Genomic DNA, 922,746 nt, shown 5'->3' on the forward strand with positions numbered 1-922,746 from the left:
ATCAGCCCTTGTGGCCAGTTTAATCGAGGCTGACTGGTTATTTATCCTCACCGATGTGGATCGCCTCTACAGTGCCGATCCGCGGCTATTTCCCGAAGCTGCGGCCATTGCCCGAGTTACTCCCGCGCAATTAGCGCAACTATCGATCGATGCTGGTAGTAGTGGCAGTCAGTGGGGGACCGGGGGTATGGCCACTAAATTGGCCGCGGCCCGGATTGCCACCAGTGCCGGGGTAGAAATGGCGATTACTAAGGGAGGGCAGCCCAGCAATATCTTAAAAATTATGGCAGGAGAGGCGATCGGAACCCGTTTTGAGGCCCAAAAACGCAGTGATAACGCCCGCAAACGCTGGATCGCCTACGGACTAATGCCCATGGGTCAAATCTATCTCGATGCTGGGGCGATTCAAGCCATTTGTCAGGGGGGGAAATCTCTCCTTGCGGCCGGGATTACCAAAGTGGAGGGGGAATTTAGCGCCTCGGAATCGGTGCAATTGTGCGATCAAGAAGGCCGGGAAGTGGCCAGGGGAATTGTTAACTATAGTAGTGAGGAGATCGATCGAGTTAAAGGTCAACATTCCGAGCGTATTGCCAGTTTATTAGGTTATATGGCCGCAGAAACCATCATTCATCGGGATAATCTCGTTATTTTGAGTGCCTCGTCCACCACCTCGACTAATAAGGGATAATTCCGCCACCCAGCGCCGGTCTGGCCAATGCCTTAAATGTAAAGAAATGTCTCAAAAAAACAACAAATTGTTAGACAAGCAAGAGAGTTAGACTAGGGATGTCCCCCGAAGTTCAACCCTGTGAGATTATAAATAAAGCGAAACTCAAAAATGTCTTTATTGCTGTTGGGAGAAACTTAATAATGCGAGACGCGGTAACTAGCCTGATTAGAAAATACGATGTCACCGGACGTTATCTCGATCGAGATGCGATCGATAATCTTAAACAATATTTTGCCTCGGGAACTGCCCGTCTAGCTGCCGCCGCCCTAATTAACGCTAATTCGGCGGCGCTCGTGCGTGGGGCGGCGATTCGTCTATTTGAAGAAGTTCCCGAATTGATCCGCGCCGGGGGTAATGCCTACACCACCCGTCGTTATTCTGCCTGTCTGCGGGATATGGATTACTATCTCCGCTATGCCAGTTATGCGCTGGTGGCTGCCGATACTAATGTTCTAGATGAGCGGGTACTGCAAGGACTACGGGAAACCTATAATTCCCTCGGTGTTCCCATCGGTCCGACGGTGCGCGGTATCCAAATCATGAGCGAAATGATTCAAACCATGGCTCTTGAGGCGGGTATTGCCGACACCTCTTTGATCGCTGAACCCTTTGATCATCTCACTCGTGAATTAAGCGAAGTCTCTATCTAAATTCAGTTATCAGTTATCGCTTATCAGTTTTGTTCGTTCAATCAGTGACTGAGTTTCTTAGTGGATTCTTTTGATGAACAGCGAACAGTTATTGCTATCGAGATGGCGTGATTTGCCGCCAGACAAACAGAGAGAGGTCTTAGATTTTACCGAATTTCTAGCCACACGTCTCTTGTCGTCGCCGGAATCAGAAGCTAGTCCGAACTTGTCCGCATCGCCAGAAAACCCTCAAACTCCCGATCGCCGCTGCCAGTCGATTCCCGCTTTGATCGAGGCAGTCAGACAACGCTATCGGGAATTACCCAATGATGTGGAATGGCTAGACAGTACGGTATTGATTCGCCAAGAGCGAGACGGGCGATGACAACTGCTTTTAGATGCGTTGTCGATGCCGTCGGCGATCGAGCCATTGTTGTAAAATAATCGCCGCCGCTTCCCGATCGATCGCTCCCTTATCCCAAGAGGAAAACTGTTTTTTGGCTTTTAAGAATTCTTCCGCCTCTAGGGACGTGCAACGCTCATCAATGTATTCGAGGGGTAAATCCAAGGCGATCGCTAGTTTTTGGGCGTATTTTTGTACCTGTTTGGCCTGAAATCCTAACTCTCCGGCCATGGTATAGGGCAGTCCCGCCACCAAAATCTTAATATTTCTTTCCTTGACAATTGCCTCAAACTGTGCTACATCGGCAACAAAGGAAGAACGGATAATCGTAGTCAAACCAGTGGCGATTAAACCTGTACCGTCACATCCTGCCACTCCTACCCGTTTTTTGCCGATATCTAAGCCCAGGGCGGCGACCCTTTCCATTACACTGGATGCCCCTGATCCGGGGGTTCTGAGGGGGGTTTAGCGGGGGGAAGTTCTCCCGGACTGTCGAGGGAGTCTAGGGGGGGATTATTGGGCCATTTTAACCAAGACATCCGACTAGGGATGGGAGTTCGTGGCACCGATTGTAAACCCTGGAGCATTTCTGCTAAGGCGGAATTTTCCGGCTTAGTTTCGCGAATTTTGTGCCATACCGAGCGCGACATCATCAGGGTGTGGGAACTGCGGATCGCTCCCAATTGTTCCAGATATTCCCGTCTTTCGTGCTGATAATCGGCAGATATCAACTCTAGCGAGCGAGGGGGATACTTGCGAGTGATCTGGGCCATCTGGATTAATAACTTAGGATAGAGCCAAGTGTAGGCGGGATGGACAATTAATTTCGCTTGATGGGGTCGCTCATCCCGATTAGATAGAATTAATTCAAAATAACCGATCGCCGCTTTTCGTTGCGGTTCAAAAACGTAACCGCGACTAATTTGCGGACCGCCGCACCAACTCTGACAGCGACCGAACAAACTATCAACTAAACTGATTTTAAAATCCTGGATATGGCGATCAAATACCTGACGCAGTAGCGGCGGCATAGACACACAATCTAACTGATAAAGCAATTGAGCGTCAGCATTGCTCACAGGCAGTAAATTCGGTAAATCTGCCTCTTGTTTGCTCAATTCCTGTAATAATTGCGGCGGTAAAGACCAATAGGTTAATTCTGCCAAAGGCTGAAAACCGTGTTGCCGGAAAAGTGCCAAACTGTCCTTTTGATTGATATTAACCTCTAACACCCAGGTGCGGGCTTCCCAAACCGTTTCTAGACAATAACGCAGTAATTGCGCCCCGATGCCCTTGGGTTCGCTTAAAGACTCCCCTGGATGCACCCGCACCTGTTCCACCCGCCAAGTGCTGCGACTACTATTAAAAGGGTTGACTTGGATTGCCCCGCGAATTTTCCCTTCTTCTCCCCGATTGGCGATGGCCTCAGCCACATAGACATGAAAACGGTGTTGGAGAGGATTGGGAAAAAAACTGAGAATTTTAAACAACCCAAACCAAGGCCGCACCTGTTGCACCTGGGTGCGGAAATTTTGGGCGCGACGATCAATATCCTCATCGAAGTCATCCAGGGTTAAAGCTTCAATGTCTTCCAAATCCCGATACTGTACGGGACGGATTGGGCGATCGCTAAAATCGTCCCCTTGGGGAACAGGAGAAGTGGTCATGGCTCTGGGGTAAATATCGTCTATGCACCTATCTTACCGCAGAATCTAGAGGCACTTCCCCACCAATAACAATTTCTGACGGCTCAAGGAGACTGCCACAGAAAGGACACCTCGATGAGCATCTGGGGTTTTTTGGGCCAAATTTCCAATCATGAGAATTCGATGCTACAATAACGGACGGTTAATCAGTCCGAATTTGCAGTAAAAGTCTTTGAGTCAATCTGTAGATACCACTAACACCCTAGACACTCTAGCTCAAGAACTGGCCGCCATTCAGCAGACCGGTTCTAAGCGCGTCGCTTTATTGGGTTCCCGTCACGTTCCCATCACCCACCAGCAATTGATCGAAATGATGGCCTATGCCCTCGTGCTGGCGGGCAATCGGATTATGACCTCCGGGGCGACGGGAACCAATTCCGCCGTCATTAAGGGGGCAATGCGGGCAGATCCTAATCTGTTAACCGTGATCTTACCCCAAAGTCTCGATCGCCAGCCCCTGGAATCCCAAGAACAACTTCAGCAGGTTATCCATCTGGTGGAATGTCCCGAAAATGACCATCTATCCCTAGGGGAAGCCAGCAGCCTCTGTAATCGGGAGATTATCAATCGTTGTCAACAGTTAATCTGTTTTGCTTTCCACGACAGTCAAACCCTTTTGCAAACCTGCGCGGAAGCGGAAGATCAACGCAAGCTGGTTACCCTATTTTATTTTGACTAAATTCAGCGATGAATCTCTCCGTCAGTGCCATTCTTCTCTATTCGATCGTGGCTGCCGCTGTCTCTGTATATCTACCTTTTCTGCTGGTGGCTTACGCTAGAGCTAAGGTGGGTTACAATACCTCCGCTCCCCGGGCCATGTTCGACCAACTCCCAGACTACGCTAAACGAGCAACTTGGGCCCATCAAAATGGTTTTGAAACCTTTATGATCTATAGTGCCGCCGCTCTCATGGCCTACGTTACAGGAGTCTCCTCATCCCTAGCTGCTAACTGTGCGATCGCTTTTGTGATCCTCCGGCTTCTATTTTCCCTTTTTTATATCACTAATATCCCGATCGCTCGTTCCCTGATGTTCGGTCTTGGTTCTCTCTGTACTTATACTCTCTTTGGGTTAAGTTTAATCAAGATTCAGTAGAATTACCCAAACCAGATGCAGGAGAGTCGAAAAACCCTATAGTTCGGGAGCGGTAAAGAATTTGCTTAACCCAAACTATAGTTAATTGTGTTACTGATAAACCGGTAATTTGGGATTATCTACTGATAACAAACCGGTTAAAAGTGAGGCGGGTTTTTGACTATAGGGCCAGGCAAAAGCATGGCGAAAAGCCGCATCTTGACAAGCTTGTAATTGTCGGAAATCGATCACATCTAGGGTGAGTAAATTCTCGTACTCGAAGGGCAGCCGGACATTGTGTAAACCAGCATTATCGGTACAGATAGCAATATCAACCCCCGCTTCAAAACAGCGATCGAAGACTATCTTTAATTGCGATAAACTTTCGAGGGTGCCAGTTTTTAAATAGGTGGTGGGACAGACTTCTAAACATTGATGACGACGGGCAACTTCCGGCAGCAATTCTGGGTATTGTAGGGGAATTTGAATACCGTGACCAATTCTTTGCAGATAGGGCAGTAATTGGGGATAACAACCGTTCTTTGTTTCATAAAGATGGCCGGTGGTATTTAAACCATTTTCCCTGGCATAACTGTATAAACCAGCAAATTCCTCTAGTCGAGTTTGGTAGTACGAATCACCCCCGGCAATATCGATCGCACAGACGTATTCTCTCATCCCTAGGGCCAGATCAACGATCGCTTTGTTGACTTGGTAGGGAAGTCGCGAGTGCATACAGAGAATTTGACTGGTAATAATCGGATATTCGCTCATTTTCGAGGCTTGACCAACGATCTCGACAATTGATCGCATTTGCTCGATTCGCTCTGTCTGGTTCAAATATTCGTCGGTGCGATAGTAGGGAGTATAGCGCAATTCTAAATAGGCCAGATTCTCGAAGATATAAGCACCGCGAATCAGACGATAGATAAAATAGGGCAAAGTTTGGGCGGTTTGGACACTTTCGACAAGGGTGTGTAATTCTAAATACTCATCTAAACTATTGCGTTCGCGGGTGTAAAATTCCTCAAAAGCGGGATATTCTGGGAATTTAGCCGCTAAATCCCGCTCATGTCTGTGAAAGTAGCGCCAGAGAATTCTCGGTACTACCGATCCCCCTAAATGCCGATGCAAATCCGCGTATAAAGCCACAACTCCGCTGCTCCTTAGTCTCTCAAATGTTCCTTAAATATAACGAAGTTTTACAATTGTTTGACAATTGCTCGCAAATAGTATCAGTACCTAGTCGGTGAACAGTGTGGGGTGTAGGGTGTGGGGTGTGGGGTGTGGGGTGTGGGGTGTGGGGAGTTTTCTCAGTGAACTGATCAGTGATCAGTGATCACTGATCACTGATCACTGCTTAATGATTTGATAGCATGGAGGAAAACCTATAGAGGGTGAAGCGGTATGAGTAACTATAAAGATTCTTCTTCCATGCGCTATTTCTTGGCAGGATTAAAACCCTTTGCCCAACCTTTATTTTGGCTGCCCCTAGGAATATTTTCCTTAGCTCTCATTGCTTTCTCGATATATCAACAGAATCCTGAATGGTTGGGTTCGGTATTCGATACCCCAGGAAAGTCCTTGGAGGAACGCGAAATCGAGAGCAACAAGATTACCGATACTCCTCTCCCCACTGCCGTACCACTGCCGGCCATTCCTGCCAATAATAATACCGCTCGCCCGGGGAGACCGGCCTCGACGCAGCCTTTTGATCCTTTAAATACTAATCCCAATGACAACCAGAAACCCTCTTTATTCGCTCCGTTAATGCCGCCAGTCAAGCCAAATCCAGTACCGAATGCTAGTAAAGGTCTGCAACCGATTCAAGTGCAACCGATTAGTGGCAACACTAGCAATTATCCTTTACAGAGAGAAATCGAAAATCGCTCGCGGACTGCTAACTTGAATAATTATTCTAATCTCAACCCTGGGGGCAACCCGAATCAAGTCGCCCCCCAGGGAAATTATTCCCCTTATCAACAAAATGTTCGGACCCTACCCTCCTGGAATAATGCCAACCCTAACCCGGTCCCTGGCTCTAGCAACCAATCCAACTATTATCAACCGCCCGTATATCAGGCCCCCGTTTACGGCAATCAACCCAACGTCACTGGTTATCCCAATCAGGGAATACCGCCCAACAATAATGGCATCCCCAATCAAGTTCCCCCTCAAAGTATTAACCGGGGTTTCTCCATCCAACAACCGATTAATACCCGGTCTTCTGGTTACTAGAGGAACTTAGCTATAAGCTTGCAGGAAGTCTAATAAAATCGGATTAACTATTTCTGGGGCCTCGTCCTGGGGACAGTGGCCTAAGCCAGCTAAGGGGATAAACTTTTTTACTGTCGGGAATCGTGCTAATTCTTGGCCCAAGGGCAAGGGTTCCCAGGGATCCTCGCTACCCCAAAGCAGAATAGCCCGACAGGGGAGAATCGGCAGTAGATCTTCTGGGAGTGGGCCACCAGAATAACCAGTAAAAGCGAGGAAAACCTCGATCGCTCCTGGATCTCTGGCGGGTTTTAAGATTATTTCCACTAATTCCTCCGTTACAGCTTCTGATCGCCGATAAGCTTGCAGGAGAATTTTACGCACTGTCTGGGGTTTAGCGATCTGTTGGAAGAAAAAAGCCCCAATTGCTTTATTTTTGAGAATTATTTGGGCAAAATCTGCTCCTAAACGACGATACCAGGGTAATTCCCCCCGTTTTCTTTCGTGAAGTAGTCTGAGGGAACAATTAATCGCCGCCACCCCAAGGACAAAATCGGGATGATCGACGGCAGCCTGCATAATGGCGATGCAACCGATGGAATTCCCCGCCAAAAAAGCAGCACCCCCCACCACTTCCCGACAAAAATCGGCAATTTGCGCCCCCCAAGTCTCGAAAGTGTAATCGATCTCGTTTTTCGGTTCGGGTTTGTCGGAACCGCCAAAACCAATTAAATCTAGGGCAAAACAGCGACATTTTTCGCCTAAAACAGGGATATTTTTCCGCCAATGTCCCCAAGATGCCCCAAATCCATGCACAAGCACGATCGCGGGTCCTGTCTCCCCCGCACTTTGATAGGTGATTTTGAATCCCCGCCAATGCCAGATTTTTGGTTGTGTCTCTAATCCTAGAATTTGCTGCATACTTTGTTATGTCTGTAAAGTATTTGTTGCTTTTCTTAATATATACTGTCAGGTTAAGTGGCGGCTTGGCTGGTGGTCTGGGGATGAGGTTTAAAGACTGATCGGGTTCCAATTATTTTTATTAATAAATATTTTACACACTTGATACTGGGTAAGCAAGAGGCTACGGCACTACTAACAGATCATTTCCTCTAAAAAAATGGAGAATCACGTTTTTATCCATGACTACAATGCACAGTAAAGCAAAGGATTAAGCCTCCATCACTACTACCGAATCACCACCCATCAAGAGTAAGACTGATTCTGTATTCTGTGCTACCGTTTGAATTGGGAATTACTGTCTAGAATTTGGTATCGACGACTGGCGACTGGCTCCCCAAAACGAAAACTGGCTCTTCGGGACTTGGTATGGTTCGATATGGGGGCATAAATCGACTAAATCCTTATCTGGCAAGGGATTTAATTGATTAGTTCGCTCTAGATCGCAAACAATTGACAAAAATCGCGGTAATGTCTGTCTCTATAAGGGTTTCATTCCTTATAACCCCCATCCATTGCATAACACAAACCGAAGAGCCCGAAAACTTTATACCTCGCCCTTGAGATGACTGTTATAAGTTATGTTGAGAAATGTGTAGAGTTGGAGCAAATCCTTGACGGGAACCTAAGGTCTTGTGATAACTTGTATAGGAGTTATCGACAAGACCCCATCAGCTAGACAGACCCTTCCAGTTTCTCTATGTTTCATCCTAACCAATCGGAAACCCGCGAAGATATCCGTGAGTATGTGGCTCAACTACAACTTCACATGGCTTTACAAGCTCGTAATCTCGTGCCTAGTCTGACTAATACTAGAGATAGTCGCGAGAAACTGCTGCAGGATACCCAGGCGACTATTGAAAAAATCGTTTCTCGTCATTTCTAGTTGACCGATTTTAGCATAGTCACTTGAGCCACAGGACAGGCAATACAGGTGCCACAATTACCACTGCGATTGTTTGATAACAGTATTGACTAGAGCTTTCAGTTTTTGGTTAGTCATCATTTTTGATCCTTTTTTGCCTGATTCTGGACAGGTTACTTTAACAACAGCAGACAGTTAACAAATAGGATATTTTCCCTTTGTCAAGTTAAGGAAGTTACAGTGAGTTGGATGCTATCTCGATTATTGCCATAGGCGATGATCACATCGTTAGCAAAGCAGTAAAGCCGTCCTGTTTTTGGGGCTATAAACTGTTTATTTGTGCCGATGAGGAAGAAACTATCTTGATCTTTATCAATTGAACCAATCAGTGAAAACCAAGGTGAATTAGGCATTCGTCGTAGTCCTTCACATAGTTTCAGCAAGAAATTAGGACTTTCATAACCATCAGCATTAGAGGTAATTGTCCAGTCTGTCCATTGACCTGTTGCTTGAAAATGATATTCTTGTCCAGCGACAAGATTAATTCCCGTATCGTTCCAGATTAGTTTTGAGTCTATGGTTATAGGGATATTTGTGTTTTGCATTACCTTTCCTCCTTTTTTATGAAGGCTGTGAGATTTGAAATCACACTAAATAATTAGCTTAATGAAATGGCTCTGGTATTTTGTTGACATCAATCCAAATTTCAAATTGTTTTTTAGAGAGATTAGGATAATTTCCTGATAGATCATGGCTAACAAAACATCCCTCTGGTTTTTCAGGACAATACTTTTGGTTAAGAGTTACTTGTAACTCATTAGCTAACGCTTTTTCTTCCGTATGAAAATACCAAATATCTCCATATTTGCCAGAATTAGATTTATATTATGCAATAAAATCTATCCCTAAAGCGTTCCATTTCTCTGATAATTTTTTTCTGAATTTATCAATATCTTTCTCCTTGCTTTGATTGTTGTATTGAATATAAACTAGCCCTTTTTTTTCATCTTTAGGGTTCTTCGGTTTGTGTTATGCGATGGACGGGATTACAAGGGATGAAAACCTTATATAGAAAGAAATTCGGGGATTTATGTCAATTGTTTTCGATCTAGAACTAACTAATCAATTAAGTCTTTTGCCAGATAAGGATTGAGTCGATTTATGCCACCCGATCGAATCATACCAAGTAACGAAGAGCCAACTTTTCATAATCCCCTAGTAGCCAGATAAATCCCTTATGGGGTCTGACTACTAGGATCGGTAGCAGTTTAAAGGCTAATTCGGAAGACACTTAAATCCGCATGATTAGCGTAATATTGCGCCCGTGCCATGACATCAGAACCGTAGTCATTGCCTGTTGTCCCAATATCCATCCCTTCTTTGGTCTGGACATTACGAATTCCTGAATTATAGGCAACTGCTGCGCCTTTAATGACATAACGATCTTCCCAATTAGGATGTTTTTGTTGGACTTGTTGGAGGCAATTAGCAAAAATGCCTGTAGCTTGTTCAACGTGGGCTAAACTCTTGGGACCATCAGGTATTCCTTCGACCGTATGGGAGCGTTTGTCCACTTGCATAATGCCAAAACCATAACATTGACCTCCGTGGCAATCTCCCCATCCTTGAGCATTTAAAATATTGCCCCCGCGAGATTCTCGACTGGCAACGGCCGCCAATAAAGCTGCCGGAACTCCAAATTTAGCTGCGGCAGTACAGAAACAATCGGCCATGGCTTTTACCCGTTGTAGGTCAGTTTGTGCCATTTTGTGGGAAGATTGCACCCCTGCTGACAGTCCATCCTGAGAAGCCGTCACTGCGGATGCACCTGTTGTGGGAGCTTGCATTAAGGCTTGATCCCAACGGCTGGCTGGTGGTGGATCGAGGTTAATATCAACGTAATGGGCGGCCACATAGCCTTGTTGATTGTTGTAATCAATTTTTAACCAATCTGTGCGCCCAAAGTCATATTCACTGCCAGAAACTTCTTCTAGGACTTTGAAGGTTGTTCCTGTGCTTAAGGTGAATAAAATGTTTGAATTGGTATTGGGTTGGCTTCTGACGTTAAGGGTACTCGATACCCGATGATTCACTCGTCCTTCAGCACTCTCAATTTCCAGGACTTGAGGAGGATTATTCTCGTCGAATTTATCAATGTAGTAAGCGGCGGCATATCCCGTTTGTCCCCCCTGTTGGATTTGATACCATTGGGTTTGATTATTAGGAGGATAGGGAGAACCTGTCACTCCTTGCAGAATGGTACAGGTGGCACCGGGGCTTAATTCAAAGAGAATGGGGGCAGTTGTGGCGGCCTGACTCCGAACATTTAGGACAGTCTGCACATGATTATTAACTCGGCCTTTTGCCAGATTACTGGGTTCTTCAGGTTGCTCGGTGACATCAATATAAACTGCCGCCGCAAATCCTATTTTTCCGTCTTTGTAAATTTTGTACCATTGATTTTGGTCACGGGAATAGGTATCTCCTGTGACTTTTTCTAGGACAATACAAGTTTCCCCAAAGCGTAAGGTAAACTGCACAGGTGCGGATAACTTGGCATCATTTCTGACATTAAGACTCGTAGTAACTTGAGCATTAACTGTGCCGATATCGCCATCAGGTGTGGGTGTTTGTCCGACTAAAGGTGCATGATCTAAAATATCCGTGGGGTCTAATAAGTCAGAGCGCCGTTGATAAGGACGATTTCCAGCTTGTGTTAATGCACCATTTTGAGTTCCTTGATACATTTCTAGGTGTAACATTGAACTGCCGGAATGAAGACGACCAACATAGGCAATCACTTGACCTTTTGATACTCTTGCTCCCACTTGAATGCCACGAGGAAGCATCTGTCCAATTTCACAATAACGGATAACCATTCCGTTATCATGCTTCACTTCTATAGCATTCGTTCCAGAGAAAAAAGCATAGGGACCGACGATAACTTTCCCATCTGCCATTGCTAAAATTTCCGTTCCTTTTGGTGCGATTAAGTCACAACCTGCGTGTTTCCGACCTCCGGGACGACCTGCACCGAATTGCCGTCCGCCATCTTTATAGCTTAAACTGGGTCTTGGACGAAGTGGAAAGATAAAGTAAGACATAATTTCTATCCCTGAAATTACAAGTTTTAACAACAGACAAGGATACTCAACTGATAGGCATTTATTCAGCTGCTGCTCCTAAGAAAATCTCAATGACCCGACCCTGATCAAAGGTAAAAATTAATCCTCCATAAATTGAACCAGCGACAAAAGTTTGATCAGGTATTGACATCTCTTGATCTTTTTCTTTGGCATAGGCAAGGCTAACCTCCTCTATTGAACTGCCAATTGTTATGCCTCGTTTGGTTGGAAGTGTTGAAGGGGAAACTAATTTAATAAAGGCAATATTTTGCTGTCCTTTTTCAGTTTCTGATGCCATGCTGAGGGTAATACCTTGATTAGGATAATACCAATATTGATGATAAAGTGCATCCCCTGCCCAAAATTCTACTTGTCCTTTTTGTGTAGGATTTCCGAGTAATTGAATAACTTGTTGAGCAGAAAGATCAAGTTTTAGTTCCCCTAAGATTTCCTCTCTCATCAAAGCAAAAGGATCGGATTCTAGGTTATCCGTTATCAATAAATTTTGGATGATTTTGACATAGCTTTCTTCGCTTAATTGAGATAGGAGATGGGGGCTATTAATGGGGAGAACAGCCAGACTTAAACTAACTGAAATAATACTTCTCATCAAGTTTTTCATAGCATCCATCCCCATTTGAGGAAACTTTTGTCATCAATGAGTTATGATTCAAACGCAAAATAGTCCTAAAAGTGTTGCTTAGTAAGCATTTCACGTCCATAAGCAAAAATTACCACACAAAGCCGATCTGCTCTGTAAATCCTCCTAATTAGTTCAGATTATGAGTGTTTATGTAAGTAAAGTGTAGGCGACATTTTTGAGGCAGCGAAGTGCTAAACAGAGACTATTTCTTTCTTTCTCAAAGCACCAAGCTCTTGCTCAAGCATCATTTGAATTTCGGGAATAGCGGGTTTATAAGGGGGATTAAGATTCAGGTCTGTCCAGCGATTTTTAACACTTTCATGCAAATTGCTAACATCCCCTTCAAACTGACGAGGTGCTGTTCCCGCTACATTAAATGGCCATTTTGACGTATTATCAAAACGCGCACTACAATTGGGATGAACTTCATGTTGAATATAACTTTTATCTAAGACCAAACCCAAGGTTTCGACTTGTTCCATCATCCACAATAAAGCTCCATCGGATAGTCCAGATTCTTCCTGAGAACCTCCACCAACACAACCATGACCCCCCGGAAACCAAACTTGAACCACTTGTTCTTTTTGTTGTCTGATCTGGGTAGAATGGGGACGCATTAGCGTTACATCAAAGACTTTACGAATTTCATCAATGGCAACTGCATGAAACGCCTTTTCAATTGTAGGATTGATGGTCGAATCATAAAAGCGATAACGTTCGTTGAACTTTTGATCCAAGTGCAGAGAATGAACGATATCAGGGATACCTAAAGAAGCAACTGTATCCCAACAGCATAACGCTTTAATAGGAACTCGTCGTCCATACTGATTACGGAAATCAATGGCATTTTTACCGTTAGGTGCGTTATTTGGGTCTTGTTTGTCTCGGTAAATTTCGTAGGCTTTGGGAATTTGTCGGATAAATTCTCGATACAACAAACCGCAATTATAAATTAACCCAGCTAAACAGCGTACAGTGTAAGCTCCCCGACTAAACCCAAAGAGATAAATTTCATCTTCAGGTTGATAGTTTAAGCACAGAAAACGATAGGCATCCTCAATCTTATGATCCATGCCAATGCCTAAAGCACCTCCAGTAATTTTAATTAAAGTATCAGTCATCTCGGCATTAGATTGTTTTGTCCCAATGCCTTCGTCATAGTAGATGATTTGACGGATGGGGTTGCCCTTACTATCATCAAGTGGCGTGATAGCTTGCACCATTTTGACGACATTGGTAGGATAAGCTTGTCCTAAATCTTGCCAAGTTCCATCACAACAAACAATAAGACGGCTTTTCATAGCGATGAACCTCCTAGGTTTCTTAAAACTCGCCAGTTTATGGAATATTTGAGGATTCTAGTGAATCATGACTCAAAATTATCGAGATTTTCCTTAAGGTAAAATTCCCGCAAGACTCAACCGAGACAAAGAAAGTTCTAACTCTGTTCGGAAATGATATAGATGAGTTAGATAGCCAGCTTGACTAGGTAAAATTAGGTGCGGTACTTATACTTACTACTCTAGATCGTCTATCAGAACTTGCTGCCCTAAAGACTGCAAATTAACATATTTCTTTAGGTTTCTGTATATAAGTTTACAGAATATTGTTCAGCTATTTATTAATAAAAAAAGTTGAGTTTGATTGCAAACCATCCTAACACTTTAGCTCGCCAATCTGAACTTTAGCCGATTCTCGATCGCAATTTTAGCCCACCCTAGCACTTCGCTCTTTTCCTACAAGGATTTTTACCGAGAAAAATGATCTGTCTGCCTGAGAACAGGCTATAGTGATCATCAAACCCTCAGTGAAAAACTTCCCGTGTCTTCAGTATTCCGCCTTCCTCCCTATTTTTCTCCCGCTCTGCAGCGTCGAGTCATCAAAACTCTCGCCGCAAAAAAAACCCGTCAATTCTTGACATGGGCGGCAGCTTGTGCTAGTTTTTTGATCCTCTGGGCGTGGAATTGGCAGTTAGTTTTGGCCACTTTAACCGGGGTGGGGGCGATGATCGGAGTTTACCATCTCCAGGGGCAAAACTGGCCATCGCTGTGGCTGTGGTGGCGTGCTTTTTTCAGCGCCGACAGCGGTAAGTTAACTTTAGCGGTAGTCTGTGGCGGTTTAGGCAGTTTAGCCACCTATCTCGCTGTGGCAATTTGGACCTATGCCGAAAATCGCTGGTTGGCCCTGGCCTCAATTTTGCAAGGATTTGGCACGGTTTTGACTTTAATCCTGCTAGGATGGCATTTTCTCGACCATCGCGGTGAAAATGAGTCAAAAAACTTCGATCGCTGGTTAGAAAAATTAACAGTCAATGATCCCTTAATGCGCTTAATGGCCGTCCGACGTTTAAGTGAAATGGAACTTTCCCCCAGTCGTCGAGAACAATGTCAAGAATACTTTCGTTATCTTCTCTCGCGAGAAACCGACACACAAGTGCGCTCGGCTTTACTTGATAATTTTTCTGGCAAAGAAGCAATCAAACCGCAACCTTTACAAATACCCCTACAGGTGAAAAAATCCCTCTTGAAATATGATTAAAAAGCTCTCTGCTATTAGCAATCAGCCCTCAACTAAAGCTGACTGCTAGAGGCTGAGGAGGATATTTTTTTACACCAAAGTTAACTCGCGCTCCTCGATATTTTGGAACATCAGTGTACTCAGATAACGTTCCCCGAAACTAGGCTGAATCACCACAATTAATTTACCCTCATTTTCCGGTCGTTGGGCCAGTTGAATCGCAGCGCAAAGATTGGCACCGGAAGAAATCCCTGAAAGTAAACCCTCTTCTTTTGCCAGACGACGACCAAATTGAAAAGCTTCCTCATCACTGACAGTAATTACCTCATCAATCAGATCTGTGCGTAAAACTTCCGGAATAAAACCCGCACCGATACCCTGAATTTTATGGGGACCGGGATTACCCCCGGAAATCACCGGACTATTGAAAGGTTCCACCGCGACTACTTGAAAACTAGGTTTACGAGATTTAATCACTTCAGCGACTCCCGTAATCGTGCCGCCAGTACCCACACCCGCAACAATAAAATCTACCTGTCCGTCGGTGTCTTGCCAAATTTCCTCAGCAGTGGTGAGACGGTGAATTTCTGGGTTAGAAGGGTTGCGAAATTGTTGCAACATATAAGCCCCGGGGATACTATCGACAATTTGCTGCGCGCGTAAAATTGCCCCTTTCATGCCTTGGGAACCGGGGGTAAGTTCTAGGGTAGCACCGTAGGCTTTTAACATCGCCCGGCGCTCTAAACTCATCGTTTCCGGCATAGTTAAAATCAAGCGATAACCCTTAGCTGCCGCAGTCATCGCGAGGGCAATTCCCGTATTGCCAGAGGTGGGTTCCACTAAAACCGTGGTTTCTGGATTGATTAAACCCGCTTTTTCGGCGCTATTAATCATGTGAGTGCCAATGCGGTCTTTGACGGAAGCAGCGGGATTCATCCCTTCTAATTTCATCACAATTCGGCCAAGACAGCCCTCCGCTTGGGGAATCCGATTCAATTGTACTAAAGGTGTGCGGCCAACCAATTCGGTGACATCGTGAGCGATACGCATGATATTTTCTCAGTCTGGGTGATTCGTGTGCTTAGTTATAGCGGTAAGTTCTCAGCTTTAACGTTTGAGAATTTCCTCACTAGCCAAGGAGGCGCTATATAGCTCACTTATAGCAAAGGCCAGCCCTAGATCGGCAAAATTTCCATTTTCCTTTGTTTCTTTAATCAGTCCGCCTAGCTTGAGAGGATGTCCTATAAAATCTAGATATGATAGGAATGGGATTTTTCTGACAAACTGAAGGTTTTCCCACTGGTGAAAGAGGCTAATCCGTCTTATTTAACCCCTGAAGAACAAGCTTTATCCCTAGAGCAACGTCTGGCTTTTCTCAAGTTACCATTGATTGAGTGCAGGCGTATCCTTGAAGGGCAGGCTGAGTCTATGCTTGACCACTATCAGCAGGATTCTGAATGGCAGCAGTTAATGTCAGGTGATAGCATCAGCTACTAACTTTTAAATTCTGAAAAGTAGGTTACTTTGCTATGGCTAACTCACTAAAATATGCTGAGATACTATCCAAATTTTTGAGAAAAAAGCGATAATTCAACCTCGCTGATTACTGATAACTGATAAGTAGTCGGACATAAATTCTGTTGTCTATCTTGAGAAATGTAAATTGCCGCAATTCTTACTGACTCCTGACTACTATCTCCTGACTCCTATCTCCTGAATGCCGTCTCCTGAATCCTATCTCCTAACCCAATGGTAGATGTTGGATTTTTGCAGGAGTTCTATTTTTCAACAAAGATAAGCAAAAATTATCTACTAACTCCAAAAACTTGAGAATATTTAAATTAACATTCCGCAATATTTATAAATTCTTAAGAATTAATTGAGAAAGATTTTTATTTAACAACGATTTTACAATGGTTACAGCGATTTGATAGAATTTCATAGTGGGTTATTGTGTGCTTTTTTGAACAGCAATGGTTGAAACCCTTGCCACACCTACAAGGTAATCCTAATTAAGACGGGTAAATCAGTCAATTTCACCCACAACGATGATCTTTTTTTTGTGTAGTTTTATTGCAAAAAAAAAGTTTTTTTGACAAAAAGCACAAAGTATGATAAGTACCCAACCTATTTCTGGCTGCCAGTAGTTATTGCAGAGTGGGAGTTGGGAAGCTTTTCCAGTAATCAGTGGACTGAAAACGCAAATCTGACAACTGATGACCCTCTTTTCTTTCCTCTGGCATCAAAATGGTTTCCCAATGCAAGGTGACAGCCATCATAATTTGGTTGGCAATCTTACCGATGTCGTTTTTGACCGCGCTGCCCTGAGCTCAGCGTTCGACAAAAGCTCACGCCGAGGTCCGAACGGTGCGTTCATCCGGCGATGACTGGGTTTTTTAAGCGGTTGCTTACCCTGCCCGCTATTCTTAAGAGCATACATCATATAAAGTCGCCCTAAAAGAGCGAGGCTTTAAACCCAATTTTTCGGTAAGTTTTGACGAAATATTGGGCGAGGGTGTGTAAATCCGATGTGAATCCCTAGTCAGGGAGAATAATGTAAAGATTTATTAAATTGTAGCGTAGGATACTGTGCGGGGGGTAGAGTGTATTTTTGTTTTCAATAGTTAGGGAGAGATTAAGTTAAGATTTGTGACAAGATCGAGACAAACCAGAATTAATAGTTCCAGTGGTTCAGGGAGATGAACTGATTAGCAAGGGGGACGTTAGCAGTTTCGAGATTGGCGATTGCCTTGACAATTGCCTTGAAGCCCATATTTTTTAAGAGGTTAGCGTTACGGTAAACCGCGAATATCCGCGAATGGCTGGGATTGGCTTGGTGCAACTCTTCAAAGTCATCGCAGTTATGAGTTAGCAGAATCCGATTTTCCTGTATGGCATAGTCAAGTACGAGATTATCTGTGCAGCCAGCCAAACCAATTTCATTGATCGTCAGCACGTCATGACCAGCAGCCGTAAGTAACTTAACCAGAAGTTGGGATTGCGAGTCCTCATCAAGCAATAATCTTAGGCTCAATACTAATCCCCTTTGCTTCCAGACGGTGGCGTTCTTCTTCTGCTTCTTGCTTGAGTAGCTGCTGATTCCTCTCGCAATAGTCAATTGCTTCATAGATGGCAGCCAGGGGTAACTCCCAATTAAGGGCTGCTTCTTGAGGAGTCATGTCATTGACAATCATATCTGACCAGACATCAAAAGCTTTCAGCCTCCTGCCTTGAAAACAAAGCTGTTGTCGCCAGGAATGAGGACGTTTCTCTAAATACTGCCATTGAGTTTTCGCTACGTTGGTAGTCATGCTGATGCCTTGATGAAAGCTGGTATCCCTAGTTTATCCGATTAAAACAGGGGAAACCACCTGAGACTCCTTCCCCTGTGAATCGCTAGTTGGGATATAGTAGAACTCTTGCAAATTAATTATATGTTATAATGATGGGCTAACTAATTTTCCCCAAAAAAATAGTTAATCAGTACATTCGTCCTGAATGAAAACTTGAAGTTTAACTGGCTCTTCGGGAATTGTTATGCAAATAATTAACTTAAAATAAAATTCGATGAGAGCAACTACGCTCAAAAGTAGCTGAAATTCATACAGGAAAGGACTTAAGGCACAAATAGGTTAATACCAAAAGATAGACAATCGAGTTAAGATTTGATATAATAGCCAAAAACGAGATTATTTTACTTATGATACTTGACAAATTTTTGAACCTACAAGAAACCTGTATTCAAGGCTATCGACACCTAGAAAATATCGGTATAGTTTTCCAAATCGAATCGAAAAATAAAAAAGCAGCCTGTCCTCGTTGTGGGTTAGAGAGCGATAAACTTCACCAAAATCATCGACATTTAGTCAAAGATTTACCGCTCTCAGGTCAACCAGTGTACCTACAAGTTAATCGTCGTCAATTTAAGTGCGGTAATTGTCAGAAACCCTTTAGCGAAGAGTTAGATTTTGTCGCCAAGAAACGAACCTATACGAAAAGACTAGCCGAGAATATACTCGAACAATTAAAAGAAGGAGATATTTTAAATGTTAGCCGAAGAAATGACGTAACGGAAGAAGAGATTCAAAGAATGATAGAGGACATAGCTGAAGAAATTACAGAGACAGACCTATCGAAATTAAAAAGACTAGGAATTGATGAAATCGCTCTAGTCAAAGGACAAAAAAATTACTGTGCGGTTTTAGTAAATTTAGATACGGGAAAACTAATAGCTATTCTAGAGAAGCGAACACAAGAAGAATTGAGGGAAACGCTTACAGGGTGGGGAAAAGAGGTGTTAGAGCAAATTGAAGAAGTCAGCATAGACCTTTGGTTGCCCTATAAAAATTTGGTGAAAGAATTGATGCCATCGGCCGAGGTAGTCGCCGATAGATTCCATGTAATGAAACAAATTAATCAAGAGTTAGACGAACAAAGAAAAGCAGAAAAAAGAGCCGTAGAAGCGCAGAGAAATAAAAAACAGAAAGCGGAAAAAGAAGCGAAGCTAGAAGTTTTAAAGCGAAGTAAATATAGCTTGTTAAAAAATGAAAAAGATTTAACGGAAACCCAAAAAATCAAACTAGAAGCTATCAAAGAAAATTTCCCAAATTTGAAAAAGATGCACGAGTTAAAGGAAGAATTTAGAAAGATTTATGAAACCTCAGAGAATCCGACAGAAGGACTGCTATCCATCTCGGACTGGTTGGCAAAATCCTCCAGTGTTTTTACCAAGAGTTGTCAAACAATCCGAAACTGGTTTGGAGAAATCATTAGTTATTTCGAGCGAAGGACAACTAATGGGGTGGTCGATGGAATCAACAATAAACTTAAACTAATAAAACGGAGAGGCTATGGCTTTAGAAACTTTCGGAATTTTTGGGTTAGAAGTATGTTGTCTTGGCATCTTGTCTGTTGATTTAGCATAAAGGGTAACGAAGAGCCGTTTAACTTTTAACTCAAAACTCTTTAGAGCTGCTTTAATTTGGTTATCAAAACCTCTTTATTTAAGCGGCACAAACTATCTCAATTATAAAAATTGAGAATAAATTCTCCTTGACTTGATTAATCTTTAGGCAACTTTTAAGAAGCTGCTATACCTATCCCTAACTCACAGTTATAAATAGCCGCCAACAAGTTAACTCTTAAACTATATCTTCGACGACGATTCCGATATTTACAGGATAAGATTTTAAAGATTTTGAGTTTCCTATTTATATGTTCAATGATAATCCTTTCTTTGGCTAAAGCCTTGTTATACTCTTTTTCTAACTCTGTTAATTTTCTATTTTTCGATTTCTTTTTCGGTGTATAACTATTACTATGGTATGCAGCTATTCCCTGATAACCACTGTCTTCTATGCTGGTAGTTAAAGGATGAAAACGAACTCGACTTTTTTTAAATAAACTAAAATCATGACCTCTACCTTTCCCACAAAAAACACAGATAATTTCCTCTGTATTTTGATCAGCTACTAATTGGGATTTTAAAGTATGATAACCTCTTTTACCCGAAAAAAAATCTTTCTGTTTCTTTTGGGGGCGTTCAATGGGAGTTTCCGTTACATCCATTACCGTTATGACCGGTATCTCTGCTTGATTGAGTAAAGCTTTTTTTCCTTTTAAACGGAAGTTTCCCGATTGTAAAAGCATTTTTTCCGTCTTATTTACAATCCGACATATAGTTGATTCTGATAGTTCCCAGCTTGTACCAATGTGAAAATATGTTCTATATTCTCGCCAATATTCTAACGTTACTAAAACTTGTTCTTCTATAGATAGTTTAGGTTTCGGTCCCCTTTTAGATGGTGAATTAGAGTCGGCTTCAACACTTTTTACTGATTCTACCATCTTTCTATATGTTTGTTTGTACACACCGAAACGGCGTTTGAATTGTTCATCTGATAAGTTTTGATAATCCATAATTTTGCTAATAAACATAGCAAAACTATAGATGATTTCCTGACCTAAGATCACATTTTATTCTTTTTTCCACTTCAATCTAAGAATTGAGAAAAAAGCAAAACCTTATATTATACCATAAAAAAATTATGCAAGAGGTCTAGTGTTTGACGATCGTCCTCAGTACTTTTGGGGTTGGGGTTGGCCATCGCTTAACCCACGCTACAAGACTGCTTATCTTGACTAAAAAAACCCGATTCTAAAGTCCCAAACCGATCTAGTCGGGTCAGGTAAATCGTTCTCTGACTTTTAGTCGATGTTACCTCGATATAAGGTTCTCTCAGTTCGGGATGCCGGTTTTTCAGGTCTTCAAGCGATCGCACTAACTTTAAATAATCATTGTAGGTTTCCTTGATTTTGATCGCAATTTCCGTAAGATTCTGATTGTTAATTTCGGAAAAAAAACCACGAAATTGATTGACAGGACGAGTTATTAAGAGGCTTTCTTGCTATTTCTGATTAGCAACCCCAATTATCTGGTCAAATGCCTCATAATTGCTGCTTTCTAAGGGATGGGGGCGATAAACTTGGGGATAACGGCTTTTATCCCTTCCTGCTAACCAGGTGACGGGTTGATAACCGCCAATTTCCTTACAGGCCTTCAAAATTGTGGTGTCTGGACGTAAAGCACTTTTTGACCCGTCAACCGCAAGGCATTGAGAGCGACATTTTGAGTTGAGGCGGCAACCTGCTTGTCGGTGGCTAAATGCGACAGATACTGGCGGATTTCGGACACTCCCATCTCTCTAGGATGACGTTTGTTGTGTAAAGAGAATAAAGTCTCGAATGTAGTAGAGGTAGGATTTTTCCGTCTTCAAGCTAAGGTGCTTGAGACGCATGACTTCTCGGACTCGTTCTAACAGTCGAGGGAACTGGGCTTTTCTGTCATCGGCAAATGCGGTAAAATCGGTTTGGCAGAGATACTAGACCGCCCCCTGCGGTAATTATGCCCAAATGGGGGTGATTAGACCGCACGGTGCGGTATTAAGTTTTATTTATGGGGTGTTAGACCGATGGAGGTGGGATAGTAGGATAAAGGGGGGTGCTAGACCGCAGTAAGCGGTTGAATTAGTGGTTAGCGACCGACATGATGAGGACATGGACATGGACACTCGGGCACTAACCTCCGCGGTTGAGGAGGCTCTGATGCAATTAGGCAATCGACTCGAGCTCGAGGAAGTCGAGAATCTCGCCCATTTGCATATTTTGCATATGCTGTCAGAAAAAATTAAAGACCTACTGGCTAATCAGGAGGAATTCTCTCGATCTCAGATGATGATCTGTTCTCCATTTGGAATGACTGGGTTCCAATCAATATTGGTTGCTCCGGTTCTGTTGAGCGAGGCTAGACGGCGGGGATCTGCCATCGCAGCCGTTGAGTGGCTGCAGAAAGTGCTTAACACCCAGCGAGCATCGGGCATCTTGGTCATTACCTGCTGGGGAATCACACCCGAGGTGCCAGTAACACTCCCTGGCAACGTCCAACTACTGCCATTTGAATCATTGCCCGCCTCAAGGCAGAAGGACGCGCTATCCAAACCTCACTGCCCAAGTCTGACAATGCCGCCCTTAACATGGAAGTCACCAACGGCTGCAGTGGTTTGCACTACGGCTATCGAACCTTTCCTCAAGGACGCTAACGACGATACTCCGATGCAAAACGCCACTGACTACAGTCCGCTCTTATCTGATGTACTCCTCTGCTTGGGCACGTCCGCGGAAGCTGGCATTATGCCTGGGCCACGTTGGTTCCAATACACCGATCCAGATATTGAGTGTGCTCAAACAGCATCACCCACGATATTCGTTCATCAAGAGATAACTCCTCTGGCTCTTGAAGGTAATGGCAATCTAGACGTTTCTCGCGCATCTGAATTGATAAGTAACTTTTTGAACCTGAATAACAGCCATAAGAATAAGGCACGAATTGCGATGCAGAGACTCGCTCAGGCTCGCATCAGGTGAATGCCCGCTGACAGAGCGTTAGAATTAGCCATTGCTCTTGAGGCCCTGTTGGTCGGAGATCATGGTGAACTCACCTTCAAGATTGGGCTTCGCGCTGCTCTACTCACTTCAACCAATCCTGACGAGAGGAGAAGGGTCAGGGCAATCATTAAGGCAATGTATAATATTCGTAGTTCATTGGTGCACACAGGCTCCTCCAGGGACACATTTACGGTGAGTGGGATTGGAAAAATGTCCACCAGTGATATCGTAGCCGAAGCCATGGGGATAACAACCTCAGTAGTTCAAATACTGGTCAATAATGGTATGAATCCAGACTGGGACTCAATTGAGCTGTCTATTACCACCTAGTTAGTGCGATCGCCATCGCCGTAGTGGACTGTTTCAGCTAAAATAGGGCAATAGATTTCGGCTTAAAGTCTTAGATTATAGAATTTCTAGCATTTTTCTAATACACCAAATTAGCTGAAACAATCCACTACAGTGCTACTGTGAAGAGACAAGCTGATGTCCGAGGTTATAATGGTCAAAGAGTTAAAAAAGAAATTAATCTAATCAATAGCCACAATGAAGGTACAGCCAAATGAGTCAAGTCTTAACCCTAGAATTGAGCGATGAAGTCTATGCCGCCCTGCAACAGCAAGCTAAAATATTAGGTATCGACCTGGTACTCTTGCCATTTCCCCGGCCTCCGTTCGGTGAGGGATTGGGCGTTCCCCAACTGTGCGGCAGCTTCCCGCCAGAATTGTTCAAAGTTCTGCCGCAGTTCTCCGGTGGCAATCATTGATTTTAACGCGATAATTTAGTCAACAATTCCAAGAGTTTTTTACTATTAGGAGTCAAGAGAGTTCGACGATAGGCATCGGCGGCCTTTTTAATCGCTTCCGCTTGGGTGGGATAGGGATGAATAACAGTAGAGAGTTTACTCAATCCGATTTTGGCAACCATAGCGGTGGTAATTTCAGAAATCATCTCACCGGCGTGGGTGGCGACGATAGTGGCTCCTAAAATTTGGTCGGAACCTTGTTTGTGAATAATTTTTAAAAAACCTGCTGTTTCGCCATCAGCGATAGCTCGATCGACTATACTCAAAGGAATTTTAATAGTATTAGTGACCAATCCCCGGGTCTGTGCTTGGGTTTCATCCATGCCCACATGGGCGATTTCTGGGTCGGTATAAGTGACCCAAGGCATAACTAAATTACTGAGCTTATCGCGTCCGAAACCGAAGGGAGAAAAGAGAGTATTTTTAATCACAATACGGGCGGCTGCATCGGCAGCATGGGTAAATTTCCAATCCATACAGATATCACCGGCCGCATAAATTTTCGGGTTAGTAGTTTGCAGATAATCATTAACTTTGACTCCCCGACGAGTATCGTATTCCACGGCCACCGCTTCTAAATTTAATCCTGACAGATTAGGCACCCGGCCAGCAGCGACTAAAATCTCATCAACGGTGATAGTTGCTCCTTGACCGTTGCTAGTATATTCAATGGTTTTACCCTGCTCATTTTTTGTCACCCGTTCAATTTGGCAAGAGAGAATTAATTGCATTCCTTCCCGCAGGAAAGTATTCTCAATAATTTCGGCTGCTTCTGGGTCTTCTTTATTCAAAAGATGGGAATAATTATGAAATAAAATCACCTGTGCGCCTAACCGTTGAAAAGCTTGAGCTAATTCACAACCAATCGGCCCGCCACCGATAACAGCTAATCGGGGAGGTAATTCTGTGAGGGAAAAAATTGTTTCATTGGTATAAAATCCCGCTTCTTTTAGTCTGGGGATATCGGGATGAAAAGCCCCAGCACCAGTGGCAATGACAGCTTTTTTATAAGCGAGGGTTTTTCCTGCCACTTCCACAGCATTTTGTCCTAAAAAACGAGCGCTACCCAAGAAGACATCGATACCTAGTTTTTGGAAACGTTGCACCGAATCATTATGGCTAATATCGGCGCGAATTTGCCGCATTCTGGTCATTACTCTGGCAAAATCTACTCTAGTATCTCCAATATCAATTCCCAATTTTTTGGCTTTCTCAATTTCCCCGATAATTCTAGAGGAACGAATCAAACATTTAGAAGGAATACAACCGAAATTGAGGCAATCTCCCCCCATTAAGTGTTTTTCCACTAAAGCCACTTTTAAACCTATATCTAAACCCGCCGCCCCCGCCGCTACGACTAAACCCGCAGTACCCGCACCAATGACAACTAAATCATAACAATCTTGGGGTTGGGGATTGAGCCAATCGGCAGGATGAACATAATTAACTAATTTTTGATTATGTTCGTCCATGGGGAGAATACTAACTTCACTGGAGCTATTTTGAAACATAGTGAACTACCTCGACTCCCTAGGCGCAGTTACCGCCTTTATTCTGTAGTTTATAGTCAATAAATTTCCCTCTTGACCAAGTTGGTAGAGTAAGTTTCTTGGTTCTATGTTAGTTGTTGTTGTATTAATCCGACAAAACCTGATGAGACTTTCTCTGTCAACTCTTAAGTAGTCGTGCGTTTTATTTTTCAATTGGGGATTTAAGAGCCAATTTTAAAGGCTTCTAGAAATAAACTATAGGTGATACCAATTTTTAGTAAATTGAAAGATTCTCGCAGAATCGGTGCTGGTTTAGCCTGGGAACTTTTTCGATAAACAATCCGGCTAGTCGCCTCCGTAAACAGCAGTAATAAACCGGCAGCGGTGACATCCCATTGAGCAGTTTGGCCAGCAGTAGTGACAATTGCTTGCCCAGAAAAAACTCCAAATAAAACACAAATTATCTGGAGGGAAATCCGCCGCCAAGGATTACCAAAAAAGCTATTAAATCGACTGCTGGTGACATTAGCCAGCGTACTTAAACGGGTGCGTTGCATGGTCATATTTATTTAGAAGTAATACGATTAAGAAGCCACAAAGAGGTAACAATACCAGTAAAGTGCGCGAGAATTGTATTAGTATTAGCCTGCACAATTAACAGGTCAACGGAATTAACAAATTGACTGGGGTTAGAGGCAACATTAAAAGTGCCTTGAGGAACATTGAGGGATTTAATTAAGACGATTCCCGCCAAGGCTTGCGCTCCCAAAATTGTTAAAAACATCCCGATAATATTAGCGATTAAACCCTGACGGATTAATTGAATAGTATCGGATTTTTTCGGGCGACTATCTTGATCACCCCCCAACATTTGACGGGCAATTTTCATGTAACGAGAGGAAAAGAAAATGGCAACTACCAAGAAACAAGCCCCACCAATGGCACATAAAACACCGATTTCAATACCGGAAGTGCGTTGTCTCGTCCCTAATAAACTAGCGGTAGCAATGAGCAATAAAACCCCTGAAATTACGCCTAGGACAATCTGCGTCCAAAAACCGATTCTTCCCTGACGTAAAAGGATATTAGCAGCCCGTTGGACGGCTGGAGGCAAGGAATAAAGATCAGAATCTCTAGGGGTGGATATATTGGTAATTTCTGATTGTTTGTCTCTCATCGGGGTTAAGCTAGGGTTGGGTAAATCTGGTCTTGATCTATTTTCGTCTTTTTTTTTGCCCATGGCTAGAGATTTAATTTTGGCACTGACTGGCTATCTGTTTAGCTTCTACCTGTAAACGCTGGGCCATACGAAACATTTCTTGACCGGTGTGGAGAGAGCGATCGTCGTAGTTAAGGGTAAAGGTTTCTAATTCTTCTAGTCCGTCAGTGAGATGATTGAGACAGTAGTACACAGAGGCGGCCACTTTGGCCATTTTGGCAGGGTTGGGCCGTTGGGAAAAGAGGGTTTTGGCTCGATCGAGATTTTGGCGACAGGTTTCTAGATAGTCTTGAAAAACAGCCATCAACTGATCATCGAAGGGATCGGCGGATAGGTGATTGATCTGACCTTTTAGGGGTCGGATAATTTGACCGATCAGGCGATTAATCGGGCTATAGGTCTGGTTATACCACTGTTTGACCAGGGCTTCGTCTTCCTGGACTGCTTCTTTGTAACGATGGTAATTTGCCTGGGCGGTGGCGGTGCGTTGGGCGCGTTTTTCGGGAGAATTGGCGATTAGTTGGTTATCGTAGTCCTTTCTTAGTCTCGGATCGCTTAGGATCTCGTAGGCGGCGTTAATAGCGACGATTTTATCGTGACTGGCACTATCGTTTTGACTATCGGGATGGAATTGTCTGGCTAAACGCCGATAGGCCCGTTTAATCTCGTCAGGGGTCGATTTATGGCTGATTTCTAAGGTTTGGTAGTGGTTGCCGGTCATGAGCGCAAGCGATCGATCTGTCTTTTATTATTATCGACCATGGTTAACGCGGCAGAGAAGGGGAATTGTCGAGAGTGGGAAAGTGGGGAGGCGGGGTGTGGGGTGTGGGAAGAATACATAAAAATAATCTCCTGTCTCCTGAATACTGACTTCTGACTCCCGACTCCTGACTTCTAACCCCATGTTGGACAAAGATAAGCAAAAATTATCTATTGACTCCGAAAACTTGAGAATATTTAAATTAACATTCCGCAATATTTATAAATTCTTAAGAATTAATTGAGAAATATTTTTATTTAACAACGATTTTACAATGGTTACAGCGATTTGATAGAATTTCACAGTGGGCTATTCTGTGCTTTTTTGGACAGCAATGGTTGAAACCCTTGCCACACCTACAAGGTAATCCTAATTAAGACGGGTAAATTAGTCAATTTCACCCACAACGATGATCTTTTTTTTATGTAGTTTTATTACAAAGAAAAAGTTTTTTTGACAAAAAGCACAAAGTATGAATTAGGAAGTGGGGAAGTGGGAAGTGGGGGAGAAGGGAGAATAAATAAAAATAATCTTCAGAATTCAGAGTTGAGAATTTATAATTCTGATCTGACAAAATTGGCAATAATTAGACAAAAGGATTGATTTCAGGGATATCATCGATCGAGGGTAAGTCTATTTGGCCCGATCGCTCTTGTGTAAGATAATAGGGACAATGAAGCTGACAATCGGGACGATGGGGAAAATCGACTAAATCATTTTGGTATGCTGATAGATAGCGATCGAGATCCTTCAATAAACGGCGTAAATCCCGTCCTGTCCGTTGGTGTAGTTTCTGGTTATAGTTAAAAGTAATTTGTTCGGGGTTGCGGGGTAACTGCACAAACCAATAGGTCATCGATAAACTATCAGGAGGATAAGCAGAAGTTTCTGCCAACACATACAGATAAAGTCTCGTCTGCCAATTTTTGGCTAGTTTGTCGGCATCGATAGGTTTTAAGTAGGTTTTCCAGTCAAAAATTACCGCTCGATCGCTCTCTAGTAAAATTAAATCATAGATAACCGTTAATAAATAATTACCCACAGTTAAACTGCGACAATGTTCCGCTTCTCGATTAGCTTCTCCCGGATTTTGGGCAATTGCCGGGGCGGCCTTTAATAGGGCTGTTAAACAATGTTCTAACTGTTCATTTTCGCGTAATAGGGACATGATCGGTAGCCCTAATTCCCGCTGCTGTAGTAATAGGTGAAACTGACTGCCCCATTCTTGCCTCTCCAATTGCCCGGGGTCAGCCGGTGTGTTAAGTTGCTCTAGATAGACTTTTTGAAATCTCGGTGGACAGGTTTCCAATAGGTTTAAATGGCCCTGGGCAAGACGATAGATATTAGACATGATAACTAGATAGGTATTAAAAACTTTCAGATGCCCCCCTTATTAAGGGGGGATTAAGGGGGGATCGGCACCCCCATTATCAAGGGTAGATCCCCCCGCCTATCGGCACCCCCCTTATCAAGGGTAGATCCCCCCGCCTATCGGCACCCCCCTTATCAAGGGGGGCGGGGGGGATCGAACCTAAAATCCATTTTTAATTTAATTATAACCAGCTACTTAGAGTTATCGTTGATAAAACAGGAGTTAGTCTATGGTTTTTGGCTGACAGATGCTAGGAAGGTTGAATAGCCAGAGTATTTAGTAACATTTGATAGACAATACCAAAAGAAATTGATTAGGACAATCTATGCTTAAGAAAAAGGATCATGACGGCCTTTCCCATAAAGATGAAGTGTAACCTAATTTGGTGTTGATGACCGACGACTGACCCGCCAAAACAAAAACTTCCTATCTCATCATTAAGATAAGCTGCCCGCCTATTTAAATTGCTTGTTGAGATGAGGCACTGTGGCAGTGTTGCAACAGTAAAGGGATTGGGAGAGATTGACCTAATCTAAGGATCGGGGGTTAAAATACGTCTTAGCTTAATGACAGACAATAGCTTTTTAGAGCTATGATCAGGGTTTTATGCCTATAAAAGTCCCTGTTTACTTAATAAAGAAAATTTGACAAACTTATATAATAATGCTTGGTAGTGAAGCTTCTCAATAATTGATCCCCCATGACTTGGTTATATAAAACCCCCGGTATTCCCGATGAACTGTTTGAACGTTTACCCGGGATTCCCCTGAGTAAACGCGAGGTGAGATTATTGATGATTTCCGCTTTGAGGTTAGGTGATGGGGGGGTTTTCTGGGATATAGGAGCAGGAACCGGCACTATTCCCGTTGAAATTGGCTTATTATGCCCCAATAGTCCGATTATTGCCATTGAAAGGGATGAAGAAGTGGCCAGTTTAATCCGCCGTAATTGCGATCGCTTCGGGGTAAAAAATGTCACCGTTTTTGAAGGCAGCGCACCCGATTGTCTGCCCAATATATCCCTAGCACCCGATCGCGTCTGTATCGAGGGCGGCAAACCGATTAAATCGGTCCTGCAAGAAGTGTGGCAATACCTGAAACCCAATGGCCGCATCGTGGCTACGGCCAATAATTTAGAAACCCTCTATCAATTTTCCGAAGGTTTTTCTAATTTACAGGCGCGTAATATCGAGATTGTCCAAGCGGCAGTAAATCGCCTAGAAACTAGGGGTATTCACCAAGTTTTTGCCGCCGTTGATCCCATGTTTATCCTGAGCGGCGATAAACTTTAATTGGGGATAACCTTCCATAAAGTTTTCTTAATCTATATAATTATGACAATGCCGCCTAATTTCTCTGGATTAACCATGCCTTGGCCACGCATTGTCAGCGCTATTTTTGCTATTGCCTTCGCACTGGGAATTATTATCGTTGGGGGTTGGTATTTCACCCTCGGCATCGGTGTTATCGTCTTTTTGGGACAATTAGAGTATTTTCGCTTAGTTCGCGCTAAAGGCATTGAACCGGCCGCTAAAACCACTCTCGTAGTTTCCCAATTATTACTACTGACGGCAACTATGGCAGCCCCCCTCACCGATGCCATGTTTCCCCTGGCCGGAGCGTTAATTTGTTTTTATCTGCTCTTTCAGCCTAAAATGGCGACAATTGCCGACATTTCCACCTCAATTCTCGGTCTGTTTTACGGTGGTTACTTACCCAGTTATTGGATTCGTTTACGGGTCGGTTTTTCTCCCGAAAGTGGTCCCGTGGCTATGGCCAGTAACTTACCCCTGATGGGATATTGGCCGGAATCGTGGATGGAACCGAAATTATTCCCGGCCGCTTTGACGGTGACTTTTCTAGCTTTCGGTTGTATTTGGGCCGCCGATATCGGAGCTTATATCATGGGAAAATGGTTAGGGAAAACCAGTTTATCGCTGATTAGTCCCAAAAAAACCGTGGAAGGTTCCTTTTTTGGCATTTTAGGCAGTATAGCGGTGGCCGATTTGGGTGCTTGGTATTTAGATTGGCCCTATTGGCAGCTGACGGGCTTATTTTTGGGCTTATTAATTGGTATTGTCAGTTTATTGGGCGATTTAACCGAATCGATGATGAAACGCGATGCTGGGGTCAAGGATTCCGGGCAGTTAATCCCCGGTCACGGTGGTATACTCGATCGCACTGATAGTTATGTCTTCACCGCTCCCCTAGTATATTATTTCGTCACTTTACTGCTGCCCTTGTTGCGTTAGTAATTTGCATCTTCTCCAAGTGCTAGATTAAAGATTAAACTCAAATTTGCGATTATGTCAGCAGTCGTCCATCCCCGGGGTAAAGTTTATCTTCTCGGTGCGGGAATCGGTCAGAGTAGTTTTCTCACCCTGCAAGCGCGAGCAATTTTAGCCACGGCCGAGGTTTTGCTGTATGATGCCCTAGTGGATAGTCAAATCTTCTCCCTAGTGCCGAAAACCTGTGTTTTAGTCGATGTGGGCAAACGGGGGGGACAACCCGGGGCCGAGCAGAATCAGATTAATCGGATACTGGTTAATTATTGTCAAGAGGGAAAACGGGTTATTCGGCTTAAAAGTGGTGATCCGGGGGTTTTTGGGCGAGTATATCCTGAAATGTTGGCCCTAAAGCAGGCAGGCTGTGATTTTGAACTGATAACCGGTATTTCCTCCGCTTTAGCCGCTCCTTTATTGGCCGGAATTCCCCTGACCGAAAAGGATATTAGTCGCTGTTTTGCGGTCTTGAGCGCTCACGATCCCGAGTCTCTCGATTGGTCAGCTTTAGCTAAAATTGATACACTTGTGCTATTGATGGCCGGTCAGTCTTTAGGGCAAATTATCGAGAAATTATGCCAAAATGGGCGGAATATTCACGACTCGATCGCTATTATCCGTCAGGCGGGACGCAAGGATCAACAAATTTGGCGCGGCACTTTAGAAAATATTCTCGCTCAAACCGCCGGGGTGTCCCTCTCACCCTCTATTATGGTCATTGGTCAAGTTGTGGATCTGGCGATTATGTCCTCTCCCCCACCCCTAGGCGGTAAAACTATTGTTATTACCCGTGCCGCCGAGCAAACGAGTCAATTTAGCGAAATTTTGCAAAATCAAGGCGCAGAAGTCCTGGAAATGCCCGCTTTAGAGATTCGTCCCCCCGACCGTTGGCAAGGTTTAGACGATGCCATCGCTCAGTTAAAAGAGTTTGATTGGCTGATTTTAACTTCTGCCAATGCTGTTAATTTTTTCTTTGATCGCTTGACATTTTGGGGAAAAGATGCTAGGGCTTTAGCGACTGTAAAAATCGCCGTGGTGGGCAAAAAAACCAGCCAAGTTTTGCACTCACGGGGATTAAAAGCGGATTTTATCCCGGGGGATTTTGTCGCTGATGCTTTGGTAAACGAGTTTCCCGACCCGATTAAGGGGCAAAAATTCCTCTTTCCTCGCGTGGAAACGGGAGGGAGAGAGATATTAGTTAAGGAATTAACGGCCAAAGCCGGTCAGGTGACGGAAGTGGCCGCATATTATTCCGGATGTCCGGCACGCATGGATAGTGGCATCTGGGAAGCCTTTCGAGATGGGAAAGTCGATATAGTCACCTTTGCCAGTTCCAAAACCGTCCAGAATTTTTATCGGTTATTGCTGCAAGAAACGGCAGAATTATCGGTTAATTCCCTCTTAGAAAAAGTTTGTCTGGCTTCTATCGGTCCGCAAACTTCAAAAACCTGTCAAGAGTTATTTGGTCGTGTTGATATCGAGGCGCGAGAATACACCCTAGAAGGGTTGACTAGCGCTTTAATTGAGTGGAGTAATACCTGACATCCTCGCCGCCGTATTTGCGGCAGCCCGGATTCGGAGGATCAAAGCCCCTTATCAAGAAGGATCAAAGCCCCTTATCAAGAAGGATCAAAGCCCCCCTATCAAGGAGGATCAAAGCCCCCCTTATCAAGAAGGATCAAAGCCCCTTATCAAGAAGGATCAAAGCCCCTTATCAAGAAGGATCAAAGCCCCTTATCAAGAAGGATCAAAGCCCCTTATCAAGAAGGATCAAAGCCCCCCTTATCAAGGGGGGTTGGGGGGATCAAACTTCCAATTACTCCACAAACTCCCTCAAAATTACTCAAAACTTCTTGATTAGTAAAGCGGATTACTGTTAATCCATAACCTGATAAAATTTGGGTTCTTTCTAAGTCATAGGTCTGAGCATCTTCCCTATTATGACTATCACCATCAATTTCAATCACTAATTTTAATTCGGGGCAATAAAAGTCAACAATAAATTGATCAATCGGTCTTTGGCGATGAACTCTATATTGAAAATTGTTTAAGTATTCATACCAAAGTTTTCTTTCAGCTTTGGTCATATTTTTACGGAGTTCTTTGGCTCGTTCTACGAGTTTGGGATTGTAGGGTAGATGATGATGATTGGTTAATTGCATAAGCTTACTTTCTGGTTAGTCATGTTACCGTACTTAGCCCCCCTTGATAAGGGGGGCTTTTTATTGGTTGAATTTGATCCCCCCAACCCCCCTTGATAAGGGGGGCTTTTTACTGGTTGAATTTGATCCCCCCAACCCCCCTTGATAAGGGGGGCTTTTTACTGGTTGAATTTGATCCCCCCAACCCCCCTTGATAAGGGGGGCTTTTTACTGGTTGAATTTGATCCCCCCAACCCCCTTGATAAGGGGGGCTTTTTATTGGTTGAATTTGATCCCCCCAACCCCCCTTGATAAGGGGGGCTTTTTACTGGTTGAATTTGATCCCCCCAACCCCCCTTGATAAGGGGGGCTTTTTACTGGTTGAATTTGATCCCCCCAACCCCCCTTGATAAGGGGGGCTTTTTACTGGTTTAAGATGTATAAGTCTGTGATATATTGCAGGTTACAAGTCGCTGCGCGAGAAAAGAAATATACCACCTCACAAACCCATCTTTATCCCTCTTCAAGGGTAGGTGTGCGTGTTGACTATCCTCTAATAAAAAAGTTAGCTCATCATAGATCAACCATTGTCCGTCCCCGCGCCAACCCACCTCGTCAGCGAATTTTTTATACACATCATAATCGTATTTCCCTAGGACACCACCGCAATCCAGCCAGACTTTTTTCTGCACAGAAAAGCCAAATTTGCTGCCGCTATTATCTACCCAGAGCTTGTCAATGGTGCGTAATTCCTCACAGGGAAAGTTTTCAGCACTTTCTTCATCTAGCCAGCCTTCATCTTCCCTTTTAGCAATTAACAACATTAACCGCATCGTTTCCTCATCGGCTTCGCGCCATTGCCCATTTTTCAGATAGGTTTCTAGTTGGGTAAAGAGAGAAGTCTGTCGTTTTTGTTCTAAAAGTTCCAATCTGCGACGTTTTTTAACAGGTAATTCCCAATAACATCGCTCCGCTAATCCCTGAGCTTTAGGATTAGATTGATTATAAAAATAGACAATAAAATCAGTCGGATTAATCAATAAAGTTGCATACATAATGCAAGCCTCGTACCAGAGATTTTGCTCCCAATTTTTCTTGAGTAAATTTTCCTGCTTTAACCGTTTAATCTCCAAAGCAATTAAATAGGACTGAAAAAGATTATGGGCAAACTCATAGTATTCATCCTTTTTCAAAATTAACTCGCTCACATGAATTAACCGCTCTACAAAATCCTTAGCCGAAGTGCTTTCAGGATAACCCAATTCCTGAATAAAATTTTGTATAGAACTCAGTAATTCCGAATATTCAATCGTGGTTGTATTTCCCATTTTCAGGGCTAATTGTTGTAATACCCGTTGACGATGATTTTCCTCATTGTTATCTAAAATCATATCAATGCCCCTAGCTTGAGGGCGAGTGATCAATTGCAGATCAAAAATTCGGCGAAATAAATCCACTCGTTGCTGAGGTAATTTTTGTCCCGAGCCAAAGTTTGCCCGATGTAACTGTACTATCATATTCAGATTTAAGGGATTTCTCGCTAAGGCTAATAGAGTAGAACTTTCCCCGGAATCATCGAGAGCAAATAACTGATTAATTAAATCCTTTGCTTTATTATCGGCAGCTTCTTGTTTAGCTTTTAAACTTCTGCTAACTCTGGTTTCCTGCTCTTGCCAGAAATACCATTTATACACAAAATCCCGAATATTTTTATCGGTAAATTCATTAATAAACACCTTTTGCCGAGGTTTATGCTCAGAGCTAAACGCTTGATAGCCTTTCGGACGAGAAGTTAAAATAAAATAGTTTTGGCGAAAATCTTGCCACTGTTTGCCAATCCATTGACTGACTTTTTCGGCATATTCGGGTTTAACTTCATCAAAACCATCAAACATCACTAACATTCGCTGACGGGTTAAATGACTTTTAGCCCAGTTCTGAGGTAAATCTAATTCTTGAGAAATATCTTGTTTAAGATGTCGCTCAATTAAGGTTGGTAAATCCAATCCTTCTGTGGTGGTAATCAATTCCTGCCATCTCCGTAAACGTAAAAAGACAGGAATTAAAAAAGGTGCATTTTGTTTCGGTTGTTTTAGAGCGTAGTTATAGGCTAAATGACGCAATAAAGTTGTTTTTCCTCGTCCACCAGGAGCCAGAATTAACAACCGTAAATTTGTCCTCTTTTTAGCCCGTCGCAACAAATCCCAAATATCATCCCCCGTACCTTTAGACTCTTCTTCTGAGCGCAGTTCTAATTGACTCAGATCCAAATTAATAAAAATTTCTTCTAGTTCTGGGGTAGAAAAACCAAAGATTGCATCTTCAATCCCTTCAATATCATCATAACGACAATCTGAATCCCGTAATTTAATTAAATATTTCCCGTCAGGATTAGCTAATTGCCAACGTATTTTTTCAAGTCCTTTGTCTAGCCAAACAAAAAAGCTTAAAGCTGTACCTTTACCATGATTTTTACCTTTGGTTCTTGCCACTTCTAAAAACGCTTTACTCCAGGCTGATCCGTAGGTAAAAAAGCCCGTGACGATAAAGGTGACTCCCCCGACAATAATTGCGTTAACCGCGTCATGTTGACTAAGCCAAGTTAAGCCGCCTGTAATGCTACCCCCGATAATTGGAAGGGAAGGAGCGGAGGTTCGGAGTTGATGGGCAACAAAAGCAGTGATTTTTCCCGTCCAAACTTGAGCCTGTTCCTTTTCCTGGTCAAAATCTGATTCTTTTTTCTCCTCAGATTCCGATGCTTCCAGCTTTGCGGTTTTATCGTCCATAAACCCCCTTTGATCAACCTCTTCTAATTATATTAGAACTCTATTGAAGATAGATTTTGGGTTCGATCCAGCCTTGATCCCCCCTTGTGCCGATCCCCCCTTAATCCCGCCTTAATAAGGGGGTGCCGATCCCCCCTGCCCCCCTTGATAAGCTATCCATTAGTCACATCTTTCTTAACATAAAATTTGACAAAAAGAGAAAAGTGTGCAAGATGGCTCAAGGGGGTTCTATGGGGGGACTAATTTGATGAGATAGTTTCCAAGTCTGGCTGATATCATGTAACCTTCGCAGTCCCAACCAAATAGTTTTAACACCTGGTTCACCGTCACCTTTTCTACCTAAAAACCCCCCAAGAGAAGCAATCATTCTGACCGCTTCTCGAAAGGAGGGCGGCTTTTCAGGTGGCGGACTCTTTTTATGAATAGTGGCACACAAAGATTGCCATTCATGTTCTTCCAAAAAACTTTCACAACTCTCCTCTCCGTGTAAGCGTGCTTGATAGGTTAACCAGAGTAATCTCCAAGCTACAATTGAATAGGTAGCTAAGGCCATCTCAATTCTACGACCCGTTTCTAATTGCAGTTTTTCTAATCCACAACCACTTTTTAAAACAAAATGATAGCGTTCTATCAACCAGCGATAACTGTACCAGCGCACACAGGTTATCGCTGATTCAAAGCTACTAATGTCTAGGCTAGTTAAGAGGAGCCAACTGATAGGATTAACTCCAGGACGCGGATTTTCTTCTTCAGCTAAAATTACCTGTAATTTGACCGGTTGACGAGGGTTCGCTTTCGAGTGATGCTTAGGTACTTGTATTTCAAAACTGGCAAATCTAACTGTTAGTTTAGCTAGTCTAGCCTCGTGATTAGGATTGCGTTTTACTTGCACATCTAGGCTACCACAGGCTTTTATTTCTCTGATGGATTGATGTAAATATTTAGGTTCTGGATGCCCTGACCTTTGCTTGTCTTCGAGATAGTTAACTTTTCGGTTATGAGTTCCTCGGATTAATAAATGAGAGTTAGGACTTCTTGATTGGGCAAATAAATCAAATATGTCTGCCTCACAATCTCCGATTGTTACTACTTGAATATCTTCGGGTATTTGTTGTTGTGTTTCTGATACAGACTCTAACCATCTTTGACTTTCTTTTTCTTCGGTTTCTCTTTTTTTTCTTTGCTTGGCAATCCCTAAATTCTTTTCTTCTCTTGCCCAGACATATTGATTAATCAGTCCTAAAGGTATTCCTTGCGCTGACACTCCTAAGGTGGTATGAACTTTGAGACCAAAGGATTTTTTATAATCTAGATAACCCATTCCTTTTTTTGCTTTTTGCGTCGTAAAGTCTAAACTTGTTGTGTCTTGCACTGCCAAAACTATTGGATGTTCTTTGATTCTTTCTACTGTACTTTTGGCTTGGGCGGCAATTATATCTGAGGGGTGAAAATAGGGGGAATTCCAAAAGTCGTAGGTGGCACTCGCTGCGGCTAGATTTCCCGAAGCTTGTGGCACACTTGTACTAGGTTGGCTGGCCAAGTTTTCTACGATACTGATTAACCTTTTCTTTCTTCTGGTGTCCCCCAGGTCTGCATATTGTAATTCTTGGGCTGCCCATTTCTCCATTTTTTTGCTTACCTCCACCTTAATTCCTTCTTTCAAAACTATACCTATCAATCGTTTCCCCTTTTTTTAAGTTTCTTCTCTTTTTGTTAAGAAAGATCCGACTAATGGATAGCTTGATAAGGGGGGTGTTTGACAACTTAGCATCAAAATCTCTGTTTATTTTAATAATAATAAACGCTGGGGAGATAAAGTAACAGTCCAAGGCAAAGCTTGCTCCTTAATCTCTAACCATTTATCCTTATATAACTCTGCTTGGATCTGAAAATCTCTGTCGTGGTTGGAGGGTTGATTAAGTTTTAGATAGAGAGTCACCCGATGGGGTCCTTCAATGGCATTAGCCAACCAACAGGGAAAAGTATTAATATCGCCTAAATCTCGACCAAAAATAATTTGATGGGCGCGAATTCCCGTATAGGCTAAATAGTCGGTAATTCCGGGGATGGTGTGTAATTTAACATCCCAATCAATGGCCTCCAATTGTTGATTATTGATGATAATAGCACGGGAAAAATTTTTACAGCCAGTAATTTTTGCCAAACTAACGCTATCTGGTCGCTCAAAAATTTTCTGTTTAGAATTATTAGCAATTGCCCGCCCTTTTTCCATAACTAATAAATTCTCACATATTCGATAGGCTTCATCCATATTATGGGTAACAAAAATTGTCACGCCATCGTAATTACTTAAAGTTTTGATCATCTGACGTTCTAATTGAGCGCGTAGATGGGTATCAAGGGCAGAAAAAGGCTCATCTAATAATAAAGCTTCCGGATGACTAGCTAAAGCGCGAGCGATGGCGACCCGTTGCTGTTGTCCCCCCGATAATTGATGGGGATAACGGTTTTCCATGCCAAGTAACTGCACTAATTCCAATTGGTTGACAATCTGCTGTTTAATAACTTTTTTAGATAAGTTTTTCGAGAGACCAAAAGCGATATTTTCTGCTACGGTGAGATGGGGAAAAAGAGCATAATTCTGCACCACAAAACCGATACGACGCTGACGACTGGGGAGATTAATTCCCTTTTCGGAATCAAAGAGAATGCGACCATTTAAGACAATACGGCCCCTTGAGGGCGTTTCTACCCCAGCCAGCGATCGCAAAATCAGGCTTTTTCCCGAACCCGAAGCCCCTAATAGTCCTAATGGCTGATTTTGGCAGTTAAAAGTGACCGAGAGGTTAAAACCGGGTAAATATTTCTCTATATCGAAAAATAAGCCTATTTTATCCCTATAATGCTGATTTTCAGCTGCTAAAAGGGCAAAATCGCGACCCTCCCAGGGTGGCAGCCAGTCCTCCATCTCGTTAGGTTTGCTTTCTCCCGGTCGTCCTAATTGCTGCTTGCGTTGACTTTGCCAGAGATTAACGGCGATAATACCCGATAGGGAGATTAATATGATAATAAACACCCATATCCAAGCCTCAGTCATCGCTCCTGCTTCCACAGCGAAGAAAATCGCCATCGGGATAGTTTGAGTTTGCCCCGGAATATTACCGGCTAACATCAAAGTCGCCCCAAATTCCCCCAAAGCGCGGGCAAAAGCTAGGGTTAATCCTGCTAATACCCCGGGGAAGGAGAGGGGCAAAAGTAGGCGCCAGAATATTTTCCCTTCCGATGCCCCCAGGGTGCGGGCAACCTGTAAAAGATTGGCATCCACCTGTTCAAAAGCGCCGAGGGTGGTTTTGTACATCAGGGGAAAAGCTACCACCGTCGCGGTGATAACGGCGGCATACCAAGTAAAAACGATGCGAAAGTTAAATAGGTCTAATAACTGTCCTAAGGATCCGTTTTTGCCGAATAGGAGCAGTAAAATGAAGCCTAGCACCGTCGGGGGCAAGATTAGGGGTGCGACGAAAACTGCCTCGATTAGGGATTTCCACCGTCCACGATAACCTAACATCCAATAAGCGGCGGCAATACCGAGAAAAAAGATGATTATCAGGGCAATGGTGGCGGTTTTCAGGGATATCCATAGGGGGGAAAAGTCTGGCATTGTTTATCTGGGTATTCCGAAGCCGAATTTTTCAAAAATGTTTTTAGCGGCTGTCCTGGTGAGATATTGGGCGAAAGTCTTGGCAGCTTGCGGGTTTTTGCTGGCTTTTATCACAGCCATCGGGTAAATAATCGGAGAATGGAGATTATTGGCAGCCGTAGCCACTACTTTTACTTGGTCGGAAATTTTGGCATCGGTGATGTAAACAATGCCAGCATCGGCGTTACCAGTCTCTACGGCGGCGAGAACATTACGGACAGAGTTGGCAAAGACCAGTTTTGGTTTTATTTGCTCTAAAATGCCGAGATTTTTCAGAACTTCTTCACTGTACTGACCGACGGGAACGCTGCGCGGTTCACCCACGGCAATTCTTTGGACATTACTGTTAGTCAGGGAACGAAAATCGCTGATTTTTAGGGCGGAATTCTTGGGAACGATTAAAACTAGGCGATTAGTGAGCAGGTTTCTTCTGGTACTTCTATCGATTAAACCAGCTTTTGCTAAAGCGTCCATTTGCTTAGTGGCAGCCGAGAGGAAAACATCAACTGGCGCACCTTGTGTAATTTGCTGTTGCAAAGCTCCCGACGCACCGAAGTTATAGTTAACTTTAATGTTACTATGGGCTTTTTCAAACCCCAGCTTGATTTCTTCTAGGGCATCTTTGAGACTAGCGGCGGCAGAAACTAGAATTGTCTGGGTTTGCGCGGTGGCGATAGTAGATGAAAAAAGGTTTATTCCTAGAGATAATAAGCAACTAAGGACAATTGATCCGATAAAAGCCAGAAAATATCGTCTTTTCATCAAGATTGATAGCAAGCGATCGATATTTATATTTCTATCACAACCAATCCACCGCCCAAAATCTGTATCTAGGGTTTGCGGCAAAAAGTTTTCCGTGGAGCGTGGGGTGTGGGAAGTCAGGATAAGTAGGATTGGCTGAATATCCAGCAATTCTCATTTTGAAATAAATAGAGCATTAACCCCGATTTTGGAAGGCAAAATATAGTAGAAAGTGACTATTTTTCAGGGACAGGCGATCACAAAAAAAACAACTGGTGGGACAAATTAATTATAAATACTCAAGCAATCAAAGGGATTGGCTGAGAACGAACGGGGTTAATTCAGGAAGATAGTTCTGTTTTTAGAATAGGGAATTCAAGGGAAATAAAAATTTATAATTAAGTAGTCGTGCAAAATAAATTTCCTAGTGAAGAAAGGCAAAAGGCAAAAGGCAAGGGGGGGTTAGATGTGTGTAATTAATTTTGCTTAGGTACTTATTGTCAGCTAAGGTAAAATGGGTGACAGCACGTCAAATTATTCGGCTCTTCGTTACTTGTTATGGTTCGATAGGGGGGCATAAATCGACTAAATCCTTATCTGGCAAGAGACTTAATTGATTAGTTCCCTCTAGATAAAAAACAATTGACAAAAATCGCTAAATGCCTTTCTCTATAAGAGTTTCATTCCTTATAACCCTGTACATTGCATCAGACAAACCGAAGAAACGCAATTTAATGTTCTGATAGCCTTGGGATGATTCAGAGCTAAACCCACAGGTCAAAAATTAAATCATAAAATCCCGCTTGTTTGGCTGGAAAATCGCCCCTTTCTATCCTAGCAATAATTGATGGTAAAGCTGCGATGAAAGCAGGGCTTCTCTCTTTCGGGTGTAGACTCCAAGCTCTAGGGTTGGTGAGGTTAATCCTCAGATAATCCGTCTGTTTGAGCTTCTCAGAAACCATAATTTCCCAAGAATCTAATTTTCCCTTTCCAGTCCAGATATTTAGGGCTGTTTTCATCCCTTCTGGCCAATTTTTTACAAACTGCTGCCGATATTCATTATACCAGATGATAGGCAGGGGTAATAACTCATCAAACCGGTTACATTTGAGCAAATATAGGCGACTTCCAAAATATTTAAATTCATAAAAACCTTGAGGATTTAATTTGCCCGTATCTGATTCAAAAAACTTACCATCAGAGGTGGGCGGTCCTGTCATAGGACGGACAAACATAATCCGAGGATTTGCTTCCATCAGATCAATTCCTTCAGCAATCCATTTGTAGCCTGGCTCTTGGTACATCATCATATCGCTATCAAAATGCAGCAGATAGTCACTCTGACATTCTTCTATCTTAAAAATCGAGCCAAGGATCGGATAGCCTTTATAGTTATGAGTAGGTTTTATGGCACTGCCGAAATGTTTTAGATATAATCGTTCTTGATACCTGGAATCGTAATTAAAATCTACAATCCGGTCAACCACACCCTTGTGCAGCAAAGTTTGCGCACATTGGCGTAAGTCTTCCATCGTACCAATACCAGGACGATCAACTTTTTCCCCACTTAAAGCAGCCGTGTCTATGGCTAACACTTTTTCTTGAAAGGGAAAATTACACATCTTAACTATATGGGGGATAGTAAGCATCATAAATGGTAAGTCAGTCCGCGCTACAAAAAACCAAAGCGAACAAGTAGGAGATGCCATTAATCTTGCCTCTAACCATTTAGATACGGGACGGGGCTTATTATAACATCTTCACAGCTTTTTTACCCCTTTTGGCAGTTTAAACCCCACCCCAGTTCCTAGTCTTATAGAGTTAGTTGACAAGACTGGGATTTGTGAGGTAATTTTTTAGAAGATGCCCAACTGGGACGATTGATCTCTAAGTATTTTATGACTTTCCCCTTTGTCTCAATTATTATTCCTGTTTTTAATGATGTAGAGGGTCTGAAAACTTGCCTAGAAGCTCTTGAGCGACAAATATATCCTACGGACGATTGGGAGATCGTTGTTGTCGATAACGGGCCCGATGATAGCATTAAAGATTGCGTGGCTCGATTTCCTCGAGCCTCTTATCTGGTAGAAACCATCCCCACGCAATTTGCTGCCCGCAACACGGGGATTAGGGAATGCCGGGGTGAAATCATTGCTTTTACTGATGCTGACTGCCTTCCCGATGCCCACTGGCTGAGAGAGGGGGTAGAGGATTTGGTCAATACTCCTAATTGTGGTTTGGTTGCAGGTCATATTGAGGTTTTTCCCGAAATCGAAGGCAAAGCCAACGCGGTTGAGCTTTTTGAGATGATTACAGCTTTACCCCAAGAAGAATTAGTTACGAAGATGAAATTTGGCGCAACTGCTAATATTTTTACTTTTAAACAGATTTTTGAAACCGTAGGATTTTTCAATCTCTCTCTTCCCTCGGGAGGAGATTTAGAATGGGGACGGCGAGTTAGTAGCGCAGGTTATCAAGTAGTTTATGCCCCAAAAGCCCTAGTCAAACATCCTGCTCGCAAAACTTGGCCTTCCTTAAGGTCTAGAACCATAAGGGTCATGGGGGGATTGCATCAGATCAATTTAATCAGTTACCCCCATCGGTCTAATTTAAACCGTTTCCGGGGCTTAATCGGTGATATTTGGCGAGATTGGCCTAACCTGAACGATCTTCTGGCTATCTACAAAGATGCCAGAATTCCCAACCAAAGCGATCGGATCAAGGTGGTCTTGGTTACTTTAGCGGTAAAGTGGACAAGGATTTCTGAGAAAGTTAGGCTGTTTTTAGGGGGAGGATTAAAGACGGACTACAATAGAGATTTACAAGCAGTGGGTATTAAGTCAGAAAATATTTGATCTATAGGGGTTTTCCTTAGCCTGAAGTCAGTTCTTATACCCTCTCTTTAGGAATCGGCAGAGGAGTTGTTTACGTCTTATTTAGGTTTGCCAGAGCTGATAACTTTTGCTTAATTTTAATCAGGATAGTTTTTATTTTACTCTTGAATAGATTAGAATTTTTGGTAGATATTTTAATTTGCGTGATTAAATTTTCTGCTATCTTAATCCTCAACAACTTGGCCGTATCTTCAGAGATTTTATTTTCTAGGTAACTTAGCGCATTGCCTAAGGCATCATCTTGAAAATCTGGACAAAAAATGTTAGGGTTTCCTTGCACTCGACTGACGAAAATGATCCCCTTAATATAGGCAGTTGCTAGAGTTTCTAAATCTAAATCAGATGGCACAAAGTATTGCAAGATATCTTGGAGAGTCTCCTCACCTTCTGCCGCCGCTAAGGCGACACCATAGTTAAAAAAAACGGCTCGATTACGGAGTTGATTGTAGTAAGAAATATCAATGGGGGGATGGACGTTTTCTAGCTGAATCAGGCGCGGATCTTCCTTGGTTAAGCAATCCAAAACCTGTAATATCCCTTTTAAGACCCTGAGTCCTTGCCGACTATGAGAGCTACAATTCTGACGGTATTGAGCTAAAAAATCAGGTATATGCAGCAATTTCTGACGGGATCTGGCGAAGCGAATCCAGATATCCCAGTCTTCACCCCCCGCAGTACCATCGAAATTGAACCAGCCTACTTTTTGCAGAGACTGGGAGCGGATCATAATGCCCGCAATCCCCCCCCAAGTATTGTGTTCCAGAATATTGGGCCAGCTAGGAACTTCACTTTGATCGAGCTGGCCTAGTATAGTCTGGCCATCTTCCGCCATCATCCAAACGTTAGAGGCCACAGCGGCTGCTTCAGGGTTTTTGCTTAAGCTTTCTACACACTTGGCCATCATTGACGGAGCGAGCAGATCATCGGCATCTAAAGTGATTAGAAATTCGCCCCTGATCAAAGCGCTGCCGTTTTTCCTGGCCGCTACTTGCCCCTGTTGTTCTTGATATAAGTACTTAACCCGCTGGGGATATCTCTGGGCATATTCTTGGACTACCTGATGGGTGTTATCGGTGGAGCCATCATTGACAATAATTATCTCATAGTTTTGATAAGATTGTCTCAAAACAGATTCCACTGCTTGAGCAAGTAAGTGTCCATGCTGATAACAGGGAATTAATACGGAAACTTTGCCGAGCTCAAAAATGGGATCGTTCTCTAGCATATCTTGCACTCATAGGGGTTTAGTCTCGGGTTTGCCTAATAAACCTTTGAGTTTTTTACTTAGCCTACTTTTCCAAGTGCGGAAAATTGTGGTCAGGTGATCGCGGATCACATATTGCCAGCGCCAGGGCCAAGATAAATTCTTCAGCCTGTACTTAAGAAACAGATCGCGATTGGGCATATTTGGCCCGTGACCAAAGCCTGCCCAGTGGGTATATAGTATTCTTTTCCCATTTACCTTGTGAGTATTATCGGCAAACTCTATCTTGAATTTTGCCCACTCGGAGCCTAGATCGGGGATAGCCTCAGTAATGGCTTGGGTTTTCAGCCCCTTAATATCCACACAGTAGTTGACAAAAGGCTGGACAATACAATTATCAGCAAAATGCTGTCTGATTGTGGCTGCTTGTTCAGCCAACTCTTGAATATCATCTAGGCTAAAAGCTCCCCGGGAAGATATAAAAGAGCCTGCGTTGAAACCATTTGCCCTATGCTCTCGGATCATTTTATCTCTAAACTCCCCCTCTTTATAGACCTGATCGAATATACCCCTATAGTAGTACATAAATTCTAATTCAGAGTTGATATAGGTTCGGAACAGCTCTTGCAAGCTATCTAAAACAATAATGTCAGAATCTAGAAAGATAAAATGCTCTAGGGGTCCCCAGAAGATGGAAAAAATACGAAATCTGTGATTATGTATATCGTCGATACCCCTTACTTTTGCTCCCACTCCATCTAATAGCTCCAAGTTTATATCGCGATAAAAATTGAAATTGTATTTCTGAGAAATTTTACTTAGTTGGGATATATTATCATTAAAAGGTATAACATATAGAGGGCATTCAGGCTCATAGGTCCTGAGACTTTCTAAGAAAGGAATCATCCATTCCAAAACCTGATCATTAGCTAAACAGTATATACCTACTTTTCCAAGCGTCTTCATGGGTTAAGATTTATCAACGAGTTTCCGCTATTCTACTCAGGGAAACTTTTCTTGTCAATCTCAGGGAAAAGGAAAATCCTCAACGCTTACGGTCAAGTAAATTGTGGCCAGGGCTACAAGTCCGTCAAGATACAACAATTTCACCGCCAAGGATAAAGTTAGTATTTTGTTCCTTTCCTGTTCCCTCCTTTCAAGCCACGAGGACTCTAAGGACAGGCAATATCTCAACCTAATTCGTTGCTAGGTCTTGCCGGAGCCGGTCTCTAAATCGGTTAACTGTGATATAAATATTTTTAGATGGGAGCAGTAAAAACTTATGAGCAACGGAATCTGTACTTTGGCTAACGATCGGGTTTACGATCAGCTAGTGGCTCTGCTGAATAGCATTGAGGCGAATGGGGGAAAAGACTTACCAGTTTGTGTCTACCCCTACGATGACCAAACCGAGGAAATTGCCAAGTTAATCGCTCAACGCCCCCAAGTTGAACTGTATCGCGAGCGGGAGTCGATGGAGAGGTGGGATAATTTTGCCAAAGCAGCCTGGGATTCCCATCCTACAGCCCGCATCAGGTGGCAGCAAGCGGGAAGCAATGGCTATCATCGTTTTGGTACCCATCGTCGCTACTGTGCCTTTGACGGCCCCTTTGACCGATTTGTCTATATGGACGCGGATACCTTACTTTTGTCTCCCATAGACTATTTCTGGGAAAAGCTAGACGATTATGATTGTGTTATCTACGATTATCAGTATAAAGATCCCTCCCACGTCTATGAAGTTAGTTCGCCAAAGTTACTGAAAATATTCTCCGAAGAACGGATCAAAAAAGAGATTTTCTGTTCAGGAATCTATGCTTCTAAAAAAAACTTATTTGAGGAAGAAAAGAGAAATTGGATTCTGGAACAATTGCGTTCAGGAGAGTCAGAGATTATCTATCCCATGGCAGTGGACCAACCTCTTCTAAACTACATGATGATGAGAACAGGTACTTCTATATACAATTATGCTTTGAATACTCCTCCAGAAAAGAGAGTAGGTAACTGCGTTACCGATCCCAAATTTGTCGAAAAAGATAATTTATTGTATGATAAAGGATATAGGTTAATTTACCTTCATTATATTGGGATTTCAAGCAGTTTCTTTACTAGATGTTGCCAGGGAGAAAATATAGATTTTCCCTATCGCAGTTTATTTTTATATTATCGCTATCTCTACGAACCTGAAAATTATCCTCAATTTAAATCCAGTCCTGTCTGGTACAATCAACCTAAAAGTTTAGGAAAAAGAATGAAGGAAAAATTACAGAGAATAGCCCGTAAAGTTTTTTCTAACTAATAACAAGAGGTTAATTTGTGACAGAAAAAATAGTAGGTATGCTCAGCAGCTATCCCAATTTAAATCAGGGAGATTGGCTATGGAAACAAACTCCTTATCCCATGGGAGTTTGGGGTAATATTTCCATGCAAGCTAACGCTCCTGAGCCAGATTACTTGTTACTTTATCAGTTTGATTTTCCGGAACCAAAGAAAGAGCAAGGCGGCTGGAAAAATTGGCTCAAAAAACCAGCAAAGCCACAGCAGGCACTTCCATCTATTTTGGGGAGAGTTCCCAAGGAACGCATTATCTATCTCTTAAGAGAACCGCCCTTACCAGAAGTGTTATCGACCAATCTGGAAAATTACCGCATCGCCAGCGAGTATTGTGGCTATGTATCAGGTCCGGATGATTACGCGCCTCAACCATACTATATGCCTGCCGACTGGCACATAAGCAACAGCTTTCGAGATCTGGCCGATTTGCCCTGTCCGGAAAAAATTCGCCTCTGCTCTTGGATTACCTCTGGAACTACCCGCACAGCCAATCATCGCCACCGTTTGTCCTTTATGCAGCTAATCAAAGATAACGAACTTCCTTTCGATTTTTATGGGCGAGGTTTGCCGGACTGGACGGGTTCGAGAGGCTCGGTACAAAATAAATGGAATGTCCTAGCTCCCTACTACTACAATCTGGCCATAGAAAACTACGCACAGAGTAGGTGGTATATCAGCGAAAAGCTCTGGGATCCGCTATTAGCTTGGTGTCTACCTATTTATTACGGTGGAGCGGATGCAGAGAAACTATTGCCACCGAAAAGTTTCTTACGCCTGCCCAGTTTGGATCAAAAAGGAGTTGATTATTTGCGAGAGGTCACTTCTAGTTTGGATGCTTGGCACGAAGCGAAAGAAGCGATCGCCGAAGCGAGACAAGTTATCCTGTACGAGCTGAATCTACTTAACTGGCTCTCTAATTTCGTGGTATCCTAAATGCCAATGGTTCTCTTCGGTTTTGTTGGCAAATTGTTCTATATGATGCCTATTAGCCGCAACTATGAATGCTCCTAAATCAGGACGAAAACTGGGACGGTAGGGACAGAAGGTGTTTTCCTGAGTACAGGATAAACAAGAGAGCCAAGCAATTGTTAAAACAAGTATTTCGTATATTGGTGGTTAAAAAATGCTGAAAAAAACTATTGGAGTCTATATGCCCTATTTTATGGGAGGAGGTGCTGAATCTGTGGCTCTCTGGATACTAGAAGCCTTAAAAGAAAAATATGACTTAACTCTTTTCACCTTTTACTATCCAGACTGGGAAAAGCTAAATAAGTTGTATGAAACATCCCTCAGTCCCAAAGAAGTTAAAGTTGTTTCTGTATTACCAAAAAGTTGGCAAGGCATCTCAGAGTTTCTCATCAGTAATAATCCTCATTTTCGGCAGATATCCATTCATTTAAGCCTGCGTTATTTAAAAGAAAGAGCCAAAAATTATTCCTTGGTGATATCAGCTTGTAATGCGGCCGATCTAGGCGTACCAGGAATCCAATATATCAATTGGGTTAAAGTCCTTGAAGGTGGTAAAATACACCAGAATATGCCCTACCTAAATATCTCCAATTTTTCTGTAGATAACCTCAAAAAGAATCTGTCTATTTCTAACTCTTTTGATGTAGCCAAAGCAGTCAAAGAAGTTTACGGGCTTGATAGTACCGTTATCTATCCCCCAGTGGTCATTCCCGTTAAGGATATTGCTCCGGAGCAAAAAGAGAATGCTTTTGTAATTAGCGGTAGGTTAACAGTAGATAAAAGTCCAGATTTCGGCATTAAAGTCTTAAAAGCAGTGCGGGAGAGAGGATTTTCCATCAAACTCCATATAACTGGGGGAGCTGGGGGAGCTTTTAATAAAAAGTATCAACACTATATTGAACAATTGGTAGCAGAAAATTCCGACTGGATTCAACTGTATAAGGATCTTCCCTATGCAGATTATTGTAATATACTGTACAAATGTAGGTATGGTATCCATCCCAAGAAAGACCAGTTTGGTATCTCCGTAGCCGAAATGGTGAGAGCAGATATCATTCCCTTTGTACAGAAAATAGGAGGTCAAACTGAAATCGTCGGTAAGCACAATACAGAATTGCAATTTAACAGTATGGAAGAAGCAGTAGAAAAGATTATTGCAGTAATTAGTAATGAAAAGAAACAGGAAGAGCTTTTAATGTCCCTCTCCCATCAAAAGTCTCTTTTTTCATCAGAGAAATTTCAAAGGGAAATCAGTCAATTTGTAGATAATTATTTCTCTGACAACGTTTCCGAAACCTAGGCAAGAGATTCTAACGCTTGCACATACTATGTGACTACATCATCCCAGGTCCACAGGCGGGGAGCATCTCACTTGTGCAACAAGTATTAATGCTTATGGCTGTCAAAAACTATAAAACCTTGAACTTTAAACCCCAACTAAGTTGAGACCCGTAGTTTTTCCTCCTCTATTTTAAGATGAGTTTTACTCCATAAGTGATCGGCCAAAACGAGAGGCACGCTATATTGATCACTATTCTAAAATGGAAGCAGGGGATTTTTGCTTGAATCTATGACTGTAACACTGCTTGCACCACCGGCTGAAATAATTCACCTGTCCGGGATTAGCTGGAAAACCTACGAAACGCTGCTCGCAGAAATGAGCGATCGCCGTCTCCGGCTGACCTACAATCGTGGCAATTTAGAAATCATGGCTCCTTCGACCGGACACGAATTTAGTAAAACCCTCATCGGTCGCTTTGTCAAAACCCTAGCGGAAGAATCAGCAGTCCCGATTTATCCCCTCGGTTCTACCACCTTTAAACGCCCTCAATTAAGCGGTGCAGAACCCGATGAATGTTTTTATATTGATAATATTGAGGCGGTTCGGGGGAAAAAGCGACTGGACTTAAATGAAGACCCACCACCGGATTTAGTCATAGAAATTGATGTCACCAGCAGTTCTCAAAATCGCCTTCAGGTTTATGCATATCTAGGCGTGGCAGAGGTTTGGGTTTATAATGGGGAATCTCTGGTTATCCAACAATTACAAAATGGCAGTTATATCACCTCCCCAACCAGTCAATTTTTTATAAATATTCCTATTTCAGAGATTGCTATATTTTTACAACAAGCTGAGACATTGGATTACCTAGAGTTAGTAAAAGCATTTGGGACTTGCGCTTTGATAATGTACCTTTTGGGCGAACGCAGTTCGCCCCTACATTGTGGACAAAATCGGTTACTGTAGGGGCGCAAAGCTTGCGCCCTCCGATCGATCAGGTTTGCTGATCGATCGGAGGGCGAGAGCCTTCGAGAGCCCCCGCAGCTAAGGGACTTGCGCTTTGATAATATGCCATCTGGCTGGTCTGATTCTTCTACAGAGCGATTTTCTGGCTGGGATATTATTCCCACGCAAGTCCCTTTCGGAATTGGGTAAGAAGTCAGCTGAAAAAATAAATCTGAACCGGAGTCTCAAAAATGGAAATTAACAAGTTTCCCCTTTTGGGTCGTCGGTCGTCAATACCAAATCAGGTTACACCTCATCGACCCGAAGGTTAATGCGGATGGAGGGACTCGAACCCACACATCGAAAAGATACTAGAACCTAAATCTAGCGCGTCTACCAATTCCGCCACATCCGCAAATATAGCACTGCACCTAATCATAGCATAAGATACTATAGGAAAGATAAAATTTTTTATTCTTAATAATTTTATGCTCTTAGGTTTTGTCTTTCAGTCTCCCGGCCCCGTCCTCTGGGAGATCGGACCAATTTCGGTGCGCTGGTATGGATTTCTCATCGCTATGGCGGTATTATTGGGTGTCACCCTCTCCCAGTACCTAGCTCAAAAAAGAGCGATCGATCCCGATTTAATCGCTGATTTGGCCATTTGGTTAGTAGTGGGGGCCATACCTGCAGCCCGTTTGTACTATGTTCTCTTTCAGTGGCAAGAATACGCGCAAAATCCTGCCGATATTATCGCCATTTGGAAGGGAGGTATCGCTATTCACGGGGCAATTATCGGGGGTTTGCTGGCAGCCCTAATCTTTGCTCGCATTAATCGGGTTTCTCTTTGGCAATTACTCGATCTGGTGGCACCTTCAGTTATTCTCGGTCAAGCGATCGGACGTTGGGGTAACTTTTTTAATTCGGAAGCTTTTGGCAGTCCGACTAATTTACCTTGGAGGTTGTTTATTCCTCCCGCTAGTCGTCCTTTAAAATATATCACCGTCGATTATTTTCACCCCACCTTTCTCTACGAATCTATCTGGAATCTGGGAGTTTTTGCCCTACTCATCTATCTATTTTTCTGGGGTTTAAAACACCCTAGTAAATTAAAAATTGGCACCCTTACCCTAGTCTATTTTATCGCCTACAGTCTTGGTAGATTCTGGATCGAAGGACTACGCACCGATAGTTTAATGTTTGGGCTTTTGAAAATGGCGCAAATAATTAGTTTAGGAGCGATCGCTGTTGGTCTTTTCGGTTTATTCTGGTTATATAAACTCCAGCGTCCTTTACCGGATGTGGTGGCGACCGTCAGTTATAATCAAAAGTTACCCTAGCTAACCCTGACAATGGATCTAGTAACAATTTTTCAACAGGTTTTAAACGGTTTATCGATCGGTAGTGTCTATGCTATTTTTGCCCTTGGTTACACTTTGATTTTTTCCATTTTAGGGATTATCAATTTTGCCCATGGCGCAATTTTTACCCTCGGTGCCTATTTTACCTACGCTCTAACAGGGGGAGTTTTCGGTTTTAATGGTCTATTAGCTAATGCCAAATTACCCTTTTCCTTACCCTTTTTTTTAGCCCTCTTACTAGGCTGTATCCTTTCAGGTTTCACCTCAGTTCTTCTGGAAAGATTAGCCTTCAAACCCCTCCGGGTACGGGGTTCCGATTCTCTCTTAACTTTGGTTTCTAGCCTAGGGGCAGCCGTGGTAATTGTCAATGTTATTCAATACTTATTCGGAGCAGAAATTTATACTTTTCCCGATGATATTTATGGCAATCTTCCCCCCGCAATTAATTTTGGTACAGCCGATCGCCCCGTGGCAATTCGCACAATTCAGATTATTATTTTTCTGGTTTCAGCAGTTATGGTTGCTTTACTAACTTATTGGGTTAATTTTACCAAAATGGGCAAAGCTTTACAAGCAGTAGCTGAAGATGTCACCACGGCCAGTTTGTTGGGGATCAATCCCGAAAAATTTATCGTGATTACCTTTTTTATTAGTGGTGCCTTGGCAGGTTTAGCAGGAACTTTAGTCGGTTCTAGTGTTAGTATTGCCGGTCCATATTTCGGTATTGCTTTCGGATTAAAAGGTTTAGGAGTGATTGTTTTAGGGGGATTGGGAAGTATCCCCGGAGCAGTAATCGGTGGTTTATTATTGGGTATTGCCGAAGCTTTTGTTCCCGCAGAATATTCCGGTTATCGAGAAGCGATCGCTTTTGCTATTCTCTTTATTATGTTGTTAGTTCGTCCCCAGGGTTTACTAGGCAGAAAGTTAATTCAAAAAGTCTAAGTCGGTTTAATTACCCGAGAGAAAAACTGTTTTTCCTGACAAAGAAGATTGATAGGCAGCGTAGGCCACTTCTAGGGCATAAAGACTGGCTTGGGGAGTAACATAAAGAGGAACCTGATCGAACAGATAATCTAGCACCATGGCGGTATCTTTAGCAAAAAGACCACGACGGGTTTCCACTTCTAAAACTTGGCTACCTTCACTATTAATTAACTGCCCTTTTTCCCCTTCAAAAATTAAGCTGCCCCCCTCACCATGAATAGTGAAAGTTCGCTCATTTTGCCAAAAAACTTCGCCTTTGCCGTAGGTAACTTCGGCAATTAAGCCATTTTTAAATAATAACTGCGCCTCACACAAACAGGCCAGAAAATAATCGGATTCCGGGGCATTCCAATAACGACAATGACAGGATACGGACTCCACTTCCCCAAATAAATTAGTAAAGCGATGGATACGAGAAAGGGCAGCGATCAAAGGAAACCCGAATAAATCCCGATGAAATGTCCAGCGCCGGGGTGCTGGTCTGCCGGGGGCGATTGTGGTATAACGGGCTAGGTGGATATTGCCGAGGCTGTCTAAATACTGCTGTTGGGTTTGATGCAGTCCCCCCAAAAGTTCAATATGTTCGACGTGCAGTAATTTGTTCTCGGTTTCGGCTAGGGTGATTAATTCTGCTGCCGCTGCCGGGTGAAAAGCCAGAGGATACTCGACGATAACGTGCTTACCAGATTTTAAGGCAGTACGGGCGATCGAGGCATGGGCCTGATTAACGTTGGCAATGACAATCAGATCGAGATCAGGATGACTGGCCAGGCTTATTGCCGAATCTAGGGCAGAAATTTGGTATTTTTGCGAGAAATTAACGATCGATTCGGGACTATTACCGCTAAAATACAGAAGCTGGGCGCGATCGTCGGCTTGCAAGCTTTCAGCGCGACGTTGAGCGGCGAACCCTGTGCCAACTATACCAATTTTTAAGGGACGATGAGAAGTCATCAGGGGCATTCTGGCGACATTAATTATCGGGAAGTGGGGTGTGGGGTGCGGGGTGCGGGGAGAATAAATAAAAACAATCTCCTGACTCTTGCCGACTGCCTCTTGCTTTTCCCAGCTTTATCTTAGCAATCAACTCATCTATTATCTCAAAAATAGCGCCCTGAAAGATGTGGGAGGGTGAATTCATATTTTTAATGGGCAACGCCAATTTTTTGCTCCTGTTTAGGCCCTAGACATTCTAAACCGCCATCGGTTGTCGGGGAGCATGACGACTAGGGGAAACCACTACGGGAGTGGGCGACACTGCACAGGTTAATTCTAGAGACTGTTCTAAACTAACCACCCGATTGAGTTCTTGCCATTCAGTGCCAAAAGGAGGCATCGCTAGAGCGCAGGCTTTCCAATGAGCTTCGACGGGAACATCTAGTTGTTGACAAGTGCCACCGCGCCGACCTTGGGTTTGATAGTATCGGCAGTATCGACAGGAAGAAGTAAGAAAGTTTGCGGCTTGCATGGGTTGGCTTTAAAAGGAAGATGATTATAAAGAACTCAAGGGATGACTCTCTTTTCGCTCTGTGTAATATTGTCCTACCCCGTGCCAAGGGTATTTTCCTGACTAGCATAGCTAGGACTGATACGCCATATAGTTTTTAGTGATCCCCAAAAAAAATTTTGTTTTTAGAATCTTTTAATAGTTACTTTGCAAAAAGCAGCACTGTCTCAAAACAGAGGAGTTAAACTCAGTTGTGGCCGAGGTTATCGGCTCTGGTATCGGCGATAACAAAGCGGGGATCAAGCCTTAGCCGAATAGAATTGATGAATACAGGTTCAATTAAGACAGAAAAGATCGGCCAATTGATTCCCGACTCAAAAGCACTCTTTCCACAAGACTATAAAAAAATTGAATCTTTTACCCCGCCCGACTGGGCAAAACAAAAAGCACAACATTGCCAACGCTCAAGCTCTCCGGAGGGACTGGGAGACTGACAACGAGGACAAATCGGCCAAGATCGGGTTCTATGAACTATTTTCTGGCTCCAACTCTCTAAACTGTCCAGTTGCCGGGGATTTTCTGGCGGTTTTTCCGGGGTGACATAACTAGGATGATCTCTCAGGGATTTAGGTGCGATCGCTTCTGGAGGAATTAACTGACTATCTTGCTGCCAACGGGCAGCAGAAAAGCGGATATCGCCCAAGGGAGTCTCTAACTGACTATTAAGCCGTTTTAATAAGCTATAGCGTTGTAAAGACAATTCCTGTGCTAAAGCGGCGCTACTGGTAGCCACCGATAAAACCCCGCGATTGAGGGAAAAAGGCCGAGTTTGCTCCAACAGACGGGGATTAATAATTTTTGGCCATAATTGCAGCACTTGCTCATAGTGGCGATATTCTTCCCAACCCGCCTGTTGAGTAATAACCGCTAAAATTTTGTCAAGAGAATGTAAAGACATCTGGAAAATCTAGAGAGTACCACGTTAGACTAGGACGAAAAAACCCCTAAGTAGCTGGTTATAATTAAATTAAAAATGGATTTTAGGTTCGATCCCCCCTGCCCCCCTTGATAAGGGGGGTGCCGATCCCCCCTTAGTCCCCCCTTGATAAGGGGGGTTTCTGATAATTTTTAACGCCTACCTACTTAACTTTTCAGCATAACCCTATAATACCGTCATGAAATCCGATCGACCCCCATCCTCCCAAGATTTGCCCCTCTCGATCGTCCATCAACCCAGTTCAGCCATTGATCCCGCTCAGGAACCAGAATACCTAGAAGCTACTGTCATTAACGTCTATCCCCCAGCTAAAGATGTCTTTTTTACCCCTTGGGGCATCCGGGCAATGGTGATCTTTTTAATTGCTAATAGTCTCCTCAGTCTCAATCAATGGTTAACCAACACCACCCCGAGGAAAGCTGAGACTTCGCTGCTGGGTCAGCACAAAAATAACTCCCGCCACCTCGATCGATTGATAGTGATCGCTCGTCCAGTAGAGAAAACTCCTCAAACCAGTCCGATCGCTAATATTCCCGCTCCTCCCGTTAAAACTAGCCCGATCGCTAACATTCCCGCTCCACCAGTGGTTCAGAGTCCCCCCACCGCCATCAATCTGACTAATACTCTCTTACCGCCGAATCCGCCACCGTCCCTCATACCCGCCCATCCATTACCCGTCAGTAAGATCCAGCAATCTTTACCCGTCGCCCCCCCGGACCCCAATACCCCGCCCGTATCTTCCCTCGTTTCCCCACCACCGCCACCACCGCCCCAAGTCACCCCCGTCCCCTCTCCGGCGGTCATTAACGAACGAATGTTAGAGGAATTGCGCCAAAGAGAAGAATCACCCGCTAATTTACCCTTTTTTCAACGGGAAAAAGCCCGTCGTCTGGCTAATCAAAACCCACAGGATGCCACGGAGTTAATGAAACAGTTACCGCCAGAATTACAAGCATCCCCTTCTCCCTCTCCCAGTAGTCCGGCACCCCCAGAAACAGCCGATCCCTCCCAGTCCCCCGTTCCTAGTTCTATCATTATTGATAGGAGCGGCACTTCGGTAAACTATTAGGGTTGGTATCGGGAGGACGGTAATGGGTTTGTTTGAGCGCATGGGCCAAGCAATTCGCGCCCAAGTCAATAGTCTGATTCAGGAAAATCAAGATCCGGAAAAACTGCTGGAAAAAGCGATCTTGGCGATGGAAGGGGAATTGATCCAAATGCGACAAGCCCTAGCGGCAGCCGTCGCTACCCAGAAACGCACCGAGCGCCAACGACAACAACAGGAAAAAGCCGCCCAAACTTGGCACGAACGCGCCCAATTAGCCCTACATCACGGTAACGAAGAACTCGCCCGTCAAGCTCTCAGCCAATGGCAAACCTATCAAAGTCAGATCGCCCCCCTACAAACCTCCCTGCAACAACAGACGGCTATTATACAAAAGTTAAAGAAAGAACTCTTGACAATTGAACGCAAATATGCTGAGATGAAAGCACAGAAAAGCCTTTATCTGGCCAGATTGCGATCAGCGAGTGCCAGTCAAAAAGCCCAAGAAATTATGGGCAGTTTGAACAGCAGTCAGATGGGTACTATTTTCGAGAAATTAGAAGCAAAAGTCCTAGAAGCCGAATCCCAAGCCGATTTAATCGGGTATAAAGACCCCTTAGAGCGACAATTCCAAGATTTGGAGGGACAAAAACAAATTGAAGCGGAATTACTCAAGTTAAAACAAGAAAACTTGGATGAGTGATGTGGGGTGTGGGGTGTAGGGTGTGAGGTGTGGGGAGAAAAAAGCTGTCTCCTGACTCTTGACTCCTAACTCCTATCGCCTATCCTAGCTCTCGTGGTTTATATTAGAGAATAAGCCGTTAGGCAAGATAGGAAATTTTAAGAACAGTTAACTGATTTAGTACACACCGAGAGGAACAAGAGCGTCATGGGTTTATTCGATCGCCTTAGCCGAGTTGTCCGAGCTAACCTCAATGATATGGTGAGCAAGGCTGAAGATCCAGAAAAAATGCTGGAGCAAGCTGTCAGTGATATGCAAGAGGATCTAGTACAGGTACGTCAAGCGGTTGCTAGAGCGATCGCTGAACAGCGACAAACGGAACAAAAATACAGCAAAGACCAGTCAGAAGCCAATAAATGGGAACAAAGAGCCAAATTAGCCCTTTCTAAAGGGGATGAAAATCTCGCCAGGGAAGCTCTTAAACGCAAGAAAGATTTCACGGAAACCGCCGCCATTCTCAAAAATCAACTGGATCAGCAAACGGTACAGGTAGATAGTCTGAGAAAAAACTTGATTGCGCTCGAAAGTAAGATTTCTGAGGCAAAAACCAAGAAAAATATGTTAGTAGCTCGCTCCAGAGCCGCAAAAGCTAACGAACAACTCCAAAAAACCCTCGGCAGTATCGATACCAGTAGTTCCATGTCCGCTTTTGAGCGCATGGAAGCAAAAGTTATCGAGTCGGAAGCCCGTGGTCAAGCGATCGCTGAAATCGGTGGTGTCGGCATCGAACAGGAATTCGCTAGACTAGAATCGGGTAGCGATGTGGAGGATGAATTAGCAATGCTGAAAGCACAAATGTCCGGGGGAACATTACCCGGTACAGCTTCTAGTCAACCCACTTTACCCCAAGCAACCACCGTCAGGGATTCGGCAGTGGATGCGGAATTAGAGGAATTGCGATCGAAGTTAAAAGAACTGTAAAACTTTGAGAGCGTCGAGACGTACTATCTACGGTACGTCTCTATTTATTAATTTTGTTGTTGAGATAGGGAATATTAATTGCTAGTCATAATTAACCATCACTATTATGCGGGATGATTTATCTAATTTACGTTCCTCAATTATCGAACCCATATTCCGCACTTCACTTTGAAGTATAAAAAACTACAGGTCTTTTCAAAGAAAAAAAATCAGAATAATCAAAAAAAATACTCAACCAATCAGATGTTGAGGAGAAATCATAAAATGCCAAATATTTTTTCGGCTCGAAGAGTTAAACTAAGTCACAACAATTCGAGGAGTAGTGACTCTCCTATAAGCATATTACTCAATTGTTATCAACTTTGTTGCTTTGTTATTTAGACTAACGATGACAGATAATATTTTTGACAAGATGAAGGCAGAAAATTTAAAATAAAACGGCGTTCTTCAGTTAAATTGACAATTTGCTTGACCCCATTCACAATAAAAATATGAATGCCCTGAAAACATTGAAATATCCATCTCATTGTGGGACGACTCGTTAATTTACTGACTTGATTTTTGACTCCAGCCTTTGCTCTTTTTAAGCTATTTCTTAGTTCTCTTTGTCCGAGGTTATAGACTAACAAGCAGAAAGACATCAAGAATAACATTGTCTCGATTCTTTCCGTTTTTTTAACAAAGAAACTATCCGCAAAAAATAAAGGCTCTTTCAAAAATCTAAATCCTCTTTCACAAGACTGTTGATTTTTATAACTGAACTTCCCCCATACATATATACTATAATAGCCGAAAACCCTTATCCATCAATGGATACGCCCCTTAACTTTTCTTAATGTACCCATGTAATTTGTAACATTTCTTAATGGACAAGAATTCTCTCTATTTGCTAGAATGATAGCCATGTATATAGAAAAAGTTCCTAACCGTAATTCCCCCCCCGCCGTTCTTCTTCGGGAGTCCTACCGAGAAGGAGATCAAGTCAAAAAAAGAACCCTGGCCAATCTCTCAAAATTACCCGATGATATTATCGACAATCTGAAACTGGCTCTTAAAGGCGCAACACTGTCCATGACTGAAGGCATTCCCAATCATTTTGAAGTGATTAGAAGTCTTCCTCATGGTCATGTAATGGCTATTTTAGAGACGATTAAAAAATTAGGTTTAGATAAAATAATCAGTGAAAAATCCTCACGAATCAGAAACTTAGTGGTGGCGATGATTGTGGCAAGAATCATCAATCCTAAATCGAAACTAGCCACAGCGAGAGGGTTTAATAGCGAGACTTGTAGTCAGAGTTTAGGACAATTGTTAGACTTAGAGAAAGCCGATGAAGACGAATTATATAACGCCTTAGATTGGTTATTAGAAAAACAAGAGAAAATTGAGAAGCACCTAGCAATTAAACACTTAGAATCAGGAACATTAGTCTTGTATGATGTCACTTCTACCTACCTAGAAGGAAATGGTTGTGAACTGGGAAAATATGGTTATAACCGAGATAAAAAGAAAGGGAAAACTCAGATAGTTTTTGGTCTGCTCTGTTCAGCCAAGGGTTGTCCGATAGCGGTAGAAGTATTTGAAGGAAACACTTCAGACGGTGCTACTTTAAGCGGACAAATTGAGAAAGTCAGAAAGGGTTGGGGGATTGAGAATGTTGTCTGGGTAAGCGATAGAGGAATTTTAACCAACTCGAAAATCAACGAATTAGTAAAACCCATAGAAGGATTAGACTATATTACTGGTTTAACTAAGCCTCAAATTCGGAAACTGGCTGAGGTAGAAGTGATTCAATTAGGATTATTTGATCAGGTAAACTTGGTGGAATTTGAGAGTGAAGATTATCCCGATGAAAGATTAATTGCTTGTCGGAATCCCTTAATCGCCCAGAAAAATCAACTACAAAGAGAGGCATTATTAGAAGCGGTAGAGAAGGAACTAGATTTGATTGTTCAGGCGACTCAAAGGGAGAAAAGAGCTTTAAAGGGTCAAGATAAGATAGCTTTGAGAGTGGGCAAGGTTCTTAATCAGTTTAAGGTCAATAAATACTATAACTTAGAGATAACAGAAGAAGGCTTTTCTTATCAGCGTAAGCTGGAATTAATCGCTCAAGAAACGGCTTTGGATGGTGTGTATGTGTTAAGAACTTCTCTGGAGTCAACTTTGATGGATGCAGCGACGACGGTTAAAGCTTATAAAAGTTTGTCTCAAGTGGAGGAGGCATTTCGCTGTTATAAGTCAATTGATTTAAAGGTACGTCCTATATATCATTATAAGGGTGATAGAGTCAAAGCTCATATCTTTTTATGTATGTTGGCTTATTATGTGGAATGGCATTTAAAACAGTGCTTGGCTCCTTTGTTATTTGAGGATGAAGAAATTGATGATGGTTCTCTGAATGTGATTAAAGCGAGTCGCAGTGAATCCGCTCAGTCTAAAGAGAGAAAAAAACGGAATCAAGAGAACCTCCCTGTGCATAGCTTTCGGACTTTGTTGGAAGACCTGGGGACAATTTGCTTGAATACAGTGGAATGTACGATTAGGGAGGGAAGTTATCGTTTTTCTAAGATAACTCGACCGACCCAACTGCAACAAAAAGCGTTAGATTTATTGGGAGTTTCCCTGATTTGTACCCAGTAACGGGGCGGCGGAAATTCTCTTAATCCCTCCTACAGCATAGGTTATGGCCTTTTGTCAACGGGGAAGTCCAGTTATAAGTTGTCACCATTTCGGCTGAGTCTAATTTGTCTTCTTCATCAACTAAGTTAGTTGCTAAAATAAATCTGCCTGCTTCCTTTCTTCTTCTGACTATCTCTTCAGTTTTTTCTTGCCCTACGCCGCTAATTTTATAAATCGTTTTATGGTCTTTTGATTGACTGGCAATTAGGTCAATTTCTAGGATTTTAACGAGGTTTAATTTTTGATTAATTGCTCTTAATTTATATCGGGCTTGTTGGGGATTTTCAAACTCTTCTTTCTGCAAGCTCTTGAGAATTCTCTCCCCTTTGTCTTTTTCTTTTTTCAGGTTATTTTCTAGTTTTTTTAAGTCACTTATTTGTCTTTTTTCACTGGTTACTATTAGCCAGATTTGTTGGATTCCCCCATAAGTCACTTTTTCTTCTTTCCAGGTATATCCTTCTAAATTTAGCTCTGCCCTTTTTTCTCTTTCCTTGGCCTCTATTTCTTCCATTTCTGAATTTTGGACTAATTCTTTGGCTCTTTTTATCGTCATGGGAACTCTACTTATCCATTTTAGATGTTGAATTAGTTGAAGATTCTCTTGACTATATAAGGCACTGTCACAGACCATAATACTGTCAAATTTTATTTGTTTTTTAAATTCTACTAAGATTTTGCCAAAGACAGCTTTGTCCGCTTCATTTCCATCTCCGACTCTCACAAATAATGGTACGTCTCCATCCTCGGTTGTTATTAAGTCTAAGACGCATTGTTTCAAATCTGGTCGATGGTCACGAGAATATCCTTTGGTAATAATTATTGGTCTTTCTTTGAGCAGCTCTTCTTCTTTCTCTTTTTTTTCTTCACTTTTATATTCTCCATCTAGATGAAATGATGTGGCATCTAGATGAGAATATTTTGTCTCTATTTTAAATTTTTTGATGACCGATAAGACAACTTCTATAAAGATATCATTCAGTCCATGTTTGTATAATTCATCCATGACTCTCCCAATTTTATCATCATTGATATAATCGGTTTTTATTTCTTCTCCCAATAATTCTTCGATTCCTTTATCTTCAAAAAATTGACTAAATAAGTATAAAGGTCTTGAAACAAATCCTAATCCATTGATTAGAATAGCTTTGACCACTGTTCCTGCTGAAATTTTTTCTCGGGGGTCGATTCCTAATTTAGAGTTGATTATTTCAACTATTCCTATTTCGTCAATTAGCCCGGCTACTATTCCTAAGTGATCTAGGTTTTTAATTTTTACCTCTGAGATAGGAGACAATTTTTGTACCTTTAATAGATTTTTGAGCTTTTTGATTGTCTCACTTTTTTGGGACTAATTCTCTGAGTATTTTTACTTATTTTTTCTTGAATGAGTTTATGCTACTTTATACTACATTTTGAAGTGCGGAGTGTCGGATCGAAGTAATTGCCTTACAAAAAAGAGCCGAACAACAGTACAACCAAGCACAAGCTGAAGTTTTAAAATGGGAAGAAAGAGTTAAACTCGCTCTAGATAAAGGTGATGAGTCTCTGGCACGAGAAGCTAATATAAAGAAAAAACATCACATTAATACCGCAAATATTATTAAAAATCAACTGGAAAAACTGAATATCCAAGTTGATAAACTGAAAGAAAAATTGCCAATTTTAGAAAGAAAGATTAACGAAAAAAGTATCGGCAGTATAGATACTATTTACCCTTCAGCTTTTGAGCGCATGGAAGCAAAATTTATGCAGTCAGAAGCCAGTAGTCAAGCTGACGGTGAATTGGTTGACATCGATTCACTAGAAGCGAGTAGCGATGTGGATGATGAATTAGCACTGCTAAAAGCACGAATGTTACTGGGTAAAACTGCCCATCCACCCACCCTCAAGGATTCAGCAGTAGATGCAGAAATAGAGGAATTGCGATCAAAGTTAAAAGAACTGTAAAACTTTGAGATTGTCGAGACGTATTGCAGCCCTTCTCATCAATATGAAGTATAGCCTAATCTGGTATCTAAGACCGAAGACTAGCTAATGTTAACCGTTTTGGCGTTTCCCAGAACGAAAACTTTGTACCTCATCATTAGAAAAAAATCCCAAACAATGCCGCTCAAAACCCTTTAATTCTGAAGATAATCCTAAGATTCAGCCCGAAAAAGAGCCAGAAAGGTGAGGATAGCTAGGATGGAAGTGAAAAGCAATTTTGACTCGAAATTATCCCAAGGGATCGATCGCATTTAACGAAACCCTTACCCCAACAGCATAAGACAAGAGAAGGACTTATTAAGGAGAAACCCAGCCATGAAAATCGGCGTAATCAAAGAAAGTGACCAAGGCGAGGCGCGGGTGGCGCTAGTGCCGGATACCGTCGCCCGTTTAGTCAAGGCGGGATTTGAGGTAATTGTCCAAAATGGGGCGGGAATTAGTGCCAACTTTGCCGATAGTGCCTATAGTGCCGTGGGAGCCGCCCTGAGCGAAAACGGCGAATATATCTATGAAACTGCCGATATTATTCTCAAAGTCGTCCCTCCTAGCGATAGCGAGATCGATCGCCTGAAAAATGGTGGTATCCTCATCGGCTTTCTCGATCCCCTGCGGCAACCCCGGCGCATTGCCAAATTAGCCGATCGCGGAATCACCGCTTTGAGCATGGAATTAATTCCCCGCAGTAGTCGCGCCCAGAGCATGGATGCCCTCTCCTCTCAGGCTAACCTCGCCGGTTACAAAGCGGTACTCCTCGCCGCCGTGCAGCTGCCGAAAATGTTCCCGATGATGACTACCGCCGCCGGTACGATCGCCCCAGCCAAAGTGCTGGTATTGGGGGCAGGAGTTGCCGGATTGCAAGCTTGCGCCACCGCCCGCCGTTTGGGGGCAGTGGTGGAGGCTTTTGATATTCGTCCCCAAGTCAAAGAAGAAGTGCAGAGTGTCGGGGCGAAATTTATTGAAATGCCCCTAGAAGAAGATACCGTCGCCGATAACGGTTACGCCAAAGAGGTTTCTCTTAGCACACAGGAGCGCATTTGTCAAGCCCTAACGGAACCAATTAAGCGGGCTGATGTGGTGATCACCACAGCCCAAGTACCGGGGAAACAGGCCCCGCTGCTAGTCACCAAAGAAATGATCGCCACCATGAAACCGGGGTCGGTAATCGTTGATTTAGCGGCGGAACAGGGCGGAAATTGCGCCTACACCCAACCGGGACGAGAAATCATCGTTAATGGGGTAAAAATCGTCGGAGCCGTTAATCTTCCTGCCACAGTGGCCACCAATGCCAGCCAGATGTACGCCAAAAACCTGCAAATGCTGCTACAGCTTCTAGTCAGCAAAGAGGGCAGTTTAAACCTCGATTTTGCCGATGACATCATTGATAGTGCCTGTGTCACCCACGCTGGCGAAATCCGCAACCAACGCATTAAATCCGCCCTCAGTGAACAGTTATCCGCTTTTTAGCTATCAGGATTCAGGAGGCAAAAGGCAAAAGGCAAAAGGCAAAAGGCAGAAGGCGCAGCTTTGTTCTCCCCACACCCCACACCCCACACCCCACACCCCACACCCCAATCCCCAAACCCTATCCCCTTTTTACTTAACCAATGACTGCCCAACTTTTAACCGCTTTAGTGGTATTTGTCCTCGCTTCCTTTGTCGGTTTCGAGGTGATCAATAAAGTTCCTCCCACTCTCCATACACCCCTGATGTCGGGAGCCAATGCAATTTCAGGTATCGCCGTTGTCGGTGCGCTCCTCATCGCCGGAGGCACGGATTGGCACGAATTAACCGTAATTTTAGGGTTAATTGCCGTTATTTTGGCGATGGTTAACGTGGTCGGTGGTTTTGTCGTTACCGATCGAATGCTGCAAATGTTCAAGAAAAAAGAGGCTAAATCATGAATAATGCCCTGATCACAGGGATCGAGTTATCCTATCTACTCGCCGCCATTTTATTTATCATCGGTCTTAAACAATTATCTTCCCCCGCTACCGCCCGTCAAGGCAATTTTCTGGCTGCCATCGGGATGCTAATCGCCGTTATTGCCACCTTAATCAATCAAGAAATCCTCAGCTATGGTTTAATCGCCGTAGCGTTGGTGATTGGTTCAATTATCGGCCTAGTTTCGGCGCAAAAAGTCCCGATGACAGCTATGCCCCAAATGGTGGCGATTTTTAACGGTTTAGGCGGTGCTGCCAGTGCTTTAATTGCCATGGGCGAATACTGGCGTTTACTGCAAAGTGGTGAAAATATTGCCTTTGACTCGATACTGATCGCTATTTTGGGTATATTGATCGGTGGTGTCACTTTTACCGGTAGTGTCCTCGCTTTTGCCAAATTACAGGAATTAATCAGTGGTGCACCCGTAACTTTTCCTTTCCAGCAACCCTTTAACATTCTCTTACTACTCACCTTTTTAGGGGGTAGTGTCTATCTCTTTTTTAATCCCACCTCGATCGATGTTTTCCTGACTTTGGTGGGACTTTCCCTAATTTTCGGGGCTTTATTCGTGCTTCCCATCGGCGGCGGCGATATGCCCGTGGTTATCTCCCTCTTAAACTCTTTTTCGGGACTTGCCGCCAGCGTAGTCGGTTTTATCCTGATGAATAGTATGTTGATCATCGCCGGTGCTTTGGTGGGTGCGTCGGGGATTATCCTAACTCAGATCATGTGTAAAGCCATGAATCGATCGCTGGCTAGTGTACTATTTGGGGCATTTGGTACAGGTGCTAGTGCCGGAGGCGAAGCGAGCGCCACTTCTAGCCTCGATAAATCGGTTCATGCTATTGATTCAGAAGAAGGGGCTATGATGCTCGGTTATGCGCGTTCTGTGGTGATTGTACCAGGTTACGGCATGGCAGTGGCCCAAGCACAACACGCAGTGCGAGAATTGGCTGAACAGTTGGAAAAAAATGGCGTTGAGGTTAAATATGCTATTCACCCCGTGGCGGGAAGAATGCCAGGACACATGAATGTACTACTGGCCGAAGCTAATGTTCCCTATCCGCAGCTCTACGATATGGATGATATTAATCCTGAGTTTGAGCGCGTCGATGTGGCGTTAATTATTGGGGCGAATGATGTGGTTAATCCCGCTGCCCGTCATGATAAAGCTAGTCCGATTTATGGAATGCCGATTCTGGACGTGGATAAGGCACAGCACACGATCGTGATTAAGCGCAGTATGCGATCGGGTTTTGCTGGGGTAGAAAATGAATTATTCTACAATCCTAAAACTTTTATGCTCTTTGGTAGCGCTCAAGATGTGGTATCACAATTAGTATCACAAGTCAAGGATTTGTCATAATTCTTAACAAATAGGACGGGGTTTTCACCCCGTCTTTTTTTATGTGATTTTTCAGAGTTTAAAGATAATCAAGAACTAATTCCCCTTTGCTCACTTTTTCGGTAATTAAAGTTCTGACTAACTCTAATTCTTGTAGGGTCACTTTACCATCAGACCTCATAGCTAGAGCAATTCTTTCCCTTTCCCCTTGAGTGATCACGCCATCAACACTAGCCTGTTCGATAATAGCGCGCAACTTTTCTAGTTCCTGTTGTTCTTCTGTGGTTAATTCTGCTTGATTAGGACGAGATATTTCCATAAAAATTTCTCCTTGAGTGATCAACACAAACTTGGTAATTTTTTCTAAGTAGTAGAACCCCTGGCAGTTATCCCCAGTCAGGATCAGGAATCAGGGACGATGCCTAATCAGTTTACAGTTCATATTTGCTCGGAAACCCTCTCAACAAATACGTTTGTATTAAGAAGCATTAATAAAGCTGAGAGCCTTGACTATTGCCTCTGGGTTATTCCCTTGCCTCACGGTTAACTTTAATTTTGTTCGACCACTTAGAGTTGGCGAATACATTATAGCATTTATCTTAATGGTGAGAGAAACGCTGTAGTATAACTTTGTGTCTTTGTGCTTGACGAAAAAAGTTATCTTGTCCGCTCCAGAAACTAGGTTAATTTAATCTAATTCTACCTGCAAGGCTCGCAATTTCGCCTCTAGCATTTGCCCTCGTTGTTCAGCAGTTTCTGCCCGTTACGGAATGGGAATGTTTTTTAAACTTAGGGTAGCCTTTCTTTACTTTAACTTTATTTTGGCAATTATCGTAAAAACGAGTAATTGCCCGCAAGGTTCTTTCTACAGCAGTCTGGCAAGCATGGGAGTTTAAATCATCAACAAATTTAAACTCTTTTCTTAATGCTGTGTTGTACCGAAATAACTCTGTTTTGCCAACACCAGGATTATCCATCCAATAACGCAGGACTTTATTCCGAACAAATTGGGTTGTCCGTATTGCTTCGTTAATGGCTTCTATCTGATTAGGTTTTGGCTTAACTTTGTATTTTAGTACAAACATTTTGACAATGCTTGACCGAGTATCAACATCTTAATACAAAATTCCTTAAGTTGACAATACATATTTATTTAAAGCTGCCCGACCCTACACTAAAGGAAGGGTTTGTACCCAAATGTTCGATCAAACTAATCCTATTGAAAGATTAAAAAGGGTTTTACCATTATTCAGCAAGCCCTAATTTAGGTTATACTTCTGGCTGAATGGAAATTAATTTTGCACCACTACAAAATGTGAGACGGGGACGATCACGGAGTTACAGAACCGGTTAGGTTAAGATAAAATACCAGTGGTCGCTTTAATATCACCTAAATAGTCGGTTTTTTGTGTCTTTCCCTCGACTATCGGCTGCTACCACTGGTTTGCTGTTGTTTGTTGTTGTAATCTGAGGAAATATAGTTCTTGCGTTCCCAAGCGCCTGAACTGCATTTATCTCTCTAGTAAAAATTGTAACAGACAATACCCATTTTGTGTAAAAAAAAGTAAACGATTTGGTAAAAAATTATTTTTTGCGGTAATCCTCAACCCTCTGAGGACAGCCCCAGATTACTGTTTCCTGTTTGTAAACCACCATACCGGGCTTTGCGCCCTTGGGTTTATAGACGTATTTGGGACGGGTATAGACAACGGGAACCTGTTCACTATGGCGCGCGCGGCTATAATAAGCGGCGTAATCAGCGGCAAATTGCAGATCGGCGGCTTCTGGAACTGTACCGGGGGTTAAACGGAGTAAAACGTGACTACCAGGGATTTCTTGGCTATGAAACCAGATATCGTAATCGCTGGCACTACGAAAAGTTAGCCGATCATTTTGACGGTTATTTCTGCCAATCCATAATTCGACTCCAGAGGGAGTAGTAAAGCGCATGGGTTCGGATTCTTTGTTATTCGCCCGATTACGCTGGTAATTGCTTTCTAGATACTTCTGTTGAATTAATTCTTCTTGTATCTCGTCTAATGCCTCTAAATCTTCGCTGCTGCTATAATTTTCTAGTTGACTTAAACTCGATCGCACCTGTTCGAGATAATTAATTTCACTGACCACTTCCTCTAATAAAGGTTCCACCGCTAACCGGGCCCTTTTTAATTTCTGATGTTGTTTATACAAATATTGGGCATTCTGCACGGGATTTCTTTCGGGATCGAGAGGAATAATGACAGGTTTTCCTATTTGGAAATCCGCCAAAGTAATGCTAGTCATTCCCTGCTGTATTTGCTGTAAATTTGCCATTAATAAATCCCCTTGCTCTTTATAGCGATCAGCATGAGCAGATTCTGCTAGTCTTGTTTGAAATCCTGCCGCTTTAGTTTGCAGTTTAGTCAGTAAAGAGGTGATTTTTTGGTTTAATTTTTGCTGTAGTTGTCGAAAGTTTTCTTGATTAATTTGGTCGCTATAATAACGGTTTAATAATTCTTGGACATTTTTAGCCGCTGCCAGCATCTCCCCACCGATAACTGTATAACCTTCGCTTGTCCATCCCGGTTGAAAGGTTTTATTTTCAAGGATTTTTAACCATTCTTGCCAAGCTGAAAAGAGCTTTTCCCAATCATTATTATCTAACTGATCCGTGTTTAATTTTGGGTTAATTTTGGCTTTTTGTAACAGTGATCGAGCGATAACGGGACTAACCCCACGATAGGTACTAACTAGCTGTTTTTCGATAGTTTTAGGGATTAAACTAACTTTCGCTTGCCAACTGCTCAAGGATTCTTCTAAACTGGGGTCTGTTGCCAATAAAACGGGGGGTAGTTGATAGGTTTGTCCCGTTTGTACGGTGCGAACACTAGACTGGGTGGCATTGACTTGATGGGCAACGGTGACAATTTGATTGTCAGCCGCAGTTAAAATGACATTGCTATATTTGCCCATAATTTCTATATACAAATGCCACAGCGCCGGATCATCGGGACGTTTGGCAAATTGCAGATCAATGACTCTTTCCCACGGGGCAACAAATGCTAATTTTGTCAGGGCAAAACCATTGAGTTGATGACGCAATTGATCGCTGAAAGTGAAGGTATCAGGGACTTTCGGCGGTGGATCACCAATATGCAGCCGCGCCCCTTGGGGATGCCAAGAAATAATTAACCATCCCTTGCGATCGAAGGTTCGTAAATGGAGGGCGATGGTTTGGCGATCAATTTGATACACTTGTTCTAGTCTGGCTGGCAGCCAAGGGGCGGCAATTTCGGCACAAGTGGCACTGAGGGTGGTAAAGTCTAGGGATTGCATTTTCAGGATTCAGGAAATCTTCTCGATGCCAAAGTTGGCACCGCCAAGCATGAAAATATAATAGCTTCCCACTAAGGCTAAGACAAAAAAGTTGTTTCCTCAATTAAAAACAGATTTGGTGTCAGAATCTATCGGTGGAGGTATCCCAGTCTTAGCCGAAAAGCTGAGGAGTGCCTTTTCTGAGTTTTCTCTAGATGGCTATTAGCAACTGCACAAGCGTCCATCTTCCATGTGAACAATGCGATCAGCAATATCTAAAATCCGATTATCGTGGGTAACGAGTACAATAGTACGGCGCTGTTCTTTGGCTAAACGTTGCATCAAATTTACCACGTCTCGTCCCGTTTTACTATCGAGGGCGGCTGTTGGTTCATCGGCTAAAACTAATGGGGGATTACCGGCCAAAGCTCGCGCGATCGCTACCCTTTGCTTTTGTCCCCCGGATAAGCTATCTGGATAATAGTCGATCCGATGTCCTAAGCCGACTTTTTCTAATATCAAAGCAGCGCGTTCTTCTGTTTCCCGTCCGCCGAGATGTTCCTGAAGCTCGATCGACATTTGTACATTCTGTCTTGCGGTCAGAAAGGGTAACAAATTATGGGCTTGAAAAATATAACCAATTTGACGGCGGGTTTGGACTAATTGTTCTTCACTAGCCCCCCGTAATTCTTTTTCAAAATGCTGTAAGCTTCCTTCTTGAACAGAGCGTAGGCCACCGATTAAGGATAGTAAGGTTGTTTTTCCGGAACCAGAGGGGCCAGTTAAAATAACGATCTCTCCCTCTGTGATTTTTAAGTTGATCTGAAAAAGAACTTGTTTTTTCAGCGTTCCTTGACCGAAATAGTGATTGAGGTTTTGAATATCAATAACGTCCATAGACAGCCTCTTTCCTTGAGATGAGGTATAGATATTTGTTTCTTTTTTCTAAAAAATATCGGCTGGATCGGCATCTTGCAATTTTTTAACAGCAGTGGCTCCTGAAACGAAGGCCATGACTAAGGTTAAGATAAAGACAAAAACCGCTCGATCAAGCGACATATTGACAGGTAATAAGGTGGCATTTTTAGTCAACTCATATTGAATATTAGCGATCAAAAAACCTGGAATATATCCGAGAACAGCAATTAAAAAAGCCTGTTGTAAAACCATTGATAAGAGATAGCTATGACGATAGCCCATCGCTTTTAGGGTGGCGTATTCTGAAAGATGTTCCGAAACATTTGTATAGAGAATTTGATAGACAACGACAATTCCAACAATAATTCCCAGGATAACACCTAAATTAAAAATGAAACCAATCGCCGTACTACTTTGCCAATAATTCTTCTCAAATTGAATCAACTGTTGCTTTGATAAAACTTTAATATCATTAGGTAAATATGCTTGAATATCTTCGATAAATTTATTGATATTAGTTCCTGGTTTTAGACGAATTAAGCCAATATTAATTAATCCATAAGAACGGTTGCTAAAAATTCTTAAAAAATTCAAATGGCTCATGATTAAATTACCATCTGAACCAAAAGAAGTTCCCAGTTTAAATAAGCCAGCGACTTCTATTTTGCGGTTGTTACCCTTATTGCTAACCTCAGTAATAACCGATCCCTTTTTTTCAAAATCAGCAACAATAGGACCAAATTCAGAGCGAGAATCTTGATCAAATAAAACTTGATCGGGAAGTTTTAATAGATCCATATTTTCTGCGAGACCGGGTAAATCAAATGCCAAATGTTTAAGATCAAATCCAATCACGAATATATTACGCCAATAATTACGAGTTTCAGGGTTTTTCCACTGAGCAAAATCTAAATAAATCGGGCTGACAAAATCTACTTCTTCAAAAGCCAAGGTTTGGAGTAATCGCCGTTGAGGAAAACTTTCCATGCCAATCAGTGAAGTGGTACGAGGACTAATTAAAAAACAGTCCCCTTGTAGAGCTTGGTGAAGCCGAACAGCACTATCAAACAAAGCATCCCGAATCCCCAATTGCATAAAGACAATTACAACCGCAAAAATAACCCCCGATAGAGCCACCAGTAACCTGGTTTTTTGGTAGCGTAATTGCAACCAAGCTGTCGGTAACTTCCCGTGGAATATTTTCATCTTTTGCTCCTCCTAAAGATTCTAGATTGCTCGCGGCTGACTTGTTGACAAATACTACTCCTTATTTAAGACTTTGACCTAACATTATCTCAAGGCTAAAAGTCTTTCTAGATAAGAAATTTAACTAAATAGGTATTCATTTCATATATAGAACTATTTAGTTAGCGCACAACCTAAAAGCAGGCTGTGATTGGGTTATAATTTTTCGATAGCTCTTTTAAAGATTAGTTTTGTTCGTATCGATCACCACATTGACTTGTAAATTAGTCAAGTTAGCCACTTTCTTACTAGAAGATGGATCGAGACGAATTTTGACTTCCACCACTCGCGCATCTGCATCAGCAACTGGATCGGTACCCAAGACATCTTTTTTGCCAATTTGTAAGCCAATTTCAGCGACGGTTCCCCTTAGTTCCCCAATCAATCCATCGGTGGTAATTTTTGCCCGTTGTCCTAGTTTAACCCGACTCACATCGGTTTCGTAAACTTCGCTAGTGACATACATTTGACTGGTTTGACCGAGATCGAGGATGCCTTTATCACCAATTAATTCACCAGGCCAAGTATAAATTTTGAGAATTTGCCCCGCTTTGGGAGCTTTGACAAAAGCTAAATCTAAATCAGCTTTTGCTTTTTGGACAGCACTTTTAGCGGCGATTAATTGGGATTGAGCAACTTCAACATCTACGGGACGGACTTCCGCAACCGCATCTAAGGTCGCTTGATTTTCTTTGATTTTCTGATCTAGAGTTGCTACCGTGCGCTGAAGATTAGCTTCAGCTTCATCAATTCTTGCGGTTAGAGTGGTGACAATTCGACTTAAATTAGCGTTGGCTTCTCGCAGACTTTCTTGGCTAGTTTGAGCCATCAGACAGAAGCGATCGCGTTCTTGCTCTGAGACCGCACCTTCTTGGTATAGAGTATGGTAACGCTGACAATCTTTTTGAGCATTGTGAAACTCAGCTTTAATGCGCTCAATAGTGGCATACTGAGCCATTTTTTCCCCTTGTAATTGAGCCGTTAAACTGGCAATAGTAGCTTTTTGGGTGATAATTTGCCCTTCTAATTCGGAGCGAGTCCCTTCAAATCTGGCATTTTGGGCAATAATATCCCCCTGTTTTGCGCCAGCTTTTACCTGAGCTAAAAGGGATTGAGAGATGCGAACTTCGTCCTGTGCTTGTTTTAGTGCTGCTTGCAGTCTATCCCGACTGTCGAGGATAGCCAAAACTTGTCCAGCTTCAACCTGGTCCCCCCGTTTTACCAACAGTTGATTAATGCGAGACCCTTCCATAAAAGCAGGAGCAGAAATCTTGATTGTTTCTCCCGCCGGTTCTACATAGCCTAAAGCCGCCACGGCTTTCAGCTTTCTCGGAGTAGTGGAAGCGACAGCCGGGGATGTTGTTTTTAAAGATTGATAGCGCCAAATTGAATAAGTCGCTACAGCGCCACTTGCCATAGTCCCGGTGGTGAGACAGGTAATAAGTAGCCAATTAGTTGGTTTGACAAAAAGTGGAGATTTCATAAGAAGCTTTACTCTCTTTAATTATCTGGTTTCATTGAGGTCTTTTCTTCTCGGTCGAGTTATTCGTTCCAAGATTTGCACGGTTATACTGCGTGGCATTAAGCGAGGAACGCTGTGAGCAAGCCAGTAATTTTTTAGTCCGGGAATGACATAATTGCGCCCGTCTTCAAGAGCTTTGAGAGCAACTGCTACCACCCGCTGAGGAGAGGTGGCACTCTCATCATCAAAGATCTTAACTAAAGATCGTGTTGCTGTCGGTCCAGGACAGAGTGCTAAAACCCTTAGTCCTCGATGGCGATACTCAGCCCAAAGCGCTTCACTCAAGGAGAGGACGAACGCCTTACTCGCTCCATAAACGGCCATGTAAGGCATGGGCTGAAAGGCTCCACTAGAGGATAAATTGATTACCGCTCCTTCCCCTTTAGCCAGCATTCCTGGGATAAATTTATGGGTTAAATCAACTAAAGCCACTACGTTAACCATCACCTGTGCGTGATCTTGCTCAAGGGGAATTTGCTCGAAGGGCGCATAGTTAAGAAACCCGGCATTATTAACAAGTAAATCTACAGTAAGTGCCTTTTCCTCGACAGCGCTGAAAACGTCCTGAGCAGCATTTTCACGACTGAGATCGACAACAATTACTTCAGTGCGGACACCGTAAACTTGATAAAGATCGGTTGCTATTGTGCGTAGTTTTTCTTCGGTTCGTGCTACTAAAATGAGATTCATGCCACGTTTAGCAAGCTCGCGGGCGAATATCTCGCCAATCCCAGATGATGCTCCCGTGATTAATGCTGTTTTGCCGCGATAATTGAACATAAACTTTTGCCTTTAAATAAAAAGTTGAACGCCGCTGCTTAGACTGCGAAGTTATTACTAACAAAAATGTTATTGTTAGTCAAATCAAGTCCAGATGATAGTTTAGCAATCTGAATTTGAGCGATTCCGCCTACACCATCGACATCAAAGAATAAAGTGGCGTTAGCTCGGTTATAGATAAATCTATCAGCTGATAGCTACTGCAGAATAAAGGGAAACATAGGGTAAAGTTGACCCTGAAGGAGTCGGAGCTAAATCCGGCACTCCATCCCCAGCTAAGGCAGTAATCAGGGGGACAAAAGGAGTAGTACCTGAAGATATATTGTGGAAGACTTCCAGTTGAACTACGTCGGCAATACCATCAACACTGCCTACATTACCCAGTAAAGGATCGCCAATAATGGCATCAACGGGATTTCCTAATAAAATCTGGGTGTTTCCCTGAAGAATTGCGGTAAAATCTGGTAAATTATTTGGACTAAAGCCAAAGTTAGCACTAACGATAACTGTGTTGAAAAAATTATAGATCTGGCTCGAGCAATTAGAAATCCAATTGTTCCCTGAACCACAGTTTAAAGAAGATGCATTGGCGGGAGTGATTGCTCCTGGCAATAGGGAAACTGTTAAGCTTATAATGCTTGGAACAAGGGGCAGTATTTTAATTTTAGAGTTTTTCATTTGTCTTCTCCTTGAGGTTAGTCTGTTGTAAGATTTTCCTGATTGCATCAACAACTAATTCAGGTTGATCAATATGAATATTATGACCACTGCTGTGAGCGATTTGTAAGCTTCCCGAAGTCGAAAGCTGGGAGGTTTCTGCCTGTAATTGCCGCCAGATAGACTCAGACACTTCTACATTTTGCCCGGAAAACATATTCAGTCCGTGAGAAATTACGACTAAGGGTAAGTGAGAGGGAAAGGAAGTTTTACTGACCAATGCAGCATCTTTTTTCATTAATGCGCTTTCGGCTAAGGCAGTATTAAAGCTTTGGGGTAGGAACTTTGCTAAAACAACAGATTGTACAGACGGGGGCAATTTTTGGACAAATTCGGGAGCGACATCACTGCCTTTGAGTTGAAGCAGGAGGCGCAAGATTCCCAGGCGAGAAATGATGGATAAACTGCGAAACATTTGCCGCGTTGCTGCCATATTTTTCCTAAATTCATTCCCCAGACGGCTATAGACATTTGCCGGTACCGCATCCACTAAAACCACTCCCACTACTTCTGAAGGATACTGGCTGGCAAACAGGCGCATATTCAACCCTCCCAAGGAATGACCCACCAGTAAATAAGGCCCGGCTATTCCCCCTTTTGTTAGTAGAGTGTGTAGTTCTTGAACCATAATCAGGCTGGTGCGAGGATGGGGACTGGGTTCACTCCAGCCGTAGCCAGCGCGGTCGTAAACACAGACAGAGGTGAACTTTGCCACTTCCGATTGAACCCAATGCCAGAGGGGAGATATTCCCCCTAGTCCATAATCCATCACCACAGTGGGACTACCTTGACTTTTACAGTGGAGATGCAAGCGATAACCCCCTACATCTATCAATTGACCAGGTGGTGGATACTTACTTAGGTCTTTAATTGTGGCAACTTGCTGGTAAACCAGTCCTAAAAGTACCAGTAGTGCCACCAAAGTAATAAGTATTCCGCCGAGTAGCCAAAATTTCATCTTTTTTCCCTATGATTCATTAGTTAACTGATAAAATTCTCTGCTAAGACCCGATCTGGAGAACTGGTTTACTATCGGTTAAGGTGAGATAAACACAACGTTTTTTGTCTAAGTCAGAGAGCCAACAGTAAATCGGAATTCCAGGACAACTAGCATTTTCAGGCGGAATGTTTGGCTCAACAAGAGTCGGTAAATCAGAAAACTTAAGCAGCGTTCTCGGCTTACCTAAATTAAGTGGAGCAACAGCGGCTGCCATGATAAATATTGAGCCAATTTCACTCAGTCCTCTACCTTCCAAGTCAACTGAGTTCCCCTGCACGAGTGCATTGAATTCTGATTCGGAAAGATTCAAGCCAATGCGGTTAATTCCCCGGCGCAATTCATTAGGCTCTAAGATGAATTGGGATGAGACAAAGGTGGCTAATTCCATGATAATTACCTCAACTAAGAGCAGGAATTTTACGGGTGAACAGCGATCATTAGTCTCAAATTAAGTAAAAATGATGATTTTTTGAATGTCATAGCGAGGGGGGGATTGACAAAAATGCCGTCTCGCCATGACAGATTATAGTTTGGCTTTGCTTAAGTTGACACCAGTGACAGCTATTCGCTCCTACTAAGCAGGAAAAGACTCAATTGTTACTCTTTCACCGACCACGTTTTGAACAACAGAAGGCGATTTCTTCTGCGGTTGATAGTGATAGTTTTTGAATTCCTCACGCATCTTCTCAATTTGGCTGTTATCAGCTATTCCTCGGGTTTTGCGCTTATAAATTACTTCGGCGATTGTGGCTTGAATCGATAGCTTCAACATCCGACCAAAGTAATACCAATGTTTCGGATTTAACCAACCAGCGATGCCAAAAGCTTTCCATTGAAAGAGAGCATACCAAATAGCAATGTAGAAGTAAGCGGCTTTCATGCTGGCAAAAACATTACAGCGCCGAGGCTCGAACTTGGTATTTTCTAAGAAATCGTCGAAGTGTTTTAAGGTTCCATAACCACCCAGCAATTGATCGGCCCGATAGGCATCCATTAAACCAATATTAGCACCCTGTGACACTAATTGATGAAATTCCCGACATAAATCAGCGAAAATTCCATTAACATTGCCATCGGCAATTGTCACGTAGCGGGGGATAAAATTTAAGTCCAGATGCCATTTACCAATATAGGTGGGAACATGGACACCAAACCACCACATATACTCGAAATAAATCCGCCAACTCATAACACTAGCATGACCGAGTTGATAGGCATGATCTCGGTAGAGACAGTTGACAGTACGAGCATAAGCTAGGTTGAAATCATTGTAAGCGGATCGTTTTTGTTCTGCTGCTGCTTCCTCAGCCAATTTAGCACGGATAATTTCTGTAACACTTTCTACCTCAAAAGCGATCATGGTCGTTCCATAGGAATAAAAAGCATCAAAAATATGGGCAGCATCCCCAATAACGTACCAGTTATCAGGAGAAAAAAGAACTTTGCTTTTGTGGGCAATTTTCGGCCAGTAATGAAAATCAACTACTTCCCCACTTTCAATCAATCGAGAGAGAATAGTATGATTGCTCTTGAGAAAATTGGAAAACTTCTCCAGGTTATTTATGCTCTGGGCGGGAATAACATCGTGATGGTGAATAATGCCAATAGATAGTTCCATCGAGTGCTTATCAATCGGAATCATCCACAACCAGTGACCCTGGCCAAAATAGTGATTGGTGGCATAATAATGGCTGGTAGATGCGCCTTCGGGATGATAGCCACTGTGGAAAATCGTGCGGTCGATATTTTTCACCCGCAGCCACGCTGAACCATTATTGAGTCCCAGGAGATTCTCTGGATCAGAAAGCACATTATCAGTTTTGCGTCCAATAATAAAATTCTTGCCTGCGGCATCGATGACGTGCTTGGCTTGAAGGGTAATATTTTCCTCGCCAACTTTGGAATAAACTGTTTTTAGCTCATCCCCTGAAGTAAGAGCGACATCTTTGACCCGTCCCTCGTAAAAATCGGCTCCCATCTGACAATTCATCACCAGTAAATCTTGCTCAAATTTAGCCCGTTGTAGGTGAAAAGACCCCACTGGAGTTTGACGGTTTGCCCAGACATGATAATAATCATCAAGGGTTTCTGTTTTTGCTGGATCTTTTGGCCAGTGGAAATTGAGACCAGATTTGGGGGGGTGGTTTTCGATTAAATAATCATGTAGTCCCAACTCTTTGCAGAGAAATAAAGCGGCAACTTCGATTAAAGACTCACCGATTTTTAAATCTTTGTCTGTACGTTCAACGGGACGGGGATCGATTAGTGCCACCCGAATATTAGGGATGTTGAGCATGAGATGTCGTGCTTGGCACAGTCCAGCAAAGCCTGCTCCCATAATGACAACATCGTATTCTCGGGATTGAGTAATGGTATAATTCATGGTTAACTCCTTGATAGTTGATGAGGTAATTGACACTCACAGATGATTGAGAGAAGAGCGTTGAATTTGATGCAAGTCAAAATCCTTAAGAATTGGTAGCTTCTGCCAGCCAAGGCTGGAGTTTTGGTTGATATTGATAAGTTTTAAACTCTTGACGCATCGCTTCAATTTCGCTGTTGGCGGGCAGTCCTTTGGTTTTAAACTTATAAATTAACTCGCCGATAGTTGCTTGTCCTGATAACCCTAATAGGCGCAAGAAATGGTAAATATGGCGGGGATTGAGACAACCTTGAATACCAAATCCTTTCCATTGAAAGAGTGCATACCAGAGGGCGGCATAAAAACAGGTAGCTTTTAAACCAGCAAAGACATTACACCGCCGCGGTTCAAACTTGGTATTTTCTAGGAAGTCATCAAAGTGTTTGAGAGTGTGATAACCCTTGAAAAGTTGATCGCCCCGGTAACAATCCATCAAGCCAATATTGACATCCTTGTCTGCTAGTTCGGTAAATTGTTCATTTAAATCAGCAAACAGTCCATCAATATTGCTGTTTAGAGTTTTGAGAAAGATGGGAATATAGGTGAGGTCCAAATGCCATTTACCTACATACATAGGAACTTGCACCCCAAACCACCACATATACTCAAAGTAAATGCGCCAACTCATCACACTGGCTTGTCCTAACTGTTTGGCGTGTCCCCGATAGAGACAGTTGACACTACGGGAGTAGGCTAAGTTAAACTCATTGTAAGCAGCCCGTTTTTGTTCCGCCGATTCTTCCCCTGCCAGTTTGGCCCGCACAATCTCCGTTATCCCTTCAATGGCTAAAGCAATCGTGGTGGTTCCGTAGGAATAGAAAGCATCGAAGATGTAAGCAGCGTCGCCAAGTACATACCAATTATCGGGAGAAAATAGGGTTTTGCTTGTGTGAGAAATCCTCGGCCAATAGTGGAAATCTACTGCTTCTCCACTGTCAATAATATTGGCAAGAATTTGGTGGTTATTTCGCAGGAAATCATGGAATTTTTCCCGGCTGTTTACCTGAGTAGAATTAATCACATCATGGTGATGAATCACGCCAATAGATAATTCCATTGTTTGGGTGTCAATCGGAATCATCCACAGCCAATGTCCTTCGCCAAAATAGTGATTAGTCGAGTAATAATGGCTGGTTGAGGCATTAAGAGGATCGTAGCCACTGTGAAAGATGGTACGATCTACATTTTTGACTCGCACCCAGGCAGAGCCCGTGTTTAATCCCATTAAGTTTTCTGGACCAAATAGGAGGTTGTCAGTCTTGCGTCCGATGATGAATTTGCGTCCTGCTGCATCGATAACGTGTTTGGCTTGCAGTTCCATTCTTTCATCGCCTACCTTGATTTTAACTGTTTTAATGGCATCGCCAGGAGTTAAATCAACATCAACAACTTGCCCGTTATAGAAGTTGATTCCCATGGCTTTATCCATTTTTAGCAAGTCTTGTTCAAACTTGGAGCGGTTGATTTGAAAAGAGGGAATGGGAACTTGTCGGTTCGAGCCAGCATGATAGTAGTCGTCGATTGTTTCAGTTTTTGCTGGATTTTTGGGCCAGTGAAAGTTAAGCCCTTGTTTGGGAGCATGATTTTCAATTAGGTAATCATGTAGTCCCAATTCTTTAGCGAGAAAAAGAGCGGCAATTTCAATGGTGGACTCGCCAATTTTTAAGTCCTTATCTGTGCGTTGTTCGGGACGAGGATCCACTAGAGCAACTTTGATATTGGGAATCTTGAGCATCAGGTGTCGCGCTTGACATAGTCCAGCAAAACCAGCACCCATAATGACTACATCATATTCGAGAGATTTTGATTGTGTTCGGGACATTTTAAACTCCTTTGAGAGAGAGATGGGGTTAATCAAGACTTAGAGTATTTCGAGTTTGTTCTATCTAGCAATTTTATAATCGGTTATTAGCCAGACTATAAAAATGGTTATTCCAGCAGCCAAGTAAAAATTACGAGCTGAAGAAATAGAGGCAAAACCAAGCAACCACGGTAGGACTATCAGAATGAACGGCACGATAAATTCAATGGTGCTGTGTAACTTGAAAGAAATTACTTTGATTAATCCCAGGGGGAAATCCGTGCTTATTGTCACCAATAGGTGAACGCCAGCAATTGCATAAGACATCTTCGCTGGTATGCCAGAAAAATTGAAAAGCATGGGGGCGAACAAAAAAGCAATAACTACGAAATAGTCTAGATACCCATGCACACGCGGACTGAAAATTTTCATTGCCATTTCCTTTGTGGTTTTGAATTGTACTAAAATAACAGCAATAATCGACAACTTATTGCTGTTAAGATTATTTTAGGCAACAACAAAGATGTCATTGTTAGTCAAGGTGAGACCAGAGGCTAGACTTGCTATCTGAATTTGCTGAGTCGCACCAATGCCATCAGCATCAAAGTAAAGAGACCCATTAGTATTGTCGTAAATAAAGCGTTCGTTAGCATTAGTAGCTGTTGTACCAATGACAAACTGAGCGACAGCCACCACATTTTCTGGGGAGATTCCACCGCCGAGATCGGCAGCAGAAACGAAGAGGGTATCGTCAGCGACTACAAAGTCGGTAATTTTAGTTCCTCCTGCGGAAGAAAGTCCAAACAAATCAGCACCACTACCACCAGTAAGAACGTCTGTGCCATTACCACCAATCAAAATGTCATCTCCTGTTCCACCGATCAGAATATCATTGTGATTGCCACCAATGAGGATGTCGTTTCCTGCTTCGCCATACATCGCATCGTTGTTATCTCCTCCATTGAGACGATCGTTTCCCTCACCGCCGAATATGACATCGTTGTTCAGTTCGCCGAAGAGAACGTCATCGCCTTTATTCCCAAACAAGCCATCGTCTCCAGCACCTCCATTGAGAATATCGTTGTCTTGACCGCCAAAGAGTGCATCGTTACCATTACCTCCATCCATGGAGTTAATCCCACTCCCACCAAACATGGCATCGTTACCATCTTCGCCAAACATGGCATCCTGACCGGCTCCGCCAAACATGGCATCGTTACCATCACCGCCAAACATGGCATCAAGTCCCTCCTCTCCGAACATTGTGTCCTCACCGGGACCGCCATTGAGAACATCAGTGCCAGCACCGCCAAAGAGAGCATCATTGCCATCGCCGCCGTTAAGAGCATCATCACCCAAACCAGCAACTAAAATATCATTGCCAGCATCCCCATCAATAGCATCATTACCTGTACTGCCTAATAAGAGGTCATTTCCTGGGGTTCCGTTGACGTAATTGATCAAAAATTCTTCCATGATTGGTTTCTCCTTGTACTTGTTGTTTTAGTTTTGGAATGTCTCTGAGTCTTAGTTTCTCTAAACTCTTGAGATAAGACCAGAGATGTTTAGGATTTTAAGAAGAAGTTAAGCTGGGTTAGTGGGACTTAAACGACAACAAAAGGCCAATCAAGGTATAATCATTGACAGATTAACGTTTCACATCGAGACTGCCCCTATGAGAGAGAACACTCCATCGGCTATGCCCCCCTGCTTTGACAACTGGTGTCAACGCTTCGATGGTTGCCTCAAAACCAAAGCCCAAAAAACAGGCTTTAGACATTACCTGGGAGGATTATTAGGGGAAAGCGAGCGAAAAACCTCAATTCAACTCAACTTAACTAAACCGAAAACAGTGTGGGTAGCTACCTTCAGTGCCAAGGTATCCAGCTTAAAAGGAACGCGGGATTTGGCGTTGTCAGATCAGAATATGAAAGATGCAATGCAATCCTTGCGGCGTTGTCAGATCAGAATATGAAAGATGCAATGCAATCCGGCTCTTCGTTACTTGCTAAGGTTTGATCGGGGGGCATAAATCGACTAAATCCTGATCTGACAAGAGACTTAATTGATTAGTTCGTTCTAGATCAACCACAAAGGTTTTCATCGCGTATAATCCCCGTCTATTACATAACACACACCGAAGAACCAGAATTACGTTAAGTTAGTTCAATTAAGAGGGAGAATCCTCTGAGGAAAGTATGGTTCGGCTCTCCATTAACCATTTTTCGATGCGTCGCCCTTGCCACATCCAAAGTCCAGTGAAGCTTAGGAGGGGAAAGACAACAATCCCGACGGCTATCAGCATTCCTGGATGATTGCGCCAGGGGGAATAGATAAAAATCCCTAACAGAAGTGATGCCAAAATGTGGATCAGTCGGAGTTGGCTTCTCAATGATTTATTCGGCTTGTACATGACAAATTTTCCTGGGCAGATAGATAGAGAAAAGTGAGAAAGCAGAATCTAGTCAGTAGGTTGGTCTGAGGATGGGTTTCCCCCCCATCCTAGAGAGCAGGTTTTTCTAGACCATTAACAGAGCGGCTTCCCTGGTGGTCGCCCTTGCGACTAAAGATTGCTTCACCGCCTCGGGCCAGGGTGCGGCTACAGCCGTTCCATCTTTTCGCCGCTCCACCCAAGCCACATCTTGTTGACCGACATGGAGTTTTTCCAAAGTGCCATCAGGCTGTTCCCGGAAGAACTCAAAGTTGAAGGATGCGCCACACTCGGACACTGAACGCACATAGAGAAGGGTGCGAATGCGGTCAAAAGGCATCGCTTCGCGTAGATAGTCCATGCGGGTATAGAGACAGACCATTTCCCCACAGGGATTAGAAATCCGCAAATATTCGGGAGCAACTGAGTAAAGAAACAGGTCGAGAATGCGTCCTTGCCAGATGAAATAATTGCCGTAGTAAACATTACCGACCAAATTCGATTCTTCCAGGGTGGTTTGGAAGACCTCAGACCGCAATAACCGTCCATAGCGGCTTTCTTGTTGTGGAATGTCATCAATGACAGCCCCCGGCTTGAGGGAAGCAAGGCTGGCGGGTAGGGGAGCCAGAGGCAGGGTTTCTGGGTGTTTTAAATCAAGGCTGGCGGGTTTGTCAGCGGCAAAGCGAGCCAAATAGTCTTGGAGATAGGGCGGGAAAGGCATGGGAGCAGGAACTCCATAGCTGACTAACCGCACCCAAGTGGCTTTAACTTCGGCAATCGCCAGACGCTCTAGGGAATTATCGGGCAGTACCTTACAAAACTCGATGTAAGTCTCAAAGGAAGAGCCGACAATATTGCCCACCCAGGCTCGCGCTTGAATCACATCATAGGAGGTGGCTTCTCCCACAACTCGCAGGCTAACGGAATTGGTAACCATGCCCCAATCTCCGGTTAAGAAGTCGGCTAACATTTGCTGGGCAATACTTTCCATCGGCAATTCCCGAATTTTGCCAATCCAGCGAAAATATTGGGCAAAGTAAACATGACGGCTAATGCTACCACTATCTTTGAAACTGACTTGATAGCGTTGCTCATAGACTAATTGTCCTTGCGGGCCATCATGGGTGTAGCGAGAGCTATGGCTGTCAATTTTCCCAGGCGTCGCTGGGATAATCGCCGCTTCCGTTGCTTGAGGAGACTGGAAATTAGCTTCTGTGGGTACAGACACTGGGGTGTGGGAAACCACCATCGCCACCATCCGTTCCGGTGGACGGGTTAACTTAACAGGGACAGTCAGCACTTGAGACTCGCCCTCCGGGGTTGAGGTGGATAACAAGACTCCATCTCCCTGTTTCGCCACTAGACAAAATTGCGGATCACTACCATTAAAAGCTTTGCGAACTGCTTCTGTGGCTGACCAAATCCTCATACCGGCCCGCTCTTGGGTGTCTCCTTGGCGCACTAATTGCTCCATCAGTTGACTGCGGCGATCACTTAAGAGGGCGACCCAGTCCTCGGTGCTGCGAGGGGTAATTGCTTCGATATCACAACCTTGGGGAGTTTCAGCCACAGTGCAGAGACAATAGCGATCGCAGTGAGATAAAGAAACATTTAACCCAGAAACTTGTGTCCCGCTCAGTTGAGGCTTACCAGAGGGGAGAGACTCAAGCTCGAAAACAAGTTTTTGCTCGGGTTTGAGTCCTAGCTTAGTTTTCAGCGCGCGTTCTACAATGGGTTTTTCCTGTTGGCGGCGCTGTTCTAAGGATTTCCCTTGCAGGTTAGGCGCATAACCAAGCGCAACGGTAGGCGGTGGAATCTCTAATCCCTGGCAAGTTGTCTGTAACACTTGTCGCAGGTGTTGGCGATCGCGAATTTCAGGATTAACTAACTCAGCCGCCGTCGGATTTTCTGGGTGTTCTTCGAGAATCCGTAGGCGATATCCACTCAAGCGTTCAATTAGGTTCCCCTGCTCATCGGTAGCAATCACTTCACTAATATACTCCCGATCTTCCCGCGCCAATAGGTTAACGGTGACAAGGCGGCGACCTTGATCGCTGCTGGCCGGTTTAAATCGCTCAATCTTGGCAATTTCCACGGGTAAACAGATATCTTGGGGAATGGTCAACTGTACCGATTGGAGCAAGACATCGCGAAAATAGGGATCGCCGAGGATTAAAGACTGATTCAATCCTTTGCTAAAGCTTTGATTGGATAAATCTTCTCCAGAAAGTTGAGCGTGGGAACGGAAGACACTCTGTTTTTCACTAAGGGTGTAAATTTCACCTAGGCGTTGAAAACGTTCTCCCTGGAAGAGTAAATCCCCGTAGAGATCGGTTTTGGGAGCGATTGGGAGAGGTTGGCCTAATTCGGGTTTTTCCTGAAAAGCAGAAGTCAACTCTCCGAGAATGAGATTGGCAGAAAAATGAGCCAGAGAAAAGCCCGTTTGCTCGGTATAAATACCCACTTTAACTCGACGTTCCCCATTGCTGGTAGCCTCGGCAATTTCTGCTTCAATTTGAATCTCAACCCCAGTCTCTGGATTAACGACTATTGGTCGTCGCAGAGAAATATCTTCCAGGCGAACAATTGGCGGGTTTGAGGTCCCTGTCAGGTAAGCTACAGCTTGGGCCATGGCACATAACCCAAACACGGTGGGGAATAAATAAGAACCGCGCCAAAGGTGATCCTTGACATAGAGATCCTTCTCTAAACTCAGATGAGTCCGCACAGTCAAGGCTACCTGTGGTTCCACATATTGGACATTTTCGATAAAGCGCAGTCCGGTGGGAGCGGGTAAGGGGGTTGGTAACCAGGTATCTAAGCCACCTAAACGAGCGGTAATCACTACCTGTGAGGTGCTTGGTGCGGTTTGGAAAAGCTGGAGAAAGCGGCTTACTCCTTCACGGGGAGAAATCGCCTTGATCCCCATGCGCTCTAGATGCTTGACACTGCCAAGACGCGCTCCCATGCCGATTTCATCCCAAACGCTATAAGCAAGCGCCAGCACCTGGGTTTGGGGGTGTTGCCGTTGGTACTGTTGTAACAGCAACGACAGGGATTCATTGGCAAAGGCATACCAAGCATTACCAGGCATTCCGGTAACGCCGATAATCGAACTAAAAGCGATAAAGAGCTTGGGTGGGTTAGAGGCTAATGCCTGCAATAAGTTGTAAGCTCCCAAAAGTTTGGGTGAGACTTCTGTTTGAGCATCTTGGGGTCTAACTTGTTCGACGCGACGGGGTTGATTGAGTCCGGCTCCGTGAATTACTCCCGTGATGGGTCCTAATTCCTGGGTCACTTGGTCAACTAACTGCTGAACCTCGGTAGGGTCGGCAATATTGCAGCGATAGTAAGCACCGGTGAGTCCTTGGGCTGCTAAGCGCTTGAGAGTTTGGGCAATTTCGCTGTTGCTATCTCCGGCTGCTGGCACTGCTGCTCGCCCCACCAAAGCCATTTTCACTCCCGTTTCTTGTCCTAAAGCGAGAGCGCATTCGGCGGTAATTCCCTTGGCTCCACCTGTCACCAGAATTACGTCTGAGGCCGACCAGGTGAGGGAACGGGGCGTATAATCAATCGGCTGCTGTAACTGAGCTTGGGGGATTAGCCTTACTTGTCTCGCATCATAGCCAACGGTTGTAATCCCCTCATCTCCGGCTAGTTCCTGAATTACTAATTTACCGGCCTGGGTTGGTTCAATTGCTGCCGCTAGGTCGATTACCCGGACTCGTGCTTCTTGGCGCTCTAGATGAACACTGCGGGCAAAGGCCGCGGCTGAAGCGACTGCGGGATGGTATTCTCCCTCGCTGGTGCCAAAACGCCCCCCACCAAATTGAACATAAGCTAAAGTTGCCGAGGGATTGGCGTGGCTAATGGTAGCAACGCTGCTGAGGCGAGTTACCATGGCGGCGAGGGGTAATTCCGATGGCAAGGGGGAAACACCGGGTAAAATCCCTAGATAGTGGGAGAATGAACCGATACTGGCGGGTTCTGCCGCTGCGATTTCGGCGTAGGTCTTTTGTTGGACTTGAGCGCCCAATTGCTCTAATTGCTTGGTAAGAATTTTAGCAATCGATGTGGCAGCATCAGAGACAATTAAGACTTGAGCTTGTGACCAATCAGTGGCAATTGTCGGAGGAGTCAGAGGTTGAGGCACATACTCAATGGCGTAGTTACGGACCCAGTTGCTTTCCGGGGGAGGATTATTTTGGCTCCCTTGCAGCACTGGTGTTTTCTCTGAAGCGGCAGTTTTGACAGAGGGTTGGTTTGATACCTTCTCCAGCGCCGCAATGACATCCGCTAAAGTTCCATTCGCTAAGGCTGAGGGATCTAGTTTTCCCGTTGCTCCCACTTGTTTGACTGCTGTAGCAACTAGCTCGGCTGCTTTAATAGAATCGAGGTTTAAATCATCAAGAAGACGCAAATCGAGGCTGAGGGTATCTTTAGGAAACCCAGTCTTTTCTTCGACTAATTCCAGTAATTTTTGGGTAATATCAAGGGAATCTGAAGGCGGCAAAACCAGAGGCGCAACTTCTATTTGCTCAGGAACTTCCGTTAGCATTTCCACAGAAACAACGGCATCAATAGCCTGTTTTACTTCTTGCAAAGTAGCATTAGCTAAAGCAGAAGGATCAATTTTTCCGCTCACACCAAAGGTTTTGGCGGCTGTCGCTACTAACTCGCCAGCTTTGATGGAATCTAAATTCAAATCATCTAGTAGTTTGGCATCAAGATTAATGCTGGCTACTGGATAGCCAGTTTTTTCGGCAACTAACTCAATTAAACGTTTTTCAACAGTTAAATTGGTTTGGATTACTGTTGTTTCTGGGATTCGCTTGCTATTGCCATTGCTATGACCATTGCTATTAACAGTGCTATGACCATTACTATTAACAGTGCTATGACCATTACTATTAACTGGGCTATGACCATTACTATTAACAGTGCTATGACCATTACTATTAACTGGGCTATTTACCTGAACACTGCTCTGAAAGGGAATCAGATTAGTTGCTGGACTTTTAAGCAAAATATAAGACTGAAGATCTGCTTTGATAACTTGGGACAAAAACTGGCTTCGGTTAGAGAAGTAATGGGAGAGAAGTTTAACAATCTCTTGATTGCCAACTGCTTGTTTGGAGTCAGAAGAATAAGTCATAATGTCCTCTAGGCATTGTGAGTGTTTACAAAGGGTAAGCTTTGGATATCGGCACTGATTAACTCAGAGAGAAAAGAACCACGTTCCAGCAGGTAATTTGCTAAGACTGTTGTTAGTTCATCATCTGCAAAAAGACTTTCTGGTTGGGAAAAATTCGAGGAATGAGCGAGAGCCGTATTTGGTGATGACTGTTGTATTTCTCTCCAAGAGAAGGCAGAACTCGACTCAATTTCTTCAAGAGATACCGGAAAAGATCGTTCGCAGGGATTATCAACAAACAGACGCTCAGCAGCCGGGACAAAAGGACGAACCAGTCGTTGTTCATACAACGCTTGCCAGTTGACTTCACCTCCTTGCACAAAGTAAGCGGCTAAAAAAGTATTCAAATCGCGAGCGATACCCGGTTTTGACTCTAGGGGAAAACAGAGGGGAGAAGGAACTATTGCTCCTACTAAACCAGAAAGCACTTTTCCCGTTCCAACTTCAACTATCAAGTCACATTTATTCTTCAGATTTTCGACCAGAGAAACAAAATTTACCTGAGCAACAATCTGATGAGCAAAGTGTTCTTTTAAGTTGAGTCCTGAATTAACTATCTGGCCGTTGACACTGGTAAATAGAGGCAGAGAAACCTGTTCTAAAATCTCAGGAATGGGAGCTTCTTTTCGCAAATATTCAGCTGCTTTCGCCACCATTTGGGAGTGAAAAGCATTTGCTACCGGAAGTTGGCGGACTTGAATTTCTTGGGCTAATGCCAGGTCACAAACAGCAGCAACACTGGTTTTTTCTCCAGAAATAACCGTCTGTTGAGGACTATTGATATTAGCAACGGTTACATAACCAGAAATCCCTTGTAAGAGCTTTTGCGCGGTGGCATCCGAGCAAGCTAAACTCGCCATTGTCCCGATAGAATCGCCCTTAACTGTCATTGCTTTTCCCCGCATTGCGGCAAAGCAAAGGAGGGTTTTTTCATCATAAGCACCAGCCGCTTCAAAAGCAGTCAATTCGCCCAAACTATGACCCCCTAGTGCCACTGGTTCCAGTCCAAGTCTTTTCAGGTAATGCTTCCACAGTAGTGAAGTCAAGCAGATTGCTTGCGGTGCAACATCGGTGAGAGCGTTAAACCATTGTTCTACTTGTTGTTGGTTAACAGCGCGGTCAAGAGGACGGTAAATTAATGGACTAATCGGTTCAAAACCAGATTCAATCAGCCATAAATCTGCCTGTTGCACTAACTCTCTTGCCCAAGAATATCGCTCCACCAAAGTCCGGGCCATGTTCAGCTTTTGTGAACCTTGTCCTGGAAAGAGAAAAGCTACTCGAGAACGCTGCACTTGATGGGCGAGCCAGATGTCTTTTCGCTGGGATATATATGTTTCTCCCGCGGCTGGGGGTTGAGAGTGAAGAATGTTGATTAAATGCTCCAAGCGCTCCAGTAATTCTCTGGGGTTTTCTGCCACAATGGCGGCGCGAATTGAAGTCTGAGGGGACAATGTTTGAGCATTCTGCGCTGCTAAATCCACCATATCTGCTAAACTCATCCCTTTGGCTTGTTCTGAGAAAATTTGCAGATATTCCAGCAGTTGGGCAAGAGAATTAGCCCCGAAGACAAAGATTTCGCTATCTTGGTTGGAGACTAAAAGCGAACGCTGGTCTAAACTGGGTTTTAACCGGGGGGAGGGTGCATCACCAGAAGAAAGGGTCACATGGGAGTTAATGCCTCCAAAACCCATCGCCGACACTCCCGCCCGTAAAATCTCCGTTTCCGGGTAGATTTCCCCTAGTTGCACTGGATATAAACATTGGGCGCTCTCCTCGAAAACGGGATTCGGTTCTTGACAGTTAACGGTAGGGGGAACGATCCGCTGATTAACCGCCATGACCGCTTTAATGAAACCCCCGATCCCGGCCGCTGCTTTCGTATGACCAACTAGGGATTTAAAAGAAGTCATGCCACAGGAACGAGGGGGGGCAGGTTTCGAGGCGTTCATGGCTAGGGCTACCCCTTCAATTTCAGCCCGATCGCCTACGGGGGTTCCGGTTCCATGTCCTTCAATAAAATGAAGAGACTGGGGACTATAACCGGCTTTTTCGTAAGCTCTTAATAGGGCTTTGGACTGTCCCACCTTAGAGGGTGCGGTAATGCCTCCTTTGCCGTCGGAGGACAACGCCCAGCCGTCCAACAGGGCATAAATGTAGTCGCCATCGGCCTGTGCGTCCGCTAAGCGTTTGAGGACAACAAAACCACATCCTTCTCCTGGAACAAAACCACTGGCTCGGCGATCATACACTTTCATATCCTGAGCCGTCAGTGCGCCGGTTTTGGCGAAACCAATTAATTCAAAGGTATCGAGACTGATATCAATGCCACCGGCTAAGGCCATGTCTAAATCGCCATTACTTAAAGCGTTGGCGGCAGTGACAACGGCGATTAGGGAGGAGGAACAAGCGCCATCGACGGTATAACCACCACCGTCAAAATTAAAAAAGTTACAGATTCGTCCGGCTATGGTGTTGGACAGTCCCCCAGCTAGGGTATCTTCGGTAATGGGTGGGAAAACGGATTTATAGAATTTCTCCATTGTTTCGAGAAGTTCTTCCACAATTGTTCCAGACAGTCCTTTGACTTCGGCAGCAGCCCGCAAGGCTCTTCGTACGTAGGGCCAACGTAACCGCATCACATTCGAGCGAGTATGTTCTCCAGTTAAGGAATTGCCGAGAATGACTCCAGTTTTCTGGGTGGGAACGGTATCTCGACGATACCCAGCATCTTCGATCGCTTTGTTGGCCACTTCTAAGGCTAACCAATGCACGATGTCGGTTCCATCGACCGTTTTTTTGGGAACTCGACGATTAATCCAGTCGAATTGAAAGCCATCAATGAAGGCCCCGCGTGTTCCGTAGGTTTTATCGGGAGTGGCGGGATCGGGATCATAATATTCCGAGAGTGGTAAACGTTGATCGGGAAACTGGCGAAATTGACAACGACGCGCTAAAATGTTCTCCCAAAGTTCGCTTAATTGGTTGGCACCAGGGTAATGGCAACCCATTCCGACAACGGCTATAGGATGAGCGATTTTATCGCTTTGAGTTTTCGGCATTTTTTTCCTTGTTTTGAGGACAATAATTGTGTTTGATAACTATCTGGTTATCCTAGGAGCGACGGAACCCAGCCAGGTCTTTTTTCGGTATTTCCCGAAAGCTTATGATTTATTGTCATTTAGCAATTACAACTATCTTATTGGCACTCAAAATAACCTTGATAAAATCACGGTATATAAGCCAAGGTATTCAATTATTCAAAGTATTTTCCAGAGAAATGTTAAAGGGAAAACTTTAGCATTTACTCTATAGTTGTAACTTGTTCACAAGTATATAGGTAAGTTTCGGCAGTGACAATCGAAGTTTAGGATGTTAAGCAAGAAGATAAGCGGCTCTTCTGGAAGTTTAGGATGTTAAGCAAGAAGATAAGCTGCTCTTCTCGACTTTGTGTGATCATCAGTGCTGATCATTCGTAGGAGTCTTGGCGACGGCAAGGCTTTGAAGAGTCAATTCGGGAGCATCTCATTTATGCATTAGACAAGGAAAATCAAGCTCTGCGGGAAAAGATAGCCGAGCTGGAGAGGAGACTGGGATTAAATACTCAGAATAGTTCTCAGCCTCCTCAACAGACGGACTTAAGAAGGAACAAGGAACAAACAAGTTTTTACTCAAGTTCTCAAGGGGGAAGTTCTGGTTTTTTCCTAATTTGTCAAGACCTCGGTAGTTACGTTACTTTTTACTTTTATAAAAGGGTTTTTTGACTACGGTAGCGGGGTGGGTGCTGCCGCGGATTTCCACTTCGATCGCCTGTCCGATCGAGGCGAAAGGTGTGGGAAGATAGGCTAAAGCGATCGCTGTGTTTAAAGTTGGTGATAAAGTGCCACTGGTGACTTTACCCACCACTTCCCCAGCGAATACTACCGGATAATCGTGACGGGCGATATGTTTGCCGGACATCTGCAATCCCACCAAGCGCCGATTGACACCATTAAGTTTTTGGTCTTCAAGGACATTGCGACCGATAAAATCGCCTTTTTCTGGCAGATGAACCAACCAATTTAAGCCAGCCTCTAGGGGACTCGTGCTATCGTCGATATCCTGTCCATAAAGGGCTAAAGCTGCCTCTAAACGCAGGGTATCCCGGGCCCCCAAACCGCAGGGAGTCACCCCTAAATTTAAGAATTCTGTCCAAAGTTGCTGCCCGATTTCAGGGGGGGCCATAATTTCAAACCCATCTTCTCCCGTGTAACCGGTCCTAGCGATAAAAACTTTTTCCCCGAAAAGCTGGCTTTCCCAGTGATTAAATAGGCCAAAATCGCTTAATTTTTCCCCGATCAAGGGCTGTAAAATTGTCGCTGCCTTTGGTCCTTGCAGGGCAATTAAGACCCTTTCTCGGGATAAATCCTTTAATTTGACCCCCGATCCCTCTAAATTGCCTAAAATCCATTCTCGATCTTTATCGGTGGTTGAGGCATTAACAATTAATACGCCTTGGCTTTCGCTTTGGTAGTAAAAGATAATATCATCGATTATGCCACCGTCTGGGTTAAGTAAAACGCTATACTGTGCCTTTCCTGCCCTTAAACGGGCTAAATTAGAAGGAACTAGGGTTTGGAGAGATTGAACCAGATTATCTCCAGTTAAGATAAATTTGCCCATGTGGGAAATGTCAAACATCCCGACACCGTTGCGGACAGCATTATGTTCGATTTTTAGGCCGCTAAACTGTATCGGCATCTCCCAACCCGCAAAAGGGGTAAATTTGCTGGTTTGTTGGGCAATTAAGTTGTATAAGGGGGTACGAATAGCGGGGGAAGTTGCTTCTTGGTTAGCCACGGTGTTCTCGATCGAATGGTTTTCTGCCTAGAGTAGCATAGCAGTTATCAGTTATCAGTGACCAGTTATCAGTTATCAGTTATCAGTGACCAGTGATCGATCACTATCCACTAAGCTAAGACGCATTTAAACCGCTTATTCTTAGATTAGCCGAACCTCCCCCAATCCCTTTACTGTTGCCTTTTGCCTCTTGCCTTTTGCCTCGTCTCAACAAGCAATTTAAATTACGAACAGCTTAACTACTATCCACTATCCACTATCCACTGATTACTGATTACTGATAACTGAAAAAGTTCCCCACTCCCTTAACCTTTCTCGCACTCTGTCAATGGGAATTGCTAAACCGCAGCCTAATTTAACGGCATTTTCTAGGGGTTTAGGAGTAGAGGGATTGGGACAAAATAAACCCGCTTGGGAAATCACTCCCACCACTTGATTTTTATCGTTTAAAACTGGACTTCCCGACTGTCCAGAAACGACAAACATGGACAAACTTAAGGATTTTTCGTTATTATCATTAACCGTGCCTTTGCTGACAGTCCAATCTTTTTGATTAAAAGGATTACCGATCAAGATTACTGGTTGATTAGGGGCAATTGGTAGGGGTGCTAAAGCTAAAGGTTTTAAATCTGGGGGGGGATTTTTTACCTCTAATACTGCTAAATCGAGCCAGTCGTTAGGGGGGGTAATGTGGAGAATTTTAGCTTTTGAACGCTTGCGGATTTTTCCTTGGGGTGGTTGGCTATAATACTCCACAAAAATGCGGGATTCTGCATCGATTTCTTGACGGGAATTCGTCACCACATGGCGGTTAGTCAAGATCCAAGCTGTGTCTTGATTTCTTTTTAATAACCAACCAGTGCCGATACCATTTTTATTTTTGCCGCGAATGACAATTTTAACAATTGAGCGTTTTAAATTCACCAGAGGATCACTCTTAACACTGGGAATTATCTCTGGCATTTTTAATAATTCGGGATTGTCGTGAATTAATCGCCCCCGTTGGATTTCCTGTAAAATAAATCTAGCTTCTGATAAATTGGGATCAATTTCTACGGCCTGCCGACACCAATTTAGACCCTCATCGATCTGACCGCTATTGATATAGATATAACAGAGATTTTCGTAAATATTAGCATTCTTGGGGCTAATTTGCCGCGCCTGTTGAAAAACTGCCATGGCTTCCCCTAGTTTTCCCTGTTCCGCTAAAGCTTTGCCCAGATAATTATAAATATCCCCATCTTTAGGAGCGTAAATTAAAGCCTGTCGATATATTTGCTCTGCTTCCTGCCATTTTCCCTGTTTTGCTAGGGTTTCTCCTAATTTTTTGTAGGTTTCACCCTGATTAGGTATCAATTCTAGAGCTTGCTGATAGGCATAACTGGCCTCTGGCCAGAGTTGCTGTTCACTGTAGGCCTTTCCCAGATAAAAATAGGCTTTTCCCTGACTAGGATCGAGAAAAACCGCTGCTTGCAGAGCTTTCGCCGCCTCATCCCAACGTTGTAAACTATAAAGGGCTTTTCCTAGCTGAAATTGCGCTTTAAAAGTTGGTTTAATGATCATTGCTTTTTGGTAAGCATCGATCGCCTCTGACCATTTTTCCTCCTGCGCGAAGATATCCCCCAAAGCCACTAAATAATTACTTTGGGAGGGTTCCATCGGTGGTTTATGATTAACGATAAAGCCACGATCATAGGCTTGTAAGGCTTCAGAATAGCGTTTTTGACTTTGCAAGACCTGAGCGATTTTTATATGGGCTTGGACTGAATTTTCGTCAAAAGATAAAACTGTTCGGTAAGCAGACAGAGCCGATTCCTTCTCCCCCGCGGCCAAAAGTCGATCGCCTTGCCAGAGATAGGCCAAGGCAATCAGATAAAAAATAGCAAAGGGAGCGGCGACGATGAAGGCAATAATTAAAAATATTTGCAGGGGTTTGCTAGAATAGCGGCGACCGATTTTAATGTCTTTTCTTTTCATTTCTTGGTTAGGATAGACAACAGGCTAGAGGTGGTTCGATAATCGACCTAGACCAATTTAGATGCGCGGGCTGCTTATACATATTTTTCCCCTTTCCTGTTGCCCTTTCCGCAGTTCTAGCCCTCCTTCTTTCTGGGGTGTGGATGTAATTTTGTCCAACTACTTAGGGTTTGCTGAATAAATCTAAAAACCTTGTTGGACAAAACTTTTAGACTTTTTTTCCCTCAAAAAGTGCCAGCCATTGCGGGGATCGGGGGGAAAATTCTGGGACTTTTTCCCTGAAAATTAGGTAACTGACTACCTCAAAATCGGTAAAACCCCACACCCCACACCCCACACCCTGCCACCAGGAAAAGCTTTTTGCCGCAAACCCTACTTACCGATTACTGCTGCAAGCGCTTGGTAGGATTAACATAGCGTCACCGAAGGAATAGAAACGGAAACGCTCTTGGATAGCTGCTTGATACAATGCCAATAGTCTTTCCCGTCCGACTAAGGCACTGACTAACATCATCAAACTGGACTTGGGTAGGTGAAAATTAGTGATCATGCCGTCGATAACTCGCCATTGATAACCCGGATAGACAAATAAATTCGTTTTTCCCTGAAAAGCGGTTACTTTATCGCTCTTAGTTTCTTTAATTGCCCCTTCCAAGGCGCGAGCTACCGTAGTTCCTACGGCGATAACCCGGCCACCTCTAGCCTTTGTTTGGGCAATTTTTTCGGCAGTTTCGGCGGAAATCTCTAAAAATTCCCGGTGCATTAGGTGTTCTGTAATATTTTCCACTTCCACGGGGCGAAAGGTTCCCACTCCCACATGAAGGGTGATATAGGTGGTATCTATACCCTTCTGGGCGAGCTTATGGAATAATTCGGGAGTAAAATGTAATCCAGCCGTGGGAGCGGCTACAGAACCCTGTTTATAACCGTAAACTGTTTGATAACGGTCTTCTTCCGCCTCCGATTCGGTGACGTAGGGGGGGAAAGGAATATGACCGTACTCCTCCAACATATCCCAAAAACTGCGTCCGGGATGACGTTGAAATTCCAGCAGACGACCACTGGTGTTCAGATCTCGATCGATTACTTTCGCTAACCATAATTTTTCTTTGTTTTCCGTTCGCCCTGTTTTCGGATAAAAAAGGACTTCTGAACCGACTTTAAAGCGTTTTCCCGGTTTCACTAGAGATAACCAACGATGGTCATCTTGTTCTTCCAATAGTAATATTTCTATGGGTGCGCCGGTGGTTTTACGACCAAATAAACGGGCCGGAATCACGCGGGTATCGTTGAGAACCAACAAATCCCCCGGCTCTAACCAAGTAGGTAAATCCCGAAAAATAGCCAAATTATGACTATTAGGAGAATCTACCACCAAAAGACGGGAACTGTCTCGGGGTTCTGCGGGATTTTGGGCAATTAACTCCGGAGGAAGGTGATAATCGTAGCTGGAGAGTGATTGGTCAGGGATCATCGTCGTTATCATCATAAAGATCTTCGCAAAAGTCGGGTAATTCTACCCAGGCGAACTTCACTAAATCGGGGATTTCTCCCCTTGGTATCTGGAACGGTTTATCGTCAGACTAGAGATATAACACTAATCGTGACTGTTAGCCAACATCCCAGCGGCCAATATGGACTATCTCTATTTTCTTGCTAACGCTAGTTTAACGCTACGAGTCACCGAATACCTGCGATCGATGACTCATCTACCCTCCTCCGTCATGACGGTTATTCATCAGATTAACGGTTGGGTGGTCAAGGTAAAGTTTAATCAAATGCTTACTCCTTGCCAACACGGGGATTTTCGCGCCTACATGAATGAGTTAGGGATTCCCTATCAACCGGAAATGCGTCTCCAGATGGTTTTTTGGAGTTTGGAAACGGGACAATCCCCCATTGATGTCATGCGTCGTTACCAAGTGGCGATCGTCTCCCATGGTACCCCGGATCAGCAAGATATAGAGGCTTTTCGGCAACAATTTACTAAGGGTTTAGGATACTGTCCAGAAACTCTGGCCTAGTATTTATTTTCTCTCGGGATGCTCTTCAAGGGCAACTACAGGACTTAAATCGTTGATGTGATCAATTAATTGATACAAGCGTCCGTAACTCTTGCCGTTGAAGTAAAAAACTAGACGAGGTAAATGGTGGCTGGAATCCCGATTCTCTCGTTCTAGAATTTGACTGGGTTCGATTTTCCCTTTAACTAGGATATCGCCGAAGTTTTGGTTAATTTGTTCGATCTGTTCCTCGCTTAGTTCGTGATTAAGACGAATAACAAAGGATTCTCCCACAAAACGGCTGGAGTGATAGACCCGATAGAAGTGGCGAATTGTTTGACAAGCGTGGTTTAGATCGTTGGTAATAGTATAAAAATTCCGATCTTCGGCGGATATCAGTCCTCTTTTTTGCAGATTTTCACTAATTTGTTCTTGCCAAGTTTGCCAGTAATCCCCATCAGGCTCATCAATTAATACTAGGGGTGCAGGTCCGTATTTACCGGTTTGACAGAGGGTAAGCGTCTCAAAGGCTTCATCTTGGGTGCCGAAACCGCCGGGGAATAAAGCTACTGCGTCACTTTCCCGCAGAAAAAATAGTTTTCTGGTAAAGAAATATTTAAAATCGATTAATTTGGCATCATTTATGATATAGGGATTAGCCCCCTGTTCAAAGGGTAGCTGAATATTTAATCCGAAGGAATTTTCCCGTCCGGCGCCTTCATTCCCTGCCTGCATGATACCGCCGCCAGCACCGGTTAACACCATAAAACCGTATTGACTGATACAGCGTGCGAACTCTACTGCCAGACGGTATTCACTGCTATCGGGTTTGATGCGTGCCGAGCCAAAAATGGTCAGTTTACGAATGTGACGGTAGGGGTAAAATACCTGAAATCCCTTTTCTAAATCTTCGATCGCATAGGTTAGAATTTTCCAATCGAGGCGATCAATTTCCTCCTCGGCAATTCTGACTATTGCTTCCAGAGATCTTTGAATCCATTTGCCATCTTTTAAGTGGGGCAAATGTTGCACCAATTTCAGCAAGTCTTCGGTTAATTGAGAATAAGAGTTGTCCATTTATCAGGTATCAGTTTTGCAGCAATCCAGATATGAATGCTAATTGTACAAAGTATCCACAAGTTAACTTGGTTTGGAGTTTGAAGAATTGCTCAGAAGACAATTCATAATTAAAATCAGCAACGCCGAATCATCTAAGGACTAATATGAATTTGACTGAGAATATAACGCAAGCGATCATAATCATCTTTAAGTAAAACACTTAACTGTCTGCCCACATTCACTAACCATTGTCGATCGGCTTGACGCAATTGATACATCTGACGGATAGAAGCGGCTGCCAAAGCTTCCACGGGAGTATTTTTGACCTGTAATAAAATTCTTAAAAAGTCTAATTGTTCACTAAAATAAACCACTTCTAACGACTCACATTGATAAACTGCCTGATGAATTTGTGGGGGGCGGGGAGGAATATATTGATAGATATAACCTCGACCGGAACCATTGCCATTAAATTGTCCTGATAGGGTTTCAAAACCGACAATAGTTGCCCGAAATTCCGTTTTTAACATAGCGAAAATCTGCGGCTGTTGTTCCCGCAATTCAGCCAAAGATAACCCCAAAGCTCTAGCACGATGTACCGAATCGATCGGGGCAGTGGTGGCAAAGGTGACAATCCCAAAAATCTTATTACCCGTTTCTTCATCGTAGGCTTTTACCCAACTACCAAAAGCGGGCATAAAAGGAAAGTTTAACTCCTCCGGTTCCAAACATTGCGCTAAGAACTCGGTGGTCGTCGTCTCGATAACTTCGGCGATATGATCGGGATGGCGGTTATCCGTGGCTAATTGCGGTAAGGGTGGACGCATGGTTATTTTTTGCCTTTAGCCGGGGCAATAATTAGTTCTTCTAATTCCGAGAGATTAAAGGTAACTAACTTATCCCAGTTGCCCCCCTCAAAAAGAACGGCCACTTTCCCATCGCTTAAACGCTGGGCTAAACCTTCAAATTTATAGTAGGTATCATCGGGATTGGTGACTCGAACGGTACTACCTGGCAAAATCATAGGATTGACGACGAAATTATATTATTAGGGGTCGAGAAGGTCGTCACCGACCTCCCCTCCCATTCAGAACCGTGCGTGAGACTTTCACCTCACACGGCTCCTAGTTTGACTGTTCCCTTGTTAAGGATACAGCTTGACTTCCTTTGGTTAACCTTGTATTATCTAGGTTGACTGTTGATGTCAAACCAGATGATTTTAGGCTTCCATCAGATGCCGATTTATCATCGTGACAGTGGCGGTGTAGTAATTGAAGGTTTTTATATTCATCCTTTCCGCCTAAGCTGAGAGGGTGAATGTGGTCAACTTCAATTAAATCCGATGGTGTGAAATACTGCCCACATCGGCTACACTTGCCTTGTTGCTTCTTAAGTAGTTTGGCTACTCTTGTCGGTGTGTCGATTGCTTGTCCTCGTCTGGTCGCCCAGTAAGTCCAATTTCCGTCGTAAGGTGAAGTTTCGGGGCGTACTAGGGTATGTCTGACAATTGGTGTCCAATTATGTTGCCATAAATGAAGACCATCTTTGGTCTTAAATAACCAAGATTCTTGCCTTTCTTTCCCATTGCTGAGTTTAACTGTACCCGGTCTAAAGTAGTTTCTCAGCTTTTCGTGGTTTGATTTACCGCATCTTGATACTGTCCATGCCCTTAACATTAACCAGATTGTATTGTCTAGTTTATTGAAGGTATCTGTGGATACTACTCCTGAGTAGTAGTTAGCCCAACCTCTAATGATTGGGTTTAAGTGACTAATCAGGGCTGATTGAGGTGCTGTTTTGTGTTTTTTGATTACACCTTTAATCGCTTCTGTGTGGGCTTTAACTGCTTTTTGGTTGGGTTTGATGTGGGTTTTGTGACCAATTAATTGGCTTCCTCTCCCTCCTGTTTTCCCAGATTTGTACTTTCCTGTTGGATATTGTCTGATATTGAATCCTAGAAAATCAAAACCGGGTTCTTCAGTTTTCCCATTGTACTCAATGGGGTTGAGTGTATGAGACACTCTGGTTTTTTCTGGTTTGAGTTCTAATCCAATTGGTTTTAACCATTCAGAAATGGCAGTTTGGCACTGTTCAATGATTTCGAGTGATGGTGAAATCACCACAAAGTCATCGGCGTATCTTATTAGAACAGCTTGAGTTTTACTACCCTTTTTGGGGAATAGTGTTTCAATTAATCTTGCCATTCCATCCAGTGCGATGTTGGCTAGTAGTGGACTTATTACCCCTCCTTGGGGTGTCCCTGTTTCTGTTTCTTCAAATACGCCATTATCCAATACTCCTGCTTTGAGCCATTGTTTAATGTCTCTTTTCAAGGCAGTGGGACAATGAATTTTTGACAGTAGGAAGTTGTGATTAATTCGGTCAAAACACTTGGCAATATCAGCATCTAATACGAAGTAGCTACTTTTATTGATGCTAAGGTATATCCTCGATATTGCATCATGGGCAGACCTTCCGGGTCGAAAACCGTAGCTGGTTTCTTCCATTTTTGACTCCCATTCTGGTTCGAGTGCCGATTTAATCAACGCTTGTCTAGCTCTGTCTTTGATGGTTGGTATTCCTAGTGGACGTTTTTCATCCCTGCCGGGTTTAGGAATCCATACCCTTCTTAACGGTTTTGCTTTAAGTTTTCCCTTGATTTCTTCGGTTAGATTTAGCCTTTGTTCTGGGGATATTGCTATCACTCCATCGACTCCTGCTGTTTTCTTTCCTTGATTATCTTGGGTTACTTTGCGGACTGCTAATAGACGAGCGTAGTATGATTTCACCAATAGACGTTGCAACCTTCTAACCTTTGCATCCTGTCCCGATTTAGCCGCTTGGTATATCCTCTTTTGGAGCTTGAAAACATATCTTTGGATTTTACCCCAATTGATAGCTTTCCATACATTCGTAGTCTTAGTGGTTTTCGGTTTCCCGAACCCTTTACCTTCTCTCGATTTCGTCATATAGACTCCTACTAGACTCTATCCTTACAATCAAACCGTAACCTGTGAGCATATCCCGACTATTACCGTCAGGCGTTGGCTTTTGGTTACATCTCACACCCTTGAAGGCTTGCGCTTACACTTGTCACTACTGAGTATTTCGACCGATACTCAGAGCCTGAAAGGGCTTATCACGTTCCGTTTATATGGGCATTCCATCTTTAGATTTGTCCTATCCATCGGGGTACTTTTAAAGGTCTGTGTAAGTGAGTTAGTAAATTCCTTACTTTTCCCCTTGTTCTTTTGAACGCAGTGTATCAACCTATTTCACTACTAGCTAATTACGATGGTTCAGGTCGGACATTCGGTTCACACCTAATCATGGATGGTTGGCAGTGGTCTCGATTCTGGTGTTAGGTTACACCTCGGAGCCTTCCGTTCCCCGCTTCAGTCCCAGAATTGTGATTTCTGAATCTGGGGGTGGCTATCGCCGTTACTCTCACCTTTGTAACAATTTGTGAATAATTGTTACAAAGTGTATTGACCTTGAGTCCCTTTGCCTAGTTTGGTATCACTTTGATACTAAACGTCGGGACATATAAACAGTTATAAGGCTGGTCTGGGTTGACCTGTTAGATTCAGTCAGGGGACTGAAGACCTTACTAGGCGGTTATTTTTGGCATTTCAGCCCTATTTCATGCCTAAACGTTTCGCACTACTGTCTCTTAGCTTATCAAAAATTAGTTATCGCTCGTCGAGTGTCGGCTGGCAATAAAATGAAATATGACGGGATTTGGCATCATCCCCAGAGGACAGACTACTGTTCCCCACAAATAGCCTTAACTGTGTTGGGAGTATAGTGATGGCCGCCTTAGCCCAAGGAAGACTGCGGCAAAAACAGGATTTGCTGGCAGAAGCACTCTCCGGTCGGGTGCGTCCCGGTCAGCAATTTATTCTCGCCCAGTTACTAAGTCTGATTGACAGTATTGACGAGACGATTGCCCAGTTTGACCGAGAAATTTGTGAAAAAACGTCTGGTTAAACGTTTAGAGAAGCTTGGTTATCAAGTTACTTTTGAGCCTGTTCCGGTTGTCTCTTAAATTGGTCTAGAATATTTCCCAGTTGTGCTGTCGCCTTTTCCTGACTTCAGCCATCTACTGCCGTGGTTTTGTGACCACATTGTCATTTTCAAGTCAGTCAGGAGACAGGTTTTAGGTGTTGGGGGTTGGGGTTTTGGGGTTTTAGTTCAATTCCCTCACTTCCCCATTCCCCCACCTCCCCATTCCCCCACACCCCTAATTCTTATGAGAGATTCCCTATCGAGCTGTCTAAGAGTACAACAACACTGCCTCAATCAAGTTAAATTAGCCGTGAGAAAGCAGGGCTTTAGCAGTCAGCGCTCCTTAGCCAAAGAAGCTGAATTTAGTCTGGCTACTGTCAGCAACTTCCTGACTGGTAAACCGGTAGAACAAGCCACTTTTGAACAAATTTGTCGTCGATTATGCCTCGACTGGCAAGAAATAGCCGCCCTGAATTTTCAGCTAAAAACACCCCCTCAAGACAAAATTCCGGTTAATTCGGCAGCCAAGAGCGAAAAATTGGAGACATTGCCCCCCTATCCTAATGGGGCTGTTCCCCTTGGTTCCCCATTTTATTTAGAACGTCTTCCCCTCGAAGAACAGATAAGGCAGGAAATCAAGAAACCGGGGGCTTTAGTGCGGATAAAAGCTCCCAAAGAAATGGGCAAAACCTCCCTACTTTTGAGAATGCTCGATTTTGCTAAACAGCAAGGCTACCGCACGGTGAGTTTGAACTTAGAACAGGTGGACCAGACGATTTTGGCTGATTTAAACCAATTTTTGCGCTGGTTGTGTGCCAATGCCGCCCGTCAACTACAGTTAAAACCACAATTAGATGAGTATTGGGATGAGGATTTAGGTAGCAAGATTAGCTGTACGGTTTACATTCAAGACTATCTCCTGGAATCGATTACCGCCCCCATTGTCCTCGCTCTCGATGAACTGAATCAGATTTTTGAACATCCCCAAGTGGCCAAAGATTTTTTACCGCTGCTGCGTTCTTGGTACGAAGAATCCAAAACCCTACCTATCTGGCAAAAACTCCGTCTTATCGTCGTCCATTCCACAGAAATTTATGTTCCCCTGCAGCTCAATCAATCCCCCTTTAACGTGGGATTCCCCGCACAGTTAAGTCATTTTAGTCTGGAGGAGGTATTGCAATTAGCCCAACGTTATCAACTCACCTGGGAAAATCAGGAAAAAGTCCAACAACTAATGGAGTTAGTGGGAGGACATCCAGCTTTGGTACAAACTGCCCTCTACTATCTCAGTCGGGAGGAAATAACCATGACACAAATATTAACCAGTGCCACCTCTGTCACCGGGATTTATGCCCATCACCTGCGGCGCCATTGGGCGGTATTAGAACAACAGCCGGAACTAGCAAAAGCCCTCGACCGGGTGATGAGCGCGGTGGAACCCGTACAATTAGACCCAATTCTCGCTTACAAACTCAGCAGTATGGGACTACTCAAACAATCAGGAGATAAAGTAGTACCAGGCTATGAATTGTATCGACGCTATTTTTTAGAGGTGAAATCCTCTATCAGTTATCAGTAAACAGTAATCAGTTATCAGTGAGGGTGTAGGGTGTGGGGTGTAGGGTGTAGGGTGTGGGGGGAATAAATAAAATAATCTCCTGACGACCGGCTCCTATCTCCTGACTCCTATCTCCTGACGACCGGCTACTAACCCCACCAACAAACTTTTTGCCGCAAACTCTACTTATGAATATGTCAAACAAAGATACTGTCCAAAATACTGTCAACGTTAGCAATTTTAGTCGCTCGCAACTCGGTCAACCGGATGAGAACAATTTATATAAGGCAGTCGCCACAATTACCGAGGGACATTGGCCGGAAAATCTGTCGGGATACGTTTTTATCGTCTGTCCTTTTCATAGAAAAAATGACCGTCATTTGTTCTCTGGCGAAGGTGTAATTATTAAATGGGACTTGCAAGGTAAAAATAATCAAGTTAACGTTTACAGTAAAAAACTAAAAACTTGGGATAGTTTTTGGCGAAAAGTTTTACCGATATTTAATATTAGTCAAGCCACTTTTCCTGCCGTGGTCAGCATTTTGGGTTGTTCAGAAATAGCGAATACTGCTATGGTTAAACTAGAAAAAGTTGCCGAAGAGCAACAACTAGAAGAAACCCGATTAATTCTCACTGCCGATGCGGGACGTTACTGGGAAGTGGATCCGGTTTCCCTGGATACTATCACTCCGATTGGTTATTTTGACCAACATATTGTTTCCGTGCCTTTGTCTATTTTCCCAGTCCTAGAAAATACCGCTCACCCCTTCTACGACAAAAAGACCCAAGAATTTATCACCTGTGAATTAAAGCTAAAACTTATATCGGGAGGTATGTTAAAAGATTTAGATAAATCGGTGTATATTGTTCTTTGGGATCAACAAAAACAACTTAAACCCTGGAAACTACAGGGAACTACCCTCGATGGTAGCCCCCATTCGGTCATCGTCACCGAAGATTATATCATGATTCCCGATATGCCCTTTCAGATGGGAGTAGCCAAACTATTAGGTATCAGAATTAAGCCTGAAGAAACCTATCCGAAAACTCAAATTTATCTGGTTAAACGTCAAGATCTCAAGGAAGAAGAAACCACCGTTCCCTCGCGATTAATTACCTTCAATGGCGACAGTTATCACTTCCTTTGTAGTTACTATAGTACCAACGGTCAAATTCAGATTGTGGCCATCCAAAATGCCACTATTAGTTTAACCGAAGCGATCGAAAAAGACGATATCCAACATTTTACCGGTCAGAGTTATCCCCCCGAATACCACGGCATCCCCTGGATGTTTTCCTTTGACCCCGGAGTGCTGCGCAAAGTGGTTATCGAAGATGCCAGGGTGATGAGCGAACAAGCTTTCATCCATCCGGGTTGGTTCTGTACCAGTCTCTACACCGCCGACCCCCGGGAATCGGAACAGGGATACAGTGCCGTTTATCAAATTTATCTCGGTTATGTGCGCGAATTAATTTGTCGTCGTCAGTATATGGATTGTCGCGACCAAAGCAATCGCATCCTCAGCGATGCCGAACTTCCCTGTCATGACTTGCCCTCGGTATTAGCCAAGGTTCCCTTCGATAAGGATTGGAATCAGTTAACTGAACAGATTAGCCAAGAAAAAAATGCCAGTGATACTCATGTATCACATTTAGGTCGGGGACTACTGGATTTTTATGTTTGTCCCGATGGCTATATTTTAGATAGCATTCAGTTTATTCCCCAAGAACAGGCCTATCTATTGACGACGGTTTTAACCCCGACCAAAGTATTAGAAGCTTGGTTATTTAACCCTGACAATCTCAAGGACGGACCGATTGCTAAACTGAGTTTGCCTGAAGATGTTCACTTTGGTTTGACCTTGCATTCCGAGTATTTCGAGCAAGTGTTGCCTTCTCCCCGTCCTTCCGTCTCACAGGTAAATCGAGTCCTGTCAGCCTTGCGGAGTCTTGTTTTAGTTCCCGTAGAATTTTTCTTGGGGAGACCCGCAGCCGTTTACAATCGCCGAGTAAAAAAATGATTGTTCTCAAAGGATACGACATTCTTGCCCAGGTTTACGAAAGCGTTAACTCGGAAGTCTATCGGGCCATTCGCACCGTCGATAATCAACCGGTTATGCTCAAAATCCTCAAGCAAGAATATCCAACCGCACAAGAACTAACCCATTACAAACAGGAGTATAAAACCATCTGCGGCCTGAACTTCGAGGAGGCGATTAAAGCCTATGGTTTAGAAACCTACCGCAGAACTCCCGTGATTATTTTGGAAGATTTCGGGGGTGTATCCTTAAAAAAATGGCTAGAGGGCAAAAAAACTCTAGCCTTAAGGGACTTTTTAAGTCTTGCACCCCGAATAGTGGCTAATTTAGAGAAAATTCACAACGCCAAGGTTATTCACAAAGATATTAATCCTGCCAATATAGTTCTTAACCCCGAAACCGGACAGATTAAAATCATCGATTTTGGCATTGCCAGCGTCCTGCAGCGGGAAAATCCGGGGCTAAAAAATCCCAACGTCCTCGAGGGGACTTTAGCCTATATTTCTCCCGAACAAACCGGACGGATGAATCGCAGTCTCGATTACCGTACAGATTTTTATTCCTTGGGCGTTAGCTTCTATGAACTGCTCACCGGACAATTACCTTTTCGGGCTAACGATGCTTTGGAATTAGTTCACTGTCATCTGGCAAAACAACCTTTGGAGATTAATAGTCTCGTCAGGGAAGAAATTCCCCCGGTGGTGGAGGCAATCATCAGGAAACTGATGGCTAAAACCCCCGAGGAACGATACCAAAGTGCCTATGGTATTCGGGCAGATTTAGAAGAATGTTTAAGACAACTAGAAACAACGGGTAAAATTGAGGATTTTGTCATCGCTGGGCAAGATCTAGCCAATCAGTTCCAAATTCCCCAAAAACTCTACGGTAGGGAGACAGAAATCGCCACTCTCCTCACTGCTTTTCAACGGGTAGCCACGGCGGCTAAAAACTCCTCTCACACCGAACTGATGCTAGTTACGGGTTATTCTGGCATGGGTAAAACCACCCTAGTTAGGGAAATTTATCAGCCAATTACTGAAAAACGCGGCTTTTTTATCTCCGGTAAATTTGACCAATTTCAGCGCGATACTCCCTACGCTGCCGTGGTTAGCGCTTTGACTCATCTTGTCAAGCAACTTTTGGGGGAAAGTCAGCCACAACTGCAACTATGGCGACAAAAACTCTTAAAGTCTTTGGGGGCGAATGCACGGGTTATTATTGATGTGATTCCTGAACTAGAATTAATTATCGGTCCACAACCAGAGGTGTTACAATTAGGAGCGATCGCTACTCAAAATCGCTTTAATTTAGTCTTTAAAAATTTTATTCGGGTCTTTTGTTCCCCAGAACATCCCTTAGTCATCTTTCTCGATGATTTACAATGGGCAGACTTGGCTAGTCTCCAGTTAATAGAATTAATTATGCTCGATGGCGATATGGACTATTTATTTTTAATTGGTTCCTATCGCAGTAACGAAACTAATTCCACCCATCCCCTAAGTGCTACTCTCGATAAATTAGAGCAGGGGGGCATAATTATCAATCAAGTTATTTTAAAACCTCTGGGTCTTGAACAGGTCAATCAGTTAATTGCTGACACCTTAAACCATTCACCAGAATATGTGCAATCCTTGTCCGCTTTAGTCTGGCAAAAAACCCACGGAAATCCCTTTTTTGTCAATGAATTTCTCAAAACTATCTACTGGGAAAATTTGCTATTTTTCCAATCGGGGCAGCAAACAACCACTAAAACCGATAATAATAGGGGCTATTGGCAATGGCATCTCGGGCAAATTCAAAGGATTGACAGTACCGATAATCTGATTCAATTTATGATGGGCAAAATGCAGAAATTACCTCCCGAAACTCAGGAAATTTTAAGTTTAGCGGCCTGTCTTGGGGCAGAGTTTAATTTAAATATTCTAGCATTAATCTCTGAAAAATCACCCCCAGAACTTTTACCAATTTTAACTTATAGTAGTGAAGCTGGTTTAATTATTCCCCTCTCAGAATTATCAGAATTAGATGAACAATTACTGATTCAAGAATATAAATTTGCTCATGATCGCATTCAACAAGGAGCTTACGCTCTCATCGAAGACAGCCAAAAATCTTTAATTCACCTAAAAATTGGTCGCCTACTTTGGGAGCATAGTTCTGTCAACGAATTATCGGAAAAGATTTTTAAAATAGTCGATCATCTCAATCTTGGTTATCAACTAATTAGCGAGGAAAAAGAACGAGAGTCAGTGGCTAACTTGAATTTACTAGCATCCCAAAAAGCTAAAGCCGCTAATGCCCAAACTGGAGCCTTAAAATATATTAAAATCGCTCAAAAACTTCTCAAAAAAGCAAGCTGGAAGAATAACTATCAACTGACTTTAGATATTTATTCTGAAGCCACAGAAATCGCCTATTTAAGTGGGGATTTTGAGCAGATGCAGTGCTGGGCTAATCTCGTGTTAAAACAGGCAAAAACCACCCTAGATAAAGTAAAAGTTTATGAAGTCATCATCGAAGCCTATCACGCCCAAAATCACGAACTAAAAGCGGTACAAATTGGCTTATCTGTCCTCAAAAGCTTAGATTTCGAGATTCCTGAATCCTTACAATCATCAGCTATCCAGGAAGAACTCACTAAAACTCGACAAAAATTAGCGGGTAAAAATATCGAAGATTTAATTAATTTACCGCAGATAAATGAAGAAGAAAAATTAGCAGTAATGAAGATAGCGGCTGCCATATTTTCTCCTGTTTTTATTGCCGCCCCGCATCTCTTACCTGTCCTAGTATCAAAACAGGTTAACTTATCAATTCAGTACGGCAATAGTTATCTAGCGGCTTTTACTTATGTTAATTATGGCTTAATTCTTTGCGGTCTTTTAGAAGATTGGGAAACGGGTTATCAATTTGGAAAATTGGCTTTAAACATTGCCGATAAATTTCATGCCAAAGCCCTGATGCCGAAAATAATTGCCGTCTTTTCTACCACTATTAGTATCTGGAAAGAACCGATTAAAAATTCCCTGTCTTTGTTAAAATCTTCCTATCAAACCGGTTTAGAAATGGGCGATCTCTACTACGGAACAACCTGCGCCTATCTTTACTGTTTTCATTCCGCCTTTATCGGACAGGAATTAACCGAATTAGACCGAGAAATAGCTAACTATGATCTGGCTTTTGTTAAGCTCAAACAAGAAAACACCCGCAACTATCTAAAAATCTACGGACAAACAGTTTTAAATCTGCTGGGGCGCTCGGAAAATCCCAGCCGTTTAGAAGGAAAATACTATCAAGAAACTCTTATGTTACCGTACCATCTAGAGGCTAATGATCTCTATGGTCTCTGTGCTTTATTTGTCAATAAATTATACCTTTGTTATCTATTTGGACAGTACGAACAAGCTATTAAAAATGCTAACCAAGCCCAACAATATCTAGGAGGAGCCACCGCTACTTTATTGATTTCTCTACATAACTTCTATGATTCTCTCGCCCATTTAGCTATTTATAATCATCTGGACAATGACCAAAAAAAGCAAGTATTAGAACGAGTGACGAATAATCAGAAAAAGCAACAGGAATGGGCTAATCAAGCCCCCTCTAACTATCTTCATAAATTTTATTTAGTGGCAGCGGAAAAGGATCGAGTGCAGGAATCCTATCTAGAAGCCATAGAAAACTACGATCTAGCCATCGCTAAAGCCAGGGAAAATGAATACATTAATGAAGAAGCACTGGCTAACGAACTAGCGGCGAAATTCTATCTCGATTGGGGTAAAGTAAAAATTGCCAAAACCTACATCAATGAAGCTGCCTATCTCTATTCTCTTTGGGGAGCAACAGCTAAAGTCAAAGATATAGAAAGCCGCTATTCTCAGTTAATGGTCAATAATTATGGTTCCAATTCCCTGACCGAAACCACGAGAACTACCACCAGAAAAAATTCAGTTAGTCATGCGGGAGAACTGTTAGATTTAGCCACGATTATGAAAGCATCCCAAGCCATTTCTAGTGAGATAGTTTTAGATCAATTACTCGCCACCCTGATGAAAATTCTCATCGAAAATGCTGGGGCGCAGCTGGGCTATCTTATCCTAGAAAGCGGCGGACAACTATCGATCGAAGCCTCCGGTTCAGTGCAGGAAGATAGGGTGACAGTCTTTAAATCTAATGCGATCGAAGAACATCTTCCCGTCTCAATTATTAACTATGTGGCCCGGAGCGGTCAAACCGTTCTTAATAACGATGCTGCCCATCAGGGCAATTTTAGCAACGATCCCTATATTAAAATCCATCAAACCAAATCGCTGCTTTGCACACCCCTACTCGACCAAGGACAACTGCGGGGAATTGTCTATCTAGAAAATAATCTCACCGTCGGGGCTTTTACCCAAGAAAGATTGGAAGTGCTGCAACTGCTCTCTAGCCAAGCTGCCATCGCAATTACTAACGCCAAACTCTACGCCGAAATCAAAGCTAAACAGAGACAACTAGCGCAATTTTTAGAAGCCATGCCAGTGGGGGTATTTGTCCTCGATGCCGACAGTCAACCCTACTACGCCAATCAAACTGCCCAGGAGATTTTAGGAAAAGAGATAGTTAATATCACCACGGCTAATCAGTTGGGGGAAACCTATCAGTTATATCAAGCTGGAACCGATCGATTGTATCCCACAGAATACCATCCGATTGTCCGAGCTTTAAGGGGGGAAAAAAACACGGTGGATGATATAGAAGTTCACCAAGGAGAGAAGATTATCCCCCTAGAAGTGTATGCCACGCCCGTTTTTGACGAAAAAGGAGAAATTATCTATGCGATCACCGCTTTTACCGATATTAGCGAACGAAAACAGGCGGAAGCGGAACGGATTCGCTTTACCCAAGAATTAGCCGAGTATAGCCGCACCCTAGAACAGAAAGTGCGGGAGCGCACCCTGGAACTCAGCCAAACCCTAGAAATTCTCAAGGCCACCCAAGCAGAATTACTGTTTGAAAATGAACTGCTCAGAAGTACCGAAGAATCTAGCACCTTTGACTACCAAGTGGGGGGCAGTTTGCCCATGGATGCCCCCACCTACGTGGTCCGCGCCGCCGACCGTTATCTCTATAAAGCCCTCAAACGCGGCGATTTTTGCTATGTTCTCAATCCCCGTCAAATGGGTAAGTCTAGTTTAATGGTACGCATGATCGATCACCTCCAACACGAGGGCATCTGTTGCGCTCCCATTGATTTAACCCGCATCGGCAGCGAAAATGTCACTCCCGACCAATGGTACAAGGGGATAGCCTTCGAGTTAGGACGACGTTTTGGCCTGCTCAAAAGGGTCAATCTGAAAGCTTGGTGGCAAGAACGGGAAGATGTCTCGGCAGTGCAGCGCTTGGGGGAATTTATCGAAGAGGTGTTATTGCTGGAAGTGGGGATAGTGGAAGGTTCTCCCCCGAAACCGATTGCGATTTTTATCGATGAAATCGATAGCGTTTTGGGCTTAAATTTTGCGGTTAATGACTTTTTTGCCCTGATTCGTTCCTGCTATAACCAGCGCGGTTTTAACCCGCTCTATCGGCGTTTGACCTTCGCTTTCTTCGGTGTTGTCACCCCCTCCGATTTAATTACCGACCACCAAATCACTCCTTTTAATATCGGTCATTCGATTCAATTGGAGGGTTTTAAGGAACACGAAGCCCAGCCTTTACTGCGCGGATTGGCCGAGAAATTTAGTAACCCGCAAACTGTCTTAAAAGAAGTCTTTGCCTGGACAAACGGTCAACCTTTTCTGACCCAAAAACTCTGTCAGTTAATTCGCACCGCCACCTCGCCGATTCCCCCCAATAGTGAGGCCTCCTGGATTGAGGACTTAGTACAGAAGAAGATCATTGGCAATTGGGAGGCTCAGGATGAACCGGAACATCTGCGGACTATTCGCGATCGGCTTCTCAACAGTCATCGCTCCCAGTTGCTCCTGAGACTCTATGAACGGATTTTAAGGGAAAAAGAGGTGATTGCCGAGGATAGCCCCCCAGAAAAAGAGTTACTTTTATCAGGGTTAGTGATCAAAGATCAGGGCCAGCTGCGGGTCCATAATCCCATCTATCAAGCAATCTTTAACCTCCATTGGCTGGCCCGGGCAAAATCAACCTAGTAAGTAGGTAGATGTTAAAAGTTGTCAGATTTCCCCCCTTTATCAAGGGGAGATTAAGGGGGGGATCGGCACTTCCTTTATTAAGGGTGGCAGGGGAGATCGAAGGTAAAATCAGCCAATACTAAATCCTGTTTAATAAGTTATAGGATAGTGGGAAGTTAAAGTTAGATTGGGAGTTATCAAACTATTAAAAATAGATTTGCTATTACACCCTAAGCAGTCGCTGATTTAGCAGCACTCGCTCCTATCATTCGAGAGATCAAAACCCTGGAAGTCCCCAAAAACTCCAAAATCTGAATCGCTAGTTAGGGAGAGAAATGTCAAGATTTATTAAATATAGAGAAATTGCCGCATGGGATATAATATATATGGTTGCCTATTAGTCTAAGTCAAATGAACATTAGACCTCTTGCAAAAATCAAAAATCTTCCGTTAGGTGAGGAATCAGGTTTCGGCCGTGAGACTTCGGAGTGAGACTTCGATGGATCAGATAGTGATGCCATTCAGACTTAAATTGACCTTTTAAATACAGCAACTTTTTCTGAAATGTAGTGATTAGGAACAATTTAAGAATACTTTCTCACCTAGCCCGAGCTTTTATTTAACTAATTCCGAGGATAATTACCGTGAAAACAGCGAAATATCCCGAAAAAATTGCCGCTCTCTGGACAACATTCCTCTTGGGAACTCTATTTCACACCCAACTGGGGTTAATGCCACTCTTCCATGGTCAATCGATCGTCGAGAGTCATCAAACCAGCAATCTCGATCCGATTTTCTGGGGAATGTTGCTCTTTTTTTTGCTGCCAATGTTAGCGATTATCGGGGTCAATTTTAGCGAAAGTCGCTCCTTGCGAAAAGTCCATTTCTGGCTGACAATTCTCTATTCTGTCTTGAATTTAGCCCATCTGATCGCCGATCTTTTGGTTAGACCGATCGCCTGGTATCAAATTGCTCTCATGGCAATTTTATTGATCATCGGACTGATTTTAAATCTAGTTTCCTATCAATGGCTGCGGTTAGCGATCGCCCATCCGCACCATCTCTCGGAAAGTCATTAGTAGTGCCAAGATCAAAAGGTGGCCCGTTGACTAACTGATTCAGACAAAAGGATGCCTTTTGAGCTCAAGTTGGGGCTTATTAGGGTAAAAGCCAGCTTAAACCAGAGCTAAAGGGATTTTTTCTGAGAATTTAACTTAAAAAATCTAATTAATCCCTATTATTTCCCAGATCAGCCCGTAAATTGTTCCTGTTTCCGGGCTGACGCTGCCACCTCATCTCACCAAGTGCGGATCTTTTTAGCTATGATAGTTCAGAACCAAGCCAATAAAGGGAACTTTTGGGGCTGGTTATTCATCAGAAAACTCCTAATCGGAGGAGTTAAGCAGACGATATAGTTCAGATTAACGGCAAATATTGGTTAATAGTAATAACGAGGTAATTATTTTGATGAAATCTCTCATTCGTTGGACGGCAACTCTTGGTTTAGTAGGAACGACAATGTTGACTTCGCTGCTGGGCAGCTATTCTAAAGCACTCGCTTTACCGGAAGAACAAATCGTCAAAACCTTGCAGTCTGTACCTGTCTTCGCTATTGCCGATGATCAAGGAGTTCCCTTAATTGCCGTAGAAAAAGAACAGAAATTCACTGGGGTTTTTATCAGTAAGCAGGACGCACAAAACTTTTTTGAACAACTGAAAAAAGAGAATCCTGAAGTGGCCAGCAAAGTTAAAGTTCAGGCTGTTTCCTTGGCACAAGTCTATAAAATGCAAACCAGTCAAACCGATCAAAATCGTTTAATTATCGATTTTGTTCCCAAAGAGTCGGAAGTAGAATCGGCGAAAAAACTGCTCAGTGAAAGAGGTCAACAGTATCAAGGTGGTGTACCTTTATTTGTGCCGAAAGCAGGAAAAGAGAGTAATTTTCTGGTGGTCAATCGCAATAATCAGGATTTTATTCCTTTCTTCTTTGAAAAAGCCGCCGCTTTGCAAATGGTAGAACAATATAAAAAAGCTAATCCCGCCGAAGCAGCCACGGTGAAAATTGATGTTATTCCCTTAGAAAGTGTCATTGCCACCCTACAACAAAGTAACGATGAAGCTTTAACTAAAATTCTCCTCTATCCTAGCCAAGAAACGATTGATTTTATCCGAGCAAATAGTAACCAAAATGCTCCCAACCAACCCCCAGCAAATCAGCCACGCCCTAATAATAATACCAATAATCCCCCCGCCCCCAATCGTTAAGCCTTGTGTCTGCTAGTATTTCCGGTCAAGAATTAAGTCAATGGCGCCAACAGGCGATCGCGGATTTAGCGCAAGCGCAACTATCTCCGAAGGAAGTGGATATATTTCTGCAAGCAGTGACAGATTTAGATACTCTTTCCCTGCGCTTACAATCCTTTCGCGAACGAGAAAAAATCCCCTTGAGTTATTCTTGGTCGGAAATTACTAAACGCTGGCAAAAACGCCTTCAAGCAAGGGTTCCCTTGCAGTATTTGCTCGAATCGGTGGTCTGGCGTGATTTTACCCTGAAAGTCTCCCCAGGGGTCTTAATTCCTCGTCCCGAAACCGAGTTATTAATCGATATCGTTGGAGAAACCGTCAGAGGAGACGACGGGGGAATCTGGGTAGATCTGGGAACCGGTAGCGGTGCGATCGCTATTGGTTTAGCCAGTATCTTGACAAAAGCAGAGATCTATGCTATTGATTACAGTCAAACGGCTTTAGCGATCGCCAAAGAAAATATCATCAAGACGGGTTTTGCCGACAGAATTATCTTAAAACAGGGTTCTTGGTGGACACCCCTAGAGAAGTGGAAAGGACAGATTAGCGGTATGGTGTCCAATCCTCCCTATATTCCCAGTGCAGAAATCCTCGACCTACAAATTGAAGTGCGGGAACATGAACCCCGTTTGGCCCTCGATGGAGGTGAAGACGGATTGACTGCGCTGCGCTATCTAGTGGCCACTGCTCCCGATTATCTGCGATCGGGAGGCCTTTGGCTAGTGGAAATGAGAGCCGGTCAAGGGGAAAAAGTAGCGCAAATGCTGGAAAATCAGGGCAATTATCGACAAATTCAGATTATTAACGACCTAGCAGGTTTCGATCGCTTTGTTTTGGCCGAGCGAATTTAGCGCAATGCAGCCGCTTCGCAGTCCCGCAGCCAGAGACGCACCGCTTGGCCGATGGTCCCTTGACTGGTTTCTAGGGGAGGTAAGGGGACTTGAGCAGGTTCAAGGGAAGCTAATTGACTGTAAACCGTCACTAATCGCCATCCTTCCCCAGTTTTAGTTAAAAATAACCAGTGATAATTCTGGAGGCTGACAGAGCGATTTTTGCTATACTGACGCTCTAAAGTCGTAAAAAAAACCTGTTGAGTGTCATCGGCAATTTGACCGGAATATTGATTAGCACTTAAAGGTAGGGGTGCAAATTCGGGACGACCGGCAATAATCACAAAAACCGGTGTAGATAATTCTTGATCGATTTGGGAACGGGTAATAACTCGATTAGCATAACCGGGTAAATCTGACAAGAGGCGATCGACTAAAAGATTTAAATCCTCCGGACAGCTAGAAAGAGGAAGACTAACTACTGGCGAGTTAATCCCGAACATAACCAGTAATAACCCTAAATATCGGCTAATTCGTGACAAATTTTTGCCCATGCTACTTTTGGCTCCTCAGCACCAGTGATCGGTCGTCCAATTACTAGATAATCAGCCCCAGCTTTAAGCGCTTGGGCCGGAGTCATCACCCGACTTTGATCCCCTTTGATTGACCAGGAGGGACGAACTCCGGGGCAAACTAAGAGAAAATCCTCTCCACAGACGCGACGCAATTGCGCCACTTCTTGGGGAGAACAAACCGCCCCATCAATTCCCGATTCTTTGCCCAATAATGCCAGATTTAAGGCATATTCCGATAGTTCTAGGGGAATTTTGAGGTCGAGGGCTAATTCGCGGGCGTTAAGGCTGGTTAAAACGGTGATAGCGAGAAGTTTTGGCGGCGATAGCAGGTCAGAGATGGCCGCCTTAGCCGCCGTCATTGCTTGCCGTCCGGCTGTTGCGTGGAGGGTGAGTAAATCCACTCGATAGCGACTGGCGGAACGACAGGCCCCAGCGACCGTATTGGGAATATCATGGAATTTAAGATCGAGAAAGCTCTTTTTTTGTCTTTCTTGCAGAATCCCTAGAATTTCTGCACCGCTACTAACAAATAATTCTAGTCCCACTTTCCAAAAACTGACTTCTGGCAACAGATCGAGCAGTGCGATCGCTGATTCTAAATCCGGCACATCAAGAGGAACAATAATTCGGTCTGAGTTGGTCATATTGGGGCGATAAATCAGAGAAAAATCCAATCGGCAAAAGTGGCAGCCTGTCCGCAATAAATGCCATCACGATCGATGATATTCCAAACGATCGCTTTTTCGATGCGAAATAGTTGACCGTTTTTCGTGATCCTTACCCCGTGATAATCGTTGATATAGCCCTGTTTTTTGACTAAATCCAGCATTTTTTGGCGTTCTTGGGCGATTTCCTCTCCCTCTACCGTCGCTCGCGAAGGAGTTGTTAATAATTCTGGCCAAGTTAAACCCCAGAGATCGAGGGCACCGCGATTACCATAATTGAAGATCGGATTAGTTTGCGTACCGTGGGAAACCAGCACAAAAGGGGCATAAAAGAGCATTTTACTCTGTTCTTTGCCAGTACCGATCCGGGGTAAAAGCGATCGCCCGATTAACCGTTCATAATTATCCAGCAGCAATTCTGTCCAAGCTATAATAGCTAAATCTTGCCAAATTTCCATAAAATTATCTTGAAAAACCGGTTTAATCTTCCCTTTGCCAATATTTATAGGCCGCGTAGGCTAAAGTAATCACTCCCGTCAGAATTGCCGACTCATCCACTAAAAATTCCGGATGGTGAAGGGGGGGATTGAGGAGGTGAGGAGAACCCACTCCCAGACGGAACATTGTCCCCGGGGCCTGTTGCAAATAAAGGGAAAAATCCTCGGCCCCCATGGAGGGTTCCGAGAGAATTAAAACCCGATCCCGTCCCCAAGCTTCTAAACCAGCTTCTTCCACCAAACGAGTTAAAAATTGGTCATTTTGTACCGATGGCACACCCCGACGATAATTTACTTGACATTTAGCGTTATATGTGCTACAGACATTCGTGACCAAACTCTCGATCCATTCTGGGAGATGGGCGTGGGTTTCTGGGTGCAGCGATCGCACTGTTCCTGCCATGCGTACCTGATCGGCGATGACGTTGGGGGCGCGACCACCGCTAATCTGGCCGATGGTGAGGACAATGGGACGCAAAGGGTTTTGAGTCCGACTAATTGCCTGTTGCAAAGTGGTGATTACTTGCGAAGCGATCCAGATAGCATCGATCGCCTCGTGGGGCCGGGCCCCGTGGCCGGATTCCCCTTGAATAAAAATCTCCAGATCGTCGGCAGCCGCAGTTAAGGCCCCGTAACGAACCCCGATCGATCGGGCCGGAATCGAGGGGAAAACGTGCAGCCCGAAAACGGCGCTGACATCCCGCATCACCCCCTCCCGGATCATCCAATTGGCCCCCTGGGCGATTTCCTCTGCTGGTTGAAAGAGAAAGCGTATTTTTCCCTGCAAAGGTTCCGAGAGACGGGAAAGCACCATCGCCGCCCCTAAACCGACGGTAGCATGAACATCGTGACCGCAGGCGTGCATAATCCCCGGTTTACGCGAAGCAAAGTCTAAATCGGTCTTTTCTTGGATCGGTAGGGCATCCATATCGGCCCGGATGGCTAAAATCCTTCGATCACTGCCTTTTCCCGCCAATTCTCCCTTAACTCCCGTTTTTCCCACCGCTTCCTGCACCGATAGACCACAGGAAGACAAAACCCCGGCAATATAGGCGGCAGTTTGATATTCTTGCCCGCTTAACTCTGGATTCGCGTGAATGTGGCGGCGAATCTCCACTAATCGGGGTGCGAGACTCTCGGCTATGTTTTTAATCTCGGAGAGCATGAAACCAGTTTTACAGTATCTTTAGGGTTAATCATAGAGCATTTTTTACCTGAAAAGTTGGGTCTGGCTGATTTTCAGTCTCAACTGTCTTCTCGGCACTCTTTCAACCCGGGACTAAGCTAATTTGTCAAGAGGATGCAGGAGTTACTATTCATCTCTTGATTCGGTAACACCTCTTGAGAGAATATTCCAGCTATGATAGGAAACAGTGTCTAGTTAGGAAAAAAACATGGTTCAGTCTTCCGAAAAAATTGAAGTTAAGTACGGGGAAAGAGAAATTGCTGAAGGAACATTAATTACTTTCCCTAATCCACGCCCCGGCAGAAATTATGATATTCAGATCACTCTGCCAGAATATACCTGTAAGTGTCCCTTTTCCGGTTATCCCGATTTTGCCACTATTTATCTTAGCTACGTTCCCGATCAAAAGGTGATGGAATTAAAGGCGATTAAACTTTATATTAATAGTTATCGCGATCGTTATATTTCCCACGAAGAAGCAATTAACCAAATTTTAGATGATTTGGTGGCCGCTTGCGAACCCTTGCAGATGAAAGTTAAAGGGGATTTTCATCCCAGAGGTAACGTTCATACCGTGGTGGAGGTGATGTATAAAAAAGAATAGCATAATTGTCTAGTTTGGGGATGGGGACTAACCCATCCCTTACTGTTCTAGTTTTTGTTGTTCAAGTTTTTTGCTGTCCTTGTTTTCAATACTTATTTTAAAATTGTCCTCTATACTTAGAGCTTGAATCTTATCGTTAAGAGTTGGTTGATTGCCTTTGACTGCTGCTAGGTAAACTGCCCGCGCATTTAAATTGCTTATTGAGATGAAGCAAGAGGCAAGAGGCAAAACGGAGAATAAATCATCAGTTTTTAATAACCAGATTTAGTATAAGTAGGGCTGGCTGAATAAATCTAAAAACCTTGTTGGATAATATTTTTAGGCTTTTTTGCAATCAAAAACTGCCAACCCTTGGCGTGATCTACACCCCACACCCTGCCCCCAGTAAAAACTTTTTTAGCCAACCCTAAGTAGAATTTAAAATCATCCCCAGTGAGGAACTAGCCATGAAATCCTTTGCCCTTCTTACCACCCTTAGCCTAATCAGCCTTTCCACCCTCGCGACTGTTCGCCCCGTCATGGCGCTAGAGAGCCGACAACCAGCCGAAACCGGGATCGCTCAAGGGAACAATCAAGACGCGATCGGCCACTATAACCGGGGAGTTGACTACATCCAACAGGAAAAATACGATCTCGCCCTCGCTGAACTCACCAAAGCGATCGAACTCGATCCTAACTATACCGAGGCTTACAACAATCGCGGGTTTCTTTACGCCGGACAGGGGAAACCCGACCTCGCCCTGTCCGATTACAATCAGGCGATCAACATCAATCCCCGATACGCCGAGGCTTACCTCAATCGCGGGCTTCTTTACCAACAACAGGGGAAACCTGACCTCGCCCTGTCCGATTACAATCAGGCGATCAACATTAATCCCCGATTGGCCCTGGCTTACAACAATCGCGGGTTTCTTTACGCCGGACAGGGGAAACCCGACCTCGCCCTATCCGATTACAATCAGGCGATTAACATTAATCCCCGATACGCCGAGGCTTACCTCAATCGCGGGCTTCTTTACCAACAACAGGGGAAACCTGACCTCGCCCTGTCCGATTACAATCAGGCGATCAACATTAATCCCCGATTGGCCCTGGCTTACAACAATCGCGGGTTTCTTTACGCCGGACAGGGGAAACCCGACCTCGCCCTATCCGATTACAATCAGGCGATCAACATTAATCCCCGGGACACCCGTGCTTACGTCAATCGGGGGCTTCTTTACGGCGAACAGGGGAAACCCGACCTCGCCCTGTCCGATTTCAATCAGGCGCTCAACATTAATCCCCGAGATGCCGATGGTTATCTGAATCGGGGGGTTCTGTACGCCATACAGGGGAAACCCGACCTCGCCCTGTCCGATTTCAATCAGGCAATCAACATTAATCCCCGAGATGCCCAGGCTTACAACAATCGCGGGCTTCTTGACAAAGAACAGGGGAAACCAGACCTCGCCCTGTCCGATTTCAATCAGGCGCTCAACATTAATCCCCGATTGGCCGAAGCTTACATCAATCGGGGGAATCTTTACCAACAACAGGGGAAACCTGACCTCGCCCTGTCCGATTACAATCAGGCGATCAACATTAATCCCCAATTGGCCCTGGCTTACGCCAATCGGGGGGTTCTTTATTACTCTCGACAAGAAACGGAAAAAGCGATCAGAGATTTCCGACAAGCCGCCGAACTGTTCCGCCAGCAAGGAAACACGGCGTTATATGAAGAGATTATGGAAGCCCTACGGCTATTAGGCGCGGTCTAGTCCTTTTTCTTGGGTTGAGCGAATCAATAGGTTAAAGAAAACCTCTCAATTTTAGGGGAGAGCGAAACCCAACATCCAACACCTCAATCCGTCTGAATAGGCGATCGCTTCTCATGGCTTTTTGTGGGGTTTCCTTGGGTCAATTCAACCTAGGATAATTGTTATCAGTATTTAGTTTTTTCTAGTCTAGTCTGTTAATTGTTCATTAAAAACCTTCGCGATGGATGTTATTTTATGACCCTAAAACAACTCATACAAGACAAACGAGAGGATATCCTAAAAATTGCGGCTCTTCGTTACTCTTTATGCTAAATCAACATACAAGATGCCAAGACAACATACTTCTAACCCAAAAATTCCGAAAGTTTCTAAAGCCATAGGCTCTCCGTTTTATTAGTTTAAGTTTATTGTTGATTCCCTCGACCATCCCATTCGTTGTCCTTCGCTCGAAATAACTAATGATTTCTCCAAACCAGTTTCGGATTGTTTGACAACTCTTGGTAAAAACACTGGAGGATTTTGCCAACCAGTCCGAGATGGATAGCAGTCCTTCTGTCGGATTCTCTGAGGTTTCATAAATCTTTCTAAATTCTTCCTTTAACTCGTGCATCTTTTTCAAATTTGGGAAATTTTCTTTGATAGCTTCTAGTTTGATTTTTTGGGTTTCCGTTAAATCTTTTTCATTTTTTAACAAGCTATATTTACTTCGCTTTAAAACTTCTAGCTTCGCTTCTTTTTCCGCTTTCTGTTTTTTATTTCTCTGCGCTTATACGGCTCTTTTTTCTGCTTTTCTTTGTTCGTCTAACTCTTGATTAATTTGTTTCATTACATGGAATCTATCGGCGACTACCTCGGCCGATGGCATCAATTCTTTCACCAAATTTTTATAGGGCAACCAAAGGTCTATGCTGACTTCTTCAATTTGCTCTAACACCTCTTTTCCCCACCCTGTAAGCGTTTCCCTCAATTCTTCTTGTGTTCGCTTCTCTAGAATAGCTATTAGTTTTCCCGTATCTAAATTTACTAAAACCGCACAGTAATTTTTTTGTCCTTTGACTAGAGCGATTTCATCAATTCCTAGTCTTTTTAATTTCGATAGGTCTGTCTCTGTAATTTCTTCAGCTATGTCCTCTATCATTCTTTGAATCTCTTCTTCCGTTACGTCATTTCTTCGGCTAACATTTAAAATATCTCCTTCTTTTAATTGTTCGAGTATATTCTCGGCTAGTCTTTTCGTATAGGTTCGTTTCTTGGCGACAAAATCTAACTCTTCGCTAAAGGGTTTCTGACAATTACCGCACTTAAATTGACGACGATTAACTTGTAGGTACACTGGTTGACCTGAGATTGGTAAATCTTTGACTAAATGTCGATGATTTTGGTGGAGTTTATCGCTCTCTAACCCACAACGAGGACAGATTGCTTTTTGATTTTTCGATTCGACTGGTCAAACTATACCGATATTTTCTAGGTGTCGATAGCCTTGAATACAGGTTCCTTGTAGGTTCAAAAATTTGTCAAGTATCATAAGTAAAATAATCTCGTTTTTGGCAATTATATCAAATCTTAACTCAATTGTCTATCTTTTGGCATTAACCTGTTTGTGCCTTAAGTCCTTCCCTGTATGGATTTCAGCTACTTTTGAGCTTAGGTACTCTCATCGAATTTTATTTTAAGTTAATTATTTGCATAACAATTCCCGAAGAGCCAAAATTGCCACCAAACATGGTGCTTTTAATGTGCGTGTATTTGGTTCCGTTGCTAGAGGTGAGGAAACCGAAAATAGTGATATTGATTTTTTAATTGATTATGATTTAGCTAAAACATCCCCTTGGTTTCCCGGTGGATTATTAGTTGATTTAGAGGATCTCTTAGGGTGTAAAGTGGATGTAGTAACTGAAAAAAGCCTTCATCATCTAATTAAACAGCGAATTTTAAAGGAGGCAATTAAGTTATGAATGAAGATCAAGGGCTCTTCTCGACTTTGTGTGATAATTTTTGCTTATGGAATCGTGAAATGTTGACGGAGAAAGACTTTTACGACTATTTTGCCGAAGAAACTATCAGTATAGGCTTCGTTTCCACACAGAAACCAGAAGAGCCGATCAAGTTTATCTTGGATACATTTTAGACTGTATTGATAAAATTAAGGAGTATTCCCAAGGAGGAAAACAGGAGTTTTTTGCTAATTCAATGATCAGCGATGCCATCATTAGACGCTTACAAACCTTGGCAGAATCAACTCAACGGCTTTCGGAGGAATTAAAGGCAAATATTCCCGATGTTGACTGGCGTAATATTTCTGGTTTTAGGAATATTTTAGTACATGATTATTTAGGAGGAATTGACCTTAATACAGTTTGGGATGTGGTAGAGAATTATTTGGATAATTTAAGAGAACAGATTTTAAGGCATCTAGAATCAGTCAATACTTAATCAAAGTCTAATTTTGTAGGTTGGGTTGACGCAAGGAAACCCAACAAATCCACCAGTTATGCTTTGTTGGGTTTTCCTTTGGTCAATCCAACCGACAAGGGGGATTATGCGCCAGAATAATCAATATTTATTATGCAGTATCGAAGGGCAAAAATTGAGGGAGGAACTTACTTTTTTACTCTTGTCACTCACAAGCGTAAAAAATTCTTGTGCGAACCAGAAAATATCTCCCTCTTGCGAGAAGCATTTCGCTACGTTATGCAACGTCACCCATTCACAATCGATGCCATTTTCATTTTACCCGACCACCTGCACTGCATTTGGACTTTACCCGAAGGTGATGCCAATTTTTCCACTCGTTGGCGTTTAATAAAAAGCTATTTTAGTCGTAACTGCGATTCACAATATTACGGAAACATGACTACTTCGAGAGAGAATAAAAAAGAACAAACTATCTGGCAAAGACGGTTCTGGGAACACTTAATAAAAAACGAGCAAGATTTCATTTTTCATGTAGATTACATTCATTATAATCCCGTAAAACATCGATTAGTTAATGCTCCTTCAGCTTGGGAATATTCCAGTTTTCACCGTTATGTTCAACAAGAAATCGGCTCTTCTCGACTTTGTGTGATAATTTTTGCTTATGGAATCGTGAAATGCTTATCGGGTAACACTTTTAGGACTATTTTGTCGAAGAAACTATCAGTATAGACCTCGTTTCCACACAGAAACCAGAAGAGCCAGAAATCTATCAGATTGACTGGGGCGCAAATGAAGAAATCATCTTTCCGGCGCCGATTGGCTATGAATAGAGCGATCGCCTCGTTTTCTAGGTTGGATCGTCGGAACGAAACCCAACACCCAACACCTAAATCCGTCTGAATCTTTTTGTTGGGTTTCCTTGGGTCTATTGTTGGGTTTCCTGACGTCAACCTAATACCATTTCTCTAAATGAAAACTACACATCGAATTTAAATCCCCCTTTAAGTTCCCCTTTTTAAGGGGGATTTAGGGGGATTAAACTTCTGTAGTCAGACTTTGGAGAATTGGTATAACTCATTGGACTTGCTCCAGGACTATCGCTATATTTGATCGGTGCAGCGGGATGGCAAGGAAGCAGCGATCGCCGATAAATTGCTAGGGAGCGGAGTCCTTAATCATGCACCCCCTGTGCGACAATATATCGAGTTTGCCCTTGGCTAAAACCATTAATTGATGACCTTGCCCATACAAGTTTTACCCCAAGACGTAATCGATTTAATTGCCGCAGGAGAGGTAATCGACTCTTTAGGCGCTGTGGTGCGGGAATTAGTCGAAAATGCCATTGATGCGGGGGCAGATAGGATTACCATCGATATATCTCCCCAAAATTGGCGAATACAAGTATCGGATAACGGTAGGGGAATGTCTAGAGAAGATTTGCAACTGTGTAGCTATGCCCACAGTACCAGCAAAATCCGCCAACGGGAGGATCTTTGGCAGATTACCAGTCTCGGATTCCGTGGTGAAGCTTTGCACAGTATCGCACAGGTGGCGCGTCTGCGGGTTGCCAGTCGCCATGACGGTGATTTAGGTTGTTATTGTCTTTACAATCACCAGGGTGAGCCGGATAATTTAGAAACGATTCCTATAGCTATCGGCACTATCGTCACGGTAGAAAATCTCTTTGGTAACTTTCCTGTGCGTCGTCAAGCTTTACCGTCAATTAACAAACAATTAAAGGATATACAGACTTTAATTCATAATTTTGCTCTCTGTCATCCCCAAATTACTTGGCAGGTTTTCCAAGATCATCAAGATTGGTTACGCATTAGTCCGGGTAAGGATGCCAGTCAAATATTACCGCAATTAGTTAAATCTCTGCATTTTAACGATTTAGCAGCCCTAAAACTTGACTTAACGACTCCTGACGCAGAATCTGCCCAAATTGAATTAGTCATTGGTTTGCCCGATCGCATTTCTCGCCATCAACCGAATTGGGTTAAAATTGCTGTTAATGGGCGAATGGTGCGCTCATCCGAGTTAGAACAGGCAATATTTCAAGCTTTCGCTCGTACAGTCCCTAAAGATCGCTATCCCGTTTGTTTTCTCCATCTACATCTTAACCCTCGTTCGATCGATTGGAATCGTCACCCAGCTAAAGCGGAAATATACCTGCATAACCTCGTTTTTTGGCAAGAACAGATAATTTCAGCCATAGACAAGGCTTTAGGACTAAATCCCGAACATATACCCGAAAAAGCGCAAAATCAGCGCGTCAGTCAAATTCTCAAGGCTGCCGAAGAAAAAAGCACCTATATAATAGGGGAGAAATCCAGGAAAAATCGGCTGGAATTAAAGGCATTAGCTCAAATTCACCAAACTTATATAGTTGCCGAACATCCTAACGGATTATGGTTAGTGGAACAACATATTGCCCATGAGCGGGTTTTGTACGAACGTTTAGAGGATAACTGGGAAATCGTGCCGTTAGATACTCCGATCATCTTAAATCAGTTAACTACTCGACAAATCGAACAATTACAACGTTTAGGATTAGAAGTTGCTAGTTTTGGCGATCGCTCTTGGGCAATTCGTAGTATTCCTGTTCTACTAAAAGAACGGGAGGATCGGGCTGATGCTTTACTAGAATTAAGTTTAGGGGGCGATTTACAAACCGCTCAGGTTGCTACCGCTTGCCGTAGTGCGATCCGCAACGGTACAGCTTTAAGTTTAGAAGAAATGCAGAATTTACTCGATGATTGGCAAAATACTCGTAATCCCCGCACTTGTCCCCACGGAAGACCGATTTACTTATCCTTAGAAGAAACTTCGCTCGCTCGCTTCTTCCGGCGTCATTGGGTAATCGGCAAAAGTCACGGCATTTAATCAGTTATCAGGATTCAGGAGTCGGGATTCAGGAGATTATTTTTATTTATTCTCCTCTCCCCTCTCTGGGCTCTTCTAGGTTCTGTGTGATAAGTTTAACTTATACCAATTCTCCAAAGTCTGACTACAGAAATTTAATCCCCCTAAATCCCCCTTAAAAAGGGTGACTTAAATTCGATGTGTAGTTTTCATTTAGAGAAATGGTATTACATATCAGGAAAGGCACTGCTGCAAGGGGAATGACTCTCAAATTATTACAGATGTATCAGCAGCTGCGTGTAAGCATCCCACCGAAAAACTAATGCGCTTCGGGGTTTGGGGGGTTCCACCCCCCAAAAGCTTGGATTGAGTGATAGAATCGCAAGCAATACTAAATCCGTTGAGTATGGGCTACATATCAGGAGAGGCACTCCTGCAAAACGGAGAATAAATAATCAGTTTTTATAGCGTTTCCTAAGCTAGTGAGGTACACCTGTTTTTCTTCCCCTTAGCCTTTTGCCTCTTGCATGAGTGCCTAAAACCCATAACTTTTGTACCTCAGCAGACTGAAAAACGCTATAATAACTGGATTTAGTCTGATTACCCTAACGGCAAAAATGCTGTTGATAGGCAATAATCCCTGATCGAGATAAGATTAATTCTGGTGATGATAGGGAAGACAGTGGTGAATAAACTAAGCATTCTGGTTTTACACGGACCGAATTTAAACCTATTGGGGAAAAGAGAGCCGAATCTCTACGGTAACATCAATTTAGAAGCGATTAACCAGTTTTTAAGCGAAGAAGCTACCCGTTTAGGGGTGAATTTAACCGCGCACCAGTCCAATCAGGAAGGGCAATTAGTGGACTGGATTCAGCAAGCATGGGGTCAGCATAACGGTATTTTGATTAATGCAGCAGCTTATACTCATACCAGTATCGCCATCCGCGACGCACTCTTAGGCACAAAAATCGCCTGTGTGGAAGTACACTTAAGCAATATTTACAAACGCGAGTCTTTTCGTCATCATTCCTACATTGCCGATATAGCTATCGGACAGATTAGCGGTTTTGGGGCCGAAAGTTATCGCTTAGGATTATGGGCATTAGTCGATTATTTGCAAAAGAATGGGAAAATTTAAGACAAATGCTGGAACTTCGGGCTTTTAAACCCAAATTTTCGATAAACTAGCGTAGAGGCCGTCTTTAGTTAATAAATCTTCATGGGTTCCCGATTCGACTAATTCCCCGCGTTTCAGGACAAGAATTCGATCGACATTGCGAATAGTGGAGAGACGATGGGCGATAATAATAGCAGTACGATCGACTACAATCTGTTCTAAAGCTTCTTGAATTAATACTTCTGTCCCCACGTCTAAACTAGCAGTAGCTTCATCTAAAACTAAAATTTCAGGGTTACGAATAGCGACTCTCGCAAAAGCGAGTAATTGTTTTTGTCCTCCCGACAAATTTGCGCCCCGTTCGCGTAAAAGAGTATGATAACCATCCGGTAACTCCTCGATAAAGTGATCGATATTAGTTAATTTAGCCGCTGCCTTCACCTGCTCAAAATCATAATTTTCTCCTAAAGTAATATTGCGAGTCACATCTCCAGCAAAGAGAAAAGTTTCTTGGAGAATCACACCGATATAACGTCTTAATTCCGCTTGGGGAAGATAACGGATATCGATACCATCCACTAGAATTCTGCCCTTACTTGGTTCGTAAAGACGACAGAGAAGACGAATAATCGAACTTTTTCCCGCACCAGTGGGACCGACTAAAGCGACTTTTTCCCCCGGATTAATGGTAAAATTGAGACCTTTGATAATATATTCATCTGGTTTATAACCAAACCAAACATTTTCAAAAATAATCTCGCCAGTTTTAAGTTTTGCTGGGAAAGAAATCTCTTTATAATTGTTAGAATCAGTAATTTCAATGGGAATACTCATTAATTCCCCAATGCGTTCAATAGCAGTAAAACCCGATTGAAACATGGTAAATTTTTCGGCAAACTGACGCAGGGGATTAAAGAGACGTTGGGAGAATAAAATAAAAGCCGATAAAACCCCAAAATCAATGGTTTTTTGGAGAATAAAAATACCCCCTAACCATAATACTCCTGCCACGGCAATTAATCCGATCCATTCCAACGTAGCTGAGACGGCCGAATCATAAAAAATTGTTTTATCTAGGGAGCGACGATACTGAGTATTGGTAGCGCGAAACATTTCAGCGTTAAAGCGTTCGCGGCGAAATAATTGAACAATATTAACTCCGACTACATTTTCCTGTAATTGGGCATTAAGTTTTGATAATTGCTCGCGTACCTGATAGTTAGCCCTACGGTATTGTTTTTGAAAAAAGATAATTAAAGCAGTGACAGGAAATAACATCAACACCAACAATAGAGCTAATTGCCATTGCAGGGTAAACATGGTGAGGATAATAACTAAAATATTGACCAGATCACTGACAACTCCGATCGCCCCACTAGCAAAAACTTCTCCTAATGCTTCCACATCGCTGGTTAAACGAGTGACTAAACGTCCCACGGGAGAGCGATCAAAAAAACTAGAGGAAAGGGAAGTAACATGACTAAATAAATCTTCCCGGACATTAGCAGTAATTGACTGACCGACTTTCTGCACTAGATAACCTTGTGTTGTCCCTAAAATCAGTCGTAAAATAATCGAAACCGACAGGATAATAATTAGGGTATTAATGGCTGCTGTTAAGGGCATTTGAGACAAAAACCCCCAGGTTTGTTCCTTTTGCAAAAGGGAAACCGCTTGACCGATAATTAAGGGTTGGATCGCCCCCGTCAGAGATAGGGGAAAAAGAAGTATTAATGACCAAAATAGCAGGGCTTTTTGCTTTTTTGCGTAGGGAAGTAATCTTAATAATAAGCTCCAGTCATTTTCTTTGACCGGAGATGACACAGGGGAGGATGATAGACTCATGAAGTGATTTCCCATGAAATTCTGGGCAGCAGGGGAGAAATTACGCCCCTATTGTTAACTTTTCTAACAGGCGATCGATTTGGAAATGTTCCCCCATTAATTCGCGAATACAAGCGACTTTTACCTGTTCCTGTAAGCGAATTTTCCCGAAGGCCTGATCGACGATTTCCACGGTACTGAGAGTATCTAAATTTACCGAGAGAATCGGTACTTCTAAATCCTCGGCCCGTCCCAAAATTAGGGGATCTGGAGAGATAGAACCAGTTAAGATCAAACAGGTGGTAGAAGTTTCTAGGGCAGCTAACTGGAGGTCTGTGCGATCGCCGCCCGTGATCACGGCCATATTTTCCCCCTTGCGAAAATATTCTAAAGCGGCGTTGACATTCATCGCCCCGATCGCTAAACTTTCTACCATCCAATCTAAACGATCGGGACGACATAATACTTTGGCCCCCAAAAGATGGACAATTTCCCGAACACTAATACTACGCAATAATTTACTAGCAGGTAACAGTCCTAAAACTTCCACTCCTTGGCGGGACAAATAGGGTTTCAGGAGAGATTGTACTTCCTCCCAATCATCTTCCGGGATATCACTAATCACTACCCCCAGCAGCTGATTATTTAATTCCTCTCTTGCTTTCAGCAGACTCTCGGCAATTAGGGGAGAACTATAGCGGGCCACCAATAGGATTGGAGTCTGGAGAATTTTGGCCATCTCCCCCATCGATAACTGAAAAATACTGCCTTCCCAGAGAGTCCCCGGCCCTTCGAGGAGGATAATATCACTGTTAACTCGATCGAGATAACCAGCAAGAATATTGCCGTAGTCCTGTTGATCTACACCTTGTAAACGTTTAGCAACGGAATCCGCATCAGTGTAGATCAGGGGTAAACGCAGCTGCTCCGGGGATAATTCTAATAATTGCCGAATAAATTCTACATCCTCATCGACCAATTGCCCATCGACGTATCCCGGACAATTGCCCACTGGTTTGCCGTAACTTATCTCTAGTCCTTTTTGTCGCAAGAGATGCGCTAACCCGACGACAGTTCCCGATTTACCACTGAGGGGTTCCAGGGAAGAGATAAGTATAGATTTGGCTGATTTGGCCACGATTTGCTCCTTTTAACCCGTAAAATCCCGACTTTTATCATTCAAATTGCAGCAGTTTCCGATAAAATCCCTGCGAAAAGTCGGCCGAACCTAGCTGCTTAAAGGTTTTAATTGCACCGATGAGATACTCGATCAACTCGGCGTTAAGAATCGTCATTTCATAGCTTAGGTCGGCCTGTCCTTCAAATTGTAAACGACAACGGGTCAATTCCGAGGGCAATTTTGATACATACCAAGAGGCCACAAAGGGAATCCCTTCGCTATTTTCTATGTGACGACGACCTTCTAAAGATCCTCCTTGATACAAAGCGATCGCATAGGGCAAGATACTATGTTTGTCCTTGGCATAGTAGGGCATATATACTAACACATCAGCCTTATTAGCGGGTTCTAATTGTTCGATCGTCGGCATAATTAGTCAATTCTTTGGTTCACAGCCAAGTTACCAGTAAAAATGATATTTTCCCTATATTTTAACCGAACGCCCCCATAATCTCCCGATCAAGAAAATAGGCAGATTTTACGGCTAGATCAGCTTTCTCTACTGAGGTGATCATCGGCTATAACTGGCATACTAACCCGAAAAACCGTGCCGGGGTAAGGGGAACTTGTTGGATCGGGATTAGGACTGATAAATTCAATCGTCCCCCCCATGCTGGTAATTAATTCTTTGGCGATCGCTAAACCCAATCCCGTACCAGGTATATCTCCCCCTGCTTGCACTCCCCGGTAGTGACGTTGAAAAATTCTTTCTTGATCACTCCTCGCTATACCATAACCCGTGTCTTTAAAAACAATTTCTACACTATTCTTAACATTTTTTACCTCGACGGTGACTTTTCCGCCAGCAGGAGTATATTTGAGAGCATTATCAATTAAATTGCTGAATACTTCCCGCAAACCGGGGATATTGGCCCGAATAAGTGGTATGTCTTCCCCGTGAATCGTTTCTAGACTGAGATTTCTCTCTTTGGCTACAGCCTGGGCCGAAAGGAGCAGCGGATCGAGAATATCATGGAGATCGATCGGAGTTAGTTGGCTGCTGCCAGCAGGTAAGAGAAAGGTGGTGGGGGAAGATTGCGCTTGCAGGAGAGGAATATCGACGGTGGGGTAATTTTCGCTTTCTTGCTGAATTTGTGCCTCAAATTCGGCAATTAAGTCCCGAACTCGATCGCTTTCCCTCAATATACCGGTAATGGCAGGATCGTTACCTTCTTCGGCTAAAAGCCTTTTGAGTAGAAGTTTACCAAAGGTTTTTAAAGCGGTAAGGGGATTGCGGATTTGATGGAGAAAAGTATCGAGGCGCTGACGTTGCCATTGTCGATAATAACGTTCTTCTCCCAATTGGCGATCGAGTACACAGGCTAAAGCGAGGGTTTGGGTGATTTTTGCCATCTGGGTTAATTCCCAACTTTGCCAAGGTCGTTTTTCTCTGGTTGTCACCAATAATCCGATCATGCCCTCTTCATACATTAAGGGTAAAAACAAGCGATGACCGCTGACGGTCTCCTGATTACTCCAGAGGTGGGATAAATCTTCTAACTTAACCGCAGTTAACAAGTCAGCCGCCGGTTGCCCCGGTTGTAAGGAAAGCCGCTTTTTTTGGGGAGAAGGGGGATTAAAAGGCGGATAAACAACGACTGGAATTAAATTACTCGATAAAGGTTCAGTTAAATAAACCGCACTTCTGTCCGTTTCCATTTGCTCTCGCAAAAGTTCCATCTGTGTCTGACACAGGGCAATAAAATCATCACTCAGGGGAGTCCGGGAGGGGGAGGAGAAGGGCATACTAAGAAAGTAAAAAGTAAAAAATCAGAAAACCTTGATAAAGCTAGGGTTACGAGTTTTATTTCCCAGTTGACAGGGGAGAGAATGACTCTCTCCTTGGGTCGGGTGCAGCCAGTAAAAAGCAATTAGGATAAGGGTTTGGTCACTGTTTTCGGGGTGGATCACGGTATATATTAAAAAAAGTTTAAAAATAATAAGTTTTGTATCGGGATTTGGGGCTGTGTTTTTGTCAGAAAAACTTAAACATAGTCCCAGTCTAGCTTCCGGTCAAACTTGTCCGTAATTGGCTTTCTAAGGGACACTTGATTTCTCGATCTAGAAGGGATATAATCGCTACGGCTTTTGTAACTATCATTACAACGATTAGCCAAAACAGGAGGTAATTGGGTTGGCCAGAAAACGGAAACGTAAGAGTCGCCGTCGTCAAGAAGGACGTAAGATACTTGAACTTGTACCCCAGTATAGTATTGAAAGTGGCGAAGATAAACCCGTAACTGCGGCGCGTAAGTATATTCAAGCTATAGGCATTAGCCCACCAGCTTTATTGGTTGTTAAGCGTAACGAGCATACAACCGATCGCTATTTCTGGGCTGAAAAAGGACTGTTTGGAGCGCAATATGTGGAGGAAAACCACTTCCTTTTCCCAAGCTTGCGCGATCTGCAGCCCCAGCCTCAGCCCGTCAAAGCACCGGTAGCAGTTGCCAAATAACTCAAAGGACTATTAATCGTATCATGGAAAGTGAACTCGTTTACGGAAAAGTAAACGAGTTTTTTTTGAGGATAAGAGGAGCGGGGACCTTTAAGTGATCAGTAATCAGTAAACTGAAAACTCACATCTGATTACCGAAAAGGCGGACAGCTAAGGAGGGAATGGGGTTATGAGAATCTTTTAGGGGTTATTTAGGCTAATTTTGGCTTTAAATCGCTTTAATCAATTAAATTTTCTCATTTAAACCCGATAGGATTGCTGAGGTAATAAATTATTTTCGATCAGGATCGTAAAGTTCAACCTTTAAGGTATGATTGGGAACATTAATTATTTTTTTATGTATTGCACTAGAACGTAGAGGGCAAGCAGCAGTGATTAGAGTAGCGATCAATGGTTTCGGACGGATTGGACGTAATTTCCTAAGATGTTGGTTAGGACGGACTAATAGTGGCTTAGAAGTAGTGGGGATCAATGATACATCAGATCCCCGGAGTAACGCTCACCTGCTCAAGTATGACTCGATGTTAGGCAAACTTAACGCTAATATCGATGCCGATGATAATTCTTTAATTGTTAACGGTAAAACCATTAAATGTTATTCCGATCGCAATCCCCTCAATCTGCCCTGGGCAGAATGGGGTGTAGATTTAGTGATCGAAGCTACCGGTGTTTTCGTTGATGAAGAGGGCGCTTCTAAGCATATTGTCGCAGGAGCTAAAAAAGTCCTCATTACCGCACCGGGTAAAGGTTCGGGAGTGGGAACCTATGTAGTTGGTGTCAACGCTCACGAATACGAACACGATAAATACAATGTCATCAGCAATGCCAGTTGTACGACTAACTGTCTTGCTCCTGTCGTCAAAGTGATTCACGAAAACTTCGGTATCATCAAAGGGACGATGACCACCACCCACAGTTACACTGGTGATCAACGGATTCTGGATGCTAGTCACCGGGATCTGCGTCGCGCTCGCGCCGCCGCCGTTAACATCGTTCCCACCTCCACCGGTGCCGCTAAAGCTGTAGCCTTAGTTATCCCGGACATGAAAGGGAAACTTAACGGTATCGCTCTGCGTGTACCCACTCCTAACGTTTCTGTGGTGGATTTAGTGGCGCAAGTGGAAAAAAGCACGATCGCGGAACAGGTAAACGAAGTCCTCAAAGAAGCTTCGGAAAATTCTTTAAAAGGAATTCTCGAATATAATGATTTACCCCTCGTTTCCTCTGATTATCGCGGTGTTGATGCCTCCTCGATCATTGATGCTAGTCTCACCATGGTGATGGGTGGCGATATGGTGAAAGTTATCGCTTGGTACGATAACGAATGGGGTTACTCCCAACGGGTGGTTGATCTCGCTGAAGTCGTTGCCAGCAAGTGGAAAGGCTAAATCAGTGATCAGTCAACTGTAATCGGTGAACAGTGGGCGTTAATTAGGAGTCAGGAGTGGTTAGTGATAACTGACTAACTGATAACTGTTAACTGATAAGTGATAAATTCTCACCGAAAAAGCGCCGATAGATTCCCTCTGTCACCAATTGAGCGGTGATTAGGTTAGCTAGGGCAATCATAAACAGGATCAGTATCTGGTAGGAAGCGGCGTTTAAAGGTTCACTTCCTGCCAATACCTGTCCGGTGAACATTCCGGGTAAACTGACTAAACCCACCACCATCATCTGATTGAGGGTGGGTATTAAACTAGCTCGAATCGCTGCTTTTTGGTAAGATGCGATCGCTTGTTGAGGGGTTGCCCCTAAACAAAGATGGGTTTCGATTTCCAAACGGTGACTTTTAATGGCACTGCTTAATCTTTCCCCGGCTAAAGAGGCACTATTCATGGCATTGCCTAACACCATCCCCGTCAAGGGAATCAAGTATTGGGGTGAGTACCATTGTTCTGGTTGAATAATTAAAGCGATTGCATAACCTAAAGTTAGACAGCTACTAATCAATAAAGAGCCAAAAACTAGGGGTAATAAGCCTTTATCTCGGCTATCAATGCGATTTTTAGCAACAATAGTCGCGATAGTCATCATTACTGCCAAAATCCCCAGCACGGCTAGAGGATTATCCAGGGAAAAAATAAAGGCGATAACGTAGCCTACCACTAATAATTGCAGGATCGATCGACCAGTCGCCAATAATAATTGGCCCTCTAGAGCTAAATTTGACCAACGGGAGAGGATTAAACAAATACCCATCATCCCCAAAGCCCAACCCAAATCCACCAGATTTAGTTCTACTAATCCATCCATAAAAATAAAAGAAACAAATTACAACAATACTTAATCTATAAATAGCAAGTTTATAATTATTTTTGACTAATTATTCCTTCTTTTCCCCAACAAATCCCGATTAGTCTCTAATTTTGAGTGAAAGCGCGTGAGTACAATTCCCCCCGTCGATTTATCCCGTCAATACCAAGTCATCAGCGAAGAAGCTAACCATGCCGTGTTAGAAATCCTCCGTTCTGGGCGCTATATTGGCGGTGAAGCTGTGAGCGAATTAGAACGACAATTTGCCCTCTATCATGGTGTTAGCGATTGTGTCGCCTGTAATTCGGGAACCGATGCCCTTTATCTGGCACTGCGCTCCCTCGGTATTCAAGCGGGGGATGAAGTAATTACTTCCACTTTTTCGTTTATTGCCACCGCCGAAGCGATTAATTTAGTCGGGGCAGTGCCGGTTTTTGTCGATATCGATATTAATACTTTTAACCTCGATGTGGCACTGTTGGAAAAAGCGCTTACTCCCCAGACTAAAGCGATTATCCCAGTACACCTTTTTGGGCAATCTGTCAATATGTCTGAGGTAGTAAATTTCGCTCGTTCCCATAATTTATTTGTAATCGAGGATTGCGCGCAGGCAACGGGAGCAGAATGGCATGGGCAGAAAGTGGGGAGTATCGGCGATATTGGCTGTTTTAGCTTCTTTCCCACCAAAAATTTAGGCGGTTGTGGCGATGGTGGCGCAATTACCACCAATAACCCCGAGTTAGCGGCACAAATTCGCATGGTTAAAGAACATGGGAGCAAGGTGCGTTATTTTCATGAGGTAATCGGTGTCAATAGCCGCTTAGATGCCATTCAAGCGGTTATTTTGCAAATTAAGCTAAAATATCTCGATTTTTGGAATAATCAACGGATCGAGATTGCCCAACGTTATCGGGAATTACTGCAACCTTTGCCTAATATCACTTTACCTACCGCTTTAGCCGGAGGTAAGCACGTTTGGAATCAGTACACAATCCTAACGGAAAATCGTGACCAAATTCGGGCAGCTTTGCAGGAAAAAGATGTCCTATCCATGGTTTATTATCCGATTCCCCTACATTTACAGCCGGTTTATCAGTATTTAGGCTATAAAAAAGGTGATTTACCCATGGCTGAATTGGCCAGTGAAAAAGTGTTATCTTTGCCTATGTTCCCCGATTTAAGCTGCGAGGAACAACAACAGGTAGCCTACGCGCTGAAAGATTGTTTGCATAGTTCCTAAGTTATCAGTGGGAATTATGAATTATGAATTATGAATTAAGTAGGTAGGTGTTAAAAATTGTCAGATTCCTCCCCTTGATAAGGCTATCCATTAGTCACATCTTTCTTAACATAAAATTTGACAAAAAGAGAAAAGTGTGCAAGATGGCTCAAGGGGGTTCTATGGGGGGACTAATTTGATGAGATAGTTTCCAAGTCTGGCTGATATCATGTAACCTTCGCAGTCCCAACCAAATAGTTTTAACACTTGGTTCACCGTCACCTTTTCTACCTAAAAACCCCCCAAGAGAAGCAATCATTCTGACCGCTTCTCGAAAGGAGGGCGGCTTTTCAGGTGGCGGACTCTTTTTATGAATAGTGGCACACAAAGATTGCCATTCATGTTCTTCCAAAAAACTTTCACAACTCTCCTCTCCGTGTAAGCGTGCTTGATAGGTTAACCAAAGTAGTGCGAAACGTTTAGGCATGAAATAGAGCTGAAATGCCCGAAATAACCGCCTAGTAAGGTCTTCAGTCCCCTGACTGAATCTAAGAGGTCAACCCAGACCAGCCTTATAACTGTTTATATGTCCCGACGTTTAGTATCAATGCGATACCAAACTAGGCAAAGGGACTCAAGGTCAATACACTTTGTAACAATTATTCACAAATTGTTACAAAGGTGAGAGTAACGGCGATAGCCACCCCCAGATTCAGAAATCACAATTCTGGGACTGAAGCGGGGAACGGAAGGCTCCGAGGTGTAACCTAACACCAGAATCGAGACCACTGCCAACCATCCATGATTAGGTGTGAACCGAATGTCCGACCTGAACCATCGTAATTATACTTTAGACGTTCATAATCTGAGATTTATTAAACTTCTGAAATCGTAGAGTCAGCAAGGAATCCAGTTCTTTTTTATGTTTCAGATGGGCATCATTCAGACATTCATAAATGGCTGAAGAAAAGTCAGAAAAGTTTTCATAATATTTACCATGTAAACATTTCTTTTTGACAAATTTCCACAGCCTTTCAATTAAATTTAGATTAGGCGAATAAGACGGCAGATAGAGTAGCTCTATTGACAAAGAAAGAGCCAATTCTTCAACAATTTTACATTTCTGATAGCGGGCATTATCTAAGACTAGAGTGATGGGAATCATTAGTCCTAAAGCAGCTATTTTTCAAGAAGTTCACAGACTTGAGTTGCCGTAATATAAGTGTCATTAGTAACTAGAATAACTTCATGAGTTATTGCATTTAATGCTCCTAAAACATTGAAGCGTTTACGCCCGCTCGGTGACTTAACAAAAAGTCTCTCAAAACACCAAACAAAACCGAGAAATGCTCCCATGACGAAGTGAGCGGCATCAACAAAAAAAACAGCCCTTTTTCCTTCTTTAGCCTCATTTAGTCTGGGTTCTAGCTTTTTTTCTTTGTAGTCTTCTTGTTCATCTGGGTCAGCTTTAGAAGGAAGAGAACCTATTTTTAAACATTTCATTCCCAAGGATTTTAAGAATTTCCTCACTTGGGTAGGACTTCGTTTTATCCCTGTCAATTCTTCTATTCTATATACAGCTTCATTTATTGTGGCTGGTGGATTTTTCTCGAAATATTTTTTGAGTGTTTCTCTTTGAGACTCTAATTCACTTTTAGGGCGATAGAAGTTGATTTCTTTTAATTTTTCTATTCCGCCCTCTTGATAATCTCGAAGATAGGTTAATAAGGTATTTGGCGAGATTCCTGCTAACTGACAAATTTTTTTGTGCGGTATCTTTTGGCTTTTTAACCAGAGAACTTCCATCTTCAGTTGAACCCGGGGATGAGGATGATGAAATCTTTCATAATACAGTGAGTTCTTTTCTTCTTCCGTGAATTCTAGGTTAATCATGTTTTTAATGAGTGCTTTGCTTCTAATTATGACTCTTGAACTATATTATTGTCTTTGAGTAAAAAATGCAAGTTATAACCGTGCAAAGTATAGCTAGTAGTGAAATAGGTTGATACACTGCGTTCAAAAGAACAAGGGGAAAAGTAAGGAATTTACTAACTCACTTACACAGACCTTTAAAAGTACCCCGATGGATAGGACAAATCTAAAGATGGAATGCCCATATAAACGGAACGTGATAAGCCCTTTCAGGCTCTGAGTATCGGTCGAAATACTCAGTAGTGACAAGTGTAAGCGCAAGCCTTCAAGGGTGTGAGATGTAACCAAAAGCCAACGCCTGACGGTAATAGTCGGGATATGCTCACAGGTTACGGTTTGATTGTAAGGATAGAGTCTAGTAGGAGTCTATATGACGAAACCCTTGAGAAGGTAAAGGGTTCGGGAAACCGAAAACCACTAAGACTACGAATGTATGGAAAGCTATCAATTGGGGTAAAATCCAAAGATATGTTTTCAAGCTCCAAAAGAGGATATACCAAGCGGCTAAATCGGGACAGGATGCAAAGGTTAGAAGGTTGCAACGTCTATTGGTGAAATCATACTACGCTCGTCTATTAGCAGGCCGCAAAGTAACCCAAGATAATCAAGGAAAGAAAACAGCAGGAGTCGATGGAGTGATAGCAATATCCCCAGAGCAAAGGCTAAATCTAACCGAAGAAATCAAGGGAAAACTTAAAGCAAAACCGTTAAAAAGGGTATGGATTCCTAAACCCGGCAGGGATGAAAAACGTCCACTAGGAATACCAACCATCAAAGACAGAGCTAGACAAGCGTTGATTAAATCGGCACTCGAACCAGAATGGGAGTCAAAAATGGAAGAAACCAGCTACGGTTTTCGACCCGGAAGGTCTGCCCATGATGCAATATCGAGGATATACCTTAGCATCAATAAAAGTAGCTACTTCGTATTAGATGCTGATATTGCCAAGTGTTTTGACCGAATTAATCACAACTTCCTACTGTCAAAAATTCATTGTCCCACTGCCTTGAAAAGAGACATTAAACAATGGCTCAAAGCAGGAGTATTGGATAATGGCGTATTTGAAGAAACAGAAACAGGGACACCCCAAGGAGGGGTAATAAGTCCACTACTAGCCAACATCGCACTGGATGGAATGGCAAGATTAATTGAAACACTATTCCCCAAAAAGGGTAGTAAAACTCAAGCTGTTCTAATAAGATACGCCGATGACTTTGTGGTGATTTCACCATCACTCGAAATCATTGAACAGTGCCAAACTGCCATTTCTGAATGGTTAAAACCAATTGGATTAGAACTCAAACCAGAAAAAACCAGAGTGTCTCATACACTCAACCCCATTGAGTACAATGGGAAAACTGAAGAACCCGGTTTTGATTTTCTAGGATTCAATATCAGACAATATCCAACAGGAAAGTACAAATCTGGGAAAATATATAAAGGAATACCCAAAACATTTCTAACACATATTAAACCTAGCCAAAAAGCAGTTAAAGCCCACACAGAAGCGATTAAAGGTGTAATCAAAAAACACAAAACAGCACCTCAATCAGCCCTGATTAGTCACTTAAACCCAATCATTAGAGGTTGGGCTAACTACTACTCAGGAGTAGTATCCACAGATACCTTCAATAAACTAGACAATACAATCTGGTTAATGTTAAGGGCATGGACAGTATCAAGATGCGGTAAATCAAACCACGAAAAGCTGAGAAACTACTTTAGACCGGGTACAGTTAAACTCAGCAATGGGAAAGAAAGGCAAGAATCTTGGTTATTTAAGACCAAAGATGGTCTTCATTTATGGCAACATAATTGGACACCAATTGTCAGACATACCCTAGTACGCCCCGAAACTTCACCTTACGACGGAAATTGGACTTACTGGGCGACCAGACGAGGACAAGCAATCGACACACCGACAAGAGTAGCCAAACTACTTAAGAAGCAACAAGGCAAGTGTAGCCGATGTGGGCAGTATTTCACACCATCGGATTTAATTGAAGTTGACCACATTCACCCTCTCAGCTTAGGCGGAAAGGATGAATATAAAAACCTTCAATTACTACACCGCCACTGTCACGATGATAAATCGGCATCTGATGGAAGCCTAAAATCATCTGGTTTGACATCAACAGTCAACCTAGATAATACAAGGTTAACCAAAGGAAGTCAAGCTGTATCCTTAACAAGGGAACAGTCAAACTAGGAGCCGTGTGAGGTGAAAGTCTCACGCACGGTTCTGAATGGGAGGGGAGGTCGGTGACGACCTTCTCGACCCCTAATATCTCCAAGCTACAATTGAATAGGTAGCTAAGGCCATCTCAATTCTACGACCCGTTTCTAATTGCAGTTTTTCTAATCCACAACCACTTTTTAAAACAAAATGATAGCGTTCTATTAACCAGCGATAACTATACCAGCGCACACAGGTTATCGCTGATTCAAAGCTACTAATGTCTAGGCTAGTTAAGAGGAGCCAACTGATAGGATTAACTCCAGGACGCGGATTTTCTTCTTCAGCTAAAATTACCTGTAATTTGACCGGTTGACGAGGGTTCGCTTTCGAGTGATGCTTAGGTACTTGTATTTCAAAACTGGCAAATCTAACTGTTAGTTTAGCTAGTCTAGCCTCGTGATTAGGATTGCGTTTTACTTGCACATCTAGGCTACCACAGGCTTTTATTTCTCTGATGGATTGATGTAAATATTTAGGCTCTGGATGCCCTGACTTTTGCTTGTCTTCGAGATAGTTAACTTTTCGGTTATGAGTTCCTCGGATTAATAAATGAGAGTTAGGACTTCTTGATTGGGCAAATAAATCAAATATGTCTGCCTCACAATCTCCGATTGTTACTACTTGAATTTCTTCGGGTATTTGTTGTTGTGTTTCTGACAAAGAATCTAACCATCTTTGACTTTCTTTTTCTTCGGTTTCTCTTTTTTTTCTTTGCTTGGCAATCCCTAAATTCTTTTCTTCTCTTGCCCAGACATATTGATTAATCAGTCCTAAAGGTATTCCTTGCGCTGACACTCCTAAGGTGGTATGAACTTTGAGACCAAAGGATTTTTTATAATCTAGATAACCCATTCCTTTTTTGGCTTTTTGCGTCGTAAAGTCTAAACTTGTTGTGTCTTGCACTGCCAAAACTATTGGATGTTCTTTGATTCTTTCTACTGTACTTTTGGCTTGGGCGGCAATTATATCTGAGGGGTGAAAATAGGGGGAATTCCAAAAGTCGTAGGTGGCACTCGCTGCGGCTAGATTTCCCGAAGCTTGTGGCACACTTGTACTAGGTTGGCTGGCCAAGTTTTCTACGATACTGATTAACCTTTTCTTTCTTCTGGTGTCCCCTAGGTCTGCATACTGTAATTCTTGGGCTGCCCATTTCTCCATTTTTTTGCTCACCTCCACCTTAATTCCTTCTTTCAAAACTATACCTATCAATCGTTTCCCCTTTTTTTAAGTTTCTTCTCTTTTTGTTAAGAAAGATGGTTCTTCGTTACTTGGTATGGTTCGATAGGGGGGCATAAATCGACTAAATCCTTATCTGGCAAGAGATTTAATTGATTAGTTCGCTCCAGATCGCAAACAATTGACAAAAATTGCGGTAATGTCTGTTTCTATAAGGGTTTCATCCCTTATAACCCCCGTCCATTGCATAACACAAACCGAAGAACCAGAAAGATCTGACTAATGGATAGCTTATTAAGGGGGGTGTCTGACAACTTTTAACACCTACCTACTTCCTAAATTTGGTTATTAAAAACTGATTATTTATTCTTCCTTTTGCATGAGTGCCTATCCTGATATGTAGCCTATACTCAACGGATTTAGTATTAGGTATAGACATCGACCTAATATTATCTCAGGCAATTAGACCCACTTTCTGCACTTCTTAACATTCAATTGATAATTTTTACTAATCTATTGCTGACAAACCTTTGCCAATCAGGATTATAGCTACAATGATGGATTTTTTATTAAGGTGAAGAATTGTAAATTTTTTTCTCAGAAAAAATCAATTATTGAAAATGTTCTTAATAGTAGTTTATACAATGAAGGTTTTTTGTCAAAACATCTTGGGGAATGTAAAAATATATAAAAGTATATGAAGATGTGCGGAATGTCGGCCCTGTCTGTGGAGATTTTAGATAGATAGTTTGATATTCAACAAGGGGAAAATGGCATGAACACAAATCACAACCAGAGTTATGGCCGGTTGAAATGGAAAGCGGTGTCGGCGCGGGAGGCCCAGCACCTGAACGAGCAGGGAGTTTCATCGTCAATCCCCCAGGGGCCGAAATTCCTTAAAGAGCTACCCCCCGATAGCGCAGTGTACGAGCCGAAGCAGCCGATCACAAAGAAACTTAAAAAGCTCATCGACGATTACGCCTATGGGGGAGCCTTCCAGAGCGCGATCTTGAAGATAAGACAACAGCGCATCCCCGAACTCGATCGGATACACAACCTCTACCAATTTTACTATTACATCGATGCCCTGGTAACGTGGATCCCCGGGTTGCGGGTCTGGGAATGGCAGGGCGACATTTACCACGAACGCACAGATTATCTGCACCTGACGCAGTTCTATTACTACTTCAACCAACCCGAACTCGTCTCCCTGCAAAGCCCGATCGCTCCCTTTACCGGCGAGGCTCTCACACCGCTATCCCTCTGGCTTCGGGAATTTGCGGTCGAATGGGGCGAATTTCTCGACACACCCGAATCGGCCAACCATCTCGTAACCTATAAGTTCGGGCCGGAATATACCTACCAGGACTACAATGGGGGCGAAAACGGGATCGAGAACTACAAGACATTCAACGAGTGGTTTTCCAGAACTTTCAAGGATATCGATCGACAGCGCCCAGTCGCCCAGCCAGACGATCCTCGGATTATCGTCTTCCCAGCCGAGTCCACTTTTGTCGGCCAATGGACTATCACCACTCGGGTGGGCGAGCCGATGCCCGCAGAGTCCTCAATCGTGGTCAAGCACGTCGAATGGCCTATCCCGGAACTGTTAAAGGGTTCCAAGTATGCCCAGGATTTCGAGGGCGGCATTTTCGTCCACAGCTTTCTCAATGTCTTTGACTATCACCGGCAGCACGCCCCGGCAGCGGGCAGGATAATTGAGGCCAAATTTATCCCAGGACAGGTTTACCTGGATGTCCAACTTGACCTACTCGATGCTGAGGGACGTGCCGATGAAAACTCATCCTTGGCCAACGTGGCCATGCCGCACCGTTATCTGGATGCACAGGATGCCACAGACTATCAGTTTGTGCAGTGCCGTGGGCTTTTTGTCCTGGAAACCGCTATCGGCAAGATCGCCGTGCTGCCCATTGGAATGGCACAAGTATCCTCCGTTGTCTTCGTCAAACCAGGGACGCAGGAACTTATCCGTCTTACCCAACAGGAAAAGAAGGGGCGATCTTATGATGAGCAGGTGGCACTGATCAACGAGAAGGTACGCCAGGAGGTGGTGGGAAAAACGGTGTCGAAGGGCGAGATGATCTCGACTTTCCTCTTCGGCGGCTCCGACATCGTGATGGTATTCGAGCGTCAGTCCAACGTCAACATCACGGCTACGGTAGGTGTTCACTATCCGGTGCGGAGTCAGTACGCCTATTCAAATATCGCCAAACTGCTGTCGTTTTGATCGTGCTTCGCTGTTCTATACTGGCGGAACCTGTCATCTCTAGGGTTCCTTCCAGCCGACATTATAGGTAAAGTTCCAATAAAAGTTCCAATATGAAAGATCAAGCCAATTCCCTGTATGAATCGGACTTCTACGGGTGGACAGAGCTACAAGCGAAAGCTCTGGCCAACCGACAGGTAGAAGCTCTGGACTGGCAAAACTTACGGGAGGAAATCATTTCCTTGGGTAAACAAGAATATCGAGAACTGGTGAGCCGTCTAACCGTTTTGGTAGGACATCTTCTCAAATGGGAATATCAGCCAGATAAACGTTCTCGTAGTTGGTTTTTGACGATTAGAGAACAGAGACGAGGGATCAGACGGCATCTAGAGGGTAATCCTAGTTTAAAATCCCAGATACCGACGGCTTTATCCGATGCTTTCGAGGCCGGAGTGGATTTGGCTTTGCGGGACACGGATTTACCGATACGGACTTTTCCCTCTCACTGTCCCTTCACCTTCGAGAACATCATGGCCGACCATTTCCTCTGCGATACGAGTCAGGATTGGCCGTAAATTTAACGGTTATACCGCCTCAACGGGTATCTGTATCTCAACAAGTAATTTAAATACGCAGGCAGCTGATTCTTTTTTCACTCTCTCCCTTCAATAATTTTAATTTCTTCCTCGCTTAATCCATAGAGTTTATAAACAATTAGATCGATTAATTCGTCGGTGGCGCTTAATTGTTGTTTTAGGGGCAAAAGTTTATCTAGACTGGTTTGATATTCTTTTTCTAGGGTTTCCTGTATTTGACGATCGAGTAAGTTAACGGTAATTTTCTTTTTGTTCTTTTTCAGTATCTCCCACAGTTGATCGCAGCTAAGATGAGGTTCGCTTTTTTGGTAGTCACCGAGATAGTTTTGGATTTTTGATTTGTTGGTTAAATTATCGATCGCACTGCCGATTATTCTCTCTAAATATCTTAAAAAGCTTTTGATTTCTTTTTGTTTTTCCCGATTTATCTCGATCATTTGTTCTGCTAAGTAGGCGAGAATATCATGGACTATATCGGTTTCCTCTCTCCTAATATGTTCCTCGATTTCTTTTAATATTTCTTGCTTTTCTTGATAACTTTTGATAAGTTTCTCTAAACACTGTTGACGGCGATCGCTATTGGTGTTAAAAGATATTTTTCGGATGGGGATATTCTCCATGTATTGACCAAAAAATCTTAATCTACCTTGCTTCTCTGTATCCCCCAATACAGCACTGTTTTGAGACATATAAAAGAAAATTAAGCTGGAATTTAAAAGAGCTAGTAAATAATAACTTTGGCTAGGAATTAAATAGGTAGTATTGATTGAGTAAAAGCCATTATTATCTAAAGTAAAGCGCGATTCTTTAGCAATATCTGGATATATAATTTTAGGATGCTCAAAAAAAGTCCAATAATCTACAGTGTCTTGTATCTCATACCACTTATAATTACCAGCTTTTCTTCCTTGCCAACTTCCTGAATGTAGTTCTGGTTTAGGTTCTAATTTACTTTTAAATTTTTCTAAATGTTTTTTGATAGTTGGATATTCATTAATGTTAATACCACGCCGAGTAAATATCAAAAAATTTTCTTGATAATTAATTTCATATTTTCTAATGTCGTCACCTACTACTAACGGTTTAATTATTTCTGCTGACTTTGGATCAGATTCAATTAATTTACTACGGGTATATTGATCAATAAAAAATGCTTCATTGCATCCAGTTTTTATCCCATAAAATATTTGAAGCTGTATATATTGAGCTAGAGAAATATTGTCCTTATTTAATTTATTAATAATTTTTGCAATCTGATTTTTAGCTAACGACCAACCTTCCACAGACAAGCTATTTTCACATACATAATATGACAGATCATTAATCACATCAATTAAACTATTGAATTTGAGAGACTTAATCTTTGATACTAAAACATTTTGTTGACCTACAATATTATTTTCAATCAGTAGAATAGATGGAAAAGTTGCCGCTTCCGAAAAAACAGGCAATTCTCCAAAATCGATAATTTCTTTTATAGTTGTTTGCTGGGTGAGAAATTGTCTTAATTTCGTTCCATAATTAGCACGCATAAATTTATTTGATATAATCAAACCCAAGTGACCTCCTTGCTGTAAGGATAGTAACCCCATTTCGACAAAATAAACGTATAAATCGGCAACTCCATGAAAAGATTGATAATTTTCTTTTAGAAAGGGTTTAATATCTTTTAATCCTTCTTGTCGAACATAAGGAGGATTACCGATTACAGCATCAAAACCGGGGTTATCCTTCCAAGAAGCGGAATCAAGATCGATAAAAACTTCAGGAAATTCCAGATCCCAATGAAAAAAGCGCTTACTTTTATATAAACTAGCTGCTTGGTCTAAAATTCCTTGATCTGAACGGGGTAACTTATCCCAATTAATTGCCGATATATTGCCACCGTAGCGCTGCAAAAACTCGATAGCAGTTTTAACCCCAAAAAAGCGAGAGAGGAAAACATCTAATAAACGCTTGTAGGGTTTAGCTTGACTATCAAAATCACGGAATAACTGTTCGCTTGCTTCCACTTCAGCAAAAGTCGCATCGCTGAGGGTACTAATTCCCCGCATAATTTCTGCTGCCCGAAGTAACCCAACAAAAGGGCCAGTTAAAAGAGTTAATTGACCACTTTCTTCCTCGATCATAGCGGCTTCTGCGTCCTTGGCGGTAGTTCCGATCAGAGAATTACCACAACGTAAATGATGATCCAAAAAACTCAAAGGTGCGCCCACTGTGAAAGAATGTAACCAGAGACTAACTTTGGCCAATTCTACAGCCATCGGATTGATATCTACCCCATAAATACAGCGCTTCATCACCACTCTCTGTAATAATTGCGTTGGTTCAAGGGTGGGAGAATCGAGAATAATTCCCTGTTGTCGGAGATTGTCGATAATATTTTGTCGGGTGGTTTCCAACATGGTTAAAACGGGATTATCTTCGGGATAAAGATTGAGAATCTGGATTAACTCATCGGTGAGATAGTCCACTGCTTCTACTAAAAAATGTCCGCTTCCCATGGCGGGGTCACAGAGTTTAAGATCAAGTAAGGTGGTGATCGCTTTTTTTTCTAAGCGTTGTAGCTCTTTTTCTAATCCCTGCTGACTGAGATTTCCTAAACGTCTATCGCTGCTTTCTTGTCTTCGGGTGGCGATTTCTGTCATCACATCCCCGAACTGTCGCGCTCTTTGCTCTAAAATTGGTTTGAGGGTATGACTGACAATATATTTAACAATATAATCGGGAGTGTAATAGGAACCGGTGGCTTTTCTTTCTCCCCGATCATTTTCCAGATGCACCGATTCCCCCTCAATCACGATGCGATATTCCAGTAATCCTTCGTAAATTGATCCTAACTGTCGCACACCTAAAAAACTATAGTCGATCGGCTGTCCCTCAAAACGTGCTAACTTGTCTAGGATGGGCGCTAAAACCGCATCGGATAACTTGTATTGACCGAGAAAACAATTCACCCGGCCTTCTTCCATGTCAAATAAACCCCCGTTGTAACGAGGTACGGCTAAATTAGCATCCCCTCGATCGACAATGCGAAATAAACTGAGGAGAGCATCGTATATTCCCGTCGAGGTGCCACTAAAGGCCTGCTGACGATCGATTTTAACGGCAATTTCTCGCGTCTTTTGCAATAAGCTGTAATCGCGATAGTCTCCCCTCACCGGCAGCAAGTCCCGCGCTTCTGCGTAGAGTAGAAATAATAATTTATACAGCAGGGATAAACTCGCCTCGTACAATAAATCTGGCTGTATGTCTGTATTTAATGATACAAAACCCTTAGAAATATCGGGAAAAATGCGATCAAAGACTAACTCTTTTAACTCGTTACCCACTCTGGTGGCATAGGTGGTACTTCCCTCCCGGACCCGTTCAAGGAAATTCTGACCGTGAATATCCTTAATAAAAGCCTCTTGACGGAAAAATAACCAGAAATACGGAAATTTTTGCCGGTCTCCCCCCTCTAATAGTTCCATCAAGTCCACTAGATAAAATTCCGTGGCTGTGGAGGACGCTTGACGATAATATAAGCGCCATTCTCGACCATTAGTGAGAATACCCCAATCTACTCCCGTCCCCGTGAGATAATTGGTGATCTGAAAGGAAGGATTACTATTTTTCCAGATATCTCGCTGATCATTCTTAGAAACGTCACTAAGAGAACGTTGCCAGTATTTGGCCTCAGCGATCGCTAAAACTTGACTATAAAAGGCTCTTTCATTATTCTGGAGAGCATAGGCCTGATAACGGTCATTTTCTGTGGCAAATAGGGCATAATCTGGCCTTTCTGACCTTCCTTTTCCCCTACTGCTTACCTGCGGTATATAACTAAAACCGAGAATTTCTAGAATCGGTTGTATTAATTCTGCTTCCGTTTGCGCTTCGTTAAGAGTCGGCAAAATCGCCTTTTTTTGTTGATAAAGACTCTCTAAGCGGCAAAATACCACGGATACATCCTCTTGCCATTCCCCAGAATCCGGCAGCCGATGCTCAAGATAGTGTTGAGAAAAAAGTGGTTTATTGCCCGTTTGTCCTGACATGGCCGATTATCCTAACATTGAGGGTATCTAGCCTAAAAATGAAGGGTTCGCAGGCAGGCACGGATTCCCATTATACAAAAAGTATATGTCAAGTCTCCGATTTTGTCAAGAGTTTTGGCCAAAAAAAAATTGCCTCTGGGAGGCGGGGGTGAAAGGTATCACCCCAGAGAAATAATTAAACGCCAAAAGACTTACCACAGCCACAGGTTTGACTGGCGTTGGGATTAGTGAATTGGAAACCGCCGCCGATCATCGCGTTGCTGTAATCTAACATGAGACCGTAGAGATAGAGCAGACTTTTTTTATCAGAGACAATTTTAAAGCCATCGTAATCGAAAACCTCATCTTGGGGGCCAATATTGCTAGGATGCTCAAAATCCATCATATAGGACATTCCCGAACAACCCCCCTGACGCACACCCACGCGCAGACATAAATCCTTGCCCTGTTGCTCTTTGAGCGTGGTAAGGTGTTTGAGGGCAGCCTCACTGAGTAAAATTCCTTTTCCTTGAATCTGAGTAGCTTGTGTCATCTTTAGCAGGAACTCCTAAACGCAGTTGAAGGGGACATATAAAACTTTACCTTCTCCTATCCATCTTAACGATAGTTGAGGACTGTTGACTGGATTACTGTGTACTTTTCCCAGCCTCGCAGGAGTTATAGGGCAAAAAAAGCAAAAAACTGGGATTATTAATTAAATAGCGTTGCCAGAGACGACTAGATTCTTGAAACAAACCCTAGAGCCATTCTCAGCCGATTTTCATCACCCAACGGACAGGACAGCGCTGCCTTGGGGATGCCGAAAAAGCAGCCGGAAAAGAGCCAAAGAAATTCACTTTTCTAAGCGGAGATTAGTGCCGCTGCTATTGGTGCGATAAACCCAAGTTTTGTGCTTATAAGTCAGAATAATTCGCCATCCTTGCACCAGTGCTTGAGTACAGAATTCTCCCGGTTTAGCTAATCCTAAACAACCATCGGGCCAGGTTTGTGGTTGTGCTGCTTGAATTTGCAAGCGATTAACGGATATCTTAGTTTTCCGACTCAAATCTTGACGGGTAGCGGCGATGACCGAATTAGGTGGCTCAGGAGATGCTAAACTGGGTGGCACTAAGAGGAGAGAAAGCAGAGTCATTAGCATTAAAGTGCCAGTTGCTCCCTGAATAATTCTCGTTTTACCGATTGGTACTTGCTGGCTTTGGCTAAAATTTTTTCTAGATATCATATTTAGTGCTGCCTCTTTCCAGGGGGTGATAGTCTGAGCAAATTTTCCTGTTTATCATCAGTGTCAGATCCCCCCGCCTATCGGCACCCCCCTTATCAAGGGGGGCAGGGGGGATCGAACCTAAAATCCATTTTTAATTTAATTATAACCAGCTACTTATGTTCCCGCTCTGGTTTTCGAGCAGCGGCAGCAGTCAATGTCGGTTTTCGTTGTCATCTCCTGAAAACTTCCGTCTTTTTAAGGGGCGATGGCGATTAGAATAGATGAGGATGAACTATCTTAGATGGATGGACTTATGTTATCTTTTTTCCTCCGTTGGTTGATTACCGCCGTCTCTTTATTGATTACAGCGCAAATAGTACCAGGTATAGAAATTAAAAATTTTACCGTGGCTTTGATAGCTGCTGTCGTCTTGGGTTTAATTAATGCTATTGTTAGACCCCTGTTGATTCTTTTTACCCTGCCTTTAACTATTTTGACCCTAGGGTTATTTATTTTTGTGGTCAATGCCATTTCCTTTTCTTTAGCCTCCTATTTTATCCCTGGTTTTCAGGTAGAATCATTCTTTGCTGCTTTATTCGGTTCGATCGTGGTTTCGATCGTTTCAGGAGTTTTAAATAGCATTTTCAGTGACTAAAGTGGGCAAAATTCGCTTGTTTAAAACAGCTTGGCTTACTCTGATTGATTAATTTCTGATCTAGAGACGTTGCTATAATCAACGTCTCTCTATTTTTTTGGGTATGAGTAAATCTCTACTGATTTGCTTTGGCTTTTGTCGTTAAAAATCAGGAAAATTTAATCCCAAGATTTCTATCTCAAGCAGCCAGAGCAAGTTCAATTACTGTTAAAATAACTGGAATTGTTGAGCTAAGTTTAAATAATCTCAAGTCAGTTTTTCTCGATTCTCCTAAACCTTACACCCTGATCACTAAAAATCGATGAACCAATTAAACTTAGAAGTTGCGGGAAAAAAAGAACGTTTAGATGCTTGGATGGGGTCACAATTGCCCGATTTATCGAGATCTAGGCTGCAAAAACTGATAGAACAGGGATATATACAGTTAAATGGTCAAATTTGCACCAATAAAAATACTAAAGTTGGTCAAGGCGATCGCTTAAAGATTACCATTCCCGACAGTCAACCCCTCGAATTAAGCGCCGAGGCGATCGAGCTTGATATTCTTTACGAAGACGAATATCTGATTATTATCAATAAACCTGCCGATTTAGTGGTTCATCCGGCCCCCGGTCACGAATCGGGAACCTTGGTCAACGCTTTACTGCATCACTGCCCAAATTTAGCTGGAATTGGTGGAATTCAACGCCCCGGCATAGTCCACCGCTTAGATAAGGATACCACGGGTGCGATCGTTATTGCCAAAACCGACCAGGCCCATCAACACCTACAGGCACAATTAAAAACCAAAACTGCACGCCGGGAATATATGGCCCTTGTCCACGGTGTCCCTAAAAGCGAAACAGGTACAATTGATCTGCCGATCGGTCGTCACCGTAGCGATCGCCAAAAGATGGCTATTATTGCCGTGGAAAAAGGAGGTAGAAATGCCGTCACCCACTGGCAAGTCAAGGAAAGACTAGGCAACTACACCTTAATGGAATTTCGCCTAGAAACTGGCAGAACTCATCAAATTCGCGTTCATAGCAGCCACATCGGTCATCCGATTCTTGGGGATCCCCTCTATAGTTCCGGTCGTTCCATCGGAATTAATCTACCCGGACAATTACTCCACGCCTATCGTTTAATTTTAATACATCCGGTCACGGGAGAGAGCCTAGAAGCGATCGCTCCCTTACCCGCTATTTTCCCGAAAGTTTTAGCTATTTTACGCCAGAGAAACCCCTAGCGCACAAATTGCGGCATAATCTCCGCTGCTGTCCATAATCCGTAGATACCGCGACGATGCAGGGAAACCCCTGCTTTCAGATAACCGAAAGCGGGCCCACAGACATTGGCCGCCATACTGGTTTCATCACCTAAAGTGAAGGTATGGGTGGAAATTTTGCCTTCAAAAGTCCGCCCCGTGACTTTAACATTGGTACTTAAAGGCTTTTTCGGGTTGCGCGTATCCACCACACCCCCGACGGAAACGCGATCGCGTCCACAAATTCCAGCCAATTCCAGCATAATATCGTCCGCGTGTTCCATATTTTCGAGGCTAAGAATGCCATTGGTTTTATTTAACAGCATTTCCACTTCCGCATCACTCATCTGGTGGGCTGTTTCTGGGTTGTAACCGGGTAAATGGGCGATATCTTCGCGAATAGTGGCACGATAAGCCTCCCAGTTGGCAATTCCCACGCCAAAGGTAATTTTAACGCTATGAATCTCTGCATAACTCTGGGCAGCTAGGGCAGCGGCCGCAGTTAACAGTCCGGGGGTAGCACCGCAGCCGGTCATGTAGGTGATGCCGGCGGCTTCTAGGTCTGCTTGTAGTGCTAAGATTTGTGCCATGGCGCTGGTACGTTTGAGAGCATCGACTAAAACCCCGCGCCAACCTAAGCGAATGAAAGTTTTAGCGATATCGGCCATGAAATTGTTAGGTAAATTCGGTAAGGCGAGAAAATAGCCCTCTACGTCGGCAGTTTTGATTAATTCCTCGATACTGTTCTGGCTGAGACTGCCGTAATTTTCCAGATAACCAATCGAACCCCGGTCATGATAAATTTTGTTACAGGTATTGACATCTAGACCGTCTTTGTGGTATGCAAAACCGGCTTTATCGGCGGCGGCAGTCCAGAGCATTTCCTGTTTGGGGGCGAGAATTCTAGCGGCAGCCTGTCCCAAACCACCAAAACCTAAAACACCGATCCGAAGGCGATCGCTGGCTATTTGTTTATTCATATTTGTTCTGATTCCTATAGACAAAATTCTATGATCTCGGCGGTCGTGGTTCGCCGTTGCATCTCCTTTATTTTCAATTTATCGCTTCAGGTCGTCTTTTTTGTGTAGTTTTGTTAAATTATGCCCTCCGGGGATAGGTTCGCCGTTGACGATAAAGAAAAGTTACGCGAAACTTACAAAAAATGAAAGTGGTTAGGTGACGTAATATAAAGTTTTGCTAAAATTTTAACCAGATTGCTACGATTAGCAAACTATCGTAAATTAAAACGATAGGGAGCTTTGCAAACCCCAGATTACGCCGAGAAGACCTATGAGCATGGAAAGCCTAGAGTTTATTATCTATCCCGATGGTCGCGTCATGGAAAAGGTGACAGGCATAGTCGGTTCATCTTGTCAAGAGGTGACGGCGGCGATCGAGGCACAACTCGGGCAGCTGATGTCTCAAGAGAAAACCTCGGATTATTACCATCAAACCGTCAGCCAGTCAGAGAAAGTCAGCAACGCAGCCACTTTTAGCGACTGGTAATTTTTCATTTTTCCCAATCCCTTTATTTAAGCCACTGAAAAGCCATGTCACACTTTAGCAATATCAAAACCAAAATCCGCGATCTATCCTACCTAAAAGCCGCCCTGAGCGATATGGGGATGGAATGGAAAGAGGGTTCCCACCCCGTCAAAGGTTATCAAGGTCAAACTTTAAGCGCAGAGGTGGTAATCGAGCAGGATAACAATTACGATATCGGTTTTCGCTGGAATGGCAACGAGTACGAGTTAGTTGCCGATTTACAATACTGGCAACAACCTCTAACCGTAGAGGGATTTTTAAGAAAAGTAAATCAAGGTTATGCTTACCACACCATCCTGGCAGAAACTGCTAAACAGGGTTTTCAGGTGGCAGCACAGGAAAAAAATACTGATGGTTCTATTCGTCTAGTGGTACAACGTTGGAGTGCCTAATGGCTGATTTTTCTCCCGAACGCTCTGGTTTTGAACCAGAGTTAGGGGGATTCCTAAGAGATTCCCCTGATCGCACCGGTTTTGAACCAGAATTGGGCGGTTTACTGCGCCAGAAAGCGGTTTACGTCGATGAGGTCACTTGTATCGGTTGTAAACACTGCGCCCACGTTGCCCCCAATACCTTTTTTATTGAAGGCGAATACGGTCGCTCTCGTGTCTATAATCAGGACGGTGACGAAGAAGAAATTATTCAAGAAGCGATCGAGACTTGTCCGGTTAACTGTATTCACTGGGTTAATTATAATCAGTTGTCATCTCTTGAGGAAGAACGCAAACATCAAGTGATTAAACAGTTAGGTTTTCCTCAGATTAACAAGAAATTTAGCCCCGCAGATTTAGATATCTAGGGTGGATAGGTACAGCCTCATCCACCCATTATTTCCTAGAAGTCATGGCAGCGGTTCTCGATCGAATCTGCTACAGTTCTCAGGGGAAATAATCCTATCTCGGATTTTAACGACAATGAACACCCAACTGATTGATTCTCTCGCGCGAATTATTCTCTCTCTCTCCGAGGAAGAAAGAGAGTTACTGAATCGGAAAATTGAGAGCGAACAACGGGAAAATTTGCAGATTAACGCTCAAATTTTGGATTTAGAAACCCGTGTCAAGCAATACGAAAATCAATATCGCATGAGTTCGGAAGAATTCTCTCCTAGATTTCGTTCTGGTGAGCTAGGGGACGCTATCGATTATTTCGAGTGGAATGTTTATTATGAAATGCTATTGGCAGCTAGAAAAGAGATAAGTTTACGATCAAATTAGATGGAGATAGCCGATTATATTCGCAAGGTTAAACGGAAATTATCTGAGAGTTCGATTGTGAACTCTTTCACGATTGTCGATGAAAGAATTTTATTCGATCGAGGCTATTTCCGAGCGAGAGTCCTTTTAACGAACGGAGATTTTTTAGAAATTGCGGAGGCTTTTACCTCGATCGATCAACGCATCGTTACGATAAGCTATCGCTATCAATGGATGGACGCAAGCAAACAGAAGTTAAGAAAACGCTGGGATAACGTGGAACATTTTCCCGATTTACCGAATTTTCCCGATCATGTCCATGTAGGAGATGAGTTAAACGTTCAACCTGGCGAATCTAGAAATATTTTACAAATTATCACCGTAATCGAGCGCGAGATCGAGATTTTGTCAACATAACGCGTCCTAGAGCGAAACCAACTCCTATAACTCGCCAAATCCTGAGCAAGTTGCGAGAATTATCCGATTGGAGGATAAATACCTGACTATTTCCCGAAATATTGATCGATTGAGAATCAAGAGAGTTGTTTTTTCTTGTATTTGAATTGATAAAAATAAATTTATTTGATGTTGTCTGTGGAGATTTTTGGGGTAAGTAGCTGGTTATAATCTAATTGAAACCACTTAATTGGGTAGTATTTTGTTAAGTAAAGAGCCGCTATGTACGTTTTAATTGGTGGGGCGGGAATGGTGGGGCTAGGTTTAGCCCAACAACTTTTAGACTTGGGACACACCGTCGCCATCGTTGATGTGGATCCTTTAGCTTGTCGGTTTGCCCGGGAAAAAATTGGTGTCATGGCCTTTGAGGGGAGTGCTGTCAGTACGAAAGTTCTGCTAGAGGCGGGGATTCGACAAGCTAACGCGGTTGTTGCCGCATTGAGGGACGATGCGATGAATCTAGCCCTAGTTACCTTGTCCAGAAGTTATGGCATTTCCCATATTGTGGTGAGAATGTGCGATCGCGAATTTCTCGAGGCCTATCGTCTTGCTAGAGCTAGTCACATCATCAGCACGATTGATTTAGCTGTTGTCACCATGGCCAATGCGATCGAATACCCCGAAGTAGAATCGATGATGCACTTTGAACAGGGACAAGTGGAGGTGCTAAAGCTGCCCGTCCCCAAGGATTGTTATGTAGCTGGGCGTACCGTTGCCCAAATCGCTCAAGATGCCAACTTTCCGACTGGTTCGCTGATTATTGGCTATCAGTGTCACGCTTCTGCCAGTTTAGAGATTCCCAACGGGAATACCGTCCTAGAAGCAGACTCAACTATTCTGGTGGTCACTCGTCCGGAATTCGTCAAACCTATGATCGATTACCTCGGCATTCAAACTAATCATCGTCCAACGATAGAAGTTTCTCATCCAAACCTTTAACGTAGGATTGTACCAAGTCTTCCGGTACAATGCGTTTGCGAAGTGCATCGCTCAAGGCTGCTTTCTCAGCGAGGAACAATCGTCGTCGAATGGCATCTAACTGACTGTTGTTAGGCTCCATTTGCCCCGATCGAGACTGATTATAAGCATCCCGCAGCAGCCGTTCCGATACCGCCACTTTTGCCTGATAAGATGCCCACAGTTCTTCGTACACTGCTTTCGGTAAAACGCCAGATTTCAGTAAATTGGCTAACTCATCTTGTGCCGCTTTCGACGCGATCAACTGCAGCTGCAACTGGCCAATCTCCTGGGTTACTGCCGAAACCTGACTAATATTGAGCTTTTTAATTAGCCAAGGTAAGGCTAATCCTTGGATAACCAGAGAAAATAACACAGAGCCAAAGACTAGCTCGATGATCAATTCCCTCCCTGTTAGAGTCAAAGGAATAGCAACCGCTAGGGCCATGGAGAGGGAACCCTTGATGTTGCCCAAAATCAGAATATGTTGCCAGCGCAAGGGGATCGGTCGATCAATCCAGCGAAGTACCCATAGTAAAGAATACACTGACAGAATACGCCCCAATTGATAAGCCAAAATGACCAGCACAATCGATGGCAAGGTTTGCCATAGGGTCAAGGGGTTGATTTCAATACCAATAAGCAGAAAAATAAAGGTATTGACGATAAAACCGGCATATTCCCAAAAACTGATCAGGGTAATGCGATCGGATGCAGAGGCGCTGCGAGGCAGCCCCAAGTTACCAAAGACAAGTCCGGCAATAACTACCGCTACCGCTCCCGATACACCCAAAAACTGCCCGAGTTGAAAAGCTCCCAAGGCAAGCGCAACCGTAAGCAACAGGCTACTCAGCGGCTCCCGTAAGCGCACATAGATGGGCAGACACAGGTAGCCTAGGACAGCGCCCACTAATCCCCCACCCAGAGCAACGATCAACACTTCCTTGATGACTTGTGTAGTGCTGATGGTTCCAGTGGCGTAAATCACCAAGAGCAAATTGAAGGTGACGAGTGCGGCTGCATCATTAAATAGTGTTTCCCCTTCCACAATAGTGGAGAGTCTAGAGGGAACCCGAATTTCTCTAAAGACGGCAATGATTGAGACAGTATCGGTGTTTGCTAGAATCACTCCCACCAATAAGGCGGGAATCCAATCTAGCCCCAGGCCAAATTTTACCAAAACTGCAATAACCGCCGCAGAAAAAACCGAACCAGGTCCTGCGAGCAGTGCGATCGGTTTAAAGGTGCTGCGAAGACGGCTGATATCCGTATTAATCGCCGCTTCAAAAATCAGAATCGGCAGAAAAAGGTTAAGCACTAAAAACGGATCTAAGCCAATACGACGAGATAACAGATCGGTAATCGGTAATCCTGCTAACACTAAACCTGCCACATAGGAAATGCGTAATCGCTGGGTTACTAGGGCCACAGCAGTGGCAATCAGTAGCAGCAGGATCAAGACAAGAACCAGTTCAGGAATGTCTCCCACCGTTTGGCTGTTCACAGCAGAATTGCTATCGAAGGATTTTTGTTGTGCTGCCCAGGCTACTAATAATTCTCCCCTCATAAGACGATATTCTCGGTAAGACCGACAATTAAGAACTTGACTATTTTTACAATATAAAGGGGCTCTTCGGGAATTGTTATGCAAATAATTAACTTAAAATAAAATTCGATGAGAGCAACTACGCTCAAAAGTAGCTGAAATTCATACAGGAAAAGACTTAAGGCACAAATAGGTTAATACCAAAAGATAGACAATCGAGTTAAGATTTAATATAATAGCCAAAAACGAGATTATTTTACTTATAATACTTGACAAATTTTTGAACCTACAAGGAACCTGTATTCAAGGCTATCGACACCTAGAAAATATCGGTATAGTTTAACCAGTCGAATCGAAAAATAAAAAAGCAGCCTGTCCTCGTTGTGGGTTAGAGAGCGATAAACTCCACCAAAATCATCGACATTTAGTCAAAGATTTACCGCTCTCAGGTCAACCAGTGTACCTACAAGTTAATCGTCGTCAATTTAAGTGCGGTAATTGTCAGAAATCCTTTAGCGAAGAGTTAGATTTTGTCGCCAAGAAACGAACCTATACGAAAAGACTAGCCGAGAATATACTCGAACAATTAAAAGAAGGAGATATTTTAAATCTTAGCCGAAGAAATGACGTAACGGAAGAAGAGATTCAAAGAATGATAGAGGACATCGCCGAAGAAATTACAGAGCCAGACCTATCGGAATTAAAAAGACTAGGAATTGACGAAATCGCTCTAGTCAAAGGACAAAAAAATTACTGTGCAGTTTTAGTAAATTTAGATACGGTAAAACTAATAGCTATTCTAGAGAAGCGAACACAAGAAGAATTGAGGGAAACGCTTACGGGGTGGGGAAAAGAGGTGTTAGAGCAAATTGAAGAAGTCAGCATAGACCTTTGGTTGCCCTATAAAAATTTGGTGAAAGAATTGATGCCATCGGCCGAGGTAGTCGCCGATAGATTTCATGTAATGAAACAAATTAATCAAGAGTTAGACGAACAGAGAAGAGCGGAAAAAAGAGCCGTAGAAGCGCAGAAAAATAAAAAACAGAAAACGGAAAAAGAAGCAAAGCTAGAAGTTTTAAAGCGAAGTAAATATAGTCTGTTAAAAAATGAAGAAGATTTAACGGAAACTCAAAAAATCAAACTAGAAGCTATCAAAGAAAAATTCCCAAATTTGAAAAAGATGCACGAGTTAAAGGAAGAATTTAGAAAGATTTATGAAACCTCAGAGAATCCGACAGAAGGACTGCTATCTATCTCGGACTGGTTGGCAAAATCCTCCAGTGTTTTTACCAAGAGTTGTCAAACAATCCGAAACTGGTTTGGAGAAATCATTAGTTATTTCGAGCGAAGGACAACTAATGGGGTGGTCGAGGGAATCAACAATAAACTTAAACTAATAAAACGGAGAGGCTATGGCTTTAGAAACTTTCGAAATTTTTGGGTTAGAAGTATGTTGTCTTGGCATCTTGTCTGTTGATTTAGCATAAAGGATAACGAAGAGCCTATAAAGGAGGTTATGGCAGTTACAGCCTTTCTCAGAAAGATGAGGTTAGTTATTGTTGCTAAAATACTTGATGAGTAAGGATTAATCTGTACTTCATCTTTAGGAGAAAGAATGAGAAATTTTCTACTTACCCGGTGATTGCTGTGGGGAGGGAAAAGTTAGAGGCAATCGGGGCAAAATGATAAGTATTTTATATACAAACACCTTCAATACTTAAAAATATTTCAATTTACAATTAGTAATATTTATTTTTACTCAAGAATTTATTGAGAATAATTTCTATTTATTTACGAGGTGGCAATACTTCCAGCGATTCTGGTATAATTTCGCATTATGCTATGGTGGAGTTTTCTGTGCTTTTTTGAAGTTCTCAAGTTCTAGCTTGCCTTGAAACCATTGCTAAATCTAGACTTTTCCTTTTAGCCAAACCAAACACTTCCGCTAATTCTCCCTTTTTTCCCTAACAACGTTGATCTAATTTTTGTGTAGTTTTGTTGCAAAGTCAAAATTTTTTTGACAAAATGCCTAAATTGTGGTAGGGACGAAATGACGGGATTTAGCATCATTTCTAGTTCCAGTGTTTCCTAAAATCAGAGACTTCGTACCTCACCCTTAAGATAACTGCTAAGTAGGGTTTGCTGGAAAAGGCCTAGGATGGGGTCAGGCAGAAGACAGGAGTTTAAGGCTTTGTTGCTCCCCTTTTTTTTACCAGTTTGCGTACCACAAAAAGGATAATGCAAGGTTTTTGAAGGTCTCAATCTATTTTCGCAGCATGAACATCGGCTCTTAAAAGGTCAAAAGTCTTATTTTAAAAGGGTTCTACCATTATCTAGCAAGCCCTAATTACTATAGCGTTTCCTAAGCTAGTGAGGTACACCTATTTTCTTCCCTTTTGCCTTTTGCCTAAAACCCATAACTTTTGTACCTCAGCAGACTGAAAAACGCTATATCATAATATTTCTTCTCAAAAAAAGAGGAGAAAAAAGCAAGTTCTGCCTTTCTCTCCTCCAGTCTAGCGATTAATTACATTGGAACAGTAGCCAGTAATCTTGAACTACTATTCACCGCTTTAGTAAGCACCGTTATTTTTGGGAAAAACCACAACACCGATAGTTCTGAAGATTACCCAGATATCGGTTAACCAGTTACGCGAATTAACGTAATACACATCCATCTGCACCCGCATGGGATAGGGGATGTCATTACGTCCAGAAACTTGCCATAAACCAGTTAAACCGGGGCGAATAGTTAAGACCTTGTCGATGCGATTGCCATATTTCTGCAATTCTTCGGGAACTAAAGGCCGCGGACCGACGACGCTCATATCTCCTCGCAGGACGTTCCAGAATTGGGGAAACTCGTCCAAACTGGTTAAGCGGAGAAACTTGCCAATCCAAGTTATGCGGGGATCGTCCTTGAGCTTGAAATTATCCTCGAATTCCGCCCGCAGTTGGGGGGAGTCTTCCATCAGTCTCTCTAACACCTTATCCGCGTCCATTACCATAGTACGGAACTTGATACAGTTGAAATGCTGGAAGTTTTGACCGACGCGCTTCTGCATATAGAAGACCGGACCGGGGGAACTAATCGCGATCAATAAGGCTAAGATCAAATAAAGCGGCGAAAAGAAAATTAGAACCGATAGGGAGAAAACGATATCGAATAATCGTTTTGAGGTATCGCCGTCTAAAGCTATTAACCAAGATTTTTGATGCCGTCTACCAGAGACCGAAGGTTTGAACCCTCGCTTCATCAAAGCTTGTAGAGCCTTGACGGAGATAAGTTGGCTATTAGCAGTCATCTTACTCCTTCACATCACACACACCACACAGTACCCATGATAAAGCCACAAGACTGAAAAAACAAGTCTTCGGGTCAATAACTGGCACGGGCCATTCTAGAGCCTTTGTACTAAAAAATCTCTAATTAGGGTTTACTGAAAAAGTTTCTTGGTGGAGTCAGCAGTCGGCAGTCAGTAGTCAGGAGATTATTTTTATTTATTCTCCCTTATCCCCACTCCCTGCTCCCCTATGCCTTTCAAACAGGATTTAGTATTGTAGGACGCTTTTGAATCAGCAAAAATTAATTATGCAAGAGGTTTAATAAAAAAAAGAGCATCGGCAAATGATACCCTTTGTGGCTGAATATCTAAGTAGTTACAGATTTGATCCTAAGGATTAAGTATGCTGTTGTCCGCGCTCGTCTGCTGAGTCCATTCGGAACTCGGCGTGAGCTTTTGTCGAACGCTGAGCTCCTGGCCGAAGCCCGAATTTTGGCTCCCGAAAACGAAAACTTTAGACTTCATCATTTAAGATAAATCCCCTACTTAGGCGATGGGTTGTTTCATACTACTTAGTTCTCGAATGCCTAACCAACCGATCAAACTATAGCAAATCGATAGCAACATACTTTGATTACCAATTCTTAACCACTGTTTCAAAGCCTCCAAGTTAGCTTGGCTTTCTGCCTGTTTTCGCCGCTCTTGCAGCTGAGTTTGTAGCTGATTTTTGATCTCATCTAATCGCTGTTTAAATTCCCTCGGGCTTTTGGATAAATCGCGTAAATTAGTTAATTGCTCTCTTTGTTGGCGAAGGGTTTGTAACTGTTCTGTGCTGATCGGTTGTCCTTGGACACGACCAGTTTCAATCACTTGAGTTCTCTGAGAGATCTGCTGGTCTAATAGTTGGGGATTTTGCGATAGAGTATTTAACTGGGCTAAGAAAGCTTGAATTTGTCCCTCCCCTTGGTCAACACCCTGTTCAATTTGAGTCAAAGCGTCGTTTTTAATCTGGTTGATATTATTGATATGAACAGGAATCATCAACAGAAAAACTAAGCCTAACAGTGTGGAAAGAATAAAGATCGGCCAACGCAATTCAAAGTGGTATTTCCTAGTAGTGAAATTTTTATTGTTATCGTCAATCCAGTAAGCGATTAAAACGAGAACGATACCCAGAAGAGGAACAATTCCTCGATCGACAAAGGTGGTGACGAACCCTACCTGCCATTGGGATTGACTGAATTGATAGGGCAGCGGCAGGATAAACGCATCCAAAAGGAAGGAAAGAATGAAAACCAATCCCGTTAATTTCAGGGACAAAGAAGTAAAACTGTTCATCGCTGTTTCTGTAATGGTATGTCAATGAATAGATTCATTAGTCTGTTTAAAAGTTCTCGCTGGGGGTTCCCAGACGGATTTTGCCGAGAGGCAATCTGACAAACTGCAATTTCTAATTAACTTTTGCTCAACCTCCCGCTAAACCCTACGCTAAATCGTTCTGCTTGTCAACCTCTTTCGAGAATCGACTCTAGAAATATTACCTCAATATGGCATCGGTAAACCTATCCCTGTCAAAGAATAAAATTTTCCCAAGCTCTCAGACTGGGTTTTCCCCAGATCTCTTCCCTAAGACAGAGACTGTCAAAGAATAAAATTTTCCCAAGCTCTCAGATGAGTCCTCAATGGTTAGCCTATAGTAAAGACAGCCCCCCTGAGTTGATAACAAAACCCATGCAGAAATTGGTGGAAGTTTTAGCTGATAAACAAGCTCTGATCGCAAAATCTCTGGCGCTGGTTCTGGAAAAAATCACAACCAGCCTCGACCAACAGGACTATTTTACCATCGCTCTGTCCGGCGGTAGTACCCCGAAACCTCTCTACGAGGCTTTATCCTCTCAACCCCTCGACTGGTCAAAAATTCACGTTTTCTGGGGAGATGAGCGCTACGTTAGTCCCGATCATCCTGACAGTAATCAACGCATGGCCCGGTTAGCATGGCTCGATCGCATACCGATCCCAGCCGCTAATATTCATCCCATGCCCACGGATGAACCCGATCCCCAGCTGGCCGCCCAAAAATACGATGATCATCTCCGCCAATGGTTTGGGGTCAATTCTCCCGATTTTCCCGTTTTTGACCTGATTTTATTGGGAATGGGCGATGATGGTCACACCGCCTCTCTCTTTCCCCACACGGCAGCTTTAACGGTGAGCGATCGCTGTATCACCGTCGGCGAGAAAGACGGCAATCCCCGCTTGACTTTTACCGTTCCCCTGATCAATCAGGCCCGTTGTGTGATCTTTATCGCTGCCGGCGAAAGTAAACGCCCCGCTCTACATCAGATTTTCTCTGCCTATGGTGACTCTTTCTCCTATCCTTCCCGTCTCATCCACCCCCCGGCCGGGGAATTATATTGGTTGCTCGATGCGGCCGCTGGTTCCTCTTTTGTCTAGAGAATAGGGGAATAGGGGAATAGGGAAATGGGGTAATTCAACTAAAACCCCAACACCCCAACACCCCAACACCCCAACACCCCAACACCCCAACCCCTAATCTGCTTTTTTACTTTTTACTTTTTCCTTTTTACTTTTTCCTTAAAAATGATCGTTTGTCCTAATTGCGAACATATTAACCCCGATGAGGCCACTCAATGCGAGGCCTGTTACACTCCCTTGCCGCGGATGTCTTCCTGTCCTAGTTGTGGGGCAACCATCCAAACTGATGCCACCTTTTGCGGTCAGTGTGGGTACAATTTACAGCCTAATTCCGTTCCCATGGTGGCAGCCCAACCCGAATCGGAACCTGAACCCGTCCCACCGGTCCCTACAGCCACCGGCGCCTCGATCGCACCTCCTCCTGTTGCCCCCCCACCGGTTCCGGCCGCCACCCGCTTGCAGACGGAAATGGCCAGTCTCCAGCACCTACAAACCGATAGCAAAATTGAATTACCCCTACATCTATCGGTAATTCATATCGGCAAACCTAACGATCGCATTCCCCCCGATATCGATGTTTCCGGTTTTCCCGATTCTGACATCGTCTCCCGGGTTCATGGCGATATCCGCGTCGAAGGGGGCATCTATTACCTTGAAGACACGGGCAGCGCTAACGGAACCTACGTTAATCACAATCCCCTACCCCCCGGCAATCGTCATCGTCTCCGGGCTGGCGATCGCATTTCCCTCGGTAAAGGGGACAAAATGACTTTTATTTTCCAAATGTCTTAAAAAAGGTTAGGGGTTAGGGATTTAGGGTGATGGGGAAATTTCAGCTAAATTTCCCATTTCCCCACTTCCCACTTCCCCACTTCCCCATTTCCCCACTGAAAATTATGCGTACAAATTGGCGAATTGGCTCTTTATTGGGCATTCCTCTCTATATTGATTCCTCGTGGTTTTTGATTCTGGCTTTTGTCACCTTGATCAATGCCACCGATGCAGAAATTCAGTCTCTGGCCGCCCATAGTGCTGTTTTAGCGTGGTTACTTGGTTTAATCATCGCTTTATTGCTGTTTATCTCGGTTTTACTCCACGAATTAGGTCATAGTTTCATGGCTCGCTCCCAAGGCATCCAGGTCAATTCCATTACCCTGTTTCTCTTTGGGGGTATGGCCTCGATCGAGCGAGAATCTCGGACTCCTCCCGAGGCCCTGCAAGTAGCGATCGCTGGACCCCTCGTCAGTTTTCTCCTGTTTTGTCTCCTCTCCCTAGCCAGTCACTTACCCTATTTAAACGCCAATTTAACCTATATATGCGGGCATTTAGCGATAATTAACCTGTTTTTGGCTCTATTTAATCTTATCCCCGGTTTACCCCTCGATGGGGGTCAAATTTTCAAAGCAATGGTCTGGCAAGCAACTGGCGATCGCTGGAAAGGTTTACATTGGGCTGCGATCAGTGGTCAATTCATCGGTTGGTTAGGGATTATTTTAGGGATTTTCTTGGTTCTCTTGACGGCAGATGTGGGGGGTGCCTGGTTAGGATTAATGGGCTGGTTTATCCTCAGAAATGCCCGCGCCTACGATAATTTAACTAATTTACAGGAAAGTCTCCTCAATTTCACAGCGGGAGAGGTGATGAGCAGACATTTGCGGGTTTTAAACGCCCATCAAACCCTAGAGGAATTCGCCCAAGAATACGTTTTAGACCGAGCGGCTGCCAATACTGCTTATTTTGCCGCTTCCGAGGGGCGTTATCGGGGATTAATTCGGGTGGCAGATTTACAGGCGATCGAGCGGAGTTTCTGGTCAGAAAAACAACTGCTTGATATTGCCCATCCCCTCGGGGAAATTGCCACTGTTGAGGAAAAAACCCCCTTAGTGACGGTGGTGCAGAAACTGGAAACCATCCAGGACCGCATGATCACGGTGTTAACACCAGCCTCCGCCGTAGCGGGAGTGATCGATCGCGGCGATATCCTCAAGGCAATTGCGATTAAATACCAAATTCCCCTAGAGGAAACGGATATTGAACGCGCTCGCGAGGGAGTTTACCCCAGTTATTTGCCCTTAAATGTTATTGCTGCCGCTCTTGACAAGAGTGAACGGCCAAAAATCGGCGAACCGTCCTTAATGTCCTGACGTAGAGAGGATGGAAGATAATAATCTTGAATCTGGCTAATGCGAAAATTTCCTCGCTGGTTAACCTGCCACAATTTCCCCGTTTCCACATCTAAACAACTTAACCAGCCTTGGCCGTAGGCCCAAGTATCAATACAAATGGCATGGCCGAGATTAATCGGTTTCCCGCTTTTTTGGCTGGTATGGCCGCAAATCATGGTTTTTCCCGAACTATGGGCGGCGGGATATTGAAATTTCTCCCAAAAGAGCTTGTATTCTGGTTGTCTGGCTAGGGGTAGATGGGGATCGAGACTAGCGTGAACAAATAAATGATTTGCAGTTTCGTAGCTATTTATACAGACTTTTCCTAAAAAATCCCAGTGAGATTCAGGAATTTTAATCAGGTGGCCTTCACTATAGGATTTGAGGGTGGCTTTACCGCCTTTTTCTAACCAGAGACGCTGTTTAAGGGGGTTATGACGGGCTTGCAGCATGATAATCTCGTGATTACCTTTGAGGGGAATCAAATTTCCCTGTTTATGTAGGGAAATCAGGCGATCGATCACCCCTTTCGAGTCTCTGCCCTTATTAACGTAATCACCGAGGGTGATTAAAGTATCTTGCGGTTTGGGGTTGACGATCTCTAGCAAGTGATCTAGAGCTTTCGAGCAACCATGAATATCGCCGATCGCTAAGGTTCGCATGAGGATTTAGTAGGGGATTAGGGCATAGGTAGGGTTTGCGGCAAAAAGTTTTTCGTGGGGGCAGGGTGTGGGGTGTGGGGTGTAGGGTGTAGGGTTTTACCGATTTTGAGGTGGTCAGTTACCTAATTTTCAGGGAAAAAGTCCAGGAATTTTACCCCCGATCCCTCCAATGGTAGGCACTTTTTGAGGTCAAAAAAGTCTAAAAGCCTTATCAAACAAAGTTTTTAGATTTATTCAGCAAACCCTAGGTACAGGTAAAAGTATTAAAGAAATCTGTTCACGACAGACAGCGATTATCGGTGATCTTGCTTAGGGTAACAAAAAGGCTTACAGTAAAATGTACCATAAATTATCAAATCTACTAAATTAATTAAGCTGTGCCGAAAGTTGTTATTGCAGGTAACTGGAAAATGCACAAAACCCAGAGAGAAGCTTTGGAGTTTTTGCAAGATTTTAAATCCCATCTAGATGAAACCCCCGACGACCGAGAAGTGGTTCTTTGCGCCCCTTTCACAGCTTTAGCTGTCCTCTCTAAAACCCTCCACGGCGGTCGTATTCGCTTGGGGGCGCAAAATGTCCACTGGGAAAAATCGGGGGCTTATACGGGCGAAATCTCGGCGGATATGTTAACCGAAATTGGGGTTCACTATGTGGTTATCGGTCACAGTGAACGCCGGCAATATTTCGGCGAAACTGATGAAACCGTCAATTTAAGGGTTATATCTGCCCAAAAACAAGGTTTAATCCCGATTATCTGTGTGGGAGAAAGTAAAGCCCAAAGAGATGCTGGAGAAACGGAAAAGGTAATTATCAAGCAAATTCAAGGGGGTTTAGTCAATGTTGACCAAAAAAACCTCGTTATCGCCTACGAACCCATCTGGGCGATTGGCACGGGGGAAACCTGCGAAAGCGAGGAAGCGAACCGCGTTATCGGTTTGATTCGACAACAATTAGACAATCCCGACGTAACCATTCAGTACGGTGGTTCGGTAAAACCCGATAATATCGATGAAATTATGGCTCAATCGCAGATAAACGGGGCTTTAGTCGGTGGGGCGAGTCTAGACCCCACCGTATTCGCTAGGATTGTTAATTATCGTTAATTGATTTCTGCTGCCATGACGCTATTTTCCAAAACCCCGATGCCTTCTATTTCCACCCGAACCTTATCCCCCACCTGCAGCGGTCCGATTCCTTCGGGAGTTCCCGTTAAAATCACATCCCCCGGCAGCAGGGTCATCACTTGGGAGATATAAGCCACCAAGACATCGGGGGGAAAGACCATATCACTAAGATAACTGCTTTGTTTGGGTTCGCTGCCATCATTGAGAAAAGTGGTTAATTGCGCCCCGATACTCAATTCCCGGACAATCCAGGGGCCGAGGGGACAAAAACTGTCAAATCCTTTCGCCCGCGTCCATTGGCTATCTTTTTTCTGTAAATCCCTAGCGGTGACATCGTTAGCAATGGTATAACCCCAGATTTTACTTCTGGCCTGGGCTGTCGTGCAGTTTTTGGCGGTTTCTCCCATAATTAATGCCAATTCTCCCTCATAATCTACTCTTTCCGATTGGGGCGGATAAAAAATCGTTTCACCATCGGCGATAATTGTCGTCGGTGGCTTGAGAAATAAAAGCGGTTCTTCCGGTACAGGTGTTCCCATCTCGGCGGCGTGGGCGCGGTAATTTTTGCCCACGGCAATAATTTTCGACGGGAAACAGGGGGCTAATAGTTGGTAGCTATCAGGTTCTAATTCTAGCTTGGTTAGTTGCCCTCCTTGCCAGGGAGGGGCATCAAAGACGGCAACGCTACGGTTTAGCTGTAACAGTCCGTAGAAGATTTGTCCTTGACGATGTTTCACTCGTACATAGCGTTGCGCCATATTTTTCTGGGAATGACTAGCGATCGACTCTCGGATAGTAGTATGATCATATATCCTTGCTTCTTTATTAAAAGCTAGAGAGTTATGAAAATCAATTAACTCCTGGCCTTGACAAAGAAGCCTTCTAGTCCATAAGGATTCTGAGATGAGCAATAACTACGAAACTCTTTACATTCTCCGTCCCGATTTAGGGGAAGAAGTCGTTCAGCAACAAGTGGAACGTTATCGGACTCTGATTACCGAACACAGCGCCACAGACATTGAGGTTAAGGTGTGGGGTAAAAAACGTCTGGCCTATCCCATCAAAAAACTCAATGATGGTGTCTATGTGCAGATGAATTATCAGGCCAGCGGCAAACAAGTCGCCCCCATGGAACGGGCCATGCGTTTAAGTGATGAGGTTATTCGTTATTTAACCCTAAAACTCGATCGCGTGATGCCCCCCCCTGCGGATTTATCTCCCTTAACGGAAATTCCCCCCTCTCCTATCACCGAAGCGGTGGTGGAAGAGGACGGCATCTCCGCTGAAGATTAATTATAGTCACAACTGTGTCGGATCAATGCCCAATTCGCGTAATCGGGCAAAAGCGCGATCTCGTTCTTGTTGTGCTTGGTCGCGTTCTTGTTGTGCTTGGTTGCGCTCCTCAAAGAGGGTTTCAGGGTCTTTAAATCGTTCCCCATTGGGATAAAAGACCTCTAAACCCTCTTCAAACATCTCAAACCGAATTCCTAGGATTGGGGAAGTCCAAGGAAAATTCAAGGCCGTTACTGGGAAAAAATCCTCTTGCTGATTGGCCCGCACCAATCCCCAGAAATCATGGGAGTCTGGGTCATAGAAAAACATTTCTAATACCCCATACTCCCGATAGAAAGACTGCTTTTTGAGCATTTCCCTGGCACTATTGCTCGGAGAGAGGATTTCAAACACTACCTGGGGAGCAATATTGTCTTCTTCCCATTGTTTATAGCTGCCGCGCTCACCCGGTGGACGGCCGAAAACCACCATGGCATCGGGAGCTTGACGGGGAGCGGGTGGTACAGTTACCTGCTGGGGATACCAGAGCAAATCTCCGGCGACAAAGACGGTTTGCTCTTTAAATAAATACCTGAGATTGGCAACCAAGCGAACAATCCAGCGATATTGAACTGTGTTGTCGGCCATAGGTTTACCGTCGGAATCAGGATAGAAAAGTTGGAGTTCGATGGGTGCTTGAACCATGCTTTATCTCTTGCGATCGCATTTTGGCCTAGCTTTATTGTATCATCGCAAATCCTTGGTTTGAAACCCTGTCCTTTTAGGACGACTTTGTCTTAGACCTCTGGCCAAAGTTGTATAAGTAGGGTTTGCTACGCCGTCGCTAATACACCTTTATTTTTATAAGTAACTTAGAGTATTTTTAAGATTTGATAAATTTAACGGCAAGACTTTCAAATCTACAGAATTAAACATTATAAATCAGACAGAACCACATTTTTTAAGAGGTATGTGCTTATGTTATTAGCGAAACTTATCAAACAATCCATCGGGGGGGTAATACTTATCAGTCTTGCGACAGCAGGCATAGCGCAAGCTGCGCAAGTTATTGTTGACTTTGACGACCTTGTTGGCGACAATATTCTTGTACCCGATGGATACGGTGGAATTAATTGGGACAGTAACTGGATTTACTATGGATTCGACCAGTTTCAATACACTCCAGAGTCCACCCCCAATCGTGTGTACCCAAATTTCGGTAAATGGCCTGTTAGTTCCGCCAGTGTTCCCTTCTACTTTCCATCACTTGTACGGTTTGATGGTGCCTATTTTGCTGGTCTTGACTTTTCTACTGCTACCTTCCAACTGTATAACAGTGGTTCGTTAGTAGCAACATCTGGGACACTTATACCTTCCTCAACACCAACTTTTCTCGCCTCGGGCTACACTGGGTTGGTGGATGAGGTGCGTGTTTCCCTGGCTAGTGTTGGATACATTGTAATGGATAATGTAACGTATAACACTGACATTGAAACTGTTCCTGAACCTAGCACAATTTTAGGCTTAGGTTTATTGGGATTTGGTGCTTTCTGCCAGCGCAAACTATCTCAAGGGAAGAAGTCAAAACAGGACAATTAAGTTGAGAACTTTGGGGTTTATCCCCCCTTAATCTTCCCTGAATAAGGGGGATATCTGACAGTTTTTAACACCTACCTACTTATAGAAAAATAGGGGTTGGGTTGAGCAATAGCAAGGCCCAACCTGCTATTTTATAATTGTCAAAGGTAGGTCTTTTTCTTTTCTAACTTCTCAACATAAGTCAATGGCCTCTTTGATATTTTGTAGAGCTTCTTTTTGAGTCTCACGAAGTCGTTCAGCAACAAGTCGCCCCATGGAACGGGCCATGGGTTTAAGTGATGAGGTTATTCGTTATTTAACCCTAAAACTCGATCGCGTGGTGGCCCCCCCCTGCCGATTTATCTCCCTTAACGGAAATTCCCCCCTCTCCTATCACCGAAGCGGTGGTGGAAGAGGACGGCATCTCCGAGGAAGATTAATTATATAGCGTTCCCTAAGCTAGTGAGGTACACCTGTTTTTCTTCCCCTTTGCCTTTTGCCTCTTGCCTTTTGCCTAAAACCCATAACTTTTGTACCTCAGCAGACTGAAAAACGCTATAGTCACAACTGTGTCGGATCAATGCCCAATTCGCGTAATCGGGCAAAAGCGAGGTCACGTTCTTGTTGTGCTTGGTTGCGTTCTTGTTGTGCTTGGTTGCGCTCTTGTTGTGCTTGGTTGCGTTCCTCAAAGAGGGTTTCAGGGTCTTTAAATCGTTCCCCATTGGGATAAAAGACCTCTAAACCCTCTTCAAACATCTCAAACCGAATTCCTAGGATTGGGGAAGTCCAAGGAAAATTCAAGGCCGTTACTGGGAAAAAATCCTCTTGCTGATTGGCCCGCACCAATCCCCAGAAATCATGGGAGTCTGGGTCATAGAAAAACATTTCTAATACCCCATACTCCCGATAGAAAGACTGCTTTTTGAGCATTTCCCTGGCACTATTGCTCGGAGAGAGGATTTCAAACACTACCTGGGGAGCAATATTGTCTTCTTCCCATTGTTTATAGCTGCCGCGCTCACCCGGTGGACGGCCGAAAACTACCATGGCATCGGGAGCTTGACGGGGAGCGGGTGGTACAGTTACCTGCTGGGGATACCAGAGCAAATCTCCGGCGACAAAGACGGTTTGCTCTTTAAATAAATACCTGAGATTGGCAACCAAGCGAACAATCCAGCGATATTGAACTGTGTTGTCGGCCATAGGTTTACCGTCGGAATCAGGATAGAAAAGTTGGGGTTCGATGGGTGCTTGAACCATGCTTTATCTCTTGCGATCGCATTTTGCCTAACTTTATTGTATCACCGCAAATCCTGGGTTTGAAATCCTGTCCTTTTATACTAAATCCGTTGAGTAACGCACAGAAAACGGGTTTCTCGGATAAACCCGTTTTCTGCTCAGGCAAAAGGCTTCGGCCGTGAGCTCAGCCGAACGGCAAAAAGGGGAATAAATAATCAGTCTTTAATAACCAGATTTAGTATTAGGACGACTTTGCCTTAGACCTCTGGCAAAAGTTGTATAAGTAGGGCGTGTTACGCTGTCGCTAACGTACCTTTATTTTTATAAGTAACTTAGAGTATTTTTAAGATTTATTAAAGTCAATGGTAAGATTAAGTAAAATCAATGGTTAATAGATATACCTCTAGGGGAATATCTATTACGGTTGAGGCAGAACCACATTTTTTAAGAGGAGAAAGAGAAAAATCTGCCCAACAGTATGCTGTTTTTGTGATTAAAACTGCGTCCATTAACTCAAAAGTTACATTTTTGGCACGTCCAATCAAGTTATAGGTCTCTGTTCTAAATTTTTGAAGTTCCAGAATGTTATTATTCATCTAAGGGAGTTTCTTTAATGCTTGTATTTTTTATTTTCTCCCTTTTTGTTATTCTTGCTTTATTAATATAAGGAAAGGTTACTATTGAGTAAATACTTGAGTTTGGCTATAAAAATTGCAAAATATGAAATGTAAAAATCCTTGACGACGGTGGAAAATTTTGCCATATTTTTCGCTAATAAAGATTCATATCCTGGGTTTGCTGGAGAAGGAAGCACTGTCTATTCCCTGTTCCTGAAAATGCCCAGACTTGTCTGTTCTCATTGGCGACGTGCCAAAAAAGGAAAGAGCAGCGAGTGTCAAAATCGCTACAATATATAGATAAAATCCTAATTGCGAGGAAAGCCTATCGATACCATCTTCGGCAATACCCAGGGACTAAAAGCTAGTCAGATGAAACAGCTACAAAGGCTGTACCATGAACGCTTGCCTATTGATACCCTCACCACCCCAGAATTCGCCCAAAGACTGGCGGCCATCAGTACCGATATCCATCAACCCCTCTGCACCTATATCAACCGTCGCGGCCAGGTAATTCGAGTGGGAGTGGGAACCCCCCGACAAACGCAATTTTCTCTCTTGGAACTACCCCGCTACGGTTCCGAACGTCTTTGCGGAATTCGTTGCATCGCCACGGAACTCAAGCAAGAACCGCCAAAAGAATCCAGTCTAACCGCCATGGCTTTGCAAAGATTAGACGCACTGGTGATCTTAACCCTAACTGGCACAGGCATGATCCGTCGCGGTGGTGGGGCGACCGGTTATGTGGAGCAAGTCTATCTGGCGCATCTCATACCACAAAGTCAAACAAATGTCAATAGTAATATATACTGGTCTGTCTCCCCGCCCTTAAATCTAGAGGATTTAAGCAAACAGGACTTTTTAGAGTTAGTGGAAGGACTAGAGGCGGAGTTTCAGCGAGAATTTACCGCTATAACCGTTGATACAGCCGAAGATCGGGTGCTATTGGTTGGTTTAATGACCGACGATATGAGCGATCGCCAGTTTGAGGACGGTTTAAGCGAATTAGAGCGTTTAGTTGATACCGCCGGGGGTAAAGTTTTGCAAGTCACCCGACAAAAACGGGATCATCCCCATCCTCAAACAGTGATCGGTTCGGGAAAAGTGGCAGAAATCGCCCTACAGGTGCAAACTTCGGGAGCTAACTTAGTTGTATTCAATCGCGACCTTTCTCCCGCCCAAATTCGCAATCTAGAGAACCAAATCGGGGTGAGAGTGGTCGATCGCACCGAGGTTATCCTGGACATTTTCGCCCAACGGGCCCAATCGCAAGCGGGTAAACTACAGGTAGAATTAGCCCAATTAGAATACACTTTACCGCGTCTCACCGGGCGCGGATTAGCCATGTCGAGATTAGGGGGAGGAATTGGCACTCGCGGACCGGGGGAGACAAAATTAGAAACAGAACGCCGAACTATTCAACGTCGTTTATCCCGTCTCCAGGATGAGGTGGATCAACTGCAAGCTCATCGTTCCCGTTTACGCAAACAACGGCAAAAACAAGATGTAGCCAGTGTGGCGATCATCGGTTACACCAATGCGGGAAAATCTACTTTAATTAATGCTCTCACCGCTGCCGAAGTTTATACCGCCGATCAACTGTTTGCTACCCTCGATCCCACCACCCGACGCTTAACTATTACCGATCCCCTCACCCAGGTCTCTCACACCCTGTTACTAACCGATACGGTGGGTTTTATCCACGAATTACCCCCCTCGCTGGTGGATGCTTTTCGGGCAACTTTAGAGGAAGTAACGGAAGCAGAGGCATTACTCCATCTGGTGGATCTCTCCCATCCAGCTTGGGAAAGTCAGATTGCCTCGGTGTTAAAAATCCTCTCGGAGATGCCGATTCAAACCGGTCCGATGTTAATGGTGTTTAATAAGTTGGATCAGGTAAAAAGCGACGATTTGGAAATAGCTAAGGAAAAATATCCCCAAGCTGTTTTTATCTCGGCTATTCGTCGCCTCGGATTGGAAACTTTAAAACAAAAGTTAATCGATTTAATCGCTTAATTAGGGTGATCAGCAAACCTGAGCGCTCGGAGGGCGCAGGTTCCTTGCGCCCCTACAGTAACGGATTTTGTCCACAATCTAGGGGCGAACTGCGTTCGCCCAAAAGGTACATTATCAAAGCGCAAGTCCCTTATGCCCGAATGCTTCGCCCCTACAGGACGCGGGCCGATGAATAAGAGCTTTGCGATCGCCAATAAAAATACCAGGTTTTTGAAGAGGGCGAATGCAATTCGCCCCTACAATCATATTATCGCGCCAATGGTAGGGGCGCACCGTGGTCTCGCGCTTAGAAATTAATTGAATGGAAACACATAAATAGTTGATTTATGTTCAGGATTTAGGGGGCAAAACTCAGTTTTCATCTCAAAGTTGCTGGCGAAATAACAGGAAACCCTTATTTTCTCGTTGGGGACTGTCCTTGAAAATTGAACATAAAATACTAGAATTATGTTCAAAAATCATCCTTCCAGGGGGTTGTCATCTGCTGGGAGAGCGATTAATCTAGGAACAGATGAGTGAGGTAAACCCAATCTCAAGCCAACTACTTTTTTCTTAATTAGGAGTATAATTCCAATGTCCCAACTTCAAATTACTGATTTGGTTCTTGTCAATTCAGAATACGATCAAGTTCAAGATATTACAGAATACGATTACCGAAATATCATGGGCGGAATAACAATCACAATAACGGAGTACGACAAGAACGGTAAGATTACGAAGGTAACTAAAGTTGAAATTTAAGTAAAAAGTGATTGCTTTTCTAGGAAAAGCAATCACCAATTCCAGATATTTTTAGGTAACTGTTCAGGGAGAGATTAATAACTCTTGCTCCAATGCTCTGCCTCAGAACGCCATATCTAAGGCTCTGCTTTATTTCCTTATTTATGTTCAAAAATAATCCTTCAAGAGGGTTGCCATCTGCTTTAAAAAGCATTATATAAAAATAGGTGAGTAAGGTAAACTCAATCTCAAGTTAACTACTTTTTCTTTGATTAAGAGGACAATTTCAATGGCTAGAATTTCGATTAACAATCTACACGCTGATGACCTTAACTCTTCACTTATTTCCTTTAGACCTCTTGCATAATTTTTTTATGGTATAATGTAAGGTTTTGCTTTTTTCTCAATTCTTAGATTGAAGTGGAAAAAAGAATAAAATGTGATCTTAGGTCAGGAAATCATCTATAATTTTGCTATGTTTATTAGCAAAATTATGGATTATCAAAACTTATCAGATGAACAATTCAAACGCCGTTTCGGTGTGTACAAACAAACATATAGAAAGATGGTAGAATCAGTAAAAAGTGTTGAAGCCGACTCTAATTCACCATCTAAAAGGGGACCGAAACCTAAACTATCTATAGAAGAACAAGTTTTAGTAACGTTAGAATATTGGCGAGAATATAGAACATATTTTCACATTGGTACAAGCTGGGAACTATCAGAATCAACTATATGTCGGATTGTAAATAAGACGGAAAAAATGCTTTTACAATCGGGAAACTTCCGTTTAAAAGGAAAAAAAGCTTTACTCAATCAAGCAGAGATACCGGTCATAACGGTAATGGATGTAACGGAAACTCCCATTGAACGCCCCCAAAAGAAACAGAAAGATTTTTTTTCGGGTAAAAGAGGTTATCATACTTTAAAATCCCAATTAGTAGCTGATCAAAATACAGAGGAAATTATCTGTGTCTTCTGTGGGAAAGGTAGAGGTCATGATTTTAGTTTATTTAAAAAAAGTCGAGTTCGTTTTCATCCTTTAACTACCAGCATAGAAGACAGTGGTTATCAGGGAATAGCTGCATACCATAGTAATAGTTATACACCGAAAAAGAAATCGAAAAATAGAAAATTAACAGAGTTAGAAAAAGAGTATAACAAGGCTTTAGCCAAAGAAAGGATTATCATTGAACCTATAAATAGGAAACTCAAAATCTTTAAAATCTTATCCTGTAAATATCGGAATCGTCGTCGAAGATATAGTTTAAGAGTTAACTTGTTGGCGGCTATTTATAACTGTGAGTTAGGGATAGGTATAGCAGCTTCTTAAAAGTTGCCTAAAGATTAATCAAGTCAAGGAGAATTTATTCTCAATTTTTATAATTGAGATAGTTTGTGCCGCTTAAATAAAGAGGTTTTGATAACCAAATTAAAGCAGCTCTAAAGAGTTTTGAGTTAAAAGTTAAACTTCAAGTTTTCATTCAGGACGAATGTACTGATTAACTAATTTTTTGGGGAAAATTAGTTAACCCATTATTATAACATATAATTAATTTGCAAGAGTTCTTTTGAAGACAAGGAAACTAACTTAGTTAAAGCCGCAGTTGAACCTTCGCTTAAACCGAACTTCTAGCTTGCGGTTCAGCTTATTGGTCATGCCATCTAACACAAATCGGTCCACTAATAGCGTGTTAGATTTGGACTGACGAAAAACGTAAATATGTTCCAGTGCGGCAATGACTTGTACTGGCGCAACTACGGTTATATTTTCGGTTTTGTAAAGGGATTTGAGGAGATATTGACTGGTATTTTGTTGGTGAGTCAGTTCGGCTTTTTCTTTCTCAACTACCGACTGGTCATCAGCTTCATCGGGAAATTCTAGTGTTTGCCAGTTTTCCCAGCCGGTTCTTTCATCGGCGGGGGTGTTGAGGTAGCTATCTTCAAACCCATCTTGCTTGACTGTGTAGGAAATTTTCCCCTCGGCATCGGTGGCGAACACCACTATCTTGCTCTCGTGGGTAATCGTACTAATATGTTGTAGTTTGTCTTTGAGTAGGTGCATAAGTGTCTTTTTAGTTAGTTGGTTTACAGATCCGACAAAACAAAAACGATGACCGCACTATCCCCGGCCATCTCGCCTAATCGGCCTTTGGGTTCCGGGATAACTACGGATTATTCAGAAAAGTTTCCTTGACTTTTACCTTTAATCCGCCAGCCGTCCTTAATCATAATTACCGATTATCCGCCCCGCCCCGATTTTTTAACAAATTCTTAGTTTTAACCGTTCAGGGCGGAGATATAATGATCTAGGAGACTGCTGGCTCTCCTCGACTTTGTGTGATAATCAGTGCTTATCATTCGTAGGAGTCTTGCTAGACAAGGCTTTAAAGACTATATTGCCAGAAAATTATGGTTCTTCGTTACTTGGTATGGTTCGATTGGGTGGCATAAATCGAGTAAATCCTTATCTGGCAATAGATTTAATCGAAAACAATTGACAAAAATCGCCAAATGTTTTTCTCTATAAGAGTTTCATTTCTTATAATCCTGTACGTTGCATAATACAAACCGAAGAACCAAAATTATCGGCTGCATCTCCTATTTGTGACTTTCCCTCACATATATGTGGGCAGCAGCAGTTAAGTAGCTGGTTATAATTAAATTAAAAATGGATTTTAGGTTCGATCCCCCCTGCCCCCCTTGATCTATCCATTAGTCACATCTTTCTTAACATAAAATTTGACAAAAAGAGAAAAGTGTGCAAGATGGCTCAAGGGGGTTCTATGGGGGGACTAATTTGATGAGATAGTTTCCAAGTCTGGCTGATATCATGTAACCTTCGCAGTCCCAACCAAATAGTTTTAACACCTGGTTCACCGTCACCTTTTCTACCTAAAAACCCCCCAAGAGAAGCAATCATTCTGACCGCTTCTCGAAAGGAGGGCGGCTTTTCAGGTGGCGGACTCTTTTTATGAATAGTGGCACACAAAGATTGCCATTCATGTTCTTCCAAAAAACTTTCACAACTCTCCTCTCCGTGTAAGCGTGCTTGATAGGTTAACCAAAGTAATCTCCAAGCTACAATTGAATAGGTAGCTAAGGCCATCTCAATTCTACGACCCGTTTCTAATTGCAGTTTTTCTAATCCACAACCACTTTTTAAAACAAAATGATAGCGTTCTATTAACCAGCGATAACTATACCAGCGCACACAGGTTATCGCTGATTCAAAGCTACTAATGTCTAGGCTAGTTAAGAGGAGCCAACTGATAGGATTAACTCCAGGACGCGGATTTTCTTCTTCAGCTAAAATTACCTGTAATTTGACCGGTTGACGAGGGTTCGCTTTCGAGTGATGCTTAGGTACTTGTATTTCAAAACTGGCAAATCTAACTGTTAGTTTAGCTAGTCTAGCCTCGTGATTAGGATTGCGTTTTACTTGCACATCTAGGCTACCACAGGCTTTTATTTCTCTGATGGATTGATGTAAATATTTAGGCTCTGGATGCCCTGACTTTTGCTTGTCTTCGAGATAGTTAACTTTTCGGTTATGAGTTCCTCGGATTAATAAATGAGAGTTAGGACTTCTTGATTGGGCAAATAAATCAAATATGTCTGCCTCACAATCTCCGATTGTTACTACTTGAATTTCTTCGGGTATTTGTTGTTGTGTTTCTGACAAAGAATCTAACCATCTTTGACTTTCTTTTTCTTCGGTTTCTCTTTTTTTGCGTTGCTTGGCAATCCCTAAATTCTTTTCTTCTCTTGCCCAGACATATTGATTAATCAGTCCTAAAGGTATTCCTTGCGGTGACACTCCTAAGGTGGTATGAACTTTGAGACCAAAGGATTTTTTATAATCTAGATAACCCATTCCTTTTTTTGCTTTTTGCGTCGTAAAGTCTAAACTTGTTGTGTCTTGCACTGCCAAAACTATTGGATGTTCTTTGATTCTTTCTACTGTACTTTTGGCTTGGGCGGCAATTATATCTGAGGGGTGAAAATAGGGGGAATTCCAAAAGTCGTAGGTGGCACTCGCTGCGGCTAGATTTCCCGAAGCTTGTGGCACACTTGTACTAGGTTGACTGGCCAAGTTTTCTACGATACTGATTAACCTTTTCTTTCTTCTGGTGTCCCCTAGGTCTGCATACTGTAATTCTTGGGCTGCCCATTTCTCCATTTTTTTGCTTACCTCCACCTTAATTCCTTCTTTCAAAACTATACCTATCAATCGTTTCCCCTTTTTTTAAGTTTCTTCTCTTTTTGTTAAGAAAGATCTGACTAATGGATAGCTTATTAAGGGGGGACTAAGGGGGGATCAGAGGCAAAATCTATCTTTAATTTAATTATAACTACTTACTTATAATCTCTCTTTTTTAACAAAAAATAATTTCCCCTACATAGCTTTATTTTTGCTCAGGTTAATTTTTGGTGATTGCTATCAGATTACAACATCTGCTCGAAAACTTGACAGATGCGGGGTTGAAAGCGCTGACGGTGTTTTATTTTTAAAAAAGGGCGCGTAAATTCGAGATAGCGAGGGGATAAACCGGAAGTATCGATGACTCGAATTGATCGCAATGTGCCTAATTGTAATTCCTTTTGAACCATCAATTCGGAAATGCCGGCAGCTGCCGAACTATTCTCGATAATCGCTTTCACCATTTCTCCAGTATTTAACAGCAAAGTCACCTTTAATGTGCGTAAATCGATACTCCAATTCCGTAGCGCTTCCTCGAATCTTTGTTGAGTTCCCGATCCCGATTCTCGCATTACCCAAGGGGTTTCCACTAATTCCGGCAATTCGATCGCTTCTCTTTTATACCAGGGATGAGAACGTCCGACAATAATTAATAGGCGATCGCTGCTGACGATCTCCTGTTCTAAACAATTTGTTAAATCACTCTTGACTTCTCCCTCGATTAATGCTAGGTCAAAACGTCCGTTAGCCGTACCCAGACAGATTTCTTCCGTATTAGCTAGGGTGCAGTTGATCTTAATTGCCGGATAGCGCTCCTGAAAATCGCTAATTTTTGCCGGCAGCCAATAGTTACCAATAGTCAAACTCGATCCTAATTGTAGTTCTCCCCGTTGCAAGTCGTTAAATTCCGCCAATCCCCTTTCTGTCAAAGTTACCTGGGTAAGAATGCGTTGCGCTTCTAATTGCAGTAAACGTCCTGTTTCCGTGATCTCGATATGACGACCGACGCGATGGAATAATTTCACCCCGTATTCACTTTCTAGGGAGGCAATGGCGGCACTGACGGCCGGTTGGGTGATATATAAAGCTTCTGCTGCTTTGGTGAAGTGGAGATGTTCGGCAGTCGCTAGAAAGATTTCCAGTTGATCTAGGGTCATTCTGGCCATGGCAAGGAGTTTTTCCGTCTCTATTGGTCTTTCCATCATTTTAATTTATTAAATCAACAAGAAAGAATATTTGATTTTATTAATAGCTCTTTCTAGAGTGGAAGTAGGGCGATCGAGACCAGAAGAGCCGATTAAGAAAAAAATCCTATGACTACCATGATTACTGCCATATCTACAGCAATAGCGGCCTTTATTGCCACTAATCTCGATGACATCCTGATTTTGACGATTCTTTTTACCCAGGTCAATAAACTTTTTCGCCGTCGTCATATCGTTATCGGTCAGTATTTAGGCTTTATCCTGCTGATTTTGGCGAGTTTAACCGGCTTTTTCGGGAGTTTCTTAATTCCGGCTCAGTGGATTCGTTTTCTCGGTCTGTTACCCGTGATTTTCGGGATTCGGAGTCTCTGGCAGCGAGAGGAAACCGAGACGGATAATCCTCTGGAGGTGACTGTAGAATCAGCACCTTCTTCTCCTTTGGCGGCCTGGTTTTCCCCTCAAACCGGCGCTGTGGCGGCAATTACCATCGCCAATGGTAGTGATAATATCGGCATTTATCTGCCGCTGTTCGCTAGTAATACCTGGCCAAATTTAGTCACTATCGTCAGCGTTTTTCTCATCTTGGTGGGTGTTTGGTGTTTTACTGCTCATCAGTTGACTAAATTACCGGCGATCGCTAATTTAATTACCAGTCACGGCAGCCACTTTGTCCCCTGTGTGTTGATCGGTTTGGGTGTATTTATAATCAAGGAAAGTCTTCCCCTCGCTTTCTTGGCCCTATCCTTAAGCTATGGATGGGCGCTTTTCCAGCAGCAAGCAGAATCTATTTAATTTTTGATTCAATACAAATACATTTAAAAAGAGATTTTAGATTTTTTCCATACCATCTATAACTCAAGTGCCATAGAATAACATCATCTTCTCAAGTGCTCCCCTTGAAACGGACCCCCAGTCATCTCGATCATGTTATTTTTTCTCAAATCACCAGTGACGGAAAGCAAGACCAGCATTAAACCGAAAAAAGTCAATCCCAATCGAGTCCGCGATCATCTGGCCAATGAACGCACCTATCTGTCTTGGATGCGAACGGCGATCGCATTAATGGGTTTTGGTATGGTTATCCTGCGTTTACGGGCCTTTCATCCTCCTCTGGTTCCCCGGCCCGGTTATGGCTGGAAATTAGGCTTAATGTTTGCTTTAGTGGGTTTATTGACCGTATTTTTGACCACAGCACATTATTTTACAGTCAGACGAGATATAGATGAAGATACCTACGAACCAGCCGATCGATGGGTGGTACTATTTAGTTTAGCGATCGTCATTCTCGGTGCGGGAATTATCTATTTTGTCGCCACCAGTCCCGATCTGTTGATCGGTAGTATGATGACTTTCGAGTAAACTCTGGGGATTAGGTGGGTTGGAGTAAGCGCCAACTGACCGTGACTAGAACCGTATAAAGCAGTATTTTTAGGGCATTTTTGGGCAAATATTCCGATAATCTTGCTCCCACTACCACCCCCGGTATCCCACCTAACCAGATGGGAAGTACCAGATTCCAATCTACCGTTCCTAATCCCAGATGACCGATGGAAGTACAGGTTAAGAGGATGGACGCTTGCGATAGATCTGTACCGACTAATTTGCGAGAATCAAGGTGAAAAAAGGTCATCAAGACCAATGCAAACAAGGAACCACTGGAAATACTGGTTAAACCGACCAAATAGCCTAAAACTGCCCCTAATATCGTTGTTTTTATCTGACCGGAGCGAGTGGTTAAATCTAATTTTGGCCAGGACCAAGGGGACAAATCGGGAAAAAACAAGGAGATTAGTAGTTCTAGGGCCGCTAGGACAGTCACGATCATCAAGACAAGACCGATGATATGGGGCAACCATTGATCGAGATTGAGGGAGCTATTCTGCTGAAAATAGCGAAAACCGACTAATCCTAACAGAGAACCGGGTACACTGCCAATTACCAGCCATTTTACCACCTCTAACTCGATCGTTTGCTGTTGCCAGTGACGAACGGTGCCGACCACTTTCATCAACCCGGCCGCCACCACATCGGAACCCACTGCGGTGGTAGCGGGAACCTGAAATACAAAGATCAATAGGGGTGTAATCAAGGATGAACCACCAATTCCCGTTAATCCCACGATAATTCCGATAAAAAAGCTAAATATTGCCAATAAAGAATAGTCCATTTTTGCCTCAGTCGTCTCTCTTCTCTAGTGCGTTTCTGGTCGTTAATGGACAAAATTAGTTAATTAAGCCTTTAAAAAAGTAAAAAAGAGTAATAGTAAGCTTTTATCGCTGTTTAATCTTTTTAGTCTCCGTTTATAACCAGTAATCTCCCGAATCGAAACTTAATTTTCTTGCTATCTTGTAAAATGTAATTGTATTTTAATACGACTGCGATTAAATCATGGTTAAAATACGGTCAAACCCTATACATTTTTTGCCAGAGGATTAGCCACCGTGAGTATCATCATCGAGCAAGTATCGAAAAAATTCGGCACCTTTACCGCTTTAGACAACATCAATCTAGAGATCAAATCGAATCGTCTGGTGGCACTGCTGGGGCCGTCTGGTTCAGGAAAAACTACTCTCCTGAGAGCGATCGCAGGATTAGAACCCCCCGACACAGGCAAAATTATCATCAACGGCAAAGACACAACCCATTTAAACGTCAGAAAAAGGAATATTGGCTTTGTTTTTCAGCATTATGCGCTTTTTAAACACCTGACGGTGCGTCAGAATATCGCTTTCGGTTTAAATATTCGCAAAGCTACCCCGAACTACATTCAAAAACGAGTGGACAATCTCTTGAGTTTAATTCAATTGCAGGGATTAGGCGATCGCTATCCGGCCCAACTATCCGGGGGTCAACGTCAACGGGTTGCCCTGGCCCGGGCCTTAGCGGTGGAACCGGAAGTATTATTATTAGATGAGCCTTTTGGGGCCCTGGATGCCAAAGTTAGAAAAGAGCTACGGATTTGGTTGCGACAGTTACACGAGGAAGTCCATGTCACCAGTGTTTTCGTCACCCACGACCAAGAGGAAGCCATGGAAGTGGCCGACGAGATCGTAATTTTCAATGAGGGTAAAATCGAACAGGTGGGAACTCCCGATCGAGTGTACGATCATCCTGCCTCTGCTTTTGTGATGAGTTTTATCGGCCGGGTGAATGTTGTACCACCAACCTCGGCTGCACTGTTCGAGCAGCTTGGGGGGGGTACTAACGGAGTCAAGATTTTTATTCGTCCCCACGACCTGGAAATTCTCTCTTCTCCCAATGGGTCTAGCATTGAGGCAAAAGTCGAGCGCATTATCCATCTGGGTTGGGCCATCGATGTGGAATTAATTCTACCGGATCGCTCTCTCCTGATTGCCCATCTGAATCGAGAACAACTGGCTCAACTGCATCTCAAAGTCGGGGAGCAAGTTTATGTTCGTCCTCGGGATGCTCGCGTTTTTGCCTAAAAGTCAGCCTTATTGTTAGCACCTGACTCGAATAAAATCGTCAACATTAAAGGTCCTAATAGGTGTAGGGTCATGAATGCACACGGCTGCTGGTAGCTTCGCATCATGTCCCTACACACCCTTAGGAGTCTTATAGACCTCTTGCAAAAGTCTTAAGTCGATCCTTGTACAGCAACATTTTTGAAGATTATCAACTACTAATAAATAATTAACTGAAAGTCCCTCCCATTATTGTTTCTATCGTTTGTTTTCGGATTTATGCAAGAGGTCTTATGCAAATAATACTAAATCCGTTGAGTATAGGCTACTTATAAGCATAGGCACTCATGCAAGAGGCAAGAGGCAAAAGGGGGAATAGATAATCAGTCTTTAGTAACTGGATTTAGTATCAGCTTTTAATATAGCGTTTTTCAGTCTGCTGAGGTACAAAAGTTATGGGTTTTAGGCAAAAGGCAAGAGACAAAAGGCAAAAGGGAAGAAAAACAAGTGTACCTCACTAGCTTAGGAAACGCTATAACTAGATTTAGTATAAGGCCTTTTTGAGTTGTAAATTAAAAGCTACCAACTCCAGTCCACAAAAGGGTTCTATCCAGCGATCAAAGTTTTGCTGATCTGCTAAACTTTTGGTCGATGATACCAGTTTAGTTTTGATACCTTGACATTTAATCGGGGGAACAATGACGGTTGTTTTCATTAACAACTAATAGATAATTAAATGAATACACTGGGGGAAACATTGAAAATCTCTCCTAAAATTTTACCTTGAGCTTTACTAATCGATCGCTTGCCATTAACAATTTCTGAAACCACACCCTTAGAACCAATTTTACCAACTAAATCAGCTTGTTTCCTGTTGTTAGCTGACATTAAGTGTAATAATACTTCCTGGGGTGAAGCTGGTTCGGGTTGAGGTTGTTTGGCATCAAAATCCTTAATAATTGTCGCCATTAATTTAACCATCGCGGTTTCTTCTGGTAGTCGCTCCTGTTTACTAATTAGATTAAGGAGAAGATGACGCACTTGCTCATATTCTTCTTCATTTTCAATAATCTTGGGTTGAAATTTAGTCAACAGTTGATTATAAATATTGTCATCAAGTGCTAGAGTCATTTTTCTTTCGGTTAGACTGAACTTTTTGGGTGTGTTACTACTTAACTTAAACCAGCGATTTTAACCAACCGTACCAAGCATCTAAACCTTCTCCTGTGGTAGCGGAAACTTGAAAAACTTTCAGATTGGGATTAACCTGATAGGCGTAATCTAAACAGCGATCGAGGTTAAAATTAACATAGGGCAGTAGGTCTATTTTTGTCAAGATCATGACTTGAGAAGCGTGGAACATATAGGGATATTTAATCGGTTTATCTTCCCCTTCGGTGACGGAAAGAATGACGACTTTGGCATTTTCTCCTAAATCAAATAAAGCAGGACAAACTAGATTACCGACATTTTCGATCATGACTAAAGAATTCATCGGTGGATCGAGTTCGATTAATCCTCTCTCTACCATTGATGCTTCTAAATGACAACCTGTTCCGGTGTTAATTTGGATAACCTGACAACCGGTTTCACTAATTTTTTGAGCATCATTAGCTGTAGCTTGATCTCCCTCAATCACACTGATAGGAATAGCGGTTTTTAAATCGGCAATTGTGCGAGTTAACAGGGTAGTTTTTCCCGAACCGGGGGAAGAAACCAGATTAAGAGCAACAGTTTTTCTACCCTTCAACCAACCGCGATTTTGTGCCGCTAATAGATTATTTTTTGCCAGCAGATTTTGCTCAACTTGGAGAATATTACCATGAATTTGAGCGTGAATTTCCGCAGGATGATGGGGATGCTCATGATCGTGAGCGTGAGCGTGAGCATGATCGTGAGCGTGAGCATGATCGTGAGCATGATGGCTATGACTAATAACAGTACCATCGGCTAAAATATGTTCATGGGTTCCCGTTTGCGGATTAGTTACCGTTACTTCCGAGTTATCAGAGCAACCACAGGTTATACACATAAGGATTCTGTCTCCAACGATTTAAGATTTAATTCTTGACCCTGTAAAATGATTATATTGCGACTACCACATCGATCGCAGATTCGGTAGGGATATTCTAGTTCTAGCTCATTTCCGCAATCTTGGCACTGTCCTAAACCGGAAATTTCCAGAATCTCTAACATTGCCCCCTCTATATTAGTACCTTGACAACAGGTATCAAAACAGAAAGCGATCGATTCTGGCATAATTGCCGTTAGTTTACCAATTTCTAACACCACGCGCTTAACTTTCATTCCTCGGGAATGTTCTAAGGCAAGTTCGATAATATTTTGGGTGATTCCTAGTTCGTGCATTTTCAGTTATCAGTTATCAGTTATCAGTTATCAGGGAACAGGGAACAGGGAACAGGGAACAGGGAAATTTCAACTAAAACCCCAAAACCCCAAAACCCCAAAACCCCAAAACTCCAACTATCTGTTTTTTTAGTTTTCACTTTTTCCTTTAAAACTGTCTCCTGTCTAATTAACATATTCTCGGTAATTGTTCACCGACTAACATATCGAGAATCCTTTTAGTGCCGAAAGCGGTTTTTAAGTAAACTAAATTGGGGGGAGAAGCGACGACTTCCCCGATACAAGCGGCATTTTTACCGTCAGGATGGGAACGCATCACTGCTAAAACGCGATTTTCTGCCTCCGGAGGCACGACAAGGACTAATTTGCCCTCGTTTGCCAGATAAAGCGGTTCTAAGCCCAATAATTCGCACATTCCTCGCACTTCTTCCCGGATGGGGATCGCCGTTTCCTGCACCTCTATTCCCACCCCTGAACTTTGGGCAAATTCGTTTAAAACCGTGGCTAATCCGCCTCTAGTGGCATCCCGCATCGCTTTAACTTGTGGGCAAACGGCCAGAATTGCAGAAATTAAAGAATTCAGGGCTTGACAATCGCTTTCGATTGTGCATTGTAGGTCTAATTCGCCCCTGGCAATCAGAATGGCGGCGCCGTGATCCCCCAGAAAACCGTTAAGCAAAATGCGATCGCCAACTTGTAAATTATTCGCCCCAGAATTGATTCCGGCTGGAATTACTCCCACTCCAGAGGTATTAATAAATATTTGATCCCCTTGTCCCTTGGGAACGACTTTTGTATCCCCGGTGACGATTTTTACCGCTGCTTTTTCGGCGGCTATTTTCATGTTGGTAACGATGGTTTTTAGGGTGTCGATAGATAAACCTTCTTCGAGGATAAAACTACAACTGAGATAGAGAGGAATTGCCCCACCGACAGCCAAATCATTAACGGTTCCATTGACTGCTAAACTGCCAATATCACCCCCCGGAAAGAATAGGGGAGAAACCACATAGGAATCGGTGGTAAATGCCAAGCGATCGCCTATTTTAGCCAAATCTTTAATTTCAAATCGGGCTTGATCTTCAAGGGTTGCCAGTAGGTTATTATCAAAATTATTAACAAATATCTCATTAATTAAATCCCGCATTGCTCTGCCACCGCTGCCATGGGAGAGAGTGATATTTGTGTCGGTAATTTTTGTTTTTTTTAATTTTAAAGAAGCTGAAGGAGTGCTAGTCATAGGTGAGGTAGGAAGTTTTCATTTTGGCGAGTCGCTGGTCGATAGCAAATTAGGTTACACTTTATCTTGATCGGAAACGGTGTCATAGCTTACTGCTAGATTAGCTTAATGGGTTTCTGGTATTTCTCGCACTTTTTCTACAGTTAAGTCCAAGGCTTGAGCAATTTGTTCTACCGTTAAACCTAAAGCCAATAAACGCGGCACAGATTCTAGTTTACCTTCCAGTTTACCTTCCAGTTTACCTTCCAGTTTACCTTCTTCTCGAACGTCTTGAAAATAACGGGTTTGTTTCAGTTCATCTAAACTAAACATAGCTTCTATCTCCCGGCGACTTAGACGTGGTAATTTATAAATAAGGATCGTTTCTATTAATTGTAGGAGGTTTTGCGGTTGGGTAAATTCAGTTCGCACTCGTGTAATAAGTTGTTTGGCTGTTGCCACTGCTTGATTTTCTTTAGCAATAATTAATTTTATGGTGGCAATACCCAGGGAATCTTGATTAATATCATCTAGTTCATCTAAATAGATTCGCGTCACTCTCCCAGATGTCAATAAGTCTTGATAACGTACAATCTTATCTGATTCTACCCGACGATGGGGATAAATGACCACCCCGCGCCAATCATTGTTAAAAGCAGTTTTACTGAGATATAGGAAGATTTCAGCAAAGAAACGGCCATAAAAATTCTGATCATCTTGAAATTGCACCTCGCAGAAATAAATAGGAATGCTAGGATTGGTAATATTGGGCAAAAATACGCCATCAATACGAAAAGCTAGTTGCTTGATTTCGACGGAATCAAAGCGGTAATTCTCTGCTTCTCTGGGAGAAAGGTTGATTAATTCAAAGAAAATTGACGGATAAGATTGAAAAAGATCATAAAAAATACTGTCGGTTTTCATGCCCGGACTTGTGGTGTAAACTATGCAAAAATGTAGAGATAGAGAGTTTTCCTACTAATTAGCCTGATTATAGCAGTTATCTTTGCCAAAACCAATGCTAAAAGCCGATCCGGGAAAAGCTAAGTAGGTAGGTGTTAAAAGTTGTCAGATACCCCCCTTATCAAGGGGGCAGGGGGGATCCCCCCACCTATCGGCACCCCCCTTATCAAGGGGGGCAGGGGGGATCAGAGGCAAAATCTATCTTCAATTTAATTATAACTACTTACTTAATCGCTAAAATAACTGACAATCGATCAAGTCTGAGCATCTCCCCCTGGTCAGGGTGCTATAGCTGACAATGAGTCGCTATAATAGAATTCGCCGATCGCTAACTTCTCCCTCGGTAAAATTTCTATGACTGGAAGACTGAACAAGCTACAACAAGATTTAAAGAACATAGAAACGGAAGTGGCAAATTTAGCCGAAAGAATGCGGGAAAAATACCGAATTTATCTTGATTTACTCGGTGAATCTCTCTATAAACAGGCGATCGGAGCAGTGTATTATATCTGTACCCGTTACTATGGGGGGGAATTTCTGGCTCTCTCCCACAGCAATCGTCAGAAACTACAAGAGGAGATCAAAGCTCTAGGACAAGAGGCTAAAGCCAGTTTACAGCAATTGGGCGAGCAGAGCTTCGATCGAGGGACATTTTCAGGGGGAGGATTCTCTAAAAGTCCAGCAGAGACGAAAAATACCCCAGATTTCTTAAAACTTTTTCTAAACAAACCGGAAAATCTAGCCGCAACTGGAGAGATTAATAACCCCGATATTTTACTCCATTGTTGTCGAGTGCTGGAAAAAAACTGTATCGAGATTCTCAATCATCTCTCTAAACAAATTAATCAGCAACTACAAAAAGCTTATATTCTTCCCCCTTATCTACCCAGTCAAATTATCGATATGGCAATTCAAGCGGGAGAAGAGGGACAATCCCTAGGTGGAGGAAATAATATGTTAAACATTCTAGTGGAAGCTAAAACCCCTGAACCAGAGGAAGAAAAAGATGAAGATGAAGATGATGGGGATGGGGATGATCATGATTTTTCAAGTGGCAAAGTCACTAAAGTAACGGCGATTCATCTACGAATGGCTGAACTTGAATTTGCCGATGCGCGCTTAAGTGTCGAAAGAAATCAAATTCGCTCCCTTTGGGAACAATTAAATCGTCTAGGTAAACAATATTATCACCTTCGCAAAGAATATACTATTGCTCAAGCGGAAGCGGCGTGGCGCAGTAGTTGGTATGATTAATCAGTTATAATTAAACAGAGGTAAGCTATTAAGAATTTAAATTGCTTGTTGAGATGAGGCAAGAGGCAAGAGGCAATAGTAAAGGGATTTGGGGAGATTTAGCCAATCTAAGGATAGGCGGTTAAAATGTGTCTTAGCTTATTAGGGAAACATAATACTGGGAAATTTGGAATCAAGAGGCAATTATGAAAGGGGAAATACCCGACTGGGTGAGATTACAAAAAGCCTTATCTGTAGAAGCGGAAAAAGGTTATCCCGATCTTCAGGGAAATCAGTACCGTTTTAGCGAGTTTTTGTGTCTTAGTTTCGGGGATAATCCTCCCGTGGGAATTGCCACCAGTGAGAGAAATCGCTGGCGAGAATTAGCCCAAAAATTTGCCCAATATTCCCAATTTAATCCCAGACAAAGACAACAATTAGTCGCCGAAACTCGCAATTTTTTGCAACAATTACGGCAAACTTTAGAAGCAACCCCGACCCCAAAAGAACCAGCTGCGGCGAAAATTATTAATACCACTCCCATCACGGCAAAGGCTAATTCTCCACGGCAAGTCACCCTGGAACAACCCTTGAAATATCTAGCGGAAGTGGGAGAGAGAAAAGCCAGTCTTTTAGAAAGATTAAACCTCCACAAAGTTGAAGATTTATTATATTATTATCCCCGGGATCATGTGGATTACAGTCGTCAAGTTAATATCGCTAATTTAACCGAGGGAGAAACGGTAACTTTAGTGGGGAATGTCAAGCGCTGTAATTGTTTTAATAGCCCCAAAAATACCAAGTTAGCTATCTTTGAATTGCTCTTACAGGATCGTACTGGACAGATAAAATTAAACCGTTTTTATGCGGGAACTCGCTATAATAATCGTGCTTGGCAAGAAGGACAAAAAAAACTCTATCCCGTCGGTTCTGTGGTGGCGGTTAGTGGTTTAGTCAAAGCGGGAAAATATGGGTTAACTTTAGAAAATCCTGAATTTGAATTATTAGACAGTTCTGGGGCAAGTATTGAGTCCTTAAAAATCGGGCGTATCCTGCCGGTTTATCCCCTCACCGATGGAGTACCCGCCGACCTAATTAGGAAGGCTGTAGTCGCCGCTTTTGGGGCAGTAGAGGCGATAAAAGACCCCCTACCTTTCGGTCTAAGAAAACAATACGGATTAATCGATTTAAAAACAGCAATTACTAACATTCATTTTCCCAATAATTCCGAGATTCTCAGTCAAGCGCGACGGCGATTAGTCTTTGATGAATTCTTCTTTTTACAATTAGGTTTTCTGCGGCGGCGGCAACAGTATCGTCAGACACAGAAAAGTGCTATTTTTAGTGCTAGGGGTCAATTAATTGATCAATTTAATCAGATAATTCCCTTTCAATTAACCAATGCTCAAAAACGAGTTATTGAGGAAATTTTAGAGGATTTAGATTCTAGCACCCCGATGAATCGTCTTGTGCAGGGGGATGTGGGTTCTGGCAAAACAATTGTCGGAGTTTATGCCATTTTAGCAGCCCTACAATCCGGTTATCAAGCAGCATTAATGGCTCCCACGGAAGTTTTAGCAGAACAACATTATCGTAAGTTAGTTAGCTGGTTTAATCTCTTACATTTACCCGTAGAATTATTAACTGGTTCCACAAAAACCGCTAAACGGCGAGAAATTCACGCCCAATTAGAGACAGGAGAGTTACCACTTTTAGTGGGAACTCATGCCCTAATTCAAGATGCAGTTAATTTCCGCAAATTAGGTTTAGTTGTTATTGATGAACAGCATCGCTTTGGGGTACAACAAAGGGCAAGATTATTAAGCAAAGGAGAGTCTCCCCACGTTTTAACCATGACAGCAACACCGATTCCCCGTACTTTAGCTTTAACCCTACATGGGGATTTAGATGTGAGTCAAATTGACGAATTACCCCCCGGCAGACAACCGATTCAAACCACCGCTTTAAATGGGAATCAAAGAAGGGCTGCCTATGATTTAATTCGCCGTGAAATTGCCCAAGGCAGACAAGCTTATGTGATTTTTCCCTTGATTGAAGAATCGGAAAAATTAGATGTGAGGGCTGCGGTGGAAGAATATCAAAGTTTATCAGAAAAGATTTTTCCCAATTTTAATATCGGTTTACTCCATGGTCGCATGAGTTCCGCCGAAAAAGAGGAAATCTTAACAGCTTTTCGCGATAATATTCTACAAATTATTGTCTCAACTACGGTTATTGAAGTGGGGGTGGATGTTCCCAATGCCACGGTGATGTTAATTGAAAATGCCGAACGTTTTGGCCTTTCACAATTGCATCAATTACGGGGGCGCGTCGGCAGAGGTTCCCATCAATCCTATTGTTTACTTTTAAGTGGCAGTAATAGTGCTAATTCCCGTCAAAGATTGACGGTTTTGGAACAATCCCAAGACGGCTTTTTTATCTCGGAAATGGATATGCGATTTCGCGGTCCAGGAGAAGTTTTAGGACAACGACAATCGGGTTTACCAGATTTTGCCCTCGCTAGTTTAGTCGAGGATCAAGAGGTGTTAGTTTTGGCAAGAGATGCCGCCGAAAAAATTATGTTAGATGATCCCCATTTAATCACTTTGCCCAATTTGAAACAAGCTTTAGAAGCTAAATATCAACGGATGTTAGGAGCGGATATTTTAACTTGATTTAGATGTTCAGTGATCAGTAAACAGTAATACTAAATCCAGTTATTAAAAACTGATTATTTATTCTCCGTTTTGCAGGAGTGCCTCTCTTGATATGTAGCCCATACTCAACGGATGGCCGTATTACTTTCGATTTTATCACTCAATCCAAGCCTTTGGGGGGTAGAACCCCCCAAACCCCCCGTTGGGGGCGTGGCGCCGCCCCCAAACCCCCCGCGCATTAGTTTTTCGGTGGGATGCTTACACGCAGCCGCTGACTCATCTGTAATAATTTAGGAGTCACTGATAATTGCTGATTGTCGGTATTTCTACAAATGTGAGATGCACCCAATCAGTAAACAGTGATCAGTAATCAGTAAACAGTAATCAATAATCAGCGAAAAGACAGCAGCAAACTGGCATTTGATGAGGCTCACCTAATACATACTGCTCATTCAAAACTTAAAACTCAAATCTTATAACTGATAACTGATAACTGATAACTGATAACTGATTCAATTAACCAAATTTAATCATTTCTCGTCCTACCATCACCGGTAATTCCCCTTTTAAAATCGGAATTAATGTCTCGCGAATTCTGTCCGCATCGGGGGGGCATCCCGGCATAAAAATATCGATGGGAATGACTTGATGGACTGGCAGCACTTGATCTAATAATTCGGGAACGATACCGGGTTCTTCTGGTAGTTGAGGGGTGTTATCTCCTAACTCTAAATAAGCCCTTTTTAGCACGGGATCGGCAGTTCCTAACATATTCCGCATAGCGGGAACGTTAGCAGTCACGGCGCAATCACCAAAAGAAACGACGGTTTTGGTATTTTGACGGACTAGATGAATTAGTTCTAAATTATCCTGATTAGCGATCGCTCCTTCCACTAAACAGACATCGACATTTTCTGGATAGGTTTTCAGATCGCAGCCGACGGGACTATATACCACGTCAACTTTTTCGGCTAATTCTAACAGCCATTCGTCCAAATCGAGGAAGGACATATGGCATCCCGAACAACCGGCTAACCAGACAGTAGCGAAGCGAATTTTAGACATAATTTTAATTCCTTGTTTGTTAGGTTTTGGCAATAGTGATTACTAGCTAATAGAAAAGCGGCTGTTTACCGAGGGGCGGGTTTTTGCCTGTCTCGACAAGTTCCTGATTATCTGCAATTAAAGAAAAAAGATCGATCCCCTTCCATTCTTGCAAAAATTCACAGATTAGCTGTGGTGTCCAATTTTCACCTCTAAAAAACTTAAAATTTTTCGTGTGGACATTGAGAAAAAAATGCAAGATATTACATTGATCCTGCGCCCCGAAAATAGTCCCCTTGACTGTCCAATTATCCACACTACTGGCGTAATCCTCGATCGCCCGATCTGCCGCCGCCACAAGCTCTCGGTATTGATCACAGAATTGGCGAAGCATCTGGGGAAATCGCCCAACTTCGGCGAAAAGTTCGATCGCAGACCAAGCTAAATTGGTTGGTTGAGATTGATAATCCAGCAGGGATAGACAGCGATCCAAGGCTTGCAGAAAGATCTGTTCGAGATTTGTATCATTCATAACATTATTGATTCCCTTGACGCAGTAGGACAGACCAACCATATTGAGCTTGAGCGATTTCGTGAGCAGAAGGCTGATTCATACCCTGATTAATCACTAAATCCGATTCTAAGATTTCGTGTTGTAAAAAGACACGATCGATCGCCGTTCCCTGTCCTCGCGCCATCCTCAACCACGCCTTTGCCATATCAATACTAGGCCAAAATTCATACTGACTGACACCGCTACCGAAAGCGTAGTCCTTTGCTCGTTGAGTTTCCCGAGCAGAAATACCGCAGTAATCGGAAATCAAGGGAATATCTTCATTCATCCCCATAATCTCGTCATACAGAGCCATTTCCGCCCGCAGATACTTGGCATAAATACCTAGATGTCCCCAACGAGGGTTTTGAGAATCTACCATTTTTCGCTAACGCGTCCATTGGTGTTGAGTCCTAGCATTAACTAAAAATTCCAACTTCGATCGATCTTCCTCTTTTTCAGAAACGGCGGAACCCTTGCGGAATATCGCCCCGGTTGGACAAGCGGCAACACATTTGCCGCAGGAAGTACAGGCGGAAACGCTGCCCCAAGGCTGATCCATTCCCGCAATAATTTTATCTTTTTCGCCGCGATAAGCCAGATCCCAAACGTGCGCCCCTTCAATTTCATCACAGACTCGTACACAACGGGTACAGAGAACACAACGATTATGATCGATACCAAAAAGATGATGGGAAATATCTACTTCTCGCTTGGGAAAACGGTAGGGAAAACGACTATGATCCATACCCACTTCGATGGCTAAATCTTGCAATTCACAGTTACCATTAGCCACACAAACTGCACAAACGTGATTACCTTCAGCGAATAATAATTCCACTGTCATGCGGCGATATTCTTTTAGTTTTGGGGTATCGGTATGAACCACCATTCCTTCCGCCACTTCCGTTACACAGGCAGGTAATAATTTATTAATACCTTCAATTTCTACCAAACATAAGCGACAGGCAGCCACTTCGGAAACCCCATCGAGATGACAGAGGGCGGGAATTTTTATTCCTACCTGACTAGCGGCTGCGAGAACTCGCGAACCTGCTTCGATCGCTACATCTTTGCCATCAATGCTTAAAGTGATTACGGACATAAAAATTATTCTCCTTGAGGATAATATCCCTCTCCTTCCCATAGGCCACAATTTGTGGCCGAGGGTGGGATTTTTACAGAAAGTTTTAACCTAGACAAGCGGCTAAGTCTTTTGCGGGGGTGGTAATCGGCTGCAGATGATAGGTATCGGAGAGGAATTTGAGGACGTTAGGGGAGATAAATGCCGGTAAAGTTGGTCCCAGACGGATATTTTGAATACCTAGATGCAGCAGGGTGAGCAGTACAGCGATCGCTTTTTGTTCGTACCAAGAGATAATTAGGGAGAGGGGAATCTCGTTGACGCTAACGTTAAAAGCGTTGGCTAATCCTAGGGCGATTTTGATGGCACTATAGGCATCGTTACATTGTCCCACGTCCATCAGCCGGGGTAATCCTTCGATGCTACCTAATTGTTTGTCGAAAAAGCGGAATTTTCCACAGGCAAGGGTTAAAACGATGCAATCTTCGGGGACTTGTTCCACGAATTCGGTGTAGTAATTGCGATCGGGTTTTGCCCCATCGCAGCCCCCAACTAGGAAGAAGTGACGGATTTTACCCTGTTTAAGGGCATTAACCAGCGTATCAGCGACACTGAGAACGGTATTGTGGGCAAATCCCACCATTACCTGCCGAGGTTCGCTTATTTCAGTAAATCCGGGCAATGATTGCGCTTTAGCAATCACGGGACTAAAATCGATCGCACCGTCCACTGTTTCTAAGCGGTTAATATGGGCATAACCCACAGGTCCGAGGGTAAAGAGTTTACTTTCATAGTTTTCGTGGGGGGGCATGAGACAATTAGTAGTTAAAACTATTGCCCCCGGAAACTTAGCAAACTCTTTAGTTTGATTTTGCCAGGCGGTGCCATAATGACCGTAGAGATGGGGATATTTTTCTTTGAGTTTTGGATAACCGTGGGCGGGTAATAATTCTCCGTGGGTGTAGACTGTTATCCCAGTATTGGCAGTTTGTGCCAGTAAAGCCGCTAATTGTTTAATATCATGGCCGGAGACTAAAATGGCTTTACCTAGACGCGGATTTAAGGGAACATTTGTCGGTATGGGATGACCGTAGGTTTCGGTATGACCTTGATCTAATAATTCCATGGCCCGCAGGTTTGCTGCCCCAACTTTTAGACAGATTGCCACCCAATCATTCAGGTTTAAATCACTGCGGTCAATCGCCGCTAAAGTCTCTTGGATAACCTGATAAACTGAGTCATCCTCTTGACCTAATTCCTGAGCGTGGAAAGTATAGGAAGCAAGACCTTTAACTCCGTAGATAGCGGTTAACTTTAGGGAAAAAATATCGAGGTCTTGTACTTTTTCAATTAGTTCTAAGGATACTTCTTGACCTTGGCTGACTAGACTCTCATTAAAATTAGGCTGATAGTTAGCAAGTGCAGACCAGTCCAGCGATCCCAATTGTGCTTTTAAATTTTCCCGAATCTCTAAACAACGCTGAATATAATCGGTAAAACGTCTTTGATCGAAGTTCACATTGGTCATGGTGGCGAAAAGCGACTCGCAGGTAAAAATATCGGCTTCGCGAGTAGATATTGCCGCTTCTTTGGCTTTTAAAACCACCGATGCTAATCCCCGCAGACAATAAACTAATAAGTCTTGAACGGCGTTGACTTCGGGACTTTTTCCACAGGCTCCCCACTGATGACAACCATTACCACTAGCGGTTTGTTCGCATTGTTCACAAAACATAAGTTTTCTCTCTTTTTTTCAGTAGATTGACAGATTGTTGCGATTTTTTTCTACTAAATTGAATTCTGCTTTTTTGAAAGTTAGTTATCGGCCTTCACCCGGCAGGAATTATGGATTTTACGACTGGAAAGCTTGTCTTGACAGCCTCTACTCTCTGAACTATGTTTTTATTCTCTCACTTTTTTTGCCAGTTGGGTTCTGATTTTAGATTTCCTCAAGAATTACTGATTAAACAATTATTTAGTTGTCTTAAGTAAATTAAGTATTTTTGGTGATTTTTATGATATAATGAGCGAGATTTTCGATTTTTAGGTGGGTGGTTGCCAGTGTCATAGCAATCGGTCTCCTGATTAGGATAGAAAGTTGGAACTTAAAAGTTATTATCGCCTAACTGTGATGATGGGATTGCTTTCGACATAGATAGTTATCTCTTTTGTTATTTACTTAACTTAACCGATTATCTCGCCGAATCTACTCAAAATCTTTATCTGTTTTCGCCAGATCCTGATATTTGACATCAAGACTGATGAACGATTTATTTTATTAGTGGTATTCCGAGATCTTTGCAGATTTTATTAGCGAGAATATCCCTAATTTCCGTATGTCTTGGAATCGCAGATCTTTTATTTAATTGGGGGTTAAACCACCAAGAATGGCTAGGACTTGCTGAAAAAGTACGGGCGAAGCATTCGGATAGAAAATCTACGGTTTCACCGATAGGTTATTGTCCGAATGCTTCGCCCCTACAGGACGCGGGCCGATGAAGACGCAAGGTTTTGAACGACGATTCTCTCAAAATCTTGCACCTGTGAGAGCAAAACAGAACCCTAAAACTCTTACCTCGTCTATATTTCACATTTATTCAGCAAGCCCTATCTACCAATCTATCTGAACAGGATATTTTGCTAATATTGAATCATGGCTAATCAGTCTAGCATTTTCAAGATTAGCTTGAGCAACTAACAAGCGGTCAAATGGATCTTTATGGATGTTAGGTAAAGTATTTAAAGCTAAAACATGGCTGACTGTAATTGATAAAAGGCCAATTTGGTTAGTTTCCTGCTGAGTATTAATCATTTCTGCTAAAGGTATCTTGAGTGATAGTTTACCTAGTTGTAGTTTGATTTGCATTTCCCAAATACTTGTAATACTAAGTAATAGCGTATTACTAGGATCTCTACACAGTTCTAAAGCTCTTTGAGAGAGTTTTTCTGGTTCGCTATCCCACCAAATAAATGTATGGGTATCTAAAAGAAATTTCATGATTCACCTGTCCAAAATTCTTCAGGAAGTGGCTCATCAAAATCTTCGCTAGTCCTAATTTTTCCAGCGTGTAGTCCTGGTTGTCGTAACTTAGGAGAAGGAGTTTCAGACGTTGTTTTTTCAGTATCTCCCCAAGGAATTAGACGAGCTACAGGCTTGTTTCCTTCGGTTATAATAATTTCAGTATCTACCTTTATTAAGGCAAGTAGTTCTTGTAAAGTTAACTGTACTTGATTGAGATCAATAGTTTTGTTTGACATGAATAATTTTCTCTCTTTATTTACTTCACAAAATAAAACAGGATTCAGTGATAACTGCCTCACAAGTTAATAAAGGTTTGGCAACTTTTTCCCATTGCTGAATTGCCCAATTGTGATAATTATCACTCCGGTCGAGAACGGCGACTAAGACCCCCGTATCTAGAATTACTCTTTTAAGCATATTAGACTAGATGCTTCTTTTTAAATTCCCTCTTTTTTAGGGATAAATCTCCTTTACCACTGTCTAAACACCCCACTAAGTCTCCGGCTGATTCTAAAGCAGAAATTTCTCTTTCTCCCTCATGAATTGCTGTCTTATCTGCTTTAAGTTGCAAAAATTCAATAAACTCTATTACTTGTTGTTGTTGTGGGTTGAGGGTTTGCAGTTTTTCTAAAATGGTTTGTTGGTGGGTGTTTGCCAGTGTCATAGCAATTGTTCTCCTGATTAGGATCGAAAGTTGTGACTTAAGAGTTATTATACCCTAACTCTGATGATAGGATTGCTTTCAACATAGATAGTTATCTCTTTTGTTATTTATTTAACTTAGCAATGATTGAAACCGCTCATCTCCCCGAATCTGCTCAAAATCCTTATCTGTTTTCGCCATATCCTGATATTCGACATCAAGATTGATGGCGCTTTGTAAGTTTTCGATAGCTAATTCCACATTATTTTGTAAGCCATAACAGCAAGCTTTATTGTAGTAAGCATCAGCATCATTTGAATTAATTTTAATAGCTTGATCGAAGGCTGCGATCGCTTGTTCAAATCTGCGTAAATTCCTTAACGCAATCCCTCGGTTGTTCCAAGCTTTATGGTAATCGGGTTTAAATTCTAAAGCTCGATCGAAGGCTGCGATCGCTTGTTCAAATCTGCGTAAATTCCTTAACGCAATCCCTCGGTTGTTCCAAGCTTGATGGTAATCGGGTTTAATTTCTAAAGCTCGATCGTAGGATGCGATCGCTTGTTCAAATCTGCGTAAATTATCTAAGGCAATCCCTCGGTTGTTCCAAGCATAAGGGTCATCGGGTTTAATTTCTAAAGCTTGATCGTAGGATGCGATCGCTTCTGCAAATCTGCCTAAATTACCTAACGCATTCCCTCGGTTGTTCCAAGCTTCATGGTAATCGGGTTTAATTTCTAAAGCTCGATCATAGGATGCGATCGCTTGTTCAAATCTGCCTAAATCATCTAACGCATTCCCTCGGTTGTACCAAGCATCATGGTAATCGGGTTTAATTTCTAAAGCTCGATCATAGGATGCGATCGCTTGTTCTAATCTGCCTAAATCATCTAACGCATTCCCTCGGTTGTTCCAAGCTTCATGGAAATCGGGTTTAAATTCTAAAGCTCGATCCCAGGATGCGATCGCTTGTTCGTATTCTTTTCCCATTTGATGAATTAAGCCTTTTTCATGCCACAATTCAGATGCTTGAACAGGATCGAGAGATGGGGAATCGCTTAAATAGGCTTTAATTTCGGCTAACTTTTCCTGTCGTTGTTGGGGAGTGAATTGTTGATAGGTATCGAGATCGCCGTCTAAATAAACCAGTCTTTCAATTTCTCTTTCCAATATGTCCTTATCCGTCGGAAATTCATAAACTCCCGAATACCAATCAAAAAAATCCGACGCACGACGAATAAAATACCGCAAGGCAAATTCCGGCAATAGGAATACTAAAGTAAAGGGAAATTGCCGCTCAAATCGCTCACGGGATAGGTTTAAATAGCCTAAAATCTTAGGAACTCCGGCCCAGGTTCCCCCATAAACCGGACTTTGACTCGACAAGAAATAGCCTTCACTTTCCGCTTCTTCGTAGCGCAGTAGTGCATTTTCTAAACCGCGCACAAAAAGAATGTTTAGATTTGTATAATTTGGTAGATCGACAATTTTCTCATACAAATTATCGGTTTCTGAATCAAGCTGCAGGACTTGAATATTTTTATTAGGTAAATCTTGACTGACTCTCCGAATAATCTCATCAGCTTGCACGGGAGAACAGCGAACAAAGAGTAAATTAAAGCCATTTTTTCGTCTCAGCGATCGCAGTAATGATTGATAGGATTCTGCTGCTGTTAGGGGTTGCTCTTCTCGCAATCCTTCAAAATCCGACTCCTGAAAGTTAGTTAAGGGTTTTACTTTTGGGTTTGTCATTATTATATATAGCTGTATTCAGATTTATGAGGTACACTAATTTTCTCACCTGTTCCCTGTTTCCCGCTCCCCATTCATCATTCATAATTCATCATTCATAATTCATCATTAAACTCCTTAATTTTGGTAATTAAAGGATGCACATCATACCAACTTTTCAACTCTGCATCTGCATCAAAATAAGCATATTGTAAAATACAACGATTGAATAATAATTTACGATGAGCTTCATCATTTTGAATTTCGTTGGTACGATATACCTTAGCCAGAATTTTCCACTGCTCATGTTCTACTGTTCTCTGATAGACATCTCTAGCTTGGGTTATTGCTCTTTGAGCAGCTTTTGCGGTAATAGGTAAAGCATCCACATGATCTAAAGCGGTTTGCATTAATAAAATTAGGTTTCGTACATGACCTCCAGTCATTAAACATAATCGCTCCAGAACTTCTTGACTTTCAAAAATATCTGTTTCTAGCTTTTTCGTCGGTAAAAATTGCTGCGTTCTTTTCTCAATGATAGCCTTAATTTTTGCCATACCATCAGGATTAATAGTACGATCAAGATTACGAAGCATAATCATCGGTAAAACCATCGGGTCATTATCATAAATATCGCGTAGATCATTGGCCCGATTAGAATAGGCCATTGAAATAGGTATAGTATAAATCAAATGACAATTTAACCCCTTTAATTGATTAGCTCGATCTAAAAAAATCTCATCATGATTAGTTTTATGATCTCGCCGATATATCGGTACAATGCGATCTAAGTTATCAACAATTACCACTAATTTTGTTGAATCATCTAAGACAGTTTTGCTATTATCAATAAACTCATTTAGTGCTGTTAACAGCGTAACAGTATGAGGATTGATTTTATTTCTTATTTCTTGTCTTTGACTGGGAATTGCCCGAATCGCCGCAGACATTTTACCAAAATATTTAATCAATTCTCCCGTTTCTAATTTGACATCTTCCACTTTAATCTCTGTTAAAGCTAAATCAATTAAATCCTGCCAACGGGATTTTATCCAGTTTTTTAATGGGGTTGAATTAGCCTGTTTTAGTTGTTCTAATAAATGGCGCGTACAGGCAATGAGAATATCTGTATATTGAGCATCTTCTGGATCGATATCGTCTTCATCTGCCGCAAAATAAACAACAAAACAATTTTTTTGCTCTAGATATTTTTTCAGCCGCAATAATTCCGTGGATTTCCCCCCTCCTCGATGTCCTGTGTAGAGTTGATGGGTGTAGTCTGTTGGCAGCGAACGAATAATTTTTCTGCCTAAATCTTGACAAACATCAGCATCCGCTCTCACTGCGTTTAGATCCACATAAAAGGGACTATCGGCAGGTAAAGGAACTGGTTTAAAGGCATTAGCAAGCCTAGCGATCAATTGTTCAGACATAGGCGACTATAGCTTAATTGATGTCATTATTATAACAATACTTATTGACAAGATGTTATACCGAATCCGCTTTTAATATTACGACTAACTCTCGATCGAACTTCAAAAACCCAGTTATGGATTTTTTCCCCACTTTCCTAGAATTGATTTATGAATCAACCCTACCTTTAATCCCCCCCTTGATAAGGGGAGTGCCGATCCCCCCTTAATCCCCCCTTGATAAGGGGAGTGCCGATCCCCCCTTAATCCCCCCTTGATAAGGGGGGTGCCGATCCCCCCTTAATCCCCCCTTGATAAGGGGAGTGCCGATCCCCCCTTAATCCCCCCTTGATAAGGGGGATGCCGATCCCCCCTTAATCCCCCCTTGATAAGGGGGGCATCTGATAGTTTTTAACACCTACCTAGTTAGAATAATCGACTAAACCTAATAAATCCCGATTAATCGGACAAAATAGGGAAATTTGCCCATTCATGGGCCAGAGGAGAGAAAAATTGTCAGACCATCGGGAAAAAGTGACAGGGGAAAAATTTTTCTAGACTGGAGTAGCCAAAAAATCCCAGTCCGGTTAAAATTGATTATCGATCGATTGTGTGAGGAGTCCGACCCCCATGACCAATAAACACACAGCAAGGCTGCTGGGTAGTTACCTGCAGCGCCTGCCTGCTCATAGCTGGCTCATCCTAGTTTTTTGGGCTTTGATTATCGCTCCAGTCCAAGCTGCTGTCGAATTACGCATTGCCATCAGTAAAGGTGTTAGCGCCGTCTCCGTGGGTAGTTCCACCGATGCTGTGGTGAAAGATGGGGCCGGGAGAGTCCTAGGAGAATTAACCGCCATGAATGCCCTCAATGCTAATCCCAGAGGAAAAGCGGTGGGTTTGGCCGATTGGCAGGCCAGTCAATTGATCATCGAACCGGAGAATGATGGTTACGTCTGGATTAATGATCGCTGGTATCGAGGACGCACAAGGATCATTCGGCAAGGTTCTGGGGTGACAGCCCTAAATTTAGTCGATTTAGAGGAATATCTCTATAGTGTCGTCGGTGCGGAGGCGATTCCCTCCTGGCCGCAAGAGGCCCTAAAAGCCCAATCTGTGGCGGCGCGTACCTATGCTCTCTACCAAATGAATACTTCTGGTAATCGCATCTACGATCTCGATACTACCACCCGCACCCAAGTTTATAAGGGTCTAGAAAGCGAGTTTACTAGCACCCACGAGGCGGTTAATGCCACCGCCGGACAAATTATGAGTTTCAACGGCAAACCGATTTTAGCGGTGTTTCACTCCTCCTCCGGGGGTCATACGGAAAATGTCGAAGATGTTTGGAATTCCCCCTTACCCTACCTGCGCGGTGTCGTCGATTACGACCAAGTCGCCCCGGTATTCCAGTGGTCAAAAAACTTTAGCGCCGGGGAATTAGGCCGTTTAATTGGTGGTGTTGGTCGTGTGCGATCGCTATCTCCCGAAAGAACCACTCCCCACGGACGGGTGATTAGAATGCGTATAGTGGGCGATCAAGGCTCTAAATTGATCTCTGATACCCAATTACGGCGATTCCTGGAGCTGCGGAGTACCCTATTCACGATTTCAGCTAATAACGGTACTTTTGCCATTAATGGTCGCGGTTTCGGTCATGGGATCGGTTTAAGTCAATGGGGCGCTTTTTCCCTCGCTGACCAAGGGGTGACTTATGACCGCATTCTCAGCCATTATTATCAAAATGCTCGTTTGACTGAAATGCCCAATTAAAAAGGCTGTCAGCCATTTCCAGTAAACTGATCACTGATAACTGATAACTGATTGTGAGATAATGTCTAATCTCACTTGTAATTTTTGACTTGCATGACCATCGTTACCGAAGCCTTAACCGAGTTGGAACCAGTCATAAAAACTACCTTTACCGTTGAGGAAATTCGCCAACTACTGCCCCATCGTTATCCCTTTGCCCTAGTTGATCGCATTATTGACTATGTACCAGGTAAAAAAGCCGTTGGCCTAAAAAATGTCACGATCAACGAGCCTTTTTTCCCCGGTCATATTCCCAGTCGTCCCTTGATGCCGGGGGTGTTAATTGTTGAATCCATGGCCCAAGTGGGGGGAGTGATTTTGACCCAATTACCCGGGATGAAAGGGAAATTTTTTGCCTTCGCTGGCATTGATAAAACCCGTTTTCGTCGTCCTGTGGTGCCGGGAGATCAATTAATTATGACGGTGGAATTATTATCCTTCAAGATGAATAAAATTGCTAAAATGCAAGGGGAAGCAAGAGTCGATGGGCAATTGGCCGCCCAGGGTGAAATGATGTTTTCTGTCTTTGATTGACCTATGAATTTTGATCGAGATCGTCTCCGACAAGAACTAAATTTATTTGCTATTCTAGGGGCTTTTATTACCAATATTTTCGCTAATATTTTTCCTCTTAAGGGCGAAAATATCGGGGCTATCTCGAATACAGTTTTTCAAGATGTCTTAATTGTTCCCGCTAATTATGCTTTTGCGATCTGGGGATTAATTTATCTGGGTTTAATTAGTCTGGGAATTTACCAAGCTTTGGCTTTTAATAAAACTGAACCACGTTTGCGTCGGTTAGGCTACGAATTAGCCATTGCTAGTGCTTGTCAGATTCTCTGGGTAGTTCTCTTTCAATTGCGTTTTTTTACCCTGTCTTTACTGGCAATGCTAGGCATTTTAATCCCTCTCATCCGGCTTTATCTTCGCTTAGAAATTAATCGCTTGATTGTGAATCGTAAACAGGGTTTATTAGTTAATGCTCCTATTAGTATTTATTTCGCTTGGATTAGCGTGGCCACGATTGTCAATGTCGCTTCGGTGCTAGATTGGATCGACTGGCAGCGATGGGGTCTAACTGACCAGATCTGGACGGTAATAATTCTGCTTATCGGGGCGATAATCGCGATTTTAGTCGGTTTAAAAAGAAAAGATCGGGCTTTTATCGGGGTGTTTATCTGGGCTTTTTTGGCGATCGCTGTTAAACAGATTTCTCTGCCTCTAATTGCGATAACAGCGATTATATTAGCGATTACCCTAACTTTTCTGGTTTTTCGTGGCAATTTTCGCCCTCTGAGTCGTTAAAATGCGGGATCACAGCGAATTTCGACGATAAAGCCATCGGGATCGTAGAAGTAAACCCCTCTCCCAGTCGGCCGGGTTACGGGTCCACTAGCAATAGTAATTCCCTGACTTTGTAGCACTTCTAGGGCAAAATCGAAGCATTCCGGGGCAATATCGAAGGCTAAATGGTTGGCACGGGTAAAAGCGATTTCGGGATTGTCGTCGGGAGGGTTTAAATCTGGTTCCCAAAATAGGTCAATTACTGTACCATCGGGGGTGATAAAATTGGCCACTTTTCCCTGGGCAACTAATTCTTTTAAGGTACTGGGAATTTTTTCCCCCACTAATTCCTCTAATCCTAATATTTCCCCATAAAAATGACGAGAGGCATCCATATCTTTGACGTTGAAAGCGATATGATGAACTTTTCGCAGTTGACCGATTTTGAGTTTTTTCGCAGTTACGAAAGGGCTAATAGTCATTTTAGTTATCATTTATCAGTAAAGGATTGGGGGATTTTTCAGTGGACAGTAATCAGTAATCAGTGAAAAGACAGCACTATTAATGTCATTTAATACTCCTCATTTAATACCGTTAACTGATAACTGATAACTGATTGGCGACTTAAGAGTTAATTTTTTGCAATAATTGTCGAATGGATTCGGCATCTTGAGCGTTGGGTAGGAGAGCGAGATAGAAGCCTAAATCCTGTTGCGCTTGGCTGAGTTGTCCAATTTGATAGTAAACTAAACCTCGATCGCGCAGCTCTAGGGGATGATTAGGAATGAGCAAAAGTAGTAGATCTATTGTCCGAATTGTCTGAGACCATTGTTGACGATTCAGGTAAATATATTTTAAATTAGTCAACAAACGTAATAAAATTTGCTGATTGGTAGCAATATTGAGAAAATGTTCTTCTAATTTAACTGACTGTTGATAAATTTGACTTAATCTTTCTTGACAGTCCTGTTTAAATAGGATTTCACCACCGTGAAAGGGATCGACAAAAATTTCCACTTCCTCGAAATCGGGACGGATAATAAAATGCCCTGGCATACCAATTCCTACCATAGGAAAATCGATCTGTTTGGCAATCTCTAAATAGATAATCGAGAGAGTGAGCGGAATACCAGTGCGGCGATCAATTACGTCATTTAAGTAGCTGTTGCGGGGGTCATAGTATTCTTGGGTATTACCGGTAAATTGTAAATCTTCAAACAAATATTGATTGATAACCTTGACTATTTTTAAAGGATATAATCTATCGGGTAGGCGTTTTTTTACCTCGTCAGCCATTAAGTTTATCCTATTTAAATAGTGATCAATCTTGAGACGGGGATATTCAAAATTGGCTATTTGTAGAGCTGCCCGAGCTAGATTTATCTCATGATCAGGATGTTGAATTGTTTCGATGAAGGCCTGGTATAAGAGTTCAAGGGTCATTAGAAAAGGGTATTAATCAGATTATCAACTATTTTAACCGATCCTTCTGGTTTTATCGCTTCTCTTTTCTGATCACTATTAAAGATTCAGCGCTTTAGATGAGCTTTCCCCGGAGGAGTAACGAGAAATCTTGTCAAGGTCTAGATTAACCACCGCTTTTTCTAAAGGGATCGTGCGACAATTTTTAGATTGATCCTGCACTTGATAAACTAATTGATTTGTCCAATCTAAAGCAGTTAACCAACCACTTTGGGGATGATAAACCCCAGTTTCAATGTCTAGCCAACCGCTGCCGCGAGCTAGTTGCCCCGGCTTGACATCGGGAAAGGTAAAGGTTAAAGTATGACCTGTGATGATTAGTTTATCCTTGAAATAGGGTTGGGTCATGGTATGAAATTCGTTTCTAATCCAACAAAACTCCTCGTTTGTTTGCTGTTCAAGGGGATATTCTGGGTGTACTCCCGCATGAACTAACCAAATATCTCCTAGGTCTAAATAAGCGGGTAGGGATTGGAACCAATTGATATGCTCGGCGGGTATATTGTTATTATAACTTAGTAGTGTCGCCGCCCCGCCACTCTCGATCCAACCGTTTAACCATCTTTCAGAAACTTCTTTTCCTGCTAAAGCTTTTAAGAGCATATATTCATGATTTCCTAGGAGACACTGGTAGTTATTTTTGATGACAAAATCCACCACTTCTAAGCTCTGCTCTCCTCGATCAATTAAATCCCCCAGAAAATAAACCTCATCCTCACTATCAGGAGCAACTCGGTTTAATAGTCGCAAAAGTGCCTGAAAATTGCCATGCACATCTCCGATAATAATACGACGCGGTTCTTGAGTTTGTTTCCCTATGTTTCTAAAAAACATACACCCCTCCCTAATCCCTGAGATTGCTACTCTTTTATTGCTAAAAAAGTAGTTTTTATATAGTCTTAATTTTATTATAGGACAAGCTTTTCCCTTTGACAGTCACTCCCTCCTAAGAACCGCCAGAGAAAGGCTGTAATTATTTTGTAAAGTATTTTTACAATCTCTGGACAGAGAGCGGTCGGGTTATGGTACTATTTTTTTATGATCAGTTTTTATATAATTGGACATCAGCACTCATAGGTAAACGCAAAGATTCCCATTGTATAAAAAAGTATCTCAAAAAAATGCTCCCTTGTCAAGCATCATCAAAAAAAAAGTTTTTTTTTGAGATTATAATAAAAAAAAATTAGTTTTCTGCTGCTATGATAACCCTAATTAACGCTAGAATTCCCGCCCATCAGGATCGACAACAAATAGAGATAAATGCTGCGGGAAAGATCGAGAGAATCACGGAGATGGGGGGAAGGAAAAAAGGGGAAAAGATTATCGATATGGAAGGGGATTGGCTATCCTTAGGAGGAGTAGATTTACAGATCAATGGAGGATTAGGATTAGCATTTCCTGACTTAGAAATAACAGATCTAGAAAAATTAGATAAGATTAGCGATTATCTGGGGAATCAAGGAATTGATGGTTATCTTCCCACCCTAGTCACCACGTCCGTGGAGAAATTTCAAAAATCACTCTCAGTAATTGCCAAATATATCGAAAAACAGCAACAGGAAAATCGATCGAGCGCCCAGGTTTTAGGAGTACATTTAGAGGGACCATTTTTAAACTATGAAAAAAGGGGAGCGCATCCGGGACAATATCTTTTAAACCCAAGTATAGAAACAGTAGATAAAATTTTTGGGGACTACTTATCGATTGTAAAAATTATCACTCTAGCACCAGAATTAGATAGTAGCGGTACGGTGATTAAATACCTAAGCGATCGAGGAATTACCGTCAGTTTAGGACATTCGCAAGCGAGTCAAGAAATAGCCAAAAAAGCCTTTTTGCAAGGGGCAAAAATGGTTACTCATGCCTTTAATGCCATGCCTCCTTTACATCATCGTCAACCAGGTTTATTAGGGGAAGCAATTATCAATCGCGAGGTGTATTGTGGGTTAATTGCCGATGGTCAACACATCCATCCAACCATGATAGAATTATTACTAAAAGCCAGTAATTATCATCAAGGAATTTTCTTAGTTAGTGATGCTTTAGCACCGATTGGTTTAGGGGATGGTGTCTATCCTTGGGACGAGAGAGAAATTGAAGTCAAACAGGGAACAGCAAGACTTTTTGACGGTACTTTAGCGGGAACAACATTACCCTTATTACAAGGAGTAGCCAATTTAGTTAACTGGGGAATATGTGATTTAGAAACGGCAATTCTTCTAGCGACAGAATCCCCCAGAAAAGCGATCGGATTAGCGGGTTTATCAGTGGGACAACCTGCCAACTTTTTGCGCTGGCAATCGGCATCAAATTGGGAAAGATTGGATTTCCGTCAGCATTTTGGACTCTAACTGTTGAATGAGGGTATCAAGATCGACTTCGAGGCGATCAAAACATTCAGGAGGAGAAAGATCGGGTTGAAAATAAATCAATTTTACCTGACCATCACCGATAGCGACTATAGCCACTTCTTCGCTGGGATTATAGCGATAAATAATCCCAAGCATCTCTTGAATTTTACAATTAACCTTGCGATTTAATTTCTCTAGGGACTCCCTAGAACAACAGACAAAATGAGGCTGAGGTTTAAGATCGATGCCTAGGGTTTCTTGAGCATCTTCTCCCCATTCCGAGAGTAAACCCCACATTAAACCGGCTAATTCCTGTTGATTTTCTTGCACAAATTGATCTAATTGATAGCGCCATTGATTAGCGGGATCATCGGGTATTGCTTGTTCAAATCTCATCATTAGCCTCTTTTCAGTTATCAGTTATCAGTTATCAGTTATCAGTCATCAGTTATCAGTTATCCGTTATCAGTCCTTAATAAGGGGGGTGCCGATCCCCCCTGCCCCCCTTGATAAGGGGGGTGCCGATAGGCGGGGGGATCCCCCTTAATAAGGGGGGAAAGCTGACAATTTTTAACACCTACCTACTTATCGACGGTACTCATCACCGCAATCACCGATTAACTGCAATAAATCCTGGGATTTTTGCAAGACATGATCAATTTTTTGATAGTCTTGGGGGGATAATTGAAAATCGAAAATACGGGCATTTTCTTGGATATGTTCAGCAACACCCAAACGCACCCCGATAATTGCCCCAGCTACGGCTTTTTGTTCAAGAACGTAACGCACTGCCACATTAGGAATGGTGACATGATAGGAATCAGCGATCGCTTTAAGAACAGTTAATAATTCTTGGAATAATTGCCAGTTTCCCCAAGCATCGATCATGTTTTTATATTTCCGTAAACTAGCGGTATTGAGACTCATGGCATTGGGTTCAGGATGACCGAGATATTTAGCTCCTAATAAGCCTCCTGCTAGAGTACCATAGGCCAGGAGATAGATGTTATGTTCTTGGCAAAACTGCGCCATTTTGACGAGGGGACGGCGATCAATCAGGGAAAACTGGACTTGATTGGAGACTATTGTAATCCCGGCGCTGAGAATAATTTTTAAATGTTCCGTGTCGAAATTAGTCAAGGCTAGGTGTTTAATTTTGCCTTCCTGTTGTAATTCCCCTAAAAAATATAAGGCATCTAGATAATTTTTATCGCGATAATCCCACCAGTGAAACTGCAATAAATCGAGACTATCCACATCCATGCGACGCAGGGAAATAGCGATATTTTTTGCGACTATTTCCTTAGTCATTTTACCCGGACGGGGAACCCATTTAGTGAAAGCTTGCAGATTATTTAAAGCATCAATACCCCTTTGAGCGACTAATTGACGACGAAATTCACCGATAAAATCTTCAGCCGGACCGTAATGATCGGCCAGATCCCAAGTGGTGAAACCGGCATCTAGATAGGAGAACATACTAGGGATCGCTTTTTGGGGTGCGATCGAACCATGGGTGCCTGAAACTTGCCACATTCCGTTCAAAATACGACAAATTTCCAGATCGGGGGTAAACTGTAAGCGACGAGATTCGGACATGGGGACTTTTCAGTGATCAGTAAACAGTAAACAGTAATCAGTGAAAAGACAGCAGAAAACTGCCATTGAATACTGCTCACTTAATATTCTATTCTCCTACTGACCACTAATCACCGATTACTGATTCAAGACAGATCGATCGTCCCTGTCTGGAAAAACGCAGTCAAGGGGAAGACTTTCGGAAAAATCTCCCCCTGTTTAGGTTTTTGCTGCTCAATTTTTGCCCGGTTAATATTCCACTTCCAATCGCGCTGCGGTGACAGCATCAAAAGCGAAAGCGAGAACTATAGGCATAGGACAAGCGAGGATGACACAGAGAATTAAAGCTGTCACAGTCAATCCAATCGCCATTCCTAACCAAAGTTTTTCGGCAGGGGATAGACCTTTTTGACGCTTAATATTTTGTAACACTTTGGTGGGAATTGGTTCTGGCATGACGGCATTGGGAGGGAATGCCCAATAATTACTGTAGCGTTCGAGAAATAGCTCTGTCCAGCCGTTTTCTTGACACCATTCTTGAATCCATGGTTCGTGAAAGTGTTTCATTGCTTCCCTGTTGACTTTTTCTGGTGATTACTTTAAACATCTCTTGATGCGAACTTCATCCTAGCAAAGCTATCTTAAGGGTCGATCGGATTCAATAAAACTTAATATATGAGTAGTCGGTGGGTAAAATGTATTCTAAGATACAGTGCCAGCGAACGACCAGAACGAACCACAAAGACACAAAGGACACAAAGATCGATCGCTCCTATATAAGTTAAACCGATCACACAAAAGGAAATAATTGTTAAAAAATTTCGGTTCTTGATTCGGTACAGATTGCCTGTAATTTTTGGTCCCAAGTATCGAGGGGAAGGGTATCGAGATAGGCAAAGTCAAAGACAATCCCGATCGAGGGGATAGCTTGCCATTCGGGGGAATGTAGGAGACGATCAAAATAACCTCCCCCGTAACCTAAGCGATAACCTTGGCGATCGCAAGCGACGGCGGGAATTAACAGTAAGTCCACTTCGGTCGGTAAAATGAGAGGAGCGATCGCTGTTGGTTCATAGATGCCATAACGATTTAATTCTAGGGGATCGTCGGCAGTCCAACAGTGCCAAGTCAGGCTATCTCCGTCACAACGGGGAAAACCCCAGCGATGGTGTTGACAAAATAAGGAACTTAAATCCGGCTCTTGACGATAACTGAAGTAAGCGAGAATGGTTTTAGCGTGTTGAAAGAGGGGTAAAGATTGTAAATTTTTGCAAAGTTGCTGACTATTTTCTTGCCAAATATGCTTAGGAAGCGATCGTCTTTGGGCAATTAGTTGTTTGCGTAATTGGGCTTTTTTGGTAGCAGAATCCATAAAATAAAGATAAATAGGAGAGTAAGTAGCTGGTTATAATTAAATTGAAGATGTATCCCCCCTTAATCCCCCCTTAATAAGCTGTCCTTTAGTCACATCTTTCTTAACATTTCAAACCTTTGTAGCACAAGGCTTTCAAGACTCGGTTAACAATTTGTAATATTCCTTGTTGACACCCTTACTGACAAAGAAAAAACTGAAATCAAGTCAGGATAAGGGTTGGAGTGCTTACTGCAAAAATTGTTAAGAAAGATCCCTATAAGGGATAGCTTAATAAGGGGGGTGTCGATCCCCCCTTAATCCCCCCTTAATAAGCTATCCTTTAGTCACATCTTTCTTAACATTTCAAACCTTTGTAGCACAAGGCTTTCAAGACTCGGTTAACAATTTGTAATATTCCTTGTTGACACCCTTACTGACAAAGAAAAAACTGAAATCAAGTCAGGATAAGGGTTGGAGTGCTTACTGCAAAAATTGTTAAGAAAGATCCCTATAAGGGATAGCCTTAATAAGGGGGGCATCGGACAGTTTTTAACACCTAACTACTTAGTAAGAACGATGCTAAATCTATTTAACTCGCTTTTTGGGCGTTATAACGAGAATATCAAGGCCAATGTGGAAATTTACACGTGGGCAACTTGTCCCTACTGTATTCGTGCTAAATGGTTGCTGGGTTGGAAAGGGGTAAAATACACCGAATACAAGATTGATGGGGATGAAAGCGCTCGTCAAGCCATGGCCGAACGGTCCAACGGTAAACGCAGTGTACCACAGATTTTTATCAATAATGAACATATCGGTGGTTGTGATGATTTGTATGCTTTGGATGGTCAGAAAAAATTAGATAATTTATTGGCTAAATGTGGGACTATCTAAAGTCTATTGACGAAAAAGCCTATGAGAAACATCGGCAATGGATGCAGTTAGCTTTAAATTTAGCGGCAACTGCGGGGGACAGGGGTGATGTACCTGTGGGAGCGGTTATCGTGGATAAACAGAGCAATTTAATCGCTCAAGGGGCTAATTGCAAGGAAAAACACCATGATCCCACCGCTCACGCTGAAATTCTGGCGATTCGTGCCGCTAGTCAAGTGTTAGGCAATTGGCACTTAAATGATTGTACCCTCTACGTCACCCTCGAACCCTGTCCCATGTGTGCTGGAGCAATCATTCAGGCTAGATTAGGATTATTAGTGTACGGTGCTGACGATCCCAAAACAGGAGTTATCCGCACTGTGGCTAATTTTATGGATAGTCCTTTTTCTAACCATCGTTTACTGGTAATCGCGGGAATTTTAGCCAAGGAATCCGGGGAATTATTACAAACATGGTTTGAGAAAAAAAGAAATGTTTAAAGGAGTCAGGGAGATAGGAGTCAGGAGTCAGGAGTCAGGAGTCAATCCTACTGTTAAAAGCGGATTGGGTAAGCTGTTGTGCATCTGAATTTGATATTCGTTTTACCTTGTCTCAACTAGAACTTGAATGCGGACTAGCTGATCACCGATCGTAATATGAGAACAGGAAATCGTTAATCTTCCCTCTGTGCTGATGATTGCCGCTTGTCCCTCGTAGGTGATAGTTATCGCATTACTGATCTGGAGTTACTCTGATTTTACCAATAAGGTAGTTGATATGTACGAGAAACAGGATCTACCTGCATTTGACAAAAGATTGCTACTTCTCCCTCCCAATTCATGTATCGAGAGCCAGGCGTTTCTAGAATTAACTCCGTATCTTTAGGATTGCGATAGAATTGGATATTAGGAGTTTCCTTGTCAAATTCATTTTGATAAAACAAAGATGGCAAATTACTTATTTTCTCTGCAATTGACTCTAGATCATATTGACAACTTGTATGTCGAATCGAACCTGGATACGGCAAGTCTATTGTCTCGACGTGATGTACGGTTTTTACGATAGCTTTCTTTAAATGACGACCGATTCGATATAAATTGGCAAAATGATAACGCAAATCACGGTTTAAAGAAATAGCCGATTTTCCATTCGGATGAATTTCGATATCGGGTCCGATATTGCCATTAGGATGAACTCCTTCCAAGAAATATCCTACGATACGAGCATCTCTGGGAAAAATTTGAATTTTTTTCCTGATCGGCTTTGTGACTATTCTGCGATCCCGTGAGTAAATTACGATAGAACGTAATTGACCGCCATTATGCTTGATTTTATTAACAATAGGGGACAATAAGTTTTTATAATCTTTAATCTCTTCGGGTCTAATTCCCCGCCGCTCGCGGCGTATAATAGAAAAATGAGTGAATACATCCATAAGAGCCATAATGTAAGTGTTTTGCTATATCATTTAGTGTTCCCAGCCAAATATCGTAAAGCCGTTTTCGACGAACAGGTAGATAGCTTGTTGAAAGAAGTCTGTCTAGAGATGGAAAAACGATACGAGATCAAGTTTGTAGAAATTGGAGTGGATAAAGATCATGTGCATTTTCTGGTGCAATCAGTACCGACTTATAGTGTGACAAGGATCGTGACAATGATTAAAAGTATAACGGCGAGAGAAATTTTCAAAAAGTGTCCTCAAGTGAAAAAGCAGTTGTGGGGAGGAGAGTTTTGGAGTGATGGATATTACGCAAGTACGGTAGGAAAGCATGGGGATGAAGGTATGATAGCGAGATATGTAAAAGAACAAGATAAAGAATACCTGCAGCTACACCAAAATCTACAATTGAGTCTATTTTGATTCTGATACCCCGTCCGCTTGCGGCGGGGTAGTTCATTATTATTTTCAAAGTCTTTTTTTGCAGGATTTTTAGCCTTATCTAGCCACTTATCATTATATTTGACTTGATTGGAACTATCATAAGGATGGAGAACCTTAAGAATACGGTAGCAATCATCAATATGAGCCATTAAAGCCTCTAGTAATTCTTTTTGTAAGATAGGCAGTTTCGCTAATGAATAATCGAGACGACCTTCAGCATCAAATAAAGCATGATTTATTCGCTCTATTTCATCTAAAATTGGCCAATTCAAGTCTGAATTGCATCACTGTCTGATCTACCTTTATAGAATACCTCATTCGGGGTACGATAGTCAAGACATTTTCGAGGACGATTGTTAATCAAGTTTACGGCTCTTTCCACCTCCTCTGGCTTAACGATTTTAAAATTCGTTCCCTTAGGGAAAAATTGTCTTAACAGTCCATTGGTATGCTCGTTTAATCCCCTCTCCCACGAATGATAAGGAGTAGCAAAATAAAAATCTGCTCCTAGTTTCTGACTCAACTCTTGATGTCCACAAAATTCTTTAACCTTGTCACAAGTAAAGGTTTTTCTTTTGTCAGGGTGAATCTCTTGAAAAAGTTTTTCTGTGACTCTATTGATTTCCGATGCGGTTTTGTTTTTGGCTAATCCTGCTACTAAAAATTTCGAGGCTTTATCTACATGAGTAACGAGAACTCCTAGATGATTGCCTCCAATCATTGTGTCACTTTCCCAATGACCGATTTCAGTTTTCTGGTCAGCAATTACTGGTCGCTCGCTGATATCTACACGCCCTGGAATCCCTCCACGCTTACTTTTTGCTCCGCCTCGACTCTTTCTTTGACAAAGCCCCCGGCGTAAATATTTCTGGTACTCTCCACATCCGTGATAGTTCTGATAGATCATTTGATAGATGGTTTCGTGACTGAGAGATTCTTGACTGGCTCTTTTCAGACGACCTGCTATTTGTTCGGGACTATGATAATCTTTCAATCCTTCTTTGACCAACTCTAAGGCTGACTCGCTGACATTTTTAAAGGGTTGTTTGGCATTTTTTCGCCTTGTCTCGCTTTCAGCTTGTGCTGTGTCAGGTAGATAGCAGCCAAGAGAACTTTGATTCCTTTTTAATTCCCGTGATATTGTGCTTTGATGACATCCGAGCCAGACGGCCATTTGCCGTTGAGATAAATTTCCCTCCTGACTAAGTTGGTAGAGCAAGTTTCTTTGTTCTATGTTAAGATGTTGGTGGCTCATTTTGGGTCTGATTTGTTTTTGTTAATGATCAGACAGTACCTGATGAGCCTTTCTTTGTCAACTCTTGAGGTTGATGCGTTTCATTTTTGAATTGGCGAAGACTGATCGGGTTCCAATTATTTTTATTAATAAATATTTTACACAATTCATACCAGGTAAGCAACAGAGCTACGCCACTACTACCGAATCATTACCGCCTTTTTCAATCTGTCCCTGAAAAGGTCTTAATTTTAGGGAAATACAGTTAAAGGAATCCATTCGTAGGTGTTGACAATGCCTTGAAAATAATCATTAATAGTTTCTCTGGAATAGGGAACAACACCATCTTCACCAAACCAACGTTCATAAATTGTCACCGCTTGTTGTTGGTCGCTAACGATCCCTTCCATGAATTTTAATAAGGTGTAATTCACTGTATCGCGCCATTTAGAATCATTTTCGGGTAAAGTACAGGCATAGGATTCGTAGGCGTAGGGATAGGAGGGAACTATGGCTAAATTATTAGGATTTTTAGCACTTTTCCTTAAACCTTCTAGGGTAATGCCATCACTGGCAAAACCATCAATTTCTCCCGCTTCTAGTTTTTGTAAACCCTCGCCACGATTTTTAACTTTGACCAAAATAGCGGCGGGTTGTTGGGTTTTAATTACCGATTCATTAGTAGTATTGGCAATCACTCCAATGCGTCTGCCTGCCAGGCTACCGATGTCATCGAGATTACTACCTTTGCGGGTGAGCAATTGAGTACCACCGGCAAAGTAACTAACGGAAAAATCCACTTCATTTTCTCTTTTCCAAGTAAAAGTAGTGGAGCCACATTCGATATCGATAACCCCTGTTTTCAACTTTTCAAAACGATTTTGGGGATTAATCTCAACAATTTTTAACTTAATTGGTTTTCCTAACTTCCGTTCGGTTTCCTTGCGAATTAACTCTAACATATCAAGGCTGTAACCCACCCACTTGCCCTGGGAGTTGACAAAACCAAAGGGAATAGCATCTTTACGAGCGCCGGCAATAATTACCCCAGTTTTTTGAATGCGATCGAAGATTGCTCCCGCAAGGCTAGAATGGTTACTGGTGACGGTTAAAGCTACTGTCATCGTCATGACGGCAAGTGTACGCTTCATTTTTTTCCCTAATCTGAAAGTGGCTCAAGTCTGGGACTGTTTTAGGAGACTGAGAGTTTCCCAGAGGAAGATTTTTTAGCGGCGATTGCTGGGGACAAAAAAAGAGGAGAGATGTTACTCTCTCCCCCTTTTAGTTTTTTCGACAACATTTTAAATTGTTTTTTCAGTTGTCGCTGTCGGGCCGAACCGCCCTTGCCTTTGTCGTTACGTCCCTGACGGCGGGGGGACTCCCATCGCTTAAGTCGCATAGTTTTTAATTCCAATTTAGTCAGTTATATTTTTTATTGTAACAGGTTTAACGTCAGTTTGGATTAAGGAATGCTGAACTCTAGTTAACCAACCTTGTCCACCTAATTAGTATTTTCCCATGCTTAGTCAGCAACTTTGGCACAGCCATCAAGATCTAGTACAAGCTTGTCTAGAACACCCTTTTGTGCGAGGTATCGCCACAGGAGAGCTTAAACGGGATTGTTTCGCTTTTTATGTCGGTCAGGATGCTTTTTTTCTGGAATCTTTCGCCCGTGCTTACAGTATCGCCGCCGCTAAAGCTCCCGATTGGCAGGGATTTACTAGCTTTCATCGGTTAGCGGCGGGGGTATTAAAGGAGTTAGAATTACATGAAAATTATGCTTTACAGTGGGGAGTTGACCTGAGAAAGGTTCAGCCCGCTAATGCCACCCGTCGCTATACGGATTTTCTTCTCGCTACCGCTTGGATGGGTGACATCGGTGCGATTGCTGTGGCGATGAGTCCCTGTATGCGTCTTTATGCTTATCTGGGTCAACAATTAGCCTTAGAACCAATTTCTGAGAATCCCTATCAAGCTTGGATTGATAGTTATAGTGGGGATGAATTTGAAGCTTTAGCAAGCCAGTTAGAGGAATTGGCGGATAAATACACCCTGATGACCGAAAATATCTCTTTATCCTATCGTTATGCCCTTAGTTGTGAACTGGATTTCTTTAGTGCCGCCTGCAGCTGGGGCAAATCTTAAAATTTTTCCGTCACAATGTTAAGAAATATAAATGACGCTAAGATTAAGGTAAGCAAAATCGTCATTATAAAAATAATGTTCCCTTCGCAACCCGCCGAAAACGAACTCCTGAAAACCATCTTGGAACCTCTACTAGAGGATTTCACCTATTGGTTTTCCCGTTCCCGTCTTCTCCTCGAATCCGAGAGATTATCCTTTCTCAGCCTCGAGGAACAAAACGATTTATTAGCAAGAGTCAAAAACGCCCAACAGGAGGTAGCCACGGCTCATTTACTCTTTAAAACCACAGGTGGTCAGGTGGGTATCGAGGCCAAGATGTTGTTGCCTTGGCACCAGCTGGTGGCAGAGTGTTGGGGGGTCAGCAGTCGTCGTCGTCGATTACAGGGTTGGGGAGAATATCAATCTCCTCAAACTGACGCTTAACCTGAAACTTTTTTGGTAAGCTAGAGAATTGAGCGAATTTTTAGCATAAAGTTTTGGCAATTAGGAATATTCACACATAATTCATGGGAGACTCGGCCAATGTTACATCTGCTCTATATCCTCGCCTTCACAGTTATCGCTTTTTTGACCATTAATAATTTAATTCGGAGTCTGATTACTGTCAGCATGGATTCCCAGAAACGTCCTGCTAAATCGGCTAATTCCTATAATCCCTACGGTTATCCCATGACTTCCCATCCAGAACTTTTGGACGAGGCCGGACAACCGATTAATGAACCTCTGTTAGTGATTCGTTCTCTCACTGTCGAAGATGCTCGTCAACAGTTAGATGCTATTTATAATTCTTCTCCCAGTGCTACCAAAGAGCAAGATGAAGAAATCTAATTGGGGTTGGCTGAATAAATCTAAAAATCTTGTTGGGTAAGACTTTGAGACCTTTTTGAAATCCAAAAGTGCTAGGCAAGAGAGTGATCAGGGGGAAAATTCAGGTGCTTTTTCCCCGAAAATTAGGTAATTGACCTCCTCAAAATCGGTAAAACCCTGCACCCCACACCCCACACCCTGCCCCCACCAGCAAACTTTTTCAGCAGACCCTAATTGGTTCTAGAATGGCAGTCCTTGAAAACAGATATATTTATCTACACGGTTTTGCTTCTGGCCCCCAATCAACAAAAGCGCAATTTTTGAGACATTGTTGGCAAAAGAGGGGTTTAGCAATGGAAATTCCCGATCTTAACGGTGATGACTTTTCTAGCTTAACTCTCACTCGTCAGATTGTTCAAGTCGGCCAATTGATTGAACAATCTCAGTTTCCCGTTACACTGATTGGTTCCAGTTTTGGCGGTTTAACGGCAGCTTGGCTGGCAGAAACTTATTTTCAGGTGCAAAGGCTCGTTTTATTAGCTCCCGCTTTTAATTTCGGGCCGATTTGGTTAGGACAATTGGGAGCAGAAACCCTAGCCAATTGGCAAAAATCTGGGAGTTTATCGGTTTATCACTACGGTTATCGCCGTTATCTGCCAATTGATTACAAGTTGATCGAGGATTTAGCCAATTATCCCCTAGAAAAGTTGATCAGGCAGCTGCCTACCCTGATTATTCCTGGTCGTGCCGATGAGGTGATTCCCCTAGAAAATAGTCGCCATTATTGCATGAATCGCCCTTGGCTGAAATTAAGCGCATTAGATAGTTAAAGATGCCCGCACTACTACATCTTATACCTAATTTAAATGCAGGACAGCTGACGACGGCTTTGTGCTAAAATGTTTTCAGGAGACTTGAAACGGACCTGGAGGAAGGCGTAAGACTACCGCTAAGGTAGCGGCATCCAGTGAAGCGTCAACAGACCTGAAGATCGTTCAATTAAGTTTGTTTGATCTGCCCGGAATCACCGTCCGATCAAGGCGGTGAGGATGTCAACGCAACCGTTCAATCCACATCACTATTACCACAGAAAAAAAATCAAATGCAACCCAGCGACAAAAGTGTTTTAACCCCTGAAGAACGGCTTCAAATTTCATTTTTACTCAAAGTAAGTGTTTTAACCCCTGAAGAACGGCTTAAACTTTCATCTTTACTCAAAGCAATGGAAAGCAAAGAACAGGCTCTCCGCAACCTTGACCCGATGGTGTTGGATCTTTCGATTCGCGAGCCTGCTGTAGGTTCCCCCATAGGCCATGTTCTTGAAAACAAACTCGCCCTTTTAAGCCTGGCGAGAAAATTCGGCTTTAAGGAGATTTTACTGGCAACTTTCAATGTGTCGATGCCAGAGATTGAGCAAGTTGACGATGCCTTCTGCAAATTACTCAACGAAAGGAAAGAAGACCTGACAGGTACTTTTGGATTCGCCTCGCCCGGGAAGTTTTCCGCTGACCAAAAGGTGTTTAATGCAGACATCAGCATGGAGAAGCTGAAAAAATATAAAATCCCTAACGCTATCTTTGATCTTGACATCACTAAGGCCTACGTCCGCGTAGAAGACCGCGACAATTACCTACGGGAACTTGCCGCCACCATTAAATGGACTCATGAAAATATACGCGGTGATAACGGAGGCGCTCCCCGCGTGTATATCAACTACCAGGATGGTGTAGATGCGTTTTTCGAGGATTGGGAATGGGTGGCAAGGGTTACGAAGTTTCTAGCGACTCAACCCATCGCCGCCATTCTCTACGAGGATGGAAAAGGAACGGCGCTACCTTTCCAGATCGCCACATTGACCGCCATGATCAAAGGACTTATGCCGCCCAATATCAAATTGCTAGTGCATATGCATGCGGGAAATGGTATGGAAAATGCGTCAATCATGGAAGCTTTGTTAAACGGAGCCGATGGCATTTGGGCTGGTTTCACACGCGAGGCAGCAACCAATGGTCATGCGCCAAGTTCCGAGCTGTTGGCGAATCTGCGCCGACTCGGCAACCAAATAGTGGAGAAAAAGTATGCTTTCAAGCAAATGGTTCCCATCGCCCACGAAATGACCAAAATCAACACTGGAGAACAGACCCAACCCGATGTTCCGATTATCGGCAGGAATGCCTACCGGACAATCCATACGTTTTTCATGCAAGACAAGAATCAAAAAATGGATTTGGCCCCAGAAGCCATAGGTGCCAAACCAGGCTGGCGCATCACAATGAGCAGCGACAATGCAGTATTGCGCAATCGTTTGAACGAAGTGCGGCCCGGCACGGAACTTGACGACGCGACTGCAAATCGTATGCGCGCCCTGTTGCGTAGCGATCTGATGGCAGGCAAGCGCATCGCCTATGACGAGCCGAACAACCTGATCGACCTATACGTTCGCGCTACAACCAAGCCTTAAAACTTAACGCGAGTCGAATTGGTCTGTGAATATCGAAAAATTTCCCTATCTGGATTCGGTCAGGGATTTCTGAAAATTCCAGAAGAGCATTAATATTATGGAAATGTCTAATAATAATGGTTCTTCGGTTTGTCTTATGCAATGTCTGTCTCTATAAGGAATGAAACCCTTATAGAGACAGACATTGCCGCAATTTTTGTCAATTGTTGGCGATCTGGACGAACTAATCAATTAAATCTCTTGCCAGATAAGGATTTAGTCGATTTATGCCCCCATATCGAACCATGCCAAGTCCCGAAGAGCCAGAATAATCCCCCTTTTATCTGAAAAAGAGGGATTTATAGCGGTTCTCGCATCTGGGCGGCACACTTAAACCTTTGCTGATTAAGCTGTTCAGGATCGGGAATGTACCTCTTGTGAATCAGAAACGCTATATTTAGTCCAAATTGGTTAGATTGTGAGGAAAGTTTTCACCCTTCTCAGTCTCAAGACAAGAGATTTTCTGCTGATGTCTTCCCACTACCAAAGTCCGCGGATAGGAGATACACTAGGCTCGGGAGCAGGTTGGGGAGCAACTTCAGTAAAGGTTCTGGTTTCCGGGGGTAAAGCGGGAAGTCCCCAAGCGGGTTGTTTTTCGTTGATTTCTCTTAAAAGTTGCGAGCGAGTGCTACTGACGGCGATTTCTGATTTTAGTTTCAAGCGGGAAACCCAATAGGGATGAGCTTTACCCACATAAACTAATTTGCCATCTACCACTTGCAAAATCACGTCATCACCACCCATGGCATCCCCAACAATACGAGTGGTGGTTCCGTCAGCAAAGTCGCCGTTGAAAATTTCTTTGCCATCCACTGTTACAAGTCTGATCAATTGGATGGACATAATGCCACCCACGGTTCCCCGGACGCGACCGAGTATATAGTCACCGGGGTTGAGTTGCGGCTCACCTCTGTAGGTGTCATGGCCGCGCAGTTGACTGATCAGGATTTCGTTATTTTGCGGTTCTGCTTGTACGGGTACAGCACCAACGGTAGTTAGGGCAACTAAACCGGCAAAACCAGCGACAAGGGAAATTTTGTTAAACACAATTACCTCAAGCAAAAAGTTAGTAAATTGTCTATAGACGTTTTAGATTATAACCTAGTTCCCAATTTTGTCTATATTGCGAAATATTAGTTTAATAATTTCTCGATCGAGCGGTTGGAGGTTTCAGTTATCAGTTATCAGATTGCAGTTTTAAGTAGACAGTGTTGGGTGAAAACTTCGGTGTCTTCTGGACATCAGGTGAAAAATGTTCACTATGTCACATAATGGGCGCAAGCAGTTCGATAAACTCACTGACCACCTTGCGCCCCTACAGCCGGCACGATGTTAATGGTAGGGACATAAGGCTTATGCCGTTTTTTCGATAAGATAAGCTTATCACTTTAACTCCAATATAACCAAACTTGGGAGCTTTCTTTTCACTGATTACTGATTACTGTTTACTGCTCACTGAAAAACCCCCACCCCCCCACTTCCCCTGAAAACTGGATTAAGCTAGGCTCTAAGACCGCTCGACATTGCTGAATAATTCAGGATCGAGGGTGGGTAGTTCGATATCTTTTTCTGCTGGGGAAGAGGCCAACTGGAAGCGGTTTAAGGTTTGTTGAACGCGATCAAAAATGGTGATTTTTTGCTCGCTATTGTTCTGGGGTTCGGGAATAGGTTCCACTTCTAGCGGAGGCTGAATCCCAGGGGCCGGTTCGTTAATCTCCTTTGTCTCTGGTATGGTGGTTAGGGGAGATTCGATCGCTTCAGGGGTTTCCTCTAGCTTTTCGACTGTTTCTGTCTCTACTGGTTTTTCTTCCACGATTGGGCTTTCTGGCTCAATAACAGGGTTTTCCTCAACTATGGGGCTTTCTGGCTCAATAACAGGGTTTTCCTCAACTATGGGGCTTTCTGGCTCAATAACAGGGGTTTCCTCAACTACAGGGTTTTCTTCCTCAACTATAGAGGTTTCTGGTTCGATAACAGGGGTTTCTTCCTCTGGACTGGGAATAGTTTGATAGTTGGGATCAACGATGCTACGGGCAATTGTAGGGGATAAATCGCCGCGGACTAATTGACTGAGGCCGTCTTGGTAAGAGGGATCAAAGCTAATCACGCGCACGCTGGTATTAAACTCGTTTTCGACTTTATTTCCCTGACCATCGATGAATTCTAGTTGTACCCAGTTATTGCCCTTGGCAAAACCCTTGAGATAAATCGGTTCCCAAGTATCAAGCAGAAAACTGTCACCGTTGACAGTGACACGAATGCGCCAATCTTGAAGATTATTATCCCCGTTGGCAGTATTGGACAGACGTAGAGGAGCATTACTCAGATAAAAATCGAGCAGGATCGGTTCCGCACCGTAGATTCCTTGCGGACTACTGTAGGTTAACAGGGGTAAGTTATGATCAGGGGCATTTTTGCCTGTTTTTGTCAGAATATGAAAGGTTGTTTCAGCAAATGCCCCATCATTTTTAAAACTTTCCTGCCAAGGACGCAGGGCCAAGACGCGCAGGGTATGAGTACCTGGGGCAAGATTTTCTAGGATAATCGGTTGCTTGAGGTCGTAAATAGCTGCTGCTGGTTCATTATCGACAATTAGACTCAAGTGGGGTCCTAATTTCAGGGTATCGTCTTGGAAAATTGGCAGATCTGACACTTGTAGTTTAACTATCACCTGGGTGTCATCGAAAACCTGTTCGGCCAGAGGGCTGAGAATCGTTACTTGGGGGGCGTAACGCTCTAAACTGGGGCGCAGTTCCTGAATTAGGGCCGGGGGAGCAACCTCAGAAATGCGGCCTTGGACGACGGGAAGATTAGAGGTTTCGGAAGTGGGGAGATTGGTGGCTGTCAAGCGATCGCCACAGGCGTTTAACAGAGTGGTCAGTAAACCGATCACAAGACATATATGAAGGGTTTTGACTGGGATTAATTTATGTAGTAGGGATAGCACGTTCCTCCTAGAGCCAAGGCCAAAATCTATACAAACCATTGATTTTTGCTAGAGTCATTGAATGCTCTGGTGTCAGCAAAAGCGCGAGAAGATGAGGTCATGGCCTCAATTTTACAGAATTGTTTGATTGTTTTTTGAGAATCTATCTATTGAATTTTCTATATGGTCTGGTGAGGGAGAAAAAGGTGAAATCGGCTTCTGGGGCGACAATTAATAAACTTTTGTAAAGAAAAATTACCGGTCTGACCCTGACTAAGACCGTCCATAGCAGAAAATGTCTCTCCTATCAAGGATTGAGAGAATTTTAATTATTGTTAAGCACAACGAACAGAGGAGAGAACAAAGACTTATCATCTACTATTGATGCTTTCGACTGAAATCTCACCCAAGAGGAAAGTCAAGCGACATTAACAAAAGGTGGGTCAGATTTCAACTTGCCTTTTTTAGGTTAAAAAATCTATCCTCAAATAAAACGCTAAGTCTATTGTCGAGAGAGGAGAATCCTCATGGCACTCCCCCCCAAAGAGGCGGTAGCTAAAGTGATTGTAGATAAAGACCCAGTACCTACTTCCTTTGAGAAGTGGGGTCAACCGGGGCATTTTGATCGCACTTTAGCCAAAGGACCCAAAACCACTACCTGGATTTGGAACCTACACGCCAACGTCCACGATTTTGATAGTCAAACCAGCGATCTAGAAGATATTTCTCGGAAAATCTTCAGCGCCCACTTCGGACATCTCGCCGTTGTCTTCGTTTGGCTAAGTGGAATGTACTTCCACGGCGCGAAATTTTCTAACTATGAAGCTTGGTTAACCAACCCGCTCGCCATCAAACCCAGCGCCCAAGTGGTCTGGCCGATCGTCGGTCAAGGCATCCTCAACGGCGATGTGGGCGGCGGTTTCCACGGTATTCAGATCACCTCTGGTCTGTTCTACCTCTGGCGGGCTTCTGGTTTCACCAACAGCTATCAGCTATACTGCACCGCTATCGGTGGTTTAGTGATGGCGGGCCTGATGCTGTTTGCTGGTTGGTTCCATTACCACAAAAGCGCACCGAAACTGGAATGGTTCCAAAACGTGGAATCGATGATGAACCACCACTTGGCGGGTTTACTCGGCTTAGGTTCCCTAGGTTGGGCCGGTCATCAGATTCACGTTTCTTTACCGGTGAACAAACTCCTCGATGCGGGAGTCGCTCCCCAAGACATCCCCTTGCCCCACGAGTTCATTCTCGAACCGAGCAAGATGGCGGATTTATATCCCAGTTTCGCCCAGGGTTTGACCCCCTTCTTTACCCTTAACTGGGGTGCTTACTCGGATTTCCTCACCTTCAAAGGTGGCTTGAACCCCGTGACTGGTGGTCTCTGGCTTTCCGATACCGCTCACCATCACTTGGCGATCGCTGTATTGTTCATCATTGCTGGTCATATGTACCGTACCAACTGGGGTATCGGTCACAGCATGAAGGAAATCCTTGAAAACCACAAAGGTCCCTTCACCGGTCAAGGTCACAAAGGACTGTACGAAATCCTGACCACCTCTTGGCACGCCCAGTTAGCGATTAACCTTGCTCTCTTAGGTTCGCTAACCATCATCGTGGCCCACCATATGTACGCCATGCCGCCCTATCCCTATCAGGCGACGGACTACGCCACCCAACTATCCTTGTTCACTCACCACACTTGGATCGGTGGCTTCTTAATCGTCGGTGCGGGAGCGCACGGAGCGATCTTCATGGTGCGCGACTACGATCCAGCCAAAAACGTGGATAACCTGCTCGATCGGGTGATCCGTCATCGCGACGCAATTATCTCCCACCTGAACTGGGTATGTATTTTCCTCGGCTTCCATAGCTTCGGTTTATACATTCACAACGACACCATGCGGGCTTTTGGTCGTCCCCAAGATATGTTCTCGGATACGGGAATTCAACTACAACCCATCTTTGCCCAATGGGTACAAAGTCTCCACACCCTAGCCCCCGGCAACACCGCTCCTAACGCTCTCACTACCGCTAGTTATGCTTTCGGTGGCGACGTGGTAGCAGTGGGTGGCAAAGTGGCCATGATGCCGATTACTCTCGGTACTGCCGATTTCCTCGTGCATCACATCCACGCCTTCACCATCCATGTCACCGTGTTGATTCTCCTCAAAGGGGTTCTCTACGCTCGTGGTTCCCGTCTGATTCCCGATAAAGCGAATCTCGGTTTCCGTTTCCCCTGCGATGGTCCCGGTCGCGGCGGTACCTGCCAAGTTTCGGGTTGGGATCACGTCTTCCTCGGCCTGTTCTGGATGTACAACTCCATCTCGGTCGTAATCTTCCACTTTAGCTGGAAAATGCAGTCCGATGTCTGGGGAACCGTCGCCCCCGATGGCACTGTCACCCACGTTACCCTCGGTAACTTCGCCCAAAGTGCCATCACCATCAACGGTTGGTTACGCGATTTCCTCTGGGCGCAAGCAGCGCAAGTCATTAATTCCTATGGCTCTGCTCTGTCTGCCTACGGAATCATGTTCCTAGCCGGTCACTTCGTCTTCGCGTTTAGCTTGATGTTCCTGTTCAGTGGTCGCGGCTACTGGCAAGAATTAATCGAGTCGATCGTCTGGGCGCACAACAAGTTAAGAGTTGCCCCCGCTATCCAACCTCGCGCCCTGAGCATCATTCAAGGTCGTGCCGTTGGTGTGGCTCACTACCTCTTAGGCGGTATTGTCACCACTTGGGCATTCTTCTTGGCCAGAAGTCTCTCGATTGGCTAAACTTGCCTATAAGGGCTTGCCAGTCCCCCGGGGATTGGCAAGACTAGGCTGAACCAGCGTCGATTGACCGATACCTCTGTAAGCGTTTCCTATTACAGTAGGTGAATTGAAAAAAGGAAATAACCAGCACTCGTGTAAGAGCCTCAGTTATTTAGAGAGGAGAATTTCCTAAACAGCTATGGCAACTAAATTCCCTAAATTTAGCCAAGATCTAGCCCAAGATCCGACCACCCGTCGGATTTGGTACGGGATCGCCACAGCCCACGATTTTGAAAGTCATGATGGCATGACGGAAGAGAATCTCTACCAAAAGATTTTCGCGTCGCACTTCGGCCACATTGCAATCATTTTCCTGTGGACTTCCGGCACTATATTCCACGTCGCTTGGCAAGGTAACTTCGAGCAGTGGATCAAAGATCCCTTAAACATCCGTCCCATCGCCCACGCGATTTGGGATCCCCAGTTCGGTAAAGGCGCTGTAGATGCCTTCACCCAAGCTGGCGCTTCTAACCCTGTTAACATCGCCTATTCCGGGGTTTACCACTGGTTCTACACCATCGGTATGACCTCCAACCAAGACCTATACCAAGGTGCGGTGTTCCTGCTGATTCTCTCGGCGATTTTCCTCTTTGCTGGCTGGTTACACTTACAACCTAAGTTCCGTCCTAGCCTCGCTTGGTTCAAAAACGCTGAATCTCGCCTGAACCACCACCTCGCCGCTCTGTTCGGTGTTAGCTCTCTGGCTTGGACCGGACACCTCGTTCACGTTGCTATCCCCGAATCCCGCGGTCAGCACGTTGGTTGGGACAACTTCCTCTCCACTCCCCCCCACCCGGCGGGTTTACTACCCTTCTTCACCGGTGACTGGAGTGTGTATGCGGAAAACCCCGATACTGCTAACCACATTTTCGGTACTGCCCAAGGCGCGGGAACTGCGATCCTCACCTTCTTAGGTGGTTTCCATCCCCAAACCGAGTCCCTCTGGTTAACCGATATGGCTCACCACCACTTGGCGATCGCTGTGATCTTCATTGTGGCTGGTCATATGTACCGCACCAACTGGGGCATCGGTCACAGCATCAAGGACATCCTCAATGCACACAGACCCCCCAGTGGTAAGTTAGGAGCCGGTCACAAAAATCTTTATGACACGGTTAACAACTCTCTCCACTTCCAACTCGGTTTGGCTCTCGCTTCTTTAGGCGTGATCACCTCTCTGGTGGCGCAGCATATGTACGCGCTACCCCCTTATGCCTTTATCGCTAAGGACTACACTACCCAAGCGGCTCTTTATACGCACCACCAATACATCGCTGGTTTCCTAGCGGTGGGTGCTTTCGCTCACGGTGCTATCTTCTTCGTGCGTGACTATGATCCCGAAGCGAACAAAGATAACGTCCTAGCGCGGATGCTGGAGCATAAAGAAGCGATCATCTCTCACCTAAGCTGGGTTTCCCTTTTCTTAGGTTTCCACACCCTCGGCCTCTACGTTCATAACGATGTGGTCGTCGCTTTCGGTACTCCCGAAAAACAAATCCTGATCGAACCTGTGTTCGCTCAATTCGTGCAAGCAGCTTCGGGTAAAACCCTGTACGGCATGAACGTACTGTTGTCTAACCCCGATAGTATCGCTTACACCGCCTATCCCAACTACGGTGATGTTTGGTTACCCGGTTGGCTAGACGCGATCAATAGCGGCACTAACTCCTTATTCTTAACCATCGGTCCTGGCGACTTCCTCGTTCACCATGCGATCGCTCTTGGTTTACACACCACCGTTCTAATCCTGGTTAAAGGTGCTTTAGACGCTCGTGGTTCCAAATTAATGCCCGATAAAAAAGACTTCGGGTATTCCTTCCCTTGCGACGGTCCTGGCCGTGGCGGTACTTGCGACATCTCTGCTTGGGATTCCTTCTACCTAGCCATGTTCTGGATGTTGAACACCTTGGGTTGGTTAACCTTCTACTGGCACTGGAAACACCTCGGTGTCTGGTCGGGTAACGTGGCTCAGTTTAACGAAAACTCCACCTACCTGATGGGCTGGTTCCGCGATTACCTCTGGGCTAACTCGGCTCAGTTAATCAACGGTTACAACCCCTACGGTGTTAATAACCTTTCTGTCTGGGCCTGGATGTTCCTCTTTGGACACCTCGTTTGGGCAACCGGTTTCATGTTCCTGATCTCTTGGCGTGGTTACTGGCAAGAGTTGATCGAAACTATCGTTTGGGCCCACGAACGCACTCCTCTGGCGAACCTCGTTCGTTGGAAAGACAAACCCGTGGCTCTCTCGATCGTTCAGGCTCGTTTGGTTGGTTTAGCTCACTTCACCGTTGGCTATATCTTCACCTACGCCGCCTTCTTGATCGCTTCCACTGCTGGCAAGTTCGGCTAAACCTTGAATTAGGTGACTAAAAAACCCCCCGCCCATTGGTGGGGGGTTTTTTGTTTATGATTGATCATAAAAGCGCGGCTCAATCTCAAAAATCTATGCAGTGGGAAGAATTAAAACAGCTTTATGATCAGGACTTTGTTTTGTGGATTGAGCGAACCACCGAACAAATTCGACGCGGGGAGATGAAAAATTTAGATTGGGAACATCTTTTAACGGAGATAGAAGATTTGGGGCGAGAACAAAGAAACCAAGTGGAAAGCTATCTAATTCAAACCGTTAAACATTTATTAATGTATCAGTATTGGCTGACTGAAAAAGGTAATTGTGGCTGGGGATGGGCCGATGAAATCGATAATTTTCGTCTAGAACTAGAAATTTTATTCCAGTCAAAAACCCTCTACAATTATGGGGCTTCTAGGCTAGATATAATTTATGATAAAGCCAAGCGATCGGTGATCAAAAAAACTGGTTTATCTGTTGATACGTTTCCGCAAGTTTGTCCTTATACCTTTGCAGAAATTATAGATTTTGATTTTTTACCAGTTTAGAATAGGAGAATTAAAGGCAAGAAAGAAAATTATCGTTATAATGAAGTTGTGGCTTATTCTTGAATCAGCTTATTCTGTCAGCGATAGAGTATTATGGGTCAAAAATCTTACGCAGTTTTCCAAGCAGTGGAAAATAAAGCTAACCTTCTAGCGGGTTATTGGGGTGACTTCAAAACGGAGATTATTCAGCATTTGCCTGAATCCTATCATGGTGAAATCCACGAACTTTCTAGTAACCTAGAGAAAGCTTTAGAAGTGTTAATCAATGAATTGCGCCATCCTACCCTGATTTTAGCGACGACTGGCACGACGAGCAGTGGGAAGAGTACCCTAGTTAATTTCCTCTGTGGTGCTGATATTGTGCCGATGGCACAGCGAGAAATGAGTGCAGGAACAGTTACCATTGAGTATAGCGAAGAAAAGACTTTAATTATTGAAAAAACACCGGGGGCGTTGTGGGAATGCGGGAAATGGGAAAAGATTAGCGACGAAGATATTTATAGTCGCTTAAAACAGTTAATGAAGGCTTATATTAAAGCCAGAAAAAAACAACCTGATTTAGCTTATCCTCGATCTATTATTTATTATCCTTTTAGACTGGTTAAAGATGAAAGTTTCTTAGAATTGCCTAAAGGGGTTAGAGTTAAATTATTAGATTTACCCGGGTTATCTTATGTAGGAGATGAGGGAAATATTGGGATTATCAAACAATGTCGTGAATCTTTATGTTTAGTAACATATAACAGCGCAGAAACAGATCCTTATAAAGTTGATAATCTGTTATCAGAAGTTGTTGATCAAGTTAAAGATTTAGGCGGCTCTCCTGCACGAATGCTATTTATTTTAAATCGGATTGATATATTCAGATCAGATGATGATTGGCAAGAAAGTGAAAGTGAGTTTGTTGAAGAAACGACTGAAAACATTAAGGAAAAACTGATCGAGAATTTAAGAGAATATACAAAAGATATTGAAAATTTGAGAATTGTAAAACTGAGTACATGGCCAGCTTTATTGGCTTTACAAATTCAGGATAATAAGAAATTGCTTCAGGATCTGTTAGAGGAATTACCTACAAGAGAGGAAAATTGGTCAGAGCATGATCAAACTAGACTTGAGAAAGTATTAAAACCCTATGAGCAAGCCATAGATAACTTTCAAGTTTTAATTAAGGAAATCATGAAGCGAGGAAACTTAAGTCTTGATGCTAAACAATGGACTATCTCTCAACAAGAACAAATTGCCAAAGAGTTATTCAAACAATCCTATGCAGAAGAATTTGAAAAGAAACTAAGCAAGCACATAGCAGAACATTTTCCTAAATTAGTTATTCCCCAAGCTATAGAAAAATTTAATGTAGCGGCGGGAAATAGTATTGCACAATGGGCAGTACAAACTACTACGGCAATTCTTAACAGTTCGGAAGAAAATTATCAGCAAGAATCTGAATTGTTATCACAAACAAAAGAAAATCTTGATTCTTTTCTCCAAGCTAGTGATGCCAAATTAAGACAGCCCCTAGCCGTTTTTGAAAAATTAGATATTGATACCAAAACAGCCGATAATTTAGTAGCTAGTTTAAGAGAGGCTATCAATGAACTTCAATTTACTCCCCCTTATGACCAAATTCAAGAGAAATTAGTTCCCTTAGTTGAGTGGAGAGAGGCACTAAAGACTGTTATTAGAAACGTCTTAGAAGCAGTAGTTAAATCTTTAGATAATGGCAGAGTTGATTTGGACAATATCAACTTTAAAAATGCCAATGTTAATCAGGTTAATATGCTAAAAAACAACTTGGATATCCTGATTCAATTGGGCTATACAGGTTCAGATGCAAGAAATGTTTTATTAATCACAGCAAAAAGGGATAAAGAGAAATTAAGTCTTCAAATAATTAAAAAAGAGTTAAATAATTTATCAATTAATCTAACTATCATATTATCGCAAATATTAAAGAGAGTGTCTGCTCAGGAGATTAACAGAATAGAGGAATCTGTAGCTGAATTGTTTAGATTTCATATTAAACATATAGAAAAGGGTGCTGAAGAAAAAGCACCAAATTTTGTTATAAAATTTCCACAATCTGAACTTAATACATTTACTAGAAAACTGGAATTTGACTTTAATTTGGAGTCTGATATTGAAATCAGTTCTGGTACTTACAGAAGTTTTAAACACTGGCTATGGATGAAAAAAAAGGAAAGCATGATTGCAGAAATTCCAAGCACTGAAACTCTTTTACAGAATTGGATTCATCAATTCCAGCAACAGGGCGAACCTGAAATGTTATGTTCAATGTTTGAATGGCTATTAGAACAGATTGATAATTTAAAAAAAAATGTAGATCATAAAACCCATGACATTTTTAATAGCTATTTAGCCAGCCTAGAAAAAGCTCAACAGGAAATAACTACTAACTACGAGGAAACACAAATTATATGGAAACCTATCCAAGAAAGAGCTAAATTTTTAGAACAAAGCCTTGCGGAATTAGAAAATTTTGAAAAAGAGGAGGTGAATTAGTGAATAATAAATATTTTTCGAGTATTTGTAAAGATGTTTTTGCAATTGTGTATCCAAAAATAAAATCTAAAAAAGGAGGTGTACTCTATCATGTTTTAAGTATTATTCTTGAAAGAGAAGAATCTCAGAGAGATGATCTATGTCGTTATTTTGGAATTAATCAATCCTCTTGTTTAGATGAAGATAAAAGGTTGTCTGGTGAATTTCTTAATGATGTAACAAAGCTCGTTTATGTAGAAAGGCTTAAATTCGGGGACTTTAATTCAACAAATCTTGCAACTGGCATAAGTGATATCTTAGATAACGTTGATCTAACAAAATCAAATCAATCAAAGGAAGAACGCCAAATGGAATTAATTATTACAGTAGCTTGTTTAATGGTAGGGGCATTTACTTGTTTTAAATATCTACAAAGGACTCGTTCTAAAAATGAAATTAGTCCGACAGCTTCTTTATGTCTAGCTGTTCCTGCATCAGAAGTTTATAATTTACATGAAGGGTATGATCTTAATAGAGATGATGTTGTAAGATTAATTGATTGTGCTACAGAATTTTTATGTGTGCCAGAGTATAAAAAAATATCTGTAGAGACTATACCGGAGGAAGGACGCTCTCCTGAAAGTCGATTAAAATTCTACGTTAGAATTAATCTCAAAAATGGAGGTAATATCATTGGTAAAGAAACTCAGTATGGAATGAAGCGAGAACTTCCACTTAATGTAACAGGAAAAGTTATACAGATAGGGTTTCTCAAAAATGTCTCTATTCTCAGAGAATTCAACCGTATTTAAGGAGTTAATTTAATGGATTGGAAATCGGCCTCATCCTACTATGAAACCCGTCTCAGTGATGTCTTAAATATCCAACATTTTGCCGTTGACTTAGCCAAACTTCCCCAAGCTGAAGTTCCCTCTAAATTAACAGAAATCCTCCTGCAAGAGGCAATACCTGCTAACCGTCAACTCGAAAGACTGAGAAAAAGAGAATTTCGTATTGCTGTGGTTGGCTTAGAAAAGGCGGGAAAAAGTACCTTTATTAACGCATGGTTAGAATGTGATTTACTTCCTGCCAAAGGAGGAAGATGTACCTTTACCACCACGCAAATTTATTCCGTTAAAAGCGAATCTGAACAAAGATTAGAAGTGCAAACCCGCAGCGAAGAACAATTTATTCATCTTCTCAAAGAATTAGAAACCGTTGGCGCAAAAGAAGACTTAAACACCATTAGAGAAAACGAAATCACCCTAAAACAAGTCAGACGAGAAGGTAATTTAGTTATTCCTTTTACTCGACTAGAAGACATCCGAGAACAACTAAAAAAATACGTTGCTGATGAAAAATACGCCCATGCGGTCCTAGAAGCACGACTTTATACTAATAAACTCGCTCAAGCAGAAGGAATCGTCTTTTATGATGTTCCTGGTTCAGATTCTGGGTTAGCCAAGCACGTTGATGAAGCACAACAAATGTTATCAGACTGTGATGCAGTCATCGTGATTCAGCGTTTTCGCAGTATTAGAGAAGCCGAATTAGAAATTATTAAATTTACCGAACAAGGTGATAAGAATGTCACCATTGCTGATAAGTTATTTGTCTTTTTAAGTCATATTGACTCTCTTGGTAGCCCAGAAGCCCTTAAAACTCATATTACAGAAGCCTCTCAGGATTGGTCAAAACGCGCTAATTTACCGGTTAATCGCATTGTTTCTGGTTCAGCAGGAGCTTATTTAATCTTAAATAATCTGGCGGAAGAACATACTCAATTAGAAATCGGAAAAGCCAGCAATATTCAAGATAAATTAAAAACTTTGACTGGAATTATAGATGATGAAATGTTAAGAACTCAAGCGACAGGAATCCCTGAAATTAAACAAAAAATCTTTAATTATATTAATACTGAGCGAGTAGCAATTCTCAAGAAACGCTGTGAAGCTTCCATTGATAAAATTGTCAGCACCTCAGAAGATATTCACCATTTTGTCAGTCAAAGATTTCCCGAAAATCCTGAAGAAGCACAACGCTTTGAAGAGGAAAGAAGAAGAATTGATTTTTCAGAATGGTGGCATAGAAAATGGGAACAGATAAAAGCTGATTTACAAAACTTTTATGAAACATCTGCCATTAACAAACCCTTAGAAAAAGTTAATAACGAATCTTCTAGTAGTATCGAAAAGTTTAAAGAACGCTATGGGCAACTGTTAGCCAGTGAAATGGCAAAATTAAGACAAGAAACTTTAAGAAAAAAAGAAATTATTTTTGATGCAAATTCTTTTCCAGACTTCGACAAGGCAAAAGCTAATTATGCTTGGCGGGATGACTTGTATGGGGATGTTAGAAAATTTTTGGATGCCCTTGCTCGACAATTAGCGGCAGAATTAAAAGATGAAGCTTTAAAATTAGTCGATTATATGTCCTCTTTATTATGGGGAAGTTCTCAAGTAAAAGAACGATTAATTGGTTATTCAGAACAGGAGTTTTTAACTCGCTTAGAAAATAGCTTATCAGTGTTATTTTTAAGATTTGCTCGTCCCGTTGCTGAAGCATTAATTCGCGGTCCTGTTAACAGTGATACCCGCAGCCAAATTGTCAAATCCTTAGGAGCTGATGTGGAACTGATTGATAACTATTATCAAGGAGATGAACCTGCTTTTAGAGTCTTAAAAAAATACGTTAAGTATGGTTCTGATTTACTCTTTGATCCTAATCTTCGTCAACAGGTGTTAGGTGTAACAGAAATTGCCAAAAACGTTATCGGAATGACGGTAGATACAGTTGGGGTTAATTGGATCGATTTGGCTGACCAATTAACCCCACCCAGAGACGTTGTTACCTTTGAAGTAACTAATGATATTAACGCTTTTGAAGAATATCTACGCCATGGTATTTTTGAAGCTGCAGGATTTGAGTCCTACTGTATTCAAGAATTAAGAGGATTAGTGGATATTTTTCGAGAAAAAGAAGGAACATGGGCAGGTGTCGCCCAAAACGAATGGTATAAGGAGAATCCTCAGCTTGTAGCAGAATTACCCGCTAATTTGAAATCTCAAGAATTTAATTTAGAAGTTAGTGAACGACTGAGACAATTAGCAATTGCCTTGAAAAGAAATAGTTCCTCTTAATAACGTCAGTTCGGGTTAGGGGAATTTTCTCAGGACTCGGACGGGAGAAGGAAAGTTTTAACCCGGGACAGGATCAAGCTTTCAGCTAATCCAGGATTCGGGTTAAATAGACTCTAATAGATTGTATCCCGTTGACGGGCGGGGCGATCGAGGGATTTAATCGCCGTTTCTAACTCCTCGACGGTCAAACAGGTACCGCCCAGGGCCCCGGCCATAGTGGTAATATGTTCTTCCATGAGAGTACCACCGAGATCGTTGCAACCCCAGTTTAAGGCTTCTGTCGCCCCCTGTAAGCCCAATTTTACCCAACTGGGTTGATGATTTTTAATGCTATTGCCCAGATAAATCCGCGCCACTGCTGTTAATTTTAATGTATCGGCTAAAATTGGTTGATCCCGTCCGACTCGATTTCTCAGGGGTTTGGGGGCCGATTGTCCCACAAAAGGCAATAAAATAAATTCGGTGATTTTAGCCGGATAATTATTTGCTAGGGCGATTTCTTGCTGTTTTCTAATTTTTTCAAGGTGCTGCACCTGTTGACTAGGGGTTTCAATATGACCGCAGAGCATGGTACTGGTGGTATGTAACCCCAAGCGATGGGCAATACCGACTATTTCTAACCAAGTGGCGGCATCGATTTTTTCTGGACAAATTACCCGTCTTACCTCATCGACTAACACCTCGGCAGCCGTCCCCGGTAGAGAATTCACTCCTGCTTCTTGCAGGGAAGCGATAACTTTTTCGTAACTTAAACCGTCTTCTCTAGCGATAAATTGGACTTCTTGGGGCGAAAAAGCGTGTAAATGCAGGTTGGGAAAGGCTTGTTTCAGGTTTTTAACAATTTCTAGGTAATAGTCTAAGGAATTGCCCTTAATCTTGGCTTTTGGGTTTAATCCTCCCTGCATACAAATTTCCGTCGCCCCACGATGGACAGCATCCGCCGCTTTAGCGATAATTTCCTCTAAATTAAGCCAGAAGGCCCCTTCTTCATTTTCATCGCGTCTGAATGCACAAAAACTGCAATGCTGCTCACAAATGTTACTAAAATTAATGTTGCGATTGATCACGTAGGTGACGGTATCTCCCACCTGTTGACGACGCAAAAAGTCGGCCGTTTCCCGAATCTGGGCAATTAAACGGTTATCGGTAGTTTCTAGCAAGATAATCGCTTCTTTTGCCGATAAATTTGCCCCTGACCGCGCTTTTGCCAAAATATCGGTTACGGGTGCGGTGATGGAGGAGTTAGTCACGGGAAATAAATATTGAGGGTTGCCGATCCTAATTGTAGAACGAGGTCAGAAGGAACAGTAAAGAAAGAGAGCCGATTTAATCCTTTTTCTGTTCCCTATTCCCTTGTCTGCACGCGGTAATTTCCGGTTGAGAGCCTTTATTGCAGGGTGGTTTGTTTTTCCTGTTCTTTTTGTTGACGTTTTTTCTTTTCCGCTTCTAGAGCATCTTCGATAACCTTGAGCAGCTGATCCATTTTATCGAGATTACCGCGATAAACATCGAGGTCTTTTTGCAGTTTTTCGCTGGAGAGATGCAGAATTTCTGAGAATTTTTGCAAAATTGGTTCGCGTTTTTCTTTTTCCTTGATTATGTCTGGTTGTGCTTCGGCTAAAATAGTATAAAGACCGATGGCAAACAGGCGACTATACTTAAACTTGGGCGCATTAATCACCGAAACTAAACTATCAGACAACTGATTGTTACCACCTAGGGCAGGGTTTTGCAGTTGGGAAAGCAAGGAATCAATATTAGTTTCTTTGGCAATAGCGATCATATTTTCGGCATCATGACGATAGACTTCGGGATTACCGTTAACCGCTTGGCACAAAGCATTAAAAATATTCGGTTTATCTTCCCCCGGACGATAGCCTTCCATGAACTTCTCGAAAGAAGTAACCACACCAAGGGCATAAATTGGATCATAATGGAAATCTACATTAACAGAGAGCAGGTGCATCTCGACTAATAATTCCTCAACCACGCGCCGATACACCGAATTGATGGGGCGGGTGTGGCGAGTATAAAAATCACGCTTACTATCGGAAACAGTACGAATTTTGTCCACAGAACCAAACTTCATAAAAATTTAACACTGCTCTCATTTTCCCCCTTCTCGTTCCCCCTGACAAGGCCGGTGATCACCAAAGAGCCACCAGCAGTCAGTCCCCAGAGAGCAAAAGAACGAGTAAGATATAAAGATAAGGACATGGAAAAATCGAGATAATTAGCCGATACTGCCTCTACCAATCGCTTTTTTACTTTTCACTTTTCACTTGACTATATGGCCAATCAAGACGACAAAATCAAAATTATCACTGATAACCGGCAAGCACGCCATCTCTACGAGATTTTAGAGACTTTTGAAGCGGGGGTGCAGTTGCTGGGGACCGAGGTTAAATCTGTGCGCGCTGGTAAGGTAAACCTGCGGGATGGTTACGTTTTAGTCCGCAATGGTGAAGCGGTGTTAATTAATGTTCATATTTCCCCCTACGAACAGAGTAGCGAATATTTTAATCACGACCCGCGCCGGACGAGAAAATTGTTGATGCACAAAAAGGAAATCAGCAAACTCATCGGTCAAGTGGAACAGAAAGGCTTAACTCTTGTGCCTTTGAAGATGTATTTTAAAGGTAGTTGGGTAAAAATCAGCATTGGCCTCGGTAGAGGCAAGAAATTACACGATAAACGCGAAGATTTAAAACGTCGTCAGGATCAACGGGATATGGCACGAGCGATGAAGCGTTAACCAAGACACTTATCGGACTGGCAAAGGTCTAGGTAAGAAACGAGCGAGTTTTGTTAGAGTTGAACTGTATTCGGCTCCTTGCAGCCATCACCATCCCCCTCACCTTGGATTGAAATTTATGTTAAAACTCTTGACAAAAGTAATTAAATATGCTAGGACACCCGCTTTGATCGCTCTATCCTTAGGGGTGGGTGCGGGAATTATTTTACCAAAAACAACTTTAGCCAATGGCAACCCCGGCCTAACAATTTTTAGTGGAGTCGATCGCAAGGATATCTTAGATTATTTTTTGCAATTTGGCGGTCGTCCCAAGCAAATGGATCGTTATAAACTCTATATTCCCGCGAAAAAACTCTCCCAAGGGGCTTCAGCTTTTTTTATTTCCTATCCCGATTATTTTAACGGCCAGTTTGACACCAATAAAATCGAGGTACGCATCAACGGCAAATCTTTACCTTTAAAGGAAGTGGTTTGGGATAAGGATAGTCGCGTTATTCAAATTGTCCCCGAACAAGCGATCGATCCCACCAGCAAAGTTGAAATCGTCATGTCTAATGTCAGAAATCCTGAATTAGGCACTTATTACTTTACCTGTGATGTGACTGCCTCTGGCAATATTCCCGTCCGTCTCTACGTCGGTACTTGGATTGTCAGTATTGAACCTTAAACTATTTATGGGACTTGCGCTTTGATAATGTACCTTTTGGGCGAACGCAGTTCGCCCCTACATTGTGGACAAAATCCGTTACTGTAGGGGCAGCAATTCTCATTTTGAAATAAATAGAGCATTAACCCCGATTTTGGCATGGGCAATATAGCTGAACTTCCCCCATACATATATACTATAATAGCCGAAAACCCTTATCCATCAATGGATACGCCCCTTAACTTTTCTTAATGTACCCATGTAATTTGTAACATTTCTTAATGGACAAGAATTCTCTCTATTTGCTAGAATGATAGCCATGTATATAGAAAAAGTTCCTAACCGTAATTCCCCCCCCGCCGTTCTTCTTCGGGAGTCCTACCGAGAAGGAGATCAAGTCAAAAAAAGAACCCTGGCCAATCTCTCAAAATTACCCGATGATATTATCGACAATCTGAAACTGGCTCTCAAAGGGGCAACACTGTCCATGACTGAAGGCATTCCCAATCATTTTGAAGTGATTAGAAGTCTTCCTCATGGTCATGTAATGGCTATTTTAGAGACGATTAAAAAATTAGGTTTAGATAAAATAATCAGTGAAAAATCCTCACGAATCAGAAACTTAGTGGTGGCGATGATTGTGGCAAGAATCATCAATCCTAAATCGAAACTAGCCACAGCGAGAGGGTTTAATAGCGAGACTTGTAGTCAGAGTTTAGGACAATTGTTAGACTTAGAGAAAGCCGATGAAGACGAATTATATAACGCCTTAGATTGGTTATTAGAAAAACAAGAGAAAATTGAGAAGCACCTAGCAATTAAACACTTAGAATCAGGAACATTAGTCTTGTATGATGTCACTTCTACCTACCTAGAAGGAAATGGTTGTGAACTGGGAAAATATGGTTATAACCGAGATAAAAAGAAAGGGAAAACTCAGATAGTTTTTGGTCTGCTCTGTTCAGCTAAGGGTTGTCCGATAGCGGTAGAAGTATTTGCAGGAAACACTTCAGACGGTGCTACTTTAAGCGGACAAATTGAGAAAGTCAGAAAGGGTTGGGTGATTGAGAATGTTGTCTGGGTAAGCGATAGAGGAATTTTAACCAACTCGAAAATCAACGAATTAGTAAAACCCATAGAAGGATTAGACTATATTACTGGTTTAACTAAGCCTCAAATTCGGAAACTGGCTGAGGTAGAAGTGATTCAATTAGGATTATTTGATCAGGTAAACTTGGTGGAATTTGAGAGTGAAGATTATCCCGATGAAAGATTAATTGCTTGTCGGAATCCCTTCATTGCCCAGAAAAATCAACTACAAAGAGAGGCATTATTAGAAGCGGTAGAGAAGGAACTAGATTTGATTGTTCAGGCGACTCAAAGGGAGAAAAGAGCTTTAAAGGGTCAAGATAAGATAGCTTTGAGAGTGGGCAAGGTTCTTAATCAGTTTAAGGTCAATAAATACTATAACTTAGAGATAACAGAGGAAGGCTTTTCTTATCAGCGTCAGCGGGAATTAATCGCTCAAGAAACGGCTTTGGATGGTGTGTATGTGTTAAGAACTTCTCTGGAGTCAACCTTGATGGATGCAGCGACGACGGTTAAAGCTTATAAAAGTTTGTCTCAAGTGGAGGAGGCATTTCGCTGTTATAAGTCAATTGATTTAAAGGTACGTCCTATATATCATTATAAGGGTGATAGAGTCAAAGCTCATATCTTTTTATGTATGTTGGCTTATTATGTGGAATGGCATTTAAAACAGTGCTTGGCTCCTTTGTTATTTGAGGATGAAGAAATTGATGATGGTTCTCTGAATGTGATTAAAGCGAGTCGCAGTGAATCCGCTCAGTCTAAAGAGAGAAAAAAACGGAATCAAGAGAACCTCCCTGTGCATAGCTTTCGGACTTTGTTGGAAGACCTGGGGACAATTTGCTTGAATACAGTGGAATGTACGATTAGGGAGGGAAGTTATCGTTTTTCTAAGATAACTCGACCGACCCAACTGCAACAAAAAGCGTTAGATTTATTGGGAGTTTCCCTGATTTGTACCCAGTAACGGGGCGGCGGAAATTCTCTTAATCCCTCCTACAGCATAGGTTATGGCCTTTTGTCAACGGGGAAGTCCAGTTATTTGGCTCGCAAGTCTATATTGAAGCTACGTCCACAAATCATTCAAACCCAACGGTGGATCGCTCAGGCTTATCTAAATCCTGATTTAGTTGTTCAAGAAATGACTCACTTATTAGAGTCAAGTTTATCTGAAGAAAATCATATCTTAGGACTTTCAGAGCAAATCCAAGTTACTAATACAATAGAACTATTAGCCGAACCCCTTGAGAGAACAAATTATCACGAAGAATATCAATACTTAACTAACAACTCAAAAGTTTTATCAGAAATTTTTTATGGAGATGAACAGAAACTCAAAGAAAAAATTCAGCAAGAGCAAGCCGAGGGAGAAATAAGGGAAGAAGAGTTAAGACAGTTAGCCCCAAGCGTTCTTAGGCAATTGGGAATTAGTCGTGAAAGCAGAGAAGAAAAATTCAAAGATTTGTTCTCTTTAGAATTGCCTGCTTGGCTTCAAGAATGCTTGAGTGCTTATCAATCTGATTCTGGGCAAGATAAAAGTGAAGACAATGATCTAATCTGTCGCGCCTTCAACTTTGCCTATCAATTGCACAGAGGTCAATACTGTAAGTCAGGAAAACCTTACATCACTCATCCCATCGCCGTTGCTGGCCTGTTGCGAGATTTAGGTGGGAGTAGCACTATCATTGCGGCGGGATTCCTGCACGATGTGGTGGAAGATACAGAAGTAACTCCAGAAGAAATCGAGGCTAGATTCGGTGTCGAGGTGCGTAATTTGGTGGAAGCGGTGACAAAACTCTCCAAATTCAACTTTTCTAGCAAAACTGAACGGCAAGCGGAGAATTTTCGCCGAATGTTCCTGGCGATGGCTCAAGATATCCGCGTCATCGTGGTCAAATTAGCCGAACGCCTGCACAATATGCAAACCCTCGAATACCTTAACCCGCAACAACAGCAACGCATCGCCCTCGAAACTAGAGAAATCTTTGCTCCTCTGGCTAACTGTTTAGGGATTGAGCGATTTAAATGGGAATTAGAGGATTTATGCTTTAAATACCTCGAACCCGATGCTTATCGCACCGTGCAGTTATTGGTATCGGAAAAACGTATCGATCGAGAGGCCCGCATCGAAACAGTTGTTAACACATTGCGGGAAAAATTGCAAGAAATTGGCATAAAAGTTCTTGATTTACAGGGTCGCCCCAAACATCTCTACGGCATTTATCATAAAATGCACAATCAAGGCAAAGAATTCGAGCAGATTTATGATATCGCCGCCGTCCGCATTATCGTCGAAACTAAAGAGGAATGTTATCGTTGTTTAGCCGTAGTTCACGACCAATTTACTCCGATTCCCAACCGTTTTAAAGACTATATCGGTTTACCAAAAGCTAACCGTTATCAATCTCTCCATACCACCGTTGTTGGTTTAAATGCCCGCCCCCTAGAGGTACAGATTCGCACCCTAGAAATGCACCATTTTGCTGAATATGGGGATGGGAGTGAACTAACCTCTGATGATAAAAAAAAGTTTCAGTTGCTGAGACAACGGCTAGATTGGCGGAAGGAATTTAAGGATATCCAGGAATACTGGAAATACGTGAACAGCCTGAACAATCTATTTGACGACGATGTCTATGTGTTTAATCTCCAAGGGGATGTCATCTTCCTAGCTCAAGGTTCAACTCCAGTGGATTTCGCTTACTGCATCCACACCGAGGTGGGACATCGCGTGAAAGGTGCTAAGGTTAATGGGCGTTGGACAACTTTGGACTACCCCCTGGAAAATGGGGATTTCGTAGAAATTGTCACCAGCAAGAATAGTCACCCAAGTCTAGACTGGCTCAATTTCGTGGTTACACCCAACGCCAGAAAATGCATTCTCGAGTGGTACAAGCAATCGCGAATGCAGGAAAGTGTGAGAAGTCCTAGAAAAAGAACTGGGCAGTGATGGATTTAAAAGATTCTTAGAGTCCGAATCAATGCGATCTTTAGTAGTTCAACTTAATTACAAAGTCGTTGAAGATTTATTGGCAGATTTGGGTTATAAAGAAATTACAATAGAGGACATAATGAACCCGTTGCGAGAAGCTGTCAAAACTCAGCCAGTATCGAAAAAGAACCAGAGCCGAAGACATTACTTCCGTGTCAGAACTTAGACTGGGATTCTGCCCCTCCTTCGAGTAAATCTCCCATTGTGGGTATCGAAGGTATGTTGGGTAGTGATTCGGTAGTAGTGGTAAGCCATCTTGCTTATCTGGACTGAGTTGTGTAGAATATTTACTAATAAAAATAATTGCTTGATAAATGTTGGGGATTTGCTTTTTATGATTGCTATTTTTATCAATATCTTCTCTTGGATAATTAAACTTTGGTTAAATTACGATGAAGATTTAGAACATTGTCTTCTGACAAAAGATTCACAAACTTCAACATCTTGTTGTCCTAAATGTGGTTCTTATCATACCATCAAAAATGGTTCTACACATCATGGCAAGCCGAAACGTCAGTGTAAAGAATGTGGTCGTCAGTTTGTGATCAATCCCACTAATAAAACCGTATCTGACGAAACCAAACAATTAATTGATAAACTCTTGCTCGAACGAATTTCCTACCGAATCACCACCTTTGGCTAAAGAACTAGAACAATTGCAACCTTTCTGGCAGCGTTCTGAAACTTTGCCCAAATGGGATGTGACGGTTCTGCCCTCCTAGCTGGCATCTTATTTTTACGCAAGTCCCTATTGGGGATGGGGAAATGGGGGAATGGGGAATTTAGCTAAAAACCCCAACACCCCAAAACCCTTTCAGTCCCAGAAAAAGTCAACCAAAGTCAACTATTTGCTTCCGAGTTGCCAAAATCTGAGGAATTTTCACCTATAGACTCGTTGACTGGGGAATTTTCCCCGGAGTTTAAGTTTTTGCGACTGCCTTTGTGAGAATTTTTGCCCCCTTCCCGTCCAATAGCTGCCATGTGGGACCGATCTCGGCTAACCGCTTCACCACCTTTTCGTCCCGCTTCGCGAGCTTCTTCGGAGGTAAATTCGTGGGCTGTCCCTTTTTGATGAGCAGCTTTACCACCTTTACTAGCGATTTCCCTTTGTTTAGCTTGATCCATAGAGGCAAAACCGCGTTTACTCTTACCTGTCATAATATCCCTCCTGTGTGAATGCTGATTTTAAAAGTTCTTAAAGACTTATGCGAGATTTTTAAAAGATCAAAATCATGGTCTTGTGGGTGAGCAAAACATTGAGATTGCCCCGCTTTTTTCCTCTAAGAACTATGGATCCCTACCTACGATTATAACTCATTAGCTTGACTTCTAGGGAACCAATTACAGCAATCAAAGAGCAGATTTTATGTTAAAAAATATTAAGAGAATCGAGCATTTATCAGTCTAAAGATATAGAAGTTATCTTAATAGTGAGGTACAAAGGTTGCTTTTGCAGGAGTCGGTCTTCAGTTATCAGTTATCAGTTATCAGTTATCAGCTTTTTTCTCCCTGCTCCCTTCTCCCCACTTCCCCACTTCCCACTGAAAAGGCTGCCATGCAGCCTTTATTGGGTGTGCAGGCAGCCTAAAGCCTAGTTTTTGGGGATTTAATCGGAAAAAATTAGGGTAAGACTTGGGTTTTTTCGATCAACCATTTATCTCCTTGCCGTACCAAATCATAGCGCACCTTCAAGGACTCATTATAGGAACGATTGACAATTTCCTTGCCATTATGGAAATACATGGCCTTTTCGTTGACTATCGCTTCCACCGTGGCTAAATTAGGATTTTTCGCATTATTAGTGACCGATCGCACATCCACTTGATGATCGTAGCGCCAATAGTTATTTCCCTGTAAAGCCGCCGCCCGTTTTTGCCAAATTTCCAAAGCTGAACCCGTTAAAACCTCTTTCAATGGCTCTTTTTGGTGTTCACTGCCAAAAGCCGCCGATTTTGCTGCTAACCAAGCTTGAATCGTCTCCTTGGCCTTTTCCTTGTCTAAGGGATTCCCTTCCATCACCTCCGCGTTAGCCGAAGGAATTTCTAGTATGGGAGTATTTAAAGAAATCGGTAACTGTTCCCCTTGCAAGGCTGCCAAAGGAGATTGACTATCGACAATTGCCTTTACCCCCAAGGACAAAACCACGAGCGTTCCCACTAATCCTACTCCCAATATCGCCACTCGATCGAGTCGTAGTTTTCTGCGGACTGGTCGTCTCCGTTTCGGTGCGACTAGGGCAGTTTTTACCGTTTCTACGGCTGCTGGCCCGGAGTTGCCCGCTGCTGGGTGGCGCGAGCGACTAGGACGACGACGGGGGGGATTAAGTGCTGGTTGACGATCGGCTGCTGTCACCACCACACTGCCCTGAGTATAGGGGGTGAAAGTTTCCTGCTGAGGGGTGGCTCTCAGGGCAGGTACAGCAGTGCCTGTCCGCTCACCGTTAGCTCTAGCTAAAGACGGTTTTTGGGGACGAGAATGGGAAGAATAAGCAGATTCCCTCATCGGTGTCGCTCCTGGCACTGGGTTTAAATGGGTGGGGGGGGTGTGGGTTTTGAGAACATTTACTTCCGATTCTAAAGGTTCCCCAACCTTTTCTTGAACTGACACGGGAACTTTTTCGTCAGGAAAACCTGACAATTCTTCCAAATAATTTTGTACCTCTTCCTCGGCAAAATACTCTTTGAGTGAGGCTTTCCGCTCGACTAAATCCCTAAAATGGCAGAAAACTTCTGTTTGTAACCAACGCTCACCGTAACGACATAACCCAGGTAGAAGATCGGGAGATTGCCCAGATTGTTCCTTAATATAATTTAATATTTCTTGCTCTTGACTTTTTTCTAAAATTGTGCTTGCTTGTTCGGTTTGACCGAGCAGCAGGGCGCAGATCGATCGCTCGATGGAAACATCCTGATGTTTTTGTAATTGCTGCAGGCGATCGCTGGCTGCCACAATAGCGGCGGGTTGTTTTTGGGCGAAACCGCGGGCAATCAAGGCATAAACCAGCAGATAATTACCCACCGCCGAGGGGCGTTCTGCCTCTTTTGCCCAGATTTTCTCCTGTTCGGCCTGAGTCAAATAAACCCGTAACTGTTGAATAAAGCGTAAAAAATTATCCACCCCCAACCCAGAGCGATCGTCGCCCTGGCCATCGATGCCACCGCGAGCGGCCAACATATCCTCCAAGAGATTTAAGCCCCGCTGACGGGCAAGACCGGGGTTTTTTTCTTGGGATAACAATTCCAGAACCTGGTAGGGACGCAAGCGATCGCAATCATGACGAATCTCGCCAGCCACTTGCGGGAACATTTGTTCTTGTTCCAAGCAGATCAAGGCCTTGGCTGCGGTGCTGGCCGCCTGTTCATAATTTTTATCCTGCCAATATTCCCGACTTAATTCCCCGTAGGCCAAAGCCAAGGTTAAGATCATATCTGGGCGAGTAGTTGGCTCCAAATCTAGATAAGTTTCAGCCAAACGAATCACTAACTCGTATTCTCCCAACTCTTGCAGGATGAGCAAAGCTCCCACCAGATCGGCGGGGGCAATGGTAATCTGGGGAGTGGGATATTCTGAGGAAGCGGCGGCCACCTCCCCACCCTGAGAATCGAGGTTTTCGGCGCTGCTATCTGGGTTGAGAAGCAGGGGATTGGGAGCGAAAAATTGGGCATCGTAATCACGACGGCGATCCGGATCACTTAACACTTGGTAAGCTTCATCTAACAAGTGCTGACGGGCAACGATCGCTGTTTGACTGTATTCTTGACGTGGCAATTGCCGTCCCCGATCGGCGTGGGCCAAATCAATCTGCTCGGCATTCACCTGAAAAGGGATTCCCAATATCCTGTAGTAGTCAAGAGGAATTCGCACGGTTAGCTGTACCTCAACTCTGGAGAGTCCTTAGTGAATTAAATGATGTAAGTGAGAGCGGAGCGAGTAAAATAACAAGATACCATCTTATCCTAGCCAATCTCTGACTGACTAAGATTAGATTTGAGAGAGAAAATACCAAGAACCCCTTGGTTTAAGACCAAAAAATTCACTGCCAGAATTCTCGAAAAATCTACCGCTTCCTCTCCCCTTGCCTTTTTGTTGTCTAAATGATACTACAGACCCTATGATTTCCGAACGTACTTTACCAACCTTTAATCCTGCTTCCATCATTATCACCAAAGCTGAAGGTCTTCGCCTATACGAGGATATGGTTTTGGGGCGGATGTTTGAAGATAAATGTGCCGAAATGTATTATCGGGGCAAAATGTTCGGTTTTGTCCATCTCTACAACGGTCAGGAAGCCATATCTAGCGGTATTATTAAAGCCTTGCGTCAGGGAGAAGATTACGTTTCTAGCACCTATCGCGATCACGTCCACGCCCTTAGTGCCGGAGTTCCCGCTCAAGAGGTGATGGCGGAGTTATTCGGCAAAGCTACCGGTTGTAGTAAAGGACGGGGCGGCTCCATGCATATGTTTTCCGCCGAACATAAGCTTTTAGGGGGTTATGCTTTTGTGGCCGAGGGGATTCCCGTCGCTACCGGGGCGGCTTTTCAGAGTAAATACCGTCGGGAAGCCATGGGTGATGCCAGTGCCGATCAGGTAACGGTCTGTTTCTTTGGGGATGGGGCGAGTAATAATGGCCAGTTTTTTGAGTGTCTGAATATGGCCGCCCTCTGGAAGTTGCCGATTATCTATGTGGTGGAAAATAATAAGTGGGCGATCGGAATGGCCCACGATCGAGCCACTTCTCAACCGGAAATCTATAAAAAAGCCAGTGTTTTTAGTATGGTCGGTGTGGAAGTGGACGGTATGGATGTGGTCGCCGTTCATGCCGCCGCCAGAGAAGCCGTGGCCCGCGCCCGCGCCGGTGAGGGGCCGACTTTGATTGAGGCCTTAACCTATCGTTTCCGGGGTCACTCTCTAGCAGATCCCGACGAGTTACGCAGTGCTGACGAGAAACAATTCTGGGGCGAAAGAGATCCGATCACTCGCTTTGCCGCCTACCTCTACGAGCGAGATCTGGCCACGAGAGAAGAATTAAAAGAAATCGAGGAGAAAATTCAAGCTGAAATCGAGGCAGCGGTTAAATTTGCCGAATCTAGCCCCGAACCCGATCCTAGTGAACTAACTCGCTTTATTTTCGCCGAAGACGAGTAATTTCAGTGATCAGTTAGCAGTTATTCAGATTTGAGTTTTCAGTTCACTGATAACTGATTACTGATGACTGATTACTTCAGGTATTCTATGAGGGGGAGAAGAAAAATGCCCCCTTCAATATGGTTGTTGTTGAAAAAATCTGTAAAAAATCGTTGCGTTCTTGTATAATTCGCTAAAATCCAGAGAAATAGCTTTTGCCATGGCGACTACAGAAGCATTGAACCCCAGTCAGTTCGCATTCTTAACCAACCTCACCGCTGATCGTTCAAGTTTACCCAACCCACAAGAAGAAATGGACAAAGTTATCATTCTCGTTAATGCCGAAGCTCAAGCCAGTGGTCAGATGTCTCGGCTATCGCCCGTTACCGAAAAAATGGTGATTGCCTTAAAAAATGCGGTTCCTAAATCCTTGGCGGTGGAGGTGACGGGGACGGCTTCCTTGTGGTCAAAAATGGAGTCGGGTAAAACCGGCCAAAATAATTTAATCTGGTGTCCCTTAACAATTCAATTACCCAATTGGGTGAATTTTCCGGGTAAAAAAGTTTATCAAGCTTGTCGAGATATCGAGGAAAGACGCGCTTGGGTTGCCCATACCCTGCACTATAAAACCAGTCAGGGAGATTCTTCTTTTGGGGATCTTTGGTTGCCGATCACGGTGACATCTAAGGGTTTAGAATACGGTGAGGTAATCGGGGAGGGTATGATCCCTAACGCCTACAGTCAGCCGATTAGTCTAGAAAGAGAGAGTCTTAAGTCTTTATATCGGCTGGCAGCGCAATTACTGGATAATTTACAGGCTCCTGCTTCTGTTTATTTGCTACAGTTTCGTTTGGCTCATCGGGAAGTGGTTTTTGATCGTCTCTGGCCTTTTCCTGCCGCACCTGCGATCGCTTCCCTGCGCGGTCAACAGACGGATCTCTATGCAGCCTACTGGAATTGTTTACGTCGGCAAGCAATGGTCGATCATTCCTTGGCTATTTAATCCAATAGCAAAGAAAAACTGTCCAACTTTGCCCACAATAGCGATTAATCCCTCAACTATCTAGGGTTTGCTGAATAAGTACGGGCGAAGCATTCGGATAGAAAATCTACCTTTTCACCGATAGGTTATTGTCCGAATGCTTCGCCCCTACAGGACGCGGGCCGATGAAGACGCAAGGTTTTGAACGACGATTCTCTCAAAATCTTGCACCTGTTTCGCGAGAAAAGCCCCAAAACCTTTACTTTGCCTACATTTCAAATTTATTCAGCAAACCCTATCTAAAATTAAATCCCTGACGATGTTAGCGATCGCAAATTCACCATAAAAACTTCTGGAGGGGATGTAAGACCAAAAGCTGGGCGTAAGTTCGTCTTAAGGCAGTCCCCCGTGAAATAGGAAGCTCTCAACGACCTTGAGAGTAGTTCAAAGGCACTGTCTAGCAGTAATCTATTAAGTTGACAAAAGGGATACTTTAGCAGAATATTTAGAGCGTAGCGGCCGCCATAAAAATACGGCTTTTGTCCGTTCAACCTCTCGAAAATGCCGAAATATTCGCTAATTATCCCGATTTATAACGAGGAAGAAACCATTCCAGAACTCTATCGCCGTGTCAGTGCCGTCATGGATAGTTTAGATGATTCTGTGGAACTAATTCTGATTAATGATGGCAGTCGGGACTGTTCCTTAAATTTAATGCGGGAACTACAGGAAAGAGATGCTAGGGTCTGTTACATTAGCTTTGCTCGTAACTTTGGCCATCAGGCAGCAGTAACGGCAGGACTTAATTTTGCTAGGGGTCAAGTTATTGTTGTCCTCGATGCCGACTTGCAAGATCCACCGGAATTGATTCCCAAAATGATTGAGTCTTGGCAAGCAGGTTATCATGTGGTTTACGCCCAGAGAACAAAACGGAAAAAAGAAAGTTGGTTTAAACGCCTAACTGCCTACGTTTTCTATAGATTGCTGCGACAATTAGCCGACGTGGATATCCCTGCGGACACGGGGGATTTTTGTCTGATGGATCGTCAGGTGGTGGAAGTATTAAATTCTATGCCAGAACGGAATCGTTATATTCGCGGTTTGCGCGCTTGGATTGGTTTCCGACAAACTGCTGTTAAATTTGAGCGGGATCCCCGGTTTGCTGGCGAAGTCAAATACACTTTTAAAAAATCCCTAGCTTTAGCGGTTAATAGCTTGGTGTCTTTTTCTAAGATTCCCCTGCGTATTTCCACTTATTTAGGCTTATTTTCTGCTTTAATTGCCCTGTTGATGGCTTTACTGGTTCTCTACTGGCGCTTACAGCAACCCGACTCTCCTGTTACTGGTTTAGCTACTATCTTGATCGCTGTGTTTTTCTTGGGTTCGGTACAATTGATCAGTATTGGCATATTAGGGGAATACGTCGGGCGAATTTACGAAGAAGTTAAAGGCAGACCAGCCTATACAATCGCTGAGATCGCTGGGTTGGAAATTAATTAAACCTTCCCAACAACTATCAATTAATTCTTGTCGATTAAAGATTTTGTTAACTTCTTAAATAAGCAATAAGCTGTTGACTATCTAAATTACTGGTTAAGACCGTCTATGATCGAGAAGAGAGGGTTTGATCATTTGTCCTAAAATTTCTAATAGGCAGTGCAGCTTACCCCATTCGTACAAAAAAATTAGCAGAGCAGCTAATAGAAATTAAACTCCAATAGCAGAGAAAAACTGTCTAACTTTGCCCACAACAGCGATCGATCCCTAAACTATCTAAAATTAAATCACTAACGGCGTTAGCGATGGCAAATTCACTATAAAAACTTTCGCGGAAATCAAAAGCTTGCATCTCGGTAACGATCGCAATCACCAAGTTACCGAGATCGTTTTCCCCTTCCAAACGCTGACGCAGAAAAATTTGACTAGCACGTTCAGCGATAGTATCGTTAATAGCTTCGGGAATAAATTCCGCATCTAACCAACGATGCAAAGCGGTGCGCAGCCAAGTTTGTTCCTGTTGGGGGTTTTCGATCGGTGGTAAAGTAATAGGCGGAATTGGTGCGGGATGATCGGGCATAATTAGAGAATGATCAGGCTACGAGACTGAATTCTTGGGGGGAGTTGTGGATACCGCCTCTATTATACAAGGATACGCACGCGGTTACTTTCTCATGGCTGATGAGGGGGGGCGATTGGATTGGTATTCTAGTAAAAATCGCGCTCTTATTCCTCTAGATCGGCGTTTTAGGTATCCCAAGTCCCTAAAACGAGTTTTGAATCAAAATCGCTTTACCGTGGCTATTAACCGCGATTTTGCTGGGGTTTGTGCCGGTTGTGCCGATCGCTCGCTGACTTGGATTTCCCCGGAGTTAATCCAAATCTATCAGCAATTACACCAAGCCGGTTGGGCCTACAGTTTCGAGACTTGGCAAGGGGATCAATTAGCGGGAGGGATTTTAGGTTTAGCAATTCGCGGGGTTTTTATCGGAGAATCGATGTTTTATAAAATTCCCGATGGTTCTAAGGTAGCCATGGTCAAGTTAGTTGAACACCTCAGAGAACGGGATTTCTGTCTATTTGATGCCCAAATGCAAAATCCCCATCTGGCTAGATTTGGGTCCTATACTATCCCCGAAAAAGAATATCATCTCCTATTGAAAAGCGCTCTGTTGAAGCATTGCCATTTTGTTTAAGTATTGTTTCCGATTGTAAGTAGCTAGACACAATCTAAGTACAGGACAAGGTGGCGCATCTTAACAATTTTTGACAAAATCAACTTTGTCTGAGTTGCTTACCCAGTCGGCGATTTAGGCATATTTGAGGAGAATTGGCCATCTCAATTGTTAAGCAAAAATCGACCAAATGTTAAGATTTCGTAACTATTTTGATTGACTTGTATCACCTGAAATGCCCATGAGGATCACAAAATTGGCCAATTGTCAATAGCTTTTGAGATGCTCTCATCCTGATTGGCGCGAGTTATGCTATACTATAAGCTTAGGCTTTTCGTTACTTGGCATGATTCGATCAGGGGGCATAAATCGAAGCAATGTCTTTCTGTGTAAGGGTTTTATCCTTTATAACCCCCCTCCATTGCATAACACAAACCGAAGAGCCTAAACTGCTAAAAGCTGAACTTTTTCTGGATCGGCTAGAAGAAATCACAGACCAAGCTTCTGACGGTATTCAGAAAGCCAAGCTTAAAACCGTTCGCAGTACCCAAATCAAACTATCTCTTTCATTTAATCAACTCAAACTACTGGAGAGACTCATGGTTGAAACTACAAACAAACTCAAAAAGTTTACGATTTTACATTCCAATGATATGCACGGCGACTTTTTAGCGGAGGCTAAAACTGGACAAGGTGGTTTGATCGGCGGGTTATCATTGCTTTCTGGTTATATCAATCAAGTGCGTCAAACGGAAAAAAATACACTTTATGTTATTTCAGGTGATATGCTTCAAGGTTCGATGATTGATACCGAATTTAAAGGCTTATCAACCATGTAAATTATGAATTACCTAGCACCTAATGTAGTGACTTTAGGAAACCACGAATTAGACTATGGCTTTCCTCATTTGCTCTTCTTAGAAAAAATGGCAAACTTTCCTATTGTTAATGCCAACTTGTACATTAAAAAGTACGGTAAAAGGTTGATGAACCCCTATATCATCCTCAATGTAGATGGATTTGATGTTATGTTCATTGGTATTGTCACCGAAGAGGTTCTTAGTGCCTTAAAGCTGGACAAAAGCATTGGTACATTTGTTGGACTAGAAGATGCGGCGGCTGAAGTTGGTAAGATCTGTAATACCTACAAAAATGAAGATATTGATTTGACAATACTCCTAACTCACATTGGTTTTGAAGAGGATCAAAAGTTAGCGGCTATGTTAGACCCTGAGTGGGGGGTGGACATGATCATTGGTGGACATTCTCATACACTTTTAGAACAGCCTGCCCAAGTAAACAACATTTTAATCACCCAGGCCGCCGTTGGGACTGATCAGATCGGACGTTTCGATATTACAGTAGACGACGATACGAACAGCATTGTCGAATGGAAATGGGAGCTTATTCCTATTAATGATCAGGTAGCTAGTCCTGACGTAGATTTGCAAAATTTTATCAATACCTACAAAGAACAAGTAGATCGCAAGTACAATCGTATTGTTAGCCGTTTAAATCGTCAATTGACTCATCCCGTGCGCGAACAAGAAACTGAGTTAGGTAATTTAATCGCTGATATCTTCTTAGAAATAGATACGATTGATGTCGTGCTTGTCGGTAGTGGTTCCATACGAGGTAAAGAATTAGGGCCTGTGGTCACTCTTGAAGATCTTAAGAAGGTTTATCCCTATGATGGTTCTCTTTATAAAATTAAAGTTACTGGAGCGCAACTGACAAAGGTATTTACCCATTTTCTGCGCCCAGAAAACAGAAAGCCTGGGGAAAGTCAATGTTATCAAATCAGCAAAGGTGTTCGAGTAGTTTATAACAATACTAAGAAAGCAATTGAATCTTTCAGTATTAATGAACAACCTGTAGAGGCTGATCGTTTATATGTAATCTGCGTGCAAGATTATCATTATCAAAATTCACTGAAGAGTTTGAATCTCACGCCTGAAGAAATAGCTAACGCTAAAGTTGTTACTACTTCAAGCCAAGGTGTTCTTGAAGAATATTTAAGTACTCATCAACTTCTTGACGGTCAAGTGGAAGGACGCTGGACTTTTGTTAACTAGAGTTTATGACTCTAGCAAATTCGTGAAGCGTCTGAATGGAAACGATGTGTAGGGTTAATTCATGAATTAACCCTACAATTTTTTTACTTCTAATTAGTTAAGCGTCTGGTACTAAATTCGGTTATTAAAGACTGATTATCTATTCCCATTTTGCTGTTCGGCTATCCTGATATGTAGCCTATACTCAACGGATTTAGTATTAAACATCCGAAGTAACCGTGAGCGGCGATGCTGTATGCTTTTTTATGCTAATGGATTCTTTAAATCCTTTTATAATCCCTATTATTCGAGTTCTTGAGGTTCAATAACCAACTTAATTCCCTGAATAATTAATTTGATTTTTTTCCTTGTGGTTCTCCTAAATCAATCCAATAAATATCACCTTGAAAAATCGTCATATTTACTCAGATAATTGGCGTTGATGATGGCGTATTCCCTCTAACATCAAAGTTTCTGATTCGTCCAATCCATCACTATAAGCTTCATTCCAACTATCTATTAATCGTTGTTTAGTTGTTTTTTGATCATTCAATCCTAATTGTTGATGTAACTGTTCTAATAACCATTTTTTATCTTCAAGAGAACAGTCTCGTAACTTTTGTTCCAGTTCAATAATTTGAGGGGATATCATAAAATTAACTCCATTTAACATTGAGCTATATCATAATTCTAACAACAAAAAAGCACCCCCTCGCGGGAGTGCCTTTTCGTTCAGACTAGGAATTAACCATTGATAGCGGGAGCAGTCAGAGCTACAGGAGCCTGTTCACCACTAGCTAAGTCTAAGGGGAAGTTGTGAGCATTACGCTCGTGCATTACTTCCATCCCGATACCAGCGCGGTTTAACACATCGGCCCAGGTACCGATTACACGACCTTGAGAATCGAGAATCGACTGGTTGAAGTTGAAACCGTTGAGGTTGAACGCCATGGTGCTAACACCCATTGCCGTAAACCAGATACCGATTACCGGCCATGCACCCAAGAAGAAGTGCAGGGAGCGGCTATTGTTGAAAGAAGCGTATTGGAAGATTAAACGTCCGAAGTAACCGTGAGCGGCAACGATATTGTAGGTTTCTTCCTCTTGACCGAATTTGTAACCGTAGTTCTGAGATTCGATTTCAGTGGTTTCACGCACTAAGGAAGAAGTTACTAGAGAACCGTGCATCGCGGAGAACAAGGAACCGCCGAACACACCGGCAACACCTAACATATGGAAGGGGTGCATCAGAATGTTATGTTCTGCTTGGAACACGAACATAAAGTTGAAGGTTCCAGAGATTCCTAAAGGCATACCATCAGAGAAAGAACCTTGTCCGATGGGGTAGATTAAGAATACAGCAGTAGCGGCGGATACAGGTGCCGAGTAAGCAACACAGATCCAAGGACGCATTCCTAAACGGAAAGACAGTTCCCACTGACGACCGAGGTAGCAGAAGACACCTAGTAAGAAGTGGAAAATGACTAACTGGTAGGGACCACCGTTGTATAACCACTCATCTAAGGAAGCAGCTTCCCAGATGGGGTAGAAGTGGAGTCCAATCGCGTTGGAAGAGGGAACAACCGCACCAGAGATGATGTTGTTTCCGTAGAGTAGAGAACCAGCTACAGGCTCGCGGATACCGTCGATATCTACGGGAGGAGCGGCGATAAAGGCGATGATGAAGCAGGTGGTGGCGGTGAGCAGGGTGGGGATCATGATAACACCGAACCAGCCGACATAAAGACGGTTGTTGGTGCTGGTGATCCACTGGCAGAACTGCTCCCACAGGGAAGCGCTCTCGCGCTGTTGTAGAGTTGTGGTCATTGGTTTATGATTCCTATTAAGTTATCGAGGTACGATTGATTGATGATGTCTCTATCTTAAGGAGTTTGTAACGGTTTGTAAAGGGGTTTGACAATATTGTTACTTATACCATTGATAAGCTGAGGTTATGTTAGGTTAGTTGGTCGCACTACCGACAATGAACTATGAAGCACCTTTTGTTTTAAGCCGGATGCGATCGCTTGTCCCGTTCGATCTTACCAGCGATCGCATCTAGTCTTGCTTTGATTCTGGTCATCCACTGGTTAAACTCGGCCGATTGCCGATCGATCACTTCCTTGCGTTGTCTTATCTCATCGGTTGTTTTTTCGGGAGCCTCTAACCGGGTATTTAATTCTGTAATCATCATTGCCTCAAGTATCTATCGATTCTTTACGGCAGGGAACTTGACATATTAATCAATGGGAATCACCCTCTTTACGGAAATTTTGCTGTTGACATCCTCACCACCTTAAAATGGACGGCAATACCACCCAAAAACCATGAAGCGCCTTTTCCTTTTAGCCGTAGGGTGCGCTCCCTAAGATGGCTCATACTACTCCACCGATAGATTTTTGGGAACGCACCCTGCACATTCATTGAAGCTGTGAGTTTAAGTGCGGTCGCTGATCTTATAGCGTTTCCTGTTCGCAAGAGGTACATTATCGATGTTGAAAAGCTTAATTAGCAAAGGTTTAAATGTGCCACACAGGTGTGAGAACTGCTATAATAAGCTACATTAACAACAATACTTAAAGAAAAGGCTTAAAGATGATCAGTAACAAGGGTAAAAAAACAAGTCGCTCCTGGTGTTTTTGCCCGACGATAGGCTCTCTTGGGTTTGGTGGGTAAAATGTATTCTAAGATACAGTCCTGCGGGCGAGCGAGTGAAACGAACCACAAAGACACAAAGGACACAAAGATCGATCGCTCTTATATAATTTAAACTTATCACACAAGGTCGAGAAGAGCCGACGATATTGCAGATTATAATTAATGAAACAGGTTTTGTTGCTATAGGGATTCGTTTTGTCCAACCATTACCGATGAAGATGATTGGCAACCTTGCCAGGAATTAGTGGTACAATTACCAAATAAACAGTAATTTTTTCCATAAGTATCTAAGCACAATTAATTACACATCTAAGCCACTACTCCGTCAGACTTCTGCTGTGAGTAAACAGTGAACTGAAAACTCAAATCCGATCCCTAATAGCTTTATCCCGTCTCCCATCTCCCGTCTCCTGTCTCCTGTCTCGACTAGGAAATTAATTTTGCACGACTACTTAACCCTAATCCCTCACCCCCAATAGGATTATGATGCACGGTTTTATTCCCCCTCATCGTTATTTTCCCTATCTTACTTGGACCGATATAGATTCAATGCTGGATAAGGAAAATGTGGTAATTATTCAACCCATCGGTGCGATCGAACAACACGGACCCCATCTCCCTATTGCCGTCGATGCTGCCATTAGTTTAGGGGTTTTAGGCAAAGCTTTCGAGAAATTAAATACAAATGTTCCCGCCTTTGCTTTACCCTGTCTCTACTACGGAAAATCTAACGAACATTGGTCTTTCCCCGGCACGATTACCCTCTCGGCAGCCACCTTATTAACCCTCATTCAAGAGATAGCTGAAAGTCTCTATCGTTCGGGGTTTCGCAAGTTAGTATTAATGAACTCTCACGGCGGACAACCGCAAGTTATGGAAATTGCCGCTAGAGATATTCACCAACAATATCCCGATTTTTTAGTATTTCCTTTTTTCACTTGGCGAGTTCCCCACAATGCGGCTGAATTATTCTCGGAATATGAATTAGAATACGGTATTCATGCAGGAGATGTGGAAACTAGCATTATGTTATCATTACTGCCAGAACAGGTCAAAATTGAGCGGGCTGTCCGAGAATATCCCCAGGGTTTGCCAGAAAATAGTTTATTAACTATGGAAGGAAAATTACCCTTTGCTTGGTTAACTAAGGAATTAACTAAAAGTGGAGTGATGGGAGATGCTACTAATGCAAGTAAAGAAAAAGGCGATCGATTATTAGAATCTGTTGCTAATGGTTGGGTACAGGCGATCGCTGATGTTTATCAATTCCGTCAACCGAAGTTATATTAACTGCCTATTGTTAATTTTATTACAAAGTCTAAAACTCCATCTCCCTTCTCCTTTGATTCGAGCATTTGATCACTATCTTCTATTAGCATTAATAGAGGAAATTTTAACCAGACTTCTGGTGGTTTTTAGCATAACTATATAATCTCAATTATGAGCTTTATTTTTGAGATTTTAGAAATTTTGTAACCAGTAATAAAAAGAAAACAAACGACATTTTTTACCATATTTTTTGTACAGGATAAGAATCGAAAACAGAATCAACACCCAGGATAATTAGGTTTTCTGTAATTGCTTGAGAAATTAATAAACGATCAAACGGATCTTTGTGATAATAAGGTAAGGTGTCTAATGTCCAAATATGAGATAATTTCAGGGGTAAAATCTGCACATCATTAATTTTAGTTTGATCTTTAACTATTTCCGAGAGAGAAATATCTAAATTTAATTTGCCTAACTGTACTTTGATCTGTATTTCCCAGACACTGACCAAACTCAAGAAAAGAAGATTATTTCTATCTTCTAGTATCTTAATTGCTGATGAGGAAAGCTGAGGAGAATTCTGGGAAAATTAGATTAAAGTGTGACTATCTAAGAGAATATTCATGAGTCAAAATTCCAGAAATTATCGGGTAAGGGTTGATTGAAATCATCACTCATCCAAATTTTTCCCTGATGCAACCCAAAGACTCGTTTTTTAGGGGAAGATAAAGGCTCCTTTTCCTCCGTGAGAGCTTCTACATATTCTAAGATTTGTTTTTGTTTATCTAGAGGAATTTCCTGTAGCTTGTTAATAATGCTTTCTGTAATTTTATTGCCAGAAATAGTCATGGTTTTCTCAATATATACTGAAATCTACGATGCAAGCTTCATGATAGCATTTTAAACATAAATAAAGTTAATTTTTGTAGAACCACTTCCCCAACTTGTTTAAGAGAGTTCCTGCAAAAATCAAAAATCTTCCGTGAGGAGACTCCGAGACAGTCCAGAGGAGGAGAAAAAAGACAAGAAACAACTATCCCGTCCATAAAACCCAAGATTATGTCAAATTTATCTGAGGTTTTCGATATTTTGAGCCGATAGCACCTCGAAAACTTACTTTTACAGGAGGTTTAAGCTAAATTAATCCTATTGTTAAGGATATTAGTTAGAGCAGTTATACTTTGCACGGTTATAACTTGCATTTTTTACTCAAAGACAATAATATAGTTCAAGAGTCATAATTAGAAGCAAAGCACTCATTAAAAACATGATTAACCTAGAATTCACGGAAGAAGAAAAGAACTCACTGTATTATGAAAGATTTCATCATCCTCATCCCCGGGTTCAACTGAAGATGGAAGTTCTCTGGTTAAAAAGCCAAAAGATACCGCACAAAAAAATTTGTCAGTTAGCAGGAATCTCGCCAAATACCTTATTAACCTATCTTCGAGATTATCAAGAGGGCGGAATAGAAAAATTAAAAGAAATCAACTTCTATCGCCCTAAAAGTGAATTAGAGTCTCAAAGAGAAACACTCAAAAAATATTTCGAGAAAAATCCACCAGCCACAATAAATGAAGCTGTATATAGAATAGAAGAATTGACAGGGATAAAACGAAGTCCTACCCAAGTGAGGAAATTCTTAAAATCCTTGGGAATGAAATGTTTAAAAATAGGTTCTCTTCCTTCTAAAGCTGACCCAGATGAACAAGAAGACTACAAAGAAAAAAAGCTAGAACCCAGACTAAATGAGGCTAAAGAAGGAAAAAGGGCTGTTTTTTTTGTTGATGCCGCTCACTTCGTCATGGGAGCATTTCTCGGTTTTGTTTGGTGTTTTGAGAGACTTTTTGTTAAGTCACCGAGCGGGCGTAAACGCTTCAATGTTTTAGGAGCATTAAATGCAATAACTCATGAAGTTATTCTAGTTACTAATGACACTTATATTACGGCAACTCAAGTCTGTGAACTTCTTGAAAAAATAGCTGCTTTAGGACTAATGATTCCCATCACTCTAGTCTTAGATAATGCCCGCTATCAGAAATGTAAAATTGTTGAAGAATTGGCTCTTTCTTTGTCAATAGAGCTACTCTATCTGCCGTCTTATTCGCCTAATCTAAATTTAATTGAAAGGCTGTGGAAATTTGTCAAAAAGAAATGTTTACATGGTAAATATTATGAAAACTTTTCTGACTTTTCTTCAGCCATTTATGAATGTCTGAATGATGCCCATCTGAAACATAAAAAAGAACTGGATTCCTTGCTGACTCTACGATTTCAGAAGTTTAATAAATCTCAGATTATGAACGTCTAAAGTATATCTTAATGAGCAGGTACGAAGTTTTCGTTTTCGGGAGTCGGTCTTCCATACCAAATTAGATTACACTTCATCTTTATGAGAAACACTGTAACAGACAGAAATTAGCTGTTTCAGTCCACTAGGGCTGCTGACTTAGAAAAAATTGCGTTAGAATTAAAGAAATATTACAAGTGATTGACAAAAATGAGCAAGCCTGATATAGAAACCATTGCCCTGCAGTTAGAAAGCAGCAACTCTAAAGATCGTCTGCTGGCCTTGGCATCCCTGCGAGAAGTGGCCCCGGAGGAGGCTGTACCCTTGATCAAAAAAGTCCTTTATGATGAAATGCTGCCGGTGCGATCGATGGCTGTCTTTGCCTTGGGAGTCAAACAAACCGAGGAATGCTTTCCTATTCTGGTGGATTTGTTAGCCAATGATGCCGATTATGGCATTCGCGCCGATGCTGCGGGGGCCTTAGGTTATTTAGAAGATATTCGCGCTTTTGAACCCCTACAACGAGCTTTTTACGAAGATACGCAATGGTTAGTCCGCTTCAGTGCTGCCGTCGCTTTGGGCAATTTACGCGATATTCGGGCTAAACAGGTGTTATTATCGGCTCTCGATAGTAACGAAGCGGTTATTCAACAGGCCGCTATTGCCGCTCTTGGGGAAATCAAAGCAGTGGAAACCGTCGAGAAGCTTTTAACCTTTGTTAACTCCGATGACTGGTTAATCCGGCAGCGATTAGCGGAAGCTTTAGGCCAGCTTCCGGCGGAAAAAACGATCGCAGCCTTAAAATTTTTGGTCAAGGACGAACATCCACAAGTGCGGGAAGCAGCCCGTTTATCTTTGCAAAAATTGGCCAACGTCTAGGGATAGGATAGAATAAATAATCTATTCTTCCAGAGCGATCGATCTTTGCCTACAGCCATTCATGGACATTCAAGAATTTATTAATCTCTGTGCGGGTAAATGGTTTTCTCAGCGCACCAGTTATCAATTAGCTGCCCAAAAAGTTGCCAATAATAAAGCAGAAATCACCATCGATTTGCTGGCTGCCGATGCTGCCGATGTGGTGCAATTATGTTTAGGAAATAACTGTCAGTCCCACACCAGTCTAGGGGGATGGAAAACGACTTGGGATAATTCCGTGGACTATGGACAACCGAAAAAAATCGGTTCTAGCTATTTAGTTTGGCTACCCTCAGAAAATTCTTGGCAAGGAAAATTAATCACAGCGGTCGGTAAATCGGCAGCGCTGGGAGAATATCATCTCAGAAGCGATCAAGCTTTAACTTTAACCATCGAGGACAATCACCATCGTATCGAGGAAAGAATCTGGTTTGCTAGTCCTAATCTGAGATTGCGTACCAGTATTATTCAGTCGGCCAATGGTGATCGCCAAACGGTTTTCTATTCGGAAATTCGCAAAATGGTTGCTTCTTAAGTAGCTGCCATCCCCAATCTCTGAGGTGGGGAAGACAGGATTAATCTTCCACCACTCCAGTCAAATCCTCCTAACGTCGGCCGCGTCTGCTGCTGCCGAAACCACTGCGACTAGGGGTACGACGGGAACCAGAGGAACCGAAACTAGGAGAACGTTTGACATTATCAGATTTACCCGAATTCTTCAGGGTACTGGAACCATAACCAGAACCACTGGGTTTTGTGGTGGTGGTGGTGCTGCGATTGGGACTAGAGGGAGTATTGCTGGGATAACGACGTAAATTGCCAGTAGAACGGAGAGTTTGCCGGTTTTTGACCGCCGGAGGTGGACTATTATGTTTAGTCCGGTATTGATCCACTGCCTGATTATAGGTGGAACCGTAACCACCAAAACCGGTCATTACACCCCCCGGAGTATAGAGGGGAGGAACGTAGTATTGAGGACGAAAGAGCAAACTACCCAAAGCTTGACCAGCAACAGCACCGAAAAAAGGACTCCAAAAACTCGATTCTTGTCGAATCACCACGGTTTCTTGTTGTCCGGTTTGGGGATTGTTCCGCACTTCCGTGACATTATGGACATACTCGATTTTAAAATCTTCGGTCATGTACAGGGTAGCCTGATCGCCGTTGATTTCTACTGCGGTTTTTTCCCCTTTAGCAATGTCCTCCTCGGTTAATCTAGCCATTTGCAGGTTAGTGGTGCGAAAGAGGGGTGAAGTCCCCCCGGGGGTGTTTAACAGCATTAAGGTATAAGTGCCATCTCCGTCATCGTAGGTAGCTTGTTGCACCTCGTAGCGACCGCTACTAACCTGATTGGATTCTCGTCTTACACTACTGTTACTAGCTGACGGTGACTGAGTTTGATTTGACGAGGAACCACAGGCCACCGTTGTGCAACAAAGGGTAAGAATTAAAAAGATTGTCGTTACTTGGCGCAGCATAAGGGCAAAATTAAGACTATAAAGGCAGCAATTCGGGGAAATTGAGTAATAGTTGCTCATTGGTCAATTCATCTCCCAATTGAGCAGGAGAAAAATGTACCTGAATCGCACGCAGCCGACCTTGGTAGTGAAGGTTAATTATTGATTTTAAACCATCTTCCAGGGCCTCTCGATCGGCTAGGCTAGTTTCTAAAGCAGCACTCTCACCCTCGAATGCTATTGTGATCATAACAACTAAGTTATCGGTGACGGGTAAAGTTAAGGGTTCCTTTTCCCCCACTTGTGAAGACACCGATTCACTTAGGTATCTCCCCGCAGAATCGGTAAACAGTTCGTTAACGTAGTCTCCCGCTTCCCCCTCATGCCAAAAAACATCGCCCTCATTAGCCACAGAAAACCAATAGAGGTTCATCTGCAGCAGATTTTGACAAATTTCTACTAAACCCTCTCCCATGACCTCTAAATCGCCTTCGGAATCGATCGCCTCCCGGCCGGCACGATTAAGAATACCGATCAGCGGTGCGATTTCTTGGCCGTAGAGATGCAAAAATAAGCGACAGACCACATAGCGAGTTTTTCCCGCAAATTTCTTGAAGCGATCGCCTAAAGAACCCATAATAGACCTCTGGTAAAAATCAAAAATTGTCGTTAAGGTTAGGAGTCGGTCGTCAGGAGACAGGAGACTTTTTTTTATTTATTCTTCCCAATTCCCACTTCCCACTTTCAAGTCAGTAGTCTTGAAGCCATCAGCTAGATCAAGGTGATAATCAAGTAAACAGCCAAAAAAGCCACCAGCTTTTATTTATCTTGCCATTTTCTAGGGTTCTATGCCTTGATGTCCTGTTAACAGTCTATAATGACTTAGAATCCTATTGGTGTGAGCAAATGGCTGTCCAACTACAACAAGCTTTAGTGGTTGCTTCCTATATCTTGAAACAGCGTCTAGCAGGAAAAAAGCGTTTTCCCTTAGTTTTAATGCTAGAACCCCTATTTCGCTGTAATTTAGCCTGTACTGGCTGCGGTAAGATTCAACATCCCCCGGAAATCCTCCGCAATCATCTTACCCCGGCAGAATGTTTCGCAGCGGTGGAAGAATGCGGGGTTCCCGTGGTTTCCATCCCCGGGGGTGAGCCGCTTTTACATCCACAAATCGATGAAATTGTCAAGGGGTTAGTGGACAGAAAAAAATTCGTCTATCTGTGTACCAATGCCCTGTTATTGGAAAAAAGCCTAGATAAATTTACTCCTTCACCCTATCTTACCTTTAGTGTCCATCTGGATGGTCTCAAAGAACATCACGATCGCTGTGTGGATCGAGAGGGAGTATTCGATAAGGCAGTAAAAGGGATTAAAGCGGCGAAAGCGAGAGGTTTTCGGGTTACTACTAATACCACGGTTTTTGAAGGCACAGATCCGCGAGAAATGCAGGAATTTTTCGATTTTCTTGCTACTTTGGGCATCGATGGCATGATGATTTCCCCCGGTTACAGTTATGAGTGGGCCCCGGATCAAGATAGTTTCTTGAAACGGGAGCAAACTAGAGCTTTATTCCGAGAAATTCTCTCACCCTGGAAATCAGGTCAGAAAAAGTGGAATTTTAACCATAATCCTCTCTTTCTCGATTTTCTCATCGGTGAACAGGACTATGAATGCACCCCTTGGGGTAGTCCTAGCTATAGTCTTTTAGGATGGCAAAAACCCTGTTATCTGCTTAACGAAGGTCATTACAAAAGCTTTCGGGAACTTTTAGCAGAAACCAATTGGGATAACTACGGTCGGGCCAGTGGCAATCCTCAATGTGCCGATTGTATGGTACATTGCGGCTATGAACCGACCGCGGCCATGGCAGCTTTTAAACCGGCTAATATGGGACGTGCCATGCAGAGTTTAATCGGAGTCTAATCCTAAACTGATTCTAACCAGACGGCGGGGACTTGACTAGGGCGATCGGGTAATTGCATCCACCCCATTTCGCACAGACGAATTACCGAACTTAATTTTTCTACCAAAGCGGGATCGAAACGAATCCCGCTATAATTTTGACAGCGCTCTAGGGCCTCTCCCAAATCTAGAGCTAGTCGGTCGCCTCGCGGTTGAGTTAATTCCTGAAAATAGGCTGATAATCCTAAAATTCGCGACTCTAGGCTGATTTCTTCCCCTTTTAAACCGTTGGGAACCCCGCTACCATCCCAGTATTCAAACTCATGGTAAATAATCTGTTGAATTGGGGCTAATTCGGGCATAGTGGCGAGTAATTGTGCGCCTAACACCGATCGATCCCGCCAAAATAACGCATTTGCTCCCTCTAACTGACTGGCACGCTGTCTAAAAACTTCGATCGGAGCCTCCGCTAGACCGATGCGGTATAATAAACCAGCTAATCGTAAGCGTCGTAATCTCAGGGTGGGTAAATCGAGCAATTGTCCCAACATTTCTGCTAAAGCGGCCACCTGTAGGGAAGCAAGGGGATTATCAATATCTCTTTCATCGACTTTTTGAGCCATTCTTAGAAAAGCTTGCAGTTTATTAGCGGCTAAATTTTTATTTAAACGGGATGCTTGTCCTTCTAAGTCGCTTAATTCTCGCGCTTGTCTGCTGACGGTGACTAACTGCTGTTGACTGGTTTGCAGATAGGTGACAATGCGAGAGACTACTCCGGTTAAATCCGTGGGAATGGGATTAATATTTTGACTAATTTCCTGCTGTTGTCTGCTTAAATCGGCCGCTAGACTGGGATTATAGGGATGCAGACGCTCAATTAAGATCCTAGCGGCTTTTTCAACTAAATCGCGATCGAATGTCCATAAACCGTAGAATTTTCGCTCCGTGTCTATTTGGGGTTGACTATCGGACCGGTATTCTTCTGGGGATAACTCATGACAGAGTACCATGGAGGCGTAATCGGGGGAAAGAATGATTAAATTCCACTCATTCACCAAACTATCGCTATTATCTAAGTTCACTAGCGAAACATTCTCTAAACTGCCGGTTTTATGCTCAGAAAAACCACTATCGGCCACGGCAGCGATCGCAATATGACGAGAAGAGCGAGCAATATCTAAATAGCGCTCAGCTTCCTGTAAATACCATTTTCCCTGTTGAAAGGTGACTAAGACCAGTGGTTTATTTGTACTGTCTGGGCTGCTAGTTTGCAAGATATGATCTTCAAGAGCATGACAGAGGGCCACCAGGGTATTCTTAAAATAGACCCCGTAACTGCTGGGTAATCTTCCCGATGAAGCTATTTTTAACTGTTGTAAGCTGGATCCTACGGTCATAAGTGGCAAGATTAGGGGGAGTGGGGAGTGGGGAGTGGGGAGTGGGGAGAATAAATAAAAATAATCTCCTGACTTCTGACTCCTGATTACTGATGACTGATGACTGACTCCTCATAGCTTTTTACTTAATTTTATCTCAAATGTCAGGGACTCTTAACAGGTAAATTGGAGGCTTAACAGTTTACTTGGGCCCCTAGGGTATCTAAAGCCAAAATTTTGGCACTGGAGTTAATCCCCACTTCCTCCCAAGCATTGGTCATCTCTGTGGCTGTTTTTTGGGCATTTTCAGGGTTAGTTAAAGCTAATAGGCTCGGACCTGCGCCACTAATTACCATCCCGTAAGCACCCGCGTTAATGGCGGCTTTTTTCACCTTTTCGTAACCCGGGATCAAAGATTGGCGATAGGGTTGATGCAGTTTATCCTCTAGGGCAATTCTCAGCCAATCGCCGTTACCCGTCTCTAATCCCCGCAATAATAAACCCAAGCGGGAAATATTGAAAATAGCCTCCTGACGGCTAATTTTTTCGGGTAAAACCGCCCGAGCTTTTGCCGTAGCCAGTTCAAAATCGGGAATCCCTAGGACGGGAATGAGATTTTTTTGCCAAAATACTTGACAAATAGCCCAATTTGTGCTATCACCTGCCGATAGCTGACAGTTGCCCCGCAAAGCTGGCACCACATTATCTGGATGGCCCTCCAATGCGATCGCTAATGCTTCGATTTCCCCCATAGATAAAGGATTGCCCGCGCATTGATTGGCGGCCAATAACCCACCGACAATAGCAGTGGCAGAACTACCTAAACCTCTAGCCAGAGGAACCCCTAAACCGATCTCGATGGCGATAGGGGGCGGATTCTGTCCTATTTTTTGATAAACTTGCAAAAAAGAAGTGTAGATTAAATTATCAGCCCCTTGGCTAACTTTAGCTGATTCATTTCCCTTGACACTAATGCTGACAGGGTTAGCTGTCGTTGCCGGCAGCAGGGTAAAAGTAAACTGATTATATAGGGTTAAGGCCGCTCCGAGACAATCGAAGCCGGGCCCAATATTAGCAGTGGTAGCGGGAACTGTTACCGTAAAAGTTGTCATGGTTAAGCTTTTGCCTGAAGATAGCGGCGATTTACCTCCTCCCAGTTAACCACATTCCACCACTGTTTTAAATACTCAGCCCGTTGATTACGATATTTTAAGTAATAGGCGTGTTCCCAAACATCATTGCCCATAATTGGCTGTAATCCCATCATTAGGGGGCTATCTTGGTTAGCAGTGCTGGTAATTTCTAGTTGTCCTGACTTATTTAACACCAACCATGTCCAACCACTACCAAAAAGTTTAGTACCTGCTTGGTTGAAAGCGTTTTTAAATTCCTCGAAACTGCCAAATTTAGCGATTATTGCCGCTCCTATTTCTCCTGTTGGTTCGCCACCGCCATCGGGGGACATAATCTGCCAAAACATCGTATGATTAAGATCGCCGCCGCCATTATTGCGGATAGTGATGCGAAGATCGGCGGGTAAAGAGTCAAGATTTTTAATTAATTCTACTACTGTTTTTTTCTGCAATTCTGGATATTTTGCCACTGCCGTGTTGAGATTATTAACGTAGGCTGCATGGTGTTTATCGTGATGAAATTGCATCGTTTCCTTATCGATATAAGGTTCTAGGGCATCATAGCTATAGGGTAGGGCGATAAGACCATAGGGACCAGTAGCAGCAAAAGCGGGACGGTTAAAACCGGCAAGAGTGGCTGTGCCAAGGGTAGCACCTAAAAGATAAAGAAATTGACGGCGATCGAGAGACATATTCTCAGAGCAGATGTTCCAATGATCAATTATCCTATCGATCGGTACTTCGGGAGACAAAAATTTTTATCGACAGACTCCCAGAAGTAATCAGAATCTAGTGGCAGTTCTCCCTAATTACCATAAACGATAAAAATTTTTCAACAAATGTGGCGGAATTTTTAGATAATAACCAATAATTATTAATTGATTAACTAAGGTAGTTTTGCCAACTCCTAATTTTTGCCAACGTCTTGCCGAGGTAATCACCGCAGTAGAAACTATGGCTATTTTACCCCTTTTTTTCAATCTTTGTATTAATTCAAAATCTTCCATAATTGGCAACTCAGGAAACCCCCCTAAATCGGTCAATATTGAGGCTTTTAAAAATATTCCTTGATCTCCGTAGGGAAGAGAAAACCAGTGAGAACGCCAATTAACTAATTTTTCCACTAAACGCAGGGTTTTTTCCTCTCCATCAATTTTTAATTCAAAAGCCCCCGCTACTATCCCAGATTGGGATAAAGTATTGATAATTTGTTCTTGAAATTCCTGGGGAAGTAAAGTATCTCCATGCAGAAATAACAAAATATTTCCTTTCGCTATTTTGGCTCCTAAATTCATCTGAAATGCACGACCTTTACTCGGTGAAATAATTACTTTTGCTCCCAATTTTTCAGCTATTTCTCTGGTTTTATCTATACTTCCCCCATCGACAACAATAATTTCTACTCCTTCACCTATCTGTTTTAACGTTGCTGCAATTCTTAACTCCTCATTAAGAGTCGGAATGATAATACTAAGATAATTCATGAGGTTTTGTACTAACTAAAGTCAGAGGATTTAGGGGCAACCATCGGGTAAATTTTCCTACAGATACCGAGGAATTGATTGGGATTGGTAATAAGTAAGTAGTTATAATTAAATAGAAGATAGATTTTGCCTCTGATCCCCCCTGCCCCCCTTAATAAGGGGGGTGCCGATAGGCGGGGGGATCCCCCCTTAATCCCCCCTTGATAAGGGGGGTGTCTGACAACTTTTAACACCTACCTACTTAACTGTTTTTCCGATATAAAAGTTAAACATTGCTGCCAGTTCTCCAGAGGGGCTAAAGCTGCAGTTAAAAGTTGATACCAAACTAGGTTACACTTCATCTTTATGGGAAACGAAACTCTGTTCTAAGATAGGTGGGACAATGCCGAATATTAAAGGAGACGATGGTGCGCTCAAAACCATTTTCAGCAATAGTAAAATTATCGCAGTGGTGGGGCATTCTGAGAAATCGAGTCGCGCCAGCTATCAGGTAGCCAAATTTCTGCAAGCGGTGGGTTATCGAGTCTATCCTGTCAATCCGATGGTCAAGCAAATTGATGGTCAAAGGTGCTATCCTTCTCTAGAGGCTATCCCTGAACCCGTGGATATTGTTAACGTTTTTCGTCATCCTGATTATCTACCTGAAATTGTCGAGTCAGCTATTGCTATTCAGGCTGCTACCCTTTGGACACAATTGAAAATTTATCACCCAGTTGCGGAAAAAAGGGCGATCGAGGCGGGTTTAAATGTGATTATGGATGCTTGTATCCAGATAGAATATCAGCGTTTAGGGATTTCCCAAAAATAAACTATAGCGGTTCTCGTACCTGTACGGCACATTTAAACCTTTGCTGATTAAGCTTTTGAACATCAATAATGTACCTCGTGCGAATAGAACACGCTATATACTTTTTGAAAAATGGTATTATCGGGGCTTGGTTGTCAGTCGTTTGAGCGCTGTTGCATCAAGCTTTTTTTGTTTGTGGTCTCTCCTTGGAAAAATTTGCTATGATGTAGAGACTTGTTTAGTATTTGGTAAAAATAACCATAAATCTCACCGTGTTCACAACTGTTCAACCCGCAAATCGATCGAGCTTACCTGATGACCTATTTACGGCAATTAAAGAGCTTAAAAGGGAATTAAACGCCGTTATTCTGGCTCACTACTATCAAAATTCTGACATACAGGATATAGCTGATTATATTGGTGATTCTCTAGGTTTATCCCAGCAGGCTGCCCAAACGCCAGCAGATGTAATCGTATTTGCGGGGGTTCACTTCATGGGAGAGACAGCTAAAATCTTAAATCCGGATAAGTTGGTATTGCTGCCGGATTTAGATGCGGGATGTTCTTTAGCTGATAGTTGTCATCCTGAAGATTTTGCTCGTTTTAAAGCCCAATATCCCGATCATATCGTGATTTCCTATATCAATTGCAGTGCAGAAATTAAGGCCATGAGTGATATTATCTGCACCAGTTCCAACGCAGTCAAAATAGTGAATCAAATCCCTGTCCATCAACCGATTATCTTCGCTCCTGATCGCAATTTAGGCCGTTATGTCAGTCAGCAAACTGGCAGAGATTTATTTCTCTGGCAGGGTAGTTGTATTGTCCATGAAACTTTTTCCGAACGCAAGATAATAGAATTAAAAGTTGCCCATCCAGAAGCAAAAATTATCGCCCATCCTGAGTGTGAATCATCGGTTTTACGCCATGCCGATTATATTGGTTCCACGACGGCACTATTAAATTATTCCCTGAAAAGTTCCGAAAAAACCTTTATTGTCGTCACAGAACCGGGGATTATTCACCAGATGCAAAAATCCGCGCCAGAGAAAGCATTTATACCCGCACCAGCTTTAAATAACTGTGCTTGTAATGAGTGTCCCTATATGAGACTGAACACTCTCGAAAAATTGTATCTCTGTATGCGAGATAAAACTCCAGAAATTACTATTTTTGAAGATTTAAGAGTTAAGGCACTGTTGCCGATTCAAAGAATGTTAGAAATGTCTTAATCAGTTATCAGTTATCAGTGCGCCAATTCAAAAACGAAAAGCATCAACCCCAAGAGTTAGCTCTTCTGGTGTTTGTCTGGAAGGAAAAAGAATAGGGATAATTTGGGTTAACCACAGAAACCAAAAACCTACCTAAAGCCTTTTAAAGTTACTCATTTCTGTAGCTAGATAACTAAAATAAGTAACTTTGGCCACCGATAGATTTTAAGAACGTTATCAGGTATAATCAAGATATGAAGCTAGTTGAACGTCATATTATCAGTCAAAACCATCCCTTATGGTCAGAAATCGACCATTATGCCTTCTTGTCAAAAAATTTGTTCAATCTAGCTAACTACCATTATCGCCAATATTTCTTTGAAAACTCCCAAAAACTGAGTTTTAATCAACTCTATCATCTGGTATCTAAAACCTCTTAGCTTCACCATGAGTGATTATTGTTGACTGATCACTGAAAAATCTCTCCAACCTCCCACTTAAAAAGGGGAAGAGCTATGCTCTTCCCCTTTTTTTAAGGATTTATTCAAGATGATTGTAGATGCACAGCAGTCGAGGCCGAAATTACATTAAGCCTAACTGAGCAAGGATGCCTTTGTGGGTTAAGTATTCCGTAGCTACGCCAATAACGAAACCGAGCATGGCTAAACGACCATTCCAGTTTTCAGCGAAAGCGGTGAAACCGAGTTTGTTTTCTTGCTTATCCATGGTGAATTGCCTTCCTATAAGAAAATTGCGTTTAAGTCAAGTGCTTGATATTTAATGTAACATAACTTTCCAGACTATGCAACATTTCTTTACATAAATTTTATTGATGTTGGCCATAAACTTTTATGGGGGTAGGGTCAAGGGTGGGCAATGGCGGCCGAAAATCAAGCCTGATCCTAGTTCTCAGACTAAATAACGGTTTTCCCATCCCTGACCGAAAAAGATTACAATCAAGCGAAAGGTCAAGAATCGATCGCCGTCGAGCGAGGAGTGAATATGCGTGCCTTACTGATTTATCCCGTTTTTCCGCCGACTTTCTGGTCTTATAACAAAATTCTGGAATTAGTCGATCGCAAAGTCTTACTTCCTCCCCTGGGTATGGTGACGGTGGCGGCGATTTTACCCCAGGAATGGGAATTTAAACTGGTTGATCGCAATATTCGGGCAGTGACAGAAGCAGAATGGGACTGGGCCGAAATAGTCATTCTTTCGGGTATGATCGTCCAACGTCAAGATTTAATCGAGCAAATTCACGAAGCCAAGCAACGGGGTAAACTGGTGGCCGTGGGGGGTCCCTATCCCACTTCTATCCCCCACGAAGTGGCCGAGGCCGATTTTCTGATTCTCGATGAGGGAGAAATCACCATCCCGATGTTTGTGGAAGCATTGGCAAAAGGAGAAACTAAAGGTGTTTTCCGCACCACAGAAAAACCCGATGTGACAATTACCCCGATCCCCCGCTACGATCTGCTCGATTTTGAAGCTTATGATTCCATGTCGGTGCAGTTTTCGCGGGGATGTCCCTTCCAGTGCGAATTTTGCGATATTATCGTTCTCTACGGTCGTAAACCCCGCACCAAAACCCCCGCACAATTATTAAAAGAATTAGATTATCTCTACGAGTTAGGTTGGCGCCGGGGCGTGTTCATGGTGGATGATAATTTTATTGGCAACAAGCGCAACGTTAAATTACTTCTCAAAGAATTAAAAGTTTGGCAAGAAGAACACCAGTACCCTTTCCGGTTTAACACGGAAGCGTCGGTGGATTTAGCCGCCGATCCCGAATTAATGGAAATGATGGTTGATTGTTACTTTGACGCGGTCTTTTTAGGGATTGAAACCCCCGACGAAGAAAGTTTACAATTAACCAAAAAATTCCAAAATACCCGTAGTTCGTTAACCGAGACGGTAGAAAAGATTATTAAAGCCGGATTGCGCCCCATGGCGGGATTTATCATCGGTTTTGATGGCGAGAAAAAAGGAGCGGCCGATCGCATTATTAATTTTGTCGAAGAAGCGGCCATTCCCACGGCTCTCTTCGGAATGTTACAAGCTTTACCGAATACCGCCCTATGGACTCGCTTGGAAAAAGAAGGACGACTACGATTAACGGGGAAACAGGACATTAACCAAAGTACCCTAATGAATTTCGTTCCCACCCGGCCGATCGAAGATATTGCCACAGAATATATTGAAGCCTTCTGGAAATTGTACGATCCAGAGGTATTTCTTGATCGCACCTATCGCTGTTTCCTGAAATTAGGCGCACCTAAAGCTAAACCTGCCTTTAAACTGCCTCGTCGGGCCGATCTCTATGCCCTAGCGGTAATTATCTGGCGACAGGGCTTTAAACGTTCCACTCGCTGGAAATTCTGGCAGAATTTATTCGGTATTTTGCGCCATAATCCCGCCAACGCCGAACACTATATCACTGTCTGCGCCCACAACGAGCATTTCCTGGAATACCGTCAGATTGTTCGGGATGAAATTACGGCACAATTAGCCGAATTTCAACGCCAAGAGGCATTAACATCGGAAAAAACCGCCATAGCGGCCTAATTATTCCGAGGATGGGTAAATAACCCATCCTGAACATTTTCTGTCCTGATGGTGGGCGATCGATAAATCAATAATATTCCTAGTTTTCCGGTTAAAAATTCCCTCAATCTCTGCCAAAGCAATTCAGTATAATTTCTTAATTTTCTAGATATAATTACATTTTTTCCCTAAAATGTTAGCTGGAATACTGAATAAATCGAGAAAATCTGGATAAAGCCAGTATTTTTAGCTCCTTAACCCTATCAATCAAGCTAAAATCAATGATTACTCGTCAAGAACTTAAGAAACTACAATCCCTAACTCAAATACCCGCCCTTTCCATTCTCTTACCTACCCATCGCACCTCACCGGATAACAAAAGACCTCTTGCAAAAGTCTTAAGTCGATCCTTGTACAGCAACATTTTTGAAGATTATCAACTACTAATAAATAATTAACTGAAAGTCCCTCCCATTATTGTTTCTATCGTTTGTTTTCGGATTTATGCAAGAGGTCTAAACAAGACCCTATTCTCGTTAAAAATTTGGTCGATGAAGCAAAGCGCCGATTATCGGAAGAATTCTCTAAACGTGAAATCGAACCTTTGTTCGATCGCCTCGATAGTCTAGTAGCTGAAATAGATTATCCTTATACTCTAGATGGATTAGCTCTCTATATTGGTCCGGATATTGCCAAGCTTTATAACCTGCCTTTTTCTGTCCAGGCAAGAGTTGTCATCGATAAAACCTTTGCCACACGGGATTTAGTTTATGGATTACATCGAGAACAACCCTATTGGCTGTTACTATTAAGTCAGGGTTCTACTCGTTTAATCTCAGCTACAGGAGAAACTCTCGAAGAAATTCGCGATCAGAATTTTCCCCTAGAAATGACTGGACCGGGGGCCACCGCACCACTGCCCTTTGATGCCGATACCAGTTATCTAGATGATAGAATCCGGCGATTTTTCCAACAGGTAGATAATGCTCTGGGTGAATACATTGACATTGATGATTCTTCCCCTTTGATTGTGGGTGGAGTGGTTCGTCAAATTTCCTTCTTTCAAGAAGTTTCACAGTACACATCAGCAATTGTTGGCACTTTAACCGGCAATTTTGACAAAACCTCACTGCCAGAATTAATTCCACAAGTATTGCCGATTATGCATTCAGTGCGTCAGACTCAAAAAACTGAAGCCCTGCAAGCTTTGGACGCGGCAGTCAGCGCTCAAAAAGTTATCTCTACCCTGGGAGAAGTGTGGCGTTTAGCGCAGGAAGGTCGAGGAAAATTGTTATTAGTGGAGAAAAATTACCATGTACCCGCAGTTTTAAGCGAAAATGGTGACTTGATACTGGTGGAAAACGTCGGTGGTACGGAGGTAATCGATGACGCAGTGGATGAAATTATCGAAGTGGTATTGGCCAAGGGAGGACGTGTAGCTTTAGTCGAGGAGGATTCCTTGAACGATTACCAAAAAATTGCCTTGATTTTACGTTATTAGACCTAACACTCCGTTTCACAGGCCCCAATACTAACCCATTGACTAGAACCATCAGACCAGTATTCTTTTTTCCAGATGGGGGCATTATGCTTGAGAGTATCAATAGCATAACGACAGGCTGCGAAAGCTTCCCCTCGATGGGGACAACCCACCGCTACTAAGACGCTAATTTCACCGATTTTGAGCTTACCAGTGCGATGGTGAATGACAACTCGATTGGTATCGGGCCAGGTTTGCCGAATTTGCCGAGCAATTTGCCGGAAAACCTCCATCGCCATGGGTTCGTAGGCCTGATAATCAAGATAAATAACCGGTTTACCGTCGGTTTGCTCCCGTACAGTACCACTCATTAGTACAATAGCCCCATTAGCCCCATCATCGGCTAATTGATATACTTCCTGCAAAGATAAAGGAGCAAAACTGATGCGAAAATTATCTAGCGTCATGGATGCTTTTTTCAGTAAATAGTAAATAGTAAATAAGTAGCTGGTTATAATTAAATTAAAAATGGATTTTAGGTTCGATCCCCCCTGCCCCCCTTGATAAGGGGGGTGCCGATAGGCGGGGGGATCCCCCCTTAATCCCCCCTTGATAAGGGGGGCATCTGATAATTTTTAACGCCTACCTACTTAGTAATCAGTGAAGTGACAAGACAGCACTGTTAATGCCATTTAATACTCCTCACTTGATACTGCTCACTGAAAACTCAAATCTGATAACTGCTCACTGATAACTGATAACTGATAACTGATTCCAGGCTGACAGCTATATTAATCCAGGGTGCGGCGAATTTCGATACAGCACCATTCTTGACGTTTCCACAGAGCAGCCACTGTCCAGCCTTGGGGTTCTAAAATATCTGTAACTGCTTGTGCTTGGGTGACAAGAATGCCGCTTAAAATTCCCCAGGTGGTGGGTTTTGCCAGACGGGTGATTTCGGGCATTAAAGCGATAATTGTCTCGGCTAAAATATTACAAACGATGCCATCAACACCATCGGGAATTAATTCTAATAACTCCTCGACACTACCCTGATTAACAGCTAAATTTTCGGGGTTAATCCCGTTGAGATGGCGATTACTGTACGTCGCATTCACCGCCAGGGGATCTATATCGACAGCATAAACTTTTTTAGCCCCCAATAAAATCGCCCCGATCGCCAGTATGCCAGAACCACAACCGATATCGGCGATAATTTTAGGCTCTGGATGGCTACTTAAACGCATTTCTAGGGATTCTAAACATAATTGCGTGGTGGGGTGCGTTCCCGTGCCGAAAGCGGAACCGGGGTCAATTTTAATCACCAATCTCTGGTTATTTTCCGGAGGATTTAACCAAGCAGGACAGATCAAAAAGCGATCGCCGATCTCGCTAATTTGCCAATGTTGTTTCCAACTGCTGGCCCAGTCTTCCTCGTCCATTAACTGCCAATAGCTGACAGGTTCAGAAAAACCTAAAATCAAAGCATCCTGCTTTAACCAGAGGCTTAGTGCCTCTAAATCGGGCAATTGCGCTTTAATTTCTGGTATATAGGCCTTAACCTCTAAAGAGGATTGTTTTTTAGCAGTGGCCGTTCCCGAACAGCCAAAATCTTCCAGTCTCCAGAAAACCGTTTCTTCGAGACTAGGTTCGCACAAAACCGTAATTTCCCACCAACTATTAGACATATATCAGTTATCAGCTTCTGAAGGCAAGAGGCAACAGGCAAGAGGCAAAAGACAGAATCTGACAATTCTCCTACCTAAAAAGAAGGTTAGAAACTAAGCACATCAAAGCTTTTAGCTTAACCAATTAGGTCTGAGATTCGGCCCTTGTTATCAGTTATCAGTTATCAGATTTGGGTTTTCAGTCAACAGTATTAAGTGGCAAGTGCAGAGCTTTCCTTTCACTGATTACTGTTGACTGTTTACTGATAACTGATTTAATCTAGAGTTTCACTGTGTAAGCATCGCGGATACCGGGGACTTTAGTAATTTCCGAGAGAAGACCTTCCGGTAGAGGATCATCGAGACTCAGGGCCATAACTGCATCACCGCGAATAATTTTGCGTCCTACCTGCATACTGGCGATATTGACATTAAAACTGCCTAAAAGTGCGCCAATTTTGCCGATAATACCGGGCATATCTTGGTGAAGGGTAAATAACATATGATTACTCGGTGGCACGTTAATGGGGAACTCATCGAGGTCAGTAATGCGGATTTCTCCCGTACTTAACAGCGCTCCGGTGACGGAATGGGTCCCCATGGAACCATTAGCTTCCAAATGAATCGATCCCGAATAGTCGCGGGTGGAAGCATCCCGGGTTTCGATTACCCGGATACCGCGTTCCTTAGCTTCGATCGCCGCATTAACATAGTTTACCCGTTCCCGGAGGGCTTGGGAAAGTAAGCCCTTAATTGCCGCTACCACCAGAGGTTGACTGTCTTTAGTGGCCAATTCTCCCTGTAAACGGACATTTAACGAGTCACAGCGACCTCCTGCCAACTGACTGACGAGATTACCCATAGTTTCCGCTAATTGCAGGTAAGGGCGCAGTTTTTCCATAACATCGGGAGTTAGTCCGGGGATATTAACGGCCGAACGCGCTGGCAAACCGAGGAGGACATCGCGAATTTGTTCGGCCACATCAACAGCTACACCCACCTGTGCTTCCGTAGTCGATGCACCTAGGTGGGGAGTGAGGATGACGTTAGATAATTCTCTTAATCTAGATTCGCCTAAAGGTTCCTGTTCAAATACATCCAAGGCTGCCCCGGCGATTCTACCGGATTCGAGGGCTTCAATTAAAGCCAACTCATCGATAATGCCGCCTCTGGAACAGTTAATGATGCGGACTGTGGGTTTCATCTTAGCGATGGTTTCCCGACCGATGAGATGCTGGGTTTCGGCAGTTTTCGGGACGTGGAGAGTGATAAAATCGGACTCGGCAAAGAGTAATTCTAGATCCACCAAGGTGCAACCGAGTTGATCGGCGCGTTCTTTGGAAATAAAGGGATCGTAGGCGAGAATTTTCATGCCTAGGGATCTAGCAACGGTGGCGACATGGGAGCCAATTTTACCTAAACCGACGACTCCTAGGTTCTTTTTATAAACTTCTGTGCCGATAAAGCGATTTCTTTCCCATTTATTCGCTTTTACCGACTGATTGGCATTGGGAATATGACGGGAAAGGGATAACATCATGGCCAAGGCGTGTTCGGCAGCGGCGATCGTGTTACCTTCGGGAGAGTTAACGACAATAATACCCTGACGAGTGGCCGCAGGAACATCGATATTATCGACTCCTACCCCCGCGCGGCCGATAATTTGCAGTTTGCTGCCCGCTTCGACGATTTCTTTGGTGACGCGGGTACTGGAACGGAGCATCAGTGCGTCGTATTCGGGGATAATTTGAATGATTTCCTCAGCGGATAGTCCTGTTTTCACGTCCACTTGGGCAACCTGTGACAGAATTTCTACTCCTACCGGATCGATCGAATCGGATACCAGAACTTTGGCCATAATCTTTATAACGTGCTTTTTTCAGTCTACGGGCAAATGCTAGACCAATATTGGTATCTAGCCGCAATAGCCCATTTTAGAAGCAAAGGGTGCAGTCTATGGCAAAATTAGCGAAAAGATTTTAGGTTGTTATTCTTAATTGTCGTCCATGGGGTTGATGTCAGGCTCTTGCCGTTGTCACTGAGATATGCCTAATTTAATCACGGTGGCGATCAAGTTTTTCGCTCCTTTTTCTAAGGCTTTTTCTAGGGCTGTCATTGCTTCTATTTGAAAATTTCTAAGTAGCTGGTTATGATTAAATTAAAAATGGATTTTAAGTTCGATCCCCCCTGCCCCCCTTGATAAGGGGGGTTTCTGATAATTTTTAACGCCTACCTACTTATGATGTTCACACAGTAGAGAAAAAGCCAAAAACCTCCGTTATACTTAACGGAGGCTGGTTAATTAATTAACAATTTTCAGCTACAATTTCGCCCCACATTCAGGACAGAATTTATTATTCCAACTGTTAACCGCGCCACAACTGGGACAATTGTGCATTTCACAACCCCCGGTGACAATTTTCGGTAAACCAATCATACGGGCATTACTTTGGCCGGGGGCAACCATGGGATAACAATTTTCGTCTTTAGTCACGATCGCATTGACCAAAACTGGACCATCATGGGCCAACATTTCGGCAATTTTTGCGGCTAATTCATCTCGATGGCGAATAGTAATCCCTTTAATGCCGTAAGCTTGGGCTAACAGTTCCACATTTGGCATTCCCGCTTCCATATTGGAATTAGAATAACGTTCCCCATAGAAAGCTTCTTGCCATTGACGTACCATACCCTGCCAACCATTATTAATAATAATCGTCTTGGCATGAATATTAAATTGGGTTAGGGTGGCCAATTCCTGTAGATTCATTTGGAAACTGGAATCACCACTAATACAGATGACCTCCTCATCGGGAATAGCCACCTTTACCCCCATCGCAGCAGGTAAACCGAAACCCATCGTCCCCAATCCCGCGCTAGAAATCCAACGTCGGGGGCCATTTTTGAGGAATTGGGCCGCCCACATCTGATGCTGGCCCACATCGGTGGTATAGTAGGCGTGGGGTGCCTGACGGCCCACCTCAACGATTACTTCTTGGGGGGAAAGTCTGCCTTCTGGTAGGGGGACTTGCAGGGGATAATCTTGGCGCCAGCGCTCGATCTGGGCTAACCAAGCTTGGGTGCGATCGGAATTAGTGGGATAATCAAATTCTCTGGCTTTTTGGAGTATTTGTTCTAAAACTACCCGCACATCCCCGACAATCGGCACGTCAGGGGCGCGATTTTTGCCCACTTCCGCCGGGTCGATGTCCACATGAATTACCTTAGCTTTTGAGGCGAATTCGTCCAATTTCCCCGTTACTCGGTCATCAAAACGAGCGCCGACGGCAATTAATAAATCACACCCGGTCACGGCAAAATTAGCGTAGGCAGTGCCGTGCATTCCTAACATTCCCACCGAGAGGGGATGATGTTCATCAAAAGCACCGATACCCATTAACGTGGTGGTAACGGGTAACTGAAAACGCTCGGCAAACTCGGCAATTTGGGCGTGGGCATTAGCTGCGATCGCACCTCCGCCAACGTAAAGTAAGGGTTTTTCGGCGGTTTCCAAGAGGTGCAAAGCGGCCTCGATTTGACGGCGATTACCCTTAACCGTGGGACGATAACCGGTTAGTTTCACATCTCCCGGTTCGACGGGGATATAATCGCATAGTTCTAAACCGACATCTTTGGGAATATCGACTAAAACCGGTCCCGGTCGTCCTGTACTGGCGATGTGGAAGGCTTCAGCGACGATTCTCGCTACTTCCCGGGCATTTCTAGCCACATAGGAATGTTTAACAATCGGTAGAGTAATACCATAAATATCGGTTTCTTGGAAAGCATCGGAACCGATGGCCGCCCGGCTGACCTGACCGGTGATAATTACCATCGGGATGGAGTCCATGTGTGCGTTAGCGATGCCTGTCACCAAATTGGTCGCCCCGGGGCCGGAAGTACCGAAACAGACCCCGACTTTGCCGGTGGCCCTAGCGTAGGCATCGGCGGCATGGGCGGCCGCTTGTTCGTGGCGCACTAAAATATGTTGTAATTCTCCCCGCTCTTCAAAGCGGTAGAGTTCGTCATAGATGGGCAGGATCGCACCTCCGGGATAACCGAAGATGTGCTTAACGCCATGACGTTTGAGACTGTCCATCAAGGCATAAGCACCAGAACAACGCTGGGGAACCGTTGTTAAAGAGTTATTGGGCTTGGGAAGTGATGAAACCACAGGGCAAACCGTCCAATTTCTAACTAGAGGGATAATTGCAATTCTGTTGCCTAGGATGCAACTTGAAAAATAGCAAAATTGATAACCTTATACTTTTAGTGTATTCCATCTCACCTTTTTGGCTGCAGTTTTTTTTCTTTTTGCATCTTACCCATGCAATATCTGGGAAGTGGGGTGTGGGGTGTGGGGTGTGGGGTGATGGGTAAGAGGGGAGATAAGATAATAAATATTGGTGATTTCACCTGATCTTGACTGAGCCTGGGAGTTTTATGAATAGTCTTTTGATTGCGGCTACGGATACCGATGCGGGTAAAACCGTTGTCACCACTGCTTTAGTGGCTTATTGGCAAAAATACTATCCATCCAAGGCCTTGGGGCTGATGAAATTAATGCAAACGGGTCAAGGCGATCGAGAATGGTATGAGGGCTTATTTCAGGGTCAATTAGAAATGATCACACCGCTGCAATATCAAGCACCCTTAGCGCCTCCTGTGGCTGCTGATTTGGAAGGTCGAGATATTCCTTTAGGGACAGTGTGGCAAGCTCTGCTGAACCTACAAAAAAGCCAAGATTTGGTTTTAATTGAGGGTTTGGGGGGTTTAGGTTGTCCTGTCACCCACGAGCTAACTTTGGCGGATTTAGCGGCTCAATGGCGGTTAAAAACGCTTTTGGTGGTGCCGGTGAAATTGGGGGCGATTTCCCAAACGGTGGCTAATATTGCCCTAGCAGAGCAAAAAAAGGTCAATTTGGGCGGAATTATCCTTAATTGTCTCGAACCGCGCACGGAGACGGAAATAGAGCAGTTAACACCGATCGATTTAATTCAATCCTTGACTAATTGTCCGGTTTTAGGTGTTTTTCCCTTTATCGAAGATCGTCGGGATTTGGATAAATTGGCCTCGGTGGTAGCTAGTTGGCCAGAAATTATCTAGAGCAGGAAACCGTACCAGATTTTGGAATTTTTGTCAAGAGATATTTGTTAAATATATATTATTTCTGATAAAAATATATATTTATTTGGAAAAGTTTAAGTTCTTTGGCAAAAATACAAAGTCTTATGAAAATTCTTGAAAAATTATGGCAAAAATCGGCAAATACGAGCAGAATTTCGGGACAATGGGAGCTAGAGGGATGGATTCGTCAATTAGTTAGCCGCACATTAGACCTCTTGTGAAAACTAAAAATTGTTGTTAGGGTTAGGAGTCAGTAGCCAGTAGTCAAGAGAATTAAGAATGAATAATAATTAACTAAATAGTCTATTTACAGATTTTAGGCAGTTTAGTTCTTATTTTTGCCGTTTTTGAACCCTCAAAAATTAATTATGCAAGAGGTTTAATAAAACGCATCCGTTCATCGCTGTTTGAGTTGCCTTTTTTCTTCTTGAGCATCACCAGAGAATGGGTATGACTACCAAATGACCAATTGGTGCGGTCAATACTCAATAGCCAGGGTTGAGGGATAGGGAGCCACTGGACTACAATGGGAGCTATTTCAATGGAGCGAGTAAAGAGAGTCTTGCTCCGTGCCATCCCTTTAGGAGGTTTGAGAGCTTGTTTCAAGGCGTTATACTGGGGAGCATCTCATTTATGCAAGTGAGTAATTATACTTGTCCCTAAAACTGGTTTCTGGCAAGGCTTTTAAAATAGCTTGACATAAAACCTGATTTAGGGGTTACAAAGGTGAGATGCTCCCTTATACTGGTTCACGGGGGTTTCGAGATTAGTGCTATTTCTCATAAAACCCTACTCCCGCCTACTTTTCAAGTTTTTCCTCCTGTACTTAGATGACTATTAACTATGGTGATCTGCAAGAACCCTTGAATAAATTCTCAACCCTAGTTGAATTACTCCGTTATCGGGCAAGCAGTCAACCGGAACGCCTCGCCTATATTTTTCTGCGAGACGGAGAAATCGAAGAAGCTCGTTTAACCTATAGGGAACTGGATCAAAAGGCTAGGGCGATCGCCGCTTATCTACAATCCTTAGAAGCCAAGGGCGAAAGGGGTTTACTGCTCTATCCCCCAGGACTAGATTTTATTTCAGCTTTTTTTGGTTGTTTATATGCGGGAGTCGTCGCCATTCCCGCCTATCCACCCCGACGGAATCAAAACCTTTTGCGTTTACAGGCGATTATTGCCGATTCTCAAGCCCGATTTACCTTCACCAATGCCGCTTTATTTCCCAGTTTAAAAAACCAATGGGCTAAAGACTCTGAATTAGGCGCAATGCAGTGGATTGTTACCGATGAAATTGACCATCACCTCAGGGAGGATTGGCTAGAACCAACCCTCGAAAAAAACAGTCTCGCTTTTCTACAATACACCTCTGGTTCAACGGGAACTCCAAAGGGAGTAATGGTCAGTCACCATAATTTGTTGATTAATTCAGCCGATTTAGATCGTGGTTGGGGCCATGATCAAGATAGCGTAATGGTCACTTGGCTACCGACCTTCCATGATATGGGTCTGATTTATGGGGTTATTCAGCCTTTGTACAAAGGATTTCTTTGTTACATGATGTCCCCTGCCAGCTTTATGGAACGACCGTTACGTTGGTTACAGGCCCTTTCTGATAAAAAAGCAACCCATAGTGCGGCCCCCAACTTTGCCTACGATCTCTGTGTACGGAAAATTCCCCCTGAAAAACGGGCTACGTTAGACTTAAGCCATTGGTGCATGGCCTTAAATGGGGCCGAACCCGTCAGAGCGGAGGTACTTAAAAAGTTTGCGGAGGCTTTTCAAGTTTCTGGTTTCAAAGCCACAGCCCTTTGTCCTGGCTACGGTTTAGCAGAAGCCACCCTGAAAGTTACGGCGGTTAGTTATGACAGTCCCCCTTACTTTTATCCCGTTCAGGCTAATGCTTTAGAAAAAAATAAGATTGTGGGAGCCACTGAAACGGATACCAATGTGCAGACCCTCGTGGGCTGCGGCTGGACAACGATTGATACTCAAATCGTCATTGTCAATCCTGAAACCCTGAAACCTTGCTCCCCTGAAATTGTCGGCGAAATTTGGGTATCAGGTTCAACAATCGCCCAAGGCTATTGGGGAAAACCTCAAGAGACTCAGGAAACCTTTCAAGCTTATTTGGCAGATACAGGAGCCGGGCCTTTTCTGCGAACAGGAGACTTGGGCTTTATCAAAGACGGTGAATTATTTGTCACAGGTCGGCTCAAGGAAATTATTCTGATTCGAGGACGCAATAATTATCCCCAGGATATTGAATTAACCGTCCAAAATAGTCATCCCGCTCTGCGTCCCAGTTGTGGGGCTGCTTTTACCGTTGAAAATAAGGGCGAAGAAAAGCTCGTGGTCGTTCAGGAAGTGGAGCGCACCTGGCTCCGTAAGGTAGATATAGATGAGGTAAAAAGAGCCATTCGTAAAGCTGTTGTCCAGGAATATGATTTACAGGTTTATGCGATCGCGCTGATCAGGACTGGTAGTTTACCAAAAACCTCTAGCGGTAAAATTCAGCGTCGTGGCTGTCGGGCCAAATTTTTAGAGGGAAGCCTGGAAATTTTGGGCTAAGAAAATTTCTTGATCGGCACTTAATGTGTTAAATTCGTATATCGATTGAAACTTCGAGCAATTCTTTCTCTCCCCTTAAGTCCACGTCCCTAGACTTGGAAATTCCTTAAAAATTAGCTACATTTCTAAAGAAAGCAACCTGAGTCTAATGTCCACAGAAATCCCAAACGACAAAAAACAACCGACCCTAACGGAAATTCAAAACTGGTTAGTAGCTTACATGACAGAGATGATGGAAGTGGACGAAGATGAGATTGATCTAAGCGTTCCCTTTGATGAATATGGTCTCGATTCTTCTATGGCAGTTGCTTTGATCGCTGATCTAGAGGATTGGTTAGGACGAGATTTAGATCGCACCCTGATCTACGATTATCCAACTCTAGAAAAGTTGGCTAAACAGGTTAGTGAACCCTGACATTTTTATAAAGTTTGTGCTTAAAAATTTTGAGGAAGTTCTAAAATGACAAATTATGGCAAATCTATGTCTCATTACTATGATCTAGTGGTAGGACATAAAGGTTATAACAAAGATTACGCCACTGAAGTAGAATTCATTCACAATTTAGTTGAGACTTACACAACTGAAGCCAAATCTATCCTAGACTTGGGCTGTGGTACGGGTTATCATGCCGCTCTTTTAGCACAGAAAGGGTATTCTGTACATGGTGTTGATCTCAGTGCTGAAATGTTAGAGCAGGCTAAAACTCGCATTGAAGATGAAACAATAGCTTCTAATCTGAGTTTTTCTCAAGGAAATATTTGTGAAATCCGTTTAAATCGTCAGTTTAATGTTGTTCTTGCTCTATTTCATGTGGTTAACTATCAAACGACCAATCAAAATTTACTGGCAACGTTTGCAACGGTTAAAAACCATTTAAAAGCTGGGGGGATTTTTATTTGTGATGTGTCCTATGGGCCTTACGGACTGGGGGAATTTAAGAGTCGGCCTACAGCATCAATATTGCGTTTAGAGGATAATTCCAATGGTAACGAAGTAACCTATATTAGTGAACTAAATTTTTTAACCCATGAAAATATAGTGGAAGTTACTCACAATTTATGGGTAACAAATCAAGAAAATCAACTTCTAGAGAATTCACGGGAAACACATCCTCAGCGCTATCTTTTCAAGCCTGAAGTTGAATTGTTGGCTGATGCTTGTGAACTAACTGTTCTTGATGCGATGCCCTGGCTTGAACAACGTCCTTTGACAAACATTCCTTGTCCTTCAGTTTGTTTTGTTATTGGGCATAAAACAACCCATTCAGCTTAAATTCTGCTAAAAAAAATCCAACTTACCTTATTCTCTGAAACCACACAAGCCATGAATACAATTCAAGATGCCAAGACCGAAAATTACTCAATCTTAAATCAGTCAATTCCAAGACCTCTCAAACTGAGTAATATCCTATTATGATAAGATTTTGCGTTCTCCTTTGTTTGGAATGTCAGCAGAGGAGTCTCTATATTGGCTAGAAAGATGTTTATGTCAAGAGCATCAGGGCTTCGATGTACAAGTTAAGTATCATCAAAAAATGCTGAAGAATATGTTACGTTTGACCGATAGTTTGGATTATCTATGGCCAGTTAACCGTGAAATGCGGCTCATGAAAGCTGGGGGGTCAATTGAACGGGCGATCACCAATAACATTAAAGCTTTTCTTCAATTTAAAGAAACTGTAACCGTATTAAATTAGAAAAACCGCAGTGAGGAATTTGAATGGAACCCATCGCAATTATTGGTCTTGCTTGCCGCTTTCCAGGGGCTGACAATCCAGAAGCTTTCTGGCAACTCATGCGAAATGGGGTGGATGCGATCGCCGATATTCCTCCTGAACGTTGGGATATTGAGCGTTTCTACGATCCCACACCTGCCACTGCCAAGAAGATGTATAGTCGCCAGGGCGGTTTTCTAAAAAATGTCGATCAATTTGACCCTCAATTTTTCCGAATTTCTCCCCTAGAAGCCACCTATCTAGACCCTCAACAAAGACTGCTACTGGAAGTCACCTGGGAAGCCTTAGAAAATGCTGCCATTGTGCCTGAAACCTTAGCTGGTAGCCAATCAGGGGTTTTTATTGGCATCAGTGATGTGGATTATCATCGTTTGGCTTATCAAAGTCCTACTAACTTGACGGCCTATGTGGGTACAGGAAACAGCACCAGTATTGCGGCTAACCGTTTATCATATCTGTTTGATTTGCGTGGCCCCAGTTTGGCCGTAGATACCGCTTGCTCTTCTTCCCTCGTCGCCGTTCACTTGGCCTGTCAGAGTTTGCAAAATCAAGAATCGAACCTCTGCTTAGTGGGGGGAGTTAATCTCATTTTGTCGCCAGAGACAACCGTTGTTTTTTCCCAAGCGAGAATGATCGCCCCCGACAGTCGTTGTAAAACCTTTGACGCGAGGGCCGATGGTTATGTGCGCTCGGAAGGCTGTGGAGTAGTCGTACTTAAACGTCTTAGGGATGCCATTCAGGACGGCGATCGCGTTTTAGCAGTGATTGAAGGTTCCGCGGTGAATCAGGATGGTTTAAGTAATGGACTCACGGCCCCTAATGGCCCTGCTCAACAGGCGGTGATTCGTCAGGCCCTGGCAAATGCCCAGGTAAAACCGGCCCAGATTAGCTATGTCGAAGCCCATGGCACGGGGACAGAATTGGGGGATCCGATCGAAGTTAAATCTCTGAAAGCGGTTTTGGGTGAAAAGCGATCGCTCGATCAAACCTGTTGGCTCGGTTCTGTGAAAACCAACATTGGTCATTTAGAAGCGGCGGCGGGAATGGCGGGTCTGATTAAAGTCGTTCTCTGCCTACAACACCAAGAAATTCCCCCTAATCTCCACTTTCAAACCCTTAATCCCTATATTTCCCTAGCTGACACAGCTTTTGCGATTCCCACTCAGGCTCAACCCTGGCGGACCAAACCCCCTAAGTCTGGTGAAAACGGTGTCGAACGACGTTTAGCAGGACTCAGTTCCTTTGGGTTTGGGGGGACAAATTCCCATGTGATTCTCAGCGAAGCCCCTGTCACCGTTAAAAACAATCAACAAAATGGGCAGAAGTTGATGGAACGTCCCTGGCATTTGCTGACTTTATCTGCCAAGAATGAAGAAGCCTTAAAAGCCTTAGTCCATTGTTATCAAAAGTATTTAGCTGATCATCATGAAATTCCTCTCGCTGATGTTTGTTTTACGGCCAATAGTCGGCGATCGCACTTTAATCATCGTTTAGGAGTAGTGGCTAGAGATCGCTTAGAAATGTTGCAGAAGTTAGAGAACTTTAGTAACCAAGAAAGGATGAGAGAACCGAAGAGTATTAACAAAAAGAAAAAACCTAAAATTGTTTTTCTATTTGCCGGTCAAGGTTCTCAATATGTAGGTATGGGTCGTCAACTGTACGAAACCCAACCCATCTTTCGCCAAACCTTGGATCGCTGTGCTGAAATCCTGCGACCCCATTTAGATCAACCCCTCTTAGAAATTCTTTATCCTGCTGACCCAGAAGCCGAAACAGCGAGTTTTTACCTAGAGCAGACTGCCTATACCCAACCCACTTTATTCGCATTCGAGTATGCCCTAGCACAGTTATGGCGTTCCTGGGGAATAGAACCGGCGGCAGTAATTGGTCACAGTGTCGGTGAATATGTGGCGGCCACCGTTGCCGGAGCCTTAAGCTTAGAAGACGGATTAACGCTAATTGCCAAACGGGCAAAACTGATGCAATCTCTTGCCAAGGATGGGGCAATGGTTGCTGTCTTTGCCTCAGAAGAGCGGGTTAAAGCTGTTATTGAGCCTTATAGGACTGATGTAGCGATCGCTGCTGTTAATGGACCAGAAAATTTTGTTATTTCAGGAAAAGCGACGGCTATTGAAGAAATTATCGTTCATTTAACCGCAGAAGCAATAGAAGTCCGTCCTTTGAAAGTTTCCCATGCTTTTCACTCGCCTTTGATGGAACCGATTTTGGATTCTTTAGAACAGGAAGCTGTTGCAATATCCTTCCGACCTCTGCAAATTCCCTTAGTTGCTAATTTAACGGGGGAAGTTCTACCAGAAGGAGCAACAATTGACGCTCGTTACTGGCGAAATCATGCACGCAACCCTGTACAATTTTATGCCAGTATCCAAACGCTGATCGAGCAGAAATTCAGTCTTTTTTTGGAAGTCAGTCCGAAACCGACTTTATCTCGATTGGGTCAACAATGTTGTCCAGAAAGATCAGCTACCTGGCTATTTTCCCTCGCCCCTCCTCAAGAAGAAGAACAAAGCCTGCTAAATAGTTTGGCGATTCTCTATGATTGCCAAGGGGCAAAAATAAACTGGGAAGGTTTTCATGTAAACTATTCACAAAATTTACTGGCCTTACCGACCTATCCTTTTCAACGTCAACGCTATTGGCTTGAAACCATTAAACCGACTTCTGAAGAAACAACCATGACGACCAATGCCACTAATGTCCAAGCTATCTCCAGCAATCAAAAACAACAGGAGATTCTAATCACATTGCAAACCCTAGTGGGAAATTTACTGCAATTGTCCCCTGCTGATGTCAATGTTCATACACCTTTCCTGGAGATGGGGGCAGATTCCATTGTCATGGTTGAGGCGGTCAGACGGATTGAGAATACCTATAACGTTAAAATTGCTATGCGTCAGTTATTTGAGGAGTTATCAAATTTAGATGCTTTAGCTATTTATTTGGCTCAAAATCTGGCTAATGATTTCCAGAATACTCAAGTTAATACCGAGGTGTTTTCTGCGCCCATTGCCTGCTCAAATAACCGATCGCCCAATGTCGTGCTGAGTTCTAATAGCAACGGCTTTCAACGTCAAACAGCTTCTCCAAAGGTTTCGGCGATCGCCGCCCTTGCAGGAATGGGAGGAGCAGGGGGAATGGGAGGAGTTGAAGTGCCTCAAGTTTCTGTGCCACAAACCAGTGCGGTAACAGCCTCAGGTTCAACCGTTTCTAGTTCTGCCCTGGAAAACATTATGGGTCAACAGTTACAACTGATGGCCAAACAGTTAGAAGTCTTGCAAACGGCCAATTTTGCCCCGACGACTCCCCGAACCACAGAAAATTCCCCATCTTCCGTCAGTCAAAATAGGTCAAACGGACTTACACAACAGTTAATTCCCCCCCAGCAATTAGCGGCGAACCTAGGGCCAATAGCCAGTCGCACCCGTCAAACCAGCAATCAAGCTTCTGCTCCTAAACCGACAGTAACAGCCACTCCCTGGGGGCCGAAAAAACCACCCACAGGTGGATTAACTCCCCAACAACAGCAACATCTAGAGGCATTAATTGCTCGCTTTACGGAACGTACCAAAACCTCTAAGCAAATTGTGCAACGTGATCGCCCGCGTTTAGCAGATAGTCGAGCCTCGGTCGGATTCCGTATGTCCATTAAAGAGATGCTCTATCCCATTGTGGCCCAACGTTCTCAAGGATCAAGAATTTGGGATGTGGACGGTAATGAATATATTGATATGACGATGGGGCAAGGGGTAACGCTGTTTGGGCATCAACCAGACTTCATTATGTCGGCCCTACAAAGCCAACTCACTGAAGGCATTCATCTCAATCCGCGATCGCCAATTGTGGGAGAAGTGGCCGCCTTAATTTGTGAACTAACAGGAGCCGAACGAGCTTGTTTTTGCAACTCTGGAACCGAAGCCGTAATGGCCGCTATTCGTATCGCCAGGGCAACAACAGGTCGGAGTAAAATTGCCATCTTTGAAGGCTCCTATCATGGCCATGCGGACGGAACCCTTTTTAGGAACCAAATTATTGATAACCAACTCCACTCTTTTCCCCTAGCTCTAGGCGTTCCCCCCAGCCTTAGTTCCGATGTGGTGGTATTGGACTATGGCAGTGCGGAAGCTCTGAACTATTTACAAACCCAGGGACAGGATTTAGCGGCGGTCTTAGTAGAACCGATTCAAAGTGGTAATCCTTTACTACAACCCAAGCAATTTCTCCAAAGTCTGCGGCAAATTACCAGTCAAATGGGCATTGCCCTGATTTTTGATGAAATGATTACGGGTTTTCGATCGCACCCAGGGGGAGCGCAAGCTTTATTTGGAGTACGGGCGGATATTGCCACCTATGGCAAAGTAGTTGCGGGAGGAATGCCCATTGGAGTTATTGCAGGTAAGGCCCATTATCTGGACAGCATTGACGGGGGAATGTGGCGTTATGGCGATAAATCCTATCCTGGGGTGGACAGAACCTTTTTTGGGGGAACCTTTAATCAGCATCCGTTAGCAATGGTAGCGGCTAGGGCTGTCCTGACCCATTTAAAGGAGCAGGGGCCAGGTCTGCAACAACAATTAACTGAACGCACTGCGGCCTTAGCCGATACACTGAATCATTATTTTCAAGCCGAAGAAGTTCCCATTAAAATCGAACAGTTTAGTTCTTTCTTCCGGTTTGCCCTCTCTGGCAATTTGGATTTACTTTTCTATCACATGGTAGAAAAAGGTATTTATGTCTGGGAATGGCGTAAACATTTTCTTTCAACCGCCCATACGGAAGCCGATCTTGCCCAATTTGTCCAAGCGGTTAAAGATAGCGTCACAGAATTGCGTCAGGGAGGTTTTATCCCCGCAAAAAAGCCTTCCTGGTCAATGCAAAGGCCTCAAACTGATCCCCCCCTAACCTCCCTTGATAAGGGGATTGATCCCCCCCTAACCCCCCTTGATAAGGGGATTGATCCCCCCCTAACCCCCCTTGATAAGGGGGGAGATGTTGATGTCACCCTTGATAAGGGAGGAAATTCTCGTTCTGTTAGGGACAGTAAGTTAGGGAAAGGGAGCGGGTCTCAAGACCAAAAAACGATACAGTTTAGCCTCTACTACTTTGGTAGCTATGAAGCGGAATTTAACCCGAATAAATATAACTTGCTGTTTGAAGGGGCTAAATTTGGCGATCGCGCTGGTTTTACGGCCCTTTGGATTCCTGAACGTCATTTCCACGCTTTTGGTGGTTTTTCTCCCAATCCTTCGGTTTTGGCGGCGGCTTTAGCACGGGAAACCAAACAGATTCAACTGCGATCAGGCAGTGTGGTTTTACCGCTACATAATTCCATCCGAGTCGCCGAAGAATGGGCAGTGGTGGACAATCTTTCCCAGGGCCGTGTCGGTATTGCTTTTGCATCGGGTTGGCATCCCCAGGATTTTGTCTTGGCTCCCCAGTCCTTTGGCCAACATCGGGAATTGATGTTCCAAGAAATTGAAACCGTCCAGAAACTTTGGCGAGGGGAAGCGATCACCGTGCCAGACGGAAAGGGTCAAAGGGTAGAGGTAAAAACCTATCCCCAACCAATGCAGTCCCAGTTACCCAGCTGGATTACTATTGTCAATAATCCCGATACCTATATCAGAGCAGGGGCGATCGGTGCTAATATCCTTACCAATCTGATGGGGCAAAGCGTGGAAGATTTAGCCCGTAATATTGCGCTATATCGTCAATCTTTGGCAGAGCATGGTTATGATCCCGCGTCGGGAACGGTGACAGTTCTCCTGCATACTTTTGTTGGCAATGATTTAGAGCAAGTTCGAGAACAGGCTCGCCAACCCTTTGGGCAATACCTCACCTCCTCTGTCGGACTCTTGCAGAACATGGTCAAGAGCCAGGGCATGAAAGTGGATTTTGAACAATTAAGAGACGAAGATCGGGACTTTCTCCTCGCTTCTGCCTATAAACGCTATACAGAAACCAGTGCCTTAATTGGCACACCCGAAACCTGCCGTCAAATTATTGATCATTTGCAGTCCATCGGTGTGGATGAAGTGGCTTGTTTTATTGATTTTGGGGTAGATGAACAAACAGTTTTGGCCAATTTACCCTATCTCCAGTCCCTAAAAGACTTATATCAACCTCATCTCCCCCCTTATCAAGGGGGGTTAGGGGGGGATCAATCCCCTTATCAAGGGGAGTTAGGGGGGGATCAATCCCCTTATCAAGGGGGGTTAGGGGGGGATCAATCCCCTTATCAAGGGGGGTTAGGGGGGGATCAATCCCCTTATCAAGGGGGGTTAGGGGGTGATCAAGTCCCTCTCACCGAAGCCCAACGACAACTGTGGATTTTGGCTCAATTAGGAGACAACGGCTCGACTGCCTATAACCAATCAGTGACATTGCAATTAAGTGGCCCCTTAAATCTCGTTGCGATGACCCAAGCTATTCAACGAATCAGCGATCGCCATGAAGCGTTACGAACCAAAATTAATGCCCAGGGAGATAGTCAAGAAATCCTGCCCCAGGTCGAAATTAACTGCCCTATCTTAGACTTCAGTCTTGACCAAGCTTCGGCCCAACAGCAAGCAGAACAATGGTTAAAGGAAGAAAGTGAAAAACCCTTTGATTTGAGCCAGGGTTCTCTCGTGCGTTGGTATATACTCAAATTAGAACCAGAATTACATTTGTTAGTATTAACGGCCCATCACATTATCAGTGACGGTTGGTCAATGGGAGTAATCCTTCGGGAATTAGGAGAGTTATATTCAGCCAAATGTCAGGGGGTTACAGCTAATCTTAAAACCCCAAAACAGTTTCGAGAATTGATTGAATGGCAAAGCCAGCCAAGCCAAGGGGAAGAACTGAAAAAACAGCAGGCCTATTGGTTAACAACGCTTGTCAATCCGACCGTTTTGAATTTACCCACTGACAAACCTCGTCCAGCTTTACCCAGTTACCAAGCCAATCGTCAAAGTCTAACTTTAGATAGCCAATTTACAGAAAAACTAAAGCAATTTAGTCGTAAACAGGGCTGTACTTTTCTAATGACACTGTTATCAGTTTATAACATTCTCATTCATCGTTTGACGGGACAGGATGATATTCTGGTGGGTCTGCCAGCGTCTGGACGTGGCCTTTTAGATAGTGAAGGAATGGTGGGTTATTGCACTCATTTTTTACCAATTTGCAGTCAGTTAGCGGGTAATCCCACTTTTGCTGATTATCTCAAACAAATGCGGGGGGTTCTGTTGTCGGCCTATGAACATCAGGACTATCCCTTTGCTCTTTTGCTCAATCAGTTAGATTTACCGCGTAATACCAGTCGCTCTCCTTTAATTGATGTCAGTTTCAATTTAGAACCAGCCATTAATTTACCCAAAATGAAAGGATTAGAGATTAGTTTACTGCCTCAAAAGGTTAGTTTTAGGGATCGAGATTTGCATTTGAATGTGACAGAAATAGGCGGAGAAGCTCTGGTTGACTGTGACTACAATACGGATTTATTTGAGGATGAAACGATTCAGCGTTGGTTGGGTTATTTCCAAACCTTACTTGAGGCAGTTATTAATGATCCGCAACAAAATCTACGGGAATTACCTTTATTAAATTCTGCTGAACAAAAACAGTTATTAGTAGATTGGAATCAAACCAAGACCGACTATCCCCAAGATCAGTGTATTCATCAATTATTTGAAGCGCAAGTTGAACGGACTCCCGATGCGATTGCGGTGGTATTTGAGGGGCAATCATTAACCTACGGTGAATTAAATTGTCGAGCCAATCAGTTAGCACATTATTTACAAAAATTAGGAGTAAAACCAGATGAATTAGTAGGGATTTGTCTAGAACGTTCTTTAGACATGATTGTAGGATTATTGGCTATTCTTAAAGTCGGCGGAGCTTATGTTCCTATTGACCCAGATTATCCTCAAGAACGCATTAGCTTTATGCTCCAAGATACCCAGGTTAAAATACTGTTAACCTGCGAATCTTTACAGACTTCTCTGCCAAATCATCAGTCCATTGTTGTCTGTTTAGATAAAGATTGGCAACCAATTAATCAAGCAAGTCAGGAGAATCTGAACAGCACAGTTTCTGCGGATAATTTAGCCTACATTATTTATACTTCTGGTTCTACAGGTAAACCTAAAGGCGTTGAGATTACTCATCGTAGCGTTAATCGTCTTTTGTTTGGTGTAAACTATGTACATCTAGATGCAACGCAAAGATTTTTACAAATGGCTCCCATTGCTTTTGACGCTTCTACCTTTGAGATTTGGGGTGCTTTATTACATGGTGCGAGATGTGTGATTTTTACGGAAAATATTCCTACCTCTACAAGTTTACAAAATGCAATAGACAAAAATGGCATTACTGTTTTATGGCTAACGGCTGCTTTGTTCAATAAGATTATTGACGATAATTCCCAAGCTTTATCAGGAATTAAACAGCTACTAATTGGTGGAGAAGCACTTTCAGTTGCTCATGTTCATAAAGCACTGGCTGCTTTGCCATTGACACAAATTACTAATGGATATGGACCAACGGAAAGTACAACTTTTACCTGTTGCTATCCTATTCCTAAACAACTAGAGGCAGCAATAAAGTCAATCCCCATTGGTCGTCCAATCTCCAACACACAGGTTTACATTCTAGATAGCTATCTCCAACCTGTACCGATTGGTGTAGTCGGAGAATTACATATTGGTGGATTTGGGGTGGCAAGGGGCTATTTAAATCGTCCTGAATTAACCCAAGAAAAATTTATTGCTAATCCTTTTAGTAATGACCCAGATGCTCGGCTCTATAAAACCGGAGATTTAGCTCGTTATTTACCCGATGGTGATATTGAATATCTGGGACGCATTGATAATCAAGTCAAAATTCGCGGTTTTCGGATTGAGTTGGGAGAAATTGAGGCTGTTTTGCTTTCCCATCCCCAGGTACGAGAAGCGGTGGTTTTGGTGAATGAAAGCGATCGCTCTGAAAATCGGGCTTTGGTCGCTTATATTGTCCCTAATGATCCTGCTTGTACGACTCAATCATTACGAGAGTTTGTTAAACGGCAGCTTCCCGACTATATGATTCCAGCTTATTGGCTTGTGCTAGAAAAATTACCGTTAACCAGCAATGGCAAAATTGATCGTCGGGCTTTACCGTTACCTAATCCAGAGTTAAATCGTTCGATAGACTATGTGGCTCCCAAAAATCCTACCCAGGAGGCGATCGCCGCTATTTTTGGTCAAGTTTTAAAACTGGAAAAAGTGGGAATTTATGATAACTTTTTTGAGATCGGCGGTAATTCTTTGCAAGCCACTCAAGTTATTTCAAGGTTACGAGAAAGTTTTGCCCTAGAGTTGCCCCTGCGTCGCCTATTTGAACAACCGACTGTGGCGGATTTGGCTTTAGCCGTAACGGACATTCATGCCACTTTACAAAAATTACAAACCCCTATTGATGATTTATCAGGCGATCGCCAGGAGATCGAAATATGAAATCCATTGAAACCTTTTTGTCAGATTTAGCCAATCAAGATATTAAACTCTGGATGGACGGCGATCGCCTGCGTTGTAATGCTCCCCAGGGCCTATTGACCCCAGAGATTCAAACAGAACTGAAAAACCGTAAAGCAGAAATCATTCAATTTCTTGAGCAACTGGGTTCAGAGGAGCAGGTTAGCTCTAGAACCATTCTTCCGACTGCCCGTGATACCCAATTACCCCTCTCCTTTGCCCAGGCGCGACTTTGGTTTCTGTATCAATTAGAAGGAGCCACGGGAACCTATAACATGACAGGGGCCTTAAGTTTAAGCGGGTCTCTGCAAGTAGAAGCCCTCAAACAAGCTCTAGGAGCAATAATCCAACGTCACGAGTCATTGCGTACCAGTTTCCAGACGGTTGACGGTGTTCCAGTGCAGGTGATTGATCCCAAGCCTATTTGGGAATTGACTATGGTTAATTTGGAAGGAAAGGAAGCAGCAGCAGAAAAATTAGCTTATGCGGAAGCCCAAACGCCCTTTGATTTAACCAAGAGTCCTTTACTGAGGGTAACGCTCCTCAAATTGCAGCCAGAAAAGCATATTTTATTAATTAATATGCACCATACTATTTCTGATGGCTGGTCAATCGGTGTTTTTGTTCGTGAATTGTCCCATCTCTATGGGGCTTTTGTTGCGGGTAAAGAACCAACTTTACCGATTTTACCAATTCAGTATGCGGATTTTGCCGTTTGGCAGCGAGAGTGGTTACAGGGTAAGGTTTTAGCGGCTCAATTGGAATATTGGAAGCGACAATTGGCAGATGCTCCTCCTCTGCTGGAACTGCCGACTGATCGCCCTCGTCCCGCAATCCAAACCTTTCAAGGCAAGACAGAAAGATTTGAGCTAGATAGGAAACTGACCCAAGAATTAAAGGCATTAAGTCAACAGTCGGGTTGCACCTTATTTATGACTTTGTTGGCCGCTTTTGGGGTAGTTCTATCCCGTTATAGTAACCAGACTGATATAGTCATTGGTTCAGCGATCGCCAACCGTAATCGTCGAGAAATTGAGGGGTTAATTGGCTTTTTTGTTAACACTTTGGCGTTGAGGTTAGATTTATCAGAAAAACCTAGCTTTGCCGCTTTCTTAAAACAAGTACAGGCGGTCACTCAGGATGCCTATGAGCATCAAGATTTGCCCTTTGAGATGTTAGTAGAAGAATTACAGCTAGAGCGCAAATTAGACCGTAATCCTTTGGTACAGGTGATGTTTGCCCTTCAAAATGCTGCTAATGAAACCTGGAATTTACCTGGGTTGGCTATTGAAGAAGTGTCTTGGGAGCTTGATTCTGCCCGTTTTGACTTAGAGATTCATGTATCAGAAGTTAACGACGGCATAGCTGGATTCTGTTGCTACAACATTGACTTATTTGATGGCTCAACGATCGCCCGTCTATTGGAACATTTTCAGAATCTTCTCAGGGCGATTATTGTTAATCCTCAAGAGTCGGTAAGCCTATTACCTTTATTGTCAGAACAGGAACAAAAGCAACTTTTAGTTGATTGGAATCAAACCAAAACTGATTATCCCCAAGAGCAGTGCATTCATCAATTATTTGAATCACAAGTTGAACGGACTCCTGATGCGATCGCCGTAGTCTTTGAAGAGCAATCATTAACTTACGGTGAATTAAATGGTCGAGCCAATCAGTTAGCCCATTATTTACAAAAATCAGGAGTAAAACCAGATGAATTAGTAGGGATTTGTCTAGAACGTTCTTTAGACATGATTGTAGGATTATTGGCTATTCTTAAAGTCGGCGGAGCTTATGTTCCTATTGACCCAGATTATCCCCAAGAACGCATTAGCTTTATGCTCCAAGATTCACAGGTTAAAGTAATATTAACCTGTGAATCTTTACAGACTTCTCTGCCAAATCATCAGTCCATTGTTGTCTGCTTAGATAAAGATTGGCAACAAATTAATCAAGCAAGTCAGGAAAATCTTAACAGCACAGTTTCTGCGGATAATTTAGCCTACATTATTTATACTTCTGGTTCTACAGGCACTCCCAAGGGTGTTGCCGTTACTCATCGTAGCGTTAATCGTCTTTTGTTTGGTGTAAATTATGTACATCTAGATGCAACGCAAAGATTTTTACAAATGGCTCCCATTGCTTTTGACGCTTCTACCTTTGAGATTTGGGGGGCGTTATTGCATGGTGGGAGATGTGTGATTTTTACGGAAAATATTCCTACCTCTACAAGTTTACAAAATGCAATAGACAAAAATGGCATTACTGTTTTATGGCTAACGGCTGCTTTGTTCAATAAGATTATTGACGATAATTCCCAAGCTTTATCAGGAATTAAACAGCTACTAATTGGTGGAGAAGCACTTTCAGTTGCTCATGTTCATAAAGCACTGGCTGCTTTGCCATTGACACAAATTACTAATGGATATGGGCCAACAGAAAGTACAACTTTTACCTGTTGCTATCCTATTCCTAAACAACTAGAGGCAACAATAAAGTCAATCCCCATTGGTCGTCCAATCTCCAACACACAGGTTTACATTCTAGATAGCTATCTCCAACCTGTACCGATTGGTGTAGTCGGAGAATTACATATTGGTGGAGCAGGGTTAGCACGAGGTTATCTCAATCGCCCTGAGTTAACGGCTGAAAAATTTATTGCCAATCCCTTTGATCCCCCCCTAACCCCCCTTGATAAGGGGGGAGAAGAACCCTCAAAACTCTATAAAACGGGAGACTTAGCCCGTTATTTACCCGATGGCAATGTAGAATTTTTGGGACGTATTGACAATCAGGTAAAAATTCGGGGTTTTCGCATCGAAACTGGGGAAATCGAAGCCGTTTTAAGTCAATATTTCCTATTAGCGGGAAATGTCGTCGTTGCCAGGGAAGATAATACTGGGGATAAACGTCTCGTTGCTTACCTGGTTCCTGCCTTGCAAAAGGTCGCCCTACCAGAGCAATTAGCCCAATGGCAAAGTGAATACATTAGTGATTGGCAGAGTCTTCACGAAAGAACCTATAGTCAAGGGCAAGACAGCCTAGCTGATCTCACTTTTAATATCACGGGTTGGAATAGCAGTTATACTCGTCAACCCCTTCCTGCTTCAGAAATGCGAGAGTGGGTCGAAAACACTGTCAGTCGCATCCTAGCCTTGCAACCAGAACGCAGTTTAGAAATTGGTTGTGGTACAGGTTTGTTGCTCTCCAGGGTAGCAAAGCATTGTCTTGAATATTGGGCAACGGATTATTCCCAGGGGGCGATAAATTATGTTGAACAGGTTTGCAATGCCGTTGAAGGTTTAGAACAGGTTAAGTTAGTCTGTCAAACGGCGGATAATTTTGAGGGCATTCCCCCGCGTCAATTTGATACCGTCGTCTTAAATTCGATTATTCAGTATTTTCCCAGTGTGGATTATCTGTTACAGGTGCTTGAAGGGGCGATCAACGTCATTGGCGAGCGAGGTCAGATTTTTGTCGGGGATGTGCGGAGTTTACCGCTATTAGAGCCATATCATGCGGCTGTGCAATTAGCCCAAGCTTCTGATTCCAAAACCGTTGAACAATGGCAACAACAGGTGCGTCAAAGTGTAGCAGGTGAAGAAGAACTGGTCATTGATCCCACATTTTTCCTGGCTTTAAAACAACATTTTCCTCAAATTAGCTGGGTAGAAATTCAACCGAAACGGGGTGTAGCTCACAATGAGTTAACTCAATTTCGCTATGATGTCACTCTCCATTTAGAGCCTATCAATAATCAATCATTATTGAGCAGTAATCCAACGGTAATTACCTGGTTAAATTGGCAACTTGATCAACTTTCTTTAGCTCAAATTCAAGAGCAATTGTTGACAGAAAAACCTGAATTATTGGGAATTCGTGGTATTCCGAATCAGCGAGTTGAACAGGCTCTCAAAATTTGGGAATGGGTGGAAAATGCCCCTGATGTTGAAACGGTTGAACAACTTAAAAAACTGCTCAAAGAACAAGTAGATACTGGTATTAATCCTGAACAGGTTTGGCAGTTAGCTGAGTCTTTAGGTTACACCGCTCACCTTAGTTGGTGGGAAAGTAGTCAAGAGGGTTCCTTTGATGTCATTTTTCAGCGTGATTCAGGGTCAGAAGCCGTTTCAAAGCTTGCTTTTTGGGATGAAAAAGCCCTTAAAACAAAACCCTGGACTGATTACACCAATAATCCTCTGCGTGGTAAGTTAGTCCAAAAGTTAATTCCTAAAGTACGAGAATTTCTGCAAGAAAAGCTACCCAGTTATATGGTTCCCCAGGCCTTTGTGTTGCTGGATTCCCTTCCTTTGACTCCCAATGGCAAGGTGGATCGTAAAGCATTGCCTTCTCCTGATGCGACGACTCGTAATTTGGCTAACAGTTTTGTCTTACCCCGCAATCCGATTGAAGCTCAACTTACTCAAATTTGGAGTGAAGTTTTGGGACTGGAACGTATTGGTGTTAAGGATAACTTTTTTGAATTGGGGGGGCATTCCCTGTTAGCCACTCAAGTTATCTCTCGCTGCCAACAAGCCTTTGAAATTTCTTTACTCCTACGTTATCTGTTTGAATCACCAACTATTGCTCAGTTAAGTGCAGTGATTTTAAGGGAACTACAAACTGGCTCAGGGCTAAAGCTGCCAGGGATTGTACCAGTTAACCGTGATGGGGACATCCCCCTATCCTGGGCGCAGGAACGTCTGTGGTTTGTCAATCAATTGGAAGGAGAAAGTGGGGCATATACCATTGATTTTACTATGCGTTTACTAGGCAATCTCAACGTTAAAGCCCTAGAGCAAGCTTTTCAGGCAATTGTGCAACGCCATGAACCTTTACGAACTCAGTTTAAGCTCAAGGATAATAAGCCGATCCAGGTAATCGCGCCTAATGTAACTTTCACCTTACCAGTTGTCAATTTGCAAAACCTGAGTCATCCTGAGTCACAGGTAAAACACCTGTTAGTAGAATCAGCATCCGAACCCTTTGATCTCGAATCAGGTTCGGTATTACGAGTCAAATTATGGCAATTGAAGACAGACGAATATGTACTATTATTGGCTATTCACCATATTGCGGCGGATGGTTGGTCAATAGGTGTTTTAATTGACGAATTATCGGTCTATTATCGAAGTTTCTCCACAGGAACAAAAGCAGATTTACTCGCTCTACCGATACAGTATGCTGACTTTGCGATGTGGCAGCGTCAATGGTTAACAAATGAGGTTTTAGAACATCAATTAAGCTACTGGACACAACAGTTAACGGACGCACCTCTACTGCACCAACTTCCCACAGACCGCCCCCGCCCAGCCGTACAGAGTTTTCGGGGTGGGACGGAGCTACTGCGACTAGATAATCAACTAACACAACAATTGAAAAAACTCAGTCAAGAGTCTGGTAGCACTCTTTTTATGACATTACTAGCGGGTTTTACTGTGTTACTATCTCGTTATAGTCAACAAACAGATGTGGTAATTGGTTCACCCATTGCCAATCGTAACCGCACGGAAATTGAGGGTTTAATCGGCTTTTTTGTGAATAATTTGGTATTGAGGCTCGATCTGTCCCAGGAACCCTCTTTTGAGGATTTTCTGTTCCAGGTACGAGAAGTTACCCAAAACGCCTACGACCATCAAGATTTACCCTTCGAGATGTTAGTCGAAAAATTACAAATTGAGCGGCATTTAGATCGTAATCCTTTAATACAGATAGTTTTTGCCCTTCAGAATGCTCCTAGTTCTCCCTGGGACTTGCCTGGGATAAAAATTGAGGATATACCAGCGGGACGGGATTCGGTACGGCTTGATCTAGAAATTCACCTGTGGGATACACCCGAAGGACTGGGGGGTTTTTGCTCTTATAACAGGGATTTATTTGATGGCTCAACGATCGCCCGTCTATTGGAACATTTTCAGAATATTCTCTGGGCGATTATTGCCAACCCTCAAGAATCGGTAAGCTCGTTACCTTTATTGTCAGAACAGGAACAAAAGCAACTTTTAGTTGATTGGAATCAAACCCAAGCCGATTATCCCCAAGATCAGTGCATTCATCAGTTATTTGAAGCGCAAGTTGAACGAACTCCCGATGCGATCGCCGTAGTCTTTGAGGAGCAATCATTAACCTACAGTGAATTAAATTGTCGCGCTAATCAGTTAGCCCATTATTTACAAACTTTAGGAGTCCGGCCAGAGGTCTTAGTCGGTATTTCCCTAGAACGTTCTTTGGAAATGATTATTGGCTTATTAGCCATTCTCAAGGCCGGTGGTGCTTATCTCCCTCTTGATCCTGACTATCCTACCGAGCGTCTTCAGTTCATGTTAGAAGACAGTCAAGTTCTTTTTTTGATTACCCACAGTTCTTTATTAGCAAAATTGCCTCCCTCTCAAGCGACTCTTATTTGTTTAGATCACATCCAAAAGCAGATTTCTCAATATTCTCCCGATAATCTTCAAAGTGAGTTAACTCCTTCCAATTTAGCTAACGTTATTTACACCTCTGGCTCTACGGGTAAACCTAAAGGGGTGATGGTTGAACATCGGGGCTTAGTTAACTTAGCGAGTTCTCAAATTCAATCTTTTGCAGTCAACCATAACAGTCGTGTGCTGCAATTTGCTTCTTTTAGTTTTGATGCTTGTATTTCAGAAATTTTGATGACCTTTGGTTCTGGAGCGACGCTTTATCTTGCTCAAAAAGATGCTTTGTTGCCAGGTCAGCCATTAATTGAACGGTTAGTAAAGAATGGAATTACTCATGTGACTTTGCCGCCTTCAGCTTTAGTGGTTTTACCCAAGGAATCATTACCCAACTTACAAACCTTAATTGTGGCGGGTGAAGCTTGTCCTCTTGATTTGGTGAAACAATGGTCAGTCGGTAGAAACTTTTTTAATGCCTATGGGCCAACGGAAGCAAGTGTTTGTGCCACGATTGGACAATGTTATCAAGATGATTTAAAGGTCACGATTGGTAAGGCGATCGCTAATGTACAGATTTATATTTTGGATGCCTTTTTACAACCAGTACCCATCGGAGTACCAGGGGAATTATACATTGGTGGAGTCGGAGTTGCGAGGGGTTATCTAAATCGTCCTGAATTAACGGCGGAAAGATTTATTTTTAATCCTTTTGATCCCCCCCTAACCCCCCTTGATAAGGGGGGAGAAGAACCCTCAAAACTCTATAAAACGGGAGACTTAGCCCGTTATTTACCCGATGGCAATGTAGAATTTTTGGGACGTATTGACAATCAGGTAAAAATTCGGGGCTTTCGCATTGAAACGGGGGAAATAGAGGCTGTTTTAAGTCAATATTTCCTCTTAGCGGAAAATGTCGTCGTTGCCAGGGAAGATAATGCTGGGAATAAACGTCTCGTTGCTTACCTGGTTCCTGCCCTGCAAAATGAGGCCCTACCAGAGCAATTAGCCCAATGGCAAAGTGAATATATTAGTGATTGGCAAAGTCTCTATGAAAGAACCTATAGTCAAGGGCAAGACAGCCTAGCTGATCTCACTTTTAATATCACGGGTTGGAATAGCAGTTATACCCGCCAACCCCTTCCTGCTTCAGAAATGCGAGAGTGGGTCGAAAACACTGTCAGTCGCATCCTAGCCTTGCAACCAGAACGCAGTTTAGAAATTGGTTGTGGTACAGGTTTGTTGCTCTCCAGGGTAGCAAAGCATTGTCTTGAATATTGGGCAACGGATTATTCCCAGGGGGCGATAAATTATGTTGAACAGGTTTGCAATGCCGTTGAAGGTTTAGAACAGGTTAAGTTAGTCTGTCAAACGGCGGATAATTTTGAGGGCATTCCCCCGCGTCAATTTGATACCGTCGTCTTAAATTCGATTATTCAGTATTTTCCCAGTGTGGATTATCTGTTACAGGTGCTTGAAGGGGCGATCAACGTCATTGGCGAGCGAGGTCAGATTTTTGTCGGGGATGTGCGGAGTTTACCGCTATTAGAGCCATATCATGGGGCTGTGCAATTAGCCCAAGCTTCTGATTCCAAAACCGTTGAACAATGGCAACAACAGGTGCGTCAAAGTGTAGCAGGTGAAGAAGAACTGGTCATTGATCCCACATTTTTCCTGGCTTTAAAACAACATTTTCCTCAAATTAGCTGGGTAGAAATTCAACCGAAACGGGGTGTAGCTCACAATGAGTTAACCCAATTTCGCTATGATGTCACTCTCCATTTAGAGCCTATCAATAATCAACCATTATTGAGCGGCAATCCAACGGTAATTACTTGGTTAAATTGGCAACTTGACCAATTGTCTTTAACACAAATTAAAGATAAATTATTGACAGACAAACCTGAATTTTGGGGAATTCGTGGTATTCCTAATCAGCGAGTTGAACAGGCTCTCAAAATTTGGGAATGGGTGGAAAATGCCCCTGATGTTGAAACGGTTGAACAACTTAAAAAACTGCTCAAAGAACAAGTAGATACTGGTATTAATCCTGAACAGGTTTGGCAGTTAGCTGAGTCTTTAGGTTACACCGCTCACCTTAGTTGGTGGGAAAGTAGTCAAGAGGGTTCCTTTGATGTCATTTTTCAGCGTGATTCAGGGTCAGAAGCCGTTTCAAAGCTTGCTTTTTGGGATGAAAAAGCCCTTAAAACAAAACCCTGGACTGATTACACCAATAATCCTCTGCGTGGTAAGTTAGTCCAAAAGTTAATTCCTAAAGTACGAGAATTTCTGCAAGAAAAGCTACCCAGTTATATGGTTCCCCAGGCGTTTGTGTTGCTGGATTCCCTTCCTTTGACTCCCAATGGCAAGGTGGATCGTAAAGCATTGCCTTCTCCTGATGCGGCGACTCGTAATTTAGCTAACAGTTTTGTCTTACCCCGCAATCCGATTGAAGCCCAACTTACTCAAATTTGGAGTGAAGTTTTGGGACTGGAACGCATCGGTGTAAAGGACAACTTTTTTGAATTGGGAGGACATTCTCTCTTGGCTACCCAGGTTTTATCAAGAATTAATTCAGCCTTTGGACTTGATCTTTCCGTACAAATTATGTTTGAATCCCCCACAATCGCGGGCATTGCAAGCTATATTCAGGCCGTGGAATGGGCTGCCCAGGATAGCTCAGAGAGAAAGTTAAATCATGAAAATACTGAGGTAGTGGAGTTCTAAGTTATGACAAAAACAATTGTTGAATTTGTTTGCTACTTACAAAGCTTAGGCATTACCCTAGAAGCCGATGAAAACCGCCTCCGCGCTCAGGCTCCTGAAGGTGTTTTAACTGCTACCCTCCGTCAAGAAATTGGCGATCGCAAACCCGAATTACTACAATTTTTACAACAGGCTAAACAGTCTAAAAGTACCGATTATTTGCCCATTCAACCTGTTGCTAGAGACGGCCATTTACCTCTCTCTTTTGCTCAACAGCGTTTATGGTTTTTACATTATCTTTCTCCTGATAGTCGTTCCTACAATACCCTGGAAATATTGCAAATTGAGGGGAATCTCAATCTGACTGTGCTAGAGCAGAGTTTGGGGGAATTAATTAACCGCCATGAAATTTTTAGAACAACATTCCCTACTGTTTCAGGGGAACCTATTCAGGCGATCGCGATGCCTAGTTCTTTTCGCTTAAAAGTTGACAATTATCAAGATTTATCCCCAAATGAACAATCAACCAAAATTCAACAAGTAGCAGAATTGGAAGCAGGACAAGCTTTTGATTTAACGGTGGGGCCACTGATTCAGTTTAAGCTATTGCAATTGAGTCCCCAGAAGTCGGTGCTGCTGTTGAAAATGCACCATATTATCTATGACGGTTGGTCTTTTGGGATTCTGATTCGGGAATTATCGGCTCTATACGAAGCATTTTTAAAGAACTTAGCCAATCCTCTCCCTGCGTTGTCTATTCAGTATGCAGATTTTGCGGTTTGGCAACGTCAATATCTCTCAGGTGAGGTCTTAGATAAACAACTCAATTATTGGCAAGAACAGTTAGCAACAGTCTCTCCTGTTCTTACTTTACCAACGGATAGACCCCGTCCGGCGATACAAACTTTTCAGGGAGGAGTTGAGCGTTTTCAACTGGATCAAAATGTCACTCAAACTCTTAAAAAGTTAGGTCAAGATCAGGTTGCAACCCTCTTTATGACGTTGTTGGCCGCTTTCGGCGTTTTGCTATCTCGTTATAGTGGTCAATCAGATCTGCTGGTAGGTTCTCCGATCGCCAACCGTAATCAAGCAGCGATCGAACCTTTAATTGGCTTTTTTGCTAACACTTTGGCTTTAAGAGTTAACTTATCGGAAAATCCCAGTTTTTTAGAATTATTAAAACAAGTCAAACAGACAACTTTAGAGGGTTATGCTCACCAAGACCTCCCCTTCGAGATGTTGGTAGAAAAACTACAACCTGATCGTGATTTGAGCAGAAATCCTTTAGTACAAGTTATGTTTGCGCTACAAAATATCTCTCAAGATACTTGGAATCTTTCGGGTTTAAGTATTGAAAGTTTATCTTTATCAGTGGAAGAAACCGTCAGATTTGATCTAGAAGTAAACTGCTGGCAAAATTTAGAAGGTTTAGTAATAGATTGGACTTACAGCAGAGATTTATTTGACACTGCAACAATTGCAAGAATGGGAGAACATTTTCAAAACCTACTTCAGGCAATCATACTCAATCCACAAGCTAAAGTTAAAGAAATTCCTTTATTAGAACCCAAGGAACGTGAGCAATTATTAATATCTTGGAATAATACCAAGACTGATTATCCTCAAGAGCAGTGCATTCATCAATTATTTGAAGCGCAAGTTGAACGGACTCCCAAGGCGATCGCTATCGTCTTTGAAACCCAACAATTAACTTACCGTGAATTAAATCATCAAGCTAATCAGTTAGCCCATTATTTACGAACTTTAGGCGTGGGAGCAGAAGTTTTAGTCGGTATTTGCCTAGAACGTTCTTTAGAAATGATTATCGGCTTATTAGCCATTCTCAAGGCTGGCGGTGCTTATCTCCCTCTTGATCCTGACTATCCCCCTGAACGTCTTCTATTTATGTTAGAAGATAGTCAAGCTTCTTTTTTGATTACCCACAGTTCTTTATTAGAAAAATTGCCTGCTTCTCAAGCAACTCTTATTTGTTTAGATCACATCCAAGAGCAGATTTCTCAATATTCTCAAGATAATCTTCAAAGTGAGTTAACTCCTTCCAATTTGGCTAACGTTATTTACACCTCTGGCTCTACGGGTAAGCCTAAAGGGGTGATGGTTGAACATCGGGGCTTAGTTAACTTAGCGAGTTCTCAAATTCAATCTTTTGCAGTCAAAAATAACAGTCGTGTACTGCAATTTGCTTCCTTTAGTTTTGATGCTTGTATTTCAGAAATTTTGATGACCTTTGGTTCTGGAGCGACTCTTTATCTTGCTCAAAAAAATGATTTATTGCCAGGTCAGCCATTAATGGAAAGGTTAGAAAAGAATAAAATTACCCATGTTACTTTACCCCCTTCAGCTTTAGCTGTTTTACCAAAAAAACCGTTACCCAACTTACAAACTTTAATTGTGGCGGGTGAGGCTTGTCCTCTGGATTTAGTCAAACAATGGTCAGTCGGTAGAAACTTTTTCAATGCCTATGGCCCGACAGAAACGAGTGTTTGTGCCACGATTGGACAATGTTATCAAGATGATTTAAAGGTCACGATTGGTAAGGCGATCGCTAATGTCCAAATTTATATTTTGGATGCCTTTTTACAACCAGTACCCATCGGAGTACCAGGGGAATTATACATTGGTGGAGTCGGAGTTGCGAGGGGTTATCTAAATCGTCCTGAATTAACGGCGGAAAGATTTATTTTTAATCCGTTTGATCCCCCCCTAACCCCCCTTGATAAGGGGGGAGATAAATTTGGAGAAAACCTGGATAATGATAAAGAAATATCATCAAAGTTGTATAAAACGGGAGATTTAGCTCGTTATTTACCCGATGGCAATATTGAATATTTAGGACGCATTGACAATCAGGTAAAAATTCGCGGTTTTCGCATTGAGTTAGGAGAAATTGAAGCGGTTCTGAGTCAATGTCCCGATGTGCAAAATACGGCGGTGATTGTCCGTGAAGATACTCCTGGCGATAAGCGCTTAGTTGCCTATGTGGTTCTTACTTCCAACTCCCAGATAACTACTAGCGAACTGCGTCAATTCTTGGCTAATCAATTACCCGCCTATCTCGTTCCCAATACCTTTGTTATTTTAGATGATTTGCCCTTAACTCCCAATGGTAAATGCGATCGCCGTTCCTTACCTATACCCGATGATCAGACCAGAAAAAATATTCCTAAAATTGGCCCGCGTAATTTAGTGGAATTACAATTAGCTCAAATCTGGTCAGAGATTTTAGGCATTAATAATATTGGTATTCAGGACAACTTCTTTGAATTAGGCGGTCATTCTTTATTAGCAGTCAGTCTGATCAACCGTATCGAACAAAAGTTAAATAAAAGTTTGCCTTTAACCAGTCTTTTTCAAAATGGAACCATAGCAAGTCTAGCTCAATTACTAGCGCAAGAAACAACTCAGCCAGCCTCTTCACCGTTGATTGCTATCCAGTCTCAAGGTGATAAAACTCCATTTTTTGCTGTTCATCCCATTGGTGGTAATGTGCTGTGTTATGCTGATTTAGCTCGTAATTTAGGAACGAAACAGCCGTTTTATGGATTACAATCATTAGGGCTAAATGAATTAGAAAAAACTGTAGCCTCTATTGAAGAAATGGCAATGATTTATGTTGAAGCAATACAAACTGTTCAAGCCTCTGGTCCCTACTATTTAGGAGGTTGGTCAATGGGAGGAGTAATTGCCTTTGAAATCGCCCAACAATTATTGACCCAAGGTCAAGAAGTTGCTTTACTGGCTTTAATAGATAGTTATTCTCCCAGTTTACTTAATTCAGTTAATAGGGAGAAACATTCTGCTAATTCCCTGACAGAAGAATTTAATGAAGATATCAATATTGCCTATTCTTTCATCAGAGATTTAGCAAGTATATTTAATCAAGAAATCTCTTTCTCTGGGAGTGAACTTGCTCATTTTACATCAGACGAATTACTAGACAAGTTTATTACTTGGAGTCAAGAGACGAATCTTTTACCGTCAGATTTTGGGAAGCAGCAGATTAAAAACTGGTTTAAAGTTTTCCAGATTAATCACCAAGCTTTGAGCAGCTATTCTCCCAAGATGTATCTGGGTAGAAGTGTTTTCTTAGGAGCGGAAGACAGTTCTATTAAAAATCCTGGTTGGCATCAAGTAATCAATGACTTGCAATCTCAATGGATTAGCGGCGATCACTACGGTTTAATTAAAAATCCAGTCCTCGCTGAAAAACTCAATAGCTACCTAGCCTAAAACTTTCAAAAAGACCTGATTATTGTTTAAAATGAATGATCGTTCACCGGTCAGAGGACAAGTATGACAACCCAAACAGCTTCTAGTGCCAATGCCCTTGCTTCCTTTAACCAATTTTTAAGGGATGTAAAGGCGATCGCCCAACCCTATTGGTATCCCACTGTATCAAATAAAAGAAGCTTTTCTGAGGTTATTCGTTCCTGGGGAATGCTATCACTGCTTATCTTTTTGATTGTGGGATTAGTCGCCGTCACGGCTTTTAACAGTTTTGTTAATCGTCGTTTAATTGATGTCATTATTCAAGAAAAAGATGCGTCTCAATTTGCCAGTACATTAACTGTCTATGCGATCGGATTAATCTGTGTAACGCTGCTGGCAGGGTTCACTAAAGATATTCGCAAAAAAATTGCCCTAGATTGGTATCAATGGTTAAACACCCAGATTGTAGAGAAATATTTTAGTAATCGTGCCTATTATAAAATTAACTTTCAATCTGACATTGATAACCCCGATCAACGTCTAGCCCAGGAAATTGAACCGATCGCCACAAACGCCATTAGTTTCTCGGCCACTTTTTTGGAAAAAAGTTTGGAAATGCTAACTTTTTTAGCGGTAGTTTGGTCAATTTCTCGACAGATTGCTATTCCGCTACTGTTTTACACGATTATCGGTAATTTTATTGCCGCCTATCTAAATCAAGAATTAAGCAAGATCAATCAGGCACAACTGCAATCAAAAGCAGATTATAACTATGCCTTGACCCATGTTCGGACTCATGCGGAATCTATTGCTTTTTTTCGGGGAGAAAAAGAGGAACAAAATATTATTCAGCGGCGTTTTCAGGAAGTTATCAATGATACGAAAAATAAAATTAACTGGGAAAAAGGGAATGAAATTTTTAGTCGGGGCTATCGTTCCGTCATTCAGTTTTTTCCCTTTTTAGTCCTTGGCCCTTTATATATTAAAGGAGAAATTGATTATGGACAAGTTGAGCAAGCTTCATTAGCTAGTTTTATGTTTGCATCGGCCCTGGGAGAATTAATTACAGAATTTGGTACTTCAGGACGTTTTTCTAGTTATGTAGAACGTTTAAATGAATTTTCTAATGCCTTAGAAACTGTGACTAAACAAGCCGATAATGCCAGCACAATTACAACCATAGAAGAAAATCATTTTGCCTTTGAACACGTCACCCTAGAAACCCCTGACTATGAAAAGGTGATTGTTGAGGATTTATCTCTTACTGTTCAAAAAGGTGAAGGATTATTGATTGTCGGGCCCAGTGGTCGAGGTAAAAGTTCTTTATTAAGGGCGATCGCCGGTTTATGGAATGCTGGCACTGGGCGTTTAGTGCGTCCTCCCCTAGAAGAAATTCTCTTTTTGCCCCAACGTCCCTACATTATTTTGGGAACCTTACGCGAACAATTGCTGTATCCTCTAACCAATAGTGAGATGAGCAATACCGAACTTCAAGCAGTATTACAACAAGTCAATTTGCAAAATGTGCTAAATCGGGTGGATGACTTTGACTCCGAAAAACCCTGGGAAAACATTCTCTCCCTCGGTGAACAACAACGCCTAGCCTTTGCTCGATTGTTAGTGAATTCTCCGAGTTTTACCATTTTAGATGAGGCGACCAGTGCCTTAGATTTAACAAATGAGGGCATTTTATACGAGCAATTACAAACTCGCAAGACAACCTTTATTAGTGTGGGTCATCGAGAAAGTTTGTTTAATTACCATCAATGGGTTTTAGAACTTTCTGCTGACTCTAGTTGGGAACTCTTAAGTGTTCAAGATTATCGCCTTAAAAAAGCGCGAGAAATGTTTACTAATGCTCCGAGTAACAATTCCATAACACCCGATATTACTATCGATAATGGATCAGAACCAGAAATAGTCTATTCTCTTGAAGGATTTTCCCATCAGGAAATGAAACTATTAACAGACCTATCACTCTCTAGCATTCGGAGTAAAGCCAGTCGAGGGAAGGTGATTACAGCCAAGGATGGTTTTACCTACCTTTATGACAAAAATCCTCAGATATTAAAGTGGCTCAGAACTTAACTTTAAATGACTCTAACAAAGGGGCGATCGCGCCTCTTTGAACTGAACTTAGTTTTTCTTGTGTTAAGTAGCTGATTATAAATAGGGTTGGCTGAATAAATGTGAAATGTAGGCAAGGTAAGGTTTTTGTGGCTTTTCTCGCTCCCACAGGTGCAAGATTTTGAGAGAATTGTGCTTCCAAACCTTGCGTCTTCATCGGCCCGCGTCCTGTAGGGGCGAAGCATTCGGGCAATAACCTATCGGTGAAACCGTAGATTTTCTATCCGAATGCTTCGCCCGTACTTTTTCAGCAAACCCTAATTAGGGTTTGGTTAATTTTTTAGTATTTTTGCTTGGGGGAAGTCCAGATATTCTTGTTCTGTTAGGGCAAATTCTGGATCAATGATTTTTACTTCATTATAGGTGAGTTGATAGAGTTTGTAAACTAAGTGATCAATCTGCTTTTCTAATTCGCTTGTGTTAGCGTTAGGATCGTCTTTTTTAGCGGCGAGAATTTTGTCAACAATGTCAATAATTATATTTTTTTGATGTAAATCTGTAGCTATAATAGGTAGCTTTCTAATATTAATTGGTTTAACTTCGGCAAAAGTTCTATTTTCTTCTTGAGTTAACTGTTTATAAATATAATCAATTAACTTTGAATTTAAAATGCCAACAAGAAATTTGTAATCAAAATCTATTTTATATTCTTCTTTAATCTTCAATATGATTACATTATTCATAGCGTAGTATGAATCAGTATCAATAGTCGCAATTACACGATCCGCAGTCTGTCTAATAATAATTTTATCTTCTTCAAAAAGTTCTTTGTATCGCGCCCAATGCAAACACCACCAAGGTAAAATTCCTTTTTTTGTTTCCCGTTTACTTTCCAATTTATCCTTGTATTTTTCCAAATATGACAAGCAATTTGGATAGTCATTGATATTGACTGATTTTGTAGTATATATGACTTTAAAATCACTTTCATATGTGACGTATTTATTGAAATTGCTTCCTACTAATACATTTTTTAATATAGATGGTTCTATTCCAAGCTCATTTGCTTCAGAAGAATGAATTCTGAATATTTTATCACCAGTAGGTTGAATACCGTTTGCAACCTCAAGAGCAATTTCATCAATTAATTTTATACTGCTAGAATTTCTATCGTTAATAGAGGCTAACAATCTATTAACTCCAAAAACTGAAGATGGAGTGTCTAATACATCAATTTTTGAGTATTTAGAAAATTCAGTTTGTTGAAATAGAATATTAGATTTTTTAAATGATCTTAAATCTGCATATTCAATAAAATAATTAGGATTGACTTCTTTCTTAAATAAAAGAATTGTAGTAGGAACCTCTGCATCATCAAAAACATTATCGCCTAAGTTTATTACTAAATCAATTGAAGATAAAGCAAGAAGGTTTCTTCGCGATTTTTCATACTCATTCTGAAACAAAAAATTATTTGGTATAATTAAACAGTTACATGAATTTTCTTTTGCGATTAGCAAAGTTTTTCCGATAAAGTAATTAAAAGTATCTGTCCATCTAGTGTGACAATCTGAATATTCAAGTTTCATAAACTCTTTTTCGATATCGCATAAGATAGCCCCATAAGGAGGATTACCAATTACAACATCAAACCCGACAAAATCCCCGTCATCATTCAACACTTCAGGAAACTCAAACCGCCATTCTAAAGCATTATTATACAGCCTACCGCTTTCAATATCTGCAATTTCAGCAGTTAGCTTGTCAATCTCATTATTTAACTTAGTTACTTTTTTCTCCCGCGCTTTTTGCTCCGTCTTAGTCTCCTCAAACAATAAACCCTGATTTTCCAGATTATAAAGTTCCCCTTGTAATTGACGTAACTTCACCTTCTTAGGATTACCGATTAATAAATTGGAACTAAAACCAGCCTTAATCTTAGCAATCAGCGTTTCCATCTGCCGCTTTTGTTCCTTATTTTCCGCATTGCGATAAGTCTGTACCGCATTGCGATATTCCTCAATACTAAACTTCTGCTTCTGTAAAACCTGTTTAACATCCACATCCAAAGCAAAGCGACTAATCAAAGAATTACCACACTTGATATTAATATCAATATTTGGCAAAGTTTCTAAATTGCCATCCTCTCGATAATAAGCATTTTTTAAAAGCTCAATCCATAACCGCAACTGACAAATTGTCACGGAATTAGGATTAATATCCACCCCAAATAAACACCCTTCAATAATCGTCTGTTTCTCATGAAATAAGGCTTGCTGTACCCGTTGCTTTTCTTTATTATTCGGATGATAAGCAAATAAAGTCCCCTCATCATCGTAAACCAATAACTTATCGTTTCGCACCTCTACCCGATAATCTTTTAGCGACTTACCCGAAGTATCTAATAAAACCCGTAACTCACTCTTAATCGCGATTATCTCATTCAAAGCTGAAACTAAAAAATGTCCCGAACCCACCGCCGGATCACAAATCTTCAGGCTATTAATAATAACATTTGCCTCTCTTTTGTCCTCAATTCGTTCATATAAATCATCTAAAGTTTGACAATTCCAGCCTTTTACTTCATTAAACTTCTGCACGATCGCTCTTCGTATCGTTTCCCGACACATATACATAGTAATAAAACTCGGTGTATAAAAAGAACCGTCCTTATAACCATTAATCTTTTCAAAAATTAACCCCAACACCGAAGCATTAATTAACTTTTCGCTATCTTCTTGAGGATTTTCTAACTCATCTCGATCGAATTTATAAGCATCCAAAAACTCAAACAAATAAGCCAACGCATTTAACTCACCTACTCGCTTATTACCCTGATTATCTTTTAGCACCGTCGCTGTAAAAATGGGTAAAGTTCGCTCCCGCAAATTGCCAATAAAAATCGTTTGCTGTTCCGTCTCCGTTGGTTCAAATAGCGAACTATTTAAATAAGGTACATGAGCAAAAGTCGTTTTAACCTTAGCCTCGCGCTTATTTGTCTCCCTAGCTAACACATCAAAAAACAAACTATCGAGATCATCATAACTGGGAACTTTCGCCAAATTGAGAAAAGCAAAATCTCGATCACCTTGATGATATTTAATTAACTGCGCTTCCAATAATTTGAGAAACAAAACCCGATTAATCCAATTAATTGATAACCGCAACGCCACATTATAAAGCCGATCCTCATCCGTAGTTCCAAACTCTTCAGGATTTTTTAATTGTGCAATTTTATCCAAACTATCCAACCGACTAATCGCATTTTCAATTAGGGAACCATCACAGCGATCGCCTTCTTTCATTTGTCCGATTAACTTCTTCCCTTTACCCTTAATTTCCGTCAAACCGATAATATACAAAAGCTCATTATAAAAAGGCTTATTTAAAGTATTGCTATCATTAACAAAAGGTAACTTAAGTAAATGTTCTGGCGAAAGAATCTTGTAAATATCAAGCAAATCTAAATTTTCCAGTTCTCGCAGATCAAAATGAGTAAATTTAATTTGCTCAATAACTTTAGTGATTGCTGGCTCGGCAATTTGTTGATAGAAAAAATCCGTTTTTGTACTACTCAGTCTCCCTTCTTCAAAATCGCAAAACTGGTTAACTAGAGCCTTATTAGCAAAAAACAACTCCTCAAAAATCTTCGCATCGAAAATAAACCACTCATAAATATTTGTCACGATCAAGTGTTTAATCTCAAGATTTTTATCCGTCACCCTTTCGCGGAGAAAATATAAAACTAACTGCTGAAAAGCCTTAGTGTTGAGATTATCCAGTCTTGGCATTTCTGCATTTATTGTCCGAGTAGGTTTCTTCGTCTCAAAAATGACCCCCACTGGACTTTTAACATCCTGGTTATTATGAATCACCAGATCAATGCGCTCTTTTGTATTGATAAAATAGCGATCGGTATAATAGGTATTTTTTAAAAAATCTATCAGCAAATTTTTATTAAACTCTTCGGACTTTTTGCTGTCACATTGCTCCAACAAGCGCGTCAAATTAGCTTGAAAAACCTGAATTGTTTCAGTATCAGGCTTAATTTTCAAGTACACCCGATTTAAGGCTTGTTTGAGTTCTCGCTTATTGATGATCATAAAAGTTTACCTCTAGGGAAACTACCGACTAATCTTATTATAGCATTGCCAAATGATCGGTTAAAATAAAAGAACAAAAGTTGCAATCGAGGTCAATCTGTCGAAGCCAAGAATTTCTAACAGCAATGGGGAAAAAATCCCCCGTTAAGTTACGCTGTGACGGGGGGAGTATGTCACTGTTGCAATGCTTTTAAAAAGCGTCCCATCGTGGCAAATAAACCCGACTTTTTGGCTTTGTTAGCAGGATTAGAACTATCATCGGGATTATTGCTAGAAGCTTTCAGAATCAGATTTTCTAAAGCTTCGCCCATGGGTTTAGTGGACTGTTCGGAAATTAACTCGTAACCGTCTTCTTTTTCTAGCCAAACTTGCCACAAGGAAGGATAGGAGCGATAAACGATCGCTGATTCCAAGGGACGAAAATAATAACAACTTTCTAGGATACTTAAAAATCTTTCTCGCAATTGTCGGGCTGCGTAACCGATACCCACTACCGATACATCTTCTAATTGAGGAATTAGAAGAACTACGGGACGATCTTCGGCAAGGTAACAGAGTTTTTCTACGGAATTAATCTCAACCGAGGAGGGACAAACAACTAAAAAAGCTTCATCTTCGGGCTTAATTTTGTTTTCGATGGGAATAAAACGACTACCTAAATCTCCCAATTGAAAAACTGTTTCTCCCCAATCCCGTCGAGCTAACATGGCGGCTCCAGTATCGGGAAAAATTACCCTTAAACCAGAACCATAACCGTCAAAAATAGAGGTAAAATCAAGGGCTAAAGCTTGCGCTTGTAGAGCAATTTCTGGAATAACTAATTCCACTTGTATGCGTCTAGCTCCCGATTCTAGAGCCAGTTGGGTGGCGGCTTTCGCTTGCAGGATCGTTTCTTCTAGGGAATTGGGTAGGGTCATTTCAGTTATCAGTGAGCAGTTATCAGTGAGCAGTTATCAGTGAGCAGTTATCAGTGAGCAGTTATCAGTGATTACCTCTGGTCGTCGCTGGCTTAAAATCAGAAAGATTTTAATTTTTATAAAAGGTAGGGTTGATTCATGAATGAACCCTACGTCCTGTAGGGGCGAAGCATTCGGGCAATAACCTATCGGTGAAACCGTAGATTTTCTATCCGAATGCTTCGCCCGTACTTTTTGCCGCAAACCCTACTTAAGTTTAGATGAAGTATGACGATATCTGGCATCATCCCCAGCATTAAGATAAATCCTATAAAATACCTTTAGTTTTTAAGAAGAAAGTCGGTAATCGGGGAAAAGGTGAGGAGAGAAAGCTTAGGAAAGTTGATAGGAGCCGTGACGTTGGGCATAATAACCGAGAATTGCCGTGACCAGAGGGCGATCGCTTTCCTGAAAAGTCTCGGTATAGTTAATTTCTAGACTACTGATCTGACTTTGGTGATAATCGAATTGTTGGAACTGCTGGGGGGTGAGATGGGTTTCCACACCTTGAACCTGTTGTAAATGGCTGGCTAATTCTCGATAGATAGCCAAGGGCATTCGCGGATAAATAATAGTTTGTTTTTGTTGAATAGCAATCGATCGCACGGGTTTTATTCTCCTGATTCGGGAATATTATAACTGATCGAGGCCTGCGGTGCGGTGGCGGGTTCGGGGACACCATCCCCTAGGCGACGGGTAATAGTTTGACCGTATTGTTCTAAGACAATAGAGGGGTTATCGGGATTAGTATTGATCGCTTTAACTAAAATTAAACCATTAGAGAGGGTAGAACCGGGGATAACTCGACGTTCCGTGGCTTCTCCGGGGGCTTTCACGATCGCCATAGGGGTGGTAGGCAACCGGAGAATGCCCGATACTTGCACTTCTTCCGCTTCCGTCGGTTGCGGTGGTGGTGGCGGCCCTTTCACTATCGGTGGTCTGGGGGTGGGAGGATTGCCCATTGGTGCGGGTGCGGTACCCACCGGAGTCCCAGCCGGGGGTTCTTCCGCCACTGTGATTGTAATATTTGGTTGTACGGGAAAGGGGGCAAAGGGATCCCTGCGACCGCGATTAATTTCTGCCCGTTTTTGGTCGGGATCGGTGGCGGGAATCAATCCAGGTATCCTGAGGGTGGCTGGTTCGGTAGCCGGTTGCCTAGGATTGCTAAAGGCGGGTGGTTGGGCAGCCGGGGGACTGGGAGAGGGGGTGGGGGTTTCTTGGGTAATCGGTGGGGATTGATTAGCTTGGTCAGAAGCTGGACATCCCACCAACAATAAAGCGACACTCCCCACCGATAGGATTAGCGGCAATTTTTTCATGGGGAAACAAAGACAAAATGGCCCGGTCGGACAGCCTTAGATAATAACATAACATTCGTTTCCCAGAAATCTAGGCTGATTACACGGGGAAAGTCAGGAACTTTGCCCCGTTAGTCCAGTTTTAATACTGACTACCGGATTTGCGATGACCGATGGCGGTGACACCGTTACCATCCAAAACTTGACCCCGCTCGACCGTGGCATAGACTAACCAGCGATCGCCGCAGAGTTGTCGCTCTTTGACCGTACACTCTAGATAGGCGAGACTTTCGCTTAAAATCAGACAGCCATTTTCCCCGACTTGGGTTTCTAATTCCGTAAAGACATCGCTGCCGGATTTGATGCAATTGGAAAAATGGCGGCGTAAATTGCGCCCTTCCTTGAGAATATTCAAGGTAAAGGCGGTTCCGGAGTTAATTAGGCGATCGGCGGCTTGTTCGTCAGCAACGGCGATAATTAGCCCCGGGGGGTTAAAACTGGCTTGGGATACCCAAGAGGTCAAGAAACCAGCATGATCCTCGCCCTGACGAGTGGTGAGAACAGAAAGGGAACCGACGATCCGACCAACGGCCTGGGCAGTGCGATCGATTTGTGTTTCGGTCATTCCCTGTTGGGGAACCCGCAATTTTTTGGTTTTTTTCAAGGTCTGGGCGAAGGTTTCTCCGGCTGAATAACCTGCTTGTAAACTGCTTTCTGTGGGGCTAAAACGCACGCGCAAAGACTCAAAACCGAGGCGATAATTGGCATCTTTGAGTTTAGTTTCAATTAAATCTACCGCTTCCCCACTCCAACCGTAGGAACCAAAAACCCCAGCTAATTTAGTTTTTGCTGCCGTGGAAAGAACGATTCCTAAAGCGGTTTGAATTTGGGTAGGAGCGTGACCAGCTAAGGTGGGAGAACCGATAATAAATCCGTCACAATTTTCGATCGCTTGACTAATTTCGGTGGGGGTGGCAAACTCACAATTTATTGATTCTACGGCCAGATCATTTTCTAATAATCCTCGTTCGATCGAGCGGGCGAGGGTGGCAGTATTTCCGTAGGCAGAAGCATATAATAAAGCCACTTGTAGGGGTCGAGTTTTTTGTTCTTGACACCAATAGCGATAATCGTGGGCAAGACGACTAAGACTATAACGAATTATCGGACCGTGGGCAGGTGCATAATATTGGGCGGGAAATTCTTTAATTTTGTCGAGGGCTGTTTCTACTGTTTTAGATTGCACGGCATGGAGACAATCAAAATAATAACGACGATCTGCGTCTAATTCTTTCCAATTTTTATCCCAAATATCGTCACTGCACAGATGCACACTAAAGAATTTATCGCTGTATAAAATTTGGGTTTTTTGGTCAAAAGTGCAGATTCCATCAGGCCAGCGGGGGGTAGGGACATTAATAAAACTGAGTTGATGACCCTGCCCCAAATCAAGGATTTCATCGGTTCGTATGCCCAAAATTTTGGCATCAGGCAAGGCATTTTTCAGGGTATTGACGGCAGCTTTAGAACAGAGGATGGTGATTTGATGGGTTTCGGCTAATAATGCCTTTAAAGTGACGATACGGTTGGGATTAACGTGACTGAGAATTAGATAATCGAGACGATGTAAGAGGATATATTGACGAATTTCTTCTAAATAAATTTCGGTGAAGGATTCTCCGGGAGGATCGATTAAGGCGGTTTTATCGCCCCGGATAAGATAGGAATTAGCGGTGGTTCCCCGTTGACGAGCATATTCTATTTCAAATTTTAATCTGTCCCAAGTACGCGAGCGAAAAACCCAAGTTTGATCGGCAATTTCGGCGGTTTGAACATCGCGGGGGCGATTATTGATAGCAGTATTAGCAATTAAGGTAGTAGTGGTCATAGTTGTTAATTTGGGTGTGGGGTGTTGGGTGTGGGGTGTTGGGTGTGGGGTGTGGGGTGTTGGGGGAGTAGGGTTTTAGGGGAAATTACTCTATCTCCCCATTACCCTATTACCCCATTTTCCTATCCCCTTCTCACTGATAACTGATAACTGATAACTGATAACTGATAACTGATAACTGATAACTGATAACTGACTAAATTTTGTTGTTTATTTCAGTTAAGTCTTTAACTAAATGTTGACGATAACGCTCAGAAACTTTTTGTTCGGGATCGATACCTTCAAAGGTGGGAGGAAGCCAAACTCTTAACACCATTAATGTGCCGAGAACTATTAGAAAAGCACAGGCGGCTAATACTTGTGTCCAATTAGTTTCTAGGACTCCTCTGACAATTAATTCTCGCAAAACCGAGACGATAGAAACTTCCACAGCAACACCGATAGAAACTCGTTTTTCTTGCAAATAAATAATTAACAATCGGAACAATTCTACTAGAATTAAGAGGAATAAAATATCGGCGGTAATAATCCGAAATTGAATCGGTGGCAGCAGAGACATAAACATTTCTCTGACTTCTAACACCATGAAGCTAAATAAACCAATACAGAGAGAAATGACAATTAAATCTTGAATCATTTCTAAGACTTGTACTACTCTCACCATCATTGGGGAAGGTTTTTTAATTGGTTCGTACATTTTATTGCTCCTAAAATTGATAGAATTGGATGTTAGCTGTTAGGGAATTGTGAATTATGAATTATGAATTGGGGAGCCTTTTTCACTGATAACTGATAACTGATAACTGTTAATAATGATTGCCAACTTTGCGATGATGGACAGCAGTTAAGACATCTAAACGGGCAACTCGTCCACTATTAACGGTACAATAAACTACCCAATGATCGCCGCAATCTAAACGACTGGTGACTTCACATTCTATATAAGCTAAGGCATCGGCTAAAATTGGTGATCCATTATTGGCAGTATAGGTTTTAATGCCTTCAAAACGATTGGCACCGGGAGAGAAACGCTTGAGGAAATGTTTCATTAATTTCTGGTAATTATCCTCAGCCAAAACATTTAAAACAAAGGTATCGCTAGGCTGTAAAAAGGATACCATTGCCCGATCTTTAGCCACTGCAATCGCCACACCTAAAGGATTTAAACTTGCTTGTGTCACCCAAGAGGCAATCATGGCACTAGATAAATCAGCTTTTTGGGAAGTAATTAAGTACAATCCGGTGCTAATACGTCCTAGAGCCTTTTCTAAGTCGTTATTAATCGATTTAATTTGTTTAATCGTTTTTTCTCGGCTTAACCATTGGCCGAGGTCGGTTCCTGCTTCATCGGCAATTAAATCGAGGGATTGATGGGAATTGTCTTTAACTAAAAGAGGAGGAAAAGCTTCGATCGCCCCGATTTCCTGTAATTTATTTCTTAAGGGGAAAATTGGTTCATCTTCCCCACCTCCTGACTCAAATAATCCCACCGCTTGTTTGCCATTAATTGAAGCAATAATCGTGCTTAAAATCGTCTGGTTAATCGAGGAAGATTGGGGAGGCATTCCGATGATAACTCCCTTAGATTGATTGATCAATTCTCTGACTTCGTGGGGATCAGCATTATTCATATCGACTAATTCTGTCACCACATCATTTTTATTCAAACCCTGACTGATCATAGTAGCTAAATGTTCGCTTTGTCCGTAATCTTGGGTAAAAAATACAGCTACTAAAGTATCAGCAGAAGTTTGTTCTTGACTCCAAGTTTGATAGCGTCCCACCCAATCAGAAATATGGTGTTTTAATAGGGGACCGTGACCGGTGGCAATGAGATTAATTTCAAATTTCTCGATTCTTTTAATTGCCCCTAAAACTGAACGAGCATTCGGTCGCATCAGACAGTCATAATAGGTTTGAAAATCGCCTTCTAGCAGGTCTTTTTCTCGATCATAGGTTTGATCATCACAAAAGTGCATTCCGAAGGCATCACAGGTAAAAAGGGTGGCAGTTTTAGCATCAAAAGTGAAGATAGTATCAGGCCAATGAAGATTAGGGGCCGCAACAAATTCTAAGACATGGCCATTACCTAAATCTAAAGTATCACCACTTTTAACTATTAACTGTTTAAAGGGTCTGTGTACCATGTTTTCGAGGAATTGCATGGCAACTTTTGCCCCCACCACGGTAACTTCTGGGACTAATTCTAAAACTTCTTTGACTAAACCACTGTGGTCAGGTTCGGTGTGACTGATAATTAAATAATCAAGATGATTGATGTTGATTAGTTTAGTTAATTCCTCCAGATAAAGGCGATCGAATTTGCGGTGAGATGTATCAATGAGAGCGGTTTTTTCCCCTTGAATAACAAAAGAGTTATAAGTGGTACCGTTTTCTAAACCAAATTCGATATCAAAGCGATCGCGGTCCCAATCCAAACAGCGCAGGGTAAAAGTATTTTCGGCGATTTCTTGGATTTGTGTGGTTAAACGGCTGGTTTTAGCCGGTTTTGGGGTGATTAAAGCAACCATAATTTCTATCTCCCACAGGATTTGATGCGGAACTGCATTTGCTTAATTCCTATGGTGACTTGCTTTCAGGGATTTGTAAAATACCAATTACTCAAGTCAATGATTAGTTAGATTTATATAACCTTTTCTCTATGGTTGCGGATATTAATTTGAGTGCTGGCCCTACCGAATCAAGACCTGAATGCTGATTGTGCATCCTATCCACCGGTTAGCTTAGTCCTCGGTTTTACCTACTGCACTTTTGCCTATTTGTCAAGCTTTTTACACAATTCTTAATATTTTCCTCGTTTTTGCTCTCTCGCTCTCTTGGGGTGTTTTGTTTTCGATGTCAGTCTATGGGTGAACCTGTAACCCTTAACACAAGTCCAGAAAAAGGGTTTCTTCAAGAAACCCTTTTTCTCTGTGTGGCCAGGTTAATTTATCAGTGTGAAATCAGCCGCTATCAGGGTAGGAACAGTCAACAAATTGGCAAATTCAGAGCCACTTCCTAAACCAGCAGCACTACCATTTTGATTGTAGTAAATACTGCCACTGCTGTTACTGTAAACGATAAAAGCGCTGCTAGTGGCGACTAAATCATCGTCAGCGACGCTGGCAAATTCAGCCGGTTGACTGAAGCCATTGCCAATGCTACTTTGTAAGGCAGTAAAGATGGCTTTACTTAATACTATTTTATCGCTGCCGGGGGTGAAATCGCTGATGGCATCGATGCCTAAATTACTACTATTGAAGATAAAGTTATCGCTACCATTACCACCAGTAATTAAATCATCACCAAAACCACCAATTAAGCTATCGTTTCCGTCTTGACCGGTTAATTGATCGTTGCCACCACCACCAGTTAGAGTATTATTAAGGCTATTCCCGGTTAGTCGGTCATTACCGCTATCGCTAATAATATTTTCGATGGTGTTATTTGCCGAAAAAGTCAATCTTAGATTATTGGTGACGGCGGTTTGGACAGCAGTAGTCCCCAAGTTAACTCTTACTGCGGTATTTGTCCCAGTAAAGTCGAGGGTATCGATACCGCCGGTGGTAGTTTCTTGGATGGTATCGCTTGCTAATTGGGTTGAAGCATTGAAACAGTAAATATCGTTACCATTAGCACCAGCGAGGATATTGTTACCGCTATTTCCGGTAATTTTATTGTTAGCAGCGTTACCCGTACCATTAATATTATTACTGCCAATTAGTCTGAGGTTTTCCACATTATTGGGTAAGGTTCGAGTAATGCTGCTTTGTAGGGTGTCAGTAATAATTACCTGTCCAATTGCTTCGTCGGGATTGATGGTAGCATTAACCGCATTTGACAGGGTTACTGTAAAAGCTTCATCAGGTTCATTGAGGTTATCATTGAGGATGGGAATGCTAATAGTAGCGGTGGCAGTATTAGGTGCAATGGTGATAGTTCCAGTTTTGCTAGTGTAATCTACATTGGCGGTAGCGTTAATGGGTGCAGTGGTATAGTTGACGCTAATTGGTTGTGTACTTGGATTATTTACAGTGACGGTGAGGATTGCATTACTATTTTGACCTTCCACCACGGTGATGTCATTGATGGAGAGTTGCGAGGTGACAGTGCTATCGTCATCATTAATCGTACCTTGTCCTTGATTATCGGTTATCGTAACATTACGACCATTGGCTTGTAAGTTACTCAGATTGACGAAGAAAGTCTCGTTATTTTCAACTTTAGTATCGCCATTGACAGCAACAGTAATCGTCTTAGAAGTCTCCCCAACATTGAAGGTTAAGGGAGTAGTAGCAATCGCTGTATAATCATTATCTGCTGTGGTAGCGGTTCCATTGGCTGTAGCGTAATTGAGGGTGACAGATGTATCAACTGGATTGGAAAGGGTGACGGTAAAGACTGCATTGGTAGTCCCGCTATTTCCTTCGCTAACAGTTACGTCATTGATTGAAATAGAGGCACTGTCATCATTATTAATTGTTCCCGTCACTGGGGTGGTCGTACCTATTGTATAACCTGTCCCCGCAGCGAGGGTTAAAATAACAGTTTCGTTACTTTCAACTGTAGTATCAGCAGTGGGGTCAACGATTACCGTCGCGGTCGCTGAACCAGCAGCAAAGGTGACACTGGTGGGAATAATAGAAGCGTAATCGGTTCCATTGGTTGCTGTCCCACTAACTGTATAGTTAACTGTTAAAGGATTAGTGGTGGAACCGCTACGGGTGAAGGTATAAACCAGATTTGTTGTCCCATCTTCAGTCACACTTGCGGGAGAAACTGCAAGGGTAATACTGGGAAGAGTCGGACTAGAAACATAGCTAAAATAACTAGCAGTTAGACTTAATGCTGTTTGATTACTGATATAAGCAATCAGTTCATCTGCTTCGTTTCCTGGTTTGTTGATGTAGAGATTAGTAATGGAACCAGAAACTGTTAAGAGATAGTCAATACTTGCACCTCGTAGTTGAATTGTATCATCAATGGTGCTAAAGTCGGCAATTTCCGCGTAGTCGCTAGTACCTTCAGTAGCTGTCAAACCATCATCATAGAAGGTCTTTGTCGTATCTGCAAGGATAAAGCGATCGTTTCCTGAACCTCCTACTAAATAATCAGATTCTCCTGTACCGCCATCTGTTCCTTGTAGGGTGTCATTCCCATTACCACCATAAAGCTGATCATTATCAGCACCCCCATTGAGGACATCATTCCCATTCTCTCCATCAATGATGTCAGCACCAGCATTACCTGAAATAGTATCGTTACCCTCTCTACCATACAAATATTCATAGTAACCGTAACCTACTGCTGTACCGCCAAAAATGACATCATTATAATCAGTTCCCTTAAACCCGTTAAAACTCTCAATCGAAGTAAAGGTATCAGTTTCCGTACCGACAGTAATCGTTCCACTCCCAGCGGTGTCGTAGGTCATGGTTAAACCACTACTACCATAGCTGTAGTCAGCATGATAGCTATCACTACCAGCACCACCATTTATCGTGTCATTATTGCCTTCATCGCCGGTAAAGTAATCATGTCCTGAATCACCATTGAGGAGATCATTACCATTACCACCATAAATGTCATCATTACCTACACCCCCATTGAGGACATCATTCCCATCTTCTCCATAAATGTAGTCATCACCAGCATTACCTGAAATAGTATCGTTACCACCTCCACCTTTGAGTTCCTCAACAGCTGTACCGCCAAAAATGACATCATTATATTCAGTTCCCTTAAACCCGTTAAAATTCTCAATCGAAGTAAAGGTATCAGTTTCTGTACCAACAGTAATCGTCCCACTCCCGGTAGCAGTGTCGTAGGTCATGGTTAAACCGCTACTAGCATAGCTGTAGTCAGCATGATAGCGATCAATCCCACTACCACCATTTATCGTGTCATTACCGTCCTCATTGGTAAAGTAATCATCTCCTGCATCACCATTGAGGAGATCATTCCCACTACCACCATAAATTTCGTCATTATCAGCACCACCATTGAGGACATCATTTCCATCCTCTCCATAAATTCTGTCATCACCAGCATTACCTGAAATAGTATCGTTACCACTTCCACCTGAGAGAGCGCCCCAATATTCACTTGCTGTACCGCCAAAAATGACATCATTATACTCAGTTCCCTTAAACCCTTCAAAACTCTCAATCGAAGTAAAGGTATCAGTTTCCGTACCAACAGTAATCGTCCCACTCCCGGTAGTGGTATTGTAGGTCATGGTTAAACCGCTACTAGCACTACTGTAGTCAACCTCATAGCGATCAGTCCCACTACCACCATTTATCGTGTCATTACCTGCATCGTTGGTAAAGTAATCACTTCCATCCCCACCGTTAAGAGAGTCATTACCATTACCCCCATAAATACTGTCGTTTCCCCCCAAACCACTTAAAGTATCATTGCCATCTAACCCAGAAATATTATCACTGTCAGAAGTTCCCGTAATATTATCATTCCCATTAGTCCCCGTAAAATCCGCCTGTTCTACTTGAATAATTTCCCCATTGACTATAATTGTTGTCTGGTCATTCTCTCCTCGTAAAGCGTCTAAGGTTGCCGCATCCAGACTATTACCTTGCACCAACTCCGCAAAAATTGCTCCCTCATCTCCCGCGCTATCTGTCTGATTAATTTGAGCATCCACATAATGCCCAATTTCTTCTAAAATTACATTAACTATCGATGCTGACGAGGCCGTATTTAAAAAAGATGCTGATAGATAAATCTTATTGGTACTGCTGGCATAAGCACCATTCGCCGTCCCCAAAACTTCATCACTGAGTACCTCAATTGGGGGAATTTGACTAAAATTTCGGCTTTGCCACTGTTGTCGTAATTCCGTCGCCTTAACCACATCATAACTTGACCCAAAAGCGATGGCCAAATTCGCCCAAAAGCCATCAGATTGAGCGAAATTGAACAAAACATCGTCAACAACAGGAATAATCGACAAAAGAGAGAGAGTCATGACAGTAACAGCAAAAGTTTATTGCTAACAGTTTTAGCATAACAATTGCCAATTTTTCAAGACCCCTTTAACAGAAATTAACATTTATTACAAGAAAACGGGTTTCTCGAAGGAACCCGTTTTCTAGATATTAGGATAAGATTATTGGATTCTTGCCAAAGACTGCTTAAATTCTGCGAGAGAATTAGCGGTAGCTGCTAATTTAACAATCTCTTGTAATGTAGATAGTACCGAAACTTTATTCAGGTATTGTTCCACATCTAAAGGAACTTCACCTAAGCGAGCTTGCAAAACTGTTTTGACAAAATCACGAGCATTTTCTAACGCGCCAATTTCCTTACCAATTTCCTTGCCTATTTCCTTACCAATTTCCTTGCCTATTTCCTTACCACGTTCCATTCCTCGTAACTCCATATTACTTACTAAAGGCATGGTTTTTTCCTCCTCAAATTGTTTGATTTTACTTTCTAAACTTGACTGCAATTCAGGGGATAAAGTCATCATATTGTCGATGATTTCAAACAGTTTAATTATCTGTTCCCTCTTGAACTCCTTTTCATATAATCCCCTGATTAACCTCCACTTCCACTGTTCCCGTTCTGGCAGCTTCCCAGTAGTCGCTTTTGTTTTCAGGTGTGCCATGGCCATTATAGCAAAGGGATTGCTACTTGCTTCCAATTAGTCACTGATAACTGATAACTGGTAACTGATAACTGAATAGAGTTTGTCAGCGAAACGTTTTTTTGTCTTTGCTGAAGCGGTAATCCGTTTGAGTTCTTTTTCTAGGGATTCGGGAATTTTTGTCCAATCAATCAATTGGTGAACTTCGGGAAAAAAGAAGCTTAAAAACGCTTCAAAATACTCGCTTAATGCTTCTTTCCAGGGTTCATCATAATTAGCGGTTGTTAGGTTCATTGGAGAAGAAAATTACTGAGACTATTGTTCTAAAAGTTGATGCAACTCATCAAAAGAATTAACGGTTAATGCCGATTTCAGTAACTCGTCTAAAATCGATAAGACAACAATTTTATCCACAGCTTGCTCAATGTCTATTGGAATGTCACCCAATCGCGTTTTCAGCACCGTTTTAATATAGTTACGAGCATTTTCTAACGCTCCAATTTCCTTACCAATTTCCTTGCCTATTTCCTTACCACGTTCCATTCCTCGTAACTCCATATTACTTACTAAAGGCATGGTTTTTTCCTCCTCAAATTGTTTGATTTTACTTTCTAAACTTGACTGCAATTCAGGGGATAAAGTCATCATATTGTCGATGATTTCAAACAGTTTAATTATCTGTTCCCTCTCGAACTCCTTTTCATATAATCCCCTGATTAACCTCCACTTCCACTGTTCCCGTTCTGGCAGCTTCCCAGTAGTCGCTTTTGTTTTCAGGTGTGCCATGACTATTATAGCAAAGGGATTGCTACTTGCTTCTAGTTCTGACCATCTTTCCTCATAGTCCAGTAATTTAACCGTTGGGAATTTCAAACTCACTTCACAGCCGGCGATAGTATAATTATAGGAATCTGGTCGCCAATTTACTCGTTCATCTCCTAATATAGCGAGACTGATAACCGGTTTCTGATACAAATCAAAGGCCCGATAGTTATAAATATACATCCTCTGAGGGAAATTTTCTTCGTATTGACTTTGAATTTCAATATGAATCAAAATCCAGACTTCTTCACCCCTGAGTAACCAAACTTTATAGAGTTTGTCAGCGAAACGTTTTTTTGTCTTTGCTGAAGCGGTAATCCGTTTAAGTTCTTTTTCTAGGGATTCGGGAGTTTTTGTCCAATCAATTAATTGGTGAACTTCGGGAAAAAAGAAGCTTAAAAACGCTTCAAAATACTCGCTTAATGCTTCTTTCCAGGGTTCATCATAATTAGCGGTTGTTTGGTTCATTATGACAATTTTAGTGGGTTGTTGTCAGAAGGCGATCGCTAACGTCAAAACTAGGCAGTTAAAGTATTTAACCAATTGATTAAATCTTCAACCGTAGAGAAGTCGAATAAAGCTTCTCCTAATACTTCGACATCATCAATACTTAACTCCATAATTTGAGTTTCTAATAAAGGATTAATCTCCCCTAACTTTCGTTTAAGTTGACGAAGAATCAATGTCTTTTCCCGTTCGATACCGCGTTCAATACCGCGTTCAATACCTTGTTCGATACCTTGTTCGATACCTTGTTCGATACCTTGTTCGATACCTTGACGCATCCAACTGGTGGTAATTTGCATAACTCCCTCCTGTACGGGTTGACTAAATGTGCTAATCTCTTCTTGGAATTGTATCTCTTCCACTGGATTTAGATTGAGATATGTATCAATAAATCCAGAAATTAATTGCATTCTCGCCGCATCTAACCTTAAAGTAATTAACAAGCGCAGACATTCCGCTTTTACCTTGGCTCGCTCTTTCTCGGCAATGTTCATCTTAGCCATCAAAGCTGAAGCAACCGGATTCGGTTGATTGAGAAAATCTCGCCAATTTAATCGATTTAACTGCACTACCTGATAGTTAAATTCTAAGACTTTAAAATCGGGAAAATCGACTACATATTGACTAATTGCTTCTCTTTTTGGCTTTGAATAAGAAAAAATTACAATGGGATAAATCGGTAAGACAAATTTCTCATGAAAGCGAGCAAAATAAGTAAACATTCGCCGATTAAACCACTTGCGGGAACTTTCCTGCGCCTCCAGATGAATCAGAAAAAAAGATTCTTTTCCTCGAAACTTAACCTGTGCGACTAAATCGCTTTCATACCTTTCTCCTTCCGTGACATCGGTAAATACTTCTTTGTCTAAAAAAGTAATCGAGTCTCTATCTAAATAATCCATCAATTCAGAAAAAAATAACTCGATAAATTCGAGAAAAAAGGTGGAGATTAACTCCTTAAATAAGCGATCATGGTCAATATTATTAGTCATGTAATGTCATCTTAACTAATCTGAGCGATGAATGACTACTCTTATCTATTGTATTCTGAAAAGTCGCCTTTGGCAACATATTGTTATGACCTCATCCCTTTAACCTACGAGGAGAGGGGGATGCTTCCCGCAAAAAAACCATTGCTTCAGGGTGTTATAGTGTTGAGACAAGTGCAGCTTTTACCCCATCTCCTAATCCCTGACTGATAACTGATAACTGGTCACTGATAACTGAATATCCCCCAATAACTAAAGGAAAGATAAAGTTATCGATCGCCCTCCGGAGCCAGTGTCAGAATAAAAGCAGGGAGATGACCAAGGAAAACCGACAACTCTCCATCTTTTTCCCGTCATCGCCCCTAAAATTTATTTGGTTAAGATTTATGCAAACTGCCAATCCTCCTCAAACGGAGAAAAAAGAGCATCCCAGTGGCGATAAACGCTTCAAAGTCCTCGACATCACCATGAAGCGAGCAGGATATAATCAATCAGCCCTGATTGAAGTCCTGCACAAAGCCCAAGAGGCCTTCGGATTCCTAGAAGAAGATGTTCTCCTCTACGTTGCCCGGGCGCTAAAACTGCCCCTCAGTCGCGTCTATGGGGTAGCAACCTTCTATCATCTCTTTTCCCTGAAACCGGCGGGAAAACACACCTGTATCGTCTGTATGGGGACTGCTTGTTATGTCAAAGGCAGCGGCAAAATCCTCGAAGACATCGAAAACAGCTTTGATGTCAAAGTGGGAGAAACCACCGCCGATGGAGAAATTTCCCTAGTGTCGGCCCGTTGTATCGGGGCCTGTGGGATTGCACCGGCCGTGGTCTTCGATGGAGTCGTGGCCCCGAAACAAGATTCGGAAACTGTCTTGGCGAAACTACAGAGTTTCTCCCAGTAATTTTTCACTTTAGTGGATTGAGAAGAATATGGACTTACAAGAATTATTGGCAGTGGCCGCAAAAGAAAAAGCTAGACAAAAAAGCATCCGGGTGCATTGTTGCACTTCCACCGGTTGCCAGGCTGCTAACTCCCTCCAAATCGAAAAAAACCTCGCCACTGCCGTCAAAGAGGCACACCTAGAGGATACAGTCGAAGTGGTGGGGGTCGGTTGTATGGGTTTTTGTGGTCGCGGTCCGTTGGTGGAAGTGGATCCCCAGGATCTCCTATACGAAGAAGTCACCCCGGAAACTGCGGCCAGCATTATTGCGGTCTTAAACGGCGGCAAAACCGAGGTGCAATTAGGGGACTCAAAACATCCCTTTTTCTCCCATCAAGTCAAAATTGTCCGGGAAAATAGCGGTAAAATCGATCCCGATCGCATTGAGGAATATATCGCCGTCGGGGGTTATCAATCTCTCTACAAGGCCCTCTATGAGATGACTCCGGCCCAGGTGGTGGAGGAAATCACCAAAAGCGGTTTGCGCGGCCGGGGCGGTGCGGGTTATCCCACCGGTTTAAAATGGGCGACGGTAGCTAAACAACCGGGTAAACAAAAATACGTTATCTGTAATGCTGATGAAGGCGACCCCGGGGCGTTTATGGACCGTAGTGTCTTGGAAAGTGACCCCCATTTAGTCCTAGAAGGAATGGCGATCGCTGCCTATGCCGTGGGGGCTGATCATGGTTATATCTATGTTAGAGCCGAATATCCCCTAGCGATCGATCGTCTGCAAAAAGCGATTAATCAGGCCAAAAAATTCGGTTTAATGGGTTCCCAAGTATTCGAGTCCACTTTCGATTTTAAGGTGGATATCCGCATCGGAGCGGGAGCTTTTGTCTGTGGAGAGGAAACCGCTCTCATCCATTCTATCGAAGGCGGCCGCGGCACTCCCCGCACCCGTCCCCCCTATCCGGCCCAATCGGGTCTCGATGGTTGTCCCACCCTGATTAATAACGTGGAGTCCTACGCTAATATCGCCGCTATTATCCGCGAGGGAGCCGCTTGGTATGCCAATATCGGTACTGCCAGCAGTAAAGGCACAAAAATCTTCGCTTTAACGGGAAAAATCCGCAATAATGGGCTGATTGAAGTGCCGATGGGTATTAGTCTCCGGGAAATTGTCGAGGAGATGGGGGGGGGTGTTCCCGATGGTCAGGTGAAAGCGGTACAAACCGGCGGCCCCTCTGGGGGTTGTATTCCCGCTAATTTACTCGATACTCCCGTGGATTACGAATCCTTAGCCAAACTCGGTTCGATGATGGGATCCGGGGGTATGGTGGTTATGGACGATACCACCAGCATGGTGGAAGTGGCGAAATTCTATATGGAATTCTGTCGCGAGGAGTCCTGTGGTAAATGTATCCCCTGTCGCACGGGAACAGTACAAATGTTTGAATTATTGGCCAAAATTATCGCTCGAAAGGCCGATATTCACGACCTCGAAAACCTAGAACATCTCTGTCAGATGGTCAAAGAAACCAGTCTTTGTGGTCTTGGTCAAAGCGCTCCCAATCCGATTTTAAGTACCCTAAAGTATTTTAAGGAGGAATATCTGGCTCTGTTACAGGAAATCAAGCACCCCGTCTCTGTTTGAGAATAACTCGATCGAGGTCCAAGAATCTTCGGCCTCGATCAATTTCTTCGGTTACGCGAAGTCTGGTGGGCTGCCGGGTTATCTTGGAGAGAGTTAGCAGTAGTCTCAGGAGACAATAGATTATGACTTGGCGCGGCTCAACCGATACAAAAGATCGCATTTTTGCAGCTTTAGTGTATCTTTTACCCTTATATTCCGCTTTTGCCTTCGGTGACTCTATCTTCCAGCAAATTCCTTTTTTAGGAGCGGCCTTAGCAATAGCCTTATATCCCTTAGCTTTTCTCTATAGTTCTCTGGGAAGCTTTGGCAGTTTAATTATCTTTTTTGTCCTCTTTTTCGCCGTGGTACGCAATCCCCGCATCAGTCATTTTATCCGGTTTAACACCATGCAGGCGATTTTAATCGATATTTTGGTGTCTTTATTGCGATTGGTCTTAGATTTCGTCGCTAGGGGTTTAGGGGCGAATTTTGTGCTAGAAACTCTTTTTAACGTCGTCTTTTTGGGAGCATTTGCCGCCTGTGTTTACAGCATTATACAGTCGTTTATCGGTAAATACGCCGATATTCCCACAATTTCTGAGGCAGCCTATTCCCAAGTGGGAGGTTAGGTTAGCTTGAGTTTGTCCCCTTTTTCGGCTACAGTCTCTCCAGAATCAATGCGTTCGCTGCCAGGCCACATCTATGAGTCCATTTAAACAGACGCTACGGGAACTCAACGCTCAGAAGGGGAAAATAGCCGCTTCTGTGGGCAGAAAAACGCCTAAACGGGTTAATCGTTGGTTTAAATGGCTTTCTCCAGGTCTTTTTGTCAAACGCTGGCTTTTAATCAGTTTAGCCGGCGTTTTTCTCACCTCCTTCGGTTTAGCTATTTGGGTAAAATTAACCCCAGTTAATCGCTTTTTAGAGTTTGTTTCCCAAGCATTAGAAACGACCGCACGTTTAGTCCCCAATTCTGTTTCCGGGCCGCTGGCGGTTTTGCTGGGTGTCTTTTTGTTATTCTGGGGTCAGAGTCGCACCGTCGAAACGATTACAGAAGCACTACAACCAGACGCATCGGAGGAATTAGTCGATCGCCTACGGGCCCATCGTCGTCTCCATCGCGGCCCAAAAATTGTGGCGATCGGTGGCGGTACGGGTTTATCGACGCTTTTACGCGGTTTAAAACAGTATAGTTCCAATATCACCGCTATTGTCACCGTAGCTGATGATGGCGGTTCTTCGGGCCGATTACGTCGGGAAATGGGCATTTTACCCCCGGGGGATATTCGCAATTGTATCGCCGCTTTAGCCGATGAGGAAAAGTTATTAACGGAATTGTTTCAATATCGCTTTCATACCGGGGATGGTTTATCGGGCCACAGTTTTGGTAATTTATTTATCAGCGCTATGACCGAGATTACCGGCGATCTGGAACAGGCGATCGATGCTAGTGCCAAAGTTTTGGCCATTCGCGGTAAAGTGCTACCTGCTACCCTTACCGATGTTAGTCTTTGGGCTAAGTTAGCCGATGGGCGCACTATTGAGGGAGAATCAAAGATAACCGAAGCTATGGGGCAAATTCGTCAGATTGGCTGTCATCCTGCCGATCCAGTCGCTTTACCGGCTGCTTTAGCGGCAATTAAGGAAGCAGATTATATTATCATCGGGCCGGGTAGTCTTTATACCAGTATTATCCCTAATTTGTTGGTTCCCGCAATTCGTCAGGCCCTGGCACAGGTGACAGTCCCCCGCGTCTATGTTTGTAATATTATGACCCAGCCGGGGGAAACGGATAATTATTCGGTGGCAGATCATTTGCGAGCGATCGAAGGAGTCTGCGAAGAACGCGTCTTTGATGCGGTTTTAGCCCAAAGAACTGCGCCATCGCCCCAATCTCTACAATTATACGCCCAAGAGCATAGTCATCCTGTCTTTTTAGATCGCGAGGAGGTGGGAAAAATGGGTTATCGCATTGTTTTAGCGAATGTAATGGCAGAAGATGAAGTTACTGCCAAAGTTCGTCACGATCCCCAACGTTTAGCCCGAGTTTTATGGCGCTGGTATGCTAAAAAGTGAATAGCGAGTTGACTAAATGTTTTTATCTAGCTTTGTCAAGTTATAAAATCATATTTTTTGCTTTAATTTGCCGACATTAGCCAAATTTGCTGATTAAAGCCCTAGGAAAAAATTAGCCTAAAAACCATTTCGCCTTATTCTGTGTTATACTCAGATTTTGAAGAGAGATGATTATGCACTACTCTACTAAATCTAATCAAGAGACAGGTGCGACAGTCTATTCCCCAAGCGATGGAAGTGAATTAATTCCTGCTGAGGTTAAACTAGATATAAACGGGCAAAACTATCAATCACTTAATATACCTCTCCCAGAGGGCTATACAGTAGATGATGAAGGAATCATCAATAACTATGGTAGCGAACCCAAGATTTATCTATCAAAATCCCCATCTTTAGAACAGCAAAAATGGTATATTTTGCAAGGAGTAGGGGCGGTTTTGTTGGTTGCTTTGGTGTTATTAATCACCTTTTCCGTTAGCTAGATAAAAACCGTAGGATTGACATTTAAGTTGAGCGAGACAGGAAAACTTTAATTTACACCATAGAGTCTGCATCCCAAGTATCGGGAGCATATATTGGAACCGACTCTATCTATCTGTCCAAATAGTAAATCTGACAGCTGAACTTTTTTACTTTGCTAAACTTGACAATTTTTTTCAGTTTTTTGTGGGTTGCTTCGTGATCAACAATAGAACCACCAATAGAGATAACTTCTCAAAGGAAATTCAACAGGTATGAAATTTAATCCTTCTCTTAGTCAAGAACCTCGCTATCAGGCAATTCCTGTTATGCAGATAACTTCCAAAGAAACCCTTCTCTATTGGTTAGAACGGACAGGAAGATTAAAATTACGTCAATCTGATGCTCATCCCGATTCGCAAATTTTAGAAGAATTAGACGATATTATCGATCCAGATAATTATGCTATAGAAGAAGAAGAAGAAGAAGAAGAATAAATAGTCTTAAGTAGGTGGGTGGAATTAAATATAAGATGAACGTAGGTTGGGTTGAAGCATGAAAACCAACGCCCGCTCATGTTACGCTACCGCTAAACCATCCTACAAATAATTGTGCCTCCCTACTTACTGGGAGTTAGGAGTGAAATTTCAATTATCTAATATTCAGGAGATTAAGAAAGTGGTATCAACGAAAAAAACGGCTTTAATTTACTGTGAAAATCAGTTTGGACGTGTGGATGGAAAAACGGCAGCTGGCTTGATCAGACAATCAGAAATATATACAATTGTTGGTGTGCTGGATAGTTCCTTAACAGGAAAAGATGCGGGAGAAGCATTAGGAGACAAAAAAAATCATATTCCCATTTTTGCCAATTTACAAACAGCCTTAGAAAAACTTAGAGATGTTCCCAATTGTTATATCTACGGCAAAGCACCCTTAGAAGCGTTTATTCCCCCCCTAGAAAGGCTGCTAATTTTAGAAGCAATGGCAGCAGGAATGGATATTATTAATGGTTTGCATCAATTCTTCTCCGAGGATTTAGAATTTAGGGAGCAAGCTAGTCAGTATGGTGTACAAATTACAGACATTCGTAAACCACCAGAATTAGCTGATCTTCATGTATTTACTGGGCAAATTTCCCAAGTAAATATACCCGTTATTGCCTTTTTAGGAACCGATTGTGCTTGCGGAAAAATGACCACTGCGGTGGCAGTTAATCAAACTCTCCAAGGCTTGGGTATTAAGTCTGTCTTAGTCGCTACTGGACAAACTAGCTTGATGCAGGGAGCAAGATATGGGGTTTCGATCGATGCTTTGGTTTCTCAATTTGTCATCGGTGAAATTGAAAATGCTGTAGTTCAAGCTTTTGAGCAAGAAAAACCCGATATTATTTTAGTGGAAGGACAAAGTTCTCTGAGTCATCCTGCTTTTATGAGTTCCGTGGGAATTTTGAAAGGAAGTAGGCCCGATGGGATTATTTTACAACATCCACCAGCCCGAAAATTTCGCTGTGATTTTCCTCATTTAGCCATGCCAAAATTACAGGAAGAAATTTCACTAATTGAGGCAATTTCTCCCACTAAAGTTATCGCTATTGCGATTAATCACGAAAATCTCACCGCAGCAGCCACTGAGCGTATTATTGCCAAATATGAGCGAGATTTTCAGTTACCGACTACTGATGTTTTGTTACACGGATGTGAGAAATTAGTCCAAGCTTTATGCGATCGCTTTCCGAAATTAAACCGGAAAATCAAAGGGGAAATTTTAGCTGCAATTCCGGCAATTGGGAGCAAATAGGCTGATGAAAGACCTTTTGCCCAGAATCGAGATTTCTCTCCCGAAAATACGCCATAATGCTCGTTTACTCTGCCAATTATACGGCAGCAAGGGACTTTCTGTGATGGGAGTTTCCAAAGCGATTTTGGGTGATCCCTCGATCGCCTTGGCGATGATTCAAGGTGGAGTCAACTTTATCGCTGACTCTCGAATCGAAAATATTCTCAAAATGAAACAAGCAGGAATAGTGACAACTTTTGTTCTGTTGCGTACTGCCTTGAGTCAAGCAGAATCAGTGGTTAACATTGCAGATATCAGCTTAAATACCGAATTAGCAACAATTCAGGAACTTTCCTATTATGCTCAAGAAAAGCAAAAAATACACCGCATTATTATCATGACGGAGTTAGGGGATTTACGCGAAGGTGTACTGCCGAAAGATCTCGTCAAGTTCATCAAAAAAACCCTCGCTTTTCCCTTTATCAAAATTGTTGGACTGGGTTGTAATTTGGCTTGTTATGGAGGGATTAAACCTGATAGCCATAATATGAGCAAATTATCTGTGTTAACAGATACAATTGAGCAGGAATTTTTAATAAAATTACCGATTATTTCAGGAGGCAATTCTGCTAACTATCAATGGTATCAAAAAAGTAGCGAAGTTGGTCGGATTAATAATCTGCGTTTAGGAGAATCAATTTTATTAGGTTGTGAAACAGTTAATCGACAAGTGATACCTGGCTTATATACCGATGCTTTTCGGTTAATTGCTGAAGTAATCGAATCCAAAGATAAACCATCTCTACCCTCTGGAGAAATTGGTCGAGATGCTTTTGGTAATGTTCCCAGCTTTATCGACCAAGGCATTCACCGTCGAGTTATTATTGCATTAGGAAGACAGGATATTCTTATCTCTGGATTACAAACAAGTCAGGAGATAAAAATATTAGGTTCTAGTAGCGATCATCTAGTTCTTGATAGTCATAACAAGAGGTTAAAAGTAGGAAGCGAAGTCAGTTTTAATCTTGATTACGGAGGACTTTTAACAGCCATGACTTCTCCTTTTATTACTAAAAGTTATGCTCTCAATGCAGTAGCACAATTGTCTTGATCGATGAATAAATATCCACAGATATATTTAGGGTCTGCTGGCTTATCCACCTTGACATCAGGGCCGTAGAGATTTGTACTCAATTACTATCCTATCGCTAAATTCTGGGAAGAAATCAAAATCCCCCTAAATCCTTAACAAATTCCTAATCATCTCGTTTGGCACCATGATAAGCCGCCCCGAGGTATAATTCCCCTACTTTCGGGTTATTGAGTAAATCTTGACCCGATCCCTGAAAACGATCTTGACCACTTTCTAAAACATAACCTCGATCGGACATCATTAGGGCTTTTTTGGCATTCTGTTCCACTAAAATAATTGCAGTTCCCGTCTGATTAATCGCTTTTATCTGTTCAAAAACACTGGTTACTAAGATAGGAGATAAAGCTGCCGAAGGTTCATCGAGAATTAATAAATCCGGTTGCAACATCAGCGCTCTTCCCATGGCTAACATCTGTCTTTCTCCTCCGGATAAAGTGCCAGCTTTCTGACGACGGCGCTCGTCCAAACGCGGAAACATGGCATAAATGCGCTCTTTTAGGGGTTTAATCGCTTTTTTACTGGTAAAAGCCCCCATTTCTAGATTTTCCTCGATGCTCAGGGATGGAAAAACATTAGCAATTTGGGGAACATAACCCATACCGAGGGGAACGATTTGATTAGATTTCCAACCAGTGATATTTTTTCCCTTAAAAGTGATAGTTCCAGCACTGGGTTTTAATAAACCAAAAATTGCCTTAGCGAGGGTGGATTTTCCCGCACCATTGGGACCGATAACCGTGACTAATTCCCCCGGTGCAATGCGAAAGTTAACCCCTTGCAATATGTATAAATCCTGCACATAACCAGCATAAACTTGTTCAACTTCTAAAAGATAATCCATGGTAAGGTAAAAAGGAGATAGGAGAGAGTAATATGAATTATGAATGGGGAAGTGGGAAGCATTTTCAGTAAACAGTAAACTGAAAACTTACATCTGATAACTGATAACTGATAACTGATAAATTAGGGAGTTTTTTGTAAATCGGGACGTTCTTCTGGCAGAATTGCACCTTCGACGGGACATACTTGTAAACAGATACCACAGTCGATACAAGTGGCAAAATCAATCCAATACCAATCGGTTCCTTTAACATTTTTACCAGGTCCCGGATGGATACAAGCAACAGGACAAGCGGAAACGCAATCGGCAACCCCTTCACAAATTCCAGTGACGATCGAATGTGGCACAGTGTTTTCTCCTCTAATTCTTAACATTACTTTACCACTTTTAGGCGCTGCCGTGCCGGGATTGGAATCATTGTTAGGAAACTTTCTCTTAATTCCCTAAAATATTGGGAGTTTTTTCTTGATCTTAGCAAGAAGTAAAATAGAAGTTTTCGCTAGGGTTTTTACTATTCCCTTACGGGAGGACAAGTAGTTAATTTCTTCCTGTAATTTATGATTATTTGTTTGAAGATTATTATGGTTATTTTCTAATTCTCTTAGTGATATTTCCATCTCTTGCATAGTATCATAATCTTGCTGTTGTTTCAGATACATTGTCTGTTGTGCTTCCTGTAATTTTCTTAACTCTAACCAGACTTGATTCTGACTTGATTCGTTCCGTTCACTGAGCGCATACCAGAGAAAATTACTGATTTCTTCCGCCAGTTTTTGATTAACTTCAAAAAACTCGATAATATCAATTTTTTCGGGGGTAATTTTCGGATATAACCTTCTTAAATTTTGGGCGATATCAGAGGAAAAAGCGATGATTCTAGAAGCGGATAAAATGGCATAGTGTTTTTCTAAATCTACTGGTAAATTGCCGTTTTCTTCTGGGAAATCAGAAGCAAGCAAAAGTAGAGAAGGAGTGGTTAAGGGACTGGTATAAAAAGTGGAAATAAATAAATTAGCCTGTAGGCGATCGCAAATAGTTTGGATTTTTCTGGCATCCTTTCCCGTACAATTATAATCGTAGGATTCTGCGGGCCAATATTTAAATTTTTCCCATCGTGGTGCGGTGTTATTTCTATCTAAAATAACAATGTGTTGACTAAATTCTAATTGACTCCAATGCTCTAGAATTGAAGACCAAACCCTGGCTAATTTTCCTTGATCAATTTGAAAAATTACGCCATCAATAACAATAATTGGAGTTTTATTCTGGGAGATAGCTTGAATTGTTTGTAATTTTTCTCGCTCATCCTTATTTAAAATTATGCCTAAATCTTCCATCTTAACTAGATTGGGGTTAATTTCTAGCTCCTTAATTTCTGGGTGAGGAATTTCGTAGATTTTACACACTTGATAATGTTCCTCTAATGCTTGACCATTACTGCCATGTTCTAAACCTTGGAGATTTAAATAATATAACCCTAAAATCTCGGGAATCAAAGCCATTTTTTCCCCTTGACTGCCGATTCTTAACCAAAATTCGTAATCACCAGCACAGTGAAAACTTTCCTGAAAATAACCATACTTATCGTGCAGCATTTTTCGCCACATTGGTTGAGAACCCACACAACAACCTTGACGCATCTGTTGATAGGAGTAATTTGGCCAATTCCAATGTTTTAAAGCTGGGGTGGTGGCAAAAGTATCATTTTTGAGGGTGGTAATTAATTGATCGGCATAAACTAAACTAATCTCTCTATTGTTATCTAGATAATTAGCCATAATTTCCAGAGCATTAAAACAGCGACGATCATCAGTGTTCCCATTGGTGATATAGGAACCCCTAGCTAGTTTAATAGCGCGATTCCAAGCGCAGTAGAGGGTTTCTCGTTCTTGAGTTCTCTGGTAAATAATATTAGGATAATTTTCTTGAAACTCTTGGATAATCTCCGCTTCATTCTCTGGAGAAGCACTATCGATAATAATAATTTCTACTTCTCCCTTTTCATAAAGATTTTGAGTAACTAAATCCTCTAGACAACCCTGGATAAACTCTGCTGATTTATAGGTAGAAACAATTACAGAAACTTTGATCCTCTGCACTGGTATAGAGTTATTCCAACTAGGATTCATTGGCTTATCTGATCGCAATTCAAGACAGAAAATTTTTTGATAATTTTGAAAAAGAAGATTTTAAGACTCTATATTCGATCGGGAGAATTGTCAAGGTGTTATCGACTTTTACTGAAGATACCAGTTTATTTACCTTTTGCTTGTTACTTGACATAATAAAAAACTATAATGGGAAGGCTGTGGAAAATGAGCAACAATGACCGTATCTTCCTCCCTAGACTGGTTAACCCGTGGAACCAGTGATTTATTCCCCCATCAACCCGACTCCCCAGATCCTAGAGAAAATTTAACCCAACTACTGCAAACTACCGATCGCCCTTTAAGAATTAAACTAGGTATTGACCCCACCGGCAGCGATATTCACCTAGGTCATAGTATCCCTTTTCGGAAACTGCGTGCTTTCCAGGATGCCGGTCATGTAGCAGTGGTGATTATTGGTGATTTTACCGCTAGAATTGGCGATCCGACGGGAAAATCGGAAGTTAGAAAACAATTGACGAGCGAAGAAGTGAGAACTAATGCCGAGAATTATCTGGCACAATTACGCCCAATCTTAGATTTTAACACCCCTAATCGCCTAGAAATTCGCTATAACTCGGAATGGTTGGGGAAATTAGACCTCTCGCAAATTCTCGAACTTCTCTCCACCATGACTGTGGGGCAAATGTTGGCAAAAGAAGGCTTTTCCGAACGCTACGACAAGGAAAACCCGATTTTTCTCCATGAATTTCTCTATCCCTTAATGCAGGGTTATGATTCCGTAGCTGTTGAGGCCGATGTCGAATTGGGAGGAACCGATCAAAAATTTAATATTGCCGTCGGTCGCGATTTACAGAAATATTTCGGCAAAAAACCGCAATTCGGGTTACTTTTACCGATTTTAATCGGAACCGATGGCAGTCAAAAAATGTCCAAATCCCTGAATAATTATGTGGGATTGCGGGAATCGGCCCTGTCCATGTACTCGAAACTGGAAAAAACCCCCGACGCTTTGTTAAAAGATTATTACGAACTATTGACAAATTTGCCTTTAGATGCTATCCCAAGCAATCCGCGGGAGGCACAAAAACAACTGGCGATCGAGGTAGTTGCCCAGTTTCACGGGACAGAGGAGGCATTAAAGGCACAAAAAACGGCGCAGGAGATAGTTCTACAGGGAAATACGGCAGCTGCGGCCTCTGTCCCCGAATTTTCCCTAGCAGCGGTCACTTTTCCCCTAAAACTATTCTATCTTCTCTCGGCCACCGGCTTATGTAAAAGTAGCGGCGAAGGGAGAAGACAGATTCAGGGGGGTGCAGTCAGAATCGATAGCGAGAAAATCACCGATGTGGACAAAAGTTTTGAGACAGCCGAAGCTTTAGCCGGAAAAGTCCTACAGGTGGGCAAAAATAAATTTATTCGCTTTGTAGCTTAAATAAGCGAAAAAGTCCCTATTCGGCGGCTTTTTCCACGATTTCTAACTCAAAATCTCGAAAATGGGCTTTAAACTTTTTACTGAACTCGACGAGGACAGGTAGATTGGCGCTAACCGGTCTGCCACGCCATTCGGTGACAAAAGCTTTCACCCCTCCCTCTAATCCTTTCACGTCAAAAGGATCCGATTTGTGTTCAGGATGATGATAAACTACCACGGACTCAATTACACGAACTCGATCGCCAACTTTCATAAACTCTCTAGCAAAGACAAAGGCCTATTGTATCTTTGAAAACAATCTTATCATTGTACGCGATATCAGTGATCAGTAAACAGTGATCAATTATCAGGGAAATGGGGAGAAAAAAGCTGCCTGCTGCCTGCTCAAGCAAACAAGGTCATTAAACCTAAATAAAGCTTTGCGGGATCGAGGGTGACAACATATACAATGATTGGGGTTTATCGTCAAGCAACCCTAAGCCTATGCCACGCCGTGATGACTTAAAGAAAATCCTAATCTTGGGCGCTGGCCCGATTGTCATCGGACAAGCCTGTGAATTCGACTATTCGGGAACTCAAGCCTGTAAAGCTCTGCGAGAAGAAGGTTATGAGGTAATTTTAGTCAATTCTAACCCCGCCTCGATCATGACCGATCCAGAAATGGCCGATCGCACCTACATTGAACCAATTCTGCCGGAAATTGTCGAGAAAATTATCGCTAAAGAACGTCCTGATGCGATTCTACCGACTATGGGTGGTCAAACTGCCCTCAATACTGCGGTAGCTTTGGCCAAAAGCGGCGTTTTAGAAAAATATAACGTGGAACTGATCGGGGCAAAACTTCCCGCTATTGAAAAAGCCGAAGATAGGGAACTATTCAAAAAAGCGATGGAGAAAATCGGTGTTCCCGTTTGTCCTTCGGGGATTGCCAACAATTTAGAGGAGGCAAAAGCGATCGGTTATCAGATCGGTTCCTATCCTCTCATTATCCGGCCGGCCTTCACTTTAGGGGGAACGGGGGGCGGTATTGCCTATAACCAAGAAGAATTTGAACCGATGGCCCAGTATGGTCTAGATTGTTCGCCTACATCGCAAATTCTCGTCGAAAAATCCCTAATTGGCTGGAAAGAATACGAATTAGAGGTTATGCGCGATCTAGCCGATAACGTGGTGATCATCTGTTCGATCGAAAACTTTGACCCGATGGGGGTTCATACCGGCGACTCGATTACGGTTGCGCCCGCCCAAACCCTAACCGATAAAGAATACCAACGCCTCCGGGACTATTCTAAGGCAATTATTCGGGAAATTGGCGTAGAAACCGGCGGATCGAACATCCAATTCTCCGTTAATCCCACTAACGGCGACGTAATCGTGATCGAGATGAATCCCCGGGTATCCCGTTCTTCGGCCCTGGCATCAAAAGCCACGGGATTCCCGATCGCTAAATTTGCCGCTAAACTAGCAGTAGGCTACACTTTAGACGAAATTCCCAACGATATCACCAAAAAAACCCCGGCTTCCTTTGAACCGACTATCGATTACGTCGTCACCAAAATTCCTCGCTTTGCCTTCGAGAAATTCCCCGGCTCCCAACCGATTCTAACCACCCAGATGAAATCCGTCGGGGAAGCTATGGCTATCGGTCGAACTTTCCAAGAATCCTTTCAAAAAGCCCTGCGCTCCCTAGAAACGGGACGTTTTGGCTTTGGTTGCGATAAAGTCGAAACTCTCCCCCCCCTCTCGGAAGTGCGGGCCAGTTTGCGGACACCTAACCCCGAACGGGTTTATAGTATCTATCATGCTTTTAAATTGGGCATGAATGGGGAGGAAATCCACGAACTAACCGGGATTGATCCCTGGTTCCTCGATAAATTGGCTGATTTGATGGAAACCGAGAAGTTTCTCAAACGAACTCCCCTGAAAAGTCTCAGCCAAGAGAACCTATTCGCTATTAAACAACAGGGTTTTAGCGATCGCCAAATCGCCTTCGCCACCAACAGCAGCGAGGACGAAGTAAGAAGTTATCGCAAGGGTTTGGGTATTGTTCCCGTCTATAAAATGGTGGATACCTGCGCGGCGGAATTTGAGGCCCTGACACCCTACTATTATTCCACCTACGAACAGGTAGAATCGGAAGTTTTACCCTCCGATAAACGCAAAGTGATGATCCTCGGTGGTGGTCCCAATCGCATCGGTCAGGGGATAGAATTTGACTACTGTTGTTGTCATGCCGCTTTTTCCCTCAGTCAAGCCGGTTTTGAGACGATTATGGTCAACTCTAACCCGGAAACTGTCTCCACCGATTACGATACCAGCGATCGCCTTTACTTTGAACCCCTGACTAAAGAAGATGTCTTAAATATCATCGAAGCGGAACAACCAGAGGGTTTAATTATTCAATTCGGTGGGCAAACTCCCTTAAAACTGGCGGTTCCCCTGCAAAAATATTTAGAATCGCCTAATTGTCCCGTAAATACCAAAATTTGGGGAACTTCACCCGATTCGATCGATGCCGCCGAAGATCGGGAACGTTTTGAACAAATCCTCCGACAATTAGATATCCGACAACCCCTCAACGGTATTGCCCGCAATTTCCAAGAATCCCAAGCAGTGGCTCAACGCATCGGTTATCCTGTAGTAGTACGTCCGTCCTACGTTTTAGGCGGTCGGGCAATGGAAATCGTCTATTCCGATAGCGAATTGGAACGCTATATGAAGTATGCGGTACAGATAGAACCGGATCACCCGATTTTAATCGATAAATTCCTCGAAAATGCCATCGAAGTGGATGTGGATGCCCTCTCAGATGCCACGGGAACAGTCGTTATCGGGGGATTAATGGAACATATCGAACAAGCGGGCGTACATTCGGGCGATTCTGCCTGTTCTATCCCCCATACGTCCCTGAGCGCCTCGGTTTTAACCACAATTCGACAATGGACGGTGGAACTAGCGAAAGCGTTAAAAGTAATCGGTTTGATGAATATCCAGTATGCGGTACAGGGAGAGACAGTTTATATCTTAGAAGCGAATCCCCGCGCTAGTCGTACTGTTCCCTACGTTTCCAAAGCAACGGGAGTTCCTTTAGCAAAAGTTGCCTCCCTCGTCATGTCGGGCAAAACCCTGACGGAATTGGGTATCATCAGCGAAGCAATTCCCCGTCATATTGCCGTGAAAGAAGCGGTTTTACCCTTCCAGAAGTTCCCCGGTGCTGATACTCTCCTGGGACCAGAAATGCGTTCTACAGGCGAAGTAATGGGGATTGACAGCGATTTTGGCAAAGCTTTCGCTAAAGCAGAAATGGCCGCCGGCGTGATCTTAGCCACCAGTGGGACCGTTTTTGTCTCGATGAATGATCGCGATAAAACCCCCATGGTCCCCGTAGTTAAGGATCTGCAATCCCTCGGTTTTCGCGTCGTCGCCACTTCCGGAACTCGTAAAGTTTTGTTAGAAAACGGTTGCGAAAATATCGATTTAGTGCTAAAGATTCACGAAGGCCGTCCCGACGTTGTCGATTGGATCAAAAATGACTGGATTCAGTTTATTGTCAATACTCCCAGTGGTGAAGAATCCCAAAACGATGGCCGAAAAATTCGCCGTACTGCCCTCGATTATAAGTTACCAATTATCACCACTATCGCCGGGGCAAAAGCGACGGTAGCGGCCTTAAAATCCCTGCAATCTCAACCTTTAGAGGTGAAAGCTTTACAGGATTATCTCGCCTAATTTCAGTTATCAGTAATCAGTTATCAGTTATCAGTTATCAGTGAGCAGTTATCAGTGAGCAGTTATCAGTTCACTCTTTACTGTTTACTGTTTACTGATCACAGCAAAAAATCTCCCATCACCCCACACCCCACACCCCACTTCCTAATTCCCATGACCGATACTCTAAACGATTATAAAAACCTAATTAGTGAACTGATTAACCGTTATAAAAACCGCGTCGATTTCCTGACAATTCGTCTGGAAGAAGCGCGGGGGACGAATATTCTACTACGTTCCGAACGAGTGGAAACCCTGAGCGAAGGTATTGCTATCGGTGGTCAGGTACGCGCTTGTTATAAAGGAGGTTGGGGATTTGCCAGCTTTAATCAATTATCCAGTTTACAGGAACGATTAGAAGATGCGATCGCTGCTGCCCGTTTAATTGGGGAAGAAGAAACCCTGATTGCTCCGGTAGAACCTGTAATTATCTCCTGTGAATTGCCTTTAACGGGAACGGATCCCCGTTTAGTGCCATTAGCCGATAAAAAAGCCCTCTGCGATCGCTATAATAACCTATTGCGTCAGCACCATGCCAGTATTGCCACCACTTCCGTCCGTTACAGCGATAGTAGTCAACATATTCTTTTAGGCACTTCTGACGGGACTTTAATCGAACAAAAATGGTCAGACTTAGAAATGCGTTTTTCGGCCACCGCTAGGGATGGGGACAGCGTACAAACGGGCCGGGAAACCACAGGATCCCGAAAAGCTTTCGAGGATCTGGTCAATTTAGAAGAACAGGTGCAAGGGTCGGCTAAACGGGCCGTACAAGCCCTAGTTTTGCCCCCTGTCAAGGGCGATACCTACACCATCGTCATCGATCCCATTTTAACCGGTCTGTTCGTCCATGAGGCTTTTGGACACCTTTCCGAGGCAGATATGTTATACGAAAATCCTGACCTTTTGGAAGTGATGAGTATGGGCAAACGTTTCGGACCGGATAACCTGCAAATCTTTGACGGGGCCCATCCGGAAGGTCATCGGGGCAGTTATTTTTATGACGATGAGGGAACACCAGCGACCACGACTCAGTTAATTAAAGATGGGGTTTTGGTGGGAAGACTGCATTCGCGGGAAACGGCGGGCAAATTAGGCGAAAAACCGACCGGTAACGCCCGTTGTCTCAATTATCATTATCCGCCCATTGTCCGCATGACCAACACTTGGATTGAACGGGGAACCACTCCCGTTAAAGAGTTATTTTCGGGGATAAAAACGGGAGTTTATGCCCAAAATTGGCAGGGAGGCATGACCAACGGCGAAATGTTCACTTTTAGCGCCGGGGAAGCTTGGATGATTCGCGATGGAGAAATTGCTGAACCCGTTAAAGATGTGACTCTCTCCGGTAATGTCTTTAAAACCCTAGCCAATATTGAGGCAATTGCTGATGATTTCCACTGGGATGAGTCGGGAGGCTGCGGAAAAGGGGGTCAAAGTGGTTTACCCGTCGGCTGCGGTGGCCCCAGTCTCCGTATCCGCGATGTGGTGGTGGGGGGAGAAGCAGATATTTAGTGAACAGTGATCAGTAAACAGTAATCAGCTTCTGAGGGCAAGAGGCTCCAAGAAAGAATCTGGCAATTCTCCTACCTAAAAAGAAGGTTAGAAACTAAGTACATTAAAACCTTTAGCTTAACAAATTAGGGGGGGGCATCTCAATTTTTGGGCGCACGCGGTGCGCCCCTACCATTGGCGCAATAATATTATTGTAGGGGCGAATTGCATTCGCCCTGAGAGCCGAAATCTATCTCATTTTCTCGTCACTGTCTTCAATTTCTTGCTCATCTTGATTGATTTCTTCCTTAAATCCCCGTAAAGTTTTCCCCAAAGCTGCCCCAAATTCGGGTATTTTTTTCGGTCCAAATATCAGGAGAACAACGACAGCAATAATTACTATTTCTGGCCAACCTAATCCAAACATAATCTTTAAAGTAAAAAGTAAAAAAAGAGAAAGGAGTCAGAATTCAGGAGTCGGAAACTTAACGGTGATAACTGATAACTGATAACTGACTCTATGCTGCTACTTCTGCTCGTTTATAAGCTTCGTCGAGGACTTCTGAGAGAGTTGGATGGGTGTGGATGCGGAAAGCGAGTTCATGGACAGATTTACGTTCAGCGATCGCATTGGCCGCTTCTTGAATTAAATCCGATGCGTGGATACCGATAATATGAACACCGAGTAATTCCCCCGTATCCTGACGATAAACGACTTTAGCGATGCCTTCCGTTTCTCCTTCCGCTAAAGCTTTGGAATTTCCCTTAAAATAGGTCTTGACAGAAGCAACCTTATACCCTTCTTGCTGTGCCAAAACTTCTGCTTGCGGTTCCGTTAAACCCACATAACTAATTTCGGGGTGGGTAAAAGCGGCGGCGGGAATACTGCGATAATCGATGGTTTTTGGGCGATTACAGATATTTTCAATGGCTATTACCCCTTGACCCGAAGCAGCGTGAGCTAACATCATTTTACCCGTAGCATCGCCCACAGCCCAGAGATGGGGAATCGGTTCACCGTCCTGAATTACCTGCATTTTGTCATTAACCGCAATAAAACCGCGTTTATCCAGTTCTACCCCGACAAATTCCAGTCCGAGATTCTTTGTCGCTGGGATTCTCCCTGTAGCGACTAAACAAGCATCTACTTCTAAAATTTCGATCGCTTCTTTGCTTTTTGCGTCCACCAGTTCAATGGCCACAGGATTCCCCGGTTTAATACTTTTTGCCAAAACTCCCACATAAGTCTCGATGTCTCTAGGTTTAATCAGAACTCTTTCCGCGATTTTCGAGATTTCTGGGTCAAATCCAGGCATGAGACTATCTAAAGCTTCGATCATCGTCACTTCACAACCCAAAGCGGTGTATATATCCGAAAATTCTAGACCGATATAACCACTACCGATAATTGCAATCCACTTGGGTAAAGTTTCTAATCTAACGGCCTCATCGCTGGTAAAAACCGTTTTATGATCGATCTCGATCCCCGGTGGGACAAAGGGAACCGACCCCGGACAGAGCATAATATCCTTAGCGGTGTAGATTTTTTCGCCACTATCACCGATGACGCTAACTTTTTGCGGGCCGGCGATTTTTCCCCAACCGTGGATAGTATCAACCTTGAGACGTTTAAGACTATTAGTGAGATCGCCTCTAATTTTACTGACAAGGTTGTTAGCATGATCGGCAATGGTCGGACGGTCAAAATTAACGCCACCGATGGCAATACCTAGACTTTTCAGATGGTCCCTATCGGCCAATTCGCGCACTCGTCCCGAGGCTGCCAGTAAAGCTTTAGAGGGAATACAACCTCGATTAACACAGGTTCCTCCCATATCTTTGGCTTCGATAATAGCCGTTTTTAGCCCACATTTGACCGCGTGTAGGGCTGCTCCGTGGCCACCAACTCCAGCACCGATAATAATTAAATCGTAGTCGAATTCACTCATAGTCTCTCTGACTCTCAAAGTTAGCATTATCTCATTTTACGATCCACTGCGATCAAGCTGTGCTATCCCGGTCAAAAACTGGAGCCAGTTTTTAGCTATTAGGTTCTCGTGCATTGAAACTGGGTATTGGCAATTTTAGGACAAAACGTCGGGTGCATCCGGCTCTTCTCGATTTTGTGTGATAATTTTTGCTTATAGAATAGAATCGTGAAATGTCTACTGGGAAAGACTTTTAGGACTATTTTGCTGAAGAAACTATCAGTGCAGACCCCGTTTCCACATAGAAACCAGAAGAGTCCCGATGAGAATCTCCCTTAATCCTCAACTGCTTCTTAAGACATTTTTAATGATTGTCAAGGTGAAGAAAGCCAAAAGTTAATCTAAAATTGGGTTCAAAGGGATGACACTCAGGGAGCTAGAACGAACCAATCAATTAATTCTCTTGCTGGATAAGGATTTAGTCGATTTGTGTAACCCGATCAAATGATAGCAAGTAACAGGAAACTCTAAATCATGCAAAATAATAACATGGAGCAACCCCCATTATCTTCAGATTCTGAAGATAAGAAGGAAAAATATTTTCTATCTTTGAAAATGCTATCTTATCTGTTTGGTTCTCTGGGAACTTTCTCTTTAGGACTACTTCTTTTCTATTATTATTGGCCTCCTCTAGTTGTTTCCTTACCTTTTGGTGCGGCTGTCACATCATTTCTTTTTGGAGTTATGGAAACAGATACTGTACAAAATAAGCTCGATGGTGTTTTTACTTCACCCAGAGTAAAAATAGTAGCTCAGTTAACTGGAGCAGTTGCTGTTTTTACTCTATTCTCAGGATTCGCTTACTTTGCCTTATATAAAGAGTTACAGCGAAGAGACACTGAGCTGAGTATTGACAAAGGGACAAATGATCCTACTTACATTTATTTAGTTCCTAAAAGCTCAGTAAATGAAAATGGAGGTAATACTAGGATATTCGCGGGCAAAATTAATCTTAGTAACGAGTTTGAAATCATTAAAGGAAATGACAAAAATGATGAAGGCAATGTACTTCACCCTATTCTTGTTAAAATTAGAAATGAATGTGCCTATCAAAATGGCTTATGTTCTATTTCCGACAGTATATTTCCAGTGCATATTAACAACACAAAAAATCTCAAATTAACGAATCTTAATACTGTGAACGAGGTAAATATTTGTCCAGGCCATGATTATTTAGAGAAACGAACTCTTCTGATTTCATCTGACTTAAACTTAATAAAATCATTCAAAAAAGATCAAAGTAAAAAGTTTCCAGATAATAGCTATAGGGTTCGCATTAATGAACGATCCAGTCCGGCAATTTGTCCAGACAGTAACTTGACACCCCCTAGTCCTATATTGTTATTTGGCAATAGAGGAATGAACAAAATTCCTATTAGTCGGTTTAGTACATACTACGCTATAGACACAGGAGAAGAAAATTAAAAAAACTTGCTTGAGTCCAAAAATATTCCAGTTTTTAATTCTGCTTTTTTTCCTTTTTGAGGTATGTTAATGAAAAGAGTGTTTCGTTCGTTTTTAACGGTGTCATATTTGGCTTTTCACATTACAGCTGTTTCTTCTCAGTCTTTACCTAAATGGGGGTTAGTATATGGTTCAGATGCTGAGTTTGAGGATGCTCGACGTGAAATTCTCAGGTTTAATGACTCTGATCAGTCAAAAATACCTCCATCCTTTAGACCGTACAAGTCAAAAGCAGCTTTATTTCTTCGTCGAGGAAGTTTTAGAAGTGTTTTGCTATTTTATACGGAACAAGATGCACAAAAAGCCCTACCTACAATAGAAAACACTCTTACAGAGATAGATAAGAGGTCTATGAACGCTCCACCCACATGGCGGAGAGGTTCTTTTGTTGTAAATCTAAATGCCTGGTGTCCAAAATGGAACTCTCAATCCACAAAAAAAGACGGGATAATTCAATATTCTTGTAAATAAAGTATCAAATTGAAAATTTTATCTAAATCGTCAAAACGATTGCCGGCTCTGAATTACAGGCTAATTTGTTTGCCCAGCAGATGCACAATTAGCCCTAAAAATCTGATAGCTCTAATACCAAATTATTGAGATAAACTCTCATTAAGCCAGCGATCGCTGACTAGGGTGTGACACTTAATAATTCTTAGTAATCGCTAAAAGTCTTACTATACAAGAGCTAGAGCAACTGTTGATTTCAACGACTAGGGTGCGGAATGTGGGCTAGAAGAATAGTCATCTTAGGCAGTTCCGACGGTTTTAACTTGAAATAGTCAATACCTCGAGTTAACAACTCAATCAATACTTGGTCATCAGATAGGTTGGCGGGAATACAATGAGCGAAAAACGGAAACCCAAGACTATCCGTCGCTAGATGACGTTTAATCTCTTCTGGTCTAATTCCCCGCCGCTCGCGGCGTATAATAGAAAAATGAGTGAATACATCCATAAGAGCCATAATGTAAGTGTTTTACTATGTCATTTAGTGTTCCCAGCCAAATATCCTAAAGCCGTTTTCGACGAACAGGTAGATAGCTTGTTGAAAGAAGTCTGTCTAGAGATGGAAAAACGATAGGAGATCAAGTTTGTAGAAATTGGAGTGGATAAAGATCCTGTGCATTTTCTGGTGCAATCAGTACCGACCTATGGTGTGACAAGGATAGTGACAATGATTAAAAGTATAAAGGCGAGAGAAATTTTCAAAAAGTGTCCTCAAGTGAAAAAGCAGTTGTGGGGAGGAGAGTTTTGGAGTGATGGATATTACGCAAGTACGGTAGGAAAGCATGGGGATGAAGGTATGATAGCGAGATATGTAAAAGAACAAGATAAAAAATACCTGCAGCTACACCAAAATCTGCAATTGAGTCTATTTTGATTCTGATACCCCGTCCGCTTGCGGCGGGGTAGTTCATTTTTGCCGTTTTTGCATCCTCAAAAATTAGTTAGGTAAGAGGTTACTGAAGCAAGATATGAATACTAATTCTGCATCGTATCCATAGGTTAGTCTAGTCCTAAGTTGGAAAAATTAAACCTGCTGCCAATACTTTGCCAGATGAAAGACCCATCTTTCTCCTACCATAATTTAGGCTCGAAACCAGAATCATTAATAATTTCTACCGTGTCTCCCGATGGTTTAATCACAAATAAACCCTGTTTATAGGCATAACGATCTACTCCTTCGTCTATTTCTATTCCTGCCACTGCACCATAAGCCTGATAGTTCTTATAATGGGGAAATGCTTGTTTAAATCGACTTAATTTTTCTAAAAAATCGTTGACATCATCTTTCGATAAACGAGACTTACATTCTACTAAAACTACCTCGGTTTCATCGACGGCTAAAATGTCAATCTCCATGGCTATTCCTTGCCGTTTTACCCTGGCACGACTGTAGGTTTCTTTAACATCGATACCTTTGCTACGAAATAGGCCAATAACAGCAGGTTCGACTAATTCCTCGACAAATCTTCCCCAGCGAGTGGTTAAACTATCCACAGCACGACTGGTATTAGTCACTGTTTTCTCTAGCTCGGCCAAACGGCGATCTGCTTCGGCCTTAGCTTCAGCGGCCCGGCGATCGTATTCAGCGGCCCGGCGATCGGCTTCGGCCTTGGCTTCAGCAGCCCGGCGATCGTATTCAGCGGCCCGGCGATCGGCTTCGGCAGCCCGGCGATCGGCTTCGGCAGCCCGGCGATCGGCTTCGTCCTTGGCTTCGGCAGCCCGGCGATCGTATTCTTGGCGTGATTGTTCAAACTTTTCGTTAGTTTTCTCAAAAAGTTTATAGATATCTTCGATGGTAATCGGTTGAGACATGGTTATTTGTTTTAATCTTTCTTATTTTACTATAATTGTACTAGCAAAGTACAAGTCATTTTAGGGACGGGTGTTAATTGATCAAGTCAATAGTTATACTAAATCCGTTGAGTAACGCACAGAAAACGGGTTTCTCCGAGAAACCCGTTTTCTACTCATGCAAAAGGCAAAACGGAGAATAAATAATCAGTTTTTAATAACTGGATTTAGTATGAGGACGATATAGCGGGGACGGGAACCACAGTTTCTTCGTTGATCATGGTTTCTAACTGTTGAGCCTGGGATTTGGCTCAATAAATTGATCATTGTAAATAATTGTTACAAATACTTGACTTAAGATATTTCTATGGTGACAGAAACACAGATCAAAGAAAAAGCGCTAGAGTTAGGTTTCCATGGGGTCGGTATTGCTTCTGTGGATAGTCAAGACTTGGCGGTATCCCATCTAAAAAGCTGGTTAGAGCGGGGTTATCACGCTGATATGGATTGGATGACTAACCCGAAACGACAGGATATCAAAACTCTTTGGCCGGAAGTGCGATCGCTAATTTGTCTCGCCCTTAACTACTACACCCCCCAGCAACACAGTCAGGAACAAAACCATGGCAAAATTTCCCGTTATGCTTGGGGACGGGATTATCACAAAGTATTAAGTAAAAAATTAAAAGCCCTCAGTCAATGGTTAGAAAGTCAGGGGGAGCAAATTCAAACCCGTTACTATGTGGACACTGGACCAGTACAGGATAAGGTTTGGGCGCAAAGAGCAGGGATCGGCTGGATTGCCAAGAATGGTAACTTAATTACCCGTAATTACGGCAGTTGGGTCTTTTTAGGGGAAATATTAACTAATTTACCTTTAGAACCCGATCGACCCCATAGCGCCCATTGTGGCACCTGTAGCCGTTGTTTAAGTGCTTGTCCCACCCAAGCAATAGTTAGTCCCTCTGTGGTGGATGCTAATCGCTGTATTGCATACCATACCATCGAAAATCGTGCTGTAACTTTGCCTACAGAAATTGCCAAGAATTTACAGGGTTGGGTCGCTGGCTGCGATATCTGTCAAGATGTCTGTCCTTGGAATCAACGTTTTGCCCAAGTTACCGACGTGGAGGATTTTCAACCTCGTCCGGAAAACCTCTCGCCAAAGTTGGAGGAATTAGCTAATCTAACTATAGAGGAGTGGGATCGTCGTTTTATCTCGTCAGCCCTACGTCGAATTAAACCCCAGCAGTGGCGACGTAATGCCCAAGCTAATTTAGCCCATTCCCCTCACCCCCCACAAGATGACAATTAAAGTAGTAGTGTTCGATTTTGATGGTACTATCGCCGATACCCACGATACTTTCGTGGAGATTGTCAATCGTTTGGCTAAAAATTTTGGTTATCAACCCGTCAATGAGGAAGATTTGGCCAGACTAAAAAACCTTAGTTCCCAAGAAATTATTAAACAATCCCAAGTTTCTCCCGTTAAAATCCCTTTTTTACTCTATCGAGTTAAACGGGAATTAAATAAACAAATTGACTGCCTGAAACCCTTTCATGGCTGGCATCCCTGCCTTGCTACTCTTAAAGAAAGAGGCTATAGATTAGGAATAATCACTTCTAATACCAAAGAAAATGTCACCATATTTTTAGGTAATAATCAACTCTTAAATTTATTTGATTTTATCTGTTCGGGAACGCCTTTATTCGGCAAACACAAAATTATCGATCGCCTGATCCGACAAAATAAATTCTGTCCCGATGAAATGATTTATGTCGGCGATGAAACCAGAGATATTACTGCTGCCCAAAAAAGTCGAGTGCAAGTGGTGGCCGTCGCTTGGGGCTTTAATTCCCCTCAAATTCTCACCCAATTTAACCCCGATCATCTCATTCACCATCCCCTAGAATTATTGGATATTTTAGATAGGGCTGGCTGAAAAAGTTTTTCCTGGGGGGTAGGGCATTTGTACTAAAATACCCAATACTCAGTTTAAATATAGACTTCGATCGATGGGGGCGGAGAGACTCGAACTCTCACGAGCTTATAAGGCTCAACGGATTTTAAGTCCGTAGCGTCTACCATTCCGCCACGCCCCCGTTATTTAACCGACAATTTTTTATCATATCACAAATAATTTAATTGGCAAGAGTATTTTCAGTAAATTATTTTAGTCCGCCAATTCGATCGCCGCAAAGGGGGAAAGACAGGGTAAAATAATCAGCAGGTGAATTGCAGTTCACCGACAGCCATTGATAAAAATCAATCCTTATGCAATCAATTCTGACGCAAGAAACCATTATCATCGCCCTGATCTACCTATCTCTCAGTGTCTTGTATTTGCTCGTCATTCCCGCCGTTATCTACTACTACCTCAATACGCGCTGGTATGTGGCATCTTCTTGGGAAAGAGGGTTTATGTACTTTCTGATGAGCTTTTTCTTTCCCGGGATGCTGTTGTTAAGTCCTTTCCTTAACTTCCGTCCCCAACGTCGTACCCTCAAAGCTTAAGTTATCAACCCAAAAAAACCCATGAGACGCATTGATGTCATCGGGATCGGTATAGGGATGTTTGCTGTGGGCGGCATCCTCTACATTATCCTGCAAAAAACCGGTTTAGATAGTGCTTCGGCGGGAATTTGGAGTCAAGCGGTGTTGGTGGGTGGTGTCATCGGTTGGATTTTTACCTATCTGTTTCGAGTCGCCACCGATAATATGACCTACGGCCAACAGCGCAAGGATTACGAAGATGCCGTCTTTAAAAAACGTCTGGAAGCGATGACTCCCGAAGAAATCGCCCAAATGCAGCGGGAGATTGAAGAAGAAAAAACTAAATAAAGCAGTTAAAACTGATTTATCTGGCATCTGGGCTTGATAATAGCCCAATTTATCTGATTTAGTCCTTAAAGTCTTTAAATAATCGGTGGGAAATAATTCCACTGCTGTGTAGTTCTGTGAAATTAAAACAATCCTATGATGAGGCGTTTGTCAAGAGAACTAATGTTAAGATTGTTTGAGAAGGTCATGAAAGAAGCAATAGAAAAAGTCGTTTTAGCAATTAGGGGATAAAATTTCCGTCAAGAATAAAAATATTTGTTCCCTATCAAGTTGCGTCGATCTATGATACGGATAATCTATTTTTGTAGAAGCGTTATTTATGAATCAAAATCAGAGCGAGAACTGGGGCGGAAACAGAGAGCTAGATTACGATCGATTCTACAATGCTTGTGACCCTCTCAAACCCGGTGGTGATTCGGTAGTAGTGATGGCGGCTTAATCCTTTGCTTTGCTGTGCATTGTAGTCATGGATAAAATACCAAAGGGTTCCCCAACGTGATTCTCCATTTTTTTAGAGAAAGATAGACTCTCTCTCACCAGGCGAGAACGCCAATTCAAAAATGAAACGCATCAACCTCACGAGTTGACAAAGAAAGGCTCATCAGGTACTGTCTGATCATTAACAAAAACAAATCAGACCCAAAATGAGCCACCAACATCTTAACATAGAACAAAGAAACTTGCTCTACCAACTTAGTCAGGAGGGAAATTTATCTCAACGGCAAATGGCCGTCTGGCTCGGATGTCATCAAAGCACAATATCACGGGAATTAAAAAGGAATCAAAGTTCTCTTGGCTGCTATCTACCTGACACAGCACAAGCTGAAAGCGAGACAAGGCGAAAAAATGCCAAACAACCCTTTAAAAATGTCAGCGAGTCAGCCTTAGAGTTGGTCAAAGAAGGATTGAAAGATTATCATAGTCCCGAACAAATAGCAGGTCGTCTGAAAAGAGCCAGTCAAGAATCTCTCAGTCACGAAACCATCTATCAAATGATCTATCAGAACTATCACGGATGTGGAGAGTACCAGAAATATTTACGCCGGGGGCTTTGTCAAAGAAAGAGTCGAGGCGGAGCAAAAAGTAAGCGTGGAGGGATTCCAGGGCGTGTAGATATCAGCGAGCGACCAGTAATTGCTGACCAGAAAACTGAAATCGGTCATTGGGAAAGTGACACAATGATTGGAGGCAATCATGGCTCTTCGTTACCCTTTATGCTAAATCAACAGACAAGATGCCAAGACAACATACTTCTAACCCAAAAATTCCGAAAGTTTCTAAAGCCATAGCCTCTCCGTTTTATTAGTTTAAGTTTATTGTTGATTCCCTCGACCACCCCATTAGTTGTCCTTCGCTCGAAATAACTAATGATTTCTCCAAACCAGTTTCGGATTGTTTGACAACTCTTGGTAAAAACACTGGAGGATTTTGCCAACCAGTCCGAGATGGATAGCAGTCCTTCTGTCGGATTCTCTGAGGTTTCATAAATCTTTCTAAATTCTTCCTTTAACTCGTGCATCTTTTTCAAATTTGGGAAATTTTCTTTGATAGCTTCTAGTTTGATTTTTTGGGTTTCCGTTAAATCTTTTTCATTTTTTAACAAGCTATATTTACTTCGCTTTAAAACTTCTAGCTTCGCTTCTTTTTCCGCTTTCTGTTTTTTATTTCTCTGCGCTTCTACGGCTCTTTTTTCTGCTTTTCTTTGTTCGTCTAACTCTTGATTAATTTGTTTCATTACATGGAATCTATCGGCGACTACCTCGGCCGATGGCATCAATTCTTTCACCAAATTTTTATAGGGCAACCAAAGGTCTATGCTGACTTCTTCAATTTGCTCTAACACCTCTTTTCCCCACCCTGTAAGCGTTTCCCTCAATTCTTCTTGTGTTCGCTTCTCTAGAATAGCTATTAGTTTTCCCGTATCTAAATTTACTAAAACCGCACAGTAATTTTTTTGTCCTTTGACTAGAGCGATTTCATCAATTCCTAGTCTTTTTAATTTCGATAGGTCTGTCTCTGTAATTTCTTCAGCTATGTCCTCTATCATTCTTTGAATCTCTTCTTCCGTTACGTCATTTCTTCGGCTAACATTTAAAATATCTCCTTCTTTTAATTGTTCGAGTATATTCTCGGCTAGTCTTTTCGTATAGGTTTGTTTCTTGGCGACAAAATCTAACTCTTCGCTAAAGGGTTTCTGACAATTACCGCACTTAAATTGACGACGATTAACTTGTAGGTACACTGGTTGACCTGAGAGCGGTAAATCTTTGACTAAATGTCGATGATTTTGGTGAAGTTTATCGCTCTCTAACCCACAACGAGGACAGGCTGCTTTTTTATTTTTCGATTCGATTTGGAAAACTATACCGATATTTTCTAGGTGTCGATAGCCTTGAATACAGGTTCCTTGTAGGTTCAAAAATTTGTCAAGTATCATAAGTAAAATAATCTCGTTTTTGGCTATTATATCAAATCTTAACTCGATTGTCTATCTTTTGGTATTAACCTATTTGTGCCTTAAGTCCTTTCCTGTATGAATTTCAGCTACTTTTGAGCGTAGTTGCTCTCATCGAATTTTATTTTAAGTTAATTATTTGCATAACAATTCCCGAAGAGCCGCAATCATCTAGGAGTTCTCGTTACTCATGTAGATAAAGCCTCGAAATTTTTAGTAGCAGGATTAGCCAAAAACAAAACCGCATCGGAAATCAATAGAGTCACAGAAAAACTTTTTCAAGAGATTCACCCTGACAAAAGAAAAACCTTTACTTGTGACAACGGCAAAGAATTTTGTGGACATCAAGAGTTGAGTCAGAAACTAGGAGCAGATTTTTATTTTGCTACTCCTTATCATTCGTGGGAGAGGGGATTAAACGAGCATACCAATGGACTGTTAAGACAATTTTTCCCCAAGGGAACGAATTTTAAAATCGTTAAGCCAGAGGAGGTGGAAAGAGCCGTAAACTTGATTAACAATCGTCCTCGAAAATGTCTTGACTATCGTACCCCGAATGAGGTATTCTATAAAGGTAGATCAGACAGTGATGCAATTCAGACTTGAATTGGCCGAAATCCTTTGTCGAAAGGTATTATTTAATCTTTCAATAGGATTAGTTTGACCAGTTTCTTTCCCGACTGGTCGATGACGTTTACTGGGAATTACTGTCTTATATGACTCCCAAAAGTCTGTGTAAGCAACTGCACATTGTCGGTAAACGCCTGGTAAACTGGCCCCAAAGTTTTTTGGCTGATTGACGACTCCTATCTCCGCGCATAGCAGCCAATAATTTCCCTTGTATTTCTATCAATTAACCGCCAAATATAAACCTTTATCGTCTTAGAAAAAACAAAAGACCACATCTCATCACATTCTATAACCAATTTACCTTTTGGTTTGTCCGAAACCTTTATTTGACCGGGGACAGCCGCCAGTTTATTGTTGACATAATTTTGTAACCATGACCAACTTACCCCTGTTACTCTAGCAATTCCTCGCAAGGAAATTCGTTCGAGCAAGAGTTTATCAATTAATTGTTTGGTTTCGTCAGAGACGGTTTTATTAGTGGGATTGATCACAAACTGACGACCACATTCTTTACATTGACGTTTGGGTTTTCCATTATGAATAGAACCATTCTTAATCATATAATGAGAACCACAATTAGGACAGGGGAATAGAGGTGAACTAGGGGGAGGATTTTGTTCGGTGCTAGACTGATATTTCAGTAAGCCAGACAGAAGCCAGAAAAAGATATTTATCAGAAAAGTCATGATCAAGCTAGAGGTTTAAAGACTGATCGGGTTCCAAGTATTTTTATTCATAAATATTTTACACAATTCATACCAGGTAAGCAAGAGAGCTACGCCACTACTACCGAATCATTACCCTAATATTTTAGACTAAATCCAGTTATTAAAAACTCTGATTATCTATCCCCACTTTTGCCTTTTGCCTATTGCCTATCCTGATATGTTACCTATCCTCAACGGATTTAGTATTAGACGGTGTGGCGATGGAAGACTTGTGGCTCTTCTAGGTTCTGTGTGATCAGTTTAACTTACAATATGATCGATCGATCTTTGTGTCCTTTGTGTCTTTGTGGTTCGTTCCACCCCCTCGCTCTTGAGAAATGTATCTTAGAATACATTTTACCCACCAAACCTAGGAGAGCCGACTTGTTGGAGGAGTTGCTGCAAATTAAAACCAGTAAGGAACAATTAACTTTTTCTGTTTATAAATTAGTTAAAACCCTAAATCGTCCTGAAGTTTATGCGGGAGTAGCCACGGTTATTATTGAGCAAATCAGTAAATTATATAGTGATATTGCTGCCGCCTATGACACCCAATTATCACCATTAGAACCAGCAGTTAATCCTAGGTTTACCGCCGTTAATAATGCTGTCAACAACGAGGAAGATAATTCCTTAAGACGGGTGGTTAATAGCCTAGAAAATCATCTAGAGGCGGAGAGAATGCAAAAATTAATGTTTGCCGCCTATAAAAAATGTTGAGAAAATGATCGTATCGAGCTAATCTTAGTCAAGCTAATTTTCAAGCGGCAAGAATGAATTATGCTGACTTAAGAAAGGCTAATCTTTCAGGAGTTAATCTTAGGGAAGCGGATTTAATCGATGCTTTCTTTGCTAGAGCAAATCTCACCAGTGCTGATTTAAGTAATGCCAATCTAACTGGTGCCGAGTTAATGAGTGCTAATCTGATGGGAGTTAACTTCTGCGGTGCAATTATGCCGGATGGCCGGATTAATAATTGAAATTACTAGACAATTTTTTTAGCAGTTATTCTGGTATAATTTAGGGGTAGAATTGAGGGTAGTATTATGGTTGATCCAGCAATTATTACAGAAGATATGGGCAAAATCTACACCAGCATTACAGTTATCAATCGCGCCGATCAAATTCGTGCAGAGGATGGTATGATCGCGCCGGAACAAATTCGCTCTCTTACCCTAGAAAATGTCTTGGTGGATACGGGAGCAACTACTGTTTGTCTGGTGCCGGAAGTAATCTCCCGCTTGGGTTTACAGCTTTTAAAAGAAGTAGATGTGGCTACGGCTAAAGGGATAGGAAAAGCGAGAATTTTTCGCGATGCTACCTTGATTATTGCGGGACGAGAAGGGACTTTTGAATGTTTGGAATTACCCGGAGGTCAAAACAATTTATTAGGAGTAATTCCTTTAGAAGCTTTGGGATTAGAACCGGATCTTCGTAGCCAAAAATTGCGAGTTTTACCCACGGAATCCCACGAGACTTATTTAACAATTTTATCGAACCAAATAGCTCTATAAAATCACTTTTTGTCTGACTGTTCCGGCTCTTTCAGCTATAGCGATAATCTCGATTTCTTGACCAGAAACTCCCTTAATTACCCATTCCACCGTACAGCGATAATCTAAACCGTGAGCGAGGCTACTATATACTTTATTTGATCGCCCTTCTAAGTGACCGATTTCCTGCTCTAATTTTCCCACTATTAAACTCACCTCATCGGCCAAATTTAACTTGACTTGAATGGGACGAACGATCTTTCTTTCCAGTGCCTTTTTACTGGTATAAGTGGGTAAAAATCCCTGATTTTCTAACTGTAAAACCATATGATAAATACCATTTCCCTCCGACTTAAGATCAAGACGAGAGATAGCTAAAAGAGGTGACATTAAAGCATGGGCAATAGTAAACTGACATTGTTTTTCACATAAATCTGGTAAATACTTTTCTGGGGCATTTTGCCAGACATTTTTAAAGTCCCAACCGCCAATTTCCACCTCTCCCAATTGGGGATGATCAAAACTTTGCCAATTAATAAAACCCTTTCCCGCCAAATTCTCATCATTCCAATGCTGTAATTTCAATTCATCTTCAAAAGGATGCCAGCGAAACCATTGAATATAATCATCTTTTTTCACTCCTGCTTGGGTGGGTGCATCCCATAACTCCACCGTAAAACCATACCAACCAAAGTGATCGTAACCGTAATCATCCATGGCACCGTTAGTCACTTCTTTGGGATGATAACGAAAATCGTGATAGACAGAAACGCATTCATAACCAGTCATTGCTTTTCCCTTATCGGCAATATATTTATACATTTCTAAGTCTTCCACGGGGAAATATTCATCGGGATGGGTGCTATAGGGACGCAACATGACTGCTGAATAGGTATGATAGGTAACGAAGCCATTAATATTGGTGTTATTTGCCCAAAATTCGGCTTCCGCACGGGTTTCTGGCTCCGAAAAGGGAAAATCTCCGGCCCCCTTTTGTTCCCCTTCAGGAACCCAATAAACGGGATAATTGCGGTTAAAATCCAGTCCCTCTAGGGTGGGGGCAGTGGTAAAATTATAGCCATCGTAATCGCGGATTAAACCTTCGGTGAGCAAAGTGTAAAAAGTTCCCTCAAATTCCTCCGGTTCGCGACGCACCATAATGCGAGGATCTTGTTCGGAAATTTTCCAAGCGCCACAGGTGTCTTTTTGGCGCATTTGTAGGATTAAACCATCGCCGTTAATATCTTCAGGATATAGCCCCGGTTTCTCATCCGTGTGGGGATAGGGGCGAATACTCGATCGTAACATATAGGGAGTGGTGAGATATTTTTCCGCTCCATCCACGGCTAATCGCGGCAAAATATAGACAGTGTAATGGTCAAGAAGTCTGGTAATTTGGGAATTATGACCGTATTGGCGCAAAAGATGAGCGATAGTGTAGAGAGCGACGGCAGAGCCTGTTACTTCCCCCGCGTGGGTGTTAGCATCAATCCAATAGGCAGGTTTTTCTAAATAGGGGCCTGTGGCTTGATTTGTTAGGGTAGTTAACCAGATATCTCGATTTTCGTAGCTTTTACCGATCGAGGTGAGGCTAATTAAATTAGGATAGGATGAAGCTAGGTTTTTCAGGAAAGAAACTAATTCGGTGTAGGGGTAATAGTGGCTAAAATCAAACATAATCTTCTGCAACTAAAAAAAGGAGTCTTGGGTTAATTTGACAAAATATAGGATGATAACAGTAAAAACTATGGATAGTCAAGATATTGCTCGCTATATTGAAGAAACTAACGGTATTTCCAAGCCTTGGCTGTTGGTGCAATTGCGTCTCAAAAAACTGCAAGAACGTCGCGCCAGTCTTTCCCAACAGGAATATATCCAAGAATTGGATGATATTCAGCAAGACTTAATGAAATTGGGCGAATGGTGGCGAGGAATCGAGTCAGAAGTCTTTAAACCCTAAGCGGTGGCGATAATCTGTAATACTCGCGGTAAATCCTCAAATTCGCCGATGATGCGTTTCACCGGTTGCGGCCAAACCCGGACTAAAGTGGGAATAGCAGAGACATGATTAGATTCCGCTTGTTCTGGATGCTTAGAGATATCGATCACTTTCAGGGTATAGGGATGGTGTAATTCTCGTTCTAGAAGCTGATGGATCGATTCTAGGGTGTGTTTAGTATTGGCATTATTACCGGAGACAAATAACCGCAAAACATAACCCTTGGGACTAGGATTGGTATAGTCAGAGTCAGCACTAATCCCCGAAGTCGTTGGGGGGCGCTCCTGATAACGGAGAATCAGATCGTGGGATTGCCAAAGTTGGGGAAACTGCTGACGATAGGTTTCTAAGATAGTGGGATTAGAGGATTGTTCCTGCCAGGGTACAGTAAACCAAGCTCGATCGTCCGTGGCGAAAATAGCATTTAATAAAGGCTGATAGCGACGGACAAGGGGATAGACTTCGGCTCTAGTATGAATACGGTGACTGTAGGGATCTCGCCAGCGATCGATGGTAGCAGTAAAACTAGGAACTAAAAAATGGGGGGGTTCTGGCAACCCTAAAGCGGACTGGAGAGCAGCGCAGAGATTCAGATGCCAATGAGTTTGTTTATCAGGATCGATACAGTAAATTAGATCGCCCCCGGGGGTAAACAGGGCGATGCCTTTAAAAATATCGGGCAACACAATCGTGGAAGTGATCACTTGAGGGGTTCCCCTAGAGAATAAGTAGGAGCTTCTATTTTTCTAGCCTACTAAACTCTTGATCCCTCAAGGATTTCCTTCAGGGTTTTTCTAGATTCTACCCCGCAGCATCATGGCCATTTCATTGGGAACCGGGGACATTTCCAGGGCGACCTCATCGCTAATCCGTCCCTCTTGATAGAGGTTAAACAGAGATTGATTAGTGGTAATCATGCCGTGGTATTCGCCGTCTCTCATTAATTCGATAATTTCGTCATTTTTGCCGCTGCAAATGTAATCTTTGACGGTTTCTGTGTTGACGAGAATATCGTGAAAAGCCGTCCGTTTACCGTCGGTGGTACGACATAAACCCTGGGAAATAATACAAACTAGGGATTCTGCGATCGCCACCCGCGTCGATTCCCGTTCCTCGGCGCTATAAAGAGTTAAAATCCGGTCAAGGGTTTTTACAGCGCTGTTGGTGTGCAGGGTTCCCAGGACTAAGTGACCGGTTTGGGCAGCTTTCAGGGCAGTATTAACGGTGGCTTTGTCCCGCATCTCCCCCACCAGAATAATATCTGGGTCTTCCCGCAAACAGGCTTTTAGGGCATTATCGAACTCATGGGTGTGTATTCCCACTTCCCGTTGTTTGATCAAACTGCGACGACTTTTATGGACAAATTCGAGCGGGTCTTCGATGGTGATAATATGTTTGGCGTGTTCTTTATTGATGTAATCGATCATGGCTGCTAGGGTGGTGGATTTCCCTGAACCCGTCGGACCGGTGATTAAAATCAATCCCTTCTGCACATCGCACACATCCCGAAACACTATCGGTAGGCCCAATTGTTCCATCGTGGGGATTTTCATGGGAATCAGACGCAAAACCATCCCCGGACCGCGCAGACTTTCAAAGATATTAATCCGCGCTCTAGCGAATTGGTACTGAGTCGCACCGTCAAATTCTAGGTCTTTTTTAAAGCGAAGGATTTCTTCTTCACCGAGGATTTCGCGTAACCAACTATAAAAAGTGTTGATGTCAATTTCAGGATAGTCGAGAATAATCATTTCGCCACGATCCCGCATCCGGGGTTGTTCTCCAACCCCGAGGTGAACGTCCGAATAACCCCGCTCAAAGGCAATCCGAACCAAATACTCTAAGGTGGGTTGATTGGAAGCGCGACTTTGGGGAGAACGTGGTGGCGATATTTGACTATTTTGTGGCATATTAGGCACTTTTTTGGACTGCATCGCCACCTTTTGGCTCATTTCTTGATTTATCTCTGGTTTGGTTCCCTTGATTAACTCCGAGGGAGGTATCGGGATGGAGGGAACCGGCAGCGGCTGCAGTGATCGCGAGGAAGAATTGGGATTTTGACTCATGGTAAATAGGGGTTTTTCCTTTACTATTCCCCGATTGTACTAACATCTCATCCTCAATTTCTCAATTCCCCACAGATGTTATACCATTTCTCTAAATGAAAACTACACATCGAATTTAAATCCCCCTTTAAGTTCCCCTTTTTAAGGGGGATTTAGGGGGATTAAACTTCTGTAGTCAGACTTTGGAGAATTGGTATTAGATTGAGGAGTCGGGAGTCAGTAGTCTCCGAGTCAGGGGAATTAAGAGTGAACGGTAATTAATCTATCTCCCTCAGAGGCTATAGTAACTATAATCACCCTTTCAGACCCCAAAATTGTTACAATGGAGGTTTAGGGCTGGTAATTTTGACTACTCATTTCTGTTTGATCGTCAGTCTTAGGAGAGGTAAATACGATGAATAGTCTGCAAACTTCAGTCGAACGGGAAAATTTAGGACAATTTTTGTTAGAAAATCTGCAAGATATTACAGATAAACTCGATCAAATTGTCACCGATTCTGATCGGATAATACTGGATAATTTACTACAAGAAACTAAGATTTTAGTTGAGCAAGTTAAAGATAACTCTAAAACTTATCAAGCAAGAGCCGATATATTTTATCAAATTAATCAACTATGGTTTCAGGTATGGGAACAATATAAGAATGAGGTTTCGGCAATAAATTTGATTGAGATTATCAATGAATTTACCGATAGAGTAACTGCCTATGCTAAATTATTTATCAGCCTTGCTCAGATCAATGAGGGAAAGACGGGTGAAGAAAAAGCCGATTTAATCAGAGTGGTGGAAGGTTCACTCCTTCTCTCGGAAACGATAGATGTGTTTATTGATATGTTTGCCGATTCAGAATTAGAGCAAATTTACCAGGGAGCTAAAAATGCTCTATCGGTTTCTAATCGTACTATAACCGAATATTTCCAAGATACTGACAAATCTTTAGTCACCCAACTGAGAGCCTATTATAGTTTAATAATTTTCAGAATTAAAGAGCGATTTAATCCTAGTAATGTATCCTCAGAAAATACCTCTCATTCCCTAACAGATGATTTAAGCGATCTTGATCCTTGGACAAGAGACTTAGTGGGGGTTGTCGATTTAGGATCAGAAGACCCAAAAGAATCGTATATTGATTATTTAGTGGAGAAGTATCGGTGAAACGAGTCCTATTCGATAGTGATGTATTGCTAGATGTTTTGTGTAAGCGTGAACCACATTTTCAAGCATCTGTACAAGCATTAAATACAGTTAAGACAGGTAAAACTCAAGGATATATTTCTGGTCATGCCGTCACTAATATTTATTATATTTTGTCTAAACAAAACGGAAGGGAAAGCTCAAGAAAATTGGTGATAAGTCTTCTAGAGAATTTGCAAGTTGCTAGGGTGACAGATGCAATAATTAGGCAAGCATTGACAAGTCAGATGAAAGATTTTGAAGATGCCGTTACCAGTGCCGTTGCTGAATCAGAAAAGCTAGAAATAATCATAACGCGAAACCTAAGAGATTTTGCCGCTTCCCCTGTTCCCGCAATGGTACCAGCCGATTTTTTATCGATTCTTTAACTAATGCTTCGGTAAACGTAAACCATCCGATCGCATAGGGATTAAAATCTGAGTTAAACTGCGTAATTGTTCGGCCGTTCCCATACAAATTAATAAATCCCCGGCCATTAATTCCGTATCGCCAGTGGGTCCCCCGATTAGCGTACCATCAGCGCGACGTATTGCCAAAACTAACGCCCCCGATCGAGATCTTAAATGTGCTTGACTAAGACTTAAACCCACACAGGGACAAGTCCTCGGATCGATTAAAAATTCCTCCATATAAAACGATCGATCGGTTCCAGTTAAAATACCATCGACAAAATCCATCACCTGCGGTCGTAGGGCTGCGGCTGCTAATCTTCTGCCGCCGGTAATATAGGGAGATACTACCGCATCGGCCCCGGCCCGTTGTAATTTTTGTACTGCTTCCTCGGTACTGGCCCTAGCAATAGCACGAATTTTCGGATTAAGAGTTTTAGCAGACAAAACTGTATATAAATTCTCCGCATCGGAAGTTAAAGCGGCCACAATACAAATAGCGCGTTCAATTCCTGCCATTTGTAAAGATTTATCTAAGGTGGCATCTCCTTGAACAACAATATAATTTAATTCTTTGGCCCGATTTACCTGTAGGGGGTCTGTATCAATAACTACAAAAGGAATATTTTCTGCGTAAAATTCGATCGCTACCTGTCTGCCTGTGCGACCCAAACCACAGATGATATAATGTTCCGATAGTCGATCGATCAAGCGTTTCTCCTGTCTCTGTTTGAGTCCCTCTTGAAAATAGCCTTGAATTAAAGCTTCGGTCAAGCGATTAACAATATAACCGATGCTGACTACTCCCATGATAATCAAAACCATCGTGAATAGTCGTCCCCGTTCACCTAGGGGATTAATTTCGCCAAAACCGACGGTAGCGAGGGTACTAATCGTCATATAGGCCGAATCTAGCAAACTCCAACCCTCGATCAGATGATACCAAAACGTACCCAGCAAAAACACCACGACCAGGGCAAAAATTCCCCCGATTAATTCCTGACGCAGACGACGATATTTATCTTCACTGATAGACAAGCAAAATTCACCCCTAACACTGTCTAGTAACTTACAATGAAATCAGTTTTTAATCTAAATAACCCGTCCTTCTCAGACGGATTTGATTATAATTTCCCCTATGTCTAATCGCGCAGGAGTTCCCCAGTGAGTCCAAAAACCCTTTTAGAACCAACCCTAGTTGATCCCACTCCCAATTTAAACCCGAATCAACCCTTCGATCCAGATAGTTTTAACAGCTATGTGATGAATACTTATGGTCGTTTTCCCATTGCGATCGCAAAAGGGTTAGGCTGTCTCCTCTGGGATACTTCCGGGAAACAATACCTTGATTTTGTCGCGGGAATTGCCACCTGTACCCTCGGTCACGCGCACCCTGCTTTAATTGAAGTGGTTAGTCAGCAAATCCAAAAACTCCATCATGTCTCGAATTTATACTATATTCCCGAACAAGGAGAACTAGCTAAATGGATTGTCGATCATTCCTGCGCTGATAAAGTCTTTTTCTGTAATTCTGGTGCGGAAGCGAACGAAGCGGCGATTAAATTAGTACGAAAATATGCCCATACGGTGCTAGATTTCCTCGAACAGCCGGTTATTCTAACCGCTCACGCTAGTTTTCACGGCCGCACTTTAGCTACCATCACCGCAACCGGTCAACCGAAGTACCAAAAAGACTTTGAACCCCTGATGCCGGGGTTTGCCTATATTCCCTATAATGATATCGAAGCGGTGGAAAATGCGATCGCTGATCTCGATGAGGGTAATCGTCGGGTGGCTGCGATTATGTTGGAACCGCTGCAGGGTGAAGGGGGAGTTCGTCCGGGGGATATCGAATATTTCCAACGTTTACGGCAAATTTGCGACGAAAATAACATTTTGCTTGTCTTTGATGAGGTACAGGTGGGAGTCGGAAGAACCGGTAAACTCTGGGGTTATGAGAATTTAGGAGTGGAACCGGATATTTTCACTTCTGCTAAGGGTTTAGCGGGTGGTATTCCCATCGGTGCGATGATGTGCAGAAAATTCTGTGATGTGTTTGAACCGGGTAGTCATGCGAGTACCTTTGGAGGTAATCCTTTCGCTTGTGCCTCAGCTTTAACAGTATTACAAACCATTGAACGGGATCATCTTCTCGAAAATGTCCAGCAGCGAGGGGAACAGTTACGCAGCCGTTTACGCGTGATTGCTTCTCAATATCCCCATCTATTTGTCGATGTGCGCGGTTGGGGTTTAATTAATGGTCTGGAAATTAATTCAGAAAGTGAGTTGGTTTCATCTACTATTGTTAATGCAGCCTTGGCAGAGGGTTTATTAATTGCTCCCGCAGGTCCGAAAGTTCTCCGTTTTGTACCTCCTTTAATTGTCTCGGAAACAGAAGTAGATGAGGCGATGGATAAGCTGGAAGCAGCCATCGCTAAAGTGGTTTAATTTCAGTTATCAGTTATCAGTTATCAGTTATCAGATGTAAGTTTTAAGTTGACAGTTTCCAGTTATGAGTCAATTCTTTTTGAGCTTTATCCCCCCTAACTGTCACCTTTTCACTGGACTAGGGGAGGATAAATCTACTGTTGTTCGGGGCAAATAAAATGATCACTTCTGAACCTATTTATTCTCTCCCTAAAACCCCTCCTTTAGAAAATGGTGATCAACTAAGTCGCCAGGAATTTGAGCGCCGTTATCAGAACCTTTCTGAAATAAAAAAAGCCGAATTAATTGAAGGAATAGTTTATATGTCTTCTCCTGTACGAGTGCAGAGTCATGGAGAACCTCATTCTGATATTTTAACTTGGTTAGGGGTCTATAAAGCCGCCACAATTGGGGTAATGTCTGCGGATAATACTACAGTGCGTCTGGACGCAGATAATGAGGTACAACCGGATGCTTTACTAAGAATTAAAATTGCTGGACAATCAACTATTAGTGACGATGATTATATCGAAGGTGCGCCGGAATTAATCGTAGAAATCGCCGCTTCTACTGCTTCCTATGATCTCCACAATAAATGGCGAGTTTATCGTCGTAATCAAGTGCAAGAATATCTTGTTTGGCGAGTTTATGAACGTCAATTAGATTGGTTCCGATTAAATGCTGGAGAATATATTAAACTTGAACCCGATAGTCGAGGGATAATTTACTCGCAGGTTTTCCCCGGTCTTTGGTTAGATGTTAATGCTTTATTAGCGGGTAACTTGGGACAGGTTTTGACTGTTTTACAGCAAGGTTTAGCCAGTCAAGAACATCAAGATTTTCTGAAAATATTATCTCAAAAAACTGATAACTGATTTATGTGGCATCCTGACGCTTATCAAGCTTTAATTGCCGAAGATTATCCTCAAGTTGCGGCAATCTACGAGGAACTAATCGATAACAATCCCGAAAATATTTCTGACTATTGGTACTTGGGAGTTGCCTATCTTTTGCAAAATTTAGAAGCAGAAGCGCAGGTAATGTGGCAAAATGTTTTAAGAGGAGGTAATCCAGAAAAAGTCAAGCAATAGCAAGCAGAATTAGAAGCAGTTTTAGATACAGAAGCGCGACGACAACAAAGAAAAGGTGATCTGGCAGCTGTAGAATATTTTCGCTATCATCTACAGGAAATTGTTCCCAAGTCAATTAATAATTTATTAGCTTTATTCGACTTAGCTTTAGATTTAGAAATATTCGATCCAGAAGAACTACTTAATTATCCTATTCAAGACAATCTCAGATCTAATCCCGATCGAGAATTGCTTTTAAATGTAGTTCTCAAAAGTCTTTTATATCCCCATGAATTAACTTTAGATTTAGCTCAAGCAAGTTTACCCTACCTGGAGGAATTAGCCGATAGTTTTATCCCGCAAGCTTTTCAGATAGCAGCACGAGTCACCAACGAGCAACAAAGTCCCACTTTTGGAGTGGAAATTATTAAACTTTGTCTGCAATTAAGACCAAATGATCTGAGTCTTTTGGAACAATTGGTTAACCTCTATATTTTAGCAGAAGACTTTGATAATTCTTTGATAACTGCCTATCAATTCCGAGAAATTTGTCTAACCCCAACCCTAAAGTTATACAGTAATTATCTGATTTTGTTAATACTTTTGCGCTGGGGAGTTTGGCAAGAAATTGCTCATATTTATCAAGAATATCATGATTTATTACAGGAATTAACCCGTCAGAAAAATATCACTTTAGAACCGATTATTAAAACTAGCTTTCTCAATATTTGTAGTCCCCTACCCTACCTAGGCGATCAAGCTTTAGCCAATCGACAATTAACTAATCGCGTCGTTGAGGAATGTTAGTGAAGATTCCCAATGTTTAGTTTAAAATATAGGGGCAAAAGTTGCAACTGGGTCAAGCCAATGATAGTGGGATCACCCCAGTACAGCAAAGAAGAATTTGCTCGACGTGGCAATGAGATTTATTAGACTTAGGTGCGCTCTCAAGTCGAGGAGGGCAATTATGGCAAAATACCAGTATATCCTTTTTCCTTTTTCCCTTGAAACTTACTCTCGAATTATATGAGCTAACGACTAAGGGTGATAATTTTCTGAAAATCCCTTTGAATAATAGCAAAATTTTTATCAGTTAAAAGCGGGACATGAACGAATAAAGCCCTTGGATGATATTTTAAGACTTGAAAATATAATTCTTCGCAGACAAACTGACCGGCATTATCGCTGATATAACTATAGTTAAGGTTTTTAATTAAATCTGGCAAGGGAATTGGTGTCAATAACTTTTTTGTACTACTCTTAGCCTGAGATTCTAAACTTAAACGATAACGACTTTCCGCCATGCCACAACAAATAACTAAATCGGTTTTTTTGTCTTGAATAGCTTTGATAACTCGTTCACTGGCTCGATGAGTATTAACGGGAAGTTGACGCAAAAATAAAAGATTTTTTGGACAATTATCTTGAATAGATACTAACAAATCATCGGAGGAATTACTCTGGTGATGGCATAACCAAGGTGCAAAAGAAGTTAAGAGAATTGTCAAGTTATCTCCTTAGGGTTACAACAAAAAAGCGATCGAAGGGACAAAAATTGCTACACTAACTGACATGACCTCAATTAAAGACGAGATTGATATTCTATGCAACGCCGTAAATTTTTGCTTATTAGTGGCAGTTTAGGCGGTTTTAGCTTGGCAGCTTGCGCTCATCAGATTTTACAGCCTGTTACTTCCAAAAATCCCCCTGAGTCGGCTGTTAAACAAGCACAAAAGGCGAAAAAAGTCAAGATAATCGTGATTAGTGACCTTAATAGTCAATACGGTTCCACTACTTACGATCCCGAAATCGATCGAGCTATCCCTTTAATTATCAATCATAAACCCGATCTGGTTCTCTGTGGTGGCGACATGGTGGCAGGACAAAAAAGCAGCTTGACAGAGGCAGCAATTAACGCTATGTGGTCGGCCTTTGATCACCATATCGCCGCGCCCCTGCGAGCTGCTAAAATACCCTTTGGTTTTACCATCGGTAATCATGACGCTTCTGGAGCTTTATCCGCAGGAAAATTTATCTATGCTAAGGAGAGAAAACTAGCCCAAGATTATTGGCAAAACCCCCAACATAATACAAGTTTAAATTTTATCGATAAAACTGGCTTTCCTTTTTATTATACTTTCACTCAAAATGGTATATTCTATCTAGTTTGGGATGCCTCCACTCATTTAATCTCTCGGAAACAACTAAATTGGGCGGCAAAAAACTTGAGTAGTAGCGACGCTAAAAATGCTAAAATGCGGCTAGTAATCGGTCATTTACCCCTCTACGGTATTGCCGTGGGCAGAAATCGACCGGGGGATTATTTAGCCGATGCCGAGCAATTAAGAGCGTTTTTAGAGGCTCATCAGGTGCATACTTATATTAGTGGCCATGCTCACGCTTACTATCCGGGTAAACGGGGGCAGTTACAATTATTACACGCAGGAGCTTTAGGCAGTGGACCGCGACGGTTATTGAAGAGTGAACAAGCACCCAGAAAAACCCTAACAATTGTCGATATTAATCCCCATCAACAGGAGACAGTTTACACTACCTACGACATGAAAACCCAAGAAGCGATCGATATTACCAGTTTACCTCCTCTGATTATGGCTCCCAATGGGCAAGTTTTACGTCGAGATATTCCATCGGTTAACTAGAAAGGAATTCCCATAATGGCCACTGTCATCAGCACCGTTAATATGAAAGGAGGAGTAGGAAAAACTACCCTTACCGTCAATCTTGCCACCTGTTTAGCTAAATTTCAGCAAAAACGAGTCCTTGTCCTCGATTTAGATGCTCAAATCAGTGCGACTCTTAGTTTAATGTCCCCCCATGAATTTGCTCAACTGCGTCGCAAAAAACGCACTTTAAGCTATTTATTAGAAGCAATTATCAAACCCAATCCCTACAATAAATTAACTATTGATGATATTATTGTACCCTCAGTCTGTGAAATTCAAGGCTTAGATCTACTGCCGGGAGACATCGAGCTTTATGATGAATATGTCGTCTCAGAAACCCTGCACCATCAAGCAATTTTACAGGAAGACTTAGGCTTTGATCATGCTTGGAACAACCTAGAAAGAATCCTAATTCAAAAAATCATTGACCCCATTCAAGACCGTTATGATTATATTATCATGGATTGCGCTCCGGGCTATAATCTTTTAACTCGTAGTGGTCTATGTAGCAGTCATTTTTATTTACTACCCGCCCGTCCCGAACCTTTATCAATTGTTGGCATTCAGCTATTAGAAAGAAGAATAGTTAAACTGAAAGCTAGTCATCAAGAAACTGACCCTATTAACCCCGGTTTACTCGGTATAGTTTTTATTCTTTCCGGTGGTGGTTTACTCAGTCGCTACTATAATCAAGTCATGCGCCGGGTACAACAGGATTTTCAAGCCCATCAAATTTTTGCTAATGCGATTCCTATGGATGTTAATGTAGCTAAAGCTGTGGATATGTTCGTGCCTGCGGTGGCAGCCATGCCCTCTTCTAGTGGTTCTAAAGCTTTTATGAAACTCACAGAAGAATTCTTGATCAAAACCAAAAAATAGGAGATAATTACTATGGTCATCGAGTGGTTAGAATTTCAAGTTAAACCCGAAGCTAGGGAAAAATTTATCCAAAAAGATCAAGAAATTTGGACAAAGTTTTTAGCAAAACAACCTGGTTTTTTAGGTAAGGAAATTTGGATTAATCCCGCCATTGAGGAACAATTAATTATCGTTGTCCATTGGCAAACGAAAGAACAGTGGAAAGCTGTACCCCAAAATTTACTTGATGACACCGAAGCGAAATTTTACTTGGCCATGGGAAAGGATAATTATCAATTAACCAAAGTCAAGGAATTTCAAGTCAGAAAATTCCGAGAAAATTGTCAGAACCATTTAGAATCTATGCAGCCTGGATAAAAAATCAATTCATCTTTTTGTCCCCTGTCAACCTAGCCAAACTTGTCCCCAGTGACTAAAGTGTGCTATAAGCAGTCAGACTCTTTATATGGTCTTTATTCTTTCCGATTAGGTAAATTACTGATGACTGAAGCTAAACGCGCCCTAATTACCGGCATCACCGGTCAAGATGGTTCCTATCTAAGCGAATTATTATTAGAAAAAGGCTATGAAGTCCACGGTATCATCCGTCGTACTTCAACTTTTAACACCGATCGCATTGATCATATCTACACTGACCCCCACCAGCCCGATACTAAATTATTTCTTCATTATGGCGACCTCACCGATGGGACAACCCTGCGGCGTATCCTCGAACAAGTGCAACCGGTAGAAGTGTATAATTTAGGGGCCCAATCCCATGTGCGAGTTAGTTTTGATGCTCCAGAATACACCGTTGATGCTGTGGGGGTGGGAGTTTTAAGATTACTAGAAGCAATTCGGGATTACCAAAAAAGAACCGGCATCGAAGTGCGTTTCTATCAAGCAGGTTCCTCGGAAATGTTCGGGAAAGTCATGGAAGTTCCCCAAAAAGAAACCACGCCATTTTATCCTCGCAGTCCCTACGCTTGCGCCAAAGTTTACGGTCACTGGCAAACAATCAACTATCGGGAATCCTACGACTTATTTGCCTGTAACGGCATTTTATTTAACCATGAATCCCCCCGTCGGGGAGAAACTTTTGTCACGCGCAAAATTACCCGCGCCTTGGCCCGAATTATTGCCGGACAACAGAAAAAACTCTATCTAGGAAATCTCGATTCTAAAAGGGATTGGGGTTATGCTAAGGATTATGTGCGGGCGATGTGGTTAATGTTACAACAGCAAGAACCGGATGATTATGTAGTGGCGACCAATGAAACCTATTCTATCCGGGAGTTTCTCGATATTTCTTTCCAATACGTTAATTTAAATTGGCAGGATTATGTGGAGTTTGATCAACGTTATTTGCGTCCAGCGGAAGTGGATTTATTGATAGGAGATTCTACAAAAGCCAGAGAGAAATTAGGTTGGCAGCCGTCGGTGACGTTCGAGGGACTGGTAAAATTAATGGTAGATGCGGATTTAGCGGCTTTGGGGATTAATCTTAATAACGGTGGTGATAGCGGACAGTTATTAAAAGATTTGGCTTATCTTCGCAATCGTTCGATGACAACTGTGGATTAAAGAGGTAAAAATATGCTGAATTTAAGCGAACAAAGAATCGTTGTCACCGGGGGGGCTGGATTTTTAGGTCGGCAAGTAGTTAATCAATTAATTGCAGCGGGGGCAAATCCCGAAAAAATTACCATTCCTCGGTCTAAAGATTGTGATTTAAGAGTTTGGGAAAACTGTCAACGTTTAGCTAACGAAGAAGATTTAATTATCCATTTGGCTGCCCATGTGGGAGGTATCGGTCTTAATCGGGAAAAACCCGCCGAATTATTCTATGATAATTTGATGATGGGAACCCAATTAATTCACGCTGCCTATCTAGCAGGAGTGCAAAAATTTGTCTGTGTGGGGACAATTTGTGCCTATCCAAAATTTACTCCAGTACCTTTCCGTGAAGACGATTTATGGTCAGGATATCCCGAAGAAACCAATGCGCCTTATGGTATCGCTAAAAAGGCTTTATTGGTACAATTAGAGTCCTATCGTTTGCAGTATGGTTTCAACGGAATTTATCTTTTACCGGTGAATTTATACGGGCCGGAGGATAATTTTGATCCGGGTAGTTCCCATGTAATTCCTGCTTTAATTCGCAAGGTTTATGAGGCACAACAACGGGGGGATAAACAACTTCCTGTCTGGGGAGATGGTAGTCCAACCCGGGAGTTTCTCTACTCCACCGATGCAGCGCGAGGCATTGTCATGGCCAGTCAATTCTATAATGAATCAGACCCGGTTAATCTTGGTACAAATTATGAGATTTCTATCAAAGATTTAGTCGAATTAATCTGTGATTTAATGGGTTTTGATGGCGAAATTGTTTGGGAAATAGATAAACCGAATGGTCAACCGCGACGCTGTTTAGATACAACCCGCGCTCAGGAAAAATTCGGTTTTGTTGCTCAAATGGAATTTAAAGAAGGTTTGCAAAAAACCATTGAATGGTATCGGCAAAACGCCGCCTAGTCTCGATAGCTGGTGTGTTAGATTAATAACTAACACACCAGATTTTTTTAAGCTTACTGACCGGTAAAATCAGAACGAAGGGTTAATTTTAAATCTTCCTTGGGGTTAATTGACAATAATTCCACCGATTCTCCTCGTAATAACCAACCGGCTAATACTTCTAATCCTCCTCCTCGTATAATCTCGCTAACCGGTTGGTCAGAAGTAAAGGAAGCGAGGACAGAAGCGGCGGATTTTCCTAATACTGCACCCTGAATAATTTTATCGGGGTTAACTCCTTTAATTAGTCTTTCTAGACGGGTGAAAACTGCCGAAATAGCATCAATAGATTTTTCTTGGGGTTGACGGGTTTTTAAAAAGATTTTTTGGGATAGAAAACGGGAACCTTGACCGTCAGGTTTAATTTCTCCGATAATCTGACTACCATCGGGAATAATTGTCTGTCCTTGGGAGTTTTTAATATTATCGGTTACGGTCAGAGATAAAGAAAAAGTTTCCTGTTTGGTTAAAAGAATTTTTTCCCCTTGCTCGTATTTTACAGGGATATCTGTGCCAGCAGGAATTAATCGATCATTCCCCAAAGGAATCGGTTTAATCTGGTTAATCGGGGCGAATTGACGTGCGATCGCAGGAGTCAAGGAAAGGGAGACCACAACGAAAGAAGCACTTAAAAGCATTGTTAATAGGGTCAGAGGATGATGACGACCCTGCTTTTGAAAATTTAGCATCTTACCCTTGAGTTTCCTAGTGGGAGCGAGTTAAAGATAGAGACGAAAGCGGAAAAAAGTTTGTTTCCAAGCAAGAAAATGAGGTAAAAAGGGGAATCTTAGCAAAAAATAGCCGATATTTTCTACTAATTGCTAGTTATTAGTTTATTTGGTCTATTGGAACGCCAAAACTCTTGATTTGTCCGCAGTTCTTAGTTTGGCACGGTTAATGGAGAACAAGAACTATTTATGATAGGATTATAGGTTCAATCCTATCAAAAAAAATCACCCGATCGAATTAGAATCTGTGAAAAAATGTAACAATTGTGACAAAAAACTGAAGAAACCTCTGATCGGGTTGCCACCGATCCCAAACTCAGGACAAGGGGTCATCTAAACCTGGCCCCACAGAAACGGCACACCTTCGCTTTCGGTTGAATTAACTCAGCACAATGAGGACAAGGAACCCTATCCCTGTCCTGTGATCGAACAGAAACAGTTCTCTCGCTATTCCAAGTCACGATCAACCCAAAAAGAGCCACTAGCACCCCAACTGCTGGATTAAAGGCCATCATTACAAACCCAAAAATCAGCATACTCAAACCAATAAATTTATCCATAAGCTCCTCTTGTAGATAACCTTGCTCATAAACCCGAACCACCCCCAATGCCTATGAGCCAAATCACACATCGGCCACCCTACCTCAGAAAGATGAGAAATAAGCCAACTAAAGATAGAAATAGAGAGAGTGAAAGATTGCTAGACTCACAGAGGTGGATAGCTAAAAAAGTCTCGCCTCTAACCCCATAATGACACAATTAACTTTAAGTTTTGCGATCAAGTAAGCCAAAAATATTCTCCCCCATCACCCGCGAACCGGATGCTGTTGCTAAAATAATCTTCATAGGGGAGAGCGCGGGAAGTTTCCAAATATCATCCTTTTTGTCCTGTACTTAGGAGTAGATTATGTTTACTAAACTTAATAATTTGTGGAATCAGTTTTTCAGGAGATCAAGAAGGATTAATGATAAACCATTAAATAAAGTAAGTTTATTGGTAATAATAATTGTTGATATTTTCATCTTAGTTAATGTTTTTACAGGATTAGATGATATTAGTAGGTGGCATTTAAGCCCCCAACAAGTATATCCTTGTTACAGCGCATGGCAAAGTTACAAGAAAAATAATAGTCCAGATAGAGATTATGATTTAATTACAACTTTTTTAGTTGATTATAAAAATAATTATCAAGATGAAGAAATAGGACATTTAGGTAAAGTTTCTCCAATTTGTTTGCAATATGCTGATATTAAAAATAAGTTAAATAATAAAGAAAATAAAACTTTATTAAGTAAAATACAAACAAAACAAGATAATATTAATATACTAGAAAATAATAATAGAATTATTAGAAGTCAATATGATTCTACCCTATTAGAGAAAATTGCTGGACAGTCTGCCAACAATTCGATAAACTGGGTAAAAGCGGAAGAGGCAAAACAGAAACTAGAGGAAAATAATAAAAAAATATCAAAAATCAAAGAAGAAATTGTTAAGCTAAAAAATGAACTACTACAAAAACCATCGAGTCAAAATTTACTTGCTTTCATGAGAAATGAAAGTAAATTTAATGATGTGGAAGCTGGTTATAAAAATGCGTCTTTTTGGTATCCTAGCATTCAATTAGGTTTTCAGGTTTTATTTTTAGCACCATTAATAATTATTGCGTTATTAGTGAATCAGTATGCCCAAAGTCGCGGCTATGGTTTAATAGCGTTAATTAGTTGGCATTTATTAGTTATTTTCTTCATTCCTTTAATTTTCAAAGCTTTTGAATTTTTGCAAATTGGTATTATTGCACAATTCATTTTTGATATTATCGGTTCTATCTTTGGAGGTTTAGTATTTTTAGTTCAATATGTTTATATTCTGTTAATCCCTTTGTTCGGTTTTGCTGTTATTAAATTTTTGCAAAAGTTTGTTTTTAATACCAAGTCTCAAGCAGCAAAACGAGTACAAAAATCACAATGTATTAACTGCGCTAAAACGATTAAAAATCAAGATGCTCATTGTCCCCATTGCGGTTATTATCAATATGTAGAATGTCATCATTGCCATGAGTTAACTTATAAAAATTTACCTTATTGTTATCATTGTGGTACTGCACAAACTTATGATAGTTAATAGTCCCCAAGCTACCGAAACGAGCAAAGAGAGAACCGCCACTTTATCAACTAATCAATTATGGATTTACTCGAATACCAAGCCAAGGAAATATTTGCTCAAGTCGGCATCCCCATTTTACCTTCCCAACCAATCCACGAACCGGGGGGACTAAAAAGATTAAACATTCCCTATCCGGTCGTGCTAAAGTCCCAGGTACGAGCGGGAGGACGGGGAAAAGCAGGAGGAGTAAAATTTGTCGCTAATACCATTGATGCGATCGCTGCTGCCCATGCTATCTTTCATTTACCGATCGCCGGAGAATATCCAGAGGTAATCTTAGCAGAAGCCAGGTATAATCCGCAACAGGAGATATTTTTAGCCATTTTACTCGATTATCATCTGCAAAGACCGGTTTTACTCGGTGCGAGTCAAGGGGGGATGGATGTGGACAGTTTACTGGCAACCATGCAAAAAGTGGTCATTGAAGAGAGATTTTCCCCCTATCTCTGTCGGCAATTAGCCGTATCTATGGGTTTAAGAGGGTCTTTGATCGAGTCTATCAGTCAAATTCTCGAAAAAATGTATAGTCTCTTTGTCAGCAAAGATCTCGATATCATCGAGATTAATCCCTTGGGTATCAACGAAACTGGGGAAGTGATGGCCCTAGATGGCAAAATAAGTGTTAATGATGCCGCTTTAGCTAGACATCTCGATCTTCTGGCCCTGACCCCACCCCAATTACAATCCCCTTGGTCGATAATTGATCAAACTGGCCAAATAGCCGTGATCAGTAATGGCCAGGGTTTGATGTCCACTGTCTGGGATGCCTTGGCAGGCAAAGGGGCAAAACTAGCAGCCTGGCTTATACTGGAGGAAAGACTAGAATTAGAGCAATTAAACGAGCAAATAGAGGCCGGTCTGCAACAATTCCAACTATTGGCCGATTTAAAAGTGGTTATCGTTGATATTGTCAGTTATCCCGACTTTGGCCAAAAAGCGATCGAGACTATTAGCCATTACTACCGCAGTTATAGCCCATTATCACCCAGCCGGGGCAGTGGTGAACGAATGATCCGGGCCACCCGACAGGAAAGACAAACCTTGGAACCCCGATCTTTTCTCAATCCCACCCTACCACAAATAATTTTTCGCGTCCTAGCTGACAGCAAAGCGATCGATCTCAGTCAGAGTTTAGCTGATGTTAACTTTCATTGGTTAGAGTCTTTAGAAGAGGTAGTCACTGCAGCCATTAAATTAGCCTAGAATCAGTGATCAGTGATCAGTTATCAGATGTGAGTTTTCAGTTCACAAGGGACGAATCTAAAACCTTTGACTCTTGCCTTCAGAAGCGGATTACTGTTCACTGATTACTGTTTACTGATCACTGATTATTGTTTACTGATTACTGAAACAACTCCCAACACTTAATATATGAAATGGACAGATAAAGATCAGATAATTATGCAAGGGATCGATCGACCCCTAGGCAAATATTATGCGGCACGATTGAAAGCTCAGGGAACCTGTTTAGTAGCCGGGGTGGCTAGTGGCCACGGTGGTGAGATAATCGCAGAGATACCAGTGTTTGATCTAGTGGCTGAGGCCGTTGCTGAAGCCGGAGAAATCAAGACCAGTTTAATTTTAGTCCCCCCCAATCAAGTCCTAGATGCGGCCTTAGAAGCGATCGCAGCAGCCATCCCCCAATTAATTATCGTCACCCCCGGAGTTCCCCCCTTAGATCTGGTGGAATTATTAAAGATAGCTAGTACCACCGGAACATTAATTCTCGGCCCCGGCAGCCAGGGTGTGATTATTCCCAATTATCTTTGGTTGGGTATTTGTGAACCGAATTTTTATCAATCGGGGACAATCGGTCTGATCACCCGCGGCGATCGCATAGGAGATGAAGTGGCGAAAACTTTAACAGCAGCCGGGTATGGTGAATCTATGGCGGTAAATTTGGGGACTGACGGCATTATTGGCTCCAATTTGTCCCAATGGTTGCAGGTTTTTGAGGAAGATGACAATACCGAGGCAATTCTCCTCGTCAGTCAGGTGGGGGGAAAGGCCGAAATCGAGGCAGCCAAATATATTGCCTCGGCAATTGAAAAACCAGTGATTGCCTATCTTGTCGGGTTAAATGCAGCGATTGAAACCAATTTCGGCGATACAGAAACAATTATTTCTAACCAACTTTCCTACTCTGTTGCCGCTAAGAATACCAGAAAAGATAGCTTACGTCATTTTCAAGAAGCTGGGGTGACAGTGGTAGAAAAATTAGCCGATTTACCTGCCTCTTTAGCTAAAGTCTTGTCCTGAATTTGACCCCATTGCTCCAATAATATTTATAATCAGACAATATTCTGTCAAAATAAGCACCTAACAGGATGTTTCACCCCATCCAGGGGATTTTCGATGACAATTCCTGAGAGCTACTATATCATGGTAGATCACCTGTGATTCCTCAGACCGGCCAAGATAAAGACGGCAACAGGCAAAAATTAGGAAAAATCAGCGACAATCGAAACGGCAAGATCAAAAAAAATTCTATTCTAGATTGACCCTTTCAGCAGACCAACTATCCCACCCTTCTAGACAACGACCCTAAGGATAACTTCTATGGCGCAACAAAATAACCTAAAAACCGACAATATACACCAAATCGATCCCTATTGGGGTCTCCCATGGCTCGTAGAGGAACGGGACGCTTGCGGAGTCGGTTTTATTGCCGATGTGCGCGGTTCCGGCAGCCATCAACTGATTGAACAGGCACTTTTAGCCTTAGGTTGTTTGGAACACCGGGGAGGCTGCAGCGCCGATCAGGATTCCGGTGACGGTTCTGGTATGATGACCGCTATCCCCAGAGATGTCCTCGCTCCTTGGTTCGCCGAAAATGGCTTAAATATGCCAGAATCTGAGCGACTAGGAGTGGGGATGGTCTTTCTTCCCCAAGCGGACCAAGAACGCGCCGACGCTAAGGCACACATCGAAGAAATTGTCAATAAATATAATATTAAGATTTTAGGTTGGCGTGCTGTTCCCGTCCGTCCCCAAGTCCTCGGAAGACAAGCAAGGGAAAATCAACCCTACGTCGAGCAAATTCTGGTGACTTCCCCCGATTTAGCTGGTTCTCAATTCGATCGCCTACTCTATATTGCCCGTTCTGAAGTGGGTAAGCAACTGGCCGATGATTTCTATTTCTGCTCCTTTTCCTGTCGCACCCTTGTCTATAAAGGCATGGTACGGGGCGAAATCCTGCGAGAATTTTATCTAGACCTGCAAAATACCGCCTATAGCAGTCAATTTGCCATTTATCACCGACGTTTTAGCACCAATACCCAACCCAAATGGCCCCTCGCTCAACCGATGCGCTTATTGGGTCATAACGGCGAAATTAACACCCTTTTGGGCAATATTAACTGGATGTCGGCCCGGGAACCCGCTTTAGAAACCCAAGGTTGGACCCACGAAGAATTACAATCCCTGACCCCCATTGTTAACCCCGCTAACAGCGACTCCTATAACCTCGATAGCGCCCTAGAATTATTGGTGAGAACCGGTCGCAGTCCCCTAGAAGCGGCTATGATCCTAGTGCCGGAGGCCTACAATAATCAGCCGGATTTACAGAATTATCCCGAAATTATCGACTTCTACGAATACTATAGCGGTTTACAGGAACCCTGGGACGGTCCGGCTTTACTGGTCTTCAGTGACGGGGGAATCGTCGGCGCTTGTTTGGACCGCAACGGTTTGCGACCGGCCCGTTATAGCATTACTAACAACGGTTATATCGTCGTTTCCTCGGAAGCGGGAACTATTCCCCTCGATGAAACCACCATTATCGAAAAAGGTCGTCTCGGCCCCGGTCAAATGATCGCAGTGGACCTAGAAAAAGGCGAAATTAAGCGTAATTGGCCGATTAAACAGGAAATTGCCCGAGCTAATCCCTACGGTGCATGGGTGAAATCCCAACGCACCTTTATTGACAAAGAAACAGCGATAGACATTCCCGCTCCTAGTCATCTCCTTCCCCTGCAAACCGCTTTCGGTTATACTGCCGAAGATGTGGATCTGATTATCGTCCCCATGGCAGAGCAGGGAAAAGAACCGACTTTCTGTATGGGTGATGACACTCCCCTAGCGGTCCTCTCCAGTAAACCCCATCTTCTCTACGATTACTTTAAACAACGTTTTGCCCAAGTTACTAACCCCCCCATCGATCCCTTACGGGAAAGTTTAGTCATGTCCTTGACTATGTATCTAGGACGACGGGGCAATATTCTTAAATTAGGGGTTGATGACGCACATTTACTGAAATTAGACTCTCCTCTGCTCAATAATGCGGAATTAGTCAAAGTTAAAACCTCTAGCTACAAAACAGCCGAACTTTCTACCCTTTATGATCTGACCACCGGCCCCCGGGGATTAGAAACCGCGATCGCTAATTTGTGCGCTGAGGCCGCCAAGAAAGTAGCATCGGGAGCAGAAATTTTAATTCTCAGTGACAGGACTGCTTCTATTGACGAAAAAACTAGCTATATTCCCCCTTTATTAGCTGTTGGTGCCGTCCATCATCACCTGATTCGCTCACACTTGCGTTTAAAAGCTTCGATTGTGATCGATACGGCCCAGTGTTGGAGTACCCATCACTTCGCTTGTCTAATTGGTTATGGTGCTTCCGCAGTCTGTCCCTATCTGGCCCTAGAAACGATCGCCCAGTGGTGGATCGAGCCAAAAACTCAGAAATTGATGGAAAATGGCAAATTAGAAGCTATTAGCCTCGAAAAAGCCCTAATTAATTACCGCAAATCCGTAGAAGCAGGATTACTGAAAATTCTCTCGAAAATGGGTATTTCTCTCCTATCTTCCTACCATGGGGCGCAAATTTTCGAGGCGATCGGATTATCGGCAGATTTAGTTAAACTAGCTTTTAACGGTACTACCAGTCGCGTCGGGGGTTTAAGCATTGCGGAAGTGGCCCAAGAAGCGATCGCATTCCACAGTAAAGCTTTCCCCAATCTTACCGCTAAAAAACTAGAAAACTACGGTTTTGTCAACTACCGTCCAGGGGGAGAATACCACATGAATTCCCCGGAAATGGCGAAAGCACTCCATAAAGCCGTGGCCGCTCACTCCCAAGGTGAAGGATATGACCATTACGAAACCTATCGTCAAATCTTGCAGCAAAGACCCGTTACTGCATTGCGCGATCTATTAGAATTTAACAGCGATCGAGCCTCAATTGCCATCGAAGCAGTAGAATCGATCGAAAGTATCCTGCAACGCTTCTGCACAGGGGGAATGTCCCTCGGTGCCTTGGGCCGGGAAGCACACGAAACCCTAGCGATCGCCATGAATCGTATCGGAGGTAAGTCCAATTCTGGAGAAGGGGGAGAAGATCCGATCCGTTACACCAGCTTAAACGATGTGGATGCAGAAGGACATTCCGTGACCATGCCCCATCTAAACGGCTTAAAAAACGGTGATACAGCCAATTCTGCCATTAAACAGATAGCTTCGGGTCGTTTTGGAGTCACTCCCGAATACTTAATGAGTGGAAAACAGCTAGAGATTAAAATGGCCCAGGGAGCAAAACCGGGAGAAGGAGGTCAATTACCCGGGAAAAAAGTCAGTTCCTATATTGCCATGTTACGGCGATCGAAACCGGGAGTAACTTTGATTTCTCCCCCTCCTCACCACGATATCTACTCGATCGAAGATTTAGCACAATTAATCTACGATTTACACCAAATTAACCCCCGGGCCAAAGTTTCCGTCAAATTAGTGGCCGAGATCGGTATCGGCACAATTGCGGCCGGAGTTGCCAAAGCTAACGCTGATATTATCCAGATTTCCGGTCACGATGGTGGTACAGGTGCATCACCCCTAAGTTCGATCAAACACGCGGGTAGTCCCTGGGAATTGGGAGTGACGGAAGTGCATCGGATGTTAATGGAAAATCAACTGCGTCATCGGGTGATTTTGCGTGCGGATGGGGGACTGAAAACCGGTTGGGATATCCTCATGGCTGCCGTGATGGGTGCGGAGGAATTCGGTTTTGGTTCCATTTCCATGATTGCCGAGGGGTGCATCATGGCCCGCGTCTGTCACACGAATAATTGCCCTGTGGGAGTCGCTACCCAGCAGGAACGTCTCCGCACTCGTTTTCCAGGAATTCCCGCTCATGTGGTCAATTTCTTTACTTTGGTGGCCGAGGAAACGCGGCAATTATTAGCGAAATTAGGCTATCACAGTTTAAATGAGGTGATTGGCCGGGCAGATCTGTTAAAAGTGCGCTCCGATGCTCGTTTAACTAAGACAGAATCCCTCAATCTCGATTGTTTGTTGAATTTACCCGATGGCCGTAGCGATCGCTCTTGGTTGCAGCACGAGGAAGTACATAGTAACGGTGCTGTCCTCGATGACGATATTCTAGCCGATAGCGAGATTAAACAGGCGATCGAGCAACAGGGAACCGTCAGCAAAACCTACAGGATTGTCAATACCGATCGCTCCGTCGGGGCGAGAATTGCGGGGGTAATTGCCCAAAAATACGGGAATGACGGCTTTGAAGGCGAAATTAAGCTCAATTTCCAGGGTGCGGCCGGTCAAAGTTTCGGAGCATTTAATTTACCCGGTGTCAATCTCCATTTAGAGGGAGAAGCTAACGATTATGTGGGTAAAGGCATCTACGGCGGCGAAATTGTCATCTTACCGCCCCAAAACGCCAATTATCAGCCCGAAGATAACGCTATTATCGGTAATACCTGTCTCTACGGGGCCACCGGTGGGGTATTATACGCTAATGGTCGCGCTGGTGAACGCTTTGCTGTCCGCAATTCCACTGCGAAAGCGGTTATCGAAGGGGCCGGGGATCACCTCTGTGAATATATGACCGGTGGGGTAATTGTCGTGCTTGGTTCCGTCGGTCGCAACGTCGGCGCTGGGATGACGGGAGGATTAGCTTATATTCTTGATCCGTCCCTACCGGAGAAACTTAACCCCGAAATTGTCAAGATTCAACGGGTTGGCACGGTTGCCGGTGCGGAACAGTTAAAATCTTTAATTGAGGCCCATATAGAACGCACTAATAGCCCCAAAGGTAAGTTAATTTTAGCTAATTGGGATAGCTATCTCGGTCAATTCTGGCAAGTGGTCCCTCCCTCGGAAGCGGATAGTCCCGAAGCGCAAATTAGCGCGGAGAAAACCTTAACTTCGGTGTAATTTCTTTGGGGTGCGTTACTCTTGGTTAACGCACCCATTGATTAATTTCTTTGATGTCATAATTTGGCAATGACAAACGAAAAACTCAGATTTATCGATCTTTTTGCTGGTATTGGAGGGTTTAGATTAGCTTTTGAGAGCGTTGGTTATGACTGTGTATATTCTTGTGAAATAGACGAAAACTGTCGAAAAGTATATTTCAATAATTTTCAAGAAATTCCCGATCAAGATATTAGAAAAATTGCTATTCATGACCTGCCTGATTTTGAAGTGTTGACAGCAGGATTTCCCTGTCAACCCTTTAGCATTTCTGGAAAACGAGCTGGATTTAGAGATACAAGGGGAACTCTATTTTTTCACATCTGCGAAATAGTAGAATTAAAAAAGCCGAAAATAATTCTTCTGGAAAATGTTAAACACCTAATTCACCTCGACAAAGGCAAAAACTTAGATATTATTTTGCATTCTTTGGAAGAACTGGGTTAAGTAGTCATGCAAAATAAATTTCCTAGTGAAGACAGGCAAGAGGCAATAGGCAAGAGGCAAAAGCTTTATCGAAATGTGTAATTAATTTTGCTTAGGTACTTATTTAGTTGATTATAAGCTCTTAAATGCCAAGGATTTTGGTGTGCCGCAAAATCGAGAAAGAATTATTATTATTGCTACCCAAAATAAAAAATTTAATTTCAACTCATTAAAATATACTTCACCAATACCTAAGTTACGCGATTTTCTGTCTCCTCAAGGCAATTTTGAATACTTAGATAAAAAAGAATATACTCTCATTGATAATCCTACCTTACAACCATCAGGATTAATTTTTGTCGGTTATCGCAATAAAACTATCTGGAAAAAAGGTATCAGACCAAATACAGAACATTTATCCCGGGTTCATCATCAACCTAACCGAATTTATTCGATCGATGGAGTACATCCTACTATACCATCTCAGGAAACATCTGGACGTTTTTTTATTTATATACCCGAACAAGATCAGGTGCGTAAATTAACTATCCAAGAATGCTATCGACTGATGAAGTTCCCCGATAGCTTTCAAATTCATCCTAACTTAGCTGAGTCTTATAAACAGGTGGGTAATTCGGTTTGTATTCCCATGATTCAAGAGTTGGCTATTGCCATTAAGAGACATATTTTTGAAAACAATTCTAGAGTATCCTTAAAGGAGTTTTCTTTTTCTCGTCAGAATATTCAATTGGAAATTATCGGATTAGATTTTATGAACCATAAAGAAAAGTTATTAGACATTTATGACCAATCCTTAAATTTAGATGATCGGCAACCACTGCCCCCTCAACTCTATCAAAACTATATCCAACAAATTGCTACTAATTGCTCAAAACAAAAGGGAGTTTATACGGTTTTAATAACTTTATTAGTTCATAAAATTCTCTATCCTAATCAAGATATTAGATACCATCAAACTAATTTACCTGGAGGATTTTCAGGAAGAACTATTGATACTCAGTATATTACTCCCACCTTGAAACAATTGGGATTACCAGCTATGGCAGAAAGTGGCTGGCTAACTCGTTCTTTAGAACAACCCTTTCCCTATACTTTAGATTATCAAGGTAAAATTAGTAATCAAAAAACCAAAGATGCTTTTCTGGGTTTAATTAATTTTATTGAAACTAATCCTCAACAAGCTGAAGTTATTTTAAGGCTTTTACTTCATCAAGTTAATCAGATTATCCAGACCCAAAAGATTAAAAAATTTTGAAGATAGATAATCCTGAACCTTTTGATATCAACACTTTGAGCAGTTGCCTAGAAAATCATTTTAGTTTCAATTATCAAACTCGCGGAGCTTCCAAATTACCTGTTTTAGCACTATATGCAATTTATCAAAGGTTAATTATAGAAGTAGAAAGATACAAATCCTGCACATTAAAACCCCTAGGCAGTCACACAGCTTATGATCTAACTTCTGGTAGTGCAGGAGATATTGAGATTTTTGATAAAAATAAACAATTAGTAGAAGTTATTGAAATTAAGCATGGTAAGTACATTGATTTACAAATTCTCCGAATTGCCAAAGATAAAATTATCAAATTTAATCCGAGAAGATATTATATCCTATCATCGTTTGATGTTAAACCCCCAGAAGTGGAGTTAATCATGTCTGAGATTCAAACTATCAAAAACAATCATGGTTGTCAAATAATTACCAATGGTATTATACCGACAATTAAATATTATCTGAGACTGATATCATCTCCAGAAGAATTTGTCAATAGCTATTCCCATCTGATTGAAATAGATTCGGAATTACAAACTATTCATAAATTAAAATGGAACGAAATTTTATCTAATCTTATTTCTCCAATTGAACAAATCTAAACTAGCGAGCTATACTATGGCCAAAATATACCATCGCTGGTGATAGCCTTTCTTAATGAGTAGGTCTAATCAGCAGCGAAATTTCCAAAATTCTTACTAGCAGTTGTCGGCGCTGCTCCAGTGTAATGTGCCTCTCGAACTTTGAGAGAAGAAGTTTTGTGACCAACTCGCCTATGGTTGCGGGACTTTGCAGAATAATAAAGTTATTAATCGCGTATTCTACAGCCAAAGCTGGTGTTGTCGTACTGCTTAAGGCGAAGCTTATAAAGACGTTCGTATCGATAACTATGGGTTCACGATTCATCTACTAAAAGCTCTTCCAACTTCTCATCAGTCAATCCCTGACTCTTGGCATAAGCACGAATTTCATTCACCACTTCCATCAAGGTTTGGGTGGTTTCGTCCTGTTCGTTCCCCGTCATCTCATGATTCTCGATGGTGAAATCGACACACGCATGAGCGGACAAGCCTAACTGCTCGATCGCTGTGGGGATTTCGCTAATTTTAACGTTTCGGATCGTTGCTTTCATATTTTTAAAGTAGCACAAATACAAATTGAATTATTATTCTTCAGCTTGTAGGTTGGGTTGAGCGATTTAATACTTAGGAGAGGAGAAAGGAGAAAAGGAGAAAGGAGAAAACTGCTCAATTCAATGGTTTGAGCGAAACCCAACATTCTTGACGATATTGGTGTGGTTGGGTTTCGCTTAAGCGTCGCTAACGTTTGACAGACAAGAGTTATTATTGCTCAACCCAATCTACGGCTTGCCAGAACATGGCAAACTTGACAATCAAGACAGTCGCTACAGGCGAGGCTAGTGTGCGATGTTTTCAGTATAAGAGTCTCCGATGGATACTCCTCTCATCAAGCTTTCATTGTAAGCTATGTCCTTCCTAATCCTCTCCTTGATTTCATGGGAAAGAGAGAAGATGTTTGCCACGACATCAATACCATGAAGAAAACCCTGTCCACCCAGTCTATCCTTGAACTTTCCTTTTAGCTTTTCATAAAAAAATTTACCTGCTTCTTCATCTAGAAAAAATTTTTTTCCTGTGCGGCTATCGGTATAATCTCTTGGGAAATTTAACCAACTGTAGTATAATTTATATTCTAAATTATCTATTGCCGTCCATCCCTCCTTTCCGGATACCCTTTCTAATATCTCGTCAACTTGCCGTGAAATATATTGTTCTATTTCTGGATAGAATTTATCATACATTTCGTTAATATCTCTACGGCGACGCTCAGCTTCTTGACGGCGACGCTCAGCTTCTTGTTTTTCTCTTTGTTCTTGTTTGTCGAGTTTCTCTAGTTTCGGTTTGACTATAAAATTTAAGTCGGGAAAGGTATGTGCGATTTCGGTTAGCTCGTCCCGAGACATTGAGACATTCGCTAATTCTGTATAGACAATTTTTTTAAACTCCGGCAAAGCATTAATGACCTCAGTTAAACCATTTTGATGTATTAATAGTAATCCATGTCGTTCCACAAACTCCTCGACCGCAAACCGAAAATCTGGGTACTTATCTAGGAGCATCCTAACATCGGCAACAGATAAACCTCCGTCAAGCATCTGTAACCATTGCTGGCGAACAGAATTCCGTTGAACAGGATCAGTAATGTGGTCAAAACAGTCATCGTAGTATGACATATTTTTTTCTCCGAATCACTCATAATCTCATTTTAACCGTTCAGGGGGCGGTTATCAAGCCGCCATTAGTTTTGTAATGGGGATTTATGCCCCGCTCCAAAAACTTTTCGCCTTAAGGCGAGGTTTTAGACCCGATTTTTTCGATAAAAGCAGACCACGGGGGAATTTTTCGCATCACCAAAGCTCTGCAAGAATTATCACTTTAAGCGGTGACATTTTCTGTTTCTACTGGTTGAATTTCTGGCATTTCTACTTTAATTAAACTCACTTTAGCACGATAAAGTAGTTTTTCCCCATGACGATAGCCCCGATAACGCACTAGAACAGGTGTACCTGTTTCCGCTTGACCATCGATCAATTGATGGATTTGCGGATCATAACTAACATGATCACCGACACTGTCAATTGGTTGCACTCCCCAGCGATCCAGTAACTGCATAATCGGTTTAACTAGGGAGAGGATTTTGACGGCTGCTAGGTCGGGATTTTTGCGGGCAACGGCCTCGGCCGTGGGCCATTGAACTAACCAAGATTCGATCGCTTCGATGCTTTGACGTTGAAATTCTGCGGCTAATTCTTCTTTTTGCTGGTCTAATTTTTGCTGTAAATTTTGATACTCTTGTTCGAGAATTTTTAATTCCCCTGAATGATCCTCTGGCCCCATCGTCGGAATTTGAAAATGAGCGAGGAGATCGCTAACTGGCAGCTGCAGCCCATTAGCTAATTTAACCAAAGATTCAGAGGATAATTTAGCGATTAAACCATGGCAAACTCTCTGCAATTGCCAAGAAGATAGATCCGATAACTGACTCAATTCTTCCAGATTTTTACAGCCAATTTCTGCCATTAACTGCTCTAATTTTTGCCGATGATATTTATATAAGGACTCATTCATGGGACTTCTCAGCTTAAGCGATGTGTTTAGCTAAAACGGATTTAGGAGCGCGACGAACTCGACAGAGAATTGTTTCTTTACCGAGACGCTGATGAGCTGCAAAGCGATGGCAACCAGAAAACCCGTAGTAGTTACCATCCACCTCCAAAACATCGATCGGTTCTCGTAATCCCTCCTCAGCGATCGATTGCATCAACTGATTAACTTTTTCGGGATCGGTTTGTCGCGGTAAAGGACGACGAATTTGGGACAGAGGAATATTTTTAATTTCCATAGTGTCTTCACTATAGCACATTTAGGCTAAACTGAAGATAAGTTAACTCGGTTGCTGATGCAGTGGTCTGGCTCCCTACTGGCAGTTTTCTGGCCACAGACAAGATTCTATCACCCAATCCTCTCCTTTTCTGACTATGACTATTCCTCCTATCAATGAAAAAATTATCCGGCAAAATAGCACCAATGCTTCCTATCAGCGCGGTCAATATTATTACGATAGCGGTGCAGTTATTTCTCTTTGGCAACGGGGGCAAAATCTACAAGCTTTAGTGAGTGGTAGTGAGGTTAAACCCTATCGAGTTGCCATAGATTTTAACCAAGAAAATCTTGAGAATGTCTCCTGTTCCTGTCCCTACGATTATGAGGGTTGGTGTAAGCATATTGTGGCGGTTTTATTAACCTGTTCTCGTCAACCAGAATTAATTATTAAAAAAGCCTCTCTAGAGGAGTTATTGACACCGATCGATGAAAGTAAATTAAGAAAATTGCTTAATCATTTAGTGGCTAAACACCCAGAAGTTATCGAGACAATTGATAAGTTTTTAGTGCCAGCTACCCCACTTAATAAAGCGGTAGGGAAGATAACTGTTAATGTCAAAGCTTATCGTAATACTGTCCGTAATGAACTGCGGCAATCCCTACGAGCGATCGAGGAAGATTACTACGAAGAAGATCCAATTTCTAATGAAATTTATGCCCTAGTGGATGAGGCCAAAGATTATTATCAAAAGGGAGAACCAGATAATGCGATCGCTATTTTAGAAGCAATTATTAGCGCCTGTATCGAGGAATGGGATGATTTAGAAGATTACGGTGCTGTTAATGATGATTTAAGTGCTAGAATCGATCGAGTTCTAACGGCAGCAATTTTAAGCAAAGAATTTAATCCCCAAGAAAAGCAAGATTTAAGGGAAAAAATCGAGCAATGGCAGCATGAATGGAGTGCCGATTTTGAGATGAGTTTAGCAGCCTTACAACAGGGATGGGACGATCCAGTTTTAGAGAAGATTTTACGGGGAGAATCGGCTAATTTTTCAGAAATGTGGTCAGGAAATATCCCCTATTATGCCCAAGCATTAACTTCTATTCGCTTAGAAATTTTCGAGCAACAGGAAAAAGATCAGGAGTATTTGAATCTAGCTTTAGCTTCAGGACAAGTGGTAGAATACCTAACTAAGTTAGTCTATCTTGATCGCATTGAGGAAGCGATGGCAGCGGCAAAAAACATGATAACTAAAAACGATGAAGCCTTCTTTTTTGCCAAAGCTTTACGCGATGAATCCGCACCAGAATCCGCTCTCATAATTGCCAGGGGTGGTCTAAATTTCCCTGGAAATTATTATTATCAATTAGCTCTCTGGACAAGTGAACTAGCGCAATCTTTAGGGGATATAGATACAGCTTTAGCTGCTAGAATTAAGGCATTTCAAGACCAACCTTCCTTTTCCCATTACCAAAAAATTGAGTCTTTAGCGGGGGAAGATTGGCCCGATTTAAAACTAGACTTGTTAGATTACTTGCGCGAGTTTAGCGGTGGACGTTCCACAGAGGCTAAAATCGATATATTTCTCCACGAAAATTTAGTTAGAGATGCAATTAAAGTCGTTTCTGATAATTCCTATGTGCAGTCTCACCTAATTTGGCGGATAATGGATGCGGCTGCTACCGTCGATCCTGACTGGGTGATCGATCACGCTCGTCCTCCTGCGGAAAAGATACTGGACGAAAAAAAGGCAGATCGCTACGAAGAAGCGATTAAATGGCTGAAAAAAGCTCGTAATGCCTTTTATATGTCGGGAAGACGGGAAGAATGGCAAACTTATCGGGAAAGTTTAATTAAGGAACACGGACGCAAATCAAAATTTATGGGGTTATTCAAATATCAGGATTTACAATAATTTAAGCTTGTAGCCGTCAGTTATCGGCTAAAAGGAGGCTTTTTTTAGCTTGTAAAGCGGGAATTTGTCCTCAGCTTAAGTCTAGTGATGTTTCGACGCAAATTCTTTTATGCTACAAATTGAAGTGCGGAATGTAGGTTGTAGTAAGTAGTCATGCAAAATAAATTTCCTAGTGAAGACAGGCAAGAGGCAAGAGGCAAAAGCTTGATCGAAATGTGTAATTAATTTTGCTTAGGTACTTATCTTCTCGACTATAGCAGTTTTCATCAGAATGAGGTATGGGCAAGGAGCTTAAACCCTTTGTTGGCAAAACTTGTCGATACCTCAGTAACGTGAAAAGCGCTATCCTTTATCGGGAAATTTCAAATCTGCCTTGGCTATTACAAAAATTCATATTTATGTCTTGTGAACCTGCTACAGCTAAACGCAATGTTAGTTACTGGTCAGTTGTTTCTGGTACTATCGTCACCTCCATCATATTGTCCTTCTGCCCCTTCACGTTAATCTTCCTCACCGTCCTAGAATAAGACGATTGCACCTCACCCAACCCTTTGATACTAAATCCGTTGAGTATAGGATACATATCAGGACAGGCAAAAGGCAGCTGATAACTGCTCACTGATAACTGCTCACTGAAAAGGCTAACGGTTATAAAACGGGGACGGGTAAATAAACCTTTTCTACCGTAGGAGAAAAACCTAGCCATTGACGAGATAAACGAGCAAAAGTGTCAGGATCACCGCTAACTGCGAAGTTAGTAGGTAGGGATGTTTCGGGGTTTTTGAGACCTAATAATTCTAGTTCTTTTTCCGCCGCTCGGACAACGGCAGCGGCGGGATCTACCAAGCGCACGGAACTAGGTAAAAGACGACGTAAAACTGGGGAAAGATGACGATAATGGGTACAACCATAGACCAGAGTATCAATATTTTCCGCCAGTAAAGGCTGAAGATATTCCCTAGCCACTTGTGTGGTATAGGGGTCAAAAATGCGGTTAGCCTCGATCAAAGGGACAAACTCAGGACAAGGAATTTGCCAAACTTGGGCAGTAGGATCGATTTCTTGAATTGCTTGTTTATAGGCATTACTTTTAGCCGTAGCCGGGGTAGAAATCACCCCTATGCGCTTTCCTTGTTTAACGGCAGTTTTGGCACCGGGTAAAATTACCCCCAAAATTGGTAAATCTTTAAATTCGGCCCGTACTTCTTCTAAAGCCAAGGCGGAACTGGTATTACAGGCCATAATCACCATTTTCACCCGGTGCTCGCCCATCCAAGTGAGAATTTCCCGGACAAATTCGATAATTTCCCCTTTAGAACGGGTTCCGTAGGGAAGTCTAGCGGTATCGGCGAAATAGAGAATCGATTCTTGGGGCAGCTGTTTATACAACTCCCTTAAAACTGTCAGTCCACCCACACCACTATCAAACACACCAATCGGACTAAATTGTGATTCTCTCATAGATATCGAGGAAAACGCTGATCTAAAGTAGCTTTATTTGATGATATTAAAACACGGATTTTTTGATTGGTAAACTAATGCTCCAATGATTTAATCATTAACGGAGATTTCGTTGAATATATTCAATAATCCCTCCTGCGATCGCCGCCGCCATTTGTCGTTGAAAGTTGGCATTGGCTAATTTAGCAGCATCCTCAGCGCCAGTAACGAAACCCACTTCCACGAGGGTAGAGGGCATTTTCGAGGTTCTCAGCACATAGAAACGGGCCCGACGCACCCCTCGATCGCGCATATCGACACTGCGGACAATATTGCGATGGATGGTGTCCGACAAACGGCGATCGCCGAAGTAGTACACCTCTATGCCGTTGACATCCGGTCGTGCTTTCCCCATAGAGTTAGCGTGGATACTGACAAATAGATCGGCATCGATCTGGTTAGCCAGATCCGTGCGACCTTGCAGGGTGACAAAAAAGTCGCTATCCCTAGTTAGACGCACATCGATGCCCTGTTGTTGCAGAATGCGGGTAACTTCTAGGGAAATGGGCAGAATTACGTTTTTTTCCTGAAGGCCACCAATTCCGATCGCCCCCGGATCCTTACCACCGTGGCCCGGATCGATCACCACTAAAAAGCGGCCATTGCGTTGTCGAGGATTATTAGGAGTGGGGTTAGAGGGGCGCGGCGGTGGGTTAAATTGCCCCGTATCTGGGGGTAAAGGGACAGGTATAGTGGTGGAGTCAGGAACCTGAGAAACGGGGCCAGAATTGCGGGAGGAAAGCAATTCTAGGACTAGGGTTTGACCTTCCGACTGATTGAGGCGACCGAATTGAAATCCTGCCGCGGTCTGTACCAAAATCAGCACCTTATTGACACTTTCCTGACGTACCCGTAATTGATAGATGGGACTAGAGCGACCAAAGCGCGGACCGCGAAAAGACTCGGCTAACTTAGCATTTTCGATGCGTAGTTCATAGACCCCATCCCGGTTAACACTGCCGTTAGCTTTCAGGGGTGAATCCCCACGAATTAACAGGCGATCGTTATTACCCGCCAGATCGATCGAGGAGATCGTCGCCAAACGATTGCTAGAAGGGGGATTATTGGCAGTTTTCGGGGGGGGATTATTGGGACGAGGATTGGGATTGGTCGCTCTAGTGGGGGGAGGTGAGGAGATATTATCCACGGCACCCAGACCGCCCCTAGGCAGTAAAACCAAGCCACCAAAACGACTATAGAGAGCTTGCCAATCGGGACTATCTCTATTAACACTTAGGGAAATCTTGGCCCGTTGATTGGCAGTCTGACTGAATTGAATATCGCCGACCCCATAGCGATTGACGGGGATAGTTTGACCGGTGAGACTGCTGGGTAAAGTGGCCCCGGGTAATTCAAATTCGATTTTTTTGCCGTCCCGGCTGCGTTGACTGCGAATCGATCGCTCATCACCATTCTGCTCTAAACGGACAAAAAGACCATTGCGAGTGACTTGAAAATCATCGTTGTTGTCCGTCTGGCTAACTGGAGGTGGGGGAGTGGGACGGGTGGAACCGCGATCGGGGGGAGGTGTGGGGTCAGGGGTAACGGGTGGTTGCGTTTCCTCCCTAATCGGTTGGGGATCTGGCAATTCCACTGTCCATTGGGTGGGCGAAATTCCGCGAATTTTTACCTGTTGAGGATCGACAGTGTAGCCGGGGGCTAATTCAATCACTAAACGGGTAGTTTCCGCATCAAATTGACCGATACGGACACTTCTGACGATATTGCCAATGGGCCGGTTAATATTGGGTTGCCCTAACTTGATCCCGGGCAGATCGATCACGATCCTGGTGGGGTTAGTGATCATTTGCGCTCGCGGTTGCACTCGATTGTCGGTAGTGAACACCAGACGATTCTCATTGGTGTCGAATCGCCAAAAGACGAGCTTGCCAGCCCAAGCAGGGGCCGCCACCAGCAACCAAGTTAATGCGCTTAGGAATAACCAATGAAATCTCACGATCGATGCTCCCGTTGCTCAGTTATCAATTACCTTTTTTCGGTAAAAATGGACTATTTTGTTGATTTTTTGCCATCCATAGCTCCGTTAATGCTCTGAGAATAACTATCAATAAAAACAAGCTTATGGGACGTTGGCATGGTCTGCTATGTTTCTGATCAGTTATCAGTCATCAGTCATCAGTTATCAGCTTCTGAAGGTAAGAGGCAAGAGGCTCCAAAAAAGAATCTGGCAATTCTCCTACCTAAAAATAAGGTTAGAAACTAAGTACATCAAAGCTTTTAGCTTAACAAATTAGGATTTGGATTCGGCCCTTGTTATCAATGAAAAGACGGCACTGTTAGTGCCACTTAATACTGCTCACTTAACACTACCACTGGTAACTGCTCACTGCTCACTGATCACTGATTGAGGGCTGGCGGTAGGTTCTTTAAATACTAACCTTAACAGGGGCGGAGCGATAAAGGTAGTCAAGATCACCATCATAATAATCGCCGCGTCGGCAGCGGGGGACAAAGCACCACTAGCAGCCCCGACTCCAGCAAAGACTAAACCCACTTCACCCCGGGGAATCATGCCAACTCCGATCGCCAAGCGATTGAGTTTTTCCTTACTGAAAACGGCCAACCCCGTCACCACTTTACCCAAAATCGCGACGACAATTAGGAAAGCCGCTAAGACTAATCCTTCTCGATTGCTGGGAATAGTGGGATTAAGCACACTTAAATCGGTTTTTGCCCCCACACAGACGAAAAATATCGGTACAAATAAATCGGCGATCGGGAACACTTGCTCTGCCAATTCCGATCGCTTTTCCGTTTCCCCTAGGACTAGGCCGGCAGCAAAGGAACCGAGAATCGCTTCTAGTTGGATAACTTGGGCAATATAGGCAAGAATAAAGGCGAAAATCAGGGAAACTAAGAGCAATTGTCCCCTAGTTTTCATTCTATTAACTAATTGAACGTAAAAAGGGCTTAAAAAACGACCGATCAGGATCGCCCCGATCACAAAAGTGCTAGAACTAATAACTAGATAAATTACCTTGCTAATCTGCACTTCTCCAGTCTTCACCAAAGAAGCAACGACAGCGAGGACGATAATACCGAGAATATCATCGAGAACCGCTGCCCCGATGATAATTTGACCTTCTTTCGCCGATAACTGCCCTATTTCTGCTAAAACCTTGGCGGTAATGCCGATACTGGTAGCGGTTAGAGCTGCCCCGGCAAAAATAGCGGGAATGGTGGCCAGATGGAAAATGTAGATTAAACCCAAAGTACCCACCAAAAAGGGAACCGCAACCCCCACCACTGCCACAGCAGCTGCCTGGGGACCGACGCGAATTAATTCCTGCAAGTCTGACTCTAAACCAATCTCGAACAGCAGGATAATTACCCCCAATTCCGAGAGGACGGAAATCACCTCACTGGCAGCACTAAAAACGGCGGGAGATTGCTCCGGGGTGAGGGATGAGGTGGATTCTAGGAAATGAATGAGGAGAGAATCCTCGAATCCCGCTCCTCCTTCTGGAAAAACCAGTAATTTTAGGGCAGAAACTCCGATAATCACGCCACCGACTAATTCTCCTAACACGGGAGGCAAGTTGAATCGGACGCATATTTCTCCCCCCAGTTTACAGGCGAAATAAATAACGGTCAAACTCAGCAGCACGCAGGCTAAAACTAAGGCACTATCGGCAGTTTCGGCCGTAGCTGCCGAGGCTAACAGGGTAAGATTAGGACTCCAAGCGGAAGAAAGGAAAGGCTGTAGTATCATCGCTCGCTCAAAATTACTCCCAATACTCTAACAAGCTGGCGGCCTATTCAGTGATTCCCTATTAAACTTTGCCCCTTGTCCAACTTCTACGAGGGTTCAGCCGTGGCCGGGTGAGGATCAGATAAATTGTCAGACTTGCTATTATCGGTGAATAGGAGGCAAAATATACTTTAGACGTTCATAATCTGAGATTTATTAAACTTCTGAAATCGTAGAGTCAGCAAGGAATCCAGTTCTTTTTTATGTTTCAGATGGGCATCATTCAGACATTCATAAATGGCTGAAGAAAAGTCAGAAAAGTTTTCATAATATTTACCATGTAAACATTTCTTTTTGACAAATTTCCACAGCCTTTCAATTAAATTTAGATTAGGCGAATAAGACGGCAGATAGAGTAGCTCTATTGACAAAGAAAGAGCCAATTCTTCAACAATTTTACATTTCTGATAGCGGGCATTATCTAAGACTAGAGTGATGGGAATCATTAGTCCTAAAGCAGCTATTTTTTCAAGAAGTTCACAGACTTGAGTTGCCGTAATATAAGTGTCATTAGTAACTAGAATAACTTCATGAGTTATTGCATTTAATGCTCCTAAAACATTGAAGCGTTTACGCCCGCTCGGTGACTTAACAAAAAGTCTCTCAAAACACCAAACAAAACCGAGAAATGCTCCCATGACGAAGTGAGCGGCATCAACAAAAAAAACAGCCCTTTTTCCTTCTTTAGCCTCATTTAGTCTGGGTTCTAGCTTTTTTTCTTTGTAGTCTTCTTGTTCATCTGGGTCAGCTTTAGAAGGAAGAGAACCTATTTTTAAACATTTCATTCCCAAGGATTTTAAGAATTTCCTCACTTGGGTAGGACTTCGTTTTATCCCTGTCAATTCTTCTATTCTATATACAGCTTCATTTATTGTGGCTGGTGGATTTTTCTCGAAATATTTTTTGAGTGTTTCTCTTTGAGACTCTAATTCACTTTTAGGGCGATAGAAGTTGATTTCTTTTAATTTTTCTATTCCGCCCTCTTGATAATCTCGAAGATAGGTTAATAAGGTATTTGGCGAGATTCCTGCTAACTGACAAATTTTTTTGTGCGGTATCTTTTGGCTTTTTAACCAGAGAACTTCCATCTTCAGTTGAACCCGGGGATGAGGATGATGAAATCTTTCATAATACAGTGAGTTCTTTTCTTCTTCCGTGAATTCTAGGTTAATCATGTTTTTAATGAGTGCTTTGCTTCTAATTATGACTCTTGAACTATATTATTGTCTTTGAGTAAAAAATGCAAGTTATAACCGTGCAAAGTATAGCTAATAGTTGACTCCATATTCCGATTTTTGACGACTACCGCCGCAATCATCGCTTTACCACCGTCTGACCCTTCTTCCGCTGGTTGGAAAATAATTTTTGCAGACCCCTTGACAAGATGCTTATTTTGTGTAATGAGTCAGGAGCCGGTCGTTTCAGGCTTTGTTGCCCTCTTTTTTTGTACCAGTTTATGTACTAAAAGAAGGATAATGCAAGGTTTTTGAGGATCCTAATACTATTCTAGACCTCTTGCATAATTTTTTTATGGTATAATATAAGGTTTTGCTTTTTTCTCAATTCTTAGATTGAAGTGGAAAAAAGAATAAAATGTGATCTTAGGTCAGGAAATCATCTATAGTTTTGCTATGTTTATTAGCAAAATTATGGATTATCAAAACTTATCAGATGAACAATTCAAACGCCGTTTCGGTGTGTACAAACAAACATATAGAAAGATGGTAGAATCAGTAAAAAGTGTTGAAGCCGACTCTAATTCACCATCTAAAAGGGGACCGAAACCTAAACTATCTATAGAAGAACAAGTTTTAGTAACGTTAGAATATTGGCGAGAATATAGAACATATTTTCACATTGGTACAAGCTGGGAACTATCAGAATCAACTATATGTCGGATTGTAAATAAGACGGAAAAAATGCTTTTACAATCGGGAAACTTCCGTTTAAAAGGAAAAAAAGCTTTACTCAATCAAGCAGAGATACCGGTCATAACGGTAATGGATGTAACGGAAACTCCCATTGAACGCCCCCAAAAGAAACAGAAAGATTTTTTTTCGGGTAAAAGAGGTTATCATACTTTAAAATCCCAATTAGTAGCTGATCAAAATACAGAGGAAATTATCTGTGTTTTTTGTGGGAAAGGTAGAGGTCATGATTTTAGTTTATTTAAAAAAAGTCGAGTTCGTTTTCATCCTTTAACTACCAGCATAGAAGACAGTGGTTATCAGGGAATAGCTGCATACCATAGTAATAGTTATACACCGAAAAAGAAATCGAAAAATAGAAAATTAACAGAGTTAGAAAAAGAGTATAACAAGGCTTTAGCCAAAGAAAGGATTATCATTGAACATATAAATAGGAAACTCAAAATCTTTAAAATCTTATCCTGTAAATATCGGAATCGTCGTCGAAGATATAGTTTAAGAGTTAACTTGTTGGCGGCTATTTATAACTGTGAGTTAGGGATAGGTATCAGCAGCTTCTTAAAAGTTGCCTAAAGATTAATCAAGTCAAGGAGAATTTATTCTCAATTTTTATAATTGAGATAGTTTGTGCCGCTTAAATAAAGAGGTTTTGATAACCAAATTAAAGCAGCTCTAAAGAGTTTTGAGTTAAAAGTTAAACGGCTCTTCGTTACCCTTTATGCTAAATCAACAGACAAGATGCCAAGACAACATACTTCTAACCCAAAAATTCCGAAAGTTTCTAAAGCCATAGCCTCTCCGTTTTATTAGTTTAAGTTTATTGTTGATTCCCTCGACCACCCCATTAGTTGTCCTTCGCTCGAAATAACTAATGATTTCTCCAAACCAGTTTCGGATTGTTTGACAACTCTTGGTAAAAACACTGGAGGATTTTGCCAACCAGTCCGAGATGGATAGCAGTCCTTCTGTCGGATTCTCTGAGGTTTCATAAATCTTTCTAAATTCTTCCTTTAACTCGTGCATCTTTTTCAAATTTGGGAAATTTTCTTTGATAGCTTCTAGTTTGATTTTTTGGGTTTCCGTTAAATCTTTTTCATTTTTTAACAAGCTATATTTACTTCGCTTTAAAACTTCTAGCTTCGCTTCTTTTTCCGCTTTCTGTTTTTTATTTCTCTGCGCTTCTACGGCTCTTTTTTCTGCTTTTCTTTGTTCGTCTAACTCTTGATTAATTTGTTTCATTACATGGAATCTATCGGCGACTACCTCGGCCGATGGCATCAATTCTTTCACCAAATTTTTATAGGGCAACCAAAGGTCTATGCTGACTTCTTCAATTTGCTCTAACACCTCTTTTCCCCACCCTGTAAGCGTTTCCCTCAATTCTTCTTGTGTTCGCTTCTCTAGAATAGCTATTAGTTTTCCCGTATCTAAATTTACTAAAACCGCACAGTAATTTTTTTGTCCTTTGACTAGAGCGATTTCATCAATTCCTAGTCTTTTTAATTTCGATAGGTCTGTCTCTGTAATTTCTTCAGCTATGTCCTCTATCATTCTTTGAATCTCTTCTTCCGTTACGTCATTTCTTCGGCTAACATTTAAAATATCTCCTTCTTTTAATTGTTCGAGTATATTCTCGGCTAGTCTTTTCGTATAGGTTCGTTTCTTGGCGACAAAATCTAACTCTTCGCTAAAGGGTTTCTGACAATTACCGCACTTAAATTGACGACGATTAACTTGTAGGTACACTGGTTGACCTGAGAGCGGTAAATCTTTGACTAAATGTCGATGATTTTGGTGAAGTTTATCGCTCTCTAACCCACAACGAGGACAGGCTGCTTTTTTATTTTTCGATTCGATTTGGAAAACTATACCGATATTTTCTAGGTGTCGATAGCCTTGAATACAGGTTTCTTGTAGGTTCAAAAATTTGTCAAGTATCATAAGTAAAATAATCTCGTTTTTGGCTATTATATCAAATCTTAACTCGATTGTCTATCTTTTGGTATTAACCTATTTGTGCCTTAAGTCCTTTCCTGTATGAATTTCAGCTACTTTTGAGCGTAGTTGCTCTCATCGAATTTTATTTTAAGTTAATTATTTGCATAACAATTCCCGAAGAGCCAGTTAAACTTCAAGTTTTCATTCAGGACGAATGTACTGATTAACTATTTTTTTGGGGAAAATTAGTTAACCCATCATTATAACATATAATTAATTTGCAAGAGTTCTATTCTTGCACTAACATCGGATTTTAACAGGTCAAAAGCCTTATTTTAAAAGGGTTTTACCATTATTCAGCAAGCCCTAAATAAGTAGGTAGGCGTTAAAAATTGTCAGATACCCCCCTTATGGCTCTCTTATTCTTTGTGTGATAAGTTTAGATTATCTAGAAGCGATCAATCTTTGTGTCCTTTGTGTCTTTGTGGTTCGTTCCAGTTGATTGCCAGCAGGAATGTATCCTATAATACATTTTACCCACCAAACCCAAGAGAGCCCCCTTATCAAGGGGGGATTAAGGGGGGATCAGCGCCCCCCTTATCAAGGGGGGATTAAGAGGGGATCAGCGCCCCCCTTATCAAGGGGGGATTAAGGGGGGATCGAACCTAAAATCCATTTTTAATTTAATTATAACCAGCTACTTACATCTTAGTTTATTTACTAAACACCTAGTTTTTGCAATGTTAGTAAACGTTCTTTACTAAACTGCTCGTACACTGTTTTCAGATGAGCAATATTTTCCTCCTCTGTTTCCAAAGTTTTCCCATCTTTAACCACTTTTTTGCCTTGACTTGCCAAAATTTGCCAGACAAATTGTACTGCATCTTGGTTAGAGGATTTAGCCAAGAGGAATAATTGTTCTAAACGATTGACCACTACTCCAGTCCCAATCAAAGGAGAAGCTAAAAAGCTTAATTCCTCACTATAGACTGCTTTCGCTTTCACTGCATTATTAAAAGCATCAGTAGATGGTTTCCGTTGTTGGCAAGTTTGCTCATTCACAGCAGGATGAATATAGCCAATACCAGTTAAAATCACGAGAGCTTGGTAAAGACCATTTAAGTTAATATTTGAGGTTTTGGGATGATTTTGCAGTTGCTGTAAAGTTTGGGGAGATTCTGCCAAAACTTCACAAATTGGCTGATAAATTGCCTCCTGTAACTTAACTTCTCCCACGGGAAACTGCTGCTCGAACTTGATAATTGCGGGATTAACAATCAGAGCAAACCGGGTTTCTTGTAGTTGTTTAAGCTGTTCTTGGTTGGTTAAACTTAAGGAGCCTCGACTAAAAATATCACGACGGAATTGACTATTAACAAAGAAATCTCGCACCACTTCTCGATAGATTGGGTCGCTGATTTTGGCTAATTTCTCTTGGGCTGCTGGTGAGAGATTGACCATATCAATATGGTCATTAATATGGGCGGAACCCACATATTTAAGTTTAGCATCCTCTAATTCTTTCGCCACTTCATCGAAGTAAAAAGAATTCCATTCCTGATTGAAATACTCGTGAGCTAAATAATAACGATTTTGTTCCTTTAGGCGCTCGTAACGATTTTTTAAAATTGGATTTTGGGCAAAATAACTAGCATTAGCCTCTAATAATTCTCCTGTAAAATTAAGTGCCTGTTCAATGCGGGTTAAAATTGGTTCGGAACTGTGTTGACCATGACGTAACATTAAAGCTTGCATCGGCATCGCTGCTGACCAACCCGGCAGGGCATTATAGGAGATATAAACTAATCCCCCCACCTTGAGATTGCGGCGCATAAAATCAACTATTGCTTGGCGGTTTTTGGCACTAATCCAGCTATAAATTCCGTGCAGACTGATGAAGTCAAATTGAGGTAAATCTCTCTCTAAAAATTCCTCAAAACTATCATCAAAGAAAAGAATATTCTTCATTCCCGCCTTGGCCGCTAAATCTCTAGCTGTGGCGATATGGCTAGGATTGAAATCATTGGCATAAAATTGGGCGTGGGGATAGGTTGCCGCTAGAATATTCGTGGTAAAACCCTGACCACAGGCCAATTCACAATAGGTAAATTCTTGGCTGGAATCGGGGGGGTGAATGGATTTAATCAGAGTGGCTAAACCTAATTTTAGGGGACTTAACTCGCCGTAAAAGCCGCTAGTGTAGTTAACTTCCGATACATATCCTTCTGTCCAACTCATAGATTTTCCTCAAATATAATGACAATTCCTAAAATTAAGACTTGATTATACAGGAAAAGAGCCATGTCCCCTAGATTGGCTCTTTTGGATTTGGTGGGTAAAATGTATTCTGAGATACAGTCCTGCTGGCGAGGGAGTGGAGGGAACCACAAAGACACAAAGGGCACAAAGATTGACCGATCATATAGTAAGTTAAACTTATCACACAGAACCTAGAAGAGCCCTAGATTTTTGTTGGTGACAGCAAGGAGAAAAAATTATACAACGTCTATTAATACTAGAGTATTAACCGTTTAGCCAAATGATTCGGCAACTGCCAATAAACCCTAGAAGCGAGATTTCTCGTGAAAACTGACAGTCTCTTTTACCAAATATTCCTGCGTTTTCCGGACAGTTTCTTTGACTTAATCGGACAAACGCAACCGGGAGCAGCAAACTATCAATTCACCTCCCAAGAGGTGAAACAACTCTCTTTCCGTCTCGATGGCTTATTTATACCACTCAGAGAAGATATTCAGCAACCCCTCTACCTAGTGGAAGTGCAGTTCCAAGCGGACGACACCCTCTACTATCGACTTTTTGCGGAATTGTTCCTATTTTTAAAACAATATCAACCACCTCACCCCTGGCAAATTGTCGTCATTTATCCCCATCGTCGGGTGGAACGGGAACAATCCCTGCATTTTGGCGAAATCCTCAATTTATCGAGCGTCAGACGCATTTATCTCGATGAATTGCCCCAGGTGTCCCATCCCTCCTTAGGAATCGGTGTGATTAAATTAGTAGTAAGTAGTCATGCAAAATTAATTACCCAAATAAAAAATTAAGAAGTATAATACATAAAAAAACGAAGCAGCAGGAAAATACAATGAGATTGATTAGAGACCTAAACCCCGAGAGCCAGAAAATGCTAGAGAGAATTTATCGAGCTAGTAAACATCATCAAGTAAGAGAGCGAGCGAAATGTATACTCTTAAGTTTTCAGGGAACCACGATAGAAGAATTGAGCGGAATATTTGGAGTTACGAGAAAGACCATCTATAATTGGTTGACGGCCTGGGAAGATAGAAAACTAATTGGTTTCTATAATCGTCGAGGAAGAGGGAGAAAACCTAAATTGACAGAAGCACAAGGTCAACAAGTTATTGACTGGGTAAAAGAAGAACCGAAAAGCTTAAAAAAAATCCAGATAAAAATTGTAGAAGAATGGAAATTAACCGTAAGCAAAGACACGATAAAAAGACTCATAAAAAAAATCAACATGAGGTGGAAAAGGGTGAGAAGAGGGGTCGCCAAAACCCCTGATGAGTGGGAGCTTGAGGTCAAACTACCTATTTTAGAAGAACTAAAAAAACAGGAAAAAAGAGGAGAGATTGAGATAGGATATTTGGATGAAATGGGATGGGATTCAAAGCCTTGTATTCCTTACGCTTGGCAAGAAGAAAAAACCACGATAAAGTTACCACCAATTGAAGGTAAAAGACTAAATATTTTAGGAATAATGAAACGAGATAATCAATTATTTTATGAGACACAGGTCGGAACGGTTACTAGCGAGATAGTTATTAATTTTCTGGATAAATATTGCCAAAATATACAGAAAAAAACTGTCATAATAATTGACCAAGCTTCCATTCATACCAGCGAGGCATTTATGGAGAAACTTGAGGAATGGGAAAAGAAAAATTTGAAAATATTTTGGTTGCCCACTTATTCACCTCATTTAAATTTAATTGAAATATTATGGAGATTTTTAAAATATGAATGGATTGAATTTAGCGCCTATAAAGACCGAAAGAGCCTCCTCGCTTACGTTAAAAAAGTGCTGGACAATTTTGGAGGCGAGTATGTAATTAATTTTGCCTAGGTACTTAGAGTCGGAAACGGCAGCGGTGAGGACTGCTCAAACCCTAATCGAGCGGACTAGAGAAGAAATCACCGACCAGTCCAGTCAACGGCAGTTAATTGACCTAATCGAAAGTATCATCATTTACAAATTACCCCAGAAAAGTCGCGAGGAAATTGAAGCTATGTTTGGACTAAGTGATTTAAAACAAACGAGAGTCTATCAAGAGGCACTGGCCGAAGGAGAAGAACGGGGTCTAGAACGGGGTCTAGAACGGGGTTTAGAACGGGGTCTAGAACGGGGTCTGCAAGAGGGGGAACGTCTGGTGGTGGAAAACCTGCTCCGAGTCCGTTTTGGTGAGTTAGACCCAGAAATTCAAGCTATTATCAGCCGGATTTTACAACTGTCCCCAGAAGAATTTACTCCTTTACTCCTACAGTATTCCAAGCAGGAACTCTTAAAGCGATTTCCCCCAGAAAAGTCGCGAGGAAATTGAAGCTATTACCACCCTTATCAAGGGTAGGGTTAATTCATGAATTAACCCTACTACTTCCCCCAGAAAAGTCGCGAGGAAATTGAAGCTATGTTTGAACTAAGTGATTTAAAACAAACGAGAGTCTATCAAGAGGCACTGGCCGAAGGAGAAAAACAAGGTCTAGAACGTGGTCTGCAAGAAGGTCTAGAACGGGGTCTAGAACGGGGTCTAGAACGGGGTCTAGAACAAGGTCTGCAAGAGGGGGAACGTCTGGTGGTGGAAAACCTGCTCCGAGTCCGTTTTGGTGAGTTAGACCCAGAAATTCAAGCTATTATCAGCCGGATTTTACAATTGTCCCCGGAAGAATTTACCCCTTTACTCCTACAGTATTCCAAGCAGGAACTCTTAAAGCGATTTCCCCCGGAAAAGTCGCGAGGAAATTGAAGCTATTACCCCCCTTATCAAGGGGGCTGTCCTTTAGTCACATCTTTCTTAACATTTCAAACCTTTGTAGCACAAGGCTTTCAAGACTCGGTTAACAATTTGTAATATTCCTTGTTGACACCCTTACTGACAAAGAAAAAACTGAAATCAAGTCAGGATAAGGGTTGGAGTGCTTACTGCAAAAATTGTTAAGAAAGATCCCTATAAGGGATAGTTATCAAGGGGGGAAGGGAGGGTTTCCTTGGAGAATAAACGAAAAAAGACCACCCTTTTTCTGGGTGGCCTTTCTCTAAACTCTTAACTTAAAACCAATCGGGGTCTAAGCAAAGTTAATCGAGGTCAGCGTCAAGCTACCAGTGAGTTCGATAAACAAATCACCAGCATCGACTACGTTTACGTTAGAGTTATTTGTTCCCAGAACGTAGGTGTTGCCACCAAACTTAAAGGAAGCCAGTGCGTTTTTACCGATCTCTACAGAGGCCTGTTGTGCTGCATCTAGAATATCAACAGGGAGAATAATAAAGGGAGTCACATCGCCCAAGAACTGGGTAGAAGTAAAGCCAACTGCCGTCAGGTCGAGGACATCACCCGCCTCCTGAAAATTGTTGATGGTATCGAAGGCAACGGCACTATCAAAGTTCGAGTCAGCAATACTCTTATACACGAAGGTATCATTGCCAGTGCCAAGACCTCCATTTAAGATGTCGGCAGAACCACCACCAGTCAGGGTGTCATTCTTGGCACCACCTATGATATTGTCTTTTAAAGCTCCACCGATGATATTCAAGGTACCATTGGTTTCGAAGCCGCCATCGTATTTAAGTGTTGAAACCGTGAAAGAGGAGGCATCGACGGTGGCAGATTTGCCACTGGCAACGAAGGAGTCATTGGGTACAACAAGCGTATTCACAAAAGACACTTGCTTGAGAACAACCGTTTCTACATTCGTTACCTTATCCAGAGCAAAAAGACCACCGCCTCCTAAACTTGCAGTTATGGTATCTTTACCGTCACCGCCGTTGATAGCAACACCAACTAACTGGTCGGGAATTGCCGTCAAGATGAAGGTGTCATCGGACTTACCACCGACAATCTGTTTGACACTCTTACCGTCAATGATTACACCGATGTTAGCTAGATCGAGGGTCAGCTTACCGGTTAAAGCACTGGCATCTAATTGAGCGGGGGAGGAGCCAATAGCCATTCGAACGGCACCCTCAATGGTGAGGTTTTTGTCGCCACTGATGACGAAATTAGTATTACCAGCGCTATCAGAAATAGTGGGGTTAGCAGTAGTGTCACCAGCTTTGAGGACACTATCGGCCTTGACCACTAGGTTGATATCACTGGCGTTGTTAAGGTCAACAATTGTCGTCCCCGCTACCGTACCATTTAGGTTAATAGTGGTTTTGTTGTTAGCATTGGCCTGGCTTAAGGTCAAGGTTCCGCTGTAGTCTTTCGCTAGATTCAGGGTGTGCTTTTCAGAGGTGTTAACCTGGAGATTACCTGTAACAACTTCTAAATTCTTGACATCGCTGATGTTGGCAATCTGGATAGCCGCACCGGGGGAACCCGTGAGCTTGATGTCCTCGATCTTACTGATAAAGGGGATGGTTACTATACCCAAGAAATTGGTAACGGGCACGATGGTCGCCGATAAGACATCATTATCGGAGGTACTGGAGTCTTGGATAACACTGCCATCCAAGAAAACTGTACCGTTGATCTTATCGTTAGAGTTGGAGAGAAACTTATCGGCAGGGGAAACATGGGTGGAAGCTTCGTTCGTTAAAACGGCTCCTGTTTCTAACAAGGTAAAGGTAATTCCCGTACCGCCACCACCAGCGACATATTCAGCAATTTGTGCGTTAGCCGCCGTTACGGTAGCGGCATTGGCAGTGACCGTATTCACAATGGCCCAGCCAGCACTATACTGGGCTGAGGTAAAGGTGGACGAGCCAGCAGCCGCCATGGCAATCGCGAAGTTTTCCGATACCTGAGCGCGGTTCGTCAAAGCCTGTTGCCGTGAGGCGGGGGAATACTGATTTAAAACGACCGGAAAATCAAAAACCGCCTGGGGGGAGGACACAAGATAGGTATCAGCCCAGTAGGTTAATTCTGCCGCCGGAATGTCAGCCGCTGCAATCCCGTAGAGATTTTCGAAAGCTTGGGTGACATACTGACGACGAGCGGCCGCATTCTGAGACAGCACCGTAGGGGATGCTAACATCGGATAGGCTGCCTTGGCTGCACTAGAGGTAGAAAATGCCTGCACCGCCTGATTCCAAGAAACTGACTGACCTTCGGGACTCGCCCAATAGGTAAGGTCAGAAGCTGACGGGGGCAGCTTGGTGTACATCAAGGACAGAGCAATGATTGAAGATTGGGGAATAGCCATAATTTTGTTACCTAAAACTCCTCACACTAGGAAACGAGGTCAAAAATCAAAGAAGCTGAAAACGTCTCTGAAGTATCACAACTAATCATAGGAGAGGCATTATCATTTTGTCAAGCAGAGCTATAGCAATGGGAGGTAGAGTTAAATCCACTTTTTTTCGTGTTACCGAAGATACCGGTGCTAGAAATGCTTGCTAACTCATTAAAAAACCATTACTAGCATAGCGCACGGAATTGCAGATTTGAGAGATAGGCGGTCAAATTTAACATTATGTGACGATTTGCCTTAACCCTATTCGATTTGTTTGCACGAAAAAGACTAATAGTGCCAAGCGGGACAGAGCTCTGAGGCCACATTAAGAAAGAGACAGTCCACCGTCGCCAACCCCCCTCCCTCGTCCCGGTACTCATCCCCTAGGTCCCAAAGATGAAAACCGAAGCCTAGTAGCCAATTGGCCAATTCCGTTAACAGAGGTGTCTGGGGTCCATAGCCTCGGTATAACCAACACTCTAACAATAAGACTGAAACCTGGGGGAGGATCTGGACTGCTCCCTTGAGAATAGACCACTCGTATCCCTGGGTATCTATCTTGATGATTTGGGGGATTGGTAACTCTCCCCGCTCCACTAAACCATCTAGGGTGAGAACCGGCACCGTCACGGTTGATAGTGCTAAACCTGACCCCTCCATCGGGAGAGCGGTGCTGGCCACCAGATTAGGAAAAACATTAAGGGTTACAGTTCCCTCCCGTTCTCCTAATGCCACCCCATAGAGGTGAAAATTGTCATGAAGCTTTAAACTTTCGGTCATAAACTGCTGATAAGCCGGCGCGTGGTTCACTAACGGCTCAAATAGATAAAACTGAGACTGGGGAAACACCTCAACAATATCCCTAGACCAGGAACCATCCGAGGCCCCTACATCATAAATAACCTGGGGGGATAGCCCTTTAGCTTGCAAACGCTGGAAAATTTCTAGGTCTAACTGAGCAAACTTTTCCCTCGTTTTATAGGTATCGGCAACGGACTTGTAGGCAGAATTCGTCATGGGTGGCTCTGGTAGTATCAGTTAGGGATTAGTTCTAAACGAGTGTTGTTGACAACAACACAGTCTAGGGCGCTAAGGGTAGCATCGGGGTCACTTAAATCTAAAGCACTACTGGCCACCATATGGGGGAAGATATTCATGGTGACTTCGCCACTTTTTTCGCCTAAAGCAAGGTATAAACGGAGATTTTTTGGGATAATCGCTCGATAGGTGGTATCATAGTTGATTAGAGGCTCAAATAGATGAAATTCCGCCGTGGGAAGCACTTCATGGCTGTCCTTTGACTAAGAGCCATTAGAAGCACCAATATCAAAGTTGACTTGCGGTTGGTAGCCCAAGTTTTTCAGTCTTTGAAATACGTCTAGAGCTAATTGGGCCAATTTGGCTGTGGTTTTATAAGTTTCCCCCACGGATTTATAATTGGTAGCTTCCATAATTATCCTTGAGTATAATTAAGCATAGTGCCAGTCGGGAGTTATTACAGATTTTGTGTTAACAAAAACACAGTCTAGAGTGGCTAAAACACCCTGTTCGTTACGGTAGGGTTCGACCACATCCCAAAGTCGAAAATTAAAGGGTAGTAGCCAATCAGCAATTTCCGTTAACAGAGGTGTATCTGGTCCGTAGCCCCGATACAGCCAACATTCTAAGACTAAAATATCAACACTGGCGAGGGTTTTTTGCGCTCCCTTCAGGATCGATAGCTCACTGCCTTGGGTGTCAATTTTGATTACCTGGGGTATGGGCAAATTTAAGGAAGTTATCGCTTCATCTAGGGTAAACATTGGCACGGGAACTGGTATAGTTTTGATTCCCGTGCTGGTCATATCTAGGGCAGTGCTACTGACGACGCTATCGGCAAAGACATTGATAGTTGTATCACCACTTTTTTCACTAAGGGCAATTTTATGCAAATGAAAAGAAGGATACATTACCAAAGTTTTTTCGATAAATTCTCGATATTCAGAGCAGTAATCAATTAGAGGTTCAAATAAGTAAAATTCGGCTAGTGGAAGGACTTTTTTAATATAACAAGACCACCCACTATTAGAAGCGCCAATATCAAAGATAACTTGGGGATGGTAACCGAGATTGGACAATCGTTGAAAAACCTGACGAATCTCTTTGAGGACTCGCTCGTCACTCAACTTTTCTAATACTTCTTGATAATTTTGGTTAATTTGGACTGGGTTATCATTCATACCAGCTAATGGAGAAATTTTTATGAGTTTTTTCAGTTTTATTTAATGGCTACATAAGTATGAGATACAGATAGAACTTCATCTTTACTATAGCCTTTACTGTTTAATTCTGCCAGAATAGCATCGGTGAGATATTGTTCTCCATCTTGCCAAATATCATTGCGAATAACATAGGAAACATCAAGGGAAAGAGCCGTTTCTATATACCGATTTGAAGGTAGAAAATTAAAGTAGTCAGAGAACATAAAATCTGCTAGATTCTTAGCATAAATGTCCTGGTTTTCTGATTCTAAAGAAGTTAATAACAATCCTTCTTGCTCTAGTATAGCTACCAGAGGTTTTAAATTTTCTAATTGTTTATGTTTTTGCAGATAGAGAAATATGTCATCTTTTGATAGTCTTAAATGAATCCAAGGATAATCGGCAAATAAACCGTATTGATGATGACCTTCGTAGGAATTCCACAGAGGCGCAGCCACACAGTAAATTAATCCTCCTGGTTTTGTCACTCGCCATATTTCCGAAAAAGCCGCTTCAATATTGGGAATATGTTCCATAGTAGCGGCGGAAAAAACTAGATCGTAGTAGTTATCGGGTCTTGTCGTCGATTCGACTGATTCTTGAAAGTAGGAAACTTTTTCATGAGTTAAGCCTTGGCCGATATCTTCGCAAACATCAAGACCGTGAACGACGGCCGCTTCTAGAAAAAAGCGGCAATCCCTGCCATTGTTACAACCCACCACTAAAACTTTTTTGTCCCTTAGCTTGTGGCTGGGTATATATCTTAGGCAATCGTTAGCAAAATAGTTGAGATAATCCATAAACTTTTTCAATATGGGGAGTTTTTTTGCTATAGCCCCGATAGAGCCAGCATTCGAGAAAGAGAACATCGACTTTAGCTAGGGTTTTGACGGCTCCTCTAAGTATAGACAACTCCGAGCCTTAGGTATCAATTTTGATCACTTGGGGATGGGGTAAACCAAGTCGGGCAATTGCGTCATCAATTGTTAACATTTGCACCGAGATGGGAGTGGTGGGCTGACTCTCATCACCAGTCTGCAAGAGACTACTGCTCACCACGTCCGTGGAAACATTCATCGTCACCTCGCCGGAGGTTTCACCGAGGGCGTATTTATACAGATGAAAGGAGGGATAGACTCGCAGGATTTCTGAGATTAATTCCCGATAGTCGCTGCTGTAGTCGATGAGGGGTTCAAAGAGATAAAATTCAGCTTCCTGCAGCACCTGTTTGATATAAGTAGTCATGCAAAATAAATTTCCTAGTGAAGACAGGCAAGAGGCAATAGGCAAGAGGCAAAAGCTTTATCGAAATGTGTAATTAATTTTGCTTAGGTACTTAGTAGGACCAGCCACTATTAGAAGCACCCACATCAAAGATCACCCTCGGGGGATAACCTAGGTTTTGTAACCGTTTAAATACCTGTCGATCCAATTGGAGGACTTGAGGATCTAAGTCATCAAGCATTTTTTGGTAATCAGACCTTAATTGCAGTTTTTCAGAGTTCATATCCTTTGAATTTCTCCAGGTTTATCTTTTTCGGTACAATTTCATCCCATAAGTGCCCGTATCTAACTGTTCTCCTGTATCGTACCACTGGGGGAGTGAGTCGCCAACAATTTCTGCTAATCCGGGATTCCAAGATGCTCTAGCACTGGCCCTAGGATCAATGACAATTAATGAAAGATTATCCCTATCCTCTGGTGTCATCTGCCCATTATAAAGGGGGAAATAAACTCGTTTAGCCCGAGACTTGAGGGCGTAGAATGTTTGAAAATCAGCATAGATGTGATCCTGAGGATTAATTTTGTTATCGAGAAAGTTTTGTACTTTAGTATAGTCATTGTTCTCCCATTTTTGTAAGGTAATTTGCGCTAGGGAAGGTAGTCCTAGTAAGTTGGCATACAATAATAAAACTAAAAAAGCTATACTAATAATTGTCGTCTGAATTTTGCCCTTATTTTTTTCTAAAATATTATTAAAACTCCAGCAGATACAAATGATTAAGGGAAACATCGACATCCAACTATAATAAAGTGGATATTTCCCCAGAAAACACATAGTAGTTGGTATGGTAATAACGGTGATCAAAGCAAAAAAGGAAGGAGAACGCCACCGGAAAGATTTGGTCAATAGTTCATAAAATATCAAGATGATCAGCAGTAGTGACAGTGGTGGAAAAGACGGATGCAAGCAGCCACCACACAGATAATCTTTCTGGTCAAAAAGTTTGCTCACTCTGGAAAATATTATATCAATGACACTTCTGTTAAGGTTGGCATTGGCAACACTATGACCCAAAGTCAGACTAACAAAATCATCCCAAACACCATTGGTTGAGTAAAGTGCATAAAGAAATAATATTCCTAAAATAAATCCCCCACTTAGAGCGACAAATTCCCGCCAAAATCTCTGAAAGTTGAAAAGGAGTAGGATAACGCCAAAAATTGTCGCAAAGACCACTGCTGACAATCCAGAAAGGGGAAAGAAAAATCCAATAATTGTCATAGTAAACCATCGAATTTTAGCATCTTTTATTAAAAAAGCCCCCAAAACCAGTGCTGATAAGAAAATGCAGGAAGTGTCGTACCTTCCCGATGTATAAATAAAGGTAATTCCTGCTGGCAAAAGACAACTAACCACTAGGATAATTCTTAGCCAAGAAAACTTAATTAAAGGCAATTTCTTGATGAATAACCAGATTACAGTGATGCTAAGAAGCATTAACACATAATTAAAAAGCCTAACTTTTTCAATACTAAATCCCAAAACTTTTATCCATAAAGCCAGCAAAACCGTATAAAGAAAAGAAGTGCTAACATGGAATTCCTGAGCATTTTGATGATACCAAGCAGCCGAGGTAAAACTGTCGTATAAAGCTAGATTAGCTGCTGGTTCTGCCAATACTACTTCATCTATCCACACGGGTTGTAATCTAGGTCCAAAGAATATGCCTACTAGCAAAAAAGCGATTCCCAAACCGATGAGAATCAAAATTTCACTGGTTAAGGAAATATTTTTTTTCATAATCATTACTCACCTAGTTAGTTAGTTTGTGAAAAAAATGATTGATGCCTAAGTTTCTAGGCTGAAAAATAAGTAGCTGGCATAACGGAAGCAGACCAAAGTAAGGCTTGATGGAAGACATGATAATCTTGGAAAAAGAAAACATTGCCCCAAGAATTATCGAGGGAATAGGCAGAATTACAGTAATAACTAACGTCGGAACTGCCCCAAATACGATAGATAACTAGATGCCAGTGATAATCTCTTGCTTTCATAGCATTGACTAAATCTGGTAATTGATTCATCGCTCCCGAACGTCCAAAGGGGAAATTTTGATCCCAAAATTCCGCGACTACCACGGGATAACGATAGTTACCCATACCTTTGATTACTTCTAAATCAAAGCCTTCTGTGTCAATTTTAACTAAACCAATATCTTTAGGTAATTCCTCACCATCGTGGAGACTAGCTAGGGTTTTAACAGTAACGGGAATAGTATCGGTAAATACTAAACCTTCCGAGAGAGAATGCTTAGTTAAGCTGTTATAAAAGCTGGCATCTTGATAGGTGTTGTCTGGGGTTTCATCGGTGGCTATATGGAGTTCTTGGGTTTGATTTTCGGAACCGAGAGCAAAGGGAAAAAGCCGAAAGTTAGGATGATCACCGAGGCGATTTTTGAGCTTATCGATTACAGCAGGAAAAGGTTCAAAGGCATAAACTTGATAACCAACTTGTAGGAGACGACTAGAAACATCGCCCCGATTAGCACCAATATCTACTGCAAGACGATGGGGAAGATAGGAATATAAATAAGTCATTAATTCGATGTCTAAATCTTGAAAATATTTTTGATCGATAATGACTTTGTATTTTTGAGAGTGAATATCTTCAAAGATTTGGCGGTTATCTTCGCTAATTTGCTGGAGATTTTCTTGTATTTTTTGTATGGTTCCAAAAACAGCATCGCTTTGCTGTTGGTAAGCTTCATAAATTCTCTGGAAAGAATCGATAATTGTATCACTATGTTTTTGGGAGTCTAATCGCACATCGCTGGCTATTTTTTGGAAAGTGTCCAGAGTTAATTCGTGCTGTTTTTGAGATTGGCTGGCTATTTTTTGGAAAGTGTCGAGAGTTGATTCGTGCTGTTTTTGAGATTGGCTGTGATTTGTCTGGAGTTTTTCCGTCAAGACTTGAATATTTTTAATTATATCTACGGAAAATTTGAGCAAGAAGGCTTGATTTTCCAGTGATAAATCAGCCTTTCGCTTGGCTTCTGCATTTTCTTGTCGGATTTGCTCCGTGGAGTTATTAAGTTGCTCAACCTTAAAATCTAAGGGATCAAGCTGATTAAGTTTCTCCAGTTTCTCCAGTTTCTCCAGTTTTTGGAGTTGGTCAAATTGGACACGACTGAGTGAATCAAGTTTTTCTAGAAATAAATCTTTGACTGCTTTAACTCGCTGAACTATTTTATTTTTGGCTAATAATTGTTTGATCATTTTGGCTAGTAATTGGGTAAATTGTCTTAAGCTTGACTGGGAGAATTTTCAATTTTACGGCTAGTTTCAGGAACTAACAAATCTTGACGAATAAAGACCACTTCTTTTTGGAGAAGTGTGCCATCAATGGGGGATCTCCATTCGCCGGTTTCGTCATAATAACGGAAACCAAGCTGATCCAAAAGATTAAGCATTTCATTGAAAACGAGAGCGTCCTGATCATAGCGAATAAAGGAGAGTTCAGCAACGACTAAATCTACCTGAGCGATAAATTCTTTCGCTCCTTCTAAGACGATATGCTCGGCACATTGCACGTCTAATTTTAATATTCCTCTGCCAGAAATTTGCTCATCTGTCGCCACCTGATCGAGGGTTTTTACTGCCACTGTAATCGTTTCATAGTTTCTAAAATCAGCGGGAGTGAGCAAGGAACTACCGTACAAATCGGGGGAAACTTGAAAACTTAACTGACCAGCTTGATTAGAAATGGCAATTTCTAGTAATTCCGCTTTAGGAATATTACAGATATAGTAATTTCTGGCCGATTGCTCGTATTTTGAGATTAGCGGATCAATGAGTATAAAGCGAGCTTCTGGGAATAATTGACTAGCGGTATGAGACCAAATACCGTGGGAAGCTCCCACATCAACCACAAAATCGGGCTGATATTTTTGCCCTCGTAAACGTCGCATGACTTGATATACTTGAGCATAATCTTTATAAATAATTGCGGGAACGGGTGGTTCAATAAAGTGAACCAAATCGATCGGCGATCGAGGTAAAATCGCTTCAAATCTGTCATCGGCTGCTTGTTCTTTTTCTAGGGACTGCCACACCCATTGATCAATACCTTGATCGGAGAATTTTGCCGCTACCTTAACGGCATTTTCTCGCATTCTTTGCTGATTTTCTGGTTTAAGAACGTAGTCCACGGCTGCTGCCAAACTTTCAGGTGTATAATCACAAACCACACCAATTTGAAAGCGATTAATAAAGTTAGCCGCCGAGGTTTTATTACTGCCTAAAAGAATTACTGGGGTGTTAGCGGTGGCGAGGTTAAAAATAATCCGGCCGGGTAAACTAAGGCGAGATAATTCTGTCCGATCATCTCTTTCGTCCATGGTCCCCGTTGGAACAATAACAAAGGGATATGCTTGTAGTTGTTGTCCTAGTTTTTCTTCGGGATAAAGTCCTCGGCTATAAAGTCCCCATTTTTCTAATTCTGCGGCAGATTCTTTGAGCCAATAATAGTTAGAATTGCCATACCAATCTAGTTTAATTCCTGCTCCTTGAATACTCTCTAAAAGAGATTGGAACCATTGGGGACTCCAAATGCTCCCTAATAAAGCTCCCCATTTTTCTTGACAGCGTTGGGGAGAAACTTCGGCAACTTCACTATTAATGAGACGGTGAGGAACGATCGCCGGTAGGAGCCAAAATTTGTAGCCGTACTTATTTTCGTAAGCGTCGCGGAGTTCGGGATGGGTGGCAAAACGAACGGAACATTTGCCTAAAAACTCTTTCATCAAATCATCGGGAATCTCCTGAACGCAGATATTCTGATCGTCCATGATGTAGGTGGCAAGGGGAACGTTAAATAATTCCTTAATAGCGATCGATGTCAGAATATCGCTGGCGTAATAAGGGACACAAAAAACTTTTTGGACTTGATGGTGTCCGAGAGTTTGTAGAATTGATTGAAATATCGCTGGTCGCGACATTTTCTTGTGGTCAAGATGGAAGCTCAAGACCCCGAATTGTTGTTCACCACCATAGTGATTATCGGAACGGATGGAAATAATCTCGCTATCATCGGGAAAGATTCTTCTGACCAAGGCTCCTGTCCCGTGACTTTGATTGACTTCACTAGCGGTAACGATCACACCGCACTTAAGGCTATTTTTCTCGAATTGTTCAAAGCGATTATCGATGGGTTTTCCCTGTTCTAACGATCTCCAGAGCCAATCATCAAAATGATCGGCTTTTAAGCTTTTGGCTAATTTTTGACTGGAATAACGGAGCCGCAGTTGATTGCTTTCTATTCGTAGTTTCTCTATTTCTGCTAATAAGCTTTGAGCTTTATAATCACAGACAGTTCCTAGGTCGAATTCTTTGACGAACTGAGCGGCGGCACTATCTTCACGACCAACAATAATGATCGGAGTATTAGCAACGGCGGTAATAAAGGGAATGCGGGATGGCAAACTCAAACAGGCGAATTCGGGACGCTCTTGCTCGTTTTCAGAACTGGCGGTGGGAACGATTGCAAAAGGGGCTTGACGTAAGTAGTAGATGAGAGCATCTTGGCTGCAGTAACCTTTAAAGAAGATACCATCTTGTTCTAACTCTGCTTCTTGGAATTGCAACCATTGACGGTTAGGATTGCCATACCAATCTAATTTGATCTGGGATTCTCGACATAATTGCCTGAGATTTTCTAGCCAAGTCTGAGACCAGATATTACCGATCAAAATCCCTCTTGCCATAGAATCGGGTGCGGTAATTTCTGGTGGCATTAAATAACTTTCCACTAGAGGCGGTACAAACCAAATTTTCCTTTCGTATTTTTTGCTATAGGCTTGACAAAGGGGCTTAGAAATGCCTAAAATTAAATCGCTGCTATCGAGTAATTTCTGAACTGCTTCATCGTCAACGCCATCAACATAGACATTCTGATCATCCATCAGGTAGGTACAAACGGGGACTTGAAAGAGAGATTTAATCGCTGTGGCTACATAAAAATCTTCGACAAAGTAGGGAATTACTAAGACTCTTTTCGGTTTTAAATAAACAAATAAATTTTGAATTTTTACTAAAATTTCCCCGTAGGAACAACCGCGCACATCTAGGCAAAAATTCTGGACACCAAAATCTTGATCTCCTCCGTAGAGATTGGTGGTTCGTAGGGAGACTATCCCACTGGTATCAGGGAAAATTCTCTTTAAAAGAACCCCGACACCGTGATTCTCATTGATTTCGTTTGAAGATACTATAATATCATAACTTTCTTGGAATTTGTCGGCAAAACTATTTAAGTCTTGTAACGACAAACTAAGTTCTTTTTGTAGTTCCTGATAAGAAGTGAGCATAATGATTAATTTTAATAGGCTTTAGCTATAGACATTTCATTGACTCTGACAGGTTTTCTCTGAAAAACAAGGTATAAACTCGTTTCGCCTACGGCCTCGTCATTAAGATAACTGCCGTATTTTTTCTTGGTTATCCCTCAAGAAATTTTATATTTTTCGATATACCCTGTCAAGTTCATTCTCATCCATCCCACAAAACCGAGATTGATCCTTGCAGGTCTTAATGTTTTAAGATTGTTCATCTCCTTTTTACTGACTTCGGCAACTGCTCTCACAATGACCTTTTGATATCACTTTTTGTTTCCCCATCGGGAATTATCATCTTACCTTGGCAGACCAGAACTGATGCACCACCCAGAGAAACTTCCGTGATTGACCGGTTGTTTTTCTGAAACTTTAATTGTAAACTGCTGGGTCTGCCCATTTCCACTCCTGAGATTATCTTCCATTGATTCATCCCTTCCCTAGAAGATTCTAATCCCCTTAGTTTGAGAATTCCGAGACTAATTTGGGGCAGTATAGCACTAGGATAATCTTATGGAACCCTTCTGTCATTTTTTGCCAGAAAAGGGAGAGATGAGCCAATAAAAGCCCATCTCTTGGTAATTTATCGCTCTACCTTACTGACAGCCAAGAAGACTTTACTTGTTACCATTACCCTGCATAGCTAAAACCGCATCGCGTAGTTTATCTGGCACTTCTTGCAGGTGATCCTCATCCCACTGGAAGAAACCAACCCCCATAGTCAAAGAACGCAATTCAACGATCAAATCGTGCATTTCCGCTTGGGGGAGATAGGCCGTCACCTGATCCCAACCTTTCCACTCCGCAGAAGCTTCAAAACCCTGAATTTGACCGCGTTTGCCACTGATTAACTGTAAAACCTTGGCGGTGTATTCTGAGGGAGCGAGAACCGTCACCGATAGAATTGGTTCTAATAAGACTGGATGACATTTAGGCAGTCCTTCCGTCATCGCTAGACGGGCCGCTTGTTTAAAAGCTTGTTCGGAACTATCGACACTGTGATAGGAACCATCGGTGAGAGTAACATCAATATCCACCACGGGGAAACCCAAAGGACCATGACCGAGATATTCCCGCACTCCCGTTTCCACCCCGGGGATATACTGTTTGGGGACAACACCACCGACAATGGTTTCATGGAAGTGGAAACCTTCCCCCCGGGCCAAGGGTTTAATATCGAGATACACATCACCAAAAGCACCGTGGCCGCCGGTTTGGTGTTTATAGCGTCCGTGGGATTTGGTGCTGGTTTTGATCGTTTCCTTGTAGGGAACTTGGGGTAAATGGGTGGTCATCGGTAGATTATACTTGCGTGCTAGGCGATCGAGGGCCACTTGCAGATGAATTTCTCCCTGTCCCCAAAGAATCACTTCTTTAGTATCACCGTGTTGTTCCCAGTAGAGGGAAGGATCTTCTTCGATCAGTTTCGTCAAAGCTGAACTTAATTTAACTTCATCCTTGCGATTTGCGGCGGCAATAGCGAGAGCAAAGACGGGTTTAAGCTGTAATCCTTTGGGAAGGTCGGGTTTTTGACTGCCGCTGCTCACCACGTCTCCGGTGCCGATTCCCTCCAAACGACCGAGAGCGATAATTTCCCCCGCTTGGGCCTGCTGTAGGGGTTGTTGTTGTTGTCCCATGAGACGATAGATCCCACCAATCCGCACACCGTTCAAGGCCATGCCATCGCTAAGGGTTCCCTGCCAGACTCGCCCTAGGGAGAGGCGACCGCCCTGGGGAGTAAAATAGGTTTTGAGGATTTGTACCACTGCATCTCCATCCGCACTGGGATCGAGACCGCGACGATTGGCAGTAATTGTCGGGGCCGGTGTTTCTTCCACTAAAGCGGTGAGGAGATGACGCACACCATAGTCCCGTTCCGCCATACCGAAGAACACGGGTACTATCTGATCGGCTCCCAGTTCTTGTTTTAAGTCTTGGAGAATTTCTTCCCGGGAGGGGTTAATATCTTCGAGGAGTTCTTCTAAAAGATGATCGTCAAATTCGGCGATCGTTTCCAGCATTTCTTGTCGAGCAATCTGTTCTTCTTCCTTGAGGTGGTCGGGTAAAGCTACAGGGTCGGCGGGACTGTTAGCATGGTAATGATAAGCCTGTTCGTTGATTAAATCGATGAATCCGATAATTTCGTTGTTCTGACGGATAGGATATTGCTGGGGAACAAGGGGACGACTAGAAACGGATTTGAGAGCTTGTAGGACTTCGTTAAAGTGACTATTACAGCGATCCATCTTGTTGATGAAGATTAGATGGGGAATTTCCCAATCATCGAGGAATTTTAGCAAGGGAGCCAGGGTGAGAACTCGATCGACCACCGGTTCACAAACGATAATAGCAGCACCGGCCCCGACGAGGGCATTATAGGTTTCACTGGCAAATTCGATCGAACCGGGACAATCGAGAAAGGTAAAATTTAGGTCTTGGTATTGACTATGGGCAACGGAAACTTCTACACTCATCTGTCGATCCCGCGCTTGCGTGGAACTATCACCAACGGTGTTGCGATCGCTAATTTTACCTTTTCTGGTGATCGCTCCTGTGACGAAAAGTAAACTTTCCAGTAAGGAGGTTTTTCCACTGGAGTAGGGGCCGACAAGGGCCACATTACGCGTGTTTGCTCCGATACTTTGATTCATACAGATACCCCCAAGAATGATTTAGTGATTAGTTGCGGCGATTGGGCGATATTTACACTCGATCGCCCTTGGGAAATATACTGTCATAGCACTGAAAATTACTCTCAGGACGTATTTAGAAGTGAAAGGCCTGTCTTGCCATAATTTTGCCCAGTGCTACAGGTGTATTCTTTCCTACTCTTCACCCTAACTCAGTCTCAAGCATTACATCCCATTCTCGCAATCTCTTGTAAAATCTCGCCTACTTTTAGTTAAGGAACTTGAATAAATGTTAACTAAGCTGTTGACTATCGAGAGTCTTTCTCATCAACCGGATTCACAAAAACGAGGGGCAGCCTGATATAGTGAGAGGTCGGGATGATGTTTATCAAGCAATTTTTATGTTAAAAGCTGGAATCGTGGGACTGCCAAATGTGGGAAAATCGACCCTATTTAACGCTCTGGTGGCTAATGCCAAGGCCGAGGCCGCTAATTTCCCCTTTTGTACCATTGAACCGAATGTGGGTGTGGTATCCGTCCCCGATGAACGTCTGGAGGTTTTGGCTAAAATCTCTAATTCTGAGAAAATCGTGCCGACGCGGATTGAATTTGTCGATATCGCCGGATTAGTCAAGGGTGCGAGTCGGGGGGAAGGATTGGGTAATCAATTTTTGGCTAATATCCGGGAAGTGGACGCGATCGTTCATGTGGTGCGCTGTTTTGATAATGATGATATTATTCATGTTTCCGGTTCTGTGGATCCGGCCCGGGATATCGAGGTGATTAATCTAGAGTTAGCTCTAGCGGATTTGGGACAGGTGGAGAAGCGGGTGGAACGTTTACGCAAACAGGCGAAAAATAGCAAGGAAGCCGCCGAAGAATTGGCTATCCTTGAAAAAATCCTAATTTGTCTTAATGACGGTATTTCGGCGCGAAAAGTGGATTTAAGCAAAGAGGAAGAAGAATTAATTAAAAATCTCGGTTTATTGAGTCGTAAACCGATTATTTATGCCGCTAATGTGAGCGAAGATGATCTGGCCACGGGTAATGATTGGGTAGAAAGTGTCCGTCAAATTGCCCAACAGGAACAGGCAAAAGTTGTGATCGTTTCTGCTCAAGTAGAATCGGAATTAGTGGAATTGTCGGAGGAAGAAAGAAAAGATTTTCTTGGTTCTTTAGGAGTAGAAGAAGGGGGATTAAAATCTTTAATTAAAGCTACCTACGAGTTATTAGGACTGCGTACCTATCTCACCACTGGTCCCCAAGAAACCCGCGCATGGACGATTATTGCCGGTATGAAAGCACCTCAAGCAGCCGGAGTTATTCACTCGGATTTTGAACGGGGTTTTATTCGTGCAGAAACTGTGTCTTATCAGGATTTAGTTAATAGTCGCACGATGAGCGCAGCCAAAGAAAAAGGTTTAGTCAGAAGTGAAGGCAAGGAATACATTGTTCAAGAGGGTGATGTTTTACTATTCCGTTTTAATGTATAGCTAAAAATAAATCAGGTGAGTGTCACCCACCTGATCAAAAGGCTAAACAATTTTACTAAAATAACAGGAGAGCATGACTGAATAAATTCAGTCTTCCTCAATGTTTTGATATAATCCCTCAAGATTTCTGCCCTAAACAATCTCTCAGCTTTTTTCAATCACTTTGGTTAACATTAAACTGAATTTTTTATCTCTTGACATCCTCTAATTTATATTCTATAATCAGGTATAGGGGCAAGTTCTTGTTTAATCAAGATGGCGATTATCTCTGTCCACTAAAAGACTGGTTTGCTAGGAATACAGTCAAGGCTAAAAATAGTCTATCTATTCAACTCTGGGAAGGTTTTTCTCAACAATACAAGACGAAAATATGACCATTTTTGAACGATTGACTAATTTTGTTCACCGAGTATTTAAGACTAATTTAGAAATTTTTCTTGAAGCATTAAAGCACAGCCCTAATGCACAGGGATATGTCAGTGGTTCAATCACGGAGTTGTTGCTAAAAAAGAAACTTGAAGAAGAATATGGATTTGAAGTTAAACGAATTCGTGAAAAATGGGAAGGTAGGAAGCACCCAAATCACCATGGAGATTTTTATTTTCGCAAACCAGAATCTAATCTTTGGTATGTTGTGGAATCTAAAGGCGTAAAGTCAAATTCTGAAAAGTGGCATAAATTGTACAACTTCGAGAAATTAAAAAATTTTCTCATTGCACATTCTGGAAAAATTGATTGGATTGACCAGAAGGGCAACATCAAAGAACAAGTTATCGAATGGATACATCGAGAATTGCCAAAGTTTCAAGATGAATTTTCAACAACCATTTATGAATATGAAGAAATTCAAAACTACAACCCACAACGAGAAACGGCCAAATCACGCGCAGTAAAGGCATTGAAGCATCTTTCAAGAGAAGAAGTAAATGCGTTATTTGACAGCCGCCTCAATTATGTTATGTCAAAGATTCGGGTCTTGGAAACTCACTTTGTTTCTGGCAAATCTGCTTCAAGCAACAGAACTCAAGCAACGCCTCGAAAAGATGAATTTAACGTTATTTCGATTGACATTTTTCTTCGGTATTCAGAGCATAAATTTCTTTTTGCCAACCCCCAACACCTAGAATCATCTGGTGACGATGAAAATCACTTAAAGCAAAATTACATCATGGGATTTGTGTTTACTGATGAATCTGGCAACGCAAGATTAAGTATCACTGATGACTGGTATGAAAATCTAAATGATGTTTACCAGACATTGAAGGAGAAAGATAGTGTCAAAGAAGACGAAATGCAGGTTGATAATAGATATTTAATTACAGAAGAAGCAAATGGAGAGTTGTAACAAATGGACAGAAGACAGCAGCAAACTCGAAAAATGAAAGAGCAAGGATTGTTATTTTCCGAAGATAGCCTGTTACCTGAAAAACTCCCCCAAATTCAGGAATTACGACCTTCTAACAATCTTTCAGCAGTTTTTGAAGAGTGCCATAATTATATTTACGCCAACGAAGGAATGCTCAAAGACAAGATTTTTCACGAGATGGTTAAACTAATCATCATCAAACTTCATGATGAAAAATCTGCCAAGCAATCTGTAAATTTTGGCGTTACAGCAAGTGAATATAAAGCCATCGTCGCCAATAAGTCCGATGAATTTATGTCGCGTCTCAGTCAATTATTTACCTCCATCAAGAATCATTATCGGGGATTTTTCACCGATGACAAATTCAAGTTAAAACCTTTGACTCTTGCTTATATTGTAGGCAGGTTACAGTACATTAATTTAACTAAAACATCTGGCGATATAAAAGGGGAAGCCTTCCAGACTTTTGTAAATAGACACCAGCGTGGAGATAGGGGAGAATTTTTTACCCCTCACCCAATTGTACGCCTTGCGGTTGAAATGATAGACCCCAAACCAAACGAAAAAATTATAGATCCTGCTTGCGGAAGTGGTGGTTTTTTAATTCAAGCAATAAACCATGTTCGACAAAATAATCCAGAGTTCGATATAGCAAGTTTTGTGCAAGAAAGTATTACAGGAATTGAATTTAATCCCGATGTCGCCCTTTCGGGAATGATTCGTTTAGTTTTTGAAGGTGGCACAGGTTCAGAAATTATCTGCACTAATGCGCTTATCGAAGATGAAAAATTAAATAATTCCTTTGATGTTATCTTGACCAATCCTCCCTTCGGAAATAAAGGCAAAGTAGAAGACCAGAAAATTCTTCAATCATATCTTCTTGCCCGAAAATGGCATAAATCAGCGTCCAATGGTTGGGAAGTTTCCCCAACCGTTTTAGCGGGTCAGTCGCCCGATATTTTATTTATTGAGAAATCTATAAAATTATTGCGGGCAGGTGGACGCATGGCGATTATTCTGCCCGATGGTCTATTACAAAATATCTCTAATGGACCGATTCGGCATTGGTTGCGCTCCCAAACAAAAATATTAGGTGTTGTTTCCATACCGCCGGAAGCATTCGTGCCATACGGTACAGGAATCAAGACATCACTTTTAGTAGTTCAAAAATTACCAGCAAACAATGATTCTTGTTTTATGGCACAAATCAAAAAAATAGGCTATGACGTTAAAGGACAAACAATATATAAGCGCAACGAGTCGGGAGTTATAGCCCGAAAAAAATCAGGTTTGCCAATAGTTGACGATGATATAGATGATATTTCTCGCTCTTTTAGGTCATTTATTAATGGGGAATTTGCACAAAACAGCGATTGTATTTATACAGTTAAAAACACCCGGCTCAATTCGAGACTGGATGCCGAACATTATTTACCCAATGACCAAAAATTATTAGAACATCTAAAATCTATTGGGGCGAAACCTTTAGGTGAAATTGCCGATATTTTGAGAGATGCGGCTGATTTTCGTTTAGCTAGGGACAGTGAAATTAGATATATCGCTATTTCCGATGTTGATTATCGTACAATGCAAGTTGTTTCCCAACAAATAATCAAGGCACACGAGGCCCCATCTCGCGCAACTTATAGATTGTACAAAGGTGATATTATTACAGCAATTTCAGGAGCAAGCACGGGAACACCACGCCAAGCAACAGCCCTAATCACGGAAGATGAAGACGGAGCAATTTGCTCAAATGGATTTTCAGTATTAAGAAATATTCAGGGAGTCGAGCCTTTGTTTTTATTAGTATATATGCGAACAGACTTTTTTTTGCGTCAGATTAAAAGGTACATGACAGGTCATGCTATTCCTACTATTTTAGTAGATGATTTGTCTAAAGTTTTAGTGCCTATTCCACCCCAATCTGAACAGCAGAGAATCGCAAAAAGTATGACCGAAATTCAAGCAATTAGAAAAGAAGCGTTAAAGGCAAGTGAGAATGTTGTTAACGAAATGAGTCTTCTACTTGGCCAATTTGAGTAAAGCAAAAAGCAGGTTAAGCTTAGAAAAGGTCTTAAGGTGGTTGATTTATCCCAACCTTAAGACAGGACTAGAATAGCTAGGATAAATCAACAGAGATTCTCAATTTGCTCGGGAAATGTGCGTCACCAGGGCCGCCGATTGTAGGATGGGGGTAGTGGTAACGGAATCCGTCGCTAGGGTAAAGAGAGGATTGGAAAGGATACCGGCCAGGGAAGTCGCCACTAGGGAGAGGACAATACCCACCTGTAGGGGACGCATCCCGGTAAGGGTCCAATTGATAACGGGGTAATTTTTCACCGCATCGGACATCTCTTGGGGTTCCTTGACCACCATCATTTTGACCACACGGATATAGTAGTAAATCGAGGCCACACTGGTGACTAAACCAACGAGGACGAGGGCATAAAGTCCCGCTTGCCAACCGGCCCAGAATAGATAAATCTTACCAAAGAAGCCTGCTAGAGGCGGAATTCCCCCCAAAGAGAGGAGACAGATGCTTAAACAGAGGGTTAGGAGCGGATCTTTCTGGTAGAGTCCCGAATACTCAGCGATCTGATCGGTTCCAGTTCTCAGAGCAAAGAGAATCACACAGGCAAAAGCCCCTAGGTTCATGAACAGGTAAATTAACAGATAGAAAATCATGCTAGAGTAACCCGCGTCAGTACCGGCGGTTAAACCAATCATGACAAAACCCGCCTGACCGATCGAGGAATAGGCTAACATCCGTTTCATGCTAGTTTGGGCCAAGGCGACCACGTTGCCGAGGATCATACTCAAAATTGCTAGAGCGATAAAGATAAACCGCCATTGTTCGCTCACTAGACCGAAAACCGTCACTAATAGGCGAATTGCTAGGGCAAAACCGGCCGCTTTGGAACCTACCGAGAGGAAAGCCACCACGGGAGTGGGTGAACCTTCGTACACATCAGGAGTCCACTGGTGAAAGGGAACCGCCGAAATTTTGAAGGCGATACCGGCAATCACAAACACTAATGCGATCGCTAAGGCCAGGGACTGACCACCGTTAACAGCGGTTAATTTTTGGGCAATGGCACTTAAACTGGTTTCACCTCCGGATAAACCGTAGAGAAGGGAAACACCATAGAGGAAAATCGCCGAGCTAGAAGCTCCAATTAACAGGTATTTTAAAGCGGCCTCGTTCGATCGAGGATCCCGCTTCATGTAACCGGTCATTAGATAGGAGGAAATACTGAGCATTTCTAGGGAGATGAAGATCATTACCAATTCACTAGCGCCGGATAGGAACATTCCCCCGATAGTCGCGGTGAGCATAATAGCTAAAAATTCCGCTAGGGAGGTTCCCGCTTGTTCCACATAACGGATAGACATCAGCACTGTGGAGGCGGTAGAAAGAGCAATAATCCCCCTAAAGACGATACTGAGATTATCGCCCTCAAAAGCCCCTAAAAAGGCCACTGGTTTCGGATTGTCCCAAGTAAAGTAGAGAGCAACCACAGCAGCGAGCAGACCAGCGATCGCAACGTAGGGCAGCCAACTTCTGGCACTCCGTCCCACAATTAAATCGCCGATTAAAATCACCATCAGGGTAATAATCAGGATTCCTTCGGGCCAGATAACGCCGGCGTTTAGCTGACTGGCAACAAGACTAGAAAAATCCATATTGATTGAGGTTAAAGGAATTTGAAGTTAAAAAAGGCTTAATACAAGCTTAGGGCATTTGATCAGCGATTCAGTGATTAGTTATCAGTGATCACTGATCCGGTGTCAGTTTTCAGTTCACTGATCGCCGCTATCGGGTTAAAATTTCTAAAAAACCAGATAAATTTGAGATAATCTTAGCTTTTATGGGCATTATAGTTGTCTCTTGTCTTTTTTATCCTCCTGTCTCAGAGTCTCCTCTGCAAAGGGAAAATCTTTGATTTTTGCAGCAGAGCTAATTTCTGATGGTGACAACTTGTCACCGAAATGTATCCAAGTTAACAGGGAAAAAGTGAAAACTCAGGAAATCATGACATAGACTGGCATCGTTAGTTGTAATTGAAGGATTCTGGTAAAATCAAGCTAGGGAAACACCCGAAAAATCAATTGTTTTTGAGCCATCCGCTTGATTTTATTGTGGAAAAACTTTCTAGTTCGCTCAATCCTTTTCCTTTAGCGATCGCTTGAATGAGTAACGAAACCTATCTCAATCATCCTACTTTCGGTCTATTATACAGAGTGTGTCTATTAGAAGAACATCGGGAATTATTCACCACTCTTTATGCCCAACGTCTTTTTTTTCTGGTGACGGTGGGACCCAAAAAAGTCTCGTTCGATCCGATTAGTCGTTCCGATGCTCGTCTTTTAGTGGAAAACCGGCTGCGGAATTTGCGCCGGGGCAGTAATGTGCAAGAATTTAACAGTCTCAACCAAACTTATCAACAAACCTTTTCAGTCTAGTTCATGACGATCGCTAGTCGTATCGAGTCCATCCGTCTTACCCTACCCCCCTGCACGCGTCTGATTGCCGTCAGTAAACAGGTATCAAGCGATTATATCCGTCAAGCTTACCGAGCAGGGGTGAGAGATTTTGCCGAAAGTAAGCTACAGGAAGCAATCTCGAAGCAGCAAGAACTAAAAGACCTCCCAGATATTTCTTGGCACTTTATTGGGCATCTACAGGCAAATAAAGCGCGCAAAGTCCTAGAATCTTTTGATTTAATCCATTCCCTCGATAGTTTAAAATTAGCCCAAAGACTCGATCGCCTGGCCTCAGAATTAGAGATTAATCCCCAAGTTTTGCTACAGGTGAAAGTTGTCCCCGATCCCGATAAGTTCGGTTGGGACAAGGCCGAACTCATAGCAGATCTTCCCGCTTTAGTCAACTGTCAACAGCTAAAAATTCAGGGTTTGATGACAATTCTGCCCCAGGGATTATCGGCTGGGGAAAAGTTAGCCGCCTTTGAAAAAACCAGCGATTTAGCCCAAATCATCGAGAATAGCTCTAGTTTATGCCTGCCTCATCTATCCATGGGGATGTCTAACGATTATCCTCTGGCCGTCAAGGCCGGAGCCACTTTGATCCGGGTGGGAACTGGCATTTTTGGCGAGCGCATTTACTGAACCATCTGCGTAAATTCACAGAAAAAAACCCCAGAAATTTTAATCATTGGTGATAATATATCTTAAAATTACAGCGTCTAGTCTAGAAACTGGTGGTTAGAAATGAGGAATTGACTTTTTCCCAATCCCTGAAAACTATCCCCTGATAACTAATAACTGAAAAGAGGGAACTAACTGCTGCTTCGAGACGACTAAAATGACGAACCCTTAACAAAATAGTTCCCCTGTACCAAGCGAGAGCAAAGATTGTTAAAGGCCACCAAATAACCCCGACTCTAGACAAGACCACCAAAAAAAATCTTTTGAAGGACATTAGACTGTGAACAACATTTTTACCAAGCTCAAAGATTTTGTCGGTATCTCCGAACAACCGGAAGATGAAGATGAAACCGACTACGAAGAAATGAACTGGGAAAAGTCTTCCCCCCAAGATAGGGATCAAAACGAAGAAGAAGAACCCCTTAATCGTCGTCAACGCGAACCTTTAAATCTCAATACAGCCACATCTATGGGACTCAACAGAAGCAACGTGATCGGTATGCCAGGTATTAACAACAATAATGCAGAAGTGGTCGTGATCGAGCCCCATTCCTTCGAGGAAATGCCCCAAGTTATCCAAACCCTGAGAGAACGCAAATCGGTGGTTTTAAACCTCAACGTCATGGACCCGGAAGAAGCACAAAGAGCCGTGGATTTTGTCGCCGGTGGCACTTATGCAATTGATGGTCATCAAGAACGCATCGGTGAGAGTATTTTCCTGTTTACCCCCAGCTGCGTTAAAGTTAGCACCCTTTCTGGAACTATTCACGATATCGCTGATAACCCGAAAATGGCTCGTCCCGTTTCCTCCGCACCTGCTTGGGCAGCCGAAAGCAGTCGATTAGCTCAATGAATCTTTCCATAGTCCTCTCGTCAGGTTTGTCGAAGCTAGAAATCGATCAATTTATCGAGAGGATGCGTTTTTTCTTGGTAGGATAGCTAAATCTCTCTTTTTTACTTTTTACTTTAAAAAATACTGTGTCTATTCGTTTAGGAATTATTGGCGGTGGAGTGATGGCCGAGGCCATTCTCAGCCGTTTATTAAAAAAAAATGTTTATAGTCCGGAAACGGTGTTAGTCAGTGAACCCCAGTCCCAACGGCGCAACTTTTGGGTTAATACCTATGGAGTGCAAGTCAGTGAGGATAACCGGGAAGCTGCTAGGGCAACTGAGGTGTTAATCTTAGCGGTAAAACCGCAAACTTTAGAGCAAGTAGTGAATAGTTTGCTAGGAATACCCGAAAAACCCCTAATTATCTCGATTTTAGCGGGAGTTACCCTCAATCGCTTAGAAATGGGCTTTCCCGATCGCCCCGTAATCCGGACGATGCCCAATACCCCGGCTACGGTGGGACAAGGGGTTACAGCGATCGCATCCGGTCGTCATGCGGAACCGGAACATCTGGCCGTAGCTAGAGATATTTTTGCTGCGGTCGGTTCGGTGGTGGAAGTTCCCGAAGCTTTGATGGACGCGGTAACGGGATTATCGGGATCGGGCCCGGCATTTGTGGCCCTAATGGTGGAAGCTTTAAGCGATGGTGGTGTGGCGGCCGGATTACCGCGAGCGATCGCCTCTCAATTGGCCATAGAAACAGTTTTAGGGACGGCAACCATATTAAAAGAATCGGCCATACATCCGGGGGAATTAAAGGATCGCGTCACTAGCCCTGGGGGAACCACGATTGCTGGGGTGAGACAATTAGAAAAAGGCTCTTTTCGCTCAACTATTATCGAGGCAGTAGTGGCGGCCTATCATAGATCTAAAGATTTAGGGCGTAGTTCCGAAAAGTAATCTTTTTATCTTTTTTAACCCATAATTAGGTAGGCGTTAAAAATTATCAGACACCCCCCTTATCAAGGCTGTCCTTTAGTCACATCTTTCTTAACATTTCAAACCTTTGTAGCACAAGGCTTTCAAGACTCGGTTAACAATTTGTAATATTCCTTGTTGACACCCTTACTGACAAAGAAAAAACTGAAATCAAGTCAGGATAAGGGTTGGAGTGCTTACTGCAAAAATTGTTAAGAAAGATCCCTATAAGGGATAGCTTATCAAGGGGGGACTAAGGGGGGATCGGCACCCCCCCTATCCATTAGTCGGATCTTTCTTAACAAAAAGAGAAGAAACTTAAAAAAAGGGGAAACGATTGATAGGTATAGTTTTGAAAGAAGGAATTAAGGTGGAGGTAAGCAAAAAAATGGAGAAATGGGCAGCCCAAGAATTACAATATGCAGACCTGGGGGACACCAGAAGAAAGAAAAGGTTAATCAGTATCGTAGAAAACTTGGCCAGCCAACCTAGTACAAGTGTGCCACAAGCTTCGGGAAATCTAGCCGCAGCGAGTGCCACCTACGACTTTTGGAATTCCCCCTATTTTCACCCCTCAGATATAATTGCCGCCCAAGCCAAAAGTACAGTAGAAAGAATCAAAGAACATCCAATAGTTTTGGCAGTGCAAGACACAACAAGTTTAGACTTTACGACGCAAAAAGCAAAAAAAGGAATGGGTTATCTAGATTATAAAAAATCCTTTGGTCTCAAAGTTCATACCACCTTAGGAGTGTCAGCGCAAGGAATACCTTTAGGACTGATTAATCAATATGTCTGGGCAAGAGAAGAAAAGAATTTAGGGATTGCCAAGCAAAGAAAAAAAAGAGAAACCGAAGAAAAAGAAAGTCAAAGATGGTTAGATTCTTTGTCAGAAACACAACAACAAATACCCGAAGATATTCAAGTAGTAACAATCGGAGATTGTGAGGCAGACATATTTGATTTATTTGCCCAATCAAGAAGTCCTAACTCTCATTTATTAATCCGAGGAACTCATAACCGAAAAGTTAACTATCTCGAAGACAAGCAAAAGTCAGGGCATCCAGAGCCTAAATATTTACATCAATCCATCAGAGAAATAAAAGCCTGTGGTAGCCTAGATGTGCAAGTAAAACGCAATCCTAATCACGAGGCTAGACTAGCTAAACTAACAGTTAGATTTGCCAGTTTTGAAATACAAGTACCTAAGCATCACTCGAAAGCGAACCCTCGTCAACCGGTCAAATTACAGGTAATTTTAGCTGAAGAAGAAAATCCGCGTCCTGGAGTTAATCCTATCAGTTGGCTCCTCTTAACTAGCCTAGACATTAGTAGCTTTGAATCAGCGATAACCTGTGTGCGCTGGTATAGTTATCGCTGGTTAATAGAACGCTATCATTTTGTTTTAAAAAGTGGTTGTGGATTAGAAAAACTGCAATTAGAAACGGGTCGTAGAATTGAGATGGCCTTAGCTACCTATTCAATTGTAGCTTGGAGATTACTCTGGTTAACCTATCAAGCACGCTTACACGGAGAGGAGAGTTGTGAAAGTTTTTTGGAAGAACATGAATGGCAATCTTTGTGTGCCACTATTCATAAAAAGAGTCCGCCACCTGAAAAGCCGCCCTCCTTTCGAGAAGCGGTCAGAATGATTGCTTCTCTTGGGGGGTTTTTAGGTAGAAAAGGTGACGGTGAACCAGGTGTTAAAACTATTTGGTTGGGACTGCGAAGGTTACATGATATCAGCCAGACTTGGAAACTATCTCATCAAATTAGTCCCCCCATAGAACCCCCTTGAGCCATCTTGCACACTTTTCTCTTTTTGTCAAATTTTATGTTAAGAAAGATGTGACTAATGGATAGGGATTAAGGGGGGCAGGGGGGATCGAACCTAAAATCCATTTTTAATTTAATTATAACCATCTACTTAACTGATGTCTCGATCTGTGATAAGATACGCAGCAATTCTTGTCCAGAAAAGTTATGAATAGGAAATCTGATCGTTTTGATTTAATGGCATTAATTGCCATTGCTGTTTTTTTCCTAGGGATCGTTTTCTGGAAAGTCCCGCTTGATTATCCCTATATAGTTAATTTTGATGAAGCGGTGGCTCTGGTACTTGCCTACGTCACCAAACAAGGTTATCGTCTCTACGAACAAGTTTGGCACGATCATTTATCGGGTTTATCTCTTTTACTAAATGGTTGGTTAAGCGTGACAGGATTTACTATCCATGCGGCGCGCATTATGGTGCTTTCTTTGTCCACAATTATGTTAGGAATTTTTTATCTAATTCTGAGAGTTAATTGCGGAATATTAGCCTCTTGTTTATCAGTATTCATTCTCTCAACCTGTCCAGTGTATATTAACCTGTCAACGACAATGTTGCGGGAATTACCCTCACTTTTTTTTACAATCTTAAGTATTTTTATGATCTTTAAAGCCGTTCAATCCATGGGTAAGCTTAAGTATGGACTCTATTTAGTCAGTGCCATTGCTTTTGTTTTTTCCCTGCAAATTAAACTTTCGGTGATTACTATTATCCCAACTGTAGCTTTAATTATTTTTCTCAATCAACAGAATAGTTTTATTAAAAGAATCATTGATATTATTATTTGGTCAGTCGCTGTTATTTTAGTCTTTGTCTTGGGTTCCCTGACTATTTTTCCTTTTTCCTACGAAAATGTTATTAAATCTCATGTCAGTGTTGCCGCTAGTTTCGCTCAAGACAATCTCACCTTATGGACTCTCTTACAAAGCGCCCTACAGTACGAACCAATTTATCTAATCGTCACAGCGATAGCTATTATAGCGATGGTTTTTACTCGCAACATAATACCACTTTTACCGCCCTTGGTCTGGTTAGGTTCTAATCTGTTCAGATTTGCTACAGTCGCCCCAATTTGGCCTCATTATTATATCCATTTAATTATTCCCGCCGTTTGGATAATTGCCTTGTTTGTCGAACAGTTAAAAATTACTGATAGCCTCGGAGAATTTAGGCAAAATCGAAAAATAACCCAGAAATTAGTTCTCAAAATGCTAATTTTTCTACCCCTGTCTGGTCAATTTCTCTTTAATACCTTGAGGATAATCACCAATCGTGATCCCGGAATTAATGCCTACATTCAATATAATAAAAAGTATAAACCTCTTTTAGCAGAAGCTGTGTTTGAAAAATTTAAAAACTCCGATAAACTTCTGTTAACCGATAATCCTCACTACATATATAAATATTTCTTGAAAACACCCCCAGAAACGGCTGTCATCACTAGAAAGAGATTTCTCAATCAGAATCTCGATGGGTATTTTATCCTAGAAGTTATTGAAAAAAGACAGCCAGATTTGGTTTTCCTCTATCGATTTGAAAAGGAATTTCTCCAATCACCAAAACTCAAGGATTATCTAGAGAAAAACTATATCCAGTTCCCCGACCAGCTAGAAAAAGGAACTCTCTTTATCAGTCCAAAAACTTGGCAAGAATATCAAAGTAAGGCTAATTAGAAATTGTGGCCGGGGATTATTAACGTTTTTTCTTTTTTACCGGTTTTTGAGCCACTTTTCGAGAACTTTTGTAGGCAGATCCGATCCAATCACTACAACTATGACTCATCGCTCCTAATTCTAAACCTAGGAAAATAGCGATCGCTACCCGGGGATACTGTTGCCATAATGCGATCGCTTGCTGCGGCCACAGTCGCCAATCCCAGTCTATACCCCAGAAACTTTGCAGGATCGGAATGATCACGATCGCCGCTAGTAAAAGAAAACTACCAAGATAAAATAACCGAAAAATTGTGCCGATCAGTAAACCGTGGGATAACCAACCGCGATGACGGATCATAGAACGATAGGGTAGCCACAACCAGCGCAGATAACCCCAACGTTTGTATTGTACCGAGTGGATGTCCAGATCTGGCCCAAACAGGAATCCGCTAAACAAATAACTGGCCAACAGTAATAGGGTTAAATTACCACTGCCACTGACCAAAAAACTCGCCCCCGCAATCGGTGGCAACAGAATTAGGGTAATGCGATCGTGAGTTCGACCAGAGGGCATCGGAAAAAAATTAACTCGCTCAAAAAAATAATATACTTTTTTGAAAATATATGTTATACTGAGAAAATACGAAATTGATTCGGGCGTTTAGCTCAGTGGTAGAGCGCCTGCCTTACAAGCAGGATGCCGTAAGTTCGACCCTTACAACGCCCATTTTATTAGATTCTTGCCTCGTCAAGCTCTCACTCCCGATCGCAGGTTGAGATTAAAACTATTGAGGGTAATTGCTGCTGGAACGGGAAATAGGGACTATTTGCTAGTAAGCTAGTCAGTAGGTACTAGGATTAATTCATCGCGGCACACCGGTTATATGGCCAATTGGAAATGTATTAAAAATTGTGGAGCTTGTTGTCAACTAAATCCCGATGAGCGTCCTGACTTAGAAGAATATCTTACTCCCGCACAATTAAGTCAATATCTCAGCATGGTGGGGGAAGATGGTTGGTGCATAAACTTTGATCACCAAACCCGTCTCTGTACCATTTATGACCAGAGACCAGAATTTTGTCGTGTTCAACCCGATATTTTTGCCAAAATGTATCAAATTGAACCGGGAGAATTCGATCAATTTGCGATCGATTGCTGTCATCAACACATTGAGGATCTTTATGGGGAAGATAGCCTAGAAATGAATAGCTATCGTCAGCAAGTAGGCTAAGATTTACCCCTATCCCAGAAATAACTCAGACGGAGAAGAAAATAAGTGGTCTGGTTAGGCTCTTCTAGGTTCTGTGTGATCAGCTTAACTTACCATAGAAGCGATCGATCTTTGTGTCCTTTGTGTCTGTGTGGTTCGTTCCACCCCCTCGCTAGGAGGAATGTATCTTAGAATACATTTTACCCACCAAATCCAAGAGAGTCCTGGTTATTGTCCCGATCCTCTCCATCGCTAAACCAGTGACCCACTTTCCGCACTTCTTAACATTCAATTAATGATTTTACTCAAATATTGCTTACAACCCTTTGCCAGTAAGGATTATAGCTACAATCATCGATTTTTATCAATGTAAAGAATTGTAAACTTCTTTCCCAGAAACAACCAATTATTGAAAATGTTCTCAATAGTAGTTTCTACAATGAAGGTTTTTCGTTAAAACATCTTGGGGAATGTAAAAATATATACAAGTATATGAAGATGTGCGGAATGTCGGCAAAAATTACGGAATCGATTGTTTCCCTGTTGAGGAGAAGTCTATAGGAAACTCAAAACCTCTAGGGGTGCAGAGTTTGAGTTCAGGACAGGGAAAAACTATCATGAAAAAACCAGAAAAACAGCGCCGCAGACGCGGGATTATCCTCACCCCCACGGGACTAGAAAAATTACTTACTGCTAAACAAGAAGCGGAATATCGGGATAATTGTGGTCATCGTTTCACCCTAGAAGTCCTCAGCGAGAAAATTCTTTTAGGGGTAGATACTTTGATGAAGGTATTTGCTTGTGAATCGGGAGTGGATAAACAAACCCTAAAACATTGTTTTCAGGCTTTTAATTTAACTCTAGAAAATAGCGATTATTATCGTCCTAACTTACCAGAAACTGATACTATTAATCCTCAACTATTGCCTGAGTTACCAGAGGGACAAGTCCCCCTCAATTCCCCCTTTTATATTAACAGAAACAATCTGGAACAGACTTGTTATCAAGAGATCTTGCGCGGAGGCAGTCTGATCCGGATTAATGCGGCCAGAAAAATGGGAAAAACTTCCCTGATAACCAGAATTATTAATTATGCACAACAACAGCAATACCATACAATTTATTTCAGTTTTCGGTTAGCAGAAAGCTCAATTTTTCAAGATTTAAATCACTGGATGCGTTGGCTTTGTGTTAGTATTAGTCGTCAGTTAGATTTAGATAATCATCTCCCAGAGGATTGGGATGAATTCTTAGGGGGTAAAATTAACTGTAAAATCTATCTAGAAAAGCATATTCTCTCCCATCTCGATCGCCCTTTAGTGCTTGCCTTTGATGATCTTGAATATCTTTTCCCCTATCCACAGCTAAGGGAAGAATTTTTTAGTATTCTGCACCTCTGGCACGAGGAAGGCAAAAACAAACCTCTCTGGCAAAAATTACGTTTAATTGTTGCCTATTCCCCTGCACAGGAGCTTGATAAAACCTCAGATACCTATCAATCTCCTTTCAGTCTTGGTTTACCGATCGAATTGCCTAATTTTACCAGCGCACAAGTACGAGAATTAAGTCAAAGACAGGGATTAGATCAGAATTTTGACTCCGAAAAATTACGGATATTTCTAGGTGGTAATCCCTATTTAATTCGTCTTGCTTGCTATCATCTTGATCGGGGTAATTGTACCCTAGAAAACATTCTAGCTAATTCGATCAACGAGGAAAATAATATTTTTGCAGATCATCTTAAACGTTTACTTTCGCATCTGCAATACTTAAAAGGCAATTTGGCGGCTATCTTTGCTAAGGTGGTGATGGCGGAAAAAGACATAGAAATTGATTTAATGGCAGCTTTTCACCTAGAAAGTCTCGGACTAATTCACCGTCAAGGTAAGTTTTGCCGAGTCAGTTGTCCTCTCTATCGTCAATATTTTGGCGAATATTTCCGGCAACGTTCTGTTTTTTTGCCTCGAAAAACTCCTATCCTCGCCAAAAAAATTACGCTTGCTCACTTTGATACTTCCGAAAAAAGTCGCTATGCTATCTAGTTGATCGAATGTCATTATGAGGGAGTGATGCTAAATACTGTTTAAAAAGTATAGGAGAGTGGCAAGGGGGTTTTTAAAGTTCGAGTGGGATAGGCTTGTAGTTCCTGTGTTTTACGAATAAAACTTTTCGTACTCATCATGATCGCCAATCCAAAACCAGGTCACTGTATCCCCTGACAGCACTCCCAAAGCTCGATGACTCTTCGTTACACGCACTGACCAAATATCTTCGTCGCTGTCAATACACTTAAAATGTAACGATGGATGAAACGGATTCTCTACCCATAACCGATATGCTTTCTTGGCTCCGGCTTTGACTGCTGGTTTCAAGTCGCGATACTTCTGCCAAAATGAGGGCAATGTCGCGGAATTCATAGCTGCTCATAATCCATCGGTGCGGACAATCCTGCCGCAATATCTTCTTTGGCTTTCCGTGCTGCTGCGACTAGATTATTCTTCGTCTGTTTAAACGACTGATCCCATCGTTTTTCTTCTTCAATTTCTGCAATATAAGCTCGAACATACTCTACTAACTGCTCTTGAAGCTCATCAGGCAGAGACTCAACCATCTTGATGATCGTGGTAATAGCAGGAGAGGGCATGGTATCTATCAGCGTAGTAGGTTTTCTCTATTCTACAACGTCCACCGCAAACCCAAAATGATATGATCTTTGTTTCCTCTGTGTCTGGAGTGGTTTTTATTAATGAGCCTTGCTCAAAACCAAACAATTCATAATTCAAGAGCGAGGTATTTATGGGTAAAGAAGAAGAAATACTTAAACAATGGCGAGAACTGACACCGGAAAAGCAACAAAAAGTTTTACAATTTGTTCAAACACTGAAATCTAAGTCAGAAACAACAGCACCAATTAATTAGGAGTCTAACCCATGAGCGGCCTCACCATCGAAACCGATTTAGGAAAAATCCTAGACCAGATTAATCAGAATCTTAAAGAGACCAATCAGAAGCTAGACGCGCTCCAGAAAGATGTCACAGACATGAAGATTGTTCAAGTCAGATTTAAGGCCGAAGTCAAGGGAGACCTCAAGGCATTACAGGGAGAATTCAACACCTTACAAGGTGATTTAAAAGAGATTAAAGGCTCCCAGAAAGCCAAAATTTGGGCATTAATCACCATCTTGGCAACAGCAGTTATCGGAACTATTATCCGCTTTGTCATCACTGTTCCCCCTGTTAGCAACCCCTAACTCCCACTGCCGCGGAACAGGCTTCTGGTTCCTGTTTGATATTCAGGTAGAATTAATCATATAATTGGTGCGTTACGGCGGATTATTAATTTTGGTTTTTTGACGGGATTTGTAACCGCCTAATCCACCCTACACTTTACTAATTCTTAAGATTCCCATAGTTCACCTACTTCAAAAATTTAGGAGGCTTGAAAAAATGTCAAAAAGATGGTCGCGCCGTAAAGTTTTAAGACAGTTGGGGTTAGTTACAGCCGGGAGTGTCGCTAGTGTTGTTTCTTCATGTCAGTCTATTACTCAATTTCGTCCTCAACCGATTACAGAGAAACTACCCAATGGAGTAACACTGGAGATGGTGGGCTTACCAGCAGGTCAATTTCTCATGGGATCTCCTGACAGCGATCCCGATGCTGAAAGTTGGGAAAAGCCTCAACACCAAGTTAAATTAAACAGTTTTGCTATTGGCAAATATCCTGTGACTCAGGCACAATATGAAGCAGTAATGGGAAAAAATCCCTCTTGGTTTCAAAACAATCCCCAAAATCCGGTAGAAAAGGTTAGTTGGTACGATGCTCAAGCCTTTTGTCAGAAATTGAGTCAAATAACAGGGAAAACCTATCGCCTACCGACAGAAGCGGAATGGGAATATGCTTGTCGTGCGGGGACAACTACTCGCTATTATTTCGGTGATGATGCTAATCAGTTAGGAGATTACGCTTGGTATGTAGGAAATTCTCGGCAGACAACTCATCCTGTTGGCCAGAAAAAGCCCAATGCTTGGGGACTGTATGACATGAGTGGCAATGTTTGGGAGTGGTGCGAAGACAATGGGCATGATAGCTATGAGAATGCGCCAAAAGATGGCAGTGCTTGGCTGACAAATGATAATGATTATCGAATACTGCGGGGCGGTTCTGGGTACACCATTCCAGATCGCTGCCGTTCCGCTTACCGCTTCAAGGAGGCCCGCCGCGACGACTTCTTCAACTACTACGGTTTTCGGGTGGTGTGCGGTGCTGGGAGGACTCTGTAACCCTTATTTTCTTTTTACCCTTTTTACCCTTTTTTACTTTTTTCAATTTTTCTCTTTTTCCCGCCTAGCGGCGGGTCGATTTTTTTGGAAAAAATTGAGGTAGTAATCTGTAGGTTAAGTTAAGGTTCGTAGTTGCGCTGAATTCGCCAACTTCTGGGGAAAATCGGGCTAGAGCCTCGACAACGAACCTAGTTTTATTACATAGTGAATCTGTGAATGATAATGCTCTCATCGATCAACTCAAACAAGCAGCGATCACCGATCTCGTAAGGTGCGTTAATATTAATGTAACGCACCAGCCAACTTGACATGGTGGGTTACTGTAACCTGTAATATATATAGCGGTATTCAAAGTCATGAAGTACGCCGATTTTCTGGCTTGTTACCTGTTACCTCGCTCCCCATTCATAATTCATAATTCAAAGGACTAACCGCAATGTCATCGATCATTACCGAAGAAAAAACCAAAGAAATCCTAACCGAAATCCTCATTGAAATGATGCAAAACAAACGGGAACTATTTTATGAAATTGTTATCGAAGCCTTAGAAGATATTGGTTTAGCTAATGCTATTATGGAAGGATTAAATGGTGAATTTGTTCCAGAAGAAGAAGTTTTTGCTATTCTCAATGGAGAAGCTGAATGAAAATTCAATTTGTAGCTAAATTTTCCAAAGACTTAAGAAAAATTAAAGATCAAAAACTATTATCTGAGATCAAAACTGTTGTCAATGAATGCAAATTAGCTCAAACACTGGATGATATAAAAAACCTCAAAAAGCTTAAAGGTTATCAGGGTTTTTATCGTATCAAAATAGGAGATTATCGCATTGGTGTTGCAATTATTAACGATGAACTGATCTTTAGTCGATTCTTACACAGAAGAGAAGTTTATAGATTTTTTCCCTAATCCAATCCATAAAATCGTCCATTCTTTGGATAAGCCTGACTCTTTTGATAGCTTGTAGGGTGCGTGTTTGCGAGTACTTAAAGGAAATTTGTTAATAATTAAATTATGATTGCGCCGTAACGCACCATCTTAAGAAAATTGCTGCGTTACGCTATCACTAACGCACCCGACAAGAGCCGCCACTATGCCCTCTGTGTCTGGAGTGGTTTTTATTATGATTATTTAACTGCTACCGAATATCCCCCCGTAGCAATCTCTCCCTAGTAACAGGTTTCTAGTTCCTGTTTGATATTCAGGTAGAATGAATGATATAATTGGTGCGTGGGGCGTGGCTCTTTCGTTTAAAAGCTTGTTACCTGTAGAATATAACGATCTCAGGTTTTTTGTCAAGTCTAATTTTAGGGATTTTGCTCCCGTAAACATCAGCTTTTGGGGAACTCGATACTTAACGATGTTGATGTCTATTATCGCGGAATTTCTAAGTTTAATTTAGGAGATAAACAAGGGGCGATCGCATAATTCTTTTCAACGAGGTTATGAGCTATCCAGCAATTCGATACCCATCACCATCACCTGATTACATTTATTGATTTTTCATCGCATACTATTTCAAAAGAAACGTGCCAAAGACAAAAATCATCTTTTATCAAGAAGCAGAAGGCATCTCACCCGTTGTTGAGTGGCTTCAGAAATTACTCAAAACTGATAAAAAAGGATTTGCCAAATGTATAACCAAAATCGAACAACTTGCCGCACAAGGTCATGAACTGCACCGCCCTGCTGCCGATTATCTCAGAAATGATATCTGAGAGCTTAGAGCCAAACAGGGAACCATACAATATCGAATCCTCTATTTTTATCATGGTCAAAATATAGCAATTATTGGTCATGCTCTTATCAAAAAAACTTCCGCCGTTCCCTCACAAGACATCGAGAGAATTATCCAAAGAAAAGCACAATTTAAACAAAATCCAGAACTTCATACTTATCAAGGAGAAATAAACAATGCCTAAAACCACAGATGCCGTAAAAATCATTCACCAAATGATTGCAGACGATCCCACAATCAAAGAACAAATTGCCCTAGAATCCCTCAACTCAGAAATCGCACAATTGATTTATGACGCTCGTATGAATGCTGGATTAACTCAACAACAACTAGCCGACCTAATCCATGTTGAGCAATCCGTTATTGAAGATCTAGAAGACGCTGACTATCAAGACAATCCCCTAATAATGCTACAAAAAATTGCCACTGCCCTTAATCAACGAGTCAAAATGAGCCTTGTTAGTAGCTTGTAGGGTGCGTGTTTGCGCGTATTTAAAGGAGATTTGTTAATAATTAAACTATTACCGCGCCGTAACGCACCATCTTAAGAAAATTGGTGTGTTACGCTATCACTAACGCACCCGACAAGAGCCGCCACTGTGTCTGGAGTGGTTTTTATTATGATTATTTAACTGCTACCGAATATCCCCCCCGCAGTAATCTCTCCCTAGTAACAGGTTTCTAGTTCCTGTTTGATATTCAGGTAGAATGAATGATATAATTGGTGCGTGGGGCGTGGCTCTCTCGTTTAAAAGCTTGTTACCTGTAGAATATAACGATCTCAGGTCTTTTATCAAGTCTAATTTTAGGGGTTTTGCTCACGGAAACATCAGCTTTTGGGGAACTCGATACTTGACACTATTTAATTTATCATTTGTTAGAAACCTCACATATATAAAAGCTTTAATATGCCAAAAATACAACTTATTTTTTACCAAGATGAAAGAGGTAATATACCAATTATAGAATGGCTTGATAGTCTTCCTGGCAAAGCTCAAAACAAATGCTTTATCAAATTACAAAGACTGGCAGAACTAGGATATGAATTACGCAGACCAGAAGCAGACTTTTTGCGGGACAAAATTTATGAATTGAGAGTTAATTTTAAAGGAATAAATTATAGAATTCTTTATTTCTTTTATAAAAACAAAGCTGTGGTCATTTCTCATGGTATAATTAAAGAAAAAGAAGTTCTACCACTGGAAATCGAGCAAGCAATTAAAAACAAAGCTAAATTTGAAAAAAATCCCGAATTACACACCTATTTTCAGGAGTTGATATGAATACACACCAAACGACAGCCGATGGCTTACAAATTCTTTACCAACGTTATTATGCTAATAATCCAGAACGTCAATTAGAATTAGAAAAGGCTCGTATTGATGACGAAGTAGCCAGAAAAATATTTAAGATTAAGGAAACACATCATCTTTCAACAAAAGCTTTAGCAGAATTAATTAATACTGATGAATCTATTATTGAAGCCTTAGAAAATGCTGACTATGAAGGAAACTCTTTTTTGTTGCTAAATCTCATCGCTACAGCCCTAAAAATAAAGGTTAAATTTGAATTAGTTTCAGCCTAATTGTTTCAGTAATAAGATTTGACATTTCCCCGACCCGCTCCACCTCCTCAAGGAGGGGAAATCAAGGATATAATAGTATTAAGCTGTAGCGCATTTAAACTGGGTATTAGGATGTTATAAAGCAAACTGCGAAACTCACTCTCTCCCTGCTCCCCCGCAACCTCAAATACCAATTTAAATGATGAACAGCTTATCTCCCTAAATCATCGCAGCCAATTTTCTACGGTTAATCTCTGAACTCTCAGCATATCTGAGTCATCAGAAATGAGGATGAGATTATGGCTAATAGCTGTTGCTGCAATGAGAATATCAGCCATTTGTATGGGGGTTCCTTTGCGCCTTAAATCAGCACAAATTGCTGCGGCTTCATGGACAATTTCCATTGTATCTAATAACAATACTCTTAAATCAGTGCGGCACAAATCCTGAAATCTTGCTAACTTATTCGTTGCTTTAACTGCTAATAATCCAGCCTCAGTTTCTAAATAGGTAATACAGCTTATAAAAACATCATTTCCTTGTAGTCTTACTTCACTTAATTTCTCAACAACTACTTGGTTGTCTTTGAGAATAGCTGTGACGATGTTAGTATCGAGTAGATAACCCACGACTATTTAATATTTTTGTCTAAAACTTGCGATCACTGCGTCAAACTCTGCCATTTGTTCCGCAGTTAAATCCTTCAGCATTCCCGCCATTGCTTGTACTCCCAAAACTTCCCTAATTTTCTGAGTTAGATTTTCATCGGACATCATTTCTAATTCTGAAGAAGAAAAATTTTGGCTTAGTAACTTCATTAAATACGCAACCATTTCGTCTCTATTTAAATCTTCTAATAAGCTCTCATTCTTGATAAAATAATCAATAATTGAGGCGACGCGATGAACGAGCCTAGCCTGAATTTTATCCTCGACCAGATCTGATTGAATAGAGAGTTGAGACATCTTTTCCTCCTTGAGACTGGTGTAGTGAGTTTTTTTAGTTATTATAACAATTTTCTCTCGCACTGCTAAATCGGCACTCGCACCGATACTGTCACTACTAGGGAGTGATACCATCGTTAATCTTCATCTCTCAACCAATAACCCCCGCAGCAATCTTTGTCAATCTGGTAATCACCATTTAATTGATCCCCGTAATATGTTGTAAAATCGTATCTAATTTTTGGTTAATCTCATCACGAAACTCTTCAAAATTCGATTGAAGCCGATCAACTTTATCTTCAAGATGATCAATTTCCTCATAGATCCGATCAAAACTCCGGTTTAGCTCTCTTCCTGTCACTTGGGTATCTTCCAGACGCTCCAGGCGCCGATTAAGACTCCTCAATTGACGCTCCACTTCATAATTTTTATCGTTCGGTTCCTGAGCTTGTGGCATAGGGAAAATCGTTGAATGAGAATGTCTTAACTCAATTATATGTTAACTTATTGACTAAATAAAGGATTCTACTTCTCTTAAATCAGCTTCTAGGGTGTGTTAGGCGCGTATTTAAAGGAAATTTGTTAATAATTAAATTATGATCGCGCCGTGACGCACCATCTTAATTTGTAGGGTGCGTTAATGTTCTCGGTTCTTCTCTTTTTCTCACCTAACGGCTGGTCGATTTTTTTGAGAAAATTGAGTTAATAATCTCTAGGTTGAGTTAAGGTTTGTAGTTACGCTTTAGCGCCAACTTCTGGGGAAAATCGGGCTAGAGCATCGACATTGCTTGTATTCCCAAGACTTGCCTGACTTGCCTTTACTGTTCTTTGTGGCGAGAAAAAGCCAGATCAGCAGTCTCGATCACCTTTAATAGCTGTTCGACGCGGTTTTCCGTTGGGGGGGCCAAACAGGGAAAAACGGCTAAACCGGGGATTTGATTGGCTACCTCGGTGACAGCCACATCAAGGGTGACTAGGGGTAAATTAGCGAGGGTTTCCGACTCGCTCAAGGTTTGCAGATAAGAGTATAAATCTTCTGCGATCGAACTATCAATTAAGATAGCGTCCACCTCCCAGACAGTAGCTAAAAGTTCCGCCTGTTCGCAACTATCGGCCTCGATAAAACGATAATTCTCCCGAACTAATTGATTATTCCAAATCCAGCTAAAGGAAGATAAATCGGAGAAATTGGGGGCATAATGACCGTGTAAACGCAGCAGAGTCGGAGCAGTGCGCCGTTTGCGGCTAGGAACGGGGGAAACGGTCAGATTTAAGCAAGCTTGCAGCGCAGCCGAGGTGATCGGCGGAACCAGAAAACTATCGGCCCCTTGCTGTTGACTGCGGTTGCGCTCGGAATCGGCGGCGGTGACAATAACTTTTATATCTTTGGTTTGGGGATGGGATTTCAGCAGCGTTAACACATCCCAACCGGACAAGAGGGGTAGATTGGGATTGAGAAAAACACAACGGGGTTTTAACTGCCGGGCTTTTTCGATCGCCTCAGTGCCGCTACGGGCGATAATGGCTTTTAATCCCAATTCACTCAAGCGATCGACAAACTGTTCGATCACTTGGGGATTAGCTTCCACCACCAACACCAGACGCTGGGGAGTAGCGGACTCCTGCTCGGCACCTTGGGGATGAACCGGCAGTAGTAAAGTAAATTCACTACCTTCCCGGGCCCTGGAGACAAAGGATAGATCGCCACCGTGACAGCGTGCTAATTTTTGGCTGAGGACTAAACCTAAACCTGCGCCCTCAAATTGACGGGTGAAAGGACTTTCTAGCTGTTGGAATTTCTGAAAAATCAGATGCTGGGATTCTTCCGGAATACCGATCCCCGTTTCCCAGACGGTAAAAGCCAGCCAATTTTCCCAACGATTGACTTTAATGCCCAAATTACCGCCATCAACGGTAAATTTTACCGCATTATCTAACAAATGCACTAACATCTGTTGTAAACGGGTTTCATCGGCCAGGACATAATCTAACCCCGATTCGATGTCAAGACGATAGCTGCTGGGGAGATCAAGACGTTGGGGATACTTATCGACGATGATATCGTACACCCGTTGACAGAGGCGATTGATTTTGACTCTAGATAAAGTTAATTGTAGTTGTCCTGTCTCTAGGCGGGTTAAATCGAGGAGATCATTGACCAGAGCCATCAACTGGCGACCGCTGCGATAGATTAAATCGGCATATTTGGACTGTCGGGGGTTAAGTTCACCGATTTTTTGTTCCCGGAGCAGACTGGAGAGACCGATAACGGCGGTGAGGGGCGATTTAAACTCATGGCTAACACAGGCGAGAAATTCATCCTTAAGACGATTTAAATGGACTAGATCGGCATTTTTAACCGCTAATTCCTGACAATATTGCTGTTGTTCGGTGATATCGGTGGCTAACAGTAACCACAGTTCTGAAGCTTTCTCGATCAAAGGATAATTATCCGTTAAATTTAACGGCACGGACAACAGGCGCCAAGTCTTGGTTAAACCCGATGTCACTGTTTCTAGACGCTGGGGAAACAGGGGGGGAGTGGGGGATGGGAGGGTTAGGGGGTCATTAACCAAAGCAAAGGGAGATTTATCAATATTAGCGGGGAAAGCTGCCCCGATTTGTTGACACCAAGCCTGATTTTGGTATAAAATCCCTGCTTCTGGACTGTAGAGCAGCACCGGCAGCGGTAATTGTTCCAGAAATTCCAGAGGATGATCGCTGCGGGGGGGGGTAATGCGATCGCTGATGCGGAGCCGCGGGGGGGGATCATCGAGAATCGAACGCCCGAGACAAAATTGGAGAAGTTTGCCCGTGTCTAAGCGTCCTAACAGTTTCCCCTGAGCATCGACTAAAATAGGGGCTTTTGCGATCGCTTCTCCCGTCAGGGTGGCCAGAAATTCACTCACGGCCATGCGCGAGTTAAGAGGGATAATTGGACGCAGCCAACCGCTCAGATCCAGACAGTTGGGGGAGGGGTTTCTGGTTTCGGGGTACTGCTGTTGATAGAGGAGGTAAGCGATCAGGGCTTGACTCTCAATCAGTCCTAGGGGACAATACCTCTCATCCACCACCACGATCACTTCCGGATTGCCGATGTTAATTAAATCTAAAAGACTAGCCCTGTCAATAATTAATTCACAGGCAGTGACGGATTGATTAAAGTGATGGAGACTGAGGGTAACGCTAGGCATGGGGATAATTGGAGGGGCGGTGGCGGTAACTTTAGGGCATAATTAACAAACTGATGGCCAAACTATTAGTCGTCCTAGAACTTGAATTTATCTTGATTATGACGCTCGCTCATCTAGAGAACCGCTCCATTGATTACAATTAACTACGATACCCACTGCCAAAAAGCAAAGTTAACCTTTAACTTCCCTTAGCTGATGGCGGGGGGTTGTCTTCTCAACAGAGAAAGCCTAACCTATTGTTTGTCAATTTCTATCTACCTTGCGGGTGAGAAAACGTTGCCTCCGAGACTGACTATTTATGCTTTTGTCCCAACGGACTCACCCTTAACGGGGGTGAGTTCACCTCTGGGGCTGGTTAATTCTTTGACGGCTTTATTGGCTAATGAACGGTATAATCTAACCCTGGGGTCATCTTCTAGCGAACTATTGGCTAATATCGAGGCAGAGAAGGAAAAAATCGATTGTTTGCTGGTGGTCTTTCATCCTTCCCTACAGCCGACTTTTAATCAACTCTACGAAGGGGGGATTTTACTGCCAGTAGTGATCATTGTCGCTGACAAGAACATCGCTCCTGAGATGAATGACTCTCCCACCTGTCTCTATCATAGTGCCGAATTACAAATCACCGTCAAGGAATTAGACAGCATCACCTCGGTCATCGACCAAGCGATCGCTCGATTTCTCCATTTAGCTCCTAATTGCTCTTTTTCCGAGCGTACTACGATTGTTAACCAACCGAATCCCGTGGAAAATAATCACAGTTTTCTCCTCCTACAACAGCGCCGTTTAGCAGAAAAATTAAAAGAAAGACTCGGCTATTTAGGTGTTTACTACAAACGCAACCCGCAGCTATTCTATCGCAATCTTGCCCCGGAGGAAAAAAAAGAATTACTGCGGGAATTAAGAAGAGATTATCGGGAGATTATTTTAAATTACTTCCAACAGGATTATCCGATTAATCAAGCGATCGATGAGTTGGTTAATAATGTCTTTTTTACCGATCTCTCAGTGTCGCAAATTCTGGAAATTCACATGGAGTTAATGGACGAATTTTCCCAACAGTTAAAATTAGAAGGCAGAAGTGAGGAAATTCTCCTAGATTATCGTCTCGCTCTCATTGATATCCTTGCTCACTTGGGGGAAATGTACCGTCGTTCCATACCTCGCGAGGATATCCCTTATGATTTATTATTGGGAATAGACTAAAATCTCCCCCATAAATAACAATAAACTCGTATCCCCAGCCCCTTTGATCTTAACCTATGAGCGTCTTTAAAAAAACCTATGTTTTAAAACTGTACGTCGCCGGCAATACCCCCAACTCCGTGCGTGCCTTAAAAACCCTGAAAAATATCCTAGAAGAGGAATTTCAGGGAGTGTATGCGCTCAAGGTGATTGACGTGCTGAAAAACCCGCAACTAGCGGAGGAAGACAAGATTCTCGCTACTCCTACCCTTGCGAAAGTCCTCCCTCCCCCGGTGCGGAAAATTATCGGTGATTTGTCCGATCGAGAGAAGGTTCTGATCGGTTTAGACTTACTATACGAGGAAATTCGTGAACGAGAAAATGATAGCTAGGTCTTTGTCCATAGTTGATTAGACGGGTTATATTGATTGAAGAAGAAATGATCGGGGCTTAATATAGTACCTCTATGGGAAAGTCAAGAGTCAATGGAAATCGAGATAGTGTAAAGTGTTTAGTCAGGCTTGATATGTTTCTGTGGAAAAATTAGATAAAAATCCTACTCTTTAAATACTCGCTGGATAAATAATGACTCAATCTAACTCTAATAGCCAATCGAATCCACCGATTAAACCGAAAGGTGTTCGCAAAATTAGAACCCTAATTGAAGGTTTTGATGAGATCACTCACGGTGGTTTACCCATGGGGAGAACTACCTTAGTTAGTGGCACTTCTGGCACGGGAAAAACCCTGCTTGCTGTGCAATTTCTCTACCATGGGATCAAGTATTTTGACTATCCGGGCCTGTTTGTTACTTTTGAAGAATCTCCCACCGATATTATCCAAAATGCCTATAGTTTTGGTTGGGATTTAGAAGAATTAATTGACCAGGGTAAATTATTTATTCTCGATGCTTCCCCGGATCCGGAAGGTCAAGAGGTGGTGGGTAGTTTTGATCTTTCGGCCTTAATCGAGCGCATTCAATACGCAATTACCAAATATAAAGCCAAACTGGTATCAATTGACTCTGTAACTGCCGTTTTTCAGCAGTACGAAGCGGCATCAGTGGTGCGGCGAGAAATTTTTCGGCTCGTGGCCCGGTTAAAATTATTAGAAGTGACTTCAATTATGACCACGGAACGTATCGAAGAATACGGAGCGGTGGCCCGTTTTGGTGTAGAGGAATTTGTCTCTGATAATGTGGTAATTATGCGGAACGTGCTAGAGGGAGAAAGGCGACGCAGAACCGCAGAAATCCTCAAATTACGGGGAACAACCCACATGAAGGGGGAATATCCCTTTACTATCACCAATGATGGCATTAATATCTTCCCCCTCGGTGCGATGCGTTTAACTCAGCGCTCTTCTAATGTCCGCATTTCTTCGGGAGTAAAAACCCTTGATGATATGTGTGGAGGCGGTTTTTTCAAGGATTCGATTATTTTGGCCACAGGAGCAACAGGTACGGGTAAAACTCTCTTAGTCAGTAAATTTCTGGAAGAAGGCTGTAGGCGCGGTGAGCGGGCGATTTTGTTCGCTTATGAAGAATCTCGCGCTCAATTGTCCCGAAATGCTTCTTCTTGGGGGATCGATTTTGAGGAGATGGAACGCAAGGGATTATTAAAATTGTTGTGTTCTTACCCGGAATCGGCGGGATTGGAAGACCATTTACAGATGATTAAGTCAGAAATCTCGGAATTTAAACCCTCCCGCATTGCCATCGATTCTCTATCGGCGCTCGCTCGCGGGGTGACAAATAATGCTTTTCGGCAATTTGTGATCGGGGTGACGGGATACGCCAAACAGGAGGAAATTACGGGATTTTTCACCAATACCACCGACCAATTTATGGGAGCGCACTCGATCACTGAATCCCATATTTCTACGATTACCGACACGATTTTAATGTTGCAGTATGTGGAAATTCGTGGCGAAATGTCGCGAGCGATTAACGTCTTTAAGATGCGCGGTTCTTGGCACGATAAAGGCATTCGTGAATATACTATCAGTCAGGATGGGGCGGATATCAAGGATTCTTTCCGCAATTACGAGCGGATTATTAGTGGTTCTCCGACTAAAATTAGCGTCGATGAAAAGACTGAATTATCGCGGATTGTTCGCAATGTACGCGAAAAATTACAGGATGAATAATCGGGAGTTGACTGATGGAGATTATTTTGAAGAGCGATCGGGTAAAGTCGGTCTTAGGGAAAATAACCACCAGATCAATAAACCTAATATAATCCAGAGAATATCTTTAACCCGGCGAATTACAGAAATCGCTAAACCTAATTCTAGACTGCCGGTTAAGGAAGCACTCAGCAGCACTAAAGAACCTTCTAAAGTACCGATATTAGCGGGAATAAAAAAGGTTCCAGCGCGTACCAATTGGGCAACAGAATCAAATAACCAAGCATCGGCAAAACTGATCGGATGTTGGAGAAACTGCATTAAAACATAGATTTCTAAAACTCCGAGGGGCCAATTGAGAAAACCGACGATCAAGCCATTTCTAAATAGGGGCAGATTCCGGTAAAATTCTCCTAAACGATCATCGACACTGCGAAGATTTTCTAAAGGTTTGGCTAGGCGATCGCCTAAAAAAGAATGACCTAATCGATTAACTATTCGGGAGGATAAACGGAATCGCTGAATCAAGAAAAATATCAGAATACAACTGGAGAATATAGCGAGACTTAATCCAGTAAAAGTTTTAAAAGAATTAGAAAATTTTGGGGAAGCTAGGAGCAGAAAAAAACCGATAATTGCAAAGAAGACAAGGGAAACAGTATTTAACGTTTTTGTCAGAATAATCGAGGCACTGGTTTCTTTATAGCTAATCTGATAGTGAGTTTTTAACATCACTGCTTTAAAACCTTCTCCTCCCAACGAAGCGAAGGGAGTCACGCGATTAAAGGCTGCCCCTACCATGTAAATTAATAATAGGCGAATTGTCCATCTAGGTTGGATAGGAATACTTTTAAAAGTTAGTTGCCAAGTAAAAACATCGGTGAGAAATTCTAGGAAGTAAAAAATAATCACTAATGTCATTCCCCACCAACCGACTAGGGTGATTTGTTGCCAAACTTCTTGCAGATTTGTTTGGCGCAAAATTACCCCTAGTAAAACAAAACCTAAACCCAGAAAGATAAATTTAAGATATTTCATATTAAATTATGAGTTATGAGTTATGACTGATAACTGATAACTGATAACTGAAAAAGCTGATAACTAAAAATAATTCCAACGTTGAATAAATGGCAGCCAATGGGATTCGACTAACTCGATCGCTTTTGCATCTGGGGGATAATTATTTTTTTTATATCCTTGCAGACTGGCGATATATTTCTCAAAGCGAGGCATAGCTATTTTTAAGTCGGGAAGTTGCAGTTGATCGTAAATTTTCTCGATTTGTGCTAGGGGGTCTTTTTCTAAATCTTCAAAACGAATTTCTACAAAACTATCGGCGGGTAAATCGGCACTATCTCGCAGGAGAGAATTGATCATTGGGGGATAACTTTTCAGAATCGCTTGCTCGATGACATCAATAGATAAATTATCGTAGGGTTGCAGTGCTAGTTCCGGTAGGATGCGGGTGAAAAAGTGGCGGGTTGAGGGAAAAACTAGATAGGGATTGCGGTAGATATGAATAAATTTAGCATCGGGCCAGATAGCTCGCAATCTGGCGATGTGTGCCGTATAAACGGGGTTTTTGAGTAGTAATTGTTTGCCTTTTTGGTGGATGGAAACTTTTTTTAATAGATGAGTATGCCAACGCTGCCAAGTGGCGATTTCTTTCTCGCTGCAGCCTTGAAAAAAAACCCCTCGATCGAAATGATACTGAAAACGTTGGGGAAAGTATAAACCATGGTAGTAGGAAAGGGGGATCATACTGGCCAGGGCGATCGAGTCTTCTTGGGGGGAATCGGGAGTAACAGCGACGTTATCCACATGGCGATCGCTAGGTAGGGCCAATTCTAGCAGCGGTTGAAATAAGCGGACGATACCGAGGATATCCCAGGGTAATCCCACCGCTAGGGGTGAAATATAGCCAAAATGCTCCGATTGACCGAGTAAATTGTGCAGATGGGTCGTGCCGCTGCGCCAATAGCCGACAATAAAAATGGGTGCTTTTACCTGCACGCGGCGCTCATAAAACCCTGTCATTAAAATTCGTTCTAGGGTAGAAAAAGGCAGTCGCGCTAGGGTAACTGTCAGCGCCAGGGTTGCTGGGGCCAAATTGGGGCGATCGATGCCGCCATTAGTCAAAAATAAACGTAATAGGGTACTAAGATTACTACCGCAGAGGGGATGAAACAAACTGGACATATTAACTATTTTTTGGCGGTTTTTTGGCGGATAGCTTGACTGGCCAAGGTTTTGCCGAATTCCCAAGCGGCCCCTGGGAAGCGATGTGCATCAGCGACCACATCTTTAACGGCGGTGACAAGCCAACGGCAATCCTCATCGGAGAGGGTGAGGGGGGGGATAAACTTGATGATATTCATGCCGTGGCCGGAAACCTGGGAGAGGATTTGATGACGGGTAAAGAGGGGAACGACGATTAACTGGGAAAATAGCCCTTTATTGGCGGTTTCTAGCATTTTCCAGGCGGCTTTTAGTGACCAACTGCTCGGCTCGGCAAATTCCAAGGCGATCATCATACCCAATCCCCGCACTTCCTGCAAACATTCGTACTGATCTACGAGGGGCTGCAGTTCTGCGATAATTTGTTGACCGATCAAAGCCGATCGCTCGACTAATTTTTCCTCCTCAATCACCTGTAAAGTGGCAATACCGGCGGCCATGGCCAGATTATTTTTACCAAAAGTGCTACCGTGAACCACAGAACGATCCATGCGATCGAATACTTTATCAAAGATCCAGCGACGACAGAGAACCGCTCCCACTGGCACAAAACCACCCGAAAGAGCCTTGGCAACACATAAAATGTCCGGTTCTACCCCCCAATGTTCCACTGCCCAAATTTTGCCGGTCCGGCCCAAACCGGTCTGCACTTCATCGGCTACAAAAAGAGTGCCATAACGACGACAAAGGGCCGCCGCCGCCGGGAGATAGTTCGGTTCGGGAATTCTCACCCCGTGACCTTGGATCGGTTCGGTAATAAAAGCCGCTACGTCTTGGTTAATTAGAGCTTTTTCGAGTGCGGTCAGATCGCCGAAGGGTATTTCCTTAAAATCGGCGACAAAAGGCCCAAATCCCTGGCGATAATGGGGATCGCCGGTGGCGGAAAGGGAACCCATGGTTAACCCGTGGTAGCCTCCCTGACAGTAAACAATTTGGCTGCGTCCGGTGGCGTAGCGGCTGAATTTAATGGCGGCCTCGACGGTTTCTGTGCCGGAATTAGCAAAGAAAACTCGTTCTAATCCGGGAGGGGCGATCGCTGCTAACCGTTCCGCCAGCAATCCCGCTAGGATAGAAGCATCCAATTGGACTAAATTGGGCAATGCTGCCGTCAATACTTCTTGTAAAGTTTGCACGATCTTGGGGTGATTGCGTCCGAGAGCGAAAACACCAAAACCACTCAGTAAGTCCAGATACTTTTCCCCCTGATTGTCGAATAGGTACGGACCTTCAGCTTTAACGTAGTGGCGATCGTAGCCGATCGTTTTTAGTACCCTAACCATCTGGGGGTTTAGGTATTGTTCGTGGAGGGCAAAGTTCTCTTCTAGTCTTTTTTCTATCAGTTCTAAAATGCTCATAAATTCCAGATTTCATGACTGAAAAACTAATTTTTAAACACCTCAAACCCGATTATGTTGATAGCACATTATCATGATTTTTGGTTATCTAATATTATAAATTATTTGATATATTTTGTCAAGTATTTAAAAACTTATCTAGGACAATTAAACTAATTCACTCTTGTTGGCTAAAGGTTCAAGCGACTTTTAGATAATTTATTAGTCAGTTTTTATATGGTTGGGGCGCAAGCGATGCGCCCAAAATGTAATATCAGTAAACTGTTTACTGTTCACTGATAACTGATTACTGATAACTGATTACTGATAGCTATAAAAAAACCGACCAACAAGAGAGAATTCCTGTCAGTCAGTCGGTGATGATAGGCTGAATTTTAGTCAGCTTTATTTCTTAGCGGGGGCAGCCTTAACGAGTTCCAATTCACTTTCAGCGAAGTTATTGGTATTCAGTCCACCAGCGCTACCACTAAAACCGTGGTAGTTAACAGTTTTAAAACGGACGATAACGGGATAGAGGATACCACTTTTGTCAACACTGGCTACGGTTCCTACATCGTTGTACCAGTAAGACTCTTTCCGTTTGACTCTAACTTCGGCTCCGCGTTCGATTCCAGGCATAGCTGTTGTTTTTTTTTAGGGTTTAGTTAACAGGTTACAATCAGAGCGAGTTTGCCGAAAGGGTTTTTACTTTAAGTTTTATTGCAAATCTTGCCACTCCACTGCCACGAAATGCCCCGAACGTCCCCATAGGTCTGCCTTTGGTGCAATGTTAACGATTGTTAAGTTAAAGGGAATAGCCGTAGTCAGGTATTTTTGGGCCGACATTCCCACATCTGGCCCGATTTGAAAAGCGGTGGCAGTGGCTAAACCTAAGCCTAATAACTGAGAAATCGGACCTCTGGGGAAGATAAGATGAGTTCCTAAGACTAAGCCGGCGGTTAAGGCTAAAGTTACCGATAAATTGGTGCCACAACGCGGATGTAATGCCAATTGCCCCTCGCCATTTTTGAGACGACGGAGCGCCTGTTTGGCCGCAATTTGCAGTTCATTTGTATTAATCTGTCCGTAGAGATAAAAACCCCTATCGGTGGACAGTCCCCCCAGGGCCTCGTTATCTGCGGGGGAATGGTCAAAAGGCGATTGACGACGGGCAGCCATTTCGCTTAATACCCAGACGGTGGCGTGTTCCAAGGCGTGAACCTGTCGCAGGGTGAGAAATTCTTTGACACCGGGGATAAAGCCGATTTGTGCCAGTAAATCGCTGTCTTGCTGGGGCGAGGGGTTAAACCAGTCAAAAGAGGGGTTAGAAGGGCTACTAGAGGTCATAAAGTTGCGCTAGGGCGAGTTTTTTCGAGGAATATGAGGGTGCTATCGGGTTGCAAGGCGGTATCCCAGTCGGTGTCTTTAATGGGAATTGACCAGGGTGGTTTCGACAAAAAAGGGAAAATCTGACCACCGGGGAACTGCTGCTAGTTCTTGCTTTGGGTAAGAAGCGAAAGGATTTCAGTTATCTCGATTGCTAGTCTTGGTCATAAAAACTGTAGTCAATTAGCTGTCTAAATAGGCGTTAATGATAGCGAGAGCCACTAAGGGAGCGGTAATTGTTCTCAAAATGCGTTTTCCCAGTGATACAGGTAGAAAATCAGCGGCGATTGCTTGTTCTATTTCTGCCTCCGTCCATCCCCCTTCCGGTCCGATGGCCATGGTTATCTCGGTTGATGTTTGTAATTGAGAAAGTAGCGGGGCCACTGTTCTACGCGTAACACCAATATAACAAGTTGTCTGTGGGTTAGCTCCCCGCTTAAGGATGGCTAAAAATGGCTGTGGTTCTTCGATTATGGGAATAATCTGTCTTTCTGATTGTTCTACAGCTTCCCGGGCAATTTTTCGCCAACGGTCAATTTTTTGAGGACTAGGATTGACTAAACCGCGTTCTGTCAGCAGCGGGATAATCCGATAAACTCCTAATTCGGTGGCAGCGCGAACGATATCATCAAAGCCATTTTTGGGAATTGCTACCATTAAATTCACTTGTACTGGTAGTTCGCTAGTTTCGTTTATCGCTTCTAAAAGATGGGCAGAATTATCAATTATTTCCGCTAACCACGCTTGTCCTTGTCCATTTAGGGCAATAAAACGGTCATGGGATTTTAAACGAACAACTTTTTTAAGATAATGACTTTGTTCGGGTGTTAAGGCAATTAACCCGTTTTCTAGGGTGTTAAAATCAAGAAGAAGACGGTAATACAAGGCGGTTTATTCTATATTGCTATCATGTTCAGAATCACTGTCAGCTATCTATTTTAGCTTTTGTGGTGTTTTTGTGTAGGGTAGATTAGCCTAAAACCTTGATCATTAACAAACACGGGAATTGATTAATGAATTTACTAGGCATCGTTTTATACTCTTTTACTGGGGTGCTTTTGTTGGGGTTAGCTGTAGCTATCTGGTGGTTGGTCGATACCCTATCTTTATCCCCCACTAAACCGAAAAGAGCTACTTCTAAAAATAATCGTCAAAATTTGCCAATCAGTCAGCAGCAACTTTTCTACTTAGAAAGAGAACTTTTAACCCTCGTGAATGGAGATAAAGCTTTAGCGACTCGATTACTTTTAAGTATTAGATTGAGAAATCCCCAACGTAGTAAAAGCTGGTGTTATGAAAAAGTTATTTATGATCTAAAACGAGATCGAGGAGGAATTTAAATTGCCACTACAACAATTAGACTTATTAGAAGAATACCGTAGTGATCGCCATAATCTCATTGCCGATTTTTATCTACCTTGTTTAGATTGGTACCCGATTGGTGCGTCAGGGAAAAAGAATCGCTCGCTCTAGTTCCTTAGACAGCGATCGAGTTGTGTTATTATCACAGTTGTCTTCGGGAAATACTGACGCATTAGTGACAGTAAAATGTATTGATGAGAGAGTTGATATAACACAAGTCAGTCCAGGAATTATCCTCGCTGCTGATGCTTCTCCTCGTCAATTTATTCAACGTCGCAGCAAAATTATCCCGGCAGCTGGTGGCCAAGAAAAAAGCAACTTGAATCGATGTCTTAACCCTTGGAGCGATAGTGAGGTAAAATTAATTACATCGGAGATCAAAAGAGTTATTGATTTTGCCCGGGCAGCCAGCAATCAAGCTACAGTTATTAACAGATTAGTCCAAGAATTAAGTTACTATGGTCTTACCTACTCAGATCTGTTATAAAATTTCTCCTCATCAAGGTATCTATTGGCCAATAGGAATTAAGACTTGACAATACCCACTCCCCAACCCACAAAAAATTCATGGACATAACTGCTAAAATTGAAGAACTGGCACAAAAATATGAGATACCTCCCCAACTGCTAAAGGAAGCCATGGCTTTAGAAGTAGGAAAAATTACTCTAAAAAATCGGCGGCTATCACCTAAAATTGTCGAACTTATCGAAAAATATACCGACTCCTCACAATAAATAAACTCTATGACTTTGAGACTGAAACAAATTCGCTTAACTAATTGGAAATGTTACCCTAGTCAAAATATTACTTTTAACCTGCATCCCGACAGAAAAATTCAGATTATTTTTGGTAATAATGGCCACGGTAAAACTTCTCTGATGACAGCGATTTTATGGTGTCTCTATGGGGTAGATATTGTATCTAAAGAGACTCTGAAAACCTATTTTTATAGAGGTAAGGATGATTCTTCACCGGCAAGAGAAATGCGGGTAGAATTAAATTTTACTAGAAACGAGAAAAATTACTTTATCAGTCGCACAGCGAAATTAAACGTTAATGGTAGCACTTCTTCTCTCAGCTTAGAGGAAGCATTATTTTATGAAGATGGAACCATAAGAAGTAACTCTAGGGAATATATCGAAGCATTGCTTCCTAAATCTATTCGAGATTTTTTCTGTTTTGATGGCTTAAAAATTGAACAATATACCCAGATAACTCAAACTAAAGAAGCAAAAGAAGCAATTGAAAAAGTTTTAGGTATCCCGGAATTAAGAAACCTGCGCGATGATACAGAAAAAGCCTTACAAGACTTAGAAACCCGTTTAAATAAAGCCAAGGGAACCAGTCAAACTTTTAAAGATAAGCTGCAACAATTGCGAGAATTAGAAGAAGAAATTGATCTGCAACAAGGTCAGCGTAAAAATGCTAAAGATGAGGAAAAAAATGCTAAAATTATCCATCATGATGCTCAAGACAAGGCCGCTCAGATTGAAAGTTTACGAGAAAAACTAGAGGAAATTCATAACTTAGAGAAAAAGCGTATCGGGTTACAAACTCAGTTAAATAACCTACAAAAGTCTATTGATTCTTGGTTAAAAAAAGCTTCGATACCTTTGCTGATTAACTTTGTGCAGGAAATGGCCGATGATTTGCAAGTTACTAGCTTAAAAAGCAACTATAAAACTAATTCTACAGCAATTTTTAAAGCAATACTTGACGACGAAAGCTGTCTATGTGGTCGTTGTTTAGATAAAAGTTCTCGTGATTTTATACTTCAACAAATTGCCGAACTAGAGTCCTTAGAAGTGGACAACACCACCAGAATAGAAAAAGATCAAATTAGAATTGATTTACAGGGAATTATCCGAGATAATGCCAAATTTAGCAATTATAGTCAATTGCTTTTGCAAAGAGATCTTTTAGAAGAAGAAATCGAAGAAATTAATCAAGATATGAGACAGCTAAAACAGGAAACCACGGGAATAAATCAAGACTCGGTTAGGGATATTTGGCGAAAAGTTGACGAATCGGAACAAAAAGTTAAGGAGATTGAAGAAAAGATCGAACGCTTGCAAAAGGACATTGAAATCAAAGAAAAGCAATTAGAAAATTTACGCAAAGAAGTGGAAATTTTAGCTAGTGAAAATCAAACCACACTGATGTTATCTAATCAGGTTAAAATGGCCAGAGGTTTAAAAAATGCCACTAACGAATTAATCGAATGGCATATCGATAATTCTCAAAAAATGATTAATCAAGTAACCAGCGATCGCTATTTACAAGTAACCAACAAACCAGAGGAATATAAAGGAGTAGAAATCACTCCCGAATATACTTTAGGAATCCGTACCATCACGGGAAAATTATTAAATCCCGATGTCTTAAGTGCGGGAGAAAAGGAAGCTTTAGCTTTTGCTTTTATCACTGGTTTAAATCAAATAACCGATAATTGTGTTCCCCTAATTATGGATACACCTTTTGGCCATTTAGACAAAGAACATCAAAAAAATATTATTAACTCTCTCCCTAATTTAAACTCCCAAGTGATTATTCTAGCTACCGATCGCGATCTTCCCGATCCACTTTTAAATCTGCTGCTCCCCTACACTACTGATATTTTTAAAATACACCGTTTAGCTGCCGATAAAGATGCTTCCGTGATTGAAGTGATGGAGAGTTACTAATGCAGAGAATCGATTCCAGTTTGAAGATTTATGCCTCGGAAACTTCCAGAAATTATCTACAGGTACTAAAAGATAATAAAACCTTTGAGCGCATGGTAGATGCTTATTTATTCGCCGCTGCTTTTGCCATTAAACAAGACTTCAGTATCTACGGAACCACTTTGAGCAATCGACAAGATTTAATTAATATTAGCCAAATCGAGCCAGAAGTTATTTTAGCTTTAACTGCCGGAATTTATATTATCTGTAAAAAGAATTCCTATCCTCAACCCAGCGATGGCAAAGAAATTTTAGATAAGATCTGTCAATACGCAGAAGTGGGATTAAGGGAATTAAAAGAACGCTGGCAAGGCAAAGTCAGCAATCAAATCCAAGCTGACATTGAGAGAATTATCAATAATCTCTAAAATTCTCCCTATCTAACTATCTTTTTTAGGGATAACGACAAATTAGATTCTTTCCACACTGCCAAAAAAGACGGGTTCCACGCGAATAGCAACGATACTAGCTGGACGTAAAACCATATATTCCCCTTGAATATTTCTGATCGGAACATTGATAAAATCCCTGGAATCGGCTTTCGGAACTAATTCGTTACTGTACCACTTTTGAAATTCTTGGATAGTCAAAAAACGGACTTCCTCGCGATGTCCACTGCTCAAGAACAAATGTACAGCGTACTCGTCAGCTTTTCTACTCATTTTTTTAACTAATCAGATTGAATTTTTGTAATAAAGTTGCCATTAAAGGCGGAAAAGTGAGACGCAATTCGCTCAGATCCGAGAAGATTAATTTTTGGTAGCTTGGCAGGTCAAAAGCTAGTTTACCCTTTAATTCCGCCCGATTTTGATAGGTTAGCAGAATTTGTCCGCCCTGTTTACAAGCGATCGCATAACCTAATTCTACACCCACTAGGGGACTGGGCAGTAATTCCGTTTCCTTTTGGCTAATCGCCGTAGCATCGGCAATAAATAATAAACTTTTGCGAATTTTGCGTAATTGACTATCACTCAACCGGGTGACATTGCCCTCAGTTCGAGGCGTTTCTTCCATAGTTAAGGGCAAACGGGAGCGTTTATTGAGATTTTCGACGGTTTCGGTCAAAACTGTTTTTAAAGCGGTGCTAGAGTCCTTAAATTGGCTTTGGGAGCTAAAATAAATGACGGGATCCAACCAAGCGCTGAGGTCCTGTTTAGTAAAGTAAATTTCTTGGGAAATCAGGTCAATATTCGAGATGACGTAACCGCCACTACCTTCGAGGTAAAATTCCACCCTTTCCCCTTCTAAATAGCGTTGGAACCAGACAGAACCCTGTATTGTCAGACTATCATCGAGAAAATCGGCTCTTAAACCCGATTTTAAGAGACTATTGCGACTTAAGCGCAAGTCGTGGGGACGTTTGACAACCTCGCGGATAGGTTCGTATTTGTCCAGATACCAAGCTTTCAGAGCGATGATGGCCATAGGTGTGGCGATTAAAGACACTCTCCTATTTTAGCAGTAAGCACCGATATCCTCTCCACATTCATCGGCCAGGTAAGAAAGAGCGCGAAATCTTAACATCATCAGGTTTTCGTAGAGGGGATTTAGCTTGCAAAGGGGGGGAATCTCTAGAATTGTCCAGCTAAATAGGTTAATTTTCCGCGCAAAGGGACATTGAGCCGGAATTAGACGACAAATCCTGTGAGCTAGTTCAGGTGTATTGATTTCTAGGCGATCAATTCGTTGCCGCAGGGGTTGCCATAAATCCCATTTTGGTTGCGGTGACGGATTTTTCCGATTGCCTTTCGACCAAGGGGCGATCCAATTAGAGACAATTATTTTATTTGTGGTATAATCTGATACATCAGCATCGGCCATAGCTTTATCTTCAATTGATTGACTCATAAGGTTCTATCTGAGATTACGACAGGGCAAATGCTCTTTCCCGAAAATCCTCTAGGACGTTCGGACATTTGACCGCTTTAACGATAACATCTCTGGGATAAAATTACTCGTTAAGACTACACAGGAACGCTGGGGCTGCGGAGAGGAAATCTGAACTTTTGTACTAATTCCCGATCTCCGAGTTATCACCTGAAAGCTAATAGGCAACAGACGACAATAAGATAACGTCATGAGTCAGTTTAACTAGATTAATCTCTAAGCTTCCCCCAAAGATATTGGCTCTGATTAGAGCTATATCTAGGTTAGCAAAAAGTCGGGTTTTTTCACGTCAGCATAGTACACTTTTTCTGGGTATAAAATAGCACCCAGTTTTGTCAAGGATACGCAATGCAAGGGGTGTAGGGTGTAGGGTGTAGGGTGTAGGGTGTAGGGTGTGGGGTGTGGGAATTATGAATTATCAATTATGAATTATCAATTATCAATTATGAATTATCAATTATGAATTGGGTCGTTTTTTGCTGTCAACTGATAACTGATAACTGATAACTGATAACTGATAACTGATAACTGATAACTGATAACTGATTTACATTCTTTCCAAAACGGGAATTCCCAGGAGAGATAAGCCTAATTTTAGGGTTCTTGCCGTTAAATCACACAAAACTAAACGAGAGGTTTTAATCGGTTCTGCTGCTTTCAGAACGGGACAATTTTCGTAGAAACGATTATACTTTTTACTGAGTTCATAAAGATAATCACATAAACGATTGGGTAATAAATCCTCTTCCACTGCACTAATTACTTCCGGCAGTTGCAGTAATTGTTTAGCCAGAATTAATTCGCTTTCATCCTTGAGAATTAGCGGTGAATTGGCACTTAAATCCTGAAAATTAATACCACCTTCGCGACTGATACTCTGGACCCTAGCGTAAGCGTACAGCATATAAGGGGCGGTGTTGCCTTGCAGATTGAGCATTTTGTCGTAACTGAAAACGTAGTTACTATTGCGATTTTGGCTGAGATCGGCGTATTTAACGGCACTTAAACCGACAGTTTCGGCAGTCTTAGCGATAAAATCGCCAGTTTCTTCTCTTTCCTCGCTTGCCAGTCTTTTTTCTAAGTCAGCTAGGGAATAGGCGATCGCTTGATCGAGTAATTCTTGTAATTTTACCGTCTCCCCGGAACGAGTTTTTAATTTTTTACCATCTTCCCCTAAAACTAATCCAAAAGCGACGTGAACCACTGCCACATTATCGGGTAAAAATCCCGCTTTTTTAGCCACCTGAAATACTTGGGCAAAATGGTTAGCTTGTCCAGCATCGGTAACATAAATTATTCTTTCGGCCTTATCTTCACGCACTCGATAACAAATTGCCGCTAAATCGGTGGTAGCGTAATTATAACCGCCGTCGGATTTCTTGACAATTAGGGGCAGAGGATCCCCCTCTTTGTTGGTAAAACCATCGAGAAAGACGCATAAAGCGCCATTGTCTTCTATTAGCAATCCCTGTTGATCTAATTCTCTGATTACTGTCTCAAGGTAGGGATTATAAAAAGATTCCCCCCTTTCCGTCAGTTTTATATCGAGAATATCATAGATTTTCTGAAATTCCCGTCGTGATTGTTGACAAAGTAACTGCCATGCTTGACGACTTTGAGGATCACCTGACTGTAATTTTACTACGGCTTGACGGGCAGTTTCTTTAAAGTTTTCGTCTTCATCAAAACGAATTTTAGCCTTTTTATAAAAGCTAACTAAATCCCCTAAATCAAGAGCATCTGCTTGGGTTAAAGCGCTAGGATAAGCTTCTTGTAGATAGGTGATTAACATCCCGAATTGAGTACCCCAATCCCCGACGTGATTAAGACGAATTACTTGATGATGACGAAATTCCAAAATCCGAGCAATACAATCACCAATTATAGTCGATCGCAAGTGACCGACGTGCATTTCTTTAGCAATATTGGGACTGGAAAAATCGACAATAATTTTTTGACTGGGGTTAGCAGTGGCAACTCCTAAACGGTTGTCAGTAATTAGGTCTTTTAATTGGGTTTCTAGATAACTGGGTTTAAGGGTAAGATTGATAAAACCAGGTCCGGCAATTTCGGGGGGTTGACAGAGATCATCTATCTCTAGATTTTTTAGTAAAGTTGTCGCCACTTCCCGCGGTTTTTGTTTTAATTCTTTGGCTAAAGAGAGGGAAATATTACATTGATAATCGCCAAAACGGGGGTTACTAGCGGCGACAATTAGAGGATCGGTAGCGGCAAAGTTTTCCCCAAAGGATTTAACTAGGGATTGGGAAAAACGCTCTTTTATTTGTTGGATAATGGCAGTCATAGAGAGAATTTAGCAATGAATGTTAGAAGTCTATGGGGAATTAGGAAATTTATCTTGCTCTCATCTTGAATAGAATTGAGCCGGACGGGGTATTATGTCCATTTTCTTGGTACATTATAAGCATCAAATTTAGTATCTTTACTAATTAGAATTAGCGATCTGTTTAGAGACTGAGCAATTGGCATTCTATCAAATGGATCACGGTGATGCAAGGGTAAAGTACAAATTTTTAGAGTATCAGAAAATGATATAGACAGTAAGGTTATATCTGATGCTTCTAGTTTAGTTTCAATGGTTTCATAACTTTTTTGTAGGGCTAACTTACCTAAATTTAACTTAATCGCGATTTCCCAGAGACTAACAATACTGACATAAACTTCAGGAGCAAAATCAATTTCCTCCCGAAGATTATTAGGCAAGTTAGAATCGTTTTCAGTTAACCAGATGAAAGTATGGGTGTCCAGAAGAAAAGATGTCATCACATATATTCCTGAAAATCTTCCAAAGACTCATCAAAATCATCAGACAAAGGTAAGGTAAATGTACCTTGTAAAATTCCTGAACGACGTTTTCTAAGAGAAGGTTTCTCTATAATAACATCTGATTGATAATTGGCCATCAAATATTCAGCATAGTGAAGCAGCTCTATTTTTAAGAACTCTGGCATTGTTTCGACAGTTTCTAAGATTTTTGTGTCTATATTCATAAGTTATGGATACTTAATCTCAGCAAATTTTTACTAATTACTTATTCCTTAACCAATAAAACCACGGCATAAACTGCGATACCTTCTTCTCGTCCCACAGGTCCTAATTGTTCGTTAGTAGTGGCTTTAATTCCCACCTGTTCTGGATTAATCTTGAGAGTTTCTGCTAATTTGGCTCGCATCGCATTAAGGTGGGGTTTCATTTTCGGTTTTTCGGCAACAATTACCGAATCAATATTATTAATCTGCCAACCTTTATCGATAATTAATTGATTAACTTGTTCTAATAATTTTAAACTATTCGCCCCTTGCCATTGTGGGTCTGTGGGGGGAAAATAATGACCGATATCGCCTAAACTAAGCGCACCCAGCATGGCATCCATAATAGCGTGGGTTAAGACATCGGCATCACTGTGACCCAATAAACCCACAGTATGGGCAATTTCTACTCCTCCTAAAATTAAAGGTCTTCCTGTTACCAATCGGTGGATATCGTAGCCGTTACCAATACGAATATTCATAGAGCAGTCCTCATTGTCGGTGTTTCTGCAAATGTGAGATGCACCCAAATTGCGGTAGAATTTTCTTGGGGATAATCTCCTAACTTCTGACTATCCACTGCCGATTCCCGCAAAGGATAGCCATTTATTCTATCAGATTGAGAAGATATTAAATATGATAACACTTGTGACTATATTTTTCACTGCCTTGCTGGCAGTTACGGATTTTACTTACCAAGTTTTGATTCATTTTCCCATACAAATCCTCAATTCTTTGGGGTCGTTGCTGTCCTATGGAGTAATGGGACTGATAATTTTAGTCCTAGTGTGGATTGTAGGTGACTGATTTCTCGGTAGAAAAAAATGAGAGAATCAGCCTTAGCCAATTCTCCCCAATTTAAACCAACCTTTAATTTTTACTGTTCACTCACTAGCCACTGCTTGGGGTTGTCCTTGCGGTTGGAATTGGAACAGAGAATAAACCACGTTACGACGGATATCAATCATCATTTCTAAAAACATCTCGTAGCCTTCCTGTTTATACTCAATTAGGGGGTCTTTTTGACCGTAACCGCGTAAACCAATCGACTCGCGTAAAGCTTCCATAGCTTGCAGGTGTTCGCGCCATAACATATCGATTTGTTGCAGGATAAAATAACGTTCGGCATCGCGCATGAAACCGGCGCGAATATTATCCACTTGACGTTCCTTAATTTCGTAGGCTTTGCGAACTTCTTCGTGTAGGAACATCTTGATATCATTAACACTCATATCCTCGATATCTTTAGCGGTAATATCTGCCAACAGATAGACGAATTCCTGAGATTTACTAATCAGTTTTTCTAAATCCCATTCTTCTGCCGGCAGTTCAGGATTAATATAAGCCATGACGATTTCATCCATGGTTTTTTCGGCGTATTGCAGCACCTGTTCTTTTAGGTCCATCCCCTCCAAAACCCGACGACGTTCGGCATAAATAGCGCGCCGTTGATTATTCATCACCTCGTCGTATTCAAACACCTGTTTCCTGGCATCATAATAGAAGGTTTCCACTTTTCTTTGCGCTCCTTCCAGGGAACGAGTTAACATTCCCGACTCAATGGGCATATCTTCTTCCACCCGGAAGGCATCCATTAAACCCGCCACGCGGTCGCCCCCAAAAATCCGCAATAAATTGTCTTCTAGACTTAAAAAGAAGCGTGTAGAACCGGGGTCGCCCTGTCTGCCCGCCCGGCCTCGCAATTGGTTGTCAATACGGCGGGATTCGTGGCGTTCCGTCCCGATAACGTGCAGTCCGCCCCTTTCTACTACTTCATCGTGTTCTTTGCCTGTGTAATCTTCATAACTTTTGCGAATTAATTTATAGACTTCGCGTAACTTTTGAATAACCGGGTCATCCGTGGGAGCTTTTTCGGCTGCGATAGCGATTTTTTCTTCTGCTTCTAATTCGAGTAAACTTTGAGTTCCGTGGGTATCAACGGCAAATTTAACCGCTTCTTTCAGGGCATTTTCTACCTCTTTCGGTAACTCGGTGGGAAAAATTTCCGCCGAGGCGCGCCAGTTTTTTTTCTTCTTACCCGGGGCGAATCCTTGCGGGCGATTGCGTTCTCCTAAACTGGGTAAACTAAAGGCCAAATTGTCATCCTCGGGCATAACTAATTTGGGCATTAAATACTCGCGAATTTTCAATCGGGCCATATAGTCGGAGTTACCACCGAGAATGATATCGGTTCCCCGTCCCGCCATGTTCGTGGCAATAGTTACGGCTCCGGCCCGGCCTGCTTGGGCGACGATTTCCGATTCCCTTTCCACGTTTTCCGGACGAGCATTAAGTAAGTTATGGGGAATCTTTCTTCCCTGTAATAAAAGCGAAAGCACTTCCGATTTTTCCACACTGGTGGTACCGACTAAAACCGGGCGACCCTGTTCGTGCATTTGTTGACATTCTTCAGCGACGGCGTTCCATTTTGCCTGTTCATTTTTATAGACCACATCGGCTAAATCTTGCCGACGAGAAACGCGGTTAGTGGGAATAATTGTTACTTGCAGGTTATAGACTTTTTCTAGTTCCGTTTCTTCGGTTTTGGCCGTCCCGGTCATGCCGGATAATTTCGGATAGAGTAGGAAAAAGTTTTGATAGGTAATCGTGGCTAAGGTTTGGGTTTCCTGTTGAATTTCTACCCCTTCCTTAGCTTCCACTGCCTGATGTAAACCATCGCCCCAACGTCGGCCCGGTAATACCCGTCCCGTGAACTCATCAACGATAACAATTTCACCACTGCGAACGATATAGTTAACGTCTTTTTTCTGGAGTTCTTTGGCACGAATAGCGTTAGAAATATAGTGCGCCCAGGGATTTTCTTGGTCGTATAAATCGGTGACTTCTAATAGTTCTTCCGCTCTTTTAAAGCCTTCATCGGTCATTAAAACGTTACGGTCTTTTTCGTTAACTTCGTAGTCTCCCGGTCCGTCTTCTACTTCTTGGCGCACTAATTGCTTGGCGATTTCGGCGGCGAGAATATATTTTTCTGTGGGTCGATCGATCGGTCCTGATATAATTAATGGAGTTCTGGCCTCATCGATAAGAATGGAGTCCACTTCGTCGATAACGCAGTAGTTAAAGGGTCTTTGGACAACTTCCCCCATCACTGTAGCCATGTTATCGCGCAGATAATCGAAGCCGAGTTCGCTGTTAGTGGTGTAGGTGATGTCACAGGCATAATTTTTCTTTCTTTCTTCTGGACTCATGCCGGCTTGAATTAGTCCCACACTTAACCCTAAAAAGCGGTGTACCTGCCCCATCCATTCCGCGTCACGACGGGCGAGATAATCGTTAACGGTGACGACGTGAACCCCTTTTCCGGTCAATCCATTCAAATAAGCGGGGAGTGTGGCAACCAGGGTTTTTCCTTCCCCGGTTTTCATCTCGGCGATTTGTCCTTTGTGCAGTACCATTCCCCCCAATAACTGCACGTCAAAGTGACGCATCCCTAAGACTCGGATTCCCGCTTCCCGGACAATGGCGAAAGCTTCGGGGAGGATTTCCTCGAGAATCTCCTCTCTTTCGTCATAATTTCTCGCTTTGTCTAATCTTTCCTTAAATTCGCTGGTTTTGCCCCTTAATTCCTCATCGGATAGGTTTTTAATGTCTTCTTCCAGCAGGTTGATTTCGGTGACGAGGGGCTGAAATTTTTTAATTTTGCGGGCGTTGGGATCTCCGAGTAGGGCTTTTAACATAGCAGTTTTTATTCTCTCGCTTCGATTGGCTCTTGGTCTGTGGTGTTAACAATTGTATCACTCTCGTTGGGAGTGGAGAATCATTTATCGGTGAACAGGGACGGCGTTGTCAGATTCAGAAGAGGAAAGATGCAATGCTCCCAACTGATTCGGAGCATCTTTCAATTTGACAACGCCGATTGTAGGGCTAATTCATGAATTAGCCCTACGCCGATTGTAGGGCTAATTCCACTGCTAAATCGAGCGACTCTTGTTCCCCACTTAAGCCCAACTATCGGCACTATTCGTTCATTAAACACTAATTGTCAAGATGCCATGTAATCTTTCCTATCAAAGTAATTTCAGTTCCGGTGCTGATTCGGAGCATCTTTCAATTTGACAACGCCAAAATTTTTGAGACATTTCAATATAAATTTAAAAGGCAACCGCAACAAAAAAGGAAGAGAAACCCTAATAAATATAACCTAGAAGACGCTTTATCTGTGGTTGAAACCTGCGATAAAATATCAATCTAGGGTTTGCGGCAAAAAGTAGGGGCGAAGCATTCGGATAGAAAATCTACGGTTTCACCGATAGGTTATTGCCCGAATGCTTCGCCCCTACAGGACGCGGGCCGATGAAAACCCAAGGTTTTGAAGCACGATTCTCTCAAAATCTTGCACCTGTACTGATTATTTATTCTCCCTTTTACCTCTCCCAATATGTAGCCTACAGTCAACGGATTTAGTATTAATCTTCTCTCACTGGTGGCTTAACTAAAGGGGAAACCACCATATTTATTGATAATTATATCTATAGTTTCCATAATTGCGATCGATTCGCCCAAAATGGAGATAATTTGTTGATAATGTTCTAGGTCGTCGTAGCTAAGGTGGCGACCTTTGCGGTCTTTTAGCCACTTCTGACACACTTGATAACCGCCGATATAAAAGTTCCAAATTTGGGGCGGAATCCCCGCAAAATACTGGTCAGAATTAATCGAAATTTGTTGTTTATTTTCGTCGTATTTCACCTGTTCGACTAGATTAGAACCCGCCACGGGATAGCTACTAATTTCTTTTCCCGTTGCTTTCATCAGGTGTAACTGTACTAATCTGTCACCTTTTTTGACTAATTCCCAGAATAATTCTTGATTACTGGTGAGAGGAACACGAGGAAAGTCTATTTTTAAAAATTCGGCGTAACGTTGGCGATATTGGGGAGAGTGAAAGACCGCATAGATATAGTTAAAAATGTCTTCTGGTCCAAAGGTTTTCTTTTCGTCTCCTTTGCCATCACTGATAAATTCTAAGTCAAGTTTTGCCGAAAGTTCCTTAATAAATTCTGGCGCTAGATTGGGACGGCGAGACATTCCCATGTCTTTCTCTGCCTGAGTTTCAGGATAACAATATAATGGCATAGTGTATCCTCTTTCTCTACTTTTGTTTGAAACATAGGAATCGTCTGTAAGCTGATTAGTAATTAAAATATGTTGCCAAGTTTCACTGACTATTTGTCTGCATATATGAAATCCTAAATTATTTTCTTTTAGGTGACGCATAGTATCAATTCTTGCTCTACAGTGAAACCCACCTGAATTACCTGTATAATAGGTATATCTTTGATCAAAAGGTCTATATGAAATGGGTAAGAGGTTATCTTTAGATAAATTTGATTGCTTAACATCTTTCTGTGCTAAATCTATCTTCCAATCTTGAGAATCTTTACCTAAATTATACTTAATTCTAGCTTCTTCTGGACTGAGATTGACAAAATCATTGATTATATCCCAAATTTCTTTTTCACTCCATTGAATTGTTAAACTATCTCTAGCTGTGACGATACCAACACTATTAACTGGCATAATTTCAGTAATCTTCCAAAATTGATCATATTCCGAGCGCAGATTAATATTCTGAGGTTTAAATAGATAAAAAGGAGAATCAGGTTGTAATTCTTGCCAAGAAGTAGAATAAAGATCATTTTCATCTAACCAATGATACTTACCACCGACAATAACTTGATTCTCAATCATCTCTCTTTTGCCCCATAAATCAGCATGATAAACTTTAGCTAAATTTGAAGAAATATTGTGATATTTAATAAAAATACCAATAGCTACACCTTGCTGAATATCAAACACATTTTGATCGGGTGAACCGTCGGGACAGATTTCTTTTTTCTTACTGTTGCCGTGTAAATCGAGGATATAAATATCATCAAAAGTTTTTAATAAACTTTGACGCATTCCCCGAAAAGTTGGGTTATCCAAATAACCATGATTAGTAACAAAAGCTAAAATTCCGTAACCAGTTTTCTCGATGCGCCATTGACTAAAGCGAATAAATTTGACATAATCATCATTTAACCATTTGGGATTTTTTTCGCCTAAAGGTTGCTCATCTACTTCAAAATAACTAGCAGTTTTTTCTCCAGAAATAATATCTTTTCCCTTCAATAATTCCTTAATCCATTCTCCTGTATTTACGGAATGTCCAGAGTAGGGAGGATTACCAATAATCACCATAACAGGATGTTCTTGCTTAACACCTTGCGCTGACTCTGCTTCATCGCGAATGCGATTTAAAAAACCGTCAGCAGGGGGAATTTGAAAAGCTTCCTGTAGGGTGTTAGTGAGATAGATTCCCAAGCGTTCATCGGCACTAAAATCATAGCCTAATTCCTGAAGTTGTAAACCTAATTTCATGTGTGCCACGGTGTAGGGAGCCATCAGTAATTCAAACCCAAAGAGACGGGGTAATAAATGTTTACTGACATAACTAGACCACATCCCTTTCTGTTGACGAAAACTATCATAGATATGGTCGATAACAGAGTGTAAAAAAGTGCCAGTTCCCACAGCAGGATCGAGAATCAAAACTTGGTGAACTTCCTGAGTTTCTTGGCTATTATTAGGATTTTTAATCGTAATTTTTTTAGCATCGGCCAAACCTTTAGGAATCTGAAACTTATTTTTTAGAATATAGTCCACACTGCGAACCATGTAAGAAACCACGGGTTCAGGGGTATAATAAACCCCCCTAGACTCACGCATTTTGCTATCGTATTCTGCTAAAAAAGTCTCATAAAAGTGAACCACAGGATCCTGCTTGCGCGTGCGTTTTCCAAAGCTGCTAAGAATACCATCCATGTCGGTTTGTTGTAAAATAGTGGCTAGAGTATCCACGGCCCAAGTAATCCGCTCATCTAATTCTGTACCAGCAATTTGATGAAAAATTCCCCGCAAAAAAGGGTTAGTTTTCGGTAGTCGAAATGCTGCCGTTTCCCTGGAAAAAGAACTTATTTGATCCGTATTACAGCGTGCTGCGAATAAACCATAACAGATTGTTTGTGCATACATATCCGCAAACTGCGCTTCATTGAGATCACTAATTAAAACTCGTTGAAAAGATTGCAATTGTTGCCGCAACATTCCCCCGCAATCTTGATCTTTTAAAGCTTGGCCGATTGCGTCTCTAATTAACTGCGCTAAAGCGGCCATTTTTTTCGCTAATTCTCGCGGTGTTGTTATCTGAATAACTTTTGAGAGGAAAAACTGACAGAACAATTGTTCTACTTGTAAAATACCCTGGGAATCAGGTTTAATTTGCTTTTTTTGATTAAGACTTGCCACGGCAGCTGATAGACGCAATTCTCCCGATACATACCAACGAAATTCTAAATGATCGGTGATAATTAAATTACCCAAAGCCTGTAAATAACGTTTTATTTGGGGAGTATTTTCAACCTTTTTGAGAGAAGTTCCGATATCTTTTGCTTCCAGATGGCCAATTTCTACTATACCCTGATTAATCACAAAATCTGGAGCGCCACAAGCAATCCTTTTGGGTTCATTGAGAGCTTGTAGGTTATTATTTAGGGATTCAATTAATTTTTTTAAAGCAGGACGATAACTGTGTTCTGTGGCCTTACCCTGTTGATAAATGCCTGTGATTTCCTCTAGATATTTTGGCAGTGAGTTACTCATTATCAGTGTTGCATACAAACGTTCTTCTCTAGATAAAATATAACCTCATTTGCCCCCAATGTCCACTGAGATGCCCTCATCCTGCTTTATCCCTATCCTCAAGGATACCAAAATTAGCTAGAATGAAATAATAGGCGATAATCTCATCTCAACAACTTCACCAAAATATTAACGATGGTCAAAGCATCATCTCCCTTATCTCTAGAGCATCTCTATCATGTTCCCACCTACACTATAGCCGATACTGCGCGCTATCTCCATATTCCTTTGCCCACTCTGAGAACGTGGGTACGAGGACGCACCTACCCCACAAAAAAAGGACAAAAAGAGTTTTTACCCCTCATTCAACGACCTAATCTGAATATTCCGCAACTTTCCTTTACTAACTTAGTGGAAGCGCACGTTTTAAGAGTTATTCGCAAAATTCATAACATCCCTCTCGATAAAGTTAGACTGGCCCTAGACTATATTAGTGAACAATTTAACACCGATCATCCTCTAGTTCAAAAACAATTTAGTACCGATGGAATTGACCTTTTTATTGAACAATTTGAACATTTAATTAATGCCTCCCGTTCGGGACAATTGACGATGAAACAATTCTTAAATAATCTCTTAACTCGTATTGAATGGGATGAACAAGATATCGCCACACGGCTTTTTCCCACTATCGACATAAATGGGGAAGACTTCAGCAATAAAGTCCTAAAGATAGATCCTAATATTTCCTTCGGAAACCCCGTGATCACAGGAACAGGAATTCCCACTAAAGTTGTCACAGAACTTTATGATGCGGGGGACTCTATAGAAGATATTGCCAATGATTATAATTGTCAACCTTGGCAAATTGAAAAAGCGATTTTATTCGAGTCCAATTGGCAAGCGGCATGACCTATCAATACACCTATTTTATCGACCGCGCTTTAGGAAAGTCTATCGGTGAAGCTTTGCAAGAAATAGGGGTTAAAATTGAATTTCATCATGCCCATTTTGCGCCAGATGCACCGGATACGGAGTGGCTACCTATTGTTAGTCAAAGAGGATGGATAGTATTAACTAAAGATGTAAACATTGGTAGAAATATTTTAGAAGTTCAACAGATAGCCCGTTATCAGGCTCAAGTATTTGTTCTAGTTTCTGGCAACTTACCTCGTCAAACCATGATTAATATTTTTGTCGAAACAATCGATAAAATCGAAAAAATAGTTCAAGGTAATCAAGCCCCTTTTATCGCCAAAATATACCAAGATTTTCAAGTAAAATTGTGGAAAAATAAAAATGAATTAACCAGAATACTAGAAACTATGTAAAACTTATTAAAATATTTTTTATTCAGTAAAAAATTACAGCTAAATTTGTTGACAATATTCTCACCATTACCTTTGAGGCAATTGTCGAAATTGTCTGAGCAGTGAACCGGTTTAATCAACTTCTTAATCCCCCCACTTGCTGTTAAATTTATCTCCGTTCACTTCACCCAGGGGAAGGGGGGGACTTCTGGCGAGATTTGAGTTAAACTAGAAAGGTTGACTATTGACAAACATCGATCGCACAGGAGTAAATTATGTCTAGAGTCTGTACTATGACGGGGAAAAAGGCCAATAACGCCTATGCGGTGTCCCACTCCCACCGTCGCACCAAAAAATTACAAGAAGCTAACCTACAATGGAAAAGAGTTTGGTGGTCGGAAGGCAACCGTTGGGTAAAACTACGCATCTCCACCAAAGCTATCAAAACCATTGAAAAGAAAGGATTAGCCGTCTTCGCTAGAGAAGTAGGCTTAAACTTGAATTTGTACTAAGCGAGTAGTTCGGAAGTGGAAACGAATCGGCTGTATGGTTGACTCCTCTGCTTTTGATTATTAAGTATTGCAACAGGGCGTGATGTGGGGTGAAAACTACCTTTAAGATTAAAAACTTAAAACGACCTGTTCAGGAGAATTTCAATGTACTCAACCCTATTAATGGCCGCCACCGCCGTGCAAGGTTCCAGCGAATGGAGTCCCAAAGTGGCGATTGTCATGATTATCTGCAATATTCTCGCTATTGCTTTCGGTAAAGCGACTATTAAACAACAAAATGTCGGTCCTGCTTTACCTTCCCCCGCTTTATTCGGTGGTATGGGATTAGGCGCTTTACTGGGTACTACCAGTTTTGGTCATGTCCTCGGCGCCGGTGTCATCCTCGGTCTCTCCCGTCTGGGGGTTATCTAAATATTTTTTGATTTTCTCAATCGGTGGCCAAAAGTCACCGATTTCTTTTGTGAAAAATTAACAATTATCCAATCAATATGACTGGGTGCATCTTATCTTTGTGACTTTCTCTCACATATAGGTTAGCAGCAGAAGTTATTAAAAGAGGGCGAATGCCATTCGCGCCTACAATAATATTATCGTGCCAATGGTAGGGGCGCATCGCGTGCGTCCAAATGTAATATAGATATTTCGACAAAATTGAGATGAACCCATTATGACCTTACCTCAAAAAAACTCTTTTTGGTACGATGAGCGATTTCAGAAGATTTTTTTACAGGTAATTATCCTGCTAATTGTCTGCCTAATTTTCTGGTTTTTGGGTCGCAATTTAGTGATTAATTTCCAACGCTTACGCTTAAGTTTTGGCTTTGGCTTTCTCTTTGATACTGACCGACCAGCCTCTTTTGCTATTGGTGACTCTCCTATTGCCTACAGTCCCACCGATACCTATTTTCGCGCTCTTTTGGTGGGATTAGTTAATTCCCTCCGCATTATGATTACTGGCATATTTTTGGCGATTAGTCTGGGAATAGTCATCGGGTTAGGTCGCTTGTCGGATAATTGGTTAATTCGTCAGTTAGCAACAATTTATGTGGAAACTATTCGCAATACTCCCCTATTATTACAATTATTTTTCTGGTATTTTGCTGTATTTTTGAAACTGCCGAAAATTGAGGAATCTTTAGAGTTTTTTGGCAGGGTATTTTTAAATAACTCAGGAGTCTATTTACCTTTTCCCGCTAATAGTTTCAGGACATGGTTAGCCTTAGCTATCATTATTTTAGGAATAATTATCTCAGTATTTTTATACCTAAAAAATAAACTTAGTTTATGCCTAACTAGCCTACTAATCCTAGTTATAATTCCCCTAATTTGGGGTTTACAATGGCAAAGTCCCCAAGTTAATCCTCTTAATCAAAATATTGACTTCGGTTTACATCTTTCTTCCGAGTTTGCTACTCTCCTAATCGGTTTAACTGTTTATACAGCTGCCTTTATTGCGGAAACGGTACGGGGAGGGATTCAATCGGTTAATCGGGGACAATGGGAAGCAGCTAAAGCCTTGGGATTAAAACCTTTATTAGTAATGAGATTAGTGATTTTTCCCCAAGCTTTGCCGGTGATTATTCCTCCTTTAACTAATGAATGTTTAAATCTGGTTAAAAACTCTAGTTTAGCGATCGCTATCGGTTATAATGATATTTATGCTATCTCTAGTACCATCGCTAATCAGACAGGAAAAGCTGTAGAGATGTTAATAGTAGTTATGGCCACCTATTTATTCTTTAATCTGGTGATTTCCTTGACTATGAATCAATTAAACAAACGGGTAAAAATTCAAGAAAGGTAGCCTAATGCACCAGAATTTAGCGATAAATTAATTAATGAGCATTAGCAGAATATAAAGCGGTGATAATTGCTGTCACCGCAGGACTAAGACTAGATAAAACCACCACAGAAGCGGTGGCAATGATGATAGTAGTAGCCATTCTCACCATACCATCTGTACCTTTTTGATAGGCATCAAATTTATATTCTAAGCGGTCAACTTTTTGACCAAGTTCTTCTCGCAATTGAATCAACGCTTCTCTGATGTCATCATTACTGGGATTTTCGGGAATTTGCATGACCTTGATTAGCAATCAACTAACAACCGCATACATTATAGCAGTTCTTAGCCATAAATTACAATTTTTTATCAGGAGGAGGAGTCAATCGCCAGCGCACTAAAAAACTATCAATACTTTCTAAACATTCCAAGTCATCTTTAGGTAAATAAGAATCTTTTAACAAGAAAGAAAAAGCCTGGCGAAACTCTTGCCTATCAGCTTGAATTGGACTAGCAAAATGACAAGGAATAACCTGTTTAATCGGCCATTGGGCAATTCTATCAACCCATTGACTAACCTCGTCAGTATTGCGATTAAGAATCAAAGTTTGCAAAATTGGCGCGACTATTAACCTACCCTCGCGACGCAAATTTAAAAAAGTCTTTTGCCAATCATCCCCCCATTGAAAAGGGAATAAACCAAAATAGGCTTTTTTACTCTTTTCCTTAGCAGTAAAAGCATCTAGAAAGACCTTAATCCAATTGGGAACAGCTAAAACAGGAGGTTGAAAATAAAGAGCAAAAAGACAAATTCTTTGCCAACCCCGACGGCGATTTTCTGGGGTATCCTCCACCAGATCCTTAGCCGTATTTTTAGCGTGAAACAGCAGCGGATAGGGGTCTAATTCTAAAATAGCGGGAGGATTTTCTGGGATAGAAATAATGCCATCGGTTAGCAGCAGAGTTTGAGAGTAGTGATGAAAAAAAGCCACTTCCGAGAAGTACCCCACATTCAGATCAATTGCGGGTAAAATTTCATAACTAAAATCTTTTCCTAAAGGAGTAGTTGTCGAGTCAGCAGGTAAAATTTCCGTTCGTTTTGCCGGTAAACCCAACCAACTCAAAGGTAAATTAAGAGGAAAACTCCATTGATTAGGAGCAACATAAACTATAGCCTTAGGAAAATAACGGGCAAAAGGACCAACAAAAACCTTATGTTCAATCCCAGAAATCGTAGGCAAAATAATATATTTAACTTCCCCGTGTTCACTTTCCAACTCACGCATTAAGCGAATACATTCCGGAGTCGGGGCCACAGGTGCATAAACAAATAAACCCCCGGATGCTAACCTAATTACCGTCATGCGAATCGGCACAACCACATAGAAAATACCCTGCAATTGCTCAAATGTCCAGAGCGTATCTTTCACCACTTCTTGGCGAATTGTCCGTCTTTGACCGTAGGGATAAAGTGGTACAATTGGCCAGAAAGGCCATGATAAGTCTTGCGGGGTTATTGCGGCTTTTGTCATCGTCTGATTCTATCGCTGAAAATCTCTATTTTAGTTATCATAAACCCTTCTAATCCCCATGACTGATAAACTGCCCATTGATTCTTTGGTCAATACTTGGAATAGTCTCACGGGGGAAGTGATGAAAAGACTCCCCATCGACCAGTTGACTAATACTGTCCTCCAGTGGTTTAGTGTCAGTGATAGTCAAGTAGCGGAAATTTTAGAAAAAGTCCGTCAAGAATTACCCACCACCGAGGCGCTGTTAATCGGTAAACCGCAAACGGGAAAAAGTTCGATTATTCGGGGAATAACGGGAGTTTCGGCGGAAATCGTCGGGCAAGGTTTCCGTCCCCACACCCAAAACACCCAGCGCTACACCTACCCCGCAGAAGATTTACCCCTGTTGATTTTTACCGATACGGTGGGGTTAGGAGATGCCTATCAACACACAGAGACGATAATCGCGGAATTATTGGCAGATTTAGCTGAAAATACGGGACGCGCCCAGGTTTTTATCGTGACGGTAAAAATTGATGATTTTGCCACCGATAGCCTTCTGGAAATTACCAAACAACTGCGGCAAAAATATCCTAAAATCCCCTGTTTACTGGCTGTAACCTGCCTTCATCAGCTTTATCCTCCTAATATCGCCGATCATCCCCCTTATCCTCCCGATTTCGAGGATATCAATCGCGCCTATCAAGAAATTAAAGAAATTTTTAAGGATTTATATGACAATTCTGTGCTAATAGATTTTACCCTAGAGGAAGACGGTTACAACCCTGTTTTTTACGGTTTAGAGGCATTTAGAGACAATTTAGCTGATTTATTGCCAAAAGCTGAGGCTAACACCATCCACCAACTTTTAGATCGGGAAACCAGCGATAAATTAGGCCATCTCTATCGGGACGTGGCCCGACGCTATATGTTAGCCTTTTCCGTGATAGCGGGAACCTTGGCGGCGATTCCCTTACCCTTAGCGACTATGCCCGTGTTAACCGCCCTACAAGTGTCAATGGTGGGGGTTTTAGGCAAATTATACGGTCAAGTCTTAACCCCATCCCAAGCCGGCGGAGTCGTCAGTGCGATCGCTGGCGGCTTTTTGGCCCAGGCCATCGGTCGGGAATTAGTGAAATTTATCCCCGGTTTTGGCAGTGTCATCGCCGCTTCTTGGTCTGCTGCCTATACCTGGGCCCTAGGAGAGGGCGCTTGTGTCTATTTTGGCGATTTAATGGGGGGTAAAAAACCCGATCCTAAGAGGATTCAAAGGGTGATGAAAGAGGCTTTTTCTGCTGCCCAAGAAAGATTTAAAAATGTCGCTACGGGAGGAGATAAAATCTAGTTATTAGCCCCTTAATTGTTGGAGATAAAGCAGCCTAAGACAAGTAGCATATCTTCAAGTTAGCGAGATTTTAGTAATATTTGTCAGCTTTAGCCCCACTGGAAATTTACTTGTGCTTCTGAACCAGATCTATGGTTCAATACAGTTGAATATATTACGTTCAAGTAATAGACAAAATATATCAAAAATGTGCCATCAGTTTCAGTGAGTAGCAGTATAATGGCTTTATGCAGTTTGACTGGGATAAAAATAAGGCAGAACGCAATCTATCAAAGCACGAAGTCTCAATTGAGGAAGCAAAAACTATTTTTGATGATTCTCTCTATGTTGAATTCTACGATACAGATCATTTAGAAGGAGTTGATATTATGTTAGTTAAAGGAATTAAAAAAGGCAAAATTATTGAGTTATTAGAGGAAGTTGATTTTCCCGATAATGAAGAGATATTAGTAGAAATTAGAGAGGTTAATGATTTTTGGTCAGCCTTGCAAGATTTTAGGCAAAGGGTAGATTTGGCAAGTCTTGATGATGATACTTTTGATAATTTACGGGACAAGTCAACGGGGAGAGATGTTCATTTATGACTCTCAAGTATTTACTAGATACTAATGTTTTGTCAGATCATGGCTCTTATACCAGTTATCTTAGCCGTTGTTGTAGTACCTTGAACCCTATACTTTACCCACAGTTAAAAACGAAAGGAAAAAGGCAGTAAATCCGAGAGATTAAAACAATAATTTTGCTGGGTTCCACAGACAATAATCTCTGCTTGCGGTGCTAATTCGGCTATCCATTGACGACAGGCTCCGCAGGGAGTTAACTGACTAATATCATTCTTCCCATCGATACAGGCTATAGCGATCGCCCGTACTTCTCGATCGCCCGCTGCGATTATTTGCGCTAAAGTTGCCCTTTCCGCGCACAAACTCAAGCCATAACTAGCGTTCTCCACATTAGTACCAGCATAAATCTTTTTATTTGTCAAGACCGCCGCCCCCACCCGAAAACGGGAATAGGGAGAATAGGAAAGTTTCGCCACTTCCCGAGCAGTGTCACAGAGTTGTTGTCTTTCTTGTTCAGATAGGGTCATCGGCTGCCGATAGCAGGGAGTGGGGAATTGGGGAATTGTGGAAGTGGGGTGTGGGGTGTAGGGTTTAGGGTGTAGGGTGTGGGGAGTTTTCTCAGTGAACTGATAACTGATAACTGATAACTGACTCCTAACCCAATGGTAGATGTTGGATTGTTGCGAGAGTTCTATTTTCCGACAAAGATAAGCAAAAATTATTTATTGACTGCAAAAACTTGAGAATATTTAAATTAACATTCCGCAATATTTATAAATTCTTAAGAATTAATTGAGAAAGATTTTTATTTAACAACGATGTTATCAAGGTTACAGCGATTTGATAGAATTTCATAATGGGTTTTTCTGTGCTTTTTTGGGCAGCAGTGGTTGAAACCCTTGCCATACCTAGAAGGTGATCCTAATCAAGACGGGTAAATCAGTCAATTTCACCCACAACGATGATCTTTTTTTTATGTAGTTTTATTGCAAAAAAAAAGTTTTTTTGACAAAAAGCACAAAGTATGATATTAACCCAACGTATTTCTGGCTGCGAGTAATTATTGTAGAGAGGGGAGAGGGGAGAATAAATAAAAATAATCCCCTGACTCGGAGAATACTGACGACCGACTCCTAACCCCATCAACAAACTTTTTCAGCCAACCCTAACTTATCACTTAACATTTCCCTGACGATTTTAGCGGTAGCAGGGGCCAATAAAACCCCGTTGCGGTAGTGTCCCGTGGCCAGAATAACGTTATCGTATCCGGGCAAATATTCGATGATGGGAGCGGATTTTTTCTCCGGTCGCGGTCGCTTACCGGACCAAGTACGCACGATCGCACCCGCAGCCAAAGAGGGACAAAAAGTGATCGCCTGTTGATACACTTGCTCTAATAGGGCAGTATCGGCGATAATTTCGCCCTTTTCGTCCATAAATTCCACCGTTGCTCCAATCCAGTATTCTGCTCCGGCCAAAGGCAGAATATGCAGGTCATTTCCCGTTAAAATCGGCTTAAAATCGGAACTTTCTAAGGTTTGCGTCAATTTTATCTGTAAAGCTTGCCCTAAAACCGGTCGGATCTCCACTGGATGGGTAAGAGTTTCAGTTAAAGCAGTGGAACCGATTCCCGCAGAAAGAATCAAAAAGTCGCTTTCCTCTATACCATTAAAACTATAAACGTGGGTGCATTGCCTCAAATTAGAGCCATGAAGCTCTGTCTTCCCAAAATTTTCAACTTTTACCCCAAATTGACATTTAACCCCCCTTCTTGCCGCAGCAGTGACGAGAGCCTCCGTGAGCAGGACTGGGTTAATTTGATGATCACTGGGAGAATAGATAGCACCCTGGAGATGATCGCTGGCCACTTGGGGACATTTTTGGTTTAAAGTCTCTTTATCCCAGATTTCTAGACAATATCCCTGTTCTTGGCGTATTTGGGCTAACTTGCGCCAATTTTCTTCGTCTTCGGCACTCGATCGCAGTAGGACAATACCATCACGGTTACAGGGAATAGTCAGTCCGGTGAGGGATTCTAGCTCAGGAAGGAGGGTTTCGTAACGTTTTAAACTTTCTTGCCGCAGTTTCCAGGCTCTACCTTTAGTTTTATGGCTGATAATCCCCATTAAAATCCCTAAAGCTGCCCCGGTTGCTCCTTGTCCCGGTTTTTTTTCATCGATGAGGGTAATTTCTAATCCTTCGATGGCGCTTAATTCGTAGGCAATGGTAGCCCCCACTATCCCCGCACCGATGATGACAATTTTAGTCATAAACTCCAGAGGCTATTTTTCTAGTGGGAATAGGACTAAAAAAGGGTTGAACAGGTTTCAACCCCGATAATTAATTACAGAACCCGGAAAATAAAAGGATAACGGAAAACCTTATAAGCATCTTTCCAGACTTGCAGGATAGCAAGAATGGGAAGAACAATATTCACCACAGCAAGAATCGGTAAGAGCAAATAACCGATTAAAACCCAAACCAGAATCCCAGCAATTAGGTAGTATAACCACATATTCAGGTGAAAGTTTAAAGCTTCTTTGGCGTTTTCCTTCACCGTTCCATCATCAGAATTGACATCCTCACCGCCGTAAACGGACGGCGATTCCCAAACCTCACGATTTGAGTTTCTGCTTCTTTCCCGAAGGATTTTTCGCACCTGCCTTAACAGATTTACTCTGTTCTGGTCTTATGGTCGCTCTACAGACTGACACCGCAAGCCCTGCGGCCAAAATATTTTTACTGGCGTTAATATCTCGGTCATGGTGTGTCCCACAGTCTGGACAATCCCATTCTCGAACATTTAACGGCATTTTCTCAGCAATATACCCGCAATTACTACACCTTTTAGAGCTAGGAAACCATCTATCTATTTCGATGTAATTTCTGCCATACCAACGGCATTTATAGGCTAATTGTCGAGTGATTTCTCCCCAACTAACGTCAGATATTGCCTGAGATAACTTGGGGTTTTTGACCATATTCTTGACGGCTAAATTCTCAACCACAATCGTTTGGTTTTCCCGAACTAATTGAGTGGTTAGCTTATGTAAATGGTCTTTTCTGCTATCGGTGATTTGAGCGTGAATCTTGGCTACTTTGATTCTCGCTTTTTCCCGATTTTTTGACCCTTTCTGTTTTCTAGAAAGGCTTTTTTGGGCCTTTCGCAGTCTCCGATAATGTTTCTTAAAATGCTTGGGATTAGATACTTTATCGCCATCGCTGGTAATCACGAGGCTACTAATTCCTAAGTCAATTCCAATGGCTTTATCTGTTACTGGTAATGGCTTAATTGTTGGGTCATCAAATCTTATTGAGATATGCCAACGTCCACAAGGATGTAATCTGACTGTTACTGTACTTGGTTCACAGCTTTCTGGGATTTGTCTTGACCATCGAATAGGTAAAGGTTCTGTGCATTTAGCTAAATAGATTTGTCTGTCTTTAAATTTAAAGGCTGACTTGGTAAATTCGGCACTTCCTCCCTGATGTTTTTTCTTAAAGTTAGGATACTTAGTACGACCAGCAAAGAAATTAGTAAAAGCTGTTTGTAGGTGTCTTAACCCTTGTTGTAAGGGTACACAGCTAACTTCGTTTAAAAACTCTAATTCTTCTTGTTTTTTCCAATCGGTTAGCATTGAAGAAGTTTGAGCGTAGCCTACTCTTTCTTGCTTTTCGTACCATGCTTGTGTTCTGAGATGGAGAGCCTTATTGTAAACTAATCTTACACATCCCAAAGTGCGCCGCAATAGCGACTCTTGTTCGGGTGTTGGGTAAAATCGGTAAGAATAGGCTTTTTCCATGTCTCACATTTTAGCATATATCGTGTAAATGCGCTAATATTTAACGGTAAAGCCGTCGTAAAACGGCGGGGTTTCCGACCCAAATTTTCGATGACAAGCCACGGATAGGAGTCTTTTTTTGGTTAAATCTTCACTCTTGACCATCGGGTTTATCCCCCTAAAATTGGCGGAGAAAGCGGATATCGCTATTATAACAACGGCGAATATCGTCTATCTCATGTAATACCATAGCAAATCTTTCCACGCCAAAACCAGCAGCAAAACCCGTATAGATTTGGGGGTCATAACCGACTGCTTTTAAGACATTGGGATCCACCATACCACAGCCCATCACCTCCAACCATTTGCCTTTCCACTGCACATCTACCTCGGCCGAGGGTTCAGTAAAAGGGAAGTAGGAAGCGCGGAATTTAACTGGTAAATCGGCCCCAAACATTTGCTTAAGAAATTCTTTAATTGTTCCTTTCAAATCCGTAAAAGTTAATCCCCGGTCCACCGCTAATAATTCCACTTGATGGAAAACCGCGGAATGGGTTGCATCCACGGTATCGCGACGATAAACCCGGCCCGGGGCCACAATCCGAATCGGGGGTTCGTGACTTTCCATGTAGCGAATCTGCACCGGGGAGGTATGGGTCCGCAATAAACGACCATCCCTCAAGAAAAAAGTATCCTGCATATCCCGGGCCGGATGGTCAGCAGGGATATTTAAAGCCTCAAAATTATAATAATCGCTTTCTACCTGCGGCCCAGTGGCGATGCTGTAACCCAGACCGACGAAAATATCGATCATGCGATCAACTGTGCTATTTAAGGGGTGAATTCGCCCTAAAGGACGGCTAAGAGCAGGTAGGGTGACATCGAGGGTTTCCGCCGCTAATTTCGCCTTAATTTGGGCATTCTGGAGACTTTCTCGCTGGGATTCCAGCAGCGATTGTACTAATTCTTTTACCTCATTAGCGATCGCACCGAGGCGCGGTCTCTCTTCGGGGCTTAATTTGCCCATTTCGCGTAAAATCTGCGATAATTCTCCTTTCTTACCGAGATAATTCACCCTTAGCTGTTCTAAGTCTTCTAGGGTTGTTGTTTGTTCGATGGAATTTTCCGCTTTCCCTGCCAGGGTTTTTAGGGCAGTTTCGATCGGATGGGGGGATAAACTCATAATTAGGGCATTTTATAGGGCAGCATTCTAGTCTAGTTTATCTGCTCCGGTGGCGGGAGCGGCAGCATCGATCAAAGCTAATAGCTATGTGCTAGGATGGAAGTTGAGAATAAAAGTCGGCACTGCGGCTCGTTGTCAGTATTAATGGTCAAAGCGTTTCTGTTTAGTATTGGTTCAGCTAGTTCCCGAAATCTTCGTTCTCTACAAATCTGTTGTTTTTATCTGTGCAAGGATAGGTTTTATGTCAATTTATGTTGGTAATCTCCCCTTCGAGGTTGACCAAGACGACGTAGTTGAGGTTTTTAAAGAATACGGTAAAATTAAGCGCGTTCACCTCCCCATGGATCGGGAAACGGGAAAAAAACGCGGGTTCGCTTTCGTGGAAATGGAAACCCCAGAGGAAGAAACGAAGGCTATTGCCGCTCTTGACGGCGCTCAATGGATGGGGCGAGAATTAAAAGTCAATCAAGCTCGTGAAAGAGAACCCAAATCTTCCTTCGGTGGTGGCAATCGCAATCGAGATCGTCGCTACTAATCCCCAATCGTAACCATTCTAGGCTATGATTACCTAACTTCTTTTCATTGTCAACAGGGGAAGCGATCGCTCGTTTCCCCGCTTGTCTATCTAATATCCCAAGGAGATTCTTGTGGCTAAACGTCGTAATTTGAAAAAAGAAAAAGCTGAACGCAACCGCGCCTACGCTCGTCAATTCCGGGCTGCTTCTAATCGTACCACCACCAGAGGAGGTAGAGGCGGTTATTCCAGCGATCAAAGACAATCTTCGGAAAATGAAGGGGCAGCCGATACCTAATCTGCTGACTTAGTTAATCTAGCAATAAAAGCCCTGGCTTCGCTTTTATTGCTGACTATTCCATCTAAAGTTGCCCCCAACACCGCCGCAAGTAACGATTTAAACCCGGGACCTGGTTGATAACCCAAAGCTTTAAGGTCATTGCCGTCGATAGGAGCCTCAATCTGCGACCATTTAGTTAAATATTGCCAGATTAAACCCCGAATCCTAGTCTGACTCCTCACCGCCACCAATAACAAACTAGGAACCTGATAACCATTGAAAAAGCTGACAATTTGACTAACGGGTCGATCATAAGCAAAATTATTGCTAATCTCCCTTTCCATAACTTCTAGTTTTTGTAAACGCTCCACAGTATCTTTAGGCAATTGTAAATTATTAGCGATCGCTATTCTTTCCCCCACAGCCAGAGAAGCGATTAATAATTCCAACCGCATTAACCAAGCATTCACTGGCAATTCCAGACTTAAACAATCTAACCAACGACTGAGACAGCGCAATTGTCGCCATAAAGCCCGATTTAAACTTAAATCCCCGTGTAAACAGTGCAAAGCCCCCAACTCGGCCAACTTTGCTAAGGCACTTTCCCAGTAATCCGCCTCTAAAATATAATTCAACTCCGCTTTTAAACGGGACTGTAAAGCGGGTGCATTCTGATTTTGTTGCCGTGAGCGATCATAAACTCCACTTTCGATCGCATACCTAATATAGCTTTCTGTCAAGGGTTCAATAACAAATCCTAACCGAGTGGCAAAACGCACCGCTCGATAGATGCGCGTCGGATCCTCGATAAAACTATTAGCGTGTAAAACCCGGATATTTTGGGCGCGTAAATCCAACATACCGCCAAAAAAGTCGAGTAATTCCCCCTCTTTCGGCGAAGTTAGGCGAATTGCCAGAGCATTAATTGTAAAATCCCTTCTATACAAATCCTGTCGAATCGAACTAGCCTCCACTTGGGGATTACTGGCAGGATAGGGATAGAATTCCGTGCGTGCCGTAGCGATATCCACCCATAACGAGCCAAAACGCTCATCTTTGTGCCATAACAAAGCCGCCGTCTGAAATTCCCCGTGAATCGATAACCGGGCCTCCGGATAAATTTCGCGTAAACAATTAGCCAATTCTACCCCCGCACCCACACCGGCGGCGCGATGGCAGCCATCCACCACTAAATCGATATCCTGTAACAATAAAGTATCCCTTTCTGTGGCTAACAATAAATCCCGCACCGCACCCCCAACCAGATAGAGATGCCAACCGCGTTTTTGAGCGGCAGCGGCGGCAGCTTGCAGGAATGACCATAAAATCGACTCTAAACGCTCTTTAATCGTCGGTAAAAGACAGGAAACCAAAGCAAACCCTTCAAAACGCACCCGCTCATTTTGATGAATCTGTCTTAATACATCTGTACGAGTGACGATACCGACTAACTGCCCGTTTTCTAGTACAGGTAAACGCCCCAAATCGTACGTTACCATCAGTGACTCGATTTCCTGAAGGGAAGTGTCGGGGGTAATAGTTTTCGGATTACAAGTCATGTATCCCTTCACAGGAGAGCGAGAAAAGCCGTGATGGAGAGCTAAATCGAGGTCACGACGAGAAATCACCCCAACTAAGCGATCCTGCTCATCTACCACCGATAACCCCGAATGGCCGTAACGGAAAAGGATGCGCTCGGCTTGAGATATGGAAGTATCGGGACGAATTGTCCGCACCGGAGAAGACATTAAATCCCTAGCGGTGGGAGAAGGGGGAATTTGGGCAATTAAGTCCCCCAGCAGTTGGTTTAACTGTTGAACTGGCTGAACATCGCGAAAACTCACCGAAGCGGCCTGAGCATGACCACCGCCGTTATAGGGGGAAAAAAGCTGATATAGATTCACTCCATCGATTCTAGAGCGACCAATCACAGTTAAACGCTGTCGGGACTTATCTTCCTCGTCTTTACTATAACTATGACCAAAAAGTAGCGCATCACTATCGGATAATTCCAGTAGGCGCTCGGCCACACTAGACAAACCGGGGATAAAATCGGCAGTATGGAGAAGAACGTGGGCGATTTTACGGTCATGGATCGTTTTAATCTCTAGATTTTCCCAAGCAAGGCTAAATAACTCCTGTAAGCGCGGGGAAAAACTCGGTTGACAGTATTGGGCGATCGTTTTAATGTTAGCAGCACAGGTCATTAACCAAGCCAAAGCATAGGCATCCCTGGGGGTACTACTGGCAAAAGTCAGGGAACCCGTGTCAACGTGAATACCGAGTGCCATTACCGTCGCTGCCATCGAGTTTGGTTTAATCTGGGCTTTTTGTAAAGCTTCGACAATTAAAGTCGTGGTGGCTCCCACCGCTTCTAAATGGACGCTAGAGGCATGAATATCACTTTCACTATCCAAATGATGATCATACAATTCGATCGCCTGTAAATGCCCTAAATCGAGCCACTGGGAGGCTTTTCCCAGACGCTCTCGCCACTGATTATCAACGATAATTAAAGAGCGAATCTGGGACGGATTGACACTACGCATTTCAATTAAAGCGAATTCATCCCGATGCAGGGCTAAAAATTCCCTTACTGTTGGGTGCGCTCCCCCCGTTAACACAATGCGACTACCCGCTTTCAGCAACGATAAACCCACCGCTGCCCCCAAAGCGTCAAAATCCGCCGTTTGATGACATAAAATTAAATCCATATTTTTTAGTAAGGAGAAGTTATCGGGATTTTTTCTGTATCTATTGTTACTAAATGCTCGGCAATAACCGGGTCAAGAACTATAAGTTAGCAAATCTTGACATCCTCGCCGCCGTAAAACGGACGGCGATTCCCAAACCTCACGATTTGGGTTTCTGCTTCTTTCCCGAAGGATTTTTCGCACCTGCCTTACTTAACAGATTTACTCTGTTCTGGTCTTATGGTCGCTCTACAGACTGACACCGCAAGCCCTGCGGCCAAAATATTTTTACTTGCGTTAATATCTCGGTCATGGTGAATCCCACAGATTGGACAGTCCCACTGTCGAACATTTAACGGCATTTTCTCAGCAATATACCCGCAATTACTACACCTTTTAGAACTGGGAAACCATCTATCTATTTCGATGTAGTTTCTCCCATACCAACGGCATTTATAGGCTAATTGTCGGGTGATTTCTCCCCAACTAACGTCAGATATTGCCTGAGATAACTTGGGTTTTTTGACCATATTCTTGACGGCTAAGTTTTCAACTACAATCGTTTGGTTTTCACGAACTAATTGAGTGGTTAGCTTATGTAAATGGTCTTTTCTGTTATCAGTAATTTGGGCGTGAATTCTGGCTACTTTGATTCTCGCTTTTTCCCGATTTTTTGACCCTTTCTGTTTTCTAGAAAGGCTTTTTTGTGCCTTTCGCAGTCTCCGATAATGCTTTTTAAAGTGCTTAGGATTAGATACTTTATCGCCATCGCTGGTAATCACAATGCTACTAATTCCTAAGTCAATTCCGATGGCTTTATCTGTTACTGGTAATGGCTTAATTGTTAGGTCATCAAATCTAATTGAAATATGCCAACGTCCAGAAGGATGTAATCTGACTGTTACTGTGCTTGGTTCACAGCTTTCTGGTATTTGTCTTGACCATCGAATAGGTAAAGGTTCCGTGCATTTGGCTAAATAGATTTGTTTGTCTTTAAATTTAAAAGCAGACTTAGTAAATTCGGCACTTCCTCCTTGATGTTTTTTCTTAAAGTTAGGATACTTAGTACGACCAGCAAAGAAATTAGTAAAAGCTGTTTGTAAATGTCTTAACCCTTGTTGTAAGGGTACACAGCTAACTTCGTTGAGAAAGTTTAATTCTTCTTGTTTTTTCCACTCGGTTAGCATTGAAGAAGTTTGAACATATCCTACTCTTTCTTGTCTTTCATACCAAGCTTGTGTTCTGAGATGGAGAGCTTTGTTGTAAACTAATCTTACACAGCCCAATGTGCGCCGCAATAGCGACTCTTGTTCCGGTGTGGGGTAAAATCGGTAAGAATAGGCTTTTTCCATACCTCACATTTTAGCATATATTTCGTAAATGTTCTAATATTTAACAGTAAAGCCGTCGTAGAACGACGGGGTTTCAGACCCAAATTTTCGATGACTGAGAGAAACCGATGTTGTTCAAAATTTTAGTAATTCTCCACACCCTAGGGGCGACCGTCTGGGCCGGTGGGCATTTATTGTTGGCAGTCACCGTTCTACCCCAGGCCCTCAAAAACCGAGAACCAGACCGAATTCGTCAATTTGAGCAATATTTTGAAAGTTTTGGGTTATCTGCGCTATTGTTGCAGGTAATAACAGGCCTGGGACTGACTTGGATTTATTTGCCCGGATTTCGTGATTTTTGGTCATTTGATAGTTTTTTATCGGTTTATATAGGAATTAAGTTAGCTTTACTGTTATTAACTCTCATCTTGGCCCTTCATTCCCGCTTTTTTCTCATTCCTAAACTGAGCGAGGAAAACTTAAATTTCCTCGCCCTGCACATAGTCGCCGTCACCACTCTAGCAGTATTGTTCGTCATTTTTGGCGCTGGCATCCGTTTGGGAGGCCTTGACCATTAGCTTTTAGCAGTTCAGCAGTCTGGACATCTTTCTAGGGCAGCTTTGGCGAAAACGCGAAAATACTGTAATCTGAGCAGGGTATCACAGAGAGTCAATTCCCCCACCTAACCCTTGCCATGCTGCTTTTGACAAGGATAGACACTGGAAAAAAGTTTTCAGCCCCGCTGGGGCTGGGTAGTCACTGGCAGTAAAATTAAAATGCTCGTGGATTCAGTCTGACAGGGATATCTCCTGGGAAACCCTGATTCAGGGAGGACTTAGAGAAAGGATCGTCCAGTTAAGTTGAGTGGAAGCGAGGCTCTTCCATACAAGTATCAAATCTGGGAGAATTATCTAGATAAAGATCAACTGCTTTAGGAGAACCCAATCATGTCTATTGTTTTTCAATTTTTTCTCATTGCCTTAGTTTTATTTTCCTTGCTGATGGTGATTGGTGTCCCCGTTGCCTATGCTTCCCCCCAAAACTGGGATCAATCGAAACCCCTTCTCTATGTGGGTTCGGCAATTTGGGCGATTTTAGTCGTTGCCGTCGCTATTTTAAACTTTTTAGTGATTTAGTCTTGATCAGGGGGACGGGGGACAGGAGTCAGGAGCCAGTCGTCAGGAGTCAGTCGTCAGGAGTCAGTATTCTCCCCACACCCCACACCCCACACCCCACTTCTCCCCAACCCCTAACCCCTTTTACCTATGACTGTTTTTGAGGGAAATTTTACAGAGGATATATCGTCCTTGCACTTTGCGATCGTGATTGGTCGTTTTAATGATCTGGTCACTGATAAACTGTTATCAGGCTGTCAAGACTGTCTCAAGCGTCACGGGGTTGATGTCAATCCCGATGGCACCCAAGTCGATTATATCTGGGTACCGGGTAGCTTTGAAGTGCCAATGGTAGCCCGTCAAGTCGCTCTTTCCCACCGTTACGATGCCGTTATTTGTCTAGGGGCAATTATTCGCGGACAAACGCCCCATTTTGACTACGTTGCTGCCGAGGCTGCTAAAGGCATCGCTGCGGCCGCTTTTCAGACAGGTGTTCCCGTTGTCTTCGGTATTCTCACCACTGATACTCTACAACAGGCCCTCGAACGGGCCGGGATTAAAAGTAATTTGGGCTGGAATTATGGCCTATCTGCCCTAGAAATGGCTAGTCTCATGCGTCAATTGCGCCCCCGGGATGAAGATAAACCCCTAGAATTATTGGAAAATAATCCCCCACAGGCACTGATGGAAGGCTAAGAAAATTCCCCCAGCATTTAGGGTTTTAGTTGTCCCCACTCCCCGCTGTCGAGAGAATCAAGACTCTGGAATTAGATTTAGAACCAGAGGGGCCGATTACGGCAGCTTTTGAGGCTATGGAACGCCCTATCACTGAAAAATTCGCCGCCATTGACAAGTGCTTTGATCGCTTGCAACATCAGTTCAACCGACTACAGGCTAAGATAGAAGTGGTTCTCGAAGCTATTACCGGTTTGGGGGATTGGCCAGAAGATGAATTATTGTAAAAAAATGCTCCAAACCACTTGACAAATGCTCTGAGATTTGGGATGCTTAGGGAAGTGTAAAAAAACGGCTTGCGGGCATAGCTCAGTGGTAGAGCGTCACCTTGCCAAGGTGAATGTCGCGCGTTCGAATCGCGTTGCCCGCTTGAAAAAATCTTGAAATAGCTCTTAAGATTAGTAGGAATAATTTAGGGATATCCCTTAAGATGGGAATTATCCGTGAGCAATAGGGTTGAGGATTTTGGGCAACCATTGAATCCCTGAGCTATTGACCACGAGCGACTAAAAACAACCGTTTATAAACAAAAATTTAGCTTGTGCGACCGCATAAATATACCAAAATCGACCTACACCAAGACTATCCTTGTCCCTGTCGTCGGAAAGGGACATTATGCCCGATTTTATTGACCGATGCCTTTGGCTGCGATCGCTGTCAACAGATATTTGTGGTACAGGAAAACGGCCAAATTATCGAACAATTAGCCCCCCACTATCCCTATAAACGCAGTTGGCGCTGGACGGGATTTCGTTGGGTGAGTACGAATCGGCGCCTTGCACAAGAGGTATTACCCCTGATGGTGGGGATAATTCTGTTATTATCGGTCGTCTGGCTACCCTTAATTTTAAAATCACCGCCAGGGGTAAGCGTGATTTTTGGGGCAATTCTAGTTATGCTATTAGTTATTTTGCCCGCGTTAATCTTTTGGTTAGCCTATCGACGCTAGACAAGAATCTATGATCGAAAGTTCCTCCATCCCCCCCCTGACGATCTTTAAGCAAGCATACAATGCTTTTCTGGCTCTAGGTCAATTTAATGGCAATGAAAGAAATCGCGGAGTAATTGCGATCGCTAATGCCATTAAAACTGGCTTTGATCGTATTTTAGAAGCCAATACCCTCGATTTAGAAGTCAGTCGAGAGATGGCTGTCTCAGAACAAATGATTCGCTGGCTACGGTTAACTCCCGAACGTTTAGAGACGACGGTGGAGGTATTACAACAACTAGCGGAAGCATCGGATCCGCTGCAACAGGTAATTAACGCAGCCTATCAACTCAATCCTTCCCAAACCTATTGCCAAAGGATGCCTTTAGGAGTGATTGCCTTCGTCTATGAAGGTTTTCCGGAATTAGCGATGGTAGCGGCGGGATTTTCCCTAAAAAGTGGCAATAGTTTGATTATTCGCGGTTCCAATGCCTCTAGTCATTCCGATGAGGTGATTACGGAAATTATCCAAGAAGCATTGGAAGATGTGGGTTTACCCGTGGATTGTGTGAGTGGTTTACCCTGTGATTCTAGTCCCTCCCTAGAGGAGTTGCTGACCCAGGAAAATTATGTTAATTTGATTATTCCCTACGGTCGCCCTAGTTTAATCGGTCGCGTGAGTCAATTGGCTACCGTTCCCGTTTTGCGTGCGGCCATGGGAAACTGTTATTTGTACTGGTCTCCTAGTGGCGACTTGGAGTTAGCTCGTCAGGTAATTATCGATAGTCATGGCAGCATACCAGATCCGGTTAACGCGATCGAAAAAGTTTTAATTAGTCCCCATCACAATTCTTCAACTTTAAGTCGTTTGTTTAAAAGTTTGCAGGAAAAAGGCTTTAAATTGCGGGGAGATACCCGATTAGCGGCGGATTTTCCCGAACATTTAACTATTACTACCGATAATGATTGGCAAAGACCCTATTTAGAAAAAACGGTGGCCTTTAGGTTAGTGGATACCCTCACTGATGCGATCGCTTGGATTAATAAGTATAGTAGCGGTCATGCGGATTGTATTGTCACCGAATCCTATCGAGAAAGTCGTCAATTCGCCATGGAGTCCGATAGTGCTTTAGTTTATATCAATTCTTCACCCCGATTTGATCGCAATCCCAAACAGGGAGAATCGGTATTTTTGGGCATTTCCAACCAAAAAGGCCAGCGCCGGGGGTTAATCAACCTAGAAACCTTTACCACCCTTAAACAGGTAGTGCAAGGCTAGTTTTTTTCAGTGTTGCCAAAGGCACGGCGTAGCCGTCCAGTGAACAGTAAACAGTAATCAGTGAACTGAAAACTCACATCTGATAACTGATAACTGGTAACTGAAAACTGAAAACTGGTAACTGGTAACTGAAAACTGGTAACTGGTAACTGATAACTGATAACTGATAACTGATAACTGATAACTGAGGGATCGAACTTGCCTCGACCGTACTTTTTTAACAGCAACCGCCCCCATTATAGTGCCAAGTGGACTCGGTGATGAGGATATCTTGGGGAGACAAACGAGCTAAGTTGCTCGCAGTTTTATCACAGACGGCCACTGGTAATCCTTTGGCTAAAATATGCCCAGCACCATCATCAAAAATTGCCTCCGTACCAGTATAAATAGCAGTTTTGCCGGTAAAAATACAGGCCCCATCTTCGGGAATAGCTACTTTAAAAGCAACGGAATCCAAACTTTCTAAGAGGAGCGGCTTGGCTAAATTATAACTCTGACAGTCCAGTAAACGATAGGGACGACGGGCCCGAATTTCTACCTGACCAAAACCAGCAGCAATCAACTGTTGAATATAATCATCGTAGGTCAAGGCCCCCGATAGACACATAGCCCTTAAACGCTGATCTTCTTGCAAATGTTCAGGAATTGGACGAGGGGCGATCGGATCACTCATCAGTAAACGTCCTCCCGGTTTTAAGACGCGAAAAGCCTCGCGTAAAGCTAACTGTAAATCGGCTGGTTTAAAGATATTAAAAAGACAATTCTGCGCCACTACATCGACGGAGGCATCCTCCACCGGCAATTCAAAAGCGGAACCATCTTTAATTTCCACAAAATCGAGACTAAACCAGGGATTTTCTGGCAGTGCTTCGCCGAGATTTCTTTGGGCTGCCCAACGCATTTCCGGCACTGGATCCACCGCAATGACTCCCCCCGGACGACGGGAAAAATAGGCGAATTGCAGTGCTTCTAAACCACCACCCACACCCACATACAAAACCCTGGGAGAATTGCCCAATTCATTAACCTGCACCGTCGTGCCACAACCATAGTTCATCTCCTGCATAATGGCGGGGATTTTTAACCCCGGCAGTTGCAAAGGACTGCTTTGAACACAACATAGCCCCACTTCGGGAGCTTGGGCTACTTCGCTGTAAAATTTGGCAGTAGCTTCCAGATAAGTCATTTTCATCCTTTAAACTCCTTTTCTCTGATCAATTCAAGGACTTACTTCGCATCCTCGCCCAACGCTATCTTAGCAGGGTAGATCGGCACCCCCCTGATCAAGAGCGGATTTCAGGAGGGATCGAACCTAAAATCCCTTTTTAATTTAATTATAACCAGCTACTTAGCTGCATATCGAGGGATTTCTTCATCCCCAAACCGATCGAGAAGTTACCGGGTTAATCTAGGATTAGCTCCTGTTGACGGCTGTAGAGAGGACAGAAATATGATACTGACAATAATCGATCGCCTTACGGAAACCAACCCGCAAATTATGCGAGAATGGCAAGGAAGATTAACCCCGAAAAATATCTCGATCGCCTCGATTATCTCCCTTGTTGGTCAATTATTAGTTTACTTGTACTATCAAAATCTCTTGCCAGTAGGAGCGGGATTTAGTCGTTACTGTACCGCTAATCCCCCCAATAACAACGACTATTATCCCTATAGTGGGCTTAAATACTGTATCCAAGACTTAAATGGTCAATGGATGATTATCTCCCGGTTATGGTGGTTAGATATCTTCACTTTTCTGAGTATTACCGGCATTTTCGCTCTTTTAGTGGTGGGAACCTATCAATTAATTGCCGATCTTTCTGGGGAAGAGCGCCGAGGTACACTTAATTTTATCCGTCTGAGTCCCCAACCCGCCAAAACGATTTTTATCGGCAAAATTTTCGGGGTTCCCATTCTCCTCTATCTCGTCTGTCTTCTCGCTTTACCCTTTCACTTGGGGGCGGGTTTATTAGCAGGTATTCCCTTGTCGTTAATTTTAGCCTTCTACGCGGTTCTGATCGCTAGTTGTGCCTTTTTCTATCATGCTGCCCTTAGTTTCGCTTTAGCCACGCCATGGTTAGGAGGATTTCAACCCTGGTTAGGCAGTGCTACAGTCTTAATCTTTGTGTTTTATAGCAGTATTTTTACTTTATCGGGCTATGGCGGTTCCCGTACCCCCTTTGATTGGTTAATTCTCTTTAATCCTAGTTTTTTCCTTCCCTATCTAGTTAAATCTACCTTTCTCCCCCCCGATGCGGTACGCTATCTAGGAATCTCACAAATCTTCGATCTGCGTTGGTACGGTCAATCTCTCTGGCAATCGGTTATAATGGGTATTGGCTTAATTTTGCTCAATTTCGCCCTCTGTACCTACGGTTTAACCAGAATTATCCAGCGTCGCTTCCATAATCCCCTCGTTACTCTTATTAGTAAACCCCAAAGTTACTGGATGATGGGCTGTTTTAGCGCCATTAGCCTAGGTTTTGTCTTCCAAACTCTGGAACCGAGCTATCTTTTCGATAATTTTGTCATTCTTAGCGTTTTTGTGGCAATTTTTGGCTTGTTAATCCTTTTTGCCCTCACTCCCCCCCGTCAAACTCTCCAAGATTGGGCGCGCTATCGTCATCTGCAAGGAAAAACGGGCATTAGTCTGGGGAAAGCTCTAATCTTTGGCGAAAAAAGCCCTTCTACCCTAGCCATGGCTGTTAACGTCGCCATTGCCATTTTATTCATCCTTCCCGCTATTTTTATCGCCCCTCTCCATCAATATAAACTAGCCACTGCAGCCGGGTTTCTCTTGGCAATGAACATGATTTTAGTCTATGCCGCTATCGCCCAATTATTGATGTTAGGCAGCACAAATAAACGCGCTTTGCTGGCAGCCACTAGCATCGGCATTTTGATTATTTTCCCCTTCCTCTGTTTCGCTGTCCTGCGAGTTGATCCCAGTCAATCTCCGCTTTTATGGTTTTTTACTTTTCTTCCCATTGCCGCTACTCAATACGCTACACTTCCCTCTTTCGCTTTGGCAATCTTCGGTCAGTGGTTGGGTTTAACCCTCCTCGGATGGCAAATTAATCGGCAATTAAATCGCCTTGGTGCCTCGGCAACTAAAGCGTTAATGCCAAGCTGAAAAATACCGACTCACATCGGTTAAATTTTTTTCCAAAAAAGCTTGACAAAACCCCACGACTTGACAGATAATTTCTTATAGAATGGGAATCCGTGCCTACCTGCGAACCCCTTATTTTCAGGTCAAATAAAGCCCCAAAAAATTAAGCATTGTTAGATCAGAATAGGAAAGATGCAGTGCAATCCTTAGCTATCACAGTAATTTTAGTTCCGGTGCTGATTCGGAGCATCTTTCAATTTGACAACGCCTATTGTAGGGCTAATTCTGGAATTAGCCCTACACCTAGTAATTTCAGTGGTCAGTAAACAGTGAACAGTAATCGGTCAACTGATAACTGATAACTGATAACTGATTTAACCCACCACCGATAAACTATCAACAATTAGCGAGGGGGTATAACAGGAACCATTCCATTGATTATCGGACCCCAAAGCGATTAAATTCTGCAAAGCGGTATAAACATTTCCCGTCACCATTGTATCTTTAACTCGTCCGGTGATTTTGCCCTTTTCTATGCGATAACCCAGATCGATATTGACAGAAAAATCGCCCGAAATATCGGCCCCATGACCTAAAATTTGGTCAATAACTAGACCTTCATCTATTTGCGAGATTAAATCCTCTAAAGTTCCCTCTCCCGGTGCCACGATTAGATTAACTAAATCTGGCATAGGATAAACCCCTAACCCGGGACGAAAACCGTTTCCCGTCGGAGTAGTTTTTAATAGTCTGGCTGTGGTACGATCGCTATAGAATTCTTTAACTCTACCTCGTTCAATTAAAGATAAAAATTTGGTGGGAGTTCCCTCATCATCAAAGGGACAACTATAGGGTTCTCGCTCCGGTTGTTGAGATAAAGTCAACTGTTCTGACATAACCAATTGACCGATTTTATCACTCCAGGGCGAGGATTTTTCTAAGATCTGTTTACCATTTAAAGCCATCGCCACCGTACCCCATAACAGGGTAACTGCATTAGCAGTCAATAAAATTGGTAATTTACCTGTGGGACTATCCACATTATTGGCGGCCCATTGTAGTCGCTGCAATAACTGTTTAATTACGGTTTCGGGATGAGGTGTACTGCGAGTATATTCCCCATCATAAACCGCGAGAAAATCCTCCCCCCGCACCCATTCAATCCCCAGATAATAACTCAAAGCTGTATCGGTATATTGACAATATAAACCCTGGGAATTAACTAAACGGGTGATTTCCCGTTCACATTCCCATTCACCACTACAAATAACCTCAGGATAAACTTGGCGAATTTGGCCAATCATTTGATTACCCATCTCGATTAAAGATTCTACCGCCACATCCTGGCCAATCGGGTCATAAATTGCCTGTCGTGGTGCCGAAAATTCGATTTCTTCGGGGGCATTGAGATAGGATAAATTTAACGCTGTTTCTACTAAAATTTCCGGTTCCACATCACCATAACCCACCGCTAACCCCGGACAACCCTCGCGCCATAATCTTAAGGCAGTTCCCACAGATTCGGAACTTTCTAGCTGTTTGAGACGATTAGCCTCAAAAAAAACGGGATGGGAAAGGGAGGAAGATTGATAAACTTCGGCTGCCACTGCTCCCGATTTGAGAGCCAGTTCGATGAGTTGTTGCGGATCGATCGTCATGGTGATAGTTTTTGAGATAATGGCTATCTGATTAGCGAAAATTTGGGTTTAAAACCCCTTCGTTTCACGACAGCTTTTCTTGATCTCTAATATAGCACTTAAGAACTGCCAATGGCACACCTCCCACAGAAGAAACAAAATAACTAGGAGACCAAAGAGCATCTTTCCCATCTGATTGAGGATAAGCAGCTTGTTTATATCTGCGACTAGAAACCGCTCTTTCTACCTGCTCTGGTTTAAGGATTTTCAAATTCGTTCTTTTGGCAAAAAATTGTCTCAATAGTCCATTGGTATGCTCGTTTAATCCCCTCTCCCACGAATGATAAGAAGTAGTAAAATAAAAATCTGCTCCTAGTTTCTGATACCATTTCTCTAAATGAAAACTACACATCGAATTTAAATCCCCCTTTAAGTTCCCTTTTTTAAGGGGGATTTAGGGGGATTAAACTTCTGTAGTCAGACTTTGGAGAATTGGTATGACTCAACTCTTGATGTCCACAAAATTCTTTAACCTTGTCACAAGTAAAGGTTTTTCTTTGGTCAGGGTGAATCTCTTGGGAAAGTTTTTCTGTGACAAGGTTTGATTTCCGATGCGGTTTTGTTTTTGGCTAATCCTGCTACTAAAAATTTCGAGGCTTTGTCCATATATGTAACGATAATTCCTCGATAATTTCCTCCAATCATTGTGTCACTTTCCCAATAACCGATTTCGGTTTTATGGTCAGCAATTGCTGGTCGCTCGCTGATATCTACACGACTAGGATCAATATATTTTGAGTAAATACCCAGAAAACATCAAGAAGGGAGTCAGGTTTAAACCTTGTCCGTCAACTATCCATTCCCCTATTCTGGCGCTCCCCGCTTCAACGTGGGGGACAAAATGAGGTAAGGTAAAAAAGCTGTGCCTATAACCGAGACTATGAGCGTTGAATGGCAATCCGTCAAAACCTACGAGGATATTCTTTACCATAAATGGGGGGGAATCGCCAAAATTACCATCAATCGCCCCCATAAGCGTAATGCCTTCCGTCCGAAGACAGTTTTTGAGCTTTACGACGCTTTCTGTGATGCTCGCGAGGATGCGCGCATTGGGGTGGTATTGCTCACGGGTGCAGGTCCCCACAGCGATGGCAAATATGCTTTTTGTTCCGGCGGCGATCAGACGGTGCGCGGTCAGGCGGGTTATATTGGCGATGATGGCGTACCCCGGCTCAATGTGCTGGATTTACAGAAATTAATTCGCTCCATCCCCAAGGTAGTTATCGCGCTGGTGGCAGGTTATGCGGTCGGGGGCGGTCATGTTTTACACTTGGTTTGTGATTTAACCTTAGCAGCGGATAACGCCATTTTTGGCCAGACCGGTCCGAAAGTGGGCAGTTTTGACGGCGGTTTTGGCTCTAGTTATCTGGCCCGGGTAGTGGGTCAAAAAAAAGCTCGCGAGATTTGGTTTCTCTGTCGGCAGTATAACGCCCAACAAGCGTTAGCAATGGGTTTGGTTAACCATGTCGTCCCAGTAGAGGAATTAGAGCAGGAAGGGATTAAATGGTCCTTAGAAATTCTCGAAAAAAGTCCCTTGGCGATTCGCTGCCTAAAATCGGCTTTTAATGCTGATTGTGATGGTCAAGCGGGTTTACAGGAGTTAGCGGGTAATGCCACTTTACTCTACTATATGACCGCCGAAGGGGCTGAAGGTAAACAGGCTTTCCTCGAAAAACGTCCCCCCGATTTTAGTCAATATCCTTGGCTACCCTAATCAGTGAGCAGTAAACAGTAAACAGTAATCAGTGAAAAGAAAGCAGAAAACTGCCCTATAATACTGCTCACTTAATACTCCCTACTCCTACTGATAACTGATCACTGATAAGCTATGCTAGTTTAGAGAGAGTAGTTAGGTTCGGTAGCAGCATTGGTTTCAAACAGAAGTGGTTTTTCCCTGATGGCCTTGACTGGGTTGTGTCCGATCTCCTTCTCGAAATGGCTGTGATATTGGGAGACAATCCATGACGATTTACGTTGGTAATCTGGTTTATGACGTCACGACAGATGACTTGAAAGAGGTATTCGCTGAATACGGCACGGTTAGTCGCGTTTACTTGCCCGTAGATCGGGAAACGGGTAAAATGCGCGGTTTTGGTTTTGTGGAAATGTCCTCCGATGAGGAAGAAGCAAAAGCGATCGAAACTCTTGACGGGGCCGAATGGATGGGACGACAGATGAAAGTCAACAAAGCTCGTCCCAAAGAAGATAATTTTGGCGGTGGTGGCGGTGGTGAGCGCAAAAACTTCGGGCGCCGGGAACGTTAAACAGATTCTTGGAAAATTCCAGAAGCGGTTATTTCTGATAACCGCTTTCTTATCGATAATTAATAAATCTGCGTTTGTTTTCTAACATCCTAATACCCATTTTAAATGGGTAACAGCTATGAATGATCAATCCATTGCTCTGACCTCGTCCTTGATCGAGGATGAACCACTCCACCGCACATCGGAGCTGCCGATCTGGTTCGATAATTTCGCTAATCTGGCACAGGCCTACGAGGGAAAGCTCAACGAGTCCGATCCCGTAATAGAGCCTAACGATCTTCGTCTGCATCTATTAACCACATTGCTCGGCACGCCTCCTTCAGAGGCCTATTATCTCGTGCAGGGTTTAGCCCGGTGTCGGGAGGTAGAGGGCGATGTGTGCGAGTTTGGTGTGGCGCAGGGAGAAACCTCCGCACTGATCGCCAATGAAATCGCCGGAACGGACAAGACCTTACATCTATTCGATTCCTTTCAAGGTTTGCCCGCCCCCTCGGAAAAAGATCACTTGCTCCACGATATTTTCGATTTGGGGAATATGGAAGCCTATAGGGGAAAAATGCGATGCCGTGAGGGAATGGTTCTAGAGCGATTACGGAAGATTTCTTTTCCCGAACATCGCTATGTAATTCACAAAGGATTTTTTGATCGAATCCTCGAGCGAGGGGAAAATTTACCAGCGAGGGTTTCTTTCGCCTATGTGGATTTCGATCTGTACGAACCAATCAAACAGGTACTAGAGTTTCTCCACCCGATCACCCCCCCCGGAGCGATTATCATCGTCGATGACTACGGTTTCTTTTCTTCGGGCCCAAAGACGGCTGTAGATGAATTTATTCAAGATAAAAATGATCGGGAAAAGGTCTATGAGTACATGATTCCAGATACTCGATACGGACATTTCATCGTTTTGACGAAAAAAGGCTAACAGACGCAAAGATATCCGTTCGTCTGTACCCGTAAATTGCCTGTGAATATCCGATGTGTCGGGGGTAAATACAGAACCAAACCCTATTTAGGGTTTGCGGCAAAAAGTTTTTCGTGGGGGTAGGGTGTGGGGTGTGGGGTGTAGGGTTTTACCGATTTTGAGGGGGTCAATTACCTAATTTTCAGGGAAAAAGTCCCTGAATTTTCCCCCCGATCACTCCCATATTTGGTACTTTTGGATTGACAAAAAGTCTAAAAGTCTTACCCAACAAGGTTTTTAGATTTATTCAGCCAACCCTAAATAGGGTTGGCTGAATATCAGTTTAAGCCTTGCTATAAAATGGTTTTGGGACTTTTTTGGCTAAAAAAGTCCCAGAAACGAACGTTGAGAAATGGGAATGGGGACTCAAAACCCTTGCACTTTCGCTCTTCGATTGGGAAGGGTTCCACTTGCAGACGTGCGAGGTCATTCTGTTATTCTGACTTCCCCTCCCGACGACCGGCTACTGACGACCGACTCCTGACCCCAGCCTAGTACTTTTTCAGCAAACCCTAGGTAGTTGGGGAATCTGCCACAACCAATCGATATTCCGACGCAACAAACGCACCAGCTCCCCGTCATGGCCTTAAACCGCCGTTTTCCGTGACTCAAGGATGGGGTGAATAATTGTCCAGGCTAGGACGATAATTAAAGCCAAGATACCAAAACGAGCCATAGAACTGACTAACTGGTGCAAGGGGAACAAACGGCCTAAAAAGAAAGACAATGTCACCATAATCGTCGCCCACACCGTCGCCCCACCGAGATTACAGAGGAAAAAGCGACCGTAGGGCATTCGGGCAATTCCCGCCATGGGACCGGCAAAGATTCTTAACAAAGCCACGAAGCGACCGAAAAAGACCGCCCGGGGTGCATTTTTACTAAATTGATCCTTGGCTAATTCTAGTTTTTGAGGCGGAATCCGAAAGAATTTGCCAACTTTTAACAAAAACGGCCAACCTCCAGCGCGACCGAGCCAATAGCCAAAATTATCGCCCAAAACTGCTCCTGTAATTGCGCTGACTAAAACTAACCAATAGTTTAAATCACCGCTACCGGCAAGGAAGCCGCCGACAATGGTGATGGTTTCTCCCGGGATGGGAATCCCCGTATTTTCCAGGGTGATGCCGATAAATACTGCCCAGTATCCGTATTGGTGGGCGATTTCTTCAATATTTTCTAGGGATAATAGCTCTAGGGACATGGAGCGCTTTCTTAACAAAGGTTTACGAATATTCTAAGATATTTTTACAGTATTTAACCGTGGCTGAACATGACTTTTCCCAGTATTGATTTATTAGCAATTCGTCAGGGTGAGATAAAAGATTTAGCGGGCATGAACTTGGCAGGGGCTGATTTAGCGGGTGCAGACCTAGCAGGGGCGAATTTACGCGCAAATTTACGCGGTGCTGACCTCACAGGGGCAAATTTAAGGGGAGCAGATTTTCGTAATGCCGATTTACGCGGGGCAATTCTCCTCGATGCGATCGTGACTGGGGCAAGTTTGGCCGGCGCTTTTTTAGCCGGGGCGGTTTTTAATCATCTAGATTTGTCCGGGGCGGATTTTCGCGGTGTCGATGGCCGGGGAGTGAGTTTTGTCGGGGCGATTTTAACCCAAGCGGATTTTACTAGCGCTAATCTGTCCGGGGCAGATCTGTCGGCTACCGATTTAGAGGAAGCAATTTTTTTCGGGGCGATTTTACGCGGAACAAATTTTACTGATGCCAATCTTCTTTGTGCTAGTTTAGCCTCGGCAGTAACCACGGGGGCAATTTTCGATCGAGCTTGTTTGGAAGGGACAGGATTAACCTAAATGGCTGATAGATAAAAGAAGATGAGTTTCTAATCGGTTGCTATCTACCTCCATAGCTCCAGCTATTCTGAACCATTTAACCCCTTTTCTACCCTAAGTCTTCCTCTTGGCCAAATTGGTCAAGTTTTTGCCATTCTCCACCAGAAAATTTAGTTTAATTGTCTGGGTAATCAGTGCAGTTATTGAAGAATTTTACCCAACCAATTAAGCAATCAACCCAGTTCCTTAAGAGAACCTAGTAGAAAAGATTATCCTCAAAAATGATAGGATTGATCGATACCTAGCTGCCGTTAATCGCCCTCGATGAGATCTTTACGCCAACTTTACCGCTATTTAAGTTTATTTTGCCTCTGTCTTCTTCTGACCGTGGGCTGTCAGTCCACTAATTCCAATTTACCCCAGGGGAATAGCGATCGCCTGATAATTGGGACAACCCTAAAACCACGCTCGATCGATCCTGCCGATAGTTATGAGTTAGCGGGACTTTTTATTATTTATAATCTCGGTGAAACTCTCTACACCTACGCCGAAGGAACCACTAATTTAAAGCCTCTCCTAGCCACGGAATTGCCGCAAATTAGCCCCGATGGTTTGACTTATACTATCCCAGTACGTCGAGGAGTTATCTTTCATGATGGCACGGTTTTTAACGCAGAGGCGATGAAGTTTTCTCTAGAAAGATTTATCAAAAATGGTGGGGAACCTTCCTTTCTTCTCCGGGATACAATTGATAAAATCACCGCTACCAAAGAGGACGAAATTACTATTAAATTAACCAGACCTTTTGCCGCTTTTCCCGCTCTTTTAGCTTATCCCGGAGCCTGTGCGGTTTCACCCAAATTTTATCAAATTGGCGAAGGTAAATTTAAACCCGAAGAATTTATCGGCACAGGACATTATCGATTAAAAGCAGTTACCAGCGATTCTTTTAGTTTAGAAGCCTTCGATCGCTATTGGGGAGAACCGGCCAAAAATAAGGGAGTTAATGTGCAAATTTATCTCTCGAATCCTGCCAATTTATTTAACGGTTTTCAAACAGGTGCGGTGGATATTGCCTATCAATCTTTACTGCCTCCTCAAGTGAGAAAATTACGCACAGAAGCAGTCCAAGGAAAATGGCAAGCGATCGAATCTTCTGGGGCAGCAATTAACTTTATGAGCGTCAATCTCAAAAGTGAACCCACCGATAATATTTTAGTGCGACAAGCAATTGCTTCTCTAGTCGATCGAGATTTACTTAATGATCGCATTTTACAAGGTCAAGGCATCCCTCTTTTTAGTCTCATTCCTACTACTTTTTCCGAGTCACAACCGGTGTTTAAAGAGCGCTATGGCAACCATAATATAGAACAAGCCAAACAATTACTAAAAACTGCTGGTTATAGTCCAGAAAAACCAGCAATTGTAGAAGTTTGGCACTCCTCGGGATCGATCACTTCCAGCAGCGTGGCGGCAGTGATGAAAGCTCTAGCAAAACGGGATTTAGATAATATGATTCAATTTGAACCCAATAGTATCCTAGGAGCAGCCTTTTTCCGTAATATTAGCCGGGGACTTTATACCACTGCTCTATCCAATTGGTATCCCGATTTTTTGGATGCAGATAACTATATTTATCCCTTTTTGGATTGTGCTAAAGGTTCCCCAGAAACTGGCTGCGAAGAGGGAGGATCACAAAGTCAAGGCTCATTTTTTTATAGTCAAGAAATGAATCAATTAATCGCCCAATCCCGTCAGGAAAGTAACCCAGCCAAAAGAAAGCAGATTTTTGGTAAAATTCAAGAAATTCTCGCCGATGAAGTTCCCTATATTCCCCTTTGGCAAACCAAAGAATATGCTTTTGCTCGCCATGGCATCACGGGAGTTATCATCAATCCCAGTCAAACTTTTCCCTTCTGGACAATCGCCAAAAAATCCCGATAATTAATCATGAGTCAGCCGTCAGCTTTTGGTCCCTGCCTCGCCATGCTGGTAGGGGGTTTTATCTGTTAAAATTTCTTATCGTCGTGAGGCGAAAACAAACTGTTCTGGCCTTGCCTCCTGTCTTACAATAGTTAAATATAGGTTGTGTAGATAAATCGCCATGAAACACACATTATCCGTATTAGTTGAAGATGAAGCGGGAGTTTTAACCCGTATTGCTGGATTATTCGCCCGTCGCGGCTTTAATATTGAAAGTCTAGCCGTCGGTCCTGCTGAACAAATGGGAGTTTCTCGCATTACGATGGTAGTGCCAGGGGACGAGGACAGCATCGAACAGTTAACCAAACAACTTTACAAATTAATTAACGTCCTCAAGGTGCAGGATATCACCCAAACCCCTTGCGTGGAAAGGGAATTAATGCTGATTAAAGTTAATGCTACCGCCGAGCGCCGAGCAGAAGTGATCGAATTAGCGCAGGTATTCCGAGCGCGAATTGTGGATATTTCTGAGGAAACCCTGACCATCGAAGTGGTGGGGGATCCGGGTAAAATGGTGGCGATTATGCAAATGCTGAATAAATTTGGCGTTCGCGAGGTGGCGCGTACCGGTAAAATTGCTCTGATTCGCGAGTCGGGAGTCAATACGGAATACCTGAAAGCTTTAGAGGCTAAAATGTCAATTTAGGGATATTGGGGATGAATTGGGGTGTTAGGGTGTTAGGGTTTTAGTTGAAATTCCCCACTTCCCCGCTTCCCCTATTGCCTTCAGAAGCTGATAAAAACTATGTCTAACCAGTCGCCGAAAACCCAAATTAGTCAACTTGTCACCGTTGCCGTGCAGAAATTGCAAGGAAAGGTAAATTTTCAGGCGGTAAATCTCAAAAAAGGGGCGAGAGTTCCCGAATTACGCCTTAAAAACGAGAATGGCAGCGGGGAAAGCAAATATCCCCTCATTGGCGATCGCTATTTGTTAGGCCGTAGTTCCAGTTCCTGTGATATTACTATCCGTAATAATGTGGTGAGTCAGATTCACTGTTCCCTGCAGCGGGACCCGAAAAATCCCCATCATTTCCTGCTCACAGACGAAAACTCCACCAACGGGGTTTATATGGGTAAACGTCGTCTGAAAAGCGTTTCCCTGCGTCATGGTGATACCTTTACCCTGGCCCCCCCAGACTTAGCCAATTGTGTCACCATCTCCTATTACTGTCCCCCTCCCCTGTGGGCGCGACTTTTGCGCTATGGTTTCTACGGTGCGGGGGGTATTTTCAGTTTATTGGTTCTAGGGATTATCTGGGAAAGTCGCAGAGTTAATGTTTATCCACTCCCTTCCGGGGTGAGCGGTCCGGTGGTGGTTTACCCTAGGGATGGTCAAACTCCCCTCAATCCCATTCGACAGGAAACTCACCAAGAATTAGATAATCTGGGCGATTTTTCTCCCTATTTGCCCAAGGCGCTTGTCGCTTCCGAAGATAGTCGTTTTTACTGGCATTTTGGCGTTGATCCTTTGGGGATTGTCCGGGCTGTTATGATTAATCGGGAACGTCAAGGCATTCATCAGGGGGCCAGCACCCTGACTCAACAGTTAGCGCGTAGTTTATTCCCCGAAGTCGGTCGCCAAAATACTGCGGGTCGCAAAATCCGGGAGGCTGTGGTCGCTTTACAATTAGAGGCGGTGTATAGTAAGGATACAATTCTCAAAACCTATCTCAATCGAGTTTATCTCGGTCTGGCCGGTTACGGTTTTGAAGATGCGGCCCGCTTTTATTTCGATAAATCCGCTAGGGATTTAGATATCTCCGAGGCTGCCACCCTTGTGGCTATGTTACCCGCTCCGAATCGATTTAATCCCATTCAAGATTACGACACTTCCGTACAATTACGCAATCGTGTCATCGATCGCATGGCCCAATTAGGCATGATTTCCCCAGAAGAGGCGGCCAGCGCTCGCAGATCCCGCATTGAAATCAGTCCCCAAGCCAAAAAATCCCTATCTAGTACGATTGCACCATATTTTTATAGTTACGTTTTCGAGGAATTACAGGATCTTTTAGGGGAAGAAGTAGCGAAAGAGGGCAATTTTATCGTTGAAACCAGTTTAGACCGCCGGCTGCAAGCGATCGCAGAAAAAAGCTTAAAAACTCATATTTTAAACCAAGGCCCTCGCTATCGATACTCCCAAGGGGCTTTAGTTACCCTAAACAGTCAAACTGGGGAAATTCTCGCTTTAGTCGGGGGAGTTGATTATCAAAAAAGCCAATTTAACCGCGCTATCCAAGCTAAACGTCAACCCGGTTCCACTTTTAAGGTATTTGCTTATACTGCCGCCCTAGAAAAGGGAATATCGCCCTATAAAACCTATACCTGCGCTGGACTCTCTTGGCAAGGACAGGCCTATTCTCCCTGTGAACGCAGTAGCGGGGCCATCAATATGTTTCAAAGTTTAGCGCGATCGGAAAATAGTGTCGCCCTTCGCATTGCTCGTGAGGCAGGATTAAGCAATGTGGTCAATGTAGCGGAACGTTTGGGGGTAAAATCATCTTTAAATGCTGTACCGGGGCTAATTTTAGGACAAAGCGAGGTAAATGTCTTGGAAATGACCGGCGCTTATGGGGTTTTTGACCATGGTGGACGCTGGAATCGTCCCCACGCCATTAAACGCATTCTCGACGCTTCCGACTGTGAAAATGTGGAGGATTTGAGTACCTGTCGGGTTATTTATGACTATGGCGAGGATAGCGAGAGAAATCAGCAGGTAATCTCCCCTAAAACCGCCGAAACGATGAATAGCCTATTGCGGGGGGTGATAACTAATGGTACAGGAGGCGCTGCCAGTATTGGCATGGGAGAAGCGGGTAAAACGGGAACTACTAATAATTATGTGGACCTCTGGTTTATCGGTTATCTTCCCCGTCGCCACTGGGTGACAGGCATTTGGTTAGGGAATGATAACAATTCTCCCACTTCCGGCAGTAGTCAACAGGCAGCCCGGTTATGGGGCGATTATCACCGTCAGTTAATCACTACACAAAATTAATCCCAATAAGTAGTCGTGCAAAATTAATTTCCTAGTGAAGATAGGCAAGAGGCAAGAGGCAAGAGGCAAGAGGTGGTTAGATATGTGTAATTAATTTTGCTTAGGTACTTAGGGTTTGCTGAATAAATTTGAAATGTAGGCAAAGTAAAGGTTTTGGGGCTTTTCTCGCTCCCACAGGTGCAAGATTTTGAGAGAATCGTCGTTCAAAACCTTGCGTCTTCATCGGCCCGCGTCCTGTAGGGGCGAAGCATTCGGACAATAACCTATCGGTGAAAAGGTAGATTTTCTATCCGAATGCTTCGCCCGTACTTATTCAGCAAACCCTACTTAGGACTAGCTACCGTTGCCGTTGCCTGTTCCAGAGTTCCCTCAAACCAGAGACTTCCTACATAATAAGGGTGTCCTAGTCCTAGCTAACACACCCGCAAATATTATTTCTGGTGGCTTGGTTTTACCCCAAAAATCAACAACTGCCCAACCCACCGCAGGGGAGGGACAGGGATAGATTAGGCAATCACCTGAATATTGCCTGCATTGAGGATCGGCGAACCAGCAAGGGTTGCGATTGTAACCAGACCACCAATATTCGATAGGTCTTGGTCAAATGATAAAACACCGCCACTATAGATAATTTTGGCAGTGCCATTTTCAGTTGCCGAGAATAGGCTAGGAGTTAAAGTACTGTTAATGGTAGTCAGTCCGCCGAAACCACCGGAAGAAAGTACGATAGCATCTGGAAAACCAGCAAAACCAAAATCGGTGATGCTGTCAGGGCCTTCGTTAGAATTGTTGTAAACAAACCGGTCAACACCCAAACCACCAGTTAGGGTGTCGTTTCCGTCGCCACCGATTAGGGCATCGTCCTCGTCGCCACCAAGTAGGCTATCGTTTCCCGAGCCACCAAGTAGGCTATCGTTTTCCGAGTCACCAAATAGGGTGTCGTCTCCCGTGCCACCAAATAGGGTATCAAAGCCGGCGCCACCATCTAGGCTATCGTTTCCCGCGTCCCCATCTAGGCTATCGCTTCCGTTGCCACCAAGTAGGGTGTCGTTTCCGTTGTCACCGTGTAGAGTATCCGCGCCGCCGCTACCATTTAGGCTATCGTTTCCGTCGCCACCAAATAGGGTATCCGCTACACTGCCACCGCTTAGGGTATCATTGAAATTACTGCCTACAATGTTATAGGAATCGCCGGCGCTGAAATCCCGAATCCGATTTGGAGTCAGAGGATTCGTCGCTTTCGGTATCGTGTTATCAGTATCACCGCTTAGTTGATAAGTGCCGGGAGCCCCACCTCTAACAAAGGTAAAGCTATCTGCTAGCAGGGAAAAGTCCTGAGAAAAGCCTCCACGGTACCGGGAAAGGTTTACATTAGCAGCAGGGCCGAAGTTGGTTATTCTCCAAGCTGTATGGCCGCTGGGACTCAAAGTGCGCTCGGAAGTGAGATTATCGCTGGTAATGTTAAGCTCTGATCCTGATACATGAATGAGGATATCATTAAAGGTGTTTAGGAAAGCGGCAACTGACGTAGTGGTAAGAGGACTGAAATTAGCACCAGTGGGACCGGTGAGGGTGACGAATGATGTGGTTATAGTGGCCATGGTTTTTCCTTTGTAATGATATGTTTGAATGTGAAGAGTTTGATAGTCTTCCTCCCGATTATTATATACCGAGAAAAAAAATACAACCCTGTTTTCTAGGCTTGTTTCCTGTATTATTGCTAATGGTTAAGTTTCTATCAATTCTAGGTTAATTTTTGGCTGGGTATGATATAAATCACCCCAGAAATTAAGGTTAATGTTACCGATAGCCAAAAAGCCCCCTGAGCAATTAAATTATATTCAGAAGGCAAGGGAGCGATTAAGAGAGCGATAGCGATAATTTGGCTGACTGTTTTGCTTTTTCCCCACCAATTAGCCCCTTTTATGTCGCTATTTCCCGTTAAATTGGGATTAATGCGCCAACCAGCGATCGCTAATTCGCGAGCAAGAATCAAAAATACTCCCCAAGCGGCAATTACATCCATTTCAATGAGAGCTAAAAGAGGAGCGAGAACCAGTAATTTATCGACCAAAGGATCGAGAAATTTCCCTAATTCGGTGATTTGATTGAATTTTCGCGCTAGATAACCATCGAGCCAATCGGTACTGGCAGCAATCAGAAAGATAATTAAACTTAACCAGCGATCGATTTCTGTGCCTTGATGCAACCAGTATAAAATTAATGGCAGTCCCAAGAGTCGCGATAGGGTAATCGAGTTGGGTAGGTTCATTTTTCAGTGATCAGTAAACAGTAATCAGTGATCAGTAATCAAGCTCTCTTAGGTTTGGTGGGCAAAATGTATTCTAAGATACAGTCCTGCTGGCGAGCAAGTGGAAGGAACCACAAAGACACAAAGGACACAAAGATCGATCATATAGTAAGTTAAACTTATCACACAGAACCTAGAAGAGCCAAAACTGATAACTGATAACTGATAACTGATTACTGATTTTAGCTGGCTAATTTGAGATCGAAATTACTTTGTTTATTGCCTAATTGCCTGAGCCAACGATAATTATAAGTTAAAGCACCCCAGCAGGTGGGATAAACGGCATAATTAACGCCAAATTCTTGGCAAACTTCTGCTAAAATTGGGGCAATTTTGGGGTAGTGAATATGACAAATTTGTGGGAAAAGATGATGAACAACTTGATAATTTAATCCCCCTAAATACCAATTTAAAAAGATATTTTTAGGGGCAAAATCTACGGTAGTTCGCACTTGAAAAATTGCCCATTCGTCTTCGATTTGATTAGCTGCCGAGGGTTGAATAAATTCGGCGGGTTCCAAAACGTGAGCTAACATAAATACATGACAGGCAAGCACTCCATAGGTCATAAAAACAATGAGAAAACCGATCGCTATTTCTAGGGGACTATAACCAACTAAGAGAGGAATGCCAATAAACCAAAAGAGATAAACAACTTTTCCGCTCAATAAAACAAATAGATCGATCGCTTTAGGATTGGGAAGTTTAATCTCGCCAAAACGATGACGAAAGAGGATAGAGCGCACATCAGAGAATGACCAATAGATAGGAATTATAGCGTAGAGAATCGGGATAAATAAATGTTGATATCGATGATACCATTTATGCTCGGCATGGGGAGTCATTCGCACGATACCATCGCCGTGAATTTCCACATCGTAGCCTAAAACATTGGTGTAGGTATGATGGAGATAGTTATGACGAAAACGCCAGAGATAACTGGAAGCACCGATGATGTAATCGTAGGTCGTGCCAATGAAAGAATTAACCCATTTTTTACTAGAATAGCCACCATGGTTGGCATCATGACCAACGCTAAAACCAATCCCTGCTAATCCTGCTCCTAAAACCAGACAACCGATGATTTTTAGCCACCAGATATCCGGACCAAAAAGCACAAATAACCAAGCGGCAATTACCCAAGTTAAAATCGTGATTGTCTTCAGGTACATGGCCAAATTATCTCTGGTGGGGATGCCGTTTTCAGTAAAATAAGCATCAACCCGTTTATTCAATTCCTTTCTAAAACCCTGATTTTCGGTAAAGGTTACTCGCATTCCTATTTTTGTCCTAGAAGTTGGTATGACGGCAATTTGTGGCAGCTCAGAGTGAATTTATGAGTCTTTGACTGGTTTGCTAAGGCTGTCTCACTACAACTGATAGTTTCTCATCAGTCTCTCATCTATTGTCAGAGAAAGAGGTGCGCTTGGCAAGGGAATCGCTCAATTTCTTTGCTACGCTTGCAAAAAATCCTCGGTTTTTACCTAATCAGATAGCAGATACCTGTAGCCGGTGATAGGGATGAGCATTAGGTACTTTTGTACTAGGGACTTGCGCTTTGATAATGTACCTTTTGGGCGAAGGCAGTTCGCTCCTACATTGTGGACAAAATCCGTTACTGTAGGGGCGCAATGCTTGCGCCCTCCGATCGCTCAGGTTTGCTGATCACCTTAAGTAGGGGGAGAGCCTTCGAGGTGTTAGGGACTTGCGCTTTGATAATGTGCCATCTGGCTGGTCTGGTTCTTCTACAGAGCGATTTCTGGCTGGGATATTATTCCTACGCAAGTCCCTAAGTAGTCGTGCAAAATTAATTTCCTAGTGAAGATAGGCAAGAGGCAAGAGCGGGGTTAGATATGTGTAATTAATTTTGCTTGGGTACTTATTTTGGCTCTTCTAGGTTCTGTGTGATAAGTTTAACTTACATAGGGCTTGCTGAATAAATCTAAAAACCTTGTTGGATCAGACTTTTAGACTTTTTTGACCTCAAAAAGTGCCAGCCGTTGCGGGGATCGGGGGGAAAATTCAGGTACTTTTTCCCTGAAAATTAGGTAACTGGCTACCTCAAAATAGGTAAAACCCCACACCCCACACCCTGCCCCTAGGAAAAGCTTTTTGCCGCAAACCCTACATAGGATCGATCAATTTATTTCATCGAAAATATTGCCAGATAATTTAACCAACACCAATTAATGAACCCTGGAATATAACATCGTCGCTATTCTTGGATATATCAGCTAATTGACTAATATTTTCTAACTCAATTGCGGGAGCAGTTCGTTTAATTAAACCAGTTAAAACCTTACCTGGACCCACTTCGATCGCTTTCTTCACACCCACATCTGGCAATCTTAACATAATTTCTCGCCAGCGAACCGAGCTAGTCATCTGCCGGATCAGATATTTTTTTAATTCTTCCCCGTCCTGGGTAGGATGGCTGGGATCGACATTAGAAATCACAGGAACTTTTGCAGACCGAAAATTAACTAATTCTAAAATTTGCTGAAATTGAATAGCGGCATTTTCCATCAAGGGAGAGTGAAAAGCACCGGATACTTTTAACTGGATAACCCGCTTAACTTTCACTTGACCTAATACTAAATCCACCGCTTCAGGAGTCCCAGAAATCACCACTTGTTCAGCACTATTATCATTAGCAATAACTACATTTTCCGTCTGATTAATCACTGTCTCTAGACTGGTGCGATCAAATTTCATTAAGGCGGCCATTTTACCACCTTCGGCCGCATCCATCAAACGGGAACGGTTTTGAACTAGATTTAATCCTGTTTCAAAATTAAACACCCTGGCCGCATATAAAGCGGAATATTCACCGAGACTATGACCAGCAACTAGATCGGGAAAATGACCTTTTTCTTGCAACAAATCCGCTAAAATACTCTCCACCACAAATAAACAAGGTTGAGTATAAAGAGTACGAGATAGGGTTTCTTCATCCCCTTGACATTTTTCTAAAACCGACCAACCAAGGATTTTTGCTGCTCTTTCTAATCTCTCTTGGCCAAGTGCGCTTTCCGCTAAATCTCCAATCATTCCTAACGCTTGCGATCCTTGTCCCGGGAATATCCACGCTGTTTTCATAAGTTCTTAAAATAGATAGATAGTTGTGTTTTGGTCAGTTATCAGTTATCAGTTATCAGTTATCAGATGTGAGTTTTTAGTTTACTGGTTACTGGTTACTGGTTACTGAATTAATCTCCCCAACGGAAGATAATCCCACCCCAAGTTAAACCGGCACCAAAGCCGGAAGAAGCAATAATATCACCTTTTTTGACCTTACCACTCCTGACAGCTTCATCGAGGGCTAGAGGAATCGATGCCGCGGAAGTGTTGCCATACTCGCTGAGATTGCTGATCACTTTTTCGGGAGACAGTTTCAGGCGATCGCTCACCGCGTCCATAATTCTTTGGTTAGCTTGGTGCAGAACTAACCAATCGATGTCACTGGTGGTTAAATTAGCCCGATAGAGGGCTTTTTCGATGACCTCTGGCACTTTCGCCACGGCAAAACGATAGACTTCCCGTCCGTTCATCGTTAGAGGCTTATAGGTCCCTTTTTGAACCCTTACCCCCTCCTTAAGGGGCAATTCTTCCCCCTGATAGGCGAGATTAAGAGAACCATTCTGGCTGCCGTCGCTATGGAGTTCAAAACCGAGAATGTTATCTTTTGTATCATTTGCTTGACAAAGAACCGCCCCTGCCCCATCACCAAAAAGGACACAGGTAGCGCGATCGTTCCAATCCACCCAACGGGAGAGAACATCGGCCCCGATAACCAAGACATTGCGGTAAGTACCAGTACGGATAAACTGGGTGGCGGTGACTAATGCCACCAGAAAACCCGAACAGGCGGCGGTGAGATCAAAAGCGATCGCCCGATTGGCCCCGATCCGACTTTGCACTTGGGCCGCACTACCGAACAGATCATCGGGGGTAGAAGTAGCCAAAAGAATCAGATCGACCTCACTAGAGGACACCTGAGCCATTTCCAGAGCCTTAATCGCCGCTTGGGACGCTAATTGGCTTAAAGACACCGATTGATCCGCTAAATGGCGTTTACCGATGCCGGTACGACTTTTAATCCACTCATCGGAAGTCTCGACAATTTGGCTGAGTTCTTCATTACTGAGAAATTGCCTTGGTGTGGCCGATCCACAACCAGTAATGACGACTGCTGCCCCGAATCCGTTCAAAATATTCCCCCTTTTTCAGTTATCAGTGATCAGTTATCAGTTATCAGTGGGTCAGTTATCAGTGGGTCAGTTATCAGTGACCAGATTTGAGTATTAGGTAAGCAGTATTAAATAGCAGTTTCCCACCGTCTTTTCACTGATTACTGATTACTGATAACAGCAAAAGGATGACAGCTTAATCTTCACCGTTCACCGACAACTTTTTTAATTGATGATGGTGGTCATTGTAGGCTTGAATGCGCTCAGAAACGCGATTATCGACGGCATTTTTCGCCTGTCGGATGGCGTTAAAAATCGAAGGCGCTTGGGAACTGCCGTGACTGATCACGCAGACCCCATCGACTCCAAATAACAGCGCACCACCGTGTTCCGCGTGATCCATGCGTTGTTTAATCTGTTTAAGATTGGGTTTAATTAAAGCCGTCCCGACTTTACCCTGTATCCCCCTAGGTAATTCCTCTTTGAGAATTTGTAGGATAACTCCTCCCACCGCTTCGGCAAATTTTAACAGGACATTGCCGACAAAACCATCGCAGACGATCACATCAAATTGTCCCGATAGCACATCCCGGCCTTCAGCATTGCCGATAAAGGGAATTTGCTGGTTATTTTCCAATAATTCGTAGGTTTTTAGGGCGAGATCGTTACCTTTGCTGGCTTCTTCGCCGATATTGAGTAAACCGACTTTCGGATCTTCAACCCCCATAACGTATTTACTGTAAATTGTCCCCATTAGGGCAAACTGCTCTAAATATTTGGGTTTACAGTCCACGTTCGCCCCGACATCGAGGATAATCACCGATTTACCTGCCAACATCGTCGGCAGCACCGCACCGATCGCCGGGCGATCGATTCCTTTTAAACGACCTAAACGCAGTAACGCTGCCGCCATGGCTGCCCCGGAGTGACCGGCGGCCACCACCGCATCGGCGCGATTTTGTTTGACTAAATCCATGGCCACATTAATCGAGGCCGCCGGTTTACGACGGATAGCGGTGATCGGCTCTTCGTCCATAGCCACCACTTCCTCCGCGTGGACGATCGTGAGATTCTTGGGACGGGGATGATGCTGGAAATAAGCCTCAATCCGTTCAGAATCGCCGACTAATAATACTTCTACATCTAATTCTTCGGAAGCTCGCATCGATCCCGCGATAATCTCGTTGGGAGCGTAGTCACCTCCCATCGCATCTACCGCGATTCTTGCCCGATTTAATGCCGTTTCTGCCATTGAGTCAGTGGGATAGAAATCTTTAATAAGTTGAGCGGCAGCTCTTGAGAAAAGCTGGCCGATCGAGGATTAGTGTTTTCTGATCGAGCAATTGTTAAAAATTACCAATCATTTCTATACAATAAGGCATCATTGCGATTAAGGAAAAGATGTTCTCAGTTTTTAATTTGGCAGTTTTCGGCTTTCTCTTGGGTTGGCTGGGGGGGCAATCCCAACCTATCGCCAATATTCCCCTAATTTCTTGGCAAAATCAGCCTATTTTTGACCTTCCCACCGCTCCCGATCCCCGGGTGGCGGCGATCGTGGCCGATTATTTGCAAGACTTGACTAAAAAAGGTTTAAACTCTCGTCAACAACGGGTCTTAATTGAGACGGAATGGGCTGATTTAGCCGATCATCAGGGTAATCTACCCGCTTCGGGGGCTTCGTTGACTAAAATCGCCACTACTCTCGCGGCCGTGGAAACTTGGTCTCTCGATCATCGTTTTGCTACTCGTTTTTACAGCACGGGAGAGGTAAAAAACGGGGTGTTAGAGGGAGATTTAATTATTGAAGGGGAAGGGGATCCGCTTTTTGTCTGGGAAGAAGCGATCGCAGTGGGCAATGGCCTCGATCAATTAGGCATCCGTCAGGTCAAAGGCGATCTGATCATTACGGGTCAATTCGCCATGAATTTTCAAACCGATCCCCTCAAAGCGGGAGAATTGCTAAAAATTGGGCTTGATCAATCGAAATGGTCAAAAGAAACCCAAAAAGCTTTTCAGAGTCTTCCTAGCGGCACACAAGCCCCACAGGTGAAGATTTTGGGCATGGTTCGAGCCAGTCAAATTCGCCCCGAAAATGCCCGATTATTATTGCGTCATCAGTCCTTAACTTTAACGGAACTGTTGCGTCAAATGAATATTTATAGTAACAACGTCATGTCAGAAATGTTAGCGGAGCTGCTCGGTGGCCCGGCGGCAGTGGACGCAATTAATACTAAAATTACTGGGGTAGGAGCGGAAGAAATTCAATTAATTAATGGTTCGGGATTGGGTGTAGAAAATCGCTTGTCTCCCCGGGCAGTTATTGAGATTCTGAAAGCATTGGATCGCAAGTTAGCCAATCAACCGATCAAAGTCGCTGATTTATTTCCGGTGGGGGGACGCGATACCAAAGGAACTATGCAGTGGCGGGCCATTCCTAAAGGAGTGATGATTAAAACTGGAACTTTAGCCCAAGTTAGCGCCTTAGCTGGAGAAATTCCCACCCAAGAAAGGGGTAAAGTTTGGTTTGTAATTATGAATGCCGGTAGTAGCAATATCGAGGGATTCAGAAATCAGCAGGATCGGGTGTTACAAGCTTTAGATCAACACTGGCAAATTCTCCCAGAAGCGACTCAAGGATCGATTTCTGCAAGGGCCTTTCTAGGTGATCCCAGTCGAATAAGTCAAGGTTTCTAGAATTGATTGGCTAAGAGGTTATGGTGATGAGCGAATCTGATCGAAGGGAGGGCGTACACTATGGGTTCTCACCAATCATACTGGCTGCAATGTAGGGGCGCAAAGCTTGCGCCCAAGCCGAATTTTTAAGGATAAAAACACATTTGCGGTAAACCAAGGGATTCTTCCCAACCCATCATGAGATTGAGACATTGTACCGCTTGTCCCGATTGTCCCTTAACTAAATTATCGATCGCTGACATCACTATCACTCGATCGGTTCTCGGATCCACTTCAATACCGAGATAACATAAATTAGTACCACAGGCCCACTTAGTTTGTGGATAGACTCCCCCTGGTAGGATTTTGACAAAGGGAGAAGTGCGATAAAAAGCATTGTAGATAGTGATTAAATCATCCCGCACCAGATTGGGATCCCGCAATGTTGCATAGACTGTGGACAGGATACCCCGAACCATGGGCATTAAATGGGGAGTAAACTGAACGCGCACCTCATGACCAGCTAAATCGCTGCAAATCTGCTCAATTTCGGGAGTATGACGGTGTTTTCCCGCTACATTATAAGCCCCGATCGAATTATCTGCTTCTGCCAATAACATATTAATCTTAGCTTGTCTTCCCCCTCCCGAAGTTCCCGATTTGGCATCAATAATCGTGGTTTCCGGGAGAATTAAACCCTGTTTTAACAGGGGAGAAATCGCCATTAAACTAGCAGTAGGATAACATCCGGGGCAACCGATCAAAGAGGCATTTTTAATCTCTTCCCGATAAAGTTCCGGCAAACCGTACACAGCCGTAGATGCGATCGCTTGATCCTGACGTTCCTTGCCATACCATTTACTATAGGTTTCTAGGCTAGTAAAACGATAATCTGCCGACAGATCCAAAACTTTACACCCTTTAGCGAGCAAAGGAGGGGCTAAATCACAGGCTAAACCATTGGGTAAACCCAAGAAAACCACTTGACAACGGGAGGCAATTATCTCTAAATCGATCGCCTCCACATTAAGATTAATGCTATGACCGAGATGGGGATATAAATCACTGTAGGGTTTTCCGGCGCTACTATCGCCCCCCAGATAGGCTAATTCTACGAAGGGATGTTCTTTGAGCAAACGTACCAACTGTACGCCACCATATCCGGAAGCGCCGACAATACCCACTGAAACCTTCTGTTCTTGCGTCATTTCCCTTGTTCCTAAAAATTCTGATCGTTAATATAACGCTTTAGTATGGCTGAATTTTAGCCTAACCGGCAGGATTTAAATCAAAAAACTTCCTTTAAAAACCTAGTATCTCGGCCGGGTTGTCCATAAACCGTCAATTTCTTTTGATCAATAGGCAGTTATCTTAATGATGAGGTACAAGGTTTTCCTTTTATGATGCCAAATTAAGTTAAACTTCATCCTTAGGAGAAAGGCTGTAATTCAATCCCCCATATTTAAAATTTTGAGCGCACCGTAAATTCATAATCTCCTCCCGGTTCTAATTGATAATCGTAGCGTTCTAAAAACCGATTCAAGGGTTCAAAAATCAAAGCCCTACCTAGGGAAGGTTGTACTAATAACTTGCCTTGAAGAAAATGCCACTGAAAACGCCATTGATATTGTTCCGTCCGCACTTCTCCCTCTAATTTCCCCGTTTGCCAAGATTGCTTAATTATCCGCACATAAGCCGTGCTTTCTGGTCGATTGCCGCCACTCACCTGAACCCTACCTATAGATTAAATATCAAACATTAAGATAGCGAATTAATCCTTGTTTGTCATTACTTCAGCCAATTTTCTCGACGCTATTCCGGGGAAGTGACTTCATTAACCTTAGAAACCAAGACATTTAATTGAAAAGGTCGCCCCATTTCCTTAGTAATAAATTCTTCCAACAATTCTACCTGTCTGGGGGTAATACTTTCCGCAGTTCTTACGACTAATCTCACCCGGGGAGGCTGCTTGAGCCAATTAATCGAAGATTCCAATAATTCTGCCCGTTGAAAAGTAATCGTTCGTTGTAATAAAGCTTTTTTGATCAGCCTTTCTAAGCGAGCTTGATTAGCCAGAGTTGCAAAACTTATTCCTAAGGGAATTAGCAAAACCGCTGTCAGGATAGAAGTCAAAATTAGAGCGTTACGCGCCCGATGAAAACTAGAATAACCTGCCAGCAAAAAGACCAACAAACAGGCGAGAGCAATGCCTAATAAATTGGTAATATATAACAGAGTCGCCCCCAAACTTAGGATCCAATTGCCTTGGGATAATCCTAAACCAATCGTGCAAACTGGTGGCATTAAAGCCACGGCGATTGCTGTTCCCGCTAAAGTACCTGAAATTTTCGGTTCTATTTTGGCATAACCACTGATTGCCCCTGCCGTAATTGCCACTCCTAAATCTAAAAGATTCGGTTGAGAACGGGCTTGAATTTCACTACCAAATTCAGAAATTCCGATTAATAATCCTAGCAACCAAGCTATCGCTAAAGCGATAATCGTACCAACTAAAATCGCCAGGGCTGACTTACGAATTAATCGCCAACTACCAATTAAACCACCAAAAGCCAGACTACGAATCGGCAACATCAAAGGGGCAATAATCATCGCTCCAATAATCACGGCTGCACTATTGGCAACTAAGCCAAAGGTAGCGATCGCACAAGAACTAACAATCAAAGCTAGATAGGGAAAATCGAGGGACGCTTCTAACCATAAATCGCGCCACATGGCCCGCGATTGTTGCCAGGTCAAGGGTTTTCTTGAGAACCACGAGTGGGGCCGTTCTTTTCTCGTCATTGTGCTGAGGAAGATGGACTTTTATTTTACCGAAATAACACGGGAGCATGAAAGCCATTGTCTTTTTAAGCAATGGATGAAATGCGACTTTTCTAGAGAAAGATAGACTCTCTCTCACTAGCCGAGAAATCCTTTGTCGATAGGGAAGATATAGGAAAAGAACAATTAGCGATCTTTGAAAAGAGGGCGAACGAGGGGACTCGAACCCCCGAGTGGTGGAACCACAATCCACTGCCTTAACCACTTGGCTACGCTCGCCGTACACTTTTCCAAGTATAACACAAGACGAATGGTTGACAAGAGGTTTTTTATCCTAATTCAGGCTATGGTTAGGGTAAGTGAGTGATGATTTGAGAGCTTATGAAATTGGCGCGGTTAGGGGGAATGGTGTTAGGAGTGGTTTTAGGGGTAATTGCGGGTATATTGCTGACAACTAACCCTAATCGTCAAGATTACGAACAATACGCTTCCCAGAGGTTAACTAGCTATCTTAAGGATAATGTCTGCGCTCGGGCGCAAGCTTCCCCCGAAGTGCAAGCTCTCTTACGCGGTTACTGTAAAATGTTGGTGGATACGGGTCATCCTTTTTTACAAGAAGCGATCGCCACTAACACCACTAGAAAGAATTTTCTCATTTTCAGCGTTTATCAAACAGAATTATCGTTCCCTCCCCCTTTACCTAGTTATCAATTCAGCAGCGTCGGTTTTTTGAATAAATTATACATCTACGAAGCTTTAGAACTGTAGTCAGATAATTGAAATTTTCTGAGAGTAAATCCTGATGGTAGTGATTTTATTGTAGCTCAGTGATTGGGATTTCCTCCATTTACGGAAAAAAGCAGACTTTGCCATTCCAAAAGTACAGGAGTCGGGATAGTGAGAGCGCGGGGATTGTCTAGGGGTAGGGAAAGCTCGATCGCTTCGGTAACGGGTAGCTGCGTTAAGATATCCTGCATCTTGTATTGACCAACGTTAGCTGCGGGTGATTCTTGGGCAAAAGCATCCTCAGCCGCTAAAATTTGACCTTTAGCAGTGGTTATCGTTAATCTTTCCGGGTGAAGAAACTCAATCCCCTCTGGAAATCCCACCAAGCGCAAACTAATTTCTACCGTTTCCCCATCTTTAACTCGTTTGAATAACACCACCTGCCAAGGACTACCGACATCATCGCGCAAACTATGACGGGATTGATACAACAGCTGCCCCGGTCCTTCTAGCTGTTGTCGAGTTAGAGCTAGTGCGGACAAGGAAAAATCGATTTTAAGGCTGATAAATAGCAAAAAACTGACGAGAACACAAAATAATAACAGGAATCGTTTCATAACTTTATTGACATTAGCTAAAAAATATGATACGAGCTTCGGCACTTGAGCCAAATTAACATAATTAGGGTTTGCTGAAAAAGTTTGTTGGTGGGAGCAGGGTGTAGGGTGTAGGGTGTAGGGTGTAGGGTTTTACCGATTTTCAGGTAGTCAATTACCTAATTTTCAGGGGAAAAGTCCTGGAATTTTCCCCCTGAGTACTCCCGGTCTCGGCACTTTTGGATTTCAAAAAGGTCTAAAAGTCTTATCCCACAAGGTTTTTAGATTTATTCAGCCAACCCGAAATAAATCCTCGCCCTGCCATTGCCTTGATTCTCCCTGATAATTATGGGACTTTTTGCCCGTTACCAAAACCTCCGTCAGTGGTTTAAATCCCAACACTTCGGACGTAGCGCCACCGATAGTCGTTATGCTTTACTGGTCGCCTGTTTAATCGGAATTCTCTCCGCCCTTGCCGCTATTATCCTGAAATTGGGCATCGGTTGGTTAGGTGGTTGGCGGGTGCATCTAGTAGCCAATTCCTCTCCTTTCCTAGTTTTGCCCCTCGGCGGTTTTCTGCTTGGTTATAGCGCCGGCTGGATTGTGGAACACTTCTCCCCCGCAGCCGCCGGGGGGGGTATTCCCCAAGTAAAAGCAGCCCTAGCTAAATACCCTTTGCCCCTGTCTTGGCGCGTCGCCGTCGTAAAAATGATCGGGGCGATCCTGATCCTTGGCGGTGGTTTAACCCTTGGTCGTCGGGCCCCCACGGTACACATCGGGGCAGCCCTGGCGGCCCAATTAAGCGTCTGGCTGCCCACCAGTCCCGATCACCGTCGTCAGATGATCGCAGCCGGGGCAGCCGCCGGGTTAGCGGCCGGTTTTACTACTCCCATCGCCGGGGTCCTGTTTGTGATCGAGGAATTAATGCGCGATGTTTCCAGTATGACCCTAGAAACGGCGATCGTGGCTTCCTTTACCGGGGCCGTGGTTTCGATGATGCTGCAGAATACCCCCTCGATCATCACTGAATATGCCAATATTAGCTTCTCTGCCCAAGAAATACCCATTTATTGCCTTTTGGGGGTTTTAGCGGGCTTATTGGGGGCTTTATTCAATCAAGGCATCCTTTTTTGTAGCCAGATGCAGCGGCGTTGGCGGTTATCTTTAGCTTGGCGCATCGGTCTGGTCAGTTGCTTATCGGGAACGGTAGTGGCTTTTTTACCCGACTTTTTTCGAGATAATACCGGTTTACGCGAATTTTTGCTGGCAGGGGAATTAAGTTGGCAGAATACCGCCCTCGCTTTTGTGGTCTATTTTTTCCTGACGATGATTTCCTATAGTTCCGGCGCACCGGGAGGACTGCTCGCCCCTGCTTTGGTGTTGGGCTCCTGTTTGGGGTTTCTGGTGGGGGGAATCGAGACGAAAATTATGGGTTTCGGCAGCGAACCTAGTTATGCTTTAGCCGGTATGGGGGCCTTTTTTACGGGAGTAGTCAGGGTTCCGGTAACGGCGATCGTGATTGTCTTTGAACTGCATCACAATTTTAATGTTGTGCTGCCCCTGATGTTGACCTGTGCCGTTTCTTATATCACTGCCGAAAGCATTCTACCCGGTTCTCTCTATCAGCATTTACTTTCCGCTAGTGGTATTATTCTCAACGAGGAAACCCCTGCTAATGATGTGTTGGCCCATCTGTCGGCTATAGATGTGATGCAATCGCAGGTGGAAATTCTGCCGGCGGATTTACCCCTAGGGGAAGTGGTGAAAATTATGTCCCGTTCCCATCATCGCGGTTTTCCCGTGGTGGAACAGGGGCGACTATTGGGGATTTTTACCCAAAGTGATCTGGATAAATGGCGATCAAAAAACAGTCAAACTGTCCTGCGGGAGATCATGACTCCCAATCCGATTACTGTAGCTCCCCAAGCAGCTTTAAGCGATGTTTTATTTCTGTTAAATCGCTATCAGCTTTCCCGTTTACCCGTTACCGATGGTCAAAAACTGGTGGGGATCATCACCCGCACCGATATTATCCGGGTGGAAGCCGATCAATTGGGGGGGGTTTGTCAACTGCCTCAACCCACTACCCCTTCCTATGTGGTTTATCAAACTCGTTCTCCGGCTGTGGGAATAGGCCGGATTTTGTTACCTATTGCCAATCCCGACACCGCTACCGCTTTGTTTAAAATTGCCGCTGCTGTCGCCCGTGAACGCAATTATGAGATAGATTGTCTCTATGTGATTACTGTACCTCGTCTTAGTTCTCCGGCGGAAGTCCGGGTAGATACGCGGGAAGGACGCAAATTACTTCATCGTCTGGAAAGATTAGCGCGACAGCAGAATATCTCTGTTCATACACAAATTTCGGTGGCTCAGGATATCGCCGACGGGATTTTAGCCACGATTCGCGAACGACACAGCAATTTATTAATTATGGGTTGGACGGGGGAAAGATCCACCACTGGGGCGATTTTTGGGTTTTTAGTCGATACTTTGATCGCCCAAGCTCCCTGTGAAACCATTTTGGTAAAATTGGGTACAAAGGATTGTTTTCCCAATGATCCTAACCGGGAAAGGATTTGGCTGATTCCCACCGCCGGCGGTCCCAATGCCGAACGCGCCTTAGCATTATTGCCTAGTTTGCTGTCCTTGTCCGAGTCTTCGGATTATCCCAAACTTTGGTTATGTAAAATCTATTCTCCGACGGAGTTACTGCCAGATCTGTCTATTTTGGAAGTTTTACAAGCATCTTTACAGAAAGCGATCGCACAGCCGATTGTGCCTTTACCGATTCCTTCGGCCTCTCCAGCTGAGGCAATAATTAATCTGGTGGAATCGGAAGACTGTTCTTTGGTGCTTTTGGGTGCATCTAGGGAAAGTTTGCTCAATCAGTTATTAAATGGCAATATCCCCTCGACGATTGCCCGTGCGGTTAATTGCACTGTGATTCTCGTGCGAGGGGAATTATCAGATTAGGTTATTAGCTAGGCGGAAGCTAAAGTTAAACCGAAGGGTACGGTATTGTCAATTTTCGCCCCTTGACTTTCCCCTAGGGAATGGGGGTAGAATATTTCCCCCTCTAGTTGACCGTCGGAGTCATCGTCATCCCCATCGCTGATATAAAGGCGTTCACAGGGGATATTATCGGAAAGGATGGCACTGGCCATCATCCCGGTATGAATCTCTAAGAAAGCATCCGCTAGGGTCTCAAATACTAAACGCTGCCCGGGGAAAACCACCCTTTCAAAATACCAGTTAGCAATATTGGTGATGCGAACAATTTGAATATGATTGGTCGCATTGACATAGCAACAAAGAATACTATTTTTCTTGCCGTTGGGGAGGGGATCGAGAATCTGTGCCATAGCAATTGAGGTGATCTTAAAGTGGATTTGTCATCGCTCCTTCACCCTAACATCCTTTGATCCCCGATAGTTGTAAAGATGATTACATTACTCGGATAAAAATCTACCGATAGCTTTTTCTGGTGATAGAAGGCGGTTTTTATTAAAAAATCATTAAATTTAACTAATGCCTAGTTTTGGCTATTTGTCAAGGGGGTAACTGCGCTTTTTTGCTGTTTTTCTCAATTTTTTGCCCAGCTATTTAGGGTCAATCCTAATTTTCAGGGAAAAAGTACCTGAATTTTCCCCCTGCTCACTCCCAGCTCTGGTATTTTTTGATTGACAAAAAGTCTAAAATTCTTACCCAACAAGGTTTTTAGATTTATTTAGCCGGCCTTAAGTATGCGCTCTCTGATTCTATCTTTTCGTCCCTGTTCGGTAACAATATCAACTACATTGTCAAGTTCACTACCGTTTAGCGGACTAAGCTGCACTGAATTTAAACTGCGTATTGAAAATTTAGTACAAATGCTCTAACTGCCTCTCCCTGCTCATAGACAGTCTTAACGAGTAATTTAGATAGTCAACAGCTTACCACCTAAACTCGGTAGCTGGAAAAAGGTTAATTGTCTCAGTTGCTGATTTTAGCCTCTAGATTAATCATCGAGAATTGAGCAAGCGATCGCATTTATGATCTGATTTTAATTTATTGAGGGTCAGTAAGAATAGCGATAATTGACATTTCTTAATATCTTATCTCCGACCACTGATAATTAACATTAAGATAGAAAAAAACTTTCTAAAATCTGCTTAGATAAAGATAAATATTGACATTTGCCGTTAAATTAGTCAGCTTATCGCGCCAAATTTGCTAACCATGCCTTCCAGCAATCAAACCCCAGAAAACCAATCGCGTGAACTGATTGACGAAAAATTGCGTCAAGCGGGATGGTCTGTCCAAGATAAAAAAGAAATCCACTTCAATACCAGTTTAGGGGTGGCTATCAGGGAATATCGAACCGATACTGGATTCGCTGATTATGTCCTGTTTGTGGATAGAGAACCCGTCGGTATTATTGAGGCCAAACGAGAGGAAAAAGGCTTCTGTTTAACGGTGGCGGAGGAACAATCAAACAAATACGCTAATAGTAGGCTGAAATATATCAATAACCGGCCCCTTAACTTTATTTACGAAAGCACAGGCAAGCTGACGCGCTTTACCAATCGCCGCGACCCGAAACCTCGTTCCCGTCTTGTTTTTTCCTTTCACCGACCGGAAACCCTGCAAGAATGGCAAGATAAACCCAAAAGCTTGCGGGATAAACTGCAAGATATTCCCCCCCTTGACCCGAATGGACTGAGAGAATGTCAAATTAAAGCTATTACCAACTTAGAAGCCTCCTTTAAGCGAAATTTTCCCCGGGCCTTGCTGCAGATGGCCACGGGAAGCGGCAAAACCTTCACCGCTATTACCGCTATTTATCGCCTCCTAAAGTTTGCCGATGCCAAACGGGTGTTATTTCTAGTCGATACCAAAAACTTAGGAGAACAAGCTGAAGGGGAGTTTATGAATTTTGTTCCTAATGATGATAACCGAAAATTTACCGAACTTTACAACGTTCAGCGATTATCCTCCAGTTATCTGGCCAAAGATGCTCAGGTCTGCATCTCAACCATTCAAAGACTGTATTCTATCCTTAAAGGCGAAAGTCTCGATGAGGCTGCCGAACAAACCAACCCAAATGAATTAGTACAAGGGAAACAACCCGTCTCCGTGGTCTATAATCCGAAAGTTCCTCTTGAATTCTTCGATTTTATCGTCATCGATGAGTGTCATCGCTCGATTTACAACGTTTGGCAACAGGTTTTATTATATTTCGACGCTTTTCTGATTGGTTTAACCGCCACTCCCGACGTGCGGACATTTGCCTTTTTCCATGAAAATGTGGTTAGTGAATACAGCTACAAACAAGCGGTAATGGACGGCGTAAACGTAGATTATCAAGTCTATATTATTGAAACGGAGATAACCAAGAATGGCGGGCGTATTCTCAGGGAATACATCGAAAAAAGGGAAAAATTAACCCGTGAAAAACGCTGGGTACAACCGGACGAGGATATTGTCTATACCGGCAAGCAACTTGACCGAGATGTGGTCAATCCCAGCCAAATACGCCAAATTATCCGCACCTTTCGCGATAAACTGCCAGAATTATTTCCCCATCGCCAAGAAGTCCCGAAAACCCTGATTTTTGCCAAGGATGACAGCCATGCTGACGATATTATTCAGATAGTCCGGGAAGAATTTAGCGAAGGGAACGATTTTTGCAAAAAAGTTACCTATAAATCGCCAGAAGACCCGAAATCTGTGCTTTCTCAGTTCAGAAATTATTTTAATCCCCGTATCACCGTCACAGTCGATATGATTGCCACGGGAACCGATGTTAAACCCCTTGAGTGTTTAATTTTTATGCGGGATGTCAAATCTCGAAACTACTACGAACAGATGAAAGGACGAGGTACACGCACCCTTGACCATGATGGTCTCAAAAAAGTCTCTCAATCGGCCCTTTCTGCCAAAACTCACTTTATTATCATCGATGCTGTCGGTGTGGAACAATCAGCCAAAACCGATAGCCGGCCTCTGGAAAGAAAATCCAGTGTCCCCTTAAAAGACCTGATGATGGGCATTATGATGGGAACAGACGATAGCGATGCCTATATCTCCCTAGCCTGTCGTTTTGCGCGATTAGAACGACAAATCACGCCAAAAGAAGCTGAAAAGATAAAAGAAATCACCGGAGGGGCAACTTTGGGAGATATGGCCAAAGCCCTGCTTAATGCCACAGACCCCGATAATATTGAGGATAGGGCCAAAGAAACCTATCAAACCACAAATCCGACCCCAGAACAGTTAAAAGCGGCGGAAAAAGCCCTTACTCGTGCAGCTGCTGGCTATTTGACTGGGGAATTGAGTCATTACCTTGAGAATGTGCGGAAAGTACACGAACAGTACATAGATACTCAGAATCTGGATAGGGTGACATTCTCAGGATGGAGTGAAGCGCAACGGATAGACAATCAAGCCCTAATAAATGACTTTACAGCCTTTATTGAGGCAAATAAGGACGAAATCACCGCCCTGCGTATCCTCTATAACCTGCCCTATCAACAGCGTCCCGTCACCTATAAAATGGTCAAGGAAGTCTTAGATATTCTCAAAAAAGACCGCCCCAACCTAGCGCCGGTGAGGGTATGGGCAGCCTATCAACAGATAGAAGCGGTGCCAAGCAATCCCACCAGTGAGTTAACGGCGTTAATTGCCCTAATCCGGCGTGTTATTGGCTTAGATGAGGTTTTAACCCCCCATGAAAAACGCATCGATAAAGCTTTTCAAACTTGGGTTTTTCAAAAACAGGCGGGCGCATCAGTAAAATTCAATCAAGAACAGATGCAATGGCTACGGGCCATCAAGGAACATATTATCAGTTCTTTTGCCTTAGAGCGAGAGGATTTGGACTATACCCCTTTTGATAGTATGGGGGGAATCGGTAAACTCCATCAGCTTTTTGGCGATGAGATGGAGGCTATTATCGAGGAATTAAACACCGCTTTAGTGGCATAAAATACGAAATCAAAAGGACTCCTAAATCATGAAACATAAAATCATTCTCTATCAATCCGAAGAAGGCTGCATCGTCTGTTGTCCGGGGTTGCCCGGTTGTTGGTCCCAGGGAGAGACAGAGAAAGAAGGGTTAAGCAACATTCAAGACGCAATTACTGAATATTTGTCAGTTATTGAGGAATTATTTCCTACAAATTAAGGAGTAAATATGACCTTACAAGATGTGATGGAATTAGCCAAGCAATTATCGCCGATGGATAAAAAATGCCTCGTTGAACAGCTTTCCTCTGAACTGAAACCCGAAGAAGTTAAACCGAAAACTTTAGAGGAAATCAAAGCAATTTTAATCCTTTATAAGCCCTTTTTAATAGAGAGGTTTAAAATCCTTGAATTAGGACTTTTTGGTTCCTATGTCAGGGGAGAACAAACTAAAGATAGTGATGTGGATATTTTAGTAGAGTTTTCCCAAGTCCCCACCTTATTTGATTTAGTAGAAGTTGAGTATTTAATTAGTGATAAACTTGGTCTTCCTGTGGATTTAATTGATAAAAAATCCTTAAAAGCTGCCCTTCGTGAACAGATTCTCAATGAGACAGTTTATCTATGAAAAGGATTGTCAAAAATTATCTAGAGGATATTTTAAAATATGCTAAAATAATCCAAGAACAAACCATAAATTTATCTTTTGAGGAATTTGAACAAAATGAGGAGAGAGTTTTATCAGTGATGATGGCTTTGGCAATTATTGGGGAAGCGAGTAAAAATATTCCTGATGAGTTTCCCTGTCTCTATCCACAAATAGAATGGCGGAAAATGGCAGGAATGCGAGATAAAATTATTCATGACTATTCAGAGGTTAGATTAATCACGCTTTGGCAAACATCCCAAGACAATATCCCTGATTTAATTGCAAAAATGACAACTATTATTAATCATCAAGAGGAGTGATTTTTATTAATTATGACTGATTCAAACTCAAATTATTCAGATTTACCCCAAGGATGGAAGTGGGTAACATTAAATGATATCGCCAATATTAAATATGGGAAGAATTTAGCAATTAAAAGTTTATTAGAGAATGGAAAACATCCAGTATTTGGAGCTAATGGAATTATCGGCTATTATAATGTTTATCACTATGAAACTGAACAGGTATTAATATCCTGTAGAGGTGCTTACAGTGGAACAATTAATTATTCACCTCCTAAGTGCTTTATTACTAATAACTCTCTAGTTTTGGACATAATTAATAGAGATACTTATAAAAAGTATCTCTATTATAGCCTTCAGTCCATTGATAAAACAAAGCTTGTTACTGGAACTGCACAGCCTCAAGTAACCGTTCAAAATGCTTCTCATTTACTTGTTCCCCTCCCTCCCCTACCTGAACAACATCGAATTGTCGAGAAAATTGAAGAATTATTCTCGGAATTAGATAACGGGGTTGCATCCCTGAAAAAAGCGCTAGAACAACTAAAAACCTACCGTCAAGCGGTGTTAAAATGGGCATTTGAGGGCAAATTAACCGAAAAATGGCGCAACACACATCAAGACAGTCTAGAGGATGGTGATACCCTATTAGAACAGATTAAAGCTGAAAGAAAACGCCATTATCAGCAACAATTAGAAGACTGGAAACAAGCGCTTAAAGAATGGGAAAATAACGGCAAGGAAACCAAAAAACCCACCAAACCCCAACAGCCAAAAGATTTACCTCCCCTCACCAAAGAAGAATTAAGCAATTTACCCAGTTTACCTAATGGTTGGATGTGGGTGAAATTGGGTTACATGACGATAGGAACGGAATATGGAACATCATCAAAATCACAAAAAGAAGGAAAAATTCCTGTTCTTAGAATGGGTAACATCCAAAACGGAATTATAGATTGGTCTGACCTTGTTTTTACAAGTAATGAAGACGAAATTAGACAGTACCTTCTTCAGGAGAATGATGTTCTATTTAACCGAACAAATAGTCCTGAATTAGTAGGAAAGACAGCTATATACTCAGGAAAAGTACCTGCTATTTTTGCTGGATATTTAATTAGAATTAATCAAATTAACTCTATTGTAAATGCTAAATACTTGACTTATTTTCTTAACAGCACAATAGCCAAGAATCATGGTAATAAAGTAAAAACCGATGGGGTAAATCAATCCAATATTAATGGTGAAAAATTATGTAACTATCCTTTTCCTTATATTTCCCTCCAAGAACAAACGCAAATTGTGCAAGAAATCGAGTCAAGATTATCAGTATGTGACCAATTAGAAGCCACCCTCACCGAGAACTTAGACAAAGCAGAGGCATTGCGCCAAAGCATCTTAAAACGGGCCTTTGAGGGGAAACTCGTACTATGATTAGGAATGATTAAATGAGGACTATGATTGAGGGATTGATGGGGTGATAAAGTGGTCAAAAAATCTGATACTTGTAGTAAAATCTAATCATAGCCAATCAAAAAATCACATAAATCACAGTACGGGTGGTTAGAAAAATTATGCGACCCGTAGTAAAATCTAATCATAGCCAATCAAAAAATCGTATCAAGTCAATAGCATGAGTTACGTTTCTTCTCAATATCCAGACAGCGAATTAACAGGTAAAATAATCGGTTGTGCCATGGAAGTACACCGCATACTAGGAAACGGCTTTCAGGAAAAAATCTATCAGCGCGCCTTAGCCATAGAAATGACATATCAAGGAATTTCCTTTAGTCAAGAACACGAAATGAATATCATTTATAAAGGAACACATATCGGCACAAGACGAGTTGATTTTTTCGTAGAAGGAAGGATAATGTTAGAAATCAAAGCCGTCATTAAACTTGAAGATGTTCACCTCGCACAAGCCATTAATTATATAGAAATTTATAGACTTCCCATCGGTTTACTAATTAACTTTGGCTCAAGAAGCTTAGAATTTAAACGAGTCATGAAACCAAAACCAAAACTATGATTAGGAATGATTAAATGAGGACTATGATTGAGGGATTGATGGGATGCTCAATTCAAAAACTTTTGATATTCGTAGTAAAATCTAATCATAGCCAATCAAAAAATCACATAAATCACAGTACGGATTGATGGGGTGATAAAGTGGTCAAAAAATCTGATACTTGTAGCAAAATCTAATCATAGCCAATCAAAAAATCACACAAAATATAGTACAGAAATGGCACAAGCAATTCGTCAAACCACCTTCGTTCAATCCGATGGAACAATAAAAATCGACACCCCCCAACTTCCCCAAGGGGCAAAAGTCGAAGTTATTGTCATCCTCGAAGACAATCCTCAAACCCTGTCAGCCGAAGCTTTAGCTATAGAAAGACTGCCCCAATTAGATAATCCCAGTCAATTAATTACTCTTATCCAAGCAGACCAAGAAATTGACGAAGATGAGCTAAAACAGTGGGTTGCCAATGAGCAAAGCTAAAAATCCTTATATTGTTCAAAGCGTCAAAGAATTACAAAATGACATCTCGCAATTACCGCCAAAACTGCAACAAAAATGGCAAAACTATCAAAAAATACTCGCCTTAGACCCCTATCAAACGTTAGGATTTCCTAGTCATAACTTAACAGGAAAACTCAAAGGATGTCGTGCCTTAGAAATCGATTGGAATGGAACCCCCTACCGTCTTGTTTATCGCATCCATGACAAACCTTCTCCTAAACGAGTGGTTATTCTAAGCTTTGCTGAACATGACCCTGCTTATGAAAAAGCCAAAAAACGCCAATAAAACCCTAATAAACAAACCAATGTCATGAATACCGCCTCAATTGTCTCAAAAGTTTGGAGTTTTTGTAACACCCTGCGGGATGATGGGGTCAGTTATGGGGACTACCTTGAACAACTCACCTACCTCCTATTCCTGAAAATGGCTGATGAATACGCCAAACCGCCCTATAATCCCAAAATCGGCATCCCCTTTGAATACGACTGGCAAAGTCTGCGGAGCAAACGAGGGGCCGACCTCGAAGCTCATTACCTCGGCATATTACGCGAATTAGGGCAAAAAAAAGGCTTATTAGGGCAAATCTTCACCAAAGCTCAAAATAAAATCCAAGACCCTGCCAAACTGCTCAAAATCATCACCATGATAGATGAAGAAAACTGGGTGATGATGGAAACGGATGTCAAAGGCGACATATACGAAGGACTTCTAGAAAAAAACGCCGAAGACACCAAAAGCGGTGCCGGCCAATACTTCACCCCCCGGCCCTTGATTTGGGCCATGGTAGAATGCTTGCGTCCCCAACCCATGGCAACTATTGCTGACCCTGCCTGTGGAACCGGCGGCTTTTTTCTGGCAGCCTATAACTTTTTGGTCAAAAATCATCCCTTAGACCGAGAACAGAAAGAATTTCTCAAAAAAAGCACCTTTCACGGTAATGAAATCGTCGCCAATACAAGACGCCTGGCATTGATGAATATGTTTCTGCATAATATCGGCGATATTAACGATGAGCAATGCTTTATCGCCTCCACCGATGCTCTGATTGCTCCTTCTCCCCTTAGCGTCGATTATGTCCTTGCTAATCCCCCTTTCGGCAAAAAAAGCAGCCTAACTTTCACTAATGAAGACGGGGAACAGGACCAGGAAGACTTAACCTATAATCGTCAGGATTTTTGGGCAACCACTTCTAATAAACAACTCAACTTCGTCCAGCATATTCGTTCCATGCTCAAAAGCACAGGACAAGCTGCCGTGGTTGTCCCCGATAACGTCCTTTTCGAGGGTGGCGCCGGGGAAACCGTCCGCAAACAACTATTATCAACCACCGACCTGCATACTATCCTCAGATTACCCACCGGCGTATTTTATAAACAGGGAGTGAAAGCCAACGTCATCTTTTTTGATAATAAACCCGCCGCTAAAGACCCTTGGACAAAAGCTATCTGGTTTTATGACTTTCGCACCAATATTCACTTTACCCTCAAGAAAAACCCCTTAAAACCCGACGATTTACAGGACTTCATCACCTGTTATCATCCCCAAAATCGTCATCAACGCAGCGAAACCTATTCAGAACAGAATCCCGAAGGACGTTGGCGAAAATTCACCTATAATGAGATTATCGCCAGGGATAAAACCAGCCTCGATATATTTTGGCTGAAAGATAAAAGTTTAACCGACCTTGACAACCTGCCTGACCCCGATGTGTTGGCTTTGGAGATTATGGAAAACCTCGAAGCTGGATTAGAAAGCTTTCGGACAATTGTGGACAGTTTAGAAGTCACCGAGACTTAATGCTTCCAACTTCCATGGGGGAAGGTGAGAAATTCTCGATTAATACACTTGTTCGCACCATTAATTCTACCAAAAACCCCAGAAGGGAACCGTCTATCTGGCCACAAGCGATCGAGATTTTCCGGTATTGTAAAGTTTCAATCCAATTTTGATGGTTTTGCCATTGCTATTTTAGTCCCCCAGACGGGAATCGCCCTACATAATCTTGCTAGTGGTTTTACCCTCGAATTGGGTCATCCTAACCCCATTACCCCCGCTAAACGCCCTTTTCATCTGATTATCCCCAGTTTTCTCCGTTGGGATGATGGCAATTTTGATGGGTGCGCCGATGCAACCCCAAGGCCCCCGATAAATGGCGGTAAACATGGTTAACCATCATTTCAATCCTCAAACCGCCCTTGATGCCCCTAGATGGCGATTTTTACGGGGAAACAGCGTACTTTTAGAAAGGGGTGCAGCCCCCGAATTACTGCCCGGATTAACCCCCAGAGGCCATCAGGTAGCGATCGCAGATTCCTCCCATTTTGGCAAGGGTCAAATTATCCGGCAAATTGCGAACCTCGGTCCGATGGGTTAGCTTTGGGATATTGAGATAACGAAGGCGGTCGGCAGGGTGAGATTCAACATCAAACTAGGATATCTCTACACTCTAGAAAATCAATATCTTCAGAGCCACCGAATCAAAGAGAATTAAATCAGTCAATTTTGATGATATTTTGAATGATTAATCTAAACCCAGTTTCTTGGCGAAATTTTTCCATCCTCTCTGTTTGTGAAGTCTGAAAGGTAGGCTTTTTGTTATTGGCAATGTAGGCTTTTCTAGATGAATAATCCTCTATACCATGATTTTCAATAAATACCCGAATTGTGTTTCTTAGTTGCTCTTCTCCGTCTCCTACCCACCCCGAATTTTTCCCCTTTCGTTCTTTTAATTCTACAAAAATCAAACAATTGGCATAGGTCAGCATTCCATCACAGCGTTTATCCATACCACTACCATCGACTTTTCTAATTTCAATACATTTATCAATAGCGGTAAATGTCACTTCAATTTCTTGAGAGTTTTCCACAATAGCAATCCAATCCCTGGGATTTTCTGTATCTAAATAAGCGGGAGTTTCTGGGGGAGGTGGCTGATCACAAATTCCAAATTTATGCCGAGGGGTTTGACTCTGACATTTTTTATCAAAGAAATTTATCTTCATAACTGTTCTTCGATTTCCAGTAAATCATCAAAAAGCTGATTTGTCTCTCCCAGGGAAAGATTGAGATAATTTTCATCAGAAGGTAAACCATTATATGTAGCAAGTTCTCGGATTTTTCCTTGCTCTGTTAATTCATATACAATAGCATCTTCTGCCGCTATACAAGAGGCTTTCGGGACAATTTGGTTGAGCTTTTCTTGGAGATAATCGGCGTTAGAAATCGCTGATGATAGGATTTTTTTGATAACTTTATCCGCTTTGATAGCTAGGGTTAGATCGTTGATAATATAAGGACTATGAGTAGTTAAAATTAGTTTATTTCCCTGGGTTAAATTGGCAAATTCAAATAATTTATATAAAATCTTTTTCTGCGATTGAGGAAATAGATTCTGCTCGATTTCTTCCACAATATTTACAAAACACTCGTTGCGGTATTTAGAAGATAACACTTCTAGTGCTGCCCTTTTTAGGTCATCGGAAAGATTATCATTAGAGATAATTTTCTCGATTTCCATTTTTAATCTTTTTTGCTCCTCTCCACTGAGTTCATTGCCGGAAGTTTCTTGAGTTCGATTAATCGATAAAGCAATATTTCGAGAAACGAGAAATAAAGGAACAAAAGACTGAAAACCACTGGAAGCTTCTGATAGATTTAGTTGATAATCACTACCCACAATCTTGGCCAGTCTATTGAGTTTATCAAATTCCAATTTGACCTCACCTACTGGCAAAGTCAAACTGCCAGATAATTCCTGTTGTGAGCGATCCAATTCTTCCCAGAAAGTATATAATGATTCTGGCAGTCCTTTGAGTTTTTCTGGCCATCTTACTGCACTCAAAAAGTTTCGCTCTGCTGGTACATAAATAATTTTTGGTACTCGATACTTTGAATTATCAGTACGCTCGATCGATAATTTAGCATTTTCAAAACTAATTCGATAAACATCTCCATTGTATTCAATTTGGGTTTCGGGTAAAAAGTAATTGGTTAAATTTTGGTATTGACAAAAAGATTTAACAAAACGATTATATTTAGTCACATATTTTTCCTCTAAATTTCCACGATATAGAGCTTTTTCCAACCAGCTTAATGTTGATATTAATTTAGCAATGCTACTTTTTCCAGTTCCTTGATTACCGATAAAAATCGTTACTTTCCGAACGTCGATAAAACCATCATTTTCTACTAAACCCGCCTTAATTGGACCGAAGTTTTTAACTTTAATTTGGCTCATTGTTATCCCCTTGATTGACGATGATAAATTTTGGCCAGTAATTTGTCCTGAAAAAAAGCTCGTGTTAAACACGAGCTAAATTAACTAACTTCAAGGACTAACTAACCACCGACCTTAACTACTGGTTTAAAACTGGGAACAACCAGTTCACTATCCTGTTTAGTCAGCTTATTGTATAAGCGTTCCGTATTGGGGAAATTAGCAGCCGGTAGAGTTGGGAAACGACGATAGGGAACCGTATCTTCACCAAATAATTGTAGGTATTCCATGCTATTAACCATGGCACCAATAAAGGCCTTTAATCCCTTAGTTGCCAGAATTTGGTTATATTTCTGGATTTCCTTTTGATTCAAGGGAGCGCGACCTAAGAAGTGCTTGGTTCCCAATTCAATTACTTTCGTATTCGGATAGGGAGCATAGAATTCTTTCAGGTAAAGATCCGAACCACCTAAACCCTCAATAAACTCTTTCACCGTGATCTCAGCATTGCTTAATTTACTCTCTAAAGCGGTAAATTCGGCATTGATGATATAGGGTTCGAGATCCCGTTCAAAAATCTGACGATAGGCAGCGCGAACAGTATTTTGTACGGCAACTTTATCCAGATTAGTTAACAGTTTAAAGATCTTAGTTTGTTCCCGTTGAACCGTGACACCTTGACCGACACGAGATTGAATATCCGGTTCAGTGCGAATCGAACTCGACGGTGTACCCAATTCAATAAAGCGCGGGGTTTCCTCTTTATCAACTCTTTGGCCGATATCTTCGCGGAGATTGCCCAAACGCACCATCCGTAACTGCATCCCTTGGGGAGTTAGATAGCGCTCGTAGGGAACCGTATCTTCGCCAAAAGCTTCCGTATATTCAGGACTGTCGATAATGGCATCGATTAAAGCATAGAAGCCTTTTTTCGAGCAAAGATCGAAGTATTGATTCATTTCCTGACGACCGTAGGTGGGACGACCGAGCAGACGACGGTGAATATATTCGATCGCTTTCACCACATAGAGAGGAGTCCAGTAGATTTTCCGGAAAGCCTCCGATTTAGCTAGGGTTTTGATAAACTCGCGCAGAGTAATATCGCCATTTTCTAACTTAATCTCGGCCACGGATAAACGCTGACCTTCGTAGGGCATTCGACCGAAAACCTGACGATAAGCCGCTAAAATGACTCTTTGGGTGGAACTTTCGCCAAATTTAACGCTTACCCCATTGCTAGAACCGGGTAACTCGTTATTGAGACGGAAAACTTTCGGTCCCAAAGTACCGGGGAATTCACCTCGGGCGCCGGGGTTGCTATTTTGGTTATTAGTCGCCGGTCCGCGGTGGATGAGGATACGTTTGGTATCCTTACTGAAGGGAGCGGGACTAGAACTAGGTTCGCGGGTTTCTTTCGGGAAAATTGCCCCAAATTGGATTTCTAGGGGGTCATTTCCGGAACCGTAAACGTGCTGATCCGGTAAGGGGCGATCGTATTTAGCAAAGGTGGTGATAAATTGGGGAACTTTGCGGAAAGGTGCGCTGTAGTTAAACAGGTCGATCTGCATCCCCCAGTTACGACATTCCTGTGCTTCTGCACCCAAACCCCGGAGATAGGGAACGGTTTCTTCGCCGAAATAGTCGGAATACTCCTGAGAATCGACTAAAGCATCGATTAACGCCCCTAAACCGCCGCTAGAGACGATCGAGAAGTATTTCTGCACTTCTTCCCGGGAGGAAGGACCGCGACCGAGGAAATGACGGAAAGCCAATTCTAGAGCGCGACTATTGATAAAAGGTTCAAAGAACTGTTTACGATAGAGAGGCGATTTACCGAGACGACGGACGAATTCTTTCATCGAGATGTCGCCGTTTTTCACCTTCGATTCTAGGTCAGAAATGGACTGACTATAGGCGCGGGTGATGTCCCGTTCAAAAATTTGTCTGTAGGCTGCCTTAATAATCGAAGATTTTTCCGACTCCGATAAACCGGTTTTCATGACAAACTTTTGCCGTTTTTCGGCGCCATTGTAGTAGCTTTGGGGAAGACTTAAACCCTGTTGGTCACTACTGGGACGCTGACGCAGTTTATTAGAGGGGGTGGGGGCCTTTAATTCCCCCAGTAGGATATTGAAATAGTCACTGATTAAAGTGGCCGCATCCTTGTCTCTTTGGAAATACTCGATCGAAGCGGCCCGCATTTCCTGTAGGGCCACGATGGTGGCATCAATAGAACAGGCATTTTCGAGAACTTCCCTTAAACCGCGGGTATTAACGATCAGGATACTGGTATCACCGGCCACGATCGCGTATGTAATATAACGCAGGAACCAGGATAAATCCCGGAGGGACTTCTGCATATTGCTCGGACCGTAACGAGAGACGTTAATCGGTCGGAATCCGGGGGGAATCGGGCCGCTAGAGGCGAAAATCCCTTTTAAACCACCAAGGAAACCACCACCGCCACCAGACCCGCTTTCAGCGTAGGTAACGGTTCCTAATTTCATCCCTTCCTGGACGTTGATCATTTTACCCGCACCCACCAGGGCCAATTCTTCCACGGGGGGTTTTTCTAGGTAGGCCATGGGGGAACCACCGGTAAAAATCCGGTTAGCTGCCCGCGAGACGATCAAATCGGAGTTCCGGGTGAGCGTTTGGGCAATATCTAAACGCTTGCTCCCCGATTGGAAGTAGGCGATCAGTTCGTTGAGTTCGGGTTTATCGAGAAAGCGGTCTTGTTGTTCTGCTTGGGTAATGGCAGATACCGGGACGGTTTGATAGAGTTGGGGACGCGCTAAGGAGCTGCCACCGCTTGCCTTAAGACTCATTGGATTTTAACTATCTCCCTTGACGATGTGCTGAGTTCTCCAATCGTGGAGGCGATCGGTCTTAAAACCAGATGTTTAAACATTTAATCAGCATCTAGATTAAAACTTTTTGCGCTTCCTGAGATAGTTTATTAAGAATTATATAGATTTTTTTCGCTCAAGTTGCCGATTGGTCTATTCTGACACCCCACTGGTATGGGAGGCTAACCAGTCTAAATAGGTCTGAGAACCCGCCACAATCGGTAAAGCGATGATTTCTGGGACGGCATAGCTATGAAGTTCCTGTATCTTCGCCGATAACTGCTCAAACTGCTTTAAATCGGTTTTAATCACTAATTGCCATTCGCGCTCGTTTTCAATCTGTCCCTGCCAACGATAAATGGAACGCATCGGGTAAATACTGACACAAGCGGCCAGGCGCTCGTTAAGTAAGGCGATCGCTAGGTGTTCCGCTTCCGTTTCGCTGGCCGTTGTCACCAGCACCACTCCAAAACCGGTTAATTTTTCAGTCATAAGTAGTCGTGCAAAATAAATTTCCTAGTGAAGATAGGCACTCATGCAAAAGGCAACAGGCAACAGGCAATAGGAGGAATAGATAATCAGTCTTTAATAACCAGATTTTAGTAGGATAACCGATAACTGATAACTGATAACTGATAACTGATAACTGATAACTGAATTTAGGCGATCGCTTTTTCTAAAGCGGCCAGATCGGGAATACAGAGAGATTCCTGCTCTCGTTGAATCAGGCCTTTTTTCTCCAATTTAGTCAAGGATCGGGTCACGGTTTCCCGGGCCAGTCCACTAATACCACTCAATTCCCGGTGAGGTAAATTAGGAATTATCGCACCCTGACCGCTTTTTTCTCCTTGACCTTCGGCTAAAAAGAGTAAAGTATCGGCGACTCTGGAGAGACTATCGGCCTCGCGCAAACGTAAACGCTGGTTAACTTGACGCAAACGCTTGGCCATTAACTGAGAAAGACGAATTCCCGCTAAAGGCTCCGATTTGAGCAGATTAACAAAATCTTGGGCGGGAATACTGCTAATTGTGGCCGTGGTTAAGGTGATAGCATCGGTGGAGCGGGTAGATTCTTCTAAAGCGGCCATTTCTCCGACTATTTCCCCTTTACCGAGGATATTTAAGGTGACTTCTTTGCCATCCATATTGTAAGTACGAATTTTCACCCAACCATCCAGAATAAAGTAAACTGACCCCCCCCAATCATTTTCTAATAAAATCGCCCGATTAGGGGGATGAGTGCGGGTGACAACATGAGAAGTAACTTTATCGATGGTTTCAGGGGGTAAACCGACCAATAAGGTGGCTGTATCCAATAATTTTTGAATCTCTGCCGATTTTTCGGCAGGATAGCGTTTTTCTTCCATAGTTTAATATTTAAATTTTGTTCGTTTCAAGTGAGTGATTCTACAATAGACAGTTGTGGGTATTTTTATTTATCTAGTGACCGATAAACAGGATTTTTCCTCTCTACTGACCGAGATCGATCGGATTCTTGCCAAGGTGATTTCATCTCTAGTTAACCCGCAAGAAGTTACTTCCGAGACAATTATCGCCACTCGTCAACATTTAGAATCGGCCAAAGCGCTTCTTTTTCCTTTATTATCCCCCGATCGAACCCCTGAAGTTGTCCGTTGGTCTCTGGGAATGGAGGTACAACCACCAGGGGTGAAAATCGTCTTTTTTCGGGAAAGCCAAGGATTGATCGATTTTTATCCTCTTTCTTGGAGTCTGGCAACGGGAACAAGCGATCTCTTACCCTGCTCTCAGGTGGAAGAATATCTAATTAACTGGCTATCTAATCGGGATTTTAGCACCGATTCTTGGCTCTGGGAAGCCCTAGAGCGATTAGAAGCTATTATTATTACCGATGACGGGGAAACCCCCACGGATGACCTAAAAAAAGCCCTTCTCACAGCGCAACTAATACCCCCCGATCGCCTCTCTAGTCTGGAAACAGCGATCGCTACTGCTCTGGCCTATATTCCCACTAGCGACCAACCCCAACCCCAAACCCTACTGGTGATCGAAGGTAAACGAGAGACTACCACTTTAGCGCTGCTGGAAGTACCACGGCAAACTTGCTCTTTATCCCGTCAAGCGATCGCTCTAAGCCATTTTAACTACGGGGAAAACACCTATGAACAGGCCATACTCTCTCAGTTAATTTATCCTCTCTGGCGTTCTTTTTTACCCCTTTCGCTCTCCGATCTCACCGATACTAATCCCTTTAAAAAATCTTTACTGGCAGCCGCTAGATTAACTAAATTAATCCTGCAAGAAGAAAGCGAATTTACCTCCTCTCTAGCTGGTCATACTTGGACGGTCAGTCGCCTGGATTTAAATAAGAAGGTCATTATGCCATATCTAGATAATTTAAGACAAAAAGTTAATGATTTGTTAGAAAAACAGCAAAAAAGTCTTAAAGATATCGATCAAATAATTTTTAGCGGTAATTTTTTCTTAACCATTTGGCCCTATTTTCTAACAGAAATTCAGCAAGAATTTGCTGGCTGCCATCTAGAGGCACCCAGTCAGGAAAACTTCTCACCAGCAATCTTGGGTTTAGGTCGTCTCTGTTTATTTTCGGCTCTTAGAGGTGAGAAGGTCAATAATGCTTAAAAAATCCACCTCAGCCTCATTTAAAAGTCAGAATTTAGGGGTGAATAGAATTTTTAGGGTAATTGGGTCGAATACTCAACAAAGGCGCTGGTGATTCGGTAGCAGTGATGGTGGTTTAATGCTTTGCCAGTTGGACATTATAAGCTAAGACGCATTTTAACCGCCTATCCTTAGATTAGCAACAATCTCCCCCAATCCCTTTACTATTGCCCCTTGTCTCATCTCAACAAGCAGTTTAAATACACGGACAGCTTATTATTCATAGCAGATAACCAATCATGGCTCTTCTAGGTTCTGTGTGAGCATGGTATATAATAGTAAAACAGAACAGGAGGTGGGTTATGTGGATAAATTTTGATCAACTCCTCGATTTACCAAATGTAACAGTGGTCAATTATCAAAAAATTGCTCAGACAATTTTCCTAAAGCTTGCTCTTTTAAATGAAACAATTGAATGTCCGATGAAATACAATTGCAATTTGCTTTATCCAATGGTCGCGTGATTTTTACTCAAGATACTGATTTTTTAAGAATCAATCAACTAGCACGTTGCTTCAAGTCAGAAAAATTCCCCTCTATCCGTCCCAACCTAATCGAGACTATTGGTCACTGGCTAAATAACGCGATCGCCGAACCATAAAAAAATGCCTGCCAAAGATATTTTCCATGATTGTGTAAAACACGCCCTAATCAAAGATGGCTGGATAGTTACCGATGATCCCTTAAGTCTTAAAATTGGCAAAAAAGACTTGTTTATTGATCTAGCAGAGGAACTGTTAACACAAATTAATCCCCCCTAGTCCCCAAAAGAAGAATCTCCCCATGAGTAACCCTATTATCATTGAAACTGACTTAAAAGATATTCTCGCTAAACTTGACAATCGGTTAGAGCGAATCGAAACAAAACTAGAAGTATTACCGAAAATAGAGGCCGAAGTTTCCCAACTCAAAGAAGATGTCAAAGACTTGAAAGAAAGGGCAACGGCTCAAATATGGGCTTTGATAGTCACTGTTATCGGTGCAACTGTTGCAGCAATTATCAAATTCGGTTTTCTGACTAAAACTTAAATCATCCCTAAAAACTAAGTTGGAACTAGACAAGTTCCAACCAGTAACAAAAAATTGACCTTGAAGATTAACGACGGATTGGTGCCATCGCACCGTCGGCGGCGGCGCGAAAAGGTTCCACTGCCTCGCTATAATCGATCGGTAAAATAGCCACCACGTTATCATGAGGACGGGGAATAATTACCCAGGTTTCTAAAGCTGCCCCCTCGGTTTTATTGACGGCTTCAATGCCGGCAGCCATAGCGGTTTTTACCTCCTGTACATCCCCACGAATATTGAGGGTAAAACGGGCGCTTCCTGCCCTTAAATAACCAACAATCGTGATCCGTCCTGCTTTTACCATCGCATCGGCGGCCGCTAGAATACCGGGGAAACCTTTTGTCTCGATCGATCCCACCGCGGGTTGGGCTGTCATAAATTAACTCCTAATAACAAAAATCAGATAAGTTCAATTGATAGAATCCAATCTATTTTCCAGTCTTTAACTATAGTCTAGTTTGGGGCTAATCGCTAGGGAAATTAACTGCGAAAACGGTCCGACTTAGGCGTATGCTGCACTGGTAAAACCGCCAGGACATTTTCTGGAGGATTCGGTACGATGTAATGACTGACCACATTGCCACCAAAAGCGGTCATCGCTGCCGCTAATCCTGCCTCTACTGCTGGTTTAACCTCGGAAATCGGACCGCGAATCGCCACCAAAAATTCGCCCCTTTCCGCTAGATCAAAATAAACTAGGGTGACTCGTCCCCCTTTAACCATGGCATCCGCCGCCGCTAAAACGGGGGGAAAACCCAACGTTTGAATGACTCCGACCGCCTCGGGCATTTTTCCTGATCTCCTGCGAAAGCAACTTTACATTATACCCCGAACCTGTATTTATATTTTCTTCTGGAAATCCGCGACCGATCGAGCCTGTTTTTTCTCCAAATACTGTTGATGGGACTGATCGGCCAGATAATAATCTCCTGCGGGTTCGATCAAAGTAACGATATCCTGCTGAAACTTTCCCGATAGTTGTAGTTGACGCTTGGAAGCAGTGGCGATTAACTTTTGTTCCGGGGTGTGATAAAAAATAATCGATCGATATTGTTCTCCTCTGTCCGGTCCTTGGCGATTTAACTGAGTCGGATCATGAATTGACCAAAAAACGGCTAATAACGCCTCGTAGCTTATCTCTTGGGGATTATAGGCAATTTGTGCCACTTCCGCATGACCGGTAATTCGCGATAAGACATCGAGATAACTAGGATTGGGAAAATTTCCCCCCATATAACCCACAGAAGTGGCTAAAACACCAGGTAAACGCCGAAATGCGTCCTCGGTTTTCCAAAAACAGCCGGCCCCAAAGGTGGCTTTTTCGCCGCTATTCATTTCTCCTCACATCCTTGGCAAATTCTACCACTGCTTTTGTAATTGTCTCGCTTAAATTAGCATAAACTTTGGCAAAAGGGGGAGCTTTTTCGGTTAATCCTAGGATATCCGCCGTTACTAACACCTGACCATCACAATCTTCCCCCGCACCGATACCAATCGTCGGGATAGTCAATTTATCGGTAATAGTAGCGGCTAAATTGGCGGGAATATGTTCCAAAACCAGGGCAAATACTCCCGCTTTCTCCAAGGCTAAAGCTTCCTCAATTAATCTTTGTGCCTCCGATGGAGTTTTTCCCTGCTGACGGTATCCTAACCGATGGACCGACTGGGGAGTTAATCCGATATGACCCATAACAGGGATGCCTATCTCGGTTAAACGGCTAATAGTCTCGATCATAGCGGGATAACCTCCCTCTAATTTTACCCCTTGCACTCCCGCTTCCTTTAACATCCTTCCCGCCGAGTGAATTGCCTGACTGACACTTTCCTGATAGCTGAGAAAAGGCAAATCACAGACAACTAAAGCTTGTTTTACCCCGCGAGACACGGCCGCCGCGTGGTGAATCATCGCCTCTAGGGTGATCGGTAAAGTGGTAGGATAGCCCAAAGCGGTCATAGCTAAGGAATCACCTACCAAGATAATATCAATTCCTGCCCGATCGAGCAGTCGCGCGATCGGATAATCCCAAGCTGTGAGGGTGACAATCGCGCGTTTTTGCTGTTTCCACTCGATTAATTTGCTGGTGGTGACTGTCATTATTTATTCACTGCGGACAGCTTCGAGGATACGGGAAAAATAGAAACGAGTGCTAGTCATACTCGTCCGTTCAATTTTAAAGCCATTTTCGTTTAAAGCGGCGATAATAGTTTTTTCCTTGTGTTGATAAGCGCGAGTGGTTTTACTCGGACCGGGGAAAAATTGACCAATTTTCTTGAGAATGGTTAATAAACAGGTTTTAGGGGCAAAACTGAGGATTAAACGGGATTGAGCTAGGGATCCCAAGTGTTTAATCATGCCTAAGGCTTCTTCTGTGGGATAGTGAATGAGAACATCAAGACAGATGACTGTGTGATATTGGCCGGTTAATGCTTCTAAATCTTGAACGGCAAAGGTGAGTTTACCGGTATCTGCTAACTCTTTGGACGCTCTTTCCTTGGCTTCTGTCACCATTTTCTCAGAAATATCACTGGCGAAAATAGTTGCGCCCGCTTTAGTAAGGGGAATACTAAGACTACCGACTCCACAACCAGCATCACAGATCGAGAGATTAGGCAAATTGTCATCACTTTCTAACCAACCGATAACGGTATCGATCGTCTGTTGATGACCGATGCGAATATCTTTTTGTACTTTGTTAACTTCGCCATCCCCATAAATCCGGCGCCAGCGATCGAATCCCGTGGCGTTAAAATAGTCCTTGACTATGGCTTTATCGTCTAATGTGTTGGTCATAAGGAAATCTAAACGAGCGGAGATGGTTATTAGTTTATCCTACCGTGAAAGCTCTCAACGGTTGCTGCTGATAGCTGACTCCTGACTGCTCAGGAGAGGACCGGGAGCGATGGCAAGTCTGTGGAAAAGCTTAATTTGTTTTTCGCTTCACCGTTAGTTAACCTAAAGTGAATATCATGTAATCGTCCCAAGATCGATTAGTAAGGGTTCCATGTCAATTATTACCCATAGAACTAAGATCGTAGCCACGATCGGCCCTGCCAGTAATTCGCCAGAAGTCCTCAAGGAAATGATCGGTGCGGGGATGAATGTAGCGCGGCTAAACTTTTCCCACGGTAGCTACGAAGATCATGCGAGAGTTGTTAGCCTTTTACGGCAAATTTCTCAAGAATTAGACAATCCTATCACTCTCCTGCAAGATTTACAAGGGCCGAAAATTCGCGTCGGTAATCTCCCCAATGGTTCGATTACCATCAACGACGGCGATTATCTCACCCTTGTCCCCATGGATGAGTATCGGGGAGAAGCGAACACCGTTTCGATCGATTATCCCTATCTGGCCGAGGAAGCCAAGTTAGGTGAGCAAATTCTCCTTGATGATGGCTTATTAGAGCTAAAAATCGTTGAAATTAACGGAAAAAACCTAAAATGTCAAGTATTGGAGGGAGGAATTCTCAAGAGTCGCAAGGGAGTTAATCTACCCCGTCTCAATTTGCGCTTACCTTCCATGACCGAAAAAGACAAACAAGACCTAGAATTTGGTCTTGCTCAGGGGGTTGATTGGGTTTCCCTTAGTTTTGTTCGTAAAGGAGAAGATATCAAGGCGATTAAGGCATTTTTAGCCGAGAGAAATCATGGGGATGTGCCAGTGATGGCTAAAATTGAAAAACCGCAAGCGATCGAAAATTTGGAGTCAATTATCGAGGAATGTGACGGAATTATGGTGGCCCGGGGCGATTTGGGGGTAGAATTAAGTCCCGAAAAAGTCCCCATGTTGCAAAAACGCATTATCAAACTCTGCAACATGAAAACTATTCCCGTCATCACTGCCACCCAGATGTTAGAAAGCATGATTCACAATCCCCGACCGACTCGGGCCGAGGCTAGTGATGTGGCTAATGCGATTATCGATGGAACCGATGCGGTGATGTTATCGGGGGAATCAGCAGTGGGAGATTTTCCCGTCAAAGCTGTGGCTATGTTGGCCAAAATCGCCCATGATGTGGAAGCGGATGTGAAGTTTGATAATGCTCCCCCCAATCAGTCCGATGAAACTCACGCTCTCAGTGAGGCTTTAGTGGCGATCGATCAAACCCTTGATCTCCGTTATATTGTCACTTTTACCACCTCTGGCTACACTTCGCTACTGGCTTCTAAGGAACGTCCCTCGGTTCCTGTCATTGCCATGACTCCCAACAAACGAGTCTATCACCGTCTCAATCTAGTCTGGGGTGTGATCCCGATTCTTCTTGATCATCAGGTGTCCGTCTTTGAGGATGTGTTAAAGCAAACGGAATCAATTCTGCTTCAGAAAAATCTAGCCCAATCCGGCGATAAAATCCTGATTATGGCGGGAATTCCCATGCAGAAAACTAAAGGCACTAATTTCCTCAAAATTCACAGGATTCCCTAAGTTCTAGGAGTCAGGAGTCAGGACACAGGAGACAGGAGACAGGAGATTATTTCTATTTATTCTCCCCACTTCCCCAAACCCCACACCCCACACCCCACTTCCCCACTTCCCCAAACCCCACTTCCCAAGAAAACCCATGTCAAAACTTGTATTAATTCGTCACGGCCAAAGTCTTTGGAATGCGGCCAATAAATTCACTGCATGGGTCGATGTTCCCTTAAGTGAACGCGGTAGGGCTGAAGCCTTGACATCCTCGCCGCCCTAAAAGTGCGGCGATTCCTAAACCTCACGATTTAAGTTTCTGCTTCCACCACCGTCGCATACCACAGTTAAAAAACCATGTACTGTCTTACACAGAGTCCACAGACTTTCGCCCCATTTCAGAAGCCCGATTCCGTGTGTCCCACGGTACGTTGACCGCCTATAGCTTCTTGTACTTGTTGCGCGCGACTTTTTACCCGGCCAAGCTTTTCTGGTCGGAACCCCCTAAGCCGAGTTTTCAAGGTGCTGCGCCGTCCACTTGGTTTTCGAGACTGGCCTTTTAATTCTAACGTAAAGCCAACCTAGAACGGCGGGGTTTCAGACCCAAAATTTCCGATGATCGCTGCCTGTAAACTGAAAGAGGCCAATATCACGATCTAGGGTTTGCTGAAAAAGTCCCCAGGGGGAATTTAGAAGCCACACAGTTGGCAAAATGGTAGTTTCGTGGCTTAGTTTCTCAATTTCATCTGGCGAGCGCTTTGCGTTCGCCTCCGGAAAGTGCAAGGTTTTAAAGTCCCTCGGATCGATTTCTCAACGTTTGTCTCTGGGACTTTTTTGACTAAAAAAGTCCCAAAACCGTTTTCTAGTAAGGCTTCCAATAAGATTCAGCCAACCCTACTTAATTAAGCAGTTACTACCGGGGAAGCTAACCGTTTAAAGGTCAATCTTTCATCGGCCACATCGACAAAAATCGTGTCTCCCCCTTTAAATTCGCCGCGCAGAATTGCCTTAGCGATCGGAGTTTCCACATATCTTTGTACTGCCCGTTTTAGGGGTCGCGCACCGTACACTGGATCGTAACCAATTTCTGCTAGATAATCGAGGGCAATATCGGCAAGTTTCAGGGCTAATTTTTGTTCCATCAAGCGGTCGCTGAGATTGGCTGTCTGTAGTTTGACAATCGATCGCAGTTGCGCTTTTTGTAAACTATGGAAAATGATCGTTTCATCGATACGATTGAGAAATTCGGGACGGAAACTATTCCGCATTGCTTCCATCACTCGTGCCTGCATTTCCTCGTAACGAGACTCATCACCAGCCACGTCTAAAATGTATTGAGAACCGATATTACTGGTCATAATAATGATGGTATTTTTGAAATCAACCAGATGACCTTGAGAGTCGGTTAAGCGCCCATCGTCAAGGATTTGTAACATAACGTTAAAAACGTCGGGATGGGCTTTTTCAATCTCATCAAAGAGGATGACAGAGTAGGGACGACGCCGGATTGCCTCGGTTAATTGGCCTCCTTCATCGTAGCCGACGTATCCCGGAGGCGCACCCATGAGACGGGAAACGCTGTGTTTTTCCATGTATTCCGACATATCGATGCGAACTAGAGCCTCTTCCGTGTCAAAGAGATTGCGTGCTAGAGCTTTCGCTAATTCTGTCTTACCAACACCCGTCGGACCGAGAAAAATAAAGCTGGCCGTGGGACGGTTGGGATCTGATAAACCAGCGCGGGAACGTTGAATCGCTTCGGCTACGGCTGTGACCGCTTCTTCTTGACCGATGACACTTTCGTGTAATTCGTCTTCCAGATTGAGGAGTTTTTCTTTTTCCGATTCGATTAATTTATTGAGAGGAATTCCCGTCCATTTCGAGATAATTTCGGCGATATCCGATTCGAGAACTTCTTCCCTTAATAAACTTTTACCAGTGGTTTGTTTGTCGGCCAATTGGGTTTCTAGGGCGGACATTTGCCGCTGCAGATCGGTTAATTTTCCGAACTTTAATTCGGCGGCACGATTATAGTCATAATCTCGTTCGGCCTGTTGAATTTCTAGATTAACTTGTTCGATCGCTTCTTTAACTCCACGAACTCTATCGATAATCTCTTTTTCTCCTTGCCATTGGGCATTTAATCCCGATTGTTCTTCCTTGAGGTTAGCCAGTTCTTTTTCTAACTTTTCTAACCGTTCTCGCGAAGCTGGATCGTACTCCCGTTGTAGGGAAAGTCTTTCCATTTCTAACTGGAGAATTTTGCGATCAATTTCATCGAGTTCTTCCGGTTTAGAAGTGATTTCCATTTTCAATTTGGCCGCTGCTTCATCAACTAAATCAATGGCCTTATCGGGCAAAAAGCGATCGCTAATATAACGATTAGAAAGCAGTGCCGCTGCCACTAAAGCATTATCAGCAATTTTTACGCCATGATGCACCTCATAACGTTCTTTAAGACCGCGAAGAATCGAAATAGTATCGACCACATTTGGTTCATCTACTAAAACCTCTTGGAAGCGTCTTTCTAACGCCGCATCTTTTTCGATATATTTGCGGTATTCATCGAGGGTAGTGGCCCCAATACAACGCAATTCACCCCGGGCTAACATTGGTTTTAATAAATTGCCCGCATCCATTGCCCCTTGAGTGGCTCCCGCACCGACAACGGTATGAATTTCGTCAATAAACATGATGATATTGCCTTGGGAATCGGTGACTTCCTTGAGGACAGCTTTTAATCTTTCCTCAAACTCTCCGCGATATTTTGCTCCCGCAATTAAGCCGCCTAAATCAAGAGAAATGAGAGTCCGATCTAACAGAGATTCTGGTACATCACGGTTAATAATCCGCTGGGCTAATCCTTCGACAATGGCGGTTTTTCCTACTCCCGGTTCCCCGATTAAAACCGGGTTATTTTTAGTCCGACGCGAGAGAATCTGAATGGTGCGACGGATTTCGTCATCTCGTCCAATTACTGGGTCTAATTTACCTTCCCGTGCCAATTGGGTTAGATCCCGTCCGTATTTTTCTAGGGCTTCGTATTTGCCTTCTGGATTCTGATCGGTCACTTTTTGACTACCTCTGACTTGTTGAATAATTTCTTTGAGTTTGTTTTCGGTAAGTCCGAATTCTTGAAAAATATTTTTCCCGAAGCGATCATCTTTAGCGTAACCTAAAATTAAATGCTCGATCGAGATAAAGTCATCTCCAAATTCTCGGCGATAATTTTCCGCTCGATCGAGTAAACTATCTAAACTACGACCTAAATAAATCGAGTCGCCGGGGTTAGAGATTTTCGGTTGACGACGGATAAAGTCATCGGTTCGATCCCGCAAACGGGCTAGACTAATATTAGCTTTACTAAAGACACTGCCCGCTAATCCCTCCTGTTCAAGAAGGGCTTTCATTAGATGTTCGCTTTCGATTTGTTGCTGGCTGTTCTGTTTGGCAATGTCCGGCGTTTTGACGATTGCCTCCCAAGCTTTTTCTGTAAATTGTTGTGGATTGGTTGGCTGCATTTTCTATAAGAGATTACTTTTATACTCTAGAGATTATTCTAGATTGACCAGTTCGTCGGCTCCTAGGGGCTTACCGTACCTAGTTAAGGGGGATTTCCCCTCAATGGTGCGATTTAAGCGGCTAAAGTTTCAAGTTTATAAGCTGTCAGGGATTTAAACTGCGTCTTGGAAATTTTAGTACAAATGTTCAAACTCTCAACCAAGCTAAAATCTTAATTATTGAAGATGTCCACTGATTACTAGAGTTCTTGCATAATTAATTTTGCTTAGGTACTTACTAAATCCGGTTATTAAAGACTGATTATTTATTCCTCCTCTTGCCTATCCTGATATGTAGCCTATACTCAACGGATTTAGTATTACCTAGCACAGTTGAGACAATCACAGTTACAGTAGCGGCTGCAATTAAGCTAAATGCTAACTGAACTACCCATTGTGTAGCTTTTTGATAGTTATCGAATTTTTAGTTAAATTGCTCAAGTTACTTTTTTAATTCTCGTAACTCAGTGAGTATCTGTTGTTGGTTGTCTTGAGTATCCTCAGTTGTCAATGTCATGGGAAATTCAAGGGTTTGTACTGTTTGCTATTTCAGATCATAATCTATCTTGATTGATAACCCACGATGATTAAAGTTAGCGGTGCGTTACACTACGTTAACGCACCCTACAAGATCAGCGATCGCAATTTTTCGATAATAATCGCATAACGCACGATTTCTATTCCTCAATTATTTGATTTAATTTTTCCTTGAAAATCGTTTCTATTTCTTTATAGGACATCGTTTGAGGTGCGGGATAGTTAAACCCGTCTTTTTTTCGGCTTAATAATACTTCCAGTGCTTCACTAAAAATAGCTTCTTCGTTTCGATGTTCCGAAAGATACTGACGGAGTTCTGCGTTAGTCATTTCTGAAGGTGATTTTTTCATAATTCAAAGTTCCAATTTCCCTGTTCATCGATTAAAATGATTAGAAAGTAATTGACAGATAAAGATAGCGGTATTTTTCTATCAAGGAAAAGTTTTGTAAATTTCTCTACGATGTGCGACTCGTTGACAGATGATGGTTTGATTGGGTTTATCAATAGTCAGGCCAATCCTATAATCTGCAACTCTAATTTTATATTTATCTTTATGTCCTTTCATTTTATCGAGATAGTCTAATTCAAAAGGATTGTCAGTTTCTAACTGGTAAAATACGATCAACTCAATACGAGATTGTATGTGCTTTGGCAAAGAGGTTAATTCTTTTAAAAATCTCTTGTTGTATTCAACCTTCTACATTTTTATTTTTAAGCAATTCTAAATATTGTAAGGCTTTTTCTTTGTCTAGGATTTGATCATTTTCAACTTCTTCGATGAGTTTTCCTAGTCCGTAATCCTCTAGGATTTCTTCGATTTTTTCAAATTCAGCAATGGGAATTTGAACGGCAATCGGCTTTTGATCTTTGTCTAATACATAGCTTTTGTTAATTTCTAGCATTTGGTTCTCTCAATAGTATCATTTTCGCTATTTTTTGTCATGTTTTGGGCGGTATTTAACCGAACTAATTTTCTACCACTTTTCGCTTGTCTCTCCCTCCAATCGGCGCAAATCGCTTTTATATCGTAGTTGAAAGACTTGGCGTGTTCTTCTCTAATCTTATGAATTTCTTCGAGTATTTCATCTTCCCACATAGCTCATTCTCCCATTAACTCGTAAGGTGTACAGATTAGCGGTAATTTGTAGCCGAAATCCGCGCATATATTGAGAAGTTTTTTCTGAATTTGAGCATTAGTAATATGTTTACAGTTCCATGTTAACAGATAAAAGTCGCGGACAGGATGCAGGTGATCGGTTACGCTTCAATATACTCGCAATAGGTGGCTGGTTGCGGAATTGGCAGACCTTCCTCTTGTAATCCATCCAGATGAAATTGAATTGCTTCTTTCATATTTTCTGCGATTTCCTCTAGGGTTTTACCGGTAGTAACACAACCGGGTAAATCAGGAACATAAGCAGAATAGTTATTTTCAGCTTTTTCGATAATAATCGCATAACGCATTAGTTATTGTCTCCTTCTTCTAGATATTTATTCAATTGAGCTTGTTTGAAAATACTCCGTAAAGTCTTAATCGCTAAATCATCGGACAGCTTACCCGGAACAGTAACTAAACCTGATTTCAGAGAATGTTTGAATTGTCGGTGGCTTCCCCTTGTTCTCGATAAATACCATCCATCTTGTTCTAGTAATCTAATTACATCTCTAACTTTCATGTTATATCTGATTCTTAAAAATTGGCTGTAACCTTTATATGTTACATTTTACAAGTCTCGACGCGAGAGAAGAATACCCCCCTTACCACAACAAAAACCAACCCCATCAAAATCTCCCTAAACCACAAAACCGGGAGGTGTCCTAGGGGTGCTTTTAGGTCAAAAGTAACATCTTTGTAGTATATCCAGATATTATTCACTCGCCAGCCTACCCTATCTCCGAAAGCGTCCCAAACTCTTTCATTATACTCCCGCGTCCCACCGAGTTCGCGGTAGATTTTCGCCTGCACGGAAAAACCAAAGCGACCGCCACTATATTTAACCCATAATTGGTCAATGGTTCGCAAATCCTCGCAGGGAAAATTATCGATATCCTCTACCCGTAGCCATCCTTCTTTTGTTCGGTTGGCAGCCTGTAGCATCACTGTTACGGTTTCTTCGTCCGCTTGCTTCCATTGCTGCCGTTTTAATAAATCTTCTAAGTTCCGATAATCGATTCCTTTGGCGCTTTTAAGTTCGATTTCTGGCGGTGCTGCGGGTTTCGGGGTTTCTGTTATCGTTTTCGCCGACTCGCCATTTATCGGTTCCGTTTTAGGGGAAGGTGGGACGGGTTGTTGTGCTAATTTTCGATTAATTCTGTCGTAATCTTGCCAGTATTTAGGTCTGGTTGTATCCAAAGCCAGAACTCGTCTCATCAACTGTCGCGCTTCCTCTAGCTTTCCCTCCACTTCCAACTCTAAAGCTTCCACTCGCAATAACTCTATATCGGGAGTCTTTGCCTGTTTCGGTAACAGAATCAGATGATTTTTATAATGCGGTTCGACAATAGAATGGAGAGTTTGCGGGGGTTTGTTGTGTTGTCGGTTGATTTCTGGAATCCTTTCGCGGAGACGATTACAGAGTCTTTCTACTGTAGCGCAGTTATTTTCCCCTTGGATTCGTAAAGCCTCTAGAAGTGAATAGGTAAAGGAACCCTGTTGTAGTTCGGGAATTTCGTAGGATTCCTCCGTCGGACTACAGGAAGCGATGGTTATCACTCCCTGTTGCTTTTGCCAGCCTACGGATTTATTGCTAAAATCGTTCTCGTTGCGACAGGCATCGAGAAAGAGAATGATATTATCTGCACCGCATCTCCGTAAACGTTGGGTAACGTAATTGAGGGGAATGGTCGTCTGTTCGATTAAGGTCGGGTGTCCCTCGCTGGGAACGAGGTAATCCTGTCCCTGATGGCGTAATCCGTGACCACTGAAGAAAAACCAGAAATTATCGCCGGTTTCTAAGCGTTGCGACTCGAAAAAGTCTTGCAGGAAAGCCATTAGGTTTGTGTACGTCGGTTTTGTCTCCTGTTGGGAACCATTCGGCGCGGTTATTGGGTCAGACTCATCGGTAAACAGGAAAACTTCGTCAAAATTAATTTCGTCACGACAATAACGCGCCATCTCTACCGCGTCCTGCTTGGCACATTTGAGCGGTTTCAAGCGCTTGTATTGATTTATCCCGATAAATAATCCCCAGTTCGCCATTAGTCTGCAGTCGGTGTGTTTTTCTCGTCTCGCTTGAATTTTAAGGTTAATCCGCCTTTGGTGCCAGTCTTAATCCCCGTCCCTAACAATTTTACTTCACCTTCTCCGGTAATCTCTACGCAAAGCTCTACTTCATCGAGTTTAAAACCGGTTTGTTGGTTGACCTGTTTCTGTGCTTGATTGAAGACTTTGCCGATAAGCTGGAGAAAATGGGAGAGTTCTGTCTCTAGCTTCTCTATGCTCACTTTTACGCCGCGAGTCGCAGCTTCGGTGATAATTTTCCTCGTGTCCCAGGGATTGTCATAGGTGTCGTTTCCTTTGGCATCTTTATCGGGGGTGACGGGGGTATCTTCTGCGGTGATAATCCAAATGGTTTCTTCTGGCATAGCGTTCTCGTTTTTCGGCAATGGTTCTCCTTTATTATTCTAGTTACCCATTGCTAACTCACCTATAGAGATAGGGGTTAATAGTCCCAAAAAAGGCCGACGAGTGTAAAGTGCGTTAGAAGGCAACCAATTCTTTTAAAAAACCAACATTAACAATCCGCACCCCACCCAGCAACTTTATTGTTAAATTTATGTTTCTGTCTTGGCTTATTTTGTTAGCAAGAACAGCCGAGAAACCTATTTTCCGCTACAATCGGAACAGCGCTGTACTGCTTGCTCAATCAATGCTGACCCTCAAAACGAGTAAACTAACCCTTGCGGATGTTCAACGTCATCTCCATTTCCAAGAAAAGCTTGAGGATGTTTCATTTACAGAGCTTTTAACATTGGAAACCGTCAGCGACGCAGAAAAATTAGAACTTGTTCAAATCCGCAACGATTTTCGACCCTATTTGATGGAAGATAAAGCATCAGAAGGACAAGTTAAAGTTTTAACCCTATTTCCCCTATTGTGGTTAGCGGGTTTTTATCGTTATCCGATTAAGATTAGGGTTGAAGAAGGGATTGATAATATTATCCTTGTGGATGAAGATAAAACTATTAGCGGATGGTTTGATATTGTCACGGTGAATAATTCGATAGCAACTGTCAATGATATCCCTTTTTGGATTTTAGTCATTGAAGCTAAAGAGAGTGGAATCGAAGTGCGTCAGGGATTACCTCAATTATTGACTTATGCCTACAATAGCTTAGAAAGACAACCCTCAGTTTGGGGATTAGCGACTAATGGCTTACAATATATGTTCGTCTATCTCAGACAAGAAACTAACCCCACTTATCAGATAATGCCAGAACTTAATTTAATGTATCCTGAATCAGCAATTAATCTGCTCCAAATTCTCAAGGCAATGGGTCAGCTAATTTTAGAGATATAAATTAGGACTCAAACAAGCTATAATCTCCTAGTATTTTACTGTCTATATAGGGAATTAAAAGCGTCTTGAATAATTACCACTATCTAAAACTCCTAAGTCAAAAATAAACTTAATTAAGGTGTCGATTGAACGAGAATGAATTAGTTGATGCTTGCTCAATATCTAACCAAGACTCGATTACAGAATTAACCACAGCAGCTACGCAGGAAATCGCTACACTATTACCGGTTAATTTTCGCATAGTTTGATAACTGCCGACAATTTGATAATCATCGGGAAAACCTTGTAAACGGAGCATTTCTCTTGCTGTTAAGCGTCTTTTCCCATCCACTAACAAATAATTATAGGATGCTCCTGCTCGCAAGGCACAGGAATAGGGATAAGCGCTGACATTTCCTCCTTTATTTTCGTGCCAGATAGTCGGTTCACTATAAGGTTTTTTTCCCTCTCTTTTCAGCAGGCGACTTTTTTGAATTTTTTCGGAAGCATAATAAAAATCCGAAACATTTTCCTCTAAGATTTCTGTTAAACTTGTTCTAGATAAAGCTGGTTTTGGCCAGATAAAACCCCTAGTTTCTCGGAAACCAACGATAAAAATCCGTTCCCGTTTTTGCGGTAAACCAAAATTAAGCGCATTCAAAACCCGATAATCGGTATAGTAATCTAAATCTTGTAAAGTATCGAGAATAACTTGCAAGGTTTTTCCCTGTTGATGTCCCTGCAATTGCTTGACATTTTCCAGAATAAATGCTGCGGGTTGTTTGGCTTTTAAAATGCGAGCAATCTCAAAAAATAGCGTGCCTCTGGTATCTTCAAATCCCTTTAAATTACCACAAATACTAAAGGGTTGACAGGGAAATCCCGCCATTAAAATATCATGATTGGGAATATCTAGGGCAGCGATTTCGGTAATATCTCCCCGGGGTTGGTCGCCAAAATTAGCCTGATAAATTGCCTGAGCATCTTTATCTATATCACAGGAAAAAACACAATCAGATTCTAAGTTTTTTTGGCGACAAACTTGTTCAATCGCCACTCGAAACCCTCCCAAACCACAAAAGAGGTCAATAAAACGAATTTTTTTACTATCTTTCAGGAGATTCATCGATAGTTGAGATTGTAGCGATAGGGATATTATCTTTGATTTTAACTTATTCAAATTTCACCAAAGAGCGGACGGTAAATATTTCATTGGCGCTTGAGAGTAACAAACTGAAAACAGTCGTCATCCCTGGAGACATACACAAAAAAATGATGGTGGGTTAAGCTTCTTGAACCTCAGTTTTCTAGGAAATCACAGCGAAGAATAACAGAATTATATAATTTGAAATTCATCCTGTTTAAGATTTTGAATTGATTCAATCTTGGAAACTTCTACAGCGATAACTGTATAGGCTTTTCCCTGATTATTTAACACTTCTAAAACATAGCCATCCTCTTGGCCTTCGGGTCGAGGACAATAATCCACGATAATCGCGTGAGTGCCACGAGACAAATTAGATTCTGGCAAATCTTCGGTTAATTGAACTTCGGAAAACATATCAAATTTCATAGTCTAACTCTTTTAATCTGGTAATAAAGTCACAAATCTTGTTTCTTTCGTAAGTGAGTCGATAATCCAATAGGTAGAGACTCGTAAGTTTATCCCGTTCACCCCTTGTAAAAGTCCTTTAATTTCATAAATATCACCGAACTTTGTTTGTTTATTTAAGGTGGCCTCGTTGAGAAGAATACGTCTTAAATCTTGTTCCAATACCTGCCAGTTGTCTAAATTATATCCTGCTTGTGCCAGAAAGCCTGATTTATCATCTTTGGGTTGTAAAACTAGCAAATACCGGGTTAATTTAGCTGGTGGGATTGTCGCATTGGGATTTAAATAAGGCATTTATATTGTAATTTAGCCAATTTCTTTATAGACTTCTATAAAATAGATTTTACAGTATATGCGGGCAGTATTGCCAGGCTTTTTCTTTGTCTAGGATTTGATCATTTTCAACTTCTTCGATGAGTTTTCCTAGTCCGTAATCCTCTAGGATTTCTTCGATTTTTTCAAATTCAGCAATGGGAATCTGAACAGCAATCGGCTAGGGATTCTAGATTTGATAACTGCGGTGGATGATTAGCATTCCATGCCAGAGCTTGATCTAATTTTTCTCGAAAAGGCGATCAATTTATCCAGTCTTCATTTACAGGAGAGCGATCGAGTAAATTTTGATAAAACTCATTCCACAGTTGACCCCATTCTTTTATATCGATAACAACTGCTGTTTTTTCTCCTGTTTCATCGACAATATACTGAATACCTTTCATGATTTAAATTGTTGTGAGATGGATATTAATCGATAACTATATTTTAATCGATTCACGAGAAGATATGGATTTTGCCAGTTCTTGTCTAGCATCTTCCGATAGAGAACAACCAAAATCTAGAATCTCGATTAAAACTAACTGATCGTCCTCGGAATAATGTAATATTGTTTTCCCTTCCTCCTCTGCGTAAGCAATTGGATTATTGTTTAACTCAATTAATAAAGCATCCACATCTGGGCTATAGTGTATCTTGTTCATATCGGGATATCCTACCAGGGTAAAGGGTGATGATTAAGAAAAAAGCACTGAATTCTCGATAAACTACTCGAATCACTAAATTATCATTGAACTTTTTTTGTGCGATTCGCTTGTTGTCTTCAGAGATTTCTATTTTGTCAGGAAATTGTACAGTTTCGAGGATAAATTCAGGAGTGATAAAAATTCCACGAGCGGATAGCAAATTCAATTTGATTCTAGAATGCTCACTAAATCGAACTTCTTTCATTTATCCAACCAATATTATATCGGCAACCTGTGACAGGCATCGAAACCCTATCAATTTTTTCGATAATAATCGCATAACGCACGATTTCTATTACTCAATTATTTGATTTAATTTTTCCTTGAAAATCGTTTCTACTTCTTTGTCTGACATCGTTTGAGGTGCGGGTTCATCGAATTGGAAGTTTACGAACACGCACAGAGTCATCGCTGATAGTAATTGCCGCACCTTCTGTCAGTTCCGTTTCCACAGTCAGTAAAACATCTAGAAGCCTTTGAGCAACTACATCAGGTCTGGCAGAAGATAACCGTAATGTAATCAAGCTAGGCAGTCCATAATTATTGAGGGCTACCAGCAGGGAAAAGTCTAAGTCTTGTGTTAAAATAACTTGACCTTCCACTCTGGCAAGTTCCAAAATCTCCGCGTCGGCAGCAGTGGCAGGTAAAAAGTCTGTAGTGCGTACTATGTCGTAGCCCTGTAACCTTAAAGCCGCAACTGTCAAAGGGGAGATATGAACATCAGCCAGTAAACGCAGACTACTCATGCCGAAGTGAAGCTAACGATATAATCGGATACAGCCCAAGCTGCATAATTAAGAGCCTGACGAATATCTTCCTCCTCTAACTCTGGATAAGCCTCTAAGACTTCCTGAATAGATAACTGACTAGCCAACAGTTTCAGAACAAATCCCACAGTGATACGCATTCCTCGAATCGTTGGCTGTCCAAGACATATTTGTGGATTAACGGTAATACGGTCTAGCTCTTTAATCACTGTGGAACTCCTGAGATAAACTCCTCTTATATTGTTACATACAGCAATGAATTGTTATCGCTTTAACTCTTGTGTTGGCAATGAATTGGCAATTAATCAGAATTAATCTCAGGTGCGTTACGCCATCGGGCGCACCCTACAAAATCGGCGATCGCAGTGTATTTTAGGATTTAGGGCAGATTTCAAAAACAAGTTGTGAACGATAGAAGCAGACATCAAATTCTAGAAAAAAATTCATCCGACCCAGTAGTAAAGGTGTATTATCAGACAAGCTCCAAGCAAAAACCAGCCGAACTGGGTTGAAATTACCAATCTGTGCCGAAACCAGTAAACCTCGCGCCTCCATCGAAGCCAAATTACCAGCTAAGATGACAGAGGTTGTCTGCTCTTCCCAAATCGCACCAAGTTGAACTCCAGCGCTGTACGGTAAGACATTAACACTTGCACCCGTGTCTAACAGTGCTGAAAACTCTACCGAGCTATCTTGGTATGTCAGAGATATAGGTAGTTGAGGCAAGGCATCGGGGACACCAAACCCATCGAATCCTTCGGTAAAGTTAAATCGTTGGGCGTTACGCATTGTGCGTTGCTTGTTCCGAATCTAGGAGTTGAGCAAGTTTCTGCGCCGCTGCGTGTGAATTAAGCGGCGACGAGAGTAAATATGTTGCTCCTGGCTGTAGGCTTGGCTCCTCGTCCTTACTTAGTTCTGCTATCAGAAATTGCATCACCTTCAACTTGTCTGCACGAGGCAGACTTCTCAAAGTAGGGAATAGCTCTGCTATAGTCATCTGGCTTAGAGGATTGCATTACCTTTCCATTTTCTCATAAAGCTATCTATTCACCGTGCAAATTTCTCATAACTGAGCCATTTTCGATCCAGTATTGTTTCGTTCCACCCCACCTACAAGATCTGAATTTGAGCGTTGGCAATATGTTTACAGTTCCATGTTAACAGATAAAAGTTGCGGACAGGATGCAGGTGATCGGTTACGCTTCGATATACTGGCAATAGGTGGCTGGTTGGGGAATTGGCAGCCCTTCCTCTTGTAATCCATCTAGATGAAATTGAATTGCTTCTTTCATATTTTCTGCGATTTCCTCTAGGGTTTTACCTGTAGTAACACAACCGGGTAAATCGGGAACATAAGCGGAATAGTTATTTTCAGCTTTTTCGATAATAATCGCGTAACGCATTAGTTATTGTCTCCTTCTTCTAGATATTTATTCAATTGAGCTTGTTTGAAAATACTCCGTAAAGTCTTAATCGCTAAATCATCGGACAGCTTACCCGGAACAGTAACTAAACCTGATTTCAGAAAATGTTTGAATTGTCGGTGGCTTCCCCTTGTTCTCGATAAATACCATCCATCTTGTTCTAGTAATCTAATTACATCTCTAACTTTCATGTTATATCTGATTCTTAAAAATTGGCTGTAACCTTTATATGTTACATTTTAAAAGTCTCGACGCGAGAGAAGAAATACTCCTTCCCCCCCCAGCACCCAGCAAAACACCCCTCCAGCAAAAACACCCGCAGGGAGGTGTCCTAGGGGTGCTTTTAGGTCAAAAGTAACATCCTCCAGTGATATCCAGCTATCATTCACTCGCCAGCCTACTCTATCTCCGAAAGCGTCCCAAACTCTTTCATTATACTCCCGCGTCCCACCGAGTTCGCGGTAGATTTTCGCCTGCACGGAAAAACCAAAGCGACCGCCACTATATTTAACCCATAATTGGTCAATGGTTCGCAAATCCTCGCAGGGAAAATTATCGATATCTTCTACCCGTAGCCATCCCTCTTTTGTTCGGTTAGCTACCTGTAGCATCACTCTTGCAGTTTCCTCGTCCGCTTCTTTCCATTGCTGCCGTTTCAGTAAATCTTCTAATTTCCGATAATCGATTCCTTTGGCACTTTTAAGCTGAATAGATGGGGGAGTTTGGGGAACGGAAATAACGGGATTAACGGGTTTTTGAATAGTTGTCTGGGGTATAGAAACCGATGTTTTTATCTGCAAAGCTTGCAACACTTCCGAAGCGGATTGATAGCGTTTTTTCGTGCCAAACTCGATTAATTTATCCAGAATATTCCCTGAATCATTACTAACAGGATTATTAACCAACCACTGTCGCCATACCCATTGGTGTTCCCCCCCATCGAATAAATCAAAGGGAGATATTCCAGTTAATAAATAAATGCAAGTTACACCCAAACTATACAAATCACTGGCATTAACTGCCTTACCATTTCCCTGTTCTGGTGCGATGTATTCCGCAGAACCGATAATTGTTCCCGTCATGGAACGATTTAAAGGACTGACAAATTTTGCTGCGCCAAAGTCCACTAAAATCAATTTATTATCGCTTTTTCTGCGAATAATATTTTCGGGTTTAATGTCGCGATGAATTACTTGTTTACTATGAATAAATTCTAGAATCGGTAAAATCTCTGACAAAAGATGTTTAATTTTGGCTTCGTTAAATACTCCTTCCTCTTTTAATTCTTGTTCGAGATTTTGTCCTTCGATATATTCCTGAACGAGATATTGTCGCCCGTCATTAGCGGTAAAATAGGCGTAAAGTTCGGGGATTTGTGGGTATCTTCCCAAACTATCTAAACGAATCGCTTCTTCTTTAAATAATTCTGCTGCTTTTTGTAAAGTTCCTGTTCCCTGTGCTGACGGGAAAAATTGTTTAATCACACAATAGGGTTTTGAAGGTTTATCCTCATCTATCGCTTGAAATGTTTTACCAAAACCCCCTTGACCGATTAATTTTAGCGCTCGATAACGTTCTCTGAGCAGTAATTGAGAACCGCACTTATGACAGAATTTATCCGTGGGGGTGTTTTTGTGCGAACAATCGGGATTGAGACAGAGACTCATAGCCGTTTGACAAGTATGGGAAGATTAACACTTATTATAGAAAAAGAGGTGACAGGTAGCAATTATTGTAGGTTGGGTTGACGCAAGGAAACCCAACAAAGAGTAACCTTTGGGGTGGTTGGGTTTCGCTTTTTCAGTCGAATTAAGCCATTTTCGACCCAGTATTGTTTCGCTCAACCCAACCTACGAGGCTCTATCTTATGACAGAATTTATCCGTGGGGGTGTTTTTGTGCGAACAATCGGGATTGAGACAGAGACTCATAGCCGTTTGACAAGTATGGGAAGATTAACACTTATTATAGAGTAACCTTTGGGGTGGTTGGGTTTCGCTTTTTCAGTCGAATTAAGCCATTTTCGACCCAGTATTGTTTCGCTCAACCCAACCTACGAGGCTCTATCTTATGACAGAATTTATCCGTGGGGGTGTTTTTGTGCGAACAATCGGGATTGAGACAGAGACTCATAGCCGTTTGACAAGTATGGAAAGATTAACACTTATTATAGAAAAAGAGGTGACAGGTAGCAATTATTGTAGGTTGGGTTGACGCAAGGAAACCCAACAAAGAGTAACCTTTGGGGTGGTTGGGTTTCGCTTTTTCAGTCGAATTAAGCCATTTTCGACCCAGTATTGTTTCGCTCAACCCAACCTACGAGGCTCTATCTTATGACAGAATTTATCCGTGGGGGTGTTTTGGTGCGAACAATCGGGATTGAGACAGAGACTCATGGCTGTTTGACAAGTATGGGAAGATAAGCCCTATTATACAAAAAGAAAGCAAGCTAGGGCGACTCTAGTGGGCAAATTTTCTCTGATAATTGGTTGAAAATATCGATAAAAATAGGTGAGTTAGCAAAGCGTAACCCACCCGATATCTATTTGCGGTTTTAAACCGTTTCTACCAAGGGACGGGTTAACTTATCCAACTGTTGGGTTAACAGACTCAGGAATAAACCCACATCGGTGACGATACCCACGGATTCTACAGAACCTCGATCGCTTAATTTTGTCACCACGGCCGGGTTAATATCAACACAGACCATTTTCACCCCCGCCGGTGTCATATTGCCCACACCGATGGAATGGAGCATACTAGAGAGCATGAGAATCATGTCTGCACCTTGAATTAAGCGCGAATATTCTTCCTGTGCTTTAATTAAATCCATCTCCGTATCCGGAAGCGGACCATCATCGCGAATTGAACCAGCTAGACTGAAGGGGACATTATTCTTGACGCATTCATACATTACACCTTTTGTCAATACCCCGGCCGATACAGCTTTGGCGATGCTGCCGTGGCGACGGATGAGGTTGATAATCTTGAGGTGGTGACGATGGCCACCGCGCACGGGGATGCCTTTCTGCATATCTACCCCTAAAGAAGTACCCATGATCGCCTGTTCCATGTCGTGAACTGCGATCGCATTTCCCCCCAGTAAAGCGTGAACGTAACCATCGCGGATTAAACGGGAGAGATGTTGCGCTCCTCCAGTGTGAATGACCACGGGACCTGCCGTTACTACCACTTTACCGCCCTGGTCGCGAATTTTACGCATTTCCCAGGCAATCTGCTCCACGGTTAACTCGACTCGGCGCTCGCTGGAAACCCCCGCACCCATAAAGGTAAATTCCTGGGTGCTGTTGCGTTGTTCCCTGGATTCCGCCTGTCGGATAGTACGGATGCCCTCAACTCCCACCATAACGCGATCGCCAGCTTTTAAATCCCGCAGCAGAGTACATTTCGCCGTTTTGCCTTCCGGACTTTCAGTGACGACGATGGCTGCATCCATGCGTTGATTTTCCACCCGCACCCATTCACAGTTAACCCGCACTTCCGTGGGATAGATGGTGCTGACATAAAAATCATCGGGAGCGACCCCATCTTGAGCGACAATGGCGGTATTGACATCACAGATTTCTTGGGGACGAGCGGCCGCACCGAGGTCGATCAATTGTACCATGATCTCCTCCATTACCTCGTGAGAGGGTGCAGAAACGCGCACTTCGGCCGAGGAGGTACTTTGGCGCTCAATCCCTAAGGTGAAGTTTAAAACCTTGAAGCTGCCCCCATTTCCCACCACAACATCGAGAGCTTTATTCATAATTCCCGCGTCGAGCAGATGACCTTCTAGCTGGAGAATGCGACTTTCAATGGTGACATTAGCGTGATGGTCTGGAATTAAGGGTTCGGTGGTACGCAGGGTTAAACATTTGGCGGCTCCTCCTGCTTTTAAGAACTCCGTCAGGGGAGTTTGTACCACTTCAAAGCTTTTTGACGCTAACTTATGTTGTAAATCGTCACTAATTTTATTCATGACGATTACTTGACCAATATTTACTGCATTACAAGCAAAGTTAACCGCATCGGCTTCTTCAACGATAATGCGTTTTTCTTCGGGAATTTTTAACTCAATTAACCGATTAGAATAGGCATCAAAAGCATCGGGATAGTAGAGTAGATAACCGCCACTAAGGGGACAAAAACAGGTATCAAGGTGATAGAAACGTTCATCGATTAAACGTAGGGATAAAACCTCGATATCGAGCCATTTAGCGATTAAAGGGTGGGAATCTAACTCAGTTCTGAAGCCATATCCTGCCCATAACCAACGTCCTTCCCGATCTAATAATGCGTCTCCTGCACCTTCAAAGGGTAAATCTTTGGGCAGTTCGTGAACTGTAAAACCGTTATCTTCAAACCACTGTTTAAAATAGGGTTCTTCTCCCTGTCTTTCTTTGTGTAAAAAGCGACTGAGAACGACTATTTTTTCCAGAACTAAACCTGCATTAGCGGTAAAAACCATGTCGGGCCAGCCTTTTTCTGGTGGGACTAAATCCACGAGCGCCCGATCTTTGAGAACATGATAAAGCTGCTGCCATTGTTGCCTAGCTTTTTCCTGGGAAGATTTGTGAATGTTGCCCTCCATCCAAGGATTAATCACATAATCCACATCGTAATGATCGGGAGAACACATCAAAAAGCGAATAGTTTCAGTCATATTTTTTGACAATGAATATTCAGTATAAGTAGTCTGGAGATAAGTTTAGACCAATCTTCCATTATACTCCACTTTGCCCCGAAATGTCACTAGGCCTAAGATTAGGACAATTCCCGTTCTACAAGCTAAAAACAGCCCGGTTTTAGCCGATAACTGACGGCTAGAAGCTTAAATTATTGTAAATCCTGATGTTTAAATAACCCCATAAATTTCGATTTGCGTCCATGTTCCTTAATTAAACTTTCCCGATAAGTTTGCCATTCTTCCCGTCTTCCCGACATATAATCAGCCATTTAATTGCTTCTTCCTAGGGATCAGCCCTTTTTTCGTCGAGTATCTTTTCCGCAGCAGGACGTACATGATCGATCAACCAGTTAGGATCGACGGTAGCAGCCGCATCCATTATCCGCCAAATTAGGTGAGACTGCACATAGGAATTATCAGAAACGACTTTAATTGCATCTCTAACTAGGGTTTGCGGCAAAAAGTTTTTCGTGGGGGTAGGGTGTGGGGTGTGGGGTGTGGGGTATAGGGTTTTACCGATTTTGAGGGGGTCAATTACCTAATTTTCAGGGAAAAAGTCCCTGAATTTTCCCCCCGATCACTCCCATATTTGGTACTTTTTGATTGACAAAAAGTCTAAAAGTCTTACCCAGCAAGGTTTTTAGATTTATTCAGCAAGTCCTAACTAAATTTTCGTGGAGAAATATATCGATCTTAGCCTCTGTGGAACGTCCACCGCTAAACCGGTTGGGTTGACCCAAGGAAACCCAACAAAAAGTCATGAGAGCAGGGGAATAGCGATCGCCATTCGGGAGAAGAATAATGTCTGGGGGAAGTTCAGTTATTAACCGAATTAAGCTGTTTTTGCAGTGCCACAATGCGATCGCTTGTAGCCGGATGGGTGCTGAGAATTGTCGGGGTAGAACCCCCCTGTTGTGTTAATTTTTGCATAAAGGAGATCATCGCCGTGGGTTCATAACCAGCCCTGGCCAAATTTGTTAAACCCAGTCGGTCCGCTTCTAATTCATCCTTGCGACTATTGGGCAGATTATAGGCGAGATTAACCGCCAATTGTACCCAAGTTTTTGTCTCTAATCCCGCCGCACTGAGAAGTCCTTGGGCGAGGGCAGTATTGCGTAATTGGGTGATAGAATGACGACCAACGATATGGCCGATTTCATGGGCAATCACGCTGGCTAATTCGGCCTCATTATCAGTAGTTTTAATCAATCCCGTGTGTAAATAGACAAATCCGCCCATAGTTGCGAAGGCGTTAATGCTATTGTCGCGCACCACTTGAAAAGTGTAGGGAAGGTCAGGGCGATCGCTAGTTGCCGCTAATTGCTGCCCGATTTCTTGGACATATTGGTTAATTCTGGCATCTTTGGACAGTTTCACCTTACCTGATTCTAATAAACCTTGATTAATCTGCCTACCGATGGCGACTTCCTGCTGAGGAGAAATAGTGGAGAGTTGAATAACTTGCACACCCCGAAAAAGTAAATCCATCCACGAGAGCGCGGAACTGTTTTGGGGATTGATAATCCCGATACTCAGGCTGAGCAGCAGAGAAATTATTGTTAATAGCCAAAAACGGGAGAAAATAAGGCGCATAGACGATTCGATCCCATAAAAACCTCATTCTTATTCTAGACATTGTCTATCACCCTTTGTCTGTTACTGTCCCCGATTGGTTTGATAGACGTAAAAGTTAAATAAATCGAATAAACTGCCAACAAAAGCAAAAGTAACAGCGATGGTTAACATTCCTTGTAGGGGATAACCGTCACCGAAAATGGTTAAAAATTGCAGAATTTGGCTAAAAACAGTCTGAGAAACCCAAGTAAAGCCGGGGACGTGACTGGTGGCGAATAAAGCAGTTAAAATCGAACCCACCAGGAGGACGGGAGCAACAAAACTTAATAGGGTGGAAAATAGCAGAGAACGGAGCAAAGTAAGCATGGGTGCTGATCTCCAGAGAATTGGGGGGCGATCGAACGGGAATAAGAATTTATACTCGCTCCCCTCTAGGATATACGTTCATCTCAGCTAGGGGCGGTTTTTTAAAAAATCTTAAAATATCATTAAGATTCTTGGTTAAGAAAAATATAGCAGAGGAATTCCCCACAGGAGCGTACACCGGTATGGATGCAGCGACTGCCTCCTTTCCGCTTGCTCAAATCCCGTGCTATAACGTTGACCATTAACTGCCCGAAGCGGATAAAACCAGAGGATGATAGAAAAGTTAGAATTACCCTTTCATCTATGACCCTAGATATTATCCCCGAAGGGGAAGAACGCAAAGTAGAAGCTGTCAGTAGTGCCGCTATTGATGGGGCGCCGATCGCCTATATTGTCGTCTTAGCGGCCATTGTCACTACCCTTTCTTTTATTCCCTTCTCCATTGTCCTCGCTTCCGGCGGTAGTATGCCCCTCAGTCAAGCGGTTTTTCCCCTTTTGGGTTGGTTACTCGGCCCGATCGCTGGGGCGATCGCTAGTGGCATTGGGTCCTTAATTGGGGCTTTTCTTGCCCCCTACACGGCAGGAATTCCCGCTATTTCGGTCTTTGGGGCAATTATAGCCAGTTTTGTGGCGGGAACGATGGTTTTAGGCAAAAAACGCCGTTATTGGTGGTTAGGATTGACGTTAATTTTTCTGATTCCCCTGTTTATCTACGCTAACCGGGCGATCGGACTGAACGGCATTTCGCCACAAGTCTTTATTGCTGGCGCTTTCGTCGATTGGTCGGCTTTGGTATTATTTATCCTACCGACCCGGACTCTTTTTCCCCATTGGATCAAAGGTAGCAATTTAGCCCTAGTAGCGGCGGGAATTTTTGGGGGTACCTGGACCGCCAGCGGCCTCTCCCATTTAGGAGCCGTCGCCATTACCTACTCGATTTTTAACTGGCCAGAAGAAGTCTGGATCGCTTTAATTGGGATCGTTCCCATAGAAAATCTGATTCGTTCCCTCGTCGGTATGGTGATCGGTTGTGGTGTCATTGCCGGTTTACGGGCGATCGGTCTGGTTAAATCAAGAGAGGCGATCTACTAAAATGGAAGTTTTCCCTTTGGGGAGTGGGGAGTAGGGTGTCGGGGCGGACACAACGGTAAGAATTCTGGGGTCGCGTCCAACCCGACACCGAAAAAAAAGAGAACTAGCGTTTTAGCCAACTCATCATCGCCCGCAGATCTTGGCCGACTTCTTCGATCGAATGTTCTGCTTCTTGACGACGCATAGCGGTGAAACCCGGTTTACCAGCTTGATTTTCGAGGACAAACTCTCTGGCAAATTGTCCCGATTGAATTTCCAGGAGGATTTTCCGCATTTCGGCCTTAGTTGCTTCCGTCACCACCCGCGGACCGCGAGTGTAGTCACCGTACTCGGCTGTATTGGAAATACTATCGCGCATTTTGGCTAAACCGCCCTCGACGATCAGATCGACGATCAGTTTTACCTCGTGTAAACACTCAAAATAGGCTAATTCGGGCTGATAACCGGCTTCTACGAGGGTTTCAAAGCCAGCTTTAATTAAAGCACTTAAACCGCCGCATAATACTGCTTGTTCGCCAAAAAGGTCGGTTTCTGTCTCCTCGCGGAAAGTGGTTTCCAAAACCCCGGCCCGAGTGCCACCAATACCTTTAGCGTAGGCCATTGCCCGATCGCGTGCTTGGCCGGTAGCATCTTGATAGACGGCGAATAAACAGGGGACTCCTTGACCTTGTTCGTAGGTGCGACGGACGAGATGGCCCGGTCCTTTGGGGGCAACCATAACCACATCGACATTATCCGGGGGAACCACTTGACCGAAATGAATATTAAAGCCGTGGGCAAAAGATAACACCTTGCCTGCGCTTAAATTCGGGGCAATTTCGTGGAGATAAATCGTTTTCTGCACTTCATCTGGTAAGAGGATCATGATCCAGTCGGCAATTTTAGCGGCTTCGGCCACATCATAAACCGGAATACCGGCTTCTTTGGCTTTGATGGCCGATTTACTGCCGGGATATAGACCAACAATCACATTAACGCCACTATCCTTGAGATTTAATGCGTGGGCATGACCCTGGGAACCATAACCAATAATAGCGATCGTTTTCCCCGCTAATAAGTCTAAATTGGCATCCTCATCATAGTACATTCGTGCCATCGAACTCGCTCCTTAAATTTTTTTGTCACTGTGCAAACTCCTAATTATACGCGAAAATCACGCCCGTCAGAAGCATTTGATCGCCTATTTCTAGGAGTCAAGAAAAAATAGTGTCGAGAAAATTCAAATTTTCTCGAGATATTTGGGTACTCTAACTAGGGAAAGCTGACTTGATCTAGTGGAGCAGAAGGGGGGGATAATGGCCAATTTTTAGCTTGGACTTGGTTCTTTCACCAAAATTGATTACAATATCATCATCAATAGCTGCTTCCTCTGCTCCTATCCAGTTAGGATTAACCTCGGTCTGAACACAGATAATCAGGTTAATATTAGTGCAGAAATAGCTTCTCTCCCCCTCGATTTTCACCTGTTCTGGGTAAATTACCCAGTTAGGATCGTTTATAGACTGATTTACTGCCTTGATCGATACTAAATAAAATCAGGTGAAAAGATCAAGATTATTGGCTTTGTTGATCACCAATTCCCTTAGACCTGCCCCAGAAAATCTATGGTAAGTTTTTTTAAGAAGCTATTGACAAAAAAAACTCAAGGTATTGGGTTAGAGATTACCCCAGAGCGCCTTAACGTGGTTCAGATCGCCAAACAGAAACAAAATTATAAATTAGTTAAATGTTGTTCGTCGGATATCCCAGAAGGCATCTTTGAGGAGGGAAAAATCGTCGATTCCGTCGCTTTAGCGGAATTAATCCAAGAAGTCCTCAAGGAAAATAAAATTAACAGCAAACGAGTCGCTACTGCTGTCCCCATGCGCGAGTCAATTATCCGGATTATCCCTATTCCCTCGGAATTGGACGAGGAGGAATTGCGCGATCTGGTCTTAAATCATGAAGCTAATTTATACCTTCCCTATCCGCGGGAGGAAGTGGATATCGACTACCAAAAACTGGGCTACTTTCAGGATGAAGACGGCATCGAAAAGGTGCAGGTTTTGCTGGTAGCTACTCGTCGGGAGATCACCGATGCCTATCTGGAGACCCTGCAACGGGCAGGATTACAGGTAGATGTGCTAGAAATTAATAGTTTTTCCCTAATTCGGACGATTCGCGATCAGTTGCGACAGTTTAGTTCCAATGAAGCTACCGTTATTGTCGATATAGAATTTGATAACACGGAAATTGCCATCGTGGTGGACGGCGTTCCCCAATTTTCCCGCACTGTCCCCATCGGCACTTTCCAGCTACAAAACGCCATTTCCAGGGCGATGAATTTGCCCACCCCCCGCAGTCCTGAGATTCTTTTGGGGATGACAATCCCGATCACTGCCTTTGATAGTCTTGACACCAATACCGGTGCTTCCAGAACCTTTACTACCGCCGGGATTGCGGCACTGATGCGGGTTTTAGGGGAATTAACCGATGAATTGCGGCGATCGATTAATTTCTATCTTAACCAAAGTGATGAACTGGAAATGGAAATTGTCCAGTTACTTTTAGCCGGTCCCGGGGGCGGTTTAGCGCAACTAGACGAATATTTTACTCAACGTCTCAACGTCCCCACCACGGTAATCGATCCCATCACATCACTGAACTTAGATACAACTCAAGAGATTCCTAATGCCGAAAGACCTGGTTTAGGAACAGTCCTCGGTTTAGGATTGCGGGAGGTTGACAATTAGCTAACGTTTTGTTAACATACACTTACATACGCTACTAATTAGGGTTGGCTGAATAATAGTAAAACCCTTTTAAAATAAGACTTTTGACCTGTTAAAATCCAATGTTCATGCTGCGAAAATCGGATTGGGACATTCAAAAACCTGGCCTTATTCTTTTTTTAGTAGATAAACTGGTACAAAGAAGCAGGGCAACAAAGCCTGAAACTCCCGACTCCTGACGACCGGCTACTCACTCCTAACCCCACCAACAAACTTTTTCAGCAAACCCTAAATAAAGAGGTTTTGACAACCAAATTAAAGCATATCTAAAGAGTTTTGGGTTAAAAGTTAAACTTCAGGTTTTCATTCATAACAAATGAACTAACTAATTTTTTGGGGAAAATTAGTTAACCCATGACCATAACATATAATTAATTGGCAAGAGTTCTTTTGATGAAAGGCTATGGGTATCAGCATCCTGAGAATCTGGGCAATCGCAGCTAACAGTTTTCGCGAGGTTATTCGCGATCGCATTCTTTACTTTATCGGGTTTTTTGCCTTGTTGATGGCCTTCGCTTGGCGTTTATTACCAGAAATTGCGGTGGGAACCCATCAGAAAATCTTTCTTGACTTGGGATTAGCCGCTATCGGACTATTAGGGGTAATTGTCGCGGTTTTTGTGGGTACAGGGCTAATTAATCAGGAAATTGACAAGAGAACTATTTTAGTTTTGATTCCTAAACCCCTGAGTCGGGCCGAATTTATCCTTGGTAAACACTTGGGTTTGTCCGGGGTTTTAGCGGTGATGTTGGGGGTAATGTTGGTGATTTACCTGCTGATGTTGCTGGGGATGAAAGTATCTTTTCAAGCTTTACCCCTGATTGTCTCGGTTTTCTATCTCGGTTTGGAATTAATTCTGATCGCAGCCGTGGCGATCGCTTTTGGGGTATTTACCAGTTCGATTTTAGCCACGCTAATGACTTTTGGGGTCTATCTAATGGGTCACATCAGCAAAGACCTGATCCAATTGGGTATAATCAGCAAAAATCCCAATATTCTCGCTATCACCAAAAATATTTATCTAATTCTCCCAGATTTGGAAAGATTAAATTTTAGAAATGAGGCCGTTTATGGTTTGCTCCCTAGTGCTGATGTCTTAATCGCTAATGCCCTCTACAGTCTCGTTTATACTGGTCTATTATTGGGTATCTCCATCCTCATCTTTTCACGACGACAATTTTAAATGGGGTTGCCGAATGTCATCGCCATCGATTAGTTTATAGAGATGATTAGCCATGAAATTAAAGGCCCAACTGCATATTTTAAGTCGAGAAGCGGTCAATTACGGACTGGCAACCGTGGTCATGGACGAAGCGGTTAATCCCGTCCTTGCAGCTTTTGCTAGACAGTTAAAACATTTACAATACTATGTAGTTCAGAATAGCCAAGGTGATTGGTTACTAACCACCTTAGCTCATCGGCAGCAGCCAGAACAGGAAAAAAGGGTGATCTATGCTTTTGCTACGGAAAAAATGGCCATATCTGCCCAAAATACTGCTAATTCACCCCTATCAACGCTCCTGATTCCTGTAACCCATCTTTTATTCCAATTATTTGCCGTAGAAAAAGTAGATAGTATTATTTTTCTGGAAAATGCACACACCGCTCAAACAGGAAAAGAAATCTCCCGGATCCAATTAAAGGCTAATATTGAAAAACAACTACAAAAACTGGGGACAATTCCTGCCAATCTTGCTTAATTAGTTATCCTTAATCAAGGCGAATTAGATGTCATACTAAATCCGTTGAGTATAGGCTACATATCAGGAGAGGCAATAGGCACTCTTGCAATAGGCAAAAGGAGAAATAGATAATCAGTCTGTAATAACGAGATTTAGCATTACCACCAGAGACTTTTTAAGCTGGCAACTTGAGTCTAGCCTAATCAGGGAGATTATTTAGAGCCGATCGTATAAACAAGCACCTGAGCCAAACGGCTAGGAGCATATCGGTTACTATAGAGAGTGTCTATTTTCTCAAAACCGACCTATGCTGCGAGAAGATCTTAAGAAAGAATTAGATAAACTAAACGATGATCAACTGAAAAAGATTGCTGATTTCATAGCCGACCTTGAGTTTCAGTCTGGACAAGTCCCATCGTCTGTTCCGCTTTGGCAAAGAGCAACACCATCCCAGAGAGCTAGGGAATTGCGTGAATGGGTGTTACAACTTCCCAAAGATAGTCCGAGTCTAGGAGATGAAGCCTTTAGTCGCGATAGTATTTACGAATGATGACGAGATATTTACTTGACACTAATATTGTTATGCGATTGTGCAATTGTTCCGACCTACAGCATAAGCTGGCAACCAATGCAGTTTCTCGTCTGCTCATGCAATCAGATGAATGTTTCCTTGCGACACAAGTAATAATTGAGTTTTGGGTTGTTGCCACCAGACCAACTGAAGTCAATGGTTTGGGTTGGTCTGTAGAACAAACCAGAAGCATGATAGATCAACTTCTCGCTCGTTTTCCAGTCTTGGCAGAATCTCGGCAGATTTTTACAAATTGGCTGAACTTAGTCACAACTAACAGAGTGATGGGTAAACGCACTCATGATGTTCGTCTCGTTGCGGCTATGCTTGCCAATGAAATGACACATCTGTTGACCTTTAATCCCAGTGATTTAGCGGGTATATCAAGTATTACCCTAACTCATCCACAAGATTTGAACCCGTTTGATACTAATGAGCCATAGTGTTGGCGAGCGCCGCATAACTCAATCGTTATCAATAGGGAAAAGTTAATTATCTGCAATGGCCTTTTTTACTCTTACTCAGATTACCATGACCGAGCCAACCCGATTAAACTATCACGATACCTATTCTTGTCCCGTCTGTCGCCATGGTAAAATTGCCACTTTACCCCTAATGGAAGCCTATGCTTGTAACTTTTGTCAACACATTTTTACTGCTAATTTAGAAAGACAGCTTTTAAAAATGGCCGATAGTCAATTACCCTTAACTTGGTATTGGAATGGTAAGTATTGGCAGGGTTTACCGAGAGAAGGAATCGAGATGGCAGGTTTTTACTTAATTATCGGTTTAGGATTTGTGATTTTTCCCACAGCAATTGTGGCTACGGGAGCCTATCTTTTTCCTCCAGTCGAGGGGAGTCCTTTGTCATGGGTGCCTCTATTTTGGTCGATTTTAACCTTTATTTGCCATGCTATTTGTTTACTCTGGTTAATTATCGAATATTATCAGTTTCCCGTTAATATGTATCTACGGGCCTTAGCCCGTCGTTGGCAAAATTCTTTTGTTACTAGATTATTATCCTAGGGTTATTTAACTGCTCCAAAGTCTGACTACAAAAATTTGCTTCCTCTAAATTTTCCTTTTTAAGAGGGACTTAGATTCAATCTGTAATTTGCCTAGAGAGAATTGGTATAAAAGAGTGATTAAAGACGGCAAAAACTTAATCAGAAAGGCTAAATTTTACTCGACATTGACTAACCTTAAAAAGGTTGAAAATAATTGACAGATTTTTTATTGTTAGGAGCGATTAAATAATCGTACAGATATACTTTATCGAAAGAATCTATAGTTGAATTAGTCAGGGGTTTAAAGGAAAATTTCTTAGCTCCTGCAACAATTGGGGTAGTTGTGCGGACAAGTTTCCCATCTTTTTCCTGTAACAAAATAATTTCCGAAGTTTTAACTTGGCGAGCGGGTTCCCAGGGATAATAAAAGAACAATAATCCATTGTCGTTATTTAAAGCTATTTCTCCATTGGCAGCGATTTTTAGCTGCCAATCAGGATTGAGTTTATATAGTTTAGGAACGTTTTTCCATTGCCAAGGAAATTGATAAAGTTGACCGACTACACTGGGCATAGACCAAGCAAAAGGATACAACTGACTTCCCCAAGGTAGACTAGGAGCATCGACTAAAATAACTTGTCCATCGTTCAGATCGGGGGCTAATTGTATAACATCAGCCCAAAAAGCTTGCTGATATTTCCAACTTAGTTTATTTTGCTGTTGCACGATAATTCCAAATCCAATCAACAAAGAAAAATAAGTCGCTAAGAGGAGAGCCGCAAGATTTTTTTGCCGATAACTATTGGCTAAATAAACAATCAAATAGCCAAGAATTCCCCCAAGAATAGAAGCTCCAACCACGGCAGCCGCATGAACACGGGAATCACGTCCACTAATGAGGGTAGCAGGAACGGTAAAAGTTAAGGGATAGGCCAAGAATAAGAGACTTATCCCCAAAAGGCTCAACTGTTTAATTATCGGCCAATTTTCCCCACTATTCAGTCCCGAAAAACGAGAATTTTGTAAGAATAGCCATAGCAACATAAGTAATGAAAGAGACACAAAAATTAACAATTCTCCCCTGAGATTATGCAAAGTTTGCCAAGGACGATAGACAAATGTTCCTAAACAGACAAATGGTCCGGTAATTATTTGACGAATCGGAGTAGAAATAGCGGTTGCTATATCTAAGTCTCCAACCCGGCCATCACCAGTCAACTTTCTGAGAATTAAAACCACTAGGAAAATCGTACCTAAGATGAATAGATGTTTAATTAATTCTTTAAATATCTCCGACTGAGGCTTTTTGGTTAGAAAAGGTGCGGTGATGAACAGCAAAAAACAGGTCTCATAACTAAGAAAAGAAGCAGTAATCAATAGGTAAGACCAAAATTTTTTATCGTTTAGATAACTTAAAAAAGCTAGTAAAAGAAAGGTTAAGGCGGGCAAAATGTGAATATGAGTGAGAAAAGCCCTAGTGTTATCGGCAGGAAATAAAGTAAATGCAAGGGTACCCGTCAGGACAAAAATAGGTTGATTCCAGAGACGTTGGAGAAATAGATAAAAGAGGATATTATTGGTTAATGCCAATAGATAGGCACTTATATAAATAAGCGGCAATCCTCCCAATTTTCCAGCAAAGTATGCAGAGAAGAAGAGGATGTTAAAGCCGACAACTCTACCTTGAAAAAATGCTAAATTCATGTTCTTAACAGAGTCAACAAATCTGGAAAAGTCCATGGTGAGTATGTTACCGATGAAAGCGTAATCATCTTCGTATAGACCCAAGTGATTAAAATACCAAAAGTGGGCGATCCAAGTAATCAATGCAATGGTTAAAAATGTAGTAATTTTCAATGATTTATTATTCAATAACGTCATTGATTTTCCTATAGCTTGTGTAGTCATAAATAAATATTTTATGTGAAATTTACAGCTTCAACAGGCTGAGCAATTGAATTACCTAGTGGTTCTTCGGTTTCTGTTATGCAATGTACGGGGGTTATAAGGGACGGAACCCTTATAGAGAAAAACGTTTGGCGATTTTTGTCAATTGTTTTTGATCTAGAGCGAACTAATCAATTAAATCTCTTGCCAGATAAGGATTTAGTTTATTTATGCCACCCTATCGAACCATAAAAAGTAACGAAGAGCCTACCTAGTTAAGCTTGCTTTCTCTTGTTGGAAGAATTATGGATTCTTTCTGATAATATATCAGTGTTTAAACTCTGTCAAGGCGAGATTGTACTAAATCCTGTTTAAAAGGTATAAGGTACAGGGGAGAAGGGAGCAGGGGAGAGGGGAGATAGGAGACAGGAGATAGGAGTCAGTAGTTAACTGTTCAGTGAAAACTCAAATTTGATAACTGATAACTGATAACCGATAACTGATTACTGTTCCCTAAATTGTCCCTAAAGGACAAAATTGACCCGATAATTCTAGTTTATTGTTTTGCAGCAGATATAAACCGTACTCAATTCCTTCTACTACTGCTTGATAGGAAGCTTCTAAAATATTACTAGACACTCCCACAGTAGTCCATCTTTGTTGACCGTTACTGGACTCGATTAAAACCCTAGTTTTCGCTGCCGTCCCCGAACCACTATCGAGAATTCTCACTTTATAATCGGTCAGGTGAAAGTTAGCAATTTCGGGATAGAATTTGACTAAAGCCTTTCTTAAAGCCCGATCTAAAGCAGCCACTGGACCGTTACCTTCGGCCACTTCTAATAAATCTTCCTCTTTTACCTGTACTTTAATTGTCGCAATCGCATTACCACTATCCCGGAGCATATCACAATAAACTTGGAATCCTTTTAATTCAAAAAGGTGACTTCTCTGTCCCAAAGCTTCCCGCATTAATAACTCAAAACTAGCTTCGGCTGCCTCAAATTGATAACCCTGACTTTCTAAGATTTTTAAACGTTCCAATATTTGCCGACAGGTGGGATCATCTTTATTTAAATCGATGCCAAAACTGCGCGCTTTCGCTAAGACATTACTTAATCCCGATTGGTCAGAAATGACGATGCGGCGCTGATTCCCGATCGCTTCTGGATTAATATGTTCGTAGGTGAGGGGATTTTTCGCCACCGCAGAAACGTGAATACCGCCTTTATGGGCAAAAGCGGAACGTCCGACGAAGGGAGCATGATCATCCGGGGCTAAATTGACCATTTCGCTGATTTTTCGGCTAGTTCCCGTCAATCGGCCTAATTGATTTTCTTCTAGGCAAGAAAAGCCCATTTTTAACTGAAGATTGGGAATTAAAGTACATAAATTGGCATTGCCGCAGCGTTCCCCATAACCGTTAATTGTGCCTTGAATCATGCGTGCGCCCTCGTTAACTGCCGCTAAAGAGTTAGCTACGGCGGTTCCTGCATCATTATGAGCATGAATGCCTAATTGAGGCGCATTTTCCTCATCAGGATCGATACCCAATTGCTCCCGCACTTTCTCCACAATAGGGGCGATTTCTTGGGGTAAAGTGCCACCGTTGGTATCACAGAAAACTAACCATTCGGCCCCGGCATCCCTGGCGGTTTTGAGGGTTAAAAGGGCGTATTCGGGGTTATTTTTGTAACCATCAAACCAATGTTCGGCATCATAAATGACTCGTCTTCCCTGACAGCGTAGATACTCGATCGTATCTCCTATCATGGCTAAATTCTCCTCCAAACTGGTTTTTAAGCCCTCTGTGACGTGCAGATCCCAAGATTTGCCGAAAATTGTCACCCAACGGGTTCTAGCTGCGAGAATGGCGGTTAACATCGGATCTTCTCGGGCTTCGACATGGGGGCGACGAGTGGAACAAAAAGCGACTAATTCCGCTTGTTTTAGGGGTTTTTCGTGCATTTTCCAGAAAAATTGACCGTCTCTAGGGTTTGCGCCCGGCCAACCGCCTTCGATAAAAGGAATACCCATCCGATCTAATTCCCTAGCGATTTTAATTTTGTCTTCTAGGGAGAGGGAAATACCTTCTCGCTGGGCCCCATCCCGGAGAGTAGTGTCATAGACCCAAATGCGCTTACCATTGTTCATAGAAATAGTCAATAGGTGTTAATATTAATTAATAACTGTAGCGACTTAAAATCACGCCCCTAATGCCTAGAATAACAGTTTACGGTCAAACAATCACCTGCGATCGAGGTGAAAATCTCCGTCGTATATTATTAAAACATGACATTTCTTTGTATAATGGCGGTTCCAAGTTAATCAATTGTCGCGGCATCGGCAGCTGTGGAACCTGTGCGGTGGCAATTGTGGGCGAAGTTTCTGCTATCAATTGGCAGGAAAAAGCTCGTTTTTCTTTACCTCCCCATAACCCCAATAATAACCGTCGTCTTGCTTGTCAAGTCAAAGTTTTTGGTGATATTGAAGTGACTAAATACGATGGTTTTTGGGGACAAGGAGACTCAGTGATCAGTGATCAGTTATCAGTGATCAGTGAGCAGTATTAAGTGTTAAAGTGTTAAAGTATTAAGTGGCAAGTTCGGAGCCTTCTTTTCACTGATTAATGATTACTGTTTACTGTTTACTGTTCACTGTTTACTGTTTACTGATTAAGGTTATCAAATGAACGAGACAATAACTTTTCGGATATCACCAATAATTCGGGTAACTTTATTAAGTTTATATGTGGCGTTAACCATCCCTTTACCCTTTTTAGCAAAAGTCACTAATTCCCCCGTTAATCCCAATTTTCTTTGGTTAGGAATCAGCTTAGGATTAATCGCTTTATACGGAGCTTTAAGTGAAAGAGTCATTTTATCAGAGACAGGGATACAAGTTACCTATCCCCAATGGTTTCCTGCTTTTCTTCGCTCTGGTTGGTGGTTAAATTGGACAGATATAAAAGAACTTAAATGTCGCAGTACAGGACAGGGTGGTTTAGTTTATTATTTCCTTGATCGCTCCGCAGAAAAAGCCTATTTATTGCCGATGCGAGTGGTGGGATTTAATCGCATGGTCAAAATAATCGAGGAAAAAACTAACTTGGATATGACTGATATTCGCCCCCTTTCTCAGCCTTGGATGTATGGAATTCTTTTTATTCTCACCCTATTTTTATTATTAGTCGATGGGTGGACTATTGCTACGGCGAGAACTATGATTCCCTAATAAATTCGGCTCAAAACGTAATCCACTAGCTCGATTAACACCTCTTTTGATGGAGAAGAAGCTAAACAGTCAAGGTGTTTTAAGGCACTTTGACCGTATTGATTGGCTAACTCTTTTGAGCGAGGAATCCCTTGGCTAGAGTGAATAAAATCAAGAGCTTTTTCGATGTCTCCTTCCTGACTAAATTCCCGTTCGATTAACACTTCTATATAGGGATTTTCCTCCATAGCAAAGAGAGCGGGAGCAGTGATATTACCACTGATCAAATCGGAGCCAGAGGGTTTTCCTAATACTTCCGTGGGGGAGGTAAAATCGAGAATATCATCGACGATTTGAAAAGCTAATCCTAAATTGCGACCATAATTATATAAATGATGATTAACTTCAGCCGATTGCTCGCTTAATACCCCAGCGGCTTTGGCACTATTGGCAATTAAAGAAGCTGTTTTGTAGTAACTTTTTTCTAGATAAGCTTCCAGGGAGATACTGGTATCAAAGCGATTAATTCCCTGTTGAATTTCCCCTTCAGCAAAATCGCGAATCACTTCTGAGAGCAATTTTACCACTTCTAAATTATCTAAATTAGCTAGATACCAAGAGGATTGAGCGAAGAGAAAATCCCCCGCTAAAACCGCCACGCGATTGTCAAATAAACTGTTAACGGTGGGAACACTGCGCCGCAATTCTGCCTCATCTACCACATCATCATGGACAAGACTGGCAGTGTGAATCATCTCCGTGATTTCCGCTAATCGACGATGACGGGGAGTGATATCCCGGTCTAACATGGTAGCGCGAGATACCAGCAACACGATCGCCGGTCGAACGCGTTTACCACCGGCCTCGAACAAATGTTCTGCTGCCGCCGCTAAAATGGGATGACGAGCGCCGACGAGATTTTTTAAGTTATCGGTCAAAAGACGGAGATCATCGTCAACGGGTGCGAATAAAGAAGTTGTTGGGATCATTGGTTAGCCAATTGGCGAGATAGTTACGAAAGTTTACATATCCTTACATTTATTTTAAGCTAACCGTCCAGACTAGGGAAGGGGAAGCATCAGTGATCAGTGATCAGTAAACAGTGAGGGGTTGGAGGTTGGGGTTTTGGGGTATTAGTTGAAATTTCCCCATCTCCCCCCACACCCCACACCCCACACCCCACACCCCACACCCTACACCCCACACCCCACTTCCCTCATCCCTAATTTTTTTCCTGACAAAACCCTTGTCATTGTCAAGACTCTAGGGTAACTTGTATATAAAAATTAATAAAGCGAGAAGTATTAGAACGATGTTGAGACTAATTAGCGACTTTGACGGCCCGATAATGGACGTATCGGAGCGATATTACCAAGTTTATCAATACTGTTTACAGAAAACCGCCTATAAAGGTCAAATTATCGGGGAATTATCGAAAGCGGAGTTCTGGCAGTTAAAACGGGATCAGGTTTCTGAGAAGCGTATCGGGGAAATGTCAGGATTAGATGAAGATCAAGCGCGTAAATTTGCCCATCTTCGTCGTCAAACTGTTCATACTTTACCCTATCTTGTCCACGATCGCCCGGTGGTTGGTTCTTTGGAAACTCTCCAGAAAATCCAAGAGTTAAAGATCGATTTAGTCGTGATGACGATGCGGCGGGTATCTGAGCTAGATCATGCCTTTAATCGCCACGATATCGGTCGTTTTTTCGCCGCTAATCGTCGTTATTGTCTAAATAACAATTACACCAAAACCAACGACGTGCGCGACAAAACCCTGCTTATGGCTAAGGCCGCTAAAGAACTGCCGGCGGCTGCCGATACTTGGATGGTGGGGGATACGGAAGCGGATATTGCCGCCGCTAAGAGCCAAAATATCAAGGTTATTGGCGTATTATCGGGGATTCGCAGCCGTTCCCGTTTAGAGAGCTACGAGCCTGATTATATCGTCAATAACCTTGGGGAAGCAGTGGACGTGATCTTAGGATCCCTACGAGCGTTCGGTTAACGGAAAAAACTACTAATCACCCAAAAGATCAGAAAAGTGATGAGCGCATAAATTTGGCGATCACCGAAAATATTCAAATCAGCCTTGGCCGCTAAACTGGCTAATCCTGCTCCCAGAGCGACTCCTAGCACTAAACCAGCGAGAGTGAATAGTAAGGCGCGGCCAAAACGTTTTTCTTTGCGGTTGAAAAAATAGATATTAACGAAAACGCCAAAAGCTAAGAGCAGCGGTAAAAGGGAGCCACTGGGATCGGGAACTAACAGCGTTATTGCTCCTAAACAAGCGTAAATCACTGCTGGTACACCGATATCCTGTGCAGAAGGTGTATCGATTGAGCTTCGCCACCAGTTAGGAGATTTACTGCTAGTAACTGGTTTACTTTCCACCGGAATCGTCAGACGTTCGGGAAAACGAATGCGATCGGGTACTTTAATCCTACCTTCCTGTCGCATCCGCAGTCGATCCATGAGGACAGAATCGTAGGCCGCCTCGATCGATTCGACAATTTTGCTATCATTCTGATACTGTTGCACCAGTCTTTGTTTGGCCTCTTGAATTTCTTCAAAAGAGGATTCTTCAGTAACCCCAAGTTGTTCGTAGGGATTCTGTTCACTCATGAACATACCTCCTTAATTATGCTCCCGATAGTCATGATCTTAACCCGATGTTCTGTAGTTTAACTTGAGATGCAAGCTTATTTAAATTAATTAAGTTTAGCGAAAATCTGGCTAGAATCGATCGCTTCGTAGGGATAACCACTGGCATCTAAAAGGCTTTTTTCGGCGATTTCTCCTTCCTTAACGATAATTAAGCGGTTTTTACCCCCGTAGGCCTTAATTGTGACAATTTCTAAAGCAAATAATCCTGGGGAGAAACGGGGATTTAAGGCCCCATCGTACTCGAATTTGCTCTGCATTAACTGCAAAGCATAGACGCTACTGCTATCAAAGGGTGCTGCCTCCCGCAGGGTTTTGGCCCGCAGCACTGGGATTAAATCGCCAAAAGGAATAGAAATCGTTTGCCAAGTGCGATCAAGTGTATCAAAAGAATAACAGTAACCGATGCCGTCCCAACGTCCTTCACAACGCAGAATTAATTTATAGCGTTTTCCGTCCCCTTGTACCTGTAATTCTATTCCCTCGTAGTTAGATAAATTTAGGGGAGGATTCAGGTTTCTGGTACGAACTGAGGCAAAACCGCCGTTATTTTCAGTTCTAACGATACCAGAAAAGAGAGCGCGTCCTCTGGTTAGGGTTATCTGACTCTCGCTCACTCCTCCCATTACCACATCATCCACCGCACCCCAGATTTCTTTTATATCACTGCTGGGATTGCTAAAGTCAAAGAGGGTTTTTTCGGCGGTTATACCGGCATTTTTCAGTAAATCAAGTAAATTAGCTAAACTATGGCGGTTATTCTCCCCTTGACAGTAGATAATCTCATCAATCCCCATGAACAATTGCGGGGTTTCCAGAGTGAATAAATCGACATTTTCAGCAAATAATTGACGTGCAGACTCGATATTATCGACTAAAGCGCGAATTTGATAGTTTTGCTGCTGTAGTTGAGCGATTACCTTTCTACCGATCGCGTTTTCACCACCAATGACTAAAATAGTCTTCATGCCTTGCTCATTTGTTAGCTGAATTTTTTTATCTTCCCCGAAACCGAGCAGTTTTTGCAGACAACTCCAGAGGGGAATACTATCAAAATAGTCCAGAGTTTGCCAAAATCTCTGAAAATCCCAGTTTTTTGACTCAGCCATAAATTTTATCTCCTTACTGCCATTAATTTTTATTTTATCGAGTTAGTTTGGCTGTTTGAGATCAAAAGCTCTCCTGTAAAAATCAAAAATCTTCCGTTAGGTGAGGAAACTCCGAGACAGGAGGAGAAAAAAGACAAGAGACAACTATCCTACCCATAAAACCGAAGATGATGTCAAATTTATCTGTGCTTTTAGATATTTTGACCCGATAGCGGCTCGAGAACTTACTTTTGCGGGAGGTCTATTAATTTTGACTCTCTTATTCTTCGTCTGATCAGTTTAACTTAATATAGGAGCGATCGATCTTTGTGTCCTTTGTGTCTTTATGGTTCGTTCTATTCGCTCGTACCCAGCAAACCCAAGAGGGCCTATTTTTGCTTTGTTCGATTCCATACTATCTAAGTTTCTAAGCTGATTCAAACTACTAATTTGCCATAACCAGTCTAGAGAGCCAACGGAAGGATGCTGCAAAAGTTGTGGAGTTAATTAACAATCATTCCCGAAAATGTCTTGACTATCGAACCCCCTTTGAGGTATTTTATCAAATACGATCGGATAGTGATGCAATTCAGATTTGAGTTTACTGCAAATTTTTTTAATCATCATGCCACAACAATCCTTAATCCCTAAAACCCCGACAGAGCAAGCCATCCCCAATCCCCTAGCACAAAATAGTTTAAATGTCAAGCTTTTTAGAAAAATATTCTTATTGTCTCCCCTGTTGTTTTGGGAATTATTTGGTTTAGAAGTTAGCTCGGTGAGAGCAGTAGAAAACCTACAATGTCCCGTCATTTCTAGGGAAGAGGTTGATACTAATGCTCTCCAAAGAGAAATTGCTAATTATTCGGCCACTCTGCGAGTCTATCCTAGCGATCTGGGTACGATTAAACTTTATCTTCAACGGGGAATGGCCCGAGAAAAAATCAACGATCAAAACGGTGCGATCGATGATTTTAGTCAATACATTTGGTATAGTAATTATCATGCTCCCGCCTTCAAAGATAGACAGTTACTAGCTGAAGCCTATTACCAAAGAGGTGTGTTAAAGTTAGCCATGGCCAAGGATCAGCATCAGCTAAAATTATTAGAAGCTGCCCGCTCAGATTTTCAGCAAGCCTTTAAATATAATCCCAATAAAAGCGAAGTTTACTTTAACCTAGCAATTATTGCCTCTTTGCTCAATCATCAATCCTTAGCTTTAGATTATTACCAGCGTTTCATCGGTTATGAAACTGAGAATTATCGCGGCTATTATCATCGAGGAAACCTTTACTCTCACTTAGGCAATTATGCGGCGGCTATCAAAGATTATAATCTGGCCATTTCATACAAACCCGATCTAATTGAAGGCTATTATAATCGGGCCATAGCTTTAGAAAAAATAGGCGGCAAAAGAGAGGCTTTTAAGGATTATAAAATCGTTTTAAAATGCTCACCTAACTTATTTTTAGCCAAGAATGCTCCTAGCAGTTATCAAAACCGCGCCAGAGTACAAATTGAAATGGCTGACGAGGAAGTAGAATTAGCCAATTTATCGAATAATTCCCCCGAAGGATATCAAACAGCGATCGAGTATTATAATGGAGCCATCAAAGACTTAGCACTTGTCATCCGTATTAATCCCAACTACGATAAAGTTCCCCATGCTAGAGCATTTCTTAAACGGGGTTATGCTCACCTAAGACTCAACAATAATCAAGGGGCAATTCAAGATTATAACCAAGCAATTTATCTGCAACCCCAAGACGCAAAAGCCTATGTATATCGTGGGTTAATGCGAGCCAATAAATATCAAGAATACGCAGGAGCTTTAGAGGATTTTACTGCGGCAGTGGCACGAAATCGTCATGATGCAGCCGCTCACTATCATCGGGGGTTAGTGCTGTATAAATTGGGGCGTTATCAGGAGGCTGTAGATAATTATAATATTGCCTTAGCCCAAGATGATCGGATTAATACACCTAGTTTTACTTCTCGCTCTGTCTGTAGCGAAAATATCCAAGAATCTGCCGACAAAAATTATTTTTATAACTCCAGAGAAACCGATTTTCGTCCTAATTATAACGTCTCTTGTCATGCTCAAGCCCGGGGAGATGCTTATTTTGCTTTGAAAAATTTTGCCGCAGCCGAAAGAGATTATACTACTTATATAGTTGCCCATCCTAACGATCCAGAAGGGTATCATAAACGGGCCAATGCGCGTTTTGAAAAAGGGGATAAACAGGGAGCGATCGAGGATTATAATGTATTTCTACAAAAAGTCCGCGATGCGAGAATTTTCTATAGTCGTGGTAATAGTAGCGCTGACGTGGGAGATGATCAAGGAGCGATTACAGATTATCTGCAATCTTTGAGCATTAGTCCTATCGATGTGACAGTGTATAGTAATCGGGGAAATGCACGCACGGATACCGCTACTATTCCCGATAATGTACAAGTAACACCGAGAATATCGGAGAATCCGATCGCCTATAATAATCGTGGTATTATTCGACGACAAACTGGTGATAAAGAGGGTGCTTTAGAGGATTTAGATAGGGCAATCAGCTTGAATTCCAATAACCCAATCCCCTATAATAACCGGGGAGTTATTCGCTTTGATTTGGGAAATAATACTGGTGCTTTGGAGGATTTAAATATGGCTATTGCTCTCCAGTCTAACTATGCTGAAGCTTACTATAATCGAGGTTTAGTTAAGGAAAAAATGGGCGATAGGAAGGAAGCAATCGCTGATTATCAATTAGCAATTACTTATCAGCCAAATTATGGCGAAGCTTATTATAATTTGGCGCTTGCCACCTACGATGATACAAATCCTAGTAGTCGAGTAGGGAGCCTTAACTATTTGCAAAAAGCCGCTAATGCCTTGATAAAAACTGGTAATTTAGAACTGTATGAACGTGCGGTAGAATGGATGTTAAAAATGCAGTAATTTCTCTAAAAAATAGGCCCAGTTTTGACAAAGGCTTCAAGATTTGGCTATTTCAAGCCTTCAAAGAGCGGGGGAGTCTCTTATTGCCGATGAATTAGCCGCTAGGTAGTGATCCGATAGTAGCGGTAAGCTATCTTGCTTATCTAGCCTGAGTTGTGTAGAATATTGACTAATAAAAATAATTACCTGACAAAGGATTTCTCGACTGGTGAGAGGGAGTCTATCTTTCTCTAAAAAAATGGATAATCACCTTGGGGAACCCTTTGGTATTTTATCCATGACTACAATGCACAGCAAAGCAAAGGATTAAGCCACCATCACTACTACCGAATCACCACCCCCTACAGGAATTAATAACACAGGTCTTAAACCGCTTCTAGTCGCCTTTAGGTTTAAATTTGCCTGAAGACGTTTTTAGCTAGGTTAGAGGCGAATATAGCCTCGCTCTCGTGCCTAGTTTAAAGGGGATGGAACCCGATAGTGTTTTTGTAGGGGAACGGGTGATGGGGGTAGAGGTGGACAGTGCGATCGCTAATTTGGCTGAGTTGGCCCGCAGTCGCGGCTATAATGTGGTTACAAGGATGACAGCTTGGACAAAGTTAACCACGGCGTTCCCGGGAGGAAAAGCGCAACTAGAGACGATCGTGACGGGAGTGCATACTAGGGTCGATAATTATGAAATTATCGCTAGTTCTGTGGAAGCGATGGGTTTAGCTTTATCTGCACAGAAAAACCCCATCTTAAGTAGTGGTAAGTTTCGACAGGCGATTACTGCTTTACCCGCAGAAAATGATGGTTATTTTTACGTCGATTGGCGACAATTGCAACCGGTAATCGAGGCAAAATTCCCGATCGTGCGGGTGTTAGAATTATCGATTAAGCCTTTATTTAATAATCTGCGTTCTCTTACTATTAGCAGCCAAGGTAGCGAAAATTCTGTGCGTCGGGGAACGATTTTCTTTAATCTGGGAGTGAAATCGTAAGTTGAGGAGGGGTTAGGTGATCATCACGTCTGCAAATCATCGCTTAATCGGATTATCCGCTATAACCCACATCCCTTGATCATGTTTTATTTTGTGTATTCTCGCTCTTAACCTCTTGAGTTTTTTTCACTGTTATTAGTTTCATCGGGTGATTTTAACCAAGAATTAGCAACAGACTGAATAATTTTTCGTTTTTCTTCTAAGGCAATCTCTGGTTCCAGTTGTTCCGTCGCTGATAGTAAAATATTTAACTGACCAGTGTTGTAAAGCTCTTTATGATAATGATCCAAACGCTCATTAGCAGCTTTACCTTGATTAAAAGTTAACACTGTCACGGCTTCTAGAACTATACCACTAAAAATAGCCGCACTTCCACTACTTAGAAAGCCCGGATTATTTTTCGACAAATCGTAGATACCAAAACCAATCAAAGAAAATCCAGCAATTGAAGCTAGTATTGATCCTAAAAACCATGCTCCCGCTTGCCATCTTACACGTTTGTGATCCTCATCTATCTCTTTCGATAGGTCTTTTTCACTTTTATATTTTAATTCTTCAAATTTCATAGGGTCAGCATAGGCTAAAGCGATCTGATTAGCATACAGTGTATATGTGTAAGTCTCTTTCTCGCTTTGATCTCGATCAAGAGATTTAGAGAATAGTATCCACATAACTCCTATTTTATTACTAGAACCAGCGGAAAATGGTAGGCATAGTCCATGGGATATAGATAACTTGTTGAAAAGTTTTTGTTGCTCGGTTAGGATTTTATCTGAATCTAACCATTCTCCAGATTGCTTATTGTACACATCCAAAGATGTTATTTTAGTATCTTCGATGAAACTGCGTAAATCTTCATCTGGAGTAGGTACAACCTCATCTATATCTATGGAAAAAGATGCTTGGCCAATCATATTTTTCTTATATGGAATTACAATAACCGATTCAGCTTTTAAAGCTTCACGAGTCTCAGAAACTGCTTTATATAGCATATTTTTAGGAGACTCTCGGACTATTTTATCGAGAGATGTGTGAAGACTTTCGAGAATTTTGTTGTGATTACTTAAAAGATTCACAAAGTTTTTCTTTTGAAAAGCAATGGCCACCTGTCGAGCAAAATGTTCAATAACCTCCTGATGTAATTCCTTGAAAGCATAAGGTTGAGAATGTTCGAGACAAATCACACCAATTATCCTTTCGTCCTTGTCTTTTATGGGTACGGCTAAAAGCGAATGAGAGGTATCTTTTAAGGCGTATTTTTTCAAAATATCACGATCATTCTGTTTTTTACCTTGAACTTCACGATCATCATAGGTAAAAATATTAGATTTCCTGTATTCAATTTCTTTCGAGATGCCTTCTGATTTATTTGAGTCAAAATATCCCGTGAAAGAATACATAGGCCAATTGGCTTTGAGTTGCCACTCTCCTTTAGTATTACGGATTACCACATAGCTAAATAATTCAGATAGTATTGATACATAATTATTCCATTGTTGTTCAGTTTCCTGTTGTTTCTCAAGATTAGAACAACTTGGATAGCCTAAAAATCTAAGATCATCTTTTACCAGTGAGTAGGAATATTCAGCTACATCTTTTAACAATTTATCTGTATTATCTGTTGTAGCTATGTTTTGAATAGCTTCAGCAAAATCTTCGAGAGCCTTAGATCTGAAGGTATTTTCCAATAAAATGTTCTGGTCGTTGATAATGCTGGCCGCTTGACTAGCGAATAGCTCCACGGCAAATTTTTCAACTTTAGAAAATGGTTCTTCCGAATATTTATTCAAGTATAATACTCCCACAAGGCATTCTTTTTGTTTTTCATCAGCGATTTTCAGGGGAACAACTAGCTTATATTTGACATCCGGATGTTCTGGAGCGGGAGTAACACTTATCTTATCTGGTTGCTCTGAAGATACTAGAACTAACTTATCATTCTCTCTAGAAAATTCTAGAGTTTTGTTTAGCTTTATCGCTTGAAAAGTAGTACCAGTATTTTCTCCTTCTAAGCGAGGGGGTGATTCTTTTCCAGGTGGATAAGTATAATGTTCTCCCGTAGCTCGATATTGATTATTACCTAAATGTTGAAGCAGATGAATACTAGCCGAACCTGCACTTGTAACTTGTAACGCATAATCACAAATTTGGCGAAGTAATGCTGTTTTGTCTGGATTGACCACCAATTTAGCCATTTCTGAACTAATCTCGTTCGAGAATTCTAAAGTTTGTGTGCGCTCAATAACTGTAGCGGCACTGAGAGCAATACTTTCGATCAAGTCTCGATCGTAAACAGTAAAATAATCTGGTTTTTTCTTATAGCAACAAATCACCCCAATTATACGATTAGGTTTATTTTTGTTATTGATTGGTATCACTGGAACCGCTAATAAAGAAAGTTTATCACCGGGGTGTTTGAGGGTTGGAACAAAATTTTTATCTTCAAAAGCGTGAGGAACAATTCTACTTTTACCATCCTCTAACACAGCACCGACAATCCCGACACCTTTTTTAAATGGATGTGTACTTTTTTCTGTTTTTTTTGGAAAAATACCTTTAGCAGAAGCATATTCTTTAAGAAATATTTCCTTTTTGTCAGAGTCATAAGCTACCGAAAAATAATTGCAGTTATTGCAATCGAGCTTATCTTTCAATTTTTGCAGTATTTGTGTAATCAGAACTTCGCTTTTTAAGTCATCTCCCATTTCATTAATAATTTCTTCAAAGACTTCTTGATTTCTTTTTTTGAAAAATTCTACGATCGCTTGGGCAAAAATTCTACCAAAATCTTTAAGAAATTCTCTAAGTCTGTAGTCTGACGGTTCATAAGGTTTTCCCTGTATTTGATCGAGAGTAATAATAGCTATTGTCCTATTTTGATACTTGGCCGCTAATCCAATCCAAGAAATAATATCCTCTGTTGCAGCCTCTTTCGTCCAACCCAATTCACCTAGTTCTTCTTTGGTTTTGCTTTGAATCTTATCTATGATTAATACTGTGTTTCTATCAACATTTTTGATTAGCCTGTCTTTTTCGATACTTTTCTGAAGGTTTCGATCGGCACGATAACTGGCTCCACTTTGTTGATCGTAACCCGGTTGAGGATCATACCTAAATAAATATCGATTACCTTCTTCAGTTCGGTTATCAACTAATGAGATACTAGCCCTATCATACCCGACTGGATCCCTTTTTAAATATTCAAAAGCCCTATTGACCAAAGAATCTAAGTTATCAGTTCTCCATATATCCTGCTTAAATTTTTCCAGAGATTTTTTATATTTTATTTCCGATACAACTGCCTGTAGATATGCTTTAAAATTCGTATAATTTATTGGACAAATGAAAGGATATATGTTCCTCATCATCGCTTTTTCCATATTATCTTTTATCTGGTCTTCTTCAATTCCAAAAATGACAAAAAATCCCAAAATCTGGTTCTGTTTCTCTATCTTTTCGCTAAAGTAAATCCAGTCATTACAATGTTCGCTATCAACCCATAAAATCAAAAGATCGATATCACTCAGATTAGTAGAAGATAGTTTTTCCTTAGCCTGATCTTTTTCGTATATTTCGAGTTCGATTGATTTATCATTGTTTAATAATTTTTTTATCGTTCCCAACATTTCTTGACGATATTTGCTAAAGTTATCATCATCGTTAGAGAGATTAAGAAATAATATTTTAGTATCCATATAAATCTATCCTCAATTTGTATAGAGAGACAAAAAAACGAAAACACTCACTCCCCCTTTGCCCTTCTTCTAGTCAGTACCTCACCTCGCTACCAAGAAGATGATGAAAGTATCTGAGATTTTTTGCGCCACCAATTTTGAGTCAATCCAGATATATAATCCAACAATTAACTCAAGCAAGTCATCCACAAGGAGTTTTAAAACTATCCGCGTTTAGACCTACAACCATTCTAGGCTCGGCTACTAAGTATAAATACTAAACTGAAACAATTTGTTACATAGGATTTGCTGAAAAATTTTGTTGATGGGGTTAGGAGTCGGTCGTCAGCAGGGCAACTCAGAATAACAGAATAACCTCTTACACTGTGAAGCAGAACTCTTCGCAATTGTTTCTGTCACTTTTTGGGCAAAAAAAGCCCAAAACCATTTTCTAGCAGAACTTACATCGATATTCAGCCAACTCTTGGTAAGAGATTTCCGACAAGCCGCCGAACTGTTCCGCCAGCAAGGAAACGCTGCGGCCTATGAAAAGGTTATGGAAGTCCTGCGGCAATTAGGCGCGGTCTAGTCCTTTTTCTTGGGTTGAGCGAATCAATAGGTTAAAGAAAACCTCTCAATTTTAGGGGGAAAACGAAACCCAACAGCCAACACCTCAATCCGTCTGAATGAGCGATCGCTTCTCATGGCTTTTTGTGGGGTTTCCTTGGGTCAATCCAACCGACGGTAATTGCTATGATTACTATAGGATTTGAAAAGGGTGCGCGTTCGGCCTTAATTGGGGTCTTAGGACAGGATGACCAAGCACCAATTTTATCTAGTCCCGTGGGAGCATTATCTTTTATCGGCGAAAATAGCCTTTTAGTCGCCGCTAGTCGCGATTTAAATCGTTTTTGGACTCATACCAAATTTCAAAAACTATGGCATACTTATAGAAAAGATGATTAAGTGGATAAATTGGCGATGCTGGTCGTACCCAAAATTGATATTGTTGAGTCAGTAGAAGATTTAAAAGAATTAATGAAACAACAAAAAAGTAGTTTAGCCTACGCTAAAGTACAGTCCTTATATTTTTTGAAGATGGGGGAGGTAGAGACGGTTCGCCATTTAGCGGTATTAATGGGACGAGGGGAAAGAACAATCCATCGCTGGTTAAGTAAGTTTCTACAAAAAAAGGAGGAATCGAGCGATTATTATCTGAAGGAAACCCACCAGGAAGACCGAAAAAGATTTTGGTAGAAGAAGTCGCTCTTTTACAAAACGAATTAAAAGACCCAGTGGGTTTTACCAGCTATAAAGAGATTTATTTTTGGCTCTCGGTCATTCGAGAAATTTCCGTCAGCTATACAACAGTTTATCGTCTCGTTAGACAGGAATTAGGAAGCTCAATTAAAAGTACCTAGACCAGGAAATCCGAGACAATTGCCTGGCGAAGTAGATGAGTTGAAAGCGAACTTATCTAAACGACTAAAAGCTTTACTAGACAGGGAAAGCGAGAAAGTAAAGCGTTACGAGAAAGTAAGTTTTTGGTGCGAGGATGACAGTAGATTTGGTTGTCACACTATTGCTCGGAATAAAATAACTCTTTTCGGAGTTAAGCCGATTGGTAATTTTCAATATAACTTCCAATGCTTTTGGCTGTACGGGGCTGTAGAGCCTCGACAGGGCAGAAGCTTCTTCTATGAATTCTCCCCTCTAGATGGGGATTATTTCGGAGAACATCTATTACAACTATCGCAAGCTTTTCCCAATGAATTACATATTTTACAAGTAGATAACGCTCCTGCACATATGGCGGGACACTTAGAAATTCCCGACAATATTATCTTGTTTTATCAACCTTCTTGTTGTCCTGAAGTTAACCCCGCAACAGAGAGTTTGGCTGTACCTGAAAAATTTTCTGGCATGGGAAACTTTTGAATCTCTTGATGCTTTAAGAGATAAACTCGATGCTCTTTTAAATCGTTTATCCAATGACACTATCGGGTATTTAACGGGATGGTCTTGGATTTTAGAAGCTCTATGTCTGTCAGGAATTTAGAAATTTGGTCTAAGTAGTGATGTAGAAGCGACTTTTAAGGGAGATACCAGTCTAATCCTCGAATTCTCAAGCTTTTACTTTAATAGTGGCGAAAAACTCTTCTTTTTGATAGACTAATCTTACCGTTTTCTACCCCCGAGGAAATTCCCCTTCCGGCAGCAGAATGCGACCTTGACAAATTAACAGTGATCCGGTATATGTGGGAAAATTGTCTTAAAATATTATCTACGCTGCTACTATCACTAAACTAGAAAATTAAAGAGCGCATTGGCTTAATCCTTCTCAAAAGTTAAAATTCTATGGCTGAAAGCTTGAACCATAAATCCGAAAAACCTTCCCCCCCTCCCGTACCCCAAGAAAATCCTTGGCTAGAAGCAGTTAAAACCATTGTCACGGCTGGAATTTTGGCCTTTGGCATCCGCACTTTTGTGGCTGAGGCCCGTTATATTCCCTCTTCTTCCATGGAACCCACTCTCCAGATTAACGATCGCCTAATTATCGAGAAAGTTAGCTATCATTTTCAGAAGCCAGAACGGGGTGATATAGTGGTTTTTAGTCCGACAGCCGCTCTCAAAGCTCAAAATTTTCAGGATGCTTTTATTAAACGGGTGATTGGACTGCCGGGGGATAAGGTGCAAGTCAAAAACGGTTTAGTTTACGTCAACGGTAAAGTTTTAGCGGAAAAGTATATCGCCGAAGAACCTAATTATACTTACGGACCGGTGACAGTTCCCCCCGATCAATATCTGGTTTTGGGCGATAATCGCAATAATAGTTATGATTCCCACGCTTGGGGCTTCGTTCCCCGGGAAAACTTAATCGGTCGCGCCGTGGTGCGTTTTTGGCCCTTCAATCGTCTGGGAGGACTTGACAACCCCGACGCTGCCATAAATCAGAATTAATGTCAACAAAATAAATATAAAAATTCCCCCTAGTTTTAGGGGGATTCGAGCATCTATTTGAACATATTACTCACGGAATTGTCCTCATGGATGCGCCATATTGCCTCACCCAGAATCGGGGCAACCGGCAAGACTTTCAGTTGCGGGAAAAAATGGTCTTGTGGGACGGGAATCGTGTTAGTAACGATCACCTCCTCGACTATGCCACTGGATAAACGCTCGATCGCAGGACCGGAAAAAACCGGATGGGTGGCACAAGCATAAACCTGCCGCGCCCCTTTGGCTTTCAGTAACTGCGCCCCTTGAGCGATCGTACCAGCCGTATCGATCATATCATCGACTAAAACCGCCGTTTTATCCTTAACATCGCCGATCAAGTTCATCACTTCCGCCACATTATGGGTTTGCCGGCGTTTATCAATAATTGCTAGGGGCGCATCACTGAGTTTTTTGGCAAAAGCCCGCGCCCTGGCCACCCCACCCACATCGGGAGAAACCACCACGATATCGGGTAATTTTTTACTGAGAAGATAGTCCACCACCACTGGGGAACCGTAAACGTGATCGAAGGGAATATCGAAATAACCTTGAATTTGGGACGAATGCAAATCCATGGCCAACACGCGACTTGCCCCCGCTTCCGTGATCAGATTAGCCACCAGTTTAGCGGCGATCGATTCCCGGCCGGCGGTTTTGCGATCGGCGCGAGCATAACCATAATAGGGAATTACGGCGGTAATTTGTCGGGCAGAAGCACGACGACAGGCATCAATCATGATCAACAATTCCATCAAATGATCGTTGACGGGATTGCAACAGGGTTGAATTAAATAGACATCACAGCCGCGGATCGATTCCTGAATCTGGATGTACAATTCACCATCGGCGAAACGTTTACGAATCATCGGCCCCACATCCATACCCAGATAACGGGCCACCTCTTGGGCGAGAGATACATTAGCGGATCCCGAAAAGAGACGCAGACGATTGCTGTCCGACGCGGCGGGAAACATCGGATGTCGCATCAAAGTAGCAGAATAGCTCACAGCAGATTCTTTACCCTCAAACTCAAGGCACTTTTTTCTATCATCTCAGTTTTGTTGAAAATCTGAGTGGATTTCTTTGTTAGATCTCAATCATAACCAATTACCGATCATTTTCGAGCCGTTGCAGCCCCTTTTAGCAGCAACGGCCATGGCAAAATTGCCGCCGGATTTTGTCAAAACCGATTAACGTTTGGCTAACTTTTTCACCGGTAATTTACGCAGACGGATCGATTTCGGGGTAATTTCCACCAACTCATCTGGTCCAATGTATTCGAGGGCGCGTTCGAGACTCATATCCACGGGGGACTGTAACTGAACCAATTCATCCCCGGTGGCGGAACGATGGTTAGTTAACTGTTTAGTTTTGCAGATATTGATCTCCACGTCTTGAGGCCGGTTACTTTCGCCGATAATCATGTTTTTATACACTTTTGTCCCCGGAGTAATAAAGAATACCCCCCGGTCTTCGGCGTTTTTGAGGGCGTAGAAAGTGGCCACTCCTTCCTCAAAGGCAGTAATCACACCATTGTAACGGGTGGCTAATTCCCCGGAGAAAGGACGATATTCGAGAAAACTATGGTTCATAATCCCCTCACCGCGACTCAGACGGATAAATTCCCCCCGGAAACCGATTAAACCCCGGGCCGGAATCACGAATTCCAATTGAGTACGGCCATTGCTGCCCGTCTGCATATCCTGCATTTCCCCTTTCCGTTGGCCGAGACGTTCGATACTGGAACCCACCGCTTCTTCGGGTACATCTAAAACGAGGTATTCGTAGGGTTCGCAGGGTTGACCGTTAATTTCCCGATAGATAACCTGCGGCTGCGATACTTGGAATTCGTAGCCTTCCCGACGCATGGTTTCGATGAGAATGCCTAAATGTAGTTCTCCCCGGCCCGAAACCAGGAATTTCTCGGCAGAATCACTTTCTTCCACCCGTAGGGCGACGTTAGTTTCTAATTCTCGCATGAGACGATCGCGAATTTGCCGCGAGGTGACAAAAGTGCCTTCCTGACCGGCAAAGGGAGAATCGTTCACCGAGAAGGTCATTTGTAGGGTCGGTTCATCGACTTTAATTAGGGGTAAAGCTTGCGGGTCATCGGCTAAAGTTACGGTTTCCCCGATGTTAGCGTCGGCAAAACCAGCCACAGCGACGATATTACCGGCGCTGGACTCGTTTAATTCCACCCGTTTGAGGCCTTCAAAACCAAGAAGTTTTGTTATTTTACCCTTGACAATTGCGCCCGTATCCTTTACTAAAGCGGCCTGTTGACCAGCTTTAATTACGCCGTTATGGATGCGGCCGATAACGATGCGTCCTAAGTATTCCGAATAATCGAGGGTGGTTACTTGCAACTGTAGAGGTTTGTTAATGTCCCCGGCTGGTGGTGGAACGTGGTGTAAAATCGCCTCAAACAGGGGCTGCATATCTTTGTCTTCGTCTTCGAGGCTTTCTTTGGCGAATCCTTGCATCCCGGAAGCGAACAGAGTAGTAAAATCACATTGGTCGTCATCAGCACCCAGTTCCACAAACAGATCGAAAACTTTGTCCACGGCTAGGTTAGGATCCACGTTAGGGCGATCGATTTTATTAACCACGACAATCGGTCTTAATCCCTTTTCTAGGGCTTTTTTCAGCACAAAACGGGTTTGGGGCATCGGCCCCTCGTTAGCATCGACAATCAGGATACAACCGTCCACCATACCTAAAACCCGTTCCACTTCGCCACCAAAGTCGGCGTGACCGGGAGTATCGACGATGTTAATCAGGGTGTCTTGGTAACGAACGGCGGTGTTTTTGGCCAGAATGGTGATACCGCGCTCTCTTTCCAGGTCATTGGAATCCATGACGCAGGTGGGTACATCTTCCCCTTCTCGAAAGATTCCCGACTGTTTGAGGAGTGCATCGACGAGGGTGGTTTTCCCGTGGTCAACGTGAGCAATGATAGCAACGTTACGGATAGGCAGAGACATAAAATATTGAAGTAGTCTTAGGTTTATTTTTACGAGTAAACATTTCTTAATAATTCTAGCTTAGACTGACCAGCACCGTTAGCAAATCTTTATTTTTCCTTGGTTTCCCATCAGCAAGCTCTACTGATTACTGTTGACAGACTCCCCAAACCCTAGGCAAGCAACCCACCCTCGTAGGAGTCGAGACGATAGAAAAGACAACTGGAGGCAGGGGGTAGGGGTAAATTGAAGCTAGAGTGAAAATCCTCTTGAACTTTGTGGGTTAAGCGGGGGGAAACTTGGCGAACAATTTGTGTCAACAGTTTATCACCGGTTTTTTGGAGAATGGAACGGGGAATTTTATGAATAAACTTGGGAAACTTAACCATAACATCCATACGCAGTTCCCAGGTGACTTGGGTGATAACCGCCGGAATATCCCGTCCCTGTTGCCGAAAAATTGCCTCAATTTCCTGACTAGGAGAAGATAGCGGCATTTCCTCTAGTTTCATAATTGCCTGATAATCCACTAGATAGCCCAAAAACGGTTGATCGGGAATGGGGACACTGCGAGTATGATAGACTCCATTGACGGGCAGATCGAGAACCACAGCGATTTTCGGCTCCAGTTCATAGCCAAAAGCTCCATATTTACCGATGGTGATGATATAACCATTGTCACCGAAGGGCAGAGTTTTCATCGGTTCGGCACAACGACAAAACCAACCTTCGTGAGCGCCCAGATAATCGGCAACCGTGTCCTGATTGCTATACATATCCATAGAGCCGGCAAAACGGGTTTGAAAACCGAGAAATTGATTGTCTTCTTTGACTTCTACAGATTCGCGAGCTAGGGAGTTAATGGGGGGACACTGCATGACTTATAAACCTGGCAAATGATAGTGTTAGAAAAATTTGGGGATTAACCGCCAAAGGATCGGGGAAATTTGTAGAATTGAGATTAGTGTAACGTATTGTTAAAAACTATTTGGTTAAGAAGCGATGAAAGCATTTGTAGCAGGAGCCACAGGGGAAACGGGACGGCGAATCGTTGCCCAATTAGTCGAACGTCAGATTCCCGTGCGTGCTTTGGTGAGAAACCGCGAGAAAGCGGCGGAAATTTTGCCAGCAGGGGTGGAAATCGTCGTCGGAGATGTCCAACAGGCCGATAAGTTAGAGGCACTAATCGCTGATTGTAGCGTTTTGTTATGCGCCACGGGAGCCAGACCGAGCTTTAATCCCACGGAACCTTTGTTAGTGGACTACTTGGGAACTAAAAATCTCATCGATGCCGCCAAAAAGAAAGGAATCGAACATTTTGTTCTCGTTACTTCCCTCTGTGTGTCGAACTTTTTCCATCCCCTCAATCTCTTTTGGTTAATTTTATTCTGGAAAAAACAAGCGGAAGACTATTTAATCAATAGTGGACTAACCTACACGATTGTGCGCCCCGGAGGCCTTAAAAACGATGATAATCTTAATGCCATTAAAATGTCATCCGCCGATACCCTTTCTGAGGGCAGTATTCCCCGCACGAAAGTGGCCTCGGTTTGCGTAGAATCCCTATTTTATCCCGCCGCTAACAATAAAATTATCGAAATTGTTGCTCCCTCAGATGCTCCCAATCTCGATTGGTCACAATTGTTTCAAAGTGTCGGCTAAACAGTAATCAGTAATCAGTGATCAGTAATCAGTGATCAGTAATCAGTAATCAGCAAACAGTAATCAGTGAAATGATAACCCAAATGTGGAAACTAAAAACTCATATCTGATAACTGGTAACTGATAACTGATAATCCGTTAACCTCTTAACCAGTCAAATAATTGACCGAGGGTGATTTGAAAATTCGTCGCAAAAGCGGGGACGGGTAAAAGAGCATTTTCTGATTCAAAAATAGCGATAGTTCGATCACTAAAATAAACAAAGATAATTTCTTCTTCAGGGTCGATTAACCAACCCATTTGAGTGCCGTGATCCAGACAATAAAGGATATTTTTAACAACTTTAGTCTGATTTTGATCTGGAGAGAGAATTTCAATTAGCCAGTCAGGAGCGATCGCAAAAGTATTTAATACTTTTCCCTCGCTATCGCGAGGAATATTTTCCCAGAGAAAAACTGAAACATCAGGAACTAGAGAACGACTGCCAAAAGTACAACGCAATTCAGGATAGGCACGGGCAATTCGTTGGGGTTTTAGACTAGCGTTAATAGCTGGAACTAAATCACCTTGAATAGTGCTATGTTTACCCTGGGGCATCGGTTTAGGAATAATTTGACCGTCAATAAATTCCTTGCGGGGTTTAGTTTCTGGTAATTGCAGAAATTCCCTTATTGTCAGGGAATTATTAACAGTGACAACCATAAAATTTTTTTATTGATCGCTATGATCGTTAATTTTATCGCAATTTCTCCAAACAGAGAAGATCAAAAACGGGGCGTTGTCAAATTGAAAGATGATCCGAATCAGATGGGAACTCAAATTACTTTGATAGCAAGGATTGCATTGAATCTTTCATATTCTGATCTGACAACGCCACTTTACAAATCTTGCCAAGAAATATTAGGAATAAACTGACCGATTATCTCCGGATCATCAGTCCATTCAATTTCTGTAATTTCTCTTCTGGGAGTTACCGCAGTAAGTTTAGATTCAATTGATAAAAGCAGGTCTGCGTTTAGCCATGACTCACTGTAATGGGAAAAATCGCTAACATTAACTAAGCCAAATTTTAACAGAGTACATTTTGAGATTAGTGCAGATGAATTGATCAAAAAAGTAGTGGAAGTTTCTAATAATCGGGAAAAACTCAATAAACTTAATAAATATCGATGTAAGGGGTTGCTAAGATCAAATTGATCTTCGGTAAATTCAGTGTTGTTTACACTAATTTCTTGATTTAGAAAGTAAATGAACCCGTTTTGAGGTGTTTTAAAAGCAAGAATATTGTCTAATTCTTCAATGGGTTGTAAAGATTGAAAAATTTGATTAGCTGATTCGGTTGCTTGATAATAATTACCCGCTTGAAGATGTTTAAGTTGATCATAGAAATATTGAGGTAAAATAATATCTTTACCGAAATCTAGGATTAACGCTGGATTGTGAATACATAAATCAGGTTCAATTCCGTAAATTTCCTTCATTTTTGGGTTCCTTTTTTAAGTCAAATTAAATTAATTATTATCAGGTAAAGTATATAATCGAGTGTGTTCACTACTTCCACATTGATTACACCTATTTCCACTTTCTTGCCAACTATCTTGACGATGAGCTAGAGTACAGTTACTACAGAAATAAACCTGTTGCCTAGGTCGAAATTCTTCTTGAGTTAAGAGATCTTTTGTCCCAATGACTGATTTTAATAATTCTTGAATGGTGTAATTATAGTCAGTATCTAAAAAGGCAGTATTGTTATTCGTAGAATGATCATTAGATGAATCTTCTAAAAAATCGTTTGATTCCCATACTTCAACTAATTCAAACTCAGGTAAAGTAAATTCTTGTGGGTTAGAATTAGATAATTCGGGAGGAATATCCCGCCATACTATTGAAGATTGATCAGGTGTGGGAGTAGGTCGATTAGATGATGATGTGGAAATATCTCGCCATCTAATTGAGGAGGGGTGGGAAGGTAGTCTCGAACCGTTGGCTTTATTAAAACAATAAATAATAATTCCAGCAATAAAAATACATCCAACAGCAACTAACCAAAACATAGAGATAACCTATTAATTATCCACGATCTTCCCATTTAATTTGTCTTAAATCAATGGGACTAGGCACAGTATAAGCTTTAGTGCTGTTTCCATGACCACAAGAACTGCATTGACAATTATTATATTGCCAACTATCTTCATGGTAAGCTAATCGGTGGACTGAACATAGATAAACTTTTTCTCCAGGCCGAAAGGGTTCTTGACTAATCATATCTCTAATTTCTCCCTGACTTATATCAATCAGAATATTATTAAGATCATCAGGTATAGGAACAACATTTTTGTTAGCCAAAGAAGATGAAGTTGATGGTGACGACTGAGAATTGCTACTGTTCCTACTAGAGCTATTATTGCTAATAGCACCTATTACGATTAATATAGCAAGGATTATCCACCCAATCGGAAACCATGCAATTAAAGCTAGAAGATATATGATACCAAGCCAACCAGAACATCCAGAATTACTGTTATTGTTACTCATAATAACCCCTTCCTGATTCTTTATAATCCCTCCCTGATTCTTTGTAGATGAGAAGTGTTTTTAGTTAGATATTCAATACGATTTGGTATGTAAATAACGCTATCTACACTTTCTCCACTTTTTCCTAAATCTTCTTGATTGGGATTTGAATTGTAGCTATACATAAAGAAAATAAAGCCTTTATCAGCATTCTCGCCGACTGATATAGGAATACTTCTATCTTGGATATTCTTTCCTTGAAAGTAAATATCAAAATGAGGATCAAAAATAGATCGAGCATCGACGTTATCCATTTTCCGAGATAAATCAATTTCTTGATATTTTAAATTAACCGATTGAATTGACTGTTTTTGTGAGGGTTTAGCGACAAGCAGTTTAACTCTTCCACCACTACCAAGCTTATCCCCACTTTTAAGAACAGAAGACTTAAGATATTCTGGGTGGCTATCGCTTAACTCCCTTAGGTTTTGAAAATCTTTTGATGACATTTCTTCTATGTAAAATTCAAACGGAGAGTTATGTTGTTGACTGTTAAAGATATTCCCTAAACCTAGTAAATTAGCAAGTAGGAGTAGGACAATAACAACAATTCCCAAGAACATCAGAAATTGAATTATATCTATTTTTTTTCTAGGTATTCTTCGATTTTTTGATGATCTATCTTGCCAAGTTATGGCTAAATTTTCAGAGGATATATTAACATTATCATTTCTTTTTCTTTCGGGATAGTCACTTCTCCGATAATAATTATCTGAGTCAGGTCTATCTAATGCTCTTGCTTCACGTTCTTTTCGTAAATTAGCACCAACATTTCCATAAATTTTAGGTTTAATTTGTTGAGCCGTTCTTCCCAGAAAAAATTTCATGTCTTCACGACAGGGATCATAAACAATAGATAAGCACCAAGGATGATAAAAAAATGCCTGTTGCGTGTTCATATCTGTCCCAGACATAAAAGCACTCAGATTAGGATGAGAGTGATACCAACCCACAATATTATCGTCTGGATGTTGTGCCTTAGCATAGTCCATAATTCCTGTCCAAGAATTAGGGGTAAAATCTAAATGTGCGCCTGTGCCAACAGTAGCAGGGGCAGCTACGGCTGCGGTAATATCAACATAGATTCCTAACTCAGTATCTTCATAGGCATTTCCGAAAAGAATTCCCCCTTGTTCAACTCTTAGGTTAGATTTTAAATGAGCTTTTAGATTGCTTAGAGCATCGGCATTAATATATACTCTATGTACGCTTCCTTCAGGTTGACGATTAATACCTTTTTGTCCCATAAAATCACTGAGATTTTTAGGAATTGGTTTATAAACATCATCGCTTTCTTGCCAGACGATATTTATTTCTTCTCGGTTAGACATGATAATTTACCTATGGAATAGTGAGCAAAAAAGTTTTTACGGACATTGAGGGCAATCATCTAAGAAAATTGCCCATTCTTTTACTATCTAAACATCAGTCCAACTGATATCAGTCCAACCAATATTAACTTTGAAGGTTTGGGTATCAACGGGGAACCTTGACATATTATTACTAGCCCAAGTTTTTGCTGTACTATTAGCAGGACTGTCTAAATTTAGGACATCTTTAGAGTATTGAATAATTTTGCCAATTCTCAAAATTAACTCGGTTACGGTTTCTCCCGGTGTCCAATAATTTCCTAGACAGACATTTTGGTTAGAAAAAACATTAGGATGAAAAATGGGCGTTAAAAACTGTGCATCGGGTTTTTCTCTAGGATAATTAGTTCCTAGTATGATTTTTACCTGATGAGTATTGCGATAAACAGGATTATTACCATTAACTTGTTCTATCCCCTTACATCGGTATTCGATGATATATTCATAGGGGGGATTTCCTGTTTGAGAAATCAGTTTTAAACTACCGCCAGAATTCGCAATTAATTCTGAGACTTGTCGTAAATCATTGGTTAGCCTTGTTTCTCTAACACCCATAATTAACCCGCCTCTAAGATAGGATAAACTTCTAAAAGATCGCCATTTTGAACCCCTGCTGAAGCTAAACTGGTTGCTCCTTCTAATTGTTGACCTGTACTCTGTAAACGCACTGCATAATCAACATTAGCAGGTAAATTCCATTTGGATTGAGTAGTAGAAACAATTTGATCTACTGTCAAAGTGGCAGGTAAAGTTACAGCAGCTTTACGGGTTCCATCTGCCATACGAACGGTAACAGATAAATCGCTCATAGTTCCTCCTATGTTGGGCAAAATTGAATTGATATTCGACCTTGGGATGTCTCGCAATGTAGAATCTCGTTATGAGGAAGACATAATTGTTCAAGGTTAATAGGGTTTTGGGTAGTTGCTAAAGAGAATTTATCTAATATCTGAATCTGTCTTTCTTGTTGACAGTTAGGACAGACAATATCTCTTTCAGCAAACTGAGAACGAGGAATGTTGATCGGTTCTTGATCACCACAATTTAAGCATTGCATCCTATCAATGACTTCATTTCGTAGCCAAAGCACCGAATCAGAAAATCCAGACACATCTAACTGTTTAAGAATTTCCTCAACCGTTAAACTTGGTGAATAAGTTAACTTAATACTCGGTTCAAGGGTTAAATCATGGGCTAAACAATACTCTTGACGAGGAATTTTGACCTTAAAGGCATTCCAAGGATTTAAGTTCAGAAAAAGCTTTTCTCCTGCTTCTAATACCCCCTCTTTTTGGTGTAAATAAAGTAAAGCCTGTTGAACTTCCATTGCCGCAATAATGGAAGTAATTGTCGCAGTTGTGGGTATTGATTTCTCTGGGAGATCCCGTTTTAAACCTTGACAAGAATATCGCTGGTTTCGGCGTTTCCACATCCGATCTGTAATGGTACATTCATAACAAGCAGCATCGGTGTTAGGATCGAAGAAACTGATTTCTCCATTAACCACACCAATTCCCCCATTAATCCACGGAATCCCCGCACGATAGGCCATGTTATTAATTGCCCAACGAGCATTAATACTGTCTAAACAACCAATAATAATGTCATGTTCCCGCACATTCCCGACACCAAGATCAAACTCTAAATCTCCCTGAATTGCTCTCACTGATATGTCGGGATTAATCTCTAGTATCATGCGACGGGCAACTTCGACTTTAGGCTGATTTACGTCTGACTCTCTAAATAAAACAGAACGAGTCAAATTAGTAATTGATACAGTATCAAAATCAATGACAGTGATGTGACCAACGCCAATTAAAGCCAGATTTTTCAGTACCTCATTCCCTAAAGCACCCGCCCCAACAACTAATACGTTTGCACGGGTAAGTTTATCTTGATTCCACCAATCGATTAGGCCATGTCGGGAATATCGTTCATCTGGCGGTAGAGATACATCAGTCCATTCCATATACTCTAAGAACACTGAGAAATATAGGCTGTTTACTGATTTTATTCAGTGCCTATACCGATATACTACTCCATGATTTCAGAAAAACATCAGGGTAAATGCTAACAAATATCAGATTTTTTACTAAGATGCTATCAGGAGTTTATCAGGATGTAACAACAATGCACAATGAGCCATTTACTCAAGCAGCGCAACAGTGGGACTTACAAACCCTCTACGCTGATCTCACCTTCGCCAAAGGAAAACCCCTAACCCCTGTGGAAAAAACTCATCTGCGTGGCCTACTGTGTGGCTGTAGTCCCTCAGAAATCGCTGAAAAACTCCATAAAAACCCTAACGGGGTAGAGACGGATCTTTGTGCTACGGTGTATCGTTATGTTAAGAATTTACTGGATAAGAATAACGGACGTATTGATAATTGGCGTAATATTACCCAATGGTTAGAAGAAGCAGGTTATAAACATCCTTCTGCTGAAATTCCCATTAATAATGTATTACCTGAACAAAGCGTTGTTAATATTACTAATATTAATTATGAAAATAAACAAATTGTTATTCATTTCAATCTTGCCATCCCTACCTCAAATAATATGCGTAGTTATCAAAATGAATCAGAAAAAAGTCAAGACGCTGAGAAAATGGATACTTGATTAAGCGTTTGAATGATGATCCTGTTCATAATCAGGGGAAAACTTCCGGGGAAGAAATTAGGAAACACCACCCAGACGGGCGTATTCTAAAATTGACTGGCTAAGAGCATCGCGATCATCGCGGGTGAGATAATAATTCTGGCCGCCGATATCATTAAGAAACCGCAGTAGGGCAAGACAAGCGGACTCTAGATCCGCCCGGTGTCGGGCAGCCGCTAAAGCTTGTTCAGAGGTGGCATAAACTAGGCGATTGCTAATTCCTTCCCTGCCATCCACTCGCCAACATTGAAAAGAATAACCCTGCATTTCTGCGCTCAATTCAATCTGCCAACCGTGATAGTCAAATCGCGTGTAAATCATTTCAAGCAGCCCCTTTTAGGAGAGGAAAGTCACAGGTTTGACCGCTCTGATTGTCTAGAAGCCCTGCACCTGTCTAACTTTCTAATTTAACGGGTGATTATGGAAACCCGCTGCAAACTTCGTGCAGATTTCGTGCAGAAATGATTTTGTCCACTGTCTAAAGGCAGATATTACTTCAAACGATAACCAAGACCGTGAACGGTTTCAATAAAGTCTTCCGGTGCGCCCAGGGATTTTAGCTTCTGACGAAGACCGCGAATATGGGAAGTAACGGTTTCCTCGGCCGGAGAATCGTCCAAAGACCAAACTCGCTCAATAATACCCGATCGACTTAAGACCCGGCGCCCATGGGTAACAAGTAATTCTAAGAGAGCGAATTCCTTGGGGGTGAGGGAAAGAAGTTGACCGTTATAACTGGCCTCGTGGGTACTGGGATTTAACTGCAAACCCCCCCAAGATAATAAAACACTGCTGGTACTGCTACCACGTCGAATCAAGGCCCGAATCCGCGCCATTAATTCGCCCAAATCGAAGGGTTTAGTGACATAATCATCGGCCCCTGCGTCTAATCCGTCGATTTTATCGATTACCGTATCCCTTGCGGTTAATAATAGGACGGGAACGGTGGCATTAGCAAAGACGGGATGATGGGATTCCGCTCGTCGCAGACGTTGACAGAGCAAAGTTCCGCTTAATTTTGGCAGGGTGACATCGAGAACTAAAAGGTCATATTTGCCTAATTCTAGCCAATTCCAGCCTTCTTCTCCGTCTCTAGCCACATCGACAACGTATTGTCGCTCGCTCAAAGCCTCTCGCAAAATCTCGGCTAGTTGCATATCATCTTCTACTACTAAAATTCGCATGGTCTAGAGTTGACACTCCCGCCGTTAAGCTGACGCTGTGACGGGGGATTCTTGATTCACAGAAACCCGCTTTTCGGTACAAGTACCAACGAGTCTTACAGTTTCTCCCCAAGCTTGAAATTCCGACTGTCCATCGGTATTTGTTGACAGTATTCTCATACCTTCTTCCCTTAAATTCTTGGCGGCGTTTTCATCTCTATCGTGCTGCGTCTTACATTCTGGACAAATCCATTCACGAATACTGAGAGTCAACAAATCATTTTTAAATCCACAGCAAGAACAGAGCTTTGTACTCGGATAAAACCTGTCAACTTCTACAAGTTTTCCTCCCTCTCTTTCTAGCTTGTAATCCAAGAAATTAAGCAACATACCAAAACCAGCGTCATGTATTGATTTAGCTAATTTAGTCCTTGCTAACCCTTTAATATTCAGATTCTCGGCTACAACGATTTGGTTTTCATCGCATAACTTTCTGGAGAGTTTATGAAGAAAATCCTGTCTAGTATTTGCTATCTTTTCGTGAACCTTGGCTACCTCCTTAATGGCTTTTTGGCGATTATTAGACCCCTTGGCTTTACGAGACAATGCTTGTTGTCTCCGCTTTAAACGTTTAGCATATTTTCTGGTAGGTTTGATTGGGTCAATCTTGTAGGTTGTTTCACCATCAAAAACCGTAACTAAAGAAGATAAACCTAGGTCTATCCCTGATATTTTTAGTTTTTCAATGGTTGTTGAGTCATCCATCTCAAACAAGATGGCAGCAAAATATTTATCTGTACTGGTTTTAGAAACAGTTACGGATTTAATCTTACCATTTATTACTTGAGAAATCTTAGCTTTTACAACCCCTAATTTAGGTAGCTTAATTCCCTTATTTCTAATTGAACAACTTTCAGGATAACGGATTGATTGTTTTTTGTGCTTACTTTTAAATTTAGGGAATTTTGTTCTTTTTGAGAAGAAGTTCTTAAAAGCAGATTCTAAGTTTTTCAATGATTGCTGCAAGGTAGCGGCAGTAGCCTCAGCTAACCATTCAAAATCCAGTTGTTTCTTGAGTTGGGTAAGGTCTTTTGCCATGTCACAGTAGGTCATTCCTTTACCAGTCTCTAGGTACTGATTGTTAGTTTTATTTAAGTAGTAATTCCAAACAAAACGGACGCAACCAAAGTTTTTAGCTAAGGCTAGTTCCTGTTTTTTGTTTGGGTATATTCTCACTTTTAAAACATTTAACATCAGCCTGACCCCATCTGTGCTATCTTTTCAGTATAACACTTACCGCTTAAATATGTCAAGCTCATACATACCTTGAGAATCAAGCCTTTCCTTATTAGGAAACGCTGTCGCGTTAGTTTAGATTCTGGGGGCAATTCATCTCCCGTTAATTTCTGGTATATTTTTAATTAAGGAGAAATTTAACGGGAGTCCTCTTGCTCCATTTAGATAGAGTAAGCTGGAAATAGCGTCGGTTAACTCCTGATGAATTGGCTCAAACAAGGAAAATGGATTGCGGGAGGTTTCGGGCTAACTGTTTTACTGATGGGAACTATTAGCCTAGTTTCCTATCGCAATACCCTCGCTCTGCGTCAGCGCGCTGCTGAGGTGGAAGTTACCTACGAGATCATCGATAATCTCGCTAATCTTTACGCTAACATGGCGGTGGCCGAATCGGGAAGACGGGGTTATATCAAAACTGGCAGCCCCAGTGAATTAGGCCGTCATCGTCGGGCGATCGCTTTGATGCAATCTAACTGGCAACTCTTGGCTAAACAATTAGAAAACGGCACGGATTTCGAGCGGGAAATGGTGACTCAGATCGGGGATTTAATGTATCGGCGAATTGCTCTATTTAATCAATCGATCGCTACCTATAAATTCGATCGATCCGATGATATTTCTCAAGATGCAATCACGGTTAAAAGTGTCGAAGTCCGGGATAAGTTTCAAAATCTTCTTACCTATTTACAAGCTAGTCAGAAAAGGAATTTAAGAAGTAGCATCGCTAGTTCTAGGGATAGTATTAGCGAAAATTCTCTGTTGGGTTTACTGGGAACTTTTACTAGCTTTGGGATTATTTGCGGAGTTTATTTTTTAGTTTTTTGGCAAGAGAAACGGCGACAAAAAAGTGATGAAATTCACCGGTTATTACTACAGGAAAAAGAACTTTCCGATCTAAAAATTCAGCTTTTTTCTATGATATCCCATGAGTTCCGAACTCCTTTAACCGTGATTCTTTCCGCCTCGCAGTTATTAGAAAATGGCTTAAAAGATGCAGATCAGTCGAGCAGAAAAAACCTATATAGAATCCAGTCTTCTGTCAAACTAATGAATCAATTTTTAACAGATATTTTGATTTTAACAAGGGCAGAATCTGGTAATCTCAGTTGTCGGCTAGAGCCGCTCGATATTGAAGCTTTTTGTTTAAATTTAGTCGAGGATTTTCAATTTATCAATAAAAATAATACCCCGATTAAATTTGTCAGTCAGGGATTGATGATCCGTCCCTATCTAGATGAGAAACTGCTCTACTCGATTTTAAGTAATTTACTCTTAAATGCGATTAAATATTCCCCCACAGGAGCAGGGATTAGTTTGATTTTGTGGAAAGATAGCGATCGCATTGTTTTTCAAGTCCGGGATCACGGGATCGGCATTGCCGAGGAAGATAGAGGCAAGATCTATGAACCCTTTTATCGGGGTCAGAATGTGGAAAATATTATCGGCACGGGATTGGGGTTAGCAGTGGTTAAAAAATGCGTCGAACTCCACCGTGGCGAAATCGCCCTAGATAGCCAAGTGGATAAGGGAACAAGCTTTACCGTCAAACTGCCCATTTCACCCTAGTTCCAGCTTGAGCGGCCCAAAGATTACAAAATTTAACTTTCTTTCTTCCGAAATGGGACGAAAGCAACGGAGAATTTTTATCGCAGCTGGAATTAGTCCAGAATCAACTCACTCCGGGTTGATGGCATCGAAATTTTAGGCAAAAATAGGGCTTTTACCGCCCAAAAAGCCTATATTTTCGCTATTTCCCCCCCAGTTGACCCCTGATTTTTGCAGCAGGTTGACTCTCCTGGGGAACTGGTCACGGTTTCCTGATAGGATAAGGTGACTTGGGATTAACTTATGGTGTTGAAAATATGTCTCTAAAACCTTACATTTCTCGCTTATTAGCTTTGGTTCTCGTCCTGGTCATCGGATTGATGGGTTGTTCTAGTAGTTCAGGGTTAACGGGCAATTATGGACAGGATACCCTGACGGTGATTGAAACTTTAACCACAGCCCTTGATGTGGTCAAAGATGACCCGAATAAAGCGGCAGTTGAGTCGCAAGCAAAGGAACAAATCAACGATTACATCTCCCTCTACCGACGAGATAAAAAATCCGGGGGTTTGCGTTCTTTCACTACAATGCAAACAGCCTTAAACTCTCTGGCAGGTTATTATACCGCCTACGGTTCCCGTCCCATCCCCGACAAACTCAAACAACGTTTAAAACAAGAATTTAAACAGGTGCAATTCTCTCTCCAGAAAGGAATTTAAATACAGTTATCAGTTATCAGTTATCAGTTACCAGTTATCAAACTCGACCGAATATTATAAGCTGTACTGAATTTAAACTGCGTATTAGAAATTTTAGTACAAATGCTCGAACTTCCTCTCCCTGCTTCCAACTCCGGCACTCCAGTGCAGTCTTAACGAGTAATTTAGATAGTCAACAGATTGGTGGGATTGTTAAGTGACAGGTATTAGGTGCGAGTAACAGTGCTGTCTTTTCCCTGATGACTGATGACTGATTACTGTTGACTGAAATGACTCCTGTAAAAATCAGACCAAATCCGGTTAGACTAGAAATACAAAGCGTATTATAAAAAACTACAAAATTGATTCAAGACGAAACCCTAGAATTATTGGAATGGCCGCGGCTATGTCAACACCTAGCTACTTTTGCAGCGACTAAACTAGGTGCGATCGCGATTCGTCAATTGCCCTTACCAGAAAGCAAAGAGGAAAGTTTAAACCTACTCTGCCAAACCAAAGAAGTTTATAGCTTAGAACAAAAATTAGATAGTCGTCTTTCCTTTGATGGGATTAGCGACATCGGTGATGCCCTAGAAAGGGCGCATCTGGGGGGTTTATTATCGGGACAGGAACTTTTAAATATTGCCACGACTTTAGCCGGAGTGCGACGTTTACGGCGTTTAATTGACGAACAGGAAGATATACCGGTTTTAAAAGAGTTAGTAGCGGAAATTCGCACCTATCCAGAGATAGAACAGGAAATACACCGTTGTATCGATGAAGATGGCCGGATATCCGATCGCGCTAGTCCCCAATTACGCGAAATTCGGGGACAAATGAAGGTGATTAGAGAGCGAATTTACCGCAAATTACAGGATATCATGCAAAAACAGGGCGGTGCTATCCAAGAAGCAGTCATTACCCAAAGAAGCGAGCGCTGGGTGATTCCCGTCAAAGCATCGCAAAAAGAGCAAATACCGGGGATAATTCACGATACTTCCAGCACAGGGGCGACTTTTTACATTGAACCTCACTCTATCGTTGACCAAGGCAATCAACTACGGCAATATCGTCGTCTGGAACAAATCGAAGAAGAAAAAATCCTGCGACAGTTAAGTAATCTGATCGCCGAAGCTTTTGAAGACTTAGAATATTTACTAGCGATCGCTACTAGGCTCGATCTGGCCACCGCCAGGGCCCGTTACAGTTTATGGTTAGAGGGTAATCCCCCCCACTTTATCGATGGTTCGGAAACGATTACTTTACGGAATTTGCGTCATCCTTTGCTCTGGTGGCAAAAACACCATGAACAGGGGGGGGAGGTCATACCAATAAATGTGCAGATTAGCCCAGAAATTCGCGTTGTTGCCATCACCGGACCAAATACCGGCGGAAAAACCGTTACTTTAAAAACCCTCGGATTAGCGGCTTTAATGGCGAAAGCGGGCTTGTTTATTCCAGCGCGGGAACCGGTAGAGATACCCTGGTTCGATCAGGTTTTAGCCGATATCGGCGATGAACAGTCTTTGCAACAGAGTTTATCAACTTTTTCGGGTCACATTCGCCGGATTGTCCGCATTTTAGCGGCTTTAAATTCTCGTTCCTTGGTTTTACTCGATGAGGTGGGAGCCGGTACGGATCCGGCCGAGGGAAGTCCTTTAGCGATCGCTATTTTACAATACCTCGCCGATCATAGTTTACTGACGGTGGCTACCACTCACTACGGGGAATTAAAAGCGTTAAAGTATCGAGATTCTCGCTTTGAAAATGCCTCGGTAGAGTTTGATGATCGCACCCTTTCCCCCACTTATCGACTATTATGGGGCATTCCGGGCCGTTCTAATGCTTTAACTATTGCCCAGCGTTTGGGATTAAGTGCCGAAATTGTGGCCGAAGCGAGAAATCATCTGGGGGGGTTATCGGAGGAGATAAATCAAGTAATTGCTGGTTTGGAAGCGCAAAGACGGGAACAGGAGTCAAAAGCTAAGGAAGCTAGTCAATTACTCCAACAAACGGAGAAATTTTATACAGAAGTTTCTACACGGGCTAATTCTCTACAGGAGAGAGAGCGAGAATTAAAGCGTTATCAGGAGCAGGAGATACAAAAGGCTTTATTATCGGCAAAAGCAGAGATTAATGACGTTATTCGCCGATTGCAAGCAGGAACAAAAACCGGTAGAGATGCCCAAAAAGCCACAGAGGAATTAACTGCGATCGCAGAAAGGTTATTACCAAAAACGGAAAAAACTAAGGTTAATTATCGTCCGCAAGTGGGGGAAAGAGTCCGCTTGCCCAATTTGGGACAAACTGCCGAAGTTTTAGCAATTTCACCGGAATCAGACGAGATTTCCCTGCGTTTCGGTATGATGAAGATGACCCTACCCTTAGATCAGATTGAGTCTTTGGATGGTCAAAAAGTGGAAACTGCGCCAAAACCTGCCAAAAATTTGCCACAAACTCCCACAAAACCCCAGGAGACTCCTTTAATTCGTACTGCTAATAATACCGTCGATATTCGCGGTTCTAGGGTGGCAGAGTCAGAAACGGATATCGAACAGGCGATCATCAGGGCTACCCCATCGGGTATATTATGGATTATTCACGGTAAAGGTACGGGGAAATTGCGTCAAGGTGTTCACGATTTCCTATCCCGTCATCCCCAGGTAAAACGCTTTCAATTAGCACCCCAAAATGAGGGGGGTTCGGGGGTAACTATCGCTTATTTAACTTAGGGTTTTCAGATGTGATACTAAATCCCTTGAGTATAGGCTACATATCAGGGCAGGCACTCATGCAAGGGGCAAGAGGGGGAATAAATAATCAGTCTTTAATAAATCGTGAATTCTTGACCGCAACTATCAAGACTGGCGGTTTTTATTGCCCTAATTGCCAGGTTATCTCTTCACCCGCTCGTAACGGCACCAGTCCAGATTCGGGAAAGGGCAATTCATCGGGAATGCGCCAAGGGGTTTTGTTTAATGTGATTTGTTCCGTATTCCGGGGGAGTTGATAAAAATCTGGCCCGTGAAAGCTGGCGAACCCTTCCAGTTGCTCAAGCGCATCGACGCTCTCAAATGCTTCTGCGTACAACTCTAGGGCGTGCAGAGCCGAATAACAACCCGCGCAGCCACAGGAACTTTCTTTGCTGTAGCGAGAATGGGGCGCACTATCGGTCCCTAGAAAAAACTTGGGATTGCCCGATGTTGCCGCTTGCAAAAGTGCCAAACGATGATCCTCTCGTTTCAAAATCGGCAGGCAATAAAAATGGGGACGAATGCCACCGGTAAAGAGAATGTTTCGGCTAAACAATAAATGTTGGGGCGTAATTGTGGCGGCGACGTTGTTGTTAGCAGATAGAACAAACTTGACCGCATCGGCAGTGGTAATGTGTTCAAAGACGACCCGCAGTTTCGGAAATCTGGTTATCAGTGGGATTAATTGCTTCTCAATGAACACTTTCTCGCGATCGAACACATCAATATCACCATCGGTAACTTCTCCGTGCAGTAGTAGCGGCAGATCCAGCTGCTCCATCGCTGCCAAAACGCGATCGCACCTACGAAGGTCCGTCACCCCCAAGTCGGAATTAGTTGTGGCACCGGCCGGGTAGTATTTCACCGCTTTGACAAACTGGGAGGCTTTTGCCGCCATAATTTCTTCGGGACTGGTATTATCGGTGAGATAGAGGGTCATCAATGGCTCGAACTGTTGACCCTCTGGAACTGCTGCCAGAATGCGATCGCGGTAGGCGGCGGCATCGGCCACGGAGCGCACTGGGGGCTTTAAATTCGGCATGATAATGGCACGGGCAAACTGACGCACCGTATGGGGTAGAACCGCTTTCAGTGCCGCACCGTCGCGGAGATGAAGGTGCCAGTCGTCGGGTCGAGTGATTGTGAGTCTTCGCATTGTTCCATCATACAACGGTTAGGAATCCCAGCGCCACAACTAAACACAAGAGAGAAGTCAATCTTCGGTCAGGGAATCAATTCCCTATTTCAGCAGTCAAGTCGGTTTTAACTAATAAGCTGCCGCGCATCTAAATTGGTCTATATCTATAAGAGAAGGCTGGATCTGCGCTATTTATTTCTCTTTTTTTCATAAATTCAATTGGCGTACAAGTGAATTACTTAAGACTAGATATGATTACCAAAAATCTAATCTCTCTTTTAGTTTTTACCTCAGATGTAGCCGATGAAAACATTCAAATAATGACAGGAGTGAGTCAAACTTTACAGTCTAATCCCAATGGTAATAGTCCTAAAAAACTTCTTGTTAATAATCATTTAACTATCTTTCTTTATGGTTAATTAGTGCCAGAAATAACCAAGATAGAGCAATTTCTTGAATTGCTAATAATTCCACATTAATCAATCCTATCCAAGATTGACTAACGCATCCCCTTGAATATTTTCTTGATCGAGCGGCTTTTCAGTCCCCAAAATCCTTACAATAGGAGATGAAGATAACCTGAAAAGTTGGAGAATATGAATTATCTCATTGCCGTGTTAGCTGATCGCATACAAGCAGAAGAAGCTTCCGTTGCCCTGGAAAAGGCGGGAATTCCCCAATCTCAAGTGACCATTCTCGGTCGCGGCTATAAAAGTGCTGATGAGTTCGGTTTGATCGATCCCTTCCAACAGGCCAAAAAACGGGCTACTCTCATGGCTTTTTGGTTAATTCCCTTCGGTTTTGCCGGCGGCTACCTTTTTAACCTGATTACGGGATTGCATACCTTTGATTGGGCCGGAGAACCGGGCAATCATATCGTCGGCGGCATTGCTGGGGCGATGGGGGGGGCGATGGGCAGTATTTTTGTCGGTGGTGGCGTGGGTTTATCGTCCGGCAGTGGCGATGCACTTCCTTATCGCAATCGTCTCGGTGCGGGAAAATATATTATTATCGTGCAGGGTTCGGAAAACCTGAAAAATCAAGCGACTCTTATCCTGCGTCAATTTAACCCCGAAAATCTGCAAGGATACGCCCTAGAACGGTGAACGGTTATCGGGAATAAGTTATCGGTCATTTGATTTTTTCCTAAGAATTTTTGATTAATTACCAGAAAACAATGTTACCAAGAGAAGAATTACTAAAGGGTGTTGAAAACCGCGAGGAGATAGCGAAAGTTATTGATAAAGCCGAACAAGCGATTAAGACTTGGGAAGTGACGACTACAGACTTTCTTTCTCCTGCGGTTTTAGCGGAAGTGGAACGAGTTTTTCAGCGTTTAACTGATGTGTCAATGCAAAAATGGGGCGGTTATCCCCAAGCAGAAAGACAGCGCCTCGGTATTGCTAGAGTTGATCTACCTTTGACAGTAACAGATATTCCCCTATCTGCCCTTGATATTGCCGGTAATTTTCTTTTTGATACCGCTAACCACCGGGATTTTTTAGGGGCGATGTTGGGGACGGGTATCGTTCGGGAAAAAGTCGGCGATATAATCGTTTTAGGTGAGCGAGGAGCGCAGGCGATTGTAGTGCCTGAATTGGCAGATTTTTTATCTGCTAATTTACTACAAGTGCGTTCGGTTCCAGTGAAAACTAGCCTGATTCCTTTGACGGAATTAAAAGTTAGACCACCGCAAAAAAAAGAAATTAATACCGTGGAAGCTTCCTTACGTTTGGATGCGATCGCATCGGCGGGTTTTGGCATTTCTCGCAGTAAAATGGCCGAGGCAATTAGCGCTGGGGATGTGCGAGTTAACTGGAAAGATATCAGTCAATCTAGTTATAACGTTAAAACCGGTGATTTGATTTCTTTTCGGGGAAAAGGTCGTTTAGAAGTGGGTGAGGTTACTGTGACCAAAAAAGAGCGCTATCGGGTTCATTTAACCAGATTTATTTAGTTTTTTCTGTCTCTAGAATTTGTTATTAGACAGATTAATTGTCATGGCTGAGAATTTCGCCTTAATCGTGCAACTGTGTCAAGTTAGTCCCATCGGTAAACTATTACCGGGGGCGCTTTATGTTCATCGAGAAGCATTACATCAACTGGATCCTATCCTCCAGAATTACGAACAACAAGCAAGAATTAATCAGCATTTATCTGAGGCAACAATAATTAAATTTAGCACCGATAAACCGAAAATATCCTATCTTTTTTATCCCGATTTTGATCGGGAACCTCACCCAGTTTTAACTAAAAGTTTAGTGGTAGATCTGGGGACATTAATCTTAAGTGAATGGAATTATCAAAATGCTGATAATCCGCCTATTTTACACCGAAAAGAAACTTTTGTTACTAGGGACTATCCTTTTTATGAACAATTCGAGCATCTCACAAAAATCGAGAGTGCTTTAGGACTTTTAAACAGTTCTTATCCCATCGGTACTAAACAGGAATGGCAACGACTTTTAAGAAAGCATCACCTTGATTTTGCAGGAGATTATTTAGTTTGTAATCTAGAGGGACAAAAGGAAAAATCGATAATAATTGATCGCCACAAAGCCGCTCTTGTTCGCAAAACCCTTTCTCGTCCAGCAAGATTAGCATTAGCGGCGGGATTATTCCTTCCTGAAACCACTTTTTTTGATTACGGTTGTGGTTATGGAGGTGATATAGAACGCATAGCTGAACAGGGTTATCAAAGTGAAGGTTGGGATCCTTATTATCGTCCCGATAGTCCTTTAATTGAATCTGATATTGTTAATTTAGGCTATGTAATTAATGTTATTGAATCCGCCGAAGAAAGGCAAGAAGCTTTATTAAAAGCTTGGCAATTAACCCGTCAAGTTTTAATTGTTTCAGCACAGATTCTAATTGATGATAGTGAACGGGGTTTAATGGCCTATGAAGATGGAATTATAACCCGTCGCAATACTTTTCAAAAATACTATCAACAGGAAGAACTAAAACAGTATATTGATAGCACTTTGGGGGTTGATTCTATTCCAATAACTTTGGGAATTTATCTGGTTTTTCGAGAGGAGGAAAAAGCCGAAACTTTTCGTTTATCCAGATGTCGTTCCCGCGCTACCACACCTAAAATTAAAACCCATCTCAAACGCTTTGAAGATTACGAAGATTTATTAACTCCACTGATGGAATTTTATACCCAGCAGGGACGTTTACCCGTCGCAGGAGAATTATTACAAGAGGAAGAAATTAAGGCAGAATTTGGCACTTTTAGACGCGCTTTTCAAGTGATTTTACAAGTAACAGAAGGGGAAGAATGGGAGATAATTGCCGACAAAAGACGCGCCGATCTTTTACTTTATTTAGCTTTAAGTCAATTTAGCCACTGTCCGAAAGTACGGGAATTATCCCCCGCTACCCGTGCCGATTTTAAAGCTTTATTTGGCAGTTATCGCAATGCTTGCGCTTTAGCAGAAGAAGTGTTAATAAGTGCGGGAAATCTGCCAGCGATCGCTCGTACTTGTGAAAATAGTTCTTTAGGCAAACTTTCCCGTTATTCCCTAACTATTCATATTAGCGTTCTGGAAAAATTACCGATGTTATTACGCTTATATGAAGGTTGTGCCAGTCAAACTATCGGACGGTTAGAAAATGCTAATGTTATTCGTTTATCCTTTCGTCAACCCAAAATTTCCTATCTCTATTATCCCGATTTTGATACAGAAATCCATCCGATTTTAGCCACTAGCATGGATGTATATTTAGGTTCCGCTGATTTTAGTTTTCGCGATTATCGGGATAGTCCTAATCCGCCAATTTTACACGAAAAAGAGCTTTTAGTAACGGCTGATTATCCCAACTATGATAAATTGGTTCGCTTAACTCAATTAGAAAAGGATTGGGGATTGTTAGAAGATCGAAAAGCGATCGAACGTTTACAGGGTTGGCAAAAATGTTTAGAGGAGCATTGTGCTACAATCAAAGGCCATCAAATTCTGTGGCGAAAAGATGCCGATCCCTATAAAGTTAGGATTTTACGCGCTAAAATTAACGCCAGAAGAAATCAAAATAAGTCTTCCTGAGTAATTAAGTAAAATAGATGAGGTAATTAATTTTATGATGACTACGATTCGGTTGCAAGGATTAGAAGGTTTCGAGTTAAAAGCTAATGATCCTGAACAAAGGATGTTTATTTCTGGGGTTAATTGGCAACAGTACGAAACCCTCTTAAAACATTTAGAAGATAGTTCCAGTTATCGCATTACTTACCTAGATGGAATGGTAGAAATTATGGCTCCTAGTCGTCGTCACGAAGTTAGCAAAAAAAATATCGGTAGATTGGTAGAAGTTTATTTAGAATATGCTGAAATTGATTTCTGGGGATTAGGTTCCACCACTTTGCGAAAACAGGAAAAAGAAGCGGGAAAAGAACCAGATGAATGTTTTTGTTTATTTACAGAAAAAGAGTTTCCTGATTTGGCGATTGAAATCATCTTAACCAGTGGCAGCCTGAAAGTTTTAGAAGTTTATCAAAGATTAGGAACTCAAGAGGTTTGGTTTTGGCAAGATAATCAGTTAAAAATTTATTCTTTGCAAGAGAATGGCGAATATATTTTAATCCCTAAAAGTGCTTTATTACCGGATTTAAATTTAGAATTATTAGCCGAATACGTCAACCATCCTAATCCCCGTCTTGCTGTCAAAGAATTTCGCTTGTGTTTAACAGAAAATTCCCAGTTATCATAACTATTATCTTTCCATGAATTCTCAAGTAAAATTTAACCTATCTATCCTAGGGATATTTGTATTTTCCCTAGGAATAAGATTCTGGAATCTCAGTCAGTTTAATACTCTTGTTTTCGATGAAGTTTACTATGCTAAATACGGCAATGAATATCTAATCGGTAAAGAATTTTTCCAGTCGCACCCACCGTTAAGTCAATATTTAATTGCTATTAGTATCTGGATTGGTTCCCATTTTCCTGCCGATCCTGAAACCATTAATAATTTAACGGGTTCCCTGCGCTCAACTTTTAGTTATCGCTGGTTAAATGCTTTGACTGGTTCTTTTATTCCCCTCATTATCGGCGCAATTGCTTATCAATTAACCCAGAGAAAAACTGTATTTTTAATCACAACTTTTCTCGCCAGTTTAGACGGATTATTTCTGGTGGAATCCCGCTACGCTCTCAATAATATTTACTTAATTTTATTCGGTTTATCTGGACAATTATTTTTTTTATTAGCACTCCAGAAAAATCAGAAACTTAATTGGCTATTATTATCAGGAGTTTCTTTCGGTTTAGCGGCAAATATTAAATGGAATGGCTTAGGATTTTTACTGGGAATATTTATTTTTATCGGTATTGCTTGGTTAATAAAATTATTTAATCAAGAGCAGTCAAAAGATCATCTTTGGACAAAGGCAACTAACCTGAGATTAGAGGACATTTTTATCGCCTTAATTGTCTTTCCTCTTATTACCTATAGTTTGCTGTGGATACCTCATCTTCTCGTCAACCATCAATATAATTTTTGGCAAGTACATCAAGAAATTTGGTCATTTCATCAGAGAATCAAGGGTAATCAATCTGATGTTCATCCCTATTGTTCTCCTTGGTATAGTTGGTTAGTAATGGGGCGACCTGTGGCTTATTATTTTAAGAGAGTAGGTGATAAAATTTATGATGTTCACGCGATGGGAAATCCGTTGTTATGGTGGTTTTCTACGATAGCGATTCTAGTGGTTTTTAGTCGATTATTTAACCGAAAAGAGCGAGTAATTTCTGCCTATCTTATCTGTAACTATATTGCTAATCTGCTGCCCTGGTTAAAAATTAGTCGCTGTACCTTTCTCTATCATTATATGGCTGCCTATAGTTTCACTTGGATTGCTCTAGCTTGGCTCTTAGCCGATGGTTTAGAAAGTTCCAGTCCTATTTATAAAAATGGCTCGCGCTCGCTGATAATTTTGATAACTTTTGCTTTTATTCATTGGCTACCAATTTATTTAGGCATTCCCCTGTCAGTGCGGGATTATTATCTGAGAATGATTTTTCCCAATTGGATTTAGGATGAAATTAGCACCAAAAACTGATACAATAAAATCATGATAAAAAGCGATCGCATGAGTTATGGGTAAACAAAGAATCTTATCTGGTGTGCAACCAACTGGCAATTTACATTTAGGCAATTATCTAGGTGCGATCCGCAATTGGGTGGAGGGACAACAAGACTACGATAATTTCTTTTGTGTGGTCGATTTACACGCGATCACCGTTCCCCATAATCCCGCCACTCTTGCGGAGGATACTTTAGCAATTGCCGCTTTATATTTAGCCTGCGGAATTGATTTAGAATACGCGACTATCTTTGTCCAATCCCACGTTAAAGCTCATACAGAATTAACTTGGTTATTGAATTGTATCACCCCTTTAAATTGGTTAACCGATATGATTCAATTTAAAGAAAAAGCAATTAAACAGGGGGAAAATGTTGGCACGGGGTTACTCGATTATCCCGTACTAATGGCTGCCGATATTCTACTCTACGATGCCGATAAAGTACCTGTGGGAGAAGATCAAAAACAACATTTAGAATTAACCCGCGATATAGCTGTTAGAATTAATCATCTTTTTGGGCAACCGAAACAACCAATTTTAAAACTTCCTGATCCGATGATCCGCAAGGAAGGAGCGCGGGTGATGAGTTTAACCGATGGCCGGAATAAAATGTCTAAATCCGATCCTTCCGAGATGAGTCGGATTAATATTCTCGATAGTCCCGATGTCATTGCCAAGAAAATTAAACGCTGTAAAACCGATCTAGTTAAGGGTTTAACTTTCGATGATCCAGAACGTCCCGAATGCTATAATTTATTAACTCTCTATAGCATTTTATCGGGAAAAAGTCAAGAGGTGGTCGCAGCAGAATGTGCAGATTTAGGTTGGGGACAATTTAAACCGATGTTAACAGAAGTCACCATAGAATCTCTGCAACCTATTCAGGAAAAATACACCGAAATTAGAGAGGATAAAGATTATTTAGCTACAGTTTTACGGCAAGGTCGTCTCAAAGCAGAAGCGGTAGCCAATCAAACTCTCGATCGAGTCAAAAATGCCATGGGTTATTTACCACCATTTTAGGGATAATTTTCGGGTGCATCTGATAATTATCCAATCTACTCAGTTGAGATTTTTCAAGGAAAACTCGCTGCTTTATCAGTCAATCTTTAACTCTTGGTGGGGTTTTACCCCCCCCATCCAGGGTAAGGGAAGGAGAATGATTACAAAAGTTATTAAATTAAGCACAACTCCAGTGATATTTTGGTAAAATAAGGGCATAATTAAAACTATCAAAATACTTACCTGTCCTTTGAGATTATGGTTGTAGAGTCCCAGCGGAAACAAAAAAAACTATCGTCTAGGGAAGATGAGTCTCGTCCAATTGCCAGCAAGGAACAAAACTCTTATCTAGCAGAGGGAATTGTTGATCATCAATCAACTCAGATTGCTCCTTCCTCCTTACTACAGCCATTTTCTCCAGAGTTAGAAAAAGATAGAGCCAACAAATTTAATTTTCTTAAAGAAATTCTGGTTAGTCATCTTGGTCAACCTTTTTACTCGGACAACGGCTTTATTCTTTATCAAGGAGATGCTACAAACTTTTTGTCTAAACTATCTCATAGTCACATAAAAATTGACCTCACTGTTACATCACCACCTTATAATATTGGCAAAGAATATGAACGAGTTCTTTCAATCAATGACTATGTTGATTGGTGTGCTAATTGGCTGCGGCAAATTTATCAGATTACTCAAGATAACGGCGCTTTGTGGCTAAATGTTGGTTATTTAGAAGTACCAGAAAAGGGATTATGTGTTCCGATTCCCTATCTTCTTTGGGATAAGTCTCCCTTTTATCTTTTACAAGAAATTGTCTGGAAATATGGGGCAGGTGTTTCTACAAAAAATCGTCTTAGTCCTCGCAATGAAAAATGGCTTTTTTATCTCAAAAATTGCCAAGAATATACTTTTAACTTAGACAATATTCGTGACCCTAACGTTAAGTATCCCAATCAAAAGAAAAATGGTAAATATCGTTGTAATCCCCTCGGTAAAAATCCTTCTGATGTGTGGGAAGTTTCTAAAGTCACTACAGGAGAAAAGCGCAGTTCTAAGGAAAGAACCGGACATCCCGCACAATTTCCTTTAGCAATTGTCGAGAGAATTATACAAGCTTCATCTAATCCGGTAGAAATAATTCTTGATCCCTTTGCCGGTTCTTGTTCTACAGGAATAGCGGCCTTGGGATTAGGAAGAATTTTTGTGGGTTTTGAAATTCGACCAGACTATTGCGAGATAGCTGCAGAGAGATTTAAAAGATTTAAAAAAGAAAGAAGCAATACTTATATCCAAGGCTCATTATTCTAGATTTTTCGATACAATTGGAGCAATTTATAGTTTTCTACGTCAGAGGAAAGACGCGATTGTTGACCTGTAGCTGCCTTTTGCCCAATCCAATCCCCAGAATCAATCCAACCGAAACGAATTAGTTTAATCTGAGGATTAGTAGTATTAGAAAACTTCTCAAAGTTAACTGCTAAATAGTATCCAGACTTACCTTTTTTGCTGTTATTAGAATTTTGAGCATAGCTTCTATTGCCATATATATGTCTAGGATCAGAGGAGGTTTTGACTTCAATTGAAAAAAAGTCATCAGGTATATAGACAATATCTTTATCAGATATACTGATATCTCCTCTCCAGAAATCGGGATATTTTGCTTTTAGTTCTAAAGGAATTAATTGATGAATAGAAAACCCATAATTTGAGGTTTAGGGAAGATATCCCTACCAATTCTAAAACCTTTTGTACCTAACTGAGAATTAAAAATTGATTGCCAAGATGTTAAAACAACATCAACAATTGCATCGGTAGATAGGGGATGTCTTTCCACAAGTCGTTGGGTGATAGATAACCAATTACTAGGAGAGAAATCTGCATAGGGAGAATTCATCTATAGTTTTTTTCCGGCGTTATTGGATACAGTAACTAATATTAACGCAACCACCTCCCCCTATCCCAACACCTAATACTAAATTCTGTTTAAAAGGTATAGGAGAGTGGGGAACGCTGGATCAGGGAGCAGGGAAAAACAATCCATAACTTGGGAGTTAATCATAGTATTAAAAACGGATTTAGTATGATTAGCCTTTTTAAACTTGTTTTCGCAGTTTCAATCCTTGAAAATGCGATCGCCAATAAAAGTAGCAGAGTCCGGCAGTTACCCCAAGACTAAGAATTGTTATCCCCGTGGGAATTTCCAACATACCCGACTCGGTTGCTGATATGTTGTAGGATTGTAATAAGAGGATTTTTTTCCTGAAAAATTGTCATATTTGAGGTTTTGATTATGCCTTATACAAATGAAGAAGGTGGACGCTTAAATAATTTCGCCGCCGAACCGAAAGTTTATCAAGCGGATCCCCCCACTAAATCGCAACAACGTAATTATCTTTTCTGGGGTGTTGCTGCGATCACACTTGTCGGTGGACTGTTAGCCGTCGCTTTTTACGCATCTCAAGCTGGCTAAAATTTAGTCCCTCGTAGTTGCGATTTAGCCCCTTTCACTCCTCTTTACCGCTAATATCACAACTACTCCCTATTTTAAGGCTTTTGACCCTGAATTAATGCCACTGCTGACTGAGACTTAGCCGCAGTCCCCTGTTTACCCTGAGATAACGCTAGACGGGCCGCCTCCTCTAAATCAGCGATCGCTTTTTCCCTGTTTCCCAATTTATAATAGGTCAAACCCCGATTGTGGTACGCTTCGGCAAAATTAGCATTAATTTTCAGACTCTCATTATAGTCCCTTAAAGCCATTTCCTGCTGTCCGGCTCGGTTATAGGACAGGGCGCGATTATAGAAAATGCGATCCTGTCCTCTAGTTCCCTGTAAACTCAAAGCTTTTGTGTAATCCTCGATCGCTTCTAGGTGTCTTCCCAAGTCATCCTTAGCATTACCGCGATAAATAAAGAAATCAGCAAAATTTCCGTTTAAAGCGATCGCTTTTGTGCAATCTTCCACCGCTGCCTCGTATTTTTTCGTCAGATAATGCACATAACAACGATTACCGAGAGCATTAACATAATTGGGGTTGATTGTCAAGGCCTGGGTGTAATCTGCGATCGCTCGCTCGTACTGGCCGAGAACTAATTCCGCATAGCCGCGATTATAATAAGCATCGGCATCCTTCGGTTCTAATTGTAGAGCTTGAGTAAAATCTGCGATCGCCCCTGAGTAATCCCCTGCGGTTAAACGATCCACCCCCCGATTATAAAATTCTACAGCCTTCACGGGGTTAGCGGTAGTTTGAGAGACTAGGGGAGAGATAGTCAGTAAAAAAGTCGCTATAGCCATAATAATTGTCAATTTTTTCTTAATTTTCATAATCCCTTCACCTAAACAATTCAAGGTAAAATTAAACAGCCCTACTCACAGGTCAAAATATCATGATTAAATCTCTTTTGGCGACTTTCCTCCTAATTACCACCCTCCTCTTCACCGGTTGTGCAACTCCCATCGCTGGACTGCAAGGATACACCAGTGGCAGCCAAGGCTATCAATTTTTATATCCTAAGGGTTGGACGCAGGTGGATGTGAAAAAAGTTGCAGGAGTAGATGTGGTTTTTCATGACCTGATCGAAACGAGCGAAAATTTAAGCGTTATTATCAATCCCGTCCCCGACAATAAAACTTTAACAGATTTAGGGACCCCCTCGGAAGTTGGCTATCGTCTCCTAAAAAATAACAGTCTTAACCCCAATCTTGATAAGGAAGTAGAATTAATTCGCTCAGAATCCCATCAAATTGACGGCCAAGATTATTATATCCTCGAATATCAAGTTAAATTAGTCAACGGCCAAGAACGTCATAATCTGGCCAGCGTCACGGTTAATAATCATAAACTCTATTCTTTTAATCTTTCCACTTCCCAAAAACGTTGGACGCAAATTCAAGAACTCTTTGAAACTATCGTTGATTCTTTCTCGGTTAGTTAAATGTCAGAGGATAGGAAATTTTCAGTAAAATGTAGGGTGCGTTAGACGGCAAAAATTCCTGTTTTGACTTAAAGGTAACAATCCGTCGTAACGCACCACCTATCATCAACTAGGTAGCCGGTTATAATTAAAGATAACATATAAAGAACCAGAAGCCTGTCCCACTATCTAACAATTAATTGAGATTACTTACTGAATCAGTAAATAGTAATCAGTAAGAAAGTGGTAACTGATAACTGATAACTGATAACTGATAACTGATAACTGAATATGAGTAACTCGGAAGAAAATAGACTAGATAGACTCGAATCTCTTGCTGAAAATACCCTAACAGAACTACGGGAGATTAAATCAGGACTACAGGAGATTAGATTAGGATTACAGGAGATTAAATTAGGACTACAGGAAACCAATCAGGGATTAAAAGAAACTAGAGTGATCGCTAATTATAACGCTAAATCGATCGAAGCGTTAACTAATAGTCTTGCTGAGTCTAAAAAAGAATGGGAAAAAGACAGACGGGGACTTGATCAACTGCTAGGACAATTAACTCGATCGATGTCGGATTTTTATGAGGTTCAGTCAGATTTTTACAATCGATTTGACAATGAAGGAAGACAATCCCGCATGGTTGAGATTTTAGATCGTTATTTTCCCCCCGAAAATCCTGCCAATTCTTAGCATAAATAGCTAAAAAACTGATAACTGATGGTGGGTTACGGCCAATAGATCAATTAATAATTAATTCTAATAATTTGTCATTGCCTAACCCACCCTACCTAACTATCTCCTATCTTGTTTACTGAAAAAACTTATGTCTATTCCCTTAATTCTTGCTTCCGCTTCTCCTGCGCGTAAAAAACTATTACAAATGGTGGGAATCGATCCGATTGTGCGAGTGAGTAACTTTGATGAATCGACAATTAATGCCGATGATACTCTCCATCTTGTCCAAACTTTAGCCCAATGTAAAGCGCAAACGATCGCCCCCCAATTTGATACAGGATTAATTCTTGGTTGTGATTCCGTCTTAGAAGTAGCGGGGGAAGTCTATGGCAAACCCAAGGATAAATCAGAAGCGATCAATCGTTGGCAAAAAATGCGCGGTCTGGTGGGTACACTCTATACAGGTCATGCTTTAATCGATCGAGTTAATAATCAAACTTTGACTCGTTGTGGGATCACTAAAGTTCACTTTGCCAATATCAGCGATGAAACAATTATTGCCTACGTTGACACCGAAGAACCCCTCAAATGTGCCGGCTGTTTTGCCTTAGAAGGAAAGGGGGGTCTATTCGTGGAAAGATTAGAGGGATGTCACAGTAATGTTATCGGTTTAAGCTTGCCCCTGTTTAGGCAGATGTTAACGGATTTTGGCTACCAAATCACTGACTTTTGGTGATCTTTTTGCCGATAATTTCCCCAAATTTATTGGCAAAAGGGCTTGACAAATTCTCAGATTTGTGTTAACTTTTTATTATAGTGGGAATCCGTGTCGCCCTGCGAACCCCTCTTTTTTCTATCCGATAGCCCCAAAATTTTTAACCCTTTCCTTTTCACTTTTTCCCGAAAAAACTATGTCTTGCTTGCGCGTGGGAATTGCCGGTCCGGTGGGTTCAGGAAAAACAGCCCTGCTCGATGCCCTGTGTAAAAATTTGCGGGATCAATATCCGATCGCCGTAGTCACCAATGACATTTATACTCAAGAAGATGCCCAATTTTTAGTGCGATCGCAAGCTTTAGCTCCGGAAAGAATTTTAGGAGTAGAAACGGGAGGATGTCCCCATACAGCTATTCGCGAGGATGCCTCAATTAACTTAGTTGCCATTGAACAGTTAGAGAGAAAATTTGCTAACTTAAAGCTAATTTTTCTGGAAAGTGGTGGTGACAATTTAGCGGCAACCTTTAGCCCGGAATTAGTAGATTTAACCATCTATGTGATTGACGTGGCAGCCGGGGATAAAATCCCTCGCAAGGGTGGACCGGGTATCACCAAATCGGATTTATTGGTAATTAATAAAATAGATTTAGCCCCGATGGTGGGGGCAGATTTAGGGGTGATGGATAGAGATGCCAAAAAGATGCGCGGGGATAAACCCTTTATCTTCACCAACTTAAAAACACGGGAAGGATTAGAGCGAGTGATTGCCTTTATCGAAAAGAATTTATACTAAGCTATTACTAGGAATAAAAAAGAGAGCGCCAGAAAAACTTAGGTAAAGCTAACATTCTTTTCCAGCGCCAAGGTTCCTGATAAAGTCGATACAACCACTCTAAATTATTGTCACAGAAAAAGCGAGGGGCGCGGATTTTTGTCCCGGACCAGATATCAAAACTGCCCCCCACACCTACCCAGATAGCTTGGGGACAGAGATGGCGATGTTCCCTAATCCAATATTCTTGTCGGGGTACTCCTAAACCAACTAAAATTAACCGCGGTTGTTGATCTTTTAATACCTCGATCCAATCGGACATTTCCTGGGAGGATAGATAACCGTGGTTAGTCAGAATACGGATATTAGGTATCTTTTTTTGCCAATTACTTGCCGCTTGTTCAGTAATCCCCGGTTTACCACCAAAAAAAGCAATAGGAAAACTTTCTCCCTGCATTCCTAACTCAGTAATTAAGGATTCTGATAATTCAATACCGGGGCAGCGGGTTTGTTTTTTTCCCCTTAATTTTAAGTAAATAACAATCCCGGCGCCGTCGGGAATAACTAAATCTGCTTCTCGAATAACTTGGGCAACTTTAGCATCATTTTCCCCTAACATTGCCATTTCTGCATTAAGAGTGACAACGTGGGAACCAAAACCTTGATAGAGGCGATCAATTAACCAACGACTGTAGTTATCGAGAAGATGAACTGGTAAACCGAGAACAGAATATTTAGGGGGAGTTTCTAACATATAATTCATCTTGATTTAGTTGTCATTTTATCGAGAAATTGGCACAAAATCTACCCCAAAACTAGAACGAGAACCGGGTTTAACTACCACTAATTGCACCGATTGATTGCGATCGCCAGACGGTAAAAATCGCACTGGATTAGTCGCCCCAGGCACAGAAAAATTACTGCTTCTTAACGCCTGTTGAACTCCCTCGCGGCTAGATTCTGCCTTAATGCCAGCGATTAAAGCCTGGGTAGCGTCATAGGCGGTAGCAGTGCGCCAATTTACGTCTCCTTGCCACAATTGGCGGGAATTATTCACAAAAGGACTGTTCGGATTAGCCCCTAAATGCCAAGAGATAGCGACAACCATGCCCAAGGCATTTTTTCCGCCTACATCCAGAGTTTTGGGGCTATAAACGTCATCACCCGCCACAATCGGTAATTTTTGGCCATTGATTTGAACCACCTGCAAAGCCTTATCTAGGGTACCACTATCCCCAAGAAGGGCGATGAGATTTGCTCCCTCCTGTTGAGCTTGTTGGAGGCTTTTAGAAGGGGTAAAAGTGAGGGAAGATAGATCAAATTCACTCACCACTTGACCTCCTCCTAATCCTAAAGCGGTGGTAAATTCAGATTTTAGGGATTGACTATAACCACTTTGGGAGTTAAAAAATACCACTGCCTTGACGTTAGGAATTTTTTGCAAACTAGATTCGGCTAATGCTCGTGCTGCCACAAAATCACTGGGAACAGAACGAAAGATATAGTCACCAAAATTGGAGAGTTTAACTGAGGTACTGATGGGGGAAATCATTACTAATCCCGCTTTTTGATAGATAGCAGCCGCCGCTAAAGAGGTGTCACTGCTAGTGTGTCCTACTACTCCTAAAATGCTGTTATCAGCCGCTAATTTTTGGGCAATTTGAGCGGCAATTTCGGGATTATCAGCATCATCAGCAATGAGAACTTTTAAAGGAATGCCATTAATTCCTCCGCTTTGATTGATTTGATTTTGAGATTGGGCAACTCCTCGTAAAACTTCTAGGGCGGTGTTGACATTGCTACCAATTGGCACGGAAACGGCGATAGTATAGGACTTAGCTTCACCAATACGGGCGTTATTTAAGTAGATGAGAGCTTCGGGATCATTTTGATTAGCTCGCAGGGATTTTTCTAGGAGGTAAACTGCTTGCTGAAAGTCTCCTTTTCCGAGTGCCTGTATAGCAGCTTGTTTGTCAGAAGCAGCCCCTTCAACTATTAATAAGTTTTCACCTTGACTAAATCTTGCCTGTGGCAATACCGATTTTTGCTCTGGTGATATTTTCTCGATTTCAGAAAGATTGGTTGGGTTATTTGATCCTTGAAAACGATTGTATAACCACCAACTACCAGCCCCAAAAAATATTAGGGTAATCAGCAGGGATAAAAGCAGGGTAACTGTATCATTTTTCTGGCTCATGGGCTGATAACTAAGATTAAATTAATGGTTTAATCGAGATTGATAGTTAATAAAAGCACCAATTCAATTCTGAATTGCACCAATATCCGATCTACCTTGATAGAATACCTCATTTGGGGTCTGATAGTCAAGACATTGTTTAAATGTGTCTTAGCTTATTAGCAATATTTTACCTTTTTGTTTGGGAATCTTCTAAATGTTTTATTAAAACATTTGAGGATAAAGTACCGTGTAAATGACTCCAGGGTAAAACCTGTTCTAAACGCCATTGTTGATGAACATAATAATCTAGCGGGGGAATTTGTCCTTTTAGTTCCTTAAAAGCGCGTTTATAACTGCCTAAAGAATCACCGTAGCCACGAGTTAATTCTAACAGGGAAGTTAAGCGGCGATCGCCTCTAGATAATAGGGCTTGAATCACTGACCAATTATAACTCTCTGGTCGAAATTCTATGCCCTGTTTACCCAATTGTTTTTCTAGATATTTTAATCTTTTTTCGGCCATTTTATTAACTCCAAACCACTGAAAAGGAGTATGGGATTTAGGCACAAAGGTGCTGCAACCGAAAGAAATTCGCAGTCCAGAGGCGGCTTTTTTTAAGGCTATTAACATTTCCACAGTCGCCGCAATATCTTCGATTTCTTCTCCCGGTATTCCCACCATACCATAGAGTTTTATCCCTTTTAAACCGCCCGCTTTAGCATTAATGGCAGCTTGGATAATTTCATCATTGGCTAACTTTTTGTTGATAATTTCCCGCAAGCGATCAGACCCACTTTCTACGGCAATAGTAATTGATTTGCTGTCTCTTAGGGATAAAATTCTAGCTAATTTTTCTGTGACAGTATTAGTTCTAACTGAAGCGATCGAGAGTCTAACTCCCTCAAATTTTGGTTGAAAAAGATAATCAAGTAAGGTTTCAAATTCAGGATGTTGGCTGACAGAAGCACCTAATAAACCCAAGCGATCGGTCACTTTTAAACCTTTTTCAATGGCGGGAATCAGGGATTCTAAACTAGCGGTACGAAAGGGTAAAGTTAGATAACTAGCTAAACAAAAACGGCACATTTCTGGACAACTTCGCACCACCTCTACCATATAAATATTCTCCCATGCCGCTTGTTTTGTTACCACCGTAGAAGCTGAAAGGGTATTACTGCGATAGGTTTGTTTACTAACAAAGGTAGGAACATTATTATCTATGGGTAGAATTGCCGTAATTTCACCTTCAGAACTATCATAATTAACGGTATATAAACTAGGAACATACACCCCCGGAACCTGGGCTAAATGACGGAGTTTTGTCGGTCGATCGGCGTTTCTAACCTCTTGATAGGCATTAATAAAATCAGCAATTAAATTTTCACCATCTCCCAATAAAATTACATCAAAAAAAGCGGCAAAAGGTTCGGGATTAGCGGTTAAAACTGGTCCACCCCCAAAAATTATCGCCTGCTGATCTTGCCGTTGATGACTGTGACAAGGAATTTCTAAAGATTCTAACAGCGAGAGGATATTAACATAGTCTAATTCCCAGGAAAAGGAAAAGCCGACTAATTCGGGATAACGGGGTAAAGATTCTTGAAAATCCGTAAATAAACGACTAACTTGTATATCCGATCGCAGGGCTAAAGTTGCCCAAACAATTTGATAACCTAAACTGGTTATACCCACAGAATACTGATTAGGAAAGGCAAAAATAGTTCTAAGGGCATCACTGTGGGGTATTGCGGGAGTAAAGAGGAGTTTTTCGTCTTGTAAGATGGTCATTTCAGTTATCAGTTATCAGTTATCAGTGACTACCAGTAGTCTTCAGTAGCTTTTAATTTTCATTCTCTTGAAAGGGGAGGCTTATTACCTCTTGTTTTTGGTCATATATAAGTTTCATTTAATCTGGAGGTGAAGGAGGGGAAAATATCTCAATATACAGTTCTAGGATCATATCTCAGGTTATGATGCTGGGGAGTCGGTGGTCAAGAACAAATTCAAGTTATACTTCCTCCCTAGGGATAGCTATTGTATTTACAGGAGATTTTTTCTTATATCCTAGCAATTTTCACAGCTTAACTAGGTGTCGATTGATCTCCTTAACCCCAACCAGAACGAAATCTATGAATAATCCGGAAGAATACGTTATAATCATGGCGAAAATCCTAGATTTAACCATTCCCGATCGCTATTTAAATTCTGTGGTTGAAAACTGGCAACGCTTGCAAGAAATCGCCAGTTTAGTGACAGAATTTCCCTTAGAGGATGACGGGGAAAGCGCCCTCAGCTTTGAACCATGACTATTTCTGTGTGCAATTTAGCTCGATCGATCCAAAATCGTCAAACTAGAGCCTTAGAAGTTATTAGCCAGACTCTCGCGGAGATAGAGGCAAAAAATCCCCATTTAAATTGCTTTACCGACATTTTACAGCCTAGAGCGCTCGCTCAAGCCCAAAAAATCGATCTAGCGATCGCCAATGGGGAACCCGTCGGTGTCTTAGCAGGAGTCCCCTTCGCCGTCAAAAATCTCTTTGATATCAAGGGTATTGTCACCCTTGCTGGTTCCAAAATCAATCGAGATCACCCTGCCGCCGGACAAGATGCGATCGCTATTCAAACCCTAGAAGCAGCCGGGGCAGTTTTGGTGGGGGCGACCAATATGGATGAGTACGCCTACGGTTTTGTCACCGAAAATGCCCATTATCGAGCCACTCCCAACCCCCGCGATCCTAGTCGTATATCGGGGGGATCCTCTGGCGGTTCCGCCGCTGCCGTTGCCGCTAATTTAGTGCCTCTCGCCCTCGGTTCCGACACTAATGGTTCCGTGAGGGTTCCCGCCGCTTGCTGTGGCGTGGTGGGGCTAAAACCCACCTTTGGGCGCGTATCCCGTCAGGGCCTATTTTTGTTCGTCAGTAGTTTAGACCATCCGGGATTTTTTAGCGACAATGTGGCGGATATGGCGGCTATTTGGAGTCTTTTTGCCAAAAATAACCTTAAAGCTCCTTTAAATGGCTTAGAGGGCGTAAAAATAGCCCTTGCCGACGATTATTTTCAGCAGGGAGCCGAACTGGAAGTAATCGAGGCGGTGACAGCGATCGCCGAACGTTTAGGAGTTACCAAAAAAATCACCATTCCCGAAACCGCCCGCGCCAGGGCAGCCGCCTATATAATTACCGCTTCCGAGGGCGCAAATTGGCATTTACCGCGTTTACAGACCAGATTAGAGGATTTTGACCCCGCAACCCGGGATCGCTTCTTGGCAGGGGCATTAATTCCCTCTAGCTGGTATTTACAGGCTCAACGTTTTCGCCGTTGGTATCGCGATCGTCTGCGAGAGATTTTCGCCGAAGTCGATATTATTCTCACCCCGACGATTCCCTGTATTGCGCCACCATTAGGAGTAGAAAAAATGATTATTGACGGGCAAGAGCTATTAATTAGACCCAATTTAGGCAGATTCACCCAACCTTTTTCTTTTATCGGTTTACCTGCCCTTTCTTTGCCGATTAAACGTCCATCCCAGCTACCTTTAGGTTTGCAAATCATCGCCGCACCCGATCGCGAAGACTTAATCCTAAGGGTAGCCAGGGTTTTAGAGGAAATGCTCATAGATATCCCGCATAAGTGAGATATTAAGGGCGCACTCAATCCTAAAATCCCTAATTTAAGGACATATAGGCAAAAAGGTCATTTTTCTAGTCTAAGTAAACAATCTATTCGTTTTTTCTTCTCTGAATGCTGACTACTGGCTCGGAGACTACTTTTCAATGGTTGATAGGGTCTTATTTTTTTGAATTTAACTCGATTTCTCGACTCATTAGAACAATTCGAGCCTATAATATAATTAGGTTCGAGTCAAGAATCAATCTTTTTATTGCCATCTATCTGCAAGGAAATCTATGAAAATTGTCATCCCGATCCTATTTTATAGCAAAGGAGGAGTAGAAAGAGTCATTATCTCTTTGATACCTAGCTTATTAGAATATGTCGAACAGATTATTATCGTCCTCCCTCGTAAGGAAATTGAATATTTTAGATATTTAATGCCCGATTCCGATAAACTTATCTACGAAAATTTTGATTTTTATCCCCATAGTTTTGAAACAAAATTAATCTATGTTTATGGTCTTCTAGCGAATTTTTATAAAACCCTAAGACTAACTTCTATTCATCATATTTTCTCTCGTAGAATTGGACTTTTACGCATCGAAGCAAGAATTAATCAGATTATCAAGCGTTACCAAGCTGATCACTGTTTGTATGGAATGACTAATCGGATTTCTCCTCCTAATGTCAAGGTTACTTTAAGTGGCATTATTTATGATGTTTTTTGGCAATTTGCTCCCTTAACTTACTCAGAATCTTATCAAGAACCCTACAATGAAGCGTTAAAAGAATGGTTAGATCGGGCTGATCTACTGTTCACAATTTCCCAAAAAACTAAAGAAGATGTTTTAAAAATTTTTCCTAATGTTACCTATGCTAGTAAATTAAAAGCTGTACCTTTAGCAGGATTTGTCGAGCAGTCTAATCCCAAGAGCGATTTAGTCAAAAGTGAGCTAGTTACTTTTTATTTTCCCTCCTCTTTTGGTATCTACAAAGATCATACAACTTTGCTTAAAGCATCCATTACACTAGCAAAAAAAGGTTTAAAATTTCAAATAGTTTTTATTGGTAAAGAAACCGATAATCTAGTTAATGGAAATCTGCAATTGTCTCAACAGTCCCAAACCCAAGAATACCAAGACTATCTCAAAGAATGTACCCGACTTTATCAGGAAAATAAAGAAATTTTCGAGAGTCACATCAAGGGATTAGGTTATCAAGACTATGAAACATTGCAGTTTTATTATCAAACCTGTTCCTGTGTGGTATTTCCCTCAAAATACGAAGGTTTTGGATTAGCAATAGCGGAAGCCATTTTACAAGGTATTCCCGTTATTGCTTCCGATTTAGAAGTGTTTCAAGAACAGGTAGAATTATATAATTGTCCCGAAAGAGTGCAATTCTATCCTAGGGGAGATGCGGACAGTTTAGCCAATTGTTTAGAACAATTTATCCTCAATCCAATTCCTCGCTTGTTACCCGAAGATATCCCCAATAAAATTAATTTCTGGACGTGGGAAGATGTGGCTAAAAAATATGTAGAACTACTGAAAGAAAATGCAGGTTACTGATCTCTATATCTACCCGATTAAATCCTGTCGAGGTATTCAATTATCCCAAGCTGAAGTGACTTCTAAAGGGTTACTCTGGGATCGAGAAATGATGTTAGTGGATGGTAAGGGTAAATTTATCACCCAAAGGGAATATCCGCAATTAGCCACCGTTTCTGTCACCATAACAGAGGATAACTTTTCTCTGAAAACATCTCAAGATTCCCTGACTTTTCAGCCTAATTTCACAGGAGAAAAAAGAGCGGTTCAAATCTGGGAATCCCAAACCATAGCCATGGATCAAGGAGATGAAATCGCCGAATGGTTTGAGAAAATTCTCGACATTCCTTGTCGTTTAGTGCGACAATCTCCCGATTATCCACGTCCTGCGAATCCTCGCTATGCAGGGAACGATCATACTCCCGTCAGTTTTGCCGATGGTTATCCAATTTTATTGACTAATACTGCTTCTTTAGAGGACTTAAATCGGCGTTTAGTTGCACCGGTGCCGATGAATCGTTTTCGGCCTAATATTGTTATTAGTAGCGATCGAGCTTTTAGCGAAAGTAGTTGGCAAAAGATCACAATTGGAGAGATAAATTATGCCCTAGTTAAACCCTGTAGTCGCTGTATTATCACCACCACCGATCAAGAAACAGGTAGGAGAAATCCCCAGCAAGAACCTTTAAAAACCTTAAGCACTTTTCGCCGTTTCCCCGGGGGCATTATGTTCGGAGAAAATGTCATCCCCGAAAAGACAGGTACAATTAAAGTCGGCGATCCTATTACCGTAATCTAGATATCTAGGGGGATAGGGGAATGGGGGAATTTCAACTAAAACCCTAAAACCCCAACACCCAACCCCCACAAGGTTAAGATAAATAACCATAAGAACAATACTTGACTAGAGACACTGAAACCATGCCCCTTGATACCGCATCGATTTTAGAAGTATTACGTCCCGTTCAAGATCCAGAACTGCAAAAAAGCCTAGTGGAATTGAACATGATCCGCAATGTGGCGATCGATGGCGGAAAAGTTAGCTTTACCCTAGTTTTGACCACTCCTGCCTGTCCTTTGCGCGAATTTATCGTGGAAGACTGCCAAAAAGCCGTTAAACAGCTGCCCGGGGTGGAAAGTGTCGCCGTGGAGGTAACTGCCGAAACCCCGCAACAAAAAGCTTTACCCGATCGCCAAGGTGTGGAGGGGGTTAAAAATATTATCGCCGTTTCCAGTGGTAAGGGCGGTGTGGGAAAAAGTACCGTGGCTGTCAATATCGCCGTCGCCTTGGCTCATTTAGGGGCAAAAGTGGGGCTATTAGACGCGGACATCTACGGCCCCAACGCCCCGACAATGTTGGGCTTAAATGACGCACAAGTGACCGTACAGGGCGCAAATGGCGAGATATTGGAACCCGCTTTCAACCATGGCATCAAAATGGTTTCCATGGGCTTTTTGATCAACCCCGATCAACCGGTAATCTGGCGCGGTCCGATGTTAAACGGCATTATCCGTCAGTTTCTCTATCAAGTCAACTGGGGCGATTTAGACTATTTAATCGTCGATATGCCTCCCGGTACCGGGGATGCACAATTAACTTTAATTCAATCGGTCCCCCTAGCCGGTGCGGTGATTGTCACCACTCCCCAGACGGTTTCTTTAATTGATGCGCGTCGGGGTTTAAAAATGTTCCAACAGCTAGGGGCGCGGGTTTTGGGTATCGTGGAAAATATGAGTTATTTTATCCCTCCCGATCAGCCCGATCGCTCCTATGATCTATTTGGGTCCGGTGGTGGGGAAAAAACCTCGCAAGAATTGGGCATTCCTTTACTGGGATGTGTACCTCTGGAGATAGCCCTACGGGAGGGCGGTGATACTGGTGTACCAGTAGTTTTAGGGCAACCAGAATCGGCCTCAGCTAAAGCCCTGATAGCGATCGCTCGTCAGGTGGCGGCGAAAGTATCCCTAGCAGCCTATAGTTAGGGTTTGCGGCAAAAAGTTTTCCCTAGGGGCAGGGTGTGGGGTGTAGGGTGTAGGGTTTTACCCATTTTCAGGGAAAAAGTCCCTAAATTTTCCCCCCGATCACTCCAATGTCCGGTGCTTTTGGATTTCAAAAAGGTCTAAAAGTCTTATCGAACAATGTTTTTAGATTTATTGAGCAAACCCTAGTTAGTTAGTAAATTTGGGGAGAGAAATGGTGAGAAGACAGTCCCTTGTTAGTAGGAAACTAAGCGGTTTTAGTGAGCAGTTTAGCTTCATTTTCCGGGATATAGCCCAAATGGATCGGCTTTTGTTCGTTTTGGTGACGGGTTTAACCGTTTTCGGTGGTTTAATGATTCGTAGTGCCGAAAGACATACCACTGCTCTCGATTGGTGGCAACACTGGTTATTCGGATGCGTGGGAGTGACGATCGCTTTATTTCTGGCCCGTTGTCGTTACGAAAGTCTGCTCAAATGGCACTGGTTAACCTATCTTCTCACCAATCTCTCCCTAATTGCGGTAATTGTCCTAGGGGTGACGGCGAATGGGGCGCAAAGTTGGATTAATATCGGCAGTTTTAACGTGCAACCGTCGGAATTTGCCAAGGTAGGTTTAATTATCACCCTAGCAGCCCTCCTACATCATCGTCCCGCCGATAATCTTTTTGCGATCGCTCGTGTTTTTGCCGTCACTGCCATCCCCTGGGTGTTAATTATGGCGCAGCCGGACCTGGGGACAGGATTAGTCTTTGGGGCAATTACCCTAGGCATGATTTACTGGGCTAATGCGAAACTGCCTTGGATGATTATCCTGTTATCTCCCATCGCATCGGTTTTTCTGTTTAATTTACTTTTTCCTGCTTGGATTGTTTTAGCAATTATCATCGCTGTGCTTGCTTGGTTTACCCTTCCCTACCGTTTTTTATCTACTTTCATCGTGGTGGCAACTAATCTGGCAGTGGGTAAATTAGGCGAGGTTTTTTGGGGTTTATTAAAAGAATATCAAAAAGATCGTTTAACCCTATTTCTTCACCCAGAAAAGAATCCTTTGGGGGGAGGTTATCAATTAATTCAATCCCGCATTGCCATCGGATCCGGAGAATTATTGGGACGGGGATTACACCAAGGCACCCAAACCCAATTAAATTTTATTCCCGAACAACACACCGATTTTATCTTCTCGGTAGTCGGGGAAGAACTCGGTTTTGTCGGCAGTATTCTAGTTTTAATAGCTTTCTGGTTAGTTTGTTGGCGTTTGTTAGTCATTGCTAATACTGCCAAAGAAAACTTTGGTTCTTTAATAGCGATCGGTGTTCTCTCGATGATCGCTTTTCAGGCAATTCTTAATATTAGCATGACCGTGGGATTAGCCCCGATTACAGGGATTCCTTTACCTTGGTTAAGTTATGGACGTTCATCTTTATTAACCAATTTTATCGCCTTGGGTTTAGTGGAATCCGTGGCTAATTATCGCCCCCGTAAGCGTTTGTACTAAGTAGTTGTACAGATATCAGTTATCAGTGATCAGTTATCAGTTATCAGATTTGAGTTTTAAGTGTGGAGTATTAAATCCCACTTTCCGCACTTCTTAACATTCAATTAATAATTTTTACCAATATATTGCTTACAATCCTTGTCCAGTAAGGATTATAGCTACAATGATGGATTTTGATCAAGGTGAAGAATTGTAAATTTTTTTCTCAGAAAAAATCAATTATTGAAAATGTTCTCAATAGTAGTTTCTACAATCAAGGTTTTTCGTTAAAACATCTTGGGGAATGTAAAAATATATAAAAGTATATGAAGATGTGCGGAATGTCGGCTGTTAAGGCACTATGCTGAATCATATTGTTTTTTAACACACAGAGTTGTCATGCCCAATTTTTCGCACACTTGCAGCAGTATTAACTACGACCCTAACAGCACAATCCTGAGTGCTGAGTGCCAAGCTCGCGATGGAGAATGGATGCCCACCGAACTGAGGCTTAGTGACCATATCGGTAATATAGATGGGGAATTGCAGTTCGGGGATCAAAACTTCCAAGAAACCTGCCAAGATTGTCACCTTGAGTTCGGGGATGGAGACCAATCCGTATGGTTGGTATGCACTTGTCAAACAATGGATGGGGAATGGAAACCTACGCAAATACTGTTAGACAGTCAGATCGATAATAACGACAGCCAACTGGAAATCGGATAGGGTAGGAGAGGACGCAAGAAATCCACGATTCCGCTATCTGTTGGGTAGAAAACCTACACTTACCCGCAAGAAAAGTGTAGGTAGTTCAGCAAATATTGGAGAACGCCATGAAAGTGACCTATGATCCGGTCGTTGATGCTCTCAAAATCACCTTAAGTAATGTGCCAATTGCAGAAAGCGACGAGCAGAGTCCGGGGGTGATTCTCGACTATGACCAGTGGGGGAACGTGGTGGGGTTAGAAATCCTCAATGCTCAAGAGCGGATGGACAATCCCCGGTCTTGCGAATATTCGATTCTGACCACTAAACCGGAATTAGTCGCCACTTAAAAGAGACAAAAAGAAATTTAAATACAGGAATTTCCCACTGACATGAAAGAATCGCCTAAAGTTGTTTTTGTGTCGTGAACTATCAATTGTCTCTCCACTTTTAAAGTCACCTACTCTCTCGGCAAAAACTACGTTAGTCTAACACGATTGGGCTTAGGAGAGCAGGGAGCAAAGGATTTAGTATGATTTAGCGGAAATTTTTCTTAAATTTTTCTTAGATGCTTGACATTGGCCGGATTAGTGCTTATGATGTTTTCCATCACCCAAACAAAGGCAAATTATTTGCACAATCCCAATTCTGAAAGCCATGCACAGCAAAGCTTTCAGGGGTTATTGCAGGTGGTTAGTTTTGTCTGAGTTATCAAACCTATTCACTCGAAATTACCAGAGGAATAACAATGGCATATCCTAACGATCAACAAGGTAAAGCACTTCCTTTCTTTGCTCGTTTCTTGTCCGTAAGCAAAGAGGAATCTTCCATCAAGTCTCCTGAGGAAGGACGTGAAACACTCAAATACCCTTCTGACTGGGAAGAGTATTAAACTCAGATCACTTGAGTAATTACAGCACTTTTCTTGATTACACCGTACAGACAAAAAGCTAAAAGCTCCACTAAGCAAGGCTCGCAGCCAAAAAACTATACGTTGAGATCCTGAGAAGTGCTGTCAACTAAATTTAGTAATTACTCAAGAAAAAACCAATACTGCAATAAGTCAAGCAAAAGCAAGACTTTTTGCAGCATTTTCTTGAGATTAGGATCAATAAAGACCGACCCAAAAGCCTTAAGATGGGTTAAAATGTAAGGACTTGCAATTGACATGAAAGAATCGCCTAAAGTTGTTTTATTGTTGACCCATAGCGGCGATTTTTTCACGATTGACCGCGTGGCTGAGGCGATAGAAAAAAAAGGAGCCACACCTTTTCGCTTAGATACCGATAAATTTCCCTTAGAGGTTCAATTAGCAGCCCAATTTAATGGGAAAAAAAGTTTTTATCAATTAACCTATAACCATCAATCTATTGATAGTCAACAGGTGCAATCTGTTTGGACAAGACGTATTTGGCAGCCTGAACTAACAGGGGATTTAGATCCTCAGTTTCGGGAGGTTTGTGTGCGAGAATCCCAGACGACTTTGGCTGGTTTTTGGGATAGTTTAAGGTCAGCGCGTTGGTTAGATAATTTAGCGCAAATTGAGAGGGCTAAAAATAAGTTATTACAACTTCGTTTGGCCTCAGAAGTTGGCTTGATTATTCCCCCCACTTTAGTTACCAATAATCCTGATGCTGCCCGGAAGTTTTTTTCCCAGGTTCAGGGAAGAATGGTGAGTAAATTGTTAACTGCGATCGCCCGCAGTATGGAATCGCCGGAATTTTTTCTTTATACCAGTAGGGTGAAAGCAGAAGACCTTGAGGAAGCGGAATCTTTACGTTATTGTCCTATGGTTTTTCAAGCGGAAATTCCCAAACAATTAGAATTGAGAGTTGTCGTGGTTAATGGACAGACATTTGTGGGTGCTTTAGATTCTTCTCAGTATAATAATTCTGCCGTAGATTGGCGAAGACCGGGTATTGATCCTGGTGCTTGGCAACATCATACTTTACCCGATTCACTATTGCAGCAACTTCAGATTTTTATGGCTAATTTAGGGTTGAATTTTGGGGCGTTTGATTTTATCTTAACTCCTGGGGGAGAATACGTTTTTTTAGAAGTTAATCCCTGTGGTGAGTGGGGAATGTTAGAACGGGATTTAGATTTACCTATTTCTAATGCGATCGCTGATTTTTTAGTATGCTAAAAATCAAACCAAAACCTAATCAGGATTTTGAGGATTTTAGGATTATCAAGATTCTCAATCCAAAATCTAATCAGGATTCTCAATCCCAAATCATCAAGGAAATCTATGACCGTTTTAATTGTTACTTTTAGCCACGATAATGAAAGTATTCCTCTGGTAATCAAAGCCATAGAAACGATGGGGAAAAAAGCCTTCCGTTTTGATACCGATCGCTTCCCTACAGAGGTGAAAGTTGATCTTTACTCAGGCGGTCAAAAAGGCGGAATTATTACCGATGGAGACCAAAAATTAGAGCTAAAAGAAGTTTCTGCTGTCTGGTATCGACGCATGAGATACGGACTAAAATTACCCGATGGGATGGATAGTCAATTTCGCGAAGCTTCTCTTAAGGAATGTCGGTTAAGTATTCGAGGAATGATTGCTAGTTTATCTGGCTTTCATCTTGATCCAATTGCTAAGGTAGATCATGCCAATCATAAACAATTGCAGTTACAAGTAGCGCGACAATTAGGTTTATTAATTCCGGGGACTTTAACTTCTAATAATCCTGAAGCTGTCAAGCAATTTGCTCAGGAGTTTGAAGCAACGGGAATTGTGACTAAAATGCTTTCTCAATTTGCTATTTATGGAGACAAGCAAGAGGAAATGGTTGTTTTTACCAGTCCTGTTACTAAGGAAGACCTAGATAATTTGGAAGGTTTGCAATTTTGTCCAATGACTTTTCAGGAAAACATTCCTAAAGCTTTGGAATTACGCATCACTATCGTCGGTGAACAAATATTTACGGCGGCGATTAATTCCCAACAATTAGACGGTGCTATCTACGATTGGCGAAAAGAGGGAAGAGCGCTCCATCAACAATGGCAACCCTACGATTTACCGAAAACTATTGAAAAACAACTACTAGAATTAGTGAAATATTTCGGTCTCAATTATGGTGCAATTGATATGATTGTCACACCAGATGAACGTTATATCTTTTTAGAAATTAATCCCGTTGGCGAGTTTTTCTGGCTAGAACTTTATCCTCCTTATTTTCCCATCTCCCAGGCGATCGCTGAAATCCTAGTTAACTCATAAACCAACAAATACAGAGCCAGAGTATTTTATCGCATCGACGAGGCTCTGACTCCAGATTTCCCCCCCGACTACTGACTTGAAAATAGAGGCTGAAATAACGCAACATACTAAATCCGTTGAGTATAGGCTAAATATCAGGAGAGATACTCCTACAAGGGGAGTGACTCTTAAATTATTACAGATGCGTCAGCGGCTGCGTGTAAGCATCCCACCGAAAAACTAATGCGCGGGGGGTTTGGGGGCGGCGCCACGCCCCCAACGGGGGGTTTGGGGGGTAGAACCCCCCAAAAGCTTGGATTGAGTGATCAAGTGGGAAGTAATACGGCCATCCGTTAACCCCACCAACAAACTTTTTCAGCAAACCCTACTTAATTTCCAGACCAAGACTTTCTCTCGTGCTTCTATCAGATCCATGCCTATTTTTTCTAAAACTCGCTTTGAAGCTATATTATCGGGAGCGCAGCCAGCGGTCACTGTTTGCATACCAGGTTGAGAAAGTGTCCAGTCCATCATTGCTTTTGTCGCCTCAGATGCGTAGCCTTGTCGTCGATATAACGGCGCTACTTGATAGCCAATTTCTACAGCATCTGTGGGTAAACCTGTGACATCAGGAATAATTTTGATCATCACATGACCAATAAGGGTATTTTCTGTTTGATGAATAATTAAACTCCCCCACCCCCACTCATTTTGTAAGGGGAATTGCAGCAAAATATTCGCAATATCAGGGAAAGCTTGAATCAATTCTTGTTCGGCCCAGTCAGCTGCAACTTTTATCCCCAAAATTGTTGCTAATTCATCGATACCTATAATTGCGGCCTTGAGAAGTTCAAGCTTTAAGGGGACTAAATATAATCGTTCCGTCACCAGTTTTTCCAGTGCTTTCATTTGATAAAATTCCTATACCAGTTATCAGTTAGTAGCTTGTTAATCAACTTACCCAGCAAAAACCTGATTCTCTAGTTCTCCTGAGAGGGGAAAGTCTGAATACTCTGTCTCAATTTCAATCTGTTTGTCACCCCATTAGCTATATTCTCACCCATTTTAAGGTTTTTGGGTCTTTATCGTAACGATAATTAAAACCATCTTTGGCAGTAATAATTTTACCTAAACTGGCACGACTCCGGACGTTACTTAAAGAATAATCAGTTAGGGACTGCATTTGTTGATGGGACAAACCTTCGGCTATTTCAGAAACTCCGGCAATTTCCGCATCATGCTCAGTTTTAACCTCAGACAAAGTCTCTATTTTTACCGACGAAAAATTTTCTGATTTTTTTGACATCATCACTAGGTTATTCACTTTTTTGCGCTGATAATCTTCTACAGTTGACAGCTGCCAATGGGAATTTTCTGTTAACTCTAAGACCCATCGATGATAATTAAATAAACTTTCCCGATGACCAACACTAATAAAGGTGGTTTCACTTTCCTGTAATTGCTGATATAAGCTGGCTTCATTGGCCAAATCTAAAGCGCTGGTTGCTTCATCTAAGATAGTAAAGGTAGGTTTAGTGATTAATAGTCGAGCAAAAGCTAATCTTTGTTGTTCTCCGAGGGATAAAATCTGTTCCCAATTGACTTGTTTATCCAAGGTATTTTTGTCAGTTAATAAATGTTGCAGGTTGACTTTTTTTAAGATGTTTTCTAATTCTTCATCGCTCACCTGCTCATTGGTATGGGGATAAAGTAATTGCTGGCGTAAAGTGCCAAGGATAATATAAGGACGTTGGGGTAAAAATAACATTTTAGCTAAAGGAGGACGAACTAAACGACCACTACCTGCTTTCCATAAACCGGCGATTGCTCGTAACAAGGAACTTTTTCCTCGACCACTGGGGCCAATAATCAGTAAGCTTTCTCCCAAAGGGACAGAAACCGATAAATTCTCCACGATTACCTTTTCATAATCGGGAGTTTGTAGGGTAAAATTTTCAAAAGCTAGACGATTATCTTCCAGGGTGGTAATACGACTTAAGTTTTTCGGCTCTTCACTGGCAACTTTTAAGGCATCTGTCAAGGTAGCTAACCGTTCAATATAACTTGAAACTTTACCCGATGTTCCCCATTCAGTAATTAATTGTCCCAAGGCATTAGAAAAAAGGAAACAGCATAAACTCGCTTGACTTATTTCCCCATAATCGATTTCGTTTTTAATAAACATCGGGGTCAAAATAAACATTGAAAATACACTAATCGCTGACTGATAACCTCGATTAAAAAGATTATTAAACCGTTCCCAATTGATCAGTTTTTCCGAGCTTTGAATAACCCGTTGAAAACGGTCTTCAATGATTTTTTCTTCCTGCTCTTCTCCCTGAAAAAAAGCAATTGATTCGGCGTGGTTACGCACATGGGTTAAAGCATAATTATAATCAGCTTTATTATTAAGCTCCGATTGATTAATTTTGTTTAATTCTTGAGTTAGATAAATTGCTATGAAATTTCCTGCGATTGTATAAATTATTAGATAAACCGCAATTTGCCGAGAAATTGTCCAAAGAATAATCGCAAAAGTAATCATTTGCAACCCTTTTTCCACGAAGGTAATTAACAACCTTAGGGTCATGGTCGTAATTGGTTCAATTTCTTGAGATAATCTTTGATCGGGATTTTTTAAAGCTGAGGTAAAATCAATGTTATAATAAGCGCGATCATTGAGATATTTTTTAACGGTTTGTTTGGTTAACCACTTATACCAATCCAATGCCACTTTGCGACGAATAAATTGAGAAAAAGCAAATAACCCCGTTGTTCCTATAATCAACAAACTGGATAACCAAAGCGTATTTAGATATTTAGAAAGATCTCTATCTTCAATAATAATATCGAGTACATAACGATTCCAGTAGCTACTAAAAGCTTCTACCCCGACTGTTGCCAAGATACTTAAAAGGATCAAAGCTGACATTCCCCAAGAAATGATCACATCTCCAAAGGCACGTCCATTTAACTCCGTTGGATACCAATAGGGTTGAGCGACAATTTTTAGGCTTTCCCAAAATTGACCAAATAGTGAAAAGGGATTATTGGCGGACTGGTCGGACACAACAGGGTTTTCCGTTGCTTGTTTAGTAGTATATTGAGGCATCTAGATCCAATTGGCAGTTCTTTTACTGTTCTCTTGACAACTCGCTATCATATTGTAGCGGCAGAATTACCCGCTTTTGTCTTTTGATAACATTTTTATCTAGAAGATGAAAGCCAGCTATGGTCAGAAAGCTCTGACATAACTAAGAACTACTTGACCCACTTTTGTTACTGTGGCAGTCTAGATGCTGTTTACTGGTCACTGAAAAACCCCCTTCTCTCAATCTCCGTCATCCTCAAAATGATTAGCTAACAGGAATTTTTGACTGGTATTCAACTTTTGCCAAAGCTGGTTAATTTTCTCGTAAGCTTCCGTGGAGGTAAGCTTTCCCCCACTGTGTAAACCAGCGATAAAAGAGACTCTCAGGGCGAATTCCTGCAAATTAGCGTTAAAAACTAAATTTTGTGGCGTGAATAAACCCCTGTAGCTGGTTTTAGGGTAGAGAAAGTTATCTTTAGAATTGAATTTTTCCATTGTTACCGACCCCCAGTATAGGATACCTACATTATTATATGTTTAACCTTTTGTTAACCCAACCTTAACCTAAGAATTTAAACCTGTCCCTAGATTCTTAAGAGAGTAGCTGCTGAACTTGATTAGCCGCCGCTATCCCAGAAGTTAAGGCCGTTTCTAGGGAAGAATTTCTCGATAAATCTCCCCCTTGACACCAATCACCACAGGCAACTAGAGGTAAAGGACTATTAACACTTAAACAGGGTACAGCTAAACCCTGACGGACTAAAGCATAACGCCAACGGTGCAGCTGAGACCAATCCGGGAGAGGCAAAGAAGCACGAGAGAGCAAATCTAGCTTAACTGCTTCTAAATCCTCGCTATCGAGATATTTAACCGCAAAATCGGCACTACTATGCACAACAAAGACATAATCAGGGGATGATTGCCGTTTACTGCTATCAAGTCCTAACCAAGCGATATCGGTGGAGGGAGCAACTGCGGGTAAAGAATCGCCATAACCCGCCATTACCGTTAAACAGGGATCGTAAACGATTGATCGCAATTCTGGCATAGTAGTTATATGAGAGTTTTCTAACAATAACGCTGCTTGCGGGGCGGGAATAGCCAGGACAATCGCCGAAAACTCCCCCCGAATTTGACCGTTATTGTTTAAAACCCATTTTCCTTGACGATTTTCCAGACGAGTAACCAGAAAATCTCGGTCAATTTCTAACCCTTGAGCTAAAAATTTCGCCACGCTATTCATGCCAGAAGGAGCAACATAGCTAGAATCAAACCAAGAAGTAACTATATTCTCTCTCAGTAGATTATCAATTAAAGCCGCCGTTTTTTCCCCCTGAATAGTCAAAAAAGGCAAGCCATGATCCACAGCCATCTCTTGATTAGCTCGATTAACCCGTCGCGTGGCTAAACGACCACCAATGCCTCTAGACTTATCAAATAGCTTAACAGTATAACCTCGATCGCACAACTGACGAGCGCAGGTTAACCCGGCTAAACCCGCACCAATGATCCCAACCTTAATCGAAAAATTTGTCACTAGCCTTCCTAACCCCGTCAACCCTTGAGTTAATATTAGTATTAATCAGCACTAGCGAAACTAAGTTGATTATTGGGGCTGAGGAGGAGAAACCACATTGGACGAACTACGCACAGCTTTGGAGTTAGCCACCGAGGAGGAACTACAGCAAATCACTAACATCCTCTTTTGCCGTCGTTTTAACCCTCTCGATTATCTACGAGCGCCGGACGCAATCGCCGTTCAAAGTCAAGATTGGGATAGTTGGTTAGATAGCGTCGAGGATCGTTTTCGTTATTTGGCTGCCGACGGTGTGACAGTATTAAAAGGTCAAACCGAAAAAGTTAGTTATCGTCAAATTCTCGTCCGTGTCTGTCATTTCCTCAAGGTTCCCTACTCCCAAAAAATGCCGACAACGGAAATTGAAGCGGAAATCTATCTTCACCTCGTTAACAAAGCTTGGAAACGTCTCCCCCCATCGGAACAAAAATCCCTCTCGATTCAAATTCAAAAAGCACTCGCGGATTCCCACACTCCCCAACCCTTACCCGTTCACCTACAACACAATCCCCTCGATATAGTCCTCAAAGGCGGCAGCGTCATCGCCGTTAATTCTATCCTGAAACCGATTCTGCTCAAACATATCGCTGGGCAGTTCGCTCTCCATTTTGCCCGCTATCAAGGGGCAAAAACTGCCCTAGTCCAGGGTGGGGCAATTGTTAATCAAATCGCCCTACAAACGGCTAAACAGGGCATGACTAGAGCGGCAGCCCGCTACGGAGCCGTCAGAACCGTGTTAAGTTTGGTAGGACCGGCTCTATGGGGTTGGTTTATTGCTGATCTCGGTTGGAAGGCGATCGCCACTGATTACGGCCGGATTATCCCGACTATTTTTGCTCTTGCCCAAATTCGTCTGACTCGTGAGGATTGTTGGCAACCTGCCTAGCTTGACATCCTCGCCGCCCTAAAAGTGCGGCGATTCCTAAACCTCACGATTTAAGTTTCTGCTTCCACCACCGTCGCATACCACAGTTAAAAAACCATGTACTGTCTTACACAGAGTCCACAGACTTTCGCCCCATTTCAGAAGCCCGATTCCGTGTGTCCCACGGTACGTTGACCGCCTATAGCTTCTTGTACTTGTTGCGCGCGACTTTTTACCCGGCCAAGCTTTTCTGGTCGGAACCCCCTAAGCCGAGTTTTCAAGGTGCTGCGCCGTCCACTTGGTTTTCGAGACTGGCCTTTTAATTCTAACGTAAAGCTAACCTAGAACGGCGGGGTTTCAGACCCAAAATTTCCGATGAAAAAGATTTTTTGTCAAGGGTGGGAGTGGAATTTAATACTTTTTTCAGTTTTTATTGCCATGGTCCTGCCGGAGTTGGCGGGTATCGGCATTATTATCGTCTTAATAAGGGTTTTTACTGGCAATTTTCGGGCAATTATCCAGTCACGTCTCAATCAAGGTCTCGGTATCGTCACTCTTTGGTTAATGATTAGTGCCAGTCTTTCCCCAACTCCGGGGGATGCTTGGATTGGTTTAGGAAATTTTCTGCCTTTTTTCTTCTTTTTTAGCAATATTCGGCAATTAATTAAAAAACCCTCTCAATTGCGTCAACTAGCTTGGGTGATGGTTATTCCGTCGGTTTGGGTAGTGGTGATGGGATGGGGACAAATTTTTCTCGGTTGGCAAAAACCGGAAGCATTAAAAGGGATTTTTACCTGGCCCTACGGAGCGGGGGGCGAACCTTTGGGGCGGATGTCTTCGGTTTTTATGTATGCTAATCTTCTGGGGGCTTATTTACTCATAACTGTGATTTTAGCGATCGGTTTATTAATTCTAACTTGGCGGCAGTGGCACAGACAAAGAAATAACCTTTTAAATCTCAAAGTCGGGTTTTTAACTTTAACCATATTTATCGACAGTGTAGGGCTATTTTTAAGCAATTCTCGCAATGCTTGGGCCTTAGCCTTTTTAGGTTGCCTAATTTTTGCCCTTTATCTGGGTTGGAATGCCTTAGTCGCTGGTTTTGTCCTCTTGGGAGGGATGATTTCCCTTGCTTCTTGGGGACCAAATCCTTTCAGGGATAGTCTGCGTTTTTGGGTTCCTAGGGCGATTTGGGCGCGATTATCCGATGAAATGTTCCCCAATCGCCCTCTAGCTACTCTCAGATCAACTCAATGGCGTTTTACTCTAGAAATGACCCAAGAAAGACCCCTATTCGGTTGGGGATTACGCAGTTTTACACCTCTCTACGAAAAAAGTCAGGGATTATGGTTAGGTCATCCCCATAATTTATATTTGATGTTAATGGCAGAAACGGGAATTATCGGCTTAATTTTGTTGTCTGTTTGGGTGGGTTGGATTTATGCCCAAGGGGTGCGTTTATTTATCTTTCTACGGCAACAAAAAGCCGGGGGGGAGTTAATTATCTTTACCTATCTGGTGGCCTTTGGTGCTTGCGTTTTATTTAATCTCGTCGATGTCACCCTCTCCGATGTCAAGATTAATACTATTGTTTGGCTTCTCTTGGCTGCCATTGCTGGTGTCAGTCAAAGGTTAAATTATGAATTATGAAGTGAGAAGTGGGGTGTAGGGTGTGGGGTGTAGGGTGTGGGGTGTGGGGTGTGGGAAGTGGGGAAGTGGGGAAGTGGGGAAGTGGGGAAGTGGGGAAGTGGGGAAGTGGGGAATTGGGGAATTGGGGAATTGGGGAGAGGGGAGAATAAATAAAATAATCTCCTGAATAAGGGTGCATCCCACACTTGCAGAAATACCAACAATCAGCAATTATCAGTGACTCTTAAATTAGTACAAAAATATTAACAATCGCGTGTAAGCATCTCACAGTTAACCTAATGCGCGGGGGGTTTGGGGGGTAGAACCCCCCAAAAGCTTGGATTGAGTGATAAAACCGAAAGTAATGCCCAATTTTAGGAGAAAGTTTCCCCTTAAAAATCCCAAATTAGTAGATTTACCAAAATGAGATGCACCCCCTGAATACTGATAACTGAATACTGGCTCCCCAAAACGAAAACTTCGCACCTCACCATTAAGATAACTGCTATAAATAGACTTTTAATAACCAAAGAAAGAAAGGAATAGTCAGAAAACTAGCAAGGGTAGTGACCACAACTGTGCGGGCCATCAAAGCGGCCGAACCACCGAATTCTGTGACTAAAATGACAGTATTAACGGCGGTGGGCATGGCACTCTGTAGGATAAGAATTTTTAGATCCATACCAGTTAATCCTAAACTATTGCCGATCGCAAATGCCAAAAGAGGCGCGACTAAAAGACGCAAACCGGCCCCTAATAATTCTAATTTACCGATCGCTAATTTTTGCTGAGATAATTGGATACCTAGGATAATTAAAGCCAAAGGAATTGCCGCTTCTCCTAGATAGCTAATACTTTTATCTAATTGCAGGGGAAGATGAAAAGAGAAAGTTTGAAAGCTAATGCCGATAAAAATTGACCAGATTAAGGGCAAGCGAAAAACTAGGCGAAATCCTGAAAGAAAGCTTTTTCCTCGCAAATAAGCGGGACTAATACCAAATAAAAGAATACTAGAGCCAATCATATAGATTATCGCTCTTTCCAGTCCGGCCGCACCCAGGGCAAAACTAGCCACCGGTAAACCCATATTACCGTTATTGGGCATCACAGCGGCAGCCATGAGGCTTTTGCGGGTATCGGCATCGAGACTGAGACAATAGGCCATAATTTCGACGACAATCGCCATTACCAGTGAGATAAGAGCAAAGCCTAGGAGAATTAAACCGATATTGCTGCCGGATAAAGTGGTGCGATAGAGTCCATCAATCACCAAAGCGGGAGCAAGAATATACACCGTGATTTGGGAAAGGGAATGCACTTCAACAGTGAGAACTTTTCCTGCTATCACACCGATGAGGATAATAAAACCCACTGGAATAATAGCGGAGAGGATGACAAGCATTAATCAAGTAAAAAGTAAATAGTACATAGAAAAAAACTGATCTGATTTTTTAACGGATTTCTGTTATATCTTCATATAAAGATGCGATCGCACAGTGAAAATCGATACTAGCTAGATAAATATCTGCTCCTTTGCTGTAGGGATAAAGAACCCAGAATCCTTCATCATTGCGACGAAAACAATCCACACTGATGCGTTCTTGACTGATAAGAACGTATTCTTCTAAAGTTTCAAGGGAACGATAGTCGGCAAATTTATCGCCCTGGTCAAAGGCAGCCGTAGTGGGGGATAATACTTCTACAATCAAGCGCGGATAACGGATAAAATCTTCCGAGAAAGACTGATTATCTCGCGAGTCGCAAGTGACCACAAGATCGGGATAAAAATAACTATTAGCTATTTCTAGACGAACTTTCATATCTGTGGCATAGACAAGACAACCACTACCCCGCAGCCGGTTTTTTAAAAGTGTGGCTAAGTTGATAATAATCATACCATGGGCTTTACTTGCACCAGCCATGGCGTAGGTTTGACCGCGAATGTATTCGTGTTTATCCTTGGCTATTCTCTCCGTTGCTAAATAATCTTCTGGGGAAAGATAGTTATGGTCAAAGTTAGCAATCATTTGGTTAAATCACCTTTATTGTCTCTAAAATCAATTCTAACTCTCGATCGAGGAGCGGTACATTTTTAAAATTTGACCAGAAGTCTGATTTAAAGTTAGTATTTCTCTTTCATTTTACCGAACCTTATCAAAGATATCACTAATCAAGTATCTTGTGTGGGCAATAAAGGTATTAACAAGTTCAATAGTTCAGGAATATTGCGTCGAATAACCTGCCAGACGATATCAAGATCGATCCGATCATATTGATGGGCGATAATATCTCGCATACCGGCGATGTCGTCCCAAGGAATTTCTGGATGTTGTTTACGAAATCCAGGGGATAGGCGCTTGGTAGCTTCTCCCATAATAGTAATTTGATAGAGAATTGCGGATTGGGTGCGTAAATCCGATTCTAGTAGTTCCCGATCCAGTTGCTCGGCAAATTGTTGAGCTAATTGACCTGCTCGGACAATATCTAGTAAAAAAGCCTTATCCCGCCACATAAATCACTTGCGCTGTCCCTAAAATCTCTCGTTGACGAATCCAATTATGACTCTGCTCGATCGATTTTTTCGTTAGCAAATCAACTTTCCGTCCCAATAAATTCTCTAATTCCCGTTTCATCCTCGAAAACTCCAGAAGTCCCCAAGAAACACTATCTTGGAAACTGACCAGTATATCAATATCGCTATCTGGACGAAAATCTTCCCGCAAAACCGATCCGAATAAACACATTTCAGATATCTGCCATTTCTGACAAAATTCGCTGATTATTTGCTGGGGTAGTTCTATTTTCAATTTTTTCACCTCCCTGTCACCAGTAATCAGTGATCGGTTTTCAGATTTAAGGAGAATTATCGCTAACCACACGAAAACCAATATCATAGAGTCCAGCAGTAGCCATAAATTTGACTCGGTAGGCCGAGCGACATTTGTTAGGGCCATCATTCCAGGAACCCCCGCGTAAAACTCGTCTGTCCCTATCTTCTATTGTGGCTGCTTCGTAGTTATCGCGCCAGTAATCTGCACACCATTCCCTGACATTTCCGTGCAAATCGTAGAGTCCGAAAGGGTTAGCGACGGCAAACATTCCCACCGGTGTGGTTTCCCTGCGATCGCAGCCTAGGGAACCTTCCCCATAACGACCAGAACTGCACACTTTGCCGCCATAATCCCAGTCCACCCCGGAATAGTTGGCTAAATCCGTGGAAATTGTCGGGCCGAAGTGGAAGGGGGTGGATGTACCTCCCCGACAAGCGTATTCCCATTCTTTTTCTGCGGGTAAACGATAATTCAGTCCGGTGAGACGGGATAGGCGATCGCAAAATTCCACCGCTTCCCACCAGTTAATTTGTTCTACGGGGCGATCATAACCTTCAAAATGGGCCGGATAGGGATTAAGTTCAATATTTACTGCTTCTAATTTTGCCACCTCGCGCCATTGTCGTTGGGTGATTGGGTAGCGACTTAGACAAAAAGCCTGAATATTAACCAGAGATTGGGGACTTTGACTCAATTTCCAGCCTAACTCGCTTTTGGGCGCACCGATGAGGTATTGACCGCTAGGGATAAAAATCATTTCTAAAAAGGTTTTTTTGCTTAAAAAATATTTATAACCTCGATTAGTGACTTTTTCCCGTTTAATTTTCTCACCTTTGCCATTAACAGTGACCACTTCATCGATAAAATCCAACCATTCTCCCATTCTGCACCCCTCTATCAGTTATCAGTCGATCGGGTTAAGCTGCGAGCCTAGAAAAATCTCGAAACCTACCAGTTATAAGAATAACAAGACTTCGATCGATTACCCGAATTAACTCTTGCTGTTTTTTTCCTTACTAGAAAATTAGAAAAATGGATAACTAGGCACGGAATTGCCCCAAGTTGCCTCTAATTCATCGATCACAAAAGATACGTCCAATAGATCATTTACAAAACTAAAGTTTTGTGTAGTCGATCTTGACAGTAGAGCCTCCTAGCGATATATACTAAAAGAGGTTGGATTCTGTAACAATCCATACCAAAAAAAACGAGGGCATTGAGACGACCAAACAGTTCATAAGCCGCCTCATGACCTCAGAACCATATAACCCCTCTAAGGAAGGAAACAAACGATGAAAGCTTCTAACTACCAAGAAATCGCCAAAGCCGCTATTCTAGCTGGTGGTCTCGCCGCAGCTGGTGTATTGTCCGTTGGCGAAAGCGCCCAAGCCCAATTTATCGGTACAGCATCCCAATCCCGAGTGTCCGCCGCCGTCACTAGCATTCTCACCGATGGCAACGCCGCGGCTACCAATAGCTTTGCCGTTGAGCAAGTAGTGCCTGCTGCTGACTATGTATTTACTGGTGCGGTTACGGTAACAGTGAGTTACGCTACCCAGAATATTAATGCTCAAACTGTTGTTGCTATTACTTCAGGACAGCTTAGTGCGGCTAACGGGTCAAACGCAGGTCAGGGTTCAGTTGAGCGTGCCACTGCCAATGCTATATCGACAGCTTCTGGTGCGGGTCAGTTTGGGGATGTGTCCGGTATCGTCCGGGCTTGGACTGCTGGTACTTCCGTCTTAGATTAGTTGAAGTGGGCAACCCGTCTCAACCCGGGTGAAAAATACCACTTTGTAGCCACATACTACCCGAATTAACTCTTGCTGTTTTTTTTCGCTAGTAGAAAAGTGGTGCAGTTGCCCCCCAGGATTGCCCTGGGTGGCCTCTTTTTAATCGATCAATCGCAAGGGATAAGTCCAATAGGTGATTGACAGAGCCAAGAGTTCTGGGTGGTAAACCTTGACAGTGGCCAACCGCAGTTATCTATAGCTGATGACGGTCGAGTCTGTAACGATCCATACCAAGAAAACGCGGGTAAGCTGTACTGAATTTAAACTGCGCTATCGGAAATTTTGGTACAAATGCTCAAACTGCCTCTCCCCGCTCCCTTTCGGTTAAGCTCACGGACGAAGCCCGCTCCCCCGCAATCTTAACGAGTAATTGAGATAGTCAACAGCTTATCGAGACGACGAACTGAGCAATAGTCTGCCTCATGACCTCAAAATCATTGGCCCCTTAACAAAGGAGACAAACAATGAAGGCCTCTAATTACCAAGGAATCGCCAGAGGAGCTATTCTAGCCGGTGGTCTTGCCGCTGCGGGTGTATTGTCCGTTGGCGAAAGCGCCCAAGCCCAATTTATCGGTACAGCATCCCAATCCCGAGTGTCCGGTGCCACCACTAGCATTCTCACCGATGGCAACACTGCAGCCACCAATAGCTTTGCCGTTGAGCAGGTTTTGCCTGCTGCTGACTATGTATTTACTGGTACGGTTACGGTAACAGTGAGTTACGCTACCCAGAATATTAATGCTCAAACTGTTGTTGCTATTGAGTCTGCAACGCTTAGTGCCGTTAACGGGTCAAACGCAGGTCAGGGTTCAGTTGAGCGTGCCACTGCCGCCGCTATATCGGCAGCTTCTGGCAAGGGTCCATTTGGGGATGTGTCTGGTATCGTCCGGGCTTGGACTGCTGTTACTTCCGTCTTAGATTAGCAACAAGTCCCCTTTTTAAAGTCGGCGCTTCAGTGAGGGAATTGTTACCCTGGGCAAAGCCGAAGGGTAGGGGGAGAATTTTTTACTGATGTCACTCCCCAAACGTCTTCTGAGTGGTGCCAATAACCTGAATCTTTCTAGCTCTGCGGATGCAGTCGTTGTAATGATCATATTCTGTAATCGTATTCCCTACTATCAAACCGCTTGGAGTTACCGAGTATTGGGTGAACTGTACACTCAATCGGGCCTCGATTTTCAGGCGGGGGTATTTCCAGATGCGGTGTCTCTTGACCGTTATTTAAGGTTACGGCAGGGAGAAGCTATCCCCCTTTTATTGCAGTTTGAGGTGTTGGGGCAAGATGCCCTTCAGGAGATTCAACGGGAGGGGGCGTTAGTGGTCTATAGCCACGCGGATCCGCGTCAGTCCTTGGGCAACGCCATCACGGGTAGTCAAGAGACCGTTACCCAAGCCGTGGCCAAACAGTTGCAATGTCAGCCCCATATTTGGCTGCCCTTAGCCCATCGAGTTATTTGGTTAAAAGAAAAGGACATCAGGCAAACACCCCTAGGGCAGATAGAGGCTCTAGCCCAGTCCGTTGGGTTAAGGTTTAATAGCCAAGATTATCCGATCGAGAATTTATTAGATTTTCCAACCGAGTCTGCGCCTTGGCAGGAATATTTCACCAAGGAAGAGCAGTTATTAATCCACTGTCTCTTTAAACCCTTGCTGCTATTCGGCGGAGATGAAACCGGCGAAACCTTCAGGGAAATATTTTTAAATTTGGTTAAAGAAATAAATTGGCCAACTTGGCTGGATTTATTAGCAACCCTACAAAAAGACGTTTGGAAAATATTACCCGAGCAGCGGGAGCTAGTTTATCAAGCAATAAAAAATTCTTTGATCGATTCCTTTGCCGATTGCGGTTTAGAAAATCAAGGTGCGGAAATCGCCCACTATCTGGGCAATCAATTCACCCAGCAGGGTCATTTTGCTTTGGCTCAGTCTTGGTATCTCAAGGCGATCGAGTTAGAGCCTGAGCGTTACCAATCCTATTACAATTTGGGGGTTGTCAATGAAAAACAACAACAATGGCAATCGGCCATCGACTATTATCGTCAAGGGATTAGGTTGAATCCTCAATACGCTAAAGCCTACTATCGTTTAGGCTTAAATCTCAAACAGCAATTAATTAACCAGAGAGAAAACCTCGAAGACGAGAAAAAGCAAGCAATCACCCTGGAAATAGGCGAATGCTTGACTCAGGTTTTAAATCTTGACCCCAATCATCCTAGTATCAAGTTTCAATTGGCTAAATTTTGGCAAGATCAAGGAGAATCGGCAAAAGCAAAAAGTCTTTTAACAGCGAAAGAATGGGAGTTATTGCCAGATTTTGTTGCCTATTTAATTAATACGGGTAATCAATGGGAGCGACGGGGAAAATTCCTTCAAGCGCAAAACTGTTATGAGATGGCGTTGGAGTTTGAACCTTCGGCCATTGAACCCTTATTTAATCTGGCTCTCATCTTTCAACAACAGGACAAACTACCCGAGGCGATCGCCTATTATCGCCAAGTCTTAACCCTTGACCCTAATTACATTCCCGCGCTACAAAATTGTGGCATGGTTTTAGAAAAAATTGGTTATATTCACGAGGCGATCGCCTATTATCAAAAAGTCTTAACCATAGACAGTGACAATCTTTCGGCCCTGAAAAGTTTAGCCTCCTGTGCTGAAAAACTCGGCAAAATAGCCAATGCGGTCGATTATAGTCATAAAATCATGCAATTAGAGCCGCATGATTCTATTAACCACTCATTTTTGTTGTGGTGTTTTGGCGCATTGACGATTGTTTCTCCCCAGGAGATTCTCGATAGTTCCTATCTCTGGTATATCTACCACGTTGTTAAACAGGGCCTTCCTACCCTCAAACGCCACTGGAGACAACCAGACCCCGATCACCGCTTGCGTATCGGCTATATTTCTCCTGATTTTCGTCGTCACTCCTGTAGTTTTTTTATTAAACCTTTACTAGAAAATCATCATCACGATCAATTTGAAATATTTGCCTACGCCGAAGTGGAAAAAGGAGATCAGATTACTGAAAAAATCCAAGCGACCTGCGATCACTGGCGCTGTACTGTGGGTTTATCGGATCTAGAAGTAGCGGCGTTAATCCAAGCAGATCAAATCGATATTTTGGTAGATTTAGCCGGTCACACGACGGGGAATCGCCTCAAGGTACTGGGAATAAAACCCGCCCCCATTCAGGCGACCTATTTAGGTTATTTTGCCACCACGGGTTTACCCACCATTGATTATTGGATTACCGATGAGGCCTTACATCCTTTAGATACTCCCGAATTAACCAGTGAGACAATTTGGCGTTTACCCCGTTGTTATCTAACCTATAACAACTATCTCGACACCCCAGCGGTTTCCCCCCTACCTTGTCAAAAAACGGGTTTAATTACCTTCGGTTCTTTGAACAACACCAGAAAATTAACCCCTGAAACCCTTGATGTTTGGTGCCAAATACTGAAAGCCGTTCCTAACTCCCGTCTTTTCCTAAAAGCAATTAATCAGGCGGGGGTTGATCCTAGGGTTCAAGAGAACATCATCAATGACTTTACCCAACGGGGAATCAGTGCTGATCGACTGTTTATTCAAGGGGCATTATTAGGCGATCAAGCACATTTTTCGTCCTACAATAATGTGGACATTCATCTTGATCCGTTTCCCTATGGGGGGTGTACTACCACCTGCGAGGCCCTGTGGATGGGAGTTCCCACCCTGACTTTAGCCGGGGGACGTAATATGGAGCGTTTGAGTGTCACCCTCTTAAAAGCAGTGGGTTTAGACGAGTGGATTGCGGATACTCCCGAAGATTATGTGCAGAAGGCGGTACAATTTGCTCAAGATACTGTCTATTTAGCCAATTTACGAGCCACGATGCGCGATCGCCTAGCTCAATCGGAATTGTTAGATGCCGAGGGAATGGCAGCGGCGATGGAGGAGGCTTATCGACAAATGTGGCAAATTTATTTAGAGGAACAAAATAAGGTTAATTCTCCTCCCCTTCCCGTAGTCCCAGAGGAGAACAGTGCGGCATATTATCACCAACTTGGAAGGGAAAAAACCCTTACGGGAGAATTGGAGTCAGCCAAAAACTTCTATCTGCAAGCGATAAAAGTAGATGCCACCTATGCCAAGTCCTATCATAATCTGGGCTTTTTAGCCGCACAACAAGGACAATTACAGCAGGCGATTAGTTATTATCAACAAGCGATTGAATCTCAACCTGATTATCCCACCGCTTTTTATAATCTCGGCTTGGTTTATGAACAGTTAGAAGAGACAGAAAAAGCCATCGCTTGTTATTCCCATAGTGTACAGTTAGATTCCACTAATGTGGAGGTTTATAAATCCCTGGCGCAACTGTATGATCGCCAAGAAAACTATGCCAAGGCTGAAAAATACTACCGTTGTGCCTTACTGCTGCAACCCCATAACTTAGAATTGCGCTATAACTTGGGAGTCGTTCTCTACGAACAGGAAAAGTTTGATAAAGCAGTCAGTTGCTTCCAAAAAATTATTCAAGCCAAACCCCAAGATGCGATCGCCTATTTACACTTAGGAATCAGTTATAAGCAGCAAAAATTGTTAACCAAGGCAAAAAGTTGTTTTGAAAAAGCGATCGAGTTAGATCCCGACTATGCGATGGCCTATTACAATCTGGGAGTGGTTTATAGCTGTCAACCTGATGAGAAGAAAGCGGTTGATTGTTTTCGTCAGTCCCTCCGCTGTGATCCCGCAAATAAATTAGCCCATACAGCACTTCTTTTTGCGCTGAGTGGTATTAAAGAAGTTAGTTCCGAGGAAATTTACGATGCTTCTTCTCGTTGGTATCGGAACAAAATCCAAACTTAAATATTGTCAATAGTTACAGTTGTTTCTATAATCATTAAATTTACTACCATGACTATCTTCTTACAAACGCTAAAAGCTCAACATTTTTTAGATAACATTCATATTACCATCGCCCAGATAGGTTCTCGAAAATTATCCGGGGCCGATGATTATAGTAGTCAATCGTGGGGAATTTTTGCCCCTAACTTAACTATCTATGGATTTGAGGCCGATGCTGATGAATGTAAGCGCATGAATCAGAATTTAAAGGAAAGAAATATCAGGCATCAAGAAAAACATATTCCCATCGCCCTTAGTAACACTCAAGGCAAATCCCAACTATACGTTACTAAAGAGAAAATGTGTAGTTCTCTTTATGAACCAAATCACAGCTATGTATCTCGTTTTCCCAATTTTCTCCCCGAATTTCTTACCCTAGATTATGTATCAGAAATAGAAACAACCACTCTGGATAGTTTTTGTGCTAGTGAATTAATTGATACCATTGATTTTCTGCAAGTAGATGTACAAGGGGCAGAATTAAACATTTTTCAAGGGGCGCAACAGATCATCAAAAACAGCACCTTGGCTATTCAAACCGAAGTTGAATTTGCCCCTATCTATAAAAATCAACCGCTTTTTGCTGACGTAGATAATCATTTACGGCAGCAAGGTTTTTTTCTTCAAGGTTTTAAAGGATTACATTGTATTTCCAAAAAATCTTTTCCTGTTGAGATTAAAGCGGGTATTCCTCAGTATCTTTCGGGACAACTGTTGTGGTCTGATGCCTTTTACTTTCAAGATTTACTTAGTCAACCTAGCTCTGTATCCCCGGAAAAACTATTAAAACAGGCTTGTATCGCGGACATATTGTACTTTCCTGATTATGCTTTAGAATTACTGGAATATCTCACCGTCAATTATGGTTCTAATCCTCAATATAATTTCACAGAAGTAATTAATATTGGCCTATCGATCCTCAGGGGAAATACAAGTAATAATATTGCAGAATTGACTATCCCCCAATCAAATATCCCTAACCAAGGGTCTGCTGCCCAACACAAACTCAAAATTGGTTATGTGTCCCCTGACTTTAAACGTCATCCCGTGGGCAAGTTTATTGCCCCAATTATTAAACATCACGATCATCAAAAATTTGAGATTTATTGTTATGGGGAAATCAAAAAAGTTGATGAAATAACGGAAGAAATTAAAGCTTCTTGCGATCATTGGCGATCGACCCTCGGACTTACCGATGCTGAAATAATCGAGCAAATTAAACAGGATCAGATTGACATCCTAATTGATCTAGCGGGTCATACAGACGATAATCGCTTGCCGATCTTTTTTAGCAAACCTGCCCCTATTCAAGCTTCCTACTTGGGCTATTTTGCCACGACAGGTATCCCTACCATCGATTATTGGATTACCGATCATCATTTACACCCCGTAGATACGGAAGAAAAAACCAGCGAGACGATTTGGCGACTCCCCAGATGCTATGTGGCTTATCAACCTTCCCCGGAAGCCCTAGAAGTCAATCCCCTGCCCGCTTTAAGTTCAGAATATATTACTTTTGGTTGTTTGAACAATTTTTCTAAACTTAATCCTTTCCTTTTATCCCTCTGGGCAAAAATCCTTCAGGCATTACCCCAGTCCCGTCTCATCCTCAAAAGCCACTATCATAATTTAGACGATACCGAAGAAAAACAAAGTGTTGAATTATTCCTGCAAGAACAGGGCTTGAATCTCGAACAAGTTGAATTAATTGACTCACCGACATTGGCTGAGGATTATTTCGCCTTGTATCATCGTATCGATATTCACCTTGATACTTTTCCTTACAATGGTTGTACTACCACTTGCGATGCTTTGTGGATGGGGGTTCCGGTTTTAACCCTTGCTGGCGATCGTAAAATTCAACGGATGGGAAATAGTCTCCTACAGGCGATCGGCTTAGAGGATTGGATCGCTCATAGTCCCGAAGAGTACGTTAACAAAGCCATTACTTTTGCCCAGGATCTAGAGGCGATCGCTCAATTACGAACTAGCTTAAGAGAGCGTTTTCAAAAATCTCAACTAGGAGATGTAGAAGGTTTAACTCTAGCCTTAGAAAATGCTTATCAACAGATGTGGAAAAAACTAGAACAGGAAAAAATACAACCATTAGAGTCTGGTGATCAACAAATAAGCGCAATGCGCTCTCAAACAGAGACGCAAAGTCCCCTCAATTATTACAGTCAATATGTGCAGAAAAATTGCCCTCAAATGACCTCAGAAGCGTGTGATCAACTTTTAGCTTTTGCTGATAATACTAACTGGAATCAACCCACTACGCTCAGAGAATGGAACAATGTAGCAGTTATTATGCTTATTGAGGCAGAAGAGACACAAGATATTGCCTTTCGCAAACAACTATTAAACAATGCGATAGCGGTTTTGGAGCAGGGAAAAGCCCATCCCTTAGCCGCCGTCCATTTAGCGCTGATTTATAGTCTAATAGGCGATTACAGCAAAGCCTATGTTTTAGCTTATTCTGTTTTTGTCGGTATTCTTGATCCGGCTTTTAGGAAAACCGCTTCAAACAAAGGACTTGTCTATTTACCTTCCACCGCCCGTACTTTATTAAACAAAGCTGAATATTTAGAGAAAATTCTAGCAGCCGAAAACTGCTACGAGCAAATATTATTTTTATGTGCCGAAGTTCTTAATCTATCTCAACCCTACTTTTACAACGCTTCTGGGCAAGATACCCTACAATTAATCTCTCAATCCCTTGCAACATCTCCCATCGTACAGTTACAACTGGGAATTGCTCGTTTTTGTGGGCAAAAATGGGATGGTATTTTTTACCTGCTCAAAGCCCATCAGATTAATCCCAATTACGCACCCTCAATACAAGCTCTTTATTTGGCTTATCGTAACTTACCGGAAGCAAAAGCGGCAGAATATTGGCTTCAGCAAGGGGTCACTCATTTTAACCCCAACTCTCCCGATGTGGGAGAGTGGATTTGGACCCAAGCCAGACCGGAAAATCCTTTTACTTATGTTCCCTATGATAATCTCATTCTGACAGTGGAAGCTAACTTAAAAAGTATTACCACTGCTGTTTTACTCGCCCAAGGAGATTGGTTTGAAGCGGAAATGGAATTATGGCGTACCCAAATCCGTCCTGATATGACCGTTATTGATGTGGGGGCAAATGTGGGAGTTTATACCTTTAGTGCTGCTCAAAGGGTGGGAGAAACAGGGAAAGTCATCGCTATCGAACCATTTAAAGCTTGTGTCAACTGCTTACAAGAAACAAGCCGTATCAATCAACTCCCTTGGGTTAAAATTTACGAAGCGGCGGCCAGTGATCATTGTGGTTCGGCGAAACTATCTCTCCATAATGCCAGTGAGTTAAATGAAGTTATCAGCGATAATTCCCCTAATTATGATTTGGCTAATACTGTAACTATTCAATGTTTAACCCTTGATAGTTTAATTGAAACAGAAAACCTGACGAGGGTTGACTGGTTAAAAATAGATGCCGAGGGACATGAAATAAAAGTTCTACAGGGAGCAGAACGTTTATTGACAGAATTTAAGCCCAATATTATCTATGAAAATATTGCTGGAGCCCACGGTAGCAATGGTGCTATAATGCAATACATCCAAGCAAAGGGTTATCAGGTTTACAGTTACCGCCCCTATATCCAGGAGTTAGTTCCTGTCACCGATGCCAACCAGCTCAACAGTCAGTTAAATTTAATTGCTGTTTACAATCCAAACAAGTGACAGCGTGATTCCCTTGTCAACAATTAAAAATGAGGCTAACAAAATGAAAACTCTCAGCAGACTCAACTCCAAAGAATCAGCACTAACTGTCTTAGTTATTGTTTCACAAATTTTTCTCGTTAATCATCGGGTAATTGCCCAGTCAATTCCCCGAATTTCTATTCCAGGTCTTGCTACTCCTGTTATTCCCGTAATAACCCCAAATGTAGCAATTCCGACGGTAAACGTAACAACAACAAATAATATTCCTGCCACCAGTCTCAGATCTCAACCGATCATTCCGACGGTAAACGTAACAACAACAAATAATATTCCTGCTACCAGCCTCAGATCTCAACCGATCATTCCGACGGTAAACGTAACAACAACAAATAATATCCCATCTACTTCCCTAATCAATTCTCCCACTCCGGTAATTCCGACAGTAAATGTCACATTTGATGATAAGGGTGTTCCTACTGCTGTTCCTGAGTTAAAACCCCTTACTTTTTCCGTCACGGGAAACCAAGGTAATACAGAACCTAGTTTTCTTTCTGTTATTAACAATAATGGAGTGACAAACGAAACGACCGGAGTTGGCAGCACAAGTATTACTATTCCACAACCAACAGCAGTCAATGATCAGCTTGTCACGGTATCTACAGTTAATGTAGTTTTTCCATCTAGTCAAAAAGCGACGGGGATAACTTCTAGTTTTAACAATTCATTCAGCAATCCTTCCAACCCATTTACAATTCAGTCATCAACTTTAACTGTTAATTTCACGCCTCCGGTTTTAGACTAGGATGACCGGTGATAAGTAAGTAAGCCCAATGGCTTTCGCAATATCACGGGCGGAAACGTTCTAGTGTATTACATTTTGGGCGCAGGTTCTTTGCGCCCACAAATGTGGAGCAAATCCGTTTTATGTAGGGGCATAAAACACACGCCCTCTTCTAGATAACATTTTCGATGATGATTTGGTAGTAGTGGTGAGCCGTATTGCTTATCCGGTATGGAGTGCCTAAAATATTTATCTTTCTGAATCTCGATGACAAGGCGATCGAATGAGTCTCCGAATCACCTCTTTGTTTTTGTGATTTTGTCGGGTTTAGCTATTAGCTCAACCCCCTTCATTTTGTTGTTTTATGATGCTCATGAATCGTTATTGGTTAACGGGCAGGTCAAACGCTTTAGTTCAATTATACTGTATGTTGATCATCGCTACCAATCAAGCGATCGTTTGTTTGACAAATTTGACCCGCTCCCATTGGTTAACTGGCAAGCCATAGAAGCTAAACTGTTGCAATGGTTTTATCCTTCTTTGTGTTCTGCCCAAAATCAGGCTCTGACTTCTGATTCGGGGCAAATCTTACTCGATCGATCGTCCGAACAAATCCTCGATGTTAAGGGCGTGTCTCTTACGATTGCGGAAGCATCGGCGAACCGAGAAACCCAATCTCGTCAAGAGACCATTCAAGTCGCTGAAACAGAAAAAACCGTTTCTTCTGCGTCAGCTGGGTCTCTGAATCTGTCTGATCAAGCGTCAGCCAAAGATGAGTCAGATTTATTTGAGTTCCTGACCCGGGGACAATATCACCGTCGGGCTGAAACGGATCAAGAGTCGGCTGTGATTGTAACTATTGGCTCCTCCTCCCCGAACCTTTCAGAGAGTCTCTCTAAACGCTCCGAGCAGCCCTCCACGGAGTCGGTATTGATAACTCAAGCTTTTTCCGGGGAGAATCTCTCGGGAAAAGCGTCAGATTTAATGCCAGTGGACAGTCAAACCCTGGATCAGTCTCTGCCCCATTCTCCAAATTCCCCTTCAACCCGGTCTCTGAATCCGTCCGATCAACCGTCAGTGGAGGATGACTCAGATTTGCGTCAGTTCCTCACCCAGGGGCAATATCACCGTCAGTCCAAAACGGATCAAGAGTCGGCTATGACTGTAACTACTGGTTCCTCCTCCCCGAACCTTTCAGAGAGTCTCTCTAAACGCTCCGAGCAGCCCTCCACGGAGTCGGTATTGATAACTCAAGCTTTTTCTGGGGAGAATCTCTCGGGAAAAGCGTCAGATTTAATGCCGTTGGACAGTCAAACCCTGGATCAGTCTCTGCCCCATTCTCCAAATTCTGCTTCAACCGGGTCTCTGAATCTATCTGATCAACCGTCAGTGGAGGATGACTCAGATTTGCGTCAGTTCCTCACCCAGGGGCAATATCACCGTCGGGCCGAAACGGATCAAGAGTCGGCTGCAACTGTAACTATTAGTTCTTCCTCACCGAAGGTCATTACTCAGATTCCCGCTCAAGAATTTTTCTTACCAAATACTCGTTTAGCTCCCTTTACTATTCCTGCTACGCCGGCAATAATTGATACCTGGGAAATTCCCACCACCACCATCAAACTGGAGATTGATTCTTCCGGCGATAGGTCGATAGCTCAGATTCCCGCTCAAGAATTTTTATCGGCAGATACTCAGTTAGCTCCCTTTACTATTCCTGCTACGCCGGCAATAATTGATACCTGGGAAATTCCCACCACCACCATCAAACTGGAGATTGATTCTTCCGGCGATAGGTCGATAGCTCAGATTCCCGCTCAAGAATTTTTATCGGCAGATACTCAGTTAGCTCCCTTTACTATTCCTGCTACGCCGGCAATAATTGATATATTGAATGACTTAGAATTAAATCAAAATATCATTAACGCACCTGTTTTTGGTATAGTTACATACAAAGAAATTAGCCAACTAAATTTAGCACAAACTGGAACCTCAGATTTTTTTATTCCCAAAGATGTACCCACTGTTCCAGTTCCTCCAGTTCCAGAAATTATTAAACCAGAGGAAGAAGTTCCCAGTCAATCCCCGTTAACTGAGGAACAATTGAAAATTAAAGATATTGCCGTCAAGAGTTTTCTGGAAAGTGTTGCGGTACGCTATCCTTTTATTGTTAATACCAATGACTTACTTACAATAAACCCCTACGAATATAGGCCAACTATTCTTAATTTTTATGTTAATCTTACTTTTGATTTAGATCAATATTCCCTGGGTAATCAATTAAATTTTAAAGATTTTAATGATCCTGTACTTAAAAACTTTAATTTTTCTTACTATCCAAATAATCAGCAATTTTATTGGCTTTATGATAACAATGTCGTGATTGAAACAAATGGCTTTCATGGCAACATCAATTATCAGGGAAACGTTATTACTCAAAAATCTCGACAGACGGCAATTTCCACGATCCCATTTTTCGGAGTTCAGACAGTCTTTGCCCTACCTCAAGCATTTGAAAGTGCTAGGGGTTTTGAAAAAGATAATAACAACTTAAATATTACTAGCGGTGCTGTTGAGGTTGTTTCTCCTCAAGGTGTGCCAGGTGTTCCTCAAGTAGTTTTTAATATTAACGGAGAGATTGAGGTTGTTAGTTTGGATGACACTCGTAAAGCTTCAACTTTTACCGAACAGGGGGGAGGTTCTTATTTCGGTAACTTAGATGCAGAAAATGCTCCCAAATTTTTACAAGGGTTTCCTACTATTAACTTTCAAGGTTTATTAGACAATAAAGTCAGATTGCAAATTGGCCAAAGAATTCCCCTAGAAAATTTAGCCAAAATCGGGGTTACAGTAGGAGATTTTTTCACAACGGCGGGGTTTAACTTCAATCAGTCTTTCAGTTCCTTACCCGGGGTAAAAACCTTACAATTTGACAAAGGATTTGAGGATCAATTGTCTCGAATTTATGCTAGTGCCTTAAATCTTGATAGTTCACAATTGCAGAATAATGATATTGTCGCTTTGATGAGCAATCCTTTTTTAACTCAAGAGCAGCGAGATTTTCATTACCTGAATTCTCTTATCTGGTATAGTGGCGGTCAACGAGCGCCCGAAATTACGACTCGTTCTTTTGAGCCAGAAACTCATAATTGGTATCGTTATATTTTCAATTATTCCCAGAATCGAACTCTTCTAAAATATCACCCTGAAAAAGTTGAATTAAGTTATACAAATGTCTTTGCTAATCCTGGCGTTTCCCTAACCGTATCTCCCTTTTTGAGTGATGTAGATGAGAGACAAATGGTGAATGCTACTTTGGGTTTAGCTTTGGGGGGGCTATTTTACTTACTCAACCCGAATGATATTAATGGCGCTCTAACCACAGCCAGACAAAAGTATGAAGAGAATCAAGCTCCCGAGTCTTTTTCTACTCAATCCACCTCGGCTGATAGAAGAGCAATGAACCTAAGATTAAATAATAGTCTTCAGAATGCAAACCTTGTTAGTCAATTAAATCAAGTATCTGGTAGTTATACAATCACAGATCATGTTACTCCCAATAGTTCTCTGCTTTTTCAATTGCGTACTGGTACTTATCAAAGGTCGGTTCAATTTTTTAGTCGAGAAATTGGTGAATGGACTCCGGAAAGTCCTCTATTCTTTTCTGTAATATCTCCCAATGATTTTGGACCCTTAGCCTATACTGGTGTTAATGTCCCCATTGAATTTACGAATATAGAACCTTTGAATCGTACAAGTTTTGCTTTTACAAAAGTTCAAAATAGCCAGGGAGATGTATTGTTCGAGCAACAATTGGCAGTACAATCCGAAGCTTTTACTGCTCTTCCGATTGTCGGTCCTGGGAAAGCCGCCGACATAGAATTTGGCAGAATAGAAATTAGTCGATTTCGTCAAAGAGAATTTGAAGATACGTCCTACATCGGTTATTTGTATTTACCCGCTTTGGAGTTTATACTCTCCGGTACAAGCAAGGGTTTCAGCTATAGTTTATCCCTGGGAGCTTGGACAAATTTATATCCTCAATCTTCTCCTCAAATTGATGAAAATATTTCCGATCTCCAGGAAAAAACAGTTGGAATATTTTCCAGTATTAACTTAAGGTGGAATTTTAATAACATTTGGTATAATAAGAACAAACAATGGGAGACAATTATTAGTAATTCGCCATTTGTCAATTTTAGTTGGAATAGTAGTCCTAATCGTTTGAATATTTCCAGTGCCAATTTTGGTAATGTTTTTCAGTTCGTGAGACAAAATTGGAATCTGACTTGGTTTAGTAACTTTAGCTTCAGCCCTCAAGAATTAAATGCGGCAGCTCCCAGGTCTAGTCTTGGGAATATTTCCTATTTTAGTTCTCTTAATTTTTCCGAGTCTTCAGGATTAAATATCATTTTTCCTATTTCGTTTGGCGATAAAGTTTTTTATTCTGTTGAGGCAACTTATCCCATTATTAAAGATCAAAAACTTGGTAGTACGAGACTAGGATTTTATTATAGTAACTATTCCGTCGCTACTCGGGGTTTTGATAACCAATTTGAAGATCCTAACTATGGCTTGGTAATCAAATACAATAATCCTTCATCTTTGCTCTCCATAGAAGCTTATCTGGGTCATAGTGATTCTGGTTTTAGGGGTCGAATTCAATCTAGCATAAACTTTAAGTTCTAATTAGGGTCTGCTGAAAAAGTACGGGCGAAGCATTCGGATAGAAAATCTCCGGTTTCACCGATAGGTTATTGCCCGAATGCTTCGCCCCTACGGGACGCGGGCCGATGAAGACGCAAGGTTTTGAAGCACGATTCTCTCAAAATCTGGCACCTGTTTCGCCAGAAAAGCCACAAAACCCTTACCTTGCCTACATTTCACATTTATTGATCAAACCCTAATTAAGGGTAATGATCAAAACTGCCTAACCGCACATTCTTCTACCGGATACAAAGGACGACATAATTCAGTTATACTGTTAACATGACCAGCCAGATTACTGCCTAGAATCGGGATTGATTATGGCTCTTCGGTTTGTGTTATGCAATGGACGGGGGTTATAAGGGATGGAACCCTTATATAGAAAGTCATTTAGCGATTTTTGTCAATTGTTTTTTATCTAGAGCGAACTAATCAATTAAGTCTCTTGCCAGATAAGGATTTAGTCGATCTATGCCCCCCTATCGAACCATAACAAGTAACGAAGAGCCAGTATAACTTACATTTTTTACTCAAAGACAACGCCAATTCACACTGGAATTGGTGCTTCATGCCGATAATTTCCCCATATTAATTGCTGGAGTGATTAACAACTTCAGGGGCAATCTCTAATTCTTGTTCACCAATGACAGGTAAATGATTTTTCTGTAAACCCATAGCAGTTAAACAAGTATTGAGAGAATTTATCGCTTGGTTATAATTCTCAATTTTTTGGTTAATTTCTTCCTGTTTGTGGGCATTATTCGCAATTTTTTCTGCCGCTTCCTGTTCTAAGGTTTGTTCTAGATAAGAACGAGCTTGATTGAACTGTTGTAGAATAGTATCGGCTTGTTTTTTTGCCATTGGTATCAATTGATTTTTCAGAGTATTATTAATAGTTTGACGGAAGTTTTTCTGAATTGTCGCTGATACTTTTGGCTCAAAATCTAACTTAAGTAATTGACGAATAGCAGGTTCAGCATCAAGAATACTTTCACAGTCATAACCTTGGGCAGTTTGTTGGACAGTTTGCCGAAATTGAAAGATAGAAAAAGTGCCTTCGTTGTAAAAATTGTGATTTTCTCTTACATAGCGATCGCACTCTGTTCTCGCTTCGGAAACTAAGGCATGAATTAACTGATCTTCTAGCTGTTTTAGCTGATTTTCTATGCCACTATCGTTACCCAATAAACGATAAATTTGCCGATAATAATCACCTTGCCTTACCGCATCTAAAAGACGCTGACAAAAGCGACTAATTAAACTTGTTGACTCCTCAATCAACACATCTTCTAGCTGGTTAGACAGATAATAAAAAGCTTCTACCAATACTGCTAATAAAGGTGCTGTAGCATTGCGGGGATGGGTTAAAGTCGCTTGTGAGTAAGCATTTTTGACAGAAAAAGTATTTAATAACTCATCCAATCTTGATACCATTCTCGCTTTCAGTTTCTTAAAGTCTTCCTCAAAGTTTTCATCGCTATTAACCACGATAGCATTGACATAACCATCGATATGTTTAGTTAATTTCTCTCCCACTTCTTTTAACTCTTGATTGAGGTGATTTAACTCCAGAGCTTTCATCGCCTCAATTTCTCGTGGTTGACTTTCTAAATCACGATAAATCCCTTGATAATGATTTTTCAGAGTAATGCAGAGAGATTGTAAATCATCGGCTAAATTAGCAAACAATTGCGGACGTTTTTCTTCGGTGAGATAACGAGTAATTGCCGTGCGAAATTCTGCGATACCGCTATCAGCAATTAACTGCTCTAGTAAAGGAGTTCCCCACTCACTTAAAACTCGGAAATAATTTTTATTGGGAGTTTCATAACCGTGGATGGAAACTTTAAAGGGAGTTGCCAGTAATTTACCGGAGTTGGCACAATAGTTATTAAACTCGCTGACAAATTGCGGTGTTTCTTCTTGTCCTCCTAAATTTTTGACACTTTCGGCAAAGATAGAATCTAAACCATAACGCTGATTAATATTGGTTTGATTTTTCACCTGATACCCATAAAATCCTAAAAGTCCGCTGGTTTTGTAGAGGCGGGAAGTATCACGAAATTGCGTTTGAATCAGGTTTTCTAAACGTTGTTTTAGTTGGGCTGCGTACCAGGTTTCATCAATGCGGTTAAAAACATAAAAAACTCGATCACGAATACCAGCATTAGAGCGAATTTTTTCGAGTAATTCCGTTTCTTCTGTGGCTAATTCTCCCGCAGAAGCAGCCTTTAAAACACAAACCACTGCCGAAGTATCAGGATGCTCTATTTTACGATAGGCTAAGGCGGCATCTTTTTTGACTGGGGCATCAATACCGGGCAAATCTACCAAAACGTTACCATCTTTAAGGAGAGGATGATGACAGTAATATTCTAGACGTTTTAAGACGGCACTATTACTACCACGACGGGCAAAACTGGCCGCTTCTGCTAAATTAGAAAAGTGAAATTGTTCCATGGAATAGGTGGCATTATGCAGGGTATGGATTCGCTCACGATTTTGAGTAAATCCTTCAATTAATAATTTTAAACCCTGAGCTTGTTTAGCTCGCTCGGATTTGCCTTCTCCCCCTTCCTGTTCGATAATTTTTTGACAGTATTGGTTTAACTGACTACAGTATTCCGGGGAATTAATGTTACTGGGATTGGTTAATTGCAGATTTTGACAGACGGTATCGACTAAAGTACGAATTTCTACTTCGCTGAGAAAGGTTAAAACCACTCTTTCCTCATCAGCTTCTGCGTACTCAATATAACATTCTGTACCCGTTGCGTGTCCTTCGGCACTATACAGCAATTCTCGCTCTAAAAGTGCATTGATTAACATTGATTTCCCCGCACTAAAAGCACCAGCGAAAACGATTTCAAATTTGGGAGAAATGGCTTTTTGTAGGGCGATTTCTATCTTGCTGGTATCCTGTTGATTGCGGAGAGAGGATTCGCCTTTTAATAGTTCAATTATACTGTTAACATTACCAGCCAGATTACTGCATTGGGGTAAAAGTTCAGTCATGGTAAAACCCAGATCTAGAAGAACAGTGCTATTGTTTCCCAGATTATAACAAAATTCACTAACTAGATGTCAGATCTTTGGTCGGCGATTTAAGCAATCAAGGACAAAGTCATCGTCTTCAATCTAGAATCAGGATTGATTAAGTAGTTGGACAAAAGTAAAGTTAACTGTGGGGTAAGGAGTCAGTAGTCAGTAAGAATTGCGGCAATTTACATTTCTTAAGATAGACAACAGAATTTATGTCCGACTACTTATAATCAATTTAGTACATACTGATTGCCGAGAACCTCCTTAGGTAAAAATTCTCTCCTGACTCCTCCTCAATCCTAGTACAATGATAATTATGTGGGCAAAAATGGCAATAGATAAATTGAGATTAAAAAAAATTCAGCCGATGAGACAGTTAGGATTTTTGTTAGGAACAGTTTTTCTTTTGGGTGGCTGTCATTCTCTCAATGCTATCCAAAATCGTCCCCAACCCTTGCCCCAAGATCAATATATTCAAGTCTATTTTAATTATAATCAGGCCCAGGGTTCAAATTATACCGATCCCTATCGCCAAATTAATCGTCCAGGGGATAATTTAGAACAGATTATTATTGATAATATTAACTCGGCAAAAAGTTCGATCGATCTAGCGGTGCAAGAGTTACGTTTACCCGCCATCGCTCAAGCTTTAGTTGCTCGTCAGCAGCAGGGAATTAAAGTTAGGGTTATCCTCGAAAATATTTACAATCAACCTATTCATAGTTTAGCCAAAAACCAAGAACAATTAAGCGATCGAGAACAGGAACGTTATCAAAACCTTTTTGATTTAGTTGATCTAAATCGAGATGGTAAATTAAGTGCGGAGGAAATCGCCCAAAGAGATGCAATTACTATCCTCAAAAAAGCTGGTATTCCCCTAATTGATGATAGTGCAGATCGCTCAAAAGGTAGTGGTTTAATGCACCATAAATTCATGGTTATTGATCATCACACTACTTTAATCAGTTCAGCTAACTATACCTTAAGTGATATTCATGGAGACTTTTCTAATCCCCAAACTGTCGGGAATGCCAATCACTTATTAGTAATTACTAATCCCCCACTAGCTAGAGTTTTTCAAAAAGAATTTAATCTGATGTGGGGAAGGGAAGATCGTCCTAGATTTGGGTTAGATAAACCCCAGAGAAAACCACAAACAATTACTATCGGTAATAGTAGTCTGACGGTAAAATTTTCCCCCGATTCTACCGCTTATCCTTGGGCAATTACTAGCAATGGTCTCATTGGTGAAACTTTAAATAAAGCTAAAAAATCCGTGGATTTAGCCCTGTTTGTCCTTACGGAACAGCCTTTAGCTAATATTCTCGATCAACGACATCAAAAAGGGATAGAAATTAAAGCTTTAATTGATCCTAGTTTTGCCTTCCGATACTATAGCGAAGGATTAGATTTATTAGGAGTTGCTCTCAGTAATAAATGTCGTTATGAACCAGATAATCAGCCTTGGCAAAACCCAATTAATACCCTAGGAGTTCCCGCTCTAGCGGCGGGAGATAAGTTACACCATAAATTCGGTTTAATCGATGATAAAATTGTGATCACTGGTTCTCATAATTGGTCAGCAGCTGCTAACCATCAAAACGATGAAGCTTTAGTTATTATCGATAATCCCACCGTTGCCGCTCATTTCGATCGAGAATTTCAATATCTTTACCGTACCGCTAAATTAGGACTGCCGGAAACTATTAAAAATCGGATCGAACGGGATAGAAAAAACTGCCCCCAATCTGTAATAATTAAAAGCGATCGCTTAATTAATTTAAACACCGCCACCAAAGAAGAATTAGATACTTTACCCGGTGTCAGTGGCAAATTAGCCGAAAAAATTATCGCAGCCCGGCAAGAAAAACCCTTTACTTCCCTAGAAGATTTGGATCGAGTGTCGGGAATCGGTAAGGGAAAAATTAACAAGCTGCAAGGCAAAGTTAGCTGGTGATGATTGTCTCGTCTGTATTTTTGGCCCCAGTCCAAAAGGGACTATTTTAACGGATCGGGAATACTATCGGAAGGAGCCTCAAACTGTCCAGTGATCACGTATTCTAGACGCAATTTTAGCCAGGTAATAAACTGTTGGTTGAGAGAAACAATTGCCGCTGCTGGTTGGGGAGTTTTCTTTTTGATATCGGCAAAAGCGGGGGTATCTAAAAAAGCTGGATTGGCAATTAACCAAAAATCAATTTCTTGACCTTTTTCTTGATAATTCCTGATTCTTTCCTTCAAAACTTCCTTTTCGATCGCTTCTTCTTCTAAAAACTTTTGACTGGCTACCAAATAATAATAAGTTGTCATCATTTTTCCTTTAATTTTTCAGTGTAATTGTTCCCTAGTCGGGAGATTAGCTGATAGCTGATAGCCTTTACAATTGCCCACGCATAGCCAATTTCATTTCCCTAACAGCCCGTTCCAACCCGACCAAAACCGCACGACTGATAATTGTGTGACCAATGTTCAATTCTTCCATATTGGGCAAACAGGCGACGGCATAAACATTCCAATAGGTCAAACCGTGACCAGCATTCACCCGCAAACCCAGAGAGGAAGCGTATTCACAACCTTCTTTAAGAATTGTTAATGCTGCTTGACGATCGCTCTCCTGTTGTGCTTCGGCGTATTGACCAGTATGGAGTTCGATAAATTTCGCCCCCGTATTAGCGGCCGCTTGAATTTGGGCAAAATCGGCATCAATAAACCAACTAACGGGGATATTAGCCGATTGTAGGCGCTCGACAACCCGACAAAAACGGTCAAAATTGCCCAGCATATCGATCCCCCCTTCCGTGGTCACTTCCTCGCGCTTTTCGGGGACAAGGGTGACATAATCAGGTTTAATATCGAGAGCAATGGCGATCATTTCCTCCGTCGGGGCCATTTCCAGATTCAGATGAGTCCGCACCGTTTGCCGGAGGAGCCGCACATCGCGATCCTGGATATGACGACGATCCTCGCGCAAGTGAACGGTAATGCCATCAGCACCGCCGATTTCAGCCAAAACTGCCGCCGCCACGGGATCCGGTTCCACGGTACGACGCGCTTGGCGAATTGTGGCCACATGGTCGATATTGACACCCAAAGTCAGCAAAGTTGAACCTCCTTGTTTGTTAGTCCAACTTTCCATCTTACCATTGCGGTCAAAAGCGATTACATACTGGAGATATTTAAACCCATGGTCAGTTCTTCCATTTTGCTGCGCATAGTTTCCGTGGAGGCATCATAGGCGGCTTTCATGGCTTCTAGAATAGACCCAGCCACAATCTCCAGATCTTGGGAGAGGAGAGAAGGGTCGATTTCAATCCCCCGGGGTTCTTGGTTGCCACTGAGATAGACTGTCACCAAGCCATTTTCACTCTGGCCAGGAATTTCCATAGTTTCCAGTTCTTCTTGCAGAACTTTGGCCCCTTGTTGCACCTGTTGCGCTTTTTGGAAAGCGTCTTGTAGTTCTTTAATCTTACCGAGACCGAATCCGAATCCTTGTCCTTGTGCCATGATGTTTTTTTTGTTTAAGGGGTCACTCAAGGTTTTTATTGTACTGCTTAAGGTGAACTGGGGTCAACTTTTGGCCATTGGAGGACGATCAAAGCTCTGCAATCGGGGGACGACCATCGGCTTTTGCCTCTGATAGAATCAAGGCAAGGGAAGGAGTCAAGGAATGGGGAAAAGTCTTTTTCTACCCTTCATCCCGGGCCGCTGGGCAACCGCCCCAAGCCATAATAGAATTGTTGCTTTGACGAGGAGAATAGCAATTTTGAACGCCAAAAAAACGGGAATTTTCTTGACAATTGCCCTAAGTTGTGCTTTAGCGGGGAAAGCGGCGATCGCTAATATTTCCCCTTTGGAGGGGACTCGATGGAAACTAAGGGGGTGGACAGCCGGAAGTTTGGTGAAAGAAACGGAAATTACCGCCGCTTTCCAGAAAAATATCCTCAGTGGTTCGGCCGGATGCAACCAGTATAATACTGGCTATCAAGTCAATGATGACACGCTTCAGATCAATCAAGCGATCGCTACTACCAAAAAAGCCTGTCCGGAACCGCAGATGAAACAAGAAAATCAATATCTTGCTGCCTTGCAAGGAGTGGAACAATTCCAAGTGACAGCTAAAGGCGATTTACAATTATTTTATCGTACTCCCGAAGGTTTAGGAATACTCACTTTTACCCCCGCACCGACCACTACGCGCACGGAAAAGACCATTTATATCCATTCTCGGAAACAACCCTGTGGCCAAGGCACAACCAAAGACTGTTTACAGATGCGAGAAAAACCCGAGGAAAACTGGAGATTGTTCCCTAATAGTATCGAGGGATTTGATTATAAACCAGGATTTTTCTATCAAATTAAAGTTAGCGTTGAAACCGTCTCCAATCCAGCTACTAATCAAAATTCCGAAACATGGAAGCTATTAGAAGTTATTAGCCAAACCCCAGAAAAAGAGACTCCGCGAGCTTGGTTTGATCGACCGTTAACTAATTGGAATAAAGCCAAGTCCCCTATCCCCAAATCTCCCGTTAAAACCGTGATCGATAACCAGTGTCGTGAACAGGTTCGTCCAGCAATTACTGCCAATGATCAAGCACTTAATAAAGCAGGATGGTTACTCTACGGGGCCGTGCAAACCTATGGCAAAACTAGCGTTATTTCGGCCATGAGTGGAGTGGATGGAATGTGCCGACCAATGGGTTATCAAGACTTTGTTTTTGTCGATGGTAAATTCGCTGGCACTCTTTCCCCGCGACCGATGGATTCCCGCACTGATGGTGCATCTCAGAGAATTGTTTTACAAAATAGCGCTCGAATTATTGTGGTTTTTAATCGCTATAAAGATACGGATCCTCTCTGTTGTCCTTCCCAATTAAGTCGCGTTGTTTATCAAATTGAAACAGTCAGCGGAGTGCCAGTTGTTGTTCCCAAAGAAGCGGAAACAGAAGCAGTAAGAAATTAATTCAGTTATCAGTTATCAGTTATCAGTTATCAGTTATCAGTTATCAGTGAGATAGGGAGAAAAAGACTGGCAGCTAATAGCTTCCTTTTTTATTATATCTCCCGCAAAAGTGAGTTTTTAATCGCATTTTCCAGAAAAAGATCGCTTTTCTATTGCTAGAAAATAATCTATTTCTTTCCGCTTCTCCTGACTCGGAGAATACTGGCTTGGAGACTCCTCACTTAACGGAAGATTTTTAATTTATGCAGCAGGTTTAGTGATTAGGCACTGATACTAGATAAGTAGTTATAGAATTCTAATAACTCCTCGTTAGTTAGCAGTAAACGGGACTTTTTGCCATAGGTAGAAATCAGGTATTCTCGACCTTTTTCTGTAGTCCAAGCTAATCGTTTCATCTCCACATCAATTTTAGTTTTAAGCACTGAATAATCGATTTCTTCGGGAATAACAACAACTGGTTCCGGTGCCGGGGGTTCTTCTTCAGTTAAACTCGCTTCTTCTGGCAATTCTGATAATAAGGAGTAATTATCGGTTTCCGTTTCTAATAATAAAGGCTCTGGTTCCGGTAAAGGAATATCCTTAACTTGGGGTAATTCCGGTTCAATTTTAGCCGGGGGAATATCCTGAACTTGGGGTAATTCCAGTTCAATTTTAGCCGGGGGAATATCCTGAACTTGGGGTAATTCCAGTTCAATTTTAGCCGGGGGAATATCCTGAACTTGGGGTAATTCCGGTTCAATTTTAGCCGGGGGAATATCCTGAACTTGGGGTAATTCCGGTTCAATTTTAGCTTCAGGACGAGGTATTTCAGTGACTTTAGCCGTTTTAGTCGATTTTTTGGTACTAGGGACGGTTTTAGGTAAATCGGACGGTAGAGAAATATTATTGGGGCTGACTTTTTCCACAAGCTGGAGATCGGGGGTGTTTTCAGCCTCTAAAAGCAGTAAAGCTCGTTCTCTGGCTCTATCTTCGGCGATTTCCACCGTATCTGCCGCTGCTAAACCTGTAACGACCGTTTTTCCCTCAATTTCGATGATCGCTCTCACAATATACTTGCCGTGATCGATTTGAACTAACTCGCTAATCAGGGCAACTTGGGGGTAACGTTGGCGTAACTTTTGCAACATGGTGACTTTTTCGAGTTCTTTTGTACTTATACTAAAATACTCTATCGTAATTATGGAAAAATGTAGCAAGTTCTTGCTAGGATTAAAGATTAGATAAAATTTTCAGTACTAGGATTAGCCTTGCCCACAGTAACAAGATTCTACTAGGCTGAAGCTTCTGCCAGCAAGATGAGCGATCGCCAAAAGGTTTGCCAGTGTTCGCTATTGGCTTATACTAACGAAGGCTTCGATAATTCTCAGGGTAGGTTCGGGTGTTCGATGCTTGGTCAGTTTACCTTCACTGTCACCACCAGCGATCGCAATTAGCCCGATAGAGATAATCTCTCGAGTCAATGGTTTAAATCAATCCTCTCATTATATAAGTATTTAAACTTAATTGTCCACCATTCCGTCAGTGTCTTGTAAGTAAGGATTATTGTTAGATGGACTTCTCGATCGCCACACTCCTCTCTCATCTTAGTGATGATAAATTAGCTACGGGTAAACTTCTCGAAAAAAAATTAGGCTGCGAAGACGATCCCGAAAGCTGCGAAAAATTGCAAGTGATTCTCGATGCTTTGGAACGTCTGGGAATGGTTGTCAAAGAACGGGGGCGCTATCGTCGTGTGATCGAGGAAAATATCGTAGAAGCAAAGCTGCGCTGTTCCAGTAAAGAATTTTGCTTTGCTATCCAAGATATCGAAGATGCTGATGACATCTACGTCTCGAAAAATCATCTCAGTAACGCTTGGAATGGCGATCGAGTTTTAGTCAAAATCATCCGCGAGGGAACCCGTCGTCGTTCCCCAGAAGGAGAGGTGAGATTAATTCTCGAACGAGCTAATCCTTCGCTTCTAGCGCAAGTAAAACAGGAAAATGAGCAGTTTGTGGCGGTTCCCCTCGATGATCGTCTGAAATTTACCCTTAATCTCCTCGAAAATGGTCAAAATCTCCTAGAAAACATCGATCACCTCGTTCATGTTTCCGTCCTCCGTTATCCCCTAGGGGAAATGCCTCCCATCGGTAAAGTTACTCGCGTTCTCGGTTCCACGGCCGAGGCCGCTGCCGACACGGATATCGTCTCCTGTAAACACGATCTACCCCATAATTTTCCGCCAGAAGCCCTCGAAATTGCCGATAATTTAGCGGATTTCTTCGATAGTGGCGAAAAAGAACAACTGCGAGATTTAACCCCACTCTTCACCTTTACCATCGAAGATGACACCCCTCTAGATTATCCCCCAATCATTGAAAATGCCTTTTCTTTAGAGAAAATCAACCAAAATCGCTGGCAAGTCGCCATTCATATCAGCGATGTCACCCGTTACATTGAACGGGGCGGATTATTGGATAAAGTTGCCAAAAAACGGGGAACAGCCGTCTATTTAGGCGAAAAAGTGCTGCCATTAGTCCCGGCTGCCCTTGCCAGTCGTTGTTCCCTGTCACCCCAAGAACAGCGCCCCGCTATTTCTATCCTCGTCACCCTCGATGACAAGGGGGAGCTAGTGGAGTACGAAATCACCCGCAGCCTCATCCAAGTGGATCAACATTTTACCTATCAACAGGTGCGCGATCTGCTCAGTGAAGAAGATAGCGCAGCTGCCCCCACCGATACCGTTGAAACCCTGAAAGACTTATTTTTCAGCGTTTGCCCCACCCTAAAATCCCAACGTCTGCAGCGGGGTAGTTTTGATATTCAATTAGACAAAATCTCCCCCTACAAAGACGAAGGACGGGGGGGGACTGTTCTCGCTTCTAATAATTTACCTGCCCGTTCTTTACTGACAGAAGTGGCAATTTTAGCCGGCAAAGTCGTCGCTGAACATTTACAGGCCTTAAAATTGCCCTGTATCTACTGTGGACAATCGGAACCAGATTGGGATGAATTGGAGGATTTACTCAAATTGGCCAATAATTTAGGGGCAGAATTAAATTTAACTGCCGAGGAGGAGATTAAACCCAATGACTATCAAAATCTCACCCGCACTTTTTCCGCTTCCTCATCGGTGAAAGTCCTCAATTATCTCCTGCAAGAAACTCTCAAATTAGTTAGATATAGTAGTCATCCTCTGCCCCATTTTGGTTTGGCCTATCCTAGCAATTATACCCACTGTCTCTCACCCCTACAAAGATATGCGGATCTTTGGGTACAACGAGTGTTAAAACTCCTATTAACCGAGGGGAAAGATCGCCGCAGCAAAATCGTCAAAGTCGGGGTTAATTTGGGCAGTAATAGCTGTCATGGACAGATTCATTGGAATATTCTCCCAAGTCAAATTCAGGAGGAGTTGGAAGAAGAAAGCCACCTAATTGTTTCCCATCTCAATGATCGCTCAAAAATTGCTGAAGATGCGGAAAAAGACCTAGAAGGATTGAAAAAAGCCGAGAAAATGAAAGAAAGAATGGGTCAAGTTTTTCGCGGCTTAATTACTGGTGTACAATCCTATGGTTTCTTCGTGGAAATTTCCGATTTATTAGTGGAAGGGTTGGTCCATGTTTCTTCTCTCAAGGATGATTGGTACGAATATCGCGCTCGTCATAGCTGTTTGGTAGGACGGAAAAATCGCGTTGCCTATCGTCTCGGTGATGAGGTAGAAGTGGAGATAAAAGATGTAGACTATTATCGTCAGCAAATCGATCTAGTTACGGTTAGCGGTGGCAGTTCAGCAAGTTATGACGACTTAGAAGAAGATCAATTATGAATCAATTAACCACCGAAAAAATCGGGAAAAACCGCTTTATTCTGCCCTTTTTATGCGGTATTTTTCTCTTTTTAACTGGCTGTGTCCGTTACGATGTGGGCATTAATTTTCCCCACCAACACCACGGGGAAATTATTCAACATATCACCCTCGGACAACGCTTAACCAGTCTCAGTCAAACCGAAGCCACTAAATGGTTAAATAGTATCGAACAGAGGGCAAAATTACTTAAGGGGAAAACCGATCATATTTCCGAACGAGAAATAATTGTCACTATTCCCTTTAGTAATAGTCAGGAATTAGAGGAAAAATTCAATCAATTTTTTGATCCTAGTTCTTCCTTTAAAATTAAAAATTCCGCTAATACTGATGATATAAAGTTACTGCAACTGGATTCAAAACTGGCAGTTACAGAACAAGATTGGTTCTTTTTGACCCAGAAAAACTTAAAATTAACCGTTGATTTGCGGGCTTTGGGTGTACTTTCCGAACAGGGAAATATTATCATTAGCCCCGGTTCCTTAGTTGATATCGACTTCGCTTTAAAGACTCCCTTAGCTGGTCAAAATATTGAAGATGACTCAGGATTAAATCCCCCAGTAGAACAAGTTGACAATCAGTTAATTTGGCATTTAAAACCGGGAGAAATTAACACCATTGGCGCGGCTTTTTGGGTTCCTAACTATTTGGGTATCGGCACAATAATTATTGTTGTAATAACAGTTTTTGCCTATTACTTGAAATATAAACGCTTGCCTGGTGTATCCCCATCGACTTAAATTGAGAGTAACTATTCAGGCAGCAATTCTAAATTTGCCCTGTAGCAAGGCTTTTGGGAGTTAGTTCGCATAATACGGGGTGAAATTCAATGGGATGGCGAATTTCATTTGACGAGTCTTCGGGCTTTTGACGTGATAGTACACCCAAAGTTGCGCCAAAAATCCCCCTTTAAAATGTTCTTTAAATCCCTAAAAGGCTTGCTGTGTCTAAAACTGAGAATTGCTGCTATTCAGGTCTAGGGGTTGACAAAGAGAGAAAAATCAGCAGTGGGGATAAGAGAGACAACCCTATTCAAGGGGTGATGGACAGAGGCCAAAGCCTGACGCAAGAAAGTGCCAATTCAAAAATGAAAAGCATCAACCTCAAGAGTTGACAAAGAAAGGCTCATCAGTATGCGGCAGCCTAAAAAGATTGTATTGTAAAGTTTTGTAAAAAATATATGCAAATGACTGCAAACAACTGCTAATATGGTTAGTACAAGTTTACATTGCAGTTCACATGAAACTATCAGATTATGCTAAGAAAAAAGGGATCAGTTATGACACTGCTTGGAGAATGTGGAATCGAGGGCAGTTACAAGGAGAACGTCTTCCTACAGGAACAATTATTATTTTTGAAGATGACCGTTCTTGCGGTGAAAATAAAGTAGCTATTTATGCGCGAGTTTCTAGTTCAGAAAATCAATCTGACTTAGAGACTCAGGCAAAAAGATTGGAAGCTTATTGTATTGCGAAAGGCTATCAAATTGTTCGAGTAGTTAAAGAAGTAGGAAGTGGAGTCAATGATCATCGAAAGCTATTATTAAAACTTCTAGAACAAACTGATTATAATTTGATTGTCGTAGAACATAAAGATCGTTTAAGCAGAGTAGGGTTTAATTATCTGAAAGTTCTTTTAACTCAAACAAATAGAGATATAGAGGTCGTGAATCTAGCAGAAGAAAGAAAAGACGATTTAATGGAAGACTTCGTGAGCATAATTACCTCATTTTGCGCTCGATTATACTCATTAAGACGACGAAATAGAAAGACAGAATGTTTAATTAAATGCCTTGAGGAGAATGATGAAATTAGTTCAAAAACATCTAATTAAATTTAATCACAAAAATTATTCAGTAATTGATAAATTAGGATTTTTATCGAAGAATCTGTATAATTGTGCTGTTTATTTAAACCGTCAAGTTTTCTTTTCACATCAACCATTTTTAACAATGACTGAGTTACATCATGCCTTAAAAATGAGTCCAGATTATCAAGCCTTACCCGCCAAAGTAAGTCAGTTAGTATTAAAGCAAGTAGAAAAAACCTTTAAATCCTACCAAAAAGCGAAAGAACAATACAAAAAATCGCCAGATAAATTTACAGGAGAGCCTAAGTTGCCAAGATACAAAGACAAGGAAAAAGGTAGAAACGTTTTAACTTATAACTATCAAGCCATTTCTAAAAAAGCGTTGAAGCAAGGTTTAATCAAGCTATCAGGGACTAATTTAGAATTTAAAACTAATTTAAAGAAAGTCTTAGAGGTCAGGATTATTCCTAAATTGGGTGCTTATTGTTTAGAGATTGTCTATGAACAACCATCCTCATCAAGTCAAGAGGGAGAAAGATATGCTTTTATCGATTTAGGCTTAAATAACCTAGCTGCTGTTACCTCTAATATTCCCGAATTTCAGCCAACTTTAGTATGTGGAAAAGCCTTAAAATCCTGCAATCAAAAGTACAACAAGACACTAGCTAAACTCAAATCGGAATTACCCAGTCTCCAGAAGACCAGTAAAAGAATACAAGGTTTAACTTTAAAGCGTAATTGCCAGGTGGATTATTACCTCCACACCGCTAGTGAATATATTATTGATAAATTACTAGCTCATCAAATTAACCTTTTAGTTATTGGTCATAATCAAGGCTGGAAACAAAACATTAATATTGGAGATAGAAATAACCAGTCATTCGTAAATATTCCTCATTCAAGGTTTATCGAACAACTTACCTATAAAGCAAATTTAGTAGGAATAGAGGTCAAAACAACTAATGAAAGCTATACCTCTAAATGTAGTTTCTTGGACTTAGAGTCTATTCAAAAGCAAAAAAGCTATTTAGGCAAGAGAATTAAAAGAGGACTATTCAGAAGCTCGTCGGGTTATTTCTATGGAGCAGATATTAATGGTTCCTTAAATATTGGAAGAAAGGTAGTCGGAGAGGCCGCCTTTAGCGGGAATCCGATAGAGAGGTTCGTAGTTAACCCAGTACGGGTCAAAGCGTACAAAGCTAATTCTAGATGCAATATTTGCGTACAGAATTAGTAACTATTCTGCACTAACAAGAACAAGATTAACTTATAACTTACTCTAGTGCAGTCAAACCCGATCGCCTGAAGCGATCAAAACTATCCAGGGTGCAGGAGTTGAACCTGCCTAGCACGAATTATGAGTTCGTTGCCTCAACCGCTCGGCCAACCCTGGGTTATACTATTAACTCATTATAGATCGGTAATTACTCTGAACGTGAAAATTCAGCCCCACCAAGATGAAAAAATTTGCAATCAGCACCTCCTTGCAGTTAGGACTCCTTTTGATGGTAGCCATGTTAGCCGCCGGTTTCGGTAGCGGTTGGGTAGCCTATCAATTGGGAATCGCCTCCCTGAAGGGAGTCAGTCAACCGGATATCAACCCCGCTAAAAAGTTTACCAACGATCGCACCAGTTATGGTCGCAATCAAACTTTTATCCCCGTGAAAGAACAAGAAGTAATTAAAAGAGTGAGAGTTTATATGCAACAACAGAAAAACAAACCGCAATCAAAGAACGAAACCAAGGGATAGGCTTTAAAAAAGGCGAATTTTGCCTTTTCGCTATGGATAATCAGGATTTATTGACTCGTTTAATTTTAGTCTTTTTACTAATCGTCCTCAATGCTTTTTTCGTAGCGGCGGAATTTTCGCTTGTGTCGGTCCGTCGTACCCGCGTCAGTCAGCTAGTGGCTGCGGGAGATGTGCCAGCGCAGACGGTACAATCTCTACAAAGAAGTCTCGATCGCTTACTTTCCACTACTCAATTAGGCATCACCCTTTCTAGTTTAGCTTTAGGTTGGATCGGGGAGAGTACCATGACCGTTTTTGTGAAGAAATTACTAAGTTTTTTACCCTTTTCTTTAAACTGGCAAAATCTTCTCTCCCATGGTTTCTCTCTTTGTCTAGCTTTTTTAATTGTTGCCTATCTCCAGATAGTTTTTGGGGAACTTTATCCCAAATCCCTAGCTTTAATTTATGCCGAACCGATGGCGCGATTATTAGCAGCACCTATTGGCGTTATTTCCCGGATTTTTAAGCCTTTTATCGGTATTCTCAACCAATCAACTCGTTTTTTATTGGTTTTAACCCGTATTCCCGAAGTGGATCTACAGCGTTCCAGTCGGGTAACTTCCGAGGAATTACAATTAATTATCAGCATGGAAGGGGAATTAACAGGATTAGAAGCAGCGGAAAGGAAAATCTTAAACAATGTTTTCCAGTTTGGCGAAATCACTGCCTCAGAAATTATGGTTCCCCATAACCGTTTAATAGCTATTCCCTCGACCGCAACTTTTGAGGAATTATTGCTCCAAGTAGTTAACAGCGGCTATTCTTGTTATCCTGTGGAAGGAGATTCCAGCGATGATATCCGTGGTCTGATCGATTTTAAAGATTTAGCTTTACCCCTTGCCGAAGGTCAGTTAAATTTAACAACCCCGATTAAAACTTGGTTGAAACCTGTGCGTTTTTTCCCCGAAACCACTCCCTTAAATGAATTACTAACAGTGATGCGGGAATCATCCTTAAAGATGGTTATCATTGTGGATGAATTTGGCAGAACAGCCGGTTTATTAACTCTGAAAGATTTAATCGGTGAGATTCTGGGAACTTTTTCCCCTAGTGATCAATCAGGAATATTAGAATACCAAATCCTCGATGAATCAACTTTTCTCGTACAAGCACAAATGAATTTAGAGGACGTGAACAAAGCATTAAATTTAAGCTTACCCTTGGCCGATGAATACCAAACCCTAGCCGGTTTTATCCTCCATCATTGGCAAAAAATACCGAGGGTGGGAGAACAATTATATTACCAAAATTTAGAATTTACCATCATTTCTAAGGTAGGCCCTCGCTTGGAACAAATTAAAATTTATCGACAACAATTATCCTCATGATATAAATAATAAACAACTTTTCTCATTGCTCCTTTTTGATTGTTAATCGCGTCAATAGCTGCCCACTCCTATCACCATGAAACACCTTTTGGCACTCCTCCCCCTCAGCTTGGGATTAATTGCCCTCACCCCCGCAAATTTGCCCCTAGAACGCCTTGAAATCTCACAATTAGGAACATCTACGGGATACGATGAACGACTGCCAAAGGACAAAAAAACCCTACTACAAGCGATCGATCATAGTTTACGTTATCTGAATAGCTCGGCGGCGATCCGCGCCTATCAAAATTATCCTATTCCTGAAATAACTCGTCAGCGAGTGCAGCGTTCCTTAGTACGTTTTCGTCAATTAGTGCAGAATTCTCCCACTCCCGCAGCTCTACAAAAGGCAGTTAAAAAAGAATTTATTTGGTATCGTTCTTTGGGTAATGATAGTCAGGGAAATGTTAAGTTTACTGGTTATTTTGAGCCAATTTATCAAGCAAGTCGGCAAAAAAACGCCGAGTATAAATATCCTCTCTATCGCCAACCTGCTAACTTTTCTCGCTGGTCTAAACCCCATCCAGCTAGGGTAGAATTAGAGGGAAAAGATGGTTTACTGGGGGAAAATAGCCGTCTAGCGGGATACGAATTAGTTTGGTTAAAAGATCGCTTAGAAGCTTATTTAGTTCATGTGCAAGGTTCGGCAAAATTACGTTTACCTAATGGTCAAATTATGAGCATCGGTTTTGATGGCAATACCGAGCATCCCTACACAAGTCTGGGAAAAGAAATGATTGCCGATGGTATTTTTCCTGCTGAGGGTTTAACCTTACCAATGGTTTTGGATTTTCTCAGAAGTAATCCTGAGCAATTAAAGAATTATATTCCCCGCAATAATCGGTTTATTTTCTTTCGAGAAACCCACGGTGCGCCTCCCACTGGTAGTATTGGAGTTCCGGTTTTACCAGAAAGATCGATCGCTACAGATAAAAGTATTTTTCCCCCCGGTGCTTTAGCGGTAATTGAGACAGAAATTCCCCAGGAAAATCTTAATAAAAAATTAGTGAGTCGCTATGTTCTCGATCAAGATACTGGCAGCGCGATTAAAGGTACTGGGAGGGTAGATATTTTTATGGGAACAGGAAAAAATGCTGGCGATAAAGCTGGTTTAGTTAATACCCCCGGTCAGTTATATTATTTATTATTGAGGGAATAGGAAATATAGCGTTTCCTAAGCTAGTGATGTACACCTATTTTTCTTCCCTTTTGCCTCTTGCCTTTTGCCTAAAATCCATAACTTTTGTACCTCAGCAGACTGAAAAATGCTCTACTATAGGTAAAATTAAGATAGACTTCCCAGAATCGGTTATCATACTTAAGTGATAATTTAAACAATAGAATCATGAAAAAAACCGTAAATATAGATTGGTCGGATTGTGGTCCAATTACTTTAGTAGTCGTGCAGCCGACTTCTTTTTGTAATCTCAATTGTGACTACTGTTATTTACCCGATCGCCATTTAAAAAATACCTTATCCTTAGATTTAATCGAGCCGATTTTTCAGAGGGTTTTTAGTAGTCGTTTTCTCCAAGATAATTTTACCATTTGCTGGCACGCAGGCGAACCCTTAGCAGTTCCCATCAGTTTTTATGAAAGTGCCTTTGCTAAAATTGCAGAAGTTAGCGAGAAATATAATCAGCAGGGTTATTGTTTTCGTCATTCGGTACAAACTAACGCCACTTATATTAACGATGGTTGGTGTCAATTATTTAAAAAGCATGATGTTTATGTAGGAGTCAGTCTTGATGGACCGGCTTTCATTCATGATATCCACCGGCAAAATCGTAAGGGAACTGGCAGTCATGCTGCTACTATGCGGGGGATTTCTTTCTTGCAAAAACATGAAATTGATGTGAGTGTTATCGCTGTTTTAACAGAAGATTCCCTCGACTATCCCGACGAAATTTTTAACTTTTTTTGGGATCATGGTCTTACCGATGTGGCTTTTAATATGGAAGAAACCGAGGGGATTCATTCGCAATCTTCCTTAGATAAATTAGGGATTGAACAACGTTATCGCCAGTTTATCGCCAGATTTTGGCAGTTAGTCACGGCTAAACAAGGAGAATTTAAGCTGCGGGAATTTGAATCGATCTGTAGTTTGATTTATGCCGATGAACGATTAGAAAATACCGATATGAATCGACCTTTTATGATTGTCAATTTTGATAATCAAGGTAATTTTTCCACTTTTGATCCGGAATTACTATCGATTAAAACCCAACCCTACGGTGATTTTATCTTTGGTAATGTTTTGAGCGATTCCCTAGAATCTATCTGTGAAACTGAGAAATTTCAAAAAATTTACGCTGATATACGCGGTGGAGTCGATTTATGTCGCCAAAAATGCGATTATTTTGGGGTTTGTGGGGGTGGTGCCGGTAGTAACAAGTATTGGGAAAATGGCACTTTCAACTCCACAGATACTAAAGCCTGTTTATACCGGATTAAGTGTATCACCGATATCGTTCTCGATCGCCTAGAAAATTTATTAGAAGTTTAAAGATTTTTTTAGCTATCAGTTATCGGTAATAAGTAGCTGGTTATAATTAAATTAAAAATGGATTTTAGGTTCGATCCCCCCTGCCCCCCTTGATAAGGGGGGTGCCGATCCCCCCTTAGTCCCCCCCTTAATCCCCCCTTAATAAGGGGGGCATCTGATAATTTTTAACGCCTACCTACTTATCAGTTATCAGTTCACTGATTATTGTTTACTAATAACCTATGAAAAAACTTAATCTAAATACCATTTTTCCAAAGTAATGGCATGGTATTATTCTTCTTCTAAGGTTAATCCTAACGCCTCTAAGCGTTCCGCTAGTCGATCCGCGCGTTTCTTTTCTTTATCGGCACGTTTCTTTTCTTTATCGGCACGTTTCTTTTCTTTATCAGCGCGTTTCTTTTCTTGACGCATTTGAGACTCTAACTCAACAGTTGTTAAAAATTTTTCTCCATCGGGACGATACAATTCTAAACTAGATTTATTCCAGATAAAACGCACACCTAAGCGGGGACTTATCCAGTCATTGATGGGGATAATTTCTCTTAAATTTTCTCCCTGTCTTTGCCAACCTTGTAAACGACAGCGCATCGGGTTATATAAATAGTATTCTTCTACACTATATGTGTCATAAAACTCTAATTTTCGACTCATCTCTGCTTTTGTATTCTTCGGTGATAGAATTTCAAAAACTACTTGAGGAGCGATATTTTCTTCCTGCCATTGACGATAGGAACCCCTCCGTCCTTTGGGACGGCCAAAAGCTACCATCACATCGGGAGCAACTGGTGAAACCAAAGTAGAACGCAGAGGATACCAGAGTAAATCTCCGGCAATAAACACCCTAGGGTCATCGGCAAAGATAATCTCTAAATTCTCCTTAATTTTGACAATCCACTCATATTGTTCGGTATTATCTGCCATCGGTTGACCATCACTATCTGGGAAAAGAAGATCGTCGTCAATATCAAGATAACTAACCATTGTCTTTTATTTTTAATAGATGGTTGTTTTTTGATTGTAGCAAGATAATTATGAATTATGAATTATGAATAGGAATTATGAATTGGGGAGTGGGGGAGATGGGGGAGTGGGGGAGTGGGGATGAGGGGAGGAGGGAGAAAAAAGCTGATGGCTGACAAAAGGTCTTAAGCGGCGGTTATATCTAGTAGAGTCTATATTTATCAAAAAGTTAATTGACTAGAATCTATAAAAGCGTTAGGATTGATGGTGACAAATAGTTATTATTGAGGAGGAGATAAGAACTTGATACAGGCAACCCTGCACCAGTTAAGGGTTTTCGAGGCTACCGCACGACACAGTAGCTTCACCAAGGCGGCCGAGGAGTTATTTATCACTCAACCTACCGTCTCAACCCAAGTCAAACAACTCACAAAAGCCGTGGGTTTACCGCTATTCGAGCAAATTGGCAAACGTTTATTTTTAACCGAAGCGGGTCAGGAATTACTGTTCACCTGTCAAGAGATTTTTAATAAATTGGACAACTTTCAGATGAAAGTGGCCGATATTAAGGGAACTAGACAGGGAAAACTGACTTTAGGCGTAATTACTACCGCTAAATACTTTGTGCCGCGATTACTGGGGGCATTTTGTCAACAGTATCCCGGTATCGACATCGCTCTACAGGTGACTAATCACCAGAAACTGCAAGAGCGAATGTTAAATAACGAGGATGACCTCTATATTCTCAGTCAACCGCCAGAAGAAGTGGAACTTTGTTCTCAGTCTTTTCTGGAAAATCCTCTAGTGGTGGTGGCGCGACGGGATCATCCATTGGTGGGACAGAAAAATCTCCCCCTTGAGTGCCTCAACCATCAACCTTTTATTATGCGCGAATCGGGATCTGGAACCCGCCAAGCGGTACAAAAATTATTTAATCTCCACGATATTAAAGTTAAGGTGCGTTTGGAATTAGGCAGTAACGAGGCCATCAAACAGGCTATTTCTGGCGGTTTGGGACTATCGGTACTATCTAAGCACACTCTCATCTCGGAAGGGGAAAACGGCGAATTGGCCATCCTCGACGTGGAACAGTTTCCAATTCAGCGCAATTGGTACGTTTGTTACCTGGCCGGAAAACAACTTTCCGTGATTGCCGATGCTTTTTTAAAATACCTGCTGGAAGCTAGTCAAGCCATCCCGATTCATGCCCCGTTAAAAAATGGTCACAGCCTATTAGTGACCCATTAAACCTTAAACTTTAATTCAGGATCATTTTTCTTCTTGAGGTGGTTATATGTTCGAGTCCTTCAGCCAGACTATCTGGTTGGTACCTCTTTATGCCTTTGCGGGCGCACTTCTCGCCCTACCCTGGTCTCCCGGTATTATCCGGCAAACCGGCCCGCGACCGGCCGGTTATCTGAACTTGATCATGACCTGCTGGGCTTTTTTGCATAGCCTTTTCGCTTTGCTCGCCGTTTGGGGTCGTCCGCCCCAATCTATAGCATTTAATTGGCTAAATGCCGCAGATTTAAGCATATCTTTAGATGTGCAGATTTCGGTCGTTAATATCGGGGCGTTACTGCTAATTACCGGCTTAAACCTCGCCGCTCAGGTATATGCGATCGCCTATCTAGAAATGGATTGGGGTTGGGCAAGATTTTATTCTCTCGTCGCCCTCTTTGAAGGGGGTATGTGCGCCCTGGTTATCTGTAATTCGCTATTTTTCAGCTATTGTGTGCTAGAAGTTCTCACCCTCGGCACTTATCTGCTAATTGGTTTCTGGTTCAATCAATCTCTGGTGGTAACGGGGGCGCGGGATGCTTTTCTAACCAAACGGATTGGCGATTTAATCCTGTTGATGGGAGTGGTGGCCCTTTTACCCCTGGCGGGAACTTGGAACTTTGACCAATTGGCAGAATGGGCGGCTACAGCCAATTTAAACCCCAATGTGGCCAATTTACTCTGTTTAGCCCTGATTGCAGGTCCAATGGGCAAATGCGCTCAATTTCCCCTGCATTTATGGCTAGATGAGGCCATGGAAGGACCGATGCCCGCGACAATTCTGCGGAATACCGTCGTCGTTTCCACTGGCGCTTGGTTATTGGTGAAATTAGAGCCAGTGCTACAATTATCGCCCTTAACCTTACAGGTGATGATCATTGTTGGCTCTGTTACTGCCATCGGTGCTGGTTTAATTGCGATCGCCCAGATCGATGTTAAGCGTTCCCTTTCCTATTCCGTCAGTGCCTACATGGGACTGATTTTTATCGCTGTGGCCACCGGACAAACGGAAACCGCTTTAGTGTTACTCTTTACATACGCGATCGCTATGTCCCTGTTAGTCATGGTGGTGGGTAACATCATTTGGAATAATATCAGCCAAGATTTAAGCCAATACGGCGGTTTATGGTCTCGTCGTCCCGTTTCTGGCATTTGTTATCTCGTCGGTGCCGCTAGTTTAGTCGCACTGCCTCCCTTTGGTGGTTTTTGGTCATTGGCCCGCATGGGCGATCGCCTCGCAAAAATCAGTGGTTTACTGTTATTAGTGCTATTGTTGGTCAATGCCTTAACTGCCTTTAGTGTCACTAGAGAATTTTGCGTTTTCTTTGGCGGTAAAATCAAACCAATGACCCTGCGCTCTCCGGAAGCTCTTTGGCCCTTAGTTATCCCCATGACTGTGACCATGGGTTTTGCCCTTCATCTGCCGATTTTATTAGCGCAATGGCATTTATTACCAAGTAACTTAAATCTGGGAGTGGCTTTTCTCTTGGTACTTTCCACTGCTGGGGGCGTAATTCCGGCAGCATATATTTATCTGAATGAAAATATCTCCAAACCGATCGTTTTTCAACCGAAAGCCCTTCAAGATTTCTTTGCCAACGACCTTTATACAGCCCAATTGTATAAAGTCACCATCGTTTTTGTCGTCGGATTAATTTCGCAAATTATTAACTGGATCGATACCTTTCTGGTGGATGGGATCGTTAATCTGGTGGGATTAGCCACGGTTTTTGGTGGTCAGAGTTTGAAATATAACGTCTCGGGCCAGACCCAATTTTACTTTCTGTCGATTATTTTGGGGGTGGCTTTGATCGGTATTATCATCTGCTGGCCCCTACTATCACAAATTTCTCTAGTTTTCAGTTAAAGATTTGATAACTTAGGCTTTTCTTTAGCATCCCCGGCCCTGACAATAGGACTTGTCCTGATTAATGGAAACAATTACCTATGTTCAATACCTCTCGTCGCCAATTAATCCGTTATGGGGGTGGTTTTTTGGGAACCAGTCTAGCCGCCTCTGTTTTGGGTTCTCAGTTGTCCCAAACTAACGCCCAAACCGCCGTTAATTCCCAGCCATGGCTAACGGCTCAAAATCAAGGATTGAACCCAGACCAGGCCTTAACTATGCTCATGGAAGGCAATCAACGTTTCTGGGAACGAAGACAAAAAAGTCCTAACCGCGATCAAGCGCGACTCACAGAAGTGGCCGAAAGTCAAGCCCCTTTTGCGGCAATTTTGGGCTGTGCCGATTCTCGCGTACCAGCAGAAATCGTTTTTGATCAAGGATTAGGAGATCTATTTGTGTGTCGGGTAGCGGGAAATTTAGCCACTTCCGAAGAAATTGGTAGCCTCGAATTCGGCACGTTGGTGTTAGGAGCCAAGGTAATTGTTGTTCTTGGACATTCTCGTTGTGGAGCGGTAAAAGCCACCATTGAAGGGGGTCGATTCCCCGGACAAATCGGTCGTTTAATCGATGGCCTACAGGTGGGAGTTGATCGGGCCGAAAAACAACCCGGTTCTAACAAACTTGAGCGAGCAATTAAATCCAATGTTAACTATCAAGTAGAGAAATTAGGCAAATCCCCAGTTATTGGTGAATTAGTGGACGGCAAACAATTAAAAGTTGTCGGTGCTTACTATGATCTCGATACCGGCAAAGTGAGTTTAATTTAGTCAATTCTAGATTAGTCATCGTGTCGGTTGGCTAATCCTTTTCTCATCCCAGTCATTATAAATTCGATCGATACCAATATGCTCAGTACCCTGCTTTGGTTGCCAATAATTGGAGCAATTATCGTCGGTCTTTTCCCCGATAAATTTGCCCCAGCAAAATTACGTCAAATTACCCTCTTTTTTGTTGCCGCCGTCCTCTTTTGGTCTTTATATCTGCTGACCCAATATAACTTAACCAGCAATGGCTTTCAATTTTCTGAATACCGCGAATGGGCAAAACCAATCGGTTTAAGTTATAACCTCGGAGTCGATGGTTTGTCCTTACCGTTAATTATTTTAAACTGTTTCTTGACAGGAATAGCTATCTATAGTACCGAAGAAAAAGTAGAGCGTCCCCGACTTTATTACATCCTAATCCTCCTGATTAACGCCGGGGTTTCTGGGGCATTAATGGCCAAAAACCTGCTGCTGTTCATCGTTTTCTATGAACTAGAATTAATCCCCTTTTATCTGATGATTGCTATCTGGGGAGGCGAAAAACGTGGCTATGCTTCGATTAAATTTCTTCTCTATACTGCTGTCTCTGGGTTATTAGTCCTAGCGGCATTTTTAGGGATAGGTTTCCTCAACGGTGGTACTTTTGACTATTCCTCCCTCTCCACCGCCGATTTCTCCCAAAAAACCCAGTTACTACTCTTAACTCTGCTGTTAGTGGGATTTGGCATCAAAATCCCCCTCGTACCTCTCCATACTTGGCTACCGGATGCCTACACGGAAGCTTCCCCCGCTACAGCAATTTTACTAGGTGGTATCCTCGCTAAACTCGGTACTTATGGCTTAGTTCGCTTTGGTCTGCAATTATTCCCGGAAGCTTGGTCTTTAATCGCCCCCGGACTGGCAATTATCGGCGTTATTAGCGTTATTTACGGGGCCTTGAGCGCTATTGCCCAAAAAGACATTAAACGCATGGTGGCCTACAGTTCGATCGGTCACATGGGCTATATACTGGTAGCAGCCGCCGCTGGCACGGGTTTAAGCGTCCTTGGTGCCGTCGCGCAAATGATTAGCCACGGTCTTATTCTCGCCCTCTTATTCTATCTGGTGGGCATTGTCGAACGCAAAGCCGGAACTAGAGATTTAGACGTTTTAAACGGTTTAATGAACCCAATTCGCGGTTTACCCTTGGTTAGCGCTCTATTAATTCTCGCCGGTATGGCCAGTGCTGGTATCCCCGGATTAGTGGGATTTGTGGCGGAATTTATCGTTTTTCAGGGTAGTTTCTCCCGTTTTCCCGTGCAGACGGTTCTCTGTATCATCGCTTCCGGTTTAACGGCGGTTTACTTTGTTATCCTGCTTAATCGCACCTGTTTTGGTAAATTGGATAATAAACTTGCCTACTATCCCAAAGTCCTGAAATCGGAAACTATCCCCGCTTTTGTCCTAATGGTATTAATCGTCTTTTTAGGTATTCAACCCAATTATTTAGTCCGTTGGATTGAACCCACCACTAACTCGATGGTTGCCAGCTTATCGGGACAAGCAAAACCTAGTTTTGTGTTACAAAAATCTCCGCAAAAGTCCTCAAAAACCAACTGGTTTAATCGGGGTAAATATTTGAGTAATAGTTAGTTATCCCTTGCTGTTTCCGAATTATTGTAACCGCTGCTAATTACTTTACCTAAAACTATGACTGGGACATTAATCAAAGCCAAAATTCCCCCTTCTACTCACGAATTCGCCGACATTATCCACCGTTTAGAAGCGGGTGGATCCATGTTGCCGGATACTCCCGAAAACCTGATGCAAATTATCGGCATTTATAAAGCTTATGCCGTGCCGATGGATTTTTATTGGCGAGATCTGCTCTATATTGCCGAACGAGTTTTCCTCGATCCTTTGCCCTTTTTTAAATATTTTCTGCCCCAAGAATACCTAGACCTACAAAATCATTACGCTGGCGATAATGCCGATTTACGCATCTGGCGCGGTACGGGTTCCGCTCACCCTGAATTGTTAGAATTCATGGATAAAGGTAAAACCCGAAAAATGCCCAGATTAATCCATCACCTCTGGCATGACCGTATTAATATGGAATTTGCTGAAGCCTGTATGCAAGCCATGTTATGGCATGGCCGCGATATGGGTTGGGGTTTATTTGATGCCTATCTCGATTCAGAAGAATATCGCCAAAATGCCGACCGCGCTATTAAGGCCTATTTCAAGAAAAATCCCGTCATGATGAAACTTTATGACCTGTTCCCCGATATGTTTTTGGAACAGGTGCGGATGATGTCCTACTACTCCAATTTAGGACTATTCTGGGAAGTGATGGCCCCGGTATTTTTCGAGATGTCTGATATCTACGATGAAGGCGGCTTTAAAGGTGTTCCCGATGCCATGAATTTCCTCGTTAATGGTATTTTTGCCATCGCTGGCCGGCCGATTTATCATCACGTTTATATTGATGGTCAATGCTACGAAATTATCCCCAAATCAAAGGCTTTTACTTGGCTTTATGAAGCAGCTTTACCCTATGTAGAAGCGGTCTTTTATCGTACTGCTCCCTTCCGGGGTACAAAGTCTTATAATGCCCAAGCAAAACAGGTTCCTGACGAACAAAAAGACTTTCACTATGGCATTCTTTATGCGGATGTTTTCCCCGTGGGTACTGCGGGAATTCCTCCCACTTTGTTAATGGATGATATGTATCATTTTTTACCCCAATATCTAATTGATTACTATCAGCAAAACTGCCGGGGGGAAGACGATATTTTGATTCAATTGGGTATTAGTTTCCAGCGCTCGATGTATAATGTTACTTCGGCAGTTATTCAAGCTCTACGCACTGCTTTACTCTATCCCCTCGACGATCCTAATCCCAAACATTTACTTAAAAATCGTCAATTCTTTGAGGCACAAATGGACAGATTTAAACGCCCCGAAGCGCGTCTTAGAGATATACAAAGTCCTAATTATCGTTAAGGTTTTTGGGTTATTTTTCTGGTGGGTTTATCGCCCACCTTTTTTGATTATGAGATAACCGAACCCCAAGTCATACTAATACTAAATCCCTTGAGTAACCCACAGAAAACGGGTTTTTCCGAGAAACTCGTTTTCTACTCGAGGGAATAAATAATCAGTATTTAATAGCCAGATTTAGTATTAAGTACCTAAGCAAAATTAATTACACATTTCGATAAAGCTTTTGCCTCTTGCCTTCGTTAAAACCACCCACTTAATAGGATAGTTACAGAACGTAAAAATTGGCTAATTCAGGAGTTATTATTATGCTAGACCAAATGATGAAGATGTTAGAAGGGCAACAAATAGGCCCCTATCGTCTTAATAAATTTCTCGGTGCGGGTGGTTTTGGGGGTGTATTTCATGCTAGTGAAATGGTCAGAAATACATCGGTCAAAGAAGTTGCCATTAAAGTTATCCCCGAAAGTAGCGATGATAAATTAATTGAGTTAACAAATTCCAGAAAGTTAGAACATCCTAATTTAATTAAGAGTTATGCGGTGGGGGAATTTACTTTTCTCAAGACAGAGATGCTTTATTTAGTGATGGAATTGGCACAGGGTAGCCTAGAAAATCACATTGCTAAAGGCAGTTTGTCAGCGGATGAGATTAAAAATATTACTGCTCAAGTCGCCCAGGGCTTAAATTATCTTCATCGACAAAATAAAGTGCATCGAGATTTAAAACCGGGTAATATCCTCAAGGTTAATCAACAATACAAGTTAGCAGATTTTGGCTTAATTAGAACCTTAAATAACAAAAGCCACACTCAAACAGTCCACAATACCGGTACAATTATTTATATGCCTCCCGAAGCCTTTAGGGGGGATATTTCCTCAGCCTGGGATTTGTGGTCATTAGGTATTATGTTAATCGAAATGACGACTAATCAACTTCCCTATAAGTTTAATAATGACAATAATCAATTAATGGTAAAGGTGATAAATTGTGAGCTACAAATCCCCAGTTTACCGAAAGAGTTTAAACCGATTATTGAAGGGTGTTTGCAAAAAGATAGAAAACAAAGATGGACAGCACAACAGGTTTTAAATGCCTTACAACCTCTGGGATGGACTTCTCCCCCGTCACCTCCACCAGCACCGGCAGCAGTCAAAAAGCCTGTTTCACCAATACCCCTAATTGCTTCACCTACTCCATTTACCGAAAAAATATCCAACGTAGTAACACTAGAGATGGTGAGCTTACCAGCAGGTCAATTTATCATGGGATCTGCTGACAGTGATCCCGATGCTTGGGATGCTGAAAAGCCTCAACACCAAGTTAAAGTCAACAGTTTTGCGATTGGCAAATATCCAGTGACTCAGGCACAATATGAAGCGGTAATGGGAACCAATCCCTCTCATTTTAAAAACAACTCTTGGTTGAAAAATAATCTGCAAAATCCGGTAGAAAATGTTAGTTGGAACGATGCTCAAGCTTTTTGTCAGAAATTGAGTCAAATAACAGGGAAAACCCATCGCCTACCGACGGAAGCGGAATGGGAATATGCTTGTCGTGCGGGGACAACCACTCGCTATTATTTCGGTGATGATGCTAGTCAGTTAGGAGATTACGCTTGGTATAAAGGAAATTCTCAGAATACAACTCATCCTGTGGGCCAGAAAAAGCCCAATGCTTGGGGACTGTATGACATGATTGGCAATGTTTGGGAGTGGTGCGAGGACAATTGGCACGATAACTATATCGGAGCGCCAAAGGATGGCAGTGCTTGGCTGACAAATGATAATGATTATCCAATACTGCGGGGCGGTTGTTGGTACAACGGTCCGGATGGCTGCCGTTCGGCTTACCGCGACTTCAGCCTCTACCGCCGCGACGGCCTCAGCAACAGCTACGGTTTTCGGGTGGTGTGCGGTGCTGGGAGGACTCTGTAACCCTTTTTCCCTTTTTTTCCCTTTTTCTCTTTTTCCCGCCTAGCGGCGGGTCGATTTTTTTTTTGAGCCGTAGGTTGGGTTGAGGAACGAAACCCAACCCAATTATTTAAAAGTGTTGGGTTTCACTATCGTTCAACCCAACCTACGATCTGAAATTAAATAATATTGTGGCGCTCCTAACGCACCCTACCTACTCAGATGAACAGTTTCGACGATTACAACAGCATAGCGTCCTGTAGGGGGGAAGCATTCGAGCAATAACCTATCGGTGAAACCGGAGATTTTCTATCCGAATGCTTCACCCGTACTTTTTGCAGCAAACCCTATATAGGGTTTGCTGAATAAATCTAAAAACCTTGTTGGGTAAGACTTTTAGACTTTTTGTCAATCAAAAAGTACCAGGTATGGGAGTGATCAGGGGGAAAATCCCTGGACTTTTTCCCTAAAAATTAGGTAATTGGCCACCTCAAAACCGGTAAAACCCCACACCCCACACTCCACGAAAAACTTTTTGCCGCAAACCCTAACTATTGATTATGTTTCCGCTGCAACTAGCGCACAGACTAATCTTCGCTTTCTTGATCATTCCTCTCTTCAAACCCTAGCCAAAAAAGTAACGCATTCTCAACCTCCATCATTTGCTCAGATGTCAGATTTCCTAATTTACGCAAAAGCTTTGCATGGGGAATTGTAACGATGTTTTGTACATCAAAGACTCCTTCTCTAAGGAAGCGAGCTTGGACTTTCACTTCCAATCTTGAACCACGAGAGCTTGTCGTATGTGGAACCAGAGTCGCTAAGGCACGCTCTTGATTGAGCGCAGGAATACTGATAACCAAACAGGGTCTGACTTTGGCCACATAACCCAGATCAACCAGCCAAACCTGACCACGATCAGGGCTATCCATAGGAAGCTTCCTGATCATCTAATTCTAGAAAAATTCCCTCGGCATTGAGGACTAGATCTTCATCAGATAAGGGCGGAAAATCCAGGTGAATTGTCCGCTTCAGAATCTCTAATAGCAAATCTAACCGCTCTGAGTCTGTCAAGCGGTCAAAGGTATCTAAAAGTTCCTGAACTATAGCAGTCATAGCAGTTACTCTATATCTGCTCAATACTATAACACAAGCTTAACAAGGATCTTAGTCATTACTTGACAGCCCCAATAAATTCCGAATGTAAGTTTGGAATCCCCCCAAACCGCCATCGTCATCCCAACGCTGTCTGAAAGTTGGTAACTTCTCCAATTCCATCACATTCCCACCCTGATACCTGACTCGATAATCAAACATCGCATCTGCTTTTGCTGATACAGGTGGATTATCAAAATCAATAGCCCAAAGCACCTCAACAATTCGATAGATGTCGTAATTATCTTTGCCAATTTCACGTTTGGCTTTGCAGTCGAGAACTTTTACTAAATGGGTAACATACCCTCGCTGTCTGAGTAGTATCAAACTATCTTTTTCGGGTTTATTGGCATTGACTTCATCGTCTTTCCATGCCAGTTGGAAGGGCGATGAAACCTTATATTTCCGATATGCCCATGTACCATCGTTTCGCCTGACATTTTTAGTCCACTTCAGAGCTTGTAAATCCATGTCAATATCTCGAAATAAAACTATAAGTTAAACTCGATCGCGATGACGGCGATCAGCGATAAAAGACTCTACCAATTTAACATCTTCGACACTACCGATCACTAAAGGTGTGCGGGTGTGTAATTTATCGGGAACGATATCTAAAAGATTTGTCACCCCATCACTAGCTTTACCTCCTGCCTGTTCAATTAAAAAAGCAAGGGGAGCAGTTTCATAAATTAAGCGCAATTTTCCCTGGGGATTTTTAACAGTACCCGGATAGAGAAAAACGCCTCCCTGCATTAAAATTCGGTGGATATCTCCCACTAATGCCCCACTGTAACGGGCTGTGTAACCATCATGACGGTGAACATAACGGGTATAGTCGCGAATTGCCTCATCCCACTGCCAAAAATTGCCCTCATTGGTACTATAAATTGGACCGTGATCGGGGATAATAATATTCTCTTGGGCAAGGATAAATTCCCCTAAACTGGGGTCAAGGACAAAGGCATGAACACCGCGACCGATCGAGTAAACTAAAATAGTCGAGGGTCCGTAGAGAATATAACCGGCGGCGATTTGTTTACGACCATTTTGCAGTAAATCTAGGGCTTCTCCGTCTAAATCATTGCCTTCCTGTTGACGGATGGCAAAAATCGAACCCACATTTAGGTTAATATCCACATTGGAAGAACCATCGATCGGGTCGTAGAGTAGGGTATAGCGACCGATGGGACAGTTTTCTGGGATATAATAGGGTTTATCCATTTCCTCGGAAGCAAGACGGCAAACTAAACCACTTTGCTTAAAAACCGAGATAAATACTTCATTGGCAAAAACGTCCATTTTCTTGACCGATTCCCCTTGTACGTTGGTTTCTCCAGTAAAACCTAGCACATCCGCCATTAATCCCGCTTTACTGAGACGACGGGCAATTAATTTCCCCGCTAGGGCAATCCGACTCATAATTGCGCTTAAATCCTGCGCGTCGGGGGAAAAACTTTGTAGTTGTTGCAGGACGTGACGGGAGAGGGTGGTACAATCTCGATCGAGGCTATGTTCGGGGATAGAAAAGGGAATATTGCTAACCATAACTGTAATTGCCAGTAATAAAGTAAAAAAAGGGAAACTCGTCTAGTCTCAATTATGACTATGATTTGATCCTAGCCAAAATTTTCCCCATTGCGGGCTAATTTTTAGATCAGTTTTAGAGTTGGCTAATTTTTATCCCATTGATCATTAAATTTTGGTCAATAAGTAGCTGTTTATAATTAAATTGAAGATAAACTTTGGTTTCGATTCCCCCTTGATAAGCTATCCATTAGTCACATCTTTCTTAACATAAAATTTGACAAAAAGAGAAAAGTGTGCAAGATGGCTCAAGGGGGTTCTATAGGGGGACTAATTTGTAGCGGGAGCATCTCACCTTTGTAACCCCTAAATCAGGTTTTTATGTCAAGCTATTTTGAAAACCTTGCTAGAAAACAGTTTTAGGGATAAGTATAATTACTCACTTGCATAAATGAGATGCTCTCTTTGTAGCAATGATGTGGCCTCTAGATGAGAATATTTTGTCTCTATTTTAAATTTTTTGATGACCGATAAGACAACTTCTATAAATATATCATTCAGTCCATGTTTGTATAATTCATCCATGACTCTCCCAATTTTATCATCATTGATATAATCGGTTTTTATTTCTTCTCCCAATAATTCTTCGATTCCTTTATCTTCAAAAAATTGACTAAATAAGTATAAAGGCCTTGAAACAAATCCTAATCCATTGATTAGAATAGCTTTGACCACTGTTCCTGCTGAAATTTTTTCTCGGGAGTCAATTCCTAATTTAGAGTTGATTATTTCAACTATTCTTATTTCGTCAATTAGTCCGGCTACTATTCCTAAGTGATCTAGGTTTTTAATTTTTACCTCTGAGATAGGAGACAATTTTTGTACCTTTAATAGATTTTTGAGCTTTTTGATTGTCTCACTTTTTTGGGACTAATTCTCTGAGTATTTTTATTTATTTTTTTCTTGAATGAGTTTATGCTATTTTATGCTACATTTTGAAGTGCGGAGTGTCGGATAAAAAAAATCAACCCATGAACGAACAACGCACCCAATTCTGTCTAAATTATGATTTTTTTGATTGTTTGATTGACTAGGATTTTGGCTCTCTTGGATTTGGTGGGTGAAATGTATTCTAAGATACATTCCTCCTAGCGAGGGGGTGGAAGGAACCACAAAGACACAAAGGACACAAAGATTGATCGATCATATTGTAAGTTAAACTTATCACACAGAACCTATAAGAGCCGGATTTTTTTCGGCTATCATCCCGGTGATACAATTCTGATAATCTCCCCATTCAATCTAAACAGCGCACTCAATTGATTCTTGACGATGACTAATGAGTTCAAAAGTTATCGCTGCTTGAGGTTCAAGAGTAATTAGATGATTTAGTTGTAATAATTCTGGAATCATCTGTCGTAATTTAGCTGTTAAAGCTTCGATGGTATCAGCTTCGATGACTAATCCCGGAATATCTTCACTCTCTGCTACCCACACTTGCGCTTCTCGATCCCAAAATGCTTCTACTTGGTACGGTTTTTGATTCATGATGATTTAGTTCAAGTGAGTAGAATTAGCTTATATATCAATTAAGATTATACAGTGCGATCGCATTTTTGACAACCCTACCACCAATCCCCAACTCTTGATGATCGCCGATGAATCGCTTATAATTGAATCAAACGAACAAAGCACCCAATCCTATCCAACCCTCATTAGGTGCTGCCTAATTTTCAATTAAGTACGGGATGATAAAATATGCAATATCAAGTCAATCTCAAACAAACAGAAGAGGGATATGCCGTTTGGTGTCCTAGTTTACCCGGTTGTGCTTCTCAAGGGACAACTAAAGAAGAAGCACTCAATAATATTCAAGATGCAATTCAGTCTTATTTAGAAGTTGGTGCAGAATTAAATCAAGGGATCGAATCTTATTATGTAGAAGTTGAATTAAATCATGCCTAGTCTTGCTGGAATTAATCATCAACGAGCAATTAAAGCGTTTGAAAAAGCAGGATTTCAGATTGTTCGACAGGGAAAGCATATTACCATGACTGATGGACAACATATTCTCACTATTCCAAGGGCTAATCCAATCAATGCTTATACAATGGGAACAATTATTAAAGGTTCTGGATTAACTATTGAAGAATTTAAAAAACTTTTATAAAACAATCTCAACCCATGAACGAACAACGCACCCAATCCTGTCTAAATTATGATTTTTTTTGATTATTTGACTGACTAGGATTTCTCTCGGCTATCATCCCTCAAATCAAAGAGTAAGGGTATTATTTGCCATGAGTCAATATGTTTTACTTCCGATTCAAGTCATTCAGGAAGAATTAGAAGCCTTAAAAAAAACGGTCATTCATCAACTTGAAGGTTCTCGCAATAAGACTCAAATTAAAGGTTTATGGAAAGATGTTGTGATCAGTGATGACGATTTAGAAGAAGCTGAAAAAGCAGTTTTCCGAGATTAGGTTACACTTCATTTTTATGATAATGGCATTAGGGGATCGCTACAATTGACATTGACAATGAAGCGATACAGCCAAATATTAGAATCAATAAAGAAGGGTTGAGATTCACCAGCGTTCATTCGCTTCTTCTCTGGTAAGAGGATGGAAATCTTCAATTTTAATCGGATTTGCTGTTAACTGGGCGATTATACCCGTTTCTGACCATTTTTGGGGAGTAAGCTGGGAAATTGAATTCGATTCTATAGTCAGTTTAACGCACTGTCCTTCATTGAGTTGGAGATTACTAAGAGGACGTAAAACGCCATTTTCAAAGACGGCTTCACAGGTTTGTTGCGGCATAACTCAATCCTTAATTCTAAATTACTCTTATTTTAACCGATGAATCAACAACGCACCCAATCCCGTCTAAACTATGATTTTTTTGATTGTTTGATTGACTATTATTTTTTTCGGCTATCGTCCCTGTGATAGAATTCTGATAATCTCCCCATTCAATCCCCTACCCCGACCAATGTTTAGGCCATGCTAGAATGGTGATAAAAGCATAGAATCCTATTTAGTTTAATTAGTTGAGAATGAATCAGAGAAAGTTATGTTCACAGATATCAATATTGGCACTTTCATAAAAAGCGATCCCAAAATTCATGGAGGTTGTCCTATTATCGCGGGAACTGCTGTTACTGTACGAAGAATAGTGATCTGGTATCAGTTAGGATATAGTCCTGAAGAAATTGCCGATGAAATCCCTCATCTTTCTTTGGCAAAAGTTTATGCCGCTTTGACTTACTATCATACTAACAAAGAAACAATAGAAGCAGAAATTATAGCCGAAGCCGCCGAAGCAGATCGCATTGAAGCATTACAATAATAGTTTTGCCCAAATTTTTATTAAGGACGGGATGATCTTAAAAATATGCAATATCAAGTCAATCTCAAGCAATCAGAAGAGGGATATGCTGTTTGGTGTCCTAGTTTACCTGGCTGTGCTTCTCAAGGGATAACTAAAGAAGAAGCACTCAATAATATTCAAGATGCAATTCAGTCTTATTTAGAAGTTGCTGCAGAATTAAATCAAGGGATCGAATCTTATTATGTAGAAGTTGAATTAAATCATGCCTAGTCTTCCTGGAATTAATCATCAACGAGCAATTAAAGCATTTGAAAAAGCAGGATTTCAGATTGTTCGACAGGGAAAACATATTATGATGACTGATGGAGAAAATATTCTCACTATTTCAAGGACGAATCCAATTAATGCCTATACAATGGGAACAATTATTAAAGGTTCGGGATTAACTATTGAAGAATTTAAAAAACTTTTATAAAACAATCTCAACCCATGAACGAACAACGCACCCAATCCTGTCTAAATTATGATTTTTTTTGATTATTTGATTGACTAGGATTTTTTTTGGATATTATCCCTGTGATACAATTTTGATAATCTCCCCATTAAATCCCTGTAGGGGCGAAGCATTCGGATAGAAAATCTAGGGTTTCAGCGATAAGTTATTGCCCGAATGCTTCGCCCCTACCCCCGAACAATAACCTATCGCTAAAGATAACTGAATTAACCGCCACCATCTACCACGCCATGAATGAACACAAAAAACATCGACAATCTATTCGTTTAAAAGGCTATGATTATAGGCTTAATGGAGCTTATTATATCACAATTTGTTCTTATCAAAAGCAGTATTTATTTGGTGAAATTGTTGAAGGAAATATAGAGCGAAATTTACTTGGTGATACTGTTGAAGCAGTATGGTATAGACTGCCTCTACATTTTAAGTTTATTGAACTAGATGCTTTTATTGTCATGCCCAATCATATTCATGGAATTATAGTAATACAAAATTATTATCTGGAAAAGACCGAATACGATTCTCAATATACTCACGGTACAATGCCGGAATCTTTGGGGGCTATTGTGCAGAATTTCAAATCAATTTCTAGTCGTAAAATTAATCGTTTATGTGGCGATTGCCTGAAAATTTGGCAGCGCAATTATTATGAACATATCATTCGCAATGAAAATTCTTATCAAAAAATCCGGCAATACATTCTTGATAATCCGCGAAATTGGGAACAAGACGAGAACAATCTGAATAAATTCAAACCAATGTAGGGGCAAATAACCTGTGGGGACAAATAACCTGCGGGGACGAATAACCTGTAGGGGCGAAGCATTCGGGCATAACATATCACTGAAACCCTAGATTTTCTATCCGAATGCTTCGCCCCTACCCCAGACAATAACCTTCGCCTATCATCCCTGTGATACAATTCTGATAATCTCCCCATTAAATCCCTGTACGGGCGAAGCATTCGTGCATAATCTATCACTGAAACCCTAAATTTTCTATCCGAATGCTTCGCCCCTACCCCAGACAATAACCTTAGCCTATCATCCCTGTGATACAATTCTGATAATCTCCCCATTAAATCCCTGTACGGGCGAAGCATTCGTGCATAATCTATCGCTGAAACCCTAGATTTTCTATCCGAATGCTTCGCCCCTACCCATCAATTCCCCATCTGCCACGCTATGAATGAACAACGCACCCAAACATACCTAAACCTCATTAATCAATTATCATCGTCCTCATTCAATTATGTCCAATTTTTTACGGAATGGCGAATCAAGGTGTTGTAGTTCTGATAAGTTTCGTGGTTTAGAAGTGATAAGGAGTCTAAATTATGTTTGAACGGTTTACAGAGAAAGCGATTAAGGTAATTATGTTAGCGCAGGAGGAAGCGCGTCGCTTGGGGCATAATTTTGTAGGAGCGGAGTTTATATTTTTAGGGTTAATCGGTGAAGCATCAGGAGTTGCGTCGCAAGTTTTAAGACAGCAGGGAATAACGCTAAAAAATGCTCGAATTGAAGTTGAAAAAATTCTAGGAAAGGGTTCAGGAATTAGCCCAGAAATGAATCCTGTAGATATTCCTTTTACAGAGTCGGCAAAACTCGTTTTAAACAGTGCATTATCATTTGCTGATAAATTAGGGAGTGAATCTATTGATACAGAGCATTTACTGATTGGGATTTTTCAACAAGGGGAAAGTACAGGGATAATTTTACAAAATTTACAGGTTAATCTAAAAGATTTAACTGTTTCTTTGAGTCAGTATTTTCAGCAGCAACCCTCTAATCAGTTACCTCAAACTGTTTATGTTCTGCTTTACAATGTGGGAACAGATGATGAGGGTATTCATACTATAAGTGTAGATGATAATCACAAAATATTACTGTTTGAGTCTCAAGAAGATGCGGCTACTTTCGCACGACGATTAGGGGAGCAAAATTTTCCTGTACCGAGTGTTGAAGCAATAGAAGCTGAGGAGATTTTATTGTTTTGTAAGAACTCAGGTGATGATTGGGAATTTGTAGCGCAAGGAACAAATAGAATTCCTCCTGTTAAAAGTGGAGTTGGGGATAAAGCAGAAAATTTAGAAAGGGAGATCGCCGCTTACCAAGAAGCTTTGAAAGTTTATACTTTTGACGCTTTTCCCCAAGAATGGGCAGCGACACAGAATAATCTCGCTGATGCTTACCGTGACAGAATCAGAGGGGATAAAGCTGACAATTTAGAAAGAGCAATCGCCTACTACCAAGAAGCTTTGAAAGTTTATACTTTTGACGCTTTTCCCGAAAAATGGGCTGCTACACACAATAGTCTTGCTATTGCTTACAGTGACAGAATCAGAGGGGAGAAAGCTGACAATTTAGAAGAGGAAATTATTTGTTACCAAGAAGCTTTGAAAGTTTATACTTTTGACGCATTTCCCGAAGATTGGGCAAATACACAGAATAATCTCGCTATTGCTTACAAGAACAGAATCAGAGGGGAGAAAGCTGACAATTTAGAAAGGGCGATTGCCTACTATCAAGAAGCCTTAAAAGTGAGGACTTTTGATGCTTTTCCTAAAGATTGGGCAGATACACAAACGTTTCTGGCTTTTGCTTTTGAAGACAGAATCAAGGGGGATAAAGCAGAAAATTTAGAAAGGGCGATCGCCTGCTTACAAGAAGCGTTAAAAGTTTATACTTTTGATGCTTTCCCTAAAGATTGGGCAGATATACACTATAATTTTCTTTCTACTGCTTATAGTGAGAGAATCAGAGGGGATAAAGCGGAAAATTTAGAAGAGGAAATTATTTGTTATCAAGAAGCTCTGAAAGTTTATACCCGTGAAGCATTTCCCGAAAAATGGGCTGCTACACACAATAGTCTCGCTATTGCTTACCGTCACAGAATCAGAGGAGAGAAAGCTGAGAATTTAGAACTGGCGATCGCCTTTTACCAAGAAGCTTTGAAAGTTTATACTTTTGACGCATTTCCCGAAGATTGGGCAATGACACAGCATAATCTCGCTATTGCTTACAAGAACAGAATCAGAGGGGAGAAAGCTGAGAATTTAGAAAGGGCGATCGCCTACTACCAAGAAGCTTTGAAAGTTTATACTTTTGACGCATTTCCTAAAGATTGGGCAGATACACAAACGTTTCTGGCTTTTGCTTTTGAAGACAGAATCAAGGGGGATAAAGCAGAAAATTTAGAAATGGCGATCGCCGCTTACCAAGAAACTTTGAAAGTTTATACTTTTGAAGCATTTCCCGAAGATTGGGCAAGTACACAGAATAATCTCGCCTTAGCTTACCGTAACAGAATCAGAGGGGAGAAAGCTGACAATTTAGAAATAGAGATCGCTGCTTACCAAGAACCTATTAAACAACAAGAACCTATTAAACAACAAGAACCTATTAAACAACAAGAACCTATTAAACAACAAGAACCCATAAAAAAAAAGCGTAGTCAGTTAATTCCTATTATAGGCAAGCTAATATACAAGCTTGGCAGAAGTTTTATAATTCTCTTGTCTATTATCTTTATTGGTATTCCTTTGGGAATCTTAACGCTTATCTTTCCTGCATTTAGACGGAGAATAGAATCGTTTAACCGATCCTCTGCCTCTCGTTTCGTATATCAACCGTCACAAGGAGTAACTCTTGACGTTGAAATACCTAACCAACAAGATTATCTCAATTTCCTAATGGAGACATTACGAAAAATTTCTGAAAATCCTAACCCTCAAGTAATTTATCCCTTCTGGGCGCAGAATCTTGATAAGTTGGATGATAATTTAGCGCGAATCTTAGTTAGTTGGGCGAGAGAGGCATTAACGCAAGCCAATCCTAAGCAGGCACATTTTATCGCTGCTGATATTGCCAACTTTAGTAATTTCTCTGCACAATTTCCCCTCGGCAACATTGCTGTCAACCAAGAACTTGCGATCAATGGCTGTGAAGTTGCCTTAACTATGATAAGTTGTGAGGCATTTCCCCAAGATTGGGCAAGAACACAAAGTATTCTAGCTAATGCTTACCGCGACAGAATCAGAGGGGAGAAAGCTGACAATTTAGAAAACGCAATCGCCGCTTGCCAGGAAGCTTTGAAAGTTTTTACTTTTGACGCATTTCCTCAAGATTGGGCAATAACACAGAATATTCTAGCTATTGCTTACCGTAACAGAATCAGAGGGGGGAAAGCCGAGAATTTAGAAAGGGCGATCACCACTTTGAATAAAGCATTAAAAGTTTATACTTTTGACGCTTTTCCCCAACAATGGGCAATGACACAGAATAATCTCGCTAATGCTTACCGCGACAGAATCAGAGGGGAGAAAGCTGACAATTTGGAAAGGGCGATCGCCGCTCACCATGAAGCTTTGAAAGTTTTTTACCTTGACGCATTTCCCCAAAATTGGGCAGATACACAGAATAGTCTCGGTGGAGCTTACCGTCAAAGAATCAGAGGGGATAAAGCTGACAATTTAGAAAGGGCGATCACCGCTTACCAGGAAGCCTTGAAAGTTTTTACTTTAGACGAATTTCCCCAAGATTGGGCAAGGACACAGAATAATCTCGCCTTAGCTTACAGTGACAGAATCAGAGGGGAGAAAGCTGACAATTTAGAAAGGGCGATCGCCGCTTGCCAGGAAGCATTGAAAGTGAGAACTTTAGACGAATTTCCCCAAGATTGGGCAATGACACAGAATAATCTCGCTAATGCTTACCGCGACAGAATCAGAGGGGAGAAAGCTGACAATTTGGAAAGGGCGATCGCCGCTTGCCAAGAAGCTTTGAAAGTTTATACTTTTGAGGCATTTCCCCAACAATGGGCAACAATACAGAATAATCTCGCCGTAGCTTACAGTGACAGAATCAGAGGGGAGAAAGCTGACAATTTAGAAAGGGCGATCGCCAGTTACGATGAAGTTTTGAAAGTTTATTCGTTTGAGGCATTTCCCCAAGAATGGGCAACAATACAGAATAATCTCGCTAATGCTTACCTTTACAGAATCAGAGGGGAGAAAGCCGACAATTTAGAAAGGGCGATCGCCGCTTGCCAGGAAGCTTTGAAAGTGAGGACTTTTGACGCTTTTCCCCAAGATTGTTCAATAACTGCCTCGTATTTAGGCTCTCTACACTACGATCAAAAACAATGGCAACCTGCCACAGAAGCCTATAATACTGCCATTGAAGCGGTAGAGAATGCCCGCTTAGAAGCATTAAATCCCCAAGATCGTCAAGAGGTTTTATCCAATGCTATTGATGTTTTTTATCGCATTGTGCAAGCTTATCTTAACCTCAATCAGCCTGAGAAGGCATTAGAATATATCGAACGCAGTAAAGGGCGTAATCTGGTGGAATTAATGACTCAGAAAAATTTACATCCCCAAGGGGTTAGTCAAGAAATCATCGCCCAATTAAATGAATTAAAGCAAAGAGTGGTTAATGAACAAATTCGTTTACAACATCAAAGTATTAACCAGAATTTAATGCGTAGTGATAACCTAACTCCCTACGTTCAAGATCACAGTTATCTGAAGGAATATCAACAAGACTTAGATAATTTTATTGCAAGAGAAATTAAAGATCCTCTCTTTAGCCTCACTCAAAAAGTTGAGCCGATCCCATTTACAGAAATTCAGGAATTAACTGATGCTGAAACTTGTCTGCTGCAATGGTACATTACAGGGGAGAAAATAATCGCTTTTGTGGTGTCGGCTGATGGAGAGATTAAAGTTTGGCAATCTTCTGAAGATGATAAAAATCAATTCTTGGATACATTCAATAATTATCGACGACTTTACTACTCCGAAAATGGCAAGCAAGAATGGAAAAATCAACTATCTAACCTCTTACAGACTTTTGCTGATATTCTGCATATTAATGATATTCTTGCCCTGATTCCCGATACTTGTCAACGCTTAATTATTATTCCCCATGTGTATCTGCATATTCTCCCTATTCACGCTTTCCCGATTAACAAAAACCAAATTTTACAGGATAAGTATGATGTACAATATGCCCCTAGTTGTCAAATCTTGCAAAAAATCTCCCAAACTTCTCACCATTCCGACTTTAATAAACTGTTCGCTATTCAAAACCCCACTAAAGACTTATCTTACACTGACTTAGAAGTTAATATCCTCTCAACTTTCTTTACTGAACCTCAAGTTATCGCCCAAGATAACGCCACTAAAAACGCTGTTCTTCCCCATCTCAAATCCTCAGATAACCACTGTTATCACTTCTCCTGTCATGGAAGCTTTAACCCCGATAATCCCCTTGAATCCGCCTTATTATTAGCCAATAAAGAACCCTTAACATTAGGCGAAATCTTTGAACTGCGCTTGAATAAATGCCGCCTTATCACCCTTTCCGCTTGCGAAACTGGCTTAATTGATTTAAACTCTATCAGCGATGAATATATCGGTTTACCCAGTGGTTTTCTGTTTGCAGGAAGTCCCAGCGTTGTCAGTAGTTTATGGACAGTTAATGATTTATCAACCTCCTTCTTGATGATTAAATTATATGAGATTTTATTTAATGAGAATCAGCAAGTTTCTGTACCAGTTGCTTTGAAAACTGCACAAAATTGGTTACAGAATTTAACCGTACAAGAATACTTGAATCAGTTGGATAGTTGCCTAAAAATTGTCAAGTCAATGCAACAAAAATTAACATCAAAAGAATTTAATCGATTGATGGATATGATTGAAGATGAACAAATTAGAATAAAAGGGTTTGAACTTAATTATAAGCTTTTCAATAACCCTTTTTATTGGGCTGCTTTTACCGCATCAGGTATCTAAACTAATCACAAAAATTGTCTAATGTTTCCCTAAAAACGTGAATAGCGAGAGGAGTTGCTACCACTACCAAAACTGGATTACCAGAAGTAGCAAAAAAACCAACTAATCCACCTAATATATTAGGTGCTAAATCATCTTTAACTCGGTCATGACATATTAATTGACGTGCTTGGGTGATAGCTTGTTGCCAAAAATTATTTTCATCTGCTCTCACTGTATCAATATTTGAACGCCTTGCTAATCTCATAGCAGCATACTTCAAATCGCCATCACACCGCTCAATTAAGTCAATATCTCCTAATGCGTTAGAATCCTCTGCCAATTCAGCGCGAAACTGGGCAATTTCTTCGGGGGTTACTTTAGTTGATTCAATATTCATAGGTTGTTCTTATTTAGGGTTTGCTGAAAAAGTAGGGGCGAAGCATTCGGGCAATAACCTATCGCTGAAACCTTAGATTTCCTATCCGAATGCTTCGCCCCTACAGGATGGGATCGCTGATGAAGAGGCAAGGTTTTGAACCACGATTCTCGCAAAACAGGTGCAAGGTTTTGCGAGAAAGGCCCTAAAGTCCTTACCTCGCCTACATTTCATATTTATTCAGCAAACCCTATTTACAGACGATGCTAATTGTATATTTTATCATCTATCGATAGTTTTTCATAGAAAGTGTTAATCTGACTGGTTACTGATAACTGAAAAGGTTATTAATTCCCTACCATTGTGATAATTGCTGTCATTTAAACCACGACAAAGTTAACTAATTTGCCCGGGACAACAATCACTTTTTTGATTTCCTTGCCCTCTAAATAACGTTGGGCGATTTCCGATTCCAGGGCGAGGGTTTCTAGGGTGCTTTTATCGGCACTAGCGGGAACTTGTATCGTGCCTCTGGTTTTTCCCAAAATTTGGATGACAAGGGTAATCTCGTCCACAATCAGGGCAGTAGGATCAACTTTTGGCCAGGGTTGCAGGTGAATTGATTGGCTATGGCCTAAAGCTTGCCATAATTCTTCGCTAAGATGGGGAGCAAAAAGGGAAAGTAAGATTAATAAGGTTTCGATTCCTTCCCGATAAATGGGGGATGCAAAACACTTATTATCCCCTAAAGCGTTACTGAGTTTCATCAATTCGGAAATGGCGGTATTAAATTGATAATCTCCTTCTAAATCCTCGGAGATTTCTTTAATAGCGGTGTGAATTGCCCGTCTTAAATCCTTGTCAGTTTTCGAGAAAGTTTCTATTTTTTTGACTTGCTTGGGTTTATTTTCAATATATTCGCTGACTAAACGCCACACCCGATTAAGAAAGCGAAATTGTCCTTCTACCCCCGCATCATCCCACTGTAAATCTTTTTCTGGGGGTGCAGTAAAAAGTATAAACATTCGGGCAGTATCGGCCCCATATTTTTCCAAGACTTTTAGAGGATCAACGCCGTTATATTTCGACTTAGACATTTTTTCAAAGAAGAAAGATAGAACTTCTCCCGTGTCTTTATCGCAATATTTATCCTCTTTATAGATAACATTTTCTGCGGGGACATATTTGCCAGTTTCGGGATTTTTGTAGGTTAATCCCTGTACCATTCCCTGGGTTAACAGACGGTTAAAAGGTTCATCAACATTAACTAAACCTCGGTCTCTTAAAACTTTGGTAAAGAAACGAGAATAGAGTAAATGTAGGATAGCGTGTTCGATTCCTCCGACGTATTGATCCACGGGCATCCAATCATTAACCTTCTCGAATTGAAAGGGTATATCTTCATTTTTAGCATCGGTATAACGGAGGAAATACCAACTAGAATCGATGAAAGTATCCATGGTGTCTGTTTCCCGTTTTGCGGGAGTGCCACAGCGAGGACAATCCACATTTACCCAGTCTTCTAATTTGGCTAAAGGAGAAGCACCTCGACCGCTAAATTCGACATTTTCCGGTAAAGTAACGGGTAAATTATCGATAGGTACTGGTACGGTTCCACAGTTAGGACAGTGGATAACTGGAATCGGACAACCCCAATATCTTTGACGGGAAATTAACCAATCCCGGAGACGATATTGTATTCTAGCTTTGCCGTAACCTTGGGCAGTGGCATAATCAATAATAGCGATTTTTCCTGCTGTAGAATGCAGCCCATTAAATTGAGCGGAATTAATCATAATTCCCGCTTCTGTATAGGCTTCTTTTAACTCAATTTCGCCACTTTCTGGAGTAATAACTATCTTAATTGGCAGGTTATTTTCCTGAGCGAATTTAAAATCGCGACTGTCGTGAGCCGGGACTCCCATCACTGCACCAGTACCGTATTCGTAGAGGACATAATCAGCAATTAAAATCGGAATTTCTTCACTGGTAAAAGGATTAATTGCCAGTCCTCCGGTTTTAATACCGCGTTTGGGTTTATCTTCGGCAGTTCTTTCTAATTCGCTTTCGCTGGCTATCTCTTGAATAAAAGTTTCTACGGCCGATTTTTGTTCGGGAGTGGTAACTTGTAAAGTTAAGGGATGTTCGGGAGCAAGTACCACATAAGTGACTCCATAAACCGTATCGGGACGAGTGGTAAAAACGGCAATTTTTTCTGTGGAGTTAACAAGAGGAAATTCTAAATAAGCACCTACCGATTTACCAATCCAGTTGGCCTGCATGGTTTTAACCCGTTCCGGCCAACCGGTAAGTTTATCTAAATCAGTGAGTAATTGTTCGGCATAATCGGTGATTTTTAGGAACCATTGCCGGAGTAATTTTCTTTCTACTTTAGCACCCGATCGCCAAGATTTTCCTTCACTATCTACCTGTTCATTTGCTAAGACAGTTTGATCGATAGGATCCCAATTCACTGCCGCTTCTTTTTGGTAGGCTAATCCCGATTCAAAAAACTGTAAAAATAGCCATTGGGTCCAACGATAATATTCCGGGGAACAGGTGGCAACTTCTCTTTCCCAATCGATAGATAATCCTAACTGTTGTAATTGCCGTTTCATCTGGGCAATATTTTGATCAGTCCATTTTGCCGGAGGAACTCCCCTTTCAATAGCGGCATTTTCTGCGGGTAATCCGAAAGCATCCCACCCCATGGGATGCAGCACGCGATAACCCTGCATTCTTTTCAGACGGGCAATCACATCGGTGATAGTATAGTTACGAACGTGACCCATGTGCAGGTTGCCTGATGGATAGGGGAACATGGAGAGGGCGTAAAATTTCGGTTTATCGGCGTTTTCTGGGGTTTTGTCCAATCCCATTTGCTGCCAAATCTTCTGCCATTTCTGTTCGATTTCTGCGGGGTTGTACGGCACTGGGGTCTTTTCTCCTGAGTTTTATCTATCCTTCCTATTTTACAGCAGCCGGCTGGGGGCGATTGCCAGTCTTGGGGTTATCTACCCTAGCAAAAACCCTCTGGGTTTTAAGTAAGTGGTTCTAATTAAATATGAAGATAGATTTTGGGTTCGATCCCCCCTATCGATTAGTCAGATCTTTCTTAACAAAAAGAGAAGAAACTTAAAAAAAGGGGAAACGATTGATAGGTATAGTTTTGAAAGAAGGAATCAAGGTGGAGGTCAGCAAAAAAATGGAGAAATGGGCAGCCCAAGAATTACAGTATGGTGGAAAACTTGGCTGGACAGCTTAGTACAAGTGTCCTAAAAGCTTCGGAAAATCTAGCCGCGATGAATGGCAATCTTTGTGTGACACTATTTATAAAAAGGTTCCGCTCAATTTATTCTTGATCAATATGCTATTAAAATTACCTAAAAACCTGAAAATTAAGCGAATAGTATTATTAGTATTCTGCCTAGGAATAGGAGTATTTGTCTGGTGGTTATCCTGGCAATCCACCGGGATGAGCCAAATTCAACGACCCGAAACAGTTGCCCAACAAATTTACCAAGCAATGCCAGATTTACCGAAAGAAAACAACTATATCCGTCGAGAGACAGGAGCGATCGATCCGAATAATACCCTAATCAGTCGCTTTCTTCGTTATCATCAAGATACCAAAAAAAGATTTACTCTCATCCGTTTTGATTGGCAATTAACCCTAGGGGATTACCTAGGAGTGAACGAGAAAATCAGCGAAGAAAACTATCCCGGACAAGCAACCCTTACCGTTAACCCGATGGCTGCCGATATCAAAGCGATGAACAGTCTTAATCGTCGTCAACGGCAGCAGTTAGTCACCCTTCTAGTCGAAATTTATAACCCCGCTATTCTCCCCCAAGAAACCCCCACTCCTAACCCTTCTCCTAGTCCCTCTCCCCCTCGTCCCTCCTTATCAAAACCGGGAGATGCTGACCTATTAAAATTCTAGAAAATTATGGAAAAAATTCTCAAATATGGTTCGGGTTGGCGACTCGGTTGGAATCCTACGGCAGCCGTTTATAAAGGATTAATTGGTGGCGATGATTGGGCGATGGAATTAACCGAGGCCGAGTGGCAAGATTTGCGTCGGTTACTATCACAATTGACCGCAACTATGTCCGCCATGGCCACAGAATTAATGGATGAAGAAAGTATTGCTTGTGAAGCGGAAAGCGAGCTTTTATGGTTAGAAGCGGCAGGATTTCCTGATAATTATTCCCTGCGATTGATTCTCTATCAAGGTCGCGGTTGTGAGGGCAATTGGTCAGCCACTGCCCTGCCAGAGTTGCTCGCCGCTTGGGACAATTTGCTTTACAATTTTTAAGAAAGCGGTGGACATAAGTTAATTTTTGTTTCCCCCTCTTGACTTTTTGATTCCCCTGTGCTGCCATGATTGCCCATCCGAGGACGAAGACCGATAATCTCACCTACACTCCGCCCCCATTGCTGAAAAACGGTTTTGCCATGACTCTCTATGTGTCCCTAAAAGCGCGAGAAACCTGGCAAAATACGATCGCTATTCCCGAACCAGTCTATCAAGAAACCATTTTCACCGGGGCCAATGCCGTCCCTATCTACGGGATTGTTTCCATTCCCCCGCAAGCGAAAGGAACAATTATCGGGACCTACGGCATCACGGGAGACTTAGATAATCAATGGTTTTTAAGGATTTTAGGCAGAAAAGCCGTAGCGAGAAACTACGCAGTCGTCCTCTTCGATTGGCGGGCCCACGGTAAGACAGCCGAATTATCCCCGACTCTCACCTCCGATGGCATCTATGAAGGGCTAGATTTCATCCATATTGCCGCCCAAGCTCAAAAAATGGGCTGTCCCGCCCCTTTTTGGTTCACAGGTTACTCTCTGGGGGGACAATTAGCCCTCTGGGGAATTAAATCGGCAGAGAATCAGGAAGATATGGGGATCGATCCCGTCGATATCGGCGGTGGGGCGGTAATTTGTCCTAATTTAGACTCTAATCGTTCCTTATCCTATCTCGTCCGGGATACCTGGGGGAAACATCTGGAAAAAGCGATCGCCAGGGAATTACGCAAGTTAGCCAAACGCATCCATAAAGCTCATCCCGATCATATCGATCCCGAAGCAATTACTCGCGCCACCACGATTGCCGGATTCGATCGAGAATTAGTGATTAAAAAGCTAGGATTTGAGACAGTTTTTGACTATTATGCCGCTAGTAGTCCCTTGCCCTTTCAACCCTATTTAACTAAACCCACTTTTATCCTCTACGCGGCCGATGATCCCCTCTTTTCCCCCGCAGTTATTCCCGATCTGCAAGCAGCGATCGCTGATAATCCCCACGTGGATCTACTCTTAACCAACCACGGTGGTCATGTGGGTTATATCAGCAGTTTATCCTGTCAGCGTCAGTGGGGCGATAGCGATCGCTGGTGGGCATGGAATCGGGTTTTAGACTGGTTTGACCAAAAAACTGGCAAATAATACTAAATCCGTTGAGTATAGGCTATATATCAGGATAGGCAAAAGACAAAAGGCAAGAGGCAAGAGGCAAAAGGCAAAAGGCAAAAGGCAAGAGGCAAGAGGCAAAAGGCAAAAGGCAAAAGGCAAAAGGCAAGAGGCAAAAGAGAGAAATAGATAATCAGTTTTTAATAACTGGATTTAGTATATAAGGGCTAGTTTCTAGGAGTCAAAGGCCGCTAGAAACTCCTCCACCTGTTCCCGAGTCGGTTGGGATGCGATCGCGCCTGCTCTTCTTGTCACCATTGCCCCCACCGCACAGGCATAAATCACCGCGTTACGCGCTAAATCGGCATTTTCCCCGATTTTATCGCCTCCCAGACCAGCACGAGCCAAAAAACCCGCCACAAAGCCATCCCCCGCCCCAGTGGTATCCACCACCTCCCCAGAAAAAGCCTCGACATTGCCGCTATTTTCGCCTAAATGATATTTACAACCTTTTGCGCCGCCAGTAACCAGAATTGCCCCTAAATTGGGGTATTTTGACGATATTTCTCCCGGGTTATCAGTGCCAAATAACCATGCTGCTTCTTCCTCGCTACATTTGAGCAAATCGGCCTGGACGATAAAATCTCGAATGATATCAGGGGCAGCCTCAAGATTAGGCCAAAAAACCGGTCGCCAGTTGATATCGATCAATACTTTCACTCCGTAAATTTTAGCCAATTCGAGGGCGCGTTGCATTGCCCGGCGGGAAAGGGGATAGGCTAACCCTAGGGTTCCCATCACTAGATAATCGGCATTTTTAAACAGATTTTCGGGCAATAGGTCAGCATTAAGGGCAGTATCGGCAAAATCAGTCGTTTTTCTGCCGCCAAAACCCGCAAAATGTCTGTCTCCCCCAGCATCGCGGGTGACATAAACTTGTCGGGTGGGTAGGGTGGCATGATACTGTACACCAGTGGTATCGACTCCGAGAGCGTCTAGCAAGGCGATTAACTGTTCTCCGGGTTGATCTTTGCCCACACAACCGATAAAAGCCGAATTTATGCCCAATTTTCGCAATCCACAGGCCACGTTTGCCGGCGCACCCCCCGCGTAGGTTGTCCAAGAAGTTACTTTCTCTATAGAGCGATCGCTTTGATCGGCAATTAGATCATAGAGGATTTCCCCTAAACAAATGACAGACACCGGCGAAGATCTTTGATTGTTAAGCATTGCTGTGGGGTGTGGGAAACTTTTTTCAGTGTTGCCAAAGGCACGGCGTAGCCGTCCAGTAAACAGTAAACAGTAATCAGTGAGGTTCTTCGTTACTTGGTATGATTCGATCGGGGGGCATAAATCGACTAAATCCTTATTTGGTAAGAGACTTAATTGATTAGTTCGTTCAGGAGCGAAAACAATTGACAAAAATCACCAAATGCTTTTTTCTGCAAGGGTTTCATCCCTTAAAACTCCCGTCATGGCATCACACAAACCGAAGAACCATCAGTGAACTGAAAACTCTCATCTGATAACTGATAACTGATCACTGATCACTGATTAATAACTTGTCAAGAAATCACGATAAATCAACTAGAGATTATCTGAGGCATTGAGTATAATTAGACACATAGATTAGGGGAAATTGCTCATAAATCAGTCCGATCGAGCGTGAATCCTCTTTTATTTTTTAGTCTTAGACTAAGGAAATATCATGGTTGATTGTAGTCAGATTCAGTTTGACGAGGATAAAAGCAAGATAGATTTATTGCAACTACGAGAATTATTTAATTTAACCGCATTTTGGGCAATAGATCGCCGTTTAGAAGATTTAGAAACCGCAATTGACTATAGTGATCCGGTGGTGACGGTGTGGAATGAGCGGCAATTAATTGGTTTTGCTCGGGCCACTTCTGACGGCATTTATCGGGCAACTATTTGGGATGTGATTGTTCATCCCGATTATCAGGGGGCCGGTTTAGGACGTAAATTAGTAGAAACAGTTTTGGCCCATCCCCGAATAAATCGGGTGGAAAGAGTCTATTTGATGACTACTAACCAACAACAATTTTACCAGCGCATTGGTTTCCAAAGCAACGCCACCACGACGATGGTATTATTTAATCGTTATCCCGAGGAGTTTTCCTGTCCGGCGATCGAGGTAAAGAAAAAACGATCTCTGTGAGCTTGTCCTGACTATTGTTATCGATTCGATCTAAGCTCATTTCCCCCCCCGATACTTCGATAATGCCTTTCGCTAACTGGAATTTAAGACTAGGAGAAAAGCCAAGAACTTGAGTAAATTGTTTGACTTCTTCTGGCTTTGATTCTAAACTCAAGGATGAAATTTCTGGCATTGGCCAGAGAGGGATTTCCCCCGTAAACTCTAGACTAATAGTGACTTTTTTCTCGTCAAGAGCGCTTACGGATATACAAATAGAGCCACTTCCTGGGTTGGCGATCGCTGCATCGACGAGAAGAACAAGAGCGGAGGATAAACATTGATAATCGGCAATAATAGCAATATCATCAGTTAAAGGGCTAAATTTAAGCTGAATATTGCGATTAGCTGCCTGTAAATAGGTTAAACTTGCCCAATCTTGCCAGAGTTTAGTTAAAGAAAAAATTTCTCGCTCCAGAGGTATAGTACCCGACTCTAGCTTCGAGAGATTAATCATCTCATCGAGCATTGCCATCAGTTTACGGCCTGCCAGTTGTCCCTGGGCGATAAATTCCCTTTCTTCGGCCGGACTTTCACAAAGATCGGCGAGAATCATTTGATGGAGACTGATCATACTGCTCAATGGCGATCGCAATTCGTGGGCAACCCGTCCCAAAAAACTGCTTTTGAGGTGATTAATTGCCACAGCCATCTGATAAGCGAGACGAGTTTGCTGTAATTCCCGTTTTAAAGCGTCAATATCGTCCATATTTACAGAAAAACTGCCCCTTGTCGTAAGATATCCCATCTTTGACATTGCCAACGTGCGACGGTGGAGGGTTGTCCACTATTGATTATTCCCCATGCTTGCCTTTCTGTGGGTGCTAACACCGTCACCGAGGGAAAAGTAGTCATAATCGCTTCTGGAGTTAATAAAGGCTCTTGTCCTGACAGATTAGCACTTGTGGTCGCTAAAACACCAGTTCGACCGAGAATTTCTCTTGCGATCGCATGAGCAGGAACTCGGACACCAATCGTGCTAGGATCCTTTGGGTTAAGAACTTTTGGTACTTTTTCAGAAGCGGGTAAAACCAAAGTTAGGGAGCCGGGCCAGTATTTTTCGGTCATTTGCCGCCAAATTTCCCTTTCTTCCTGATTTCCCTTGACATAATCCCATAAATCTGCTGCTGAGGCCGCCATGAGAATTAAAGGTTTATCAAAAGTCCGTTTTTTAGCGGCAAAAACTAAGGCAGCATAGGGGGGAGAAACCGCTAAAGCGGGGACTGTATCCGTGGGAAAAGAAACCACCTGACCACTTAGGGCTGCGTGAACAATTTCGTTAAGAGAAGCAGTAGGCATTGAGAATTGATCATTTTTGGGGACTAATTTAGCCTAAGACTTTTTGGTACAATTTTAAACGGGTAGGGTTGATTCATGAATCAACCCTACCTTGAATCAACCCTACCTTGAATCAATCCTACTTGATCAGCGGTGGATCTGAAAGTTTTTAACACCTACCTACTTATCTCCAACCAATTAGCGACGATTAATTATGAATGAGTCTGATACTTTGGCTAATCTCGAACAATTAGAATACATTCCCTACCTAGATGCCACCGGTAATATCTGTGTTGATTTCCAGGGAAAAATCGGGGTTTATGCCATTTTTGATCGAGAACAAGTCTTAGAGTTTGTCGGCTATTCTCGTGATATTTATCTCAGTTTAAAACAACATCTTGCCCGACAGCCTCAAGCTTGTTATTGGCTAAAAATACAGGTGATTGAGCGTCCTAATCGAACTATTCTCGAATCGATTAAACAAGCTTGGCTAAGAGAAAGTCAGGCAGTAATCAGCAATGAAAAACTCTGGACAGAACCAATTGATGCTAAATTAGCCATGACTGAGACAGAAAAAGAAATTTATCAAAGTGCTGACGAATTGGGGCAAATCAAGTTATTAAAACAGGTATCCAGACGAGTAGAAAACGATGTTTTATCAACTCTAGAAAAACGGGGAGTACAGATGGAAATTCGTTTTAATCCCAAGTTAAAAGAACAGGGTTTGCTCGATTTGAAGTAAAAATTAAGTAGGTAGGCGTTAAAAGTTATCAGATGCCCCCCTTATCAAGGGGGGACTAAGGGGGGATCGGCACCCCCCTTATCAAGGGGGGCAGGGGGGATCGAACCTAAAATTCATTTTTAATTTAATTATAACCAGCTACTTACTAGGAGCGATCGATTCTCCAGACAAACCGCTATGATAGTATATCGCCCCATCCCCACACCAATGGAACAGCGATGACCACTCCAGACTGGCCAAACCTACTGCAGCAACTACTCGATCAAAAATCCCTTTCCCTTAACCAAGCTGAAGAATTAATGACCGGATGGTTAAACGGCCAGATTCCGGAAGTTTTATCGGGGGCGATGTTAGCGGCTTTGCAAGCAAAAGGAGTCTCGGCCGCCGAATTAGCGGGAATGGCCGGAGTTTTACGGCAACAATCTCGCTTAGAAGACCCTAAACCCCATACTACTCCCGTTATCGATACCTGTGGCACCGGCGGTGACGGGGCCTCAACCTTTAATATTTCCACTGCCGTGGCTTTTGTGGCGGCCGCTGGGGGCGCAAAAGTGGCTAAACACGGCAATCGCTCGGCCTCCAGCAAGGTCGGTTCGGCCGATGTTTTAGAATATCTTGGGGTTAATTTAAGCGCCCCTAGCGAGAAAGTGGCGGCGGCTTTAGATGGGGTGGGAGTGACCTTTCTTTTTGCCCCCGGTTGGCATCCAGCCCTGAAAAGTGTGGCTAATCTCCGCAAAACCCTGAAAGTTCGCACGGTTTTTAATCTTCTGGGTCCTCTAGTTAATCCTCTCCGTCCCACAGGTCAAGTTATCGGGGTTTATGACCAGCAATTTCTCACCCCGATGGCCACAGCTTTGGCACAAATGGGAACCCCAAAGGCGATTATTGTTCACGGCCGGGAAAAACTCGACGAGGTGGGGTTGGGAGATCTGACCGATATGGCTTTATTAAATAATGGCGAGGTGATTTCGTCGGCAATCGATCCCTTGTCAATTTCTATCCCTAGAGCCAGTTTAAATGCCCTTAAAGGCGGGGAAGTGCCAGAAAATGCCGAAATCCTCAAAAATGTTCTGCAAGGGGGGGGAACGCCCGCTCAACGGGATGCTGTGGCGATTAATGCCGCTCTTGCCCTACAGGTGGCAGAAAAGGTCACTTTTGGCGATCATACTGCTGGTTTCGCCCTCGCACGCGAGATTTTAGCCAGTGGGTTAGCTTGGCAAAAATTAGAGGAGTTGGTTAAGTTTCTCGCTTAGGAAAATTCAGAGGAGATAGGGTGATAGGGTTTTGGGGTGATAGGGTTTTGGGGTGATAGGGTGATGAGACAGCTTCCCCACTTCCCCCCACCTCCCCACTTCCCCACATCCCCACTTCATAATTCATAATTCATAATTCATAATTTACAATTCCCTGCTCCCTTCCCTCCACACCCCACCTCAATGCACTTACTGCATGATATAAATGCTTAAACACGATGGTGAGCGAATTTCTGTTACAAACAATACAAAATCACCCAAGTTAAAACGAATTAAATAACAAATAGAGACTAGGTAAATTACTAAATTTTTGCTAATGACGACGGTATTTTAAAGAATACTTATTGTTAAATCCCGATTTCTTCATTTCTAACCCGCACCAACTAGAACAATTACACCCACAAATCAGAAGGAGATAGATTCATGGTACAAGCACCTGAAAAAGATGGAACAACTCTCAATAAATTCGAGAAATTTAAAGCCGAGAAAGACGGATTAGCCATTAAAGATGAACTAGATCATTTTGCCCAAATCGGTTGGGAAGCGATGGATAAAACCGATTTAGAACATCGCTTAAAATGGGTGGGGGTTTTTTATCGTCCTGTCACCCCGGGTAAGTTCATGATGCGTTTACGGGTTCCTAACGGCATTATTAGCAGTGAGCAAATGCGCGTTTTAGGGGAAATTGTGCAGCGTTACGGCGATGATGGTAATGCCGATATTACCACTCGTCAGAACTTACAATTACGCGGTATTCGTATCGAAGATATTCCTGATATTTTCCAACGACTAAAATCCGTGGGCATGACTTCGGTACAATCGGGCATGGATAATGTCAGAAATATTACCGGTTCACCCATGGCAGGACTAGACGCAGATGAATTAATTGACACCAGGGAATTAGTCCAAAAAGTCCAAGATATGATTACCAACTACGGTCAAGGTAATTATCAATTTAGCAATCTGCCCCGCAAATTTAATATTGCCATCGAGGGGTGCCGGGATAACTCGGTTCATGCGGAAATTAACGATATTGCCTTTGTTCCTGCCTATAAAGAAGGAGAATTAGGCTTTAATGTCGTGGTGGGTGGCTTTTTCTCGGCTAAACGCTGTGAAGCGGCAATTCCCATGAATGTTTGGGTGAGACCTAATCAGGAGGTGGTGGATTTATGCCGAGGGATTTTAGAAGTTTACCGCGATAACGGATTGCGTGCCAATCGTCAAAAATCCCGTTTAATGTGGTTAATTGATGAGTGGGGAATCGAGGAATTCCGCACGCGGGTGGCTAATCAGTTAGGTTATCCCTTGGCAACGGCAGCCGAAAAAGACGCTATTGACTGGGAAAAACGGGATCATTTAGGAGTTTTTCCCCAAAAACAGGAGGGATTGAGCTATATCGGTCTTTGTGTTCCCGTTGGTCGTCTATTTGCCGATGATATGTTCGATTTAGCCCGGATTGCCGAAGTGTATGGCAGCGGAGAATTGCGTTTAACTGTGGAACAAAACGTGATTATCCCGAATATAGCGGCTGAAAATGTGGCGACTCTTTTAACCGAGCCTTTACTGGTTAAGTTTACCCCCAATCCCGCACCTTTACAACGAGCGCTCGTTTCCTGTACGGGGGCGCAATTCTGCAATTTTGCCCTGATTGAAACCAAAAATAAGGCTGTGGACTTGATTCGTCAGTTAGATGCTGAATTAAATATCCCCCGGGGTGTGCGTATGCACTGGACTGGTTGCCCTAACTCCTGCGGACAACCCCAAGTGGCCGATATCGGTTTGATGGGGACAAAAGCTCGCAAAGACGGCAAAACCGTCGAGGGAGTTGACCTCTACATGGGGGGTAAAGTGGGTAAAGATGCTCACCTGGGAAGTTGTGTACAAAAAGGGATTCCCTGTGAAGACTTAAAATCGGTGTTAACTTCTATCCTCATCGAGCAATTTGGGGCGACACCGAAGGGTTAATTGACAAGTTTCTCGATACGCTGGGGGGTTTATCCCCTCTTTTTTTTTCTGTATCTCTGTTGGGTGAAATTGGCAAACCTTTTGCTATGTTAGGAGGCAGATAGGAGTAGGAAAATCCTTATATATTTTCCTTTCATACTAAATCCGGTTGTTAAAGACTGATTATCTATGGCTCTCTTGGATTTGGTGGGTAAAATGTATTCTAAGATACAGTCCTGCTGGCGAGGGAGTAGAAGGAACCACTCCAGACACAGAGGACACAAAGATCGATCCTATGTAAGTTAAACTTATCACACAGAACCTAGAAGAGCCTATCTATTTATTGCCCCTATTGCCTATTGCCTCTCCTGATATGTAGGCTATACTCAAGGGATTTAGTATGAGATGGGAATCGTTACTTCGCTTCAAATTGAGCTTGTTTGCGAAGTAATTCCCCGATGGTTAAATTGGGTTGAGGTCGGCCATTAAAAACCGTTCCTACCTCAAATTTTTGCAACTGTACCCGTGCCAAATGATAGGCCTCATCCGGTAGGGGAATATAACCAATAGTATCTAATAAATCAGGAACTCGATCGAGATAATATTCGACAAATTTCTCTAAAGCGGGATTCTCTTGGGCTTTTTGGGCATTAACATAAATAAACAAAGGACGAGATAAAGGCTGATATTTACTATCCTCGACATTGCCGCGAGTTGGTTCAATACCGTTAACTTTCAAAGCTTTTAATTTATCCCGATTTTGTTCATAGTAAGCATGGCCAAAATAGCCTAAAGCGTTGGCATCTTGACTGACGGCATTAACTAAAGCTTGGTCATCTTCACTAAAGTTAAAATCCCCACGACTGGCATCTTTGCCGTTAATTACCTCACTAAAAAAATCGTAGGTTCCGGAATCTTTACCCGGCCCGTGAAGGGTAATCGGTTGGTCGGGCCAAGCGGGATTAATTTGATTCCAACGTTTGATTGTATTCTCGGCCGCTGGTTCCCAAATAGTTCTTAATTCTGTGGTGGAAATATCATCAACCCAGTTATTTTGGGGATTGACTACCACGGTTAAAGCATCAAAAGCGATCGGTAGTTCGATAAATCTGACCTTATTAGCATCACATTCTTTTAATTCTTCCACAGAAATCGGCCGAGAAGCATTATTAATATCTATTTCTCCCGCACAAAATTTTCTAAAACCGCCGCCAGTTCCTGAAATATTAGCGTCAATTTTAACATCAGCCAAAGCTTTGTTAGGGGTATTAGCTTTAAAATCTTCGAGAACTTTATCAGTAATTGGTGCTACGGTACTCGAACCATCGATTTTAATTGGTTTTAGATCTTGAGGATTAATATTGGCACAAGCGGGTAAAAGTAGAGCAGTTCCTAGTATGGTTGCGACTACTTTGGTCGGACGAGATAGCTGAGTAAAGATTTCTAGCATAGGTGTCAAAAGGAGAAAGTAAAAACGGGTATTGGGGAGACTTTTCAGTTATCAGTGGGGAAGTGGGAAGAAAAAAGCTGAGGGATGATGGCTAAAAACCTTAATCTTTTCTTTGTTGTTTTTACGTCACTATAATGGTAGGGAAAGAGAAACCCCCTATCTAGACAGGAAAAGTTAGCGGCTTTACCCGCGACTTAAAACTAATGTTCAGTCAAAGTAGATAGTAAAAGAAGTTGAGATTTTTGTCTAGTTATCGAGAAAATTTTTATTGACAATACATTACGTTCTTTTATTCACTTCTTAACCTATTCTTTACCAAGCAGTGGTAACTTTTAGCGTAAGATTTAAGGCAGTTTACGGATCAAAATTAATCCTATGCTCAACAAAAACAGAACCCATTTACTAACAGCCTTATCCCTAGCGACTTTAACAGCGACTTTAACCGCTTGTGGTGGCGACGATACGGCAGGAACTAGCGGAGAGGGAAGCAATAGAATCGCCCAGGTTCCCCTAAAAGGAGAGGTCGCCCTCAATGGTGCGGGTGCTTCTTTTCCTGCACCCCTATATCAAAACTGGTTTGTCACCATTAATCAACTATTTTCCAAACTACTAATTAACTATCAATCTACCGGTAGCGGGGCGGGAGTCGAACAATTTATCCAAGGTACGATCGATTTTGGCGCTTCCGATGTGGCCATGAGTGACGAGGATATGGCCAGAGTTAGCCGAGGGGTTTTACTGCTACCGATGACGGCGGGAAGCATCGTTATGGCTTATAATTTGCCCGGAGTAGAAGGGCTGAAACTAAGTAGAGAAGCCTATGTAGGAATCTTTTTAGGCACGATTACCCGTTGGAACGATGCCAAAATTGCCGCCGATAACCCCGATTTAAAACTACCCGATGAAGAAATTACCGTAGTTCACCGGGCAGACGGTAGCGGAACAACGGGAGTTTTTACCAAGTTTTTAAGCGCCGTTAGTCCCGAATGGAAAAAAAGCATCGGGGAAGGAAAAGCCGTACAATGGCCGACCAAAAAAGGTAAATTTCTTGGCGGTAGAGGCAATGAGGGTGTAACTGCCCTAATTCAACAAAATCAAGGCTCGATCGGCTATATCGAGTACGGTTTCGCTAAAAATAATAACCTGCCCACGGCCGCCCTGCAAAATCAGGCGGGTAAATTTGTCATTCCCGATGAAACCAACGCCGCTGCTACCCTCGCTAACGTCGAACTGCCTGAAAATTTACGCGCTTTTATTGTCGATCCGCCGGGAGAAAATTCCTATCCCATTGTCACCTATACCTGGATGTTGGTTTACAAAAAATACAACGATCCCCAAAAAGCTTTAGCAATGGAGGCGATGATTGAATTTGGACTTAACCAAGGACAAGAACAAGCAGCTCCCCTTGGTTATATTCCCCTACCGAAAAACGTTCGGGAACGAGTAGCCGCCGCTGCCGATGTCATCTATCCTGATTACACGATCAACGTGGATTAGTCGCCGAAAAAATGTATTCAAAGTTACAATAGTAGTGGAGAAAGGCCAATTTCTCCCTTAGCTGCCGCAAACTAGCTGGATTTAAACCCTAATCATGAGTGCGCCCACAGTTCCACCCGACTCAAATTTTAAAGAACGTCCAGAATCGGAAAAAATCCTCGATAAAGGCTTTGTTGGATTAACCACCGCCTTTGCCATCGCTATTGGGCTGATTTTGCTCCTAATTGCCCTAGTTATTTTTATTCGGGCCCTACCAGCGATTCAAACCTTTGGTCTGGGATTTTTGACCAGTAGTGCTTGGAATCCCGTGCGCGGTCGGGAAGAATTCGGAGTTCTGCCGGTTATCTACGGAACTCTCGTTAGTTCTCTGATTGCCCTCCTGATTGCTGTTCCCCTCGGTATCGGTTCAGCCATTTTTTTAAGCGAAGATTTTATTCCCTTAAATGCGCGGACAATTTTGGTTTTTCTCGTACAACTTTTGGCCGCTATTCCCAGTGTTGTTTACGGATTATGGGGTATCTTTGTATTGATTCCTATCCTCAGACCCCCTGGTAACTGGTTAAATGCTAATTTTAGTTGGATTCCTCTGTTTAGTACTCCTTTAGGGGGCCCTGGAATGTTACCGGCGGGGGTTATTTTAGCAATTATGATCCTGCCGATTATTATCGCTATCTCTCGCGACTCTTTGGCCGCTTTACCGCCGGATTTGCGACAAGCTTCCCTAGGTTTGGGGGCCACCCGTTGGGAAACGATTTTTCGAGTCTTAATTCCTGCCGCTTTTTCTGGGATTGTCGGGGGGATTATGTTAGCTTTAGGGCGTGCTTTAGGGGAAACCATGGCAGTAACGATGATTATCGGCAATTCTAACCGCATTAGTGCCTCTATTCTCGCCCCCGCTAACACGATCGCTTCCTTATTGGCTAACCAATTCGCCGAAGCATCGGGAATGCAAGTATCGGCACTCATGTATGCGGGTTTTGTTCTCTTGGTTTTGACCCTAGTAGTCAATATCTTCGCAGAATTAATCGTTAATCGCGTCAAAGCTAAGTATTAAGCCATCAGTTATCAGTTTTGAGTTTTGAGTATTAAGTGTTCATCATCAAATGGCAGTTTACTGCTGTCTTTTCACTGTTCACTGATTACTGTTCACTGTTTACTGATTACTGATTACTGTTCACTCTTCACTGATAACTGATAACTGATAACTGATAACTGATATGGATAGTGGGAATTTAGGCAATAATCTCAAAAAGAAACCGAGTAGTCCTCGATCGCTATTGGGGACAATTATGACCGTTCTCTCGGCTTTATGTTTAGCTGTCACCGTGATTCCCCTTTTTGCCGTCCTAGGCTTTGTTTTTGTGCAAGGGGTGGGTCGTTTAAACGCTAATCTCTTTACCAAATTACCGCCACCACCGGGTTTAGGAGGAGGAGGCATCGCTAATGCCATTTTAGGTACAATTATCGTCGTTGCCCTGGCTACAGCGATCGCAGTTCCCATCGGCGTTTTAGCGGCGGTTTATCTCTCGGAATTTAGCGGTGACAACAAACTTGCCCAGGGTGTGCGCTTTGCTACCAACGTTTTAGCGGGTGTCCCTTCAATTATTGTCGGGGTTTTCGCCTTCGGTTTGTTAGTTGCGCCCTTATTTGGCGAAGGAACAGCCCTTTTAGGCTTTTCTGCCCTTGCCGGTTCGATCGGTTTAGCGGTGTTAATGTTACCGACTATTATTAGAACCACCGATGAGGCTTTAAAAATCGTTCCCCAAGACATCCGCTGGGCAGCCATGGGTTTAGGGGCCTATAACTACCAAACCGTCCTAAAAATCGTCCTTCCTGCGGCAGTTCCCGCTATTTTAACCGGTGTAACCTTAGCAATTGCTAGGGCTGCTGGAGAAACCGCCTCCTTAATTTTTACGGCATTATTCTCTAACTTTTGGCCTCGGGGTGTCTTTGAACCGATTGCCACCCTTTCGGTCCTAGTTTTCAACTTTGCTACTGCCCCTTTTGCCCCTCAACAGCAATTAGCTTGGGCAGGTGCTTTAATTCTCGTGCTTTTGGTGTTGGTAACTAACATTTTATCCCGTTTAGCCACGCGCCAGAAAACCTATTAAGTCAAGGAAAAAGTGAAAAGCAAAAAGGGATATTTAAGTAAAAATCTACCTATCTTTCTGATTCCTAAATTAGCCAAATTCAAGGTAAATAATTTATGCTAACTAATTCTAACCCCCATTCTACAGGAACCGTTTTAAAGGTCGATAAGGCTGATATTTACTATGGTAATTATCGGGCAGTGCGGGACGTTTCCATCGATATTCCCAAAAATAGAGTCACCGCTTTTATCGGACCCTCTGGCTGTGGAAAAAGTACCATTCTCAGGTGTTTTAATCGTCTCAATGATTTAATTCACGGTTTTCGTATTGACGGCAAAGTTTTTTATCATAACCAAGATATTTACTCTCAAGAGGTAGATCCTGTCGAAGTCAGAAAATATATCGGTATGGTGTTCCAGCGCCCTAATCCTTTTCCCAAATCCATCTATGATAATGTGGTTTACGGAGCGCGATTAAATGGTTATAAAGGCGATTTAGATGAATTAGTAGAAACTTCCCTGCGTCGAGCAGCTCTCTGGGAAGAAGTAAAAGATAAACTGAAAGAAAGCGGTTTTTCCCTATCGGGGGGACAACAACAAAGATTATGTATTGCTCGCACTATTGCCGCTCAACCAGAAGTATTATTAATGGATGAACCCTGTTCGGCACTGGATCCAATTTCAACTTTAAAAGTTGAGGAATTAATGCACGAATTAAAAGAACGTTATACAATTATTATTGTTACTCACAATATGCAACAAGCTACTAGAGTAGCGGATTTAACGGCTTTTTATAACGCTGAACCCACCGATAAAGGTGGCAAAATTGGTTATTTAGTCGAGTTTGATCATACGGACAAAATCTTCGGTGATCCTCAAGAACAAGCAACTAAAGATTATGTTAGTGGACGTTTTGGCTAAATCAGTTATCAGTTATCAGTTATCAGTTATCAGTATAAAGTGGCAAGTTTGGAGTTTTCTTTTCACTGATTACTGTTTACTGGTCACTGAAAAAAACACCCATCTCCTTATTTCCTTTGAAAATTATGTATAGTAGCGATGTTGTCACCGATGCAGTTTTGAGAACCAAAAACTTAAACGTTTACTACGGTTCTAATCTCGCTGTTCGTGATGTTAACCTTGATATTCCCGAGAAAAAAGCGATCGCTTTTATCGGTCCTTCTGGCTGCGGAAAAAGTACGGTTTTGCGCTGTTTTAATCGCATGAATGATCTAGTTAAAAGTGCCAAAATTGAGGGAAAAGTTACCTTTCGGGGCCAAGATATTTATGGTAATTCCGTTAATCCTATCGGGTTACGCAGTCGCATCGGTATGGTTTTTCAGAAACCGAATCCTTTCCCCAAATCTATCTATGAAAATATCGCTTTTGGGGCGCGATTAAATGGTTACATCGGTGATATGGATCAATTAGTAGAGGAATCTTTAAAAAAAGCCGTTCTCTGGGATGATGTTAAAGATAAACTCAAGGAAAGTGGTTTAGCTTTATCGGGAGGACAACAACAAAGGTTATGTATTGCTCGCGCTATTGCGGTTAAACCGGAAGTTGTTTTAATGGATGAACCCTGTGCGGCACTCGATCCAATTTCTACCCTAAAAATTGAGGAATTAATTCACGAATTGAAAACCCAATATACTATAGTTATTGTCACCCACAATATGCAACAAGCGTCGCGGGTTTCTGATTTAACGGCTTTTTATAATGCTGAACCGACCCCAAAAGGTGGTAAAGTGGGTTATTTAGTGGAATATGATCGCACAGAGGTTATCTTTCAAAATCCCGCTCAAGAGTCCACTAGAGATTATGTTAGCGGTCGTTTTGGTTAGAGTATTAATAATTAATCGTTATTCATGATTCCGGGATAGATTAATTTTTTCCATCTGGAATGATTGAAAAACGATTAACTTAACTGACTGCGAAAACCTTTGGCACTAATAGTTAAAAGTATCACAGAGAAACTAATCGGAGCCAATAAATGAATAGAAAAACCAAAGATAAAAAGAGTCATCAGGACGGAGAGAATTAGTTTGATAAAATTGCCCGATTACCGATAAATTTATAGGCAGTTTTAGGGAACTTCTCGCCTCTTTTTTATGTCTGAGTCTAAGACCGTAGCGAGGGTAATATAATCTAATTGTGCTGGTAGTTTTCCCCGTTTTTGACCTTCTTCTCTACCTTCTTTTATTGCTTCTTGATAGACTTTAGTTTGTTTGAGATGGCTAAGACTAAATAGGACTTCAAAAAATAAGCTTATTAACATTAAGCACCCCCACAGTAATGCCAAGAATTCATCGCTTTAAAATACTGTTGAGTTCTATAGTTTAACACACTATAAATTTTACCTCGTTCATCACCCGGTGGACAATCATCTGGCACTTGAGTTAAACATAGTTTTACTTTATCGCCGGGTAAAGCTGTTTTTCAAGCTGGAACTTCATCAATTTTCACATAGAAAAACAGGTAATGATTCGGTAGTAGTGGCGTAGCTCTCTTGCTTACCTGGTATGAATTGTGTAAAATATTTATTAATAAAAATAATTGGAACCCGATCAGTCTTTAAACCTCTAGCTTGATCATGACTTTTCTGATAAATATCTTTTTCTGGCTCCTGTCTGGCTTACTCAAATATCAGTCTAGCACCGAACAAAATCCCCCCTTCACCTCTATTCCCCTGTCCTAATTGTGGTTCTCACCATACTATCAAGAATGGTTCTATTCATAATGGAAAACCCAAACGTCAATGTAAAGAATGTGGTCGTCAGTTTGTGATCAATCCCACTAATAAAACCGTCTCTGACGGAACCAAACAATTAATTGATAAACTCTTGCTCGAACGAATTTTCTTACGAGGAATTGCTAGAGTAACAGGAGTAAGTTGGTCATGGTTACAAAATTACGTCAACAATAAATTGGCATCTGTCCCTCGTCAAGTAAAGGTTTCAGACAAACCAAAAGGTAAATTAGTTATAGAATGTGATGAGATGTGGTCTTTTGTTTTTTCTAAGACGATAAAGGTTTATATTTGGCGGTTAATTGATAGAAAGACAAGAGAAATTATTGGTTGCTATGCGCGGAGATAGGAGTCGTCAATCAGCCAAAAAACTTTGGGGCTAGTTTACCAGGTGTTTACCGACAATGCGCGGTTGCTTACACAGACTTTTGGGAGTCCTATAAGACAGTAATTCCTAGTAAACGTCATCGGGCAGTAGGTAAAGAAACTGATCAAACTAATCCTATTGAAAGATTAAATAATACCTTTCGACAAAGGATTTCTCGGCTGGTGAGAGAGAGTCTATCTTTCTCTAAAAAAATGGAGAATCATGTTGGGGAACCCTTTGGTATTTTATCCATGACTACAATGCACAGCAAAGCAAAGGATTAAGCCACCATCACTACTACCGAATCACCACCAGAATTGTTAAAAAAGCAGCTATTACTGGGGTAGTTGTCATAAGTTTTCTCTTTTCACCCTTCTTCTGGTTAATCTTTGCCCGCTATCGGATCAGAATTTTTTCCTGATCTTCCATTATTATAACATCCATCGGTAGGGTGTGTTAAAGTAGCTCAACACACCCACAAAAATCAATTAGAAGTCAGCAAATAATCGACAAGCTTAATTAATCTTTTCTCTTTAACTCCTGAGACTGGGCGATTTAGGATATCTTCCAAAGAATCAAAGGGCTTTTCTGAACGTTTTTTCAGAAAGTCATTAACAGATGCAGGTGGAATTCCCACTTTTTTAAGTTGATTAGCATCACAGCTATTCAAAAGCTCTAAAATCGACTTAGAAGGAGGAGAAGGAGGAGAAGGAGGAGAAATAATAATTTTTTCTTCCAGTCTTTTGATTTCTTTTTGGTACTCCTCTCGGATTGCTTGTAACTGGGTTTCTAATCGTTTTTCAAGATTACTCATCCTCAATTCTAGAGGATTATCTATTTTTTCATGCGTGGTAATTAACACAGGAGAAGGAGATAATAACTTCATTTGCTGTAAAGCGATACTCTCCGCTTCTTTATCAACTACAAAAGCGTTAATCATCTCGATTTCAGGAACTTTCTGATTGGCGATGACAGAAGCATAATATTCTAAATCTCCACTGATAATATCATAACGTTCATCAACTTTTTTATTATCAGCTTTTTTGAGAATAGCAGGGCGAATAAGTCCACCCATTTCAATAATAAGATTGGCTAAATTCTCTAATTCAGTTTCGGAAAAGGTTTCTCTGGGAAGGGAAGGATTAATATCAGTAATATCGACTCGTAAAAATTTCCACATTTATTTAACTCCTATTTTAGCTAAAACTTCAATTGCTAAGGCTTCAAATTCTGCTGCTGATACTCCCGCATCAGCTTGATGTTCGGCATAATCGATTATAGATTGGGGGGCAGGAATTTCTAAATCTCCCACGGTAACGTATTGATTTATACAGCGAGATAAAGGCATTCTTTCCGAGATAGTCGATTCCATCAAAGGTAAATTATATTTGTCTGGAATCACTTGTTTTTGTTTGGGAAAATTATATTTTAAGTATTGAGCATGGGTGGAAATTTTGGAAGGTAAAACGCCTAAAATTTGTAGGGTTGGTTTACCCAAATCTCCACGACTTTCATTGATTTCCTCTTGAACAAAGTTTTTAACGCTATCTAATCCTTGATTAGAAAATGGTTTAAGATCAGAAGGGATTATCAGATAGTCAGCTGCAATTAAAGCAATGCGTGCATATAAATCAAGTGCGGGAGGTGCATCAATAATTACAATATCGTATTGATTATTTACTTTCTCTAATTTTCTTGCCAATCTAGCAAATACCGCCGCATTATCTTTAATTTTTGCTTGGTTAGCAATTAAAGATATGTGAGAGGGAATAACATCAATTTCTGGATGATTGAATCCTTGAGACTTTCTGACGATATTCTCAATAAAAATGCGGTTACTGTTATCTAGTAAATGAAAGACATTTTTATCTTTTAAATCATCGTCATCATCGAATTGAAACTTAATTAAACCAACGGCAAAGGTACTATTAGCTTGAGCATCAATATCAATTAATAATACTCGCTTGCCTTTTTTACTCAAAGCTGCCGCTAGATTGGTAGCGACGGTGGTTTTGCCAACACCACCTTTATGATGATAAATTGCGATGGTTTTCATGGGGTTTCTGTGGTTGATTGTTGGAGAATTGAGCGGTGGAATACCTAAAGATAAGGTTTCGTAACCAATCAGAGATTTTAACTGTTCTAAGTGAGAGGCAATTTCTAACCCAGAACATCTAAAAACTAAATAAATTTTATCGGGTTTTCTTCGATAAAGTTGAATCTCATCACCATTGGTTAATAATCCCCACTGCACTTTAAAATAGTTGAGATAATAACCTAAGCGGTGACGATGATTGATGAGCTTTTCTCTGGGATTTTTAGCCTCGATAATTAGACAGTGAGAGGCAAAAAACTGCCTTTTATTGATAGGTTTTTGAGCGGAAACAAGGAAATCTAAGCGGACTTTACCGAAGCTAACTTGTTGATACCAATGTTCGGCATTGTAGCCTAGGTTTGGGAGTAAATACTGGACAATTAGTTTACTCTCCACTTCCCTTTCGTTATGACAATGATGAGGATTGAAAGTCACACATTTGAGGAAATACTTAAGAACAACTTATTGTTAGTTTAAATGATGACAGTCCTTCTCGTCAAGGTGAAGCACAGACTAAACTTAATCGAGTATTTCAGCTGCAAGAACAAACCCCATCTATCCCAGAAAATCTACATATTGAGATGCACATCAGTCAATTTACGGGTTCATGACAGTAGGATGTTTATCTAGCACTTTTGACAATGACAGAGAAAATCATCCTACCCACAGCTTCAATTAATTGAACTGCATAATTTTCTCGGCTACCTTCTGGGAAATAAAAGGTAAAATTGAGCGATTTTGACTGTTATCTTTTCCCTCGGTAAATACCACCAATAGATAGGGAGTATGATGGGGAATTTCAATATAGGCTGCATCGTGACGCACTTGACTTGTCCAACCAGCTTTTGACCAAATTTGACTATTTTCTGGTAATCCTTGTCCCAGAAATCCTAAGATTTGTGTATCATCTCCTTGACTTGTCCAATCAGCAGGATTAAGACTACGTTTTAGTAAAGACATCATCATTTGGGAACGTTGGGAAGAAACAGCAATCCCCCCGACAATAGTATGAATTAAACGCGCCACTGCATTGCTAGTCAACATATTGCGATTCTCCATTAATTCCCCTAAAAAAGCGCGTTCACGTCCATAGGGACCATCAGACCAAGTTTTTTGATTAACGTTAATTGTCGCTAATTCTGGCCAATTTAGGGATTGAAAATAACGATTCACTATGTTGCGTTGTTGCTTCCAAGTTTCAAAGGGACCGGCGGCAATTTCCGGACCGCTAGTGGTTCCCGTAACCAGATCTACAACTAAACTGGTAGCATCATTACTAGAGTCAACAATCATGTCACGAATGGCGCGATTTAATTCGGTGTTTTCGGGAATCATTCCCCCTTCTAACCACTCATGAATTGCTACTAGATAAAACAATTTCACTAAACTAGCGGGATAGGTTCTTTCTTGTCCGCGATAACTAAATCCACGGGGGGAATATTTCCAGAATTCTTCGTGAGAAATTGCTCCCCCCGTGTTGACGATAACAGGAGGATCATATACTATCCAAGTTAGGGCAATTTGTTCTTGAGCTAATTGGGGAAATTCTCGCCAAGTTGTTTCTAAAATATCTGTACCGAACTGTTGGAGATGGTCTTCAGTATGAAAAAAGTTCATAGGTGTGATGCAAAGTCAAGAGTTAGAAGGTGGATAAATTCTTGAGTCGGCAATTCTCATTTTACGGTAAAATTTACCGATAATTAATTATTTGAGTGCTTCTGAGTTTAATGTTTATATCTACCGATGAGGTTCATCTCTATTTTATCAGTCTTGATCCCTCTGGGGATAGACTAGAAAAACTGGCTTCTTTGCTCTCGGAAGATGAAATAATTAGAGCTAATCGTTACCATTTTCCCCAACACAAGCGGCGTTTTTTGGTGGCTAGGGGATGTTTACGCGAGATTTTAGGGTCATATTTGGCGATAAGTCCCGAAAAAATCGAGTTTATCTACAGTGAACGGGGAAAACCGAGTATTAACTACCAATTGCAGTTTAATCTCTCCCATTCCGAGGAGATGGCAATCTGTGGCTTGACTTTAACCGCTCGCATTGGGGTAGATTTAGAGAAAATGCGCCAGATGAAAGATTTAGATAGCTTGACAAAAAGGTTTTTTTGTGCTAGAGAACACGAGCTTGTTGAAAAGTCCGCAGAGAAGGAAAAGCTATTTTTTCAGTTATGGACGGCAAAAGAGGCTTATTTAAAGGCACTGGGAACGGGAATTAGCGGGGGACTCGATCGAGTGGAAGTGGGCTTCAATCCCTTAAAATTAGACAATGTGGCGGGGGAATGGCAATTATGGACAGCGGCAATCGGCGATAATTATCGAGCGACGGTGGTTATCGAAGGTAGCGATCGAGTGATTAAAACCTTTGGCCTTTCTGATCTATGATTAATTGGGGAGTTAATTGCCTTGAGAAATTCAGTAATTATTCCTAGCTATCTCAAAAAAAGCTTGTCCTTAATTATTACTTAACCTTGTTTTCTCTATGCGAATTGCTCTTTTTACAGAAACTTTCTTACCGAAAATTGATGGCATTGTCACCCGTCTTAAACATACCGTGGAACACCTACAAAGATTAGGTCATCAGGTATTAGTTTTCTCTCCTGATGGCGGTTTAAAAGAGTACAAAGGTGCTAAGATTCATGGAGTTACAGGGATTCCCTTACCCCTATATCCGGAATTAAAAATGGCTTTCCCCCGGCCTTCCGTCGGTCAAGCTTTAGAGAGGTTTAAACCTGATATTATTCATGTGGTTAACCCGGCTGTTTTAGGGGTGGGAGGCATTTATTTTGCCAAAACTATGAACATTCCCCTCGTCGCTTCCTATCATACCCATCTCCCCCAATACCTACAACACTATGGATTAGGTTCCCTAGAAGGATTACTCTGGGAATTATTAAAACTGGCCCACAATCAAGCAAGTTTAAATCTCTGCACTTCCACCGCTATGGTGCAAGAATTATCTAGTCGTGGCATTGAAAAGGTCGAGCTTTGGCAAAGGGGAGTCGATACGGAATTATTTCAACCTCATTTAAAATCCCCGGCTATGAGACTGAAATTATCCCAAAATAACCCCGATAGTCCTCTCTTATTATACGTCGGTCGAGTGTCGGCCGAAAAAGAAATTGATCGCATTAAACCAGTCTTAGAAGCGATTCCCGAAGCAAGATTTGCCATTGTGGGAGATGGTCCCCATCGGGAAGCTTTAACAAGTCATTTTGCCGACACAAATACCCATTTTGTCGGTTATTTACAGGGGTTAGAATTAGCCTCCGCTTTTGCTTCCGCAGATGCTTTTCTTTTTCCCTCACGCACAGAAACCCTCGGTTTGGTACTCTTAGAATCCATGGCTGCCGGTTGTCCGGTGGTGGCGGCAAATTCGGGGGGAATTCCCGATATTGTCACCGATGGAGTTAATGGTCATCTCTTCGATCCTAGGGATGAAAAGGGTTTAATTAGTGCCACCCAAAGATTACTAACCGCCAAGGCAGAAAGAGAGGAATTACGACGAAATGCGCGTCTAGAAGCCGAAAAATGGGCATGGCAAGCGGCCACCAAACAGTTATTAAATTACTATCACCAAGTTTTGAATAATAATTCTGTGGCTTTTGCCGCTTAATTGTTGTCAAAATGCTCGAATTTAACCGCAAAAACCTTGACCTATTGTAACTTTTATGGCCAGCGCACCCAGTACCACCTTAGATAAGTCCACCCAAGTGGTCAAAAAGACTTATCCCAACTATAAAGTTATTGTTCTCAACGATGACTTTAACACCTTCGATCATGTGGCCAATTGTTTAATTAAATATATCCCGGATATGACTACTGATCGAGCTTGGGAATTAACTAATCAAGTTCACTACCAAGGACAGGCAATTGTCTGGACAGGTCCCCAAGAACAAGCGGAACTTTATCACCAACAATTGCGACGGGAAGGATTAACTATGGCTCCCCTAGAGGCCGCATAATTATGAATAATGGTCGCTTAGTTTGGAATCATTCTACTCATATTCCGGGGTTGATTGCGGTATTAGAAAAGTTAATTACCTATCAAGGAATCACCACTGTCACCCCGGGGGTACTTTCTCGCTCAAAAGGTCATTGTCCGCGGTTACAATTGCGGATATCAGTGCCGATTCGTGGTGGTTTTAAGCTGATTGCGAGGACAGGAAAAAGTGTTCAGGAAGTCTTTGTTATTACCGATTTAAACCAAGAGGATTTAGAAATGGCTATCCAAGCTTGTTTAGGAAAATAACTGTCGTGGGTGCGTTGTTGAAAGGCTGCTGGTTACTAATCATTGTTTTTCTGTTTTTCTGTTTACATTCTCTCCCTAGTTTGGCAGTAGTGGATAGAGTTCCTTTAACAGTAACTTTATTGCAGGAACGTTTAAGCGCACCCGTCCTTAAAGAAGGGATGACTACTATCGATTTAGCCAATTTAGTTATCGATATCCGCGATGAAAATAAGGAACTGCAAGAACAATTTTATCAACAGATTCAAGGTCAAATTAATCGCGCTAAACAACCCCTAGGTTTAGATTTTAGTAATTCCTTAATTCAAGGCAATTTTATCGCTTCCCGTCTGGGTTTACCCACTCCTTTAACAAAAGTGGCCCTCGCTACCTTATTATCACCCACAGAAGAACAGTTATTACAACAGGACGAAAATTTTTTATTCGATAGCGATGAACCGGTTTTTAATGTCACAGTATTTCGTGGACCGGTGAAGTTGCAGGGAACGGTATTTATGGGAGAAGTGGACTTTTCTAAGACTTTTTTTCTGCAAATTGTCGAAGCAATGGCAGCAAAATTTAGTCGTGAAAGTAATTGGGTAGAATCGCGTTTTGCTAGGGTGGCAAAATTTACAAAAGCTAATTTTATGGGAGATGTAAATTTTAGTCAAAGTCAATTTTTAAATAAAGCCATCTTTCGCAGCGCACATTTTAAAAGTATTACTAACTTCCATGGCAGTCATTTTACTGCCGAAGCTTATTTTGATCAAACCAAATACGATAAACCCGCAGATTTTACCCGTACTTTCTGGCAAAAAGAAGCTAATTTTTCCCAAAGTCAATGGCGAGATCGTCCGCTATTTTCTAAGAGTAGATTTTTAAGTTTATTAACCTTTAGAAATGCCACTTTTGAAAAATCAGGCGCTTTCCGGTCTAGTTATTTTAATGGTGTGGTTAGTTTTCAAGATGTGAAACTTTTAGATCAGGTAGATTTTAGTAATTCCACTTTTACTAAAAATAGTTATTTAAGTGTATCAGGATTAGCTTTTGATTCCGATAAAGCTAAAATCCTAGGAGATAGAGGAGTAATTGGTCAAGCAATTTATTTACCAAACCTAACAGGAAATGAGACAGTTTTAAGAAATTTAGTTCGTAATTTTCGCTCCCTAGAACAAATTGCCGATGCTAATCAAATTGAATACAAAACCGAAAAATTGCGATTACAACAGTTAAAAGAAAAACTAAATAATATCTCATTTATTCGCCTAATTAACCTCACTTGGGTAGCTGATTTTCTGCATACTTCTTTCCTTACTTTACTATTACTCTTAAGTCAAGATGGTACAAATTTTAGTTTAGTTTTCGGGACAGGAATCATAATTTTTGCCTATTTTGGCTGTTTATTTTGGTTAATCGATCGCGTGCGTCGTCTCACTCCTAAACCAGTAATTCCTAGTCGTTATGAAATCTTTTGTATGGTAACTAGCTATATTATTCTCACCCTTTCTGGTGTGTTTAATATCCTGCAATCTGCCAGTCGTCCCCTACTAACTTTAACAGCTATTGCCCTAATTCTTGTCCCCTTACCCCTAATTTTAATTATCGAACTTTATCGTCGGGGACGCTATCACGATTTAATGGATAGTTCCTATTTTCTGCAAGATGGCAGTATGCGACAATTACGCTTATTAATCACCCGTTTACCCGTGGTTCCCGAATTTCCCCTCTTTCGCGATCGTTATACTCCTATTTCTTGGCAAAAGCGTTGGAATTGGTTAAATTATTACGATTTAAGTCTCAATAATTTGCTAAAATTAGGCTTTAATGATTGGCGAGTTCGCGATCAAGAATTACCCGCTATTATTTCTTTTTTAGTTTGGTATCAATGGGGTATCGGCATCTTTTATATCACTCTCCTTATCTGGACTCTCTCGCGCACAATTCCGGGGTTAAATCTCTTGATTTATTTAAAATAAACTGTAAAAATCAAAGAGGGCGAATGCAATTCGCCCCTACAATCCTATTATTACACCAATGGTAGGGGCGCATCGTGGTCAGTGAGTTTATCGAACTGCGGGCGCCCAAAATGTCCTATAGATATTTCGACCAAATTGAGATGCACCCAAATTATCCCTATTCTTCTTCCTTCCACACAAAAACTGGAAGAGCCATCTATTTCACCTATGATAAAACTAACTGGTAGCGACTCCGATAATTTTATGAAAATCACTGTTGATATTCCCGACGAAATCGCCCAGAGATTAGGTCAAACAGGCGATAATTTGGCTCATAAACTGCTGGAAATGGTTATTGCTGATGCTTACCGTGCCAGTATCTGGCTCTTCTCGACTTTGTGTGATAATTTTTGCTTATGGAATCGTGAAATGTTGACGGAGAAAGACTTTTACGACTATTTTGCCGAAGAAACTATCAGTATAGGCTTCGTTTCCACACAGAAACCAGAAGAGCCAGTATCTTGAGTACGGCCGAAGTTGGACGCATCCTTCAATTACCTTCTCGGTTAGAAACTCATGCCTTTTTAAAGCGGATGGGAGTCTATCTGAATTATGATGAAACTGAACTAGAACGCGATTTGCAAACTCTCAAAGAACTCAGAGCGAAATGATAGTTGTTTCTGACACTTCTCCGATTTGCTACCTGCTCTTAATTGACCAAATTATGATCCTACAAGAACTGTATGAGCTTGTGGTCATTCCTGAAGCTGTAGCTGATGAATTAAAGGCCTCAGAATCTCCATCTATCGTTCGCAATTGGATTGCTAACCCCTTGATAATGTACCTTTTGGGCGAACGCAGTTCGCCCCTACATTGTGGACAAAATCCGTTACTGTAGGGGCGCAAAGCTTGCGCCCTCCGATCGATTGGGATATTATTCCCACGCAAGTCCCTAAGGGGGGATCGAACCTAAAATCCATTTTTAATTTAATTATAACCAGCTACTTATCCACCCCCAAACCCCAGGTAATTGACCCCCTAAACTAATACACTTGTACTATAGTCTGCCTAAAAAAATTCCAGAAAAGGGAATGAGGGTAAAAAGGAAAAAAAAGAGAAAAGGGTTACAGAGTCCTCCCAGCACCGCACACCACCCGAAAACCGTCGTAGAGGTTGCTGTAGTCGCGGCGGTTGTAGCTGCTGCGGAAAGCGGAACGGCAGCCATCTGGAAGGCTGAACCAAGAACCGCCCCGCAATACACATTTTCGGTCATCTGTCAATAGTTTATTTATACTATTTAATGAGTTTTGATAACGATTATCAATATTTTTTTCGTCCCAAACGCTCCCGTCTGTGGGCGGTGCGCCTTGATAATCACTGTGCCACGGATCTAAACACCACTCCCAAACATTCCCGTGCATATCGTACAGCCCAAAAGCGTTGGGGGGATAGGAGCGGACGGGAGTGGTTTTCTTTGGGGATTTTTTCGCCTTTTCTTGTTGATAGACCGTTGAACTAACGTAATTCGCCAGTTCTCCCGTGATCGTCTCGCCAAAGTGGAAGGGAGTGGTTGTTCCCGCTCTACAAGCGTATTCCCACTCGGCCTCGCTTGGTAAGGGACTTCCAAAAAATAAACTATTCATTCTCAAGAATAATAATCATTCTCGGAGTGTGGGAGGTAGGGATCGATGGTTGCCCCCTCCTTCCAATTTTGTAGTAGAATTAATCCTGTACATTATTAATCAAGTTTTTCTTTTTAAGAATATATGGAATTAACTGATTCCCTCAAGAAATTGCTCAGTGAAACTGCACTTCAATTAAAAGGTGCAGCTAAAAGAAGATTCATGGCGCAAACAGTCTTAGAATTAGGCTATGGGGGACAAACCCTTGCTGCACAGGAGTTAGGCTGGAATCGAACTACTATTCGTAAAGGAATTAAAGAACTAAAAAGAGGCATTATTTGTGTTGATAATCATTCAGCTAAGGGGCGGAAAAAAGCAGAAGAACATTTACCTTTTCTATTGGAAAACATCAAAAATTTAGTGGATTCTCAAAGCCAAACTGACCCAAGTTTTAAAAGCCAAAGGCTTTATGTGAGACTGAGTGCGGCCGAAGTCCGAAAGCAATTAATCTCTAAATATGGGTACAGTGATGAGGATTTACCGAGCGAGGAAACTATTCGGGTTAAATTAAATAACTTAGGTTATCGTCTGAAAAGAGTCGCTAAAGTTTTACCTCAAAAAAAATTCCAGAAACCGAGGCAATCTTTGAGGAATTAGCTAACATTAATCGGGAAGCGGATGAAGACCCTACGATGTTACGTCTTAGTTTAGATGCCAAAGCCCGTGTTAATATTGGACTGTTTGATCGAGGAGGTAAAAATAGAATAACTGTCGAAACAAACGATCATGATTTTAATCCGAAAACAACCCTAACCCCTTACGGAATATTTATTCCAGAATTTGATGAGTTGTTTTTGTATTTCACTACCTCCACAGTCACCAGTGACTTTATTGTTGATATATTAGAGGATTTCTGGGAATCTGAAAAATCTCGTTTTGAGAAAATTAAAACTTTGATAATTAATCAAGATAATGGATCAGAAAATAATTCGAGACGAACTCAGTTTATGAAACGTATAGTTGAGTTTTCCCAAAAATATCAAGTTAATATACGTTTAGCTTACTATCCCCCCTACCATAGTAAATATAATCCTATTAAACGAACCTGGGCTGTGTTAGAAAACCATTGGAATGGGAGTATTTTAGATGAAATCGAAACAGCTTTGAAATTCGCCCAAACTATGACTTGGAAAGGAAAACACCCGATTGTTAAGTTGATTACTGAAACTTACGAAAAAGGAGTAAAGCTTACTAAAAAAGCCATGGAAAAAATCGAAGAAAAAATCGAACGTCTCACAGAATCAACGAATCAAGACTTTCCCGATTTGGGGCAATGGTTTATTGATATTTATTATGATAAGACCTAGTTTGTAGTTAACTAAGATGGTTAGCTAAAAACTGTATTTGATTCTTTAACTTGTCCTTGTTATACTCGAAAAAGCTCGGAAGTATAAAAGTTTATGCTGCTATTTTTTTTTCGGAAAAATAGGTTGTAATGGGAGACTCTTTGTTTTCCTAGACAAAAATAATTACTTTTTCAAAAAAACACTTTTCTATTTTTTTGTTGGGTATTTTATTCTCTGGAAGTCCCCTAGTATCCGATAGAAATCATCCTCGTTGTCGGGTTGTTCGAGTCTTAAACGCAAACATCGACGCAGGAAAGCAGGGGGAAACTCCCGGGCCTCGTTACTGGTCATGAATACTAGGGGGAACTCCTGACAAGACACACAACCTCCAGTCGGGCGATCGACCCCAGCCACGCAACGGGTTACAACGCTGACTGGAACTACAACCAACTGTGGATCGGAGGGACAATAGACTTCCACTCAGTGGCCGTAGTCAATCTGTAAAGGCTCTTCTCAAGCGATAGGTGATCGCACTTTGACGGTTTCTGACAACACAGTTTCAAGAAATCGATTTGACAAAAGTGCGATCGTAGTTCTGGAAAAGAAGGGCGATCGCTATCGCTAAATAAACAAGAAAGAGAGGTATCTAGTCAATGATGCCTTTCAACTTCCAACGGGATAACGGTGTTTATCACTTTAATCTATTCCCCGGTAGAGATCGGCGATCGCTAACTCTAGGTTAATACTTGGCAGGATCACGCGATCGCCTGTCTCGTAAATAGTCGTTTCCCATATCCCCAGAGGGCTCTTCTGGTTTCTGTGTGGAAACGGGGTCTATACTGATAGTTTCTTCAGCAAAATAGTCCTAAAAGTCTTTCCCAGTAAGCATTTCATGATTCTATAAGCAAAAATTATCACACAAAGTCGAGAAGAGCCCCCAGAGAATTACGACGACGGCATTCCACGCGCTGGATTTCTTGGGAAATTAATACATATTCTTCTAAAGTTTCTATCTGTTGATAATCTTGGAATTTTTCGCCCTTGTCAAAAGCAATCGTACTGGGGGAAAGCACTTCCGCGATCAGTTTCGGATAGCGTTTCAGGTAACGATCTTGGCGATCGCGAGGATCGCAGGTAACAAAAGCATCGGGATAGTAATAAAACTGATCTTGATAGTTAACCTTGACATTACCCGAGTGAAACCGACAGTCTGTAGAGTCGCCGAAATGTTCGTCAATGACTTTGAGAAAATTGAAGGCAATGCGCTCGTGATTATCCGTACCGCCGGCCATCGCATAAACCAAACCACGTCGGTATTCATGGCGGATCTGGCTCTGGCGCTCGATAGCGAGATATTCTTGAGGACTGATGTAGTTGGGAACCTCGATCATAATCTCTAGGGAAAAACCTAGTATTAATCATAAGACCTCTTGCATAATTTTTTTATGGTATGATGTAATGTTTTGCTTTTTTCTCAATTCTTAGATTGAAGTGGAAAAAAGAATAAAATGTGATCTTAGGTCAGGAAATCATCTATAATTTTGCTATGTTTATTAGCAAAATTATGGATTATCAAAACTTATCAGATGAACAATTCAAACGCCGTTTCGGTGTGTATAAACAAACATATAGAAAGATGGTAGAATCAGTAAAAAGTGTTGAAGCCGACTCTAATTCACCATCTAAAAGGAGACCGAAACCTAAACTATCTATAGAAGAACAAGTTTTAGTAACGTTAGAATATTGGCGAGAATATAGAACATATTTTCACATTGGTACAAGCTGGGAACTATCAGAATCAACTATATGTCGGATTGTAAATAAGACGGAAAAAATGCTTTTACAATCGGGAAACTTCCGTTTAAAAGGAAAAAAAGCTTTACTCAATCAAGCAGAGATACCGGTCATAACGGTAATGGATGTAACGGAAACTCCCATTGAACGCCCCCAAAAGAAACAGAAAGATTTTTTGGGGGGTAAAAGAGGTTATCATACTTTAAAATTCCAATTAGTAGCTGATCAAAATACAGAGGAAATTATCTGTGTTTTTTGTGGGAAAGGTAGAGGTCATGATTTTAGTTTATTTAAAAAAAGTCGAGTTCGTTTTCATCCTTTAACTACCAGCATAGAAGACAGTGGTTATCAGGGAATAGCTGCATACCATAGTAATAGTTATACACCGAAAAAGAAATCGAAAAATAGAAAATTAACAGAGTTAGAAAAAGAGTATAACAAGGCTTTAGCCAAAGAAAGGATTATCATTGAACATATAAATAGGAAACTCAAAATCTTTAAAATCTTATCCTGTAAATATCGGAATCGTCGTCGAAGATATAGTTTAAGAGTTAACTTGTTGGCGGCTATTTATAACTGTGAGTTAGGGATAGGTATAGCAGCTTCTTAAAAGTTGCCTAAAGATTAATCAAGTCAAGGAGAATTTATTCTCAATTTTTATAATTGAGATAGTTTGTGCCGCTTAAATAAAGAGGTTTTGATAACCAAATTAAAGCAGCTCTAAAGAGTTTTGAGTTAAAAGTTAAACTTCAAGTTTTCATTCAGGACGAATGTACTGATTAACTAATTTTTTGGGGAAAATTAGTTAACCCATTATTATAACATATAATTAATTTGCAAGAGTTCTATAGTACGAGAATGGCTCTTATCGACTTTGTGTGATCAGTTTAACGATGTAGTAGCGATCGATCTTTGTGTTCTTCGTGTCTTTGTGGTTCCTGACCCAGAGGGCTGATAAGCCAGCGCAAGAGGGCAAAATCTTGATAAACTGAGGGGATAACTATCCCCAGACAATCCCCATGACCACTCACTTTATTAGTGCCGAAATCGACCTACAGGAAACCCCGCAACAACTGCAGCAAGAAATCGAAAAAGAATTAGCCAAACGCGGTGAACCCTTGCGCTGGGCAATCACAGAAGTGGATACCGAGAATAATCAAGTCAAAGTCGAAGCGATTGTCACCACTGCCTCGTGAATTCCCGTCCCTATACCGCCGTACTAATTATTCCCACCGGCATCGGGGCAGCGATTGGCGGTTATGCTGGGGATGGCATTCCCGTGGCCAGAGCGATCGCCCAGGTTTGCGATCGCCTAATTACCCATCCTAATGTCCTCAACGGCGCACAACTGTACTGGCCTTTGGACAACACCTACTATGTAGAGGGTTACGCTTTAGATCGTTTTGCCCGGGGGGATTGGGGATTAAGTCCCGTCCATCAAAATCGCATCGGGTTACTATTCGATCGCGCCATTGAATTTGACCTCTTACAAAGACACCTTCAGGCTGCCGATGCTGTCCGGGCTACCCTGGGCTTAGATCTCACCGATTACGTTATCACCGATGCCCCCTTAAATGTGCAGTTGCGAGAGGCAGCCTCCGGGGCCAGTTGGGGAACAATTGGCAATCCCGACAGCTTGCTGCGGGGGGCAGAAAAACTGATTAACCAAGGCCGGGCGGAAGCGATCGCCATTGTTGCCCGTTTTCCCGACGATCCCGATAGCATTGCCCTGGCTAATTATCGCCATGGTCAGGGGGTGGATCCCCTTGCCGGAGCCGAAGCGGTAATTTCCCATCTGGTGGTGCGACAATTCCAAATACCAGCGGCCCACGCCCCCGCTTTAAGTCCGCTGCCCCTCGATCCGCAACTTTCCCCCAAGGCCGCGGCCGAAGAAATCGGTTATACTTTTTTACCCTGCGTTTTGGTGGGTTTGAGTCGCGCCCCCCAATTGGTCAAGCAGCCCAGTCCCGATGCTATTTGGAGCCGGGAGGTGGACGCGCTGATCGTTCCCGCCAGTGCCTGCGGCTCCAGCACAGTTTTTAGTTTTTGTCAAGAAAAAAGTGTACTGATTGCTGTCGAGGAAAATAGTACAAGAATGAAGGTGGCCCCGGAACCCCTAGGGGTGAAAGCAATTAGGGTACACTCATATACAGAGGCGATCGGTGCGATCGTTTGTCAACGGGCAGGGGTTAGCCTAGCATCTCTTCGCCCTAATTTACACTCTTTACGCTGTTTATCCGAGAATCCGTGACTAATTCCCCTAATTCCGAATTTGATCCCCTGACACGCACACAAGTCCTCACCATTATGGCGGTAACGGCGATTATCTTGCTGGTAGTCGCCAAAGTCTGGCAATATTTCGGTGCGATCGCTATTCCCGCAATTCGCTGGACTCTCCCGGATTTCCTGTTCGGATTAGCCTTAGCGGGGGCAATTAGTGGAATTAGTGGGCTTCTATATCGTTTTTGGTCTAGTTATCGCCATAGTGCTAACTCTTACTTAGAATTAGTCATTAAACCTTTAGCTTGGCCCGATTTAATTTGGATTGGATTACTGCCGGGGTTAAGTGAAGAATTATTATTTCGCGGGGTGATTTTGCCGGCTTTGGGCTTAAATATCTTTGGTTTAACCGTTTCTAGTCTAATTTTTGGTATCCTCCATTTTAGCGGTTCCCAACAATGGCCCTATGTTATCTGGGCAACTGTTGTCGGTTTTGCCCTCGGTTATACCGTCATCATCACCGGTAATTTATTAATCCCGATCCTCGCTCATATTATCACCAATCTCCTCGCTAGTTTTCTCTGGAAATTACAGAATAGGAGTTAGGGGATAGGGGAAGTGGGGAGATGGGGAAATGGGGAGAACAAATAAAACGCAATCTCCTGACTCACCGTTCGCTCAAATTTTTGAACTCCACCTTATTATCATGGCAAAAAAGCTTACAACATAAGGTTTTCAGAAGACCTAGCGGTGGTTAACTTCGAGAAAATTAATACAAGGTGATCTCGAAGGGATCTGCTTCGCAATGTGCCAACTAACCTACTTAAAATCATAACTGCTTCGTTTTCGTAGCGATGCCGCGGGCACAGCGAAGCTGACCGCCCAAAATAGTTCCTCGCTCCCCGCTTAATCGGTTAAAAGCCTTGCACAGAAAGCAGTTAGCCTCATTTATTGAAGCTCCCTAAGTTTAAAATAAGCGAACGGTGAGATAGGATTAGGTGTAATATCTTATTATTCCATGTCCTAGTGAGGGCAGATTCAGATACATATTTGGTTACATTAGTGCTGAAGAGGAGAACAGGAAAATGAGTAGTTCGACTAAAGACAATCAGGGAGCTAATATTTCTATGATTAATAACGAGCAAATAACCAAAATCATAGCCTATTTTTTAGTTACAATTACGCTAATTCTTGGCTTGAATGGATGGGGTAGTCAAGCATCTGCTCAAGTTACACCAATTACTGACAAAACCTTTGCCGAAGAAGTTTTGGAAAGTAATACTTTTGTTCTGGTTGAATTTTATGTACCTTGGTGTAGTCACTGTCGTATGGTTGCACCAGTCGTGGATGAGATTGCTGAACAATATGCAGGTCGCGTAAAGGTTGTCAAAGTGAACGCAGATGAAAATCCGCGAACTGCTAGTCAGTATAACATTCGCAGCGTTCCCACTCTGATACTCTTCAAAAAGGGTCAAAAGGTCGATCAGATAATAGGTGCTGTTCCGAAAGCAACCCTAGTCGATTTCATAGAGAAACATTTAGGATCTAAATGAATAGATTGCTTATCTTCTGGATTGTTTGTCATAGTTTTAAAAAGCATTGAAACTTGGTCTAGGTTGAAAAATCTTAGACTTAACCGTTCCTACAGCATATTGCTCTTCTCACCGTTCGCTCAAATTTTTGAACTCGACCTTATTATCATGGCGAAAAAAGCTTACAGCATAAAGTTTTCAGAAGACCTAGCGGTGGTTAACTTGGAGAAAATTAATCCAAGGCGATCTCGAAGGGAGCCGCTTCGCAGTGTGCCAACTAACCTACTTAAAATCACAATTGCTTCGTTTTTGTAGCGATGCCCAGGCACAGCGAAGATGACTGCCCAAAATAGTCCCTCGCTCCCCACTTAGTCGGCTAAAAGCCTTGTACAGAAAGCAGTTAGCCTCATTTATCGAAGCTCCCTAAGTTTAAAATAAGCGAACGGTGAGTTCCTGACTCTTGACTCCGAACTGCGAACCCCCAACACCCTAACACCCAACCTCTTTTTTACTTTTTACCTTTAAAAACATGGAAGTGCAATTTCGCGAATTTAATCCTTTTGATGTCTGGTTTTGGCTGGAATTTTCGACGGTTCCCTCGAATATGGAACAGCAGTATGTAGAAGAAGTTTTTGCTTCTTGGTTTTATTTGGGTAAATTAGGAGCTTTCAATGCCGAAAACCTACAGGTACAGGAGGTGGGAGTCGATATTAGTTATATGGAATACGATCCAGATATGGTCGAAAATGCCTTTATGTCACCGATGCACAATATGACCGATTTTGAATACTTAGGTACTTGGGGACGTTGTTGGTTTGACCTTGGTACTAGCGATCTTATTGCTTTAGATATTTTAATCAATGCCTTGACCCAATTAAGTAAGGATTTTGTCGATATTAAACGTTTAATTATCGGTGGAGAAAATCAAGATTGGACTCTCAGCGATCGCAGTAATTATCTCTTTAGCGAATAATTAGGGTTTACTGAAAAAGTTTCTTGGTGGAGTCAGTATTCTCCGAGTCAGGAGTTTATTTTTATTTATTCTCCCCACACCCCACACCCCACACCCCACACCCGACACCCCACACCCGACACCCCACACCCGACACCCCACTTAAATCTATGCTTAATCTCGTCTCCCTTCCAGAAATTCCCGCCGCTGCTTGGAAACGTCCTCTAGGCAAAGGTTGGGAAAAACCCTACAGCGTCCGTTACGCCAGCAATTTAGATGATGGTCCTTGGCATGGGATGCCCCTGGGAGGATTTGGTGCCGGTTGCATCGGACGTTCCCCCAAAGGTGACTTTAACCTCTGGCATCTGGACGGCGGTGAACACAGTTTTAATAGCCTTGCAGCCTGTCAATTTAGCATTTTTGAACAAACAGAAGACGGAAACGCCCAAGCCTACGCTATGGCGACGGAAAGCCCGACGGATGGAACTTTATCGCGCTGGTCGTGGTATCCAGCCGAAAAGGGAAACTATTCGGCCCTTTATCCCCGCAGTTGGTACGAGTATAAAGATGTTTTTCAGACTCAATTAATTTGCGAACAATTCTCACCAGTTTGGGCGCATAATTATCAAGAAAGTAGTTATCCTATTGCCCTATTTGAATGGACGGCCCATAATCCCACCGATAAACCAATTACTATTAGTATTATGCTGACTTGGCAAAATACAATCGGTTGGTTTACTAACGCAATTAAATCCCCAGTGGTTAAGGTGAGAGATGATGGTAGTCCCGTCTATGAATATCAATCAAAATGGGGGGAAAGTGAGGGTAATTATAATCAATGGATTGTCGATAATTTCCGCGTTGGCTGTCTAATGCGTCGAGATTACGAAAACCCCGGGGAAGGGGATGGACAGATGGCGATTGCCAGTATCACTAATCCGAGTCTAGAGGTATTTTATCTGGGTAAATGGAACCCTGCTGGCGATGGGGGCGAAGTTTGGGATTATTTCGCCATGAATGGCTCTTTACCGGATATTGAGGACGAAACCCCCGCCCAAAAAGGGGAACAAACGGCCACGGCCATGGCGATTCGTTTTACCATTCGTCCGGGGAAAACTCGCAAAATTCCTTTTATTTTAGCTTGGGATTTACCCGTCACCGAATTTGCCCAAGGAATTAACTATTATCGTCGTTATACGGACTTTTTCGGTCGCAATGGTCAAAATGCTTGGGCGATGGTACGCACGGCTTTAAAACACGGCGATACATGGCGAGAAAATATTATTAACTGGCAAAAACCGATCCTAGAACGCAGCGATCTGGCCGATTGGTTTAAAATGGCTTTATTTAACGAATTATACCTGCTTACGGACGGCGGTACTCTCTGGACGGCCGCCACGGAACAGGATGCCATCGGTCAATTTGGGGTCTTAGAATGTATTGATTATCGTTGGTATGAAAGTCTTGATGTGCGTCTCTATGGTTCCTTTGGGTTATTGATGTTATGGCCGCGCTTAGAAAAGGCCGTCATGGAAGCTTTTGCGAGGGCAATTCCCAGCAGTGACGACACTCCTCGGATTATTGGATATAACCAAGCTAGTGCCATTCGTAAGGCCAAAAATGCCACTCCCCACGATTTAGGCGCCCCCAATGAACACCCTTGGCAAAAGAGCAATTACACCAGTTATCAAGATTGTAATCTCTGGAAAGATTTAGGCAGTGATTTTGTTTTATTAGTCTATCGGGATTATTTATTAACGGGGGCTAAAGATGAGAATTTTCTGCGGGAATGTTGGCCGTCAATTGTTCTGACTTTGCAATATTTAAAAACTTTTGACCTTGATAACGATGGCATCCCCGAAAATTCCGGCGCACCAGACCAAACCTTTGATGATTGGCGTTTACAGGGAATTAGTGCCTATTGTGGTGGTTTGTGGATAGCGGCACTAGAAGCGACGCTTAAAATTGGGGCAATTCTTGGAGAAGATACGGCAATTTTTGCCAGTTGGTTACAGCAATCTCGCGCTATTTATCATCAGACTCTCTGGAATGGAGAATATTATAATTTAGATAGTGGCAGTGGTTCCGATGTGGTGATGACTGACCAATTATGCGGTCAATTTTATGCCCGTTTATTGGCTTTGCCAGATGTGGTAGAAAATCAATACACGCAATCAGCTTTAAGTAAGATTTATCAGGCTTGTTTTCTCAAGTTTCATGGGGGAAAATTTGGGGCGGCAAATGGGTTAAAACCCGATGGTACTCCCGAAAATCCCGAGGCAACTCATCCCTTGGAAGTTTGGGTAGGAATTAATTTTGGGTTGGTGGCTTTTTTACTACAAATGGGAATGGAAAAGCAGGGATGGCAAATTACGGAAGCAGTGGTGAAACAAGTCTATGAAAATGGCTTACAATTTCGCACCCCGGAAGCGATTACATCGGTGGGAACTTTTCGCGCTTGTCATTATTTACGCGCCATGGCTATCTGGGCTATCTATGGGGTTTTGGGTGGTGATTCGGTAGTAATGATGGCGGCTTAATCCTTTGCCAGGTGTGCATTGTAGTCATGGATAAAATACCAAAGGGTTCCCCAACGTGATTCTCCATTTTTTTAGAGAAAGATAGACTCTCTCTCACCAACCGAGAAATCCTTTCTCGAAAGGTATTATTTAATCTTTCAATAGGATTAGTTTGACCAGTTTCTTTCCCGACTGGTCGATGACGTTTACTGGGAATTACTGTCTTATATGACTCCCAAAAGTCTGTGTAAGCAACTGCACATTGTCGGTAAACGCCTGGTAAACTGGCACCAAAGTTTTTGGGCTGATTGACGACTCTTATCTCCGCGCATAGCAACCAATAATTTCCCTTGTATTTCTATCAATTAACCGCCAAATATAGACCTTTATCGTCTTAGAAAAAACAAAAGACTACATTTCATCACATTCTATAACCAATTTACCTTTTGGTTTGTCCGAAACCTTTATTTGACGGGGGACAGCCGCCAGTTTATTGTTGACATAATTTTGTAACCATGACCAACTTACCCCTGTTACTCTAGCAATTCCTCGTAAGGAAATTCGTTCGAGCAAGAGTTTATCAATTAATTGTTTGGTTTCGTCAGAGACGGTTTTATTAGTGGGATTGATCACAAACTGACGACCACATTCTTTACATTGACGTTTGGGTTTTCCATTATGAATAGAACCATTCTTGATCCTATAATGAGAACCACAATTAGGACAGGGGAACGGAGGTGAACTAGGGGGGGTACTTTGTTCGGTGCTAGACTGATATTTCAGTAAGCCAGACAGGAGCCAGAAAAAGATATTTATCAGAAAATTCATGATCAAGCTAGAGGTTTAAAGACTGATCGGGTTCCAATTATTTTTATTAATAAATATTTTACACAATTCATACCAGGTAAGCAACAGAGCTACGCCACTACTACCGAATCATTACCCATTTTAGTAAATGGAGAGAATTCTTGTCCATTAAGAAATGTTACAAATTACATGGGTACATTAAGAAAAGTTAAGGGGCGTATCCATTGATGGATAAGGGTTTTCGGCTATTATAGTATATATGTATGGGGAAAGTTCAGTTATATTGCTTACAACTCTTTGCCAGTAAGGATTATAGCCACAATGAAGGATTTTTGTCAGGGTGAAGAATTATAAATTTTTTTCTCAGAAAAAATCAATTATTGAAAATGTTCTCAATAGTAGTTTCTACAATGAAGGTTTTTCGTCAAAATATCTTGGGAAATGTAAAGATATGTAAAAGTATATGAAGAGGTGCGGAATGTCGGTGCTAAAAATCCCTGTTTTGTCAGGAAAAAATCGAGCAGCCACCCCGAAATAGTGGTAATAGTATTGAAGGAGTGGTCTTAAAAGTGATGATATGACTGACCAGAATGGCGTGTTAGTAGAAGAACAAAGCGAGGATATTACCCGTAAGATGAGTCAATTAGCCACCGAGTCGCCGAAAAATCAATTACAAATCCTGACACAATTAGCCGAGGCCGGAGAAGGTGGCCTAACTGTGTTGAGAGATTTTTTATTAGCCTGGCGTCCCACTCCCGTTAATCTGGTGACAGGTAAGGCCTATCAATTGCTATACCAAGATAATAGCACTCAGAGCAAGGAATTTTTAGCTAATTATTTCCCCACGGGTATTGTTCCCCTAGACAGTGCTAAAGGTATCGATTATCGACTTTTACAGGAATTATTGGCTAAACAGGATTTTCAAACTGCCGATAGTCTCACCCGTCAAAAACTCTGTGAATTAGCAGGAGAAGGGGCAATACAGAGGAAATGGGTCTATTTTACGGAAGTGGAAGCTTTCCCCGGTGTAGATATTCAGACTATTGATAATCTTTGGTTAGTTCATTCGGAAGGAAAATTCGGTTGGTCGGTGCAGCGCAAATTATGGATCGGTGTCGGTCAAGATTTCCCGAAACTTTGGCCGAAAATTGGCTGGAAAAATGGCAATAATTGGACAAAATACCCCCAAGAATTTATCTGGGATTTAAGCGCTCCCGTGGGTCATTTACCCCTGTTAAATCAACTGCGCGGGGTGAGAGTGGCTGCCTCTTTATTCTCCCATCCCGTCTGGAGTGAAAAATAGATTGAGAGCATTCGGCCTCGGGTATTGTATCAGCTTTCTACATTTTCGGGACAATTTCCTCTAAGGCCGCTTCTAGATTAGGATAACGATAGTCAAAACCGATCGCTTGGGTGGCTTTTGGCAGCACTTCTTGACCTTCTAAGACGATTTTTGCCCCTTCTCCCAAGAGAATTTCGAGGGCAAAATCCGGCACTGGCAACCAAGAAGGACGCTTCATTACTTCCCCTAATATCTGACAGAATTCTTTCATCCGGACGGGATTGGGTGCAGTAGCATTGAACGTGCCGCTAATTTCTGGGCGATCAAGACAATAGATAATTAAATTAATTAAATCATCCCGATGAATCCAAGAAAACCACTGACGACCGCTGCCAATCGGTCCGCCGGCAAAAAGCTTGAAGGGTGGGATCATTTTCCCTAAAGCACCCCCATTGTCTAAAACAATACCCGTGCGAAGAATGACTAAACGAGTGCCGTAATCTTTAACTTTTTGGGCTGCTGTTTCCCACTTTTTACAGACATCCGCCAGAAAATCACCACCGGGAGGACTATTTTCGTCAAAACTAGCGATTTCACTGGTTCCATAGTAACCGATCGCCGATGAGTTAATTAAAACTTTCGGTTTCTGGGCAGCAAGTGCGATCGCCTCGACAATTTTCTCGGTGCCGATTTCCCGACTAGCGACGATTGCTCGTTTTGCTTCACCGGTCCAGCGTTCCGAAATCGGTTCTCCCGCTAGATTAATCACCGCGTCACATCCGCAAATCTCTTTTTGCCAATCCCCCGATTCTGTGGCGATATAGGGAATAATCTCTATCTTAGGATAGATTGACTTTGGGTAAATTCTTCGGGTTTTATCGGGATTGCGCGTCAAAATTAGAATATCATCGCCGCGATCATAGAGTTTGACCACTAATCGACTCCCCACAAATCCTGTCGCCCCAGTAATCGCTATTTTCATGGTTTCTTGACTAAATTTATCCTTATTTTAGCTGGTTTTTAACTATCAGAATTCAGTATTCAGGAGTCAGGAGTCAGGAGTCAATCAGGAGATTATTTTTATTTATTCTCCCCATACCCTACACCCTACACCCCACACCCCACTTCTCACTTATCCTGATACCCCATCCCGTTGGCTGCCGCATAACGATTCATAAAGCGCAGAAAACGCTCCCAGTGTTCATCGGTGATTTCAAAACCACATTCTACCCGTTGAATTTCATCTCCTTCATCTCCTCCAAAAATAAACTTAGTCGAGTTGGGAATAACTATAATCACTCCTTCCTCATCGGTGAGACGGAGATCGCCGTAGGTACGAGTGGTGAAACTTTGGAAACGTTCGATCGCTTTCAGGGTTTTAAAAGTCATCAGGACATTGCGAATCCCGGTATTTTTATTTTTGCGGAGACTAACACCGCTTAATTCTTCTGATAAACCGACAAAAAACTCGATCGTGGGAGTGGTCATAGGTGTGGGTATAAAATTTTAGTTATTGATTTTCTCTTAATTACTTTTGAAGGGAAAAAGTAGTTCATGATTACTAATAAAGTAACCATGAACCGAAAAACAAGCTATTCCGCTTCTCCACCTTGGATTTTGAGGAGGAGAAAACCCCAAGCTAATCCGACGAGGACGAGAACGATCGCCACGATCGGCCCATTAAATAACATACTTTCTGCGGTCATGGTGATTGCTCCTGAGCCTACAATAATCGATCATATAGATAAGTGGTATTTTAACCTACGAAGGCGATCGACTGCTGCTGGACTGGGGCAAAATTGAAGGAGAAAATCGGCCAATAACTCTGAGAACTTTTTTAGTATATATGTTCTAGCAATCCTGCCCCTCTCCTCAAGGAAGGATGCTCACCCCCATGCTAGATATTTTTAATACTATCTTTATATTTGCCGTCACCACTTTGTGTTAGTGTCTTATCTGCTTAATTCTTCACTTATACTAGGAAAATTAAGTATTGATAACTATTGATGATGACTGGTAAAAAATCATTTATGCTCAAGATCAAGTTAATACTATTTTTAGGTTTGTTGCTGCTGAGTTGTCAATCGACTAATCTCAATGGTAATAATAGTTCAATGGCTCAGATTACGACTGAGAATCAAGGGCAAATATTACCGATCACGGCCAAAGCAGATATTAATGGTGAGATGATTGAGTTAGAAGTGGCTCAAACCCAGGAACAACAGGCCAAGGGTTTAATGTATCGCTCATCTTTGCAGAAAAATCGCGGTATGCTATTTCCCTTTGCACAACCTCTGATGGCCCGGTTTTGGATGAAAAATGTCTCGATTCCTCTAGACATGATTTTTCTAAAAGATGGTATAGTAAAAGCAGTTTTGCTGAATGTCCCTCCTTGTGCCGTCGATCCTTGTCCTGTCTATGGGCCAAACACCATGGTTAATCAAGTGATCGAACTAGCTGGGGGTCGAGCGAAAGAATTAGGAGTGAAAGAAGGAGATAAAATTAAGATTGAGTTTATCTCAAGACCTTAATTTTTGAAAATGGTGTTAACTTTCTTATAAAAAGTGTCCCTTGTCTGGAAGTATAAGTATGGCTTTTAGAAGCTATTACGCATTTATACTGTTTAAGATATAACCATATCGATTAGGATTTTTATAGTCTATCAAGTCATAGATTGAATAATCTTTACTCTTGCTATAGATTAAACAGAGACAAAGTTCTGCTAGACCTAACGGGACTATCTTAAGAGAGCCAGCGATTTTTAGGAAAGCACTCTCTATCATCGAGATAGCTTAGATACAGAAAAAACGGTCGCAAGACTAACCGTCCTTGAAACCGATCAGGTGGTGTTTTGTTGAAATTACGAGATATACTATAACTATTGAGGAAAAAAATCCCCCTATGTCCACGATTGCCTATTCCCAATTCCGACAATTTCTACAAGAGGAATTGTCCCTTCCCCAAGAATCGATCGCTATGGCCGAGCGATCGATCCAATCTGATAAAATTCATTTACCGATGATTCTCTGGCAGTACGGTTTAGTGACCTTGGAACAATTAGATAAAATTTATGATTTTCTCGAAGAGGTGGTCTAATCTTACTATTGGTAACTATTGACAAGGAGAATAATTGCCATGGCTGCGCATAGTTTCTGGCACAATTTGAAAATTCCCATCTTAAAAACTACCAATCATCACTTGAGAAGTGGGTTTAAATAACCCACTTTTTTAATAGCTATACAATTGAGAATTATCGATTAACTGCTCAGTCCATGAAACCCCATGACCAATTTGCCAAAAATTACCTTGAACAATTACTTTCTCCCCTGGGAATCGTCGAAATCAGCAAAGAAGTCAGCGACGAAACTCGACAGATAGATTTATTTTTTTCCCCCAATCCCGAACCCAACCCCGATTATCTGGGATTATTAGGCAGAATTGTCCTTAATACTGTCTTAATTGAACCCTATCGCAATCCTCCCAACCGGAGCGAGATTCGTAATTGTTTAGCAAAACTTTTGGCGATTTTATCCGAACTGCAAAGACAAGCTAAACGGGAAAATCAGAGCTACAATGAAGAGAATGCCCCTCGTTTGTGGATTTTATCCCCTTCCGCTGGTATCACTGTTTTAGAAGGATTTGGGGCAAAATTAGACCCAGAGTGGCCAGAAGGAGTCTATTTTCTTCCCGCGCTTTATCGCACGGCAATTATCGCTATTAATCAATTGCCTGTGACTGCTGAGACTCTTTGGTTAAGATTATTAGGACGGGGAAAAACGCAAAACCAAGCGGTGCGAGAATTGTTAGAATTACCTCAAGGTAATGCTTTCCGGGAAAATGTGCTGGAATTATTGATTAGTTGGCGGGTTAATATGGAAATAAATAACATCCTAGAAACTGAGGATAGAGAGGTGTTTATGACTTTATCTCAAACCTATCAGGAATGGAAGGAAGCAACTAAACGGGAAGGACTCGAACAAGGACTTGAACAAGGACTAGAGCTAGGACTCGAACAAGGACTAGAGCTAGGACTAGAGCGAGGACTCGAACAAGGAAAACTAGAGGCTAAACTGGAATCTATTCCCCGTTTGCTTGCTTTGGGTTTAAGTGTGGAACAAATCGCTCAAGCTTTGGATTTAGACTTAGAACAAGTCCGACAAGCTATTCAAGAAACTCCATGAAACCCCATGATCAATTTGCCAAAAACTACCTTGAACAATTACTTTCTCCCTTGGGAACCGTCGAAATCAGCAAAGAAGTCAGCGATGAAACCCGACAGATAGATGTATTTTTTTCCCCCAATCCCGAACCCAACCCCGATTATCTGGGATTATTAGGCAGAATTGTCCTTAATACTGTCTTAATTGAACCCTATCGCAATCCTCCCAACCGTAGCGAGATTCGCAATTGTTTAGCGAAACTTTTGGCCATTTTATCCGAACTGCAAAGACAAGCTAAACGGGAAAATCAGAGCTACAATGAAGAGAATGCCCCTCGTTTGTGGATTTTATCCCCTTCAGCTAGTCTGACTCTGTTAGAGAGTATTGGGGCAAAAATAGACCCAGATTGGCCAGAAGGAGTGTATTTTCTTCCCGCGCTTTATCGCACGGCAATTATCGCTATTAATCAATTGCCTGTGACTGCTGAGACTCTTTGGTTAAGATTATTAGGACGGGGAAAAACGCAAAACCAAGCGGTGCGAGAATTGTTAGAATTACCTCAAGGTAATGCTTTCCGGGAAAATGTGCTGGAATTATTGATTAGTTGGCGGGTTAATATGGAAATAAATAACATCCTAGAAACTGAGGATAGAGAGGTGTTTATGACTTTATCTCAAACCTATCAGGAATGGAAGGAAGCAACTAAACGGGAAGGACTCGAACAAGGACTTGAACAAGGACTAGAGCGAGGACTAGAGCGAGGAAAACTAGAGGCTAAACTGGAATCTATTCCCCGTTTGCTTGCTTTGGGTTTAAGTGTGGAACAAATCGCTCAAGCTTTGGATTTAGACTTAGAACAAGTCCGACAAGCTATTCAAGAAACTCCATGAAACCCCATGACCAATTTGCCAAAAATTACCTTGAACAATTACTTTCTCCCCTGGGAACCGTCGAAATCAGCAAAGAAGTCAGCGATGAAACCCGACAGATAGATTTATTTTTTTCCCCCAATCCCGAACCCAACCCCGATTATCTGGGATTATTAGGCAGAATTGTCCTTAATACTGTCTTAATTGAACCCTATCGCAATCCTCCCAACCGTAGCGAGATTCGCAATTGTTTAGCGAAACTTTTGGCGATTTTATCCGAACTGCAAAGACAAGCTAAACGGGAAAATCAGAGCTACAATGAAGATAATGCCCCTCGTTGGTGGATTTTATCCCCTTCCGCTCGTATCACTGTTTTAGAAGGATTTGGAGCAAAGTTAAGGTCAGATTAACCAGAAGGAGTCTATTTTCTTCCCTCGCTTTATCGCACGGCAATTATCGCTATTAATCAATTGCCTATCACTCCTGAGAGGTAGTGATTCGGTAAATACTCGGGAGCATCTCACTTATGCAGAGAATACAAAGGTTATGGAAAAACTACTTGAATAATCGGAGTCTCCCCAAAAGGAAAACTTCGTACCTCACTATTAAGAAAACTGCTGTATCCAGTTTTCTTACCCGGTGTCCGTCAACCAGGAGGAATGCCGATAGCTGGTTAAAACCACTAAGATAGGACGGCGAGAGTAACTAAAGACGATTTTTTTGGTAAGATCAAAGCTAAACTAACCATCACGCCTTACTTGAGGAAAGATTTATTTATGAGCGATATAGGGTTTATTTTGACGATAATCAACAATTTCCTACAAATTTACTCGGTAATCCTAATTGTTAGGGTTTTACTGACTTGGTTCCAAAATGCCGGTTGGGCCTATCAGATTATGTCTTTTCTCAGTCCGATTACCGATCCCTATTTAAACCTCTTTCGCTCGATTATCCCACCCCTAGGCGGGATGGACTTGTCCCCGATTCTCGCGTTCCTGCTGCTCAACGTTGTTCAGAGTGTCGTAGCCACAGGGGCCAGCAGTCTGGTCAGCAGCGGTTTCTAAATCCGCGGATCCACACTACTGGTAAAACCGGAAGCTTTGAATTTTTCCAGTCGCAAGGGGGTTGGTTGATTGGTAGAAACAGAAATTCTGATCTCGAAATCACTAATCCCCGGCGGCACTTCGGGAATTGCCCCGACTCGGCTACGATTTTGTAAAGCCGGTTCCCCGTTAGCATCGTAAATCCGACCAAAAACATCGGCATCATAGACGGTTTTTCCAGAATTATTTTTAGCTTTGCCAGTGATTAAAAAACAATTAGCCGGAAAACTGGTTCCCCCACTGGTGACACTCCCCTCGGCTAATTCGGGGGGACAGTCTTTGTAAGATACATCTAATAGTTGAATTGGGGTCAAAGCTTGAGCAGTAGGGATGATAAGCAAGCTAGACAGCCAGAAAAGAACAGAAAGCAGCCAAACGGTGAGCGAGCGTGGTGTCATAGATGAGTGATTTTACGGTATGATTTCCCCAATACTTAGATTATCGTGGATCGTCACCCTTTGAAATCAGCTTTTTTAGGACTCTCATGGATCGAGATGAGATTGAAACCACTCTCAAAGCGGCTTTTCTCCAGTGTGAGGCTTTATTCTGTCCTCTCAATCAACAACAAAAAGAAATTTTGTTAGAGGTGTTTTTTGAGCGAAATTCCCTCGCTGATGGCAATCCCCTCGACGAATTAACATCTATGCAAAGGGAGATTTTACTGGAATTTATCCTCAAACAAGAACGGGAAAATTTAGCTTGGAAAAGTTCCCTCCTCAATGATTGGCTTAACGATCGCCCTTCCGGTGCGGTACAATTTATCCGCGATCAGTATGGCTTGGCTTGGTTGAACAGCATAAAACCGATTCATTGGCAAGAATATTTACAAAAATTAAGGTTAACCAGAGAAAAATTACAGGTAGGAGATGCGATCGAGGTGTCTAATGGATTATGGGAATGGATTCCCGCAGACGCTGCCGATAGTTGCGACTGGTTTCCCTGTGAGGTAATAGAAGTAAATGAAAGTGAGGATGACTCCCCCCCTGTTAGTTGCCGTATTCGCTTTCAAAACGGTGAAGAATGGGAAATACAAGGAATATATCGGTGGAATCGCCCTAATTGGCGTTTTCTGACCTGAAGGAAGATCACTGCTCGGTTATCGGCTAAAATTTAAGATATGTAAAGAAGGGAGATAAATTTTATGGCCGCTAATGTTGAGATCTATACTTGGAGTTCCTGTCCTTTCTGTATCCGCGCTAAAGCATTACTCAAGAAAAAAGGGGTGGAGTTTACCGAATATTGTATCGATGGCGATGAAGGAGCGCGAGCCAAAATGTCCGATCGCGCCAATGGCCGTACAAGTGTACCACAAATTTTCATAAACGATCAACACATCGGGGGCTGCGATGACATCTATGCTTTAGATAGAAGTGGTGGTTTAGCTCCCCTGTTGCAGAATTAAGGATAAAAACTATTAATGAAACTAGCCTTTATTATCGATCCGATCGAGTATTTAGATCCGGGCCATGATACCAGTGTAGCTATCATGGAAGCGTCCCAATTATTAGGACATGAAATCTGGATAACTTCCATCACGGCTCTCAGTGCAATTGCGGGAAAAGCTTGGGCAAAACTAACCAGAATTGAACTGGTTCCTGTGGAGTTAAAAGATAATCATTGGGTGGCTGTATCTCAATGGTATCAAAGACAAGAGACAGTTTTTACCTGCCTAGAAAACTTCGATTTTGTCTGGATGCGAAAAGACCCACCCGTGACAATTGCCTATCTTTATGCCACCTATTTATTAGACCTGATCGACCCACAAAAAACCCAAGTAATTAACTCAACTAGGGGTTTACGCCATGCCAACGAAAAGTTATATACTATTCACTTTGCTCAGGTAATGCCCGCTACAATTGTTTCCCAAGATAAAGCGACAATTAGGGAATTTGTCAATCAAAAAGGGGCGGCAGTTATGAAACCTTTAGGGGGGAAAGCAGGGGAGGGAATTTTATTTCTTAGTCCCGAAGATCGCAATCTCAATTCAATGATTGAAATTAGCACAAAATGGGGACAAGAACCGGTAATGATTCAAGATTATTTACCAGCTGCCAAAGAAGGAGATAAACGCATTATTGTCCTCAATGGTGAACCAATCGGGGCAGTTAATCGCATTCCCACTGGTTCAGAATTTCGCGGTAATATGGCGGTGGGTGGACGAGTGGCAAAAACAGAAATCACCGATCGAGAATTAGAAATCTGTGCCACTTTAGCCCCAAAATTACGAGAAGATGGCCTATATTTTGTCGGATTGGATGTGATTGGTGGCTACCTCACCGAAGTTAATGTCACCAGTCCCACCGGCATTCGCGAGATCGATCGATTAAACAATGTTAGCTTAGGTCAACAGGTGATTAAATGGCTAGAAAATCATTTGGGCAGCAGAGATTAGGGAGATGGGGAGTATTTTCATTGAACAGCAAACAGTAAACAGTAATCAGCGAAAAGACAGGAGAAAACTTCTATTTAATACTGCTCACTTAAAACTCAAATCTGATAACTGATAACTGATAACTGATAACTGTCTCCTATAGAAAATAATGAATGCTTTATCAATACCGACGTGGATAGTTCATGTATCGAGTGTCGTAGAATGGATAGCGGCGATCTGGTTAGTCTGGACCTATGGCGACATCAGTAGCGATCGATCGTGGCGAATGTTATCTTGGGGAATGTTACCCGCTTTAATTGGGGCCATGTGTGCCTGTACATGGCATTTTTTTGATAATATCAGTGCCTTATCCTGGTTAGTCACCCTACAGGCAGCCATGACTGTCTTAGGAAATTTTACCCTCTGTGCTGCCGGTTGGTGGCTGTGGCGTTCCAGTAAAATTAGCGTTAACAATGAATAAAGACAGTTTATTTGCCATTTCCCTGTTTCCCTATCTGGGGTTTCTTTGGTTTGTCACTCGTTCAGGAAAAATGCCCCGTTTAGCCCTAATTGGCTTTTATGTGCTGTTAATCTTCGTTTTTATCACCATTCCTGCCGGTATCTACGCCAAAATCCACTATGGCAAAGAATTAGCCAACGTCGATTGGTTACACGGCAGCGCCGAACTTTTCCTCACCCTCTCCAATATTCTCGTCGTCCTAGGTTTTCGTCAGGCAATTTTAGCCAAAAAGCAAACAGAGAAAGGGGAACAGGGAACAGGGAGCAGTGAACAGGGATAAGGGGTGTGGGGTGTGGGGTGTGGGGTGTGGGGTGTGGGGAAGTGGGGAAGTGGGGAAGTGGGAATTGGGGTGTAGGGTGTGGGGTGTGGGGAAGTGGGGAAGTGGGGAAGTGGGGTGTGGGGAGAATAAATAAAAATAATCTCCTGAATACTGAGGGACTTCCAAAAAATAAACTATTCATTCTCAAGAATAATAATCATTCTCGGAGTGTGGGAGGTAGGGATCGATGGTTGCCCCCTCCTTCCAATTTTGTAGTAGAATTAATCCTGTACATTATTAATCAAGTTTTTCTTTTTAAGAATATATGGAATTAACTGATTCCCTCAAGAAATTGCTCAGTGAAACTGCACTTCAATTAAAAGGTGCAGCTAAAAGAAGATTCATGGCGCAAACAGTCTTAGAATTAGGCTATGGGGGACAAACCCTTGCTGCACAGAAGTTAGGCTGGAATCGAACTACTATTCGTAAAGGAATTAAAGAACTAAAAAGAGGCATTATTTGTGTTGATAATCATTCAGCTAAGGGGCGGAAAAAAGCAGAAGAACATTTACCTTTTCTATTGGAAAACATCAAAAATTTAGTGGATTCTCAAAGCCAAACTGACCCAAGTTTTAAAAGCCAAAGGCTTTATGTGAGACTGAGTGCGGCCGAAGTCCGAAAGCAATTAATCTCTAAATATGGGTACAGTGATGAGGATTTACCGAGCGAGGAAACTATTCGGGTTAAATTAAATAACTTAGGTTATCGTCTGAAAAGAGTCGCTAAAGTTTTACCTCAAAAAAAATTCCAGAAACCGAGGCAATCTTTGAGGAATTAGCTAACATTAATCGGGAAGCGGATGAAGACCCTACGATGTTACGTCTTAGTTTAGATGCCAAAGCCCGTGTTAATATTGGACTGTTTGATCGAGGAGGTAAAAATAGAATAACTGTCGAAACAAACGATCATGATTTTAATCCGAAAACAACCCTAACCCCTTACGGAATATTTATTCCAGAATTTGATGAGTTGTTTTTGTATTTCACTACCTCCACAGTCACCAGTGACTTTATTGTTGATATATTAGAGGATTTCTGGGAATCTGAAAAATCTCGTTTTGAGAAAATTAAAACTTTGATAATTAATCAAGATAATGGATCAGAAAATAATTCGAGACGAACTCAGTTTATGAAACGTATAGTTGAGTTTTCCCAAAAATATCAAGTTAATATACGTTTAGCTTACTATCCCCCCTACCATAGTAAATATAATCCTATTGAACGAACCTGGGCTGTGTTAGAAAACCATTGGAATGGGAGTATTTTAGATGAAATCGAAACAGCTTTGAAATTCGCCCAAACTATGACTTGGAAAGGAAAACACCCGATTGTTAAGTTGATTACTGAAACTTACGAAAAAGGAGTAAAGCTTACTAAAAAAGCCATGGAAAAAATCGAAGAAAAAATCGAACGTCTCACAGAATCAACGAATCAAGACTTTCCCGATTTGGGGCAATGGTTTATTGATATTTATTATGATAAGACCTAGTTTGTAGTTAACTAAGATGGTTAGCTAAAAACTGTATTTGATTCTTTAACTTGTCCTTGTTATACTCGAAAAAGCTCGGAAGTATAAAAGTTTATGCTGCTATTTTTTTTTCGGAAAAATAGGTTGTAATGGGAGACTCTTTGTTTTCCTAGACAAAAATAATTACTTTTTCAAAAAAACACTTTTCTATTTTTTTGTTGGGTATTTTATTCTCTGGAAGTCCCTGACTCGGAGAATACTGACTCGGAGAATACTGTCTCGGAGAATACTGTCTCGGAGAATACTGTCTCGGAGAATACTGTCTCCTATCTCCTGTCTCCTGAATACTGACTCGGAGAATACTGTCTCCTGTCTCCTATCTCCTGATCACTGAATTGTGATACAATCGCCCCAAAACGTCCCCGCGTCAGTCAAATATGTCCCCGATTACACCGTCCATCAGTGTCAACGAACCAAACCCGCAGGCTGCCATCCAGACTTTATCGGTAGTGGTTCCCATTTATAACGAAGTGGACAGTATTCCCCATCTCGTCGAGAGTATCGCCTCGATTTTGCGTTCTTATCAAATTAACTACGAGATTATCTGTGTTGACGACGGTTCTAAGGACGGTTCCACCGAGATTTTAGCTAATTTAGCCAAAAATCGCGATGATCTCAAGGCGGTAATATTGCGACGCAACTACGGACAAACCCCGGCTATGGCTGCCGGATTTAATTATGCCACGGGACGGGTCATCATTACCCTCGACGGCGATTTACAGAACGATCCCAATGATATACCCCTATTATTGGCCAAATTAGAGGAAGGTTATGACCTCGTGAGTGGCTGGCGCAAAAATCGCCAAGATGACCAGGTAAAACGGCTTTTACCCTCAAAAATAGCTAATTGGCTAATAGCAAAGGTTACAGGGGTCAAATTACACGACTACGGTTGTTCTTTGAAAGCCTATCGAGCCGAATTAATCGCCGATATGAATCTCTACGGGGAATTACATCGCTTTTTACCCGCATTGGCTTTTATTGAAGGGGCAAAAATAACCGAAATTCCCGTTAATCACCACCCTAGACGGTTCGGACAGAGTAAATATGGTTTAGATCGCACAATTCGCGTTATTATGGACTTATTTACTGTCTTTTTTATGAAAAAGTTCCTCACCCGTCCGATGCACATTTTTGGACTCTACGGACTGTTATCCATGGTAGTGGGGATTATTTTAGGCACTTATCTGACTATTCTCAAACTCGGTTTCGGACAAGAAATCGGCGATCGACCTTTGTTAATCCTGGCCGTGTTATTCTTTTTAACTGGGGTACAATTACTCTGTTTTGGTCTTTTGGCAGAAATTTTGATGCGAACTTACCATGAATCCCAAAAACGTCCCATCTACCGCGTTCGTACTGTTGTCGGGAATAGGGGATTTTTCAGTGAGCAGTGAGCAGTAAACAGTAATCAGTAAACAGTAATCAGTGAAAAGACATCTCGGAACTTGCCACTTAATATTGTTCACTGAAAACTCAAATCTGATAACTGAATCACTGATAACTGATAACTGATAACTGATAACTGAAAAAAATATGACTATTTGGGAACTTGATTTTTATTCGCGGCCGGTGGTGGATGAAAATAATAAAAAAAGATGGGAATTATTAATCTGTGAAACTCCGGCAACAATCGATCGCTCCTCCGATACAATATTTAAATATGCCAGTTATTGTCCTAATACGATGGTTAATTCCCAATGGTTAGGAGAGGCAGTTACTGCAGCTATCAAGGCAGCGGGAGTAACTCCCAAAAAAATCCGCTTTTTCCGTCGTCAGATGAATAACATGATTAGCAAAGCTTGCGAGGATATCGGTATTCCCGCTTCCCCTAGTCGTCGCACTCATGCTTTAACTAGATGGATAGAAGAAAGAATGGTTAATTTCTACCCCCAAGAAGTTGGTTATGATCAAAATTTAACTAAAACTGCTTCCGTGAATTATCCTCCTTTAAATGCTGTTCCTCTTCCCGATGCTGTCCGGGGAGATAAGGCCGATAAATGGGCCTTTGTCACGCTAGAATTGTCTTCTTTTAATGATTTAAAAGATTGGGATATTAGCTTCGGAGAAAATTTGCCTATACTGGGAATGGGATTAGATGAGAATCTAAAAATCCCCGGTTTAGTTATTTTTTCCCCCCGCGCTTTGCCCCTAGCTGGTTGGATGTCAGGGTTAGAAATGGCCTATTTAAAGTTAGAAACTGGTTCCCGTCCCGTGCTACGTTTAGAAACGGGTGCTAGTGATAGCTGGATTCTCGTCAACGTCACTAATACCGAGACTTTAAACGAAGCCAAAAACTTTGAAGAAGCTAAACAAAAAGCCAATAATCTGCATTTTTTAGCCGTTCAATCTAACCCTGAATCGGAATCCTTCGCTGGTTTTTGGCTACTACAAGAAGGCTCTCAAGAGTAAAGTTTAGTGAGGGTGGGTTTTCAATCCACCCCCACAGAATTAACTTAAAAACATTGTCTAGTCCAACTACCGTGTAATCCGTAGGGAATATGATGTTTAAGATGGATAACTGCTAGGGAATTAGTGATATCTTTAACATCTAAGATTACCATATTCGATCGATGATTGGCTGCATCGTAGGTGACTACCAATAACCAACCATCATCTTCAGCGATTCCATCGGGTTTAGGCACAAAAATTGGCTCACCTGCGAATCCCCGGGGGGCAAAAGAATGTAATTGTTTTTCTCCTGTTAATAGGTCCAGTTTTAAGATTGCTTGCAAAGGAGCATTACCAGTGGCATGATGAGCGGCAGCGATGTATAAATAACGGTAATCTCGACCAACTTTTGCAGGATTAATGCTGGGAAACTCACAACAATGCTCTAGAATACATTCTCTTGTAACGGTATTTTCTGATAAATTTAGTGTAAATCGCCACAGATGTCCGGGAGCTAAACTATCAAAATCTACCGATTGAAAATTGCTATTTGAATCCAGTTGTGGTAAGGATTGATAACAAATAGAATCAATATAAATTTTCTCCCCTTGTTCAAAAGCATTGCTATGATGGAAGACAAAACCCGATGTAGTTTCTAAAACTTTCACTTCTCCTTTGTTAGTATCCCGGGGGATAATAATAATCTTAGTTAACTTGTCTGGTTGATTGATGACGCATTCTCCCGCACCTTTTAACCCAAAAAGAAAGGGAAAAGGATTATAACCAACCGGGTTTTGGAAAAAGATAGCGTAGTGGGGAGTAATAACAAAATCGTGGATAAAACAAAAGCCCGGTATGCTGTGGGTATGACGACGTAATAACTTACCCGTGGGACTAATTTCGTAGAGAGTAATGGCACTCGACAAACCCGTTTTGATGGCAAAATTTACCAGACATGGTTGATGATTATCGAAAATACAAGCGGGATCGATGCGAGGATGAGCGGCAAAAGCATCGCCTTTTTCCAAGATACCATCGAGGTAGTCTAAACCAATAGTATCAAGGGTTTTAGAATCGAGGCGATGGGGTTCGGCCGCTTCCCAAAGTGCCAGTAATTTATCACCCCAGTAGATAACATTAGTGTTAGCAATATTTTTCAGACGCAAATCAAAAGCATTGCCGAAAACTCCCCCCGGTTTTTTCGTGCCGAAAACACCGCGATAAAGGGGTTTTCCCGCTTTCTGTTCCTGGAGATAACCTTGGGTTTTAACAAAACGATTACGATAATGTACACGCCCATGATTGAAGCTAATCGCGCTGATCATACCATCTCCATCGAAGGGATGAGCGATCGCCGTGCCAGCGATATCGAGTAAACCAGGGCCGTTTTTAAAGACTGTACCCTGTAAATCGGGGGGAATTTGCCCCTCGATGTCTTCTACCTCGTAATCGTACTCGTTAGGTTGGGATTGATAGCCTTTTTGCCAATCCTGACGATTATAGGATTTTTCGCCAATTGTCGGAGTTAATACCATGGTAGTTTTAAGTTTATATTATTAGGGGTCGAGAAGGTCGTCACCGACCTCCCCTCCCATTCAGAACCGTGCGTGAGACTTTCACCTCACACGGCTCCTAGTTTGTTTGTTCCCTTGTTAAGGATACAGCTTGACTTCTTTTGGTTAACCTTGTATTATCTAGGTTGACTGTTGATGTCAAACCAGATGATTTTAGGCTTCCATCAGATGCCGATTTATCATCGTGACAGTGGCGGTGTAGTAATTGAAGGTTTTTATATTCATCCTTTCCGCCTAAGCTGAGAGGGTGAATGTGGTCAACTTCAATTAAATCCGATGGTGTGAAATACTGCCCACATCGGCTACACTTGCCTTGTTGCTTCTTAAGTAGTTTGGCTACTCTTGTCGGTGTGTCGATTGCTTGTCCTCGTCTGGTCGCCCAGTAAGTCCAATTTCCGTCGTAAGGTGAAGTTTCGGGGCGTACTAGGGTATGTCTGACAATTGGTGTCCAATTATGTTGCCATAAATGAAGACCATCTTTGGTCTTAAATAACCAAGATTCTTGCCTTTCTTTCCCATTGCTGAGTTTAACTGTACCCGGTCTAAAGTAGTTTCTCAGCTTTTCGTGGTTTGATTTACCGCATCTTGATACTGTCCATGCCCTTAACATTAACCAGATTGTATTGTCTAGTTTATTGAAGGTATCTGTGGATACTACTCCTGAGTAGTAGTTAGCCCAACCTCTAATGATTGGGTTTAAGTGACTAATCAGGGCTGATTGAGGTGCTGTTTTGTGTTTTTTGATTACACCTTTAATCGCTTCTGTGTGGGCTTTAACTGCTTTTTGGCTAGGTTTAATATGTGTTAGAAATGTTTTGGGTATTCCTTTATATATTTTCCCTGCTTTGTATTTTCCTGCTGGGTATTGCCTGATATTGAATCCTAGAAAATCAAAACCGGGTTCTTCAGTTTTCCCATTGTACTCAATGGGGTTGAGTGTATGAGACACTCTGGTTTTTTCTGGTTTGAGTTCTAATCCAATTGGTTTTAACCATTCAGAAATGGCAGTTTGGCACTGTTCAATGATTTCGAGTGATGGTGAAATCACCACAAAGTCATCGGCGTATCTTATTAGAACAGCTTGAGTTTTACTACCCTTTTTGGGGAATAGTGTTTCAATTAATCTTGCCATTCCATCCAGTGCGATGTTGGCTAGTAGTGGACTTATTACCCCTCCTTGTGGTGTCCCTGTTTCTGTTTCTTCAAATACGCCATTATCCAATACTCCTGCTTTGAGCCATTGTTTAATGTCTCTTTTCAAGGCAGTGGGACAATGAATTTTTGACAGTAGGAAGTTGTGATTAATTCGGTCAAAACACTTGGCAATATCAGCATCTAATACGAAGTAGCTACTTTTATTGATGCTAAGGTATATCCTCGATATTGCATCATGGGCAGACCTTCCGGGTCGAAAACCGTAGCTGGTTTCTTCCATTTTTGACTCCCATTCTGGTTCGAGTGCCGATTTAATCAACGCTTGTCTAGCTCTGTCTTTGATGGTTGGTATTCCTAGTGGACGTTTTTCATCCCTGCCGGGTTTAGGAATCCATACCCTTCTTAACGGTTTTGCTTTAAGTTTTCCCTTGATTTCTTCGGTTAGATTTAGCCTTTGTTCTGGGGATATTGCTATCACTCCATCGACTCCTGCTGTTTTCTTTCCTTGATTATCTTGGGTTACTTTGCGAACTGCTAATAGACGAGCATAGTATGATTTCACCAATAGACGTTGCAACCTTCTAACCTTTGCATCCTGTCCCGATTTAGCCGCTTGGTATATCCTCTTTTGGAGCTTGAAAACATATCTTTGGATTTTACCCCAATTGATAGCTTTCCATACATTCGTAGTCTTAGTGGTTTTCGGTTTCCCGAACCCTTTACCTTCTCAAGGGTTTCGTCATATAGACTCCTACTAGACTCTATCCTTACAATCAAACCGTAACCTGTGAGCATATCCCGACTATTACCGTCAGGCGTTGGCTTTTGGTTACATCTCACACCCTTGAAGGCTTGCGCTTACACTTGTCACTACTGAGTATTTCGACCGATACTCAGAGCCTGAAAGGGCTTATCACGTTCCGTTTATATGGGCATTCCATCTTTAGATTTGTCCTATCCATCGGGGTACTTTTAAAGGTCTGTGTAAGTGAGTTAGTAAATTCCTTACTTTTCCCCTTGTTCTTTTGAACGCAGTGTATCAACCTATTTCACTACTAGCTAATTACGATGGTTCAGGTCGGACATTCGGTTCACACCTAATCATGGATGGTTGGCAGTGGTCTCGATTCTGGTGTTAGGTTACACCTCGGAGCCTTCCGTTCCCCGCTTCAGTCCCAGAATTGTGATTTCTGAATCTGGGGGTGGCTATCGCCGTTACTCTCACCTTTGTAACAATTTGTGAATAATTGTTACAAAGTGTATTGACCTTGAGTCCCTTTGCCTAGTTTGGTATCACGTTGATACTAAACGTCGGGACATATAAACAGTTATAAGGCTGGTCTGGGTTGACCTGTTAGATTCAGTCAGGGGACTGAAGACCTTACTAGGCGGTTATTTCGGGCATTTCAGCTCTATTTCATGCCTAAACGTTTCGCACTACTTTTCTTAACATAACTTAAAACTACCAGAGATAAAAAGAAGGGGGTGGCCAATCATTTTTTCAGCCCATTTACCCCCTCCTTGTCGTCATGTTATTTAACAAACAACATTTCTTGATAGGTAGGTAGGGGCCAGAAATTGTCGGCCACTTCTCCTTCCAGCGTGTCAGCATATTCGCGCACCTTATCCATCAAGGGACGGATTGTTTGAGCGGAATGCTGCATATGTTCCTCGATCGAGTCAAAATCGTGTTTAGCAATGGCCTCACTCAGTTTGGCAACGCTATCCATCATTAACTTAATCAGATTCGAGACGGTTTGGGCGTTTTCCTTATTGATCTCGATGCCGATCGCCGCCGCATTAGAGATCGCCAAAGACAATTCCGACAAGTAGCGAACAGCAGCCGGATAAATAATCGTTTTAGCCATACTCACCACCAGTTTCGCCTCCACTTCGATGGCCAGCAAATACTGTTCCGCATAGACATCAAAACGACTTTCCAGTTCAACGGGGGTAAGCACACCCATGCGGGTAAACAGTTCTTCGATATAATCGGCCCTCAGCACGGGTAAAGCATCGGCAGTGGTGCGGAGATTAGCTAAACCGCGCTCTTCTACCGCCATTTTGTGCCATTCCGGGGAATATCCGTTACCTCCAAAGATCACATTTCTGTGTTTGTCCATGATCTCCTTGAGAACACCCTGGGCAGCAGTATTGAGATCTTCCCCAGCTTTCATCCGGCTTTCTAGGTTATCCGCCACCCAAGTCAGGGAATCGGCTAGAATCGTGTTCATCGCCACCAGCGGCCCAGACACTGACTGATTAGAACCCACAGCGCGGAATTCAAAGCGATTGCCCGTAAAAGCAAAAGGAGAGGTACGATTGCGATCGCCCGGATCCTTGGGGAATACCGGCAGGGTATCGACACCGAGATCCATCAACCCCGGAGCATCAGAACCCTCAATTCGGCCTTGACTAATTTGGTCGAATACCTTTTCTAACTGGCTGCCCAAATATACGGAAATAATGGCGGGAGGAGCTTCATTTGCCCCCAAACGGTGATCATTGCTGGCGGTAGCCACCACTGCGCGTAAAAGCGGCCCGTACTTGTGAACGCCACGAATCACCGCCCCACAGAATAACAAAAACTGCATATTAGCGTGGGGAGTATCGCCCGGATCCAACAAATTGCCCTGGGTGGCGTTGCCGACAGACCAGTTAACGTGTTTTCCCGAACCATTAATTCCCGCAAAGGGTTTTTCGTGCAGTAGGCAAACAAAACCGTGTTTTTTAGCCGTACTTTTCAGCAAAGTCATAATTAACTGCTGATGGTCACTGGCCACGTTAGCGGCCTCGAAAAAGGGGGCAATCTCGAACTGTCCGGGGGCGACTTCATTATGGCGAGTTTTGGCCGGAATGCCGAGGCGATACATTCTTTCCTCTACTTCCTGCATAAACACCTGAACCCGTTCGGGAATCGCGCCAAAATAATGATCGTCGAACTGTTGACCCTTGGCGGCGGGTTTACCAAATAGGGTGCGACCGGTGAGCAGTAAATCGGGGCGACTATGGGCAAAATGAGCATCGACTAGGAAATATTCCTGTTCAGCACCGCAGCTGGAGTTAACGGGGGCGACTTCCGTATGTCCTAATAGTTTAAGCACCCTGGTGGCGGCTTTACTCATCGATGAAATCGAACGTAAAAGCGGCGTTTTTTTGTCGAGGGCCTCTCCTGTCCAAGAGATGAAAACCGTGGGGATACACAGGGTGACACCATTATCCGTCTCCATGACGTAGGCCGGACTGGTGACATCCCAAGCGGTGTAACCCCGCGCTTCAAAAGTGGAGCGAAGTCCGCCGTTAGGAAAGGAAGACCCGTCCGGTTCCCCCTGTACTAAGACTTTGCCCGTAAATTCTGTGATCACTGAACCGTCGCTCTGCACGGAGATAAAACCATCGTGTTTTTCGGCGGTGGCGTTGGTCATCGGATAGAAGACGTGAGCATAGTACAGCGCCCCTTTGGACGTGGCCCAATCCTTCATCGCAGCCGCTACCGCACTGGCGATGGAAACGTCTAATTTTCCCCCGGTTAAAATCGTGTTTTTGACCGATTTGAATACGTCTTTGGGAAGACTGGCCTGCATTTTGCTCAGGGTAAAGACATCGGTTGCCCAGAGGGCCTCTAAACGCTGAGGAATTTTGCTAGGTAGGGGTTTACGGTCCGTTACTTGAGAGATAGCTTGAACACGCGTTCCATAACTCATAAGTATTTTTCCTATTGTTTTGTGTCGTGGATGAAGGGTTACTTTACTTAGGCGATGACAAGTTTCCTACTAACTTTGATGTTGAATTCCGGTCAGAGGCTATTCTCCGCTTAATAATTTTGATCCCACGGCACAAGCTTCTCTGCGGTTTTTATCTGCTTGCGCCGGCCTCTTTTCCGATCAATTAGCAACACCAGCCTTAATCTTAAGAACAGATGATCGAGAGATTTGTATCAAACATTACAAATATCCTAAACCCGATCTTCCCCAAGCGATCGCACTGAGAAAACGGGTTTCTTTGAGAAACCCGTTTTCTGGACTTAAAAAAGCGATATTTGACAAAAATCGGGGGGGGGTAAAATGCTGGTGGAATTTGCCCAAAATTGCCCATGAATTTTACAACTAACTTCAAATCTCTCTCTCTGGCTGGTGTTGTCTTCGCTGGCACAGTTAGCGCGATCGCTGGAATGACTATCCTCCCCGTCCAAGCGCTGCCGATCATCTACAATCCCACTCCAACCTTAACGCTTAATGCAGGCACTGCTACTCCCACGATTGGAGCCTTAGTCAACACTGCCAACGGCAATGGGTTGACTGGACCTGGAAACGCTTTGCAGCAACAGCACGTCGGAGGTACCGATTTGTCTAATTTCTGGGGAGTACGTTTAGAAATCGGGACAACTCCTGCTGATGTCAATCTTGATTTTGATTTTGGCAGTTCTGTGTTCTTAGATACCTTGGCTTTGTGGAATTACAACGCTTTTAATACCACAGCTACTGATCGCGGAATCAAGGATTTCACACTAATTCTCTCCAATAACTCCGACTTTAGCAGTCCAGTTTATGTATCAGGAACCCTAACACTTCCCGAAGGCACTTCGAACAACATACCTGCCACACTTTTTTCCTTTCCTTTAATTCAAGCCCAATATGCTAGAATTGATGTAGCAAACAATTGGTTCGTTGGTTGGACAGCACCAGGGCCTATTGGTCTCTCTGAAGTTCGCTTTGCCCAGACTGTTACTGTTCCTGAATCAAGTTCTGGCTTAGGTTTGCTGGCTTTAGGCTTACTGGGGGCGGGAGCGGCATTTAGGCGCCATTGGAACTGAGAAAACGGGTTTCTTTGAGAAGAAAAGGGGTTTCTTTGAGAAACCCCTTTTCTGAACTTTTGGCAGATCGCCTTAATTATGGAATTAGTTGGATTACAATTAGTTTAAGTGCCATTGGAACTGAGAAAACGGGTTTCTTTGAGAAACCCGTTTTCTGGAACAATCAATTCAAAGCAAGGACAAACCCATGAAATATCGCGTCTTAATTGAGCAAGATGAAGATGGCATTTATGTGGCTGAAGTTCCCTCCCTACCCGGCTGTATTTCTCAAGGCAATACCCGGGAAGAGTTACTCGCCAACATTCAGGAAGCAATTGCTTTATATCTAGAAAGCCTAGAAGCGCACAATGAACCGATTCCACCACCAATTTCTGAGGAACTGGTAGAGGTTAAATTATGAGTGAACTCCCTCCTATCGCTGGTCGCCAAGTCGTTAAAGCACTGGGCAAGATTGGCTACGAATTAGATCGGCAGCGAGGAAGTCATATCATACTCAGACAAAAAGCCTATCCCTATCGACGCATCACCATCCCTGACCATCGAGAAGTCGCTAAGGGAACGCTGAGATCTATCATTCGTCAAGCGGGATTGACAGTGGCAGAGTTTAAAACTCTCCTTTAGCTTAATTTGCCAGAGTCGAAACAACCGCTCATAAATCGCCAATTCAAAAATATACTATTAAACAATGTAAACGCTATATGAGTCAATCTGCTACTGCAATCAATACTAAACTAATTGATTCCCTTGCTCAAATTATCCTTTCTTTAACTGACGAAGAACAACAGCTTCTCCTACAAAAAATTCAGCATCCAGCCTTATCTGATGTCGATTTTCATCAAGGTTTTCCCTTTGATGTTCAAATTCCTAATACAGAAACGCTCGCCGCCATTGAAGAAGTAGAAAAACATCCTGAGCGTCTTAAGCGTTATACTAGCGTTGGGCAGATGTTCGAGGATTGGAACAGTGATTAAGACAACCCAAGTGCCGATTCCTGCCTTGATGCGTAGTGTCGAAGAAATTAAACTTGAATGGAGTTAAATATGGATTTTGTTCCTCAGCTTCCCCGGGATTCTGATCAACTTAAGCAAACTTTGGCAAAAGCACACCGCAATTGTCAAGAGATGGAATGGCTCTTCTCGACTTTGTGTGATAATTTTTGCTTATAGAATCGTGAAATGTTGACGGAGAAAGACTTTTACGACTATTTTGCCGAAGAAACTATCAGTATAGGCTTCGTTTCCACACAGAAACCGGAAGAGCCATGGAATTAGTTGGATTACAATGAGAAGAAGCGATTAGTCGCTTAGAAGCGGAAAATCGTCAAAGACGAAGACAACAGCTAGAAAACCTAGAAAACGGGTTTCTCAAAGAAACCCGTTTTCTGGAGAAAAATGGCAAAATTATCGCCAGAGTCAAAACAACTGATCATCAAATCGACAATCTTCGAGACAATCACCGAGCTTTATTCCTGTCAATGATGCTAACAAAATATCTAAAACAAGCAATGGAACTGGCAACCTATGAAGTTCTAGAAGACGGTACTTTTTATGGAGAAATTCCGGGATTTGAGGGAGTATATGCTAATGAAACAACCCTCGAAGCTACTAAGGAACAGTTACAGGAAGTTTTGGAAGGCTGGGTTATTTTAGGACTACGCTTACAGCATCAGTTACCGATTGTTGACGGTATCAATCTAACCCCTCAACAAAAAATCGCCTGATGCCACCTTTTGCCCCCATCAAAAGGAAAGAGTTAATTCGCCAGTTGAGAAAGCTGGGATTTTCTGGTCCTCTGGTAGGAGGAAATCATCAATATATGGTGCAGGGAAAGTTAAAAATCTGGATTCCTAATCCACACCAAGGAGATATCAGTAAAAGCTTGCTGGCTAAAATTTTACAACAAGCAAATATTAGTAGAGAAGAATGGGAAAAATTACGTTAAACAATTCTGTCTTGGAAAAGTTAAAAACTGTTCTCAATTGAGCAAGATGAAGATGGCAGAAAAGGGGTTTCTTTGAGAAACCCCTTTTCTGGACTGTCAATCTCTTGTCTCGATTAATTCGGGGACAAGTTCGGGAATAAAACCGGGTTCAGCTAAAGAACCAGTAACATGATGTTCAAAGACTTCTGCAGGGGGAAAAGTTTTCTTGACTTCCTGAGATTGCGGATCCGTAGAAGGTAGCCATTTAATTAGGGGTAAAGGTAGGAGAGTAGAGAGATTAGTAACCACTACCAATAACCAAAGGTTATCAAAATTAGTTTCGGTAACTCCCAACCAATGGGTTAATAAAGCTCCGATTTCTTGGGAAACTAATCCCGACATATTCCAGATAGACATTAATAAAGCGAATAGAGATGCTTCAATGCCCACGGGACAAAGACGGGCCGATAAAATTAAGACGGGTAAAAAGGCAATTTGTCCCATGACGGTGAGGATGAGACTATCCCCCAAACTAAACCAATGATCGTCAATACCGAGCGCTCGATTAGTATGGGTAACTAAGATTAGGGTAGTCATCCCTAAAAGTGCAGAAATCACCGTACTCCAACCCAAAATTAAACGAAAGGAAATCGCTTTTAAAAACCGTTGATATACCCAGATGCCCAGGATCGAGGCTAAACTGGTGACTAAGCGCACTCGTCCTAAAAATTCTGGTTCAAATCCTAACTCGTTGGTGGTGAAGTAGAAAAAGGCAGAATCGGCGCTAGGAGTAGCCTGCCAGAGAAAAATAAAGGCAGTAGGTAATAAAATTGATTTTTGTCTAATTGCTGACCATAATTGCCCGATTTGCTCCTTGACTTTGGGCGTTGATTGTGCATCATTGTTATTCTTGATTTTTTCCTCTGTAATTAAAAACGCCATGGCTGAGGCAATCAGGGGAAAAATAGCGGTGAGAGCGAAGACAGGACGAGTGCCGAGGTGTGCCAGTAACCAACCACCGAGATAAGCCGTAATTAAGCCGCCTAACGCCGATATTCCCCAAGTTAAGGACTGTAGAGAACCGGATTGAGTGAAGGACTCTCTGCGGGCCCTTTCTACTACCAAAGAATCGACGATGACATCACTAATGGTGACAGAAAGGGAACCAAGCAGGATCGCGGCCATCGCTTGCCAAGCATTCTCCACCACAGTGGCTAGGGCCAACCAAGCTAAAACCCCGATAATTCCCGATAAAATTAGGTAGGGCCGACGACGATAGCCGAAAATAGGCAAACCATCCGAAAGAAAGCCAAAAGCTGGTTTAATCACCCAAGGAATCGCCGCCACTCCGATTAATGCCCCCATCTGGGAGGGACTCAAGGCCAAATCATCCTTTAAAAAAAAGCTAACCGCTAATCGGGAGAGTCCGAGAATGCCCTGGACGAAATAAACCCCTAAAATGCCAATTAATTCGGGATTAGGGTCATTTCCGAACAAGATACTCTCTTTAAGGAATTTTTTCCCGCGATCGATGCCAAGGCGATTAATAAGCATGAAGTTTCATAAATATTTGTTACTGTCTCTATAATAATGATTGATCGCTCGATCGGTGCGTTAGCTGTTAGGGTTTGGCTGTTGAGCTTTAGGTTCTGGCGGTTGGGTATTGGGTTTTAGGGTTTTAGTTGAATTTCCCCATAGAAGGCTTATTGTCGTGTTATTGGGAAAGTTTTTTGCGATCGCTCTATTAATATACGGAAAGATTTTTTTTAATGTGTATTTGATGTGATACAGGGAAACTTTCCGTATAATCCTCAGTTAGGTTTACCAACAAAGGCGAGAGATGAAAAAAGTTCTAAACGTAGGTGGCAACAGCAAGGCGATTCCGCTTCCGCCCCAATATTCAGAATTTGAACACTTGCTGCTCGATATTGACCCGAAAGGTTCACCAGATATTGTGTGCGATGCGCGTAATCTTACCACCCTTGAAAGTGGTCAGTTTGACGCTGTTTACTGCTCACATAACCTTGAACACTACTACCGACACGATGTACAGAGAGTCCTAGCTGGGTTCCTACACGTACTTAAGGACGGCGGTTTTGCACATATTCGGGTCCCGGACATCCAGGAACTGATGCGGATCACAATTGACAGGGGTTTAGATATTGATGATGTCCTGTATCAATCACCGGCAGGGCCAATTATGGTTCTAGATGTCCTTTACGGTTATAGCGTTGAAATCGAGCGCAGTAAAAAAGACTTTTTTGCCCATAAGACCGGTTTTACACATAAATCGTTAATGTGTATTTGGTGTGATATACAGAAAGTTTCCGTATAATATGGTCAGGCGTGCAACTAAAAAAGGAGTTTCAAACTAACGTGGGAATAGTTGAGACAGTTATAGCGGGCATTATCGTTGCAGCAATTTTGGGTATTACTAAGTTTGTCGTCAAGTCAAATGGTATTTCTCAATTGCCATCTCAAATAGTCTCTAATTCCTTATTAGTAGATAATCAAGATGAACTATATAGAAAATTAATAAAGCACAGAGAAATATTATGAGGCTGTCATTCCCATCTGGAGCCATAGTTCTCTCAAATCTCGTATAACTCCTGTAACCATCTCAAAAAATTTGCTGATTGGGGATGGGATTGATTAAGTATTTTTTGTTTTACTGCATCGTGAAGTTGTTTCCCCGGCGGATCTTGCCAAGCTAAATAGGTATGAATATTAGCCTTATCTAGATGATAATCTCTATAGGTTGCCCCTTGTTGTTTTGCCTCTATCACCTTGTTTTGTGTATATTGCCAAAGATTATTATCGGGAACTAAATAGGCTAAAAAAGTCTCTAACATTCCTCTAGATTGATTATCGGGCATCATCCACACACCGAATTTTATCCCCGATTCTAGAGTTATAATTAATCCCGCTGCTGGTAAATTTTGAGGTAAGTTAGGTATATTTGGTAAACAGGCATTATATAAACTTTTCCAACGATTATTAGGTTCTTCGTCTGCATCTATGACAATTCCTAAATGAGTTAGTCCGTTAGGAGTTTTTAGTTGTGCAGAGATGTATTTAGGTTTTAGTAAATTTTCAACACCATCACAATTTATGATATTCAGTGGCTCTTCCCCTCTATTCCAAGTAACTCCATTTGCTTCCATTAATTGGGGAATAACTCTCAATTCCTCTGCACCTTCCACTAATAACTTTTTTGTCTCTATTTTAGGCATTGTTACCGCACCTCAAGATTACTTGTAGCGGCAATAACAATTTCTTCTGGATCAAAGATTACAGATTGGCTTTTTTCCTTATCTATCCTTTGAATAGTAATCTCGTTATCGGTAATTTTTTCTTCGGTAATTAATTCGGCTAAACTTTGCCAACAATCCCGGCTGTGAGTGGTGGCGAATACCTGAATATTGAGTTTTTTAGCGGTTTCCCAGACGACTTTCCACATATCAGTCATGACAGTAAAATGCAAACCGCTATCAATTTCATCAACTAATAAAATTCCATTTTCAAGATTAACCATCGCTAAAACTAATCCTAACATTCGCCAAAATCCATCGCCTAAACTGCCAATAGGTATAGGTTGATCATGATTTTTAATTTTGATTAAAAACCCACCTCTAACACCTAGGTTATTTGCAGTTGAATACTTGCCAGAACCAATACTGGCTATTCTTTCAATTTTTGGCTCAATAATTTTCAAAGATTCAATAATTAAATCTTCTAAAGGAGAGAGAACAATGTTGTCAAAAAGTGCCGCCATATCAAAACTTGTTAGAGAAAATGGTGTTAAGAACTTCAATTCAATTTTATTATCAATACCTATTTTATGGGAAATTCTGCTTAAACTAGCCATTCTTCTTCTTATGGAATCTCTGGCAAGAGTACCGTTGGCAAGAAGTTCCAGTTGAATCAGTTTTTGTGATTGACTCCATCCAATACTTAAAAGAAGTTGATTCCATTCCTCATCGTCGAAAATATTATCATTATTTAAATCATCATTTTTGTCTGAAAATAGAGATAGTTGTATAGGAATACTTTTAACAGAAATAGTAACACTTTCCTGATGTGATTCCCTAGATCCAATGATAATAATTTCCTTACTTGGGATGATTTCATGCCCAGGAAATAAATGACAAATTTCAAAAACTTTAGTGCGACTAGGTAGATTACTTTCTGACCAACCAAACTCACCTCTATAGCTAATAGTTTCAAGAAATATATCTATATTCTGAGCATACAAAAACTGAATCGCTTCTAAAATAGAAGTTTTACCGCTATTATTTTTACCCACTAAGAGATTAATTCGACCAAGATTGGCCATCTCAAAACTTTGAAAACCGCGAAAGCCTTCAATTTTTAGGGATTGTAACATGAGTGATTACCCCGGATTTTCCGTTATTAAATCTAGTTTATCTCAACCTCAGAAAACACCTCAATTAATGACAGAGCAGCACCATGGCGATACCGATACCTAAACTTAAACCAACCAGCACCTGAAAAGGAGTATGACCAATTAATTCCTTTAAACGTTCCTCGTTAAATTCCTTGCCCTCCTGGAACATTTCATCGATAATTTGATTGAGAATCCGGGCCTGTTTTCCTGCTGCCTGACGCACTCCGGCCGCATCATACATAACAATAACCGCAAAAAGCGCAGCGATTGCAAATTCGGGACTAGACCAACCCATCTGTAATCCTACCCCAGTAGCCAAGGCCCCCACCAGTGCCGAGTGAGCGCTAGGCATTCCCCCCGACGAGACTAGATAGCGCAGACTCACCTTACCATCGCGGATTAACTCAATCAGCGCTTTTAGTCCCTGGGCAGTGAAACAAGCTAAAAGAGAGACTAGCAGTATTTGATTGTGTAACACCTGCTCGAAGTCCTGCATAATCTCATTCGTTTAATTTAATTTTTACGATTAACAATATACTCGGCGATGGCCCGTAAAGGTTCAGCAGCCTCATCGTAGCTACTCAATTCACCAATGGCACTATCTATTAAATGTTGAGCTTGCTGGCGGGACCCTTCTATCCCCCAGAGACTAGGATAGGTGGCTTTTTGTGCCTGTAGATCCTTACCGGCGGTTTTACCCAATTCCTCCTTTGTCGCCGTGATATCGAGAACATCATCGATAATTTGGAAAGCCAAGCCAATATTTTGGGCATAACGGGCTAATTTAGCTATATCTTCCCCTTTTGCCCCCGCTAAAACTGCCCCCGACACCACAGAAGTCTCCAACAGAGCCCCCGTTTTCTGAGTATGGATAAAACCGAGAGTTTCCGCCGAAATATCTGGTTTTCCTTCGGATTCCAAGTCTAAAACCTGACCTCCCACCAAACCCGCTGCCCCGACAGTGCGACCTAAACGGGCAATTACCTCTAAAATCTGTAGGGGAGGTACATTAAGAGTCTGGGTAGCCACATACTCGAAAGCGTAGGCCAGGAGACCATCCCCGGCTAAAATAGCGATATCTTCGCCAAAAACCTTATGATTGGTTAATTTCCCGCGTCGGTAATCATCGTTATCCATGGCGGGTAAATCGTCATGAATTAATGACATAGTGTGAATCATTTCTAGGGCGCAAGCGGTGGGTAAAGCCATCTCTAGGGAACCCCCCATCAATTCACAGGTAGCCAGACATAAAATCGGCCGCAGACGTTTGCCACCAGCGAGGAGAGAATAGCGCATCGCCTCGTAGATTTTGGCAGGATTGCCGATAACCAAAGAGCTATCTAAAGCTGACTCGACAATCAACCGCTTTTCCTCCAGATAGGAAGCCAGAGAAAAGCTCTCGTTTTTCCTCACTTCTACTCCTCGTTCGCCCCTAGTAACCATGTCTTTTTGTCTTGAACCGACTGCTTTTAAAACTATATCAGGAAACTCCACCTCGATGGGAATTAAACTGATTGCTCCCTTGTCCCCTAAGCTGTTGACTGTCTAAATTACGCCTTCAGACTACATGGCAGCGCCGCAGTTGCTATTCTGAACATTTGTACTAAAATTCCCTAGACCGAGAGAGGTCAATTTTTTTTGATGCCTATTTTCTCTTTTACCTGAAAAAATACCTCCCCCAGTCCAGAGATTAGCGAAAAACGGGTGATACAATTGAATTTCGCCGCAGTTATCCTGGGAGATGCTGAAGTTTTGATGATTCGGTCAAACTTCCGTTTTCTTAGCTTGCAGTTGAGAAATTTCTCGATTAACCTATAATTAGGATTATCCTAGAAATACATTGTATGCTGCCAGGGCAAATTTTAGGCGATCGATACCAAATTCAAAATCAGTTAGGTAAACAAACTGGAAGACGCACTTTTCTCGCCCAAGATCTAAAAACGGGCGCTACTGTTGTCGTCAAATTATTAATCTTCAGTCCCGATTTTGAATGGACAGATTTAAAACTTTTTGAACGGGAGGCCGAAACTCTTAAACATCTAGATTGTCGCTCGATTCCCGAATATATCGACTATTTTGAAGTTCGTACCGATACCTATCAAGGTTTTGCCCTTGTTCAGAGTTATATCGAGGCTAAATCTCTCAAGGAACAGATAGAAAATGGCCGCAAATTTAGTGAATCAGACCTGCAAGAATTAGCTAAATCTATCCTAGGTATTTTAATTTATCTCCATGGACTTAACCCGCCAATTATCCACCGGGATTTGAAACCTAGTAATATCTTATTAAAAGATCGATCGGGTCATAGTATCGGCAATGTTTATTTAATTGATTTTGGTTCTGTCCAGACTGTTGCTCAACAGGAACAGGCCACTTTAACTATCGTCGGAACCTACGGTTATATGCCCCCAGAACAATTCGGTGGTCGCACCGTTGCCGCTTCTGATTTATACAGTTTAGGAGCCACTTTAATCTATCTAGCTACAGGCATTCATCCCGCCGATTTACCCCAAAAAGATGGCAAAATTCAATTAAATAATTTAGCCAATTTAAGCCCTGCTTTTGTTCATTGGTTAGGGCAGTTAATCGAACCTAGTCTCGAAAAAAGGTTTGTTTCAGCCCAGGCAGCCAATCAAGCTTTAAATACTCTCCACGAAATGCAATTAACTTCCTCGAACCTTGAAAAACCCGCCGGGAGTCGGGTACAGTTGCAAAAAAGCGGGGAGAAAATTAAAATATCTTTACCTCCCGAAGGTTTTACCCCTAAATTAATTTATCTTGGAACCTTTGCTATCGCTTGGAACGCTTTTTTATTAGTATGGACAGGAGGAGCAGTTTCCATTCCTCTGTGGATAAGTTGGTTTTTTCTGCTCTTTTCCTTGCCTTTTTGGTATGTGGGTTTAGGAATGCTTTACCAGATTATTTATTGTCTCAAAGGGGAGGAAATTATCACTATTAATAGTCAAGAAATTGTTGCCATTCAGCGAATTTGGGGTTTGACACTTCCGGGCAAAAAGAAAATGGCACGGGAACATATTAATAAACTGGTGAAAGCTGATGGTTATCATAGCAAAGATGGTGATGGCGATCAAGTTTATGTACCGATGGCTTTAACTATTTGGGTGGGGACTAAAGAATATACTATTAGCAGTAAGACAAAAGCCTATCTGAGTCAACCCGAAATTGAATGGTTAGCAGCGGAATTAAGCCAATGGTTAGGAATACCAATTACTAATAAGTAGCCAGTTACAATCAGCTTTTTTCTCCCTTCTCCCTTTTCCCCTCTCCTCCACTGATTACTGCTTACTGAAAAAGTTTCCCACTTCCCACCTCCTGATATAGACGAACTGTCTGTGATCAGTGTAAAATTTTATGAAGGGTCTGGGTTTTTTTCTCCCTTTTCCTGAGAAATGCCCCAGAGCCAGTGACTAAAATCAAAATTGTGCATCCCATCGATAATTAAGTTTATGAGCGCCACTATTACCGTAGAAAAACGCAAATTAGAAAAATCCCCTTTAGAACTGCATTATCTCGGCGATCGAGTCTTGCGTCAACCGGCCAAGCGGATTGCTAAAGTCGATGACAGCATTCGTCAATTAGCCAGAGAAATGCTGCAAACTATGTATAGTGCCAATGGTATCGGGTTAGCAGCCCCGCAAGTGGCAGTCAATAAACAATTGATTGTCATCGATTGTGAACCCGATAAACCCGAAAATACGCCCTTAATTCTGATTAATCCCCAAATTATCGGTTATAGTCGGGAATTGTGCAAAGCGGAAGAGGGTTGTTTGAGTATTCCCGATGTGTTTTTAGATGTCATCCGTCCCCAAGCGATCGAAGTGAGTTATAAAGATGAACAGGGGAAACCGCGAAAACTGCAAGCTAACGGTTTACTAGCGCGGGTAATTCAACACGAAATGGATCATCTTAATGGTGTCATGTTCGTGGATAGAGTAGATAACGATTTGGCACTCAATGAAGAATTAAAAAAACACGGTTTTTCCGTGCAAGCGGTGAAACCCGTCGAGAAAGTGACAAAATAAAGGCATTAGTTAATTTAGGTGAGGAGTGAAGATGACCCCGAAAAGCGGCGTTTTATTGTTATTATCCTGTGTTACAGCGATCGCTGGTGTGGGTTGTGTCTTTGAAATTAGTTCGGGAGAACCGGATTTAGGCAATACCACCACTGGCTTAATTCTAGCGGCAAGTGTACCATTAACAGCCCTATTTTTTTGGGCGGCGGTTAAAGACACGAGAGCCAATTACAAATAGAATAAATTCCCCTCGTTTATCTAAAAATTGGCATAATTTTCACGAGCAGAAGAGAGAATTTATTTCTCTCTTTTGTCTGTTTTAATTACAGGATAAATTGCCAGAAAAAGTTAAGTATCTCAGCAAAGTTAATAGGTACTTAGAATTGTGCTTACCCATAGCCGAGAGTTGGATATGTTCCGCTTCAAGCAACAAGTCTTCAGTCTCATAGTCGTTGTCAGCTTTATCTGCATAAACAACGCTACCGACTGGTAAATCGAAGGAAAATACTCTCAAACCTCTAACATCAGCAAATAAACCGGTCGAGAGAAAAAATTCCACAGGCTCTCCTGTTTCTGTAACCATCAGATGAATTTTAATGCCATAGAAATATCGCTTCTTACTGGCTTGATAACCTCGATAAGCCTCGTCACCACCATAGATTTTTGACCTTGGCACGCCAATTGATAATTTTTACTAATATATTGCTGACAACCCTTTGCTGGTAAGGACTCTAGCTACAATGATTGATTTTTATCAAGGTGAAGAATTGTAATTTATTTTCTCAGAAAAAATCAATTACTGAAAATAGTTGTCAATAGTAGTTCCTACAATGACAGTTTTTTGTCAAAACATCTTGGGGAATGTAAAAATATATAAAAATATATGAAGATGTGCGGAATATCGGCTAGAATCATCAGTGCAACTTAGTTTTTTTGCTAGGGATTATGGGTGATTTCAAGCATCAAGTTGACCAAGGGATAAAACAGGTAAATCAGTTGGCTGATCAAGCAATTGACAGTATTAAGGACAATGTGCAGCAGATCAGCGAACATCCTACCAAACTGGTGGATATGGGCGCAGGCATGGCAGGTGGCATGGCTGGTGCCACAGCCGGAGAGGTAATTGGAGGTACTGTTGGGGCAGTATTAGGCCCAGTAGGCGTGATCGCTGGTGCCCAGGTAGGCGGACTGGTTGGGGATGTATTGGCAGGATATGAAGCCAGTCATCTTTCCCATCAGATGCTGCATCCAGGAGAGCAAAAGCCAGAGAAACCAAATGAGTTATACCAATTCTCCAAAGTCTGACTACAGAAGTTTAATCCCCCTAAATCCCCCTTAAAAAGGGGAACTTAAAGGGGGATTTAAATTCGATGTGTAGTTTTCATTTAGAGAAATGGTATTACATGAAATTGAAGCAGCCTTTGAGAGCAAAAGCTTAGAGCAGGCGGGGAAAACCCTAGGCGAAGTGGCGGGGGATTTCGTTGATAATGGGTTATTAGGTGGGATTACTGGTAATATGGGCAAAGCGATCGGCGGTCAGGTGGGCAAGTTTGCCGGAAAATTCGCCCCCAAGGATTTTCTCCATCACCATCAAGAGGCAGCTCCTACCGAGGCTAAACCCACCGAATCTGCTGATAGGAAAACAGATTAACCAACTAACAGAACAATTGAACTACTTGACAACAGGGATATTTTGAGGTAAGCCGAGGCTCAGATGTTCAACTAAGCGATCGAGTTGCCCCGACCACTCGTCTTCAGAACCGTGCTTGAGGCTTTCGCCGAGAGCTTCACAGATTATCCTGAATCCGAGTTAGCCGCCTGCTTGTATTTTGGCAAAAAGGGACAAACCCACCAGCTGCGGTCAAGATGTTATTAACGTGCATTTGTTGGTGCTATTAAACGAGCCTCTCCGATTTTATGTTGCAAAATAAAAAAACCAGCGTATGCAGGGGAAGCATTGGGGGGAATATCTAGTTTAGATGTATTTAATGCGTAAACAGTAATTTGATAGTTATGGGGTTTTGAGCCTTCCGGTGGGCAAGCACCACCAAAGCCGTTGTAGCCGAAGTCATTCCGCAATTGAATCGCCCCTTGAGGAAGCTTTTTACTGTCTTTCACGCCAGCATTTTCTGGTAAACTACGCACATCTGCCGGGATGTTGACGACCACCCAATGCCACCAACCGCTTCCTGTTGGTGCATCAGGATCATACATAGTGACAGCAAAACTCTTAGTTCCTTTGGGAACATCGCTCCATTTCAAAGCGGGAGATTCATTTTTACCAGTACATCCCCATCCATTATAGATTTGTGCATTTTGTAATGATTTACCGTTTTCAATTGTTGGGCTAATTAATGTCATAGCTTGAGCACCCAAGCTAAAACCGCCCAATGCAATCAAGCCGGCAACAATCTCTGCTTTAAACATAAAATTACTCCTTCGCTCTGGATTAAGATAGGGGACAATCTCACTGGGGAAACGGTAGGGCTAGTGAGATTTAATAGGCTCTTAGCACAATTATTTGTAGGATGGGTTAGCGGTAGCGTAACCCATGCGGGCTACAAGATTAGCGATCGCACTAAAGTTTATTGAACAGACGGATCAAACATATCCCAGCCATCTCCCCACCCGCAGTGTTTGACAGCATAATACGCTCATTCATTATTGTAATATCGTGGAGCGAAGCCCAAAGGCAGGGAAGGTTTCCTAGAGGACTATTTTGATAGTTAAAGGTTAACTGATGATAGTACAAAGAGTTCCAGCCAACATACTCACAGAAATTATCAAACCAAATCTCATCAGAATAGTGATATTCCCCTCCACTAAGATCAAGATAAATCTTTTTCTGAATGCTAAACCCAAATTTACCTTTACTATATTTTATCCAGAGAGCATCCATTTCCTTAAGAATATCTTTAGGAAAATTTGCTGCTAAAGTATAAAAATTATGTTCATTATTTAAAACTATTAACTGATACCAGATAAAAGCGGTTTCCTCATCTGCTTTGCGCCAGTCTCCTTTTTTTAAATATTTGCTTAGCTGCTGACATAAATTTTCTGTTGATAATTTCTCTTGAATCTTTCTTAATTCATCTACATAAACCTCGTCCAATTCTTCTCTGTCTTGAACTACTTCCATCCGCTGGAAAACAACACCTGGAATTGGAAATCTTGGGTCTTTGCCAATATATTTCATTTCCACTACATAACCTCTGTCTAATATTTCATTTCCTTTTCCTTGATTTCCTGCATGTTGAAGTATCATTTCTAGTATCTTATAAAAGCCCTGTCTAAATCTTTGCGAATTCTCTTGATCAGCAAACAACAGCCGAAAAATTTCACGCCATTTTTCTTGGCTTCTATTTTTCTCATTTCCCCATAACTTATTTAATTCCTCATAAGCTTTCCCATATAAATCATAAACATCTGGTGCTTCAGGCAATCTAATACTAGAAATAACATGGGGTAAAATCCGCGAAACACGATAAACCCGATCTTTTTCCTTATGTTCAGAACCAACCTCAATTAATCCCCACCTTAACCCCCGTTTTAATTGCCGTTTATAGTCAGGAAGTAACTCACAAACCACTTCTAAAGCAATCATTGGGACAGGAATTTCATAAACTAAACAATGACTTAAAACCTGTTGTAATGGTTCATCAATAAGCTGATAAAGTTCCTCCCAAATAATTTTATCCTTCCAAAGCTCAGGACTTTCTTCTAGTTCGGTTAATTTAGTCTCTGCATCTTGTTTACCTAAAACTTCATTATTGAGAAATTCCAGTAACCGAGGATTACCATCTGCTAAATTTAACGCCCTTTTTCGTACATTTTCAGAGATTTTATCAGAATTAAAATTCTTTAACCGATTGAGTTTTTTAGTTAATTCAGCCTTTCTAAAAGGTTCTAACCCTTGCTTATAAAAATAATCCAATAAATCAGAATCAAAATCATAGCGACAGGTAATAATAATCCTATTTTCAGTTCCCGTTTCTTGAATTGACCTAACTAATGCTTCTAAAATGGGGGCAACTTCTGGCTTAAGAATATATCCACCTTGACGGGGTTCGAGATTCCATTCAAAGTCATCAAAAATTAATAAAAATGGTTTTTCTCCTAGTTCTGCTAATTGACTAAAAAGGTAAGCAAGTTTAACCTCTAAACAGTCATTATTTGATGCTAAAATATTACAAATTTCTCGTAATTCTGGTTTAATTAATTTAGACGATAGCTTTTTAATTAGGTTAGATTCATCAATTTGTCGCCACCAAAGAATCTTTTCATAATCAGGTAATCTATCCCACATTCGAGAAGCAATGCTACTTTTACCCCATCCCCCCATTCCGTGAATTAATACCCCTACTTTGTTATAATCTGTTTTTAGAGTTCGTAAACAGTTTTGTAATTGACGACGACGACCTACAAACTCCTCTCGACTGGCTACCCTTAAACGATTTTCATCATCCCTAAATTCTAAGGTTGTAGTCGGTTTTGGCAGTTGTTTCCGTCCCTTTGTTCTTAAGGGAGTCACTAAGGCTTGGGGTAAAGTATTGCTGATATATAATCGTAATTTATGCCAATCTCGTGCATTTTGCTTAATTAAAGATTGATAGGTAGATGCGATCGCTTTTGCCACCGTTTCCCCTTGGGATAACTCCCAATACAAGCGACTTGCCGCCTCAGTAGCATCCTTATCGCGGACATTTTGACCCCATCCTAAAACAGCAGTTGCACCCAGATTCAATAATTCTTCAGCCATCGAGGGAACTACACCATCACTAGCATAACCTGTACGGCAACCAGAGAGGAAAATTAAGGGAGGTAAAGGGTATCTTAATGCTGTAGCAATTTCTGATGTATTACTATAAACTAAACCCCCATATTCGTCTTCAGTAAGAAAGCAAGGTTTTTCATTTTGATGGGTTGCATGACCTGTTAAATGGAAGATATCAAAGTAATTTTTCTCATATTCCCCAACCACATAACTCAACTCAGTTAAACAACCACTTTCTTCTACTCTCAAATTAGCAGGAGTGCGTTTTGTTGCTTCTAAAATTTGCCCTTCTTCTGCTTCATAATCTAATTCGGGTTCAACATCTAAGGGAGAAGTTGCCATAAATAGCACATTTAAAGCACGATTTTTGGGTTGAGTTACTATTACAATTGATTGACTATTAGATACCCATCTAATAGGGATAATAGGGGGTTGTTTTTCTACTAGGAAACATTGACCATCATGTAATAATTCCCACGGTAGATGGGCCAGTCCCTTATCTGCCGCAATGGCAATAATCAACCCTTGTTGCTGAGATTCCTTGAGCGCATTGGCTAAAAGACGGTTATTCCCATCCAACCAATGATAGAGTTTTTGTCCTGTAATGGCATAATCTACGGGAATACGGGTATAATAATTCGTCTCTGCTTGGTTGCCTAAATCTTTAATTTCAGCCAGAGGGAGTCTGCGTTCTTCATATTGATTAGGATTGTCCCAAAAATAGCGTAAAGAGACATAATCCGAGCCTTGAGGCGTTAAGCTAATATGAAGGATTTTCATGTACCTAATCCTCTGGCGGTAAAGCTAACACAGTCTCAGTAATAGCATAATAGCCGATGAATGTCAAGCACAGGGTAATCGTATGAAGAACCTTACATTTTATACAAAACGACGTGCGATTACCCTGTAAAATCGAGAGCCTTCAGTCCAACATTGTAATTGCTCATTACTTAGTCCTAATCTGAATAAAAATCACTAGATCAAGTGCATTGACTTGGCAGCGGCGGTGAGTTCGTCTCGAAACGCTGGATCCGCTAGTCCGATCAAAGACTCCGCCCTTTCGGTTGAGGAGAGTCCCTTGAGATCGACAACACCGTTTTCAGTGACCACATAGTGAACATCGGTGCGGGGTGTCGTGACCGGCCCAGAAAGCCGAGGAACGATCTTACTGATCTTGCCATCCTTGATTGAAGACTGGAAGGCGATGAAGGACATACCGCCCTTCGAGGCATAGGCCCCCTGGACGAAATCCAACTGGCCACCGGTCGAGGTAAACTGATGACCGCCAACATATTCCGAATTGCAAGCTCCGGTTAAGTTCATTTCAATTGTGGAATTTACCGACACCACATTGTCATTTTGGGCAATCACAGCCGGGTCATTCACATAATTGACGGGATGACTTTCCAGCGAGATGTTGTCATTGATGAAGTTGTAGAAAGCTTCATCTCCCATGGCAAAGGTGAAGACAGATTTGCCCAGGTTGATTTTTTTCCATTTGTTGGTGACAACACCGTTCTGAATCAGGCTTGCTAAAGCAGGAACGAGTACCTCAGTATGAATGCCGAGATCCTGCCAATCCATTAGCGCCTCGCAGACTCCGCTAGGTACTCCACCTACGCCGATTTGCAGACAGGCGTGTTCAGGAATTCGTTCTGCAATTAACTGGCCAATCTTCCTCTCTTGCTCCGTGACCGGTCGAGGTTTCAGCATTGGCAACGGAACATGATGTTCTACGATGGTATCTACTTCGGAAATATGCAATAAGGAGCGTCCAAAAACCCGGGGCATATTCTGGTTGACTTCCACGATCAGCCGTTTAGCTGCCCGGGCGGCACTGCTGGTGTAATCGTTATTGGTTCCGAAGGTAAAATAGCCGTTACTATACTTTAGACGTTCATAATCTGAGATTTATTAAACTTCTGAAATCGTAGAGTCAGCAAAGAATCCAGTTCTTTTTTATGTTTCAGATGGGCATCATTCAAACATTCATAAATGGCTGAAGAAAAGTCAGAAAAGTTTTCATAATATTTACCATATAAACATTTCTTTTTGACAAATTTCCACAGCCTTTCAATTAAATTTAGATTAGGTGAATAAGACGGCAGATAGAGCAGCTCTATTGACAAAGAAAGAGCTAATTCTTCAACAATTTTACATTTTTGATAGCGGGCATTATCTAAGACTAGAGTGATGGGAATCATTAGTTCTAAAGCAGCTATTTTTTCAAGGAGTTCACAGACTTGAGTTGCCGTAATATAAGTGTCATTAGTAACCAGAATAACTTCATGAGTTATTGCATTTAATGCTCCTAAAACATTGAAGCGTTTACGCCCGCTCGTTGACTTAACAAAAAGTCTCTCAAAACACAAAACAAAACCGAGAAATGCTCCCATGACGAAGTGAGCGGCATCAAAAAAAAAACAGCCCTTTTTCCTTCTTTAGCCTCATTTAGTCTGGGTTCTAGGTTTTTTTCTTTGTAGTCTTCTTGTTCATCTGGGTCAGCTTTAGAAGGAAGAGAACCTATTTTTAAACATTTCATTCCCAAGGATTTTAAGAATTTCCTCACTTGGGTAGGACTTCGTTTTATTCCTGTCAATTCTTCTATTCTATATACAGCTTCATTTATTGTGGCTGGTGGATTTTTCTCGAAATATTTTTTGAGTGTTTCTCTTTGAGACTCTAATTCACTTTTAGGGCGATAGAAGTTGATTTCTTTTAATTTTTCTATTCCGCCCTCTTGATAATCTCGAAGATAGGTTAATAAGGTATTTGGCGAGATTCCTGCTAACTGACAAATTTTTTTGTGCGGTATCTTTTGGCTTTTTAACCAGAGAACTTCCATCTTCAGTTGAACCCGGGGATGAGGATGATGAAATCTTTCATAATACAGTGAGTTCTTTTCTTCTTCCGTGAATTCTAGGTTAATCATGTTTTTAATGAGTGCTTTGCTTCTAATTATGACTCTTGAACTATATTATTGTCTTTGAGTAAAAAATGCAAGTTATAACCGTGCAAAGTATAGATCAACATTTAAAAGCCATTGCTCAAATTCTAGTCGATAATACCCCAGAAGAACAACTACGTAGCTTTGAGGGCATTGAAACCGCCCTGCGAGACCATTGGCTGACTACATTGGGTCCTGCCATAGGCAATTTTTTTTTGAATCAGCAACAGGAACCCAAGCAGGGCGAACCAAAAGCGTAAGCAGTATCATAGGGAAAGTCAAGATAAGCGAGAAACAAGCCGATAAACTAGGATTAAGCAAGAATAATCGATTAAGTCCCATGCTGGAGAAATGTTGCTTAGGAGCAGTGGCTAAAGTCTCTTTTGAAGATGCGGAAAAAGATATCAAAATGGCGACAGGAATGGCAGTTTCAGGCAGTAGTCAACAGAGGCTTGTACAAAGATATAAATTTGAGGAAGCAGAAGCAAAGAGTCCGGTAGAAGCATTGAGTGTAGAGGTCGGAAAAGTCAGAATCAGAACGCCCAAAGGACAACCGAGTCAAGGTCGAGATTACAAAGCAGTAAGTCTGCATGGTCAAGAATGTGCGGGATTTTTTCAGCAAAATGAAGAATTACTGGAATGGGTGAACCGTCAGCCCTTAACAGAGGTAGTCACCTGTTTAGGAGATGGTCATGATGGGGTGTGGAATCTGATGGAGAAAATCGGTGTTAAAAGGAGAGAAATATTGGATTGGTATCATTTAGTAGAGAATATGAATAAAATAGGCGGGTCAAACCAGCGTCTGAATAGAATCAAAGAGAATTTATGGAAAGGAGAGGTGAAAAGAGTTTTAGAGGAATTAGAGGGATGCAAAAAGAAACAGGCTATAAATTTCACCAAATATGTCGATAAACATCGAGAAAGAATACCCAATTACGAACTCTATCAATCACAAGGGATTTGCATCGGTTCTGGAAGTGTAGAGTCAAAGATTAAGCAAATAGGTGCAAGAATGAAAATTGTGGGAGCACAATGGAAAGCAGAGAATGTTCCTCAGTATTTGAAGCTACGTTGTGCTTATCTCAACGGCGATATTGCCTGAGTATTTTTACTCATTGCAAAACTGGGATGCTCCCAAGCTACCTAATAATAAGCTAGGTCATTTCGTTGAATTTTCTGATGAAACATGGGATCAAAAAACTATTTTTAATAAAATATTTCCCTATATTGAAATTGGCGAAATAGATATTTCCTCTGGAGAAATTAAAAATATTAGCAATATTGAGATTCAAGATGCACCAAGTAGAGCAAAAATGATCGTGAGAGGTGGAGATATTCTTATTTCTACAACTCGACCGAATAGAGGTGCAATTGTAAAAATAGATGAAGTAGAGCATCTATTTATCGCATCTACTGGCTTTTCAATTATCCGAAAGATTACTAAAAACAATATAAATAATAAATTTTTATTTCATATTCTTAGACAATCACTTTCTTTAAAACAAATGGAACAGAGGAGTAGCGGTGGGAACTATCCTGCTATTACACAAGAAGAACTAAAAAATATTCTCATTCCTAATCCATTACTTGAAATTCAAGATAAAATTGTTGCAAAAATGGATGATGCTTATGCGGCTAAAAAACAAAAAGAACTGGAAGCACAGCGATTACTAGATAGTATTGATGATTATCTGTTAGGGGAGTTGGGGATTGAGTTACCCGAACCCGAAGAAAACACTATTAAAAACCGAATTTTTATCCGTAATTTAAGCGAGGTATCAGGCGATAGGTTTGATCCTTATCCATATCAAAATAAGTTTAAATATTTAGAGAATAAATTAAAATCAATGCCTATAAGAGTCAAAAAGCTGAAAGATATTGTATCATTTTTTGATTATGGTTTAATGCCGACTCAAGACTATGCTTTTTCAGACGCAGATGGTTTACCAATGATTAGAGTTACAAACATTAAAAAAGATGGCTATATTGATATGTCAGACATTAAGTATATTAAATTTGATACCCCAAGACTTTATCAAAAATTGGTTAAGGCAAATGATATTGGCCAATTCAAGTCTGAATTGCATCACTGTCTGATCTACCTTTATAGAATACCTCATTCGGGGTACGATAGTCAAGACATTTTCGAGGACGATTGTTAATCAAGTTTACGGCTCTTTCCACCTCCTCTGGCTTAACGATTTTAAAATTCGTTCCCTTAGGGAAAAATTGTCTTAACAGTCCATTGGTATGCTCGTTTAATCCCCTCTCCCACGAATGATAAGGAGTAGCAAAATAAAAATCTGCTCCTAGTTTCTGACTCAACTCTTGATGTCCACAAAATTCTTTGCCGTTGTCACAAGTAAAGGTTTTTCTTTTGTCAGGGTGAATCTCTTGAAAAAGTTTTTCTGTGACTCTATTGATTTCCGATGCGGTTTTGTTTTTGGCTAATCCTGCTACTAAAAATTTCGAGGCTTTATCTACATGAGTAACGAGAACTCCTAGATGATTGCCTCCAATCATTGTGTCACTTTCCCAATGACCGATTTCAGTTTTCTGGTCAGCAATTACTGGTCGCTCGCTGATATCTACACGCCTTGGAATCCCTCCACGCTTACTTTTTGCTCCGCCTCGACTCTTTCTTTGACAAAGCCCCCGGCGTAAATATTTCTGGTACTCTCCACATCCGTGATAGTTCTGATAGATCATTTGATAGATGGTTTCGTGACTGAGAGATTCTTGACTGGCTCTTTTCAGACGACCTGCTATTTGTTCGGGACTATGATAATCTTTCAATCCTTCTTTGACCAACTCTAAGGCTGACTCGCTGACATTTTTAAAGGGTTGTTTGGCATTTTTTCGCCTTGTCTCGCTTTGAGCTTGTGCTGTGTCAGGTAGATAGCAGCCAAGAGAACTTTGATTCCTTTTTAATTCCCGTGATATTGTGCTTTGATGACATCCGAGCCAGACGGCCATTTGCCGTTGAGATAAATTTCCCTCCTGACTAAGTTGGTAGAGCAAGTTTCTTTGTTCTATGTTAAGATGTTGGTGGCTCATTTTGGGTCTGATTTGTTTTTGTTAATGATCAGACAGTACCTGATGAGCCTTTCTTTGTCAACTCTTGAGGTTGATGCGTTTCATTTTTGAATTGGCGATTTTAATGGTACAGTGTGGTAACACAACTGGAAAATGTGCTTTCGTAACAGAAGAATATGAAGGCTATACTTTCGGGTCTTTTTCCTTTGTGATTAGAGGCGATAGGAACTATGTTGATCAGAAATATTTATTTAATATTCTGTCTTCTATTGTTGTTCAAGAGCAACTTAACAAAAGTCTAACTATAACATCAGTAAGACCTAACACATCAAAACCTGATGTTCTAAATTTTAAAATTCCTCTGCCTCCTCTTGAAAAACAAATAGAAATTAGTGAGCATATCACGGCAATTCGTAATCAAGCCAAACAACTCCAACAACAAGCCAAAGACGACCTAGAAAAAGCTAAACAGGAAGTCGAAGCCATGATTTTAGGTGATGACTAAAAGCCTAATTTATCGGCTCTTCTAGGTTCTGTGTGATCAGTTTAACTTACAATATGATCGATCTTTGTGTCCTCTGTGTCTTTGTGGTTCGTTCCACTCCCTCGCCAACAGGACTGTATCTTAGAATCCATTTTACCCACCAAACCTAAGAGAGCCATATTTTTAATACAATCGACCGCGCCAACTTTGGGGACGGGTAAAAGCAGAGATAAAAATGCGAATAACTGCCAGCGGATCCGCGAGGGGAGATAGCCAAAATAATCCCGAAGATAGATTGACTTTTTCGCCGCGATAGTAGCTAGGAGAGACGGCCAATAAAAGGGCAAAACGAATCAATAACAGCAGCAGGTTTAAAGTCAAGACAATTTTTAAACTCAGGAAATCGTAGCCAAAAATCAAAGCTGTGAGCAGTAAAGGAGTGATAATTATCTGTAATCCCTGAGTAAGAGCTAATAAAGCTAAATCGCCCCATAATTGCCCCTGATAGGAGGCATCTTTGAGGTCAAGGGATCTGCCCCATTCGCGCCAAGTTTCCTTAAGTCCTTCGTACATCCGCACGCGAATCAACTTCGCCCCATCGAGAAATCCCACCCGATAGCCTTTCGTTGCCGCTAGACGGGCCAGGGTGACATCATCGCAAAAAGAACCTTTTGCCCCGCTATAACCGTCTAAAGCCGCTAAAACTGACCGCCGGCAGAGAAAACATTGACCATTGGCCATGACTCGTTGGGGATCTTGCCCGCGCACTCCGGCCGCATCAAAGCGATAGAGCAAAGTCATCAATAAAGCTGGCTGTAACCACCATTCTCCTGGATAGGAGAGGATAAATTGCGGCGACAGGGAAACTAAATCGTAACCTTCTGCGATCGCAGCTTTAACTAAACTAGCCACTAAATTTGCTTGGGGTTGCGTATCGGCATCAATGCCCAAAATCCAGTCACTTTCAGGAGAACTAAACAAAAAACCATTGTGTAACGCCCAGGGACGACCTACCCAATCGGGGGGCAAAGGATCATCGGTTTTCAAGCGAAAGCGGGGGTCTTTTGCCGCCATCTCCTTGACTTTTTCCCGCGTACCATCTTGGGAATTGCTATCGACAATCAGAATTTCTCGCACTTCGTAACTCTGTTGACTCAATCCCTGTAAACAACCGTCAATCCTGGCCACTTCGTTTAACGTCGGCACAATCACGCTTACTGTCCCTAACATCTCCGGGGTGGGAGGTTGGGGAGTCAGGGGAGGACGACGACGCGCCCCTTTTAGCAGACGGGAAAGAAGGATAAAAAAGGCAACAGCCTGAGACAGCAGTAGCCCCAGGCAGAATGCACCGAGAATTATCTCAGTTAACAACTTATTTGGCTCCTCTCACCGAAACAACGGGGATTTTTAGGGTTGTTACTTCGCTTGTCGGCACTGTTTGCCCGGAAGCAACAGCCTTGGCGCGATTATAGAGGAGTGTTAAAGGCAGAATACCGGTGAGTAATCCTAAGAAAATCGGCGGATAAATACCGGCACCCATACTCATGACCGTAGCAAAGCCAAAATTACCCAAATACATCACAAAAGGCAGGGTTAAATCTTGACTTGGCAGTTTCACCGGTTGCACTTGCCAAATTAAAGTGGCTACCGTCATAAAAACACAACCCGTACCGAACCAACCGGCAAAATTTTCGTAGGGCATCCCAAAAAAAGCCCCCGGTTGTTCCCAAATCCAGAAGGGGATGGTAGTTTGACTCATGGCCGGATCTAGGACAAAATCCCAGGAAGTTAATAATACCGCCCCGATAGCGATCGATCCTAGATTTTGTAGCCACTGGGGTATAGCAAGAGTGGATAAACCAACACGAGCGATAATATAGGCACTAAAACCGAGATAAAACCAAGATAGGGGGATAGTAAAGGGGACTAAACCCGCAATTTTGTAACCTAAGCCCGAAAGATAACGATAATGACCGAAAGGAAAGCCGGTACTGGTTCCTAATAGTTCGCTACAAAGGGATAAACTGATAGCGGGAACCATGAATCCTAACCAGTGCCACACTCCTAGAGTCCGATAGGCATAAACAGCCACGGCTGCCATTCCTAACACCATATACACCACACCCCCCCCAGCCATTGACCAAGCAAAGAAGGTTTTGCCAAAATCTGGTAAATTGACCACAAATTCGGGATGGGGCAGAACTAGCAACAATCCGGCTAGTCCAAAAGCCATCGATACAATATGACCGATGAGCAGAGCTTTTTCGATCGCAATTAGTCGTCTCATTAAATCTCTAGCGCTGCGAAGGGATAATCATTTTCAAGTTTACAAATCTTTATTAAAGAATTATTACGCAGATCGGTCACTTGCGGCAAAAAAGTTTTACGCGGGTTAGGGATTTGCCTGTAGTACTTCTTTAGGAGTCAGTAGGCAGCAGTCAGGAGGGAGGAAAATCAATTAAATGGTTTATTTAGAGATTTTATGTTAATTTATACTTAGTTTTTTCATTTTTTTCAACCCCCAAAAATTAATTATGCTAGGGGCAATGGCTAAAAATGCCTGAAAATATATATTCACAATCATGTTTTTAGCCTAAAAAAAGGGCATTCTAGAGTTAAGTCCTCTTGATCACTTAGGAATTGCAGCGGTTCTTTAAGAAACTCTCTCCATCAGACTCACTATAATTAAAACGTTAGCCTAGCTATGTCGGCAGAATCTAGACATCGGCGCCTACTTGCCAATCGATACCAACTGGTCGAGTTGATCGGTAGCGGTGCCATGGGACAAGTATATCGAGCGGAAGATAAACTATTAGGTGGCGTAACCGTCGCCGTGAAATTTCTCTCGCAAACTCTCCTCAACAAAAGAATGCGTGAGCGTTTCGAGCGAGAGGCAACTATTTCGGCACTTTTAGGCGAAAAAAGTATTCATATTGTTAAAGTTCGTGATTATGGTATAGATGAAAAGGAAGTCCCCTTCTACGTCATGGAATTTTTGCAGGGGGAAAGCATAGGAGAAATCATCAAATATAACCCGCTGCCTCTCTCGCGCTTCTTTCATCTCACCCGTCAGATTTGTTTCGGCATCGAATGCGCTCATAAGGGTATTATCTTCCAAGGCGAGATCTGTCCGATTATTCACCGGGACATCAAACCTAGCAATATTATCGTGATTCAGGACTCAGGATTAGGAGAATTGGTGAAAATTCTCGATTTTGGCATCGCTAAACTCATCCAGTCGGGAGAATCCCAAACCCAATCGTTTATGGGAACCTTAGCCTATTGTTCCCCAGAACAGATGGAAGGTAAAGAACTCGATCATCGTTCCGATATCTACAGTTTCGGGATCGTGATGTACGAGATGCTCACGGGAAAAACGCCCTTTTTTCCCGATAATTCCTCCTTTGGCAGTTGGTATGAGGTTCACCACCACGCTAAACCCCGTCCCTTTAATCCTAGCTTGCAATTACCGCCAGAATTAGAACAGTTAATCCTGCGCTGTTTAGCCAAAGCACCCAGCGATCGACCGCAAAGTATTACAGATATACTACAACTTCTCGAACGACTCGAACCCCTAGTCAAAAATAATCAACCGAATAAATTGCATCGTATCGATGAAATAGTCAAAAAAATCGACGATTACACCACCAAAACTAAAACCCTTGAAGATTTAGATCGAACCGATCTTGCTCTCGCGAATACCAAGGATATCTGTCTCAAATCCATTTGGCCCGAGGATAAACCGCGCCAAAAAATCGTCTTCCCACGCTGTATCAAGGCTGCCGACGGCGTTTTTGCCAGTTTATGGGTAATGTTGGATCGAGAAGATATCCCCGTCCGGGTTGCTAGTGTCCGTTATAATCAATTCCTCTTCTTACCCACACCCCACCCGATGATTCTCTGGATTACTGTCCTCTATCATCGTCAACAGGGACCCCGCTGGTTGCCCTGTTATTTGGACTTAAAAACCCCCCAGGGTCAAAAAATGACCAAAACCCTTGCCGAAACCGGTCAATACTGGATTTTATTTTTCTCCCTCGAAGGTGGCCCAATCTGTGAAAATGTGATCACCGCTAATATTCCCGCCAATCAATGCCAAATTTTGCAGCAATGGGTGAGAGATAGTCAATTAGCTCCAGTGGGCAGCCCGCAAATTAGCAAGCAGACGTTAAAACAGAAACTGGAGGAACTTAAACCCAAAATTCTGGCCAAATTAGAGTCGGAATTAGCCCAAGGCATACCAATTTAATCGCCATTATCTCGATGGGAAGTTCGTAGTGGAGCCTAGATAGTTCCTGAGTCTGACGAAAAATTTTTCTGAACTTCGGTCAGAATCGAGGAACTGTATGTGATTGCAGTATTTACTGCGATGAACCTATGACTAAACTGCTGCAACAGGCGATCGCTCAAATCCAACAACTTCCGCCCGAACAACAGGATGCAATCGCATCACGGTTTCTGGATGAGTTGAAAGACGAGCAAAAATGGGAAGCTAGTTTTGCTGCCACAACAGATGAGCAATGGGAGCAGATGACTGCGATGGTGCGTCAGGAAATAGCAATGGGTGAAACTACTCTAGCCAGTGAAGTATTGTAAAGTTTCAATACAAATATGGTCATATATAGTCATTCATGGTAGTATGTACAGACGAAACTATCGGACTAGGCAAAAAAAACAGGAATAAGTTATCGAACGGCTTGGAGGTGGTGGAAACAAGGGAATTTAACAGGCTATCAATTGCCTTCTGGTACAATTATCACAACGGATGACAACCCTTCAAAACCCGACGCTGAGTTAAAAGACAACGGATAATATGTTAGTAGCAGAAAGACACATTATCAAGAAAGGACATCGATTTTGGGCTGAGATAGATAATTTATCTTGGCAGTCTAAAAATCTCTACAACTCAGCCAATTATTTAATCCGACAAAACTTCATTTATGGTCATGGCTATTTGACCTATAATCAGATGGCCTCTCTGATGAAAAAGACAGAACAGTATCAAGCTTTACCCGCTAAAGTTTCCCAACAAGTTTTGAGAGGATTAGACCGGAACTGGCAATCATTTTTTGCCGCTTCATCAGAGTTTAAAAGTCACCCCGATAAATTTCTGGGAAAACCCAAAATCCCTAGCTATAAGGAGCCAAAAAAAGGAAGAAATCTCTTAGTTTACACGATTCAAGCTATAAGCAAAGTAGGTCTTAGGCAAGGAATAGTCAAACTATCAGGTACTTCAATTGCCTTGCCGACGAGAGTAGCGGAGCGCATAGCAGAAGTCAGAATAGTTCCTAAATGTGATTGTTATGTAATCGAGGTAATTTATGAGAAAACCGAACAGTTCTTAGCTCCTAATGAAAAGATAGCTGCGATGGATTTAGGCATAGATAATTTGATGGCTGTAACTTCAAATCAACCAGACTTTATCCCTTTGTTGATTAATGGCAGACCGTTAAAAAGCCTGAATCAATTTTATAACCAACGTCGGGCTGAGTTACAATCTCTGTTAAAAGGCAATCGTCAAAGTTCCCAGAGGATTCGCTGTTTAACTCGCTGTCGTAATCAGAAGATAGATAATTATCTTCACCGAGCTAGTCGTTATTTAGTCAATCTCTTAGTTGACCAAGAGATAACAACTTTAGTAATTGGGAAAAATGACGGTTGGAAACAAGAAGTGAACTTAGGAAAAGTCAACAATCAAAAATTTGTGACCATCCCTCATGCTCGATTAATTGACATGATTAGTTATAAATGTCAATTAGTAGGAATCTCTGTGATTATTCAAGAAGAATCCTATACCTCCGTTGCTAATTTTTTGAATGACGATCCTCTCCCTGTTTATGGACAGATAACTGAAAAACCAGTGTTTTCAGGAAACTGAATTTCGCGAGGGTTATATCGTACAGATAAGGGGATTCTGATTCAATCTGATGTCATGGGTTCCTACAATATTTTACGAAAAGCATTCCCAAATGCGTTTAACCGCTATGGGATAGAGAGGTGCGTAGTTCACCCAAGGAGAATCAATCTCTCGAAGTAAAAGTGAAAGGAATTTCTGAAATGGAATTCAGTCTGTCTATATTTGACTATACTTTTACTAACTATTTCCGACACAAAAATGAAATCAAGTGTCACCAAAATGTTTCGTAAACAGCTTAATAATCTTCCCGCATCAGTTCAGTAACAAGCAGCAAAAGCTTATGCACTCTGGCAAGAAGATCCGTATCACCCCAGCCTTCAGTTTAAACAAGTCAGTCAAAAGCAACCGATCTACTCCGCTCGTGTCAGCCTTAACTATCGGGCTTTGGGTTTGTTAGAGTCTGAGCATATTTATTGGTACTGGATTGGCGCACATGATGAGTATGATGAGTTGCTGAAACGGATGTAATTTTGGGGTAATCGGTGAAGATGCGGCATAACAACGCCGTCGAGGGGACGAGACTAATATTTGTGTATATTGCCAAAGCTATCTGCCGCTCTTCACTTTCGCTATTAGCCATCATCCATTCCCAATGCCTACTTCTGTATTATAAGTTGGGTACTATTTTTGTAGATAGTGCAGAAATCTACAGGAGATCAAGTAATGAGTGAATCAGAAAGCAACAAGGTGCGCTACAGCTTGTAACGCACCAAAATTTTTATTAATCTCTAACCGAGATTACAGAGGTCGATAGACACGGTAATCAATATTGGGGAAAATATTATCGATTTCCTCGACTTTTTCCAGCCAACCAGAGTCAATCTTCTCGGATTTCACATCTTCATAGATTTTATTTAATCGCAGCAGATGGGAACGAGTGCGCCGGACAGCATAGGGAACCATGGTACCGGTTCGCATAATAAAAGCCCAGTCAGAAGATTGCGCTAATAATAACTCCCGGGCCGCCTGATTTAAAGCCCGTTCCTGCAATTCATCCTCCGCTTCATGATGACTTAATTCAATCATCCGTTCCGTGCCTTTGTGCAGGTGAGGATAGATCCAAGCGTTGGTTTCATTTAGCCAGTATTCGTGAAAACCCTTATAACCCCAACTGGATTGGGAAGGACGACAGACCTGCTGATGGGGGTTAGACCGGAGATAATCGGCTAAATGGGTCATTTGGTAGATATTTTGGTCATACCAGGACTTACGGAACAGAAAATCAATAAACCAGGGTCCCTCATACCACCAGTGACCAAATAACTCGGCATCGTAGGGAGAAACAACCAGGGGGGGACGGCCCATAATTCCCGCTAAACTCTCCACTTGTCGCTCGCGATTATACATAAAATTGCCCGCGTGTTCGGCGGCTTTTTCTTTGGCCCAGTAGGGGTCATAAAGCCCTTTTTCCGATAAACCACCGTCCCGGCTAGTAATTTTGTGGTATTTAATGCCTATATTCTTGCGTTGACCGTTGGGCATGATATAGGGCTTAATATACTCGTATTCCGCTTCCCAGCCCAAATCTTTATAGAATTCCCGATAAACTATATCCCCCGGATAACCGACTTGGGAAGACCAAACCTGTTGGGAAGATTCGTGGTCACGACCGAAAGCGGCCACCCCGGTTTCTGTGAAAATGGGCGCGTAACTGCCGTAACGGGGGCGCGGACGACCGTAGAGAATACCGTGGCCATCGACGAGGAAGTAACGAATGCCCGCATCGGCTAACATTCTTTCTACCCCTTCATAGTAGGCACATTCCGGCAACCAAATGCCCTTGGGACGACGACCGAAATTTTCTTCGTAGTGTTGACAGGCCACCTCAATTTGCGCCCACACCGCTTGTGGGTACATTTTCATCAGGGGCATATAACCATGGGTCGCACCACAGGTGATAATTTCTAGGTTATTACTGTCGAGGAATTGTTTAAAGGCTTTGACCAGATCTCCATCGTATTTTTCCCAAGTTTGTCGGATACTTTGGAAGGATTCAGCGTAATATTCGGCTAAGTAGCGAATATGGCCATTATGTTGATTATGGTCGATTTCTTTAGCAATTAATTCTTCTAACTTACCTAAGTGTTCTTCATAACGCTCTTGCAGTAACGGATCCCGCAGCATCGACACCAAAGGCGGAGTCATGCTCATGGTCATTTTAAAATCGATACCATCCCGCTTGAGACCTTCAAAAACTTGCAGGAGAGGGATGTAGGTTTCTGTGATTGCTTCGTATAACCATTCTTCTTCGAGGACGTAATCGCTTTCGGGATGGCGGACGAAAGGGAGATGCGCGTGGAGAACTAGGGCAACATAGCCAAAAGCCATAGGATTTCTTCTTAGAATTAAGGAATAAAACTTTAAGATTAGGTTGAGTAGATTTTATACTATCTTAAGCTTCTACAATAAAGAATATGATAAAAGTCGATCAATCGTCGATCGATCCCGTTAATCCCTAGGTTTACTAATTTTCCGATGCTCCCATCTAACGAGCCACTGACTGCTTTAGGAAGAGAGACGACAACGCCTCTCTCGATTCAACTTTTGCTATTTGTTGATGACCGTCCCAGTTCTCAAGAAATTATCCGTCAAATTCAGTCCTATCTCCAGTCTTTACAGTCTGATTACCCAATTGACCTACAAATCATCGAAATTCGCCAGCAACCTCATTTAGTCGAACATTTTCGCCTTGTAGCTACCCCCGCCTTGGTCAAAATTGCCCCCGGCCCCCGCCATACCCTCGCGGGCAGCAATCTGGTGGAACAGTTTAAAAAATGGTTGGTACGTTGGCAAAAAGCGATTAAAGAGGAGATTAAAAATGATCACGCTGAGGATGGACAACTTCAAGAGGTGGAACATTCGGGCGAACTCATCCGCATTGCCGATGAGGTTTTTCGTCTCAAACAGGAAAAGGAAGAATTATTAGAACAATTAAAATTTAAAGACCAAATTTTGGCTATGTTAGCCCACGATTTACGCAGTCCTCTCACCGCTGCTTCCATCGCTGTGGAAACCCTCGAATTAGCCTATCATCAACCAGATACTGAGCGCAGTCTGCAATTACGAGAACAACTGCACCAACAGGCCCGCAAACAGTTCCGGATTATGAACCGTTTGATCACAGATATTCTGCAAGCTTCTAAGAGCATGGCGGCGCAATTCACTCTCCACCAGAGTAAATTTTATCTGCAAGCTCTTTGTCAGGAAATTTTGTCTCAATTTACCGATACTTTTCAGGAAAAGACTTTAATTCTCCAAAGCGATATCCCCCAAGATTTGCCCCCCGTCTATGCTGATGAGGAGTTAATCCGACAGGTGATTATTAATCTCTTGGAGAATGGGATCAAATATACTCCCGCTGGCGGCGCAATTACCCTTTCTGTCCTCCATCGTACTACTCAAAAAGTACAGGTGAGCATCAGTGATACTGGCCCCGGCATTCCCGAAGAGAAACAAGAGCATATTTTTGAGGGTCATGTGCGTCTCAAACGGGATGAGGGTAAAGAAGGTTATGGCATCGGGTTATCGGTCTGTCGCAAGATTATTCGCGCCCACTACGGTCAAATTTGGGTGGATAGTGTCCCCGACCACGGCAGTAGTTTTCACTTCACTCTGCCAGTTTATCGCTAAAATGTTCCGCTAACCAATTATCAATGTCCCCTAAAACTAGGTCGGGGATTTCCCAGGGGAAAAGATGGGCTGTATCTGGGTAACATTTCCACTGAGACAGTTTCAGGTTTTCGGCTGTTTCTTGGCTCGAGGCACTGGTAATATGGCGATCATTTGCCCCCGCCAGAACTAAGCAGGGAATTGTGATTTTGTCAAGAGATTTTAAACAATTGTAACCTTTTTTTAAAGCCCGATTTAAAGCGCGATTAGCAGCTGGAGAAGTGCCTAAGTAGGCGGTAACAGCATCTTGAGCGAGATATTGATAGGATATCGCTTGATGTTGTGAAAAAAGGTACTGAAACAGGGAACGACGGGCAAAAGTATCAATATTCCAACGCCATCCTGGTTTAATCTGATTGAGAATTGCCGCCATCCCCGTCAAAATCAGATCTGTGGTGGTGATAGGAGGATGACTACCCCAAGGCCGTGCGGCCGACGCCACGAGAATTAAACCAGGAAAGCGATCGGGATGCCGCAATACTAATTCCAGTGCGATTATACCCCCCAAAGACCAACCGAGAATTAAACATTGCTGGATTTTTTGGCGATCGAGCAGCTCGATTAAATCCTCTAGATGTTCTTCTAGCTGAAAATCCAGGCCATAACGACTTTTACCGTAGCCGCGCAGATCCGGTGCCAGGGTTTGCCAACGTTGGCAAAAATGATCGGTAAATACAGACATACTACCTGCCGAACCGGGATGACCGTGCAGACAGAGAATCGGATAGCCATTACCTTTGATCTTAACGTTGAGAGCGATCGACATTGAGCAGTTATCAGTTATCAGTTATCAGTTATCAGATTTGAGTTTTAAGTGAGCAGTATGTATTAAGCGAGCAGTATTAAATAGCAGTTTCCTGCTGTCTTTTCACTGTTCACTGTTTACTGATCACTGATTATTGACTAGGATATATGAGCGATCGAGTCTCTGGTAAGTCATACTAGAGAATAAGAGAGAGTTGGTCTAGAGGTTGCGGGGTCATTTGATTAATGATTCCGAGGAAAGTCCGAACTCCCGAAAGACCACACTTGCTGGATAACGTCCAGTGCGCGTGAGCGTGAGGATAGTGCCACAGAAAAATACCGCCCCCTTTTTTCAGTAATCAGTAAACAGTGATCAGTAATCAGTAACGAAAGTAAATTCACTGATAACTAATAACTTTTCACTGATAACTTTCCACTGATAACTGATAACTGATAACTGATAACTGATTGGGGGTAAGGGTGCAAAGGTGCGGTAAGAGCGCACCAGCAGTATCGAGAGGTACTGGCTCGGTAAACCCCAGTGGGGAGCAAGGTGGAGGGACAAAGGTTGGTCTTTTTCCTGTCCCGTTTTTAGGAACCGCTTGAGGTAATTGGTAACAATTATCCCAGATAGATAACCTCTATTCCAACAAAGGTAAAAGCAATTTTACTGCTGTTGGGAAATACAGAATTCGGCTTATGTCTGACTCTCTCCTTTATCAGTTATCAGTTATCAGTATTCAGGAGTTAGTTATCAGGAGTCAGGAGTCAGTATTCAGGAGATAGGAGATTGCTTTTATTTATTCTCCCCACACCCCACACCCCACACCCTACACCCCCTTCTTCCCGCTCCCATGTCCTTAAGTGATCCGCGTCGCCAAAAACAATTAAAAACCCTAGTGGAAAAGCTGGGTTTATCAGCTGATGTCCCCGTCAGATGGGATTTATTAGATTTGGCCCTAACTCATCCCAGTGTTTCCCGTGATAAGAATTATGAACAATTGGAATTTGTAGGCGATTCTGTGGTAAGACTCGTGGCGGCGGAGGTATTGTTAGAAACCTATCCGGAGGCGCTCGTGGGAGAATTTGCTGCCCTGCGATCGATGATGGTTAGCGATCGCACTCTGGCGGAATTTGCGGATCGCTACGGTTTCGAGCGTTATTTATTGGTATCAAGTAGTACGAGTATTGATCGGGCGGGGCGAATTTCTCGACTAGCAGACGCTTTTGAGGCGGTCTTGGGAGCATTATATCTTAGTACACAGACAATGATTTTAGTGCGTTCTTGGTTAGATGAACCACTGCGGGAAAAAGCGGCCGAAATCCGTCGAGATCCGGCCCGCCAGAATTATAAGGATGCCTTACAGGAGTGGACACAAGCAAAATACAAAAAACTGCCGCAATATTTAGTTAAAGAAATCAATGGTTTAGATCAAGAACGTTTTTGCGCGGAAGTGTGGTTAAATGAGCAGAAATTAGGAATGGGAACTGGCAGAAGCAAAAAAGCAGCGGAACAGGCAGCGGCGAAATCGGCTTTTCTAGAAGTGGTTAAAGGCTAAATGGGGGCATTTTTGCCTAACGAACGAATTGCCAGAGGCGAATTTTAAAATCATAATTACCACTAGCTAAATACTGCCCATCGGGACTAAAAGCTAGGGATTCCACCCAGTCGGAATTATTATCAAACCAGGCCAATTGTTTCCCCGTGGTCACATCCCATAAACGCACACCGTCATTACTAGCACTAGCGAGAATTTGTCCCTTAGGATGGAGTGCCAGGGAACGGATTCGGGCCGTATGACCGACGAGGGTAAATAATAACTGATTATTGCTCGTATCCCAGATTTTAATCGTGCGGTCTAAACTACCGGTAATTAAATTTTTACCGTCGGGAGTGTATAAAAGCTGGCTCACCGCTTGGGGATGGGCAGCAAATTTCGATAAAAATTTGCCCTCGCGGATGTCCCAAAAATGTACCTCACCGTTTTCATGACCGCTGGCAAGGGTGACACCATCGGATTTCATGCCTAAGGAATAAACAAAATTACCCACCCAATTTAAACGATAGAGGGGACGGCGGGGGGGTTGCACTGTCCAGAGGCGAATTCCTTCCAAACCACCACTAATTAACGTTTTACCATCGGGAGTAACGGTAAGGGCGAGGACCGTATTACCGTGTTCGAGGGCAATTCCCAAATACTTGCCTTCCACCAGATTCCAAAAATTAATCGAACCATCTAAACCGCTACTAACTAATAATCTTTCGTTGGGACTAATGGCTAAAGCTTTGACGCTGGTTCTTTGGGCCCGAGTTTGGGAAACTTTTTGCCCTGTTTTTACGGACCAAATTCTCAGGAGAGGATCCGTATCACTACCACCAGCGAGAACTAATTGGTTATCGGGGCTGAAAATCACAGCATTAGGGGTGGATTGTTGCCCTTCTAGGGTTTTAGCGAGGGTAAGTCTGCCTAAACCTTCTACTAGGATAGTTTCTGGGGTTTTTTCGCCACTTTCAGCCGCGGGTTTAGGGGGAGCAATAGGACTTTGGGCCTGACTAAGCTGATGTTGCCCGATTGTCAGCGTGGTTAAGACACTGACCACAATTGCCCCGACAAGTTTCTCCCCACGCGTAAATCGGAATTTCATAAATTTAGTTGAATATTAACAAATGAACGGTGCTATAGATTCTAGCCTTTGAGGGGATTGATTGCCAAGCAAGGTCAGATTTCTGAGCTAAGAAGGTCGATTTTTTTCGTTTTTCAGGGTTGGTAAAGCTACTTGACTTGATTGGGGCGGTAAATAGTATCTTGCTGCTTCTTCTTTGTTGATTGCCTTGCTTTTTTGGCTCTGTTGCCACCTGGCGAATATAGCGATCGCCATAATCGTTGCCCCTAAGGATAGCAGTGTCCATCTTTGTCCTAGAACCCCGATGATGACATCTATTGCCGCTGCGGTAAAGATAAAGCTAGTTATTGGTTCTTGACGGTAAGCTTTCTTGAGGAAACGCGGCCAGAGGAGATTACTCATTTTATCTATTATTTCTACGGTTTCGATAATTCCAGCTTATCCTATCATCCTGAAAAATGTTGTCGATATAACCTCAAGAGAGCCAAATAATTAGAGAAAAAGTCTTTTATTCAGGCAACTAGAATATGTTGACATAATTTATGTTCTAACTCTCGTTCCTGTTTTTCTAGGGTAATAATCGCCTGTTTGATAATACTTTTAACATCCATCCCCTGGTCGGATTGTTTTAACCATTGTTGTGCGGTGTTACCTTCACGGAGGATTTTTTGTAGGGGAGAGAGGAAACAACTAAAACCCTTTTCTTTAGCAACGGGATAAACTTGAACATAGAGGTCTTTAATCCAATCCCTAGCTAAGATTTCCCGGCCATCGTACCAATGTCTCAGGGTGGCATCAAGACTAAAACGTGCGGCAGCCTGTTCGTTTTCTTGGGTTAAAGTTAATAAATCCTCGCTGCGATTGCTACTGGGTAATTGACTTAAAATTAAGGGGTCTAATTGGGGATCTTGTAAAAGTTGAGTTAAACGGGCCTCTAAAAAAGCCATAACTGCTAATAAACTAATAGGATTAGCAATCAGGTCACAAATTCGCAATTCTAGACGATTGAGATTATAGGGACGATTGCTACCGTTAGGACGTACCGAAACCCAGAGATGACGAACATTCTGCATCGTACCGAGTTTTAATTGTTCCTCGGTCCAAGTGACAAAATGTTTATGACTTTCAAAGAGGGGAACATAAGCGGGAGTTTGGGGGAAAACTTGCCAACGACGGGAATGGGAACCGGTGATTTTACCGTCGAGAAAGGGAGAGGAAGCACTTAAAGCCAAGTATAAAGGAGCTTCTAGGCGAATTAAGCGACAGGCACGCATTAAATCCTCATAATCGCTAATACCGACGTTAATATGAATACTGGCCGTGACTACATTAGTGCCGTAGGTCTGTTCGATATAGTCATGATAGGGATTGTGGGGGTCACTGCGATAAAAATATTGACTATCGCCCAAGGAGAGGGTACTGCCGGGGATGAGGGTATAATCGCCTAAACGACGCAAATATTGCCGTAGAGCTAGACGAGGTTTTAAAGTAGCGCATAAAAGACGGTCATAGTTAGTCATGGGAGCCGTGGTATATTCTACGTTACGACTATCCGGTTCCCGGACAAAACCATCTAAATCCTTGACAATGCGATCGGATAAACCGATAATTTCTCCGGCTGCTGTTCCGGTGTACATTTCCACTTCAAAACCTTTACTTAGGAGCATCGTCAATTCACCCTGCTGTGTCTATTTTGTAGTGTGACATTATTTTGACTGTAAATGACGTTCAATCAGCAGAATCGCCACTATATCATCAATGGGGCGATCGGGAAGACGCATACCTTGGGGGATGAGTTTCTGTAATCCTTTGGGGGGAAACATCAGCCAATAGCGATCGCGAGCTTCTAGGGTACTATTGCGTTCATCTACTAGAGTAATCGGGATGGTGACACGAGCGGCAATTTTTTCGTGCCAACTTTTTGAGGTGGTTTGATTCCCCATCACCAATAATTCGATCGGATATTGTTGACAGAGACTGGCTAAACGCTCGATCGCTTGTGACGATGATATCACCTCATGGGTATAAATTTTCCCCGTCGATGACCTGACCGCGATCCCACATTTATCCTTACCCGGATCAAAACCGAGAATACACATAGTTTTTATCTTCTGCAGCAGTGGTCGGTTTTATTAAATCACTAAATTAGCGGGGGTGTGGGAAGTGGGGATAATAAATAAAAATAGTCTCGGAGTCTTCTTAATACTGTCTCCTGACAAATATAATAATGCTCAACGGATTTAGTCTCGGTGAAAATTTAACGGGAGAGATAGCGGCTTTGAGTGCGGCGGCGCTTTGGGCGGTTTCTGCGGCGATTTATAGCCTATTAGGCCAGAAAATCCCGCCTTTATTGCTTAATTTTCTGAAAGGAGTAGTCGCGATCGCTTTAATTGCCCTGACGCTGCCCCTTTCCGGACAATGGCACGATGTTAATCAACAAAGTTCGGTATTTATACTCTTGACAAGTGGCGCAATTGGTATAGGAATCGGTGACACGGCCTATTTTACCGCCCTCAATTATTTGGGACCGCGAAAAACCCTCCTGTTAGAAACCCTTTCGCCTCCGTTGGGGGCAATTCTAGCGGCGACTTTTTTGGGGGAATCCCTGAAAATATCGGCTTATATTGGCATTATTTTGACCATCTTCGGGGTTGCTTGGGTTATTTCCGAAAAAACTCCCGAAATCAATAGTCAACGCCCCTGGCGGCAAGGAATTGCCTGGGCTTTAATTGCGGCGATTTCCCAAGCGGTGGGGGCGGTTTTATCTCGTCAGGCACTGGTGCAGTCGGGAATGTCTTCTTTGCAGAGTGCCCTGTTTCGTCTGTTAGCGGGGACGGGAATAGTGTTAATTCTAATGTTTTTTCGCCGTCAGGAATCATCACCACCGATTAACTGGTCATTGCGTCTGATTGCTATTATTATTGTCACTGCTTTCGGCAGTACGTTTTTAGGCATTTGGTTACAGCAAACTGCTTTAAAATTCTCTCCTGTGGGTATTGCCCAAACTCTCACCGCTACCAGTCCTTTATTTGTCCTGCCGATCGCAGCCATGATGGGGGATCGGATTAACTTGCGGGCGATTTTCGGAGTGACAATTGCTTTGCTAGGAATTGGGATTTTGTTTCAATAAGTAGTTTATTCATCGGTTTGTAGTCTTGTTTTAGCAATAATACGGGTTTTCTTTAAATCTCCCTCGCTCAATTCTTCTCCCACCTGTAAACGGGTGGCATTAGTTTGGAGGACAGTGGCGGCATTTTTCTCTCCCAATTGTAGGGCCGTTTTGGCTGCGGTTTGTAGCATGGTGGCGGCGGCTGCTCGATCGCCCTGTTTTAATTTTTCTTCGGCGATTTGGGTTTGACGATATTTGGCTAAAGTCAGAATTGATTTCTGAACTTGATCGTTTAATTGGGATTGATAGAGAGCTTGGGAGGTGATATCAAGGCTAAAAGTCGCAGTTTCTAGCCCTTTTTGACCGGAAGCGGGATCATCGTAGCGAATCTTCACCTTAGCTATGGTGTGAGTACCGGGGGGAATTTGGTCAATATAGAGATTGAGGAGGAGAATTTTTTCTTCATCTATCATTAAATCCCCCAAACGGGTGATGTAAAAATTGCCCTCTTTTTGTAAGCTCATTTCTATAGTTTCTGGAGCAACTTGGGCAATGGGTTTTAAGTCGGCTAAATGAGTCCGAGCATCTAATTCTAATTGCAGGAAAGCGTTAGTTAACCGCACAGATTGCAGACGGTTAAACAGACGAGTAAATTCAATTAAAGCCTGTTCGGGTCTTTCGATATAGGATAAACTTCCGCCGGCGATATCGGCAATTTTTTCTAGGATATCTTGATTCCAATGATCGCCAAAACCGAAGGTATTTAAGGTGATACCGTACTCAGCTGCTACTGCGGCTAATTTTAAACAGCGTTGATTATCTCCGTGTTCATTTTCACCATCGGTAAGCAGAAAAATATGAGATACATAACCTTTGCTGCCGCTGGAACTTTCTTGAATGCCTAATTTTATCCCTTCATCGATCGCCGTACCTCCTCCCGCTCGTAATTGTTGAATTTTTGAGCGAATTAAGGTCAGATCATCCTGTCGCGATTGGGAGGGAAGAATAACTTTAGCGCGATGATCGAAAGCTATCACCGAGAGACGATCATTAACTCCGAGGGATTCTATTAAACTTAAAGCCGCTTTTTTGACCGTTTCTAGGGGTTTTCCCTGCATAGAACCGCTATGATCGAGAACTAAACAAAGATTAATCGGTAAATTTGTGTCAATCTGTTCACTGGTGGCGGCGATCGATAGCATCAGTTGACGTTGACTGCTGCTTTGATTAGCATCGATATTACTGTCACTCAAGGCCGATTTTAGAGTTACCCGCATAAGAGTTTTTAATCGTGGTCGTTGATATTTATATTCTAATGAGTATAGTTAAATTTGTGCTTATTTTCTCGTCTGGCATCGAGTTAGACAAGTTGGAAACTGGGTGCATCTCATTTTTGTCAATCTACGATACTCACCTGTGGTTGTTCATATATTGGGAATAATTTAAAAATCACTGATAATTCCCGATTGTCGATATTTTTACTAAGTTAAGATGCAGCCCCAGCAGTTCTTGTGGGAAATTTTACCTTAGCCAGTCGGCCCTATTCTTTCGTGGAAGTCATGGTAAAATCTCTTTAATGCGAACTAAAGTTATTTACTTTTTTTGAGATGATAATAAATTGGAATCGATATTGATCAGGGGAAGGGAGCCTGAACCAGCCATGACGATAGGAAAACGTCCATCCCACTTTTCGATTGCTCGTTGTTGTAAAATTTCTGCTGTTAGGTTTTGGCGCAATAGTTTTTGAGCTTCTGCCTGTCCCTTCGCACGGTTGATTTCCGCTTTCGCTTCCTGTGCTGCTTGTTGTGCGCGAAAAGCAGCTTCTTGTGCCTTTTGTTCTGCTACTTGTTTGGCTTCAATCGCCGCGTTAAACTCTTCAGAAAAACCAAAATTAACGAGAGATACATCATTGATAATTATCCCATAACGTCTTAGTCTTTGGGCGAGGGAAGTGTCAATTTCACGTTTGAGTTCTCCTCGCTCTTGCAAGATATTTTGTACGGCACGTTGTGCTGTTGCTGCTTTGACAATTTCCGATACTGCTGGGTTGATAATACCAGAGACAATCTCATTGATATCCCCAACTTGTTGATAAATCTGATTGACTTTGTCGGGGTCGATGTGCCAGTTAACGATAATAGTTGTTTCCACATCTTGCAAATCTTTAGAAGCTCCTTTTGCCTTTACTTCCGTTGTTTGCACTCGAACGTTGAGGGTCTTGATCTTGGTGACAATCGGTATAACAGGATGAATTCCTTCATCGAGGATTTGTTTTTGCACTTTGCCAAAGTACATGACAACGCCGCGTTCGCCAGTATCAATAACGGCAAAAGGGCGCAGTATGGTAGTAAAAGCTAATATTAAAATTCCCCCCGCTATGAATGGGAACATATTGCGATTGTAATTCATGACAACTCCTTAGATATTTGATCGGTTTTATCGTACCACTGTTATTATAATCCTGTTTAAAAAGTATGGGAAAGTGGTGAGAAATAATCCATAACTGAGTTTTTAAAGTTCGATTGGGATTAACTAGAGGAGAGAAGGAAAGTGAGAGGGACCGTTTAAGATAAAGCGGCGATCGCTTGTTCTAAAGCTAGGGAAATATGGGTCCAATGGGTTCCCCCCTGACAAAAAACGATATAGGGTTCCCGTAGGGGTCCATCGGCGGAGAATTCCGAGGTGCTACCATCGATAAACGTGCCACCAGCCATCACTACTTGGCTCTCATAGCCCGGCATTTGGGCAGGAATGGGATCCAAGTAGGAACCGATGGGAGAATAGGCTTGAATGGCTTTACAGAAGGCAATCAGCTTATCGGGGGAACCGAGTTTAATCGCTTGAATAATATCGCGTCGAGGCACAAAAGGGGCAGGATTGACCGGATAACCCAACTTATCGCCCACATAGGCGATTAAATGACTGCCTTTCATCGCTTCTCCCACCATTTGCGGCGCTAGAAACAATCCCTGATAAAGGAGACGATTTTGGTCAAAAGTTGCCCCTCCCTCGCTACCGATCCCCGGTGCTGTCAGACGATAGCAGGCCATTTCCACTAATTCCGCTTTACCTGCTATGTATCCCCCGGCCGTGACAATTGTACCTCCGGGGTTTTTAATTAGAGAACCGGCCATCAGATCTGCCCCCACGTCGGTGGGTTCTTGGGTGTTGATAAATTCCCCATAGCAATTATCGACAAAACAGACCGTATTCGGATTTTGTTGTTTAACTATACGGACAATTCTCTCGATTTCGTCAATAGACAAACTCGATCGCCAGGAATAACCGCAGGATCTTTGAATATGCACTAAACGGGTTTGGGGTTTCACTGCTGTTGCCAAAGCCAACCAATCGATCGCACCGGTAGAATCTAGCTCTAATTGCCGATAACTAACGCCAAAATCCTTTAAAGAGCCTTGACCACTGCCCCTAATTCCAATTACTTCCTCTAGGGTATCGTAGGGCGCACCGGCTACCGCTAACATCTCATCCCCAGGTCGGAGAACCCCATACAAGGCACAGGCGATCGCATGGGTTCCTGAAACAAATTGTACTCGCACCGCTGCCTTTTGGGCCCCCAGGGCTTGGGCGAACACTTGATCTAAAGTATCCCGTCCCAAGTCATCATGACCATAACCACTAACACTGGCGAAATGATGCACCCCGACGCGGTTTTCACGGAAAGCAGCGAGGACTTTACGGAGATTTTCCTTGACCTGTGCGTCAATTTCCGAAAAGATGGGGAGAAGGGACTTTTCTGCCCTGTGGAGTAGAGAGGGGATATCCATCAAACAATAGATTCTGATCTGTATTGCATTTACCTTAAATGTCGGCTTGAAGAAACTCTCGGTTTTACCTCGGAGATGAAAAGCCGACCAATATAGAACAGCACTTCGACAGGCTCAGTGTCCACATTTCGACACATTTCGACACATTTCGACAGGCTCAATGTCAAGGCTCAATGTCAAGGCTCAATGTCAAGGCTCAATGTCAAGGCTCAGTGACACGAAGCACAACTCTAAACAGTTGTGTTAAAATCTGAGAGTCAACAGGTTGAAATGCCGCTCACATCGTGGAAATCCCGTTGCAATAGTACGGCACTTTTGAGGAGAAAAAAGAAGACAAGAGCCACCCGAAAACTCTTAAAACAGGGGAGTAAGTCTTTTCCAAGACTGAAATAAACTAAAAACATTTTGCCGTAAGGCAGATAGGGTAGGGCATACCCGGATATTGGTTGAAAGACCAAAACGCTTGGAGAGCTATCCACAAGTGGACAACTAGATAACAAGTGATATTCTAGTAGGTTCGGATAGGACATAATCGTGTAAGACGTGAGTAGGGGAAACCAGAAAGCGCAGTGATTAGCTCAAGAATCCCTCGCCTGAGCGCTTCGGGGATTGTCAACAAGCCTACTGATCATACAACGCCAATCCTTCCCTTAAAACAGCTCCCAAGGTTGACCCTAGTAATGATTAGAGCGGCCCGCCGGGGGGAGGTGCGGCTCCCTGTGGTGGGGCTCCGGGTATGGTTGATTCATTTAAATTAAGTATAGCTGATTTTGAGTCAATAAATTTGATCGAGGATTCTCAAGTTTATCTTTTTCTAATCAGAAGAGTTAGTCATAATAACTAATCTTTAATCTTCTGCCAATATTTATTATGAATAGATTGATAAAGCCTGTTTCCAAGCCACTAAAAGCCTATCTCTCTTGAAATTGTCTGAGAGTACATCCTGTTAATTTAGCTAATTTTTCTGCTTCTTACGTCGATAAAACTATCAGTTTTTCCCAACGTTCAGCTAACCACCTCTGTCCCTCTGTTATTGAGAGAAAACCCAAACCTCTGAAAAGATTCAATCCTATGGTTGTGAGAATTGACCAATTGCTTGCCGCTTGAAAATCACTTATCTCGCTTTTATCTTCCTCAAAAATTACATCTTTTACCCAATGTAACTGATTTTCTATTTTCCAGTGTCCTCGAATAATTTTAGCAAATACTTGAGCGGATTCGGTTAGGCTACTGATATAGTAAGCTGTTTCTTCATAGGTTTTATCCCCGCGACTACCCTTTCTTTCTACTTTAATAACTCTTCGCAGATTTTCAAACCCTTGTCTTTCATTTTTTCTAACTTTAAAAACTTCTATTTTTCTTGATATTTTTCGTCCATGACTATTATCTTGTTCGAGAAAGCAACTTTCTGGCTTTGAGGAATTACTCAGGTCTTGTATTCGCTGATAAAGATTTTTCTGATTTCCTTTAACGGTGATAACATAATCATTTTTACTCTTGGCTATTAAGCTGATTGTTTTTTTCTGACAGTGTAAAGCATCGCCAGTAAAAACTTTATTTTGGAGAGAGCAATCCTCAATTATAGCTTGCCCTTCGTCGATTTCAGACCCTTTTTTGTTTTCGATTCTTTTTAAGTGTAATACTAATCCACTTTCTTGACTAAACAATGAGACAAACATGATGAAATTTTGTTGTTCATTATTAGGATTCTTTAGGGTGTTTTTGAGACTTTTTCCATCCATCCCTAGCCAATTTATATCATCTCTTTGTCCATATTCTTCTAATGCCCATTCGTTAAATATTTTTAACAAACTCTGCCAGTCAACTCCCATCATTACCCTTTTAATTGTTGAATAGGATGGGACTCTTTCTGGAATTATGTTAAATTCTTTACTCAGCCTGTGCCGATTATTTTTAGCAAACTCTCCTAGCTCTCTATAACCTGAGTATCCTAGCATTGTTCCCAGTATTATTACTACTAATACTATCCATAAAGGGTGTCTTTTTCCTTTATCTTTCCGAAAGTCCTTGACTTGTTTTAGTTTTTCTATTAAGCTCAACATATATTTGAAAGGTTGGCGGTCACTCCTCATTTTACCTGATAGTGATCGCTTTTACTTTTGATATTCTGATGGGAGAATGAAACAGCCCTAGTAGAGCATCAATTTTGTTTTGAGGGATAAAAAAAGAGCTAATCTGGAAGAAGTTATCCAACTTCAGACAAAAAAATGCCGAAGAAAAAATATATTGTAGATATAACAGACTCCGAAAGAACTGAACTCGAGCAGCTAACCAAGAAAGGAAAAATAGCAGCTTACAAAATGAACCATGCCAGAATACTACTTTTAGCAGACGTCAATCAACAGGAAGGTGGTTGGACTGACTCGAAAATTAGTGAAGCCTTAAATGTTGCTCAAGCCACCATTGAGAGAGTACAACAAAGATTTGTCGAGTCAGGAATTGAATCATCATTAATTCGAAAAAAGCAAGAACATCGCCGTGCCAAAATTATCGATGGGGAAAAGGAAGCATATCTGATTGCCATCGCTTGTAGTGAAACACCAAAGGGACGAGCAAAATGGACACTTCAAATGCTGGCAGATAAAATGGTCGAACTTGAATATGTGGAAAAAATATCACGAGAAACCATCAGAAAAACCTTAAAAAAATGAATTGAAACCATGGCTGAATCAATCATGGGTCATTCCCCCAAAAGAATCAGCGGAGTTTGTCTGTGCCATGGAAGATGTCTTGGATATTTATCATAGTGAGTATGACCAGCAAAATCCCTGGCTGTGTTTTGATGAGAGTTGTAAACAATTAGTCAAAGAAACAAAAGAGAAAATACCAGCCGAACCAAGAGAACCAGAAAGGTATGACTATCAATATGAGCGTAATAGTGTAGCCAATATGTTTATGTTTTTTGAACCATTACAAGGTGGGCGACATGTAGAAGTTACACAACAAAGGACGGCGAGCGATTATGCACACCAAATGAAATATTTGGTTGATGAGCGTTATCCGGATGCCCAGAAAATTAGAGTAATTCAAGACAACTTAAATACTCATGTAAAAGCCTCATTATATAAAGCCTTTGAACCAGAAGAGGCCAAGAGAATTTTAGATAAACTCGAATTTCATTACACTCCCAAACATGGCAGCTGGTTAAATATGGCAGAAATTGAGTTGAGCGTTTTGAATCGTCAATGTCTCGATCGTCGTATCCCAGACATGGATAGTTTAAAACAAGAAATTAAGGCATGGGAAGAAAATCGAAATGAAAAGTCAAATTCAGTTGACTGGAGATTTACTGATGCTGATGCTCGTATTAAATTAAAAAAACTCTATCCCTCAATTCAAACTTGACAGACTACTAGCCTGATGAAGATAATTATCTATCTTCTGATTACGACAGCGAGTTAAACGGCGAATCCTCTGGGAACTTTGACGATTACCTTTTAACAGAGATTGTAACTCAGCCCGACGTTGGTTATAAAATTGATTCAGGCTTTTTAACGGTCTGCCATTAATCAACAAAGGGATAAAGTCCGGTTGATTTGAAGTTACAGCCATCAAATTATCTATGCCTAAATCCATCGCAGCTATCTTTTCATTAGGAGCTAAGAACTGTTCGGTTTTCTCATAAATTACCTCGATTACATAACAATCACATTTAGGAACTATTCTGACTTCTGCTATGCGCTCCGCTACTCTCGTCGGCAAGGCAATTGAAGTACCTGATAGTTTGACTATTCCTTGCCTAAGACCTACTTTGCTTATAGCTTGAATCGTGTAAACTAAGAGATTTCTTCCTTTTTTTGGCTCCTTATAGCTAGGGATTTTGGGTTTTCCCAGAAATTTATCGGGGTGACTTTTAAACTCTGATGAAGCGGCAAAAAATGATTGCCAGTTTTTGTCTAATACTCTTAAAACTTGTTGGGAAACTTTAGCGGGTAAAGCTTGATACTGTTCTGTCTTTTTCATCAGAGAGGCCATCTGATTATAGGTCAAATAGCCATGACCATAAATGAAGTTTTGTCGGATTAAATAATTGGCTGAGTTGTAAAGATTTTTAGACTGCCAAGATAAATTATCTATCTCAGCCCAAAATCGATGTCCTTTCTTGATAATGTGTCTTTCTGCTACTAACATTATTGTCCGTTGTCTTTTAACTCAGCGTCGGGTTTTGAAGGGTTGTCATCCGTTGTGATAATTGTACCAGAAGGCAATTGATAACCTGTTAAATTCCCTTGTTTCCACCACCTCCAAGCCGTTCGATAACTTATTCCTGTTTTTTTTGCCTAGTCCGATAGTTTTGTCTGCACATATTACCATGAATGACTATATATGACCATATTTATATTGAAACTTTACAATACAACCCACATTCTGCACTTCAACTTGTAGTATAACTGGTAGCATATAAAATGAAAAACCAGTTAAGTATTTATACTTATAATCTTAGGGAAGAAAAAGTGGCTCTCTTATTCTTTGTTTGATCAGTTTAACTTAATATAGAAGCGATCAATCTTTGCATCCTCTGTGTCTGGAGTGGTTCCTTCCACTCCCTCGCCAGCAGGAATGTATCTTAGAATACATTTTACCCACCAAACCCAAGAGAGCCAAAAAGTGAGAAACTAAAAAGGTTCTCAAAAAATATTCAAGTCAAGAAAAATGTCAAAGATAGAAGTAAAAAATCTAGATCACTTAGGAATAGTAGCGGGAATAATTGATGAAATAGGAATCGAAGAGATAATTAACTTAAAATTAGGAATAGATCAGCGAGAGAAAATAACATTTTGAGCGCTAATTGCCTACTCTCATCTTAACCAAATTCTTAAATCTTACTGAAATCGTCTAAAACTGACTGAAAGTGTTGGCTAATTTATCAGCAATTCCCTCGATCCAAATTTCATCTTGTTTAGTATAACTGCGCGGCGCATTTGCCGCCAAAATTAACACCCCTTCCTTACCGATGGGTTGACAGATTAAGCCTTGGGTGTTTTCCGGCAAATAGTCAAATTCGATTTTGGCGGGATATAAATTTAAATTAACTAAATAGACGGCTTTACCGGTTTCTAAAACTCTTTTGATAATATTACTAACTTTAACTTCAGAATTCTGGCTTAAGATACCGCGACGTAATAAAACTTTTCCCTGATAATAAACGATCAGAGATTTTGTCACGGTGTTGGTTAAAAGTAAATGGGAAGCCCAGGCAAGCTCAATTTTAACTGATTCTGGCAAATCTGGGGCAAATTCCAGACCTTCGCGCCCGATTAATTCCACCGCATCCGGTAAGCGGGGTTGAACTCTTTGCCAGATTAAACCCACCAAAATTAAAACCCCACTCAAAATCACTCCCATCACATCGGAACGCGCTTGCGATGGGGTTAAATCGGCAGTGGCAAAACGATTAAACATTAATACCGTACCCCCGACGATGCCGGCGAACAGGGGTAACAGTCTTAAAATACGATTGGGATCAGCTGGTGCCATAGCTGAGAACTATTCCTCGTCTAGTTCTAAAATCCGCTGGAAAAGATAGCCTGTACCTCTAGCGGTGAGAATTAACTCAGGATTGCTGGGATCATCTTCTAATTTGGCTCGTAAACGGGAAATATGCACATCCACTACCCGCGTATCCACATGACGTTCGGGGGTATAACCCCAAACTTCCTGAAGGATTTCCGAGCGGGAAAAAGCTTCTCCTGATCGACTGACCAATAATTCTAGTAAACTAAATTCCATACCGGTCAGACGGATGCGTTCATCCCCCTTATAAACTTGGCGTTTATTGGTATCGATTTTAATGGAACCGATATGAATCACACCGGAACTAGGAATCCCCGGAGCGCCATTTTTCTCTACCCGACGCAACACCGAACGAATCCGCGCCTCGAGTTCTTTGGGAGAAAAAGGTTTAACTACATAGTCATCCGCGCCCAATTCTAGCCCAGTAATTCGATCGGCCACATCGCCCAAAGCGGTTAACATAATGATAGGAATATCCGATTCTTTGCGGAGTTCCTGACAGACACCGTAACCGTCTAATTTCGGCATCATCACATCCAAAACCACTAAATCGGGTTCGGCGGTGCGGAAGGTTTCTAAAGCTTCCTCTCCGTCGGCGGCGGTGACGACTTCATAACCAATCATCGACAAACGAGTCTCTAAGATACGACGGATGCTGGCTTCATCATCAACAACGAGAATTTTTTCCTTCTGGTTCTCCAACTGAATTAACACTCCTTAGTTAAATAGTGTGATGAATTTTAAAGTTAAATAACGAGCGTTCCTGTTTATAGAATATCCCTTTGCCGTTATCATTAAGCCTAAATTTCCTATTTTATTTCTTTTATGGCAATTATCAATAACTTTATGGTCTTCCTTCCCCTTTATCATACTTAACTAAATTTGACAAGAGAATTGATCCTCAAACCGCTTTTCTTCAACTTTTCTTAAAAAACATGGCGAAATCGCGAACAATATATATCTGTAGCGCTTGTGGGGCGGAATCTCCCCAATGGTTGGGAAAATGCCCCAGTTGTGACACCTACGGGACGCTAGAAGAACAAGTGATGGCTGGTGGCAATAATCCGGCGGGAAATCGCCCAGGATGGCAAAATAGTCGCCCAAATAACGGCAAAGGGCAACGCAACCCGCAACCGCGCATCTCGGTGCGCTTCTCGGAAATTACCCAGTATGAACAGGAACGTTTTCCCTCTGGTTACGGGGAATTCGATCGCGTTCTCGGCGGTGGCATTGTCCCCGGTTCTCTTGTACTAATCGGCGGCGATCCGGGTATCGGCAAATCGACGCTTTTACTGCAAGTTACCAACCAACTCGCCCAAAGATTACCGCGCATCCTCTACGTTTCCGCTGAAGAATCGGGACAACAGATTAAACTGCGGGCTGCCCGTTTGGGGGTGGGAGTGGTTGCCGTGGAGTCGGAAAATAACGGCAATGGCAAGGAGAAAAAAGCCTCTGAATCAACCTCAGAACTCGATAATCATCTCTATGTTCTGCCAGAAACCGATTTAGAGGAAATTTTGCGGGAATTAGAATCTTTACGCCCACAGGTGGCGGTAATTGACAGTATTCAAACTCTTTATTTTGGGGCGTTAACTTCCGCACCGGGATCCGTCGCCCAAGTTCGCGAATGTACCTCCGCCTTGATGCAGGTGGCAAAACGGGAGAATATTACTTTATTAATTGTCGGTCATGTGACTAAAGAAGGGGCGATCGCTGGTCCGCGAGTTTTGGAACATTTGGTCGATACGGTGTTATATTTTGAAGGCGATCGCTATGCCTCCCATCGTCTCTTAAGATCCGTGAAAAACCGTTTTGGGGCCACCCATGAGATCGGTATTTTCGAGATGGTGGATCACGGTTTGGTGGAAGTGGAAAACCCCTCAGAATTGTTTTTAGGCAATCGCGACGAATTTTCCCCGGGTACGGCGACGGTGGTAGCCTGTGAAGGTACACGCCCGATTGTGGTGGAGTTACAGGCATTAGTTAGCCCTACCAGCTATGCTTCCCCCCGAAGATCGACTACTGGCATAGAATACAACCGATTACAGCAAATTCTCGCCGTTTTAGAAAAGCGCGTCGGCATTCCTTTATCGAAATTAGATGCCTATGTTGCCTCCGCAGGAGGGTTGGGAGTGGAAGAACCGGCGGCGGATCTGGGAGTTGCGATCGCTGTTGTCGCCAGTTTTCGCGATCGAGTTGTGGATCCGCGCACAGTCTTAATCGGGGAAGTGGGATTAGGCGGACAAGTGCGCCTAGTGTCGCAAATGGAACTAAGATTAAAAGAAGCGGCTAAATTGGGCTTTAAACGGGCAATTGTCCCCAGAGGTCAAGTTTATCCCGAAGATGTGGGCTTAGAAATTGTTCCAGTCGGCAAGGTAATCGAGGCAATTGTCGCCGCAATTCCCCCCCAGCAGCGCTTTGGGGAAGATATAGAAGAGGAGGAAGGGGAAGGGCAAGAATAACGGTACAATGCTAAAAAAGATTAAATTACTTGGGAGATTTTCACCATGTCTGTGTTAGCTGTTGCCGCTTTAGCGGGTTATCTGATCGTTTTTACCGGAATTGCCCTCGGTCTCTTTTTCGGTCTGCGCTCCGCTAAAATTATCTAGTATATAAACAGGAAAAAGCTTTAGTGATCGGTTTAACTGGTCACTATTGCCAATTCTAGGGGAAATAAAAAATGACTGTTATTCTAGACTTAAAAACTCTCTACGAAATTGATGATTCTCTCTGGTTAGAAGAAACTATCGAACTCTTGAAAGCGAAAAAATTTGACGCTTTAGATTTAGACAATTTAATCGAGGAGTTAGAAGACTTGGGGAACGAAAAAAGGTTTCGTGTTGCTAGTTTTTTACAGCAAATTATTAGACATTGTTTATTATTACAGTTTTGGACAAGGGAAAGAGAATATAATCAAGCTCATTGGCAAGCAGAGATAGTGAGTTTTAAAGATCAACTAAAACGTTATTTAACCACAAATCTTCGTAAATATCTAGAACAGGAATTTGAGCAAATTTACTTTGAGTCCGTGCGATACGTTCGTCAAAAAACCGATAATAAAGTCAACTTTCCTGATATTTGTCCCTACAGTTTAGAAGAACTTCTCGATCCTAATTGGCTACCATCTGACAATCAAGGAGATAAAAAATGACTGTTATTCCCGACTTAAAAACTCTCTACGAGATTGATGATTCTCTTTGGTTAGAAGAAACTATAGAACTGCTCAAGGCTAAAAATTTTGAGGCTTTAGATTTAGAGAATTTAATCGAGGAGTTAGAAGACTTGGGAAACGAAAAAAAGTTTCGTGTTGCCAGTTTATTAGAGCAAATTATTCGTCATGCTTTGTTACTGCAATTTTGGACAGAGAAAAGAGCATATAATCAGGATCACTGGGAGTTAGAAATAGTCAACTTTCAAATTCAGCTAAAAAGATACTTAACCACCAATCTCCGTAATTATTTACAAAATGAATTAACTAACATTTATGAAGATGCAGTTTTCTTTGTCAGAAAAAAGACTAAAAATCAAGTCAACTTTCCCGATACTTGTCCCTACAGTTTAGAAGAACTTCTCAATCCCAATTGGCTACCACCTTACGAATAAAGGAAATGATAATGACTGTTATTCCCGACTTAAAAACTCTCTACGAAGTTGATGATTCTCTCTGGTTAGAAGAAACTATCGAACTCTTAAAAGCGAGAAGATTTGACGCTTTAGATTTAGAGAATTTAATCGAGGAGTTAGAAGATTTGGGAAACGAAAAAAAGTTTCGTGTTGCTAGTTTTTTACAGCAAATTATTCGTCATGCTTTGTTACTGCAATTTTGGACAAGGGAAAGAGAATATAATCAAAGTCATTGGGAATCAGAACTGGTAAATTTTCAAGATCAATTAAATACCTACCTAACGGCAAGTTTACGGAAATATTTAGAACAAGAATTTGATAATATTTATCAGAAGGCAACCCGTTATGTGAGAAAAAAGACAAAAAATCAAGTTATTTTTCCCGATACTTGTCCCTACAGTTTAGAAGAACTTCTCGATCCCAATTGGCTACCACCATACGAATAAAGGAGATGATAATGACTGTTATTCCCGACTTAAAAACTCTCTACGAAATTGATGATTCTCTCTGGTTAGAAGAAACTATCGAACTCTTAAAAGCGAAGAGATTTGACGCTTTAGACTTAGAGAATTTAATCGAGGAGTTAGAAGATTTGGGAAACGAAAAAAAGTTTCGTGTTGCTAGTTTATTAGAGCAAATTATTAGACATTGTTTATTGTTACAATTTTGGATAAGGGAAAGAGAATATAATCGTTCTCATTGGCGTTCAGAAATCGTCAATTTCAAAAACCAGATCGACACTTATTTAACTACTAATCTCCGCAATTATCTCACTCAAGAATCACCTCGTATTTACCAGAAAGCTTTAAATTATGTTAGAGAAAAAACCGATAATCAAGTTAGTTTTCCTGGGGAATGTCCCTACAGTTTAGAAAATCTTCTTGATCTCGATTGGTTCCCCCCAGAAAATGAATAAAGGAAAAAATGAAATGCTGAAAAAGTTTCTACGTTGGCTGATTATTGGGGGAACCTTATTTTTTGTTCTCAGTAACCTTAAAAATAACTGGGATAACGTCACCTCAGTTAGAATTGAAAATCATGGCTGGTTATTTCTTTTCTTGGCACTTGTAACCACTGTTATCGCTCAAATTTGGGCAGGATGGGTGTGGACATGGATACTCAAAAGCTATCAACAACCGATTAAAACCTCCACAGGAATTGGCATCTATATGATTACCAATTTAGGAAAATACTTACCTGGTAATATCGGTCACTTTTATGCTCGCATCGTGGCAATTAATAAAGCAGGAAGTGATTGGGGAATCGCCAGTTTAAGCGTTTTATTAGAACTTTTATTGCTGGTGTGTGCAGCCTTAGCCATAGCAGTTATTGGTAGTGGTTTAGGTTGGATGAAATCTAGCTCAAGTCTAGGGATACAGATATTAGTTTTAGGATTAATTTTAATCAGCATTCATCCCAAATTTTTAAATTATCCTCTCAAAATCCTTAGCCAAAAGAAAAAGATTGCTCAAGAACCTGTTTATCTAACTAAATATCCTCTCGTCCCTCTCTTGGGTGAAACTGGATTTTTATTGTGGCGCGGTGCGGGTTTTATTTTAGCTTGGATGGTGTTAAAAATGATTACCCCCGCTCAGATTTTACCCCTCTTAGGAACCTTTAGTTTTGCTTGGTTATTGGGTTTAGTTGTCCCCGGAGCGCCGGGGGGATTAGGAGTGTTTGAAGCTACAGCGATTGCACTTTTTGACACAGAAAAATTTCCCGCCGCTAACGTACTTGTCACCGTTGCTATCTATCGTTTAATTAGCATTCTCTCCGAAGTCATTGCCGCCGGAATCGGGACAAAATTAGTTAAAGATAAAGCCAAGTTTTTTGGTTAGCTTAAGGATATTATTCGGGTGTGTTAGCCCAGTATAATGCACCCGGAAGAAAAGTTTTGATCATTGTTAAGCGAAGATAATTTTCTCAACTCCTAACATCTATCTCCTCACTCCTAAATTCTGATGTAACATAGGATCAATAATCAGCAAAAACATGGATACTCCCACCTAGAGAGGCCGAAAAAATGACGATTGCCAAAAGCGACGAAACTGCCACCTCTCCGGCACTGATAGAAGAAGATTTCGAGGACTTCTGGGAACCCCCCCCACCCCCCACAGACTTAATTTTTGATGATGGTGAACCTTTGGAAAGCAACCGACACCGCATTGCCATGAATGTCTTGATTCGCTCCCTACAGCAGGGTTACGGTGAACGAGACGACTTCTACACCGGTGGCAATATGTTTATTTATTTCAGCCGTGAACAAGCCAAAAATCGCGATTTTCGCGGGCCAGATTTCTTCGCTGTCCTCAATGTCGATGGTACGAGAGAGCGACAGGGTTGGGTAATTTGGGAAGAAGAGGGACGTTATCCTGACGTTATCGTGGAATTAACCTCTCCTAGTACCGCTAAGACTGATAAAGTGCGAAAAAAGGCAATTTATGAGGGAACCTTCCGCACGCCAGATTATTTCATCTACGATCCTTTTGATGCCAATTCTTTACAAGGATGGCATTTAGGGGCCGACCAACGCTACCATTCTTTAGAACGAAACGAGCGCGGCTGGTTATGGTGCGAAACTTTAGGCTATTGGTTGGGAACTTGGGAAGGCACTATTGACCGAGAAACGGCAATCTGGGCAAGATTTTATGACTCGGAAGGCAATTTAATCCCCTTGCCAGAAGAAGCAGCCCAGGAGCAGGCGGCTGCAGCACAGGAGCAGGCGGCTGCAGCACAGGAGCAATTAAATGCTACTCAGCAAGCTCTGGAAGCGGAAAGACAGCGTTCTCAACGGCTGGCAGCTCGTTTGCAGGAAATGGGGATAGAGCTATAGTATAGCTGTATTTGTTTAGGTGAGGAGGTAAACTGCTCCTGTTCCTCCTCGCTCAAAGTCGGTTAATTTCTCCTTTCACGGTTGAGGGAGCCTGTAATCCCAGTCTATTTGAAATCTAGCTCGACATCTGTTTGCTGCTGTGATTAGCTTTTGACCAGTGAGTAATTATTGATCAGAGTTTTCTTGGATTCTTTCTTAAACAGTAAACAGTGAACTGAAAACTCAAATTTGATAACTGATAACTGATAACTGATAACTGTCTCAACTAGGAAATTTATTTGGCACGACTACTTATATGTCTAATCTATCTTTGGGCGCACAACCTCCTCTAGAATTTATACCCCCTGACCTTAATCCCTTGCTTTTAAAGGGATGTCAAATCTTTTTACCTCTCTGGTTACAAACTCAAACCAACTTAAGGGAAATTTCGGCCGCTAATCTAGAAACTTTAATCACATTTTATCAAAAAAGTCAAGAGAAAAAAGTACGTTTACTGCTTGCCTTTCGTCATCCCAGTATTAACGATCCCTACTGTATGGCCTATCTTTTGTGGAAATTAGTACCCAAAAAAGCCCAAGAGTTAGGAATAAAATTAAACAATCCAATTCACGCTTATTTTATGTACGATCGAGGGATTCCTTTATGGGCGGGAGAAAGGGTAGGATGGTTATATTCTAAGTTAGGTGGCACACCAATTCAACGGGGAAAAGCTGATTTAATCGGATTGCGTTCGGCTCGTCGTTTATTATTAGAAGGAGATTATCCTTTAGCCGCCGCTCCGGAAGGGGCAACTAACGGACATAATGAGCTTGTGAGTGCGATTGAACCGGGTATTTCTCAATTGGCTTTTTGGGGGGTGGATGATGTCAGAAAAGCTAAACAAGAGCAAGAAGTAATTATTTTACCCATTGGTATTCAGTATTTTTATCTGACTCCAGTGTGGCAAGAAATCGAGCGAATTTTAACTAATTTAGAAACCGATAGCGGTTTAGAAACAATCCCAAATTTATCCCTAGAAGAAAAGGTTTTATACGAGCGTCTTTTTCGTTTAGGAGAAAGATTATTATCCTTAATGGAGGATTTTTATCGAGATTTCTACTATCAATCTTTGCCTGTAGTGCCTGCCAATGGTGATGATCCAAATGAAACCCTAGCCAAACGTTTAGCCAATTTATTAGATGTGGCCTTACAAACCGTAGAAAAGTATTTTAATCTTTCTCCTAATGGTAATGTAATTGATCGCTGTCGTCGTTTAGAACAAGCAGGATGGGAACGCATTTATCGGGAAGAATTAAAACCCACTCATTCTATTTCTCCCCTTGAATTAGGATTAGCTGATCGCCTGGCCGATGAAGCTAATTTAAAAATGTGGCACATGAGAATTGTCGAAAGTTTCGTCTCAGTAACTGGTTATTATGTCAAAGAAAAACCCACCGTAGAAAGATTTGCTGAGACAATTTTATTACTCTGGGATTTAGTGACAAGAATTAAAGGAGGTAATCCCTTTTTCCGTCCCCAAATTGGTCAACAAAAAGCGATAATAACTATCGGTAAACCTATTTCCGTATCCGAGCGCTATGCCGATTATAAAAGCGAGCGACGCTCGGCCGTAGCACAATTAACCCAAGATTTACAAACCAGTTTAGAAAGTTTAATTATTCATCAGTAGATAATTAATATCAAAATGTTTTAATTTTTTATCCTATCTATGAGTAAATATAAAACTTTGCATATCAAAGAATCTATCTCTCTTTTAAAAGTCTATCTGCTAGAGGCAGAAAAAACTCAGCCGATACAAGCATTGATTGACTTTAAAACATCTCAGTCTGATAATATTAGACAGTTTGCTCAATTTTCAGATTATAGCTATAGCACATTATACAAATGGTTTAGGCGTTATCGTCAGCAAGGAATTAGAGAATTTATCAAAATTAATCCTCTAGAATCAACCATTGGAGAAACATTAATTAATCGAGACGGTGAAGTTATTTTTTACCAAGAAATATTCAATGATAAACAAAGTGAATATTTGCTAAATATTTTGCAAAATGAGATAGCTTGGCGACAGGATTATATAAAAATGATGGGGCAAACCTTACCTCTACCTCGATTAACTGCTTGGTATGGCGATTCAGATAAATCCTATACTTATTCAGGAATTAATATGAATCCTCTTGCTTGGACAGATACCTTATTATATATTAAAGAGAGAGCGGAAACTCTAGCAGGTACGAAATTTAATAGCGTGCTTCTGAATTTTTATCGAGATGGTCGAGATAGCGTCGCTTGGCATAGTGATGATGAACCAGAATTAGGCAAAAATCCAGTTATTGCATCGGTTAGTTTTGGCAGCACAAGAAAATTTTCACTTAAACATAAACAGGAGGAAGATATTATCAATCTTGAGCTAACATCAGGTAGTTTGCTAATCATGCGCGGAGCAACTCAACACCACTGGTTACATCAATTACCCAAAACTAATCACAATATTTCTGCGAGAATTAATCTTACTTTTAGGAATATTATCTAACCATGAACGAACTTAACAATTTATACCACTTAATTATCGAAAATTTAATTGATCTGAATAGATTACAGGGAAAAAGTCTTAGTATTAAATCTTACTTACAATCTTTGCAACCTGATGTTAAACGACTAAGAAGTAGTTTTCATACTAATCATGTAAGTGTAGATTATTCTAATTATAACACTCAGGCTGCTTACTTACTGGCTTACTATCCTCATTATGTAGAAATGACTTATAGAGTTTTGGAAAGCTTGCAAGAAAAAGACCCCAGCTTGATGCAGCTAGTTTTTGATAAAAAACATCTCAAAGTTTGTTTATTTTGCGCGGGTGCTGCACCTGAAGCTCTTGGTTTATTAAGTTTTTTACGACAATTTTACCCAGAAGTAAAATCGATAGTTATCTATTCCTACGACCTATATTCTGATACTTGGCGAATCAGTCAAGACATCACTAAAAATATAATCAACAATTGCTTTAAAGACTATCATTTTGCTCTCCTCAGTCATCATTTAGATATAAATCAAATTGATTCTTTTTTTTTCAATAGTTAGTAATATAAAAGACAGCAATATTTTCATGTTTCAAAACTGTTTAAATGAATTTGGAGAAAATGATAAAGATTTAAAAACAATACTTGAAAACATGAAATTCTTATCAGAAAATATGCCTAGCCATAGCTTTATGTTTATAAACGATTTGAGATTATACACTCAAGTTAACAGAATTATAGATAGTATTATTAGTATAATTAATGATTTAAATAAAACGAACTTTGATGATTACAATGAACAAGCATTTTTGATCAATAAGAGTATGGAAGAAACTTTCAAATCATCAATCGCCATTTCTGATAATGTAACGAAATATTTATTAACGGGTGCGAACAACTTAATTCCCAGAAAAATAATTAATTATAATTATCTTAGCGTTTACAAAATTTTCAGGAAAGAAAGCAAGCTATTTGAACAAAGTATTGATAATAAATATATCGATTTATTAGAACAAGTTAACCGACTACAAACTAAGTTTAATAGTTTTGATGTTAAGCTAGAACAGTTATTAGCTGTTGAAAGTAATTATTTAAAAATTTCTGAGATTGTAGAATCCTATGATCAAAAATTAGAGGAATTTCAGACAACCTTGCAAAAGCAAAAAGATACAATACAAGCTGATTTAGAAACTTTTAAATCTCATCTGCAAAATCTTGAGACTAAGAACTCGAAACAAAAAATTAAGTTAGAGGAAATTGAGCGCAGACTGAATCGTTTTCAGGAAGAACGAAAAAACTTAACACGCCAACTAGAGAGAAATCGCAAAGCCGTTATATTCGCCATCTTAATTGGCTTGCTAGGGGTTATTTTAGGAGTTATTGCTCTATTTCGATGAAAATAATAGACAATAATTAGGTTTTGCTGAAAAAGTTTGTTGTTGGAGTCAGTTATCAGTTATCAGTTATCAGTCATCAGTTATCAGTTCTCAGTTCACTGAGAAAACACCCCACACCCCACACCCCACACCAGGAAAAACTTTTTCAGCAGACCCTAGTATAGGAGATAGTACGGGAATCTGGAAAAACTCAATACCGAAAACCCTACCCCGGTCAGACAATCTTTTATCTATCCTAAAAGTGTAGAGATAAACCAACATCTCTAGCGTTAAGAAAACTTCGGAGGTGACTTATATGGCACTTATACGCTGGGAACCTTTCAGAGAAGTAGAAAGCCTACAAAAAGAAATGAATCGCTTGTTGGACCGTATTGTGCCGACTGATGTAGGCAATGGCGAAAAAGTGGGGTTATCCTTCATCCCGGCGGCGGAAATGACCGAAACGCCAGAGGCAGTTCAGCTTAAACTGGAAATACCCGGTATGGAAGCCAAAGACCTCAACGTGGAAGTAACAGCCGATAGTCTGACCATTAATGGTGAAAGAAAATCGGAAATTAAAACCGAAGAAGAAGGATTTACCCGCACTGAATTCCGTTATGGTAAATTCCATCGGGTTATTCCTCTACCGGTTCAGGTTGATAACACTAACGTGGCTGCTGAATACAAAGATGGTATTCTCAATCTCACCCTCCCGAAAGCGGAAGAAGAAAAAAATAAAGTGGTGAAAGTGTCCATCAGTCCTGCCATTGCTCAATGATGTAGCACTCATTGTCCGGTCTTAAGCGAAAAAGTTGACCTAGTCTGATTAAACCGAAGCGGGAGTATTAAATCATACTTCCGCTTTTAGCTTCTTAACCCTTTAACTTAAAACTTCTAACACTGCCTGGGGTGATAATTTATCTTTAAACCAGATAACCTGAGCGGGTAGATTTTGAAATTTAACTCCGGCTTTTTCTAGATTTAACCGTTCCGATACGGCTAAAATTAGATTATTTGCTTGGGCCGATTTAACCTGTAAAAATTTCTTTTGTAGGTATTCTGGTCGCCAATAACCAACAATTTCGAGGAGAAAAACGCGACCATCGGGATGCACTAAACGGAAATCGGGAATCATCACTCCTCCGGGTAAAGGCACTAAATCTACTTCCCTTTCTAACTGCCATTCAGTTTTTAACTGTAACCAACGTTTAGCGAAAGATTCCTCTAACATACTATCGTAGGGTTTACCCGGGGAATAGTGGGACACCAGACCACAGTTATCCTCTAAATTGAACTGTTGTTTTTTAATAGTTCCTGTATAGGAATCTTTATACTGTAATTGTGCCTTCAAATTCCAGTGAGTAACATGGAGTAAGGCAGGAATTAATTTAGCGATTTCAAGGCCATAACGACTATTAGCTTTAAATAAACTGGTGGGACCATCGATAGTAATAGTAAATCCCGTGTCGGCATCCCCTTCGATATAAGTCATTAAACGAAATAGTTTTAGATAGCGAAAGAGATATTTATATTCCCCCGGATCGTTGCGATGGACGTTGATAATTAAATAACTGGCCCGATAAAAAATACCTTGAATTTGCGAGAGGTTAAAACGATGGATTAAGTTTTCGGGGGTGGGAGCATCAAATTGAGTGAGAATTTTATTCTCCGCTAAATCAGCATAGAGTCCTTTTTCTAGAGCTACTGGAAAAATTTCTTGATTTAATTCTTGGCTGAGTTGCTGGGCAATTTTTTCCAGAATTAGCGATCGATTTTGGGGAATAGGAACAAAGTTAGCCGCTTGTTCAAAAACTCTTTTTCTTAATTCCTGGGGTTCTAAGGGACTAATAATCTCAAAGTTGGCAAAATGATTGGTTAATAGGTGAGCAAATCCCCGTTTAATTTTATAATCGGGACTGTCTCCCTCCAAGATTAGGAGTTTTTGGCTTAATTCTCCCTTAGTTTGACCGATACTTTCCTGAAAACAGCTGATTTGTTCTTTGGCGATCGCCAGATAATCGGCAGCGATCGGTAAGCGTTTGGGAATAATTGTCTCGCCATTTTGACGGGAAATCAATAAATCGGTCGGTAACATGGCAAGCTAGAGAAGAATAGTCAGATGGGGAGAGGTGGGACGACAAGGAAAGGTCGAAACCCCAAAAATCCCCCGATTCTAACTATTTTGGTCGATATAACGCTCTAAATCCTCGATCACACGGGTTAATTCTGCTTCTGTGGTTAAGCGCAGGCGATCATCGCGGACCGTTAACAAAACTTTAGCCGAAAAAGGATTCGGATAAATATTGGGATTACAAAACACTTCCAGAAACACATCACCAGTGTGCTGATATTCCAGCGGTTTTTGGGGTTGGGGTTTACCCCCACTAGCAGCATTACTGGCGATCGCTTTCAGTCGATCGAGTAAAATATTAATTTCCCTTTGCAAATCCAGAGCAGCACTGGGACTGAAACGAAAAGTAACGGAACCTTGCAAGAGATTAAGAGTTAAAGGAATCATCGAAGAAATTAGGTTAAGAGAAAGCCTGCAGCTAATTATATTAATTTGGGGAAATTTGGGGAAATTGGGTTTTGGGGGATGGTTCAGCCAACAGTAATCAGTCAGGTTCTTCGTTACTAGGTCCGGTTCGATCGGGTGATCGCTAAATCATCCCTTATAACCCCGTCCATTGCATAAGCAGGAACCGAAAGGCCATCAGTGAACTGAAAACTCACCACTGATAACTGATAACTGAAGTTACCGACGCGGAACGAGATTAATCCGGCCTTCGTCCATTTCATCCATGAGTAACTCGAGGGCCTCGTAATCCACATCAGAAACGTAGCCAAGACGACCGAGGAGTTCACTGATTCCGTTCTCGATTTCTGGGGTGATTTGACGATAATATAGGGCTTTTTCCACTAATTGGCGGATAGTCGGCTGGGTATCCACAATTTCCTTACTCTAGCTCAACAAATCTAGTTTCTGTATCCTGCTTTACTTTATTTTAACAAAAATACCGGTATAATAGTGGGTTATCATCAGTTATTCGGGATTAGAGCTTAAACCTAACGACTTTCCCCTAGTGTTCACCCTAATAAGCCTTGATGACTGTTTCTCTTTACTGCCCAGATTATGAGGTTAACCTAAAACCAGTTCCTCCCTACAGGGGTCAAGATTAAGAAAAGATTAATCTTTTCAAGAGAGAGGAAATTTATCAAGACCGGGGTTGCAAAATCAGAAAGTTAGGACATAATAGCGGTATCTGATTTCTAGTTAAAAGGTTCATTTATGAATTTCAAAGCCCAGCCATGAAAAGTCCCGTAAAAGTCCCAGAAATTGCTCTATTTGAGCCAAGTGGCTATATTACCGCCGCTAACGTCCTAGAATTTCAAGAGCAGCTGACCAATCTGGTTAACCGGAGTCGCTCTATCACTTTTCTTGTGGATATGAGTAGGGTGGAATTCCTCGACAGCGCTGGATTAATGGCTTTAGTTACCGTCTTTCGTCTGGCTCAAAGTCAAGAAAAATCCCTCAATATCTGTTCTATTCCACCTTCAGTCAAGATTATCTTTGAATTAACCCAACTGGACCGGGTTCTCTCGATTTTCCCTAGCCGTGCTGACTTTGATGCTGTTATCACCCTCCCCCAAGCGGCGTAAGCCGACAAAATAGGGTTTCTCGCCGTAATTTCTCGGCTGAACTCTCAATTCTACCGATAAATCACCTCTTGACCGGATAGATTCCCATTTATATAACCCACTCCTCATGACAACAATTTTTCTCAAGGAGAGCCATTATACTGCTGAGATGGCTCTCCTCCTGTTTGGATATTATCTCTAGGGACAAACTACTCTACACTTGTTCGGAGCAGCTCACAAAAGACTGTCTGTTAAGAAATTCCATGACTTTAGTGATGACAGGGGGGAAGGGGGGCAAGATGGTAGATAGGTAATGAGTAGTAATTTCCTAGAATCCATGACAGTCAACAATCTCCAGTATGCTTATTTTCCCGGTTGTGTCGCCCAAGGTGCCTGTCGGGAACTATATCTATCCACGGCAGCCCTGACGGAAGCTTTGGGGATTAATTTAGTCGAACTCAAAAAAGCTGCCTGTTGTGGTTCGGGAACCTATAAGGAAGATTCGCAACTCTTGGAAGATGCCGTCAATGCGCGCAATATTGCCCTAGCAGAAGCCCTCAATTTACCCCTGTTGACTCACTGTAGCACCTGTCAAGGGGTGATCGGTCATGTGGATGAGCGCTTGAAGGAAGCAAAGCATAATAATCCCAATTATGTTGAGGAAGTTAATAATTATTTACAGAAAGAACATTGTTCCCCCTACCAAGGTACGACGACGGTTAAACACCTACTCTGGGCAATTGTCGGCGATTATGGCTTAGATAATCTGGCGGCCAAGGTGATTCGTCCCTTATCAGGCTTAAATTGTGCCGGTTTTTATGGTTGTTATCTCCTGCGGGCCCAGGATACTCTCCCCTACGATAATCCTTTTCAGCCGGAATCCCTAGAAAATGTCTTTCGAGCGGTGGGAGCAAATCCGATTTATTATCAAGGACGCACTCAATGCTGTGGTTGGCCCCTGTCCAGTTATGCCACCACCCAATCGTTCCAAATGGCAGGAAAACACATTTTAGAGGCCATGGCAGCGGGGGCCGATTGTTTAGTCACCCCTTGTCCTTTATGCCATCTTAATCTTGATTCCCGACAACCGGAAGTGGCAAAAGTGATCGGTCGAAGTTTAGGTTTACCTGTACTACATTTTTCCCAATTAGTCGCTTTAGCGGTGGGAGTCAGTCCTGATCGTTTAGGATTAGATCGACACATCGTTTCCACTAAATCCCTCTTAAAGAAATTGGGGTTTTAGAACTCAATCAGGAGTGTTAGCAATGGATTGGTTAAAAAGAATTTTTGGCTTAGATAAACCGGCAGATGCCGCTAGTGCGATCACAGGTAAAGCCGCTGCTGCGGGTATTCCCCCCGAAAGAGTCGGATTAGACGGAAAATACGACGAAAGCGGCCTAGCTAAACGAGTAGTTTTAGCTTTTGACGAGACACCGGATTTAGCTGATGAAGACAAATTGTGGGTCGCTCAAACTGGTGGTAAAGTTGTACTAAAAGGCAGGGTTTCCCATCAGGCGACTTTAAATAAAATGGTAGCAATTGCCAGTAAAGTCCATGGGGCAACCAGCGTCGATACCAGTCAAGTAACTATTGGGTGAAGTCGAACGGCTGTATTCCCCGTGAAAACTAACCACTGAGTAGGTGGATTAGCATTGTTTTTTGTTCCTGAGTTGTTGTTGGGTCATTGCCGGCTGATTAATTAGGGTCTGCTGAATAAATCTAAAAACCTTGCTGGATAAGACTTTTAGCCTTTTTTGAAATCCAAAAGTACCAGATATGGGAGTGATCAGGGGGAAATTCAGGTACTTTTTCCCTGAAAATTAGGTAATTGACCCCCTCAAAATCGGTAAAACCCCACACCCCACACCCTACACCCTACACCCTGCCCCTAGGAAAAACTTTTTCAGCAGACCCTAATTATGGTTAAATGTTAATCGGCTTTTCCTTTTAGGGAGACAAAACCGGGCCTATGGGAATTACTATTGTTACTATTTTGCGGGGTATGAAAACGATTTCTCAGTTCGGGGGGAGTGGGTAAACCCTGTTTCATTTCCGCCACTTTTAAGAGGATCAAATACTCATAAAAAGCTTGCAGAGTACACCAAGCAAAACCAGCTTTACCATCGAGAATTCCCGCTAGGATAAAATACATATAAAACCAACGAAGCAAGGGACGAAAAGGCAATCGTAGGGATAAATCTTTTAAAGCTCTCCGTCTATCTACTTCGGTTTCACCAAAAAATAAATTTTTCCAACTAACACCCCCGTTAGCCAACTGATGTAGGGTTTCTGCTGCTTCATCGGTAGAATAACGATTGTGTTTTTCAATCCAACGACTTAAACCCTTACTACAGGTATAGTGGGGATAGGTTTCTTCTAAAAAAGAGGTTTTTCCTCGACATTCTTCCCTTTCCGTGTGACCATAATCGCTAAACCAGACTTGATCTTTTCTAAATAGACGCATTTGATAACGGGGATACTGGGTGCTGCGACGAATCCAAGTTCCCATAAACATAACTCTTTCGGCCACATAAAAACCAGTAAATTCTGTCTGTTGCGTGGCACTCAGACATTCTGCATACAGTTGGGGTGTCATCCTTTCATCTGCTTCGAGGATATAAACCCAATCGTATTTAGTCTCGATATTTTCTAACATCCAAGTTCTTTGTTTACCATGACTTTCAAATTGATGCTGAATCACGCGCACTGGATAACGAGAAGCAATCTCTACTGTTTGATCGCTACTGTAGGAGTCAACCACAATCACATCATCGGATAGAAGTGCCGATTCTACACAGGCGGCAATATCAATTTCTTCGTTATAGGTGAGAATGTAAATGGAAAACATGGATATAATATGGTGTTTGATTATACGCAAACCGATCGGGCAGTAGTCCTATTTTGTACCAGAAAAAGCGGAACAAAAACCCATGTTATGCCAGAAACTTTCTCAAAACTACTAGACTGAGCCTATTTTACCCTTGATCGCCATTTTGTCAATATTCTTTAAGTATTACTTGAAAAATTCTGGCTCTTCGTTACTTGTTATGGTTCGATAGGGGGGCATAAATTGACTAAATCCTTCTCTGGCAAGAGACTTAATTGATGAGTTCGCTCTAGATAAAAAACAATTGACAAAAATCGCCAAATGCCTTTCTACATAAGGAGTCCATCCCTTATAACCCCAGTCCATTGCATAACACAAACCGAAGAACCAAAATTCTTTACCTGAGCTGACAGCGACCGGCGATGAGCTATTCCCCGCCATGAGATAATAGACGGTGCTTTATCTCTCCAGTAATTTTCGATGACTGCTGTTTCCGAGTGTTTTCGTTCTCTCCGTTCCCAGGGGAATTGTGCCTTAATTCCCTTTATTACTGCCGGTGATCCCGATTTATCTACTACTGCCCAAGCTTTACGCATTTTAGACCGGGCAGGGGCTGATCTGATCGAGTTGGGGGTTCCCTATTCCGATCCTCTTGCGGATGGTCCGGTTATTCAAGCGGCAGCCACCCGCGCTTTAAATCGGGGTGTCAAGTTGGAAGATGTGCTAGAAATCGTCAAAAATGCCCAGGGAGAGGTGAAAGCTCCGATTATTCTGTTTACTTACTATAATCCCATCTATCATCGCGGGATAGATGTCTTTTTAGACCAAATTAAAGCAGCCGGGGTGAGTGGTTTGGTGGTTCCCGATTTACCCCTAGAGGAAGCGGAAAGTCTGCTGCAACCGGCTGCCGCTAAGGGAATTGAAGTGATTTTATTGGTAGCGCCTACCAGTCCCCCGGAACGAATACAAGCGATCGCCAGGCAATCCCAAGGTTTTATTTATCTGGTTAGTGTCACGGGAGTGACGGGAATGCGGAAGCAAGTGGCCACCAGAGTGGAGGAATTGCTCGATTCTATCCGTTCTGTCACCGATAAACCCGTCGGGGTAGGATTTGGCATTTCTGACGCGACACAGGCGCTACAGGTGAAAAACTGGGGTGCTGATGCGGTAATTGTCGGCAGTGCCATGGTTAAACGTTTGGCCGATAATTACCCCGGCGATGGTCTAAAATCCCTCGAAGAACTTTGCCGTAGTTTAAAACAGGCGATTCGATGAGAGATGAGGGGTTACTGGATGCGGATTAGATCGAGCTTTCATGTCTTCTCGTTCTGAATTCGTTCAATAGATCTCTTGCAAAAGTAATCAAGATATATCCTTTTGTCGGTAACGAAGTTCGTAATTGTAGATACCAGCAATCAAATTCAATCTCAGACCAAATCGCCGTCTGCGATTTCTGTATCTTGATGAAAGTATCCGAAATATTTTGAGACGACGATGAATATGCTCTATAACTATGCGCCGTTGTGATAACTGACGATTGGCTTTTTTTTGCTCTTTACTTAGTTTTTCTTTTTTCTTTTTTTTATGAGGAATTTGACTGTTTTGATGGAGCTTCTGAATTCCTTGATAGCCTTTATCCCCTAATATTTCTATTTTCTTATTTAACCTTATTTTGCTCTCTTTCCACAGTCGAAAATCATGGACTCTTCCTTTCTCACAACGGACACAGATTACCTGCCCGCTTTTTTGGTCGCAACGCGCTCGCTGCGCGAGATCGGCAAGTACTTGCGACTTTAATGTGTGGTATCCCTGCTTGCCACTATAGTATGATTTCTGTTTTTTTTGGGTCTTTCTATCTCCTGTTCTGACACATCCACCACTATTACTTCTATTTCACTATTACTTTCTAAGAGGGCTTTTTTTCCAGGTAGATTAAACAGACCTGATTTGATGAGAATATTCTCTACTTTCCTAACAATTCTATACGCCGTTGATTCGTTAATACCCCAACTATTTCCCAGATGAAAATAGGTGCGATATTCTCGCCAATATTCTAGTGTTATTAGTAGTTGGTCTTCCGTACTCAATTTGCTAGGTCTACCTGTCTTTTTTTGCCAAACTTTTTCTGCCTTTAGGACTGTTACCATATCCTTAAATGTATCTGGATACACGCCACACAAGCGTTTGAACTCTGTTGGCTTTAAAGTTTTTACTTGTTCGTAAGTCATCTTTCAATCTTAACTCTTGGACTATTTTATCCTATTTTGTCTAGACTTATGCAAGAGATCTAATAAGGATCGTCCGAAAACCCGGGGCATATTCTGGTTGACTTCCACGATCAGCCGTTTAGCTGCCCTGGCGGCGCTGCTGGTGTAATCGTTATTGGTTCCGAAGGTGAAATAGCCGTTACTGTCCATCGGTGACACGGTTATACCATTTCTCTAAATGAAAACTACACATCGAATTTAAATCCCCCTTTAAGTTCCCCTTTTTAAGGGGGATTTAGGGGGATTAAACTTCTGTAGTCAGACTTTGGAGAATTGGTATTACTAGAAACGTGTCCAGATGAATGTGATCGCTAAAGAACCGCACCGATTGGCTGAAAGAATTCGGCACATAAAAGACAACCTTGCGATCGCCGTCTTCTTGTCCTTTTTTAACCAGGTCACGCTCGGCTTTCTGCATGAACATGGAATAGGGTTTGATGCGCCCCATCAATTCGTAGCGCAGCAGCGAGCGTTGCATGGGTTCTTCTGCGTGCATATAACTGGACTTCCCCGTTGACAAAAGGCCATAACCTATGCTGTAGGAGGGATTAAGAGAATTTCCGCCGCCCCGTTACTGGGTACAAATCAGGGAAACTCCCAATAAATCTAACGCTTTTTGTTGCAGTTGGGTCGGTCGAGTTATCTTAGAAAAACGATAACTTCCCTCCCTAATCGTACATTCCACTGTATTCAAGCAAATTGTCCCCAGGTCTTCCAACAAAGTCCGAAAACTATGCACAGGGAGGTTCTCTTGATTCCGTTTTTTTCTCTCTTTAGACTGAGCGGATTCACTCCGATTGGCTTTAATCACGTTCAGAGAACCATCATCAATTTCTTCATCCTCAAATAATAAAGGCTCTTCGTTACTCTTTATGCTAAATTAACATACAAGATGCCAAGACAACATACTTCTAACCCAAAAATTCCGAAAGTTTCTAAAGCCATAGGCTCTCCGTTTTATTAGTTTAAGTTTATTGTTGATTCCCTCGACCATCCCATTCGTTGTCCTTCGCTCGAAATAACTAATTATTTCTCCAAACCAGTTTCGGATTGTTTGACAACTCTTAGTAAAAACACTGGAGGATTTTGCCAACCATTCCGAGATGGATAGCAGTCCTTCTGTCGGATTCTCTGAGGTTTCATAAATCTTTCTAAATTCTTCCTTTAACTCGTGCATCTTTTTCAAATTTGGGAAATTTTCTTTGATAGCTTCTAGTTTGATTTTTTGGGTTTCCGTTAAATCTTTTTCATTTTTTAACAAGCTATATTTACTTCGCTTTAAAACTTCTAGCTTCGCTTCTTTTTCCGCTTTCTGTTTTTTATTTCTCTGCGCTTCTACGGCTCTTTTTTCTGCTTTTCTTTGTTCGTCTAACTCTTGATTAATTTGTTTCATTACATGAAATCTATCGGCGACTACCTCGGCCGATGGCATCAATTCTTTCACCAAATTTTTATAGGGCAACCAAAAATCTATGCTGACTTCTTCAATTTGCTCTAACACCTCTTTTCCCCAGCCTGTCAGCGTTTTCCTCAATTCTTCTTGTGTTCGCTTCTCTAGAATAGCTATTAGTTTTCCCGTATCTAAATTTACTAAAACTGCACAGTAATTTTTTTGCCCTTTGACTAGAGCGATTTCATCAATTCCTAGTCTTTTTAATTCCGATAGGTCTGGCTCTGTAATTTCTTCGGCGATGTCCTCTATCATTCTTTGAATCTCTTCTTCCGTTACGTCATTTCTTCGGCTAACATTTAAAATATCTCCTTCTTTTAATTGTTCGAGTATATTCTCGGCTAGTCTTTTTGTATAGGTTCGTTTCTTGGCGACAAAATCTAACTCTTCGCTAAAGGGTTTCTGCTGACAGGGGGACAAGAAGGCTGAAATCCATATATCGTAAGCTTTTCATGGTTTTAGCTCGAAAAAGTTTGCCGCACCATCTCTCACTTATTAATAATAATTCCTAGTAAGCTCGCTCCTATCCCTAGTTCTTTCGTTAGCTTTTTGCCTAGAATCGCTAGATCTATTTCTAGTGAGAGAAGCCAGAAGCCTTTGTTAGCAAGTTTTCTAGCTCGCTTGTCCCCCTGTCAGGGGTTTCTGACAATTACCGCACTTAAATTGACGACGATTAACTTGTAGGTACACTGGTTGACCTGAGATTGGTAAATCTTTGACTAAATGTCGATGATTTTGGTGGAGTTTATCGCTCTCTAACCCACAACGAGGACAGATTGCTTTTTGATTTTTCGATTCGATTCGGAAAACTATACCGATATTTTCTAGGTGTCGATAGCCTTGAATACAGGTTCCTTGTAGGTTCAAAAATTTGTCAAGTATCATAAGTAAAATAATCTCGTTTTTGGCAATTATATCAAATCTTAACTCAATTGTCTATCTTTTGGCATTAACCTGTTTGTGCCTTAAGTCCTTCCCTGTATGGATTTCAGCTACTTTTGAGCTTAGGTACTCTCATCGAATTTTATTTTAAGTTAATTATTTGCATAACAATTCCCGAAGAGCCGTTTTATTACCCCTTGAAGTCAATACCTCTCGTCAAGATAAGAGATAATATTCCTGGCAAGGTTTGGGAAAAAATCTCAAAATGTTGCGCCTCTCATCCGTTAAGTTACTAATCTTTTGATTGTCTTGAATAGGTCGGAGATGAATCCCTTGAAAGTTCTGAAATATCCAGCGTAATGTTGGTCTGTCAGTTAACTTACCCAACTGATTTTTCAGTCCCGTCTCCTGCTGTTTTAAGTTCAGACGAAGTTGTCTTTGACCAATAGTATAAACCAGCAGGTACAAGCCCATGAGCATGGCCATGACCTCGATTCTATGGGGAGATTTGAGAAAGACACTGTGGGCAAAAAAGCAGGAGTCTTTGAGAAAAGAAAATCCTCTTTCTGGAGCTTGTTGCCCTTTATATTTTTTGAGTATATCCTCACTGCTCAATCGTTTTTTCTCCAATTCGTTAGTTGCTAAAACGAATCGTCCTGCTCGTTTCTTTAGCCTCTCAATGGCTGGCAAATTTAACTCTAATTCGGCTTGAACTTGATAGCTTTGAGAGGATAAATCGTCTTTTGATTTAAGTTTTGACTGCTGGGACTCAGGCGGAATGAGATTGATTTTAATCTCCGTTAACTGATGATATTTTAAGGAGTCAGATAATCCCTTGAATATCGCCAACGCCACCGCTCTATTCTCAAATTCTCTTCGGGATAGTTGGCGGATTTTTTCTTGGGCAGAATTCTTTTCTTGCTCGATTTTTTTCTCTAATTTTTTCAAGTCTGATTCTTGTCTAGCTTGACTTTCAACTAGCAACCATCTTTGTTCTATCCCCCCATAGTTAGAGCTTGTTTCCCGCCAGGAATAACCCGGTATTTCTGAATCGGTTAACTCTTTTTCTGAGATGCTATCGACTAACTTTTGAGCCTCTTTAATGCTGAAGGGGACTCGAGACAACCAACGCATTTCTCTCATTAGTTTTAAATTCTCTTTGCTATAGAGGGCGCTATCGCCGACTATTAAACTGTCAAAGTCAACTTGTTTTTTAAATTCTCGGGCGATTTGACCAAAAACCGCTTTGTCCGCTTCATTTCCGTCCCCTACTTTCAGGAATAAAGGTACATCTCCATCCCCACTTACGATTAAGTCAATCATAAATTGTTTTAAGTCAGGTCTTCGGTCGCGGGAGTATCCGTAGGTAATTTTTATTGGCTTTTGTCTGGTTTCAATTTCTTCTCCCACTGCTCCTGATTTCAGGATTTCTACTGTTGGGTATTCCTTTTTATATTCTCCTTCTACTGATAGAGAAGTCGAATCTAAATGGGAATTCTCGGTTGCTACACCAAATTTTTTCACGGCGGCTAAACTAATGAGTAGGAAAATGACCGAAACATTAAGTTGATAAAGTTTGTCCATTACTCGACCAATTTTATCATCATTTAATTGTTTGGGTTCGATGCCCTCTCCCAGCAGATGTTCGGTTGCTTTATCTTCAAAAAATTGAGGAAATAAATACAAGTCCCAGGAGACAAATCCCAATCCATTCAGGATAATTGCTTTGACGACTTGCCCCGCTGTGACAATTTCTCCTCGCTCAATTGAGACTTGTTCGTTGATAATTTCAACGATTCCTATTTCATCGATAATTCCGGCTACTAATCCCAGATGGTCTAGATTTTTGACTTCAATTTCTGTTGATTGATTCCTGGTCGAACAGTCCACTCGCCTCAGTTTTCCAACAATTCCTATTTTTTCATAATTAGGGCTTGCTGAATAAATCTAAAAACCTTGTTGGATAAGGCTTTTAGACTTTTTTTCCCTCAAAAAGTGCCGACCATTGGAGGGATCGGGGGTAAAATTCAGGTACTTTTTCCCTGAAAATTAGGTAACTGACTACCTCAAAATCGGTAAAACCCTACACCCCACACCCCACACCCTGCCCCCACCAACAAACTTTTTCAGCAGACCCTAATTACTGAACTTCCCCCATACATATATACTATAATAGCCGAAAACCCTTATCCATCAATGGATACGCCCCTTAACCTTTCTTAATGTACCCATGTAATTTGTAACATTTCTTAATGGACAAGAATTCTCTCTATTTGCTAGAATGATAGCCATGTATATAGAAAAAGTTCCTAACCGTAATTCCCCCCCCGCCGTTCTTCTTCGGGAGTCCTACCGAGAAGGAGATCAAGTCAAAAAAAGAACCCTGGCCAATCTCTCAAAATTACCCGATGATATTATCGACAATCTGAAACTGGCTCTTAAAGGCGCAACACTGTCCATGACTGAAGGCATTCCCAATCATTTTGAAGTGATTAGAAGTCTTCCTCATGGTCATGTAATGGCTATTTTAGAGACGATTAAAAAATTAGGTTTAGATAAAATAATCAGTGAAAAATCCTCACGAATCAGAAACTTAGTGGTGGCGATGATTGTGGCAAGAATCATCAATCCTAAATCGAAACTAGCCACAGCGAGAGGGTTTAATAGCGAGACTTGTAGTCAGAGTTTAGGACAATTGTTAGACTTAGAGAAAGCCGATGAAGACGAATTATATAACGCCTTAGATTGGTTATTAGAAAAACAAGAGAAAATTGAGAAGCACCTAGCAATTAAACACTTAGAATCAGGAACATTAGTCTTGTATGATGGGCCAATTCAAGTCTGAATTGCATCACTGTCTGATCTACCTTTATAGAATACCTCATTCGGGGTACGATAGTCAAGACATTTTCGAGGACGATTGTTAATCAAGTTTACGGCTCTTTCCACCTCCTCTGGCTTAACGATTTTAAAATTCGTTCCCTTAGGGAAAAATTGTCTTAACAGTCCATTGGTATGCTCGTTTAATCCCCTCTCCCACGAATGATAAGGAGTAGCAAAATAAAAATCTGCTCCTAGTTTCTGACTCAACTCTTGATGTCCACAAAATTCTTTGCCGTTGTCACAAGTAAAGGTTTTTCTTTTGTCAGGGTGAATCTCTTGAAAAAGTTTTTCTGTGACTCTATTGATTTCCGATGCGGTTTTGTTTTTGGCTAATCCTGCTACTAAAAATTTCGAGGCTTTATCTACATGAGTAACGAGAACTCCTAGATGATTGCCTCCAATCATTGTGTCACTTTCCCAATGACCGATTTCAGTTTTCTGGTCAGCAATTACTGGTCGCTCGCTGATATCTACACGCCCTGGAATCCCTCCACGCTTACTTTTTGCTCCGCCTCGACTCTTTCTTTGACAAAGCCCCCGGCGTAAATATTTCTGGTACTCTCCACATCCGTGATAGTTCTGATAGATCATTTGATAGATGGTTTCGTGACTGAGAGATTCTTGACTGGCTCTTTTCAGACGACCTGCTATTTGTTCGGGACTATGATAATCTTTCAATCCTTCTTTGACCAACTCTAAGGCTGACTCGCTGACATTTTTAAAGGGTTGTTTGGCATTTTTTCGCCTTGTCTCGCTTTCAGCTTGTGCTGTGTCAGGTAGATAGCAGCCAAGAGAACTTTGATTCCTTTTTAATTCCCGTGATATTGTGCTTTGATGACATCCGAGCCAGACGGCCATTTGCCGTTGAGATAAATTTCCCTCCTGACTAAGTTGGTAGAGCAAGTTTCTGGCTCTTCTAGGTTCTGTGTGAGCATGGTATAATAGTAACACAGAACAGGAGGTGGGTTATGTGGATAAATTTTGATCAACTCCTCGATTTACCAAATGTAACAGTGGTCAATTATCAAAAAATTGCTCAGACAATTTTCCTAAAGCTCGCTCTTTTAAATGAAACAATTGAATGTCCGAATTGCCATCAAACCTTGGACAGAATCAATCAGACAGAGTATAATCTAGTCAGAGATTTGTCAATATTAGGCAATCCGGTATATTTAGAAGTACCACGCCGCCAGTTTCATTGTCAAAAGTGCCAAAAGTATATCAGCGAAAGACTGAGTTTTATGAGATTAAGACAGCCTCAGACAATTCGCTATGAATCGATGATTTATGAGAGAGTAAAAAATTGTAGCATCGAAGAAATAAGTCGAGAAGAAGGGTTAGGATGGTCAGAAGTTGAGTTAATATTTAATCACTGTGCTAAAGAACTAGAAAAGGAAGAGTGGGAAGCACCAGAACGAATAAGCTTGGATGAATTTAGTAACTTAAAAGGACATAAAGATTTCATAACAACGGTCGTAGATCTGGACAAAAAAATTTTACTAGATGTGATTAAAGGACATAAGCAAGAAGAATTAATGGAAGCCTTAAAGGCACAGCCAGACGCAGTTCGGGAGAAGGTGAAAGAAGTGAGCGTCGATATGTGGTCAGGATTTACAGCAGTGAGCAAGGAATTATTTCCCAATGCTAAAATCATCTATGACCGTTTTCATGTAATGGATATCATTAATGACGAGCTTAATAAATTGAGAAAGTTAATGGGGGTGCATGAAAAAGGATTACCTCATTTATTATGGAAGAATAAAGAGGACTTAAAGGACGAGCAAAAACAACAACTAGAAGTTATCCTGAAAGAACATCCCTGCTTGGGAATAGCCTGGGAAATGAAAGAAGAAATTAGACAAATTTATCAAAGTAGTAGAACGTTCAGAGGTGCTGAGAGAAAATTGGAAAAATGGATAAGAATAGGCGGGATATTATATCAAAGTAGTGCCAGCATGATCCAGAAGCATTTGCCTGGTATTTGTAATTACTTTGAAAATCATATAACCAACGGATTAATTGAGGGAATGAATACCAAAATCAAGCTTATTAAAAGAATGAGTTATGGATTTACCAATTTTGAACATCTTCGACTTAAGCTGTTTGCTTGCTTTAATTTATAACAAAAATTAACACACGAAAACCAGGAGAGCCTTTATTTTTTTAATTAACTGGGAATTCTGTTAATGAATAGATTCAGGAATTTTTAAAAGTGTATGTATTAAAAATCGCTTTGTTGGTTTTTATGCTGAATAAGCTCACTCAAGAATAATCGGATTATTGGTATTTTATTAATCCATATTGTATTAATCTTATAGTAAAATAATCCGTAGGTTGGGTTAAACGAAGTGCAACCCAACACAAAACATGAAGAATAATAGGGGGATGATGTTGGGTTTCATGCTTCAACCCAACCTACAAAATAGGCGATCAGCCTTCTGTAAAACTTCCGCAGTGACCGACTCGCTTAGATAATACTCCCCGCAATTCTGACAGATATCCGCAGGGACTTGTTTTAAAATCACGATACAATTATCTCTCTCTAAAGTAACGGTAACAAAACCCGATCGAGTCGTACCGTGTTTACAGATCACACATTCCATAACTCTTATCTTCCCTTACTATGTTTGCGGGGTGAGCAATGCCCACCCCGTTCACGATTAATTACTAAACTCGTATTCTATCTCTTGAATCTTCTCCTTTACCCAGCCGTTAAACAAATCAACACCGATTTTCAGAGCCAACTCCTCGGTTAATTTTGGTTTAAGGATTTCCTCGACAAAAATCAGGTGAAAACCTCGATCGCCTTGCAGCGGCTTCAACAATCGAGAAGAATCCGATGCGAAAATTGCGGACGAAAGATTCGGTCGTAAATCCTTACGGTAAACAGTACCGCGATAACCCCCCTTGCGTCGTAACTCCACATCCTCGATATAGCGATGCGCTACTTCCTGAAAGCTGATTTCCTCCTCCTGAATCGATTCATACAACTCCTCCGCCATCGCCTGATCTGCTAACACCACCTCGTAGATCACCGCGCCAGTATAATCCAGCTGGTGTTCCATAAAATAGGATTCAATTTTGTCTGCGAAAAGATGTTCGACTAATTTACCCGATAGTAAACTGAATTGAACGATCGCCTCGAAATCATCTAGGGATAAGCCCTGTTTTTGCAACCAATTCCATGTATCTTTGGCGTTATGTAATTCTTTGGCGAGACGGAATTGATCGGCCGCCTGTTGTAACTCGTCAGTCGTGTTTTTAATCCCCGCTGCCGTGGCGGTTTCGGTGATGATTTTCCGAGCGATAATTCCCTCGACCATTTCGGGGACTTTCCCCGATAGCTTAAGCTGTTGGATAAGGTCTTGATTGGTGATGGTGATACTATGGGACATAATGACTCCTGAAAAAAACTACAGTTTTAACCCATCTTTTTGTAGATCCTTAAAGGGATCGAGGATGTAATCGATCACCCGACGCTGACGGACGATCGCTTCTGCGGTAGCCGTATCTCCCGGATTGAGGGGAATACATTGATTTCCCTTTTGAATACAGGAGCGATCGAGTTGAATTTCTAGCTCGAAAACGTTAATTTTTCCGTTTGGCGTTTCCTTTTCGAGCGCCGTCGGTGATTTCTTGGTGATCTTGCCGCCGATAATGCCGTAATCCTGAAAAGGATAGGCATCGAACTTGACTTTTATCGGCATACCGGCGCGGAGAAATTGACTTTGATCCGTGGGCATTTCTGCCTTGAGAATAAACCGCGATCCTTTCGGTGCTATCTCCGCAACCCGCGTTCCCGACTGCACCACCGCACCCGCGCGTTTAATCGGTAATGAAAAGATTGTGCCGTCGGTATTCGCCTTTAAAACCCTCTGACTTAGTTGGATTTGGAGCGCTTGCCGTTGGCTCTCGCTTTGGGCGATTTCCGATGCCAGTGTTGCGATCTCCGTGTCTAGATTGTTAATCTGCTCCTGTACCCTTAAGAGTGCCAACTCGTTGGAATGGCGGAGACTTTGATAACCCCGCTGCCGCTCCTGTAATTGCAGACGCGCTTGGGCGATATCGGCGCTCGTTTGTTGACTCGTCTGACGGTAGGCACTTTTTAATTCCGCTAGTTTATGTTGATTTTCTTTTACCTCCGCTTTTCCCCGCTCGTAGAGTTGTTGGCGCTCCTTGGCATTGTCCTCGCGCTCGATGAATTGCACCTCCGATATCGCGCCATCTTCCCACGCTTTTCGGTAGCGATCGACTTCTTTTAAAGCCGTTTCATAACGACTTTTGAGAATCGGATAATCGGTCTGACTTTGTGCGAGGGCGGTTTTCGCTTGATTTACCCGCGCTTGTTGTTCTTCTAGGGATATTTTGGCCTTCTTGATTAATGCGTTCACATTCTCCCGCGCTTGTTCGATCGAGGCTTCTTTTTCCGCTGCTGCCGCGCGATTTTGTTGGCTTTGGGTGGTTAAAGAAATCTCTAACTGACTTTTGACAAGTTTCTGTTGGGAAAGACGGCTTTTTTGTCCTTCTATTTTCTCCTCAATTTGTTGTATTTCCTTGCCGATTAATGAGGAATCTAGGGTTAAAATCGGTTGTCCTGCTTTCACCTCTTGGCCTTCACGGACATAGATTTTTTCCACTTTTCCCGTCGCGATAGCATCGATTTTGACTGTTTCTCCTTGGGGTTCCAGTTTTCCTGGTCCGACACCGGTTTCATCGACTTTTGAGAATATCGCCCAGGGGAGAATGATCGAGACGAAAATAATCAGAAAATAGAGTAAACCACGCGTCCAGGGTAGGGGTAAAGTATCGATCAATTCTTTGGTATGGAAAGACCAGTTATCGCGCTCTCTGTCTAGATTGGTTGTCATAGTTATTCACTCAATTGATTAGAGTTCAAATTACGGTAAATTCCAGGTCTGGCCATTAATTCTTCGTGGGTTCCACTATCGACTAATACCCCTCGATCGAGAACGAGAATACAATCCGCGTTCCGCACCGTAGAGAGGCGATGGGCGATAATCACCATGGTGCGATTCTGCCGAATTTTCTGGAGATTTGTTTGAATAATCCGTTCCGATTCGGTATCGAGGTGGGAAGTGGCTTCATCGAGGATTAATAACCGCGGCTCTCCCATCAACGATCGAGCGATGGCGATCCGTTGTCTCTGTCCCCCGGAAAGTAGCCCTCCACCCTCGCCGATCTGGGTTTCGTACCCCATCGGCAGTGATTGAATAAAGTCATGAATTCCCGCTAATTTCGCCGCGACCACCACATTTTCTAGGGGGCGATCGGGATGACCTAAACTGATATTTTCCCGAATCGTGGAACCGAAGAGAAAGGTATCCTGATCGACGACTCCCACCTGTTGCCGGAGGGAACTGAGGGCGATCGTACTCAGATCGTAACCGTCGATCGATATCTTCCCATCGGTGGGGGGATAGAGGCCGATCAGTAATTTCGAGATCGTGGTTTTTCCCGAACCGCTCCGACCGACGATGGCAACGGTTTGACCGGGTAAAATTTCAAAACTGAGGTTTTCTAAAACATTCTGATCGCTGTCGGTGTGGTAGCGAAAGGTGACATTTTCAAAGCGAATATGTCCCTGTAATTCTGGGAGAAACTGACGGGAAAGTTCCTCTAAATTCTCCTCCGGCTTTGCGTCTAGTACATCGTTAATGCGCTCGACGGCGATATTGACTTCTTGAAATTGCGTCCAGAGAACGGTTAAGCGTTGAAAAGGCGCGATGATCTGGGCAAAAAGCATATTAAAGGCGATCAATTGTCCGATCGATAATTGATTTTGAATCACTAGATAGGCACCGAAACAGAGTAACCCCGTCGTCGCTAAAGATTCGATCAGATTACTGAATATCTGGAGATTATTGCCGATGATCTGCCCGGAGAAATTTTTCTTGACCTCCACCGAGAAAAGGTCTTCCCAGTGCCAACGGGTCGAGCGCTCTGTGGCGGTAGATTTGACGGTACGAATACCGGTTAAAATCTCGATCAGGTAACTGCTTTCTTTAGCGATCGCCTGAAAAATATCCCGGGATATTCGCTGGAGAAAAGGGGTAGAAATTAACGCAAGGAAAAAGAACGGTGGCACGATCGCCAAACTGATGAGGGCTAATTGCCAGCTATAGCGGAACATCACCGCCACATACACGAAAACCGTTAATAAGTCAAGTAAAATCGAGAGAGCTTCCCCAGAGAGAAAACGCTGAATCTTGCGATTTTCCCCGACGCGAGAAATAATATCGCCCACATAGCGGGACTCGAAATAACCGAGGGGAAGGCTGAGGGTATGGCGGATAAAACCGGTGATTAATGCCGTATCGATGCGATTAGCGGTGTGATCGAGGAGATAGGCGCGTAAACCGGTAATTGCTACCCGAAAAACCCCGAAAATTAGCGCACCGATCCCCATCGCCCAAAGGGTAGTTAAGGACCCCTGGACGATTACTCGATCGAGGATTAACTGGGTGAAAATCGGCGTAATTAAGCCGAATATCTGGATAAAAAGCGAGGCGACGAAAATTTCCAGCAGCACGAACCAATGGGGTTCCAGTAAGCGATAAAACTGCCAGAGAGAGGTTTTATCCTCTTTCGTGTCCCGGAATTTCTGGTTCGGTTGGAGCAGCAGGGTGAATCCCGTCCATTTACTGGCGAATTCGGCACGACTTAGGGTTAATTGCCCGATCGCTGGATCGCCAATAATCACCTGTTTGGGGGTAATTTTCCAGATAACAACGAAGTGTTTGCCTTCCCAGTGAGCGATCGCCGGTAGGGGCTGTTTCCCTAATCCCTCTAGAGTCGCTTTTACCGGACGGGTGGAGAGGCCGATATTTTCCGCTGCGGTGATCAGTCCCTTCAGGGATGCCCCGTCGCGGTTGACGTTGGCCATTTCCCGCAAACGGTTGACGCTGATTCTTTTGCCGTGATAACGGGCGATCATGACTAAACCGGCCGCCCCGCAATCGGAGGCGGACTGTTGCTCGAAGAAGGGATAACGGCGGAGGGATTGCCCGATCCAGTGACCTAACCGCCGCGCCGGAGAGGGGAAATAGGCTCGATCGCTTTTTTTGTCCGTTTCTTCTGTCTTCGTCCCAAGAAGTTGCTCAATTTCCCGCGCCCGTTGCAGTAATGTTTTTTTCAGGGCGGGGTGTTTTTTCAGGATCGGCCTCAGGGCGGACTCGGGGATAAGAAGTAGTTCCGCCTTCGCCGAGACTCGAACCGAGTAGGGAAGAAAACCCGATCGGGGAAAGAGGGAGAATTCCCCGAAAAATTCGCCGGTTTTGAGCGCAATCATCTCTTTTTGCTGCGAGTTCGCTATACGAACTTTGCCGCCAACGACTAGGTATAACCCCGACTGTACGGGCAGTGTACCCGCTTCCGGAGAGAGGGTGATCGCCGTTTTCTGGAGACTCCGCCACTGGGTTTCGGACAGGAATTCCGGCCAGGGATTGACGAGGCTGTGAGTATCGAGCATAGTTGTTTTAAGCTTTGGCTGAAGGAGAAAGATCGACGATGCGGAGCGGCTGTAGCTGTTTGCGGAGGCGATTGATGTGGGTGGGGGTGAGTGCAACCCCGAATTCTTTCTCTAGATGCCGCGCTAACCAAACTCCCGACCATCGCTTAAAGGAATAGCCGAAATCCCGGGGGGATTTACTAATCAGTTCCTTCAGGCGATCGAGGTAAGGTTGATCAACTTTTGAAGGGCGACCGCGGCGGTATTTTTGCCAGCGATCGATCTTGCCACTCTCGGCGATCAGTATCCATTTACTAGCGGTGGCGGCAGTACAATCGAGAAGCTTACGGATCTCGCCCTGGGATTTGCCCTCGTCAGCGAAAAGAATGATTTGAATCCGTTTGCGATCGATATCGAGGATATTCGGTTCTGTTGAGATTTCGAGAAGTTGCTGACGTTGGGATGAGGATAGATATTTACCGGTGCTTGATGACATTGACATAGCCTTTGTAACTATAAGTAAAAGCAGACAGCAGCAGGTCGGAGCGTTGAGGCAAGAAAGATGTACTAAGTTGTACAATGGGCTGACTTCCCCGGGTGACGATCTCTTTCGCTGTCCTTAAATTATTATTGTGGCTGCGAAAGTGAAAATTATGCAGTCTATTAAATTCTTTTGCTCTCCCCCGATAAGCTGTTGACTATCTAAATTACTCGTTAAGACTGCAAGGGAGCGGGCAGCAGGGAGCAGGGATCGGCAGTTTGAGCATTTGTACTAAAATTTCCAATATGCAGTTTAAATTCAGTACAGCTGACAACCTTCCCAACAACCAACTAACGGCCAATTACTCAAAATCGTTATGACTATGATATAGTTGTTAAGGAATGTAAAAATAGTTGCATTTTCCCAGAAACTAGATTAAGGAGATTAAAAGTATGACCGCCGAAGGTTGCTTAAGAGTCGGACAAGCGGCGCCGGATTTCACCGCGACCGCCGTTTTCGATCAAGAGTTCAAAACCATCAAATTGTCGGATTATCGGGGTAAATACGTCGTTTTATTCTTCTATCCCCTCGATTTTACCTTTGTTTGCCCCACGGAAATTACCGCTTTCAGCGATCGAGTTAGCGAATTTGCCAGCATCAACACCGAGATTTTAGGGGTGTCCGTCGATAGCGAATTTGCTCACCTCGCATGGATTCAAACCGAGAGAAAATCCGGCGGTGTGGGGGATGTGGCCTATCCTTTGGTGTCGGATCTGAAAAAAGAAATCAGCACCGCTTACAATGTTCTTGATCCTGATGCGGGGGTATCCCTGCGTGGTCTCTTTATCATCGATAAAGAAGGTGTTATCCAACACGCTACTATTAATAATCTTTCCTTTGGTCGCAGTGTCGATGAAACCCTCCGCACTCTGAAAGCGATTCAATACGTCCAATCCCATCCGGATGAAGTTTGTCCCGCCGGTTGGCAAGAAGGCGATGCTACCATGGTTCCCGATCCTGTGAAGTCAAAAGTTTACTTCGCAGCAGTTTAGTTAAAGTTCGTCAGAAGTCCCTCAGCTATAGATGGGGAGAGACTTTTAAGGGGGTGAATTATTTCACCCCCCATTTTAATCGGAAAATTTTCTGGAAAATTGGCCCTATTAGCCATGACCTCATCTAGAATACTGGCCAGACAAGTCTAGAAAGAGTCACGGCGATCTATGACTACCAGTAATTATGATTCCGAGTTGACAGTTTTGGGATTACCCGCAGCCAAAGGTAGATGGTTATTAATACCTCTAGGAATGGGCGTTTTACTCTGTTTAGGGACGGTGTACTCTTGGAGTATCTTTAGAAAACCCCTAGAAACAGAGTTAAATCTCAGCGCCACGGAAAGCTTACTACCCTACACTGTGGCCCTAGTGTTTTATGCCGCTTCTATGCCGATCGCCGGTTTTTATATCCCCCGGGTAGGTACTCGCAGGATGACCGCTATCGGCGGAATTATCGTCGGTTTAGGCTATATTCTCGCTAGTTTTGCCGCTCAGATCCAGACAATTATTCTGACCTACGGAGTCATTGCTGGCACGGGAGTCGGCATCGCTTACGGTGTTCCCATGGCAGTGGTGGCACGCTGGTTTCCCGACAAAAAAGGTTTAGCGGTGGGTTTAACTATCATCGGATTTGGCCTTTCTCCCCTGATTACCGCACCTTTAGCCAATCGATTAATCAATGAATATAGCGTTAGACCAAGTTTAAGATTTTTGGGGATTATCTTTACAATAATTATTATGATTATTGCCCTCGCCATGAAATTACCCCCCCAGGACTGGCAACCTCCCGCAAATTTAGCTAATCGAAAATCCGACTTTCAGGCCAATTATCCAGTGAATATGCTGAAAAGTCGCTCATTTTATGGCTTATGGCTTTGCTATGCTATTGGTGCTTTAATTGGCTTGAGTGCCATCGGTATTTCTAGTCCCGTCGCTGAGGAAATTATTCAGATTGAGCCAGGGTTAGCCGCTAGTAGTGTTGCTCTATTTGCCTTGTTTAATGGTATTAGTCGTCCTTTGTTCGGTTGGTTGAGCGATCGCTGGAAACCCCATTATCTAGCGATTGGGGCCTATACACTCATTTTGATCGGTTGCCTGTTGATGGTCAAGGCCGAAAAAGGGGCAGTTACTAGCTATCTAGTGGCTTTTTGTCTATTTTGGTTCTGTTTAGGGGGATGGTTAGCCCTAGCTCCCGCTACCACTCTCCACTTCTTTAATCCTGACCACTACGCCCAAAATTACGGTATTGTTTTTACTGCCTACGGTGTCGGTGCTTTGATCGGAACTTTAGTAACTGGTAGAATTCGCGATTGGTTCGGTACTTACACTTATGCTTTTTATGCTATGGCTGTATTGGCAATACTGGGCATTTTTCTCGCTAGTGCCTTACTGAAAAGAGAGCGATCGCAGCTATCAAATCCTAGCTAAGGGAGTTAATCTTACCCTAGAGTAGATACTGCTGCTATTTTATAGTTTAAAAGACTCGAAAGAGGTCACATTGAACGGTATAGGTCTTTTAATCGCTCTTTTTCTGGGTGATTGTCGATCTTGAATCAAATCTCGGTTTTTCTCGAGGAAAGAAATTAACTGATCATCAGGGATTTCTTGGAATTCGCCAGTTTTCAATAAAACAGCAGCCATGGTAAATCGGACTCCCCAATATTCCTCTCGATCGCTATCATAGCAGCCCTCTGCTAACAGGGAGTTCCCTAGAGTCAAAGAAATCACCACTTAGAGGTATATTCATTGCCTTTATTGTTGGGATTTTTTCGGCCACTGCTGACGGCGATAACTGCTATACTGCCCATGAACATTGACCAGATAGGGAACTAGATAAGTCAGTGATGCCGCCAGCCAGCGATCGCTTGTCATACGGCCGCCCACTATAGCATAACCGTGGTTAATTGTCAATAAAATTGTCCCCACTACTACAGCCACTTTTATCCCGGTGGGAGCAAATTGGGGGGATAATAAAGCCCGAAAATAGCCGATAATCCCTTTCATTGCCTATAAATCGCACTCTATCAGGCGAGTAAAGCAAAAAGTCACCATTTTTAACCCGTAGGGAGATTTCCACCAGAGAGCGGGAAAACAACCTTGAGGAGCTGCGAGACTAAAATCCCAGTGATCATAATCATCGATACGCCACTGCTCTTTATCGCGCCATCCTACCAATTCACCAAATTTTCTAATCGTTTCCGCGTCTTGGGTACGCAGGGTGTTAATACTACCGCCGGCGGCAAAATATAACTTCACCTGATTGCTAAAACCGAAATGATCGCCGCTATAATTTTTCCAAAGGCGATCGAGTACTCGAATCACATTAACGGGAAACCGCATCATATCCTCTGGGGTTAAAGTATCGCGGGTTCTGCCGGCAGTTTCGAGGATAACTCGGAGAGTTTCTGCGTCTGCCTCCCTAAAGTTCCCCTCAGCTAGTAATTGCTGTAATTTACCATAGCGCTCGATGTCTGGTACTAACATCTGCCGCGCTTCGATGAGGGCAACCCGTTCGGTTAAAGATTGCAATTGAGCTAAAATATCCTGAAGTTGGGCGTTAATATCTGACATAAATGTAAAGGGGGTTTGTTGACTGCAAAACTTACCGATTTATCGGCAGAATAATTATTGATTTACCGCTTCTAATCTTGACTTGACAAAGCGATTCATCCATGCTTCTAGATAGATGCGATTGGCTTTTTGTTCTTTTAAATCTGTGGTAGTTAAAGGGTAAGGTGCTAATCCTTGAATGGCTGCCGTTGTCACACAAAACATCGACTTTTGAAAAGTTTCGCAAATCTGGACTAATAAATCTTCCTCTTGACGAAAACTTTTTTTATAAATGTCGTGCAGATAATCTGGCAAAAAGTGACGCATATCCTGCATTAATAGTGTGGGAGGAATCCCTGCACCTCCGATGGGTAAAGGATCCGCATACAAAGCACCATAGGCAAACATTCCTTGATCGTAGGGAATTTGATAGGCTTGGGCATTATAGGAAATTGTACCGGGAAAAGGTGTTCCGCGAAAGAAAACCGCCTCAACGTAGGGGATTGCCGTATCTGCAAGAAAGGTTAATCCTGCCGATTTGGGGATCAGATCATAGGTTTGTCCTTTGATTTTTACCTGATAGACAATTGCTTGACTAGCATTATCAACTAAATTTTTCTTAATGTGTGCCACCACTTCGGGAATATTGGTAATTTTTCCGACATCGTAGAGATCGGATAAACTTAAAAAAGTATCGGCCATAATTCGCCAAAATTGACCTAAACCGCTATAGTAGGCCATCATCCGCATTTGTTCTGGCAAAAATTCAGGAAAGGCTTTATTTAAAATTAAAACTAGGGGATTATTCCTAAATTTGGCTTGAATAACTTTGGCTGTCACTTCCCGAAAAGCGGCACCATCTACATAACTATCTAAACCACCCCCACCATGCCAAAACATCGCTTTCATACAGTATTCAGCATACTCAAAATTAATGCGATTATGCCACCAGTGTTGTAGTAATTTCTGCCAAGATACTTGACCATTAAAATATTTAAAGAAAGGGAAAAAAACCAAAAACTGATTTTCCGCAATATAAATTAAATTTTTGGAATAAGCATCTAACACCACTCCGTAACTTTTCAGGATACCCACTACCTCGATCAAATTCTGGGGAGTATCTTTTAACAATGCTTCCCCAGCAGTGAGACGCTCAATATAGGATGCTAGGGGATGAGAGGAGGACTTGACAGGGATAGTAACCATGCTAGAAGCTTGATAAAATAACTTTCCTGATCTATTTTAACCCATAAAAGCACAACCAATTAGCGGCGGTGGCACGGCGAGTCATGCGGGGATTGAATTCGCCAATTTTATAACCGGTAAACCCCAATTTATCTTTTAATAATTGTTTATTTTCTGGCAAGATCGATCGAGTTAATTTTACTGTTGGGGGACGATTGGCAATAAAATCCGGGGGTTCGGGATATTCACGGAGCCAATCTTCCTCTACTTGACTATTATCCCATTTTCCTTGACTTTCATCGTAGCGATAACCTAAACTTTGCCAAACCAATTTATTAACGGTTTCGTCGTCAATTTCATCGTTAATAATCGCCCAAATTATCTCTATATTTAATTCTGGTAGTTCCATAATCAAGTGAATGGGGTGTAGGGTGTGGGGTGTGGGGTGTGGGGTGTGGGGAGAATAAATAAAATAATCTCCTATTTCCTGACGACCGGCTACTGAGGACTGGCTACTGCCTACGGTTAAAATAACTGGTGAATAACATCATTGATCATCGCGTAAGCGTAGCCTATTTTGCCTCCTTCTAACGCCAAAATTATTTTTATTCTAACTATCGGTGTGGTGTCGGTTTCTGCATCGGCAATTTTTATCCGGTTAGCGATCGAAGCGGTAGGTAATGCTACGATCGCATTTAGTTTATTTTTAGCGACTTCCCGTCTGATATTAGCTTCTGTTGTCCTAATTCCGAACTGGTTGACCTTATCACGCCAAAAAGTTCCTATTCAAGCCTATTATTACGCAGTGGGGGCAGGATTTTGTTTAGCTCTCCATTTTGCTACTTGGATTACTTCTCTATCCTACACCTCGATCGCCGCTTCTACCACTTTAGTCACCACTAACCCCCTCTGGGTTTCCCTGTTGGGTTGGTGGTGGTTTCGAGAAAAACCGACAAAATTAACTTTTATCGGCATTTTTGTGGCTTTAACGGGGGGATTATTGATTGTTTTAGCCGATCGAGATGTGAGTAGTTCTTATCCTAACCCTTTATTGGGCAATAGCTTGGCTTTAATTGGGGCAATTCTCGTCAGTGGTTATATTCTCCTCGGACGGGAAGCACAAAGGAAGGGCTTAAATATTAAGAATTATATAACTGTAGCCTACACTACCGCAGGATTAGCCTTATTACCTTCTATTTTTTTATTTGGTCAAGATTACGAAAGCTATCCCCTATCCGTGTATGTTTATGTGTTAATGATGGCGATTTTTCCGCAATTAATCGGTCATACTAGCTTTAACTGGGCTTTGCGATGGGTAGCACCGACAATAGTAACCATGGTAATTTTATTAGAGCCAATCGCAGCTAGTCTGTTAGGAGTGTTCATTTTTGGGGAAATCCCCCCCCAAGAAGTTATTTATGGTGGATTAATTCTGTTAATGGGTGTAGGAATTGCTATTTTAGGCGGATAAGCTGTTAGTGGCTCTAATATTGCTGGTTAAGTTTAATCTCGATCGCCGATTGTAACCACAGACAAAGACTAGATTAGTGTACAATGATGACTGAATGAGAGTTTAAGTAGGTAGGTCTTAAAAACTTGCGGATGCCCCCCTTATCAAGGGGGGATTAAGGGGGGATCAGCACCCCCCTTATCAAGGGGGGATTAAGGGGGGATCGAACCCAGAATCTATCTTCAATTTAATTGAAACCAGCTACTTAGACAATCTGACTCAATTGAAAAATAGGGTTTTCGGGGAATTAATTCCCTGACTAAAGTTAGAAATATCCGATCATTTGCGTACTCTGTAGTTGAGATATAAAAAAGCCAGTAGTTTTCGGGAAAAACGGGGGGGGGTAAAAAGTGAAATCAAAAGGAAAGGGGATACAGTCAAAACTGTCATCATCCGAGTCGGGTTTCTCGATGTTAGAAGTGATGGTTGCCATTTTAACTATTACCGCTTTCTCAATAGGAACCCTACAGTTAATGGCGTTCACTGCCTTATATAAAGTTCGGTCAGAAAGACAGGCTCAAGCTAACTTTTGGATTCAAGAAGATTTTGAGGATGTCAAATTTTTAGCTTCGACTTTAGATGTTAATGACAATGATGATAGCGTCAATGTAGATAATCATGATCTCGATCTTTTCAGTGAAATATTTCCTAATGTTTGCTCAGATCCGAATCAAGGTTATGCCATTGAATTAAGGAGGCGATTACCGAATGCTGAACCTCCTGACAGTCCGAAATTTGATCCAGATGATCCCAGTAAGGATTATGCTATTCCCTCTGATAATTTACCTGAAGAAACATTAGTAGCAACAAAAGAAATTGTTGGTAAAAACTATTCTATCTATCGAACTTTTAATATTACTAACCAAGCGAATCATCCCCATCGTCTCCGTATTGATTATCGAGTCGAAGCAACAGATGAAACTCCTAAAGATTACCCCAACCAAGAAGATGTTATTGCTGAAAGTTCTGTCGAGGTGATTCCCGATGCGTCGTTTAAATGTCCACCATAAAAATCAGGGTTTTACCCTGTTAGAAATTTTGGTAGCTTTGGCAATTACGGGAATTCTTGCCGCCTTAACCGGACCTAATTTATTAGCGTGGTTGAATAGAAATGAAGTCCAACAAGCCACCGATGCTATACAATTAGCTCTAGAGGATGCCCAAAGACAAGCTATCCGTCGAGGGAAAAGTTGCACGATTAATTTTACTAACCCGACTGGCACTGGCCCCACAGTTTACTCGCAAATAACTGCCACTGAAGCAGGTTGTTTAGTGGCGACTAATACTAATGCGAGTTCCCTAAATCTGCCAGAGGAAATATTTATGGTGGTGAGGAATTTTCCCACCCTAGGCGGCACTCCGGGGGTACAGTTTTCCTTTCGGGGTCATGTGCCGAGGTTAACCTTTGTTCCGAGGGCAAACCAAGCGATAATCGTATTATATCCCGCCGCCAATGCCACCGCCGATCCCTATCCCAACCAAGAAAAAAAATGTATAGTTATCGCTTCTCTGCTAGGAATAGTTAAACAAGGCACTTATACTGGAACTTCTCTAACTAACCTCGATGCTCGTCAATGTGAAATCCGTCTCGATGGAACTCAACCCTAATCAGTTATCAGTTATCAGGTGTGAGTTATCAGTTATCAGTTACCAAATGTGAGTTATCAGGTGTGAGTTTTTAGTTTACTGATTACTGTTCACTGATTACTGTTCACTGTTTACTGATTACTCATTACTTTTGATTGCTCAGAAATAGTCGTAATTTCAATAAACTGAGAGTTTGACCGAGATTGAGGGGAAGGAGAGAAATGCCTTCTAACCGCGATTGTAACCAACCATCGCCCCAATACCATTCGTGATAGCCATCGATACCTTGACTCAAAAGCAAGCGTAAACACTGGTCATTGGCCAATAAAACCTGATGTTGTACGGGGATTAAACCTAACCAAGAGGTAAAAGTCAAACCTTCCTCTAATTTATCGGGTAGATTAGGTGAGAGCATTTGCGGCCACAGCCATTGACGGAGATGAGCAGTTTTGAGCAAACTATCCCCGATAGCCTGTTCACTGGCCGAGATTTCGATACGCAGCTGACTTTGTTGAAAATTGCCGAACATATGATTGTCTGATAATTTTTGTTAAGTTAGTTAAAGAATAACTAAAAATCGGGACAGTGTTTTCCAAGGATAACAGTAAGTAGTATGGCAGATAAATTAATCCGCGCCACGGCCGCCGATGGGGGAATTAGAGTAGTAGGAGTGATTACCACCCGTTTAACCGAAGAAGCTCGCCAAAGACATCAATTATCTAACGTAGCCAGCGCTGCTCTCGGTCGCACGATGGCATCGGCTTTACTCTTGGCTTCCAGTTTAAAAAAACCCGGTTCTAGGATTAATATTCGCATTAAAGGCGATGGTCCCCTGGGCGGTGTTTTGGTTGATGCCGGACTCGATGGCACGGTGCGCGGTTATGTGGACTATCCCCAAGTGGAATTACTCCCCAATGCTAAGGGTAAATTAGATGTGGGTCGCGCGGTGGGTAACAAGGGTTATGTGCGAGTCTTACGCGAAGAAAAAGGCGAGGGGAGAAATGAACTTCAAGAAAGCATCGTCGAGATAGTTTCTGGGGAAGTGGGGGAAGATATCGCCTACTATCTAGACCAATCGGAACAAATTCCCTCCGCTTTGCAAGTGGGGGTTTTTGTCGGTACAACCACAGGAGTAACGGCAGCCGGGGGAATTTTATTACAAGTTCTCTCTAAAGAAGCAGCCCGGGATGAGGTCTTGGTGGCTCGTTTAGAGTCGAGATTGCGAAAATTAACGGGATTTACGCCTCTTTTACGCGCAGGAAAAGGACTAGAAGATATTTTTCAGGAACTTCTCGGAGATATGGGTCTAGAAATTTTTCCGGCTGTGCAGTTGCTGCGTTTTGATTGTGATTGTTCTTTTGAACGGGCCCTAGGAGCTTTAAAATTCCTCGGGGTCGATGAATTAAAAGACATCATCGAAAAAGATAAACAAGCGGAAGCCGTCTGTGAGTTTTGTCGGGAAGTGTATAATGCCAACGAGAGACAATTAATCGAATTAGTCGAGTCTCTACAGGCTGAATCTTGCTGAGAAGTTGGGCAATGAGCGCCATTAGGGTAAAATCTATCTAAAATATCTGCTGGGGAGTTGTGAATGTCTAAAGGAAAAGAATTAACCGAAAATCTAGTCAAACGAGAATCGATTGACCCCCTGACTCGTTGGCCAGAGAAAACTAAGTCTTTTCTTTTTCTCTTTTGGTCTCGATACCAGCATCGTTTCACTTGGAAAGTTTGGGCGGCTTTATTTGTGGTGGTCTTTGGCGGTGTTGGCTTTCTCGCCACTTGGCAGTTATTAAATATGCAGAAGTCGCCCAATTGCCCAAAAATCTTCTGGCCTATCGCTTCTGCCTCCCTGCGTCTCTACTGCGCTCAACTTTCCGCCGATAGTCGCACCGTGGCAGGTTTACTCGAAGCCATTGCCCTAGTGGAAGCTTTACCCGAAGACCATCCCTTGCGATCGCAAGTCAATCAACAGGTGGAAGAATGGGCGCGAGATATACTGAATTTGGCCGAAAAAGACTATCAAGCGGGAAATTTAAAGCAGGCAATCGCTAAAGCTCGTCAAATCCCCAATAATATGGCAGTAGCGGCAATTATTGAAGAAAGAATCGCTAAGTGGCAAGAAACTTGGACGGAAGGCAACGAGATATTAAGCAAACTAGAGGAAAATCTCCGCGCTTCCAACTGGAATCAATCTTTCCGTTTGGCAGTGGATTTATTGAACTTAAATAACGAATATTGGGCAACGGTTAAGTATAATGAAGCGATCGCTAAAATTACCGTCGCCCGGGAAGATAGCAGTAAATTAGATAATGCCTTTAATCTCTTTGCCCGGGGCGGTCTCAACAATTGGTTCAAAGTCATCGAAGAAGCTAGAAAAATTCCAGCCAGCAGTTATGCCTATCAGGAGGCACAAAAATTAATCGCGAAAACCGAGGATAAACTAAAAGAATACGCCGAAAGATTAATTGAGCGGAAGCAATGGCAAGCTCTCCGGGATTTGGCTAACCAAACCCCCAAAGACCTCAAAATTAAAGCAGATGTCACCGATTGGTCTCTCTTGTCGGAAGCGGCCTTAGATGCGGAAACCGGCACGGTGGACGGATTAGAAGCCGGCATACTGGGACTAGAACAAATTGACGCTTCTCGACCCCTCCATCAAACGTCCCTAGCTATGAAGGAGCGCTGGCAGTTACAGGTACAGGATCTAAAAATACTGTCCGAGGCTAGAGATTTAGCACAAGCAGGTACAATCGAGCAGTATAGCGCCGCTATCGCGAAAGCGGGAGAGGTCCCCCGTAATAATCCCCTCTGGTCGCAAGCACAGCAGGAAATTGGCTCTTGGAATCGTCAAATACAAGTGATTGAAGACCGGCCGATTTTAGAACGGGCGCGGGAAATCGCTATCCCCGGCGATATTAATTCCCTCAGTAGTGCTATTATTCAGGCCCGGGCTATTGGCAAGAATCGGGCCTTATACCGAGATGCTCAACGGGAAATTCGCGACTGGCAAGCGCGGATTGAACGCATGGAGGATCAACCCATTTTAGATCAGGCTCAAGCTTTGGCCAATCTCAAAGACTATAGCACAGCGATCGAAACTGCCAATCAAATTCCCCCCGGTCGCACTCTTTCCTCGGAAGCTTCCCAAAATATCCGTCGTTGGCGCCGAGAGTTGCGGGCCCGTCAAAATCTCCAACAGGCTAATCAATTAGCGGCGACGGGAAGCGCAGAGGGTTTAACCCGAGCGATTGCTTTAGTTACCAATATTTCCACTCAAACCGACGCAGGTGTGCAACGGACTGAATTGCTGGAACGTTGGAGTTATCAGCTTTTGTCTTTAGCCATGGACCAAGCTAATAATGGCCGTTATCTGGAAGCTATTCGCCTTGCTGAATCCGTATCCCGGGAAAGTACCGCCTACAGTTCGGCTCGCTCCCAAATGCAAGGCTGGCGCAATATTCTCCAACCGCCGGCCCCACCACCAATAGTTGAATCGACTCCCCTTTCTCCAGAGTCCCCGATAGAAACACCAAGTCCGGGTCAATAAATTGATACAGTCTTGGGGCAGTGAGTGTAGCGAACCACAGAGACACAAAGGACACAAAGATCGATCGCTACTATATAAGTTAAACTTATCACACAAAGAATAAGGGAGCCAAATACCTGTATTATCCTAAATCCGGTTATTAAAGACTGATTATCTATTCCTTCTCTTGTCCCCTGCCTATCCTGATGATATTTAGCCTATACTCAACGGATTTAGTATAGCCAACAAATAACCAAAGCCAATTTTTAAAAGATAATAGGTGTTATGAATTAAATTAATTAATCAAGCAAAAAACAGATATCCGTAATTTCTATAAACCTCCTGCATAATTAATTTTTGATGGTTCAAAAACGGCAATAATAAGGATTAAATAACACAAAATCTTTAAATAGACCATTTAATTGATTATTATTCATTCTTAATTCTCCCGACTACTGGCTACTGACTCCTAACCCTAAAAACGATTTTTGATTTCTGTAAGAGGTCTTATGAAAGCAAGTGAGGTACTGGATTTATATGCCAAAGGGAAACGCAATTTTAAAGGAGTAAAATTAAAAGGACAGTGTTTTCGCGGACAGAATTTATCGGGGGCTAATTTTAGTCAAGCAGATCTGCGTGGTACTAATTTTCAAGGTGCTATTTTAGAGGGAACTAAATTTACCGAGGCCAGGGCAGGATTACTAAAGCGCGGTCGGCTACAATTAATCTTAATTTCTTGGTTAATAGCGGCTTTCTGCGGCTTTGTGTGGGGATTAGCTGGTTATTATCTAGCTTTAATGCTGGTGACGGATGTAAGCCAATTTAAAATCATTGGTGCGGTGATAATCACGATTTTATCCCTAATTTATGTAAGATTTTATCGTCAGCGAGTTGGGGGATTACCCTTAGTTTTATCCTTGATTTCTGGTCAATCAACAAGTTTTATCCTAGCAATTTTCATCAGCTTAATTTTAACTTTATTGACAGTAATTATCTTGGCTTTTCAGGGAGCATTAGCTGGAATAGCCGTGATGAATGGAACTTTTTCTATAGCTTTGATTGTTGGGGTTTGTGGTACTTTATTCACCGCTTATCTGGCCTGGTTGTCCCTAGAAGAATCGAGACAAACAATCACGAAATCGATAGCAATTGCTTTTTTAGCCAGTAAAGGTACAAATTTTTGCGGCGCAAATCTTAAAGAAGCGGATTTCACGGGAGCGCAGTTAAAAGCCACTGATTTAAGAGCAAAAGATTTAACTAGAACTCGATTTTATCTGGTATCGGGCATCGATCGAGCGCGTTGGGAAAAGACAATTTTAGCCGAAGTGGCGATGAGAAATCTTCTCGTTACTGGTCAAGGGGAAAATAAAGCTTATATTGGCTATAATTTTCGTGGACTGAATCTTTACGGGTTTAACTTCAAAAATGCCAATCTGACTAGGGCAAATTTGAGCGAGGCAAATTTAGCCTACGCTAATCTAGAAGGGGCAAATTTAGCCCATAGTAACGTGATGAGAGCCAATTTACAGGCAGCCACCCTGACAGGCGCTTGTATCGAAGCTTGGAAAATCGCCGAAAATACCAATTTAGAAGGGGTTGATTGTGATTATATCTATTTAGTCGAGTCCGACCAAGAGCGCCGTCCCAAGCAGGGAGAATTTGGGGAAGGGGAATTCCAGCAATTGGCCCTGGAGCAGCGAAAATTGTATATTGACGAATGAATGCTATACAAAGCTAAAATTGCCGCGCCGAGGCGGACAATTAGAGGGATAATAAGACCAGCCTTAACACCTATCCCCCGACTGGTAACTGATCACTGATAAGCGATGGTGAATATTTCTAATCAAGTTACACCCAATTGGGGACTAGCGCCCCTGGCAAAAGTCCCCGATGTCCAAATCCTAGCGGCGATCGATATTGGTACGAATTCGGTTCACATGGTAGTGGTGAAAATTGAACCGTCTTTACCCGCTTTTACGATTATTGCCAGAGAAAAGGATACAGTCCGTCTGGGCGATCGAGATAGGAAAACTGGTAAATTAACCCTAGCGGCCATGGAAAGAGCGATCGCGGCTTTAAAACGCTGTCACGATCTGGCTATTAGTCTCCATGCGGATCAGATTATCGCCGTGGCCACCAGCGCCACCCGGGAAGCAGCCAACGGTGACGAATTTTTGGCTTTAATCGAGAAAGAAGTCGGTATTTCTGTAAATCTCATCTCTGGACAGGAGGAAGCGCGCCGGATTTATCTCGGTGTCGTCTCGGGAATGGATTTCCAAAATCAAGCCCATATTATTATCGATATTGGTGGCGGTTCCACGGAATTAATCTTAGCTGATAGCCAAGAAATTCGCTTTCTTAGTAGTACCAAAATCGGGGCGGTGCGTTTGACGCAAGATTTGATCACCACCGATCCCATTAGTACCACAGAATTAGCCTATTTAAGGGCATACACCAGGGGAATGTTGGAGCGGGCAGTAGAGGAAATTAAACATCATTTACAGGTGGGAGAAGTGCCGCGTTTAGTGGGAACTTCTGGGACGATCGAAACTTTGATGACTATCCATGCTTTGGAGAAATTGGGGTTAATTCCCAATCCTTTAAATGGCTATCAATTAACCCGCAAAGATGTCAGAGAATTGGTTAAACGTTTCGCCAGTTTGGACTATCACCAAAGACTGGCAATTCTGGGAATGTCCGATAAACGGGCCGAGATAATTCTAGCAGGTTCGATCGTGCTTTTGGAAGCGATGACCATGTTAGATGTTGATAAGTTAGTTCTCTGTGAAAGGGCCCTGCGAGAAGGGGTAATCGTCGATTGGATGCTGACCCACGGTTTAATTGATAATCGGTTACTTTATCAGAGTGAAATCCGTCAGCGCAGTGTCTTGAAAATAGCGAAAAAGTATCAAGTTAATTTAGAATCTGCTGAGAGAATAGCGACATTTTCCCTGTCTTTGTTCGAGCAAACCCAAGCACAATTACATTCTTGGAATCAGGAGGCTAAAGATCTATTATGGGCGGCGGCAATTTTACATAATAGTGGTTTATATGTTAGTCATGCTGCCCATCATAAACATTCCTATTATTTAATTCGCAATGGTGAACTGTTGGGCTATACAGAAATAGAGTTAGAAGTTATCGCTAATATCGCTCGTTATCACCGTAAAAGTAAGCCGAAGAAAAGACACGATGATTTTATGAAATTAACGGAATACTATCAGTATATGGTCAGACATCTAAGTGCTATACTGCGGTTGGCCGTGGCTTTAGATCGACGACAAATAGGAGCGATTAAAAAGATTGAATGTAAGTACGATCCCGAATATAGAACCCTACATCTGCATCTTTTTCCTAATAATGCTGAAGATGATTGTGCTTTAGAATTGTGGAGTTTAGACTATAAAAAACCCGTTTTTGAGGAAGAATTTGGGGTGAAAGTAGTGGCAACTTTGGCATTTTTACCCTGAAATCATGAGCGATGAGTAGCTTGAAATCGGCAAGATTGGAATTTTCGAGACTTGTTACCCGTTATTCTAGGTCAAGATTATCGACCGTGGCAAATTGATAATTTTTGTTGATAGTCAAGCAGGAAAACAGTTAAAAACTGCGAAGTTACTGTTATAATCCAGAGGGAATAGGAACGCAGAAAGAAAAGGAGCCGAAAAACTTGTTGCAATTAGCCAAAATCAGCCGCTCGATCGCTCTTGGTTGCTTAGGAACAATACTGACTAGCTTCCCTGTCCTCTCGGCCGAGAGAATCACTTTTATCTTAGCGCCCTTTAGTCGTACCCTAGAAATTAGTTCCCTAGAAAAGTTTGCCAAAACTGGCAGAATTGACGCTAATCTAAGACAATATTTAGGTAATACGACTGCGGAACAACAAAAAGAATTTCGCCAAGCTTTAACCACAAGTAAAGAAATTAATCCCGTCCTGATCTCGCGCTTTTTTAACACCAGAATGGGGGAAGATATTCTCAACCTTTTAGGGGAACTGATCACCATTCAAGGGGGTATTAATGGTAAATTTGCCCTGCGTTCTGCCCTAGTTAAATCAGCTTTTGAACCGGAAGGGGTAACTATTCTTAGCCTGCTGCGTAATCTGCCCACTAATATGCAGATTGATGTGACAAAAGTGCAAAGATTAGCCCGGGCGATCGATGTCGTCCTGAAAGCCACCACGGTATTTACGGAAAAGGTGGCGCAATTATCCTTAGAAGAAGCTAAAAAGGCCGGTGAAATTAATTTTACCGCCATGACCGACCCCCGACAACCCGGACCGCAACAAGTGGAACAGATGCGGCTGGATTTAACCGATAGCCGTCGTCAGAGGAAACTTTATCTAATTATTGTCAAACCCAAGGGGCAATTAACCCAGAAAACCCCCGTTATCGTCTTTTCCCACGGTTTAGCTTCTCGTCCTGAAGATTTTGTCCGACACGCAGAACACTTTGCTAGTTACGGTTATCTCGTCGCTATGCCCCAACACCCCGGCAGCGATACCCTACAGGTACAGAATCTACTCGCCGGTTTATCGCGGACGGTTTTTTATACCAACGAATTTGTCGATCGTCCATTGGACATATCTTTTGTGATCGATGAATTGCAAAGACGAAACGCGGGGGAATTTCAGGGGCAATTAGATTTAGATAATGTGGGAGTTGGTGGACATTCCTTCGGCGGTTATACAGCCTTAGCTGTGGGTGGAGCGACAATCGATTTCGAGAATCTACAACGGGACTGTCAAAGAAGATTGGCTTTTCTCAATGTCTCCCTCTTGCTGCAGTGTCGTGCTTTGGATTTACCCCGGGAAGAATACAACTTTCGCGATCCGAGAATCAAAGCGATTTTTGCGGTTAATCCGTTTAATTGGAGTATTTTTGGGGCTAAAGGACTGGCTAAAATCGAAATTCCCACTTTTGTGGCGGCAGGAACCTACGATCCGGCTACCCCCGCTATTTTTGAACAGGTGCGCTCTTTTCCCCTGCTCAAAACCGAAAATAAATATTTAGCTCTGATTGAAGGTCAAGCTCACGTTGACTTTTCGGTACTAGATGCGGGAATTAACGAAGCGATCGAATCCATAGCCGATCTTACCCTGCCAGCACCATATCTGATCGATAGTTACGCCCATTCCCTATCTTTGGCCTTTTTTGAGGTCTATATTCGCAAAAACCCCAGCTATAAACCTTTTTTACAGGCGGCCTATTCCCAATATCTCAGTCAAGGCCAGGAGTTTAGATGTTTTCTGATTACCCGCGCTTCCTCGGCTGCTTTAGAACAACTGATCAAAGATTTTGTTGCTCAAAATGTCCGTTAATCAGTGATCAGTTATCAGTTAACTGAAAAAAATTACCACCTCCTACTCCCAATTCATAATTCATAATTCATAATTTATGTTTGTTGAGGGCGTTTAAGTAGTAATTGGATAGCCAAAAGAATTAAACCAATGGTGACAAAAACAAAAATAAAGGTTCCCAGAGAAGCTAAACCAAAAACTAAAGTGCGGACAGCACTGCCAATTCTCAAGGCGATCGGACTGTGAGCAACCATTGGTTTTGAGTAAAAAGAATGACCGATCGCTGCCGTGAGATAATAGAGAATTGTCCCCAATGCTGCCGAAATTGCCGCGCCAACTAAACAGCGAGTAGGAGTAACTTTTTTGGTTTCTAATTCTGTGGTCATTACTTTTTATTCCTCAAATACTGCCCGGGTTAAATTTTAATTAGGGTTTGCTGAAAAAGTTTTTCGTGGGGGTAGGGTGTGGGGTGTGGGGTTTTACGGATTTTGAGGGGGTCAGTTACCTAATTTTCAGGGAAAAAGTCCTGGAATTTTACCCCCGATCACTCCAATAGCTGGCACTTTTTGAGGGAAAAAAAGTCTAAAAGTCTTATCCAACAAGGGTTTTAGATTTATTCAGCAACCCCTAATTAAACCTCTTGCATAATTAATTTTTGAGGGTTCAAAAACGTCAAAAATAAGGATTAAATGGCATCAAATCTGTAAATAGATCATTTAATTGATTATTATTCATTCTCAATTTTCCTAACTACTGACTCATAACCCTAACAACAATTTTTGATTTTTACAAGAGGTCTTATGAAGGTAGATCAGACAGTGATGCAATTCAGACTTGAATCAGCCTATTATGAAAACTTTTCTGACTTTTCTTCAGCTATTTATGGATGCCTGAATGATGCCGATCTGAAACATAAAAAACAACTGGATTCCTTGCTTACTCTAGGATTTCAGAAGTTTAATAAATCTCAGATTATGAACGTCCAAAGTATATAAACCCCCAGTAGATGGGAGTGCCAGAGATGCGGAGCAGTAACCAGTAAACAGTAAATAATGAAATATGATTTGCTGATGACTGATCACTGATCACTGAATTTATCTTTTAGCGGCAACAATGGCAAAAACGGTGGTATGGGGATCATCTTTTAAAGTCACCCCTTCCGGCATTTTTAAATCACCCACGAGCAGGAATTGCCCCACACCGATGCCCGAAACATCAAATTCGATCACTTCCGGGATATTATCAGCAATACAGGAGACATTAACTTCGTTAACGAACTGTTCGATTAAACCGCCCTGTTTGGTTCCGATCGCTTCTCCTATGGCTTTAATCGGAACGACGATATCGAGCTTACCGTGGGCAGATACCGAGAAGAAACTGAGGTGATAGAGATTTCTTTTCCAGGGATGAGATTGTACCTCTTGGATCAAAGCTTTTCCCGTCCAAGGCATTTCCGGAACATTGACATCCACCAGGGTATTATTCACCGAGGCCTTTTTAAGCAGGGTTAAGGCCGCTTTTTCTCCCACCACGAGGGAAACCGATTCCGTGCCGTTATGGCCATAGAGAACCGCCGGGATCAAACCCTGACGACGTAGAGCCCTGGGGTTAATATTTTCGGGTCTTTTTTGACATTCAACGCTAACTTGCATAGTTGACTAATCCTCTTTAGCAATGATTTAAAATTCGTAATTATCCCAAGGCGAGCCATTTTCGTCCAAAAGAGCGCGTTTGGGTCCGTGAATGGGATCTTCAACGATAATAGTTTGGTCGCGACTAGCTCCTAGGGAGATAATAGCGATCGGTACTTCCATGATCGCCCCTAGGAATTTTAGATAATCGAGGGCCTGTTTGGGCAAGTCTTCCAGACTCCGACAAGCGCTGGTGGGTTGTTGCCACCCCGGCATCGTTCGGTAAATCGGTTGACAACGGGCGAATTCCACCGCACTACTGGGTAAATGGCGACAGGTTTTGCCGTCCAATTGGTAGGCGACACAGACTTTGATTTCCTCTAGGGTATCGAGAACATCTAATTTAGTGATCGCTAGACAGTCTAAACCATTGATTCGCACTGCGTAACGACCGATAACCGCGTCAAACCAACCGCAGCGACGACGGCGGCCGGTGGTCGTCCCGAATTCCGCCCCACGATCGCATAATAACTGCTCGACATCCCCCTCTAATTCCGTCGGAAATGGACCTTCACCTACCCTAGTGGTGTAAGCTTTGGCCACACCGATCACTCGATCGATTACCGTCGGACCGATGCCAGAACCCACACAAGCACCCCCGGCGATCGGATTGGAGGAGGTAACGTAGGGATAGGTTCCGTGATCGAGGTCGAGTAGGGTGCCTTGGGCCCCTTCAAAAAGAATATTCTTACGCTTGCGGATTGCTTCGTAGATTTTTAAGGAACTATCGACCACATGGGGACGCAGTTTCTCGGCATATTCTAGATATTCCTCGATCACCGTCTTCGGATCTAAAGGCGGTAAGTTATATAACTTTTCTAAAATGACGTTTTTATAATTGATCGTCCATTCTAGTTTTTGCTGCAGATTCTCGGTATTGATCAAGTCGATGACTCGAATACCGATGCGCTCGGATTTGTCGGCATAGGTGGGGCCGATACCCCTTCCCGTGGTGCCGATTTTATATTTCCCCCGTTTTTCCTCGGATGCTTGATCGAGCAGCCGGTGATAGGGCATAGTGACATGAGCCGTTTGCGAGATATAGAGATTGTCGGTAGTAACATTGAGGGCGTGTAATTGCGCCATCTCTTTGAGTAACACCGAGGGATCTATGACTGTTCCAGAGCCGATTATACATTCCGTATCCGGGTAGAGAATCCCAGAGGGAATTAGATGGAGTTTGAACGTTTGTTCATCGACGACGACGGTATGACCCGCATTTACGCCACCTTGAGAACGCACCACCACATCCGCCGATCGACTCAGCAGATCCGTGATTTTTCCTTTTCCTTCGTCGCCCCACTGAGCGCCGATTACAATAACGTTAGCCAAGGTATTTTAGTCTAGCTAAAGTTCACACAAACTACCATTATCCACACTGGATAGATATTTTGTCAAGAGCATTATTGATTTAGTTATGGCTTTATTTCGTCGTCCTTCACCACGTTTATTCACCCTATTTACCTTTTTCTTGTTGCTCTGCCCTGGGGCAGCGTTCTTTTTCCAAGGGAAACTATGCCGCGAGACTTTAGCCCCTCTGCCTCAATATCCATAGAAAACGGGTTTCTCAAAGAAACCCGTTTTCTGGAATAAGAGGCGATCGCAAATTTAATCTCTCTCAATTAATCAACTGGAAGCTTTAGGAGAAGCTTTGTTAGATTTTACCAAAGCGGGAGATTTAGAGGAATGGGGGCGATCGCTTCTGTAGGTGAACCTGGTGTTAAAACTATTTGGTTGGGACTGGGAAGATGACATAATATCAGCGAGACTTGGAAGCTATCTGATCAAATCAGTTCCCCCAGAGAACCCCCTTGAGCCATCCTGCAAACTTTTCTCTCTTTGTCAAATTTTATGTTAAGAAAGATGTGACTAATGGATAGGGGGAGAAGGAGAAAAGCAAACCTAAGATTAACCCTGCACCATCACCGAGGCAGCCGCAGCCACACCGGCGCCGGGGGTGACACTTTCGACACCTAACTCGATTAAAGTCGCTTCAATGGCAGCGATAACCGTGAGGATATCCCTCTCACTAGCAAAACCTAAATGACCGATACGGAAGATTTTACCCTTGAGGTGATCCTGACCACCAGCCACAGCGATGTCGAACTTTTTATTGAGAGTCGAACGAATTTTTTCCGCATCTACTAGAGTGGGGGCTACCGCAGTAATCGCCGTGGAAGCCCAGGAATCCGCCGCGTAGAGGGGCAAATCCAGGGCGCGCATACCCGCCCGCGTCATCTGCGTTAAGCGTTGGTGACGGGCGAAAATTGCCGCTAATCCCTCCCTTCTCATCATTTGCAGAGAAGCTTGTAAACCGTACATCAGGTTAACTGGGGGGGTAAAGGGGGAACTATCCTCATCGGTGGCTTTTTTGTATTTGCCCAAATCTAGATAAAAACGGGGCAGTTTGGCGGTTTCGTAGGCTTTCCACGCTTTTTTGCTTACGGAAACAAAACCTAAACCGGGAGGAATCATATAACCTTTCTGGGAACCAGAACCGACCACATCTAAACCCCATTCGTCGATGGGAATATGATAAGCTCCTAAACTGGTGACAGCATCGACGATAATTAAAGCTTCCCCGTGGTCTTTTACCGCTTTGTTAATGCTTTCCAAGTCATTGAGAACCCCGGTGGAAGTTTCTGAATGGGTAATAATTACCGCTTTGATGGCTTTTTCCTTGTCTTCGGTCAGTTTAGCGGTGAATGCTTCTGGATCTAGGGGTTTACCCCATTCTGCCTTAACTACATCCACATTTAAGCCGTAGGCTTTCGCGACTTTCCCCCAACGTTCCCCAAATTTACCATTATCCCCCACCAAAACTCGATCGCCGGGGCTGAGAAAATTAATAATTCCCGCTTCCATGGCACCGGTTCCCGAAGCGGTTAACATTAAGACATCGCCACTGGTTTGATGCAACCATTTAAGATTTTCGGTTAATTCGGCGATTACCTTGCTAAAAGCACCGGTCCGATGACCTATCGGTGCTTTAGCCATAGCCAATAATACCGCTTCCGGCACCGGTGTGGGGCCGGGAATCATCAACATATTTTTATTTTCCATGGTTCGTCCTCTCTCGTTGGGCCATATTTAACAAAGATAAAAAACCAAATCTCGATCGCATCAATTCTGAGGGGTTGATTTAAGATTTGGCAAACTCTGATTATATCGCAGGAAGCAGGGGGCGGTCGGCAGGAGGCAGGAGTTAGCTTTTTTCTCCCCAATTCCCCACTTCATAATTCGTAATTTATAATTCATCATTCCGACTCCCCACTTCCTAACTCCTATTCCCGATTTTCAAACAATTTCTGGATACCGACGGCAGGATCGGGCAGTTTTACCAAAGATTCGCCGATTAGAACTGCATTTGCTCCCGCTTGCTTCACTTTCGCCAGATCTGTTGCTGTGTTTAATCCCGATTCGCTGACGATCAGAATACCTTTTTCTCGCACCTTTTCGCCTCTAGCTTCTAGTAATTGGCGAGTATTGTCTAAATCGACTGTAAATGTCTCTAAATTACGGTTATTAATGCCGATTAGTTCGATTCCCTCAATGGCTAACACTCGATCAAATTCGGACAGACTATGCACCTCTACCAAAGCTGTCATCCCTAAACCCTTGACAATTTTGACAAAATATGCTAGGTCTTGATCGCTTAAAATAGCGGCAATTAAAAGAACAGCATCGGCTCCTTTAGAGCGAGCGTAGTAGATTTGATAGGGATAAAGGATAAATTCTTTGCATAATAGGGGTAAAGATACCGCTTGCCGGACGAGGCTAAGATTTTCGTAACTACCTTGAAAAAACTTACTATCGGTTAAAACCGATAAACAAGTGGCTCCTCCCTGTTCATAGGTACGGGCGATCGCTACAGGATCAAAATCTTCGCGGATAACTCCCTTGCTAGGAGAAGCTTTTTTGACTTCGGCAATCAAAGCGGGTTGGGTTTTACCCTGTTTTAAAGCGGCTAAAAAGTCGCAAGGTGGCGCAGTATTGGCTATTTTTTGGCGTAATTCCAATAAAGGCAACCTTTCGCGCAATTTATCGACTTCGATCTCTTTATGCCAAACGATTTCTTCTAAAATATTTTGCGGTTGTGCCTCTGGCACTTTCACCACATAACTCAAACTCTCAACTTTAACGGCAGGATTGGGGTGTTTTCTTCGGATCTGCATTTTTTCACTGTCCAGAGCTTAACAGTGATTAGTGTAACAGTGATTAGTTATCGGGGATTGAAATAGAGACGGGGAAAACCACGTCTCTACAGACATTTAACTCTACTTCTGTGGATATTCCCAGTCTTCACCGAAAGGCTATTGCATAGCTTCGATCGAACGTTCTAAAATTTTATCTTGGAGTTTTTCGTCTTCTTGACGATTTTCAGTTAATAAAACCCGCGCTTTCGCAGTTTCTGCCTCTCCTTCCCCTAAAAGCTCCTCTGTACGAGTTAAGACATTCTCTTCGAGCATTCCTTCTGCTTGTCGTTCTTGGGTTAGATTAAGACGTGCTTTTTCTTCAATATTCATAAATTTATCCCTGCCACAGGTGCGATCGACTTCTACCTTTAGTCTGACACAAATTTGCTATTCCGTATCATTAACTACAGAAAAATTTAGAATCTTACTGGTGAAACTGAGATTTAGGTATTTGTTCTCATTCCTTAAATGGACAGGGATCGATCGACCTCAAGCTATAAAATAAAACCTATGGAACAATTCCCCAGCTTAATCAAGCTTGTATATCGGGCGAATAATTATCGATTGCCTAAACCAACAGATTTCTGGACAGTATCCGATTCTATCGTAATATCCTATTTGCACAGCTTATGACCAAAGGTAATTTAAACGATCTCATCCGTACAGAAGCTAATAAAGAGGTAGAATCCCAAACCTCTCCTTCTCCCAAACGTCCGAAGGAAACTAACGCCACCCTACAGGCAAAAATTAACGACTTGACAACAGAGTTAGAAAAAACCGAGAAAAATCAGCAAACTCTCCAAGAAAAGGTTATTTCTCTGGAAAAAGAAGTCCAAGAACATCTGGAACTCTCTGTCAGGTTACAGCAGTTACAACAACAGACCGAGCAGTTAGAATCTGTCCTCTCGGAAAAAACCACTTTGGTGGCACAATTATCGAGTCAATTAAGTCAATCCCAGACGGAACTAACCGAGAAAAAACAGTTGATTGAAAAATTATCGAGTCAATTAAGTAAAACAGAAATAGAACTGACTGAGAAAAAACAGTTAATTGAAAAATTATCGAGTCAATTAAGTCAATCCCAGACGGAATTAACCGAGAAAAAACAGTTAATTGAAAAACTATATAATCAAATTAAAACCCTAGAAAATAGTCCCACCCCCACGCCTGAACCGTCAGCAATTACCAAACCTGCGCCGAAGAAACCCAGTCTTTATAACTTTGAAATGGCAACTTTAGTCCGTTATATTGCCCCAACTCCTACCCCCACAGAGTTAACGGATTCCGATATCGGTTGGTTCGATTAATTATGGCTAGTAAAAACCAAGAACAACAACATCCACAGGAAAGAATTGATCGCCCGATTGTTGATCAGCTGCTGCAATCAGAACCTAATGATTTAAACTTAGCTGAATGCGCTCGTTTACGCATACGTTATCAAAACTTTCCGGGGGCAAGAGAAATCCAAAGAGATTTAGATTTAATCCTAGAAAAATGGCAGTTAGATGAAGCTAGTTTATGGGCAAAAACTCGACAACTGCACAGTCATGGACAAGTGTATCAAATTCGCCAAAGCGAGGAGCAACAGGATTGGAGTTAAATTAAGCTATAGGGTTGAAAAAAACACTTCTTCCCTTTCACCTTATCTCAGAAAATAATATTATTGTAGGGGCGAATTGCATTCGCCCTCTTTTAATAACTTCTGCTGCTCGCCTATATGTGAGAGAAAGTCACAAATAGGAGATGCACCAAAAATAAAACCTATAATTTGATTTTATCTAATAATCTCTGAAAAGGATTTTTTGGTTTGCTTGCTGGCGGATCTGCGGGGGGATTAGGATCATCTAGATAACGATAATATCTCCAGATATCCCAGTAGGGACATCCCGGTTCAATGCGAATTCCTGCCCAATGTAAATATTTTAAGGGCTGATTTAATCTCGGATCGATTAAAATATTCCCCTGAGGTTGAAAATGAGAACTTCCCCCCCAATTTCCCGCTTGACAACCCGGAGCGCGGACAATATTAAATCGATTGGGAACTCGTTTGAGAATGGTATAATTAATAATCGGTTGATCGGAGGTTTTTTGAGAAAAATCAAAATATTCTGGATGAGCGGCACATTCTTGAAAAGCACTATATAATTCCTGTTCTGAGAACAGATTCTTTTTACTAGCCCAAAAACCACCGTTCAACATTCCACTTAGATCATTTTCTGTGAAGATTCCTTGTTCTAAAACAATCGGATTAAAGACATCAGTAATCCCTTTTTTGTGTTGGTAATCACAGCAGAGAAAATCGTAGGTATCGAGGAAATTTAGATTATCTATTATTTTTTCAAAAACTACGATATCCGCATCGATATAAAGAAATTGCTCTAATTCTCCAAACCAATACACCTGCTTGCGAAATTGATTGGGACGAGCAAAGAATTTTTCTCCAAAAATATCATATATTTTCTGGGCTAATTCTTCCACTAATTGCAGATCGGGATAGAGAATAACGCCATATTTTTCGGACAATAAATCGGCAATTTTTTGATAATTATTGTCGTAGGGAATCAAGATGACGGGAGAATCGGGATCGTACAAACAAATACTATTCATTAATGCGAGCGCCTGCTCGATAACTCGATCATTAGCGGTAATGTAAATTCCTCGCTTCATAAATATCCTGGGGGTAAGAGTTAGAAATAATTATATAGCAGTTATCTTAATGGTGAAGTAGAAAGTTTTCCTTTTGGGGAGTCAGCCATCAGCTTTTTTCTCCCGATATCCCTGTTCACTGATAACTGATAACTGATCACTGATAACTGAATAGCCGATCGATCTTTCTCTGTCAACTCTTAAAATTGATGCGTTTTATTTTTGAATTGGCGAATAATGAAGGAAAGATCACTGCTACTTAAACAGTTTTTTCTTAAGTTTAGCCAGAGAACTCTGCATCCATAATTTTTTAAGTCGCAGGGGTTCTAAACCTTCTATATCAGCCGGATAGCGTTTTTTAATATCAAAGAAATCATTAATTTCTCTTAAAATTGTTTCAAAACGTGGTAATAATTTTTCGGGATGATAATCATCGATAAAATTAGCAGGTAAAGAATTAACGGGAAAATTACGGGCATAATTAAGAATACGTTCCAGATCGTATTGAGTGGAATAGGCCCCGATTTTTTGACAATTGAAACCGGGATCGAGATAATCGGCTAGGGCGCTATTGACGCTAGAAAATACCGTACAACCACAGGCTAAAGCTTCCAGGGGCGGTAAGCCAAAACCTTCCGTTAAACCGTTTACAGCCCAATATTCAGCCGAATCGTAGAGATAAACCCGACTACGATTGAATAATCCCACTAAATCCTCCACATAGCTATCTAAAACCTTAAGGCGACAGTGGGGACGGAGGGCGGGAACTAGACGATTGAGAAGATACTTTGAGGATTTGCGCCCCTGTACTAGAACATCGATATCCCTTTCTAATCCTAAATTGAGAAATTCTGAGCCAATTTGATTAGGAAGATAGTAAATCAGAGCATTAGGAGCCTTTTCCCCCCAATAACCCATAGTATTACGGCTAACGGTTATAATTGGTATTTGGGAGGGTAAACGGAAGCCGTAACCTGTACTATGGGCATGATAAATGATATTATGCGATCGCAATCTTGGCACCAGTTTAGGCAGATCAAAACCCCAGCTAACCACAAAAATACTGTCATCTGAGTTTATTTTCGCGAGTATATCCTCTAAAAAGAGATAATTTAACTCTTTTTGACGATAAGTCACAATCTGGGCACTACAAATTTGACTAGCTAAATTGACGGTTTTCATTTCTGCCCACAGTCCACCCCCACCAAAGGGAGAAGTAGTACCGGGCAAGAGAAAATAGAGGTTTCTCATCGGTATAATAGAGGTTTTGGTTAAGCGGTAGTCTGGAGACTCGGCTATTCTATGCTTAATTATTAAGGTGTGAGGTATCTAAAGGCAATAGTCGATCGAGCATAGATATTATACTATAGCTTTTCCTGTTCCCAAGAGGTACATTATCGATGTCGAAAAATTTAATCAGCAAAGGTTAAACTGTGCCACACAGGCGTGAGAAACCTTATATATCCATTGATATTAGCAAGGGGTTTTTAATACTTAATTACTCTATTTTTATTCGGATGAAAAATGAACTAGAGATTCTATGACCTAGAACACGGAGATCGCCTAAGTATAAATACTCGAAAAATCGCTATTTTTTGAACTTAAATGATTAGATCTCTTGCAAAAGTAATCAAGATATATATATCCTTTTGTCGGTAACGAAGTTCGTAATTGTAGATACCAGCAATCAAATTCAATCTCAGACCAAATCGCCGTCTGCGATTTCTGTATCTTGATGAAAGTATCCGAAATATTTTGAGACGACGATGAATATATTTTATAACTATACGCCGTTGTGATAACTGACGATTGGCTTTTTTTTGCTCTTTACTTAGTTTTTCTTTTTTCTTTTTTTTATGAGGAATTTGACTGTTTTGATGGAGCTTCTGAATTCCTTGATAGCCTTTATCCCCTAATATTTCTATTTTCTTATTTAACCTTATTTTGCTCTCTTTCCACAGTCGAAAATCATGGACTCTTCCTTTCTCACAACGGACACAGATTACCTGCTCGCTTTTTTGGTCGCAACGCGCTCGCTGCGCGAGATCGGCAACGACTTGCGACTTTAATGTGTGGTATCCCTGCTTGCCACTATAGTATGATTTCTGTTTTTTTTTGGGTCTTTCTATCTCCTGTTCTGACACATCCACCACTATTACTTCTATTTCACTATTACTTTCTAAGAGGGCTTTTTTTTTCGGTAGATTAAACAGACCTGATTTGATGAGAATATTCTCTACTTTCCTAACAATTCTATACGCCGTTGATTCGTTAATACCCCAACTATTTCCCAGATGAAAATAGGTGCGATATTCTCGCCAATATTCTAGTGTTATTAGTAGTTGGTCTTCCGTACTCAATTTGCTAGGTCTACCTGTCTTTTTTTGCCAAACTTTTTCTGCCTTTAGGACTGTTACCATATCCTTAAATGTATCTGGATACACGCCACACAAGCGTTTGAACTCTGTTGGCTTTAAAGTTTTTACTTGTTCGTAAGTCATCTTTCAATCTTAACTCTTGGACTATTTTATCCTATTTTGTCTAGACTTATGCAAGAGATCTATTGCATATTTCCGAAGTAGATACCATCGTAGAACATCATGTTCCGTTGCCAATGCTGAAACCTCGACCCGTCACGGAGCAAGAGAGGAAGATTGGCCAGTTAATTGCAGAACGAATTCCTGAACACGCCTGTCTGCAAATCGGCGTAGGTGGAGTACCTAGCGGAGTCTGCGAGGCGCTAATGGATTGGCAGGATCTCGGCATTCATACTGAGGTACTCGTTCCTGCTTTAGCAAGCCTGATTCAGAACGGTGTTGTCACCAACAAATGGAAAAAAATCAACCTGGGCAAATCTGTCTTCACCTTTGCCATGGGAGATGAAGCTTTCTACAACTTCATCAATGACAACATCTCGCTGGAAAGTCATCCCGTCAATTATGTGAATGACCCGGCTGTGATTGCCCAAAATGACAATGTGGTGTCGGTAAATTCCACAATTGAAATGAACTTAACCGGAGCTTGCAATTCGGAATATGTTGGCGGTCATCAGTTTACCTCGACCGGTGGCCAGTTGGATTTCGTCCAGGGGGCCTATGCCTCGAAGGGCGGTATGTCCTTCATCGCCTTCCAGTCTTCAATCAAGGATGGCAAGATCAGTAAGATCGTTCCTCGGCTTTCTGGGCCGGTCACGACACCCCGCACCGATGTTCACTATGTGGTCACTGAAAACGGTGTTGTCGATCTCAAGGGACTCTCCTCAACCGAAAGGGCGGAGTCTTTGATCGGACTAGCGGATCCAGCGTTTCGAGACGAACTCACCGCCGCTGCCAAGTCAATGCACTTGATCTAGTGATTTTTATTCAGATTAGGACTAAGTAATGAGCAATTACAATGTTGGACTGAAGGCTCTCGATTTTACAGGGTAATCGCACGTCGTTTTGTATAAAATGTAAGGTTCTTCATACGATTACCCTGTGCTTGACATTCATCGGCTATTATGCTATTACTGAGACTGTGTTAGCTTTACCGCCAGAGGATTAGGTACATGAAAATCCTTCATATTAGCTTAACGCCTCAAGGCTCGGATTATGTCTCTTTACGCTATTTTTGGGACAATCCTAATCAATATGAAGAACGCAGACTCCCTCTGGCTGAAATTAAAGATTTAGGCAACCAAGCAGAGACGAATTATTATACCCGTATTCCCGTAGATTATGCCATTACAGGACAAAAACTCTATCATTGGTTGGATGGGAATAACCGTCTTTTAGCCAATGCGCTCAAGGAATCTCAGCAACAAGGGTTGATTATTGCCATTGCGGCAGATAAGGGACTGGCCCATCTACCGTGGGAATTATTACATGATGGTCAATGTTTCCTAGTAGAAAAACAACCCCCTATTATCCCTATTAGATGGGTATCTAATAGTCAATCAATTGTAATAGTAACTCAACCCAAAAATCGTGCTTTAAATGTGCTATTTATGGCAACTTCTCCCTTAGATGTTGAACCCGAATTAGATTATGAAGCAGAAGAAGGGCAAATTTTAGAAGCAACAAAACGCACTCCTGCTAATTTGAGAGTAGAAGAAAGTGGTTGTTTAACTGAGTTGAGTTATGTGGTTGGGGAATATGAGAAAAATTACTTTGATATCTTCCATTTAACAGGTCATGCAACCCATCAAAATGAAAAACCTTGCTTTCTTACTGAAGACGAATATGGGGGTTTAGTTTATAGTAATACATCAGAAATTGCTACAGCATTAAGATACCCTTTACCTCCCTTAATTTTCCTCTCTGGTTGCCGTACAGGTTATGCTAGTGATGGTGTAGTTCCCTCGATGGCTGAAGAATTATTGAATCTGGGTGCAACTGCTGTTTTAGGATGGGGTCAAAATGTCCGCGATAAGGATGCTACTGAGGCGGCAAGTCGCTTGTATTGGGAGTTATCCCAAGGGGAAACGGTGGCAAAAGCGATCGCATCTACCTATCAATCTTTAATTAAGCAAAATGCACGAGATTGGCATAAATTACGATTATATATCAGCAATACTTTACCCCAAGCCTTAGTGACTCCCTTAAGAACAAAGGGACGGAAACAACTGCCAAAACCGACTACAACCTTAGAATTTAGGGATGATGAAAATCGCTTAAGGGTAGCCAGTCGAGAGGAGTTTGTAGGTCGTCGTCGTCAATTACAAAACTGTTTACGAACTCTAAAAACAGATTATAACAAAGTAGGGGTATTAATTCACGGAATGGGGGGATGGGGTAAAAGTAGCATTGCTTCTCGACTGTGGGATAGATTACCTGATTATGAAAAGATTCTTTGGTGGCGACAAATTGATGAATCTAACCTAATTAAGGCTCTTCGGGAATTGTTATGCAAATAATTAACTTAAAATAAAATTCGATGAGAGCAACTACGCTCAAAAGTAGCTGAAATTCATACAGGAAAGGACTTAAGGCACAAATAGGTTAATACCAAAAGATAGACAATCGAGTTAAGATTTGATATAATAGCCAAAAACGAGGGCTCTTCTGGTTTCTGTGTGGAAACGAGGTCTATACTGATAGTTTCTTCTGCAAAATAGTCTTAAAAGTCTTGTCCAGTAAGCATTTCACGATTCTATAAGCAAAACTTATCACACAAAGCCGAGAAGAGCCAAACGAGATTATTTTACTTATGATACTTGACAAATTTTTGAACCTACAAGGAACCTGTATTCAAGGCTATCGACACCTAGAAAATATCGGTATAGTTTTCCAAATCGAATCGAAAAATAAAAAAGCAGCCTGTCCTCGTTGTGGGTTAGAGAGCGATAAACTTCACCAAAATCATCGACATTTAGTCAAAGATTTACCGCTCTCAGGTCAACCAGTGTACCTACAAGTTAATCGTCGTCAATTTAAGTGCGGTAATTGTCAGAAACCCTTTAGCGAAGAGTTAGATTTTGTCGCCAAGAAACGAACCTATACGAAAAGACTAGCCGAGAATATACTCGAACAATTAAAAGAAGGAGATATTTTAAATGTTAGCCGAAGAAATGACGTAACGGAAGAAGAGATTCAAAGAATGATAGAGGGGAGCATCCCAATTTTGCAATAAGTATAAATGCTTAGAGACTAAAAACGTTAGCTAAGGCAAAATAAAGAGAAACAATTAAACGGTAGAATCATGAATACAGACCAAAAAGAACAACTAGATCAACATTTAAAAGCCATTGCTCAAATTCTAGTCGATAATACCCCAGAAGAACAACTACGTAGCTTTGAGGGCATTGAAACCGCCCTGCGAGACCATTGGCTGACTACATTGGGTCCTGCCATAGGCAATTTTTTTTTGAATCAGCAACAGGAACCCAAGCAGGGCGAACCAAAAGCGTAAGCAGTATCATAGGGAAAGTCAAGATAAGCGAGAAACAAGCCGATAAACTAGGATTAAGCAAGAATAATCGATTAAGTCCCATGCTGGAGAAATGTTGCTTAGGAGCAGTGGCTAAAGTCTCTTTTGAAGATGCGGAAAAAGATATCAAAATGGCGACAGGAATGGCAGTTTCAGGCAGTAGTCAACAGAGGCTTGTACAAAGATATAAATTTGAGGAAGCAGAAGCAAAGAGTCCGGTAGAAGCATTGAGTGTAGAGGTCGGAAAAGTCAGAATCAGAACGCCCAAAGGACAACCGAGTCAAGGTCGAGATTACAAAGCAGTAAGTCTGCATGGTCAAGAATGTGCGGGATTTTTTCAGCAAAATGAAGAATTACTGGAATGGGTGAACCGTCAGCCCTTAACAGAGGTAGTCACCTGTTTAGGAGATGGTCATGATGGGGTGTGGAATCTGATGGAGAAAATCGGTGTTAAAAGGAGAGAAATATTGGATTGGTATCATTTAGTAGAGAATATGAATAAAATAGGCGGGTCAAACCAGCGTCTGAATAGAATCAAAGAGAATTTATGGAAAGGAGAGGTGAAAAGAGTTTTAGAGGAATTAGAGGGATGCAAAAAGAAACAGGCTATAAATTTCACCAAATATGTCGATAAACATCGAGAAAGAATACCCAATTACGAACTCTATCAATCACAAGGGATTTGCATCGGTTCTGGAAGTGTAGAGTCAAAGATTAAGCAAATAGGTGCAAGAATGAAAATTGTGGGAGCACAATGGAAAGCAGAGAATGTTCCTCAGTATTTGAAGCTACGTTGTGCTTATCTCAACGGCGATATTGCCTGAGTATTTTTACTCATTGCAAAACTGGGATGCTCCCGGCAAATCTAACTGTTAGTTTAGCTAGTCTAGCCTCGTGATTAGGATTGCGTTTTACTTGCACATCTAGGCTACCACAGGCTTTTATTTCTCTGATGGATTGATGTAAATATTTAGGCTCTGGATGCCCTGACTTTTGCTTGTCTTCGAGATAGTTAACTTTTCGGTTATGAGTTCCTCGGATTAATAAATGAGAGTTAGGACTTCTTGATTGGGCAAATAAATCAAATATGTCTGCCTCACAATCTCCGATTGTTACTACTTGAATTTCTTCGGGTATTTGTTGTTGTGTTTCTGACAAAGAATCTAACCATCTTTGACTTTCTTTTTCTTCGGTTTCTCTTTTTTTGCGTTGCTTGGCAATCCCTAAATTCTTTTCTTCTCTTGCCCAGACATATTGATTAATCAGTCCTAAAGGTATTCCTTGCGCTGACACTCCTAAGGTGGTATGAACTTTGAGACCAAAGGATCTTTTATAATCTAGATAACCCATTCCTTTTTTGGCTTTTTGCGTCGTAAAGTCTAAACTTGTTGTGTCTTGCACTGCCAAAACTATTGGATGTTCTTTGATTCTTTCTACTGTACTTTTGGCTTGGGCGGCAATTATATCTGAGGGGTGAAAATAGGGGGAATTCCAAAAGTCGTAGGTGGCACTCGCTGCGGCTAGATTTCCCGAAGCTTGTGGCACACTTGTACTAGGTTGGCTGGCCAAGTTTTCTACGATACTGATTAACCTTTTCTTTCTTCTGGTGTCCCCTAGGTCTGCATACTGTAATTCTTGGGCTGCCCATTTCTCCATTTTTTTGCTTACCTCCACCTTAATTCCTTCTTTCAAAACTATACCTATCAATCGTTTCCCCTTTTTTTAAGTTTCTTCTCTTTTTGTTAAGAAAGATCTGACTAATGGATAGCTTGATAAGGGGGGTGCCGATCCCCCCTTAGTCCCCCCTTAATCCCTCCTTAATAAGGGGGGCATCTGATAATTTTTAACGCCTACCTACTTAGGGACTTCCAAAAAATAAACTATTCATTCTCAAGAATAATAATCATTCTCGGAGTGTGGGAGGTAGGGATCGATGGTTGCCCCCTCCTTCCAATTTTGTAGTAGAATTAATCCTGTACATTATTAATCAAGTTTTTCTTTTTAAGAATATATGGAATTAACTGATTCCCTCAAGAAATTGCTCAGTGAAACTGCACTTCAATTAAAAGGTGCAGCTAAAAGAAGATTCATGGCGCAAACAGTCTTAGAATTAGGCTATGGGGGACAAACCCTTGCTGCACAGGAGTTAGGCTGGAATCGAACTACTATTCGTAAAGGAATTAAAGAACTAAAAAGAGGCATTATTTGTGTTGATAATCATTCAGCTAAGGGGCGGAAAAAAGCAGAAGAACATTTACCTTTTCTATTGGAAAACATCAAAAATTTAGTGGATTCTCAAAGCCAAACTGACCCAAGTTTTAAAAGCCAAAGGCTTTATGTGAGACTGAGTGCGGCCGAAGTCCGAAAGCAATTAATCTCTAAATATGGGTACAGTGATGAGGATTTACCGAGCGAGGAAACTATTCGGGTTAAATTAAATAACTTAGGTTATCGTCTGAAAAGAGTCGCTAAAGTTTTACCTCAAAAAAAATTCCAGAAACCGAGGCAATCTTTGAGGAATTAGCTAACATTAATCGGGAAGCGGATGAAGACCCTACGATGTTACGTCTTAGTTTAGATGCCAAAGCTCGTGTTAATATTGGACTGTTTGATCGAGGAGGTAAAAATAGAATAACTGTCGAAACAAACGATCATGATTTTAATCCGAAAACAACCCTAACCCCTTACGGAATATTTATTCCAGAATTTGATGAGTTGTTTTTGTATTTCACTACCTCCACAGTCACCAGTGACTTTATTGTTGATATATTAGAGGATTTCTGGGAATCTGAAAAATCTCGTTTTGAGAAAATTAAAACTTTGATAATTAATCAAGATAATGGATCAGAAAATAATTCGAGACGAACTCAGTTTATGAAACGTATAGTTGAGTTTTCCCAAAAATATCAAGTTAATATACGTTTAGCTTACTATCCCCCCTACCATAGTAAATATAATCCTATTGAACGAACCTGGGCTGTGTTAGAAAACCATTGGAATGGGAGTATTTTAGATGAAATCGAAACAGCTTTGAAATTCGCCCAAACTATGACTTGGAAAGGAAAACACCCGATTGTTAAGTTGATTACTGAAACTTACGAAAAAGGAGTAAAGCTTACTAAAAAAGCCATGGAAAAAATCGAAGAAAAAATCGAACGTCTCACAGAATCAACGAATCAAGACTTTCCCGATTTGGGGCAATGGTTTATTGATATTTATTATGATAAGACCTAGTTTGTAGTTAACTAAGATGGTTAGCTAAAAACTGTATTTGATTCTTTAACTTGTCCTTGTTATACTCGAAAAAGCTCGGAAGTATAAAAGTTTATGCTGCTATTTTTTTTCGGAAAAATAGGTTGTAATGGGAGACTCTTTGTTTTCCTAGACAAAAATAATTACTTTTTCAAAAAAACACTTTTCTATTTTTTTGTTGGGTATTTTATTCTCTGGAAGTCCCTTAAAACCGAGGAATATGATTAAAAAGATGACGCATGACCACAAACTCCCAACAAAATAACGAATAGCCATAACCCTGCTGCTCCACCGTCCTCACCTGAGCTTGTAAACCCTTTAAGGAAAAATCAGGATTCCAACCCGCATATAAACCCACCCCCACCGGCACATCCCGGGAAGCTGTCGCCAGTCCCGATCCCGAAAGACTTGCCGCCACCTGATTGGGAGTTTTCCGATAGATCTGTAAGACCACCTCATCCACAATCCCTTGACGCACCCAAGCCAACCAATTTTGATTATATTTATTCACCGCAAAAGAGTGAGGATTAGGCGAAAGACTCACCACCAACTTGGGATTAATCGCCTTGACATGATCGTGCAACTTGCGGGTTAAATTCGTTAAAGCCTGACTTTTATTACCAAAAACACGCGGAACTGCCCAATGATCATCTAACTGAATCCCCGCCAAATCTTTTTCTTTTAAAATATCTTCCATATTCCCCAAAAGATAGGCTTGTACCTGCGGATTCGCCGGATCTAACCAGACATTGGTTTCCACCACCGTCTTCCCTGCGGGCGTTTTTAATAGCCAATCCGGATGCTTTTTGGCAATGGGATCCTTAGGGGATAACATCAAACCATACTCAAACCAAGCAAATGGCTTCAAACCCTGCCGTAAAGACTCCTTAACCGCTGCCCTCCAGGGATTGATCAACGGCGGCACAAACAACCAATTCGTCGGACGTTGGGAAGTCGGATAAAGCGTTCCCCCAAACCCATAAACACTAAAATACACCCGGTCATAACCCGATTGCGAAAGATGATTTAACACCTCGTCTAAGGACGTAGTGTGATGTAACAATATCGTGCCAATATTGGTTAACCAAACCCCCTTCATCTGCTCATTTTCCACTGCCTTTCGGGGAGCCGCTCGGTGAGTAACCAACAACAAAAAAGCCACTCCAGCAACAATCCCAAACCTCTTTAGGTACTTGCTAAACTTAACCATGATTGCCGATTAATCCCACCAAGATATTTGATAATAGTATTATTTTAGTCCGATTTTTGATATTCAGTTCATCATCAGCAGGCCCTATTTAGTCATACTAAATCTGGTTATTAAAAACTGATTATCAGTGAACTAAAAAATAGATATCGGGTGTATTAGGCCCCCCTAACACACCCAGAAAAGATTTTAGGAAAAATTAACCGACGACGCAGAGAATATCCGATGCGTGACTAGCGGTATTCACTTTGTCATCCATATAGCTAATTTTGCCTTCCGCATCGATGATATAGGTGACGCGCTTAGAATAGCCACCACCATCGACATCATAAGCTTTGGTGATAGCACCATCGGTATCTACGAGCAATTGGAAGGGTAAACTGTATTTTTCTTTAAATTGTGCATGGGAACCCTGGTCATCCCTGCTCACCCCGAAGACTACTATTTCCTTGTCTTGGTATTGTTCGTAGTTATCCCGGAAGCTTTGCGCTTGCTTGGTGCAGCCGGGGGTATCATCTTTGGGATAGAAGTATAAAACTACGACTTTACCTTGAAAATCCGACAGGGAAACGGTTTTTCCAGTATCGTCGGTGGTGGTAAAGTTCGGTGCGATTGTTCCAACGGTTAAAGCCATAACTCCGATTCCTTTACAAAAGTTAATCTATATCGATCATAAGGGATGAGGGTCACAAACAGGGTGTGGGAATTATGAATTATGAATTGGGGAATGGGGAGAGGGGAGAGGGGAGAAGAAGTCAGAGCATTTGTACTGAATTTCCTGATCAGTTTAAATGCAGTACAGCTTAGAAGACGAACAACAAACCTTTAGAATTTGTCTTAGGATAATATTTGTCAGCTAAGAGGGGGATAATATGGGGCGATTCTGGTTAAAGGTGAGAACTTTTGGGCAAAATATCTTAATCGGTTTAGGTTTAGTCCTATTAATCGGTTTTTATCACAGTATCAGCGCCAAATCTACCTCATTAATGATTGTTTATCCTCCCGATAATCATCAAACCACGGCATCGAGAATCTTTTTTATTGGTTCTGCTCCTCCATCGGGTCAAGTTTTGCTCAATAATCAACCGATTCAACGCAGTGCTAAAGGATATTTTGCCCCTAGTTTTCCCCTAGAAGTTGGCGAAAATAATTTCACTATTCGCTATCAAAACCAAACTATTAATCGTCAAATAATTCGTCTAGATACTCAAGCAATTATTCCCCAAGGATTAGCTTTTGCTGATAACTCTCTCAGTCCTTCTGTCCATAAGACGAGGTTAGTGGGGGAATGGATTTGTTTTAGTGCGATTGCCACTCCCCAAGCTCAGGTTTCTGTGCAGTTAGGAGATAAAATCTTACCTCTTTTACCCCAAACTCAAACCACAAAACTGCCTAGTAATGCCGCAGTTTTAACTAATCTTAATCAAGCGAATTCCGAGGATAAAACTGGTTACTATCGAGGTTGTCAGCAGTTTAAGCAAGAGGCTAACTTAGGAAAACCTATTTTTACAGCACAATTAAATAATCGCTCGATTAGCCAACAAGGTCAAGGAGAAATTAACATTATTAGCGATCAAAATTTACCAGTGATTGAAATTATAGCAGACCAAGGAGTAGCTCGCACGGGGCCGGGTAGTAATTATTCCCGTTTAACTCCTTTACCCCAAGGCACGAAAGCGAGAGTCACCGGGAAAGAAGGGGATTGGTTACGGTTAGATTATGGTGGTTGGATTTTAGAGCGAGAAACCCGTTTAATAGTTAATGAAGTCCTAGATAATGCTAATATTCGTGGTCTCTCTTCTCGCAGTATCAATCAAGCAACAGAAATTATTTTTCCCCTCTCCCATCCTGTACCCATCGCCGTGAGACAAGAAGATGATAAATTTATTTTGACCCTTTATAATACCATTGCCCAAACCGATACAATTTTTCTGGTGGATAATCCTTTAGTTAGACGTTTAGATTGGCGACAAATTAACCCGACCACGATAGAATACACTTTTAATCTTAATCAAAAACAACAGTGGGGTTATAGTCTTCGTTATCAGGGGACAAATTTAATCTTAACCCTGCGTCATCCCCCGGAAAAAAGTGAAAATTTACAGGGCAAAGTTATTTTATTAGATCCCGGACACGGAGGTAAAGAAACTGGTGCTGTCGGTCCAACGGGTTACACGGAAAAAGAGATTAATTTGCTTATGTCTAAATTAATTAAACGGGAGTTAGAAAAATTGGGGGCAACAGTTTATTTAACCAGAGAAACTGACATCGACTTATCTTTACCGGCACGGGTAGAGATGATTAATAATCTGCAACCAACCCTAGCACTATCGGTTCACTATAATGCTTTACCCGATGATGGAGATGCCTTAAATACTAAAGGAATTGGCATATTTTGGTATCATCCCCAGGCAGCGGATTTATCGGTTTTTCTCCACGATTATTTAACCAAAAATCTTAACCGTCCTTCCTATGGAGTATTTTGGAATAATTTAGCTTTAACTCGGCCTTATAGTAGTCCTTCATTGTTATTAGAGTTAGGATTTATGAGTAACCCTCAAGAATTTGAATGGATTACCGATACTCAGGCACAAAAACAATTAGCGCAGGTTTTAGCCGCCGGAATTAGCCAATGGTTTCAACAATCTGGGGTAATTGCTTCCAGTTAAAATTTAATGGCAATCCGAGGGAGATAAGCTTAAATCTTTATGAAAAACCAAGCCCTAGCTGGAAAGCCAGTGATAGGATTTTATGGAGTCTTTATTTTAGTCTGAGGAAATTAAATCAAGTTCATGGAAAAAATGTTACCAGTGAACAGCAATCGGACAAAATAACTGCTAGATTACAAGGTATAGTCCATCACTCTCTGGTAGATATTCAAACAGCGATCGCTCTGTGAGAAAAATCTCTGGATTAGCCAACAACTAAAGATAGTTTACCTGAAAATTTCCCAACAATTCACGCCCTTATAGACAACTTGATCGCAGCCCCCCTTATTAAGGGGGGATTAAGGGGGGATCAAAACCACCTTATTAAGGGGGGATTAAGGGGGGATTAAGGGGGGATCAAAACCACCTTATTAAGGGGGGATCAAGGGTGGATTAAGGGGGGATTAAGGGGGGATCAAAACCACCTTATTAAGGGGGATTAAGGGGGGATCAAGGGGGGATTAAGGGGGGATCAATCTTCTATTTGATTAGAACTACTTACTTAAAAGTTAATTATTGCCATCAACAGATTCATCAAAATTATCTAGATTTAGCTGAAAAAGCCCACCTCAAGGTTGGGGTGAGTGAATTAAATTCCACCCTCGTTATTATTCTTCTCTACCCATGACTAACTCTTTATATATCAGCACGACGGCAACGGGAAGCGGTAAAGCGTTAGTAGCTTTAGGAATTATCGACTTAATTCTCCGCAAAACTAATAAAGTTGCCTTTTTCCAGCCAATTGTTCTCGACTGTTCCGAAGGTCATCGGGATGAAGACATTGACTTAATCCTCAATTATTTTAAATTAGAACAAACCTACGAAGAAGCCTTCGGTTTATGTTATGAAGAAGTTAAGGATTTATTGGTACAACAAAAATTTGATGAAATCATTGAAAGAATTATCAAAAAGTTTAAAAACTTAGAAAAAAAATATGATTTTATCCTCTGTGAAGGTTCCGATTATCTGCAAGAAAATTCCGCCTTTGAATTTGAACTAAATACAGAAATCGCCAAAAATCTCGGTCATCCCATCTTGATATTAGGTAATGCCCACAATCGCAGTATCGAAGATGCCCTTAGTCCGATCCTGATTTCCTGCGACACCTACCAAGATAAAGGTTGTACGGTGATTGGGATTATTATCAATCAAGCTGAAGAGGAAAAAATAGAGGAATTACGGAAAACCCTGACTAAAATTTTTCCTCCCCAAGAATATGCCCTAGGAGTAATTCCCCATAATGCCAAACTTAGCAGCCCGCGAGTAGCAGAAATCGCCCAACAATTGCAGGCAAAAGTTCTCTACGGACAGCAGAGATTAGATAGTTTAGCTAGTAACTTTCTGGTGGTGGCCATGCAGATGCAAAATGCCCTAGAGCGGTTAAAAGAAGATAGTTTAATTATCACCCCTTGGGATCGCGGCGATGTGATTATCGGGATGTTACAGGCCCACCAATCGGCCAATTATCCCCAATTAGCCGGTATAGTCTTAACAGCAGGTCATAACCTCAATCCTTCGATCGCCCGTTTAATTGAAGGTTTGCCCGATCCCTTACCGATTCTCTCCGTCACCACCGATACCTACACCACGGCCGAACGCATCCACGATGTGCGAACCACCCTAACCTCGACGGACTACGATAAAATTAACCTCAGTCTGCAGCTTTTTCACAGTAACATCAATCTCGATCGCCTAGAAGCGCAAATTCACACTTTGCGGACCCAGGGGATTACCCCGAAGATGTTCACCTATAATCTCGTACAACAGGCCAAAGCGCAAAAACGTCACATCGTTTTGGCCGAAGGGACCGAACCGCGCATCCTCCAGGCAGCCACAGTTTTAATCGAACAGGATATCGTTGATTTAACCCTCTTGGGACAACCGGACGAGATCGCAATGGTGATTAAAAAACATGGTATCACTCTCGATCTCGATCGCTTGCAAATTATTAACCCCGTGGCTAGTCCCCATTTTGAAAGCTATGTGCAGACCCTCTACGAAGCGAGAAAAGCCAAGGGAATGAATCTCGACATGGCCCGGGATTATGCACAGGATGTCTCCTATTTTGGCACTTTAATGGTGTATCAAGGCGATGCTGATGGTATGGTATCGGGGGCAGTGCATACCACTCAACACACGATTCGGCCTGCACTCCAGATTATCAAAACTAAGCCCGATTGTGCGATCGTCTCCTCGGTCTTTTTTATGTGTCTAGAGGATCGAGTCTTGGTTTATGGGGATTGTGCCGTGAATCCCGACCCTAGCGCCGAGGAATTAGCCGAAATCGCCCTATCTTCTGCCGAAACCGCCCAAAAATTCGGAATTGAACCGCGAATCGCCCTGCTTTCCTATTCTTCAGGTCAATCGGGCCAGGGAGAAGACGTGGAAAAAGTACGACAAGCGACCAAAATCGCTAGGGAAAAACGCCCCGATTTGAAGCTAGAAGGGCCGATTCAGTACGATGCGGCCGTGGATAGGGAAGTAGCCGCCCAAAAAATGCCGGGGTCAGAGGTAGCGGGCCAAGCAACGGTGTTTATTTTTCCTGACCTGAATACAGGGAATAATACTTATAAAGCCGTGCAGCGGGAAACGAAAGCTTTAGCGATTGGTCCAATCCTACAGGGATTAAAAAAACCCGTCAATGATCTCAGTCGCGGTTGTACCGTTCCCGATATTATCAATACGGTGGTAATCACAGCAATTCAATCCCAATCTTTTTGAGTTATAGTTATTTCAGAACAGAGAGAGTTTACCAATTTTCACGTTGATCGATATTTCCCAAAAACTAGCAATACTTACAAAAACATTATCGGTATTTTCAAGACTATCTCGCAGCGAAACAGGCAAAATCGGGTAATCCTCAGCTAACCAGATAAAGACATGAGTATCTATTAAAGCACTCCTGATTACCTATAGTCCTCAAAGTCTTCTAAGGGAGCATCAAAGTCATTAGCTAAAGGTAAAACGAAAGTTCCTTTTATTGAACCAGCTAAAGTTCTTTTAACAGTTACAGATTCTTTTACTGCTTGTTTATCTTCTTCTGTTTGGTCAGACTTAGTGAGCAAATATTCGGCATAATGTCAAAGTTCAGTTTTGAGAGCATCGGGCATATTCTCAACTATATTCTTAATCCTGCAATGATTTGGCATTGGGTAAATCTCTAAAAGCAAGCTGTAAAATTTGCTCATAAACAGGCTGGTTTTTCAATGCCTTCAAATCTTTGAGAAATCTTTTTCGATATTGAATCTTCAAGGTAAATCTATTCCTTCAAATAAGCCAGTGCCTCTTCGATATCTAATAGTGGACTCTGCTGTGCTTCATCCATCGCTTGGTTAAGGCAGTAGTCTTCTATTGCTTCGGTGAACTCTTCACAAGACATATCTTCTTGGGGAAATACTTGTCTCCATAGTTCAATCGGAATAACAACGGCTTTGGGTTGTCCGTTTTGGTCAGTTAGGTATTCTATTGAAAGCATAGACAAGACTTGTCAAGTTTGATAAGTCTATGATATGGCACTACGCGATTACATTAAGTACCTAAGCAAAATTAATTACACATTTCGATAAAGCTTTTGCCTCTTGCCTATTGCCTCTTGCCTGTCTTCACTAGGAAATTTATTTTGCATGACTACTTAGAAAACGGGTTTCTTTGAGAAACCCGTTTTCTGGAGATGAAAAACATAGATAAAACCGTATAAAATCGAGAAAAACAGCGATACTTGACAAAATCGGGGGGGGGTGATAGGCTTTTTGGTAAAATTTCTCCAAAATTGTCAATGAATACTACAACTTCACTGAAACAAATTTCCTTAGCTACTAGCGCAGTTTTCGCAGCTACCATGACTTTTGGTATCCATCGGGTTTCTGCTGGAACTATCATCAGCGACCGCACTCAGCTAAATACTATTCTAGGAGGGTCAGGAGTCACTGAAAACTTTGAAAACTACAATGTGCCTGATGGTAATGCTTCACAGCTGCAAGCAACATTAGATTCCTCTACTGTGGTTAATGGTCAAGGTCCAGGGTTAGTGGTTAACGGTGTCACGTTTGTTGCCGGCTCTTCTAACCTTCAGTGGAATGGAGCAAATTATTTTGGTTCTCCTTCTAAAGAGCTAGTTGCTAATGGCCAACAACCGATGAACATTGACTTTAGCGTACCAGTTAATGCCTTTGGCCTTGACTTGCGTGCTTTCACGGGATTTGGTGATACAGCGACTGTCACTATTTTTGGTACTGATGATTCGACGGTCTTAGATACTATTTCCCCCATTGGTCTTGCGGGTACTGGTGTTCCTGTCTTTTTCGGATACCAAGATATAGCAGGTATTGGTAAAATTGAACTAACCCAACAAAGTTTGTCTTGGAGTCCCATGATTGACAATCTCACCTTTGGACAGTCTGCTGCTGCTTCCACCCCTGAACCCAGTACCGTTTTAGGGTTAGGCTTATTAGGCCTGGGTGCCTTGGTTAAACGCCAGTTAAAGCCAAAGCAAGGCAGTGATAAAGCTTAATTGCCATAGAAAACCGGTTTCTTTGAGAAACCCGTTTTCTAGAGCTTGTTATGCTTATTTCCTCCCGACCGGGCTGAAGCGGGAATCAAAACTATAATTAGAATCATTAAACCCCAACCATAACCCCGCCTCGATAGCCGATAACCGATCGCTAAACATGGATCCATCTTTCGCCCTTACTCTGCAAATTGTCATCACTGTGGTGGCGGGGATTACAGCCCAAGTCATTGCCGAATACCTGAAAGTTCCCAGTATTGTCTTCCTGCTTATTTTTGGGATTGCTTTAGGGTCCGATGGTTGGGAAATTTTACACCCCCAAAGTCTGGGAATTGGTTTAGAAGTCCTTGTTGCTCTCTCTGTGGCGATTATCCTATTTGAAGGCGGTTTAAGCCTAAGCGGACGGGAATTAGGGCGAGTTTCTGGCAGTTTACGCAATCTTGTCACCCTCGGTACTTCCATCACTCTCATCGGTGGCGGTATGGCAGCCCACTGGTTGGGGGAATTTCCCTGGCCGATCGCATTTCTTTACGCTTCTTTAGTGGTGGTAACTGGTCCGACAGTGATCGGGCCTTTGCTGAAGCAAGTAGCCGTAGATCGACGGGTGGCGACGCTTTTGGAAGGAGAAGGGGTATTAATCGACCCTGTGGGCGCAATTTTAGCCGTAGTGGTGCTAAATACGATTATTGATAGTCATTCCCGCCCCATGGAAATTATCACCGGTTTAACCCTGCGTTTAGGCATCGGGGCGGCGATCGGCATTGCTGGAGGCGGATTGTTAAGTTTTATTATAAAAACTTGCAATTTTCTCACTTTTGAGTTAAAGAATCTCGTGGTTTTAGCGGGAGTCTGGGGGTTATTTGGTTTATCGCAATTTAGTCGCAGTGAATCGGGGTTAATGGCGGTGGTAATGGCGGGAATTGTGCTAAAAGCGGCGGCTGTTCCCGATGAGCGGTTATTAAGGCGTTTTAAGGGTCAATTAACCACTCTTTGCGTGTCGGTACTGTTTATTTTACTAGCGGCGGATCTTTCGATCGCCAGTGTCATCGCGTTGGGTTGGGGCAGCGTCCTGACGGTGTTAGTCTTGATGTTGGTGGTGCGTCCCCTGAGTGTGGCTCTGTGTACCCTAAAAAGTGACCTAAATTGGCGACATAAGTTATTTATCGCTTGGGTTGCCCCTAGGGGAATCGTTTCCGCCTCTGTAGCTTCTTTATTTGCCATTTTACTCACCCGTGCCGGTATTAATGGCGGTGAAGCGATCAAAGCTTTAGTCTTTTTAACAATTTTAATGACCGTTTTTATTCAGGGATTAACGGCGCGGTGGGTGGCAAAAGGGCTAAAAATCACTTCTTCTGCGGCAACAGGAGCAGTAATCGTCGGTTGTAATCCCCTAGGTCGCTTAATCGGCTGTTTATTCCAAGAACAAGGGGAAAACGTGGTTTTAATCGATACGGATGCCGCAGCCTGTCAGCAAGCAAAAGAAGAGGGTTTGACGGTGCTGCAGAGTAGCGCACTTGATACAAAAATACTGCAAGAAGCCGGCATCGAATCCATGGGGACTTTTCTAGTTTTGACTAATAATAGCGAGGTTAATCTGGTTTTAGCCCAAAGAGCCAGCGAGGAATTTCATCCTCCCCGGTTGTTGGCTGCCTTTGCGGGAACCCCCAACCCAGATAAAAATAAGGTTAATCAGGTTTTTCTCCCTAGTTTTTCGGTCAAGGAATGGAATCAGTATTTAGACGATAATCAGATTAAATTAGGTAAAACTATCTTTAAAGCCGATGATTTGAGCGAACAACAAACCAGATTAACTAAATTAATCGAAAATGGTGAACTGCTGCCCCTACTATTACGTCGTGATAATTCCCTACAGGTAGTAACAGAAAGGGAAGAATGGCGCACAGGAGACGAATTAATCTATATTCTGCGCGATTTACGCCCACAACTGCTTAAACGTCTTTCTGGCACTGTCAGAACCCGTTTATCTTTAGAAATCTTACCCGAAGTGGAAATCGCCACCAGTAGATAACTTGAGACTGTTCTATACTATTCAGTGGATTTAACGGGTTCAGGGCTTAAAATAAGCAACTGCCGACCGACGTTAGATTTAGCGACACCTAGCAGTACGGGATGTTCAGTTTTGGGGGCATCTTGGGGTAAAGCACGAAAAAGGTACAGCCATCCCCCTCTTTCCAGTAATAATCGCCAGACGCGATCTTGCTCCGTATCGGTTAGGTTGCGCTGTTGAATAATGCGGGCTAAATTAGGATCGCCAATGAGACTCTGCTGATCTTCGGGCGTTAGGGCTTCAAAAAGGGGCTGATTGGGGTCAAGATCCCCTGCTTCTTTACCTAAAATGAGCAGTTCCTTGGCACTAATCAGGGTGACAACGGGGAGAGTAGAAGTGGGATTCACCGCATCTCGACGGGCATCCTTTAAACCTTGATCCCGGGCAAGATGGAAGATGAGTAAGAGAATCCAACTCAGGAGAATCAGTTCCGAAGCGAGAGGAAGGGTTAACTGACGCTGAAACCGGGGACGAGGAGCATAGGGTATTTTTCGGCGATTGCGTTGGTTTTGTCTTTTCAGTTGCCAATTTTTCAGTCTAGTGAGCCACTGTTGATATTGCCAGTGAAGGAAAGCAAGGCAAAGGGTGGAAAGCTGAAAAAGTATAGGAATCAGAAGGGCAATAATCAGGGTGTTAGCAATACTTTGAGGCGTACCAAAGAAGACTTGAAGAGGGAGTAATAAGAAGGATTCAACCGGAAAATCGAGGCTGGTGATACCGAGTTGGTAATAGGCAAAGTATGCCCAACGATAGACCCAACCTGTATAGTACAATCCCGCACCAATGAGACCGGCGGCACTGGCAAGATTGAGGAGAATCGTCGGGGGAGAAGGAGTCGTCACAGGGGGCTACTAACGCTAAAAAAGAACGCTAAAATTAAAGTTATTATAGATGATCATTGTAGGGCGAGTTATGGTCAGACGTTTGGAAATTTTATCTGGTATAGCTTTAGTTTTTTGGGGATTTTTGACTGTTTCTAGTATCGCTCAAGCACCCACCCTCGAAGCGGCTTTACCACGATTAGCAAATATTACGTTACAAAATGGCAGAGATTATAAGGGGGTGACGTTAACTCGGTTCGATCGCCCTCAGCGTCGGATTTCTTTTAAGCAAGGGGGTAAGGAGTTTAATCTACCCATTGCCCAAGTGACACAATTAACCTTAGAGGGAGAAACCATCATCAGTATTCCCGAAAACCCGATAATTGTGATTCAGGGAGAGGACAAGCGATGTGGTTCGGTTTATGCTCTACCGCGCCGTTTTGAGCATTTGAGTTTGGTGGAAAAGCAAAAGCGTAAGCAGGTAGAGATTAACTTATCAGATTTGCCTCCACAGATGCAAAGAGATTTAACTCAGCAAGGGGCTTATGGTTATGTGTTGAAACAGTTAGAATTTGCTAATGGCGAGTTAAAAGCGGCAGGAGTGTTGCGTTGTCGGGCAAATTAATCACCAAAATTATGTCAATAAAAATCAGTATCAGGATTTTTAGGATTAAGGGATTAACAGGATTAGGTGACTTGTGAAAAGTCTATAATTAAAGGATCATAAAGAATATTATATCTATCCTGAAAATCCTCCAATCCTCAAAATCCTGATACTGGCATTTAGGATTAAGAGATTAACAGGATTAGGTGACTTGTGAAGAGTCTATAATTAAAGGATGCAGGGAATAGGACACCCACCCCCAACCCTATCCTGAGATCAGGATTTTTAGGATTAAGGGATTAACAGGATTAGGTGACTTGTGAAGAGTCTATAATTAAAGGATGCAGGGAATAGGACACCCACCCCCAACCCTATCCTGAGATCAGGATGTTTAGGATTAAGGGATTAACAGGATTAGGTGACTTGTGAAAAGTCTATAATTAAAGGATGCAGGGAATAGGACACCCACCCCCAACCCTATCCTGAAAATCCTCCAATCCTCAAAATCCTGATACTGGCATTGAGGATTAAGGGATTAACAGGATTAGGTGACTTGTGAAAAGTCTATAATTAAAGGATCATAAAGAACATTATATCTATCCTGAAAATCCTCAAATCCTCAAAATCCTGATACTGGCATTGAGGATTAAGGGATTAACAGGATTAGGTTATTGGCAAGGAGTAGATAATTAAAGGATCATAAAGAATATTATATCTATCCTGAAAATCCTCAAATCCTCAAAATCCTGATACTGGGATTGAGAATTAAGGGATTAACAAGATTAGGTTATTGGCAAGGAGTACATAATTAAAGGATCATAAAGAATATTATATCTATCCTGAAAATCCTCCAATCCTCAAAATCCTGATACTGGCATTGAGGATTAAGGGATTAACAGGATTAGGTGACTTGTGAAAAGTCTATAATTAAAGGATCATAAAGAATATTATATCTATCCTGAAAATCCTCCAATCCTCAAAATCCTGATACTGGCATTATGGAATTAGACGAAATCACCTATAAAATTATTGGTTGTTGTATGAAAATCCATCGAACACTGGGGAATGGGTTTCAAGAAGTCATCTATCAAAGATGTCTCGATATTGAATTAGGAAAAACAGGATTAACCTTTGAAAGAGAAAAAGAACAACTTATCTTTTATGAAGGAATACAAGTCGGAACAAGACGCGCTGATTTTACCGTAGAAGGAAAAGTCATTGTCGAATTAAAAGCAGTAATTCGCCTAGAAAATGTCCATCTTGCACAAGCAAAAAATTACGTCGTTGCTTATAATTTTCCCGTTGGTTTATTAATCAACTTTGGCGCAACCAGTTTAGAATACAAAAAGATATTTAATAATAGATAACAAATATCAGTATCAGGATTTAGAGGATTAAGGGATTAACAAGATTAGGTTATTGGCAAGGAGTACATAATTAAAGGATCATAAAGAACATTATATCTATCCTGAAAATCCTCAAATCCTCAAAATCCTGATACTGGCATTGAGGATTAAGGGATTAACAGGATTAGGTTATTGGCAAGGAGTAGATAATTAAAAGATACAGGGAATAGGACACCCACCCCCAACCCCATCCTGAGATCAGGATTTTTAGGATTAAGGGATTAACAGGATTAGGTGACTTGTGAAGAGTCTATAATTAAAGGATCATAAAGAATATTATATCTATCCTGAAAATCTTCCAATCCTCAAAATCCTGATACTGGCATTATTGAGATAATATAAAGAATCATTTGAGTCTGGCGAGGGGAAGCAATGAAGACAGGTTTAGGGATATTACTCAGTCTAGGGCTAGTCGTAACAGCGCCGCATTTGACGGTTATAGCTTCCCCCCTATTGGTGCAGACGGATTTACGTCAAGAAGCAGATCGACTTTATCAAGAAGGATTTGAACTGTTCCAGTCGGGAACATTAGAAGGCTATCAAGGGGCATTAGGGAAGTGGCAACAGGCATTAAAGCTTTATCAACAACTCGATAGCAAATTAGAGCAAGCATTAGTCCTCACCAGTTTAGGGCGTATTTATGATCTTTTAGGGGAGAAACAGAAGGCATTAAACTACTACCAACAGGCTTTACCCATAGTGCGGGCGGTGGGAGATCGCTCTGGGGAAGCCGTTACTCTCAATAATATTGGTGCTGTCTATGATGATTTAGGGGAGAAACAGAAGGCTTTAGACTACTACCAACAGGCTTTACCCATAATGCGGGCGGTGGGTGATCGCAAAGGGGAAGCCAAGACTCTTAATAATATTGGGCTTGTCTATTCAGATTTAGGGGAGAAACAGAAGGCATTAGACTACTACCAACAGGCTTTACCCTTATGGCGGGCGGTGGGCGCTGCCGAAGGCACGCAAAGCGCCCGCTCTGGGGAAGCCACTACTCTCAATAATATTGGTCGTGTCTATGATGCTTTAGGGGAGAAACAGAAGGCATTAGACTACTACCAACAGTCCTTACCCCTATCACGGGCAGTGGGGGATCGCTCACAGGAAGCCACTACTCTCAGTAATATTGGTCTTGTCTATGATGATTTAGGGGAGAAACAGAAGGCATTAGACTACTACCAACAGTCCTTACCCCTATCACGGGCAGTGGGGGATCGCTCACAGGAAGCCACTACTCTCAGTAATATTGGTGCTGTCTATGATGCTTTAGGGGAAAAACAGAAAGCATTAGACTACTACCAACAGGCTTTACCCTTAGACCGTGCCGTGGGCGATCGCTCTGGGGAAGCCAGTACCCTCAATAATATTGGTTTTGTCTATGCAGATTTAGGGGAGAAACAAAAGGCATTAGACTACTACCAACAGGCTTTACCCTTATGGCGGGCGGTAGGGGATCGCTCTGGGGAAGCCGTTACTCTCAATAATATTGGTGCTGTCTATGATGCTTTAGGAGAAAAACAAAAGGCTTTAGACTATTACCAACAGGCTTTACCCTTAAGGCGAGCGGTGGGCGATCGCGCGGGGGAAGCCAAGACCCTCCACAATATCGGGGCTGTCTATTCTGCTTTAGGGGAGAAACAGAAGGCTTTAGACTACTACCAACAGGCTTTACCTCTATCACGGGCAGTAGGCGATCGCTCTGGGGAAGCCACTACTCTCAATAATATTGGTGGTGTCTATTATGATTTAGGGGAGAAACAGAAGGCTTTAGACTACTACCAACAGGCTTTACCCTTATCGCGGGCAGTGGGCGATCGCTCACAGGAAGCCACTACTCTCAATAATATTGGTTTTGTCTATCGAGATCAAGGAAAACCAGAATCGGCGATTAACTCTTGGGAACAATCCGCTAATCTGATTCTGGAGCTACGGCGGGGGGTTAGCCGTTCCTTGCGGGCAACTTTCCTAGAAAGTGAGCAAGGGACAAGCATCGCCTTAGTGGATCTCCTGATTCGCCAGAATTCCCCTCAAAAAGCTTTTGAATGGGCAAATCTCAGCACCACTTTTGACCTCGTGGATTACGATCGCCTTGCGGGAACGGAAGGACAAGTCAAAAATCCCGTCGCCAATCAAGCTTATCAGGAGTGGCAAGCACAGGCACGGCAACTGGAAGCCCTGCGCCAAGAATTACAAACCAACTTCAGCGACACCCTCTCCCAACAAGTCCTGCAACAACGAGCCGCCCTCAGCGAACAAGCGGAAATCCTTGTGGAAAAATACCCCGAATTAGCCGATTTACTGGAAATTACCCCCACCGACCTCGCCCAACTGCAAGCCAATCTACCTGCTAATACCACTCTCCTCCAACCCGTCCTACTCACAGGGATAGATAACGTTGAACATACCGTTGCCCTCTTTATCCTCACCCGTACCACCCTTAAGGTTCAGCAAGTTCCCGTCCCTAAAGATCTTAATGAGCGTCTGCAACGCTACGCCAGTCAACTGGAAAGCGACCTAGAAATCGTCGATCGCGCCCTCAGTTCCCAACTCTATGACCTGCTGATTCGTCCCATTGAAGGCCAAATTGCCCCGAATCAAACCCTGGCCATCATTGCCACGGGTGCTTTGCAAAGAATCCCCTTTGAAACCCTCTACGACAACCAAACTCAACAGTATCTCCTGCAAAAATATCCCATTCACTACCTCACCCGTCTGAGTAAAGTGCAGCCCCAACCCACGCCGAAAGTCAATAATCCTAGTGTCCTCGTCTTTGCTAATCCCCGTCCTACCCAAGTCGAATTAATCGGCACAGAAGCTCAAGCGGATTTTCTGCAAAAAACCTATGCCAACAGCCAAATCTACAAACACCAACAAGCCACCCTCGACGCCTTTTTAAGCCAATCGCCTCGGTTTCCTATTCTGCACTTAGGCACTCATGGTTGTTTCCGTCCAGAGGGGTGTCCTAGCCTAGGCATGAAACCGAATACCCTGCTGTTTGCCAACAAGAGAGAGTATGAACTCAAAGATGCCGTGAAACTGGGACTGCAAAACACCGAACTGATTACTATTGGCGCTTGTGAAACGGCGCGGGAAGTGGATGGAGTCGGTTTGGCGGGTTTGGCCTATGTTTGGGAAAGAGCGGGGGCGAAAACTACCCTCGCCAGTCTTTGGAATGCCACCGATTTTGTGCAATATTCCCAACAAAACAGCCCAGAATTGCCCACGGCGGCGATTTTAAATCAATTTTATACTAATTTACAACAGGGCATGACCAAAGCGGAAGCCCTCCGTCAAGCAAAACTCGCCCATATTGACCTTCATCCTTTCTTTTGGGCGGCGTTTATCCTGATTGGAGATGGTCAAGAGTTGGGAGCAAGTGGCAGGTAGCAGGGAAGCTTTTTTTGGCTCTATTGTCAGCTTAACTCAACCCCACATCCGTCCGATAGTCAGAGGAAAAGCTGGAAAACCCGTAGAATTTGGTGCCAAATTCTCAGCAAGCTGTATAGATGGTTACATATTTTTAGACCGGATTAGTTGGGATAACTTTAATGAATCGGGAGATTTAAAAGCACAAATAGAAGCTTATTATGACTATACAGGATACTATCCAGAATCAGTTCATGTGGACAAAATTTATCGAACCAGAGAAAACCGAGCTTGGTGTAAAGAAAGGGGAATCAGAATCAGTGGTCCCCCATTAGGAAGACCAGCCAAAAATGTTAGTAAAGAACAAAAGAAACAAGCTGCTGATGATGAGAGGATTCGGAATTGTATAGAGGGCAAATTTGGACAGGGGAAAAGAAGATTTAGTTTAGGTAAAGTGATGGCTAAACTTCCTCATACTTCCTTTTCAGCGATTGCTATTACTTTTTTAGTCATGAATCTTTCTAACCTGTTGAGGCAGGTTTTTTGGGCTTTTTTATGTCTGAAATGGAAAAACAGCACTTTTTCTCGGTCAATGATTAGTATAAGTTATGACTTAAAAATTAATCAACAACTAAAGCTTATGCTTGTAGCTAAGTGAAATCATTGATTAAGAGACCTGTACTTTTCAATGACTTTTTGCCGCAAACCCTATGTAGCTTGGCTGCAAGACCAAGCAGCAAAACTGCGATCGCCTGATCGCAATACTTTAGATTGGCAAACTTTAGCCGAGGAATTAGAGGAAATGGTGGATGAACGCAAATACAAAGCAGAAAGCTTTCTTTTCTTATTCAACTCCTCAGTCACCTGCTACTTTACGCCTACTGGAATCATCCTTACTACCTACCCCACTGGACAGACGAGATAGATAATTTCAGATTAGAATTGAGCTTGCTGTTTCGCTCTCAGGTAATCTACAATCATGCCTTAGAACGGTTTGGTTATTGTTATCAAAAAGCTCTGGGAAAAGCGAGCCGCAAAAGTGGATTAACTTTACCAGTGGATTGTCCTTGGACAATTGAGAAAATTCTTGATGAGGATTCGTTACCTGGTTAAAAACTCGAGCTTGCAATCCAACTTACATCCATACAACAATAGGGTGGGCATTGCCCACCTTACTTCAGTTGCTCAACAACTAATACTAAATCCGGTTATTAAAAACTGATTATTTATTCTCAGTTTTGCATGAGTGCCTCTTGCATGAGTGCCTCTCCTGATATGTAGCCTATACTCAACGGATTTAGTATAATAGCTGGTATTCCAAAATCTGGTTGAAAAAGAAATTGATACCAATTTTCAATAGTCGTGATTAACATCTGAAAGTGCAATTCCGCTCTCAGAGAGGAATTGCACTTTGGAATAATCAACTAAGTCTGTCATCACTTTTGAAAAATGATATGAGTCAGCGGTTTAATCACTATCGGTGCAGCAGCAGGAGCCACATTAGGGAACGCACCCTACAGCGATTAAAATGCGTAGATTTCATGATGAGCTAGGCGGATTTGATGGTTTCAAATACTTCTTATTATCTAAGCAATCAATTACAGATAGTCCTAGCTCATACATAGCTTCCAAAGCCGCATTTTCATACTTGTTATACTCAGTCAGATCATGAATTATGTCTTTCTGCCCATGAGCTATATTATTTCTCCTGCTTACTAATGTCTTAAGTAAAAGCTCATGTTGATCCACCATTGAGCATGATAAACCAGCATCTGTAGAGTTCTTTTTAAGCAGCATAGGCTTTAAATTGCTATCTGCTTCTAAGCGAATATTGAATTCAATATTCTCATTAATTAAAGCTGGCAATTCGTTGAAAAAAAAGCTCCAAACTCCATCTGCTGACAAATCACCTCCAAGTTCTTTAAAGCGCTTCCTTAGCGATAGCTTTATAACCTCCTCACGGCATTGATTGCGTTTAATATTTTGCCTTTGAATTGTATCGAGGTATAAATCCCATGCAAATCTACAAAAACCTTCATAGTGAGCATATAGCAAAGTAGTAATAGCTCTCAAGAGAGCTTCATACCTTACAGGATGCTTAACCCTATCAGTCGTTAATATTTGAATTTTAATTGCAGCCAGTTCTCCTTCTCTCCAGTTGAGATCAGCCTCGATCTCATTCGCCCAGTTGCTCATTAAAATTACTCCAGAAGCTGAGTTGATTTAAACCTTCTTGAATACATCCAATTCTATTAGAAAGCTTAGTTCTGGAGTTAGCTCCAGGTCCAATATTATCCTTAAAGCTGTTTGACTGAACAATTTTGATTATTTCATCCCTAACAGAAGAATTATCCAGATTCTCTAATCTTTCTAGTATCCTAAACACGCCAATTGTAACAGCTTCAAAATAAGCTGGAGCTAAAGCACCAATTGGTGATTGATCGCGATATCGAACAAAAGCACCACTGCCAAGAATTTGGCTCAAGTAATCAAATAATCTATTAAAGTCTTGTGTTTCAGTAGAATAATCAAATTGTATTTCTCCAAATAATATATTTTCCATGTATGTGTCTAACCAATCTCTCACACTCCCCCGGAAGAGATCTTGAGCATTTTTTGCGGCAAAAAATCTTAAGACAAGCTCTTCGTCTCCCTTTTGTTCTTTTTCTGATTGAGACAATGTATCTATGCAAGTCTTAAAGTTTGAATAGGAGGATCTTTCTTGGAGAAACCTATAGAACTTTATACCTGGCTCACCAAACATCCTAGAAGAACAGTTGCGAATTTCCTGTGGAGCTAGAATTGATCCCCCAGTATTTAACCTCTTGAACATTTCATAACGCAGAAAAGAATTACTTTGCCTTTTAATAATTACTGTCCTTACAGAGGATCTTTTAATCCTAAGCTTGAGTCTCAATGATAAATCTTCAAAAGTCAGATTATTAAGTTCTGAAATCTGATCACAACCTTCTAACTTTAGAGATTTCAGCTTTTCTCCATCTATATCAGTGAAATTCAGTACATTGGCATCAATGAATTGAATCACAGAGCTAAGGCGTTGTAAGCCATCAATTAACTCCAAAACCCCATCTGAGTTCTCAATAGTAAATATCTGTGGTATTGGCAACTCAAGAAGTATAGATTCTATTAAACGAGACTTTTGTTGATTAGACCATCGGAATAACCTTTGATATTCCGGTTGAATAATGAGTTCATTTTGAGAATATAAACTGATGATTTCTCCAAAGCTGAGATCGATAGATTCAGTACGAACCTCACCAATTTTGGCATCTATCCGTTCATCTATTGATTCCATCATCATATTGCTCCTAGACTTCTAAACCCTATGGCAAGCAAAACTTATACCTTAAACATTCTAATCGTAATCTGCCAGTTGAATATTACATTCAAGGAAAAAGTATGAACAGGGAACGAGCCGCATAACTATTAATCATACCGCTCCCTGCGGTCGAGCAACCTCCCCCATCCTAATATCCCACTTCCATCGGTCTAACACCGCCTCAATAAAACCTAATACCGCACTGTGCGGTTTAATCACCTCAATTTGGGCATAATTACCGCAGAGGGTAGTCTAGCACCCCACCCAAGTGGGTTCTAGCACATTTAAGGTAAAGGCGAAATTAAAAATTGTTGCCATTGTACGGCCAAAAGTCTAGAATGGTCGTTAATTTTTGTGCATGGTCGGGTCTTCTAACCGAAGGCATTGACGAAAAACACATTGTATCTGTCCTAGAGGCACTATGAAAAAGCTTAAGCAATACTGGACTGCTGAAGCACTGGAAAAAGACTTAGGCGATCCTCTCAATCCCGATAACCCTCTATCCTACAAGCGGGTGATCGAAATTGATGAGAGCGAAGAATTTCCCCACGAGGAAATTCGCTGGTTATACGACTGGAAACTCCAACACTACTACATTCCCACGGATTGCGGCGGTGAGTTCACCTCTTTTGAGGAATTTGTCGCTTTTGTGCGGGTACTTTCCCGACGGGATCAAACTATCGGTATCGCTTTTACTACCCTATTCTGGTCGTTTTTAAACTGGATGGCGGGAACCCCAGAACAGAAACAGAAGCTCGCCCGTTTTATCATGGATGACTATGGGGCGATGTGTCTGGGTTACTCGGAAAAGGAACACGGCAGCGATCTGATCAATGGTGATCTGACCGCGACGAAGGTGGAAGGAGGTTATATTCTCAATGGGGAGAAATGGCCGATTAACCGGGCGACTATCTCTGGAATTTCCTTTATTTTGGCGAAAACCGATGCTAACGGCGGGCCAAAGTGTTTAACCCTATTTATGGTCGATAAACGGCAATTAGACCCCGAAAAATACTATAATTTGCCGAAAATATACACCCATGGTGTGCGGGCCTCGGATATGAGTGGCATTGGTTTTAAGGATTGTTTCGTCCCTGATTCCATGCGTTTACGCGAGGAGGGAGACGGTTTAGAATTAGCCCTGAAAGGTTTCCAGATTACCCGAATGTTGTGCGCTGCTTTTTCCCACGGGGCAGCCGATACCGCTTTAAGAACTACCCTCGGTTTTGCCGTTAATCGAGTAATTTATAACAAAAATGTGATGGATTTGCCCCAACCCCGGCGCACTCTCGTGGATGCTTTCCTTGACATCCTTATTTGTGATTGCGAGACGATTCCGGCTGCGAGAGGTTTTCATATTATCCCCGAACAGTTTAGCGTCTGGGCTTCGGTGGTAAAATATTTTGTTACTGTCCGTCTGGAGGAGATGGTTAATAGTGTTTATGTGGTCTTGGGATCGCGTTTTTATATGCGAGAAGAACACGAATTCGGCATCTTCCAGAAGCTACTGCGGGATAATTCGATTATCAGTATGTTTGACGGCAGTTCGATCGTCAATCTTCATGCTTTAATCCTACAATTGCGTCCTTTAACCAAATATCGGGCTAAACGCAACTCGCGCACCATGTCGGCGTTAAAAACCCGTTTAGAGGCGATTTTTAGCCTAGAAAAGTCAGTTCCTCCCTTTGAACCCAATAATTTAGAATTATTTGGCCGGGGAATGGATGATTCCCTGCAAGGTTTAGAAATTGCCCTTGATATACTGGAAGGATTGAAAAATTCTGACGAAGTGGACCCAGAGATATTAGAAAATCTATTGATGTTGGGTAATTTAGTTTTAGAGGAACTAAATGCTCACGATGAAAAGATTAGTCAATCGAAATTCGAGTATGGTCACGACCAATCACCCGAATTGTTCGAGATTGCCAAGAAATACTGCACTTTACACGCCGCTTCTGCTTGTTTACACACTTGGCTTTATAATCGTTCTATCTTGGGGGAATTTTTTGCCCGGGGGGAATGGTTGGTGTTGAGTTTACACCGATTACTGCGAACTCTGCGGCCGCTGCCTTACACTCTATCTGAGGTGTATGTAGAAAATGTTGCCCAAGAACTGCTGAAATTATATCAAGAAAATCAACATTTTTCGATTGTGCCTTTTCAATTAGCCCCTTCACAAACTACCGAGGAAAAAACCCATGAACTCCAGCTCCAATCTTAATAATCTGGTACAAAATTGGTTAGTTAAACAGTTAGCTGATCAGTTATCTTTGGATGCTAAAACAATTAATGTGACTGAACCTTTAACCCGTTATGGTTTAGATTCGATCGATGCAGTAACGATGGTGGGTGATCTAGAAGATTGGGTCGGTCAAGAGTTACCTTCTACGCTTTTCTGGGATTATTTTACTATTGAAAAAGCGTCTCTTTTCCTAGTAGAAAACTACGATCTTTCTAATCTTTCTGATGAGGAAACCCCCGCAGAAGTTGCCTCCGTCGCTGAAAAAGCTGAACCGGCCGTTAGTGGTGGCAAAGGTTGGAGTTTATTCGGTCGTCGTTAATTATCAGTTATCAGTGATCAGTTACCAGTTACGGCATTTCTCATAAAAATGAAGTATAACCTATAGGATAACTGCTGTAAATTGAAATATACAAAAAAGGGCGATCACTTGAGCGCCCTTTTCTCCTACTAAATAGGGTTTGCTGAAAAAGCTTTTCCTAGGGGCAGGGTGTGGGGTGTGGGGTATGGGGTATGGGGTGTGGGGTTTTACCGATTTTCAGGGGGTCAATTAGCTAATTTTCAGGGAAAAAGTACCTGAATTTTCCCCCCAATCACTCCAAAGGTCGGCACTTTTTGAGGGAAAAAAAGTCTAAAAGTCTGATCCAACAAGGTTTTTAGATTTATTCAGCAAGCCCTAAATAACAAAAATTAAGGCTCTTCGTTACTTGTTATGGTTCGATAGGGGGGCATAAATCGACTAAATCCTTATCTGGCAAGAGACTTAATTGATTAGTTCGCTCTAGATAAAAAACAATTGACAAAAATTGCTAAATGCCTTTCTCTATAAGGGTTCCATCCCTTATAACTCCCGTACATTGCATAACACGAACCGAAGAGCCAAAATTTAGAAAACTTAGGAGAGGCCTTATTAGATTTCCAGTCAGTAGAGGATTTAGAGCAATGGCTAGAAAATGAGCGTTTTTAACTTTACTGTCCAAATAAAACCGAACTATTACCAGAGCCTTGGAACAAGATCCAAGTCATCAGCAGATTAGATACAAAAATCGCTAAGAGCATAGTGACTACGGCTGCGGTCGTAGCTTGGCCGACTCCCTTAGCACCGCCATCGGTCGTTAAACCCCAATTACAGCCGATAATCGCAATTAAAGCCCCAAAAACCAACCCTTTAACCGGTCCACTCAGCACGTCTCCCACGCGCAGGAAACCGCGAACCGAGTCGAGAAAAACTGAATTAGCAATCCCGTATAAACTTTGGCCGACCAGCAAACCGCTACCTAAACCGATCAGCAACGCCATAATACTCAAAGCGGGAACCATCAGACAACAGGCAATTAAACGAGGCAGCACCAGATATTCCACGGGATCGGTTTTGAGCATATAGAGTGCGTCGATCTGCTCTGTCACCTTCATGGTGCCGATTTCCGCCGCAAAAGCCGATCCTACCCGACCGGCTACCACGATCGCCATCATAATCGGACAGAGTTCCCGACCGAGAGCAAGGGCCAAAATTCCCCCCACCATACTGCCAGCACCCAAAGCTTGGAACTCCCGGGCCACTTGGATGGTAAAGATCATCCCGATCACCGCAGCCGTGATCATGGCAATAATCAGGGAAGCAGGCCCGGCTGCCACCATTTGTTCTTGGGTGACGCGCCAATCGGGTTTGCGCGTGAATAGGAAGTAAAAAACCCTGCCGGTTAAGAGTATCGCTAACCAACAGCGCCGAAACCAAGAGCTTAATTCCTTGCTAAAAATCGCCAATAAATCCTTCATGGCCACCAAAATCGATCGGACTAGAGAAAAGTCTATCCTGTTTTGTCTTCTAACTCCCATTTCCTACCACGCTATGGATAGCGCAGAATTTTTATACTGAACTAAAATAGCGATCGCTGATTAGCTGGTAGTGAATAATTAGAACTCTTGCAAATTGATTATATGTTATAGTAATAGGCTGGCCAATTCAAGTCTGAATTGCATCACTATCTGAAAAAAGAGCGGAAGTTAGGGAACTGGTTCCTCGCTATCCACTTTCGGGGTTGGGTTTTGGGGAGATTGCTGAAGTTCTTGCCAGCGAGTTTCTGCCAGTTGTTTTTGTGTTTGCACTTCTTGGTCATTGGAACGATAACGAAGTGATTCTTGATAAGCTTGAATCGCTCGCTCGTATTGACCGAGTTTAAACCAACTATTGCCTAAACTTTTCCAGGTTTCGGGGTTATCTTTTTGTCTTTGAATCGCCTGTTGATAGGCGGTTATGGCTTGGGAATAGTCGCCTAAACGATAGCAAGCGTTACCGATACCGATAAAAACTTCAGATTTTCGGGAAGAAATACGGCGAGCTTTTTCGTAGGATGCGATCGCTTCTTGAAATCTTTCCAGTTGATGAAGTAATACGCCTTGATTTAACCAAGCTTGATAATAATTAGAATTGGCTTTAGTTGCTTGAGTAAATGCCTCCAAAGCTTCTGAATTGCGGCCTAATTTTTGCAGAATAATCCCTTGACTATAGTGAGCTTGGGAAAATTGGGGATTAAATTGTCCGGCTTTGCTATAACTTTCTAAAGCATTATTAATTTTATTTAATTGATACAAACTATTACCTTTTTGATACCAAATTAAGGCATTATCTGACTCGATCGCTAGAGCCTGATCGTAGGCTTTAACTGCCCCTTCATAATCCTCAAGATTTTGTAATGACCAGCCTTTTTTATACCAGATTTTGGCATCATTTTGCTGAAAAGTTAACAATTTGTCAAGAGCTTTTTGGGCGGCGGAATATTGTTGCAGTTCTAGATAAATATCGGCTTTACCTTGCCAAGCTTGACTAGCGGCAGGATTAAGAGATAAGACCCGCTCAAAACTTTCTAAAGCCTCCTGATTTTTATCTAATTTATCTAAAGCTTCCCCGCGACCGAGCCAAGCTTGCCAAGCGGAATCTGGGTTAATTTGAATAGCTTTTTCGTAGGTATTTAAAGCTTCCGAGTATCTTTTTAAAGCCAATAAAGCATCGGCTTTTCCTTGCAATGCCTCAAGATAATCGGGATTAATTTTTAAGGCTTGACCATAGGAATTAAGGGCATCAGTATAACGTTTGAGTTGATAAAAAGTCTGACCTTGTTGATAGTAACCAAGAGAATTACGAGAATTTTGCCAATAGTCAAAACCCAGATAAGCACCAGCTATTAAACCAATTGTCCCCGATACAAACAAGATTTTTGTTAGCAAAGATTTCCCTTGACGAGTAACTTGACTTTGAGATTTCACCGCCTGGGTAGTTTTCGGATCGAGATGATGAATTTTTCCTAATTTTCTCAGAGCGATTAATGCTTCACTGGCGCTGGTATAACGCTGACGAAAATCATAGCGGATCATGCGATCAATAACATCACTAAACTCGGCGCTAGTCATGGCCAAATGTTGCCAGAGAATTTCCCCCGTGCGAGCATCCAAGGGAATATCTTGGGGAGCTTTACCGGTTAAAGCTTGTAATCCAATCATACCAGTGGCATAGATATCGCTACTAAAACGGGGATAACCTTGGGCCTGTTCACTAGGGAAATAACCCGGGGTACCGATAGCGACTGTAGAAACGGTTTTACCTTCTTTAACTACTTGAGTGCTAATTTGTTTGACAGCACCAAAATCAATTAAAACCAATTGATCATCTTGGCTGCGACGAATAAGATTGAAGGGATTAACATCGCGATGGATCACCTGTTTCTGATGGACAAATTCGAGAATTGAGAGAATTTCTATTAATAAAGCCACTACTTTCTCTTCATTTTGCCTATAGACACCGGCAGTAATTTCTGTGGCTAAATCTTCCCCTTCAATGTATTCTTGCACGAGGAAAAATTGCCCATTTTCCTCAAAATAAGCAAATAAACGGGGAATATGGCGATGATTGCCCAATTCTTGCAGGATTTTCGCCTCGGTTTCAAAGAGTCGTCTAGCGATGGCTACAGTTTCGGCATTCCGGCACTGGGGTTGAAATTGTTTGATCACACAGCGATTTTGATTGGGTAACTGGCGATCGCAGGACAAAAAAGTCTGTCCGAATCCCCCTTTTCCCAATTGACGGATAATTTGGTAGCGATGACTAAGGATTTTTCCGGCAGCGAGTTCCATAGACGATGGCAATCCGAGGTTTTTTACCATTCTAGGCTTTTCGACTCTCTTTTGCGGTCGATGGACAAAATGCAGAAATTCTGCCATTCTACTTTTTTCCCTATAGAAAGGGAAAAAATTCCCTGTGGAGGGGACTGACATGACAGACAGAAAAAAATAATCTAGAAATAGAGAAAGTTCACTGTTGTTTTTTCAGAGGATAACCGCTATGTCTATCAATCCTGTTACCAGAGCCAGCACAGCTTTACTGATTACCCTGCTCATGGGTTCCATGTCCGGCACTTTTCCCGTCCTCGCTCAAAGTAATATTAATCGGCAAAGTCTCATCGCTCAACAAATCTCGATTCCGGCGGGAACAGTTATCCCTTTGAATTACGAGAAAGCCGATAAAATTTTAGTTTCTAAAAGTGATGTTATTCCTCTGACTTTAACCGTAGCCAGAGATATTCGTAACCGGAATGGGAGTGTGGTGATTGCAGCGGGAAGTGAAGTCAAGGGTACTTTACAAGCGATGGGCCAAGGTGTGCGGTTTATTGCCGAGGAAATTCGCCTCGATGGGGGTAATCGCACTATTCCCCTCAATGCCACTTCGCGATTAATTACTACCACTGAAACCGTGCGTAAAGGGGCAAAAACTCAAGATATCTTAGCGGGAACCGTCGCCGGTGCGGGGGCAGCCACAGCGATCGCTGCCCTTACGGGCGATCGCAAGATCGAAGTTCTCGATGTCTTAGCGGGGGCAGCCGTGGGAACCCTTGCAGGATGGGGTTTACCGACGGCGGGAATTGTCGGTGGTAGTTCCGCGCAGTTATACTCTGTTAACCCCGATCGAGATTTAAATATTACCCTGCAATCGCCCCTAGTGATCAGAGATTAGTAAACGGCAAACCATCACCAAATCCGCCAGCAGACGGATTTGGTGTCAATCGTCGGTTATTTCTGGATTTAAACGGAGCGATCGATTTGTTAGATTTTTAATAGTCGGTCTGTCAACCGATAGACAGAAACAGTTAAAACATCAGAATTCAGAGATCAAAGTATGAAACTTCCTACAGGGTTACGGCGAACTATTACCCACGCTTTGGCAACTTTTCTGGGAGTTATGCTCGGTTTTAGCAGTTTAGCGGCGGTAAATGCTCAAAATCTGCCCACTGCTGCCACCGATCTGGCCAGAATCCCCCCGGAGATGACGGCGGAAAGTTTTGTCGCTAAGGCAGTGGCCCGCACAGGTGCGGCAGTGGTGCGAATTGACACCGAAGCGATCATTACTCGTCCCAATAGCCCCTTTTTTGATGATCCTTTTTTTCAGGAGTTTTTTGGAGAACAGTTTCGTCTTCCCACCCAGCAGCGAGTGGCGGGCCAGGGATCGGGTTTTATTATCGATGGCAGTGGTTTAATCTTAACTAATGCCCATGTGGTCGATAATGCCGATAAGGTAACGGTAACTTTAAAAGATGGTCGTAGCTTCAAGGGAGAAGTACGCGGTACTGATGAGATCACTGATTTAGCCGTGGTGAAAATTAATCCCCAAGGGGAAAAATTACCTGTGGCCGTCCTGGGCAATTCCGCATCCATACAAGTGGGGGACTGGGCGATCGCAGTAGGCAATCCCGTCGGTCTAGATAATACGGTAACTTTAGGAATTATTAGCACGATCGGGCGCTCGGCGGCTAAGGCGGGTATTCCCGATAAACGCATTGATTTTATCCAAACCGATGCCGCTATTAACCCCGGCAATTCCGGCGGTCCTTTACTCAACGCCCAAGGGGAAGTCATCGGTATCAATACGGCGATTCGTGCTGATGCCATGGGCATCGGTTTTGCCATTCCCATCGACCGGGCCAAACAGTTACAAGCAACCCTAGAATCAGGTCAAAAGGTGGCCCATCCCTATATCGGTGTGCAGATGGTTAATCTAACTCCCGATTTAGCCCGGGCTAATAATCAAAACCCCAATTCTTCGATGATCGTGCCGGAAGTGTCGGGAATTTTGGTGGTGAAAGTCTTACCCAATACCCCCGCCGAAAAAGCCGGGATCCGTCGCGGGGATGTGATTGTCAAAGCTAATAATCAACCGGTTAGCGATGGCACTGAGTTACAGGAAATGGTGGAAAAAACCGGGATCGGTCAGTCTTTACCCCTAAGAATCAGAAGGGGTGAAAGGGCGATCGATCTCACCGTAATCACCGCCCAAATGTCAAATCAGTAATCAGTAATCAGTAATCAGTTATCAGTTATCAGTTATCAGATGTAAGTTTTCAGTTCACTGTTTACTGTTCACTGAAAATACTCCCCATCACCAAATCGGTTTTTTTCCTTGAGAGAGTTCTCGGTTTTTCCTCTCGCCCCTATAATCTGTGTGTAAATTAGCTTTATTTCTTTGCGAGGATAATAACTATGGATCCGGCTCAAGTTAGCAATCAAATGTACTTTATCAGGGATTTAGCGATCAGCTTCGGGGCGAAATTAATCGGGGCGATCCTACTCTGGTTTATCGGTAAATGGTTGATTAATCTAGCGGTTAATCTGCTCAAAACCAGTTTGGCCAAGGGCAACGTCGATCCTACCATCATTAGATATATCATTTCTTTCATCCTCATTGTCCTGCAAGTTGTCCTGATCGTGGCGATTTTGGGCTTTTTTGGCGTTGAAACCACTTCTTTTGCCGCACTTTTAGCCGCTACTGGTATTGCGATCGGGGCTGCCTGGGGGGGGCTGTTGGCCAATTTTGCCGCCGGGGCTTTTTTAGTTATGTTCCGTCCCTTCAAGGTGGGCGATTTTGTCTCTGCGGGAGGTATAACTGGCACGGTGGACGAATTGGGTTTATTTGCCACTACTATTAACACTCCTGACAACATTAAAACTGTAGTCGGCAATAACAGCATTTTTTCTGGGAATATTCAAAATTTTTCCGCTAATCCCTATCGTCGTGTGGAGTTGACCGCTCAATTAAGTCACGGGGTAAATGTCCCAGAAGCGATCGCTCTGTTAAAGGATAAAATTAGCCGTATCCCCAATGTTTTGACTGATCCCGCTCCCGATGTGGAAATTTTAGAATTTAATCCCTCCGGACTTCTCTTAGCAGTACGTCCCTATTGCAGTAACGATAACTATTGGCAGGTCTATTTTGACACTAATAAGGTTATCTATGAATCCTTCGGTGAAGCGGGCTATCCTATTCCTGCTACCCACACGGTTTTACACAATCGATAGACCGGGTTAAGCGAAGACCAGTTTTATGCCGAAAAAGCCGGGATCCGTCGCGCGGATGTGATTGTTAAAGCTAATAATCAACCGGTTAGCGATGGCGCTGAGTTACAGGAAATGGTGGAAAAAGCCTGGATCGGTCAATCTTTACCCCTAAGAATCAGAAGGGGGGAAAGGGCGATCGATCTCACCGTAATCACCGCCCAAATGTCAAATCAGTAATCGGCAGTCCGGAGTCAGTTATCAGATGTGAGTTTTCAGTTCACTGATCACGGTTCTTCGTTACTTGGTATAGTTCGATCGGGTGGCATAAATCGACTAAATCCTTATCTGACAAGAGACTTAATTGATTAGCTCGCTCTAGATCGAAAACAATTGACAAATATCGCAGCAATGTCTTTCTCTATAAGGGTTTCATCTCCTATCATCCCGTCCCGGCTCTTCTCGACTTTGTGTGATAATTTTTGCTTATGGAATCGTGAAATGTTGACGGAGAAAGACTTTTACGACTATTTTGCCGAAGAAACTATCAGTATAGGCTTCGTTTCCACACAGAAACCGGAAGAGCCTATAAGGGTTTCATCTCCTATCATCCCGTCCCTTGCATAAGACAAACCGAAGAGCCCAAAAAAGACCAGGTAAGGATGAGAAAGTCTTAGAAAAGAAGATACAATAAATCTTGAAAAGTTATCGTTTAACTGGATATCTTGAATACTAAATTGAGAAAAAGATTAGTTATAAAAAAGTCTATAAAGGTCGTGGAAGAGGAGTCTATTTATAAGTACCTAAGCAAAATGGCTCTCTTAGGTTTGGTGGGCAAAATGTATTCTAAGATACATTCTCAAGAGCGAGGGGGTGGAACGAACCACAAAGACACAAAGGACACAAAGACTGATCAATCATATTGTAAGTTAAACTTATCACACAGAACCTAGAAGAGCCGCAAAATTAATTACACATATCTAACCACCTCTTGCCTCCTGCCTTTTGCCCATCTTCACTAGGAAATTTATTTTGCACGACTACTTATGAGATGCAGCCCTTTCACCTTGAGGATTTATTCGGTAACGAGAAAATGCTATGATTCGGGTTGAATTTACCAAGTTTATTAAATTATGCGTTCTCCCCAATTAATTGTTCTATTGCTCGGTTTATCCCTTCTCCCCGGTATCTCCCCCCCTTTTGTCCATGCTAATCCCTCGATAGTGCCGGTGAAACAATCGGGTAATCGCGATTGGGGACAAAAAATCAGTGAAGCGGAAATTAAAGCAATGATTCAAGACATTGAAACCGCCATTAAAGATAAAAATATCCCCCTAATCCTCAAACACTATGCCCCGTTTATTTCCTCGCAATTGACCATTAAAACCGATGCTAGTACCGAAATTTTTGAGTTAGATGGCATCACGGAACATAAAATATTTTTAGAGGAATCCTACAAAAATATTAAAAGTATAGAGGTTCTTTCTGAGAATTGGGACGTGGATATTCTTGCTAATAACGAGATGGCGATTATCACTCGCGAGCGGGTAGTCAATATTACCAACACCGAGGGTGATAACTATATAGTTGCATCGGAAGCGGTGGCTAAAGTCGCTCCCATCGACGGCAAATTGAGGATCTTTTCCATTCAAGAAACCGCCGAAGTGGGACGCAGACCAAACAAATAATTAGTTTCTCCGGTTGGGACTGGACCAACCCGACTCCCGCCGTCTTCGTCCTTCGATAAAACCGTCATCGTAGTCTCTGGAATTGCGCGGATTATCATAGCGGGCAAAGTTAAAACCGTCCTCTAGTCCGCGCTGAAATTCTTGCTCTGGTGGCACAAATCGATAACGTTGTCTATTATCCTGTACCGCTCGGTTGATTAACAAGGCCCCCGCTCCAATACCCACGGCCTCACCAAAGGTTAAAGACCTAGCATAATTGATGTTAATTGTCAAGAGAGTTGTTGTTAAAATTAAGGCTTTTCCCCAATGTTGACTCATAAAATCCTCCTTCAAAAAATCAGGTTGACAACAAAACCAGTACAGATAGAGAGTTTCTCACAAAATCGACCACCGACTCCCTAAAATGAAAACTTTGTACCTCATCATTACGATAAATAAGATCAAGAAGTTTTAGAAGAATGGGAGTGAAAGCGAATACCTAGGAAGACATCGTAGAGAAAACTCCAGAAATTCTTACCTTGCAGTAAACCCAAAGACTGTTCACAGTCTTTTGCGTCTAAAAGCGGTTTAGTGGCATAGTATGCCGGTTGGTATTTGTACCAGGGAATCGACGGCCAAAGATGATGCACGAGATGATAATTCTGCCCTAAAATCAGCAGGTTTAAGAGGGTACTGGGGTAAACTCGGGCATTTTTCCAACGATTACGCTCTTGGAAAGGACGATGGGGGAGATAATCGAAAAATAAACCGAGGGCAATTCCCACCACTAAAGCGGGAACAAACCAAAAATTCATCACATAGCTGATAAAACCGTATTGACAGGCGACGATGACTATGGTAGCCACAAAAAGACGACTGAGGAACCATTCCAGCAGTTCGTATTTTCGCCAGAGTTGCCGCTTAAAAAAGAAGATTTCGTGATAAAAAAATCTGGCCGCAATCATCCACAACGGTCCACCAGTGGAGACAAAATGATCCGGATCATTTTCGGGATCGTTAACGTGCGCGTGGTGCTGTAAATGGACTCTAGTGAAGACCGGAAAGGCAAAACCGAGCATTAAAGCACTGCCATGACCTAAAATAGCATTAAATACCCGATTGCTATGGGCAGAATTATGAGAAGCATCGTGGATAACTGTCCCCGATAAATGTAAAGCGAGGACATTAGCACTAAAACAAATCCAGTCCGGCCAGGACCATAGCCAATAGCCACAGGTAGATAGGGTTATTAGGCTCAAGGCACTGAAAAACATGGTAACGTTTGGGTTGAAGCCCCCCGGTGCTTTTAAATACTCTTTGGGGACTGTCAGCAACATCTCGGCCGACTGCATTATGGGTGTTGCTCCTTATTGTGTTCGCTTTACTGGCGTAAATTATCATACTACGCCTTTTTCATAAAGTTTTGTAACATTATCTTAATTAATCTAAAGTTATGAAGAAAGTAAGGATTTGTTATATGGTCTTCCCCCCCAGTCCCCGAGGGAAAGCGAGGCTACAAGAGAAAATCACGGGCGCTTAACGCCAGTTTCGCACTTAAACGATTAAAAAATTCGGCTAGAGACTCGGCTTGAGAAGGAGCGATCGCCTGTTTCCCCCCTATCACCGATTCTACTCTATCCCGATCGCCGAAAATATCGACAAGACACTCCCTATCGATATCGAATTCATCAAGTAAAGATTCTAACGTAGCGGTAGGATTTGTTCGGGCGATCGGATAATGTTTCCGCTCGTATTCTTCCACTAATAACACCAATAAATCGAATAATAGTCCTTCGTCATTGCTTAACTCCCGTGACATCATCTCTTCAATTATGCTTAAAAATCGCTCGTATTCTTGGGAGTTATTAATCGGTTTCGGTTGATACTGCAAGCGACCTTGAACCTCTACTAAATTTTTCCAGTTAGCCTTACTAGCGAAGTTATACCAATCCCTAAGAGCGTCTTCTGCGTCCGAGTGGCGTTGCCAAAACTCTCGTAATTTAACTTTACTGATCACGTGCATCGATCGCTAGTTTTATTGTTCTCTTTAACTTAGATAAACATCGATCGCTCTGATAATTATAGTGTATGCCAATTTTACCGATCGCCCCCCGCACCCTAGAAAAGCGCACCACTTCGCCGCTCTCTTGGCAGATCCCCCTCAATCCCCAATCGAGTAATCAATAGCTAGATAAAGCATAATAAATATAAATAGCAACAACCTTGACAAAATCGGGGGGGGGGGTAAGATTTGGCTAGATTTTAAACAAATTCAAGTCAGAATTATGTCCCTGAAAAAATCCTTCAACAAACCCCTAACCGTCGCCCTCGCCACAGTAGCCACCGCCACCCTCGCACCGGTTGCCAGTGCCGCCACTTTTAACTTTTCCTACACCTCCAGCTTAGGAACCATCACTGCGACGGTGGACGGAACCCTGCAACCAGATAACAACAGGGTATTCGTCAGTTCTATCAGTAATACCACCTTTAACGGCTCTCCCGCTCCTGCCCTCCCGTTCATAGGTTCTTTTGACGCTTTTAACCTTTCTGGTGGTAGTCTAACGGGTCAGGCGGTGCTATCCTTAGACGGATCGGGACTAGATTTTATCGCTTGTAACACCACGAATTGTAATGATCTATTCGGCTTTGGCACCTCTAACGACATTGCGGGGAACGTGGTTACGGGGTTCGCTTCCGACGGTAGTTACGGTTCTACTGTTGAACTCTTCGTCCTCGCCAATTATTCCCTGACCACCGTTCCCGAACCAGCGACGGTTCTCGGTTTACTCTCCGTTGCCGGGGTGGGTTTATTGTGCAAAGGCCGGAAACTAGAAGGGTAATTTTGACCGATTGATCCCCCCTGCCCTCCTTATCAAGGTAGGGTTAATTCATAGTAGGGGACTTGCGCTTTGATAATGTACCTTTTGGGCGAACGCAGTTCGCCCCTACATTGTGGACAAAATCCGTTACTGTAGGGGCGCAAAGCTTGCGCCCTCCGATCGATTGGGATATTATTCTCACGCAAGTCCCTAGGGTTGATTATAAGTAGGGTTGATTCATGAATCAACCCTACTTATCAAGGGGGGTGTCTGACAACTTTTAACACCTACCTACTTAACTAAAGGGATTAACGATCATCAATTGATTCTCGATTCGCTGACCATGTTGTAAATCTTCACTGTAGAGAATTTGACAGCCCGCTTCCAGAGCGCTGGCCAGTATTAAACTATCAAAAAAAACTTTATCGGGCATTAGCCTCGTCCCGATCGAATGTAAATCCCCGTGTATTTAAAGAAATCGCCTCGAACATCGTTTTTTCAGTTTTCTGGCTCGAATCGGGGACGATTTCCGAGTCATCCAAAACAATCACGCGTATCATCTTACCTTCCCATCGAGAAGAATATCGGGGGGGAACGCTCACTTGACCGTCATGAATAACCGTCCTAAATTCGATCGCTTCCATACATGGCTCCAATTAAACCCTATCTCTACTTTAGCTCTAGAGTCAAGCTATCATAGCTCGGACGTATTTTAGAAACTAGAATAAGGTTAAAAATCGCTTGCAGGGTTTACGGTGATGGAAGAAAAAGAAACAGGACTAAATGAACGGGAACTAGAGGAAATTCTGGAAATGGCACGGGATGCGGCGGAAAAAGCCCGATCGATGTGCGAGGTAATTACAGAAAATTCAAAAAAATGGCGAGAAAGAGCGAAACAATCGCCGCAAGTGAGATCGGGTGGCTGAAGTAACCGAACCGATATTTATGGGGAATAGTCGGGGGTTCGATCGATACGATAAACTAAACGATATCCACTCCAGAAAACCGCGATGGTTCAAGCGATTCTAGTCGAAATTACTTATAAAAAACACAAGATGGGGAGGTAGCGACAATGTTTGATGCCTGTATATTGGAAGTTTTCATCGCATCAACCAATGATCTTAAACAAGAGCGGCTGGCCGTTGAGGAAGTACTTCGGGACTGGAACTCCCGCAACGGGGAGGAGCGGCACATCATGCTCAAACCGATTCGGTGGGAGGAAGATACTACTCCAGAATTAGGACCGGGGAGCTTTCAGGCGGTTACCAACCAGCGCCTCCTTGATCCGGCTGATATTCTCATCGGGATCGTCGGCAAGCGCCTGGGTTCGCCCACCGAAAACAGCATCGCCGGGACAGTCGAAGAGATCGAAAGGTTCGCTGCCGCCAAGAAGCCCGTTTTACTCTACTTCTCCGACAGGGAATTCAACCTCTCCGAGATCGATCCCCAGGAGTTGGAACGTGTCCGCGAGTTCCGGAAGGCTATGCAGACGCGGGGACTCTTTCGCACCTTCAATGACATTGAGAAATTCAAGGAGGGTCTGCGAAGCCACCTCGATACGCTACTTGGAGACTTCAAACCTCTGCTGATTCCCGCGTCGCGTGCGCTGGCTTACGGATATTTCAAGAACTTCGTCGAGCCTGTCCACGAGTGCCTGTACAATGATGATAAGGAAGTGAAGCTGCCTGACTACAAGCTCCCGAATGAGAAGAATAAAATGACATTGTCGTATTCGTCATTCCGGATCAGGATCGCAAAACCTGTGTCGTTGGACCATGCTACCAATAATGCTGTCCGCCAGTTACGAGAGAATCGTTTAGGAGAAATTAGCGTGAAGGCACCCAATTCACCCCGCGCCTTCCGCGTTTACGTTCCGACTGAGACAAAGAAGCTTCTTGACGACGCAATGAGCAACAATCTCGAAGTGGAACTTGATCGGTTCGATGTCGTGGATTTTCCAACTCCGCTGATTGCGCTCTACGATTTCGTCAAGTCCGTTGAGCAAACAACTCTCAAAGGCAAAAACGATGAGAGTTCAGCAGTTGGATACTGGCAGCGGCAAAAGGCGATTCAGTACAAAGAGTTTTTCGATTCTCTGGATTTTTATGTAAGGGAAGAAGGTATGGAGGGTTCCTCCGTGGGCTATTTCGACTACAACAACAGTCCAGACTTCAAGCTGCCGGACTAAATAAGATTAGGGTTCTTCTGGCTCTAGTCCCTAGGTTCGCAGGAGTATCAATGTAATTAGAACGAAACAACAATGTTAGTAAAAAAAATTGCCCTTCCACTGCTCTTTTGTGCCATCACTCTACTGTCCTCAATCGCCACTGCTGAACCTACCAGCAATTCCCTAACGACAGCCAGAAAACCTGTTTTACTCTACCTTACCCAGCTTCAGGACTTTGATGCTTTGCTGGTTCCCGCACCACGCGTGCTGGCTTATGGATATTTCAAAAACTTCCTCAAGCCTGCCTACGAGAGCCTGCAAGGAGGAAAAGTTGACCTGCCTGATTACAAGCTGCCCAACGTCGATAACGAGGGCAACGAGGGGGGGGAAAATGCGGTGATGACTCTGTCATTTTCGACGTTTCGGATCAGAATCGCGAAGCCGGTCTCATGGGAAGATGCCACCGACGCGGCTGTGGTCAACTTACGAAAAAATCGTCTAGCAGAAATTAGCATCAAGCAACCCGGGTCGCGCCGCGCCTTCCGCGTTTACGTTCCGACCGAGACAAAGCAGCTTCTCGATAACGCGATGCGTGATAATCTGAAACGTGCCAAGAAAGCTGAGGCGCTGCTATTGAACGTGGAAGTTGACCGGCTCGATGTCGTCGATTTTCCAACGCCGCTGATTGCGCTACACGACTTCGTCGAGTCTGAAATGAGCGATGAGACTTCGGCCGAATCCTGGCAAAAACAAAAGACGCTTCAATATAACGAATTTTTCCGTTACTTAGAATCACTCCTACAAAAAGCAGGCATAAAGTATCCATTCCTGAGTTATTTCAATTACAATAACAGTCCAGACTTCAAGCTACCGGACTAAATAGGTGCAATCATCGCTCTTTTCGTCACTTGGGGGCTGTTATTGGCGTAAATAAACCAAGAACAGCCCCTTTGTCTTAACCAGCACATTAAAGAGCCATGTTCAGACCCTCGGTCAGCTAATCAAGTCACGGTACAGTTACAGTTATTCGATCGATACGATAAACTAAACGATATCCACTCCAGAAAACCGCGATGGTTCAAGCGACCGAATATCTCTATATCGTTCGAGACGACGAGATCTTACACGGGGAACCAATTATCAAAGGAACGCGTACACCCGTCCGCGCCATCGTCGAAACTTGGCGTATGGGGGTCGCTCCCGAAGAAATCCCCCTAGGAATGCCCCATCTGACGTTAAGTCAGATTTTCAGTGCGTTGACCTATTACAGTGACCATCTAGAGGAAATTAACGCTTATATCGAGCATAACCGCGTTCCCGACGACTTAATCGATCCGCTGCTAAAAAATTCGTGAATAATCTCTTCGGCATAAAGGAACCCTTGTCACATCGAAACATTTCCTTAAGATATAAGACCGAAGGTCCAGTCTGGATACAAAATTGATATACCTAGAATCGCTACTCTGGCTCACCCTCTAGGCCATTCCCTTCCAGACTGCTAGGCTATTAGACAAGATGAATAACAATCAAACTCCACGGAAACAAGGACTATACGATCCCCAATTTGAACATGATGCTTGTGGTGTCGGTTTTATCGTTCATAAAACGGGGAAAAAGTCCCACGATATT

818 protein-coding genes, 6 tRNA genes, 1 other RNA gene and 63 pseudogenes (2 of these 888 only partly in view) are annotated in these 922,746 nt (G+C 42.3%); 459 read left to right on the forward strand and 429 right to left on the reverse strand.

Going from position 1 to position 922,746, the window contains the following annotated elements:
- The 3 genes from proB to ACQY1Y_RS11165 form a co-directional block, all read left to right on the forward strand.
- A protein-coding gene (gene proB, locus ACQY1Y_RS11155) for a glutamate 5-kinase (RefSeq protein ID WP_430014579.1) crosses the window boundary here: on the forward strand, positions 1-688 show its 3' portion. It extends 452 nt beyond the left edge of the window; only the last 688 of its 1,140 coding nucleotides appear in the window; the start codon falls outside the window, past its left edge; it ends in the stop codon at positions 686-688.
- Between the two features lie 98 nt (positions 689-786).
- Positions 787-1,380, forward strand: a complete 594-nt coding sequence (gene apcB / locus ACQY1Y_RS11160; protein WP_002794132.1) for an allophycocyanin subunit beta — start codon at positions 787-789, stop codon at positions 1,378-1,380.
- Positions 1,381-1,453: 73 nt separating this feature from the next.
- Entirely contained in the window at positions 1,454-1,744 is a 291-nt protein-coding gene (locus ACQY1Y_RS11165; RefSeq protein ID WP_002733243.1) for a hypothetical protein, read from the forward strand.
- A gap of 9 nt (positions 1,745-1,753) precedes the next feature.
- Here ACQY1Y_RS11165 and ruvX read toward each other — a convergent pair whose 3' ends face one another.
- Positions 1,754-2,188 carry a Holliday junction resolvase RuvX gene (ruvX, locus tag ACQY1Y_RS11170; RefSeq protein WP_103112207.1) on the reverse strand — a complete coding sequence of 145 codons (435 nt, stop codon included), beginning with the start codon at positions 2,186-2,188 and terminating at the stop codon, positions 1,754-1,756.
- The gene (locus ACQY1Y_RS11175) at positions 2,188-3,429 is read right to left on the reverse strand and encodes a GNAT family N-acetyltransferase (protein WP_016515384.1); all 1,242 of its coding nucleotides are present in this window, start codon (positions 3,427-3,429) and stop codon (positions 2,188-2,190) included. Before ACQY1Y_RS11175 ends, ruvX begins: the two co-directional genes overlap by 1 nt.
- Before the next feature lie 211 nt (positions 3,430-3,640).
- Between ACQY1Y_RS11175 and ACQY1Y_RS11180 the strand changes: the two genes are divergently transcribed.
- Complete coding sequence (locus tag ACQY1Y_RS11180; RefSeq protein ID WP_002741066.1) at positions 3,641-4,147, forward strand: hypothetical protein; 507 nt, start codon at positions 3,641-3,643, stop codon at positions 4,145-4,147.
- Positions 4,148-4,155: 8 nt separating this feature from the next.
- Complete coding sequence (locus tag ACQY1Y_RS11185) at positions 4,156-4,563, forward strand: MAPEG family protein (RefSeq protein WP_002774974.1); 408 nt, start codon at positions 4,156-4,158, stop codon at positions 4,561-4,563.
- A gap of 90 nt (positions 4,564-4,653) precedes the next feature.
- Here the strand turns inward: ACQY1Y_RS11185 and ACQY1Y_RS11190 are convergent, their stop codons facing one another.
- Positions 4,654-5,694: an adenosine deaminase gene (locus tag ACQY1Y_RS11190; RefSeq protein ID WP_430014580.1), complete on the reverse strand. Its 1,041-nt coding sequence runs from the start codon at positions 5,692-5,694 to the stop codon at positions 4,654-4,656.
- Between the two features lie 255 nt (positions 5,695-5,949).
- On the opposite strand from ACQY1Y_RS11190, the gene ACQY1Y_RS11195 reads away from it, so the two are divergent.
- Positions 5,950-6,780, forward strand: coding sequence for a hypothetical protein (locus ACQY1Y_RS11195; RefSeq protein ID WP_002774969.1), 831 nt, complete (start codon positions 5,950-5,952; stop codon positions 6,778-6,780).
- 6 nt (positions 6,781-6,786) lie between these two features.
- Here the strand turns inward: ACQY1Y_RS11195 and ACQY1Y_RS11200 are convergent, their stop codons facing one another.
- Complete coding sequence (locus tag ACQY1Y_RS11200; protein ID WP_002774966.1) at positions 6,787-7,677, reverse strand: alpha/beta fold hydrolase; 891 nt, start codon at positions 7,675-7,677, stop codon at positions 6,787-6,789.
- A 739-nt stretch (positions 7,678-8,416) separates the two neighbouring features.
- Here ACQY1Y_RS11200 and ACQY1Y_RS11205 point away from each other — a divergent pair.
- Entirely contained in the window at positions 8,417-8,602 is a 186-nt protein-coding gene (locus tag ACQY1Y_RS11205; protein ID WP_002731861.1) for a hypothetical protein, read from the forward strand.
- A 200-nt stretch (positions 8,603-8,802) separates the two neighbouring features.
- Here the strand turns inward: ACQY1Y_RS11205 and ACQY1Y_RS11210 are convergent, their stop codons facing one another.
- The 4 genes from ACQY1Y_RS11210 to ACQY1Y_RS11225 form a co-directional block, all read right to left on the reverse strand.
- On the reverse strand, positions 8,803-9,186 hold the full coding sequence (locus ACQY1Y_RS11210; protein ID WP_036396095.1) for a hypothetical protein: 384 nt from the start codon (positions 9,184-9,186) through the stop codon (positions 8,803-8,805).
- A gap of 663 nt (positions 9,187-9,849) precedes the next feature.
- Positions 9,850-11,685 carry an SH3 domain-containing protein gene (locus tag ACQY1Y_RS11215; protein ID WP_430014581.1) on the reverse strand — a complete coding sequence of 612 codons (1,836 nt, stop codon included), beginning with the start codon at positions 11,683-11,685 and terminating at the stop codon, positions 9,850-9,852.
- 61 nt (positions 11,686-11,746) lie between these two features.
- A complete protein-coding gene (locus ACQY1Y_RS11220) occupies positions 11,747-12,166 on the reverse strand; it encodes a hypothetical protein (RefSeq protein WP_145964558.1) in 420 nt (139 codons plus the stop codon).
- A 374-nt stretch (positions 12,167-12,540) separates the two neighbouring features.
- Positions 12,541-13,650 carry a DUF2235 domain-containing protein gene (locus ACQY1Y_RS11225; RefSeq protein WP_430014582.1) on the reverse strand — a complete coding sequence of 370 codons (1,110 nt, stop codon included), beginning with the start codon at positions 13,648-13,650 and terminating at the stop codon, positions 12,541-12,543.
- Positions 13,651-14,170: 520 nt separating this feature from the next.
- On the opposite strand from ACQY1Y_RS11225, the gene ACQY1Y_RS11230 reads away from it, so the two are divergent.
- Positions 14,171-14,887 (forward strand): hypothetical protein, encoded by a 717-nt coding sequence (locus ACQY1Y_RS11230; RefSeq protein WP_430014583.1) that lies wholly within the window; start codon positions 14,171-14,173, stop codon positions 14,885-14,887.
- Positions 14,888-14,956: 69 nt separating this feature from the next.
- On the opposite strand, the gene cysK is transcribed toward ACQY1Y_RS11230, so the two are convergent.
- Complete coding sequence (gene cysK / locus ACQY1Y_RS11235) at positions 14,957-15,916, reverse strand: cysteine synthase A (protein WP_002734500.1); 960 nt, start codon at positions 15,914-15,916, stop codon at positions 14,957-14,959.
- A 252-nt stretch (positions 15,917-16,168) separates the two neighbouring features.
- Here cysK and ACQY1Y_RS11240 point away from each other — a divergent pair, with 252 nt between their 5' ends.
- Positions 16,169-16,363 (forward strand): hypothetical protein, encoded by a 195-nt coding sequence (locus ACQY1Y_RS11240; protein ID WP_002753616.1) that lies wholly within the window; start codon positions 16,169-16,171, stop codon positions 16,361-16,363.
- Between the two features lie 650 nt (positions 16,364-17,013).
- Here ACQY1Y_RS11240 and ACQY1Y_RS11245 read toward each other — a convergent pair.
- The 3 genes from ACQY1Y_RS11245 to ACQY1Y_RS11255 form a co-directional block, all read right to left on the reverse strand.
- Positions 17,014-17,142: a hypothetical protein gene (locus ACQY1Y_RS11245; protein WP_430014584.1), complete on the reverse strand. Its 129-nt coding sequence runs from the start codon at positions 17,140-17,142 to the stop codon at positions 17,014-17,016.
- A 398-nt stretch (positions 17,143-17,540) separates the two neighbouring features.
- Positions 17,541-17,900: a DUF5615 family PIN-like protein gene (locus ACQY1Y_RS11250; protein WP_430014585.1), complete on the reverse strand. Its 360-nt coding sequence runs from the start codon at positions 17,898-17,900 to the stop codon at positions 17,541-17,543.
- Positions 17,878-18,177: a hypothetical protein gene (locus ACQY1Y_RS11255; RefSeq protein ID WP_130757229.1), complete on the reverse strand. Its 300-nt coding sequence runs from the start codon at positions 18,175-18,177 to the stop codon at positions 17,878-17,880. Before ACQY1Y_RS11255 ends, ACQY1Y_RS11250 begins: the two co-directional genes overlap by 23 nt.
- A 389-nt stretch (positions 18,178-18,566) precedes the next feature.
- Between ACQY1Y_RS11255 and ACQY1Y_RS11260 the strand changes: the two genes are divergently transcribed.
- Positions 18,567-19,781 carry an ISL3 family transposase gene (locus ACQY1Y_RS11260; protein ID WP_430014586.1) on the forward strand — a complete coding sequence of 405 codons (1,215 nt, stop codon included), beginning with the start codon at positions 18,567-18,569 and terminating at the stop codon, positions 19,779-19,781.
- Positions 19,782-19,945: 164 nt separating this feature from the next.
- Here ACQY1Y_RS11260 and ACQY1Y_RS11265 read toward each other — a convergent pair whose 3' ends face one another.
- From ACQY1Y_RS11265 to ACQY1Y_RS11280, 4 genes are all read right to left on the reverse strand, one after another.
- Positions 19,946-20,803: an IS5-like element ISMae4 family transposase gene (locus ACQY1Y_RS11265; protein WP_002732125.1), complete on the reverse strand. Its 858-nt coding sequence runs from the start codon at positions 20,801-20,803 to the stop codon at positions 19,946-19,948.
- Positions 20,804-21,273: 470 nt separating this feature from the next.
- Positions 21,274-21,429 carry a hypothetical protein gene (locus tag ACQY1Y_RS11270; protein WP_430014587.1) on the reverse strand — a complete coding sequence of 52 codons (156 nt, stop codon included), beginning with the start codon at positions 21,427-21,429 and terminating at the stop codon, positions 21,274-21,276.
- Positions 21,426-21,566, reverse strand: coding sequence for a phage integrase N-terminal SAM-like domain-containing protein (locus ACQY1Y_RS11275; protein WP_353734368.1), 141 nt, complete (start codon positions 21,564-21,566; stop codon positions 21,426-21,428). The genes ACQY1Y_RS11270 and ACQY1Y_RS11275 overlap by 4 nt, the downstream gene beginning before the upstream one ends.
- A 4-nt stretch (positions 21,567-21,570) precedes the next feature.
- The gene (locus tag ACQY1Y_RS11280; protein WP_375329625.1) at positions 21,571-21,687 is read right to left on the reverse strand and encodes a phage integrase N-terminal SAM-like domain-containing protein; all 117 of its coding nucleotides are present in this window, start codon (positions 21,685-21,687) and stop codon (positions 21,571-21,573) included.
- A 283-nt stretch (positions 21,688-21,970) separates the two neighbouring features.
- On the opposite strand from ACQY1Y_RS11280, the gene ACQY1Y_RS11285 reads away from it, so the two are divergent.
- Entirely contained in the window at positions 21,971-22,789 is an 819-nt protein-coding gene (locus tag ACQY1Y_RS11285; protein WP_430014588.1) for a hypothetical protein, read from the forward strand.
- Positions 22,790-23,372: 583 nt separating this feature from the next.
- On the forward strand, positions 23,373-23,576 hold the full coding sequence (locus ACQY1Y_RS11290) for a hypothetical protein (RefSeq protein ID WP_430014721.1): 204 nt from the start codon (positions 23,373-23,375) through the stop codon (positions 23,574-23,576).
- Between the two features lie 2 nt (positions 23,577-23,578).
- On the opposite strand, the gene ACQY1Y_RS11295 is transcribed toward ACQY1Y_RS11290, so the two are convergent.
- The 5 genes from ACQY1Y_RS11295 to ACQY1Y_RS11315 all read right to left on the reverse strand — a co-directional run bounded on the left by ACQY1Y_RS11295 (position 23,579) and on the right by ACQY1Y_RS11315 (position 28,435).
- Positions 23,579-25,126, reverse strand: a complete 1,548-nt coding sequence (locus ACQY1Y_RS11295; RefSeq protein ID WP_430014589.1) for a mercuric reductase — start codon at positions 25,124-25,126, stop codon at positions 23,579-23,581.
- A 200-nt stretch (positions 25,127-25,326) separates the two neighbouring features.
- Entirely contained in the window at positions 25,327-25,668 is a 342-nt protein-coding gene (locus tag ACQY1Y_RS11300; protein WP_002753579.1) for a DUF565 domain-containing protein, read from the reverse strand.
- 2 nt (positions 25,669-25,670) lie between these two features.
- The gene (locus tag ACQY1Y_RS11305; RefSeq protein WP_002733490.1) at positions 25,671-26,282 is read right to left on the reverse strand and encodes a DUF3611 family protein; all 612 of its coding nucleotides are present in this window, start codon (positions 26,280-26,282) and stop codon (positions 25,671-25,673) included.
- 73 nt (positions 26,283-26,355) lie between these two features.
- Complete coding sequence (locus ACQY1Y_RS11310) at positions 26,356-27,045, reverse strand: J domain-containing protein (protein WP_430014590.1); 690 nt, start codon at positions 27,043-27,045, stop codon at positions 26,356-26,358.
- Positions 27,046-27,670: 625 nt separating this feature from the next.
- Positions 27,671-28,435 (reverse strand): PD-(D/E)XK nuclease family protein, encoded by a 765-nt coding sequence (locus ACQY1Y_RS11315; protein ID WP_016515422.1) that lies wholly within the window; start codon positions 28,433-28,435, stop codon positions 27,671-27,673.
- 721 nt (positions 28,436-29,156) lie between these two features.
- Between ACQY1Y_RS11315 and cbiT the strand changes: the two genes are divergently transcribed.
- The 3 genes from cbiT to cobA are packed head-to-tail and all read left to right on the forward strand — an operon-like array spanning position 29,157 to position 32,279.
- On the forward strand, positions 29,157-29,747 hold the full coding sequence (gene cbiT, locus ACQY1Y_RS11320; protein WP_002732225.1) for a precorrin-6Y C5,15-methyltransferase subunit CbiT: 591 nt from the start codon (positions 29,157-29,159) through the stop codon (positions 29,745-29,747).
- Positions 29,748-29,789: 42 nt separating this feature from the next.
- On the forward strand, positions 29,790-30,707 hold the full coding sequence (locus ACQY1Y_RS11325; protein WP_016514637.1) for a phosphatidate cytidylyltransferase: 918 nt from the start codon (positions 29,790-29,792) through the stop codon (positions 30,705-30,707).
- Between the two features lie 54 nt (positions 30,708-30,761).
- Positions 30,762-32,279: a uroporphyrinogen-III C-methyltransferase gene (gene cobA, locus ACQY1Y_RS11330; protein ID WP_430014591.1), complete on the forward strand. Its 1,518-nt coding sequence runs from the start codon at positions 30,762-30,764 to the stop codon at positions 32,277-32,279.
- Between the two features lie 218 nt (positions 32,280-32,497).
- On the opposite strand, the gene ACQY1Y_RS11335 is transcribed toward cobA, so the two are convergent.
- From ACQY1Y_RS11335 to ACQY1Y_RS11360, 6 genes are all read right to left on the reverse strand, one after another.
- Positions 32,498-32,899, reverse strand: a complete 402-nt coding sequence (locus ACQY1Y_RS11335; RefSeq protein ID WP_430014592.1) for an endonuclease domain-containing protein — start codon at positions 32,897-32,899, stop codon at positions 32,498-32,500.
- A 410-nt stretch (positions 32,900-33,309) separates the two neighbouring features.
- Positions 33,310-35,664: a GUN4 domain-containing protein gene (locus ACQY1Y_RS11340; RefSeq protein WP_430014593.1), complete on the reverse strand. Its 2,355-nt coding sequence runs from the start codon at positions 35,662-35,664 to the stop codon at positions 33,310-33,312.
- Positions 35,665-35,881: 217 nt separating this feature from the next.
- A complete protein-coding gene (locus ACQY1Y_RS11345; protein WP_430014668.1) occupies positions 35,882-37,291 on the reverse strand; it encodes an IS4-like element ISMae7 family transposase in 1,410 nt (469 codons plus the stop codon).
- A 156-nt stretch (positions 37,292-37,447) separates the two neighbouring features.
- Positions 37,448-39,286 (reverse strand): molybdate ABC transporter permease subunit, encoded by a 1,839-nt coding sequence (gene modB / locus ACQY1Y_RS11350; RefSeq protein WP_430014594.1) that lies wholly within the window; start codon positions 39,284-39,286, stop codon positions 37,448-37,450.
- 3 nt (positions 39,287-39,289) lie between these two features.
- Positions 39,290-40,087 (reverse strand): molybdate ABC transporter substrate-binding protein, encoded by a 798-nt coding sequence (gene modA / locus ACQY1Y_RS11355; RefSeq protein ID WP_430014669.1) that lies wholly within the window; start codon positions 40,085-40,087, stop codon positions 39,290-39,292.
- A 743-nt stretch (positions 40,088-40,830) separates the two neighbouring features.
- Positions 40,831-41,775, reverse strand: a complete 945-nt coding sequence (locus tag ACQY1Y_RS11360) for a hypothetical protein (RefSeq protein WP_002753562.1) — start codon at positions 41,773-41,775, stop codon at positions 40,831-40,833.
- A 189-nt stretch (positions 41,776-41,964) separates the two neighbouring features.
- Here ACQY1Y_RS11360 and ACQY1Y_RS11365 point away from each other — a divergent pair, with 189 nt between their 5' ends.
- Positions 41,965-42,921, forward strand: a complete 957-nt coding sequence (locus ACQY1Y_RS11365) for a glycosyltransferase (RefSeq protein ID WP_002732381.1) — start codon at positions 41,965-41,967, stop codon at positions 42,919-42,921.
- A gap of 70 nt (positions 42,922-42,991) precedes the next feature.
- On the opposite strand, the gene ACQY1Y_RS11370 is transcribed toward ACQY1Y_RS11365, so the two are convergent.
- Entirely contained in the window at positions 42,992-44,185 is a 1,194-nt protein-coding gene (locus tag ACQY1Y_RS11370; RefSeq protein ID WP_430014595.1) for a glycosyltransferase family 2 protein, read from the reverse strand.
- A 9-nt stretch (positions 44,186-44,194) separates the two neighbouring features.
- Complete coding sequence (locus tag ACQY1Y_RS11375) at positions 44,195-45,130, reverse strand: glycosyltransferase (RefSeq protein ID WP_430014596.1); 936 nt, start codon at positions 45,128-45,130, stop codon at positions 44,195-44,197.
- Positions 45,131-45,446: 316 nt separating this feature from the next.
- On the opposite strand from ACQY1Y_RS11375, the gene ACQY1Y_RS11380 reads away from it, so the two are divergent.
- From ACQY1Y_RS11380 to ACQY1Y_RS11395, 4 genes are all read left to right on the forward strand, one after another.
- A complete protein-coding gene (locus ACQY1Y_RS11380; RefSeq protein WP_002734110.1) occupies positions 45,447-46,463 on the forward strand; it encodes an Npun_R2821/Npun_R2822 family protein in 1,017 nt (338 codons plus the stop codon).
- 17 nt (positions 46,464-46,480) lie between these two features.
- Complete coding sequence (locus ACQY1Y_RS11385) at positions 46,481-47,431, forward strand: glycosyltransferase family 10 domain-containing protein (protein ID WP_002774912.1); 951 nt, start codon at positions 46,481-46,483, stop codon at positions 47,429-47,431.
- A 190-nt stretch (positions 47,432-47,621) separates the two neighbouring features.
- Positions 47,622-48,767, forward strand: a complete 1,146-nt coding sequence (locus ACQY1Y_RS11390; RefSeq protein ID WP_287636757.1) for a glycosyltransferase — start codon at positions 47,622-47,624, stop codon at positions 48,765-48,767.
- Between the two features lie 270 nt (positions 48,768-49,037).
- A complete protein-coding gene (locus ACQY1Y_RS11395) occupies positions 49,038-49,715 on the forward strand; it encodes a Uma2 family endonuclease (protein ID WP_430014597.1) in 678 nt (225 codons plus the stop codon).
- A 311-nt stretch (positions 49,716-50,026) separates the two neighbouring features.
- On the opposite strand, the gene ACQY1Y_RS11400 is transcribed toward ACQY1Y_RS11395, so the two are convergent.
- Positions 50,027-50,109: transfer RNA gene (locus tag ACQY1Y_RS11400), tRNA-Leu, on the reverse strand.
- A gap of 73 nt (positions 50,110-50,182) precedes the next feature.
- On the opposite strand from ACQY1Y_RS11400, the gene lgt reads away from it, so the two are divergent.
- Together lgt and ACQY1Y_RS11410 are read left to right on the forward strand one after the other, a co-directional pair.
- Positions 50,183-51,034: a prolipoprotein diacylglyceryl transferase gene (lgt, locus tag ACQY1Y_RS11405; protein WP_002774907.1), complete on the forward strand. Its 852-nt coding sequence runs from the start codon at positions 50,183-50,185 to the stop codon at positions 51,032-51,034.
- A gap of 12 nt (positions 51,035-51,046) precedes the next feature.
- Complete coding sequence (locus tag ACQY1Y_RS11410) at positions 51,047-51,997, forward strand: branched-chain amino acid ABC transporter permease (protein WP_002732959.1); 951 nt, start codon at positions 51,047-51,049, stop codon at positions 51,995-51,997.
- Between the two features lie 6 nt (positions 51,998-52,003).
- Here the strand turns inward: ACQY1Y_RS11410 and ACQY1Y_RS11415 are convergent, their stop codons facing one another.
- The 3 genes from ACQY1Y_RS11415 to ACQY1Y_RS11425 form a co-directional block, all read right to left on the reverse strand.
- A complete protein-coding gene (locus ACQY1Y_RS11415) occupies positions 52,004-53,002 on the reverse strand; it encodes a Gfo/Idh/MocA family protein (RefSeq protein ID WP_430014598.1) in 999 nt (332 codons plus the stop codon).
- 229 nt (positions 53,003-53,231) lie between these two features.
- Positions 53,232-53,507 (reverse strand): hypothetical protein, encoded by a 276-nt coding sequence (locus ACQY1Y_RS11420; RefSeq protein WP_002733655.1) that lies wholly within the window; start codon positions 53,505-53,507, stop codon positions 53,232-53,234.
- Positions 53,508-53,883: 376 nt separating this feature from the next.
- Positions 53,884-54,444, reverse strand: a complete 561-nt coding sequence (locus tag ACQY1Y_RS11425) for a DUF721 domain-containing protein (protein WP_430014599.1) — start codon at positions 54,442-54,444, stop codon at positions 53,884-53,886.
- Between the two features lie 217 nt (positions 54,445-54,661).
- On the opposite strand from ACQY1Y_RS11425, the gene ACQY1Y_RS11430 reads away from it, so the two are divergent.
- The 3 genes from ACQY1Y_RS11430 to ACQY1Y_RS11440 all read left to right on the forward strand — a co-directional run bounded on the left by ACQY1Y_RS11430 (position 54,662) and on the right by ACQY1Y_RS11440 (position 57,191).
- Positions 54,662-55,552, forward strand: a complete 891-nt coding sequence (locus ACQY1Y_RS11430; RefSeq protein ID WP_430014600.1) for a hypothetical protein — start codon at positions 54,662-54,664, stop codon at positions 55,550-55,552.
- Between the two features lie 22 nt (positions 55,553-55,574).
- A complete protein-coding gene (locus ACQY1Y_RS11435; protein WP_002734761.1) occupies positions 55,575-56,231 on the forward strand; it encodes a PspA/IM30 family protein in 657 nt (218 codons plus the stop codon).
- Positions 56,232-56,417: 186 nt separating this feature from the next.
- Entirely contained in the window at positions 56,418-57,191 is a 774-nt protein-coding gene (locus ACQY1Y_RS11440; protein ID WP_430014601.1) for a PspA/IM30 family protein, read from the forward strand.
- Between the two features lie 377 nt (positions 57,192-57,568).
- Here the strand turns inward: ACQY1Y_RS11440 and ACQY1Y_RS11445 are convergent.
- Positions 57,569-57,949 (reverse strand): annotated as a pseudogene (locus tag ACQY1Y_RS11445) (IS1634 family transposase); the annotation flags it as partial.
- A 145-nt stretch (positions 57,950-58,094) separates the two neighbouring features.
- Between ACQY1Y_RS11445 and ACQY1Y_RS11450 the strand changes: the two are divergent.
- Positions 58,095-59,831 carry an IS1634 family transposase gene (locus ACQY1Y_RS11450; protein ID WP_430014641.1) on the forward strand — a complete coding sequence of 579 codons (1,737 nt, stop codon included), beginning with the start codon at positions 58,095-58,097 and terminating at the stop codon, positions 59,829-59,831.
- Positions 59,832-59,904: 73 nt separating this feature from the next.
- On the opposite strand, the pseudogene ACQY1Y_RS11455 reads toward ACQY1Y_RS11450, so the two are convergent.
- Positions 59,905-61,164 (reverse strand): annotated as a pseudogene (locus ACQY1Y_RS11455) (IS1634 family transposase); the annotation flags it as partial.
- 146 nt (positions 61,165-61,310) lie between these two features.
- On the opposite strand from ACQY1Y_RS11455, the gene ACQY1Y_RS11460 reads away from it, so the two are divergent.
- From ACQY1Y_RS11460 to ACQY1Y_RS11475, 4 genes are all read left to right on the forward strand, one after another.
- Positions 61,311-61,817, forward strand: coding sequence for a PspA/IM30 family protein (locus tag ACQY1Y_RS11460; RefSeq protein ID WP_430014670.1), 507 nt, complete (start codon positions 61,311-61,313; stop codon positions 61,815-61,817).
- Between the two features lie 354 nt (positions 61,818-62,171).
- Complete coding sequence (locus tag ACQY1Y_RS11465) at positions 62,172-63,320, forward strand: Re/Si-specific NAD(P)(+) transhydrogenase subunit alpha (RefSeq protein ID WP_430014602.1); 1,149 nt, start codon at positions 62,172-62,174, stop codon at positions 63,318-63,320.
- A gap of 140 nt (positions 63,321-63,460) precedes the next feature.
- Positions 63,461-63,757 carry an NAD(P) transhydrogenase subunit alpha gene (locus tag ACQY1Y_RS11470; protein ID WP_002733247.1) on the forward strand — a complete coding sequence of 99 codons (297 nt, stop codon included), beginning with the start codon at positions 63,461-63,463 and terminating at the stop codon, positions 63,755-63,757.
- Positions 63,754-65,163: an NAD(P)(+) transhydrogenase (Re/Si-specific) subunit beta gene (locus tag ACQY1Y_RS11475; RefSeq protein ID WP_430014603.1), complete on the forward strand. Its 1,410-nt coding sequence runs from the start codon at positions 63,754-63,756 to the stop codon at positions 65,161-65,163. Before ACQY1Y_RS11470 ends, ACQY1Y_RS11475 begins: the two co-directional genes overlap by 4 nt.
- 58 nt (positions 65,164-65,221) lie before the next feature.
- Here the strand turns inward: ACQY1Y_RS11475 and ACQY1Y_RS11480 are convergent, their stop codons facing one another.
- From ACQY1Y_RS11480 to ACQY1Y_RS11545, 14 genes and pseudogenes are all read right to left on the reverse strand, one after another.
- Positions 65,222-65,461, reverse strand: a complete 240-nt coding sequence (locus tag ACQY1Y_RS11480; protein WP_002774884.1) for a hypothetical protein — start codon at positions 65,459-65,461, stop codon at positions 65,222-65,224.
- Between the two features lie 445 nt (positions 65,462-65,906).
- Positions 65,907-66,227: pseudogene (locus ACQY1Y_RS11485) on the reverse strand (RNA-guided endonuclease TnpB family protein); the annotation flags it as partial.
- Between the two features lie 499 nt (positions 66,228-66,726).
- Positions 66,727-68,457: an Rqc2 family fibronectin-binding protein gene (locus ACQY1Y_RS11490; protein ID WP_430014604.1), complete on the reverse strand. Its 1,731-nt coding sequence runs from the start codon at positions 68,455-68,457 to the stop codon at positions 66,727-66,729.
- A 201-nt stretch (positions 68,458-68,658) separates the two neighbouring features.
- A complete protein-coding gene (locus tag ACQY1Y_RS11495) occupies positions 68,659-69,333 on the reverse strand; it encodes a DevA family ABC transporter ATP-binding protein (protein WP_430014605.1) in 675 nt (224 codons plus the stop codon).
- 48 nt (positions 69,334-69,381) lie between these two features.
- On the reverse strand, positions 69,382-70,560 hold the full coding sequence (gene devC / locus ACQY1Y_RS11500) for an ABC transporter permease DevC (protein WP_430014606.1): 1,179 nt from the start codon (positions 70,558-70,560) through the stop codon (positions 69,382-69,384).
- Positions 70,561-70,777: 217 nt separating this feature from the next.
- Positions 70,778-72,082, reverse strand: a complete 1,305-nt coding sequence (locus ACQY1Y_RS11505; protein ID WP_430014607.1) for an ABC exporter membrane fusion protein — start codon at positions 72,080-72,082, stop codon at positions 70,778-70,780.
- A gap of 21 nt (positions 72,083-72,103) precedes the next feature.
- Positions 72,104-72,901, reverse strand: a complete 798-nt coding sequence (locus ACQY1Y_RS11510) for an SDR family NAD(P)-dependent oxidoreductase (RefSeq protein WP_430014608.1) — start codon at positions 72,899-72,901, stop codon at positions 72,104-72,106.
- 186 nt (positions 72,902-73,087) lie between these two features.
- A complete protein-coding gene (locus ACQY1Y_RS11515) occupies positions 73,088-73,579 on the reverse strand; it encodes a hypothetical protein (RefSeq protein WP_430014609.1) in 492 nt (163 codons plus the stop codon).
- On the reverse strand, positions 73,566-74,576 hold the full coding sequence (locus tag ACQY1Y_RS11520) for an alpha/beta fold hydrolase (RefSeq protein WP_430014610.1): 1,011 nt from the start codon (positions 74,574-74,576) through the stop codon (positions 73,566-73,568). Before ACQY1Y_RS11520 ends, ACQY1Y_RS11515 begins: the two co-directional genes overlap by 14 nt.
- 43 nt (positions 74,577-74,619) lie before the next feature.
- Positions 74,620-75,006, reverse strand: coding sequence for a hypothetical protein (locus ACQY1Y_RS11525; RefSeq protein WP_002731634.1), 387 nt, complete (start codon positions 75,004-75,006; stop codon positions 74,620-74,622).
- Positions 75,007-75,192: 186 nt separating this feature from the next.
- A complete protein-coding gene (locus ACQY1Y_RS11530) occupies positions 75,193-77,001 on the reverse strand; it encodes an NAD(P)/FAD-dependent oxidoreductase (protein ID WP_430014611.1) in 1,809 nt (602 codons plus the stop codon).
- Between the two features lie 85 nt (positions 77,002-77,086).
- The gene (locus ACQY1Y_RS11535) at positions 77,087-78,862 is read right to left on the reverse strand and encodes an NAD(P)/FAD-dependent oxidoreductase (RefSeq protein WP_430014612.1); all 1,776 of its coding nucleotides are present in this window, start codon (positions 78,860-78,862) and stop codon (positions 77,087-77,089) included.
- A 60-nt stretch (positions 78,863-78,922) separates the two neighbouring features.
- On the reverse strand, positions 78,923-79,279 hold the full coding sequence (locus ACQY1Y_RS11540) for a hypothetical protein (RefSeq protein WP_430014613.1): 357 nt from the start codon (positions 79,277-79,279) through the stop codon (positions 78,923-78,925).
- 69 nt (positions 79,280-79,348) lie between these two features.
- A complete protein-coding gene (locus ACQY1Y_RS11545) occupies positions 79,349-80,317 on the reverse strand; it encodes a calcium-binding protein (protein ID WP_430014614.1) in 969 nt (322 codons plus the stop codon).
- A 199-nt stretch (positions 80,318-80,516) separates the two neighbouring features.
- On the opposite strand from ACQY1Y_RS11545, the pseudogene ACQY1Y_RS11550 reads away from it, so the two are divergent.
- A pseudogene (locus ACQY1Y_RS11550) lies at positions 80,517-80,672 on the forward strand (IS701 family transposase); the annotation flags it as partial.
- Positions 80,673-81,011: 339 nt separating this feature from the next.
- On the opposite strand, the gene ACQY1Y_RS11555 reads toward ACQY1Y_RS11550, so the two are convergent.
- From ACQY1Y_RS11555 to ACQY1Y_RS11565, 3 genes are all read right to left on the reverse strand, one after another.
- The gene (locus tag ACQY1Y_RS11555) at positions 81,012-81,203 is read right to left on the reverse strand and encodes a hypothetical protein (protein WP_002733463.1); all 192 of its coding nucleotides are present in this window, start codon (positions 81,201-81,203) and stop codon (positions 81,012-81,014) included.
- Between the two features lie 157 nt (positions 81,204-81,360).
- Positions 81,361-86,427 (reverse strand): SDR family NAD(P)-dependent oxidoreductase, encoded by a 5,067-nt coding sequence (locus ACQY1Y_RS11560; protein WP_430014615.1) that lies wholly within the window; start codon positions 86,425-86,427, stop codon positions 81,361-81,363.
- 8 nt (positions 86,428-86,435) lie between these two features.
- A complete protein-coding gene (locus ACQY1Y_RS11565; RefSeq protein ID WP_002734202.1) occupies positions 86,436-89,528 on the reverse strand; it encodes a type I polyketide synthase in 3,093 nt (1,030 codons plus the stop codon).
- A 465-nt stretch (positions 89,529-89,993) separates the two neighbouring features.
- Here ACQY1Y_RS11565 and ACQY1Y_RS11570 point away from each other — a divergent pair, with 465 nt between their 5' ends.
- Positions 89,994-90,230: a DUF6444 domain-containing protein gene (locus ACQY1Y_RS11570; protein ID WP_430014671.1), complete on the forward strand. Its 237-nt coding sequence runs from the start codon at positions 89,994-89,996 to the stop codon at positions 90,228-90,230.
- On the opposite strand, the gene gcvT is transcribed toward ACQY1Y_RS11570, so the two are convergent.
- From gcvT to queA, 3 genes are all read right to left on the reverse strand, one after another.
- Positions 90,199-91,305, reverse strand: coding sequence for a glycine cleavage system aminomethyltransferase GcvT (gcvT, locus tag ACQY1Y_RS11575; RefSeq protein WP_002732746.1), 1,107 nt, complete (start codon positions 91,303-91,305; stop codon positions 90,199-90,201). The genes ACQY1Y_RS11570 and gcvT overlap by 32 nt on opposite strands.
- Before the next feature lie 267 nt (positions 91,306-91,572).
- Positions 91,573-93,282: a tetratricopeptide repeat protein gene (locus ACQY1Y_RS11580; RefSeq protein WP_430014616.1), complete on the reverse strand. Its 1,710-nt coding sequence runs from the start codon at positions 93,280-93,282 to the stop codon at positions 91,573-91,575.
- Between the two features lie 376 nt (positions 93,283-93,658).
- Positions 93,659-94,756 (reverse strand): tRNA preQ1(34) S-adenosylmethionine ribosyltransferase-isomerase QueA, encoded by a 1,098-nt coding sequence (gene queA / locus ACQY1Y_RS11585; RefSeq protein ID WP_002733726.1) that lies wholly within the window; start codon positions 94,754-94,756, stop codon positions 93,659-93,661.
- 160 nt (positions 94,757-94,916) lie between these two features.
- Between queA and ACQY1Y_RS11590 the strand changes: the two genes are divergently transcribed.
- Positions 94,917-95,306 carry a hypothetical protein gene (locus ACQY1Y_RS11590; RefSeq protein ID WP_002733765.1) on the forward strand — a complete coding sequence of 130 codons (390 nt, stop codon included), beginning with the start codon at positions 94,917-94,919 and terminating at the stop codon, positions 95,304-95,306.
- A gap of 3 nt (positions 95,307-95,309) precedes the next feature.
- Here the strand turns inward: ACQY1Y_RS11590 and ACQY1Y_RS11595 are convergent, their stop codons facing one another.
- From ACQY1Y_RS11595 to ltrA (ACQY1Y_RS11610), 4 genes are all read right to left on the reverse strand, one after another.
- Positions 95,310-96,362, reverse strand: coding sequence for an LOG family protein (locus tag ACQY1Y_RS11595; protein WP_002733478.1), 1,053 nt, complete (start codon positions 96,360-96,362; stop codon positions 95,310-95,312).
- Between the two features lie 134 nt (positions 96,363-96,496).
- Positions 96,497-97,171, reverse strand: a complete 675-nt coding sequence (locus tag ACQY1Y_RS11600) for an HAS-barrel domain-containing protein (protein WP_002740888.1) — start codon at positions 97,169-97,171, stop codon at positions 96,497-96,499.
- A gap of 2 nt (positions 97,172-97,173) precedes the next feature.
- The gene (locus tag ACQY1Y_RS11605) at positions 97,174-97,368 is read right to left on the reverse strand and encodes an NAD(P)H dehydrogenase subunit NdhS (protein ID WP_002732940.1); all 195 of its coding nucleotides are present in this window, start codon (positions 97,366-97,368) and stop codon (positions 97,174-97,176) included.
- A gap of 100 nt (positions 97,369-97,468) precedes the next feature.
- The gene (gene ltrA / locus ACQY1Y_RS11610; RefSeq protein ID WP_016517247.1) at positions 97,469-99,313 is read right to left on the reverse strand and encodes a group II intron reverse transcriptase/maturase; all 1,845 of its coding nucleotides are present in this window, start codon (positions 99,311-99,313) and stop codon (positions 97,469-97,471) included.
- Positions 99,314-100,154: 841 nt separating this feature from the next.
- Here ltrA (ACQY1Y_RS11610) and ACQY1Y_RS11615 point away from each other — a divergent pair.
- The 7 genes from ACQY1Y_RS11615 to prmC all read left to right on the forward strand — a co-directional run bounded on the left by ACQY1Y_RS11615 (position 100,155) and on the right by prmC (position 113,229).
- Positions 100,155-100,334 (forward strand): hypothetical protein, encoded by a 180-nt coding sequence (locus ACQY1Y_RS11615; RefSeq protein ID WP_430014617.1) that lies wholly within the window; start codon positions 100,155-100,157, stop codon positions 100,332-100,334.
- A 262-nt stretch (positions 100,335-100,596) separates the two neighbouring features.
- Positions 100,597-101,931: an AAA-like domain-containing protein gene (locus ACQY1Y_RS11620; protein WP_430014618.1), complete on the forward strand. Its 1,335-nt coding sequence runs from the start codon at positions 100,597-100,599 to the stop codon at positions 101,929-101,931.
- A 167-nt stretch (positions 101,932-102,098) separates the two neighbouring features.
- Positions 102,099-103,931 (forward strand): carotenoid oxygenase family protein, encoded by a 1,833-nt coding sequence (locus ACQY1Y_RS11625; RefSeq protein ID WP_430014619.1) that lies wholly within the window; start codon positions 102,099-102,101, stop codon positions 103,929-103,931.
- Positions 103,928-110,092, forward strand: coding sequence for an AAA family ATPase (locus ACQY1Y_RS11630; protein WP_430014620.1), 6,165 nt, complete (start codon positions 103,928-103,930; stop codon positions 110,090-110,092). Before ACQY1Y_RS11625 ends, ACQY1Y_RS11630 begins: the two co-directional genes overlap by 4 nt.
- Before the next feature lie 626 nt (positions 110,093-110,718).
- Positions 110,719-111,153, forward strand: coding sequence for a hypothetical protein (locus tag ACQY1Y_RS11635; protein ID WP_002733588.1), 435 nt, complete (start codon positions 110,719-110,721; stop codon positions 111,151-111,153).
- A gap of 388 nt (positions 111,154-111,541) precedes the next feature.
- Positions 111,542-112,339 (forward strand): Tic22 family protein, encoded by a 798-nt coding sequence (locus ACQY1Y_RS11640; RefSeq protein WP_002755148.1) that lies wholly within the window; start codon positions 111,542-111,544, stop codon positions 112,337-112,339.
- A 5-nt stretch (positions 112,340-112,344) separates the two neighbouring features.
- Positions 112,345-113,229 (forward strand): peptide chain release factor N(5)-glutamine methyltransferase, encoded by an 885-nt coding sequence (gene prmC / locus ACQY1Y_RS11645; RefSeq protein ID WP_430014621.1) that lies wholly within the window; start codon positions 112,345-112,347, stop codon positions 113,227-113,229.
- Here the strand turns inward: prmC and ACQY1Y_RS11650 are convergent.
- The 4 genes from ACQY1Y_RS11650 to ACQY1Y_RS11665 are packed head-to-tail and all read right to left on the reverse strand — an operon-like array spanning position 113,226 to position 116,110.
- The gene (locus tag ACQY1Y_RS11650; protein WP_430014622.1) at positions 113,226-113,762 is read right to left on the reverse strand and encodes a hypothetical protein; all 537 of its coding nucleotides are present in this window, start codon (positions 113,760-113,762) and stop codon (positions 113,226-113,228) included. The two genes, prmC and ACQY1Y_RS11650, sit on opposite strands and share 4 nt — an antisense overlap.
- Positions 113,726-114,427 carry an orotidine-5'-phosphate decarboxylase gene (pyrF, locus tag ACQY1Y_RS11655; RefSeq protein ID WP_430014623.1) on the reverse strand — a complete coding sequence of 234 codons (702 nt, stop codon included), beginning with the start codon at positions 114,425-114,427 and terminating at the stop codon, positions 113,726-113,728. Before pyrF ends, ACQY1Y_RS11650 begins: the two co-directional genes overlap by 37 nt.
- 14 nt (positions 114,428-114,441) lie before the next feature.
- Positions 114,442-114,906 carry an MEKHLA domain-containing protein gene (locus ACQY1Y_RS11660; RefSeq protein ID WP_002797035.1) on the reverse strand — a complete coding sequence of 155 codons (465 nt, stop codon included), beginning with the start codon at positions 114,904-114,906 and terminating at the stop codon, positions 114,442-114,444.
- A gap of 22 nt (positions 114,907-114,928) precedes the next feature.
- Complete coding sequence (locus tag ACQY1Y_RS11665) at positions 114,929-116,110, reverse strand: M20 family metallopeptidase (RefSeq protein ID WP_002778079.1); 1,182 nt, start codon at positions 116,108-116,110, stop codon at positions 114,929-114,931.
- Between the two features lie 229 nt (positions 116,111-116,339).
- Here ACQY1Y_RS11665 and queF point away from each other — a divergent pair, with 229 nt between their 5' ends.
- Complete coding sequence (gene queF, locus ACQY1Y_RS11670; protein ID WP_002740916.1) at positions 116,340-116,735, forward strand: preQ(1) synthase; 396 nt, start codon at positions 116,340-116,342, stop codon at positions 116,733-116,735.
- Positions 116,736-117,181: 446 nt separating this feature from the next.
- Positions 117,182-118,495, forward strand: a complete 1,314-nt coding sequence (locus ACQY1Y_RS11675; protein WP_430014624.1) for a tetratricopeptide repeat protein — start codon at positions 117,182-117,184, stop codon at positions 118,493-118,495.
- A gap of 313 nt (positions 118,496-118,808) precedes the next feature.
- Here the strand turns inward: ACQY1Y_RS11675 and ACQY1Y_RS11680 are convergent.
- Positions 118,809-120,023: pseudogene (locus ACQY1Y_RS11680) on the reverse strand (ISL3 family transposase).
- Between the two features lie 157 nt (positions 120,024-120,180).
- Between ACQY1Y_RS11680 and ACQY1Y_RS11685 the strand changes: the two are divergent.
- The 6 genes from ACQY1Y_RS11685 (at position 120,181) to aroQ (ending at position 124,922) form a co-directional block, all read left to right on the forward strand.
- Positions 120,181-120,453, forward strand: coding sequence for a nucleotidyltransferase family protein (locus ACQY1Y_RS11685; protein ID WP_430014625.1), 273 nt, complete (start codon positions 120,181-120,183; stop codon positions 120,451-120,453).
- On the forward strand, positions 120,450-120,626 hold the full coding sequence (locus ACQY1Y_RS11690) for a hypothetical protein (RefSeq protein ID WP_176721684.1): 177 nt from the start codon (positions 120,450-120,452) through the stop codon (positions 120,624-120,626). Before ACQY1Y_RS11685 ends, ACQY1Y_RS11690 begins: the two co-directional genes overlap by 4 nt.
- Entirely contained in the window at positions 120,620-120,931 is a 312-nt protein-coding gene (locus tag ACQY1Y_RS11695) for a HepT-like ribonuclease domain-containing protein (RefSeq protein ID WP_042790300.1), read from the forward strand. Before ACQY1Y_RS11690 ends, ACQY1Y_RS11695 begins: the two co-directional genes overlap by 7 nt.
- Positions 120,932-121,063: 132 nt before the next feature.
- A complete protein-coding gene (locus tag ACQY1Y_RS11700) occupies positions 121,064-121,645 on the forward strand; it encodes an REP-associated tyrosine transposase (RefSeq protein WP_002734993.1) in 582 nt (193 codons plus the stop codon).
- Between the two features lie 504 nt (positions 121,646-122,149).
- On the forward strand, positions 122,150-123,802 hold the full coding sequence (gene mutL, locus ACQY1Y_RS11705) for a DNA mismatch repair endonuclease MutL (protein WP_069475421.1): 1,653 nt from the start codon (positions 122,150-122,152) through the stop codon (positions 123,800-123,802).
- A gap of 664 nt (positions 123,803-124,466) precedes the next feature.
- Positions 124,467-124,922, forward strand: a complete 456-nt coding sequence (gene aroQ, locus ACQY1Y_RS11710) for a type II 3-dehydroquinate dehydratase (protein WP_002734113.1) — start codon at positions 124,467-124,469, stop codon at positions 124,920-124,922.
- Between the two features lie 24 nt (positions 124,923-124,946).
- On the opposite strand, the gene ACQY1Y_RS11715 is transcribed toward aroQ, so the two are convergent.
- The 4 genes from ACQY1Y_RS11715 to ACQY1Y_RS11730 form a co-directional block, all read right to left on the reverse strand.
- Entirely contained in the window at positions 124,947-126,746 is a 1,800-nt protein-coding gene (locus ACQY1Y_RS11715; RefSeq protein WP_430014626.1) for an ABC transporter ATP-binding protein, read from the reverse strand.
- Positions 126,747-126,786: 40 nt separating this feature from the next.
- A complete protein-coding gene (locus ACQY1Y_RS11720; RefSeq protein ID WP_193977943.1) occupies positions 126,787-127,863 on the reverse strand; it encodes a phosphotransacetylase family protein in 1,077 nt (358 codons plus the stop codon).
- A gap of 37 nt (positions 127,864-127,900) precedes the next feature.
- A complete protein-coding gene (gene ebsA, locus ACQY1Y_RS11725; RefSeq protein ID WP_103111116.1) occupies positions 127,901-128,275 on the reverse strand; it encodes a type IV pilus biogenesis protein EbsA in 375 nt (124 codons plus the stop codon).
- A 119-nt stretch (positions 128,276-128,394) separates the two neighbouring features.
- The gene (locus tag ACQY1Y_RS11730) at positions 128,395-129,651 is read right to left on the reverse strand and encodes a GAF domain-containing sensor histidine kinase (protein WP_430014627.1); all 1,257 of its coding nucleotides are present in this window, start codon (positions 129,649-129,651) and stop codon (positions 128,395-128,397) included.
- Positions 129,652-130,039: 388 nt separating this feature from the next.
- Here ACQY1Y_RS11730 and ACQY1Y_RS11735 point away from each other — a divergent pair, with 388 nt between their 5' ends.
- Positions 130,040-130,360: a DUF3155 domain-containing protein gene (locus ACQY1Y_RS11735; RefSeq protein WP_002732265.1), complete on the forward strand. Its 321-nt coding sequence runs from the start codon at positions 130,040-130,042 to the stop codon at positions 130,358-130,360.
- Between the two features lie 371 nt (positions 130,361-130,731).
- Positions 130,732-131,748, forward strand: coding sequence for a type I glyceraldehyde-3-phosphate dehydrogenase (locus ACQY1Y_RS11740; protein ID WP_002731954.1), 1,017 nt, complete (start codon positions 130,732-130,734; stop codon positions 131,746-131,748).
- An 88-nt stretch (positions 131,749-131,836) separates the two neighbouring features.
- Here ACQY1Y_RS11740 and ACQY1Y_RS11745 read toward each other — a convergent pair whose 3' ends face one another.
- Entirely contained in the window at positions 131,837-132,613 is a 777-nt protein-coding gene (locus tag ACQY1Y_RS11745; RefSeq protein ID WP_002734326.1) for an ABC transporter permease, read from the reverse strand.
- Between the two features lie 127 nt (positions 132,614-132,740).
- On the opposite strand from ACQY1Y_RS11745, the gene ACQY1Y_RS11750 reads away from it, so the two are divergent.
- Complete coding sequence (locus tag ACQY1Y_RS11750; RefSeq protein WP_002734534.1) at positions 132,741-133,853, forward strand: DegT/DnrJ/EryC1/StrS family aminotransferase; 1,113 nt, start codon at positions 132,741-132,743, stop codon at positions 133,851-133,853.
- Between the two features lie 148 nt (positions 133,854-134,001).
- On the opposite strand, the pseudogene ACQY1Y_RS11755 reads toward ACQY1Y_RS11750, so the two are convergent.
- A pseudogene (locus tag ACQY1Y_RS11755) lies at positions 134,002-134,304 on the reverse strand (IS4 family transposase); the annotation flags it as partial.
- A gap of 378 nt (positions 134,305-134,682) precedes the next feature.
- Positions 134,683-135,725: pseudogene (locus ACQY1Y_RS11760) on the reverse strand (IS630 family transposase).
- Between the two features lie 482 nt (positions 135,726-136,207).
- Between ACQY1Y_RS11760 and ltrA (ACQY1Y_RS11765) the strand changes: the two are divergent.
- A complete protein-coding gene (gene ltrA, locus ACQY1Y_RS11765) occupies positions 136,208-137,974 on the forward strand; it encodes a group II intron reverse transcriptase/maturase (protein WP_430014672.1) in 1,767 nt (588 codons plus the stop codon).
- Between the two features lie 78 nt (positions 137,975-138,052).
- Here the strand turns inward: ltrA (ACQY1Y_RS11765) and ACQY1Y_RS11770 are convergent.
- Both ACQY1Y_RS11770 and ACQY1Y_RS11775 read right to left on the reverse strand, forming a co-directional pair.
- A pseudogene (locus ACQY1Y_RS11770) lies at positions 138,053-139,162 on the reverse strand (IS4-like element ISMae7 family transposase); the annotation flags it as partial.
- Positions 139,163-139,248: 86 nt separating this feature from the next.
- Positions 139,249-139,429 (reverse strand): annotated as a pseudogene (locus tag ACQY1Y_RS11775) (hypothetical protein).
- 526 nt (positions 139,430-139,955) lie between these two features.
- Here ACQY1Y_RS11775 and ACQY1Y_RS11780 point away from each other — a divergent pair.
- Both ACQY1Y_RS11780 and ACQY1Y_RS11785 read left to right on the forward strand, forming a co-directional pair.
- Positions 139,956-141,428 carry a phosphatidylserine decarboxylase gene (locus ACQY1Y_RS11780; protein WP_430014628.1) on the forward strand — a complete coding sequence of 491 codons (1,473 nt, stop codon included), beginning with the start codon at positions 139,956-139,958 and terminating at the stop codon, positions 141,426-141,428.
- A 92-nt stretch (positions 141,429-141,520) separates the two neighbouring features.
- Positions 141,521-141,982: a DUF29 domain-containing protein gene (locus tag ACQY1Y_RS11785; RefSeq protein ID WP_430014629.1), complete on the forward strand. Its 462-nt coding sequence runs from the start codon at positions 141,521-141,523 to the stop codon at positions 141,980-141,982.
- Between the two features lie 77 nt (positions 141,983-142,059).
- On the opposite strand, the gene ACQY1Y_RS11790 is transcribed toward ACQY1Y_RS11785, so the two are convergent.
- The 3 genes from ACQY1Y_RS11790 to ACQY1Y_RS11800 form a co-directional block, all read right to left on the reverse strand.
- Positions 142,060-146,040, reverse strand: coding sequence for an Eco57I restriction-modification methylase domain-containing protein (locus ACQY1Y_RS11790; protein ID WP_430014630.1), 3,981 nt, complete (start codon positions 146,038-146,040; stop codon positions 142,060-142,062).
- A gap of 175 nt (positions 146,041-146,215) precedes the next feature.
- Positions 146,216-146,572: an iron-sulfur cluster assembly accessory protein gene (locus ACQY1Y_RS11795; protein WP_002732517.1), complete on the reverse strand. Its 357-nt coding sequence runs from the start codon at positions 146,570-146,572 to the stop codon at positions 146,216-146,218.
- Positions 146,573-146,872: 300 nt separating this feature from the next.
- Complete coding sequence (locus ACQY1Y_RS11800) at positions 146,873-147,262, reverse strand: hypothetical protein (RefSeq protein WP_430014631.1); 390 nt, start codon at positions 147,260-147,262, stop codon at positions 146,873-146,875.
- 295 nt (positions 147,263-147,557) lie between these two features.
- Here ACQY1Y_RS11800 and ACQY1Y_RS11805 point away from each other — a divergent pair, with 295 nt between their 5' ends.
- Positions 147,558-147,899, forward strand: a complete 342-nt coding sequence (locus ACQY1Y_RS11805; RefSeq protein WP_008197697.1) for a phage holin family protein — start codon at positions 147,558-147,560, stop codon at positions 147,897-147,899.
- Between the two features lie 301 nt (positions 147,900-148,200).
- Entirely contained in the window at positions 148,201-149,127 is a 927-nt protein-coding gene (locus tag ACQY1Y_RS11810; protein ID WP_002734135.1) for an RluA family pseudouridine synthase, read from the forward strand.
- Here ACQY1Y_RS11810 and bioU read toward each other — a convergent pair.
- The gene (gene bioU / locus ACQY1Y_RS11815) at positions 149,124-150,125 is read right to left on the reverse strand and encodes a (S)-8-amino-7-oxononanoate synthase BioU (RefSeq protein ID WP_024969126.1); all 1,002 of its coding nucleotides are present in this window, start codon (positions 150,123-150,125) and stop codon (positions 149,124-149,126) included. The genes ACQY1Y_RS11810 and bioU overlap by 4 nt on opposite strands.
- 310 nt (positions 150,126-150,435) lie before the next feature.
- Here bioU and ACQY1Y_RS11820 point away from each other — a divergent pair, with 310 nt between their 5' ends.
- The 6 genes from ACQY1Y_RS11820 to ACQY1Y_RS11845 all read left to right on the forward strand — a co-directional run bounded on the left by ACQY1Y_RS11820 (position 150,436) and on the right by ACQY1Y_RS11845 (position 153,281).
- The gene (locus tag ACQY1Y_RS11820) at positions 150,436-150,651 is read left to right on the forward strand and encodes a DUF2997 domain-containing protein (RefSeq protein WP_002752708.1); all 216 of its coding nucleotides are present in this window, start codon (positions 150,436-150,438) and stop codon (positions 150,649-150,651) included.
- 44 nt (positions 150,652-150,695) lie between these two features.
- Entirely contained in the window at positions 150,696-151,082 is a 387-nt protein-coding gene (locus ACQY1Y_RS11825) for a DUF1257 domain-containing protein (protein WP_002731926.1), read from the forward strand.
- Complete coding sequence (locus ACQY1Y_RS11830) at positions 151,082-151,489, forward strand: ferredoxin (protein ID WP_430014632.1); 408 nt, start codon at positions 151,082-151,084, stop codon at positions 151,487-151,489. Before ACQY1Y_RS11825 ends, ACQY1Y_RS11830 begins: the two co-directional genes overlap by 1 nt.
- A gap of 115 nt (positions 151,490-151,604) precedes the next feature.
- Positions 151,605-151,907 (forward strand): hypothetical protein, encoded by a 303-nt coding sequence (locus tag ACQY1Y_RS11835; protein ID WP_002747587.1) that lies wholly within the window; start codon positions 151,605-151,607, stop codon positions 151,905-151,907.
- Between the two features lie 57 nt (positions 151,908-151,964).
- Entirely contained in the window at positions 151,965-152,303 is a 339-nt protein-coding gene (locus ACQY1Y_RS11840) for a toxin-antitoxin system TumE family protein (RefSeq protein WP_238142021.1), read from the forward strand.
- 261 nt (positions 152,304-152,564) lie between these two features.
- The gene (locus ACQY1Y_RS11845) at positions 152,565-153,281 is read left to right on the forward strand and encodes a potassium channel family protein (protein ID WP_104396939.1); all 717 of its coding nucleotides are present in this window, start codon (positions 152,565-152,567) and stop codon (positions 153,279-153,281) included.
- On the opposite strand, the gene ACQY1Y_RS11850 is transcribed toward ACQY1Y_RS11845, so the two are convergent.
- Complete coding sequence (locus ACQY1Y_RS11850) at positions 153,238-154,866, reverse strand: cation:proton antiporter (RefSeq protein ID WP_430012810.1); 1,629 nt, start codon at positions 154,864-154,866, stop codon at positions 153,238-153,240. The two genes, ACQY1Y_RS11845 and ACQY1Y_RS11850, sit on opposite strands and share 44 nt — an antisense overlap.
- Before the next feature lie 241 nt (positions 154,867-155,107).
- Between ACQY1Y_RS11850 and ACQY1Y_RS11855 the strand changes: the two are divergent.
- Positions 155,108-156,322 (forward strand): annotated as a pseudogene (locus ACQY1Y_RS11855) (ISL3 family transposase).
- Positions 156,323-157,418: 1,096 nt separating this feature from the next.
- Here ACQY1Y_RS11855 and ACQY1Y_RS11860 read toward each other — a convergent pair.
- Positions 157,419-158,150, reverse strand: a complete 732-nt coding sequence (locus ACQY1Y_RS11860; RefSeq protein WP_002752714.1) for a sugar transferase — start codon at positions 158,148-158,150, stop codon at positions 157,419-157,421.
- 525 nt (positions 158,151-158,675) lie between these two features.
- Positions 158,676-159,467, reverse strand: coding sequence for an HpsJ family protein (locus ACQY1Y_RS11865; RefSeq protein WP_069475430.1), 792 nt, complete (start codon positions 159,465-159,467; stop codon positions 158,676-158,678).
- A 393-nt stretch (positions 159,468-159,860) separates the two neighbouring features.
- Between ACQY1Y_RS11865 and pgl the strand changes: the two genes are divergently transcribed.
- The 3 genes from pgl (at position 159,861) to ACQY1Y_RS11880 (ending at position 162,709) form a co-directional block, all read left to right on the forward strand.
- Positions 159,861-160,583 carry a 6-phosphogluconolactonase gene (gene pgl / locus ACQY1Y_RS11870; protein ID WP_103113406.1) on the forward strand — a complete coding sequence of 241 codons (723 nt, stop codon included), beginning with the start codon at positions 159,861-159,863 and terminating at the stop codon, positions 160,581-160,583.
- Between the two features lie 147 nt (positions 160,584-160,730).
- Positions 160,731-161,357 (forward strand): FHA domain-containing protein, encoded by a 627-nt coding sequence (locus ACQY1Y_RS11875; protein WP_430012811.1) that lies wholly within the window; start codon positions 160,731-160,733, stop codon positions 161,355-161,357.
- Positions 161,358-161,461: 104 nt separating this feature from the next.
- Positions 161,462-162,709 (forward strand): site-2 protease family protein, encoded by a 1,248-nt coding sequence (locus tag ACQY1Y_RS11880; protein ID WP_430012812.1) that lies wholly within the window; start codon positions 161,462-161,464, stop codon positions 162,707-162,709.
- On the opposite strand, the gene ACQY1Y_RS11885 is transcribed toward ACQY1Y_RS11880, so the two are convergent.
- Positions 162,628-163,392 carry a metallophosphoesterase family protein gene (locus ACQY1Y_RS11885; protein ID WP_149107762.1) on the reverse strand — a complete coding sequence of 255 codons (765 nt, stop codon included), beginning with the start codon at positions 163,390-163,392 and terminating at the stop codon, positions 162,628-162,630. The two genes, ACQY1Y_RS11880 and ACQY1Y_RS11885, sit on opposite strands and share 82 nt — an antisense overlap.
- Positions 163,393-163,769: 377 nt before the next feature.
- Here ACQY1Y_RS11885 and tpiA point away from each other — a divergent pair, with 377 nt between their 5' ends.
- On the forward strand, positions 163,770-164,495 hold the full coding sequence (gene tpiA / locus ACQY1Y_RS11890; protein ID WP_016515627.1) for a triose-phosphate isomerase: 726 nt from the start codon (positions 163,770-163,772) through the stop codon (positions 164,493-164,495).
- On the opposite strand, the gene ACQY1Y_RS11895 is transcribed toward tpiA, so the two are convergent.
- Positions 164,492-165,274 carry a fumarylacetoacetate hydrolase family protein gene (locus ACQY1Y_RS11895; protein WP_061432665.1) on the reverse strand — a complete coding sequence of 261 codons (783 nt, stop codon included), beginning with the start codon at positions 165,272-165,274 and terminating at the stop codon, positions 164,492-164,494. The two genes, tpiA and ACQY1Y_RS11895, sit on opposite strands and share 4 nt — an antisense overlap.
- A gap of 145 nt (positions 165,275-165,419) precedes the next feature.
- Here ACQY1Y_RS11895 and rpsF point away from each other — a divergent pair, with 145 nt between their 5' ends.
- Complete coding sequence (gene rpsF, locus ACQY1Y_RS11900) at positions 165,420-165,809, forward strand: 30S ribosomal protein S6 (protein ID WP_002733521.1); 390 nt, start codon at positions 165,420-165,422, stop codon at positions 165,807-165,809.
- Positions 165,810-165,815: 6 nt separating this feature from the next.
- On the opposite strand, the gene ACQY1Y_RS11905 is transcribed toward rpsF, so the two are convergent.
- A complete protein-coding gene (locus tag ACQY1Y_RS11905) occupies positions 165,816-166,493 on the reverse strand; it encodes a Uma2 family endonuclease (RefSeq protein WP_430012813.1) in 678 nt (225 codons plus the stop codon).
- Between the two features lie 273 nt (positions 166,494-166,766).
- Between ACQY1Y_RS11905 and ACQY1Y_RS11910 the strand changes: the two genes are divergently transcribed.
- Positions 166,767-167,387 carry a PEP-CTERM sorting domain-containing protein gene (locus ACQY1Y_RS11910; RefSeq protein ID WP_430012814.1) on the forward strand — a complete coding sequence of 207 codons (621 nt, stop codon included), beginning with the start codon at positions 166,767-166,769 and terminating at the stop codon, positions 167,385-167,387.
- A 250-nt stretch (positions 167,388-167,637) separates the two neighbouring features.
- Positions 167,638-167,806, forward strand: a pseudogene (locus ACQY1Y_RS11915) (30S ribosomal protein S6); the annotation flags it as partial.
- Between the two features lie 121 nt (positions 167,807-167,927).
- On the opposite strand, the gene ACQY1Y_RS11920 reads toward ACQY1Y_RS11915, so the two are convergent.
- Together ACQY1Y_RS11920 and ACQY1Y_RS11925 are read right to left on the reverse strand one after the other, a co-directional pair.
- Positions 167,928-168,626: a Uma2 family endonuclease gene (locus tag ACQY1Y_RS11920; RefSeq protein WP_430012815.1), complete on the reverse strand. Its 699-nt coding sequence runs from the start codon at positions 168,624-168,626 to the stop codon at positions 167,928-167,930.
- A 350-nt stretch (positions 168,627-168,976) separates the two neighbouring features.
- Positions 168,977-169,201, reverse strand: coding sequence for a hypothetical protein (locus ACQY1Y_RS11925; RefSeq protein ID WP_103113414.1), 225 nt, complete (start codon positions 169,199-169,201; stop codon positions 168,977-168,979).
- A gap of 333 nt (positions 169,202-169,534) precedes the next feature.
- On the opposite strand from ACQY1Y_RS11925, the gene hflX reads away from it, so the two are divergent.
- The 3 genes from hflX (at position 169,535) to ACQY1Y_RS11940 (ending at position 173,291) form a co-directional block, all read left to right on the forward strand.
- On the forward strand, positions 169,535-171,238 hold the full coding sequence (hflX, locus tag ACQY1Y_RS11930; protein WP_430012816.1) for a GTPase HflX: 1,704 nt from the start codon (positions 169,535-169,537) through the stop codon (positions 171,236-171,238).
- A 573-nt stretch (positions 171,239-171,811) separates the two neighbouring features.
- Entirely contained in the window at positions 171,812-171,979 is a 168-nt protein-coding gene (locus ACQY1Y_RS11935) for a hypothetical protein (RefSeq protein WP_176721685.1), read from the forward strand.
- A 454-nt stretch (positions 171,980-172,433) separates the two neighbouring features.
- Complete coding sequence (locus ACQY1Y_RS11940) at positions 172,434-173,291, forward strand: IS5-like element ISMae4 family transposase (RefSeq protein WP_002735720.1); 858 nt, start codon at positions 172,434-172,436, stop codon at positions 173,289-173,291.
- A 258-nt stretch (positions 173,292-173,549) separates the two neighbouring features.
- Here the strand turns inward: ACQY1Y_RS11940 and ACQY1Y_RS11945 are convergent, their stop codons facing one another.
- The 3 genes from ACQY1Y_RS11945 to ACQY1Y_RS11955 all read right to left on the reverse strand — a co-directional run bounded on the left by ACQY1Y_RS11945 (position 173,550) and on the right by ACQY1Y_RS11955 (position 177,328).
- Positions 173,550-174,023: a hypothetical protein gene (locus ACQY1Y_RS11945; protein WP_069474333.1), complete on the reverse strand. Its 474-nt coding sequence runs from the start codon at positions 174,021-174,023 to the stop codon at positions 173,550-173,552.
- Positions 174,024-174,731: 708 nt separating this feature from the next.
- Positions 174,732-176,141 (reverse strand): IS4-like element ISMae7 family transposase, encoded by a 1,410-nt coding sequence (locus tag ACQY1Y_RS11950; RefSeq protein WP_080601601.1) that lies wholly within the window; start codon positions 176,139-176,141, stop codon positions 174,732-174,734.
- Between the two features lie 266 nt (positions 176,142-176,407).
- The gene (locus ACQY1Y_RS11955; protein ID WP_016514554.1) at positions 176,408-177,328 is read right to left on the reverse strand and encodes a LysR substrate-binding domain-containing protein; all 921 of its coding nucleotides are present in this window, start codon (positions 177,326-177,328) and stop codon (positions 176,408-176,410) included.
- A 147-nt stretch (positions 177,329-177,475) separates the two neighbouring features.
- Between ACQY1Y_RS11955 and ACQY1Y_RS11960 the strand changes: the two genes are divergently transcribed.
- Together ACQY1Y_RS11960 and ACQY1Y_RS11965 are read left to right on the forward strand one after the other, a co-directional pair.
- Positions 177,476-178,159, forward strand: coding sequence for a cadmium resistance transporter (locus tag ACQY1Y_RS11960; RefSeq protein WP_430012817.1), 684 nt, complete (start codon positions 177,476-177,478; stop codon positions 178,157-178,159).
- A 132-nt stretch (positions 178,160-178,291) separates the two neighbouring features.
- On the forward strand, positions 178,292-178,726 hold the full coding sequence (locus ACQY1Y_RS11965) for a YidH family protein (RefSeq protein WP_002734854.1): 435 nt from the start codon (positions 178,292-178,294) through the stop codon (positions 178,724-178,726).
- A gap of 10 nt (positions 178,727-178,736) precedes the next feature.
- Here ACQY1Y_RS11965 and ACQY1Y_RS11970 read toward each other — a convergent pair whose 3' ends face one another.
- Positions 178,737-179,534, reverse strand: coding sequence for a sulfite exporter TauE/SafE family protein (locus tag ACQY1Y_RS11970; RefSeq protein WP_002752697.1), 798 nt, complete (start codon positions 179,532-179,534; stop codon positions 178,737-178,739).
- A gap of 274 nt (positions 179,535-179,808) precedes the next feature.
- Between ACQY1Y_RS11970 and ACQY1Y_RS11975 the strand changes: the two genes are divergently transcribed.
- A complete protein-coding gene (locus ACQY1Y_RS11975) occupies positions 179,809-180,813 on the forward strand; it encodes a sulfate/molybdate ABC transporter ATP-binding protein (RefSeq protein ID WP_130757115.1) in 1,005 nt (334 codons plus the stop codon).
- 523 nt (positions 180,814-181,336) lie between these two features.
- Here the strand turns inward: ACQY1Y_RS11975 and ACQY1Y_RS11980 are convergent.
- From ACQY1Y_RS11980 to ACQY1Y_RS12005, 6 genes are all read right to left on the reverse strand, one after another.
- Positions 181,337-181,507 carry a restriction endonuclease gene (locus ACQY1Y_RS11980; protein ID WP_430012818.1) on the reverse strand — a complete coding sequence of 57 codons (171 nt, stop codon included), beginning with the start codon at positions 181,505-181,507 and terminating at the stop codon, positions 181,337-181,339.
- Positions 181,508-181,524: 17 nt separating this feature from the next.
- A complete protein-coding gene (locus tag ACQY1Y_RS11985; RefSeq protein ID WP_430012819.1) occupies positions 181,525-181,923 on the reverse strand; it encodes a helix-turn-helix domain-containing protein in 399 nt (132 codons plus the stop codon).
- Positions 181,924-181,969: 46 nt separating this feature from the next.
- Entirely contained in the window at positions 181,970-182,824 is an 855-nt protein-coding gene (hypB, locus tag ACQY1Y_RS11990) for a hydrogenase nickel incorporation protein HypB (RefSeq protein WP_430012820.1), read from the reverse strand.
- Positions 182,815-183,159 carry a hydrogenase maturation nickel metallochaperone HypA gene (locus ACQY1Y_RS11995; RefSeq protein WP_430012821.1) on the reverse strand — a complete coding sequence of 115 codons (345 nt, stop codon included), beginning with the start codon at positions 183,157-183,159 and terminating at the stop codon, positions 182,815-182,817. The genes hypB and ACQY1Y_RS11995 overlap by 10 nt, the downstream gene beginning before the upstream one ends.
- 169 nt (positions 183,160-183,328) lie before the next feature.
- Positions 183,329-184,399 carry a hydrogenase expression/formation protein HypE gene (gene hypE / locus ACQY1Y_RS12000; RefSeq protein WP_430012822.1) on the reverse strand — a complete coding sequence of 357 codons (1,071 nt, stop codon included), beginning with the start codon at positions 184,397-184,399 and terminating at the stop codon, positions 183,329-183,331.
- A 105-nt stretch (positions 184,400-184,504) separates the two neighbouring features.
- Entirely contained in the window at positions 184,505-185,302 is a 798-nt protein-coding gene (locus tag ACQY1Y_RS12005; RefSeq protein WP_069475229.1) for an Rpn family recombination-promoting nuclease/putative transposase, read from the reverse strand.
- Between the two features lie 393 nt (positions 185,303-185,695).
- Here ACQY1Y_RS12005 and ACQY1Y_RS12010 point away from each other — a divergent pair, with 393 nt between their 5' ends.
- A complete protein-coding gene (locus tag ACQY1Y_RS12010) occupies positions 185,696-186,595 on the forward strand; it encodes a hypothetical protein (RefSeq protein WP_430012823.1) in 900 nt (299 codons plus the stop codon).
- Between the two features lie 185 nt (positions 186,596-186,780).
- Positions 186,781-189,249 (forward strand): ATP-dependent DNA helicase RecG, encoded by a 2,469-nt coding sequence (gene recG / locus ACQY1Y_RS12015; protein WP_430012824.1) that lies wholly within the window; start codon positions 186,781-186,783, stop codon positions 189,247-189,249.
- Positions 189,250-189,747: 498 nt separating this feature from the next.
- On the opposite strand, the gene ACQY1Y_RS12020 is transcribed toward recG, so the two are convergent.
- The 11 genes from ACQY1Y_RS12020 to ACQY1Y_RS12070 all read right to left on the reverse strand — a co-directional run bounded on the left by ACQY1Y_RS12020 (position 189,748) and on the right by ACQY1Y_RS12070 (position 198,738).
- Positions 189,748-190,296, reverse strand: a complete 549-nt coding sequence (locus ACQY1Y_RS12020; protein ID WP_002733074.1) for an oxidoreductase — start codon at positions 190,294-190,296, stop codon at positions 189,748-189,750.
- Positions 190,297-190,342: 46 nt separating this feature from the next.
- Positions 190,343-190,807 (reverse strand): hypothetical protein, encoded by a 465-nt coding sequence (locus ACQY1Y_RS12025; protein WP_223210955.1) that lies wholly within the window; start codon positions 190,805-190,807, stop codon positions 190,343-190,345.
- A 4-nt stretch (positions 190,808-190,811) separates the two neighbouring features.
- Complete coding sequence (locus ACQY1Y_RS12030) at positions 190,812-191,210, reverse strand: hypothetical protein (RefSeq protein ID WP_271935334.1); 399 nt, start codon at positions 191,208-191,210, stop codon at positions 190,812-190,814.
- A gap of 6 nt (positions 191,211-191,216) precedes the next feature.
- A complete protein-coding gene (hoxU, locus tag ACQY1Y_RS12035) occupies positions 191,217-191,933 on the reverse strand; it encodes a bidirectional hydrogenase complex protein HoxU (RefSeq protein ID WP_002794250.1) in 717 nt (238 codons plus the stop codon).
- Between the two features lie 85 nt (positions 191,934-192,018).
- Positions 192,019-193,647 (reverse strand): hydroxylamine reductase, encoded by a 1,629-nt coding sequence (gene hcp / locus ACQY1Y_RS12040; RefSeq protein ID WP_430012825.1) that lies wholly within the window; start codon positions 193,645-193,647, stop codon positions 192,019-192,021.
- Positions 193,648-194,523: 876 nt separating this feature from the next.
- On the reverse strand, positions 194,524-194,910 hold the full coding sequence (locus tag ACQY1Y_RS12045; RefSeq protein ID WP_002734288.1) for a type II toxin-antitoxin system VapC family toxin: 387 nt from the start codon (positions 194,908-194,910) through the stop codon (positions 194,524-194,526).
- Positions 194,907-195,170, reverse strand: a complete 264-nt coding sequence (locus ACQY1Y_RS12050) for a type II toxin-antitoxin system Phd/YefM family antitoxin (protein WP_002752677.1) — start codon at positions 195,168-195,170, stop codon at positions 194,907-194,909. Before ACQY1Y_RS12050 ends, ACQY1Y_RS12045 begins: the two co-directional genes overlap by 4 nt.
- A 25-nt stretch (positions 195,171-195,195) precedes the next feature.
- Positions 195,196-195,351 carry a PIN domain-containing protein gene (locus ACQY1Y_RS12055; RefSeq protein WP_002733855.1) on the reverse strand — a complete coding sequence of 52 codons (156 nt, stop codon included), beginning with the start codon at positions 195,349-195,351 and terminating at the stop codon, positions 195,196-195,198.
- A 1-nt stretch (position 195,352) separates the two neighbouring features.
- A complete protein-coding gene (locus ACQY1Y_RS12060) occupies positions 195,353-195,598 on the reverse strand; it encodes a hypothetical protein (RefSeq protein WP_061430649.1) in 246 nt (81 codons plus the stop codon).
- Between the two features lie 111 nt (positions 195,599-195,709).
- A complete protein-coding gene (locus ACQY1Y_RS12065) occupies positions 195,710-197,326 on the reverse strand; it encodes a tetratricopeptide repeat protein (protein ID WP_430012826.1) in 1,617 nt (538 codons plus the stop codon).
- A 95-nt stretch (positions 197,327-197,421) separates the two neighbouring features.
- A complete protein-coding gene (locus ACQY1Y_RS12070) occupies positions 197,422-198,738 on the reverse strand; it encodes a P-loop NTPase fold protein (protein ID WP_430012827.1) in 1,317 nt (438 codons plus the stop codon).
- A gap of 609 nt (positions 198,739-199,347) precedes the next feature.
- On the opposite strand from ACQY1Y_RS12070, the gene ACQY1Y_RS12075 reads away from it, so the two are divergent.
- The 3 genes from ACQY1Y_RS12075 (at position 199,348) to ACQY1Y_RS12085 (ending at position 201,831) form a co-directional block, all read left to right on the forward strand.
- Complete coding sequence (locus tag ACQY1Y_RS12075; protein WP_287637295.1) at positions 199,348-200,487, forward strand: SpoIID/LytB domain-containing protein; 1,140 nt, start codon at positions 199,348-199,350, stop codon at positions 200,485-200,487.
- A 93-nt stretch (positions 200,488-200,580) separates the two neighbouring features.
- Complete coding sequence (fabZ, locus tag ACQY1Y_RS12080; RefSeq protein WP_002734156.1) at positions 200,581-201,060, forward strand: 3-hydroxyacyl-ACP dehydratase FabZ; 480 nt, start codon at positions 200,581-200,583, stop codon at positions 201,058-201,060.
- Between the two features lie 3 nt (positions 201,061-201,063).
- On the forward strand, positions 201,064-201,831 hold the full coding sequence (locus ACQY1Y_RS12085) for a tryptophan-rich sensory protein (protein WP_430012828.1): 768 nt from the start codon (positions 201,064-201,066) through the stop codon (positions 201,829-201,831).
- Here ACQY1Y_RS12085 and ACQY1Y_RS12090 read toward each other — a convergent pair.
- The 3 genes from ACQY1Y_RS12090 to ACQY1Y_RS12100 all read right to left on the reverse strand — a co-directional run bounded on the left by ACQY1Y_RS12090 (position 201,828) and on the right by ACQY1Y_RS12100 (position 204,126).
- Entirely contained in the window at positions 201,828-202,292 is a 465-nt protein-coding gene (locus ACQY1Y_RS12090) for a VOC family protein (protein WP_002734772.1), read from the reverse strand. The genes ACQY1Y_RS12085 and ACQY1Y_RS12090 overlap by 4 nt on opposite strands.
- A 142-nt stretch (positions 202,293-202,434) precedes the next feature.
- On the reverse strand, positions 202,435-203,253 hold the full coding sequence (locus ACQY1Y_RS12095; RefSeq protein ID WP_271936084.1) for a SirB1 family protein: 819 nt from the start codon (positions 203,251-203,253) through the stop codon (positions 202,435-202,437).
- Between the two features lie 78 nt (positions 203,254-203,331).
- Entirely contained in the window at positions 203,332-204,126 is a 795-nt protein-coding gene (locus tag ACQY1Y_RS12100) for a metallophosphoesterase family protein (RefSeq protein ID WP_002751729.1), read from the reverse strand.
- A 365-nt stretch (positions 204,127-204,491) separates the two neighbouring features.
- Here ACQY1Y_RS12100 and nagA point away from each other — a divergent pair, with 365 nt between their 5' ends.
- Positions 204,492-205,643, forward strand: a complete 1,152-nt coding sequence (nagA, locus tag ACQY1Y_RS12105) for an N-acetylglucosamine-6-phosphate deacetylase (RefSeq protein WP_002794240.1) — start codon at positions 204,492-204,494, stop codon at positions 205,641-205,643.
- Here the strand turns inward: nagA and ccmS are convergent.
- The 4 genes from ccmS to ACQY1Y_RS12125 all read right to left on the reverse strand — a co-directional run bounded on the left by ccmS (position 205,599) and on the right by ACQY1Y_RS12125 (position 208,593).
- Entirely contained in the window at positions 205,599-206,039 is a 441-nt protein-coding gene (ccmS, locus tag ACQY1Y_RS12110) for a beta-carboxysome assembly chaperone CcmS (RefSeq protein ID WP_002751731.1), read from the reverse strand. The genes nagA and ccmS overlap by 45 nt on opposite strands.
- A gap of 189 nt (positions 206,040-206,228) precedes the next feature.
- Positions 206,229-207,242 carry an aldo/keto reductase gene (locus ACQY1Y_RS12115; protein ID WP_430012829.1) on the reverse strand — a complete coding sequence of 338 codons (1,014 nt, stop codon included), beginning with the start codon at positions 207,240-207,242 and terminating at the stop codon, positions 206,229-206,231.
- A gap of 228 nt (positions 207,243-207,470) precedes the next feature.
- The gene (locus tag ACQY1Y_RS12120) at positions 207,471-207,788 is read right to left on the reverse strand and encodes a hypothetical protein (RefSeq protein ID WP_002733676.1); all 318 of its coding nucleotides are present in this window, start codon (positions 207,786-207,788) and stop codon (positions 207,471-207,473) included.
- A 244-nt stretch (positions 207,789-208,032) separates the two neighbouring features.
- A complete protein-coding gene (locus ACQY1Y_RS12125; protein ID WP_002751733.1) occupies positions 208,033-208,593 on the reverse strand; it encodes a 5-formyltetrahydrofolate cyclo-ligase in 561 nt (186 codons plus the stop codon).
- A 558-nt stretch (positions 208,594-209,151) separates the two neighbouring features.
- On the opposite strand from ACQY1Y_RS12125, the gene grxC (ACQY1Y_RS12130) reads away from it, so the two are divergent.
- Together grxC (ACQY1Y_RS12130) and tadA are read left to right on the forward strand one after the other, a co-directional pair.
- Positions 209,152-209,469 (forward strand): glutaredoxin 3, encoded by a 318-nt coding sequence (gene grxC, locus ACQY1Y_RS12130; protein ID WP_002751734.1) that lies wholly within the window; start codon positions 209,152-209,154, stop codon positions 209,467-209,469.
- Complete coding sequence (gene tadA / locus ACQY1Y_RS12135; protein WP_024968786.1) at positions 209,454-209,948, forward strand: tRNA adenosine(34) deaminase TadA; 495 nt, start codon at positions 209,454-209,456, stop codon at positions 209,946-209,948. The genes grxC (ACQY1Y_RS12130) and tadA overlap by 16 nt, the downstream gene beginning before the upstream one ends.
- Positions 209,949-210,205: 257 nt before the next feature.
- Here tadA and ACQY1Y_RS12140 read toward each other — a convergent pair whose 3' ends face one another.
- Entirely contained in the window at positions 210,206-210,892 is a 687-nt protein-coding gene (locus ACQY1Y_RS12140; protein ID WP_430012830.1) for a hypothetical protein, read from the reverse strand.
- Between ACQY1Y_RS12140 and tnpA (ACQY1Y_RS12145) the strand changes: the two genes are divergently transcribed.
- On the forward strand, positions 210,866-211,309 hold the full coding sequence (gene tnpA / locus ACQY1Y_RS12145; RefSeq protein WP_002740761.1) for an IS200/IS605 family transposase: 444 nt from the start codon (positions 210,866-210,868) through the stop codon (positions 211,307-211,309). The two genes, ACQY1Y_RS12140 and tnpA (ACQY1Y_RS12145), sit on opposite strands and share 27 nt — an antisense overlap.
- A gap of 289 nt (positions 211,310-211,598) precedes the next feature.
- Here tnpA (ACQY1Y_RS12145) and ACQY1Y_RS12150 read toward each other — a convergent pair whose 3' ends face one another.
- From ACQY1Y_RS12150 to ACQY1Y_RS12160, 3 genes are all read right to left on the reverse strand, one after another.
- Complete coding sequence (locus ACQY1Y_RS12150; RefSeq protein WP_430012831.1) at positions 211,599-212,585, reverse strand: IS30-like element ISMae39 family transposase; 987 nt, start codon at positions 212,583-212,585, stop codon at positions 211,599-211,601.
- Between the two features lie 230 nt (positions 212,586-212,815).
- Complete coding sequence (locus ACQY1Y_RS12155) at positions 212,816-213,715, reverse strand: amino acid ABC transporter substrate-binding protein (RefSeq protein ID WP_002732878.1); 900 nt, start codon at positions 213,713-213,715, stop codon at positions 212,816-212,818.
- A 41-nt stretch (positions 213,716-213,756) separates the two neighbouring features.
- The gene (locus ACQY1Y_RS12160) at positions 213,757-213,963 is read right to left on the reverse strand and encodes a hypothetical protein (protein ID WP_002732891.1); all 207 of its coding nucleotides are present in this window, start codon (positions 213,961-213,963) and stop codon (positions 213,757-213,759) included.
- Between the two features lie 119 nt (positions 213,964-214,082).
- Here ACQY1Y_RS12160 and ACQY1Y_RS12165 point away from each other — a divergent pair, with 119 nt between their 5' ends.
- The 5 genes from ACQY1Y_RS12165 (at position 214,083) to ACQY1Y_RS12185 (ending at position 217,977) form a co-directional block, all read left to right on the forward strand.
- Positions 214,083-214,709 carry a TenA family protein gene (locus ACQY1Y_RS12165; protein WP_069475683.1) on the forward strand — a complete coding sequence of 209 codons (627 nt, stop codon included), beginning with the start codon at positions 214,083-214,085 and terminating at the stop codon, positions 214,707-214,709.
- A gap of 15 nt (positions 214,710-214,724) precedes the next feature.
- On the forward strand, positions 214,725-215,132 hold the full coding sequence (locus ACQY1Y_RS12170; RefSeq protein ID WP_002777118.1) for a DUF2605 domain-containing protein: 408 nt from the start codon (positions 214,725-214,727) through the stop codon (positions 215,130-215,132).
- A gap of 99 nt (positions 215,133-215,231) precedes the next feature.
- A complete protein-coding gene (locus tag ACQY1Y_RS12175; RefSeq protein WP_002732775.1) occupies positions 215,232-215,537 on the forward strand; it encodes a DUF2973 domain-containing protein in 306 nt (101 codons plus the stop codon).
- A 224-nt stretch (positions 215,538-215,761) separates the two neighbouring features.
- Entirely contained in the window at positions 215,762-216,346 is a 585-nt protein-coding gene (locus ACQY1Y_RS12180) for a YqiA/YcfP family alpha/beta fold hydrolase (protein WP_002733444.1), read from the forward strand.
- Between the two features lie 272 nt (positions 216,347-216,618).
- The gene (locus tag ACQY1Y_RS12185; RefSeq protein ID WP_002733101.1) at positions 216,619-217,977 is read left to right on the forward strand and encodes a hypothetical protein; all 1,359 of its coding nucleotides are present in this window, start codon (positions 216,619-216,621) and stop codon (positions 217,975-217,977) included.
- 519 nt (positions 217,978-218,496) lie between these two features.
- On the opposite strand, the gene ACQY1Y_RS12190 is transcribed toward ACQY1Y_RS12185, so the two are convergent.
- Positions 218,497-219,063: a hypothetical protein gene (locus ACQY1Y_RS12190; protein WP_002777135.1), complete on the reverse strand. Its 567-nt coding sequence runs from the start codon at positions 219,061-219,063 to the stop codon at positions 218,497-218,499.
- A 460-nt stretch (positions 219,064-219,523) separates the two neighbouring features.
- Positions 219,524-221,002 carry a hypothetical protein gene (locus ACQY1Y_RS12195; RefSeq protein WP_430012832.1) on the reverse strand — a complete coding sequence of 493 codons (1,479 nt, stop codon included), beginning with the start codon at positions 221,000-221,002 and terminating at the stop codon, positions 219,524-219,526.
- A 467-nt stretch (positions 221,003-221,469) separates the two neighbouring features.
- On the opposite strand from ACQY1Y_RS12195, the gene psaA reads away from it, so the two are divergent.
- The 6 genes from psaA (at position 221,470) to ACQY1Y_RS12225 (ending at position 232,301) form a co-directional block, all read left to right on the forward strand.
- Positions 221,470-223,719, forward strand: a complete 2,250-nt coding sequence (gene psaA, locus ACQY1Y_RS12200; protein ID WP_002734764.1) for a photosystem I core protein PsaA — start codon at positions 221,470-221,472, stop codon at positions 223,717-223,719.
- Positions 223,720-223,897: 178 nt separating this feature from the next.
- Complete coding sequence (gene psaB, locus ACQY1Y_RS12205) at positions 223,898-226,111, forward strand: photosystem I core protein PsaB (RefSeq protein ID WP_002732591.1); 2,214 nt, start codon at positions 223,898-223,900, stop codon at positions 226,109-226,111.
- Positions 226,112-226,167: 56 nt separating this feature from the next.
- The gene (locus ACQY1Y_RS12210; protein ID WP_042790312.1) at positions 226,168-226,659 is read left to right on the forward strand and encodes a DUF29 domain-containing protein; all 492 of its coding nucleotides are present in this window, start codon (positions 226,168-226,170) and stop codon (positions 226,657-226,659) included.
- A gap of 93 nt (positions 226,660-226,752) precedes the next feature.
- Positions 226,753-229,182, forward strand: a complete 2,430-nt coding sequence (locus ACQY1Y_RS12215) for a dynamin family protein (RefSeq protein WP_430012833.1) — start codon at positions 226,753-226,755, stop codon at positions 229,180-229,182.
- Entirely contained in the window at positions 229,182-229,973 is a 792-nt protein-coding gene (locus tag ACQY1Y_RS12220; RefSeq protein ID WP_002733763.1) for a hypothetical protein, read from the forward strand. Before ACQY1Y_RS12215 ends, ACQY1Y_RS12220 begins: the two co-directional genes overlap by 1 nt.
- A 12-nt stretch (positions 229,974-229,985) precedes the next feature.
- Entirely contained in the window at positions 229,986-232,301 is a 2,316-nt protein-coding gene (locus ACQY1Y_RS12225) for a dynamin family protein (protein ID WP_430012834.1), read from the forward strand.
- Positions 232,302-232,414: 113 nt separating this feature from the next.
- Here the strand turns inward: ACQY1Y_RS12225 and cofH are convergent, their stop codons facing one another.
- From cofH to ACQY1Y_RS12240, 3 genes are all read right to left on the reverse strand, one after another.
- Entirely contained in the window at positions 232,415-233,551 is a 1,137-nt protein-coding gene (gene cofH, locus ACQY1Y_RS12230) for a 7,8-didemethyl-8-hydroxy-5-deazariboflavin synthase subunit CofH (protein ID WP_430012835.1), read from the reverse strand.
- A gap of 137 nt (positions 233,552-233,688) precedes the next feature.
- A complete protein-coding gene (gene psb29, locus ACQY1Y_RS12235) occupies positions 233,689-234,375 on the reverse strand; it encodes a photosystem II biogenesis protein Psp29 (RefSeq protein WP_180995430.1) in 687 nt (228 codons plus the stop codon).
- 11 nt (positions 234,376-234,386) lie between these two features.
- Positions 234,387-234,518: a hypothetical protein gene (locus tag ACQY1Y_RS12240; protein WP_256094100.1), complete on the reverse strand. Its 132-nt coding sequence runs from the start codon at positions 234,516-234,518 to the stop codon at positions 234,387-234,389.
- 73 nt (positions 234,519-234,591) lie between these two features.
- On the opposite strand from ACQY1Y_RS12240, the gene smpB reads away from it, so the two are divergent.
- The 5 genes and pseudogenes from smpB to ACQY1Y_RS12265 all read left to right on the forward strand — a co-directional run.
- Positions 234,592-235,056 (forward strand): SsrA-binding protein SmpB, encoded by a 465-nt coding sequence (smpB, locus tag ACQY1Y_RS12245; protein ID WP_002732921.1) that lies wholly within the window; start codon positions 234,592-234,594, stop codon positions 235,054-235,056.
- A 118-nt stretch (positions 235,057-235,174) separates the two neighbouring features.
- Positions 235,175-235,723 (forward strand): DUF2808 domain-containing protein, encoded by a 549-nt coding sequence (locus ACQY1Y_RS12250; RefSeq protein WP_002733402.1) that lies wholly within the window; start codon positions 235,175-235,177, stop codon positions 235,721-235,723.
- A 298-nt stretch (positions 235,724-236,021) separates the two neighbouring features.
- On the forward strand, positions 236,022-237,758 hold the full coding sequence (locus tag ACQY1Y_RS12255; protein WP_430014673.1) for an IS1634 family transposase: 1,737 nt from the start codon (positions 236,022-236,024) through the stop codon (positions 237,756-237,758).
- 453 nt (positions 237,759-238,211) lie between these two features.
- Positions 238,212-239,898 (forward strand): annotated as a pseudogene (locus ACQY1Y_RS12260) (RelA/SpoT family protein); the annotation flags it as partial.
- A 300-nt stretch (positions 239,899-240,198) separates the two neighbouring features.
- A pseudogene (locus ACQY1Y_RS12265) lies at positions 240,199-240,402 on the forward strand (IS1/IS1595 family N-terminal zinc-binding domain-containing protein); the annotation flags it as partial.
- 221 nt (positions 240,403-240,623) lie between these two features.
- Here ACQY1Y_RS12265 and ACQY1Y_RS12270 read toward each other — a convergent pair.
- Both ACQY1Y_RS12270 and ACQY1Y_RS12275 read right to left on the reverse strand, forming a co-directional pair.
- On the reverse strand, positions 240,624-240,941 hold the full coding sequence (locus tag ACQY1Y_RS12270; RefSeq protein ID WP_002732376.1) for a KGG domain-containing protein: 318 nt from the start codon (positions 240,939-240,941) through the stop codon (positions 240,624-240,626).
- Positions 240,942-241,403: 462 nt separating this feature from the next.
- On the reverse strand, positions 241,404-243,647 hold the full coding sequence (locus tag ACQY1Y_RS12275) for an IMS domain-containing protein (protein WP_430012836.1): 2,244 nt from the start codon (positions 243,645-243,647) through the stop codon (positions 241,404-241,406).
- Positions 243,648-243,894: 247 nt separating this feature from the next.
- Between ACQY1Y_RS12275 and pdhA the strand changes: the two genes are divergently transcribed.
- The 3 genes from pdhA (at position 243,895) to ACQY1Y_RS12290 (ending at position 247,390) form a co-directional block, all read left to right on the forward strand.
- Positions 243,895-244,929, forward strand: coding sequence for a pyruvate dehydrogenase (acetyl-transferring) E1 component subunit alpha (gene pdhA, locus ACQY1Y_RS12280; RefSeq protein WP_002733307.1), 1,035 nt, complete (start codon positions 243,895-243,897; stop codon positions 244,927-244,929).
- Positions 244,930-245,128: 199 nt separating this feature from the next.
- The gene (locus tag ACQY1Y_RS12285) at positions 245,129-245,911 is read left to right on the forward strand and encodes a hypothetical protein (protein ID WP_002777147.1); all 783 of its coding nucleotides are present in this window, start codon (positions 245,129-245,131) and stop codon (positions 245,909-245,911) included.
- A 540-nt stretch (positions 245,912-246,451) separates the two neighbouring features.
- Positions 246,452-247,390: a glycosyltransferase family 2 protein gene (locus ACQY1Y_RS12290; protein WP_430012837.1), complete on the forward strand. Its 939-nt coding sequence runs from the start codon at positions 246,452-246,454 to the stop codon at positions 247,388-247,390.
- Between the two features lie 235 nt (positions 247,391-247,625).
- On the opposite strand, the gene ACQY1Y_RS12295 is transcribed toward ACQY1Y_RS12290, so the two are convergent.
- Positions 247,626-247,967 carry a hypothetical protein gene (locus ACQY1Y_RS12295; protein ID WP_002731952.1) on the reverse strand — a complete coding sequence of 114 codons (342 nt, stop codon included), beginning with the start codon at positions 247,965-247,967 and terminating at the stop codon, positions 247,626-247,628.
- A 34-nt stretch (positions 247,968-248,001) separates the two neighbouring features.
- Between ACQY1Y_RS12295 and aat the strand changes: the two genes are divergently transcribed.
- The 3 genes from aat to ACQY1Y_RS12310 all read left to right on the forward strand — a co-directional run bounded on the left by aat (position 248,002) and on the right by ACQY1Y_RS12310 (position 250,637).
- Positions 248,002-248,583 (forward strand): leucyl/phenylalanyl-tRNA--protein transferase, encoded by a 582-nt coding sequence (aat, locus tag ACQY1Y_RS12300; RefSeq protein WP_002754248.1) that lies wholly within the window; start codon positions 248,002-248,004, stop codon positions 248,581-248,583.
- A gap of 356 nt (positions 248,584-248,939) precedes the next feature.
- Positions 248,940-249,401, forward strand: coding sequence for a hypothetical protein (locus ACQY1Y_RS12305; protein WP_430012838.1), 462 nt, complete (start codon positions 248,940-248,942; stop codon positions 249,399-249,401).
- Between the two features lie 3 nt (positions 249,402-249,404).
- Positions 249,405-250,637, forward strand: coding sequence for a bifunctional metallophosphatase/5'-nucleotidase (locus ACQY1Y_RS12310; RefSeq protein ID WP_016515463.1), 1,233 nt, complete (start codon positions 249,405-249,407; stop codon positions 250,635-250,637).
- A gap of 400 nt (positions 250,638-251,037) precedes the next feature.
- Here the strand turns inward: ACQY1Y_RS12310 and ACQY1Y_RS12315 are convergent, their stop codons facing one another.
- From ACQY1Y_RS12315 to ACQY1Y_RS12325, 3 genes are all read right to left on the reverse strand, one after another.
- On the reverse strand, positions 251,038-251,268 hold the full coding sequence (locus tag ACQY1Y_RS12315; protein ID WP_043997424.1) for a hypothetical protein: 231 nt from the start codon (positions 251,266-251,268) through the stop codon (positions 251,038-251,040).
- Between the two features lie 92 nt (positions 251,269-251,360).
- Positions 251,361-252,443, reverse strand: a complete 1,083-nt coding sequence (gene psbA, locus ACQY1Y_RS12320; protein ID WP_002731626.1) for a photosystem II q(b) protein — start codon at positions 252,441-252,443, stop codon at positions 251,361-251,363.
- A 181-nt stretch (positions 252,444-252,624) separates the two neighbouring features.
- Entirely contained in the window at positions 252,625-252,810 is a 186-nt protein-coding gene (locus ACQY1Y_RS12325; protein ID WP_430012839.1) for a hypothetical protein, read from the reverse strand.
- Positions 252,811-253,757: 947 nt separating this feature from the next.
- On the opposite strand from ACQY1Y_RS12325, the gene ACQY1Y_RS12330 reads away from it, so the two are divergent.
- Positions 253,758-254,564, forward strand: coding sequence for a creatininase family protein (locus ACQY1Y_RS12330; RefSeq protein WP_272104964.1), 807 nt, complete (start codon positions 253,758-253,760; stop codon positions 254,562-254,564).
- A 217-nt stretch (positions 254,565-254,781) separates the two neighbouring features.
- Here ACQY1Y_RS12330 and ACQY1Y_RS12335 read toward each other — a convergent pair whose 3' ends face one another.
- On the reverse strand, positions 254,782-255,096 hold the full coding sequence (locus tag ACQY1Y_RS12335) for a type II toxin-antitoxin system VapC family toxin (protein WP_323132084.1): 315 nt from the start codon (positions 255,094-255,096) through the stop codon (positions 254,782-254,784).
- A 68-nt stretch (positions 255,097-255,164) separates the two neighbouring features.
- Positions 255,165-255,392, reverse strand: coding sequence for a DUF2281 domain-containing protein (locus ACQY1Y_RS12340; RefSeq protein WP_002734460.1), 228 nt, complete (start codon positions 255,390-255,392; stop codon positions 255,165-255,167).
- A gap of 418 nt (positions 255,393-255,810) precedes the next feature.
- Between ACQY1Y_RS12340 and ACQY1Y_RS12345 the strand changes: the two genes are divergently transcribed.
- The 3 genes from ACQY1Y_RS12345 to ACQY1Y_RS12355 all read left to right on the forward strand — a co-directional run bounded on the left by ACQY1Y_RS12345 (position 255,811) and on the right by ACQY1Y_RS12355 (position 258,286).
- Positions 255,811-256,854: an IS630 family transposase gene (locus ACQY1Y_RS12345; RefSeq protein ID WP_069474877.1), complete on the forward strand. Its 1,044-nt coding sequence runs from the start codon at positions 255,811-255,813 to the stop codon at positions 256,852-256,854.
- Between the two features lie 189 nt (positions 256,855-257,043).
- The gene (locus ACQY1Y_RS12350) at positions 257,044-257,712 is read left to right on the forward strand and encodes a HEAT repeat domain-containing protein (protein WP_002752215.1); all 669 of its coding nucleotides are present in this window, start codon (positions 257,044-257,046) and stop codon (positions 257,710-257,712) included.
- Positions 257,713-257,773: 61 nt separating this feature from the next.
- Complete coding sequence (locus ACQY1Y_RS12355) at positions 257,774-258,286, forward strand: phycobiliprotein lyase (protein WP_002777155.1); 513 nt, start codon at positions 257,774-257,776, stop codon at positions 258,284-258,286.
- A 70-nt stretch (positions 258,287-258,356) separates the two neighbouring features.
- Here ACQY1Y_RS12355 and ACQY1Y_RS12360 read toward each other — a convergent pair whose 3' ends face one another.
- Together ACQY1Y_RS12360 and ACQY1Y_RS12365 are read right to left on the reverse strand one after the other, a co-directional pair.
- Positions 258,357-259,289: a hypothetical protein gene (locus ACQY1Y_RS12360; protein WP_430012840.1), complete on the reverse strand. Its 933-nt coding sequence runs from the start codon at positions 259,287-259,289 to the stop codon at positions 258,357-258,359.
- Entirely contained in the window at positions 259,246-259,845 is a 600-nt protein-coding gene (locus ACQY1Y_RS12365; protein WP_430012841.1) for a DUF1517 domain-containing protein, read from the reverse strand. Before ACQY1Y_RS12365 ends, ACQY1Y_RS12360 begins: the two co-directional genes overlap by 44 nt.
- Before the next feature lie 269 nt (positions 259,846-260,114).
- Between ACQY1Y_RS12365 and hpnH the strand changes: the two genes are divergently transcribed.
- Complete coding sequence (gene hpnH / locus ACQY1Y_RS12370) at positions 260,115-261,131, forward strand: adenosyl-hopene transferase HpnH (RefSeq protein ID WP_271937258.1); 1,017 nt, start codon at positions 260,115-260,117, stop codon at positions 261,129-261,131.
- A 2-nt stretch (positions 261,132-261,133) separates the two neighbouring features.
- Here the strand turns inward: hpnH and ACQY1Y_RS12375 are convergent, their stop codons facing one another.
- The 4 genes from ACQY1Y_RS12375 to ACQY1Y_RS12390 form a co-directional block, all read right to left on the reverse strand.
- Entirely contained in the window at positions 261,134-262,507 is a 1,374-nt protein-coding gene (locus tag ACQY1Y_RS12375) for a DICT sensory domain-containing protein (RefSeq protein ID WP_002752229.1), read from the reverse strand.
- 173 nt (positions 262,508-262,680) lie between these two features.
- Entirely contained in the window at positions 262,681-263,598 is a 918-nt protein-coding gene (gene thrB, locus ACQY1Y_RS12380; RefSeq protein WP_430012842.1) for a homoserine kinase, read from the reverse strand.
- A gap of 2 nt (positions 263,599-263,600) precedes the next feature.
- Entirely contained in the window at positions 263,601-264,311 is a 711-nt protein-coding gene (locus ACQY1Y_RS12385) for a superoxide dismutase (RefSeq protein WP_149106851.1), read from the reverse strand.
- Positions 264,312-264,428: 117 nt separating this feature from the next.
- Positions 264,429-265,103 (reverse strand): TIGR04283 family arsenosugar biosynthesis glycosyltransferase, encoded by a 675-nt coding sequence (locus tag ACQY1Y_RS12390; RefSeq protein ID WP_430012843.1) that lies wholly within the window; start codon positions 265,101-265,103, stop codon positions 264,429-264,431.
- Positions 265,104-265,485: 382 nt separating this feature from the next.
- Here ACQY1Y_RS12390 and ACQY1Y_RS12395 point away from each other — a divergent pair, with 382 nt between their 5' ends.
- From ACQY1Y_RS12395 to ACQY1Y_RS12405, 3 genes are all read left to right on the forward strand, one after another.
- Positions 265,486-265,911, forward strand: coding sequence for a CoA-binding protein (locus tag ACQY1Y_RS12395; protein ID WP_002733015.1), 426 nt, complete (start codon positions 265,486-265,488; stop codon positions 265,909-265,911).
- Positions 265,912-266,162: 251 nt separating this feature from the next.
- Positions 266,163-267,122, forward strand: coding sequence for a quinolinate synthase NadA (gene nadA, locus ACQY1Y_RS12400; RefSeq protein WP_430012844.1), 960 nt, complete (start codon positions 266,163-266,165; stop codon positions 267,120-267,122).
- A 233-nt stretch (positions 267,123-267,355) separates the two neighbouring features.
- A complete protein-coding gene (locus ACQY1Y_RS12405; protein ID WP_002733156.1) occupies positions 267,356-267,541 on the forward strand; it encodes a hypothetical protein in 186 nt (61 codons plus the stop codon).
- Between the two features lie 142 nt (positions 267,542-267,683).
- Here ACQY1Y_RS12405 and ACQY1Y_RS12410 read toward each other — a convergent pair whose 3' ends face one another.
- Positions 267,684-267,827, reverse strand: coding sequence for a high light inducible protein (locus tag ACQY1Y_RS12410; RefSeq protein ID WP_002734821.1), 144 nt, complete (start codon positions 267,825-267,827; stop codon positions 267,684-267,686).
- A 276-nt stretch (positions 267,828-268,103) separates the two neighbouring features.
- On the opposite strand from ACQY1Y_RS12410, the gene ACQY1Y_RS12415 reads away from it, so the two are divergent.
- Entirely contained in the window at positions 268,104-269,666 is a 1,563-nt protein-coding gene (locus tag ACQY1Y_RS12415) for a B12-binding domain-containing radical SAM protein (protein ID WP_002752235.1), read from the forward strand.
- 260 nt (positions 269,667-269,926) lie between these two features.
- Positions 269,927-271,146: pseudogene (locus ACQY1Y_RS12420) on the forward strand (hypothetical protein).
- Between the two features lie 2 nt (positions 271,147-271,148).
- Here ACQY1Y_RS12420 and ACQY1Y_RS12425 read toward each other — a convergent pair.
- The 4 genes from ACQY1Y_RS12425 to ilvB form a co-directional block, all read right to left on the reverse strand.
- Positions 271,149-271,592 (reverse strand): molybdenum cofactor biosynthesis protein MoaE, encoded by a 444-nt coding sequence (locus ACQY1Y_RS12425; RefSeq protein WP_002795233.1) that lies wholly within the window; start codon positions 271,590-271,592, stop codon positions 271,149-271,151.
- A 324-nt stretch (positions 271,593-271,916) separates the two neighbouring features.
- Positions 271,917-272,813 carry a 50S ribosomal protein L11 methyltransferase gene (gene prmA / locus ACQY1Y_RS12430; RefSeq protein ID WP_430012845.1) on the reverse strand — a complete coding sequence of 299 codons (897 nt, stop codon included), beginning with the start codon at positions 272,811-272,813 and terminating at the stop codon, positions 271,917-271,919.
- Positions 272,814-273,072: 259 nt separating this feature from the next.
- Positions 273,073-274,650, reverse strand: a complete 1,578-nt coding sequence (serA, locus tag ACQY1Y_RS12435; protein WP_002733093.1) for a phosphoglycerate dehydrogenase — start codon at positions 274,648-274,650, stop codon at positions 273,073-273,075.
- 462 nt (positions 274,651-275,112) lie between these two features.
- Positions 275,113-276,966 (reverse strand): biosynthetic-type acetolactate synthase large subunit, encoded by a 1,854-nt coding sequence (gene ilvB / locus ACQY1Y_RS12440; protein ID WP_002752240.1) that lies wholly within the window; start codon positions 276,964-276,966, stop codon positions 275,113-275,115.
- A gap of 269 nt (positions 276,967-277,235) precedes the next feature.
- Between ilvB and bioD the strand changes: the two genes are divergently transcribed.
- Positions 277,236-277,898, forward strand: coding sequence for a dethiobiotin synthase (gene bioD, locus ACQY1Y_RS12445; RefSeq protein ID WP_002733082.1), 663 nt, complete (start codon positions 277,236-277,238; stop codon positions 277,896-277,898).
- 393 nt (positions 277,899-278,291) lie between these two features.
- On the opposite strand, the pseudogene ACQY1Y_RS12450 reads toward bioD, so the two are convergent.
- Positions 278,292-278,525: pseudogene (locus ACQY1Y_RS12450) on the reverse strand (IS4 family transposase); the annotation flags it as partial.
- Positions 278,526-278,749: 224 nt separating this feature from the next.
- Between ACQY1Y_RS12450 and ACQY1Y_RS12455 the strand changes: the two are divergent.
- The 8 genes from ACQY1Y_RS12455 (at position 278,750) to ACQY1Y_RS12490 (ending at position 307,183) form a co-directional block, all read left to right on the forward strand.
- Entirely contained in the window at positions 278,750-280,492 is a 1,743-nt protein-coding gene (locus ACQY1Y_RS12455; protein ID WP_430012846.1) for a fatty acyl-AMP ligase, read from the forward strand.
- Positions 280,493-280,640: 148 nt separating this feature from the next.
- Positions 280,641-280,907 (forward strand): acyl carrier protein, encoded by a 267-nt coding sequence (locus ACQY1Y_RS12460; protein WP_002733562.1) that lies wholly within the window; start codon positions 280,641-280,643, stop codon positions 280,905-280,907.
- A 45-nt stretch (positions 280,908-280,952) separates the two neighbouring features.
- Positions 280,953-281,765, forward strand: a complete 813-nt coding sequence (locus ACQY1Y_RS12465) for a class I SAM-dependent DNA methyltransferase (protein ID WP_130757053.1) — start codon at positions 280,953-280,955, stop codon at positions 281,763-281,765.
- A 172-nt stretch (positions 281,766-281,937) separates the two neighbouring features.
- Positions 281,938-282,189 (forward strand): hypothetical protein, encoded by a 252-nt coding sequence (locus tag ACQY1Y_RS12470; protein ID WP_042790330.1) that lies wholly within the window; start codon positions 281,938-281,940, stop codon positions 282,187-282,189.
- A gap of 23 nt (positions 282,190-282,212) precedes the next feature.
- Positions 282,213-291,725, forward strand: coding sequence for a MupA/Atu3671 family FMN-dependent luciferase-like monooxygenase (locus ACQY1Y_RS12475; protein WP_430012847.1), 9,513 nt, complete (start codon positions 282,213-282,215; stop codon positions 291,723-291,725).
- Positions 291,722-300,886, forward strand: a complete 9,165-nt coding sequence (locus ACQY1Y_RS12480) for an amino acid adenylation domain-containing protein (protein WP_430012848.1) — start codon at positions 291,722-291,724, stop codon at positions 300,884-300,886. The genes ACQY1Y_RS12475 and ACQY1Y_RS12480 overlap by 4 nt, the downstream gene beginning before the upstream one ends.
- A 3-nt stretch (positions 300,887-300,889) precedes the next feature.
- Positions 300,890-305,116 carry an amino acid adenylation domain-containing protein gene (locus ACQY1Y_RS12485; RefSeq protein ID WP_430012849.1) on the forward strand — a complete coding sequence of 1,409 codons (4,227 nt, stop codon included), beginning with the start codon at positions 300,890-300,892 and terminating at the stop codon, positions 305,114-305,116.
- A gap of 63 nt (positions 305,117-305,179) precedes the next feature.
- On the forward strand, positions 305,180-307,183 hold the full coding sequence (locus ACQY1Y_RS12490) for an ABC transporter ATP-binding protein/permease (protein ID WP_430012850.1): 2,004 nt from the start codon (positions 305,180-305,182) through the stop codon (positions 307,181-307,183).
- 311 nt (positions 307,184-307,494) lie between these two features.
- On the opposite strand, the gene ACQY1Y_RS12495 is transcribed toward ACQY1Y_RS12490, so the two are convergent.
- From ACQY1Y_RS12495 to ACQY1Y_RS12550, 12 genes are all read right to left on the reverse strand, one after another.
- Positions 307,495-311,265, reverse strand: coding sequence for a DUF7149 domain-containing protein (locus ACQY1Y_RS12495; RefSeq protein WP_430012851.1), 3,771 nt, complete (start codon positions 311,263-311,265; stop codon positions 307,495-307,497).
- Between the two features lie 173 nt (positions 311,266-311,438).
- A complete protein-coding gene (locus ACQY1Y_RS12500; RefSeq protein WP_430012852.1) occupies positions 311,439-312,182 on the reverse strand; it encodes a DUF1995 family protein in 744 nt (247 codons plus the stop codon).
- A 372-nt stretch (positions 312,183-312,554) separates the two neighbouring features.
- Entirely contained in the window at positions 312,555-312,827 is a 273-nt protein-coding gene (locus tag ACQY1Y_RS12505; protein WP_194033480.1) for a hypothetical protein, read from the reverse strand.
- Positions 312,828-312,832: 5 nt separating this feature from the next.
- Positions 312,833-313,540 (reverse strand): hypothetical protein, encoded by a 708-nt coding sequence (locus ACQY1Y_RS12510; protein ID WP_430012853.1) that lies wholly within the window; start codon positions 313,538-313,540, stop codon positions 312,833-312,835.
- A gap of 121 nt (positions 313,541-313,661) precedes the next feature.
- Positions 313,662-315,407: a diflavin flavoprotein gene (locus ACQY1Y_RS12515; RefSeq protein WP_430012854.1), complete on the reverse strand. Its 1,746-nt coding sequence runs from the start codon at positions 315,405-315,407 to the stop codon at positions 313,662-313,664.
- 196 nt (positions 315,408-315,603) lie between these two features.
- The gene (locus ACQY1Y_RS12520) at positions 315,604-316,104 is read right to left on the reverse strand and encodes a phosphate-starvation-inducible PsiE family protein (RefSeq protein WP_430012855.1); all 501 of its coding nucleotides are present in this window, start codon (positions 316,102-316,104) and stop codon (positions 315,604-315,606) included.
- A gap of 109 nt (positions 316,105-316,213) precedes the next feature.
- Positions 316,214-317,938: a diflavin flavoprotein gene (locus tag ACQY1Y_RS12525; RefSeq protein ID WP_430012856.1), complete on the reverse strand. Its 1,725-nt coding sequence runs from the start codon at positions 317,936-317,938 to the stop codon at positions 316,214-316,216.
- A gap of 413 nt (positions 317,939-318,351) precedes the next feature.
- Positions 318,352-322,395, reverse strand: coding sequence for a beta strand repeat-containing protein (locus ACQY1Y_RS12530; protein ID WP_430012857.1), 4,044 nt, complete (start codon positions 322,393-322,395; stop codon positions 318,352-318,354).
- Between the two features lie 141 nt (positions 322,396-322,536).
- Entirely contained in the window at positions 322,537-323,073 is a 537-nt protein-coding gene (locus ACQY1Y_RS12535; protein ID WP_430012858.1) for a hypothetical protein, read from the reverse strand.
- Complete coding sequence (locus ACQY1Y_RS12540) at positions 323,074-323,310, reverse strand: hypothetical protein (RefSeq protein WP_430012859.1); 237 nt, start codon at positions 323,308-323,310, stop codon at positions 323,074-323,076.
- Positions 323,311-323,331: 21 nt separating this feature from the next.
- The gene (locus tag ACQY1Y_RS12545) at positions 323,332-324,306 is read right to left on the reverse strand and encodes a hypothetical protein (protein WP_430012860.1); all 975 of its coding nucleotides are present in this window, start codon (positions 324,304-324,306) and stop codon (positions 323,332-323,334) included.
- Positions 324,307-324,356: 50 nt separating this feature from the next.
- Entirely contained in the window at positions 324,357-325,337 is a 981-nt protein-coding gene (locus ACQY1Y_RS12550; protein ID WP_430012861.1) for an Rpn family recombination-promoting nuclease/putative transposase, read from the reverse strand.
- Between the two features lie 383 nt (positions 325,338-325,720).
- Between ACQY1Y_RS12550 and hoxE the strand changes: the two genes are divergently transcribed.
- The 8 genes from hoxE to ACQY1Y_RS12590 all read left to right on the forward strand — a co-directional run bounded on the left by hoxE (position 325,721) and on the right by ACQY1Y_RS12590 (position 333,270).
- On the forward strand, positions 325,721-326,230 hold the full coding sequence (hoxE, locus tag ACQY1Y_RS12555; protein WP_002774001.1) for a bidirectional hydrogenase complex protein HoxE: 510 nt from the start codon (positions 325,721-325,723) through the stop codon (positions 326,228-326,230).
- Positions 326,231-326,258: 28 nt separating this feature from the next.
- Entirely contained in the window at positions 326,259-327,866 is a 1,608-nt protein-coding gene (gene nuoF / locus ACQY1Y_RS12560; RefSeq protein ID WP_430012862.1) for an NADH-quinone oxidoreductase subunit NuoF, read from the forward strand.
- Between the two features lie 122 nt (positions 327,867-327,988).
- Positions 327,989-328,474: a Tic20 family protein gene (locus ACQY1Y_RS12565; protein ID WP_430012863.1), complete on the forward strand. Its 486-nt coding sequence runs from the start codon at positions 327,989-327,991 to the stop codon at positions 328,472-328,474.
- 73 nt (positions 328,475-328,547) lie between these two features.
- Entirely contained in the window at positions 328,548-329,921 is a 1,374-nt protein-coding gene (locus tag ACQY1Y_RS12570) for a gluconeogenesis factor YvcK family protein (protein WP_004158276.1), read from the forward strand.
- A 173-nt stretch (positions 329,922-330,094) separates the two neighbouring features.
- Positions 330,095-330,403 (forward strand): photosystem II assembly protein Psb34, encoded by a 309-nt coding sequence (gene psb34, locus ACQY1Y_RS12575; protein ID WP_002734380.1) that lies wholly within the window; start codon positions 330,095-330,097, stop codon positions 330,401-330,403.
- A gap of 252 nt (positions 330,404-330,655) precedes the next feature.
- Complete coding sequence (locus ACQY1Y_RS12580) at positions 330,656-330,877, forward strand: DUF3134 family protein (protein ID WP_287230646.1); 222 nt, start codon at positions 330,656-330,658, stop codon at positions 330,875-330,877.
- A 142-nt stretch (positions 330,878-331,019) separates the two neighbouring features.
- The gene (locus tag ACQY1Y_RS12585) at positions 331,020-332,180 is read left to right on the forward strand and encodes a DUF1611 domain-containing protein (protein WP_353738179.1); all 1,161 of its coding nucleotides are present in this window, start codon (positions 331,020-331,022) and stop codon (positions 332,178-332,180) included.
- Between the two features lie 4 nt (positions 332,181-332,184).
- Entirely contained in the window at positions 332,185-333,270 is a 1,086-nt protein-coding gene (locus ACQY1Y_RS12590; RefSeq protein ID WP_002732697.1) for an alanine/ornithine racemase family PLP-dependent enzyme, read from the forward strand.
- A 145-nt stretch (positions 333,271-333,415) separates the two neighbouring features.
- Here the strand turns inward: ACQY1Y_RS12590 and ACQY1Y_RS12595 are convergent, their stop codons facing one another.
- The 3 genes from ACQY1Y_RS12595 to ACQY1Y_RS12605 all read right to left on the reverse strand — a co-directional run bounded on the left by ACQY1Y_RS12595 (position 333,416) and on the right by ACQY1Y_RS12605 (position 336,282).
- Positions 333,416-334,153 (reverse strand): ABC transporter ATP-binding protein, encoded by a 738-nt coding sequence (locus ACQY1Y_RS12595; RefSeq protein WP_069475200.1) that lies wholly within the window; start codon positions 334,151-334,153, stop codon positions 333,416-333,418.
- A 122-nt stretch (positions 334,154-334,275) separates the two neighbouring features.
- Positions 334,276-334,500: an indolepyruvate ferredoxin oxidoreductase subunit alpha gene (locus ACQY1Y_RS12600; protein WP_016516721.1), complete on the reverse strand. Its 225-nt coding sequence runs from the start codon at positions 334,498-334,500 to the stop codon at positions 334,276-334,278.
- A 96-nt stretch (positions 334,501-334,596) separates the two neighbouring features.
- On the reverse strand, positions 334,597-336,282 hold the full coding sequence (locus tag ACQY1Y_RS12605) for a glycosyltransferase (RefSeq protein ID WP_430012864.1): 1,686 nt from the start codon (positions 336,280-336,282) through the stop codon (positions 334,597-334,599).
- A gap of 196 nt (positions 336,283-336,478) precedes the next feature.
- Here ACQY1Y_RS12605 and tyrS point away from each other — a divergent pair, with 196 nt between their 5' ends.
- On the forward strand, positions 336,479-337,696 hold the full coding sequence (tyrS, locus tag ACQY1Y_RS12610; RefSeq protein WP_430012865.1) for a tyrosine--tRNA ligase: 1,218 nt from the start codon (positions 336,479-336,481) through the stop codon (positions 337,694-337,696).
- 16 nt (positions 337,697-337,712) lie between these two features.
- Here tyrS and ACQY1Y_RS12615 read toward each other — a convergent pair whose 3' ends face one another.
- Entirely contained in the window at positions 337,713-337,949 is a 237-nt protein-coding gene (locus tag ACQY1Y_RS12615; RefSeq protein WP_002732972.1) for a ferredoxin-thioredoxin reductase variable chain, read from the reverse strand.
- Between the two features lie 230 nt (positions 337,950-338,179).
- Between ACQY1Y_RS12615 and carB the strand changes: the two genes are divergently transcribed.
- Positions 338,180-341,425, forward strand: a complete 3,246-nt coding sequence (gene carB, locus ACQY1Y_RS12620) for a carbamoyl-phosphate synthase large subunit (protein ID WP_430012866.1) — start codon at positions 338,180-338,182, stop codon at positions 341,423-341,425.
- 153 nt (positions 341,426-341,578) lie between these two features.
- Positions 341,579-342,979 carry a TldD/PmbA family protein gene (locus ACQY1Y_RS12625; protein WP_430012867.1) on the forward strand — a complete coding sequence of 467 codons (1,401 nt, stop codon included), beginning with the start codon at positions 341,579-341,581 and terminating at the stop codon, positions 342,977-342,979.
- A 229-nt stretch (positions 342,980-343,208) separates the two neighbouring features.
- On the opposite strand, the gene tatA is transcribed toward ACQY1Y_RS12625, so the two are convergent.
- Both tatA and lpdA read right to left on the reverse strand, forming a co-directional pair.
- A complete protein-coding gene (gene tatA, locus ACQY1Y_RS12630; protein ID WP_002733416.1) occupies positions 343,209-343,385 on the reverse strand; it encodes a twin-arginine translocase TatA/TatE family subunit in 177 nt (58 codons plus the stop codon).
- 91 nt (positions 343,386-343,476) lie between these two features.
- Complete coding sequence (gene lpdA / locus ACQY1Y_RS12635; protein ID WP_430012868.1) at positions 343,477-344,907, reverse strand: dihydrolipoyl dehydrogenase; 1,431 nt, start codon at positions 344,905-344,907, stop codon at positions 343,477-343,479.
- A gap of 513 nt (positions 344,908-345,420) precedes the next feature.
- Here lpdA and ACQY1Y_RS12640 point away from each other — a divergent pair.
- From ACQY1Y_RS12640 to tnpA (ACQY1Y_RS12650), 3 genes and pseudogenes are all read left to right on the forward strand, one after another.
- Positions 345,421-346,371, forward strand: a complete 951-nt coding sequence (locus ACQY1Y_RS12640; RefSeq protein WP_430012869.1) for a hypothetical protein — start codon at positions 345,421-345,423, stop codon at positions 346,369-346,371.
- A 69-nt stretch (positions 346,372-346,440) separates the two neighbouring features.
- Complete coding sequence (locus ACQY1Y_RS12645; protein ID WP_430012870.1) at positions 346,441-346,881, forward strand: hypothetical protein; 441 nt, start codon at positions 346,441-346,443, stop codon at positions 346,879-346,881.
- A gap of 469 nt (positions 346,882-347,350) precedes the next feature.
- Positions 347,351-347,794 (forward strand): annotated as a pseudogene (gene tnpA, locus ACQY1Y_RS12650) (IS200/IS605 family transposase).
- Positions 347,795-347,991: 197 nt separating this feature from the next.
- Here the strand turns inward: tnpA (ACQY1Y_RS12650) and ACQY1Y_RS12655 are convergent.
- The gene (locus ACQY1Y_RS12655; RefSeq protein WP_430012871.1) at positions 347,992-348,732 is read right to left on the reverse strand and encodes a DUF3782 domain-containing protein; all 741 of its coding nucleotides are present in this window, start codon (positions 348,730-348,732) and stop codon (positions 347,992-347,994) included.
- 346 nt (positions 348,733-349,078) lie between these two features.
- Between ACQY1Y_RS12655 and queG the strand changes: the two genes are divergently transcribed.
- A complete protein-coding gene (gene queG / locus ACQY1Y_RS12660; protein ID WP_430012872.1) occupies positions 349,079-350,026 on the forward strand; it encodes a tRNA epoxyqueuosine(34) reductase QueG in 948 nt (315 codons plus the stop codon).
- Positions 350,016-350,654 (forward strand): HAD-IA family hydrolase, encoded by a 639-nt coding sequence (locus tag ACQY1Y_RS12665; protein WP_016516729.1) that lies wholly within the window; start codon positions 350,016-350,018, stop codon positions 350,652-350,654. The genes queG and ACQY1Y_RS12665 overlap by 11 nt, the downstream gene beginning before the upstream one ends.
- A gap of 74 nt (positions 350,655-350,728) precedes the next feature.
- On the opposite strand, the gene ACQY1Y_RS12670 is transcribed toward ACQY1Y_RS12665, so the two are convergent.
- Positions 350,729-350,814, reverse strand: a tRNA-Leu gene (locus tag ACQY1Y_RS12670).
- Between the two features lie 172 nt (positions 350,815-350,986).
- On the opposite strand from ACQY1Y_RS12670, the gene ndhL reads away from it, so the two are divergent.
- The 3 genes and pseudogenes from ndhL to ACQY1Y_RS12685 all read left to right on the forward strand — a co-directional run.
- Complete coding sequence (gene ndhL / locus ACQY1Y_RS12675) at positions 350,987-351,226, forward strand: NAD(P)H-quinone oxidoreductase subunit L (RefSeq protein ID WP_002732218.1); 240 nt, start codon at positions 350,987-350,989, stop codon at positions 351,224-351,226.
- 21 nt (positions 351,227-351,247) lie between these two features.
- The gene (locus tag ACQY1Y_RS12680) at positions 351,248-351,553 is read left to right on the forward strand and encodes a DUF3007 family protein (RefSeq protein ID WP_002733819.1); all 306 of its coding nucleotides are present in this window, start codon (positions 351,248-351,250) and stop codon (positions 351,551-351,553) included.
- A gap of 644 nt (positions 351,554-352,197) precedes the next feature.
- A pseudogene (locus tag ACQY1Y_RS12685) lies at positions 352,198-352,749 on the forward strand (IS30-like element ISMae39 family transposase); the annotation flags it as partial.
- A gap of 26 nt (positions 352,750-352,775) precedes the next feature.
- Here ACQY1Y_RS12685 and ACQY1Y_RS12690 read toward each other — a convergent pair.
- Entirely contained in the window at positions 352,776-353,990 is a 1,215-nt protein-coding gene (locus ACQY1Y_RS12690; protein WP_430012873.1) for an ISL3 family transposase, read from the reverse strand.
- Positions 353,991-354,173: 183 nt separating this feature from the next.
- On the opposite strand from ACQY1Y_RS12690, the pseudogene ACQY1Y_RS12695 reads away from it, so the two are divergent.
- Positions 354,174-354,614: pseudogene (locus ACQY1Y_RS12695) on the forward strand (IS30-like element ISMae39 family transposase); the annotation flags it as partial.
- 6 nt (positions 354,615-354,620) lie between these two features.
- On the opposite strand, the pseudogene ACQY1Y_RS12700 reads toward ACQY1Y_RS12695, so the two are convergent.
- A pseudogene (locus ACQY1Y_RS12700) lies at positions 354,621-355,198 on the reverse strand (IS1 family transposase); the annotation flags it as partial.
- Between the two features lie 420 nt (positions 355,199-355,618).
- Here ACQY1Y_RS12700 and ACQY1Y_RS12705 point away from each other — a divergent pair.
- The 3 genes and pseudogenes from ACQY1Y_RS12705 to ACQY1Y_RS12715 all read left to right on the forward strand — a co-directional run bounded on the left by ACQY1Y_RS12705 (position 355,619) and on the right by ACQY1Y_RS12715 (position 356,859).
- A complete protein-coding gene (locus tag ACQY1Y_RS12705) occupies positions 355,619-356,065 on the forward strand; it encodes a hypothetical protein (protein ID WP_430014718.1) in 447 nt (148 codons plus the stop codon).
- 14 nt (positions 356,066-356,079) lie between these two features.
- Positions 356,080-356,325, forward strand: a pseudogene (locus ACQY1Y_RS12710) (pentapeptide repeat-containing protein); the annotation flags it as partial.
- A 66-nt stretch (positions 356,326-356,391) separates the two neighbouring features.
- Positions 356,392-356,859: a retroviral-like aspartic protease family protein gene (locus ACQY1Y_RS12715; protein WP_430012874.1), complete on the forward strand. Its 468-nt coding sequence runs from the start codon at positions 356,392-356,394 to the stop codon at positions 356,857-356,859.
- Here the strand turns inward: ACQY1Y_RS12715 and ACQY1Y_RS12720 are convergent.
- Positions 356,854-358,515, reverse strand: a complete 1,662-nt coding sequence (locus tag ACQY1Y_RS12720; RefSeq protein WP_430012875.1) for a M14 family metallopeptidase — start codon at positions 358,513-358,515, stop codon at positions 356,854-356,856. The two genes, ACQY1Y_RS12715 and ACQY1Y_RS12720, sit on opposite strands and share 6 nt — an antisense overlap.
- A gap of 70 nt (positions 358,516-358,585) precedes the next feature.
- Between ACQY1Y_RS12720 and ACQY1Y_RS12725 the strand changes: the two genes are divergently transcribed.
- Positions 358,586-358,798: a hypothetical protein gene (locus tag ACQY1Y_RS12725; protein ID WP_002751038.1), complete on the forward strand. Its 213-nt coding sequence runs from the start codon at positions 358,586-358,588 to the stop codon at positions 358,796-358,798.
- On the opposite strand, the gene ACQY1Y_RS12730 is transcribed toward ACQY1Y_RS12725, so the two are convergent.
- Both ACQY1Y_RS12730 and ACQY1Y_RS12735 read right to left on the reverse strand, forming a co-directional pair.
- Positions 358,795-359,541, reverse strand: a complete 747-nt coding sequence (locus ACQY1Y_RS12730; protein ID WP_430012876.1) for a circadian clock KaiB family protein — start codon at positions 359,539-359,541, stop codon at positions 358,795-358,797. The two genes, ACQY1Y_RS12725 and ACQY1Y_RS12730, sit on opposite strands and share 4 nt — an antisense overlap.
- A gap of 90 nt (positions 359,542-359,631) precedes the next feature.
- Positions 359,632-360,903: a type IV pilus twitching motility protein PilT gene (locus ACQY1Y_RS12735; protein WP_316576979.1), complete on the reverse strand. Its 1,272-nt coding sequence runs from the start codon at positions 360,901-360,903 to the stop codon at positions 359,632-359,634.
- 394 nt (positions 360,904-361,297) lie between these two features.
- On the opposite strand from ACQY1Y_RS12735, the gene ACQY1Y_RS12740 reads away from it, so the two are divergent.
- Both ACQY1Y_RS12740 and ACQY1Y_RS12745 read left to right on the forward strand, forming a co-directional pair.
- Positions 361,298-362,059: a hypothetical protein gene (locus tag ACQY1Y_RS12740; protein WP_430012877.1), complete on the forward strand. Its 762-nt coding sequence runs from the start codon at positions 361,298-361,300 to the stop codon at positions 362,057-362,059.
- Positions 362,056-362,466 carry a PIN domain-containing protein gene (locus tag ACQY1Y_RS12745; RefSeq protein WP_150977956.1) on the forward strand — a complete coding sequence of 137 codons (411 nt, stop codon included), beginning with the start codon at positions 362,056-362,058 and terminating at the stop codon, positions 362,464-362,466. Before ACQY1Y_RS12740 ends, ACQY1Y_RS12745 begins: the two co-directional genes overlap by 4 nt.
- Here the strand turns inward: ACQY1Y_RS12745 and ACQY1Y_RS12750 are convergent, their stop codons facing one another.
- Complete coding sequence (locus tag ACQY1Y_RS12750; protein WP_002744445.1) at positions 362,467-363,525, reverse strand: potassium channel family protein; 1,059 nt, start codon at positions 363,523-363,525, stop codon at positions 362,467-362,469.
- A gap of 126 nt (positions 363,526-363,651) precedes the next feature.
- Between ACQY1Y_RS12750 and ACQY1Y_RS12755 the strand changes: the two genes are divergently transcribed.
- The 4 genes from ACQY1Y_RS12755 to ACQY1Y_RS12770 all read left to right on the forward strand — a co-directional run bounded on the left by ACQY1Y_RS12755 (position 363,652) and on the right by ACQY1Y_RS12770 (position 366,791).
- Positions 363,652-364,935, forward strand: coding sequence for an aspartate aminotransferase family protein (locus tag ACQY1Y_RS12755; RefSeq protein ID WP_272103510.1), 1,284 nt, complete (start codon positions 363,652-363,654; stop codon positions 364,933-364,935).
- 158 nt (positions 364,936-365,093) lie between these two features.
- Positions 365,094-365,789 carry a Uma2 family endonuclease gene (locus ACQY1Y_RS12760; RefSeq protein WP_194032837.1) on the forward strand — a complete coding sequence of 232 codons (696 nt, stop codon included), beginning with the start codon at positions 365,094-365,096 and terminating at the stop codon, positions 365,787-365,789.
- Between the two features lie 3 nt (positions 365,790-365,792).
- Positions 365,793-366,005 (forward strand): hypothetical protein, encoded by a 213-nt coding sequence (locus ACQY1Y_RS12765; protein WP_002751022.1) that lies wholly within the window; start codon positions 365,793-365,795, stop codon positions 366,003-366,005.
- Positions 366,006-366,233: 228 nt separating this feature from the next.
- Positions 366,234-366,791: a hypothetical protein gene (locus tag ACQY1Y_RS12770; protein WP_430012878.1), complete on the forward strand. Its 558-nt coding sequence runs from the start codon at positions 366,234-366,236 to the stop codon at positions 366,789-366,791.
- Between the two features lie 224 nt (positions 366,792-367,015).
- On the opposite strand, the gene ACQY1Y_RS12775 is transcribed toward ACQY1Y_RS12770, so the two are convergent.
- Complete coding sequence (locus tag ACQY1Y_RS12775) at positions 367,016-367,492, reverse strand: peptidase C15 (protein WP_430012879.1); 477 nt, start codon at positions 367,490-367,492, stop codon at positions 367,016-367,018.
- Positions 367,493-367,588: 96 nt separating this feature from the next.
- On the opposite strand from ACQY1Y_RS12775, the gene ACQY1Y_RS12780 reads away from it, so the two are divergent.
- The 5 genes from ACQY1Y_RS12780 to ACQY1Y_RS12800 all read left to right on the forward strand — a co-directional run bounded on the left by ACQY1Y_RS12780 (position 367,589) and on the right by ACQY1Y_RS12800 (position 372,061).
- Positions 367,589-368,644 carry a metallophosphoesterase family protein gene (locus tag ACQY1Y_RS12780; protein WP_069475215.1) on the forward strand — a complete coding sequence of 352 codons (1,056 nt, stop codon included), beginning with the start codon at positions 367,589-367,591 and terminating at the stop codon, positions 368,642-368,644.
- 15 nt (positions 368,645-368,659) lie between these two features.
- Complete coding sequence (locus ACQY1Y_RS12785; protein ID WP_193956835.1) at positions 368,660-369,547, forward strand: ParA family protein; 888 nt, start codon at positions 368,660-368,662, stop codon at positions 369,545-369,547.
- A gap of 12 nt (positions 369,548-369,559) precedes the next feature.
- Positions 369,560-369,904: a TIGR03792 family protein gene (locus ACQY1Y_RS12790; RefSeq protein WP_002732771.1), complete on the forward strand. Its 345-nt coding sequence runs from the start codon at positions 369,560-369,562 to the stop codon at positions 369,902-369,904.
- A 123-nt stretch (positions 369,905-370,027) separates the two neighbouring features.
- The gene (gene gmd, locus ACQY1Y_RS12795; protein WP_430012880.1) at positions 370,028-371,110 is read left to right on the forward strand and encodes a GDP-mannose 4,6-dehydratase; all 1,083 of its coding nucleotides are present in this window, start codon (positions 370,028-370,030) and stop codon (positions 371,108-371,110) included.
- Positions 371,111-371,122: 12 nt separating this feature from the next.
- Positions 371,123-372,061 (forward strand): GDP-L-fucose synthase family protein, encoded by a 939-nt coding sequence (locus ACQY1Y_RS12800; protein ID WP_002733729.1) that lies wholly within the window; start codon positions 371,123-371,125, stop codon positions 372,059-372,061.
- Between the two features lie 53 nt (positions 372,062-372,114).
- Here the strand turns inward: ACQY1Y_RS12800 and ACQY1Y_RS12805 are convergent, their stop codons facing one another.
- The gene (locus ACQY1Y_RS12805; protein WP_002733841.1) at positions 372,115-372,789 is read right to left on the reverse strand and encodes a hypothetical protein; all 675 of its coding nucleotides are present in this window, start codon (positions 372,787-372,789) and stop codon (positions 372,115-372,117) included.
- A gap of 946 nt (positions 372,790-373,735) precedes the next feature.
- Between ACQY1Y_RS12805 and ACQY1Y_RS12810 the strand changes: the two genes are divergently transcribed.
- From ACQY1Y_RS12810 to ACQY1Y_RS12840, 7 genes are all read left to right on the forward strand, one after another.
- A complete protein-coding gene (locus tag ACQY1Y_RS12810) occupies positions 373,736-374,953 on the forward strand; it encodes a membrane protein (RefSeq protein WP_002733474.1) in 1,218 nt (405 codons plus the stop codon).
- A gap of 60 nt (positions 374,954-375,013) precedes the next feature.
- Positions 375,014-376,198 (forward strand): ATP-grasp domain-containing protein, encoded by a 1,185-nt coding sequence (locus ACQY1Y_RS12815; RefSeq protein WP_430012881.1) that lies wholly within the window; start codon positions 375,014-375,016, stop codon positions 376,196-376,198.
- A 168-nt stretch (positions 376,199-376,366) separates the two neighbouring features.
- Complete coding sequence (locus ACQY1Y_RS12820; protein WP_002751009.1) at positions 376,367-377,254, forward strand: succinate--CoA ligase subunit alpha; 888 nt, start codon at positions 376,367-376,369, stop codon at positions 377,252-377,254.
- Between the two features lie 300 nt (positions 377,255-377,554).
- A complete protein-coding gene (gene gltB, locus ACQY1Y_RS12825) occupies positions 377,555-382,159 on the forward strand; it encodes a glutamate synthase large subunit (protein ID WP_430012882.1) in 4,605 nt (1,534 codons plus the stop codon).
- Positions 382,160-382,228: 69 nt separating this feature from the next.
- Positions 382,229-382,645 carry a DNA cytosine methyltransferase gene (locus ACQY1Y_RS12830; RefSeq protein WP_430012883.1) on the forward strand — a complete coding sequence of 139 codons (417 nt, stop codon included), beginning with the start codon at positions 382,229-382,231 and terminating at the stop codon, positions 382,643-382,645.
- A gap of 142 nt (positions 382,646-382,787) precedes the next feature.
- The gene (locus tag ACQY1Y_RS12835; RefSeq protein ID WP_430012884.1) at positions 382,788-383,900 is read left to right on the forward strand and encodes a DNA cytosine methyltransferase; all 1,113 of its coding nucleotides are present in this window, start codon (positions 382,788-382,790) and stop codon (positions 383,898-383,900) included.
- Positions 383,897-384,520 carry a hypothetical protein gene (locus tag ACQY1Y_RS12840; RefSeq protein WP_430012885.1) on the forward strand — a complete coding sequence of 208 codons (624 nt, stop codon included), beginning with the start codon at positions 383,897-383,899 and terminating at the stop codon, positions 384,518-384,520. Before ACQY1Y_RS12835 ends, ACQY1Y_RS12840 begins: the two co-directional genes overlap by 4 nt.
- A gap of 52 nt (positions 384,521-384,572) precedes the next feature.
- Here ACQY1Y_RS12840 and ACQY1Y_RS12845 read toward each other — a convergent pair whose 3' ends face one another.
- From ACQY1Y_RS12845 to ACQY1Y_RS12865, 5 genes are all read right to left on the reverse strand, one after another.
- Entirely contained in the window at positions 384,573-384,824 is a 252-nt protein-coding gene (locus ACQY1Y_RS12845) for a putative toxin-antitoxin system toxin component, PIN family (RefSeq protein ID WP_024971065.1), read from the reverse strand.
- Positions 384,814-385,050 carry a hypothetical protein gene (locus ACQY1Y_RS12850; RefSeq protein ID WP_002743252.1) on the reverse strand — a complete coding sequence of 79 codons (237 nt, stop codon included), beginning with the start codon at positions 385,048-385,050 and terminating at the stop codon, positions 384,814-384,816. The genes ACQY1Y_RS12845 and ACQY1Y_RS12850 overlap by 11 nt, the downstream gene beginning before the upstream one ends.
- 285 nt (positions 385,051-385,335) lie before the next feature.
- Positions 385,336-386,172 (reverse strand): hypothetical protein, encoded by an 837-nt coding sequence (locus ACQY1Y_RS12855; RefSeq protein ID WP_430012886.1) that lies wholly within the window; start codon positions 386,170-386,172, stop codon positions 385,336-385,338.
- Positions 386,173-386,374: 202 nt separating this feature from the next.
- The gene (locus ACQY1Y_RS12860; RefSeq protein WP_430012887.1) at positions 386,375-387,067 is read right to left on the reverse strand and encodes a hypothetical protein; all 693 of its coding nucleotides are present in this window, start codon (positions 387,065-387,067) and stop codon (positions 386,375-386,377) included.
- 13 nt (positions 387,068-387,080) lie between these two features.
- Complete coding sequence (locus ACQY1Y_RS12865; RefSeq protein ID WP_002765183.1) at positions 387,081-387,362, reverse strand: ParB N-terminal domain-containing protein; 282 nt, start codon at positions 387,360-387,362, stop codon at positions 387,081-387,083.
- 115 nt (positions 387,363-387,477) lie between these two features.
- On the opposite strand from ACQY1Y_RS12865, the gene ACQY1Y_RS12870 reads away from it, so the two are divergent.
- Complete coding sequence (locus ACQY1Y_RS12870) at positions 387,478-389,241, forward strand: SWIM zinc finger family protein (protein WP_123229954.1); 1,764 nt, start codon at positions 387,478-387,480, stop codon at positions 389,239-389,241.
- 648 nt (positions 389,242-389,889) lie between these two features.
- Here the strand turns inward: ACQY1Y_RS12870 and murI are convergent.
- The 4 genes from murI to ACQY1Y_RS12890 all read right to left on the reverse strand — a co-directional run bounded on the left by murI (position 389,890) and on the right by ACQY1Y_RS12890 (position 395,688).
- Complete coding sequence (gene murI / locus ACQY1Y_RS12875) at positions 389,890-390,702, reverse strand: glutamate racemase (protein ID WP_002752872.1); 813 nt, start codon at positions 390,700-390,702, stop codon at positions 389,890-389,892.
- A 97-nt stretch (positions 390,703-390,799) separates the two neighbouring features.
- Entirely contained in the window at positions 390,800-392,698 is a 1,899-nt protein-coding gene (locus tag ACQY1Y_RS12880) for an N-acetylmuramoyl-L-alanine amidase (RefSeq protein ID WP_193976987.1), read from the reverse strand.
- 387 nt (positions 392,699-393,085) lie between these two features.
- The gene (locus ACQY1Y_RS12885; protein WP_430012888.1) at positions 393,086-394,474 is read right to left on the reverse strand and encodes a cation:proton antiporter; all 1,389 of its coding nucleotides are present in this window, start codon (positions 394,472-394,474) and stop codon (positions 393,086-393,088) included.
- A 170-nt stretch (positions 394,475-394,644) separates the two neighbouring features.
- Positions 394,645-395,688 (reverse strand): IS630 family transposase, encoded by a 1,044-nt coding sequence (locus tag ACQY1Y_RS12890; RefSeq protein WP_069474877.1) that lies wholly within the window; start codon positions 395,686-395,688, stop codon positions 394,645-394,647.
- 456 nt (positions 395,689-396,144) lie between these two features.
- Here ACQY1Y_RS12890 and ACQY1Y_RS12895 point away from each other — a divergent pair, with 456 nt between their 5' ends.
- A complete protein-coding gene (locus tag ACQY1Y_RS12895) occupies positions 396,145-397,014 on the forward strand; it encodes an IS5-like element ISMae4 family transposase (protein ID WP_430014674.1) in 870 nt (289 codons plus the stop codon).
- 153 nt (positions 397,015-397,167) lie between these two features.
- Here ACQY1Y_RS12895 and ACQY1Y_RS12900 read toward each other — a convergent pair whose 3' ends face one another.
- Both ACQY1Y_RS12900 and ACQY1Y_RS12905 read right to left on the reverse strand, forming a co-directional pair.
- A complete protein-coding gene (locus tag ACQY1Y_RS12900; protein ID WP_430012889.1) occupies positions 397,168-398,382 on the reverse strand; it encodes an ISL3 family transposase in 1,215 nt (404 codons plus the stop codon).
- 717 nt (positions 398,383-399,099) lie between these two features.
- A complete protein-coding gene (locus ACQY1Y_RS12905) occupies positions 399,100-400,617 on the reverse strand; it encodes a class I SAM-dependent methyltransferase (protein WP_430012890.1) in 1,518 nt (505 codons plus the stop codon).
- Positions 400,618-400,961: 344 nt separating this feature from the next.
- Here ACQY1Y_RS12905 and ACQY1Y_RS12910 point away from each other — a divergent pair.
- The 4 genes and pseudogenes from ACQY1Y_RS12910 to ACQY1Y_RS12925 form a co-directional block, all read left to right on the forward strand.
- Positions 400,962-401,426, forward strand: a pseudogene (locus ACQY1Y_RS12910) (Rpn family recombination-promoting nuclease/putative transposase); the annotation flags it as partial.
- Positions 401,427-401,485: 59 nt separating this feature from the next.
- Positions 401,486-402,484 (forward strand): IS630-like element ISMae24 family transposase, encoded by a 999-nt coding sequence (locus ACQY1Y_RS12915; protein WP_052275630.1) that lies wholly within the window; start codon positions 401,486-401,488, stop codon positions 402,482-402,484.
- Between the two features lie 4 nt (positions 402,485-402,488).
- A pseudogene (locus ACQY1Y_RS12920) lies at positions 402,489-402,959 on the forward strand (DUF2887 domain-containing protein); the annotation flags it as partial.
- Between the two features lie 87 nt (positions 402,960-403,046).
- The gene (locus tag ACQY1Y_RS12925; protein ID WP_430012891.1) at positions 403,047-403,382 is read left to right on the forward strand and encodes a hypothetical protein; all 336 of its coding nucleotides are present in this window, start codon (positions 403,047-403,049) and stop codon (positions 403,380-403,382) included.
- Between the two features lie 319 nt (positions 403,383-403,701).
- Here ACQY1Y_RS12925 and ACQY1Y_RS12930 read toward each other — a convergent pair whose 3' ends face one another.
- From ACQY1Y_RS12930 to ACQY1Y_RS12990, 13 genes and pseudogenes are all read right to left on the reverse strand, one after another.
- Positions 403,702-405,741: a hemolysin gene (locus ACQY1Y_RS12930; RefSeq protein WP_430012892.1), complete on the reverse strand. Its 2,040-nt coding sequence runs from the start codon at positions 405,739-405,741 to the stop codon at positions 403,702-403,704.
- Positions 405,742-406,098: 357 nt separating this feature from the next.
- Positions 406,099-406,827, reverse strand: coding sequence for an FkbM family methyltransferase (locus tag ACQY1Y_RS12935; protein ID WP_430012893.1), 729 nt, complete (start codon positions 406,825-406,827; stop codon positions 406,099-406,101).
- Between the two features lie 17 nt (positions 406,828-406,844).
- Positions 406,845-407,093, reverse strand: coding sequence for a hypothetical protein (locus ACQY1Y_RS12940; RefSeq protein ID WP_430012894.1), 249 nt, complete (start codon positions 407,091-407,093; stop codon positions 406,845-406,847).
- 18 nt (positions 407,094-407,111) lie between these two features.
- Positions 407,112-407,261, reverse strand: coding sequence for a hypothetical protein (locus ACQY1Y_RS12945; protein ID WP_153245594.1), 150 nt, complete (start codon positions 407,259-407,261; stop codon positions 407,112-407,114).
- An 18-nt stretch (positions 407,262-407,279) separates the two neighbouring features.
- Complete coding sequence (locus tag ACQY1Y_RS12950) at positions 407,280-408,029, reverse strand: FkbM family methyltransferase (RefSeq protein ID WP_430012895.1); 750 nt, start codon at positions 408,027-408,029, stop codon at positions 407,280-407,282.
- A 38-nt stretch (positions 408,030-408,067) separates the two neighbouring features.
- Complete coding sequence (locus tag ACQY1Y_RS12955; protein ID WP_002778510.1) at positions 408,068-408,850, reverse strand: class I SAM-dependent methyltransferase; 783 nt, start codon at positions 408,848-408,850, stop codon at positions 408,068-408,070.
- A 121-nt stretch (positions 408,851-408,971) separates the two neighbouring features.
- The gene (locus tag ACQY1Y_RS12960; RefSeq protein ID WP_430012896.1) at positions 408,972-409,295 is read right to left on the reverse strand and encodes an FkbM family methyltransferase; all 324 of its coding nucleotides are present in this window, start codon (positions 409,293-409,295) and stop codon (positions 408,972-408,974) included.
- Between the two features lie 91 nt (positions 409,296-409,386).
- Complete coding sequence (locus ACQY1Y_RS12965) at positions 409,387-409,557, reverse strand: hypothetical protein (protein WP_430012897.1); 171 nt, start codon at positions 409,555-409,557, stop codon at positions 409,387-409,389.
- Between the two features lie 21 nt (positions 409,558-409,578).
- The gene (locus ACQY1Y_RS12970; RefSeq protein ID WP_430012898.1) at positions 409,579-411,075 is read right to left on the reverse strand and encodes a hypothetical protein; all 1,497 of its coding nucleotides are present in this window, start codon (positions 411,073-411,075) and stop codon (positions 409,579-409,581) included.
- Between the two features lie 56 nt (positions 411,076-411,131).
- Positions 411,132-412,550 carry an FkbM family methyltransferase gene (locus ACQY1Y_RS12975; RefSeq protein ID WP_430012899.1) on the reverse strand — a complete coding sequence of 473 codons (1,419 nt, stop codon included), beginning with the start codon at positions 412,548-412,550 and terminating at the stop codon, positions 411,132-411,134.
- A gap of 26 nt (positions 412,551-412,576) precedes the next feature.
- On the reverse strand, positions 412,577-415,639 hold the full coding sequence (locus ACQY1Y_RS12980; RefSeq protein ID WP_430012900.1) for an FkbM family methyltransferase: 3,063 nt from the start codon (positions 415,637-415,639) through the stop codon (positions 412,577-412,579).
- Between the two features lie 271 nt (positions 415,640-415,910).
- Positions 415,911-416,126: pseudogene (locus ACQY1Y_RS12985) on the reverse strand (PhzF family phenazine biosynthesis protein); the annotation flags it as partial.
- A gap of 154 nt (positions 416,127-416,280) precedes the next feature.
- A complete protein-coding gene (locus tag ACQY1Y_RS12990; protein ID WP_430012901.1) occupies positions 416,281-418,314 on the reverse strand; it encodes an elongation factor G in 2,034 nt (677 codons plus the stop codon).
- A 380-nt stretch (positions 418,315-418,694) separates the two neighbouring features.
- Between ACQY1Y_RS12990 and ychF the strand changes: the two genes are divergently transcribed.
- The 3 genes from ychF (at position 418,695) to ACQY1Y_RS13005 (ending at position 423,198) form a co-directional block, all read left to right on the forward strand.
- A complete protein-coding gene (gene ychF, locus ACQY1Y_RS12995) occupies positions 418,695-419,786 on the forward strand; it encodes a redox-regulated ATPase YchF (RefSeq protein WP_043997648.1) in 1,092 nt (363 codons plus the stop codon).
- Between the two features lie 370 nt (positions 419,787-420,156).
- Complete coding sequence (locus ACQY1Y_RS13000) at positions 420,157-421,131, forward strand: hypothetical protein (RefSeq protein ID WP_430012902.1); 975 nt, start codon at positions 420,157-420,159, stop codon at positions 421,129-421,131.
- 33 nt (positions 421,132-421,164) lie between these two features.
- On the forward strand, positions 421,165-423,198 hold the full coding sequence (locus ACQY1Y_RS13005) for an N-6 DNA methylase (RefSeq protein ID WP_430014675.1): 2,034 nt from the start codon (positions 421,165-421,167) through the stop codon (positions 423,196-423,198).
- Between the two features lie 99 nt (positions 423,199-423,297).
- On the opposite strand, the gene ACQY1Y_RS13010 is transcribed toward ACQY1Y_RS13005, so the two are convergent.
- Positions 423,298-424,839 carry an NAD(P)H-quinone oxidoreductase subunit N gene (locus tag ACQY1Y_RS13010; protein WP_430012903.1) on the reverse strand — a complete coding sequence of 514 codons (1,542 nt, stop codon included), beginning with the start codon at positions 424,837-424,839 and terminating at the stop codon, positions 423,298-423,300.
- A gap of 507 nt (positions 424,840-425,346) precedes the next feature.
- On the opposite strand from ACQY1Y_RS13010, the gene pipX reads away from it, so the two are divergent.
- The 6 genes from pipX to ACQY1Y_RS13040 all read left to right on the forward strand — a co-directional run bounded on the left by pipX (position 425,347) and on the right by ACQY1Y_RS13040 (position 431,634).
- The gene (pipX, locus tag ACQY1Y_RS13015) at positions 425,347-425,619 is read left to right on the forward strand and encodes a transcriptional coactivator PipX (RefSeq protein ID WP_002733869.1); all 273 of its coding nucleotides are present in this window, start codon (positions 425,347-425,349) and stop codon (positions 425,617-425,619) included.
- Positions 425,620-425,622: 3 nt separating this feature from the next.
- Complete coding sequence (locus ACQY1Y_RS13020) at positions 425,623-426,282, forward strand: YggS family pyridoxal phosphate-dependent enzyme (protein WP_002731914.1); 660 nt, start codon at positions 425,623-425,625, stop codon at positions 426,280-426,282.
- Between the two features lie 319 nt (positions 426,283-426,601).
- Positions 426,602-427,174, forward strand: coding sequence for a cell division protein SepF (locus tag ACQY1Y_RS13025; protein ID WP_002732272.1), 573 nt, complete (start codon positions 426,602-426,604; stop codon positions 427,172-427,174).
- Positions 427,175-427,299: 125 nt separating this feature from the next.
- Complete coding sequence (gene proC, locus ACQY1Y_RS13030) at positions 427,300-428,112, forward strand: pyrroline-5-carboxylate reductase (protein WP_430012904.1); 813 nt, start codon at positions 427,300-427,302, stop codon at positions 428,110-428,112.
- 406 nt (positions 428,113-428,518) lie between these two features.
- Complete coding sequence (locus tag ACQY1Y_RS13035) at positions 428,519-429,928, forward strand: IS4-like element ISMae7 family transposase (protein WP_430014676.1); 1,410 nt, start codon at positions 428,519-428,521, stop codon at positions 429,926-429,928.
- A 185-nt stretch (positions 429,929-430,113) separates the two neighbouring features.
- Positions 430,114-431,634: an ArnT family glycosyltransferase gene (locus ACQY1Y_RS13040; protein WP_430012905.1), complete on the forward strand. Its 1,521-nt coding sequence runs from the start codon at positions 430,114-430,116 to the stop codon at positions 431,632-431,634.
- Between the two features lie 19 nt (positions 431,635-431,653).
- Here the strand turns inward: ACQY1Y_RS13040 and ACQY1Y_RS13045 are convergent, their stop codons facing one another.
- Complete coding sequence (locus ACQY1Y_RS13045; RefSeq protein ID WP_430012906.1) at positions 431,654-432,190, reverse strand: metal-binding protein; 537 nt, start codon at positions 432,188-432,190, stop codon at positions 431,654-431,656.
- Between the two features lie 81 nt (positions 432,191-432,271).
- On the opposite strand from ACQY1Y_RS13045, the gene ACQY1Y_RS13050 reads away from it, so the two are divergent.
- The 3 genes from ACQY1Y_RS13050 to ACQY1Y_RS13060 all read left to right on the forward strand — a co-directional run bounded on the left by ACQY1Y_RS13050 (position 432,272) and on the right by ACQY1Y_RS13060 (position 434,869).
- Positions 432,272-432,343, forward strand: a tRNA-Val gene (locus ACQY1Y_RS13050).
- A gap of 157 nt (positions 432,344-432,500) precedes the next feature.
- A complete protein-coding gene (locus tag ACQY1Y_RS13055) occupies positions 432,501-432,848 on the forward strand; it encodes a YkgJ family cysteine cluster protein (protein WP_430012907.1) in 348 nt (115 codons plus the stop codon).
- A gap of 596 nt (positions 432,849-433,444) precedes the next feature.
- Complete coding sequence (locus ACQY1Y_RS13060; protein ID WP_430012908.1) at positions 433,445-434,869, forward strand: AAA-like domain-containing protein; 1,425 nt, start codon at positions 433,445-433,447, stop codon at positions 434,867-434,869.
- A 111-nt stretch (positions 434,870-434,980) separates the two neighbouring features.
- Here ACQY1Y_RS13060 and ACQY1Y_RS13065 read toward each other — a convergent pair whose 3' ends face one another.
- Positions 434,981-435,244 carry a hypothetical protein gene (locus ACQY1Y_RS13065; RefSeq protein WP_002734998.1) on the reverse strand — a complete coding sequence of 88 codons (264 nt, stop codon included), beginning with the start codon at positions 435,242-435,244 and terminating at the stop codon, positions 434,981-434,983.
- On the reverse strand, positions 435,241-435,471 hold the full coding sequence (locus ACQY1Y_RS13070; protein WP_002733860.1) for a hypothetical protein: 231 nt from the start codon (positions 435,469-435,471) through the stop codon (positions 435,241-435,243). The genes ACQY1Y_RS13065 and ACQY1Y_RS13070 overlap by 4 nt, the downstream gene beginning before the upstream one ends.
- Positions 435,472-435,623: 152 nt before the next feature.
- Between ACQY1Y_RS13070 and ACQY1Y_RS13075 the strand changes: the two genes are divergently transcribed.
- From ACQY1Y_RS13075 to ACQY1Y_RS13115, 9 genes and pseudogenes are all read left to right on the forward strand, one after another.
- Complete coding sequence (locus ACQY1Y_RS13075) at positions 435,624-435,746, forward strand: hypothetical protein (RefSeq protein ID WP_002793566.1); 123 nt, start codon at positions 435,624-435,626, stop codon at positions 435,744-435,746.
- Between the two features lie 11 nt (positions 435,747-435,757).
- The gene (locus tag ACQY1Y_RS13080) at positions 435,758-436,078 is read left to right on the forward strand and encodes a hypothetical protein (protein ID WP_430012909.1); all 321 of its coding nucleotides are present in this window, start codon (positions 435,758-435,760) and stop codon (positions 436,076-436,078) included.
- Positions 436,079-436,394: 316 nt separating this feature from the next.
- Positions 436,395-437,108 (forward strand): annotated as a pseudogene (locus tag ACQY1Y_RS13085) (formylglycine-generating enzyme family protein); the annotation flags it as partial.
- Positions 437,109-437,544: 436 nt separating this feature from the next.
- Positions 437,545-437,754 carry a hypothetical protein gene (locus ACQY1Y_RS13090; protein ID WP_002733138.1) on the forward strand — a complete coding sequence of 70 codons (210 nt, stop codon included), beginning with the start codon at positions 437,545-437,547 and terminating at the stop codon, positions 437,752-437,754.
- The gene (locus tag ACQY1Y_RS13095; protein ID WP_002734670.1) at positions 437,751-438,017 is read left to right on the forward strand and encodes a type II toxin-antitoxin system RelE family toxin; all 267 of its coding nucleotides are present in this window, start codon (positions 437,751-437,753) and stop codon (positions 438,015-438,017) included. Before ACQY1Y_RS13090 ends, ACQY1Y_RS13095 begins: the two co-directional genes overlap by 4 nt.
- A gap of 620 nt (positions 438,018-438,637) precedes the next feature.
- Positions 438,638-439,030 (forward strand): annotated as a pseudogene (locus ACQY1Y_RS13100) (type II toxin-antitoxin system RelE/ParE family toxin).
- Positions 439,023-439,319: a helix-turn-helix domain-containing protein gene (locus tag ACQY1Y_RS13105; RefSeq protein ID WP_002731911.1), complete on the forward strand. Its 297-nt coding sequence runs from the start codon at positions 439,023-439,025 to the stop codon at positions 439,317-439,319. Before ACQY1Y_RS13100 ends, ACQY1Y_RS13105 begins: the two are co-directional and overlap by 8 nt.
- Positions 439,320-439,754: 435 nt before the next feature.
- Complete coding sequence (locus ACQY1Y_RS13110; RefSeq protein WP_002734817.1) at positions 439,755-440,129, forward strand: type II toxin-antitoxin system RelE/ParE family toxin; 375 nt, start codon at positions 439,755-439,757, stop codon at positions 440,127-440,129.
- Positions 440,126-440,431, forward strand: coding sequence for a hypothetical protein (locus tag ACQY1Y_RS13115; protein ID WP_002732780.1), 306 nt, complete (start codon positions 440,126-440,128; stop codon positions 440,429-440,431). The genes ACQY1Y_RS13110 and ACQY1Y_RS13115 overlap by 4 nt, the downstream gene beginning before the upstream one ends.
- Before the next feature lie 203 nt (positions 440,432-440,634).
- Here the strand turns inward: ACQY1Y_RS13115 and ACQY1Y_RS13120 are convergent, their stop codons facing one another.
- From ACQY1Y_RS13120 to ACQY1Y_RS13135, 4 genes are all read right to left on the reverse strand, one after another.
- A complete protein-coding gene (locus ACQY1Y_RS13120; protein ID WP_002750899.1) occupies positions 440,635-441,039 on the reverse strand; it encodes a type II toxin-antitoxin system VapC family toxin in 405 nt (134 codons plus the stop codon).
- Between the two features lie 6 nt (positions 441,040-441,045).
- Positions 441,046-441,489: a hypothetical protein gene (locus ACQY1Y_RS13125; protein WP_430012910.1), complete on the reverse strand. Its 444-nt coding sequence runs from the start codon at positions 441,487-441,489 to the stop codon at positions 441,046-441,048.
- A gap of 64 nt (positions 441,490-441,553) precedes the next feature.
- Positions 441,554-441,811, reverse strand: coding sequence for a hypothetical protein (locus ACQY1Y_RS13130; RefSeq protein WP_002733843.1), 258 nt, complete (start codon positions 441,809-441,811; stop codon positions 441,554-441,556).
- Between the two features lie 361 nt (positions 441,812-442,172).
- The gene (locus ACQY1Y_RS13135) at positions 442,173-444,548 is read right to left on the reverse strand and encodes an ATP-binding response regulator (RefSeq protein ID WP_430012911.1); all 2,376 of its coding nucleotides are present in this window, start codon (positions 444,546-444,548) and stop codon (positions 442,173-442,175) included.
- Positions 444,549-444,824: 276 nt separating this feature from the next.
- Here ACQY1Y_RS13135 and ACQY1Y_RS13140 point away from each other — a divergent pair, with 276 nt between their 5' ends.
- The 3 genes from ACQY1Y_RS13140 (at position 444,825) to kaiC (ending at position 447,881) form a co-directional block, all read left to right on the forward strand.
- Positions 444,825-445,754, forward strand: a complete 930-nt coding sequence (locus ACQY1Y_RS13140; RefSeq protein WP_002750903.1) for a circadian clock protein KaiA — start codon at positions 444,825-444,827, stop codon at positions 445,752-445,754.
- A gap of 56 nt (positions 445,755-445,810) precedes the next feature.
- Complete coding sequence (kaiB, locus tag ACQY1Y_RS13145) at positions 445,811-446,125, forward strand: circadian clock protein KaiB (RefSeq protein WP_002733742.1); 315 nt, start codon at positions 445,811-445,813, stop codon at positions 446,123-446,125.
- A gap of 193 nt (positions 446,126-446,318) precedes the next feature.
- Positions 446,319-447,881, forward strand: a complete 1,563-nt coding sequence (gene kaiC, locus ACQY1Y_RS13150) for a circadian clock protein KaiC (RefSeq protein ID WP_002743493.1) — start codon at positions 446,319-446,321, stop codon at positions 447,879-447,881.
- Between the two features lie 21 nt (positions 447,882-447,902).
- On the opposite strand, the gene ACQY1Y_RS13155 is transcribed toward kaiC, so the two are convergent.
- From ACQY1Y_RS13155 to ACQY1Y_RS13180, 6 genes are all read right to left on the reverse strand, one after another.
- Positions 447,903-448,898: a lysylphosphatidylglycerol synthase transmembrane domain-containing protein gene (locus tag ACQY1Y_RS13155; RefSeq protein ID WP_430012912.1), complete on the reverse strand. Its 996-nt coding sequence runs from the start codon at positions 448,896-448,898 to the stop codon at positions 447,903-447,905.
- 63 nt (positions 448,899-448,961) lie between these two features.
- Positions 448,962-450,059 carry a sulfotransferase family protein gene (locus ACQY1Y_RS13160; protein ID WP_430012913.1) on the reverse strand — a complete coding sequence of 366 codons (1,098 nt, stop codon included), beginning with the start codon at positions 450,057-450,059 and terminating at the stop codon, positions 448,962-448,964.
- A gap of 5 nt (positions 450,060-450,064) precedes the next feature.
- A complete protein-coding gene (locus ACQY1Y_RS13165) occupies positions 450,065-451,453 on the reverse strand; it encodes an aspartate aminotransferase family protein (protein ID WP_430012914.1) in 1,389 nt (462 codons plus the stop codon).
- Between the two features lie 384 nt (positions 451,454-451,837).
- Positions 451,838-452,071: a photosystem I reaction center subunit IV gene (locus ACQY1Y_RS13170; protein WP_002733317.1), complete on the reverse strand. Its 234-nt coding sequence runs from the start codon at positions 452,069-452,071 to the stop codon at positions 451,838-451,840.
- Positions 452,072-452,149: 78 nt separating this feature from the next.
- Positions 452,150-452,779 (reverse strand): DUF6391 domain-containing protein, encoded by a 630-nt coding sequence (locus tag ACQY1Y_RS13175; protein WP_002732841.1) that lies wholly within the window; start codon positions 452,777-452,779, stop codon positions 452,150-452,152.
- Positions 452,780-453,001: 222 nt separating this feature from the next.
- Positions 453,002-453,703: a 16S rRNA (uracil(1498)-N(3))-methyltransferase gene (locus ACQY1Y_RS13180; protein WP_016514888.1), complete on the reverse strand. Its 702-nt coding sequence runs from the start codon at positions 453,701-453,703 to the stop codon at positions 453,002-453,004.
- Between the two features lie 128 nt (positions 453,704-453,831).
- On the opposite strand from ACQY1Y_RS13180, the gene ACQY1Y_RS13185 reads away from it, so the two are divergent.
- From ACQY1Y_RS13185 to ACQY1Y_RS13210, 6 genes are all read left to right on the forward strand, one after another.
- A complete protein-coding gene (locus ACQY1Y_RS13185) occupies positions 453,832-454,158 on the forward strand; it encodes a hypothetical protein (protein WP_016514887.1) in 327 nt (108 codons plus the stop codon).
- Position 454,159: 1 nt separating this feature from the next.
- A complete protein-coding gene (locus ACQY1Y_RS13190; RefSeq protein ID WP_430012915.1) occupies positions 454,160-454,291 on the forward strand; it encodes a hypothetical protein in 132 nt (43 codons plus the stop codon).
- Entirely contained in the window at positions 454,260-454,667 is a 408-nt protein-coding gene (locus ACQY1Y_RS13195) for a hypothetical protein (protein ID WP_002775280.1), read from the forward strand. Before ACQY1Y_RS13190 ends, ACQY1Y_RS13195 begins: the two co-directional genes overlap by 32 nt.
- An 80-nt stretch (positions 454,668-454,747) precedes the next feature.
- A complete protein-coding gene (locus tag ACQY1Y_RS13200) occupies positions 454,748-454,915 on the forward strand; it encodes a hypothetical protein (RefSeq protein WP_430012916.1) in 168 nt (55 codons plus the stop codon).
- 9 nt (positions 454,916-454,924) lie between these two features.
- Positions 454,925-456,865 carry an AAA family ATPase gene (locus tag ACQY1Y_RS13205; RefSeq protein ID WP_430012917.1) on the forward strand — a complete coding sequence of 647 codons (1,941 nt, stop codon included), beginning with the start codon at positions 454,925-454,927 and terminating at the stop codon, positions 456,863-456,865.
- Complete coding sequence (locus ACQY1Y_RS13210; RefSeq protein ID WP_430012918.1) at positions 456,865-457,272, forward strand: hypothetical protein; 408 nt, start codon at positions 456,865-456,867, stop codon at positions 457,270-457,272. The genes ACQY1Y_RS13205 and ACQY1Y_RS13210 overlap by 1 nt, the downstream gene beginning before the upstream one ends.
- A gap of 42 nt (positions 457,273-457,314) precedes the next feature.
- Here ACQY1Y_RS13210 and ACQY1Y_RS13215 read toward each other — a convergent pair whose 3' ends face one another.
- The 10 genes from ACQY1Y_RS13215 to ACQY1Y_RS13260 form a co-directional block, all read right to left on the reverse strand.
- On the reverse strand, positions 457,315-457,566 hold the full coding sequence (locus tag ACQY1Y_RS13215; protein ID WP_002750923.1) for a hypothetical protein: 252 nt from the start codon (positions 457,564-457,566) through the stop codon (positions 457,315-457,317).
- Between the two features lie 4 nt (positions 457,567-457,570).
- Positions 457,571-458,329 (reverse strand): hypothetical protein, encoded by a 759-nt coding sequence (locus ACQY1Y_RS13220; RefSeq protein WP_103112535.1) that lies wholly within the window; start codon positions 458,327-458,329, stop codon positions 457,571-457,573.
- Between the two features lie 30 nt (positions 458,330-458,359).
- Positions 458,360-458,752: a Mo-dependent nitrogenase C-terminal domain-containing protein gene (locus ACQY1Y_RS13225; RefSeq protein ID WP_002750927.1), complete on the reverse strand. Its 393-nt coding sequence runs from the start codon at positions 458,750-458,752 to the stop codon at positions 458,360-458,362.
- Between the two features lie 586 nt (positions 458,753-459,338).
- Positions 459,339-461,096 (reverse strand): arginine--tRNA ligase, encoded by a 1,758-nt coding sequence (gene argS / locus ACQY1Y_RS13230; RefSeq protein WP_002733341.1) that lies wholly within the window; start codon positions 461,094-461,096, stop codon positions 459,339-459,341.
- Between the two features lie 92 nt (positions 461,097-461,188).
- A complete protein-coding gene (locus tag ACQY1Y_RS13235; protein ID WP_430012919.1) occupies positions 461,189-461,575 on the reverse strand; it encodes a type II toxin-antitoxin system VapC family toxin in 387 nt (128 codons plus the stop codon).
- Positions 461,575-461,802 carry a type II toxin-antitoxin system VapB family antitoxin gene (gene vapB / locus ACQY1Y_RS13240; RefSeq protein ID WP_002750932.1) on the reverse strand — a complete coding sequence of 76 codons (228 nt, stop codon included), beginning with the start codon at positions 461,800-461,802 and terminating at the stop codon, positions 461,575-461,577. The genes ACQY1Y_RS13235 and vapB overlap by 1 nt, the downstream gene beginning before the upstream one ends.
- A 41-nt stretch (positions 461,803-461,843) precedes the next feature.
- Positions 461,844-462,323: a 2-C-methyl-D-erythritol 2,4-cyclodiphosphate synthase gene (gene ispF / locus ACQY1Y_RS13245; RefSeq protein ID WP_045361179.1), complete on the reverse strand. Its 480-nt coding sequence runs from the start codon at positions 462,321-462,323 to the stop codon at positions 461,844-461,846.
- Complete coding sequence (locus tag ACQY1Y_RS13250; protein WP_430012920.1) at positions 462,320-462,487, reverse strand: hypothetical protein; 168 nt, start codon at positions 462,485-462,487, stop codon at positions 462,320-462,322. The genes ispF and ACQY1Y_RS13250 overlap by 4 nt, the downstream gene beginning before the upstream one ends.
- Positions 462,488-462,725: 238 nt before the next feature.
- Positions 462,726-465,539, reverse strand: a complete 2,814-nt coding sequence (secA, locus tag ACQY1Y_RS13255; RefSeq protein WP_430012921.1) for a preprotein translocase subunit SecA — start codon at positions 465,537-465,539, stop codon at positions 462,726-462,728.
- Between the two features lie 751 nt (positions 465,540-466,290).
- Complete coding sequence (locus ACQY1Y_RS13260; protein WP_430012922.1) at positions 466,291-469,506, reverse strand: type ISP restriction/modification enzyme; 3,216 nt, start codon at positions 469,504-469,506, stop codon at positions 466,291-466,293.
- A gap of 174 nt (positions 469,507-469,680) precedes the next feature.
- Here ACQY1Y_RS13260 and ACQY1Y_RS13265 point away from each other — a divergent pair, with 174 nt between their 5' ends.
- The 5 genes from ACQY1Y_RS13265 (at position 469,681) to ACQY1Y_RS13285 (ending at position 473,111) form a co-directional block, all read left to right on the forward strand.
- Positions 469,681-470,397, forward strand: a complete 717-nt coding sequence (locus ACQY1Y_RS13265; RefSeq protein ID WP_430012923.1) for a DUF433 domain-containing protein — start codon at positions 469,681-469,683, stop codon at positions 470,395-470,397.
- Positions 470,394-470,816: a hypothetical protein gene (locus tag ACQY1Y_RS13270; RefSeq protein WP_002793510.1), complete on the forward strand. Its 423-nt coding sequence runs from the start codon at positions 470,394-470,396 to the stop codon at positions 470,814-470,816. The genes ACQY1Y_RS13265 and ACQY1Y_RS13270 overlap by 4 nt, the downstream gene beginning before the upstream one ends.
- Before the next feature lie 254 nt (positions 470,817-471,070).
- Positions 471,071-471,307 (forward strand): 50S ribosomal protein L28, encoded by a 237-nt coding sequence (gene rpmB, locus ACQY1Y_RS13275; RefSeq protein WP_002732080.1) that lies wholly within the window; start codon positions 471,071-471,073, stop codon positions 471,305-471,307.
- 144 nt (positions 471,308-471,451) lie between these two features.
- A complete protein-coding gene (psaK, locus tag ACQY1Y_RS13280; RefSeq protein WP_002734065.1) occupies positions 471,452-471,718 on the forward strand; it encodes a photosystem I reaction center subunit PsaK in 267 nt (88 codons plus the stop codon).
- A gap of 256 nt (positions 471,719-471,974) precedes the next feature.
- Complete coding sequence (locus tag ACQY1Y_RS13285) at positions 471,975-473,111, forward strand: amino acid ABC transporter permease (RefSeq protein WP_430012924.1); 1,137 nt, start codon at positions 471,975-471,977, stop codon at positions 473,109-473,111.
- Between the two features lie 31 nt (positions 473,112-473,142).
- Here ACQY1Y_RS13285 and ACQY1Y_RS13290 read toward each other — a convergent pair whose 3' ends face one another.
- Complete coding sequence (locus ACQY1Y_RS13290; protein WP_004157920.1) at positions 473,143-473,388, reverse strand: hypothetical protein; 246 nt, start codon at positions 473,386-473,388, stop codon at positions 473,143-473,145.
- A 58-nt stretch (positions 473,389-473,446) separates the two neighbouring features.
- On the reverse strand, positions 473,447-474,622 hold the full coding sequence (locus tag ACQY1Y_RS13295; RefSeq protein ID WP_430012925.1) for a DUF4336 domain-containing protein: 1,176 nt from the start codon (positions 474,620-474,622) through the stop codon (positions 473,447-473,449).
- 58 nt (positions 474,623-474,680) lie between these two features.
- Here ACQY1Y_RS13295 and ACQY1Y_RS13300 point away from each other — a divergent pair, with 58 nt between their 5' ends.
- The 3 genes and pseudogenes from ACQY1Y_RS13300 (at position 474,681) to ACQY1Y_RS13310 (ending at position 476,530) form a co-directional block, all read left to right on the forward strand.
- Positions 474,681-475,946 carry a YcjF family protein gene (locus ACQY1Y_RS13300; protein WP_430012926.1) on the forward strand — a complete coding sequence of 422 codons (1,266 nt, stop codon included), beginning with the start codon at positions 474,681-474,683 and terminating at the stop codon, positions 475,944-475,946.
- A gap of 227 nt (positions 475,947-476,173) precedes the next feature.
- Positions 476,174-476,257: pseudogene (locus tag ACQY1Y_RS13305) on the forward strand (BrnT family toxin); the annotation flags it as partial.
- Positions 476,258-476,314: 57 nt separating this feature from the next.
- Positions 476,315-476,530 (forward strand): hypothetical protein, encoded by a 216-nt coding sequence (locus ACQY1Y_RS13310; protein ID WP_024970209.1) that lies wholly within the window; start codon positions 476,315-476,317, stop codon positions 476,528-476,530.
- Between the two features lie 104 nt (positions 476,531-476,634).
- Here ACQY1Y_RS13310 and cdd read toward each other — a convergent pair whose 3' ends face one another.
- From cdd to pheS, 5 genes are all read right to left on the reverse strand, one after another.
- A complete protein-coding gene (cdd, locus tag ACQY1Y_RS13315) occupies positions 476,635-477,036 on the reverse strand; it encodes a cytidine deaminase (protein WP_430012927.1) in 402 nt (133 codons plus the stop codon).
- 615 nt (positions 477,037-477,651) lie between these two features.
- Positions 477,652-478,779 carry an NAD(P)/FAD-dependent oxidoreductase gene (locus tag ACQY1Y_RS13320; protein WP_430012928.1) on the reverse strand — a complete coding sequence of 376 codons (1,128 nt, stop codon included), beginning with the start codon at positions 478,777-478,779 and terminating at the stop codon, positions 477,652-477,654.
- A gap of 74 nt (positions 478,780-478,853) precedes the next feature.
- Positions 478,854-479,168, reverse strand: a complete 315-nt coding sequence (locus tag ACQY1Y_RS13325; protein WP_235614745.1) for a DUF4870 domain-containing protein — start codon at positions 479,166-479,168, stop codon at positions 478,854-478,856.
- The gene (locus ACQY1Y_RS13330) at positions 479,125-480,312 is read right to left on the reverse strand and encodes an RNA-guided endonuclease InsQ/TnpB family protein (RefSeq protein WP_430012929.1); all 1,188 of its coding nucleotides are present in this window, start codon (positions 480,310-480,312) and stop codon (positions 479,125-479,127) included. Before ACQY1Y_RS13330 ends, ACQY1Y_RS13325 begins: the two co-directional genes overlap by 44 nt.
- A gap of 157 nt (positions 480,313-480,469) precedes the next feature.
- Positions 480,470-481,474 (reverse strand): phenylalanine--tRNA ligase subunit alpha, encoded by a 1,005-nt coding sequence (pheS, locus tag ACQY1Y_RS13335; protein ID WP_002732180.1) that lies wholly within the window; start codon positions 481,472-481,474, stop codon positions 480,470-480,472.
- 241 nt (positions 481,475-481,715) lie between these two features.
- Between pheS and ACQY1Y_RS13340 the strand changes: the two genes are divergently transcribed.
- Both ACQY1Y_RS13340 and ACQY1Y_RS13345 read left to right on the forward strand, forming a co-directional pair.
- The gene (locus ACQY1Y_RS13340; RefSeq protein WP_002731511.1) at positions 481,716-482,009 is read left to right on the forward strand and encodes an RNA recognition motif domain-containing protein; all 294 of its coding nucleotides are present in this window, start codon (positions 481,716-481,718) and stop codon (positions 482,007-482,009) included.
- Between the two features lie 112 nt (positions 482,010-482,121).
- Positions 482,122-482,286: a hypothetical protein gene (locus ACQY1Y_RS13345; RefSeq protein ID WP_002733784.1), complete on the forward strand. Its 165-nt coding sequence runs from the start codon at positions 482,122-482,124 to the stop codon at positions 482,284-482,286.
- On the opposite strand, the gene ACQY1Y_RS13350 is transcribed toward ACQY1Y_RS13345, so the two are convergent.
- Positions 482,283-484,982, reverse strand: coding sequence for a CBS domain-containing protein (locus tag ACQY1Y_RS13350; RefSeq protein WP_430012930.1), 2,700 nt, complete (start codon positions 484,980-484,982; stop codon positions 482,283-482,285). The genes ACQY1Y_RS13345 and ACQY1Y_RS13350 overlap by 4 nt on opposite strands.
- A 139-nt stretch (positions 484,983-485,121) precedes the next feature.
- Positions 485,122-486,313, reverse strand: a pseudogene (locus ACQY1Y_RS13355) (RNA-guided endonuclease InsQ/TnpB family protein).
- Positions 486,314-486,420: 107 nt separating this feature from the next.
- Between ACQY1Y_RS13355 and ACQY1Y_RS13360 the strand changes: the two are divergent.
- The 7 genes from ACQY1Y_RS13360 to ACQY1Y_RS13390 all read left to right on the forward strand — a co-directional run bounded on the left by ACQY1Y_RS13360 (position 486,421) and on the right by ACQY1Y_RS13390 (position 490,349).
- A complete protein-coding gene (locus ACQY1Y_RS13360) occupies positions 486,421-486,870 on the forward strand; it encodes a CopD family protein (protein ID WP_002732847.1) in 450 nt (149 codons plus the stop codon).
- A gap of 369 nt (positions 486,871-487,239) precedes the next feature.
- A complete protein-coding gene (gene psbZ, locus ACQY1Y_RS13365) occupies positions 487,240-487,428 on the forward strand; it encodes a photosystem II reaction center protein PsbZ (RefSeq protein ID WP_002732865.1) in 189 nt (62 codons plus the stop codon).
- 129 nt (positions 487,429-487,557) lie between these two features.
- Positions 487,558-488,103: a 6,7-dimethyl-8-ribityllumazine synthase gene (gene ribH / locus ACQY1Y_RS13370; protein ID WP_002734236.1), complete on the forward strand. Its 546-nt coding sequence runs from the start codon at positions 487,558-487,560 to the stop codon at positions 488,101-488,103.
- Between the two features lie 29 nt (positions 488,104-488,132).
- Positions 488,133-488,369 (forward strand): hypothetical protein, encoded by a 237-nt coding sequence (locus ACQY1Y_RS13375; RefSeq protein WP_002775335.1) that lies wholly within the window; start codon positions 488,133-488,135, stop codon positions 488,367-488,369.
- Positions 488,370-488,440: 71 nt separating this feature from the next.
- Positions 488,441-488,512: transfer RNA gene (locus ACQY1Y_RS13380), tRNA-Gly, on the forward strand.
- A gap of 171 nt (positions 488,513-488,683) precedes the next feature.
- Complete coding sequence (locus tag ACQY1Y_RS13385) at positions 488,684-489,091, forward strand: hypothetical protein (RefSeq protein ID WP_002733508.1); 408 nt, start codon at positions 488,684-488,686, stop codon at positions 489,089-489,091.
- A gap of 10 nt (positions 489,092-489,101) precedes the next feature.
- A complete protein-coding gene (locus ACQY1Y_RS13390; RefSeq protein ID WP_002731517.1) occupies positions 489,102-490,349 on the forward strand; it encodes a glutamate-5-semialdehyde dehydrogenase in 1,248 nt (415 codons plus the stop codon).
- A gap of 217 nt (positions 490,350-490,566) precedes the next feature.
- Here the strand turns inward: ACQY1Y_RS13390 and arsM are convergent, their stop codons facing one another.
- Positions 490,567-491,541, reverse strand: a complete 975-nt coding sequence (gene arsM / locus ACQY1Y_RS13395; protein ID WP_176721618.1) for an arsenosugar biosynthesis arsenite methyltransferase ArsM — start codon at positions 491,539-491,541, stop codon at positions 490,567-490,569.
- Between the two features lie 258 nt (positions 491,542-491,799).
- Between arsM and ACQY1Y_RS13400 the strand changes: the two genes are divergently transcribed.
- Positions 491,800-493,482, forward strand: coding sequence for a hypothetical protein (locus ACQY1Y_RS13400; protein ID WP_430012931.1), 1,683 nt, complete (start codon positions 491,800-491,802; stop codon positions 493,480-493,482).
- 353 nt (positions 493,483-493,835) lie between these two features.
- Here the strand turns inward: ACQY1Y_RS13400 and ACQY1Y_RS13405 are convergent, their stop codons facing one another.
- From ACQY1Y_RS13405 to ACQY1Y_RS13415, 3 genes and pseudogenes are all read right to left on the reverse strand, one after another.
- On the reverse strand, positions 493,836-495,119 hold the full coding sequence (locus tag ACQY1Y_RS13405; RefSeq protein WP_004157944.1) for a TldD/PmbA family protein: 1,284 nt from the start codon (positions 495,117-495,119) through the stop codon (positions 493,836-493,838).
- 64 nt (positions 495,120-495,183) lie between these two features.
- Positions 495,184-495,339: pseudogene (locus tag ACQY1Y_RS13410) on the reverse strand (transposase); the annotation flags it as partial.
- Positions 495,328-495,881, reverse strand: a pseudogene (locus ACQY1Y_RS13415) (hypothetical protein); the annotation flags it as partial. The pseudogenes ACQY1Y_RS13415 and ACQY1Y_RS13410, both read right to left, overlap by 12 nt.
- A 157-nt stretch (positions 495,882-496,038) precedes the next feature.
- Between ACQY1Y_RS13415 and menB the strand changes: the two are divergent.
- From menB to ACQY1Y_RS13430, 3 genes are all read left to right on the forward strand, one after another.
- On the forward strand, positions 496,039-496,872 hold the full coding sequence (gene menB / locus ACQY1Y_RS13420; protein ID WP_002732420.1) for a 1,4-dihydroxy-2-naphthoyl-CoA synthase: 834 nt from the start codon (positions 496,039-496,041) through the stop codon (positions 496,870-496,872).
- Between the two features lie 247 nt (positions 496,873-497,119).
- Positions 497,120-497,422 (forward strand): RNA recognition motif domain-containing protein, encoded by a 303-nt coding sequence (locus tag ACQY1Y_RS13425; protein ID WP_002799864.1) that lies wholly within the window; start codon positions 497,120-497,122, stop codon positions 497,420-497,422.
- Positions 497,423-497,540: 118 nt separating this feature from the next.
- Complete coding sequence (locus ACQY1Y_RS13430; protein ID WP_430012932.1) at positions 497,541-498,347, forward strand: TylF/MycF/NovP-related O-methyltransferase; 807 nt, start codon at positions 497,541-497,543, stop codon at positions 498,345-498,347.
- Positions 498,348-498,972: 625 nt separating this feature from the next.
- On the opposite strand, the gene ACQY1Y_RS13435 is transcribed toward ACQY1Y_RS13430, so the two are convergent.
- Positions 498,973-499,590, reverse strand: coding sequence for a DedA family protein (locus tag ACQY1Y_RS13435; protein WP_002734739.1), 618 nt, complete (start codon positions 499,588-499,590; stop codon positions 498,973-498,975).
- A gap of 69 nt (positions 499,591-499,659) precedes the next feature.
- On the opposite strand from ACQY1Y_RS13435, the gene ACQY1Y_RS13440 reads away from it, so the two are divergent.
- From ACQY1Y_RS13440 to ACQY1Y_RS13455, 4 genes are all read left to right on the forward strand, one after another.
- Positions 499,660-500,199 (forward strand): pentapeptide repeat-containing protein, encoded by a 540-nt coding sequence (locus ACQY1Y_RS13440; protein WP_002775354.1) that lies wholly within the window; start codon positions 499,660-499,662, stop codon positions 500,197-500,199.
- Positions 500,200-500,502: 303 nt separating this feature from the next.
- Positions 500,503-502,122, forward strand: coding sequence for an ABC transporter substrate-binding protein (locus ACQY1Y_RS13445; RefSeq protein WP_430012933.1), 1,620 nt, complete (start codon positions 500,503-500,505; stop codon positions 502,120-502,122).
- 160 nt (positions 502,123-502,282) lie between these two features.
- Complete coding sequence (ilvN, locus tag ACQY1Y_RS13450) at positions 502,283-502,807, forward strand: acetolactate synthase small subunit (protein WP_002732118.1); 525 nt, start codon at positions 502,283-502,285, stop codon at positions 502,805-502,807.
- Positions 502,808-502,906: 99 nt separating this feature from the next.
- Positions 502,907-505,159 carry a PBP1A family penicillin-binding protein gene (locus ACQY1Y_RS13455; protein WP_430012934.1) on the forward strand — a complete coding sequence of 751 codons (2,253 nt, stop codon included), beginning with the start codon at positions 502,907-502,909 and terminating at the stop codon, positions 505,157-505,159.
- A 506-nt stretch (positions 505,160-505,665) separates the two neighbouring features.
- Here the strand turns inward: ACQY1Y_RS13455 and ACQY1Y_RS13460 are convergent.
- From ACQY1Y_RS13460 to plsX, 6 genes are all read right to left on the reverse strand, one after another.
- Entirely contained in the window at positions 505,666-506,760 is a 1,095-nt protein-coding gene (locus ACQY1Y_RS13460) for a calcium-binding protein (RefSeq protein ID WP_430012935.1), read from the reverse strand.
- A gap of 143 nt (positions 506,761-506,903) precedes the next feature.
- Positions 506,904-507,431 carry a CDP-diacylglycerol--glycerol-3-phosphate 3-phosphatidyltransferase gene (gene pgsA / locus ACQY1Y_RS13465; RefSeq protein ID WP_193978007.1) on the reverse strand — a complete coding sequence of 176 codons (528 nt, stop codon included), beginning with the start codon at positions 507,429-507,431 and terminating at the stop codon, positions 506,904-506,906.
- A gap of 221 nt (positions 507,432-507,652) precedes the next feature.
- Positions 507,653-508,747, reverse strand: coding sequence for a fatty acid desaturase family protein (locus ACQY1Y_RS13470; protein WP_430012936.1), 1,095 nt, complete (start codon positions 508,745-508,747; stop codon positions 507,653-507,655).
- An 895-nt stretch (positions 508,748-509,642) separates the two neighbouring features.
- A complete protein-coding gene (gene fabD / locus ACQY1Y_RS13475; RefSeq protein WP_430012937.1) occupies positions 509,643-510,569 on the reverse strand; it encodes an ACP S-malonyltransferase in 927 nt (308 codons plus the stop codon).
- Between the two features lie 110 nt (positions 510,570-510,679).
- Positions 510,680-511,681 carry a beta-ketoacyl-ACP synthase 3 gene (locus tag ACQY1Y_RS13480; protein ID WP_430012938.1) on the reverse strand — a complete coding sequence of 334 codons (1,002 nt, stop codon included), beginning with the start codon at positions 511,679-511,681 and terminating at the stop codon, positions 510,680-510,682.
- Between the two features lie 175 nt (positions 511,682-511,856).
- Entirely contained in the window at positions 511,857-512,912 is a 1,056-nt protein-coding gene (gene plsX, locus ACQY1Y_RS13485; RefSeq protein WP_002775371.1) for a phosphate acyltransferase PlsX, read from the reverse strand.
- A gap of 149 nt (positions 512,913-513,061) precedes the next feature.
- Between plsX and ACQY1Y_RS13490 the strand changes: the two genes are divergently transcribed.
- Positions 513,062-514,354, forward strand: coding sequence for a D-alanyl-D-alanine carboxypeptidase (locus tag ACQY1Y_RS13490; RefSeq protein ID WP_430012939.1), 1,293 nt, complete (start codon positions 513,062-513,064; stop codon positions 514,352-514,354).
- A gap of 125 nt (positions 514,355-514,479) precedes the next feature.
- On the opposite strand, the gene argC is transcribed toward ACQY1Y_RS13490, so the two are convergent.
- The 4 genes from argC to ACQY1Y_RS13510 all read right to left on the reverse strand — a co-directional run bounded on the left by argC (position 514,480) and on the right by ACQY1Y_RS13510 (position 517,393).
- The gene (argC, locus tag ACQY1Y_RS13495) at positions 514,480-515,541 is read right to left on the reverse strand and encodes an N-acetyl-gamma-glutamyl-phosphate reductase (protein ID WP_123230086.1); all 1,062 of its coding nucleotides are present in this window, start codon (positions 515,539-515,541) and stop codon (positions 514,480-514,482) included.
- Between the two features lie 254 nt (positions 515,542-515,795).
- Positions 515,796-516,059 carry a DUF3146 family protein gene (locus ACQY1Y_RS13500; protein ID WP_002733391.1) on the reverse strand — a complete coding sequence of 88 codons (264 nt, stop codon included), beginning with the start codon at positions 516,057-516,059 and terminating at the stop codon, positions 515,796-515,798.
- 86 nt (positions 516,060-516,145) lie between these two features.
- The gene (locus ACQY1Y_RS13505) at positions 516,146-517,135 is read right to left on the reverse strand and encodes a DUF389 domain-containing protein (protein ID WP_002775376.1); all 990 of its coding nucleotides are present in this window, start codon (positions 517,133-517,135) and stop codon (positions 516,146-516,148) included.
- Between the two features lie 185 nt (positions 517,136-517,320).
- A tRNA-His gene (locus tag ACQY1Y_RS13510) sits at positions 517,321-517,393 on the reverse strand.
- A gap of 102 nt (positions 517,394-517,495) precedes the next feature.
- On the opposite strand from ACQY1Y_RS13510, the gene ACQY1Y_RS13515 reads away from it, so the two are divergent.
- Positions 517,496-517,882, forward strand: a complete 387-nt coding sequence (locus ACQY1Y_RS13515; RefSeq protein WP_002793455.1) for a DUF4359 domain-containing protein — start codon at positions 517,496-517,498, stop codon at positions 517,880-517,882.
- A gap of 56 nt (positions 517,883-517,938) precedes the next feature.
- Here ACQY1Y_RS13515 and ACQY1Y_RS13520 read toward each other — a convergent pair whose 3' ends face one another.
- Complete coding sequence (locus ACQY1Y_RS13520; protein ID WP_043998323.1) at positions 517,939-518,457, reverse strand: DUF3122 domain-containing protein; 519 nt, start codon at positions 518,455-518,457, stop codon at positions 517,939-517,941.
- Positions 518,458-518,784: 327 nt separating this feature from the next.
- On the opposite strand from ACQY1Y_RS13520, the gene ACQY1Y_RS13525 reads away from it, so the two are divergent.
- The gene (locus tag ACQY1Y_RS13525) at positions 518,785-521,412 is read left to right on the forward strand and encodes a chloride channel protein (protein WP_430012940.1); all 2,628 of its coding nucleotides are present in this window, start codon (positions 518,785-518,787) and stop codon (positions 521,410-521,412) included.
- An 8-nt stretch (positions 521,413-521,420) separates the two neighbouring features.
- Here the strand turns inward: ACQY1Y_RS13525 and ACQY1Y_RS13530 are convergent, their stop codons facing one another.
- Positions 521,421-521,801 (reverse strand): DUF1830 domain-containing protein, encoded by a 381-nt coding sequence (locus ACQY1Y_RS13530; RefSeq protein ID WP_002733612.1) that lies wholly within the window; start codon positions 521,799-521,801, stop codon positions 521,421-521,423.
- 856 nt (positions 521,802-522,657) lie between these two features.
- Between ACQY1Y_RS13530 and ACQY1Y_RS13535 the strand changes: the two genes are divergently transcribed.
- The 11 genes from ACQY1Y_RS13535 (at position 522,658) to ACQY1Y_RS13585 (ending at position 531,237) form a co-directional block, all read left to right on the forward strand.
- A complete protein-coding gene (locus ACQY1Y_RS13535; RefSeq protein ID WP_430012941.1) occupies positions 522,658-525,405 on the forward strand; it encodes a type I restriction-modification enzyme R subunit C-terminal domain-containing protein in 2,748 nt (915 codons plus the stop codon).
- A gap of 28 nt (positions 525,406-525,433) precedes the next feature.
- Positions 525,434-525,604 carry a type II toxin-antitoxin system HicB family antitoxin gene (locus ACQY1Y_RS13540; RefSeq protein ID WP_430012942.1) on the forward strand — a complete coding sequence of 57 codons (171 nt, stop codon included), beginning with the start codon at positions 525,434-525,436 and terminating at the stop codon, positions 525,602-525,604.
- A 9-nt stretch (positions 525,605-525,613) separates the two neighbouring features.
- A complete protein-coding gene (locus ACQY1Y_RS13545) occupies positions 525,614-526,012 on the forward strand; it encodes a nucleotidyltransferase family protein (protein WP_430012943.1) in 399 nt (132 codons plus the stop codon).
- A complete protein-coding gene (locus ACQY1Y_RS13550) occupies positions 526,009-526,353 on the forward strand; it encodes a HepT-like ribonuclease domain-containing protein (protein WP_316576919.1) in 345 nt (114 codons plus the stop codon). Before ACQY1Y_RS13545 ends, ACQY1Y_RS13550 begins: the two co-directional genes overlap by 4 nt.
- A 12-nt stretch (positions 526,354-526,365) precedes the next feature.
- The gene (locus ACQY1Y_RS13555) at positions 526,366-527,766 is read left to right on the forward strand and encodes a restriction endonuclease subunit S (RefSeq protein WP_430012944.1); all 1,401 of its coding nucleotides are present in this window, start codon (positions 526,366-526,368) and stop codon (positions 527,764-527,766) included.
- Positions 527,767-527,965: 199 nt separating this feature from the next.
- Complete coding sequence (locus tag ACQY1Y_RS13560) at positions 527,966-528,364, forward strand: GxxExxY protein (protein WP_430012945.1); 399 nt, start codon at positions 527,966-527,968, stop codon at positions 528,362-528,364.
- Between the two features lie 216 nt (positions 528,365-528,580).
- On the forward strand, positions 528,581-528,841 hold the full coding sequence (locus ACQY1Y_RS13565) for a hypothetical protein (RefSeq protein WP_002775395.1): 261 nt from the start codon (positions 528,581-528,583) through the stop codon (positions 528,839-528,841).
- Positions 528,828-529,148 (forward strand): type II toxin-antitoxin system RelE family toxin, encoded by a 321-nt coding sequence (locus tag ACQY1Y_RS13570; RefSeq protein WP_002733533.1) that lies wholly within the window; start codon positions 528,828-528,830, stop codon positions 529,146-529,148. The genes ACQY1Y_RS13565 and ACQY1Y_RS13570 overlap by 14 nt, the downstream gene beginning before the upstream one ends.
- A 24-nt stretch (positions 529,149-529,172) precedes the next feature.
- Entirely contained in the window at positions 529,173-530,660 is a 1,488-nt protein-coding gene (locus ACQY1Y_RS13575) for an N-6 DNA methylase (RefSeq protein WP_430012946.1), read from the forward strand.
- 48 nt (positions 530,661-530,708) lie between these two features.
- On the forward strand, positions 530,709-531,032 hold the full coding sequence (locus tag ACQY1Y_RS13580) for a gamma-glutamyltransferase (protein WP_430012947.1): 324 nt from the start codon (positions 530,709-530,711) through the stop codon (positions 531,030-531,032).
- Positions 531,025-531,237, forward strand: a complete 213-nt coding sequence (locus tag ACQY1Y_RS13585; RefSeq protein WP_016516397.1) for a gamma-glutamyltransferase — start codon at positions 531,025-531,027, stop codon at positions 531,235-531,237. The genes ACQY1Y_RS13580 and ACQY1Y_RS13585 overlap by 8 nt, the downstream gene beginning before the upstream one ends.
- Positions 531,238-531,355: 118 nt before the next feature.
- Here ACQY1Y_RS13585 and ACQY1Y_RS13590 read toward each other — a convergent pair whose 3' ends face one another.
- The 5 genes from ACQY1Y_RS13590 to ACQY1Y_RS13610 form a co-directional block, all read right to left on the reverse strand.
- A complete protein-coding gene (locus ACQY1Y_RS13590; RefSeq protein ID WP_190538091.1) occupies positions 531,356-531,865 on the reverse strand; it encodes a hypothetical protein in 510 nt (169 codons plus the stop codon).
- Positions 531,862-533,100 carry an AAA family ATPase gene (locus tag ACQY1Y_RS13595; protein WP_430012948.1) on the reverse strand — a complete coding sequence of 413 codons (1,239 nt, stop codon included), beginning with the start codon at positions 533,098-533,100 and terminating at the stop codon, positions 531,862-531,864. Before ACQY1Y_RS13595 ends, ACQY1Y_RS13590 begins: the two co-directional genes overlap by 4 nt.
- Positions 533,101-533,201: 101 nt before the next feature.
- The gene (locus ACQY1Y_RS13600) at positions 533,202-535,907 is read right to left on the reverse strand and encodes a phycobilisome rod-core linker polypeptide (RefSeq protein ID WP_430012949.1); all 2,706 of its coding nucleotides are present in this window, start codon (positions 535,905-535,907) and stop codon (positions 533,202-533,204) included.
- Positions 535,908-536,081: 174 nt separating this feature from the next.
- A complete protein-coding gene (gene cutA / locus ACQY1Y_RS13605; RefSeq protein WP_271936257.1) occupies positions 536,082-536,420 on the reverse strand; it encodes a divalent-cation tolerance protein CutA in 339 nt (112 codons plus the stop codon).
- A gap of 167 nt (positions 536,421-536,587) precedes the next feature.
- Complete coding sequence (locus tag ACQY1Y_RS13610; protein WP_002732437.1) at positions 536,588-537,295, reverse strand: Crp/Fnr family transcriptional regulator; 708 nt, start codon at positions 537,293-537,295, stop codon at positions 536,588-536,590.
- Between the two features lie 55 nt (positions 537,296-537,350).
- Here ACQY1Y_RS13610 and ACQY1Y_RS13615 point away from each other — a divergent pair, with 55 nt between their 5' ends.
- From ACQY1Y_RS13615 to ACQY1Y_RS13635, 5 genes and pseudogenes are all read left to right on the forward strand, one after another.
- Complete coding sequence (locus ACQY1Y_RS13615; protein ID WP_430012950.1) at positions 537,351-538,550, forward strand: hypothetical protein; 1,200 nt, start codon at positions 537,351-537,353, stop codon at positions 538,548-538,550.
- A gap of 341 nt (positions 538,551-538,891) precedes the next feature.
- A pseudogene (locus ACQY1Y_RS13620) lies at positions 538,892-539,029 on the forward strand (ISL3 family transposase); the annotation flags it as partial.
- Complete coding sequence (locus ACQY1Y_RS13625) at positions 539,005-539,190, forward strand: hypothetical protein (protein WP_002734259.1); 186 nt, start codon at positions 539,005-539,007, stop codon at positions 539,188-539,190. The pseudogene ACQY1Y_RS13620 and the gene ACQY1Y_RS13625, both read left to right, overlap by 25 nt.
- Positions 539,191-539,194: 4 nt before the next feature.
- A pseudogene (locus ACQY1Y_RS13630) lies at positions 539,195-539,329 on the forward strand (element excision factor XisH family protein); the annotation flags it as partial.
- A gap of 43 nt (positions 539,330-539,372) precedes the next feature.
- Complete coding sequence (locus ACQY1Y_RS13635; RefSeq protein WP_002775412.1) at positions 539,373-539,618, forward strand: hypothetical protein; 246 nt, start codon at positions 539,373-539,375, stop codon at positions 539,616-539,618.
- Between the two features lie 67 nt (positions 539,619-539,685).
- On the opposite strand, the gene ACQY1Y_RS13640 is transcribed toward ACQY1Y_RS13635, so the two are convergent.
- From ACQY1Y_RS13640 to bchM, 5 genes are all read right to left on the reverse strand, one after another.
- On the reverse strand, positions 539,686-540,033 hold the full coding sequence (locus tag ACQY1Y_RS13640) for a carbon dioxide-concentrating mechanism protein CcmK (RefSeq protein WP_002733188.1): 348 nt from the start codon (positions 540,031-540,033) through the stop codon (positions 539,686-539,688).
- A 104-nt stretch (positions 540,034-540,137) separates the two neighbouring features.
- Positions 540,138-540,446: a carbon dioxide-concentrating mechanism protein CcmK gene (locus ACQY1Y_RS13645; protein WP_002732196.1), complete on the reverse strand. Its 309-nt coding sequence runs from the start codon at positions 540,444-540,446 to the stop codon at positions 540,138-540,140.
- 51 nt (positions 540,447-540,497) lie between these two features.
- Positions 540,498-540,992, reverse strand: a complete 495-nt coding sequence (gene msrA / locus ACQY1Y_RS13650) for a peptide-methionine (S)-S-oxide reductase MsrA (RefSeq protein WP_149987320.1) — start codon at positions 540,990-540,992, stop codon at positions 540,498-540,500.
- Positions 540,985-541,752, reverse strand: coding sequence for a 3-methyl-2-oxobutanoate hydroxymethyltransferase (gene panB, locus ACQY1Y_RS13655; protein WP_430012951.1), 768 nt, complete (start codon positions 541,750-541,752; stop codon positions 540,985-540,987). Before panB ends, msrA begins: the two co-directional genes overlap by 8 nt.
- A 3-nt stretch (positions 541,753-541,755) precedes the next feature.
- Complete coding sequence (bchM, locus tag ACQY1Y_RS13660; protein ID WP_430012952.1) at positions 541,756-542,448, reverse strand: magnesium protoporphyrin IX methyltransferase; 693 nt, start codon at positions 542,446-542,448, stop codon at positions 541,756-541,758.
- Positions 542,449-542,659: 211 nt separating this feature from the next.
- Here bchM and pyk point away from each other — a divergent pair, with 211 nt between their 5' ends.
- Together pyk and ACQY1Y_RS13670 are read left to right on the forward strand one after the other, a co-directional pair.
- Positions 542,660-544,081, forward strand: coding sequence for a pyruvate kinase (pyk, locus tag ACQY1Y_RS13665; protein ID WP_430012953.1), 1,422 nt, complete (start codon positions 542,660-542,662; stop codon positions 544,079-544,081).
- A 136-nt stretch (positions 544,082-544,217) separates the two neighbouring features.
- Positions 544,218-544,346 (forward strand): histidine phosphatase family protein, encoded by a 129-nt coding sequence (locus ACQY1Y_RS13670; protein ID WP_016516390.1) that lies wholly within the window; start codon positions 544,218-544,220, stop codon positions 544,344-544,346.
- A gap of 619 nt (positions 544,347-544,965) precedes the next feature.
- Here the strand turns inward: ACQY1Y_RS13670 and clpB are convergent.
- The 9 genes from clpB to ACQY1Y_RS13715 all read right to left on the reverse strand — a co-directional run bounded on the left by clpB (position 544,966) and on the right by ACQY1Y_RS13715 (position 551,746).
- Positions 544,966-547,584, reverse strand: coding sequence for an ATP-dependent chaperone ClpB (gene clpB / locus ACQY1Y_RS13675; protein WP_069474593.1), 2,619 nt, complete (start codon positions 547,582-547,584; stop codon positions 544,966-544,968).
- A gap of 716 nt (positions 547,585-548,300) precedes the next feature.
- Positions 548,301-548,510 (reverse strand): DUF6887 family protein, encoded by a 210-nt coding sequence (locus ACQY1Y_RS13680; RefSeq protein WP_002734197.1) that lies wholly within the window; start codon positions 548,508-548,510, stop codon positions 548,301-548,303.
- 81 nt (positions 548,511-548,591) lie between these two features.
- A complete protein-coding gene (locus ACQY1Y_RS13685) occupies positions 548,592-548,816 on the reverse strand; it encodes a type II toxin-antitoxin system RelE family toxin (protein WP_036397062.1) in 225 nt (74 codons plus the stop codon).
- 34 nt (positions 548,817-548,850) lie between these two features.
- Complete coding sequence (locus ACQY1Y_RS13690) at positions 548,851-549,063, reverse strand: hypothetical protein (protein ID WP_002743287.1); 213 nt, start codon at positions 549,061-549,063, stop codon at positions 548,851-548,853.
- On the reverse strand, positions 549,057-549,257 hold the full coding sequence (locus tag ACQY1Y_RS13695) for a hypothetical protein (protein ID WP_016516387.1): 201 nt from the start codon (positions 549,255-549,257) through the stop codon (positions 549,057-549,059). The genes ACQY1Y_RS13690 and ACQY1Y_RS13695 overlap by 7 nt, the downstream gene beginning before the upstream one ends.
- 161 nt (positions 549,258-549,418) lie before the next feature.
- Positions 549,419-549,625 carry a type II toxin-antitoxin system HicB family antitoxin gene (locus tag ACQY1Y_RS13700; protein ID WP_002792160.1) on the reverse strand — a complete coding sequence of 69 codons (207 nt, stop codon included), beginning with the start codon at positions 549,623-549,625 and terminating at the stop codon, positions 549,419-549,421.
- On the reverse strand, positions 549,625-549,837 hold the full coding sequence (locus tag ACQY1Y_RS13705) for a type II toxin-antitoxin system HicA family toxin (protein WP_002775450.1): 213 nt from the start codon (positions 549,835-549,837) through the stop codon (positions 549,625-549,627). The genes ACQY1Y_RS13700 and ACQY1Y_RS13705 overlap by 1 nt, the downstream gene beginning before the upstream one ends.
- A gap of 41 nt (positions 549,838-549,878) precedes the next feature.
- Positions 549,879-551,360 (reverse strand): GUN4 domain-containing protein, encoded by a 1,482-nt coding sequence (locus tag ACQY1Y_RS13710; protein WP_430012954.1) that lies wholly within the window; start codon positions 551,358-551,360, stop codon positions 549,879-549,881.
- Positions 551,360-551,746: a Pepco domain-containing protein gene (locus ACQY1Y_RS13715; RefSeq protein WP_069474594.1), complete on the reverse strand. Its 387-nt coding sequence runs from the start codon at positions 551,744-551,746 to the stop codon at positions 551,360-551,362. The genes ACQY1Y_RS13710 and ACQY1Y_RS13715 overlap by 1 nt, the downstream gene beginning before the upstream one ends.
- A gap of 284 nt (positions 551,747-552,030) precedes the next feature.
- Here ACQY1Y_RS13715 and ACQY1Y_RS13720 point away from each other — a divergent pair, with 284 nt between their 5' ends.
- A complete protein-coding gene (locus ACQY1Y_RS13720; protein WP_430012955.1) occupies positions 552,031-552,681 on the forward strand; it encodes a restriction endonuclease subunit R in 651 nt (216 codons plus the stop codon).
- A gap of 109 nt (positions 552,682-552,790) precedes the next feature.
- Here the strand turns inward: ACQY1Y_RS13720 and ACQY1Y_RS13725 are convergent, their stop codons facing one another.
- From ACQY1Y_RS13725 to ACQY1Y_RS13815, 19 genes and pseudogenes are all read right to left on the reverse strand, one after another.
- Positions 552,791-553,786, reverse strand: coding sequence for a DNA cytosine methyltransferase (locus ACQY1Y_RS13725; RefSeq protein WP_430012956.1), 996 nt, complete (start codon positions 553,784-553,786; stop codon positions 552,791-552,793).
- Positions 553,787-553,996: 210 nt separating this feature from the next.
- Positions 553,997-554,233 carry a DUF4926 domain-containing protein gene (locus ACQY1Y_RS13730; RefSeq protein WP_002731660.1) on the reverse strand — a complete coding sequence of 79 codons (237 nt, stop codon included), beginning with the start codon at positions 554,231-554,233 and terminating at the stop codon, positions 553,997-553,999.
- Positions 554,234-554,245: 12 nt separating this feature from the next.
- A complete protein-coding gene (locus ACQY1Y_RS13735; RefSeq protein ID WP_024968524.1) occupies positions 554,246-554,566 on the reverse strand; it encodes a DUF6883 domain-containing protein in 321 nt (106 codons plus the stop codon).
- A gap of 49 nt (positions 554,567-554,615) precedes the next feature.
- Positions 554,616-554,762 (reverse strand): hypothetical protein, encoded by a 147-nt coding sequence (locus ACQY1Y_RS13740; protein WP_238560409.1) that lies wholly within the window; start codon positions 554,760-554,762, stop codon positions 554,616-554,618.
- A pseudogene (locus ACQY1Y_RS13745) lies at positions 554,737-554,991 on the reverse strand (hypothetical protein). Before ACQY1Y_RS13745 ends, ACQY1Y_RS13740 begins: the two are co-directional and overlap by 26 nt.
- A gap of 36 nt (positions 554,992-555,027) precedes the next feature.
- Positions 555,028-555,249 carry a DUF2283 domain-containing protein gene (locus tag ACQY1Y_RS13750; RefSeq protein ID WP_002769518.1) on the reverse strand — a complete coding sequence of 74 codons (222 nt, stop codon included), beginning with the start codon at positions 555,247-555,249 and terminating at the stop codon, positions 555,028-555,030.
- 413 nt (positions 555,250-555,662) lie between these two features.
- The gene (locus ACQY1Y_RS13755) at positions 555,663-556,037 is read right to left on the reverse strand and encodes a DUF5615 family PIN-like protein (RefSeq protein ID WP_002733650.1); all 375 of its coding nucleotides are present in this window, start codon (positions 556,035-556,037) and stop codon (positions 555,663-555,665) included.
- Positions 556,034-556,267, reverse strand: a complete 234-nt coding sequence (locus ACQY1Y_RS13760) for a DUF433 domain-containing protein (RefSeq protein ID WP_002775448.1) — start codon at positions 556,265-556,267, stop codon at positions 556,034-556,036. The genes ACQY1Y_RS13755 and ACQY1Y_RS13760 overlap by 4 nt, the downstream gene beginning before the upstream one ends.
- A gap of 163 nt (positions 556,268-556,430) precedes the next feature.
- Entirely contained in the window at positions 556,431-556,847 is a 417-nt protein-coding gene (locus ACQY1Y_RS13765; protein WP_430012957.1) for an aspartyl protease family protein, read from the reverse strand.
- Between the two features lie 407 nt (positions 556,848-557,254).
- Positions 557,255-557,461, reverse strand: a complete 207-nt coding sequence (locus ACQY1Y_RS13770; RefSeq protein ID WP_002769524.1) for a type II toxin-antitoxin system HicB family antitoxin — start codon at positions 557,459-557,461, stop codon at positions 557,255-557,257.
- Entirely contained in the window at positions 557,461-557,673 is a 213-nt protein-coding gene (locus ACQY1Y_RS13775; RefSeq protein ID WP_430012958.1) for a type II toxin-antitoxin system HicA family toxin, read from the reverse strand. The genes ACQY1Y_RS13770 and ACQY1Y_RS13775 overlap by 1 nt, the downstream gene beginning before the upstream one ends.
- A gap of 48 nt (positions 557,674-557,721) precedes the next feature.
- Positions 557,722-559,149, reverse strand: a complete 1,428-nt coding sequence (locus ACQY1Y_RS13780; protein WP_430012959.1) for a GUN4 domain-containing protein — start codon at positions 559,147-559,149, stop codon at positions 557,722-557,724.
- Positions 559,150-559,346: 197 nt separating this feature from the next.
- Positions 559,347-559,412, reverse strand: a pseudogene (locus tag ACQY1Y_RS13785) (4-Cys prefix domain-containing protein); the annotation flags it as partial.
- A 136-nt stretch (positions 559,413-559,548) separates the two neighbouring features.
- Positions 559,549-559,614 (reverse strand): annotated as a pseudogene (locus ACQY1Y_RS13790) (4-Cys prefix domain-containing protein); the annotation flags it as partial.
- Between the two features lie 197 nt (positions 559,615-559,811).
- Positions 559,812-559,877 (reverse strand): annotated as a pseudogene (locus tag ACQY1Y_RS13795) (4-Cys prefix domain-containing protein); the annotation flags it as partial.
- 158 nt (positions 559,878-560,035) lie between these two features.
- Positions 560,036-562,147 (reverse strand): TIGR00300 family protein, encoded by a 2,112-nt coding sequence (locus ACQY1Y_RS13800; protein ID WP_430012960.1) that lies wholly within the window; start codon positions 562,145-562,147, stop codon positions 560,036-560,038.
- A gap of 307 nt (positions 562,148-562,454) precedes the next feature.
- Positions 562,455-562,631, reverse strand: a complete 177-nt coding sequence (locus ACQY1Y_RS13805; RefSeq protein WP_430012961.1) for a hypothetical protein — start codon at positions 562,629-562,631, stop codon at positions 562,455-562,457.
- A 356-nt stretch (positions 562,632-562,987) separates the two neighbouring features.
- The gene (locus ACQY1Y_RS13810; RefSeq protein ID WP_002775455.1) at positions 562,988-563,764 is read right to left on the reverse strand and encodes a M48 family metallopeptidase; all 777 of its coding nucleotides are present in this window, start codon (positions 563,762-563,764) and stop codon (positions 562,988-562,990) included.
- Between the two features lie 63 nt (positions 563,765-563,827).
- Positions 563,828-564,112, reverse strand: a complete 285-nt coding sequence (locus ACQY1Y_RS13815) for a hypothetical protein (RefSeq protein WP_002775456.1) — start codon at positions 564,110-564,112, stop codon at positions 563,828-563,830.
- Between the two features lie 303 nt (positions 564,113-564,415).
- Between ACQY1Y_RS13815 and ACQY1Y_RS13820 the strand changes: the two genes are divergently transcribed.
- Positions 564,416-565,204, forward strand: a complete 789-nt coding sequence (locus ACQY1Y_RS13820; protein ID WP_024971296.1) for an ECF transporter S component — start codon at positions 564,416-564,418, stop codon at positions 565,202-565,204.
- Between the two features lie 103 nt (positions 565,205-565,307).
- Here the strand turns inward: ACQY1Y_RS13820 and ilvC are convergent, their stop codons facing one another.
- Positions 565,308-566,300 (reverse strand): ketol-acid reductoisomerase, encoded by a 993-nt coding sequence (ilvC, locus tag ACQY1Y_RS13825; RefSeq protein WP_004158090.1) that lies wholly within the window; start codon positions 566,298-566,300, stop codon positions 565,308-565,310.
- A 508-nt stretch (positions 566,301-566,808) separates the two neighbouring features.
- On the opposite strand from ilvC, the gene pilM reads away from it, so the two are divergent.
- The 6 genes from pilM to ACQY1Y_RS13855 all read left to right on the forward strand — a co-directional run bounded on the left by pilM (position 566,809) and on the right by ACQY1Y_RS13855 (position 571,254).
- Positions 566,809-567,936, forward strand: coding sequence for a type IV pilus assembly protein PilM (pilM, locus tag ACQY1Y_RS13830; RefSeq protein WP_002792188.1), 1,128 nt, complete (start codon positions 566,809-566,811; stop codon positions 567,934-567,936).
- A 442-nt stretch (positions 567,937-568,378) separates the two neighbouring features.
- Entirely contained in the window at positions 568,379-569,158 is a 780-nt protein-coding gene (locus tag ACQY1Y_RS13835) for an ABC transporter permease (protein WP_024968879.1), read from the forward strand.
- A 52-nt stretch (positions 569,159-569,210) separates the two neighbouring features.
- Positions 569,211-569,675, forward strand: coding sequence for a hypothetical protein (locus ACQY1Y_RS13840; RefSeq protein ID WP_002749361.1), 465 nt, complete (start codon positions 569,211-569,213; stop codon positions 569,673-569,675).
- 289 nt (positions 569,676-569,964) lie between these two features.
- A complete protein-coding gene (locus ACQY1Y_RS13845) occupies positions 569,965-570,207 on the forward strand; it encodes a hypothetical protein (RefSeq protein WP_002775464.1) in 243 nt (80 codons plus the stop codon).
- A complete protein-coding gene (locus ACQY1Y_RS13850; protein WP_004158093.1) occupies positions 570,204-570,671 on the forward strand; it encodes a type II toxin-antitoxin system VapC family toxin in 468 nt (155 codons plus the stop codon). Before ACQY1Y_RS13845 ends, ACQY1Y_RS13850 begins: the two co-directional genes overlap by 4 nt.
- An 88-nt stretch (positions 570,672-570,759) precedes the next feature.
- Positions 570,760-571,254: a hypothetical protein gene (locus tag ACQY1Y_RS13855; RefSeq protein ID WP_190357261.1), complete on the forward strand. Its 495-nt coding sequence runs from the start codon at positions 570,760-570,762 to the stop codon at positions 571,252-571,254.
- Positions 571,255-571,430: 176 nt separating this feature from the next.
- Here ACQY1Y_RS13855 and ACQY1Y_RS13860 read toward each other — a convergent pair whose 3' ends face one another.
- Both ACQY1Y_RS13860 and cimA read right to left on the reverse strand, forming a co-directional pair.
- A complete protein-coding gene (locus tag ACQY1Y_RS13860) occupies positions 571,431-573,143 on the reverse strand; it encodes a hypothetical protein (RefSeq protein WP_430012962.1) in 1,713 nt (570 codons plus the stop codon).
- A gap of 492 nt (positions 573,144-573,635) precedes the next feature.
- Positions 573,636-575,276: a citramalate synthase gene (gene cimA / locus ACQY1Y_RS13865; protein ID WP_002733550.1), complete on the reverse strand. Its 1,641-nt coding sequence runs from the start codon at positions 575,274-575,276 to the stop codon at positions 573,636-573,638.
- A gap of 62 nt (positions 575,277-575,338) precedes the next feature.
- Here cimA and ACQY1Y_RS13870 point away from each other — a divergent pair, with 62 nt between their 5' ends.
- On the forward strand, positions 575,339-575,695 hold the full coding sequence (locus ACQY1Y_RS13870) for a 2Fe-2S iron-sulfur cluster-binding protein (RefSeq protein WP_430012963.1): 357 nt from the start codon (positions 575,339-575,341) through the stop codon (positions 575,693-575,695).
- Between the two features lie 115 nt (positions 575,696-575,810).
- The gene (locus tag ACQY1Y_RS13875; protein WP_430012964.1) at positions 575,811-576,356 is read left to right on the forward strand and encodes a hypothetical protein; all 546 of its coding nucleotides are present in this window, start codon (positions 575,811-575,813) and stop codon (positions 576,354-576,356) included.
- Here ACQY1Y_RS13875 and sds read toward each other — a convergent pair.
- The gene (sds, locus tag ACQY1Y_RS13880; RefSeq protein WP_130758215.1) at positions 576,353-577,324 is read right to left on the reverse strand and encodes a solanesyl diphosphate synthase; all 972 of its coding nucleotides are present in this window, start codon (positions 577,322-577,324) and stop codon (positions 576,353-576,355) included. The two genes, ACQY1Y_RS13875 and sds, sit on opposite strands and share 4 nt — an antisense overlap.
- 323 nt (positions 577,325-577,647) lie before the next feature.
- Here sds and ACQY1Y_RS13885 point away from each other — a divergent pair, with 323 nt between their 5' ends.
- On the forward strand, positions 577,648-578,343 hold the full coding sequence (locus ACQY1Y_RS13885; RefSeq protein WP_002775478.1) for an HAD family hydrolase: 696 nt from the start codon (positions 577,648-577,650) through the stop codon (positions 578,341-578,343).
- On the opposite strand, the gene ACQY1Y_RS13890 is transcribed toward ACQY1Y_RS13885, so the two are convergent.
- Together ACQY1Y_RS13890 and ACQY1Y_RS13895 are read right to left on the reverse strand one after the other, a co-directional pair.
- Positions 578,340-578,960: a CPP1-like family protein gene (locus ACQY1Y_RS13890; RefSeq protein WP_002732774.1), complete on the reverse strand. Its 621-nt coding sequence runs from the start codon at positions 578,958-578,960 to the stop codon at positions 578,340-578,342. The genes ACQY1Y_RS13885 and ACQY1Y_RS13890 overlap by 4 nt on opposite strands.
- An 86-nt stretch (positions 578,961-579,046) precedes the next feature.
- A complete protein-coding gene (locus ACQY1Y_RS13895) occupies positions 579,047-580,108 on the reverse strand; it encodes a CIA30 family protein (protein WP_287235050.1) in 1,062 nt (353 codons plus the stop codon).
- Positions 580,109-580,584: 476 nt separating this feature from the next.
- On the opposite strand from ACQY1Y_RS13895, the pseudogene ACQY1Y_RS13900 reads away from it, so the two are divergent.
- The 3 genes and pseudogenes from ACQY1Y_RS13900 to ACQY1Y_RS13910 all read left to right on the forward strand — a co-directional run.
- Positions 580,585-580,686, forward strand: a pseudogene (locus ACQY1Y_RS13900) (IS30 family transposase); the annotation flags it as partial.
- A 26-nt stretch (positions 580,687-580,712) separates the two neighbouring features.
- On the forward strand, positions 580,713-583,040 hold the full coding sequence (locus ACQY1Y_RS13905) for a tetratricopeptide repeat protein (protein ID WP_430012965.1): 2,328 nt from the start codon (positions 580,713-580,715) through the stop codon (positions 583,038-583,040).
- 338 nt (positions 583,041-583,378) lie between these two features.
- Positions 583,379-584,023, forward strand: a pseudogene (locus ACQY1Y_RS13910) (DUF3352 domain-containing protein); the annotation flags it as partial.
- Positions 584,024-584,130: 107 nt separating this feature from the next.
- On the opposite strand, the gene ACQY1Y_RS13915 reads toward ACQY1Y_RS13910, so the two are convergent.
- On the reverse strand, positions 584,131-587,718 hold the full coding sequence (locus ACQY1Y_RS13915) for a GAF domain-containing protein (protein WP_430012966.1): 3,588 nt from the start codon (positions 587,716-587,718) through the stop codon (positions 584,131-584,133).
- 759 nt (positions 587,719-588,477) lie between these two features.
- Here ACQY1Y_RS13915 and ACQY1Y_RS13920 point away from each other — a divergent pair.
- The 3 genes and pseudogenes from ACQY1Y_RS13920 to lepB form a co-directional block, all read left to right on the forward strand.
- Positions 588,478-588,624 (forward strand): annotated as a pseudogene (locus tag ACQY1Y_RS13920) (DUF3352 domain-containing protein); the annotation flags it as partial.
- 54 nt (positions 588,625-588,678) lie between these two features.
- Positions 588,679-589,756: pseudogene (locus tag ACQY1Y_RS13925) on the forward strand (IS630 family transposase).
- A 299-nt stretch (positions 589,757-590,055) separates the two neighbouring features.
- Complete coding sequence (lepB, locus tag ACQY1Y_RS13930) at positions 590,056-590,658, forward strand: signal peptidase I (protein ID WP_419547119.1); 603 nt, start codon at positions 590,056-590,058, stop codon at positions 590,656-590,658.
- Positions 590,659-590,711: 53 nt separating this feature from the next.
- On the opposite strand, the gene ACQY1Y_RS13935 is transcribed toward lepB, so the two are convergent.
- From ACQY1Y_RS13935 to ACQY1Y_RS13945, 3 genes are all read right to left on the reverse strand, one after another.
- Entirely contained in the window at positions 590,712-591,683 is a 972-nt protein-coding gene (locus ACQY1Y_RS13935; protein ID WP_043998328.1) for a ribose-phosphate pyrophosphokinase, read from the reverse strand.
- A gap of 204 nt (positions 591,684-591,887) precedes the next feature.
- Positions 591,888-593,681, reverse strand: a complete 1,794-nt coding sequence (gene typA / locus ACQY1Y_RS13940; protein WP_185241042.1) for a translational GTPase TypA — start codon at positions 593,679-593,681, stop codon at positions 591,888-591,890.
- A 152-nt stretch (positions 593,682-593,833) separates the two neighbouring features.
- Complete coding sequence (locus ACQY1Y_RS13945) at positions 593,834-594,538, reverse strand: DUF1997 domain-containing protein (RefSeq protein ID WP_430012967.1); 705 nt, start codon at positions 594,536-594,538, stop codon at positions 593,834-593,836.
- Between the two features lie 124 nt (positions 594,539-594,662).
- Here ACQY1Y_RS13945 and ACQY1Y_RS13950 point away from each other — a divergent pair, with 124 nt between their 5' ends.
- Complete coding sequence (locus ACQY1Y_RS13950; protein WP_002792219.1) at positions 594,663-595,322, forward strand: SDR family oxidoreductase; 660 nt, start codon at positions 594,663-594,665, stop codon at positions 595,320-595,322.
- Between the two features lie 138 nt (positions 595,323-595,460).
- On the opposite strand, the gene ACQY1Y_RS13955 is transcribed toward ACQY1Y_RS13950, so the two are convergent.
- From ACQY1Y_RS13955 to ACQY1Y_RS13990, 8 genes are all read right to left on the reverse strand, one after another.
- On the reverse strand, positions 595,461-596,024 hold the full coding sequence (locus tag ACQY1Y_RS13955) for a Uma2 family endonuclease (protein ID WP_002775499.1): 564 nt from the start codon (positions 596,022-596,024) through the stop codon (positions 595,461-595,463).
- Positions 596,025-596,200: 176 nt separating this feature from the next.
- A complete protein-coding gene (locus tag ACQY1Y_RS13960) occupies positions 596,201-596,803 on the reverse strand; it encodes a hypothetical protein (RefSeq protein ID WP_430012968.1) in 603 nt (200 codons plus the stop codon).
- 30 nt (positions 596,804-596,833) lie between these two features.
- On the reverse strand, positions 596,834-597,376 hold the full coding sequence (locus ACQY1Y_RS13965; RefSeq protein WP_002792222.1) for a hypothetical protein: 543 nt from the start codon (positions 597,374-597,376) through the stop codon (positions 596,834-596,836).
- A 16-nt stretch (positions 597,377-597,392) separates the two neighbouring features.
- A complete protein-coding gene (locus tag ACQY1Y_RS13970) occupies positions 597,393-597,857 on the reverse strand; it encodes a hypothetical protein (RefSeq protein WP_002792223.1) in 465 nt (154 codons plus the stop codon).
- A 20-nt stretch (positions 597,858-597,877) separates the two neighbouring features.
- Positions 597,878-599,227, reverse strand: a complete 1,350-nt coding sequence (locus ACQY1Y_RS13975; protein WP_430012969.1) for a Mov34/MPN/PAD-1 family protein — start codon at positions 599,225-599,227, stop codon at positions 597,878-597,880.
- A gap of 87 nt (positions 599,228-599,314) precedes the next feature.
- Positions 599,315-599,821 carry a ubiquitin-conjugating enzyme E2 gene (locus ACQY1Y_RS13980; protein ID WP_430012970.1) on the reverse strand — a complete coding sequence of 169 codons (507 nt, stop codon included), beginning with the start codon at positions 599,819-599,821 and terminating at the stop codon, positions 599,315-599,317.
- 2 nt (positions 599,822-599,823) lie between these two features.
- On the reverse strand, positions 599,824-600,075 hold the full coding sequence (locus tag ACQY1Y_RS13985; protein ID WP_430012971.1) for an EsaB/YukD family protein: 252 nt from the start codon (positions 600,073-600,075) through the stop codon (positions 599,824-599,826).
- A gap of 8 nt (positions 600,076-600,083) precedes the next feature.
- Positions 600,084-601,235 (reverse strand): HesA/MoeB/ThiF family protein, encoded by a 1,152-nt coding sequence (locus tag ACQY1Y_RS13990; protein WP_159249893.1) that lies wholly within the window; start codon positions 601,233-601,235, stop codon positions 600,084-600,086.
- A 161-nt stretch (positions 601,236-601,396) separates the two neighbouring features.
- On the opposite strand from ACQY1Y_RS13990, the gene ACQY1Y_RS13995 reads away from it, so the two are divergent.
- Positions 601,397-601,885, forward strand: coding sequence for a helix-turn-helix domain containing protein (locus ACQY1Y_RS13995; RefSeq protein ID WP_104396738.1), 489 nt, complete (start codon positions 601,397-601,399; stop codon positions 601,883-601,885).
- A gap of 57 nt (positions 601,886-601,942) precedes the next feature.
- Here ACQY1Y_RS13995 and ACQY1Y_RS14000 read toward each other — a convergent pair whose 3' ends face one another.
- The 3 genes from ACQY1Y_RS14000 to ACQY1Y_RS14010 all read right to left on the reverse strand — a co-directional run bounded on the left by ACQY1Y_RS14000 (position 601,943) and on the right by ACQY1Y_RS14010 (position 604,341).
- Complete coding sequence (locus tag ACQY1Y_RS14000; RefSeq protein WP_430012972.1) at positions 601,943-602,245, reverse strand: hypothetical protein; 303 nt, start codon at positions 602,243-602,245, stop codon at positions 601,943-601,945.
- A 170-nt stretch (positions 602,246-602,415) separates the two neighbouring features.
- Positions 602,416-603,108, reverse strand: a complete 693-nt coding sequence (locus ACQY1Y_RS14005; RefSeq protein ID WP_430012973.1) for a response regulator transcription factor — start codon at positions 603,106-603,108, stop codon at positions 602,416-602,418.
- Positions 603,109-603,132: 24 nt separating this feature from the next.
- Positions 603,133-604,341: an RNA-guided endonuclease InsQ/TnpB family protein gene (locus tag ACQY1Y_RS14010; protein WP_046660969.1), complete on the reverse strand. Its 1,209-nt coding sequence runs from the start codon at positions 604,339-604,341 to the stop codon at positions 603,133-603,135.
- Between the two features lie 243 nt (positions 604,342-604,584).
- Between ACQY1Y_RS14010 and ACQY1Y_RS14015 the strand changes: the two genes are divergently transcribed.
- The 3 genes from ACQY1Y_RS14015 (at position 604,585) to ACQY1Y_RS14025 (ending at position 609,358) form a co-directional block, all read left to right on the forward strand.
- Complete coding sequence (locus ACQY1Y_RS14015; protein ID WP_430012974.1) at positions 604,585-605,949, forward strand: sensor histidine kinase; 1,365 nt, start codon at positions 604,585-604,587, stop codon at positions 605,947-605,949.
- A 296-nt stretch (positions 605,950-606,245) separates the two neighbouring features.
- Positions 606,246-606,647: a photosystem II protein Psb27 gene (gene psb27 / locus ACQY1Y_RS14020; RefSeq protein WP_104396655.1), complete on the forward strand. Its 402-nt coding sequence runs from the start codon at positions 606,246-606,248 to the stop codon at positions 606,645-606,647.
- A 341-nt stretch (positions 606,648-606,988) separates the two neighbouring features.
- A complete protein-coding gene (locus tag ACQY1Y_RS14025) occupies positions 606,989-609,358 on the forward strand; it encodes an endonuclease MutS2 (protein WP_430012975.1) in 2,370 nt (789 codons plus the stop codon).
- Positions 609,359-609,500: 142 nt separating this feature from the next.
- On the opposite strand, the gene pyrC is transcribed toward ACQY1Y_RS14025, so the two are convergent.
- Positions 609,501-610,535, reverse strand: a complete 1,035-nt coding sequence (pyrC, locus tag ACQY1Y_RS14030; RefSeq protein WP_002732640.1) for a dihydroorotase — start codon at positions 610,533-610,535, stop codon at positions 609,501-609,503.
- 578 nt (positions 610,536-611,113) lie between these two features.
- Here pyrC and ACQY1Y_RS14035 point away from each other — a divergent pair.
- The 7 genes from ACQY1Y_RS14035 to ACQY1Y_RS14065 all read left to right on the forward strand — a co-directional run bounded on the left by ACQY1Y_RS14035 (position 611,114) and on the right by ACQY1Y_RS14065 (position 618,916).
- Positions 611,114-611,623: a hypothetical protein gene (locus tag ACQY1Y_RS14035; RefSeq protein WP_002732892.1), complete on the forward strand. Its 510-nt coding sequence runs from the start codon at positions 611,114-611,116 to the stop codon at positions 611,621-611,623.
- Positions 611,624-611,694: 71 nt separating this feature from the next.
- Entirely contained in the window at positions 611,695-612,474 is a 780-nt protein-coding gene (locus ACQY1Y_RS14040; protein WP_002733167.1) for a photosystem II S4 domain protein, read from the forward strand.
- Positions 612,475-612,517: 43 nt separating this feature from the next.
- Positions 612,518-614,566 (forward strand): DNA phosphorothioation-associated putative methyltransferase, encoded by a 2,049-nt coding sequence (locus ACQY1Y_RS14045; RefSeq protein ID WP_430012976.1) that lies wholly within the window; start codon positions 612,518-612,520, stop codon positions 614,564-614,566.
- Positions 614,567-614,600: 34 nt separating this feature from the next.
- On the forward strand, positions 614,601-615,230 hold the full coding sequence (locus ACQY1Y_RS14050) for a Uma2 family endonuclease (protein ID WP_002775524.1): 630 nt from the start codon (positions 614,601-614,603) through the stop codon (positions 615,228-615,230).
- Between the two features lie 13 nt (positions 615,231-615,243).
- Entirely contained in the window at positions 615,244-616,557 is a 1,314-nt protein-coding gene (locus ACQY1Y_RS14055; RefSeq protein ID WP_002732128.1) for a dolichyl-phosphate-mannose--protein mannosyltransferase, read from the forward strand.
- A gap of 61 nt (positions 616,558-616,618) precedes the next feature.
- Positions 616,619-617,629 carry a tryptophan--tRNA ligase gene (trpS, locus tag ACQY1Y_RS14060; RefSeq protein WP_069474619.1) on the forward strand — a complete coding sequence of 337 codons (1,011 nt, stop codon included), beginning with the start codon at positions 616,619-616,621 and terminating at the stop codon, positions 617,627-617,629.
- 237 nt (positions 617,630-617,866) lie between these two features.
- A complete protein-coding gene (locus tag ACQY1Y_RS14065; RefSeq protein WP_430012977.1) occupies positions 617,867-618,916 on the forward strand; it encodes a DNA-methyltransferase in 1,050 nt (349 codons plus the stop codon).
- On the opposite strand, the pseudogene ACQY1Y_RS14070 reads toward ACQY1Y_RS14065, so the two are convergent.
- Positions 618,913-619,502: pseudogene (locus ACQY1Y_RS14070) on the reverse strand (ScaI family restriction endonuclease). The gene ACQY1Y_RS14065 and the pseudogene ACQY1Y_RS14070 overlap by 4 nt on opposite strands.
- A 396-nt stretch (positions 619,503-619,898) precedes the next feature.
- On the opposite strand from ACQY1Y_RS14070, the gene psb34 (ACQY1Y_RS14075) reads away from it, so the two are divergent.
- Positions 619,899-620,078, forward strand: coding sequence for a photosystem II assembly protein Psb34 (gene psb34 / locus ACQY1Y_RS14075; protein ID WP_002732326.1), 180 nt, complete (start codon positions 619,899-619,901; stop codon positions 620,076-620,078).
- Positions 620,079-620,152: 74 nt separating this feature from the next.
- Here the strand turns inward: psb34 (ACQY1Y_RS14075) and ACQY1Y_RS14080 are convergent, their stop codons facing one another.
- Entirely contained in the window at positions 620,153-620,935 is a 783-nt protein-coding gene (locus ACQY1Y_RS14080; protein ID WP_147068878.1) for a tetratricopeptide repeat protein, read from the reverse strand.
- Between the two features lie 62 nt (positions 620,936-620,997).
- On the opposite strand from ACQY1Y_RS14080, the gene psbP reads away from it, so the two are divergent.
- The 4 genes from psbP to ureG all read left to right on the forward strand — a co-directional run bounded on the left by psbP (position 620,998) and on the right by ureG (position 623,720).
- Complete coding sequence (gene psbP / locus ACQY1Y_RS14085; RefSeq protein WP_002775529.1) at positions 620,998-621,546, forward strand: photosystem II reaction center PsbP; 549 nt, start codon at positions 620,998-621,000, stop codon at positions 621,544-621,546.
- A 270-nt stretch (positions 621,547-621,816) separates the two neighbouring features.
- Positions 621,817-622,227, forward strand: a complete 411-nt coding sequence (locus ACQY1Y_RS14090) for a hypothetical protein (RefSeq protein WP_016517297.1) — start codon at positions 621,817-621,819, stop codon at positions 622,225-622,227.
- 133 nt (positions 622,228-622,360) lie between these two features.
- On the forward strand, positions 622,361-622,948 hold the full coding sequence (locus tag ACQY1Y_RS14095) for a Maf family protein (protein ID WP_430012978.1): 588 nt from the start codon (positions 622,361-622,363) through the stop codon (positions 622,946-622,948).
- A gap of 175 nt (positions 622,949-623,123) precedes the next feature.
- Positions 623,124-623,720, forward strand: a complete 597-nt coding sequence (gene ureG, locus ACQY1Y_RS14100) for an urease accessory protein UreG (protein WP_004158168.1) — start codon at positions 623,124-623,126, stop codon at positions 623,718-623,720.
- 7 nt (positions 623,721-623,727) lie between these two features.
- Here the strand turns inward: ureG and ACQY1Y_RS14105 are convergent, their stop codons facing one another.
- From ACQY1Y_RS14105 to ACQY1Y_RS14115, 3 genes are all read right to left on the reverse strand, one after another.
- Complete coding sequence (locus ACQY1Y_RS14105) at positions 623,728-624,453, reverse strand: WecB/TagA/CpsF family glycosyltransferase (RefSeq protein WP_002775551.1); 726 nt, start codon at positions 624,451-624,453, stop codon at positions 623,728-623,730.
- Between the two features lie 27 nt (positions 624,454-624,480).
- Positions 624,481-625,896, reverse strand: coding sequence for an ABC transporter substrate-binding protein (locus tag ACQY1Y_RS14110; RefSeq protein ID WP_430012979.1), 1,416 nt, complete (start codon positions 625,894-625,896; stop codon positions 624,481-624,483).
- A 169-nt stretch (positions 625,897-626,065) separates the two neighbouring features.
- Positions 626,066-627,667: a B12-binding domain-containing radical SAM protein gene (locus tag ACQY1Y_RS14115; protein ID WP_430012980.1), complete on the reverse strand. Its 1,602-nt coding sequence runs from the start codon at positions 627,665-627,667 to the stop codon at positions 626,066-626,068.
- A 341-nt stretch (positions 627,668-628,008) separates the two neighbouring features.
- Between ACQY1Y_RS14115 and ACQY1Y_RS14120 the strand changes: the two genes are divergently transcribed.
- From ACQY1Y_RS14120 to ACQY1Y_RS14170, 11 genes are all read left to right on the forward strand, one after another.
- A complete protein-coding gene (locus tag ACQY1Y_RS14120) occupies positions 628,009-628,185 on the forward strand; it encodes a DUF4089 domain-containing protein (protein ID WP_002740449.1) in 177 nt (58 codons plus the stop codon).
- The gene (locus tag ACQY1Y_RS14125) at positions 628,182-629,513 is read left to right on the forward strand and encodes an AtzE family amidohydrolase (RefSeq protein WP_430012981.1); all 1,332 of its coding nucleotides are present in this window, start codon (positions 628,182-628,184) and stop codon (positions 629,511-629,513) included. Before ACQY1Y_RS14120 ends, ACQY1Y_RS14125 begins: the two co-directional genes overlap by 4 nt.
- 271 nt (positions 629,514-629,784) lie before the next feature.
- The gene (locus ACQY1Y_RS14130; protein ID WP_430012982.1) at positions 629,785-631,062 is read left to right on the forward strand and encodes a glycosyltransferase; all 1,278 of its coding nucleotides are present in this window, start codon (positions 629,785-629,787) and stop codon (positions 631,060-631,062) included.
- The gene (locus tag ACQY1Y_RS14135) at positions 631,049-631,840 is read left to right on the forward strand and encodes an MOSC domain-containing protein (RefSeq protein ID WP_316577093.1); all 792 of its coding nucleotides are present in this window, start codon (positions 631,049-631,051) and stop codon (positions 631,838-631,840) included. The genes ACQY1Y_RS14130 and ACQY1Y_RS14135 overlap by 14 nt, the downstream gene beginning before the upstream one ends.
- 122 nt (positions 631,841-631,962) lie before the next feature.
- Positions 631,963-633,024, forward strand: coding sequence for an Mrp/NBP35 family ATP-binding protein (locus ACQY1Y_RS14140; protein ID WP_430014677.1), 1,062 nt, complete (start codon positions 631,963-631,965; stop codon positions 633,022-633,024).
- A 211-nt stretch (positions 633,025-633,235) separates the two neighbouring features.
- On the forward strand, positions 633,236-634,516 hold the full coding sequence (gene rodA / locus ACQY1Y_RS14145; RefSeq protein WP_430012983.1) for a rod shape-determining protein RodA: 1,281 nt from the start codon (positions 633,236-633,238) through the stop codon (positions 634,514-634,516).
- A 378-nt stretch (positions 634,517-634,894) separates the two neighbouring features.
- Positions 634,895-635,221 (forward strand): CVNH domain-containing protein, encoded by a 327-nt coding sequence (locus ACQY1Y_RS14150; protein WP_002775566.1) that lies wholly within the window; start codon positions 634,895-634,897, stop codon positions 635,219-635,221.
- A 107-nt stretch (positions 635,222-635,328) separates the two neighbouring features.
- Entirely contained in the window at positions 635,329-635,550 is a 222-nt protein-coding gene (locus tag ACQY1Y_RS14155) for a DUF2283 domain-containing protein (protein ID WP_430012984.1), read from the forward strand.
- Positions 635,551-635,948: 398 nt separating this feature from the next.
- A complete protein-coding gene (locus ACQY1Y_RS14160; RefSeq protein ID WP_430012985.1) occupies positions 635,949-636,092 on the forward strand; it encodes a microviridin/marinostatin family tricyclic proteinase inhibitor in 144 nt (47 codons plus the stop codon).
- Between the two features lie 276 nt (positions 636,093-636,368).
- Positions 636,369-637,346 (forward strand): MvdC family ATP-grasp ribosomal peptide maturase, encoded by a 978-nt coding sequence (locus ACQY1Y_RS14165; RefSeq protein WP_430012986.1) that lies wholly within the window; start codon positions 636,369-636,371, stop codon positions 637,344-637,346.
- Positions 637,347-637,451: 105 nt separating this feature from the next.
- A complete protein-coding gene (locus tag ACQY1Y_RS14170; protein ID WP_430012987.1) occupies positions 637,452-638,426 on the forward strand; it encodes an MvdD family ATP-grasp ribosomal peptide maturase in 975 nt (324 codons plus the stop codon).
- Between the two features lie 354 nt (positions 638,427-638,780).
- On the opposite strand, the gene ACQY1Y_RS14175 is transcribed toward ACQY1Y_RS14170, so the two are convergent.
- The 4 genes from ACQY1Y_RS14175 to ACQY1Y_RS14190 form a co-directional block, all read right to left on the reverse strand.
- The gene (locus tag ACQY1Y_RS14175) at positions 638,781-639,314 is read right to left on the reverse strand and encodes a GNAT family N-acetyltransferase (protein WP_016517284.1); all 534 of its coding nucleotides are present in this window, start codon (positions 639,312-639,314) and stop codon (positions 638,781-638,783) included.
- A 139-nt stretch (positions 639,315-639,453) separates the two neighbouring features.
- The gene (locus ACQY1Y_RS14180) at positions 639,454-641,517 is read right to left on the reverse strand and encodes an ABC transporter ATP-binding protein/permease (protein ID WP_430012988.1); all 2,064 of its coding nucleotides are present in this window, start codon (positions 641,515-641,517) and stop codon (positions 639,454-639,456) included.
- Between the two features lie 219 nt (positions 641,518-641,736).
- Positions 641,737-641,991, reverse strand: coding sequence for a DUF7219 family protein (locus tag ACQY1Y_RS14185; protein WP_069474630.1), 255 nt, complete (start codon positions 641,989-641,991; stop codon positions 641,737-641,739).
- A gap of 97 nt (positions 641,992-642,088) precedes the next feature.
- Entirely contained in the window at positions 642,089-643,033 is a 945-nt protein-coding gene (locus tag ACQY1Y_RS14190) for an NAD(P)/FAD-dependent oxidoreductase (RefSeq protein WP_430012989.1), read from the reverse strand.
- Positions 643,034-643,130: 97 nt separating this feature from the next.
- Here ACQY1Y_RS14190 and ACQY1Y_RS14195 point away from each other — a divergent pair, with 97 nt between their 5' ends.
- Together ACQY1Y_RS14195 and ACQY1Y_RS14200 are read left to right on the forward strand one after the other, a co-directional pair.
- Positions 643,131-643,958, forward strand: a complete 828-nt coding sequence (locus ACQY1Y_RS14195; RefSeq protein ID WP_287700561.1) for a YaaW family protein — start codon at positions 643,131-643,133, stop codon at positions 643,956-643,958.
- 354 nt (positions 643,959-644,312) lie between these two features.
- Positions 644,313-645,587 carry an O-antigen ligase family protein gene (locus tag ACQY1Y_RS14200; RefSeq protein WP_316577086.1) on the forward strand — a complete coding sequence of 425 codons (1,275 nt, stop codon included), beginning with the start codon at positions 644,313-644,315 and terminating at the stop codon, positions 645,585-645,587.
- A gap of 484 nt (positions 645,588-646,071) precedes the next feature.
- On the opposite strand, the gene ACQY1Y_RS14205 is transcribed toward ACQY1Y_RS14200, so the two are convergent.
- The 5 genes from ACQY1Y_RS14205 to ACQY1Y_RS14225 all read right to left on the reverse strand — a co-directional run bounded on the left by ACQY1Y_RS14205 (position 646,072) and on the right by ACQY1Y_RS14225 (position 649,280).
- Positions 646,072-646,968, reverse strand: a complete 897-nt coding sequence (locus ACQY1Y_RS14205; protein ID WP_430012990.1) for an AEC family transporter — start codon at positions 646,966-646,968, stop codon at positions 646,072-646,074.
- 49 nt (positions 646,969-647,017) lie between these two features.
- A complete protein-coding gene (locus ACQY1Y_RS14210) occupies positions 647,018-647,593 on the reverse strand; it encodes a Uma2 family endonuclease (protein WP_430012991.1) in 576 nt (191 codons plus the stop codon).
- Between the two features lie 143 nt (positions 647,594-647,736).
- On the reverse strand, positions 647,737-648,078 hold the full coding sequence (locus ACQY1Y_RS14215) for a HepT-like ribonuclease domain-containing protein (RefSeq protein WP_002734383.1): 342 nt from the start codon (positions 648,076-648,078) through the stop codon (positions 647,737-647,739).
- A complete protein-coding gene (locus ACQY1Y_RS14220) occupies positions 648,065-648,373 on the reverse strand; it encodes a nucleotidyltransferase family protein (RefSeq protein WP_002733690.1) in 309 nt (102 codons plus the stop codon). The genes ACQY1Y_RS14215 and ACQY1Y_RS14220 overlap by 14 nt, the downstream gene beginning before the upstream one ends.
- 46 nt (positions 648,374-648,419) lie before the next feature.
- A complete protein-coding gene (locus tag ACQY1Y_RS14225) occupies positions 648,420-649,280 on the reverse strand; it encodes a formylglycine-generating enzyme family protein (protein WP_430012992.1) in 861 nt (286 codons plus the stop codon).
- A gap of 409 nt (positions 649,281-649,689) precedes the next feature.
- On the opposite strand from ACQY1Y_RS14225, the gene ACQY1Y_RS14230 reads away from it, so the two are divergent.
- From ACQY1Y_RS14230 to ACQY1Y_RS14255, 6 genes are all read left to right on the forward strand, one after another.
- Entirely contained in the window at positions 649,690-650,148 is a 459-nt protein-coding gene (locus ACQY1Y_RS14230; protein ID WP_430012993.1) for a hypothetical protein, read from the forward strand.
- 506 nt (positions 650,149-650,654) lie between these two features.
- A complete protein-coding gene (locus ACQY1Y_RS14235; protein ID WP_130758221.1) occupies positions 650,655-651,113 on the forward strand; it encodes a hypothetical protein in 459 nt (152 codons plus the stop codon).
- Between the two features lie 163 nt (positions 651,114-651,276).
- On the forward strand, positions 651,277-655,041 hold the full coding sequence (locus ACQY1Y_RS14240; protein WP_430012994.1) for a tetratricopeptide repeat protein: 3,765 nt from the start codon (positions 651,277-651,279) through the stop codon (positions 655,039-655,041).
- 48 nt (positions 655,042-655,089) lie between these two features.
- Positions 655,090-658,800, forward strand: coding sequence for an FkbM family methyltransferase (locus ACQY1Y_RS14245; RefSeq protein WP_430012995.1), 3,711 nt, complete (start codon positions 655,090-655,092; stop codon positions 658,798-658,800).
- Between the two features lie 43 nt (positions 658,801-658,843).
- Positions 658,844-659,584, forward strand: a complete 741-nt coding sequence (locus ACQY1Y_RS14250; RefSeq protein ID WP_430012996.1) for a hypothetical protein — start codon at positions 658,844-658,846, stop codon at positions 659,582-659,584.
- A 465-nt stretch (positions 659,585-660,049) separates the two neighbouring features.
- A complete protein-coding gene (locus ACQY1Y_RS14255) occupies positions 660,050-664,252 on the forward strand; it encodes a hypothetical protein (protein ID WP_430012997.1) in 4,203 nt (1,400 codons plus the stop codon).
- Between the two features lie 606 nt (positions 664,253-664,858).
- On the opposite strand, the gene ACQY1Y_RS14260 is transcribed toward ACQY1Y_RS14255, so the two are convergent.
- Positions 664,859-667,285, reverse strand: coding sequence for a dynamin-like GTPase family protein (locus tag ACQY1Y_RS14260; protein ID WP_002740487.1), 2,427 nt, complete (start codon positions 667,283-667,285; stop codon positions 664,859-664,861).
- Positions 667,286-667,628: 343 nt separating this feature from the next.
- Between ACQY1Y_RS14260 and ACQY1Y_RS14265 the strand changes: the two genes are divergently transcribed.
- Complete coding sequence (locus tag ACQY1Y_RS14265) at positions 667,629-669,269, forward strand: phospholipase D-like domain-containing protein (RefSeq protein WP_430012998.1); 1,641 nt, start codon at positions 667,629-667,631, stop codon at positions 669,267-669,269.
- 41 nt (positions 669,270-669,310) lie between these two features.
- Here the strand turns inward: ACQY1Y_RS14265 and ACQY1Y_RS14270 are convergent, their stop codons facing one another.
- The 3 genes from ACQY1Y_RS14270 to ACQY1Y_RS14280 all read right to left on the reverse strand — a co-directional run bounded on the left by ACQY1Y_RS14270 (position 669,311) and on the right by ACQY1Y_RS14280 (position 670,816).
- The gene (locus ACQY1Y_RS14270) at positions 669,311-669,622 is read right to left on the reverse strand and encodes an MgPME-cyclase complex family protein (protein WP_002734125.1); all 312 of its coding nucleotides are present in this window, start codon (positions 669,620-669,622) and stop codon (positions 669,311-669,313) included.
- A 67-nt stretch (positions 669,623-669,689) separates the two neighbouring features.
- Positions 669,690-670,412, reverse strand: a complete 723-nt coding sequence (locus ACQY1Y_RS14275) for a pyridoxine 5'-phosphate synthase (protein ID WP_272104190.1) — start codon at positions 670,410-670,412, stop codon at positions 669,690-669,692.
- A gap of 59 nt (positions 670,413-670,471) precedes the next feature.
- A complete protein-coding gene (locus ACQY1Y_RS14280; protein ID WP_002733791.1) occupies positions 670,472-670,816 on the reverse strand; it encodes a YbaB/EbfC family nucleoid-associated protein in 345 nt (114 codons plus the stop codon).
- 163 nt (positions 670,817-670,979) lie between these two features.
- Here ACQY1Y_RS14280 and ACQY1Y_RS14285 point away from each other — a divergent pair, with 163 nt between their 5' ends.
- Complete coding sequence (locus ACQY1Y_RS14285; protein WP_430012999.1) at positions 670,980-672,272, forward strand: DUF4377 domain-containing protein; 1,293 nt, start codon at positions 670,980-670,982, stop codon at positions 672,270-672,272.
- A gap of 260 nt (positions 672,273-672,532) precedes the next feature.
- On the opposite strand, the gene ACQY1Y_RS14290 is transcribed toward ACQY1Y_RS14285, so the two are convergent.
- Positions 672,533-673,399 carry a hypothetical protein gene (locus tag ACQY1Y_RS14290; RefSeq protein WP_430013000.1) on the reverse strand — a complete coding sequence of 289 codons (867 nt, stop codon included), beginning with the start codon at positions 673,397-673,399 and terminating at the stop codon, positions 672,533-672,535.
- A 201-nt stretch (positions 673,400-673,600) separates the two neighbouring features.
- Positions 673,601-673,732 carry a hypothetical protein gene (locus tag ACQY1Y_RS14295; protein WP_002732870.1) on the reverse strand — a complete coding sequence of 44 codons (132 nt, stop codon included), beginning with the start codon at positions 673,730-673,732 and terminating at the stop codon, positions 673,601-673,603.
- Positions 673,733-673,821: 89 nt separating this feature from the next.
- On the opposite strand from ACQY1Y_RS14295, the gene ACQY1Y_RS14300 reads away from it, so the two are divergent.
- The 4 genes from ACQY1Y_RS14300 to ACQY1Y_RS14315 all read left to right on the forward strand — a co-directional run bounded on the left by ACQY1Y_RS14300 (position 673,822) and on the right by ACQY1Y_RS14315 (position 679,162).
- On the forward strand, positions 673,822-676,080 hold the full coding sequence (locus ACQY1Y_RS14300; protein ID WP_430013001.1) for a ribonuclease R family protein: 2,259 nt from the start codon (positions 673,822-673,824) through the stop codon (positions 676,078-676,080).
- Entirely contained in the window at positions 676,077-676,859 is a 783-nt protein-coding gene (locus ACQY1Y_RS14305; protein WP_430013002.1) for a DUF3153 domain-containing protein, read from the forward strand. Before ACQY1Y_RS14300 ends, ACQY1Y_RS14305 begins: the two co-directional genes overlap by 4 nt.
- Positions 676,860-677,358: 499 nt before the next feature.
- Complete coding sequence (locus ACQY1Y_RS14310) at positions 677,359-677,952, forward strand: IS607 family transposase (RefSeq protein ID WP_430013003.1); 594 nt, start codon at positions 677,359-677,361, stop codon at positions 677,950-677,952.
- Positions 677,924-679,162, forward strand: a complete 1,239-nt coding sequence (locus ACQY1Y_RS14315; RefSeq protein ID WP_430013004.1) for an RNA-guided endonuclease InsQ/TnpB family protein — start codon at positions 677,924-677,926, stop codon at positions 679,160-679,162. Before ACQY1Y_RS14310 ends, ACQY1Y_RS14315 begins: the two co-directional genes overlap by 29 nt.
- 86 nt (positions 679,163-679,248) lie before the next feature.
- Here ACQY1Y_RS14315 and ACQY1Y_RS14320 read toward each other — a convergent pair.
- A tRNA-Ile gene (locus ACQY1Y_RS14320) sits at positions 679,249-679,321 on the reverse strand.
- A gap of 64 nt (positions 679,322-679,385) precedes the next feature.
- On the opposite strand from ACQY1Y_RS14320, the gene ACQY1Y_RS14325 reads away from it, so the two are divergent.
- The 4 genes from ACQY1Y_RS14325 to grrM all read left to right on the forward strand — a co-directional run bounded on the left by ACQY1Y_RS14325 (position 679,386) and on the right by grrM (position 683,591).
- Entirely contained in the window at positions 679,386-679,679 is a 294-nt protein-coding gene (locus ACQY1Y_RS14325) for a hypothetical protein (protein ID WP_002752521.1), read from the forward strand.
- A gap of 32 nt (positions 679,680-679,711) precedes the next feature.
- Positions 679,712-681,046: a hemolysin family protein gene (locus tag ACQY1Y_RS14330; RefSeq protein WP_002775691.1), complete on the forward strand. Its 1,335-nt coding sequence runs from the start codon at positions 679,712-679,714 to the stop codon at positions 681,044-681,046.
- A gap of 76 nt (positions 681,047-681,122) precedes the next feature.
- The gene (gene mltA / locus ACQY1Y_RS14335; RefSeq protein WP_002732036.1) at positions 681,123-682,244 is read left to right on the forward strand and encodes a murein transglycosylase A; all 1,122 of its coding nucleotides are present in this window, start codon (positions 681,123-681,125) and stop codon (positions 682,242-682,244) included.
- A gap of 186 nt (positions 682,245-682,430) precedes the next feature.
- Positions 682,431-683,591, forward strand: coding sequence for a cyclophane-forming radical SAM/SPASM peptide maturase GrrM/OscB (grrM, locus tag ACQY1Y_RS14340; protein ID WP_430013005.1), 1,161 nt, complete (start codon positions 682,431-682,433; stop codon positions 683,589-683,591).
- Between the two features lie 270 nt (positions 683,592-683,861).
- Here grrM and ACQY1Y_RS14345 read toward each other — a convergent pair whose 3' ends face one another.
- Positions 683,862-684,572: a Uma2 family endonuclease gene (locus tag ACQY1Y_RS14345; protein WP_430013006.1), complete on the reverse strand. Its 711-nt coding sequence runs from the start codon at positions 684,570-684,572 to the stop codon at positions 683,862-683,864.
- 282 nt (positions 684,573-684,854) lie between these two features.
- On the opposite strand from ACQY1Y_RS14345, the gene ACQY1Y_RS14350 reads away from it, so the two are divergent.
- From ACQY1Y_RS14350 to ACQY1Y_RS14375, 6 genes are all read left to right on the forward strand, one after another.
- Entirely contained in the window at positions 684,855-685,799 is a 945-nt protein-coding gene (locus tag ACQY1Y_RS14350; protein ID WP_002733390.1) for a LysR family transcriptional regulator, read from the forward strand.
- A gap of 46 nt (positions 685,800-685,845) precedes the next feature.
- Positions 685,846-687,699 carry an NAD(P)H-quinone oxidoreductase subunit F gene (locus ACQY1Y_RS14355; RefSeq protein WP_430013007.1) on the forward strand — a complete coding sequence of 618 codons (1,854 nt, stop codon included), beginning with the start codon at positions 685,846-685,848 and terminating at the stop codon, positions 687,697-687,699.
- 80 nt (positions 687,700-687,779) lie between these two features.
- A complete protein-coding gene (locus ACQY1Y_RS14360; RefSeq protein WP_002752529.1) occupies positions 687,780-688,505 on the forward strand; it encodes a carbonic anhydrase in 726 nt (241 codons plus the stop codon).
- A 78-nt stretch (positions 688,506-688,583) separates the two neighbouring features.
- Entirely contained in the window at positions 688,584-690,134 is a 1,551-nt protein-coding gene (locus ACQY1Y_RS14365; protein ID WP_430013008.1) for an NADH-quinone oxidoreductase subunit M, read from the forward strand.
- A gap of 57 nt (positions 690,135-690,191) precedes the next feature.
- Positions 690,192-691,487: a CO2 hydration protein gene (locus ACQY1Y_RS14370; RefSeq protein ID WP_061433310.1), complete on the forward strand. Its 1,296-nt coding sequence runs from the start codon at positions 690,192-690,194 to the stop codon at positions 691,485-691,487.
- A 305-nt stretch (positions 691,488-691,792) separates the two neighbouring features.
- The gene (locus ACQY1Y_RS14375) at positions 691,793-693,421 is read left to right on the forward strand and encodes an SUMF1/EgtB/PvdO family nonheme iron enzyme (protein ID WP_002732901.1); all 1,629 of its coding nucleotides are present in this window, start codon (positions 691,793-691,795) and stop codon (positions 693,419-693,421) included.
- 563 nt (positions 693,422-693,984) lie between these two features.
- Here the strand turns inward: ACQY1Y_RS14375 and ACQY1Y_RS14380 are convergent.
- The 6 genes and pseudogenes from ACQY1Y_RS14380 to ACQY1Y_RS14405 form a co-directional block, all read right to left on the reverse strand.
- Positions 693,985-694,329 carry a type II toxin-antitoxin system PemK/MazF family toxin gene (locus tag ACQY1Y_RS14380; protein ID WP_430013009.1) on the reverse strand — a complete coding sequence of 115 codons (345 nt, stop codon included), beginning with the start codon at positions 694,327-694,329 and terminating at the stop codon, positions 693,985-693,987.
- Positions 694,322-694,513 (reverse strand): hypothetical protein, encoded by a 192-nt coding sequence (locus ACQY1Y_RS14385; RefSeq protein WP_002740538.1) that lies wholly within the window; start codon positions 694,511-694,513, stop codon positions 694,322-694,324. Before ACQY1Y_RS14385 ends, ACQY1Y_RS14380 begins: the two co-directional genes overlap by 8 nt.
- A gap of 51 nt (positions 694,514-694,564) precedes the next feature.
- Positions 694,565-695,023, reverse strand: a complete 459-nt coding sequence (locus tag ACQY1Y_RS14390; RefSeq protein ID WP_069475321.1) for a hypothetical protein — start codon at positions 695,021-695,023, stop codon at positions 694,565-694,567.
- Between the two features lie 27 nt (positions 695,024-695,050).
- Positions 695,051-696,097, reverse strand: a complete 1,047-nt coding sequence (fbp, locus tag ACQY1Y_RS14395; protein ID WP_002731573.1) for a class 1 fructose-bisphosphatase — start codon at positions 696,095-696,097, stop codon at positions 695,051-695,053.
- Between the two features lie 453 nt (positions 696,098-696,550).
- Positions 696,551-696,952: pseudogene (locus ACQY1Y_RS14400) on the reverse strand (DUF4277 domain-containing protein); the annotation flags it as partial.
- A 426-nt stretch (positions 696,953-697,378) separates the two neighbouring features.
- Positions 697,379-697,624, reverse strand: coding sequence for a DUF1902 domain-containing protein (locus ACQY1Y_RS14405; protein ID WP_002732423.1), 246 nt, complete (start codon positions 697,622-697,624; stop codon positions 697,379-697,381).
- Between the two features lie 210 nt (positions 697,625-697,834).
- Between ACQY1Y_RS14405 and ACQY1Y_RS14410 the strand changes: the two genes are divergently transcribed.
- The 3 genes from ACQY1Y_RS14410 to ACQY1Y_RS14420 all read left to right on the forward strand — a co-directional run bounded on the left by ACQY1Y_RS14410 (position 697,835) and on the right by ACQY1Y_RS14420 (position 698,559).
- Positions 697,835-698,041 carry a type II toxin-antitoxin system HicB family antitoxin gene (locus ACQY1Y_RS14410; protein ID WP_430013010.1) on the forward strand — a complete coding sequence of 69 codons (207 nt, stop codon included), beginning with the start codon at positions 697,835-697,837 and terminating at the stop codon, positions 698,039-698,041.
- On the forward strand, positions 698,034-698,246 hold the full coding sequence (locus ACQY1Y_RS14415) for a type II toxin-antitoxin system HicA family toxin (protein ID WP_002732521.1): 213 nt from the start codon (positions 698,034-698,036) through the stop codon (positions 698,244-698,246). The genes ACQY1Y_RS14410 and ACQY1Y_RS14415 overlap by 8 nt, the downstream gene beginning before the upstream one ends.
- Before the next feature lie 130 nt (positions 698,247-698,376).
- Positions 698,377-698,559 (forward strand): hypothetical protein, encoded by a 183-nt coding sequence (locus ACQY1Y_RS14420; protein ID WP_002732751.1) that lies wholly within the window; start codon positions 698,377-698,379, stop codon positions 698,557-698,559.
- Between the two features lie 105 nt (positions 698,560-698,664).
- Here the strand turns inward: ACQY1Y_RS14420 and ACQY1Y_RS14425 are convergent, their stop codons facing one another.
- Complete coding sequence (locus ACQY1Y_RS14425; protein WP_149986318.1) at positions 698,665-698,898, reverse strand: antitoxin family protein; 234 nt, start codon at positions 698,896-698,898, stop codon at positions 698,665-698,667.
- Between the two features lie 253 nt (positions 698,899-699,151).
- Here ACQY1Y_RS14425 and ACQY1Y_RS14430 point away from each other — a divergent pair, with 253 nt between their 5' ends.
- The 5 genes from ACQY1Y_RS14430 (at position 699,152) to ACQY1Y_RS14450 (ending at position 706,722) form a co-directional block, all read left to right on the forward strand.
- Positions 699,152-699,427, forward strand: coding sequence for a DUF433 domain-containing protein (locus tag ACQY1Y_RS14430; protein ID WP_430013011.1), 276 nt, complete (start codon positions 699,152-699,154; stop codon positions 699,425-699,427).
- 45 nt (positions 699,428-699,472) lie between these two features.
- On the forward strand, positions 699,473-699,679 hold the full coding sequence (locus ACQY1Y_RS14435) for a type II toxin-antitoxin system HicB family antitoxin (protein ID WP_008203484.1): 207 nt from the start codon (positions 699,473-699,475) through the stop codon (positions 699,677-699,679).
- On the forward strand, positions 699,672-699,884 hold the full coding sequence (locus ACQY1Y_RS14440; protein WP_287703366.1) for a type II toxin-antitoxin system HicA family toxin: 213 nt from the start codon (positions 699,672-699,674) through the stop codon (positions 699,882-699,884). The genes ACQY1Y_RS14435 and ACQY1Y_RS14440 overlap by 8 nt, the downstream gene beginning before the upstream one ends.
- A gap of 269 nt (positions 699,885-700,153) precedes the next feature.
- Entirely contained in the window at positions 700,154-700,687 is a 534-nt protein-coding gene (locus ACQY1Y_RS14445) for a transposase (protein WP_287703364.1), read from the forward strand.
- A gap of 572 nt (positions 700,688-701,259) precedes the next feature.
- Complete coding sequence (locus ACQY1Y_RS14450) at positions 701,260-706,722, forward strand: DUF3110 domain-containing protein (RefSeq protein ID WP_430013012.1); 5,463 nt, start codon at positions 701,260-701,262, stop codon at positions 706,720-706,722.
- 1 nt (position 706,723) lies between these two features.
- Here the strand turns inward: ACQY1Y_RS14450 and ACQY1Y_RS14455 are convergent, their stop codons facing one another.
- On the reverse strand, positions 706,724-707,101 hold the full coding sequence (locus tag ACQY1Y_RS14455; protein ID WP_430013013.1) for a hypothetical protein: 378 nt from the start codon (positions 707,099-707,101) through the stop codon (positions 706,724-706,726).
- A gap of 359 nt (positions 707,102-707,460) precedes the next feature.
- Positions 707,461-710,013, reverse strand: coding sequence for a leucine--tRNA ligase (leuS, locus tag ACQY1Y_RS14460; RefSeq protein ID WP_430013014.1), 2,553 nt, complete (start codon positions 710,011-710,013; stop codon positions 707,461-707,463).
- A 434-nt stretch (positions 710,014-710,447) separates the two neighbouring features.
- Between leuS and ACQY1Y_RS14465 the strand changes: the two genes are divergently transcribed.
- The 3 genes from ACQY1Y_RS14465 to ACQY1Y_RS14475 all read left to right on the forward strand — a co-directional run bounded on the left by ACQY1Y_RS14465 (position 710,448) and on the right by ACQY1Y_RS14475 (position 712,534).
- A complete protein-coding gene (locus tag ACQY1Y_RS14465; protein ID WP_430013015.1) occupies positions 710,448-711,023 on the forward strand; it encodes a hypothetical protein in 576 nt (191 codons plus the stop codon).
- Positions 711,024-711,029: 6 nt separating this feature from the next.
- Positions 711,030-711,398 (forward strand): DUF1818 family protein, encoded by a 369-nt coding sequence (locus ACQY1Y_RS14470; protein WP_430013016.1) that lies wholly within the window; start codon positions 711,030-711,032, stop codon positions 711,396-711,398.
- Positions 711,399-711,463: 65 nt separating this feature from the next.
- Positions 711,464-712,534 (forward strand): YheT family hydrolase, encoded by a 1,071-nt coding sequence (locus ACQY1Y_RS14475; protein ID WP_002732942.1) that lies wholly within the window; start codon positions 711,464-711,466, stop codon positions 712,532-712,534.
- A gap of 198 nt (positions 712,535-712,732) precedes the next feature.
- On the opposite strand, the gene ACQY1Y_RS14480 is transcribed toward ACQY1Y_RS14475, so the two are convergent.
- Positions 712,733-713,728 carry a carbohydrate kinase family protein gene (locus tag ACQY1Y_RS14480; protein WP_430014678.1) on the reverse strand — a complete coding sequence of 332 codons (996 nt, stop codon included), beginning with the start codon at positions 713,726-713,728 and terminating at the stop codon, positions 712,733-712,735.
- 478 nt (positions 713,729-714,206) lie between these two features.
- Between ACQY1Y_RS14480 and ACQY1Y_RS14485 the strand changes: the two genes are divergently transcribed.
- Positions 714,207-714,677 carry a GNAT family N-acetyltransferase gene (locus ACQY1Y_RS14485; protein WP_002735010.1) on the forward strand — a complete coding sequence of 157 codons (471 nt, stop codon included), beginning with the start codon at positions 714,207-714,209 and terminating at the stop codon, positions 714,675-714,677.
- Here ACQY1Y_RS14485 and ACQY1Y_RS14490 read toward each other — a convergent pair.
- A complete protein-coding gene (locus tag ACQY1Y_RS14490; protein ID WP_430013017.1) occupies positions 714,613-715,470 on the reverse strand; it encodes a sensor histidine kinase in 858 nt (285 codons plus the stop codon). The genes ACQY1Y_RS14485 and ACQY1Y_RS14490 overlap by 65 nt on opposite strands.
- Positions 715,425-716,012 (reverse strand): L-threonylcarbamoyladenylate synthase, encoded by a 588-nt coding sequence (locus tag ACQY1Y_RS14495; RefSeq protein WP_430013018.1) that lies wholly within the window; start codon positions 716,010-716,012, stop codon positions 715,425-715,427. The genes ACQY1Y_RS14490 and ACQY1Y_RS14495 overlap by 46 nt, the downstream gene beginning before the upstream one ends.
- Positions 716,013-716,205: 193 nt before the next feature.
- Here ACQY1Y_RS14495 and ACQY1Y_RS14500 point away from each other — a divergent pair, with 193 nt between their 5' ends.
- The 3 genes from ACQY1Y_RS14500 (at position 716,206) to ACQY1Y_RS14510 (ending at position 719,951) form a co-directional block, all read left to right on the forward strand.
- On the forward strand, positions 716,206-716,733 hold the full coding sequence (locus ACQY1Y_RS14500; protein WP_430013019.1) for a GIY-YIG nuclease family protein: 528 nt from the start codon (positions 716,206-716,208) through the stop codon (positions 716,731-716,733).
- Between the two features lie 218 nt (positions 716,734-716,951).
- Positions 716,952-717,986: an anthranilate phosphoribosyltransferase gene (gene trpD, locus ACQY1Y_RS14505; RefSeq protein WP_430013020.1), complete on the forward strand. Its 1,035-nt coding sequence runs from the start codon at positions 716,952-716,954 to the stop codon at positions 717,984-717,986.
- A 423-nt stretch (positions 717,987-718,409) separates the two neighbouring features.
- A complete protein-coding gene (locus ACQY1Y_RS14510; RefSeq protein ID WP_430013021.1) occupies positions 718,410-719,951 on the forward strand; it encodes a ferredoxin--nitrite reductase in 1,542 nt (513 codons plus the stop codon).
- Positions 719,952-720,345: 394 nt separating this feature from the next.
- Here the strand turns inward: ACQY1Y_RS14510 and ACQY1Y_RS14515 are convergent, their stop codons facing one another.
- Positions 720,346-721,380 carry a PstS family phosphate ABC transporter substrate-binding protein gene (locus tag ACQY1Y_RS14515; protein WP_430013022.1) on the reverse strand — a complete coding sequence of 345 codons (1,035 nt, stop codon included), beginning with the start codon at positions 721,378-721,380 and terminating at the stop codon, positions 720,346-720,348.
- A gap of 375 nt (positions 721,381-721,755) precedes the next feature.
- Between ACQY1Y_RS14515 and pstS the strand changes: the two genes are divergently transcribed.
- From pstS to pstB (ACQY1Y_RS14540), 5 genes are all read left to right on the forward strand, one after another.
- A complete protein-coding gene (gene pstS / locus ACQY1Y_RS14520; RefSeq protein ID WP_430013023.1) occupies positions 721,756-722,877 on the forward strand; it encodes a phosphate ABC transporter substrate-binding protein PstS in 1,122 nt (373 codons plus the stop codon).
- A gap of 94 nt (positions 722,878-722,971) precedes the next feature.
- On the forward strand, positions 722,972-723,931 hold the full coding sequence (gene pstC, locus ACQY1Y_RS14525; protein WP_002733267.1) for a phosphate ABC transporter permease subunit PstC: 960 nt from the start codon (positions 722,972-722,974) through the stop codon (positions 723,929-723,931).
- A gap of 163 nt (positions 723,932-724,094) precedes the next feature.
- A complete protein-coding gene (gene pstA, locus ACQY1Y_RS14530; RefSeq protein WP_002775638.1) occupies positions 724,095-724,988 on the forward strand; it encodes a phosphate ABC transporter permease PstA in 894 nt (297 codons plus the stop codon).
- A 95-nt stretch (positions 724,989-725,083) separates the two neighbouring features.
- On the forward strand, positions 725,084-725,887 hold the full coding sequence (gene pstB, locus ACQY1Y_RS14535) for a phosphate ABC transporter ATP-binding protein PstB (protein WP_002732845.1): 804 nt from the start codon (positions 725,084-725,086) through the stop codon (positions 725,885-725,887).
- A 125-nt stretch (positions 725,888-726,012) separates the two neighbouring features.
- Positions 726,013-726,810, forward strand: a complete 798-nt coding sequence (gene pstB / locus ACQY1Y_RS14540; RefSeq protein WP_002752590.1) for a phosphate ABC transporter ATP-binding protein PstB — start codon at positions 726,013-726,015, stop codon at positions 726,808-726,810.
- A 320-nt stretch (positions 726,811-727,130) separates the two neighbouring features.
- Here the strand turns inward: pstB (ACQY1Y_RS14540) and ACQY1Y_RS14545 are convergent.
- Positions 727,131-727,223: pseudogene (locus ACQY1Y_RS14545) on the reverse strand (Rpn family recombination-promoting nuclease/putative transposase); the annotation flags it as partial.
- 409 nt (positions 727,224-727,632) lie between these two features.
- Here ACQY1Y_RS14545 and ACQY1Y_RS14550 point away from each other — a divergent pair.
- Positions 727,633-728,347, forward strand: a pseudogene (locus tag ACQY1Y_RS14550) (IS1 family transposase); the annotation flags it as partial.
- A gap of 219 nt (positions 728,348-728,566) precedes the next feature.
- Here the strand turns inward: ACQY1Y_RS14550 and ACQY1Y_RS14555 are convergent.
- From ACQY1Y_RS14555 to ACQY1Y_RS14565, 3 genes are all read right to left on the reverse strand, one after another.
- Complete coding sequence (locus tag ACQY1Y_RS14555; protein ID WP_430013024.1) at positions 728,567-729,262, reverse strand: chromosome partitioning protein ParB; 696 nt, start codon at positions 729,260-729,262, stop codon at positions 728,567-728,569.
- On the reverse strand, positions 729,263-730,612 hold the full coding sequence (locus tag ACQY1Y_RS14560; protein ID WP_430013025.1) for an AAA family ATPase: 1,350 nt from the start codon (positions 730,610-730,612) through the stop codon (positions 729,263-729,265).
- Between the two features lie 240 nt (positions 730,613-730,852).
- Entirely contained in the window at positions 730,853-731,794 is a 942-nt protein-coding gene (locus tag ACQY1Y_RS14565; RefSeq protein WP_287232415.1) for a serine hydrolase, read from the reverse strand.
- Positions 731,795-731,904: 110 nt separating this feature from the next.
- Here ACQY1Y_RS14565 and ACQY1Y_RS14570 point away from each other — a divergent pair, with 110 nt between their 5' ends.
- From ACQY1Y_RS14570 to ACQY1Y_RS14605, 8 genes are all read left to right on the forward strand, one after another.
- Entirely contained in the window at positions 731,905-732,567 is a 663-nt protein-coding gene (locus ACQY1Y_RS14570) for a 4'-phosphopantetheinyl transferase family protein (protein ID WP_287232413.1), read from the forward strand.
- Positions 732,568-732,664: 97 nt separating this feature from the next.
- A complete protein-coding gene (locus tag ACQY1Y_RS14575) occupies positions 732,665-733,798 on the forward strand; it encodes a glycosyltransferase family 4 protein (RefSeq protein WP_002775633.1) in 1,134 nt (377 codons plus the stop codon).
- 55 nt (positions 733,799-733,853) lie between these two features.
- On the forward strand, positions 733,854-734,147 hold the full coding sequence (gene clpS, locus ACQY1Y_RS14580) for an ATP-dependent Clp protease adapter ClpS (protein ID WP_002765336.1): 294 nt from the start codon (positions 733,854-733,856) through the stop codon (positions 734,145-734,147).
- 2 nt (positions 734,148-734,149) lie between these two features.
- Positions 734,150-734,434, forward strand: a complete 285-nt coding sequence (locus ACQY1Y_RS14585; RefSeq protein WP_002732155.1) for a DUF2103 domain-containing protein — start codon at positions 734,150-734,152, stop codon at positions 734,432-734,434.
- A gap of 5 nt (positions 734,435-734,439) precedes the next feature.
- Positions 734,440-736,386: a pentapeptide repeat-containing protein gene (locus ACQY1Y_RS14590; protein WP_430013026.1), complete on the forward strand. Its 1,947-nt coding sequence runs from the start codon at positions 734,440-734,442 to the stop codon at positions 736,384-736,386.
- A gap of 207 nt (positions 736,387-736,593) precedes the next feature.
- Positions 736,594-736,890, forward strand: coding sequence for a hypothetical protein (locus tag ACQY1Y_RS14595; protein WP_002734446.1), 297 nt, complete (start codon positions 736,594-736,596; stop codon positions 736,888-736,890).
- Complete coding sequence (locus ACQY1Y_RS14600) at positions 736,887-737,036, forward strand: UPF0175 family protein (protein ID WP_259679017.1); 150 nt, start codon at positions 736,887-736,889, stop codon at positions 737,034-737,036. The genes ACQY1Y_RS14595 and ACQY1Y_RS14600 overlap by 4 nt, the downstream gene beginning before the upstream one ends.
- The gene (locus tag ACQY1Y_RS14605; protein ID WP_002732242.1) at positions 737,033-737,263 is read left to right on the forward strand and encodes a hypothetical protein; all 231 of its coding nucleotides are present in this window, start codon (positions 737,033-737,035) and stop codon (positions 737,261-737,263) included. Before ACQY1Y_RS14600 ends, ACQY1Y_RS14605 begins: the two co-directional genes overlap by 4 nt.
- Positions 737,264-737,489: 226 nt before the next feature.
- On the opposite strand, the pseudogene ACQY1Y_RS14610 reads toward ACQY1Y_RS14605, so the two are convergent.
- Positions 737,490-737,981 (reverse strand): annotated as a pseudogene (locus ACQY1Y_RS14610) (formylglycine-generating enzyme family protein); the annotation flags it as partial.
- A gap of 150 nt (positions 737,982-738,131) precedes the next feature.
- On the opposite strand from ACQY1Y_RS14610, the gene ACQY1Y_RS14615 reads away from it, so the two are divergent.
- Positions 738,132-739,354 (forward strand): ISAzo13-like element ISMae28 family transposase gene (locus ACQY1Y_RS14615; RefSeq protein WP_430013027.1). Its coding sequence is split into 2 segments (ribosomal slippage): positions 738,132-738,612 and positions 738,612-739,354, totalling 1,224 coding nucleotides; the frame shifts between segments, so codons are not numbered across the junction.
- A 225-nt stretch (positions 739,355-739,579) separates the two neighbouring features.
- Here ACQY1Y_RS14615 and ACQY1Y_RS14620 read toward each other — a convergent pair.
- From ACQY1Y_RS14620 to ACQY1Y_RS14630, 3 pseudogenes are all read right to left on the reverse strand, one after another.
- Positions 739,580-739,720, reverse strand: a pseudogene (locus ACQY1Y_RS14620) (AAA family ATPase); the annotation flags it as partial.
- A 309-nt stretch (positions 739,721-740,029) separates the two neighbouring features.
- Positions 740,030-740,134 (reverse strand): annotated as a pseudogene (locus ACQY1Y_RS14625) (Uma2 family endonuclease); the annotation flags it as partial.
- A 138-nt stretch (positions 740,135-740,272) separates the two neighbouring features.
- Positions 740,273-740,724: pseudogene (locus ACQY1Y_RS14630) on the reverse strand (Uma2 family endonuclease); the annotation flags it as partial.
- Between the two features lie 155 nt (positions 740,725-740,879).
- Here ACQY1Y_RS14630 and ACQY1Y_RS14635 point away from each other — a divergent pair.
- From ACQY1Y_RS14635 to ACQY1Y_RS14665, 7 genes are all read left to right on the forward strand, one after another.
- Positions 740,880-741,737: an IS5-like element ISMae4 family transposase gene (locus tag ACQY1Y_RS14635; RefSeq protein ID WP_430014679.1), complete on the forward strand. Its 858-nt coding sequence runs from the start codon at positions 740,880-740,882 to the stop codon at positions 741,735-741,737.
- Positions 741,738-742,146: 409 nt separating this feature from the next.
- On the forward strand, positions 742,147-742,323 hold the full coding sequence (locus tag ACQY1Y_RS14640; RefSeq protein WP_002734354.1) for a hypothetical protein: 177 nt from the start codon (positions 742,147-742,149) through the stop codon (positions 742,321-742,323).
- On the forward strand, positions 742,320-743,378 hold the full coding sequence (locus tag ACQY1Y_RS14645; RefSeq protein ID WP_430013028.1) for a DUF3326 domain-containing protein: 1,059 nt from the start codon (positions 742,320-742,322) through the stop codon (positions 743,376-743,378). The genes ACQY1Y_RS14640 and ACQY1Y_RS14645 overlap by 4 nt, the downstream gene beginning before the upstream one ends.
- Positions 743,375-743,953 carry a CPBP family intramembrane glutamic endopeptidase gene (locus tag ACQY1Y_RS14650; RefSeq protein WP_430013029.1) on the forward strand — a complete coding sequence of 193 codons (579 nt, stop codon included), beginning with the start codon at positions 743,375-743,377 and terminating at the stop codon, positions 743,951-743,953. Before ACQY1Y_RS14645 ends, ACQY1Y_RS14650 begins: the two co-directional genes overlap by 4 nt.
- A gap of 632 nt (positions 743,954-744,585) precedes the next feature.
- Complete coding sequence (gene trxA / locus ACQY1Y_RS14655; RefSeq protein ID WP_416209722.1) at positions 744,586-744,900, forward strand: thioredoxin; 315 nt, start codon at positions 744,586-744,588, stop codon at positions 744,898-744,900.
- 508 nt (positions 744,901-745,408) lie between these two features.
- On the forward strand, positions 745,409-745,852 hold the full coding sequence (locus ACQY1Y_RS14660; RefSeq protein WP_430013030.1) for a DUF3531 family protein: 444 nt from the start codon (positions 745,409-745,411) through the stop codon (positions 745,850-745,852).
- 149 nt (positions 745,853-746,001) lie between these two features.
- Positions 746,002-748,371, forward strand: coding sequence for a GH116 family glycosyl hydrolase (locus ACQY1Y_RS14665; protein WP_430013031.1), 2,370 nt, complete (start codon positions 746,002-746,004; stop codon positions 748,369-748,371).
- Here the strand turns inward: ACQY1Y_RS14665 and ACQY1Y_RS14670 are convergent.
- A pseudogene (locus tag ACQY1Y_RS14670) lies at positions 748,368-749,133 on the reverse strand (IS1 family transposase). The gene ACQY1Y_RS14665 and the pseudogene ACQY1Y_RS14670 sit on opposite strands and share 4 nt — an antisense overlap.
- 601 nt (positions 749,134-749,734) lie before the next feature.
- Here ACQY1Y_RS14670 and ACQY1Y_RS14675 point away from each other — a divergent pair.
- Positions 749,735-750,460 carry a GUN4 domain-containing protein gene (locus tag ACQY1Y_RS14675; RefSeq protein ID WP_002733427.1) on the forward strand — a complete coding sequence of 242 codons (726 nt, stop codon included), beginning with the start codon at positions 749,735-749,737 and terminating at the stop codon, positions 750,458-750,460.
- A 37-nt stretch (positions 750,461-750,497) separates the two neighbouring features.
- Here the strand turns inward: ACQY1Y_RS14675 and thyD are convergent, their stop codons facing one another.
- The 3 genes from thyD to petM form a co-directional block, all read right to left on the reverse strand.
- Positions 750,498-751,421 (reverse strand): thylakoid membrane protein ThyD, encoded by a 924-nt coding sequence (gene thyD, locus ACQY1Y_RS14680; protein WP_430013032.1) that lies wholly within the window; start codon positions 751,419-751,421, stop codon positions 750,498-750,500.
- A gap of 146 nt (positions 751,422-751,567) precedes the next feature.
- Positions 751,568-751,927, reverse strand: coding sequence for a photosystem II reaction center protein Psb28 (gene psb28, locus ACQY1Y_RS14685; RefSeq protein WP_002777305.1), 360 nt, complete (start codon positions 751,925-751,927; stop codon positions 751,568-751,570).
- Positions 751,928-752,031: 104 nt separating this feature from the next.
- Entirely contained in the window at positions 752,032-752,145 is a 114-nt protein-coding gene (gene petM, locus ACQY1Y_RS14690) for a cytochrome b6-f complex subunit PetM (RefSeq protein WP_002731506.1), read from the reverse strand.
- A gap of 303 nt (positions 752,146-752,448) precedes the next feature.
- Between petM and ACQY1Y_RS14695 the strand changes: the two genes are divergently transcribed.
- The 6 genes and pseudogenes from ACQY1Y_RS14695 to ACQY1Y_RS14720 all read left to right on the forward strand — a co-directional run bounded on the left by ACQY1Y_RS14695 (position 752,449) and on the right by ACQY1Y_RS14720 (position 756,532).
- Positions 752,449-752,970: a DUF192 domain-containing protein gene (locus ACQY1Y_RS14695; RefSeq protein ID WP_430014680.1), complete on the forward strand. Its 522-nt coding sequence runs from the start codon at positions 752,449-752,451 to the stop codon at positions 752,968-752,970.
- A 370-nt stretch (positions 752,971-753,340) separates the two neighbouring features.
- Positions 753,341-753,535, forward strand: a complete 195-nt coding sequence (locus ACQY1Y_RS14700) for a DUF2949 domain-containing protein (RefSeq protein ID WP_002732568.1) — start codon at positions 753,341-753,343, stop codon at positions 753,533-753,535.
- Between the two features lie 176 nt (positions 753,536-753,711).
- Entirely contained in the window at positions 753,712-754,620 is a 909-nt protein-coding gene (locus ACQY1Y_RS14705) for a flagellar assembly protein H (protein ID WP_430013033.1), read from the forward strand.
- Positions 754,617-755,489: a flagellar assembly protein H gene (locus tag ACQY1Y_RS14710; RefSeq protein WP_430013034.1), complete on the forward strand. Its 873-nt coding sequence runs from the start codon at positions 754,617-754,619 to the stop codon at positions 755,487-755,489. Before ACQY1Y_RS14705 ends, ACQY1Y_RS14710 begins: the two co-directional genes overlap by 4 nt.
- Positions 755,486-755,956: pseudogene (locus tag ACQY1Y_RS14715) on the forward strand (flagellar assembly protein H); the annotation flags it as partial. The gene ACQY1Y_RS14710 and the pseudogene ACQY1Y_RS14715, both read left to right, overlap by 4 nt.
- 288 nt (positions 755,957-756,244) lie before the next feature.
- Complete coding sequence (locus tag ACQY1Y_RS14720) at positions 756,245-756,532, forward strand: YggT family protein (protein ID WP_002733084.1); 288 nt, start codon at positions 756,245-756,247, stop codon at positions 756,530-756,532.
- Here the strand turns inward: ACQY1Y_RS14720 and ACQY1Y_RS14725 are convergent.
- A complete protein-coding gene (locus ACQY1Y_RS14725) occupies positions 756,529-756,969 on the reverse strand; it encodes a hypothetical protein (protein WP_002732285.1) in 441 nt (146 codons plus the stop codon). The genes ACQY1Y_RS14720 and ACQY1Y_RS14725 overlap by 4 nt on opposite strands.
- Before the next feature lie 86 nt (positions 756,970-757,055).
- Between ACQY1Y_RS14725 and ACQY1Y_RS14730 the strand changes: the two genes are divergently transcribed.
- From ACQY1Y_RS14730 to ACQY1Y_RS14765, 8 genes are all read left to right on the forward strand, one after another.
- Positions 757,056-757,649: a hypothetical protein gene (locus ACQY1Y_RS14730; protein ID WP_409793881.1), complete on the forward strand. Its 594-nt coding sequence runs from the start codon at positions 757,056-757,058 to the stop codon at positions 757,647-757,649.
- Between the two features lie 63 nt (positions 757,650-757,712).
- On the forward strand, positions 757,713-757,973 hold the full coding sequence (gene grxC, locus ACQY1Y_RS14735) for a glutaredoxin 3 (RefSeq protein ID WP_002763636.1): 261 nt from the start codon (positions 757,713-757,715) through the stop codon (positions 757,971-757,973).
- Between the two features lie 15 nt (positions 757,974-757,988).
- Positions 757,989-758,963: a glutathione synthase gene (gene gshB / locus ACQY1Y_RS14740; protein ID WP_430013035.1), complete on the forward strand. Its 975-nt coding sequence runs from the start codon at positions 757,989-757,991 to the stop codon at positions 758,961-758,963.
- Positions 758,964-759,111: 148 nt separating this feature from the next.
- The gene (locus ACQY1Y_RS14745) at positions 759,112-759,423 is read left to right on the forward strand and encodes a DUF2499 domain-containing protein (RefSeq protein ID WP_002734463.1); all 312 of its coding nucleotides are present in this window, start codon (positions 759,112-759,114) and stop codon (positions 759,421-759,423) included.
- Positions 759,416-759,742: a DUF3593 domain-containing protein gene (locus ACQY1Y_RS14750; protein ID WP_430013036.1), complete on the forward strand. Its 327-nt coding sequence runs from the start codon at positions 759,416-759,418 to the stop codon at positions 759,740-759,742. Before ACQY1Y_RS14745 ends, ACQY1Y_RS14750 begins: the two co-directional genes overlap by 8 nt.
- A gap of 304 nt (positions 759,743-760,046) precedes the next feature.
- Positions 760,047-761,269 (forward strand): ISAzo13-like element ISMae28 family transposase gene (locus ACQY1Y_RS14755; protein ID WP_430013037.1). Its coding sequence is split into 2 segments (ribosomal slippage): positions 760,047-760,527 and positions 760,527-761,269, totalling 1,224 coding nucleotides; the frame shifts between segments, so codons are not numbered across the junction.
- Between the two features lie 416 nt (positions 761,270-761,685).
- Positions 761,686-762,705, forward strand: coding sequence for a glycosyltransferase (locus ACQY1Y_RS14760; RefSeq protein WP_193979746.1), 1,020 nt, complete (start codon positions 761,686-761,688; stop codon positions 762,703-762,705).
- 139 nt (positions 762,706-762,844) lie between these two features.
- Positions 762,845-763,720 carry a Tab2/Atab2 family RNA-binding protein gene (locus ACQY1Y_RS14765; protein WP_430013038.1) on the forward strand — a complete coding sequence of 292 codons (876 nt, stop codon included), beginning with the start codon at positions 762,845-762,847 and terminating at the stop codon, positions 763,718-763,720.
- Between the two features lie 44 nt (positions 763,721-763,764).
- Here ACQY1Y_RS14765 and ACQY1Y_RS14770 read toward each other — a convergent pair whose 3' ends face one another.
- From ACQY1Y_RS14770 to ACQY1Y_RS14780, 3 genes are all read right to left on the reverse strand, one after another.
- A complete protein-coding gene (locus tag ACQY1Y_RS14770; RefSeq protein WP_430013039.1) occupies positions 763,765-765,234 on the reverse strand; it encodes a carotenoid oxygenase family protein in 1,470 nt (489 codons plus the stop codon).
- A 97-nt stretch (positions 765,235-765,331) separates the two neighbouring features.
- A complete protein-coding gene (gene ltrA / locus ACQY1Y_RS14775) occupies positions 765,332-767,098 on the reverse strand; it encodes a group II intron reverse transcriptase/maturase (RefSeq protein ID WP_430014681.1) in 1,767 nt (588 codons plus the stop codon).
- An 862-nt stretch (positions 767,099-767,960) separates the two neighbouring features.
- Positions 767,961-770,132, reverse strand: coding sequence for a glutamine synthetase III (locus tag ACQY1Y_RS14780; protein WP_430013040.1), 2,172 nt, complete (start codon positions 770,130-770,132; stop codon positions 767,961-767,963).
- 389 nt (positions 770,133-770,521) lie between these two features.
- On the opposite strand from ACQY1Y_RS14780, the gene ACQY1Y_RS14785 reads away from it, so the two are divergent.
- The 6 genes from ACQY1Y_RS14785 to ACQY1Y_RS14810 all read left to right on the forward strand — a co-directional run bounded on the left by ACQY1Y_RS14785 (position 770,522) and on the right by ACQY1Y_RS14810 (position 773,182).
- Positions 770,522-771,241, forward strand: coding sequence for a PEP-CTERM sorting domain-containing protein (locus tag ACQY1Y_RS14785; protein WP_430013041.1), 720 nt, complete (start codon positions 770,522-770,524; stop codon positions 771,239-771,241).
- Positions 771,242-771,428: 187 nt separating this feature from the next.
- On the forward strand, positions 771,429-771,641 hold the full coding sequence (locus ACQY1Y_RS14790) for a type II toxin-antitoxin system HicB family antitoxin (RefSeq protein ID WP_002734412.1): 213 nt from the start codon (positions 771,429-771,431) through the stop codon (positions 771,639-771,641).
- Positions 771,638-771,862, forward strand: coding sequence for a type II toxin-antitoxin system HicA family toxin (locus ACQY1Y_RS14795; RefSeq protein ID WP_002733933.1), 225 nt, complete (start codon positions 771,638-771,640; stop codon positions 771,860-771,862). Before ACQY1Y_RS14790 ends, ACQY1Y_RS14795 begins: the two co-directional genes overlap by 4 nt.
- Before the next feature lie 77 nt (positions 771,863-771,939).
- Positions 771,940-772,212 carry a hypothetical protein gene (locus ACQY1Y_RS14800; protein ID WP_002773681.1) on the forward strand — a complete coding sequence of 91 codons (273 nt, stop codon included), beginning with the start codon at positions 771,940-771,942 and terminating at the stop codon, positions 772,210-772,212.
- Positions 772,213-772,715: 503 nt separating this feature from the next.
- Complete coding sequence (locus ACQY1Y_RS14805) at positions 772,716-772,961, forward strand: type II toxin-antitoxin system HicB family antitoxin (protein ID WP_002753457.1); 246 nt, start codon at positions 772,716-772,718, stop codon at positions 772,959-772,961.
- Complete coding sequence (locus tag ACQY1Y_RS14810; protein ID WP_002732388.1) at positions 772,961-773,182, forward strand: type II toxin-antitoxin system HicA family toxin; 222 nt, start codon at positions 772,961-772,963, stop codon at positions 773,180-773,182. The genes ACQY1Y_RS14805 and ACQY1Y_RS14810 overlap by 1 nt, the downstream gene beginning before the upstream one ends.
- A gap of 96 nt (positions 773,183-773,278) precedes the next feature.
- Here the strand turns inward: ACQY1Y_RS14810 and ACQY1Y_RS14815 are convergent, their stop codons facing one another.
- Complete coding sequence (locus ACQY1Y_RS14815) at positions 773,279-774,715, reverse strand: folate/biopterin family MFS transporter (RefSeq protein WP_002733856.1); 1,437 nt, start codon at positions 774,713-774,715, stop codon at positions 773,279-773,281.
- Between the two features lie 286 nt (positions 774,716-775,001).
- On the opposite strand from ACQY1Y_RS14815, the gene ACQY1Y_RS14820 reads away from it, so the two are divergent.
- Positions 775,002-775,496, forward strand: a complete 495-nt coding sequence (locus ACQY1Y_RS14820; protein WP_002773687.1) for a class I SAM-dependent methyltransferase — start codon at positions 775,002-775,004, stop codon at positions 775,494-775,496.
- A gap of 256 nt (positions 775,497-775,752) precedes the next feature.
- On the opposite strand, the gene ACQY1Y_RS14825 is transcribed toward ACQY1Y_RS14820, so the two are convergent.
- The 4 genes from ACQY1Y_RS14825 to crtE all read right to left on the reverse strand — a co-directional run bounded on the left by ACQY1Y_RS14825 (position 775,753) and on the right by crtE (position 779,012).
- The gene (locus ACQY1Y_RS14825; RefSeq protein WP_430013042.1) at positions 775,753-776,394 is read right to left on the reverse strand and encodes a DUF3226 domain-containing protein; all 642 of its coding nucleotides are present in this window, start codon (positions 776,392-776,394) and stop codon (positions 775,753-775,755) included.
- Between the two features lie 2 nt (positions 776,395-776,396).
- Positions 776,397-777,548 (reverse strand): AAA family ATPase, encoded by a 1,152-nt coding sequence (locus ACQY1Y_RS14830; protein ID WP_430013043.1) that lies wholly within the window; start codon positions 777,546-777,548, stop codon positions 776,397-776,399.
- A gap of 64 nt (positions 777,549-777,612) precedes the next feature.
- Positions 777,613-778,065, reverse strand: a complete 453-nt coding sequence (locus ACQY1Y_RS14835) for a divergent PAP2 family protein (protein WP_002733310.1) — start codon at positions 778,063-778,065, stop codon at positions 777,613-777,615.
- A gap of 17 nt (positions 778,066-778,082) precedes the next feature.
- Positions 778,083-779,012, reverse strand: coding sequence for a geranylgeranyl diphosphate synthase CrtE (gene crtE / locus ACQY1Y_RS14840; RefSeq protein WP_002734754.1), 930 nt, complete (start codon positions 779,010-779,012; stop codon positions 778,083-778,085).
- Positions 779,013-779,413: 401 nt separating this feature from the next.
- Between crtE and ACQY1Y_RS14845 the strand changes: the two genes are divergently transcribed.
- The 3 genes from ACQY1Y_RS14845 (at position 779,414) to ACQY1Y_RS14855 (ending at position 781,841) form a co-directional block, all read left to right on the forward strand.
- Complete coding sequence (locus ACQY1Y_RS14845) at positions 779,414-780,811, forward strand: serine/threonine protein kinase (protein WP_430013044.1); 1,398 nt, start codon at positions 779,414-779,416, stop codon at positions 780,809-780,811.
- A gap of 225 nt (positions 780,812-781,036) precedes the next feature.
- Entirely contained in the window at positions 781,037-781,612 is a 576-nt protein-coding gene (gene def, locus ACQY1Y_RS14850) for a peptide deformylase (protein WP_002753471.1), read from the forward strand.
- Positions 781,613-781,643: 31 nt separating this feature from the next.
- Complete coding sequence (locus ACQY1Y_RS14855) at positions 781,644-781,841, forward strand: hypothetical protein (protein WP_002753472.1); 198 nt, start codon at positions 781,644-781,646, stop codon at positions 781,839-781,841.
- Positions 781,842-781,922: 81 nt separating this feature from the next.
- Here ACQY1Y_RS14855 and ACQY1Y_RS14860 read toward each other — a convergent pair whose 3' ends face one another.
- On the reverse strand, positions 781,923-782,279 hold the full coding sequence (locus ACQY1Y_RS14860; protein WP_430013045.1) for a transposase: 357 nt from the start codon (positions 782,277-782,279) through the stop codon (positions 781,923-781,925).
- Between the two features lie 269 nt (positions 782,280-782,548).
- On the opposite strand from ACQY1Y_RS14860, the gene ACQY1Y_RS14865 reads away from it, so the two are divergent.
- A complete protein-coding gene (locus ACQY1Y_RS14865) occupies positions 782,549-782,908 on the forward strand; it encodes a hypothetical protein (RefSeq protein ID WP_430013046.1) in 360 nt (119 codons plus the stop codon).
- Positions 782,909-782,996: 88 nt separating this feature from the next.
- Positions 782,997-783,254, forward strand: a complete 258-nt coding sequence (locus ACQY1Y_RS14870) for a hypothetical protein (protein WP_430013047.1) — start codon at positions 782,997-782,999, stop codon at positions 783,252-783,254.
- 221 nt (positions 783,255-783,475) lie between these two features.
- Here ACQY1Y_RS14870 and ACQY1Y_RS14875 read toward each other — a convergent pair whose 3' ends face one another.
- From ACQY1Y_RS14875 to ACQY1Y_RS14890, 4 genes and pseudogenes are all read right to left on the reverse strand, one after another.
- Positions 783,476-784,030, reverse strand: a complete 555-nt coding sequence (locus ACQY1Y_RS14875; RefSeq protein ID WP_430013048.1) for a YbhB/YbcL family Raf kinase inhibitor-like protein — start codon at positions 784,028-784,030, stop codon at positions 783,476-783,478.
- 151 nt (positions 784,031-784,181) lie between these two features.
- Positions 784,182-787,157 carry a GUN4 domain-containing protein gene (locus ACQY1Y_RS14880; protein ID WP_430013049.1) on the reverse strand — a complete coding sequence of 992 codons (2,976 nt, stop codon included), beginning with the start codon at positions 787,155-787,157 and terminating at the stop codon, positions 784,182-784,184.
- Positions 787,158-787,352: 195 nt separating this feature from the next.
- A complete protein-coding gene (locus tag ACQY1Y_RS14885; RefSeq protein ID WP_430014682.1) occupies positions 787,353-788,288 on the reverse strand; it encodes an acetyl-CoA hydrolase/transferase family protein in 936 nt (311 codons plus the stop codon).
- Positions 788,267-789,309, reverse strand: a pseudogene (locus ACQY1Y_RS14890) (IS630 family transposase). The gene ACQY1Y_RS14885 and the pseudogene ACQY1Y_RS14890 overlap by 22 nt, the downstream one beginning before the upstream one ends.
- Positions 789,310-789,374: 65 nt before the next feature.
- Between ACQY1Y_RS14890 and ACQY1Y_RS14895 the strand changes: the two are divergent.
- Positions 789,375-790,426, forward strand: a protein-coding gene (locus ACQY1Y_RS14895) for an ISKra4 family transposase (protein WP_430013050.1) whose coding sequence is annotated in 2 segments (ribosomal slippage) — positions 789,375-789,543 and positions 789,543-790,426 — 1,053 coding nt in all. Because the reading frame shifts where the segments join, the coding sequence is not laid out codon by codon here.
- Complete coding sequence (locus ACQY1Y_RS14900; protein WP_430013051.1) at positions 790,398-791,486, forward strand: restriction endonuclease subunit S; 1,089 nt, start codon at positions 790,398-790,400, stop codon at positions 791,484-791,486. Before ACQY1Y_RS14895 ends, ACQY1Y_RS14900 begins: the two co-directional genes overlap by 29 nt.
- Here ACQY1Y_RS14900 and ACQY1Y_RS14905 read toward each other — a convergent pair.
- Complete coding sequence (locus ACQY1Y_RS14905; RefSeq protein WP_430013052.1) at positions 791,395-792,381, reverse strand: IS30-like element ISMae39 family transposase; 987 nt, start codon at positions 792,379-792,381, stop codon at positions 791,395-791,397. The genes ACQY1Y_RS14900 and ACQY1Y_RS14905 overlap by 92 nt on opposite strands.
- Positions 792,382-792,454: 73 nt before the next feature.
- Here ACQY1Y_RS14905 and ACQY1Y_RS14910 point away from each other — a divergent pair, with 73 nt between their 5' ends.
- A complete protein-coding gene (locus tag ACQY1Y_RS14910; RefSeq protein WP_430013053.1) occupies positions 792,455-792,865 on the forward strand; it encodes a restriction endonuclease subunit S in 411 nt (136 codons plus the stop codon).
- A 162-nt stretch (positions 792,866-793,027) separates the two neighbouring features.
- Here the strand turns inward: ACQY1Y_RS14910 and cruG are convergent, their stop codons facing one another.
- A complete protein-coding gene (gene cruG, locus ACQY1Y_RS14915; protein WP_430013054.1) occupies positions 793,028-794,215 on the reverse strand; it encodes a 2'-O-glycosyltransferase CruG in 1,188 nt (395 codons plus the stop codon).
- Position 794,216: 1 nt separating this feature from the next.
- A complete protein-coding gene (gene cruF / locus ACQY1Y_RS14920) occupies positions 794,217-795,131 on the reverse strand; it encodes a gamma-carotene 1'-hydroxylase CruF (protein ID WP_002755523.1) in 915 nt (304 codons plus the stop codon).
- 417 nt (positions 795,132-795,548) lie between these two features.
- Between cruF and ACQY1Y_RS14925 the strand changes: the two genes are divergently transcribed.
- The 4 genes and pseudogenes from ACQY1Y_RS14925 to ACQY1Y_RS14940 all read left to right on the forward strand — a co-directional run.
- A complete protein-coding gene (locus tag ACQY1Y_RS14925) occupies positions 795,549-797,093 on the forward strand; it encodes a serine/threonine protein kinase (RefSeq protein WP_430013055.1) in 1,545 nt (514 codons plus the stop codon).
- Positions 797,094-797,221: 128 nt separating this feature from the next.
- Positions 797,222-797,440 (forward strand): hypothetical protein, encoded by a 219-nt coding sequence (locus tag ACQY1Y_RS14930; protein ID WP_287231354.1) that lies wholly within the window; start codon positions 797,222-797,224, stop codon positions 797,438-797,440.
- Positions 797,441-797,657: 217 nt separating this feature from the next.
- Positions 797,658-798,881, forward strand: a pseudogene (locus ACQY1Y_RS14935) (RNA-guided endonuclease InsQ/TnpB family protein).
- Between the two features lie 156 nt (positions 798,882-799,037).
- Positions 799,038-799,229: pseudogene (locus tag ACQY1Y_RS14940) on the forward strand (hypothetical protein); the annotation flags it as partial.
- Between the two features lie 270 nt (positions 799,230-799,499).
- Here ACQY1Y_RS14940 and ACQY1Y_RS14945 read toward each other — a convergent pair.
- Positions 799,500-801,089, reverse strand: a complete 1,590-nt coding sequence (locus ACQY1Y_RS14945; protein ID WP_004161142.1) for a glycoside hydrolase family 57 protein — start codon at positions 801,087-801,089, stop codon at positions 799,500-799,502.
- Positions 801,090-801,236: 147 nt separating this feature from the next.
- On the opposite strand from ACQY1Y_RS14945, the gene ACQY1Y_RS14950 reads away from it, so the two are divergent.
- On the forward strand, positions 801,237-802,391 hold the full coding sequence (locus ACQY1Y_RS14950) for a histidine kinase (protein ID WP_002773187.1): 1,155 nt from the start codon (positions 801,237-801,239) through the stop codon (positions 802,389-802,391).
- Here ACQY1Y_RS14950 and ACQY1Y_RS14955 read toward each other — a convergent pair.
- Positions 802,369-803,196 (reverse strand): alpha/beta fold hydrolase, encoded by an 828-nt coding sequence (locus ACQY1Y_RS14955; RefSeq protein WP_430013056.1) that lies wholly within the window; start codon positions 803,194-803,196, stop codon positions 802,369-802,371. The genes ACQY1Y_RS14950 and ACQY1Y_RS14955 overlap by 23 nt on opposite strands.
- A 189-nt stretch (positions 803,197-803,385) precedes the next feature.
- Here ACQY1Y_RS14955 and rnpB point away from each other — a divergent pair.
- Together rnpB and rnc are read left to right on the forward strand one after the other, a co-directional pair.
- Positions 803,386-803,889, forward strand: an RNA gene (gene rnpB / locus ACQY1Y_RS14960) — RNase P RNA component class A.
- 139 nt (positions 803,890-804,028) lie between these two features.
- Positions 804,029-804,733, forward strand: coding sequence for a ribonuclease III (rnc, locus tag ACQY1Y_RS14965; protein WP_043998670.1), 705 nt, complete (start codon positions 804,029-804,031; stop codon positions 804,731-804,733).
- A gap of 16 nt (positions 804,734-804,749) precedes the next feature.
- Here rnc and ACQY1Y_RS14970 read toward each other — a convergent pair whose 3' ends face one another.
- The 4 genes from ACQY1Y_RS14970 to ACQY1Y_RS14985 form a co-directional block, all read right to left on the reverse strand.
- On the reverse strand, positions 804,750-805,820 hold the full coding sequence (locus ACQY1Y_RS14970) for a WD40 repeat domain-containing protein (RefSeq protein ID WP_430013057.1): 1,071 nt from the start codon (positions 805,818-805,820) through the stop codon (positions 804,750-804,752).
- Positions 805,821-805,907: 87 nt separating this feature from the next.
- Positions 805,908-806,201: a hypothetical protein gene (locus ACQY1Y_RS14975; protein WP_002755534.1), complete on the reverse strand. Its 294-nt coding sequence runs from the start codon at positions 806,199-806,201 to the stop codon at positions 805,908-805,910.
- Positions 806,202-806,311: 110 nt separating this feature from the next.
- A complete protein-coding gene (gshA, locus tag ACQY1Y_RS14980; RefSeq protein ID WP_002773150.1) occupies positions 806,312-807,466 on the reverse strand; it encodes a glutamate--cysteine ligase in 1,155 nt (384 codons plus the stop codon).
- 39 nt (positions 807,467-807,505) lie between these two features.
- On the reverse strand, positions 807,506-807,898 hold the full coding sequence (locus tag ACQY1Y_RS14985; RefSeq protein WP_316578412.1) for a pre-16S rRNA-processing nuclease YqgF: 393 nt from the start codon (positions 807,896-807,898) through the stop codon (positions 807,506-807,508).
- Between the two features lie 128 nt (positions 807,899-808,026).
- Here ACQY1Y_RS14985 and ACQY1Y_RS14990 point away from each other — a divergent pair, with 128 nt between their 5' ends.
- Positions 808,027-808,929, forward strand: a complete 903-nt coding sequence (locus tag ACQY1Y_RS14990; RefSeq protein ID WP_130757263.1) for a DMT family transporter — start codon at positions 808,027-808,029, stop codon at positions 808,927-808,929.
- 5 nt (positions 808,930-808,934) lie between these two features.
- Here the strand turns inward: ACQY1Y_RS14990 and ACQY1Y_RS14995 are convergent, their stop codons facing one another.
- From ACQY1Y_RS14995 to ACQY1Y_RS15015, 5 genes are all read right to left on the reverse strand, one after another.
- A complete protein-coding gene (locus tag ACQY1Y_RS14995; RefSeq protein WP_002732528.1) occupies positions 808,935-810,185 on the reverse strand; it encodes a vWA domain-containing protein in 1,251 nt (416 codons plus the stop codon).
- Between the two features lie 316 nt (positions 810,186-810,501).
- Positions 810,502-811,317 carry a prohibitin family protein gene (locus tag ACQY1Y_RS15000; RefSeq protein ID WP_002732478.1) on the reverse strand — a complete coding sequence of 272 codons (816 nt, stop codon included), beginning with the start codon at positions 811,315-811,317 and terminating at the stop codon, positions 810,502-810,504.
- 155 nt (positions 811,318-811,472) lie between these two features.
- Positions 811,473-812,696, reverse strand: coding sequence for an aminotransferase class I/II-fold pyridoxal phosphate-dependent enzyme (locus ACQY1Y_RS15005; RefSeq protein ID WP_430013058.1), 1,224 nt, complete (start codon positions 812,694-812,696; stop codon positions 811,473-811,475).
- A gap of 257 nt (positions 812,697-812,953) precedes the next feature.
- A complete protein-coding gene (locus tag ACQY1Y_RS15010; RefSeq protein WP_176721705.1) occupies positions 812,954-813,226 on the reverse strand; it encodes a hypothetical protein in 273 nt (90 codons plus the stop codon).
- A gap of 441 nt (positions 813,227-813,667) precedes the next feature.
- Positions 813,668-814,759, reverse strand: a complete 1,092-nt coding sequence (locus tag ACQY1Y_RS15015; RefSeq protein ID WP_430013059.1) for an ISAs1-like element ISMae8 family transposase — start codon at positions 814,757-814,759, stop codon at positions 813,668-813,670.
- A gap of 165 nt (positions 814,760-814,924) precedes the next feature.
- On the opposite strand from ACQY1Y_RS15015, the gene ACQY1Y_RS15020 reads away from it, so the two are divergent.
- Positions 814,925-816,062 (forward strand): IS630 family transposase gene (locus ACQY1Y_RS15020; protein WP_430013060.1). Its coding sequence is split into 2 segments (ribosomal slippage): positions 814,925-815,361 and positions 815,360-816,062, totalling 1,140 coding nucleotides; the frame shifts between segments, so codons are not numbered across the junction.
- Here the strand turns inward: ACQY1Y_RS15020 and ACQY1Y_RS15025 are convergent.
- Positions 816,048-816,848 (reverse strand): RNA-guided endonuclease InsQ/TnpB family protein, encoded by an 801-nt coding sequence (locus ACQY1Y_RS15025; protein ID WP_430013061.1) that lies wholly within the window; start codon positions 816,846-816,848, stop codon positions 816,048-816,050. The genes ACQY1Y_RS15020 and ACQY1Y_RS15025 overlap by 15 nt on opposite strands.
- Before the next feature lie 522 nt (positions 816,849-817,370).
- On the opposite strand from ACQY1Y_RS15025, the pseudogene ACQY1Y_RS15030 reads away from it, so the two are divergent.
- Positions 817,371-817,493: pseudogene (locus ACQY1Y_RS15030) on the forward strand (DUF4277 domain-containing protein); the annotation flags it as partial.
- A 60-nt stretch (positions 817,494-817,553) separates the two neighbouring features.
- Here the strand turns inward: ACQY1Y_RS15030 and ACQY1Y_RS15035 are convergent.
- Both ACQY1Y_RS15035 and rpaB read right to left on the reverse strand, forming a co-directional pair.
- Positions 817,554-818,195 carry a cofactor assembly of complex C subunit B gene (locus ACQY1Y_RS15035; protein ID WP_002731649.1) on the reverse strand — a complete coding sequence of 214 codons (642 nt, stop codon included), beginning with the start codon at positions 818,193-818,195 and terminating at the stop codon, positions 817,554-817,556.
- A 9-nt stretch (positions 818,196-818,204) separates the two neighbouring features.
- Complete coding sequence (gene rpaB, locus ACQY1Y_RS15040; protein ID WP_002734727.1) at positions 818,205-818,933, reverse strand: response regulator transcription factor RpaB; 729 nt, start codon at positions 818,931-818,933, stop codon at positions 818,205-818,207.
- 233 nt (positions 818,934-819,166) lie between these two features.
- On the opposite strand from rpaB, the gene radA reads away from it, so the two are divergent.
- From radA to ACQY1Y_RS15105, 13 genes are all read left to right on the forward strand, one after another.
- Positions 819,167-820,693, forward strand: a complete 1,527-nt coding sequence (radA, locus tag ACQY1Y_RS15045; RefSeq protein WP_430013062.1) for a DNA repair protein RadA — start codon at positions 819,167-819,169, stop codon at positions 820,691-820,693.
- A 45-nt stretch (positions 820,694-820,738) separates the two neighbouring features.
- A complete protein-coding gene (gene petL / locus ACQY1Y_RS15050; RefSeq protein ID WP_002752397.1) occupies positions 820,739-820,840 on the forward strand; it encodes a cytochrome b6-f complex subunit PetL in 102 nt (33 codons plus the stop codon).
- A 71-nt stretch (positions 820,841-820,911) separates the two neighbouring features.
- Positions 820,912-821,382, forward strand: a complete 471-nt coding sequence (locus ACQY1Y_RS15055; protein WP_002733892.1) for a DUF29 domain-containing protein — start codon at positions 820,912-820,914, stop codon at positions 821,380-821,382.
- The gene (locus ACQY1Y_RS15060) at positions 821,379-821,834 is read left to right on the forward strand and encodes a DUF29 domain-containing protein (RefSeq protein ID WP_016515037.1); all 456 of its coding nucleotides are present in this window, start codon (positions 821,379-821,381) and stop codon (positions 821,832-821,834) included. Before ACQY1Y_RS15055 ends, ACQY1Y_RS15060 begins: the two co-directional genes overlap by 4 nt.
- Positions 821,835-821,845: 11 nt before the next feature.
- Positions 821,846-822,301: a DUF29 domain-containing protein gene (locus tag ACQY1Y_RS15065; RefSeq protein ID WP_430013063.1), complete on the forward strand. Its 456-nt coding sequence runs from the start codon at positions 821,846-821,848 to the stop codon at positions 822,299-822,301.
- Between the two features lie 11 nt (positions 822,302-822,312).
- Positions 822,313-822,771, forward strand: coding sequence for a DUF29 domain-containing protein (locus ACQY1Y_RS15070; protein WP_430013064.1), 459 nt, complete (start codon positions 822,313-822,315; stop codon positions 822,769-822,771).
- Positions 822,764-823,693 (forward strand): lysylphosphatidylglycerol synthase transmembrane domain-containing protein, encoded by a 930-nt coding sequence (locus ACQY1Y_RS15075; RefSeq protein ID WP_024969564.1) that lies wholly within the window; start codon positions 822,764-822,766, stop codon positions 823,691-823,693. The genes ACQY1Y_RS15070 and ACQY1Y_RS15075 overlap by 8 nt, the downstream gene beginning before the upstream one ends.
- Before the next feature lie 185 nt (positions 823,694-823,878).
- Positions 823,879-824,688, forward strand: a complete 810-nt coding sequence (locus ACQY1Y_RS15080; protein WP_430013065.1) for a Uma2 family endonuclease — start codon at positions 823,879-823,881, stop codon at positions 824,686-824,688.
- 295 nt (positions 824,689-824,983) lie between these two features.
- The gene (locus tag ACQY1Y_RS15085) at positions 824,984-826,357 is read left to right on the forward strand and encodes a 1-acyl-sn-glycerol-3-phosphate acyltransferase (protein WP_430013066.1); all 1,374 of its coding nucleotides are present in this window, start codon (positions 824,984-824,986) and stop codon (positions 826,355-826,357) included.
- Positions 826,358-826,396: 39 nt separating this feature from the next.
- Positions 826,397-827,218, forward strand: coding sequence for an alpha-ketoglutarate-dependent dioxygenase AlkB (locus tag ACQY1Y_RS15090; protein WP_002742372.1), 822 nt, complete (start codon positions 826,397-826,399; stop codon positions 827,216-827,218).
- A gap of 2 nt (positions 827,219-827,220) precedes the next feature.
- Positions 827,221-827,766: a hypothetical protein gene (locus ACQY1Y_RS15095; RefSeq protein WP_259678998.1), complete on the forward strand. Its 546-nt coding sequence runs from the start codon at positions 827,221-827,223 to the stop codon at positions 827,764-827,766.
- A gap of 25 nt (positions 827,767-827,791) precedes the next feature.
- Positions 827,792-828,601, forward strand: coding sequence for a hypothetical protein (locus ACQY1Y_RS15100; protein ID WP_259678999.1), 810 nt, complete (start codon positions 827,792-827,794; stop codon positions 828,599-828,601).
- A gap of 295 nt (positions 828,602-828,896) precedes the next feature.
- Positions 828,897-829,358: an Hsp20/alpha crystallin family protein gene (locus ACQY1Y_RS15105; protein WP_002733604.1), complete on the forward strand. Its 462-nt coding sequence runs from the start codon at positions 828,897-828,899 to the stop codon at positions 829,356-829,358.
- Between the two features lie 102 nt (positions 829,359-829,460).
- Here ACQY1Y_RS15105 and ACQY1Y_RS15110 read toward each other — a convergent pair whose 3' ends face one another.
- The 3 genes from ACQY1Y_RS15110 to ACQY1Y_RS15120 form a co-directional block, all read right to left on the reverse strand.
- Positions 829,461-830,675, reverse strand: a complete 1,215-nt coding sequence (locus ACQY1Y_RS15110) for a DUF790 family protein (RefSeq protein ID WP_430013067.1) — start codon at positions 830,673-830,675, stop codon at positions 829,461-829,463.
- A gap of 78 nt (positions 830,676-830,753) precedes the next feature.
- Positions 830,754-831,098: a hypothetical protein gene (locus ACQY1Y_RS15115; RefSeq protein ID WP_002732938.1), complete on the reverse strand. Its 345-nt coding sequence runs from the start codon at positions 831,096-831,098 to the stop codon at positions 830,754-830,756.
- 237 nt (positions 831,099-831,335) lie between these two features.
- Positions 831,336-831,530: a hypothetical protein gene (locus tag ACQY1Y_RS15120; RefSeq protein ID WP_002734413.1), complete on the reverse strand. Its 195-nt coding sequence runs from the start codon at positions 831,528-831,530 to the stop codon at positions 831,336-831,338.
- 359 nt (positions 831,531-831,889) lie between these two features.
- Between ACQY1Y_RS15120 and ACQY1Y_RS15125 the strand changes: the two genes are divergently transcribed.
- From ACQY1Y_RS15125 to ACQY1Y_RS15135, 3 genes are all read left to right on the forward strand, one after another.
- Positions 831,890-832,240 carry an STAS domain-containing protein gene (locus tag ACQY1Y_RS15125; RefSeq protein WP_002742362.1) on the forward strand — a complete coding sequence of 117 codons (351 nt, stop codon included), beginning with the start codon at positions 831,890-831,892 and terminating at the stop codon, positions 832,238-832,240.
- 292 nt (positions 832,241-832,532) lie between these two features.
- The gene (locus ACQY1Y_RS15130) at positions 832,533-833,462 is read left to right on the forward strand and encodes a CoB--CoM heterodisulfide reductase iron-sulfur subunit B family protein (protein ID WP_002776286.1); all 930 of its coding nucleotides are present in this window, start codon (positions 832,533-832,535) and stop codon (positions 833,460-833,462) included.
- Between the two features lie 22 nt (positions 833,463-833,484).
- Positions 833,485-833,817 carry a BON domain-containing protein gene (locus ACQY1Y_RS15135; RefSeq protein ID WP_002734904.1) on the forward strand — a complete coding sequence of 111 codons (333 nt, stop codon included), beginning with the start codon at positions 833,485-833,487 and terminating at the stop codon, positions 833,815-833,817.
- 332 nt (positions 833,818-834,149) lie between these two features.
- On the opposite strand, the gene ACQY1Y_RS15140 is transcribed toward ACQY1Y_RS15135, so the two are convergent.
- Entirely contained in the window at positions 834,150-835,067 is a 918-nt protein-coding gene (locus ACQY1Y_RS15140) for a glycosyltransferase family 2 protein (RefSeq protein WP_002732786.1), read from the reverse strand.
- Between the two features lie 459 nt (positions 835,068-835,526).
- On the opposite strand from ACQY1Y_RS15140, the gene trpA reads away from it, so the two are divergent.
- The gene (gene trpA, locus ACQY1Y_RS15145) at positions 835,527-836,321 is read left to right on the forward strand and encodes a tryptophan synthase subunit alpha (RefSeq protein ID WP_430013068.1); all 795 of its coding nucleotides are present in this window, start codon (positions 835,527-835,529) and stop codon (positions 836,319-836,321) included.
- Between the two features lie 87 nt (positions 836,322-836,408).
- Here trpA and ACQY1Y_RS15150 read toward each other — a convergent pair.
- The 7 genes and pseudogenes from ACQY1Y_RS15150 to ACQY1Y_RS15180 all read right to left on the reverse strand — a co-directional run bounded on the left by ACQY1Y_RS15150 (position 836,409) and on the right by ACQY1Y_RS15180 (position 841,535).
- A protein-coding gene (locus ACQY1Y_RS15150; protein ID WP_420065259.1) for an IS5 family transposase occupies positions 836,409-837,274 on the reverse strand; the annotation gives its coding sequence in 2 pieces (ribosomal slippage) (positions 836,409-836,884 and positions 836,884-837,274; 867 coding nt in all).
- Between the two features lie 21 nt (positions 837,275-837,295).
- A complete protein-coding gene (locus ACQY1Y_RS15155; RefSeq protein ID WP_306766097.1) occupies positions 837,296-837,472 on the reverse strand; it encodes a hypothetical protein in 177 nt (58 codons plus the stop codon).
- Positions 837,473-837,557: 85 nt separating this feature from the next.
- Entirely contained in the window at positions 837,558-837,809 is a 252-nt protein-coding gene (locus tag ACQY1Y_RS15160; protein ID WP_069474849.1) for a hypothetical protein, read from the reverse strand.
- Between the two features lie 75 nt (positions 837,810-837,884).
- Positions 837,885-838,169 (reverse strand): annotated as a pseudogene (locus ACQY1Y_RS15165) (IS1634 family transposase); the annotation flags it as partial.
- A gap of 24 nt (positions 838,170-838,193) precedes the next feature.
- Positions 838,194-839,168 (reverse strand): annotated as a pseudogene (locus tag ACQY1Y_RS15170) (ISL3 family transposase); the annotation flags it as partial.
- A gap of 207 nt (positions 839,169-839,375) precedes the next feature.
- On the reverse strand, positions 839,376-839,648 hold the full coding sequence (locus ACQY1Y_RS15175) for a transposase family protein (protein ID WP_430013069.1): 273 nt from the start codon (positions 839,646-839,648) through the stop codon (positions 839,376-839,378).
- 213 nt (positions 839,649-839,861) lie between these two features.
- Complete coding sequence (locus ACQY1Y_RS15180; RefSeq protein WP_430013070.1) at positions 839,862-841,535, reverse strand: IS1634 family transposase; 1,674 nt, start codon at positions 841,533-841,535, stop codon at positions 839,862-839,864.
- 400 nt (positions 841,536-841,935) lie between these two features.
- Between ACQY1Y_RS15180 and ACQY1Y_RS15185 the strand changes: the two are divergent.
- Positions 841,936-842,472 (forward strand): annotated as a pseudogene (locus ACQY1Y_RS15185) (IS1634 family transposase); the annotation flags it as partial.
- 8 nt (positions 842,473-842,480) lie between these two features.
- Here ACQY1Y_RS15185 and ACQY1Y_RS15190 read toward each other — a convergent pair.
- The gene (locus ACQY1Y_RS15190) at positions 842,481-843,479 is read right to left on the reverse strand and encodes an IS30-like element ISMae39 family transposase (protein WP_430013071.1); all 999 of its coding nucleotides are present in this window, start codon (positions 843,477-843,479) and stop codon (positions 842,481-842,483) included.
- 17 nt (positions 843,480-843,496) lie between these two features.
- Here ACQY1Y_RS15190 and ACQY1Y_RS15195 point away from each other — a divergent pair, with 17 nt between their 5' ends.
- Entirely contained in the window at positions 843,497-844,651 is a 1,155-nt protein-coding gene (locus ACQY1Y_RS15195) for an ISL3 family transposase (RefSeq protein ID WP_002735266.1), read from the forward strand.
- Between the two features lie 282 nt (positions 844,652-844,933).
- Here the strand turns inward: ACQY1Y_RS15195 and ACQY1Y_RS15200 are convergent, their stop codons facing one another.
- Genes ACQY1Y_RS15200 through ACQY1Y_RS15220 form a run of 5 tightly spaced genes read right to left on the reverse strand, consistent with a single transcriptional unit; the run spans position 844,934 to position 850,492 of the window.
- On the reverse strand, positions 844,934-845,131 hold the full coding sequence (locus tag ACQY1Y_RS15200) for a type II toxin-antitoxin system MqsA family antitoxin (protein WP_069475497.1): 198 nt from the start codon (positions 845,129-845,131) through the stop codon (positions 844,934-844,936).
- Between the two features lie 57 nt (positions 845,132-845,188).
- Positions 845,189-845,923, reverse strand: a complete 735-nt coding sequence (locus tag ACQY1Y_RS15205) for a foldase protein PrsA (RefSeq protein WP_430013072.1) — start codon at positions 845,921-845,923, stop codon at positions 845,189-845,191.
- 18 nt (positions 845,924-845,941) lie between these two features.
- Positions 845,942-847,396 carry an HlyD family efflux transporter periplasmic adaptor subunit gene (locus tag ACQY1Y_RS15210; RefSeq protein ID WP_430013073.1) on the reverse strand — a complete coding sequence of 485 codons (1,455 nt, stop codon included), beginning with the start codon at positions 847,394-847,396 and terminating at the stop codon, positions 845,942-845,944.
- 2 nt (positions 847,397-847,398) lie between these two features.
- Complete coding sequence (locus ACQY1Y_RS15215; RefSeq protein WP_430013074.1) at positions 847,399-850,017, reverse strand: ABC transporter transmembrane domain-containing protein; 2,619 nt, start codon at positions 850,015-850,017, stop codon at positions 847,399-847,401.
- A gap of 7 nt (positions 850,018-850,024) precedes the next feature.
- A complete protein-coding gene (locus ACQY1Y_RS15220; protein WP_430013075.1) occupies positions 850,025-850,492 on the reverse strand; it encodes a helix-turn-helix domain-containing protein in 468 nt (155 codons plus the stop codon).
- A gap of 437 nt (positions 850,493-850,929) precedes the next feature.
- Here ACQY1Y_RS15220 and ACQY1Y_RS15225 point away from each other — a divergent pair, with 437 nt between their 5' ends.
- Positions 850,930-851,529, forward strand: coding sequence for a peroxiredoxin (locus ACQY1Y_RS15225; protein WP_002735961.1), 600 nt, complete (start codon positions 850,930-850,932; stop codon positions 851,527-851,529).
- 168 nt (positions 851,530-851,697) lie between these two features.
- Complete coding sequence (locus tag ACQY1Y_RS15230) at positions 851,698-852,957, forward strand: L-lactate MFS transporter (RefSeq protein WP_430013076.1); 1,260 nt, start codon at positions 851,698-851,700, stop codon at positions 852,955-852,957.
- A gap of 39 nt (positions 852,958-852,996) precedes the next feature.
- On the opposite strand, the gene ACQY1Y_RS15235 is transcribed toward ACQY1Y_RS15230, so the two are convergent.
- The 5 genes from ACQY1Y_RS15235 to ACQY1Y_RS15255 are packed head-to-tail and all read right to left on the reverse strand — an operon-like array spanning position 852,997 to position 855,673.
- Positions 852,997-853,248 carry a hypothetical protein gene (locus ACQY1Y_RS15235; RefSeq protein ID WP_430013077.1) on the reverse strand — a complete coding sequence of 84 codons (252 nt, stop codon included), beginning with the start codon at positions 853,246-853,248 and terminating at the stop codon, positions 852,997-852,999.
- 33 nt (positions 853,249-853,281) lie between these two features.
- Positions 853,282-853,533, reverse strand: coding sequence for a nitrate/nitrite transporter NrtS (gene nrtS / locus ACQY1Y_RS15240; protein ID WP_123229848.1), 252 nt, complete (start codon positions 853,531-853,533; stop codon positions 853,282-853,284).
- Between the two features lie 3 nt (positions 853,534-853,536).
- Complete coding sequence (locus tag ACQY1Y_RS15245) at positions 853,537-854,100, reverse strand: GUN4 domain-containing protein (RefSeq protein WP_002776305.1); 564 nt, start codon at positions 854,098-854,100, stop codon at positions 853,537-853,539.
- Positions 854,101-854,154: 54 nt separating this feature from the next.
- Entirely contained in the window at positions 854,155-855,285 is a 1,131-nt protein-coding gene (locus ACQY1Y_RS15250) for a CO2 hydration protein (RefSeq protein ID WP_016517069.1), read from the reverse strand.
- 31 nt (positions 855,286-855,316) lie between these two features.
- Positions 855,317-855,673, reverse strand: a complete 357-nt coding sequence (locus ACQY1Y_RS15255; RefSeq protein WP_271935011.1) for a DUF1823 family protein — start codon at positions 855,671-855,673, stop codon at positions 855,317-855,319.
- Between the two features lie 168 nt (positions 855,674-855,841).
- Here ACQY1Y_RS15255 and ACQY1Y_RS15260 point away from each other — a divergent pair, with 168 nt between their 5' ends.
- From ACQY1Y_RS15260 to ACQY1Y_RS15270, 3 genes are all read left to right on the forward strand, one after another.
- Complete coding sequence (locus ACQY1Y_RS15260; RefSeq protein ID WP_430013078.1) at positions 855,842-856,735, forward strand: DMT family transporter; 894 nt, start codon at positions 855,842-855,844, stop codon at positions 856,733-856,735.
- Positions 856,736-857,184: 449 nt separating this feature from the next.
- Positions 857,185-857,784, forward strand: coding sequence for a type 4 pilin (locus tag ACQY1Y_RS15265; RefSeq protein ID WP_430014683.1), 600 nt, complete (start codon positions 857,185-857,187; stop codon positions 857,782-857,784).
- On the forward strand, positions 857,759-858,382 hold the full coding sequence (locus ACQY1Y_RS15270; protein ID WP_430013079.1) for a pilus assembly FimT family protein: 624 nt from the start codon (positions 857,759-857,761) through the stop codon (positions 858,380-858,382). The genes ACQY1Y_RS15265 and ACQY1Y_RS15270 overlap by 26 nt, the downstream gene beginning before the upstream one ends.
- A 124-nt stretch (positions 858,383-858,506) precedes the next feature.
- Here ACQY1Y_RS15270 and ACQY1Y_RS15275 read toward each other — a convergent pair whose 3' ends face one another.
- Complete coding sequence (locus tag ACQY1Y_RS15275) at positions 858,507-858,890, reverse strand: hypothetical protein (protein WP_002737184.1); 384 nt, start codon at positions 858,888-858,890, stop codon at positions 858,507-858,509.
- Positions 858,891-858,974: 84 nt separating this feature from the next.
- On the opposite strand from ACQY1Y_RS15275, the gene hslO reads away from it, so the two are divergent.
- From hslO to ACQY1Y_RS15300, 5 genes are all read left to right on the forward strand, one after another.
- A complete protein-coding gene (gene hslO / locus ACQY1Y_RS15280; RefSeq protein WP_002752445.1) occupies positions 858,975-859,889 on the forward strand; it encodes an Hsp33 family molecular chaperone HslO in 915 nt (304 codons plus the stop codon).
- Positions 859,890-859,952: 63 nt separating this feature from the next.
- Positions 859,953-861,908 carry a chromosome segregation ATPase gene (locus ACQY1Y_RS15285; RefSeq protein WP_287637545.1) on the forward strand — a complete coding sequence of 652 codons (1,956 nt, stop codon included), beginning with the start codon at positions 859,953-859,955 and terminating at the stop codon, positions 861,906-861,908.
- A 488-nt stretch (positions 861,909-862,396) separates the two neighbouring features.
- Positions 862,397-863,608 (forward strand): pentapeptide repeat-containing protein, encoded by a 1,212-nt coding sequence (locus ACQY1Y_RS15290; RefSeq protein WP_430013080.1) that lies wholly within the window; start codon positions 862,397-862,399, stop codon positions 863,606-863,608.
- Between the two features lie 105 nt (positions 863,609-863,713).
- Complete coding sequence (locus ACQY1Y_RS15295) at positions 863,714-865,357, forward strand: Ppx/GppA phosphatase family protein (protein WP_002738182.1); 1,644 nt, start codon at positions 863,714-863,716, stop codon at positions 865,355-865,357.
- A gap of 200 nt (positions 865,358-865,557) precedes the next feature.
- Entirely contained in the window at positions 865,558-867,207 is a 1,650-nt protein-coding gene (locus ACQY1Y_RS15300; RefSeq protein ID WP_002776298.1) for an alpha/beta hydrolase, read from the forward strand.
- A 74-nt stretch (positions 867,208-867,281) separates the two neighbouring features.
- On the opposite strand, the gene ACQY1Y_RS15305 is transcribed toward ACQY1Y_RS15300, so the two are convergent.
- Complete coding sequence (locus tag ACQY1Y_RS15305) at positions 867,282-867,572, reverse strand: DUF3082 domain-containing protein (protein WP_002737160.1); 291 nt, start codon at positions 867,570-867,572, stop codon at positions 867,282-867,284.
- Between the two features lie 447 nt (positions 867,573-868,019).
- Between ACQY1Y_RS15305 and ACQY1Y_RS15310 the strand changes: the two are divergent.
- A pseudogene (locus tag ACQY1Y_RS15310) lies at positions 868,020-868,181 on the forward strand (IS630 family transposase); the annotation flags it as partial.
- 99 nt (positions 868,182-868,280) lie between these two features.
- On the opposite strand, the gene ACQY1Y_RS15315 reads toward ACQY1Y_RS15310, so the two are convergent.
- Both ACQY1Y_RS15315 and ACQY1Y_RS15320 read right to left on the reverse strand, forming a co-directional pair.
- Positions 868,281-868,838, reverse strand: coding sequence for a 50S ribosomal protein L25/general stress protein Ctc (locus ACQY1Y_RS15315; RefSeq protein WP_002736662.1), 558 nt, complete (start codon positions 868,836-868,838; stop codon positions 868,281-868,283).
- A 27-nt stretch (positions 868,839-868,865) separates the two neighbouring features.
- A complete protein-coding gene (locus tag ACQY1Y_RS15320) occupies positions 868,866-870,209 on the reverse strand; it encodes an adenylosuccinate synthase (RefSeq protein ID WP_002776296.1) in 1,344 nt (447 codons plus the stop codon).
- 298 nt (positions 870,210-870,507) lie between these two features.
- On the opposite strand from ACQY1Y_RS15320, the gene ACQY1Y_RS15325 reads away from it, so the two are divergent.
- Positions 870,508-870,585 (forward strand): DUF4351 domain-containing protein, encoded by a 78-nt coding sequence (locus ACQY1Y_RS15325; protein ID WP_430014684.1) that lies wholly within the window; start codon positions 870,508-870,510, stop codon positions 870,583-870,585.
- Positions 870,586-870,785: 200 nt separating this feature from the next.
- Here the strand turns inward: ACQY1Y_RS15325 and ACQY1Y_RS15330 are convergent, their stop codons facing one another.
- The 3 genes from ACQY1Y_RS15330 to ACQY1Y_RS15340 form a co-directional block, all read right to left on the reverse strand.
- Positions 870,786-871,940, reverse strand: coding sequence for a pyridoxal-phosphate-dependent aminotransferase family protein (locus ACQY1Y_RS15330; RefSeq protein ID WP_002737439.1), 1,155 nt, complete (start codon positions 871,938-871,940; stop codon positions 870,786-870,788).
- Positions 871,941-872,161: 221 nt separating this feature from the next.
- A complete protein-coding gene (gene trpC / locus ACQY1Y_RS15335; RefSeq protein ID WP_287231091.1) occupies positions 872,162-873,052 on the reverse strand; it encodes an indole-3-glycerol phosphate synthase TrpC in 891 nt (296 codons plus the stop codon).
- Between the two features lie 138 nt (positions 873,053-873,190).
- The gene (locus ACQY1Y_RS15340; protein WP_002735306.1) at positions 873,191-873,403 is read right to left on the reverse strand and encodes a hypothetical protein; all 213 of its coding nucleotides are present in this window, start codon (positions 873,401-873,403) and stop codon (positions 873,191-873,193) included.
- A gap of 299 nt (positions 873,404-873,702) precedes the next feature.
- On the opposite strand from ACQY1Y_RS15340, the gene ACQY1Y_RS15345 reads away from it, so the two are divergent.
- Positions 873,703-874,380 (forward strand): hypothetical protein, encoded by a 678-nt coding sequence (locus ACQY1Y_RS15345; protein ID WP_002776293.1) that lies wholly within the window; start codon positions 873,703-873,705, stop codon positions 874,378-874,380.
- Positions 874,381-874,382: 2 nt separating this feature from the next.
- Positions 874,383-874,673: a DUF3288 family protein gene (locus ACQY1Y_RS15350; protein WP_002738029.1), complete on the forward strand. Its 291-nt coding sequence runs from the start codon at positions 874,383-874,385 to the stop codon at positions 874,671-874,673.
- Positions 874,674-874,834: 161 nt separating this feature from the next.
- Here the strand turns inward: ACQY1Y_RS15350 and ACQY1Y_RS15355 are convergent, their stop codons facing one another.
- The 3 genes from ACQY1Y_RS15355 to ACQY1Y_RS15365 form a co-directional block, all read right to left on the reverse strand.
- Complete coding sequence (locus tag ACQY1Y_RS15355) at positions 874,835-875,740, reverse strand: Npun_R2821/Npun_R2822 family protein (RefSeq protein ID WP_430013081.1); 906 nt, start codon at positions 875,738-875,740, stop codon at positions 874,835-874,837.
- A 234-nt stretch (positions 875,741-875,974) separates the two neighbouring features.
- Positions 875,975-876,970 (reverse strand): glycosyltransferase, encoded by a 996-nt coding sequence (locus tag ACQY1Y_RS15360; RefSeq protein ID WP_069475512.1) that lies wholly within the window; start codon positions 876,968-876,970, stop codon positions 875,975-875,977.
- Positions 876,971-877,320: 350 nt separating this feature from the next.
- Positions 877,321-878,220 (reverse strand): IS5 family transposase, encoded by a 900-nt coding sequence (locus tag ACQY1Y_RS15365; protein ID WP_430013082.1) that lies wholly within the window; start codon positions 878,218-878,220, stop codon positions 877,321-877,323.
- A 62-nt stretch (positions 878,221-878,282) separates the two neighbouring features.
- Between ACQY1Y_RS15365 and ACQY1Y_RS15370 the strand changes: the two genes are divergently transcribed.
- The 4 genes and pseudogenes from ACQY1Y_RS15370 to ACQY1Y_RS15385 all read left to right on the forward strand — a co-directional run bounded on the left by ACQY1Y_RS15370 (position 878,283) and on the right by ACQY1Y_RS15385 (position 882,450).
- Positions 878,283-879,071, forward strand: coding sequence for an acetyl-CoA hydrolase/transferase family protein (locus tag ACQY1Y_RS15370; RefSeq protein WP_002735669.1), 789 nt, complete (start codon positions 878,283-878,285; stop codon positions 879,069-879,071).
- Positions 879,072-879,266: 195 nt separating this feature from the next.
- Entirely contained in the window at positions 879,267-880,613 is a 1,347-nt protein-coding gene (locus tag ACQY1Y_RS15375; protein ID WP_430013083.1) for a CHAT domain-containing protein, read from the forward strand.
- Between the two features lie 293 nt (positions 880,614-880,906).
- Positions 880,907-881,305, forward strand: a pseudogene (locus ACQY1Y_RS15380) (transposase family protein); the annotation flags it as partial.
- Between the two features lie 93 nt (positions 881,306-881,398).
- Positions 881,399-882,450 (forward strand): ISKra4-like element ISMae18 family transposase gene (locus tag ACQY1Y_RS15385; protein ID WP_420064666.1). Its coding sequence is split into 2 segments (ribosomal slippage): positions 881,399-881,555 and positions 881,555-882,450, totalling 1,053 coding nucleotides; the frame shifts between segments, so codons are not numbered across the junction.
- 34 nt (positions 882,451-882,484) lie between these two features.
- Here the strand turns inward: ACQY1Y_RS15385 and ACQY1Y_RS15390 are convergent.
- Positions 882,485-883,282, reverse strand: a pseudogene (locus ACQY1Y_RS15390) (IS4-like element ISMae7 family transposase); the annotation flags it as partial.
- A 355-nt stretch (positions 883,283-883,637) separates the two neighbouring features.
- On the opposite strand from ACQY1Y_RS15390, the gene ACQY1Y_RS15395 reads away from it, so the two are divergent.
- A protein-coding gene (locus ACQY1Y_RS15395; protein WP_420065268.1) for an ISAzo13-like element ISMae28 family transposase occupies positions 883,638-884,860 on the forward strand; the annotation gives its coding sequence in 2 pieces (ribosomal slippage) (positions 883,638-884,118 and positions 884,118-884,860; 1,224 coding nt in all).
- Positions 884,861-885,083: 223 nt separating this feature from the next.
- Here the strand turns inward: ACQY1Y_RS15395 and ACQY1Y_RS15400 are convergent.
- A complete protein-coding gene (locus tag ACQY1Y_RS15400) occupies positions 885,084-886,088 on the reverse strand; it encodes a glycoside hydrolase family 10 protein (RefSeq protein ID WP_430013084.1) in 1,005 nt (334 codons plus the stop codon).
- Between the two features lie 196 nt (positions 886,089-886,284).
- Entirely contained in the window at positions 886,285-886,719 is a 435-nt protein-coding gene (locus ACQY1Y_RS15405; RefSeq protein ID WP_002736091.1) for a peroxiredoxin, read from the reverse strand.
- Positions 886,720-886,957: 238 nt separating this feature from the next.
- On the opposite strand from ACQY1Y_RS15405, the gene ACQY1Y_RS15410 reads away from it, so the two are divergent.
- From ACQY1Y_RS15410 to pta, 3 genes are all read left to right on the forward strand, one after another.
- Positions 886,958-888,754: an N-acetylmuramoyl-L-alanine amidase gene (locus ACQY1Y_RS15410; RefSeq protein ID WP_430013085.1), complete on the forward strand. Its 1,797-nt coding sequence runs from the start codon at positions 886,958-886,960 to the stop codon at positions 888,752-888,754.
- On the forward strand, positions 888,718-888,984 hold the full coding sequence (locus tag ACQY1Y_RS15415) for a hypothetical protein (protein WP_193979982.1): 267 nt from the start codon (positions 888,718-888,720) through the stop codon (positions 888,982-888,984). Before ACQY1Y_RS15410 ends, ACQY1Y_RS15415 begins: the two co-directional genes overlap by 37 nt.
- Positions 888,985-889,417: 433 nt before the next feature.
- On the forward strand, positions 889,418-891,514 hold the full coding sequence (gene pta, locus ACQY1Y_RS15420) for a phosphate acetyltransferase (RefSeq protein WP_430013086.1): 2,097 nt from the start codon (positions 889,418-889,420) through the stop codon (positions 891,512-891,514).
- A 185-nt stretch (positions 891,515-891,699) separates the two neighbouring features.
- Here the strand turns inward: pta and ACQY1Y_RS15425 are convergent.
- Both ACQY1Y_RS15425 and ACQY1Y_RS15430 read right to left on the reverse strand, forming a co-directional pair.
- Positions 891,700-891,861, reverse strand: a pseudogene (locus tag ACQY1Y_RS15425) (DUF2281 domain-containing protein); the annotation flags it as partial.
- A 191-nt stretch (positions 891,862-892,052) separates the two neighbouring features.
- Entirely contained in the window at positions 892,053-892,268 is a 216-nt protein-coding gene (locus ACQY1Y_RS15430; protein ID WP_272103943.1) for a hypothetical protein, read from the reverse strand.
- 300 nt (positions 892,269-892,568) lie between these two features.
- On the opposite strand from ACQY1Y_RS15430, the gene ACQY1Y_RS15435 reads away from it, so the two are divergent.
- Together ACQY1Y_RS15435 and ACQY1Y_RS15440 are read left to right on the forward strand one after the other, a co-directional pair.
- The gene (locus ACQY1Y_RS15435; protein ID WP_430013087.1) at positions 892,569-893,303 is read left to right on the forward strand and encodes a PEP-CTERM sorting domain-containing protein; all 735 of its coding nucleotides are present in this window, start codon (positions 892,569-892,571) and stop codon (positions 893,301-893,303) included.
- A 157-nt stretch (positions 893,304-893,460) separates the two neighbouring features.
- On the forward strand, positions 893,461-895,329 hold the full coding sequence (locus ACQY1Y_RS15440) for a cation:proton antiporter (protein ID WP_288125246.1): 1,869 nt from the start codon (positions 893,461-893,463) through the stop codon (positions 895,327-895,329).
- Positions 895,330-895,346: 17 nt separating this feature from the next.
- Here the strand turns inward: ACQY1Y_RS15440 and ACQY1Y_RS15445 are convergent, their stop codons facing one another.
- Positions 895,347-896,210, reverse strand: coding sequence for a hypothetical protein (locus ACQY1Y_RS15445; protein WP_002748546.1), 864 nt, complete (start codon positions 896,208-896,210; stop codon positions 895,347-895,349).
- A 70-nt stretch (positions 896,211-896,280) separates the two neighbouring features.
- On the opposite strand from ACQY1Y_RS15445, the gene ACQY1Y_RS15450 reads away from it, so the two are divergent.
- From ACQY1Y_RS15450 to ACQY1Y_RS15475, 6 genes and pseudogenes are all read left to right on the forward strand, one after another.
- Complete coding sequence (locus tag ACQY1Y_RS15450; protein WP_430013088.1) at positions 896,281-896,814, forward strand: hypothetical protein; 534 nt, start codon at positions 896,281-896,283, stop codon at positions 896,812-896,814.
- 977 nt (positions 896,815-897,791) lie between these two features.
- A complete protein-coding gene (locus ACQY1Y_RS15455; protein ID WP_002755507.1) occupies positions 897,792-898,160 on the forward strand; it encodes a GxxExxY protein in 369 nt (122 codons plus the stop codon).
- A 411-nt stretch (positions 898,161-898,571) separates the two neighbouring features.
- Positions 898,572-901,589 (forward strand): CHAT domain-containing protein, encoded by a 3,018-nt coding sequence (locus tag ACQY1Y_RS15460; protein WP_430013089.1) that lies wholly within the window; start codon positions 898,572-898,574, stop codon positions 901,587-901,589.
- 22 nt (positions 901,590-901,611) lie between these two features.
- Positions 901,612-902,226 (forward strand): annotated as a pseudogene (locus ACQY1Y_RS15465) (IS5-like element ISMae6 family transposase); the annotation flags it as partial.
- Between the two features lie 30 nt (positions 902,227-902,256).
- Positions 902,257-902,493, forward strand: a complete 237-nt coding sequence (locus tag ACQY1Y_RS15470) for a DUF29 family protein (RefSeq protein WP_002748521.1) — start codon at positions 902,257-902,259, stop codon at positions 902,491-902,493.
- The gene (locus ACQY1Y_RS15475; RefSeq protein WP_230457652.1) at positions 902,433-902,681 is read left to right on the forward strand and encodes a DUF29 family protein; all 249 of its coding nucleotides are present in this window, start codon (positions 902,433-902,435) and stop codon (positions 902,679-902,681) included. The genes ACQY1Y_RS15470 and ACQY1Y_RS15475 overlap by 61 nt, the downstream gene beginning before the upstream one ends.
- A gap of 426 nt (positions 902,682-903,107) precedes the next feature.
- Here the strand turns inward: ACQY1Y_RS15475 and ACQY1Y_RS15480 are convergent, their stop codons facing one another.
- Both ACQY1Y_RS15480 and ACQY1Y_RS15485 read right to left on the reverse strand, forming a co-directional pair.
- Positions 903,108-903,764, reverse strand: a complete 657-nt coding sequence (locus ACQY1Y_RS15480; protein WP_430013090.1) for an MAE_28990/MAE_18760 family HEPN-like nuclease — start codon at positions 903,762-903,764, stop codon at positions 903,108-903,110.
- Positions 903,745-904,890: a DUF262 domain-containing protein gene (locus ACQY1Y_RS15485; protein ID WP_036390270.1), complete on the reverse strand. Its 1,146-nt coding sequence runs from the start codon at positions 904,888-904,890 to the stop codon at positions 903,745-903,747. The genes ACQY1Y_RS15480 and ACQY1Y_RS15485 overlap by 20 nt, the downstream gene beginning before the upstream one ends.
- A 439-nt stretch (positions 904,891-905,329) precedes the next feature.
- On the opposite strand from ACQY1Y_RS15485, the gene ACQY1Y_RS15490 reads away from it, so the two are divergent.
- The 3 genes and pseudogenes from ACQY1Y_RS15490 to ACQY1Y_RS15500 all read left to right on the forward strand — a co-directional run.
- Positions 905,330-907,129: an acyl-CoA dehydrogenase family protein gene (locus ACQY1Y_RS15490; RefSeq protein WP_430013091.1), complete on the forward strand. Its 1,800-nt coding sequence runs from the start codon at positions 905,330-905,332 to the stop codon at positions 907,127-907,129.
- The gene (locus tag ACQY1Y_RS15495; protein WP_430013092.1) at positions 907,107-907,469 is read left to right on the forward strand and encodes an acyl carrier protein; all 363 of its coding nucleotides are present in this window, start codon (positions 907,107-907,109) and stop codon (positions 907,467-907,469) included. The genes ACQY1Y_RS15490 and ACQY1Y_RS15495 overlap by 23 nt, the downstream gene beginning before the upstream one ends.
- Positions 907,470-908,027: 558 nt before the next feature.
- A pseudogene (locus ACQY1Y_RS15500) lies at positions 908,028-908,114 on the forward strand (DUF4351 domain-containing protein); the annotation flags it as partial.
- A 2-nt stretch (positions 908,115-908,116) separates the two neighbouring features.
- Here the strand turns inward: ACQY1Y_RS15500 and ACQY1Y_RS15505 are convergent.
- Positions 908,117-908,923 carry an MlaE family lipid ABC transporter permease subunit gene (locus ACQY1Y_RS15505; RefSeq protein WP_002736708.1) on the reverse strand — a complete coding sequence of 269 codons (807 nt, stop codon included), beginning with the start codon at positions 908,921-908,923 and terminating at the stop codon, positions 908,117-908,119.
- A 228-nt stretch (positions 908,924-909,151) separates the two neighbouring features.
- Positions 909,152-911,275 (reverse strand): tetratricopeptide repeat protein, encoded by a 2,124-nt coding sequence (locus ACQY1Y_RS15510; RefSeq protein ID WP_430014685.1) that lies wholly within the window; start codon positions 911,273-911,275, stop codon positions 909,152-909,154.
- Between the two features lie 208 nt (positions 911,276-911,483).
- Between ACQY1Y_RS15510 and ACQY1Y_RS15515 the strand changes: the two genes are divergently transcribed.
- The 5 genes and pseudogenes from ACQY1Y_RS15515 to ACQY1Y_RS15535 all read left to right on the forward strand — a co-directional run bounded on the left by ACQY1Y_RS15515 (position 911,484) and on the right by ACQY1Y_RS15535 (position 916,152).
- The gene (locus ACQY1Y_RS15515; RefSeq protein WP_016515509.1) at positions 911,484-912,152 is read left to right on the forward strand and encodes a hypothetical protein; all 669 of its coding nucleotides are present in this window, start codon (positions 911,484-911,486) and stop codon (positions 912,150-912,152) included.
- Between the two features lie 162 nt (positions 912,153-912,314).
- Positions 912,315-913,484, forward strand: coding sequence for an HhoA/HhoB/HtrA family serine endopeptidase (locus ACQY1Y_RS15520; RefSeq protein ID WP_430013093.1), 1,170 nt, complete (start codon positions 912,315-912,317; stop codon positions 913,482-913,484).
- Between the two features lie 188 nt (positions 913,485-913,672).
- On the forward strand, positions 913,673-914,488 hold the full coding sequence (locus ACQY1Y_RS15525) for a mechanosensitive ion channel family protein (protein ID WP_002750679.1): 816 nt from the start codon (positions 913,673-913,675) through the stop codon (positions 914,486-914,488).
- A 27-nt stretch (positions 914,489-914,515) separates the two neighbouring features.
- Positions 914,516-914,704 (forward strand): annotated as a pseudogene (locus ACQY1Y_RS15530) (PDZ domain-containing protein); the annotation flags it as partial.
- 893 nt (positions 914,705-915,597) lie between these two features.
- Positions 915,598-916,152: a hypothetical protein gene (locus tag ACQY1Y_RS15535; protein ID WP_430013094.1), complete on the forward strand. Its 555-nt coding sequence runs from the start codon at positions 915,598-915,600 to the stop codon at positions 916,150-916,152.
- Here the strand turns inward: ACQY1Y_RS15535 and ACQY1Y_RS15540 are convergent, their stop codons facing one another.
- The 3 genes from ACQY1Y_RS15540 to ACQY1Y_RS15550 form a co-directional block, all read right to left on the reverse strand.
- The gene (locus ACQY1Y_RS15540; RefSeq protein WP_271934979.1) at positions 916,153-916,470 is read right to left on the reverse strand and encodes a hypothetical protein; all 318 of its coding nucleotides are present in this window, start codon (positions 916,468-916,470) and stop codon (positions 916,153-916,155) included.
- A gap of 122 nt (positions 916,471-916,592) precedes the next feature.
- Entirely contained in the window at positions 916,593-917,483 is an 891-nt protein-coding gene (crtR, locus tag ACQY1Y_RS15545) for a beta-carotene hydroxylase (RefSeq protein ID WP_016515507.1), read from the reverse strand.
- 161 nt (positions 917,484-917,644) lie between these two features.
- Positions 917,645-918,154, reverse strand: coding sequence for a transcriptional regulator (locus ACQY1Y_RS15550; protein WP_430013095.1), 510 nt, complete (start codon positions 918,152-918,154; stop codon positions 917,645-917,647).
- A 262-nt stretch (positions 918,155-918,416) separates the two neighbouring features.
- Between ACQY1Y_RS15550 and ACQY1Y_RS15555 the strand changes: the two genes are divergently transcribed.
- Positions 918,417-918,971 (forward strand): PEP-CTERM sorting domain-containing protein, encoded by a 555-nt coding sequence (locus tag ACQY1Y_RS15555; protein WP_430013096.1) that lies wholly within the window; start codon positions 918,417-918,419, stop codon positions 918,969-918,971.
- 274 nt (positions 918,972-919,245) lie between these two features.
- Here ACQY1Y_RS15555 and ACQY1Y_RS15560 read toward each other — a convergent pair whose 3' ends face one another.
- Both ACQY1Y_RS15560 and ACQY1Y_RS15565 read right to left on the reverse strand, forming a co-directional pair.
- Positions 919,246-919,383, reverse strand: coding sequence for a hypothetical protein (locus ACQY1Y_RS15560; protein WP_288138306.1), 138 nt, complete (start codon positions 919,381-919,383; stop codon positions 919,246-919,248).
- The gene (locus tag ACQY1Y_RS15565) at positions 919,373-919,594 is read right to left on the reverse strand and encodes a hypothetical protein (protein ID WP_430013097.1); all 222 of its coding nucleotides are present in this window, start codon (positions 919,592-919,594) and stop codon (positions 919,373-919,375) included. Before ACQY1Y_RS15565 ends, ACQY1Y_RS15560 begins: the two co-directional genes overlap by 11 nt.
- 114 nt (positions 919,595-919,708) lie before the next feature.
- On the opposite strand from ACQY1Y_RS15565, the gene ACQY1Y_RS15570 reads away from it, so the two are divergent.
- The 5 genes from ACQY1Y_RS15570 to gltB (ACQY1Y_RS15590) all read left to right on the forward strand — a co-directional run.
- A complete protein-coding gene (locus ACQY1Y_RS15570) occupies positions 919,709-919,876 on the forward strand; it encodes a hypothetical protein (protein ID WP_002763566.1) in 168 nt (55 codons plus the stop codon).
- A 146-nt stretch (positions 919,877-920,022) separates the two neighbouring features.
- A complete protein-coding gene (locus ACQY1Y_RS15575; RefSeq protein WP_430013098.1) occupies positions 920,023-921,138 on the forward strand; it encodes an STING domain-containing protein in 1,116 nt (371 codons plus the stop codon).
- 72 nt (positions 921,139-921,210) lie between these two features.
- A complete protein-coding gene (locus tag ACQY1Y_RS15580) occupies positions 921,211-921,996 on the forward strand; it encodes an STING domain-containing protein (protein WP_430013099.1) in 786 nt (261 codons plus the stop codon).
- Positions 921,997-922,190: 194 nt separating this feature from the next.
- Entirely contained in the window at positions 922,191-922,472 is a 282-nt protein-coding gene (locus tag ACQY1Y_RS15585) for a DUF433 domain-containing protein (RefSeq protein WP_430013100.1), read from the forward strand.
- A 160-nt stretch (positions 922,473-922,632) separates the two neighbouring features.
- Positions 922,633-922,746, forward strand: partial view of a glutamate synthase large subunit gene (gene gltB, locus ACQY1Y_RS15590; protein ID WP_430013101.1) — the beginning only. Its footprint extends 4,461 nt past the window's final position; only the first 114 of its 4,575 coding nucleotides appear in the window; its start codon is at positions 922,633-922,635; the stop codon falls past the right edge of the window.

The organism is Microcystis ichthyoblabe FBCC-A1114 (assembly GCF_050500245.1).
GTDB lineage: Bacteria > Cyanobacteriota > Cyanobacteriia > Cyanobacteriales > Microcystaceae > Microcystis > Microcystis ichthyoblabe_A.

Excerpts from the sequence above, each read along its gene's own strand:
- psb34 (WP_002734380.1), top strand. The coding sequence starts at position 330,095 with ATGCACTACTCTACTAAATCTAATCAAGAGACAGGTGCGACAGTCTAT.
- ACQY1Y_RS13520 (WP_043998323.1), bottom strand. The coding sequence starts at position 518,457 with ATGAAACGATTCCTGTTATTATTTTGTGTTCTCGTCAGTTTTTTGCTA.
- ACQY1Y_RS11215 (WP_430014581.1), bottom strand. The coding sequence starts at position 11,685 with ATGTCTTACTTTATCTTTCCACTTCGTCCAAGACCCAGTTTAAGCTAT.
- ACQY1Y_RS11620 (WP_430014618.1), top strand. The coding sequence starts at position 100,597 with ATGAGAGATTCCCTATCGAGCTGTCTAAGAGTACAACAACACTGCCTC.
- ACQY1Y_RS14555 (WP_430013024.1), bottom strand. The coding sequence starts at position 729,262 with ATGTGGAAATTTTTACGAGTCGATATTACTGATATTAATCCTTCCCTT.
- ACQY1Y_RS14575 (WP_002775633.1), top strand. The coding sequence starts at position 732,665 with ATGCGAATTGCTCTTTTTACAGAAACTTTCTTACCGAAAATTGATGGC.
- ACQY1Y_RS14855 (WP_002753472.1), top strand. The coding sequence starts at position 781,644 with ATGACCCCGAAAAGCGGCGTTTTATTGTTATTATCCTGTGTTACAGCG.
- ACQY1Y_RS11780 (WP_430014628.1), top strand. The coding sequence starts at position 139,956 with ATGAACACAAATCACAACCAGAGTTATGGCCGGTTGAAATGGAAAGCG.
- ACQY1Y_RS12270 (WP_002732376.1), bottom strand. The coding sequence starts at position 240,941 with ATGACAGGTAAGAGTAAACGCGGTTTTGCCTCTATGGATCAAGCTAAA.
- carB (WP_430012866.1), top strand. The coding sequence starts at position 338,180 with ATGCCACGCCGTGATGACTTAAAGAAAATCCTAATCTTGGGCGCTGGC.
- ACQY1Y_RS14420 (WP_002732751.1), top strand. The coding sequence starts at position 698,377 with ATGAGTCAATATGTTTTACTTCCGATTCAAGTCATTCAGGAAGAATTA.
- ACQY1Y_RS12070 (WP_430012827.1), bottom strand. The coding sequence starts at position 198,738 with ATGTCTGAACAATTGATCGCTAGGCTTGCTAATGCCTTTAAACCAGTT.
- ACQY1Y_RS13705 (WP_002775450.1), bottom strand. The coding sequence starts at position 549,837 with ATGAAAGTTAGAGATGTAATTAGATTACTAGAACAAGATGGATGGTAT.
- ACQY1Y_RS12545 (WP_430012860.1), bottom strand. The coding sequence starts at position 324,306 with ATGAACCAAACAACCGCTAATTATGATGAACCCTGGAAAGAAGCATTA.
- ACQY1Y_RS13595 (WP_430012948.1), bottom strand. The coding sequence starts at position 533,100 with ATGAGCCAAATTAAAGTTAAAAACTTCGGTCCAATTAAGGCGGGTTTA.
- ACQY1Y_RS13235 (WP_430012919.1), bottom strand. The coding sequence starts at position 461,575 with ATGACATCTTTTCTTCTGGACACCCATACTTTCATCTGGTTAACTGAA.
- ACQY1Y_RS13885 (WP_002775478.1), top strand. The coding sequence starts at position 577,648 with ATGTTGAGACTAATTAGCGACTTTGACGGCCCGATAATGGACGTATCG.
- rpsF (WP_002733521.1), top strand. The coding sequence starts at position 165,420 with ATGAGCAATAACTACGAAACTCTTTACATTCTCCGTCCCGATTTAGGG.
- ACQY1Y_RS12340 (WP_002734460.1), bottom strand. The coding sequence starts at position 255,392 with ATGACTATTTCTGGCAATAAAATTACAGAAAGCATTATTAACAAGCTA.
- ACQY1Y_RS11785 (WP_430014629.1), top strand. The coding sequence starts at position 141,521 with ATGAAAGATCAAGCCAATTCCCTGTATGAATCGGACTTCTACGGGTGG.
- ACQY1Y_RS14880 (WP_430013049.1), bottom strand. The coding sequence starts at position 787,157 with ATGAAAATCCTTCATATTAGCTTAACGCCTCAAGGCTCGGATTATGTC.
- ACQY1Y_RS15085 (WP_430013066.1), top strand. The coding sequence starts at position 824,984 with ATGTCTAATCTATCTTTGGGCGCACAACCTCCTCTAGAATTTATACCC.
- ACQY1Y_RS12665 (WP_016516729.1), top strand. The coding sequence starts at position 350,016 with ATGACAATTAAAGTAGTAGTGTTCGATTTTGATGGTACTATCGCCGAT.
- ACQY1Y_RS11370 (WP_430014595.1), bottom strand. The coding sequence starts at position 44,185 with ATGCTAGAGAACGATCCCATTTTTGAGCTCGGCAAAGTTTCCGTATTA.
- radA (WP_430013062.1), top strand. The coding sequence starts at position 819,167 with ATGGCGAAATCGCGAACAATATATATCTGTAGCGCTTGTGGGGCGGAA.
- ACQY1Y_RS13935 (WP_043998328.1), bottom strand. The coding sequence starts at position 591,683 with ATGCGACATCCGATGTTTCCCGCCGCGTCGGACAGCAATCGTCTGCGT.
- ACQY1Y_RS11895 (WP_061432665.1), bottom strand. The coding sequence starts at position 165,274 with ATGGCGCAACGCTATGTACGAGTGAAACATCGTCAAGGACAAATCTTC.
- ACQY1Y_RS12240 (WP_256094100.1), bottom strand. The coding sequence starts at position 234,518 with ATGTCCTTATCTTTATATCTTACTCGTTCTTTTGCTCTCTGGGGACTG.
- ACQY1Y_RS14495 (WP_430013018.1), bottom strand. The coding sequence starts at position 716,012 with ATGCCTACTGCTTCTCTTAACGAAATTGTTCACGCAGCCCTAAGTGGT.
- ACQY1Y_RS13870 (WP_430012963.1), top strand. The coding sequence starts at position 575,339 with ATGCCTAGAATAACAGTTTACGGTCAAACAATCACCTGCGATCGAGGT.
- ACQY1Y_RS13695 (WP_016516387.1), bottom strand. The coding sequence starts at position 549,257 with ATGTGGGAAGATGAAATACTCGAAGAAATTCATAAGATTAGAGAAGAA.
- hslO (WP_002752445.1), top strand. The coding sequence starts at position 858,975 with ATGGCAGATAAATTAATCCGCGCCACGGCCGCCGATGGGGGAATTAGA.
- ACQY1Y_RS11745 (WP_002734326.1), bottom strand. The coding sequence starts at position 132,613 with ATGGATGGATTAGTAGAACTAAATCTGGTGGATTTGGGTTGGGCTTTG.
- ACQY1Y_RS14000 (WP_430012972.1), bottom strand. The coding sequence starts at position 602,245 with ATGATTTACACGCGATTTGACTATCACGGTTGGCAGATTGAATTGAGC.
- ACQY1Y_RS13995 (WP_104396738.1), top strand. The coding sequence starts at position 601,397 with ATGCACAATGAGCCATTTACTCAAGCAGCGCAACAGTGGGACTTACAA.
- ACQY1Y_RS15470 (WP_002748521.1), top strand. The coding sequence starts at position 902,257 with ATGACTTTTTGCCGCAAACCCTATGTAGCTTGGCTGCAAGACCAAGCA.
- grxC (WP_002763636.1), top strand. The coding sequence starts at position 757,713 with ATGGCCGCTAATGTTGAGATCTATACTTGGAGTTCCTGTCCTTTCTGT.
- serA (WP_002733093.1), bottom strand. The coding sequence starts at position 274,650 with ATGGCCAAAGTTCTGGTATCCGATTCGATCGATCCGGTAGGAGTAGAA.
- ACQY1Y_RS13635 (WP_002775412.1), top strand. The coding sequence starts at position 539,373 with ATGAGTAACCCTATTATCATTGAAACTGACTTAAAAGATATTCTCGCT.
- pta (WP_430013086.1), top strand. The coding sequence starts at position 889,418 with ATGACTAACTCTTTATATATCAGCACGACGGCAACGGGAAGCGGTAAA.
- ACQY1Y_RS12960 (WP_430012896.1), bottom strand. The coding sequence starts at position 409,295 with ATGACTACTTATATCAAACAGGTGCTGCAGGAAGCTGAATTTTATCTC.
- gshA (WP_002773150.1), bottom strand. The coding sequence starts at position 807,466 with ATGCTCCTAAGTAAAGGTTTTGAAGTGGAAATGTACACCGGAACAGCA.
- ilvN (WP_002732118.1), top strand. The coding sequence starts at position 502,283 with ATGAAACACACATTATCCGTATTAGTTGAAGATGAAGCGGGAGTTTTA.
- thyD (WP_430013032.1), bottom strand. The coding sequence starts at position 751,421 with ATGAAAATAGCGATTACTGGGGCGACAGGATTTGTGGGGAGTCGATTA.
- gshB (WP_430013035.1), top strand. The coding sequence starts at position 757,989 with ATGAAACTAGCCTTTATTATCGATCCGATCGAGTATTTAGATCCGGGC.
- ACQY1Y_RS14970 (WP_430013057.1), bottom strand. The coding sequence starts at position 805,820 with ATGAAATTCCGATTTACGCGTGGGGAGAAACTTGTCGGGGCAATTGTG.
- ACQY1Y_RS14720 (WP_002733084.1), top strand. The coding sequence starts at position 756,245 with ATGAGCGATATAGGGTTTATTTTGACGATAATCAACAATTTCCTACAA.
- ACQY1Y_RS11580 (WP_430014616.1), bottom strand. The coding sequence starts at position 93,282 with ATGAAAAGAAAAGACATTAAAATCGGTCGCCGCTATTCTAGCAAACCC.
- ACQY1Y_RS11615 (WP_430014617.1), top strand. The coding sequence starts at position 100,155 with ATGGCCGCCTTAGCCCAAGGAAGACTGCGGCAAAAACAGGATTTGCTG.
- ACQY1Y_RS15410 (WP_430013085.1), top strand. The coding sequence starts at position 886,958 with ATGGGGCGATTCTGGTTAAAGGTGAGAACTTTTGGGCAAAATATCTTA.
- fbp (WP_002731573.1), bottom strand. The coding sequence starts at position 696,097 with ATGGTTAGCAATATTCCCTTTTCTATCCCCGAACATAGCCTCGATCGA.
- ACQY1Y_RS14440 (WP_287703366.1), top strand. The coding sequence starts at position 699,672 with ATGCCTAGTCTTCCTGGAATTAATCATCAACGAGCAATTAAAGCATTT.
- ACQY1Y_RS13895 (WP_287235050.1), bottom strand. The coding sequence starts at position 580,108 with ATGGCTGAGTCAAAAAACTGGGATTTTCAGAGATTTTGGCAAACTCTG.
- crtR (WP_016515507.1), bottom strand. The coding sequence starts at position 917,483 with ATGCAGTCGGCCGAGATGTTGCTGACAGTCCCCAAAGAGTATTTAAAA.
- ACQY1Y_RS12565 (WP_430012863.1), top strand. The coding sequence starts at position 327,989 with ATGACTTGGCGCGGCTCAACCGATACAAAAGATCGCATTTTTGCAGCT.
- ACQY1Y_RS13095 (WP_002734670.1), top strand. The coding sequence starts at position 437,751 with ATGAAAATTCAATTTGTAGCTAAATTTTCCAAAGACTTAAGAAAAATT.
- ACQY1Y_RS13640 (WP_002733188.1), bottom strand. The coding sequence starts at position 540,033 with ATGACAGCCCAACCCGCGGTGGGATCGATCGAGACAAAAGGTTTCCCC.
- ACQY1Y_RS14080 (WP_147068878.1), bottom strand. The coding sequence starts at position 620,935 with ATGAAAATTAAGAAAAAATTGACAATTATTATGGCTATAGCGACTTTT.
- ACQY1Y_RS13560 (WP_430012945.1), top strand. The coding sequence starts at position 527,966 with ATGAGTTACGTTTCTTCTCAATATCCAGACAGCGAATTAACAGGTAAA.
- ACQY1Y_RS14640 (WP_002734354.1), top strand. The coding sequence starts at position 742,147 with ATGACCACTCACTTTATTAGTGCCGAAATCGACCTACAGGAAACCCCG.
- ACQY1Y_RS13985 (WP_430012971.1), bottom strand. The coding sequence starts at position 600,075 with ATGAGCGATTTATCTGTTACCGTTCGTATGGCAGATGGAACCCGTAAA.
- ACQY1Y_RS15130 (WP_002776286.1), top strand. The coding sequence starts at position 832,533 with ATGAGTAGTAATTTCCTAGAATCCATGACAGTCAACAATCTCCAGTAT.
- ACQY1Y_RS14210 (WP_430012991.1), bottom strand. The coding sequence starts at position 647,593 with ATGATTGCTAACTTTGACCATAACTATCTTTCCCCAGAAGATTATTTA.
- ACQY1Y_RS12215 (WP_430012833.1), top strand. The coding sequence starts at position 226,753 with ATGGGTCAAAAATCTTACGCAGTTTTCCAAGCAGTGGAAAATAAAGCT.
- pstB (WP_002752590.1), top strand. The coding sequence starts at position 726,013 with ATGTATAGTAGCGATGTTGTCACCGATGCAGTTTTGAGAACCAAAAAC.
- ACQY1Y_RS14990 (WP_130757263.1), top strand. The coding sequence starts at position 808,027 with ATGCTCAACGGATTTAGTCTCGGTGAAAATTTAACGGGAGAGATAGCG.
- ACQY1Y_RS12980 (WP_430012900.1), bottom strand. The coding sequence starts at position 415,639 with ATGCTCACTTCTTATCAGGAACTACAAAAAGAACTTAGTTTGTCGTTA.
- ACQY1Y_RS15215 (WP_430013074.1), bottom strand. The coding sequence starts at position 850,017 with ATGCTCGATACTCACAGCCTCGTCAATCCCTGGCCGGAATTCCTGTCC.
- ACQY1Y_RS12315 (WP_043997424.1), bottom strand. The coding sequence starts at position 251,268 with ATGATATCCCCTCAAATTATTGAACTGGAACAAAAGTTACGAGACTGT.
- ACQY1Y_RS14700 (WP_002732568.1), top strand. The coding sequence starts at position 753,341 with ATGTCCACGATTGCCTATTCCCAATTCCGACAATTTCTACAAGAGGAA.
- ACQY1Y_RS12325 (WP_430012839.1), bottom strand. The coding sequence starts at position 252,810 with ATGATGATTACAGAATTAAATACCCGGTTAGAGGCTCCCGAAAAAACA.
- devC (WP_430014606.1), bottom strand. The coding sequence starts at position 70,560 with ATGAAAATATTCCACGGGAAGTTACCGACAGCTTGGTTGCAATTACGC.
- ACQY1Y_RS14005 (WP_430012973.1), bottom strand. The coding sequence starts at position 603,108 with ATGCGAATTTTAGTAGTAGAAGATGATATGCAACTAGCCGAGATTTTG.
- ACQY1Y_RS12195 (WP_430012832.1), bottom strand. The coding sequence starts at position 221,002 with ATGGTTTGTATAGATTTTGGCCTTGGCTCTAGGAGGAACGTGCTATCC.
- petM (WP_002731506.1), bottom strand. The coding sequence starts at position 752,145 with ATGACCGCAGAAAGTATGTTATTTAATGGGCCGATCGTGGCGATCGTT.
- trpS (WP_069474619.1), top strand. The coding sequence starts at position 616,619 with ATGGGTAAACAAAGAATCTTATCTGGTGTGCAACCAACTGGCAATTTA.
- ACQY1Y_RS12800 (WP_002733729.1), top strand. The coding sequence starts at position 371,123 with ATGCTGAATTTAAGCGAACAAAGAATCGTTGTCACCGGGGGGGCTGGA.
- pheS (WP_002732180.1), bottom strand. The coding sequence starts at position 481,474 with ATGAGTTTATCCCCCCATCCGATCGAAACTGCCCTAAAAACCCTGGCA.
- ACQY1Y_RS13270 (WP_002793510.1), top strand. The coding sequence starts at position 470,394 with ATGACCTATCAATACACCTATTTTATCGACCGCGCTTTAGGAAAGTCT.
- ACQY1Y_RS13600 (WP_430012949.1), bottom strand. The coding sequence starts at position 535,907 with ATGAGTCTTAAGGCAAGCGGTGGCAGCTCCTTAGCGCGTCCCCAACTC.
- ACQY1Y_RS13490 (WP_430012939.1), top strand. The coding sequence starts at position 513,062 with ATGTTCTCAGTTTTTAATTTGGCAGTTTTCGGCTTTCTCTTGGGTTGG.
- kaiC (WP_002743493.1), top strand. The coding sequence starts at position 446,319 with ATGACTCAATCTAACTCTAATAGCCAATCGAATCCACCGATTAAACCG.
- ACQY1Y_RS15580 (WP_430013099.1), top strand. The coding sequence starts at position 921,211 with ATGTTAGTAAAAAAAATTGCCCTTCCACTGCTCTTTTGTGCCATCACT.
- ACQY1Y_RS11360 (WP_002753562.1), bottom strand. The coding sequence starts at position 41,775 with ATGGCATCTCCTACTTGTTCGCTTTGGTTTTTTGTAGCGCGGACTGAC.
- ACQY1Y_RS12350 (WP_002752215.1), top strand. The coding sequence starts at position 257,044 with ATGAGCAAGCCTGATATAGAAACCATTGCCCTGCAGTTAGAAAGCAGC.
- ACQY1Y_RS13750 (WP_002769518.1), bottom strand. The coding sequence starts at position 555,249 with ATGAACAAGATACACTATAGCCCAGATGTGGATGCTTTATTAATTGAG.
- ACQY1Y_RS15490 (WP_430013091.1), top strand. The coding sequence starts at position 905,330 with ATGAAAAAGCTTAAGCAATACTGGACTGCTGAAGCACTGGAAAAAGAC.
- ACQY1Y_RS13730 (WP_002731660.1), bottom strand. The coding sequence starts at position 554,233 with ATGAAATTTGATATGTTTTCCGAAGTTCAATTAACCGAAGATTTGCCA.
- ACQY1Y_RS14280 (WP_002733791.1), bottom strand. The coding sequence starts at position 670,816 with ATGGCACAAGGACAAGGATTCGGATTCGGTCTCGGTAAGATTAAAGAA.
- ACQY1Y_RS14985 (WP_316578412.1), bottom strand. The coding sequence starts at position 807,898 with ATGTGTATTCTCGGTTTTGATCCGGGTAAGGATAAATGTGGGATCGCG.
- cruF (WP_002755523.1), bottom strand. The coding sequence starts at position 795,131 with ATGAGACGACTAATTGCGATCGAAAAAGCTCTGCTCATCGGTCATATT.
- rodA (WP_430012983.1), top strand. The coding sequence starts at position 633,236 with ATGGTGAGAAGACAGTCCCTTGTTAGTAGGAAACTAAGCGGTTTTAGT.
- ACQY1Y_RS13625 (WP_002734259.1), top strand. The coding sequence starts at position 539,005 with ATGTCCGATGAAATACAATTGCAATTTGCTTTATCCAATGGTCGCGTG.
- ACQY1Y_RS15450 (WP_430013088.1), top strand. The coding sequence starts at position 896,281 with ATGGTCAGACGTTTGGAAATTTTATCTGGTATAGCTTTAGTTTTTTGG.
- ACQY1Y_RS14205 (WP_430012990.1), bottom strand. The coding sequence starts at position 646,968 with ATGCTTGTCATCCTCTCCGCTATTATTCCAGTGGGTTTTATTATCCTC.
- ACQY1Y_RS11535 (WP_430014612.1), bottom strand. The coding sequence starts at position 78,862 with ATGTCCCGAACACAATCAAAATCTCTCGAATATGATGTAGTCATTATG.
- ACQY1Y_RS14710 (WP_430013034.1), top strand. The coding sequence starts at position 754,617 with ATGAAACCCCATGATCAATTTGCCAAAAACTACCTTGAACAATTACTT.
- ACQY1Y_RS14480 (WP_430014678.1), bottom strand. The coding sequence starts at position 713,728 with ATGCTTAACAATCAAAGATCTTCGCCGGTGTCTGTCATTTGTTTAGGG.
- ACQY1Y_RS13440 (WP_002775354.1), top strand. The coding sequence starts at position 499,660 with ATGACTTTTCCCAGTATTGATTTATTAGCAATTCGTCAGGGTGAGATA.
- ACQY1Y_RS15345 (WP_002776293.1), top strand. The coding sequence starts at position 873,703 with ATGACCAAAGGTAATTTAAACGATCTCATCCGTACAGAAGCTAATAAA.
- ACQY1Y_RS14745 (WP_002734463.1), top strand. The coding sequence starts at position 759,112 with ATGAATGCTTTATCAATACCGACGTGGATAGTTCATGTATCGAGTGTC.
- ACQY1Y_RS11245 (WP_430014584.1), bottom strand. The coding sequence starts at position 17,142 with ATGGCTGTCACCTTGCATTGGGAAACCATTTTGATGCCAGAGGAAAGA.
- ACQY1Y_RS11325 (WP_016514637.1), top strand. The coding sequence starts at position 29,790 with ATGACAATGCCGCCTAATTTCTCTGGATTAACCATGCCTTGGCCACGC.
- mutL (WP_069475421.1), top strand. The coding sequence starts at position 122,150 with ATGACCTTGCCCATACAAGTTTTACCCCAAGACGTAATCGATTTAATT.
- ACQY1Y_RS12790 (WP_002732771.1), top strand. The coding sequence starts at position 369,560 with ATGGTCATCGAGTGGTTAGAATTTCAAGTTAAACCCGAAGCTAGGGAA.
- ACQY1Y_RS15015 (WP_430013059.1), bottom strand. The coding sequence starts at position 814,759 with ATGTTGAGCTTAATAGAAAAACTAAAACAAGTCAAGGACTTTCGGAAA.
- ACQY1Y_RS11910 (WP_430012814.1), top strand. The coding sequence starts at position 166,767 with ATGTTATTAGCGAAACTTATCAAACAATCCATCGGGGGGGTAATACTT.
- ACQY1Y_RS11410 (WP_002732959.1), top strand. The coding sequence starts at position 51,047 with ATGGATCTAGTAACAATTTTTCAACAGGTTTTAAACGGTTTATCGATC.
- ACQY1Y_RS14760 (WP_193979746.1), top strand. The coding sequence starts at position 761,686 with ATGTCCCCGATTACACCGTCCATCAGTGTCAACGAACCAAACCCGCAG.
- ACQY1Y_RS12115 (WP_430012829.1), bottom strand. The coding sequence starts at position 207,242 with ATGTCCGAATCTCGTCGCTTACAGTTTACCCCCGATCTGGAAATTTGT.
- ACQY1Y_RS11600 (WP_002740888.1), bottom strand. The coding sequence starts at position 97,171 with ATGCGTCCACCCTTACCGCAATTAGCCACGGATAACCGCCATCCCGAT.
- ACQY1Y_RS11185 (WP_002774974.1), top strand. The coding sequence starts at position 4,156 with ATGAATCTCTCCGTCAGTGCCATTCTTCTCTATTCGATCGTGGCTGCC.
- ACQY1Y_RS12460 (WP_002733562.1), top strand. The coding sequence starts at position 280,641 with ATGTCCACAGAAATCCCAAACGACAAAAAACAACCGACCCTAACGGAA.
- ACQY1Y_RS15375 (WP_430013083.1), top strand. The coding sequence starts at position 879,267 with ATGAAAATCCTTCATATTAGCTTAACGCCTCAAGGCTCGGATTATGTC.
- ACQY1Y_RS15245 (WP_002776305.1), bottom strand. The coding sequence starts at position 854,100 with ATGTCAGATATTAACGCCCAACTTCAGGATATTTTAGCTCAATTGCAA.
- ACQY1Y_RS12365 (WP_430012841.1), bottom strand. The coding sequence starts at position 259,845 with ATGGGTTCTTTAGGCGATCGCTTCAAGAAATTTGCGGGAAAAACTCGC.
- ACQY1Y_RS12810 (WP_002733474.1), top strand. The coding sequence starts at position 373,736 with ATGTTTACTAAACTTAATAATTTGTGGAATCAGTTTTTCAGGAGATCA.
- ACQY1Y_RS13715 (WP_069474594.1), bottom strand. The coding sequence starts at position 551,746 with ATGCCAGAAGAAACCATTTGGATTATCACCGCAGAAGATACCCCCGTC.
- trpC (WP_287231091.1), bottom strand. The coding sequence starts at position 873,052 with ATGCAGATCCGAAGAAAACACCCCAATCCTGCCGTTAAAGTTGAGAGT.
- ACQY1Y_RS11980 (WP_430012818.1), bottom strand. The coding sequence starts at position 181,507 with ATGAAAACAACCGTCATTGTTCCCCCGATTAAATGTCAAGGTATCAAA.
- ACQY1Y_RS11310 (WP_430014590.1), bottom strand. The coding sequence starts at position 27,045 with ATGACCGGCAACCACTACCAAACCTTAGAAATCAGCCATAAATCGACC.
- ACQY1Y_RS11690 (WP_176721684.1), top strand. The coding sequence starts at position 120,450 with ATGAATGAAGATCAAGGGCTCTTCTCGACTTTGTGTGATAATTTTTGC.
- ACQY1Y_RS15135 (WP_002734904.1), top strand. The coding sequence starts at position 833,485 with ATGGATTGGTTAAAAAGAATTTTTGGCTTAGATAAACCGGCAGATGCC.
- ACQY1Y_RS11860 (WP_002752714.1), bottom strand. The coding sequence starts at position 158,150 with ATGACTGCTAATAGCCAACTTATCTCCGTCAAGGCTCTACAAGCTTTG.
- ACQY1Y_RS15160 (WP_069474849.1), bottom strand. The coding sequence starts at position 837,809 with ATGCACGCAGAAGAACCCATGCAACGCTCGCTGCTGCGCTACGAATTG.
- ACQY1Y_RS12945 (WP_153245594.1), bottom strand. The coding sequence starts at position 407,261 with ATGGAAGCTACCAATTATAAATCCGTGGGGGAAACTTATAAAACCACA.
- ACQY1Y_RS13065 (WP_002734998.1), bottom strand. The coding sequence starts at position 435,244 with ATGAATTCCGCGACATTGCCCTCATTTTGGCAGAAGTATCGCGACTTG.
- ACQY1Y_RS13770 (WP_002769524.1), bottom strand. The coding sequence starts at position 557,461 with ATGCGTTACGCGATTATTATCGAAAAAGCTGAAAATAACTATTCCGCT.
- ACQY1Y_RS14045 (WP_430012976.1), top strand. The coding sequence starts at position 612,518 with ATGGCTGAGAATTTCGCCTTAATCGTGCAACTGTGTCAAGTTAGTCCC.
- ACQY1Y_RS13340 (WP_002731511.1), top strand. The coding sequence starts at position 481,716 with ATGTCAATTTATGTTGGTAATCTCCCCTTCGAGGTTGACCAAGACGAC.
- ACQY1Y_RS11590 (WP_002733765.1), top strand. The coding sequence starts at position 94,917 with ATGGACTATCTCTATTTTCTTGCTAACGCTAGTTTAACGCTACGAGTC.
- ACQY1Y_RS11995 (WP_430012821.1), bottom strand. The coding sequence starts at position 183,159 with ATGCACGAACTAGGAATCACCCAAAATATTATCGAACTTGCCTTAGAA.
- ACQY1Y_RS13105 (WP_002731911.1), top strand. The coding sequence starts at position 439,023 with ATGCCTAAAACCACAGATGCCGTAAAAATCATTCACCAAATGATTGCA.
- ACQY1Y_RS15565 (WP_430013097.1), bottom strand. The coding sequence starts at position 919,594 with ATGGAAGCGATCGAATTTAGGACGGTTATTCATGACGGTCAAGTGAGC.
- pipX (WP_002733869.1), top strand. The coding sequence starts at position 425,347 with ATGAGTAACGAAACCTATCTCAATCATCCTACTTTCGGTCTATTATAC.
- ACQY1Y_RS12580 (WP_287230646.1), top strand. The coding sequence starts at position 330,656 with ATGAAATTTAATCCTTCTCTTAGTCAAGAACCTCGCTATCAGGCAATT.
- ACQY1Y_RS13980 (WP_430012970.1), bottom strand. The coding sequence starts at position 599,821 with ATGGGTGTTAGAGAAACAAGGCTAACCAATGATTTACGACAAGTCTCA.
- ACQY1Y_RS15065 (WP_430013063.1), top strand. The coding sequence starts at position 821,846 with ATGACTGTTATTCCCGACTTAAAAACTCTCTACGAAGTTGATGATTCT.
- ACQY1Y_RS13005 (WP_430014675.1), top strand. The coding sequence starts at position 421,165 with ATGAAAGAGCAAGGATTGTTATTTTCCGAAGATAGCCTGTTACCTGAA.
- ACQY1Y_RS14165 (WP_430012986.1), top strand. The coding sequence starts at position 636,369 with ATGAAAGAATCGCCTAAAGTTGTTTTATTGTTGACCCATAGCGGCGAT.
- ACQY1Y_RS12250 (WP_002733402.1), top strand. The coding sequence starts at position 235,175 with ATGTTAAAACTCTTGACAAAAGTAATTAAATATGCTAGGACACCCGCT.
- ureG (WP_004158168.1), top strand. The coding sequence starts at position 623,124 with ATGTCTTGCTTGCGCGTGGGAATTGCCGGTCCGGTGGGTTCAGGAAAA.
- ACQY1Y_RS13125 (WP_430012910.1), bottom strand. The coding sequence starts at position 441,489 with ATGGTATCACTCCCTAGTAGTGACAGTATCGGTGCGAGTGCCGATTTA.
- ACQY1Y_RS11315 (WP_016515422.1), bottom strand. The coding sequence starts at position 28,435 with ATGTCTAATATCTATCGTCTTGCCCAGGGCCATTTAAACCTATTGGAA.
- ACQY1Y_RS12830 (WP_430012883.1), top strand. The coding sequence starts at position 382,229 with ATGACAAACGAAAAACTCAGATTTATCGATCTTTTTGCTGGTATTGGA.
- murI (WP_002752872.1), bottom strand. The coding sequence starts at position 390,702 with ATGAGAGAATCACAATTTAGTCCGATTGGTGTGTTTGATAGTGGTGTG.
- ACQY1Y_RS12740 (WP_430012877.1), top strand. The coding sequence starts at position 361,298 with ATGAATAGTCTGCAAACTTCAGTCGAACGGGAAAATTTAGGACAATTT.
- ACQY1Y_RS13185 (WP_016514887.1), top strand. The coding sequence starts at position 453,832 with ATGAATTTACTAGGCATCGTTTTATACTCTTTTACTGGGGTGCTTTTG.
- ACQY1Y_RS14450 (WP_430013012.1), top strand. The coding sequence starts at position 701,260 with ATGTTTGAACGGTTTACAGAGAAAGCGATTAAGGTAATTATGTTAGCG.
- ACQY1Y_RS12490 (WP_430012850.1), top strand. The coding sequence starts at position 305,180 with ATGACAACCCAAACAGCTTCTAGTGCCAATGCCCTTGCTTCCTTTAAC.
- ACQY1Y_RS11805 (WP_008197697.1), top strand. The coding sequence starts at position 147,558 with ATGTTATCTTTTTTCCTCCGTTGGTTGATTACCGCCGTCTCTTTATTG.
- ACQY1Y_RS14660 (WP_430013030.1), top strand. The coding sequence starts at position 745,409 with ATGGAAGTGCAATTTCGCGAATTTAATCCTTTTGATGTCTGGTTTTGG.
- ACQY1Y_RS12100 (WP_002751729.1), bottom strand. The coding sequence starts at position 204,126 with ATGTTTTTTAGAAACATAGGGAAACAAACTCAAGAACCGCGTCGTATT.
- ACQY1Y_RS11425 (WP_430014599.1), bottom strand. The coding sequence starts at position 54,444 with ATGTCTTTACATTCTCTTGACAAAATTTTAGCGGTTATTACTCAACAG.
- ACQY1Y_RS12140 (WP_430012830.1), bottom strand. The coding sequence starts at position 210,892 with ATGGCTCTTATGGATGTATTCACTCATTTTTCTATTATACGCCGCGAG.
- ACQY1Y_RS12680 (WP_002733819.1), top strand. The coding sequence starts at position 351,248 with ATGAGACGCATTGATGTCATCGGGATCGGTATAGGGATGTTTGCTGTG.
- ACQY1Y_RS14015 (WP_430012974.1), top strand. The coding sequence starts at position 604,585 with ATGAATTGGCTCAAACAAGGAAAATGGATTGCGGGAGGTTTCGGGCTA.
- ACQY1Y_RS11875 (WP_430012811.1), top strand. The coding sequence starts at position 160,731 with ATGATCGTTTGTCCTAATTGCGAACATATTAACCCCGATGAGGCCACT.
- ACQY1Y_RS14475 (WP_002732942.1), top strand. The coding sequence starts at position 711,464 with ATGATTGCCCATCCGAGGACGAAGACCGATAATCTCACCTACACTCCG.
- ACQY1Y_RS13835 (WP_024968879.1), top strand. The coding sequence starts at position 568,379 with ATGGGTATCAGCATCCTGAGAATCTGGGCAATCGCAGCTAACAGTTTT.
- ACQY1Y_RS13780 (WP_430012959.1), bottom strand. The coding sequence starts at position 559,149 with ATGAGTCTCTGTCTCAATCCCGATTGTTCGCACAAAAACACCCCCACG.
- cutA (WP_271936257.1), bottom strand. The coding sequence starts at position 536,420 with ATGACTGAAAAATTAACCGGTTTTGGAGTGGTGCTGGTGACAACGGCC.
- ACQY1Y_RS12485 (WP_430012849.1), top strand. The coding sequence starts at position 300,890 with ATGACAAAAACAATTGTTGAATTTGTTTGCTACTTACAAAGCTTAGGC.
- ACQY1Y_RS14950 (WP_002773187.1), top strand. The coding sequence starts at position 801,237 with ATGCTCCCATCTAACGAGCCACTGACTGCTTTAGGAAGAGAGACGACA.
- ACQY1Y_RS15480 (WP_430013090.1), bottom strand. The coding sequence starts at position 903,764 with ATGAGCAACTGGGCGAATGAGATCGAGGCTGATCTCAACTGGAGAGAA.
- ACQY1Y_RS14810 (WP_002732388.1), top strand. The coding sequence starts at position 772,961 with ATGCCACCTTTTGCCCCCATCAAAAGGAAAGAGTTAATTCGCCAGTTG.
- ACQY1Y_RS14445 (WP_287703364.1), top strand. The coding sequence starts at position 700,154 with ATGAATGAACACAAAAAACATCGACAATCTATTCGTTTAAAAGGCTAT.
- ACQY1Y_RS13610 (WP_002732437.1), bottom strand. The coding sequence starts at position 537,295 with ATGGAAGAAAAACGCTATCCTGCCGAAAAATCGGCAGAGATTCAAAAA.
- ACQY1Y_RS15350 (WP_002738029.1), top strand. The coding sequence starts at position 874,383 with ATGGCTAGTAAAAACCAAGAACAACAACATCCACAGGAAAGAATTGAT.
- ACQY1Y_RS12120 (WP_002733676.1), bottom strand. The coding sequence starts at position 207,788 with ATGAAACACTTTCACGAACCATGGATTCAAGAATGGTGTCAAGAAAAC.
- ACQY1Y_RS13855 (WP_190357261.1), top strand. The coding sequence starts at position 570,760 with ATGACCGAGCCAACCCGATTAAACTATCACGATACCTATTCTTGTCCC.
- queG (WP_430012872.1), top strand. The coding sequence starts at position 349,079 with ATGGTGACAGAAACACAGATCAAAGAAAAAGCGCTAGAGTTAGGTTTC.
- pstC (WP_002733267.1), top strand. The coding sequence starts at position 722,972 with ATGAGTGCGCCCACAGTTCCACCCGACTCAAATTTTAAAGAACGTCCA.
- ACQY1Y_RS12175 (WP_002732775.1), top strand. The coding sequence starts at position 215,232 with ATGTTACATCTGCTCTATATCCTCGCCTTCACAGTTATCGCTTTTTTG.
- ACQY1Y_RS13455 (WP_430012934.1), top strand. The coding sequence starts at position 502,907 with ATGTCTAACCAGTCGCCGAAAACCCAAATTAGTCAACTTGTCACCGTT.
- ACQY1Y_RS15275 (WP_002737184.1), bottom strand. The coding sequence starts at position 858,890 with ATGTTCGGCAATTTTCAACAAAGTCAGCTGCGTATCGAAATCTCGGCC.
- ACQY1Y_RS11985 (WP_430012819.1), bottom strand. The coding sequence starts at position 181,923 with ATGACTCTAGCACTTGATGACAATATTTATAATCAACTGTTGACTAAA.
- ACQY1Y_RS11225 (WP_430014582.1), bottom strand. The coding sequence starts at position 13,650 with ATGAAAAGCCGTCTTATTGTTTGTTGTGATGGAACTTGGCAAGATTTA.
- ACQY1Y_RS14355 (WP_430013007.1), top strand. The coding sequence starts at position 685,846 with ATGTTCGAGTCCTTCAGCCAGACTATCTGGTTGGTACCTCTTTATGCC.
- ACQY1Y_RS14310 (WP_430013003.1), top strand. The coding sequence starts at position 677,359 with ATGAAACTATCAGATTATGCTAAGAAAAAAGGGATCAGTTATGACACT.
- ACQY1Y_RS13690 (WP_002743287.1), bottom strand. The coding sequence starts at position 549,063 with ATGCTAGAAATTAACAAAAGCTATGTATTAGACAAAGATCAAAAGCCG.
- ACQY1Y_RS13110 (WP_002734817.1), top strand. The coding sequence starts at position 439,755 with ATGCCAAAAATACAACTTATTTTTTACCAAGATGAAAGAGGTAATATA.
- ACQY1Y_RS15115 (WP_002732938.1), bottom strand. The coding sequence starts at position 831,098 with ATGATTCCTTTAACTCTTAATCTCTTGCAAGGTTCCGTTACTTTTCGT.
- hoxE (WP_002774001.1), top strand. The coding sequence starts at position 325,721 with ATGCAAACTGCCAATCCTCCTCAAACGGAGAAAAAAGAGCATCCCAGT.
- pstA (WP_002775638.1), top strand. The coding sequence starts at position 724,095 with ATGGATAGTGGGAATTTAGGCAATAATCTCAAAAAGAAACCGAGTAGT.
- ACQY1Y_RS13535 (WP_430012941.1), top strand. The coding sequence starts at position 522,658 with ATGCCTTCCAGCAATCAAACCCCAGAAAACCAATCGCGTGAACTGATT.
- vapB (WP_002750932.1), bottom strand. The coding sequence starts at position 461,802 with ATGAATATAGACACAAAAATCTTAGAAACTGTCGAAACAATGCCAGAG.
- ACQY1Y_RS13155 (WP_430012912.1), bottom strand. The coding sequence starts at position 448,898 with ATGAAATATCTTAAATTTATCTTTCTGGGTTTAGGTTTTGTTTTACTA.
- ACQY1Y_RS15535 (WP_430013094.1), top strand. The coding sequence starts at position 915,598 with ATGCGTTCTCCCCAATTAATTGTTCTATTGCTCGGTTTATCCCTTCTC.
- cysK (WP_002734500.1), bottom strand. The coding sequence starts at position 15,916 with ATGCGTATCGCTCACGATGTCACCGAATTGGTTGGCCGCACACCTTTA.
- ACQY1Y_RS13960 (WP_430012968.1), bottom strand. The coding sequence starts at position 596,803 with ATGAAGGAAATTTACGGAATTGAACCTGATTTATGTATTCACAATCCA.
- ACQY1Y_RS12160 (WP_002732891.1), bottom strand. The coding sequence starts at position 213,963 with ATGCGACTTAAGCGATGGGAGTCCCCCCGCCGTCAGGGACGTAACGAC.
- ACQY1Y_RS14250 (WP_430012996.1), top strand. The coding sequence starts at position 658,844 with ATGAAAACTCTCAGCAGACTCAACTCCAAAGAATCAGCACTAACTGTC.
- ACQY1Y_RS12355 (WP_002777155.1), top strand. The coding sequence starts at position 257,774 with ATGGACATTCAAGAATTTATTAATCTCTGTGCGGGTAAATGGTTTTCT.
- ACQY1Y_RS12045 (WP_002734288.1), bottom strand. The coding sequence starts at position 194,910 with ATGAAATTTCTTTTAGATACCCATACATTTATTTGGTGGGATAGCGAA.
- ACQY1Y_RS13260 (WP_430012922.1), bottom strand. The coding sequence starts at position 469,506 with ATGAGTAACTCACTGCCAAAATATCTAGAGGAAATCACAGGCATTTAT.
- ACQY1Y_RS13800 (WP_430012960.1), bottom strand. The coding sequence starts at position 562,147 with ATGACTGAAACTATTCGCTTTTTGATGTGTTCTCCCGATCATTACGAT.
- ACQY1Y_RS11265 (WP_002732125.1), bottom strand. The coding sequence starts at position 20,803 with ATGTTTATTAGCAAAATTATGGATTATCAAAACTTATCAGATGAACAA.
- ACQY1Y_RS15055 (WP_002733892.1), top strand. The coding sequence starts at position 820,912 with ATGACTGTTATTCTAGACTTAAAAACTCTCTACGAAATTGATGATTCT.
- ACQY1Y_RS14410 (WP_430013010.1), top strand. The coding sequence starts at position 697,835 with ATGCAATATCAAGTCAATCTCAAACAAACAGAAGAGGGATATGCCGTT.
- ACQY1Y_RS14695 (WP_430014680.1), top strand. The coding sequence starts at position 752,449 with ATGACTGGTAAAAAATCATTTATGCTCAAGATCAAGTTAATACTATTT.
- ACQY1Y_RS13435 (WP_002734739.1), bottom strand. The coding sequence starts at position 499,590 with ATGTCCCTAGAGCTATTATCCCTAGAAAATATTGAAGAAATCGCCCAC.
- ACQY1Y_RS14150 (WP_002775566.1), top strand. The coding sequence starts at position 634,895 with ATGCCCAATTTTTCGCACACTTGCAGCAGTATTAACTACGACCCTAAC.
- ACQY1Y_RS14225 (WP_430012992.1), bottom strand. The coding sequence starts at position 649,280 with ATGGGAGAATGGTTGGATTTTATCGATGAAGTGGTCACTGTTAATGGC.
- lpdA (WP_430012868.1), bottom strand. The coding sequence starts at position 344,907 with ATGAGTGAATTCGACTACGATTTAATTATTATCGGTGCTGGAGTTGGT.
- ACQY1Y_RS11530 (WP_430014611.1), bottom strand. The coding sequence starts at position 77,001 with ATGAATTATACCATTACTCAATCCCGAGAATACGATGTTGTCATTATG.
- ACQY1Y_RS14405 (WP_002732423.1), bottom strand. The coding sequence starts at position 697,624 with ATGAATCAAAAACCGTACCAAGTAGAAGCATTTTGGGATCGAGAAGCG.
- ACQY1Y_RS13010 (WP_430012903.1), bottom strand. The coding sequence starts at position 424,839 with ATGGATTTTTCTAGTCTTGTTGCCAGTCAGCTAAACGCCGGCGTTATC.
- ACQY1Y_RS11165 (WP_002733243.1), top strand. The coding sequence starts at position 1,454 with ATGAACAGCGAACAGTTATTGCTATCGAGATGGCGTGATTTGCCGCCA.
- lepB (WP_419547119.1), top strand. The coding sequence starts at position 590,056 with ATGGCTGAAAGCTTGAACCATAAATCCGAAAAACCTTCCCCCCCTCCC.
- ACQY1Y_RS15060 (WP_016515037.1), top strand. The coding sequence starts at position 821,379 with ATGACTGTTATTCCCGACTTAAAAACTCTCTACGAGATTGATGATTCT.
- ACQY1Y_RS11490 (WP_430014604.1), bottom strand. The coding sequence starts at position 68,457 with ATGCAATCCCTAGACTTTACCACCCTCAGTGCCACTTGTGCCGAAATT.
- ACQY1Y_RS11825 (WP_002731926.1), top strand. The coding sequence starts at position 150,696 with ATGTCACACTTTAGCAATATCAAAACCAAAATCCGCGATCTATCCTAC.
- ACQY1Y_RS13905 (WP_430012965.1), top strand. The coding sequence starts at position 580,713 with ATGCCACAACAATCCTTAATCCCTAAAACCCCGACAGAGCAAGCCATC.
- ACQY1Y_RS11730 (WP_430014627.1), bottom strand. The coding sequence starts at position 129,651 with ATGCCCTTCTCCTCCCCCTCCCGGACTCCCCTGAGTGATGATTTTATT.
- ACQY1Y_RS12595 (WP_069475200.1), bottom strand. The coding sequence starts at position 334,153 with ATGGATTATCTTTTAGAAGTTGAACAAGTTTATGCTGGTTATGTGCAG.
- ACQY1Y_RS13525 (WP_430012940.1), top strand. The coding sequence starts at position 518,785 with ATGGGACTTTTTGCCCGTTACCAAAACCTCCGTCAGTGGTTTAAATCC.
- ACQY1Y_RS12055 (WP_002733855.1), bottom strand. The coding sequence starts at position 195,351 with ATGCTTAAAAGAGTAATTCTAGATACGGGGGTCTTAGTCGCCGTTCTC.
- pgl (WP_103113406.1), top strand. The coding sequence starts at position 159,861 with ATGCAGAAATTGGTGGAAGTTTTAGCTGATAAACAAGCTCTGATCGCA.
- ACQY1Y_RS14180 (WP_430012988.1), bottom strand. The coding sequence starts at position 641,517 with ATGCCTCAATATACTACTAAACAAGCAACGGAAAACCCTGTTGTGTCC.
- psbZ (WP_002732865.1), top strand. The coding sequence starts at position 487,240 with ATGTCTATTGTTTTTCAATTTTTTCTCATTGCCTTAGTTTTATTTTCC.
- ACQY1Y_RS14135 (WP_316577093.1), top strand. The coding sequence starts at position 631,049 with ATGCAGGTTACTGATCTCTATATCTACCCGATTAAATCCTGTCGAGGT.
- ACQY1Y_RS13860 (WP_430012962.1), bottom strand. The coding sequence starts at position 573,143 with ATGACTACACAAGCTATAGGAAAATCAATGACGTTATTGAATAATAAA.
- ACQY1Y_RS15405 (WP_002736091.1), bottom strand. The coding sequence starts at position 886,719 with ATGGCTTTAACCGTTGGAACAATCGCACCGAACTTTACCACCACCGAC.
- tatA (WP_002733416.1), bottom strand. The coding sequence starts at position 343,385 with ATGTTTGGATTAGGTTGGCCAGAAATAGTAATTATTGCTGTCGTTGTT.
- nuoF (WP_430012862.1), top strand. The coding sequence starts at position 326,259 with ATGGACTTACAAGAATTATTGGCAGTGGCCGCAAAAGAAAAAGCTAGA.
- ACQY1Y_RS11200 (WP_002774966.1), bottom strand. The coding sequence starts at position 7,677 with ATGCAGCAAATTCTAGGATTAGAGACACAACCAAAAATCTGGCATTGG.
- ACQY1Y_RS13210 (WP_430012918.1), top strand. The coding sequence starts at position 456,865 with ATGCAGAGAATCGATTCCAGTTTGAAGATTTATGCCTCGGAAACTTCC.
- ACQY1Y_RS12210 (WP_042790312.1), top strand. The coding sequence starts at position 226,168 with ATGATTGATCATAAAAGCGCGGCTCAATCTCAAAAATCTATGCAGTGG.
- ACQY1Y_RS13890 (WP_002732774.1), bottom strand. The coding sequence starts at position 578,960 with ATGAGTGAACAGAATCCCTACGAACAACTTGGGGTTACTGAAGAATCC.
- ACQY1Y_RS11625 (WP_430014619.1), top strand. The coding sequence starts at position 102,099 with ATGAATATGTCAAACAAAGATACTGTCCAAAATACTGTCAACGTTAGC.
- ACQY1Y_RS13445 (WP_430012933.1), top strand. The coding sequence starts at position 500,503 with ATGAGATCTTTACGCCAACTTTACCGCTATTTAAGTTTATTTTGCCTC.
- ACQY1Y_RS11440 (WP_430014601.1), top strand. The coding sequence starts at position 56,418 with ATGGGTTTATTCGATCGCCTTAGCCGAGTTGTCCGAGCTAACCTCAAT.
- ACQY1Y_RS11795 (WP_002732517.1), bottom strand. The coding sequence starts at position 146,572 with ATGACACAAGCTACTCAGATTCAAGGAAAAGGAATTTTACTCAGTGAG.
- ACQY1Y_RS12645 (WP_430012870.1), top strand. The coding sequence starts at position 346,441 with ATGAAAAGAGTGTTTCGTTCGTTTTTAACGGTGTCATATTTGGCTTTT.
- ACQY1Y_RS13710 (WP_430012954.1), bottom strand. The coding sequence starts at position 551,360 with ATGGCGAACTGGGGATTATTTATCGGGATAAATCAATACAAGCGCTTG.
- ACQY1Y_RS14515 (WP_430013022.1), bottom strand. The coding sequence starts at position 721,380 with ATGCTAGAAATCTTTACTCAGCTATCTCGTCCGACCAAAGTAGTCGCA.
- ACQY1Y_RS12455 (WP_430012846.1), top strand. The coding sequence starts at position 278,750 with ATGACTATTAACTATGGTGATCTGCAAGAACCCTTGAATAAATTCTCA.
- ACQY1Y_RS11675 (WP_430014624.1), top strand. The coding sequence starts at position 117,182 with ATGAAATCCTTTGCCCTTCTTACCACCCTTAGCCTAATCAGCCTTTCC.
- ACQY1Y_RS14300 (WP_430013001.1), top strand. The coding sequence starts at position 673,822 with ATGGACTTCTCGATCGCCACACTCCTCTCTCATCTTAGTGATGATAAA.
- ACQY1Y_RS13570 (WP_002733533.1), top strand. The coding sequence starts at position 528,828 with ATGAGCAAAGCTAAAAATCCTTATATTGTTCAAAGCGTCAAAGAATTA.
- ACQY1Y_RS15100 (WP_259678999.1), top strand. The coding sequence starts at position 827,792 with ATGTTTCAAAACTGTTTAAATGAATTTGGAGAAAATGATAAAGATTTA.
- ACQY1Y_RS13070 (WP_002733860.1), bottom strand. The coding sequence starts at position 435,471 with ATGCCCTCTCCTGCTATTACCACGATCATCAAGATGGTTGAGTCTCTG.
- ACQY1Y_RS14730 (WP_409793881.1), top strand. The coding sequence starts at position 757,056 with ATGGATCGAGATGAGATTGAAACCACTCTCAAAGCGGCTTTTCTCCAG.
- modB (WP_430014594.1), bottom strand. The coding sequence starts at position 39,286 with ATGCCAGACTTTTCCCCCCTATGGATATCCCTGAAAACCGCCACCATT.
- modA (WP_430014669.1), bottom strand. The coding sequence starts at position 40,087 with ATGAAAAGACGATATTTTCTGGCTTTTATCGGATCAATTGTCCTTAGT.
- ACQY1Y_RS11295 (WP_430014589.1), bottom strand. The coding sequence starts at position 25,126 with ATGTTTCAAAATAGCTCCAGTGAAGTTAGTATTCTCCCCATGGACGAA.
- ACQY1Y_RS13290 (WP_004157920.1), bottom strand. The coding sequence starts at position 473,388 with ATGCAAATTCCCGAAAATCCCAGTAATGATGACATCAGAGAAGCGTTG.
- ACQY1Y_RS12225 (WP_430012834.1), top strand. The coding sequence starts at position 229,986 with ATGGATTGGAAATCGGCCTCATCCTACTATGAAACCCGTCTCAGTGAT.
- ACQY1Y_RS11300 (WP_002753579.1), bottom strand. The coding sequence starts at position 25,668 with ATGACCATGCAACGCACCCGTTTAAGTACGCTGGCTAATGTCACCAGC.
- ACQY1Y_RS15290 (WP_430013080.1), top strand. The coding sequence starts at position 862,397 with ATGAAAGCAAGTGAGGTACTGGATTTATATGCCAAAGGGAAACGCAAT.
- ACQY1Y_RS15330 (WP_002737439.1), bottom strand. The coding sequence starts at position 871,940 with ATGGAAAATAAAAATATGTTGATGATTCCCGGCCCCACACCGGTGCCG.
- ACQY1Y_RS14235 (WP_130758221.1), top strand. The coding sequence starts at position 650,655 with ATGAAGGCCTCTAATTACCAAGGAATCGCCAGAGGAGCTATTCTAGCC.
- ACQY1Y_RS11260 (WP_430014586.1), top strand. The coding sequence starts at position 18,567 with ATGATACTTGACAAATTTTTGAACCTACAAGAAACCTGTATTCAAGGC.
- ACQY1Y_RS14570 (WP_287232413.1), top strand. The coding sequence starts at position 731,905 with ATGTTTATATCTACCGATGAGGTTCATCTCTATTTTATCAGTCTTGAT.
- ACQY1Y_RS12785 (WP_193956835.1), top strand. The coding sequence starts at position 368,660 with ATGGCCACTGTCATCAGCACCGTTAATATGAAAGGAGGAGTAGGAAAA.
- ACQY1Y_RS12295 (WP_002731952.1), bottom strand. The coding sequence starts at position 247,967 with ATGCCCGATCATCCCGCACCAATTCCGCCTATTACTTTACCACCGATC.
- ACQY1Y_RS12085 (WP_430012828.1), top strand. The coding sequence starts at position 201,064 with ATGAATTTTGATCGAGATCGTCTCCGACAAGAACTAAATTTATTTGCT.
- ACQY1Y_RS14115 (WP_430012980.1), bottom strand. The coding sequence starts at position 627,667 with ATGACCATCTTACAAGACGAAAAACTCCTCTTTACTCCCGCAATACCC.
- hpnH (WP_271937258.1), top strand. The coding sequence starts at position 260,115 with ATGGCTGTCCAACTACAACAAGCTTTAGTGGTTGCTTCCTATATCTTG.
- ACQY1Y_RS11960 (WP_430012817.1), top strand. The coding sequence starts at position 177,476 with ATGACTACCATGATTACTGCCATATCTACAGCAATAGCGGCCTTTATT.
- ACQY1Y_RS12655 (WP_430012871.1), bottom strand. The coding sequence starts at position 348,732 with ATGTCTCAACCGATTACCATCGAAGATATCTATAAACTTTTTGAGAAA.
- gltB (WP_430012882.1), top strand. The coding sequence starts at position 377,555 with ATGGCGCAACAAAATAACCTAAAAACCGACAATATACACCAAATCGAT.
- ACQY1Y_RS13115 (WP_002732780.1), top strand. The coding sequence starts at position 440,126 with ATGAATACACACCAAACGACAGCCGATGGCTTACAAATTCTTTACCAA.
- ACQY1Y_RS15570 (WP_002763566.1), top strand. The coding sequence starts at position 919,709 with ATGGAAGAAAAAGAAACAGGACTAAATGAACGGGAACTAGAGGAAATT.
- ACQY1Y_RS12540 (WP_430012859.1), bottom strand. The coding sequence starts at position 323,310 with ATGAACCTAACAACCGCTAATTATGATGAACCCTGGAAAGAAGCATTA.
- ACQY1Y_RS12905 (WP_430012890.1), bottom strand. The coding sequence starts at position 400,617 with ATGAGTTGGACAGAAGGATATGTATCGGAAGTTAACTACACTAGCGGC.
- ACQY1Y_RS11450 (WP_430014641.1), top strand. The coding sequence starts at position 58,095 with ATGTATATAGAAAAAGTTCCTAACCGTAATTCCCCCCCCGCCGTTCTT.
- ACQY1Y_RS13970 (WP_002792223.1), bottom strand. The coding sequence starts at position 597,857 with ATGAGTAACAATAACAGTAATTCTGGATGTTCTGGTTGGCTTGGTATC.
- ACQY1Y_RS11380 (WP_002734110.1), top strand. The coding sequence starts at position 45,447 with ATGAGCAACGGAATCTGTACTTTGGCTAACGATCGGGTTTACGATCAG.
- ACQY1Y_RS14175 (WP_016517284.1), bottom strand. The coding sequence starts at position 639,314 with ATGAAAGCACTGGAAAAACTGGTGACGGAACGATTATATTTAGTCCCC.
- pstS (WP_430013023.1), top strand. The coding sequence starts at position 721,756 with ATGCTCAACAAAAACAGAACCCATTTACTAACAGCCTTATCCCTAGCG.
- ACQY1Y_RS14875 (WP_430013048.1), bottom strand. The coding sequence starts at position 784,030 with ATGTTTAAAGCAGAGATTGTTGCCGGCTTGATTGCATTGGGCGGTTTT.
- ACQY1Y_RS12925 (WP_430012891.1), top strand. The coding sequence starts at position 403,047 with ATGTTTGAACTAAGTGATTTAAAACAAACGAGAGTCTATCAAGAGGCA.
- ACQY1Y_RS11945 (WP_069474333.1), bottom strand. The coding sequence starts at position 174,023 with ATGCACCTACTCAAAGACAAACTACAACATATTAGTACGATTACCCAC.
- ACQY1Y_RS14325 (WP_002752521.1), top strand. The coding sequence starts at position 679,386 with ATGAAAAAATTTGCAATCAGCACCTCCTTGCAGTTAGGACTCCTTTTG.
- ACQY1Y_RS14725 (WP_002732285.1), bottom strand. The coding sequence starts at position 756,969 with ATGACACCACGCTCGCTCACCGTTTGGCTGCTTTCTGTTCTTTTCTGG.
- ACQY1Y_RS13330 (WP_430012929.1), bottom strand. The coding sequence starts at position 480,312 with ATGGAAAAAGCCTATTCTTACCGATTTTACCCAACACCCGAACAAGAG.
- ACQY1Y_RS15090 (WP_002742372.1), top strand. The coding sequence starts at position 826,397 with ATGAGTAAATATAAAACTTTGCATATCAAAGAATCTATCTCTCTTTTA.
- ACQY1Y_RS11465 (WP_430014602.1), top strand. The coding sequence starts at position 62,172 with ATGAAAATCGGCGTAATCAAAGAAAGTGACCAAGGCGAGGCGCGGGTG.
- clpB (WP_069474593.1), bottom strand. The coding sequence starts at position 547,584 with ATGCAGCCAACCAATCCACAACAATTTACAGAAAAAGCTTGGGAGGCA.
- ACQY1Y_RS12495 (WP_430012851.1), bottom strand. The coding sequence starts at position 311,265 with ATGATCATCAATAAGCGAGAACTCAAACAAGCCTTAAATCGGGTGTAC.
- ACQY1Y_RS12855 (WP_430012886.1), bottom strand. The coding sequence starts at position 386,172 with ATGTCATACTACGATGACTGTTTTGACCACATTACTGATCCTGTTCAA.
- ACQY1Y_RS15340 (WP_002735306.1), bottom strand. The coding sequence starts at position 873,403 with ATGAATATTGAAGAAAAAGCACGTCTTAATCTAACCCAAGAACGACAA.
- ychF (WP_043997648.1), top strand. The coding sequence starts at position 418,695 with ATGTTAAAAGCTGGAATCGTGGGACTGCCAAATGTGGGAAAATCGACC.
- ACQY1Y_RS13555 (WP_430012944.1), top strand. The coding sequence starts at position 526,366 with ATGACTGATTCAAACTCAAATTATTCAGATTTACCCCAAGGATGGAAG.
- ACQY1Y_RS12890 (WP_069474877.1), bottom strand. The coding sequence starts at position 395,688 with ATGATTAACCTAGAATTCACGGAAGAAGAAAAGAACTCACTGTATTAT.
- ACQY1Y_RS12500 (WP_430012852.1), bottom strand. The coding sequence starts at position 312,182 with ATGACCCTACCCAATTCCCTAGAAGAAACGATCCTGCAAGCGAAAGCC.
- ACQY1Y_RS15365 (WP_430013082.1), bottom strand. The coding sequence starts at position 878,220 with ATGACTTACGAACAAGTAAAAACTTTAAAGCCAACAGAGTTCAAACGC.
- ACQY1Y_RS11955 (WP_016514554.1), bottom strand. The coding sequence starts at position 177,328 with ATGGCCAGAATGACCCTAGATCAACTGGAAATCTTTCTAGCGACTGCC.
- ACQY1Y_RS12805 (WP_002733841.1), bottom strand. The coding sequence starts at position 372,789 with ATGCTAAATTTTCAAAAGCAGGGTCGTCATCATCCTCTGACCCTATTA.
- ACQY1Y_RS12570 (WP_004158276.1), top strand. The coding sequence starts at position 328,548 with ATGAGTCCATTTAAACAGACGCTACGGGAACTCAACGCTCAGAAGGGG.
- grxC (WP_002751734.1), top strand. The coding sequence starts at position 209,152 with ATGCTAAATCTATTTAACTCGCTTTTTGGGCGTTATAACGAGAATATC.
- bioU (WP_024969126.1), bottom strand. The coding sequence starts at position 150,125 with ATGAATAAACAAATAGCCAGCGATCGCCTTCGGATCGGTGTTTTAGGT.
- ACQY1Y_RS11935 (WP_176721685.1), top strand. The coding sequence starts at position 171,812 with ATGTCCCAACTTCAAATTACTGATTTGGTTCTTGTCAATTCAGAATAC.
- ACQY1Y_RS13080 (WP_430012909.1), top strand. The coding sequence starts at position 435,758 with ATGAGCGGCCTCACCATCGAAACCGATTTAGGAAAAATCCTAGACCAG.
- psb34 (WP_002732326.1), top strand. The coding sequence starts at position 619,899 with ATGCCTTATACAAATGAAGAAGGTGGACGCTTAAATAATTTCGCCGCC.
- ACQY1Y_RS15000 (WP_002732478.1), bottom strand. The coding sequence starts at position 811,317 with ATGAATTACAATCGCAATATGTTCCCATTCATAGCGGGGGGAATTTTA.
- ACQY1Y_RS14455 (WP_430013013.1), bottom strand. The coding sequence starts at position 707,101 with ATGAATATTGAATCAACTAAAGTAACCCCCGAAGAAATTGCCCAGTTT.
- ACQY1Y_RS14140 (WP_430014677.1), top strand. The coding sequence starts at position 631,963 with ATGCCCCTTGATACCGCATCGATTTTAGAAGTATTACGTCCCGTTCAA.
- ACQY1Y_RS13170 (WP_002733317.1), bottom strand. The coding sequence starts at position 452,071 with ATGCCTGGAATCGAACGCGGAGCCGAAGTTAGAGTCAAACGGAAAGAG.
- ACQY1Y_RS14040 (WP_002733167.1), top strand. The coding sequence starts at position 611,695 with ATGTTACCAAGAGAAGAATTACTAAAGGGTGTTGAAAACCGCGAGGAG.
- ACQY1Y_RS13950 (WP_002792219.1), top strand. The coding sequence starts at position 594,663 with ATGAAAGCATTTGTAGCAGGAGCCACAGGGGAAACGGGACGGCGAATC.
- ACQY1Y_RS12125 (WP_002751733.1), bottom strand. The coding sequence starts at position 208,593 with ATGGATTCTGCTACCAAAAAAGCCCAATTACGCAAACAACTAATTGCC.
- tyrS (WP_430012865.1), top strand. The coding sequence starts at position 336,479 with ATGACCGTATCTTCCTCCCTAGACTGGTTAACCCGTGGAACCAGTGAT.
- ACQY1Y_RS13175 (WP_002732841.1), bottom strand. The coding sequence starts at position 452,779 with ATGACCTCTAGTAGCCCTTCTAACCCCTCTTTTGACTGGTTTAACCCC.
- ACQY1Y_RS15080 (WP_430013065.1), top strand. The coding sequence starts at position 823,879 with ATGACGATTGCCAAAAGCGACGAAACTGCCACCTCTCCGGCACTGATA.
- ACQY1Y_RS12765 (WP_002751022.1), top strand. The coding sequence starts at position 365,793 with ATGTGGCATCCTGACGCTTATCAAGCTTTAATTGCCGAAGATTATCCT.
- ACQY1Y_RS12815 (WP_430012881.1), top strand. The coding sequence starts at position 375,014 with ATGGATTTACTCGAATACCAAGCCAAGGAAATATTTGCTCAAGTCGGC.
- ACQY1Y_RS11345 (WP_430014668.1), bottom strand. The coding sequence starts at position 37,291 with ATGGAGAAATGGGCAGCCCAAGAATTACAATATGCAGACCTGGGGGAC.
- ACQY1Y_RS13225 (WP_002750927.1), bottom strand. The coding sequence starts at position 458,752 with ATGAGTCAATCAATTGAAGATAAAGCTATGGCCGATGCTGATGTATCA.
- ACQY1Y_RS14270 (WP_002734125.1), bottom strand. The coding sequence starts at position 669,622 with ATGACAACTTATTATTATTTGGTAGCCAGTCAAAAGTTTTTAGAAGAA.
- ACQY1Y_RS14360 (WP_002752529.1), top strand. The coding sequence starts at position 687,780 with ATGTTCAATACCTCTCGTCGCCAATTAATCCGTTATGGGGGTGGTTTT.
- ccmS (WP_002751731.1), bottom strand. The coding sequence starts at position 206,039 with ATGAGATTTGAACAAGCAATACCCGATGATCCCGCTAATCAATGGCGC.
- crtE (WP_002734754.1), bottom strand. The coding sequence starts at position 779,012 with ATGGTTACTAGGGGCGAACGAGGAGTAGAAGTGAGGAAAAACGAGAGC.
- ACQY1Y_RS15295 (WP_002738182.1), top strand. The coding sequence starts at position 863,714 with ATGGTGAATATTTCTAATCAAGTTACACCCAATTGGGGACTAGCGCCC.
- ACQY1Y_RS13425 (WP_002799864.1), top strand. The coding sequence starts at position 497,120 with ATGACGATTTACGTTGGTAATCTGGTTTATGACGTCACGACAGATGAC.
- ACQY1Y_RS14790 (WP_002734412.1), top strand. The coding sequence starts at position 771,429 with ATGAAATATCGCGTCTTAATTGAGCAAGATGAAGATGGCATTTATGTG.
- ACQY1Y_RS13075 (WP_002793566.1), top strand. The coding sequence starts at position 435,624 with ATGGGTAAAGAAGAAGAAATACTTAAACAATGGCGAGAACTGACACCG.
- ACQY1Y_RS11275 (WP_353734368.1), bottom strand. The coding sequence starts at position 21,566 with ATGGGAGTGTCCGAAATCCGCCAGTATCTGTCGCATTTAGCCACCGAC.
- ACQY1Y_RS13360 (WP_002732847.1), top strand. The coding sequence starts at position 486,421 with ATGTTGTTCAAAATTTTAGTAATTCTCCACACCCTAGGGGCGACCGTC.
- ACQY1Y_RS14155 (WP_430012984.1), top strand. The coding sequence starts at position 635,329 with ATGAAAGTGACCTATGATCCGGTCGTTGATGCTCTCAAAATCACCTTA.
- msrA (WP_149987320.1), bottom strand. The coding sequence starts at position 540,992 with ATGAATAGCGGCGAAAAAGCCACCTTTGGGGCCGGCTGTTTTTGGAAA.
- ACQY1Y_RS13945 (WP_430012967.1), bottom strand. The coding sequence starts at position 594,538 with ATGCAGTGTCCCCCCATTAACTCCCTAGCTCGCGAATCTGTAGAAGTC.
- typA (WP_185241042.1), bottom strand. The coding sequence starts at position 593,681 with ATGTCTCTGCCTATCCGTAACGTTGCTATCATTGCTCACGTTGACCAC.
- ACQY1Y_RS14490 (WP_430013017.1), bottom strand. The coding sequence starts at position 715,470 with ATGTCAAAGATGGGATATCTTACGACAAGGGGCAGTTTTTCTGTAAAT.
- ACQY1Y_RS14390 (WP_069475321.1), bottom strand. The coding sequence starts at position 695,023 with ATGGATTTACAAGCTCTGAAGTGGACTAAAAATGTCAGGCGAAACGAT.
- ACQY1Y_RS13735 (WP_024968524.1), bottom strand. The coding sequence starts at position 554,566 with ATGCCTTATTTAAATCCCAATGCGACAATCCCACCAGCTAAATTAACC.
- cbiT (WP_002732225.1), top strand. The coding sequence starts at position 29,157 with ATGACTTGGTTATATAAAACCCCCGGTATTCCCGATGAACTGTTTGAA.
- ACQY1Y_RS15220 (WP_430013075.1), bottom strand. The coding sequence starts at position 850,492 with ATGTCATCAAGCACCGGTAAATATCTATCCTCATCCCAACGTCAGCAA.
- prmA (WP_430012845.1), bottom strand. The coding sequence starts at position 272,813 with ATGTCTAATAGTTGGTGGGAAATTACGGTTTTGTGCGAACCTAGTCTC.
- ACQY1Y_RS11965 (WP_002734854.1), top strand. The coding sequence starts at position 178,292 with ATGTTATTTTTTCTCAAATCACCAGTGACGGAAAGCAAGACCAGCATT.
- ACQY1Y_RS11375 (WP_430014596.1), bottom strand. The coding sequence starts at position 45,130 with ATGAAGACGCTTGGAAAAGTAGGTATATACTGTTTAGCTAATGATCAG.
- ACQY1Y_RS15585 (WP_430013100.1), top strand. The coding sequence starts at position 922,191 with ATGGTTCAAGCGACCGAATATCTCTATATCGTTCGAGACGACGAGATC.
- ACQY1Y_RS11540 (WP_430014613.1), bottom strand. The coding sequence starts at position 79,279 with ATGGCAATGAAAATTTTCAGTCCGCGTGTGCATGGGTATCTAGACTAT.
- ACQY1Y_RS14240 (WP_430012994.1), top strand. The coding sequence starts at position 651,277 with ATGATCATATTCTGTAATCGTATTCCCTACTATCAAACCGCTTGGAGT.
- ACQY1Y_RS12850 (WP_002743252.1), bottom strand. The coding sequence starts at position 385,050 with ATGAAAGCAACGATCCGAAACGTTAAAATTAGCGAAATCCCCACAGCG.
- ACQY1Y_RS15105 (WP_002733604.1), top strand. The coding sequence starts at position 828,897 with ATGGCACTTATACGCTGGGAACCTTTCAGAGAAGTAGAAAGCCTACAA.
- hypB (WP_430012820.1), bottom strand. The coding sequence starts at position 182,824 with ATGTGTATAACCTGTGGTTGCTCTGATAACTCGGAAGTAACGGTAACT.
- ACQY1Y_RS12895 (WP_430014674.1), top strand. The coding sequence starts at position 396,145 with ATGTTTATTAGCAAAATTATGGATTATCAAAACTTATCAGATGAACAA.
- cobA (WP_430014591.1), top strand. The coding sequence starts at position 30,762 with ATGTCAGCAGTCGTCCATCCCCGGGGTAAAGTTTATCTTCTCGGTGCG.
- trpD (WP_430013020.1), top strand. The coding sequence starts at position 716,952 with ATGACCACTCCAGACTGGCCAAACCTACTGCAGCAACTACTCGATCAA.
- bchM (WP_430012952.1), bottom strand. The coding sequence starts at position 542,448 with ATGACCAACACATTAGACGATAAAGCCATAGTCAAGGACTATTTTAAC.
- ACQY1Y_RS13975 (WP_430012969.1), bottom strand. The coding sequence starts at position 599,227 with ATGTCTAACCGAGAAGAAATAAATATCGTCTGGCAAGAAAGCGATGAT.
- ACQY1Y_RS14870 (WP_430013047.1), top strand. The coding sequence starts at position 782,997 with ATGGTATTACATGAAATTGAAGCAGCCTTTGAGAGCAAAAGCTTAGAG.
- ACQY1Y_RS13295 (WP_430012925.1), bottom strand. The coding sequence starts at position 474,622 with ATGACAAAAGCCGCAATAACCCCGCAAGACTTATCATGGCCTTTCTGG.
- ACQY1Y_RS13915 (WP_430012966.1), bottom strand. The coding sequence starts at position 587,718 with ATGGATACTAAAATATTATTTCTTAATCTCTCTAACGATGATGATAAC.
- ACQY1Y_RS13965 (WP_002792222.1), bottom strand. The coding sequence starts at position 597,376 with ATGTTTTGGTTAGTTGCTGTTGGATGTATTTTTATTGCTGGAATTATT.
- petL (WP_002752397.1), top strand. The coding sequence starts at position 820,739 with ATGTCTGTGTTAGCTGTTGCCGCTTTAGCGGGTTATCTGATCGTTTTT.
- tnpA (WP_002740761.1), top strand. The coding sequence starts at position 210,866 with ATGAGTGAATACATCCATAAGAGCCATAATGTAAGTGTTTTGCTATAT.
- ACQY1Y_RS14800 (WP_002773681.1), top strand. The coding sequence starts at position 771,940 with ATGAGTCAATCTGCTACTGCAATCAATACTAAACTAATTGATTCCCTT.
- ilvC (WP_004158090.1), bottom strand. The coding sequence starts at position 566,300 with ATGGCACGAATGTACTATGATGAGGATGCCAATTTAGACTTATTAGCG.
- ACQY1Y_RS14245 (WP_430012995.1), top strand. The coding sequence starts at position 655,090 with ATGACTATCTTCTTACAAACGCTAAAAGCTCAACATTTTTTAGATAAC.
- pyrF (WP_430014623.1), bottom strand. The coding sequence starts at position 114,427 with ATGACCAACTCAGACCGAATTATTGTTCCTCTTGATGTGCCGGATTTA.
- ACQY1Y_RS13350 (WP_430012930.1), bottom strand. The coding sequence starts at position 484,982 with ATGGATTTAATTTTATGTCATCAAACGGCGGATTTTGACGCTTTGGGG.
- ACQY1Y_RS14925 (WP_430013055.1), top strand. The coding sequence starts at position 795,549 with ATGTCGGCAGAATCTAGACATCGGCGCCTACTTGCCAATCGATACCAA.
- ACQY1Y_RS14705 (WP_430013033.1), top strand. The coding sequence starts at position 753,712 with ATGAAACCCCATGACCAATTTGCCAAAAATTACCTTGAACAATTACTT.
- ACQY1Y_RS12845 (WP_024971065.1), bottom strand. The coding sequence starts at position 384,824 with ATGAATCGTGAACCCATAGTTATCGATACGAACGTCTTTATAAGCTTC.
- ACQY1Y_RS14595 (WP_002734446.1), top strand. The coding sequence starts at position 736,594 with ATGATAAAACTAACTGGTAGCGACTCCGATAATTTTATGAAAATCACT.
- ACQY1Y_RS12470 (WP_042790330.1), top strand. The coding sequence starts at position 281,938 with ATGTCAGCAGAGGAGTCTCTATATTGGCTAGAAAGATGTTTATGTCAA.
- sds (WP_130758215.1), bottom strand. The coding sequence starts at position 577,324 with ATGATCCCAACAACTTCTTTATTCGCACCCGTTGACGATGATCTCCGT.
- ACQY1Y_RS11970 (WP_002752697.1), bottom strand. The coding sequence starts at position 179,534 with ATGGACTATTCTTTATTGGCAATATTTAGCTTTTTTATCGGAATTATC.
- ACQY1Y_RS14470 (WP_430013016.1), top strand. The coding sequence starts at position 711,030 with ATGGAAAAAATTCTCAAATATGGTTCGGGTTGGCGACTCGGTTGGAAT.
- ACQY1Y_RS12520 (WP_430012855.1), bottom strand. The coding sequence starts at position 316,104 with ATGTACGAACCAATTAAAAAACCTTCCCCAATGATGGTGAGAGTAGTA.
- ACQY1Y_RS15495 (WP_430013092.1), top strand. The coding sequence starts at position 907,107 with ATGAACTCCAGCTCCAATCTTAATAATCTGGTACAAAATTGGTTAGTT.
- trpA (WP_430013068.1), top strand. The coding sequence starts at position 835,527 with ATGACTGCTGTTTCCGAGTGTTTTCGTTCTCTCCGTTCCCAGGGGAAT.
- tadA (WP_024968786.1), top strand. The coding sequence starts at position 209,454 with ATGTGGGACTATCTAAAGTCTATTGACGAAAAAGCCTATGAGAAACAT.
- ACQY1Y_RS14375 (WP_002732901.1), top strand. The coding sequence starts at position 691,793 with ATGCTAGACCAAATGATGAAGATGTTAGAAGGGCAACAAATAGGCCCC.
- ACQY1Y_RS14820 (WP_002773687.1), top strand. The coding sequence starts at position 775,002 with ATGAAAAAAGTTCTAAACGTAGGTGGCAACAGCAAGGCGATTCCGCTT.
- ACQY1Y_RS13215 (WP_002750923.1), bottom strand. The coding sequence starts at position 457,566 with ATGAGTAGAAAAGCTGACGAGTACGCTGTACATTTGTTCTTGAGCAGT.
- ACQY1Y_RS15285 (WP_287637545.1), top strand. The coding sequence starts at position 859,953 with ATGTCTAAAGGAAAAGAATTAACCGAAAATCTAGTCAAACGAGAATCG.
- ACQY1Y_RS12720 (WP_430012875.1), bottom strand. The coding sequence starts at position 358,515 with ATGTTTGATTTTAGCCACTATTACCCCTACACCGAATTAGTTTCTTTC.
- panB (WP_430012951.1), bottom strand. The coding sequence starts at position 541,752 with ATGACAGTCACCACCAGCAAATTAATCGAGTGGAAACAGCAAAAACGC.
- ACQY1Y_RS11830 (WP_430014632.1), top strand. The coding sequence starts at position 151,082 with ATGGCTGATTTTTCTCCCGAACGCTCTGGTTTTGAACCAGAGTTAGGG.
- ACQY1Y_RS15305 (WP_002737160.1), bottom strand. The coding sequence starts at position 867,572 with ATGACCACAGAATTAGAAACCAAAAAAGTTACTCCTACTCGCTGTTTA.
- ACQY1Y_RS13165 (WP_430012914.1), bottom strand. The coding sequence starts at position 451,453 with ATGAGCATTTTAGAACTGATAGAAAAAAGACTAGAAGAGAACTTTGCC.
- ACQY1Y_RS11810 (WP_002734135.1), top strand. The coding sequence starts at position 148,201 with ATGAACCAATTAAACTTAGAAGTTGCGGGAAAAAAAGAACGTTTAGAT.
- ACQY1Y_RS14185 (WP_069474630.1), bottom strand. The coding sequence starts at position 641,991 with ATGGAAAAATTCAATTCTAAAGATAACTTTCTCTACCCTAAAACCAGC.
- ACQY1Y_RS12005 (WP_069475229.1), bottom strand. The coding sequence starts at position 185,302 with ATGAAAACCGACAGTATTTTTTATGATCTTTTTCAATCTTATCCGTCA.
- ACQY1Y_RS12425 (WP_002795233.1), bottom strand. The coding sequence starts at position 271,592 with ATGACGCTAGATAATTTTCGCATCAGTTTTGCTCCTTTATCTTTGCAG.
- ACQY1Y_RS12530 (WP_430012857.1), bottom strand. The coding sequence starts at position 322,395 with ATGACTCTCTCTCTTTTGTCGATTATTCCTGTTGTTGACGATGTTTTG.
- ACQY1Y_RS15035 (WP_002731649.1), bottom strand. The coding sequence starts at position 818,195 with ATGGCACCAGCTGATCCCAATCGTATTTTAAGACTGTTACCCCTGTTC.
- ACQY1Y_RS14770 (WP_430013039.1), bottom strand. The coding sequence starts at position 765,234 with ATGGTATTAACTCCGACAATTGGCGAAAAATCCTATAATCGTCAGGAT.
- ACQY1Y_RS12060 (WP_061430649.1), bottom strand. The coding sequence starts at position 195,598 with ATGACACTGGCAAACACCCACCAACAAACCATTTTAGAAAAACTGCAA.
- ACQY1Y_RS12870 (WP_123229954.1), top strand. The coding sequence starts at position 387,478 with ATGACTATTCCTCCTATCAATGAAAAAATTATCCGGCAAAATAGCACC.
- pyrC (WP_002732640.1), bottom strand. The coding sequence starts at position 610,535 with ATGCGAAGACTCACAATCACTCGACCCGACGACTGGCACCTTCATCTC.
- ACQY1Y_RS11390 (WP_287636757.1), top strand. The coding sequence starts at position 47,622 with ATGCTGAAAAAAACTATTGGAGTCTATATGCCCTATTTTATGGGAGGA.
- ACQY1Y_RS12990 (WP_430012901.1), bottom strand. The coding sequence starts at position 418,314 with ATGAATCAAAGTATCGGAGCAAACACGCGTAATGTGGCCCTTGTCGGC.
- ACQY1Y_RS15540 (WP_271934979.1), bottom strand. The coding sequence starts at position 916,470 with ATGAGTCAACATTGGGGAAAAGCCTTAATTTTAACAACAACTCTCTTG.
- ACQY1Y_RS13400 (WP_430012931.1), top strand. The coding sequence starts at position 491,800 with ATGATACTGACAATAATCGATCGCCTTACGGAAACCAACCCGCAAATT.
- ACQY1Y_RS14160 (WP_430012985.1), top strand. The coding sequence starts at position 635,949 with ATGGCATATCCTAACGATCAACAAGGTAAAGCACTTCCTTTCTTTGCT.
- ACQY1Y_RS12915 (WP_052275630.1), top strand. The coding sequence starts at position 401,486 with ATGAGATTGATTAGAGACCTAAACCCCGAGAGCCAGAAAATGCTAGAG.
- ACQY1Y_RS14750 (WP_430013036.1), top strand. The coding sequence starts at position 759,416 with ATGAATAAAGACAGTTTATTTGCCATTTCCCTGTTTCCCTATCTGGGG.
- ACQY1Y_RS13200 (WP_430012916.1), top strand. The coding sequence starts at position 454,748 with ATGGACATAACTGCTAAAATTGAAGAACTGGCACAAAAATATGAGATA.
- ACQY1Y_RS15110 (WP_430013067.1), bottom strand. The coding sequence starts at position 830,675 with ATGTTACCGACCGATTTATTGATTTCCCGTCAAAATGGCGAGACAATT.
- ACQY1Y_RS13160 (WP_430012913.1), bottom strand. The coding sequence starts at position 450,059 with ATGTCCAGTTTGTTTCATCCCCTCTGCGGTAGTAATCTTAGTACCCTA.
- ACQY1Y_RS13000 (WP_430012902.1), top strand. The coding sequence starts at position 420,157 with ATGACCATTTTTGAACGATTGACTAATTTTGTTCACCGAGTATTTAAG.
- ACQY1Y_RS12180 (WP_002733444.1), top strand. The coding sequence starts at position 215,762 with ATGGCAGTCCTTGAAAACAGATATATTTATCTACACGGTTTTGCTTCT.
- arsM (WP_176721618.1), bottom strand. The coding sequence starts at position 491,541 with ATGAAAATGACTTATCTGGAAGCTACTGCCAAATTTTACAGCGAAGTA.
- pdhA (WP_002733307.1), top strand. The coding sequence starts at position 243,895 with ATGATTTCCGAACGTACTTTACCAACCTTTAATCCTGCTTCCATCATT.
- ACQY1Y_RS14345 (WP_430013006.1), bottom strand. The coding sequence starts at position 684,572 with ATGGTTAGTTATCTTGATATTGACGACGATCTTCTTTTCCCAGATAGT.
- ACQY1Y_RS13540 (WP_430012942.1), top strand. The coding sequence starts at position 525,434 with ATGAAACATAAAATCATTCTCTATCAATCCGAAGAAGGCTGCATCGTC.
- ACQY1Y_RS11650 (WP_430014622.1), bottom strand. The coding sequence starts at position 113,762 with ATGGGCAAAAATTTGTCACGAATTAGCCGATATTTAGGGTTATTACTG.
- ACQY1Y_RS14765 (WP_430013038.1), top strand. The coding sequence starts at position 762,845 with ATGACTATTTGGGAACTTGATTTTTATTCGCGGCCGGTGGTGGATGAA.
- ACQY1Y_RS12050 (WP_002752677.1), bottom strand. The coding sequence starts at position 195,170 with ATGTCAAACAAAACTATTGATCTCAATCAAGTACAGTTAACTTTACAA.
- ACQY1Y_RS14605 (WP_002732242.1), top strand. The coding sequence starts at position 737,033 with ATGATAGTTGTTTCTGACACTTCTCCGATTTGCTACCTGCTCTTAATT.
- ACQY1Y_RS13265 (WP_430012923.1), top strand. The coding sequence starts at position 469,681 with ATGGTCAAAGCATCATCTCCCTTATCTCTAGAGCATCTCTATCATGTT.
- ACQY1Y_RS12515 (WP_430012854.1), bottom strand. The coding sequence starts at position 315,407 with ATGACCACTACTACCTTAATTGCTAATACTGCTATCAATAATCGCCCC.
- hcp (WP_430012825.1), bottom strand. The coding sequence starts at position 193,647 with ATGTTTTGTGAACAATGCGAACAAACCGCTAGTGGTAATGGTTGTCAT.
- pgsA (WP_193978007.1), bottom strand. The coding sequence starts at position 507,431 with ATGAACCTACCCAACTCGATTACCCTATCGCGACTCTTGGGACTGCCA.
- ACQY1Y_RS14795 (WP_002733933.1), top strand. The coding sequence starts at position 771,638 with ATGAGTGAACTCCCTCCTATCGCTGGTCGCCAAGTCGTTAAAGCACTG.
- ACQY1Y_RS15200 (WP_069475497.1), bottom strand. The coding sequence starts at position 845,131 with ATGGAATGTGTGATCTGTAAACACGGTACGACTCGATCGGGTTTTGTT.
- ACQY1Y_RS11565 (WP_002734202.1), bottom strand. The coding sequence starts at position 89,528 with ATGCCGAAAACTCAAAGCGATAAAATCGCTCATCCTATAGCCGTTGTC.
- psbP (WP_002775529.1), top strand. The coding sequence starts at position 620,998 with ATGATTAAATCTCTTTTGGCGACTTTCCTCCTAATTACCACCCTCCTC.
- ACQY1Y_RS14370 (WP_061433310.1), top strand. The coding sequence starts at position 690,192 with ATGACTGGGACATTAATCAAAGCCAAAATTCCCCCTTCTACTCACGAA.
- ACQY1Y_RS15250 (WP_016517069.1), bottom strand. The coding sequence starts at position 855,285 with ATGGTTACTATCCCTGTCAAGTCCTCCTCTCATCCCCTAGCATCCTAT.
- ACQY1Y_RS14260 (WP_002740487.1), bottom strand. The coding sequence starts at position 667,285 with ATGACTGAACTTTTACCCCAATGCAGTAATCTGGCTGGTAATGTTAAC.
- ACQY1Y_RS13020 (WP_002731914.1), top strand. The coding sequence starts at position 425,623 with ATGACGATCGCTAGTCGTATCGAGTCCATCCGTCTTACCCTACCCCCC.
- nrtS (WP_123229848.1), bottom strand. The coding sequence starts at position 853,533 with ATGAAAGGGATTATCGGCTATTTTCGGGCTTTATTATCCCCCCAATTT.
- ACQY1Y_RS11335 (WP_430014592.1), bottom strand. The coding sequence starts at position 32,899 with ATGCAATTAACCAATCATCATCATCTACCCTACAATCCCAAACTCGTA.
- ACQY1Y_RS14665 (WP_430013031.1), top strand. The coding sequence starts at position 746,002 with ATGCTTAATCTCGTCTCCCTTCCAGAAATTCCCGCCGCTGCTTGGAAA.
- ACQY1Y_RS13285 (WP_430012924.1), top strand. The coding sequence starts at position 471,975 with ATGACCTTACCTCAAAAAAACTCTTTTTGGTACGATGAGCGATTTCAG.
- ACQY1Y_RS14065 (WP_430012977.1), top strand. The coding sequence starts at position 617,867 with ATGGTTGTAGAGTCCCAGCGGAAACAAAAAAAACTATCGTCTAGGGAA.
- ACQY1Y_RS14105 (WP_002775551.1), bottom strand. The coding sequence starts at position 624,453 with ATGTTAGAAACTCCCCCTAAATATTCTGTTCTCGGTTTACCAGTTCAT.
- ACQY1Y_RS11520 (WP_430014610.1), bottom strand. The coding sequence starts at position 74,576 with ATGAAATTTTGGCTACTCGGCGGAATACTTATTACTTTGGTGGCACTA.
- ACQY1Y_RS13405 (WP_004157944.1), bottom strand. The coding sequence starts at position 495,119 with ATGACGATCGATCCGCAACAACTCATCGAACTGGCTCTCAAATCGGGA.
- def (WP_002753471.1), top strand. The coding sequence starts at position 781,037 with ATGAGCGCCACTATTACCGTAGAAAAACGCAAATTAGAAAAATCCCCT.
- ACQY1Y_RS11790 (WP_430014630.1), bottom strand. The coding sequence starts at position 146,040 with ATGTCAGGACAAACGGGCAATAAACCACTTTTTTCTCAACACTATCTT.
- ACQY1Y_RS11950 (WP_080601601.1), bottom strand. The coding sequence starts at position 176,141 with ATGGAGAAATGGGCAGCCCAAGAATTACAGTATGCAGACCTAGGGGAC.
- psb28 (WP_002777305.1), bottom strand. The coding sequence starts at position 751,927 with ATGACCACTCCCACGATCGAGTTTTTTGTCGGTTTATCAGAAGAATTA.
- clpS (WP_002765336.1), top strand. The coding sequence starts at position 733,854 with ATGGCCAGCGCACCCAGTACCACCTTAGATAAGTCCACCCAAGTGGTC.
- ACQY1Y_RS11285 (WP_430014588.1), top strand. The coding sequence starts at position 21,971 with ATGCAATTAGGCAATCGACTCGAGCTCGAGGAAGTCGAGAATCTCGCC.
- ACQY1Y_RS14110 (WP_430012979.1), bottom strand. The coding sequence starts at position 625,896 with ATGAGCCAGAAAAATGATACAGTTACCCTGCTTTTATCCCTGCTGATT.
- ACQY1Y_RS14120 (WP_002740449.1), top strand. The coding sequence starts at position 628,009 with ATGAATAATCCGGAAGAATACGTTATAATCATGGCGAAAATCCTAGAT.
- ACQY1Y_RS11595 (WP_002733478.1), bottom strand. The coding sequence starts at position 96,362 with ATGGACAACTCTTATTCTCAATTAACCGAAGACTTGCTGAAATTGGTG.
- ACQY1Y_RS13765 (WP_430012957.1), bottom strand. The coding sequence starts at position 556,847 with ATGCGTAACGCCCAACGATTTAACTTTACCGAAGGATTCGATGGGTTT.
- psb27 (WP_104396655.1), top strand. The coding sequence starts at position 606,246 with ATGTCTCTAAAACCTTACATTTCTCGCTTATTAGCTTTGGTTCTCGTC.
- ACQY1Y_RS13775 (WP_430012958.1), bottom strand. The coding sequence starts at position 557,673 with ATGAAAGTTAGAGATGTAATTAGATTACTAGAACAAGATGGATGGTAT.
- ACQY1Y_RS13700 (WP_002792160.1), bottom strand. The coding sequence starts at position 549,625 with ATGCGTTATGCGATTATTATCGAAAAAGCTGAAAATAACTATTCTGCT.
- ACQY1Y_RS11630 (WP_430014620.1), top strand. The coding sequence starts at position 103,928 with ATGATTGTTCTCAAAGGATACGACATTCTTGCCCAGGTTTACGAAAGC.
- ACQY1Y_RS14415 (WP_002732521.1), top strand. The coding sequence starts at position 698,034 with ATGCCTAGTCTTGCTGGAATTAATCATCAACGAGCAATTAAAGCGTTT.
- recG (WP_430012824.1), top strand. The coding sequence starts at position 186,781 with ATGAAAGGGGAAATACCCGACTGGGTGAGATTACAAAAAGCCTTATCT.
- ACQY1Y_RS13040 (WP_430012905.1), top strand. The coding sequence starts at position 430,114 with ATGAATAGGAAATCTGATCGTTTTGATTTAATGGCATTAATTGCCATT.
- ACQY1Y_RS12025 (WP_223210955.1), bottom strand. The coding sequence starts at position 190,807 with ATGAATGATACAAATCTCGAACAGATCTTTCTGCAAGCCTTGGATCGC.
- cdd (WP_430012927.1), bottom strand. The coding sequence starts at position 477,036 with ATGACCCTATCTGAACAAGAAAGACAACAACTCTGTGACACTGCTCGG.
- ACQY1Y_RS14435 (WP_008203484.1), top strand. The coding sequence starts at position 699,473 with ATGCAATATCAAGTCAATCTCAAGCAATCAGAAGAGGGATATGCTGTT.
- ACQY1Y_RS14055 (WP_002732128.1), top strand. The coding sequence starts at position 615,244 with ATGAATTCTCAAGTAAAATTTAACCTATCTATCCTAGGGATATTTGTA.
- ACQY1Y_RS15315 (WP_002736662.1), bottom strand. The coding sequence starts at position 868,838 with ATGCAAGTTAGCGTTGAATGTCAAAAAAGACCCGAAAATATTAACCCC.
- queA (WP_002733726.1), bottom strand. The coding sequence starts at position 94,756 with ATGATCCCTGACCAATCACTCTCCAGCTACGATTATCACCTTCCTCCG.
- ACQY1Y_RS12480 (WP_430012848.1), top strand. The coding sequence starts at position 291,722 with ATGAAATCCATTGAAACCTTTTTGTCAGATTTAGCCAATCAAGATATT.
- ACQY1Y_RS13515 (WP_002793455.1), top strand. The coding sequence starts at position 517,496 with ATGAAATTGGCGCGGTTAGGGGGAATGGTGTTAGGAGTGGTTTTAGGG.
- rpmB (WP_002732080.1), top strand. The coding sequence starts at position 471,071 with ATGTCTAGAGTCTGTACTATGACGGGGAAAAAGGCCAATAACGCCTAT.
- ACQY1Y_RS12090 (WP_002734772.1), bottom strand. The coding sequence starts at position 202,292 with ATGACTATTAGCCCTTTCGTAACTGCGAAAAAACTCAAAATCGGTCAA.
- ACQY1Y_RS14510 (WP_430013021.1), top strand. The coding sequence starts at position 718,410 with ATGGTACAAGCACCTGAAAAAGATGGAACAACTCTCAATAAATTCGAG.
- ACQY1Y_RS12550 (WP_430012861.1), bottom strand. The coding sequence starts at position 325,337 with ATGACTAATAATATTGACCATGATCGCTTATTTAAGGAGTTAATCTCC.
- ACQY1Y_RS13875 (WP_430012964.1), top strand. The coding sequence starts at position 575,811 with ATGAACGAGACAATAACTTTTCGGATATCACCAATAATTCGGGTAACT.
- ACQY1Y_RS14090 (WP_016517297.1), top strand. The coding sequence starts at position 621,817 with ATGAGTAACTCGGAAGAAAATAGACTAGATAGACTCGAATCTCTTGCT.
- ACQY1Y_RS11470 (WP_002733247.1), top strand. The coding sequence starts at position 63,461 with ATGACTGCCCAACTTTTAACCGCTTTAGTGGTATTTGTCCTCGCTTCC.
- ACQY1Y_RS15205 (WP_430013072.1), bottom strand. The coding sequence starts at position 845,923 with ATGTCCCATAGTATCACCATCACCAATCAAGACCTTATCCAACAGCTT.
- ACQY1Y_RS14635 (WP_430014679.1), top strand. The coding sequence starts at position 740,880 with ATGTTTATTAGCAAAATTATGGATTATCAAAACTTATCAGATGAACAA.
- ACQY1Y_RS11415 (WP_430014598.1), bottom strand. The coding sequence starts at position 53,002 with ATGCCCCTGATGACTTCTCATCGTCCCTTAAAAATTGGTATAGTTGGC.
- ACQY1Y_RS11515 (WP_430014609.1), bottom strand. The coding sequence starts at position 73,579 with ATGAAAAACTCTAAAATTAAAATACTGCCCCTTGTTCCAAGCATTATA.
- argS (WP_002733341.1), bottom strand. The coding sequence starts at position 461,096 with ATGACTGCCATTATCCAACAAATAAAAGAGCGTTTTTCCCAATCCCTA.
- ACQY1Y_RS13755 (WP_002733650.1), bottom strand. The coding sequence starts at position 556,037 with ATGAGTAGTCTGCGTTTACTGGCTGATGTTCATATCTCCCCTTTGACA.
- ACQY1Y_RS13135 (WP_430012911.1), bottom strand. The coding sequence starts at position 444,548 with ATGCCTAGCGTTACCCTCAGTCTCCATCACTTTAATCAATCCGTCACT.
- ACQY1Y_RS12465 (WP_130757053.1), top strand. The coding sequence starts at position 280,953 with ATGACAAATTATGGCAAATCTATGTCTCATTACTATGATCTAGTGGTA.
- ACQY1Y_RS13810 (WP_002775455.1), bottom strand. The coding sequence starts at position 563,764 with ATGCGCCTTATTTTCTCCCGTTTTTGGCTATTAACAATAATTTCTCTG.
- ACQY1Y_RS14170 (WP_430012987.1), top strand. The coding sequence starts at position 637,452 with ATGACCGTTTTAATTGTTACTTTTAGCCACGATAATGAAAGTATTCCT.
- ACQY1Y_RS11700 (WP_002734993.1), top strand. The coding sequence starts at position 121,064 with ATGCAGTATCGAAGGGCAAAAATTGAGGGAGGAACTTACTTTTTTACT.
- ACQY1Y_RS14385 (WP_002740538.1), bottom strand. The coding sequence starts at position 694,513 with ATGACTGCTATAGTTCAGGAACTTTTAGATACCTTTGACCGCTTGACA.
- ACQY1Y_RS14365 (WP_430013008.1), top strand. The coding sequence starts at position 688,584 with ATGCTCAGTACCCTGCTTTGGTTGCCAATAATTGGAGCAATTATCGTC.
- ACQY1Y_RS13645 (WP_002732196.1), bottom strand. The coding sequence starts at position 540,446 with ATGCCCGAGGCGGTCGGAGTCATTCAAACGTTGGGTTTTCCCCCCGTT.
- ACQY1Y_RS11865 (WP_069475430.1), bottom strand. The coding sequence starts at position 159,467 with ATGAACAGTTTTACTTCTTTGTCCCTGAAATTAACGGGATTGGTTTTC.
- ACQY1Y_RS15400 (WP_430013084.1), bottom strand. The coding sequence starts at position 886,088 with ATGGTTAAGTTTAGCAAGTACCTAAAGAGGTTTGGGATTGTTGCTGGA.
- ACQY1Y_RS14910 (WP_430013053.1), top strand. The coding sequence starts at position 792,455 with ATGCGTTTCATTTTTGAATTGGCGATTTTAATGGTACAGTGTGGTAAC.
- ACQY1Y_RS15360 (WP_069475512.1), bottom strand. The coding sequence starts at position 876,970 with ATGAGAAACCTCTATTTTCTCTTGCCCGGTACTACTTCTCCCTTTGGT.
- ACQY1Y_RS15070 (WP_430013064.1), top strand. The coding sequence starts at position 822,313 with ATGACTGTTATTCCCGACTTAAAAACTCTCTACGAAATTGATGATTCT.
- ACQY1Y_RS13820 (WP_024971296.1), top strand. The coding sequence starts at position 564,416 with ATGACCCTAGATATTATCCCCGAAGGGGAAGAACGCAAAGTAGAAGCT.
- ACQY1Y_RS12900 (WP_430012889.1), bottom strand. The coding sequence starts at position 398,382 with ATGATACTTGACAAATTTTTGAACCTACAAGAAACCTGTATTCAAGGC.
- ACQY1Y_RS11885 (WP_149107762.1), bottom strand. The coding sequence starts at position 163,392 with ATGCGAACCTTAGCGATCGGCGATATTCATGGTTGCTCGAAAGCTCTA.
- ACQY1Y_RS11220 (WP_145964558.1), bottom strand. The coding sequence starts at position 12,166 with ATGAGAGAGGAAATCTTAGGGGAACTAAAACTTGATCTTTCTGCTCAA.
- ACQY1Y_RS15505 (WP_002736708.1), bottom strand. The coding sequence starts at position 908,923 with ATGAAGGATTTATTGGCGATTTTTAGCAAGGAATTAAGCTCTTGGTTT.
- ACQY1Y_RS14835 (WP_002733310.1), bottom strand. The coding sequence starts at position 778,065 with ATGCAGGACTTCGAGCAGGTGTTACACAATCAAATACTGCTAGTCTCT.
- bioD (WP_002733082.1), top strand. The coding sequence starts at position 277,236 with ATGAATAGTCTTTTGATTGCGGCTACGGATACCGATGCGGGTAAAACC.
- ACQY1Y_RS14315 (WP_430013004.1), top strand. The coding sequence starts at position 677,924 with ATGAAATTAGTTCAAAAACATCTAATTAAATTTAATCACAAAAATTAT.
- ACQY1Y_RS15515 (WP_016515509.1), top strand. The coding sequence starts at position 911,484 with ATGTCTATCAATCCTGTTACCAGAGCCAGCACAGCTTTACTGATTACC.
- ACQY1Y_RS11850 (WP_430012810.1), bottom strand. The coding sequence starts at position 154,866 with ATGAGGGGAGAATTATTAGTAGCCTGGGCAGCACAACAAAAATCCTTC.
- ACQY1Y_RS14125 (WP_430012981.1), top strand. The coding sequence starts at position 628,182 with ATGACTATTTCTGTGTGCAATTTAGCTCGATCGATCCAAAATCGTCAA.
- ACQY1Y_RS12965 (WP_430012897.1), bottom strand. The coding sequence starts at position 409,557 with ATGAACTCTGAAAAACTGCAATTAAGGTCTGATTACCAAAAAATGCTT.
- ACQY1Y_RS14130 (WP_430012982.1), top strand. The coding sequence starts at position 629,785 with ATGAAAATTGTCATCCCGATCCTATTTTATAGCAAAGGAGGAGTAGAA.
- pilM (WP_002792188.1), top strand. The coding sequence starts at position 566,809 with ATGGTAAGTTTTTTTAAGAAGCTATTGACAAAAAAAACTCAAGGTATT.
- ACQY1Y_RS13505 (WP_002775376.1), bottom strand. The coding sequence starts at position 517,135 with ATGACGAGAAAAGAACGGCCCCACTCGTGGTTCTCAAGAAAACCCTTG.
- ACQY1Y_RS14035 (WP_002732892.1), top strand. The coding sequence starts at position 611,114 with ATGAATTATCTCATTGCCGTGTTAGCTGATCGCATACAAGCAGAAGAA.
- ACQY1Y_RS15435 (WP_430013087.1), top strand. The coding sequence starts at position 892,569 with ATGAATACTACAACTTCACTGAAACAAATTTCCTTAGCTACTAGCGCA.
- ACQY1Y_RS13205 (WP_430012917.1), top strand. The coding sequence starts at position 454,925 with ATGACTTTGAGACTGAAACAAATTCGCTTAACTAATTGGAAATGTTAC.
- fabZ (WP_002734156.1), top strand. The coding sequence starts at position 200,581 with ATGACCATCGTTACCGAAGCCTTAACCGAGTTGGAACCAGTCATAAAA.
- ACQY1Y_RS13045 (WP_430012906.1), bottom strand. The coding sequence starts at position 432,190 with ATGCCCTCTGGTCGAACTCACGATCGCATTACCCTAATTCTGTTGCCA.
- ACQY1Y_RS12330 (WP_272104964.1), top strand. The coding sequence starts at position 253,758 with ATGATGCACGGTTTTATTCCCCCTCATCGTTATTTTCCCTATCTTACT.
- ACQY1Y_RS14050 (WP_002775524.1), top strand. The coding sequence starts at position 614,601 with ATGATGACTACGATTCGGTTGCAAGGATTAGAAGGTTTCGAGTTAAAA.
- ACQY1Y_RS11480 (WP_002774884.1), bottom strand. The coding sequence starts at position 65,461 with ATGGAAATATCTCGTCCTAATCAAGCAGAATTAACCACAGAAGAACAA.
- ACQY1Y_RS13530 (WP_002733612.1), bottom strand. The coding sequence starts at position 521,801 with ATGGCACAGATTCTCGATCCCCTCCCCAACGGCAAGAAAAATAGTATT.
- ACQY1Y_RS12970 (WP_430012898.1), bottom strand. The coding sequence starts at position 411,075 with ATGAAAAAAAATATTTCCTTAACCAGTGAAATTTTGATTCTCATCGGT.
- ACQY1Y_RS15175 (WP_430013069.1), bottom strand. The coding sequence starts at position 839,648 with ATGATACTTGACAAATTTTTGAACCTACAAGGAACCTGTATTCAAGGC.
- ACQY1Y_RS11665 (WP_002778079.1), bottom strand. The coding sequence starts at position 116,110 with ATGCTCTCCGAGATTAAAAACATAGCCGAGAGTCTCGCACCCCGATTA.
- ACQY1Y_RS12170 (WP_002777118.1), top strand. The coding sequence starts at position 214,725 with ATGTTAAGAAATATAAATGACGCTAAGATTAAGGTAAGCAAAATCGTC.
- ACQY1Y_RS11205 (WP_002731861.1), top strand. The coding sequence starts at position 8,417 with ATGTTTCATCCTAACCAATCGGAAACCCGCGAAGATATCCGTGAGTAT.
- ACQY1Y_RS12310 (WP_016515463.1), top strand. The coding sequence starts at position 249,405 with ATGAATTACCTAGCACCTAATGTAGTGACTTTAGGAAACCACGAATTA.
- ACQY1Y_RS14290 (WP_430013000.1), bottom strand. The coding sequence starts at position 673,399 with ATGTTGCAAAAGTTACGCCAACGTTACCCCCAAGTTGCCCTGATTAGC.
- ACQY1Y_RS12860 (WP_430012887.1), bottom strand. The coding sequence starts at position 387,067 with ATGAATGAGTCCTTATATAAATATCATCGGCAAAAATTAGAGCAGTTA.
- ACQY1Y_RS15075 (WP_024969564.1), top strand. The coding sequence starts at position 822,764 with ATGAATAAAGGAAAAAATGAAATGCTGAAAAAGTTTCTACGTTGGCTG.
- ACQY1Y_RS11195 (WP_002774969.1), top strand. The coding sequence starts at position 5,950 with ATGAGTAACTATAAAGATTCTTCTTCCATGCGCTATTTCTTGGCAGGA.
- ACQY1Y_RS12075 (WP_287637295.1), top strand. The coding sequence starts at position 199,348 with ATGACCAATAAACACACAGCAAGGCTGCTGGGTAGTTACCTGCAGCGC.
- ACQY1Y_RS14865 (WP_430013046.1), top strand. The coding sequence starts at position 782,549 with ATGGGTGATTTCAAGCATCAAGTTGACCAAGGGATAAAACAGGTAAAT.
- ACQY1Y_RS12950 (WP_430012895.1), bottom strand. The coding sequence starts at position 408,029 with ATGAATGATAACCCAGTCCAAATTAACCAAAATTATCAAGAAGTATTA.
- ACQY1Y_RS11545 (WP_430014614.1), bottom strand. The coding sequence starts at position 80,317 with ATGGAAGAATTTTTGATCAATTACGTCAACGGAACCCCAGGAAATGAC.
- ACQY1Y_RS12405 (WP_002733156.1), top strand. The coding sequence starts at position 267,356 with ATGAAGCTAGTTGAACGTCATATTATCAGTCAAAACCATCCCTTATGG.
- ACQY1Y_RS13565 (WP_002775395.1), top strand. The coding sequence starts at position 528,581 with ATGGCACAAGCAATTCGTCAAACCACCTTCGTTCAATCCGATGGAACA.
- argC (WP_123230086.1), bottom strand. The coding sequence starts at position 515,541 with ATGACGCAAGAACAGAAGGTTTCAGTGGGTATTGTCGGCGCTTCCGGA.
- ACQY1Y_RS13130 (WP_002733843.1), bottom strand. The coding sequence starts at position 441,811 with ATGCCACAAGCTCAGGAACCGAACGATAAAAATTATGAAGTGGAGCGT.
- ACQY1Y_RS11560 (WP_430014615.1), bottom strand. The coding sequence starts at position 86,427 with ATGACTTATTCTTCTGACTCCAAACAAGCAGTTGGCAATCAAGAGATT.
- ACQY1Y_RS15140 (WP_002732786.1), bottom strand. The coding sequence starts at position 835,067 with ATGTTTTCCATTTACATTCTCACCTATAACGAAGAAATTGATATTGCC.
- ACQY1Y_RS14265 (WP_430012998.1), top strand. The coding sequence starts at position 667,629 with ATGTGGGCAAAAATGGCAATAGATAAATTGAGATTAAAAAAAATTCAG.
- ACQY1Y_RS11340 (WP_430014593.1), bottom strand. The coding sequence starts at position 35,664 with ATGGACGATAAAACCGCAAAGCTGGAAGCATCGGAATCTGAGGAGAAA.
- ACQY1Y_RS12065 (WP_430012826.1), bottom strand. The coding sequence starts at position 197,326 with ATGACAAACCCAAAAGTAAAACCCTTAACTAACTTTCAGGAGTCGGAT.
- ACQY1Y_RS14485 (WP_002735010.1), top strand. The coding sequence starts at position 714,207 with ATGGTTGATTGTAGTCAGATTCAGTTTGACGAGGATAAAAGCAAGATA.
- ACQY1Y_RS12155 (WP_002732878.1), bottom strand. The coding sequence starts at position 213,715 with ATGAAGCGTACACTTGCCGTCATGACGATGACAGTAGCTTTAACCGTC.
- ACQY1Y_RS12935 (WP_430012893.1), bottom strand. The coding sequence starts at position 406,827 with ATGACGAATTCTGCCTACAAGTCCGTTGCCGATACCTATAAAACGAGG.
- ndhL (WP_002732218.1), top strand. The coding sequence starts at position 350,987 with ATGCAATCAATTCTGACGCAAGAAACCATTATCATCGCCCTGATCTAC.
- ACQY1Y_RS12735 (WP_316576979.1), bottom strand. The coding sequence starts at position 360,903 with ATGAGTCAAAATCCCAATTCTTCCTCGCGATCACTGCAGCCGCTGCCG.
- ACQY1Y_RS13680 (WP_002734197.1), bottom strand. The coding sequence starts at position 548,510 with ATGAAAAAATCACCTTCAGAAATGACTAACGCAGAACTCCGTCAGTAT.
- ACQY1Y_RS13550 (WP_316576919.1), top strand. The coding sequence starts at position 526,009 with ATGAAAAGGATTGTCAAAAATTATCTAGAGGATATTTTAAAATATGCT.
- ACQY1Y_RS15455 (WP_002755507.1), top strand. The coding sequence starts at position 897,792 with ATGGAATTAGACGAAATCACCTATAAAATTATTGGTTGTTGTATGAAA.
- ACQY1Y_RS12930 (WP_430012892.1), bottom strand. The coding sequence starts at position 405,741 with ATGTACACCAAGCTGCCCCCGTCAGCTTCTGACCTTACCTATTGGGCG.
- ACQY1Y_RS11640 (WP_002755148.1), top strand. The coding sequence starts at position 111,542 with ATGAAATCTCTCATTCGTTGGACGGCAACTCTTGGTTTAGTAGGAACG.
- ACQY1Y_RS12885 (WP_430012888.1), bottom strand. The coding sequence starts at position 394,474 with ATGATACTACAGCCTTTCCTTTCTTCCGCTTGGAGTCCTAATCTTACC.
- ACQY1Y_RS12150 (WP_430012831.1), bottom strand. The coding sequence starts at position 212,585 with ATGAGCCACCAACATCTTAACATAGAACAAAGAAACTTGCTCTACCAA.
- ACQY1Y_RS15355 (WP_430013081.1), bottom strand. The coding sequence starts at position 875,740 with ATGAAGCGAGGAATTTACATTACCGCTAATGATCGAGTTATCGAGCAG.
- ACQY1Y_RS13430 (WP_430012932.1), top strand. The coding sequence starts at position 497,541 with ATGAATGATCAATCCATTGCTCTGACCTCGTCCTTGATCGAGGATGAA.
- ACQY1Y_RS12345 (WP_069474877.1), top strand. The coding sequence starts at position 255,811 with ATGATTAACCTAGAATTCACGGAAGAAGAAAAGAACTCACTGTATTAT.
- ACQY1Y_RS15125 (WP_002742362.1), top strand. The coding sequence starts at position 831,890 with ATGAAAAGTCCCGTAAAAGTCCCAGAAATTGCTCTATTTGAGCCAAGT.
- ACQY1Y_RS12390 (WP_430012843.1), bottom strand. The coding sequence starts at position 265,103 with ATGAATTATCTTAGTATTATCATTCCGACTCTTAATGAGGAGTTAAGA.
- rnc (WP_043998670.1), top strand. The coding sequence starts at position 804,029 with ATGTCCTTAAGTGATCCGCGTCGCCAAAAACAATTAAAAACCCTAGTG.
- ACQY1Y_RS11715 (WP_430014626.1), bottom strand. The coding sequence starts at position 126,746 with ATGAGTCTATCATCCTCCCCTGTGTCATCTCCGGTCAAAGAAAATGAC.
- ACQY1Y_RS14815 (WP_002733856.1), bottom strand. The coding sequence starts at position 774,715 with ATGCTTATTAATCGCCTTGGCATCGATCGCGGGAAAAAATTCCTTAAA.
- ACQY1Y_RS13310 (WP_024970209.1), top strand. The coding sequence starts at position 476,315 with ATGTTAGTTAAAGGAATTAAAAAAGGCAAAATTATTGAGTTATTAGAG.
- ACQY1Y_RS14095 (WP_430012978.1), top strand. The coding sequence starts at position 622,361 with ATGTCTATTCCCTTAATTCTTGCTTCCGCTTCTCCTGCGCGTAAAAAA.
- fabD (WP_430012937.1), bottom strand. The coding sequence starts at position 510,569 with ATGAAAACAGCGTGGATATTCCCGGGACAAGGATCGCAAGCGTTAGGA.
- queF (WP_002740916.1), top strand. The coding sequence starts at position 116,340 with ATGGTTCAGTCTTCCGAAAAAATTGAAGTTAAGTACGGGGAAAGAGAA.
- menB (WP_002732420.1), top strand. The coding sequence starts at position 496,039 with ATGAGCGTTGAATGGCAATCCGTCAAAACCTACGAGGATATTCTTTAC.
- ACQY1Y_RS12760 (WP_194032837.1), top strand. The coding sequence starts at position 365,094 with ATGATCACTTCTGAACCTATTTATTCTCTCCCTAAAACCCCTCCTTTA.
- ACQY1Y_RS14585 (WP_002732155.1), top strand. The coding sequence starts at position 734,150 with ATGAATAATGGTCGCTTAGTTTGGAATCATTCTACTCATATTCCGGGG.
- ACQY1Y_RS12305 (WP_430012838.1), top strand. The coding sequence starts at position 248,940 with ATGTCTTTCTGTGTAAGGGTTTTATCCTTTATAACCCCCCTCCATTGC.
- ACQY1Y_RS11510 (WP_430014608.1), bottom strand. The coding sequence starts at position 72,901 with ATGTTCAATTATCGCGGCAAAACAGCATTAATCACGGGAGCATCATCT.
- ACQY1Y_RS11305 (WP_002733490.1), bottom strand. The coding sequence starts at position 26,282 with ATGAGAGACAAACAATCAGAAATTACCAATATATCCACCCCTAGAGAT.
- ACQY1Y_RS11435 (WP_002734761.1), top strand. The coding sequence starts at position 55,575 with ATGGGTTTGTTTGAGCGCATGGGCCAAGCAATTCGCGCCCAAGTCAAT.
- gmd (WP_430012880.1), top strand. The coding sequence starts at position 370,028 with ATGACTGAAGCTAAACGCGCCCTAATTACCGGCATCACCGGTCAAGAT.
- psaB (WP_002732591.1), top strand. The coding sequence starts at position 223,898 with ATGGCAACTAAATTCCCTAAATTTAGCCAAGATCTAGCCCAAGATCCG.
- ACQY1Y_RS12640 (WP_430012869.1), top strand. The coding sequence starts at position 345,421 with ATGCAAAATAATAACATGGAGCAACCCCCATTATCTTCAGATTCTGAA.
- ACQY1Y_RS15010 (WP_176721705.1), bottom strand. The coding sequence starts at position 813,226 with ATGTCCTATCCGAACCTACTAGAATATCACTTGTTATCTAGTTGTCCA.
- lgt (WP_002774907.1), top strand. The coding sequence starts at position 50,183 with ATGCTCTTAGGTTTTGTCTTTCAGTCTCCCGGCCCCGTCCTCTGGGAG.
- ACQY1Y_RS11365 (WP_002732381.1), top strand. The coding sequence starts at position 41,965 with ATGACTTTCCCCTTTGTCTCAATTATTATTCCTGTTTTTAATGATGTA.
- ACQY1Y_RS12705 (WP_430014718.1), top strand. The coding sequence starts at position 355,619 with ATGATCGATCGATCTTTGTGTCCTTTGTGTCTTTGTGGTTCGTTCCAC.
- ACQY1Y_RS13035 (WP_430014676.1), top strand. The coding sequence starts at position 428,519 with ATGGAGAAATGGGCAGCCCAAGAATTACAATATGCAGACCTGGGGGAC.
- ACQY1Y_RS14785 (WP_430013041.1), top strand. The coding sequence starts at position 770,522 with ATGAATTTTACAACTAACTTCAAATCTCTCTCTCTGGCTGGTGTTGTC.
- ACQY1Y_RS12590 (WP_002732697.1), top strand. The coding sequence starts at position 332,185 with ATGAAAGACCTTTTGCCCAGAATCGAGATTTCTCTCCCGAAAATACGC.
- ACQY1Y_RS14425 (WP_149986318.1), bottom strand. The coding sequence starts at position 698,898 with ATGCCGCAACAAACCTGTGAAGCCGTCTTTGAAAATGGCGTTTTACGT.
- ACQY1Y_RS11845 (WP_104396939.1), top strand. The coding sequence starts at position 152,565 with ATGTACGTTTTAATTGGTGGGGCGGGAATGGTGGGGCTAGGTTTAGCC.
- ACQY1Y_RS15510 (WP_430014685.1), bottom strand. The coding sequence starts at position 911,275 with ATGGAACTCGCTGCCGGAAAAATCCTTAGTCATCGCTACCAAATTATC.
- ACQY1Y_RS11475 (WP_430014603.1), top strand. The coding sequence starts at position 63,754 with ATGAATAATGCCCTGATCACAGGGATCGAGTTATCCTATCTACTCGCC.
- ACQY1Y_RS15460 (WP_430013089.1), top strand. The coding sequence starts at position 898,572 with ATGAAGACAGGTTTAGGGATATTACTCAGTCTAGGGCTAGTCGTAACA.
- ACQY1Y_RS15255 (WP_271935011.1), bottom strand. The coding sequence starts at position 855,673 with ATGGAACTACCAGAATTAAATATAGAGATAATTTGGGCGATTATTAAC.
- ACQY1Y_RS14285 (WP_430012999.1), top strand. The coding sequence starts at position 670,980 with ATGGGGAAAAGTCTTTTTCTACCCTTCATCCCGGGCCGCTGGGCAACC.
- ACQY1Y_RS12725 (WP_002751038.1), top strand. The coding sequence starts at position 358,586 with ATGGATAGTCAAGATATTGCTCGCTATATTGAAGAAACTAACGGTATT.
- ACQY1Y_RS13815 (WP_002775456.1), bottom strand. The coding sequence starts at position 564,112 with ATGCTTACTTTGCTCCGTTCTCTGCTATTTTCCACCCTATTAAGTTTT.
- ACQY1Y_RS13850 (WP_004158093.1), top strand. The coding sequence starts at position 570,204 with ATGATGACGAGATATTTACTTGACACTAATATTGTTATGCGATTGTGC.
- ACQY1Y_RS14830 (WP_430013043.1), bottom strand. The coding sequence starts at position 777,548 with ATGTTACAATCCCTAAAAATTGAAGGCTTTCGCGGTTTTCAAAGTTTT.
- grrM (WP_430013005.1), top strand. The coding sequence starts at position 682,431 with ATGAAAAAAACCGTAAATATAGATTGGTCGGATTGTGGTCCAATTACT.
- ACQY1Y_RS15195 (WP_002735266.1), top strand. The coding sequence starts at position 843,497 with ATGTGGATAAATTTTGATCAACTCCTCGATTTACCAAATGTAACAGTG.
- pyk (WP_430012953.1), top strand. The coding sequence starts at position 542,660 with ATGTCAATTATTACCCATAGAACTAAGATCGTAGCCACGATCGGCCCT.
- ispF (WP_045361179.1), bottom strand. The coding sequence starts at position 462,323 with ATGAATATTCGTATTGGTAACGGCTACGATATCCACCGATTGGTAACA.
- ACQY1Y_RS12780 (WP_069475215.1), top strand. The coding sequence starts at position 367,589 with ATGCAACGCCGTAAATTTTTGCTTATTAGTGGCAGTTTAGGCGGTTTT.
- ACQY1Y_RS14675 (WP_002733427.1), top strand. The coding sequence starts at position 749,735 with ATGACTGACCAGAATGGCGTGTTAGTAGAAGAACAAAGCGAGGATATT.
- ACQY1Y_RS11420 (WP_002733655.1), bottom strand. The coding sequence starts at position 53,507 with ATGCAAGCCGCAAACTTTCTTACTTCTTCCTGTCGATACTGCCGATAC.
- ACQY1Y_RS15415 (WP_193979982.1), top strand. The coding sequence starts at position 888,718 with ATGGTTTCAACAATCTGGGGTAATTGCTTCCAGTTAAAATTTAATGGC.
- ACQY1Y_RS14905 (WP_430013052.1), bottom strand. The coding sequence starts at position 792,381 with ATGAGCCACCAACATCTTAACATAGAACAAAGAAACTTGCTCTACCAA.
- ACQY1Y_RS15265 (WP_430014683.1), top strand. The coding sequence starts at position 857,185 with ATGTTAGAAGTGATGGTTGCCATTTTAACTATTACCGCTTTCTCAATA.
- ACQY1Y_RS11905 (WP_430012813.1), bottom strand. The coding sequence starts at position 166,493 with ATGGTTCAAGCACCCATCGAACTCCAACTTTTCTATCCTGATTCCGAC.
- ACQY1Y_RS14010 (WP_046660969.1), bottom strand. The coding sequence starts at position 604,341 with ATGTTAAATGTTTTAAAAGTGAGAATATACCCAAACAAAAAACAGGAA.
- ACQY1Y_RS11495 (WP_430014605.1), bottom strand. The coding sequence starts at position 69,333 with ATGGACGTTATTGATATTCAAAACCTCAATCACTATTTCGGTCAAGGA.
- ACQY1Y_RS12820 (WP_002751009.1), top strand. The coding sequence starts at position 376,367 with ATGAAATGGACAGATAAAGATCAGATAATTATGCAAGGGATCGATCGA.
- mltA (WP_002732036.1), top strand. The coding sequence starts at position 681,123 with ATGAAACACCTTTTGGCACTCCTCCCCCTCAGCTTGGGATTAATTGCC.
- ACQY1Y_RS11920 (WP_430012815.1), bottom strand. The coding sequence starts at position 168,626 with ATGGTTCAAGCACCCATCGAACCCCAACTTTTCTATCCTGATTCCGAC.
- hypE (WP_430012822.1), bottom strand. The coding sequence starts at position 184,399 with ATGACTAGCACTCCTTCAGCTTCTTTAAAATTAAAAAAAACAAAAATT.
- ACQY1Y_RS13055 (WP_430012907.1), top strand. The coding sequence starts at position 432,501 with ATGGCCAATTGGAAATGTATTAAAAATTGTGGAGCTTGTTGTCAACTA.
- ACQY1Y_RS12525 (WP_430012856.1), bottom strand. The coding sequence starts at position 317,938 with ATGGTTGCTTTAATCACCCCAAAACCGGCTAAAACCAGCCGTTTAACC.
- secA (WP_430012921.1), bottom strand. The coding sequence starts at position 465,539 with ATGTTAAAAGCCCTACTCGGAGATCCCAACGCCCGCAAAATTAAAAAA.
- ACQY1Y_RS14780 (WP_430013040.1), bottom strand. The coding sequence starts at position 770,132 with ATGAGTTATGGAACGCGTGTTCAAGCTATCTCTCAAGTAACGGACCGT.
- ACQY1Y_RS12010 (WP_430012823.1), top strand. The coding sequence starts at position 185,696 with ATGACTGGAAGACTGAACAAGCTACAACAAGATTTAAAGAACATAGAA.
- ACQY1Y_RS11605 (WP_002732940.1), bottom strand. The coding sequence starts at position 97,368 with ATGATTTTGCCAGGTAGTACCGTTCGAGTCACCAATCCCGATGATACC.
- ACQY1Y_RS12410 (WP_002734821.1), bottom strand. The coding sequence starts at position 267,827 with ATGGATAAGCAAGAAAACAAACTCGGTTTCACCGCTTTCGCTGAAAAC.
- ACQY1Y_RS15025 (WP_430013061.1), bottom strand. The coding sequence starts at position 816,848 with ATGTTAGTAGCAGAAAGACACATTATCAAGAAAGGACATCGATTTTGG.
- ACQY1Y_RS13720 (WP_430012955.1), top strand. The coding sequence starts at position 552,031 with ATGCTGACCCTCAAAACGAGTAAACTAACCCTTGCGGATGTTCAACGT.
- ACQY1Y_RS14955 (WP_430013056.1), bottom strand. The coding sequence starts at position 803,196 with ATGTCGATCGCTCTCAACGTTAAGATCAAAGGTAATGGCTATCCGATT.
- ACQY1Y_RS15230 (WP_430013076.1), top strand. The coding sequence starts at position 851,698 with ATGACTACCAGTAATTATGATTCCGAGTTGACAGTTTTGGGATTACCC.
- ruvX (WP_103112207.1), bottom strand. The coding sequence starts at position 2,188 with ATGGAAAGGGTCGCCGCCCTGGGCTTAGATATCGGCAAAAAACGGGTA.
- cimA (WP_002733550.1), bottom strand. The coding sequence starts at position 575,276 with ATGAACAATGGTAAGCGCATTTGGGTCTATGACACTACTCTCCGGGAT.
- hoxU (WP_002794250.1), bottom strand. The coding sequence starts at position 191,933 with ATGTCCGTAATCACTTTAAGCATTGATGGCAAAGATGTAGCGATCGAA.
- ACQY1Y_RS14330 (WP_002775691.1), top strand. The coding sequence starts at position 679,712 with ATGGATAATCAGGATTTATTGACTCGTTTAATTTTAGTCTTTTTACTA.
- ACQY1Y_RS15525 (WP_002750679.1), top strand. The coding sequence starts at position 913,673 with ATGGATCCGGCTCAAGTTAGCAATCAAATGTACTTTATCAGGGATTTA.
- ACQY1Y_RS11925 (WP_103113414.1), bottom strand. The coding sequence starts at position 169,201 with ATGAATAATAACATTCTGGAACTTCAAAAATTTAGAACAGAGACCTAT.
- ACQY1Y_RS12095 (WP_271936084.1), bottom strand. The coding sequence starts at position 203,253 with ATGACCCTTGAACTCTTATACCAGGCCTTCATCGAAACAATTCAACAT.
- ACQY1Y_RS14975 (WP_002755534.1), bottom strand. The coding sequence starts at position 806,201 with ATGAGTAATCTCCTCTGGCCGCGTTTCCTCAAGAAAGCTTACCGTCAA.
- ACQY1Y_RS14500 (WP_430013019.1), top strand. The coding sequence starts at position 716,206 with ATGAATGAGTCTGATACTTTGGCTAATCTCGAACAATTAGAATACATT.
- ribH (WP_002734236.1), top strand. The coding sequence starts at position 487,558 with ATGACTGTTTTTGAGGGAAATTTTACAGAGGATATATCGTCCTTGCAC.
- ACQY1Y_RS14825 (WP_430013042.1), bottom strand. The coding sequence starts at position 776,394 with ATGCCTAAAATAGAGACAAAAAAGTTATTAGTGGAAGGTGCAGAGGAA.
- ACQY1Y_RS13460 (WP_430012935.1), bottom strand. The coding sequence starts at position 506,760 with ATGGCCACTATAACCACATCATTCGTCACCCTCACCGGTCCCACTGGT.
- ACQY1Y_RS15270 (WP_430013079.1), top strand. The coding sequence starts at position 857,759 with ATGCGTCGTTTAAATGTCCACCATAAAAATCAGGGTTTTACCCTGTTA.
- ACQY1Y_RS14200 (WP_316577086.1), top strand. The coding sequence starts at position 644,313 with ATGAAAAAGATTTTTTGTCAAGGGTGGGAGTGGAATTTAATACTTTTT.
- ACQY1Y_RS15095 (WP_259678998.1), top strand. The coding sequence starts at position 827,221 with ATGAACGAACTTAACAATTTATACCACTTAATTATCGAAAATTTAATT.
- psaK (WP_002734065.1), top strand. The coding sequence starts at position 471,452 with ATGTACTCAACCCTATTAATGGCCGCCACCGCCGTGCAAGGTTCCAGC.
- pstB (WP_002732845.1), top strand. The coding sequence starts at position 725,084 with ATGCTAACTAATTCTAACCCCCATTCTACAGGAACCGTTTTAAAGGTC.
- ACQY1Y_RS12865 (WP_002765183.1), bottom strand. The coding sequence starts at position 387,362 with ATGTGCTATAGTGAAGACACTATGGAAATTAAAAATATTCCTCTGTCC.
- ACQY1Y_RS12715 (WP_430012874.1), top strand. The coding sequence starts at position 356,392 with ATGGTTGATCCAGCAATTATTACAGAAGATATGGGCAAAATCTACACC.
- ACQY1Y_RS14565 (WP_287232415.1), bottom strand. The coding sequence starts at position 731,794 with ATGAACTTTTTTCATACTGAAGACCATCTCCAACAGTTCGGTACAGAT.
- ACQY1Y_RS13320 (WP_430012928.1), bottom strand. The coding sequence starts at position 478,779 with ATGACTAAAATTGTCATCATCGGTGCGGGGATAGTGGGGGCTACCATT.
- ACQY1Y_RS13300 (WP_430012926.1), top strand. The coding sequence starts at position 474,681 with ATGACTGATAAACTGCCCATTGATTCTTTGGTCAATACTTGGAATAGT.
- ACQY1Y_RS11255 (WP_130757229.1), bottom strand. The coding sequence starts at position 18,177 with ATGACTACCAACGTAGCGAAAACTCAATGGCAGTATTTAGAGAAACGT.
- ebsA (WP_103111116.1), bottom strand. The coding sequence starts at position 128,275 with ATGCCGACGATCGAACAATTAGAACCCGCTAATAAGGCTGATGTGTTA.
- ACQY1Y_RS15520 (WP_430013093.1), top strand. The coding sequence starts at position 912,315 with ATGAAACTTCCTACAGGGTTACGGCGAACTATTACCCACGCTTTGGCA.
- ACQY1Y_RS14805 (WP_002753457.1), top strand. The coding sequence starts at position 772,716 with ATGATGCTAACAAAATATCTAAAACAAGCAATGGAACTGGCAACCTAT.
- ACQY1Y_RS11820 (WP_002752708.1), top strand. The coding sequence starts at position 150,436 with ATGAGCATGGAAAGCCTAGAGTTTATTATCTATCCCGATGGTCGCGTC.
- ACQY1Y_RS11940 (WP_002735720.1), top strand. The coding sequence starts at position 172,434 with ATGTTTATTAGCAAAATTATGGATTATCAAAACTTATCAGATGAACAA.
- ACQY1Y_RS11525 (WP_002731634.1), bottom strand. The coding sequence starts at position 75,006 with ATGGAATTAGCCACCTTTGTCTCATCCCAATTCATCTTAGAGCCTAAT.
- ACQY1Y_RS13220 (WP_103112535.1), bottom strand. The coding sequence starts at position 458,329 with ATGGCCATCATCGCTCTGAAAGCTTGGTATCTGGACAAATACGAACCT.
- ACQY1Y_RS13545 (WP_430012943.1), top strand. The coding sequence starts at position 525,614 with ATGACCTTACAAGATGTGATGGAATTAGCCAAGCAATTATCGCCGATG.
- ACQY1Y_RS12975 (WP_430012899.1), bottom strand. The coding sequence starts at position 412,550 with ATGATCAAACAATTATTAGCCAAAAATAAAATAGTTCAGCGAGTTAAA.
- ACQY1Y_RS15210 (WP_430013073.1), bottom strand. The coding sequence starts at position 847,396 with ATGACAACCAATCTAGACAGAGAGCGCGATAACTGGTCTTTCCATACC.
- ACQY1Y_RS12165 (WP_069475683.1), top strand. The coding sequence starts at position 214,083 with ATGCTTAGTCAGCAACTTTGGCACAGCCATCAAGATCTAGTACAAGCT.
- ACQY1Y_RS12690 (WP_430012873.1), bottom strand. The coding sequence starts at position 353,990 with ATGATACTTGACAAATTTTTGAACCTACAAGGAACCTGTATTCAAGGC.
- ACQY1Y_RS12290 (WP_430012837.1), top strand. The coding sequence starts at position 246,452 with ATGCCGAAATATTCGCTAATTATCCCGATTTATAACGAGGAAGAAACC.
- ACQY1Y_RS13590 (WP_190538091.1), bottom strand. The coding sequence starts at position 531,865 with ATGAAGATAAATTTCTTTGATAAAAAATGTCAGAGTCAAACCCCTCGG.
- ACQY1Y_RS12395 (WP_002733015.1), top strand. The coding sequence starts at position 265,486 with ATGCCGAATATTAAAGGAGACGATGGTGCGCTCAAAACCATTTTCAGC.
- ACQY1Y_RS12605 (WP_430012864.1), bottom strand. The coding sequence starts at position 336,282 with ATGAATCCTAGTTGGAATAACTCTATACCAGTGCAGAGGATCAAAGTT.
- ACQY1Y_RS11395 (WP_430014597.1), top strand. The coding sequence starts at position 49,038 with ATGACTGTAACACTGCTTGCACCACCGGCTGAAATAATTCACCTGTCC.
- psaA (WP_002734764.1), top strand. The coding sequence starts at position 221,470 with ATGGCACTCCCCCCCAAAGAGGCGGTAGCTAAAGTGATTGTAGATAAA.
- ltrA (WP_016517247.1), bottom strand. The coding sequence starts at position 99,313 with ATGACGAAATCGAGAGAAGGTAAAGGGTTCGGGAAACCGAAAACCACT.
- ACQY1Y_RS15560 (WP_288138306.1), bottom strand. The coding sequence starts at position 919,383 with ATGCCCGATAAAGTTTTTTTTGATAGTTTAATACTGGCCAGCGCTCTG.
- ACQY1Y_RS12185 (WP_002733101.1), top strand. The coding sequence starts at position 216,619 with ATGCAACCCAGCGACAAAAGTGTTTTAACCCCTGAAGAACGGCTTCAA.
- ACQY1Y_RS15005 (WP_430013058.1), bottom strand. The coding sequence starts at position 812,696 with ATGGATATCCCCTCTCTACTCCACAGGGCAGAAAAGTCCCTTCTCCCC.
- ACQY1Y_RS12030 (WP_271935334.1), bottom strand. The coding sequence starts at position 191,210 with ATGGTAGATTCTCAAAACCCTCGTTGGGGACATCTAGGTATTTATGCC.
- ACQY1Y_RS14430 (WP_430013011.1), top strand. The coding sequence starts at position 699,152 with ATGTTCACAGATATCAATATTGGCACTTTCATAAAAAGCGATCCCAAA.
- psbA (WP_002731626.1), bottom strand. The coding sequence starts at position 252,443 with ATGACCACAACTCTACAACAGCGCGAGAGCGCTTCCCTGTGGGAGCAG.
- ACQY1Y_RS15485 (WP_036390270.1), bottom strand. The coding sequence starts at position 904,890 with ATGATGATGGAATCAATAGATGAACGGATAGATGCCAAAATTGGTGAG.
- ACQY1Y_RS11210 (WP_036396095.1), bottom strand. The coding sequence starts at position 9,186 with ATGCAAAACACAAATATCCCTATAACCATAGACTCAAAACTAATCTGG.
- ACQY1Y_RS15440 (WP_288125246.1), top strand. The coding sequence starts at position 893,461 with ATGGATCCATCTTTCGCCCTTACTCTGCAAATTGTCATCACTGTGGTG.
- ACQY1Y_RS13840 (WP_002749361.1), top strand. The coding sequence starts at position 569,211 with ATGAAATTAAAGGCCCAACTGCATATTTTAAGTCGAGAAGCGGTCAAT.
- ACQY1Y_RS11660 (WP_002797035.1), bottom strand. The coding sequence starts at position 114,906 with ATGGAAATTTGGCAAGATTTAGCTATTATAGCTTGGACAGAATTGCTG.
- ACQY1Y_RS13670 (WP_016516390.1), top strand. The coding sequence starts at position 544,218 with ATGTCAAAACTTGTATTAATTCGTCACGGCCAAAGTCTTTGGAATGCG.
- ACQY1Y_RS15555 (WP_430013096.1), top strand. The coding sequence starts at position 918,417 with ATGTCCCTGAAAAAATCCTTCAACAAACCCCTAACCGTCGCCCTCGCC.
- ACQY1Y_RS14230 (WP_430012993.1), top strand. The coding sequence starts at position 649,690 with ATGAAAGCTTCTAACTACCAAGAAATCGCCAAAGCCGCTATTCTAGCT.
- ACQY1Y_RS11430 (WP_430014600.1), top strand. The coding sequence starts at position 54,662 with ATGAAATCCGATCGACCCCCATCCTCCCAAGATTTGCCCCTCTCGATC.
- ACQY1Y_RS11290 (WP_430014721.1), top strand. The coding sequence starts at position 23,373 with ATGAGTCAAGTCTTAACCCTAGAATTGAGCGATGAAGTCTATGCCGCC.
- ACQY1Y_RS11835 (WP_002747587.1), top strand. The coding sequence starts at position 151,605 with ATGAACACCCAACTGATTGATTCTCTCGCGCGAATTATTCTCTCTCTC.
- ACQY1Y_RS11175 (WP_016515384.1), bottom strand. The coding sequence starts at position 3,429 with ATGACCACTTCTCCTGTTCCCCAAGGGGACGATTTTAGCGATCGCCCA.
- ACQY1Y_RS13845 (WP_002775464.1), top strand. The coding sequence starts at position 569,965 with ATGCTGCGAGAAGATCTTAAGAAAGAATTAGATAAACTAAACGATGAT.
- ACQY1Y_RS13390 (WP_002731517.1), top strand. The coding sequence starts at position 489,102 with ATGATCGAAAGTTCCTCCATCCCCCCCCTGACGATCTTTAAGCAAGCA.
- ACQY1Y_RS14465 (WP_430013015.1), top strand. The coding sequence starts at position 710,448 with ATGCTATTAAAATTACCTAAAAACCTGAAAATTAAGCGAATAGTATTA.
- ACQY1Y_RS12625 (WP_430012867.1), top strand. The coding sequence starts at position 341,579 with ATGACCGATACTCTAAACGATTATAAAAACCTAATTAGTGAACTGATT.
- ACQY1Y_RS12360 (WP_430012840.1), bottom strand. The coding sequence starts at position 259,289 with ATGAGCAACTATTACTCAATTTCCCCGAATTGCTGCCTTTATAGTCTT.
- ACQY1Y_RS11800 (WP_430014631.1), bottom strand. The coding sequence starts at position 147,262 with ATGATATCTAGAAAAAATTTTAGCCAAAGCCAGCAAGTACCAATCGGT.
- ACQY1Y_RS12020 (WP_002733074.1), bottom strand. The coding sequence starts at position 190,296 with ATGTCTAAAATTCGCTTCGCTACTGTCTGGTTAGCCGGTTGTTCGGGA.
- kaiB (WP_002733742.1), top strand. The coding sequence starts at position 445,811 with ATGAGCGTCTTTAAAAAAACCTATGTTTTAAAACTGTACGTCGCCGGC.
- ACQY1Y_RS13470 (WP_430012936.1), bottom strand. The coding sequence starts at position 508,747 with ATGCGAGTAACCTTTACCGAAAATCAGGGTTTTAGAAAGGAATTGAAT.
- ACQY1Y_RS13060 (WP_430012908.1), top strand. The coding sequence starts at position 433,445 with ATGAAAAAACCAGAAAAACAGCGCCGCAGACGCGGGATTATCCTCACC.
- apcB (WP_002794132.1), top strand. The coding sequence starts at position 787 with ATGTCCCCCGAAGTTCAACCCTGTGAGATTATAAATAAAGCGAAACTC.
- ACQY1Y_RS13955 (WP_002775499.1), bottom strand. The coding sequence starts at position 596,024 with ATGGTTGTCACTGTTAATAATTCCCTGACAATAAGGGAATTTCTGCAA.
- smpB (WP_002732921.1), top strand. The coding sequence starts at position 234,592 with ATGGCCAATCAAGACGACAAAATCAAAATTATCACTGATAACCGGCAA.
- ACQY1Y_RS12955 (WP_002778510.1), bottom strand. The coding sequence starts at position 408,850 with ATGGATTATCTCAACTATTTTGCTAACGATTGCCTAAGATATATACCC.
- ACQY1Y_RS14995 (WP_002732528.1), bottom strand. The coding sequence starts at position 810,185 with ATGCGGGTAACTCTAAAATCGGCCTTGAGTGACAGTAATATCGATGCT.
- ACQY1Y_RS12475 (WP_430012847.1), top strand. The coding sequence starts at position 282,213 with ATGGAACCCATCGCAATTATTGGTCTTGCTTGCCGCTTTCCAGGGGCT.
- ACQY1Y_RS13585 (WP_016516397.1), top strand. The coding sequence starts at position 531,025 with ATGGTTAACCATCATTTCAATCCTCAAACCGCCCTTGATGCCCCTAGA.
- ACQY1Y_RS13725 (WP_430012956.1), bottom strand. The coding sequence starts at position 553,786 with ATGAATCTCCTGAAAGATAGTAAAAAAATTCGTTTTATTGACCTCTTT.
- ACQY1Y_RS12255 (WP_430014673.1), top strand. The coding sequence starts at position 236,022 with ATGTATATAGAAAAAGTTCCTAACCGTAATTCCCCCCCCGCCGTTCTT.
- ACQY1Y_RS14215 (WP_002734383.1), bottom strand. The coding sequence starts at position 648,078 with ATGTGGCGGGATAAGGCTTTTTTACTAGATATTGTCCGAGCAGGTCAA.
- ACQY1Y_RS14380 (WP_430013009.1), bottom strand. The coding sequence starts at position 694,329 with ATGGATAGCCCTGATCGTGGTCAGGTTTGGCTGGTTGATCTGGGTTAT.
- ACQY1Y_RS11880 (WP_430012812.1), top strand. The coding sequence starts at position 161,462 with ATGCGTACAAATTGGCGAATTGGCTCTTTATTGGGCATTCCTCTCTAT.
- ACQY1Y_RS12385 (WP_149106851.1), bottom strand. The coding sequence starts at position 264,311 with ATGTCTCTCGATCGCCGTCAATTTCTTTATCTTTTAGGTGCTACCCTT.
- nagA (WP_002794240.1), top strand. The coding sequence starts at position 204,492 with ATGATAACCCTAATTAACGCTAGAATTCCCGCCCATCAGGATCGACAA.
- ACQY1Y_RS14930 (WP_287231354.1), top strand. The coding sequence starts at position 797,222 with ATGACTAAACTGCTGCAACAGGCGATCGCTCAAATCCAACAACTTCCG.
- ACQY1Y_RS12615 (WP_002732972.1), bottom strand. The coding sequence starts at position 337,949 with ATGAAAGTTGGCGATCGAGTTCGTGTAATTGAGTCCGTGGTAGTTTAT.
- ACQY1Y_RS12375 (WP_002752229.1), bottom strand. The coding sequence starts at position 262,507 with ATGACCGTAGGATCCAGCTTACAACAGTTAAAAATAGCTTCATCGGGA.
- ACQY1Y_RS12415 (WP_002752235.1), top strand. The coding sequence starts at position 268,104 with ATGCGTGCCTTACTGATTTATCCCGTTTTTCCGCCGACTTTCTGGTCT.
- ACQY1Y_RS12510 (WP_430012853.1), bottom strand. The coding sequence starts at position 313,540 with ATGAAAAAATTGCCGCTAATCCTATCGGTGGGGAGTGTCGCTTTATTG.
- ACQY1Y_RS11505 (WP_430014607.1), bottom strand. The coding sequence starts at position 72,082 with ATGAAATCTCCACTTTTTGTCAAACCAACTAATTGGCTACTTATTACC.
- ACQY1Y_RS14845 (WP_430013044.1), top strand. The coding sequence starts at position 779,414 with ATGCTGCCAGGGCAAATTTTAGGCGATCGATACCAAATTCAAAATCAG.
- ACQY1Y_RS15575 (WP_430013098.1), top strand. The coding sequence starts at position 920,023 with ATGTTTGATGCCTGTATATTGGAAGTTTTCATCGCATCAACCAATGAT.
- ACQY1Y_RS15225 (WP_002735961.1), top strand. The coding sequence starts at position 850,930 with ATGACCGCCGAAGGTTGCTTAAGAGTCGGACAAGCGGCGCCGGATTTC.
- ACQY1Y_RS15430 (WP_272103943.1), bottom strand. The coding sequence starts at position 892,268 with ATGCTTTCAATAGAATACCTAACTGACCAAAACGGACAACCCAAAGCC.
- ACQY1Y_RS15550 (WP_430013095.1), bottom strand. The coding sequence starts at position 918,154 with ATGCACGTGATCAGTAAAGTTAAATTACGAGAGTTTTGGCAACGCCAC.
- ACQY1Y_RS14305 (WP_430013002.1), top strand. The coding sequence starts at position 676,077 with ATGAATCAATTAACCACCGAAAAAATCGGGAAAAACCGCTTTATTCTG.
- ACQY1Y_RS14945 (WP_004161142.1), bottom strand. The coding sequence starts at position 801,089 with ATGGCTTTTGGCTATGTTGCCCTAGTTCTCCACGCGCATCTCCCTTTC.
- ACQY1Y_RS12285 (WP_002777147.1), top strand. The coding sequence starts at position 245,129 with ATGGCGACTACAGAAGCATTGAACCCCAGTCAGTTCGCATTCTTAACC.
- thrB (WP_430012842.1), bottom strand. The coding sequence starts at position 263,598 with ATGACAACTTTTACGGTAACAGTTCCCGCTACCACTGCTAATATTGGG.
- ACQY1Y_RS13090 (WP_002733138.1), top strand. The coding sequence starts at position 437,545 with ATGTCATCGATCATTACCGAAGAAAAAACCAAAGAAATCCTAACCGAA.
- ACQY1Y_RS13990 (WP_159249893.1), bottom strand. The coding sequence starts at position 601,235 with ATGGAATGGACTGATGTATCTCTACCGCCAGATGAACGATATTCCCGA.
- plsX (WP_002775371.1), bottom strand. The coding sequence starts at position 512,912 with ATGGCAGAAACGGCATTAAATCGGGCAAGAATCGCGGTAGATGCGATG.
- ACQY1Y_RS13575 (WP_430012946.1), top strand. The coding sequence starts at position 529,173 with ATGAATACCGCCTCAATTGTCTCAAAAGTTTGGAGTTTTTGTAACACC.